A 901,658-nucleotide genomic window follows, 5' to 3' on the forward strand; every position below is an offset into this window, starting at 1 on the left:
CTGCCCCGCGCGGCGCAGCGCGTCCTGGATCTCGTGTTCGGTATCGCTGTCGAGCGCACTGGTCGCCTCGTCCAGCAGCAGGATCGGCGGATCCTTGAGCAGCGTCCGGGCGATGCCGACGCGCTGTTTCTCGCCGCCGGACAGCTTGAGCCCGCGCTCGCCCACCGCCGTCTCGTAGCCCTGCGGCAGGGACAGGATGAAGTCGTGGATCTGCGCGGCGCGGGCGGCGGCCTCGATCTCGTCCTGTGTCGCCGCATCGCGACCGTAGGCGATGTTGTAGCGGATCGTGTCGTTGAACAGCACCGTGTCCTGCGGCACCACGCCGATGGCCCGGTGCAGGCTGTCCTGGGTGATGTCGCGGATGTCCTGCCCGTCGATCCGCAGCGCGCCGCCCTGCACGTCGTAGAACCGGAACAGCAGACGCCCGATCGTCGACTTTCCCGACCCGGTGGAGCCCACGATGGCCAGTGTCTCGCCCGGTCGCGCCTCGAGACTGATGCCGTTGAGGATCAGCCGGTCGGGATCATAGCCGAAGCGGACATTTTCCAGCGTCACGCGCCCGCCGGTGATCCGGAGGTCGGGCGCGTCCGGCTTGTCCGTGATCTCGGCCGGCTGTTCGAGCAGGCCGAACATCTGGCCCATGTCCACCAGCGCCTGCCGGATCTCGCGGTAGACGGTGCCCAGAAAGTTGAGCGGCACGGTGATCTGGATCATGTAGGCGTTGACCATCACGAAATCGCCCACCGTGAGGGTGCCGTTCTGTACCCCGATGGCCGCCATGACCATCACGCCCACAAGTCCGGCCGTGATGATCAGCGCCTGCCCGAAGTTCAGGAACGCCAGCGAGTAGTTCGTCTTGATCGCCGCTTCCTCGTAGCCCGCCATGGCGTGATCGTAGCGCGCAGCCTCGCGGGCCTCCGCCCCGAAGTATTTGACCGTTTCATAGTTCAAAAGGCTGTCGATGGCTTTTTGGTTCGCATCCGTGTCGCTGTCGTTCATCTGGCGCCGCAGCTTTACGCGCCATTCGGTGACCGCGAACGTGAACCAGACATACAGCGCGATCGTGACCGCCACGACGACCGTGTACCAGATGTCGAAAAGCGCTGTCAGGATGATCGCGATCAGCAGCAGTTCGAGGATCAGCGGCCCGATGGAGAACAGCAGGAACCGCAGCAGGAAGTCCACGCCCTTGACCCCGCGTTCGATGATCCGGCTCAGGCCACCGGTCTTGCGGGTGATGTGATAGCGCAGGGACAGCTTGTGAATGTGCTGGAAGGTTTCCAGCGCCAGCATGCGCAGCGCGCGTTGGCCCACGCGGGCGAATACCGCGTCGCGCAGCTGCTGAAAGCCCACGTTCATCAGGCGCGCCATGCCGTAGGCCAGCGTCAGCGCCACCGCGCCAAGGGCCAGCATCGGCGTGCCCTCTCCCGCCAGCGCGTCGACGGCATCCTTGTAGAACAGCGGCGTGGCGACCGACACCAGCTTGGACGCGACGAGCGCGACCATCGCCCAGACCACCCGACGCTTGACCCATGGCATGTCCCGGGGCCAGAGGTAGGGCGCGACCCTGCGCAGAACCCGCATGGCGGACTGGCGTTCGGCCTGTTCGGCCAGCTGTTCGTCGGTCAGTGGCTTCTTTGGGGGGGCGTCATCCCGATCGGCGGGGCTGGCGGTATTTGCGGACATGGAGCTTCCTGAATGCTTGCGACCCTACATAAGCCGGTCGGGCATGGGTTGCCACAGCAACCGGAGATTTCAGGAACGCGGGGCCGGCTTTTCCCGTGATCCGCGCCGCGGTCACTCCGGAAGGTCGAACACCTGCCCCGGATAGATCAGGTCGGGATCGCGGATGGAATCCGAATTGGCCTCGAACACCCGCACGTAGAGCAGCCCGTCGCCGTAGCGGTCGCGGGCGATGCCCCACAGTGTGTTGCCCTTCTGCACGGTGATCGCCTTGATCGGGCCGTTCTGCCCGGCCGAGGCCGCTTCGAGCGTGGCGACGGATTCGCGCTTGAACGGGGTCTCGACGCGGCTTGACACCGATCCGTCGCGCCCGACCTCGTCCACCCTCAGCGTATAGACGCCGGCATCCACGTTCGGCAGATCGCCGCGCCAACGCCCTTGGTCGTCCACCGGAAGGCTGACGATGGAGCGGTTGTCGAGATACACGCGCACCACCCGCGTGTCGCTGCGCGCACGGCCGGCGAGTTGCACATCGCCCGTGTCCGAATAGCTGATCGTGTCCAGCGCGACCGATTGAAGGGCTTCGGGGCGCGGGGCGTTCAGCAGTTCGACCCCGTCGTCCGTCGCCTTGAGCACGGCGACGGCGGAGGCTGGCTCGGCCGGGGGGGCCGGGCGGGTGATGTCGGTCCCGGCAACCGGCGCGGGCGGGGTTGCCACCACGTCCTGTGCTTCGGGCTGCGGGGTGACCTGCGCAGAGGCCAGAGCCTCTCCCGCACGGGTCGCGACCTGCGGGGGCGCATCGCTGGCCGCTTGCGGGTCGGTCTCCGGCCCTTGCGTTGTCCCGGCCCCGGCGGACACGGCGGCAGCGGTCTGGGTGGCGTCGGCGGCATCGGCGGCATCGGTGGCGCCCTCTTCGGGCGCGGCCGTTCCCTGCGCAAGGTCCGTGCCAGACGGATCGGTGTCGGTCGGGGCTGGGACGGTCGACGCCGAGGTTGCCTCTTCCGGGGCGGTTTCGGGTGCGGCGTCGGCCGTCGTCACCGGCCCGGCAAGGGCGCTGTCGCCGGATGGTTGGGAAGGCGACGTGCCGGCCTCGGCGGTAACGGTATCCGTGGCGACGGACGCCGCGCCGTTGCCTTGCGGGTCGGCGGCGGTATCGCCTGTCTGACTTTCCGCGGCGGGGGGTACGGTATCCTGCGCCTCTGACGCTTCGGCCACGGTGACGGTTCCGGTCTGCGCGCCTGCCGCCGCCTGCCCCGACGCCTCGGCCCCGGAAGGCGCATCGTCGGCATCGTCGGCATCGGCGCGCGCCACCTCTGTCGGCGCAGGCGCGGTGGGCGCGAGGATGATGCTGTCCCGCGATGCGGTTTCGGTTCCATCGGACCCCTTCTGCGAGAGGCTGAGCACGTGGCCGTTGCCGTCGGGCGGGATCATGGCGAGCGTCGCGAACTTGCCGCTGGCATCGGCGCGGGCGGTCGCGACCGCGGACCCGTTCCGAAGGATCTCGACCTCGGTCCCCGGCGCCGCGCGACCGGCGATCACGGTCATGCCCTCCGCCTCCCTGCGCACCTCGTCGAAGGCCGGGGCTGTCTCGTCGCCGCCAGTCTGCGCGTCCTCGGCCGCAGCGGACGCGCTTTCGGACGTCTCGGGGGCACTATCGGACGGTTCGGAGGCGCTTTCAGGGGTCTGGGTCTGCACCGCGGCAGCGGTTTCCGCGTCACCCTGCGCGGGTTCTTCCACATCCTGTGCGGGCTTGTCGGCGGCGGTGGTTTCCGCCTCTGGTGCAGGCTCGGCCGGGTCCGATGCTGTTGACTGCGGCACCAGGCTTGCGCGCGTGTCGGACCCTTCGGGCACCGTCGTTGCGCGGTTCTGGAACAGGGCAACCGCCAAAAGCGCCACGGCAACGGCGGCGAGACCTGTCAGCGCACCCGCCCTGCCGCCGGCACCGGCCAAGAACTTCTTCATGCAAACCATCCTTCCCCAAGGTTGAGCCTTTCTATCAGCCGGGATAACACGGGTCAAAACGCCACCGCCGGTGGCCCCGATTTTTCAAGGAAAGAGGTGCGCAGATGACGCAGAAGCCCCTGAATTCCGTCTGCGTGTACTGCGGGTCGCGCCCCGGTGTCGATCCTGCCTACATCCGCGAGGCAGCGGCATTGGGGAAGGGTCTGGCCGATGCGGGGCTGAGGCTGGTCTATGGCGCGGGTGACGTTGGGCTCATGGGCAGCGTGGCACGCGCGGCCCAGCAAGCGGGTGGAGAGACCTTTGGCGTCATCCCGCAGCATCTGGTCGCCTGGGAGGTCGGCAAAACCGACCTAACCAGCTATGTCGTGACCGAGACGATGCACGAACGCAAGAAGGTGATGTTCATGAACTGCGATGCCGTGGTCGTGCTGCCCGGCGGCGCGGGATCGCTGGACGAATTGTTCGAAGTCCTGACTTGGCGCCAGCTGGGGCTGCATCAGAAGCCCGTTTTCCTTGTGAACACAGGTGACTACTGGGAACCCTTCATGCAGCTTATCAAGCACGTGATCGCGCAAGGCTTTGCCGAGGAAACCTTGCTGGGGTACGTGACCCCCGTTCCAGATGCCGCCGCAGCGCTTGAGGGTCTGGCGGCCCTGCAAAGCTGAAGCGCCGCTTCGCGCGACGCTTCAGCAAAGTTCTTCAAGACCTTGATCAGGCGGCCATTTCACCTGCGACAAGTTTCTCGATCTCGTCGATGGGATGGTTGGTCAGGGTCTTCGGGATTTCGGCCACGATCTTGTCCGCGACTTCCTTGTGGACCTCGCTGCGCAACTCCCCGAGGATCTGGGGCGGTGCGACCACGACGAGCCGGTCGAATTCCCCCCTGTGGGCCCTCCGGTACAGGATGTCGGCCAGGTCCGACGCGAACCGTTCCTTTGCCAACTGGTGCCAGTCCGTGTCCTGCACGGCTGACCGGTGAACGCTGGGGCCGTCGTTGAACCGACCGCGACGGTTCGCGGCCTGATCCCGGTTGGGCGGGTTCTCCTGCTCCTCTTCCCGGAAAACCTCGAGGTAAGGATCTTCGCCGTCCGTCTGGTTGACGAGAAAGATGCCGTAATGGGGCTGTCGGCGAATCGAACACGTTTCGCTTGTCTGTCAGGATGACTTGAAGTGCCGTTGCCCTTGATGCGCCTGCAGCGCGTCTACGAGGTCGTATGTCTCCATGCGCCTCAATTCCTGAGAATAGAAGGGCAACGACATGAATGTATTTATCGGATTGGACGTTTCACTGGCAAGCACTGCGATTTGTGTGCTGGGACCGCAGGGTAAAGTTGTTAAAGAATTCCAAGCGGCCAGCGAGCCTGAAGCCTTGGTGCTTGCAATCGGCTCGCTGCCGTACACGATTGATGCCATCGGGCTTGAAGCCGGACCGCTTTCCCAATGGCTGAGCAAAGGGATCGAAGACGCCGGATTTGACGTGATCCTGATGGAAACGCGGTTGGTAAAAGCCGCCTTGAAAGCAATGCCGATCAAGACCGACAGGCGCGATGCCCAGGGGATTGCTCGATTATTGCAAATGGGTTGGTACCGGCCGGTGCACCGCAAATCTGTGTCCTCCCAGGAAATCCGCGCTCTGCTGACGGCGCGAAAGTCTCTTCAGCAGGCGATCATCAACATCGAACTCTCAATGAGAGGTGTTCTCAGGAACTTTGGCCTGAAGCTCGGACACGTCACCCGAATCAGATACGATGACCGGGTGAGAGAACTGGTTGCCGAGAACAAAATCCTGTCCGCCTCGGCGTCGACGCTTCTGCGTGCACGGGAGCAATTGCGGGCCGAGCTGGCGGCGTTGGACACGATGATCACTGGGTTGGCAAAGCACGACGATGTATGCCGCCTGATGACGACGATGCCGGGTGTCGGCCCAATCGTTGCTCTGACCGTAAGATCCGCGATCGATGACCCGACCCGCTTCGCGCGATCGAAAGACGTCGGTCCGTGGGCGGGTTTGACGCCGAGGCGCACTCAATCGGGGGAAATGGATATCGTCGGACAGATCACCAAAACCGGCGATCGCGGCCTACGCACGGCTCTGTATCAGGCGGCGATGATCCTGATGCATCGAGGCGCTCCGAACTGGCTCCAGGCCTGGGGACGTAGAGTGGCACACAGGCGCGGATCGAAGAGAGCCCTGATTGCTCTCGCTCGACGAATTGGAGTTGTATTGCACCGCATGTGGATCGACGGAACGCCGTTTCGCTACACGCAGAGCTCCGGCGCAATAGCCTGAGCGAGACGTTCCAAGGCTTTTCGAGACGGAGGTATGAGCTGCACCTGACTACAGGTACGTCGAGGTCCCTTGCCGGGACGAGGTTCCTGGAGATGCCGCAGGCCCGCTGGTTATCAGCTAGCGCTGAATACGCGGGAAAGATGGGCACCCAGGGAGCAGAATTGAACCAGGCATAGAGTGGCGGCCGATGGCTGACTACGGACGGAAGAGCGAAGCCCGGACAGGGGGTACCCTTAAGTACTGACGTGCGGTTGCAGTGAAAAAGAAAAAGTAGGCTTTTGAATCTGTGTCTTACAACCGGTGAAGAATGAGTTCTTCGCCGGAGTTCTTGACTTGCCCGATACCCTTGACAGAGGCCCGCCCCATTACGGAAGAGGGCCTTTTCGCCGTCCGCGATCAACACCCAAGTGCCATTGGTCAGCTTGGTCATTCGTCCTCTCCGTGATTGCGTTTGTCCTCGCCGGTGACGCGCGTCACCCCTGCAGGTTTTTCCGTGGCGCGCTTTTTCTCGTCCTGCGTGCCGACGTCCCGTTCGAGGTTTCCGCCCGCGCGGCCCTGCTGGCTGATGTCGGCGGCCTCACCGATGATCTTCTCGGTGTCCCTGCTGCCGTCCTTGGATCTTTTGCGCTCTGCCATGGCGTGCCTCCTGAAAATTGCATGTGGTTGCCCGACCAACGCCCGATTGGCCGCCGTGGTTCCAAACGCGAAACACCCCGCAGAATGAACTGCGGGGTGTAACGGACTGACTTGTCTGGCAATAACGCGGTCGCGCTTACATGCGCGAGGCGACGTTTTCCCAGTCCACAAGGTTGTCGAGGAAGTTCGACAGATAGTCGGGGCGCGCGTTGCGGAAGTCGATGTAGTAGGAGTGTTCCCACACATCGCAACCAAGCAGCGCGGTCTGCCCGAAACAGACGGGGTTCACGCCGTTCTCGGTCTTGGTGACCTTGAGGCTGCCGTCGGTGTCCTTGACCAGCCATGCCCAGCCGGAGCCGAATTGTCCGCCGCCGGCGGCCTTGAACTCGTCCTTGAACTTGTCGACGGAACCGAAGTTCTCGTTCAGCGCCTTTTCCAGCTCGCCGGGCATGCCCTTGTTGTCGGGGGTCATCATTTCCCAGAACTGGTTGTGGTTCCACAGCTGGCTGATGTTGTTGAAGATGCCGCTCTGGGCGACGGCGGAGGCGTCGTAGGTGCCCTTGATGATCTCCTCAAGGGATTTGCCTTCCCATTCCGTGCCCTCGATCGCCTTGTTGCCGTTGGTGACATAGGCGTTGTGGTGCTTGTCGTGGTGGTATTCCAGCGTCTCCTTGGACATGCCCTTGGATGCAAGTGCGTCGTGGGCATAAGGAAGATCGGGGAGAGAAAAAGCCATTTCGGGGGCCTCCTTGAGTGTTATTTCCGCTACGCTACATGAAGCGCGCCAATGCGGTTCGTCAAGGTCGGCAGGCCCGAATAACACCCCATGCCACCCCGGCGCAGGCGGAGTTCAGCGGATCACGGCGATCCGTCGGCGGGTGACGTGTTGCGGGCACGGAAAGGCGGAGCACCGATCAATCGCCGCGCACGGGCGACGCCAGCCGGCTGGAAGGGCGCCCGCGCCGGTGGCGGCTTCAGCCGTAGTGACGGACCTCGGACCCCGGCTGCGCCGCGATTTTCAACAGGTCGAACATGTATTGCGCCACCGATCTGAAGCACACGATCCGAGCGCTGCGGTCGTCCGGCATCCAGAAGGCGGCAGGCACCTGTGCGAACCGGGTCCGACGGAACATGGTGCCGCTGAACTGATCCGGGTGGATGTCCACCGGCGCCAGCTTGGCGATAACCTCGCGCACGTGGTCGCCCGAGATATCGAAAACCGCCCGCGCGTCGGAAACATTGACGGCCAGGAAATGAGGGCCGGCCAGTTTCTCCTGCAGGTCGCCCAGCCTTGCGGGCACCTCGGCGTAAGGGCACATGATGAGCAGTTCATCGGGCGACATCCACGCGATGCCCTGCTCCCCTTCGGTGTTGCAGTGCCGCTGTTCGGGCAGGTTGACGCCGCCCGCGACCACGACGGCCTTGCCCAGCGCCTTGTCCGACAGGTCGCCGCGCAGGGTGATCATGCCCAGCGGGCCGACTTCGCGGATGGTGACCAGCCCGTTGTCGTCGCTGGCGTGGTGCAGTGCGCTCACTGGTTCAGACATTCTGCTTTTCCCCATCCTTGTCGTAGAACACCGGTTCGACGATCCGCGCCTCGTATGTCTTGCCGTCCGTCCCCGGGAACGTCAGTACCTCGCCCATGCGGTCGGGACCGTGGAGAACGAGACCCATGGCGATGCCCCGGTCGAGGTTCGGCGAGTGATAGCTGGAGGTCACGCGGCCCACGGTGTTGCGCTGGCCGTTGTCGTTGGTGCCCTCGCCCACGGCATAGGCGCCGTCTGGCAACGTGCTGCCGTCGGTGGTTTCCAGCCCCACGAGCTTCCAGCGCTGCGGGTCCGTCATGTGGCTGCGGGCCTGCGCGCGTTTGCCGAGGTAGTCTTCCTTCTTCTTGGAAATCGCCCAATCCAGCCCCAGATCCTGCGGGATCACGGTGCCATCGGTCTCGTCCCCGATCATGATGAAGCCCTTTTCGGCCCGCAGGATGTGCAAGGCCTCGGTCCCGTAGGGCATCACGCCCAGATCGGCGCCCACCACCATCAGCGCATCCCAGAGGGCCTGCCCGTGGCTGGCGTCGACCGCGATCTCGTAGCTGAGTTCGCCCGAGAAGGAGATGCGGTAGACCCGGCAGGGATAGCCACCGAGGGTGCCGTCGGCCCAGTCCATGAAGCCAAGGGTTTCCTTGCTGACGTCCATGCCGCCCAGACGCTCCAGCGCGGTGCGGGCATTGGGGCCGACCACGGCGATCTGGGCGTACTGCTCTGTCACGTTGGCGACATAGACATTCCAATCCCACCATTCGGTCTGCAGCCATTCCTCCATGTGGGCATGGATGCTTTCGGCGCCGCCGGTGGTGGTGTGGCACAGCCAGGTGTCCTCGTCGATGCGGGCGACCACGCCATCGTCGATCAGGAAACCGTTCTCGTTGCACATCAGGCCATAGCGGCATTTGCCGGGTTTCAGCGTCGACATCATGTTGGTGTAAAGCATGTCGAGGAAACGGCCCGCGTCGGGCCCCTTGACGATGATCTTGCCCAGCGTCGACGCGTCGAGCAGGCCGAGGTTATCGCGCACGTTCTTCACTTCGCGCATCACGGCGTCATGGGTGCTTTCGCTGCCGCGCCGGAAGGCATAGGGCCTGCGCCACTGGCCGACGGGCTCCCAGACCGCGCCATTGGCGTCGTGCCAGTCGTGCAGCGGCGTGCGGCGCAGCGGCTGGAACGTGGCGCCGCGCGCCTCGCCGCCGATGGCCCCCATCGAGATCGGATGATACGGCGGGCGGAACGTCGTGGTGCCCACGGTCGGTATCTCGGCATCGAGCGCGCCCGCAAGGGTCGCAAGGCCGTTGATGTTGCTCAGCTTGCCCTGATCCGTCGCCATGCCGAGGGTCGTATAGCGCTTGGCATGCTCGACGCTGACGAAACCCTCCTGCGCGGCGAGCCGCACGTCGGAGACCTTGACGTCGTTCTGGTAGTCCAGCCAGCTTTTCTCGCGCAGCTTCGCGCCCGCACCGTGCGGCATCATCCAGACCGGCGCCATCGGCGCTTCCTCGCGTCGTGCGGCATTGGGGGCGGCGATATCGCGCGGGGTCTTGAAGCCCAGCGTGGTCAGCACCCCGTCGGCCGCCGCATGGGCGTCGTGCAGCACGTCGTCCAGCGGGAACATGCCCGAAGCGGCCCCGGCGGTGGTCACGAAACCGATCCCGTCGGCACCTTTCGGCGGATTATCCACATCCGGGCTGAAGCAGGCCCGCTTGCTGTCCCAGCGCAGCTTGCCGCCGCAGTGGGACCACAGGTGCACCACCGGCGACCATCCGCCGGACATGGCGACCGCGTCGCAGGCGATCTCTTCCAGCACCGCGCCCTCGCCCGCCTGCGAGCAGATCGCGACTCCGGTCACGCGCTTGCCGCCCTTGACCGAGGAGATCGCGTGGCTCATCAGGATGCGGATGCCCAGCGCGCGGGCCTGCGCCATCAGTTCGCTGTCCGTCGGCAGCACCCGCGCGTCGATGATCGCGGGCACGTCGAGCCCTGCATGTTTGAGCGCAATTGCCGTAAGGTAAGCATTGTCGTTGTTGGTGACCACCACCGTGCGGTCCCCGACGGAGACGCCGTAGTTCACGAGGTAATCGCGCACGGCACCCGCCAGCATGACGCCGGGAATGTCGTTCCCGGCAAAGCTGAGAGGCCGTTCGATGGCCCCGGTGGCCGTGATCACATGTGCCGCCCGGATGCGCCACAGGCGGTGGCGCGGGCCGGGCTTGCCGGGTGCATGGTCGGTCAGCTGCTCGTAGCCGAGGACATAGCCGTGGTCGTAGACGCCGGCCCCCATGGTGCGCAGGCGAAGCTGGACGTTCTCCATGCCGCGCAATTCGGCGAGGATTTCCTCCACGAACTTGTCCACAGGCGCACCGTCAACGGTTCCACCATCCACCGGCGCGCGTCCGCCGAAATGGTTGGTCTGCTCCAGCAGCAGCACCCGCGCGCCGCTGCGTCCCGCCGTGCGGGCCGCCTCTAGCCCGGCCACACCCCCGCCGATCACCAGCACATCGCAGAAGGCGTGGAAGTGTTCGTAGGTGTCCGCATCGCGGGCCTTGGGCGCCTTGCCCAGACCGGCGGACTGGCGGATGAAGGGCTCGTAGACATGTTTCCAGAAGCTGCGCGGATACATGAACATCTTGTAGTAGAACCCGGCGGGCAGGAAGCGCGACAGCCGCGCGTTGATCGCGCCGACGTCGAATTCGAGGCTCGGCCAGTGGTTCTGGCTCGTCGCTTCCAGGCCTTCGAACAGTTCCGTTGTGGTGACACGCTGGTTCGGCTCGAACCGGCCTTCGCGCCCGAGGTTCACGAGGGCGTTCGGCTCTTCGGGGCCGGCGGCGACAACGCCACGGGGCCGGTGATACTTGAAGGACCGGCCCATCAGCATCTGGTCGTTCGCCAGAAGCGCGGAGGCGAGCGTATCGCCCTCGTAGCCGCGCAGCTGCTTGCCGTTGAAGGTGAAGCTCACGGGTTTGGCGGTGTTCAGCAGGCGGCCGCCTGTGGCCAGTCTGGTGCTCATGAACGCGAACCTTTGTGCAGGGGGAAGCTGCGGGAGCCTCCGGCGGGAGTACTTAGGGGCAAAAAGAAGCGGGGGGCCGTCATGGTCATGCGGCGTCGCTGTCGAAATCGGGGCGACGGTCGCGGATGATCTCGAGGATCTCCTGCGGGGGTTCGGTGGTCTGCGCACTGTAGCTGCCGAACACCTCGAGCGTCATGGTGCAGCGCGCCACGTGAAACCACTTGCCACAGCCGTACTGGTGCCGCCAGCGTTCGAAATGCACGCCCTTGGGGTTCTTGCGCATGAAGAGATAGCTTTCGAAGTCCGCCTCGGTCGATCCGGGGCCGAAGCGTTTGATATGCGCCTCGCCGTGGGCGTGAAATTCCGTCTCTTCCGCGGTCACGCCGCAGTTGGGGCAATGAATGGTCAGCATGGCGATGTCCCGTGAAGATGGGGGGCGTGTGCGCCCGAAGGGGTCGATACAAACGCGAAAAGGCCGATGCCCGGAAGGGCATCAGCCATGAAAACGCGCGTGGGATGCGGTCTATTCGGTTGCGGCAGGCGCCGTTTCGCCACCGCCGTCAGCGGGTGCTGCGGTACCGCTGTCGGCTGCCGGTGCATCGGCAGCCGGTGCCGACGTGTCGGAGCCTTCGACAGTGACGTTGACATCATTGCCGCCCGCGTCGGTGACGCCGGTGCCGCCGTCGATCCCGCCGCCAAAGACGAAATAGGCAAGCACCGCGACGACGAGAACCAGTGCCGCGACGATGATACCGATGTTGTTGCCGCCCGACGTGGTCGTCGTGGTGGTCGTTGTGTGGCGTTCCGTAGAATTGTGTTCAGGCTGTGCCATGAGTCGAACTTTCCTTCGTGTACTTTTTTCAAGGCCTTAACGAAGGTTGCGACATTTTGGTTCCCCGCCCCGACCCGGGTCCGGGGGCGCATCGGCGACTCTTCGCCTGCCGGGAGGAACGGCACGGTCGGCAAGACGCGGCATGACATCAGTGGGCGACCCCGGCGGCCACGGATTCGTCGATGAACCGCCCCTCGGTGAAGCGGTTCAGACCGAAGGCGTCGGTCAGGGGTGACCGGCCCTTTGCCATCAGTTCGGCCATCGCCCAGCCGGAACCCGGAATCGCCTTGAACCCGCCGGTGCCCCAGCCGCAGTTGATGAAAATGCCCTCGACCGGGGTTTTCGACAGGATCGGAGACCGGTCGCCGGTGACGTCGACGATCCCGCCCCACTGCCGCAGCATCTTGAGCCGGCTGATCATCGGGAAGGTTTCGATCAGGGCGCGCACCGTTTCCTCGATGTGGTGGAAACTGCCGCGTTGGGTGTAGTTGTTGTATCCGTCGGTGCCACCGCCGATCACCATCTCTCCCTTGTCGGACTGGCTCATGTAGCCGTGCACGGTGTTGGCCATGACCACCACGTCCATGCAGGGTTTGATCGGCTCGGACACCAGCGCCTGCAGTGCCACGGATTCGATCGGCAGGCGGAAGCCGGCCATGTCGGCGAGGTGGCCCGAGTGGCCCGCCACGACCATGCCGAGCTTGTCGCAGTCGATGTCGCCGCGCGTGGTGCTGACGCCCGTGACCTTGCCGTTCTGCTGGCGGATGCCGGTCACTTCGCACTTCTGGATCACGTCCATGCCCATGTCAGAGCAGGCGCGCGCGTAGCCCCAGGCGACAGCGTCGTGCCGGGCGGTGCCGCCACGCTCCTGCCAGAGCCCGCCCAGCACCGGGTAGCGCGGCCCGTCGAGATCGATGATCGGCACCAGTTCCTTGACCCGCGCGGGGCTGATGAATTCGGTCTTCACGCCCTGAAGCGCGTTGGCATGAGCGGTGCGCTTGTAGCCACGCACCTCGTGCTCCGTCTGGGCCAGCATGATGACGCCGCGCGGGCTGAACATCACGTTGTAGTTCAGATCCTGGCTCATCGTCTCGTACAGGCTGCGCGATTTCTCGTAGATCGCCGCCGACGGGTCTTGCAAATAGTTGGAACGGATGATCGTCGTGTTCCGGCCGGTGTTGCCCCCGCCGAGCCACCCCTTTTCGAGGATGGCGACATTGGTGATGCCGAAGTTCTTGCCGAGGTAGTACGCCGTGGCGAGCCCGTGGCCCCCTGCCCCGATGATGATAACATCGTACCGCCGCTTGGGCTCCGCGTCGCGCCAGGCGCGCTGCCAGCCGGTGTGATGACGCATCGCCTCGCGCGCGACTGCAAAAACGGAATATTTCTTCATGCGCTCAGGGTTCCTGCTGGATGGTTTCGGCAGATTCGGGGCCGCTGCGGTGGCTTACCCCCTTCTGACGGCCTTGGTCAAAAACAAGGATACTGGCCACGGCATTCCTTGGCAATTTTACGACATGGGTCGCAATTGTCGCAGGCGGCTGCCCGGAGGGGCAAAATGTCCCCTTTTGCGACTGCATTCGAATGTCTAGGTAGGCATTAACGGGAATCTGCTGGGGTCTTCATGACATTCTGGATCATCACCTGCGCGATGGCGGCGCTGGTCGCGGGGCTTCTGGCACGGGCGATGGCGCGTGGCGCACAGGGCGCGCCGCAAGATGCGGCTGCCTATGATCTTCGGGTCTACCGCGACCAGCTGGCCGAGGTGGAACGGGACGTGGCACGCGGGGTGGTTCCCGCCGAGGATGCGGAGCGGGCCCGCACCGAGATCTCGCGCCGGATCCTCGCCCTCGACACCGGGCCGGACACCGCCGCCGTGGCCGGTCGCAAATCTCCGGGGGTCGTGGTCTATGCGCTGCTGCTCGTCGTGGTCTTTGCGGGATCGCTGCTGCTTTACCGCGACGTCGGGGCACCGGGGTATGGCGACCTGGGGCTGGAAGACCGTATCGCCTTTGCCGAGCGGATGCACGAGAACCGGCCCGACCAGCAGGCCGCGGAGGCGAGCCTGCCGCCCATGCCCCCGCCCGAGGGCGTGACGGAGGAATTCGAGACCCTGATGACCCGTCTGCGCGACACGGTCGCCGCGCGCCCCGACGACCTGCAGGGCCACCAGCTTCTGGCCACGAACGAGGCACGGCTGGGCAATTTCTCGGCCGCCGCCGCCGCGCAGGCCGATGTGTTGCGGCTCAAGGGCGACAGCGCCACCGCGGCGGATTACAGCGCCTATGGCGAATTCCTCGTGCTGGCCGCGGGCGGCTACGTCTCGCCCGAGTCGGAGCGCGCGCTGCGCGCCGCCCTGGGCCGGGACGAGGCGGACGGTCGGGCGCGCTATTACGTGGGGCTGATGATGGTGCAGACCGGACGGCCGGACATCGCGTTCCGCATCTGGGACGAGCTGCTGCGGCGCGGGCCGGCGGATGCGCCGTGGATCGCGCCGATCCGGGCGCAGATCATGCCGGTCTCGCAGCTGGCCGGGGTGGAGTACGAGATGCCTCAGCCGGGTGGCGCACGCGGCCCCTCCGCCGCTGACATTGAGGCCGCTGGGGACATGACCGCGGAGGACCGGATGGCCATGATCGGCGGCATGGTGGAGGGCCTGTCGAACCGGCTGGCGACGGAGGGAGGCCCGGCAACCGACTGGGCCCGGCTGATCACCTCGCTCGCGGTGCTGGACCGTGCCGAGGAGGCGCGCCGCATCTATGACAACGCGACCGAGGTCTTTGCCGGGGATACCGGATCGCTCGACATCATCCGCCGCGCGGGCCAGCAGGCCGGGGTGGCGGAATGATCTGCGATGACATCGAGACCTTCGCCGCCGCCCTGCCCGCGACGGGCGCGCTGATCGGCCTCGACCTTGGGGAAAAGACGATCGGGGTCGCGGTCAGCGACGGGTTCCGCAGCGTGGCGACCCCGCTGGAGACGGTGCGCCGCAAGAAGTTCGGCCTGGACGCCGCCCGCCTGGTGGAGATCATCAGCGACCGGCGGATCGCGGGACTGGTTCTGGGATTGCCGCGCAACATGGACGGCTCCGAAGGGCCGCGTTGCCAGTCCACCCGCGCCTTCGCGCGCAATTTCGACCGGCTGTCATCGCTTCCGATTACCTTCTGGGACGAACGGCTGAGCACCGTGGCCGCCGAACGCGCGCTGCTGGAGGCGGATACGACACGCAAACGTCGCGCCGAGGTGATCGACCACGTGGCGGCGGGGTATATTCTGCAAGGTGTGTTGGACCGTCTGGCGGTCCTGCGCCGGCAGGGAGCGACGCATGAGTGACAATATCTGGAAGCGGGCCGAGATCGAAAGCCCCTGCGTGAAGATCTGCGTGGTGCATCCCGAAGCGCGCCTGTGCACCGGATGCCTGCGTTCGATCGACGAGATTTCGCGGTGGTCCCGGATGAGCGCGGAAGAGCGACGGGAGATCATGGCGGAATTGCCGGACCGGGCGGGTCGGCTGAAACAACGCCGTGGCGGCCGGGCCGCGCGGCTGGCGCGACAGAACCGCTAAGCCACGCCCCTCAGTGGCCGCCGGCGATCCGGTACAGCAGTTCGAGCCCGCGGTCGGCGGTGATCGCCCCTTCTGCCCCGCTGGGTGCGTGGTTCGCATTCGCGCCGAAGGCACTGAGCCGGGCGAATCCTGTTTCGATGAGCAGCGCGTCGGCCCGTGACGGCCCGAAAAGCGGGACCAGCCGAATCCGGCTTGCCGTGGAGCAGTAGGCGACCGAGCCGCCCTTTGCAGAAAAGATGATCCTCATGTCGACCTCCCGGAGACAACAGTTCATGGGCCATGATCTACACCCGGAAAAGGCGACAATGGGGCAGCGGCAAGGTGATTGTTGGGAAATCCGGGCAAATCTCAGGGAGCGAGCCAGTCGGCCGCACTGATCTGAGGCCGGAAATAGGCGATCATCCTGCCCTCGGCGGGCGCCGTCGCCGCGTCCGACCAGGGGGCCACGCCGTGCAGAAGGTGCCGGTGCAGCAGCACCGCCTGCCCCGGTTCCGCATGGACAGGGACGGGCGCCACCGCGTCGAAGACGGCGCGCCGTGCGTCCGCGTAGGCCTCCGTCAGGTCCACGTCCGCCGGGTCACGCTCTGCCACCGCGTGGCGCAGGGCGTCGCCCATCATCCGGTGACTGCCCGGCCAGACCATCAGGGGCGCGGCCCGCGCCCGGTTCAGCGGCAGGCCGAGAATGAAGCCGTGCGGCTCGCGCAGGTAGCGGCGGCGCGCCGGATCTTCCGGCAGCAGACCGTCGACGTGGGCGGCGTGCCGGATCACGCGAAAGCGGTGATTGGCCTCGCTCTCGTCCGGGTCGCGCCCCGGATAACCCGGATAGACGATGGAAACCTGCGCCGCGTGCCACGCAGCCGGCGGCGTCACCGCCGCGCGCCATGCCCCTGCCAGCGGCACCCCCGCGATGCTGCCGTCGGCAGCATTGGGCAGCACGTCAACCCCGACGAACCACGTGCCGCCATGCCGCAGGTTGCGGGCGCGTATCCCGGGATCGGCGGCAAGCGCCTGCGCCACGCCGTGCGCGGCCTCGGCCCAGCGGCGCGTGGCGGGGTCCGGGTCGAATACCCGGAAGCCGGTCACCAGCCCAATGCCTTGCGGATCATGTTGAGCGCGACGAGGATCAGGAACACGGCGAACACTCTCTTGAGCGGCCTCGGGTCCATCGCATGCGCCAGCCGGACCCCCAGCGGCGCGGTGATCAGCGTCATCGCGATCACGATGCCGAACGCCACGAGGTTCACCGACCCGAGGGTGTAAGGCGGAGGATTCACTGTCATCGGGACCAGCAGGAACCCGATGACCGACGGCACGGCGATCAGCACGCCAAAGCCCGCCGCCGTGGCCACCGCCCGGTGGATCGGCGTGGCATAGAGGCTCATCAGCGGCACGCCGAAGCTGCCGCCGCCGATACCCATCAGAACCGACAGGAAACCGACCGCCGGCGAGAGCACGGCGCGCAGAAGCCCGGTGGGCATCGCCGCCCCCAGCCGCCACTCGGACCGGCCGAGGCCCATGTAGAGCCCCACGACAAGCGCCAAGCCTCCGAAGATGCCCTGCAACGTGCCGGACCGAAGCTGCGCGACCACCAGCATCCCCAGCACGGCACCGATCACGATGCCGGGCGCCCAGCCGCGCAGGATCGCCCAGTCCACCGCCCCTTTCCGGTTGTGGCTCAGCACCGATCGGACGGAGGTCACGATGATGGTCGCCAGCGACGTCGCGAGGCACATCTGCATCAGCTGCGGCCCCTCGTACCCAAGTGTCTGGAACGCGTAGAAGAACGCGGGAACCAATACGATCCCGCCGCCGACACCCAACAGCCCCGCAAGGACGCCGGCGAAGGCCCCGATGAACGCGAGGAGCACCCCCATCTGGATCAGCAACGTGGTATCTGGCATGGGGCTCTCCTTTTCCTTGGCCCCCTGCTACACCGCCTGCGCCTGCTGTGCCAGCGCCTCGATCTCCGCCAGTGCCGCCTCGACAAGCTCCGGTCCCGCACCGGGCCTGGAGGCCCCTTCGGACAGGGCCCGCCGCCACCCGCGCGCACCGGGCCGGCCCGCGAACAGCCCCAGCATGTGCCGCGTGATCTGGTTCAGCTTGCCGCCCGCGACCAGATGCGCGTCGATATAGGGCAGCATGTCGCGCACCGCCTGCTCGGGCGTGCTATCCGGTCCGTCGCCGAACAGGCGCCTGTCCGCAGAGCACAGAATGTCCGCCGGGGTGTGATAGGCCGCACGGCCCACCATGACCCCGTCAAGTCCGCCCGACAGGAACGCTTCGGCCTCGTCGAGGCTGGTGATCCCGCCATTGACGGAGATATGCAGGTTCGGAAAGTACGCCTTCATCCGGTGCACCAGCGGATAGTTGAGCGGCGGGATGTCGCGGTTTTCCTTGGGGCTGAGGCCCTGAAGCCAAGCCATGCGCGCGTGGATGCTGACACGGGTGATTCCCGCCGCCACGATCCGCGCGAGGAACTCCGGCAGGACCTCTTCGGGGTCCTGGTCATCGACCCCGATCCGGCACTTCACCGTCACCTCGACGTCCACGGCCTCGCGCATCGCCGCGACGCACTCGGCCATCCGTGCCGGATCCTTCATCAGCACCGCGCCGAACGTGCCGGATTGCACCCGGTCGGACGGGCAGCCGCAGTTGAGGTTGATCTCGTCGTAGCCCGCCTGCGCACCCAGCCGCGCGGCCTGCGCCAGTTCCATCGGGTCCGATCCGCCGAGCTGAAGCGCCACGGGATGTTCGCTGACGTCATGCGCCAGCAGGTGCACCGCCCCGCCCCGCACCAGCGCCGGCGCCGTGACCATCTCGGTATAAAGCAACGCATGGCGGCTCAACCGCCGGTGAAGATACCTGCAGTGGCGATCTGTCCAGTCCATCATCGGCGCGACTGAGAGGCGCGCTGCCAGTGCGGCTGCGTTCGAGGTCATTCGTGATCTCCTTGGTTCCGCCACCACTTAGGACGGACCAGCCGCCCTCGCAATACGCGCACGAAAGACGTGCCGCCACCCTGCCCCGCGAAAAGGCGAGCGTTCGGCCGGTTTCAGGGTCCGTGATCGCGGGAATTTTTCCGTTGGACGGGACATTCAGGTCGTCGAGGGCGTGCTGTCGACCGGTGCCGTGTCCCTTTCACGCTCCGGCAATTCCTTGATGATCAGGTTCTGGTAGGCATAGGGGATTTCGATGCCCGCCGCGTCGAACCGTTTCTTGACCGCTTCGAGCACGTCGTTCTTTACCCCGGCGGCGATGCCCGAATCCACGCACCAGACCCGCAGGCTGAAATCGACGCTCGAGGCATTGAGCGTGGTGACCGGACAACCTGCGATTTCCTCGATCTGGGGCATCCCCGATGCCACCTCGAGGATGAGCGCGCGGGCCGTGTCGATGTCCGCATCGTAGCTGACCGAGATCGGGATGATGGCCATCGTGCGCAGCTCGCGGGCGGACAGGTTGACCATGGTCGTACTGGAAATGGCGGCGTTCGAGATGATGACACGCCGGTTGTCGTAGGTTTTCAGGATCGTATAGCCGAGCGATACGTCCTCGACCACGCCGGTCTCCACCCCCGTGGGGGCATTGATCTGCAATTTGTCACCCAACCGGAACGGCCTGTAGAAGATCAGGCTGAAGCCCGCCACGAAGTTCGACAGGGTCGATTGCGCGGCCAGGCCAAAGACCACAGACGCCACCGAAACACTGGCCAGCAGCGCCGTGGCAAGCCGGTCGAGTGCCGGGATCATGTGAGCGTAGAACATCAGGATCATGATCCAGACGAAGGCACTTGCCACCTTTGACAGGAAGGCGATCGCCATACGATCCAGCCGATTGTCGTGATCGCGTTCGACCGCGGATCATGTGCCTGATCAGGTGCGACAGGATCACGCCGGCAAGGACGAAAAGCGCCAGAATGATGAGCGCTCCGGACCACTTGTCAGGGTGCAGATGCGTTGCCCAGTCTTGCAGTGTCGTCCAGCTCATCTTGTCCTCATCCGGTGATCCGGGCACGGCCCGCGACCAGACAGAACAAATACCGGTCATCTGAACGCGGGGCGGACCCCGCCTGCGCCAAGAATGCCGAATCTGTCGCAACTGTAAAGTTTCGCGAACACCCGCTGCAGTTTGATCGGTCGGAAACCTTGGTGACACCGGGACCGCAAGCGCACGCCTGCCCCCCTGCGTCTTGCCAAGCCGTCACATCATCCGCGTCATCAGACTGCCGAGGACCCAGACCGTCCCGGCGACCATGATGGCGATGATGAGGACGGTGAACAGGATCAGCTGCAGGTCTTCGCGCTTTTGCCGGGACAGGTCGATGTGCAGGAAGAAGCGGAAATGGACGATGACCTGCGCAATCGCCAAAACCCCGAGGGTGGCAAACAGGCCGACCGGCCCGAAGGGTTGCAGGATTGCGGTCAGAAACGACAGGGCGGTCAGCGTGACTGCAGCCGCAAAGCCGGTGAAATACATGCGCAGATCACGGGCGCGCTGGTCCTTTTCGCTCATGTCAACAATCCCGGCAGAAAGACGATCGAGAATATCCCGATCCAGATGATATCAAGAAAGTGCCAGTAGAGCCCAAGCCTCAGCAGGCGCGTCTTGACGTCAGACGCAAAGCCGAAGATGGCGATCTGCGCACAGAGCACACAGATCATGACGCTGCCCACGGCCACGTGCAGCCCGTGCAACCCCACCAGGGCCCAGAAGGCACTCAGATAGCCGGAGCGCATGGGCACGGCCCCCTTTTCGGCCGCCACGATGAAGTCGCGCAGCTCGAGCCCCAGGAAGCAAAGCCCCAAGGCGAGCGAGGCCAGAAGCCACAGGATCACGGTGCGCGCGGCCGATCCGTGCTTCATCGCCACGGTCGCGATGCCGAACAGCAGGGAGCTGACCAGCAGCGCGCCGGTTTGCAGCGCGATGCTGGTCACATCGACAATGTCCGCGTTGCCCGGCCCCCCGGCGGTTGCCTGAAGAGACGTGGCATAGACGGCAAAGAACATCGCGAAGGTGACGAGGTCGCTCATAAGGAAGATCCAGAACCCGAACATGACAGGTTCCGCATCCTCGTGGGCCTGCCCGTGGGCGGCACCGAGGTTGAGCCCCGGATGACTACTGGAGCAAGAGCTCGATGCGGTCATGTTACGCCTCCCCGATGCGGGCGGAAAAGCCGCGATTGCGCGGTGACACTTCAAGGGTCCGGTCGGTGCCCTGCCCTTGCCGGGCCGCCGCGATCCAGTCGCGTTCGGTGCGTTCAACGACGTCTGCCGGAACAATCTCGCCCGCGTCGCGCACGAAGCCGAGACCGATGGCGTGCGCCAGCACCACGGTGGCGGACAGGACCGCAAGCCACCAGATCCAGAACACCATCGCGAAACCCAGAAGCGTGCCGAACACGATGATCGTCAGGCCGATCCAGCTTTTCGGGGCCAGTTCGATATCCTCGAAATCCTCGCGGTCGATCCGGTAGGCCGTGCCCTGCGCCTTCTCGACCTCGAAGGCATCGAGGCGTTTCACCTCTGGCAGGAAGGCGAAGTTCCATTCCGGCACCGGCGCGGGTGTGGCCCATTCCAGCGTGCGCCCGTCCCACGGATCGCCACCCGGGACCGCCAGTTCGTCGCGCCGCCTCGCGGAGACGATGAAGGTGCCGATCAAGGCGCAGAGCGCCGCCAGCAAGCAGAGCGCCCCGCCCATCGCCACGATCATGTAGGGGATATAGCCGGGATCGTCGAACGCCGGACTGCGGCGCGGCAGCCCCATCAGGCCGACCATGTAAAGCGGCATGAAGGCGAAGGTGAAGCCGACGATAAAGAGCCAGGCGGTCGTGGCCGACCAGCGTTCGTCCAGCCGGAATCCGAAGAACTTGGGGAACCAGACATAGATGCCGGCGAGCACCGCGAAAAGCGTCCCGGGCAGCAGCACGTTGTGGAAATGGGCCACGACGAACTGGCTGTTGTGCACGGTGAAGTTGATCGTCGGATTGGCCAGCAGGATGCCGGTATAGCCGCCGATCGCGAAGAAGAAGATGAACCCGCCGAGATAGATGACCGGCGTGCGCATCCGGATCCGTCCCCCCCAGAGCGTGGCGATCCAGACATAGACCTTCACGCCCGTGGGAATGGCGATCAGCATGGTTGCAATGCCGAAGGCCACGTTGATCGTCGGGCTTTGCCCCATGGTAAAGAAGTGGTGCAGCCAGACGGTGAAGGACAGCACGGCGATCGCCATGGTAGCGATCACCAGCGAGGTATACCCGTATATCCGCTTGCCCGCGAAGATCGCCGTGAACTCGGAGTAGAGGCCGAAGGCGGGCAGGATCAGGATGTAGACCTCGGGATGCCCGAACATCCAGAACAGGTTGGCGAAGTTCATCATGTTTCCACCAAGGTCGTTGGTGAAGAAATGGAAATCGAGGTAGCGATCCAGCGCCTGCATGATGACCACGGCGGTCAACGGCGGCAGCGCGAAGATCAGCAGGATCGAGGTGCAGAGCGCCGTCCAGACAAAGACAGGCATCCGCATGAAGGTCATGCCGGGGCAGCGCATCTTGTAGATGGTCACGGCAAAGTTGATCCCCGTCAGCAGCGACCCGATGCCCGACAGGCCCAGCGACCATATCCAGTAGTCCGGCCCGGTGCCGGGCTGGAAAGCGACGCCCGTGTAAGGCGGATATCCGGTCCAGCCGCCGGTCGAGAACTTCCCGATCACGAGGCTGATCATCAGCAGCATCGCGCCAACGACGGTAAAGGCCAGGCTGATCTGGTTCAGCCGGGGGAACGCCACGTCGCGCGCGCCGATCATCAGCGGCACCAGCAGGTTCATGAACCCGATCAGGAACGGCATCAGCGCAAAGAAGATCATGATCGTGCCGTGGGTCGAGAACAGCTCGGAGAAATGATCGGCCGTCAGGTACCCCCCTTCGAACGCGGTCACGTATTGCGTGCGCATCACCACGCCCTCGGCCACGCCGCGCGCGAACATCACGAGGCCCACGACGATATACATGATCCCGATCTTCTTGTGGTCGGTGGTGGTCAGCCACTCGAACAGCAGCGGCTGCCACCAGCCCCTGACCAACAGAAGGGCGGCCGTGATGATGCCGCCGATGACAACCAGCCATCCGGCGGAACTGCCGACGATGTTGCTGGCCGTCGGATCGCGGAAGACATCGAAAATCGCGATGTCGTCCCAGCCAAGTCGTCCAGAGATCAAATGGTCCATATCGCGTCGCTGTCAGTGGCCAGATCCGCGGGAGGTGTCCTCCCGCGTCGTGGTCATGTCGTGGGTTCGGAAAGAGCGGCCCGCCACCAGCGTGTCACAGGCCCCGGCGGGCAAGGCACCCTTTGCAGGGTCGAAGACCGGGCTGCCCGGTTGGGCTTCTGGCGGAATGGCGCTGCCCTGATGATACCGGGCGACCACGCGGTCGAAGAGACAGGCATCGTCCAGGGGGCGAAGCGTGGGTGTCGGGGCGTGATATTCCGCCGCGCTCTCGCCCGCGACGACCAGTCCCCCGTAGCTTTCGGCATCCATCGGGTCACCCGCCGCCCCCGCGACCCAGGCGTCGAACGCCGCCGCCGGAACGGCCCGCATCGGCACACGCATGTTCGCAAAGCCGGAGCCGTTGAACTGTGTCTGGGTCGCGACCCCTTCCCCCTCCCGATCGGCGACGAGGTTCAAATTGGTGACCATCCCGGGCATGGCGTAGATCTGTCCGGCGAACCCGTTGGGCAGAAAGCTCTGCATCACCGTGTCCGTGGTCAGGCGAAAGGACACGGGTCGGCCCACCGGGATGACGATCTGGTCAAGCGCGGCCACCCGCTGATCGGGATAGACCGCCAGATACCGGAAATCGGTGCCCACGAGGTCGATCCGCAGCGGATCGTCCCCCAATGGGGCATAGGGATCGTACTTGAAGGTGGACTGCGTCAGCCAGAATGCCAGCATGCAGATCACGAGAACCGGTACCCCCCAGATGGCGCCTTCGTACCATTTGTTGAATTCCCAGTCGGGCATGTAGCGGGCCGAGGTGCCGTCGCGATACCGCCAGAGAAGGACCGGCAGCGCGATGATCGCGGGCAGAACGGCAACCAGCGCGATCAGCGCCGACCGCACGAAGTGGGTCGACTGGTCTTCCATCACCGGTCCGGCAGGGCTGAAGAGATCGGCCGCGGCAGCCCAGTCCGGCAGGGCGATCAGGACCGCTGCACCCCACAGGACGGCATGTGCCTGAATGTGATGAAGGCGCGCGCCGCTCATCGGGCCGTCTTGCGCCCTGTCATCGGATCGCCCCCTGTCGCCACGCAACGCGGGTTCTGCACCCGCGCCAGCCGCGTACCAACGACCGCCGCCACCCGTTCTGCGCCAGGCCTTGTCGCGCCTTCAGCAATATTGATCGCGGATAGCGGCACCTGCCCCTCCAGCTCAATCCGGTTTTCAGTCGATGCCCGCGAAGCACCGGACCTGTCCTTCGTACCTGACTCACCCGCGCCAGAACCAGTCCCGTGGCGAAGTTTGGGAAAATTTACTGTCGAAGCGGATCCCCACGGCCCCAACCGGGGAGGCACCCGCGGCCCACGCCCTGCGGCTAGTCCGACATCAGCGACGACAGGGCCTTGCGGTAGGCGGCGAAAACGCTGTCCCGGCGGGGGTGCCGCCCCCCGGTCACGACGTGCCGACCGGCTGACCAGACATCCGTCACCACCCCGTCCCGTGCTGCAAAGACCAGCCCGTCCAGCACCTTGTCGCGCGGCAGGCCGCAGAGCGCGGGCGTCTGGCTGTCGATGGCGACCACATCGGCGAGCCGACCGGGCGCGATTTCCCCCGCGTCGCGGTCCAGTGCGCGCGCGCCGCCCCGCGCGGCCGCGGCATAGAGAAACGCGCCCACGGATCCTTCTCCCGGGATCATCACGTTGCGGCGGGTATCGCGCAGCCTCTGGGAATATTCCAGCGTGCGCAGTTCCTCGGTCAGCGAGATGTTGACGTTGGAATCCGACCCGATCCCGAACCGCCCGCCGGCGGCGACATAGTCCGGACCGTTGAAGGGACCGTCGCCAAGGTTCGCCTCGGTGATGGGACACAGGCCCGCGACGGCCCCCGAACGGGCCATGTCCCGCGTCTCCGCCCGTGTCATGTGGGTGGCATGGATCAGGCACCAGCGGGCATCGACGGGCTGGTTGTCCAGCAGCCACGCGACGGGGCGCGCACCCAGCCAGCCTTCGATGTCGCTCACCTCGCGCGGCTGTTCGGCGATGTGGATGTGGATCGGTCCCTGCCCGTGCGCCGCCACCACCCGCCCGAGGTCGGCAGGCGTGGTCGCGCGCAGCGAATGGGGCGCGATCCCGATGCGGGCGTCGGGCGGCAGGTCGCGCAGGGCGGCGGCCGCACGCCCGGTCAGCCGGGCGAAACGGTCGACGTCATTGCCGAACCGGCGCTGCCCCTCGGACAGCGGCGCCTCCCCCGCCCCGCCGTAAGTATAGAGCACCGGCAGATGGGTCAGCCCGATCCCCGTTTCCGAGGCTGCCGCGAAGATCCGTTCGGACAGTTCCGCGATGTTGTCATAGGGCACGCCACCCGGCTGGTGATGGACATAGTGAAACTCGCCCACGCTGGCGAAGCCCGCCTCCAGCATCTCGACCTGCACCTGCGCGGCGATGGCCTCGATCTGCTCGGGCGTCATGCGGTCCATGAAGCGGTACATCAGCGCGCGCCATGTCCAGAAGCTGTCCTGCCCCGCCTGCCGGTACTCGGTCATGCCGGCCATGGCCCTCTGAAACGCATGGCTGTGCAGATTGCCCAGCGCAGGCAGCAGCGTGTCCACCCGCGTGTCCTCCGCGACGGGGGGCGCGCCCTCCTCGACGCCCTCGATGATCCCGTCCTTCAGCGTCAGCCTGACATCGGTTTTCCAGCCGTCGGCCAGCAAGGCCTGCCCCGCGTGTATCATGATCATATATCCGCGCTTAATAATTTTATGTATAGACATATAAAGGCACGGGCGATAAGAGGAAAGCGTTATTTGGAGGGATGCACGATGACGGACGCCGCGCTGTTGCTGACCCATCTCAACGCCGCCACGCTTTGCGGCAGTGTGCCTTACGGCCTGGTCGAGGACGCGGCCATCGTGGTCCGGGACGGCCGGATCGCGTGGATCGGGCGGCGGGCCGATCTGCCGCGCGAACACGCCGGCATGAAGGCACGCGACATGGGCGGCCGGCTGGTCACGCCGGGCCTGATCGACTGCCACACGCACATCGTCCACGGTGGTGACCGCGCTGCGGAGTTCGAGATGCGCCTGAACGGCGCCAGCTACGAAGAGGTCGCGCGCGCGGGCGGCGGCATCGTCTCGACAGTCACCGCGACCCGTGCGGCGGACGAGGAGACCCTGCTGCGCAATGCCCTGCGCCGGGCCGACACCCTGATCGCCGAAGGGGTCACGACGCTGGAGATCAAGTCGGGCTACGGGCTCGACATCGAGACCGAGCTGCGGATGCTGCGCGTGGCCCGCGCGGTCGGGGCCGCCCGCCCGGTGCGGGTCAAGACCTCCTTCCTCGGGGCCCATGCCGTGCCGGCCGATTACAGGGACCGCGCCGACACCTATATCGACGAGGTCTGCATCCCCGCCCTGCGCGCGGCCCATGCCGAGGGGCTGGTCGATGCGGTGGACGGTTTCTGCGAGGGCATCGCCTTTTCTCCCGCGCAGATCGCCCGCGTCTTCGACGTGGCGAAGGAACTGGCCCTCCCGGTCAAGCTGCACGCCGAACAGCTTTCCAATCTCGGCGGGGCGGCGATGGCGGCGGGCTACGGCGCGCTGTCGGCGGATCATGTCGAGTATTTGGACGAACCCGGCGTCGCCGCGATGGCCGAGGCCGGCACCGTCGCCGTGCTGCTTCCGGGGGCCTTCTACACCCTGCGCGAAACGCAGCTGCCGCCGGTACAGACACTGCGCGACCGGGGCGTGCCCATCGCGCTGGCTACCGACGCCAACCCCGGCTCCTCGCCACTCACCTCGCTGCTGCTGGCGATGAACATGGGGTGCACCCTGTTCCGCCTGACGCCCGAAGAGGCGCTGCGCGGGGTCACCGCCAATGCCGCCCGTGCGCTGGGACTGCGGGATGTCGGCACACTCGCCCCGGGACAGCGGGCGGACCTTGCCGTGTGGGATGTCGAACAGCCGGCGGAACTGTCCTATCGCATCGGTTTCAATCCCCTGCACACCCGCATTTTCGGAGGCGCCGCATGACATCCCTCACGCTGACACCCGGCGCCGCGACACTGGGCGACCTCGCCCGTGTCTACCGTGACGAGGCCGCAGTGCGGCTCGATCCCCAGTGCCATGACGCGATCGCCCAAGCGGCGGCGCGGATCGAGGCCGCCGCAAACGGGGAGGACGCGGTCTATGGCGTCAATACCGGCTTCGGCAAGCTGGCCTCCGTCAAGATCGCGGCCTCGGACACGGCGACCCTGCAACGCAACCTGATCCTGTCCCATTGCTGCGGCGTGGGCGATCCGATCCCGCGCCGCCACGCGCGCCTGATGATGGCGCTCAAGCTGCTGTCGCTGGGCCGCGGCGCGTCGGGCGTGCGGATGGCGCTGATCACCCTGCTGGAACAGATGCTGGCGCGCGGCGTGACCCCGGTGATCCCCGTGCAGGGGTCGGTCGGCGCTTCGGGCGACCTCGCGCCGCTGGCGCATATGGCCGCCGTGATGATGGGCCACGCCGAGGCCGAGTTCGAGGGCGAGACCCTGCCGGGTGCCGAGGCACTGGCGCGCGCGGGGCTGGAGCCGGTCGAACTGGGCGCCAAGGAAGGGCTGGCGCTGATCAACGGCACGCAGTTTTCCACCGCTTTCGCCCTCGCGGGGCTGTTCGATGCCTGGGCCGCGATGCAGTCCGCGCTGGTGACCTCGGCGATGTCGACGGATGCGATCATGAGATCGACCGCGCCGCTGCAACCGGAAATCCACGCCCTGCGCGGCCATGCCGGCCAGATCGAGGCGGCGGCGACCATGCGCGCGCTGCTGGACAACTCCGAGATCCGCGAAAGCCACCGGATCGGCGATACCCGCGTGCAGGATCCCTACTGCATCCGCTGCCAGCCGCAGGTCACGGGCGCGGCGATGGACATGCTGCGCATGGCGGGCCGCACGCTGGAGATCGAGGCGAACGCCGCCACCGACAACCCGCTGGTGCTGAGCGAGGCGGGGCTGATCGTCTCGGGCGGGAATTTCCATGCGGAGCCGGTGGGATTCGCCGCCGACATGATCGCGCTGGCCGTGGCCGAGATCGGGGCCATCGCGCAGCGCCGCATCGCGCTGATCGTGGACCCGACGCTGAGCTTCGACCTGCCCCCCTTCCTCACGCCGAACCCCGGCCTGAATTCGGGCCTGATGATCGCCGAGGTCACGACCGCCGCACTGATGAGCGAGAACAAGCACCTCGCCAATCCCTGCGTCACCGATTCCACCCCGACCTCCGCCAACCAGGAGGATCACGTCAGCATGGCCGCCCACGGCGCCGTGCGGCTGGGACGGATGGTGGCGAACCTGCAACGGATACTCGGGGTCGAACTGCTCTGCGCCGCGCAGGGCATCGAGTTCCGCGCGCCGCTCAGGACCAGCGCGCCGCTTGCCGCCGTGCTGGAGCGCCTGCGCCGGTCCGTGCCCGCGTTGGCCGAAGACCGCTACATGGCGCCCGACCTCGAACGCGCGGCGGAGATGGTGCGCGACGGTGTGCTATGCGAGGTTGCGCAGGTCGCCATGCCGGAACTGGGCGCATGACCCCCGTCGAGGTCACACGCGGCACCGGGCCTGTCGTCCTCGGCCTGCCCCATACCGGCGTCTGGCTGCCCGACGACATCATGGCCCGGCTGAACGACCGGGGCCGCGGGCTGAGCGATACGGACTGGCACATTCACCGGCTCTACGACGGGCTGCTGGAGGGCGTGACCACGGTGCGCGCGACCTTCCACCGCTACGTGATAGACGCCAACCGCGACCCGTCGGGGCATAGCCTCTACCCAGGGCAGAACACCACCGGGTTGGTGCCGCTGACCGACTTCGACGGCGAGCCGGTCTGGCAGGAAGCTCCCACTTCGGAGGAGATCGAGGCGCGGCGGGAGGCCTTTCACGAGCCTTACCACGCCGCGCTGGCGGCCGAGCTCGACCGCGTGCGCGACAGTCACGGCGTGGCGATCCTATACGACTGCCACTCGATCCGCAGCCGCATCCCCTACCTCTTTGACGGCGTCCTGCCGGACTTCAACATCGGCACGAACGGCGGCACGACCTGCGATCCCGCCGTCGAGGCCGCCGTCAAGGCGATCTGCGACCGGGCCGAGGGCTATACCACCGTGCTCAACGGCCGCTTCAAGGGCGGCTGGACGACGCGGCACTATGGCCGCCCCGACGCAGGGCTGCACGCGATCCAGATGGAACTGGCCCAGTCGACCCACCTCGTCCGGGAAAAGGCCCCTTGGGAATTCGACCCGGCCAAGACCGACCGCCTGCGCGGCCATCTTGCGGACATCCTGACCACACTGGCCGATCTGGCCCCGACCCTTGGAGGCAACCGATGACCAACCCCCGCCACAACATCCGCGACGTCTATCCCGACACCGGGCCCGAGATCACCGCGAAAAGCTGGCTGACCGAGGCGCCGATGCGGATGCTGATGAACAACCTGCACCCCGACGTGGCCGAGAATCCGCACGAGCTGGTGGTCTATGGCGGCATCGGCCGGGCGGCGCGGACGTGGCAGGATTTCGACACCATTGTCGCCAGCCTCAAGACGCTGGAAGAGGACGAGACCCTGCTGGTGCAATCCGGCAAGCCGGTCGGCGTCTTCCGCACCCACAAGGATGCGCCGCGCGTGCTGATCGCCAACTCCAACCTCGTGCCGCACTGGGCCACGTGGAAGCATTTCAACGAGCTGGACCGCAAGGGTCTCGCCATGTACGGCCAGATGACCGCCGGTTCGTGGATCTACATCGGGTCGCAAGGGATCGTGCAGGGGACGTATGAGACCTTTGTCGAGGCCGGGCGCCAGCACTACGACGGGAGCCTCAAGGGCCGCTGGATCCTGACCGGGGGCCTTGGCGGGATGGGCGGCGCGCAGCCGCTGGCCGCGGTGATGGCGGGCGCCTGCTGCCTTGCCGTGGAATGCGACGAGACGCGCGCCGACTTCCGCCTGCGCACCCGCTATGTCGACGAGAAGACCCATTCGATCGACGAGGCGCTCGAGATGATCGACCGCTGGACCAAGGCGGGCGAGGCCAAGTCGGTCGCGCTGATCGGCAACGCGGCCGATGTCTTTCCCGAACTGGTCAGGCGCGGCGTGCGGCCCGACATCGTGACCGACCAGACCTCGGCCCATGACCCGGTCCACGGCTACCTGCCGCAGGGCTGGAGCGTGGCCGAATGGCGGGCAAAGCAGGAAAGCGACCCGGACGCGGTCGAAAAGGCCGCGCGCGCGTCGATGAAGGTCCACGTGGCGGCGATGGTGGACTTCTGGAACGCCGGTGTGCCGACGCTCGATTACGGCAACAACATCCGGCAGGTCGCGCTGGAGGAAGGGCTGGAGAACGCCTTTGCCTTCCCGGGTTTCGTGCCCGCCTACATCCGTCCGCTGTTCTGCCGCGGGATCGGGCCGTTCCGCTGGTGCGCGCTGTCGGGCGATCCCGAGGACATCTACAAGACCGACGCCAAGGTGAAGGAACTGGTGGACGATCCGCACCTGCACAACTGGCTCGACATGGCGCGCGCGCGGATCAGCTTTCAGGGTCTGCCGGCGCGGATATGCTGGGTGGGTCTGGGCGTGCGGCACAAGCTGGGGCTGGCGTTCAACGAGATGGTGCGCAACGGCGAGCTGAAGGCGCCGGTGGTGATCGGGCGCGATCACCTCGATTCAGGCTCCGTCGCGTCGCCCAACCGCGAGACCGAAGCGATGAAGGACGGATCCGACGCCGTGTCGGACTGGCCGCTGCTGAACGCGCTTCTGAACACGGCGAGCGGTGCGACCTGGGTCTCGTTGCACCACGGCGGCGGCGTGGGCATGGGTTTTTCCCAGCATTCCGGCATGGTGATCTGCTGCGACGGGACCGAAGACGCCGACCGGCGCCTCGCCCGCGTGCTGTGGAACGATCCGGCCACCGGTGTGATGCGCCACGCCGACGCAGGCTACGAGATCGCGAGGGATTGCGCGCAGGAACATGGGCTCAACCTGCCGGGCATCCTCTGACCACTGCGCGGCGGCTCAGTATCGGGTGGTGATGCGATGCCCCTGCCGGTGGGTCAGACGCACCAGCGTGATCGGCCCATCCGGCAGCCATGTCGTGCGCTCGGTGCGGAAGAGCGCGGTGCCGGGGGCACAGTCGAGGTGATCCGCCAGATCCTGATCCGCTTCGATGGCCATGAAGCTGATTTCAGCGTTGGAAAATGGCACTTCCGCCAGCAGCCATTCGTTCGGCCCGCTGGTCGCGAAGCTGGCCCTGAGGACGCCGGGGACCACCTCGGGATTGATCCAGCGATCCTCGTGCTGGTAGGGCACGCCGTCGGCCCAGTGCATGCAGACCACGTGCACGATCTTCTGCCCGCGCCGCAGGGATAGCCGGGCGCGCAGCCAGTCAGGGACATCCTGCTTGCGATGCTGGATCAGGCTGTAGCGATAGTCGGCGCCCTGCGCTTCGATCTCCTCGCGCACGACGGGAATGGCAAAGCGCGCCTGCCGGATAGGGGCGCTGCGGACGCGGGTGCCCGCCTTGCGCTTGCGCTCGACGATGCCCTCCTCTGCCAGTTCCCGCATCGCGCGGTTCACCGTCGCCCGCGCACAGCCGTACCGGGCTGCCAGATCCGTTTCGTTCGGCAGAAGGCTGCCGGGCGGCATCACGCCCTGCGCGATCTGGTCCAGCAAGTCGGCCTTCACATCCTTGAACGTCACGGTCATCGGTCCGGCCCTTTCCCTTGCGGGCCAGTCCACGGGCAAGGGCCGGGGCCATCCCGCAGCGGGCCGCTGCCGAATAAAGGCATACATAAGCCGTTATGTACAGACAACAGCGATGATCCGGGACGCCCCCCGGGCGGGAATGGGGCGATCAGGCTCTGCCGCAATAGGCCTTCAACGCGGCACGCGTGCCGTCGGCCCAGATCATGCCCAGCCAGTGATCGAAGCGCGCGGCGAATTCCGGCGCCTGCCCGAGGTCGCCGTAGATGCCCGACATTTCGAGCCATGCGGACGGGCGGTGCCGGGCCGCCTGCGCGGTGGTGGTCAGCCGGTCCCAGATCGGGTCGTTCGGTTCGATGACACTGCCGTCTTCCCGCGTGCCTTCGCACATCCGCGCCCAGCACGCCTCCACCAGCGCGAGCCCGTCCAGCGGCAACCCGGCCTCCAGTGCCTTGCGAACCAGCGGCAGCACGAAACCGGTGTGGCGCGCGCTGCCGTCAAAGGCGACGCGACGGGTGGTATCCTCGATCCGGGGATTGGAGAAGCGCCGGTCGATCAGGTCGACGTAGGCCTCGGGCGTCATGTCCGGCACGGGTCGTACATGGGGCACGATCTCTGCCAGCGCCACCTTGCGGAACAGCGCCCCGACGTCCGGGTCGCCCATGCAGGCGGCAATGGTCGGCATCGCAAGCACTTCGCCCGCGTTCGCGATCACCTGGTGCCCGGCGTTCAGGATGCGGATCTTCATCGTCTCGTAGCCGTGAACGTCATCGGTGAACGTGGCCCCGACCCTGTCCCAGTCCGGCCGTCCGGCGCAGAAGGAATCTTCCATTACCCATTGGCGGAAATCTTCGTGACAGACCGGCGCGGCGTCTTCGATGCCAATCGCCCGGGCCTGCGCGATCTGGGCCGGCCCCGTGGCCGGGACGATGGAATCGACCATGGAGTTCGGAAAGGTGCACTGCGCATCGATCCACTCCGCGAGATCCGCGTCCTGCATGCGGGCCAGCCCCACCACCGTCTGGCGCAGGATGTCGCCGTTGCCCTGAAGGTTGTCACAGCTTTGCGCGGTGAAGGGTCCGGTGCCCGCATCCCGGCGCAGCCGCAGGGCTGCGACCATCGCGCCGAAGGCGGTGCGCGGGCTGTCCGGATGCGCCGCATCATGGACGATGTCGGCATGGGACGCGTCGAACGCCTTGGTCACGGGGTCGATGTAATAGCCGCCTTCGGTCACCGTCAGCGCGACGATGCGGATGTCGGGCCGAGCCATGCGGTCGATCAGCGGGCCATGGCCCTCGGCGATGGGGACGTAATCCACCATCGGCCCCACCACCTCGGCGGAAATCGCGTCGGGCGACAGTTCGATCAGCGTGGTCAGGTAGTCCTGCTCGGCCAGACGCAGGCGCATCGCCTCGTCGTAGGGGCGCACGCCCGCGCCGACGATCGCCCAGTCCAGCGCCCTGCCCTGCTGCATCAGACGGTGCAGGTACCACGCCTGGTGCGCCCGGTGAAAATTGCCCACGCCGATATGCAGGATGCCCGGAACAAGCGCCGCGCGGTCGTAGGTCGGACGTGCGATGCCCTCTGGCAATTGCGCCAGTGTCGCGTCGGATAGTTTCATGTCAGCTCATCCATTGGCCGCCGTCGACATTGTATGTCTGGGCGACGATGTAATCGGCCTCGGCAGAGGCGAGGAAAACGGCCATGCCGGTCAGGTCGTCGGCGCGCCCCATGCGGCCATAGGGCACCGCCTGCCCGACTTCGCGTTTCTTCTGGCCCGGTGCCTTGCCCTCGTACTTCGCAAAGAAAGCGTCGACGCCGTCCCAGTGTTCGCCGTCCACCACCCCGGGGGCGATGGCGTTCACGTTGATGCCATGTTCGATCAGGTTCAGCCCCGCGGATTGCGTGAGGCTGATGACCGCCGCCTTGGTCGCGCAATAGACCGCCACCAGAGCTTCGCCTCGGCGGCCCGCCTGGCTGGCGATGTTGATGATCTTGCCGCCGCCGCCCTGCGCGATCATCTGCCGGGCCACCGCCTGCAGGGTGAAAAGGCACCCCGAGACATTGATGTCGAAGGCGCGCTGGTAGTCCTCGCGCGTGATCTCGGCAATCGGCGCCGCCGTGAAGACCGCCGCGTTGTTGACCAGTATGTCGATGCGCCCGAAACGGTCGACCGCCTGGGCCACGCCCGCGTCGATGCTGGCCTGGTCGGCCACGTCCATGACCACGGCGCAGGCGTTTTCGCCCATCGCCGTGGCCGCCTGCTCTGCCCGTTGCCTGTCGATATCCGCGATCACGACCTGCGCCCCCTCGCGCAGGTAGGCCTGCCCAAAGGCATGCCCGATCCCGCGTGCCCCGCCGGTGATGAGCGCTGTCTTGCCTGCCAGACGGTTCATGCGATGCGCAGCCCGGCCTTGTCGAAGCGGTGGATCTCGCCGGTGCGGGGCGACAGATGAATGGTATCGCCGTAACCGAGGCTCACGTCGCCGATGGACCGCACGGTGATGGTTTCGGCCAACCCCGTCCCGTGGACGTGGAAGAACGTGTCGGATCCGAGGTGTTCGGCCACGCCGACGGTGCCTTGCCACGTGCCGCCGCTTTCGACCACGTCGATATGCTCGGGGCGGATGCCGATCGTATGGGCGTCATGCTTGGCCGCTTCCTCGCCGGTGATCAGGTTCATCCGCGGCGAGCCGATGAACCCCGCGACGAAGGTGTTGCGCGGCGTCCGGTAGAGTTCGAGCGGGCTGCCCACCTGTTCGATGTTGCCGGCCTGAAGAACCACGATCTTGTCGGCCATGGTCATCGCTTCGACCTGATCGTGAGTGACATAGATCATCGTCGTGGCCAGCTTCTTGTGCAGTTCGGAAATTTCCATCCGCATCCCCACCCGCAGGGCGGCATCGAGGTTCGACAGCGGCTCATCGAAGAGGAAGGCCGCCGGTTCGCGCACGATGGCGCGCCCGATGGCGACCCTCTGGCGCTGACCGCCGGAAAGCTGGCCGGGGCGGCGGTCGATGTAATCCGTCAGGTTCAGCACCTGCGCCGCCGCCGCCACCCGGCGGTCGATCTCGTCCTGGGGCATCTTGGCCATCTTGAGCGGGAACGCGATGTTCTTGCGCACGGACATGTGCGGATAGAGCGCGTAGGACTGGAACACCATGGCAAGCCCGCGCTTGGCCGGGACCACGTCCGTCGCGTCGCGGCCGTCGATCTCGATATGGCCCGTGGTGATGTCCTCAAGCCCGGCGATCAGCCGCAGCAGGGTGGACTTGCCGCAGCCCGAAGGGCCGACGAACACGGTGAATTCACCGTCGCGTATCGTCAGGTCCAGCGGCGGAATGACCTGCACGTCGCCAAAGGATTTCGTGACCTGCTTGAGTTCGATTTGTCCCATCTGTGCGGTTCCCTATTTCACGGCGCCGAAGGTCAGGCCCCGGACGAGTTGTTTCTGGCTGAACCAGCCGAGGATGAGGATCGGCGCGATCGCCATGGTGGATGCGGCGCTGAGCTTGGCATAGAACAGCCCTTCGGGGCTGGAATAGCTGGCGATGAAGGCGGTCAGCGGGGCGGCCTGAGCCGCGGTGAGGTTCAGCGTCCAGAACGCCTCGTTCCATGCCAGAATGAAGTTCAGCAGCAGGGTGGAGGCGATGCCGGGCACGGCCATCGGGGTCAGCACGTGGAGGATTTCCTCCTTGAGGGTGGCCCCATCCATCCGCGCGGCTTCGAGGATCTCGCCCGGTATCTCGCGGAAGTAGGTGTAGAGCATCCAGACGATGATGGGCAGGTTGATGAGCATGAGCACGACGGTCAGCCCCAGCACGCTGTCGAGCAGCCCCATCCGGATGAACAGCAGGTAGATCGGATAGAGGACGCCCACAGCCGGGAGCATCTTGGTCGACAGCATCCAGAGCAGGATGTCCTTGGTCCGGCGCGAGGGCACGAAGGCCATGGACCACGCCGCCGGCACGGCCACGATGATGCCGAGGACGGTGGAGCCGCCTGCAATGATGATGGAGTTCCACAGGAAGCGGGCATAGTTCGACCGTTCCATCACCGTCGAATAGTTCTCGGTCGTCCAGTCGAAGAACAGGAAGAGCGGCGGATCGTTGATCGCCTGCGCCTCCGTCTTGAAGCTGGTGAGGATCGTCCAGAGGATCGGGAAGAAGATCAGCAGCCCGATGATCCAGGCAGCGGTGGTGTTGATCGTCTTGCGACGCGTGGTGACGGAGCGTGCCATGTGTCGTCCTCCCTCAGGTGTCCAGGTTCTTGCCGACGATGCGCATCAGGAAGATGGCGACGATGTTGGCGAGGATGATGGCATAGACGCCGCCCGCCGACCCCAGGCCGATGTTCTGGCTTTCCAGCACGCGCTGGAAGATCAGGTAGGACAACGTGCGGGTGCCGAAGGCGCCGCCGGTGGTGACGAAGATCTCGGCGAAGATCGCCAGAAGGAAGATCGTCTGGATCAGCAGCACGATGGTGATCGCGCGGGACAGGTGCGGGAGGGTGATGTGGAAGAAGCGCGCGAGCGGCGAAGCGCCGTCCATTTCCGCGGCCTCGAGCTGTTCGCTGTCCAGCGACTGGATCGCCGTCAGCAGGATGAGCGTGGCAAAGGGCAGCCATTGCCAGCTGACGATCAGGATGATCGAGGGTGTCGCCGCATCGGACAACCAGCTGACCGGATCGGCGCCGAAAAAGCGCCACAGGTGTGCAAACAGTCCGTTGGTCGGGTCCATGAAGATGTTCTTCCAGACCAGCGCCGAGACCGTGGGCATGACGAAGAAGGGCGCGATGACAAGGATCCGGACGATCCCCTGCCCCCACATCGGCTGATCGAGAAGGATCGCCAGCAGGACGCCGAAAACGATGGTGATGGCCAGGACCCCCGCCACGATGACGAGCGTGGTCGTGACCGCGGGCCAGAACGAACTGGACGTGACGAACCGCACGTAGTTGTCGAAACCGGTCCACCCCTGATCGCCGCCACGCAGCGGCAGGTAGGTCCGGAACGAGAACCACAGCGTCATCGTGAGCGGCACCAGCATCCAGCCCAGAAGCAGGATCACCGCGGGGGCCATCATCAACCTGGCGGCGGAACGCGAAGCCTTGGTCGCCATCGGGATGTCTCCTTCGTGGACGGACGCCCGCCGGGCCTCCGCAATTAGGGCTTGGTGAAGGTGGTGTGACCGTTGTCCACGGGACGGCGGAGACCGCCCCGTGGGATGGACCCATGGCCCTTAGCGGTAGCCGGCGGCTTCCATCGCCTCGTTGGTGATGTCCTGCGCCTTGGCCAGGGCTTCGTCCACGGACTGCTGACCGGCATAGGCGGCGGAGAATTCCTGGCTCACCTCGGTGGCGACGCCCGCGAACTCCGGGATCGCGGCGAACTGGACCCCGGTATAGGGAACCGGGTCGACCGTGGGGTTGTTCGGGTCGGCCGTCAGGATCGAATCCAGCGTCATCTGGGCGAAGGGCACCTTCTGGTACTCGGGGTTCTCGTAGAGAGAGGTGCGCGCGCCCGGCGGAACGTTGGCCCAGCCTTCGTTCTCGGCCACCAGTTCGATGTAGTCCTTGGAGGTCGCCCATTCGATGAACTGCTTCGCGGCGTCTTCCTTCTGGGTGCCCGCGGGGATCGCCAGCGCCCAGGCCCACAGCCAGTTGCCGTTCTTGTCGATGCCGTCCTTGTGGGGGGCCAGCGCGAAGCCGACGCTGTCCGCCACGGTGGAATCGTTCGGGTTGGTCACGAAGGACGCCGCGACGGTGGCGTCGATCCACATTCCGCACTTGCCCTGCTGGAACAGCGAGAGGTTCTCGTTGAAGCCGTTCGTCGCATAGCCCGCGGGGCCGCTTTCATTCATCATCTCGGTGAAGAACGTCAGCGTCTCGTTCCATGCGGCGGTATCGAACTGCGCGTTCCAGTCCTCGTCGAACCAGCGCGCGCCGAAGGAGTTCGCCATGGCGGTGATGAGCGCGCCACCCTCGCCCCAGCCGGCCTTGCCGCGCAGGCAGATGCCGTTGATGTCGTTGTCGCGGTCGGTCATCTTGGCCGCCGCGTCGCGGATGAAGCCCCAGGTCGGCGAGCCTTCGGGCATTTCCAGCCCGGCCTTTTCCATGAGGTCGGTCCGGTACATGATCATCGAGCTTTCGCCGTAGAACGGTGCCGCGTAGAGCGTGCCATCGCTGCTCAAACCGTTTGCCATGGCCGGCAGGATGTCGTCGACGTCGTAGTCATCCGACAGATCGTCGAGCGCCACCAGCCATCCGTTTGCCCCCCAGATCGGGGTCTCGTACATGCCGATGGTCATGATGTCGAACTGGCCACCCTTGGTGGTGATATCGGTGGTCACGCGCTGGCGCAGGACGTTCTCCTCGAGCGTGACCCACTCGACGCCGATGCCGGTCTCTTCGGTGAAGCGGTCGGTATAGCCCTGCATCCGGATCATGTCGCCGTTGTTGACGGTCGCGATGGTGATCGTTGTGGCGTGGCTGTCTGCGTAGGCGCTGCCGGCTGCGATCAGCCCGAGCGCGGTTGCAGCACGAAGCGTGCTATTCAAAGACATCCGGTATCCTCCCTGATTGGACGTGCTGGCCGGAGCCTAGGCCAGGCATATACGCGGCGTCAACTATAATTTTCCGCGCGTAAAATTTTAACGCATCACGCGGAGTCCCTGAGGATGAGGCGCCCTTCCAGACGGGTGCTGCTCCACGAGGGCACGGTCCCGTTGATGGCGGCAAACAGCGTATCTGCCGCGCGTTTGGAGACCGCGTCGTAGTTGTGCGAGATCGTGGTCAGCGGCGGACAGGTGTAGCGCGAGTGGGGATGGTTGTCCTGCCCCGCCACCCGCACCCGGCAGCCTTCGCCCCGGCCCACGCTCACGCCGTTCTCGTAGCAGGCGGTCAGCAGACCGATGGCCAGCCTGTCGTTGCTGCAAAGGATGGTATTGCTTGCGAACTGGCCCTCGGCAAAGGCCGTGTGGCCGCCCAGCCTGCCGATCTCCTCAAAGTCCCAGCCATCGCCTTCGATGGAAATCACATGGGGTTCGTGGCCGAACTGCGCCATCGCGTTCAGGTAGCTTTGCCTGCGGCGGTGGGCGTTCGGATTGGTCGGGCGCTTCATCTCGAAGAAACAGGGCGGCTCACCGGTGCGGCAGAGGTAGTCGGTGATATGCGACGTGAACTGCATGTTGTCGGAGCCGACGAAAGCGAGGCCCAGCTCATCCACGTTGCTGTCGAACAGGAGCGTGGGCACATCCGCGCAGAACCGCTCGAGGGCCGGACGATCGGACGCGCGGCCCAGTGGCGCCAGAAGCACGCCCGCCGGCTTGATCGCGCGCAAGGTGTTCAGCGCCTCGACCTCGTGGACCGGATCGCCGTGCGAACTGAACAGCGTGGGGTGATATCCCGCCTCGATGCAATGCTGTTCGAGCTTGCGGGCGATTTCAGCGAAATAGGGGTCGGTCAGCAGCGGGACCACGATCCCAACGTTCTTGGTCAACTTGCGATTCTGGTTCATCGCGTAAAGGTTCGGACGGTAGTCGTATCTCTCGATCGCGGTCTCGATCCGCTCGCGCGTGGAGGGGCGGACACTGTCGGGATCGTGGAAATACTTGGATATGGTCGGCCGGGAGATCCCGCTGACGGCGGCGAATTCCTCCATGTTCCTGATGGTCCGGTCAGCCATGCGCGGCCCTTTCGCGATATTTACACGCGCAACTCTGACTTTCCGCGCGGAAAGCTTCAACCTTTCTTTGACAAATTATTGCCAAGCTGACCGCTGCGATGGCGGGCAGACGGCAAAACGCCGAGTTGCCGCTGGCCCCGCGCGCCACTAGACATCGCACATGACCAGCGCTGCGGCAGATTCGACATATCCCCTGACCTCCGCCGCCCGTCGGCGGCGCGGCTCGGGATCGTGAGGCACCCGTCATGATCGTCCGCGACCACCCTTCCGCACTACAGCTCTATATCGTGATGCAGGGGTCGATCGTGCCCCGGATCATCGGCAAGATCGTCGGGATCGCCTTTCTGACCACGGCGGTCGTCGTGATCGACACCCATGTGGTCCGCCTGCCCCATATCTCCATCGCCGCGATGAGCATCTTCGGTATCGCGCTCTCGCTGTTCCTGGGGTTCCGCAACAATGCGGCCTATGACCGCTGGTGGGAGGCCCGCAAGCTGTGGGGCGCGATGATCGCGGACGTCCGCAACCTGGGGCGTCACATGTGCATCTTCGTGGGCAACGGCGCCGACCGGGCGCATATCCTGTCCTGGGCGGTCGCCTTTGCCCACCTGCACCGGGGCGCGCTGCGCGACGTGGACGTGAGCGCGGAGATCACCGGCTGGGTCGGCGCCGAGACCGCGTCGGACCTGCTGGCACACCAGAACCCGGCGGATGCCGCGCTGCGGTCGATGGCCGACCAGATCGGCAGCCTGACGGGCCAGCAGGCGATCAGCGGCTTCGGACAAATGACCATATCGAAGACACTTTCCTCGCTGGCCTTGGCCCAGGCGGGGTGCGAGCGGATCAAATCGACGCCCCTGCCCTTTGTCTATTCGCTCCTGATCCGCAGGACGACCTATCTCTATTGCTGGCTTCTGCCCTTCGCGCTGATCGAACCGACCGGCGCCTTCGCCCCGCTGCTGGCGGCCGTGGTGGCCTACGTCTTCTTTGGATTGCAGACCGTCACGAACGAGCTGGAACTGCCGTTCCAGAACGTGCACAATGGTTTGCCACTGGATGCCATGTGCAGGACGATCGAAATCTCGGTGTCCGAAGCGTTGGGGCAGCCTGCGCCGAAACCGCTGGTGCCCAAGGACTACGTCCTGACCTGAGCGCCGCCTACTTCAGCAGCACGGGAATCTGGATCGGGCCGCGAAAGCCGAAGCCTTTCCAGATGACGTCGTCCCGGTCGGGGATGCTCATCTTCGGGAACCGGTCGAACAGCATCGGCAGCATGATCTGACCGACCGCGCGACGGGCCACATGGGTGCCCTGGCAGAAATGCGGACCGTTGCCGAACGCCTGGTGCGGGGCCTTGTCGCGGTAGACGTTGAAGCTTTCACCGTCGTGATAGATGTCCTCGTCCCGGTTGGCGCTGGCCTGCACCGTCATGACGGTGTCGCCCTTGGGGATCAGGAAGCCGCGCAGTTCGGTGTCCTGCGTGACGAGGCGGGACGACACCTGGATCGGCGCGACCCAGCGCACCGCTTCCTCGAACGCCTGTTCCCAGTGATCGTGGCGGCGCACCTCGGCCAGCTGGTCGGGGTGCGTCAGCAGGCCGTAGATCACGGTATTGAGCGAATCCCGCGGTTCGTTGATGCCGCCGCCGATGGCGATCTTGATATTGGAATAGATCTGCTTTTCCTCGATCGGGTCATCGGCGTTCAGCATCACCGAGAACGCCGAGTTGTCCGGCTCGGCCCGGTGACGCTCCTGTATGTGGTCGAGCAGGGCATGGATCTGCGTATTGGCACGATCGGCCCTTTCGAACGGGGCATCGGCCCAGCCGAAATTGCCGGCGCCTTCGATCAGGGCCTGTGACCATTCCATCATCTCCTCGTCGGAGGCTTCGGGCATGCCGAGCAGGATCGCCAGCCCGCGCGCGGCATAGGCCCCGGACAGGATGGAAAAGAGATCCACGATCTCGCCCCGCGGCAGGCGCGAGACATACTGCTCGGCAATCCGCATGTACTGGGGCATCCAGTCTTCCTTGATGACCCTCGGGGCAAAGGCCGGTGCCATCGCCATCCGCTCGCGCTTGTGGTCCTCGCCGTCCTTGCGCATCAGCGTATGTGCCCAGAACGCCCGCTTCATGGGCGTGTTCGGATCGTCCGAGCTGAAGATCTCGGGCGTGTCCTTGACGTACCTCGTGTCCTCGGCCTTGGTCAGAAGCGTCCGCCCGGCGGATTTGACCCGCAGCACTGGCGCCTCGCGGCGCAGGCGGCGATAGATCGGATAGGGATCCCGATCCAGTTCCTGAAGGGTGATTTTTTCGTCCAGTGGCGCAAGATCAGCCATGTCGGCATGCCCTCGTGATGTCGTGCCGAGGCACTCGGGATCAATCTATCGGTTGGCCCCGCGCCCGCACAAGCCCCGGGGCGCGGGCGTTCCGCGCAGTCTCAGGCGGTTTCGCCCAGCAGCCGCATCGCGTTTTCCTTGAGGATCAGCGGACGCACCTCGTCCTTGAAGGGCGCGGCGTCGAAATCCTTGAGCCAGCGGTCGGGCGTGATCGCGGGCCAGTCCGAGCCGAACAGCATCTTCTTCCTGAGGATGGAGTTGGCGTACTTGATGAAGATCTCGGGAAAATACTTGGGCGACCAGCCGGACATGTCGAAGTAGACGTTGGGTTTGTGCTGCGCGACCGCCAGCCCCTCTTCGGTCCAGGGAAAGCTGGGATGTGCCAGAATGATCTTGAGGTCCGGGAAATCGACCGCGACATCGTCGAGGTGCATCGGGTTCGAATACTTGAGCCGCATGCCCATGCCGCCCCGCATGCCGGAGCCGACGCCGGTCTGACCGGTGTGGAACAGGGTGATGACCCCCTCCTCCGCGCAAGCCTCCAGCACGGTGTAGCAGGCCTCGCGGTCGTTGGGGTAGAAGCCCTGCATCGTGGGATGGAACTTGAACCCGCGCACCCCGAATTCGCGCACCAGCCTGCGCACCTCGCGCGCGCCGGCCTTGCCCTTGTGCGGATCGACCGAGGCGAAGGGGATCAGGATGTCGTCGTTCTCGGCACAGATCCGGGCGACTTCCTCGTTCGAATACCGGCGGAACCCGGTTTCGCGCTCCGCGTCCACGGGAAAGATCACGGCGGCGATGTTGCGTTCACGGTAGTAGCTGGCGGTGTCCTGAACGGTGGGCAACATCCCCTCGGCGCCGGCCGGGTTCTTGAAATAGGCGGCCATCCCCGCCTGGAACTCGTTGTAGCCATCGTCGCGGTGATCGCAGCAGGGTTCCTCTGCATGGGTGTGAAAATCGATCGCTTTCACCTTGCTGAAATCGACCATCGCTTTCTCCTCCCAGAACCGTTGGCTGCAAAAACCGCTATACAAGAAAACTGTTAATCTGTACAACAGAAATTCAGATCAGGCACGAGGGGAGAATCCGATGCAGCCACGCCAGACAAGCGGCAAGGCCACCCGCGTGGAGATCGACGGCGACATCGCCACGATCATTTTCGACCGTCCCGACAAGCGAAACGCGATGAACGACGCGCTGATCGACGACCTCGACGCCTTCTTTTCCAACCCGCCCGAAGGCGTGAACGCCGCGATCCTGACGGGCGCGGGCGGGCATTTCTGTTCGGGTCTCGACCTTGCGGAGCACGAACAGCGCGCGCCGGTCGCGGGCGTCCACCATTCGCGGAACTGGCACCGGGTGGCCGACCTGATCGAATTCGGCCCCCTGCCCGTGATTTCCGCCATGACCGGCGCCGTGATCGGCGGCGGGCTCGAGATCGCGACGGCGACGCATGTGCGCATCGCGGAACCCGACGTGCGGTTCCAGTTGCCGGAAGGGCGGCGCGGCATCTTCGTCGGCGGCGGCGCCACCGTCCGGGTGAGCCGGATCATCGGGGCCGACCGGATGCGCGAGATGATGCTGACCGGGCGCAACTACGGGGCCGAGGAAGGGCTGGCGCTGGGGCTGGCGCACTACAGCGTCGGCACCGGCGAGGCGCTGCCGCTGGCGCGCGACCTCGCGCGCAAGATCGCGGACAATGCGCCGTTCTCCAACTACCTGATGATACAGGCAATCTCGCGCATCGGCGACATGTCCCGCGGCGACGGCCTGTTCACCGAGAGCCTTGCCGCGGCGATGTCGCAGACATCCGACGGGGCCAGGGAAGGGCTGCGGGCGTTTCTTGAGAAACGGGAGCCCAAATTCAGATGACGCCCGCCGGGAGGGAGCCCGGCGGCGCGTTCAGCAAAAACAGGGAGGAAGACCAATGAAGAGAAGAGAGTTTCTGAAAACCACCGCCGCCGGCACGGCGCTGATGGCTGCCATGCCCGGTGCGGCGCTGGCGCAGGACGTGACCCTGCGGCTGCACCAGTTCCTGCCGCCGGTGGCGACGGTGCCGGCGAAGATCCTCAAGCCCTGGGGCGAGCGCCTTGCCGAAGCGTCGGGCGGGCGGCTGAACGTGCAGCACTTCGACGCCATGTCACTGGGCGGACGGCCACCCGAACTGATGGACCAGGCCCGCGACGGGGTGGTGGACCTGTCGATGACGGTGGTGGGCTACACGCCCGGCCGCTTCCCGCGCACCGAGGTGTTCGAGCTGCCGTTCATGATGACCAGCCCGGTGGCGACCTCGCTGGCCTTCTGGCAGATGGTCGAGGACGATTTCCAGTCCAACGAATACGCCGAATTCAAGGTGCTGGGCGCCTGGGTTCACGGACCCGGCGTGATCCATTCCATCGACCCCATCGAGAAGCTGGAGGACATGAAGGGCAAGACGGTGCGCGGCCCGACCCGCGTGATCAACGACATGCTGTCCGAACTGGGGGCGACCCCCGTCGGCATGCCGCTGCCCGCGATCCCGGAGGCGCTGTCAAAGGGTGTGATCAACGCCACCGTGATCCCGTGGGAAGTCACGCCCGCCGTCCGCCTGACCGAACTGGTGTCCAACCACACGGAATTCTCGGGCGCTGAATCGCTCTATACCGCGACCATCGTGCTGGTGATGAACAAGGCCAAGTACGACGCCCTGCCGGATGACCTGAAGGCCATTCTGGACGCGGAATCGGGTGCGAAGCTGTCGGAGTTCGCCGCACAGGTGATGTGGGATAACGACGCGCCGGGCCGTGAACTGGCCGTGCAGAACGGCAATACCATCATCCAGCTCGACGAGGCCGAAGTCGCCCGCTGGAAGGAAGCGGCGCAGCCCGTGATCGACCGCTGGGTCGCCGAGATGGACGGCAAGGGGCTGGACGGACAGGGCCTGATCGACAGGGCCAAGGCCCTGATCGCCGAAAAGACCTCCTGACCTCACGCAGCGATACCGGAGGGCCCGCGGGCCCTCCGCTTTGTCCGGGGAGCGGTCCGATGTACGCGGCAAGTTACAAGGTGGCGGATTTCATCGCGCGTGGGCTGGCCTATGCGGGGGGTAGGATCCTGATCGTCATTACACTGCTCACATGCGCGTCCATCGCCGGGCGGGCCTTCGTGCCGCTCGACGTCGGCATCGGCCCGATCCGCGGCATCTACGACATCACAGAGATCGGCATGGCCGCCGCCGTCTTTGCCTTCCTCCCCTGGGCGCAGCTGCGCGAGACCCACGCGCGGGTCGACCTGTTTCAGGCAGCCCTGCCCCGGTGGACGGACCTGGCTTTGGACCTGCTGTTCAACGTCGGCATGGCCTTCGTCGCCGCCATCGGCACCTGGCGGTTGTATCTCGGGATGCTCGACAAGCTGTCGTACGGCGAGACGACGCTGATCGCCCAGATCCCGGTCTGGCAGGGCTTCGCGGCCTCGCTGATCGGGGCAGTCGGTTTCGTCGTCGTCTCGCTTTTTTGCATATGGCGCTCGGCCCGCAGGCTGACCGGGCGGGAACGGCGGGTATAGCCATGTCGAACTTCGAACTCGCGCTCTGGTCCTTTCCGGTCCTGCTGATCCTTGTTTTCCTGCGTGCGCCCATTGCGTTGGCGATGATCGGCGTCGGCGTGGGCGGCACGTACCTGGTAATCGGCACGCCCATGATGACGCTGAACCAGCTCAAGACCCTGACCTACGGGACGTTTTCCAACTATTCGTTCTCCATCATCCCGCTGTTCCTGCTGATGGGCCAGTTCGCGACCCTCTCGGGGATGAGCGCCTCGCTGTTCCGGGCCGCCGAGAGCTTTCTGGGGCACCGGCGCGGCGGGGTGGCCATGTCGGCCGTGGGGGCCTGCGCGGGGTTCGGCGCGATCTGCGGGTCGTCACTGGCCACCGCCGCGACCATGGGTCAGGTCGCCCTGCCGGAACTGCGACGCTACGGCTATCCGGGCAGCCTCGCAACGGGGGCGCTCGCCGCCGGCGGCACGCTGGGCATCCTGATCCCGCCCTCGGTGATCCTCGTGATCTACGCCATCCTGGCCGAGCAAAACATCGAGAAGCTGTTCGTCGCGGCGCTGATCCCCGGCATCCTTGCCGCCGTCGGGTACATGGTCGCCATTTCGATCTGGGTCCGGGTTTCGCCCAATTCCGCTGCCGTCCGGGACCGCGTGCCATGGGGTGAACGCATGGTTGCCCTGGGCAAGGTCTGGCCGGTGATCACGATCTTCGTGGTCGTGGTCGGTGGCATCTACGCGGGCATCTTCACCCCGACCGAGGCCGCCGCCGTGGGGGCGGCGGGCACCGGTCTGGTGGCGGTGGTTTCGGGGCAGATGTCGCTGGACCGCCTGCGCGAGGCGGTCCTGTCCACGGCGGGGTCGACCGCGATGATCTTTCTCATCATCCTCGGGGCCGGGATATACAACAACTTCCTGTCGCTTACCCAGCTGCCGCAATCCGCCTCGGCCTGGGTCGGGGCGCAGGGGTTCTCGCCGTGGTTCGTGCTGACGATCGTGCTGCTGATGTACCTTGTCTTTGGCTGCGTGATGGATTCGCTGTCCATGGTCCTGCTGACCGTGCCGATCATCTTTCCGATCATGGTGGCGCTGGATTTCGGCATGTCCGCCGATGATTTCGGCCTGTGGTTCGGCATCCTTGTGCTGATCGTGGTCGAAGTGGGGCTGATCACGCCGCCCGTGGGCATGAACCTGTTCATCATCAACTCGATGGCAGAGCGGACGCCGATCTCCGAAACCTACCGGGGTGCCCTGCCCTTCGTGCTGACGGATATCGTCCGGGTCGCGATCCTCGCGACATTTCCCGCCATCACGCTTTGGCTGGTGTGGTTCGTCGACAGCCTCGGTTGAGGCGCGGGACGCCGGGACGCTGGCCCCGGCACGGCAGGGCTGCTAGGACAGCCCCAACCCAACCGACCCGAGGCCTGCCGGGATGTCCCGAAAGCTGATCTTTCCGCTCTACTACGCCGCGATCCTTTTCCAAGCGGGCGCCTACGGGCTGACCTTCATGCTGCCGCGTCTCTACGACGGGTTCGGCGCCAACGAGAAAGTGGTGGGCACGACGCTCTTGCTGACGACGGTGGCCACGGTGGTGACGGTCTATTTCTCGGGGCATCTGTCCGACCTGATGGGCCGTTTGCGCACGCTGGGCATGGCCTGCGTCGCGATCTCGGCAGCGCTGATGCTCTATGCCACGGCCGATGGGGTCGGTCCCGGACTGATGGCGGCAAGCGTGCTGCTAGGCTTTGGCTGGGGGCTGACCTATTCGCTTGGGCCCATCGTCATGTCGCGGCTCGTGCGCGCGGACGAGAGGGTGCGCTATTTCACGTTGCTGTCGGTCTTCGTCATGGGCGGCTTCGGATTCGCGCCGGTGATCGCGTCGGCGCTGGAGAACGCGGGCTTCGCCGTGCGCGATGCCTTTGCGCTGAACAGCGTGCTCTGCCTGATCAGCGCGGCGCTGTTCTTCGGGCTTGACCGTCCGATCAGGCTGCAGGCGGTGAACGCGCGCCCCGAGGCGCCCTCGCGCATCACGCGCGCGGCGGTGCGCGGGGTGTTGCGGTCGCCTGCGCGGCTGCCGGTATTCATGGTGTTCCTCGGCGCGAGCATCTTTGCCGGCCTGAACAACTTCCAGACCGTGTTCGCCGATGCACGGGGGCTGGACTACGCCTGGTTCTTCACCACCTACACGCTGACGTCGGTGATCTTCCGTCTGGTGATGGCGCGGTTCACCGGGGGGCCGAACCCCTATCTGACGATCGCGCTCCTGCAATGCCTGATGTGCGTGGGACTGGGGCTGTTCGTGGTCAGCGGCGACAGCCTGCCGCTCTATCTACTGGTCGCCGTGCTGTTCGGCCTCGGCTACGGCGTGTCCTACCCTGTTCTCGTTGCGATGGCTGCGGACGATGCGGACGAGGAGCTGGGCGCGCAGACCCTGCAGCTTTTTGCGCTGACGTATTTCATCGGCATCTTCGGGTTTCCGCTGGTCGCCGGCTGGATGATCGTGGAGGTGGGCACCCGCCCCCTGCTGATCCTGATCACGGCGCTCGCGGTGTTGGAGACGGGTCTGGCGCTGCGCCGGGGGCTGGCGCGGCGCAACGGCGTCCCGCGGCGCGCCTGACCTGTCAGACAGCGATGACGTCCGCGTCGGGATCGGGGACATGCATCCGCGCGATCAGGTCGGCGTTGCCGTCGCGCATGGCCCGCTGGTTCAGGGATCCCTTTTCGGTCACTTCCCCGCGGTCGAAACTGGGCTCACGCGACAGCACGACGGCGCGTCTCACCCGTGCGGCGGAGCCGGTGGCGGCCCCCGCGGCTGCGGCGAGCCTTTCGGTCAATGCCTGCCGCAGTGCCGCAGGCTCGAGCTTCTGCGCCTTGTCCGACAACAGCAGCAGCGCCCCGAGTTCATGGCGATCCTCGCCGGTGATGACGGCATCGCGCACCAACCCGTCGAGGGCATCCACCACCGCGGCCCGCACCGCCCCCACGGCAACCCAGGTGCCGGTGGCCAGCTTGAAATTTTCCGCGATGCGCCCGTCAAAGAAGAACCCCTTGGAGAAATCCTCGGGGTCGGCCGGGCGCAGCGCGTCGCCGAAGCGGTAGAAGCCCTCGTCGTCGAAGGCTTCCGCCGTCTTGCGGGGGTCCGCGTAGTAGCCCGGCGTGATCGTCGGCCCCTTCAGCCGCGCTTCCAGCTTGCCGCCGTTGGGGACCAGTTTCAGGGTCAGTCCCGGTGCGGGCACCCCGACGTTCCCGGACCTTTCCTGAATCTCGGTACAAGCGAGAGCAAAGGGGGCCGTCTCGGTCGCACCCAGCCCCGTTGCGAGCAGCACTTCGCGGCCCGTCGCGGCGCGGCCCACGGCGCGAAGCCTGTCCCAGGTTCGTTGCGCCATGCCCGCACCGGCGTAGAACATCATGCCGAGATCGCGAAAGAAGGTTTCCGCAAGGGTCGGATCGTTCTCCAGCGCGGTGACCAGCATGTCGTAGCCGACCGGCACGTTGAAGTACCACGTGCACGAGACGTCACGCAGATTGCGCAGGGTTTCGTCGAACCGGCCCGCCACGGGCCGCCCGTCGTCGATGTAATAGGTGCCGCCGTTGGTGGTGACCATGTAGAACACCTTGTTGCCCGCAGCGGTATGGTTCCACGGCGCCCAGTCCAGCACCACCGGCGGCCGGCGCACGAGGAACCGGTAGCAGTCGCGGATCATCGCCTGACTGGCGCAGATCATGCCGTTGGTGTTGATCACGGCCTTGGGCGAGCCGGTCGAGCCCGACGTGAAAAGGTACTTGAGCACCGTATCGGCGTTCAGCGCCGCCCGTGCGGCGCGCGCCGCTGCCGGGTCTCCGGCCAGCAGGCTGTCGAAGGTGACGGCCCCCGGCGGGTCGTTTCGCAGGGTAATGACCTGCCGAGCCTCCCTCGCGATGGCCGTCAGCGCGGGCGCAAAGGCTGCGCCATCATCCGCAAACAGCGCGCCCGGCGCGAGCGTGGCGGCGATGTCCCTGAGCTTGGCATGGTCCTGCGACACGAGCGAGTATGCCGGCGACACCGGCGCGAAAGGGACGCCGACATAGGCGCAGGCCATGCCCAGAAGCGCGTGCTCGAGGCTGTTCTCCGACAGGATCAGCAGCGGGCGGTCTGGCCCGAGCCCCATGGTCAGCAAGGACGCGGCGATCGCCTGCACCTGCGCACGCGCCGCGCCGTAGGTGATCCGCCGCCACGCGCCGCCGGCCTCCCGCCGGGCGATCCAGGATTGATCCGGCGTGGTGTCGGCCCAATGGTCGAAATAATCCGCAAGTCTCGGGTGAAAATCGCCCAACGGCGCGCGCTGGCGCATCAGGACCGTACCGTCGGGCCGGGTTTCGTAGGCGAACGCCGGCTGCCAGAAATCCGATCGGCTTATCCCGGGAGCAGCGGCCATGTCAGCCATCTCACTGCGGCGCCGCGCCAGAACCGGCGGCCCTGCAAGCAACCCGGGCGCCGTGACCGCGCCGGCCCCGAAGGCTCATTCCGTCTCTCCCTTGACACGGATACGGCGCAGCAGGCTGATGAGCGTGCGCCGTTCCTCCTTGGTCAGATCGGCCAGCAGCGCCTTCTCGTGGGCGCGCACGGTCGCCAGCGCTTCGGCATAGGCCTGTCGGCCCTTCTCCGTCGGAACGAGCGCCTGAATGCGCCTGTCACCGGGCACGGTGTCGCGCGACAGGTAGCCAAGCCCCTCGAGCTCGTCCACGATGGCCACGAGGCCGGAGCGTTCGATGCCCAGATGGCGGGCCAGCTTGCTCTGGGAGATGTGGGGAAACTGCACGACCAGCGACAGGGCCGAGAAGACACGTGGCGCAAGGGAATCCTGCCCCAGCGCATTGCGGAAATCGGCCTGCACGATGACATAAGCCCGCTTCAGATTGTAGCCCACGAACTGCTCGAGGTCGGAAATCGCGTGCGTGTCGTCCCGCTCCTCGTCGCTGGGTCTTGGCTGTGCCGGCATCGCGCGCTCCCCTCCTCTGGCTTGCCAAGAAAGTTTACAGGATATTGTTTATCTGGCAAACAGTTTAATGCCATAAGGATCATATCATGCGGTTGCCCCTTCCCACCCTTGAACATGCCTGCGACCTGACCGTCGATCTCGACCCGATCCGCGAGATGGGGCCGGGCCGTGCGGGGCAGCGCCGCATCGTCCCGATCGTGGGCGGCAGTGTCACCGGCCCTATGCTGCAGGGGCGGCTTCTGAACCTTGGTGCCGACTGGCAGACCGTGTTCGCCGACGGACTGGCCGAGCTGGATACACGCTACGCCATGGAGACGACGGACGGCGCGACCATCGAGATCGTCAACTACGGGCTGCGCCACGGTCCGCCGGAGGTTCTGGCCGCGATCATGCGCGGCGAAGAGGTGCCGCCCGACAGCTACTACATGCGCACGCATGCCCGGCTGGAAACCGGCGACGACCGATATGCCTGGGTGAACCGGACGCTGTTTCTCGGCGTGGGGGCGCGGCATCTCCAGCAGGTGCAGATCAGGCTTTACGCGATCCTTTAGGCCACGCGCCACCGCAGGCCGATTGCCCCGACGGCGGGGGTGGCGGGCACGCCGCTTGCCGCGCTCACCCCCACAGGGAGACCGGGTCGGGTCAGGCCCCGCCGCTCCTTGCCGCCAGTCCCGCCGCACGCATCTGCGACAACGTCATGCGGGGGGTCAGTGCTTCGGCCGAGACGTTCAGATCCAGAACCGCCCCCGTCTCGGAGGCCAGCGCCCGGTCAAAGGCCGCCTGGAAATCGGCGGTGGTTTCCACCCGCTCGGCATGGAAGCCATAGGCGCGTGCGAGTGACGTGAAGTCCGGGTTCACCATGGTGGTGCCCGATACCCGCTCGGGGTAGTGACGCTCCTGGTGGGCCCGGATGGTGCCGTAGATGCCGTTGTTGACGATCAGCACGATAGGCTGCGCGCGAGCCTGCGCGGCGGTCGCGAGTTCCTGGCAGTTCATCTGGAAGTCGCCGTCACCGGCAAAGCAGACGACGCACCGGTCGGGATGCGCGACCTTGGCCGCGACGGCGGCAGGCAGCCCGTAGCCCATCGCGCCGGATTGCGGCGCCAGAAGGCGCGCCTCGGGACCGTACTTGAAGAACTTGTTCGGCCAGACGGTGAAGTTGCCGGCGCCGTTGGTCAGGATCGCGTCCTCGGGCAGCACCTCGCGCAGGTAGGCGGTGGCCTGCACCATATCGACGGGCGAGGGCTGTTCGGGCGCGTCGAAACCCGCCTCCCATGCCGCACGACCCTGCGCACGCCAGTCGGCCCAGCCGCCCTTTACCGGGCGCAGGGCCGTGGCAAAGGCATTCGGTCCCGCCGTGATGCCCAGGGCCGGCACGTAGACCTTTCCGATCTCTTCGCTGGACCCGTGCACGTGGATGACCTTCTGCTTCGGGTGGGGCACGTCCAGAAGGGTGTAGGCATCCGTCGTCATCTCGCCGAAGCGCACGTTGACGGCGAGGATCGTGTCGGCCTGCGTGATCAGATCCTTCACGTGGGCCGGCATGCCGACGCCCGCCTCGCCGCAATAGACCTCGGAATGGTTGTTGAACCGGTCTTGGAACCGGAACGCCACGATGGCCGGGATGTCAGAGGCCTCGGCGAAGTGTTCGATCGCGGCCTTGCCTTCGGGCGTCCAGTTGCAGCCGCCGATCAGGATCAGCGGGCGTTCGGCGCCGGAGAGCATCGCCAGCGCCTCCTCCATCGCCGCGGGGCTCGGTGCCGGCTCCTCGATCCGGGCCGGACCGGCAAGCGGCGCGGCATCGGACAGGCTGGTCAGCATGTCTTCGGGCAGTGCCACCACGACCGGTCCCGGACGGCCCGTAGTGGCCATGGTCCAGGCGCGGGCGAGGATCTCGGGGATGCGGTCCACGTGATCGATCTCGACCGCCCATTTGGCGAGAGGGCCGAAAAAGGCCCGGTAGTCCACTTCCTGAAAGGCTTCGCGACCGCGCATGTCGGTGCCCACCTGCCCCACGAACAGGATCATCGGCGCGCTGTCCTGAAAGGCGGTGTGCACGCCGATGGAGGCATTCGTCGCCCCCGGACCGCGTGTCACCATGCAGATGCCGGGACTGCCCGTCAGCTTGCCCCATGCCGCGGCCATGAAGGCGGCGCCACCCTCGTTGCGGCACAGGACGAAGTCGAACTTGCCGTTGCTGTCGTGCATGCCGTCCAGAACGGCGAGATAGCTTTCCCCCGGCACGCCGAAACTCTTGGTCGCGCCCAGCGCAACCAGGCTTTCCACCAGCAATTGTCCCCCGTGTCGTGCCATGATGCGCCTTTCCTTTCCGCTTGCCGCTCGTGATTCTCAGGTTCGCCACAAGCTGCCCGCAAAGCCATGCCGATGAAACCGCGAAATCCCGATCCGCCGCCGCTTATTTGTCCGGGACAGGAACCATAAGCATCCGGTAGCGGTTGAATAGATTGTTACGTAATGAGTGCGCCTGACCTGCCATCGCCGGAGACCCACTTGGACAACCTCACATCGATCCGCCGCTCGCTGCAATTCCTCGTGCTCGTGGCGCTCTTCGGAACCTGCTATTTCGCGCGCGACCTGATCCTGCCGATCCTGCTGGGATTCCTGCTGGCACTGACCCTCAGCCCGCTTGTGCGAGGCTTCTATCGCGCCGGGATTCCCCACGCGGTCTCGGCCGGGGTGCTGGTGACGCTGACCGCGCTCATCATCATGGCCGTCGTTTTCGGCTCCGCCGGAACCGTCGCTCTGTGGAGCGACGAACTGCCCAGCATGGGCGCCGAGATCCAGCAGAAGCTGCGCGTGATGTCGGACGCGATGGAAGGTGTGCGCAATGCCACCGAGGAGGTCGAGAAGATCACCAAGGCCGAGGACGGCAGCCAGGAGGTCATCGTCCAGCAACCGGGCCTGCTGGACACCGCGATGGACACGGTGACACGCATCGGCGCATCGCTGATCGTGACGCTGGTGCTGGCGATGTTCCTTCTGTCCTCGGGGGAACTGTTCTACCTCAAGATGGTGCAGGCCTTTCCGACGCTGGCGGGCAAGAAACGCATCCTGTCCACGGTCTACAACATCGAACGGCGGGTATCGCGCTACCTGCTGACCATCACGGTCATCAACGCGGGGCTCGGACTGTGTCTCTTTGCCTACCTGACCGCGCTCGGCATGCCGCAGGCCTACGTCTGGGGCATCGCCGCCTTCCTGCTCAATTTCCTGCCCTACCTCGGCGGGATCATCGGGACGGTGCTGGTCGGCGCGTTCGCGATCGTGACGTTCGACACCGTCAGCTACGCCCTGCTTGCGCCCCTGGGCTATCTGGCCCTGACCAGCCTCGAAGGTCAGATTCTCACGCCATTCCTCGTGGGCCGGCGGCTGGCCATGAACACGGTCGCGGTGTTCCTGACGGTGGTGTTCTGGGGATGGCTCTGGGGTGTGCCCGGCGCGCTTGTGGCGGTCCCGTTCCTTGTCGTTTTCAAGGCCGTGTGCGAGAACTTCGAGCCGCTGCAGACCATCGGGCTTTTCCTGTCGTCAGAGGACAGGCATCTGCCCGAACACGAAGATGAAAAGGCCGAAACCTGACGCGGCGCGCCGACTGGGCCCGAGCCCGAGGCGGCGCCGCCTCCCGGCGTGGTCCTGTCCGCGCAAGCGCTTTACATCAACCGGCATGAAAAAGCGCGGATATTTGCAGCCACGCCGTGCGACGTTTACAAACGCGCTGGATGCAGGGAAATAGTTTTACAACGAAATCAAGCCATTCCAAATGGTTATTTCAATCCTTACACAGGACGCTATGATCCCGCGCAGGAGGAGACGTGCGTTTGACAGGCCCCGGCCGGATCGCGCGCCGAAAGTGAAGATCAAGGAGGAGCCCCGAATGTCCGACGCCAGAACCTATCCGCCATCCGAAGCCATGGTCAAAGGCGCGCATGTCAACGCCGAGCAGTATGCGCAGATGTACGAGGCCTCGATCGGCGACCCCGAAGCGTTCTGGGCCGAACAGGGCAAGCGGGTCGACTGGATCAAGCCCTTCACGCAGGTCAAGGACGTCGACTTCACGCTCGGCAAGGTCAAGATCAACTGGTACGCCGACGGCCAGCTGAACGTCAGCGCCAACTGCATCGACCGTCACCTCGACACCCGCGGCGAGCAGACCGCGATCATCTGGGAACCGGACAACCCCGAAGAGGACGCGCAGCACGTCACCTATCGTGAGTTGCACGCGCAGACCTGCAAGATGGCCAACGTCCTGCGCGACCAGGGCGTCGGCAAGGGGGATCGCGTGATCATCTACATGCCGATGATCCCCGAGGCCGCCTATGCCATGCTGGCCTGCGCCCGCATCGGGGCCATCCATTCCATCGTCTTCGCGGGGTTCTCGCCCGATGCGCTGGCGGCGCGGATCAAGGGGTCCGAGGCCAAGGTGGTCATCACCGCGGACGAGGCACCGCGCGGCGGGCGGAACACACCGCTCAAGACCAATGCGGACAAGGCGCTGGCCTCGTGCGATGCCGCCGTCAAATGCCTCGTGGTGCGGCGTACCGGGGCGGACGTGCCCTGGGACGAGGCGCGAGACGTGGACTACACCGCACTGGCCAAGACGACCCCGGACACCTGCGAGCCGGAAGTCATGGGCGCGGAGGATCCACTGTTCATCCTCTACACCTCCGGTTCCACAGGGCAGCCCAAGGGCGTGGTCCATACCACCGGCGGCTACCTCGTCTATGCCGCCATGACGCACGAAATCACCTTCGACTACCATGACGGCGACATCTACTGGTGTACCGCGGACGTCGGCTGGGTCACCGGGCACAGCTACATCGTCTACGGCCCGCTCGCCAACGGGGCGACCACCCTCATGTTCGAAGGCGTGCCGACCTATCCAGATGCCAGCCGCTTCTGGCAAGTCTGCGAAAAGCACAAGGTGAACCAGTTCTACACCGCTCCGACGGCGATCCGCGCCCTGATGGGCCAGGGCAACGAATTCGTCACCCGCTGCGACCTGTCGAGCCTCAAGCTGCTCGGCACGGTGGGAGAACCGATCAACCCCGAGGCCTGGACCTGGTACCACGAGGTCGTGGGTCAGGGCCGCTGCCCGATCGTGGACACATGGTGGCAGACCGAAACCGGCGGTCACCTGATGACCCCCCTGCCCGGCGCCCACGACATGAAGCCCGGCGCGGCGATGAAGCCCTTCTTCGGGATCAGGCCCGTGGTGCTGGAGCCCACCTCGGCAGAGATCATCGAGGACAACCCCGCCGAAGGTGTGCTGTGCATCGCGGACAGCTGGCCGGGCCAGATGCGGACCGTCTGGGGCGATCACGAACGGTTCGAAAAGACCTATTTTTCGGATTATCCCGGCTACTACTTCACCGGGGACGGCTGCAAGCGCGATGCCGACGGCGACTACTGGATCACCGGGCGCGTCGACGATGTCATCAACGTCTCGGGCCACCGCATGGGCACGGCGGAGGTCGAAAGCGCCCTCGTCGCGCACAAGAAGGTCGCCGAGGCCGCCGTGGTCGGCTACCCGCACAAGGTCAAGGGTCAGGGCATCTACTGCTACGTCACCCTGATGGGCGGCGAGGAGCCTTCGGAGGATCTGCGCAAGGAGCTCGAGGCGTGGGTCCGCAACGAGATCGGCCCGATCGCCAAGCCCGACCTCATCCAGTGGGCACCGGGCCTGCCCAAGACGCGGTCCGGCAAGATCATGCGCCGCATCCTGCGCAAGATCGCCGAGAACGATTATGGTGCGCTCGGCGACACTTCGACCCTTGCGGACCCGTCCGTCGTGGACGACCTGATCGAAAACCGCATGAACCGCTGACAGGATCGGGCCGCGCGCGACGCGGCCCGCATCACATTTGCAAGGCAGTCCATTTCCCCTTTCCGCCGAACGCTCTAGTTAGCTGTCAGCAATGCGACTCGGAAAGGTATTTCTATGGCACGGCACAGCACCCGAACCGTAGGTGTGATCGGATTGGGAAACTTCGGCAGCACGGTCGCAACCGAACTGCAGAGGTTCGGAAACCACGTGATCGGCGTCGACACGGATGAAAAGCGCGTGTCGGCCCACGCCGAGCAGCTCAGCCAGGCCGTGATCGTGGACGCACGGGACGACCTCGCCCTGCGCGAGGCGGGTTTCGCGGAATGCGACATCGGCGTCGTCGCCATGGGCTCGGACCTCGAGGCCAGCATCCTCAGCGCGATGAACCTCAAGCTGATCGGCGTGTCGCAGATCTGGGCCAAGGCCAAGACCAAGACCCATCACCGCATCCTGTCCAAGCTGGGTGTGGACCGGGTCATCCATCCCGAGATCGAGGTGGGCCAGCATATCGCCCAGGTGCTGCACAACCCGCTGGTGCGCGATTACGTCAGTCTCGGCAATGGCTACCACGTCGTGAACTTCCGCATTCCCGAAAGCCTTGAAGGCAAGCGGCTGGAAGACCTGCCGCACACCGAGAAATTCAAGCTGCGCTGCATCGGGGTCATGCGCGGCACCGAGTTCGTCGGCCAGGACGGCAACTCCTGCACCTTGCAGAGCGACGACCTGCTGCTGCTTCTGGGTCAGCGCAAGGACCTGCGCAGCTTCGCCGCAAGTCTCTGACATGGCCAGGGGCGCACAACGGGTCAAGGCGCACCGCGTCGGACTGTCCCTGCCGCCGCCGGCGGTGCTGGGGCTGCTCTATCTGGTCTTCATCGTGATCGGGGGCCTGCTGTTGTGGCTGCCGGTCTCGCACCACGGCGACATCGGCCTGTCCGAGGCGCTGTTCACCTCGACCTCGGCTGTCACCGTGACCGGGCTGGTGCTGGCCGACACGGGTGCGGCCTTCACCGGCTTCGGCCAGGCGGTAATCGCGCTGCTGATCCAGTTCGGCGGGCTGGGGCTGATGACTTTTGCCGTCCTTGTCCTCAGCGCTCTTGGTATCCCCGTGGGGATGCCGCAGCGCCTGATCCTGCGCGAGGATCTCAACCAGACCTCGATCAGCAACCTGACCGTTCTGGTGCGCGTCATCATCGTTGTCGCGCTCGTCTGCGAAGGCGTCGGCGCGCTGCTGCTGGCCTTCGTCTTCGTGCCCGAATACGGGCTGAACGGCATCTGGCAGGCGATCTTCCACTCGGTCAGCGCCTTCAACAACGCGGGCTTTGCCCTGCATCCCGACAGCCTGTCGCAATGGGTCGGCAATCCGCTCATCAACATCGTGATCACGCTCCTGTTCATCATGGGGGGCATCGGCTTCATCGTTGTCGGCGACATCTACCAGGCCCGACGCTGGCGGCAGCTGACCCTCCATTCCAAGCTGATGCTGGTCGGCACCGCCTTTCTCATCGTCTGGGGCTGCGTCTGGTTCGCCCTGCTGGAATGGACCAATCCCGCCACGCTGGGCAATCTTTCGGTCGGCGACAAGTTGTGGGCAAGCTGGTTCCAGGGGGTCACCCCGCGCACCGCGGGGTTCAACACCATCGACACGGCGGGCATGCACGATTCGACCACGGTCATGACCATGACGCTGATGCTGGTCGGGGGCGGCAGCACCTCGACCGCCGGCGGCATCAAGGTGACGACCTTTGCCGTTCTGCTGCTCGCCACGGTCGCCTTTTTCCGGCGGCAGACCACGCTGCACGCCTTCGGCCGGGCGCTGGGGGTCGAGGAAGTGCTGAAGGTGCTTGCGCTGACGATGATCTCCATGCTGCTGGTGCTCTCGGGCATCTTCGTGACCGCGATCAGCCACGACGGGCAGTTCCTCGACCTCGCGTTCGAGGTCACCTCCGCCTTCGGGACCGTGGGCCTGTCGCGTGGTGCCACCGGAGAGCTCGACGGTGTCGGTCGGGCGCTGATCATGGTGATCATGTTCATCGGTCGGGTCGGCCCGCTGGCGCTGGGGTTCTTCCTGGCGACCCGCACGGTGCCGAGGGTGAAATATCCGCCGGGTCAGGTCTACCTCGGCTAGAACCTGCCCGCCACGCCGCGAGGACGGAGCATCATGTCAGACCGACGCGACCAGCACGTCATCCTGTCGGGGTGTTCGGGGGGTGGCAAGACGACCCTGCTGGCCGAACTGGCGCGGCGGGGCCATGCCACCGTCCCGGAGCCCGGTCGCCGCATCGTGGCCGAAGAGATGGCGTGCGGCGGCACCGCCCTGCCCTGGACCGACCTTGCCGCCTTTGCCCGCCGCGCGCTTGCGCTGGCGACCGCCGACCGGGCGGCGTTGGAGCCACGGAAGGGCTGGGTCTTCTTCGACCGTGGCGTGATAGACGCGGCGGTGGCGCTGAGCCATGCGACAGGGCAACCCCTCGCCACGCTGCTGCAAGGGCAGCCGCTGTTTCATCCCCGTGTTTTCCTCGTCCCGCCGTGGCGCGAAATCTTCGAGGCCGATGCGGAACGCCGGCACGACATGGAAGAAGGCCTGCGCGAATATCACAGGCTGAAGGCCGCCTATCGACGGCTGGGATACGACCCGCTGGTGCTCCCCCGCACGTCCACCGCGATGCGGGCCGACCTTGTTCTGGACCGGCTGGGGCCCCCGCCGGTCTGACCTGCACAATCGCACGGACGAAAAAAAGCCCCCTCGGAAGGGGGCCTTTCGCAAGATGTTTCGGGGTTGTCAGCCTTCGACACGGGTGAGGTTGATCTCGCCCACACCGACGGCAAAGTTCACGCCGGTCTGCGTGTTCACGCTGATCGGTTGCAGGGCCAGCGTATTCTCGGAGCCGCCGGTCATGGCATTGGCGCCAAGACCTACGCCCAGCGTCGCTTCTGCGGACACGCCCTTGTAGCTGCCGTTCAGGCCGCCCTCACGGTATTCGGATTCCGTGGGTGCCAGCACCAGCCATGCCATCTGGCCGTTCTGGGTCTTGCCGATATCGATCCCGTAGCGGTTGATCTGGCCCACGTAGGTTTCATCGGCCAGACCTTCCTCGACAGGGTTGAAGGTGCAGGTCAGTTCGCGCGTGGAGCCGAAGACGTAGCCCGTCCCGTCACCCACGTCGCAGGACAGCGATCCGATCTCGGTGTGATCAACCGTTTCCTGATCGTCGGCGAAGGCGGTCGTGCCGGCGGACATCCCGATGATCAGTGCGGCGGCGGTGAATTTCGTGGTCGATTTCATGGTCTTCTCCTGTTGGGCATTCTGCAACGCCCGGTCATTGCGGCATTCGGGTGCCTGGGTTATCGGCATGACGGGATGCCATGCCGCTCTCTCCGACAGCCAGCGTCGCGCGGAACCGGGCGACGATGCCTCTCTTGACGGGACAACCCCCGCCGCAGAAGCCTGTTCCGGGATGATCCCGCCTGTTGCGATCGTCCGCGGGATTCCGCGCGGCTGACGCGTTCCCGCCACGCTTTGGCCGCGATGGAACGCTAGGCGGAAGCGATGAAAGACACCTTGCACATCACATTCGAGCGATTGCCTTGATGGGCGCTGCTGGACAAATCGGCAGGGCCGTGGCACCCGTGAGCCGGATGGATGATGATTTGATTTCCTTTGCGCCCGAGGCGGAAGACGGCGCCCGGCTGCGCGCGGCATTCGGCCGTTTCGGCACGGGTGTCACCGTCATAACGACCCAGACGGAAACCGGCCCGCTGGGCATGACCGCCAACTCGTTCTCGTCCGTCTCGCTTGATCCGCCGCTCGTTCTGTGGTCCGCCGCGCTGCGGTCCAAGAGACACGACGCCTTCGCCCGTGCGCAGCATTTCTGCATCCACATCCTCGGGGAGGATCAGGGGCCGCTGGCGCTGCATTTCGCGGGCCAGGGGCACGATTTCTCCGGGTTCGACTGGCACCCCGGCCCGGATGGCGCCCCGACACTGTCAGGCGTGCTCGCCACCTTCCACTGCGACACCCACGCCGTTCATCCGGCAGGAGATCACTCCATCATCTTGGGCCGCATCCGCCACGCGGCCCAGCGCCGGGGGGACGGCGCGGGGCTCCTGTTCGATCGGGGCCGGTTCGGCACCTTTGCGCCGCAGTCCGGTCAGTAGTCCCTTTCAAAGAACAGACCGATACCGCTGTTTCCATCCGACCCGAGGGTCGCCTTGCCGGTGAGGTTCGGCGTGATGTCGATGTTCAGCGAGATATCCGCGGACCCGTCCGAGGCGGCGGTCACGTCGGAATAGACGTTCTCCGAAATGTACTTGCCCGCGCGGACCGCGGTCGAGCCGTCCTCCGTCGTCGTTACGTCGAGATCGTCGAGGCCGAAGTTGTCGCGCAGGTTGCCGATCACGCCGTTGCCGCCGCGTCCCGCCAGCGTCGCCACGGCAGAGGCCAGCTGCAGCGCCTGGAATGCCGAGATGTCGGCGATGTTGCGGCCGAAGAGGAGCTGGGCCAGCACCTCGTCCTGCGGGGCGGCCGGGGTCGCCTCGAACAGGACCTCGGGCGAATCCGCCGGGCCTTGCACGATCACCCGCACCTCGCCCGCGTTGGTCGTGGTGGAAGACACGAAGCGCAGGTAGGGGATCAGGTCGCCCTGGAACTGCACGGAACCTTCGACAAGGTTGAACCGGCGGCCCAGGATGTCGAGGCGGCCGCGGATAAGTTCGAAGCGTCCGGCCGAGATGATGTTGTTGGTGGTGCCGGTCAGCGTCAAGCCGCCGCCCAGCTCGGCGTCGAGCCCCCTGCCCCGTACGAAGATGCGGTTCGGCGCGTTGACTTCGAGGTTGAGGCCGAAGCCGCCGCCGGGATTGTCCGCAGCCGGATCGGTGCCCGCTTCGGCCCCGGTCAGCCCGGCCTTGCGGCGGGTGGCGATCACCGCGGGATCCGCCCCGATGTGGGTGATTTGCGGAATGTCCCCGATCGTGGTCATCCCGGTGGAGGGCACGTTCACGTTGGTTTCGCCGACATTGATCCGGCCACTGATCACCGCGCCCCCGGCCAGCGGCCCCGCGATGCGCAGGTTGCCGCCAAGGCTGGTGCGGTAGAGCTTGGGATCGGTCAGGACCAGCCCCTCCAGCGCGACCTGCAGATCGGCGGGGAGCGACCCTGTCAGGGTCACGCCGCCACCAACGCGCAGGCGGCCGCCGCCGACGGCATTGGCGCTGAGGTCGATGTCGGCGCGGTTGTTGCCCAACCGGATGTTCGCGTCGATCCCTTCCAGCGCGATACGCAGGTTCGGCGCGGTCAGTGCCGCGTCCGATGTCGTGACCGTGCCGCTCAGCGAAGACAGCGCGGGCGGCCCGTTGACCGTCAGGTCGAACCGCGCCAGCCCCTGCAGGATACGCGGTTCAAGGAACGGGCGGCTGAGACCCAGGGGCGCGGTGCCGGCGATATCGAGGTTGAGGTTACCGCTTTCGGCCACCTGCCCCGAAACGGTCGCCTGCGTGCCCCCCGGCCCGCGTGCGTCGGTGTCGATCTGCCACGCGCTGCCCTGCCGCCGCGCCGAGCCGTCGACGTTCAGCGGCCCGTTCAGCTGCGGCACCAGCGCGGCGACATTGGGCACCGCGAGGGTGAAATCCACGTCCGCGTTCGGGCCGGTGACCACGCCGTTCACCGTGGCGCGCGCCGAATAGGGGCCGCTTGCCTGCGTGTCGACCGCGAGCCCGTCCGGCGTCTGGTAAAGCTTGCCGGTAGCGGACAGCGGGCCGTTCACCGAGGGCACCAACGGGTTCACGTTGGGCACGGAAACGTTGAAGTTCAGCGACATGTTCGGCCCGGTGGCCAGCCCCGCCACCGTCACTTGCGCGCCGTAGGGGCCTGTCGCCTGCGTGTCCACCACGAAGCCGTCGTCGGTCTGGCGCAGGGTGCCGGTGGCGTTGAGCGGCCCGTTCACCTGCGGCACCACGGGCTGCACGTTGGGCACCGACACGTCGAAACGGATATCGAGCGCCGGGGTCAGCGCCCCCTGCACCGCCGCGCGGACGTCGTACGGGCCGTTGGCCGTGGTGTCGATCACGAAGCCTTCGGCTGTCTGGCGCAGGTTGCCCTGTGCCGACAGCGGGCCGCTGACCTGCGGCACCAGCGGATTGACCTGCGGCATGGACAGGTCGAAATCGACGTCCAGCGTCGGGCTGACCAGCCCTTCGACCGCGGCGGTCACATCGTAGGGGCCGGTGGCATCGGTACGGATGCGCCAGCCGTCCGGGGTCTGGCTGAGGGTGCCGCGGGCGCGCACCGGGCCCTCGATCTGCTCGGCAAAGGGTTTGACGTCGGGCACATCGGCGGTGAAGGTGATCTCCGCGTTCGGGCCGGTTGCCAGGCCCTGCGCCGTCAGCGCCGCACCGTAGGGGCCATCGGTCACCGCATCGACGACCCAGCCACGGGTGTCCTGCGTGGCGGTCGCGCTCACGGTGACGGGCCCGTCGTATTGCGGCAGAACGAGCCCCACGTCCTCCAGCCGGAAATCGGCCTGCACGCGGCTGTCGTCCGTGCGCAGTTCGGCGGAACCGGTCAGGCTCAGCGCATCGTTGCGCAACGACAGGTCGCGCAGGAAGGTGCCGGTCTCGTTCCGGGTGGCCTGCATGTTCAGTTCCGTCCGGCCTTCGAGCACGGCATCCGCCTGTGGGATGCCCAGCACAAGGTTTTCCGTGCTGCCCGTCGCCCGCAGATCGAACATGCCGCCCAGCGGCGTGACACTGCCGTTCAGCGCCAGTTCGCTGCGCCCGTCCAGTTCGCGCCCGGCGAGCGCCGAAAACCGGCTGAGATCGTCGGCGTTGAGCCGCACGTCCAGTTCGGTCCGGAAGTTGTTCTCCAGCCCCGCGATGACGATGTCACCGGCAAGGCCGTAATCGGTCCCGGTCAGGTCCAGTCCCGTGATCCGGGTCGGCTGCCCTTCGACGTAGTTGATGTTGGCACTGCCGGTGATCCGGCTGCCGATCGCCTCGGCGCTTGCCGGATTGGTCAACGCCAGCCCCTCTGCGCTGAAGGTCACATCGCCCAGGAATTCACCCAGGGTGCCGACGTCGCCGCGCAGCGTGCCGTCCAGGCCAAGCTGCGTGCTGTCGATGGACAGCCCGGCCATCTGAAGCGCATCGATGTCGAAGGCCGCATCCAGCGCCTCGCCGTCCGCCGCGTCGTAGTTGACCCGGAGCCCGACACGTTCGACCGTGGTGCCCTCGCCGCCCACGGGCAGCAGGATCGTGGTGCCGTCGGGATTCGCCACGGTGCCCGTGACGTCGATGAAGGTCGGCCATTTCTCGGCGTTCAGGGTGACGCGCCCCGCAATGTCGGCGGCCTGCGCGTCGAGCGAGAAATCGCTGACCTCGATCGCGCCGGTGCTTTCGAGCAGCGCATCGAGCGTGAGGCGGACGTTCTCGCCGAAGAATTCGCGGAAACGCGGGGCGAAAAGCGCCGTCACGTCGCCGCCGATATCGCCCTGAACCCGGCGATCAGGTGTGTCCGAGCCGCTGCCCGACTCTTGAGTGCCCAGGGTGATCTGCCCTGCCAGCCGCTCCTGACCGTCGGTGGACAGGTTCAGGTCGGTGACAAAATCGCTCAACGGGCCATTCCCCTCGACCGTCAGGTTGACCGAAGGTTGGTCGGGCAGGCTCATCAGCTTGGCCACGATCCCTTCCTCGCCCTCGCTGAGCCGCACGAGCAGGTCGAGGACATTGTCGGTCCGCTCAAGGTTCGCGCGAATGGCGAATTCGCCCTGTTTCGCATCGGTCCGGTTGGCGGTGATGTCGACGTCCAGCAGCTCATCGGTATATTGCGCCTTGGCCTGAAGGGTCAGCTGCGCGGCCTCGCCCAGCAGTGGCGCGCCAAGGTTGATCTCGTCCACGCCGAAATCAGCGATGTTAATGGCAACCGGCAGTTCCGGAAGGCTGAACGGCTGCGCCTCGGCGTCGGGCAGGTCGACTTCGCCGGATGGGACCGGGAGGCGCGGCAGATCCAGCCGCGCGGCGGTCAGGCTTTGCACTTCGAGCCGTCCGCGCAGCAGCGCGGAGCGGGTCCAGTCCAGCGTGACGTCTTCGAGGGTGAGCCAGACGCCCTCGTCGTCCGCGATGGTCATCCGGTCGAAGCTGGCCGTCGAACTGAGCGCACCGCGAAACCCGTCGATCCGTACAGTCCGCCCGGCGCCGCTGAGCGCATCCTGGATCGTGCGAGTCAGGAACCCCTTGTCGTCCTCGCCTTCCTGCGCCCGGAGGTCTCCGGGAACGGCGAGAAGGACGGTGATCGCGGTCAGAAAGGAAAGAAGGAACCGCATCAGAACGCCTGCCCTATGCCGATGTATACCTGGAAGTTCTCGCCCGTTTCGGGGCCGGACGTCGGCACCGCGAGATCCAGCCGGATCGGCCCGATCCCCGTGGCGTACCGCAAGCCGAGGCCCGCGCCGGAGTGCCATTCGCCCGATCCATCGTAGAATTCCTCAGCACCGATGTAGCCCGCGTCGGCAAAGCCCACGATGCCGATGGCATCCGTGACCTGTACCCGCGCCTCGGCGGAAACCCCGACGAACGACCGACCGCCGACGGTCTGCCCGCCGCCGAGGTCCACGCCCAGCGACTGGTAGGGCTGTCCCCTCACCGTGCCGCCGCCGCCGGAGTAGAAGAGATAGTCGGCCGGGGCGACCGACAGGTCAGGCCCGTAAACCGATCCGAGCTGACCGCGAAGCGCGAAGGTCACCGGGCGCTCGGTTCCGAATGACTTGTAGTAACGCGCGTCGAGATAGCTGCGCACGCCGTTGTCGGCCCCGCTGATGGCGACGAAGGGCGTCACGGTCGCGTTGATGTAGTACCCTTCCTTCGCATCCAGTTCCTTGTCGCGGTAGTCGAACTCGACCCCCAGCGGCAGGGTCAGCAGCGTGTAACGGTTGGTGCCGAAGGCATCGCGTGTCTCGGCGCGGCGCAGACCGACGCCCAGCCGGTAGGTGCGTTGCTCGCTGGCGATCCGGGTGATGCCGGCTTCGATGTCGATCTGGCGCGAGAAGAAATTCACCTCGTCGAGCTGTTCGATCACCGTCAGCGCGTAGAAATTCGTGTCCTCGTTGAACGTCGCGGGACGGTCAAAGCGGGCCGACAGGCGATAGTCCTCGCCGCCGGAATTTCCGCCGATGCCGCGCACTTCCGCTTCGAGTCTCAGCCGTTCGGCCCCGCCCAGCAGGTTGCGGTGCATCCAGTAGGTGGACAGCGTCAATCCTTCGAGCGAGGACAGTTCCCCCCCGAACCCGAAGCGGCGCTTGGGCGCCTCGGTGACAAGTGCTGTGATCGGCAGCGTCTCGCCGGGGCCGATCTGCTCGGCCTCCTGCAGGGCCACGGCATTGAATGCGCCGGTGCGCCGCAGCCTTTCCCGCGCGAGCCGCAGTTCCTCGGGCGAATACACCTGCCCCTCCGGCAGGCCGGCGATGTCGATGATCCGCTGGGTGCGGACGTCCTCGTTGCCCTCCACGATCAGCGGGCCGAACCGCAGGCGTGGACCGGGATCCAGTCGCAGGTCGGCCGAGATGGTGCGTTCCTGGTGCCGGGCGGTCAGTTCCTGACTGGCGAGCTCGGCCTTGGCATGGCCCTGCTCCCGCCAGCCGTCGATGCCCGCGCCCACGGTATCCTTCAGCACCCCGAGGCTTGCGGTCTGGCCGGTGGCGAATTCCTCGGGCAGTTCGGTGCCCGGCGCCACGGGTGCGATGCGGGTCGGGCCGAAAACGAACCGGGGCCCCGGCTCGATCGCGATGACGGCCTGCCGGATCTGACTCGGCGGGTTCACCGGCGGAATATCAACCGCATCCACCCCGTCGAGCGTGATCCGGATCACCGGGCCGAAGTAGCCGTTGTCGTAGAGGACGGCGAGGATCCGTTCGTAATCCGCCTGCGCCGCCGCGACCACTTCCTGCGGGCTGGGGTCGGCATCGTCAGCCGTCTGTTCGACCAGCAGCGACCCGCCCGCGAGCGTCTCGTACAGTTCGCTGCCTTCCTCGATCCCTGTTATCCTGAGATCCGCCGCCGATGCGATCTGCGCCGCTGCCGCGAACACGACCCCGATGATTGCGCCTGCCGTCCTGAAGCCGCCCTTGAAAGGTACCCTCGATTGCGTCACGTCAACGCCCCCCACTCACACCGTCGTTCCCGCGAAAAGCGCGGGCCGTTCTTTTGAACGTTTTCTCCAGTAAGCGATATTTCGGCTTTGGCTGCAATCCGACTCTGGTGGCGGACGGGCCATGGGACCGCATTATCTGGTGTTACGCCGGAAATCGTGATCGATCCGGCGCGCATGAGCGAATTCATGCCAACGTGCGGCCTGGCGACCCCTGCCGTCAGGGGGTCGCGCTGGCCAGATCGGACAGCTGTGCGCGCATGACGGACAGGAAATCGCCCTCGGCGGGCCGCGTGGCAAGCGGCGCGACCACGACGGACCTCAGCCCCAGTGCCGCGGCACGCGCGACAGCCGCGTCGGGTGGCGCCGCTTCCCAGATCAGCAGTGTCGCTCCGGTCCCTTCGACGCGCGACACGAGCGCCTGCCACTGGTCGTCATCGGGCATGGCGCCGGCCTCCCATTCCAGCGCCTCGATCTCGAGACCGTAGGCGCGCGCGAGGTACTGGTAGCGCGGGTGCGTGGCAAGGATCGTCGTTCCCTGCAGCGCGACGAGGCTGTCGCGCGCTTCTGCATCCAGCGCCTCCAGATCGTCAACCAATTTGGGAAGTGCCTCTGCCACGCTGTCGCTTACAGCCGGGATGCGGCGCTGCATCGCTTCCGCCAGCGCCTCCGCCTGACGGGCGGCCTGCGCGAAATCGAGCCACGTGTAGCTGGCGGTGCCGGTGTGCGAATGTTCTCCGTCCGCGCCATGACTGTGGGTGACGGATTCGGTCGCGATATAGGCATCCGAGAAACCGGCCGACGTATCGACCAGCCGCGACCGCGGCAGCGAGGCACGGGTCGTCCACCCGGCGAAACCGGCCCCGTTCAGCGCGATGACATCCGCCTGCTGTATCGCCGCGATGTCGGACAGGCCCGGCCGCCAGTACGACGGGTCGCTGCCCCGGGGAACCGGGAACATGACATCGACGGCCGATCCGCCCAACCGCTCGGCCATCCACGCCAGCGGGTAGTTGACGGCGGCGACCACGGGCTTTTCCTGCGCGGCTGCGGCCCCGGCCAGCAGGGCAAGCGACAGGGCGAGAGGTTTCAGCATCAGTCCGCCCCCTGCCCGTGGGCGATATCGTCCGGCGTCAGCACCCAGTAATCCGAGTGCCCTTCGCTCACATCCACCTCGATGGTCAGCCCGCTGCGCGCCACGCCCTCGGGCAGCGGGAATTCCGTCTTGCCCTCGTCCCCGATCGGCAGCGTCATCAAAAGCTTGTTGTCCGCATCCAGCACGCGGACCTCGCCCCCGGTCGGGACCCGACCGGAGGAAAAGGTGGATTCGACGGTCACCGTATCGCCCGCAACGGATGCGAAGACACGCAGGTCATGCGCGACGGCCGGAACGGCCGCGAGACAGAGCGCAAGCGCCAGCGCCCGGATCATTCCGCGCCCCAGGCCTCGAAATGGACCCAGATGACCGCGCCCAGTTCATGCGCCTTGTCCTCACCCTCGTGCTGCATCGGTTCCTCGGCGGTATTCAGCGCGGCAAAGCCCCACCAGCCGGCGGTCGGAACCGCATAGCTGAAGACGCCGTCGGCATCCGCCTTGATCGTCTGGGTAATCATCAGGTCCGAAGGCGCGGCGGCGGTGCCGTTCTCGTCATAGTACTCGACCTCGACCTCGGCATAGGGGACCGCCTCGCCATCCAGCTTCACGATCCCCTGGAACAGGTTGCCTTCCCAGAGGGCGAAGGGTTTCGACAGGGGCACGATCTCGGTCTTGAGGCCCAACTCCATGTCCCAGCCCTCGTCATCGCCGTAGGCGGCCACGTAGGTCTTCGTGAAATGGGTGATGAACGCATCCTCTTCGGGCTCCCAGTAGGGCTGCGGGGTCATGGCGAACACATGCGTGCCCGGACGCTCCAGCCGGTACTCCGTCGAGAAGCCCGCATGATCCATCACCTGCGTTTCCTCGAGACTGTCGAGCAGGTTGGTGGTTTCTCCGCCGTGGGTCAGGGTAAAGGCCTCGGGACGGTCGAGCACCATGCCGATGCCCTCGAACGGGTGCGAAAAGGACAGGGTCAGGTCGATGCTGCGACCGTCCTCCTGGCTGACCATGTTGTCGGAGGGAATGATCATCCCGTAATGGGCCGATGCCGTCGAGGCGAGGGTGGCGATCGTCGCGGCGGTCAAGAATGTCTTCACTGGTAAATCTCCTGTCGGTTGGTCAAAGGGTAGTCAGTTACATCGCGAGCAGCCAAGACACGATTCCGTCAGAACGGCGCGTCACGAAGGTCACGATGGCGGCGGCGAGCCCCGTCGAGAGGACGAGCAGAATGGCGATCTCGGCGAGCGCCAGTTGACCGATCACGAAGCGCCCCGCGCCGAGGCGGCGTGCCGTCTGCATCTCGGGCGCGCGCAATGTCCACGCGAGATAGAGCGCGAGGCCCACCGCCCCCAGCGCCGCGATGCCGATCACCAGCGTCACGGCGTCGAGCAACGCCGCGATCCGGAAGATCCTGTCGACCAGCCCCGCCACGACCTCGGCCGGGACCGTCACCTGCACCGGATTCTCGGGGTCCAGATACCGGCCCCGCAGGATCGTACCGGAGCGCGCGTCATCGGGAACCACCACGACAGCGGACAGGGGATAGTCGCTGGCCGCACCGTGGAAATGGAAGCTGTCGATGTTCTCGGGCGTGATGCGCTGGAATTCGGTGATGGCGGCATTGGCGGTGACATTGCCCTGATCGTCCGCCACCACCACGTCGTCGTGGCCGTGACCGATACCCGCGATGACCCAGGATGTCTTGATGTCGGTGAAGATCGCCTCGTCGTCCGGGGTGCCGGTCGGCGCGAGGACGCCGGTGATCTCGAGCTCCAGCGGATAGATCCCGTCGAGATCGAACAGGTTCTCGGGCGCCGATACCACCGTGTCGCCGGGGCCGAGGCCCAGCCGTTCGGCGACCTGTGCCCCGAGAACGGCCTCGCCCAGAAGTGCGATCTGCCGCCCCGTTTCGACCTTCAGCCCCCGAAAGTCGAAATAGTCGAGCGAGGTGCCCACGATCCGTGCGCCATTGCTCTGGAAAGCGGTATGCAGGGGGATCGGCAACGCCAGCCCGCTGTCCCAGACCGCATCTTCGGCAGCGCGGGTCACCGGCGGCGCACGGTCCGCGGAAAAGTAGACCGCATTCATGACGAGGTCGGTCTGGCTGCCGCGCGCGCCCAGCACCAGCGGTGTCGCTTCGGCCCGGCGGGTCAGCGCGTCCTCGGAGCCGCGCAGCAGGACCTGCGTGACCATCGGCACGGACAGGATCAGCGCGCCGACGATCACCAGCACCGTGCTGCGCACCCAGGTCCAGCGCAGATGCGCAAAGGCGAGGAAAAGCGCGTTCATGCGGCCTGCCGAAGCGTGGAAAAGTCGATCACCCGGTCGAAGCGCGGCAACAGGTCGTGGTCGTGGGTGACTGCCAGCACCGTCGCCTCCATCTCCGCCGCGCGCGCGAACAGCAGGTCGAGAATGACCTCCTTGGTCTCGGGATCGAGGTTCCCCGTCGCTTCGTCCGCGAGGATCAGCCGGGGCCGGGTGACCAGCGCACGGCAGATCGCGACACGCTGCTGTTCGCCGCCTGACAATGCCTGTGGGTGGCTCTTGAGCCGGTTCGCAATGCCGCAGGCATCGGCCAGCGCATGGGCGCGCTCCCGCACCTGGGAGTCGAGCTTGAGGCCAAGGCCGACGCGGTAGGGATAGAGGATGTTCTCGTAGGCGTTCAGGTAATCGACCAGAGCGAAATTCTGAAAGATGAACCCCACGTGCGTCGCGCGGAACCGCCGGCGACCCGCCTCCCCGAGCGCGGTCAGATCGGTGCCGGCGACGCTGAGGGTGCCCGCATCGGGCCGTGAAAGGCCGGCGAGCAGGTTCAGCAGCGTCGTCTTGCCGGTCCCGCTTGGCCCGATCACGCCCACCCGTTCCGCAGGGGCCACGTCAAGCTGCGACACCTTGAGGGCAAAGCCGCCGCGCGGGTAGGCAAAGGCGATGTCGCGCGCCGCGATCACCCTTCTTCCTCCGCCATGGAAGCGGCCTGCGGGGCATCGGCGTTCCGCTCCAACGTGCCGGCATCGCTGCGGTCCACGTCCGTGAGGGTGAAGCCGTCGATCTTCCATGTGCCGCCGTCCGGCGCCATCACCAGATCGGCGGCATAGGCATTGCCGCGCATGTGCATGTGTTCGGAATGGCCGACCACGCCCAGAACGCGCCATTTCGCCGTGATTTCCACTGTGTCACCCTTGGGGCGGGCGCTCAGCCCCGAAAGCGAGACTTCATGAATTTCCTGGTCCGGGTTCAGGCCGCCGCCCGCCATGGCGCCGACGCGTTCAAGGTAGAGCTGTTCCAGCGCCGGGCCGCTGGCGACATCCGCCAGCCGGTCGTAGATCGCCGTCTCGTCGGTCTCGCCGAATGCTTCGTAGACCGTGGCGAGGATGCCGGGCAGCAGCAGCGGGCTTTCGCTTGAGAATTCCTGCGCCGACATGCCATCCGCAGAGGCCGCGCGATCCTGACCGGACCCTGCGAAGGACCAGCCGAGAATGGCAAGGCCGCCGATCAACAGGCCCGCGACGACGAGGTTCCTCAACATTTTACGACAACACCGCCTTACTGGTTCACCGGCAGAAGCATAGAGCGCTCGTTGCGACATGCAACGTCAGGTCCGCCGACCGGCGGGGACCGCGACCGTTCGGCCTTGCCGCGCCCCGCACCCGCTGCTAGCAGAAAGGCGTCGGTTTCCTTCGGGATGAAAAGGGAATCCGTACCGGCCCCGGCCGGGAAACGGAACTGCCCCCGCAACTGTAGGCGGCGAGCGCCTCTCAACAGCCACTGGGCCACGCCCGGGAAGGCGAGAGGTGCCGCGACCCGCCAGTCAGGAGACCTGCCGACACGAGAGAAATCACGACCGGACGGGGTGTGCCGGAGCGGGAAACCTGACGTGGTCATCCGGCCATCCCTTGTTTCGCGTACATCCCTGCCGGTCCATCTGACGGGACGGATTGGATGAAGAATACCCTGATCGCCGGCATCTTGCTGGCCGCTGCCGCGCTGCCGCTTCATGCGCAGGACACGGATTACCCCCTGAACCTCGTGAACTGCGGCGTCGATCTGACGTTCGCGGCCCCGCCGGAAAGCGCCGTCACCATCGGCCAGGCCGCGACGGAAATTCTCTATGCGCTGGGCCTTGCGCCCAAGGTGTCTGGCACGGCGGCCTGGTTCACCCCGGTCCTGCCCGAATATGCAGAGGTGGACGCCCGGATCGAACGACTCGCCGACAACGATCCCGGCTTCGAAAGCGTGGTCGCGAAAAAGCCCGGTCTGGTGGCGGCGCAATATGAATGGCACGTGGGCCCCACCGGCAGCGTCGGCACGCGCGGGATGTTCCATGATCTGGGGATCCCGACGTATGTCCTGCCCGCCGACTGCGATACCAAGGACAACCGCACCGGCGGCGACGGGACGCGGACCGGCGCGTTCCAGCCTGCGGCGATCTACAAGGGCATCCGCGAACTCGCGGCGATCTTCGATGTCGGGCCCGCGGGCGAACGGCTCGTCAAGGAATTGCAGGCGACGGAGAGCGCCGCGATCGGCAAAGCGGCGGCACTGGACCTGCCCGAGGGTCTGTCGGCCGTGTTCTGGTTTTCCTCGCCCGAGGTCGAGAGCGATCCCTACGTGGCGGGGCGACTCGGCGCGCCGGGCTACATGATGTCCAAGCTGGGGATCGAGAATGTCATCGCCTCGGACGAGGAATGGCCCACGGTGGGCTGGGAAAGCATCGCGCGCAGCGATCCCGATATCATCGTCGTCGCCTACATGGATCGACGCCGCTACCCGGCGGACGACGTCGACCGGAAGCTCGACTTTCTGCGCACCGATCCGGTTGCAAGCCGGATGACGGCGGTTCGGAATGGCCGGATCGTGCAGATGGACGCGCACGCGATGAGCGCCACGATGCGCTCGATCCGCGGGCTCGCCGCCCTTTCCGACGCGCTGTCCCGGATGACGTTCGAATGATGCGGGCGCGGACCGGCGCCGGTCTTGGCCTCTGGCTCGCACCCGTTTTGCTGGCGGCGACCATACTGATCGGCACCGCGGTCGGGGAGACACCGCTGACGCTTTCTACGGTCTTTCGGACACTGGCGAACCATTTCTGGCAGGCGGATTATCCCGTCGACGCGATCGACGCCGGCATTGTCTGGAGCTACCGCTTCCCCCGGGCGATCGTCGCGGCCTGCTGCGGCGCGGGGCTGGCGCTGACCGGAGTCGTCCTTCAGGCGCTGTTGCGCAATCCGCTTGCCGATCCCTACCTGATGGGCCTGTCGGCCGGTGCCTCCACCGGCGCGGTTCTGGTGGCGGTGGCGGGCGTGGGGGGCGGCGCCGTCTCCATGTCGATGGGCGCGCTGACCGGGGCGCTGCTGGCGTTCGGTTGCGTCGTGGCCCTGGCACATGCGGCCAGCGGTGCCGCGGGCGGCGGCCGCGCGACACAGGCGGCGGCGGCCATGATCCTCGCCGGGATCGCGGGATCGCAGATGTTCAACGCCCTGACGGCCTTCACGATCGCCCGCTCGGCCAATGCCGAACAGGCGCGGGGCATCATGTTCTGGATGATGGGCAATCTCTCCGGCATCCGCTGGGAAGACGTGGCCCCCTGCGCGGCAGTCTCGCTCGCGGGCGGCGCGCTGTGCCTGTGGCACCGGCGCGGGCTCGACGCCTTCACCTTCGGAACGCACGGCGCCGCCTCGCTCGGGATCAATGTCCCGGTCCTGCGCGGCAGCCTGATCGCCGCCACTGCCATCATGGTCGGGGTTCTGGTATCCAAGGTGGGCGCGATCGGTTTCGTGGGACTGGTCGTGCCCCATGCCATGCGTTTTCTGGTCGGCGCCCGGCATGACAGGCTCGTCCCGGCCTCCGCCCTCGCCGGGGCGGTCTTTCTGGTGGCCGCCGACGTCATCAGCCGGATCCTTGTCGCCGGGCAGGTGCTGCCCATCGGGGTGGTGACAGCGCTCGTGGGCGCCCCGGCGTTCGCACTGGTCCTGCTGAGAGGTGCGCGGACATGAGGCTGGAGGCCGAGACCCTGTCGGCGCGTGTCCACCGCACGCCGCTGTTGGCCGACGTGTCGATCAGGATCGCGGCGGGCGAACTGTTCGGCCTCGTCGGTCCGAACGGATCGGGCAAATCGACGTTGATGCGCTGCCTCGCCGGATTGCAACGCGCGACCGCCGGCCGGGTCATGGCCGACGGCATCGACCTGGGCCGGATTGCGGGAAGGGAGCGGGCCCGACGGATCGCCTTCGTCGAACAGCAGGCCGACACGACCGATCGTCTGACGGTACGCGACGTGGTGGAATTGGGGCGTATCCCCTACCAGTCGGCGCTGCGCGGTCCGGACCGATCCGACCACGCGGCGGTCCACGACGCTCTGAAGTCGGTAGAGATGGACGGGCTCGCCGACCGGCTCTGGCACACGCTGTCGGGTGGTGAACGCCAGCGCGTCCATATCGCACGGGCCCTCGCCCAGGCCCCGGAGGTGCTCCTGCTTGACGAGCCGACGAACCATCTGGACATCCGGCATCAGCTTTCCCTGATGGCGCTGATCCAGTCGCTGCCCATCACCCGCATTGTGGCGCTTCACGACCTGAACCAGGCGATGGCCTGCGATAGGCTGGCGATCCTGCACGAGGGCCGCGTCGTTGCGATCGGCCCGCCCGATCGCGAACTGCACACTGACCGGCTCGCCGCGATCTTCGGTGTCGCCGCCACCCGCGAAACGGGCCCCGACGGCAGACCGAGGTTGCGGTTCTCGCACGCGCTCTGACGGAGAGCGGCTGCGTCCCGCGCCCTTCGACGGAAAGATACAAAATTAACACTTCACAATGATATTGGTATTTTGCTACCAATCGGGGCAGGCAATCCAACAGGAGACAACGAATGACCCCAAGAAAAATCATCCCCGCCGCGGCGGCGCTGATGTTATCCACGACGGTTCTGTCGGCCCAGGATGCAATCCGAATCGCGTCGCCCAACAAGGTCACCGTGCTGGACCCGATCGTGTCGGCCGCGGGCGGCAACATCGAAGCCTATGGTCAGCTTTATGCCCGTCTCCTGCGGCGCGGCGCTGACGGCGCGCTCGAACCGGGCCTCGCCGAAAGCTGGGAGATTTCCGAAGACGGCCTGACCTACACCTTCGAGATGCGGGACGCCAAGTTCTCCGACGGCAGCCCGATCACCGCCGAAGACGCGGCCTTCAGCCTCACGCGGGTCGCCAAGGACGAGGCATCCGCCTACCCCGCCGGCTTTGCGCCGATCAAGGAAGTGACCGCCGTGGACGAGGACACGCTGCAGATCACGCTGGAGCATCCCAGCGCACCGATGCTGTCGAACCTCGAGATCTTCAATGCGGGCATCGTCAGCAAGGACGATGTCGACGCGCGCGGTGTCGAAGGCGCCTTTGCGTCGGATCCGGTCACGTCCGGTCCCTACATGGTCGAGGACTGGAAACCGAACGACCGCATCACGCTGACGGCCAACCCGAATTTCTGGCGCGAAGGCCTGCCGAAGATACAGAAGGTCGAACTGATCGAAGTCAGCGATGACAACGCCCGCGCGACCATGGCGATGGCGGGCGAGATCGACGTGAACCGGTCCGTTCCCTGGGCCCAGGTCGAGGAAGTGAACGCCACCGAAGGTGTCTCCGTCGCGCTTGAGCCGTCGACGGTGATGTATCTGGTGTTGCCGAACCACGACAAGGCACCCTTCGACGATCTGAACGTGCGCAAGGCCGCCGCCATGGCGTTGGATCGCGCGGCGATCACCGAAGCGGTGACACGGGGCAATGCCGAGGTGGCGAACAGCACCTTCTCGAACGCGCTGAACTATCACGACGCGTCGCTTCAGCCGCCCGCCTATGACCCCGCCGCGGCGCGCAAGCTGCTGGAAGACAACGGGCTGACGGGGACGGAGATCAACATGATGATCACGCCGTCCTTCGAACAGCTTGCCACCCTGCTGAAGGCGCAGTGGGATGCCGTCGGCTTCAAGACCACGGTGGAGCGGGTCGATGCGGGGTTGTGGTGGTCCAAACTCGCCGAGGGCGACTACCAGGTGACCGTCAACTGGTACTACAACGAGACGGAAGACCCGGACCTCGCGGTGCGTTGGGCGCTTTGCGACACCTGCGGCAGCGACTCCTACTACACCAACTACCACAACGAGGAAGTGAACAGGCTGACAGACGAGGCGCTGCGCGAACTGGACGACGACAAGCGCGCCGAACTCTACAGCCGCATCCAGCAGATCACCCTCGACGAACTGGCGCAGATCCCGCTCTACTACGCGCCGTTCTCCATCGCCTACGCGGACCGCGTCAAGGGGCTGACCCTGACCCCGGCCCTGCAATGGACGCTGGAAGAGGCGGAACTGACCGCCGACTGAGCATGCCCGGTCCGGGCGCCCCGCGCGTAGCGGGCCGCCCGGACCTCGCGCCCACGCCTCACCCCTTTCCTCTTCTCCCGACCAAGGACAGCTCGTGGATACCTTGCGTTACATCGCCTACCGGCTTCTTCAGGCGGTTCCTGTCCTGCTGGGCGTCAGCATCATCACGTTCACGCTGATGGCCGCGACGCCCGGCGATCCCGTGCGCCTGCTGGTGGGCGACCGCGCCAGCGCCGAAACCATCGCCCTGATCCGCGACCGCTACGGTCTGGATGAGCCCGTGCTGGTCCAGTATTTCACCTATCTCAAGAACCTGCTCGCGGGCGATCTGGGCGCCTCGCTGCGCTACCGGGTGCCGGTCTCGCAACTGATCGCGCAGCATTACCCGGTGACGCTGTTCCTTGTCGTCTACACGGTCGTGCTGACGCTGCCGCCCGTGATCGCCCTCGCGGTCTGGTCGGCCCGGCGCCAAAACGGGCCGGCGGACCAGGTGATCCGCCTGCTGGGCGTGCTGGGTCTCGCGGTTCCGGTGTTCTGGCTGGCGCTGCTCTTTGCCCGGTTCTTCGGCGTGACCCTCGGATGGTTCCCGGTCAGCGGCTTCGGAGACACCCTGCCCGATCATTTCCTGCACCTCTTTCTGCCCGCGCTGTCGACGTCCATCTGGGTAGTCCCGATCCTCGTACGGACCCTGCGCGCCGCCCTCCTCGAGGAAATGGGCCGTGACTACGTGCTCACCGGTCAGTCCAAGGGGCTGGGCGACCGGCAGATCTTCCGAAGCCATATCTTCCCGAATTCGGTCCTGCCGACGCTGAACCTCTTTGCCGTGATCGTGGCCTACCTGCTGGGCGGCTCGGTGATCGTCGAGACGGTCTATGCCGTCCCCGGCATGGGCAAGCTGATGGTCGACAGCATCCTGGCGCGCGACTACTTCGTGGTGCAGGGCGCCACGCTGGTCTTTGCCCTGACGACCATCTTCGTGATGCTGGCGGTCGATCTGCTGTCGGCCCTGATCGACCCGCGGGTGACGCCATGAAACTGTCCCCGATGTTCGTGACCGGTGTGGTCCTGGTTCTGGTCTGGGGGCTGGTCGCAGCCGCCGCGCCGCTTCTGGCGACCCACGATCCCTTTGCCATCGACTTTGCCGCCATCCTGCAACCGCCGGGGGCCGACCATTGGTTCGGCACCGACAACGTCGGCCGCGACACCTACAGCCGGGTCGTCTACGGTGCGCGGCTCGCGCTCTACATCGGGTTGCTGGGGGTGGTCGCGCCGCTGGTGATCGGCATGACCATCGGGCTGACGGCGGGGTACTTCGGCGGTTGGGTCGACACGCTGGCCATGCGGCTGGTGGACATCACCGTGCCCTTCCCCTTCTTCGTGCTGGTGCTTTCAATCGTGGCCGTGCTGGGACCGGGGATCGAGAACTATTTCATTGCCCTCGCCCTTGTCGGATGGGTCGGCTATGCGCGCCTCGCACGCGCCGAGGCACTGGTGCTCAGGCAATCGGAGTTCGTGCTGGCGGCCCGGACGATGGGTTTCTCGCACGGGTACATCCTGCTGCGCCACGTTCTGCCGAACGCGCTGTCGCCCGTCGTGGTCTACCTGATGACCGACGTGACGCTGGTGATCCTCTTCGGTGCCGCGCTCGGCTTTCTCGGGATGGGGGTGTCGCCACCCGCTGCCGAATGGGGCGTGATGATCGCGGAGGGGCAGACCTATATCTCCACCGCATGGTGGATCAGCTTTTTCCCGGGACTGGCCATGGTGCTGATCGGCGTCGGGTTCGCATTGATCGGCGATGGACTCGCCCGGATGTTGAGGATCGAGCGATGAGCCCCTTGTTATCGGTACGCGACCTGTCGGTCCGCTTCGGCCAGACCACCGCGGTCGACGGCATCTCCTTCGACGTCGAACGGGGGTCCGCCCTCGGGATCGTGGGGGAAAGCGGCTCGGGCAAATCGGTCACCTGCAGGGCCCTGATGCGGCTCTTGCCCCCGGCGGCCCGGATCGAGGGGACCGCGACCTATGATGGTCAGGATCTGCTGGAAATGCCCCTGCCCGCGCTCAACCGCATCCGGGGCAAGCGCATCGCGATGATCTTCCAAAGCCCCGCCTCGCACCTCGATCCGCTGATGCGGATCGGCGATCAGGTGGCCGAAACGCTGCGCAAGCACACCACGATGAAGGGCCAGGCGGTTCGCGACGAAGTGGTGCGTCTGCTCGATGTGGTGCGGATCCCCGATCCCGAACGCTGGGCCCGGGCCTTTCCGCATCAGCTTTCGGGCGGGATGAAGCAGCGTGCGATGATCGCTGGGGCGCTGGCGTGCCAGCCGGACCTGCTGCTGGCCGATGAGCCGACCACCGCGCTGGACGCGACCGTGCAGAAAAGCGTGCTGGACCTGCTTGCACAGCTGCGGCGCGAACAGAACCTGTCGATGATCTTTGTCAGTCATGACCTGGGCGCGGTCGCGCAGGTCTGCGACGACCTGCTGGTGATGCGGCGGTCGAAGCTGATGGAAAGCGGCCCGGTCGCGCGGATCATCGACGCGCCGCAGCATGAGTATACCCGCCAGCTGATCGCCTCGCACCCCGACCGGTTGGCGCTGCGCCCCGTGGCCGACGCCGGAACCGGCGCGCCCCTGATCGAAGCGCGCGGCCTGCGGGTCCGCTACGGCGGGCGCAGCCTGGCCGACCTGGTCTCGGGCCGGGAGGGCGGCTTCGTCGCGGTGGAGAACGCGGATCTCGCGGTGCGACCGGGGGAAACGCTGGGAATCGTCGGCGAAAGCGGATCCGGCAAGAGCACCCTCGCCCGTGCCCTCGTCGGTCTGGTGAAACCGCGCGAAGGGACGGTTCATTTCGATGGCGCGCCCGCCGACCCGGCGGGCCGCGGGCGGGTCGCCTACCTTCGCGACGTGCAGCTGATCTACCAGCACCCGTTCGAAGCCCTGAGCCCGCGCATGACGGTGACGCAGGCCATTGCCGAACCCCTGCGCAGACACCGTCTGTGCCCCGCACGGGAGATCGGGACAAGGGTGGCGGACCTGATGGAACAGGTCGGGCTGCCCGGAAAACTGGCCGACCGCCATCCGCGTCAGCTTTCCGGCGGCGAATGTCAGCGGGTCGCGATCGCGCGCGCGCTCGCCTTCGATCCGCGCGTCCTGATCGCGGACGAGGTGACTTCGGCGCTTGACGTGACCCTGCAGGCGCAGGTGATGGACCTGTTGCTGAAACTGCAGAAGGAACGGGGACTTTCCATGATATTCATCAGCCATGACCTGGCCGTGATCCGCAGGCTGTGCAATTCGGTGATCGTGATGCGGCGGGGCCGGATCGTCGAGAGCGGCCAGACGGCTGCCGTCTTCGACGACCCCAAGGAAGCCTATACCCGCCAACTGATCGACGCGATCCCGCATCTGCGCGCGGGGGCGGCATGAAGAAACAGGCCCCGCCCCCTACCGGCCCCGCCCGCGCCCGCGTGACCAACGCGCGCAACCTGTCGAAGGCGGAAAGCGAGGTCGCGCTCTGGGTCGAGCGCAACTTCGACAACCTCCCGTTCGAGACGGCGGCGGATCTGGCGCTTGGCGCGGGTGTCAGCGAAATGACGGTCAGCCGCTTCGTGCGACGCCTCGGGTACGTCAACTTCAAGGCCTTCAAGGAAGCCGTCAACGCGGAATTCCGCAAGGGCGACAGCGACGCGGGCAGCCTTCGGTCCCGCCGTATCGCGATCCCGGACGGGACGGGGTCCGAACTGGATGCCCAGTTGCAACTGGAACTGGATGCGATCGTCGATGTCTACCGGATGGCGGGCACGCCGCAATGGAGCGCCGCGCTCGACGTGGTTCAGAAGGCCCGGCAGGTCAACATCACCGGCTTTCAGGGCGTCAAGGGCATGGCGATGGATTTCGCCACACGGCTGAAATACGCCCGCCCCGGTGTCCGCTTTGCCGACGGGCGGACGGGCAACTGGTCGGAGCTGTTCATCGAGGAACCGGAAACCTCCTGCGTCATCATGGTCGAAGTGGTGCCCTACGCCCATGAAGCGGTGAAGGTGGCCGAACTGTGCCTGCGGCGCGATGTGCCGCTTGTCATGATCACGGACCAGTACAGCGCGTGGCCCCGCAAGTACACGCCGCACGTTCTGTCGGTCGCGACCTCGACCCGGACGTTCCTCGACAGCACGGCGGGAATCGCGGCGCTGCTGGGCCTGTTCCTCAGCGGGATCACCGCCCGTGTCGGCGCGCGCGCGCAGGACCGCCTGCGCGAGATGCGCGAACTCGCCGCGCATTTCGATCCCTTTTCCTACGAGCCGGGCAGCCAGATGCGCCCGATCCTGTCCCGCGACCAGAAGGACGACGGCTGATGTCAACGCCTCCCCGCGCCCGCGACCTGGGCCTCCCGTTCTCCGGCAGCCCCGGTCCCTGCAATGCCATCACGGACGTTCCCGGCGTGACCGTCGGTTTCGCCACCGTGATCGAGGACCCGGTGCCGGGCCGGCACCGCGGGCTGTGCACCGGCGTGACCGCGATCCTGCCGCGCGGCACCAGCGGAGAGATCACGCCGGTCTGGGCCGGGCTGCATTCCTTCAACGGCAACGGCGAGCTGACCGGTGGGCACCACATCGCCGACCTCGGATGGTTCCTCGGGCCGGTGATGCTGACAAACAGCCACGGCGTCGGAATGACAAGTCACGCGACCGTCGGCTGGATGATCGACCGGCATCCGGACGTGTTCGAACACGATCACATGTGGTGCCTGCCGGTCGTGGGCGAGACCTACGACGGCGTGCTGAACGACATCAACGCGCGTGGCGTGACCGAGGCCCACGCGCGCGCCGCCCTCGACACCGCGGCGCCGGGGCCGGTGGCCGAGGGAAATGTCGGCGGCGGCACGGGCATGATCGCCTACGAGTTCAAGGGCGGCACCGGCACCGCTTCCCGCCGGATCACCGTCGCGGGGTTGGACTGCACGCTGGGCGTGCTGGTGCAGGCCAACCACGGCACGCGCGCGGCCTTCGAAGTGGCGGGAATTCCGGTTGGCCGCGAAATGCCCGAAAACCCCGTCTTCGAGTCCGAAACAGGATCGATCATCGTGGTGATCGCCACCGATGCGCCGCTCCTGCCGCACCAGCTCAACCGGCTCGCGCGGCGCGGCGCGATCGGGATCGGCCGGAACGGCACCACCGGCGGGCACAATTCGGGCGATATCTTTATCGCCTTCAGTACCGCCAATCCGCAGCAGAATCCGTGGCACGCGCCGGACGTCATGTCGCTGTCGGCGCTCAAGGACAGCCATCTCGATGCCTTCTATACCGCAGCGGTGCAGGCGACGGAGGAGGCGGTGCTGAACGCGATGGTCGCGGCCACGGACCGCATTGCCGTCAAGCCGAAGGGCAAGCTCGTGCAGGCCATCGACCACGACCGTCTGCGCGCTGTCATGGCCGCCGCAGGCCGCAACTGAAAGGACCCCCTGAATGGATATCGTGGATTGCTTCGGCCCACCGGCCCAACGCGGCCAGGCCCATGGCGAGACGCTCCGCACGCGGATTGCCAGCGCGCTCGACAAGTGGGAGGCCGCCACCATGGCCAGCCTCGGCGCCCGGGCCCCCGAAAGCATCGACCGCTACTGCGACGATTTCCTGTCGGGGACCGGTCTGCTCGGGCGCGCGGAGGCTGTGACCCCGGATCTGGTGACCGAACTGCGGGGAATCGCCGACGGCGCCGGTCAGAGTTTCGCGCGGATCGCGGTCTACAACCTGATGGACGAACAATGGTGGCACGACGCCAGCCTGACCTCGCCGCCGGGATGCAGTCTCGTGGCACAACCGGTCGCCGGCGGGCACGTTCTGGCCCAGAACATGGACCTGCCCGCGCACATGGACGGCTCGCAGGTGATCCTGCGGCTTGGCGGCCCCGACATTCCCCGGACGCTGCTGCTCAGCGCTGCCGGCATGATCGGCCTGACCGGCGCCAATGCGGACGGCCTTGCTGTCGGGGTCAATACCCTGCTGATGCTGGAACATGCGTCGGACGGTCTCCCGGTGGCCTTTGCCCTGCGCCACGCGCTGGGCGCGGGCACCCGCGCCGCGGCCGAAGCCCGGCTGGCGGAGACCGGACATGCCAGCGGGCAGCACTACGCACTGGTCACCCGCGACGGCATCGTTTCGCTGGAGTACTCGGCACGGTCCGGCACGCCTGTCCCCCTTCCCGCGTCGGGTCGGCTGTTGCATACCAACCACCCGCTGGCATCCGGTGACATTGATTCCGCCGCCATGAAACGGCTCCATGAGACGGGGGCCAACGCCTGTTCGGGGGACCGGCTGGGCTGGTTGGAGGCACGTCAGGACGACATCGCCACATCGGCAGAGGTCCGGGCGCTGTTCGACGACCCCGAGGCCCCGATCTGCATGCGCGCGGAGACCCACCGCGGCTCCATCACCTTCGGAAGCGTGCACTATACGCTCACCGACCGGACCGCCGTCGCCATGCGTCAGGGAATCACCGGTACCAACGATTGGCAGGTCTGCGACTTCGGCGAGGCCGGATAGGACGGCTTGATGCCGCCCCATCGCGCGACAAGGCCATCGAAGCGGATGCGCTGATTTCCGGCGCTACCAGCGACTGCCGGCACTTTCTGAGCAACGATTTCTAGGATGTCGGTTTCCGGAAGCCCGCGTTCACAAGGCTGTTCCAGTGATCCCGAGGGAGGAAGATGGTGCGGTCGGAGAGACTCGAACTCTCACGGGTGTTACCCCACAGCGACCTCAACGCTGCGCGTCTACCATTCCGCCACGACCGCACGCCATGGATGGTGAAGGCGGTTTAGACAAAGCGTGGCGGCTTGTGAAGAGGAAAATCAAACAAAAAAGGCCCCTGCAGCCAATCGGCGGCAAGGGCCCGTTTCACCGGCTGCCGGGGCCGTCCTATTCGCTGATGGAGAAGCTCGGCAGGGCGCTGCCCGAGGCCGGCTGCGGCGTCGGCAGGGCCGTGCCGTTGCCATTGCCCATCGCGGCGGCGCGGATCAGTTCGGTCCGTTCCGGCTGCCCCGGGACGAACACCGCGGCGGCGCCGGAATCGGCGGCGGCAAGGCCCGCCTCGTACCAGCTTTGGGCCATGTCGGCGCGTTTGGCGGGGCCGAAGCCCTGGCTCAGGTGGTGACCCATCAGTTCGCCATAGACGCCCTCACCCAGCGCGTAGAGCAGCAGGGCCGACCCCACGGCCACATCCATGTTGTCCGTCCGGTAGCCGACACCGAGGCAGATCTTGGCCGTCCCCTGAAGCTGCGCGGGCGACATGCCGGTGGTCAGCACGAAAGACGACACGTCCTGCACCACGGCATCGCGCGGCTTGAGCGACAGGGCCGCGACCTTGTCCTTCATCGCGGGACCGAAACCCGCGCATTGCTGGGCGATCTGGTCGGGGGTAAAGCCCTGAACCTGGCTTGCCAGTTCTTCGGACTTGGCGATGGCATAGGTCCGCGCGAGGCAGAACTGTTCGTTCAGCGCCACGTTGGGGTCGGTCATGCTTGCCAGCGTGGTAAAGCCGCCGTTGGTATTGGTGATCAGCGAAACGGTGTTGCAGTGCGAGGCCAGCGACGCCTGCGTTCCCGCGCCGAGGAAATTGGGCAGCCCGCCGGCCGTCGGCGCCGGGTCCGGCGCCACTGCGGCGGCAAGTGCCGCGGCACCGCCGAGCGGCGCCGCCGCCGCTGCTGCCGTCGCCGCCGTTGCCATCTGGGGCGCCTGCTGCGGGGCCACGACGATGGTCGTCGTGGGTGCGGTGCCCTGCCCCGCCGGCGACTGGCCCGCCATTTCCGCGCGGTAGGTCTTGAGCAGACCACGCGTCCCGTCCGGTGTCGCGGCGACCTGCTGCTGCACGGCATAGCCGCCCGCCTGCGCCCGGTTGTAGCTGGAGATCAGCAGGTTCTGTTCGAAAGCGGACAGCTGCCCCGTCACCGGATAACCCAGATAGGCCTGGTATTGCGATACCGCGTTGCGCGTGCGCCGCCCCAGTTGGCCATCCACCGTGCCGGCGTCGAACCCGAAGTAATTCAGGGACGCCTGGATGTTGCGCCCCTCCTGCGTGGACGGCAGCGACGAGCGGGCGGATTTCGTCGACTTCTTGCGGTAGGTCCGCTTGGTCGTGGTGCGGCGCTGCTTGTTGGCGTTCGCGCCGACGATACCGCCGATGATCGCGCCCGCGATGAAATCGCCCGCGTCCGCCTCGACCCGGTCCGCCGGGATCACCGCCACCGAAAGGGCCAGCACCGCCCCTGTCATTGCCTTGTAAATCATCAATCCGCTCCGAAAATGAATCGTTCTTGTGAGTATGCCCCGGCAGGCTAACACAACATAATTCGCCGCAGGAAACCTTTTTGTCCCAATTGGCCGGCGATACCTTGAAAAACCTGCGGTTCGGGCAGATGTGTTTATGTCAGCCCGTCGAAAGGATGCCGCTCATGACAGTCTCTTCAATGCCATCGCAGGACAAGGTCGTGCAGGTCGATATCGTCTCCGACGTCATGTGCCCCTGGTGCATCGTGGGCTACAAGCAGCTGGAACAGGCGCTTGGCTTCGTCGGGGCCGGTGCCTATCTGCGCTGGCACCCGTTCGAGCTGAACCCCGACATGCCGGCCGAGGGTCAGAACCTGACCGAACACATCGCCGAGAAATACGGCGCCACCCCCGCGCAATCCGCCGAGAACCGCAAACGTCTCGTGCAGATCGGGGAGGAATTGGGCTTCACCTTCGCGTTCGACGCGGACAGCCGGATCGTGAACACGTTCGAAGCGCACCAATTGCTGGACTGGGCGCTCGAGGCCGACCTCCAGCATCCGCTGAAGATGGCGCTTTTCGACGCGCACTTCACCGAAGGGCGCGATGTGTCGGACCGGCAGGTGCTGGTCGATGTCGCGGAAAGCGTGGGCCTGAAGCCCGGCGCGGCCCGAGAGGTGCTGGAATCGGGCAGCCACGCCGACCAGACCCGCGCGCGGCAGGCGTTCTGGACGTCCCGAGGGATTTCGGGCGTGCCGTCGATGGTGTTCGACGGGCGCTACCTGCTGACCGGAGCACAGGGCGTGCAGAACTACGCGCAGATGCTGACCCGCGTGCTGCAGGAAAAGGACGCCGCCTGATCCGTCCCGCCGGTCAGATGCCGTTGACCGGCACCTTGAGCATCAGATTGCCGTCCTTGTCGCGAGGCAGCGCGCCCGCGCGCATGTTGACCTGAAGTGACGGGATGATCAGCTTGGGCACCGCCAACTGCGCGTCGCGTTCCGTCCGGAACTTGATGAACTCCTCGCGGGTTTTGCCGCCCCCCACGTGGATGTTGTGCGCGCGCTCTTCGGCCACGGTGGTCTGCCACTGGATGTCGCGGCCGTTCGGCCCATAGTCGTGGCACATGAAAAGCCGCATGTCGTCCGGCAGCGTCAGCACCTTCTGGATGCTGTCGTACAGCTGTCCCGCATCACCGCCCGGAAAATCCGCCCGTGCGGATCCGCCGTCCGGCATGAACAACGTGTCGCCGACAAAGGCCGCGTCCCCCATCACATGCACCATGCAGGCGGGTGTGTGACCGGGCGTGTAGATGGCGAAACAGGTCATCTCGCCGACGCGGTAGGTGTCCTTGTCCCTGAACAGCGCGTCGAACTGCGAACCGTCGCGCTGAAACTCGGTGCCTTCGTTGAAGATCTTGCCGAAGGTTTCCTGCACGACCATGATCTTTTCGCCCACGCCGATCCTGCCACCCAGTTTCTGCTGGATATAGGGTGCCGCGCTCAGGTGGTCGGCGTGCACATGGGTTTCGATGATCCAGTCGAGCGTGAGGCCCCGCGCTTCGATCTCGGCGATCAGCGCGTCGGCGTGATCGTAGGTGATGCGCCCGGCGGCGTAATCGATGTCCATCACGCTGTCGATGATCGCGCAATGATCGCTGGCGGGGTCCTTGACGATGTAACTGATGGTGTTCGTCGCCTCGTCGAAATGCGCCGAAACCTCGGGGCTGACGGTCATGTCCACGGGATAGGTCATGGGAAATCCTCCAATAGGCCACGTCCCGCCGCGCAGGGCGGCGGCACGGCACCATGATAAACCCGTTTCGCATCCCCGCAAGCGGCACGCCGTGCCGACGATCTTGCCGCTGCGCCCGATCGGGCATAGACATCGCGCATGGTGGAATGGATCGTCACGGACGGATTGACCGACTACCGCGCCGCAGAGGCGTGGATGGAGGCGCGCGTGGCCGCGATCTCGGCTGGCATGGCGGATGAATGCATCTGGCTGCTCGAGCATCCGCCCCTCTATACCGCTGGCACCTCGGCGCGGCCGGAACACCTGACCGATCCGGCCCGCTTTCCGGTGCACGAGACCCGGCGCGGGGGGCAGTACACCTATCATGGCCCCGGCCAGAGGGTCGCCTACGTGATGCTGGACGTGGCCGCGCGCGGAAGGGACGTGCGCTGTTTCGTGCGGCAACTGGAGGATTGGGTGATCGCGACGCTGGGCCAGTTCAACGTGACCGGCGAAATCCGCGCGGGCCGGGTCGGCGTCTGGGTGCAGCGCCCCGAAAAGCCGCCACAGCCCGATGGCACCCCCGCCGAAGACAAGATCGCCGCGATCGGCATCCGCCTGCGCAAGTGGATCAGCTTTCACGGCATCAGCATCAACGTGGAGCCGGATCTTGGCCATTTCTCGGGCATCGTGCCCTGCGGGATCAGCGATCATGGCGTGACCTCGCTGGTGGATCTCGGACTGCCCGTCAGCATGGCGGACGTGGACGTGGCGTTGCATGCGTCTTTCGATCAGGTCTTCGGCAGGCCCGCGCGCCGCTGCGCCGCGTCCTGAGCGGGGTCCGGATGCTGCCGGGGAGATGATTCCCCCGTTTCGATCGAGCGCGCCCGCTTCACCCCCCTCGTCCGTCCCCTGCTGCGGCGTCAGGGCGGCGTTACATGAACGAAAAACGCGCGCCTGCGACACCTCGCCCATTGCCCCCATGCCCAAGCCGCTTTAGAACGGCCCCAATCCGCACCACGTGACAGCCAACAGGCGTGGTGCGCCCCATGAGTTCAAGTTTCAGGAGGCACCGCATGGCAGACGCAGCCATTCAAGGCCATGACCATCACGACGACCGCGGTTTCTTCACCCGCTGGTTCATGTCAACCAACCACAAAGACATCGGCATTCTTTACCTGATCGTTTCCGCGCTTGCCGGTTTCGTGTCGGTGGCCTTCACGGTCTACATGCGCCTCGAGCTGATGAACCCCGGTGTGCAGTACATGTGCATGGAAGGGGCCCGGATGTTCGCCGACGCCTCGGCACCCTGTACGCCGAACGGGCACCTCTGGAACGTGCTCATCACCGGCCACGGTATCCTGATGATGTTCTTCGTCGTGATTCCCGCGCTTTTCGGTGGTTTCGGCAACTATTTCATGCCCTTGCAGATCGGTGCGCCGGACATGGCGTTCCCGCGGCTGAACAACCTGTCCTTCTGGCTGTACGTGGCGGGCACGACGCTTGCGGTATGCTCGGTGCTGGCACCGGGCGGCAACGGTCAGGCGGGTTCCGGCGTGGGCTGGGTGCTCTATCCGCCGCTGTCCGTGAAGGAAGGCGGCATGTCCATGGACCTCGCGATCTTCGCGGTCCACGTCTCGGGCGCCTCGTCGATCCTCGGCGCGATCAACATGATCACGACTTTCCTGAACATGCGCGCCCCCGGCATGACCCTGTTCAAGGTGCCGCTGTTCTCCTGGTCGATCTTCGTCACGAGCTGGCTGATCCTGCTGTCGCTGCCGGTTCTGGCGGGCGCCATCACCATGCTGCTGATGGACCGCAACTTCGGCTTTGCCTTCTTCGACCCCGCGGGCGGCGGTGACCCGGTTCTGTACCAGCACATCCTGTGGTTCTTCGGCCACCCGGAAGTGTACATCATCATCCTGCCGGGCTTCGGCATCATCAGCCACGTGATCGCGACCTTCTCGCGCAAGCCGATCTTCGGCTACCTGCCGATGGTCTGGGCGATCATCGCCATCGGTGCGCTGGGTTTCGTCGTCTGGGCGCACCACATGTACACCGTGGGGATGACCCTGAACCAGCAGGCCTACTTCATGCTGGCGACCATGGTCATCGCGGTGCCGACAGGTGTGAAAGTGTTCAGCTGGATCGCGACGATGTGGGGCGGCTCCATCGAGTTCAGGACGCCCATGCTCTGGGCGTTCGGCTTCCTGTTCCTCTTCACCGTGGGCGGTGTTACCGGTATCGTGCTGTCGCAGGCCGCCGTGGACCGCTACTACCATGACACCTACTACGTCGTGGCGCACTTCCACTACGTGATGAGCCTTGGCGCCGTGTTCGCGATCTTCGCGGGGATCTACTTCTACTTCCCCAAGATGACCGGCAAGATGTATCCTGAATGGGCCGGCAAGCTGCACTTCTGGGCGATGTTCATCGGGGCTAACCTGACGTTCTTCCCGCAGCACTTCCTGGGCCGTCAGGGCATGCCCCGCCGCTACATCGACTACCCCGAGGCATTCGCCTACTGGAACCACTGGTCGTCGCTGGGTGCCTTCCTGAGCTTCGCATCGTTCCTCTTCTTCTTCGGGATCATCGCCTATTCGCTGGCCCGCGGTGCGAAGGTGACGGCGAACAACCCCTGGAACGAGTACGCCGACACGCTCGAGTGGACCCTGCCCAGCCCGCCGCCCGAACATACGTTCGAGCAGCTGCCGAAGCGGGAAGACTGGGACAAGCAGCCCAGCCACTGAGCCGGCAAGATCTTCGAGAGGCCCCGACCACCGTCGGGGCCTTTTGCATTTGGAGACGGATCAAAGCAGATTGACAGGTGACCGCCGCTGGCCGAACGTGAAGGCACATTATCGGAGTGCCTTTCATGAAACAGTCATTTCTCGCTGCCGTCTGCATCCTTTCCGCCGGTCCCGCCCTCGCCTTTGACATCGGCTTCGACTGGTCCGGGCTGAAATCCTGTACCAGCGGCAGACCCAACACCGTCGCCAATCCCGCCTTTGCACTGCGGGACGTGCCCGCCGGAACGAAATTCATCCGCTTCAGGATGACCGATCGCGACGTGCCCAATTACAATCACGGCGGCGGCGTGGTGGCCTACAACGGCCAGCAGGTCATCGCGCCGGGCGCCTTCAAGTACAAGAGCCCCTGCCCCCCAACGGCATTCACACCTACGAGTGGACGGCGACGGCCCAAACCAAGAAGAACGGCGGGGCATTGGCCACCGCGCGCGCGGCACGCAAGTATCCCTAAGATGCAGGTCACGCTCACGTCGCTCTATGCCGGAATGCTGGCATTGGTGTTTCTCGTGCTGAGTGCACGGGTGATCCTGTATCGCCGGGCGCATCTGATTTCGCTGGGTGACACCGGCGACAAGGCATTGCTGAAACGGATACGTGCGCAGGCCAACTGGGCGGAATATGCGCCCCTGGGCCTGCTGCTGATGCTGCTGGCCGAACTGAACGGCGCCCCCGCGATGGCGCTGCACATGATGGGTCTGGCCCTGCTATCAGGCAGGGTGCTGCACGGCGTCGGTTTCTCCTGCACCCCGCAGAAGATGATGCTGCGACAGGCCGGTATGGTCCTCACCCTGGGCATGATCGGACTGAGCGCCCTTGGCCTTATCGGCCACGCGCTGTTCTGAACTTTGCGCCTGCGAAAAAATTCGTCGCAATCCGTCATTTCCCCCTTGCAGCGGAGCGCGGGGATGGGTATCTCCCCCTCACCCAAGGATGCGGGCGTAGCTCAGGGGTAGAGCATAACCTTGCCAAGGTTAGGGTCGGGCGTTCGAATCGCCTCGCCCGCTCCAATTGGGTCCTGTACCCCACAGGATATACAAGGCCGCCTTTCGGGGCGGCCATTGTATTTCCGGCGCTTCCTTTGCCAGCTGTCATCGCATTCTGCAGTCCTGCCCCCACAGCGCGGGGCATCGCCTCATGCGCTCCCGTGAACTGCAGGCGGCCTTCCGAAACCTCGCGCGAACCTTACCCGAATGGCCACCGGCATCTGACGAATGTTGTCTTTTGCAAGGCGGACGCGATGGGCGGATCCTCGCCGCCGCAGTCCCGCCACAGCGAAAAGCGCCGATATCATACAATCTTTAATTGCATTTCCGTCATAATTTCGCCCGCTTTTCCGCGTTAGCTGATGACATCCCGACGAACGGGAGCTGCACGATAACAACCGCACCCCTGACTTGAAAAAGGTGACCTATGCGACTTCTCGCCGTTGATGATGATCCAGTAGTGCTCGATCTGCTGAGTGTCGTGTTCGGCCAGGAGAACATGCCGGATATCACCTGCGCCCAGTCCGCCGAGCAGGCGCTGACGATCCTCAAGGAAGACGAGGACGGATTCGATTGCCTGGTCCTCGACATCGAGATGCCCGGCATGAACGGCATCACGCTGTGCCGCGAGGCACGCAAGATTTCCGGTTACCGTGACACCCCGATCGTGATGCTGACGTCGGTCAGGGAACGGATCGCGATCGAGAGCGCCTTTGCCGCCGGCGCGACGGACTACGTGACAAAGCCGTTCGACGTGAAGGAGATCACCACCCGGATCCGCGTGGCCAAGCGCATGTCAGAGACCACCGAGCGTGCGCCGCGGCTCGACCCGCTCGCGCCGCAGCACGACGCCGAAAAGGGTGTCCATGACTTCGAGATCACCTGCCCCGTGCGCCTGAACCAGCAGGAACAGCTGATCCTCCCGTTCTCCCTGGGCAATTACCTGTCGCAGCTTTCGCGGCAGGCGCTGGACAATTGCTGTGTCTTCGCCGTCAAGATCGAAGGCATCGACAAGCTCTATGCCAATTGCACGACGCAGGAATACGCCATCGCCCTGTCCGAGATCGTGGATGCCATCGTAGAGGTGGTGGACCATCCGAACCTGCTCATGGCCTATGAAGGCAACGGCATCCTGCTGGCGATCAGCCAGGGGGCAGAACCCCCGGAATGGCCCCTTATCGAAGACCGCACGCATAGCTTGCTGAACGAGGGATCGGCGATCTATGCCGACGGCACACCGATGGACCTGCGCGTGTCGATCGGGAACCCGATTCCTCCCTATACCAACCGCAACCAGCGGGTGAAAAAGACGTTCGACAGGGCCATCGACAGGGCCATGATGCGCAGTCGCAGCAACGCGGCCCTGCGGCAGAAGAACGGCAAGGGATCGCCGGCTGGCATCCTTTGACCCGCGCCCCGGCGGACGCCGGCGTCAATTGATCGGGAATTGTCCAAGGCAGCGCGCGGCGTTGCGCTGGTAATCGTCCAGCGTCGCCCTGACCGTCCGGCGATCGCGCACGACGGCCATCGCCGCTTTTTTCTGCGCCCAGGTGCCGCTCACATGGCGTTCGAGGATCAGGATGGTCACGCCCAGCATGACCTCCTTTTCCTCGTCGCTGATCAGGTCGGCGCCGGCCAGCGCAACGGCGGTCAGTGCAAGCGTGTTGGAACACCTCAGCGCCGCCGCCTCGCGCCCTTCGTAGACCTTTTCGGCGGCCACAGCAGGCGGCGCGAAAACCGAGGCGAGGCCGATGACCGCGGCGAAGATCCCGGGTCGGCTCATCAGAAGACCTTGAATGTCATCGTGGTGAGCGACCTTTCGATGCCGTCGATGGTCAGCAGGTTGTCATTGATGAAAACGCCCACGTCCTCCCCCTTGGGAATGTAGAGCTTCATCAGCAGGTCATAGTCGCCCGATGTCGAATAGAGCTCGGAATGGATCTCGCGCAGGGCGATTTCCTCTGCCACGCGGTAGGTTGTGCCGGGTCGGCATCTGATCTGGACAAAAACGCAGGTGGTCATCGGACCCTCGGAAACTGGATGACCCTGACGGTCGCACATGGCCCCGGCGCCTGCAATCCCTGATCCGGTCTTGGCGTCCCGGCGTGCCCTGCTATAAGGCTGCTGACGCCAGCCAGAGAGGCCCCCATGCGCCAGACCAGCCTGACCCGCAAGACCGCGGAGACCGATGTCAGCGTCGAGATCAATCTTGACGGCACCGGAACCTACGACAACCAGACCGGCGTGGGATTCTTCGATCACATGCTCGACCAGCTTGCGCGGCATTCGCTGATCGACATGAAGGTGCGGGCGACCGGCGACCTGCACATCGACGATCACCACACGGTCGAGGACGTGGGCATCACGCTGGGACAGGCCTTGGCCAAGGCGCTTGGCGACAAGCGCGGCATCCGCCGGTACGGCGCCTGCCTGCTGCCCATGGATGACGCACTGGTCCGGACGGCCCTGGACCTGTCGGCACGCCCCTACCTCGTATGGCAGGTCGATCTGCCGACCGCGAAGATCGGCACGTTCGACACCGAACTGGTGCGCGAGTTCTTTCAGGCCTTCGCCACGCAGGGCGGCATCACGCTGCACGTGGACATGCTGCACGGGCTGAACAGCCATCACATCGTCGAGGCGGCCTTCAAATCCGTCGCGCGCGCGCTTCGCGAGGCGGTGGAAGTCGATCAGCGCAAGTCCGGCGACATTCCGTCGACGAAAGGCGCGCTCTGATGGCGATGCTCCCTGTCCCCGGCGCGCCATGCTGACCGCCATAATCGACTATGAAAGCGGCAACCTGCATTCCGCGCACAAGGCTTTCGAGCGCATGGCGCGGGAGGTCGGCGCAGGCGATGTCGTCGTAACGGCGGACGCCGGCGTGGTCGCCCGTGCGGACCGCATCGTGCTGCCCGGTGACGGCGCCTTTCCGGCCTGCATGGCGGCGCTGCAGGGTGCCGGCGGGGTCTACGACGCCATGGTCGAGGCGGTCGAGGTAAAGGGCCGGCCCTTCCTCGGCATCTGCGTCGGCATGCAATTGATGGCCAGCATGGGCCGGGAATACCGCGACACGCCGGGACTGGACTGGATCGCGGGGGATGTTACCCGGATCACCCCGTCCGATCCCACGCTGAAGGTGCCCCACATGGGGTGGAACGACCTTGTCATCGATCACCCCCACCCGGTCTTCGACGGGGTCACCACGGGCGATCACGCCTATTTCGTCCATTCCTACCACATGGCGGTCGACAACCCGGCGCAGCGCCTTGCGCATGTCGACTATGCGGAGGAGGTGACGGCGATCATCGGGCGCGACACGATGCTGGGCATGCAGTTTCACCCGGAAAAGTCGCAGACCACGGGCCTGCGACTGATCGCCAATTTCCTGTCATGGACCCCCTAGCCTAGGCTTTCAGGAAAGCCAGCATGTCCTGTGTCAGCCTGTCCGCGTGGGTGGCGGTCAGCCCGTGCGGCGCGCCTTCGTATTCCTTCAGGCCGGCGTTTTCGATCATCTTGGCGGCCTGTCTGCCGGAGGTATCGATCGGCACCGTCTGGTCGGCGGTGCCGTGCACCACCAGCGTCGGCACGTCGAAGGCCGTCATGTCGGCGCGCATGTCGGTCTTGCCAAAGGCATCGACGCAGTCGAGCGTCGCCTTCGGGCTGGCCATCATCGCCATGTTCCAGGTCCAGCGCAGCACGGGGTCGCTGACCCCGCCACCCTTGGTCCCCTGCCCGTAGAAATCCTTGAAGAAACCGTTGAGGAACCCGGCCCGGTCGTCCCGAAGGCCTGCCTTGATGTCGCTGAACACGTCGTCCGGTACGCCGTCGGGGTTGTCCTCCGCCTTGCCCATGAACGGCGCGACGGACGAGATCAGCATCGCCTTCGCGACCCCGCGCCCCTCGTGCCGGGACATGTAGCGGGCGACCTCGCCCCCGCCCATCGAGAATCCAGCGATGGCCGCGTTCTTCAGGTCCAGACCGCCGATCACCGCCGCCAGATCGTCGGAGAGCGTGTCGTAATCGTAGCCGTCATAGGGTTGCCCCGAGCGACCGAACCCGCGGCGGTCGTAGCTCACCACCCGGTATCCGGCCTCGGCCAGTCCCAGCGCTTGCGTTTCCCAGGAATCGGCGTTCAGGGGCCAGCCGTGGATCAGTACCACCGGCTGTCCGGTGCCCCAATCCTTGACGTAAAGCTGGGTCTGATCGGTGGTCGTGACAACGGGCATTGAAGTTCTCCTTGGCTATGTACCAGGGAGGAAACGACCGCGCCCGTGCCAATGTTCCGACCGGTTACTTGACCCGCTGCCAGGTCTGCTTGGAACAGATCAGCCCGCCGGCCACGCATCCCGACAGCTGCAGGGAATTGCCTGAAACGGACATCTTGCCGATGTAGACTTTGTTGTTCGACGGCCGCCAGACCTTGCCGGCGTACTTGCCGCCGCCTTCGGGTGTCATGTCGATCACCAGGGTCTTGCCCAGGTTGGGCGACTTGTATTCGCCGCTGTCGTTGAATGTCCGGGCGATGGTGCCGCAGATCGCTGCCCCGCAGGGCGCCATCTTGACATGGGCATAGGCGCCGTCGTCCACCTGCGTCTGCCAGGTGCCGACCGCCGGGTCGGCCGCCTGTGCCGCACCGGCGAGGCCCAGCGCGAACAGGGTCGCTGTGATCAGTTTCTTCATGAAAGGTTCCTCCCTTTGCAGGGCAGTCTGGATCAGGCCCGGTTTTCTGACAAGGCTGACCTCGGGTCGCGTTGCAAATCGGCTCGGCCCGTGCAAAACCGCATCACGCCACAGTTCGGAACACGCACATGATCCTCTACCCCGCGATAGACCTCAAGGACGGACAGGCCGTGCGCCTGGTTCACGGCGACATGGACCGCTCGACCGTGTTCAATGACGACCCCGCCGCCCAGGCCTGTGCCTTTGTCGACGCGGGCTGCCAGTGGCTCCACCTGGTGGACCTCAACGGCGCATTTGCCGGCGCCCCGGTCAACGCCGCCCCGGTGGAGGCGATCCTCAAGGCCTGCGACGTGCCCGCACAGCTCGGCGGCGGAATCCGCGACATGGCCACCATCGAAAGCTGGCTCGACAAGGGGCTGGCACGCGTGATCCTCGGCACCGTCGCGGTGGAAAGCCCAAACCTGGTGCGCGAGGCCGCCCGCGCCTTTCCCGGCCGGGTGGCCGTCGGCATCGACGCCCGCAACGGCAGGGTCGCAACAAAGGGCTGGGCGGAAGAGACCGACGTTCAGGTCACGGACCTCGCCAGGTCTTTCGAGGACGCCGGCGTGGCGGCGATCATCTATACCGACATCAACCGCGACGGCGCCATGGGCGGCCCCAACATCGACGCAACAGCCGCCCTCGCCCGCGCGGTCGACATCCCGGTCATCGCCTCCGGGGGCGTGTCATCGCTCGATGATCTGATCGCCCTGCGCGACACCGGCGTGATCGAAGGTGCCATTTCCGGCCGCGCCCTCTATGACGGGGCCATCGACCTTGCCACCGCGCTGAAGGCCCTGTCCCGATGATGCCGGTGTTCCCGAAATACACGATCGGCCTTTGCGGCGTGTCCGGATCAGAGACATGCTGAAGACCCGTATCATTCCCTGCCTCGACGTGGCCGACGGTCGCGTGGTCAAGGGCGTCAACTTCGTCGGCCTGCGCGATGCGGGCGATCCGGTGGACGCCGCCATCGCCTACGATGCCGCGGGCGCGGACGAACTGTGCTTTCTCGACATCCACGCCACGCACGAGAATCGCGGCACGATGTTCGATCTGGTCCGCCGCACCGCCGAACACTGCTACATTCCGCTCACCGTCGGCGGCGGTGTACGCACCGTGGTCGACGTGCGTGCCCTGCTTCTGGCGGGGGCGGACAAGGTCAGCTTCAACTCGGCTGCCGTGGCCAACCCCGACGTGGTGGCCGACGCCGCCGACCATTTCGGCAGCCAGTGCATCGTCGTCGCCATCGACGCCAAGACCGTAAGCCCCGGCAAGTGGGAGATCTTCACCCACGGCGGCCGCAGGCCCACCGGCATCGACGCCGTCGACTTCGCCGGCACCGTCACCGCCAAGGGAGCGGGGGAAATCCTGCTGACGTCGATGGACCGTGACGGCACCCGGTCCGGTTTCAACCTGCCCCTGACCCGCGCGATCTCGGATGCGGTCGAGGTGCCTGTCATCGCCTCCGGCGGCGTGGGCACGCTCGACCATCTGGTCGAGGGCGTGCTCGAGGGCGGCGCGTCGGCCGTTCTGGCCGCGTCGATCTTCCACTTCGGCGAATTCACCATCCACGAGGCCAAACAACACATGGCCGCCGCCGGCATCCCGATGAGACTGACATGACCCTCGACGACCTCTACGCGACAATTCTCAGCCGCAAGAACGCCGCCCCCGACAGCAGCTGGACGGCGCAGCTCCTGGCAAAAGGCCCCGAGAAATGCGCCGAGAAATTCGGCGAGGAAGCGGTGGAGGCGATCATCGAAGCCGTCAAGGGCGACCGCGCCGCGCTCACGTCGGAGGCCGCGGACGTGCTCTATCACCTGCTGGTCATGCTCGCCGCCCGCGAGGTTCCCCTCGACGACGTGTTGGCCGAACTCGACCGCCGCCAGTCGCAATCCGGCCTGGCCGAAAAAGCCTCCCGCTGACCTTCACCCCCTGTCTTCTTTATGCCGGAAATACTCGGGGGAGTTTGAGGGGGCAAAGCCCCCTCATCCAAAAAATGGATCGTGTCGCGCGCAGCGCGGCCAGTCGGCACCGACCGCCGCGCTCCCTACAGCTTGCTGGATATCCGCCCGGTCGCGAAGCCACCCATCCTCAGTTCGCCGTGCAGACGCTGGTACTCGATCTTCGGACAGCGATTCTGGATCACGGTCACCCCCCGCGCCTCCGCCTTGGCCGCCGCCTCCGCATGTTCGACGCCGATCTGCATCCAGATGGTCTGCAGGCCGGGAAAGGCGGCCAGCGCCTCGTCCACGATCTCGGGCACGGCTTCCGAGCGGCGAAAGATGTCGACCATGTCCACACCGCCTTCGATCGCCGAAAGCGACCCCCGCACGCGACGGCCAAACACCGTCTCGCCCTCGTGCAGCGGGTTCACCGGGATCACATCGTATCCTCTCAGCCCCAGGTAGCGCGCGACGTAATAGCTCGGCCGCACCGGGTTGAGCGACACCCCCACCACCGCGATCCGCCGCGTGCGGGCCAGGATGTCTCTGAGCAATGTGTCGGAATAGGTCATCTGGCGAGTCTACCCCGGAAATCCGTGCCATTTCGACATAAAAAAGCGCCCTCCTGAATGAATCAGGGGGCGCATCAGGTACGGAACGAGGGACAGTACAGTGACGCCGGGCGTTCCGTGCCCGCCGTCCTGCACTCTACATAGGAAGCCGCGCGGCGCATTAAAGGGGATGCGCGCGGTCGTGACACGCCGGGCCGATCCCGGCATCTTTCCGCCTGCGCCCGTCAATCGAAGATATCCTCGACCACGTCGAACGCCTCTTCCGCCATCCTGCGCCAGAGCGACTTGCGCGGTTTGCGCGGCCTTGATTTTGCCGGCTTGCGGCGCGCGTTCGCCTGCGGTTCAGGGGCGGCGGGAAACCGGCGCAGGCCGGGTTGGTGACTGATACCGGTCTTGCGGGGTTTTTCCTTCACCGGCAGGGACTTGAGATCATGCAGCGGTGCCGCGCATTGCGCGCAGGACAGCTCGTGCCGTCCCCGGTCCAGCGTCAGTGCCGCCCGGGTCCCGCAATAGCAGCAGGTCGCGATCTTGGTCGGGTAGGTCAGAGGTCCGCTCCGTCAGCCGTTCACTCTGGCCGCATATAGGGCAATCGCGGCCGCATTTGAAACGTTGAGCGACCCGAACTGCCCGGCTGCGTCAATCCGTACCAGCGCATCGACCGTCTCGCGGGTCTTTTCGCGCAGGCCCGGTCCCTCGGCGCCAAGGACCAGCGCCACCGGGCGGTCCCGGCGCCCCGCAACGGCGGCCTCGATGGTCGTGTCGGCCTCTCCGTCCAATCCCAGCACGAGGTACCCCATGCCCTGCAACGCCCGGATGGCGTCGGCAAGGTTGCGCACCCGGAGGTAGGGCTGGCGTTCCAGCGCGCCCGAAGCGGTCTTGGCCAGCGCGCCGGTTTCGGGGGCCGAGTGGTGGCGGGTGCCGATCACGGCGGAGGCACCAAGGACCTCGGCCGACCGCAGGATCGCGCCGACGTTGTGCGGATCGGTCACCCGGTCCAGCATCAGGACACGGGGGGCGGCACTATCGCCGATGCAGACGTCTTCCAGCCGGCCCCAGTTCAGGGGTTTGACTTCCAGCACCGCGCCTTGGTGCACCGACGCCGGGTCGAGCGGCGGACGGAACTTGCGCGGGTCCACCACCTGCGGCTCCATGCCCGCGGCGGCGACCGCATCCTCCAGCTTGGCCAGCGCATTGGGCGTGACCATCAGCGTCAGTTTCTCGCGGGCCGGGTTGACCAGCGCGTCACGGACGGCGTGCAGCCCGAACAGCCAGACCGTGGCTTGCGCCTCGGCCTTCTTGTCCTGTTCCTTCTGGACCACCCATTTCGGCTTTTTCATCTCGTTTTCCCCGTTCGGACCGGCAGGCCGGTCCGGCACTAATTTCGCCTTGACGCCTCTCAGGGTCGCTTGTAATCACGCCCCCACGTCGGGCGCAATGCACCAGGCGTAAGTGGGCGACAGGCCGCAAGGTGTGGCAGGGGACTGTAACTCCCTCGCGGAGACGCACGCCTGGTTCGATTCCAGGGTCGCCCACCACTTTCCCTTACCGAATATGACGAAAGTCGTGGCGCCGGCGGCAACTGCCGCATCGGCGACAAGCAGGCCGCGACATTCTGCGGGGCGTCTCAGGGCATCAGCACCGCGGAACGCTCGAACGTCTGCGCGTCCATGCTCAGGTCGTCATAAACGATCTGCACCGTGATGCGCGCGACCCCGCCCCCCCGCAGGGACAGATAGGGCAGCCCGTCCGTTTCGGTGATGGCGTTGGGCGTGGCGGTCTGCAGGTGGCAGGGCGGCAGCGGCCAGTTCTGCATCGGCTCGTCGTTGACCGAAATGGCGAGCGCCGACAGGCCGCAGCGCCAGCTCCACAGGTGCGTGACATAGAGAAGATCCTTGCCGTCGTACTCCCGCAGCGCGACCCAGTTGCCCCGCGTCGCGTTCAGGATCGGCTTGACCTCGGCCGCTGTCGTGAACCGCCCGCCGGGCGTCTGGTTTTCGGCGACCAGTCCCGCGGGAACGACGGCCATATTGAACCCGGCCCCGCTTGCGGACGGCGGCGTATCCGCGGCAGCCGTGGCCCCGCCACTGACGGCGCCCTGCCCGACCGCGTCCGCCGCCTGCCCCGCCGATGGCGCCGACACCGGTGCAACGGCCGGGGCCACTTCGGCCGTGGTGGCACCGCCATTGCCTGGCCCACCGGCGTCCGCCCCGTTGATACCCGCCGCCAGAATGGCAAAAAAGAAATCCAACATCGCTCAAATCCCCCGATTGCGGCCGAAATGCCGTCTTTTTCAACAATACATAAGCTCCTATACTGGACCAAAGAAAAACGGGCAGGTCACAGGGGCAGTCGAAGAATGGCACGCAAACCCGTGCAAGCGCAGACCTACAACATTGCCGTCGTGGGCCAGGGCGGGCGGCTGTCCTACGAGGCGCTGATCTTTGCCGCGTCGCTGCGCGAGATGAGTCCCGGCTTCTCGGGGCGGCTCCTCGTGATGGAACCGCAGCCCGGCCCGCTCTGGAAGGGCGATCCGAGGATCCAGCAGACCGACGTGCGCGCGGCGCTTGCCGATCTCGGGGCGGAGATCATACCCTTCGAGACGCGCCATTTCGGCAGCAGCTATCCCTACGGCAACAAGATCGAGATGCTGACCGCCCTGCCGCCGGACGAACCTTTCGTGTTCTTCGACACCGATACGCTGGTCACCGGCGACCTTGGGCAGGTGCCGTTCGATTTCGACCGGCCAAGCGCCTCGCTCAGGCGCGAGGGCACCTGGCCCATTCCGCAGCTTTACGGCCCCGGCTACACCGGCCTGTGGCAAAGCCTCTACGACAAGTTCGGGCTCGATTTCGACAGCAGCCTGGATCTGAGCCAGCCGGACGAATACTGGCAGCGGTATCTCTATTTCAACGCCGGTTTCTTCTTCTACCGATGTCCTCGTGTCTTCGGAGAAAAATTCCTCGAATACGCGCTGGCGATCCGCGACACGCCTCCCGTCGCCCTTTGCGCGCAAAGCTTCGATCCGTGGCTCGATCAGGTCGCCCTGCCACTGGTCATTCATGCCCTCGGCGGGGGGCGCGACACGCTGCCGCCGGGATTGCTCGACGGCAGCGTGACCTGCCACTATCGCCTGCTGCCCCTGCTCTACGCCCGGGAAAGCACCCGCGCCATCGAGGTGCTGGAACGGGTCACGGCGCCCAACAGGCTCAAGAAGGTTCTGAAGGGATCGGAGGCGGTCAAGCGCACCGTCTACCAGGGCCGGGGCCACAAGGTGCGCGCGCTTTTCGACCAGAACGATCTGCCGCGCAAGGAACAGGCGATCCGCAACCGGATCAAGAAGAACGGCTTCTGGATTCGCTGACCGTCCGGGGGGAGCCGGGGGGCGCCGCTCCCTTGTGCGGTCAGGTCCGATCGCTTACCCATGTCGCGAACATCTTGGGAGAGAGACCATGACCGACGAACCCACCTACGGCTTCGACACGCTGCAAATCCATGCCGGCGCCCGCCCCGACCCCGCCACGGGCGCGCGCCAGACGCCGATCTACCAGACCACCGCCTATGTCTTCCGCGACGCGGACCATGCCGCGGCTCTCTTCAATCTGCAGGAAGTCGGCTTCATCTACTCGCGCCTGACCAACCCCACGGTCGCGGTCCTGCAGGAGCGCATGGCCACGCTGGAAGGCGGCGTTGGCGCGGTCTGCTGTTCCTCCGGCCACGCCGCGCAGATCATGGCGCTGTTCCCGCTCATGGGGCCGGGCAAGAACATCATCGCTTCCACGCGGCTCTACGGCGGCACGGTCACGCAGTTCAGCCAGACGATCAAGCGCTTCGGCTGGGAGTGCAAGTTCGTGGACTTCGACGATCTCGATGCCGTCCGCGCCGCGGTCGACGACAATACCCGCGCCATCTTTGGCGAGGCCATCGCCAACCCCGGCGGCTATATCATGGACGTGCGCGCGGTGGCCGACATCGCGGACGAAGCGGGCGTGCCGCTGATCATCGACAACACGTCAGCCACCCCCTACCTGTGCCGTCCGATCGAACATGGCGCCACGCTGGTGGTTCACTCCATGACCAAGTACCTGACCGGCAACGGCACCGTGACCGGTGGCTGCGTGATCGATTCAGGCAAGTTCGACTGGTCCGCGAACGACAAGTTCCCCTCTCTCAGCCAGCCCGAACCCGCCTATCACGGGCTCAAGTTCCACGAGACCTTCGGCGCGCTGGCCTTCACCTTCCACGGCATCGCCATCGGGCTGCGCGATCTCGGCATGACGCTGAACCCGCAGGCCGCGCATTACACGCTGATGGGCATCGAAACCCTGTCGCTGCGCATGGACCGGCACGTGGCGAACGCCAGCAAGATCGCCAAGTGGCTCGAGCAGGACGACCGGATCGAGGCGGTGACCTACGCGGGGCTCGAATCGTCGCCCTACTACGACCGGGTCGCCAAGGTCTGCCCCAAGGGGGCCGGGGCGCTGTTCACGATCGAGGTAAAGGGCGGTTACGAATCCTGCGTCAAGTTGGTCGAGTCACTCGAGATCTTCAGCCATGTCGCGAACCTGGGCGATACGCGGTCGCTGGTCATCCACTCCGCTTCGACCACGCACCGGCAGCTGAGCGAGGCACAGCAGGTCGCGGCCGGCGCCGGACCCAACGTGGTGCGAATCTCCATCGGGACGGAGGACGCGGACGACCTGATCGCGGACCTCGACCAGGCGCTCAGCAAGGCCGTGGGCTGACCCTTTCGGGGACGGTGGCGCCCATCCGCCCTGCCGTCCCCGAGCTTCTTGCGCGGGACCCTGCCCTGACCTAGGCTTGACCGGCAAGCCGCCTGTAAAGCGCCGAAACCATGTGTTATTGTTGTGACGATGAAGCCTGATTTTGCACTTTCGCTGTCTTTTGAAGGGATTCGCCTGCTGCATCGCGCAGCGGGGGGATGGCGCATTGTCGGCGAGGCCGCGCTGGACTCGGACGATCTGAACGCCGATCTGGCCGTCCTGCGGAAATCCGCCACCGCGCTGGAACCCGGCGGCCTGCGCACCAAGCTGCTGTTGCCGGACGAGCAGATCAAGTACCTGACCATCGACACCCCGGACATGGATCAGGCCGCCCGCCGCGAGGCCGCCCGCGCCGCGCTGGACGGGGCCACGCCCTATCCGGTGGACGACCTGTCCTTCGACATCAGCCTCGACGGCCCCCGCACCCATATCGCCGCCGTCGCGCGCGAGACCCTCGCCGAAGCCGAAGCATTCGCGGTGGAGCATCGTTTTCACCCGGTCAGCTTTGCCGCGGTGCCCGGCACGCATCCCTATCTCGGGGAGCCGTTCTTCGGCCAGACCGAGGCGGCGGAACAGCTGCTGGACGATGGCGAGACGGTGGAGGCCGATGGCATCGCCGTGGTGGTGATCGGCGACGTCAAGGTGCCGGACGGACCTGTCGCTGCGTCCGACCCCGACACCGCCACGCTGCCCGAGAAGGGTGACACGCCCGCCCCCGTCGAAACGCCCGAACCCGTCGCAAAGCGCGAACCCGTCACGACGCCTGAACCCGAAAAGGCAACGGTGCCCGAAAAGCCGGCGGAGCCCGAAAAGGCGACGGCGCCCGAAAAGCCGGCGAAGGCGAAGGAGCCTACGCCCGCCGAGGCCGCACCTGCCGCTCCATCTACCGCTAAAGGCGAGGTTGTACCTGCCGGGATGTCTCCCGCGACATCAGCGGAGCAGCCTCCGGCGGACGCCGCGAAGGCGGAGGCGCAAGAGGCGGAGGTAGTCGCACCGGCCAAGGCTGCGCCGGCCGCACCCGTGGCGAAAACCGATCCCAAGCCCGACACGTCATCGGATCTGCCCAAGCCTGACGCATCCAAGCCCGAGACGTCAAAGCCCGACACCCCGGAAATGACATCGCCCGCGCCCGCTCCGGAGCCAAAGCAGACGTCGCCCCGGAAGGACGCCGGTACCGCGGCTGACAAAGCCAAACCCGAAAGGACCGAGCCGGCCATTTCATCGCCGCCGAAAGCCGGGCCCGCTAAGCCCGCCGAGCAGACCGAACCGGCTGACGATGTATCGGTCAAGATCCCGGCGGCACCAGTTGCAGCCCCCGCCGCGGCGGCCCGCCCCATCGGCGCGCCCCCGGTGGTCACGACCCCGGATCAGGAGACTGGCAGCGACCTGCCCGCGACCGGAAAGGAAACGCCGCAGGACACCTCGCCCGGGGCAGACATTCCGGTCATGCCCCCGTTGCGCGCCGATCGGATCGAGAAAAAGCCGATCGCAGCGCCCTTGCCGCCATTGCGGGCGGAACCCGCCGCCGGTTTTTCCAGCCGCCGCGCGTCCGCCACGCCGGGCAAGGCACCCGCCCGCCGTGAACCGCAGGTCGCCGCGCCGCCCGCCGCGTCAGCACCCGCCGCCGTTGCGGCACATGCCGCGGCACGCGCCGCGACAGACGACGCCGTGGTCCGCCCGGACAGCTCGTCGCTCGACAGCCCCGCGGCCCCATTGGACGCGCAGGCAGGCACCAGTGCGACGGCCAAGACGGGTTTCCTCAGCCGCCGCCGGAAATCGACGTCCGACGCCGGAAAGCGCCCGCCGTCCCGCCCCGCGCCGCAACCGGCAGGCGCCGCCGTGTCCGAAGCGGAGCGCATGACGATTTTCGGCGCCCGGAGAACCGAAGTCGGTGGCAAGCCGCGCTTCCTCGGTCTGATCCTGACCGCCGCCTTGCTGGTCTTCCTTGCCGGGGTCGCTGCATGGGCATCGGTTTTTCTCGATGATGGCCTGAGCCTGTCGCGGCTGTTCGGGCCGCGCACGACGCCCGAAGTCGCGGCAGCCCCGGACACCCCCGTTCCGGAGGAACCCGCTGCCGAAACCGAAGACCCGGTGCAGACCGCCGCACTGGACAGCGGCCTGACCGAAGAGGATGGCGCGGTGCTCGACGCCTTGCGCGACCCCGCGCCAGCGGCGGATACGGACCTGACGGAGGCGGAGCTCGAGGCGAAATACGCGGCGACGGGCATCTGGCCGCGCGCGCCCGTGCTGCCGCCGGAGCCTGCGGGCGAGGTCGCGATAGAGGATCTGTACCTGACCAGCATTGATCCCGTCAGCACGGCAGCAGATGCCATCGCCCTGCCGACGGTGGAGGAGATGCTCACCGACGCGGCGCTCGACGACATTCCGAATCCCGCCGCGGCGGGCACGCGCTTTGCCTTCGGGCCGAACGGGCTGGTGATCCCGACGGCGGCGGGCACCGTGAACCCGGAGGGGGTGACGGTCTATCTCGGCCGGCCCGAGGTCATGCCGCCCGATGCCATCATGGCGCGTTACCAGCCTCAGACGGGCGACGCCGACGCCGCGACCGAAGCCACGCCCGAACTGGATATCCTCGCCGGCGTCCGCCCCCGGACCAGACCGGGCGACCTTGTGGAAACAGCCGAACGCGCGCAGTTCGACGGCCTAACCCTCGACGAACTGGCGCAGTACCGCCCCGCGCTGCGCCCGCAATCCCTGCAGGAGCAGGCCGCGGCGGCGGCGGCGCCCGCCGTGGATCCGACCGATACGGCGGAAGCGGTGGCCGAAGCGATGGAAACCCCGGCGCAGCCCGCCGCCTTCGAGAATCCGACCCGATTCGCGGTCGCGGCCTCGCAGCGGCCGGACACGCGTCCGCGCAATTTCGACCGTATCGTGCGCCGCGCGGAGCGGGCCCAGCCCGCAGAGGAAACCCGCGTGGCGAGCGCGGCAACCACGGCACCGCGCACGGTCGCGCCGAGCATTCCCTCCAAGACCTCGGTGGCCAAGCAGGCAACGGTGTCGAACGCCATCAACCTGCGCCGGGTGAACCTGATCGGCGTCTATGGCAAGCCATCCAACCGGCGCGCGCTGGTCCGGCTCAGCAACGGCCGCTACCAGAAGGTGGTCGTGGGTGACCGGATCGACGGCGGTCGCGTCTCCGCCATCGGCGACAGCGAACTGCGCTATACCAAGGGTGGCCGGTCCGTCGTGCTGACCATGCCGCGCGGCTGACGACCGTCGGGAAATGGCGACTAGGGCCTTCCCGCCCCATCCTTTCCACTCCGATCCCCGCGGCTTGCGCGCACCGCAATGACCTCGATCTGTCGTGGCAACGCGATCGTGATCCCCGAAAGCAGGAAACGCGCTGGAAATGGACGCGTGAACTCCGCATAGCTGGGCGCAGACGCGCGAGGAACACGCAGCATGCTCGATGAAATGGACACCCGCCTTCTTGCGGCCCTTCAACGGGACGCGCATCTGACCGCGCAGCAGCTGGGCGAGGCGCTCAACCTGTCGCCATCCCAGGCCGGCCGCCGCCGGCAAAGGCTAGAGGCCGAAGGCTACATACAGGGATATTTCGCCCGCGTGGATCCCGTGCGCCTCGGGCTGAACGTACAGGGTTTCGTTCAGGTCCACCTCGGCACCCACGGTCCGGACCATTCCCGAAGCTTTGCGCGCCTGATGGACAGCCGGGCAGAGATTGTCAGCGTCTGGACCATGACGGGGGATGCGGATTACCTGCTGCGTGTTTATTGTGAGGACTTACCCAGCCTCAACCGGCTGATTCACGAGGTGCTGCTGGCGCATCCGGCCGTTTCGAGGGTGCACAGCCAGATCGTGATGGACCAGCTCAAACAGGATGGGCCGCTGCCCACCTGAACCCGTTCGAAAGGACCGAAATGGAAGGTTTCCTGTTCCAGGCATCGATCTACCTCGCCGCAGCCGTGATCGCGGTGCCCCTCGCCGCGCGGCTCGGGCTGGGTTCGGTGCTGGGATACCTTGCTGCCGGAATCCTGATCGGGCCGGTGCTGGGACTTGTCGGGTCAGAGACCAAGGACGTGCAGCACTTCGCCGAATTCGGCGTGGTCATGATGCTGTTCCTGATCGGACTGGAGCTCGAACCGCGGGCATTGTGGGACATGCGGCACCGGCTGCTGGGTCTCGGCGGGTTGCAGGTGATCCTGACCACCGCCGCCCTCATGGGCGTGGCCATCGCCTATGGGCAGCCGTGGAACGTGTCGCTGGCGGTGGGCCTGACGCTGGCACTGTCCTCGACCGCGATCGTGCTGCAGACACTGTCGGAAAAGAACCTGATGAGGACCAGCGGGGGCAGGAGCGTATTTTCCGTGCTCCTGACGCAGGACATCGCCGTGATCCCGATCCTCGCCCTTCTGCCGCTGCTGGCCACCGGCAACATGGGCGGCATCCTGCCCGACGGGTCGATCTCGCTCAGTGCGGAACAGGTCGAAGCGGCGCACGGCGCGGACGCTGGCGATCACGGCCCGGCGGCGGCCAGCGCCGCCTTCGACTTCGTTCAGAGCCTGCCGGGCTGGGGCGTCACCCTCGTGACGATCGGCGCGGTCCTGTCCATCATCATCGTCGGCGTGTTCTTTACCCGGCCGGTGTTCCGTTTCATCCACTCGGCCAACCTGCGCGAAATGTACACGGCGCTGGCGCTGCTGATCGTGGTCGGAATCTCGTTCCTGATGATGCTCGTGGGCCTGTCCCCCGCGCTGGGGGCCTTCCTCGCCGGGGTGGTGCTGGCATCGTCCGAGTTCCGCCACGAGCTGGAGACCGACCTCGAGCCCTTCAAGGGTCTGCTGCTGGGACTGTTCTTCGTGACCGTGGGGGCCGGGATCAACTTTGAATTGCTGTTCAGCCGCCCGATCCTGCTGGTGGGCATGGCGGTGCTCGTGATCGTGGTAAAGGGCGCGATCCTGGGAGTGCTGGGCCGGTTGTTCCGGCTCAAGGGGCGGGACCAGTGGCTTTTCGCGCTGAGCCTTGCACAGGCGGGGGAATTCGGCTTCGTGCTTGTCAGCTTTTCGGTGGCGACAGGGGTAATGCCGGACGACATCGCCGAAACGCTCCTGCTGGTGATTGCGCTGTCGATGCTGATCACGCCGCTTCTTTTCATCCTGTACGACCGGATCAGCCGCCGCATGGACGAAAAACACGGGCCGCTCACGCCAGACGAGATCGACGAATCCGGGCCCGTCATCATCGCGGGAATCGGGCGCTTCGGCCAGATCGTGAACAGGCTGGTGCAGGCCAGCGGCTTTCAGACGGTGGTGCTGGATCACAACCCCGACACCATCGCGGTCATGCGCCGCTTCGGGTTCAAGGCGTTCCTTGGCGACCCCACGCGCCCGGACATCCTGCGCAAGGCCGGCCTGCGGGACGCAAGCGTACTGGTGGTGGCGCTGGACGATCAGAAGTCGGCGCTTCAGCTGATCACCTACGCCCGCAAGGAGCGCCCGGACCTGCACATCGTGGCGCGCGCCCACGACCGCACGGACGTGTACCGCCAGTTCCAGGCGGGGGCGAACGACATCGTGCGCGAGATGTTCGACAGTTCGCTGCGTGCGGGGCGCTATGTGCTGGAGAACCTCGGGCTGTCGGAATACGAGGCTGCCGAAGCCCAGCGGATGTTCTACGCCCATGACCGCAAGTCGGTGCGGGAGCTGGCCGCGCTCTGGCGGCCCGACGTCGACCCCTCGCAGAACAAGGCCTATGTGGCGCGTGCGAAGGAATTGCAGAAGGATCTCGAGACCGCGTTTCTCAACCGCGGTGACGAGGACGAGGAAAAGAAGCGGGCCTGAGCCGCCGCACCCTCAGCCGTCGCTGACGCCGGCTTGCGCAAAGGTGGCCATGCCCGCGTGGCAGGCCAGCGCGCCCTTGAGCACCGGGATCGCAAGGGTCGCGCCGGAAGCTTCACCCAAGCGCAGACCCAGCTGCAACAGCGGTGTCTTGCCCATCGCCTCCAGCAGGCGGGCGTGGCCGTTCTCGGTGCTCAGGTGCCCCGCGACGGCATGATCGAGCGCGCCGCCTTCGGTTTTCTGCAGGCACAGCGCGGCGGCGCAGCAGATGAACCCATCCAGAATGACCGGGATCCGCAGGCTGCGTGCCCGTGCCATCGCCCCGGCCATGCCGGCCAGTTCACGGCCCCCCAGCCTGCGCAATGTCTCGAGACCGTCGCCCTGCCCGCCGTGCCGCGCCACACCCTCGCGCACCACCTCTGTCTTGAGCGCCAGTGCCGCGTCATCGACGCCCGTGCCGCGCCCGGTCCAGTCCGCCGCGTCGCCCCCCAGCAGGGCACAGGCGATGGCGGCGGCGCTGGTGGTGTTCGCGATACCCATCTCGCCCACGACCAGCAGGTCGGCGGCGGCGTCGACTGCCTGCCAGCCGGCGGTCAGGGCGGCGCACAGATCTTCTTCGCTCAGGGCGGGCTCTTGCGTGAAATCCGCGGTGGGACGGTCGAGGTCCAGCGGAACGACCGTCATGGCCGCCCCGGCATTGCGGGCCAACTGGTTGACCGCGGCACCGCCCGCCTGAAAATTCATGACCATCTGGCCCGTGACCTCTGCCGGAAAGGCGGAGACCCCGCGGGAGGCGACGCCGTGGTTGCCCGCAAAGACGATCACCTGCGGGGCCGTGATCTCGGCCCGCTGCCCGCCACGCCAGCCCCGATACCAGATGGCGAGTTCCTCCAGCCGGCCCAACGACGCGGGAGGCTTGGTCAGTTGCCCGTTGTGCGACGCGGCATCGTCGGCTGCCTGCCGATCCATCCCTGGCATGTCCGCGAGAAGGCCGCGAAAGGCGGTGAGGCTTGCAAATGGCTGGGTCATGGGCATGCTCGGCTTGATTTCGGTGCTGGCCCTGTCTAGCGACAGCGCCAGGGGCTGGAAAGGGCGCAAAGGGCGGAATGGTGGACAGAAGCGACATATCCGGCCCGTGGCAGGCCTACCGGCCCGGTGACGTGGTCATCGCACTGGGGTTGTTGACCCGCCTGCCGCTGCCGGCATCTGCCTTTGCATCGCTGTCCGGACGTGCGCCCGCCCGCGCCGCCTGGGCCTATCCGCTGGTAGGCTTGGTGATCGGCGGTGCAGGGGTGGCCGCGGCCGCGCTTGCCACGGGCGTCGGGCTTGCGCCCGGGGTGTCCGCCATTTTCGGGCTCGGGGTCATGGTGCTGCTGACCGGGGCGATGCACGAGGACGGGCTGGCGGACTGTGCGGACGGTTTCTGGGGCGGCTGGACGCGGGAGCGGCGGCTGGAAATCATGAAGGACAGCCAGATCGGGACCTACGGCGTGATCGCCCTGACGCTTGGCCTGCTCCTGCGCTGGCAACTCATCGCGACATTGATCGGCGCCGGAACGCTCGCGGCGGGCCTGATCCCGGCGGCGATGGTGTCGCGCGGCTGCATGGTCTGGATCATGTATCGTCTGCCTCATGCCCGGTCCGGCGGCCTTTCGCGGCAGACGGGCACGCCGCCCCGGTTGGCGATGGTCGGCGCGCTGATCCTTGGCGCGGTCGCGGCCCTTTTCACCGGCGCCTGGGTGTGCGTCATCGGGGCGAGCCTTGCCGTGACCCTTGCCAGCGGCGCGCTCGCACAGGCAAAGATCGGCGGCCAGACCGGCGACGTCCTCGGTGCCACGCAGCAGGTGGTGGAAATCACGGTCCTGACGGCGATCACCGCCGCGACACTGTCCTGACATGCGAAAACGCCGCGTTCCCGGCAGGAACGCGGCGCAATCACTGAATGTCAGGAAGGATCAGGCCGCGACGCGGCTGTCCAGAACGTCGCCGACCTGCTTTGCCGCCGCGTTCTCGTCACCGCCGCTGACAGCGGCCACTTCGCGGGTCAGGCGTTCGAGCGCAGCCTCGTAGAGCTGGCGTTCGGAATAGCTCTGCTCGCGCTGATCGTCGGTGCGGTGCAGGTCGCGGACGACTTCGGCGATCGCGATCAGGTCGCCGGAATTGATCTTCTGCTCGTATTCCTGCGCACGGCGAGACCACATGGCACGCTTGACCTTTGCCTTGCCCTTGAGCGTCTTCATGGCGTGGCTGATGACATCGGGCGACGACAGGGCGCGCATCCCGATCTCGGACGCCTTGTGGGTCGGCACCCGCAGGGTCATCTTGTCCTTTTCAAAGGAAATCACGAACAGCTCCAGCGCGATGCCGGCGACTTCCTGCTCTTCGATCGAGATGATCTGTCCCACGCCATGGGCGGGGTAGACGACGAACTCGTTCGGGCGGAAATCGTGCTTTTTCGATTTTGTCATTTGGCGGCTCCTGAAGCGCGGGGTTCACCCGCTGTTGATCTTGGTGCTGTTCCGACGGTCAAAAGCGCAATCGCGATGCGGCGGCATCTGTCCGCATCCGGCTGCGCTTGATGGTGATGTACTGCTTTGAACCCCTGATGGCGGCAGAATGATCGTGCGTCCGCATCCAAAGAGTTGACCGTCGTTTTCAGCGTTGCCGTATCATAGCACAAAATTGGGGCATCCGAAAGATGACCCTGGGTAAAGGGGCAATCAGTCCAACAAGCTCAGATAGTTACGCGGGTTTCTTCGTGTAAAGCATGAAGAAACGGAGCGAATCACCCGCCCTCGCCCGGTCTTTCCGAAAAGTACTTCTCCAGCTTGCCGCTCTCGCCATCGCGTTCCTCGGCTTCAGGCAACGGATCCTTCTTGGTGATGATCACCGGCCAAAGCTCTGAATACTTTCGGTTAAACTCGACCCACTTTTCCATGTCCGGCTCGGTATCCGGACGGATCGCGTCGGCAGGACATTCCGGTTCGCAGACGCCGCAATCAATGCATTCGTCGGGGTGGATCACCAGCATGTTCTCACCCTCGTAGAAACAGTCCACCGGGCATACCTCGACACAGTCGGTGTATTTGCAGGCAATGCAGGAGTCGTTCACGATGTAGGTCATGCGGGGATCTCTGTCAGGGTCGCTGTGGGTCTGAGTAAATCAGCATCCGGGATCATTCAAGGTGCCGGGACTTAGAAAGATCAAGCTTGCGCCGGTCCTTCTTGGTCGGACGACCTTTTCCGTCGTAGGACGGATTTTCGGGCATTCTGTCCCTGATCTCGGCGGCTGGCGGGGACAGGTCGGTATAGAGCGCCTCTGCCTCCGGCGCCGGGCCGCGACGGGTTCCCAGCGCTTCGATCCGGATGACCCTTACCCGGTCGCCCACCGAAAAGGTCAGCACGTCGCCGGGCCCCACCATGCTCGCACGTTTCCTGGCCGCCGTGCCGTTGATGCGCACCGCGCCGTCGCCCACGCGGGTCGCCGCAAGGGATCGTGTCTTGAAAAAGCGCGCGTGCCACAGCCATTTGTCGATGCGAAGCTTGGGCGCGGCGCCGTTCACCTATTTGTTGTCCTTCAGCCCCATCAGGGCGGCCGCAAAGGGGTTGTCGGGATCGATCTGCTTTTCCTTGCGGGGAGGACGCGCGGAAAAGTTCTGGGCCTTGCCGCCCCGGTCCGGCTTGTTACCGCGAGGGCCGCCCTTCCGGGGTTTGCCCCGCCCCTTCGGCTTGTCGCCGGCGCCATGGCGGCGCTGCGTGTTCGCCGCGCGGCCGCCGCGGCCCCAGGTGAAGGTATAGAACACCTCCGTTTCGGGGCCTGCGACCTCCGCGTCGGGCGCGGTGCCCTGCGGGGTCTCCTCTGCCGGCACGTCGGGAATGCGATCGTCCTCCAGCGGTGTCTCGGCAGGCTCTTCCGCGACGGGCGCGACGCCATCGTCGGACATCTCCGATATCGCACCCGGCGTGTCATCGGGTGTCGCCGGCGCGGGCGCGTCGATGATGCCGCCCGCCGGTTCTTCGGCGGCCACGTCCATGACCGGCTTATCCGGCGCGTCGTCCGCCGCGGTGTCGAGGTCCGTTTTCTCGGGCACCTCGGTGTCCGCAGTCTCGTCCATGACCTTGTGCGTGCCATCCTTGGGGGTCGTGGTGTCCACCGGCTTGACCTTCTCGCGCTCCCCCTTCTCGGCCTTGTAGCCAAGGCCCTGCATCAGGTCGGCGAACTGTTCGAGCGTCATCCCCGTGATCGACAGCATGTCAGCCTTGGCTTCGAAACCGCCGCGTGAGTACTCGGCACGCAGCATGTCGGCCAGCCGTTCGAGCATGTCGATGCGGATCGCGCGGGTGCCTGCGTTGCGGTAGCCCGACATGGTGTCCGCGCCCTGGGGCGCGTCGGCCTCGACCGGGATCGTGACCAGCCCCGGCGGCGGCGATTCCGGAAACTCGTTCAGGCCCTTCGACAGGGACCAGAGCACCAGTCGCAACCGGGTCGGCGCCGGCTTCAAAAGAAGGGGCATGAAGATCGTGAACTGGCCGAAACGGATACCGTGCTTGCGCAGCGCCCCGCGCGCATCCTGATCCAGCGCTTTGACGTCGTCGGCCACGGCCGCGCGCGGCAGGATCCCGAGGTTTTCAACCAGTTGGAACGCAAAGCCGCGTGCGAGGCCCGTCAGGCTTTCATCCTTGGACAGACCGATCAGCGGCTCGAACAGCGCAGCGATCTTGCGATCGATGAAGTGCTGGAGCCTGCGCTGCACCTTCTGGGCGACCTCCGGCCCGGCAACGTCGTCCACGAAGACGTCGACTTGCGGCTTGAGGGGATCGCTGCCCGCCACCAGCTTGCCCACCGCGGCGGAGCCCCACATGAGGCCCCCCTGCTCGGTAAAGTCGATCTCGGTGTCGGGGGCGTTGTAGAAACGATCCGCGCGCAGGTGGAACTGCGGCGCCAGTGCCTGCAGGGCGGCAGACTTGATCGTCTTTTCCTCGGCGCCACCCGCGCCCTTGTCGGCGCGGAAACGGAAACCGTCCAGCTTGCCCACGTATTCACCTTCGACGGTGACTTCACCGGTCTCGTTTACTTCGGCCACCATGGCTTCCTTCTGTCCTAGCCGGCGCAAGAGCACGGATGTGCGCCGGTCTACAAATCTCTGGGTCAGGCGCTCGTGCAATGCGTCCGACAGTCGGTCTTCTACGACACGGGTCGCCCCGCGCCAATGGCTTTCGTCCCCCGTCCACCCCTTGCGCTGCGCGACATAGGTCCACGTCCGGATGAAGGCCAGTCGTTTCGACAACGCATCAATGTCCCCATCGGTTCGATCTATGCGCTTGATTTGTCGCGCGAGCCAGTCTTCGGGGATGCGCCCCACCTGATGCAGGTCGCAGAAGATCCGCTCCAGAAGGTCCGCGTGCTCCGCGTGGCTTATCCCGCGGAAATCGGGGATGCGGCAGACATCCCACAGCAAGCGGACGGAAGGACCGTCGGTGCATCGCGCAAAGACTTCGTCCACCTGCCCAAGCGCCTTGAGCGCGCGCAGGTCGTCGGCCTCCCGCGCCCGGACAAGCCGTTCTTCCTCCGGTTTCGCCTCGAGCGTCTCGATGAGCCGGTCGATCGAGCCGAACTGCAGCGCGTGATTGCGCCAGTTGATCTTGCTCAGCGGCGTGAACTGGTGGTCCATGATGGCACGCGCGACGCCGTCGTCGAGGGCCGGCGCATCCCCGGTCGTGCCGAAGGTGCCCGACTTGAACCCGCGGCCCGCGCGGCCCGCGATCTGCGCCAGCTCGTTCGGGGCCAGTTGACGCATCCGGCGGCCGTCGAACTTCGTCAGGCTGGAAAACGCGATATGGTCGACATCCAGGTTCAGGCCCATGCCGATGGCGTCGGTCGCCACCAGGAAATCAACCTCGCCATTCTGGTACATCTCGACCTGGGCGTTGCGCGTCCGCGGGGAAAGCGCGCCCATCACGACCGCCGCACCACCCTTCTGGCGGCGGATCAGCTCGGCAATCGCATATACATTCTCAACCGAAAATCCGACAATGGCGCTTCTCGGGCGCATGCGGCTTATCTTTTTCTGACCGGAATAGACCAATTCGGACATCCGCTCGCGCCGCATGAACTGCACCTTGGGGACAAGCGCCGCGATGGTCCCGCGCATCGTGTCCGACCCCATGAACAGCGTTTCGTGCAGGCCCCTCATCCGCAACAGCCGGTCGGTAAAGACATGCCCCCGCTCCGGATCGGCGCAAAGCTGGATCTCATCCACCGCGGCGAAGTCAGCCCCCATGCCCTCGGGCATGGCCTCTACCGTACAGACCCAATACTGGGTGCGCGGGGGTACGATGCGTTCTTCGCCCGTGACCAGCGCGACCACGGACGGGCCGCGCAACGCGACGATGCGATCGTAAACCTCTCGCGCCAGCAGGCGCAGCGGCAACCCGATGACACCCGTGCGATGGGCCAGCATCCGCTCGATGGCATAAGTCGTCTTGCCGGTATTGGTCGGGCCCAGAACGGCCACGATCCGCGAGTCGGTCGCCACAGAAATCTCCGATCAGAGTTCGCGCCCGATCCCGTCACGGCGCAGCCGCGTCAGCGCCTCGCCGGCGTGGGGATGGTGGGGGTAAATGGCAAGGACACGGCGGTAGAGTTCGGCGGCGCGGCCCGGATCACCGAATTCCTGGATCATGACGCCCAGGCCGAAGATCGCCTCGTAGTTTTCGGGGTTCAGCGCCAAGGCCGTTTCAAGGTCTGCCAACGCCATGCCATACCGGCCCGACCGGAAGAACGCCTCGGCCCGTGCGTGGTAGCCTTCGGCGAATTCGGGGGCGTGATCCGTCAGCGCGGTAAAGTGTTCGATCGCGTGAAGGTAATCCTCTTCCTCCATCGCGTCGCGCCCCCGCTTGAGCAGCAGATCCATCGCAGCCGACCCCGACCTGCCCCAGATGGTTTCCACCTCGCGCGCGATGCGGGGGGCTTCCTGTTCGGGGGCGGTACGCAGCCGTTCCATGAGTTCGGGGGGCACGGTTTCCGCCATCACCATGCCGCTGAGCAACACTGAGGCGCCAAGTGCCGCAAGGTGATGTTTGAGGTTGACGGTGAACATACGCATAACAAAGGTGAATGTAACAGGCTGCCGCCGCAATTCCAGACGTGACGGAGCCGATTTGCCAAAAAGGGCCCCAAATGAGCGATATTGTGAACCAGGCGGTTGTCATCCTGAACGAGAAACTGTCCACGGCGGACTTCGACGGAACCGCGAAATTCGACATCACGGGCGAAGGGTCGATCATGATGGACAGTTCCGGCGCGCGGGCGGGCGACGAGCCCGCCGACGTCACGCTGAGTGCAGATGCCGATACTTTCCAGTCGATTCTCGATGGTGACACGAACCCGACCGCCGCCTTCATGTCCGGCAAGCTGGGCGTTGACGGCGACATGGGCATGGCGATGAAGCTGGCCTCCGTTCTGGCCTGATGCAGCTGGAGCCCGCCCCCCTTTTCACGGATGTGATGCCGGGGCCTGACAGCGGTCAGGCCCATTGGGCCACCACTTCCGATGGCAAGCGGATCAGGGTGGGTTCCTGGCCACTGGATCGCGCCAAGGGGACGGTGCTGCTGTTCCCGGGCCGCACCGAATACATCGAGAAATACGGCGTGACGGCCAGCGAGCTCGCCGCACGCGGCCTAGCCACCATGACGATAGACTGGCGCGGCCAGGGGCTGGCCGACAGGCTGGCCGAGGATCCGCTGGTGGGTCACGTGGATGCCTTTCAGGACTATCAGAAAGACGTGTCGGCGATGATGCGCGCCGCGCGGGAACTGGGCCTGCCCCGGCCGTATTTCCTGCTTGCCCATTCGATGGGCGGCTGCATCGGCCTGCGGGCGGTGATGGAAGGGCTGGGCGTGCAGGCGGCGGCCTTTACCGGCCCGATGTGGGGCATCTACATCAAGCCGCAGCTTCGCTTCCTTGCAGGGGTGCTTGCCCGCAACATGCCACGGATCGGTCGCGGGCTCGATCTGCCGCCCGGCACGGCGCGCGACCCCTACGTGCTGTCGGCGCCTTTCGAGGACAACATGCTGACGCCGGATCAGCAGATGTACGACATGATGCGCGACCAGTTGCGCGCACATCCGGAGCTTTCGCTGGGAGGTCCGACCTATGTCTGGCTGCGCGAAGCGCTGGCAGAGACCCAGCATCTGGCCGGCCGCGCGGCCCCCAGCCTGCCCGCCGTGACATGGCTGGGCAACAATGAACGCATCGTCAACACCGCTCATGTCCATGCCCGGATGGAAAACTGGAAAGGCGGGCGGCTGGAAATGGTCGAAGGCGCCGAGCACGAGGTGCTGATGGGCACCGATGACCAGCGCAGCGCCATCATGGACGGCATGGAAAAGCTGTTTCTCGGCACGGTGACTCGCTAAGCCCGACCGCACGCCTACATAGGCGGACATGGCACGCGACCCGGTCCTCACCTTCACCGAAAAGGGCATCTATTGCCCGGCAGGAGATTTCTACATCGACCCCTGGCGGCCGGTGGACAGGGCGCTCATCACGCATGGGCACGCCGATCACGCGCGCGGCGGCATGGGGCGTTACCTCGCCACCCATGCAGCCCTGCCCGTGATGCGCCACAGGCTGGGTGACATCACCGCCGAGGGTATCGCCTTTGAGGAGGTGCGCAGGATCGGCGGTGCCGACGTGTCCTTCCATCCCGCCGGACATGTGCCCGGTTCCGCGCAGATCAGGGTGGCGGTCGGTGGAGAGGTCTGGGTCGTCTCCGGCGACTACAAGGTGATCGACGACGGTTTCTCCGAACCCTTCTCCCCGGTCAGGTGCCACCATTTCATCACCGAAAGCACCTTTGGCCTGCCGGTGTTCCGCTGGGCACCGCAAGACGTCGTCGCGGCCGAGATCAACGGCTGGTGGTCGGCCTGCGCCGCCGCCGGCAAGACGGCGTTTCTCGGGGCCTATGCCCTGGGCAAGGCGCAAAGACTGCTGTCGATGCTCGACCCCGACATCGGGCCCATCCTGACACACGGGGCGGTCGAGGCGACGAATGCCGTTCTCCGCGACCAGGGCATGACCCTGCCCGACACCACGCACGCGACGGCGGAGATCGACCCCAAGGCCTATTCCGGTGCCATCGTGATATCGCCGCCCTCCGCCCTTGGCAGCAAATGGGCACGCCGCTTCGGACCGCAGGAGACCGCATTCGCCTCGGGGTGGATGGCGCTGCGCGGGGTCCGCAGACGGCGGGCGGGTGATCGCGGCTTCGTCATCTCGGACCATGCAGACTGGCTGGGACTGCTGACCGCGATCAACGAAACCGAAGCAGAAAACATATATTTAACGCACGGTTACACCGATATATTCACGCGATACCTTAACGATAGCGGATGGCGCGCGCAGGTCGTCCCGACGGAATTCGAAGGCGAGAGCCTTGAGTCGGGAGACGGCGAATGAAGCGCTTTGCGGCCCTCTTCAACACCATCGACCAAAGCACCAAGATCACGGTGAAGGTTACCGCGCTGGCTGAGTATTTCAGCGTGGCATCGGACGAGGACCGGCTGTGGACCGTGGCGCTTTTCTCGGGTCGCCGGCCCAAGCGTGCGGTCACCACCACGCGGCTTCGGGAATGGGCGGCCGAGGTCGCGGAGATCCCCCTATGGCTTTTCGAGGACAGCTACGCCATCGTCGGCGACCTCGCCGAGACCATCGCGCTGGTGCTGCCGCCCAACCGGTCGACCGAGGATCGTTCGCTGACGCACTGGATCACCGAGTTGCGCTCCCTCGCGCAGCTGGAGGAGGCGGAGCGCAAGGCGTTCGTCATGTCAGCCTGGCAGGCTCTCGGGGGGACGGAGCGGTTCCTGTTCAACAAGCTCATCACCGGGGGGTTCCGGGTCGGGGTCAGTCAGAAGCTCATGACCCGTGCGCTGGCCCAGGCGACGGACAAGCCCGAGACGGAACTGGCCCACCGGCTGATGGGCAACTGGCACCCTGATGACACCACGTGGCATGCGTTGATCGAGGCGGAGGACGCCTCTGCCGACGCGTCCCGCCCCTACCCTTTCTACCTCGCCTATGCGCTGGAGGACGGCCCCGAAACCTTGGGCGAGCCGGCCCCATGGCGCGCGGAGTGGAAGTGGGACGGCATTCGCGGCCAGCTCATCCTGCGCGACGGCGACTACTATGTCTGGTCACGGGGCGAGGAATTGATGACCGACCGGTTTCCGGAACTCGCCCGCGCGATCGATCACCTGCCCTCCGGCACGGTGCTGGACGGGGAATTGCTGGTCTGGCTTCCCGACAGTGATGCGCCCTCGACCTTCAATGCGCTCCAGGCCCGGATCGGCCGCAAGACCGTGCCGAAGAAGCTGCTGCGCGAGGCGCCCGTGGTCCTGCATGCCTATGACCTGCTGGAATGGCAGGGCGAGGACATACGCCACCGGCCTTTCGCGGAGCGTCGCAGGATGCTGGAAGACGCCTGCGCCGACCTGCCGCCGGATGCGCCCATTCGCCTGTCCCCGCAGATCCCCTTCGACACCTGGCAGGAACTGGCGGAACGCCGCGCCACCGCGCGGGAGGCTCAGGCCGAGGGACTGATGCTGAAACGGGCGGAAAGCCCCTACCTCGCCGGACGCAAGAAGGGCGACTGGTGGAAGTGGAAGCTGGACCCGCTGACCATCGACGCGGTCATGATCTATGCGCAGTCGGGATCCGGCCGCCGCGCAAACCTGTTCACCGATTTCACCTTTGCCGTCTGGAACGGCAATGACCTCGTGCCTTTCACCAAGGCCTATTCGGGCCTGACGGACGCCGAGTTTCGCCAGATCACCGCCTGGGTCCGCAAGAACACGCTGGAACGGTTCGGCCCGGTGCGCCGCGTCACCCCGCACCACGTTTTCGAGATCGCCTTTGAAGGCATCCAACCCAGCCCAAGGCACAAATCCGGCGTGGCCCTGCGGTTTCCACGCATGAAGCGCTGGCGCAAGGACAAGCCCCTGCAGGAAGCGAACACACTGGACGACCTGAACGAGATGCTGCGCCAATATGGATGAGACCCCCGAAACCTCCTCGACCCCCGCGCGGCTGCGGCGCAGGCTGATCGACCTCACCCTCTGGGTCCGCCGGAACGCGGAACTGGGCACCCTGCTGTTCACCGCGGCGGCAATCGCGGCGATCTGGGGCTTTGCCGAACTGGCGGGCGAGGTTGTCGAAGGGGGCACCCAGAGCATCGACAGGTCGCTCCTCCTGCTTCTGCGGACGCCCGGTGACCTGACCGATCCGATCGGCCCGCCCTATCTGGAGGAGATCGGCCGCGACATGACTGCGCTCGGAGGTGTCGCCGTGCTGAGCCTCGCCACCTGCGTGGCGGCGGGCTTCTTCGCCATCCTCAGGAGCTACGGCACCATGCTCTACGTCTTTGCCGCGACCGGCGGCGGGATCGTTTTCTCGACCGTGTTCAAGCAGCTGTTCGACCGGGCGCGACCCGATCTCGTGCCGCACGGATCGATGGTCTATACCGCCAGCTTTCCCTCCGGGCATTCGATGATGGCGGCGGTGGTCTATCTGACGCTTGGCGCGCTGATCGCGCGGGTGCTGCCGCAGAGGCGCCTGAAAGTCTACGTCCTGAGCGTGGCAATGCTGGTGACCGTCGTGGTGGGCGTCAGCCGCGTCTACCTTGGCGTTCACTGGCCGACGGACGTGCTGGCGGGCTGGCTGGTCGGGGCGGCTTGGGCCATCGCCTGCCTGCTCGTCGCCCGCCACCTGGCCGACAGGGGCCATGTGGCGCGCGAAAACGCGGATTGACGCCGCGACCGCTGCACCTTGCGCCACGGCGCGACGGGACCTAGATGTCCCTTGATACACAAGAAAGGTCCGCCATGTTCCAGCTTCCCCATCCCGTCCGTGACGCCAATGCCACCAGCGGCAACAAGAACCTGGGAGACCTGCCGGAATGGGACCTGAGCGACCTCTACACCGGCGAGGATGCGCCGGAGCTCAAGCGTGACCTCGACTGGCTGGAGGAAGCCTGCGCGAGTTTCGCGGCCGACTACGAGGGCAAGCTGGCGGATCTGGACGCCGCGGGTCTGCTGGACTGCATCCTGCGCAACGAGAAGATCAATCAGGTCGCCGGGCGGATCATGTCCTTTGCCGGGCTGCGCTACTACCAGCTGACCACCGACGCGGGCCGGGCCAAGTTCATGTCCGACCTGCAGGAAAAGATCACGAATTTCACGACGCCGCTGGTCTTTTTCACGCTGGAACTGAACAAGCTGCCGGACGACCATCTGGACAAGCTGCTGGACCAGAACGCCGAGCTGGCGCGCTACAAGCCGGTGTTCGACCGGATCCGGGCGATGAAGCCCTATCAGCTGTCGGACGAACTGGAACGCTTCCTGCACGATCTGGGCGTCGTCGGCGACGCCTGGGAGCGGATATTCGATGAAACCATCGCCAGCCTCGAATTCGAGGTGCAGGGCGAGGTGCTGGGGATCGAAGGGACGCTGAATCTTCTGACCGACCCCGACCGCGAGACCCGCGAGGCGGCGGCGCGGGCGCTGGCCGAGGTGTTCACCGCCCGGATCAAGACATTCGCCCGCGTGCACAATACTCAGGCCAAGGAAAAGGAAGTCATCGACCGCTGGCGCGGGATGGAGACCGCCCAGACCGCCCGTCACCTTGCCAACCACGTCGAACCCGAAGTGGTCGAGGCGTTGCGGAACGCGGTGGTCGAAGCCTACCCGCGTCTCAGCCATCGCTACTACGAGCTCAAGCGCAAGTGGCTTGGCCTCGACAAGATGCAGGTCTGGGATCGCAACGCCCCGCTGCCCATGGACGATCCCCGGATCGTGGACTGGGCCCAGGCGGAAAAGACCGTGATGGACGCCTACAACGCGTTCGATCCCCGCATGGGTGAACTGGCCGAGCCGTTCTTCCGCAAGGGCTGGATCGATGCGGGCGTGAAGCCGGGCAAGGCACCCGGCGCTTTCGCCCACCCGACGGTCACCGACGTGCACCCTTACGTCATGTTGAACTACCTCGGCAAACCGCGCGACGTGATGACGCTGGCGCATGAACTGGGTCACGGCGTCCACCAGGTGCTCGCTGCCGGTCAGGGCGAGATGCTGTCCTCCACCCCGCTGACGCTGGCGGAAACGGCCTCGGTGTTCGGCGAGATGCTGACATTCCGCAAACTGCTGGACGGCGCAAAGACCGATGCCGAACGCAAGGTGCTGCTGGCCGGCAAGGTAGAGGACATGATCAACACGGTCGTGCGGCAGATCGCCTTCTACGATTTCGAATGCAAGCTGCACGCCGCGCGTCGCGGGGGGAACTGACCCCCGAGGACATCAACGACCTGTGGATGAGCGTGCAGGCCGAAAGCCTGGGGCCGGCCTTCGAATTCATGGAAGGGTACGAGACGTTCTGGGCCTACATCCCGCACTTCGTCCATTCGCCGTTCTATGTCTACGCCTATGCCTTCGGCGACGGTCTGGTGAACGCGCTTTATGCCGTCTACACGGAAGGCGAGCCCGGCTTTCAGGAAAAATACTTCGACATGCTCAAGGCGGGCGGTTCAAAGCACCACAAGGAGCTTCTGGCGCCGTTTGGCCTCGACGCGTCGGATCCCGCTTTCTGGGACAAGGGCCTCAGCATGATCTCGGGCTTCATCGACGAGCTGGAAGCGATGGAAGACTGAAGGTCACCGCCGCGATTGGTTGCCGGCGCAGCCGGGCCGACCCGCTAGGCCAAAAGTCGCCGGTCACGGTGACACCGCAGAACCGCAGGCCGGCCCACGGTGTTGGGCCGGGCAGCAAACAGGGCGCAAATGGGCATGAACCGTTACATCAGAGAACTTTACCGGGTTCACTTCAGAAAGCGGCTTCTGCGGGTGCTGATCTGGGTGCGCCTTCATGTGCCGCCCGGCATGCGCCTGTTTCTGGGAATACTGCTGATGATCGGCGGGGTGTTCAGCATCCTGCCCTTCCTCGGCCTCTGGATGCTGCCCGCGGGCTTCTACGTCGCCGCGCTGGACGTCGTCCCGATGTGGCGCTGGCTGCGCGGACGGCGGCAGCCCGCCGTCATTTCAGCTGCGAATCCTTCGATCCCCGTCGATTTATCCCGCCCCGCGTCTGCACCTGTGCCGCCCGCTCCTGAGCACAGTCCACGCAAAGCTTGACGCCCGGCAGCGCCTCGCGCCTGCGCTCGGGAATTTCCTCCTCGCATTCCGCACAGTAGGTCAGGCTTTCACCCGTCGGCTGCCTGCGTGCCTTGAGCCGCGCCAACTCGTCGCTGATCGACGCTTCGATCTGTTCCGATACCGCGCCGTCGCGCGCCCATCCTCCGGCCATGTCCAGTCCTCCTTGTCCATGGGCAAGATAGCACCGCGCGGCGCAACGTCACCCCTTTGACTGTTCTGCAGGCCTGCTAGGGTAGGCACGACATCTGCCGAAGGAGACCCCATGCGTATCATCAAGCGACTTCTTGCCGCCGTTCTGGCCCTCGTGGTGGTTGCGCTGGTCGGCTTTTTCGCCTTCGCCCCGGCCTACGTGGAAAAGTCGCGCAACGCGGTCCTGCCGCACGACCCCTACCCCGTTTCCGATGCGGCGCGGGCGTTGCACGCGGGCCTGACCATCGGCGATCTTCACGCGGACCCGCTGCTTTGGAACCGCGACCTGTCGGAGCGTGGCACCTACGGGCAGGTCGACGTGCCCCGCCTTCGCGAAGGTAACGTGGCGATACAGGTCTTCACCGCGGTCACGAAGTCGCCGGCCGGCCAGAACTACGAGGAAAATTCGGCCGAAACCTTCGACAACGTGACCGCCCTGGCGATCGGCCAGCTCTGGCCGCCCCGCACGTGGCAAAGCCTGCTGCAACGGGCGCTGTACCAGGCGGAAAAGCTGGAGGCGGTCGCAGAGGCGGTGCCCGGCCAGTTCCGGATCCTGCGGACCCGCGCGGATCTGGACAGGCTGCTTGAGGACCGGGCAGCGGGCGACAAGGTGGTCGGAGGGCTCCTCGGCATCGAGGGCGCACATGCGCTGGAGGGCGACCTCGGCAATCTGAACGTGCTCGAACGCGCGGGTTACCGGGTCATCGGTCTCCACCACTTTTTCGACAATGCCCTCGGCGGGTCGTTGCACGGTCAGGGCGATGCGGGCCTGACAGACTTCGGGCGGGACGTGGTGCGCGAGGTCGCCGGGCGCGGCTTGGTGCTTGACCTCGCCCATTCAAGCCCTGCCGTCGCGCGCGAGGTGCTGGACATGACGGATATCCCCCTGATCGTCAGCCACAGCGGCGTGACCGCGCATTGCGAGACGCCCCGCAACTTTCCCGATGATCTGATGCGCGCGATCGCCGCCACGGGGGGAGTCGTGGGGATGGGCTATTGGGACGAGGTCACCTGCGGCGATTTCGATCCAGCGGGCGTGGCACGGATGGTCCGAACCGCCATCGACCTTCTGGGCGAGGACCACGTGGCGCTGGGATCGGATTTCGACGGCTCCGTCACCACCGCCTTCGATACCTCCGAACTGGCCGCGCTGACCCATGCCCTTCTGGCCGAGGGGCTTGGCGAGGATCAGATCGCCAAGGTCATGGGCGACAACATGGTCCGCGTGCTGCGTGCCCGGCTGAACTGATCACCGCTTGCCCGCGTCGTAGACCATGTCGATCATCCGCTGCGTGCCCCTGCTGAATTCCAGAGGACAGGGATAATCCGCCCCCTCCGAAACGCTGCGGCAGAAGGCTTCGACCTGCAGAACGTAGTGATTCACGTTCGGAAACCGCTCCACCGACCGCGTGCCGACCGTCGTTTCAAGGTGCAATTCGGCCTGGTCGTAGACGCCCGCGTTGAAGGGGCAGGTCAGACGCAGCACCCCCTTGTCGCCGTGCAGGACCACCTCCTGCCGGGGCGCCATGCGGGTGGACACCATGCCACTGTAGGTGAATGTTCCGAAATCCGCGTCGACGCACACCTTGGTGTCGACCCCGTTGTCCCAGTCGATCCCGGCGTAGGGGATGGCCTCGGGTTCCGCCCCGGTCAGCAGCCGCACGACGCCGCAGGCATAGACGCCGATATCCGGCATCGCACCGCCCCCGGCACCGGCCTGATTGCGGATGTTGTCCGGATCATCGTTGAAGAAGGAGAAGGCCACCGTGACGTGGCGCAGATCTCCGAGCGCACCGTCTATTACCAGCTCGCGCGCCCGGTGCATCTGCGGATGATGGGCGATCATGAAGCCTTCGGCGCAGAGCAGGCCGGTGCGGTCGCGCGCGTCGATGACCGGATCGAAATCGGCGGCCTTCAGGCCCAGCGGCTTCTCGCACAGCACGTGCTTGCCCGCTTCCAACGCCTTGATCGCCCATTCCACGTGCAGGTGATTGGGCAGCGGGATGTAGACAGCATCGATTTCGCCGTCCTCCAGCAGGGCGTCGTATCCCTCGTGCACCCGCAGCTCCGGTGCAAAGGCCCGGAAACCGTCCGCCTTTTCCGGCGAGGACGTCGCCAGCGCCGCCAGCTCCGCCCCTTTCGCCGCGTGGATGGCCGGGGCCATCTGCTGCCTTGCAAAGTTCGACGCCCCGAGAACGCCCCACCGCACATGTGTCATGCTCACCTCCGATTTCCGTTGACCCGACCCTAGCGCGCTCGGTCCGCGCGGCAAGCGGGGGAAGGAAATCCGAAGGCCCCCGCCGTCGGGGCGGGGGTCCGGAGGTCGGTGTCAGGCGTCGGCCAGCATGCCCTTCTCACGGGCCAGTTCGCGCATGCGCTTCTGCAGTTTCTCGAAGGCGCGCACCTCGATCTGGCGAATCCGTTCGCGGCTGACGTCGTATTGCGCCGAGAGGTCCTCCAGCGTGACGGTCTCGTCGCTCAACCGGCGCTGGGTCAGGATATCCTTCTCCCGGTCGTTCAGCACCTCGAGGGCTTCGGCCAGCATCTCACGCCGGGTTTCCAGCTCGTCCCGCTCGGCGTAGTCGCCCGCCTGGTCGGCGTCCTCGTCCTCCAGCCAGTCCTGCCATTGCATGGTCCCTTCGCCTTCGGTGCCGACCGTGGCGTTCAGCGACGCATCGCCGCCCGACATGCGCCGGTTCATCGAGATCACCTCGTCCTCGGTCACGCCGAGCTGGGTCGCGATCTCCGTCACGTTCTCGGGCCGCAGGTCGCCGTCTTCCAGCGCGCCGATCTTGTTCTTGGCCTTGCGCAGGTTGAAGAACAGCTTTTTCTGACCGGATGTCGTGCCGAGCTTGACCAGCGACCACGACCGCAGGATGTACTCCTGGATCGACGCCCGGATCCACCACATCGCGTAGGTCGCAAGGCGGAAGCCCTTTTCGGGGTCGAACCGCTTGACCGCCTGCATCAGGCCGACATTCGCCTCCGAGATCACCTCGGCCTGCGGCAGGCCGTAGCCGCGATAGCCCATGGCGATCTTGGCCGCGAGCCGCAGGTGGCTGGTGACCATCTTGTGCGCGGCCTCGGTGTCCTGTTCCTCGACCCAGCGCTTGGCCAGCATGTATTCCTCTTCCGGTTCCAGCAGGGGGAACTTGCGGATTTCCTGCATGTAGCGGTTCAGTCCGCCTTCAGGTGTCGGTGCCGGCAGATTCGCGTAATTTGCCATCAATTGTCCCTTTCCCAGTCTCGGGGGCCCCTTGGTCCACTTATGTTTAAGGCCTTAACATCCATATGGTCGGCGCACTTCGTGGTTTCAAGTCAGGCAGATGCGGTTTTCCGCCACATCTGCCCGACGGCGTTCATCATTGCACAAGATAGGTGAAGAGAACGTTATCCTGCAAACCTCTCACGGTGTTGTGTCCGCCGGTGCGCGTCATTGCGCCTGCTGCACCGTTCCGAGCCTCTCCAGCAGGTCCGCCATGTCCGGCGGCAGCGGGGCTTCGAAGCGCAGGGGCGCGCCGGACACCGGGTGCACGAACCCCAGCACAGCCGCGTGCAACGCCTGCCGGGGGAAGGCGCGGACGGCCTCCGCCACCGGTTCGGGCAGGGCCGCCTTTGGCAGCTTTCGCTTGCCGCCATAGGTCTGGTCGCCCACCAGCGCGTGACCCGCGTGGGTCATGTGCACCCTGATCTGATGCGTGCGCCCCGTCTCCAGCCAGCATTCCATCAAGGCGAGGACCGGCGGATTGCCGTATGTCTCGACCCGGCGCGCACGTGTCACCGCGTGCCGGCCGCCCTGGAAAAGCACCGCCTGCCGCTGCCGGTCGGTGCGGTGCCGCGCAAGCTGCGTCGTCAGTTTCAGGATGTCCCCCGGCTCGAAGGACGCGCCCCGCACCCCGCGCAGCCGCGGGTCACCCGCCAGCGGAACGCCGTAGACGAGCGCGAGGTAGTAGCGTTCGACGGTGTGCTTCTCGAACTGCGCGGCCAGCCCGTGATGGGCGGCGTCCGACTTGGCCACCACCAGCAACCCGCTCGTATCCTTGTCGATCCGGTGCACGATGCCCGGCCGCTTCATCCCGCCCACGCCCGAAAGATTGTCGCCGCAATGCGCCATCAGCGCGTTCACGAGCGTGCCCGAAGGGGTACCGGGTGCCGGGTGGACGACCATGCCCGCCGGCTTGTTGACGACAACGAGGTCGGCATCCTCGTACACGATGTCGAGGTCCATCTCCTCGGGGAGGATATGGCTTTCTTCCGCCTCCTCCACGTCGATGTCCACCTGTGCGCCCGCCGCGACCTGCGCGCGCGGATCGCGCAGCACCTGCCCGTCGATGCGGACGGCCCCCTGCTCGATCAGCCGCGCCAGCCGGGTGCGCGACAGCGCCGCATCCTCTGGCACATCGCGGGCCAGCGCCTTATCAAGGCGCGACGGCGGGCTGTCCGCCAGGATGAAGGTGATGATCCGGTGCGTCATGAATGAACCCGATGAACAAGTGAAGGAACCGGCAAACCTGCGCTTCCTGCGGCGGCTGGTCACGGTCCTGACCGTGGTGATGATCTGCGGCGTTCTAGTGGTGATCGGCCTGCTTGTCACCCGCCTTGGTCGCGACGCGCCGGTGCTGCCCGCCAGCATCAGCCTCCCCGACGGCGCCGCCCCGCGCGCCTTCACCCAGGGTGAGGGGTGGTACGCCGTGGTGACGGACCGGAACCAGATCGTGATCTTCGACCGCCTCACCGGCAAGATCACCCAGACGGTCGAAATTGGTCCCGACTGACTTCTTTATGCCCGAAATACTCCGGGGTTTGGGGCAGCGCCCCAAGTCTCGCCACCAACACGGCCCATCGGGCATGGGCTGCGACCGCGCCACGGGGCCGTGCCCGCCCGCGACGATCTCGGACTTTCCGTGAGTGGCTTTCCGTGAGTTGAGGGGGGGTGGTACCACCTCCTGGTCTCGAACCAGGGACCTCTTGATCCACAATCAAGCGCTCTAACCAACTGAGCTAAGGCGGCACTGGGGCCGATTTAGCCAAGCGGGCCACGGATTGCAAGACCCAAGGTCGGCGATCCGCCGACCGTTTTCAGAGGTCGATGGACCAGTGCTGTTCCACGTTCGGCTGGCCGAAAGAGACAACCGGTGTGCGGCTCACCAGGCTCCAGCCGTTCCGGGCATAGAGCGCGCCCGCGGCCCGGTGCGACTCGTGCGTCCAGAGCGTCATGCGCCGGTAGCCCGCATCGCGCGCAAAGCCCATGCAGGTTTCGAGCAGCCGCCGCCCAAGCCCCCTGCCCCGCGCCTCGGGCGTCAGCAGGAAAAGCCGCAGCTTGGCCGTGTCATCGTCCAGCCGCACGCAGAAGATGGAGCCCAGCCGGCGCCCCTCCGCCCAGGCGATCCAGCCGCGTTCGCGGGCCGGGTCGTTCTTGGCAAGAAACGCGTCGAGGATTTCCGCCACGAGCGTGCCGAAGCTTTCGTCGAAACCCTCCTCCCGCGCGTAGTGGACGCTGTGCTGTTCCACCAGCCAGTCCCGGTCGTCGGCGCCGAATCCGCGCAGTTCGATGTTCTCCATTCCTGTGCCTCCTGGGCGGACGCTTGCCAATCAAGCCCTCTCGGGATAGCCCTGCTTCCCATCATCGGCGGAGAGCACAATGGGAATCAACACGGAACGCGATATCGAGGCAAATCTGCAGATCGGACCTACCGACGCAGGCATGGTGCGGCTTTTCGTCGAAGGGGCCGGGATCGAGATTCCGATGGATTTCACGCCCGAGGAAGCCATGGAGATCGCGGAGGAGATCATGGCCGCCGCGCATCGTGCGGACGGGGGCAAGGGCAAGCAGCGCAAGCGCTGAAGGTCAGTCCCAAGCCGGCATCATGTCCGGGTCGCGCAGCATCTGCAGCCGGCGCGCCGCGCAAGAGGCGAATTTCTGGATCATCGCCTTGCGCCGCGCGGGCGCCAGCCGGGACTCCGGCCCCATGCGGACGATCTCCGCGCCGTAGGCGTCTCCTATCATCAGCCCGGTCTCGTCAGGCAGGAGCTCGGTCGGAAAATCGGCATCCACGGCCCAGAAGAACCGGTCGGCCCATTCGACATAGCCCTCCCACTTGGCGTCCGACATGAAGTCCGCGCGCGAGGACTTGCACTCCACGATCCAGATTTCTCCCTTCGGCCCCAGCGCCATCACGTCCACCCGCAGGCCCCGTGCCGGGACGAGTTCCTCCACGCAGGCAAAGCCGTGTTCGGCAAGGTGCCGACAGACGCCCCGCGCCAGAAGCTGGCCGGGCTGCGGCGCCGGAGGGGGCGGTGACAGATCGATCTGGGTCATACCAAAATAATGAACAATTCGTGAACATTTGCAACCCCCCGTGCCGGGCAATGGCAAAACCGGCGGAGCGGCCCTATCTTGAAAGGCGGTGGGTGCAGCAGGGAGCGGCGGAATGGACGAACGGCAACCGATGGATCAGGCGCAGGCGCGCGGCGTGCGGTACGCGCGCGAGCTTGAAGGGCACCTGACGTGGCTCGATACCTTTTCCGGCACGGCGCTTGGCGTGCTCGCCGTCGCCTCGGGGATTTACACCTATCTCGGAGTTTCTTCGCTGCTGGACGACAACGGGGCGATGTCCGCCTTCGCCGCCATCGCCTACTCCGTCGCCGTTTCCGTCGGCATTTTCGTGTTCTGGTCCTACATGTTGCGGCTTTTCCCCGCCGTGCGGACGGTCCGCGCCCGCGCCGGGCTGCTTGGGGCGATGGGCCTGGGGTCGGTCGCCATCGTCGCGATGTCGAGCTGGCTGAACGCCGCGGCCCTCGCGGGGTCGGCGGCCGTCGAACAGCATCTGGCCGAGACCGTGCAGGACTATCAGGGCTCGCTGGAGCGCGCGCACGAGATCGCCCTGTCGGCGCAGGGGCTGGAACGCGACGTTGCCCGCGTGCGGCAATCCTTCGAGGACCTGAGCGAACAGGAGGCAACGGGCAACCTTTCGGGCCTTGCGGGACGCGGCGCCGTGTTCCGCGTGCTGCGGCAGAAATCATCCGAACTGGCGGCACTGGAAGCGCAGATCGCCACCCAGACCCCGCTGGTGGCGACCGCGTTCGCGGAGGGCAACCAGATCCTCAGCCGCATGCGCGCCCTGACGGTCGAGCCGGGACCGGTCGAGGCACGGTCGGTCGAGTTTTCCGAGCAGGCGGTGCGCCTCGCGGGCCTGATAACCCAGCTGCGCCAACTCTCCGTCGCCTCGCTGGTGGAGCGCGCGGCGCAGGATCTGTCCGCCTCCGTCGTTCTGCCGGAGCTTGACGCGAGCAGCGCCGAAAACCGCACCGCGCAGGGCGCCACCATCACCTCGGTGCTCGAAGTCCTCGCCCAGCGGGCCACCACGCTTGAGCGCGCGGCACAGGCGGTGCTGGCGATGCCGCCCCCGTCCGAGACGACATACACGCCCGTTTCCAGCGCCGATGCGGTCATTCTCTATGCCCGGAACTTCGTGCCGTCATGGGCCGGGGCCATCGCCATCGACCTGCTGCCGGCGGTGCTGGTCCTGATTCTCGCCATCACGCAGACGGCGATCCGGTCCGGCCGCGAAGGTGCGGCCATCGAGGATTCCCTGACGCTTGCCGAAATCCGGGCTGCCTTGGCCGCCATGCGCGAAATGGACGAGGTGCCGCGCCCCGCTTCCGCCGCCGCCCCCGGTAACGAGGAAAGCGACGCCCCGACGGACACGGTGCGCGTCACGCCGTTGAAGTCCACGTGAGCACGGTACGCCGCAACCCCGTTGCCCGCGTGCTGACGGGCATTCTGGTGTTCCAGCTCGGTTTAGGCGTCCTGCTGTTCTGGGGCGATTTGCGCGACGATCTGCGTCTGCCGGGGTTCGGGCCGCGTGCGCCGTCCCTGACCGAACCAATCCGTCCGGGCGATCAGACCCGACGGTACCGCCCCGACCGTGCCCCCCCGCCGGGCCGTCCGATACCCAGCAGCCCCTTGCCGGACCGTCTTGTCCTGACCCAGATCGAAGCGGGCCGCACGATCCTGCTGGAGGGCGCCATCGGCGAGGGGGACGCCGCCCGCATCGCGCAGCAGATCGAGGAGTTGGCCCAGGCCCCCGAACGGGTCATTCTGAATTCACCCGGCGGATCGGTCCGCGATGCGCTGGATCTGGGCCGCAGCCTGCGGTCCGCGGGATTTTCCACCGCCCTGCGCGATGGCGACATCTGCTATTCCGCCTGCCCCTACCTGCTGGCCGCAGGCGTCACGCGGGACATTCCCGAAGGGGGGTCCGTCGGGGTGCACCAGCACTATTTCGGAGAGAGCACGATCCTGCCCGCTTTTGTCGCGGTGGAGAACATCCAGCGCGGCCAGGGAGAGGTGATGGCGTACCTCGACGACATGGGGATCGACCCGTTGGTCATGCGGCACGCGCTGGTCACCCCCCCGGACGAAATCTACGTTCTGTTGCCGGAGGAATTGCGCGCCTACGGCTTCCTGCAGGAAATCGACGACGAATGACACCGGCCCCCTTGTCGGTGGGGCAGCCGACCTCTATCTCAGGGCTGTGGCGGGTTCTGCCCTGTTCGTGTGACGTAGCATTCCAGTGGCCTTAAGCAAATCCGAGGGAGCTGGCTCTGTCCGGGCCCTGGTCCGGTTAACCGGCGCCCACCTGTAGTAACAGGTCCTCGGGAATCAAGACTGACCGGCAGGTGTGGTCCCGTCACGCCTTTCCAGATTTCAGCGGCGCGCGGACGCGGAGCGCGACAGCCCGAGTTGCGCGGCGAAAAGCGCCTGTATCTCGGCCTTGGTCACGCGGTCGCCGCGCGGTTTTTCTTCGCGAACGGCTTTCTTCAAACCCAATTTTATCAGCAATCCGGCCATGACAGTCTCCTATTGGCTGGCTGCCCCCACGCCATCATCCACGCGGCAAGGGTGCGGAAGTTTCACGGGTTCCGACACTTTCCCGGTTCCGACGCGCGACGATTAACCGGATGTTAATCAACGCAACCCCAACTGAACCACGCCGCCACGGTGGGTTGGACCGCCACGGCCATGCCGAGAACCGGGGGAAAGATGAACAGAACCACGACGCTTCACCGCCATGCCGTCAGCGCGCCACTGATGACCGCTTTGGCTGCCTGCACCATCCCGGCGACGCCGATCGTTTCGGAATTCAACGGCGACAGTGTGACCATCGTGACGTCCGCCTTTGCGGATCCGGCCAGCGTGCGGCAGAAAAGCCAGGAGGAAGCATCGCGCATCTGTGCGAAGGGCCCCAAGAAAAAGGCCGAATACGCGTCGACAAGAACCAATCAGCAGACCTACGAGCAAAGCCACCTGTTCCTGTGCCTGAACTGACGGCAGGGCTGCGGTTCAGAACGCCTCGGGGCGGGCTTCACGCGCCATGTGGTCCAGCACCGCGTTCACGAACATGGGTTCTTTCCCGTCTGGAAAGAACGCGCGGGCGACCTCGACGTATTCATTGATGACAACGCGCGGCGGGGTTCCGTCATCCCGGAACTCGGCGCCCGCCGCCCGGAAAAGCGCCCTCAGCGTGGGGTCGATGCGCGCGATCGGCCATTTGGCGACCAACGCGCGGTCGGTCATCTGGTCGATGGAAGCCTGGTAATTCACGGCGGTGTCGAGCACGCGGGAGAAATGATCCACGTCGCCGTCCTGCATCTCGTCGCCTTCGTAGACGGCGCCGAAGCGATGTTCCAGAAATTCGCGCCGCACCAGTTCCACGGTAAGGCTGGAGTGTTCCATCTGGAAAAGGGCCTGCACGGCATAAAGCCGCGAGGCCGACTTCATCTTGCGCTTCTGGTTGCCCGACAGTGAGGTGTTCATGCGATGCCGTTTCCGTCGGACTCCCCCGCCAACAGCGTATCCTCGCCGCGTGGTTTGAAGCCGATGCCCTTGCTTGTTTGCGCCCACTTACGGGCGAGCGCGATCAGATGCAAGGCCGCCGCGGCCGCCCCGCCGCCCTTGTTCTGCCCGGCGGGATCGGCGCGCACTTCGGCCTGCGCCTTGTTTTCCACCGTCAGGATGCCGTTGCCGATGCAAAGCCCCTGAAGGCCGAGCAATTGCAGGGCGCGGCTGCTGTCGTTGCAGACGGTTTCGTAGTGGGTCGTCTCGCCACGGATCACGCAGCCCAGCGCCACGTAGCCGTCGAAATTGCTGCGCCGGTCGCTGATCCCGATGGCGGTCGGGATCTCCAGCGCACCGGGCATCTCCACTACGTCGTAATCCGCGCCCGCCGCCTCCAGCTCGGCCTTGGCGCCTTCCAGCAGCCCCTTGGCGATGTCGCTGTAATACGGAGAGAGCACGATCAACACCTTGACCGGACGGTCGAAGACGGGGCGCGGCAGGACGGTGTGATCTTCGGACGAGGCCATGATCTAGTTCTCCGTGATGGGGCGGGTGCCCACGATTTCGATGGCATAGGGGTCGAGGCCCACGTAGCGGGTACCGGGGTTGTCGGTCAGCAGTACCAGCTTGTGCAGCCCGAGTTCGGCCAGGATCTGCGCGCCGAGGCCGGTGCGCTTGACGGTGCGGGGGCCTTCGTCTTCGTCGTCGTCCAATCGCAGGCGCGGATAGGGATCGCGGAACAGGATCACCGCCCCGCGCCCCTCTTCGGCGATGATCTGCATCGCGCGGGGCAGTTCGTCGGCGGGGCTGGGGCCAAGGCCAAGGATATCTTCCAGCGCGTTGATGGCGTGGGTCCGCACCAGCACCGGCTCGGGCGTGGTGATATCCCCCTTGACCAGCGCGACATGGTCCGTCCCGGTGATCTCGTCGGCAAAGATGCGCATCTGCCATGCCCCGCCGTAGGCCGAGGTGACCTCGCGCACGTCCCGTTCCACCAACAGGTTGTCATGCTTGTGCCGGTAGGCGATGAGATCGCTGATCGTGCCGATCTTCAGCCCGTGACGCGCGCCGAACTCGATCATGTCGGGCAGACGCGCCATGGTGCCGTCGTCCTTCATGATCTCGCAGATCACCCCAGATGGATGCAGCCCCGCGAGACGGCTGATGTCCACGGCCGCCTCCGTGTGGCCCGCGCGGACCAGCACGCCGCCGTCCCGGGCCCGGAGCGGAAAGATGTGCCCGGGGGTGGCGATGTCCGCCTGCCCTGCGCGTTCGTCGATGGCCACCGCCACGGTGCGCGCGCGGTCGGCGGCGGAAATCCCCGTGGTCACCCCCTCGCGGGCCTCGATGCTGACGGTAAAGGCGGTCTCGTGCCGCGAGGAATTGTTCACGGCCATCATCGGCAGCCCCAGCGCCGCCACCCGCTCCGCCGTCATCGGCAGGCAGATCAGACCGCGCCCGTGGGTCGCCATGAAGTTGATCGCCGCCGCGTCCGCGTGGACCGCCGGGATCACGAGGTCACCCTCGTTCTCGCGGTCCTCGTGGTCGACCAGGATGAACATGCGGCCCTGACGCGCCTCTTCTATGATCTCCTCGATCGGGGCGATGGCCGAAGAAAGTTCTTCCTCCACGGGTCCCGGTTTTTCGTAGTTCATCGCATGTCCTCACGTGTGGCAGGCCTCCACATAGCCCAGCGGGAAAGGCTTGACCAGACTGCGCTCCGCCCCGCTTCTTTATGCTGCAAATACTCCGGCCCGGCGCCTGCCGCCTCGCGGTGCCGACGGCAATGGCGCGGGACCGCCGCCCTCAGGAAAAGTAGCGCCCGGCCTCGAGGTAGCCCGCCGCCCGTGCCGCCGCGGTCCATTCGCGTTCCATCCCGGTATCGCCGATGATCAGCACCTGGTCGCGCAGCAGCCCCTGCGCGGTGATCACCGCGCCGAGATGGCCGCGCATGTCGGCCCAGCTGTCGGTGAATTTCGGCGCGGGCGACGCGGCGTCCAGCACCGGGTTGGCGGTGGCGACAAGGGAGGATTCCAGCGGAGCGTGAACCAGCGCCAGCTTGCGGGCACCCTCCAGCGCCGCGAGCTTGTCCTCGATCGCGACGGGCATGCGCGGCGCCGCGGCCCGGACGACCCTGAGCGCGTTGGACGAAAACAGCAGCCCCATGATGTCGCGCCCCGTCGCCTTTCGCACGGCGGCGTATGTCGGATAATCCAGCCCCAGCGCGCGGGCGCGGGCCACGTGCATCCGGACCACCATGAGCGGGATTGCCTTGGGCATGGCCGCATCGCGCGCCTTCTGCCACTGAAAAGTGCGCCATTTGTGCCCCCCCTCCAGCGTCGGCCCCTGGTTGTGACCGATCCCCGCCGTCATGACATTTCTCCAAGGCGCGCGACGTAGCGCGCCAGGGTGTCGATCTCGAGGTTCACGCGGTCGCCCACCGCCACGTCCCCCCATGTCGTCGCTTCCTTGGTATGGGGGATGAAGTTGATGCCGAAATCGCAGCCATCGACCGCGTTCACCGTCAGCGACGTCCCGTTCAGGGCGACCGACCCCTTGGGCGCGATGAAACGGGCCAGCGCTTCGGGCGCGCGCAGGGTCACCCGCGTGCTGTCTCCCTCGTCAGACAGGGCGATCACCTCGGCCACGCCATCGACATGGCCCGACACGATATGCCCGCCCAGCTCGTCGCCGACCTTGAGGGCCCGCTCGAGGTTCACGCGCTTGCCGATCTCCCAGGTGCCGAGGTTGGTCTTGTCCACGGTCTCGGCGCTGATCTGCACCTCGTACCAGTCCGGCCCCAAGGCCACGACCGTCAGGCACACCCCGTCACTGGCGATGGAGGCGCCCATGTCGATCCGATCCGTCGCATAGGCCGTCCGGATGCGCGCCCGCAGGTCGCCTTCCTGCTCCAGCGCGACGACGGTTCCGATATCGGTTATGATGCCTGTGAACATGGCCCGCTCCTTGACTGTTGCCGGAACCGGCGTAACGCCGCGCCGACCGGACAGCAAGTGGCGGCTGCGCCACATTTTCGCCCCCATTGCGTGCCATTACCGTTCCGATCTGATCTGCCAGAGGATTCATATGACACCCGCCGCCCCTGAAAAAAGGGTATTCCTGTTCCTGCAGGGGCCGCACGGCCCCTTTTTCAACCGCCTGGGCAAGATGCTGCGGCTGACGGGGGCGGAAGTCTGGCGCGTGGGGTTCAATGCGGGCGACAGGGCGTTCTGGTTTCATCCGCGCAGCTACATCCCCTTTCGCGGCACGGCCGATGACTGGCCCGAGACGTTCTGCGCGCTGGTGGCCGAAAAGCAGGTGACGGACATCGTGCTTTACGGCGACACCCGCCCGATCCACGCGCAGGCGGTGGCCGAGGCGCGCGCACGCGGGCTGACGATTCACGTGTTCGAGGAAGGCTACATGCGCCCCTACTGGGTCACCTACGAACGGGACGGTTCCAACGGAAATTCGCGTCTGATGGACATGAGCATCCCGCAGATGCAGGCGGCGCTGGCCAATTCCGACATGGAGGCGCCCCTGCCGCCGGGCCATTGGGGCGACATGCGGCAGCATATCTTCTACGGCGCCCTCTATCACTGGTTCGTGATGTTCCGAAACGGCGATTACCGGAATTTCCGCCCCCACCGGAGCCTGCCGGTCACCAAGGAGTTCCAGCTCTACCTCAAGCGGCTGGTGCTGATGCCGGCACTGTCGGCGGACCGCCTTGCGGCAACCCTGCGCATTCGGCTGGGCGGCTTTCCCTATCATCTGGCGCTGCTGCAGCTGGAACACGACAGTTCCTTCCAGATGCATTCGCCGTTCGACACCATGGGCGATTTCCTCGAACTGGTGATCGACGGGTTCGCCAAGGGCGCGCCGAAGCATCACCACCTGGTGGTCAAGGCGCATCCGCTGGAAGATGGCCGCGTGCCGGTGCGCCGCGACCTGAAGCGCCTCGCCCGCAAGCTGGGCGTCGCGGACCGTGTCCATTATGTCCGGGGCGGAAAGCTGGCCCAGCTTCTGAACGACGCCCGCAGTGCGGTCACGGTCAACTCCACCGCGGGACAGCAGGTGCTGTGGCGCGGAATTCCGCTCAAGGTCTTCGGGCGGGCCGTCTATGCCAAGCCGGAGTTCGTGTCGGACCAGCCCCTGCCCGAGTTCTTTGCCCGCGCCAGCCGGCCGGACAACAAGGCCTACAAGGATTTCCGGCGCTATCTTCTTGAAACTTCGCAAATTCCCGGCGGCTTCTACGCCGCCCGGGGGCGCCGGCAGCTGCTGCGGCAGGTCGTGGACATGATGCTCGCCGACGAAGACCCCTACCAAGCGCTCGAACTTGGAACCGCGGCCCCAAGGCAACAGTTGCGCGCCGTTACCTGACCTAACCTGCACGCCTGTCTGGATTTTCAAATACACCTGACGTAACCTCGGCCCAAATACGCCGAAAAAACCGGCGAAAATCGAGGCAGATAAAACAGGTCGAGGAGACCGGGCAGTGAAAACCAGAAAATTCCGGTGGGCGCGACCCATCGCGGTGCTTGCGGCGTTGGCCGTGATCTCATCCTGCGGCTTGCCACAGGCAGGTCCGAACAAGCGGCAGATCTTTTCGGGTTCTGTGCAGAAGGAAGGCGACGCCTTTGTCGTTTCCGTGAACGACAGGGTGACACGGGCCACCGGCGTCGTGCCGGCACTCGGGTTCTCCGAGGAATTCAAGAACGCGGCACAACTGGGATCCGACACGATCCGCCCCGGCGACGTGCTGGGCATCACCGTCTACGAGAACGTGGATGATCCGTTGCTGGGCGTCGAGGGCGCCCCCGCCACCCTGCTGGAAGAAGTGCAGGTTGATGGCGCCGGTTTCATCTTCATCCCCTACGCGGGCCGCATCAAGGCCGCGGGCAACACGCCCGACGCGATCCGCCGCATCATCACGAACCGGCTGGGCGAACAGACCCCGGACCCGCAGGTCGAAGTCCGCCGCGCCGCCGGCGACGGATCCACCGTGTCGCTGGTGGGCGGCATCGGGGCGCAGGGCGTCTACCCGATCGAGCGGCCCACGCGCACCCTGTCCACCATGCTGGCCCGCGCGGGCGGCGTGGCGATCGAGCCGGAGATCGCACAGATTACTGTGATACGCGGCGGCATGCGCGGCAAGATCTGGTTCCAGGACCTTTACGAGCATCCCGAACTCGACATCGCCCTGCGCGCGGGCGACCGCATCCTTGTCGAAGCCGACACCCGCGCCTTTACCGCGCTGGGGGCCACCGGCGGACAGGCGCGGGTGCCCTTCGAGACGCAGAACCTGTCGGCGCTGGAAGGCATCGCGCAGGTCGGCGGCCTGAATGCCGGCCTTGCCGACCCCACGGGCGTCTTCGTGTTCCGCAACGAACCCGAGGAAATCGCGGAACAGGTATTGGGCCGCACCGACCTGCAGGGCGTGCAGCGGATGGTCTACGTGCTGGACCTGACGCAGCCCAACGGCATGTTCATGGCCCGCGACTTCGTGATCCGCGACGGCGATACGATCTACGTGACCGAAGCGCCCTTCGCACAGTGGAGCAAGGTGATCTCTGCCATCACCGGTACCGCAGGATCGGTCAGCAGCCTCAGCACGCTGGCCTCAAGCGACTGATCCCGCGCCGTGGGCCTCGGGCCTGAGACATACGACACCCCCGCCGCCGGTCCTGGGAAGGTCCGGCGGCTTTTCGTCTACAACGGCGGTTTCCTGACCCAGCGCCGGGTGCGCCGCATCCTGCGGCTGTCGGGCTATTCGCTGCACCTCGGCCTGCCCCGCGCAGGCGACCACGTCGCGGTCTGGGGAAATTCCCCCACCGCGCACCGGGGCCTCGCCGTGGCGAACAAACATGGTGCGCCGGTCGTCCGGGTAGAAGATGCCCTGCTGCGATCCGTCCACCCGGGACGGACCGGGCAAGAGCCACCGCTGGGGCTGTTGATCGACCACCGGGGCATGCATTTCGACCCCGCCCAGCCCTCCGACCTCGAAGAGATCCTGAGCAGCCATCCACTGGACGACACCAACCTGCTGAACCGCGCGCGCGGCGCCATCGCACGTATGCAGGAGGCACATCTGACGAAATACACGGGCTTCGACCCGGAGGCGGAGGTGCCCGCACCGGGATACGTCTTGGTAATCGACCAGACACGCGGCGATGCCTCCGTCACGGCATCGGGCGCGGACAGGGCGCGCTTTCTCGAGATGCTCGTTTTCGCCCAGGAGGAACATCCCGGCTGCCCGGTCGTGATCAAGTGCCACCCGGAGACGGCGCAGGGGCACCGGGCGGGCCATTTCGGCCCCGAGGACACCAACGCCCGCGTCCGGCTGCTTGATGCGCCGGTAAGCCCGTGGAGGCTCTTCGAAGGGGCGGTCGGGGTCTATACCGTGTCGTCCCAGCTGGGGTTCGAGGCGATCTACGCGGGCCACAAACCGCGCGTCTTCGGCCAGCCCTTCTATGCCGGGTGGGGGCTGACCACCGACGAATTCCCGGTCGCCCGGCGGCAGCGCAGGCTGACACGCGCGCAGTTGTTCGCCGCAGCGATGATCCTCTACCCCAAGTGGTACGACCCCTACCGCGATCGGCTCGCGACCCTCGAAGAGGCGATGGAGACGCTGGCGGCACAGACCAGGGCCTGGCGCGAGGACCACCTCGGCTGGGTCGGATCGAAGATCAGCCTCTGGAAGCGCAAACCGTTGCAGCAATTCTTTGGAAGCACGCTGCCGATGCGGTTCGAGGACGACCCGGCCCGCGCCCGTGCCGCCGCGCCGCGCCGCTGGCTGGTCTGGGCGGGCAAGGCGGAGGTTGGCCACGGGGATGCCTGCCGCATCGAGGACGGTTTCCTGCGGTCGCGCGGGCTGGGCGCGGAACTGGTGCCGCCCCTGTCGCTCGTCTGCGACGATCTCGGCATCTATTATGACCCCGCGCGACCCAGCCGGTTGGAAAAATGGATCGAGAAACGGGCAGAGCTGCGCCCCGACCAGCAGCGCCGTGCCCGAGCCCTGATAGACACCATCCGGGCGGCGGGGTTGAGCAAGTACAACCTTCGAGGCGAAACGGACCTGTCCGACCTGCCGGCAGGGCGGCGTATCCTTGTGCCGGGGCAAGTGGAGGACGACGCGTCGATCCGCACCGGAACAGAGCACGTTCGCACCAACGCGGACCTCTTGCGCGCCGTAAGATCGGCCGAACCCGATGCACTGATCCTCTACAAGCCGCATCCGGACGTCGAGGCTGGTCTGCGCGCGGGCGGCGACGATGCGGCGGCGCTGGCGGATCGCGTGTTGCGGCATGCCGACCCGATCGCGCTGCTGGCGCAGGTTGATGCGGTCTGGACCATGACCTCTTTGCTGGGCTTCGAGGCCCTGTTGCGCGGCGTTTCCGTCACGACCCTCGGCGCGCCGTTCTACGCGGGATGGGGGCTGACACACGACTTGGGCGACATACCGCCCCGCAGGCGCGCGACCCCGACGCTGGAGGGGCTGGTTCACGCCACCCTTATCGACTACCCGCGCTACGTCGATCCCGTGACCCGCCTGCCCTGCCCGGTCGAGGTTGTGGCGGAACGGCTTGCCTCCGGCCGGCTGCCCCGTGCGGGGATCGGCAACCGCGCCTTATCCAAGTTGCAGGGGGTTTTCGCCAGCCAGAGCCATCTCTGGCGCCGGCGGTGAGCCGAAGCCTCAGGCGCGGTCCCAGATGTGCAGCGCGTCCGCGCCGACGCGGCGGGTCTCCACCAAGCTGAAACGCGGCGCCTCGGCCAGCCGCGACAGGCCCATCGCCCCGATACCGGGCAGCCCCTCGGCCCCGATGATGATACCGGCACTGAAGCCCACGAGGCGGTCCACCAGGTCCGCTTCGATCAGCGAGGCCGCCAGCGCGCTGCCGCCTTCGCAGAAGACACGGGTCAGCCCGTGGTCGCCCAGCCGCCGCAGCACATCGACAGGGTCCAGTTGCCCGCCCCGCGCCGCGCAGGGCAAGAGGGTGGCGCCCAGATCCCGCCAGGTCCGCTCGAGGGTCGGGTCGGCGTCATGCCCGTGGCAGAGGATCAGCGGCACCTCCGCCGCCGTTCGGGCGAGCCGGCTCATCAGCGGCAGGTCCAGCCGACGCGACACGACGACACGCGCCGGTTGCCAGCCGATGCCGAGGTCGCGCACCGTCAGGCTCGGATCGTCCTTGCGGGCCGTGCCGCCGCCCACCATCACCGCATCGTGACGCGCGCGCATGGCGTGGGTGGCGCGCCGCGCCTCGGGCCCGGTGATCCACCGGCTTTCGCCCGTGCCAGTCGCGATGCGCCCGTCAAAGGTCTGCGCCAGTTTCAGCGTCACCAGCGGACGGCCATGCTCCACCCGGCTGAAGAAGCCCGCATGGTCGCGACCGGCCTCATCGGCCAGAACGCCCTGAACGACCTCGATACCGGCGTCCCGCAGCATCGCCGCACCCCGGCCATCGACACGGTCGTCGCGATCCTGCGCCGCGATGACGACCCGCGCCACACCCGCATCGATCAGGGCCTGCGCGCAGGGCGGGGTCTGCCCGTGGTGGGCGCAGGGTTCGAGGGTGACATAGACATCCGCCCCCCGCGCCGCCGCCCCGGCCTGGCGCAGCGCCTCGGTCTCGGCATGGGGTCTGCCGCCGGGTTGGGTCCAGCCGCGCCCGACGATCCGGCCGGCCGCGACGATCACGCAGCCCACCGCGGGGTTGGGCCAGACACGACCCTGCCCGCGCCGCCCCAGCGACAGGGCTTGGGCCATGTAACGCGGATCGGTGTCAGCCGGGCGGGTCACTCTTCCTTGGGCAGATCGGGGCGCAGTTCCGCGACAAACTTGTCGAAATCGTCCGGCGCCTGGAAATTCTTGTAGACGCTCGCAAAGCGCACGTAGGCCACGGTGTCAATCCGGTTCAGCGCCTCCATCACGATCTCGCCGATCTGCTTGGACGGAATGTCGGTTTCACCCATGCTTTCCAGACGACGCACGATGCCGCTGATCATCTGGTCGATGCGTTCGGGCTCGATGGGACGTTTCTGCATGGAGATCCGGATCGACCGTTCGAGCTTGTCACGGTCGAAGTCCTCGCGCTTGCCGTTCGTCTTGATGACGACAAGGTCACGCAACTGCACGCGTTCGTAGGTCGTGAACCGCCCGCCGCAGGCCGGGCAGAAGCGCCTGCGCCGGATGGATACGTGATCCTCCGCCGGGCGGCTGTCCTTGACCTGGGTATCTATATTTCCGCAAAACGGGCAGCGCATCGGCCATCCCCCTTTTCTACCTGCCTCACTGGTGGGGCTATCCGCCCTCTTGGCGAAACTTATAGGGGCAACGCGAGGTCTTGGGTAGAGGCGAATTGCCTCGCAAGATGTTGTGTCCAAAGCTGTGACCTGAACCCAACGCTTCACCCGTGCGTTGGCCCCCTTTCAGACAGAAAGGACAATCGGATGACACAAACCCTTTTCATCACCGGCGCCTCCAGCGGGATCGGGGCAGCCACCGCCAAGGCAGCCGCGAAGGCGGGCTGGAACGTGGCCCTTTTCGCGCGCAGCGAGGACAAGCTGCAGACGCTGGCGGACGAGATCGGCGACGCCGCGCTGGCCCTGCCCGGGGATGCCACCGACTACGACGCCCAGAAGGAAGCGATGGACAAGGCGGCCAACAAGTTCGGCCAGATCGACGCTGTCTTTGCCAATGCCGGGCGCGGAACATCGCAGGCCGGCACCGAGAACGGGAACCCGGAGGACTGGAAGGGCATGGTGGACCTGAACGTCATGGGTGCACTTTACACCGCGCACGCGGCGATGCCGCACCTGCGCAAGACGACCGGCCAATACGTGGTGACCGGATCGGCAGCGGGGCGCAAGCACATCCAAGGGTCCATCTACGGCGCGACCAAGTGGTTCATTCACGGTTTCGCCGGAAACCTGGCTGAGGAAATGGCCGAGTGGGGCGGACGGTGCATGGTGGTCTCTCCCGGCATGGTGAACACCGCGTTCTTCGACGAGGCCAAGCCGGACAAACTGGCCCCCGAGGACGTGGCGGACGCCGTCATGCACGCGCTGCAATCTCCCCAGCGTGCCAGTGTGCGCGAAATCCACCTCATGCCGACCGGCTGACTCGTCAGTCCGGCCTGAAATGCGCCGCCACCGTCCGCCGGTGGGGCGCATCCCGATGTTCGAAGACGTATATGCCCTGCCACGTTCCCAGTTGCAGCCGCCCGCTCGTTACCGGAACGGAAAGGCTGACCGGCAACATGGCAGCCTTGATGTGCGCGGGCATGTCGTCCGGCCCTTCCATCCGGTGACGCAGGTACGACATCGACGGATCATCCGCGGCAGGCACCAGCCGCTGGTAAAAGGCGAGAAGGTCGGTCTGGACGTCCGGGTCCGCATTTTCCTGTATCAGCAACGAGGCAGAGGTATGCCGGATAAGCAGGGTCAGCAGCCCGTCCGGCTGACCTTCGATCCAGTCGGCGACCGGCCGCGTGATCTCGTAAAGCCCCTGACCCTGTGTCGGGACGGGGAACTGCGTCTGCATCCTGGAATCCTTGCCGCGTGATTGCGGCCTATTTCGTCGACCGCGTGAACGTGTCCCGACAATAGCGCCGCGCCTGATAGGATTTCAACGTCGCCCCGGCGCGGTCCACCGTCAGGGTGACCCGGTTCGGATCCGCGGCGGGAAGACCCTCGGCGCTGGTGGAAAAGACGACGCTGTCCCGCCCCGCGACGGTCTGACTGGGGCCGCGGGGCGATTTGACAAAGATCGGGGTGGTCTGAGGCTGGCCGGTGCGCCGCTCCACGTAGGTCGCCGCGCCGCACCAGAATTCGGCAGCGCCGAAGTTCACACCCTGCACGACTTCGAATTCCGTCGGACCAAGGCGATTGATGACGATGGTGTCTTCCTCCGCCGCCGTCGAGGCCATGGACGACCCTGCCCCGACTGTCAGCGCCGCCAGCAGGACCCAGAATGGCCCGCGCCGGTCAGTACCGGCCATGACGGAACAAGATACGGTCGAGTTCGATTTCGTAATCCCTGCAAAACTGGTTGGCGTGGTAGATCGGCAGCCCTTCTCCCGGTGTCTCCACGCTCACGGAGACGGAGCGGGACGGCTGCACCGACAGGCTGCTTGCATCGGTCGTGAAAACAACGCCGACCCGCCCTGCCCCGGTCTGCGACCGCCCGCGCGGGGATTTCACGTAGAATCGGGTGGTGCGCGGCACACCCAACCGGTTGATGGCGTAGTCGGCAGCGGCGCACCACATGCCGCGTGCCCCTTCGCCGTGGTCCTCGATCACCTCGAAGGACGTGGGGCTCAGGCCATAGACCTTCAGGTGGTTGATCGCTTCGTAGGATTGCGATGCCGCGACGCTGGGGATGCCAGCGGCCAGGACGACCGCCGACAGGGCGGCAAAACTCGATGATCGCATGTCGCGTCCTTTCCTTGGGGTTCGAGGAAAGATTTAAGCTGGACGACGCCCAAGTCCAATCACAGCCCCGTCACCGTCGGCACATGGAAAAGCCCGGTGGATGGGATCCACCGGGCTTGATGCCTTAGCGGCGTCGGTAACGCTGTCTATTGGTCGAGGAAGGACCGCAGCTTGCGGGACCGGCTGGGATGCTTGAGCTTGCGCAGCGCCTTGGCCTCGATCTGGCGGATCCGTTCGCGGGTGACCGAGAACTGCTGGCCGACCTCCTCGAGGGTGTGGTCGGTGTTCATGCCGATGCCGAAGCGCATGCGGAGCACGCGCTCCTCGCGCGGTGTGAGCGATGCCAGCACCCGCGTCGTGGTTTCCTTGAGGTTCTCCTGAATGGCGGAATCCAGCGGCAGGACCGCGTTCTTGTCCTCGATGAAATCGCCGAGCTGGCTGTCTTCCTCGTCCCCGATGGGCGTCTCGAGCGAGATCGGCTCCTTGGCGATCTTCATCACCTTGCGGACCTTCTCGAGCGGCATCTGCAGCTTTTCCGCCAGTTCTTCCGGCGTCGGCTCGCGGCCGATTTCGTGCAGCATCTGACGGCCGGTACGGACCAGCTTGTTGATCGTCTCGATCATGTGGACCGGGATGCGGATCGTGCGGGCCTGATCGGCGATGGACCGGGTGATCGCCTGCCGGATCCACCATGTCGCGTAGGTCGAGAACTTGTAGCCGCGGCGGTACTCGAACTTGTCCACGGCCTTCATCAGGCCGATGTTGCCTTCCTGGATCAGGTCGAGGAACTGCAGGCCGCGGTTCGTGTACTTCTTGGCGATGGAGATCACGAGACGCAGGTTCGCCTCGACCATTTCCTTCTTGGCCTGACGGGCCTCTTTCTCGCCCTTCTGGACCTGGCTGACGATGCGGCGGAATTCGCTGATATCCAGCCCGACATACTGGCCGACCTGCGCCATGTCGGCCCGAAGCTCTTCGACCTTGTCGGCGGAGCGGTCGATGAACATCTGCCATCCCCGGCCCGATTTTTCGGCCATCCGCTCCATCCAGTTCGGGTCGAGCTCGTATCCACGGTAGGCGTCCACGAACTCCTTGCGGTTGATGCGCGCCTGATCGGCCAGTTTTACCATGGCGCTGTCGATCTGCATGATCCGGCGGTTGATCCCGTAAAGCTGGTCGATCAGCGCTTCGATGCGGTTGTTGTGCAGGTGCAGATCGTTGACGAGAAGCACGATCTCGGAGCGCAGCTTCTGATAGGTCTCTTCCTGAGCGTGGCTGAACGAACCGTCCTCGTTCAGCGTGGCCGAGATCCGGCTGTCCTGCATCTCGCTCAGCTTGGCGTAGTCGGCGGCGATGATGTCGAGCGATTCGAGAACCTGCGGCTTCAGCGCAGCTTCCATCGCGGCGAGGCTCATGTTGGCCTGTTCATCCTCGTCCTCGTCATCGTCCGAGGTGATCGGGTTGCCGTCGGCGTCCAGTTCCTGCTTGTCGTCATCGGATTTCGTTTCGGCCTGGTTGCCTGAGCTGACGACCGGCGCGGTATCGTCTTCGTCCCCAAGCTGATTGCCGAAGGTCGCCTCGAGGTCGATCACGTCGCGCAGCAGGATGTCCTCGGACAGAAGTTCGTCGCGCCAGATGGTGATCGCTTGAAAGGTCAGCGGGCTTTCGCAAAGACCCGCGATCATGGTGTTCCGGCCCGCTTCGATCCGTTTGGCGATGGCAATCTCGCCCTCGCGCGACAGCAGTTCCACGCTGCCCATCTCGCGCAGGTACATGCGGACGGGATCGTCGGTGCGGTCCAGCTTCTCGGCGGTGCCGGAAGAAAGCGCGACTTCCTTGTTGCTGTCCGTGGTGGCCAGCTCGGTGGACCCCTTCGCGTCCTCCTCTTCGGCCTCCTCGTCCTCGATGATGTTGATGCCCATCTCGGACAGCATCGACATCACGTCCTCGATCTGCTCGGACGACACCTGGTCGGGCGGCAGGACCGTGTTCAGCTGGTCGTAGGTGATGTAACCCTTTTCGCGCGCCTCCGAGATCATCTTCTTCACGGCGGCCTGGCTCATGTCCAGCGAATGACCGCTGTCGGCATCGTCCGCTTTGGTGTCTTCGTTGGTGTCCTTAGCGGCCATAGAAAGTCCTCCAGCGCGTTGGCGCGAATCAGCGTGGGTGATTCGACTGGCACGAATCATGCGGGGTTTGCGGCGATTCTTAAACCCGTGGTCCTGCTTTTTCCTCAAGGGCCCGCCAAAAAGACACGGCTCAGTTTCGGCCCTTGGGTTTCTCATACGTAATGTTCTGCAGCAGCGCGTCCAACGCGCTGCGCTCGTCGCGGGAGATGCGCGCGCCATTGTCGCTCACCTCGTACTCCGCCTTGTCTTCCTGACCGGATCTCCGGGCTTGGTCGGCGCTGCGCACAGCCTCGCTCAGGCGCCATGTCAGACCTTCGTCCGCCGCCCCTGCCATGTCTTCCTCGGCTTCGGCGATCTCCTCGCTCAGTCCCCTTGCCGCCGCCAGCTTGGCCAGTTCCTCGGCCACTGTCATGGTGGCCATTTCGATGTCGCCCGGATTGCGGATGCACGGAGTGATGGCGACATGGCGCTGCGAGGTCAGGTTTTCAAGAGCGTCCGGTCCCAGTGCGGCGGAAATCTTTTCGCGCAACACCCCGGCGCCCTCATGCGCGTGACGCAGGATCAGATCGCGCATCACCGCGTGGTTGCGGTCGCGACAGGGCATCCCTTCCAGCCCGCTTTCGAATTCCGCCGCGATTTCCGGACAACCGGTGATGGCCGCCAAGATCACCGCCTCCCGCAGGTGGTCCGTCACGGCCTGATCACCGCCCACCAGAACCGATGCCTTGGTGCTTGGAAGAGGCGCCATCGGCGCCTGCTGCCACTTGCCACCGGGGCGGAAGGCCGGTCGCGCACCGCCCCGCGGGGCGGGCTGGGGCCGGCGGAAGAGCTGCCAGCGAAGGTCCTTGATTTCCTGCCCGTAATGGCTGCGGATCGACGGGTCCTTGATCTGCATGATCTTCTCGCGCAGCGCCTTGTCCAGTGCCGCCTTGCGCTCCGGACTGTCGAACACCCGGCCTTCCGTCTCGCGCTGCCAGAGCAGGCGCACCATCGGCACCGCCTCGTCGATCAGCTTCTGGAACGCACCCGGCCCGGAGGCTTTCAGCAGATCGTCGGGGTCCTGCCCCTCCGGCATCATGGCAAAGCGCAGCGACCGCCCGGCCTCCAGCAGCGGCAGCGCCAGATCGATCAGGCGCAGCGCCGCGCGTTGGCCGGCGCTGTCCCCGTCGAGCGTGATGATCGGCTCGGGGTCGATGCGCCATAGCATCTGCAACTGGTTTTCGGTGATCGCGGTGCCCAGCGGCGCGACCGCCGCCTCGAATCCTGCCCGGTGCAAGGCAATGACGTCCATGTAGCCCTCGGCCACCAGCAAGGGCTGCCCCTTGCCTGCGGCCACCCGCGCCTCGCGCACGTTATAGAGGCTGCGGCCCTTGTCGAAGAGGGCGGTTTCGGGCGAGTTGAGGTACTTGGCATTGTCGTTCGGGTCCATCGCCCGCCCGCCGAAGGCGATCGCGCGGCCCTGCGCGTCGCGGATCGGGAACATGATGCGGCCGCGAAAGGTATCGTAGGGTTTGCCGCCCTTCGACGATGGCTTGGCCAGACCGGCATCGAGGATCATCTGGTCCGACACGCCCTTGCCCTTCAGCGCGTCCCAAAGCCCCTGCCACGCATCCGGGGCAAAGCCGATTTCCCAGTGATCGCGGCTCTTTTCGTCCAGCCCGCGACGGTCGAGATACGCACGCGCCTCTGCCGCGGCCCCCGTCTGCAGCTGAAGCCGGAACCAGCGCACGGCCAGTTCCATCACCTCGGCAAGATCGTTGCGCTTGTCCGCCTTCTCGGCCGCCTTCGGGTCGCGGGCGGGCATCGTCATCCCCGCTTCCCCGGCGAGGATTTCGACCGCTTCCATGAAGCCGACGTTCTCCGTCTCCCGGACAAACGAGATCGCGTCGCCCTTGGCGTGACAGCCGAAGCAGTAGTAGAACCCCTTGCGGTCATCCACGTGAAAGCTGGCGGATTTTTCCTGATGGAAGGGGCAAGGCGCCCACATGTCGCCCTTGCCCTGGTTCGACTTGCGCTGATCCCACGTGACCTTCCGGCCGACGACCTGTGACAGGCTCGCTCGGCTGCGCAATTCGTCCAGGAATCCGGGTGGCAGGCTCATACCCCATCCTAATCTCACCGCGCGGGATGGTCCAGCGGGAGCCACCGGGCCCGCGCCGGTCCCGACCGGGCCGCAGAGGCTTGCAGCGCAGGCGCTCAGCGCGCCATGCACATCTCCTGCCAGGCCGCGGCGAGGTCCTGTGTCTTCACGTCGCGCATCTTCATCTCGTAGACCCAGGGCGTGACGAGCGGAATCGCCGTGTTGTACCGCTCCGGCCAGCTCGCCTTGGCGGCCACATGGGCGGGCACCTTGCGTTCGCCGACCCGTTCCAGCCGCGCCTGCTGCACCGCCGCGACGACCGCGGCCTGATACCCGCAATCCATTTCCTTTTTGCTGGCCGCCGCCACCGGCCCGGCCAAAGCGGCAACCGCCGCAGACAATACCAGATACTTCATAGCCACATCACTCCACTCAAGCTGTGCCGCGAACCCCGGCCCGCGCACGCACGGCTTCCATCGCGGTCTTGATATCATGAACCAATGTGGATGCCATCGACCTGAAGACAAGGATCATGAAACGGTCGTCGCCGGTCCGGGTGATGGACGCGGACATGTGGAAAAGCTGCGTGCGCAGGGTGTGATCGCGCGCGAAGCGGTCCGCCCGCAGGTCCACCGGCACAAGCCGTGCCAGCACATCGACCGCGGCGGCACCCTCCAACTGGACGACGGCCCAACCGTCGGACTGGTCCACGACGGCGGCGTGTTCCGTCAACGTGGTATCCGGGACGGACCCCATCAGGAGGACCTGATCGCGCCCGAACCAGATGCAGCGCGCGCCCGCGCCACCGGTGGCGCGCAGCGGGTCCGGCAAGGTCATGCCGTGCGCGCGTTCCAGCGCGGCACCCAAACCCGCCCGGTCGCCCAGCGGCGACAGCATGCTCAGCACACCCGGATCCAGTTCCGTCAGTTCCGCCGCGCCGATCCGGATCGGCAGCAGCCCGTCGCATGGCGACTTCGCCTTCAGTTCAGCCACGTACACGCTCCCCTTCGCGGTCCAGGAATACCGGATGACAGATTTCCACGTCCGCTTCCAAACCGCGCAAGTGGTCGACCATGCGGATCACCTCCCCCTCGCGGGCCATGCCCCGCTTGACGAAGCCCAGGCCGATCATGTGCCCCAGATCGGGCGAGAACGCCACCGAGGTCACGTAACCCTGGTCGTTCTCGCGCACCGCCTCCGCGCCGGCATCGAACAGGTGCGCCCCGGCGCTGATCTGTTTCACCGCGCCGACCGGCTTCAGCCCCACCAGTTGCTCGCGGGTGCCGTCCGCCAATCCCGGACGCGCAGCCATCGTCTTGCCGATGCAGTCCTTCTTGGCCGAGATCATGCGGCCCATCCCAATGTCGAAAGCGGTCGTGCGGCCGTGAATCTCGGAATGGGTGATAAAGCCCTTCTCGATGCGCAGCACGTTCAGCGCCTCCATGCCGTAGGCGCCGCCGCCCAGCGCCTCCGCCCGCTCGACCAGCAGGTCGAACAGGCTGGCCCCGTAGCGTGCGGGCACCGCCACCTCGTAGGCGTGCTCACCGGAAAAGGAGATCCGGAACAGCCGTCCGGCCACGCCGCACACCTCGACCGGGCCACAAGCCATGAAGGGCCAGCTGTCGCCGTCGATCTCTTCGCCGAGGATGCCATTCAGCAACGCGCGCGATTTCGGACCGGCCACGGCGAACTGCGCCCACTGCTCGGTGACCGAGGTGCAGGAAACCCGCCATTCGGGGTGCAGGCACTGGGTCACGAAATCCAGATGCCGCATCACCTGTCCGGCTGCGGCGGTGGTGGTTGTCATCACGAAATGCCGCTCCCCCAGCCGCGCCGTGGTGCCATCGTCCATCACGTGTCCGTCTTCGCGCAACATCAGACCATAGCGCACGCGCCCGACACCGAGCGTGGAAAAGGTATTCGCATAGACAAAGTCCAGCAGCGCCGCCGCGTCCGGCCCCTGGATGTCGATCTTCCCCAGCGTGGACACATCGCAGACCCCGACCGCCTCGCGCACGTGGCGCACCTCCCGGTCGCAGGATTGCCGCCAGGTCGTCTCTCCCGCGCGGGGGAAATAGCTGGGGCGGTACCAAAGACCCGCTTCGATCATCGGCGCCCCCATCTTCACCGATGCCGCGTGCGAGGTCGTGAAGCGTTGCGGCGCAAACCCCTTGCCCTGCGCGCCCGCGCCCATGGCCGCGACGGAGACCGGCACGAAGGGCGGGCGGAACGTGGTTGTGCCCGTCTCGGGGATGCCCCGTCCGGTCGCGTCCGCCAGGATCGCAAGCGCCGCCACGTTGGAATTCTTGCCCTGATCGGTCGCCATGCCCTGGGTCGTGTAGCGCTTCATGTGTTCGACCGATCGGAAGTTCTCGGTGGCCGCCTGCTTCACGTCCTTGACCGACACGTCGTTCTGGAAATCCAGCCAGGCCCGCCCCTTGCCCGGCACCACCCAAAGCGGCTCCAGCGCATAGGCGCCGTCGTCCGCGCGGGGCAGGTCCACCGCGCCGGCCGTCCGGCCCAGCGCATCCAACGCGTCCCTCGCTGCCGCCACGCCGGCGCTCAGGCACCCGGCGGTCGAAAAGACGCCGTTGCAGGCTCCGGCCACCGTCATGCCCGGCACCGCGCCGGGGGTCGGGACGAAGGCCTGGATTTCCGCGTTCCAGGTCGGGCGTCCGTTCAGATGGCAGGTGAGGTGGACGGTCGGGTTCCATCCGCCGGACACCGCGAGGCAGTCGGTCTGGATCGCCTTTTCACCCTGCGCGGTCCGCACCGTGATCGAGTCGAGCTCCTTGCGACCTGCCGCATTGCATACGACTGCGCCGGTATGGACCGGGAAATCGGCCCCCTCCACCGTCACGTCGGGCCGGCTGTCGATCAGCGCCGCCACATGGACGCCCGCCGCCACCAGATCGCGGGCGGTGCGGTGTGCATCGTCGTTGTTGCCGAAGACCGTCACATGCTTGCCGGGGCTGACGCCCCAGCGGTTCAGATAGGCGCGCACCGAGCCGGCCGTCATGATACCGGGCCGATCGTTGTTGCGGAAGGCAACGGGCCGTTCGATCGCGCCGGCGGCCAGGATGCTGCGCTGGGCATGGATGCGCCAGAAGGTCTCGAGCGGCAGGTCACCGACACGCGGCGCGTGGTGGTTCACCCGCTCCAGCGCGCCATACATCCCGCCGTCGTAAACGCCGGTGACCGTCGTCCGGGGCATCAGGCGCACGTTGGGCATGTCCGCCAGCTCCGCCACCACGGCAGCGGCCCAGGCATGCCCCGGCTGGTGACCGACCGCGCCGGTTTCGGCATTCAGCCGCCCGCCCATGCGCGAATCCTCGTCGGCCAGTATCACGTCGGCCCCGGCCCGCGCAGCCGTCAGGGCCGCCATCAGGCCCGTCGGCCCCGCCCCGATCACCAGCAGGTCGCAGAAGGCAAAGGCGCGTTCGTACCTGTCCGGGTTGTTGTGACCGCTGAGCGCGCCCAGCCCCGCCGCCCGCCGGATCAACGGCTCATAGACGGCTTCCCAGAACTTGCGGGGCCACATGAAAGTCTTGTAATAGAAGCCCGCCCCGAGGAAGGGCGCCGCGAGATCATTGACCGCCATCACGTCCAGACCGAGCGAGGGCCAGGCGTTCTGGCTGCGGACCTCCAGCCCCTCGTAAAGCTCCTGCACGGTGGCGCGCACGTTCGGTTCCGCCGCAGCGCCCCGCCCCACGGTAACAAGCGCGTTCGGTTCCTCGGACCCGGCGGTCAGCACGCCGCGCGGGCGGTGGTACTTGAACGACCGGCCCATCAGCTTCTGCCCGTTCGCCAACAGCGCGGATGCGACCGTATCGCCTGCGAACCCCCCGTAGGTCGCCCCGTCGAAACGGAAGCTGACCGGCCTGCCCCGGTCGACGAGCCCCTTCCCCGCGATCCTCATGCCGTCGCCTTTCCCGCGGCTAGGGTCACGTCGGAAATCGCGTGGCTCACCGTGTCGCGCGTCACCTCCAGCCAGGCCGAACAGCCCGCCTCGTGATGCCACAACTCGCGTGTGGGCCCCGCCGGGTTGTCGCGCAGGTGCACGTAGTCGTCCCAGGCCGCCTCCCCCGCATCCGGCGCAGGCCGCGTCAGCGCAACCGCATCGCCCTGGTAGTAGAACTCTCGCCGGTCCCGCGACCCGCACAACGGACAGTCGATCCTCATGCCATCATCTCCGACAGGGTGCCGTCGCCCCGTTTCATTGTTCCAAAAATACACGTCGCGACATGAACCATCCGCGCGGCGCCGCCGGGGTGTCTAGTGAAGGTTGTGCTGCGCACCGGTGCCCTCCTCGTCCATCAGGCCGCGCCCGGTGCGGAACCGGTCCAGCCGGAACTTTGCCGCCGGTGCGTGGTGGTTGCCGGTCGCCATCAGGTGGGCAAAGGAATAGCCCGACCCCGGCACCGCCTTGAACCCGCCGTAGCACCAGCCGCAATCGATGAAGAGCCCCTCGGTATCGGTCTTGTCGATGATGGGAGAGCCGTCGGGCGTCATGTCCATGATCCCGCCCCAGGAGCGCAGCACCTTGGCCTTGCCGATCATGGGCATCAGGGTCATGCCCGCCTCCATCACGTGTTCCATCATCGGCATGTTGCCGCGCGCGGCGTAGGAGGCGTAGAAATCCAGATCGCCGCCAAAGACCAGCCCGCCCTTGTCCGACTGGCTGATGTAGAAGTGCCCCATGCCGAAGCTGACCACGTGGTCGATGCAGGGTTTCAGCCCCTCGGTGACGAAGGCCTGCAGGATGTGGCTCTCGATCGGCAGGCGCATGCCGGCCATCGCAGCCACCTGCCCCGAGCGTCCGGCGACCACGATGCCGACCTTCTTGGCGCGGATCGGGCCGCGCGTGGTCTGCACGCCGCGCACGCGCCCGTTCTCGATGTCGATGCCGGTGACCTCGCACTGCTGGATCAGGTCCACGCCCCGCTGGTCCGCCCCGCGCGCATAGCCCCAGGCCACCGCGTCATGCCGCGCCGTGCCGCCGCGCGGATGCAGCAGCCCGCCGTAGATCGGAAAGCGGACGTTGTCGAAGTCGAGGTACGGCAGGTACTTGCGCACGCCCTCGCGGTCCAGCAGCACCGCGTCGTCGCCCTGGTTGATCATGGCGTTGCCGCGCCGGGCAAAGGCGTCGCGCTGCCCGTCGGAGTGAAACAGGTTGATGAGCCCGCGCTGCGAATGCATCGCGTTGTAGTTCAGGTCCTCCTCCATCCCCTCCCAGAGCTTGAGCGAATGGGAATAGAACTCGGAATTGCCAGGCAGGAAGTAGTTGGCGCGCACGATGGTCGTGTTGCGGCCCACGTTGCCGCCGCCGAGGTAGCCCTTCTCGAGCACCGCGACATTGGTGATGCCGTGGTTCTTGGCGAGGTAATACGCTGTCGACAAGCCGTGGCCGCCGCCCCCGATGATGACGACGTCGTATTCCGCCTTTGGTTCGGGATCACGCCAGTGCGGTTTCCAACCCGTGTTGCCGGTAAGCCCCTCGCGCAGCACGCGACATCCTGAAAACCGCATCTGAACTCCCCTTGGCCTGGCCCCGGAGTGAACCAAGTCCAACGCCTAGGTGCAATGCCTGCCCTTCCGATGCGCCGCCCTTTTCGACACAAACTGTTCCCCCGGCGACGCCCCTGACGCGAAGGCGGAAACGCGAAAGGCGGCCACGGGGGCCGCCTTGGGTTGTCTTGAGGCCGGATTGTCGCTCAGCGCCGTTCGGTCGAGGCTTCCGTGCGGGCGACCGGGACGCTTTCGGCCGGTGTGCTAAGCTTTCCGACCTGCCGGCGCAGGAATTCCTGCTGATCGACGCGGATATTGCGCTGGATCTGCCGGCTGTCCGGTCGTGTCTTGGTACCGAAGTCATGATGCTGTCGGGTCATCGTCTGCTCCGTTCTCTGGGGATGGCGCGACCGGGACAACCCCGGCCGCTGCCTTCGTATCCTCAACTCTGGCGGGAGCCTGCGGTTCCCCGGTTCGGAGCGTAATCAGGCGCTTTCGGCGGAATGCCGCGCGCCGTGTCAGATCCCCTTGGCCCGGTAGCTGGCGGCGACCTTGCCGATGGCCGAAATATACGCCGCGGTCCGCAGGTCATCGACGTCGTCGCGGCTGTGCCAGATCTCGGCCATCGCCTGGTAGGCGGTCTGCATCGTATCGTCGAGACCCGAGCGCACCAGCTCCAGTTCGCCTGCCCCGCGAAGGTACTTCTCCTTGAAGTTGGGGCTCAGCTGCCAGCCGATTCCTGTGTCGGCACTCAGCCGTTCCAGTTCGTCCACGACCAGTTGGTGCCGCGCCTCTTCCTGCCGGCGCTGCATCCGGCCGAACCGGATATGGCTCAGGTTCTTGACCCATTCGAAGTAGGACACGGTGACGCCGCCCGCGTTGGCATACATGTCGGGAATGATGACCACGCCCTTCTCGCGCAGGATTTCGTCCGCCCCGGCGGTCACGGGGCCGTTCGCGGCCTCGACGATCAGCGGCGCCTTGATCCTGTGGGCATTCGACAGGTTGATCACCCCTTCAAGCGCCGCGGGGATCAGGATATCGCATTCCGCCTCGAGCAGCTTGGCGCCATCGGTCTCGAGCGGCGCGTCGGGATAGCCCTTTACCGTGCCATGCTTGGAAATCCACCGATGGACCTCTTCCACGTCCAGCCCCTTGTCGTCGAACAACGCGCCGTCGCGTTCGATGATCGCGGTGACGAGGCAGCCGTCCTCGTCGCTCAGAAACTTGGCCGCATGATACCCAACGTTGCCAAGACCCTGGATGACGACCCTCTTGCCGTCGAGTTCCCCGGTCAGCCCCGCGCGCTCCATGCCCTTGGGGTCCCGGAAGAAGGCGTGAAGCGCGTATTGCACCCCGCGTCCCGTCGCCTCCGTCCGGCCCTGGATCCCCCCCGCGTGGGTCGGTTTGCCGGTGACACAGGCGACACCGTTGATGTCGGTGGTGTTCATGCGCTTGTACTGGTCCGCGATCCAGGCCATCTCGCGTTCTCCCGTACCCATGTCGGGCGCGGGCACGTTCTGCGCGGGGTTGATCATGTCGCGCTTGATCAGCTCGTAGGCGAACCGCCGGGTGATGAGCTCCAGCTCGTGTTCGTCGTATTCGCGCGGGTCGATGCACAGCCCCCCCTTCGACCCGCCGAACGGCGCTTCGACGAGGGCGCACTTGTAGGTCATCAGCGCTGCCAGCGCCTCGACCTCGTCCTGGTTCACCCCCAGCGAGTAGCGGATGCCGCCCTTGACCGGCTCCATGTGTTCGGAGTGGACGGACCGGTAGCCGGTGAAGGTGTGGATCGTTCCCCGCAGCCGGACCCCGAACCTGACCGTGTACGTGGCGTTGCAGACCCTGATCTTTTCCTCCAGCCCCGGAGAAAGGTCCATCAGCGCCACGGCGCGGTTGTACATCATGTCGACGCTCTCGCGGAAACTCGGCTCATTGGATGGGGTCATCGTCTTCTCCAGTCGTTGCTGTCCGGTTCCGGGCGCGACTCGTCCGTGCCGCGGTCCGGCAGCCCCACCCTAAGGGCGGTTTTTTCAAAGTGCGACCCAAATGACCAAGCCGCCTGCAGGACAGGCGGTTGACCCGATTCGCAACCCCAGCGGGATGATCGTTCACCGTTCGGAGACAGTGCCGGCCCAGCGACACCACTGAACACGATTTCCCCTTTGAATCTGGTTGTTTAGGCATTTTTCCGCCCAATTTTCGCCATCTTGCCGGGGCACAAGAAGCCAATGGCAAACCCTGCCCGAAGTCCGGCACGCGAAGTGTGTCTCGGTAAGAAAGGTTAACAAATATGAAACGTTCTACACGTGAAAATCGCCTGACAGCCGGGGACCTCTTGGCACTGTCGCGCCATTTCTCGAAGGATCAGGACGGATCGATCACGATTTTCGCCTGCTTCATGGTCGTCATCATGCTGATGATCGGCGGCATCGGCGTCGACATGATGCGCCACGAGATGGAGCGTACGCGCCTGCAGGCGGTCTCGGACCGCGCCGTGCTGGCCGCCGCCGACCTCGACCAGACGCTCGACCCCGAGGCCGTGGTGCGCGACTACTTCGCCAAGTCCGGCATGGCCGAATACGTGTCGGCAGTGAACGTCGATGAAGGTCTCAACTACCGGACCGTCACGGTGGACGCCACCAACACGATCAAGACGCAGTTCATGGACACGCTGGGCGTGTCGGACCTGACGGTGCCCGCCCGTGCCAAGGCCGAGGAAAAGATCCAGAAAGTCGAAATCTCGCTCGTCGTCGACATCTCGGGCTCGATGAAGGACAACGGCAAGATGCAGAACCTCAAGAACGCCGCGGGCGTTTTTGTCGATACCGTGCTGAAGCCGGAAAACGAGAACCTGATCTCGGTGTCGCTCATCCCCTACTCGGAACACGTGAACGCCGGGCCCGCGATCTTCAACCAGCTCAACGTCAATCGCGTGCACCCCTGGTCGCACTGCATCGAGATCCCGGATTCGGAGTTCGACAATCTGCGGTTCAACCGTTCGCGCACCTACGACCAGATGCAGCACTTCCAGTGGAACACCTATTCCATCGAAAGCGGCAGCTACCAGAACACGCTGTATGACACCGTCTGCCCGCGCAATGGCGACCGGAACGGAGACACCGGCGAGGATTACGAGGCAATCACGGCCTTCAGCCAGAACGCCTATGCGCTCAAGTCCCAGATCAACAAGTTCAAGCCGCGCGCCGGTACGTCGATCTTCCTCGGGATGAAGTGGGCCGTGGGCATGCTCGATCCGGACTTCCGCCCGATCATCAGCAACCTGGCCGGAATGGGCAAGGCCGACCCCGCCTTTTCCAACCGTCCTTCGGCGCTGGACGACCCCGAAACGCTCAAGACCGTCATCCTGATGACGGACGGGCAGAACGACCGGTCGATGCGCATCCCTGACTGGTACTACGACAGCGACAGCGAGATCGTGCACTGGAGCCGCTACAACCTTCAGTACTACATGAACCGCTACGTGAACTACTACTACCGCTCGAACTTCTACTACGAGAAGTACAACGCATCCCAGGGCGACCGGCTGCTGTCGAACATCTGTGACGCGGCCAAGCAGGCACGGATCGTGATCTGGTCGATCGGCTTCGAAGTCACCGACCACGGCGCCAACGTGATGCGCGACTGCGCTTCGTCGCCCAGCCACTTCTTCCGCGTCGAAGGAGTGGAGATCGAGGACGCCTTCGAAGCCATCGCACGCCAGATCAACCAGCTGAGGCTGACACAATGAAACCTTCACTCATGAGGCGCCTGTTCCGGTTCCGCCGGGACGAAGAAGGCGGGATCTTCCTGATCGAATTCTGCATCCTGGTGCCGATCCTGTTCGGTGCATTCATGATGGCGGTCGAGATGGGTCTCTATTCCATGCGGCAGATGTACCTTGACCGGGGCGTGGACATCGCGGTGCGTTACATCCGCCTGAGCACCAACACCCCCATCGCCCACGACCAGATCAAGCAGATCGTCTGCGACAACGCCGGCTTCATCGAAGATTGCGACAGCACCCTGCGGCTCGAGATGATCCCGCTGCTCCCCCGTGCCTTCGCGACCTTCGACCAGACGCCGGACTGCGTCGACACCTCGGCGCCGGCCAGCCCGGTACGGGGCTTCGTCCTGGGCCGTGAACACGAGGTGATGATCATGCGGGCCTGCGTGAAGTTCAAGCCGGTCTTCGCCACCACCGGCCTCGGCAAGTCGCTCGAGAAGGATGGCAGTGGACGGGCGCGGCTGATCGCGGTCTCCGCCTTTGTGCAGGAGCCAAAATGATGGGTGCAACCTTGATCAAGCTCAGGATGCAGCAGATCCTGCGGTGCGATTTCCTTCGCAAGCAGGACGGGTCGATCTCCATCGAGGCGATGATCGTGCTGCCGGTGATGTTCTGGGCCTTCCTCGCGATGTTCTCGATCTTCGATGCGTTCCGCATGTACGGGATCAACCAGAAGGCCGCCTTCACCGTGGGCGACGCGATCTCGCGCGAGACGCTGCCGCTGGACGACGACTATCTCGACGGGATGCACAGCCTGTTCGAATACCTCTCTCTCAGCGAGGGGCAGTCCGCGATGCGGGTCAGTTCGATCTGGTTCGATGCCGACAACAACCGGTACCGCACCGACTGGTCGCGCACCCGGGGTGACGTCGCCGCACTGACCAGCAGCACCGTGCGGAACTGGCACAACCGTCTGCCGGTCATGCCAGACAACGAACGCGTGGTACTGGTGGAGACCTGGAGCGACTATACCCCACCCTTCGCAACCGGGCTGGAAGAGCGCGAAATCCAGAATTTCGTGTTCACGCGGCCCCGGTACGCGCCGCGCGTGTGCTGGGAATACTGCAACTGACCCTGCCCATCGCGGCAGGCAGCGGACCCGCCTGACCTCAGTCCGGCGGGTTTCTCTGTGCCAGAAGGGCGCTCAGCACCTCGGACATGAACTTGGTCTGGCTGCCGGGTGTCATGCCGCCGATGCCGATGCGCCGGCCCACCCGCCACCACAGACCCGGCCGCCACGCACGACCGCCGGGGGTGTCCAGCTTGAGCAAGAAGCCGTTGGACGGCTTGAAGGCAAAGAAACCCCGGTCGATTCCGCTGATCCCGTCGACCTGCGCGATCACGGTCCCGTCGGCGTCCCGCAGAACCAGCGGGGTCAGTTCGACCCGGCTGGCGGTCGCACGCCGCATCGCATCCGCGCACCACAAGGCCCCCGCCCCCACGAGGATCAGGAACGCCTGCCAGGGCAGCGACGGAGGCGTGGCGAAAGCGAGGTAGATCAGCAGGACACCCAGCACCAGAAGGCAGCCGATGCCCAGGATACGCCGCCCGGCAGAGGCCTGCACGGTGGCCAGCACTTCGTTTTCGTCGTCAAGGTTCATGCGATGTCCTTCGGGCTTTGGCACTGCCTAGGCGATTTCACGCGCCTTGGAAACGGAAAGTGACGGCGCAGGCCAAAGCGCCGGCAAGAGCCCTGCCCTGAACATCGACGGGCCGGACCGGCCCTTCCCCGCGATGGATCAGTCCGGGGTATTGCCGGTGACCCGAAATCTTGGACAACCCTGCGGATCGGCGCCGCCAGCGCGCTTCAGCGGTCCGCATCCTCATCCCGCGCCTTCTTGCCCCGTTTGCCGGGGCGACGTGCCAGTTCCTCCGCCACCCGGTCGGCATAGGCCGCGCGGTCGGCGGGAGACATCGCCGTCACCGTCGCCAGCCACGCCCCCTCCGCCGCGGTCTGAAGCTGGACCGCGATGCGTCCCTGTTCCCGCAGCACCGACTGCACGGCATCGGCCTCGAAAGGCTCCGCCCGCAGGGCAGCGAGCACCCGATCGTAAAGGGCGCGCCGTTCTTCCCGGCTGGGCATGCCGCTGCCGGATCGCCGCAGGTCGCGGAACAGGGCGCGGCGCGTCTCTCGGGGCAATGCCCGCACGTAGGGTGTCGCGTAGCTGCGTGCGCCGGGGCCGCCGCCATGGTCGCGCGCGCCGGGCCCTCCCGCGTGGCGGTAGGCAGCGCCGGCGATCAGCCCGACGAACACGAGGTTCAGCGCCAGCGAGGCCACCAGCACCCAGCGCCAGCGGCGTCCTGCGGGTTTGCGTGCATCATCCATTTCTCAACCCTCTTCGCTGTCCCACCCGAAGGCGGAAAGGTCCGGCGCCGTCTGGTCGACCGACACCGCTTCGTCCATGAACTGCCCGGCCACGTCCGGCACCCCGTCCGGCGGCGCCACGCCCAGCCAGAAGCCCACGCAGGTGGCGGTGACAAGGCCGCCCATGCCGGGCAGGCCGCCCAGCAAGCGCCACCATCCCCGCCATGCCGGCGTCCCGCGCGGCTGTAACCGGCGCGCGTCATCTTCCACCCGCGCCAGCAGCGCGTCGGATGCCCGGGGCGGATCCGCCCGCGCCCCGGCAAAGAGCGCCTCAAGTCCTGCGTCGTCTTGATCGGTATCAATCATCTCTCATATCCCAACGCTTCTTTCTGATCGGCCAGCGCCGCCGCGAGCCCGCGTTTGCCCCGCGCCGTCAGGCTTTCCACCGCCTCGACCCCGATCTCGAGGATCTCGGCGATCTCCGGGTTCGACAGGCCCTCGATGTGGCGCAGCACCACCGCCTGCCGCTGGCGGTCAGGCAGGCTTTGCAATGCGGCCTGCAAAGCGTCGGTCCGCGCCCGCTGCTGCATGCGATCCGCCACATCGGGCCGCGGGTCTTCCGGTTCGGCCACGGCCTCCAGCGGGACGGCGCGACGGCGGCGCAACCGGTCCATACACAGGTTCGCGACGACCCGGTAGCACCACGTCGCGACCCGTGCCTCGCCAGGCCGCCACTCCGGCGCGATCTTCCACAGCCGCAGCAGTGCCTCCTGTGTCACGTCCTCGGCCTCCGCCCCCTCTCCCAGCACCCGGTAGGCATGGGCGTAGAGCCTCGGCGTCAGCCGGGCCGTCAGCAACCGCGCAGCGGCGGCATCGCCAGCCGCGTAGCGTGCCAGCAGCGCGGCCTCCGCGTCGGAGGCAGGGTCGGACGAAGCCTGATGCATCGCGTCAGCGGTTAGCCCGGCCGGACCCGCGAAGCAAGCGGACCCGACCGGTACCCCCATCCCGATCTCAGCCCTTGTCGGCGTCGTCGCGGCCGTGGCCACGGTGCTTCCTGCCGCCGTGGCCGCGCATCTTGCCGAACTCCTCGGTGGTCAGCGCCCCGTCGCCGTCCGCATCCAGCCGGTCGAACATCTTCCGCATGTCGCGCCGGGCAGACATCTCGGCGCGGCTCAGCCTGCCGTCGTCGTCACTGTCCATGCGGTCGATCATGCGCGCCTGCCAGCGCTCCGCGCGATCACCGTCGCCCCGTTTCTGCCCGCGCGCGGCCAGTTCCGCCGCCGTCAGCGCGCCATCACCATCGGTGTCCAGTTCCTCGACCATGCGTGCCGCCCTTTCCTGACGCCGCGCATCGCGGGCCGCCGCCATTTCATCGGCGGTCAGGAACCCGTCGCCATCCGCGTCCACCCGGTCGAACCGTGCGGCCGCATGCGCCTCGATCTCCTCGCGGGTGATCGCGCCGTTGCCGTCCGCGTCGATCTCGCCGAACATGGCGGCACGGTCGCCGGGCTTCGCACTGGCGCCCGCCACGGCACCGACCGCGATCAGCGTGCTCAGGGTGGCCAGTTGAACTGTTGCTCGAAATTTCATGTGATCTCTCCTCTTTTCGACGCCCCTTCGTGCGGCGCGATATCCCTTGTACGGAGCAGGCTAGCGGTTCCGTCGCGGTTCCGGCGGATTTTCCGGCCACCGTCACAGGCCGACTTTGCGACACACCGCCGCAAGCCCTGCCTTGCCTCTTTCATTTTCGACCCGCCGGGCGCATCTAGGGACAGCAACGAGGACCCGACCATGACCATAGATTCAAACATCGCCCATATCGAGCCGCAGGACCGTGCGCGTTGGCCCGCGATGCGCCGTGGCTGGCGTGGCAAATGCCCGAATTGCGGTTCGGGGCCGTTGCTCAAGAGCTATCTTAAGGTCAATCACGACTGCGCCGTCTGCCGCGAGGAATTCTATCACCACCGGGCCGATGACGGTCCGGCGTACCTGACGATCCTTTTCGTCGGTCACCTGATGGCGCCCCTGCTGCATCTGGTCTTCGTCACCTGGCGGCCCGCGCCGCTGACGCTGTTCACCATTTTTGCGGTTGGCTGCGTCGGCCTGTCGCTTTACCTTCTGCCCAGACTGAAGGGGGCCATGATCGGCTTTCAATGGGCCAAGGGCATGGGCGGCTTCGCATCCTCGGCCTGATCCCCTTTCAGCGCCGCTGAACCGAGGGACGCCATGACGATCGACAAAAGCCAGATCCGCAACGCCGCCACCGTGATCGTGCTGCGCGACAGGTTCGATGCGCCCCGCATCCTGATGGGACAACGCGGCGCAAAGGCCGTGTTCATGCCGAACAAGTTCGTCTTTCCGGGCGGCGCGGTCGACCCCGGCGACGCGCATGTGCCGCTTGCCAGCCCCCTGCCGGAAACCTGCGCCGCGCGCATGTCGGAAGATGCCGATCCGGGCCTCGTCCATGCCATCGCCGTTGCCGCGATCCGTGAACTGTGGGAGGAAACCGGCCTGATCCTCGGGCGGCCCGGAACATGGGACACCCCGCCGCCGCCGGACTGGGAAACCTTTGCCGCCACCGGCCACGTCCCCCATGCCGCGCCATTGCAATTCACTTTCCGGGCGCTGACCCCGCCGGGCCGGCCGCGCCGCTTCGACGCGCGCTTCTTCCTGGTCGACGCGGACGACATTGCCTCGGATCTCGACGATTTCGACGCGGCCTGCGACGAGTTGAGCCACCTTCAGTGGGTGCCGCTGTCAGAGGCGCGCTCCTTCGACATGCCCTTCATCACGGAGGTGGTGATGGCCGAAGTGGAGGCCCGCGCCCGCGAACGGACACCGCCCGATTCCGTCCCCTTCTTCAAGAATAACGACGAGGAAAGCCTGTTCCTGCGCCTGCGCGGCAGGCCGATGGAAGGCTAGATCACCAGCACCAGCAGCAGGATCGACACCACCAGAACGGCCATCCCCGCCCATTCCCGACCGCTGATGCGCTCGTGAAAGAAAAGCGTGCTCGCTGCGACGCTCAGGATCAGTTCAACCTGTCCGAGCGCCTTGACATAGGCGGCATTCTGCAAGGTGAAGGCGATGAACCAGCAGAGGGAGCCGCCCATCGAGGTCAGCCCGATCCACAGCGCCACCCGCCGCGCCGCCCAGACCGCGCCGATCTGCCCCGGCTCGCGCAGGCGCAGCCAGACCAGCATGATGACGGTCTGCATCGCCACCACCGCCGCAAGGGTGACCGCGGCACGCAGCACCGGATCGGCCTCCGCCACACCCAGCGAGGCGCCCCGGTAGCTGACCGCGGACACCGCGAACAGGATGCCTGAGGCGATGCCCAGACCCGCCGCCCGATTGCGCAGATGGCGCAACCGCAGCCCGCGCACCTCCGCCCCTCCGGAAAGCAGCAGCAGGCCGATGATACCCAGCGCGATGGCCGCGAACCCCGGCCAGGACACGCCTTCGCCCAGCACCAGCCAGCCCACCAGCACCGTCTGGATCACTTCCGTCTTCTTGAAGGTGATCCCCACCGCGAAGTTGCGCTGCTTGAACAGCAGGACCACGCAGACCGTGGCAAGGATCTGGGCCGAGGCCCCGACAAGACCGAACAGCCAGAAACCGGGCGCGACTTGCGGCAGCGGCTTGCCCGCCGCACCGAGGTAGAGCGCGAGAAGCCCGAGGATGAGCGGCGCGGAATAGAAAAACCTCGAGAACGTCGCCCCGGCTGCCGAAAGCGTCGCCGTCGCCAGGTGTTTTTGCAGCATGAAGCGCACCGTCTGGAACGCGGCAGCAGCGAGGGTCACGTAGACCCATGGATCGGGCAAGGACGCGGTCATGCCCGCGCTTTAGGTCAATCGCCGGTGCCGCGCCAGAGCGGATGCGCCACCGGATCCTTGGCCACGAAGAGGTAACGACGGAAAACCTCCGCGTAGGACCGGAAGACATATCCCTGGTTGCGGCGCAGGAACTTGTCCCGCCGCGCGGCGTAGACCGCCGGCAGCCGGTACCACGGCACCTGCGGATGCATGTGATGAACCACGTGGAAATTGTTGTTGAGAAACAGCAGGGCCAGCAGGCCCCTGTCCTCCACCACCGCCGTCCGCGCGGACGCCCGCGCATGCGCCTGATGTTCGAGAAAGGTGCGGATCTTGAGCACCGACAGCGCACCGTAGCACGCGGCGAGGTAGGTCCATACCGACAGCGGCGCCACGGTCACGACCACCAGCGTGGCGACCACCCCCGGCAGGTGCAGCGCCCAATGCAGGGCGACATCCGGCTCACCCGAACGGATGCGGCGGATCTCGTCCCGCAGGAAGGCGGCGGTTCCGATCAGCGGTCCGACCAGCATCCGCCCCGACAGCGTGTTGTTCCAGCGCAGTACCGCACGGTGCCAGCGCGGCAGCGTATCCCAGAGGTCCGGGTCGAGGTAATTGCTCTCGGGATCGTCATAAGGATCCGTCAGGCGCGAGTCGTGATGGTGCGCAAGATGCAGCGTCTTGAACCGCAGGTAGGGAACGAAAAGGCCGGGCTGGAACAGGCCCAGCACCGTTGCCGCCCGCGCTGACCGGAACGGCCCGCCATGCAGGATCTCGTGACTGAGCGAAGAGTGCAGCGTGAGCGCCAGCACCAGCAGCACGAAAGATACGGCCCCGCCCGTCAGCATCAGCGCAACCCCCATCAGCGCATAGGCGGCGAGGAAAAGCCCGATGGTCGGCCATTCCCATCGCGCGGCAGCGCGCAGGATGGTGTGAAGGCCGGCGATACTCGGGGGGGCCAGTGTCTGGCCCGTCTGGCTGTGCTGCATATGTCCCTCTTGGCGTCTTTTTTCGCCAAGATGATCGGTCTTGATCCGTGCCGCCATTCAGATAATGGTGAACAAACCGGACAATCCGTGATAAAAAACAACACATGCCGAAGATAAACGACAAGACATCCCGCGCCCGCACTTTTCGTGCTCGCCTTACCCAGGCGATTGCCGACGCGGGTAGCAGCCAAAGCGCATTGGCGCGCGCCATCGGTGCCGACCGTTCGACCCTGTCACAGGTGCTGTCCGCCAGCGGCGCACGGCTGCCGGGCGCGCATGTGGTCGGCGCCTGTGCCCAGGCGCTCGGGGTGTCCGCCGACTGGCTGCTGGGCCTCTCGGACCGGCCCGAATCCGCCGCGGACCTGATGTCCAACAGCATCTCGATGTCGCAGGCTCCCCGCGCCTACGTCGACGACCAGCTTTTCGTCTGGCACCAGGAGGCGCGCGGCTACAAGATCCGTCACGTTCCCGCGGCCCTGCCCGACATGCTCAAGACCGACGACATGCTCGCATGGGAATACGGGCCCCATTTGCGGCGCACCGCGCAGCAGGCGATCAACGCGTCCCGCGACCGCCTCGACCTCATGCTGGACGCCACGTCGGAATACGAGATCGCGCTGCCGCTGTTCGAACTCGACTGTTTCATGCGCGGCGTCGGCTACTATCACGGCCTGTCCGCGTCCGTGCGGCGCACGCAATGCGACCGCATGATCGCCCTCTCGCGGCAACTCTATCCGCGCCTGAGGCTCTACCAGTTCGACGCCCGCCGGCTCTATTCGGCGCCGGTCACCATTTTCGGCCCGCTCATCGCCGTGCTTTACACCGGCGGCCATTACATCGCGTTCCGGGACCGCGCCCGGATCGAGCTCTTTACCCGAGACTTCGATACGCTGGTGCGAGAGTCCTCGGCCACGGCCCGCGACTTTCCCGACCTTCTGTCGGAGATGCGCGAGCTTATCCGCTGATCCGCCCCCTTCCAGCCCCCTCCCCGTCGCGGCCCTCGACAGGCTAGAGCTTCGGGTCGGGGTTCTCGGTATGCCCGTCCACGGCGATCACCTGTCCGGAGACCCGCCGCGCGGCGTCCGAGGCAAGGAATACCGCCATGTCGGCCACGTCCCGCGCTTCGACGAAAGAGCGCATGGAGGTGCCGGCCGCGTAGCCCGCATAGACCTGATCGCGGGTCATGCCCTTGGCGGCGGCCTCGCGCTCCAGCACGCCTTCCATGCGCGGCCCCTCCACCGCGCCCGGGCAGATCGCGTTGGCCCTGATCCCGTGCGGACCCAGCTCCATGGCAAGCGTCTTCATCAGGCCGATGACACCCCATTTCGCCGCGGCGTAGGGCGCGCGGTTGGGATAGCCGAATATCCCGGCGGTTGAGGACGTCAGGATCATCGCGCCCTGTCCCGCCCGCTTCATGAGCGGGGCTGCATGTTTGGCGGCGAGAAATGCCCCGTCCAGATTCACGCCGACACAGGCCCGCCAGTCCTCCAGAAGGACGTTCTCGACCAAGGCCGTCGGTCCGGCGATCCCCGCATTGGCGCACAACACGTCAAGCCGGTCGATCCTTTCAAAGACCGCGCGCACCTCTTCCTCGTTACCGGCATCGGCGAGATGGCCGTGCCAGCCCGCCGGACAGCCCGCCAGCGCGTCCTTGTCCACGTCCGTCACCCAGACCTCGTAGCCCGCGGCGGCAAAGGCCTCGCCCATGGCCCGCCCAATGCCGGACGCGCCGGCGGTGATGAGGACCCGTTTCACCGGGGCGCGCCGATTGCCCGGCCCAGGCCCTGCGGTCGGGGCAGCGCCGCGTGACCTTCGGCGAACCGGACGAGCGCCGCCTCGACCTCGGGTGACGGCGCGCTCGGCTTGCGGGTCTCCAACGAGACATGCAGCAGGAAATGCTCTCCCGTGGCCAACAGCCTGCCACCTTCCACCATCTCGTGGAACAGGTGCATCTTCTTGCCCGCCCCGGCGATCACCTGTGTGCGTATCTCGATCACCGACCCGGCGTGAACCTCGTCGAGGTGCCGGATATGCGTCTCGGCGGTGAAGTAGCTGCCGCCATTGGCGATGTAATCGGCGTCGCAGCCGATGATCTCCATGAAACGGTCGGTAGCGTCGGCAAACGCGTGGAGATAGCGCGATTCCGTCATGTGACCGTTGTAGTCGGTCCAGTCCAGCGGCACGGTGCGCCGCGCCGTCATCACCGGCGCATCGGCAGGCAGGTCTTCCGCGCGCACGCCCATGGGCGTGCCGGCGCGCATCAGCTTTTCCTGGGCGTTCAGCAGCGCACCCGCACCCCAGTCCTGTGCCTTGAGCCCGCGCATCATCGTCACGAGGTTGTTGTCCCGGATGCGTTCCAGCTCGCGAATGCTGTAGGCGCCGGATTGCGCGTCGGACTGGCCCGCGATCAGGTCCACCAGTTCATCGGTGAACTCGGGCACGTCCATCAGCCTGGTCCAGGGCCAGCTCAGCGCGGGGCCGAACTGCGCCATGAAGTGCTTCATGCCCGCCTCGCCACCCGCGACGCGATAGGTCTCGAACAGGCCCATCTGCGCCCAGCGGATGCCGAACCCGTAGCGTATCGCGTTGTCGATCTCCTCGGTCGTGGCGATGCCGTCCTTGACCAGCCAGAGGGCCTCGCGCCACACGGCCTCGAGGAAACGGTCGGCGACGTGGGCGTCGATCTCCTTGCGCAGGTGCAACGGGTACATGCCCAGCCCCGTGAGGGTCTCCTTGGCACGTGCCACCATGGGGCCGTCGTTGCCCTCGCCCGGCACCAGTTCCACCAATGGCAGCAGGTAGACCGGATTGAACGGATGCGCGACCATGATCTGTTCCGGCCGGGCAGCGCCCTGCTGCAACTCGCTCGGCTTGAAACCCGATGTGGACGAGCCGATGACGGCCTCCGGATCGCAGGCCTGCTGGATCGCGCCGAAGGTCGCATGTTTCAGGTCGAGCCTTTCGGGAACGCTTTCCTGGATCCAGGCGGCACCTTCCACGGCCTCGGCAATGGAGTCGTGAAAACTGATCGGGCCCTCCGCGGGCAAGGCCACGTCGGTCAGTCCCGGCAGCGACCGGCGGGCGTTGGCCATGACCTCGCCGATCTTGCGCTCCGCCTGCGGATCGGGGTCATGCACCCGCACCGTCCAACCGTTGAGCGCAAAGCGCGCGGCCCAGCCGCCGCCGATCACACCGCCGCCGATGATTGCCACCGTTCCCGTCATTGCAAAACCTCCAGCCTTTCCAGGTCGTATCCGTTGAAATCCAGTATTTCCTTTGCCGCCGCCAGCCTGTCACGGGGGATGCGGGGGTCGCGGTTCAGGATCCAGCCGGCGCGGCCGTTGGGCGTGCCCACCACGGCGGTACGGTAGCCCTCATCCACCCAGAGCACCCAGTAGTCCGCGGCGACGAAGGGCACCGCGCCGAAGCGCACCTTGAGGCGGCCCGGCCCGACCACCTCTGCCGTGCCGGTGATGCTGCTCACCACCGCGCCTTCGGCGTTGCGGCAGATGTTGCGCACACCGATCAGCCCGTCGGCACGGGCGGTGTATTCCGCCGTCACGCCCCGGCAGCCAGTCTCGAATGGCACCGGGTAGCGCGCCACCTCGTGCCACAGGCCGAGATAGCGGTCGGGCGCGAAACTGGCGATCGCCCCGATCGGCGCGTCCCGGTCCCGGTAGACAGGGAACAGCGCGAAGGGATCCTCGGGCGTTCCGGCGCATCCCCCCAGCAGCGCCGCAAACGCCACCGGCAGCAGCCGCCTCATGCCTTGGGCGCTCGCTTCGTCAGCCCCAGCTTCTCGCGCACCTCGGCCGGGCCGATGACCCGGGCGCCCATGTTCTCGATGATGCTGCCCGCGCGTTCCACGAGCTGCCAGTTTTCCGCCAGCACGCCCTTGTCCAGCCAGAGATTGTCCTCGAGCCCCACGCGCACGTTGCCGCCCGCCAGCACGCTGGCCGCGACATAGGCCATCTGGTTGCGGCCCAGCGCGAAGGCGGAAAAGGTCCAGTCCTCCGGCACGTTGTTGACCATCGCCATGAAGGTGTTCAGGTCATCGGGGGCGCCCCATGGCACCCCCATGCAGAGCTGCACCAGCGCCGGCGCGTCGAGAACGCCGTCCTTGACCAGCTGCTTGGCGTACCACAGGTGCCCGGTGTCGAAAGCCTCGATCTCGGGCTTGACCCCCAGCCCCGTCATCATCGACCCCATCGCGGTCAACATGCCCGGCGTGTTGGTCATCACGTAGTCGGCCTCGGCGAAGTTCATCGTGCCGCAATCCAGCGTGCAGATCTCGGGCAGGCATTCCGCGATGTGCTGCACCCGTTCGGAGGCGCCGATCATGTCGGTGCCCTCGACCGGGGGCATCGGTTTTTCGGTGGGGCCGAAGATGATGTCTCCGCCCATGCCGGCGGTCAGGTTCAGGACCACGTCGGTTTCGGATTCGCGGATGCGCTCCGTCACCTCGCGGTAGTACGCGAGGTCGCGGCTGGGCTTGCCGGTCTCGGGATCGCGCACGTGGCAGTGCACCACCGCCGCGCCCGCCTTTGCCGCGGCGATGGCGCTTTCGGCGATCTGAGCGGGGCTGCGCGGCACATGGGGGCTGCGATCCTGCGTGCCGCCCGATCCGGTCACGGCACAGGTGATGAAGACATCGCGGTTCATGGTCAGCGGCATGGGTCATCCTTTCTGTCAGCTTGGCCGGATCATGACGGGTCTTGGCAGCGACCGCTTTACGCAATACGAAATCAAGTTGATGAAATCCGCAGAAATCACCCATACCACCCTGCTTGTTCTTGACGGGTGCAATACGCTCACGCTGGCGGCGGCGGTGGACCCGCTGCGCGCGGCGAACCGGCAGGCGGGCCGCGCCCTCTATGAATGGCATTTCGCCACCCCGACGGACCGCCCCGTCCAGCTGACCAGCGGGCTGCAGATCCCGGCGGCCGCGATCCACAAGATGCCGGTCACCGATCTGCTGATCATCGTCGCGGGCTTCGCGGTGGAAGCCCAGACCACCCCGCAGCTCACCGCGAGCCTGCGGCGGATCGCGGCCCAGGGGGCGACGGTCGCGGGCATCGACGGCGGGCCCTGGGTGATGGCGCGTGCCGGGATCCTCGACGGACACCGCGCCACCAGCCACTGGGAGGATTTCGAACGCTTCTCGCAGCAATTTCCGGCGGTGGAGCTGATCAACACAAGGTACGAGGTCAGCGGCAAACGCCTCACCTCGGCAGGCGCCGCCCCCGCGCTCGAGATGATGCTGCACCTGATCGGTGACCGCCACGGTGCGGCGCTCGCCGGGCGCATCGCCACCGCTTTCATCTTCGACCCGGCGCCCCCGCGCCCGCAAAGCCGGGCGCAGAACCCGCGCCACTCCCGGCTGACCGCCCGGGCCCAGCAGCGGATGGAAGCGGCGCTGGACGCCCCCTTGCGCCTGCGCGAGATCGCGGCGGGACTGGGGGTGTCGGAACGGGCGCTTCAGCAGCAGTTCAGGATGCACCTGGGCGTCACGCCACAGGCGCATTACCTCGCGTTGCGGCTGGCGCAGGCGGAGCGGATGGTCCGCGACAGCCCTCTGCCTCTGAACGAGGTGGCTCTCGCCACCGGCTTCGGTTCGCCCGCCGCGTTCTCGCGGGCCTTCCGCGCGCGGTTCCGGCAATCACCCAGCCAGATGCGCCGGGGCGCACACGGGGCGCAACAGGCGAATTTTTGAAAAAATTCGCAGCGGAATTTTCCAAAATTCCGCCCGCTCAATAGGGCATCGGATGCGCCTTGTGGACCGCGTCCAGCGCCGCGTTCACCTCATCACTCAGGGTCAGCTCCGCCGCCCCCAGCGCGCGTTGCACTTGCGCCGTGCTGGTCGCGCCAAAGATCATCGACCCCATGAAGGGCCGTGCCCGGCACCAGGCCAGCGCCATCTGAACAGGGTCGAGATCGTGGTCCCGCGCCACCTGCAGATAGGCGTCCACCGCGGCAAAGGCGCGGTCCGTCTTGCGCCCACCGAGGTCCCCGTTCAGCGACATGCGCGAGCCGTCCGGAACGGCCCCGCCCTGATATTTGCCTGTCAGAAGACCCGCAGCCAGCGGGGAAAAGGCGAACATGTCGATGTTTTCGTTGATGCAGGTCTCCGCCACGTCCGTGTCGGCCATGCGGCACAGCAGCGAATACTCGTTCTGGACGGCCACCGGGCGCGGCCCCCCGGTGCGCTCTGCGGCATTGGCCCACTGGGTCATGCCCCAGGCGCTCTCGTTGCTCAGACCGAAGGCGCGGATCGTGCCGCGCCTCACCTCGGCCTGAAGCGCGCCCATCGCGTCCTCCATGTGCGCAATCGTCTCGGCGCGGTTCTGGTCCGACGGGTCGAAGGACCAGTTCTTTCGAAACATGTAGCTGCCCCGGTTGGGCCAGTGAAACTGGTAGAGGTCGATGTAGTCGGTCTTCAGCCGCCGCAGCGAGCCCTCGATCGCCTCCGGGATGGTCTTCGACGAAATCGGCGCACCGTCCCGGACGTGCTGCATCCCTTCGCCGGAATGCTTGGTGGCCAGCACCACGTCGTCGCGCCGGTTCTCGCGCTCGAACCACAGGCCGATGATGCGTTCGGTCCGGCCGATGGTCTCGGCGCTGATCGGGTTGACGGGATACATCTCGGCCGTGTCGATGAAGTTGACGCCCGCGTCCAGCGCCATGTCGATCTGGGCGTGCCCCTCTTCGGCGGTGTTCTGCGTGCCCCAGGTCATCGACCCCAGGCACAGGTCCGTCACCAGCAGGTCGCTGCCGCCCAGTCTGCGTTTCTGCATTTTCCGTGTCCCCTTTTTGGCGCGCACCCTACCCCGTCGGACCGGCGCTGCAAGTCTCAAAGCGCGCCGCCGCGGATCGCGCCGCCGGGGCGGTTTTTCCGCCCGGCCTGCGAAAAGCGACCCGGCCTGTCGGGAATGGCCTTGGGTTCGGCCGGGGAATGGGCCTAAGAACGTGCATGCGTCTGCTGATCTCCTTTGCGGCCCTGTTCTTCTCGGTCATCCTGTTGCAACTGTCGTCGGGCGGCGTGGGGCCGCTCGACGTGCTGTCGGGGACGGCACTGGGGTTTTCCCGTCAGGAAATCGGCCTGCTCGGCTCGGCGCATTTCCTTGGCTTCTTCATCGGCTGCTGGTGGGCGCCGCGCCTGATGGGGTCGGTCGGTCACAGCCGCGCCTTCGCCGCCTTCACCGCGACGGGCGCGATCGGGCTGATGGCCCACATGCTGGTGGTCGATCCGCTGGCCTGGACCCTTATGCGCGTGGCTTCGGGGCTTTGCGTCGCGGGGTGCTACACCGTGATCGAGGCGTGGCTGCAGGCCAAGGTGACCAACCAGACGCGTGGCCGCACCATGGGGGTCTACCGGGTGGTGGACATGACGGGATCGCTCTGCGCCCAGATGATCGTCGGCATCCTCGCCCCGGCCTCCTACGTTTCCTACAACATTCTTGCCATCGTCTGCTGCGCGGCGCTGCTTCCGATCACGCTCAGCAAGGTGCAGCAGCCCGAAACGCCGGCCCAGCCCCGCCTGCGTCCGCGCCTCGCCTTCGACCGCTCGCCGCTGGCGGCGGCGGGCGTCGTGGTGGCGGCGCTGTCCAGTGCCTCGTTCCGCATGGTGGGCCCGATCTACGGTCAGGAAGTCGGCCTGACCGCCGCGCAGATCGCCTGGTTTCTCGCCGCGTTCGTGCTGGGCGGGGCCATCGCGCAATGGCCCGTGGGCTGGCTTGCGGACAAGTTCGACCGGCGATGGGTGCTGATCTGGCTGTCGGTCGCAGCCATGCTGGCCTGCGGGGTCACCGTCTCCGCTGCCGGGCTCGGGACGGTCAGCGTGTTCCTGTCCGCCGCCCTCTTCGGGCTGACCACCTTCCCGATCTACTCGGTCGCCGCGGCCCATGCCCACGACTTCGCCAGCGACGACGAGCGGGTGGAATTGTCGGCCGCGCTGATGTTCTGGTTCGCGGCCGGGGCCATCTTCGCCCCCTATATCGCTTCCGTTCTGATCGACGGCTTCGGCCCGGGCGCTCTGTTCATGATGATCAGCGTGGGGCACGGGGTGCTGGTGGTCTTCGGCCTGCTCCGGATGCGCCGTGGTCGGGCCACGCCGCGCCGCACCCGCTATGTCTATGCGCCGCGCACCAGCTTCCTGATCGGACGGCTGACCGGGCGGGCGCGCGACGGGAGGGGCGATTGACGGGCTGGCATGCGGCTTCGGGGGCTGTTAAAGCACCGCCAATCCCTGACCAGAGGCATGCCCCGTGACCCGACATCTCATCACATCCGCAATCCCCTACATCAACGGCATCAAGCACCTGGGAAACCTCGTCGGCAGCCAGCTGCCCGCCGATCTCTACGCGCGCTACCTGCGCGGCCGGGGGCACGAGGTCCTGTTCCTCTGCGCCACCGACGAACACGGCACCCCGGCTGAACTGGCCGCGGCCAAGGCAGGCATGCCGGTGGCCGACTATTGCGCCGAGATGCACGCGGTTCAGGCCCGCATCGCCGAAGGGTTCGGCCTGTCGTTCGACCACTTCGGGCGCTCCTCCTCGCCGCAGAACCACGCGCTCACGCAGCATTTCGCCGGGGTTCTCGCAGACCGCGGGCTGATCGAGGAAGTGTCGCAGGAGCAGATCTATTCGCCCACCGACGGGCGCTTCCTGCCGGACCGCTACGTCGAAGGCACCTGCCCCAATTGCGGGTTCGAAGACGCACGCGGGGACCAGTGCGACAACTGCACCAAGCAGCTGGACCCCGCCGACCTGATCAATCCGCGCAGCACGATCTCGGGGGCGACGGATCTCGAGATGCGCGAGACAAAGCACCTGATGCTGCGCCAGAGCCAGATGAAGGACGTCCTGAATGACTGGATCACGTCCAAGACGGACTGGCCGGTGCTGACGACCTCCATCGCGAAGAAATGGCTTCACGACGGCGACGGGTTGCAGGACCGGGGGATCACCCGCGACCTCAACTGGGGCGTACCGGTCAAGCGCGGCGACGAAGACTGGCCGGGCATGGAAGGCAAGGTCTTCTACGTCTGGTTCGACGCGCCCATCGAATACATCGCGTCCGCACAGGAGTGGGTCGACGCGGGCAAGGGAGAGGACTGGGAACGCTGGTGGCGCACCGACAAGGGCGCCGACGACGTGCGCTATACCCAGTTCATGGGCAAGGACAACGTTCCCTTCCACACCCTCAGTTTCCCCGCGACGATTATGGGGTCGGGCGAGCCGTGGAAACTTGTCGATTACATCAAGTCGTTCAATTACCTGACCTACGATGGCGGGCAGTTCTCCACGTCGCGCGGGCGTGGCGTGTTCATGGATCAGGCGCTCGAGATCCTGCCGGCGGACTACTGGCGCTGGTGGCTGCTGAGCCATGCGCCCGAAACCTCGGACGCCGAATTCACCTGGGAGAATTTCCAGGCCTCCGTGAACAAGGACCTGGCGGATGTGCTGGGCAACTTCGTGAGCCGCATCACCAAGTTCTGCCGCTCGAAGTTCGGAGAGACCGTGCCGGAGGCCGGCAGCTATGGCCCCGAGGAGGAGGCGCTGATCGCCGACATCACCGAGCGGGTGGCGCGGTACGGCGCGCAGATGGAAGCGGTCGAGGTGCGCAAGGCGGCGTCAGAACTGCGGGCGATCTGGGCGGCGGGGAACGAGTACCTGCAGGCGCAGGCGCCGTGGACGGTATTCAAGACCGACCCTGACAAGGCAGCGGCGCAGGTGCGGCTGGCGCTTAACCTCATTCCGCTCTACGCGACGCTTTCGGCGCCCTTCATCCCCGATGCGGCGGCGCGGATGCTGACCGCGATGCGGGTCGAGAACGCGGCATGGCCAGATGACGTGCCTGCCGCCCTGGGCGCCCTTCCCGCCGGGCACGCCTTTGACGTGCCCGAGGTGTTGTTCGCCAAGATCTCGGACGAAGATCGCGCGGCCTGGGCCGAACGGTTCGCGGGCAAGCGGGACTGACCCCGCCCGCCCGCGCGGCACCTGCCCGCGCCGTTGCATCCTGCCTTCAGAACTCCTCCCAGCCGTCGGCCTCGGTGTCCGTTGCCATGTCCAGCGCGGCGTTGCCCTGCATGACCGGGACTGCCGCGCGCGGGGCCGTCACCGGCATCGGCGCGGATGCGGTGCGGGGGGCCGTCGGCGGTGCGTTTTCCCTGCCGATGCGGAACCGCCCCACTGCGGCTGCCAACGCATCCGCCTCTGCCGTCAGCGCGTGGCTTGCCGCGGTGGTTTCCTCGAACATCGCGGCGTTCTGCTGGGTCACGTGATCCAGTTCGTTCACCGCGGTGTTGATCTCGGCCAGGCCGCTGGACTGCTCACGCGCCGACGTGGCGATGTCCGACACCCGGTTGGAAATTTCCGAAACCGACGTCACGATGGCCGCCAGCGCGGTGCCGGTGCGGTCCACAAGGTCCACGCCCTGGCTGACCTGTTCGCCGCTGGAGGAGATCAGCGCGTTGATCTCGCGCGCCGCATCCGAGGACCGCTGCGCCAGCGCGCGCACTTCGGTCGCGACCACGGCAAAACCGCGCCCTGCCTCGCCCGCGCGGGCGGCCTCCACCCCGGCATTGAGCGCCAGCAGGTTGGTCTGGAACGCGATGTCGTCGATCACCGAGGTGATCTTGGAAATTTCCTGCGACGACGTGCGGATGGCATCCATTGCCGCGATCGCCTGACGGGCGATCTCGCCGCCGCGCTGTGCGTTCTTCTGGGCTTCCGAGGACATCGTGCTGGCATCGTCCGCGCCCTCCGCAGCGGATCGGACCGAAACGGTCAGTTCGTCCAGTGCCGCGGCGGTTTCCTCCAGCGTCGCGGCCTGCTTTTCGGTGCGGCGTGACAGGTCGTCCGCGGCGGAAGTGATCTCGGCGGTTTCGTTGCGGATCGACTCGGCGTTGTGCATGACCGCCGACATCGCCTCTCGCAGGGCACGCACCGTGCCGTTGAAGTCGCTGCGCAACTTTTCGTAGGCCGGGGGCACATCGACGGAGAACTCGGTCTCCAGGTCGCCTTCGGCCAGCCGGTTCAACACCTCGCCCAGCGCGGTGACGACCCGTGCCTGTTCCGCCGCGTTCCGCTCGCGCTCGGCCTCGGCGGCGCGCATCGCTTCGTCTTCCGCCGAGACGTCCGTGCCGATGAAGATCAACCGGTGGGGCTGGCCGCGGTGATCCTCGAGGGTCACGAAACTGCCATCGATGATGTAGCTGCGCTGCGCGTGGCTGCTGAACACGTTGAACCGGCCCTGCGTCGGCTCACCGCCCAAAAGTTGCGCCACGAACTTGCGACCGTCGCTGTCACCCTCAAGATTGTTGGCGAACATCGACGACAGGTTGTGTTTGCCCGTATCCTCGAGCGTGCCCCCGATCAGGTCCAGCAGGTTCTGGTTCGCCCCCCTGATCTTGCCGTTCAGGTCATACTCGATCACCACCTGCTGCGCATCCAGCGCCTGGGTCAGGGCAGAATCGCGCTGCGCCTGGGTGCGATCCGCCCATTCGATGACCCAGCCAATCCATTCGCCGTCGGCTCCCTCGGCCAGGCTCATCGTGATCTTGAGAAGACGATCCCCGACCTTGACCATTTCGCTGACCGGCTCGGACCCGGCGCTCGTGCCGGTGCGCTCCGCACGGGAAATGGCATCGCGCAGGGGGGCAAAGGCGCGCAGGTCGGCGTTCACCAGCGTCTCGCCCGTCATTCCCGGCCAGACATCGGCCATGGCGGACCTGTTGGCGGTCATCATTTCCTCGCAGGCCGGGTTCGCAAAGATCACCCGGAAATCGGTGTCCACCATCATCAGACGGGCGGAGGAGCCGACGAAGGCCGCGCTCTTGAAGGCGGTTTCATTTGCCGCCTCCCGAGCGCGCAGAAGGACCGCGCGAAGGGCGTCAAGCTGGGCGGCCATGACGCCGATCTCGTCGCGGCGGTCGGAATAGGGCACCGCGCTGTCGTAGTCGCCCCGTGCCACCCCCTTCATCGACCGACCCAGCCCCCTGAGCGGCGTGGAAATAAGGCGGTGCAGCAGGTAGGAAATCCCGACCAGCGCGCAGAGCAATGCCACCATGCCCGCCAGCAGGCTCTTGAGCGCGGAGGCCGCATAGTCTGCCATCAGGAATTCGTCGGTCCATCGGGTCGCGATGGCACCAATCGGTTGCTCTTCGCCGCCGAACAGGACCGGCATCGCCACGATCAAACGGTTCGTGTCGATCCGAATTTCCTGTGCTGCCACAGCGTCCGTTGCGAGCGCCAGCATCTCGGGGTCCACCTGACCGCGCGTTTCCGACTGGAGTGGCGCGCCGTCGGCGTCCACGGTCACGGCATCAAGGGCGTCCGGCTGCGATTTCGCGAGGCTGCCGGAAACGATCTGGTCCAATGCCTCGATGTTGCGAAATTTCATCGCACCGCCGACCTGCAGCGCCAGCAGATCCGTCACCTCTGTCGCACGTTCGAGTATGGCCTGATGCAACCGGTGTTTGGCCGAGCGTGCATTGATGATCTCGATCGCGGTGACCACGCAGATGGTGCAGATCGCGACAACAAGCGCCGTCTTGAAAAACAGGCTGTGCAGGAATTTGACACGGTCCTTTTTCGTAACCGGTTCCGACATTGGCATTTCCCTTCGAACAACAGATTCGGCCCGGGGGCGGGCATCGGGAAGGAACTTAGGGAACCATGCCTTTCGGACCGCTTAACGGCCGGTATGTCGTCGGCATGTCGCCGCGCGGACAATGTATCGGATTCGAAAGAACCGGGCGGCTCACGCCGCCGGTCCGGCGGCGATGGCCTCTTCGCCAGCCGTCCGCACGAGGTCGGCGATGACGGTCCGGTGCCGGGTCAGTGGGCTGCTCTTGCGCCAGATCATGCCGACGGTCCGCTTTGGCTGCGGGCCGGCGAAAGGCGCCCAGTCCACCGCCGCCGACCGGGTTTCCACCCCCACGGCCATGCGCGGGATCACGGTGACGCCGATGCCCGCCCCTACCATCTGCACGAGGGTGGCGAGCGAACTGCCGTCGAGCCCGGTGCGCGGCACCGACGCGGGCCTGTTGCAGAACGCCAGCGCCTGATCGCGGAAACAGTGTCCCTCTTCGAGCAGCAGCACCCGCTTGTCCGCCAGTTCACGACCGCTGGGCACCGGCTGTCCCGCCGCGTCCCGCGGCCGGACGAACACGAAGGTTTCGGTAAAGACCGGAATCTCCGTCAACGAGGGTTCGGAAACCGGCAGGGCGACGATCGCGGCATCGAGCCTGCCCTCCTGCAGTTCGCGCACCAGCCGTTGGGTCAGCGTCTCGCGGACCTGCAGGTCCAGTCCGGGATAGGTCGCGGTCAGCGGGCCGATCAGCCGCGGCAGCAGGTAGGGCGCGATCGTCGGGATCACGCCGAGCCGGAATTCGCCCGTCAGGTCGCCCTGCGCTTCGCGGGCGAAATGCTCGAGCGCCTCCACCCGCTCGAGAACGGCGCGGACGTGGGACGCGAATTCCGATCCGAATGCGGTCAGCCGGACGTGACGCGGACCCCGTTCGAACAGGGGTTTGCCGAGGGCGGTCTCCATTTCCTTGATCTGGGCGGACAGTGCCGGCTGCGAGATCGCGCAGACCTGTGCGGCGCGACCGAAATGGCGTTGTGCGGCGACAGCTTCAAAATAACGAAACTGTCTTATCGTCAGATTCTTCATAGGATGAAGTTATCACTGCTATCAGGAAAACCAACTTATAAATCCCCGTCTGCCCGGTTATAACGATTCTAATTCACAACCGAGGAGACACACCGATGGATGGTAACGATATCGACCAGAAGGGCGGCTGCCCCGTCATGCATGGCAGCGGCAAGCATACGACCTTTGACATGCGCTCCAACAAGGACTGGTGGCCGAACCAGCTCAACCTGAAGATCCTGCACCAGAACACGCCGATGGGCGACCCCATGGGCGAGGACTTCAACTATGCCGAGGAATTCAAGAAGCTCGATCTCGACGCGGTAAAGAAGGATCTTGCCGCATTGATGACCGACAGCCAGGACTGGTGGCCCGCCGACTACGGTCACTACGGCCCGTTCTTTGTCCGCATGGCTTGGCACTCCGCGGGGACATATCGCACCGGTGACGGGCGCGGTGGCTCCGGCTCGGGCTCGCAGCGGTTCGCGCCCCTGAACTCCTGGCCGGACAACGGCAACCTCGACAAGGCCCGCCGCCTGCTGTGGCCGATCAAGCAGAAGTACGGCCGCGCATTGTCCTGGGCCGATCTGATGATCCTCACCGGCAACGTCGCGATGGAAACGATGGGGTTCAAGACCTTCGGTTTCGCCGGTGGCCGCGTGGACATCTGGGAACCCGAGGAAGACATCTACTGGGGCACCGAGGAAGAGTGGCTGGCCACGTCCGACAAACCCGGCAGCCGCTATTCCGGCGAACGTGTGCTCGAAAACCCGCTGGCTGCCGTGCAGATGGGTCTGATCTACGTGAACCCCGAGGGGCCCGACGGCAATCCCGATCCGCAGGCCTCGGCCAATGACATCCGCGAGACGTTCGCCCGGATGGCGATGAACGACGAGGAAACCGTCGCGCTGACCGCCGGGGGCCACACCTTCGGCAAGGCGCATGGCGCGGGCGATGCGAGCCTTGTCGGTGCCGAACCCGAAGCGGGCGAGATCGAGGACATGGGACTGGGCTGGAAGAGCAGCTTCGAATCCGGTGTCGGCCTGCACGCCATCACCTCCGGCATCGAAGGCGCATGGACCCCGACCCCCACGACCTGGGACATGTCCTATCTGGAAACGCTGCTGAACAACGAGTGGGAACTGACCAAGTCGCCCGCCGGGGCACACCAGTGGAAGCCCAAGGGCGACGCGATGGCCGACAGCGTGCCGGACGCCCACGACGGGGAGCGCAAGCATCAGCCGATGATGACCACTGCCGACATGGCGATGAAGGTCGATCCCGAATACGCCCGCATTGCCAAGCACTACCTCGACAACCCGGACGTGTTCGCGGATGCCTATGCCCGGGCGTGGTTCAAGCTGACGCACCGCGACATGGGTCCGAAGTCCCGCTACCTGGGCAAGGAAGTCCCGGCGGAAGACCTGATCTGGCAGGATCCGATCCCGGCCGTGGATCACCCGCTGGTGGACCAGGGCGACATCACCGCGCTCAAGGACAAGATCCTCGGAACCGGCCTGACGATTTCCGAGCTGGTCTCGGTCGCATGGGCGTCGGCCTCCACCTTCCGCGGGTCCGACAAGCGTGGCGGTGCCAACGGTGCGCGCATTCGTCTGGCGCCCCAGAAGGACTGGGAAGTCAACGAGCCCGCCAAGCTCGCGAAGGTTCTGGAAGCGCTGGAAGGCGTGCAGAAGGACTTCAACGACAGCGCTTCCGGCGGCAAGAAGGTCTCGCTTGCGGATCTGATCGTTCTGGGGGGCAATGTCGGTGTGGAACAGGCGGCCAAGGCTGCCGGTCGCACGATCGAGGTTCCCTTCCGCCCCGGCCGGATGGACGCCAGCGCCGAGCAGACGGATGTCGAAAGCTTCGACGTGCTGGAGCCACAGGCCGACGGCTTCCGCAACTATCTCAAGTCGGAGTTCGCGGTGCCGACCGAGAAGCTCCTGGTGGACCGTGCGCAACTGCTGACCCTGACTGCGCCCGAGATGACCGTCCTGGTCGGTGGCCTGCGGGTGCTGGGCGCAAACTATGGCGGCAGCGCGCATGGCGTCTTCACCGACAAGCCGGGCACGCTGACGAACGACTTCTTCGTCAACATCCTCGACATGACCCACACCTGGAAGGCTGTCGACGACAGCAAGCAGGTGTTCGAGGCCACGGACCGCAAGACCGGCAAGGTCACCCACACGGCGACCCGTGCCGACCTGATCTTCGGGTCCAACTCGCAGCTGCGGGCACTGGCCGAGGTCTATGGCGCGGCGGACGCGAAGGACAGCTTCGTGGACGACTTCGTCAAGGCATGGACAAAGGTCATGGAAGCGGACCGGTTCGACCTCGCAGCCTGATCCGGCACTGATATCTATGCAGCGGCGCCCCCATGCGGGGCGCCGTTTGCGTTTGCGGCGCTTGCAAGCGCCGCGCGAATTGGCCGATATGCAGGCATGACATCCGATCACCCCCAACTGCACGCCTTCCTCGCCCGCAACGGCCACGCGGGTGTCACGCCCGTTCCCCTGCCCGGCGACGCCTCGGCCCGGCGCTATCACCGTCTGCCGGGGGCAGGACTGCTCGTGATGGAAGATCCGCAGGATCCGGTGGGCTTCGCCGCCTTCATCCGTCTTTCCACCCATCTGCGCGCCCTGGGTCTGAGCGCGCCCGAGGTTCTGGCCAGCGATGCGGACAACGGACTGGCGCTGATCGAGGATTTCGGCATCACCACCTATGGCAGGCTGCTGGACGAAGGCGCGGACGAAACGGCGCTCTACGCGCTCGCCGTGGACGCCCTGGCACATCTGCACGGGGCGGCAGATGCCACGCAGGTTGCGGCGCCCGTCTACAGCCGCGACATGCTGCTGGACGAGCTTCAGATCTTCTCCGACTGGTTCGTGCCTGCCCTGCGTCCCGATCTGTCGCCCGCCGCGTTCGATGGCCCATGGCGCGCCTTGTGGGCCAAGGCGCTTGCCGCGCTCGAAGGACAGCCCCCCGCACTGGTGCTGCGGGATTTCCACATCGACAACCTGATGCTGCTGGAGGACCGGGAAGGCATTGCGCGCTGCGGGCTGCTGGACTTTCAGGACGCGGTCCTCGGCCCCCCGGAGTACGACCTCGTGTCGCTGCTTCAGGACGCCCGCCGCGATCTGGCGCCGGGGCTGGAGGCGTCGATGCTGGAGCAGTACTGCGCGGCTGTCCGCGCCGAAGGGGACGACCGGAAGGGTCTTTTGCATCGCTATCACCTGTTGGGTGCACAGCGTCACACGCGCATCGCCGGGTTGTTCCCGCGGCTGAACAGGCGCGACGGCAAGGCGGGATACCTGCGTTTCATGCCCCGCGTGATGGGCCAGATGCAGACCGCCCTGCGGGACGCCGGGCTGTCGGAGATCGAAGCCTATCTCGACACCACCCTGCCCGGCTGGCGCGCCGCCGGGCCACGGCTTGCCAACACCTGACGGCCGCCCGTCTCACCCCTGACGGGCCGCGATCTCGTCGGCGCTCAGGTGACAGACCTCGGGCCAGGCCAGCGACTTGCCCGGGTTCAGCAACCCCTTGGGATCAAGGCGCTTTTTCCACGCGAGGTGGCGGTAGTCCGCGTGCATGCCCCCGCCCTCGACCCGGCTGCAGTGGGCGTCATAGACCGCGAAACCGTGCTCGGCATAGATCTCGTTTATCTGTTGCAGGCGCTCAGGCCCCTTGTACCAGATGATCGGAAGGTCGATGGCCTGCACCGTTTCGCCCGCGCGCAGGAATTCATGGTGCGTCCAGACCTCCTCCCCCAGCGCGTCGCGCAGCCGGACGATCGCGGCTGTATCCGCGGCATCCGGCACGCCGATCTGCTGGTAGGTCGCGCTGCGGTCCGATTTCAGGACCTGCAGCGTCGTGTGGTTGTAGCAGAATTCGAAAGCATGGGGGATCGACGCCGCCTTGCGCTTGTCCTCCGTCAGGGCCAGGTCCGCATGGCCGCCCCGATCCGTGATCAGCGCCTCGTAGTCGGCCAGTTTCTCGGCTGGCAGATAGCTGACCAGCAGGTCGCGATCCGGCCGGATGTGGTCAACGAGACGCGGAAAATATCCGGCGATCCGCGCGTCGACAACGCTGACCAGCTTGGGCGCGATGTCCTCCGCCGTGGCCAGCGCATGACCCGCCCCGTAGGCGTCGGCGTAGCTGTCGAAGGTCGCCATGCAGCCCAGCCAGTCGCGCATGGGCACGGTCCGCATGGTGACCTCGGTGATCACGCCATTCAGCCCCCATGCATGGTGGACGTTCAGCACCTCCTCGCCTTCAAAGACATGAACCTGCGGGTCCGCCTCGACCGACAGCACCTTGAGGGCGCGCAGGTTCCCCGGTTCGCGCAGGCGTCCCGTGGCCAGCGAGCCGATGCCCGCAGATCCACCGGCGACGAACCCGCCGATGGTGGCGATCTCCTGCGTCGACGGAAACATGGCGAGCTCCTGCCCCGCCTCGGCGAGCGCCGCGTTGACGTCTGCCAGCAGCGCACCGGCCTCGGCACGGACGAAGCCCTCCCCGATCTCGAGAACGCGGTTCATCGCCGTTGTCTCGATGATCAGCCCGCCTTCCAGCGGCACGGACTGGCCGTAGTTGCCGGTTCCGCCACCGCGCAGGGTGACAGGCACCCCTGCAGCGTAGGCACGGCCAAGGCAATGCGCCATCTCCTCCTGCTTGCGGGGCACCGCCACCAGATCTCCGAAGCAACGTCTGAGCTGTTCGTTCAGGATCGGGCTGTACCAGAAGAAGTCGCGCGAACGCTTCTTGACCAGCACCGGTTCGCTGATGACCTCGACCGGTGCCAGGCTTCGGGCAAAGGCGGTCCAGTCGATATCGGTCTTGCCTGAGATGGAGGTCATGGCTCGGCCCTTTCCAACAGGTCTTCGAGAGCGTGCGGCGGGTGCGGCGCCGCCAGAAGTTCATCCGTCGAGCCGGCATCGAACGCCCGCAGGTCAGCGGTGGTGGCGCCGTCCACCTCGACCTTCGGCAGCCCCAGCGCCCGCGCCGCGTCGGTCGTTATCATCGGCAGGTGATCGCCCAGCGGCGGATCCAGATGCGCCGCCATCACCGCCAGTGCGAGGCTGGCGCGCGGGTCGTGCCGCCCGACGGGACAGAAGGCGTCGCGCACGTTGTCCGTTCCGATCAGCGTGCAGACGCCCGCCGCCCGCAATTCGTGCAACCGGGTGAGCCCCCGCCGGTCCGGCGTGCCCCGATCCCGGTCCTGCAGGTAGAGATTCGTCGTGGGCAGCGCCGCGACAAAGAGGCCTGCGCGTGCCACCACGTCCAGTGTCTGGCGCAACGCGTCGCCGGACAGGTTCATCAGGCTGCAGGCGTGACCGCAGATTACCGGCCCCTCGAACCGCGTCTCGACCGCCACGCGCGCGATCAGGGCGAGCCCGTCGAGCCCCTGCTCAAGGCCTTCGTCGACATGAAAGTCCAGCGCAAGCCCGTGGCGATCCGCCGCGGCGAACATCGCCCGCACGCCGGCCTCGCGGTCCGCGTGGTCGAGCACGAAACCGCCCAGCACGCCGCCCGCCCGAGCCTGACGCCCGATGGCGTCGGCCAGCCCCTCCCGCGCAAGCTTGTCCACGCCCAGAAGCGGCGAAGCCTGCACGGTCAGGGGCGCGTCCGCTGCCACCTCCTGAAGGATGGACCATGCCAGCGGTGCCCTGGCATCGTCCGACCAGTCGACATGGCTGCGCAACTGGCCGCAGCCCGCCGCCGCCAGTTCCGCCAGCCCCCGTCCCATGCGTCCGCGCAGATCATCGGCCGTCCAGTTGCTGCGATCGTTTGCCTGCGCCTCTATCGCCTTGCGCAGGTCGCCGCCCACGGCGGGCAGCCGGTGCGCCGTGTGACATTTATCCAGATGGACGTGCACCTCGGTCAGCGCGGGCAGGATCACGTGGCGCGGATCGGCACCGGCGTCGGTCGCGCGCATGGCCTGCGCCCTGCCGTCCCGAACGATCAGGTCGCCGTGCAGGCAATCGGCGCGCCTTTCCCCCTGAAACCCGTGCCCCTTCGACAGCAGGGCCGCGGGCACCAGCACGTTGCGCAGGATGCCGTTCATCGCGCAACGCCTTTCGTGGCCCGGTGATCGAACCGCGCGAAATCGGCGAGGAACGCCGCGAAATTGCGGCCGGCGGACTGCAGCAGCGCCTCGCCCTTCTCGGCCGTTGCGGCGGCCGCGTTGCCGCAGGCGCCGTCCGTGGCGATGTCGTCGATGACCCACGCCGGGCGCGCCGGTTGCGAGGAAAGGCCGATGTCGGGAAACGTTTCTTCCCACCCGGCCATCGCGGTGCCGAAATCGGCGGCGCGGGTCATGTCCACTAGATCCGGCCGGGCGGCAAGCATGGCCGACGTCTCGATCTCGCCGGCGTGCAGATCATGGCGCAGGGCATCGGGATCGAAAGACGGCGCAGCGTCGGCAAAGGCGAACCACGAGGCATGGGCCACGATCATGTCGTGGGCGATCCGCATGTCGCGTGCCGCGATCTCGAGCACCGCGGTGTTCCCCCCGTGCGCGTTCAAGAGCACCAGCCGAGCCACCCCGGCGCGGGCCACCGACGCGCCGATGTCCCGCAAGACCGCAAGCAGGGTCTCCGCTGTCAGGCTGAGCGTTCCGGGGTGCGCGTCGTGTTCGACGCTGCGGGTGATCGTGAGGGGCGGAAGGATCAGCACGTTCTGCTCTGGCAACAGCGCCGTCAGCGCGCGCGCTGCGACCGCCTCGGCCAAGTCCGCGTCCACGCGCAGCGGCAGGTGCGGCCCGTGCTGTTCGGTCGCCCCGCAGGGAAGCACGGCGACCACGTCCTGCGGCAAGTCTCGGAAAAGAGGGGCCGACAGGTCGGCCCAGTACCCTTGCACACCCGTCACGCGCGGCCTCCCGCCAGTCGCTCTTCGATGCCCAATCGGTCACGCGGAACCATCTTTCCTCCTTCGGCGGAAATTGCGTTGCGTGGCCCTGAGATCGGATCTGTGCCAGAGATTGAACCACAGGTTTCCAGATAAGCCGATCCGTTGCAACACCAAATGGAGCTTTGCCATGCAGTCCCTCACCCCGTCCGAGATGCCGCCGCCCTTCGCGAACTACGCGCATGGCGTGGCGATCCCCGCCGGTCATCGCCTCGTGCAGACTTCAGGTCAACTTGGCATCACGGCGCAGGGTGCAATACCCGAAAGCGCCGAAGCACAGGCCACATTGTGCTTCGATCACATCCGCCGGGTGTTGGCGCTGGCCGGCATGGGCCCGTCCGACGTGGCGCATATCATCGCCTACGTCACCGACCGCGCGCACATGGCGGGCTACATGCAGGCACGGGATGCCTTTGTCGGGACGACCAGCACGCCGCCTGCCTCTACCCTCTTGATCGTGAGCGGCTTTACCCGGCCCGAGTTCAAGGTCGAGGTAGAGGTGCTCGCGGCCGCGCCCGCCTAGGCCGAAAGCGCCAGCGCTCCGGCCGGGGAGTCAACTTTCGGGGCAGGCCGCGCCGGTCTCGATCCACGCTTTGGTAAGCTGGCCGAATATTTCCTGATTGCCGGGCGCCGGTTCGCGGCCCTCGCCCGGCTCCCACCCCCAGCCGACCAGCCCGTCCTCGGCATTGTGTTCGTGCAGCTCGGCGAGGGTTTTCCCGCCGTTGCGCTCGGGGTCTTTCAACTGGGCGCAGATTTCCGATGCGCTCTTGCCGATCCAGCCCATCGACAGCGGTGCGAGCTGCCACGGCGAATGGCCCGGGATGGAGCCTTCGCCCGTCTCGAACGCGACGTTCTCGCTGGCGTGGCACGTGGTGCAACGCATGCCCGGTGCGCCAAAATCAGCGACCCCGCGCACGACTGGGGGCTGGTGCATCCGCATGTCCATGCCCTGACGGGGGGAATTATCGACGGGGTGGCAATTCAGGCACCGCGGATGCTCGATCACCACCATCAGTTCCTCGAACATGGCGACCGAACGCTCGCCCTCGTTCTCGATGCCGTCGAATTCATCTACCGTGCGCAGGCCGTTCACGGTTTCGGCGGACGCCGGAACGGCCAGCAGCAGCGCCGCGATCATCAGGTATTTCATCGTTCAGGCTCCGGTCTTCTTGGCAAAGGGCAGCGTGGTCACGTTTTCGCCGGTCAAGGCGCGCCACGCATTGGCGACGGCAGGTCCGATGGGCGGCAATCCGGGCTCGCCGACGCCGGTTGGATCGGCCTCGGAGGGGATGATCTCCACCATCACTTCCGGCATCTCGTGGATACGCAGCATGCGATAGGTGTCGAAGTTGGACTGCTTCACTTCACCGCCATCGCCTAGGGTTATCTCGTTGAAAAGCACGGTCCCGAGACCGTAGCCGATCCCGCCTTCCATCTGCGCCCGGATCACGTTCGGATTCACGGCGATACCGCAATCCACCGCGCACCAGACCCGGTGCACCTTCGGCATGCCGTCCACGTCCGACACCTCGGCAATCTGGGCGACATAGGTGTTGAAGCTTTCGTGCAGCGCAACGCCATAGGCCTTGTCACCCTTCACCTTTGTTCCGTCCCACCCGGCCATCTCGGCCACCTTTTCGAGCACCCCGCGATCACGCGACATATCCGGTTTCAAAAGGTCCAGACGGCCCTGCACGGGGTCCTTGCCCTGCGCCTCGAGTACCATGTCGAGAAAAACCTCGGTGGCGTAGCCGGTATGTGAATGGCCGACCGATCGCCACCAGAGCACCGACACCGGGCTTTCCATCTGCGCCCAGCCGGTGCGGGCATTGACCAGATCGTAGGGCATCTTGGTGGACCCCTCGTAGGAGGTCGGATCAAGGCCATCCTTCATCATCCGGGCCATCGGGCCGCCCGCCATGATCGACTGGTTGACCACCACGTCTTCCCAGCCGGTCAGGGTGCCGTCCTCGGTCAGGCCGGCGCGCATCCTGTGCACCGTCAGCGGGCGATAATAGCCGCCGTGCAGGTCGTCTTCCCGTGTCCAGACCAGTTTGTAGGTGCCCGGGCCCGCGGCCTTGGCCACCTCGGCCAGTTCATTGGCGAACTGGGCGGTGTCCTGCGCGCGCCTGCCAAAGCTGCCCCCCGCCAGCATGACGTTGACCTTGACGTTCGCCGGTTCCAGCGAAAGCACATTCGCGACGGTGGGCAGGTCGAGCGAGGGAAACTGCGAGCCCATCCAGACCTCGGCGCGGCCCTCGGCATACTCGATCACGCCGTCCAGCGGCTCCATCGGGGCATGGGCAAGGTAGGGAAACCGGAATTCCGCCTCGATCACCTGCGCCGCGCCGTCGATGTCCGCCGCGCCATTGCCCATCACCTCGGCGTCCTTGCCGCCTTGGGCGGCCGCCTCGGAAAACGCCTCGTAGATGGCGTCCGTCGATCGGGTTTCGGCCGCGCTTTCGTCCCATTCGATCTCGAGCGCGTCGCGCCCCCTTATCGCCGCGTAGGTGGAGGCCGCGACCACGGCGACCCCCTGTGGAATCGCGTAGACGTCTTCCACGCCCGGCACGTCGCGCGCGGCCTGATCGTCGAAGGATGCCATGGTGGCGCCGAACTTCGGCGGATGCGCCACGACAACGGTCTTCATGCCGTCGCGGTAGAGATCCATTGAGAAGGTTGCCGTCCCGTTGGACTTCGCCGCCGTGTCCAGCTTGGGAAGGTCCTTGCCGATCAGCACGAACTGGTCCGCGGATTTCAGGGGCGGGTCTTCGGGCGGCGTGCGAAGCGCCGCCTTTTCCGCCAGCGCACCGAAACCCGTGGATTTGTCACCATGGCTGATCCGGCCCTTCGACACGGTGATTTCAGACGCGTCGACACCCCATTCTTCTGCCGCCGTCGCGACCAGCATCGCCCGCGCGGCGGCGCCGGCCTTGCGCATCTGCGTGTAGCTGTTCGCCATGGCAGTGGAGCCGCCGGTGCCCTGCATGCCAAGCAACAGGTTCTTGTAGACCGCGTCGGCGGGTGCCGCCTCTGCCCGCATCTGGGACCAGTCGGCGTCCATCTCCTCGGCCACCAGCGTCGACAGGCCGGTATAGGGGCCCTGCCCGAACTCGATATGCTTGATCATCACGGTGACGGTGTCGTCCGGGGCGACCCGGACAAACGCGTTGGGGGCAAAAGCGCCCTCGGATCCGTCGCCCTGAAAAGCGAGGGCGGCGCCGGATTGGGCACGCGCGGCGATGGGCAGCGTCATCCCGATCACCAGACCGGCTGAAGAAGCGAGGAAACCCCTGCGGTTCATCTTGGTCATGATCTTAGCCCTCCAGCGTGTCGGCAGCGTCGTGAATGGCCTTGCGGATGCGCACGTAGGTGGCACAGCGGCAGATATTGCCGGCCATGGCATTGTCGATGTCCTCGTCCGTCGGCTTGGGAATCTCCCGAAGCAGCGCCGACGCGCTCATCACCTGTCCCGACTGGCACCAGCCGCATTGCGGCACGTCCAGTTTCTGCCATGCCGCCTGCACGGCCTCGGTCTCGGGGCCGTCCATACCCTCGATCGTGGTCACGCTGCTGCCGTCCACCATCGAAACAGGGGTGACGCAGGACCGGCGCGTCATGCCGTTCAGCATCACGGTACAGGCGCCGCACTGGGCGACACCGCAACCGAACTTGGTGCCGGTCATCTGAAGTTCATCTCGCAGCACCCACAGGAGCGGGGTGTCGTCGGCGACGTCGACCGTCACCTCTTTGCCGTTGAGTTCGAAGGTGGCCATGTGCGCTCCCTGCTCTGCTAGGTCGTGAAAGATCTCGGAAAGCAGGTAGCGTGATGTCTGCTGCCGTCGAGCCGGGGGGCCCAGAACGTCGTGAACCGCGCGGTTCCGGCCGGCGCGCGCAGGGGGTTTAACGGTGTCACCGAGACTGAAAAATCTGAAGGGGCTGTCTGGTGCGGGCGGTGGGACTCGAACCCACACGGGGCTACGCCCCAACAGATTTTAAGTCTGGTATGTCTACCATTCCATCACGCCCGCACGGGCTGCGCCGCACCATAGCCGCTGCGGGCGAGGTGTAAATGGTCAGATGTCGCGGCCCTTGGGGCCAAGGGGGGCACCCTCGGCAAGCAGGGCGGCCTCGGACAACCACGGGTTGTTGTCGACCGCCTCGAGCAGTTGCACCCGCGCCTCGTCGATGCGACCGAGGTTCATCAGGGTCAGCGCCCGCCCGGACTGGGCCGCGATGTGCAGGGGCTGCAGACCCAGGGCAATGTCCAGATCGACCAGCGCCGCCTCGTAGTTCCCTTGCAGGAAATGAATGTAGGCCCGTTGGTTGAACCCCTCGGCGTAGTCGGGGCAATAGGCGGCCAGACGGTCGAACTCCGCCAGTGCGCCGGGGAAATCATAGGAATCGCGTCGGCGCAGGCCCGCGTCCAGCACCTCCTGCGCCGCCTCATCCGGGGCGCGCAGCCAGACTTCCCACATTTCGCCGGAGACCCGGCGACCGTCGCTGTAGGTTTTCGCCGCCTGCGACTTCGCGATCAGGTTGAGCATCTCGGCCCGCACGTCCGGCGGCGCGGGACATTCGGCAAGACCGATCGTCGGGAACAGGGCGAGTGCAAGGACGATGAAACGCATGGCCCAGAATTGGCGCAACCTGACGCAAGGTCAAGCGTTGTCCGCCAGCATCGTCTCCTTGACCGCCTCCATTGCCACGTAGGTGGAGGTATTTGACACATGCGGAAGGGCTGATATCGTCTCTCCAAGGAACCGTCGGTAGGCCGACATGTCCGGCGTGCGGACCTTGAGCAGGTAGTCGAAGTGGCTGGCGATCATGTGCGCCTGTTCGATCTCGGGCACCTTGGCAACCGCCGCGTTGAAGGCCCTGAGCGCCGCTTCGCGGGTGTCGTTCAGCCGCACCTCGACAAAGGCGACGTGGTCCAGCCCCAGGCGGATCGGATCGAGCAGCGCCCGGTAGCCGATGATCACGCCGGTTTCCTCGAGCCGCCGGAGCCGGGCCTGGGTGGGCGACTTGGACAGGCCGATGCGCCGGGCGAGGTCGGTAATGCTGATCCGGCCATCCTCGGCCAGCACGGACAGGATCGACCGGTCGAAACGGTCCAGTTCAAAAGTATCGCTTTTCACTTCACTTGCCCCGATTAATGTTCAGATCGCCCCGCAATAATCCGAATATAAGGCAAAACGACCTACAAGGATACGATATACTTGACGCATGACCCGATGGAGATTGCCATGAACGCCCAGACCCCCGCTTCTCTACGCCACCGCGTGGACGCCGACACCTACGCAGATCAGGAAAGGGTCCTGGACCGGCTGATCGAAACCGCCGACCTGAGCGGCGAGGAGCGCGCCGCCATCAGCAAGGACGCCGCGGGCCTTGTGCGCGACATTCGCGGAGCGACAGCGCCGGGCATGATGGAGGTCTTCCTGGCGGAGTACGGCCTGTCCACGGACGAAGGCGTCGCCCTGATGTGCCTGGCCGAGGCGCTGCTGCGCGTTCCGGACGCCGATACCATCGACGCGCTGATCGAGGACAAGATCGCGCCGAGCGACTGGGGCCGCCACATGGGCCATTCGACATCCAGCCTCGTCAATGCCTCGACCTGGGCGCTCATGCTGACGGGCCGTGTGCTGGACGACGACCAGCCCGGTCCGGTCCGGCATCTGCGCGCGGCCATCAAACGGCTGGGAGAGCCGGTGATCCGCACCGCCGTCAGCCGCGCGATGAAGGAAATGGGCCGCCAGTTCGTGCTGGGAGAGGACATCGACGCCGCGATGAAACGTGCGCGGGGCATGGAGAAGAAAGGGTTCACCTATTCCTACGACATGCTGGGCGAGGCTGCGCGCACGGAACGCGACGCGAAGCGGTACCACCTGAGCTACAGCCGCGCGATCTCGGCCATCGCGACGGCCTGCACGGACGAGGACATCCGCAAGAATCCCGGCATTTCGGTCAAGCTGTCGGCCCTGCACCCGAGGTACGAGGTCGCGCAGGAAGAGGCGGTGATGAACGAACTGGTGCCGCGCCTGCGCGCGCTGGCCCTGCTGGCGAAATCCGCCGGCATGGGACTGAACGTCGATGCGGAGGAAGCCGACCGGCTCGCGCTCTCGCTGGAGGTGATCGAGCGGGTGATGTCGGAGCCCGCGCTGGCGGGCTGGGACGGTTTCGGCATCGTCGTTCAGGCCTTTGGCCCCCGTGCGGGCACCGTGATCGACGCGCTCTACGACATGGCGCAGAAACACGACCGCAAGATCATGGTCCGTCTGGTCAAGGGCGCATACTGGGACACCGAGATCAAGCGCGCGCAGGTGGACGGCGTGGACGGGTTTCCCGTCTTCACCCAGAAGGCCGCGACAGATGTCAGCTACATCGCCAACGCCCGCAAGCTTTTGGGGATGACCGACCGGATCTATCCCCAGTTCGCCACCCATAACGCGCATACGGTGGCGGCGGTCCTGCACATGGCCGACGACAAGGAAGCGTTCGAATTCCAGCGCCTGCACGGGATGGGCGAGACGCTGCACAGTCTGGTGATGGAAAAGCACGGCACCCGCTGCCGCATCTATGCGCCCGTCGGCGCGCACCGTGACCTGCTGGCCTACCTCGTGCGGCGGTTGCTGGAAAACGGGGCGAACTCCAGCTTCGTTAACCAGATCGTGGACGAGGACGTGCCGCCCGAAGTCGTGGCCGCCGACCCGTTCGAGCAGTTGGGCCGCACCAATGTCGCCATTCCGACGGGGCCGGAGGTGTTTCTGCCCCTGCGCAAGAACGCGCGGGGGTTCGATTTGTCCCACGCCCAGACCCTGTCCGAGGTGGAAGACGCCCGCGCGCCCTTCCTGTCGCACAGGTGGGAGGCCGCGCCGCTGATCGAGGGCGATGCCGCCCCGGAGGATCCCGTGGCCGTGACCAACCCGGCGCTGCCCGAAGGCTCCCCCGGCACGGTGCGCCACGCGTCGACGGCCGATGTCGCCACCGCACTGGACGCGGCGGCCCCCTGGAATGCGCCGCTCGACGAACGGCGCCGGGTGCTGATGAAGGCCGCCGACCTGATCGAGCAGAACTACGGCGAGATCTTTGCCCTGCTGGCGCGCGAGGCGGGCAAGGGGCTGCCCGATTGCGTGGCCGAATTGCGCGAAGGGGTCGATTTCCTCTACTACTACGCGGGACAGGCGATGAACGAGCCGCCCGCCGGCATCTTCACCTGCATCTCGCCGTGGAACTTCCCCATGGCCATCTTTACCGGGCAGATTGCGGCGGCGCTGGCGGCGGGCAACGGCGTTCTGGCGAAACCGGCCGAGCAGACCCCGCTGGTGGCGCATCTGGTCGTGCGGCTGCTGCACGAGGCGGGTGTGCCACGCACGGCGCTGCAACTGCTGCCGGGAGGCGGCGACGTGGGCGCCGCGCTGACGGCCGATGTGCGGATCAATGGCGTGGCCTTCACCGGCTCCACCGCCACGGCACAGCGCATCCGCGCCAACATGGCCGAACATTGCGCGCCGGGGACGCCCCTGATCGCCGAGACCGGGGGGCTCAACGCCATGATCGTGGACAGCACCGCCCTGCCCGAACAGGCGGTACAGGCGATCATCGAAAGCGCCTTCCAGTCGGCGGGTCAGCGGTGTTCCGCGCTGCGCTGTCTTTATGTGCAGGAAGACATTGCCGAAGAATTCAGCAAGATGCTGATCGGCGCCATGCAGGCGCTGAGGATGGGCGACCCCTGGCACCTCTCCACCGACGTCGGCCCCGTGATCGACGAGGCCGCGCGCAAGGGCATCGCGGATCACATCGCCGCCGCCCGTGCGGATGGCCGTGTCATCGCGGAACTGACACCGCCCAGTGAAGGCACCTACATCGCGCCCACGATCATCAGCGTGAAGGGCATTTCCGACCTTGAGCGCGAGATCTTCGGCCCGGTCCTGCACATCGCAACCTTCAAGAGCGGCCATCTGGACAAGGTGATCGATGCGATCAACGGCACTGGCTACGGGCTGACATTCGGCCTGCACACCCGCATCGACGACCGGGTGCAGCACGTGTCCGAACGGATCGAGGCGGGCAACATATACGTCAACCGCAACCAGATCGGCGCGATCGTCGGCAGCCAGCCCTTCGGCGGTGAGGGGCTGTCCGGGACCGGGCCAAAGGCCGGCGGGCCGAACTACCTGCCGCGCTTCAGCGCGCCGGATGTCCAAGAGCGTGACGGCAGCTGGGACAAGGCGCAGGGCAAACTGCCCGGCCTGCCCCCGCAGGTGGGCTACAAGCCGATCGAGACGCTGACCATGCCGGGGCCGACGGGCGAATCCAACCGGTTGACCACCCTGCCCCGTCCGGCGCTGCTGTGCATGGGGCCGGGGCCGGAGGCTGCGGCAGCGCAGGCGCGGGCCGTCGAAGCTCTGGGCGGCGTGGCGGTGCAGGCCAGCGGCAGGATCGACCCGGACGACCTGACGGACGGGCCCGGCTACGGCGGTGTCCTGTGGTGGGGCGACACCGAGACAGGGCGCGCCATCGAAACGGCGCTGTCGAAGCGCAAGGGCCCGATCGTTCCGATGATCCCGGGGCTGCCGGACCCTGCCCGCGTGAGGGCGGAACGGCATGTCTGCGTGGATACGACCGCGTCGGGCGGCAACGCACAGCTTCTCGGGTCGGTGACCTGAAACGTCAGGACCGGGCGATCGCGATGGCCCGGTCCACCGCCAGCGGGGGCGACGAGAGGACCGGCAGGCCGATATCCGCTAGGTGATCCTGCGCGCCCATCATGGAGGCCTGCGCCAGGACCACGCTGCGCAGGTCCTGCCTTTGTGCCACTTTATGCCGGACCTTCGCGGCCAGCGCGCGGGCGAAATCATCCGTCCGGCCCGCTTCGAACAAGGGCCAGGCCTCGGCGCACAGCAGCGGTTCCGCCCGCAGGTCGACATCTTTCTGCGCGGCGATGTCGTGCAGCAGGTCCAGCGTGGCGGCGCGGGTGCTGTCCAGACAGATCACGACCAGTGCCGCACCCCCCAGTGTCGCCGCGCGGGTCATCATGGGACGGTCGATGCGCACCAGCCGCGGATCCGTTCTGGCCAGGTCGTCGATCAGCGGTCCGAGCGTCGAACAGGTGCAAAGCACGGCGTCCGCGCCTGCCATGTCATCGACAGTCCGGTCCAGGTCCGCCCGGACGGCCCCCGCGCCCGACGCGCGCGCCCGCGCCAAGAGGCCGGGCCGCACGACATGATCCACCGTTCCCGCGAACCCCGCCTCGCCAAAGAGCGCGGCGAAGGTGGCAACGTGAACCCGCGCGGTATGCAGACAGATGATCGAGGCCAAGGTCTTCTTCCCTTCCACCGGCAGGCAACACCACTTGACCGCGGCAACGCAATCGCAAACTGTGCGGCCATGTTTCCGATCCGCGATCATAACCCCTCGGGGCGTGTACCCTATGTCACCTACGCGCTGATGGCGCTGAACATCGCGATCTTTCTAAGCTACGTGCCGATCCTCTCCGATCCGAGACAGATCAACCTGTTCTTCGCCTCCTACGCATTGATCCCGGCAGAGGTGTCGCAGGGCGGCGGACTGCACGGTCTGTTCACCTCCATGTTCCTGCACGCGGGCTGGATGCATCTGGCGGGCAACATGCTGTTCCTGTGGATCTACGGCGACAACGTCGAGGACGAGATGGGGCACCTTCCCTATCTTGGCTTCTATCTGGCCTGCGGCATCGCGGCCGGGCTGGGGCAGGTCCTGTTCGAACCGTCCTCGTTCGTTCCGATGGTGGGGGCATCGGGGGCGATCGCGGGCGTGATGGGCGGCTACCTGCTGCTGTTCCCGAAGGCCAAGATCGACATCCTCATCATCTTCGTCGTCTTCTTCCGCGTGTTCCCGATCCCCGCCTGGATCATCCTGATGCTGTGGTTCGCGATGCAGTTCATCGGCGGCATGGGCGCCACACCCGAGAGCGGCGGCGTCGCCTACTGGGCCCATGCGGGCGGCTTCATCGCGGGGCTGGCGTTCACGTTGCCGCTGTGGCTGCGGCGTGGCGGGGTCCGGTTCTGGTCGCGGACGGACGGCCACCCGCCACATCCGGCGGCGACCTATCCGGTGGTGCGCAGCCGCATCCCCAAGGTCAGGCGGCGATGAGCGGCGCGGCGATGGACATCAAGGCCTCCTGCCACTGCGGCGCGGTGGAAGTGACAGCGCATCTGCCGGACGGGCTCGAAGGGGCGACGCGCTGCACCTGCTCGTTCTGCAAGCGCAGGCAGGGCGCGGCCGTGACGGCGACGACCGCCTCGGTCAGGGTCACGAAAGGCGCGGAGAATCTCACGCGGTACACCTGGGGCACCCATACCGCGCAGCATCACTTCTGCAAGACCTGCGGGATATACGTCTATCACCAGCGCCCGTCGGACCCGACGCAGAGCGGAATCAACATCGGCTGCATCGAGGGCGTCCGGACATGGGAACATGAGCCGTTCGAATGGGTCGACGGGGTGAACCACCCGTCCGACCGCAAAACTGCAGGCGGGGAAGACTAGCCCCGGATCACCTTGGTGAAGCTGTTGAAGATCGCTTCGTTGGCGCAGATGATTTCGCCATCGTCCAGGATGTCGCCTTCGGGATTCATGGCTTCGACAAGGCCGCCCGCTTCCTTGACGATGATCATGCCCGCGGCGAGATCCCAGGCGTTCAGCCGACGTTCCCAGAAGCCGTCGTAGCGGCCCGCGGCAACGTAGGCGAGATCAAGCGCCGCCGCGCCCCAGCGGCGCACACCCGCGCAGACCGGCATCAGGCGGCCGAGATCCTTGAGCGTGGCGGGCAGGTCCGACCGGCCGCCGAAGGGCAGACCGGTGGCGAAGATGCTTTCGATCATGCGGCTGCGTCCCGAAACCCGCAGGCGGCTTTCGTTCATCCATGCGCCCGCGCCCTTCTCGGCAAAGAACATCTCGTCCTTGGCGGGGTCGAACACGACACCGGCAACGATCTGGCCCTTGTGCTCGAGGGCGATCGAGATGGCCCAGTGCGGCAACCCGTGCAGAAAGTTGGTCGTGCCGTCCAGCGGATCGACGATCCAGCGGCGGGTGGGGTCCTGCCCCTGCTCCTCGCCGCCCTCTTCGGCCAGCCAGCCGTAGGTGGGACGCGCGCCCATCAGTTCTTCCTTGAGGGTCTTTTCCGCATTCAGATCGGCCCGGCTGACGAAATCTCCCGCGCCCTTGACCGAGACCTGGAGGTTCTCAACTTCCCGGAAGTCCTTGATCAGCCCGCGCCCCGCCTTGCGTGCCGCCTTGATCATGATGTTGAGATTCGCACTGCCAACCATGTTGCGCCCCTTAGATGGATCAGGCGCTGCGTATAGGCGTCACGCCTTCAAAAGCCAAGGGCAAGATGGCACGCTGGTGCTGACGCGCGATCACCCTTGCCTTTGAGGGCGAATGCCACAGGGTAAGGGCTGCTTGGAACAAGGAAGAAACCGATGACTTCACAAATGCAGCAGATCGTCCTCGCCAGCCGGCCCGACGGTGCGCCCGCCCACGACAACTTTCGCCTCGAAAAGCAGGACATGCCGACGCCCGGCGATGGGCAGATCCTCGTCGCGGTGGAATACATGTCGCTCGATCCCTACATGCGGGGCCGCATGGATGATGCGAAATCCTATGCCGATCCGGTCCCGCTGGGCGGCAGGATGGAAGCGGGCGGCGTGGGCCGTGTGATCGCGTCGAACGCCGACGGATTTGCCGAAGGCGACTACGCGTTCGGCATGTTCGGCTGGGCCAGCCACGCCGTGGCCGATGCCAAGATGTGCCGCAAGCTCGATCCCGATCAGGCGCCGATCACCACCGCGCTGGGGGTTCTGGGGATGCCCGGCTTCACCGGGTGGTACGGGCTCAACGAGATCGGAAAGCCCAAGGAGGGCGAGACCCTTCTGGTCGCGGCGGCCACCGGTCCGGTCGGGTCCATGGTGGGCCAGCTGGCCAAGGCGAAGGGACTGCGCGCGGTCGGTGTTGCCGGCGGCCCCGACAAATGCACCCTGGCGACTGAAACCTTCGGTTTCGACGCCTGTGTCGACCACCGTGCCCATGACGACGTGTCAGGCCTGCGCGACGCGCTCAAGGAAGCCGCGCCCGACGGCGTCGATGTCTACTTCGAGAACGTGGGCGGACCGGTGCTCGAGGCCACCCTGCCCCAGATGAACCGGTTCGGCCGCATCCCGCTGTGCGGCATGGTTGCGTGGTACAACGCGGGCGGCCTGGGCGACGGTGCCAGCAGCGACACGCTGACGGGGCCGAAACTGTGGCGCACGCTTCTGGTAAAGCACCTGACCGTGACCGGCTTCATCATCGCCAACCACTGGGACCGTTACGGCCAGTTCCTCAAGGAAGTGGGCCCGATGGTCGCCGATGGGACGGTAAAATACGAGGAGGACATCACCGAGGGGCTGGAAAACGCGCCGCAGGCCTTCATGGACATGCTGACCGGCGGCAATACCGGCAAGACCATCGTGAAGGTGGGCTGACCAGGGCGAAGGTGGGCCATGCGCCCACCTTCGTTTTTTCGGCGCGGTTGCCGCCTCAGGCGGACTGCAGCTTGCGCGCCTCTTCGCCCGCGAGGCTCAGCAGCTTTTTCATGTAGGGTTTGTCCAGATCGTCGGACCGCACGGCGGCATAGAGCCTGCGGGTGATCCCGTCCTTCGTCAGGGGGCGGGTGACATAGTCTGAGCTGTATTTCACCTCCCTCACGACCCAGTCAGGCAGCACGGCCACCCCGCGGTTGGACGCGACCAGCAGGAGGATGACAGCCGTCAGTTCCACCTGCCGGATCGCGACCGGTTCCACCTTGGCCGGGATCAGAAGCTGGCTGAACACATCGAGACGGGATCGTTCGACCGGGTAGGTGATGAGTGTCTCGCGCCGGAAATCCGCCGCATCGACATGGGTTTTCGCGGCGAGGGGATGGGTGCTGGCCGCGACGAAGACAGCCTTGTAGTCGAACAGTTCCACAAATTCGACGCCGGGCAGGTCCTCGGGGTCGGAGGACACAACCAGATCCACTTCCTCGCGCAGCAGGGCCGGCAGCGCGTCGAACGCCAGACCGGGACGAATGTCCACGTCGACGTCCATGAAGCTGCGGCGGAACTGTTCCAGAACGGGGAAAAGCCACTCGAAACAGGCGTGGCATTCGATGGCGATGTGCATCCGTCCCGTGCTGCCCGCGCGGAGGCCCGAAAATTCGTCCTGCAATGCCTGAACCTGCGGCAGCACCTGCTGGGCCAGCTTCAGCAGGCGCTGGCCCGCCGGCGAAAGTTTCAGCGGCTTCGAGCGGCGCACGAACAGCTCCACGCCCGCCTGTTCCTCCAGCCCCTTCACCTGGTGAGACAGGGCCGACTGGGTGATGTTCATCGCCTCGGCGGCACGGGCCAGACCGCCCGCCTCGTGGATCGCCTGAATGGTCCGAAGGTGACGGAATTCGATGTGCATGTGAGAGGGAACTCATGTTGAAGATGAAAGTTATGAATTTGTCTCACATCGCAATTCATGAGACAAGGCGATAACCCGTTTTCCAAAGGATACCCTCATGGCCACGCCCAATGTCTCTTTCGAAGTCTTCCCGCCCCGGACCGTCGACGCGGCATTCAAGCTGTGGGACAGCGCGCAGGCACTCGCCCCGCTGGCCCCGCGGTTCTTTTCCGTGACCTACGGCGCGGGCGGCACGACCCGTGACCTGACCCACGACGCGGCCCACGTGCTGCGCCGGACCTCGGGCCTGCCGGTCGCGGCGCACCTGACCTGCGTGGGCGCAAGCCGTGCCGAAACCCTCGAGGTCGCCGAGAGCTTTGCCAAGATCGGCGTGACCGACATCGTCGCGCTGCGCGGCGATCCGCAGGGTGAAGATACACGCTTCACCCCCCACCCCGAAGGTTTCAGGGACAGCTGCGAGCTGATCTCGGCACTGGCCGAAACCGGCAAGTTCACGATCCGTGTCGGGGCCTACCCCGATCCGCACCCCGAATCGGCGAGCCCCGAGGCGAACATCGAATGGCTCAAGCGCAAGTTCGACGCCGGCGCGGACGAGGCGATCACCCAGTTCTTCTTCGAAGCGGAGACTTTCCTGCGGTTCCGCGACGCCTGCGTGAAGGCGGGGATCGAGAAGCCGATCACACCCGGGATCCTGCCCATCGTGAACTGGAAGTCGGCCCGCAACTTCGCGAACAAGTGCGGCACGCCCGTTCCGGCGTGGGTCGATGACGCCTTCACCAAAGCGGACCGCGACGACCGCAGCGCGTTGCTGGCGACGTCGCTGTGCACCGAACTGTGCAGCGAACTGGTCGACGAGGGTGTCGAGAACCTGCATTTCTACACCCTGAACCGCGCCGAACTGACCCGCGACGTCTGCCGCGCACTGGGTGTGACGCCGCAGGTCACGCTCGAAGACGTCGCGTAACGTTTGCACAAGATGTCGATGGCCTAATACCCTCTCCGGCAGACCCCTGCCGGAGATTTCCCATGCCGAAGCTCGCCAAATCCCCCGAAGACCTGCTCAGCCAGCAGGAGGCCCTGAAGCTGTCGGGGCTGGAATTCATGCAGGGTATCCTGGATGGCACTGTTTCCGGTCCTCCGATCGGCGGCACCATGGGGTACACGTTGCATGCGGTCGAAGACGGTCGGGTGGTGTTTCGCGGCGCGCCCGAGTTCAACGTGACCAACCCGATGGGCACCGTGCACGGCGGCTGGTACGGCACCTTGCTGGACAGCGCCATGGCCTGCGCGGTGATGACCAAGGTGCCCAGAGGCTCGGTCTACACGACCCTCGAATACAAGGTGAACATCCTGCGCAGCATACCTCTGGGCATGCAGATCGACTGCATCGGCACCAGCGATCACGTGGGCCGCTCCACCGGTGTCGCGCACGGCGAGATCAGGGGCGTCGAGGACGGCAAACTCTATGCGACCGGTTCGACCACCTGCATCGTGATGAAGATCGCCTGATCCGCAGGCACGGCCCGTCAGGACGTGAGGTCGACATGGGGGCCCGCGTGGCTGCCCAGCCTCTTTCCCTGCGCCTGCGCGCGCGCTGGCAGGCTCTCGTGCAGCCGCTCCGACGGGTCCAGCCCGATCCGTCGCCGCCTGCGGGATACCAACAGCTTGCCGAGCCCGCGAAACGTGCCGAGCGAGGGCGCCCCTTCATCCACCGGGAACCGACGCTGCCACCCGCCGGGCAAAGGCAGGCCCCGCGCTTCCAGCTTTTCCAGCATCCAGACCAGCGGGATGTTGGCGAGCGGGCGGGCCGCCTCGAATCCGCCCAAGTGCCCTCCCACGTCGCCGTGCGTGCCCGGAAACCAGACCTGTTCCACCCGATCCACATCCCGGGCGCCCGTGGACCACAGGACCGGCGCATAGGCGACACGGGTCTCGTCGTGGGCAAGGGCGTGATAACCGTGCAGCACATCGGGGCCGAGCTCATGGCTGTGAAACCCGTGGGTCCGTTCGGACAGGCGCCACAGCAGCGGCGCGTTGAACCCCAGCGATTTCACGGTGTCCCACACGGCGATGGTGTCGATCTGCACCCCCCGGTGGCAATGGGCGGCGCTGAAATCGCGCGCTGCGGTCGTGCCGGGATCGGAGCGGTAGTGGTGGTAGGCACGCTCCACCGTTGCGCGGGTGGCATGATCGGCCCGCAGCAATCCCACCTGGTGCATCACCCCCGCGAGCGAGCGCACGGCGTAGGCGCCGCGCGAGTATCCCAGCAGGAAGATCCGGTCGCCCGGCCGGTACCGGGCCGCGAGCCAGCCGTAGGCGCGCTGGATCTGCCGGTTGATGCCCCGCCCCGTGATCACGGCCCAGATCGACCGCCAGTTGTCCCATTGCAGGCCGGGCTCGTAGTAGAGCGACAACAGATAGGCGTTCTCGCTCAGCAGCTTGTAGGCACGCGCGGCGTTGGTTCTGTGTTCGGGCTGCAGGGACGACAGAGTGCCATCCAGCACGATGACATGGGTGGCGCCCCCCGGCGCGACCCGGCCAGCCTCATTCCGCGGCGAGCTTGGCACCGTTCAGCATCTCCCACACCCGGTGTGGCGTGAAGGGCATGTCCGCCTGCCGTACGCCCTGTTCCCACAGCGCGTCCTGCACGGCGTTCGCAACGGCGGCCAGCGCGCCCACTGTGCCCGCTTCGCCGCAGCCCTTCATGCCCATGATGTTGGCGGTGGACGGCACCGGTTCCGACATGAACGAGATGTTGGGCAGGTCGGCCGCCCGCGGCAGGGCGTAGTCCATGAAGGACGCGGTAAGCAGCTGGCCGTCCTCGTCGTAGACGACCCGTTCCTGGATCGCCTGCCCGATGCCCTGCGCCACCCCGCCATGCACCTGGCCCTCGGCCAGCATCGGGTTGATGAGATTGCCGAAATCGTCGACCACCGTGTAGCGGTCGGTGGTCACGATGCCGGTTTCCGGGTCGATCACGACTTCGGCCACATGCGCCCCGTTGGGGAAGCTGCGGGCCTCCAGCGTGGCGCGCTCGTGATGGACAAGCAGGTCGTCGCGCCCCTTCTCGCGGGCCATCTCCGCGACCTCCAGCATGGTCGGCGTCAGGTTCGACCCGTCGGCGCGGAAGCGCTCGTCGTCGAAGCCGATCTCGCCGGCGGGCACGCCCATCTCCTCGGACAGGAAGGCGATGAAAGCCTCGGTCATGGCCTTGACCGTTGCCAGCGTGGCATTGTTCTGCGTGGTGACCGACCGCGACCCGCCGGTGCCGCCGCCCTGGGCGATCAGGTCGCTGTCGCCCTGGACCACGTCGATCAGATGCGCCGGGATGCCGGTCTGGTCCGACAGGAACTGGGCATAGACCGTTTCGTGCCCCTGCCCGTTCGACTGCGTACCCACGAGGATCGTCACGCGACCGTTCTCCTCGAAGACAACCTTGGCCCCTTCCGACGGATCACCGAGGATGCTCTCGATGTAATAGCACAGGCCCTGCCCGCGCAGCAGGCCGCGCGCCGCATCCTCCGCCCGGCGCGCTTCGAACCCGTCGCGGTCCGCTTCCCGTGCGGCCCGGTTCAGAAGCCGGCCGAAATCACCCACGTCGTATGTCTCGCCGGTGGCGGACTTGTAGGGGAATTGTTCCGGCTTGATGAAGTTGATGCGCCGCAATTCCCAGGGGTCGACGCCCAGTTCCCGCGCGGCGCGGTCCATAAGCCGTTCCAGCACGTAGATCGCTTCGGGCCGCCCGGCACCGCGATAGGCATCGACCGGCACGGTATTGGTGTAATACCCTTCCGCCTGAAGCCAGGTCGTCTGCACGTCGTAGACGCCCATCAGGACGCGGCTGAAAAGGGTGGTCTGGATGTGCTGCGCGAACTGCGAATTGTAGGCCCCGAGGTTGCAGCGCGTGCGGACACGGTAGGCGGTGATCCGGTTGTCCGCATCGAAGGCGAACTCCGCGAGGCTGGTCAGATCGCGCCCGCCGTTGTCGCTGAGCATCGCCTCCGTGCGGTCGGACATCCAGCGCACCGGACGGCCCAGCGCCCGCGCGGCCTGCGCCACGCAGAAATACTCGTTGTAGGTCATGGACTTCATGCCAAAGCCGCCGCCCGTGTCGGGATTGGTGACACGCACCTCGTCGTCCCCCAGCCCGAAGGCGGTCTTGAGAAACCCCTTGTGAACCCAGACCCCCTGGGCATTGTTGGCCACGTGCAGCCGCCCGTCGGACCATTCCGCATAGCAGCCGCGCGGTTCCATCGAATTGACGATGATCCGGTTGTCCTCGACGTCCAGCGCCACGGTCCGCGCCGCCGCGTCGAAGGCTTCGCGCGTGGCCGCCTCGTCGCCCATGCCCCAGTCGAAGGCCCGGTTGTCCGGCGCCTCTTCGTGCAAGGTCTCACCGCCGGGCTGCAGATCGATCTTGGCCGGCAGGTCGTCGATGTCGAGCATGATCAGCTCCGCCGCGTCACGTGCCTGCGCCAGGCTGTCGGCGATCACCGCCACCACGGGTTCGCCGACATAGCGCACCTTGTCCCGGGCCAGCATGGGGCGCACGGGCGCCGCCCCCTTGCTGCCATCCCGGTTCTCAACCACCGCGCCGGACATGGCGATGTTCATGCCGGCCGCCTCCAGATCGGCACAGGTCAGCACAAGATGGACCCCATCGGCAGCGGCAGCTTCCGAGACGTCCAATTCGCGGATCACACCGTGACCCACGGAGGACCGGAGGAAAAAGGCATGCAACGCGCCTTTCGGCGCGATGTCGTCCACGTACCGCCCCTCGCCCATGAGAAAACGCAGATCCTCGGTGCGCTTGACCGGTTGGCTTTTTCCGAATTTGTCCACGATCGGCCCCCTCTGGCGTATCTGTCGCTGACAGAGATATAGATCACGCTCCGCTTGTCCAGCCCACCCCTTGCCCGCATCCGGTCAACCGACAGCACCGGTTGCAGCGTCGGATTTGAGTATTTGGGGCATAAAGAAGCGGAATTAGGAAAATCTTTACCCGGGCCGTGCCATCCTGCAGGCGCGGTACAGGCGGGAGCGCCGATGACCGTGCATGAAGAAGAAGCGTCCCGAACGGTGCATTCGACGGATCCACCTGCATCGGGGCGCTTCGCATGCTTCTTTATGCCTCAAATACTCCGTTCCGACACTTCCACCTTGCACAGGATGATCAACGGGGCGCTGCGGGATGGCGGGCGGGGCGACCTGCGCCTCGGCGCAGGAGCGACGTACCGCCACCCTTTCCCTTCACCGCAACCTCGGCTAGATCAGCATCCGAACGACGACAGGATGGATCATCATGGCCCTCGACAAGACATTCAACGCACAGGACGCCGAAAAGCGGCTCTACGACGCTTGGGAACAGGCCGGCGCCTTCAAGGCCGGGGCCAATGCCCGCGAGGGCGCGGAAACCTTTTCGATCATGATCCCGCCGCCCAACGTCACCGGCGTGCTGCACATGGGCCATGCCTTCAACAACACGCTGCAGGACATCCTGATCCGCTGGCACCGCATGCGCGGGCACGACACGCTCTGGCAGCCCGGCCAGGATCACGCGGGCATCGCGACGCAGATGGTCGTCGAACGCGAACTGGCCAAGGCACAGCAGCCCGGCCGGCGCGAGATGGGACGCGAGGCATTCCTCGACAAGGTGTGGGAATGGAAATCCCAGTCGGGCGGCACCATCATCGAACAGCTCAAGCGGCTCGGCGCTTCCTGCGACTGGTCGCGCAACGCCTTCACCATGTCCGGCGCGCCGAACGCCCCGGCCGGTGAGGAGGGCAACTTTCACGATGCCGTCATCAAGGTCTTCGTCGACATGTACGACAAGGGCCTGATCTATCGCGGCAAGCGGCTGGTCAACTGGGATCCGCATTTCGAAACGGCAATCTCCGACCTCGAAGTCGAGAACACCGAGGTCGACGGCCACATGTGGCACTTCAAGTACCCGCTGGCGGGCGGGGCGACCTACACCTACGTCGAGAAGGACGAGGACGGCAACGTCCTGTTCGAGGAGGAGCGCGACTACATCTCCATCGCCACCACCCGGCCCGAGACCATGCTGGGCGACGGCGCGGTCGCGGTTCACCCATCGGACGAACGTTACGCGCCAATCGTCGGGAAACTCTGCGAAATCCCGGTCGGACCCAAGGAGCACCGCCGCCTGATCCCGATCATCACCGACGACTACCCGGACCCCACCTTCGGTTCCGGCGCGGTGAAGATCACCGGCGCGCATGACTTCAACGACTACGAGGTCGCCAGGCGGGGCGGCATCCCGATGTACCGCCTGATGGACACGACGGGCGCGATGCGGGCCGACGGCGCCCCCTACGCCGAGACGGCCGAGATCGCGCTCGCCGTCGCCCGCGGCGACCGGACGCTTTCGGAAGCCGAAGCCGACGCGATCAACCTCGTCCCCGACGACCTGCGCGGTCTCGACCGGTTCGAGGCGCGCGAACGCGTCGTCGACCAGATCACCGCCGAGGGCTTGGCCGTCATGACCCAGGCCCATGACCCGCGCCTGGGACGCGCCGCGCAAAAGCCGCTGGCGCCCGAGGAAGGCGGCGAGGCGCGCGAAGACACGATGGTCCCTCTCGTCGAGGCCAAGAAGATCATGCAGCCCTTCGGCGACCGGTCGAAGGTCGTGATCGAGCCGATGCTGACCGACCAGTGGTTCGTCGACACCGCCAAGATCGTGGGCCCCGCGCTCGACGCCGTCCGCAACGGCGAGGTCGAGATCCTGCCCGAGCAGGACAAGAAGGTCTATTTCCACTGGCTGGAAAACATCGAGCCGTGGTGCATCTCGCGCCAGCTGTGGTGGGGGCACCAGATTCCGGTCTGGTTCGACGAGGACGGCAACGAGTACTGCGCCGCCACGGAGGCGGAAGCCCAGGCCAAGGCCCCCGGCAAGACGCTGACGCGCGACCCCGACGTCCTCGACACCTGGTTCTCCTCCGGCCTCTGGCCCATCGGGACGCTGGGCTGGCCCGAGCAGACCGAGGAACTGGAGAAATACTTTCCCACCTCGGTCCTCATCACTGGCTTCGACATCATCTTCTTCTGGGTCGCCCGGATGATGATGATGCAGTACGCCGTCGTGGGTCAGAAACCCTTCGATACCGTCTATGTCCACGCGCTGGTGCGCGACGAGAAGGGCAAGAAGATGTCGAAGTCGCTGGGCAATGTCCTCGACCCGATCGAACTGATCGACGAGTACGGCGCGGATGCCGTGCGCTTCACGCTCACCTCCATGGCCGCCATGGGGCGCGACCTGAAGCTGTCGACCGCGCGCATCGACGGCTATCGCAAGTTCGGCAACAAGATCTGGAACGCCACCGCCTTTGCCGAGCGCAACGGCGTGCTGGAGGTTCCCCACGGCGACACGCCCCCTGAAACCACGCTGACGGTGAACAAGTGGATCAAGGGCGAGATCGCCAAAACGCGCGAGGCCGTCGACGCGGCGCTGGCGCAGTATCGTTTCAACGATGCGGCGAACACGCTCTATGCCTTCGTTTGGGGCACCTTCTGCGACTGGTACCTCGAATTCACCAAACCGATCTTCGACGGCGACGACGCAACCGCCATCGCGGAGACGCGGGCGACCTACGGCTGGGCACTGGACCAGTGCCTGATCCTGCTGCACCCCATCATGCCCTTCATCACAGAGGAACTCTGGGGCCAGAAGGACCGTCCCGGCATGCTGGTCCACGCCGACTGGCCGACCTATACCGCCGCCGACATGGTGGACGAACAGGCCGACGCCGAACTGAACTGGGTGATCGCGCTGATCCAGAACATCCGCTCTGCGCGGGTGTCCATGGGGGTGCCCGGCAGCCTCAAGGTGCCGATGGTCTATACGGATATCGACGCGGCCGGGATGCTGGCATGGGAACGCAACGCCGACCTGATCGCCCGGCGCGCCGGTGTGGAATCGCTTCAGAAGGTGGACGCTTTCCCCAAGGGCACGGCTTCGATCCCGTCCCGCGCCGCGACGCTGGGTCTGCCGCTGGAGGGGATCATCGACATCGACGCCGAGAAGGCGCGGCTCGAGAAATCGCTGGAGAAGCTGGGCAAGGAGATCGGCGGGCTGAAAGGCCGGCTGAACAATCCCAAGTTCGCCGCCTCCGCGCCGGAGGAGGTCGTGGCCGAGACGCAGGCCAACCTCCACGCGCGTCAGGAGGAAGCCGACCAGCTTCAGGCGGCGCTGGACCGACTGGCCGAAATGGCGTGAGCCCGGCGTCGCGCCGGGGCGCCACGTCTTCCAGCCTCGGCGCCGCTCGCGGTGCCGGGCACCTCTGGTCCCGGCCGGGCTGGCGAGGTCAGTCGAATACCGCCGGACGCTTGCCCATTTCCGCCGCGACGACTTCCATCTGGTGGGGCTTGCCCATCAGGTCGGCCTGGACACGGGATTCCGCCTCGAGCACCGTCGCCGCGTCCGAGTCTTCCGCCAGGGCGATCAGGCGCTTGGCGGCGCGGATGGCCGACGGGCTCTTGCCCGCGATGAGGGTCGCAAGTTCCGTGGCGGCCGCCAGCGGATCGTCGGCCAGTTCCGTCACAAGGCCCCAGCGCTCTGCCTGTGCGGCGTTCACCGGTGCTGCCGTGTAGGTCAGCCGGCGCAGAACGTCGCCGCGCACCAGTTTAGGCAGCAGGACCATACCGCCCATGTCGGGCACGATGCCCCACTTCATCTCCATCACCGCGAGCCGGGAGTCGGGCGCGGCGATCCGGATGTCGGCGCCAAGCGCCAATTGCAGCCCCGCGCCGAAGCACACGCCGTCGATCGCGGCGATCACGGGGATGTCCATGCGGGACCACACCATCGCGACCTCCTGCCACTGGTTCGTCGTGCCCTCACCGTGGGTCCGCGGCGTCAGGAGTTCCACCGGATCCTTGCCGATCATCCCCGACAGGCCGGAGATGTCGATGCCGGCGCAGAACGCCTTGCCCTCGCCCGACAGCACCACGCAGCGCGCGTCCGACGCGGCGACCTCGGTTCCGGCGGCGATGATCGCGTCGATCATCTCCTGGTCCACGGCGTTCATCTTGTCCGCGCGGGTCAGGCGGACAAAGGCGATATGATTTTCATAGGTGACCGAAACGCGGCTCATGACATCCTCCAGCTGGTTTCGGCCAGTAGACCGCATGTGCCGCCCCGGCGCCAGCGCAACGCTGCGGCAGCCCCTTGCCCGTCGCGGTCTGCGGGCCTATCAAACCGCATGACCCGATATCGCCTTACACCGCTCGCCCAATCCCTGCCCGCCTCCGTCCCCTTCGTGGGGCCGGAAACACAGGAGCGTGCCCGCAACGCCCCGTTCGCCGCCCGGCTGGGCGCGAACGAGAACGTCTTCGGGCCATCGCCCCGGGCCATTGCCGCAATGGCGGAAACCGAGCACTGGAAATACGGTGACGCCCAGAGCCACGACCTGCGCGAGGCGCTGGCCCGGACGCTGGGCACCACCATGGACCACATCATCGTGGGCGAGGGTATCGACGGGCTGCTCGGCTATCTCGTGCGGCTGTTCGTCGGCGAGGGCGACGCGGTGGTTACGTCCGACGGGGCCTATCCCACCTTCAACTACCATGTGGCGGGATACGGCGGCGTGCTGCACAAGGTGCCTTTCGTGGACGACCATGAAGATCCGGCGAGCCTTTTCGCCAAGGCGGCGGAGGTGGATGCCAAGCTGGTCTACCTGTCGAACCCGGACAACCCGATGGGAAGCTGGCACAAGGGCGCCGATATCGCCAGGGCGATGGACGCCCTGCCGGAAGGGACGCTGCTTGTTCTCGACGAAGCCTACGTGGAGACCGCGCCGGAGGGCACGGCCCTGCCCCTGCCCTTCGACGATCCAAGGGTGATCCGGATGCGGACCTTCTCCAAGGTATACGGTCTGGCGGGCGCGCGGGTCGGCTATGCGCTCGGGCATCCGGAACTCATCACCGCCTTCGACAAGGTGCGCAATCATTTCGGCATGAACCGCGCCGCGCAGGCGGGGGCGCTGGCCGCGGTCAAGGACAGGGAGTGGCTGACCCATGTCCAGTCAGAGGTGGCCCTTGCGCGGGACCGGATCGCGGCCATCGCGCGCGACTGCGGGCTGACCTCCCTGCCCTCGGCGGCAAACTTCGTGGCCATCGATTGCGGCCGCGACGGGGCCTTCGCCAAGGCCGTGCTGGACGGGCTGGTGGAACGGGGCATCTTCGTGCGGATGCCCTTCGCGGCGCCGCAGAACCGCTGTATCCGCGTCAGCTGCGGCACCGAGGCCGACCTCGACGCCTTTGCGGCCGCCCTGCCGGCGGCCCTGTCGGCGGCAGAAAGGGGCTGACTTGGGAAGGACGCGGGCTATACTGCTTTGCGATCAAGGTGCGAGAGACCGATGCGCGATTCCCATGACCGCCCCGCCGCCCCGAATTACACACAGGCCTGCATCGTGATGTTCGGCGTCAACCTCGCGTGGGTCCTGATGGCGATCTGGGCGATCTGGGGGCTGATCGCGGCAGCCGCGCTGGGATGGGCGGTGAACAAGGTGATAGACCGGATCGCCCTGACGCGGCAGTGATCCGGCGGCCCTTGCGTCGCGGTCGGCCTACCCTCCCGCGATGACCTCTGCCGCGGCGTCCAGCGCGCCCGCGCCGTGATCGATTCGCAGGGCGCGCATGCCCGCTTCGATCCCGCCCAGCAGGCCCATGACCATGTGGCCGTTGACATAGCCCATGTGCCCCAGCCGAAAGAAACCGTCGCGCGCCGGGTCGCCCGGTTCAGCCATGCCAAGCCCGATGCCCAGCGTCAGCGCCAGTTCGCTTTCCAGCCAGCTGCGCAGCTCGGTTGCCTGCGGCGTCTGCAGGCGCAGGGCCGTGACAGCGCAGCTGCGGTGCGCCGGATCGGATACGTTCATGCCGAAGCTGCCCGCCGTCGACCATGCCTCGCAGGCGGCCCAGACCGCGCGGGCCAGCACATGGTGCCGGGCCCAGACCTGTTCCATCCCTTCGCCGTGAATCAGGTCGAGCGCGGCGCGCAGACCGTAGAGATGATGAGTGGGGGCCGTGCCGCCGTGATATTGGAAGAATTCGTCCGGTGCGGCGCGCGGTGCCCAGTCCCAGAACCAGCTGACCCGGTCCAGCCGCGCCCGTGCCGCCGCGGCCCGGTCGTTGAAGAACACGAAGGCCATGCCCGGCGGCATCATGAGGCCCTTCTGCGAACCGGTGACCGTCACGTCGGCGCCCCAGGCGTCCATCTCGAACCTGTCGCACCCCAGCGAGGCGATGCAGTCGGCCAGCAGGAGCGCGGGATGGCCCAGATCGTCGAGCACCCCGCGCAGCGCCGCGATATCGTTGCGGATCGAGGTGGAGGTGTCCACGTGAACCGCCAGCACGGCCTTGATCCGGTGGCCGTCATCCGCCTTGAGCACCTCGGCGATACGATCCATGTCCATGGGGCTCTGCTTGCCGAAGTCGATGATGTCGGTTTCCAGCCCCAGGCTGCGCGCCACCATCCCCCAACCCAGACCGAAGCGGCCCGTGGCGGGCACCAGTACCCTGTCGCCGGGCCGCGTCACGTTCACCAGCGCCGCCTCCCACGCGGCGTGACCGTTGCCGATGTACATGGCCACGTTGTGATCGGTGCGCGCGACACGCTTCAGGTCCGCGACAATCCCCGGCATCATGTCGGGCAGTTCACCCGCGTAGATGTTGGGCGCGGCCCGGTGCATCGCGCCCAGCACCGCGTCCGGCGTGACCGAGGGACCGGGAATCGCGAGGTAGGGACGCCCCTGCGCCAGTTTGGGTTTCTGTTTCATCGGAATGCCTTGTCGCCCTGGAATGGTCGCGCAGACACTACGCCCGGATGATCCGGCGTCAATATCCCACCTGCCTTGCCCTGCCGGGGACGGTTGCGTAGACAGGTGGGCAGACCGCCCCAGAGGAGCGTCCACGTCAACATGAACGATCAGACCTACACCTCCGGAGAGTTGCTGCGCTGGCTCTGGCGGGATTACCTCAGGAAGCACGTGAAGCTGATGATCGTCGCCGTGATCTTCATGGCGATCGAGGGCAGCACGCTGGGTGCGCTTGCACGGCTGATGGAGCCCATGTTCGATCAGGTCTTCGTCGCGGGCGACCGCAGTGCGCTGAAATGGGTCGGCCTCGTGCTGGTGGGCATCTTTGCCCTGCGCGCGGTCGCCGGGGTGATCCAGAAAGTCCTGCTGACCCGGATCGCGCAGCGCACGGCCGCGGACATGCGGATCGAGCTTCTGGACAAGCTGATGGTGCAGGACGGCGCTTTTCATCAGGCCCATCCCCCCGGCTTCCTGATCCAGAGGGTACAGTCCGACGTGAACGCGGTCGGTGACGTCTGGCGGGCGGTGATCACCGGCGCGGGGCGCGATGCCATCGGGCTGATCGTCCTGCTGGGGGTCGCCATTTCCATCGACCCGGTCTGGGCCTTCCTGGCCTGCATCGGCGTTCCGCTGATGGTGTTGCCCGCCGCCGCGGCGCAGCGGTTCGTCCGCCGCCGCGCCCGCGAGGCCCGCGATCTGGGGGCCCACTTGTCGACCCGTCTCGACGAGGTGTTCCACGGGATCGTGCAGATCAAGCTGAACGCGCTGGAGCAGTACCAGTCGCGCCAGTATCGCGACCTGACGCGCAAGTTCGTCACCACGGAGGTGCGCGCCGCGTTCGGCAATTCCGCGATACCGGGGATGATCGACATCATGTCCGGCATCGGCTTCATGGCCGTCATCCTCTATGGCGGCAGCCAGATCATCTCGGGGGACAAGACGATCGGGCAATTCATGACCTTCTTCACGGCCATGGGCTTTACCTTCAGCCCGCTGCGGCGGCTGGGCGGCGTGAGCGGCTTGTGGCAGACGGCTGCCGCGGCGCTGGAAAGACTGAAGGAACTGCTGGACGCGCCGCGGACGCAAACCGATCCGGAGACGCCCCGCGCATTGCCCCTGCCCAGCACGGCCATCGCCCTGAAGGACGTGACCCTGTCCTTTGGCGACACCAAGGTGCTGGACGGGTTGAACCTGACGGCGAACGCGGGCGAGACCACGGCGCTCGTGGGGGCGTCGGGGGCGGGCAAATCCACCATCTTCAACGTCTTGACCCGCCTCATCGATCCGCAGGAGGGCGAAGTGACGATCGGGGGCGTGCCGGTGACCGACCTGACGCTGGCCGACCTGCGCGGCCTGTTCTCGGTCGTGACGCAGGAGGCGCTGCTTTTCGACGAGACGGTGCGCGAGAATATCCTGCTGGGCCGGACCGACGTCAGCGATGAACGCCTGCGCGAGGTCCTGCAGGCGGCACATGTGGCGGACTTCCTGCCCAAGCTGGAAAACGGGCTGGACACCCGCGTCGGCCCGAGGGGATCGGCGCTCTCGGGTGGGCAGCGGCAACGTGTGGTGATCGCCCGCGCCCTGCTGCGCGACACGCCGATCCTGCTGCTGGACGAGGCGACCAGCGCCCTCGACGCGCAATCGGAACAAGTGGTGCAGGATGCCCTGGACCGGCTGTCCGCCGGGCGCACCACGCTGGTGATCGCGCACCGGCTGGCCACGATCCGCAGCGCCGACCGGATCGTTGTGATGGACCGCGGGCGGGTGACGGACGAAGGGACGCACGAAGAGTTGCTGGCCGGAGGCGGGATCTACGCGAACCTCTACCGCCTGCAATTCGAGGACGGCAAGACGGTTTCGGACGCGCGCGGGATGCGCGCGCTGCGGGCACGGGAACGCGGGCTGGCACCGACACAGCCGAACCTGCTGCAACGCATCGGGCAGCGGCTGTTCGGCTGACCGGTCGCGCTCTACCGTCGGTAGCCGCGCGCCAGAACCTCGGGATCCGCGCCGGACATGTACCGCAACAAGGTCAGCAGGTTGGCGGCGCCGCGGCGCAGCCAGCCTTGCCGGCGATACTTCGCCGCGCTGGTCACGGCGGTGGCGTCGAGAGGCATGAGCTTTCCGCGCAGGGCGCGGACGATGGCCACGTCCTCCATCAGCGGGATGTCGGGATAGCCGCCTGCCCGCTCGTACAACTCCCGAGAGACCAGCAGCCCCTGATCTCCGTAGGGCAGGCCGAGGTGGCTTCGCAGGTTGGCCCAGGCCGAGACCAGCCGCGGCCGCAGCCCGCCGCCGTCGAACTTCAGGCGGCACCAGCCCGCCCGGTCATGCGCGCGCAGGTGATCGCGGACCGCCCCGCTCCAGCCGGGCTGAAGCCGGGTGTCGGCGTGCAGGATCAGCAGCCAGTCCCCCGTGCCGCCGCACAGCCGCGCCGCAGCTGCCCCCCGCGCGAAGGCGCGCCGTGAAGGACCTCGGCCCCCCATGCCTGACCCAGTGCCCCCGTGGCATCGGAAGACCCGCCATCGCTGAGGATCAGCTCGCGGATCAGACCGGCCTCCAGCCCTTCCATCAAGGTGGCAAGGCATTCCGGCAGGGCCTCCGCCGCGTCGAGAGTTGGAATGATGACCGAGACCGGCGCGCGCATTGCGACCCCTTTAGAACTGGCGACGGAGCCTATATGTCATGGCTACCGCAGAAAGGACACCACCATGACGCACCGCCGCATCCTGCGCCTGTCAGGCGAAGACACCCGCGAATTCCTGCAGGGGCTCATCACCAACGACATCGGCAAGCTGGCGCAGGGACCGGTCTACGCGGCCCTGCTGACCCCGCAGGGCAAATACCTCGCAGATTTCTTCGTCATCGACGGGAAGGACGGGAGTGTCCTGCTGGATGTCGCGGACAGCCTGGCCGACATGCTGGTGCAGCGTCTGACGATGTACAAGCTGCGCGCCGACGTCCGGATCGAAGACAGCGGCCTGCACCTGCACCGCGGGACCGGCACGCCGCCCGAGGATGGCTTTGCTGATCCGCGCACCCCCGACATGGGCTGGCGGGCCTATCGTAACGACCCGCAGGCCGGTGACGATGGCACCGACTGGGACGCGTTGCGGGTGACCCATCTCATCCCCGAGACGGGCATCGAACTCACGCCGGATACCTTCATTCTCGAAGCGGGGCTCGACAGGCTGAACGGCGTGGATTTCCGCAAGGGCTGCTATGTCGGGCAGGAAGTGACCGCGCGGATGCGGCACAAGACGACGCTCCGCAAGGGGCTGGCCCGCGTCGAGGTGTCGGGGGAGGCGCCGGTCGGCACCGAACTGCTGGCGGGCGAGAAACCGGCGGGAACGCTGCTGACCCAGGCGGGTGGCAGGGGCATCGCCTATCTCAGGTACGACCGCGCCAGCGAACCGATGACGGCGGGAACGGCGCAGGTGACATGGCAGGGGCCTGGCGGCGATTCCCACGATTGACCGCCATCGCCGTCACGGAACCGCCGTCAGCCTTGCATCCGCAGCATAACGTCGCGTCAAATGCGCGCACCATCAGGCGCGCTCGACGTATTCCATCGTCTCGGTATTGACCACGATGTCCTCGTCCTGACCGACGAACGGGGGCACGGAAACCTTCACGCCATTGTCCAGAATCGCGGGCTTGAAGGAGTTGGCGGCGGTCTGTCCCTTCACCACCGGCTCCGTCTCCACGACCTTGCAGACCACCTTCTGCGGCAGCGAGGCATTGAGCGCCTCGGCCTCGTGGTACTCGACCACGATCATCATGCCGTCCTGCAGGAACGGCCGGCGTTCGCCCAGAAGCTCGGAGGAAAGCTGCACCTGCTCGTAGGTATCCGTATCCATCACGACCAGCATCCCGTTGTCTTCATAGAGAAATTGCTGATCTTTCTGCTCGAGACGCACGCGCTCCACCTTGTCGGCGGAACGGAAGCGCTCGTTCAGCTTGGAGCCGTTGCGGAGGTTGCGCAGTTCAACCTGGGCAAAGGCCCCGCCCTTGCCGGGCTTCACGTGGTCGACCTTGACCGCCGCCCAGAGGCCGCCGTTATGCTCCAGCACGTTGCCGGGGCGGATCTCGTTTCCATTGATTTTTGGCATTTCGCAAAACCGTCATAGAGGTTGATGTGTATTCCACGCACCCTATATCTGCGGTATCGGCTCCCTGCAAGGCGACCGCATGCTATGCTGCGCCCGCGAAAGTCATGCAGCCACTGCATGGGAGACATGCGAAATATCGGTATCCGAATCGTGGGATATCCGTCATAAGAGGCCGCACGCCAAAATGACAAGAGCAAGAATAACGGAAAGGACGACGAGATGAGAGATTTCGTTGATGGCACCGCTTTCAATAACGAGCAAGGAAATCGGGCCCGCAAACTTTTCGCTGCCGTGGTACTGGCAGCGCTGGATGACGCGATTGCGGATGACAAGAAATACGGCAACGGACCGGAACAGATCGCCCGCTGGGCGCGGTCGCGCGATGGCCGTGAAGTGCTGAGCTGTGCCGGCATCGACCCGAACGAACGTGTCGTGACCGGACTGATGGAATTCGTCGGCAAGGGTGTTCGGACCTCCGTCGCCCTGAGCCGTGAAGAATCCGAGCGGCGCAACGCCGCTCAACAGGCCGAAGCGGCCTGACCCCAAAATCGCCATTCCGCTCGGATCAAACGCAGCCTGCGGGCTGCGTTTTTTTCGTTGAAGCGGGCCGGGTTCGTGCCACAGCCTCTTCCCCGGCCGCGCAATTTACGCCAGTTTGCGCCAGCGCATCGAAGGGGACGGCATGACCAAGGCGATCATGATCCAGGGAACGGGATCGAACGTGGGAAAATCCATGATCGTCGCCGGGCTGATCCGCGCCTGCGTGCAGCGGGGCCTGCGTGTGCGCCCGTTCAAACCGCAGAACATGTCGAACAATGCCGCCGTGACGGAAGACGGCGGCGAGATCGGCCGCGCCCAGGCCTTGCAGGCCCGTGCCGCGGGCGTGCCCCCTCACACCGACATGAACCCGATCCTGCTCAAACCGCAGTCCGCCACGGGGGCGCAGATCGTCGTACAGGGTCAGGTCGCCGGCATGCAGGAGGCCGCGGATTTCGGCCGGAACAAGAGAACCCTTTTGCCCCGTGTGCTGGAGTCCTTTCACCGGCTGGGCCGCGAGGCCGATCTGATCGTCGTCGAAGGCGCCGGCAGCCCGGCGGAAACCAACCTGCGGGCGGGTGACATCGCCAACATGGGCTTTGCCACCGCCGCCGGGGTTCCCGTGATCCTGATGGGCGACATCGACCGCGGCGGCGTGATCGCGCAGATCGTGGGCACGCAGGCCGTCCTTTCCGACGAGGACAAGGCGCAGGTCCGCGGGTTCGCGGTCAACAAGTTCCGGGGCGACCGCAGCCTGTTCGATAATGGCCGCGACGACATCGCCCGGCGGACCGGATGGCCAAGCCTCGGGGTGATCCCATGGTTCGAACAGGCACACCGCCTGCCCGCCGAAGACGTGATGGACCTCCCATCGCGGCTGCGGTCCGGTGGGGCGGGCTGCGTGATCGCCGTGCCGCGTCTGCCGCGCATCGCCAATTTCGACGATCTGGACCCGCTCGCGGCGGAACCGGGCGTGGACCTGCGCATGATCCTGCCGGGCACTCCCCTGCCCGCCGACGCGGACCTGGTGCTGCTGGTCGGGTCGAAAGCCACCATCGCCGACCTTGCCGCGCTGCGGGCCGAGGGATGGGACATCGACCTCGCGGCGCATGTCCGGCGGGGCGGTCACGTGCTGGGCCTGTGCGGCGGCTACCAGATGCTGGGACAGACCATCGCCGACCCCCACGGCATCGAGGGGCCACCGTCCGAGGTGGCAGGGCTGGGCCATCTTCGGATCGATACGGTGATGGCGCCGAAGAAGCACCTGTCACTCAAGACCGGCACCCATCCTGCAAGTGGCACCAGCCTGTCCGGGTATGAAATCCATATCGGGGAGACCACAGGCCCGGACTGCGCCCGAGGCTGGCTGACCTTCGACGGCGCGTCCGAAGGCGCGATGAGCGCGGACGGTCGCGTTCAGGGCTGCTACATGCACGGAATATTCACCTCCGACTCCTTCCGGCGCGCCTACCTGTCGGAGTTCGGAGTCGACTCCTCTCTCGTCTTCGACGCGGGAGTCGAAACCACGCTGGACGCGCTTGCAGCCCACGTCGAACGCTACATGGACGTCGACCTGCTGCTGTCCCTCGCCGAAGAGGTCTGAAGAAGCGGCTATTCCAGTTCTTGTGCCGTCAGGGCGCGGTGGATCTCCCGGCGCACCAGCTTGCGGACGTTGCGGGTGATCCGCTCGCCAAGGGCGCCCTGCAGTTCCGCGCGGACGATCTCGCTCACGAGGTCGCGCAATGCTTCTTCGTCCAGCAGTTGATCCTCATCGGAAAATGCAAAGCGGTCTTCCTCGGTCTTGCTCTCCGTTTCCGGCGCGCGGGCGGCCTCCGGCTCCTCCCGTTCGCGAAAGAAGCTGGCTGCGTCCGCTTCCCTGCGGTGGTTCCGGGGAAGATTGTGCAGACGCGCCGTAGTGGCGGCGCTTTCGGAATCGTCCTCCCACGCCATCGCGGGCGCATCCGTGCCGGAGTAATCATCCTCGACGGCGCCGTCCGGCTCCCAGTTCTCGGGGATGTTGCCAATGGCGGTTTCCAGCGCCGCGATCTTGGCGCTCAACGTGGCAGCCTGGCCGTCATGGCCCGCCGCCGGACCGTCCTCCACCCCCGCGTGGCGCGTGGTGTCCGGATCAGACTGCGGCGCGGTCTGCTCCGCCCCGCCCGCCGGTTCAGGATCGAAAAGCTCGGTATCGCGGTGAAACGTCACACCGCCTTCGCCATCTTCGTCGGTATCATCGGCAAAGTTGTAGGGGTCCGATTCATAGTCGAGGGCGGGATCCTCCAGCGCGTCGGCGGTCGGCTCATCACCCCCCGGGCCATCGCCTGATGCGAGTCCTCTTCCTGCATATCTTCGTCGCCGTATGCCGCCTCGAACGCGGCATCCTCCTCGGACCAGTCCTGCACCGTTGCTTCGGGCGTTTCCTGTGCCGGTTCGGAAGGCTCGGTGTCGGCAACGCGCAAGGCGGGGGTCAGGACCAGACGGTCTGACATGACGGGTTTTGCCTTGGGCTGCATCGGGCGTTTGTCTTCGGATACCAGACGGCGGATCGAAGACAGAACATCCTCAACCTCGGCATTCGTGACGGGGTCGGACATAGATTTTACCACTCTTACCTCCCGCACAGGTTAGCGCGGATCGCAGATTCTCACAATAGAGCGCCGAAAATTGTCAGTCTTTTTGCAAGGCGCGCAGGACGCGGTCCAACTGCCGGCCCTGACGGGTCTCCTTGGCCGGCGCATCCTTGACGAGGTTGTAGTATCCCGCCGGGTCATAGATCTGGACCGGCAACGCAAGGTCCGCAGCGGTCAGGCGTCCCGTTGCGGAGAGCACGGAATAGGCGGCGACATACAGGCTCGCCCGGGCCGACACCTGTGTCGACTGCGCATCGAGCAGCGCCTGCTCCGCATCCAATACGTCTAGCGTCGTCCGCGCGCCCAGCGTCGCTTCCTCACGCACGCCACGGAAGGCGATGCGCGCGGCGCGGATCTGGCGATCCGACGCCTCGAGCTGCGCACGCGCAGAGGCGAAGCTGGCGTAGGCGTTGCCGACGGCCTGTTCGATGTCATAGCGGACCACGTGCAGGTTCGCCCGCTGGGCGTCACGCTGCGCCATGCTCCTGCGCACGTCGGACGACAGCTTGCCGCCCTGATAAATGGTCTGGTTGACGCCAAGACCGATGGAGGCGCTGTTGTTGAAATTCTGGTTGCCGAATTCCTCGGACACGCCGACGGATCCGTTCAGCGTGATGCGGGGGGACATCGCCGCCTCGTTGGACCGGATCAGCAGGTCGGCCGCGGCCACCTGATGCTGGGCCGAGCGCAACAGGGGATGCTGGCGCAGTGCCAGCGCCTTGGCCGCCTCGATATCGCCGCCCAGCGCGGGCAGTGCCGGCGGCCCGCTGAGGCGGCCGGGGTCACGCCCGACGGCGGTGCGGTATTCTTCCCGCGCGCGCAGCAAGGTGCCCTGTGCGGCGGCCAGGCCGCTGCGGGCATTTGCAAGCTGCGCCTCGGCCAGCGCCACGTCGGTTCGGGTCACTTCCCCGACTTCAAAGCGGTCGCGCGCCGCGCGCAGTTCCTGCGTCAGCAGCCGCGTGTTGTTCTCGCGCAGGGCCACGAATTCCGATGCCTCGATGACACCCATATAGGCGCTCACCGCGCGCAACAGGATCTGCTGTTCGACATTGAGAAGCGTGTCGCGCGTGGCCAGGACGGTTTCCTTGGCGGCCTCGATCCGATAGGAGGAAGCGCCGAAATCATAGACCAGCACCTCGGCGATCAGGCTGATAGACGCCGTCAGCGAATTGGAACTGCCCGAGGTGGCAAAGGGATTCTGGCTCGGCGCTTCACGGAAGCCCTGGGTCAGATCGGTGGTCCAGCGCAGAACCGGCTTCAGCGTCGAAACCGCGGCGGCCACGTCCTCGTCCGCGGCCCGCAGAAGCGCGCGCTGCTGCTCCAGCAGACCGGAATGGTTGTATGCCCCCACCAGCGCGTCCGCCAGCGTTTCGGCCTCCGCCGGTCGCCCCGTGATCGTCAACGCCGCCACGAGGCAGGCCGCCCCCGCCGCGCGCCGGAATTTCTGGAATGGAGTCACCTGCATCGTTTCCGCCTTCTGTCCATATGCCGGCCCGGCGGCGACGCCGAACCCTTCCGCGTCAAAATTCGAAGGCCACTTCGCGCTCGAAGCCGGGCAAGACCGGTGCCGCCGCATTGAACGCCATGCGCCAGCTCAAGTCGGTTCCGTACTTGCGGCCCAGGCGCACCTCTCCCAGTTGTCCGATCATGAACAGCGCGCAGATACGCCCGCCCTCCTTCAACTGGTCGATCAACACCTGCGGGATTTGCTGCACCCCGCCCTGCAGGATGATCGCGTCGTAGGGGCCATGCTGTCCCGCCCCTTCGGCAAGCGGCCCGACATGCACGATCGCATTGTCCGCCCCGGCAGCGATCAGCGCTTCTTGCGCTTCGTGTGCCATCGTCTCGTCTTCTTCGACCGTCACAACCGCTTCGGCCATGTGGGCGATCACGGCGGTGGAATAGCCCATGGCCCCGCCCACATCGAGCACGAGTTCGCCGTCGGTGACGGCAAGCGCGTCCAGCATCTTGGCCAGCGTGCGCGGATCCAGCAGCACACGCCCTTGCCCGAGATCTAGGTTCTCGCCCAGGTAGGCTGCCTCGCGTTGCGCGGAGGGCACGAAATCCTCTCTCGGCACTGTCAGCATCGCCTCGATGATCGGAAACTTGGTCACGTCCGACGGACGGACCTGCGTATCGACCATCATGGTCCGGCGCGTGGCGAAATCGATCATCAGCTAAACTCGTCTGTTCGGAATCTCTCGTACTCCGGTTTGCCACATCACCGGGGGCGCGGCAACGGCCCCACCCCCCTTTTCGGCCCTCGATGGGACTTGCAGGCGAAGATGTGATCGGATAGCAGTGCAACACCACGGCGGCGAGTTGGCGGAGTGGTGACGCAGCGGATTGCAAATCCGTGTACACCGGTTCGATTCCGGTACTCGCCTCCATTTATTTTCAATCATTTGCGTCTCACCCGTTCTTGCGCCTGTTGCGCCGTTTACAGGGGCGTTTACAGTTTTGTTCACGCTGCACCCCCTTTTGCATGCGCTAGCTTGACCAGGACAGCGTCGGTTTCGTCGGGCGATACGCGGGCGTAATGCTCGATCACGTTCGCCGCATAGCGGACAGACCAGCCCATGTGATTGGCGATCTCGGCAAGCGACAGGCCCGCATTCAGCAGACGGGTTGCGGCCGTGCCTCGGCAGTCCTGCAACCGCAGATCTTCTGACAATCCGGCCTTGCGCCGATAGCGCGTTACGGCGTTGGAAGCCGAACGAGCGGTCAATGCCTGACCTTTACCGCCAACCAGAATTAGCAGACGGTCGTCTGGTGTAGTGTCGATCACATTGGCCAGTTCTGGCGTAATCGGAATATGCGCTAGACGTTTCCGCTTGTCAGTTCGAACTCGGAGTCGTCTGCCCAATGGGGTCTTCTCAACCTGGGGCTTGGCAAGTTTCACCAAGTCAGCGGGACGCAGCCCAGTTTCACAGTCTGCGCAGAGAATGCGGCGGACCCACTCCGGTGCGACCGCGTTGAAGGCTTCCCGGTCGGCCGGGGTCCAGACGATTTCCGAGCGGTCCACCTCATAGATCCGGTGGAGCTTGTGGCAATGATGTTCGGACAACTTGCCCTCATCCACCGCCCAATTGAGAATGCGAACCGCGTGGGTGCCCGCCATATCGTGCTGCTTGGGTGAGTGCTTCCAGAGCGCCCGCCAAGCGTTCACCTCACCCCGTGCGCCGGGTTCCTCGAAGATGACGGCTGGCGCATCCTTGAAATGGTCCGCGAATCGCAGGCCCCATTTCCGAATGTCGGCGCGGGACCGTTCACCCTTGGGCATGGCGGTGCTGGAAAGGAAGTCATCCACCATTTGGGGCGTCGTGTAGTCGGCCGGTTTCGGACGCGCAGCGGCTTCCGCAAATGCCTGATAGAACGCGGGGTCGCTCGGCTTGCGGTGGTCATCTTCCCAGAATTTGGGACCGCCACGCCATGCATAGAAGTGGAAGCGGCTCTTGCCATTCGCCAGCTTCCGCCGGACGCGGTGCACACCTTTGGGCAGATCAGCTTGCGGCACGGCTTGCCCTCCACTTTTCGAGCGGGGTCATGTCCGGCTTGGCAGCATCGCCGCCCGTCCCGGCCGTGATCAGGAACCGCTTGCCGTCGGTGGTTTCCACGACGATGGAAACCTGATCATAGCCCGCAGCCTTCGCGGCCTCGAAAGCGGGAGTCAGGTCGGATTTGCGGATTGCGGCGGGGCGGCGCTCCATCGTTATGCTTCCTCGGCCAGCCGGATCGCGGGTCGCGGCAAGCGGTCGATTATCAACTGAGCGAGCGCTCCCAGGCAGAAGAGCATGACCGGTCCTTGCACATAGGCTCCGCCGTACTCGATGTTTCCGAAGAACTCTTCGCCAAAATCTTCCTCATCATCGTGATAGAATTTCAGCGAACCGTCGGCCCAGATAACCAGCCAATTCGGCTGCTTCATCCCGGAGATCCCGGCATAGCTTTCGGCTGCCCTTATCATCACCTCTTGGGTGCGAACCATCATGAGCATTTCGTCTTTGAAGTCAGGGCCGAGATGTTCCTTGAGGTGCATAACCTCGGCTTCTGGAAGCTCGCCGACTTCTTTTCTGGCCCTTGCGTGAACTTCTGGCGCAAATGCCTTCTTGCTCCAGATCGCACTTTGAAAAATCGCCTGGGCGGCGTGACCGGCATAGGCCTTGGCGGCGTCTGGGGTCATGCCCCGCGAGACCAACATCTCCATCGCGAACATCAAGAGCAGGTCACGCAAGTTGTAACGCGCGTGTCCCACAGGCTTGGGAAGATAGTTTGCGCGTCGCCAGTTGCGAACCGTCGCCTGCTTGACCGCCGTGATCGCCTCGGCCTCGCTCGGGGTATATGTTTCCAATTCCAGTTTCATCGGCCACACCTCATTTCGTGTAGTGCTACGCGAAGGTGAAGTCTACGTCAAGACATTTCGCGTAGCGCTACACATTTTGGCGGGCTTATCTTTTGCCGTTCAGACTGCCCCCGCTTTGAACTCACAGAACAGACACTTGCCTATCATCGAATGTTTGGCGAACTCCGCCAAAAAGCCTACCTCGATCCCGGATCGTTCCTGGCCAGCACGCAGCATGTCAAACACGGCCCAATTGAAGATTGCGGAGTAATTATGCTCGAGCATGTGACTCATGGCGAGGTGGGCGAAGTGGGAACCGGTATCGCAATCGGCCATGTAGTCACCAGAGGGTTCTACCGACCAGAAGATGCGAGGCGGTAGACCGGCCTGGCGCTCGGCGCGCGTAGTGTCGCGCACAAACGGTAGAGACAGGATCGGGTCAAGCTCGGCGGAAGCTTCCGGTCCGGCGAAGATCGGCGCGGGCAGTGTCAGAGCTGCGCCGGTGGCTGGAATTGCGGCAAGTACCGCGCGGCGGGTCACTTGGTTGTTCATGGTATCAGTCTCACAGTTTGGCTTGTCACGGCCGTGCCAGTGGCGGACTGGCGCCGGGGTGTTGACAACCTCCTGTGAGAGAGGCCGAACGTATTTCCGCAAGCGGTCTTGTATTTCGTTCGCACCCCGACATAATCCGTCGGCATACGAACCGCCGCCAAGCGGGTTCGTCATTCGACCGCCCTACGCGCCAACGTAGGAGCCTCGATCAGGTGATGCGGTCTATCACAGTCCGGGTTGTCACGCCCACGGACACCTTTCACGAAAATGGATTTTGGTTCAAGCTCTACTTGGAGTTAGAAAACGGGAACGCTTGGAGTGAGGCTATGGACCAGGACTACTTTGAAGATCGAATCGCGGGCCTTGAAGCCGAATTGTCAGAACTCAAAGATTTGACGATAAACATGGGTCGGGCACTAGCCGTTGCCTTGGGTGAAGTTGCTGAATCGAGTGGCGGTCATTCGTTCATGGGAGTCGGTGTCGAGCCTCATGAGGTCGGATTTAAGGATATCCAAGCTGTGCACGAAGCATTCAGAAGGGGCCAAGCGATTGGAAGGGCTTATAAAGATCAGTAGGCAGGCCAGCGTCTTGCATGGCCTGCCCCACCGCTCACCGGCCCTGTAAGGTTAGGCCGCACGGCTGCCGGTGTTTTCCCACTACCGGCTAACGGGGGTGCTTAAGCTGGCATAAACAGCAAAGGCGCACCCTGCCTATCTCTCCCAATCCACCATGCGCATAGCCCCGGACACGTCGGCCGGGGCTATGTCGGCGGCTTTCGCCTCGGCCATCGTCTTGATGATCGCAGACAGCGCCCTCGCGCGTCCGCCAGCGTCGAAGGCTTGCAAGGGCCGGATCGTGTCAATCGTCACCTCGGTCCCGAGCTTGGCCGTCGCCTCATCCGCCAACAACGCGGCGATGGGTTGCAGCGTCCAGATTGCGAGCTGGCGTTGCGCCTCGCGGATCACGGGGCCGGTGGCCGCGCGGTTGAAAAATGACGGCAGGACACCATAGGCCATGCCGATTCCCTCGCGCGCCGCCGCCAGTGTCTCGTCAGTCATGCTCTTGGACAGGTCCGGCGAGAGCTGATCCGGCTTCTGGCCAATGGTCGGGTTCATGCCCGCCGCCGTCGCCTGGGCCACGCCCTCGATCACCAGCGTGGAGCCGCGCCGCCCCCGGAAGGCCCCGCGCATCGAGGCCATGTCATCGGCCCCGGTGTCCGGCAAGGGCACGATCTGCGAGCCGAGCGGAGCATTCTCGAACGTCTCCGCAAGCGCCGCCTCGACCGCGTGGAGCATCCCGCCCGTGAGGCTGGACCGGCGCAGCGGGGCGGTGCCGATCCACGGCGTCAGGTTGTCCGAGCCGATCCGCAGGTGCAGCACCTCGGCCGCAAGGGCCGTGACAGTGCGCCCGCCGCCCGCCTCGGGGATGGACAGGCGATAGGCGCGGGGCTTGCCGTCGCGGGTGGTCACGTCCCAATCCGTGGCCGGGACAAGCCCCAGCTCGGTGATCAGTAACACCGCCTCGCCGTTCAGCGCGGCCGCGCGCGCAATCATCGCCATCGTCTGCCGGGTCAGCAGGTCGGTGCCGGTCACGTCCGCCATTGCGAACCCGCCTTCCCAAAGGCTGACGCAGCTCTGCACCGTCGCCGTCAGCTCGGCCACGCCGCGCCGCCCGCTGATGAAGCTGTCCCGTGCCGCCATGACCTGGGCCGTGTAGCCCGATCCGCTCGACCGGGCCTCGATCGGGCGCAGCTTGTTCATGAGCCATCCGAGCATGATCACCTCCACCGGACTGCGGCGGGGCGGTGCGCCAGACGCTTGGCCACCTCGCCGATGGGTTGCCAGTTCCGGGCCTCGATCTGGGCTTGCGGATAAGCGGGTTTCGTGACGGCGCTGATCTCGATCAGGTCAGCCGCCTTGATGGTCCGCAGGATCGCCGTGCCGCGTTCCTCGACCGTCTCGCCGCCTGGCCGGACGCGGAAGCCGGGGGACAAGCCCCGCACCAGCCCGGCCGCATGGGCCGAGAGGAAGTCCCGGACATAGCTGACCTGGCCCATGTCGGCGCTGATCGTCGCCTCAACGGTCAGCGCGTCATCGGTTTCGGTCAGGGTCAGAGTGCCGGCCGAACGTGAGGCCAGCGGCTTGTTGAAGTCATGGCCGGACAGGAAATGCACGTCCTCGCCGCGCTCGATCCGATCCGCGAAGGCACGGGCTGCGATCACCTCACGACGCTCACGGCCCATGCCCACGCGCTCGGCCAGCACGGTTTCCCGGCCGTAGGGGAAAGTTGCCCGAAGGCGGATTTCTCCGCCCTCGGTGCGCAGCTCAAGGCTGCCGACATGAGCGCCCCAGAGCATTACGCCCCCGCTTCCAGTTCGAGGCCGGTCAGCAGTTGGAGCTGGGCCGGGCGCGCCACGGTCACGTCCATGGTGGCAAGCGCGGTGATCCGCAGCCCACCGGACTGTGCATCGCTGTAGGGGTCGCGGATCATGTCCACCGCGCCCCAGGCACCGATGAAGATTGGGGCCACGCCGCCCGCCGCGGTGGTCAGCAGTGCCTGGGTGGCCAGAGGATCGCCGGACGGCGCGGCAAGCGCATTGTTCGTCATGGCGATGTTAGCCGTGGGAAGGTTCTTCACCATGCGGTCCCATTGGGACACCGCCGTGCCGTCGATCAGCGCACCGTCCAGGAAGTCCCACAGCTCGGGACGGATCATCGCCCGCACCGCGTCCGGGGAGGCGGCGGCGTTCGCGGTCATGAACCGGGTGACGGCCGAGCGGAACGCCCCCCAGCTCGCCAGCGCGGTCACGGCCGTGGACGTGATGCCGTAGATCGCTGCGCCCGCGATGACGCCGAGTGGCTGGCCGTTGGCCCCCGTGCCTAGGAACGCCGCCTGATCCATCGCCGCGCCCATGGCCCCGCTCATGTCGCGCCGCACCGCCTGTTCCAGCGCCGCACCGGACTGCTTGAGCGTCTTGCGGGTGATCCGCATCTGAATGCCGAGGTTGTGATCCGGCGACATGGCACGGTCGGTCGTGGCATAGGTGGTCGGCCCGGCCACGTTCGCCGTCTCGCCGTCCGCCCAGCCCGCCGTGACGGCCGAGGTGGTCACCGGCCACTCCAACGCGCCCGCGTCGATGCTGATCATCTGCGCCCCCATGCGCGCCGCCACGCTGTCCGGGAACAGCCGGTCGATGATGGGGCGCGTCTGGATCGGGTTCGGGGTGCCGCTGGCGACGGTCTCACCAGCCCGGACTTCCAGCGCCTGCCACGGCACGGGAATGCCCCGGAAGCCGCCCGCGCTGCGCAGCTCGGACACGATCTCGGCCGTCTGGCCGTCCAGTTGCCGCCCCTCATCGAGGGCCAGCGCCACCTGGCGCAGCTCGAACCCGGCCATCAGCTCGGCCCATTCCTGCGCGGAGCGGGTTTCCAGCTCGCTGCCCGCGTCCCGGCGCTCGGTATCTTCCGCAATCAGGGCGGCGCGATACCGGGTTTCGTTGGCGCGGTATTCCTGATCCAGCGTTTCCATCTGGCGGATTTCGTCTTCGGACGGGGTTTCCTTGCCTGCCAGCTCGGCGAGGTTCTGGCGGATTTCGCTTTGCCGCCGTGCGATCTTCACAGATTCGAGCATTGTTTGTTTCCTTTCTGCTCAACAGGGGTGTCGGGCCGCTCAAGCGACTCGACCATGTTCCGCCAATCCTGGCGGTCCTTTCGGGGCGGGGGATGCCCGCACTCGATCCGGGTTTTTCGGCTGTGGCAGCCTGGGCAAAGCGCCTGAAGGTTGCCGGGGTCATAGGACAGCTCGGGATGCGTTCTGACCGGCTTGATGTGGTCGACCTCGAGGCGGCCGCCGCAGCCGCAGGACCGGCAGCGGTAACGGTCCCGCTCAAGGATTTCCGCGCGCAGCGCCTTCCACCGCTTGGTGCGGGTGACGTGGCGGGAATGCCGCTGATGTTCCTTGCGAACGCTCACGGTACGTCCCTCGCGTACGCCGTGATTTCGAGGAAGGCGCGCGTGTCCGGCACTTCCTTGATTCCGTCGATCTCGTAGACGACGCCCTCGTGCACGATCCTGTCGAAGCGAGTGATGCTGCGGCCGGAAGCGGTTGCCCGGATGACAAACCTTGTCACCAGCTTGTTGTCCCATCGCCCCGCCATCATGCGCTCAGAGTCGGACACGTCGCGCCGGCGCGCGAAGATCGGAGCGCCCAGGTCACTCCAATCGTCCTCGAAGCCGCCTTGGCCGTCCGGGGTCTGCGTGGTCCGCTGAATTTGGATGCGGCGGTTGAGGTTTCCGGCGTTTAGAACCATGCCATCCTCGCTTTCGTTTTGGGTTGAGCCGCCACGCGCGCGCCTTGGGCGACGGCGAGGACAGACGCGGCAGCCGCGTCGATCCGGCCAGTCGAACGGGCCTTGGCAAGCTTGAGGTTGTTCGCGGGGTCGCGCAGGCAGACCGCATCCGAGAAGGCCGAGCGCAGCAGCAGAGACGGCTTCGCCTTCACCTGGCCGTCGAAGGCGGCGCGGCGGAAACGTTCGCAATCCTCGCCGCCGTCGCGGAAGCCCTGCCCGCGCCAGACGATGGGCGCTCGGATACCTGCCCGGTTCATCGCCTCGCCCAGCTCTGCCTGCTTGTAGCGGTCGGCCGTGATCGCAGTGACGTGCTGGCCCTCGACATGGCGCATCACCTCGGCGAGCCACGGGGCAACAGGCACCGTCTTGTCGCCCAGCACCGTCAGCTCGCCCCGCTCGTGCATCTCGACATAGCGCCCGGCCACGCCGTCCGCCTGGCCCCGGTCCAACAGGTTCGGCGCGGAGGGGAAGGTGCCCACGCATTCGAGCCTCCCCGTCTCGGGCCAGTAGAACGCCGCTGCCGTCATCGAGGCCGAGCCGCCCAGGTCGATCCCGATCACGACCCCGCCTTGGCGTGGCGGGAGCGCGTCGGTCTCGCAATGCTGCCATTCGTCGGGCGTAATCAGCATGTCACGGGTTTCGCCGGAAATGCGCTCATTGCGGTTGTAGAGCCGGAAGCTCGTGAGGCTGGAACCGCCCCGCGCGATAGCGCGCTTCGCCTGGGCTTCCAGCCAGTCCAGAGAGCTGCCAATGCCGTGAGGTGCGCCGGGGTTGGCGATCAGCAGGCTTTCGGCGTCATCCGCTGGCAAACCCGGTGCGGGTCGATGCTCCTGCACGTAAGTGCCCGGAACTGGATCATCTATCCAGCGGGAGAAGGGATGCGTGTCGTCGCTGGCCGAGGTACTGATCAGGAACGCCCTGCCCCCGCGTTTGCCGAGGCCGGACAGCAAGGCGTGTTCCAGCTCGTCGCCGCGATCCAGCGGCCAGTGGCCGCGCTCGTCCAGGATTGCCATCGTCGGCGCGCCGCCCAGGGCGGATTTCGCGTCGGCAGCGATGACGCGCAAGACGTGCCCGCCCCCGTCGCCCTCAAACTCGATTTCGAGGCGCGGCGCGCGGCGGTAGATCAGGCGGTGCCGGACTTCGAGCGGCAGGGTGGCAGCGAACCCGGCCACGAAATCCCAGACGATGCGCCCCTGATCACGGGTCCGGGCCGCTGCGACGATCTCGCGCCGGGGCTGCCGATCCCAGACTCCGAGCAAGCCGCCCAGGGCCAGCCCCGCCGTGATCGCAGACTTGCCGTTGCCACGACCGATGCTGAGAATGGCGTTCGCCGTATCCGGTGCCATCGCACCTTCGATGAAGCGGCGCTGGAAAGGTGCGAGAGTGACCGGCTTTCCGGCGTTCGGCCCCTCGGGAATGCTCAAGCCATGCATGAACTGCAAAGCTCGCTCGGCCGGGGGCGTCTCATCGTCGGGCGCGAAAAGAGAAAATTCCCATCCACGGTTCCCCGGATCGGTCGAAGACGCGGCATTGGGACCAAGGCCAAAAAGGTCGGCTTGCTCGTCGGTCGAGCGCATTGGCGCGGGAGGCAGCATCGTGCCGTCAGCTCTGCGCCAAGCCCGCTCTCTCTTTGCTGTCTCCGCCATCGCCATGTCCTCGCGCGTCTCTCTCATCTCTCTGTCTCGCCCCTTCCTTTGAGTGAGGGAGGGAGCGAAGGGCATAGGACGACTGCCCACAGCGCGCGGCTGTGGCAGTCCCTATGCCCCGTCGGCTGTGTCCGCCTTCCTCGTCGGTCGGTCGGTCGCTTCTGGGCCCGTCCGGTCATGCGCTCCTGCCGGTCGGTCGGTTGCTGCTTGCGACACCGTGAGCGCGGTGCCGGGGATCGGGCCTCAACCTTGCGGACTGCCCTTTGCCTGTGATCCCGCCCGTGGTAGGCTGACCGATGTGGAGCCACCGTTGCTAACCCGTTCCACCACGTCGGCCCTGCGTCTGGGGTGGCGCGCAGGGTCGCCCTCACCTCACCTTTCGATCAGCTCGACTTCTGGTTCTGGCGCGGTGCCCAGCTCGGACACCAGCCGCCGCATGATCTGCTCTTGCTTGGCAGAAGGTCGCCACGATGGGCGCTTGCCATGCCGGGCAATGGACTTGACGAACTGTGCCAGCCATGGGTCGGAGCCGTCCGCCATCACACGCCGCATGACGATGGGCCAGTGAAAGGTCAGCATCACGTCCAGCTCGGGCGCAGTCATGCCTGCACCCCGCGATACCTGGCCCCGATCCGCGCCATGTGCGGCGACGTGGTCAGGGACTTGGCGTCCATCGGGGACCGGCCGTCATAGTGCAGCGCGGCCTGATCCATGAGGGCTTGTGCGAGGTCTGGCGGCACGTCCTCCGCCGCGTCCCCGAACCCGGCCTGATACTCGATTGTCATCCGGCTTTGTGTCAGGTCGTGATAGCTGGCCAACCAGCGGACGTAGGGTCGGTTGCCGCCCACGAATTCGAAGTCGGTGAAGGCCGCGCCGTCGATGGTGACGGTCGGAAGGTCGTCATCTGCCACGGGACCGATAGGCAGGCGCAGTCCGCTTTCCCGGCAGGGGTCGAAGATCGTCACGCGGATCGTCTGGGTGAGCAGTGCGATCTGGGCGAATTGCTCAATCTCTGCGGCGGCCGTCAGACCGATGTTCTGCACCGCCGTATCTTCGGCGTCGTCAAAAACCCGAAGGTGCAGCTTTAGGTCATCGAGGATGAAGGGCAGAGACGCATCGCCCGCAGTCCGTTGAACAAGCATCTTCATACTGCGATCTCCACTTCCGAGATATGGTTGCGGAACGCCATCTGCTCTCGCAAAGGCAGGGCCTCATAGGCTGCCAATGCATACGCCTTGCGCTCTGTCAGCGAGGCGAACGAAGCCCAGCAGCGCGCATCGTCCATCGGATTGAGGAAGGTCGGCAGGGGATAATCAGCGAAGCTCAGGACAGCTTCGGCGACGTGCTCGGCCTGTTCCGGGGTATCCAGCGCCCGAAGGGCCGCCCACGCCAATGCGGCGCGTTCTTTCACGGTCAGGCGCGCCGTTGACACGGTGGCGAACCCGGCCCAGGCGTCAGCATCGCCGAGGGTTAGGGTGTAGCCGATCATGCGCGACATGCGCTTGTGTTCCGGCTTCATGAACCGGCCGAGGCCGGCCCCGCCTTTTCGGTTTACAGGCGGCGCGTAACCGTTTGATTTCTGGACACCCTCAAAGGGGGGGCGTTTACAGCTTTGTGCAGCGTTCTCAGAGGAGTCCGAAGGATTGCAAATCCGTGTACACCGGTTCGATTCCGGTACTCGCCTCCACAAAATTCCAATGATATATCCGCCAATCCAACCGCCTCGGCGGACAGCATTCCGGCGCGACTTACAGCTTCCGCCTTTTTCATCTCCTTGCGTGACAGCCCAGCAGGGCCCGGATAAGGTCCTGGAATGGCGGACGGTCCCTGGACGGATGAAGAAAACGATCTGATCGTGGCGGATTATTTCGCCATGCTCGCCGATGATCTTTCCGATCGCCGATATGTGAAGGCAGAGCACAATCGCGCCCTTCAAGGACAGATCGGTCGATCTAAGGGCTCGATCGAGTTCAAGCACGCGAACATCTCGGCCCTGATGCCCGCCTTCGGTCAACCGATCCTTACCGGCTATCTTCCGCGATACAACGTCCAGATGGCGCTGGCTGAGGCCGTGAACCGGTGGCTGATCGCAAATCCGGAATGGGTGGAACGGCTTCCCAAGGCCGCAACCCCAGGCATGGGCTACGTCAACGACCGACTCTACCTCGATACGCCGCCCACGATGCGCAACACCCCTCCCCCTGAAGAGGCCGAGCAGATGCGCACAATCGCGCGGCACTTCGATGTTGCAGCGCAACAGGAGCGCAATCGCGCCCTCGGACGGCTTGGTGAAGAACGCGCCCTTGCCCATGAGCGCGCGACACTCAGGGATGCCGGACGTGATGATCTGGCCCGAAAGGTCATTTGGGTCAGTGAGGACATAGGCGACGGAGCGGGATACGACATCTCCAGCTTCACGCCGGACGGCACTCCACGCCAGCTGGAGGTGAAAACGACGAATGGCTGGGACCGCACGCCATTTCACATATCTCAGAACGAATTGCGTGTTGCTGAAGAAAACCGGGATACCTGGCATCTCTTCAGGATCTACAACAACGCGCGGGAGCCGAGGGCCTTCGAACTCCGCCCGCCGCTCGACCGCCACGTCACCCTGACACCGACGAGTTTTCAGGCAAGATTCGACTGACCTGAAGGGCAACTTTTTCGGCCAGCTGCTCTTATTCGCGACAATGTCCGTCCGGGTTCAGACATCCTGTCGGGTGTTACACAAAAAACTCAACCTCTCATTGAATCATAATTGAATTCAAAATGTTGAGGCACGTTTTTCATGACGCCTACTTCTTGCAGGCGCTGGACCGCGCGCGAGTGGGCCATGCGGGCGTAGGAATGTGGCTTAAGAATTTGAAAAACCATGTAAAATTAGCTTTTCCCCCTTTTTCTCCCGGGCAGTTCACTGAAGAGCCTAGAGTCAAAAAACCTCTGTGGACGAGCCTTGAAGAATTCTCGCTCGAGATTGTAATATGGCAATTCAGAAGACCGTTCCGGGGCTAATTCCCCCAGATTGATCGCATTTCGACAATCATAACAGGCTATCCCAAGACGAAATCTTGTGGACAAACAGGTCGCCAGCGCCCCCGTCTGCCGGGCTTATGCGAGGCGGAGCGCCTGAGAGGGAAGCGCGTGCGTCGAGCTCAGTGGCTGTGTTGTGCGCGGATGTAATCCATTACCGCGGGGCGCACGGACATGTCGCCCCGTTCGCGCGCCTGTTCGATGATCTCGCGCACCTCGTCGAGGTTGCAGCGCCGGATCAGGCTCTTGACCGGGCCGATCGATGCCGGTCGCATGGACAGGGTGCGCAACCCGATCGCGCCAAAGCACAGCGCCTCGACCGGGCGGCCGGCGTCTTCCCCGCAGAAGGAAACGGCGGTGCCGGTCTCTTCACATCTTTCGACGATCCCCTGCAGGAAGTTCAGGAAACTCAGGTTCAGCGTGTCGTACCTGCGGCGGACCAGCTCGTTCTCGCGGTCCGCGGCAAAGAAGAATTGCTTGAGGTCGTTGCCGCCGATCGACACGAATTCCACCTCCTCGAAGAACTTCTTCGGGGCGAAGGCGAGGCTCGGGGTTTCCAGCATGGCGCCCACCTCGATCCGGGACGGCAGGACGTGACCCAGCCGTTCTTCCCGGGCCAGAGTCTTGTCCATCTCGGCACGGGCCGCACGGAATTCCTCGAACTGCGCGACAAAGGGGAACATCACCGCCAGAGGGCGCCCGTTCGCGGCACGGATCAGCGCCTGCAACTGCATCCGCATCACGCCCGGCTTGTCCAGCCCCACCCGGATCGCGCGCCATCCCAGGGCCGGGTTGGGCTCGTCGGTCGGCTTCATGTAGGGCAGGACCTTGTCCGATCCGATGTCGAGCGTGCGAAAGACCACCCGCTTGCCATGTGCCGCGTCCAGCACCCGGGAGTAAAGCGCCGCAAGCTCCATCCGTCGGGGCATCTGGTTGCGCACCAGAAACTGCAATTCGGTGCGGAACAGGCCAACGCCCTCGGCCCCCGAAGACGTCAGCGACGGCAAATCGGCCATCAGCCCCGCGTTCATGTGCAAGGAGATGACGGAACCGCATTTCGCCTGCGCAGGCAGGTCGAGGATGGAGGCATATCTCTCCTGCGCCGCCGCCTGCATGGCGATCTTGTCCCGAAAGGCCGAGGCCACGCTTTCGTCCGGGCGGAGGTGCACGATCCCCTGCTCACCGTCCACCATGATGTGATCGCCGTTCAGCGCGTCGTTGGTGATCCGGTTCGCGTGCACCACCAGCGGAATCGCCAGCGCGCGCGCCACGATCGCGGCATGCGAGCCGACGGAACCGTTTTCCAGCACGATCCCCCGCAGGGATCGGCCGTAGTCCAGCAGTTCGCCGGGGCCGATGTTGCGCGCCACCAGTATCGGGTCCGGCGGCATTTCGGCGCCGGTGTTGTTCCCCTGCCCCGTCAGGATGCGCAGCAGCCGGTTCGACAGGTCATCCAGATCGCTGAGACGCTCGCGGAGGTAGGCATCGGTGGATTGGCCCATGCGGGCGCGCGCCAGCGACTGTTCCTTTTCCACTGCCGCTTCGGCGGACAGGCCGCTCTGGATGTCCTCGCACATGCGACGCATCCAGCCCTTGGAATTGGCGAACATCCTGTAGGCTTCGAGAACCTGCGCCTGATCCTTGTCTCCCCCGGCCATGGCCAGCATCTGGTCCACGCCGACCCGCAATTGCTCGACAGCGTCGTTCAGCCGCTGTTCCTCGAGCACGGGATCGTCGGCGATGGGGTTCGACACGACCACCCGCGGCTCGTGGAGCCAGACATGGCCCTCGGCAACCCCTTCCTGTCCCACCGTGCCGCGCAGCAGCACCGGCTGGGAATGCCGCGCCGACATCGCCGCACCTTCGCCCACGAAGGCACCGAGTTCGGTCATCTCGGCCAGCACCATGGCGACCACCTCGAGAGCGTAGACCTCGTCGGATGAGAATTCGCGCGCCACCTTGGATTGCACGACCAGCACGCCGAGTGTCTCTCCCAGACGCTGGATCGGCACGCCGAGAAAGCTGGAGTATATCTCTTCGCCGGTTTCCGGCATGAAGCGGAAACCCGGCGCCTGCGGCGCATCGGGTGTGTTGATGATGCGCTTGCGCTTGGCCACGCGGCCCACCAGACCCTCGCCCATGCGCATGCGCGTCTCGTGCACCGCCTCGGGTTTCAGGCCTTCGGTCGCGCAGAGTTCGAGCGTGTCCTCGTCACGGAAAAGGTAGATGGAGCACACCTCGCAGCCCATCGAGGTCGCGATGAGGTGGGTGATCTTGTTGAGCCGCGCCTGCCCGGCGTCGTCCGACGCCATGGCATCGCGCAGACGCCCAAGCAGCTTGCGGCTTTCGGTTTCAAAACGCTCTGCCATCGCCGTGCGCCCCCTGTTCCTTCTTCGGCTTAGAGCATACGCGACGGAAAACGGAAAGTGCCTGACTGTCCACCATGACGTGTATCCCGGTCGGGATCGGGCGTTCGGCGGGGGCGCCTGCCCAATTTCAGGGCAGGTCTCCCGGCCTCTCAGGCCGCCTTGTCCAGCTCAAAGGCGTCGTGCAGGGCCTGTACCGCAAGTTCCATGTACTTGCGGTCGATCAGGACCGAGATCTTGATTTCGGACGTCGTGATGACCTTGATGTTGATGCCTTCGTCGCGCAGCACCTGGAACATCTTGGCGGCGACGCCGGTGTGGCTGCGCATGCCGATGCCGACGACCGACACCTTGGCGACGTCCTCGTCCGCGATCAGTTCCTGAAAGTTGATGGTGCCACTTTCCTTCGCGGCGGAAATCGCCCGTTCGGCCCGTTTCACCTGGTCCACGGGGCACGACCAGGTCATGTCGGTGCGTCCTTCCTCGGCGATGTTCTGGACGATCATGTCCACGTTGACCCCCGCGTCGCTGAGCGCGGTGAAGATCGACGCCGCGATGCCTGGCCGGTCCGCGACCGACACCATCGTCATCTTGGCCTCGTCGCGTGAAAAGGCGACACCGGCGACCACATTGCTTTCCATGATTTCCTCCTCATCGCAGACGAGCGTCCCCGCGTCGTCGGATTGTTCCTCGAAGCTCGACAGCACGCGCAGCTTGACCTTGTAGCGCATGGCCAGTTCCACCGACCGGGTCTGCAGGACCTTGGCCCCCAGGCTGGCGAGTTCCAGCATTTCCTCGAAGGCGATGCGGTCGAGCTTGCGCGCCTTGGAGGACACCCTCGGGTCGGTGGTGTAGACGCCATCGACGTCCGTGTAGATATCGCAGCGCTCGGCCTCGAAGGCGGCGGCGAAGGCCACGGCGGTGGTGTCCGAGCCGCCCCTGCCCAGCGTCGTGATCCGTCCCTCGGGGCTGACACCCTGAAATCCCGCGACCACTGCGACCTGCATGCCTTCGGCGAACTTGGCGCGGATGTTCTCGGGGGGAATTTCCTCTATCCGGGCGGCGGAATGGGCCGACGTCGTGCGGACCGGCACCTGCCAGCCCTGCCAGGACCGTGCGGGGATGTCCATTTCCTGCAGGGTCAGCGCCATGAGACCGGCGGTGACGTTCTCGCCACTGGACACCACGGCGTCATATTCCCGCGCGTCGTAGAGCGGCGATGTCTCGTTCACCCAGCCCACGAGCTCGTTGGTCTTCCCCGACATGGCCGACACGATGACGATGACATCGTATCCCTTGGCCACCTCGACGCCGACCCGCTTGGCCGCGCGCCGGATCCGGTCCAGCGTGGCCACCGATGTGCCGCCGAATTTCATCACCAAAACAGGCATAATACCCCCGCCCTTCAATCCCGGCGGGGTTTACCCGCGGGCGCGGCACTCCGCAAGACTGCGCCGTACCCCGGCGATCCAAAAAGATGCGGGCCACGGGGCGTCAGAACGGGTGGGCGCGCCCGTCCCAGGTTTCGAAACAGCCGGTCGTGTCGAGACTGAGGGCGGCAAAACGTGCGGCCAGCCCCTCGACGGCCTCGGCGGTGGTGATCTCCGCCGCGGCGCCGCCCATGTCGGTCTGAACCCAGCCGGGATGGTAGATGCCGACGGCGATGTTCTCCCGCGCCAGATCGGAGGCGAGATTGCGGCCGAGGTTCACCGCGGCGGCCTTGGACGCCCGGTAGATATAGCTCCCACCGGGCGCACGCGTGGAAGACCCCATCTGCGAGGCGATGATCGCCACCTTGGCCGCCCCTGCCCGCCGCAAATGCGGCAGCAGCGCCTGCACGGTCAGGAAAACGCCCGTGACGTTCGTGGCAAAGGTCTGGGCCCAGAGGTCAGCGCCATAGCCCGTCTCGAGGTCGGCGCCCTTGTCGAGATAGACGCCGGCGTTGCAGATCAGCAGATCGATGGCACGGTCGCCCAGAACATCCGCCATTTCAGCATGGCTTTGCGGGCGGGTGACGTCGAGCTGTAACTGGGCCGATACCGACCGGCCGGTGCCGATCACGTCCTCGCCCTTGTCGCGGTAGTGCGCATGGAGGGCCGCGCCGATGCCACGGCTGGCACCTGTTATCAGGATGGTCATTCGAATGCCTTTCAGCTGAGGTTCCGTTTAGGTCTGAACGGCAAGGGAACGAGCGGCACGCCGTCTTCGAGCAGGCTGCGCGCCTGATCCAGCCGCGCCTCGCCATAGATCGATCGCGCGGGCTTCTCGCCCAGATGCATCGCGCGGGCCTCGCGGGCGAAGCGATCTCCGACGTAGTCGGAATTCTCCTCCACCTTCCGGCGCAGTTCCGCGAGCGCCTGATGCACCTCCGACGACGGATGGCTGAGCACCCCTGTCGGCGCGTCGGCGGCGCCCGCGTCCCCCTTGGCGATCCGCGGCGCCATGACCGCCTTGGCCACCTTCCGCGAACCGCATTCAGCGCAGGTGATCTGTCGCGCGTCCGCCAGCTTGTCGAACGCGGCAGCCGACTGGAACCAGCTGTCGAAACTGTGGCCTGCCTCGCATTTCAAGGTATAGCTGATCATCGGTGCGATGGATTTCCTTGGGTGGGGTCGTATTTGAAATGGGTCCGCGGGGCAGATGGGTCAAGAAACAACTTTCAGCCCGGACGCGACACGTGGGTCGAAATCGAGGATCAGCCGCGCCAGTTCAGGCTCGCTGACCTGCCGGGCCGCTTTCTTGCGCGACATCCATTTCCGGCGCCGCTGCTCGCTCTCGGGATATTGCGAGGACAGGGATTTCACCAGCACGGGATAGAGCATCGCGAGGCAGGGCACATCGCTGTCCGCACCGATTTCCTTGGCATAGGTGTACACGCCGAGGCACCGGTCCTCCGCAGATCCGATCACGCCCGCTTCCTCCCATGCTTCCTGCAGCGCGGCCGCTGCCGGTGTGCGCGCATCCATCGGCCAGCCTTTCGGCACGATCCAGCGCTTCGATCCGCGCGACGTCACCAGCAGCACCCGTACCTTGCCGTCCTTCACACGGTAGCACAGCGCGGCGAACTGCGTGCGCATCTCGTGCTTCCGCGCCCCGTGCAGCGAAATGGGCAGTTGCTTGATCGTCTGTACCTTCAATGGGTCCTGCCATCGGGTTGAGCCTCAGGCCGAGTATAGGCCGCCGCGTGGCAAACACCACCTACAATAGGAGGACTTGTACGATTCGAAGCCATCGCGGATAGTGCGCCCGATGAAACGGCTGATCTACCTTGTCTGCGTGGCCTTCGCGCTCTCCGGCCCTGCCCTGGCCGACCGGATCAACGTTTTCGGCGCGGCGTCGCTGCGCGGCGTTCTGGAAGACATCGCCGCGCTTTCCACCGACGAGATCGCCCTGTCCTTTGGCGGTTCCGGCACGATGGCACGGCAGGCCGCCGCCGGGGCGCCGGTGGACGTGATCGTGCTGGCCAGCCCGCTGTGGATGGACTGGTTGTCCGAACAGCGCGTTCCCGGCGCGGACAGCGCCGTGGCCGTCGCGCGCAACAGTCTCGTGGTGATCGGCGCACCGGGCGCCGAACCGCTGGGCGGAGCGGAAGACCTGCTGTCCCGGTTGGACGGCCGGCGTCTGGCCATCGGCCAGCGCGACGCGGTCCCGGCCGGCGCCTATGCCCAGGCCTGGCTGCGCGCCGTCGACCAGTGGGAGACGCTGGCGCCCCACCTTGCCGAAACCGACAACGTGCGCGCCGCGCTGGCCCTCGTGGCGCGGGGCGAGGCCCCCCTGGGCGTGGTCTATGCCACCGACGCGGCCGTGGAACCACGGGTTTCCGTGCTCTACCGGGTGGACGATTCGCTTTCCGGGCCGATCGTCTATCCGGCCGCGGCGCTTGGTCCGGCGGGCCGTCCCTTCCTCGACCTGCTGCAGGGGCCGGAAGCGCGCGCCATATTCGCCCGCCATGGGTTCGACGCCCCGTGACGATCGACGCCGCCGCCTGGGATGCGTTGCGGCTGTCGCTATGGGTGGCCTGCTGGGCGACCGTCCTTGCCGTGCCCCTAGCACTCTGGATCGCCTGGCTGCTGGCGCGGCGCGATTTCTGGGGCAAATCGGCGCTGAACGCGCTGGTTCACCTTCCGCTCGTGCTGCCGCCGGTGGTCACGGGCTACCTGCTGCTGATGGCCTTTGGGCGCGCGGGGCCGGTCGGGCGGCTGCTCGACGGGATCGGCCTCACGCTCGCGTTTCACTGGACCGGGGCGGTGCTGGCGGCGATCGTCATGGGCTTTCCGCTGATGGTGCGTGCCATGCGGCTCGCGATCGAGGCGGTCGACCCGAAGATCGAGCAAGCCGCCGCGACGCTGGGCGCCCCCCGTCACGCGATCTTTGCGCGCGTCACCCTGCCGCTGATCCTGCCCGGCATCCTTGCCGGATCGGTCATGGGCTTTGCCAAGGCGATGGGTGAATTCGGGGCCACGATCACCTTTGTCGCCAATATCCCCGGCCAGACCCAGACGCTGCCCAGCGCCATCTGGACCGCCCTGCAGGTGCCGGGCGGCGAAAGCCAGGCGGCGATCATGGTGGTCATGGCCTGCGTGGTGGCCGTGGGCGCCGTTGCCCTGTCCGAAGCCCTGGCCCGGCGCGTGGCGGCCAGGATCGCCGGCGCATGAGCCTCGATCTGCACATCCGTCACCGGTTCGCCGGTTTCGCACTGGATGTCGCCTGCAAGGCCGGGCCGGGCATTACCGCGCTGTTCGGCCGCTCGGGCGCGGGCAAGAGCACGGTGATCAACGCGGTGGCGGGCCTCCTGCGCCCCGATGAAGGGCATGTGGAAGTGGCCGGCGTGCGGCTCTACGATTCGCGGAAGGGCCTGTTTGTCCCACCGGCGGCACGGCGGCTTGGCGTCGTCTTTCAGGACGCGCGGCTTTTCCCGCACATGGACGCGCGCGCGAACCTGTTGTTCGGCGCACGCTATCGGCCGTCCGGCGCGCGCGGTGCGGGCTTTGACGACGTGGTCGGTCTGCTGGGTCTGTCCGAACTTCTGCACCGCGCCCCCGCCACGCTGTCCGGAGGAGAACGGCAGCGCGTGGCGCTTGGGCGCGCGCTGCTGAGCCATCCCCGGATGCTGCTCATGGACGAACCGCTGGCCAGCCTCGACGGGCCGCGCAAGCAGGAAATACTGCCTTATCTCGAACGGCTGCGCGACGGCCCCCTGAAACTGCCGATCCTCTACGTGAGCCACGCGGTCGACGAGGTCGCGCGGCTGGCCGACACGCTCGTCCTGTTGCAGGACGGACAGGTGCGCGCGCAAGGCCCGCTGTTCGATGTCATGGCGGACCCGGCGGCGGTGCCGCTTCTGGGGGTGCGCGAAGCCGGTGCGGTGATCGAGGCCGAGGTGACGGCCCATGCCGACGACGGGCTGTCTACCCTGCGGTTGGACGCCGGGACGGTGGAACTGCCCGGCGTACAGGCAGCGGTGGGCGCGCGTGTGCGGCTGCGGGTGCTGGCGCAGGACGTGATCCTGTCGCGGGACCGCCCCGAAGGGCTGTCGTCTGTCAACGTGCTGCCGGTCATCATCGACAGCGTGCATCCCGGCGACGGGCCGGGTGCGGCCATCGGGTTGCGGGCGGGTGCGGACAGGCTGCTCGCGCGGGTCACGGCGCGCGCGGTGCGCGAAATGCAGCTGGCACCGGGAATGCCCTGCTACGCGATCCTCAAGGCCACCACGGTCGCGCCCGGCAGTATCGGCCGCTAGGTGCGGACCGCGGGGCGCGCCATCCGCGCCTCGAACCGCTTCAGCAGGTCGGCCTGGGGCACATCGGCGTCTATGGCCAGCTTGCGCAGGCCGAAATGCACATGCGCAATTTCCTGATAGTAACTGGTATAGGCGTAATTGGTCGCCGCGCCGGCCACCGCACCGAGCACCGGCACCGTCTGCGCCGCGAGCTTCTGGCCCATCACGATGGCCAACCGGGGCGCGACGCGATGAATGACCGCCTGCATCGCCTTGCCGGTCAGCGTCATCCGCGCCGCGAGAAAGCCAAGGTCGGCCCCGTCATCGCCCGAGAGAGGCCCGGCGGCGGCAAAGACCTGCACGCAGTCGAACTGGACGTTCTCGGCCTCGGGATCGAAACCATGTTCGACCGCAACGCCCTGGATCACCCGCAACAGCAGGGTCGTGGTCACGGGCAATTCGGCCAGCGCCGTGGGCAAACCGCCCGCACCGCCCGCAGCGCCCATGGCGGCGGAAACGGCCTGGTTGAGCCATCCCTTCTGGTCGGGCACCATGCCGCGGCTCGAATGGGCCGCTCGCATCGCCTGCTGCAGGGCACCGATGGTGGCGCGTTCAAGGTTGGCCCGCATCGTCCGGGGCAACCTGTCGAGCAGGTTTTCCGCGCTGCCGCCGATGAGGTTCAGCACGTTCATGCCAAGGCCGTTGGCGGCGCGGTAGCGTTTCGCCAGCCGGTCAAGCTCGGCCTCGACGTCTATTTTCGCGGGCAGGCTGGTTTCGATATCCATGCGCGGTCCTCCACCCCGTCAATGTGGGGGTGACCCGTCGCTTTTCAATCCGCCCAGCGCCGGACGTCGCCCGCGATTCCGTCCCAGGCGCCGGGCACGAGGGCGCGGCCCAGCACGCGTTCGGGGTTGGTGGGGGGCGGCATCACCACGGCATCCAGCCGGCTGAAACCGAACCGCCCGTAATAGGGCGCATCGCCGACGAGCATGACCCGGTCCCATCCCAGGGGTGCCGCCAACGCAAGGCTGTCCTCGATCAGGTCGCGGCCCAGACCTTCGCCCTGCCGTGTCGGATGCACCGCCACCGGCCCCAGCAGGAGCGCGTCCGCCATGCCCACGTGCACGGGCCAGTACCTGATCGCACCGGCCAGAACGCCTCCCTCGTCACGCGCCACGCGGCACAGGCCCGACACCGGGCGCACGCCATCGCGCAGCCGGTACGAGGACAGCGCCTCCCGCCCCGGCGCGAAGCAGGTGTCGTACAGCGCTTCGACCTCCCAGTGGTCGTGCTCGGTCTCGGAGGTGAACTGGTACAAGGGCGTTTCCCGGATTGCGGTGGCATTGCCCCTAGCATGGGGTTAGCCATAGGGGCAAACAATCATGGAGACCCCGATGTTCTATCGCCCCGAGGACGGCCACGGCCTGCCGCACAACCCGTTCAACGCCCTGATCACACCCCGCCCGATCGGCTGGATATCGACCCGCAGCGCGGACGGAACGGACAACATCGCGCCCTATTCCTTCTTCAACGGCGCAGCGTATACCCCGCCACAGGTCATGTTCTCCTCCACCGGCTCCAAGGAGGATGCGGGCAACACCAAGGACAATGTCGCCAACATCCGCGAAACGGGGGTTTTCTGCGTCAACGTGACGGGACTGGCGGACCGCGATGCGATGAATGCCACCTCCGAGATGCTGCCGCGCAACGTGGACGAATTCGCCCATGCCGGCATCGAGAAGGCGGAATGCGAGACCATCGCCTGCCCGCGCGTGGCCCATGCCCCCGCCGCGCTGGAATGTCGGATGACCCAGATCATCGACCTTGTGGGCGACAACAATTTCGTGGTGCTGGGCGAGGTGACAGGCATCCACATGCGCGACGACTGCCTTGTCGACGGCAAGTTCGAAAGCAGCACCTACATCCCGCTCAGCCGGATGGGCTACCGCGAGTATACCGCCGTGCGCGAAGTGTTCGAACTGGCGCGACCGGACGACTGACCACTGTAGAAGGCTTTTCGTGCCCGCTTGATCGGTGATCGGATCGGTTCTATCCTCTGACCAGCGAGAATGGAGATTTCATGTCCCGGTAATGTGGGGCGGCAGCGCGCCGCCCCGATGCACAGTCTGAACCCAGCACCCTGCGCGCCCCGGCGCGGGCCATTTCAGACGTGCATTCAGCCTTGGAAGTTACCAACCGGCGCCTGCCGGTGCGACATGAAAGATCACAGCGATGACACGGGACTATTCCCAATTCCTCGGGGCTGGCAATGCCGCCCCTCCCAAACAAGAACTCTCGCCGCTCGTTCGGCTGGGTTGGCAAAGCTTCTTTGCCCAGCAGACCGACGTCGATGAAATGGCAGCCACACCGCCCTGCCGGGTGGTGGAGGTTCACCGCTCAGGCCTTCGGGTGGCCGGTGATGGCTTTGCCACCGAGATCCCGCCGGGGCCGGAGGCGACAGTGGGCGACTGGTTGCTGTTCAACCCGGACCAGCCACAGCGCAGCCGGGTTCTGGACCGCAAGAGCCTGCTCAAACGGCGCGCGGCGGGCCACGACCGCAAGGAACAGCTGATCGGTGCCAATATAGACACGGCATTCATCGTCACCTCCTGCAATGCCGATTTCAACCTTGCGCGGCTCGAACGCTATGTGGCTCTGTCGATGGAGACGCAGATCACGCCTGTGATCCTGCTGACCAAGGCGGATCTCGTCGATGATCCGGCCCCCTACCTTGCCGACGCGCGCAGCATTTCCGACCGGATCACGGTGCTGGCGCTGGATGCACGGGGGGATGAGGCGCGCAGGGTGCTGGCGCCCTGGTGCAAGGCAGGACAGACCATCGCCTACCTGGGCTCGTCCGGGGTGGGCAAATCCACGCTCACCAATGCCCTGTCAGAGACAGCACAGGCCGCGACGCAAGGCATCCGCGAAGACGACGCAAGGGGGCGGCATACCACCTCGCACCGGCAGTTGCACATCACCGGCGCAGGCTGTGCCGTGCTGGACACGCCGGGGATGCGCGAGTTGCAGCTGACCGATGCCTCGGCCGGGCTGGAGGAGACCTTTGCCGATCTTGCCGCGCTGGCGGCCTCCTGCAAGTTCAACGATTGCGCGCATGACACGGAACCGGGCTGTGCCGTGCGAGCGGGACTGGAAACCGGCGCGATCGACAGGCACCGACTGGCGCGGTGGCACAAGCTGCTGGCGGAAGAGGCGTTCAATTCGGCCACGCTGGCACAACGGCGCGCCAAGGACCGCGCCTTTGGCAAGATGGTGCGCGGCATCGTTAAACAGAACCGCAAGTAGCCGGTGGCGGACGGAAGATCCGGTGTCTTCCGTCCGCGTCACCCGGTTCACGGTTCAATGGCCGCCCAGAATGCCCGTGCGGACCTGGTAATTGACGGCAAGCTGATATTCGGGGTCATCGTCGCTGTCCACGACGAGGTGTCCCGCCTTGGTCAGCAGCCGGTGACAGTCGCGGCTGAGATGGCGCAGTTCCAGCACCTTGCCCGCGGCCTCGTACTTCACGGCCATCGCTTCGATTGCCTGCAGGGCGGACTGGTCCACCACCCGGCTGTCGGCGAAATCCACGATCACGCGCGACGGGTCCGCGTAGACATCGAAGAGTTCGGCAAAGCCCTCGGCCGAGCCGAAGAACAAAGGCCCCTGCACCTGATAGACCTTGGCCCCTTCCGGCGTGACATAGGTCTTGGCGTGAATGCGGCGCGCGTTGTTCCAGGCGTAGGCCAGCGCGCTGACGATGACGCCGACCACGACGGCCACCGCGAGATCCTCGAGCACGGTGACCACGGTCACCAGCAGGATCACGAAAGCGTCCATCAGCGGCACCTTGCGCAGGATGCCGAAGGAGTTCCAGGCGAAGGTCCCGATCACCACCATGAACATCACGCCGACCAGCGCCGCCAGCGGGATCTGTTCGATGAGCGGCGCGCCGACGAGGATGAAGAGCAGCAGGAAAACGGCGGCCGCGATGCCCGCAACACGCGTGCGCCCGCCCGATTTCACGTTGATCATGGATTGCCCGATCATCGCGCAGCCCCCCATGCCGCCGAAAAATCCGGTGACCGTGTTCGCGACGCCTTGGGCGATGCACTCCTGGCTCGCCCCGCCCCGCGTGCCGGTCATGTCCCCGACAAGGTTCAGGGTCAGCAGGGATTCGATCAGTCCGATGGCGGCGAGAATAACCGCGTAGGGCGCGATGATGTACAGGGTTTCGAGCGTGAAGGGCGCAAGCGCCGTGCCGTAGAGACCGACGCCGTCGCCGAAGGGATTGTGAAACGCAGGGAACCCGCCTTCGATCGAGGCGAGATCGCCCACCCGGGGCACGTTCATGCCCGTTGCGATGACAATCACCGCGACGATCCCGATGCCGGCAAGCGGCGCGGGGATCAGCCGCGTGACCTTGGGCGTTGCCCAGATGATCGCCATGGTTGCGGCGACGAGCGCCAGCATGAGGTACAGCGGCTGCCCCGACAGCCATTCACCGCCGCCCATGCCGTGCCCGGTGTCGACCATCGTGCCCGGAACCTTGAACTGGCTGAGTTGCGCGAGGAAGATCACGATGGCCAGCCCGTTGACGAAACCCAGCATCACCGGATGCGGCACCAGCCGTATGAACTTGCCCCATTGCATGACCCCGGCGAAAACCTGGATCAGGCCCATGAGAACCACGGTTGCAAAGAGATATTCGACGCCGTGCTGCGCCACCAGCGCCACCATGACGACGGCAAGCGCCCCCGTGGCGCCCGAGATCATGCCCGGTCGACCGCCGATCAACGCGGTGATCAGCCCCACGAGGAAGGCAGCGTAAAGCCCCACCAGCGGATGCACCCCCGCGACGAAGGCAAAGGCCACCGCCTCGGGGACCAGCGCCAATGCGACGGTCAGACCCGACAGCAATTCGATACGCAGGCGGCCCAAGGAAAACCCGTCCTGTGGCATCCACCGCAGATCGGTGACGTCGAGATTTTCGGTCAGGTTCTGGGTGAACCTGAGAAAGGCTGTGCGGGGCATGCGGGTTCTTTCCGAAATCCAGAATGATCGCGCCGCGGCGGCGCGCGTGTCGGACGCCCTCTAACCCGGGAAGAGATGCATGACAACCGCCCGGACCCCGGCGACATACCCGCTTGCGCTCTGCGATCAACGTCGTTACCAGAAATTTGTAATGTTATGACATTACGTAACTTGATCAAGGAAAGGATATTCCCATGTCGACCATCCCGCTTCGGCAAATCGCGATCGCGACGGTCGCGATTTTCGCGCTCGGCACGACCGCCGTACCGGCTGAACAGCAGGCAGCCCACGGTGCACATACCCACGATCACGCCGACTCCGCCGGTTCGATCTACGAGGGCTACTTCGAGGATAGCCAGATCGCCCCCCGCGCCCTGACCGACTGGGAAGGAGACTGGCAATCGGTCTATCCCCTGCTGCAGGACGGCACGCTGAACGTGGTGATGGCGCACAAGGCAGCGGAGTCCGACAACACCGCCGAAGACTATCGCGCCATGTACGAGACCGGCTACCGGACCGATGTGGACCGCATCGTGATCGCGGACGGCAGCGTGAGCTTCTTCCGGGACGGAAACGAGACCACGGGCCGCTATGTCACCGACGGGTTCGAGGTATTGACCTACGAAAAGGGCAATCGGGGAGTCCGCTTCGTTTTCCGCAAGACGGCGGGCGATGCGGCGGCACCGGCGTACATCCAGTTCAGCGACCATATCATCGCACCGCAGAAATCCGGCCATTATCATCTCTACTGGGGCGATGACCGCGCAGCCCTTCTGGAGGAGTTGAGCAACTGGCCCACCTATTACCCCGCCGGGCTGAGTGGTCAGCAGATCGCCGACGAGATGATGGCGCACTAGGCGACGTCTACCGTATTGCCGCCCGCCATCCCGCGCGGGCGGCAATCGCCATTCCAATTCCCGCCGATCCGGCCTAAACCTTGGGGCGCAATGGATCGGGAGGCCGCGACGTGAGCCAGACAAAGATCGCCGTGATCGGCGGATCGGGTATCTATGACATCGACGGGCTGGAAGGCGCCGAATGGACCCGGATCGAAACGCCCTGGGGTCCGCCGTCGGACGCGGTGCTGACGGGGACGCTCTTCGGGGTCGACATGGCCTTTCTGCCGCGCCACGGTCGGGGGCACGTCCACACGCCCACCTCGGTGCCCTACCGGGCGAATATCGACGCGCTCAAGCGGCTGGGGTGCACCGATGTCATCAGCGTCAGCGCCTGCGGTTCGTTCCGCGAGGAAATGGCGCCCGGCGATTTCGTGATCGTGGACCAGTTCATCGACCGGACGGTGGCGCGGGAGAAAAGCTTTTTCGGACCCGGCTGCGTGGCCCACGTGAGCGTGGCGCACCCCACCTGTCCCCGGCTCGGCGACGCCTGCGAAACGGCCGCGCGCGACAGCGGGATCAGCGTGCACCGGGGGGCACCTACCTCGCGATGGAGGGGCCTCAGTTCTCGACGCTCGCGGAGTCGCGGATGTATCGCGAAAGCTGGGGGGCCGACGTGATCGGCATGACCAACATGCCCGAAGCCAAGCTGGCCCGCGAAGCGGAGCTTTGCTATGCCTCCGTCGCGATGATCACGGACTACGACAGCTGGCACCCGGATCACGGCGAAGTGGACGTGAGCCAGATCATCGCCACGCTGATGGGCAATGCCGACAAGGCGCGGGACATGGTGGGCCGGCTGCCCGGCCTTCTGGGGACCGAGCGCGCGCCCTGCCCTCACGGCTGCGACCGGGCGCTGGAATACGCGATCATCACCCAGCCCGATGCACGCGATCCGGCCATGATGGCCAAGCTGGACGCCGTCGCGGGGCGGGTGCTGTGACCTGACCGGGGCCTGCCCGGAACACTCAGGCGTTCAGGCGCCGCACGGACCATTCCTTTCCACCAATCCACCGAGAAAGACCAAGGCATGAAGCGCGTCGAAGACTATATCCGCACCATTGTCGATTTCCCCCACGAGGGGATCATGTTCCGCGATGTGACCACCCTCTTCGCCGATCCCCGGGGTTTCCGCATGGCGATCGACCAGATGCTGCATCCCTATGCAGGGGTGGAGATCGACAAGGTCGTGGGCCTCGAGGCGCGGGGTTTCATACTCGGCGGGGCCATCGCGCACCAACTGAGTGTCGGCTTCGTGCCGATCCGCAAGAAGGGCAAGCTGCCCGGCACCACGATCAGCCAGGATTACAAGCTGGAATACGGCGAAGCCATCGTCGAGATCCACGACGATGCCATCCAGCCGGGCGAGAAGGTGCTGGTGGTGGACGATCTGCTGGCCACCGGCGGCACGGCGGAGGCGGGCATCAAGCTGATCGAGAGGCTGGGCGGCGAGATCGTCTCGACCGCGTTCATCATCGACCTGCCCGAGCTTGGCGGCCGCAAGAAGCTAGAGGCACTGGGCATGGAAGTCCACGCGCTCTGCGCTTTCGAGGGGCTCTAGGGGAACGGACCGGCGGCAGCCGCGTTGGAAATCGACTAACCATTTCCCACGAGGTTCATCCGATGCCGAAAGATTCCAACAGCGACACGCCCATTCTGGACGAGACGCTTGCCCGCCTGGACATTCCCGACGATGCGAGAAAGATGCTGCATGCCCCGCAACGGCGCACCGAAGTCGCCCTGCGCATCCGGCACGATGACGGGACCATGGGCATCTACCCGGCGTGGCGCGTGCAGTACAGCGATGTGCTGGGGCCGACCAAAGGGGGCATCCGGTTCCATCCCGGCGTCAACCTCGACGAGGTAACGGAACTGGCGCGCTGGATGACCGTCAAGTGCGCGCTGATGGACCTGCCCTTCGGCGGAGCAAAGGGGGGTGTTCAGGTCGACCCCAAGAAACTGTCCCGGCAGGAGCTGGAGCGACTGTCCCGCGCCTTTGTCGACGGGTTCGGCGACATGCTGGGACCGAACCGCGATATTCCGGCGCCGGACGTAAACACCAATCCGCGCATCATGGGCTGGATGGCGGACGAATATGCCATCATCACCCGCGCGCACCAGCCTGCGGCGATCACGGGCAAGCCATTGCCGCTGGGCGGCTCCGAAGGGCGTGTGGCCTCCACCGGGCAAGGCGCGCTGCTGGTCCTGCAGGAATGGGCGCGCCGTCAGGACCGCGATCCGGGCGACATCACCGTCGCGGTACAGGGGTTCGGCAATGCCGGGGCGCACTTCGCGGTGCAGGCCCACAAGGCCGGGTTCAAGGTTGTCGCCGTCTCCGATTCACGCGGCGCCCTATACAGCGAGGATGGGCTCGACCCCGAACCGCTGCACCGGGAAAAGGAACAGGGCAAGGGGCTGGACGATGTCTATTCCGACACGTCGGTCGGTGACAACGAGGATTACACCTCAATAGACCTCGACGCGCTCCTCGGGTTGGAGGTCGACGTGCTGGCGCTCGCGGCCCTGCAGGACGCGGTGACCGAGGACAACGTGTCGGACATCAACGCGGGCTGCATCCTCGAGATCGCGAATGGCCCCGTCTCGCCGGATGCCGACCAGGCCCTCGCGGACAGGGACGTCACCGTTCTGCCCGATGTCCTGGCGAACGCCGGCGGCGTGACCGTCAGCTATTACGAATGGATCCAGGGCCGGAATGGCGAAAGGTGGTCGGAAGAGGACGTCGAAGAGCGGATGAAGGACCGGTTCGAACGCATCGCGCCCCAGGTCTTCGATCGTGCCGAGGAAGACGGCACCTCGCTGCGGCAGGCGGCTTATGCCATCGCCGTCGAACGGATCGCCGAGGCGATCAGTATCCGGGGGGATTCGTGCTATTTCAAGGGCTAGCGCCGGCAGCGATTACTGCGGCGGCAGCCGCAGAACCGCGCCGGGGTTCATGATCCCGCGCGGGTCGAGCGCCGTCTTGATCGCCCGCATCGCGAAGAGTTTCGCCGGATCTCCGTAGCGTTCGAGGTCATCGACCTTGAGCCTTCCCACCCCGTGTTCGGCGCTGAAACTGCCGCCGACCTCGTGCACGAGGTCATGGATGGCCCTTTGCAGGGCCTCGCGTTCATCGACATAGTCGTTGCGTGACCTGCCCTTGGGCGGAAAGACGTTATAATGCAGGTTGCCGTCGCCGACGTGGCCAAAGCAATTGACGCGGAACTCCCCGATGGCCGCGACCTTTGCCAGCCCGTCCTCGATGAAGTCCGGCAAGGCCCGAAGGGGGATCGAGATGTCGTGGCTCGAAACCGATCCGATCATGCGGTTCGCCTGTGGCAACTGTTCCCGCACGGTCCAGAACTCCGCCGCCTGCTGTTCGCTCTGCGCGATCAGCCCGTCGGAGACCAGCCCGGCCTCCATCCCCGCGACAAAGAGGTTCTCCAGCACCTCGGCGGCGTCGAGGCCGCCGTTCAGTCCCAGTTCGATCAGCACACACCAGTCGGGAGGCGTGTCGAAGGGCTGGCGCACGTCCGGCAAGGTTTCCGTCAGGAAATCGAACCCCTGCCCGTTCATCAGCTCGAAGGCGCTGATCCCCTCGCCCACCTGGCTGCGGCCAAGCGACAGCAGGTCCAGTGCCGCGCGGGGCGAAGGCACGACCATGATCGCGGTGCCTGTACTTTCCGGCTGCGGAAACAGCTTGAGCGCGGCAGCGGTGATGACACCCAGCGTGCCCTCCGCCCCGATCAGCAGGTTGCGCAGGTCGTATCCGGTATTGTTCTTGCGAAGCCGTGTGAGCCCGTGCCAGATCTGACCATCCGGCAGCACGGCCTCGAGACCGAGGCAAAGATCGCGGGTATTGCCATAGCGCAGCACACCGGTGCCGCCGGCGTTGGTGCCGAGGTTGCCGCCGATCCGCGCCGATCCCTCGGCCGCCAGCGACAGCGGGAACAGGCGGTCCACCTCGCGCGCGGCGGCCTGCACATCGGCTAGGATCACGCCTGCCTCGACCACGATCACGTTCTCGTCGGGATATACCGCGCGCACCGCGTTCATACGCTCCAGCGACAGGACCAGCGGCGCCGGACCGTCGGGGATCACCTGCCCGGCGACAAGGCCCGTCCCCCCGCCATAGGGGATCACACCGACCCGCGCCTCGTTCGCGCAGCGGAGCAAGGTCGCGACCTCGTCGACGGTGCGCGGCAGCGCCAGGATGCCGACAAGCCCCTTGTGATAGCCACGCGGTTCCTCGGCATAGCGGGGCTCGACCGGGCGCAGCACCTCTGCGGGCAGATGTTGCAGCAGCAGGTTTTCGAAGTCATTGTCGGCGGCGTTCAGCATGTCTCTTGATCCGCCCTCGAAGGGCGGGATGCAAGCCCTATCGCGCAACATTCAGGTAGGACGGGCGCAGCACCATGATCGTCGGCTCCGACGGCAGCCGGTCGATCGAGACACTGACGCTCGAGCCTTCCAGTTCCACCACCTGAAATTCGTCGGACATTCCCGTCAGGAAGGCATCCAGCGCATACCCGGAAAACCAGTGCATCGGGATCACGATGGAGGACTTGAGCCGCCGGATCACCTGCATCATCACCGGCAGCGGAAGCGTGTAGCCCCCGTCGACGGGCGCCATCAGTACATCGACCCGCCCCAATGCCGCGTACTGCGCCTCGGTCGGCTCGTGATGCAGGTGCCCCAGATGACCGATGCACAGACCTGCCATTTCGAACACGAAGATCGAATTCCCCTCCGGCTCGACATCGGCGAATTGCGACCGGATATCGGTCGAGACATTGCGGATCAGCACTTCGCCGAGGTCGACTTCGTGGTCTATGCCTTCCCCGAAGTCTCCCCATCCCTGCAGGGCATGGGGGATCGCCGGGTCTGGAAAGGGGGTCCAGTGACTGTCGTGGGCGTGGTTCATCGTCACCACGTCGGGGATCAGCGGCAGCGTGCCCGTGAAGCCGGTGTAATCCGTCACCATGTTAAGACCGCCGTGACTGCGGATCAGGAACGAGGCATGGGCGATGTAGTGCAGAAAGACTTCCTCGCGCGGCACATCGGGCAGGCTGGCGGGGATGACATGCGCAATGCCGGGGGCGGTTTCGGCAAGGGCGATGCAATGGCTTGGCGTGCGTTCCTGCGCAAGGGCGGGAAAGGCCAGCGCAAGCGCGGCAAGACCCCAGACAAGACGGCGAAACAGCATGGCAGTACCCCCCTTTGGATGCAGCCTAGCACGGGTGCCGCATAATCCGAACGTCCCGGCAGATCACATTTGCTTAATCGGCGCGGACCGGGGCATGCTGCACAAAAACAGCGCAAGGAGACGGATCATGCTCGCCCACAGGAACTGGGTGCCTCAACACAGCGAGGCGCTCGTGCAGCGAATCGCGGGGCGGACGGCGGAATCGGATAGCGCTCAGATCGCCAGCCGCATCGCCGCGCTGGTCTCACGCAACCGCGAGATCCACGAACGGGAGTGTTTCAACCTGAATCCCGCGACCAACGTCATGTCGCCCCGTGCCGAGGCCGTCTTGGCCAGTGGCATCGGCACGCGCCTCTCGCTGGGCTATCCCGGCGACAAGTACGAGATGGGGCTCGAGGCCATCGAGGAGATCGAGGTCATGGCGGCGGAACTCGCCGCCCGCGTGTTCGATGCGTCATTCGCAGAGATCCGCGTGCCCTCCGGTGCGTTGGGCAATCTCTACGGCTTCATGGCGCTGTGCCGGCCCGGCGACACGATCATCGCACCGCCAGCCTCCGTCGGGGGGCATGTCACGCACCACGGGGCGGGCTGTGCCGGGCTCTTCGGTCTGAACACCGTGCCCGCGCCCATCGATGCGGACGGCTACACGCTGGACATCAACGGACTGCGCAAACTGGCACACGAGGTGCGGCCGGCTCTGATTACCGTCGGCGCATCGCTCAACCTTTTCGAGCACCCGGTTTCCCAGGTGCGGGCCATCGCGGACGAAGTCGGCGCCAAGGTTCTGTTCGACGCGGCACACCAGTGCGGGATCATCGCCGGCAGGGCCTGGCGCAACCCGCTGAAGGAGGGGGCGCACCTCATGACGATGAGCACCTACAAGAGCCTTGGCGGCCCGGCCGGAGGTCTGATCGTCACCGACGAGCCGGCCATCGCCGAAAGACTGGATGCGATCGCATTCCCCGGCATGACCGCGAACTTCGACGCGGCCAAATCGGCGGCGCTGGCCCTGACCCTGCTGGACTGGATCGACCATGGTGGAAACTACGCCGCCGAGATGATCGCGGTGGCGAAGGCCCTTGCGGTCGCGCTGGATGCCGAAGGGCTCAAGGTCTTTGCCAAGGACCGCGGCTTCACGAATTCGCACCAGTTCGCGATCGAGGCGGCGGAGTTCGGCGGCGGACAGGCCGCATCGAAGACGCTGCGCAAGGCGGGCTTTCTGGCCTGCGGTATCGGCCTGCCGGTCGCGGAAGTGCCGGGAGACATGAACGGATTGCGGATCGGCACGCCCGAACTGGTCCGCTGGGGCGTCGGTGTCGACGATGCGCCGATGCTGGCCAACCTCGTGGCCCGCGCCCTGCGCAGCGACGATCCTGCCGGACTGGCAGCCGAGACGGCCTCGGCACGCGCGCGTTTCGACCGGCTGCATTTCGTGGGAGGCACCTGAACGGCCAAACGAGCAGTCCAAGCTGCGATTCATCACAGTTTTGCCAAAGTCTTCTGGTTCACTGACGGGTACTGACGACAGAATCGCTGCCATTCCTGTCGTCCGAGTTTGTTGCGCGCAGGCTGCCGCCCGCGCGATGTTTACCAGTAATACCGTAGCCAAGGAGGTTCTGACTTCCATGCAGCCCGAGTTCGAAAAGGCCAGTGACGTTTCGGAATATCTTCTGAACCGGACAGGTGTCGCCCTGATGCAGGGTGATTTCGAGTCGTTCGCGCCCTGTTTCATACTGCCCCAGCACATCGAGACTTTCGAAGGCCGCTGCTATGTCACCGACCGCGAGACCCTGCACCAGATTTTCAGGGCCGTGCGCGAGAACTACCGTCAGCGGGGCGTGACCCGGGTCGTGCGTCACTGCGTTCAGGCCGAATTCAAGAGCAAGAACCGGGTGGAAGCCCTGCACGAAGCGCGCGTCTACCGGGGCGACGACCTGCTGCAACCGCCCTACCGGACGTTTTCCTGGCTGGAACGGCGCGAAGAGGAGGGCTGGAAGGTTGCCTACAGCCTCTATGCCATCACGCAGGCCGAGGATCATATCAACGCCCTGCTGTCCGCAACCGCCCCAAAGCGGGGACCATCGCCTTCCCATTGAACGAAACCGGCGGCGCGGCGCGTGCTATCCCGCCTCGGACTTGCCCCGGCGATCACCCCGCAACGCGGCATAGAGCACGTGGGTGCGCCAGCGACCGTCGATCTGAAGGTAGCTCTGGGCGACGCCCTCGTACTTGAATCCCGTCTTTTCCAGAAGCCCGCGCGAAGGGGCGTTCTCGGGCAGGCAGGCCGCTTCGATCCGGCTGAGATCCATGCGGGTGAAGGCGTGATGAACCATCGCCTCTATCGCCTCGCGCATGTACCCGTTTCGCGCGTGTGGCTCGCCGGTCCAGTAGCCAAGTGTCGCGGATTGCGCGGGGCCCCGCCGCACGTTGTCCAGCGTGATGGCACCGACGAGCGTCTCGTCTTCGCGCCGGAACAGGAACAGCGGCAGCGCTGTGCCCGACCCGACCGACCGTTGTGCCCAGTAGACACGGTTGGTGAAGGCCTTGCGTGTCAGGTGATCCTCGGCCCATGCCGGTTCCCACTTCATCAGGAAATCGCGGCTCTGGATCCGCAGGCCCGTCCAGGCGCGGAAATCGGCGTGGTGGGGCGGACGCAGGGTCAGCCGCTCCGTCTCAATCCGCAGTTTCCGCTTGACCAGCAACATCAGGCGGCACGGCGCGCCTGCAACGCATCGAGCGTCGGAGCCTGTTCCACCGGACCATAGAGCGCAAGCGCCGCGGGCGCTGTTTCGGCCATGTGCTGAGCCAGATCGCGGACGTCGCCGGTGGTGACCGCGTCGATTTTCTCGATCGTTTCCGACAGCGGCGGAATCCGGTCCCATATCTGCAGCAGCCGCGCGAGGCGTTCGGCCCGGTTCGACGGGCTTTCAAGCCCCATCAGCAACCCGGCCTTCATCTGCGCCCGGGCACGGGCCACTTCGGCGGGCGACATGTCGCTCGCCGCGCGCTTCATCTCGTCGATGGTGATTTCCGCCAGCTCCGGCAGCTGCGCCGCCGACGTTCCCGCGTAGATCGTGGTCATGCCCGTGTCGGCATAGGCGCCGGCCTGCGCGAAGATGGTGTAGCACAGCCCCCGGTTCTCGCGGATCTCTTGGAACAGCCGGCTCGACATGCCACCGCCAAGCGCGGACGCGTAGATCTGCGCCACGTAGATGTCCTCGGCCCGGTAACCCGGAGATTCGAAGCCGAGGGCGATATGGGCCTGCTCCAGCGCCTTGACCTGACGGATCTCCCCCCCTTGGAACGTGGCGGTCTGCATCTTGTACATCGGCTTGGCCGGCATGTCGCCGAACATGTCTTCGGCCAGACGCACGATCTGGTCGTGGTCCACGGCACCAGCGGCGGCGAGGATCATCTGGTCGGGGCCGTAATGGTCGGCGATGAACCCCTGAAGGTCTTCCCGGCTGAAGGACGATACCCGTTCGCTGGGCCCCAGTATCGTCCGGCCCAGCGGCTGATCGGGATAGGCCTTCTCCTGCAACCAGTCGAAGATCACGTCGTCCGGCGTGTCGAGCGCCTGCCCGATCTCCTGCAGGATCACGCCGCGCTCGACCTCGATCTCCTTGGGATCGAGCACCGGGTTGCGCAGGATGTCCGCGATAACGTCCAGTCCCAGCGCCACGTCGTTTTCCAGCACCCGCACGTAATAGGCCGTCACCTCGCGGGAGGTATAGGCATTGATATAGCCGCCCACGTCTTCGATTGCTTCGGCGATCTGAAGTGAACTGCGCCGCGCCGTGCCCTTGAACGCCATGTGTTCGAGGAAATGCGCGATTCCGTTCTGCTGCGGCGTCTCATGACGGCCGCCGGCGGTCACCCACACCCCGACGGACGCCGAGGCGAGCCCCGGCATGTGTTCCGTCACGATACGAAAGCCGTTCGGCAGGCGGGTCTGGTTCAGGCTCATACGGAGAGATTTTCCTTGATGTGGGTTTTCAGTGCACCGAGGTCGTTGCCGATGCGTTTGAAACGTTCCGGTCGGTCGAAAAGGTCCGACATGTGCGGCGGCAGATCGGGGCGGTGTCCTGTCGCGGCCTCGACCGCGTCGGGGAACTTGGCCGGGTGGGCCGTGGCCAGCGTCACCATCGGCACCGCCGGATCGCGCTGTTCCTCGGCGACCTTGACGCCCACTGCCGAGTGGGGGCAAAGCAATTCGCCCATCGTCCTGCGGGCCATGGCGATGGTCGCGGTGGTCTCCTGCTCGGATGCGCGGCCCGACTTGTAAGTGTCCTGAAGCACCTGCATCGCGCCCTGGCTCACGTCGAAGCCGCCCTGCCCCAATTCGCCCATCAATTGCGCCACGGCGTTGCCGTCGCGCCCGTAGGCATCGAAAAGCGCCCGTTCGAAATTCGAGGACACCTGAATGTCCATCGACGGGCTGATCGACGGGTGCACCTGCGTCTTGTGGTACCCCTGCCCCCTGAGACACCGGTCGAGGATGTCGTTCTGGTTGGTGGCCACCACCAGATCGCGGATCGGCAACCCCATGCGCCGGGCGATGTAGCCTGCAAAGATATCGCCGAAGTTGCCCGTGGGCACGGTAAAGCTGACCTCGCGGTCGGGCGCGCCGAGGCTGACGGCGGCGGAGAAATAGTAGACCACCTGCGCCAGCACACGGCCCCAGTTGATCGAATTGACGCCCGCCAGCCTGACGCCGTCGCGGAAGACGAAGTCGTTGAACATGTCCTTCAGCCGCGCCTGGCAATCGTCGAAATCCCCGTCCACGGCCAGCGCGTGCACGTTCGCTTCGGCTGGCGTCGTCATCTGCCGACGCTGCACGTCGCTGACCCGCCCGTGCGGGTAGAGGATGAAGACATCCACGTTGGCGAGCCCTCGAAACGCCTCGATCGCCGCGGAGCCGGTATCGCCCGAGGTGGCTCCGACGATGGTGACCCGGTCGCCCCGGCGGGCAAGCGCCGCTTGGAACATCTGACCGATCAGCTGCATCGCGAAGTCCTTGAACGCCAGCGTGGGACCGTGGAACAACTCCAGAAGGAAATGCCCCGGTGCAAGCTGAACCAGCGGCGCGCGTGCCCCATGGTTGAATCCGGCGTAGGCACGGCCGATGATCTCGCGAAATTCGTCGTCGGTGAACGTATCGCCGATGAAGGGCCGCATCACCGTGAATGCCGTCTCCTCGTAGCTCTGCCCGTGCAGGGCCGCGATCGCGTCGCGCGACAGTGTCGGGATCGTCTCGGGCACATACAGGCCGCCGTCGCGGGCCAGCCCTGTCAGCATCGCTTCTTCGAAAGAAAGCGCGGGGGCCTGCCCCCGTGTCGAGATGTAGCGCATGGGATCAGCTTTCGATTTTGGCGCGGCGGCGCAGGAAATAGAAGGACATGGCCAGCCAGATGGCCGCGAGCGAGAACCACGTGATGGCATATTGCAGATGGTCGTTCGGGATGCGCGCCGTGTCGACAGGCAGAGGCGTGACCGGGGCGGCGTTCCATGAAACCGCGCGCGCCACGACGAGCACCGGTTCGGTATCGAGCGTTTCGGCCATCGTCTGCACGTCGCGGGCAAACCAGATGTTTGCGGCCCGGTCCGGCTCGGGGGTGAAGCTGTCGGTCTCCTGTGGCCACTGAAGATTGCCGGTGACGGTCACGGCGCCCTGCGGCAGACCGGGCATATCGGCGGCGGTGGGGATGAAACCCCGGTCCACGAGGATGCGCCGCGCGCCCGTGTCCATGGCCGAAATCAGGCGGTAGCCCGCGCCTTCATCCTTCTGGGAGACGAGGACGCGCAGGGTGGCGCCTTCCAGCGTGCCGGTCACTTCCACCGGCAGGTAGGCATCTGTTTCGGGGTCGGGCCGGTCGGGAAGCGCCTGCGCGGGCGCCTCTATCCGGGCATTGATATCGGCGAGAACGCCTTCCTTCCACGCAAGGCGCTGCACCTGCCAGATCCCGAGGCCGATCAGGATGGCAGCACCGCCAAGACCGATGAGAATGACAAACAGGGCGCGGCTCATGCGGGGGTCCGTGGTCCAACGAAAAGGCGCGCGAAGCGGGTCGCGCGCCTTGGGGTATTAGGCAACGGGGCGGCGGATGCAACCCCGCGCGGGATCAGCCTGCCGGCACGCCCCAGATGTAGACGGCAAAGAACAGGAACAGCCAGACCACGTCGACGAAGTGCCAGTACCACGCGGCGGCTTCGAAGCCGACATGTTGACGCGGGGTGAAATCGCCGCGCATCGCCCTGAATAGGCAGACCGTCAGGAAGATCGTGCCGATGATCACATGCGCACCGTGAAAGCCGGTCGCCATGAAGAAGGCGGAGAAGAACGCGTCACCGCCGAAGGTCCAGTCGTAGTGAAGCAGCAGTTCGGCATATTCGTAGGCCTGCAGCGCGGTAAAGGCGAGGCCCAGCACGATGGAGATCGCGAGCCCGCTGATCAGATCCTTGCGATTGTTTTCATGCACCAGCGCGTGGTGCGCCCATGTCACCGCGCAGCCGGACAGCAGCAGGATCAGCGTGTTGATCAGCGGCAGGTGAAACGCATTCACCGGATCGAAGATCGGCGGTACGTATTCCGACCCGGCGTATTCGTTCATCGGGTAGAGCGCCTGCTTGAAGAAGGTCCAGAACCACGCGACGAAGAACATCACCTCGGACATGATGAACAGGATGAACCCATAGCGCAGGCCAAGCCGGACCACCGGGGTATGATCGCCCACGTGGCTTTCCAGAACGACGGCGCGCCACCAGCCGAACATCACGTAAAGGACGGCAACGAAGCCGCCCCAGAACAGGAATGGCGTGCCACCGTGCATCCACAGCACGGCGCCGAACAGCATCGCGAAGCCGGCGATCGCGCCGATCAGCGGCCAGCTCGAGGGGGCCAGAATGTGGTAGTCGTGGTTTTTTGCGTGGGCCATTGCGGGGGTCCCTCTTGCTTAATTCAGATCTGTTGTTGGCTCTGCATCGAGGGCCGCATAACCCTCGGGCAGATCGATTTCGTAGAATGTATATGACAGCGTGATGGTGTGTACATACTTGGCGTCGCTGTCGTTGACGATTTCGGGATCGACGTAGAAGCTGACCGGCATCTGCACCGTCTCGCCGGGTTCGAGCACCTGTTCGGTGAAACAGAAGCAGTCGATCTTGTCGAAGTAGGCACCCGTCGAATAGGGCGTCACGTTATAGCTGGCCTGTCCGGCGATCGGGCGGTCGGTGGGATTGTGCGCCTCGTAGAAGGCAAGCGCGGTTTCTCCCAGCCGGACCTCCATCTGCCGCTCGACCGGCTTGAAGGTCCAGGGCATGTCGCTGTTGAGGCTTCCGTCGAAGCGCACCTTGATGGTGCGGTCCGAGATTTCCTCGCCCGCGGCCTGAACCTGCTGGGGCACACCGCCAAAGCCGGTGACCCTGCAGAACCAGTCGTAGAAAGGGACAGACGCCCAGGCGAGCCCCCCCATGATCACGACGACCGAAACGGTCTGAACAACGGTCTTTTGCGGTCCGGAAAGTGCCATCAGTCTGCTGCCTCCATCGCGGCGGGCGGGTTTGCGGTGCCGGGCGCGCGGGTGAAGTCGGTCTGCGTGATCTTCACGAAGGTCAGCACCATGACCAGCACCACGAAGCCGCCAAGCATCAGGCCGACGCCCACGTTCCGGCCCTTGCGTCGCGTGTGGATTTCGTGTTCAGCGCGAATGGCCATCACCAGCCTCCCATGCCCCAAGTCCGCAGAGTCGCCTCTACGAGGATCGCGCCGAAGTGCAGGAACAGATAGTAGAGCGACAGGCGGAAGAACTTGCGCTCCACAAGGTAGTTATCGGCCTCTGCCGCCACCTCGTCACGCTGCCAGATCCGCCATGCCCCCAGCAGGAACAGCGCGTTCAGAACCACCGCCACGGCAAGGTAGACATGGCCCCCGATCGCGGAAAAGCCGGTGCCGACGGCGAGGATCGCCAGAAGCACGGTATAGGCCAGGATGTGACGCCGGGTGGCGGGGCGGCCATGGGTCACCGTCAGCATCGGCACATCGGCATCATCGTAGTCGGAGCGCATGAACAGCGCCAGCGCCCAGAAGTGCGGCGGCGTCCACATGAAGATCAGGGCGAACATCAGCCACGCCTCGACCGAAAAGCTGCCGGTGGCGATGATCCAGCCGATCACGGGCGGAAAGGCACCCGCGGCGCCACCGATGACGATGTTCTGCGGCGTCGCACGCTTGAGCCACATGGAATAGACCACGGCGTAGAAGATGATGGTGAACAGCAGCATCGCCGCTGCGAGCAGGTTCGCGGCCAGCCCCAGCATCATGACCGAGAGAAAGGACAGCCCCACGCCCAGTGCCAGTGCCTCGCCCGGCTGCACCTTGCCGGCGGGGATGGGGCGCTTGGACGTGCGGCGCATCACGGCGTCGATATCCGCATCCCACCACATGTTCAGGGCACCGGACGCCCCCGCGCCGATGGCGACGAACAGGATCGACGCAAAGCCGATCACGGGATGCACGGAAACCGGCGCGGCCAGCATGCCGACAAGCGCTGTGAACACCACCAGCTGCATCACGCGCGGCTTCAGCAGGGCGAAATAGTCGCCCAGTTCCGCTTCGTTCTCCAAGGCTGGCGTTTGGCTGACGTCGGTCATGTTGCACCTTTCGCTGGCGAGGGGGTCAGACGGCATGTCTTCCCTGCGATATCAGGCAGGGCGGAATGGGCGCACCATCCGCCGCCGCCTGCAGTCTTGACGCGGCGGCATGCGCCGTGCCCGCACCTTCAGTCTGCCGAAGCGACCTTCAGCGTCTGGGGAATACCGGCGTATTCCTCCCTGGCCTTGCCCAGCCAGTCGGCATAAGCCTCTTCGGACACCACCTTCACTGTGATCGGCATGTAGGCATGCGCCTGGCCGCAGAGTTCGGAACACTGGCCGAAGTACACGCCCTCGCGCTCGGCTTCGAACCACAGCTCGGCAAGGCGGCCCGGCACGGCGTCCTGCTTCACGCCGAAGGCGGGAATCGTCCAGGAGTGGATCACGTCGGAACCGGTCACCTGCATCACGATGGTCTGCCCCACCGGCACGACGACCGCGGTATCGGTGGCCAGCAGCCATTCGTCGCGGGAATAGCCGGCAGCCTCGAGCTTGGCGACCATCACGTCGTCCAGGCGGTTGGCGATGGCGCCCGCTTCCTGATCTTCGGATGTCAGGGTGGCCGGCGCACCGATCATGTAGCTGTCGAACCCGAATCCCTCGTCCACGTATTCATAGGACCAGTACCACTGGTTGCCGATCGCCTTGATGGTGATGTCCGCCTCGGGGATTTCCTGCTGGCGGAACAGGATCGGCAGCGAATAGGCACCGATCAGAACGAGAATCACGATCGGTCCCACCGTCCAGGCAATCTCCACCGGCGTGTTGTGCGTGAAGGAGGACGGGTTGGGGTTGCGGCGGCGGCTGTAGCGGACGATTACCCACCCGATGAGCGCGGTCACGAACAGCGTGATGAGGGTGATGATGACCAGAATGAGCCAGTCCAGGTCATGGATATCCTGCGCAAGCCGCGTCACGGCAGGCTGGAAACCCATCTTTCCGTCCATCGGCTTGCCAACGACCTCGAGCCCATCAATGCGCAGATTGTCCTGGGCCAGTACCGGCACTGCCCCGAGGCCTGCCAAGAGCGCGCTAAGTGAGAGAAGTTTTTTCATAAGTCGTCCTGAACTTGTGACCATGTTTGGCTACGGTTTCGCCGGACAGGCCAGATGATCGCTGCCCGCCCCGTTGTAATCTCGGTGCTTACAATCATATTCTGTCCTCGAGATAAAGACACTTCGATTGCGTCAAACGGACGCGACACGTCTTTTGCGCCGCAAAATCAGGACAACTTCATGAGCAGCAGCCCCTTTTCCCCTTTCAACGACCTGCTGGACCGCGACGCGGCCCTGAAAACCCTGCGCGCGGCGGTGGCGGGGGCCGATGACGGCGAACTTTTCTTCGAACGGCGGCGGTCCGAGGGCCTGATGTTCGACGACGGGCGGCTCAGAAACGCGAACTACGACGCCTCCGAAGGGTTCGGCCTGCGCGCGGTGCGCGGCGAGGTTGCGGGATACGCGCATTCCACCGAAGTCTCGCAAGCCGCGCTGGAACGGGCGAGCGAGACCGCGCGGCTCGCCGTGGGCGACGGCGGCGGCACCTGGGCCGATGCGCCCGAGGGCACGAACCGCCGGCTCTACACCGACGACGACCCGATCGCCGGCGCGGCCTTTCCGGTCAAGGTGGAGACCCTGCGCGAGATCGACGCCTTCGCACGGGATCTGGACCAGCGCGTGGTGCAGGTCAGCGCCAGCATCTCCGCCTCGCTGCAGGAGATCGAAATCCTGCGCCCCGAAGGTACGTCCGTCCGCGATGTGCGGCCGATGACGCGGGTGAACGTGTCGGTCATCGTCGAACAGGATGGCCGCCGGGAAAGCGGCACCGCCGGCGGCGGCGGGCGCATCGCGCTCGACGGGCTGCTCGATCCGGCGGACTGGCAGGCCAAGGCGCGCGAGGCGCTGCGCATCGCGGTGGTTAACCTAGATGCCGTGCCGGCCCCTGCCGGCGTGATGGACGTGGTGCTGGGCCCCGGCTGGCCGGGCATCCTGCTGCACGAGGCCATAGGCCACGGACTGGAGGGCGATTTCAACCGCAAGGGAAGCTCCGCCTTCGCCGGCCTGATGGGCCAGCGGATCGCCGCGCCCGGCGTGACCGTGCTGGACGACGGCACGATCCCGGACCGGCGCGGATCGATCAGTGTCGATGACGAGGGCACGCCTTCGGCACGCAACGTGCTGATCGAGGATGGCAGGCTGGTCGGCTACATGCAGGACAGGCAGAACGCCCGGCTGATGGGCGTGAAGAGTACCGGCAACGGGCGGCGTGAATCCTTTGCGCATATTCCGATGCCGCGCATGACGAACACCTACATGCTGGGCGGCGACACCGCGCCGGGCGATATCGTGGCCGACCTGCGCGACGGTATCTATGCGGTCGGGTTCGGTGGCGGGCAGGTCGACATCACCAACGGCAAGTTCGTGTTTTCCTGCACGGAGGCGTACCGCGTGCAGAACGGTGTGGTCGGCGCGCCGGTCAAGGGTGCCACGCTGATCGGTGACGGGGCCACGGCCCTGCAGCAGATCAGGGCGATCGGAAACGATCCCGCGCTCGATCCCGGCATGGGCAACTGCGGCAAGCAGGGTCAGTGGGTTCCCGTGGGCGTGGGCCAGCCCACCCTGATGATCGGCGGGCTGACCGTCGGAGGCAGCGCCGCCTGACCCGGCAGGCGGGCGACAGGGTGACCGAACCCTTGCCGATCCGATCCGCCTTTGCGTCAAAGCGGCCGCATTCGATTCATTCCCTGTTAACCGCACGGGCCTATACCTGATTCTGCAACAGGCGGAGCATCGGGATGACTGACAAGGACCTACATCCTTCTTCCACTCACCCCCCACTCCCACCCACCCCGGAAGACGAACAGTTTGCCCGACTCCGTCTGTTGCGCTCGCGCCGGGTCGGAATAACGACGTACAAACGACTGCTGACCGAATACGGCACCGCGCAGAACGCGCTGGCCGCGCTGCCGGAGGTGGCGCGCGCCGCGGGCGTTTCCGATTACACCCCCTGCCCCGAGGGCGTGATCCATGCCGAGCTGAAAGCCGCACGCGCGGCCGGTGCGCGGCTGGTGATGCTGGGAGAGTCCCCCTATCCCGCGCTCCTTGCCGAACTCGACGATGCGCCGCCCTTCCTGTGGTGCCTCGGGAACACCGATCTTCTGTCGCGGCCGATGATCTCGCTCGTCGGGGCACGCAACGCGTCTTCGCTTGGCACGCGCATGTCGCGGGGTCTTGCCCGCGAGCTCGGCGTGGCCGGGTTCGTCGTGGTATCGGGGCTTGCCCGCGGCGTGGATGCCGCGGCGCACCTGGGCGCGATGGACAGCGGCACGGCAGCGGTGCAGGCCGGCGGTGTCGACGTGATCTATCCCGCGGAAAACACCGGCCTCGCGGAGGATATGTCGCGACGCGGCTTGCGGCTGTCCGAACAGCCCATGGGGCTTCAACCAATGGCGCGCCATTTCCCGAGCCGTAACCGCATCATCTCGGGGCTGTCCCGCGCCACCGTCGTGGTCGAGGCCGCCGCGAAGTCCGGCAGCCTCATCACCGCCCGCGACGCGCTGGACCAGGGCCGCGAGGTGCTGGCCGTCCCCGGTCATCCGCTGGATGCCCGCGCCGCCGGATGCAACATCCTGATCCGGGAGGGGGCGACGCTGGTACGTTCCGCCGCGGACATCCTTGAGGCATTGAGCGAGGGTACGGCGCCCGCGCGCGCACCGGCGACGCCCGTTCCGGCAGCGCCGCCCCGGCCTCCCGCACCGCTGCGGACCCTCAAGGAAGCCGCGCGTCTCCACCAGCAGATACTCGCGCGCCTCGGCCCGTCGCCGGTGGCCGAGGACCAGCTTATCCGCGACCTCAAGGCAGTGCCGGCCCAGGTGGCCCCGGCGCTCGTCGATCTGGAACTGGACGGCCAGATCACCCGGCAACCCGGCGGGCTGCTGACCCGCGTCGTGTGATCTGGCCGACCGGCCTGCGACACCGGCCCGCGCACATCGCCACAGCCCGCCACAACCCTCCGTATACCGACTTCGGTGCCATGAACCGATTGTCGCCCGCAGCCGATGGCACGGGCTTCGACCCTGTTTCGACCGCCTGTTTCACGCCGGGCCGAACGGCGGCACCGGCGCCGCGCCCCGCCGCCGCGCAAGGGACCGAACGGGCAGACCCGCCACCGTCGCGCATTGACAATCCACCCTGCGATCCCACATGACACAACGCACGGATAACCCCGTCATAATGATCAAGGTACTGAATTCATGCCAGTTGTTGTTGTCGAATCTCCTGCCAAGGCCAAAACGATCAACAAGTATCTGGGGGACAACTACACCGTTCTGGCTTCGTACGGGCACGTCCGGGACCTGCCGCCGAAGGATGGTTCGGTCGATCCCGACCACGATTTCGACATGAAGTGGGAAGTCGCGAGCGACAGCAAGAAACACGTCAAGGCGATTGCCGACGCGCTCAAGGAAGACAACGAACTGATCCTCGCGACCGACCCCGACCGCGAGGGCGAGGCGATCAGCTGGCACCTGCAAGAGGCGCTGACCGCCCGCAAGTCGATCAAGAAGGACACGCCCGTCAGCCGCGTGGTATTCAACGCCATCACCAAGGCCGCGGTGACGGAAGCCATGAAGAACCCCCGGCAGGTCGACATGCCGCTGGTCGAGGCATATCTGGCGCGGCGCGCGCTGGACTACCTCGTTGGCTTTAACCTGTCGCCGGTTCTCTGGCGCAAGCTGCCGGGCGCGAAATCGGCGGGCCGCGTGCAATCGGTCACCCTGCGCCTGATCGTCGAGCGCGAGATGGAGATCGAAGCCTTCCGCCCGCGCGAATACTGGACGGTCAAGGCGCTGCTGGCGACCCCGCGCGGGCAGGAATTCGAGGCGCGTCTCGTGACCCTGGCGGGCGACAAGCTGGACAAGTTCGACCTGTCCGACGAAACCAAGGCCGAAATGGCGGTTCAGGCGATCACCAGCCGCGACCTGACCGTCTCGGACGTCGAGGCCAAGCCGGCATCCCGCAATCCTTCGGCCCCCTTCATGACCTCGACGCTCCAGCAGGAGGCCAGCCGCAAGTTCGGCATGGGCGCGCGCCAGACCATGAGCACGGCGCAGCGTCTCTACGAGGCGGGGCACATCACCTACATGCGGACCGACGGTATCGACATGGCGCCCGAGGCGGTGACCATGGCGCGCGACGCGATCGCCGAACGCTTCGGCGCGGATTACGTCCCGGCGGAGCCGCGCCTCTACAAGAACAAGGCCAAGAACGCGCAGGAGGCGCACGAGTGCATCCGGCCAACTGACATGACCCGCGATGCCGCGTCCCTGAAGCTCGAGAGCGACCAGGCGAAACTCTACGACCTGATCTGGAAACGCACCCTTGCCTGTCAGATGGCCAGCGCCCGGCTCGAGCGTACGACGGTCGAGATCGGCAGCCGGGACGGGCAGGTCGGCTTGCGCGCCACCGGCCAGGTCGTGCTGTTCGACGGTTTCCTGCGGGTCTACGAGGAAGGCCGGGATGACGTTGTCGACGAAGACGACAAGCGTCTTCCGCAGATCGGCGCCGGCGACAAGATCGACAAGCGCGCGGTGACGCCTGAGCAGCATTTCACCCAGCCCCCGCCGCGCTATACCGAGGCGACGCTGGTCAAACGCATGGAGGAGCTCGGCATCGGTCGTCCCTCCACCTATGCCAGCATCGTCACCACCATCCAGGACCGGGAATATGTGCGCCGCGATGGCCAGCGGCTGGTGCCGGAGGACAAGGGCCGGCTGGTCACCGCCTTCCTCGAGAACTATTTCCGCCGCTACATCGGCTACGATTTCACCGCCGACCTCGAAGACCAGCTCGACAAGGTGTCGGCGGCCGATGCGGATTATAAGGATGTGCTGGGCCGGTTCTGGCGCGACTTTTCGGCCGCCATCGCCGAGACATCCGACCTGCGCATCACCGAGGTGCTGGAAAAGATCAACGAGGTGCTGGAGCCGCACCTGTTCCCGCCGACGGAAGACGGCAGCGATCCGCGCCTCTGCCCCCATTGCGGTCAGGGACGCCTGTCCATGCGCACCGCGCGTTCCGGTGGCGCGTTCATCGGCTGTTCGAATTACCCCGAATGTCGCTACACCCGTCCCTTCGGCCCACCGGACCCGGAAGCCGAAGCAAGCGCGATCCCCCCGGACGGCAAACTGCTGGGCACCGACCAGGGCGACGAGATCCGCGTCTTCAAGGGTCGCTTTGGCCCCTACGTGCAGCGTGGCGAGGTGACGGAGGAAAACAAGAAGCCGCCACGCCAGTCGATCCCCAAGGATTGGCCACCGGAGGAATTGAGCCTCGAGCGGGCCCTGATGCTTCTGTCGCTGCCGCGCGAAATCGGTCCTCACCCGGAAGACGGTGTGATGGTATGGTCCAACATCGGCCGCTATGGCCCCTATCTCAAGCACGCGGAAAGCACGTCGCACCGGGGGGGCACCAACGCCAACCTCGAGAGCATCGACGAGGTCTTCACCGTCGGGATGAACCGCGCGGTCCAGTTGCTGGCCGAGAAGGTTGCCAGCCGGGGCGGACGCGGACAGGCGGCCAAACCCCTGCGTGAACTGGGAGAGCACCCCGAAGCGGGCGGCGCGGTCAACGTGATGAAGGGCAAGTATGGCCCCTACGTGAAGTGGGAAAAGATTAACGCGACGATACCCGATACGATCGATCCCGAAGATCTGACCATGGCCCAGGCCATCACTCTGCTGGACGAACGCGCGGCAAAGTCCGGCAAGAAGAAGCCAGCGGCGAAGAAGAAGCCGGCGGCCAAGAAGGCAGCGGCCAAGAAGACCACCGCCAAGAAGACGACGGCAAAGAAGGCAAGCCCCGGCAAGGGCGCCGCCGCCAAGGATAGCTGAGACCCTTACCGCACCGCCGGCCCGCGTCCGCCCTCAATAGATGGTGAGCCTGTCCCGCGACCGGCCCGTTGACGGTTTCCCCTACCCCCGCGCCGGTTGCAGCGGCTTGCCATTCTGCAGGTGCCGCCTGACCAGCGCGCGGCAGCCGGGGCCCTGAACCAGCGGGCGCGCCGGCGGGGCGAGAACAACGCCCTCCACCGAGGGATAGTATTGGCGGGCGATGCGCCGCTGAAGCGGGCTCATGTGGCCCAAGGCCACCTTCCCCGGCCAGAGACTTTCCGACACCATCCCGTGCGAGACCAGCAGATCGTGCCGCGCGGTCATGACGTGGAGATAGGTAACGCTGCCCTGTCCCGGGGCCAGTGCGATGCCCGGCACCCCCAGCAGGTCGACCGCACGAACGAGAACTTCGGCCGAGCCGAAAATGCGCGCCGCGATGGGCGAGGCAACCAGCACCCGGTGCTGACGCGAGACTTCCACATCGCGGAAAGGCACGTTGGGCCCGAGTGCCCCGGCCGCGATGCGCACCGGCGCGCCGCGGCCCTGCCGATCGCCGCAGATCCGCGTGGCCAGCACGACGTCGGCCGGGCCTGCATCGACTGTCAGAACGCTGTCGCCCGCGCCAAGGCGGGCCACGTCGATCGGCCCCTCCGGCGTGTCGATCATGGTGCCAGCAGCGAAACAGGTGACGAAAGCGTCAGGTTCCGGGTTGGCGACAGTGCCGTAGAAGGTACTGCCGACCACCGCGTCGAACCGGATCGAAACGATCGGTCCATCGTCCAGCACGGCGTTCAGCGGGCTGCCCTGCTGGTAGGGAACGATGAACAACCGGCCCGAGGTATCCTGCAACAGCTCCAACTCGGTCGTCGCGGTCGTTCCGTCGGCGAAGGTCACCGTCACCGCATAGTCCGTGACGCTGTCTATGGCCCGTGCCACGCCACCCATGGTCACACTGTCCGCGAAAGCCAAGAGGTCGTTCTCCACGGACGTGCCGTCACCGTTGTTGTCGGTCATGGTGATGTCCACGAGCGACAGGTACGCGGGCGCGCCCGCCGACCCGAAGACCGTGCCGACCATCGACGCCGCCAGATCGGTGGTCTGGTCCAGCTCGTAAAAGTCGAGGTCCGCGTAGACGCCGAGGTACATCGCCTCGAAGATGTGGGTTGTCATGGTGGCTCCCGCCCCGTTCTCGCTGTGATGCAAGGCAGCTAGCCGAGAGGTCTCAAGATCGGATTAAGGCGATGGCTGGGTCCACCGGTCTACGCATTCCTACGCATTTGACAGCCGCAGCGGTGCGGGCCATACCTGCATCGACACGGTAACGGGGAAAGGTGCGAGATGAAAAAGGTCTATGGTTCCGCCGCAGAGGCGCTGGAAGGCGTCCTGAGCGACGGCATGCTGATCGCGGCGGGCGGTTTCGGACTCTGCGGGATACCGGAACTCCTCCTTCAGGCGATCAAGGAAAACGGTGCCAAGAACCTCACATTCGCCTCGAACAACGCGGGAGTGGACGATTTCGGCATCGGTATCCTGCTTCAGACCCGACAGGTGAAGAAGATGATCTCGTCCTACGTGGGCGAGAACGCGGAATTCATGCGCCAGTACCTCAGTGGCGAACTCGAGCTGGAGTTCAACCCCCAGGGCACGCTGGCCGAACGGATGCGTGCCGGTGGCGCGGGCATTCCGGGTTTCTACACCAAGACCGGCGTCGGCACGCAGATCGCCGAAGGCAAGGAACACAAGGAGTTCGACGGAGAGACCTATATCCTCGAACGCGGCATCTTTGCCGACCTCAGCATCGTGAAGGCGTGGAAAGCAGACGACACCGGCAACCTGATGTTCCGCAAGACGGCCCGCAACTTCAATCCGCCCGCCGCGATGTGCGGCAAGATCTGCATCGCCGAAGTGGAAGAGATCGTGCCGCGCGGGTCGCTGGACCCCGACAAGATCCACCTGCCGGGCATCTACGTGCACCGGATTGTTCAGGGCACCCACGAAAAACGCATCGAACAGCGCACCACGCGCAAGCGGGAGGAAGCATGATGGGCTGGGATCGCAACCAGATGGCCGCACGCGCGGCGCAAGAGCTCGAAGACGGCATGTACGTCAACCTCGGCATCGGCATCCCGACGCTGGTGGCCAACTACGTGGGCGACAAGGACATCACCCTGCAATCCGAGAACGGCATGCTGGGCATGGGCCCTTTCCCCTTTGAAGGCGAAGAAGACCCCGATCTCATCAATGCGGGCAAGCAGACGATCACCGAACTCAGCCGGACGTCGTACTTCGACAGCGCCATGTCATTCGGCATGATCCGCGGCGGCAAGATCGCGGCGGCGATCCTCGGCGCGATGGAAGTGGCAGAGAACGGCGATCTTGCCAACTGGATGATCCCCGGCAAGCTGGTCAAGGGCATGGGCGGCGCGATGGATCTCGTCGCCGGCGTGGGAAAGGTCATCGTGGTGATGGACCACCAGAACAAGGCGGGGGAAAGCAAGGTGCTCAAGCAGTGCACATTGCCCCTGACCGGGACCGGCGTCGTGAACCGCATCATCACCAACCTCGGCGTGCTGGATGTCGTCGAAGGCGGGCTGCGGATCGTGGAGTGCGCGGACGGCGTGACAGAGGAAGAACTTCGCGCGGCGACCGAGGCGACGATTGTCTGAGGGCGAGGTTTCCCGCGAGGAAACCGGCAGCAAGGGCCGCTACAGCATCGTCGTGGACGGCCACGAGGCCGAGCTGACCTACTCCCGGCTCGGCGCCACCCAGGTGATCGCGGATCACACCGGCGTGCCCGATGCGCTGTCGGGTCGGGGCGTCGGGCTGAAACTCGTCGAACGGCTGGTGGCGGACGCGCGCGCCGAAGGGTTCAAGATCGTGCCGCTCTGCCCCTTCGTGAACGCCATGCGGCGCAGACACCCGGACTGGGCCGACGCCTTCAAGGTCTGAGCTTCGGCGCATGACACGCCCTGAGGGTAAAAGGGCCGTGGTGCCGCGCGCATACGGCCCCAGGCGTCAGTTCATCGCGGCAAAGACGCATCCATCGGAGATCAGCTCGGGCGGTGTCTTGCACAGGCCTTTCGCGACCTGAAAGGCCGCGAGGACTTTCGGCACGTAGTCGCGCGTCTCGGCGAAGGGCGGCACGCCGGCGTGCTTGCGGACCGATCCCTCGCCCGCATTGTAACCCGCCAGCACGAGAATCGGGTCACGGTCGAATTCCTGCATCAGCCAGTCGAGGTATTTCACCCCGCCGGTGATATTCTGCGCGGCGGCAAAGCTGTCGGTCACGCCGAAACGCGCCGCGGTGGCAGGCATCAGCTGCATCAGCCCCTGCGCCCCTGCCCGGCTCACCGCATCCGCGCGCCCCGCCGATTCGACCGAGATCACCGCCAGCACCAGCGCGGGCGAGACCTGCGTGCCGATGGTCGACCGCAGGATATCGATGCCATTGACCTTGGCGATGTCCTGCATCTGCTGCAGGCGCGGGCTGCTCACCTTGCCCGCGGCGCCCGCGAGCGTGGCCATCGCCGCTTCCAACCGCCCGGCGCCGGACGGGCCGATCGCGGGCGATACCTTGTCCCAGAACCAGTCGTACTGCCCCGGATCCTTGGGCACTATCGCGCCCGAGGGTTCCGCCTCCACCGCGGGGCCCAGCTTCGGCCTGGGTTTCAGCGCCGCGGCCTGGACCGCCGGGTCGATCTGGATTCCGATCCGCGGCTTGCTGCCGGGCTTGGGGGCTTTCACCCGCTTCGCGGAAAAGTCGGGGAAGCCCGAAGGTGCTTCCGCTGCAACGGGGGATGCCACCAGCGCGCCCGCGAGGAGCGCGATTGCAATTCTACGAGTCATGCCTGCCTGCCGTTTGTTATATGTCGGCTCGATTTTCAGGAAGTTTCACACAAAACCGCGTTTGAAACCAGCTTTTGCGGCTCCCAAAGGGGTCTGAACCTGCCAATCAGGGCGCCGATTGCGGCAATTCCGCCATATTTCCCGTCCGGATAGGTAGAATTTGAACCAACCGCCCCGAAACCAGAGGAAAGTTTTCAACGAAATCAGTGCCTTGTGATTTTTCTTGGGGCCAGCGTGCGAAAAAGCCGAAAAGTCACATTTGCCGCCAAATTCATGCCCCAATCAGACGGCTATATAGCGTCATACCAAGTCGGACAGACGCTCAACTGAGAGAACGGCGTCACCAACGGACGGCAGGGTGTAACCTTAAAACCTGATCCTTGGAGGGACAAAACATGATGAACTTCTTCGCAAACTTCAAAAAAGACGAATCCGGTGCCGTGACTGTTGACTGGGTCGTGCTGACCGCCGCCGTTGTGGGCCTGGCCGTTGCTGCATACTCCTCGATCCAGACCGGCGCTTCGGGCCTGACCGACCGCACCGCGACCTACCTGGACGGCCGTACGCCCGGCACCAACTAATTCGAACCTGATGGTTTGAAAATTCGGGGCCGCACTCTGAGGATCAGACTGCGGCCCCGTTTTCGTCCCGGTCCGGCGATCGGGTAACCCTCTGCGTGAGGAGCACAACAATGGTGCGCAAACTGAGAGAATTCCGAAAGTCCGAACGTGGCGCTGTCACGGTGGACTGGGTCGTGCTGACAGCCGCCGTCGTTTCCCTGGCGGTCGTGATTGTCCTGACGATCCACAACGGCGCAGAAAGCGTGGGCGACGGCACAGGCACCTGGCTTGGCAACAGGACAGTCGGCAACTGATCCCAACACTTCGGAGCCTGACCAGAAGGTCGGGCTTCCGGTCTTTGGCGGCAGGTTTGCCTATCCCCGCCCCAGCCTTTCCACGCGATAGGCAACAAATCGTCAGATTCGGACGCTAGTCCGGATGGATCACAGAGGCGCCGGACCGATCCGGCACGAATGAGCAAGAGGTGACAACATGCGGATGGTATTTGGACTGGTCCTTCTGGTGGGCATCGCGCTGGCAGGCGGGGCCGTGTATCTGGCCAAGGATCGGATCGCGCAATACCAGATAGCGAATGCGCGCGCCCAAGAAGCCCTTTCCCAGGTCGTGCCGACGGTCAGCGTCTTCGTGGCGCAGGGGCCGTTGAAATATGGTCAGAAACTGATGCCGGAGGACGTGCGCGAGGTCTCCTGGCCCGAGAACGCGATCCCTGAAGGCGCGTTCACCGACCGTGCCGTCCTGTTCCCCGAGAATACGGATGACGCCCGCGTGGTCCTTCGTGCGATGGAAAAGGACGAGGCGATCATGGCGCTCAAGGTCACGGCACCGGGCGAAGATACCGGTCTGACCTCGCGGCTGGAGCGCGGCAAGCGTGCCTTCACCATCAAGGTGGACGTGTCGAGCGGCGTGTCCGGCTTCCTGCGCCCCGGCGACCGCGTCGATGTCTACTGGACCGGCCGGATCAACATGAACCGTGACAGCCTCTCCGGCGAGGTGACCAAGCTGATCGAGGCGGGGGTGCAGCTGATCGCCGTCGACCAGACCGCGGGCGGAGACCTGAGCGAGGCGACAATCGCCCGCACCGTGACCGTCGCGGTCAGCCCGCAGCAGGTCGCGGCCCTCGCGCAAGCCCAGTCGACAGGCAACCTGTCGCTGTCCCTGGTCGGTGCCGAAGACGACACGATCGCCTCGGCCATCGAGGTCGACCAGCGCGCCCTGCTCGGCATCGCCACCGAAGAGGTCAAGGTCGAGGTCGCCAAGGAAAAGGTCTGCACGATCCGCACCCGCCGCGGTGCCGAGGTCGTCGAACTGCCGATTCCCTGCACAAACTGATGCTGCGGCACTGCCGCAAGATCGTTCAAAACCAATTGCTTGACCCGGCGTCGCCTGATCGCGGCGCCGGGTCCTTATTTGTTATGTTGCTATTTGTCCACATAAGGAATGCACTCGAACGCCTTGATTCTTGCAATAAAATGGAAACTGGCGCAGAGTGTTTGAAACGACGGGCGAAAAGACCCTATTTTGAGGCGTGATCAAAAAGGCAGGTCACATGAAAATCGACAGATTTCTGAAAGCGGCCCTTCTGGGCCTGACTTTGACTGCTGCGCCTGTCGCAGTGCTCGCTCCGATGACAGCGCAGGCCGATACGCTTCGGGTGATGAAACGTGGGACCAACGCCGCGCTTGACGTGCCCATGAACCGCGCTGTCGTGGTCGAAAGCGACATCCCCTTCGCGGAACTCAGCATCGCCAACCCTGGCATCGCGGACATCTCGTCGTTGTCGGATCGTACCATCTACGTTCTTGGCAAGGCCCCCGGCCTCACGACCTTGACCCTGCTCGACGCCAGCGGACAGCTGATTACCAACGTCGACGTGCGGGTGGCGGCGGACGTGTCGGAGTTCAAGGAACGCCTGCGGCAGATCATGCCCGGCGAAAACATCGAAGTCCGCACGGCCAACGACGGCATCGTCCTGTCGGGCATCGTGTCCTCCACCCAGCGGCTGCAGCGCGCACTCGACCTCGCGGAGCGCTACGCGCCGGAGCGGGTGTCCAACCTGATGAGCGTCGGCGGCATCCAGCAGGTGATGATGAAGGTCCGCTTCGCCGAGATGCAGCGCAACGTGTCGAAGTCCCTCGGGGCGTCGCTGGCGCTGAACGGGGCCATCGGCGGCACCGGCATCAACGGCGGCACCGGCACGACAAACACCGCGGGCGGCGTCGCGGGATCCCTTGGCGGCAACATTCCGGCGACCAACCAGAACGCCGGCGCCGTGCTGTTCGGCTTCAACGCCGGATCCACGCAGGTGGGTATCCTCCTCGAAGCGCTTGAGGAAAAAGGCGTCGTGCGGTTCCTGGCAGAGCCGAACCTCGTCGCGCTTTCGGGGCAAGAGGCCAAGTTCCTCGCCGGGGGCGAGTACCCCGTGCCGGTGGCCCAGACCGACAACCGGATTTCGGTCGAATTCAAACCCTTCGGCGTCGAACTGGTCTTCGTCCCCCGCGTGGTGGACAAGGATATCATCAACCTCGAGCTCAAGGCCGCCGTTTCGGCCATCGACCCCACCAACAGCCTGGAGCTGGGCAACGGCATCTCGATCGCGGCCTTCACGCGGCGCGAGACCTCCAGCACGGTCGAAATGCGCGACGGAGAGAGCTTTGCCATCGCGGGTCTGCTGACCGACGATTTCACCGACAATTCCCGCCAGCTTCCATGGATCGGCGACGTTCCGGTCCTTGGCGCGCTGTTCCGTTCGGCGGACTACCAGCGAAGCCAGACGGAACTGGTCATCATCGTGACTGCACATCTGGTCACCCCGACCCGCGGCGAGGCGCTTGCCCTGCCCACGGACCGGATCAAGCCGCCCACTGAAAAGGATCTGTTCCTCTACGGCCGGACCGCCGAAGGCACGCGCACGCCCCGCAAGGGCGCTGCCGGCGAGGTTGCCAAACAGGACTTCGGCGGATCATATGGTTACGTACTGGACTGAAAAGATGACACCGAGGCTGGCCATGAAACTCAAGCTCACCACTGCTTCGGCAGGTCTGGCCGCCCTTCTGGGATGCGCCCCAAGCTCCGATCCCGTCTACACCCAATTCTACCGGGAGGCGGGATCCCTCGTCGATACCGGCTATTTCGGCAACGCGACGCTGAACAACCGGCTGGTGATGACCGGAGAGCGTCAGTACACCCTCGATCTGGCCAACCGCTTTGCGGCCGAGGTGACCTCGGTGGTCACCTTCGACTTCAACTCCGCCCAACTGGACGGCACCGCGCAGGCGGTCCTGCGCCAGCAGGCCGACTGGATCCGCCAGTTCCCCGAGATCCGTTTCCGCGTCTATGGCCACACGGATGCCGTCGGCTCGAACGCCTACAACAAGGCACTGGGCCTGCGCCGGGCCAACGCCGTGGTCGGCTATCTGTCCACCCTGGGCATCAGCCGCAGCAGGCTCGAGGCGGTCGTGTCGTTCGGCGAGACGCAGCCGCTGATCGTGACCCAGGGCCGCGAACGCAAGAATCGCCGCACCGTCACCGAGGTGAGCGGTTTCGTGCAACGCCATCCGACCGTGCTGGACGGCAAATATGCACAGATCATCTACCGCGACTACGTGGCCAGCGCCGTGCCACCCACGCAGCTCAGCGACACGCTGACCTCCGTGGTCGGCGGCCAATAACGCTTGCATTGGGGGCCGTCGGCCCCCATCGCGCCGCCCGCCCCACCCCGCGGAACCGGCTGATCAATCGGCGCGACAGCGCCTGATCGTTTCAACAAACCCAACAATCTGTCCGTTTTGGCCCCAATCTCGCCCAAGTCTCAGGCGATATTTCCTGCGATACGACGAATGTGTCCGTGCAAAACGCCGGACATGGGCGACCGCGCGGGGCCAAACTGCACTCGGAACAAGCAGCAGCTCGGCCGGCCACGCCCTGGTGATCAGAGGAACAAGGCCATGAGTAGTGTAATGCCGCAACCGGAAACCGCGCCTATTGTCGCCTGCACCGTCAGCCGTGACGTGCAGAACTTCGATCTTTTGATCGAGGACATGGAAGAGATCATGGGCGAAAGCTGGGGTGATCTCGGTTTTGCCGAGGCACTCGCGTTCTTCAACCAGCCCGAAGCCTCCGCGATGGAGTTCATCGCGCTCGCGATGGATCAGGAGGACGAGGAAAACCTGGCGCTGATGTCCGAGATCATCAGCCAGGCCAAGGCGCATGACGTGCGCGTCATCCTGATTGCCGAAGATGTCACGCCCGCCGCGCTGCATTCGCTGCTGCGTCAGGGCGCCGACGAATTCGTCCCCTACCCCCTGCCCGAGGGCGAACTCGCGCAGGCGATCTCGCGGATCCGGCAGGAGGAACAGACGGCGCCGCAACCGGCCGAAAGCAACGGGCCGCAGCTGCGTGCGGGCACCAACAAGAACGGCGCGGTGATCGTCGTGCACGGGGTTGCCGGCGGGGTCGGCAGCACCACGATGGCCGTCAACCTTGCGTGGGAACTTGCCACCGCGGACAAGAAGGCGCCGCCGTCGGTCTGCCTTCTGGATCTCGACCTGCAATACGGGTCCGTCGCGACCTTCCTCGACCTGCCGCGCCGCGAGGCAGTCTATGAAATGCTGTCCGACACCGAGAGCATGGACGAGGAAATCTTCGGACAAGCCATGCTCACCTACGAGGATCGGTTGAACGTGCTGACGGCGCCCACGGACATGCTGCCCCTCGATCTTCTCAGCGCCGAGGACATCGAACGCGTGCTCACCATCGCGCGCAGCCAGTTCGACTATGTCGTGATCGACATGCCGTCGACCTTGGTCCAGTGGTCGGAGACCGTGCTCAACCAGGCGCATGTCTATTTCGCGCTCATGGAACTCGACATGCGGTCGGCGCAGAACACGCTGCGGTTCAAGCGTGCGTTGCAATCCGAAGACCTGCCGGTCGAGAAATTGCGCTACGTGCTGAACCGCGCGCCGAAATTCACCGACCTGAGCGCAAAGAGCCGAGTGAAGCGGATGGCGGAATCACTGAGCATTTCCATCGACCTGCAACTGCCCGACGGGGGCAAACCGATTACGCAGGCCAACGACCATGGCCTGCCGCTCGCCAATTCGGCCCCGAAGAGCCCCCTGCGCCGTGAGATCGCGAAACTCGCGGCCTCCATCCATGACCTCAAGGGCGACCAAGCCGAAGCCGCCTGATCCAGTAGCGAAAGAGAACAGCCATGTTTTCGAAGTACAAGAAAACGCCTGACGCCGCCCCGGCCCGCAAGGAGGCCGCCGTTGTCGATCTGGCCCCTCCGCCCTCGGCGCAGCCGGCCAAGACCGTCGTGCGCAAGGCCGTGAAACCGGCGGCGCCCGCGCCGGTAGACAAGGATGTGAAGCGCAAGCAGCGCATGGGCGAGATCAAGCTGGAGCTGCACCGCGCACTGCTGGACAACCTGAACCTCGCGGCGCTCGAACACGCGACCGAGGCCGACCTGCGCCAGGAGATCAACGCCATCTCGGCCGAGATCCTGGCGGAAAAGAGCATCGTCCTGAACCGCGAAGACCGGATGACACTGAACTCGGAGCTTTTCGACGAGGTGACCGGTCTCGGCCCGCTCGAGACGCTGCTCAAGGACGATTCGGTCAACGACATCCTCGTGAACGGGCCGCAGCAGATCTTCGTCGAACGCGACGGCCGTCTGGAACTGACGGACATCACCTTCAAGGATGAAAAGCACCTGTTGCGGATCATCGACAAGATCGTGAGCGCGGTGGGACGCCGGGTGGACGAATCCAACCCCTACGTGGACGCCCGTTTGCAGGACGGGTCGCGCTTCAACGCCATGGTGCCGCCCATCGCGGTCGACGGCAGCCTCGTATCGATCCGCAAGTTCAAGAAGGACAAGCTGGGCATCGACGACCTCGTCAGGTTCGGCGCCTTCACCGAGGAAATGGCGGCCTATCTTCAGGCCGCCGTGGCGACCCGGCTGAACATCATCGTGTCGGGCGGTACGGGGTCGGGCAAGACGACGACACTGAACGCGCTGTCATCCTTCATCGATAACGCCGAACGCATCCTTACCATCGAGGATACCGCGGAACTTCAGCTTCAGCAGACCCACGTGGGGCGCATGGAAAGCCGCCCCGCCAACGTCGAGGGCAAGGGCGAGGTGTCGCCCCGCGACTGCCTGAAGAACGCGCTGCGGATGCGGCCCGACCGCATCATCGTGGGCGAGACCCGCGGCGAGGAAGTCATCGACATGCTTCAGGCCATGAACACCGGCCACGACGGATCGATGACCACGATCCACGCCAACTCCGCCCGCGACGGAGTCAGCCGCCTCGAAAACATGATCGCCATGGCGGGGATCGAGATGCCGCTCAAGGCCGTGCGGTCCCAGATCTCCTCGGCCGTGAACCTGATCGTGCAGGCCTCGCGCCTTCAGGACGGCTCGCGCCGGATGACCTCGATCACCGAGATCACCGGCATGGAAGGGGACGTGATCTCCATGCAGGAGATCTTTCGCTATCAGCGGGTGGGCCTGACACCCGACAACAAGATCATCGGCCACTTCACGGCCACCGGCGTGCGCAGCCACTTCGCGGAAAGGTTCCGCATGTGGGGCTACGACCTGCCGTCCTCAATCTACGAACCCATCGCGGCTCAGTAAGGCCGTGCCAGAACAGATGCGTCTGCCCATCAAGGAACAAGTGCAATGAGTGCCGAACCGATTATCTATGGCCTGATCTTCATCGGCGTGCTGGTGCTGGTCGAGGGCCTGTACCTCGTGGCCTTTGGCAAATCCATCAGCCTCAACAGCCGGGTCAACAGGCGGCTCGAGATGCTGGAGAAAGGCACCCGCCGCGAGGAGGTGCTGGACAAGCTGCGCAAGGAAATGCAGCAGCACATGGATGCCAAGACCATTCCGCTCTACTCGCTGCTGTCCATCAAGGCGCAGAAGGCCGCGATCGCCTTCACGCCCAAGCAGTTGCTGATGATCATGGGCGGCGTGTCCGCCGCGGCGTTCATGGCGCTGACGGTCGGAACCGAAACGGACGCGCCGGTACGGGCGCTTCTTTCCGTCGGCATCGGCGTCGGCGGTGTCTACTTCTGGATCTCGGCCAAGGCGAACAAGCGCATGGGCATGATCGAAGAGCAGCTTCCCGATGCGGTCGAATTGATGGTCCGCTCGCTGCGGGTGGGGCACCCGTTCTCCAACGCGATTTCCATCGTCTCGAAGGAGATTCAGGATCCGCTCGCCTCGGAATTCGGGGTGATCGCGGATGAATCCGCCTATGGCCGTGACGTGGGCGAGGCGCTCAAGGACATGGCCGAACGTCTGGACATGCAGGATTTGCGCTTCCTCGCCGTGGCCGTGACGATCCAGCAGCAGTCAGGCGGTAACCTGGCCGAGATCCTCGCTGGCCTCGCCAAGGTGATCCGGGCCCGTTTCCGCCTGTTCCGCCGGGTCAAGGCGATCACGGCAGAGGCGAAATGGTCGGGCAAGTTCCTCTCCGCCTTCCCCATCGTCGCGCTGATCGTCATCAACGTGAGCGATCCGCACTACTACGACGAAGTGCGCGACCACGCCCTGTTCATCCCGGCCTGCTTCCTCGTGGGCATCTTCCTCGCGCTGAACCTCTTCGTGATGCGCGTTCTCACCGACATCAAGGTATAAGGCGCCGACATGGATTTCCTGCTTCAGATCAACGATCAGATCACCCGGATCCTTGGCCCGATGGGGTTGATTATCATCGTGGGCGCGCTGGGGTTCGTCATGGTGGCGAGCGTGCTCATCGCCTACATGCGCCAACCCGAAGACCCGCTTACCAAGCTCAAGCGCGCGGCGGCCAACCCCGGCAAGACCGAACCGGGCGCGCGCCTGCGGCAGGCCGACCAGAACGCGCAGTTGCAGAAGTTCGCCAAGTTCCTCGAACCGGAGGACGTGAACGAACTTTCCGCCAAGCAACTGATGCTGCGCCAGGCGGGCTACCAGTCCCGCGACGCGGTACGCATTTTCTACTTTGCCCAGATGACGCTGGGCCTGCTCGGCATGGCGGCAGGTATCCTCTACACCGGCGTGCTGGGGGGTGGCGAAGGCATGAGCACGCAAAAGACGATGATCTACACCCTGCTGCCCGGCGCGATCGGTTACTTCCTTCCGAAGTACTGGGTCACCCGCCGGGTGGAGGCCCGCAAGGAAGAGATCACCCGCGGCTTTCCCGATGCGCTGGACATGATGCTGGTCTGCGTCGAGGCAGGTCAGTCGCTGGACCAGTGCATCGTCCGCGTCAGCGCCGAGCTGCGCGCGTCCTACCGCGCCCTGGCCGAGGAATTCCAGATCGTCGCCTACGAGATGAAGGCGGGCAAGGACAAGATCACCGTCCTCAACGACATGGGCGAACGCTGCGGCGTGCAGGACGTGTCGTCCTTCGTGACGGTGCTGGTCCAGTCCGCCGCCTTCGGCACATCGATCTCGGACGCGCTGCGTGTCTACGCGGGCGAGATGCGCGACAAGCGCGTGATGCGCGCCGAGGAAGCCGCAAACAAGTTGCCAACCAAGATGACCCTTGCCACAATGATGCTCACGGTGCCGCCGCTGCTGATCATCCTCGTGGGTCCATCGGTGCACGGCATCACGCAACTGGGCAACATGGGCGGACTGGCGGAATAATGACATCACGATGCGGACGCGGTTCTGGCCGCGTTCTCGCCCTGACGACGATGATCGGACTGGCCGCCTGTTCACCGGGCGGCTTTTCCGCGTCCGATACCGACCGGGTCTATGCCCCGGGGGTCGACCAGCGGGCCGAGGCGGTTGACGGGCTCGAGGTCGGCCACCGCCTGATCGCCGCCGGGCAATTCGAACTGGCGATCAAGTCGTTCAACCGCGCCGCGCTGGATCACGGGCTCGATGCCGAGGTGCTGTCGGGCCTCGGCTCCGCCAACCTCGGGCTGGGGCGGCTCGGCCAGGCGGAAACGCTTCTGCGCCGCGCCGTGAAGGAAGACAACAGCCAGCCCGAAGTCTGGAACAACCTCGGCGTGGTGCTGATGGAGCGCGGCAAGACGGTCGAGGCAGAACAAATTTTCAAGAAGGCCTACGCGCTCGACAATGGCCAAAGTGACGCAATCCGCGACAATCTTCGCTTGGCCCTCGCCAAATCGCAAAATTCTGATAACGTTGCGCTTGACGACAACGATTATAAGTTGGTGCGCCGGGGTGGCGGCAATTACCTGATTACAGCCCCCCTCTGACGACACCGGCATCGAGGTAGAGCAGAAAAGGACGCAAAACATGCGCCACCCTATTCTTTTGGCCGCCTGCATCGCAGGCGTCGCCGCTGTTGCAGGCTGCGGTGAGAAAGATGCGAACGCCACCGTCGAACGTGCCTTCAAGGACGTCAACGTGGTCGATGAATCCAACCTGTCGGACGTCATGCTGACGGTCGCGGACCCGAACGAGGCGGTGACCTATTTCGCCCGCTCCGCCGCCGAGAAGCCCGACGACATCGGCCACCAGCGCGGGCTCGCATCCTCGCTGATCCGCGCGAAGCGGGTGACGGAAGGCGCCGTCGCCTGGTCGAAAGTGACCAAGATGAAGGGCGCCACCAGCGACGACAGCGTGGAATACGCGGATGCGCTGATCCGTGCCGGCGACTGGGCCAAGGCCGAAACCGTGCTGGACGGCGTGCCCCCCACCCACGAGACTTTCAAGCGGTACCGCCTGGAAGCACTCGTCGCGGACAGCAAGCAGGAATGGAAGAAGGCCGACAGCTTCTACGAGATCGCCGTGGGCCTGACGACCACGCCGGGCGCGGTGATGAACAACTGGGGCTACTCCAAGCTCACCCGCGGCGACTATGCCGAGGCCGAGCGCCTCTTCTCGGAATCCATCCGCCAGGACACCACCCTTTTCACCGCCAAGAACAACCTGATCCTGGCCCGCGCCGCGCAGCGCGACTACACGCTGCCGGTGATCCCGATGGACCAGACGGAACGCGCGCAGCTGCTGCACACCATGGCGCTGTCAGCGATCAAGAAGGGGGACGTGGAGATCGGCAAGGGCCTCCTGCAGGAGGCGATCGACACGCATCCGCAGCATTTCGAGGCCGCCGTGCGCTCGCTGCGCGCACTCGAAGGATAGGCCCGTGGCGATCAGCGCCACGCAGGCCCTGTGGTTCCTGCCTCTTGTCCTGCCGATCTGCCTCTATGTCGCCTATACGGACATGGCGCTGATGAAGATCACCAACAAGGCCGTGGTCCTGCTGGCACTGGTCTTCGTCGTGATGGGCCCCTTTCTCATGACGTTCGACACCTACCTGTGGCGCCTCGCGGCGCTGGGCATCGTCCTCGTGGTGGGGATCGTGCTGAATGCCGCCGGGGCGCTGGGTGCGGGGGACGCGAAATTCGCGGCCGCGGCGGCACCCTACATCGCGCTCGGCGATCTGCGCCTGGTGATGACGCTCTTCATGGTGATCCTGCTGGCGGCCGTGGTTGCCCACAAGGGGGCCAAGTATTCGCCCCTGCGGCAGATGGCGCCCGACTGGGTGAGCTGGGAACAGACGCGCAAGTTCCCGATGGGCCTGGCGCTCGGCCCTGCTTTGGCCATCTATCTGATCCTGGGTGCCCTTCATGGCGCCTGAATAACGCCATAATCGCGCAGTAGCGTCCGCCAGAGCAGACAACGCCCCGCTTCAGAGGAGCCGCGCCCATGAACATGCAAAGCACAGCCGTCATGGCCCCCCCGCCGCCTAAGCGGCTCGAAGACATGAAACTTCCCATCGTCATGATGCGGGATATCCTGCTCAAGACGATCTTCCGCAAGAACGTGGATCTGGTCAGCGAACTGGCCGCCGCGGTCTGCCTGCCGATCCCGGTAACGCAGGAACTCGTGGACATGGCCCGCAGCCAGCGCCTGCTGGAAGCGACGGGAACGCTGAACGCCCAGAACGGCAACGAGATGGGCTACCAGTTGACCGATGCGGGCAAGGCCCGCGCGCTGGACGCATTGGCCCAGTCGGAATACTTCGGTCCGATGCCGGTGCCGCTGGAGGTCTACAGCGAGCAGGTGAAACGCCAGTCGGTGCGCAACCTGCAGATCACCCGCGCGCAGCTGACCGGCGCGATGGGTCACCTCGTGCTTCCCGACAGCCTGCTCGATCATCTCGGCCCCGCCGTCAGCGCGGGCCGGTCGATCCTGATGTACGGCCCGCCCGGCAACGGCAAATCCTCCATCTCCAACGGCATCCGCGACGCGCTGGGGGACAAGGTCTATGTCCCCCGCGCCATCGAATACGCCAGCCAGGTCATCACGGTCTACGACCCCATCGTGCATTCCAAGGCGCAGGAGGAAGTGCAGGACCCGACCTCGTTGCGCCGGATCACGCGCTACGACACCCGCTATGTCTGCTGCGAACGCCCGACCGTCATTACCGGGGGCGAGCTTTCTCTCGACATGCTCGATCTGGTCTACAACCCCACCGCGCGCACCTATCAGGCGCCGCTGCAGCTTAAATCGACCGGCGGCATCTTCATCGTCGACGACCTCGGCCGCCAGAAGGAGCCGCCGCAGAGCATCGTCAACCGCTGGATCGTGCCGCTGGAGGAAAGCAAGGACATCCTCGCCCTGCAGTCGGGCGAGAAATTCGAAGTGCCCTTCGACACGCTGGTGATCTTTTCCACCAACTTCCACCCGAACGAGATCTTCGACCAGGCCGCGCTGCGCCGTATCTTCTTCAAGATCAAGATCGACGGGCCGAACCAGCAGAACTTTCTCAAGATCTTCGCCATGGTGGCCAAGAAACGCGGCATGCCCCTAGACGAGGCGACGCTGGTTCACCTGCTCAAGGTCAAATACCCGACGATCAACAATGTCTACGCGAACTACCAGCCGATCTTCCTCATCGACCAGATGATCGCCATCTGCGAATTCGAAGGCATCCCCTACCAGATGTCACCCGAACTGATCGACCGGGCCTGGGCCAACATGTTCGTCAAGGACGAGAAGATCGTGAAATAGGCGGCAGGACCATCACACCCCCCGCCCCTTCTTTATGCGTCAAATACTCCGGGGGTCCGGGGGCTGGCCCCCGGTCCATCCCATGCTAGCTTGCGCTCCATGCGCCCCCTGCCCCCCAAGTTCAAGGACTGGTTCGCCACCCGCGGCTGGTCCATCCATCCGCACCAGCAGGCCATGCTGGACCGGGCGGATGACCCCGCCCTGCTGCTGATCGCGCCCACCGGCGGGGGCAAGACATTGTCGGGTTTCCTGCCCACCCTGATCGACCTCGCCGACGGGCAACACGAAGGCATGCACACGCTCTACATCTCGCCGCTCAAGGCGCTGGCGGCGGACATCAAGCGCAACCTGACCGCACCGGTGGAGGAGATGCGCCTGCCCATCACGATCGACGAACGCACCGGCGATACATCCGCCAGCCGCCGCAAGCGCCAGCGCGCCGACCCGCCGCACATCTTCCTCACCACCCCCGAAAGCCTTGCGCTGCTCACCAGCTACGACGACGCGCACCGCATGTTCCGCGGCCTCAAACGTGTGGTGATCGACGAAATCCACGCACTGGCCGAAAGCAAGCGGGGCGACCAGTTGATGCTGGCGCTCGCGCGCCTGCAAACCCTGTGCCCGGACCTCAGGCGCGTGGGCCTGTCCGCCACGGTAGAGGACCCCGCCGCCATCGCCCACCTGATGGCCCGCCACCCCGACCCCTGCGAAATCCTGCTGGCCGACCCCGGCCCCGCCCCGGACATCCGGATGCTGCGCACCGAGGAGGCACCGCCATGGTCGGGCGGCGGCGCCGCCTATGCCATCCCGGCGGTGCTCGATCAGGTGCGGCAGCACAACACCACGCTGATCTTCCACAACACCCGCGCACAGGCCGAGATCTTCTTTCACAACCTCTGGCTGGCCAACGAATACAGCCTGCCCATCGGGATCCACCACGGCAGTCTTGACCGCGAACAGCGCCAGCGGGTCGAGGCCGCGATGGTCCGGGGCGACCTGCGCGCCATCGTCTGCACCGGCAGCCTGGACCTCGGGATCGACTGGGGTGACGTGGATCTGGTGATCCAGATCGGCGCGCCCAAGAACGTCAAGCGGCTGGTGCAGCGGATCGGCCGCGCCAACCACCGCTACAACGCGCCTTCCAAGGCGTTGCTGGTGCCTGCCAACCGCTTCGAGGTGGTGGAATGTGTCGCGGCCCTGGACGCGGTACTGGCCGGCGAACTCGACGGCGACCCGCGCGGGCCCGGCCCCCGCGACGTGCTGTGCCAGCACATCCTGATTACCGCCTGCGCCGGGCCCTTCGACGCTGACGCGCTCTATGCCGAGGTCACCTCCGCCGGGGCCTATGCCGCCCTCTCCCGGCCCGATTTCGACGCCTGCCTCGCGTTCTGCGCCACCGGCGGCTATGCCCTGCGCGCCTACGACCGCTGGCAACGGCTGCTGCAACGCCCTGACGGCATGTGGCAGCTGCGCGACCCCCGCAGCGCACAGCGGATCCGCATGAACATCGGCACGATACAGGACACCGACACGCTCAAGGTCAGGATGAAACGGAACCGCGGCGGCCAGCCCCTCGGCGAAATCGAAGAGGGCTTCGCCGCCACGCTGACACCGGGCGACACGTTCCTGATCGGCGGTCAGATCGTCAAGTACGAGGGCCTGCGCGAGATGACGGTGGAGGTCAGCCGGGATGCCGCGCGAAAGCCCAGGATCGCCACCTTCATGGGCACCAAGTTCGCCACGTCGACCCAGCTTTCCGCCCGCGTGCAGGAGATGTTCACGCAGGAAGGTTGGCCCGACCTGCCGCGCCACACCGCCGAATGGCTGCACCTTCAACGCGAGGTCAGCGAATTGCCGCAGCCGGGCCGGCTGCTGATCGAAAGCTTTCCGCACGACGGGCGCGAACAGACGGTTGTCTACGGCTTTGCGGGTCGCAACGGGATGCAGACACTGGGCCTGCTTCTGACCAAGCGAATGGAGGAACTGGGCCTGCATCCGATGGGGTTCGTCGCCACGGATTATGCCACGCTGATCTGGGGCCTCGACGCGGTGGAGGATCCCGCGCCACTGTTCGACCCCGGCGCGCTTTACGAAGGGCTGGAAACCTGGCTTGCCGGAAACGCGGTGATGAAACGCACCTTTCGCGCCTCCGCCACCATTGCCGGCCTGATCGAGCGGAACACCCCCTCCGCGCGCAAGTCGGGCCGGCAGGCGACATTCTCTTCCGATATCCTTTACGACACGCTGATGCGCTACGACCCGGACCACCTGATGCTGCAGATCACCCGCGAGGAAGCCCTGCGCGGGCTGGTGGATTTCGGGCGGATCGAGGAAATGCTGGCGCGGATAAACGGCCGCATCGACCACCGCCGGCTGTCCCGTGTCACGCCGCTGGCGGCGCCCCTGTTCCTCGAGATGGGCCGCATCCCGGTGAAGGGCGAAGCCGAGGAACGCCTGCTGGCGGAAGAAGCCGCGCGGCTGATGGAAGCCTCCGGCCTCGCCCAGATCACCCCGGCGGCGTCGGACAAGCCGAAATGGCGGGTCGGGTTCTGAGCGCGCATCCCGCGCCTGCGTCTCAGCCTGCGCGCAGATAGCCCTCTGGCGGGGCCTTTGCGTCAAAGGTCAGTCTGCGCCCTTCACGCAGCTGCGCCATTGCCTGCCGTCCCACCTTCGCCTCGCCGACATCCTGAAAGTCTCGCCGCATTTGTTGGCGCAGCGTCCGGCCGATCCGCTGGACCATTGCATCCGAACCATGCTGCCAGAACCGAGACCGGATCAGCGCCCCGTCGGGGTGCTCCCCGCCCAACTGCATGATGACCGCCGAGCTCACCTCGCGCGGGGTCAGGCGGTAGCGGATGCCGGTGACATGCTCAAAGGGTACCGCCGCCACCGCTGTCCCGGGCGGCAGGAGGTACAGCTCCTGCACGAAGTACCCCGGAAAAAGGGACAGCAGATCGGGAATGTCGGTGGCCCGGTCATAGGTCTCGACCCGCGCGGCGCTGCGGTCGGGATGCACCGCGTAGCCTAGCGCTGCGATCGACTCCACCGCCGTCAGCACGCCGCGCAGGTCGTCAGGCGTCGCGTAGAAATAGGTGACCTTCACGGTTCCCCCGCGCCCAGCCCGGCGAGGAAGGCATCGAAACTGTCGGCGATGACATGCAGCCCATCGTCGAAGGGATTTTCGTGGTTGCTGAAAAAGACCTTGCCATGATCCGGCCCCTTCACCGCCAGCAGGATCGGATTGCCGAAGACATCGCCCCCGATGGCGATGTACCAAGGGCGCAGTTCCGCCCCGTAATCGCGGTTGTAGGCCCAGAGGTCGTTGTAATCCTCAGCCGCGTTCACGGCGTAGAGGTAATGCAGAACCGTGTCCGTCTCACGCCCGCCCTCGACAAAGGTAATCCGCCGGTTCTCGGGCATTTCGCCGTTGTGTTCCGCCAGCCACTTCCGGTAGGGCGCGGGCAGCCGCGCATCGAGGACGCGCCCCAGCAGCTCCAGCGTGTCGGGTGCGAGGCCGGCCGGCGGCGGCTGTCTCATGCGGCTCACGTCGCGCTTTGTCGACTGAAGTGATTGTACAGGTCGTGAAGCATCTCGCCGCTGTCGGGGTTCAGCACGACGGTTTCGCCCGCAGGCGAGGTATGGCTGAGCGTAAAGGTGCCTCTTTCCTCCGCATCTTCCACGGCGCGGACGTGATCCAGAACGCAGAGCGTGCCGAAGACGCCGGCATGAACCCCTTCTCCGACAAGCTGAAGAAGCCTCTCGCGCCCTTCTGCATCGAAGGTGGCCAGCCAGTCCGCCAGCGCCCGGCGCTGCGCCGTCACGCCCCGTCCGGGGGGCTTTTCCGCGTAGCGCAGAATGCTTTCCGCGCTGCCTGCCATGGATTGCGCCAAGCGCTCGGCGAAAACTTCCTTCTCCATCACACGTCCTCTGCGCATGCCGCCCCTGCGCGACATTTTCCGGCGGCCGGGCAACCGTCAAGCACAATTCGCGCAAGGCTTCCGCCGGACAGGAAGATGCGAAACAAGGTCTCGCCCCCTTGCCAAATCAGCGCCCTTCGGGGATGAACAAAGGATGAACGGCTGCAAGATTTCATTGGCTGGCGCGCCGCTGATCGCGTTGGGCTCGGGGGCGCTCTGGTGGGCCGAAGAATCCCTGCTGTGCGTCAGCGACCTGCACCTGGGCAAGTCGGAACGGATTGCCCGGCGCGGCGGGGCTGCGCTGCCGCCATACGACACGCGCGACACGCTGACCCGGCTGGCCGCTGATCTGGCGCTGACGCGGGCGCGGACGGTCATCTGCCTTGGCGACAGTTTCGACGACGCCGACGCGGCCCGCGCCCTGCCCGAGGAAGAGCGGTTGTGGATCGCCCGGCTTCAGGCCGGACGGCGCTGGGTCTGGATCGAGGGCAACCACGATCCGGGCCCAGTCGACCTCGGCGGCAGCCACCTTGCGGAACTGCCGCTTGCCCCCCTCGCCTTTCGCCATATCGCCCAGCCCGGTGCCAGCGGCGAGGTATCGGGCCACTACCACCCGAAGGCCAGCGTCAACACCCGCAGCACGCGGATCACGCGTCCCGCCTTCCTGCTCGACAGCGACCGCCTGATCATGCCGGCCTACGGCACCTACACCGGCGGATTGCGCAGCCACGCAGAGGTGCTTTGCAGCTTGATGCGGCCCGAGGCGCAGGCCATCCTGACCGGCAGGACACCCGTTTCGATCCCGATGCCAAGATAGGACAAGTGATGTCGCCAGAGGCCGTTCAGCGCATCCACGACAGTTTCGCCGCGCAAAGCATGATGGAAACGCTCGGTGCCAGGATCGAGGCCGTCGCGCAGGGCAACGTGCGGAGCGCGGCCCCGATCCTGCCCGGTGCGCGCCAGCAGCAGGGCCACGGACACGCCGGGCTGACCTTTTCGCTGGGCGATACCGCGGCAGGCTACGCCGCGCTGACCGTCCTGCCCGAGACGGTCGAGGTGGTCACCGCCGAAATAAAGATCAACCTGCTGGCCCCGGCCCGCGGTGACAGGCTGGTGGCGGTGGGCAAGGTGATCAAACCCGGCAGGCGGCTTTGCGTGGTGACGTCCGAGGTCTTTGCGGAGGCAGACGGCAAGGCGTCGCTGATCGCGATTCTCCAGGGCACCATGGTGCCTGTGCCGCGCTAGAACAGGCCCGCCGCGCGCGCTGCGGGGCGGAAACTTCGGCTGACCGGCACCTCTGCCCCGTCAGCCATGACCAGCAGATCACGCCCGTTGATGCGCCGGTGCCGTTGGACGGCCCCCAGCGCGACCCAGTGGGACCGGTGCACTTGCAGGCCCTCGGTGCCCGCCAATTCGGCCAGAGCATCCGAGAGCCGCATCAGGATCAGCGCGTTGCCCCGCTCCGTCACCACGTTCAGATAATGATCCTGCGCCTCGATCCGCTGCAGACTGCCCCTCCGCTCCACCGGCAGGCGGCGCAGGAAGGCGGCGGCGGGATCCGGTTGGGGTGGCTGGGTGGGGTTCGCGCCCCCCAGCGCCCGGTGCGCCAGATGGATCAGTCCGTTCGTCACCAGCACCGTCGCGCCGACGATGCCGACCATGTACGCCAGCGACCCCGCCGCATCCACGCCGAACACGAGGTTGTTGATCAGGTAGATCACCGTCCCGCCAACAACCATGAAGACCGCCCAGCCAAGGCTGCGCGCCGGCTGGCTCGGCGGCATGACGCGGATCGCGATGACGCTGGAAGCGATGGAAAAGGCGACGATCCCCGCCCAATAGGCCGCGCGCCCGGCTGGCCCAAGGGCCGCGTGGGTGCCGAACGGACCCGCGACCGCGCAGAGCAGGGTGATCATCGCCCAGAGTGCCAGCAGCAGCCAGAGGCGCTGTCGTTGGCGATGCGTGAACTGCATCCGCCGCCTTTCCCGTGTCATTCGCGAAGCAACGCCGCGCTTTGCGCAGGGCCGCTTTGCCGTCGCCTTCGATACTGCCATCCCGGTGGCGGTTCTGACAATACGAGGTGCCTTATGTCATTCGATCCGCTTTTCGCCGCCCCCTTCGTGGTCCAGCTTCATGCCCTGATGGCGCTGGCCGCCGTGGCGCTGACCCTGTTCATCCTCGCCCTGCGCAAGGGCAGACGCCTGCACCGGACGCTGGGCTGGCTCTGGGTGCTGATGATGGCCGCGGTCGCCCTGTCGAGCTTCTGGATCAACGAGGCGCGCTGGATCGGCCCCTTCGGCCCGATCCATGCCCTGTCGGTCGTGACGCTGATCGCCCTGTTCGGCGGTGTCCGAGCCGCGCGCGGCCATGACCGCCGCAGGCACGCGCGAATCATGCTCTCGCTGGTGCTGGGGGCGCTGGTGATCGCCGGGGGCTTCACGTTGCTGCCCGGCAGGATTATGCACGCCGTGGTTTTCGGTGCCTAGGCGGTCAGCCCTTCCGGCTCGGCCAGACCGTTCGCGCGGCAGCAGGCGGTGACGGTATTGGCCAGCAGGCAGGCGATGGTCATCGGCCCCACGCCGCCCGGCACCGGGGTGATGGCCCCCGCGCGCGCGGCGCAGCTGTCAAAGTCCACGTCGCCGACCAACCGCGTCTTGCCCTCGCCCTTCTCGGGCGCATCAAGGCGGTTGATTCCCACGTCGATCACCGTGGCGCCTTCCTTGATCCAGTCTCCCGGCACCATCTCGGGCCGGCCCACCGCGGCGACCACGATATCGGCGCGGCGCACCACCTCCGCCAGATCCTTCGTCCGGCTGTGGGCGATGGTGACGGTGCAGCTGTCGTGCAGCAGCAATTGCGCCATCGGCTTGCCGACGATGTTGGACCGCCCGATCACGACCGCGTCCATGCCGGAGATCGACCCGTGGTGATCGCGCAGCATCATCAGGCAGCCCAGCGGCGTGCAGGGCACCATGCTCTTCTGGCCCGTGCCCAGCAGACCGACGTTCGAGATGTGAAAACCGTCGACGTCCTTTGCCGGGCTGATCGCATTGATCACCAGATCCTCGTCCAGATGCTTGGGCAGCGGCAGCTGCACAAGGATGCCATGGATCTCGGGATCGTTGTTCAGCCGGTCGATCAGGCCCAGCAACTCCGCCTCCGAGGTGTCGGCCTCCAGCTTGTGCTCGACCGACTTCATGCCGACCTCGACGGTCATCTTGCCCTTGGACCTGACATAGACCTGGCTGGCCGGGTCTTCACCCACCAGTACCACGGCAAGGCCGGGGGTGATCCCGTGATCGTCCTTCAGCCGGGTGACATGGTCCGCGACCTTGGCGCGGACCCTTGCCGCGAATTCCTTGCCATCAATGATCGTGGCCGTCATCTCGGGTGCTCCTTGTTCTGCTTGTAGGGCCGCATCTGTCCCGCCCGGCTTGCCGGGACGGTGGGCGGGGCGTCGGCGCAGCCGCGCGACGCCCCGCCGTACCGGTATCGGGCTGTTTAGAAAAGCCCTTCGACGTCGCCGTCCGCGTTGAGGCGGATGCTCTCGGCCGAAGGCACGCGCGGCAGGCCGGGCATGGTCATGATTTCCCCGCAGATCGCCACGACGAAACCGGCCCCCGCCGACAGGCGCACTTCACGCACGGGAATGTCGAAGCCGGTGGGTGCGCCGCGCCGCTCGGGATCGGTGGTGAAGCTGTACTGCGTCTTGGCCATGCAGACCGGCAGGTTGCCGTAACCCTGATCTTCCCATTCCTTCAGCTGGGCGCGGATCTTGCCGTCCATCACCGCTTCGTCCGCGCGATAGATCTTGGTGGCGATGGTGTTGATCTTGTCCGCGAGGCTCATCTCGTCGGGGTAGATCGGCGCAAAGGCCGCTTCGCCCTTCTCGATCACCTCGACCACCTTGGTCGCCAGGTCGGCAGAGCCTTCGGAGCCGAGTTCCCAGTGACGCGACAGCACCGCTTCGGCACCTTGGCTGGCCACGTAGTCCTTGACCGCCTGCACCTCGGCATCGGTATCCGTGATGAAGTGGTTGATCGCCACCACCACCGGCACGCCGAAGGATTTCACGTTCTCGATGTGACGGCCCAGGTTGGCGCAGCCCGACTTGACGGCGTCCACGTTCTCGGCACCGAGGTCCGCCTTGGCGACCCCGCCGTTCATCTTCATCGCCCGAACCGTGGCGACGACGACGACGGCCGAGGGGGCGAGCCCCGCCTTGCGGCACTTGATGTTCATGAACTTCTCGGCACCGAGATCCGCGCCGAAACCTGCTTCGGTCACCACGTAGTCCGCCAGCTTCAGCGCCGTGGTCGTGGCGATGACCGAGTTGCAGCCATGTGCGATATTGGCAAAGGGACCGCCATGCACGAAGGCGGGGTTGTTTTCGAGCGTCTGCACGAGGTTCGGCTGCATCGCGTCCTTCAACAGAACCGTCATCGCGCCGTCGGCCTTGATGTCGCGGGCAAAGACCGGCGACTTGTCGCGGCGGTAGGCCACGATCATGTTGCCCAGACGCTCCTGCAGGTCAGTGAGGTTCTTGGCGAGGCAGAGGATCGCCATGACTTCTGAGGCCACGGTGATGTCGAAACCCGCTTCGCGCGGGAAGCCGTTGGCGACACCGCCCAGCGAGGTCGTGATCTGGCGCAGGGCACGGTCGTTCATGTCCACCACGCGACGCCAGACGACCCGGCGGGTGTCGATTTCCAGCTCGTTGCCCCAGTAGATGTGGTTGTCGATCATCGCGGACAGCAGCGAATGCGCGCTGGTGATGGCGTGGAAATCACCGGTGAAGTGCAGGTTCATCTCTTCCATCGGAACGATCTGCGCGTAACCGCCGCCAGCCGCGCCGCCCTTCATCCCGAAGTTCGGCCCGAGAGAGGCTTCGCGGATGCAGACCGCCGCTTTCTTGCCGATCCGGTTCAGACCGTCGCCCAGGCCCACAGTCGTCGTGGTCTTGCCTTCGCCCGCGGGCGTCGGGTTGATCGCGGTCACGAGGATCAGCTTGCCGTCCGGGCGGTCCTGGACGGAGTTGATGAAGCTTTGGCTGACCTTGGCCTTGTCATGGCCATAGGGCAGCAGGTCGTCGCTGGAAATGCCCAGCTTCTCGCCGATCTCCTGGATGGGGCGCTTCTTTGCCTCGCGGGCGATTTGGATGTCGGATTTGTGTGCCATGTGGAGATTCCCCTGAAGACCGTTGAGCCGTGGCGCACTCTTACCGCGCAACTTGGGGGAGGACAGGTTGCAATTCCGACATTTCCACCGCTCCTTGCGGCGGCGCCGTCGCAATTGTTTCTTTTGAGAAACCGCCGTTCATGCCGACGCGCCGTTGGTCGGAACATCCGCCGACGGGGATGCGTTCGTTCATCAAGTACCTGAAACAGACTCAAGGGAGAACAAGCATGACATACCAGATGTCTCTTGCCGCCGCGGTCGCTGCAGGGATCAGCCTGACAGGCGCGGCACAGGCACAGAACACCGACGACAGTTCGGTCTGCAACGACGGCTACAGCATGACGGACGTGGACGATAACGGCTACGTCAGCCCGATCGAGATGAAAGCCTATACCGAAAAGGCCATGGGCCAGATGGACGCCGATCAGAGCGGCACCGTCGACAAGGATGAGTTCGTCAACTGCAACAACGTCCTGAGCGGCACGCAATCGGCCAGCGCCGACCGGACCGAGCGCCACCTCGCGGCGCTTGACCTGAACGATGATGGCAGCATCAGCCTTGACGAGTACATGAAGGCGAGCGCCGACACCTACAACAGCGCCAAGGATGGCGACAAGGCGGCCGCAACGGATGCGGCAAACCTGATCTTCATCCCTGCCGACGCGGAACAATCCGACGTCACGACCATGAGCCGGAATGAATACAGCGCCCGGTCGGGCCTGATGTTCATCGCCCTGGACACCGATCAGGACAACGCCCTGACCAAGGAAGAATTCATGGAGAAGGCACCGCCAATGGTCGACATCTCCGAAACGCTGAACCGCGAATTCGACGAGATGGACGCGGACGGGTCCGGCGATCTGACGACCACCGAGATGATCGCCGCGAACCAGAAGCGCGCGGATGACGCGATGAAGAATGCCGAAATGGACTCCGACAGCGGCGCATCGGACAAGGGCGCACCGGTGGTCTACTACAGCTACCCCCACACCATGTAACCGGCCGGTTCGGCGTTTACCGCAATTACGGGCGGTGACGCATGGCACACGACGTTACATGATTTTCCACCCTATGTCCTCGCAGGCAACTGCGGGGACATCTTCGTTTTTCCGGCAGCTCGGCTCGGGCGGCGTCCGGCTGGCGGTGCCGCTATTCCGGCGCCCAGGGGCGCTGTCCCGGCACGTGCAGACGCAGCCGGTCACCGACGGCAAGGTTGCCTTCGCGCTCGACCCAGGCGGTGACACCGCGTTTGCCCATCGCCGCCGCCTTGAATCCCTTGCCGTGGCCCTCGGCCTCCTTCTCGATCTCGCGCGCGGGCAGGTTGCAGGGCCCATTCAGCATGTCCACGGTCAGCGTGGTCCCGCTTTCGGACTGCAGCCGCGACGCCGGGGGGATATGGGTGAAATCCGGTATGCCCTGCAAGACAATGGACGCGCCGAGCAGACGCGGATCCAGCTCTTCCAGACCGATGTCGGCGGCGATCTGTGCAAGTTCCTCTGCCGAGAGGATGGACAACTGGCGCGTGTTCCGAATTTCCGTGCCTTGGGGGTACTGCGCCTTGACCCGCACGCAGGACGGGCGGGTGAGCCCGGCGTGAAAATCGCCCTCGAAGCCGGCATAGGTGGCCCTGACCCGTTCGATGGCATGCGCCCGGATGTCGGCGCGGTCCTGCGGGACGGTCCCCATCCACACGATCGTGCCGACGTGGTCTGTGGGCAATAGTTCGGGCATGGCGCGGCTCCTTCTGATGCGCGGACACTCTGGCCAGTGACGGCAGGAAAGAAAAGACCCCGCCGAAGCGGGGCCTTTCGAATTTCCAGTCGCGGCAAGGACCGTCAGGTGGTGGGCTCGGGCTCCAACCCGCCGTCCGCCGGGGGCAGCTTCTTGCCCTTGCCCTTGGCCTTGGGAATGGCCGTGACGCTGGGGGCGCTTCCCTCGTCCGAGCCGTCGTTTCCGCTGTCGTCGGTCGGGGGCAGGCCATCCATCACGCGCTTGATCTCGTCGCCGGTGAGAGTTTCGTATTCCAGCAGGCCCTGCGCGAGCCGCTCGAACTTATCCTCGTTCTCGGTGATGATCTTCATCGCCCAGTCGTAGCCGTCCTGAATGAACTTCTGAACTTCCTTTTCGACAAGTTCCTTCGTGTTGGCCGAGACGGAGAAGCCGGCCGTGTTGCCCTGGTAGCCCTGCGCGGCCTCGGAATAGTCGATGTTACCGACCTTGTCCGACATGCCCCACTGCAGCACCATGGCACGGGCCAGCGCACTGGCCTGCTGGATATCGCCCGCCGGACCGTTGGACACCGCATCGGCACCGTACTTGTGGATTTCAGCCGCCTTCCCGGCCATGGCCATAGCAAGACGCTGGTGGCACTCGTCCTTGAACATGTTCAGCCGGTCCATTTCCGGCAGGCTCATCACCATGCCAAGCGCGCCGCCCCGGGGGATGATCGTCGCCTTGTAGACCGGATCGCACTTGGGCAGCGTCATGCCCACCAGCGCGTGACCGGCCTCGTGATAGGCGGTCATCTCCTTCTGTTCGGCCGTCATGACCATGCTGCGGCGCTCAGGCCCCATCATGACCTTGTCCTTGGCCTGTTCGAAATCGACCATGGTGACGAAACGCCGGCCCACGCGCGCGGCCATCAGCGCTGCCTCGTTCACGAGGTTGGCCAGATCCGCACCCGAGAAACCGGGCGTGCCGCGCGCGATGATGCGCAGGTCCACGTCGGGGCCGAGCGGGGTCTTGCGGGCGTGGACGCCGAGGATCTTCTCGCGGCCCTTGATGTCCGGGTTGGGCACCGTCACCTGCCGGTCGAAACGGCCGGGGCGCAGCAGCGCGGGGTCCAGCACGTCGCGGCGGTTGGTCGCGGCAAGGATGATGACACCCTCGTTCGCCTCGAAGCCGTCCATCTCGACCAGCAGCTGGTTCAGCGTCTGCTCGCGCTCGTCGTTGCCACCGCCATAGCCTGCGCCACGGTGGCGGCCCACGGCGTCGATCTCGTCGATGAAGACGATGCAGGGCGCGTTCTTCTTCGCCTGCTCGAACATGTCGCGCACGCGGGACGCGCCGACACCCACGAACATCTCGACGAAGTCGGAACCGGAGATGGTGAAGAAGGGCACGCCCGCCTCGCCCGCGATGGCGCGCGCAAGCAGCGTCTTACCGGTACCCGGAGGGCCGACCAGAAGCGCGCCCTTGGGGATCTTGCCGCCGAGGCGGCTGAACTTCTGCGGGTTGCGCAGGAATTCTACGATTTCTTCCAGTTCTTCCTTGGCCTCGTCGATCCCGGCCACATCGTCAAAGGTCACCCGGCCATGTTTCTCGGTCAGCATCTTGGCCTTGGACTTGCCAAAGCCCATCGCCCCGCCCTTGCCGCCGCCCTGCATGCGGTTCATGAAGTATATCCACACGCCGATCAGCAGCACGATCGGCAGCAGCGACATCAGGAAGGTCTGGAACCCCGATTGCTCCTGCGGGCGCGCCTTCAGCGGCACGTTGTTGTCGATGAGCAGGTTCGTGATTTCGGCATCGTCGGGTTTCACGGTCACATAGTCCGCCCCGTCTGCCCGGCGGAAGCGGACCTGCTCCCCGTCCAGCGTGACGTTGCGTACCTGGCCCTGTTCGACCGAAGTGACGAATTCGGAATAGGAAACTTCGTTGCTTTGCAGCGCGTTATTTGACCCGCTGAAGAGGTTGAACAGTGCGAGCACCAGCAACAGCAGGACGACCCAGAACGCGAGATTACGCATATTTCCCAAGGAATTTCTCCTAACTACAACGGGTTGCGCCAATCATGGCGACGTGTGGCGGGTCCGTCCGGCGGCCCGTACACAGGCACAAGATAGGGATCATCCCCGTTTATTCAATGCGATAATAGCCCGGCAAAAAAGGTCTCTTCATCGCTTTCGAGCGCGGCATGCCAGTTTTGGTCATTCCCGGCAAGGGGCGCCGCGACAAGGGTGTCATCACGCCACACCGCCGGCGTCGACTGCAGCACCTGCAGGGGCAACCCGGCGGCACGCCAGTCGGCGCATTGCGCGATCCCCTCGGGGCCCAGTGCCGCGATGTGCAACCCGTCCCGTGTCCGGTTTTCATCGGACGCGCGCAGACGCCAGCGCCCGTCCCAGAGCGCATCGGGATCGGCGCGCAGGTCACGCACCGCCGCATGTTCGCGACAGATCCAGATGTCCTCTCCCACCCGCAGGGCAAGACAGCCGTCCACCGTCGCGGCCTGCCCCCCGCGCAGCGCCGCGACCAGCGTGGCGACGGCATTGCGCCGCGGCGGGTAGTCGCTCCCGCTGATCCAGATCAGCGCCCGGACCAGCAGGCGGCGCTGGATTTCCTCGGGCTGGATGCGCAGGCGGCGTTCGTCGAGTACCACCGCCCCCGCAGTGACCCGCGCCAACTCCCTTGCCGCAAGGAAGGTTTGCCAGTCGAGGGCCACACGCGCATCGCGCATCTGCCCCGCCACCACCGCAAGCCCGGTGGCGTCGATGCCAAGGTCCTGCAGCGCAGCCAGCGCCTTGCGGGCCTTGATGCGCACGTAGCGGATGTCGTCGTTGCTGGGGTCATCGGACCAGCCGATCCCGCGTTGCCGCAGGTACATCCGCAGTTCTTCCCGGGTGGCCGACAAGAGCGGACGGACCCAGTCGATCCCGTAGCGCATGGTCCTTGGCGGCATGGCCGACAGCCCGTCGACCCCGGCCCGGCGGGCCAGGCGCATCAGCACCGTCTCCGCCTGGTCATCCGCCGTGTGACCCACCACGATGCTGCGGATCCCGAGGGACCCGGCCCATTCCGCCATCCTGCGGTACCGTGCGTCCCGCGCCTCCGCCTGAAGGTTCCCCTTGCCGTCCCAGTCGGTCCAGATCAGCGTTTCGTGGGGAATACCCAGCTGCGCGCAATGCTCGGCGACCTGACGGGCTTCGGCCGCGGCGCCTTCGCGCAGCCCATGGTTCACGGTCACGGCAAAGAGCCGGGTCGCATGCCGATCGCACAGGTCGTGCATCAGGTGCAGCAGCGCCATGGAATCGCTTCCGCCTGAAACGGCCACGGCGATGCTGTCGGGCGGTTTCGGCAAGAAGGCCTTGGAGACCAGCCCCGTCAATCGTGCCAGGGGCACGTCAGCTGCACCCGAGCGAACGCCTTTCGGATTCCGCTTCCGTGACGGTGGGGGAGGCGGGAAACCGCACGCCGACTTCAGCAAGCGTCACGCAGGCTTCCTGTGTCTGGCCCAGCTGACCCAGGGCGCGGCCCAGTTCGAACAGCGCCTGCGGGGCTATCGGCCCCTCGGGCGCAGTGCTGAAAGCCGTCAGGAAGGCGCGCGCCGCCTCCTTGGGGTCGTTCAGGCCCTGAAGCGCCTCACCGCGGCGCAATTCCGCTTCCGCGGCTAACGGACCGCCCGGGTAGGTCTGATTGAAGGTCGCAAAGAGGTCTGCGGCGGTGCGAAAGTCACTGGATGCGAGCGCCTCCTGCGCCCGCTTGAAGTCGGCCTCTTCACCCACGGCCAGCGAAGCCTGGTCCGTCGGTGTGGCCGGGTCGGTCAACGGGGTGGAAACACTTGCCTGCCCCTCGCCGCCCAATGTCGTGGTCTGCCCCAGCGCACCGACGTCGCCGCCTTCCAGCTCCACCAGCCGGAATTCAAGGTCACCGATGCGCCGCGTGCCGTCGTCCACGATGCGGTTGATCCGGTTCTCCAGCTCCTCGGTCTTGGACGTCAGGCGCTGCAGTTCGCTTTCCATTGCACCCACGCGTTCCAGCACGGAACTGCCGGCGGTATCGACCGACGCGCCGCCGGTGGTGGACAGCTCGCGGCGCAGCTTCTGCACCTCGACGAACAGGATGTTCAGCTCCTGCCGGATGTCGGCAAGGGTCTGATCCTCCTGGGCGAACAGCGGCGCGGGGCCGAATGTCAGCCCCAACGCCACCGCGATGATCAAGCGCATCTTCATCGGCTCGGCCTCAGCTTGTCAGTCCGCCCGCCAGCACCGTCACCGCGCGGCGGTTCTTGGCATAGCAGGATTCTTCTGAACAGATCTCGATCGGGCGCTCCTTGCCGTAGCTGATGACCCGCAACCGGTTCGCGGCAACGCCCTGGGAGATGAGGTATTCCTGCGCTGCGTTCGCGCGGCGCGCACCTAGGGCGAGGTTGTACTCGCGCGTGCCTTGCTCGTCCGCGTGGCCTTCGATCACCGCCTGGTAGTCCGTGTTGGTCAGGAGCCACTGAGCCTGCCCGTCCAGAGTGGCCCGGCCGGTGGGGGTGAGCGTGGACTGGTCCACCTCGAAGAGCACCCTGTCCCCGATGGACTGCTGGAAATAGGCGGTCGACGTGGGATCGTTGGCGCTGCCCGGCACGATGCCGCCCGCACCCGCACCGGCGCCCGCGTTCAGGCCCCCGCCAGCCCCGTCCGCGCCGAAGCGGTCGGGGTTCGTGCAGGCGCCCAGCGCCAAAGCCGCGATCAGAATACCGCCGGTCAGAAATCTTTTCATTTTTTGCCTCTCTTTGGTGGCGTCTTTTTGTCAATCTTTAGTAGCACAGGCTAAGGCCCATGGGAATTTTGCTACTTCACGGTTATGTCAGTTCTGTAATGGCGACCACGACGGATCGGAGCCCCCTTCGGGCGTCTGGACCGGCTTCAGGTTCCGGCCAGATATGTCGACGGAGTAGAGGGTCGAAGACCCGCCCGCGCCCTGCGTCTCGCGCGCGAACATGATGACCCGACCGTTCGGCGCCCATGTCGGCCCCTCGTCGAGGAAGGAAGCGGTCAACAGACGCTCCTCCGATCCATCAAGGCGCATCACCCCGATGTGGAACCGACCCTTGTTTTGCTTGGTAAAGGCCACGAGATCGCCGCGCGGCGACCAGACCGGCGTGCCGTAACGGCCCTCGCCGAAGGAAATGCGCGTGGGCTCTCCTCCCGTCGCGGACATGATGTAGAGCTGCTGGGTGCCGGAGCGATCGCTTTCGAACACGATCCGGCTGCCATCCGGCGAGAAGCTCGGCGCGGTTTCAATCGACGGCGTGTTCGTCAGCCGGACCGACTGGCCCGAGTTGATGTCCATCGTGTAGATGTCCGTGTTGCCGCCGCGGGTCAGCGAGTAGACCACCGTCTGGCCGGAGGGCGAGAAACGCGGCGCAAAACTCATCGTGCCTTCGGCGCTTTCCAGAACGCGGCGCTGCACCGACCCGATGTCGAGAACGTAGATGCGGGGAAAGCCGCTCTCGTAACTCGTGTAGAGGATCCGGTCACCGGACGGCGAGAAACGCGGCGCCAGCACGATGGCGCCCGAATCGGTCAGGTACTGAACGTTCGCGCCGTCGTAATCCATGATCGCCAGCCGTTTCTGCCGCGCGTCCTTGGGCCCTGTCTCGGAAACATAGGCCACCCGACTGTCGAAATAGGGGCCTTCGCCCGTGATCCGCGAATAGACGGCGTCCGCCACCTTGTGCGCCATGCGCCGCCAGGCCTCCGTCGTGCCAGAGAACTGCAATCCGTCCCCCAGCTCCGCGCCGGAGAACACGTCGTAAAGGCGGAATTTCACGTTGACCGAATTGCCCTGCACGTTCACGGCGCCGGTGATCAAGGCCTGTGCGTTGATCGCCTTCCAGTCGGCGTATTGCACCGGCGCGTTGAAATCGCTCACGGTCGAAATGAAGGCCGAGGCCGGAATCTCGCGGAAGAGTCCGGTGCCGGTCAGGTCGTTCGACACCACCCGCGCGATGTCCGTGGCAAGCTGACCCGCCTCGGCGGTTTCGGGCTGGAAACTGGGTACGGCGAAAGGCAGCGGTTCGATCACACCTTCGGTAATCTCGATCCGCAACGGTCCCTGCTGGGCCTGCACCGGGGCTGCCACGGCGTACATGACGGCCATCAGCAGGCTCAAAAATCGCAATTTCATTTCGTCAGGATCCTTTCGGGCTCAAACGTGAGGCTAGTATTTCCCGGCCAGGCCGATAATTCGAGTGATAAACCGTGCAACCCGGCGCCGTAGCGGAATAATGCCGGGTAAGCGGCGCTTGTTCCATCATTTCACCCGCATCCTCTCGGGGTTGAAAGTCATCTCGATCTCCTGCCACTGGCCATATTTCTCCGCCGGCAGCTGGTATCCCTTCGATCCGCACAGGATGATCGCGCGGCGCGCGGCCTCGAAGGCCTGCTTGGCGGCCGCGGCCGATCCGCCTTCGCTCCCCGTCATCTGGATGGACGAGATGATCGGCGTGGCATCCTGCGCCATGTTGACGGTGACCACGACGGTCGTGCGCAACGCCTCGGACGACAAGGACCCCACGTTCCAGCAGTTGGACACCGCGACACGCAGGTTCTCCTTTTCCCCGGCCGTCAGCGGCGGGCCGCTGGGCGCGGGCGTCGCGGGGGCCTCGGTGGCCTCCTGCGCGGCGGCAACAGCGGCGGCGATGGCATCGGCATCCACATCCGGGCTGGGAGTCTCGGTCGGGGCCGGGGTCTCGGCCACTTGTGGCGTTTCCGTCGGATTCTCGGTCGGTGTTTCCGCGATCTGCGGCGCGGAGGGGCGCCGTCCGGGCGGTCGCGGCGATGCGGCGGGCGCCTTCGTGGCTTCGGTCACGATCTCGGTCGTCGCTTCCTCGGGCGCGGTCGCTTCCTGCGTTTCCTGCGGGGCGTCCCCGGTTTCATCCGGGGCCACGGCCTCCTGCTCCACCGGGTCCGGCGTCGCCTCGGGCTCGGGCTGCGCGACAGGTTCCGGCGCGACACGCTCGACCGGGCGCGGGGCGGCTTCGGGCGCGACCTCGGGCACGAGAACGGCCTGGTCGCCCACGGGTTCGTCCAGCGTCGGCGGGGTATCCGTGACTTCCGCCTGGGGCGGCAGGGACTGCTCGGCCACTTCGGGCGCGGGGTCTTCGGCGGGGGGCTCCGCCGGCTCCGGCGTGGGTTGCTCCACCTGTGCATCCGGTTCCGCCACCACCTCGGGGGCTTCCGGCGTCACCTCGGGCGCATCGGGCTGCGCCACCTCCGTCGCCGTGTCGGGCGCCTGCTGCGCCGCGATCAGGGCGTCGAAATCGGACCCGGAGATCACCGAGACCTCCGTCATCTCGAAGGGGGGCGGCTCAGAGGTGAAGAAGTTGCCAAGCAGCAGCCAGCCGATCACCGTAAGGTGCCCGGCACCCGAAACGTAGTGGCCGATATGAAGATCGCTGCGGCCCAAGGCTCACTCCGTCCCCGCGTCGTCAAGCGACGGGCCGCCGATGTCGGTAACAAGCCCGATGTTCGAGAACCCGCCGGCGTTGAGCGCGCCCATGACCTCCATCACGGTGGCGTAGGGCACCGCACCGTCGGCGCGCAGGTAGACCCGATCGCTGGCGCGTTCGGTCGCGATGCCGCGCAGGCGCGTCACAAGCTGGTCGCGCGCGACCTCGGTGGTCTGGATCTGCACCGCGCCATTGGCACTGACGGTCACGGTCAGCGGCTCCTCCTGCTCGGCGGGCAAGGCACCCGCGGCGGTCTTGGGCAACTCGACCGGCACGCCGACCGTCAGCAGCGGCGCGGCGACCATGAAGATGATGAGCAGCACCAGCATCACGTCCACGAAGGGCGTGACGTTGATCTCGGACATGGGCTGCGCCCGCCCGCGACGGCGACCGCGGCCGCCGCCCTGTTTCCTGATGACACCCGCGCCCATGGCTCAGCTGTCCAGCTGGCGCGACAGGATGGTCGCGAATTCGTCCGAGAACGCCTCGTGCGCGCCGATGATGTGCTCGCTGTCGGCATTGAGCTTGTTGTAGAAGATCACCGCCGGGATCGCGGCAAGAAGGCCAAGCCCCGTGGCCAGCAACGCCTCGGCGATGCCGGGCGCCACGACGGCAAGGTTCGTGTTTTGCTGCGCCGCGATCTCGACAAAGGCGTTCATGATGCCGATGACCGTCCCGAAGAGACCGATGAACGGCGCCGAGGAGCCGACCGTCGCCAGCACGGTCAGCCCGCTTTGCAGGCGTTCGGCCTCCTTCGCGATGGCCACGTCCATGGACCGGTCGATGCGCGCCGTGGCGCCGGGGATCAGCCCGCCGTCGTCCCGGTGCGACCGCTGCCATTCCGTCATGCCCGCCGCGAAAATCTTCTCCGACGGCCCGCTCGGATCGGGGCCGATCTGGTCATAGAGCCCGTCCAGCGGCTCTCCCGACCAGAACGCCCGGTCGAAGGCCACCTGCTCGGATCGCGCACGGCGGTACTGCAGCAACTTCTGCACGATGATCGACCATGACCAGAACGACGCGATGATGAGAATGATCATCACCAGCTTCACCGTCAGCGTCGCCCGCGCGAAAAGTGCCCACACGGAGAAATCAATCTCCTGCGCCAATGCCAGCGTTTCTGCTTCCATTATACCTGCTCTTGTTCTAGCGCCGCACCGCGGCGGCATGCCTCATGCGGCCCTGTTTTCCAGGGCGCTATTTGGCGTAAACCTATCCCAGTGCAAGCGGGAAAGCCAGAACATTGGCGTCAACCCGCCGCATCCTTTGGCAGTGAGCGAAGTTTTGCTGGCAACCGCGTGGGTTTTCCGTCGGTCGTCATGCAGACGGCCGTGACCACCGCGCGAAAGATCACCTTTCCCTCGCGGCAGACATCCTGGTGAAAGACCCAACGCGTCGCGCCCTTGGCGAAATGGGTCGTGCGCACCTCCAGCCGGTCGCCGAAACCCGCTGTCCCGAGATAATCCGCCTCCACCCGCGTGACGACGAACACGATCCCCTGCGCGCGCATCTCCCGCTGGTCGAGCCCGATCTGCTCGACGATGTCGGAGCGGGCCCGCTCGATGTAGCGCAGGTAGTTGGCGTAATAGACGATGCCCGCCATGTCGGTGTCTTCGTAGAAGATGCGGACCGGGAAGACATGGCTCATTGCAGCACGCTTATCCGCGCGGCCAGCCGCAGCGCATGGGACGGATCGCTTGCCGCATGGGGCAGAACAGGATCGTAGGCCGCCCGCAGAAGCTGGGCCACCTCGGGGCGGAGCACGGTGGTATCCCCCGCGACCGCGAGCGGAGAGCGATCCTGGAACGCCGTGTCGGACCACAGCAGCACCGATTGCACGATCTGGCTCAGGGCGAGGGTCTGGGCGGGCACGGCGCTCAGATGGTCGTCCATTCTCAGGAACACGAAACAGGCCTTGATCCCGCCCCGCTTGTCAAAGCGGAAGAACCGGTACTGGTTCGCCTCGGCGGCCTCCAGCCGCGCGACCAGCGGGCCGAGGTCCGGCAGCAGCCGATCCAAGCCCGGCACCTCCGGAAGTTCGGACCATTCGCGGAAGAAGAACAGCATCAGGTTGCTGCCCAGTTCCGCATCCATCTCGCCCATCTCGTGCCCCGAGAGTTCACAAACGGCCTCCACCGCGCCTTTCACCACGCCGAGGGTCGCATCGTCGACGCCAAATACGACAGGGCAGATGGGCCGCCCCCAGCGGGCAAAGGCGAATGTTCCGTCGGCACGGGTGAACAGGGCTTCGATCTGCTCAGCTTCCATGTTTCATTGTTCCCCAAATACACATCGCACCGGATCAACCAAATAGATCGCTCTGTCCCCTGGGCGCCGGCAGGCCCAGATGCGCCCATGCCTTCGCGGCCAGCATGCGCCCGCGCGGGGTACGCTGGATCAGCCCCTGCTGCAACAGGAAGGGTTCGATCACCTCCTCCAGCGCGTCGCGGCTTTCCGACAGGGCTGCCGAGAGGGTCTCGATGCCGACCGGCCCGCCCTGGTAGTTTTCGGCGATGAGCTTCAGATAGCGCCGGTCGGCGCCGTCCAGACCGAGGTGATCCACGCCCAGCCGGGTGAGCGCCATATCCGCAAGGGGCCGCGTGACCCTGCCGTCCCCCTCCACCACCGCGAAATCGACGACCCGGCGCAGCAGCCGGCCCGCGATGCGCGGCGTGCCGCGGGCACGGCGGGCGATTTCCCGCGCGCCGCCCTCGTCGGCTGGCGCACCGAGCCGCCGCGCATTGCGCTCCACGATCGTGAAAAGCTCGTCCTCGGTGTAGAATTGCAACCGCGTGGGAATGCCGAAGCGGTCCCGCAGCGGGGTCGTCAGCAGACCCATCCGCGTCGTCGCGCCGACCAGCGTGAAGGGCTGCAGCTCGATCCGCACCGTGCGTGCGGCAGGCCCCTCTCCGATCACGAGGTCGAGTTCGAAATCCTCGAGCGCGGGATAGAGCACCTCCTCCACCGCCGGGTTAAGGCGATGGATCTCGTCGATGAAGAGAACGTCGCGCGCCTCGAGGTTGGTCAGGATCGCGGCGAGGTCGCCGGCTTTGGCCAGAACCGGCCCGGACGTCATGCGAAATCCGACCCCCAACTCGCGCGCCATGATCTGCGCGAGGGTGGTCTTGCCAAGGCCCGGAGGACCGTGAAACAGCGTGTGGTCCATCGCCTCGCCGCGCTGGCGGGCGGACTGGATGAACACCCGCAGGTTCGCCCGCGCCTCCGCCTGGCCGACGAATTCGTCCAGCATCTGCGGCCGCAAGGCGCGATCCTGATCTTCCGGCAGCGGATCGGGCCGCACTGTGGGGTCAATCTCGGTCATCTAACATCCGTGCCCTGTCCGGCCCCGGCAGGGGCTTGGTTCCGGCACCCTACCCCTTCGGCGCCAGCAGTTTCAACGCCGCGCGGATCAGGGCGGGCGTATCGGCATCGGGCATGTCCCCCGCCGCCTGCGCCACCGCGCCCGCCGCGTCACCCGGCCCGTAGCCGAGGTTGCCGAGCGCGGACAATGCATCCGCCTGTGCCGAACTGGCGGCCGGCGCTGCCCGTGCCGGCCGGCCTGCGGACGGCTCGATCACCTCGGCCTGCGCGTCGCCGTGGGCCCGGGCCGGCGTGCCGCCCATGGCCATCACGCCGGGCGCCTTGTCCTTGAGCTCCTGCACCACGCGCTGCGCGATTTTCGGACCGACCCCCTTTGCCGCCTTGACCGCGTTCCAGTCGCCCAGCGCGATGGCCCGGCTCACCCCGTCCGGCCCCAGCGCCCCGAGGATCGCGAGAGACGCCTTGGCACCCACGCCCTGCACAGATGTCAGCAGGCGGTGCCACTCCTTCTCGGCCAAAGTCTGGAAGCCGAAGAGCTGCATCAGGTCCTCGCGGACCACGAGATCGGTATAGAGCGCCACGACCTCGCCCGCGCCGGGCAAGGCGGAAAGGGTCCGTTCCGAGCAGAAGACGAGATAGCCGACCCCGCGCACGTCGATCAGTACGTGATCGGGTGCGCGGTAATCGATCACGCCGGTGATCTTTCCGATCATGCGCTGGCCCGTGCCACGGCGGCGGCCAGCCCCGAGGCGCCCCCGTGATGCGCGTGGCAGATCGCGATGGCCAGTGCATCCGCCGCATCGGGGCCGGCGATCTCGATCCCCGGCAATTGCATCCGAACCATGTGCGCCACCTGGCCCTTGTCGGCGTGCCCCACGCCGACCACCGTTTTCTTGACCGTGTTGGGCGCGTATTCGCCCACCTCCAGCCCCGCCTGCGCCGGCACCAGCATCGCGATCCCCCGCGCCTGCCCCAGCTTGAGCGTGCCGGCACCGTCCTTGTTGACGAAGGTCTGCTCCACCGCTGCGGACTGCGGGCGGTAGGTGACCAGTACCCGCGTCAGCTGGGCATGCAGCGACAGGAGCCGCCGCGCCAGATCATCGCCCTGTGACACGATCACCCCGTTCGCCACGTGCGACAGCCGCGGCCCGGACACGTCGATGATCCCCCATCCCAGGTTGCGCAGCCCCGGATCGATGCCAATTACCCGTATCATTCGCCCGATTTCGCCTCTGCTGTTGTTTTTTTGATGCACTAGCACGAAAGGCGAACATCCACCAAGGGCTTTCCTGCGACGGCAGCCCGCGACACCAAAAGCGTCGCATTTGCATCACGTCGCCCGTTTTCGGCACTGCAGCATCGGAAAACGACACCAAAACGACTCCGGTTTCCCATTTATTTTCAACAATTTATCTCCGTCCACACCTATGCAAAAGGCGCAGGACACACATGCAATTCTGGCAATTGCGCCGGTTTCCGATTCCGCCTATCTGCGCGGCACATCGCCGGGAAAACCGGCATAACTCTTTTGTAAAAGGACGGCTACAATGGCAGCTTTCGACACCACCCGCACCGCATACGGCTCCACCAGCGCCGTTTCCCGTTTCTTCGCCGGTCTGACGTCCGTCGCCTCAACGGTCGCCGCCTGGAACGACGCCCGCGCAACCCGCCGGGCCCTGTCTTCGCTCACCGACCGCGAACTCGACGACATCGGCCTCGTCCGGGGCGACATCGACATGGTTGCACAGTCCAACCTGATCCGCTGATCGCGGCGCGGCGGCAAGACCGCCGCCGCCCTCCCGGCCCGCCAGAAAAGAAAACCGCGCCTCCCGATCCGGGACGCGCGGTTTTTTGTTGCCGACCGTCGGAGGGACGACCAGTGCCGGCACCCGTTCGGGCGCGGCGCGGAAATCAGCGCAGGACCGGCCCCGTCATGGCGGACAGTTTCTCGGTCACGGGGTCGATCGACAGCACCTTGGCACCGGCCCGTTCGATCGCCGTGCCGCTTTCGAGCTTCGCAAGGCGCTCGTTGTAGGTAACCGGCCCCACCGACGCCACCATGAACACCTTGAGACCCAGAAACCCCAGGGCGAACATCATCAGCAGCTTGAAGGGGAACCCGCGGCGGCGGCGCTTGGGAACCACGGTGATCAGGCCGTCGCGGCCGACCTTTGTGGCATAGCCATGCGTCATTTTGGCGTGTTTCTTCCCGAGGTTCGAAATTCGGGCGACAAAGTGGTCGTGTGTCTCAACCATGGCAGTGATCTCTCAACATCGGCCCCCACCGCTGTCAGGATCATGCATAGTCAGAAAATGTGGCAAATTCTGGGCAACTGCCTCAAATGCACCTCAATAGCCCTTCAATTTAGGTGATTTTTTGCAGCGTTAGGGTCGTCCAGTCGACAATGCTCTGCCGCTGGACCAGATTGACGCCATGGCGTGCATAAACCTCGATCACCTCGCCGGCCTGTTCGTTGAGAATGCCGGACAGAATCGCGTATCCGCCGGGCTGCAGCGAATCGGCCATGTCGGGCGCCAGCGCGACAAGCGGCCCCTTTAGAATGTTGGCGAAGACGAGGTCGAAGGGGGCTGCGGCCACGAGATCGGGATGGCCGAAGCCCGCCGCTTCGATGCAGCGTACGCGGCCGGTCAGCCCATTTGCCGCCACATTCGCCTCCGCCACCTCCACCGCGACGGCGTCGATGTCGCTTGCCAGTACCGTGTGCGGCCAGATGCGCGCGGCGGCCATGGCCAGCACCGCGGTGCCACAGCCGATGTCAGCCACGTTCCGCCCTTCGAAACCACCCGTCGCCAGCAGGTCCAGCGCCCGCAGACAGCCCAGCGTGGTGCCATGGTGCCCCGTACCAAAGGCCATCGCCGCCTCGATCAGCAGCGGCTCGACCCCCTCGGGTACCTTGTCCGCGTCATGGCTGCCGTAGACAAAGAAACGGCCGGCCTCGACCGGGGCCAGTTCGCGCCGGACATGGGCGACCCAGTCGGTTTCCGGCAGTTCGGACACGACGAAGGGCTTGGCCCCCATCGCCGCCGCCAGCACCGCGAGGCTCGCGTCGTCTGGCGCTTCCTCGAAATAGGCGCCGACCTCCCACAGGCCGGATCCGTCTTCCATCTCGAACACGCCGACACCGGTGGGTTCGGGTGTCATCGCTTCCATCGCCTCGCCCAGCTTGTAGGCGGGCGTGCGACCTTCGAGGGTGGTGAGGGCGGTGAAAGTGGGCATCAGCGTCTCCGGTGTTTGTCGATGTTCGGGTAGGGCTGCGGCGGTACCGGGTCAAGGGGGGCCCCCACCGGGCCGCTCAGGCTCCTGACGTAGAACCATCCCCAGGTCGCCGCCGCGATCCCGACCACCGCGCCCGCAAGCGCCTGCCCATAGATGACGCCCTGCGCGCCGAAGCCCGCCGCCAGCAGCGCCGCGGCGGGCCAGCTCAACAGGCCGTCCTTGACCCAGTTCACCAGCGTGGAACGGCCCGCGCGGCCCAGGTTGTTGAAGGCCGCGTTGGACACGAACAGCGCCCCGATGAAGACGAAACCGCCGACACCGACCAGCGTGAAGGCGTGCAGCACCTCCGCACCGCGCCCTTCCAGCCCGAACAGGGCGATGACCTGCGGCGTCGCGGCCAGAAGCAACCCCCAGGCCGCCAGCGTGTAGATGGCACAGAATATCAGGGCGTCCCGGTAGGTGCTACGCACCCGGCTCATCTGTCCGGCACCGTAGTTCTGGCCGAAGATGCCGCCGATGGCGCCCGAAAGCGAGAAGATGCCCCCGAAGACCACGACGGTCAGCCGCCCGATCACGGCCCATGCGGCCATGGCGTCATCGCCGAACTGCGCCATGACGATGGTCAGGAAATAGTTGCCTGCCGGGGTGGACATCTGCGTCGCCACAGCAGGCACGGCGACGGCGGCGAAGGGCCCCGCGATATTGCGCAGGGTCCGCAGGCGGGGGCGGTCCAGCAGCCCCAACTGGACCACGGAAAAGTAGAGCGCCAGCCCAAGCAGGCTGAACCTGAACAGGACCAGCCCGATGGCCGCCCCGTCCAGCCCCCAACCGAGGTAGAAGATCAGGATCGGATCCAGCACCAGCAGCACCACGCCTGAGAACAGCGTCACGTACATCGCCTTGGCCCCGTAGCCATGCGCGCGCAGAACCCCCGAACAGGCCAGCGAGGCCGACATCGGGATCAGCGACGGGATGGTGATCGCAAGATACCGCGCCGCCAGCCGGGCGGTTTCGCCGGTCGCCCCCGCAAGTCCGACAAGCTCGTGCCGGAAGCCGACGATCGCCACGACCACCAGCGTCAGGACGCAGGCGGCGATCACGGCCCCCGCCGATGCCTGACGCCGGGCCTGTGCATGGGCGCCTGCCCCGATGCTGCGCGAGATCACGGCAGTGGTCGCGATCATCAGCCCCACGGCGATGGACACCGAAAAGAACTGGACCGCATAGGCGAACCCGATCGCTGCCACCAGTTGCGGATCGCCCAGTTGCGAGATCCACAGCAGGTTGGCCGCGTCGACCAGGAAGACAAAAGTGATGCCCAGTGCGCCGGTCGCGGTCATGCGCACCACGTGGCCCATGGTGCCGCCGGTCAGGAAACGACCCTGCGCCGCCATCACTCCGCCGCCTGGGGCACCGCGCTGGCAAAGATCGTCTCGTTCCCTGGCATCGGATGACGCGGGATCAGCATTGCCAGCCCGAACGAGATCGCCGCCATACCGGCCGCCAGAAAGAACACCGCCGCGGGCGAGACGAGCCACAGCAGCCCCAGCAGCACCGGCAGGAAGACCGCCGCGATATGATTGATGGTGAATGCCACCGCCGCGGTGGGCGCGATGTCGGCCGGGTCGGCGATCTTCTGGAAATAGGTCTTGAGCGCCAGCGCCAGCCCGAAGAAGAGGTGGTCCAGCACGTAAAGCCCTGCCGCCACCACCACGCCCCAGCCGAGGTAGTAGACACCGCCGTAGGCCAGAAAGACGCAGACCAGCCCGATGTACTCGAACCCCAGCGTGCGGCGCTCTCCGAAATGTCCGACCGCGCGCCCCATCAGCGGCGCGAGGATCATGTTCGCGATCAGGTTGACGAGGTAGAGCGCGGTGATCTGGTGCACCTCGTAGCCGAAGCGTTCGACCATCATGAACCCCGCGAAAACGACGAAGATCTGCCGTCGCGCACCGGCCATGAACTGCATCGCGTAGTAGAGCCAGTAGCGGCGGCGGAGCACCATCTTCTTGATCTGGGGTGTCGGCGCCTCGAACTGGGGATAGGCCAGCATGGCGAAGACCGCGATCACCAGCGTGACCCCGCCGCCGGCCAGGTAGACGGTGTCGTAGCTCAGCCCCAGCGTCTCCCACAGGGCCATGATGGCGAGGTAGGCCACCAGCGTCGCGAAGGAGCCGGCCGCGAGCAGCCAGCCCAGCATCCGCGGCGCGTCCTCGATCTTCAGCCACTGCAGCTGAAGGGACTGGTTGACCGTCTCGTAGTAGTGGAACCCGATCGACGACAGCATGGTGATCGTCAGGATACCGCCCATCGACGGAAACCATGCGGTCACCGCCGTCGCCGCCCCCAGCAGTGCCAGCGACACCAGCCCCAGCACCTGTTCGCGCACGAAGATGATGATCGCGATCACCCCCACGGCGAGAAAGCCGGGTATCTCGCGCACGGTGTGCAGCAGCCCGATATCCGATCCGTCGAAATCGGCCACCTCGATGACGAAGTTGTTCAGCAGCGCGGACCACGTGTTGAAGGCGATCGGCATCGCCAGCGCCATGAGAAAGAGCAGTGCAACGGGCCGCCGCCAGAAGGGCTGACGCTTTGCATCTTCGAGGGTCACGTATTGGGTCATGTCCTTGGCAATACGCCTGTCACGCGCCAAAGACGAGAGAGAAAAAGACGGGCCGCCGCGCCGCGCGGCGTCTCAGTAGAAGCTTTGAGGGTCGATATCCACGGATAGGCGCAGGTCGCCCTTCAGCTTCACCTGCGCCACCCAGACGGAAAGCGCTTCCTGAAGCGGGGCGGACTTGTCGGCCTTGACCAGCAGGCGGACACGGTGCCGGCCACGGACCCGCGCGATCGGCGCAGGGGCGGGGCCGAAGACCTGTGCGCCGATGCGCCTGATCGGCGCGTCCCGCTGCGCCAGCAGGTTGCCCGCGTCGAACACCTGCGCGACGTCGGGGCCCGACAGGATGATGCCGGCCATCCGGCCATAGGGGGGCACCCCGGCCTGCCGCCGCTCCTGCGCCTCGGCGGACCAGAAGGCCTCTTCGTCCCCCGCGAGAATCGCGCGGATCACCGGATGTTCGGGCTGGTAGGTCTGCAGCAGGGCGACGCCCGGCGCCTCGGCCCGCCCCGCCCGGCCCGCCACCTGCCGCATCAACTGGAACGTCCGTTCCGCCGCCCGCAGGTCCGAGCCCTGCAGCCCCAGATCCGCGTCGATCACACCAACAAGGGTCAGCTTGGGAAAATTGTGCCCCTTGGCCACCAGCTGCGTGCCGATGACGATATCCGCCGCGCCCTGGGCGATGCCCGCGATCTCGGCCTTGAGCGCCCGGGCAGAGCCGTACATGTCGGAAGACAGCACCGCCACCCGCGCGTCCGGCCAGAGCGCGGCGGCCTCCTCGCCCAGCCTTTCGACCCCCGGTCCCACCGGGGCCAGACGGTCCTCCGCCTCGCAGGAGGGGCAGACATGCGGCATCGGCTTGCTTTCGCCGCACTGGTGGCAGACCAGCCGCTTGAGAAACCGGTGCTCCACCATCCGCGCATCGCACTGGTCGCAGCCGATCTGGTGCCCGCAAGCCCGGCACAGCGTCACCGGCGCATAGCCCCGCCGGTTGATGAACAGCATCGCCTGCTCGCCCCGCGCCAGTCGCTCGTCGACTTCGCGTTTCAGCGCAGGCGACACCCAGCGGTCGGCAGGCAGCCCCTCGGCGCGCATGTCGATCGCGCCCATGCGGGGCATGACCGCCTCCCCGAAGCGCGAGGTCAGTTCGAGCCTGCGGTACTTGCCCGCCTCCACGTTCGCCCAGGTCTCGAGCGAGGGGGTGGCGCTGGCCAGAACGACCTGCGCGCCGCAGATCGACGCGCGCAGCACGGCCATGTCTCGGGCGTGGTAAAGCACCCCGTCCTCCTGCTTGTAGGACGTGTCATGTTCCTCGTCGACGACGATCAGCCCCAGATCCCGATACGGCAGGAACAGGGCCGACCGTGCCCCGATGACCAGTTGCGCCTGCCCCTGCCCCACCATGCGCCAGATGCGGCGGCGTTCGGTCATCGTGGCGCCGGAATGCCATTCCGCAGGTTTGGCGCCAAAGCGCGCCTCCACGCGGTGCAGGAACTGTTCGGTCAGGGCAATCTCGGGCAGTAGCACAAGCGCCTGCCGCCCCGCACGCAGGGTGGCCGCGACCGCTTCGAGATAGACCTCGGTCTTGCCAGACCCCGTCACCCCGCGCAGCAGGGTCGTCCCGTAGGCGCCCGACCGTACCGCTTCGGCCAGCGCCGCGGCCCCTGCCGCCTGATCCGCGGTCAGCGCCTTGCCCGGCAAATCCGGGTCCAGCCGGGCGAACGGCAGATCGCGCGGGCTGTCCTCTTCCAGGATCGCGCCCTGCCCTACCAATCCCTTGACCACCGACGGCGTGACACCGGCCAGCTCCGCCAGTTCCTTGAGGGTGAAGGCGAGGTCGCCGTATTGGGCCAGACTTTCCAGCACCCGCCGCCGCGCGTCCGTCATGCGGTCAGGTTCCGCCCCGCCGCGCCGGTAGACCTTGCGCATCGACGGCGGATCGCCCAACCCCGGCGCACGGGTGGCCAGGCGCAGCATCGCGGGCATCGGCGTCAGCGTATAGGCCGCCGCCCGCGCAAGGAAGCTGCGCATCTCCTCGCGCATCGGAGCGGCATCCAGCACCCGGATGACCGATCGGATCTTCGACAGGTCGTAGTCGCCCTGCCCCGCGCCCCAGACCACGCCAAGCACCTTGCGCGGCCCCAGCGGTACCTCGACGAAGGCGCCAAGGTGACAGCCCCCTTCGGGCGCGCGATAGTCAAGGGCCCGCCCCAGTGGCTGGGTGGTCATCACCGCGACGAGATCGCCCTGATCGAAGTATTCCGGTTCGTCCACCTGTGCCCCATCCAGGAAATTCGCAATTGAAGGCTTTCAGCATCGCAGATCATGCGATAAAGCCAAGGCGACAGAGATAACCGTTAGCGCCACCATTCCAAGCCACGAGGACACCGAAATGAAATTTTTCGTAGACACCGCGCAAATCGACGCGATCGCCGAGTTGAACGAGCTGGGCATGGTCGACGGGGTCACGACGAACCCCTCGCTGATCCTCAAATCCGGCCGCGACATCATCGAGGTCACCCGCGAAATCTGTGAAATGGTGACCGGCCCGGTCAGCGCCGAAGTGGTCGCCCTGGACGCGGACACCATGATCGCCGAGGGCCGCAAGCTGGCCGAGATCGCCGACAACATCACGATCAAGCTGCCGCTGACCTGGGACGGGCTGAAGGCCTGCAAGATCCTGTCGGGCGAAGGCCGGATGGTCAACGTCACGCTGTGCTTCTCGGCCAATCAGGCGCTGCTGGCGGCAAAGGCCGGGGCGACCTTCATCTCGCCCTTCATCGGCCGGCTGGACGACATCCACCTCGACGGCATGGACCTGATCCACGACATTCGCACGATCTATGACAACTACGGGTTCGAGACCAACATCCTCGCAGCCTCCATCCGGTCGGTGAACCACGTGCACGAATGCGCGCTCGCCGGGGCCGACGTGATGACCGCGCCGCCCGACGTGATCAAGAAGCTGGCATTCCACCCGCTGACCGACAAGGGTCTGGACCAGTTCACCAAGGACTGGGAAAAAACCGGTCAGAAAATCCTCTGATCCCGATACGACCGGCCGGCTTCCGGCGGGGCGGTCGCCCTGCCGTTCCGGGGCATCGGCCGTGTCTTTCCCCACGAGGGCACAAAATCGCAACGCCGCGGATTTTTACCGGAACCGGGGCGAAAAAGGGGCGGCATTCGTCGTGCGGCGATGCTATACCGTAGCAAATCAGCCAGAGACCGACATGAGCAGCAGCCCCAAGATTGACGACGCCCTGCGCGAGGCGATCATTTCGCAACCCGATGTGATCCTCGACGATACCGACGTGATGCAGGCACTGATCGCGGCGAACGAAAAGGCCATGGGCGGCAACATCGTCGACCTGCGCGGCATCGCGATGGAACGTCTGGAATCCCGGCTCGACCGGCTCGAGGACACGCACCGCAGCGTCATCGCCGCCGCCTACGAGAACCTTGCCGGGACCAACCAGATCCACCGCGCCATCCTGCGGATGATGGACCCGGTCGAATTCGAGCCATTCCTGCGCGATCTTGGCGGCGAAGTCGCCGATATCCTGCGCGTGGACGCGGTCAAGCTGGTGCTGGAATCCGTGCAGAACGACAGCGATCCGGCAGTTCAGCGGCTGGGAGACGTCCTGAGCGTGGCCGAGCCGGGTTTCATCGACGGCTACCTGACACAGGGCCGGGGCGGCGCACCGCGGCAGGTTACCCTGCGTGGCGTGCAGGACGGCGCCGAACGCATCTACGGCGAGAAATCCGACTGGATCCGGTCCGAGGCGTGCCTCAAGCTGGATTTCGGCGCGGGCCGCCTGCCGGGCCTGCTTGTCCTCGGGGCGGAGGATCCGCACATGTTCGGCCCGCAGCAGGGGACCGACCTGCTCACTTTCTTCGCCGGCGTGTTCGAGCGGACGATGCGCCGCTGGCTGTCTTGAGGCGCGGCGACGCCGCGGTCGAGACCGGGCTGATCAGCCCGGCGGCGCGTGACGCGCTTGCCACATGGCTGGACCAGCAGCGCGCCCTTCACGGCGCGGCGGAGAACACGGTGACGGCCTATCGCGGGGACGTGGCCGATTTCCTGGCGTTCATGACCTCGCACAAGGCCCAGACCCAGGGCCTGGGCGCGCTGGCGCAGATCACGATTTCCGACATGCGCGCCTGGATGGCAAGAACGCGGGGGCCGAACGTCGGGCCCCGATCGATGGCGCGCAAGCTGTCGGCGGTCAAGGCGTTCTACCGCTGGCTGGCCGAGCGTGAGGGGTTCGAGCCGACGGCGGTCCTGTCGACGCGCGCGCCGAAATTCACCAAGAAACTTCCCCGTCCGCTTGCCGTGGATGCGGCGCGGGCGATGATCGACTGCGTCGAACTGCAGTCGCGCCACCCTTGGGTCGCGGCCCGCGACGTGGCTGTGCTGACGCTCCTGTGGGGATGCGGCCTGCGGATATCCGAGGCGCTGGGTCTCAAGGGCGCCGATGCGCCGCTTCCCGATGCGCTGCGCATCACCGGCAAGGGCGGCAAGGAACGGGTCGTGCCGGTCTTGCCGGCAGCCCGTGCAGCGGTCGAGGATTATCTCCGGGCCTGCCCGTACCCGCGCGAGGATACGGCACCCCTGTTTCGCGCGGTACGCGGCGGCGCACTGGGGCCGCGCGCGATTTCGCAGGTAATGTCACAGGCGCGGATGCAGCTTGGCCTGCCGGCCAGTGCGACACCGCACGCCATGCGCCACAGCTTTGCCACCCATCTGCTGGACGCGGGCGGCGATCTGCGCGCGATTCAGGAACTGCTGGGACACGCATCGCTTTCCACGACGCAGGCCTACACGGCCGTCGACACCGCGCGGCTGCTGGAGGTCTACAACCGGGCGCATCCCAAGGCGGGATAGCGGCGCTGCCCAATCCCCGCAGATTGGGGCGACCTACCGCCGCAGTCCCTCGATGAACGCCTGTGCCGCCGCCGAGGGATCCTGCTCGCCCGCGGCAACCGCATCGCTGAGCGCGTCGAGCCGCGCCTTGGTTTCGGCTTCGGACAGTTGCGCGAGCAGACGCTGCTTGACGTCCTCCATGAACCAGTACCGCGCCTGCGCGGCACGGGTGCGGTCCCAGAAGCCGTTTTCCCGCCGCCACTTCGCGAGATCGGTCAGGGATTGCCACGCCTTGTCGAGCCCGTTTTCCTCCAGCGCGGACACCGTCATGGCGCAGGGATAATCCGGGGGATCCTGCGGTCGCTTGCGCAGCAGGCGCAGGGCCCCGGCATAGTCCGCGCAGGTCCGGGTCGCCGCCGCCTTCAACTCGCCATCGGCCTTGTTGATGAGGATCACGTCGGCCATTTCCATGATGCCGCGCTTGACCCCCTGCAATTCGTCGCCCCCCGCCGGGGCCAGCAGCAGCACGAAGAGGTCCGACATCTCGGCCACCACTGTCTCCGACTGGCCCACGCCCACGGTTTCGATCAGCACCACGTCATAGCCTGCCGCCTCGCACAGGCGCACGGCCTCCCGGGTGCGGCGCGCCACGCCCCCCAGCTGCGTCTGGCTGGGCGACGGGCGGATAAAGGCGTTGGGATCGCGGCTGAGCTGGTCCATGCGGGTCTTGTCGCCCAGGATCGACCCGCCAGAACGGGACGAAGACGGGTCGACCGCGAGAACGGCCACGCGCTTGCCCATGCCGGTCAGCATCATGCCGAAGCTTTCGATGAACGTGGACTTGCCCACGCCCGGTGTTCCGGAAAGCCCGATGCGCAATGCTTCGCCGTCCTGCGGCAGCGCCGCGAGCAGCTTTGCCGCCTCGGCCCGGTGATCGGCACGACCCGATTCAACCAGTGTGATCGCCCGCGCCAGCGCACGGCGGTCCTGCGCGGGAATGCGAATGGCGAGGTCGTCGATATCCATGGTGCATCTTTCGCGGCCTGCCGCAAAAATGTCCAGCCCCGGCCCTTGGCGCGCGGACGGCTTTGCCGGATAAGACGGCATGTCCCCGGTCCTGCCCATCGACGCGGTCCTGCCGCAGGTAATTGCCGCGCTGCGTGACGCCGGCCGCGTCGTTCTGCAGGCGCCGCCCGGTGCCGGCAAGACGACCCGCGTGCCGCTGGCGATGCTGGACGCGGGGCTGACCACGGGCCGGATTCTCATGCTGGAACCCCGGCGCATTGCCGCACGGGCCGCTGCCGAACGCATGTCGGCGACCTTGGGCGAGGACGTCGGCGGCACGGTGGGCTACCGCGTCCGGGGCGCGGCGGCCACCGGCCCGGCGACCCGCATCGAGGTCGTGACCGAGGGCATCCTCACCCGGATGCTACAGGACGATCCGGAGCTGTCTGGTGTGGGCGCCGTGATTTTCGACGAGTTCCACGAGCGCTCGCTCAACGCCGACCTTGGTCTCGCGCTCTGCCTCGAGGTGGCGGAAGCGTTCCGCGACGACCTGCTGCTGGTGGCCATGTCAGCGACGCTCGACGCGGGCCCGGTGGCCGACATCATGGCCGCGCCCGTGATCACCTCGGAAGGTCGCAGTCACCCGGTCACGCCGAAGTGGCTGGAGCGGCCCGTGGGGTCCTCCGGGTCCGAGCGGGCCGTGGCCGATCTGGCCCTTACGGCGCTCGGCGAAAACGCGGGCTCGGCGCTCGTCTTTTTGCCGGGCGAGGGCGAGATCCGCAAGGTCGAGGCCCTGCTGAACGGCGCGGTGCCGAATGACTGCACGGTGGCCCCCCTGTTCGGCGCGATGGATTTCAAGGCGCAACGCCGGGCCATCGCCCCTGCCCCGTCGGGGCGGAAGGTGGTGCTTGCAACCTCCATCGCCGAGACATCCCTCACGATCGAGGGCATCACCATCGTGGTGGACGGGGGACGGGCAAGGCGGGCGCGGTTCGATCCCTCGTCCGGCATGTCCCGGCTGGTGACCGAACGGGTGACGCGGGCCGAGGCCACCCAGCGCGCGGGCCGGGCGGGTCGCATGGCGCCGGGTGTTGCGTACAAGCTCTGGACCAGGGGCGAGGAAGGCGCGCTGGCCGCCCAGCCCCCCGCAGAGATAGAGGCGGGAGACCTCACCGGCTTCGCACTGGAACTCGCACTCTGGGGCGGCCATGCGGAGGAGATGCGCTTTGTCACGCCCCCGCACGAGGGACGCCTTGCCGAGGCGCGGCGGGTCCTGCGGATGCTGGACGCGCTCGACGGTGCGGGCCGGATCACCGACCACGGGCGGGCGCTGGCGCGGCTGCCGCTCCATCCGCGCCTTGCGCACATGGTCATGCGGGGCGGACGACGTGCCCCCGCGCTCGCAGCGCTGCTGGCGGAACGGGACCCGATGCGCGGCGCGGGCGTCGACCTGTCGTTGCGGGTCCGCGCGGTCGAGAAGGGTGCGCCGGACGCCCATGCCCCCACCCTCGTCCGCATCCGGCAGGAGACGAAGCGGCTGGCGCGGACCGTCTCGGGGTCGGGCCCCGACGATATCGGCCTGCTGGCCGCACTCGCCTATCCCGACCGGATCGGCCTGCGCCGCAAGGGCGACGCGCCGCGCTACGTGCTGTCGGGCGGCAAGGGCGCGGTGATGCCGCAGGGGGATGCCCTCGCCTCGGTCCGGCTGATCGTGGCCACCGATCTCGACGGCGACCCGCGCGAGGCCCGCATCCGGCAGGCCGCGCCGCTGGACGAATCCGACCTGCGCGCGACGTTCGGCGGGCAGATCGCGTGGGAGACCCTGTGCGCGTGGTCGCGACGCGAGAAATGCGTGCTGACGCGCCAGCAGGAACGGTTCGGGGCGCTTGTCCTGCAGGACCGCGCCTGGCGCGATGCCCCCGAGGATCAGGTGGCGCTGGCGATGCTGGAGGGGGTGCGGCAACTGGGTCTTGCACCGGGCAAGGCCGCGGCCCGCTTCCTTGCCCGCGCGCGGCTGATGCCGGCCCCGTTCCCGGACTTCGGAGAGACCTGTCTGCTCGATACGCTTGAAGACTGGCTGTTGCCGCATCTCTCCGGGGTGCGCAGCGCCGAGGACTGGAAGGCCTTCGACCTTCTGCCCGCGCTGCGGGCGCGGCTGGACTGGGATCAGCAGCAGGCACTCGACCAGGCGGCGCCTGCGCATTTCGAGACCCCGCTGGGACGGCAAATTCCCATCGACTACAGCGGTGCGCAGCCCGCGGTGTCGCTGCGATTGCAGGAGGTCTTCGGCGTCACCCGGCATCCGGTCGTGGCCGGGCAACCCGTGCAGATGACGCTGCTGTCGCCGGCGCATCGCCCCGTTCAGGTGACTACGGACCTGCCCAACTTCTGGGCCTCGTCCTATGCGGACGTGCGCAAGGACATGCGCGGACAGTATCCAAAGCACCCGTGGCCAGAGGATCCGACGCAGGCGGACCCGACCCTGCGCGCCAAGCCGCGCAGCAGATAAAGGGCACCGCGCCAGGGCGGAGCCAAGGCCGGGCCTCAGTCGTTGTCGGAAAGACCGGCCCCCGCGCCTCCGAGGCGGGATCTGTCGCTTTCGGGAACCAGCAGGCGGTCGGCATATGTCTGCAGCAGCGCGCGCAGGCTCTCCGGCAGATCGATACGGGATGCCTCCGGCGGAGCGGCGGGGGTTTCACAATCCCAGACCGCGCGCAGCCCCGTGGCAGCGGGGTGAAGCGCGATGGCGAATGGCTGCGCCTCGACATAGCTGCGCAACAGCGGCTCGGGAAACGGGTCGGGCAGGATCGCATCGCGACCCGGATCCGCCAGCAGACGCATCATCGCCAGTGGCAGCGCAAGGATCGGCCCGCCCGGCAACGCGGCCAGCGCCGCGACAAGATCGGCCGACGGCCGGTGGGCGACAAGATGGCGCAGCGCAGCGCGGCCAAAGTCCTCGGCCTGTGCGGGGGCGCGCCCGCCCCCCGCGCCGCCCTTGCCGCAAGGCTCGACACCTCGTTTAGCGAGGCCGTCACGGGGCAAACACCGGCAGCCACCAGTCATCCGCGTCATTTCCCAACTCATCCGCCAGGGGCGCGCCTTGGCAAAGGGTGATCCGCGTCCACCGGTCCGACTTCGGGTCGAACTTGGACGCGCCGAAGAAGGCCAGCTTGCACCGCAGCATGTCGATGGGCAGGCAATCGGCGCCGATCAGGTTGTCCCGGATCTCGCCGTAGGGGTACCGCAGCAGCAGCGCCACGCGCGCCGCGGCTAGGGCGTGTTCGGGATGGTCGGCGAGGAAAGCGTGCAACGGGGCGTCACGCCCGGGAAGGACGGCGTGAAGCGCCTTGATCCGCCGCCCGATGTCGAGCGGGGTCTCCTGCTCGGCCCCCGGTTCGGCAAAGCGGTCCCCGAGCCTGGGTTCCTGCTTGGCCGCGGACACGTACCAGAACTGCCTGCAGCCCTCGACAGTGGTGTAATCGGGCGCGAGCGCCCACGCGCACTGGCCTTCGATCGCCGCGCGCAGCGCATGCGTGCCGGCAAGGGGCGGGCACAACGGGCCGAAAGGATCGGCCATCCGACCGGCCAGATCGTCGACCAGGGGGCCGAAGGGTTCGATGACGAGTGCGACCATCAATTCCTGCAAATCGAGGCTCGCCCCCGCCACGCCACGCATCGCCCTGTCGAGCGGCCGCGCACCGGCAAGGTCGAGCCGGCGGCGCGCCGATGCCCAGTCCGCGCGCAGTTGCGCGATCCGTGACTGCTGGTCCCGGTCGGGCACCTGCCATTCGTGCAGGTGCGCCTCGGCACGGGCGGCAAGGGCATGGACCCGGTCCTGCCGGGACGGTGTGAGCCGGTCCAGCGCCCGCACCCGGGCCAGCGCCGTTTCCCGCGCGATCATCCAGTTGTGCAGAAGCACCGGATGGGTGACCAGAAAGGGGGCCATGCCGAGCCCGGTGGCATTGCCGATCCCCAGGTGCCGCCTGAGCCCTCGGTCGATCCGGCCGTTGCCCACGTGCTCGGCGAGGTCATGCGTGAAATGCCGGATCAGCCAGACGCACAGCATTTCGGCGGCGAACGGACCTTCCAGTCCCCCTCGGTCCGTGATGAGCTGGCGATCGGCGAGGCCGAACTTCCCGTTGCCGTAGACCGCCGTCGTCCGCATGAGATAGCCGATGTCGCGGATCTTTTCGGCGTCCGGCTGGCGGCCCGCGCGCAAAGCTTCGGTCACATGGGCAAAAAGGCGCACCGACTTGTTCGCGCGGCTCAGCACGAGATCGCGAGGGGTGAAGCGGGCGGCTTCCTGCAGCGGTGCGGTTGCGACGATGCGGTCGATTTCGGCCTGATCGGGAATACCGTCGTAAAGGACGAACGCGGTGTCCCATGCGGTGGCGATCACCCGGTCCGTCCGCTGCTCGGCCGGCAGGTCGGTGGAAACGGCGACAAGGGCGTAGGGATGCCCGCCCAGCCGAAGGGTATAGACGGCATGGCCGAATCCGGCAGCATCCATCCGCCAGACCGGTCGGGCGACGGTGACCCCGTCGGCGGCGAGGCGGCGCAGGAGACTGCGCAGGAAGCTCAGCCGGGTCGGGAACATCGCCCCCAAGCGGGACAGGCGCATCACCTCGTCGGGCGGGCGCAGGTCGGCCCGCGGGATCGGGGCCGTGTCCTTCATGCCGGGCCGAACCCCTGCGCGTAGAAGCGGTGCCAGTTGCCGCCCATGATGCCGTCCACCTCGGCCACGTCGAACCCGGCGGACTGGAGCCCCCGGCGGATATTGCCGAAGTCCCGGTTGTCGGTGAACCAGTACGGCATCCTCGGAAAGCCCGCGTTGGCGGCGGACCCCTCGCCATAGTCGATCGTCCGGGTCCAGCGGCCCACGCGCATCCATTCGACCACGCTGTCGGGCTGGCCCTGGCAGAGGTCCGTGCCGATGCCGAGGTTCCCTGCCCCGTAGCGCGACGCGGCTTCGGCGATCATCCCGCAATAACTGTCGAGCGTGCAATCGGACCCGCCGCGCAGGTGATGCGGATACACCGAGAATCCCAGCATCCCCCCGGCGTCGGTAAGCGCCTTCAGCACGCGGTGCGACTTGTTGCGCAACGCGGGATGCCACCAGTGCGGATTGGCGTGGGTGATGGCGATGGGGCGTGCCGAATGTTCGATCGCGTCGAGCGTCGAGCGTTCGGCGGAATGGGACATGTCGATCACCATGCCCACGCGGTTCATCTCGGCCACCACTCCCCGGCCCATGCGGGTGAGCCCGCTGTCCTCGTCCTCGTAGCAGCCGGTGGCCAGAAGCGACTGGTTGTTGTAGCTCAGTTGCATGAAGCGGACGCCGAGTTGGTGACAGATCTCGACCAGGCCGATGTCGTCTTCGATCGGACTGGGGTTCTGGAAGCCGAAGAAGATCGCCGTCCGGCCGGTTTCCTGCGCGCGTGTCACGTCCTCGGCCGTGGTACCTCGCAGGATGAGGTCCGGATGGTCCTCGAACCAGCGGTTCCAGCGTTCGAGGTTCAGCACCATTTCGCGAAAGGTTTCATGGTAGGCGACGGTGACATGCACCGCATCCACCCCGCCTGCCCGCATCTGCTCGAAAATGGCGGGGGAATAGTTGGCGTATTGCAGGTTGTCGATCAGTGGCGTTCTCATGGCCGAAGCATGAAACGACCGCTGCTCTCGCTCAATGAAAATCTTGCGAACGTCAGCCGTGCGGTTCCCGCATCTCTGCCGCGGCGAGGCTGAGCAGGCCGCCCGCGATCGCCCAGTTCTTGACGAAGATCGACATCTGCCAGGGGTCATCCGGGAGGTAGTGGAAAATGCTGGTCGCCATGCAGTAGACCGCGAGGATCAGCGCCGTCGGCACCAGAAAGAAGCCGGTAACAAGCAAGAGCGCGCCCACGAGGTTCAGCACCACGGCGGGCCAGATCAGGGCCTCCGGCCAGCCATGGGCGGCCAGCATCCCTTCGACAACGCCCGGTGCATAGATTTTCTGGGCGGCGCCCGTCACGAAAAGAGCCGAGATGCAGAAACGCCCCATGAGAACGAGCGCGTCAGCCCCCAGGACACGGCGCTGAGAAGGGTGCGACGACGTGCTGTGCATGGCCACCTCCGCTAAAAAATCACGCCGGGTCGGTGGCACAGACCACCTTCCCGACGCTACTCGTTACAATGCGGGAACACCCGCGAACTCATAAAAAACCGAGGCCGGGCCGTCAGGTCGACAGCCCGGACCGAACCGGTCCGACACCGGGGTGGTGTTCCGGCCCCGGACAGGTTGCTTAAGCAGCCACGGTCGAAAGTTGCGGAAGTTTCAGGCAAGCCAAAAATTTTCGGCTTCAGCGGAAAAAATTTCATGGTCGGCATCGACCGGACGACCGCGGTATCGCGGCTGGGACCATTGCGACCTAGATTTCCCCGACGACGCCCGTCGCGCGGATCTGTCCGGTGGGCACGCCCTCCGGCGCGCCGCCCGGCGGTTCGTCCGAGATCGCCAGCGTCAATTGATCGATCTGAGCGGCGATTTCCGGCGGCAGCCGCAGGTGGCTCGTATCCTCGGGCACGAGGCCGAGGGACACCGGCGCCGCGTCCGGCAGAAGCGCCCAGAGCTCCAGCACGCGGCCCTCCGGAATGGGGCCGGCGGTGCGGGTCACCGCGATGCCGCCGCGCGACGGATCGAGGACGGCATAGACCTGCAGGTCGTCCACGTCGCCGGTCAGCTGCGTGCCATAGATCGGCCCCGCCACGGTGGGTGCATCGGGGCGCAGCATGGGCATGGCCAGAAACGCCACGACCGCCAGCGCGGCAAAGCTGATCCCTTTCCAGACCCAGAGCCGCTGCATGAACGGCACGCGCGCTTCGGGAAACAGTGTCTTGCGCAGGGACGTCCTGATCCGCGCGGGTGGTTCCACGGGGGCGATGGAATCGGTCATCGCCACAAACCGTTCGTGCCACGCAGAGACCATTGCGGCAAAGCCGGGATCACGGCGCGCGCGTTCGCGGGCCGTGGTCAGGTTTTCATCCTCCGACAGGCCCAGCGCGTATTCCGCGGCCAGGAACTCGTTTTCCTCTTCGGGTGTGGGGGGGCGCTGATCGGTCACTGGCTCATGCACTCCCTGAGCGCGATGAGGCCCCGCCGCAGCCATGTCCGCATCGTGTTCAGCGGCACGTTGAAACGCTCGGCCAGATCGGCATAGCTGTCACCGTCCAGATAGGCACCGCGGATCGCCGCCCCCCGGTCCGCCTCCAGCGCATCGAGGCAGCCGGTCAGCTTGCTTGCCTCCGACGCGGCGATGGCCGATTGTTCGGGCGAGGGACCGGGCGCAACCAGCTCCAGTCCCGGCGTATCGATGTCCTGATGTGCCTTCTTTCGCGCGCGCAACCGGTCGATCGACGTGTTCCGGGCGATCGTGATCAGCCAGGTCATCGGCGACAGACCGTTCGTCTGGTAACGATCGGCATTGTTCCAGATCTTGACAAAAGTGTCCTGCATTGCGTCCTCTGCTGCAGCGCGCTTGTTCAACACACGCAGGCAGACGCCGAAAAGTTTCGCACTGACCCGGTCATACAGTTCTTCGAACGCAGCGCGGTCCTTCAAGGCGACCCGCGCGATCAGACGTTCAATCTCTTCGCGGTCCATGATGACGAACGCTCTCCGGCTGGCGACACATGCTGCACTCTTACGACACGAAGGAGACCTTCGTGGTCCGCTCAATTTGAAGGTTTTGACGCATAAGTCAAATCCGCAGTCCGCCAGCCCGCAAGCGTGGCGCCGCAGCCGCCTCGGGCGCGTCCTGATCGATCACAGAAGTTGTCCCGGCTCCCCGTTTTGCGATACGCGGGAACAGGCAAAGTCAATCGAATCGGGAAGGTCGCGATGGGCACTTCGGAACGAAACTCTTACGACGTGATCATCATCGGCGGAGCGATGCACGGATCGGCCCTCGCCTGGTGGCTGACCCGGATGCCCGGCTTCGACGGGCGTATCCTGGTGGTGGAGCGTGACCCCAGCTATGCCTACGCCTCCACCAGTCACACGAATTCGTGCATACGCCAGCAGTTCTCCAACGAAGCCAACATCCGCGTGTCGCAGTTCGGCGCGGAATTCATCCGGAATTTCAGGGACTTCATGGGGGGCGATCCGGAGGTGCCGACGCTCGCCCTGCAAAGTTTCGGCTATCTCTACCTCGCGGACGACCCGGCCTTCGCGACGGCGCTGCAGCAGGCGCAGCAGGTGCAGGCCTCGCTCGGGGCCCAGACCCGTCACATGACCCGTGACGAGATCGCAGCCGCCTATCCCTTCTACAATCTCGATGACATCATCGCCGGCAATCACAACACCGTCGACGAAGGGTATTTCGACGGCGGTACGATGTTCGACTGGTTCAAGCGCATGGCCCGGCGGGCCGGGGTGACCTACGTTCACGACGAGGTCACCGGCATGCGCCTGAACCCCGCCGGAACGGCGGTGGAGGCCGTGACACTGAAATCCGGTGACAGCATCGCCTGCGGGACCGTCGTCAACGCCTCGGGGCCGCGCGCGCTGGCCACCGCGCAAATGGCGGGGCTGGAAATCCCGGTTTTCCCGCGCAAGCGCTACTCCTTCGTCTTCGATGCCGCCGATCCGCTGGACCGCGACTTGCCGCTGACCATCGACCCCTCGGGCGTGCACGTGCGGTCCGAAGGCCGCTACTACCTCGCTGGGTGCCCGCCGGACGAAGACCCCGATGTCGCCTATGACGATTTCGGCTTCGATCACGGGCTGTGGGAAAACAAGGTCTGGCCCGCCATCGCGACCCGCATCCCGGCTTTCGAAAAGGTCAAGGTGATCAACGAATGGGTCGGACACTACGCCTACAACACGTTCGATCAGAACGCGATCGTGGGGCCGCACCCTGAGGTGACGAACTTCATCTTCGTCAACGGCTTCTCGGGCCACGGTCTGCAACAGGCGCCGGCCATCGGACGCGGCGTGGCGGAATGGATCACCTACGGCGAATACCGTGCGATCGACCTGTCGCCGTTTTCCTTCACCCGTATCGCCGAAGAGAAATCGTTTCTCGAAAAGGCAATCATCTGAACCCCGGACAGGCAATAAACGAAAGGCCAAACCCATGAAATTCAAGAAACTCGTGCTGACAGGGGCCGCGGGGCGGCTGGGATCGTACCTGCGGGAACCTCTCTCGAAGATGTGCGACGAACTCCTGAGCACCGACATCGCGGACGACATCGGCACCCTCTACCCAGGCGAGCGTTACGCGCAGGCTGACCTGGCCAAATACGACGAGATCTTCCCGTTGCTGGAAGGCGCCGACATGGTCATCCACTTCGGCGCCATCGTGGACGAGAAGCCTTTCGAGGAACTCCTCGGCCCGAACTTCGTCGGCTCCTACAACATCTGGGAGGCCGGCTATCAGCACGGCGTGCGCCGCATCGTCTACGCCTCGTCGATCCACGCCGTCGGCATGCATAAGAAGCGCGACTTCATCGGCACCGACGCCCCCCACCGTCCCGACACCTTCTATGGTCTGGCCAAGTGCTTCACCGAGGATCTGGGATCGATGTACTGGGACAAGCGCCAGCTGGAAAGCGTGCACCTGCGCATCCTGTCCGCCGCGCAGGTCAACAACGCCCGGGCACTCGGGTCGTGGCTGTCCTACGACGACCTGATTCACCTGGTCACCCGCGCGATCGACACGCCGTCGGTGGGCTTCGCCGTGATCTACGGCGTGTCCAACAACGACCGCGCGCCGGTGGACAACACCAAGGCGTCCTTCCTCGGTTACCGGCCCAAGGACAACGCCGAGCAGTTCGCCGAAAAGGTCCTTGCCGAAACCCCGGCACCGGACCTCAACGATCCGGCGGAAATGCTGCAGGGCGGACCCTTCGCCAAAGTCGATCTGGGCCAGAGCGGGATTGCGCAGATGACCATCGTGGACGACCGGAAGAAGACCTGAAACCGGCGGCGGATGCGCGCCCCGCGCGTGCATCCGCCCCCCGGCCACGCCAGCCGGGGGAAACAATTCCTTAATTATTTCGGCATCTTTTCCTGAATCGCCAAAATTACGCCACAGTTCCCCGTAAGGTTGACACCAACCATGCGCGCAAGCCGCGCAGAAAACAATGTGGTGGAGAGACCGATGAAAATACTCGCGGTGGACGACGACCCCATCATCATGGAACTGCTGACCCAGTTCATCGAGGCCGTGGGCGGTCACGAGCTGACCACGGCGGAATCAGGCGCAGAGGCGCTGGACCTGCTGCGGACAGAAGCCACGGGCACCTTCGATTGCTTCATGCTGGATATCCAGATGCCGAGCATGGACGGGATCGAACTGACGCGGCGCATCCGGATGATGGCCCGCTACGCGGACACGCCGATCCTGATGCTGACCGCGATGGCGGACAAACGCTATATCGACGGCGCCTTTGCCGCCGGTGCGACCGACTACGTGACTAAGCCCTTCGAGGTGGCCGAGCTCAAGGCCCGTCTGGGCCTCGTGGCGGGCATGATCGAAGGGCGCCGTGCGCGGACCCGCAAGATCTTTGCCGCGACCGCCGTCGGCGCGCGCGCCGGATCGGACGCGGTGGAACTGCACGAGCCGATCTCCATCCACGACGTCGACAACGTGATCGAATACGTGGCGATGGAAAACTACGTGCAACAACTGACGCGCAGTTCGCTCTTTGGCTCGTCCACCTTTGCCTTCACGGTCCGCGAGATCGAACAGTACCACGCCACGATGACCCCGTTCGAGTTCTACAGCCTCGTATCGGATGTGGCCGAGGTGATCTCGGACACGCTGCACGGGCACCAGTTCCTGATGTCCTACGCGGGCAGCGGCACCTTCGTGTGCATCACCGAAAGCGGCTGGCGCCCCGACATGGGTCAGCTGGTGGATGCCGTGAACCTGTCGCTGGCACGTACCGAGCTTTACAACAACGCGGGTGAGCGTCTGCATCCGCGCGTTTCGGGTGGCGATGTCGTCCGCCTGATCTGGAAGAGCGGCGCCGCCGTCATGGATGCGCTCGCGACGGCACATGCGACGGCAGAGGCCGCCAGCGCACAGCACGGCAAATCGCAGACCGACTACTGGAACATGGGACAGATCGCATGAAGGACATGGTAGAAGAGCTGCCGGGACTGGCCAAGGTGCGCGCCAGATTCATCGAGATGCTGGCGGACCGTCAGGCACGGATCGCGGAACACGCGCTGAACGCCTGGGACGGCGAAACGCTGGAGGACATCAACGGCAACCTCGAAGCCGCAAAGGCCATCCTCCATCAGATCGCCGGCACCGCCGGCTCGCTCGGTTTCGCGGAACTGGGCTCGGCCGCCCGCGAATGCGAGGCCGAGGTGATCGCCCACCTTGAAGGTCCGGACGCCGATCTGGCCATCTGTCCGGGCGAGATCGTCCATCACATGGATCTTTTCGTGAAGCAGTGCGAGGAGACCCTGCGCGAGGCGGCCTGACCCCCGCCGCGCGGCAACGGCATTCCCGTCAAAAGACGACCCCTACCCCGTTGCCCAGGCAGCGGGGTTTTTGCTTGTGCGCCGAAATGTCCGGGTTACTTGCGGATCGCGTTCTTGATCTGGTCGGCCAGCGACATCGGATCGAAGGGTTTGCTGATGACGTCGGCGGCTCCGACGTTGCGCAGTTCCTCAATCTCCGCGTGCTGGGCGCGCGCGGTCATGAAGATCGCCGGTACATCCGCGAGATGAGGCAGCTTGCGCATTTCCTCGAGAGTTTGACGGCCCGTCATGCCCGGCATCATCATGTCGAGCAGAATGACGTCGGGCGTGTAATCCTGAACCTTTTCCAACGCGTCCTCTCCACAGTCGCACTGGACGACTTCGAAGTCACCGGCCAGATCGAGCGACATCTTCGCGATCTCGCGGATATCGGCGTCGTCTTCCACATGGATCAATTTCAGCATCGGCTACTCGTACTGTTGTTCAGGACGCGTTGCGCATCTTGACGATGTTGTCCGCAACGAGGCTTTCCCTCCAGGTTTCTCGTTTCGGAAGGACGAAGTAGAACGTCGTCCCCATGCCTTCCGTCGTCTCGAAACCTATAGTGCCTCCGAGGCCTTCCACAATAGCCTTGCATATGCTCAGGCCCAATCCGGTGCCACCTTTGACGGATCTGTTGGAATTTTGCATATCCGCAAAACGCTCGAAGATCTTGTGCTGGTCCTTGATCGGGATGCCTTCGCCCTGATCCTTGACGGCGACCCGCACCGAATCGCCGTGGTCCTCCAAGAGGATGCGCACGGTGCTGCCCGGACGGGAGAACTTGCAGGCGTTGGACAGGAAGTTGTTCAGAACCTGGATGATCCGGTTCGGATCGGTGTTGATCCAGACCGGGTCGGTCCCCGACGTGTTCTCGACCCTTACCGAAAATTGATGGTGCATGGTCGTGTTCGCGTTCTTCGTCTCTTCGACAAGGTCCGTGAGATTCACGTCGCGCCGGTCGAACTCCATGCGTCCGGCGGCGATTTTCTCGAGGTCGAGAATGTCGTTGATGATGAGCACGAGCCGGTCGGCGTTGCGGTGCGCGATCTCGAGCATGCTGACCGCCTTGTCGGGAAGCTGACCCGCGGCGCGCGACAGCAGCAGGCCCATGGCCCCCTTGATCGACGTCAGCGGCGACCGCAGTTCGTGGCTGACGGTCGAAATGAAGTCCGACTTGCGCTGTTCTTCGGCCACGCGCTTGGACATGTCGGACATCAGGACCATGAACCGGCCCTTCAGGGTGCCGACCTTCAGCCGGGTCACGCTGATGTGGAAGGGCTTGCCGCAGAATTCCGTCTCGAACTGGGCGTTGTCCGCCCCGGTTGCCCGCATGTCGCGGCAGGTCGTGATGATGCTGCCGACCCCGGCGACGCTGCGCAGGTTGCCCAGAGGCACAACTTCGCCTGTCGCCCGCCGGATGCCGAGCCGCCCGAGCGCGACCTTGTTCATGTAGGTGGCCGCCATGAGATCGCAGTCCACGATCCAAACGTCGTCCTTCATCTCGTCCATGACCTGCGCGATATCGCGCGACGCGAGGAGTTCGTGGGTCTCCGTCACGTCCGTCCGGGCCGAGATCGACCCGATCCAGGTACCGTCCAGGTCGTAGATGGGACGCACTGTGGTGTGAGTGTAGATCGCGGAGCCATCCTTGCGCCGGATGGGCGTCTCTCCGTTCCAACCCTTGCCGCTCTTCAGGTTCGCGTGGATTTCCTCGGCCAGGGTGCCCTCGTCATCCCGGTAAAGGTCGTGCATCGATGTGCCGATCAGTTCCTCCCGGCTGAAGCCCGTCGCCTCGACGAACCGGTCGTTCACCTCGACCAGCTTCGTATCGCGATCCACCACGTTGACGATGGCATGATCGTTCAGCACGTCGATGCGCTGTCCCAGCGCCAGCGACTGCCGGTCGTTGACGTAGCGCGCCCGCCGCGCGCCCAAATAGGTCGGAAGCAAGGCGGCGATGGCGATGCCGCCAATCGCCGGCACGATTGTGCCCGATTGTTCCGGCATCCAAGCGGCGCTGACGGCGTACCAGCTGATCGCAGCACCACCGCCGAGAGTTACATTCTTGAAAATATTCAATTTTGTCTCGGACGAACGCATGAATGGCCTCAAATTCTATCACGATCGCACCGGGCGATTTTCGGGTTGGTGCGGATCGTGCAGTAGAGATGCCGGATCAAACTGGCAGAAATATGGCGAATTAGAACAAGAATTGAGCCGAAGTGGCCCGGCCGTCAGGAAGCCTTGATCTGGCCGCCCAGAACGTGCTCCGCGATGGTCCGCATCTCGGCGCGCGATTTCACGAGGTTGGCGCTGACCCGGCCGTCCTGCCCCCGTTCGCCATCCGACGACAGGCCGACGACGCGCACCGGATGATCCAGCGCCGCGATCTCGTCCAGAAGGATTGCCGCGTCACCGTCGGGCAGCGCCCAGTCGAGGATGATCACGTCCAGCTTGTGGCGGGCGATCTCGATCCGCGCCTCGGCGATGCTGCGGACGTGGTGAATGCGGGCCACGTCCGACAGGCCGGATTGCAGGACTTCGGCAAAGTCGCTGTCGTCCTCCACGTGCAGCACGTCCAGTTTCCCGGTCCGGCTGACCCTGCGCGCCTCGGGCGGTGTGTCGTCCTGCACCGCCTGCTGATCCAGCGGATAGGTGAACCAGAACACCGTTACCCCTTGCCCGGTACTTTCGAAACCGATCTCCCCCTCGTGCCGGCGGACGATCCGCTTGGCGATGTTCAACCCCAGCCCGGTGCTGCCCTTGGTCCGGGTGTCGGACCCGTCTGCCTGCGTGAAGGCATCGAAGATCCGGTGGCGGAAGGATTCGGGGATGGCCGGGCCGGTGTTCTGCACATAGACGATGACCTGATCCGCGACCTCTTCGGCCTTGATCAGCACCTGCGTGTTCGGGTCGGAGTACTTGCAGGCGTTCGAGATGAGATTCGCCAGAACCTGCCGGGTCCGGCCCGGATCAGCCGACACCCGCAGCGGCGCGCGCGGCAGGTCCAGCGTCAGCGTGTTCCTGTGGGCGACGGCGTAGGGCCCCATCTCTTCCACCGCTTCCGAGATGATCTCGTTCATCGACGTGCGCTGGAAGTCGAAGGCGATCTCGCCCGACGAGATTTTTTCGAGGTCGAGGATGTCGTTGACGATATCGGCAAGGTTGTCGGCGTTGTTGCGCGCGATCTCCAGCAGTCGTTCGACCTTGGCGGGCACTTCGAAATCATCCATCGCGCCGATCAGCCCGAGAGCGCCCTTGATCGAGGTGAGCGGGGTGCGCAGTTCGTGGCTGACGGTGGCCACGAACTCGTTCTTCATCTGCTCCACCTTCTTGAGCTCGGTGATGTCGTTGACCTGCGCGATGAAGGCATTTCGCCCGGCGTTGCGGTCGAAGAACCACGAGATGTGCAGCAGGCACCACCGTTCCTCGCCGCTGCGGTGGATGAACCGGTGCTGCCCGCTGTAGACCTGCGACGCGCCGCTTCCGAGCATTTCCGCCAAGCGGGACGCGATGGCCTTGATCTCTTCCCTCGGCAGCACGTCCGACATCCGCAGATCGGCGACCAGCGTCGCCTCGTCATAGCCGCACAGCGCACAGAAGGCGGGGTTCACGCCGTGGAACTTGCCGCCCTCGTCCAGAAGGACCATGCCGATGGGCGCCGAGGTGAAAACCTGCCGGAACTGTTTCTCGCTGGCCTCGAGGGCGTTGCGTTCGTGACGCAGCTTGGTCACATCCGTCTGCGCCCCGATCATCCGCAGGGCGCGCCCGGCCTCGTCGCGCTCGACCACCACCGCATCGGACCGCATCCAGCGCCAGGTATCCTCGCCGACCTTCACGCGGTATTCGGCGATGGAGCGGGGCGTGCGCTGTTCGATGCAGTCGCGGTCGGCCTTTTCGAGGATGGGCAGATCATCGGGATGCACACGGCTCAGGAAGGTGGTCTGCGTATCCGCGTTGTCTTCCTCGGTGACAAAGCCCATGATCTGCCGCCAGGTGTCGCTGACCTCGGACTTGCCGGTGCGCAGGTCGATGTCGAACACGCCGATCCTGGCCCCCTGAAGCGCGCGGTCGTACCGGGTCTTCATTTCCGCCGTTTCCTCGATCGCCTCGTATTCGCCGGTCATGTCCCGGACGATCGCAGTGATTCTTTCCGCGCCTTCGTGGGTCACCCAGGCGTTGCGCTGCAGATCGAGGATCAGCCCCGTGCCATCGCGCCGGGTTCCCGTCGCGTTGAACATCTGGTCTTCGGACAGCGCGGACAGGTCCGTCACGAGGTCGTCGAAACGCAGATCGATCAGGCTCTGCGGCGGGTAGCCGAAACAATCGTGCGCGGCCTGGTTGGCAAAGAGGATCTGCTGCTCGGCGTTCAGGATGAAGACCGGGATCACCGCGTTGTGGACAACGGCGCGGTTCGCCTCTTCCTGCGCGCTGACCTGCCGCGCCCGCAGATCGGCCACCTGTGCCAGCGCCTCGCTCCGCGCGGCCAGCGACCGGATGAGGAACAGCAGCATCGCCGTCAGCAGGATCCCCGCAGCCATGACACCGAAGGCGGTGTTTCGCGGGAAATAGGAGTCGAACAGCGGCGTGCTGCGGAACTCCAGCGTCCAGGGGCGACCGTAGTTCATGATGGTATAGGTATTGGCGTAGATGCCGATCGAGCCTGCCTCGAGCTCGCCGGCGGCACTGTCGAATATGATGTTCTCCGGGTCGGCCTCCGGCCCGTCGTACACCCTGATGTGATAGCCCCGCCCCTGGTTCGGCGACAGGTCGGTGAGCAGCCGCTGACCGATAAAGGGCGCATAGACCCAACCGAGGAACTCGCCCTGTATCGTGCCCCCCTGCTCCGGCACGAAAAGCGTGTCCCAAACGGGCAGCAGCAGCAGAAAGCCGGGCTGCTTGGTCTCGTCCTGAACGAGAAGGATGCGCGGTGTCAGTTGCGGCTCGCCCGTCTGTCGCGCGCGGCGGGCCGCTTCTCGTCTGCCTTCCTCGAAGGTGATGTCCAGCCCCAGAGCCTCGATGTTTCGCGCCAGCGGGGCGATCCGCGTGATGATGAAATGATCCGGACCCGGCGTTTTCGGGTGCACATCGAAACTGGACCGCGTCTGCACGCGGGTATTCCCCAGGAACCTCTCAAGGTTTTCCGATTTTACCGGCTCGATCATGCCAACGCCGTTGATCCCGACAAGCAACTCGTCGAGGCTCAGTGTTTCGGCAAAGATCTCGAACTCGGCCTCGGTCACCTCTTCCGAGGCCCGCAGGTAGGCGGCCAGTCCCTTGAGGCTTTGCAGGTAGGTCTGCATGCGGTGCTGAAGGTTCTCGACACCTTCCTCGGTGAGATGCGCGAACTCCGTCTCGGCTTTCAGGCGGATCTGATTGAGGTTCAGGCCGAAAAGAGCGATCGTGACCACAAGGCACGCGGCTCCCAGCAGCAGCTCAAGTTTCCTCATCGGCGCTTCACCATGCCCACTTGCTACCCGCTCAATGACCGGACCCTTCAGATCCTTGTTTTCCGAAGTCTCTCGACGGAAACCTTGCGCTTCGGTTGCCTCTAGTTCTAGTAGTTTAATGGACTCTGTCAAACTTCAAACCTGAAAGATCGGAACGCGATGTGCCGATTCTGCACCACATCCATTGGATGTTGGCTCTCCTGTATCTCTACCATAGATTGATATTTTCGCGCCGGTCTGCACGGCAAAGGCGCAGCGCAGCCCCGATTTCCCTCGGGCAGGCCGCGCGGCGCCCGATTTGACTGCGACAGGTGCACAAAGCGCGGGCAGTCCCGGCCTGCCGCCTTGCACCGCCCTCGGGCGTGGGTGACTATGACGCAGGGGACCGTTTGCATGTCAGCCGATCACAAGAACAGGCAGAAACGCACCGTCACCGCGCCTTTTCCCGGGGCCTCCGAGGCAGCCGAATTCATGGACCGCGACCTCGAACTGGCGCAGATGGAGGACGTTTTCCAGCGTGCGCTCGCGGGGCAGGTCGCGATGGCCGAGGTCCGGGGCGTGCCGGGTATCGGCAAATCACGCCTGCTACGGGAATTTCTGCGAACCTTGCCGCGTGACCGGGTCCGACGGCTCGATGCTGCGTGCCGGGCCGAGGGTCGGGGCCAGCCCTTCCTCCCCTTCATCGAAATGTTCCGTGCCGCCCTTCACCTGCCTGCCGACGCGCCTCCCGCCCGGATCAGGCGCGGCGCGGATCGCCTGCTGGCAAGGTGCGGTCTCGCGCCGGGGCCCGCGCTGCGCGGTCTGTCGGTGCTGCTGAACGGAAGCGACGAGGCGAACGACGGCCCCGATGTGGCCGGCGCGCGCCTGCGTCAAGGCATCGTGGATCTGATCGCGGCGGCCTGTCGACAGCGCCCCGTCGTGCTCACGGTGGAGAACCTGCACCTCGCCGATGCCGGCACCCTCGACGTGATCGAGCGGCTTCTGACGCTGGACAAGGACATGCCCCTTCTCCTGCTGGTGACCTGCACGCCGGACTTCCAGCCCGCCTGGCTGTTGCATGCGCGGGCCACGCGCATCCTGCCCAAGCCCCTAGGGGACAGGGCGGTCGCGGCGGTGGTCAGCTCTGCGATGTCTGGCAGACCCCATGCACCCAACCTGGTCGACAGGGCCACGGCGGCGGCCGGTGGCAATCCGCTGCACGCGGAACAGATCGGGCGGCTTCTGGCGCGCACGGGCGGCGATGGGGAAGGCAGGGACGGCCCGGTGGTTCCACGGACCCTGAACGCCACGGTCGCCGCGCGGATCGATGCGCTGGGGCCCGACTGCCGGCGCCATGTGCAGGCCGCATCGGTGATGGGCATGTGGTACGATCCCGATGTCATCGCCGAGGTGACAAGGAAGGGCGGCCCGCCGGGACCGCCCCCCTGGCAGGAGGCGATCGACGAGGCGCTGATCCTGCCCCTGCCCGGCGGCCATCGCTTCACGCACCCAAGCGTGCAGCAGGCGATCTTCGAGACGCTGACCGACCGCCAGCGGCGAGCGCTTCACGGGCGCATTGCCCAAGCGCTTGGACACCACGGCAACGATCTTTCGGCGCCTTCGATACGCGCGCATCACTTCTATGCGGCCGGTATGGCCGACGACGCGGTACGCCATCTCGTCGTAGCCGGCCGGCACAACCTCCGCCTGTTCGCGCTGGAGAGCGCTGACGCCCTGTTCCAACGGGCCATGGACCTGATCGAGGACAACGCGCTCACCCCTCGCCGGCTGTCATGGGCCGCCTGTTTTCGGACTGGTTCGAGGTGCTGCACTGGCGCGGCGCGTCGGGGCGGATGATATCGCTGTCCGACCGCCACCGCGCGCGACTGGCACAGCTCGAGACCGTGCCCGAGGAGGCAAAGGTGCTGACGCTCCTCGGAACGGCCCATCGCCGCGCCGGGCGGTTTGACCGGGCAGCCGCGCTGTTCGAGCGGGCACAGGCCATCGGGGAGCGGAGCGGCGACAGGGAGGCGATCACCGACGCCGCGCTGGGTCTGATGGCACAGCATTGCACCGCCCCCGGCCCGGGGTTCCCGGACGACCTGCGCGACACGACACATCGGATCGTCCAACTCTGGGACGGCACGCCGCCAGCAGGCGACCGCCTCCGGCTCGACGTTCTCGACTGCTGGGGCAGCCTCCTGAGGGGCGACGTGGATCGCGCCCTCGAAAAGGGCCGCGCGTTGCAGGCACAGGGCAAGGCGAAAGTCTTGCCCGCCGCACAGACCCACGGGGCGCTCTACATGGCGATTGGCGAGGCGCTTGGCGGAAACTGGCAGTCTGGCCGATCACTGGCGGAACAGGGGGCACAGTCCGCTGTCAGTGAGCCGGACCGCCTGATGGCACTGTGCGTCGCGGCGCTGTGCAGCGCCATGACCGGGGACGCCGAAGGCGGCCTGCGTCGGCTTCGACACCTGAGGCAGGATATCCATGGCCTCGGCCTTGAAGGGCTTGCACCCCCGGTGGAGGCGGCCATCGGGTTCGCCCAAACGGTTCAGGGCGATCTCGCGGATGGGGTGCTGCGCATCGAGAACGCCATCGCCCGGGCGCGAAAGGCCGGTGCGGTTCAGGTCGCGGCACTGGGGCATGTCGCCCTCGGCACGATCTACCGCACTATCGGGCCGAGCGGCGGCCCGCAGGGCCTTGCCAGCGTGGCACGCAACGCCGGGTTCCTGATCCGCCGGGCACCTTTCGCCCGGTCCCAGTCGCTGTCACACTTCGACCGGGCGGCAGAGCTCGGCCGCGATGCGGAACTGCAGGGCGTGATCGCGCTGGCCCTGCACGGCAGGGCAATGACCCTGCTGTCACGGCGAAGGCCGCAAGCCGCGCGCGCGGCACTGGAGGCGGCGTTGACTGCCACCCGCACCATCCGGTGGTCAGGGCTTGCCCGGCGGATCGAAAAGGATCTGACCGCGCTGGACTGACAGGTCAGCCCCAGACGAGCCAGGCCCAGAGCATCGCGACATAGGTCAGCTGGTGCATCAGCTGGTCCACACCGAAGGCCCGCCAATAGCCTGCCTGGTCCGGCCCCTGCCCCGACCGCGCGCCGTGCCGCCCCTTGAGCCAGTCGATATGGAAATGGGCGACCCCCTCGGCCAGGCAGATCACGGCAGCCACCGCAGGCGCGGCACCGACCAGCAGAAACGCGACAAGGGACATCGCCGCGTGCAACCCCGCGTGCTGGGCACGCCCCACGTGGACATAGCGCGCCTTGTCCCGCAGCATCCTCTGCGTCTGAAGGAAGTAGTCGGCGAACAGGTGTTTCACCTGCAGAAGCGTCAGCAAGAGCAGCATCGCCTGCATTTCGGTCGTCACGCGGGAAACCCTCCTGAACTGCCCAAGCTTAACGCGCGAACGCGCCATCGCAAATCATTTGATCTGGCGGCGTGCAAGTTGCTAACCTCCGGAGTTGATCCCGCCTGAACCGGGCCGCCGCATTTCTTTGCCTTTTTTGGAAATTTCCGATAGAACGCTCTCTCTTTTCCTTCATATGGAAGCACTCCAGGCGGGACCAACTGGTTCTGCTGCTGGTCACTCTGTCGCTTTTTCCGCTGCTCTACCTCACGCTTGAACTGCCCAAGCGGATCATCAACGATGCCATCGGCGCCCAGAGCGACACGGTCGAGGTCTGGGGATACCAGGTCGGGCAGATCACGTTCCTCATGGCGCTGTGCGGATTGTTCCTGTTGTCGGTGCTTCTGCACGGCATGATGAAAATGCGCATCAACACCATGAAGGGGGTGCTGTCGGAACGCCTGCTGCGGCGTCTGCGGTTCACGCTGATCGCCCGCATCCTGCGGTTTCCCGCGCCCTATTTCGAACGGACGAGTCAGGGCGAACTGGTTTCCATGGTGACCTCCGAGGCAGAGCCGATGGGCGGGCTCATGGGCGATGCGCTCGCCCAGCCGGTGCTGCAGGCGGGCCAGATGGCGACGATCCTCGCGTTCCTGTTCCTGCAGAGTTTCGCGTTCGGGGTGGCGGCCTGCGCGCTGATCCCGCTTCAGGCGTGGCTGATCCCGCGCCTGCAAAGACACATCAACCAGCTGAACAAGCGCCGGGTGATCGAGGTGAGGGCCCTCGCCGCCGAGATCGGGGAAAGCGCCGCGGGCGCCTCCACCCTGCGCACCAATGGCGGCTGGCGCTACCGGTTGGCGTTGATCTCGGACCGGCTGGGGCGGCTTTACGCCATCCGGTTCGAGATCTTCCAGAAGAAGTTCTTCATGAAGTTCATCAACAACTTCATCGGACAGCTCACCCCCTTCTTCTTCTACAGCATCGGGGGTTACCTCGCGATCACCGGGGACATCACGGTGGGCGCGCTGGTGGCGGCGCTGGCGGCCTACAAGGATCTCGCCAGCCCCTGGAAGGAACTGCTCGACTATTACAACCAGACGCAGGACATGGCAGTCCGGTGGGAGACCATCACCGAGCGCTTCGCCCCTCCCGGCATGATCGACGACAGGTTGTTCGAGGGATATCCCGATACCCTGCCCTCCCTCGCCGGCGATATCGACCTGAACGGCGTGTCGGTCGAGGACGCGGACGGCAATGCGGTGCTGGACGGGATCACGGCGACCTTTCCGCGGGGCAGCACCGTGGGGATCAGCGCGCCCAGCGACGAGGATCGCCGCGCAATCGCGGCCCTGCTCACGCGCGAGGTCATGCCCGCCAGCGGCAGCGTCGTCGTGGCGGGCCACCCGCTGGACCAGTTGCACCAGGCCACCATCGCCGCCCGGATCGGGCATGCGTCCTCGAACCCGGTCCTTTTCCAGGGAAATCTGGGCGAAAACATCAACATGGCCCTTCGCCGCGCGCCGCGCGATGCGGCCCACGGGCCGGATGCCCATGAAAGCGCCCGCACGGGCAACAGCCCCGACCCCCTGAGCGCGGACTGGCTGGACATGTCGGCGGCAGGTGCCGCGAGCGTGGAAGAGCTTGGGACCTGGTGGATGAGCCTTGTGCGGGGCATGGGCATCGAGGACACGCTGCTGCGCCGGGCGACGGACCTGCGCCTTTATCCCGACGCGCACCCTCACCTTGCAGCCGCGCTGGTGGAGCTGCGCGGCCCGGTTGCCGAACGGATCGCGACCGCAGGGCTTTCGGCCCAGGTCGGGTTCTTCGACCCGCAGACCTACACGACGACCATGCCACTGGCCGAAAACCTGCTGTTCGCCACCCCCCGCGTCCCGGTCACCGCGACCCTGCTGGCCCAGCAAACCGACTTCATGGCCCTGCTGGACCAGTTGCAGCTGGAAGCGGACCTGCTCAACCTCGCGGCGGACCTTGTCGAACTGTTGCGCCAGATCTTCGGGCACGACGGCACCGACCATCCGCTGTTCCGCAAGCTGGGGCTCGACCCCAAAACCTATGGCGCGGCACTGGACCTGCTGCCGCGGCACCGGCGGAACGAGCCGTTGGACCCGGAACAGAAGGCCCGGCTGCTCGCCGTTCCCTTCGTGATCCCCGCCGAGAAGATCGGCACCGCCTTCCCGGACATCATCGACCGCGTGCTCGAGATGCGGGCGCAGCACGGCGCCGCGCTGCGGGACAGCATGGCAGGCGTTTTCCTGCCCCTCGATCGCGCCGCGCCGATCGAGGGGATGACAGTTCTCGAAAACGCCCTTTTCGGCAAGCTGCCGGAGGGGAGCGACAGCGACGCGGTACAGGGGCTGGTCATGGACCTGCTGAGGGAAGAAGGGCTGGACAGCGCCGTTCTGCGCCTGCTTTTCGACCTGCCGCTCACGCTGGGAGGCGCGAACCTGTCGGCGCAACTCAGCGAGCCGCTCGCGCTCAGCCGCGCGGCGATCAAGCGCCCCGACATCCTGATCCTCGACAATGTGCTGGCCAGCTACGGCGCCGACCAGCGCAGCGGGCTGCACGACCGGCTGCGCGCGCTGCTGCCCGAAACGACGATCGTCTGCCTCGCGTCCGGCTTTGACGAGGCGGAGGTCTTCGACCGGCGGTTCGTGGTGCAGCAGGGGCGGCTTTCGTCCCTCGCCACCGAGGTGGAAGAGACCGGGGACAGGACCGTCAGCACAGACCTCGCGCGCAAGCTGCGCGCGCTGGAACGAACAGACCTCTTTGCCGGACTGGCACGCAAGCAGTTGCGCCTGCTGGCCTTCGGGGCGCGCTGGTACGAGGCGCAGGCGGGCGAGGTGGTGTTCCGCAAGGGCGACGATCCGGACAGCGGCGCCTATCTCATCCTCTCGGGCGAGGCCGATCTGCTGCTGCCGCAGGAAGACGGCGAGGACCGGCTCATCACCACGTCGGGGCCCGGCGCGCTGGTGGGGGAACTCGGCCTGATCCGCAACGTCCCCCGCGCGCTCGACATGCGTGCCGCGACGGACCTGACGTGCCTGCGCATCGGCAAGGAGGAGTTTCTCGCCGTGGTCGAAAACGACGCCTCGACCGCCTACAAGATCCTGCAGGTTGTGGCAGGCTACGTCTGACGGCGGGCGCACGAGACGCGCGCCCGATGCTCAGAACAGCAGGTCGGGCAGGAACAGCGCAATGGCGGGAAAGGCCGTGAGAACCGCGATCGCCAGCAGGTGGATGATCCAGTAGGGCACCGTGGCGCGCGCCACCCGGCCCAGGCTGACCTCGTTCCCCGTCAGGCTGGCCAGCACCGACAGGTTGAGGCCGACCGGGGGCGTGACCTGTCCGATCTCGATCACGATGGTGATCATCACGCCGATCCAGATCGGATCGTACCCCAGCCCCACTAGCAGCGGAAAGACCACCGGCAAGGTCATGATCATCAGCGACAGACCGTCGAAGAAACATCCCAGCACGAGGTACACGAGCACCACCAGCATCAGGATGGTGTAGCGGTCCAGCCCGCTGTCCCCCACCATGCTGAGGATGCGCTGCGGCACGCCGAGGATGCTCACCGACTGCGCAAGGATCGTCGCCCCCATGACGACGAACCCGATCGCCGCAAAGAGCAGGGTGGCGTGAAACACCGACTCGCCAAGAGACCGGAGCGTCAGGTCGCCCCAGATGAAGGAGATCGCGGTGGCCAGCACGACCCCGAGCGCCGCGGCCTCTGTCGGCGTCGCCAGCCCACCGATGATGCTGCCGATCACGGCAACGATCAGAAGCAGCAGCGGCCAGACCTGCCCCAGCCCGAGGAGCGTTGCGCCAAGCGACTGGTGGCTCGTCTCGCGCGGGGCGACGTGGGGATGGCGGATCGCCTTGATGGCCACGTAGATCATGAACGCGGCCCCGATCATCAGGCCCGGCACCAGCCCCGCCATGAAAAGACGGCCGATCGAGGTCTCGGTCAGGGCGCCGAAGATGAGGAAGGACAGGCTCGGCGGGATCAGCAGGCCCAGCGTGCCGCCACCCGCAAGACTGCCGACGATGACGTCCTTGTCGTATCCGCGCCGCGTCATCTCCGGATAGGCGACGGAGCCGACCGCGGCGGCCGTGGACAGGCTCGAGCCGCTGACCGCGCCAAACATGGTGCAAACCGCGATGTTGGTGTGCAGCAGCCCGCCCGGAACCTTGCTGAAAACCGGTGCGAAGGCGGAATAGGCGCGGTTGCTGACCCCGCTGCGCAGCAGGATCTCTCCCAGCAGGATGAATACCGGCACCGCGCTCAGCGTGAAGGAGTTGAAGACGTTCCAGATCGCATCGACAGCCAGACCCGTGGCGCCATTGGAAAAGACCTGAAGCAATACCAGCCCGGTCAGGCCCAGCGCCGCGCCCAGCGCCACGCCGGAGGCGGCGGTAGTGACGAGAATTCCGATCAGGGAGGGCCAGAACACGCCTCAGTCCTCCTTGCGGAAGGTGTCGGAGGCGCCGTCCAGGGCGGAGGTCTCCTGCATGGAGGGATAGCGTTCGCGATCGAGCAGACCGAGCAGGCGCGCGGCAAAGATGATCCAGGTCAGCCCGACGGAAAGCGGCAAGGCCGCCATCCACGGATACAGCAACAGCCGCGCGGTCTCTGACCTGAGGTTGCGTTTCCAGGCGAATTCCAGCCAGGGCAGCGCCTTGATGAAGATCCACCCGAAGAAGACGATGCCGACCAGCATCGCCGCCACGTGAACGGCCCCGCCGAAACGCGGCGTAAGCGCATCCGCGACGATCGACACCCGCACGTGCTGTGCGCGCAGCGTCACCAGCGGAAGCGCCAGAAACAGCATGGCCGTGAGCAGCAGGCCCACCACGTCCTCGGTGATGTGCAGCGGCGTGCCCGCGAAGCGGCGCATGATGACACTGGTCGTGACCAGTCCCACGATGGCCGCCATGCACAGGCAGGCGCATAATGCCAGCGCGAGGGACAGACGATCCATCCCCCGCGCAAGGTGATCCCGAAATCCGGTCAAGGGCGGCTTACCGGCCCAGCGCCTCGAGCATGCGCGCGCGGTAATCCAGCGCTTCGCCGCCCGCTTCCTCCGCCAGCATCGCCCATGTCTCGGAAACCGCCTCGACGAACTGCTCCCGGTCCGCCTGCGGGAAATCCTCGCCCCAGACGATGCCCTGCTCGCTCAGTTTCTCGCGCGCTGCCATCTCGTTCTCGATGTCGGCGTCGTACTGGTTCGTGCGCTCCCACAGGTCGTCGGCAGCGGCCGTGATCGCATCCTTGATCGCGGGATCGGTCGACTCCCACAGCGCGTCCTGCACCCCGATCGTGTAGGGCGCAGAGGCCATCGGATAGAGGAACGAGGCGTATTTCGTCACCTCCTGCAGGGAAATCGTGCTGGCATAGAGCGCCGGGTACAGGGCACAATCGACCACGCCGGTCCGCAGGGCGACGTAGGTTTCCTCCTGCGGGATGATCTGCGCGGCCACGCCCAGCTTGGTGAAGGTCTCGACCTGCTCGCGCGCCCAGACCCGCAGCTTGACGTCGCGCAGCTGTTCGAGCGTATTCACGGGCTCGTTCCGGCAGAAGACCGAGACGGACAGCGTGGGAATGGCAACGAAACCGACCGTGGTGATGTCCCAGTCATCATACGCCTCGGTGTAGATCTCCTGCGCAACGGGCAGCACCGACTTCAGTTCGTCCACGGTGCTGATCGCCCCCTGCACGAAGACCGACCCGAGTTCGGGCGCGTCCCGCCCGAGGTAGTTCGACCACATCAGGCTCATTTCCACGGCACCCGTGGGCACCACGCGCAACAGATCGGTGTTCGGAATGCCGAGCGACCCGCCGTGATAGACCTCGATCGAGAAGTCCCTGTCGGCAAGCGCGGTATTCACGTCCTGCGCGAATTTGTCGATCTGCGCGGACTCCGGCCGTGTTTCGGGCAGGAAATTGTTGAAGCGCCATTCCTCTGCCAGCGCCGGTTGAGCCAGCATCGCGCCGGCAGCAAGGGTGAATACGCAGTTCTGCAATTTCGTCTTCAAGGTCTTTCTCCTTCTGGTTCACATGGCACGGGGCCCGTCGTGCGCCACTTGCCCATCTTTATTCTGGTTTGGCGGAACCGGGTCAAGCCACCGCCGCCTGTCGGTCTGCCCGTCGCGGGACGACGGGCCGCTTGTCAGCAGGCCACGAGCTCCCGTGGCAGGCTGTTCATCGAAACCGGACCGCCCTCCGTGATCTCGAACTGGTCCTCGATGATCATCCCGCCGATCCCGTTGACATAGATCGGGCATTCGAATGCCATCACCATGCCCGCCTCTAGGCTTGTGCCGGCGCCGGCCGAAATGAACGGCCATTCCTCGGTTCCCGGCCCGGTCCCGAGACTGTGGCCGAAGTGACCGCGGCAATAGCCCGTCAGGCCCCTGCCCCGGATCGCGGCCTGCGTGGCGCGGTGAACTTCCGACAGCGCTACCCCCGGGTGCAGCAGCGCGGCCCCCGCCTCGAACCCGGCCATCAGCGCGTCGTGCAGTTCGGTCTGGACGCGCCGGGGCGGACCCACCACGAACGTCCGGCCGCTGTCGGAGGTATAGCCCTGCATCAGGCAGCCCACGTCCACCTTGACCAGATCCCCCGTCGCCGCCACCGCCTCGCCGCCCCAGGGGTCGGTCCCGATCGAGATGTATTCCCAGTGTCCTGTCATCGGGGCGCCGGACCCGGCCGAAGCCACCGCCGCCGCCCAGGCCCCGGCAAGGTCGCCGCGCGAGACACCGGGGCCGATGGCATCCCGGACCGCGACGATCCCCGTTTCGGCCACGGACACGGCACGGCGCAGCAAGGCGATTTCGGCAGGGGATTTCACCGCCCGCAGGCGGCGGCAGATCCCCGTGCCATCGACCAACGCCGCGGGAGCCAGCGCATCGGCCAGCGCCGGGTATCCATTCGCGGACACGGCCGACATTTCCACCCCGATCCGACCCGACGCCATGCCCTTCTCCGCCAAAGCGTCGCGCAGATGACGATAGCAGACCGCGGGGTCGAACGTCTCGGGTCGGATGTTGCCGGGAGGGCGCTGCCGCCCGTCCCAGACGTCTCCGAACACGGACGCAAGGTCGCCGTCAGGGTCCAGCGCGGTCAGTGTCATGGCTTCCACCCAGATCGGACTTTCGCGAATGTCCCCGATATGGCTGCCGCGCCGCAACGCGGCCGCGAAGAGGTCGCTGACGACCACGGTTTCCGGCATGTCGGGATCCGCCGGCACCAGGACGGCGACCGCCCCCTCCTGCCGCCACATCGTCGCCACCCCCGGCGCGCCGCCGGTCGCGTGGACGAAAGCTTCGGGCGAGAAAAGCACCAGCGCGTCGATGCCCTGCGCACCCATCAATCGCTGCGCCAAAACGCGGTTCAAATGCGCCATCGGATGTTCCCTTTCTGCCGAGCCCCGACCAACAGGCGCAGGATCACCGGCGGTGTCAACCGGATCTCTCCAGCAGTCCCGGACAGGTCGTTGATACCCAAAGAAAAAGGCCCCGCAAGGGACCTGATCTGGCGCCAGCAATCCTGATGGTGGCGGAGACGAAGGGTGCGATACATTTCATTTATCAATATGATAACACTACATAAATATTTATAACAAATAACACATACCACATTTTGCACCACACCCGGAAGCGCGAAAGCCCATCAGGTAGAGCTGTGTCCACTTCGCGCTTCTTCAGCTGACACACGATCTCGTAGCGCTCGCAAAATAACTTCCTCGATCTCTCCAACGCGCAGGCCATGGTCGTATGCGAGCGCGTCAACCAGATTGGCGATCTCCGGGTCCTTGGGACCGTATATGGGCCAGTCGTGTAGCTCATGGCTGTCAGGGTGCAATCGCCGTTCCATCAACTTTCCTCCAAATCACGCTTAGGCTAAACGGGGGAGCGCCGTCCTAGCGAAGCACTCCTATGCACATGGGGCCCGCTAAGATTCTGAATTTCAACAACCTTTCCTAAATCCATGTCTTCATTGGATTTTATTGTCATTCGCCAACTCTAGATGCTACGATGAAGACTGCGGTCCAACCCCAGCGGCCGCGATGAGTGAGACCATGAGCAAGAACTACACGCTGTATATCAAAGCCTACACGCCCGAGACCATTCCGATGGCTCGGTTGGCTCAGTACATGCAAAACCTTGCCGCTATGCTAGGTCATGATACTGCCGTTCACTTCGATACGCTGAAGCCCGGCAGCACGCAACTTGTAACGAAAATCGACCATGAGGACGTGCCGAAGGTTGCGGCTCATATCGCCCAGGTTAAGAGGGGTGATGGGAGCCCGGAGGCAACAAGAGCAAAGACAGAGATCGACCGCTTACTTGCAGAAGACAACGCCACTGGCTTCGTCTATGAAGATGATGACGACAGCGCCGAAATCATTGCCTTTCCAGGCGTGAACCGCCCCAAACCCACAACGTATGGGCCGTTCAATCAGGAAGGCACGCTCGATGGAATACTGATCAGCGTCAGCGGCGCGGATCAGACCGTACACCTTCAGCTACAGAACGGTGAGATTAAGTATACCGGCATCGACACCAATCGCGATACTGCTCGCCGTCTTGCCAAGCATATGTACGAGCCTGTGCGTATTTTCGGCACAGGCCGATGGCTTCGTGATCAAGATGGCAATTGGATTCTGAAAAAGTTTCGTGTGGATAATTTCACCGTGCTCGCCCCCGACGATCTTAAAGACGCTATCGACCAGATGCGTGAGATCAAAGGCAGTGAATGGGCCAATATGGACGATCCGATTGGTGCGCTGAAAGCTCTGCGCGAGAAGGGCAACGGTCTGCACTAATGGTTGTTTTCGATAGTTCGATCTTGCTGCTTGTCCTCGACCCCAACGCCAAAGCACCAGTTGATCCTGCTACCGGCATTTCCGTAGAGAAGGCGGCCGAGCGGATCGAGTATCTGATCGCAAACCTCTCAGTCGACAAGGAGAAGATCGTTATCCCGACCCCTGTCCTGAGTGAGGTGCTGGTCCATGCCGGAGGTGCCATGCAGGCATACCTCGACACCCTCAACGGACAAGCAGCCTTCAGGATCGCACCGTTCGACCAGAAGGCAGCAATCGAAGCGGCCATTGCCATGAGTGATGCGATCAAGCGCGGTGGCCATCGTATCGACGCGGCAAATCCCGACGCGACCAAAACCAAGATTAAGTTTGACCGTCAGATCGTTGCGATTGCGAAGGCAGAAGGCGCGCACGCAATCTATTCGGACGACGCTGATGTGCACAGCTACGCAAAGCACGCTGGGTTGGACGCATACCGGACGGCCGAACTCGACCTTCCCCCCGAAGACCCGCAGCAGTCCTTGGATTTCGACGAAACCTGAACAGGTCGAATATCCAGGGCAGTGCGTGAAAACTTGAGAACTTCGCACGTCCAGCAGACGCATGACAATCAAAACGCGAATTCGTCCTGTCGGTCATCTCCTGCGCGGGTCGTGGCGGAGCTGTCGTCGTCAAAAACGCCCTCGGCACGTAGCAACTCGGCGTCAATAAGCGGGCCAGAACAGATACGCTCCAAGAGGTCGGCCTGGTCGAGCTCCAAGGCGGTCAACAGCGTCAAAACGTGAAGCAGGTTGATGAGATCTTCGGTATAGGACGCGGGCCAGCGGTCGGGCTGGATCTGTTCTAGCGGCGACGGCGGGCGGCGGTCGCCGATAATCGGACGGCTGCGGTCAAGGCGGCGGTAACTGAACCATTGGTCAATGATGTTCTTACCTGAGACCTCGTAGGCCCGGACCTCTGGTGATACATTGTCAATGAAACCTTCGCCGACATAGAGGCGTTGCGCGGCCTCGTCATAGCTCAATTCATTGGGGAACTTGTCGGGCTCCGCCGGGATGGCACCGCCCCGTGGGATGGTGGGCCCTCCTGTAGCCCTTGGTGGGCCTGCAGGACGGTTACTCGCGGGGTCAGTGAAGCGTTCGCCGTAGGTGTGGAGCCAGACCACACGCTTGCCGATTTCCACACCCTCTTGGAACAGATCGTAGCGGGCGGTCAGCGGTATGCGTAGACCGGGCTGGACAAGGTCGGATTGAAAGCGTGCGGTATAGGCTGGGTTGGCTGCCACAGCCGCGATGTAGGCCAACAGATCGGGGGCCGCTACCGGGTTGCTCAGGCTGCGCGTGAGCGCGGCAAGAAACGCGGGCCGAATGTTGGATTGGCTGGCGGCTCGATCGGCCCAGAGTGGGAACACACGGCCTCCGCGACCGTGGTAGTGGTCTTGGTCAGGTATAGCACCGCTGAAAGACAAGCCCGGCCCTCCGTTCGGAGATGTCTGCGACAAGCCAGTCAAATAGACCTGCGATATTGAGAACTGGGACCATAACTCTGGACGCGCTGACAGCAGTAGTCGATTGTCGGGAATAATCCACTGCCGGTCCAGCGTTCGGAACGAGTAGCGCACAGGGGTCACGGCCTCGTCCGTATCGGAGGCTACGGTATAGTTGCGGAACTCGTGACCCGGCAAACCATCGCGCACCACCTTGTTGGTGTGGCGATCTGCCAACTCACCTCCTCTGAGGGTTGGATGGAACAAGACTTCTTTGCGCTCAGGATTGGCCTCATCCCGCATACGCCGCCAGCGCTCTCGTAAGCTCTCGGCGTCGGGTGCGATGACCCAGGTGCGTCCCGGCAGGACTCCAGAACTGTCAGTCAAGAAGATATCGTCTATCGGCGCGGCGGTTCCCCAAACTCCCTGTGCGGCTGGCAGGAAAGGCGCTCGCGATTGGTTCGGGCAAACTTCCCAATCCGGATCATCGATTCCGATGGCAGCAAGTGCCTCAAACTTGACCTCTCGACGTTCTGCAGGCAATCGGCGAAAACGCACTGTGGCATGTTCGGGCGTTCCTTCGTCGCTATTCCGGGCAGCGATGACGATACAGACGGGTCGCTGAACGCCCTGAAAGATCCGGCTATTGACTGGGGGTTGAAGCCCCTCGGGCGTGGCGTCGATGACCCAGATTTCATCGGCGTCCCGGCGCAGGTCCGCCCGCATCTTCTGGAAGCCTGGCCCATTCAGGAACCCGGCCACGGTGATGAAGCACACAACTCCTTTACGGTCGGGCCTTGGGGCCTCGCCTTCGGCGGGCGGGTCGCCAAAGACTTTCCAAGTCGCCCATCGCCAGAAATAGACATAGAGATTTTTGAGGTGTTTGAGGTGCGCCCCGGCGCCCCATTCCGGTGGGGTTTTCCATTGGTCCAGCGGCGCGGCTTCCCCGTCCCGTCCTTTCTCTATCCAAGCCCCCCGGCCCTTGGCCTTTTCCTTGTAGGGCGGGTTGCCGATTACCACTGTTATAGGTTCCTCGCCCTTGATGCGGTTCGCCTCCTCGTAACTGGCCGTGAGAGGCGCAAAGAGGGACGGCAGACGGGCGCGGGATTCTTCGGGGTCGCTGAGCGTATCGGTGACGAACAGGCGGGGGTGAATAGACCCGGAGCCGGTCAGTTCCAACAGCTCACTCAGGAGGCGGAGTTGAGCCACCACGAAGGGGCCAAACTGTAACTCGAACCCGATGAGACGGCGGGCGATTGCTTCCATCACGCCGGGGACCGCTCCCGCCCCAAGGTCGGCCTCCACTTGCTCGGCGATATGGCGCAGGATGCCCAAGAGAAAGGTGCCAGTGCCAACGGCGGGGTCCACGACTGTCACTTCGTCGGCCCGATAGCCGCCGGTCAGGGCAAAGCGGGCGGGGTGGCGCAAGATATCGTCGGTCAGGCGCACCATCGCCCGCACCACTTCGGGCGGGGTGTAATAGGAGCCTGTCTGCTTGCGGAGTTTGTTGTCGTAGGTTTCGAGGAAGAACTCGTAGAAATAGAGCCATGCATCATCATCGCCCCGTGACACGGTGGGCCAGTCCACAGCGTCCAGAACGCGGGTGAGCGATTTGAGAGAGGTCGCCAGCGTGTCGGGATTGGAGGTCAGGAATCCAAGCGCGGTCCCGATGAGAGAATCCGTCGTTCGAAGGTCGCGCGCCGCATGGTCGATACCATCGGCCAGCGAGACGCCACGAGCACGAGCCATCAAGAGACCGAAAACGACCGCTTGAGCGTAACCGTCCGCGAACTGCTTGTCGTCAGCCTCCGGGAACAGGATTTGTCGCCAATCGGACCGCAGCGCGGCGACCTCGGAGTCGTCGGCTTCCAGTTTTTCGATGGTCTCATCCCTGAGCAGGCGGCACAGGCGGGCGGATATACGGGCCAGCTCGCGGGCGTTGCGTGGGCTGGTAGGTGTCCACGTGAGAAAGTTGTTGAAGATGGACACAAGGTCCGCAGACCCCGTCAGACCACCTCCAGCAGTCCGAATGTCCCCGCTGAGGCGTACTATGCCGGACCCACTCGACGCCTCCTGAAGTTCGCCGTCGTGCCAGACGGAGAACTCATTGCCGTCGGTGTAGATTAGGTTGGGGAGGGCTTTCAGCTTCTCCCACTGCTTCTTGTCGTGCGCGTCTGTGAACCTTCGAGGGTCCGCGCCCTTGCCGGGAGCTTTAATCTCCACGAAGCCTATGAGGTCCGACGCTGCCCCCCGCCGCCGCATAATGGCGAAGTCTGGACGGATGGCCAATTCCGGCATCGGCGTCTCGGGCACGAGGAAGATATCGGAGACAGCAAGGCCGCAGATCTGGGCGAGCCCAGGAAAGAGGGTTTCAAGCGGGCCTCTTAGCTGTTCCTCGGGGCGACCAGAAACTACAGACGAGAGGCGGCGTTGCGCTTCGATCCCGAAGCGGGAGATCAGGTCATCGAAATCGGGCACTGCTCAGCACTTTCCTTTTTAAAACGGAAACTAACTCTTGCCGCAGCAAAAAAGCAATAATTCGTTACCTTCCAGTCTTCTTCTATCTGTTGTCACCTGCTGGAACTACGGTCGACATGGCCCACTCAACGGCCGCTGCTCGGACACGAAAGGGTTGGGTGCGGGTTGCCAACGACAACCGCAAAGTGCTCGATCTCCGCCTTGCCGTTGGGAGTAGCCAACAGTCGAACGAATAGGCTATCGCCTAGAATCCTTCCCACGCTGGCAGGTGCCTATCGACAAAGAAAGGAGCACTAGCATGAGTTTCGGCAAAGAGCTGATCCAGAGCGCCAATGAGGCGCTGGAAATCGCACGGGGCAATGCGGAACCTGCCGCTGTCTATGTGCCCGAGACCGTTGACGTAGCAGCGATCCGCAGGCAGCAAGGGCTTACTCGGTCCGCTTTTGCTGAACGATATGGGCTGGCAGAAAGCACCATCAGGGATTGGGAGCAAAACCGGCGCAGCCCGGATCGGGCTGCGGTGTTGCTCCTGAAGGTGATCGAGCGCCACCCGGATATAGTGGCGCAAGCTGTTCGTGCATGACCAAGGGTTTCCGACCACTTGTCCTGCCATACGTCGAAAGACGCAACCACGCGCGCCTCGGGGCCTTACTCGTAAATGACATTCTCCCTGCGCCCGTCCTTCCAGCGCGGCAGTATCTCGCCGGTGTTCCATTCATAGAGCCACCCGACGACCTCGCGCGTCCTGGCATCGAGGATGCGCTTGATTGCCTTTGCTTCCAGTCTTTCCTGTCTCGGCATGGTTTCTCTCCGTTTTCATTGATCCACGGAGCGCCCCGTTCCCGCACCTTCGTCATCATCAAAGGGAGGGTAAGCGCCCGCTTACCCCTGCCGAGTGGCGAGCGTGAGAGGATGGGGGTGAAGCGAAATCGACAGGGGTGGTGCGGCCCGCAGGCATAGCCGAGGACACGGCCCTGTCTATTTCGCTTCAGGGGGAAGGAAGCCGAAACTCCTTCCCCCTTTTACGGATGGATGTGGCGCGGCTGGCCGCGCCCCTTCTGTCTTTCAGTGCGGATGCACGGGGTTGCTGCTTGCACGAGTGGCATCTGCTGGCCACAGTGTAATAGCCCATTGAAGCCAAGCGGATGGCAAGATGCCCGATTTGATCCTTAACCTGTCACACGACCTCTTTGGGCGGCTTTGTGAACTGGCGCGGGACGATGGGGTTTCCGCTGAAACGCTGGCCCGCCAGACCATCACCTTGAAGGTCGGCTGCAACCCGTCTTCGGGGGAGAACCCGATCTCCACCGGCTTTCTGAGGCGGCATGCCGACGATGTTCTGGCGATTGCAGATAGAGAGCCCGTTTATCTCAAAGATTCGGAAGATCGGAAGTTCGTCTTGGTTTCAAGTGATTACGACCCGAGGCTTCTGTCACCCGCATCTTCCGAGGGGTGACGCCCAGCTAGGGGGCTGTCTGCCCCCGTGCCTGGCGGCACTCCCCCGAGGATTATGCGTAAGACATTGCCCCCATTTTCGCGTCTGCGAAGATAGGGGCGGTCGGTTTCCTTGATGGCCATCTGGGAAGCTGGTGGCGGGCGGGCCTCCCCGAGGAATGACCCGATCTGCGGTCGCAAAGTATCTTGCCACCCGTCACGTCTGTCCGGCCATCCGAACGGTAGAAGGGCCTTCGCGGCCGAGCATAATCGAGGATAACGACAAAGATATGAGCAGTATTTCAAGCGAGGTAGATCGCACTAACATCATTGCCTTCGAAGTTTCCAAAGCCAGCCTGACGGTTCACAGCCTGCCTGATGATCGACAGGTCACGATCCCGAACACTGACACCGCGATCACGAAGTTGCTGAAGGCGAGGTCCAGGAACTGTCCGCCGCTTGTCATCTGCGAAGCTTCCGGCGGGTATGAACGGCATGTTCTGCATAGCTGCGTCGAACTGGACTTACCTGTTCACCGCGCCCACGGAACCCGGACCCGGAACTTTGCGAAATATCTCGGCCTTGCTGCCAAGACGGATGCAGTTGACGCACGGATGCTGGCTCTGTTTGCGGCAAAATCAGAAGACCTACGGCTGTGGCAGCCTCCGACACCGGAAACGGTGGAACTGCGCGGGTTGCGTCGGCGGCGAGATGACCTTTCTCAGATCATCCGCACCGAACAGAACCGGCTCGAACACCCACAAGTCAAAAGTGTGGAACGATCTCTCAAGCGCCATGTTCGTGCCATGACCAAGGAGATCAAGGAACTGGATGGGCAGATTGCCAAGTTGATCGCAGCGACGCCAGAGTTTCGGCGGAAGTCCGATCTGCTGACGTCGGTGATCGGTGTCGGACCCAAGACAGCGGCAGCTTGCCTCGCCTACGTGCCGGAACTCGGATCGCTGACCAAGGGGGAAGCCGCCGCCATCGTCGGCCTCGCACCCCATGCACAGGATTCAGGGACGTTGAAGGGCCACCGCCGCATTTCAGGCGGCAGGCGAGAGGTCAGAGCAAGCCTCTACATGGCGGCGATGACCGCCCTTCGCCTTGATTCAGCTATGCAAACCTTCGCACGTCGCCTGCGAGAACGCGGTAAGCCCGCGAAGGTCGCGATCACTGCTGTGATGCGCAAGCTGATCGTGATCCTTAACGCAGTGCTCAAGACAGGTGAACCAGCACGGCGTGGTTTGCCAGCCTAGCGTTTGCAGACCTTCGCCGCGACGGATGCGAACTGGAAAGATGCGGACAAAGCCACCTTTTGCAGGCTCGGCCATTGTTAACGCAGAAATCTTTCGCTCTGGCAGCATGCTGGTCGTAGCGATGCCACGCATGTCGTCGAAGCGGTCGTTTAGACCAATTTAGACGGAAAGGGCCAATTTGAGCTATGTAGTGTATGACTTAGCGCGGCACCCGGGAGGATAAGGTGCCGCGCATCGGTGGCAAACGTTCGGTTTGATCGGAAGCCTCTATCTGACTGCAACCACTTCGAACTTTCCATCCACCACTTCGAAGATGCGATAGGTCCCGGGAGCTTCCCCAAATTCGTCGAAGACAACACTGGTCGCGCCCTCGTAGTCGATTTCTCCACCCGAGCCCAGTATTTCGAGACCTTTCGCCAGTTCGCCGGGATAAATTTTTTCGCCCGGCGCGTTTGATACATTGCGGATGTTATTGCGGATCGCTTCTCGGTCTGCAGAACCTGCTGCCTGAAGAGCGAGCGCCAATACGGCAGCTGCGTCGTAAGACTCTGCTCTGAAGCCGCCATCGCCGTCGAAGCCAGCTTCAGATGCAAGTTGAATGAACCTATCTGCTGCCTCAGATGAACTTCCGGGCTGAGTCCCAAATGCGCCCTCAAGCCCAGGCCCTACGTTATCAAGGAGAACTTGGCTGATCATACCGTCTGCCAAGACAAAACTCTCGAAAGCGCCTACATCCAGTGAAGACTGAATGATTCCTCGGCCGCCTTGGTCAAATCGGCCAAATACGACCAACACCTCAGCGCCAGAGGCGGACAAAGCGCCAGCTTCCGCGGAGTAATCACCTCTCCCATCCTCGTGGGCGGCGTTCATGAGCACTTGGCCGCCGCGTTCGACAAAAGCAGTCTCGAAAGATGTGCTTAGGCCCTTTCCATAGTCATCGTTGACATATGAAACTGCGACGGTATCGACACCACTTTCCAGAGCATATTCGGCCAGGACGACACCCTGCCTAGCGTCCGATGGAACCGTGCGAAATGTGTAATCCCCGTCATCCAATTCGGTGATTGCCGGAGACGTTGCGGCCGGCGAAATCATCGTCACGCCGATGTTGCCGGTGACATTCTTGGTGACAGCCACGGTGATTCCGGAACACGTGGGTCCCATAATCCCGACAACACCTTCCGAATTTACAAGACGTTCGGCAGCTGTAACCGCTGTGCTTGAGTCCTGGCAGGTACTGTCTCCACGGACCGGGACAATTGTCGCTCCGCCCAACAAAAGGCCGGACTTGGACGCTTCCTGCCAGGCCAGTTCTGCGGATAGGGCCATATTCGTGGCCAAGGACTCGGCTGGCCCTGTAAATCCGAGCAGGATGCCCATCTTGATTTCTTCGCCAAAGGCCGGGCTGGACAATAGCATCGGGACCGCCGCGGATGCCAAAATGAAATTTCTGTACATTGGTCTCTCCATGTTGAAAGTTATTACTTGGCCCGGTTGTGCGGGCGCTCTGGTATCAATCCACTGGGATTGAATCGCAGGACCAAGAGAAGGATTGATCCCATGATGAGTAATCGGAGATGCTGGGATTGGGCCAAGAGTTGAGCACGTATGTCAGAGTCCTGAGTCATCCGGCTTGTCGCCATGTCGACAATCCAGAACCCGAGTGGCTCGGCCTGGATCCAGACAAGCCAGATCAGGAATGCCCCGAAGATTGACCCAGCGTTGTTTCCTGAACCGCCTACGATCACCATGACCCAGATCAGAAATGTGTAGCGGAGAGGGAGGTAGGAGTTCGGAGTGAACTGGCCTTCGTAAGTGACCAGCATTGCGCCTGCGATGCCCACAACTGAAGAACCGAGAACAAGAATCTGCATGTGGCGGGCACCGACATTCTTGCCCATTGCAGCCGCAGCCGTTTCATTGTCGCGAATTGCGCGGACCATGCGCCCCCAAGGTGACTTCAGGGACAGCTCGCTCAGAAGAACCAAGAAAAGGAGAACTACAGCGAACAGGCCTGCAAAACCGAGTTTCACAATAAGGGACGCGACTTCGGCAGAATGCAATTTCAGAGCTGCATTCATCTGGGCATCCGACATCTGCGCAAGTTTGTCGCCGTTCAACCATGCAGTGATGTCTTGCACCCACCCATTGTTCTGTAAGTTCTGGATTGGGGGAAAGGGGCTTGGCAGTCCTGTCGCGTTCTTCACCCCGCGCGTCAGCCAATCTTCATTCTTAAAGAAGGAAACGAGGATTTCAGAGATGCCTAGCGTCGCGATCGCGAGGTAGTCCGCACGAAGTCCAAGCGAAACTTTTCCGATGATATAGGCAACGGCCGCGGCGGCGGCCCCGCCGATCGGCCAAGACAATATTATCGGAAGGCCCAGCCCGCCTAGGAACCCAGAAGACGCAGGTTCAAAGGCCTCGATAGCCTCTTTCGCGCCAGAGAACGCGCGAACTGCGATCGGAACGCTTGCGAGAAGAACAATGAGAACGAGGGGCCTTCGGAGTTTGCGGGCCGCAAAGCGCCTAACTCCAACAACGATGGCAAATGCGGCAAGCAAAATCGCCAGAGCAGCAAGTATTCCACTGCCCCCCGCTGCGACCGCACCTTGAATGGGCGGGTGCGATATGAGCAAGGCAGCGGTTCCACCAACCGCGGCAAAGCCCATGATCCCGGCATTGAAGAGACCGGCATAACCCCACTGGATGTTGACTCCGAGGGCCATGACCGCAGAGATGAGGCACAGGTTCAGGATGGATAGAGTGACAGACCACGACTGTAGATACCCAGTCGCAATAAAGAGGAAAAACAAGGTTCCGAACAAGGCGATATTCCGGGTCACAGGCTCACCCCCGAAAGAGGCCGCTCGGGCGGAGCAGCAGAACCAGAACGAGAATGGTGAACGAGATCGAGAACTTGTAGTCCGTCGGAACCAGTTGGAGGATATACCCGTTCAGGTCGATATCCGGGTAGATGTATAGAACGACTTTCCTATAGGGATAGGTCAGCGCAATTTCGGAAAACGAGATGATGAACCCGCCGACCACCGCCCCGAGCGGGTTGCCGACACCGCCAACAATGGTTGCCGCGAAAATGGGAAGTAGAATCTGGAAGTAGGTGAATGGCTTGAAACTCTTGTCGAGGCCATAGAGAACCCCGGCAACAACAGCGAGCGAGGCCGCCAAAATCCACGTTATCCTGACAACGGCTTGTGAGTTGATTCCGGATAATGTTGCAAGCGTCCTGTTGTCAGAATAGGCTCGCATGGCTGTGCCTGCCCGTGTCTTCTGAAGGAATAAGTACAGCAGTACGAACAGGAGGATCGATATAAAGACCGTGATTGCCTGTGTGCTGCGAATGGAGACGCCCTCAGCCAAGCCGGTGTATGCCTTCACCTCCGAGGCGGTAACGATGAAGCGTTCACCGTCGAAGAATTGCCGGTCCCCAGGGCCGACAAACAGCCGTACGGCCCCATTCAGAACAAACATGATGCCCAATGACGCCATCATCAGGATAACGGGCTTGGCCTTGGCCTCTCGGTAGTAGGAATAGACAATCTTGTCCGCCGCCAAGGAGAAACAGACAGTGGCAAGTATGCCAATTGGCAGCGCCAAAAGGGCCGTTGGAAGCGGGTAGATCGATATGGAGGACTTCTGAAAGACCCAAGTCACCAGGATTGTGACCATCGTTCCAAAAGACATCATTTCGCCATGGGAGAAGTTAGAGAAACGAAGGACGCCAAAAATGAGAGTTACGCCTAGTGCACCCAAGGCCAACTGCGCGCCGTAGGTTATTGATGGCACCAGCACGTAGTTGGCGAAAATCAGGAATGCGTTTGCGAGTTCCAAACCGAGTTATCCTCCCAAGAATGTCTTTTTGACTTCGCGGTCTTTGAGAAGGTCAGGGCCGCTTCCCGTGAACTTGTTCTCGCCCATGACGAGCACGTAGCCGGTATCAGCGATCTCAAGTGCTTGCCGCGCGTTTTGTTCGACCATGATAATGGCCATGTCCCGCGTCTTCAGATTTGAGATTTCATACAGGAGCTGCGCGGAAACGTTGGGCGATACGCCCGCGGTGGGCTCATCGAGAAGGAGAACCTGTGGATTCGTCATCAGAGCTCTGCCGACTGCAAGCTGTTGGCGCTGTCCCCCTGAAAGCGTTCCCGCAAGCTGCTTGCGTCGATCACCGAGAACTGGGAAGAGTTTGAAAACCTCCTGTTTCGTATCGGCGACGCTATCCGCTCTAAGGTAGCCGCCCATCGACAGGTTTTCATCAACGGTAAGCCCCGGGAAGATGTTCTCGGTCTGCGGCACAAAGCCGATGCCGGCCATGACCCGTTGGCGCGTATTCAGGGCATCAATGGACTTCCCATCCAAGAAGACGTCGCCGGATGTCAGCTCCACCAAGCCAAGCAAGGCCTTCATTGCTGTTGATTTTCCGGCGCCATTCGGCCCCACAATGACCGAAACTTCTCCAGGTTCGACAGATATGGAACACCCGTTGAGAATTTTGATGGGGCCGTAGCCGCCATACATATTGGATCCACCGAAGAAACTCATGTGACCACCTCTGTTGCGGTGGCACCGAGGTAGGATTCGATCACCTCCGGGTCTTGCAGGATCTCATCTGCTCGCCCCGTGGTCAAAACACGGCCTTCGACCATGACAATCACGGGATCGCAGAGGCGGGAAATAAACTGCATGTCGTGTTCGATCATGCAAAACGTATAACCCCGCTCATCGTTCAGCCTTTTGATAGCGGTTCCGATTTCCCGGAGGAGGGACCGATTGACGCCGGCACCTACCTCATCGAGAAACACGATTTTCGCATCGACCATCATTGTTCGGCCGAGTTCCAAGAGCTTCTTTTGCCCGCCGGATAGGTTTCCCGCCGGTGTATGGGCGAGATGGTCCAAGTTCAGGAAATCAACGACACTTTCCGCTGTCTGTCGCAGCGCGGCCTCTTCCTGCTTTATCTTCTTTCGATTCAACCAAGTGTTTAAAATCCTCTCGCCAGATTGTTCTGCCGGAACCATCATCAGATTTTCCAGAACGCTCAATGTCGGGAATTCGTGGGCAAGCTGGAATGTCCGCAGGATGCCCCTTGCAAAAAGCTCGTGCGGCGGCAGACCGCTGATGTCTTCACCTTGGAAAACGATCTGCCCGCTATCTGCGCGATGATGACCTGCGATAGTGTTGAACATGGTCGTCTTGCCCGCACCATTGGGGCCGATGAGACCGGTTATTGAGCCGGCCTCTACATCGAATGACGCGTGATCGATCGCCCGAACGCCACCGAAACTCTTCACAATATTTCGCACCGAGATCACAGCGCTGCTCCGGTACTGCGGGCACCAATGAGGTGCAAGGCCAATGCACCCATCTCGTAAAAGGGTTCGCGGAACTTCTTGAGAACAGAATATCTGGTTTGAGATAGCTTGAGCGGGAGCATGTCTGGATCATCCGTATGGAGATAGTTGGCAATCGCCTGTCCAAACATCGTTCCGGGCGCGATACCCCTGCCACTGTACCCGTAGGAACCAATAGCCCTGGGTCCCAAATCGACAAGACGGGGAAGCTGGTCGGGCGTCATCCCCATGCTTCCATGCCATGAAAATTCTAGCGGGACTGGCCCTAATTCCGGAAAGAGTTCAATTGATCTCCGCTTCAACCAACGCAGGTGTATTCCTGACAATATCGAATCCAGCTTGCCGACGCTCCCGATTATGAAGCGGCCGTCGACGTCTCTGGTAAACGACGTCATTACACGGCCGGTATCCCAGCACCCCTGCCTTGAAGGCAGTATGTGGTCATAATCCTTACTGAGTGGGTCGGTTGCACAATTGAAATACCAGAGCCGCCACATCGGGTTGATTGATCCAAACCTCGTATCTCTATGGTACGCATCCGTTGCAACAACCAGGGCCTGTGCAGTCAGAGTGCCGCGCGGCGTGTGGACCAACCATTGAGTGCCGGAACGTTCGATTTTCGTGGCAGGGCTGTTCTCGAAAATACGGGCGCCGTGACGCGTTGCGGCCTGGGCCAAGCCACGCAGGTACGCCAATGGTTGAATTGACGCGGCATCTCTGTTCCACAGGCAACTTTGGAAATACTCTGTGCCGAGATGTCTCTTTGTCTCATCCGCCCCCAGGACCTGCACGTCCATGCCCTGAAGGCGTTGACTTTCAGCCCGGGCCCGAAGTTCCGACAGCCCCCGGCCATCTCGCGCGCAATGGAACGTGCCGCTAGCGTTGAACTCACAGTCGATATTGTGCTTCTCGACGAGCTTTCTGACTTCGGTCGGCCCGTTGCACAGTAGAGAGTTGAGTTTGTTGCCAGAATTCTCCCCCAAACGCGCGCATATTTCCTCTTTGGTGAGCCAAAGACCTGGATTCAGATTTCCGGAGTTTCTGCCGGAGCACCCTGCCCCAAGCGTGCTTGCCTCCAGCAGCGTCACATCGAGACCCAACTCCGCGCCATGAAGGGCCGTTGAACAGCCCGTGTAGCCGCCCCCGATCACCGCGACGTCGCAGTCCAAGTCGGCATTAAGGACATTCGCCGAAAATGAATTCCTAGCGGATGCTCTCCAAAGCTCTTTCACGCCATCGTACCCTTCCAGTTTCGAGGAAGAGTGTCGCAGTTATGGGGCGTATGTATTGTTCAAAATTAATTAGAAAATGAAATATTTTCATATAATATTCATCGTTAATGTAAAAATATTTCATTAAGACCGAATTGTGTGTCGCTCTTCGAAACACGCCTTGATCAACCCAAGGGTAGCCCCTTTTCATTCGGCTACCTTGTCTCGTCGAAATGCAAGAAGGGTTCAAACTTGATGGTCTTGATCGCAAAGTAACTGTTGATCGATGCTATTTCGGGAATGACCGCCAACGGTTCCGTTATCTTCTCTGCGAACTCGTCCATGTCCGACAACATGGCCACGAACATCAGGTCGCGGTCGCCAGTAACATTCAGGCAGAATATAACTTCTGGAATGCTCCTGATGTGCCTGATCGCGTTATCCCTGGCTTGGCGCTCGTGATTGTTGAGCTTAACTTCGGAGATGGAGATGAGGGTGCTGCCTACTTTCTCCGGATTCACCAAGGCAACCTCTCTTTCGATGTAGCCTTCCGTCCTGAGGCGCCTTGTGCGGCGCATGCACGAGGGTGCCGACGTGCCAACCTCGGCGGCCAGATCAGCATTCGTGATCCGACAATCGCGCTGCAATCGGTTCAGAATCTTGCGGTCAATCTGGTCCAAGCCAGCCGGTCTCCTTGACATTCTCAAACGCCTCCTCTGATGACTGTTATGAAATCTTTGATCGATAAGCTGAGCATGAATGATCGAATGTTTCAAGAAGGCGGTCTCAAAGTCCTACTCGGCAATAGGGGTTATGCTAACTTCAAGCGCAGGATCATGAGGGGATGGTGGCGCAAGTGCTGGATGCTTCAAACGAACAGATATTCGATTTTCGCAGTGACACGCTCACGTCGCCGAGCGACGCGATGCGCAAGCGCATGGCATCAGCGGAGGTCGGCGATGATTTTTATCGAGAAGACCCGTCAATTCGCGCGCTGGAGGATTTGACGGCGACGATACTCGGCAAGGAGGACGCCCTGTTTGTCCTCAGTGGCACGATGGGCAATTTGGTTTCCATCAGGTCGCAGGTTCCATCGGGTCATTCAGCAATTGTGAGCGCTACATCCCATTTGCATGTCAACGAAACTGGTCATCTGGCTTCGATTTGCGGGATTACATCACAAGCGTTTTCAACGCCCGGTGGAAAGTTCGATCTAGGCGAACTCATGAACTTCGCAAAGATCCCCTCACCGAATGCGCCTCGGTCGGTTCTTACGCCACCCTTGAAGCTGATTTGTGTGGAAAATACGCACAATGGAGAAGGAGGCCGTTGCCTCGACAAGCCCTATCTCAATCAGCTCAAAAGGTTCGCGGATGAACGCGATCTGATCTTCCATATGGACGGGGCTCGATTGTTTAACGCTGCGGTTGCGCTTTCAGTAGATCCTTCTGACTTGGTCGCTCCTGTTGATAGTGTGAGTTTCTGCCTCTCGAAGGGGTTGGGCGCCCCAGGCGGCGCGATGATCGCAGGTTCCAGGGACTTCATCGAGGAAGCGCGGCACTGGAGGCAGATGGTGGGTGGCGGCATGCGGCAGTCGGGAATTATGGCCGCTGCGGGACACTTTGCCCTGAAGGAAAACCTGAAAAGGCTACACGAAGACCATAGCAATGCGAAGGCGCTCGCTTTGGGCTTGGACGCGTTGGGTTTCGAAATTGCCGTCGAAACAGTGGAAACAAACATCGTTATGGCCTTTTTGCCGAAAGAACTCGGCGAGCCCGCGTCGCTCCATAAGAGACTGTATCAGTCTGGTGTCCGCGTGTTGCCTCCAAAAGGAAATCGTCTGCGCTTTGTCACCCATATGGGATTGAACTCCGATGACATTGAGGCGGCCCTGAAGGTAATTGGCAGGTTGGTTGAAGGAAGGAGCTGAAGAATGAACATCGACAAACCGACATGCGTTGTGAATGAGCGCAACACGCTGGGCGAAGGTCCCCTCTGGGACGAAGAACAGAAAGCTCTTTACTGGGTGGATGTCACTGAGAAAATTATCCATCGATACGATCCGAAAACACAGCAATTGGAAAAGTTCGCGGCACCGGATGAATTCAGTGCAATTGCCTTGTGTGAACAAGACGGCAAGTTAATCGCCGGGACTCGGGACGGATTTGCATTTTTTAACCTCGAATCCGGCGCGTTCGACCTATTCGCCGACCCTGAACGCCCGCACCCGCAGAACCGTATGAATGACGGCGCTTGTGATCCCCTGGGGCGGTTTTGGTGTGGCAGTATTCACGAGGTCTCAGATCCAGCGCTTCGCCAGCCGATTGCATCGGTTTACAGAGTAGACGGTGATCATTCCGTAGTTAAGGAACTCTCTGGCATCAAGACCAGCAATGGGTTCGCCTGGAGTCCGGATGGGCAAACGATGTACTTTACCGATACGCCAACGCTCAACATCATGGCCTATGATTACGATCTGAAGAACGGAACGATCTCCAACGGGCGAATTTTCGCGACGGTCCCTCCGAACCAGGGTCGACCTGATGGCGCCGCTGTCGATGAAACAGGATGCCTTTGGAGTGCGCATTTTGCCGGTTCGAGAGTCACGAGGTATTCTCCTGAAGGGGAGGTGCTCGACACAGTGCTGTTACCCGTTGAGAATGTGACCTCCTGTGCTTTTGGCGGTGAGGATATGTCGACCCTCTTCATCACGACAGCTACGGAAGACCTGACCGAACAGCAGCTCATCGAGCAACCGCTCGCGGGTGGATTGTTTGCGTACTGCCCCGGGGTGCGTGGGCTGCCAATGCACCGGTTTGCAGGGTAGCGCAACCGAACCAACAGACACCAACTCGAATGCTATGGGAAAGAATATGAAACGAATTTTGCTTGTCGGCGCGGCCGGGCGTATCGGGAAAGTCTTGCGGGCAGGCCTTGCGGGCCCGGACAGAATATTGCGCCTTGTTGATATTGCGCCGCTTGGAGGCGCTGCTGAGCGCGAGGAGATATGCAATATTGATGCGACCGATCTCGATGCGTTGATCCTGGCCATGAAGGACGTCGATGTCGTCGTCAATCTTGCCGCTTTTCCGGAAGAAGCCGACTGGGAAACGATTTTCCCGCTGAACTATGATCTCACACGGACAGCATTCGAAGCGGCCCGCCAAGCCAGGGTGACACGCTTTGTATATGCAAGTTCGGTGCAGGCGGTCGGGTTCCACCCTCTCGCCACAACGATTACCGATGATGTGCGCATAAAGCCGAGTGGCTTTTATGGCGTCTCAAAGGCGTTCGGTGAGGCTTTGGGAAGCCTCTATGCAGACAAATATGGGCTAAGCGTCGGCTGCTTGCGCATTGCATCCTTTGAAGAAAGACCGACTGACGAAAGGATGCTGTCCACTTGGTTGAGCTTTGACGATGGAATTCATCTGTTCAACTGCGCGATCGACGCCCCGGATCACCACTATTATCGGGTGTTTGGTGTTTCAAACAATACGCGCAGTCGCGTCGACAATTCACATGTCGCCTGGCTCGGGTATCGCCCTTCATCCGATGCCGAAGACTATCTCGACGAGGTAAGAGCCACGGGCAAGCAATTGGGACCACTCGGGGGTATCACTCAGGGAGGGGGAGCGTGTGATGTTGGTTTCTCCGGCGATTCAGATGCCGCCCTCAAAGCCTGCTGACCGCGGCAAGATACGAAAGTGGGACCAGTGAAACTCACAAACCTTTACATTGACGGAAAATGGGTCGAAAGCGCCTCTCGCGCGCGCTTCGACGTCGTCAACCCATCCAATGAACGTGTCATCGCCTCAGTGGCCTCAGCTGATTTATCCGATGCCGACAGGGCACTGGATGCAGCAGAGAGAGCGATGGCGCTTTGGCGTTCTGAAACTCCGCGGTATCGCTCAGAAGTCTTACGTCGGGCTTTCAATCTTATGAGTGAAAGGATCGAACATTTCGCACATCTAATTAGTCTGGAAAACGGAAAGGCTTCCGCTGACGCTGTTGGCGAAGCTAGTTATGCGGCGGAGTTCTTTCGCTGGTTTTCTGAAGAAGCGGTACGTGCTGAAGGAACCATCAGCCATGCCCCCTCTTCCGGGGCTCGGATCCTCGTCCAACAAAAGCCTGCCGGAATTGGGCTTTTGATCACGCCGTGGAACTACCCTGCCGCGATGGGGACGCGAAAAATCGCCCCCGCACTCGCAGCAGGCTGTGCGGTCATCATAAAGCCAGCGGCCGAGACACCGCTTACCATGCTCGCATTGATGCCCGTGTTGGAGGAGGCCGGTGTCCCAAACGGGCTCGTGAATGTGCTGCCAACAACGCACCCCGGAGCACTCGTTGATCACATAATGGACGACCCGCGTATTCGCGTTGTGAGCTTTACTGGCTCAACGAGTGTTGGGAAAGAATTGTTGCGCAACGCAGCGGGTCAAGTCCTCAAACCAGCCATGGAGCTTGGAGGGAATGCGCCGCTGATCGTTTTTGAAGATGCCGATCTCGATACTGCGGTTGAAGGTGCTTTCCAGGCCAAAATGCGCAATTTGGGTGAGGCGTGCACTGCCGCAAACAGAATCTATCTGCACGAAAACATCGCTGCTGAGTTTATTTCTGAGTTCGTGGCAAGGATGAGTAAGCTGAAACTAGGTGATGGCACGGATCAGCGTAGCGATGTTGGTCCATTGGTAAATGAGGAAACGAGAACAAAGGTCGCTAGACTAGTTGAAGATGCTGTCGCAAAGGGAGCAATAGTGGAGTTAGGCGGATACGCTCCTGAAGGACCCGGCTATTTTTATACCCCTACAGTACTATCGAATGTGCCCGATGATGCTGATTGTATTCACGATGAGATTTTTGGACCGGTCGCGGTCATCCAATCATTTACAGATCAAGACCAGGTCATTTGCCGAGCAAACGACACAGAATACGGCTTGGTAGCCTACGTTTTCTCGAAGAATATGAAACGGGCTTTGAACGTCTGCGAGCAGCTTGAATTTGGGATGGTTGGCTTAAACAGAGGTATCGTTTCCGATCCCGCAGCTCCATTCGGAGGTGTCAAGCAATCGGGACTTGGCCGCGAAGGTGGCAAAGACGGCATGCTCGAGTTCATGGAAACTCAATATATTTCAGCGGCTTGGTAGATATTTGATACAAGCTGATCTCGGGTGTCAGGAGTGAGGCGGTGCTGGATGCCGGTCACCACTGGGTTTAACGGCTGCTATTCGCTCTGTCATGCAGCATGGATGCCTTTGCAATTACGACAAAATTTGCGCTGCGAGCGCACGCAGCATGACTTTGCTATGTCCGAGTTGGGCTCGCTACCGACCTTCGCCGCGCCAAGCATGAACGGCAGCTCGGTATTATCCGCAAGGGCATCGAGCGTTCCGATATTTGGTGTCTCCACGCTCGATGCCCTTGCTAACGTTCGGCTAGGACGTTGACCAACACCACACGGTAGATACTTGGAGGAAGATGAAACCATGGCCCGGATGCAGCGCATTGAGAGCACATGAGGCGTCGCACCCATTCGCTGCGCATAGCGTGAGTCGTAAAGTTTCAGGACGAAGCCACCCTTTCTTGAAAGCATCTCACATCAAATAGTTCTTTATTTGTTCCCATCCGAACCTTAGAGTTTCGGACAGGGCCAAACAGGAAAGCACGATGAAGATCAGGGTTAGCCAGTTCGTCGATTTCGCGTACGGCGACAAGCGCAAAGATAAGGCGAAAGTCAGAAGCATAATTGACGCGCTCGATTTGCCATATGATCCGGTCAGGGATCGCTACAAGCAGTTTCGGGAAGCATTGATATCTTTCGAAGATCAAAAAATTTCGACCAAAGAGTTTCTATCACTGTATTCCAGCGTTTCCGCAAATAAGTCTGCTGGATACAAGGTTTTGTGCCAAAACTATCTGGATTTGAAAGAGGATCACGCGCTCATTTGGCAGGGCCGCAGCCCTATCGAAGCAGAGATTGTTGGCCTACACATCGCAACGGCTTGGTACTTACGTACTGAAGCAAACAATCAGAGACGCATCATTTTCCTACATTTTGGAAAAGAACAACTGCCACGGAAGAAGGAGCGGGGCCTGCTAACTATACTACGGTTGGCTAAACCGGATTCGGCAGGAGTCGGCATTCTGAACATCCAGCCGGGGACACTGATAACCGCAACACGGCTGGACCAAAGCGAGGCCGACTACCTACGTAAGCGCGCTGAAAAATTTGTAACTTTCGCTAAGGATATTAAAGCAGGCGACTAGCGGGATTGAACGCCGCTGAAATGCTCACCGCCCTGCGGCAAAGGATTGCATCCTTTGCCGCAGCCCAGTTGTCAGCCAATGAAGCATCACCGCTTCTTCTTTGCGTCTTCACTCAGGCGTTCCGCGCGGTCCATCATGCGTTGCATCTTGGCCCCTGTGCCAGTCGAAGGGCGGTGATCTGCTGCGGAGTTTGAGGAGCGGGTTGTGTCTGCTCCGGCATTCAACCTCCGGCTCGTATCGCTCGTTGCGTTCGAGGATGCGCGGTTCGATTGCTGCGGGCGGGATTGCGGCATCATTCTCCGCATGCTGCCGCCGACGGCCGCCGCGGCCCAGCCCGCCTGCAAATTGCCCGAGATCATCGGCACGATGAAGGGGATTGCGATGACCATCGCAAGCGAGAGGATGACCACCGCCAGAAACGGGATGGTCCCACCGACTTGTTCGACAGAATCCGCCGATCCAATCTGGCTGACCAATAGCCCCACCAGGCCGAAGACCATCGAGAAAATGCCAGCCATCACGACCGGGTAAAGGGCAAAGCTCGCCAGCGAGGACAGCCAGCGGTGGAAATAGTCCTTCGTTACCGGGAACATCGAGCAGAGGACCATGATGGGGGCGATGCCGATCAGGAACGTCATCATCATCTTTGCGAGGACGAGAACGGCACCCGCCGCGCCACCGACCACAGCCAGAAGAGCCATGAAGAACACCCCCATCACGGCCTTGCTGACCGCCCCCATATGCGATGTGGCCGAGTTGCCGTATTCGGCCAGCCTGTCGAGTTGAAGGTCGAAGCGCGCAGCGAAATACTCTGGCCCCGCACCGTCGTCTCCGGTAGCGGAGCCGATCAGCCTTCCCGCGAGTTCATCGAGGCCGTCGATGATGTGCCCGCTGACGAAGTTGAAGTTTGCCCAGTTGAACGCGAATGTGTTGATCAGGCCGATCTTGAGCGACAAGACCAACAGCTCCCTTCCATCCATCGGACGGATTTGCCAGGCCATGTTGATGAACAAGGCAATCATCGCCAGCGTCGCAGCTCCGACGACCACCGTGCCGGAAACCTCCGCGACCGCCGCAAACTGAGAGGTCGCCACGGTTTCGAGGCCCTGATCGGCCGCCTCAACGATAAAGGAAACGATACCCATCACTCCGCCTCCTGGCACTGAATGCGCAACCGATCACGAAGATCGGAAATGACAGGGAAATACTCTTCCGCAGACCATGCGATATGCAGACTGTCGGTGCCGGTCGGGGCGGCAAAGCCCAGCTCCTCGAACTCGCCCTCGATGATGGACCAGTCGGGCCACAGAGTCTCGCAATCGCAAGAACCGGCCTCCAGCGCCATCTGATGACGCCGAAGACTATAGAGATCGTCCGCTGCGACGGAGCGCCACGCATCGCGAAAAGAGCGGAAGGTCAGGCGGTCCGGGCGCGGGCGGATCGCGCAACCGTAGCGGTCGGTCTCTGCGGGTTGGATAGAATTGCTCAACTCGATCTGGTCCGCCATCGCCGGAGCGGCAATCAAAGCCAGAAATAGGATAGCTCGATAAATCATGCGGTTGCTCCCGTCGTTTGTTCAGTGTTCAGTGTTGCATGTTCGGTGTTGCGTGTTGCTTGTCGCTTGTCCGGTGTCGCCTGTTGCGTGTTGACTGTCCGGTGTTGAGTGGCCACGGTCGCGTGTCGCGTGTCGCGTGTCGCGTGTCGCGTGTCGCGTGTTCAGTGTCCGGTGTTGCCTGTCCCCTGTTCAGTGTCGCGTGTTGCTTGTTCAGTGTTGCGTGTCCGGCGGAGAGCCGGATTTGCCCATCAATGGCGTAGCCCATGCACGTCCTCCCCCATCTCGTCGTTCACCGCGTCCCGAGGCGCTTCTGCGCCTCCAGCGCGAGCGACAGGCTGTCCTTCAGCTTCGACGGGGCCTGCGTGGTGTCGGGGCCATCCTGCATCCAGCCGTTCAAGGCTTCGACCAATGAGAGCTGCGACCTGAGCAACGCGATCATGGAGCCGCGCAACCCATCCAGTTCCGTCCGCCTGTCCTGTCCGGAGGCGGCCAATTCCCGCGCGGATGCCTTCGAGGCTTCCGTCAACTGCTCGACGTAGCCCAGCAATTCGCGTTCGAGCGGCGTCAGACCATCCATCGCTCACTCCTTCGGGATCATGAGGCAGTCCACGGGTTCCCCCGCCAGCGAACAGCGGGCCAGCACCGCCCGGCCGCTGCGCGGGATCAGATAGGTCGCCTCCGGCCGCTCGATCACCCGGAGCCCCATCGTGTTCAGGTTGGGCATCAGCCAGGTCATCACCGTCCAGGTCGAGACCCCGGCGCTGATCATCAGGCAGCAGGCCACCAGCATCGGCCACATCAGGGCCTTCCATTCCGGCCGCGCTGCGTTCGCGCTCTGCCTCATGAGGTGCTTCCTCACGCGCAGCAGGTAGCCTTCCGTATCGGTCTTGATTGTAGCCAGCGCGTTTTCGGCAATGGTCTTCAAATCGGTCCTGAAGCTCTGCAACTGTGCGTCGATCGAGGCGGCGTTCTCTGCCCTGATCCGCTCCATGTCTGCGTTCAGCTTTTCGCTCAGCCGTTGCTTCGGCTCTCCAGTCTTCATGGAAAATCTCTCCTCTCAGGCGAAACCGTTCTTCGGTCTCGGGGTCTTTGACGGTCAGGTAATTCTTGCCCGCGCGGGGCACTTCGAAACCCGCATCGGTCAGCGCAGCGATCATTCCGGCACGGTCCTCGATCAGCCCCATGGAAATCTGGTCGCCGATCCAGGCATGGAGCCCGTCGCGCCCGGCGGCGCGGTCGGGCGCTTCGGACACCGGCTTGACCTCGGCCGCGCGTTCCACATCCATGGGATCGGCCCAGTCGTGGGTCTTGTTCATCAGGTCGCGCAGGCTGTCGAAGGCGCGTTCGTAGCCGGGGGGCGCGATGTTGAGGCTGCGTCCGCTGTGCAGCTCCATGCGCGGCGTGCAGAAATGCAGCTCGACGCGATCCTCGTGGGTGTGGCGCACCCAGAGGCAGGCGTAGCGGTCGGCGTCGAGGCCGGCGAAGGCGATCTCCTCGAAACGGTCGATCACCTCCTGCTGCTGGTCTTCGGTCGGGGCGTCCTCGCGGGCGAAGCTGACGACACCGGCGCGATAGGTCCATTTGTGCGGGCAAGCGTCGATCAGGTCGATCATGCCCTGAGGATCGCCGCGCAGGACCTCCGGCAGCGGTTCGCGGATCACGGTCATGGGCTGGCCGGATGCATCGCGGATCAAGTCGCGGTTGTCGTCATAGGCCAGCACGGTGCGGGCGGTCAGGTATTCGACAGGCCCCGCGCCGCCGCCCTTGCCGTTGGGGAAAAACTTGATCAGCATCCGGGCGGCCTCCGGTGCTGGGCGATGATCTCCGCCAACCGCCGCTCGATGCCGACCAGCGCCGCCGCCACGCGCAGGGCCTCGATCTCGCTGGCCCGGCCCGCGCGGGTCGCCGTGTTGAGCCACCGCGCGATCTGGTTGAGGTTCCCGCCATAGCGGGACACAGCCAGCACGAGTGCGGGATCGACACGGGGCGCAGGCTTGCGCCGCTTCGGAGCCGCACCCGTGGCGAGCTGCCGAAGCATGGCGGACATGGACAGTCCGCGATCCGCAGCCGCCTGCCGGATCAGCGCCTTTTCCTCGGAGGAGCAGTAGAAGAACACGGCTTCCTGCTTCTCCGAGGGGATCGCGCCCCGCGCGGTCCGGTTGGGGTTCGAAGGGGAGGCTTGCCGCCCCTCGCAAGGCCCCGGTTTGACGGTCGAAGACCTAGAACCGGGTCGCCTTGCTCTTTGCACTTCACCAGAACTCATGACCCCACCCGACATCAAGCCGAGGCGCGAAGTGCGCGAACTAACGGACTATTCAGGGTCGCGGCTAAAGGGCGAGCACTCTTCCCGGCCTGATTGCCGTCAATCTCGCCAGTGGCTGTGAAGTCATCCGGAAAGGCCATTTTTTCTTTTTTTGTATTTTTTGAATCTTCTCTTTTCTCTTGTGGCGGCAGGGTGTCCCCACCCTGATCGCACCCTGCCGCCACCCTGATGGCCTCCTGCATCTGAACTCTGTCAGCTGCTCGCTGCATCTTGGCTTCCGCTTCTACGAGACCAAGCATCACATCTTCGAACTCGCGAGCAACCGACGCGCCGTATTCCCGAAACTCTTCCTCTAGAAACGGTCGCAGGTTCCGAAACACGACCCCCGCGGTCGCCAGGAATACGCGAATTTCATCGACGATCTTCGGCCCGTGCTCGCTGCCCGCTTTGAAACGCTGCGCCCGAGCGAGGCACCCCAGGACGAACTCAGCGATAGAGCGGCGACAAATGTCAGTGGTCGGCAGTTCGCCGGACAGATAACCCTGCGCCAGGTTCTGGACGCGCGAGAGATTGTCAGGACAATTTATGGACCGAAACCAACCAGAGATTCTGAGCAGTTCGACCTCTGAATCATATTCAAGCAACTGCGCATCGTTCAGTCGCTGAACCGAGACTTGCAGCTGCTCCTCTGTAATCCCTGCCTCGGATGCAAAGAGAGAACGTGGATATCTGAACAAGCCGGAATAATCGGCCTGAGAACTCAGATGTGCGGTGAAGTAGACGTTTCTGTCTGTGCAACTTCGAAGGCCGCGAAAAGCAGCTGAGTTAAGCAGCGAGACATTGAGCATGGCAAATTTCTTGCGCGCCATAGGGCAAACCTTTCCCGTCAACCCAATTGCGGTTGGGCTGGCGATTGCCGGTGTTCGGCATCTGTCATGGGGTTGAAATCTGGGGCGCGTTTGTCCTAGGATTCCGGTGATTACGCGAATACGACAAGGCCCCGCCCCGTGCGGGGCTTTGTACTTTGGAGCCTATGCCGCATCACCAGGAGAGACGCGGTTCTCTTCGATGTAAGCGTTCAGATCGCGCCCGAGGTATTTCACCCGCCGACCGAACTTGACCCATGCCGGGCCCACCCGCCGGTGACGCCACTGCGCCCGTTTCGCGCGAGGGGCGATAAGATCAAGCTCTTTGTCACCATCATCGTAGACACGTTCGTTCTCAAAAATCTCCATTGTTCCGACATCGCCTTTCTTCGGTTGCGTTCGACTACATCCATATTGACCAGCCTGCCGCAAACGTCCTAGCGCAATCGAAAAAGCAACATCTTTCTACTTGAAAACAATGACTTGCATTCTTTTCTGTTTGATTGGTTTGGTATGCGTTGCCATGTTCAGGAGATCTCGGAACAGATACGGGAACTGAACAATGTGCGAATGGTCGAAACCAGGAACACGCGCCGCGAGTCGTTGCGCTTGAGCGTAGTCCAAATACACATATGCCAGCACCGGCTCGTAGAGCGCCCATAGCTTCTGTAGTGATCGAGGACTTCGTCCTAGGTAGTTCCGTGCGACTTCGATCCCTTCCGTATCGAGCACGCTCTTATATTCTTGCTGGGCAAACCCCTGTGCGTCAGCATATGCCGTTCCCTTGGATGACCCATGAATGACGATCCGGCGCAGCACATCTCCTAGGCGCATGACGTCCTGGCACATTTCATCCTGACCCAAGGCGCATTGTTTCACTGCATATCGAACAGCGCCTTCAAGCAACAATGGATCAGAGCCAGGGGTTGGCCACAGTGCGTCCCGCCTACCGGTCTTCAGGTACTGATCCCGAGCTCGAATCTCCAGCAGCCCGGTATGCAGCTTCAAAAAGTTGGCCTTCGTCTTAGTTGCTATTAGCAGCGCTCGTATGGCGAGCCACGCGGCGTCAAACTCCGAAATGAAAGACAGGTGGGAAATTCTTGCCGCGACATGTTCGATTTCAGTTGCCACAGATCAGCCCCCACGTTGCGAACAAGCGAAATGGTTCCAATCGCGCATCAGTTCGCGCCTTCTGGAAAGAAGATCAGATCGCGCATAGGCTCGCTCCACCTCCGACCCGACCTTGTGCCCCAAGCTCATTTCCGCCACCTCGCGTGGGTGATGACCCTCCTCGGCAGCCCAATCCCGAAATGCTGATCTGAAACCGTGCACGGTCACGCCGTCGATATTCATACGCCGGAGCAACATCAGCATCGACATGTTCGACAGCGGCTTGTGCCGGCGCTGGCCTTCAAAAACGCATTCAGAGCGCAGTGCCTTCAATGGCTCGATAATTGCCAACATCTGATCTGTAAGCGGGACGCGGTGTTCAGCACCCGTCTTGGTGCGTTCTTCTGGGATCGTCCAAATCAAGTCGTCAAAGTCAAACTCCTCCCAGACAGCTTGCAGAACCTCGCTGGTTCGGCACCCGGTCAGGCAGGTGAACATCAACGCTTTGGCCGCCATGCCGCTTTGTTGCGAGAGCTGCGCGTAGAATGCGGGCACATCCTGCCAGCGCATTGCGTTATGGTGCTTCACCTTCGCCTTCACGCGCGGCAGCACACGGGCGTCCATCACGACCGCCACGGGGTTTTCACCCTCGCGGTAGCCACGAGACCGGGCCACATCGAGGACCGCCTTCATCCGCTGCGCCACCCTGCGCGCGGTTTCGTGTTTCTCGGTCCAGATCGGCGACAACACCTGCAAGATTTCCGGCTGGTCGATATCCGAGACCGGCATCCGGCCGATCTTGGGAAAGGCATAGTCCGCAAGCGTGTTGATCCACTGTTGGCCGTGCTTCGGATTCTTCCAGGTCGGCAAGCGCTCGATGTGGACCTGCCGGGCGACCTCTTCGAAACAGGGCACGTCCTGATCCTTGTGGTATTTCGGGTTGAGGCCTTGCTTGGCGAGGCGGCGGTACTCCAGGGCGCGTTCACGAGCCACGTTGAGTGTCACGACGTCAGCACCGCCGAGGCCGAAATCGGTGCGAAGCGGCTTTCCCTGCCGATTCCGCTGTCCCTTCACCGTGACGCGGACGATCCAGCGCCGCGCGCCGGATGGATCGACCACCAGATACAGCCCGTGGCCGTCTCCATGTCGCCCAGGGCCGAGCGTTCGGACCAGATTCTTCGTCAGCTTTCCCGAGGTATAGGCCATATAAAATACCACAGTTCGTACCACCAAATGAACAGAACAGAGCGCAATCGAAACGAAGCCAATGAAATCAACGAACGCAGATGAGCGCATAAGTTCAGTAACTTATACGCTATCAAGCGGTCCCATGGGGTTCAATGAAAATGGTGGGTGGCGGAGACGAAGGGATTCGAACCCTCGAGACCCTTCCGGGCCTACTCCCTTAGCAGGGGAGCGCCTTCGACCACTCGGCCACGTCTCCGCCGACGTGTCTATGGGGCGCCTTCAGGGAAAACAAGCGGTTTTTGCCTCGATTCCGCAACGGGTTGAAATAACAGCGCGTTGCGGGGCGATGTGGGAGGCCGGCCCGTGGTCGCCGAACCATGTCGCACGGCCCCGTTCCGGCGCGCGCCCGATGCCCTGCCCCCGGTCAGGAGGCCGAAACCAGTTCACCGGCCGATGGAGCCGCCCGTTCCGGGCATCCGGTTCACACCGTCGGGGCGCAAAGACTCCGTCAGGTATTGAAGAGGAAGTGCAGGACGTCGCCGTCCTTGACCACGTATCCCTTGCCCTCCGCGCGCATCTTGCCCGCTTCCTTGGCCGGTCCCTCCCCGCCCAGCGAGACGAAGTCGTCGTAGGCGATGGTTTCGGCCCGGATGAACCCCTTCTCGAAGTCCCCGTGAATCACGCCCGCGGCTTTCGGGGCGGTGGTGCCGGACTTGATCGTCCACGCGCGCGCTTCCTTGGGGCCGACAGTGAAATAGGTCTCGAGATGCAGCAGCTCGTAGCCCGCCCGGATCAACCGGTCGAGCCCCGCTTCGGTCAGGCCCATCTCCTCGAGGAACATCTCCGCTTCTTCGCGGTCGAGCTGGCTGATCTCCTCCTCGATCTGGGCGGAGATGATGACATGGGCGTTCCCCTGCGCCGCGGCCATGTCGGCCACTTTCGCCGAAAGCGCGTTGCCATCCGCCGCGTCGCTTTCGCCCACGTTGCAGACGTAAAGCACGGGCTTGGTGGTCAGCAGTTGCAGCATGCGCCAGGCCTTCCGGTCCTCGTCGTCCACCTCGACCACGCGGGCGGGCTGGCCCGCTTCGAGCACCTCCAGCGCCGCGCGCATCAGCCGCTCCTGCTGGACCGCTTCCTTGTCACCGCCGCGCACCTTGCGGACGATGTTCTGAAGACGCTTCTCGATGCTTTCGATGTCCGCCAGCATCAGCTCGGTCTCGATGGTCTCGGCGTCCGCCACGGGATCGACCCGGCCCTCGACGTGGGTCACGTCCCCGTCCTCGAAACAGCGCAGGACATGGGCGATGGCGTCCACCTCGCGGATGTTGGCGAGAAACTGGTTGCCCAGCCCTTCGCCCTTGGACGCACCTTTGACCAGACCCGCGATATCGACAAAGGTCATGCGGGTCGGGATGATCGAATTGGATTTCGCGATATCGGCCAGCTTGTCCAGCCGGGCATCGGGCACGGCGACCTCGCCCACGTTCGGCTCGATCGTGCAGAAGGGAAAGTTCGCGGCCTGTGCCGCCGCCGTGCGGGTGAGCGCGTTGAAGAGCGTGGACTTGCCGACGTTCGGCAGCCCGACGATACCCATTTTGAAACCCATGATCCGGCCCCTTGTTCCTGCGTCTGCGCCCTCCTAGGGGGTCAGCGGCGCGCGCGCAAGTCCTCGGCGCGGGCGGCCTTTTCGCGCGAGGAAAAGATCAGGAACCACGCCAGCAGGATGAACATGGGGTGGGTCAGCCCACCGCTGAACAGCAGGGCGGGAATCCAGATCAGGAAGATCACGATCCCGAGGATCGGGTGCCCCGTCAGAAAGATCGAGAGCGGCGGCAGCAGGATGGCAAGCAGGTAATTCATATCCGGGATATAGGTGCGGTTTTTCCGGAGGGAAGAGCCGCGTTCAATCGAAACGGTCGAATTCCTGATAGCGGAACTTGCCGTCGCACATGTCCCTGGGCAGATTGCCATGCTTGGCAATCTGCAGGCGCCGGTCCGCACCTTGCGGATCGGAGGATCGGTCGATGTAGCGTGAGCGCAGCTTCCTCAGATCCCGGCGGGCAATCTCCAATGCGCGAAATTCGGTATCGTGGACTTTGACGTTCCGCTTGCGCTCCATGCGGTCGCGCCAACGCTTCAGCGCATCGGGCGTTCCGGCATAGCGCGCCACGCCCCAGGTGTTCACCGAACTCCAGCAGTCTTCGGGACCCAGCAGAAGCAGATGGAAGGTATCCAGTTCGACCGCCTCGAAGTGGTCGCTCCGCTCGACCCGTGCGTAACCAGGTCTGGAATAGTGGGGGGGCGGAGGTGAAAAAGGCGTCGTGCCCCGGCCTCAGCGTGGCCGCCTCGTAGCGGGTCTGCCCGCGCTGGCTGTCGACGCTGTGCCGCCGCCTGTTCTCACCGCTACGGATTATTCTGCGCGGCCGCGAGAGATTCGCCTTTCCCGGAAAGGGGTTTCGGTCGTAGAACTTGCCGTCTTTCACCCAGCCACGGCGCACCGCGCCGCTGGCGAAATACATGATCCCGCGCGCATCGCCGAACGCCCCCATGAAATTGCCCTTGAAGCGGTTGCCATTGCGGATGCGCGCTTCGCCGTCTCCCTTTGCTTTGCCATCCTCGAACGTTCCTTCGTAAACCGTTCCGGTCGTAAAGGTGAAGACACCCTGCCCGTGCCTTTGGCCATTCTGCCATTCGCCGACGTAGCGGTTGCCACTGGCGTAGTCATAGGTGCCCTGCCCATGCCGTTTGCCATCCTTGAAATGGCCGCGATAGACGCCGCCGCTGTCGTATGTGACCGTGTGGAACCCATTGCGCTTTTCTTGCATTGGCGCCGCCTGGCGCGCGTCTTGCGCCGCAGCGGCGGCGGCGCGCTCCTCGGCCTTGCGGGCGCGCGCGGCGGCTTCGGCCTGTTCGCGCTCCCGAGCCCGGCGCGGCGCGTCGAGCGCCGCCTGAAGTCGCGCGTCATCCTCTGCGTCCTTCCGGGCTTGCGCGGCCCGCTCCGCCGCGGTCTGAGAGGGCTTGGAAAAGGTGACCCGATCTTCGGTTCCGTTCACGGAATAGAGCCACGCACCCAGACCGCCGCCGACCGCAAAAACGAGGAAGGCGAACATCAGGACCATCCGATTGAACCGCTTTTCTTCAGCAACACTCCTGCGCCAGGACGCGGCCTGGCGTTCCGCCTTGGCCTCTTCCGCTGCCAGCCGCGCCTGTTCTTTCTGTTCCGCGGCCTGCCGCTCCGCCTCGGCCTTCTCGGCCTCGGCTTTCCGCGCCTCTTCGGCGGCCATCCTGTCGGCTTCGGCTTTCTTCGCCTCTTCGGCGGCCACCCTGTCGGCTTCGGCTTCCTTTGCCTCTTCGGCGGCAACCCTGTCGGCGTCGGCTTTCGCGCGTGCGGCAGCGGCCTTGTCCGCCTCCGCGCGCTCGCGCGCCGCGCCGTCGGCCTGCGCAGTCGCCGCTCCGGCATCCTCTGCCTGCTCATCCACTTGCCGGAACCGCGCCAGTATCGCGCCCGGTTCCGTCAGCATCTGGTTCACCCGGGCATCCGTCTGCTCGATCCGGCCGGTGAAGGGAACGGCCAGTTCGACCCGCTTGTCCGTACCCGCGCGCGCCAGCACGCAAAATACATCTCCCTTCTTCAGCAGTGTTCCCGCACGCCTGGCCGACATGACGATGTAGGGGTGGGAATCCGCATCGCGGGGTACTTTCAACGCAACAAGCCGGGACATGGACCTACTAAAGTCCAGGACTTTGCCCGAAAACAAGTGAAAAAGGCTTCTTCCCGCCATACGGGTGCGCCGCAAAATCCGCGCCGTCGCGATGCTGCCGATTGCGTTTTGCCGCGAGTTTGGGCATGCAGCGGTACCACCATACCGAAAGGCCCGTCCATGACCCGTATCGACGCCAAATTCGCCGCGCTGAAATCGCAGGGCCGCAAGGCTTTCGTATCCTACATCATGGCGGGCGACCCGGACTACGACCGATCGCTGGACGTGATGCGCGGCCTGCCGGGCGCAGGGGTGGACATCATCGAACTCGGCCTGCCGTTCACAGACCCCATGGCCGACGGCCCGACGATCCAGCTTGCCGGCCAGCGCGCGCTCGAAGGCGGGATGACCCTGCGCCGCACGCTCGACATGGCGCAGGCGTTCCGCGAGGAGGACGACGAGACTCCGATCGTGCTGATGGGATACTACAACCCGATCTACTCGATGGGGGTCGACGCGTTTCTCAAGGCGGCCGCCACCGCGGGCATCGACGGTCTCATCATCGTCGACCTGCCCCCCGAGGAGGACGAGGAGCTCTGCCTGCCCGCACAGGCCGCGGGGCTCAACTTCATCCGGCTCGCCACGCCCACGACAGATGACAAGCGCCTGCCCCGTGTCGCCAGCAACACCTCCGGTTTCGTCTACTACGTGTCGATCACCGGCATCACAGGTTCCGCCGAGGCGGAGGCGGCTGACGTCGCGCCCGAGGTGACCCGAATCCAGAAGGCGAGCGGCCTGCCGGTGATCGTGGGCTTCGGGGTCAACACCCCCGAGAAATCACGTGCCATCGCCGAAGTCGCGGACGGCGTCGTCGTCGGCTCCGCCATCGTGTCGCGCATCGCCAAGGGCGACAGCACCCAAGACGTGCTGGCCTTCGTCAAGAGCCTTGCAGACGGCGCTCACGCCGCCTGAGCCGGAAAGCAGACAGGGGTTCCGGGGCATCACCGGCTGGTCGATGACGCCGGGCGGTGCCGCCCGATCAGTCGCGCGCCGCGTCCATGACCTCGCGCAGGCGTACCAGCACCGGGAGGACCCCGGCCAGCGCGCCCACGTCCACCTGCCCCGCCAGCGCCTCCAACTCGGGCAAGAGCCTCTCGATCGTGCGGTCGCGCAGGGCCTGCCCCGCCGGGGTCAGCCAGACGGTCTTGGACCGCCCGTCCAGCGGGTTCGCCCGCAGTTCCACCAGCCCCTGTGCCGCAAGACCCTTGAGCGTATGGGTCATCGACGTCTTGGGCACCTGGAATGCACGGGCCATGTCGATCGGCACCGCCCCGTCGCCCCGCAGGACCAGATGGTTGAGCACCGCGAAGTGCGGCCCGATCAACCCATCGGGCAGCCGGGCTTCCAGCTGGTTGCGCGAAAGCTGTTCGATGATCCCGATCTCCTTGAAGACCTCGAACAGGACCTTCGGATCGACGGTTGCGGTGTCGGTGTCATGTGGCAATCAGCTTCGCCTCCAGTGGCCAGCGCGGCGTGCGCGGTGTCGCCGGACCATAGCCCAACCGCCCCAGCATTTGAACCGTGTGCCCCCCGGACGCCAGCAACGCATGTGCGCGGGCGCGGTGAACGGCCATCTCGGGGTATTCCTGCAACGTCTGGCTGACGGGGTGAAGCGACAGACCGAGGCGCGTCGCCGCGAGGTTGAGCCGAAGCCAGCGGCGCCCGGCCGCGATCTGGTCCAGACGGGTGTTGGAGGCGGTGGTCAGGACGGCGTAGGCCGGGGTCGCCGCCAGCATCCGTCGATAGATCTCGCCCCCCTGCCGGAAACCGGTGCTGTCGGGGTCGGCCTGGGCGGCCCGGTTGACGATCCCCAGCAGCATCAGGCTTTCCAGCATCGGCCCGCCAAGGTCGATCCCGTCGGGATCGGCGTTGATCTCGGCCTTGCCGAACCGCATCAGGTCGACGCTTTCCTGCATGGTTCTCGGGGTCAGGGCCTCCACCTCCCAGCCCGCCCAGGTCAGGCCACGCAGTGCGGCGACCATGGACGCCTCGGTGTGAATATCGGCCAGCGGTTCCAGCGCCTGCACCACGTCACGCGGAAGCGCACGGTCCTCGAACGGCTCCTTGCAGGAACGCCGGTCCAGAATATGCGCCGCAAGCGGATCCGGCGCGCCGCCCGGGTGGAACGTCGCCAGCGCGACAGGGCCGGTCTCCCCCTCAGGGAAGGGCGTCAGGTCCACCGCATGACCTGCCGCACCCGCCGCGAGGACCATCTGTTCGATGAAACATCCCAGACCGATGAAGATCTGCCGATCGAAAGGGTCCGTTTCGGGCAGCCGCCTCGCCGGGTCCCGGTGCAGCAGCAACCCCGCCTCCCCCTTCAGTTCGACCAGCCAGGGTTGCAGGTTGTGCGGGTTCGGCGCCAGCAGCGCGAAACTCACCGCGTTCAGGCGAGGGTCGTCGTAACTGCCCGCCAGCGCCCAGGGGCGGCGGGCGTCCGCAGGCTGGCGGGTGGTCAGGAATCCGGCGGCGGCGCCGGTGGCGGCGAGGATCGTGCCCCCACCGATGATCGAGATGGCCTTTCGGCGAGAGAGGGACATGGCAGGCTCCATTTGGTTCGATATTGCACCATATCCATATAGTTCAATATCGAACCAATCAAGCAAAACCTTTCGATTGCCTTCAAATCGGCCGATTGGTAAGGAAAGCAGACCAATATCGGAGCCTGCCCATGCCTGTCATCACGAACATCGAGGACCTCAAGCGCATCTACCAACGCCGGGTGCCGCGCATGTTCTACGACTACTGCGAATCGGGAAGCTGGACCGAACAGACCTTCCGCGAGAACAGCACGGACTTCGACAAGCTGCGCCTGCGCCAGCGCGTCGCGGTGGACATGTCGGGCCGCAGCACCGCCAGCCAGATGATCGGACAGGACGTCGCGATGCCCGTGGCGCTTGCCCCCGTGGGGCTGACGGGGATGCAGCGCGCGGATGGCGAGATCAAGGCCGCCCGCGCCGCGCGGGATTTCGGCGTGCCCTTCACCCTGTCCACCATGTCGATCAACTCGATCGAAGACGTGGCCGAAGCCACGCGCGCGCCCTTCTGGTTCCAGCTTTACACGATGCGGGACCAAGATTTCGTGCGCCGCCTGATCCAGCGGGCCAAGGACGCGAACTGCTCGGCGCTGGTCATCACGCTGGACCTGCAGATCATGGGGCAGCGGCACAAGGACATCAAGAACGGCCTGTCCGCCCCGCCCAAGCTGACCGCGCGCACCATCGCGGACCTTGCCACGAAATGGGGCTGGGGCATCGAGATGCTCAGCGCCAAGCGGCGAAACTTCGGCAACATCGTCGGCCACGTGCAGGGCATAAAGGACAATTCCAAGCTCGGCGCATGGAGCGCGGAACAGTTCGATCCGACGCTGGACTGGGACAAGATCGCCAAGATCAAGGAACAATGGGGCGGCAAGGTCATCCTGAAGGGGATCCTCGACGCCGAGGACGCAAGGATGGCGGTCAAGGTCGGCGCGGATGCCATCGTGGTGTCCAACCACGGCGGGCGGCAGCTTGACGGGGCGCTCAGTTCCATCGCGATGCTGCCGTCGATTTTGGACGCGGTCGGCGATCAGGTCGAAGTGCATCTCGATTCCGGCATCCGCTCGGGCCAGGACGTGCTCAAGGCCGTCGCGATGGGGGCGCAAGGCACCTTCATCGGTCGGGCCTTCATCTACGGGCTCGGCGCGATGGGACAGAAGGGCGTGACCGCCGCGCTCGAGGTCATCCAGAAGGAAATGGACGTGACCATGGCCCTCTGCGGCGTCACCAAGGTATCCGATCTCGGCCGCCACAACCTGCTGATCCCGCAGGACTTCGGCGGCGTATGGCAGCCATGATACAGGGAGGCAGGCCGGGGCCATGCTGATCTTCCTGCGCCACGGCCTCGCCTTTCTGGCCACGCCAAAGACCGGGACCACGGCCGTGGAAATGGCGCTGCGTCCCAAGGCCGAAATCGTCTTCGCCAAGAACCGCAAGCACGTCACCGCGCTGCGGTTCTCGCGCAAGATCGCCCCGTTCCTCGAAGATACCTTCGGCGTCCGTCCCGAGGCGGTCGCGATCATGCGCGACCCGACCGACCAGATCGCCAGCTGGTACCGCTACCGGGGGTCGGACAGGCTGTTGGGCACCGATCTCAGCACCCGCGACATCAGCTTCGACACCTACGTGCGCGAGGTCATCGGGGACGATCCGCCGCCGCGCGCGCAGATCGGCAGCCAGTTCAACTTTCTCACCGACGGCAAGGAAACGGTGATGGCGCAGCACATCTTCGCCTACACCCATCAGGCGGACTTCCGGCGGTTCATGTCCGACCGGCTGCGGACCGAGGTCACGCTGAAGCCGCGCAACGTGTCGCCGGGGGCGGACACCGGGTTGAGCGCCGAAACACTGGCCCGCCTGCGCGAAGCCCGCGCGCCCGAGTTCGCGCTGTACGACCGTGTCCTGGCCCAGGGCGGGCACCTGATCACCGCGCGGGACTAGGCCCCGCCTGCCCCGCCATGCTGCGCCGCGCCAGCGCGGGCATCACCGCCAGCGCGGTAAGGCACAGGATCGCCGCCACCACGACAAAGGCCGCCCTCAGGCCGAAACCCTCGGCCACGAGCCCCATCAGCGGCGGTCCGAAAAAGAACGCGCCGTACCCGAGGACCGACGCACGGCTGATCGCGGCCAGCCGGACGTCAGGCGTGACAAGCCGCCCCAGCAACCCCAGCGCAAGGGGCGCGACGACGGAAATCCCCAGCCCCCCGATGGCGAAACCCAGCAGCGCGACCGGCACGCTGGGGGCAACCCCCGCAAGCCCGATGCCCAGCGCGGACAGCAGGGTCGCCAGCAGCATCAGCCGGGTATCGCGGACAAGCCGCGACAGGCTGTGCCCGAACAGCCGCCCGATGCCCATCATCAAGCCAAGCGCCGCCGGCCCCAGCGCGCCCTCGCCCGCGGTGCCGCCAAGCGTGCGCTCCAGATGCAGCGCCGACCAGCCCTCGGCGGCCGCCTCGGCCAGAAAGGCGGTCAAGACGACCAGCCCCACCAGCAGGACGACGGCATGGGGGATCTCGCCCGGCATGTCGGACAGCGCGGGTTCCTCGACATCCGCCACCCGGTCACGGGCGGCCAGCGCCAGAATCATCAGCAGTCCGGCCAGCAGAAGGAACACCGTCACCGTCCCCACGCGCGCCTCGCGCAGGGCACCGGTGGCCAGCGCGGCCCCGGCATAGGCAAAACTGTAGAGCGCATGGTTGAGGTTCATCAGGCTGCGCCCGTGGCGCGCCTCTATGTCCGAGACGCGCGCGTTCACCAGCACGTCCACGACGCCCGACCCCATGGAGGCCAGCGCCATGCCCCCCACCAGCAGAACCAGCGTGGCCGACGTGCCCGAAGTCAGCATCCCCATGGCGACGATCACGATACCCACCGATACCGCGATCCGGCCGAACATCTGCTGGAACATCGGCGCCAGCCACATCGCCGCGATCGCCCCGAGCGACGCCAGCAGCACGGCACCGCCATAGGCCCCGTCACTGGCGCCCACCTGCGCCTTGATGACGGGCATCTGCGCAAAGTACGTGGACCACGAGACGCCGATGGCGACAAAGCCGGCGAGCGGTCGGCGCGACAGGTAAAGATCGTGTTTGAAGCCCATGCCACCCCCTGCCACGCTCCCACGGCGGAGCCAAGGGGCCGAACGCAGTTTTACCCTTTTCATGGCGGCATTTCGCGTCTATACGCGCGGCTTCATGCGGGTGCGCTCCTCGGGGCGGCCCGATCCGCAGGGACGACAGCCTTGGAGGCGTCCCGTAACATATTGGAGATTAAAATGGCCGGAGAGATTCCAGATCTTGAAGCCCAGGTACGGACGGGGACAGGCAAGGGCGCCGCTCGTCAGGCACGCCGTGACGGCATGGTACCGGGGATCGTTTTCGGAGGCGACGCAGACCCGCTTCCCATCAACATCCCGTTCAACAAGCTGCTGACCATGCTGCGCAAGGGCCGCTTCAAGGCGACCCTGTTCAATCTCAAGGTCGATGGTCATGACGACGTGCGCGTCATCTGCCGCGACGTTCAGCGCCACGTGGTCAAGGATCTGCCGACCCACGTCGACCTGATGCGCCTCAAGCGCTCGACCAAGATCAACCTGTTCATCGGCGTCGAAGTCGAAGGCGAGGAAGAATCCCCCGGCCTCAAGAAGGGCGGCGTGCTGACCCTGGTCCGGCCCGAGGTGGAACTGGTCGTGACCGCGGCCGACATCCCGGAAAGCATCACGGTCGATGTCTCCGGCCTCGAAATCGGCGACAGCGCGACGATCTCGAACGTCAAGCTGCCCGAAGGCGCCAAGCCTGTGATCGACCGCGACTTCGTGATCGCGCAGGTCTCCGCACCCTCCGGCCTTGCCTCGCAGGACGACGAGGACGAAGACGAGGATGTGGCAGCAGACGAAGTGCCGACATCCGAAATGGGCCCGCCCGACGGCGAGCAGGACAGCGACGAATAATCGCCTATCCATTGGAAAGTTCAGCGGGGTCGCCTTTGGCGGCCCCGTTTGCGTTCGGGGGGCGGCGCGGCCCCCGCTCCCGTCAGCTCAGCAGCCGCGCCAGTTGCGCGCAGGCGCGGGTCGCACGGTCGGTCCGGCCCTCTTCGATGAAACCCTGCAACCGCGCCAGCGCCGCCCCGAGGCAGAGGGAATCGAACACGGTGTCGTCCGACGGCTCCCGGCGGCGCGCCTCGAAGAACAGCACATCGACGTCCTGCGCCCCGTAGCCGTATTTGTAGGGCTCGTTGCCATGGCTGAAATCGTAGCAGCCAAAGCCCTGTTCGATCGCCCAGGCGATGGCGTGAAAATGCAGCGCCGCCCCGACAAAGGGTTCCTCCGCCGTCTGGTCCCGGCCCACCATGATGAAATGCACCATGCCACGGCGGCGGTCGATCACGTGGCCCAGCGCACCCAGCGGCCTGTCGCCCTGCCACAGCACCGGCAGGAACAGGCTGTCCGTGCGCGCGGCGGCTGTCAGCATCCTGCGGTATTGCGCCACGATCCCTTCGGTCTGACGGCCCTTCTTCTCGCCCCATGTGTCGGCCCAGAAGCGCATCAGCGTGTCGAGGTCAGCCTCTAACGTGTCGCCGGTGGCATGGGTGATGCGGTAATCGCCCGTATCGAGGTGCTTTCGGCGGAACCGGTTGTATTGCTGGCGCCTGTTGCGGCTGACGGATGCGGCGAGATAGGTGTCAAAGTCATCCGGCAGCGTCACCTGCGGGCATTTCAGGTTGTCGGTCTCGCCCCGGTTTATCATGTAGGGCTGGTACCGAACGGCGATGCCTGCCTGCTCCAGCGCGTCGGTAAAGATGCGGCACCGCCCGGCTTGCGCGACATACCGCATAGACAGGCTGATCCAAGGCATCGCCGCCAGGTGCCGCGCCGCTGCCTCCAGCCCCTCGCGCTGCAGCTCCGGCGCGCAGAGAAACCCGGTGTACTCGCTCCACAACAGGCGCCCCCCGGCCTGCAACTGGGTCTGGAACTCCTGCCTGCTGCCGCTCCAGTGAACGCGGTATTTCAGCGGCACCAGGCAGATCACATCACCCGCGCCATCCCGCACGACCAGCACGCTCCATCGGTAAAGCTGGTCGGCGAAGGCCTCGTTGAACCAAGCCCAGGACAGGAACACCGTGGTTTCCGGGTCGCGCGCTTCCAGCGCCTGCCATTCCTCCCGCAGCGCGGCAAAGCCCGCGGGCGTATCTATCACCTGGACGGCGAGGTCCGCATCGGCCGTGCTTCCGGTCGTGACGACATCGTGTTTCATAAACTACCCCGTGCTGTCGGCTGCCTGCATGCATGCGGCGTCCGAGTGGCCGGGATAGCCCCGGAATCTGGCGACAATGGGCGGGGAACAAGGAAAAGTTGCGCGGCCCTCCCCAAAGGGGTTCCCGTCGTGACGGCGGACCGGGCCATCTATCCCCACTGGGCCGTCGACACCGCGTTCCGTTTGCCCACGGCCTTTGCTAGGGTGTGTGCGACCCCAGCAGGAGACGCGCATGAAACTCATCGTCGGCCTCGGCAACCCCGGCGCCAAGTACGCCCGGAACCGCCACAACATCGGCTTCATGGCACTCGACCGCATCGCGGCCGAACACGGCTTTCCGGCATGGAAGGGCAAGCATCAGGGCGCCGTGAGCGAGGGGCGTTTCGGCAGCCTGCGCGCGGTGCTGCTCAAGCCCGAAACCTTCATGAACAACTCGGGCCAGTCGGTTCAGGCAGCGGCCAAGTTCTACAAGATCGAGCCGCAGGATGTCATTGTTCTGCATGATGAAATCGACCTCGCGCCCGGCAAGGTCAAGTGCAAGACCGGCGGCGGCCACGCGGGCCACAACGGCCTGCGGTCGCTGCACCAGCACATCGGACCGGACTATCATCGCGTTCGGCTGGGCGTCGGCCATCCGGGTCACAAGGACGCCGTGCCGGGCTACGTGCTGCGCGATTTCCCCAAGGCCGACGAGGCATGGCTGGACGACGTGTTGCGCGGGATCGGCGAGGGCGCCCCGGACCTTGCCGCCTGGGATACGGCCAAGTTTCTCAACACCGTCGCGATGCGGGTCAACCCGCCGCGGTCCGGCACGGGAACGAAGGGGCCGCAGCCCGCGAAGCCCGCGCAAGAAACAGGGCCCGAACCAACAACGCCCGAACCGGATCCCGACAAGTCGCCCCTGCAGAAACTGATGGAACGCTTTCGGTGAACCTGCGGGAAGCCTTCGAGTATCAGGCCGATACCTGCACCCGCCTCGGCTCTCCCTTCATGGGAAAACTGCTGACCATCCTCTCGGCAAACTGGCCCACCGACAGCGCATTGGGCCGCAAGTTCGCGGCCTTCGAGGGCGACATCGGCCCCGCGGGCCATTCCCTGCCCCTGCGCCTCGCGGGCGGTCTGCACGCGCTGGTGCTGAACCGTGCCTCCCCCGAACTGGCCGCGCTCTACCCGCCCCATGACGCCAGCGAGAGCGCCCTGCGCGATGCCGTGGTGGCGGCCCTGTCAAGGCACGAAGCCTTCCTTCTCGACTGGACCGACAGCGCGCCGCAAACCAACGAGGTCCGCCGTTCCGCCGCCCTGATCGCGGGCGCGCACGTGGCCGTTCAGCAGTTCGATCTGCCGATCCACCTCAGCGAGCTCGGCGCAAGCGGCGGTCTGAACCTGATGTGGGATCACTTCGCGCTGGAGATCGAAGGAACACGCTTCGGCGCGCAGACCCCGGTTCTCACCCTGACCCCGGAATGGGCGGGGCCGCTGCCGCCTTCCGCCCGGCCCCGCGTGGCCTCCCGCGCGGGCGTCGACCTGAACCCCCTCGATCCCGCGCAGGGCGAAGACCTCCTGCGGCTGACGGCCTATCTCTGGCCCGATCAGCCGCAGCGGCAGGTGCTGACCCGCGCCGCCGCCTCGGTGGCCACCGTGCCGGTCGTCCGCGGAGACGCCATAGACTGGCTCTCGCGCCGCCTGCCAAGCGCGCCCGAAAGACACCTCCACCTGATCCAGAATACCGTCGCGTGGCAGTATTTCCCCAAGTCCGCCCGCGACCGGGGCCGCGCCATGATCGAGGCCGCGGGCGCGCGCGCCACCGCGCACCGCCCGCTGGCGTGGCTGTCGATGGAAAGCGACGGTGACACAACGGGCAAGGCCGGGGCGGCCCTCGTTCTGCGGTTCTGGCCCGGCGACGTCACGCTCGACCTCGGACGCGCCGATTTTCATGGCCGCTGGATCAACTGGACCCACGGCTGACACTGGTGCCGCGCGCCCCGCTGTGATTGGATGCCCCCGATAGGCAAGGAAACGGACATGCGCAGCTTTCTGAAATGGACCTTCCGCGCCCTGCTGTTGCTCATCGTGATCGCGGTGGCCGCGGGCCTGTGGAAACGCGAGGAGATCACCCGGCTCATGGCCGTGAACTCGCTGTTCTCCGAGGAAAAGATCGTCGACAACTTCAGCCACATGGACCGTGCGTTCCTGACTACGGAGGTGCCGCGCGGCAACGGGCCGACCAGTCCGCTGCCCTACGGCCCGGATGCCGCCCTTCCTCCCGGCACCGATGACTGGGTGGAGGAACGCAGCCTGACGTCGTTGCTGGTGCTCAAGGACGGCGAGATCGTGCACGAAAGCTATTACCAGGGCACCTCTGCCGAGGACCGGCGGATCAGCTGGTCGGTGGCCAAGAGCTTCCTCTCGGCGCTCGTGGGCGTTCTGCTCGACGACGGCACCATCGAATCGATCGACGACCCGGTCACCAAGTACGCGTCCTTGCTGCAGGGCGGGGCCTACGACGGCGCCAGCCTGCGGCAGGTTCTCAACATGGCGAGCGGTGTGACCTTCGACGAGGATTACCTGGACTTCAATTCCGACATCAACCGCATGGGCCGGGTGCTGGCACTGGGCGGCCGGATGGACGACTTCGCCGCCCACCTGACAGAAACCTTCGCCGAACCGGGAGAGACATGGAAATACGTCTCCATCGACACGCATGTGATCGGCATGGTCGTGCGCGGGGCCGCGGGCAAGCCGGTGGCCGACCTGCTGAGCGAACACATCATCCAGCCGCTCGGGCTGGAATACGCCCCCTATTATGTCACCGACGGGGTGGGCACCGCCTTCGTGCTCGGCGGTCTGAACCTGACCACGCGGGACTACGCCCGCTTCGGCCAGATGTACGCCCAGCGCGGCGCGTGGCAGGGTCGGCAGATCGTCCCGGCCGACTGGGTCGACGCCTCGACCGAGCCGAGCGCGCCGGGCGGCGCCGGCTACGGCTACCAGTGGTGGATCCCCGACGGGTCCGCGCCGGGCGAATACATGGCGCGCGGCATCTACGGGCAGTACATCTACATCGACACCGCGCGGCAGGTCGTCATCGTCACCACCGCCGCCGACCGCCAGTTCCGCGCCCCCGGCGCGAACGACCAGAACGTGGACATGTTCCGCGCCATCGCCCGAAACCTGTGAGGACCGCATGGAACCCGAAGACAGCATCAACGTGACCGGCGGGCCGCTGGCGGTCTGCGGCACCGACCCCGTCACCGGGTTCTTCCGCGACGGTCACTGCAACACCTGCGCCGCCGATCAGGGCAGCCACACGGTCTGCGCTGTCATGACCGCCGAATTCCTTGCCTATTCCAAGTACGTCGGCAACGATCTGAGCACGCCGCGGCCCGAGTACGGCTTTGCCGGTCTGAAACCGGGCGACCCGTGGTGCCTCTGCGCCAGCCGCTTCCTGCAGGCCGCCGACGAGGGCTGCGCGCCACGGGTGCACCTGGCCGCGACCCACCGGCGCGCACTGGACATCGTGCCGCTCGACGTGCTGCAGGCGCATGCCGCCGGCGGCGACTGACCACCGCCCCATCCGTCTCCCTCTCCGCTGAAAGGACATGCCATGAAGCCCTGCCTCGGCCCCGCCCTCGCCCTGCTGCTGACAGCCACCGCCGCCCCCGCGCAAGTCGACCTGCGTGCCGCGGACGCCGCCCGGCTCGACGGGTTCGAAAGCGCCGCGGGCCGCGCGCTGCTGCAGGCGCTGGCCGGCGGCGCCGAGGGGGACGTGGCCGCGCTGGTTACGGCGCTCTCGGGCACGCCGCAGGTGGCCTTCGACGAAACGCTGGCGGGCGACTGGTCCTGCCGGACGATGAAACTGGGCGGCATCAGCGCGCTGGTGGTCTACACCGATTTCAGGTGCCGCTTCACCCTGCGCCCGGATGGCACCTTCGCCTTCGAGAAGCTCACGGGATCGCAACTGACACACGGCACGATCAGCTTCCGCGAGGGGCGCGCGGTCTACGTGGGGGTCGGCTACGTGGCCGACGAAACTCCCGCCGATTATGCCGACCTTCCCGCCGATTTCGTCTCGGACGGTCGCGTCCAGACCGACGTGGCCGTGTTCGAGCGGGTCAGCCCGCGGCGCGCACGGCTGATGTTCCCCGCCCCGGCGGTGGAAAGCGACTTCGACATCCTCGAACTGACGCGCTGATCTTCTTTATGCCCCAAATACCTCCGGGGGTCCGGGGGCAGAGCCCCCGGGACGTCCGTGTCAGGCGAAATCGCCCATCTCGAACCCCAGCGCCTTGGCGACGGTAAAGATGTCCTTGTCGCCGCGGCCGCACATGTTCATGCAGATGATGTGATCCTTCGGCAGTTCCGGGGCGATCTTCATCACGTGGGCCAGCGCATGGCTCGGCTCCAGCGCCGGGATGATTCCCTCCAGCGCACAGCACTTCTGGAAGGCGGCCAGCGCCTCCTTGTCCGTGATGGACACATATTCCGCCCGCCCGATGTCATGCAGCCAGGCATGTTCCGGCCCGATACCCGGATAGTCGAGACCCGCCGAGATGCTGAACCCTTCGAGGATCTGCCCGTCCTCGTCCTGCAGCAGGTAGGTGCGGTTGCCGTGCAGCACGCCCGGCCGCCCCCCGGTGAGCGAGGCGCAATGCTCCATCTTCTCGTTCACGCCCTTGCCGCCGGCCTCGACCCCGATGATCCGGACCTCCTTGTCGTCGAGGAAGGGATAGAACAGCCCCATGGCGTTGGAGCCGCCGCCGATGGCGGCGATCACCGTGTCGGGGAAACGCCCCTCGGCCTCGGTCATCTGCTCGCGCACCTCCTTGCCGATGATCGACTGGAAGTCGCGGACCATCGCCGGATAGGGGTGCGGGCCCGCCACGGTGCCGATGCAGTAGAAGGTATCGCGCACGTTCGTCACCCAGTCGCGCAGCGCGTCGTTCATGGCGTCCTTCAGGGTGCCCCGCCCCGAGGTCACGGGAATGACCTCGGCGCCCAGCAGCTTCATGCGGAACACGTTGGGGGCCTGCCGCTCCACGTCGTGCGCCCCCATGTAGACCACGCATTTCAACCCGAACTTGGCGCAGACCGTGGCGGTCGCGACCCCGTGCTGCCCCGCCCCGGTCTCGGCGATGATGCGCTTCTTGCCCATGCGCCGGGCAAGGATGATCTGGCCCAGGACGTTGTTGATCTTGTGCGCGCCGGTGTGGTTCAGCTCGTCACGCTTCATGTACACCTTGGCCCCGCCAAGGTCTTCGGTCAGCCGTTCGGCAAAGTAGAGCGGGCTGGGCCGGCCGACGTAATGCTTCCACAGGAAATCCATCTCGTCCCAGAAGCTCTGGTCGGTCTTCGCGATCTCGTACTGTTCTTCCAGTTCGAGGATCAGCGGCATCAGCGTCTCGGACACGAAACGCCCGCCGAATTCGCCGAACCGCCCCTTCTCATCGGGACCGGTCATGAAGCTGTTGAATAGATCGTTGGCCATGGGATGCTCCTGCGACTGCGCCGTGCAGATGTAACGCAGCAGCGCGGCGGGCGGAACCCCAAGACTGCGCCGCGCGGTCGACAGGACGATGCGCGCGGCCCGCGCTATTCGAGGATCTTCAGCAGGCGCTGTTTCAGCCGGTCCTCCACCTTGTCCTTCACCGCCTCCTCGATCGACCTGCCGTCCTGCGGATCGAGGTCCAGTTCCTCGGCCAGTTTCTGCTTTACCCGGTCCTCGATCTGCGCCTTCTCGGCGGCAAAGTTCAGGTCCACCGCCGCCTTGAGGTCGGGCCGGATCGACGGGTCGGCCCAGGGGCCGCTGATGCGGACCGGCACCGCCAGCCCCCGGTCCCCGTTGACCCGCAGCGCCTTGGGGGTCACGGTATAGTCCAGTGTCTGCGCGCCGAGGTTCACCTGCCCCGCGCCGGTCGCGTTGAAATTGGGCAGCAGCAGCAACAGGTCGTCGTTGCGCAGCACCCCCGCGTCCATGGTGAATTTCGCCCCGAGGGAATCGAAGATCGTCGTGCCCCCCTTCACGTCGAAGGATCCCAGCAGCGCATCCAGATCGATCCCCTCGATCGTGCCGCGCCCCACCTTGACCGCGCCCTTGCCCGACAGCGACCGCATGATCGCGTCCACGCTCTGCCCGACGCCGAGGAACGACACCTCCGCATCTCCCTGGCCGCTGAAGCGGGTGAGGTCCGCAAGGTCGGTCAGCAGCGGGTTCATCTGCACCCCCTGCGCCTGCACGGCCCCGCCCACCGACAGGCCGGAGCGGTTGTTCATCACGAACTGCCCGGTCAGCCGCCCGCCGTAGCCCGCGACCTCGCGCATCTCGAAGACCATCCTCGACCGGTCGTTGCTGAGCAGCGTGCGCGAGGCCCCCAGTTTCAGCGCGCCGAGGTCGATGCTGTCGGCGCTCAGGGCGATCTCCCCGTTGAAGGCGGCAAGGCCCGACGCGTCGATCGGCGCCGTCGACCAGCCGCCGCCACCGGCACCAGCCGTCGCGTCGGCCCCTTCCGCCGCGCCGCCGCCGGTCACCCCCGTCAGGTCCAGCGCCCCGGCGTTCAGCTGTGCGTTGACCTGCGGCGTGCCGTTCAGGCCGATGTCCGCCGCGCCGCGCAGCGTGTTGCCACCGAGGTCCGCCACCAGCTCGCGCAGCGACAGCCGGCGCTCCGGCGTCAGGGTGAGGTCCGTCGTCACGGCCAGCCGCTGCCCCAGCCCGCGCGGCAGGGCGACACCCGGCTGGCCCAACGCCGCAAGGAACGCGGCCGTGTCCGATGTATCGAACGCGACCCGTCCTGCCACGGCGCCGTTCAGCGCCGCCCGTCCGTCCAGCGTGACCTCGCCGGAGGGGGCCGTGACGGTGGCCTCGACCGGCTGCACCTCTCCGGCCAGAAACTGCGAGAACGCCCCGATCCGCGCGGCGACGGTCACCGGCGCGCCCGCAGGCCGCAACACCGCACGCAGATCGGCAGGGCCGCTGCCCTCGGGCCAGTCCAGCGACAGATCGACACCGCTATAGGTCAACAGGTCCGCCCCCTCGGCGTCGTAGATCAGCGTCGCGTCGGTGATGTTCAGCTTTTCGATCGCCACGGGCCGCGCCGTGCGTTCCGGCGCGGTCCCGGTCTCTATCTGCGCCGCGCCCGTGGCATCGGTGAACTGCCAGCTCGCCCGCCCGTCCCGGCGGCTTTCCAACCGGATCGTGGGGCTTTCCGCCGCGATGTTGGTGATCCTGATCTCCCCCCGCAGCAGCGCCATCGCATCCACGCCGATGGCGGCGTTGGAGGTGGACAGCATCGCCCCTTCCTTGGCCCAGTCGGCGTTCCCGACCTCGAGCCTGTCCGCGCTCACGCCCAGCACCGGCCAGAACGTCATGGAGACATCGCCGGTGATCGTCACGTCCCGCCCCGTGACCTTGCGCAACTGGTCCGCCGCGATGCCGGCGATCCGTTCCGCCGGCAGCATCAGCAACCCGACCACCACCAGAACCACGATCAGCATCAATGCGCCGATGATCCGAATGACCCACTTCATGCCCGCTCTCCTCGACCGACGAGGCTTTCCCAGCCCCCTTGCATCCTCTATAGCGCAGAACATGAGCACAAACCCACCAGATCTTCGCCCCGATCTCGCGCCCCGCGCGCGGCTGGGCGACACCGGCCGCCCCGGCCAGCCGTCCATAGGCATGGTCAGCCTCGGCTGCCCCAAGGCGCTGGTGGATTCCGAACGGATTCTCACCCGGCTCCGGGCCGAGGGATACGGCGTCTCGCCTGACTACGCCGGGGCCGACGCGGTGATCGTGAACACATGCGGCTTTCTCGATTCGGCCAAGGCCGAGAGCCTCGAAGCCATCGGCGAGGCGCTGGCCGAGAACGGTCGCGTGATCGTGACCGGCTGTCTCGGGGCCGAGCCCGACTACATCCGCGAACACCACCCCCGCATTCTCGCCGTGACCGGGCCGCACCAGTACGAACAGGTGCTCGACGCGGTGCACGCCGCGGTGCCGCCCGCGCCCGATCCCTTCATCGATCTGCTGCCCGCGCAGCAGGTCTCGCTGACGCCACGCCATTACAGCTACCTCAAGATTTCCGAGGGCTGCAATCACAAGTGCAAGTTCTGCATCATCCCCGACATGCGGGGACGGCTGCAGTCCCGCCCCGCCCATGCCGTGATCCGCGAGGCGGAAAAGCTGGTGGAGAACGGCGTGAAGGAGCTTCTGGTCATCAGCCAGGACACCTCCGCCTACGGCGTCGACATCAGGCACGCCGAAGACCGCGGCCACCGCGCCCATATCACCGACCTCGCCCGCGATCTGGGCAGTCTCGGCGCTTGGGTACGGCTGCACTACGTCTATCCCTACCCCCACGTGCGCAACCTCATCCCCCTGATGGCGGAAGGCCTGGTGCTGCCCTACCTCGACATCCCGTTCCAGCACGCCCACCCCGATGTGCTCAAACGCATGGCGCGGCCCGCGGCGGCGGCGAAAACGCTCGACGAGATCGCCGCGTGGCGCGCGCAGTGCCCGGACATCACGCTGCGCTCCACCTTCATCGTCGGCTACCCCGGCGAGACCGAGGCCGAGTTCCAGACCCTGCTGGACTGGCTGGACGAGGCGCAGCTCGACCGCGTCGGCTGCTTCCAGTACGAAAACGTCGCGGGCGCACGGTCCAACGACCTGCCGGATCACGTCCCGGCAGAGGTCAAGCAGGACCGCTGGGACCGCTTCATGGAAAAGGCGCAGGCCATTTCCGAAGCCAAGCTCGCCGCCAAGGTGGGCCGGCGGATGGACGTCATCATCGACGAGATCGACGAAGACGCCGCCACCTGCCGCACCAAGGCCGACGCCCCCGAGATCGACGGCAACCTCTTCATCGACGAGGATTTCTCCGATCTGACCGTCGGCGACATCGTCACGGTCGAAGTCGAGGAAGCGGGCGAATACGATCTCTGGGGTCGGGTCGTCCCTGCCTGATCCGCCCGGTTTTCCGCGCCGGAAAATTCACCCCGGTCGCCACGCCGGCCTCGCCTGACATTCCTTCCCGGCCATGCCGCCGCCCCGCCGCGTCCCGGCGTCGGGCGTGACAATGCTGCGCGCACCGACCCGCCGCCGCGCATTGCACATCTAGTTGAAATGCCGAGCCTGCACCCTACATCTTGAGCATGGAGACGAGGCGTTGTGAACCAATGCTTGAAAATGTTCTCTTTATGTTCTATATGTGAAGCCAAGCAGCCGCGAGGTACTTCAGATGACACCGGACCATGCCACGCCAGACCTTTTCGACCGTCGGGATGCGCAGCCCGACCTGCCGCTCGGCCCGCCCCTAGCCGCGACGGAAAAGCAGATGAGCTACGCGCGCATTCTCGCGTCCAAGACGGGCGACCCCCTGCCCAAGGGGATCGAACGCGACCGCGCGGCCCTCTCCGCCTGGATCGACGCCCACAGGGCCGCGCCGCCCGCGGGCAGGTTCGCCAACTACCCATCCTCCCGGCAGGTCGCCTTTGCCGAACGCATCGCCCGGCTGAAGCGGGGCAACGTCCCGCCGGAATGTTTTCAGGACAAGACGCTGATGTCGCGCTGGATCGACAGCAACAAGCCCCGCTAGGCCTGTACGGGTCGCCCCGCCGCCCTACTTTCGCGGTATGAACGACGACACCAAGGTTCTTTACAACGCATCCTGCCCCGTGTGCAGCCGGGAAGTAAACCACTACGCGCGGCTGAGCGACCGTCAGGCGCTGCCCATCACCTACGACGACCTGTCGGACAGCGACCGGCTGGCGGACTGGGGCATCAGCGCGGACGACGCCGCGAAACGCCTGCACGTGCGAAAGGACGGGCAGACCTACGCGGGCCTGCCGGCCTTCATCGTGCTCTGGCGCGAGATCCCCCAGACCCGGTGGCTTGCGCGGGTATTCTCGCTGCCCGGCCTGCACGGCACGGCGTCATGGCTCTATGACCGGGTTCTCGCGCCCCTGCTCTACCGGCTGCACCTGCGGCGGCAGTCCCGCGGCGGGTAACGACACCGTCAGTCAGGCTGACGAAGGGTCATCATGGAAACTTCATGCAGGCGTGTTAGCCTCGTTTCATGGCTTATCCATACTCCAGATCGGAAACGGTGGCGGACGGCGCGGTGCATGTCGCGGGCCTCGCGCTGGCCATTCCCGCCTCCATCCTCCTCCTGATCGAGGCGGCGGGCTCCGACCGGCTGACCACGGCGGCGGCGCTCTACGCCGGCTGCATGCTATTCGCCTTCATCGCCTCCGCGGTCTATCACCTGTCACCGGTGGACAAGACGCGCCCGCTTCTCAACCGGATCGACCACGCCGCGATCTACTTCAAGATAGCGGGCACCTACACGCCCTTCGTCGCGCTGATCGGCAGCGGATTCGCCTATGTCGTCCTCGCGATCGTCTGGGCGCTGGCGCTGGTGGGCGCGGTGGCCAAGCTCTGGTTCTGGGGCACCGACGGACGCGGCTCGCTCGCGCTCTACCTGCTGATGGGCTGGCTGGCGGTGCTGCTGTTCTGGCCGATGTGGCAGGTGCTGCCACCGGCGGCGCTGTTCCTCGTCGGCACCGGCGGCATCATCTATTCCGTCGGGGCATGGGTCTTTGCCAAGCCGGAGTTCCGGTTCCAGAACGCGATCTGGCACAGCTTCGTCCTCAGCGCCTCAACCTGCTTCTTCGCCGCCGTCGCCATCGCCCTCAAGGTAGGCTGAGACACAGGTCTGGACGTGGCGGAACCGATCGCCGCCAAGGTGCTTGCCGCCGTACCACCTTGTCACCACGATCACGTGGTCGAGGATCTCCGCCCGTTCCAGCATCCGCAGGATGACCATGCCGGCCCCGGCCTCTCCGTCGTCGCCCTTGAGCGGCCCGCCCTCCGACAGCTGCACGCCCCAGGTGTTATGCGTGGCCTTGGCATAGGCCTTGTCCCGCCTGAGATCCCTGAGCACCGCGTCCACGTCAGCCCGGTCCCGGACCGGCGCACCGGACACCGCGTATTTCGATCCCCGGTCGGTCAGCACGATACCCAGCTTGCGCAGCATGGCCGCCCCGGCGGTCAAAGCCCGGCGACGGTGCGCCGCACGACGTCCAGCCGCGCCGCGTTCGGTGGATGCGTGCCCAGGAACTTGTCGCCGGGATCGGGAATGCGGGTAAAGAACTCCGCCCCCCGCAGCGGGTTGTAGCCGGACCGTGCCGTGATGATGGTGCCCAGCGCGTCGGCCTCGAGCTCGAAATCCTTGGAATAGCGGCGCGCGCCCACTTCGGCTCCCAGCCGCTGCGCGTTCTGCACCGCCTCGGCATTGCCGCCGCTCAGCGTCGCGAGGCCCGCGAAGATCACCGCCCCCGCCACCGCGTTCTGCTGCTGGCGGTTGATGTGCCCGGCGATGTGGTGCGCCGCCTCGTGCCCCAGCACGAAGGCCAGCTCGTCCGAGTTGCGCGCATCCGCGATCAGGCCGAGCGTGAAGAAGATCACCGGCCGCCCCTGCTTGTCCAATGTCTGGTAGGCGTTGGCGGGCTGACCGGGGCGGTCGTCCACCGCGATGTTGAAATCGCAATTGACCCCCGTGGTCCGGTTCCGGCACTCGCGTTCCGCCACGGGCTCCACCGTCCTGACCACCTCGACGAAACTTCTCGCGGCCTGATCGCTGCTCAGCCGCGGCCCGGCGGACGGGGCGCTGCCGGTCGGGGCTGGCAAGGGCTGCACCGGCGCGACCTCGCAGGCCGCAAGCGTGACAATGGCCCCCAGAAGCAGGACGGTCTTCTTGAACATCGGCTGTGGATCCTCCGGGGGGTGGCGTTCGCTCCGGTTCTATCACAGCGCGCGACAGGGACCACCCCGATCACGTGACTTTGACGCGCCCTCTTGCAATGAACCGCCGAAAGGATCAGTTTCGCGCCATGTTTACGATCGAACACGAATTCGACGCCAGCGTGATCACCCTGGTCGATGAAGGCAGCGCCCCGCTGCGCGAGGACGTGACCGTTCAGGCCTTCGACTCAGAGATCACCTTCGAACAATGGGATCCGCGCACGGACCGGATTTCCCGGATCACGCTGTCGCCCGAGCAGCTGCGCGACCTCACCGCCGCGCTGAACCTGCCCGAAGGCATCTACCGCAGCGCCCCCAAAACCTAGGAAGACGACATGGCCACCGGCACCAATATCAAGACCTACTTCGACGGCCAGTGGCATGACGGGGACAAGATGATCATGAAGGCCGCAGACCACGGCGCATGGCTGGGCACCACGGTGTTCGACGGCGCGCGGCTGTTCGACGGTCTGGCCCCCGATCTCGACCGCCACTGCGCGCGCATCAACCGCTCCGCCGAGGCGCTTATGATCACGCCCACGGTGCAGGCCGACGCGATGGTCGAGCTGATCCGCGAAGGGCTGGAAAGCTACGGCAAGGGGCAGCCTGTCTACATCCGGCCCATGTACTGGGCGATTGAAGGCGACGAGCTGGGCATCGTCCCGCGCGAGAACGCCACCGGCTTCGCCGTCTCGCTCGAGGAAATCCCGATGGCCCCGCCCGAGGCCGCGACGACACTCACCCGCACCCGCTTCCGCCGTCCCGTGCTCGAAGACAACGTGGTCAACGCCAAGGCGGGCTGCCTCTATCCCAACAACGCCCGCATGCTGACCGAGGCGCGCGCCAAGGGCTTCGGCAACGCCCTCGTGGCCGACGCCATGGGCAACGTGGCGGAAACCGCCACCGCCAACATCTTCATGGTTCGCGACGGCGAAGTCTTCACTCCCATCCCCAACGGCACCTTCCTGGCGGGCATCACCCGCGCGCGCCACATCGCCAACATGAAGGCGGACGGGATGAAGGTGCATGAAACCGTTCTCTCCTTCGATGATTTCCACGCCGCCGACGAGGTATTCCTGTCCGGCAACATGATGAAGGTCACGCCGGTCAGCGCTTTCGACGACACGACCTACGAAACCGGCGCGAACGCGAACCCGGTCACCCGCCGCGTGCGCGAAATGTACTGGGACTGGGCGGCAAGCGGGCGCTAGGCCGGGGTCCGTTCTTTCAGATTGCGATTGCCTCGTACCGCGGCAGCGGCCATGATCGCGCCGCCAAGGGAGACCACAGATGCGCAAGTTCCTCGTGGTGCTGGACGACAGCACCGAATGCCTGAATGCGATGCGTTTCGCGGCGCTGCGTGCGGCGCGCACCGGCGGCGGCGTCACCGTTCTGGCGGTGATCCCCCCGGACGAGTTCAACCACTGGATCGGCGTGGGCGACATCATGCGTCAGGAAGCCCGCGAACGCATCGAGGTCCACTTCGAGGTGTTCGCGAAGTGGATGCGCGACAAGCAGAATGTCGACCCCGAGCTGGTCATCCGCGAGGGCGAACCCACGGACGAGATCATCGAGTACATCGCCGAGGACCCGGAAATCGGCGTGCTGGTGCTGGGCGCCTCGGCGGACAAGAAGAAGGGTCCGGGACCGCTGGTCACCCAGATGTCCCGCTCCGCCGGGTCATTGCCGGTGCCCGTGACCATTGTCCCCGGCGATATGAGCAAGGAGCGGCTCGAAGCGATCAGCTAGGCCGCCGCCCCTTTCACGCCGTCGCGACGGGTGCCGCCACCGCGCTGACGACGGTGGGGCGTGCCCCGCTTCGCGCCGGCCGGATCAGCACCGGCCCGAGGATCGCCGCCAGCGCCATCAGCGCCACCGCGACCAGTGCCGCTTCCCAGTTGAAGGTCTCGACCACCCGCGCCGGGGCCATTGCCGCCCGGACGAAAAGGCCGAGGCTCAGCGGCGCGAGCATCGTCAGCGCCACGCAGGTCAGCATGCTGGCGCCCGGCCAGAGGGTCCAGCCCGCCGGGACCGCCCGGCGATGCGCGCCGAACGCCCAGCAAAACATCAGGACCGTGACGCTTGCCGCGCACAGGCCCAGGATAATGTCCATTCCGTTCTCCATGAAAAGGGACAGTGCAGTGCGGCTCACCGCCGCGACTCATGTCCCGATACCCGTGAAATACGCCTGTTCCGCGCCGGCTCAAAATGGATTCTCAAGGCGCATCGGCGGCGCTTGGCCGAGCCCGCGGCGAGGGGCCGCCCCGATTTAGAATGATTCCAGACACCTTGACTCGCGCGGCGCCAGCCCGCATATCTAGGACAACCAGAGATAGGGAAAACCGATGTTTATCCAGACCGAATCCACGCCGAACCCCGCAACGCTGAAATTCCTGCCGGGCCAGTCCGTTCTCGAGATGGGGACCGCCGATTTTCCGTCCGCCGACGCGGCGCAGAACTCTCCGCTGGCGACCCGCCTGTTCGGTGTCAACGGCGTCACCGGCGTGTTCTTCGGCACCGATTTCGTGACCGTGACGAAAGATGACGCGGTGGAATGGGATCACGTGAAACCCGCGCTTCTGGGCGCCATCATGGAGCATTACCAGTCCGGGCAGAGCGTCATGGCCGAGGATCACAAGGCCACGTCCGGCCACGCCGAACATTCCGGCGAGGACGGCGAAATCGTTGGCCAGATCAAGGAGTTGCTGGACAGCCGCGTGCGCCCCGCCGTGGCGCAGGACGGTGGCGACATCACCTTCCACGGCTTCGAGCGCGGTGTGGTTTACCTGCACATGCAGGGCGCCTGCGCGGGCTGCCCCTCGTCCACGCTGACCCTCAAGATGGGGATCGAGAACCTGCTTCGCCACTACATCCCCGAAGTCACAGAGGTGCGTCCGGTTGCCTGACACGGGCCGTCACGGGCCGCTGATCCTGGCTTTCGACACATCGGCCGCGCATTGCGCGGCCGCTTTGCTGTCGAACGAAGACATCGTGGTCAGCCGCCACGAGGACATGGCCAAGGGGCAGGCTGAACGCCTGATGGGCCTCTGCGCCGAAGTGCTGGACGCAGCGGGCGTGACCTATGCCGACCTTAATGCCATCGGTGTCGGCATCGGGCCGGGCAATTTCACCGGCATCCGCATCGGCGTGTCCGCCGCGCGCGGCCTCGCGCTGGGGCTGGGTGTGCCCGCGGTGGGGGTTTCAGGCTTTGACGCGCTCCGGCTCGGGACGACCGGCCCCTGCGCCTGTGCCGTGGATGCGCGGCGCGGCCAGGTCTACGTTCAGGCCTTTGAAAACACGTCGCTTCCAGCGGACCCGCAGCAACTGGATGCCGACGCCCTGCCCCCCTTCGACGGCCCGCTGATCGGCGCGGGAGGCCAGCCGCCCCGGCATCCGGTGGCCGAGGCCATCGCGCGGATCACCGCCGCGCGTTACGCCACCGCCTCCGACCGGCCCGCGCCGCTTTATCTGCGTCCCGCGGATGCGGCACCGGCGCGCGACGCCCCGCCGACGATCCTGCCGTGACCCCCGAGGCGCTGGCCCGGTTGCACGCCGCCGCCTTTTCGACCGACCGGGCATGGTCCGCGGCGGAGATCGGCAGCCTTCTCGACAGCCCCCACGTCCGGCTGCACCGCGATCCGCACGGGTTTGCCCTGACGCGGCTGGTGCTCGACGAGGCGGAGCTGCTGACTCTCGCCGTCGATCCCGCCCACCAACGCCGGGGCATCGGCGCACGCCTGCTGACCGACTGGCTCGACAGCATCGCGGGCCGGGCCGCCACCGCCTTCCTCGAGGTGGCCGCCGACAATGCAGCCGCGCGCGCGCTCTACGACCGGCACGGCTTTGCCGTCATCGGCACCCGCCCGGCCTATTACCGCCGCACCGTCGGCCCCGATGCCGACGCCGTGATCATGCAGCGCCGCTTTCCGCGTGGTCACGCCCCGGATTCACCCCCGGCGAGCACAGAAAGCGGTTGACCCTCCCCCCTGCCTGCCCCCTAAATTGGTCCTGATCATCTGATCTCGGGCGGGTGCCGCGTGCGCCGTGCCCCAACATGAAAAACCGGGAGACTGACATGACCCTTATGACCAAATTCCTCGGCGCTGCCGCCGCCACCGCGCTCGGCGCAGGTGCCGCGCTGGCCGAACCCGCGCTGATCTTCGATCTCGGCGGCAAGTTCGACAAGAGCTTCAACGAAGCCGCCTTCACCGGCGCGCAGCGCTGGGCGGAAGAGACCGGCGAAAGCTTCCGCGAGATCGAGCTTCAGTCCGAAGCCCAGCGCGAGCAGGCGCTGCGCCGCTTCGCCGAGGCGGGCAACAACCCGATCGTGATGACCGGCTTCGCCTTCGGTGACGTCCTGAGCCAGGTCGCCCCCGACTACCCCGAAACCGATTTCGCGATCATCGACATGGTGGTCGACCAGCCCAACGTGCGCTCGGTCGTGTTCAACGAACACGAGGGCTCCTACCTTGTCGGCATGATGGCGGCGATGGCCTCCGAATCCGGCACCGTCGGCTTCATCGGCGGCATGGACATCCCGCTGATCCGCAAGTTCGCATGCGGCTACGCGCAGGGCGTCAAGGCGGCCAACCCGGACGCGACGGTTCTGGCCAACATGACCGGCACCACGCCCGCGGCGTGGAACGACCCCGTGAAGGGCTCTGAGCTGACCAAGGCGCAGATTTCACAGGGTGCCGACGTGGTCTATGCCGCCGCGGGCGGCACCGGCGTCGGCGTGCTGCAGACCGCCGCGGACGAGGATATCCTGTCCATCGGCGTGGACAGCAACCAGAACCACCTGCACCCGGGCCAGGTTCTGACCTCCATGCTCAAGCGCGTGGACAACGCCGTTTACCAGGCGTTCCAGGACGGCCCCGGCATGGAAAAGGGGTTCAACGTGATGGGCGTCGGCAACGGCGGTATCGGCTACGCGATGGACGAGAACAACGCGGACCTCGTGACCGAAGAGATGAAGACCGCCGTGGACGAGGCGGCCGCCAAGATCGCGGACGGCTCGCTTCAGGTGCATGACTACATGTCCGACGACAGCTGCCCGGCACTGGACTTCTGAGGACATGAACGCGGATGCGACAACGGGGCAGCCGGAAACGGCTGCCCCGGCCATCGAGCTGAAGGGCATTTCCAAGTCCTTCGGCCCGGTGCAGGCCAACAAGGACATCTCCATCCGCGTGATGCCGGGCACGATCCACGGGATCATAGGCGAGAACGGCGCGGGCAAATCGACGCTCATGTCGATCCTCTATGGCTTCTACAAGGCCGACCGGGGCGAGATCTTCGTCTCGGGCCGCAAGGCGAACATCACCGACAGCCAGGCGGCGATCGCCAGCGGCATCGGCATGGTATTCCAGCATTTCAAGCTGGTTGAAAACTTCACCGTTCTGGAAAACATCATCCTCGGGGCCGAGGACGGGCGGATGCTCACCCCCTCGCTGGCCAAGGCCCGCCGTACGCTGGTGGACCTCGCGGCGGACTACGGTCTGAACGTGGACCCCGACGCCAAGATCGAGGACATCGGCGTGGGCATGCAGCAGCGCGTCGAGATCCTCAAGGCGCTGTACCGGCAGGCGGACATCCTGATCCTTGACGAGCCGACCGGCGTGCTGACCCCGGCGGAGGCGGACCAACTGTTCCGGATCCTCGCGCGGCTGCGCGAAGAGGGCAAGACGATCATCCTGATCACTCACAAGCTGCGCGAGATCATGGAAATCACCGACACGGTCAGCGTCATGCGCCGGGGCGAGATGACCGCGACGGTCAGGACGGCAGACACCTCTCCGGCCGAACTGGCGGAACTGATGGTGGGCCGCAAGGTGCTGCTGCGCGTGGACAAGACCCCTGCCCAGCCCGGCGAGGTGGTGCTGGACGTGCAAGGCCTGCGCGTGATCGATTCCAGCGGCGTCGAAAGGCTGCGCGGCATCGACCTGAAGGTGCGCGCGGGCGAGATCGTGGGCATCGCAGGTGTCGCGGGCAACGGGCAATCCGAACTGCTCGAGGTGCTGGGCGGCATGAAGGCCGGTCAGGGCACAGCACTTCTCAACGGTCAGCCACTGGACGTCACGGGCAAGAAATCCGACGGCAAGACACGGCGCAAGAGCGGCGTCGCCCACGTGCCCGAGGACCGGCAACGCGAAGGGCTGATCATGGATTTCCAAGCCTGGGAAAACACCGCCTTCGGCTACCACGACGACCCGGCCTACAATACCGGGTTCCTGATGAACAACGCGGCGATCCGCGAGGACACGGCCCGCAAGATGGAACGCTTCGACGTGCGCCCGCCGAACCCGCGTCTCGCGGCCAAGAACTTTTCGGGCGGGAACCAGCAGAAGGTCGTGCTGGCCCGCGAGATCGAACGCAATCCCGATCTGCTGCTGATCGGGCAACCCACCCGCGGCGTCGACATCGGCGCGATCGAATTCATCCACGAACAGATCGTCGCCCTGCGCGACCAGGGCAAGGCGATCCTGCTGGTCTCGGTCGAACTGGAGGAAATCCTCGCCCTGTCGGACCGGATCGCCGTCATGTTCGACGGGCGCATCATGGGCGAACGCCTCCCCGCGGATACCAACGAGAAGGAGCTCGGCCTGCTGATGGCGGGGATCACCGACACCGCACACGAACATTCCGTGGAAGAGATCGAGGCCAACCTCGCCCACGTTCACGCCACGGACAAGGGAGCCTGAAATGGACGTGATGCCGAAATGGGCCGAGGTGGTCCTTGTCCCCCTGATCTCGCTTTTTCTGGCCGCTGTCATCTCGGCGCTGGTGATCCTCGCGATCGGGGAAGACCCGGTGGCCGCGACCAAGCTGATGGTCGAAGGCGCTGTGGGATCGGTGCGCGGCTGGGGGTACACGCTCTACTACGCGACGAACTTCATCTTTACCGGGCTCGCCGTGGCCGTCGCCTTTCACGCCCGGCTCTTCAACATCGGCGGCGAGGGACAGGCGATGCTGGGCGGGCTGGGTGTTGCGCTGGCGCTCCTGTTCATCCCCTGGCCGCACTGGACCCTGGGGCTGGTGGCCGCATCGCTGGGTGCCGCGATCTTCGGCGCCGCATGGGCGTTCATCCCCGCGTATCTGCAGGCCAAACGCGGCAGCCATATCGTGATCACCACGATCATGTTCAACTTCATCGCCTCCGCCCTGCTGATCTACTTGCTGAACGAATTCCTCAAGCCCGTGGGCCAGGCGGACCCGTCGAGCGCGCGGTTCGCCCCGCACCTCGACCTGCCGACCCTGAACTCCGTGCTGGGCAGCATGGGCTTCCGCGCGTCGAAGGACGACAGCGTCAACGTCACCTTCCTGATCGCGCTGGCCAGCGCCTTTGCCGTCTGGGTGCTGATGTGGCGCACCCGGCTGGGCTACGAGATCCGGGCCTTCGGCCATTCGGAATCGGCCGCGAAATATGCCGGGATCAACCCGGTCCGCATCACCGTCATCACCATGCTGATCTCGGGCGGTCTGGCCGGCCTGATGGGGGTCAACACCGTGATGGGAGAGGCGGAGAAACTTCTGCTGAACTCGACCGAGGGCGCGGGATTCATCGGCATCGCCGTGGCGCTCATGGGGCGCAGCCATCCGCTGGGCGTGGTCATCGCCGCGATCCTGTTCGGCTTTCTGTACCAGGGCGGCGCCGAGCTGGCGCTCTGGACGACGATCCCGCGGGAACTGATCGTGGTGATCCAGGCGCTGGTGATCCTGTTCACCGGGGCGCTGGACAACATGGTGCGGATGCCGCTGGAACGGCTGTTCCTGGCGCGCCGCCTGCGCCGCGCGCCCGGCCCCGATCGCAAACCGGCGGAGTGAGCGGACCCATGGATTACATCACCCTCATCCAGCTGCTCGATTCCACCGTGCGTTTCGCCACGCCACTGCTGCTGGCCTGCCTTGCCGGGCTGTTTTCGGAACGCGCCGGGATTTTCGACATCGGGCTGGAAGGCAAGATGCTGGCCGCCGCCTTCTTCACTGCCGCCGTCGCCTTCCTGACCGGATCGGCATGGGTGGGTCTGCTGGGAGGCATCGCGGCATCGCTGGTGCTGGCGGCGATCCACGGCGTCGCCTCGATCACCTTTCGGGGCAACCAGCTGATCTCGGGCGTGGCGATCAACCTGCTGGCTGCCGGGATGACCGTGCTGGTCGCGCAGGACTGGTTCCGCCAGGGCGGGCGCACACCGGGCCTGACCGGAGATGCGCGGTTCGAGGGCATCACCCTGCCCGGCGCCGCCGCCGTGGCGGATGTGCCGGTGATCGGCCCGCTTTATGCCGAGCTGATCTCGGGGCATTCGATCCTTGTCTACATCGCCTTTCTGGCCGTGCCCCTGACGTGGTGGGTGCTGTTCCGGACCCGCTTCGGCCTGCGCCTGCGGGCCGTTGGCGAAAACCCCGCCGCCGTGGACACCGCCGGGGTTTCCGTGGTGGGGCTGCGTTATGCCGCGGTGCTGATCGCGGGCGTGCTCTGCGGCCTCGCGGGGGCCTACCTGAGCACCGCCCTGCAGGCCGGTTTCGTCAAGGACATGTCGGCGGGCCGCGGCTTCATCGCGCTGGCCGCGCTCATCTTTGCCAAGTGGCGCCCGTGGTACGCGCTTTGGGCGACGCTGCTTTTCGGGCTTTTCGGGGCGCTGGAAACGCGTCCGGACGTGATCGAAGCAGTGATCGGGCTGAAGGTGCCCGGCCCGCTTCTGGGCGGCCTGCCCTACGTGATGACGGTGATCATCCTCGCCGGATTCGTGGGCAAGGCGATCCCGCCCCGCGCCGGGGGCGCGCCCTACGTCAAGGAACGCTGAAAACGCCTGTGCCCCCGCGTGCAGGCGCGGGGGGCGTTACCCATGGGTAACGCAACGTATTGTTAATCAAAGATAATAATTCGATCTGCGGGCGGGCGTTGCGCAGCCGGGCGCTGACAGGGGCCTTCGCTGGGTGAACACGGGCGGCCCATCGGGACGCCTCGGCAGGGTGGCGCAGATCGCGGCGGTCGGTGCCCTGCCGCACATATGGCCAGTTCATCGCAATTCATCGGTCCTCATTGCTGCACAGCAGCGGGCGCAGTTGATTTCGCGCCGGGACCTGCGCTAATGGAGCCCATGCAAATCTACCTGCCCATCGCCGAAGTCTCGGTCAACGCCTTCCTCGTGCTCGGGCTTGGCGGGCTGGTCGGGATTCTGTCGGGCATGTTCGGCGTGGGCGGCGGCTTTCTTCTGACGCCGCTCCTTTTCTTCATCGGCATTCCGCCCGCCGTCGCGGTCGCCACGGGCGCGACGCAGATCGTCGCCTCGTCCTTTTCGGGGGTGCTGGCGCATTTCAGGCGACGGACGGTCGATCTGCGCATGGGCACGGTGCTGCTGATCGGGGGCCTTGTCGGCGCGGCCTTCGGTATCCTTCTGTTCAATTACCTCAGATCGCTGGGCCAGGTGGACCTGCTCGTCCGGCTGTTCTACGTCGTCTTTCTGGGCATCATTGGGGCGCTGATGTTCGTGGAATCGCTGCGCGCCATCCGCAGCGTCAAATCCGGCAAGCCGCCGGCGCGAAAGAAGCACAGCCGCGTGCACGGTCTGCCGTTCAAGATGCGCTTTCGCGTCTCGGGCCTTTATATCTCGGTCATTCCGCCCCTGATGGTGGGTGTGCTGGTCGGTGTCCTCGCCGCGATCATGGGGGTCGGCGGCGGCTTCATCATGGTGCCCGCGATGATCTACCTTCTGGGGATGCCGACCAAGGTGGTGATCGGCACCTCGCTGTTCCAGATCATCTTCGTCACCGCCTTTACCACCATGCTGCACGCCACCACGAACTATACCGTGGACGTGGTTCTGGCCGTGCTGCTGCTGATCGGCGGCGTGCTGGGTGCGCAGCTGGGCACCCGGATCGGGGTCAAGATGAAGGCCGAGCAGTTGCGCATCCTGCTGGCGCTGCTGGTGCTGGGCGTGTGCGGCAAACTGGGGCTCGACCTCTTGCTGGAGCCTGCCGAGCTTTATTCCATCGGACCGGTGGGGGCGGTATGACGCGCCTGTTCCATGCCCTCGCCGCCCTGATCCTGCTGGCCGCGCACCCCGCGCGGGCGGAGGAGATCGTGCTGGGCCTCAGCCAGGCCGAAGTGTCCATCTCCACCAATTTCGACGGCTCCGAAATTCTGGTCTATGGCGCGGTGAAGCGGGACGCCCCCCCGCCCGAAGGCGGCAAGCTGGGCGTGATCGTCACCGTATCGGGGCCGTCCAAACCGGTTCTGGTGCGGCGCAAGGAGCGGCGTTTCGGCATCTGGATCAACACCGACGCGGTCGAGGTGGATCGTGCGCCCAGCTACTACGCCGTCGTGACCTCGGCCCCGCTGAACGAAGTGCTGACACGGGTGGAGGACCTGCGGCACAAGATCTCCATCCCCCGGGCGATCCGGTCCGTGGGGGCCCCGATGAACATCGCCAATGCCGCCCTGTTCACCGAGGCGCTGATCCGCATCCGCACCCGGACGGACCAGTACCAGGTCATCGAGGAAGGCGTAAAACTGGACGAGGACACGCTGTTCCGCGCGGCGGTGCGCCTGCCTGCCGCCCTCACCGAGGGCGACTATGCCACGCGCATCTTCCTGACACGCGGCGGAGAGGTCGTGGCAAAGTACGACACCGTCATCGACGTGCGCAAGGTCGGGCTGGAGCGCTGGCTGTTCAACCTGTCGCGCGAGAACGCCTTTCTCTACGGTGTGATGTCGCTGATCATCGCCATCGGCGCGGGCTGGGGCGCCTCGGCCATCTTCACCGCGCTGCGCCGCTAGCCCCGCCCGATAAAGGGCATCCGGGTCGCCATCACCGTCATGAACTGCACGTTGGCGTCCAGCGGCAGCCCTGCCATGTGCAGCACGGAGGCGGCCGCATGGGCGACATCCATCGTCTCCATCTGCGGCTCGCCCTTGCGGAGCATGGCGATCATGTCCGTTTCGGCGTTGCCGATGTCGATCTGGCCGCAGGCGATATTGTAGGGCCGCCCGTCCAGCGACAGGGATCGGGTCAGGCCGGTGATGGCGTGTTTCGTGGTCGTGTAGCTGACCGAGCCGGGGCGCGGCACATGCGCGGCGAGCGACCCGTTGTTGATGATCCGTCCGCCGCCCTGCGCGCGCATCGCGCCGAAGGCGAGCCGGGCGGCGATGAACATGCCATGCAGGTTCACTCCCACCACCTGCTGCCAGTCCTCCAGCGGGATCTCGTCGATCGAGCCGGCCTGTCCGAAGATGCCTGCGTTGTTGAACAGGACGTCCAGCGGCCCGAACGCGTCGAAGGCGCGGGCCATGGCGGCGGGATCGGTCACGTCGGCCGGCAGGGGAACGGCGTTCGGATGGCGCGCGGCGATCTCCGCCAGCGCGTCGGCGCGCCGCGCGATCAGGCCCACCCGCCAGCCGTTTTCCGCGAACAGTTCGGCCGTGGCACGGCCGATGCCCGAACTGGCGCCGGTCACGATGATGCGCTTCATGCGGGATCCTCCGTCGTCGCCGCAAGCGAGAGCGGCGCGACGGGCTGGCTGCGCAGATCGTCCACGACCAGCGGCCCGCCCGGCTTGGACAGGCGGTTGCGGACCACCCAGATCAGGCGTTCCTGCGCGCGGGTGATCGCCACGTAGGCCAGCCGTTTCCACAGCGGTTGTCCCGCCTCCATCCGGCCCATGCGCGCGGCGGCGTAGAGGTCGGGCGCAAAGACCTGCACCGTTTCCCACTGCGACCCCTGCGCCTTGTGGATCGTCACCGCCGCCCCGTGCAGAAAGGTCGCCCCCATGCGCGCGGCAAAGGGGATGAACGGTTCCTCCTCGTCCGGTTTCTCGATCTTGACGATGCTGGCGGCACTCACCTGCGGATCCTCGGCGCCCATCACGTGCAAACGGCTGAAACCGGGCTTGCGGCCTTCGCCGAGGTAGATCACCTGCGCCCCCTTGATCAGGCCCCGCGCCTCGAGATCAAGTCGTTTCTTGCGGTGCTTCAGGGGCAGCTCCAGCCCGTCGCAGATCAGCGGCTCCCCCTCGAGCAGCGCGTCGTCGGGGGCGCCGTGCACCTGCCGGAAGGCATTGATGAGGCGGATGCGCGTGGCGTTGCGCCAGACCAGCACGGGGCTGCGCGCCATCAGGTCCACCTCCACCCGCTGGCCCCAGACGACACGGTCGTCGCGGCGGGCGGTTTCCTCCACCAGCCGCTCGAACTGTTCGAAGCCCATGTCGGGGTCGGCCAGCGCATGGGCGAGGTCGAGGATCGGGTTGTCCGCGTCCTGCCGGAAGATGCGGTTCAGGTTCATCACCCGCTTCTCGGGCAGCCGTTCGAAGACCATGGTGCCGGACTGGTTCACCGGGGCAAGCTGCGCCGGATCGCCGAAGAGCAGAAGCGTCGGGAAAATCTCCTTGAGATCCTCGAACTGCTTGTCGTCCAGCATCGAGGCCTCGTCGACGAAACCGATGTCCAGCGGCTCTTCCCGCCGTTTCCACCCGGTGATGAAATCCGATCCCCGCAAACCGGCGGCCGCGAGCGCACCCGGGATCGACTTGTTGTTCGCGTAGAACGCCGCCGCGCGGTCCAGCGCCAGTTCGGTCAGCCCTTCCACGTCCACGGGCCGGTCGCCGTTGCCCGCCAGCCATTCCGCGATCCGCTCGTACTCGGGGTCGTAGACCGGGGTGTAGAGGATCCGGTGGATCGTCGTTGCGGGCACCCCGCGCAGGCGCAGCACGCTTGCGGCCTTGTTGGTGGGCGCGAGGATTGCCAGCGTGCGCTTGTCGCGGCGCTTGCGGCTTTCGTAGTCGCCCGACACGACCTCGACTCCGGCAGCCTCGAGCGCCTTGTAGAGCTCGGCGAGCAGAAGCGTCTTTCCCGATCCCGCCTTGCCGGTGACCGCCATCACGCGGTCGGCCCCGCCCGGCGGGGGCATCAGCAGGCTGTCGGCCAGATCGATCCCTGCCCCACGCAGCATCTCGGCCACGCCGTCGTAGGCGGTGGCCTGATCGTCAGAGTAGATAAGGGCGGTCTGGGTCATGGCCCGACATTAGGCGAGCGGGCCGGCGGGGGCCAGCCGGATCAGCCGGTTTGGAGTGAATCCCGCGCATGGCCGTGGGCGAATGCCCGGCGCCCTAGACCACGATCAGGCCCCGGCTGAGGGCGCGCGCCACGGCGTGCGTGGTGTTCAGCGCCCCCAGCTTGAACCGCGCGCTTTCGATGTAGACCCGCAGCGTGTGCTCCGAAATCTGCAGCTGCGCCGCGACCCGCGCGCGGCTGTGGCCCGCCGCCAGCAGCGTCATCGCATCAAGCTCCCGCGGCGACAGGGGCTGGATCGTTTCGGACAGGCGGGTGGGTTGCAGTTCGATCGCCTTGTCGTTCAGGAAGTACGCCATGAGGATCAGGGCGCGCCGATGATCGTCAATGAAGGCGGCCCACTCCTTGTCCGGGGAAGTATGGTTGACCGTGAACAGCGCGAACTGCCCGTTCGGTCCGCGCAGCGGGATCGACAGACCCTGGTTGCCGATGCCGTATTCGATCGCCTCGGCCATGAAGGCGCGGGAGGCCTTCGACGACCAGTCGAGCCGCTTCCAGTCGACCGGGTGGAAACGGTTGTAGCAGCCGATCACCACGGGATCGATGCGCAGGTAATTCTGTTCGAGGTATCGTTCCTGCCAGGCCCGGGAATAGGTGCCGCAGGCGTATTGCTCTCCGGTGGAATCCACCCAGTGATAGATCACGTGGTCGATGCCCATGAGATCGCGCAGCGCCTCTGTCGCGCTTTGCAGCCCGTCAAGGGTGTCAGCGCACTCCAGTGCCTCCAGAATGGAATCCATCTGTCTCGTCTTGACCATGCAGCCTTTCCTGCGCCCTCTCCTCCAGAGCGGAAATCTCGGCCAGGGCGAGGATCGCGGCATCGTCCAGCTGTTCCGCAAGGGCGGTCAGGTTGGAGGATGCTGCATACGCCTTGAGGTCGGCCAGAACGTCCAGAATCCAGTCACTTCGCATGCACAGACTCGCTTTCGAATGGTTAACACATCATTAACTCAACCTTAACATGAGTGAAAAATTGCTGTGTATTCGCGTCTTTCTTCTCCCCCGAAATGGTGGGTGGCCGCGACGCCAAGTGCCTGTACGGCAACGATGTTACCTGCACACAGCAAAACGCCCGCGAAATCGAAACGATTCGCGGGCGTCGTGGTCGGGGCTTAGGATCAGCCGCGCGCTTCCAGCGCGTCTTCCAAGGTACGCAGGCCGGTGGTCGGCGCCTGCACCAGCACCGACATGTTGCCGGGCTTGTGCTCGTTGCGCATCATCTTCATGTGCGCCTCGGGCAGGTCCGCCCATGTGAATACCTCGGACATGCAGGGGTCGAGACGCCGCTCGAGCATCAGCTTGTTCGCCGCCGCCGCCTGCTGGAGGTGGGCAAAGTGGCTGCCCTGCAGACGCTTCTGGTGCATCCACATATAGCGCACATCGAAGGTCAGGTTGAACCCGCTGGTGCCCGCGCAGATGACGACCATGCCGCCCTTCTTGACTACGAAGGTGGAGACCGGGAAGGTCGCCTCGCCGGGGTGTTCAAAGACCATGTCCACGTTGTTGCCCTTGCCGGTGATTTCCCAGATGGCCGCGCCGAACTTGCGCGCTTCCTTGAACCACGTGGCGTATTCGGGCGTGTTCACGGTGGGCAACTGGCCCCAGCAATTGAAATCCTTGCGGTTGATGACGCCCTTGGCGCCGAGGTCCATGACGAACTGGCGCTTGGATTCGTCCGAGATCACCCCGATGGCGTTGGCGCCCGCGGTATTGATCAGCTGGATCGCGTAGGAGCCGAGACCGCCCGACGCGCCCCAGACAAGCACGTTCTGGCCCGGTTTCAGATCATGCGGTTCATGGCCGAACAGCATCCGGTAGGCGGTGGCGAGCGTCAGCGTATAGCAGGCCGCCTCTTCCCACGTGAGATGCTTGGGTCGCGGCATGAGCTGCTGCGCCTGCACGTTGGTGAACTGGGCGAAGGAGCCGTCGGGAGTCTCGTAGCCCCAGATACGCTGGCTGGGCGAATACATCGGATCGCCGCCGTTGCAGAATTCGTCGTCGCCGTCGTCCTGGTTGCAGTGGATCACCACCTCGTCGCCGACCTTCCAGCGCTTTACCTTGTCGCCCACGGCCCAGACGATGCCCGAGGCGTCGGAGCCGGCGATGTGGTAGGGCTGCTTGTGGCCGTCGAAGGGGCTGATCGGGACGCCGCGCGCGGCCCAGACCCCGTTGTAGTTGATGCCCGCCGCCATCACGAGGACCAGCACCTCGTTGCTGTCGAGGGTCGGCACGTCGACGACCTCCTGCACCATCGCGGTGTCGGGGTCACCGTGGCGTTCGCGGCGAATGGCCCAGGCATACATCTGCTTGGGGACGTAACCCATCGGGGGCATCTCCCCCATCTCGTAGAGGTCCTTCTCGGGTGCGTCGTATTGCGCGATTGTCGTGTCGAGTGCCATGGCGGCCTCCTGTCGAAAAGTTGCTTGCGCCGCGATGCAGAATCGCCGGTTTGTCACATGGGAATATGACTGCCCGCGCAATATTGCAACCTCGCAGCGGCCCTTTTTGTAATTTTATGACCTTGCAGTCGCAGAAACGCCGAATGCAAGCGCAGCATCGCCCGGCACGAGGTGGGCGATCGAATTGGCATAGAAGCGCAGCACCGGCACCTCCTTGGGGTCCATGTGCCATTCGGCGCCCTGTTTCAGGACGATCCCCCGGTTGCCCAGACCTTCCAGTGCCTGCCGCAGTTCGGCTTCGAGTTCGCCGGCGTCCACCGCCCTGTTGCCCAGCGGCACCTGTTCCAGCATGTCGGTCGCCCGGTTCAGCAGCGCCGCCGTGTCCATCGGTCCGCCCTCCAGCAGCGCGGCGGCGATCAGCGGCACGCTCAGCACCGGCATGGCCCCGGCGATCCGCGCCATCAACTCGTCCGACAGTGCCTCAACCGTCGCCCCCGGCCCCGCGCCGCGCAGGGACAGTGGCGCGCCGAAGGCGACGGCAGCGGTGCCGAACCGTGTCTCCTGCCCTGTGATGCGCTGCCACAGCTTGCGCAGGATGAAGCCCAGCACGACGGTGATGCGCGCGCCGAAGCGGCGGTCGCCACGCTGGTCGGCGGCGATCAGCACGCGGTCCTCCAGCACCCGGTCGTAATTTATGGCGACGGGCATGAGCACGACGTCGCGCTCGCCCTCGGGGTCGAACCCCTCGATCACGTAGGACAGAAGCCCCAGCTTGGGGGGCTGCAGCGCGCCGGTCAGGCTCAGCCCGCCCTCGGGATACATGGCCTGGTTGACGCCGCCGGCTGTCGCCATCTGCACGTAGCGCGCAAGGATCTTGCGATAGAGCGCCCCGCGCGACCGGCGGCGGATGAAATACGCCCCCAGCGACTTGATCAGCCAGCTCAGTGGCCAGACCCGTGCCCATTCACCGACGGCATAGGCAAGCGCCGAATCCCGCGCGGCCAGATAGGTGACCAGCACGTAATCCATGTTCGACCGGTGGTTCATGATGAAAACCACCGTGGCATCCTTGGGGATCGCGTCGAAGGTGGCATCGTTGCTGTCGGCGGTCTTGATCCGGTAGACCCAGTTCGCCAGCAGCCGCGCCACCCGGATACCGAAGCTGAAATAGGCGAAGGCCGAGAAGCTGGGCACGATCTCGCGGGCGTATTCCTGCGCCTTCTGGAAGGCGACGTTCTCCGGCACGCCGTTCCTGCGGGCGTAGTTCACGATTTCCTCGGTCACGCCGGGATCGTAGATCAGCCGCTGGATCATGTCGTGGCGCCGCGCCAGCTTGAACGGTTCGATCGGGCGCTTCAGACGGGTATTCAGGCGCTTGACCGCGCGTTCCAGACGCAGGCGGAAGAACCAGCGTACCGACGGCAACAGCAGATGGCTCAATGCCGTGACCGCGGCAAAGAGCAATATCAGGACAAAGAGCCACAGTGGCAGTTCCACGATCTGCGTCATGCGCGCACAGTCGCAGGGCGGCGGGGCAAGGACAATAACTATATGAAACCGCAGGAGCCTTTGCGGGTTCGACCGCCGCGCGGGGCGCACGGCAAAAGCGGGGATGCCGCATTGCAGCGAATTGACAGAGGTATTAAATTTCCTCTAGACACGAACCAACGCAAGAATATTTCCAGCTTGATTCAAGGATGGACAGATGACCGAGACCCAGAAAGACCGCCCCTGGCTGATCCGGACCTATGCCGGTCACTCCACCGCTTCGGCGTCGAACGCGCTGTACCGCTCGAACCTCGAACGGGGTCAGACCGGCCTGTCCGTGGCCTTCGACCTGCCCACACAAACGGGTTACGACAGTGATCATGTCCTCGCGCGCGGCGAGGTCGGCAAGGTCGGTGTCCCGGTCAGCCACCTCGGCGACATGCGCGCGCTGTTCGACCAGATTCCGCTGGAACAGATGAACACCTCGATGACGATCAACGCGACCGCGCCGTGGCTTCTGGCGCTTTACATCGCGGTGGCCGAGGAACAGGGCGCGGACATCGCCAAGCTTCAGGGCACCGTCCAGAACGACCTCATCAAGGAATACCTCAGCCGTGGCACCTATATCTGCCCGCCTGCGCCGTCGCTCCGGATGATCGCCGACGTGGCCGAGTACTGCTATACCAACGTGCCGAAATGGAACCCGATGAACGTGTGTTCCTATCACCTGCAGGAAGCCGGTGCCACGCCCGAGCAGGAGCTCGCCTTTGCCCTTGCAACCGCGACCGCCGTGCTGGACGCCCTGCGCCCGCGCGTCGCCGAAGAGGATTTCCCGAAGCTGGTGGGCCGGATCTCGTTCTTCGTCAACGCGGGCATCCGTTTCGTCACCGAAATGTGCAAGATGCGGGCTTTCGTCGATTTGTGGGACGAAATCTGCGCCGAGCGGTATGGCGTCGAAGATCCGAAATACCGGCGTTTCCGTTACGGTGTGCAGGTCAATTCGCTGGGCCTGACCGAGCAGCAGCCCGAAAACAACGTCTACCGTATCCTGATCGAAATGCTTGCGGTGACCCTGTCGAAAAAGGCCCGCGCCCGCGCGGTGCAATTGCCCGCATGGAACGAGGCATTGGGCCTGCCGCGCCCGTGGGACCAGCAATGGTCCATGCGGATGCAGCAGATCCTTGCCTACGAGACCGACCTGCTGGAATTCGACGATCTGTTCGACGGCAATCCCGCGGTCGATGCCAAGGTCGAAATGCTGAAAGAAGGCGCGCGCGCGGAATTGGCCAATCTCGATGAAATGGGCGGCGCCATTTCGGCGATCGAATACATGAAGGGCCGGCTGGTGGATTCCAATTCCGACCGCTTGGGCCGGATCGAGGCGGGCGAGACGGTGGTCGTCGGCGTGAACAAGTGGCAGAATGGCGAACCGTCGCCCCTGATGTCCGAGGACGGCGGCTTTCTCGTGGTGGACCCGGCGACCGAGGCCGACCAGATCGACCGGCTGAACGCATGGCGCGCGGACCGGGACGAGGACGCGGTCAGGAAGGCGCTCGCCGATCTGCGGCAGGCGGCCGCGGACGGGCAGAACGTCATGCCCGCCTCCATCGCGGCGGCGAAGGCCGGGGTGACCACCGGGGAGTGGGCCGAGCAGATGCGCGCCGTCCACGGCGAATACCGGGGCCCCACCGGCGTGGGCAAGGGCCAGTCGAACCGCACCGAAGGGCTGGACGAGCTGCGCGCGGCGGTCGACGCGGTCAGCGACCGCCTTGGCCGGCGGCTGAAGTTCCTCGTCGGTAAGCCGGGCCTCGATGGCCATTCGAACGGGGCGGAGCAGATCGCGGTGCGCGCCCGCGACTGCGGCATGGACATCGCCTACGAGGGGATCCGGCTGACCCCCGCCGAGATCGTGGAGGCCGCGCGCAACGACGAGGCGCACGTGGTCGGCCTGTCGATCCTGTCGGGGTCGCATATTCCGCTGGTCGAGGACCTGATGAACAGGATGCGGGACGCGGGGCTGGGACATATTCCGGTAATTGTCGGCGGAATCATCCCCGAGGAAGATTCGAAAAGGCTGAAAGCGATGGGCGTGGCGCGCGTCTATACGCCGAAGGATTTCGAACTGAATACCATCATGACTGATATCGTGACCCTGGTTGATCCCGCACCGGTTGCAGCCGAATAGCCTGACACAAATTGAGGCTGGAATCATATTGCGTTTTGGTTAAAGCCTTTGGGCACTAGACAGTCCAAAGGAAGGATACCATTCAAATGGACCTCAAATCGAAAAGCACGAAAGAGTTGGAAAAGCTTCTTTCGGACGTGAAAAAGGCGCTGGCCGAGGCACAGGCCCGCGAACGGCGCGATGCCCGAAAGGCAGCCGAAAGGGCAGCGGCGGAATTCGGCTTTACGCTGGACGACCTGACCGGGGGCGGTGCCGACGGGCGCAAAGCCCGCAAATCGGGCGGGGCCCGGACCGTGTCGAGACCGAAATACGCCAATCCCGCCGATCCGTCGCAGACATGGACCGGCAAGGGCCGCCAGCCGAATTGGTACCGCGCCGAAATCGAAAAAGGCACGTCTGCCGACAGCATGGAAATCTGAGCCCGCCATTCCGCCCGGTGCGCATGGCCATTCGGATACCGCCGGCGGATAATTCCAGCCATGCCTCCCCGGACCGGGCCGCTTTTTTGCGACGGGATCCTCCCCTGCGGTCTGTTCGGGGCGCCACGGTTGGCGCTTGCCCCTGCGGGCGGCAGGCGTACCATTGAACCGGCCCAAAAAAGGAGTTCCCGATGACCATTCACATTGGCGCGCAACCCGGTGACATCGCGCAGACCGTTCTCATGCCCGGTGATCCCTATCGTGCGAAATGGGCCGCCGAGACCTTTCTGAAGGATGCCAGACTGGTCAACGAGGTGCGCGGGATGCTGGGCTTTACCGGTACGTGGCAAGGAAACCGGGTGACGATACAGGGGTCCGGCATGGGCATGCCCTCGCTGTCGATCTACGCCAACGAACTGATCCGCGATTACGACGCGCAGACCCTGATCCGCATCGGCTCCTGCGGGGGGATGCAGCCGCAGGTCGGCATCCGCGACGTGATCATCGCGATGACCGCCAGCACCGTCACGTCGCCTTCCTCGGGCATTTTCCGCGAATTGAATTTCGCCCCTGCCGCCGACTGGTCGCTGCTGCGGGCCGCCGTAGAGGCGGCGGAAAAGAAGGGCGCCAAGACCCATGTGGGCGGCATCTATTCCTCGGACGTGTTCTATGCCGAACGCCCCGATCTGGACAAACAGATGATGCGGCACGGCATCCTCGGCGTGGAGATGGAGGCGGCAGAGCTTTACACGCTCGCCGCGCGTCATGGCCGCCGGGCGCTGGCGGTGCTGACGGTATCGGATCACCTGCAGACCGGAGAGGCCCTGCCGGCGGAAGACCGCGAGCGCAGTTTCGGTGACATGGTGGAAATCGCGCTGGAAGCGGCGTTCGCCTGACGCGTCAGGCCCCGTGGCTGCGGTCGTACCCGTTGGGCCGGGGCGGCCCCCACGCGTCGAGCGCGCCCGCCGCCGGGGCAAAGACCTCGACCAGCAGCGGATGACAGGCAGCCACGTCGGATGAATGTTCCGACGAACAATCGCCCCCCGGACAGGCGCTGAGCGCGCCCAAGAGGTCGATCTCGGCCACGAATTCGAGGTAGTCGCCCGGCCGCACCGGGCTGGCCTTCATGAAATACTGGCCGGTGTCGCGGGTGAACCCCGTACACATGAAGACGTTGAGCACGTCATGCACGTGCGGCTCCGCCTGCGCGACGGGCACATCGAGGTGCCGCGCCAGCGCGCGGGTCAGGTTGGAATGGCAGCAGTAGTGATATTGCCCGCCCGCGAGCAGGTTGTGGGTGTAGGGGTCGCAGCGTGTGCCGATCACGTCGTGGACCGAGCCGCCGAAGGCATCCTTGCCATACCAGCCGAGGCTGTCGTGGGTGATCGTGGCCATCGGGCGCAGCCCCGGAAAGGAAGACCACATCCGCTGGCCCGTGGTGATATGGGAGCCGTGCAGCGCGCGGGTCTTGCCGCTGTAGAACCGTTCGGTGAGGTCGGCGGCGTGCCACAGGTTCAGGTCGCCCACCTGCGGCCCCTCGATGCTGGTGATGCGGAAGAAATGCCCGGCAGGCACGCTGAAGGTCGCCGCGTCGCGCGGCGGGACCGTGACCTCGTCCACCTTCGTCAGGGTTTGCCGCGCCGCGGTGTAAAGCGCCATGTCGGGCTGCGGCAGGCTTTCGACGGGGTAGCAGATCACCGGCGCGACGGCGCGGCGGGCATCGGCATCGGGCGGGGCAAGGGACATGGCGTATCTCCGGATCGGTTCTGCCCGACCCTGACCCGGCGCGCGACCCGAGTAAAGGTCAGGTCCCTTGCATTGCGGCATCCCCGGCGCAATCATGGCGGTGACGCATCCACGGGGGGAACGACATGCGGATCATCGGACCGTTGCTGGCGCTGCTGCTGGCCGCATCCGGCGCCGCCGCGCAGGACGGCTGGGGCAACCTTGACGCGCTGCTGCTGAGCAGCCTGTCGAACACGGGCAGCATGGAGGCGTCCTATTGGCTGCCCGACAGCGCGGATCCTGCGCAGGCGCAGGTGGCCATCGGGGTGGCCTATGTCCATATTCCCGGTTCGGCGGGCAGCGTTTCCATCGGTTCCGGCATTTTCCGCAGGGGCGCTGCGGGGTGGCAGATGGCCGCCCCGGTCACAGGTCTGTTCGGCCACGAACCACGTGCGCACCAGTTCCAGAACGGGCAGGTTCAACTGCTCACCACGATGCTTGGCCCCGGTGAGCCGCGGTGCTGCCCGACGCAGGAGGCGATGTGGCGGATCGACCTGACCACCGGTCAGGCCGAGCGGGTCTACTGACCCTCAGGCGGTCTGTCCCGCCATCCGGCCCGAATGCAGGCAACCGCCAAGGAAGGTGCCCTCGAGCGCGTTGTACCCGTGATAGCCGCCCCCGCCGAAACCGCAGACCTCGCCCGCCGCGAAAAGGCCCGGCAGCACCGTCCCGTCCGGGCGCAGCACGCGGCCCTGCCGATCGGTGTGCAGGCCGCCCAGCGACTTGCGGGTGATGACGTTCAGCCGCACGGCGATCAACGGGCCGTTCTTCGGATCAAGAATCTCGTGCGGCTTGGCGGTGCGGATCAGCCTGTCGCCCCGATAGGCCCGCGCGCCCCGGATCGCGGTGATCTGCGCGTCCTTGGAAAACGGGTTGGTCAGTTGCAGGTCGCGCGCCCTGATCTGCGCGCGAATATGCTCCAACGCCAGCGGATGCTCCGGCGTCAGCCGGTTCATGCCCGCCACGAGGGTTTCCAGATCGTCGGCCACCACGAAATCCGGGCCCTTCTGCTTGAACGCCTCCACCGCCGGGGTGGCACCCTTGCCCAGCCGCGCCTGCAACACCTCGCGCCAGCCGCCCTCGGTCAGGTCGGGGTTCTGTTCCGACCCCGACAGGGCGAATTCCTTTTCGATGATCTTTTGCGTCAGGATGAACCAGCTGTGCTCTCCGGCCTGCAGGATCCGCCGCAACGTCCCCAGCGTATCGAAGCCGGGCAGACAGGGCGCCTGCATCCGCGTTCCCTTGGCGTCGAACCACAGGGAGGACGGGCCGGGCAGGATGCGGATGCCGTGGTTGGGCCAGATCGGGTTCCAGTTCTCGACGCCCTCGCAGTAGTGCCACATGCGGTCGGTGTTGATCGTTCCGGCACCGGCCTCTACCGCGATGCCCTGCATCTTGCCATCCACGTAGTCCGGCACGCCCGCCACCATCCGCGCGGGGGGCGCGCCCAGCCGGTCGCGGGGCCAGTTGGCGCGCACGAGATCGTGGTCGCCGCCGATCCCGCCGGTGGTCAGCACAACCGCCTCCGACGCATGTTCGAAGGCCCCGGTGACGTTGCGCGAGGTGCTTTGGCCCCGCGCGGCGGTGCTGTCCTCCAGCACGTCGCCGCGCACCCCGGTCACATGGCCATCGGTCGTCACCAGCTCCGTCACGCGGTGGCGGAAGGCCAGCCTGATCTTTCCCGCGGCGGCGTAGTCGGTCATCAGCCGGACGAAGGGTCTGACCACACCGGTCCCGGTGCCCCATGTGATATGAAACCGCGGGACGGAATTGCCGTGCCCGCCCGCCAGTGCGCCGCCCCGTTCGGCCCAGCCCACGACGGGGAACCAGCGCATGCCCAGATCGTGACACCACTGGCGCATGCCCCCCGCCGCCCAGTCGATGAAATCCTCGGCGCAGGCGCGGGGATTCGCGTCTTCTTCGCGGTCGAATTGCGCGGACCCCATCCAGTCGCTCAGCGCCAGCTCGGCGCTGTCGCGGATGCCCAGCCTGCGCTGTTCGGGCGTGTCCACCATGAACAGACCGCCGAGCGACCAGAACGCCTGCCCGCCCAGCGACTGCGGCGCCTCCTGATCCAGCAGCAGCACCCGGCGCCCGCGCAGTACCGCCTCGTGCGTGGCGACCATGCCGGCCAGACCGGCCCCCACGATGATCACATCCGCCTTGAAATCATGTTCCGACATGCGCTTTCCCCCTTCGGGGACGATCCTGCCCGTTCTCACCCCGTGCTGTCGAGGGAAACGCGGCGGCAAGCTGTCAGAGGCCCGGTTTCTCCAACCCGGCCAGGCACTTGTCTGGCTTGCCGTTCGCGCGATAGGCCTCTGCCCCGCAGGTCACGCAATGGTATCTCATCAACGCGCCCTTGGCCCCGGCACGGTCCTCGCGCCAGCGGCACTTGCGGGTGTCGGCATGGCGGTGGGCATAGATCGCGACGGCGATCACCGCGATGACAAAGAAGATCGGTGCAAGCATGTGGCTGATATAAGATGCGCGGCGGGTCATGCCACCCGCCGCGCGCCCGACACCTTCAGATGATGATGATCAGACGGTCCGTTCGACCATCAGCTTCTTGATCTTGGCAATGGCCGCCGCCGGGTTCAGACCCTTGGGGCATGTCTTGGCGCAGTTCATGATCGTGTGGCAGCGGTACAGCTTGAAGGGGTCTTCAAGGTCGTCCAGACGCTCGCCCGTGGCCTCGTCCCGGCTGTCGATGATCCAGCGGTAGGCATGCAGCAGGGCTGCCGGCCCGAGGTAGCGGTCGCCGTTCCACCAGTAGCTGGGGCAGGACGTCGAACAGCAGGCGCACATGATGCATTCATAGAGGCCGTCCAGCTTCTCGCGGTCGTCGATGGACTGGCGCCATTCCTTGGCGGGGGCCGGGGTCTCCGTCTCCAGCCACGGCTGGATGCTGGCGTGCTGGGCGTAGAAGTGCGTCAGGTCCGGGATCAGGTCCTTGACCACCGGCATGTGCGGCAGCGGATAGATCTTCACCACGCCCTTCACCTCGGCCACGCCGTAGGTACAGGCCAGCGTGTTGATCCCGTCGATGTTCATCGCGCAGGATCCGCAGATGCCCTCGCGGCAGGACCGGCGGAAGGTCAGGGTCGGGTCGATCTCGTTCTTGATCTTGATCAGCGCGTCCAGGATCATCGGGCCGCAGGTGTCGAGGTCGACGAAATAGGTGTCCAGCGCCGGGTTCTTGTCGTCGTCGGGGCTCCACCGGTAGATGTGGAACTCCTTGAGGTTGCTGGCCCCTTCGGGCTTGGGCCATGTCTTGCCGCTGGTCATGCGGGAATTCTTGGGGAGCGTCAGCTGAACCATATCGCATCTCCTGTTCTGGCGTCGCCGCCGGTTTCAATCGGGCCCCTGCGCGGGGCGTTCATGCCTGCCTGTCCTCGCGGACAAACAGCGTGTTCTGTTCGGCCTGCAGGGTGATCCGGTAGCCGCGGCCGGTCAGTTCCCCCACAAGGTCGCGGTCCCAGTCGGCCGCGTGGTCGGTTTCGACGAGCATCACGTCGGGCAGCCAGCCCGCGGCGTCCAGCAGCGGCCCCAGCACGAGGGGCTCCGCCCCCTCGACGTCGATCTTGAGGACCGAAACGGCGTGCCCTTCGGCGTCGCCCACGAAATCGCGCAGCGGGCGCACCGGCACCAGGGTGCCCCCGTGGCGGGACCGCCGCTTGACCGGCATCAGCGAGGCCTGGCCGAAATTGTTGCCGTGAAAGTTCAACGTCGCCTCGCCGCGCTCCGCCCCCAGCGCACAGCCTTCGATCCGGACCACGTGGCCCAGCCCGTTCAACTGCACATTGTGGCCCAGCCGCCCGATCATCACCGGGTTCGGCTCGAACGCGATCACCCTGCTGCCTTGGCCCGCCGCCAGCGCCAGCGGCACGGCAAAGGCCCCGCAATTCGCCCCGATATCGAGGACGAAGGCATTCCGGCCCTCGACCACTTCGGTCAGGGCCATCAGCGACTTCATCTCGGGGGGCTGGCCATTCAACCAGATCATCCTGTCGGTGTAATTGTCGCGCGGATCGACATACATGCGGACGCCGGCGAACTGCACCTCCGCGGGCGGCAGGGCCGCCATCAGCTTTTGCCGCAGGGGCCGGTCCGCCGCACGGAATGCCGCGCGCATCGCCTCGACGGTCAGCGATTCCGCGACCGGCTCGAAGACAGGATGCGGCAGGGCGTTCATGGCTCAGCTCAGACCGGCTTCGAGCGTGCGGGCCTGCAGGCAGGTCCGCGTCTCGGGCCGCGCGAGGATGTTGCGCACCACCGAAACCGTGGTCTCGTCCACGCCGACCACCGCGGCGCGGGCGAATTCGCGCACCTCCATCGCATCGGCATAGTCGATGATGCAGTCGGTGAAGGGCGTGATCAGCTGCTTGGGCACCTGCGGGAAGCGGGTGGCGAGCGTTTCCGTCACCACCCCCTTGGCGCCCGCGCGGGCCGTGCTGTCGACCGCCTCGGTCACTTCGGTGCAGGCGGCAAGGCCGACCATGCACAGGGCAAGAGCCGCAAGGCGCATGTCAGTACACCCGCGCCTTGGGCGCGATCTTCTTGAGGTCGATGCCGCCCTCGTTGTGGCTGGTCAGCGGCTTGAGGTGCACGCCCCGGAAACCGAGCGAGGCCTCGTTGCCCTTGAACCAGATCAGGCTGTGCTTGCGCCAGTTCTCGTCGTCGCGGTCGGGATAATCCTCGTGCGCGTGGGCGCCCCGGCTTTCCTTGCGCGCGGCGGCCGCGGTGATCGTGGCGACCGCGTTGGGCATCAGGTTGGTCAGCTCGAGCGTTTCCATCAGGTCGGAGTTCCAGACCAGCGACTTGTCCGTCACGTGCAGGTCGTCCAGCTTGCTCGCCACGGTCTTCATCTTCTCCTCGCCCTCGGCCAGCGTCTTGTCGGTGCGGAAGACGGCGGCGTCCTGCTGCATGGTCTTCTGCATCTCGAGCCGCAGTTCCGCGGTCGGCACATGGCCGTTGGCATAGCGCAGCCCGTCGAACCGGCTGAACGCGGCCTCGACCGACCGCTTGTTCGGGGTCGGCACCGGGGCATTCGCGTCCACGACTTCCTTGGCGCGGATCGCGGCGGCCCGGCCAAAGACCACGAGGTCGATGAGCGAGTTGGAGCCGAGGCGGTTCGCCCCGTGCACGCTGGCGCAGCCCGCCTCGCCCACGGCCATCAGGCCGGGTGACACGTTGTCGGGGTTGTCCTTGGTCGGTGCCAGCACCTCGCCCCAGTAGTTCGTGGGGATGCCGCCCATGTTGTAGTGCACGGTCGGCAGCACCGGGATCGGCTCCTTGGTCAGGTCCACCCCGGCGAAGATGCGCGCGGATTCGCTGATGCCCGGCAGGCGCAGGTCCAGGGTTTCCGGCGGCAGGTGGTTGAGGTGCAGGTGGATGTGATCCTTGTTCTCGCCCACGCCGCGGCCCTCGCGGATTTCCATGGTCATGCAGCGCGACACCACGTCCCGCGAGGCGAGATCCTTGTAGGTCGGCGCGTAGCGTTCCATGAAGCGCTCGCCTTCGGAGTTGGTGAGATAGCCCCCTTCCCCGCGCGCGCCCTCCGTGATGAGGCAGCCTGCGCCATAGATCCCGGTGGGGTGGAACTGCACGAACTCCATATCCTGAAGCGGCAGACCGGCACGGGCCGTCATGCCGCCGCCGTCACCGGTGCAGGTGTGGGCGGACGTCGCGCTGAAATAGGCGCGGCCATAGCCGCCCGTCGCCAGCACGACCATCTTGGCCGCGAAGAGGTGCATCGTGCCGTCGTCAAGCTTCCAGCACAGCACGCCTTGGCAAACGCCGTCGTCGGACATGATGAGGTCGATGGCGAAATATTCGATGTAGAATTCCGCGTTGTTCTTCAGGCTCTGGCCGTAAAGCGTATGCAGGATCGCGTGTCCCGTCCGGTCGGCGGCGGCACAGGTGCGCTGCACGGGGGGGCCTTCACCGAATTCGGTGGTATGGCCACCGAAGGGGCGCTGGTAGATCTTGCCTTCCTCGGTCCGGCTGAACGGCACGCCGTAGTGTTCCAGTTCGTAGACCGCCTTGGGCGCCTCGCGGGCGAGATATTCCATCGCGTCCGTGTCGCCCAGCCAGTCGGAGCCCTTGACGGTGTCGTACATGTGCCACTGCCAGTTGTCGGGGCCCATGTTGGACAGCGACGCGGCGATGCCGCCCTGCGCGGCCACGGTGTGCGAGCGGGTCGGGAACACCTTGGAGATACAGGCCGTCCGCAGCCCCTGCTCCGCCATGCCCAGTGTCGCGCGCAGCCCCGCGCCGCCTGCCCCCACGACCACGACGTCGTATTCGTGGGTTTCGTAATCATATGCAGCCATTTTCGGTCTCCCCTCGGGAATGAATGGATCAGAGCGCCAGGCGCGCGATGGCGAAAACGCCAACCGCCGCCGCGCCGTAGCTGAGGCAGGTCATCAGGATGAGCGCGATCTTCTGTGCGATCCCGTGGACGTAATCCTCGATCATAACCTGCACGCCGTCGTTGAAGTGCTTGAAGCCGACCACCAGCGTCAGCGCCGCGATGATGGCGGGTGTCGGGCGGCTGTAGTAGGCGAGGATTTCCTCGTAGGTGCCGCCCAGCGCCGAGCCGAACGTGAAAACGAACAGCGGGATCAGGATCAGCAGGGCGACGGAACTCACCTTCATCGCCCAGAAATGCTTGGTGCCGGACTTGGCCGAGCCGAGGCCGACGGCGCGTTTGCGGTCTGTCATGTATGCCATCGGGGTCTCCTTAAACGATAATGACGGTCAGCACCGTCAGCAGGACCGAACCGCCCAGGCAGGCCCAGCCCAGCTTTTCGGCGGTGGGCACGTCCAGCGCATAGCCGTTGTCCCAGATCAGGTGCCGGATGCCGGCCAGCGTGTGATACCACAGGCCCAGAACGCTCAGAACCATGATCAGATCGCCGAACCAGCTGGTCACGAAACCGTTCACCGTGTCGAAATACTCAACGCTGGTTGCTGCCGCGAGAAACCACCAGACGATCAGCAGCGCCGCCACCAGCATGGCGTTGCCGGTGATGCGGGTCAGGATCGAGGTCATCGAGGTCAGTTGCGGGCGGTAGATCGTCAGATGCGGTGACAGCGGGCGGTTGCCCCGGTTTACATCGGCCATATGCTGGTCCTTTGATGTGGTTGGCTTTATTCGGTCGTTGGCTGCCCTAGTGATAGCGCTTTTTACAGGAGTGTCACGAGGGCACGCAGCGCCGGGGCGCGGTTTTATGTCCCGGTCTGCCCGAAAAATCCGAAATTTCAAGCAAAATTCATATTTGTGATCACACGAATTATTTGCGTGATCACAGCTTGCCGACTCGGGGCTGAAACCCGCGCAGCGCGAACGGCGGCACCGTCCTGCACAGGGCCAAGCAAAAGGGCGCGCCCGGCAAGGCGCGCCCTTTCAGTCCGTCTCCGGAAGGGTTCAGGCCAGGCTTTCGTCGATGCCCTTGCAGGCATCCACCAGCCCCTTCACGGCCTTGACCGAATTGTCGAACATGGACTGCTCGTCCTTGTTCATGGAAATCTCGACGATCCGCTCCACGCCGCCGGCACCGATCACGGTGGGCACACCGACATAGAACCCGTCGAGGCCATAGGCACCGTCCACGTAGGCCGCGCAGGGCAGCACACGCTTCTGGTCCTTGAGATAGCTTTCCGCCATCTCGATGGCGGAGGTCGCGGGCGCGTAGAAGGCCGAGCCGGTCTTGAGCAGGCCGACGATCTCGGCGCCGCCGTCACGGGTGCGCTGCACGATCGCGTCCAGCTTTTCCTGCGTGGTCCAGCCCATCTTGACCAGATCGGGCAGCGGGATGCCGGCAACGGTGGAATAGCGCACCAGCGGCACCATGGTGTCGCCGTGGCCACCCAGCACGAAGGCGGTGACGTCTTTCATGGACACGTTGAACTCGGTCGCGAGGAAGTGGCGGAAGCGGCCCGAATCGAGCACGCCGGCCATGCCGCAGACCTTTTCGTGGGGCAGGCCGGAGAATTCGCGCAGGGCCCAGACCATCGCGTCGAGCGGGTTGGTGATGCAGATGACGAAAGCGTCAGGTGCGTGCTGGGCGATGCCCTCGCCCACGGATTTCATGACCTTGAGGTTGATGCCCAGAAGGTCGTCGCGGCTCATGCCGGGCTTGCGCGGCACACCGGCCGTCACGATGCAGACGTCCGCGCCCGCGATGTCGGCGTAATCCTGCGTGCCCGACAGGGCCGCGTCGAACTTGCCCGCCGGGCCCGATTCCGCGATGTCCAGTGCCTTGCCTTCCGGCACGCCTTCGGAAATGTCGAAAAGGACGACGTCGCCCAGTTCCTTCAGCGCCGCAAGATGCGCAAGTGTACCGCCGATTTGCCCCGCGCCGATCAGCGCGATCTTGGGTCTGGCCATGGTAAGTTCTCCGTCTGGGTTGCGTTGCGGTGCGGCATAGCGAAATGCGGCGCACCCTGCAAGTTCGCGCTTGGGGCACCGTCACCCGGAGGGAGGTCAATCGCACCGGCCAGAACGATGAAAGGCCACCCCAGGGGGGCGGCCTTCCGAAAGCACATGACCGACCAGGCGGTCACGTTTCTGATGCTTAGTCTTCGTACTCGGGCAGTGCTTCGAGACGCTCTTCGGTGCTGTCAATGTAGAACCGGTAGTCGGAGCCATCGGCATTCTTCATCACTTGAATCTTGTCGAATTCAACCAGAACCGGCTTTTCGCCAATCCCGAGGAAGCCACCGACGTTGATCACGGCGCCGGTCAGCTTGCCGTCGTCGCCAACCATCAGGTTGTCGATTTCGCCGACGGTTTCGTCATTCGCACCGTAGACATAGGACCCGTTGATCTCTTCCGAGGTAAGTTGCTCCACTTCGGCCATCTCGGCGTTCTGGTAGCCTTCGACCTCGTAGTTCGGGCGGGTCATCTCGTTGGTCGCGTTGTCGGCCATCTGCTCGGTTTCCTGAGCGGCGTTCTCGGCGGCCTGTTCGGTTTCCGCGGCAGCGTTTTCAGCGGCCTGCTCGGTCTCTTCGGCAGCGTTTTCGGCCATCTGCTCGGTGTTCTCGGCAGCCTGCTCGGTCTCGGCAGCGGCGTTCTCTGCCATCTGCTCGGTCTCCTCAGCAGCGTTCTCGGCCATCTGCTCGGTGTTCTCGGCAGCATTTTCAGCGGTCTGCTCGGCGTTCTCGGCCGTGGCTTCCGCGTTCTGCTCCATCGTGTCGCCGTTCATCGCGTCATCGTTCATGTCGCGATCGAATTCGGGCAAGCTTTCCAGCGCTTCCTTGGTGGTGGAAACGACGAGGAAACGGTCACCCATGTCGCCGTCTTCGGACAGCACGGAGATGTCATCCATGGAAATCGCGACATCGCGTTCGCCGATGCCGAGGAAGCCACCGACACCGAGGATCACGGCGCGGACGCTACCGTCCTTGGCCACGATGATGTCGTTGATCTCGCCGATGTCGTCCCATTCGGTTTCCGCACCGTCGGCCACGGCCTGGGATGCGTCGACTTCGTTCTCGCTGTTGTAGACGCGCATGCCGATCAGGTCGCTGGCGTAAAAATCACCTTGCTGAAATTCGACTGCGTTCATGTCCATGTTCGCGGTATTCGACTGGGCATAGGCACCTGTGGAAAGGGCGACGACAACAGCCGTTGTGCTCAGAAAGCGTTTCATTAATAGTCCTCCTTCGTGTGTCTACGGTGGCTCGCACCGCTTGATGAACGAACACGGACCTGCTCAGCTTGTTCCACGAAAAAGTGATTATCTTCGACCGGTTATAATCTATGACACATGCATGCTGGATTTGACCTTCTTTCTGGTCGCCGGACCGGCCGTTTTCTTTGCCGGGGTTTCCAAGGCCGGGTTCGGGTCCGGGGCGGCATTTGCCGCGGCCAGCATCCTCGCACTGGTGGTGGAGCCGGGCCTCGCGCTCGGGGTGATGTTGCCGCTGCTCATGCTGATCGACGTCAGTTCGCTGCGCCCCTACTGGCGGAAATGGAGCGCGCCGGACGCCCGGCTGCTGATTCTGGGCGCGCTGCCCGGCATCGCGCTGGGTGCGGCGCTCTACCGGGTCGCGTCACCGGACCTGTTCCGCCTGCTGATCGGCGGCGTATCCGTCGCCTTCGTGGTCTGGCAGATCAGCCTTGCAAGGGGGTGGCTGCGGCTGCGCCGGCTGCGGCTGTCCGACCGCGCCGGCCTCGGCCTTGGGGGAGTCGTGGGGTTCACCACCTTCGTCAGCCATGCGGGAGGCCCGCCCGCGGCGGTGTTCCTGCTGACGCGCGGCCTGACCAAGACCCAGTTCCAGGCGACCACCGTGCTCGTCTTCTGGGCGCTCAACATCATCAAGTTCGTGCCTTACGCGGTTCTGGGCATGTTCACCGCGCAGACCTTTACCGCGAACCTCGCGCTTGCGCCCTTTGCGCTGCTGGGCACATGGGCCGGTGTGCGGGCGCATCACCTCGTGTCGGAAAGGGTGTTCTTCGGCCTGACCTACGTGCTGCTTTCGATCACGGGGGCCAAGCTGATCTGGGATGGCCTGACCTGAGAGGCGGCCATCCGGTTTCCCCCGCGGGAGCCAAGGGAAAGAAGGTCTCTCAGGCGTCCTCGCCCCGGGCGGGCAATGCTTCGACCACCGTTTCGAATGCCTGTCCCGACGCGACGAGACAGGTCAGGCCACCGGGCACCGTCACGGTGATCGTCCAGCTTCCGGTTTCGCCGGACGCGAAAACCTCGACCACCGCGTTGTTGGCCCCCAATCCGACGGACTGGCGGGTTTCGCCGTATCCCTCGGCCAGCCGCGCCACCACGATGTCGCGCGGGCCGCAATTCCGCGCGTTTTGCGCCGCCACGTCCGTCGCCGCCGCCAGATAGATGACGGCCCCTGCGGTCAGGGCCGCCATGTTGAAGAGTTTCATCCTGCGATCCATCGTCTGCCTTCCTTCCAGAGGCCGCGCCCGGCGTGATCCGGGTGAGCCGGGTTTGGGTGCTGAACGCCCGACGCTGCGGCCAAGGCGACGCGCAAAGGATGAAGACAAAGGACTGAAATACTGGTTAATACGCCGTGCGGCCCCGCGCGCGGCACTAATCGCTGCACTGCGGCAGGTTTTCCCTTGAACTATTCAAACAAAAATGGGCATCTGCACGCAACAATATGACTGCGCGACCCGACCTGCGCGCCAACCCATCGGAGGCCCCATGTCCAAGATCACCCGCCCGCTGCGTTCCGTTCTCTACATTCCCGGATCGAAACCCCGTGCATTGGACAAGGCGCGGGGCCTGCCCTGCGACGCGATCATCTTCGACCTTGAAGACGCGGTGAGCCCGGACGAGAAATCGGCCGCCCGCGACACCCTTGCCGCGGCGCTCGGCGAAGGGGGCTACGGCGCGCGGCTCAAGGTGATCCGCATCAACGCCCTGGACACCGAATGGGGCCGCGCTGATGCGGAGGCCGTCCGAAACATGGACGCGGACGCGATCCTGCTGCCCAAGGTCGGCAGCCCCGCCCATCTGGAGGCGCTGGCGGAGATCGTGGGCGACATCCCGCTGTGGGCCATGATGGAGACGCCCGGCGCGATGCTGAACGCCCCCGCCATCGCGGCGCACCGGTCGCTTCAGGCGATGGTCATGGGCACCAACGATCTGGCCAAGGATCTTCAGACCCGCTTCCGGCAGGACCGTCTGCCGCTGATGACCGGCCTCGGGCTGTGCGTCCTCGCCGCCAAGGCGCATGAATGCGCCATCATCGACGGGGTCTACAACGCCTTCAAGGACGACGACGGGCTGCGCGCCGAATGTGCACAGGGCCGCGACATGGGTTTCGACGGCAAGACGCTGATCCATCCCGCGCAGCTCGATGTCGCGAACGAGGCCTTCTCGCCGACCGAGGAAGAGGCCGATCTCGCCCGCCGCCAGATCGCGGCCTACGAAGAGGTCATCGCCTCGGGTCAGAGCGTCGCGGTCGTGGACGGCAAGATCGTCGAGAACCTGCATGTTGCAACTGCCCGCGAAACACTGGCAAAACTGGACGCAATCGCAGCCCTCAGCGCGGAGTAGCGCCATGTTCCTTCTGATCCTCGGCCTCATCCTCTGGGTGGGCGCACATTATTTCAAACGCCTCGCCCCCGACGCCCGCGCCCGGATGGGCAACGCGGGCAAGGGCCTCGTGGCCCTGCTGGTGGTCGCGGGCGTGATCCTGATGATCGTCGGCTACCGCGCTGCGGACTTCATCCCGGTCTGGGACCCGCCGGCCTTCCTGACGCATGTGAACAACCTGCTGATGGTGCTGGCCTTCTGGATCTACGGCTCTTCCGCCGCCAAGGGAGCCAAGGCCTGGCCCGCCAACAAGACCCGTCACCCCCAGCTTCTGGCGGTCAAGACATGGGCCGTGGCGCACCTGCTGGTGAACGGCGACCTCGCGTCGATCATCCTGTTCGGCGGGCTGCTGGCCTGGGCCGTGGTAAGCGTCATCCTGATCAACCGCGCCGAACCCGACTGGACACCGCCGCCCCACGCGGGGCGCGCGACCTACATCCGGCTCGTGGTCATCACCGCCGTGATCTTTGCCGTTGTCGTCGGCATCCACACATGGCTGGGCGTCTCGCCCTTCCCCGCCTGAACCCTGACGGAGCCTGCATGAAACTCTACCGCTTCCTGTCCGAAGAGGACACGTCCGCCTTCTGCCACAAGGTCACCGATGCCCTGAACAAGGGCTGGGAGCTTTACGGCTCGCCCACCCAGACATGGGATCACGCCGCCGGGGTCATGCGCTGCGGTCAGTCGGTGGTGAAGGAGGTCGAAGGCACCTATACGCCCGACACCAAGCTGGGGGACCACTGATGGCCAAGACCAACGCGGGCCGCTTCTTCGAGGATTACACCGTGGGCGAAACCATTCGCCACGCGGTGCCCCGAACCGTCAAGATGGGCGAACGGGCGCTCTACCACATGCTCTACCCGGCACGGCACGCGCTGTATTCCTCCGACCAGTTCGCCCAAGGCTGCGGCCTGCCGTTCAGCCCGCTCGACGACATGATCGCCTTTCACGTGGTCTTTGGGAAAACCGTGCCGGACGTGTCGCTGAACGCCGTGGCCAACCTCGGCTACGCGCAGGGCCGCTGGCTCGCCCCGGTCTGGCCCGGCGACACGCTGCGCAGCGAATCCGAGGTGATCGGGCTCAAGCAGAACTCCAACGGCAAGACCGGCGTGGTCTATGTGCGCACCACCGGGCTGAACCAGCATGACGAACCTGTGCTGGAATACGTGCGCTGGGTGATGGTGCGCAAGCATGACACCGATGCACCCGCCCCGGACACCGTGGTGCCCGAATTGCCCGAGGCGGTGGCGGCCTCCGACCTCGTGATTCCCCAAGGGCTCGACTTCACCGACTACGATTTCACGCTGGCGGGGGAGCCGTATCGCTGGGGCGACTACGAGGTCGGCGAACGGATCGACCACGTCGACGGCGTCACCGTCGAAGAAGCCGAACACATGATGGCCACCCGCCTGTGGCAAAACACCGCCAAGGTGCATTTCGACACCTCCGCCCGCCCGGACGGCAGCCGCCTGATCTATGGCGGCCACGTGATCTCCATGGCGCGGGCCTTGTCCTTCAACGGCCTTGCCAACGCGCAGATGGTCGTCGGCCTGAACGGCGGCGCACATGCCAACCCCTGCCTCGCCGGCGACACGATCCGCGCCTGGTCAGAGGTGCTGGACAAGGCCGAGACCTCCGCCCCCGGCGTCGGGGCGATCCGCCTGCGGCTGGTGGCGACCAAGGGGGGCGAGCCCTTCAGGCTGAAGGGCGAGGATGGCAAGTACCTGCCCGACGTCCTGCTCGACCTCGACTACTGGGCGCTGATGCCGATGTAACGGCGCAGGCCTTTTTCTGGAAAATGGAAGCTTCGAGGCCATGTTGCACGGTGCTGCAACAATTGGGAGACCCTTCCATGAGCAGAAGGCGATGTCTGAAATAATTCGGACACGTCATGTCGTGGCCATGTCCGGCCTGTAGTCAACTGAGAGGTCAGGATCCCCATGTGCCGCGTCTTTGCCTATATCGGGCCTGAAATACCGCTCGCGAGCCTGCTCCTCGAGCCCGAGAACAGTCTGATCAATCAGAGCCTCGACCCTGAGCTTCATCCGCACCTTCAGTTGGCGGGCTGGGGATTTGGCGCATGGAGCGAGCACCTTCTGAAACCGGAAGAGCCATTGCTCTATCGCAGGCCCAAGGCGGCCTTCTACGACGACAATGCCAAGGGCATCATTCCGAGCCTTCAGGGCAGTACGCTGCTAGCTCACGTGCGCGCGTCCAGCTACGATGCCGGCGTTGTTCAGGTTGATGAAAACTGTCACCCTTTTTCCTTTGACGGGACGCCCTGGATCATCGCCCAGAACGGTGCCTTGCCGAACTGGCGGCTGCTGCAAAGGGAACTGCTGGCGCATTGCGAGGATCGCTATCTCAAGCAGATGCGCGGCACGACCGACACGGAATTCCTGTATGTATTGCTGCTGTCCCTGCTCGAGGGTGACAGCGACGAAGACGTCAAACAGGCGTTCGAGAAACTGCTCGAGGTCATTCTTGAGGCAATGGAAAAGCTCGATCTTGCCGCGCTGACAAAGCTGAAGATCGCCCTGGTCTCGCAGGACCGGATCATTGGCGTCAATTACGGCTGCGGCCACAAGGGTGAGACGGACGTAACCGGCAACTGGAAGGAACTGCGCGACAAGGACATGTCCCTTTCGATGCTGCTGGAGCCGATGTACCTTCTCATCGGAAAGAACTTCCAGAATTACGAGAACTCCTACAGGGTCGATGTGTGCCCGGAAAACGAGGCGACCTCCGCCATTTTCGCATCCGAACCCCTGACCGAAGAGGGGGAGGACTGGCTGAATATCGAATTCGGTGAGATCGTGGCGATCGAGAAAAAGGGCGGACGCATCTCCAAGAAGGTGAGCAGGCTGAACACATGACCGCCGGCATCCGCCGCGACATATCAGCAGCCCTTTCCACGAGCAGGACAATGATGGATGGGTGATCGTTACAGAAATTTTGAAGAACTCGCTGCCGCGTCGGAGGAGGGAGTCGACTACTGCATCCGATCCGAGGATCGCGGCTCGTCCGTCGTGATCCTCGCACCGCACGGTGGCACGATAGAGCCTGGAACCGCAGAAATAGCGCAGGCAATCGCGGGCGCCGACTTTTCCCTGTACATCTTTGAAGCACTGCAAGCCGGCGCGCATGGCGACTTCCACATCACTTCTCACCGCTTTGATGAGCCGAAGGCCCTCGACCTTGTCGGCAGGTCTGACACGGCAATCGCGGTTCACGGACGCAAGGACGACGGGAGTGACACGATCTGGTTGGGCGGTCGCGCAATTGGTCTGCGCGATGCCATCGCGGTATCGCTGCGAAACGCCGGTTTCGAGGCCGAACCGAACAAGAGGCTGCCCGGCGTTCACGAAACCAATATCTGCAACCGGACGCGTTCCCACGAGGGCGTGCAACTGGAGCTGTCACGGTCGTTTCGCCGCCGGCTGAGCACGGAATCGACCCTCCTCGACGATTTCTGCACGGCCATCCGGAACGTCATCCGGCCGACGCTCACAGCGCCCTGAAACGGGCCGCGGGGCCAGCCAGGACCCGCGGCGCAGCGTTGCACGCAACACATTCCGCAACGACAGCCCGCCCATCGTGCCGGATGCCGCTGCCCGCCATTTTCTCATTGCAATTCGCCTGCACAGCACCTTCCCTGTGACGGATGCTGCAGGAGGCGCCGGACATGACTGGCCGACAACTCTATCTCGGGCCTTTGACCGACAACCGCCGCTGGGACATGGTACGCCTGCGCGGCGACGACGTGATCGTGGCCTCCCCGCCGAAATGCGGCACCACCTGGATGCAGACGATCGTCGCCCTGCTCTGCTCCGGCGATCCGGAACTGGAAACGCAACCGACGGTGCGCATGCCCTGGGTCGACATCCGCGTCCGCGAGATGGCCGAGGTCGCCGACAGGATCGAAGCGATGAACCACAGGCGCTGCCTGAAAAGCCACACGCCGATGGACGGGCTGCCACTGGATGACCGGGTGCAGTACATCTGCGTCTTTCGCCACCCGCTCGACGCGCATTTCTCCTATCGCACGCATCTGCGCAACATGCCGATGCCGTTCTTCACGCTCTGGTATCCGGAGGACGATCAGGACGGCACCACCTTCCGCCGCTTTCTCGATGGCGGTCCCGAAGGTTTTGACGGCGATGCCATGCCGCTCGCCCATATCGTCAGGCACTATTCCGCCGCCCTGGCGCTGGCCGACCGCCCGAACGTGACCCTGTTCCACTATGCCGACATGCGCCGTGATCCACCGGGCACCTTCGCACGCGTGGCGGAGGTGCTGGGCATCTCCCATCCGCCCGCGGTGATGGACCAACTGCTGCGCGCAGCCAGCTTTGACCACATGCGGGCCAACGCCGCGCGCTATGCGCCCGGGGGCGGCAGCGGGTTCATGAAATCGGACGCGGAGTTCTTTCACAGCGGCAGCAGCGGCAAATGGGTCGGCACCCTGACCGATGCCCAGCTTGCCGCCTATGACCGTGCCATGGATGCCGCGCTTTCACCGGATCAACGGGCCTGGCTGGAATACGGATCGCGCGGGCGGCGCTGACCCGGCGGCGCGGATCGCCACTCCCGATTCCTCAAGGAGTGGCGGCGGCCATCGGGCCATATTTCATTGACATTTGCATAATCCCGCCACTTTTGTGATCACAGCATTTCGGCGCGTGATCACAAAATGCACTTTGCCCTTTCAATATCCCGCCATCTGCTAAATCGTGTTTGGCGACAGATAAGACTCGCGCGCAGCGCGCCGATCTTGAAACAAGCAACGGGATCCATTTGCGATGAACATCCACGAATACCAGGCCAAAGCCCTCCTGCGCAGCTACGGCGCGCCCGTCTCCGATGGCCGTGTCGTCCTCAAGGCAGAGGACGCCAAGAATGCCGCCGGAGAGATGGATGGCCCGCTCTGGGTGGTGAAGGCGCAAATTCACGCGGGCGGCCGCGGCAAGGGCAAGTTCAAGGAAGCAGACGCCGGCGACGCAGGCGGCGTGCGCCTTGCCAAATCCGTGGAAGAGGCCGCCGAACAGGCCAAGAAGATGCTGGGCCGCACCCTCGTGACCCATCAGACCGGCCCGGCCGGCAAGCAGGTCAACCGGATCTACATCGAGGACGGCTCGGACATCGAGACCGAGCTCTACCTCGCGCTGCTGGTCGACCGTCAGACCCAGCGCGTGTCCTTCGTCTGCTCGACCGAAGGCGGCATGGACATCGAGGAAGTCGCGGCGAACACCCCCGACAAGATCCTCAGCTTCTCCGTCGATCCGGCGACCGGCTACCAGCCGTTCCACGGCCGCCGCATCGCCTTTGCCCTCGGTCTCGAAGGCAAGCAGGTCAAGCAGTGCGTCAACCTCATGGGCCTGCTCTACAAGGCGTTCCTTGAAAAGGACATGGAGATGCTGGAGATCAACCCGCTGATCGTCACCGACGGCGGCGATCTCAAGGTGCTGGATGCCAAGCTCAGCTTCGACGGCAACGCGATCTACCGTCACGCCGACATCGCCGAGCTGCGCGACACCACCGAGGAAGACCCCAAGGAACTCGAAGCCTCCAAGTACGACCTCAACTACATCGCGCTGGACGGCGAGATCGGCTGCATGGTGAACGGTGCGGGTCTGGCGATGGCGACGATGGACATCATCAAGCTCTACGGTGCCGAGCCCGCCAACTTCCTCGACGTGGGCGGTGGCGCAACCAAGGACAAGGTGACCGAGGCCTTCAAGATCATCACCTCCGATCCCAACGTCAAAGGCATCCTCGTGAACATCTTCGGTGGCATCATGCGCTGTGACGTGATCGCCGAGGGCGTGATCGCCGCGGTCAAAGAAGTCGGCCTCAAGGTGCCGCTGGTCGTCCGCCTCGAAGGGACCAACGTCGAGAAGGGCAAGGAGATCATCAACAACTCCGACGTCGACGTGATCGCCGCCGAGGATCTGAAGGACGGCGCGCAGAAAATCGTCAAGGCCGTCAAGGGGTGAGGACCTGTCCGGCCATAAGGCCGGCGAAACCTCCGATGGAGGTTTCGAGGTCCGAACGGGCGGAGCCCCGGCAAGGGACCTGTCCGGCCATAAGGCCGGCGAAACCTCCGGTGGGGGTTTCGGGGTTCCGGCAGGCGCCTTCCCGGCGCCGGAACCGGAACCTCCGGGCCGTTCGGCCATTTTCCTTGCAACGGAACATTCAGAAAGGTTGACCATGCAGGAAAAAATGCGCACCTCCCCCCTCGTCTCCGGCCTCGCCCTCCTCGGCGCGGGGCTGCTTATCCGGCGCTGGCAGCCCGATCTGCTGACCCTGCCCGACGACGACGACGATTCCCGTGGCCATGACCACGGCATCCGCCGCGCCGCGCGCAAGTCCCGTGACGGGCTGGCGGGCGCGCTGCCGGGGAATTTGACCGGCTCCATCGCCCGGTCGCTGATGATCATGGGCGCGGGGCTGATCCTGGTCCGCGCGCTGGACGAACTGGTCGAGGACGAGGACCGCCTGTTTTGATGCGAAACCTCCTCCATATCGCGCTCTTGGCGGGGCTTGCCGCGCCGGGGGCGATCGCGGGCACGTCGACGCCCGCGCGCATCGCGATCACCACGTTCAACGACTGGTGCTTCAAGGCGGGCCAGACTGTGGCCGATGCCCGGACGAACATGCAGGCCGATGGCGCGCCCTTCACCCTGACCTTCTGGGACGACAGCCTCGAGCCGCGCCCGGCCGATGCCCCCGAAGGGGTGGAACGCCGCTGCGAAGTGGCCTTTGACGGCGACCATACGGCCGAGGCCATGGAAGCGCTGCGCGCGCAGATGGCCACGGCGCCTGTCTTCGGCACGCCGATCCCCCTGCCCGACACGCACAGCCCCGCCAGCGGCACCACCCTGATCGAAGGGCGCGAACTGCTGCGCGGCCGCGTCGCCGTCGTGCATGTCGGAACCCGGAACGCCCCCGCCGCCCCCGTCACCTTCATGGCCGTGGACCGTCTTTACGCCGGGCTCGGTCTGCCGGGGGGATCATCACCGCAACCATCCCGACGGAGCCAGCCATGACAGCACGTCTGACCGCCGCCCTGATCGCCAGCGCGGCCCTTCTCGCGGCCTGCAACGACGTTGCCAACGACGGTGTGCGCGCCGGGCCGCAGGCTGTCCATCCCGGCACCTACGCGCCGGCGCGGGGCCCCGTTGCCGTCGCCCCGGTCACCACCGTCGGCTGTGGTGCCGCGGGCGAACCTGACTGTGCCGCCGCCGTGCCCTACACCCCTGTCCCCGGCGACGGATCACGACCCATCATCGACTGACGCCTGCGCGACGGTCTGAACCACGAACGAAAATAACTGAAGGAGACGCGGCACATGGCCGTACTTGTAGACGAAAACACCAAAGTCATCTGTCAGGGCCTTACCGGGTCGCAGGGGACCTTCCACACCGAACAGGCCATCGCCTACGGCACGAAGATGGTCGGCGGCGTCACCCCCGGCAAGGGCGGACAGACACACCTTGACCTGCCGGTGTTCAACTCCGTCCACGAGGCGATGCATGTGACCGAGGCGAACGCATCGGTGATCTACGTGCCGCCGCCCTTCGCCGCGGATTCGATCCTCGAGGCGATCGACGCCGAAATGCCGCTGATCGTCTGCATCACCGAAGGCATCCCGGTGCTCGACATGATGCGCGTCGCCCGCGCGCTCGAAGGGTCCAAGTCGCGCCTCATCGGGCCGAACTGCCCCGGCGTCATCACGCCGGACGCCTGCAAGATCGGCATCATGCCGGGCCATATCCACAAGCGCGGCACCTGCGGCGTCGTCAGCCGCTCGGGCACGCTGACCTACGAGGCGGTCAAGCAGACAACCGATCTGGGCTACGGCCAGTCCTCCGCCGTGGGCATCGGCGGCGACCCGATCAAGGGGACCGAACATATCGACGTGCTGGAAATGTTCCTGGCCGACGATGAGACCGAATCCATCATCATGATCGGCGAAATCGGCGGCTCCGCCGAGGAAGAGGCCGCGCAATTCCTCGCGGACGAGCGCAAGAAGGGCCGCTGGAAACCCACCGCGGGCTTCATCGCCGGGCGCACCGCCCCTCCGGGCCGCCGCATGGGCCACGCCGGCGCCATCGTCGCCGGTGGCAAGGGCGGCGCCGAGGACAAGATCGAGGCGATGAAATCGGCCGGTATCGTCGTCGCGGACAGCCCCGCCACCCTTGGCGAGGCCGTCAAGGCCGCGATCGAAAAGGGCTGATTGCCCGCTGCCGACGGAGACGCAGATGACCTTCGCACAGGCTGTCCGAACCTGCCTTCGGCGCTATGCCACATTCTCGGGCCGCGCGCCGCGGCCCGAGTACTGGTATTTCGCGCTGTTCGGGTTTCTGGGCAGCCTGCTGCTGGGGTTCGTGGACAGCGCGCTGTTCGGCGACCCCGTGCTGCTGACCGCGCCGGGCACCGTCACCGTGGACAACGGCGGCCCCATCGCCAGCGTTTTCGGCCTGGCCATCCTGATCCCGTCGCTGGCCGTGGGCTGGCGCCGGATGCATGACACGGGCCGCTCCGGACTGTACCTGCTCTACCCGCTGATCGTTCTGGTGGGGATCGGCATGTTCGCCAGCTTCGCGGGCGTGTTCGGGCACGTGATGGCTGGCGACCTCGGCGGGATCTTCGTCGGCGCCTTCGGCATCGTCCTGATGCTGGCGGCGATCGTCGCCCTCATCTCTCCGTTTCTCGTGATCTGGTGGCTTACCCGTCCCAGCCAACCCGGCCCCAATGTTTACGGCCCGAACCCTCGTGAGGTGTCCCAATGACCAGACAGCCCGGCCCGATCCTCGGCGCCGTTGCCCTCGTGGGCAGCACCCTGCTGATGGCCGCCGACGTCACCGCCGAAACGGCGCGGGAGAAACGCAACCGCAAGGCCGCCGAGAAATACGAGGAATACACCGGAATGTCGCAAGGCTCCGTTGTCAATCTCGTCCAGAAGGGTTTCGGGACCAAGCCGCCGGAATACACGATCTGGTATCTCGAGGATGTCGCGGACGCCCAGGAACTGGCAGCAGCACCCGAAACGCTGTGCCATCGCCAGCGTCAGGCGGATGTGGCCCTCGCCGAACCCCGCCCGACGTCCGCCGCGATGCAGGACGTCAGACCCAACGTGAAGATCCTTTTCGTCCGGTGTACGCGCTGAGGCGCTTCCAAGGAGTAAAACCCATGACTGAACAGCCAGCCAACGACCAGTTCCAGGCGTCGTCCTTCCTCGAAGGTCAGAATGCCGAGTACCTCGAACAGATGTACGCGCGATACGCCAACGACCCCGCCGCGGTGGACGAGGCATGGGCCGCGTTCTTCAAGGCGATGGGCGACGAAGACTCGGCCGTGAAGGCCGAGGCGGCGGGCCCGTCCTGGGCGCGCAGCGACTGGCCTCCGGCCCCGGCGGGAGACGACATCGGCGCGCTGACGGGCGTGTGGCCGGACCCGGTCGAAGCCCGCGCCGCGGGCGACAAGATCGCCGCCAAGGCCCAGGAGAAGGGGGTCGAGGTCTCGAACCAGCAGATCCGCGCCGCGGTGCTCGACTCCGTCCGCGCGCTCATGCTGATCCGCGCCTACCGGATCCGGGGCCATCTCGCGGCCGAGCTTGACCCGCTGGGCATGCGCGACACCGGCGAGCACGCGGAACTGGACCCGAAATCCTACGGGTTCACCGAGGCGGACATGGACCGCCCGATCTTTCTCGACAACGTGCTGGGGCTCGAAGTGGCGAGCATGCGCGAGATTGTCGATATCGTGAAGCGCACCTACTGCGGCACCTTCGCGTTGCAGTACATGCACATCTCCGACCCCGAACAGGCCGGGTGGCTCAAGGAACGCATCGAAGGCTACGGCAAGGAGATCGCCTTTACCAAGAACGGACGCAAGGCGATCCTGAACAAGCTGGTGGAGGCCGAGGGCTTCGAGAAGTTCCTGCACGTCAAGTACATGGGCACCAAGCGCTTCGGCCTCGACGGCGGCGAAAGCCTGATCCCCGCGATGGAGCAGATCATCAAGCGCGGCGGTGCCCTGGGCGTCAAGGAGATGGTCATCGGCATGCCCCACCGTGGCCGCCTGTCGGTGCTGGCCAACGTGATGCAGAAACCCTACCGGGCGATCTTCAACGAATTCCAGGGCGGCAGCTTCAAGCCCGAGGACGTGGACGGATCCGGCGACGTGAAATATCACCTCGGTGCCTCGTCCGACCGTGAATTCGACGGCAACACCGTGCACCTGAGCCTGACCGCGAACCCCAGCCACCTCGAGGCGGTCAATCCCGTGGTTCTGGGCAAGGCACGCGCCAAGCAGGACCAGCTGAACGACAGCGACCGCACCAAGGTCATGCCGATCCTGCTGCACGGCGATGCGGCCTTCGCGGGCCAGGGCGTGGTGGCGGAATGCTTCGCGCTGTCGGGGCTGCGCGGGCACAGGACCGGCGGGACCATGCACATCGTGGTGAACAACCAGATCGGCTTTACCACCGCGCCGCACTTCTCGCGCTCCTCGCCCTATCCCACCGACAACGCGCTGGTGGTCGAGGCGCCGATCTTCCACGTGAACGGCGACGATCCGGAGGCGGTCGTTCATGCCGCCAAGGTGGCGACGGAATTCCGCCAGAAATTCCACAAGGACGTGGTGATCGACATGATCTGCTACCGCCGCTTCGGTCACAACGAAGGCGACGAGCCGATGTTCACCAACCCGATCATGTACAAGAAGATCAAGGGCCAGAAGACCACGCTCAGCCTCTATGCCGACCGTCTGGTCAAGGACGGCCTCGTCCCCGAGGGCGAGATCGAGGACATGAAGGCCGACTTCCAGAAGAAGATGAACGAGGAATTCGAGGCCGGAAAGGACTACCGCCCGAACAAGGCCGACTGGCTGGACGGCAAGTGGTCGCACCTCGACAAGTCGAAGGAGAAGAAATACCAGCGCGGCAAGACCGCGATCTCCAAGGACACCCTTGCCGACGTCGGCAAGGCCCTGACAACGGTCCCCGACGACTTCCCGCTGCACAAGACGGTGGGCCGTCTGCTGGAGGCGAAGCAGGCGATGTTCCGCGACGGCGAAGGTTTCGACTGGGCCACGGCCGAGGCCATCGCCTTCGGGTCCCTCCTGACCGAGGGCTACAAGGTCCGCCTTGCCGGACAGGACAGCGCCCGCGGCACCTTCAGCCAGCGGCATTCGGCCCTGATCAACCAGGAGACCGAGGACCGCTACTATCCGCTGAACCACATCCGCGAGGGTCAGGCGGAATACGAAGTCATCGATTCCATGCTGTCCGAATACGCGGTGCTGGGTTTCGAATACGGCTATTCGCTGGCCGAACCCAACGCGCTGACCCTGTGGGAAGCCCAGTTCGGCGACTTCGCCAACGGCGCGCAGATCATGTTCGACCAGTTCATCAGCTCGGGCGAGAGCAAATGGCTGCGCATGTCCGGTCTCGTCTGCCTGATGCCGCACGGCTACGAAGGGCAAGGGCCCGAACACTCCTCCGCGCGGCTCGAACGGTTCCTGACGATGTGCGGCGGCGACAACTGGATCGTGGCGAACTGCACCACGCCGGCCAACTACTTCCACCTGCTGCGCCGCCAGCTGCACCGCAGCTACCGCAAGCCGCTCATGCTGATGACGCCGAAATCGCTCCTGCGCCACAAGCTGGCGATCAGCCGGGCCGAGGATTTTACCACCGGCAGCAGTTTCCACCGCGTCTTGTGGGACGACGCCGAAAAGGGGAACTCCGACACCCAGCTGGTGGCGGACGACAAGATCAAGCGGGTCGTGATGTGTTCGGGCAAGGTCTACTACGACCTGCTGGAAGAACGCGACAGCCGCGGCATCGACGACATCTACCTGCTGCGTTTCGAACAGTTCTATCCCTTCCCGGCGCAGTCTTCGGTCAAGGAACTGGAACGGTTCAAGAACGCCGAAATGGTCTGGTGTCAGGAAGAACCCAAGAACCAGGGCGGGTGGAGCTTCATCGAGCCGAACATCGAATGGGTTCTTGGCCGCATCGGCGCGAAACACGGCCGCCCCACCTACGTCGGCCGCGCGACATCCGCCTCGCCCGCGACGGGGCTGGCAAGCCAGCACAAAGCACAACAAGCCGCTCTCGTTGACGAAGCGCTGACCATCGAAGGAAAGTAACCCATGACCGAAGTACGTGTGCCCACCCTGGGCGAATCCGTCACCGAAGCGACCGTCGCGACCTGGTTCAAGAAGCCGGGCGACACCGTGGCGGTGGACGAAATGCTCTGCGAGCTGGAAACCGACAAGGTCACTGTCGAAGTGCCGAGCCCGGTGGCGGGCACCCTGTCCGAGATCGTCGCGGACGAAGGCGAAACCGTGGGCGTCGACGCCCTGCTCGCCAACATCTCGGAAGGCGACGAAGGGTCCAAGGACGCACCCAAGGGCAAGGAAGCCGCCAAGGACGATGACGCCGAGTCGGGCGCGGAGCGGACCCAGGACGCGCCGAAATCCATCGATGCGGGCGCCGAGGAGATGAAGCCCCGCGACGCCGCCGACGACATCGACGTCATGGTTCCCACCCTGGGCGAAAGCGTGACCGAAGCCACCGTCAGCACATGGTTCAAGCAGGTGGGCGACACCGTCGCACAGGACGAGATGCTCTGCGAGTTGGAAACCGACAAGGTCAGCGTGGAAGTGCCCGCGCCCGCCGCCGGCACCCTGACCCAGATCCTCGCCGAGGAAGGCAGCACCGTCGAGGCGAACGGCAAGCTGGCCGTGATCTCGGGCGGTGAAGGCGCCTCCGCCTCCGCCCCCGCACAGGAAAGCGCGCCGCCCCCCGCCGCCGCCGACGGCAAGAGCGGCAAGGATGTCGAGGACGCGCCATCGGCCAAGAAGGCGATGGCCGAGAACAACATCAGCCGCGATGCGGTCACGGGCACCGGGCGCGACGGTCGCGTGATGAAGGAAGACGTGGCCAAGGCGATCGCGGCGGGCAGTTCCGCCGCCTCGGCGCCGGAAGCCAAATCCGCCCCCCGCGCCCCCTCCAGCGCCGATGACGCGGCCCGCGAGGAACGGGTCAAGATGACCCGCCTGCGCCAGACCATCGCGCGCCGCCTGAAGGAAGCGCAGAACACCGCCGCGATGCTCACCACCTACAACGAGGTGGACATGACGGCGATCATGGAACTGCGCGACGAGTACAAGGCCCTGTTCGAGAAGAAGCACGGGGTGAAGCTGGGCTTCATGTCCTTCTTCACCAAGGCCTGCTGCCACGCGCTGAACGAGGTGCCCGACGTCAACGCCGAGATCGACGGGACCGACGTGGTCTACAAGAACTACGTCCACATGGGCATCGCGGTGGGCACGCCGACCGGCCTTGTCGTCCCGGTGGTCAAGAACGCCGACGCCATGTCCTTTGCCGAGATCGAAAAGACGATCAACAGCCTCGGCGCCAAGGCCCGCGACGGCAAGCTGTCGATGGCCGACATGCAGGGCGGCACCTTCACCATCTCAAACGGCGGCGTCTACGGCTCGCTCATGTCCTCGCCCATCCTGAACCCGCCGCAGTCGGGCATCCTGGGCATGCACAAGATCCAGGACCGCGCGATGGTGGTGAACGGCGAAATCGTCGTGCGCCCGATGATGTACCTCGCCCTCAGCTACGACCACCGCATCGTCGACGGCAAGGGCGCCGTGACGTTCCTCGTGCGGGTCAAGGAAGCGCTGGAAGACCCCCGGCGCCTGCTGATGGACCTGTAAACTCCCCCGCGGTGGCCCGCCACGGGCCGCCGCCCCCACGCTAGGATCTGGACGCCATGACCGAAATTACCATCCTCATCGCCTATGGCCTTCTGGTCATGATCACCATCCTGCTGCAGGTGCTGGGCGCGATGACCCAGCTTTCCATGGGTTACCTGATGTCCGCCCGCGACGACAATCGCGGCACCACGGGCATGGTCGCGCGCATCGAACGGGCGCTGAACAATTCCGTCGTCGCCATGACGCTCTTCGCGCCGGCCGTGCTGATCCTCGTGGTCACGGAACAGACCAACCCGACCACCCTGCTGGCCGCACAGGTCTTCATGATCGCGCGCATCATCTACCTGCCGGTCTACGCGCTCGGCGTGCCGGCGGTGCGCACCTTGGCCTGGCTGGCGGGCTTCCTCGCCACGGCCGTTCTCTATTTCCAGGCGCTTTGAAAGGGCCCCGCCATGCAGATGATCGTTCACCAGCACGTCACCGATTTCGCGGACTGGAAGGCCGCCTTCGACAATGACGCCGAGGCACGGCGCAACGCGGGCCTGACCGTGTTGCAGGTCTGGAAGGACGCCGACAGCGACACCCACGCCTTCTTCCTGCTCGATGTCAACGACCGCGACAAGGCTCAGCAGTGGATCGACCGGTCCAACGCGCTGGCGTCCGACGACGGCGGCACCGTGACCTCCAGTTCGGCCTACTTCCTGGAGACCCGATGACCCCGGAACTGACCGCGCTGACCCTTGCGGCGCTTCTGCAATACGTCCAGTTCGCGCTCTACGCCGTTCCCGCCAACCGCGAGCTCGGGCCGGGCTACACCATGTCCGCCCGCGACCGGGAACCGTCGAAGTCGCTGTCCGACCGGACCGCCCGGCTCGGCCGGGCCTTCGACAACCATTTCGAAGGGCTGATCCTGTTCGCCATCGCCGTGGGCGTGATCCAGATGTCGGGACAGAACAGCGCGCTGACGGCGCTCTGCGGCTGGGTCTACCTCGGCGCGCGGCTGGTCTACGTGCCCGCCTACGCGCTGGGCTGGCGGCCCTGGCGGTCGCTGATCTGGTTCGTCGGCTTTCTCGCAACCCTGCTGATGCTGCTGACAGCGCTCTTCTGAGTTCATTGTTCGCGCAAATACACCGGGGGGCGGCGCTTGCGCCGGGGGGCTGGCCCCCCTACCCTCGCTTCCGACACGCTCAACACCCAAGGCAAGGAGACTCCCATGTCCAGCTATGATGTCATCGTTATCGGCTCCGGCCCCGGCGGCTATGTCGCCGCGATCCGCTGCGCGCAACTGGGTCTCAAGACCGCCTGCGTCGAGGGGCGCGAGACACTGGGCGGCACCTGTCTCAACGTCGGCTGCATCCCGTCCAAGGCGTTGCTGCATGCCTCCCACATGCTGCACGAGGCCGAACACAACTTCGCCGAGATGGGGCTGAAGGGCAAGTCGCCCTCCGTCGACTGGAAACAGATGCTGACCTACAAGGACAGCACGATCGAGACCAACACCAAGGGCATCGAATTCCTGTTCAAGAAGAACAAGATCGACTGGCTCAAGGGCTGGGGCAGCATCCCCGAGGCCGGCAAGGTCAAGGTCGGCGACGAGGTGCACGAGGCCAGGAACATCATCATCGCCACCGGGTCCGAGCCGTCATCCCTGCCCGGCGTCGAGGTGGATGAAAAGGTCGTCGTGACCTCCACCGGCGCGCTGGAACTGGGCAAGGTGCCCAAGAAGATGGTGGTGATCGGCGCGGGCGTGATCGGCCTCGAACTGGGCAGCGTCTATTCCCGGCTGGGCTCGGAGGTCACGGTGGTCGAATTCCTCGACGCGATCACGCCGGGTATGGACCCCGAGGTGCAGAAGACCTTCCAGCGGATGCTGAAGAAGCAGGGGCTGGATTTCATCATGGGCGCTGCCGTGCAGAAGGTGGAAGCCACCAAGACGAAGGCCAAGGTGCATTACAAGCTGCGCAAGGATGACAGCGAGAATGCCATCGACGCCGACGTCGTGCTGGTCGCCACCGGGCGCAAACCCTACCACGAGGGCGTGGGGCTGGACGATCTCGGCATCCGGCTGACCAAGCGCGGCCAGATCGCCGTCACCAAGGAATGGGAAACCGACGTCAAGGGCATCTATGCCATCGGCGACGTGATCGAAGGCCCGATGCTGGCCCACAAGGCCGAAGACGAAGGCATGGCCGTCGCCGAGGTGATCGCGGGCAAGCATGGCCACGTCAACTACGGCGTGATCCCCGGCGTGATCTACACCCACCCCGAGGTCGCGTCGGTGGGCGAAACCGAGGCGACGCTCAAGGAAGCGGGCCGCGCCTACAAGGTCGGCAAGTTCTCCTTCATGGGCAACGCACGGGCCAAGGCCAACTTCTCGGGCGACGGTTTCGTCAAGATCATTGCCGACAAGGAAACCGACCGTATCCTCGGCGCGCATATCATCGGCCCGTCCGCGGGCGACCTGATCCACGAGATCTGCGTGGCGATGGAATTCGGCGCCTCGGCGCAGGATCTGGCCATGACCTGCCACGCGCATCCCACCTATTCCGAAGCGGTCCGCGAAGCGGCGCTGGCCTGCGGGGATGGCCCGATCCACATGTAGGCCGCGCTGCCGTCCGGTACGCGGTACAAGAGGGGGCGTGGTCCGGTCCACGCAGGGGGACGGCAGGCAGGGCCCGAGGGCCCGGTCGCCGTCGCTAGCGCTTCACGGCCCGTTGATGGGCGACGAGCGCGTTCGCATGACCGTGGCCCAAACCATGCTCCGACTTGAGCCAAGCAACGGTCTGCATGTGCTTCTCCTCGGGTCGCGACGCGATGAGATCGAGCCAATACTGGACCGGTTGCCCGTAGGTCTTCTCGATCGAGGGGAAGTACGAAGCGGGGCCCTTGACGCTGTCCGGCATGATCCGTCTCATTCGTTGCTGCGCGGCCTGACCCAAGCCTAGCGCAAGCCGGATCGCATCTCCAACGGCATCATGCGGAAAAGGCAGGCGGCCGGTGCAGCCCCGGATCTTGCCACCTACCTCCAAGCCGCGCTGGCCTGCGGGGATACCATGCGCCGCCTGATGGTCCCGCACATGGCCGAGCCGGACATTTCCAATTTCCAATCCCGGGCTATGTGTTGTCCATACCCAGAGCAGGAAGCCCCCGGATGCCCCCGACCGCCGAAACCGATCGTCAGATGCGCGCCGAGGTCGCCGAGCAGCCGCTCCTTCTCATTTTCCTCAGCCTGCTTGCCGTCTTTGGCTGCGCCACGCTGGCATGCTCCATCCTAGTCGCGGATTTCGTGGTTCCCGACCATGACTGGATCGCCGAAACCATCAGCGACCTCGGGGCGGGACGCTACGAGTTCATCGTCGATATCGGTCTCTACACCTTTTCCGCCGCCCTGATCGGTCTGGCCCTGTCGGCAGCCCATGTCCATCTTGGCGCATGGGACTGGAGCGTCGGGATCATCGCGCTCACGGTGTTCGGGCTCCTTGTGTTTCTCATCGGGGCGCGGAACGAATACGGCGACAACGACAATGAAGGCTGGGTAATCCACACCTACCTGGTCTATGGCCTGGGTGTCACGATGACCGTCGCCTGTTTCGCGCTGGCGCGCGGCGCGGCACGGGCCAGCCCCCGTTACCGCAGGATATTGATAGGTATCGGTATCGTCTGGGTTCTCTCGGCGCCCGTCTTCTTTCTATTGCCGACGGGGATCGACGGCATTTACGAACGCTACCTCGGTGGGGTGTCCTTCGTTCTGATCCTGTCGCTCGCACATCTTTTCTACCAACGCGCCAAGCACTAGAAAGCACACGCATGTTCACCGATATTACCGCTCTCGACGTCCTTCTGCGCGGCACCGTCCTTGCCCTCATCGGCCTTGCATGGGTCGTGATCTGCGTGCGCGTGATCGGCTTGCGCGCCTTCTCCAAGATGACATCCTTCGATTTCGTGACCACGGTTGCCATCGGGTCGCTTCTCGCAGGATCGGTGCAGGCCACGGACTGGAGCGGGTTGTCGCAGGCGCTGATCGCCATCGCCGCCCTGCTCGGGATCCAGTACGCGGTGTCTCGTCTGCGGTCCCGCCGAAACGACTTCGAGGGCGTAATCGGCAACAGGCCGGCCTTGTTGATGCGGGACGGTCAGTTTCTGGAAGACGCGCTCACCCGCACGCGCACGACCCGCAGTGACGTCATCGGCAAACTGCGCGAGGCAAATGTGCTGCACCTCGGCGAAGTTCGCGCCGTCGTGCTCGAATCCACCGGTGACATATCGGTGCTGCACGGTAAGGAACTCGACGAGGTTCTTCTTGAAGGGGTAAAATCCGGCGCCTGACGATCCGGCATGGTGCGATCCGGGCGCATCCCATCAGGGCGCAGACCTTACCACATCGTCTTGGCGGCCCGTGGGCCCCAAGCGTCGTCGTAGGGCGCGCCGCCCTCGGCTCCGCTTGTCATTTCCGCCAGGATATCGCCCGCGCTGGGAAGCCCGGCGCTGTCGTCGGCACCCGCCCATGTGCCCGCACGCATCAGGGCGCGGGCGCACTGGATGTAGACTTCGGCGATCGTCACCACGATCACCGTGGCGGGCTGGCGGCCCCCCTTGGCGAAGCGCGCGCGCAGGTCGGCGTCGTCGGTCAGGATGGCGGTGCCGTTCACCCGCACCACGTTGTTCGACCCCGGCACGAGAAACATCAGCGACACGCGGCCATCCACCACGATGTTGCGCAGCGAATCCAGCCGGTTGTTGCCGCGCCAGTCCGGCAGGGCCAGCGTCCGCTGGTCCAGTTCCAGCACGACCGGGCCCTCGTCGCCGCGCGGGCTGCCGTCGGTGCCGTCGGGGCCGACGGTGGACAGGATGCACAGCTTCGACGCCATGATCCAGTCGCGGTAGAGCGGCGTCAGCCGGTCGGCCACCTTGCGCAGCGCGGGCGCGCCGGGCGTGCCGTACAGCGCCTCGAGCGCGGCGATGTCGTCAATCCTGCGCATGCCAGCCCGCCTCCTGCAGGAGCGCGTCCGAGCGGCGCTCCACGACCTCTTCCAGCCGTTGCATGAATTCGGCCCGGCTCAGCCCCGGCGGGATCGGGTCGAGGAATTCGACCACCGCGACGCCGGGACGGCGGTACAGCCCCCGGCGCGGCCAGAAATAGCCCGCGTTGGTCGCCGCCGGCACACAGGTCTGCTGCAACTGCTCGTAAAGCGCGGCGCTGCCCACCTTGTAAGGGATGCGTTTGCCGGGGGGCACGCGGGTACCTTGCGAATAGATCACGATCTGGCCGGGCTCGATCTTGCCCGCCTCCACGTCCGCCAGCATCTTGGCGATGGCCTTGCCCCGCTTGCCCCTGTCCACGGCGATCATCTGCATGCGCTTGGTGTACTGGCCGATCACCGGGGTCCAGAGGATCTCGCGCTTCATGATGAACTTGGCGCGCGGCAGCGCGTGGAAGATCATGATGATGTCGAGGAACGACTGGTGCTTGGCCGCGATCAGCACCTCGTCGGTGGGCACCTCGCCCCGGACCTCGCAGCGCAGGCCGATCAGCCAACGCGCCGACCACATGCACCACGCGGCGTAGGTCTTGCAGGCGGTATAGGCGCCCCGCTTGGAAAACATCGCCCAAGGGGCAAAGGCCAGACCGATCACGGGCATCGCGACCGTGACCTGGACGATGTAGACGAGTGAGCGGATCCATTGCAGCATCAGGACAATCCCCCCAGGGTGCGCCGCGCCGCCGCCCGGGTCGCCACGAAGGCCACGGCGCCGGCCAGCGGCGGGATCAGGAAAGGCAGCAGCCAGTGCAGTCCCCGAAAGCCCAGCCCGGTCAGGAAACCGCCGGTTTCCGAGGCGGCGGGCAACAGCAGGACGGCGACCAGCCCCACCACGGTCCCGACCGCCGCGCCTGACAGGGCGCGCAGCGTGAACCGGCGGACAAAGGCCTGCGCGATGTAGTCGTCGGTGGCCCCCACGAGGCGCAGCACCGCGATGACCTGCGCATTGGCGGCCAGCGCCGCCTGGGCGGCCAGCGTGATCATGGCGGCGACGGCGGCGGCGATGAGCCCGATGGAGACCCAGCCGATCAGCCGCAGCCGCGTGGCCGCGCGCACCAGCGGTTCGCGCCAGCGTCCGTGGTCGTCCAGAACGGCGCCCGGCACCTCGGCGGCGAGCCGCAGCCGCAGGCCGGCGGCATCCATGCCGCCGCTGTCCTCGATCACCTCGATCAGGCGCGGCACCGGCAGCGCATCGAGCGCGAGGTCCGGGCCGAACCACGGCGCCAGCAGCGCCTGCTGCTCGGCATCCGTGAGCGCGCGGGCGGTTTCGACCCCCTTGGTGGTCTCGAGGATGCGCAGCGCCGCATCGGTCTGGGCGGCACGCTGGTCGAGCGGCGCGACGATGCGCACGGTGGCCGTCCGCGCCAGTTCCGATCCCCAGCGGTCCGCCAGCCGCCCCGCGGCAAGCGACAGCGCGAGGGCGAAGACGGCGAGAAAGGCCATCGCCCCCGCGGCAAAAAGGGTCAGTTGCGCGGTAAAGCCAGAGGGCGGGACCACGCGGTCCGCCTGCCGGTCACCGGAGGCAAGGGCGCGCAGGTTCGGACGGCCCAACTTCACAGGTCCGCTCCCGCCAGCTGGATCCGCCGGTTGGCGATGCGCAGGACACGGGCCTGAACATGCGCCTTGGTGGCCCGGATCAGGCCAAGGTCGTGGGTGGCGATCAGCACGGTCTTGCCCATCCTGTTCAGCTCGATCAGCAGGCGAAGCAGGCGCTGCGACATGTCCCAGTCGATGTTGCCGGTGGGTTCGTCCGCCAGCACCACGTCCGGCGACATGATGACCGCGCGGGCGAGCGCGGCACGCTGGCGTTCCCCGCCCGACAGTTCGGGAGGCAGGGCATCCGCCCGGTTCGTCAGCCCGACCCAGGACATCAGTTCCGCCAGATCCTCGCTGGCCGCGGCGGCGCTGCGACCCGACACGATCAGCGGCAGCCTGACGTTCTCCAACACGTCCAGATGGTCGAGAAACTGCACGTCCTGATGCACCACGCCCACCCGGCGCCGCACCATGGCGATGTCGTCGCGCCCCATGCCACGCACGTCGTTTCCGAAAAGATGCACGTGCCCCGCAGTGGGCATCAGCGCCCCGTAGCACAGCTTCATCAGCGTGGTCTTGCCCGCGCCGGAGGGCCCGGTCAGGAAATGGAAGGAACCGGGCGCCAGCTTCAGCGTGATGTCAGACAGCAATTCGCCCCCGCCGTAGCTGTAGGCCACATTTTCCAGCTCGATCACGCCTGTACCCCGGATTTCGTTGACCTGTTGTGCCTTAGCACCGCAGGGGATTCAATGCACCACATCCGGACTTCCCGTCGAGATAGCACTTTTCCTGCGCAAATCTTGCACTATGCTGGCCCGAAATGGTTAACGGCCCGCAAAAGGGGCCAGCGAGAGCAGCGGGAACATCAATGCGGCTGACCTGTCCGAACTGCGATGCACAGTACGAAGTGCCCGACGAAGTCATTCCGGACGCCGGACGTGATGTGCAGTGTTCCAATTGCGGTCAGACATGGTTCCAGCACCATCCCGATCATGCACCGACCGAAGAGGCGGAGGACGACGCGGCGGTGCCGCCGCCCGAGGCACCCGCCCCCGACGAGGAAACCGCCCCCCGCCACCGCCGTCCCGCCCGGCACCGGAACCCGCGCGGCGGCAGCTCGACCCCGCTGTCGCGGACATCCTGCGGCAGGAAGCAGAAGCCGAGCACGAGGCGCGCAAGCGCCGGCAGGAGCAGGCTCAGCCGCTCGAAAGCCAGCCCGATCTCGGGCTCGACGTGGCCCCCGAGGACGACCGGGAGCGTCGCGCCCTCGAGGCGCGTCGCCGCATGGCACGGATGCGCGGCGAACCCGAACCGCTGACCGAGGCGGAGGCGCGCGCCGCCGCCGTGACCTCGCGCCGGGAACTCCTGCCCGACATCGAGGAAATCAATTCGACCCTGCGCAGCGATGACGACCGCAGCGGTCCGCAGATCGCGCAGAGAGAAGACGACCTGCCCGTGGCGGCGCGTGGCGCCGGGTTCGGGCGCGGCTTCATGCTGGTGATCGTGCTCGCGGCCCTGCTGGCCTGTCTCTATGTCTTTGCCCCCCAGATCGCCCGCGCGGTGCCGCAGGTCGATCCGTACCTCAGCAGCTACGTCGGTGCGGTCGACCAGCTTCGGCTCTGGCTCGATGGCCAGATACAGGATCTCCTGATCTGGCTGGATACGCTGGCGGATCAATCCTCCGCTTGAGCGCAGCCGGACCTTCAATCTTAATCGACACAGGCGTGCCGCCGGCCGGGACGCTCAGAAGCGGTCCAGCAGGCGGTTGAGATAATCCCGCTCCGCCTCGGGCCGCTCGGTCTCGCCCGACCGGCGGCGGATCTCGTCCAGCAGGCGGCGGGCCTCGTCGCGGGCATCCGGACCCTCGCCGATGCGGCCGCCTTCCGACAGGCCCCCTTCGGCACTTTCCCCCTCGCGGCCCAGCGGGTCGCGGTTGGCGCGGCCGCCCTGTTCGGTGTTGCCCTGACCGGGTTGCTGCTGGCGCTCCTGCTGGGCCATCGCCTCGCCCAGCGACCGCATCCCCTCGCGCAGGGCCTCCATCGCCTGCGACTGGTTGTCGATCGCCTCGGCCAGGTCATTGTTGCGCAGCGCGTCCTCGGCGTTGTCCATCGCCTCGCCGGCCCGGTCCAACGCGTCACGGGCGGCGCGGCCCTCGGGCGTGCCCTGCCCCGGCAGGTTCTGCTGCTGGCGGCGCAGCTCATCGCGCAGGGCCTGCTGGCGTTGCGCCAGACCTTCCTGCTGGCCCTGCCCCGGCTGGGCCTGATCGCCCGGCTGACCGTTCTGACCCTGCTGCTGCTGATCCTGACCTTGGCCCTGTCCGTTCTGGCCCTCGTGGCTTTCGCCCCGGCCCTGACCGCCATTGCGGCCCTCGTTGCCCTGGCTCTCGCCCGCCTGTGCGCCCGGATTGAACTGCTCCTGCAGATCGCGGAAGGCCTGATCGCTCAGGCCCTGCTGTTCGCGCAAGGTCTCCGACAGGCCTTCCATCGCCTGCTCTCCCGGAGATTGACCGCCCTGACCCTGCTGGCCTTCGGTCACGCGCATGTTCTCCATCATCTCCTGAAGCTGGCGCAGCGCCTCCTCGGCCTCGGCCATGCGCCCCTGCTCCATCAGTTCCTGAATGCGGTCCATCATGCGCTGCAGGTCGTCCTGCGTCATCTGCATGGTCTCGCCCTGCTGGCCCTGTTGCTGCTGGTCGCCGTTCTGTTCGTTCTGCTGGGCCTGCTGGCGCTGCAACTGCTGCAGGTATTCCTCGGTCGCGCGCCGCAACTCGTCCATCAGTTCCGCGATTTCTTCTTTGCTGGCGCCGTTCTTGATCGCCTCGTTCAGCCGGTCCTGCGCGCGGCGCATCCGCTCCAGCGCGTCGGCCAGCACCCCTTCCTCCAGCTCGATCGCCAGATTCCACATGTCCTCCGCCAGGTCCTCCTGCACGTCGTCGCTCAGGCCGTAGCGGGCGTGGATTTCAAGCCGGTCGATCACGTCGCGCAGCCGCAACGCCGTCACTTCGGAGCGGAAGATCTCGTCGGGCCGGTACGCCACCGCCCGCAGCACCTGCGCCATGCGCGGCGCATTCGCCTTTGACCACAGCAGATCGCGCCGCATCTCGATCACCGCCGCGGCGGCGGGATCGAAAAACCGGCGGCCGGGCAGGATCATCTGGCTGGGGGCGGTCTGGCCGATCTGTTCGGCGGAATCGAGCACGCTGAGGCTGATCTCGATGGGCAGGTTGGCCCAGGGATGCTTGGAGAAATCCTCGATCAGGTTTTCCTCGAAGTCGGCCCTGTCGCCCGAGATCGGGGTCGGCAGCGGCACCACGACTTCGGGCCTCGGGTCGGGGTCCACCTTCAGGCCATAGCGCCGGTCGACCGAGGCGAGGTCCAGCGTGATGCGCGCCTCGCCCGCCTCGACGCCGTAGTCGTCCCGCGCGGCGAACGGCAGGCGCATCTCGCCCAGCGCCGACACCTCTGGATCGCCCAGCCGCTCCACCTCGGGCGCGGTATCGGGCAGCATGGTGACGTTCCACGCACGCCCCCCCGGCCCGTCAATGGCGATGTCGCCGTCCTGAACCACCGCGAAATCCTGCGCCGGGTCCGATGCCGCGGGCACGTCCGCGGTGCGGCCCGACACCGTTTCGGCCAGCGTCAGCGCGCCGACGTCGCCGTAGAACCGTAGGGTGATCAAAGTGCCGGCAGGAAGGCTCAGGGGGCCACCGTCAAGATCGTTGAGGTAGAGCGTCGGCTTGCCGGTATAGCGCGGCGGTTCCGCCCAGCCTTCCCAGACCGGGCCCTGCGCCAGCGCGCCGCCGCCCGGCGCCATGTCGGCGACGGACGCGACCCGCAGCACCGATCCGAACAGCAGCGCCATCCCGAAGGCCAGCACGGCCACGAACCGCAGGGCATAGGGATCGCGCCGGGCCACGCGCAGGTCGGCGGGAACCGGGCGGGCCGACGCCGCGCGTTCGGCCATGCGCGCCTTGTGCGCCTGCCAGACGGCCATGGACGCCACGTCGTTCTGGCCGATCACCGCATCGTCCAGCAGCGCCTGTATCGGTCGCCCCGGCAAGCTGCGGTCGAGCCGCGCCATCGCCGGGCCCCGGGGGGGCAGCCGGAACCGGCGCAGCGCGTAGCCGAGGGCAACCAGCCACGCGAGACCCGCCGCCACGGCAACGCCCCAGACGACTTCGACGCTCACCATGTCCTGAAGGCCCATCATCAGGGCGGCCAGCACCAGCAAGGTGACCGTCATCAGCGGCCAGAGAGCCTGGACCAGCCCCTCGGCCAGCATCCCCGCCCATGTCAGCCGCAACGGCCAGCGCAGCGCGGACAGCGCGTCTTTGCGGTCGGCTTCTGGGGATGTGCTCATAAGATCTGCCTCCGGCCCGGCCGGAGGCGGATCACCTCACAACCATTCGGGGATGGTATCGCGATTTATCAGTTCGTCAAAGGTCGGGCGTCGGCGGATAACCGCGAATTGATCCCCCTTGACCAGAATTTCCGGGATAAGGGGTCGCGAATTGTACTCGCTGCTCATTACCGCGCCATATGCGCCCGCCGAACGGAAGGCGACAAGGTCACCGGCGGCCAGCGGCGGCATCATGCGCTGCTTGGCAAAGGTGTCACCGGATTCGCAGACCGGTCCCACGATGTCGATCGGGGCGCGGTCGATGCCCGCCGCGGGCTCCGTCACCGGCACGATGTCGTGGTAGGCATCGTACATCGCGGGCCGGATCAGATCGTTCATCGCCCCGTCCAGAATGAGGAAATCGCGCCCTTCGCCCGACTTGACGTAGATCACCGCGCTGACCATCAGGCCCGCGTTGCCGGCGATCAGCCGCCCCGGTTCGATCTCGATCTCGCAACCGAGATGCCCAAGGGTCCGCTTGATCAGCGCGCCGTAGTCCGACGGCAGGGGCGGATCGGCATTGGTCCGTTCGTACGGGATGCCAAGCCCCCCGCCGAGGTCCAGCCGGCGGATGTCGTGGCCGTCGGCGCGCAGGGTTTCGGTCAGTTCCGCCACCTTGCGATAGGCCGCCTCGAACGGCGCGAGGTCGGTCAGCTGCGAGCCGATGTGCACGTCGATGCCCACGATCTCGAGCCCCGGCATGTCGGCGGCCATGCGATAGACCTCGCGGGCGCGGGCGATCGGAATCCCGAACTTGTTCTCGGACTTGCCGGTGGCGATCTTGGCGTGGGTCTTGGCATCCACGTCCGGGTTGACCCGGATCGTGATCGGCGCCGTCACGCCTAGGGCCCGCGCGCTGGCGTTCAGCACTGCCAGCTCGGGCTCCGATTCCACGTTGAATTGCCGGATGCCGCCTTGCAGCGCGGTGCGGATTTCCTCTTCGGTCTTGCCGACGCCGGAGAACACGATGCGGTCCCCCGGCACCCCCGCCGCCCTGGCCCTGCGGTACTCGCCGCCGGAGACGACATCCATGCCCGCCCCCGCCTGCGCCAGCGTGCGCAGCACCGCCTGGTTCGAATTGGCCTTCATCGCGTAGCAGACGAGGTGGTCCATGCCCTCCAGCGCCTCGTCGAACAGGTGGAAATGGCGCAGCAGCGTCGCGGTGGAGTAGACGTAGAACGGCGTGCCCACCTCCGCCGCGATGTCGGCCACGGCGACGTCCTCGGCGTAGAGCGCGCCGTCACGGTAGAGAAAATGGTCCATAGGTATCCGAACCCCAAATTGCCGGACGCGCCCTAGCGGACGGGCGCCGTCCTCAGGAACAGGTAGAGCGGCAGCCCGCAGGACACGCCGATGCAGAAGGTGGCCGGGATCGCGAGCAGGCCGAGCCAGTTGCGCCGCACCGCGACCTCGGCGAGGATCCAGACGGTGAGCGTGACCGCGGCGATGGTCAGATCCCACACGAGACCGCTGGATGCCGCGTTGGCGTGCCAGGCATCCACCATCGCCATCAGGTCCCAGCCATTCGCCCGGAACCACGTGACGAAATAGTACATCGGGTGGACCGCGCCCCAGATGGCGAGCGCGAGGTAGGTGATCCGCAAGGCCGTCATGTCAGAAACTCTTTCGCACGCCGATGTTCGCATAGCCCGAGATGCTGACGCCGGGGGTCAGCGTGGTGGGCTGCTGGCGCGTGTCGCCGCGCCATGCCGGGTCTTCCTGCGGGTCGACCGGGCCACAGGCCCCAAGCCCCACGAGAACGCAGATCAGCGCGGCGGCCCTCACAGCCCCAGCCCGAGCGAGGCGGCGAAAGACCCCTTGCGGATGCCGACGCTGGTGCCGCCGTACATGCCGCTGGTCGACAACGTGACGGTCGAATTCATCGTGGGCTGGACGGGCTCTCCGTCCGCGCCGCAGGCTACCAGTGTCACGGCCCCCAGCAGGGCCAGAATGATCCTCATGCCAGTTTCTCCTTCCAGCGGTCGATCTGGTCGCGCACCTGCGCCGGTGCCGTCCCGCCGTAAGACATACGCGAATTGACGGAATTTTCCACGCCCAGAACGTCGAACACGCCCTGCGTGATGCCGGGGTGAACGGCCTGCATCTGCGCCAGCGTGAGGTCGGGCAGATCACAGCCTGCCTTTTCCGCAATGCCCACCAGCGTGCCGGTCACGTGATGCGCGTCACGGAACGGCAGGCCCAGCACCCGCACCAGCCAGTCGGCAAGATCGGTCGCGGTGGAAAACCCGCTGCCCGCCGCCGCGGACAGGTTGTCGCGCTGCGCGGTCATGTCGCGCACCATGCCCTCCATCGCGGCCAGCGCCAGCATCAGGTTGTCGGCGGCGTCAAAGACCTGTTCTTTGTCCTCCTGCATGTCCTTGGAATAGGCCAGCGGCAGCCCCTTCATCACCATCATCAGCGCGGTATTGGCGCCGAAGATCCGCCCCACCTTGGCGCGGATCAGTTCGGCCGCGTCGGGGTTCTTCTTCTGCGGCATGATCGACGACCCGGTGGAAAACCGGTCGCTGAGCGCGACGAAGCGGAACTGCGCCGAGGACCAGATCACCAGTTCTTCGGCAAAGCGGCTGAGGTGCATGGCACAGATGCTCGCGCAGGAGAGGAACTCGAGCGCGAAGTCGCGGTCGCTGACCGCGTCGAGGCTGTTGGCGGCGGGCCGGTCGAAACCCAGCGCCTGCGCCGTCATCTCGCGGTCGATCGGAAAGGACGTGCCGGCCAGCGCCGCAGCCCCCAGCGGGCTTTCGTTCATCCGCGCCCGCGCGTCGCGCACGCGGCTCAGGTCGCGGCCGAACATCTCGACATAGGCCATCATGTGATGACCCCAGGTGACCGGCTGGGCGGTCTGCAGGTGGGTGAAACCGGGCATGACCCAGTCGGCCCCCGCCTCCGCCTGCCCCAGCAGCGCGTGGATCAGCGCCACCAGCCCCGCGTCGAAGGCATCGAGCTGGTCGCGGGTCCAGAGCTTGAAATCCGTTGCGACCTGGTCGTTGCGGCTGCGCCCGGTGTGCAGGCGGCCCGCGGGTTCCCCGATCACCTCCTTGAGCCGCGCCTCGACGTTCATGTGGATATCCTCCAGCGCGGCGGAGAATTCGAAACGCCCTTCCTCGATCTCTGACAAGATCGTGAGCAAGCCTTCCCGGATCGCCTGCGCGTCGTTATCACTGATGATGCCCGTGGCGGCCAGCATGGCGGCATGGGCGCGCGACCCCGCGATGTCCTGTGCGGCCATCCGCTTGTCAAACGAGATCGAGGCGTTAATTGCCTCCATGATCGCGTCGGGACCGGCGGCAAAACGGCCACCCCACATCTTGTTTGAGGTCGTGTCGGTCATGTCAAACCCTCGGAGGGACAGATGAGAAAATTCGTGCTCGGACTCGTGTATACGGCCCTGTTGGCAGGTGCAAACCCCGCTTTGGCGGCTGGGGCCGACATTCTGGGCCTGCGCGATGGCGACATGAAGAAACTGGTGGTGCATGACGCGCCGGTCGCCACCTCCGACGCGGCCTTCGACCTCGCCGACGAGGCGGGCAAGGGCACGCTGGCCGACTACCGGGGCAAATACGTCCTGGTGAATTTCTGGGCCACCTGGTGTGCGCCCTGCCGCAAGGAGATGCCGCAACTCGATGCGCTGCAAAAAGAATTCGGCGGCGCGGAGTTCGAGGTGCTGACCATCGCCACCGGGCGCAACTCGCCGGACGGCATCAAGCGGTTCTTCGAGGAGGCGGGCGTGACCAGCCTGCCCCGCCATCAGGACCCGAAACAGGCGCTGGCCAGCCAGATGGGCATCTTCGGCCTGCCGATCACCGTGCTGCTGGACCCCGAAGGCCGCGAGATCGCGCGCCTGCGCGGCGATGCGGACTGGTCGAGCGACAGCGCGAAATCCATCGTCAAGGCGCTGATCGAGACGCGGCAGGACAGCTGATCGCGCCCGGGGGCGCTGACAGCCGCCTCAGGCCGCGTGGTTCAGGATCGCCGCCTCGGACGCCGACAGGTTGCGCCGCGCAAAACTGCCGTAGGTATGGGGGTCGTATTCCAGCTCGGGATGGCTGGCCAGCAACCGCCGGCGGTCCGCGTCGTCCAGCGTCGACAGCGCGGCCGAGGCGGGATGAAAGCTCTCGGTCTCGACGCTGTTGGCCCAGATCACCTGATGCGAGTCGAAGAGCATGTGGATGTAGGTGACCTCCCGCAGTTTCAGGTCCACGGTGATCGTCTCTCCGTTGATCAGGTCGCGGGCCGTCACCAGCACCTCGGGCGTGTTGAACAGCTCTCGCGCCGCCGCGCCCTTGACGAGGATGCGGTGCTGCGGCGAGACGATGAGATCCGCGTCGGGCTGTCCGGGATTGAGCACCCCCGCGGCGATACGCACCGGCCGCAGGCGCGGCATCGCAAAGAGCCGCGCACCGGTCATCCGTCTGCTGCCGACCCAGCGGATTGGCTGCGCGCCGTCGTCCTTGGTCTGAACGAGGTCGCCCTCCCGCAGATCCTCGATCAGGGCGAGGCCGCCCGGGGTGCGAATGCGCGTGCCCGGCGTGAAACAGATCACGCCGCCGTCGGAGGCCGAAGCCGCGTCGCCCGTGGCGCTGCCAAGGGTGTGGTGTACGATCCAGAGGTCGCAGTTGCGGGGAGGCATTTCGTCAAGGAACATCAGCAGTGGCTGGCTGCCGCCGCCCACCTCGATCAACGTCACGGTATAGCTGCGACCGCCGTCGGTCACGACGAAGCTGTTGTCCATCAGAGGCCCGCTGTCCACGGGATCGGCGGTCCGGGGATCCCGTCGCGGGCTGCCGCCCTCTTCCAGCGCCGCGCCCACCAGTCGGCGCACCATGCGCGCCGCCCGCTTGCGCAGGTTCTCTGCTTCGTCTGCCTGGTCCAGCCGCAATACGTCGTTCGGGCCATCGACCCGGATCGCGTCCCCCCGCCATGCCCATGCCGCTCCCACGGAAAGGGATTGCACCGGCGCGGCTTCGAGGCCGTCTATTTCTGTTTGCGACCAGCTGATGACAAACGTGCCCTTAAAGCCCGTTTTCATTGCTCGTTCTGCCTGCCTCAGTCTTTTTATTAACGGATTGGTAGCAAACGAACCCCGACCTGCAAAGGCAAAATCATGTCAAATTCCAGCGTGTTGCAATTTGATCTTGATGCGTTGCCCAACGGCGTCACCCCGTGCCCGCGGCGACGTTGCGGCCTCAAGCCGGAAAACCGTTGTAAAACGTTGGCGATTTGCTAGCGTTGTCGCGACCAAAACCGCTCAGGAGTGTCCATGTCCCTGCCGCCCAAGGCCCTGCCAGCCCGCCGCATCGTCTCGTCCCGTCACCTTGCCGAGGGCGAAGGCTGGGAAGCCTCCGAACTGGAATACGGCCTGATCATCGCCTTCAACGCCTTCACCCGCTGGATGTCGCGCTGCATGGCGGCGGCGGGCAACGCGGACCTGACGCCGCTGGAAATACTGGTGCTGCACAATACCAACCACCGCAGCCGCGAGAAGCGCCTGACCGACATCTGCTTCCTGCTGAACATCGAGGACACCCACACCGTCAACTACGCGCTCAAGAAACTGCTGAAATCCGAGCTGCTGGTGGCGGAGAAACGCGGCAAGGAGGTGTTCTATCGCACCTCCGACACCGGTGCGGCGCTGTGCGAGGCCTACCGCGCCATCCGCGAAACCTGCTTCCTCGACGGGCTCAACCGCATCAATCTGGGCGGCGACGACCTGCGCAAGGTCGCCGCCAGCCTGCGCACGATGTCGGGGCAGTACGACCAGGCGAGCCGCGCGGCCGCGTCGCTCTGACCCCGGGGATCAGAGCAGGGCGGCCATCGCGCGGGCGGTGTCGTTCATCCGGTTGGAGAAACCCCATTCGTTGTCGTACCAGCTGACCACGCGGATCATGCCGCCCTGCGTCACGCTGGTCTGCGCGGCTGCAAAGCACGACGAATGCGGGTCGTGGTTGAAATCGACGGACACCAGCGGATCGACTTCGTAGGCCAGCACGCCCTTCAGTGGACCGTTCGCGGCTTCTTTCATCGCGGCGTTGACGTCTTCCACGGTGGCGTTGCGACCGGGCAGGATGCGCAGGTCGACCATCGACACGTTGGCCACCGGCACCCGCACCGCGGACCCTTCCAGCTTGCCCTTGAGCGCCGGCAGAACCTCCGAGATCGCGGCGGCGGCACCCGTCGAGGTCGGGACCATGGACACCGCAGCCGCGCGGCCACGGTAGAGATCCTTGTGCGGCGCATCATGCGTCGGCTGGTCGCCGGTATAGGCGTGGATCGTCGTCATGTAGCCGGTCTCGATGCCGAAGGCCCGGTCGAGCACCATCGCGACAGGCGCAAGACAGTTCGTCGTGCAGGACGCGTTCGACACGATCACGTCCTCTGCCGTCAGGTCCGCGTGGTTGACCCCGTAGACCACGGTCCGGTCCACCCCCTTGCCGGGGGCGGAGATCAGAACCCGCTTCGATCCGTTCTCGAGGTGCGCCGCGGCCTTGTCGCGGGTGGTGAAGATGCCGGTGCATTCGTAGACGATGTCCACATCGTCCCAGGGCAGCCGTGCCGGGTCGCGTTCCGCCGTGAGGCGGATGGTGTGGTCGCCGACGGTCAGCCTGTCGCCGTCGAGCCGCGCCGCTTCGGTCAGGCGGCCATGCACGGAATCGTACTTGAGCAGGTGCAGCAAGGTCTCTGCCGGGGCGAGGTCATTGACCGCCACGACCTCGATGCCATCGGCACCGTTTTCCAACAGCGCGCGCAACACGTTGCGCCCGATCCGGCCGAAACCGTTGATTGCGATCTTCGTGGTCATCTTCGACTCTCCCCTTCGCGATCGTCCGCGTCGCGCGCCCGTGGCGCCGCGTCTTTGCGATCCAGTTAGCGCTAACAGCCGAAAATTACAACCGCCAATCGCCGGCGCGCCAGTTCTGCGGGTGTGGCGGCCGTGTCCGGCCTCTCAATCAGGTCGCGCCCCCTGGGGCGGTTCGGGGGTCAAAGATCGCGCTCAGGGCGCAATTGCACCTGAACCGGGGGCAAAGGTCGCATTTTCACGCTGCACTGGGCGCGCAGGTGCCTTATAGAAACCGGCATGACGCAGTTGCACGATAAGATCCTGATCGCGGTGGACGCCGGTGGCACCGGGTGCCGCGCTGCTGCGGGCACCGTGACGCGCGGCATTCTGGCCGATGCGCGGGGCGGCCCGGCCAATGTCGAGAACAGCTTTGACGGGGCCATCGCCAACATCGTCGCCGCGGTGGCCGAGGCGCTGGCCAACGCCGGGCTGGATGACACGCCCGCCGGGCGGATCACCGGCCATGTGGGCGCCGCCGGGGCGAATAGCGCCGAGACCATGACGCAGGTCGCCGCCGCCCTGCCCTATGGCCGCACGCTGGTGTCGGGCGACAAGGAAACGACCGTGGCCGGCGCGCTTGGCGAACACGACGGCTACGTGCTGGGCATCGGCACGGGCACCTTCATCTCGCGCCAGCGTGACGGCAAGGTCAGCACCGTGTCGGGCTGGGGTTTCCAGATCTCGGACCAGGCCTCCGGCGCATGGCTCGGGCATCGGCTGCTGGAACGGACATTGATGGCCTATGACGGGATCGAGCCGCACACCGGCCTCACCCGCAGGACGCTTGACGGCATGGGGGGCCTGCACGCGATGCGGGGCTTCTGCCTGACCGCGACACCCGCTGATTACGCGACCCTCGCGCCCGAAGTCCTCTCGGCAGCGCAAGACGGTGACGCCGCCGCGCTGGACCTGATCGCGCGCGCGGTGGCCTTTCTGGAAAAGGGGCTGGCGGCGCTGGACTTCACGCCCGGCGACAGGCTGTGCCTGACCGGCGGGGTCGGGCCGCACTACCGCGATTACCTGTCAGGGGAAACGATCCGCAACGTGGTCGCCCCGCAGGGCAATGCCATGCAGGGGGCGTTCGCGCTGGCCCGTCAGGCCGCGCAGCAGGACGCCTAGCGCCCGCCGTTTGCGAGCCTCGTCCGGGTCTGTGGATCTGTGGGGACCGTTGAAATGGCGGCGCCGCCGGATCGGATGGTATGAGACAGGGCAGGCCCTGCACGTTGAACGGTTCAATGTGGCCCGTTGTCGGCGGGCCTCTGTTTCTCCGAATGCGCCCGGTGTGTCAGGCCGGGTGCGGGTGTCGCGACAGGCGGGGTTCTAGCGGAGTGTGGTTAACACTGCCCTGACGTGCCGTCCGTTGCGCCGGTATGCGCGGCGTGCCTGCGCCGCACCGACGCGGGTCGCCCCGGCAGCGACAGCCGGGCATCGTTGCGGCTCTGGCGCGAGATCACCTTGCCTTTCGACACCACGCACAGCCGGTCGGGCCGCAGGCGCAGCGCCTCGATCGGGTTGCCCGCGTCCAGCACGACGAGCGAGGCCTGTGCGCCGACCCTCAGGCCATAGTCGCGAAGCCCCATGATCCGCGCGTTCACCTCCGTCACCATGTCGAAACAACGGCGCATCTCTTCGGGGCTGCTCATCTGCGCCACGTGCAGCCCCATAAACGCGACGTCGAGCATGTCGCCCGTTCCCATCGAATACCACGGGTCCATCACGCAATCCTGCCCCCAGCCCACCGTGATGCCGTGGGCCTGCATTTCCTTGACCCGCGTCAGGCCGCGCCGTTTGGGAAAGGTGTCGTGGCGGCCCTGAAGCATGATGTTGATCAAGGGGTTCGGGATGGCCGCGACCTCTGCCTCGGCGATCAGGGGCAGCAGCTTGGAGACATAGTAGTTGTCCATCGAATGCATCGAGGTCAGATGCGAGCCCGCCACGCGCCCCTGCAGGCCCAGTCGCCGGGTCTCGAACGCTAGCGTCTCGATGTGGCGCGAATGGGGATCGTCGGTTTCGTCGCAATGCAGGTCGACCATCAGCCCCCGCTCGGCGGCCAGTTCGCAAAGCACGGTGACCGACCGCGCGCCATCCGCCATGGTGCGTTCGAAATGCGGGATGCCGCCGACCACGTCCACGCCCATGTCCAGCGCGCGGATCGTGTTCGCATGGGCGGTGGGATCGCGGAAGAGGCCGTCCTGCGGGAAGGCCACCAGTTGCAGGTCGATGTAGCCGCTGACCGCCTTGCGGACCTCCAGCAGTGCCTCGACCCCCAGCAGGCGGTCGTCGCAGGTATCCACGTGGCTGCGGATCGCCAGCAGGCCCAGCGACGCCGCCCAGTCGCAATATTCAAGTGCGCGGTCGAAGACGTCCTGCTGCGTCATCACGTCCTTGAGCTCCCCCCAGAGCCCGATCCCTTCGAGCAGCGTGCCCGACGCGTTGATGCGCGGGATGCCGTAGCTGAGTGTCGCGTCCATGTGGAAATGCGGATCGACGAAGGGGGGCGCGACGAGATCCCCGGTGGCGTCGATCACTTCGCCCGCTTGCGCGTCGAGCGTGCCGATGGCGGTGATCCGGTCGCCCGCGATGCCGATGTCGGCGGTGGTGCCGTCCGGCATAGTGCCGCCCTTGATGATGATGTCGAACATGGAAATCTTTCTACTTTACCGGTCTCGAGTTAGCGCGAAGGACGGCCCCCGGCCGCGGGTGGGGGTGAAGCCCCCGCCCATGGGGGCGGTCGGGGGCTGTCCGGCCTGCGGCCGGACGGAAGATCACTACCGCTCCCCCTTGTTGAAGGGCACCATCAGCGCCGCAGGCACCTGCGCGCGGCGCGACATCACGACCAGCGCAAGGATCGACAGGATATAGGGCGCCATCAGGAAGTACTGGTAGGGGAACCCCGCCCCCAGCGGTGTCTGCTGCAACCGCACCTGCAGCGCGTCGAAAGCCGCGAACAGGATCGCGCCCAGCAGGGTCTTGCCCGGTTTCCACGACCCGAACACCACCAGCGCAATGCAGATCCAGCCGCGCCCGTTGACCATTTCGAAGAAGAAGGAGTTGAAGGCGCTCATGGTCAGGAACGCCCCGCCCACGGCCATCAGACCACTGCCCACCATGACCGCCCCGATGCGGATGGCCGACACGCTCAGCCCCTGCGCCTCGACCGCCGCGGGGTTCTCGCCCGCCGCCCGCAGTGCGAGGCCAAGGGGCGTGCGGTAGAGCGTGACCGACACCACCGCCGCCAGCACGAAGGCCAGATAGGTCAGCGGTGTCTGGTTGAACAGCGCCTGCCCGAGCACGGGAATGTCGGACAGCAGCGGGATCTCGAACGGCTGGAAGGCGTCGATCTTGGGCGGTGACGTGACCTCCGGCAGCGCGAGGCGATAGCAGTAATAGGTCAGCGAGGTCGCCAGCAGCGTGATGCCAAGGCCGACCACATGCTGCGACAGGCCGAACGGCACCGTCAGCACGCCGTGCAACAGGCCGAACGCCATGCCCGACAACATCGCCACGCAGACGCCGAACCACAGCCCTCCGCCCAGATAGACCGTCAGCCAGCCCGCAAAGGCACCGACGACCATGATCCCTTCGATCCCGAGGTTCAGCACCCCTGCCCGTTCGCAGATCAGTTCGCCCAGCGCGGCAAAGATCAGTGGCGAGGCGATGCGGATCGCGGCGGTCCAGAAGCTGGCGGAGATGAGGATATCGAGGATGTCCATCAGCCGCGCCTCACCCTGAATTTCGTCAGCATGATCGCCAGCACCATCAACAGAAGCGCCACCGCCAGCATGATGTCGGCCAGGTAGGTCGGCACCCCCGCCGCGCGGCTCATGCTGTCGGCGCCCACGAAGATGCCCGCGACGAAAAGCGCGGCGACCACCACGCCCAGCGGATTGAGCAACGCCAGCATCGCCACGATGATGCCGGTGTAGCCGAAGCCGGGCGAGATATCCAAGGTCAGGCTGCCTTTCAGTCCCGCGACCTCGGAAAACCCGGCAAGCGCCGCGAGGCCGCCCGACAGCAGCGCCGTCTTGATCAGGGTGACGTTCACAGGGATACCGGCGAACCGGGCCGCTTCGGCGTTCAGGCCCACGGCTCGCATTTCATAACCCAGCGTGGTGCGGCGCTGGATCACCCAGACGATCCCGGCGGAGATCAGCGCAAGGCCGAAGCCCCAGTGCAGGCGAAGGCCCTCGATCATGCGGGGCAGCCGCGCTTCGTCGATCAGGCGGGCCGACTTGGGCCAGCCGAGACCCATCGGATCCTTCAGCGGTCCCTCCAGCAGCATGGAGACCCAGAGCAGCACGACGAAGTTCAGGAGCAGCGTCGTCACCACCTCGTCCACGCCGAACCGTGTCTTGAGAAAGGTCGGCACCAGCAGCACCAGCGCCCCGCCCAGCATCGCCGCAACCGCCATCGCGGGCAGCAGCGCACCGGCGGGCCACGACAGCGCGCCGGTGCCCAGCACCACGGTGACCACGGCGCCCACGTAGAGCTGCGCCTCGGCCCCGATGTTCCACAGCCGCGCGCGGAAAGCGACGGCGACCGCCAGCCCGGTAAAGATCAGCGGTGTCGCGCGGTTCAGCGTTTCCAGCAGGGCGAACTTCGACCCGAAAGCGCCCTTGAGGATCAGGCCCAGCACCGAGAAGGGTTGCGCGCCCGCGATCATCGCCAGAAGCGAGGCAATCACGACCGTGCCGGCCACCGCCATGGCGGGCAGGCCGACGCGCCGGGTCAGCGGGGGGTTCGCGATGGGTTCAAGCCGCATGGTCAAACCCCTCGCCCGCCATCCAGACCCCCAGTTCCGCGAGGCTCAGCGCGCCCCGCTCGAACGGGGGCGACAGCCGCCCTTCGGAGATCACGTGGATCACGTCGGACAGGGCCGTGACCTCGTCCAGGTCCTCGGAGATCAGCAGCACCGCCGCGCCCCGGTCCCGCGCGGCCAGCAGTTGTTCATGCACGTAGGTCAGCGCCCCGATGTCGAGACCCCGCACCGGCTGGTTCGCCAGCACGACGTCGGGGCCAGTTTCCAGCACCCGGCCCAGGATCAGCTTTTGCATGTTGCCCCCCGACAGCAGGCGGATGCGGGTTTCGGGGCCGGGACAGCGCACGTCATAGCCTGCGATGATCTTCTGCGCGAAATCGCGGGCGGCGCGCCAGTTCATCCAGCCCCGCTGCGAAAAGGGGGCCTTCGCGTAAAGTTCGAGCACCGCGTTCTCGGTCAGGTCGAAATCCGCGATGGTCCCGGTCCTGTGCCGGTCTTCCGGGATGCGGGCGATACGTTCGGCCAGCGCGCGGCGCGGGCTCCATCCCGCAACGGGTGCACCGGCGATGCGGAGCTCACCCGACGCGGGCGCGATCAATCCGCCCAGCAGGTCCGCCAGCGCCGCCTGCCCGTTGCCGGACACCCCGGCGAGCCCGGTGATCTGGCCCGCCCGCAACTCGAGCCGCGCGGATTTCAGCCCCGGCGCGCTGCCGCGGTCGGGGGTGGAGACATCGCGCAGCGCCACGCGCACCTCGCCCGGCGTGGCCGCGGCGACCTTGGGCGGGGCGACTTCGGCCCCCACCATCATCTGCGCCAGCCGTGCCGCGTCGGTATCGGCGGTCCGCGCCTCGGCCACCAGCTTGCCGTGGCGCAGCACCACCACGCGCGACGAGATCGCCGTGACCTCGTGCAGCTTGTGGCTGATGAAGATCACCGACAGCCCCCGCGCCACCGCCTTGCGCATGGTGGCGAACAGGTCGTCGGTTTCCTGCGGGGTCAGCACGGCGGTGGGTTCATCGAGAATGAGAATCCGCGCGTCGCGGTAGAGCGCCTTGAGGATCTCGACCCGCTGGCGTTCGCCGACGCTGAGCGCGCCGACCTGCGCCCCCGTGTCCACGCGCAGCCCGTAATCCTGCATCAGGGTTTCGATCCGGCGGCGCGCGGCGGCGCGGCCGAACCCCGGCCGCCAGAGCGATGCGGTGCCCAGCACGATGTTTTCCAGCACGGTCATGTTGTCGGCCAGCGTGAAATGCTGATGCACCATGCCCACCCCGGCCTCCAGCGCCGCACGCGGGTTGCCGGGGGGCAATGGCCGGCCGAAGACCTCGACGCTGCCCTCGTCCGGCGTGTAATGGCCGAAAAGGATGTTCATCAGCGTGGTCTTGCCCGCGCCGTTTTCACCCAGAAGGGCGATCACCTCGCCCTCGTGCAGGTCGAAGCCGATGGAATCGTTCGCGGTCAGCGCGCCGAAACGCTTGGTGATGCGGTCGAGGCGCAGGACGACGGGGGCGGTGGTATCGTTCATTCAGAAGCAGTCAGCGGTTTGTGGAAGGTGCAAAGGGCAGCGCCGACCCGAGGGGTGCCGCAAATCGCCGCCCCATGGGGGCAGGCAGGCGCTGCCCGGCCTCCCGGCCGGGCGGGACCATTTGCAGGGGTCGCACTCAGCTGGACTTCGGTTCTTCGTCGTTGATCTCGACGGTGAATTCGCCCGCCTCGATGGCCTTGGTGCGTTCTTCGATCAGGTCCAGCGCCTCCTGCGGGATCTTGCCCTCGAAGGTGCCGAAGGGCGCCAGAGATGCGCCGCCTTCCTTCATGAAGGAATAGACCCCGTAGTCCGCGGCGGTGAATTCGCCCGCCTTCACCGCGGCGATCGCGGCATCCAGCGTCGGCTCGAAGTGCCAGATGGCCGAGGCGACGACCGTTTCGGGATAGTCGGCCTGCGTGTCGATCACGTTGCCGATGGCGAGGATGCCTTTCTCCTGCGCCGCGTCCGACACGCCGAAGCGTTCCGCGTAGAGGATGTCCGCCCCGTTCTCGATCATGGCAAAGGCGGTTTCCTTGGCCTTGGGCGGATCGAACCACGACCCGATGAAGCTGACCTGGAAGGTGATGTCCGGCTTCATCTCGGCGGCACCGGCCATGAAGGCGTGCATCAGGCGGTTCACCTCGGGGATCGGAAAGCCGCCGACCATGCCGATGTTGCCGCTTTCCGTCATCGCGCCCGCGACGATGCCCGACAGGTACGCGGCATCCTGGATGTAGTTGTCGAAGACGGCGAAATTGGGCAGGCTCGCGTCCTCCTTGAAGGACGAGCCCATCAGGAACGCCACCTCCGGATAATCGGCCGCCACCTCGCGCGCCTCCTGCTCCGCGCCGAAGACCTCGCCGATGATCAGGGCGCTGCCGCTTTCGGCGTATTCGCGCATCACGCGGGCATAGTCCGTGTTGCTGACATTCTCGGTGTAGACGTACTCGATGTCTCCGCGGGCCTGTGCGGCCTCGGCCGCCTTGTGGATCCGGCTGACCCATTGCTGTTCGACGGGCACGGTGTAGACGCCGGCCACCTTGATCGGATCGGCGGCAAGGGCCGTGCGGGGCGCGAGCGCGAAGGCGCCCGCGACGGCGGCGGCGGTGCCGAGAAGTTGGCGACGAGTGAAGCGGCGTGTAGTCATGGTGGTCCCCCGTTGGTATGCATTGACGCAGATCGTTCGTCAGCGGCTGCGTCGTGTCAATACAACGCCGCGCAATCGGGCGATAGTTCTGCCGCAAGACAGGCGATCCGCCCAGCTTGCGGGCGCCGACTCACAACTGGGGGAAACCGCATGAGCCACGTATTACGCCGCAGCCTGACCGCGGAACAGCCGGTCATCGTCAGGGGCGAAGGCGCCTACCTGATCGACAGCGACGGCACGCGCTATCTCGATGCCTGCGGCGGGGCCGCCGTGTCGAGTCTCGGTCACGACAACGCGGCCGTGCGTGCCGCCGTCACCCGGCAGATGGAGACCATCAGCTATGCCCACACCGGCCTGTTCACCAATGAACCCGCCGAAGCGCTGGCCGACTACCTGATCGCCCATGCCCCCGACGGCACGGGCGACGGGCGGGTGATGTACCTCGGATCGGGGTCCGAGGCGATGGAAGCGGCGCTCAAGCTCGCGCGGCAGTACCACCTCGAGAACGGGCAGCCCGAACGCACCCGCCTGATCGCCCGCGCGCCCAGCTATCACGGCAACACGCTGGGGGCGCTGGCGGTGGGCGGCCATGCGGGCCGCCGCGCCCCGTTCCAGCCCATGCTGATCGGGGTGGACCACATCGACGCCGCCTATCCTTACCGTCTGCGCCACGAGAACGAGAGCGAGACGGCATTCGCCCTGCGCATGGCGAACCAGCTGGAGGACCGGATCAAGGCCCTCGGCCCCGAGACCGTCGCCGCCTTCATCGCGGAACCGGTGGTGGGTGCCTCGCTCGGGTCGCAGCCCGCCCCGGCGGGATATTTCAAGCGAATCCGCGAGATCTGCGACACCTACGGCGTGCTCTATATCGCGGACGAGGTGATGTGCGGCATGGGCCGGACCGGCAGTCTTTTCGCGCTCGAACAGGAAGGGATCGCGGCGGATATCACCACGATGGCAAAGGGCCTCGGCGCGGGCTACATGCCCATCGCGGCGGTCATGGCATCGCAAACGGTGGTGGATGCGATCCTGTCGGGCAGCGGCAGGCTGTGGAACGGTCACACCTACATGTCCCACGCGGTCGCCTGCGCGGGGGCGCTTGCGGTCATGCACGAAATAGACGACCGCGACCTGCTGAAACAGGTCCGGACCCTTGGCAAGCGGCTCGAGAGCGGTCTGCGCGACGCCTTGGGCCAGCATCCGCACGTGGGCGACATCCGCGGGCGCGGTCTTTTCTGGACGGCGGAAGTGGTCGAGGACAGGGCATCGAAAGCGCCCTTCGACGCCAAGCGCAATCTGGCCGGGCGCCTGCAGACCGCCGCGATGGAACGCGGCGTGATCACCTATCCCTCGCAGGGCTGCGCCGACGGGGTGCAGGGCGATCACGTCCTGATCGCGCCCTGTTTCACATCGACCGGGGCCGAGATCGACCGCATCGTCGAGGTGGTGGCGGAAAGCATCACGGCGGAGACCTCCTGACGCGGCAGACAACCCGCGCCTAGTCCTGCCGGGTCAGCGTGACGTCGAAGCCGCCTGCGCTAAGCGTGATGCGCTGCAGCCCGCCGCCGCCGTAGTCCAGCCGCATGCCCAGTGACTTGAACCGGAACGGCGACAGATGCCCCGGACCCGCCACCACGCGGTAGGACATGATGCAGGCGATGCCCTCCGCCGTTTCGGCCCGCTGCGCGGTGGCAATGCGCACCACGCGGCGGCCGTCGTGCACCGCCATGGGTTTCGGGCAGTCGACGCCCAGCGCGATGGCCGCGAAGGCCTCGGTCAGGGAAATCGCGCCGCGCGGCACCCGCGCGGGATCGCTCAGCGCCGTCGCCTCGTCCGCCGGGGTCACGGTGACCGCCGTCACCCGTCCGGCGGCCCGCGTCACCGCGATGTCGCGCTGCTTGCTGCCCCGGCTGCGGCTTTCGTAGCTGACGGTGCCGGCGTCCGCGCGGGTGACCGCCTCGAAACTGCCGTCGGCGACCCCCAGCGGGGTGTTGTCCATCACCGCCAGCAGCCGGCCGGCGCGACGGCCGCCGTCGTAGCTCACGGTCCCGAGCTGCCGCGCGCCCAGGGACATGCCGAAGCTCAGCGTTCCGGCCAGTGCCGGTTGCGTCGTGACGGCCAGCACGAGGGCCGCGACAGTCGCGAGACGGGTCATTCGGGAGCGCTCCTGCGGTTCAACCCGCCCTGCATAGCCCATCGCCCGCGCCGAGGCGAGAGACCGCCGGCGCGCCCCGATACCGCTTGCCCGTGACAGGGCTTGCGGCCTACTGTCCCGCCCGACGGAAAACAGGCCGACGACCGGCAGAAAGGGACGGAATGCCACGACCCGCAACGAAACGCCTCCTGCCCGCCGCCATGGCGCTGCTGATCCCGCTCGCCGCCTGCGGCGGTCGCGACAGCGATGCGCCACCGCCGGTGGAAGACATCGAATGTCTGGCCCGTGCGATGTACTTCGAGTCGAACCGGTCCAGCCGGGACGGCATGGTCGCGGTGGGCAGCGTGGTGATGAACCGGGTCCGTTCCGACGATTTTCCCTCCACGATCTGCGGGGTGGTCGGGCAGCACAACCAGTTTGCCCCCGGTGTCATGACACGGCCGATGAACGAGGCGGGCGCAACGCTTGCCCGGCAGACGGCGGTGGCTGTCTACCGGGGCGAACGCCACCCCGATGTCAGCGTCGCGAAGTTCTTTCACGCGGCGTGGTACAAGGCGAACTTCAACAACATCCACTATGTCCTGACCGCCGGCGGGAACGCCTTCTACGAAAAGCGCCGCCCCGAGCAGGTGCTGGTCCGCGTTCCGCTGCCGCCGACGGAAGGCATGACACCGCTGTAGCGACACGCTCCGGAGCCTGCCGGCCCGCAGGTGACACGTGATCGGCAGTCAGGGGGAGAGACCCTCCCGGCAGCCCCGGACTAGCCGCACTTGGAGTGGCCGCAGGACGCGCAGGTCATGCAGCCTTCGACCATGCGCATGTCGTACTGGCCGCAGGACGGGCACGCGGGGCCGCGGGGGGCGTCGAGGCCGACGACGCGCGCCTGGGGGTCGGTCTTGAGCCCCAGCCCCTCGCCCGCGATGAAACCGGTGGCGATCATGTGCTGTTCGATCACCCCGCCGATGGCCGCGAGGATCGAGGGAATGTACTTGCCCTTCATCCAGGCGCCGCCGCGCGGATCGAAGACCGCCTTCAGTTCCTCCACCACGAAGGACACGTCGCCCCCGCGCCGGAACACGGCCGAGATCATCCGGGTGAGCGCCACTGTCCAGGCGAAATGCTCCATGTTCTTGGAATTGATGAACACCTCGAAGGGCCGCCGGTGCCCGTTCAGCACGATGTCGTTGATCGTGATGTAGAGCGCGTGTTCGCTGTCGGGCCACTTGACCTTGTAGGTGTTGCCTTCGAGCTCGCTCGGCCGGTCGAGCGGTTCGGACATGTAGACCACCTCGCCGCCTTCGGCAACGAGCACCGGCTTCTCCTCGGACTTGGTGTCGCTGACCGACAGCACGCTGCCTGTCACCTCGTTCGGGCGGTAGGTCGTGCATCCCTTGCAGCCCTGATCCCAGGCCGCCATGTAGACGTCCTTGAAGGCGTCGAAGCTGATGTCCTCGGGGCAGTTGATCGTCTTGGAGATCGACGAATCCACCCATTTCTGGGCGGCCGCCTGCATCTTGACGTGATCCAGCGGCGCGAGGGTCTGGGCATTGACGAAATAGTCCGGCAGCGGCGCGTCGCCTTTCAGCTCGCGCCACATCTGCACGGCGTAGTCCACCACCTCTTCCTCGGTCCGCGACCCGTCCTTCTGCAACACCTTGCGGGTGTAGGCATAGGCGAAGACCGGTTCGATCCCGGAACTGACGTTCCCGGCATAGAGGCTGATGGTGCCGGTGGGCGCGACGGAGGTCAGCAGCGCGTTGCGGATGCCGTGTTCGCGGATCGCGTCGCGCACGTCCTCGTCCATCGACTGCATGGTGCCGGAGGCAAGGTAGGCCTCTGCATCGAAGAGCGGAAACGGTCCCTTTTCCCTGGCCAGCTCGACACTGGCAAGATAGGCGGCGCGGGCGATCTGCTTCATCCATGTCTCGGTCTGGGCCGCGGCCTCGTCGGAGCCGTAGCGCAGGCCGGTCATCAGCAGCGCGTCGGCAAGGCCGGTGACCCCCAGCCCGATGCGCCGCTTGGCCTGCGCCTCGCGCGCCTGCGCCTCCAGCGGGAATTTCGATGCGTCCACGACGTTGTCCATCATCCGCACCGCTGTCGCCACGAGGTCGGACAGCGCGTCGAGGTCCAGACCGGCATCATCGCCGAACGGGTCGCTCACCAGCCGCGCAAGGTTGATGGACCCCAGCAGGCAGGCCCCGTAGGGCGGCAGGGGCTGTTCACCGCAGGGGTTGGTCGCCGCGATGGTTTCGCAGTAGCTGAGATTGTTGGCCGCGTTGATCCGGTCGATGAAGATCACCCCCGGCTCGGCGTAGTCGTAGGTGGCGCGCATGATGCGGTTCCACAGGTCGCGGGCCTGCAAGGTGCGATAGACCTTGTCGCCGAACGTCAGTTCCCACGGGCCGTCGGCCTTGACCGCCTCCATGAAGGCATCGGTGACGAGCACCGACATGTTGAACATGCGCAGCCGCGCGGGGTCGGACTTGGCGGCGATGAAATCCTCCACGTCCGGGTGGTCGCAGCGCATCGTGGCCATCATCGCGCCCCGGCGCGACCCGGCGGACATGATGGTGCGGCACATCGCATCCCAGACGTCCATGAAGGACAGCGGGCCAGAGGCATCCGCAGAAACCCCCTTCACATCCGCGCCCTTGGGCCGGATGGTCGAGAAATCGTAGCCGATTCCGCCCCCCTGCTGCATGGTCAGCGCGGCCTCCTTGAGCATGTCGAAGATGCCGGCCATGCTGTCGGGCACGGTGCCCATGACGAAGCAGTTGAACAGCGTCACGCGCCGGGCGGTGCCCGCGCCGGCGATGATCCGGCCCGCGGGCAGATACTTGAAATCCTCCAGCGCGGCGTAGAATCGTTTCTCCCAGTCTTCCGGCGATTTTTCCACCCGCGCGAGATCGCGGGCGATGCGCAGCCAGGTATCCTCGACCGTCGCGTCGCGCGCGGTGCCGTCCGCATCCTTGAAGCGGTACTTCATGTCCCAGATCTGTTCGGCGATGGGGGCGGCGAAACGGGACATGTGCGATTCCTGTGATCGGTGGGAGAAGGTTCTCAACCTACCAAGAAACCTGCTGCCTGACCACCCGCTTTCCTGCGCCAAAGCACCACACTTTGAATGCCCCGGGCGATGGACTACCTTATCTCGTGGCTCAGGGGTGAGTCTGGGGAAAAGCCTGTGGATAAATACGTCAACCTGATCAAGCTGAGCGTCGGCACCGAGAGCGTCGAGGATCTGCAGGCCTGGCAGCGCCAGCGGTCCAAGCAGATCAAGGATGGAAAATACTACCACATCACCCGGATGTGGCCCAAGCGCGAGGCCGAGGTGCTGAATGGCGGCTCGATCTACTGGGTCATCAAGGGCGAAGTGCTGGCGCGGCAGCGTGTCCTTGGATTCGACGAAAAGATCGGCAGCGACGGCATCCGCCGCTGTGGGATCGTACTGGACCCCGAGATCGTCCGCGTGTCCCCGGCGCTGCGCCGCCCCTTCCAGGGCTGGCGCTACCTCGATCCCGCGGACGCGCCGCGCGACCTGCGCAAGGGCGAAAAGGGCGACAGCGCCCTGCCCAGCGAGCTGGACCGCGCCCTGTCGGAGATCGGCGTGATCTGAGGGAGTTCAGCCGCCCCGTTGCTATTCGGCATCGCCGCGGTGAGGGCCTGAAGGCAAGCGAAATCCAGCGCTGCTACGTTCCCGGCCAATCCTCCGGAAAGCGTTCGCAATCAATTCCCCGCGCGCGTTCTGCTTTTCTGCGAACGTTCCTCGAACTGTTTCCAGACATGCATGCGCCCTTTCTGACGTGCATCGGCGAGCCAAAATTTTTTGCGCGCATCGGGTGTTTCCATGTGCGAGTAAACACCGCCTGAATACTTTGGCCAGTCGATGGCCATACCCCTTTTCACCATTTCTGCCGACAGGTCTCTGCCATCCGGAAGAAAGCATTTCGCCACCGTCCGGCCATAGGTATCCCGTTCCAGAATTTCCGCCCTTACCGATTTTCCCCTGCATAGTCCGATCAGCGTCCATTTAGACTTTTGCCCCCAGGGATGATCGATTTCGGGTGCGTCGACCCCGAATAGCCTGATCTGAGTTCTTTTGATAACTATGGTATCCCCATCGACAATGCGGGCTGTGCCATTCAGAACCTCTGGCTTCTGAACAAGCTTGGCAGTCTCTTCGTTGAAACTGCTGTCCGGCGACCTTCCGCCGCCAGCAATCAATACCAATGGATTACTATCTGACCGAGTTCGCTTGCCCCGCCGTGAGCGAAACCAAATAGAAAGTGCTACTATCGCAAAGACCGCTGAAAAGAGCGCATATTCCAATAGCCTACACCCGTGATGCCTACTAGATCCGACCTTTGAATATCATGAATGTCGAAAAACTAGATCATAATTTGGCTTTGAAATTCGTTTTTCTGCCTGCGGCTGTCAATGCCTGTGTTCGGTTTCCCTGAGACAGGGTGTTTACCGAAGTCACATCCAGTTCCACATATACTTACCGACTCTGTGCTGCTCAGAAGTCTATTGGAGATCGGAAATGCGGACAGTATTGCAGGTTCGACAGGGAAAGCTATCGCGGCCGCCCTACCCCAGCCGCGCTTCCAGATCCTTCAGCGTCTTGCGCATCTCGTCGTCCAACGGCGCGGTCCGGCTGCGCCACAGGGTCGCCTGCGAGCGCAGCACAAGCCCGTCGCAGAGCACCTTGAGATGGTTGGCGCGCAGGGTCTCGCCGCTGGAGGTGATGTCGGCGATGGCCTCGGCGGTCTCGTTCGCCACGGTACCTTCGGTCGCGCCCTGGCTGTCGACCAGCGCGTAATCCGCCACGCCGCTGTCGCGCAGGAAATTGCGGACGAGCCGGTGATACTTGGTCGCGATGCGCAGGCGAAAGCCGTGGGACGCGCGAAAGGCGGCTGCGGCGGCGTCGAGATCGTCGAGGGTGTCCACGTCGATCCAGGCGCGCGGTACCGCGATGATGAGGTCCGCGTGCCCGAAGCCCAGTTCCTCCACCGGCTCGACCAGTTGTTCCCAGAGTGCCAGCTTCTCGTGGATCAGGTCCGTCCCGGTCACCCCGAGGTGGATGCGCCCGGCCGCCAGTTCGCGCGGGATTTCGCCCGCCGACAGCAGGATCAGGCTGACCCCCTCGATGCCGCCCACGGCCCCGGCGTATTCCCTTTCCGATCCCGTCCGCTGCAGGGTGATCCCATGCTGCGCGAACCACTGGAAGGTCTTTTCCATCAGCCGCCCCTTGGACGGCACGCCAAGCTTGAGCGTCATGCCGCGCCCTCCAGGATCAGCATCAGGCCGGGCCGCATCACGCCGCCCACGGCCGGAATCTCGCGGCCCTGGCCCAGCCGGCGGGTCAGCGCGTCGTAGCGTCCGCCACTGGCCACGGTGGGCAGGTCTGCCCGCGCTTCCGCCCGGAACCCGAAGACGAAGCCGTCGTAGTATTCCATCGACGCCCGCCCGTAGCTGGCCTCGAACATCAGGCTGTCGGTCTGGACCCCGCGGGCGCGCAGCGCGGCTTCGCGGGCCGCGACGCGCCCCACGGCGGGCGCGATGTCGGGCATGTCCACCGCGAGGTCGTGCAGCCGGCTGAGCGCGTGGGGCATCGTCTCGCGGATGTCGAGCAGCGCCTCGATCTGGCCGACCTCGCGCGCCGACAGGGGCGGTGTGGCCGCGTCCTCGTGCAGGGCGGCGATGCGCTCCTCGATGTCGGCGCGGCTCCGCAGGCCGATCAGCGGCGCGTCCGTTTCGGCCTGTCCCGCCAGCAGTGCGGTCCGGCTGGGCGGCACCGGCACCCGCCCGGCAAAACGCTCCAGCAGGGCGCGGAACCTGCGGGGCCGCCAGATGTGACGCATCAGCGCGTGCTTGCGCCGGGCGCTGGTCTGCAACCCGCCGACCGCCGCCATCAGCACGCCGATATCGCCGGTCACGGCCCGCAGGGGCAGGCCCGCGAGCGCTTCGGCGATCAGGGCAAAGACCTCGGCGTCCGCCGCCGCCGGATCGCTGCGGTCGAAGACCTCGTATCCGACCTGGATGTATTCGTTGGCGCGGTCCGGATCCTCCTCCTGCCGGCGGAAGACTTCGCCGGAGTAGGTATAGCGCGCGGGTTCGGCCCCTTGCGCCATGTGCATCTGCACCACCGGCACCGTGAAATCGGGGCGCAGCATCTGTTCGCCGCGCAACGCGTCGGAAGTGACATAGGCGCGCGCGCGCATGTCCTCGCCGTAGAGTTCCAGCAGGGTCGTTGCCGGCTGCAGGATCGGCGGCTCCACCAGCGCCGCGCCCCGCGCCTCGAAAACCGCGCGCAGGCTGGCCGCGCGGGCGAGTGTGTCCGAGCGTGAGGGCATCAGCGGGCGTCCAGGATCTCGCGGACCTTCGCGACCAGCTGATCGCGCGGCACCTCGACCTGGCTTGGCCGGTCCTTCCATTCCTCGTGGGTGGCGTTTTCGGCGATCTTCGCGCCCAGGATCAGGTCCTTGATCTGCACCACGCCGCGCGCCTGCTCGTCGCCGCCTTCGATCACGGCGATGGGGCTGCCCCGCTTGTCGGCGTACTTCATCTGGTTGCCGAAGTTCTTGGGGTTGCCGAGGTAGACCTCCGCCCGGATGCCCGCCTGCCGCAGTTCGGCCACCATCGCCTGATAATCGGCCATGCGGTCGCGGTCCATCACGGTGACGACGACCGGGCCGGGATCGGGGGCCGCGCCTTGGGTCTTCATCGCCAGTGCGGCCAGCAGCCGGTCAACGCCGATCGACACGCCGGTGGCCGGCACTTCCTGCCCGGTGAAGCGTTTGACCAGGTCGTCATACCGCCCGCCGCCCGCGACGGAGCCGAAGTTGCGGGTGCGGCCCTTTTCGTCCTGGATTTCAAAGGTGAGTTCGGCCTCGAAAACCGGGCCGGTGTAGTAGCCGAGGCCGCGCACGACGGAGGGGTCGATCTCTACCCGGTCCGGCCCGTAGCCGCCCGCTTTCAGCAGGTCGGAGATCAGGTTCAGTTCATCCACACCCTGCATCCCGACGTCGGATCCGGTGACAAGGCCGCGAAGACGATCGACCGTCTCGGCGCCCGAGGCGCCTTTGGCCTGCATGAAGCCCATCACGACATCGGCTTGCGGGCCGTCCAACCCCGCGCCCTTGGTAAAGTCCCCGCTCTCGTCCTTGCGGCCTTCGCCCAACAGGGCGCGCACGCCTTCCGGCCCCAGCCGGTCCAGCTTGTCGATGGCCCGCAGCACGATCCCGCGCTCGGCCTCCTTGTCGTCGCCAGACAGGCCCGCCACCTCCAGCACGCCGTTCAGGACCTTGCGGTTGTTCACCCGCACGATGTAGTCGCCCCGCGCGATTCCGACCTCTTCGAGGCAATCGGCCAGCATCGCGCAGATCTCGGCGTCCGCCGCCACGCTCGGCGCGCCGACGGTATCCGCATCGCATTGATAGAACTGACGAAACCGCCCCGGCCCCGGTTTTTCATTGCGCCAGACCGGGCCCATCGCATAACGCCGGTAGGGCGTCGGCAGGTCGTTGCGGTGCTGGGCATAGACCCGCGCCAACGGGGCGGTCAGGTCATAGCGCAGCGCCAGCCAGTCGCCGGGCTTGTCCCCCTCGGCATCCTCCTGCCAGGCAAAGACGCCCTCGTTCGGTCGGTCGACATCGGGCAGGAACTTGCCCAGCGCCTCGACCGTCTCGACCCCGGAGCTTTCCAGCGCGTCGAACCCGTAGCGGTGATAGACGGCGGCGATCTTGCGCAGCATCTCGGCCCGATGCGTGACCTCGGCGCCGAAGTAGTCGCGGAACCCTTTCGGGGTTTCGGCCTTGGGGCGGGGAGTCTTCTTGGGCTTCGCCATGAGTCCTGATCCTGTCAGCGCTGTCTTCGGCCCTGCCTCTACCCCAGCCCCCCTGCAAGGGCAAGCGGAGCGGGGCGGCGTGCCCCTGCTCATTTCCGCGGCGGATATCGATGCACGACGGCCATTTCAGGCGTCCCTTCTCCGTGCTAGGAACGGGTCATGGAAAGACTCGAAGAACAGATTGCCCACCTCAGCCGCATGGTCGACGACCTGTCGGATGTCGTCGCGCGGCAGGAGGGTGAAATCGCTACGCTGACCCGGCGCGTGCACATGCTGATGCAGCGCGAAGGCGAGCGGGAGGCGAGCCAGGGCGAAGGCATCGTGCTGGGAGACGAGCGCCCGCCGCATTATTGAACCGACGCCGCCACCGGGCGCCAAAATTCTTAAAAGAATTTTGCCCGGAATTTTCGAAAATTCCGGCGGCTCAGCCGCTGGTCTTGATGGCGCTGGCGATCACGTCGCCATCATGGATCAGGAATTCGGTCCAGCGGCTGGAATTGCCGAAACTGTCGTAGGCGCTGACGAAAAAGGTGGTCCTGTCCATCCGGCCGATCCGGGATCCGCAGGGTTTGCCCTGCCCCGCGCCGCAGACGTCGCGCTTAACTTCTTCATAAGCCCGGTCGGTCGCGCCCACCGGCAGGTTCTCGCCCCCCGGCCCGTAGTGCAGTTGCTCGTACAGCGATGGCGCGCCCAGCAGCACGTTGGCCGCGGTGAACTGCCGCGGGCAGCCGTCGGAAAACCCGGTGACATAGAACGTCCGGGCCACGGCCGAACCGGGCGCGGAATCGTGCAGCGCGTAGCCGCGCGCGGGGGCGTTCTCGATCCTTGGGCCCAGCGGATTCCCCTTGGCATCGCAGACGCGGGCGATCACGCCATAGGGCAGCACCGTGCCATAGGCGACCTCGCGCGTGTCGGTCCCGCCCCGGGGCGCATCGCCGCCCCCGAAAAGACCGAACAGGCCACCGCCGCCGTTGCGTTCGGGTTCGGGTTCGGTTTCGGGGGCCAGTGCGGCCTGCGCGGTGTCCTCCTCCGACGGCGCATCGGACGCACCGCGCCGGAACAGGCCGAGGAACCCGCCGCGCCTTTCGGGTGTGCCCCTGTCCTCGGCGGTCTCATCGGCGGGGACAACCGCCCCCTCGCCGCCCGCGGCGGCGCCGGTCCCGAAGAATCCTTCGCGCGCGATTTCGGCATCGGTCGGCAGGGCCCGCGCCGCGGGATCCTCGTTCGCCAGGTCGACGTCCGAAATCCGGTCGAGCCCGTCCAGCGGGTCGGCGCAGGCTGCCAGCGTCAGGATCGCGCCGATCAGGAATGTGAAACGCAACATGAAGTGTCCCCCCGACTGTCGCCGCTTTCTACCGCAGCGCGATGGGGAGGTCCACCTGAGCGGCGGGTCCGCGCCGCAGGCGGCATGTTCCGGCTCAGATCTCCTGCACTTCCAGCACCCCGCCCAGCGACCGGATCGCCCCCTTGATCTGCGGTGTGACCGGGTATTCGAAGCCGAGATCGACCTCCACCTCGCCGGGCAGGCCGGGGTCCATCAGGCACAGCTGGATCGGCCCCTTGCCCCCCGCCCGCGCGGCGGAACGCGCCCCTTCGAGCACCTGCGCCACGGCGGGGATCGCGTCCGCCGCGTCGACGAAGACGCGCAGCCCGATGCTGCCCGCGTCGGCCACCGCCATGTCGACAGGCGCGACAGACCGCCCGAGCAGCTTCAGCTGGTCGCTTTCCATCGTCGCCTCGACCGTGACCACCACCTTCGATCCGGTCTCGAGGTGGTCCCGCGCCAGTTCGAGCGTGTCCGAGAAGAGCGTCACCTCGTATCCGCCCGTCGGGTCCGAAAGCTGGGCAAAGGCGAACCGGTTGCCGCGCGCGGACTTGCGCTCCTGCCGGCCGGCCACGACGCCCGCCAGCCGCGCGTTCATCGCGCCGCGCTCCGTCACCTTGGCGGTCAGTTCGTCCAGCGTGAGGAACGGCACGCCCCGGTCGTTGCCCCATTTCCGCTTGAGCGGCGTCATGTAGTCGTCCAGCGGATGGCCCGAGAGGTAGAAGCCGACGGCCTTGAATTCCTCGGTCAGCCGTTCCGCGGGCAGCCAGTCGTCGCAGGGCAGCATCCTCGGCTCGGGCAGGTCGTCGCCCGCCTCGCCGAACAGCGACACCTGGTTCGACGCCTTCTGCTCGTGAACCGCTGCCGAATAGGCTACCAGCGCATCCAGCGCCTGGAACACCCGGCGGCGGTTCGGATCCAGTTCGTCGAAGGCGCCCGACCGCGCCAGCATCTCCAGCGGGCGCTTGCCCACGCGTTTCAGGTCCACCCGCCGCGCGAGATCGAAGAGCGTCGCGAAGGGCCGGTCGCGGCCGTCCACCTTCCGGCCTTCGGTGATGAGCTTCATCGCCTCCAGCCCGACGTTCTTGAGCGCCCCCAGCGCATAGACAAGGGCACCGTCGACCACCTTGAACGTGGCATCCGACCGGTTCACGCAGGGCGGCACCCAGGGCAGTTCCAGCCGCTTGCGCACTTCCTCGAAATACACGGCGAGCTTGTCGGTCAGGTGGATGTCGCAGTTCATGACGCCAGCCATGAATTCGACCGGGTGGTTCGCCTTGAGCCATGCCGTCTGGTAGCTGACCACGGCATAGGCGGCGGCGTGGGACTTGTTGAAACCGTAGTTGGCGAATTTCTCCAGCAAGTCGAAGACTTCCGTGGCCTTCTTCTTGTCCACGCCGTTTTCCATCGCGCCCTTCTCGAACTTGGGGCGTTCCTTGGCCATCTCCTCTGCGATCTTCTTGCCCATGGCACGGCGCAGCAGGTCGGCCCCGCCGAGGCTGTAGCCCGCCATGACCTGGGCGATCTGCATCACCTGTTCCTGGTAGACGATGATGCCCTGGGTCTCTTCGAGAATGTCGTCGATCAGCGGGTGGATCGATTCCAGCTCGCGCTTGCCGTTCTTGACGTCGCAATAGGTCGGGATGTTCTCCATCGGGCCGGGGCGGTACAGGGCGACCAGCGCGACGATATCCTCGATGCACGTGGGTTTCATGCGCTTGAGCGCGTCCATCATCCCGCTCGATTCCACCTGGAAGACCGCCACCGTCCTGGCCGAGGCGTAAAGCCTGTAGGAAGCCTCGTCATCTAGCGGGATCGTCGAGATGTCGTCGAGCAACCCCTCCGGCGGGGTGAACAGCTCCGTCCCGTCGGCGGCGATGTGCAGGTGGCGGCCGCTGGCCTTGATCTGATCCACCGCGTTCTGGATCACCGTCAGCGTCTTGAGGCCGAGGAAGTCGAACTTCACCAGCCCCGCCTGTTCGACCCACTTCATGTTGAACTGCGTCGCCGGCATGTCGGAGCGGGGATCCTGGTAGAGCGGCACCAGCGCATCCAGCGGGCGATCCCCGATCACCACCCCCGCCGCGTGGGTTGAGGCATTCCTGAGCAGCCCCTCGACCTGCTGGCCGTAGTCGAGCAGCCGCGCCACCACCTCCTCGTTCTTGGCTTCCTCGCGCAGGCGCGGCTCATCGGCCAGCGCCTTCTCGATGGAGACGGGCTTGACCCCCTCGACCGGGATCATCTTGGACAGCCGGTCGACCTGGCCGTAGGGCATCTGCAGGACGCGCCCGATGTCGCGCACGGCGGCCTTGGACAGCAGCGCGCCGAAGGTGATGATCTGCCCGACCTTGTCGCGCCCGTACTTGCGCTGCACGTACTGGATCACCTCCTCGCGGCGGTCCATGCAGAAGTCGATGTCGAAGTCGGGCATGGAGACCCGTTCGGGATTGAGGAACCGCTCGAACAGCAGCGAATAGCGCAGCGGATCGAGGTCGGTGATCAGAAGGGCATAGGCCACCAGCGACCCCGCGCCCGATCCGCGTCCGGGACCGACCGGGATGTCATGCGCCTTGGCCCACTTGATGAAATCGGCCACGATCAGGAAGTAGCCGGGGAACCCCATGCCCTCGATGATGCCCAGCTCGAACTCGAGCCGCTTCTCGTAGTCCTCCACGGGGGCCGCATGCGGGATGATCGCGAGCCGGGCGCGCAGCCCCTCCTGTGCCTGGCGGCGCAGTTCGGCGACCTCGTCGTCCGCGAATTTCGGCAGGATCGGCGCCCGACGGTAGGCCATGAAGGCACAGCGGCGCGCGATTTCCACCGTGTTTTCCAGCGCCTCCGGCAGGTCGGCGAAAAGCGCGACCATCTCCGCCTCGGTCTTGAAATAGTGTTGCGCGGTCAGACGCCGGCGCGGCTGCTGCTGGTCGACGTAGGCACCTTCGGCGATGCAAATCAACGCGTCATGGGCCTCGTACATGTCGGCCTTGGGAAAGTAGACATCGTTCGTGGCGACCAGCGGCAGGTCCATGGCATAGGCCATTTCCACGAGGCCCCGCTCGGTCAGCCGCTCCGCCTCGGGCTGACCGTCCTCGCCGGGGTGTCTTTGCAACTCGACGTAGAGCCTGTCCCCGAAGGCCGCCGCGAGCCGTGCCATCAGGGCCTCCGCCGCCGGCCGCTGGCCATTGCGCAGCAGCATCCCCACGGGTCCGTCCGGCCCGCCGGTCAGGCAGATGACATCGCCGCTCAGCGCCTCCAGCTCCTCCAGCGTGACTTCGGGCCGCGCCCCGCCCTTGTCGATGTAAAGGCAGGAATTGAGCTTCATCAGGTTCTCGTATCCCGTTTCGGTCTGCGCGAGCAGCACGACGGGCGCGGGGTCGCGCGGCTTCTCGCCGGGCTGGACCTGAATGTAGGCCAAATCGACCTGGCAGCCGAGGATGGGCTGGATACCGGCCCCCGCCATCCCGACAGAGAACTCCAGCGCCGCGAACATGTTGTTGGTATCGGTCAGCGCCAGCGCCGGCATGCCCGCGTCGCGGCACATCTGCGGCAGCTTCTTCAGCCGCAACGCCCCTTCCAGCAGGGAGTATTCGGAATGGGTGCGCAGGTGAATGAATCGGGGGGCGTTTGTCATGGCCAGACCGTACCGGCACCGGGGCAGAGGGGCAATCGGCGGGGGGCCGCCGGGCCCCGCAAAAATACTTAGCATGTTTGCTAAGTATTTGTTGACGGCGCCCGTGGACCGCGCATAGTGGCGCCCATGAGCCAGCGCCGCCTCGACCTCGTCTTCGCCACCCTGGCGGACTCCACGCGCCGGGCCGTGGTGGAACGCCTCGCCAGCGGTCCCGCCTCGGTCTCGGAACTGGCCGGGCCGCATGACATGGCCCTGCCGACCTTCATGCGCCACCTCAAGGTGCTGGAGGACGCGGGGCTGGTGCGGTCGGTCAAGAAAGGCCGGGTGCGGACCTGCCATATCGAGGCCGCGCCGCTGATGGAGGTCCAGGGCTGGCTCGCCTGGCAGCGCCAGGTCTGGGAACAACGGCTCGACAGGCTCGACGCGCTGGCCCTGTCACTTGAAAAGGACATCGAATGACCGATCACGACCGGGAACGCGACCTTGAACTGACCCGCATCATCGCGGCCTCTCCCCGCGCGCTGTGGCGCTGCTGGACGGAGCCGGACCTGCTTCGCCAGTGGTTCTGCCCGGCGCCCTACAAGGTCACCCGGGCCGAGATCGACCCACGGCCGGGCGGCATCTTCCTGACGGCGATGCAGGCGCCCGACGGCACCGACTTCGACGCCGAGGCCGGGTGCGTGCTCGAAGCCGAGCCCGACCGGCGGTTCACCTTCACCGACGCCCTCGGGCCGAGTTTTCGCCCGACCGGCGGCGGCTTCATGACCGGCGTCATCACGATGGAAGCGGTCGAAGGCGGCACCCGCTACACCGCCCGCGTCAGGCACGCGACCGAGGCGGACCGGCAAAAGCACATCGACATGGGTTTCCACGAGGGCTGGGGCACGGCGGCGGATCAGCTGGCGGCACTGGCGGCGACCCTGGGCGACTGAGCGATCCGGCGGTGCCGCCCCGGCGGGCACCCTCTTTGGCCGGGCGTGTTTTGCCGCGGGATCCGCGCGCTTTTGCTTGCCAGGCCGACGGGAAATTCCCTAGTCTGTCAAACGTCAACGGGCCGCCCCCCTTCTACGTCGCATCGAAGGGGGCAGACACAGCCCCAATCCGGGTAACGCGACAGGTTCCACAATGGACATCACGTTTCTTCTCAACGGAGAACCCGTGTCGCTGACCGACGTGTCCCCCACCACCACGCTTCTGGACTGGCTGCGCGAGGTGCGCGGCCTGACCGGCACCAAGGAAGGGTGCAACGAAGGCGACTGCGGGGCCTGCACGGTCATGATCTCCGACGCCGGCGGCGCGCGCGCGCTCAATGGCTGCATCCTGTTCCTGCCGCAGGTGCAGGGCAAGCATGTCACCACGGTCGAAGGGCTGGCAGCCCCGGACGGCAGCCTGCACCCGGTCCAGCAGGCCCTGGTGGATCATCACGGCAGCCAGTGCGGTTTCTGCACGCCGGGCTTCGCGGTCTCCATGGCCTGCGCGCATCTCAACGGGCGCACCGATCACGACACGCAGCTGGCGGGGAACCTCTGTCGCTGCACGGGCTATGCCCCGATCATCCGCGCCGCCCTGGACGCGGCATCGGCCCCGGTGCCCGGGCATCTGGAAAACCTGTCCCTTCATTGTTCCGAAAATACCACCGGGGGGTCCGGGGGGCTGGCCCCCCGGGTCGTGCAACCCGCGCATTCCGACGATCTGGCGCGCTGGTACGCCGACCACCCGGATGCCACCCTGATCGCCGGCGCCACCGACGTGGGGCTCTGGGTCACGAAGCAGTTCAGGGATCTTGGCGATGTCGCCTTTCTGGGCCGCTGCGCCGATCTGCGCGGCATCACCGACGCGGGCGATCACTGGCGCATCGGGGCGATGACCAGCCTCACCGCGCTCGAGGCGCATTTCGCCCCCCACCATCCGAGCCTCGCCGCCATGCTGCGGCGCTACGGCTCGGTCCAGGTCCGCAACGCGGCCACCATCGGCGGGAACATCGCCAACGGCTCTCCCATCGGCGACGGCCCGCCCGCGCTGATCGCCCTGGGTGCCACGCTGCACCTGCGCCGCGGCGACGACCGTCGCAGCCTGCCGCTGGAGGCGTTCTTTCTCGACTACGGCAAGCAGGACCGCGCGCCCGGCGAATTCGTCGAGGCCGTCACGGTCCCGAAACAGCCCGACACCCTGCGCTGCTACAAGCTGTCGAAGCGGTTCGACCAGGATATTTCCGCCGTCTGCGGCTGCATCAACATCGTGCGCACCGACGGCGGGATCGGCAGCGCGCGGATCGCCTTCGGCGGCATGGCCGGTGTCCCGAAACGCGCGGCGGCGGCCGAAGCGGCCTTGACCGGCGCCCCCTTCACCGCCGACAGCTTCCGCGCGGCGATGGCGGCGCTGAAGGAGGACTTCCAACCCATGTCCGACATGCGCGCCTCGGCCGGCTACCGGATGGAGACGGCACAGAACATGCTGCTGCGGTGCTTTCACGACCTTTCCGGGACGATGACGGATGTCAGGGGGGTGAGCGCATGAGCGTATCGCGCCCCCTGCCCCATGACGCGGCCCGCCTGCACGTGACCGGGGCGGCCCGCTATGTCGACGACATCCCGGTCCCGCAGGGCACGCTGCACCTTGCCTTCGGCCTGAGCACGGTTGCGCGGGGCCGCATCACGGCAATGGACCTCGATCCGGTAAGGCAGGCACCCGGCGTCGTGGCGGTGCTCACGTCGGAAGACCTGCCGTTCGAGGCCGACTGCTCGCCGTCGAACCATGACGAACCCCTGCTGGCACAGGGGGCGGTGCACTACCTTGGGCAGCCCGTGTTCCTCGTGATCGCGACGTCGCACCTCGCGGCGCGGCGCGCGGCGCGGCTTGGCCAAGTGGAGATCGAGGCGGAGCCCCCGGTGCTGACGATCGAGGACGCGCTTGCCGCCGGTGCTCGGTTCGAGGACGGGCCGCGCGTCTATGCCAAGGGCGACCCGTCGGCGGGCCTCGCGCGTGCGCCGCACCGTCTGTCGGGTTGCATCCACATCGGCGGACAGGAACATTTCTACCTCGAAGGCCAGGCCGCGCTGGCCCTGCCGCAGGACGACGGCGCCATGGCCGTGCATTCCTCGACCCAGCACCCGACCGAGATCCAGCACAAGGTCGCCCATGCCATCGGGCGGCCGATGCATGCCGTGCGGGTGGAAACCCGGCGCATGGGCGGCGGTTTCGGCGGCAAGGAAAGCCAGGGCAACGCGCTGGCCATCGCCTGCGCCGTCGCGGCCCGGCACACAGGCCGGCCCTGCAAGATGCGCTACGACCGGGACGACGACATGATCGTGACCGGCAAGCGGCACGATTTCCGCATCGATTACGACGTGGGCTTCGACGACGCGGGACGCATCGCGGCGCTGACCTTCACCCAATATGCCCGATGCGGCTGGTCCATGGACCTCAGCCTGCCGGTGGCGGACAGGGCCATGCTGCACGCCGACAACGCCTATCATCTGGAACATGTGTCGATCACCTCGCACCGTCTGCGGACCAGCACCCAGTCGGCCACCGCCTTTCGCGGCTTCGGCGGGCCACAGGGAATGATGGGCATCGAAAAGGTGATGGACCACATCGCCCATGCGCGGGGCCTCGATCCGCTGGCGGTGCGGCGGGCGAACTACTATGCCGACCACCGCAGCGCCCCCGCCGAAACCGGCAACGACAGCGCCCCCGTCACCGCCACCCCGGCAGAGGACAACGCCTCGCGCGGGGGGCCCGTCGCCCCGGCCAAGGCCCCGCCGGCGCCCCCCGACGGCGTCCAGACCACGCCCTACCACCAGGCGGTGACGGATTGCGTCATCAACGCACTGACCGACCGGCTGGCGGCAGGCTGCGATTACACGGCGCGGCGGGCAGCGATCGCGGACTGGAACGCGGGCCAGCCAGTGCTGAAACGCGGGATCGCCCTGACCCCGGTAAAGTTCGGCATTTCGTTCACGCTCACGCACCTCAACCAGGCGGGCGCGCTGGTGCATATCTACCAGGACGGGTCGATCCACCTGAACCACGGCGGGACCGAGATGGGACAGGGCCTGTTCCAGAAGGTCGCGCAGGTGGCCGCCAGCCGCTTCGGCGTCCCGCTGGAGGCGGTCAAGATCACCGCGACGGACACCGGCAAGGTGCCCAACACCTCGGCCACCGCGGCCTCCTCCGGGTCGGACCTGAACGGCATGGCGGTGCAGAACGCCTGCGACGAGCTTCGCGAACGCATCCGGGCGCATCTGGCGGAACGCTTCCAGACCACGGACATCACCTTTGCCGGGGGCAAGGTGCGCGCGGGCGGCGAGGAGATCACCTTCGCCGAGGCCGCGGCCTCGGCCTATCAGGCGCGGATCAGCCTGTCGGCGACCGGGTTCTACAAGACCCCGGACATCGAGTGGGACCGGATCCGGGGTCAGGGGCGGCCCTTCTTCTATTTCGCCTACGGCGCGGCCTGTACCGAAGTCGTGATCGACACGCTGACCGGCGAAAACCGCATCCTGCGCACCGATATCCTGCATGACGCGGGGGCGTCGCTGAACCCGGCGATCGACATCGGCCAGATCGAGGGCGGTTACGTCCAGGGCGCGGGCTGGCTGACGACCGAGGAACTGGTCTGGGACGACAAGGGCGCGCTGAAGACCCACGCGCCCTCGACCTACAAGATCCCCGCCTGTTCCGACCGTCCCCCGGTGTTCAACGTGGCACTTTGGGACCAGCCGAACCCGGCGCAGACGATCTACCGGTCCAAGGCGGTGGGCGAGCCGCCCCTGATGCTGGGCATCTCCGCCTTCATGGCGCTGTCCGACGCCGTGGCCGCCTGCGGCCCGGCCTATGGCGATCTGCAGGCCCCCGCCACCGCCGAAGCGGTGCTGGCGGCGGTCAGGAGGGCGCGGGCATGAGCGGCGCGCTTTGGGTGGAGATCCTTTCGGTGCGCGGATCGGCCCCGCGCGAGGCCGGCACCGCGATGAAGGTGACCGCGGACACGACAGAGGGCACCATCGGCGGCGGCGCGCTGGAGCTGCGCGCGATCCGGACCGCCCGGCGGATGCTGGCCACGGGTGCCGCGGACCGCGACGAAACGCTTCCGCTGGGGCCCGGCCTCGGCCAGTGCTGCGGCGGATCGGTGACCCTGCGTTTCGGCCGGGCGCCGCGCCCGGTAGACAAGCCGGACACCGCGCCCCCCGCCCCGATGAACCTTGGCCGGCGCCAACCGCTCTGGCTGTGGGGGGCGGGTCACGTGGGCCGCGCGGTCGTACGGGCGTGCCCGCCCGGCGCCTTCGACATCACCTGGATCGACAGCGGCCAGGACCGGTTTCCGGCAGAGGTGCCTGTGGGCGTCTCGGTGCTGCCCGCCGCGGACATGGTCCGCGTCGTCACCGCCGCGCCCCGCGAGGCGCACCACCTGATCTTTACCTATTCCCATGACATCGACCTCGCGCTGTGTGCGGCGCTGCTGAAACACGGCTTCGCCTCCTGCGGGCTGATCGGATCGGAGACGAAGTGGCGCCGGTTCCGCACCCGGCTCGAGGCGCTGGCGCTTGATCCGGCGGCAATCACCTGTCCCATCGGGGACAAATCGCTTGGCCGGACCCCCGATGCTATTGCAAAAGGCTGTGTAAACGGGCTTGTTTCCCGGACGTTTCAAGGGGAGACCGCATGACCGACACCGCGCTGCTGGAGCTGACCGGCCTGACAAAGGCCTATCCGGGCGTGGTCGCCAACGATGACGTGTCGCTGCGCATCGCGGCCGGAGAGGTCCAGGCGTTGCTGGGCGAGAACGGCGCGGGCAAGTCGACGCTGGTCAAGATGATCTATGGCCTGGTCAAGCCCGACGCCGGCCAGATGCAGATGCACGGCGCGCCCTTTGCCCCCAACGATCCGCACGCGGCGCGGGCGGCGGGTGTGGGGATGGTGTTCCAGCACTTTTCACTTTTCGATGCGCTGACGGTGGCGGAAAACATCGCCTTGGGGATGGAGGACGCGCCACGGCTGCGGACGCTCAGCCAGCGCATTCGCGAGGTGTCCGACACCTACGGCCTGCCGCTGTCGCCCGACCGGATGGTCGGCGACCTGTCCGCGGGCGAACGCCAGCGGGTGGAGATCATCCGCTGCCTGTTGCAGGAGCCGCGGCTGCTCATCATGGACGAGCCGACCAGCGTGCTGACCCCGCAGGAGGTCGAAATCCTGTTCAAGACGCTGCGCAAGCTCAGCGCGGAAGGCACCGCGATCCTCTACATCTCGCACAAGCTGGAAGAGATCCGCGCGCTGTGCGACAGCGCCACGATCCTGCGGCTGGGCAAGGTGGTGGGCCACTGCAACCCCTCCGAGACATCGGCCCGCGACATGGCCGAGATGATGGTGGGAACGGTCCTGAAGACACCCACGCGGGCCGGAAAGACGCCGGGCGACGTGGTGCTGACCCTCGACGGGTTGTCGGCGAAGTCGCCCAGCGCCTTCGGCATGCCCCTGCGCGGGATCAGCCTGCAGGTGCGCGCGGGCGAAGTGCTGGGCATCGGCGGCGTCGCGGGCAACGGACAGGACGAACTGCTGGCGGCGCTATCGGGCGAAACCCTGAGCGCGCCGGGCAAGATCGCCTTCCGGGACCGCGACATCGGCGTCCTCGGGCCGACCCAGCGTCGCGCCCTGGGGATCCTGACCGCGCCGGAGGAACGGCTGGGCCACGCCGCCGTGCCGGACATGTCGCTGACCGAGAATGCCATGCTGACCGGCGCGGCGCGCGAGAACCTCGACCGCAACGGGCTTCTGGACTGGCGCGCCGCGCGCGGCTTTGCGGAGCGGATCATCAGCGCCTTCGACGTGCGGACGCCGGGGCCGGACAACGCGGCCCGGTCGCTGTCGGGCGGCAACCTGCAGAAATTCGTGATCGGGCGCGAAGTTCTCCAACGCCCCGAGGTCCTGATCGTGAACCAGCCGACATGGGGTGTCGATGCCTCCGCCGCCGCCGCGATCCGGCAGGCGCTGCTGGATCTTGCCGAGAACGGAACGGCGGTGATCGTGATCTCGCAGGATCTGGACGAGCTGATGGAGATCTCGGATCGTTTCGCGGCGCTGAACGAAGGGCGCCTGTCCGATCCGCGTCCGGCGGAAGGCCTGACGGTGCACGAGATCGGGCTGATGATGGGTGGTGCCCACGGAATGGAGGTGGCGCATGTCTGAGGCGTTGCTTTCGTGTATTTTTGGAACAATGAAGCCGGGGGACGGCGCATGATCCGCCTGGAAAAGCGGCCCCAGCCCAGCCGGGGCATTTCACTGGCCACTCCCGTTCTGGCGGTGCTGGCGACCATGTTCTTCGGCGGCCTGCTGTTCATGGCGCTGGGCAAGGATCCGATCGCGTCGATCCGGACCATTTTCTGGGAGCCGCTTTTCGGGGATTTCGCGTTTTACTACCGCCCGCAGCTGCTGATCAAGGGCGCGCCGCTGGTGCTGATCGCCATCGGGCTGAGCCTGGGGTTCAAGGCCGGCATCTGGAACATCGGCGCCGAGGGGCAGTACATCATGGGCGCGCTGTTCGGCGCGGGGGTCGGCCTGGCTTTCTACCCGCTTGAAAGCTTCATCGTGTTTCCGCTCATGGTGCTGGCGGGTGCCTTCGGCGGGTGGATCTGGGCCATGATCCCCGCCCTGCTGAAGGTCAGGTTCGGGACGAACGAGATCCTCGTGTCGCTCATGCTGGTCTACGTGGCCGAGCAGCTGCTTGCCTCGATGTCGCTGGGGCTGATGAAGAACCCGGAGGGGTTCGGCTTTCCGGGGTCGCGCAACCTGCAGCAGTACGAAAGCGCCTTCAACGCCGACCTGATCGAGGGCAGCGGCATGCACTGGGGCGTGGTCGCGGCGCTGATCGCCGTGATCTTCGCCTACGTGCTGATGAGCCGGCACCGGCTGGGCTTTGCCATCCGCGTGACCGGCGAGGCGCCGAGGGCCGCGCGGTTCTCGGGCGTGAACCCGGCGCGGCTGGTGCTGTTCTGCCTTGGCACGTCGGGGCTGCTGGCGGGGCTCGCGGGGATGTTCGAGGTGGCGGGGCCGGCGGGGCAGGTCACGATCGATTTCAACGTGGGCTATGGCTTTACCGCGATCATCGTCGCCTTCCTGGGCCGGTTGCACCCCGTCGGCATCCTGCTGGCGGGCGGGCTGATGGCGCTGACCTATATCGGCGGTGACATCGCCCAGTCGCAGCTGGGCCTGCCCGCGGCGGCCATCCAGGTATTCCAGGGCATGCTGCTGTTCTTCCTGCTCGCCCTCGACATGTTCACGAACTACCGGCTGCGGTTCGGCAAGACAGAGGTGGCCTAATGGACCTATCCGCGATCAACCCGATGCTTTTCGTCGCGGGGTTCCTCGTCGCCGCGACGCCGCTGATCTTCGCCGCCATCGGCGAACTGGTGGCGGAAAAATCCGGCACCCTCAACCTCGGCGTCGAAGGCATGATGATCACCGGCGCGATCTGCGGTTTCGCCGTGGCGGTCGAGAGCGGCTCGCCACTTCTCGGGTTTGCCGCCGCCGCGCTGGGTGGCGCCGCGCTGTCGCTGCTGTTCGCCTTTCTCACGCAGGTGACGCTGGCGAACCAGGTCGCGTCCGGCCTTGCGCTCACGCTGTTCGGCCTCGGCCTGTCATCCCTGCTGGGACAGTCCTACGTGGGCATCAAGCCGCCGCGCCTGCCCGACATCGACTTCGGCCCGCTCAGGGAGATCCCGGTGATCGGACCGATCCTCTTTACCCACGACATCATCCTGTACCTCGGGTTGGTGCTGGTGGCCGCCGTCTGGGCGATGCTGAAATTCACCCGCGCCGGGCTGGTGCTGCGCGCGGTGGGCGAAAGCCACGATGCCGCCCATGCGCTCGGCTACCCGGTCAAGCGGATCCGCACGATGGCCATCCTGTTCGGCGGTGCCTGCGCGGGCGTCGGCGGGGCCTACATCAGCCTGATCCGCGTGCCCCAATGGACCGAAGGCATGACCGCCGGCATCGGCTGGATCGCCCTTGCGCTGGTGGTCTTTGCCAGCTGGAAGCCGTGGCGGCTTCTGCTCGGTGCCTATCTTTTCGGCGGCATCACCCAGTTGCAGCTCAATCTGCAGGGCGCAGGCGTTGCCATTCCGGTGGAGTATTTGGCAATGTCGCCATACGTTATCACGATCGTGGTTCTGGTGATTCTGAGCCGCGACAAATCTGCCGCGCCCGCCTCGCTCGGGCGTATCTTCCACGCCTCTTCCTAGGGGCCAACAAACGTCAAGAATGGGGATGACCATGAATCGCAGAACTCTTCTCGCAGGTGCCGCAGTGGCACTCGCCCTGGCCACGGGGGCTTACGCGCAGGACAAGACCAAGGTAGGCTTCGTCTACGTCGGGCCCATCGGCGACGGCGGATGGACCTACGAGCACGACCAGGCGCGCCTCGCCGTCGAGGAAGAGTTCGGCGACGCGGTTGAAACCGTCTACGTCGAAAGCGTGGCCGAAGGCCCCGACAGCGAACGCGTCATGACCCAGATGGCGCTGGACGGCGCGGACCTGATCTTCACCACGTCCTTCGGCTACATGGACCCCACCATCAACGTCGCCAAGAAATTCCCGGACGTGAAGTTCGAGCACGCCACCGGCTACAAGCGCGCCGACAACGTGTCGACCTATTCGGCCCGCTTCTATGAAGGCCGGGCGATCCAGGGCCATATCGCGGGCAAGATGACCGAGAGCAACATCATCGGCTACATCGGCTCCTACCCCATTCCGGAAGTGATCCGCGGCATCAACTCGGCCTTCATCCACGCCAAGAAGGCCAACCCGGACGTGCAGTTCAAGATCGTCTGGGCCTACACGTGGTTCGACCCCGCCAAGGAGGCCGACGCCGCGCGCACGCTGATCGACCAGGGCGCCGACGTGATTCTGCAGCACACCGATTCCACCGCGCCGCAGGCCGCGGCGCAGGAAGCGGGCAACGTCATCACCTTCGGGCAGGCCTCGGACATGGCGCAGTACGCACCGAAGCCGCGTGTCTCCTCGATCATCGACAACTGGGCGCCTTACTACATCGACCGCGTGAAGGCGGTGATGGACGGCACGTGGGAATCCACCGACACATGGGACGGCATCGGGCCGGGCATGGTCGGGATCGGCGAGATCACGGATGCCGTGCCCGCCGAGGTGAAGGAAGAGGCGCTCGCGCTGAAGGAGCAGATCGCGTCTGGCGACTATCACCCCTTTACCGGGCCGATCAACAAGCAGGATGGCAGCGCGTGGCTGGCCGACGGCGAGACCGCCGATGACGGTACGCTGGCGGGCATGAATTTCTATGTCGAAGGCATCGAGGGCGACATCCCGCAATAAGCGGCGTCTGTCCGCGCGCAAGACCGATGGGCGGCCCGTGGGCCGCCCGTTTCTTTGGCGGGGCTGAATTGTGAATGGCGGCTCTACGCCAGCGCCATGACCGGACCGTCGAGAAGATCCATCAGCGTGCCGAAGTAGCCCTCCGACCGGGCGGGCAGGCCCGGATCGGAGGTGATGGCGACGGCAAGACCCCGGTCGGCATGGGCCGCGATGATCTGGCCACCGTAGCCGCGCCCCAGCATGTAGCCCGAGCGTGTCAGGAACCAGCCGTAGCCATAGCCCATCCCGGACCAGGGCGACCGCCCGCGGGGACGGGCCGAGGCTTCGATCCAGTCCTGCGGCACCACCTGCGTGCCCTCGTAGCTGCCGCCGTTGCGGACCATCGTGGCAAGGGCCAGCATCGCCGTCGGGCGCAGCGCCATCTCGTTGCCGCCCAGATAGTACCCCTGCGGGTCGCGGGTCCATGGCGGTATCTCGATCCCCATCGGGCCACCCAGCCGGTCGCGGGCCAGCGCCAGCAGGCTTTGCCCCGTCGCCTCGGCCAGTGCCGCGCCGAGGATGTGCGTCGAACCGGTGGAATACAGCATCCGCTGCCCCGGCTCGGCCACCATCGGGCGGCTCAATGCGTCGGCCAGCCAGTTGCGGCTGCCGACCCATGCGCCGTAGTTCGGCCCCGAGGTCCGTTCCAGCCCCGCGCGCAGGGTCACGAGGTCTTCCATCGTGATGTCCCCGGCGCCCGGCGTGGCATCGGCGGGCAGGATGCCGGGGGCGACTTCGGCCAGGGTCGCGCCGACCGACGCGATCTCGCCCCGCGCGATGGCGGTCCCCAAGAGCAGCGCCACGATGCTCTTGGAACAGGATTTGATGTTCGCCAGCCGGTCCAGCCCCGGCCCGCGCGGGGCCTTAGCAAAGATCACGGTGTCCCCGCGCCGCACCTGAAGCGAATGCAGTTGCGTCAGATCGGCGATGGCCGCGTCCAGATCGGCCTCCGGCCCGGACTGGGCGCGCAGGACGGCGGGCATGGCAAAGGCGGCGGCGGTCGAGGCAAGGAAGGTGCGGCGTGTGGTCATGCCCACATAGTTGGATCATTCGCCCCGGTTGCCCAGCCCCCTGCGTTCACAGTCCCGTGCGAAGCGCGGGCGCGGCCCCTTTCCATCGCAGGGCGGTCAGGTAGAGTGGCCCCGAATTCAAAGGAAGGCTGCCATGATCCATGTCCACCACCTGAACCGGTCCCGCTCGCACCGCATCCTCTGGCTGCTGGAGGAGATCGGCGAACCCTATACGATCGCGCATTACAAGCGGGACGCCAAAACCAACCTCGCCCCGCCGGAACTGCGCAGCGTGCATCCGCTGGGCAAATCGCCGATGGTGGAACTCGACGGCAAGCTGATCACCGAAAGCGCCGCGATCACCGAGGTGCTTTGCACCCGGTTCGCGCCCGAGATGATCCCGGACCGCAACGACGACGCCTACCTGCGGCACCTCGAGTTGATGCATTTCGCCGAAGGGTCGGCGATGACGCCGATCCTGCTGAACCTCTACGTCGGCCGCCTGGGCGAAGCGGGTGCGCCGCTGCATCCGCGCATCTCGGACGAGCTCACCAGCCATTTCAGCTACATGAACAGCCTCGTGCGTTCCTCGGGGCATTTCGTGCTCGACCGGTTGTCGGCGGCGGATATCATGCTGAGCTTTCCGGCGGAAATCGCGATGCGCATGGAGCGCGGCGCGGAGTTTCCGGCGCTGAGAGGCTTTGTCGAGATGATCCATGCCCGCCCCGCCTACCAGCGGGCGACGGAAAAGGGCGGAGAGTGAGCAGGTGAAACAGACGCTCACAACCCCCGACGGCACCCCCGCAAGCCGCCTCGCCTTTGGCACCATGCAGTTCGGCGGGCGCGCGGACGAAGCCGCCTCGGCCGCGATGTTCGAGGCCTGCATCGCGGCGGGCATCACGCATTTCGACACCGCCCATGTCTATACCGACGGCGCATCGGAAACACTGCTGGGCAAGTTTCTGGGCCACCGCCGGGACAGCCTGATCGTCGCGACCAAGGCCGCCTATACCGGCGGCGCGGGGCGCGCGAACATCCTCGCTTCGGCGGAAACCTCGCGCCAGCGGATGCAGATCGACACGCTCGACGTGCTCTACCTGCACCGGTTCGATCCCGACACGCCCCTGACGGAAAGCTTTGGCGCACTGGCGGAGCTGAAGGAAAAAGGCCACATCCGGCACATCGGCCTGTCCAACTTCGCCGCCTGGCAGGTGGTCAAGGCGACGGGGGTCGCGGCGGATCATGGCCTCGGGATCGCGGTGATCCAGCCGATGTACAATCTGGTCAAACGACAGGCGGAGGTCGAGATCCTGCCCATGGCGGATGACCTCGGGATCCTCGTGGCGCCCTATTCACCGCTGGGCGGTGGCTTGCTCACGGGCAAATACGGTGACGGTGGCAGCGGGCGGCTGAGCGAAGACGACCGCTATGCCGCGCGATACGGTCAGGCACAGATGCACGAGACCGCCGCGGGACTGCGAGACGTGGCGCAGGAGATGGGGGTGCATCCCGCCACGCTGGCGGTGGCATGGGCCGCGCGGCATCCGACGGGGCCAAGCCCGATCATCTCCGCCCGGTCGGTCGCGCAGTTGCAGCCCTCGCTCGATGCGTTGGACTTCGACATGTCGGATGCGCTCTATGCACGGCTCAGCGCGCTGAGCGTGACACCGCCGCCGGCGACAGATCGGCTGGAGGAACAGGCATGAGCGATATCGTCGTCATCGGCGCCGGCATCGCGGGGCTTTCCGCAGGCGCGCGCCTGTCGGCGGACGCCCGCGTGACCGTGCTGGAGACCGAGACCGCCATGGGGTTTCACGCTTCCGGTCGCTCCGCCGCGCTGTTCGAGCAGAACTACGGACTGCCCAGCACGGTCGCGCTGAACAAGGCCAGCGCGGATTATCACTGGCACGCGAATGGCGGCTACCTCAGCCCGCGCGGCCTGATGCTGACGGCCAGCGCCGACGAACGTGCCGCCTACGAGACGGACGCGGAGACACTGGGCACCGACCCGATCAGCCCCGACCGCGCGCTGGAACTCGTGCCGATCCTCGACCCCGCCAGGCTGGCCTTCGCCGGGTACCACGAGGCGGCCTACGACATTGACACGGACCGGATGCTTCAGGATTTCGCCCGCGAGATCCGCCGCAACGGCGGCGAGATCGTCACCGGCGCGCCGGTCAGCGCCATCGCGCGGCACGGCGCGGCATGGCAGGTGACGACCCCAAAGGGAACCCACAGCGCGGCGCGGCTGGTGAACGCGGCCGGGGCCTGGGCGGACCAGGTGTCGGAAATGGCCGGGATCGCGCCCATCGGCATCGTGCCGCATCGCCGGTCCATGGCGCGGCTGCCCGCGCCGGGCGGTCATGACGTCAGCCGCTGGCCCATGTTCTTTGGCGTGGGCGAGGCATGGTACGCCAAGCCTGACGCGGGCGCGCTGCTGGTCTCCCCGGCGGAGGAAGACCCGGTGGAGCCGCACGACGCATGGGCCGACGACATGGTACTGGCCGAGGGGCTGGCCCGTTACGAGGCGATGGTGACCGAGCCGGTCACCCGGCTGCTGGCGTCCTGGGCCGGATTGCGCAGCTTTGCCCCCGACCGGGCGCTGGTGCTGGGGCCGGATCGGGACGAGCCCACGTTCATCTGGTGCGCGGCGCAGGGCGGCTACGGTTTCCAGACCGCGCCTGCCGCGTCCCAGCTGGTGGCCGACCTTGTGATGGGGCGCACGCCCGCCCTGCCCCCCGCGGTCGTGGCCAGCCTGACACCGGACAGGTTCCGATCATGAGCCGCAGACTGCCCCCCACCGCCAGCGTGGCGGACCAGCGGGAGGACGGCAAGCTGCATGCCCCTGCCGCGGCACGCAACGCGGATGCGATCTGTGCCGTGCTGACCGATCATGCGCCCGCCACGGGCCGCGCGCTGGAAATCGCCAGTGGCACCGGTCAGCACGTCGTGGCATTCGCCCGCGCCCTGCCCGGCCTGCATTGGCACCCGACGGAGATCGACCCGGCCCGCCGCGCCAGCATCGACGCGCATGTGACCGAGGCGGCGCTGCCCAACATCGCGCCCGCGCAGCCCCTCGACGCGACCGAACCGGACTGGGCTGCCAAGTGGGCGCCCGTCGATATGGTGGTCCTCGTAAATCTGCTGCACCTCGTCTCAGCGCCCGAGGCGCGGCAGATCCTGAACGGCGTCGCCTCTGCCTTGGCGCCGGGCGGTGTCTTTGTCCTTTATGGCCCGTTCAGGCGGAACGGGGCGCTGACCAGCGACGGCGACCGCCGGTTCGACGCGGAGCTGCGGGGCGCCGATCCGCTGATCGGGTACAAGGACGACCTTGCAGTCGCGGGCTGGCTGCGCAACTCTGGGTTGGAGCACGGCGGCCAAATCGAAATGCCCGCCAACAATCTTGCCCTTGTCGCGCGAAAGCCTGTCTGATGTTCCTGTTCCGTCGCCTGTCCCTGCTGTGCCTGCTTGCCCTCGCCGCCTGCGGGGGCGCGCATGATACCGGGGTGCCGCCCGCCCCGCCCGGCGTGCTTTTCGCGCCCGATTTCGGCGACAGCGATCCGGCCAGCTTCAACGCGCCCCGTCCCGATTCCTTTGCCGTGCACGGGATCGACGCCGCGCGCTTTCAGAAGAGCATCGCATGGGGCGAGGCACGGGCGAGCGGCGTCAACTTCGCCTTCATCAAGGCGACCGAAGGGGGCGACCTGCTCGACACCGCCTTTCAGGAACACTGGCGCGCGGCCGGCAGCGCGGGTGTCGTGCGCGGGGCCTATCATTTCTATTACTTCTGCACCCCGCCCGAGGATCAGGCGCGCTGGTTCATCCGCAACGTGCCGCGCACGCCCGGCATGATGCCCCCGGTGCTGGACATGGAATGGAACCCGTTTTCGCCCACCTGCGCGACCGTGCGCCCGCCCGGAGCCGAGGTGCGCGACCAGATGCGGCGCTGGCTGCGGATCGTCGAGGCGCATTACGGCCAGCGCCCGATCATCTACACCACGCCGGAATTCTACCGGCAGAACGGGCTGGGCCAGTTCGACGGCTATGAATTCTGGCTGCGCTCGACGGCCAAGACGCTGGGCGAGGTCTATCCCGGACAGCCGTGGAAATTCTGGCAGTACACCGCCACGGGCATCGTGCCCGGCATCGCGGGCGGCGTGGATCTGAACGCGTTCAACGGCAGCCGGTCGGACTGGCAGAACTGGATCGCGCGGCGGGCGGTACGCTAGGACAAAGATTTTGCGCCGGACCATGCAACTTCCAGACGGCACTCCTCGTAGCTAGGGCGTATCGGGGCGCAGAAAGCGCGCCATAGCCACAGGAGTTTTTATGTTTCGCGTTTCACTGGTTTCTTCAGTTCTCGCACTCGGTGCCACTGGCGCCCTTGCCGATGCCCATGCCGGCACGATGGGGTATGCGCTGGCGGGTGACGGTGCCCAGCTTGTCATGATGCAGGACATTGCCGAACCCGGCAACGTGACCTCGGTTGATCTGTCCACGCCGGTCTGGGCCATCGCCTATCGCCCCGTGACAGGCGACCTGCTGGGTTTTGGTGACGGCGCGATCTTTACCATCGACCCCGCGTCGGGCGAGATGACCGATCTGGGTGCCAGCTTCATGGACGACGCCACCATTGCCGACGGCGCGATGGTCGCTCTCGACTTCAACAACGCCATCGACGCGGTGCGCGCCGTGTCCACCGGAGGGGACAACCTTGTCTATTTCCCCGACGGGTTCGGCGACGGTGACGAACGCGCGGGATCGGTTCGCCGCTTTACCCATCTGGCCTATGCCCAAGGCGATGCAATGGCGGGCACAACGCCGATGGTCTACGCCAACGCCTACACCAACGCCGTTCCCGGCGCCAAGGCAAGCGAGACCTTCCAGTACGCGCTCGACGCGGAAACCGATGCACTGATCAGCCTCGCGAACAACGACGGGACGCTGGCTACCATCGGCAAGGTCACCGTGGATGGCGAAGAGGTCGATCTGGCCCCGATGGGCGGCTTCGACATCGTCTCAGCCTCCGAAGGCGACAACATGGCCTATGCCATCCTGCAGATGGAAGGGGCCGAGAACGCGGGCCTTTACACCATCGACCTGGAAACCGGCGCAGCCACGATGCTGGCCGATCTGGGCATGGGCGGCATCACGGGCTTTGCCGCTGCCAAGGGCATGTGATCCCGCTCCTCCCGGCGCGCCAGCCGCGCCGGGAGGATACCTGCGGATCGCGCCGGCTCAGCCGCGCGCGTAATGCCGCGCGACGACGAAAAGACCGCCGACCAGCATGACCGGCAGCAGGAAGATGCGAAAGACATGCACCCCCAGCACCGCCAGCAGCGCGCCGATCAGCTCGTCCGCACGGCTCCAGAGGTTGTTCGCCAACTGGCGGTACTCGCTCAGCCCCGGCTCATCCTCGCCCAGCGCGGCGCTGCCCCCGACCCGCGCCGTGATGTCCTCCACCAGGGCCATGTTGCGCTGATAGGTCGCCTCGGTCAGCGACAGCGCGAGCGGCTCGGAGACGACCAGCGCCAGCGGCAGGGCCAGTCCCAGGAACCCGCCGTACCACGCCAGACGCCGCGGCAACCCGGCGTGGCCCCGCCCGCTGATCGCCCAGACCGCCAGCGCCGCCGCCAGAAGCGCCAGTCCGATGGCGCTGACCGGCCCGAGGGCGACGGCGATCACCCCCGTCACCACCATCACGCCAAAGACGAGGCCCGCGATCCGCTCGACCGTGTCGTCGATCGGCTCCAGCACCTTCAGGGGCTGGGCCGAGCCGGACGCGATGAAGGACAGGCCCACCTCGATCTCCTGCGCCGTCGACAGGAACGCGTTCAGCGTGCGCAGGGTGACATAGCTTGCCGCCGCCGTCGTCGCCACGCTGCGGGCATAGTCCTGCCCCCCGGCGACCAGCGGGTTGTCCCGCAAGAGCGCCGCGGCCAGCGCTGCCGCGCAGAGCAGCGCCAGCAGCAGCCTGCGGCTCAACCGTCGACCCTGATGCGTTCGTTCTTCGGATCGTAGGGGCAGTCCTCCACCACCTCGGCGTCCCAGAGCTTGTCGAACATCTTGACCTTCAGCTTCGTGCCCACTTCGGCATGTTCCGGCTTCACGTATCCCATGCCGATGCTCTTGCCGAAAGCGACCGAATAGCCGCCCGAGGTCAGCCGCCCGGTGCGGCCGTCCGCGTGATACAGCGCCTCGCGACCCCATGGGTCCGCATCCTCGGGCCCGTCGATCAGCAGCGTGACGCATTTTGCGCGGATGCCGTGATCGGCCATCGCCTGCTTGCCGTGGAAGTCCTTGTTCAGGTCGACGAAGCGCGGCAGATCGGCCTCGAGCGGGGTCGCGTCGCGGCCCAGTTCGTTGCCGAAGGCGCGGTAGCTCTTCTCCTGCCGCAGCCAGTTCTGCGCCCGTGCGCCCACCAGCTTCATCCCGTGCTTTTCGCCCGCCTTTTCCAACTGGTCGAAGAGATAGTTCTGCATCTCGATCGGGTGGTGCAGCTCCCAGCCCAGCTCACCGGTATAGGCCACGCGGATGGCGCGCACCGGGCACATGCCCAGTTCGATGTTGCGCATTGTCAGCCAGGGGAACCGCTTGTTGGACAGCACCGTGTCGGGATCCGCGTCCTTGACGATCTCGCGCAGCACGTCGCGGGATTTCGGCCCTGCGATGGCGAAGACCCCCCACTGCGTGGTCACGTCGTGGCATTCGATATAGCCGAACTCCGGCGCCTTGTCCTCGATCGCCTTGCGCAGGTAGTCGCTGTCGTAGGCCGTCCATGCCCCGGCGCTGACGAGATAATACTCGTGCTCCGCCAGCCGCACGATGGTGTATTCCGTCCGCGTCGTGCCGTGACCCGTCAGCGCGTAGGTCAGGTTGATCCGGCCGACGGAGGGCAGCTTGTTGCAGGTGAACCAGTCGAGGAACTGCGTCGCGCCCGGCCCCTTGACCAGGTGCTTGGTGAAGGCCGTGGCGTCGATCAGGCCGACACCCTCGCGGATCGCCTTGGCCTCCTCGACCGCGTACTGCCACCAGCCGCCGCGCCGGAAGCTGCGGCTGTCGTGATCGTTGAATCCCTCGGGCGCGTAGTAGTTGGGCCGCTCCCAGCCGTTCACATGGCCGAACTGCGCCCCGCGCGCCGCCTGGCGGTCGTAGGCGGGCGAGGTCCGCAGGGGGCGGCAGGCGGGCCGCTCCTCGTCGGGGTGGTGCAGGATGTAGACGTGTTCGTAGGCTTCCTCGTTCTTGCGCGCGGCGTATTCCGTCGTCATCCAGTCGCCGTAGCGCTTGGGGTCGAGGCTCGCCATGTCGATCTCGGCCTCGCCATCCACCATCAGTTGCGCGAGGTAGTAGCCGGTCCCGCCTGCCGCGGTGATCCCGAAAGAGAACCCTTCCGCCAGCCACATGTTGCGCAGGCCCGGCGCGGGGCCGACCAGCGGGTTGCCGTCGGGGGTATAGCAGATCGGGCCGTTGAAATCGTCCTTCAGCCCGCAGTTCTCGGCGCTCGGGATGCGGTGGTTCATCGCCATGTACTGATCCTCGATCCGGTCGAGATCGAGCTGGAACAGGTCCGCGCGGAAGCTGTCGGGCACGCCGTACTCGAACCGGGCCGGGGCGTTCTTCTCGTAGACGCCGAGGATCCAGCCGCCGCGTTCCTCGCGGACGTAGGACTGCGCGTCGGCATCGCGGATCACCGGATGTTCGACGTTGCCTTCATCCTTGCGGAACTTCACCAGCTCGGGGTCCTGATCCATCACGATGAACTGGTGCTCGACCGGGATCGCCGGCATCTTGATGCCCAGCATCTTCGCCGTGCGCTGCGCGTGGTTGCCGGATGCGGTGACGACATGCTCGGCGGTGATGACGATCTGCTCTTCCGAGGGGACGAGATTGCCGCCCCGCTCGACCATCTTCGTCGCGGTCACTTCCCAGTGGGTGCCGTTCCAGTGGAACGCGTCCGCCTGCCACTTGCGTTCGATCATCACGCCGCGCTGCCGTGCGCCCTTGGCCATCGCCATGGTCACGTCGGCCGGGTTGATGTAGCCGTCGGTCTGGTGATAGAGCGCCCCCTTCAGGTCCTCGGTACGGATCAGCGGCCACTTCGCCTTGATCTCGTCCGGGGTGAGCCACTGGTAGGGCACGCCGCAGGTTTCGGCGGTGGACGCATAAAGCATGTATTCGTCCATGCGCTCGTCCGTCTGGGCCATGCGCAGGTTGCCGACGACGGCAAAGCCGGCGTTCAGCCCCGTCTCTTCCTCGAGCGTTTTGTAGAAGCGGATCGAATAATCGTGGATGTGCGTGGTGGCAAAGGACATGTTGAAATACGGCAGCAGCCCCGCCGCGTGCCAGGTCGAGCCGGAGGTCAGCTCGTCCCGCTCCAGCAGCATGACGTCCTCCCAGCCCGCGCGCGCCAGGTGGTAGGCGATCGAGGTTCCGACGGCGCCACCGCCCACGACCAATGCTTTGACTTGCGTTTTCATGTCCCGGGCTCCCCTGCTGGATCTGCCCCCCTTTTAGTCAGGACGCGGGAAATCCACCATTCCGCGCCGACGCAAGACAGCGCAAAACCGACCTGCCCGACCCGTTTTGAACCGCTGCCGATCCCCCTGCCGCCCCGGACCGCGAATCCCGAAAGGCCGGTGCGGGACCACGCGCTTCATTGTTCCACAAATACACGAAAACCCCGGTGCCGCATCCGCAACGCCGGGGTTCGGGGCTCAGCCCGCCGCACGCGCCAGGAATGGCGTGCGGCGCAGCCGCGCCTCGGGATCAGGCGGGCAGGATCTTGCCCGGATTCAGGATGTTATCGGGGTCCAGCGCCACCTTGATCGCCCCCATGACGCCGACCGCCTCGGGCCCCAGTTCGCGCAGAAGGTAGGGCCGCTTGCCCTGCCCCACGCCGTGTTCCCCGGTGCAGGTGCCGTCCATGCCGATCGCCATGTCATTCAGCCAGCCGATGAAGGTTTCGGCGCGTTCCACCTCGTCCGCGTCGGCCATGTCCAGCAGCAGCGAGGCATGGAAGTTGCCGTCACCCGCATGGCCGACGACCGGCGCGATCAGCCCCAGTTCGCGGGCCTTGGCGTCGGATGCGGCGACCGCTTCGGCCAGGCGCGAGATCGGCACGCAGACATCCGTTGCCACCGCTTTGCAGCCGGGGCGCAGCGCCACCATCGCCCAATAGGCGTCGTGCCGCGCCTGCCAGAGCTTGTTGCGTTCCTCGAGCGATCCGGTGGCCTCGTATCCGGTGCCGCCTTCCTCTTCTGCCAGCATGCCGAAGGTTTCCGCCTGTTCGGCCACCCCGGCCTCGGACCCGTGGAATTCCAGCAGCAGCAGCGGGGTCTCCGGCAGGCTCAGGCCCGAATAGGCGTTCACCGCCTTCACGACCAGCGCGTCCAGAAGTTCGATCCGCGCCACCGGGAGACCGTACTGGATGGTTGCCATCACCGCGCGCGAGGCGGCCTCGAGCGTCGGAAAGGAACACCGGGCGGCCGAGATCGCTTCGGGAATGCCCTGCAGGCGCAGGGTGATCTCGGTGATCAGGCCCAGCGTGCCCTCTGAGCCGACCATCAGCCGGGTGAGGTCGTATCCGGCGGAAGACTTCCGCGCCCGGCTCGCCGTCCGCATCACCCGGCCGTCGGCAAGCACCACCTCGAGGCTGAGCACGTTGTCCTTCATGGTGCCGTAGCGGACCGCGTTGGTCCCCGACGCGCGGGTCGCCGTCATCCCGCCGAGCGAGGCATTGGCGCCCGGGTCGATGGGAAAGAACAGGCCCTGGTCGCGCAGGTAGGTGTTCAGCGCTTCGCGGGTGACGCCGGGCTGCACCCGGCAGTCGAGATCGCCGGCGTTGACCGCCAGCACCTTGTCCATCTGGCTGAGATCCACCGAGATGCCGCCGGCGGGGGCGTTGACATGCCCCTCCAGCGATGTCCCCGTGCCGTAGGGGATGACCGGCACCTTGTGGGCCGCGCAGAGCTTGACGACCTCGGACACTTCCTCGGTCGAGCGCGCAAAGACCACGCCGTCCGGCATCTGGTTCTCGATCCAGGTGGTGGTATGGCCGTGCTGTTCGCGGATCGACTGTCCGGTCTGGAACCGTTCGCCGAAGCTCTGCTTGAGCACGCCAAGCACCGTGCCGATACCGTCTTCGTTGCGCGTCAACGTGGTGATCTGTGTCATGTATCTCGTCCTCCGCCGCAGCGCGGCTCCTCATTCTCCGTAGGCGATGCCTTCGCGGCGCGGATCGGCCCCGCCCTGCAAGCCGTCGCCGATGGCGATCAGGTGCAGGCCCGAGGTCAGCGCGCGGGTTCCCACCTCGTATCCCATACCCGACAGGGCGTCCATCAGGTCCGCGGCGGGCGTGCCTTCTTCGAGGTCGTAGGCGCCGAAGCGGTTGACAGCGTGCGGGATGCTGGCCGCCTGCTGCACGTCGAGACCCCAGTCGATCACGCCGATGATCGCCTCGGTGACGTAGCCGATGATCCGGCTGCCGCCCGGGCTGCCCACCGCCAGCACGGGGGCGCCATCCTTCATCACGATGGTCGGCGACATGGAGGAACGCGGCCGCTTGCCCGGCTCCACCCGGTTCGCGATCGGCACGCCGTCGGCGTGGGAGCTGAAGGAAAAGTCCGTCAGCTCGTTGTTGAGCAGAAAGCCGTTCACCATGATCCGGCTGCCAAAGCCGTTTTCGATGGTGGTTGTCAGGCTTGCCACGTTGCCGGCGGCATCGACGATGCTGACGTGCGAGGTCGAGGGCAGTTCGAGCGAGACATCGTCGGCCCAGAGCAGCGCGTGGTCGAATTCGGGCTCGCCCGGCGCAACCTCCGTCAGCGCGGAGTCGCCGGCCAGCAGGGTCGCCCGGCGGGCAAGGTAATCGGGATCGAGCAGCCCCGTGACCGGCACCGGCACATAGTCGCTGTCGGCGAGGTAGCGGCCCCGGTCGGCAAAGGCGAGCCGCGCCGCGTCACCCATCAGGCGGCGCACCCCGGCGTCCATCGGACCGGCGCTGAGGTCGTAGCCCTCGAGCAGGCCGAGGATCTGCCCGACCGCCACCGCGCCGGAGGACGGCGGCCCCATGCCGCAGACCTCGTGGCCCCGGTACGGCGCACAGACCGCCGGCCGCTCCTTGACCCGGTAGATGCTCAGGTCGGTCGCGGACAGCATCCCCGCCCCATCCATGGCGCCGTTGACCGCGTCGACGATGGCCTCTGCGTTGTCGCCGGTATAGAACTTCGCGGCCCCGCCGTTCAGCAGGCGCAAGGTCTCGGCGTAGGCCGGATTCTTCCGCAGGTCGCCTGCCGCCAGCGGCGTGCCGCCGGGCATGAAGTAGTCGGCCGTCGCCTCGAAACGGCCCAGCCGTTCGGTGTCTTCCGCGATCAGCCCTGCAAGGCGGGGAGATACGGTGAACCCCTCCTCCGCCATGGCGATGGCGGGGGCGGTCAGATCGGCAAAGGGCAGTTTGCCCCAGCGCGCGTGGACAGCTTCCATCAGCGCGGGCGTTCCCGGCACGCCGACGGACCGGCCCCCCACGACCGCGTCGAAAAAGCTCAGCGGCTTGCCTTCGGCATCTTGGAACCGACGCGGGGTGGCGGCGAGCGGCGCGGTTTCGCGGCCGTCGAGCGTGGTCACCTCGCCCGTTGCGGCATCGTACCAGACCAGAAAGGCCCCGCCCCCGAGGCCAGAGCTTTGCGGCTCCACCAGCCCCAGCATCGCCTGCACCGCCACCAGCGCGTCGGCTGCCGTGCCGCCCGCCGCCAGCGCATCCGCGCCGGCCTTGACCGCGTGGGGATTGGCCGCGGCGACCATCCAGTTCTGCGCCATGACCGGCTTGCCCTGCACCTTGGCCGCCATCGCGCCCGCGTAGCCGGGACCGAGATCCTCGAACACGCCGGCGCCAGCAGCTTCAGGGGCCACCGCATCAGCGGCCTGCTGGGCAGAGACAGCCCCGGCCCACAGGACCGTCAGTATCGAAATGGCTTTCCACATGGCGCAAGTTCTCCTTCTATCCCGTTCAGGTATTCCCGGAGCGTTCGAGCGATTGCATCGCTCACTCCGGATGACTCGTGTGCGGCGCAGCCCGGTCGCGGATCGCGCCCCGACGCGTCACAGCATGGATGGCACCACCTGGTCGGGCGGGCGGTGGCCATCGTCGAAGGTCTTGATGTTGATGATGACCTTCTCGCCCATCTCGATCCGCCCTTCCATCGTGGCAGACCCCATGTGCGGCAGCAGCACCACGTTATCCAGTTCGCGCAGACGCGGGTTGATGTCGGTGCCGTGCTCGTAGACATCGAGGCCCGCGCCCTTGATGTCGCCCGCGCGCAGCATCCGGGTGAGCGCGTTCTCGTCGATCACCTCTCCGCGCGAGGTGTTCACGATGACCGCGTCGGGTTTCATCAGCTTGAGCCGCCGGGCGTTCATCAGGTGGAACGTCGAGGGCGTGTGCGGGCAGTTGATCGAGATCACGTCCATACGCGCCACCATCTGGTCCAGACTTTCCCAGTAGGTCGCGTCGAAACTGCGCTCGGTCTCGGCGTGCAGCCTGCGCCGGTTGTGATAGTGGATCTGCATCCCGAAGGCGCGGGCACGCCGGGCCACCGCCTGGCCGATGCGTCCCATCCCCAGAATGCCCAGCCGCCGCCCGCTGATGCGCCCCCCCAGCAGCGCGGTCGGGGCCCATCCGGCCCAGTCGCCCTTCTGCATCATCGCCATGCCTTCGGGCATCCGCCGGGTCACCGCGAGGATCAGCGCCATGGTCATGTCGGCGGTGTCGTCGGTCAGCGCGCCGGGGGTGTTGGACACCAGAATGCCACGCTGCCGCGCGGTCGCCACGTCGATGTTGTCGACACCGGCGCCATAGTTCGCGATCAGCTTGAGCCGCTCGCCGGCCTGCCCGATCAGCGCCGCGTCGACCGTATCGGTGATCGTGGGCACCAGCACGTCGGCGTCCTTGATCGCTTCCGACAGCTCCGCGCGGCTCATCGGTGTGTCGTCCTCGCGCAGCCGGACGTCGAAGAGTTCGGACAGTCGCGTTTCCACCGGATCGGGCAACCGTCGCGTGACTACAACACTCAACCGTTTCTTTGACATTTCGTCCTCCCCAGTCTTGGCGACATCCGCTTTTCCCCGCATGGTGTCCCAAGCAGCGACGAGGCACAAGAACCTCGCGGTGCAAAAGAGCAAACAAAACCAAACAGAAGACAGTGCAGGCAGCACCCATGAACTTCCGACTCAAAGGCGCCCTCGTGGCGCTGTTGGTAATGACGAGTCTGACGGCGCCCGTGCTCTGCCCCCCGGCCATGGCCGACGGGGTCGGGCCCGTCACCAATCTTCCGCTTCCCCGTTTCGTGTCGATGAAGGCGTCCGAGGGCAACGTGCGGCGCGGGCCGTCGCTGTCACACCGGATCGACTGGGTCTTCAAGCGGCGCGACATGCCGCTGAGGATCACCGCGGAACATGGCCACTGGCGCCGGGTCGAAGACCGCGACGGCATGGGCGGCTGGGTACACTATTCCCTCCTGTCCGGCACCCGGACGGTGCTTGTCGAACAGGACATGCTGGCGCTGCACGTGCGGCCCGACCCGAACGCCCCCGTGACCGCGGCACTTGAACTGGGCGTCGTCGCCCGGCTCGGCGAGTGCATCCCGGAATGGTGCGAACTGCGCACCGGAGGCTATTCCGGCTGGGCGCCCAAGTCGCGGATCTGGGGCGTCGCGCCGGAAGAAATCCACGACTGACGCGCGCCGCGGCGCTTGCCGGACCCCGGATTGCCCGCGACCGGCATTTGTCCCACACTGCGCGAAACGACAGAAGGGGACAGGCGATGCAAGCCATCACGTATGACAGATTCGGACCCGCGCGCGAGGTCTTGGAGATCCGGGAAACCGACAACCCCGCCCCCGGGCCCGGCGAAGTCCGCGTGAGGCTGGCGCTGTCGGGGGTCAATCCCTCGGACGTGAAGGCGCGGGCCGGCACACGGCCGGGCGTCACCAAACCCGCGTTTCCGCTGATCGTTCCGCACAGCGACGGCGCCGGGGAGATCGAGGCGGTGGGCGCGGGGGTGGACCCCGCCCGGATCGGTCAGCGGGTCTGGATCTGGAATGGCCAGTGGCAGCGGAGCCACGGCACCGCGGCGACCCACATCACCCTGCCCGCGCAACAGGCGGTGCCCTTGCCCAACGGTGTCGGGTTCGACGTCGGCGCGAATCTGGGGATACCGGGGCTGACAGCCTGCCATGCCGTCTTTGGTGGCGGCGACGTGGCTGGAGAAACGGTGCTGGTACAGGGCGGCGCGGGGACCGTCGGCCTGCTGGCGGTTCAACTGGCCAGATGGGGCGGTGCGCGGGTCATCGCGACCTGCAGCGCGGCGGACAGCGACCGCGTCAGGGAGGCGGGCGCGGATGCCGTGATCGACTATCGCGCCGACGACCTCGCCGACCAGGTGATCGCCGCGAATGACGGCAAACCCGTCGAAACCGTGGTCGAGGTGGAGTTCGGCCTCAACATCGCGGCGGACACGGGGCTGATCGCGCCGAACGGACGGCTGGCCGCCTATGGTTCCGCCAAGGAGATGGAGCCCGCCCTGTCCTTCGGGCCGCTGCTGTTCAAGGCGGTGACGATCGACATCATCCTGATCTACCTGCTGCCGGCCGCCCCGCGCGCGCTGGCCATCGACCGGCTGCACCACGCGCTGGCCGACGGGGCGCTGCACTGTCCGACCGAACGGATCTTTCCGCTGGCCGAGACTGCCGCGGCGCACGAGGCGGTGGAAAAGGGCGCACGCAACGGCGCGATCCTGGTGGACTGCCAGGGCTGAGCGCCCCCTCTACGCATGATTGCCAGGGCCGCGGCCGCGGCCTAGGGTGTCCGGATTGCACCACGACGGATTTCAACACATGCGCATTCTCGCCCTTCTGTTCTGCCTCGCCCTGCCGTTTGCCGCCCTGCCGCAGGCGGTCACGGCGCAGACCAGCGACCAGCCCACCGGCACCATCGCGATCCAGGACGACGCCGCGTCGGACGCGGCGATCGCCAACCGTATCCGCGACATCCTGCGCGAGCTGGAAGGTTTCGAGGATGTCTCCGTCACCGTGTCGTCGGGCATCGTCACCCTGCGCGGCTCCACGCTGGACATGACCGCCGCAACCCGCCTGTCGGAGCTCGTCGGCCGGGTCGAAGGCGTCGTGGCGATCAAGAACGAGGTGTTCGAGACGACCGACGTGGCCCGCCGCCTGAACCCGGCGGTGGAACGCTTCAAGGCGCGCGGATACCAGTTCCTCGCATTCCTGCCGCTGGCGCTCATCGCGCTCGCGGTCTTCTTTGCCGTCGTGTTTTTGGGCTTCTTCATCGCCCGCCGCAAGCAGCCGTGGGACCGCCTGTCGCCCAATGCCTTCATTGCCGACATCTACCGCCAGATCGTGCGGCTGTTCTTCATCATCGGTGGCCTCGTCATCGCACTCGACATCGTGGGCGCCACCGCGCTGCTGTCGGGCATCCTGGGCGCGGCGGGCATCGTCGGCCTGGCCATCGGTTTCGCGGTGCGCGACACGGTCGAGAACTTCATCGCATCGATCATGCTGTCGATCCGCCAGCCCTTCCGCCCCAATGACACGGTGGAGATCGAGGGCGATACCGGCAAGGTGATCCGCCTGACCAGCCGGGCCACCATCCTGCTGAGCTTTGACGGCAATCACATCCGGATCCCCAACGCGACGGTGTTCAAGAGCCGTATCGTCAACTACTCGCGCAACGCCGAGCGCAGGTTCACCTTTGCCCTGTCGGTGGCACCCGACGCGGACCTCGACCAGGCACGCCACCTGGCACTGGATACCCTGAACGCCCTGCCCTTCGTCCTGGACAGCCCCGAGGTGTCGGTCTGGATAGAATCGGTCGACGATTTCTGGGTCACGCTGAACATGGCCGCATGGATCGACCAGAACGATACCTCCATCGTGCTGGCGCGGTCCGAGGCGATCCGCCTGACCCAGGCGGCCTTCGACGCGGCAGGCATGGCCGCCCCCTTCCCTAGCTACCGGATCGAGAATCTGTCGGCGCTCGCGGGCAAGGCCGACGTCTCGACCGCCGCACCCCCAAGGCAGGACGCGTCGGCGCCCGCCCCTGTGCAGGACGTGGAGGCAACCGCCGAAAAGGAACTGGAAAAGATCGTCGATCAGGAACGCGCCGAACTCTCCCGCCGCGACCTGCTCAACGTGAACGCGACGACGGAATAGGAATTTTGGCAAAACGCACTTGCACTGACCGCGCAAGGCTTCTAATTAGCGGCTCACGTTGGGGTGTAGCCAAGCGGTAAGGCAGCGGTTTTTGGTACCGTGTACCGTAGGTTCGAATCCTACCACCCCAGCCACACACTTTCCCTAGTCTAGACGGTGCTAGGTGCGCGTGAAATAGCCCCGTGCTTTCCGTGGCTTAGCGGATAGCGGCGCTTGCTCAGACCGTATGTTGGGTCGGAATATGTCTCGATATCCGCAAAAGTCTGGGCGCGGCATTTTCGCGATACGAGTTTGGTGGATTAGGGCTTAGAGCGTAGCGAGGAGTGCGCGCTGCTCTTCCCAAGCCATAGGAAGGTCGTGCCTCAGATACCAATCAGAGGTGAACCCGATCGGCTGTCTGCCGTCCAGAACATCACGCACGATGTCTGGGGCCAAGAATGCCAGTCCGATCATCTGCTGGATGCGGCGCTTTGAAGTGCCGTCGGTCTTGGCGATGGCGGCGAAGGTCTCGCCTGATTTGATCCGCTCGTACCAGGCATGTGCCCTTACGACGTTGCGGATCAGCACCACGTCTCGCGAGCCGGACTGATCGGCGAGGATGATCTTCGTTTCCACGCCGCGCTTGCGGAGCTGGAACGTGACTCTGATGGAAAGGCAGTCAGGATCGACGTTGTCTGTCTCTGACCCGATGCAGCTTGCGATTTCATCCGGGGATATCTGGACCAGCATTTCGCCCGGTGACACAACGACCCTCTCGACAAGCTTCAGAAGCTGTGGCTCGCTCACGGTCTCCAAGGCCCCTGATAGCGCGGCATCAACACGACGAACCTGGTCTGCGGTTGCCGCGCGGAGCAGGTCGGCTGCGAAGCGCTGTTCGGACATAGTCAGACGCAGAACGTCAGCCACCCGGCCCTCCAGTTCTTCTGCAGGCAGACGCCAGCCATCCTGATGGCCGTCGCCGCTCCGGGCCACCAGCCGATGGGACACGTAATACCGCAGGCGCACCCCTTTGCGGGTCTTGGCATGAGACGGCGTCAGCCGGTCACCTGTTTCATCAAAGAGCTTGCCGCAGAGGTGGGAGCGTCTTTTGGCGGTCTTGTGGCCTCTGCTCTTCGCGGCCCCTTGCTGCAGAACGTGCTGAACCCGATCCCAGCGCTCTGGATCGATGATCGGATCATGCTGTCCTTCATGGACCTTGTCCTTGTGCCGGATGCGCCCGGCGTAGATCGGGTTGGTCAGGATGTGATGGATGTGACCCCGGTCGAAAGCGCCGCCACCGGAGACCGTCCCATCTGCGGCAACGCGTTTGCGCGTGCGCAAGCCGAGCTTCTCTGCATCAGTCTTCACCGCAAGTACTGTGCCATGCACTTCATAGAGATCGTAGAGGGTGCGGATGATCTGGGCCTCGTCGTCCCTGATCTTCAGAGTCCGGCCATCCGCATCATAACCCAAGGGCACCTGTCCCCCCATCCAAAGCCCCTTGCGCTTGGACGCGGCGATCTTGTCCCGGATGCGCTCGGCCGTGACCTCCCGCTCGAACTGCGCAAAGGAGAGCAGCATGTTCAGCGTCAGACGCCCCATGCTGGTTGCCGTGTTGAATGACTGTGTGACAGATACGAAAGAGGCTTCTGCCGCATCCAGGATATCGACGATCTTCGAGAAATCGGAGAGCGACCGCGTCAATCTGTCGATCTTGTAAACGATGATCTGGTCCACCCGTCCGCTGGCGACATCGTCGAGCAGTTGTTGCAAGGCAGGACGTTCCAGACTGCCACCTGATAGGCCACCGTCATCGTATGGGTCAGGCAGAAGTACCCAGCCTTCGTGCTTCTGACTGGCGACATAGGCCGCACAGGCCTCTCTTTGGGCATGCAGGGAGTTGAACTCCTGTTCCAGACCATCCTCGGAGGACTTTCGGGTGTAGATGGCGCAGCGGATCTTCTTCATGTGCTGCCCCTGCCCGTAAGACCGAAAAAGCGCGGCCCCGACCAGGCCGTGCCTGTGATATGTTTGGCGATGGCGGAGAGCGATGGCCAGATGCGGCCATCCATCAGGAAACCGCCCTCGAGAACATCGACATGATAGCTGCGCCCGTTCCATTCGCGCACCAACCGTGCACCGCTGTTGAGCCTTTCCGGACCGGCAGCGGCGACGTCTTCTCCCTCCGCGATCTTCAGTAAGGCCCGCCGCGTCGCTGCGGGCAAACCGCCTGCCCGCTTGCACTGCCGTTCATACCCGACCGCCTTCTGCATAAAGGCAACCGACAGGTACGCTGGCGGAGGCGATCCGAAGATCGCCTCCCAGTCCGTCAGCGCCGCTGCGCGATCCGGGTCCCGCTTACCCGGCATGATTTGTCTCAGCGACCAAATTGGCCTGCACACGGGCGGGCGCAGATACAATTCGGTACTTCGGCACGCCGCCAGTGGCCGGCTTCTCCCAAGCAATCTCATAGCCCGCCTTGCGCAGCCCGGTCAGCGCCGCCCGCGTCGTGTGCTGTTGCCAGCCAAGCTTGTCACTCAGGGCCTTGATGTCCGCACCTGCCTTGGCGCTCAGCAGCTTGATCAATTGGTCTTTCTTGGTCACCCGGCCCTGTTTCTTGGGCTTCGCACCTGGCTTCTTCATGGTCGATGTTGTAGTCATGTCGGTCTCCTCAGATCATCAGCGGAGACATTCCGCTGCTACTGAGCAAAGCCCGGACTCTTCGGGCAGCGCACGCAAATGCGGTCGAGCGCAACGACAGTACCGCTCGAAAGGCAAAGCAAGTCCAGTGGGTTCTCGGACGAAATCGAGAACCGTTCGCAGGCGCAGCAAAAAGCACCATAGGCGGGAACCGGACTTTCGCTGCGATGGCGAACCGGATCAGTCTTAGTGAAAAAGCCGACATCCAACACGTTTGATTTAGCATCATGAAACCATCTTGTTTCGGGGACCAAGTTTCCTTGATTGATGGCGCTTCGAATGCGGGTGCTTTATCATAAGAGCAGCTCGCCCATTCGAACGAACTAAAAAGGCTACAGTAAATGCCTGCGACCACACGTCAAACTGCCGGACCGGGGTACAACTTTGAAGATCTGACTTCTGCTTGGCTAATCTCAAAGATGTTGATAGGGCAAAGGTTGCAAGGCGTCGGAACGGAAGGCGCAATCTTGCAGTCTCAGACTAAGTCCATCGGCTGGATAATCGATGACCTTTTAGTTTCGACCCAAAACGGGGCCAGCCACCTTGCGGTGTCATGCAAGGCTAACTTTCAAGTTTCAAGCAATGGATTGCCGAGGGATTTTGTCGACCTCGCCTGGAAGCAATGGAAGACTGACGGCGGTTCAATGCAAAACAATGCGGACTGCTTAGGCCTCGTAACAAGGGGGAGGCATCCCGCATTCGATCCTGTTTGGGCTGATATTGTAAACTGGGCAAAAAGCTCCGATGAAGAACTCGCGCTGACTAGAATAAGAGCCACTAGCAAACACTCAAGAATTTTTGACAGTATCAAAAGCCCGGCCGGTTCAGCTGTGCCAACAGATCTTGAAACGCTTCGACTAGTACAGCGGCTTATAGTCGTCCCGCTGGATTTCCAGCTGGATCAGTCAACATCTGAGGCCGAAGCCATTAGCCGTTGCAGGCAGTTGATTCAAAGCGGTTCGCAACATGACGCAGAGAATGTCTGGAAAGAATTAGTCCAGATTTCTGAGGAGACTCGGTTAGGCTCTGGAACAATTGCAATCAGTGCGGTTTGGGACAGACTTCGACCCAAGTATGAGCTCAAAGACCGCCCCAATTTTGAGAGTTCTTGGGAGTCGTTGAGAGCCTTATCCCGAGACAGCCAAGCCGGGATTCAAAGTGAGTTACCCTCCGGCTTTTCCTTACCTCGTTCGAAAGCAAAGGACGCTCTTAGAGACCTAGTAGAAGCCCATCAAGTGACCGTGGTTGTTGGTGAGTCAGGAACGGGAAAATCAGCCCTTGTAAAAAATACGCTTGATGAGAAATTCCCCACCCCCAGTCAGATATGGCTTGGTCCTGAGCATGCCAAAGCACTCACTTCGGAACTGGGACGCAGAAAAATGGGCGTCGTCCACGATCTGGCCAGTGTACTTATGACGGCACCAAGCCAAACCAATGTATTGGTTTTGGATGCAATCGAAAAACTTGATCTGGATGCATTGTCTCGCATGAAGACGCTCACCGATGAGCTCTTGAACCGAGCAAAACCTGAATCTGTGGACTTCTGGCGCATTGTGGTTGTCTGTCAGACAGAAGCTTGGCGCGAGCGGGTTCAAATGGAGTTGAAAAAGTACTCTAAAGCCACGCTTCCCTTAGCAACGATTCAACCAGCTGAAGTCAAGGAAGCTCTTCGTTCTAGCGCGGAACTAAGATGGCTCTCGTTCCGAGAGGAAGCAGTTTCTGCTCTCACCAACCTAAAGACATTAAGCTGGGTAATGAGAGCGGCTGGGGTGTTTGATGAGGGTAATGACGAGCTAACTACACCCACTGCGTTCGTCGACGGTATCTGGCAATTTTGGACAGAAGGTCAAGTTGGTCCACAGAACCTCTTAGTCCGACTTGCAGAGCGAGAGGCCAATTTCGAGCGTAGCTTTGCGATAAGTGAATTAGATGCCACCGATGCGCAAATATTCCAGGAGAAGACTCAGTATCTACCCTTAAGAAAGAACCACCGAAACCGAATAGAGTTCGAACATGATCTTGCCGCTGAATGGGTAAGATTTCAGAGGCTTAAGGAGATTTCGCACGATATCGAAAGCTGGTCACCGCTGGCGGAGAACCCGCTTTGGACTGGATCTTTAAGGCTGCTGGGTCAGTTCTTGCTACGACAGCGAACAGAAGCGTCAAATGAATGGATCGAAGCTTTCACCCAACTAGAACGCCAAGGCGCTACTTTGCCAGCGGACATTCTCTTAGATTCGGTATTCCTTGACCCACAAGCCACTAAGTTCCTGTTTGAAAACAAAACATTTCTATTCGAGAAGAACGGCAAATACCTGCGAAGACTACTTCAAAGGTTCCTGCAGGTAGCTACTGTTCCAGATGTACCCTCAGGAATAGCTGAAATTGATCAAGACCTCGAGCTCTACATGGAAGCGCAGCATCGCTTCCCTATACTCGCATACTGGCCACCGATGGCATACTTTCTGCATCAGAATATCGAACTTGTAGCAGACCTAGTGTCTCCAATCGTGGCACAGATATGCGGCACATGGTGCTCGAAGATGCCAAGGGAACTATCTGACGGCTCAGCCATGCCTTGGCGAAGAGAGTTTGCAGAGATTGCATTGGCGACAGCTCGATCACTTCAAGTCGATCAGGGCAAGGCGTCAAAATATCTTGGCGACGGTGAGCGACCTATCTACAAAGCCGCGTTCGCCAGCGTATCTGACCTTCCGGATCAAGTCGCCTCTTGGGCACTGGAAGTTAGCCAACGACGGGCAGAAGACCCTGATGTCGTCCTTAGGATTGAAAGAGCAAAGTCTGAATTGGCTCGAGAACACGCGGAAAAAATAAAGTCTGATCCGGAGTATCGAAAGCGTGAAGCGGATCGGAGATCTCGTCGGGCTTCACTTCCCTCGTTCATAGACAGCTCGGAACCATTGCCACCGTGGCCGTTGGGTCCACAAGATCGAATTGAAAACGACTTTCAGCACGTCGTGCTACATGATGATGTGTTGTTGCCGATGATGTCTCAGTTGCCGGAAATTGCTTCAGAGGTCTTGTTGGCTAACTTAATCGAAGCAATTCCACGGCGAGATTTTTCAAGATCGACATACCGTGACAACGTTGGGCTGAACTTTGATCACACCTATCCGACAATTTTCTGGAAAAGCCCATTCTGGCGTTTTTTTCAGGTCCAACCGGCAGAAGCATTGTCCACGTTGATCGAGCTCATAAATTTTGCAACCGATCGTTGGTCTTACGCCTCGACTCTCGATGGAGATCGCGCGCCACCAAGCACCTCGCTAACCATGAAAGACGGTTCTACTAAAGCGTTTATCGGAAACTGCGACTTATACGATTGGTCGCAAAAAAGCTCAACTTCGAACGGTCAGTTGCACTGTGCTTTGAATGCGCTTGAAAAATGGCTCGTTTCTCAACTTGAGGGCGACGCTGACATCCAAAAACAGATCGAGGAAATCTTCGAAACAAGCCATTCGCTTGCGCTCATTGGAGTACTTGTGAACGTGGGTAAACACACGCCTGAGCTCTTCTGCGGGCCGCTTCTCCCATTGGCTGGATGCGAGCGCGTGTTTCTGTTTGATGAAGGAAGATTGAAGAACTCCAGCTTCTTCGATGCGTTCACTTGGTCGAGGGCCGGCGAAGTCGCGTTTAATATGGCCCGAGACTGGGCTGCTGCGGCTTACAGGCAGAGAAACCTTGTCGAAGTTGTAGTGACCCAGATGGCAAGGAACAGCCGGTTTGCCTCTTCCGTAAAGGCTACAACAGATAAATGGGTTGCTCCACGTGATCAAAAGGCCAGCCTGGAACACCGAATACTGAAAGCTCAATTAGACCCAGCGAACTATACTTTCACGACAGAGACTGATGAAATCCATTTTGCTTTGCCAAGCGAACTGCTCGCAGACGTTGAGTCATTTCAGCGGAATGGCAGTCTTCAGCTGGCCAAGTTAATGCTCGCGGACAACTGTCGGCGGGCTCTCGCTCAGAAGGCAGATCTACCCGATGCTGAAGCTTCTTATCTGTGGGACATTCTGTGTGCTCCTGAAGTAAGCACGGAACAAGAAGATGAAGGGAGGCAGAACCTCAACAAAGCGTCTGCCGCTGCAGTGCTAACGGTATTAGGCTCATCTTGGTTGCGGCGAGATCCTGGTAGGGAAGTATTTGTCAAAGACTATTTGCGGAAGCAGATCGAAGCTATCGAAAACGTTCCCCATTTCGGTCGGGATGGTTTTTATCACATTGATCAACGGCTTGAGTTTTTAGCACATTCGGTTTTTCACCTTTGGTGCGAAAGCACCGACGAACTTGCAGAATGGGAAACGGCCCTCCTTCAGGTCCTAACTTCAGGTGACAATAAGGCTGCCGGAGTGATCGGGGCGCTTGCGTACCGAGATCGCCGTAAACTCGGTCAGTCGTGGTTTCGCATCATCCAAATTGGGGTCTTCTGGTCCGCACTAACAATGCTTGAACCCGAGAGAGACGACTCCGATGCAGTGAAGACACGTTGGAACCGCTGGCGTGTTTGGCTCTGTCAAAAAAAGATTTCAGAGGTTGATAGTCAAATATCTGGCATTGATTTTTTGGGCGTTTGGAACCTGCAAAAGAAGCTCGAGAAAGAAAGATGGCGCAGAGCTTACGAGGCTAGAGACAAGCTCTGTATCAGAAGCCCTGAAGAGCGATTGTCTTTTGGTCTTGATACTCAGTTTCTGTCGAGTTTTCTTCATTGGCTGACGCAAACGGACACTGAACACGATGCAGAAACGTCCGAGATAGCCTCTGAAATACTTCTGTCTTCGTTTCAATATCAGGCTGCCTACTGCAAGGAGCATATGGATGAGCGCGGAGAGTTTGGACTTCCGCCGCAGTTTGGCTACGACGTTATTCAAAGACTTGCGTTTGAATGCGCGCGAACTTCAGACGACAATGCAATGAGTATCTACAATGCCGTCTTGAGTCTGGGGCCTGCGGCTGATCACATTATCGACCATTTCTTAGGATCTTGGTTTATCCAGTTGCATAAACTGCTGGATACCGACGCGTTCTGCGATCGCTGGAAGTCGATGATTCAGTTTGGCGTGGAAAGGCGGTGGTCCGAAGGTGGGAGCTGGTACGATGAGCAGAAGCTCCTTCGAAAATTGCTCGGTTTTGAATATTCCTCTTCATTGCAGAACGTTCCCGATCTGGATGCCAAGCTCGAGAACATGTCCAAACTTTATGAGTATTGGGCTACGAATAACCTCAGAAAGGACGAGGAGAACGTTTCTTGGTTTGCTTGCTTCCTTAAGTCAGGTTCAGGTAGAGCCCTTCGAATTAATGGGCTCAAATGGCTTGCGGCAAGCCTAACGAATGGCGAAAAGAAGCAGTACTGGCGCGACAGTAGGGACACAGGTTCCAGCCTTGTTGATCTCATCGACAAGGCTTTTCGAGATCAAAAAACTACCTTCCAAACGGATCCGTTGGCGCGGCATGCGATCGTGAAGTTGAGCGCTCTACTAGTCTCAAAGCAGATACCGGGTGCAATGTCTCTGCAACAGAAGATATCAACGCTTCGCTAGCTTTGCGTTTAATCGTATTGCCCGCGAATGTAGCCATGATCAGGAACGGGCATTGACACAACGATGCCATCGTCACACCGAGATTTAATGGCTTCCGCGAATACGATAGTGTCAACCAAATAGAATATCGCGGAGCGAGCGAGCTTCAGCGAGTCGAGCGTCAGACGCTCAAATTCGGTGATATCCTGATGGTCCACTGCGAGGGAAGGCGACTTGCGTTCTAGTTTGCCAAAATCATGAAGGACTGTGAACCGGTGCGTGGATGCATTGCGGTAACTTTTGTGCGCCTCCAAGATTCCTAGCCCTCGGCTGTCGTCGTTGGACATGTCATGAAAAATGTTGTGCAGCGCAACCAAGCCGAAATTGCCTGTGGCAAGACACTGAGCGATTTCATTGTGGAGTCGAAACGCCCCCCCTTTTTCTTGCCTACCCCACAAGCCGGCAAAACTCACCTTATGTGCTTTGGGCATTTTCAAATAGCAAGCGATAGCCACGGCAATCTTGTCCAGTATGTCAAAGGCAATACGCTGTGCGCTGGTTAGCGCTGAATAGCGAACTCCGTAGAGCGAGTAGTCCAGTGTATCGGCGTGAGTTGTTGTCTCTAGATACGGTGTATCGATGTCAAATTCGTGGGTTTCGAAGAAGACCTGGCGTGCGAAAGCAAAGTCCGCCTTCATTACGTTCAGCATGGCGTAGATTTCAGGCACTCCATCTTCGTCCTCAAAGGATCTTGTGATTCTTGGGATTGTTAGGACGTCAAAGAGTCCCGACGCATAACCCGCCGAGCTACAGTACAGGTACAGGGCGAGATCGTTTTCTGAGATGAACCGAAGGTACGGTTGTTCGATAGTTTCTTGCGGATTGGGCGGGATCGAACCTGCCATCTCGATTTGTTTTCGCAGATATGGGACCCCAGTGTTGCCGGAGAAGGCGACAAAAGTCTCAAAGTTCTGTTCCGCGTACCCACCCAATGCACGAAACCTCTCTGTGAGCGTTGGCAGGTGCGCGTAGGTCTGATAGGTGTCCGGCTCGCTCTGGAAAAGCTGTGCGAGTTGCTGAAGCAAGGTCATTTCCTTGAGCATGGCGACGGCATTCTTTGGGTATATTCGCTGTGCAGCGCGAAAGTAGTCCAATGCTTCGATCCACCGCGAGGTATCTTGTAAGAGTGTCCCCATGTTAGTCAGCGCCTGTGAGGCTAAGTCTATCGGGGAGTTCTTCGATCTAGCTGCTTGACCAAAGAGAATTCTAGCCTGGAAATGGTCTTCGAACGATTGACCACAAAATGGTGAAGATGGCCCGTAGGTTAATCTCGCACGAGACTGCAGACCATTCGCGAGATTATAGGTTAAGCTTGGGTCAGGATTGGCATTTTTGCGCAATGCCTCCAGCGTTTTCACTCCCTTGTCGACCGTAGCAAGATTTTCTAAGCGCCCGCCGCAATCGATGAGAATAGCGGCTGCGGCAAAGGCTTCCGCCGGACTTTCTCCGAGTTCGGAAACCCGAGCCAACGCAGCAGATGGGTTTTTATCTGCGAGAGTAGTTAGCTCTTCAATCATTTGGGCATTCTTAGACATTCTTGGGTTTCATACTTCACTATTTTTGGGGTCTTGGACCACACTACGCGGCCGTGCCTAGCCAATGTTCTGGCTATTGTGGGCATTGTTAGAATCTGCTTTTGGGGGGCGCTGCAATGCAGAGCACCTAGTCCGAGTCAATGTTGGCTCTGAGCTGAGCGTACATCAGTAGGCTCCGCAAAAGCTGGTGTGAAGGACATCATCCTCCTTAAGCACTTGATCAACCAAATAGAGCGCTGCCCGGATTAGATCTGCGTTGCGATTGCTATCAGGATCGCCGCTCTTTCCTCCATGTAAGAGGTTGTTCCGGACCCCGTTTAGTGCGGCGATCAGCTCCTGAACGGATACAACCTCGCCACGGTCCTGCCAGCTCAGGTGACCACTGTCATCGACAATTTGCTTCTTGGGCGGGGCGTGTATGAGCACCTGAACTTCGTCTGCACGTTTGATCCTATGCCAGAAATCGGCACCTAGTTGATCGTTAGCGAAACGAACCCAATCCACTTCTGCTACCGCCCTTCGACCTGGAACAAAGAAACCCACGTCTTTGAGGGCGAATTCTAGACGCATCATAATATTAAACAGGCGACTGGCCTCGTCCGAGACATCATCTATTTTGGAGTAGTCCACTTCTGGGACTGCCATTCCACACATCCTTGTACAACATCTGCCTTGGATCGGAGTTTGAAGCGGGTTCAGGCTTTCAAACACTGATTGGATCACGAATGACCGCTTTGCGAAAGCTGCAATGCGGCAATAGCAAGTTTAGCGGACGTCTGTTTTGGGCCGATTTCAGACACGTTCGCCTGCGTGTTTCGACGTGTTGATTGCGGCAGCCTCGGCCTCGAACGCGCGTGAAACATCAGCTGCTGCAGACTGACTGGCCCGGATCCGTCGACCGTAGCGAGCCGGCATCTCGGGGGAGGTCCACCTGCCAGCCACCATGATTGATGACAGATCGCAACCTAGCTTGAATGCATCATGGACGCCGCCTACGCGCGTGCTGTGCGCAGATACATCCCTGCGACCGGTACAGCGTTTGATGATGTTCGAGATCGTGGTCGTGTGGAGCGGAATTCTCTTTCCACCCGCTTGGGATTTCATAAGCAGGGGCTCGTCGAGCTGCAGCTTCGCCAGCTCTATCCAGTCCAAGACAGCGCGTGTCCCGCGGCCCGATAGAAACGCATAGGCGCCTTCACCGAACTGATCCGTCTTTGAACGGCGGACATAAAGGAGGCTGGAATCGTCATCTTGCCGGATCAGGTCCTGGACCTTGAACGCTGAAATCTCGGATGCGCGGCACCAGCTATCGGTGGCGATCCACAGAAGTGCTTTATCCCGTATGTGGCGCCGGGAATTCCCAAGCCTCTCGATTGCCTGCACCACCTCCCGTTTCGTCAAAGGCGGGGCCTGCCTGACGTGAGCACCGTATTTTCGCTTCACGCCTTTCAGGGCTAGGTCGACCAAGCGGTGCCTGGTTGGCGACGGAAGAAAGTGGGACCGATGCAGCTCTGCGATCGCCCAGAGCCGGGTTTCGATGGAATTGGCCGCCAGCTTGCCCCCCATCTCGTCGACCCATTGCGCGAGGATCCTTGGATCGATCGGAGGTACAGCAGAGTACTCTCTCTCCTCACACCATTGCCGGAACAGCCGAATGACCATCCGATAGTTTCTCAGCGTCTCAGGGGCGAAGGCTGCTTCGGATCTCTGACGATACTCGGCGATGAGATCTTCTCGACGATCGGCAGCTGTGTTGGCCAAGGTCGTGAGCATTTCTGCACGCTCGGATTGGCGATCGAAAACAAGCTTCATCGAGGCCTCCGCCCAGTGAACCGTTAACCACTTCTTAACCAGATTCGGCTTTTGTCAAAATGGAGATTTTGCCGCTGCCTTTCCGCTAAGCACACAACCGGCAAACCGACAGATCAGAGTGCGAAGGACGACGAATGAATGCTCACCCATGCAATGAGGATACCCAATGGGTCGCAATCGAACTCACGAGATGTGGCGCGGCGGACAGATGGCTACTCGAGATCACAGATGGCAACGGCAAGTCCATCACATGGCCGGACTACTTCTCAACTTCCGAGGCCGCTCTGAAAGCGGCCGAGCAAATCATTGACCGCTGGGACGCTGTTCACTTGGCTGAAGTTCGATCAGGGACCAGTCCCCTAGTTCACTTGGTTCGGACAGATGTAAATATGAAGCTGCGTTAGTCAGCTATACTGGCTGAGACCGCCGCATCTTGAAGGGCGGCCCATGTCCAGTTTGGGACATTCGCTACGTCAGGCATCAAGCGCGGAAAGCGGACCATCGCTGCACCCGCAAATAGCTAATACGCGCCACAATCAGCCGACTGCCTTGGTCACCTGATCCTTCGTCCGTGCGTCTTTGAAAAAACGGTTCGAAGAGAAATTTGCGTCCGACTTCTGCGCTTCAGAATATAACTTCGAGACCAGGGTGACGGCCTCGCCGAGTTTGTCTCTCGCAAGATCATAGTCCCACATGTCGATTTCATCCCGATTGCAGATTTGTCGGATCGCGAACAACACATGGAAAGACCCGTCGATCAATGACATTTCTCCGGCTTCAAGGCTATCGCCCTCTCTGATCTTCTTCCGAACTTCCCTTTTCTTTTGATTCACGATTTGAACCAGTTTGAATGACGTCAGCAAGTTATTAGCCCTGAGATCCTCGGCAAAAACAGTGTCGTAAAGATCTCCGAATAAGGGCCGTTCGCTACCTCAGACATCAAGGGCGGGAAGCCGACCATCGCTGCGGCTGCAGCGAGCTTATGCGGAGATCGAGCAAGCGGACCTTGGTCACGAAAATCTCTGAAGGATCCTTCTACCAGACAGTTCTACTTGGTTTGCTTTCGAGCGTCTCACTCAGAGTCGCTATCCTTCTTGAGCAGCTCTTCCAGGGCCGCAAGATCATCTTCGTTAATATCTGTGAAGAGCGATACCGCCATAGCGCTTGATACCTTTGCTGCGACAGCGTCCCAATCGTCAGAAGGATCAGCGCGTCATTGTAAGCCGAACAGTTTGTGGTCTTGTACTTCGTAGGGGCCCAACGGCTCATACCTCCAGCTATCATACTGGATTCAAACAGTGAATCCCTCAGACCATTTGTGCAACAAAGTCGCGCGAAGCGGTCTTTCGTTGCGCCTGATAGGTGCGTCTTCAGACAATTGATTATGAATCCTGACCCTAACTTGAATTGTATAGTCTTTATCGCGAGAGCTCTGCAGACTGAACGTCCGCCATTATCTCCATTGCGAACCAGTGACAGCGCAATGGCCCCTCATACCGCGCCCACGCGGCATTCACATTTCTTGCAAGAGCAATCTCGCCGGCCATCCCCGGCCTTCAGCCTGCAAAACTGCCGTAGGCTTGGGGCTCCGCCAGCGCCTCGTTTAGCAGGCCTTTCAGTGTGCCGTCCGTGACCGCTGGCAGCGCGACGTGATGCGTGTTGATGCCGTCGAGAATGATCGCCCGGGCGTTCTGTATGTCGTCGATAGCGCGTATGCGGGACATGTCGGGCGCATAGTTACTGCCGACAACTATTGTCAGTTGAAGTTTGGGATTCGACCTAAGCTGTGGGCGTAGATCAAAGGCGTCCAGATCGGCCCCGAATACCTCTGCCATGCCGCGTCGGGCATGGTCCGCGTCATGCGCGTCGGCGGCACCAGGCGTGACAAAACCAGCCAGCGAGATAACGGCATCAGCATCAATTGCAAGGCCGGCGCGCAATGCGGCATATCCGGCGGCTGAACCCCCGATTGCAACCACTCTTCCTGCGCCAAGGTCTTTTATCAGGGAGGCAAGTGCTGTTTGCATTGTTTTTTCATCTGCACCAAGTTCAGGAACGCCCTTGAGGAATATCTGCCCGTAGGGATCGCGCAGATAAATGGTATGGACCGGAAGATCCGCCAAGATCGTATCCAGATACCGGCTGCTGATATAGCTCAGCCCTCCGATCAGGCCTTCAAACACCACAACAGTGTCCTGTGCGCCTCTTTTCCTGACAACCCTGACATCGCTGTCACAAAGCAGCGCTTTGCGGGGGCGCGATTTTCCAAGGGCTTCAAGTGCACCCAGCATGCTGCGTGCGGTTGGGCCTAGGACCTGCGTATTGGCAAGGCCGGTCAAGGTTTCGTGGCCTTCGCTCTTGTATCCGGCGCGCAGGGCGAAAAGCGCATATTGCAGCAACCAGGACGGTTCCGGATCAAAGGTCGTCGCCACCTGTTTGAGGGTCGCAAATATCTTCTTGTCCTCAGCCCGTGTCAGGAAAACGCGATTGAGCCTGTAAACTGTTCGCCATTCCAACGGGTGTATTTCCAGCGCTTGCCGCAGGGCCGACACGGAAAGGTCGAAACGCCCCGCTGCCGCGGCCAGCCTGCAAAGACGGCATAGGGTGACAACATCGTCTTTCCCGGCGCCAACGACGCCTTGCAGATGGTCCACTGCTTGCTCCAATGGCAGTTCCATCGAACTTAACTGATTTCGCACCTTGGCCGCATAGTCAGGCAAAGGCCCGTACCGTTCAGCTTTCTTGAACAGGTCAAGTGCGAGCAGGAAGTCGCCGCCCGCGTCTGCCCGCATCGCGAGGCGCAGCATCAAATGCGTGCTTTGGGGGCGTCTTTCGAGTGCCGCCTTGAGGAACGCGATCTGTGTCTGCAAGGGCACCAAGGCCAACACAACCCCGGTCGCAGCTTTTAGCATGGCTTCGTCAATCTCTGGCTGGCCAAGACCGGCGAGGAAAGATGCCATGGCGGCTTCGGATTGGCCCGCGTTTGCCAGGCTTTTCAGATTTATGTTCCAGACCCAGGGGTTGGCCGGCCAATCCACGGCCAGGTTCGCGGCCAAATCGACGGCCTTTTGGGTTTCATCCTGTGCCATTGCCAACCGCACCTCGGCCAGGCGCGCGGGCAGATGCGAAGGGTTCTGCGCAAGCTGGCTGGTGATCTGGTTCTCTGCCGCATCATAGGCCTTATCGGCGATCATCCCATCCAAGGCCTTGGCGTCCCATTGCATCGAGACACCGGGGGCCGCGCCAATGTCGGCTCGGTTTGCCGACTTGACAGGGTTGGGCGGGGTGGCAGCTAGGGCACCTTGCCGCATGTCTGCGACGGCGTCAGCGAGTGCCGTGTCAATGTCGGCACCTGGAAATATGTCGCCATGCGCCGCCCCTTGCGGCGTTGTGGTAAAGAGCTTCGTTACCACCTTCCAATGGGCGTCAAGCTGCGATGCAATTAAGGCCGGGAGAGGCTGTTTTTCCTGTTTGAGAACGCCGGGCAGGTCCAGCAGCGCGGTTTCCCAGCTTCCGACGACATCATCGCCGCGGTTCATCTGGATAGCCTGGCCTTCGAACTTGTGCAGGTTCGGCACAGCGACCAGCCGCGCTGGTACGCCATAGGCGGCAGCGGTGATCTGGCCGTGCAGTGACGCCCCAAGATAGGCATCCGATCCGGCGATAACGGCGGCAATGTCTTGCAAGGTATCGGCATCTTCGAAAGGGATGGTATGGCGGGGCGCTTCGCGGTTGATTGCCCGGGCCAGTTCATGGTCGCCGTGGCAACGCCCGATAGCGATCAGAACCGCGGTTGCGTTAGAGGCCTCCAGTGCGGCATCCAATTGCTGTGCGAATTCGGCAACAGAGGTCCTGCGCAAGCTGCGCTCCTTGACATGTAATGCGATCACAGGCTGCTTTCTTGGGATTTTCAGTATCTTTCTGACCTTGGCAAAGCGATCCTCCAGGGTCGCTTCGGACCACAGGAGAGGCAGATCGGTTGCAGTGTCAGGCATGACCTCTGGGCGGCGACCTGTCCAGAGGTCCATGGCGTTGGCGCTTTGTGCGTCCCGCACCGCAAAACGGTCGGCGGCCGCTACGACACGCTGCAGCCAGTCAGGGCTGCGCGCCGCGCCCACCGGGGCCAGTACACCCGGCGCATTCCAGGCCACTGGCAAGCCATGGCGCACAGCATGGGCAGTAGCGCCTGCCCACAGCGATGGATACGCGACATCGCTGTAACCGGGCAGGTCAAAGTCGCGGATGTGCACGATGTTTCCGCCGCCGATCAGGATGCCGTCAAAGCTGTCCGCCGTTTTGACAAATTCCGCCAGCGAAATGACCGGAACCGTATCGCGGTAGCGGGTTACCCCGGCGGTCGGTGAGACGGCGACAACATCCATGCCTTCGGACGCAAGCCGTTGTTGTGCCAGCAGTGGAAACAGAAGGTCGCCGTAGTTTTCAACGTCGAAAGTGCCGAAAATCGCGATACGGCGCTGTTTGGAAGCAGGCATGGGATTCTCCGGACCGCAACGGGGGGGGGGTGAAGCGTGAAAAATGAACCAGAACAGACAAGATACGTACCACTGATGGTATGATACTTTGCATCTAATCGCTATGGTTGCAATGATCTGAAATTCAAAGGTTTACCCCATCAGGTGGCGGCAAAACGCAGCCGACAGCTCTCGTAGCCCCGTATTATCGACCATCGGGAGAACTTCCGGTCATTCTGCTGTCCGGTGAACGGTGCTGCAAGGCGAACGGTTGCCAGAGTGGCATCCAATAGGGTGCTAAGGAACAGGCGACTCAACTGGCTGCCGGTGCAGGCAAGAGAGCCGAAGGAAAACGTGGCTGTCTGAAGGCGCGGCCGGTCGAAACGGAAAGCCTCGGGGTCATCCCAAAGCTCGGGATCGCGGTTGGCCGCAGCCAGATCGCTGGATACAAGGGAATGGGGCGGCAAACGTATCTCGCCCAGATCCAGACCAGCGGGTCCGATCTGGCGCGCGACATAGCGCACCGCGCCCAGCAGGCGCTCCACCTCCTGCAGATAGGCCGTGCGAAGTTCCGCGCGATTCCGCAGCCGCTCCTGAAGGTCCGGATTGTCTGCCAGATGCGCAAGCATCAGCCCAGCGGTCTTGGACAGCGGCTCAATTGCCAGAAAGGCGGGGGAAATCAAATGCATCAGCGGAATCGTCTGCCCGGCGGGCCAGGTGACATTCATCGCCGAGAGATTGCCCGTGATGCGGGCTGCCTTCGGCTCCAGCTTGATGAAATCGGGGATTGCCGTCCGGTCGAGGCTGGCCAATATGTCAATGCTGTCGATCTCGATCTCCTGCCCCAGGGCCGCGTTGATCCCAAGTGCTGCGGCGCGCCATTCCATGATCGGCTTTTGCACCACCGTTACCATGGCGTCAGCCTCGGTTTCGCCCGAAGAAACCAGCGCGGCGAGGGGAGACCGGAAATCCTGCGCGGGCAGGCATTCCATAAGCCGTTTAGTGACGGTGATGGCGTCCATGCGCTCCGCGTCGTTTGGGGTGCGGTGCGCGCGGCTGATCTGGCGGGATAGGTGGAAAATACTGTCGAGACCACCGCGCCTTTCACGGAACCGGGAAAACACCCTGAAAGCAAGATCGTCGGTTGTGGTGCCCGGATGCGCCAACACGGCGCGCACATCCCGCATGCGCGAAACCTGCCAATGACCATAGCCGCGCCGCCAGGGCGTCCCGACCAGAATGGGATCGCGATTGGCATCTGCAGCCTCGCGGATCGTTGACGGGCCGAAGGCTTGAGAATTGATTTCCGATGTGCGCATATGCGGGCCTGTCTTTAAAAGAATGGTGCCATCGTGCAGATTAAGCCCAGTGTCTCGCAAACGGAAGGCGCTGAGATGGCGACACCCGATATTTCGATCGCGATCACATGCTGGCGGATGGACCGCGAGTTGCCGCGCACGCTCTGGTCACTGTCGCGCGCTTTTCAGCAGGACGCCGAAGGGCTGAGCTGGGAAATCATCGTGGTCGACAACGGCTCCGAACATCTGCCCATCGCACCAGAGATGATACCGGTCCCGCAAATCATCGCGGCAGGCAACCCCGGCCCCTCGCCGGTCCATGCGATGAACCAGGCGCTGTCACTGGCGCGGGGCAGGATCGTCGGCGCATGGATTGATGGCGCGCGCATGGCCTCATCCGGCCTGCTGGCTGCGGTGGCGCGCGCAGCCGAGGCGCATCCGGCCCCGGTGATTGCAGTTCCCAATCGGCAGTTCGGGTTCGATCGGCAGGCCAGCGCAACGCAACATGGATATGAAAGGTCGACCGAGGACGCGTTGCTGGCGCAGGCCGGCTGGCCTGATCCGGCAGCGGACCTTTTTGCCGTGTCATGGCCCGAAGAGGCCCAGGTCACCGGGCCGATACTGGAATCGAATGCCCTGTTTCTGCATCGCGACACCTGGTCAGCCCTCGGCGGCTTTGATCCCATCTTTACGGAGCCGGGCGGTGGCATGTGCAACCCCGACATGCTGGACCGGGCGCTGAACCACCCCGGTACGCAGTTTATCCGCATGGCCGGGGTGGCGACATTTCATCAGATCCACGGCGGCACATCGACGTCCGACGCTGCACAAGCGATACGAATCGTAAAGGAAGCAACGCGGAACTATCTTCGCTTGCGCGGCAAACCACCGCGCAAGCAGCGCGCGCCCGGCTGGCTGTATGATGCAAGGACAGGCGTGATGACCCGCAGCTAGCCGCCTCGGATATTCGAAATTATCCGGTTACAGCGTTCCGCTTTTGAATTTAGGTAAACGACATCGTCACTTTCCCGAGAGCGCGTAACTTGGGACGGTATTGGCGTTTCAAATTCTACGCGAAGTGCGATAGCGGCCCCAGTGCTTTTGCTCGCCCCGTCCTCCGGTCCTTTGCATATGAAGACATGTCATTCTTGATATGTTTTCGTGTGCAAATCAGAGCCGAGAGCATTTGCCGATAGAGCTTTTCGTTCAGAGTGGGAACCGGTTTGGAACTCCTCGGATATGCGACATAAACAAGTAAGAGTTCGTCGTGTGAATTCGAATGAACGCGACACGCTCTAGCGCGGCTGCTGTACAAGCCCGGCTGCTTCGCGCTGTACCAGAGTGGCTGAATGCCTCAGGATGTCGCGGTAGCGCCGCAAGGCTGCTGGTTCAAGATCGGTTTGGGGCCGCTCTTCCAGAAGATAGGTGGCGTGGTCACGCCCCCGAACTAGCGTGGCATAGCCCTTTTGATCGCCCAGTTGTCTGACATCACCAGCGATATAGCGGATCGCAAATCCGATGCGCCTGCCGGAGGTTGCCTGATTGGGGGCCGACCCATGGACCAGCGTGACATGGTGGAGCGACATTTCACCCGGCTCAAGCGGGCACATCACGGCGCTTGCCTCATCAACGTCGCCCGCGACCTCTTCGCCCAAGGGCAACATTGATGACGGTGCGTTCCTGACCGCGTGTGGGAGCGCGCTCAGGTGGCTGCGCGGCAACACGCGTAGGCACCCGCTCTGGGGTGTGCTTGGGGTCAGGGCAAGCCATGCGGTTAGCCCTTTGGGCGCATCCAGACCCCAGCAGGTGCCATCCTGATGCCAAGGCACCACGCTGGATGATCCGGCATCCTTGGAAAAGAAACTTGATCCCCAGCATAGAATATCTGGCCCGAGAATTTTCTCGACGTGGTCAAGAATACGGTCGTCGTGCACAAGGTCCCAAAGGAACGGATATAGCAGGTGACCTTTCGCATTGAGCCGGGCAAACCCGTCTTGGCCAAGCCGGCGTTCGGCCCGTTCAAGACGGCTCGTAAGGTCAGCCGCCGCCTCTTGCGGCATGACCCTGACGGGGCTGGCAAAACCTTCTCGCGCGAAATCCTGTGCAAAGGTGACTGTCATTGCGGATGATCCACCTGTCCGTTCACTTCGGCAAAATGGCGGTTTTTGGCGTTCCGGATTACCTTTCCTCCCTGGCGAATGATATCGGCGTGCCGCGCCAATGCAGGGGCGGCCATTTCAGCCTCTGGCCGGATTTCAAGAGGAACCTGCGCCAGGTTTTCGCCGCGCACCAGCGTCGCGGTGCCACCTTCCTGGCGGACCCGCGCGGATGTATAGCGGATGGCAAACCCCAAGCGACGGTCATCTGAGGTATTTGGCCCGGACCCATGCAGCACCTGTGGGTGGTGCAGCGACATTTGCCCCGCTTTCAACGTCATCCAGACTGCTTGGCTCAGATCAAGCTGGGCGTCGACCGCCTCTCTGGCGCCCAACATGTTCTTGGCATCACCTGTGTCCAGATGGCGAAGCTGCCGCGCATGTGTGCCGGGAATCGCCTGCATGGCACCAGAATCGGTTGTGGCGTCACTTAGGGCAAGCCAGGCGGTTGCGCCATTGTTTTCATCCAATCCCCAGAATGTGGCATCCTGATGCCAGGCGACATAGCCGTCCGAGTGTGCTGGTTTGTCGATCACGCTGGAGCCGATGCACAGAATGTCCTCTCCCAAAAGGCTGCTGACCCGGTCAACGATACGGGGGTCATGGATCACGTCCCAAAGGTAGGGCATCAGCAGATGAGGCTTAGCGCGCACAAGGCCGGACAAGCGCCCGTGTTTTCGGGCCTCCAACGCCTCGATCTGCGCTCTGAGGGCTTTGGCCTCGTGTTCGGTCATCACGTCAATCGGGTGCAGAACCCCGTCGCGGTGAAAGCTCTCGCATTGGATCGCGTCTAGTCCGGAAGAACGAGTAGGGGACAGCGGCTTCATGCTTCAGAAAGGCTCCATCTCACGCACGTCCGCACCATCCAGTGCGGCCGCGCGCTCTTTTGCAGTGGTGAAAGGCGCTATCGCCCAATTTGGCCCGTCGCGCTCCAGCCCGGTGTTGAAGGCAAGCGCTGCGAAACGCAGTCTTGCTGGCCGATTTGGGGTCGGTCCGGCGGCAAAGGCTGCCGCGATGTTGTCCCAATGGTACCGAAGCTGTTCAGAGGTGGCTTTCGGCAAGGCAGGCGATGGTGCGGCAAGTGCCCGGGGAAGTGCGGCCAGTGCCGCGTCCCAGTTGTTTAAAAGGTCCTGGGGGCGCTCTAGGTGGGCAACCAGACCATCGAATTTCCGATAGGCAGGCCTTGCAACCAAAAGCCCCGGCACGCCATATGCCGTCGCGGCGATGTAGCCATGCAGGGAAGAACCTACATAGGCCCTTGCGTGAGCAAGCAGGGCCGCGACGTCGCGCAACCCCTCGGGCCGGTCAAGCGCAACAGCCCAGACGCCGCGATCGCGGAGTGTCGCCGCAAGCTCGCGGGCGATGCGGTCATCGGCGTGGGCTGTGCCCAACCCGATCAGGACAGGCGTCAGGTCCAGCGACCGGCAAGCTGCCGCCAGTCCGTTTACAAAGGACGGGATCGGTTCACCGCCAAGAGATCTTTGCCGCACGTGAACGGCCAGAATGCGATCCTGCCGGTCCAACCCTAGCTGCGCGCAAAGGCGAAAAAAGTCATCGACCAATCCGTCCCGAGGCCAGACCCGGTCCAACCCCAGGATCGGGTCCGGCACGATCGTGGCTGTCGGGACATTAGCCATGCGCGCGGACCCTGCATCCCGCAGGGAAAGGTAATCCGCAGCGGCAAAGGCTGCGGCGGCGAGGACTTCAACACGCGGGCGCAAAGGGTGCGGTACGCCCGGCGCATTCCAGGCAATGGGCACGTCACGTAACGCCGCAGCGAGGGTCGACCCCAGCCAAACGGAGGGCGCGACCGCCGCACCAATGCCTTGACCGCGATATTCCATCATGGTGTCCATTCGGTGCGTATGCACGATGTAGCCGCCTCCGATCAGGATGCCTGCAAATGACCTGCCAGGATCGAGAGCCGACCACACGGGACGGCTCGGCACTGCCTGCTTGAGGTTGATCGTGGCCCCGGTCGGCGAAAGCGCCTGCACTTGGTATCCGCGTAGGCCCAGTTCATGCGCCGCCACCACGGGAAACATCAGGTCTCCGAAGTTGAGCATGTCGAACATGCCTGAAATCAGAACATTGTTGGAGCATTCTGATCCGGGCCCGACCGATGTCATATTGTGGCAGAACGTTCGCTGATCCGCTGCGCGATATGCGAAGACAGCGCCGCAACGGAAGGGTTGTCGAAGACCTCGCTCGGGCTGACCTCAATTTCGTATTGTTCTTCCATCATTCCGCACATGATGGTGATCTCGACGGAATCCAGACCATAATTGTCGAACCGCTCGTTGACCGGGAAAGAGTCTTTCGGCATGTCGATCACAGATGAAATGTAGTTCACCATCCAGTCGCTGATCGCAGTCGCGCGCATGGTGTCCTCCGAAGCTGCTATGATGGGCATGGACGTCCTTTCAGCGGTGGAACGAAGAATAACAATTGACTTCAGATGCTATAATTCTTTTCCTCAGACGACAACCAAAAGGACAATCATGTCAAGAGAATGCGCCCTGAGATTGAAAGAAAGTGATTATGATTTCGCCATTCTTCATCCAGCTCTGCGCCGCCTTTTTGGTGCAAGCGATCTGTACAACTATGGCTATTGGCGCGATGCCGATGGTGGGCAGGTTGCCACATTACCTGAGGCCGCCAAAAGGCTGGTCCAACTGCATGTAGAGACCGATCCGGGGCGTGGCAACACCCGTCGCGTTCTTGACGTTGGATGCGGGCTTGGCGCATGCACCGAGATGTTCGCAGCTGCCTACTCGGACGCAGAAATCACCGGAGTCAACTACTCCGCGCGCCAGATCGCCCATGCCAAACTCAATCATGCCGGTCCCCGTACCGAGTTTCATCAGATGGACGCAACGGCGATGGATTTTCCGGACCAGACCTTTGACTGCATCCACTCTGTCGAAGCCGCCATGCATTTTCAGCCGCGCCGCAGCTTTTTTGAAGAGGTGCTCAGGCTTCTTGTGCCCGGCGGACGGTTGATCCTGACCGATGTCCTGGCGCGCAGGCCGACGACCTTCATTCCCGCCGTCAACAGCGAAGCCTCCGTCAGCGACTATTCCCGAACCTTGATAGATGTAGGTCTGGAACAGGTCGAAATTATCGACATCCTGGACGATACCGCCGCGCCGTTTGCCAAGGCCATGCATGCCAATGCGATGCACGCCTACGGGCGCGCCATCGAGCAAGATGTTTCAGGCTATCTTCTGGTTTATGCCGTGAAACCCGGCTGACCCTGGTTTGTCCCGGATGCATTGCGCGCCGGATCGTGCCAACAGGCTGGTCCGTGTTGCGGGATGTGGCCCACCCGGGGGCGCAACCACTGTCCTTGCCATTGCCAGAACCTCAGCAGCGGTTCACTTTCCCGCGGCTTGCGGCGGCGGGGTGTCAACGTACCAGCAGCGTCGCCTGTCAAATGGGTAGCCCGGCAGGTCGGGGGCTGTTGGGTCCGCCGCTGTCACGGCGCGGGTATCAAGCGCCGCACCGGCAAGATGCAGGCCAAGCAGGGCTGCCGGGATCTCTCCGGTCGGGCAACGGACGGTGACAGCGCCGTTGCGACCGGCATCCGGTGCAACGAGGTCCGGGCAGGCTCGGCAAAGGGTTTCAAACGCGGCGTGGGACAACGGTTCCGGCGTTTCAAGCATGACAGGCCCCACAAGGCGTTCGGGGACTTGCGTCGGCTCGGACGTGATCTTGCCCGCCGCCGCCCTGGCCTCTGCGATGGTCCCTGCCTGAAACCCTGCGCGCAGGCTCAAACCGACCCAGCGGCGCGTTACCATGGCCGACAATTGGCGCAAGCAGACCTGCGGATTGTCCAGTGCGACAAGAAGCTGTCTTGCCCGGTTGCATAGCGCCGCAGGACTGGCGGCAGAGAGTAAGAAAAGGTGGCCACCTGCTGTTGATCGGGCGATAGCGCTGGGCGCTGCCACTGCACAGTCTTCGGCAGAACAGACGATCGCATGGCAATTCAACCCGCTGATGCCGAACGAGCTGACACCTGCAATCCGGCGAGGGCTTTGCCATGGCCCTGTGCTTAGCGGCACGTGAAGCGGAAGCGCTTTCCAGTCGATTCGAGGGGAAGGGTTTTCAAAACCTGACTGTCCCGGCAGCATGTTGTCCCGCACCATCAAAACCGCCTTGATCAAGCCCGCAATGCCCGCTGCCGCTTCCAGATGGCCGACAGCGGCCTTGATCGACCCAAGCGCGGCGGAGGGATGCTTTCTGTCGGCAAAGACCTCTGCCAGCGCCAGTGTTTCGATTGCGTCGCCAACTGCTGTTGCGGATCCATGCGCCTCGATTGCGCCGATATCGTCCACCGTTACCCCGGCAGACCGCATCGCCCGTGTGATGACCCGGACCTGTCCTGCGCGGGACGGAGCGCTCAAGCCGTTGCTGCGCCCATCCTGGCCGGTTGCCCAACCCGGCAAAACGGCGTGGATGCGGTCATGATCGGCCAGCGCATCCGGCAGCCGCTTGAGAACCACGATCCCGCAGCCCTCTGACCGGACGAACCCATCCGCACGCGCTTCGAAAGGATGTGTCTGGCCCGTCCGGGACAAGACATTCATTTTCCCCAATGCCATGAAACCGGCTGGATTCAGGAGCACATTGACACCGCCAGCCAACGCAATATCGCAGTGGCCCAGGCGCAGCGCGTCACCCGCCTGGGTCACGGCTGTCAGTCCTGAAGAACAGGCCGTATCCACTGTCAAAGACGGCCCGGTCAGGCCAAGGCAGTAACTGACCCTGCCGGAAACTGCGGCGTTCTGCACAGCATTTGGCAGATGAGCATTGCCGGAAAATCCCGTTGTGCGCGCTATCTGCATCGCATGATCGGACGATGCCACGCCGACATAAACGCCGGCGGAAGTGCCGTCGAGATTGGCAGGAGACAGGCCCGCGTCCTCCAGCGCATGCCAGGCCATTTCCAGGACCAGGCGCTGCTGGGGGTCCAGCAAGGGCGCTTCGCTGCCAGAGATGCGAAACGGGTGGCGATCAAAACTGTCGATGTTGTCCACCAGCCCCACCGCCCGGACCGGCAACCGTTCCGTTCCCATAAGAGCCAGACGTGCCGACGGGACGGGACCGGTTCCGATGCGGCCGGTCCGCAACATGTCCGCCAGATCCGCCACGGAATCTGCCCCCGGAAACCGACAGGCCATGCCAACAACTGCAATGGGGACCCGATCCATCATGTTTCTGGCGCTTTCATGCGGGCTGCCAGGGTCGTTGCCAACAGGCGCGGGTCGGAAAGATCAAAGAGCTCTTCGGTCAGTACTTGGGCCCCGATCGCGCTTTCAAGGTCAAGCAACAGGTCGGTCATCATCAGTGAATCAAGTCCTTGGTCGCTCCAGGGCAGATCGGGATCGACCTCGTCTAAAGGGGCATCTGTGGCGGCAGCGACCCATGCCAAAAAGAAATCGAGCAGGCCAACAGCATCCGGCGGACCGTGCCGGGCTGTCTCGGCCAGTGCCCTGATTGCGACAAGCTGGGTTTGCCTCGATTTCGAGAGATCCGGCCTCCAATCGCACAGCACCTGCTGCGGCGCGCTTTGCAGCCGGGCAAGGCTGGCGCTGCGCCTGATCTTGCCACTCGATGTCCATTGCAACGTGCCGGGCCGAACCAGCACCACACGATCCGCCTCGACCCCGGTTTCCGCCATCAGCCGCCGCCAAAGACGCGATGCAAGGTCTATGTGGTCGTTGTTCTCTGCCGTCACAGGCGCGGTGTCCCGGTTGGGTGAAATCTCTGCCATGACCACGACTTCATTCTCGCTGGTTTGCCGAAGCGAAATGCGGCTGCGACGAACATGGGGTTCTGCCCCATCCAGAACCAGTTCAAGATCGGCGGCATGCAAGCTACGTCCGTGCCACAGCACGATGTCTTTCATCCGCCCGGTGACAAAAAGCTCGTCATCAAGCAGGAACCCGGTATCGCCACTGCGAAGGTAGGGACCTTCCCCCGTTGCCGTATAGGCACCGAAAGTCCTTCGGCTGTCTTCGGGCAATCCCAGATAGCCGCTGCCCATGCTATCCCCTGCAATCCAGATCTCCCCGATCCGGTTCGGCGGGCAGGGATGTAGTGTATCGGGTGCAACGATCTTTACACCACCTGTTGTCCGGACCGGCCCGGAAGAAACAAGGCAGCGGCCCGTGCCGCTCTTGGTGGTGACGACGCTGCCCTGTTCCATTGCCTTGGGGTCGAACCATCGGGATGTGGCCCCTTTGCCCCGACTTGCACCGGAGACCAGAAGCGTGGCTTCCGCCAATCCATAGCAGGGCAGGAATGCCTGTGGCTCGAAACCACACTCCGCAAAGGCTTGCGCAAAATTGTTCAACGTCTTCGACTGCACCGGTTCGGCCCCGTTCAATGCTGTCCGCCACGCGCGCAAGTCCAGCTCGGACCTGCGGGTTTGCGGGATTGTCCGCACACAAAGATCAAAGGCAAAGTTCGGTGCAACCGAGATGGTTGCCTTGAAACGGCTGATCGCTTCCAGCCACCGAATAGGCCGTTTGATGAATACGGTCGGAGAGAGCACGTAGGTGATACCCCCGTACCAGAGGTTGAACAGCAATCCGCCCATCAGCCCCATGTCATGTTCCGGCGGCAGCCAGGTCAGGGCCCGCTCTTCTGCGCGTGGTTGTACCGCTGAGGCAATCGCCTGCTGCACCGCAGTCAGGGCGGCGTGCGTCACCATTACCCCGCGCGGCGCGCTGGTTGAGCCGGAGGTATATTGCACGATCGCAACGTCCTTGGGATGGATAACCGGCAGCGGCACGTCCCCTTGTGCGGCTCCCAGCTTTGCAAGGTCGTCGATGCGGAGCAAGCTATGCCCCTCAAACAGACCGTCTGCCGCTGCCGCATCAATTTCCGCTTGGCTCGCACCTGTCAGAATTGCCACGCAACCGGCCTTTTGTAGGATCGCTGCTGCACGCGACCGCATGGCGGACCCTGCCGGTAAGGCGACAGGAACTGCGGCACATCCTGCCATGAGAATGGCGATAAGCCCGGTCACGAAGGCAGGCCCATGACTGCACATCAGGGCGACCCTCTCCCCTTTTCCACAGCCCACCACCAAAAGCCCCTGCGCCATGGTGCGCGCGTTATCTCCCAGAGCACCATAGGTCAGTTCCTGCGATGGACCTGCGGGGGTCAGGTAATGAAAAGCGACCTCTTCGGTCCGGGATTGCGCATGCGACATGACAACCGCAGGCAATAAGTCGCCGGAAGCCAGACCAGGGCGGCGCGCGATATCGGCAATGTCCGTCATCTCCTGTCCTTTGAGGTGAATGTCACAGCTTCGAGTTGCAAGTCGAGCGGAGGTATCATCCTATGTGCGGGTGGCGCAAAGCGAAAACGGGACAAATGACAGGAACTGAACCAAAGCTTTTGATTATCGGCTTTTCGAACGTGGCCACAAAAAGTGGCTTTTCCATCCCGACGATCGAACGCCTCAAATCCGGTTGGCCGGGTCTGAAAGCCTTTCGCGTCGGCTTGGGCGCGCTGCAGCCACAGGTCATCCCCCCCTACATCCGTACCGCGGCAGAGACTTTGGGGCCGTTTACCCATGTACTCTTGGAAATCAACTCTTCGGCCTACGCCATGCATCCGCTTTCGACCGAGGAGAATGGCCGTGAGCTGCTGGCCGATATTCTTCTCACCGTTCAGGACTGTGGGGCAGAGGCGGCGTTCATGTTGCACCTGCGGCACTGGACGCGGCAGATCTATGTTGATTTCGACGCTCTTGTTCGCCGCTTCTGCACGGAACTGGATCTGCCTATGATCGACCTGGCCGAAGGCTGGATCGCACAACACGGGGCCAGCCAGATTGCGGCATGGATGCGCGACGAGACCCACACCACAAAGGAGGGCGGCGAAGCCATGGCAGAAACATTGACGCCCTTTCTGATCGACTTTCTGAACAGGAAGCCGTCGTTGACTGGGCGAAGTCTGCCGCGCCCGCGCATGCGGCGCGGTGTCTTGCCGACCGCACCGATGCTGGCGGGTTGGCCGAGGGAGCAACATGAATGCCTTGGCTTGCCGCTTGATTTTGCTCGGATCGAGGAGGCCGAGGCCAGGATTCAGCTTGGCCGGACGGTAAGGGCGCAGGGCCTTGTCTATATGTTTCATCGCGCGGGTGGGCGCAATAGTGTGGCACTGGAGCCCTCCGGTGAAGCTTTGCCCCTGACCACGATTGATCCCAACAGCAACGTCTCTCGGGTCGGCGTATTGGCCTTTGACAGAATGCGCGGATTCGACCTTCAGGGATTGACGATCTCGTCTACAGAACCCGCCGAGGACATCCATTTGCACAAGGGCGTCCGGGAAAGGCCATTGCGGATATATGTCGGGCCGATCCTGACCCTTGAACCTGTGCAAGACTGACGGGCTCATCGGCGATGCAGCACCCAGGATTGACGCTTGGCCTCGACTTCGAAACCCTGTTCATGGGCAAAGTTCTTGACCACGTCCTGCATGACGAACTTCCCGGTCTCGTCCGGCCAAAGCCAATCGTCACCGCACAGGATGGCATCCGGGAACAGATGATGCGCAATCTGGAGGTCGATCTCGTGCTTGAAGGCATCAATATAGATGAGATCCGGGCAGATCTTGCGGCGGTGCAGGTAGTACAGCGCTTCCGGTGACGAGAGGCGCAGCGGATAAAAGCGGTCCTTGTAGGCGCGCAGATTGTTCAGTGCCACGGGGTAGTTTCCGTATTCCCTCAGCAGCCCGACAATCCTTTCCAGTTCACGGTCGGAAAGATGTTCTACATGACGCGACATCGTCGGATGGGTCGACATGCCCTCGACATATTCGGCCCAGTTGCCATTCCACGGATCCACACCGATCAGTTCGAGATCCGGCTTGGCGTTCAGCCAATGCCTGGATGAGCCGCCTAGAAAACAGCCGATTTCGACCATCAGACCTACATCGTGTTCAATCAACATGCGTTGTATGATCTCGCGGCCCCCGTCGCCGTTGCAATCCAGCGCCAGCAGAAAGGGCGCGTGTTCGTCCCAAGGAAAATCGGGCCATGGTTGGTCGCGTCTGAGCTTGCCCAGGCCGAGGATGGCATCAGAACCGGGGGGACATCTTCGGCTGGATAGACAGACTCTGCACCGTCGCGTTCTGTACGGACCATTGAAACGAAAGGGGCGGCTTTGATAACCGCGGCGGCAGAAGATTGTGCAGCGGATTTCGGTGCCGGGGCCTTTTTTTCCTGCTTTGGCTGCGAAAATGCCTCAGCCGGCGGGCGGGCACCTTTCTGATAGTGAAAGATGCTGTGACCCGAAATGCCCTGCCATGCGACAGTCGGAATGACCGCCCGGCGCAGGTCGTCGCGTTTGAACAACTGGATGGGTTCAATCAGATGGTCGCCCGGTCCCCAGACCTTGGTCAGCAGCGGTTGCAGGTCAGCAGAGCCAAAGATCCGCATATGATCCTCCTGCCCGAAGCGCGCGAGCCGTTCGGCATCGGTGAGGTCCGGCGACAGATCCTCGACTGTCTTTTCTCCCCGGATCGGGACAGACAGAAAATGAATGCCGCCCGGTGCCAGAATCCGGTCCATTTCGCGCAGGACGGTTTCCACGTTGCAGGGCACGTGTTCCAGAACATGGCTGTGCAGGATCATGTCGTAGCTGGCATCGGGGATTTCGCCCAGGTCGGTGCAAAGGTCCAGCTTGCGCATCTTGATGAACTTGCTCTTATAGCGCTCCACATCCAGATCAGCGCCCTGATAGGCCTCGCCAGACAGTTCCGTCAGCTTGCGCGCAAGCCCAAGCTCCGGCGCAAGATGCAGAATTCGTTTGCCGGGCTGGAAACCGCCAAGCCGGTCAAGCGTCATCCACATTAGTCGGTTGCGTTCCACACCTCTGCACTTTGTACACCGGGCGTTGTCGCGCCCGTTGAAGGCCTCAAATTCCGTTCCCTGACAAATCGGACATTCCAGTTCAGGGGCCTGTGACGAAATCTCATTGACCCCGGATTTCGCGAAGGCGGGGTCAGGGTTTTGCGGCTGGTGTTTTAAGGCCGGGCTTTGCCCGAGGTGGCTGACCGGGCGCCGCGCGCCGGCGGACACGATCTTGCGCAACACGAAAGTTGCGTTGGTATAGCTTGGATTATGGGCGATGCTGCGGCGCACCACCGCCAGCCGTCCGCCAAGGGAGCGCAGCATGTCGGAAATATCAGCGCCGTAATCCGTGTAGACCAGACATTTCGTCCCGTCCCCGGAGTTGTGATAACGCGCGGGCTTGATGAAGGTCACTTGGCCGTTCACAATCTTCGCGCGCGGCTCCGTGCGGTCGGGGAAGGGAAAATCGTTGGGGATCGTAAAGACATGCACGCCGCCTGGCCGTAGCACACGCAGTGTCTCGGCAAAGGCAAGTTCGATGTTGGGCAGATGCTCCATCACATCTGATGAGATTATCAGATCAAAGCTGTCTTCATCGAAGGTCAGCTGCGTCAGGTCTTCGTTGCGGACGCCATCCGAAGATTCGGTGCCAAGCGGCTCATCGGGCCGGAAATAGGACCTGGTGTAATTTTTCAGCCCCCGCAGGCGCTGGACAAAGGGCCCCCGCAATGCGGGTTCGTAGATGGCGACTTGCTGCAGCAGATTTTTCGAGACGAGATCGTCGATCGACAGGGCTTGTCCGCGACCGAATTCGTCGATGATGACACTGGCCTGATCACGCCAACGTAGGGTGAACCGACAGTTGGGGCAGGCGTAGGACTCGCGCAGGGACCGCTCATTCCCAAGTGTGAAATTTCCCTGGTGTCCGCAGATTGTACACAGCCCGTTTTGTTGGGATTCCTGCAAATTCATATCTCCTTGAACGAAGTAAGTTCAGCCAGCCGCCCTGTGCCGGACAGGGGGCACGGCATTTCTAAAAGTCTGGCGATAGGGGCCGGGATCGCATTGTCGGTGATACTATCAGCCGAGGGGTAGGAGCAATTCTCTCACCCCCCCTGGGACTTGATCGTTCTGCGGCCTTTTCTTGTCCTCTCTGCCGGCAAAGGATTGGATGAGGATTTTCATGTAAGCATGCTTTGAAGGGTTCTCGTCGTCTTTCGGCAGGTCGATCCGGGACACTTTGCCCGACAGGCAATGTTGTTCCCAAGCAAGCTTTACCGCGTCGAGAAATCCGGCATGATCAGGGAAGATCGACAGTCCCTCATCCGCCGTAAGGCCAAGCACGTCGGTTGAAATCACAGGTACGCCCATGGCCCGGTACATATGTACTTTCAGCGGGTTCATGTAGGATGAAACCTCGTCCGACACATGCGGCACTATCGCGAGATCGCAACTGCGCAGCAGGTTCAGAACCTGAGATTCCTGCATCGGGCCCCAGTAAACAACGTTTCGTCTGGCGGTTAGTCTGCCCAAGGCATCAATCCGACGCCGTGCCGCACCGACGAGGTGCAACGTAATGTCATTGGAGATCAAGGTTATGCTTTCGAGCAGACCCCAGTCGATTCTGTCGTTCATGTTCCCAGAATAGATGATGTTGAACCCAGTTTCGCACCCGATACCCGCCTCGGGGGGCTGCACTTCAGCGCCCGAGTACCAATTCGAGATAACTGAAACTCTACCGCTTTCAATATCCTGATCCGTGATCATTCCGTAATCCTTGAAGAAGTCCACGTTGAATTGAGAGTTGAATACCAGCGTCTCGGCCATCGAGGTCAGGCTGAAGTATTGCGATCCCACATACTTCTTGCTCGTTTCGGTCGACCAGGGAAACTGATTGTCTACGATATCTATGATGCAATGGAACTGCGAAATGATGTCATAGACTTGTTCGAGAAAACGAATTACGGGAAACAGGATCAGCGTGCTGTGCGTCGGAGAAATTCTCTGCTCGATCAGGTAGGATATGAAGTCGTTGTTTAGGGAATCCGCAGTGGAATGCAGGATAGTGTGATAATCGACACCGTACGCGTCCCTGTAAGATCTGGCGATCTTCCGGTCTATTGCGGGGCTGACGATCTTTGCATCACCGGAAAATTCAAAGGTCTGATTGGCGATGGCATCGTAAGTTGCCCGATGGCAAAACTCCAATACGATCACCCGGAAGGACGGAAACAGCGATTTGTAGGATCGCGCAATCTGATCAACGCGCCGGCCGTAGATACCCGCATCATTCTGTTTCCAAAGAAGGACCAGCGTGTTCTGGACCGCAAGGGCCTGTTCGGATGTGTCTTTGCCTAAAAGGCGGAAACTTATCGGAGGTGTCGTAGCCTTTGCCTCGGCTGCATGAAAGGCCTCATAGGCGCCATCGAAGGAGAACTGATGCGGTAGCCCGATCTCTGTTTTCAGCGTCATGGCATTCTTGATGGCCGCGGAAAACGTTGAGCTGTGGAAAATGAAGACCCCGTTGATGTTGTCCAGATCCTCGACGCTTTGACTGTAGGGGACCAGCGCTGGACGCCCCACGGCCAAGGCATCGCCGATCTTGGAGGAAATCTGGTATCTTGTGATGCTCTCGTCTTTGACGCCCTGTGTCGGAAACCCCGTGAGAACCAAATCGAACGTGGAGAGCAGGCCGAACAGGTCGGCGGTTTTGACATTATCTTGTACGACGACGCCCAGTTCGGTCAGTTCGTCTTTCAACGATGCCGGGCTGAAATCGCCATATACGTGGAATTTCAGGGGTATCTGCAAGTTCCAGCTGGAGACACGAATGGCCCGCGCAGCTTCGATCAGGCCCTTGTGGGGCCGCACTGTCCCAATGAACCCGATCTTGATGGCTTCGGGATCTGCCGGCGGTGGCGTGACGTATTGATATGCGGCTCTCGCATGGCGGACAACTTCGGCATCACATTCAGCCGCCAGCGTGGCGCTTGCAGCGGTATGGGCCGTGATCCCCGTTTGTAGGTATGAGGCCAGCGGCACCGAATTCGGGCCATAGTACCGATCTGCCTTGGTCTGTTTAGAAAAATGATGATCGTTGTCGTCATGGTCGAGAATCAGTTTCGTTGTTTTGCCGGAAATCCGTGCCGCTAGTTCGAATGTGGGCAGCCTCGGCTTGCTCAGCCAGATCGTTGGAAAATGCAGACCCACCATCTGGAAGAGCGAAAAATACTGATGCCTGTCATCCCAGGGGATGACGATCCTATCAAAATTCTCATTTTCTAAGGGTGCCCACAGTTTGGTGCCAAATTCCGAAAAGTTAAACGAGAACAGAAAGGCGGGGCGATGCTTGGCGATCACGTTGTAAAGGACATGGGCCCGGCCAATCGGGTTGTGGCTTGATTCCCAGCACGCGATCGCAACGCTGTCAGGTCTTTTTGCAACCTGTCTGGCCTTCATGACCTGCTGCAGGATCGCCCCGGCCGGAACACGCTGTTCTGCGACTCTTACGTGCACAAGCCACGATCGCTCTCCATTGCAGGCATGCAACTCAAGCCGATCACCGATTTCGATGCCCTCGGCAGAGAATTCAAACCCAAGATCACCGGGCAGGCCAACTTTATTGTTCACATCTCGTCGCGGAATGTCTTTTCGTAGCAATTTAATGGGAATGCTATTTTTCAGAACGAGCGGTTCGGTACCATCCTCTGCACCCACCAGCCAACCACTGTATTTGCCGTCTACCTGGTTTTCAATTCGACCCAGCGCCTCACTTTGTCGATACGGCAATTTGGTCAAATCTTCGGCATTCGGCATAGATACTCTCTCAGGCGTGGGGCCAACCGGTGGCAGTGGTTCTTGGACAACCTCAAGTGGTATAACATTATCGCCGGAGACCGGAAGTCCTTTCCATACGATCGTACAGCAATTCCTTTGCATGAGCTCGAAAAAAGGCTGACCTGCTCCCCCTAGAGTCCGCTAGTTAAGGTCAGCTCTGTTCAGGTTTTGGTCCTCTTCTGACCGGTTAACATATTCCGCTGGCGTCATGCCAGCGAGGCCTGTGTGTGGTCGGTGATGGTTGAAGTCGTTACGCCACGCAGCAATCAACAGACGGGCATGGCGCAGGTTGTCGAACTGGTGCTCGTTCAGACATTCATCCGCCTTGCGGATACGACCGCCTTCATGCTTGTTGTAAGAACACTTTCTCGCGCAATACCTTCTTTCGAGGAAGCTTGAAACATCCGATCAATGCAGCCCGTCAGTATCCTATCCTTCCCAGCAACTCCTGGATAATGCAGACTGTTTTCTCGACCTGGGCGATATCGGCTTCGAGGATAGCGCGAACGCTGTCATCTGTCTCCTCCGCAAGAGCCTTCCGCAGGTCAGTCAGTTCATCGGTAAATGCCTGACGCCGCTCTTCCCAGAGTTCCAGTTCTGCAACCTGATCTTTCGTGGCGGGCCCTTCGATCCATGCCGTACCGGTGTTCATGTCGATTTTCACCTGGTCGGGATGCGGCAGTGGTGATGGCAAGTCCGTGATGTTCAGCGCCTCGCGACGCTGCAGCTCACGGTCCCATTCGATCTTGTAGTCCATCGCCGTACTTAGCCAAGCATCGGCCAATTCCTTGTTCTGGCGCTCCGTGCTTGACAGCATCTCTGCAAAGAGCCGCTGCGCGCGATGCTGACCCTTGGCAGCATTCACCGCCAGTGCACGCACTATCGCTTGCGCCATAGGGACAGACACATTGCGATTGCCGTCACGCACCGTGATCTCGCGGTACGCCTCATCAATGATGATTGATTTCAGGCGTTCGTCATTGAGCGCGGGGCGCTTGTTCTTCGCGCCCCGCGGCCGCCCCTTCGGATTGCCGGAGGTTCCGGGCTTGAAGCGGCTCGACTTGGGCGGCTTGGCGTAACCGACGTCATAGTTTGTCCCGGGACGAACTGCGGGCAACTTTGCCTTGTCCTTGGTCATTCGGCAGCCTCCAGGATCACCTCAGACGCCGGCCAGCCGCAAAGCACCTGCTCAGCCTCATCCCGGGCGTACTGCTCCCACCGTCTAATGGTCCGGTCGCAATAAATCGGATCGAGTTCACAGAGATATCCTCGACGGCCCGTTTTCTCTGCGGCAATCAAGGTCGAACCAGACCCACCAAAGATGTCGAGGACAATGTCGCCCCGTCCGGAGACGTCCCGGATGGCGTCCGCAATCATCTGCACCGGTTTCACCGTCGGGTGTAGGACGAGTTCCTCCATACGCCCCGCCCGCATGGTGTTCACACCACGGTACTCCCAGACATTCGTGCGGTACCGACCATGTTGCCCCAACTCGAAGGTGTTGATGTGCGGTTCCGTCCCCTTTTTGAACACGAAGATCAGTTCGTGGCGCGACCGATAGAACGTACCCATGCCACCGTTGTCCTTGGCCCAGACGATAAGGTTCTTCAGCTCATCGTAGACCCCCTGCCCTGCCTCCAGCATCTCGGTTATGTGACGCCAGTCCATACAGAGGAAGTGGATCGAGCCGTCGAGGCTGTGATCCGCCAGGTTACGCAATGCCGCCGAGAGGAAGACCGTGAACTCTTCTCGGCTCATCTCGCCTGACGCCATGGCGAACTCACGGTGCTGGGTCTTTCCGGAGTTGCCCACATGGCCATCGATCGGAACGTTGTAGGGCGGATCCGAAAACACCATGCGGGCCCGCGCGCCCGCCATCAGCAAGTCCACCACCCCGGGGTCCAGCGCGTCACCGCAGACCAGGCGATGCCCCCCCAATTGCCAGACATCACCGGGATGCACGCGCGGAGGCGCATTCTCCGGCACCACATCGTCTTCGGGATCTCCTGGCTCTTCGGGGGCGACCGAGGCCAGAACACCGTCGATCTCCGGGATTGAGAACCCGGTGATGCCGATGTCGAAGTCCAGATCAGACGACATCAGCGCGCCAAGCTCTGCTGCCAGCAGATCCTCGTCCCAACCGGCGTTGAGCGCCAGCTTGTTGTCCGCCAGCACATACGCACGTTTCTCGGCTTCGCTCATGTGGTCGAGCCGCAGGCAGGGCACCGCCGCCCGCCCCAATAGCTTCGCGGCCTCGACACGACCATGGCCGGCAAGAATAGTTCGGGTCTCGTCGATCAGAACCGGGTTGGTGAATCCGAAGGTCCGGATGCTGTCTGCAATCTGGCGCACCTGCTTTTTGGAATGCGTGCGCGCGTTGCGCGACCAAGGTGTAAGATCGCGGATCGCTATTTGTTCGATGTTAGGCTTGGCCATGGCTGGCTCCATTGCTGTGGCTGCTCGCAGACAGAGTCACTCCGACTGCCTCGTTCGTAAGATATATCTACCGTCTGGCCAAATGTCAAATCCACGCGTATGGTTGCGTCAGACGAGGAAAACAAAGAGGCTATCCATGGACATCGGAGAACGGCTGTTCAGCCTACGGTCGAAAACCGGCGAGTCCCTGCAACAGGTGGCAGACAAGGTGGGCGTGTCGAAAGCACACGTCTGGGAATTGGAGAAGGGACGCAGCAAGAATCCCTCCTTCGACCTTGTGCGCAAGCTGGCAGCGCATTTTGGGGTGAGTGTCGATGTCCTCAATGGCGACGCCTCCGAGCCGGACAAGAAGGACATGGCGGTCGATCGCATCCACCGCGGCCTTGAGGAACTCTCTGAGCGCGACCGTGGCATCGTGGAGCAGATGATCGAGGCTATGAGGAACAAGAGTACAAGTGACGTTTGACACTGTCGCTCTCGACCGGATGAAACTCTCGGACATCCATGCACCACGTCGCCTTGGCAAGGTCCTGCACGACATGCTTGGACGCCTCGATGGCCCTGTCCCAATTCTCGACATCGCCCGCGCCCTCGACGTCTCCGAAGTTCGACTGGACGAGTTCGATGGTTTTGAAGGAATGCTGCTGACAACCCCGGCAAGAAGAACGGCAACCATACTTGCCAACACGAGATACGGGACGCGTCGCGCGCGTTTCTCCGTGGCCCACGAGCTCGGTCATTTCCTCTTGGAGAGGCATGTTCTTTCAGACGCGAACGGGTTTCGATGCACGCCCAGAGACCTTCGGGAGACCCGAGATGGACAGCGGCACTTCAGACAGGAGGCTGAAGCTAACCAGTTCGCGATCGAGGCCCTAGCACCAGTTTCGATGGTGAAACCCTTTCTAAATGGCGAACCCGATCTGCGCGCTGCGCTCTCACTGCGCAACCTTCTCGACATCAGTCTGGAAGCGGCAGTCCGGCGGATTTTGGACTTGGCGCCAGTGTTTCTAGGGGCCGTGTGGTCTCACAATGGTGCTATCCGCTACCTAATCAGAACTCAGGCCTTCCCCTTTTTGACCTGTGGCAAGGGCACCCTCCTGCCCGAGGCCTCTGCAGCGGCGAGCGCAGTCGCCAACGGCAAAAGAGGAATTACTGAAATGCGAGATGTGCATTCAACAATCTGGACTGACCGGGCCGACATTGGGCTGAAAGAGCAGACCCGCGTAGGGAAAAATGGGCACGCGGTGACGCTTCTATGGGCAGATCTTCCGGACCATGACGACGAAGAAAAAGATCATGGTGTGGCTGAACTCGTAGTCCCCGGTTTCCGCTGATCCACGAGGCTCCGGTTCTATCCTGTTCCCTTCCCTGTTCTCCGCTACCCTTTCCCTGATGTCAGTTTCAAAATTCCCTGTTCTGCAGAGAACAGGGAATTGCCTGCAAGCCATTGAAACTGCGTGATGATCCAGCGCTATCCACCAAATATTCACCAGCATATGGCCAAAAATCAGCGGGGGTCCCTGTTAATTCCCTGTTAATCGCTCGAAATGACCAGACCGGATAGCCAGAGACTGGCAGCACAGCCACCTCCCTCCCGCAATCCGGACCGTTCGACCTGGGCGCAGCGCTCTGCCCGTGGTTTGAAAGCGTTGCCGTAGGGGTAGCGCGCAGGAAATGTTGGAGAAAAAGCAAAGAAAAATTTCAGGACCTACTTCTCCAACTTTCGTCCACCCTCACGCCGCTTCTCAGCTTCAGCCATCTCGATCGCCTCGTGTAGTTTGTTTTGGAGCCAGTCGTAGATGTGTTCAGAAATTTCGATCGCCTGCTTTGACCTGTCAGTCTTTGGGTTCGGAACAGGATAGACTTCGTTACGTGTCTTAACCGCGGTCAAAATAACGAAGTGCTCATATTGGACAACTTCCTGCTTCGATAAGGTCCCTCCAATGTGCCTCCCATCTTTAACTACTATGGTTCCGCTAGGAAGTGAGCGGTACATTCCGTCTTTGCTTCCAATGACATTGCCTACCATAACGTGCTTGCCATTACCCAAAAATGACGCGCCTCCTATGGAAACTCTCCTAGGCTGAGCATCGCGCTTACTCTCAAAAACGTGGTTCGCGTCAGCTCTTGCTTGGAACGCAAATTGGAGCAAAGGGTCGCTTTTCTGCTCTGCCAATAGCTTATCGGACCACCCCTTAGAGCGACCGTCGTTAGTCGCTCTCCGCAGAGCGGAAACAGCTTTGACATAGTGATCAAGTACGCCGGACCAAGCACGCCACAGCTTCTTTGTTTCTTGAACAGAAACTAACTCTTTTAAGGAATCTCCGACATATTCAACTTCTTGTTCCGCATTGCGGAGTATCTGTTCGTAGCCTTGCCTCATTTCTGACCTTCCTGATTTATTGATCCAACTGCTGAAGGCATGTGCTTAGCAAATTCTTTCTTGATGCAAATTAGCCTGCCGTTGAAATCCGCCGATGCTGTTTGGGGAGTTCTCGTGGATACCCTTCCATCATGAATGGCGATTTCAAAAGGCCAAGTAGCGCACAGTAAATGTTGGCCCAGCGGGCGGGACAATACGCCGGCTTGCCGGCTGTCAGCAGCTCCGGGCGTCCGGGTCGGAAACTGCCGTCCAGAGTTGGGGATAGTGTCGCACGATGCCGAAATCGTCAGTCACGAGAGTTGCCGCATAGTCGTGGGACGGCGAGCGATATGCGAACTCGGTTCGCGATAGACGCCGGTACACCTGCCTCAGAGGCTTGAAACGCCAGTCCTGCGTATCGAGCCAGACAGCGGTGGTTTCTGCTTCTTCACCAACGGCCAGTCCCAGCCGCCTGATCGCGTTCGTATTCGTGGCAGGCGTGAAGCCGAGGTCGACGTCGAGAAGGCCACTTGCGCCCTCAACGTCCGAACAGTCGCTGCTCCATGTACCCGCCGGGTTCCGCGACAGGCGGAAATCTCTTTCCGTTCCGCCGACCCAACCGCTGACCCGGGCGGACCGCGTCGACCAATCCGGATTGCAGGAAACGCGATACTCGAACTTCGCCGGCTCATCGCCCTCCAGATAAAGCGCCGTGCCTGAAATTCTGTAGCCATCGCCGGAAAGCGCGTAGGTGCAGGCATCCATCCCCTCGGCGTCGATCCGGCGCCACAAGACTTTACGTGGAAGCTGCGTCTGGTCTGTGCTCATGCAGGCACCCTACCACCAATGCATCCGTTTTGCCCGCCCCGGTCCCGAACTTCACCTGCGTCAGCTCGTTCGCGGCGGCAGCACGCGATAGGGACCGGTCGCCTCGAACGCGCTGGCGCAGGACAGCAGCGCGTTGTCGGACCAGCCCCGTCCCGCAAAGGTCAGGCCGACCGGCATCCCGATGTCATCCGCGATGCCCATCGGCACGGTGACCGTGGGAACGCCGCAATGGCGGATGGCCAGATTTCCGTTCGCGACCCAGGTGCCGTTGCGCCACGCAAGGTCGGCGGACGCGGGTGTCACATCGGCATCTGCGGGCCCGACGTCGGCAACGGCGGGGAAGATCACCGCGTCCAGGCCGAGATCGTCGAGCCAGTCCTCGAGATCCCTGCGCCGCGTCGCCTCGAGCCCCTCGAGCCCTTCCGCGAGGCCGGGAATATCCCTGAAATCGTCGACCCCCTGTGCGCGTGCAAACGCGGGGTAGTCGGCAATATCGTGATCGAACCCGAAATAGCGGTCGGGCAAGGCCCCGTCGGGGTGCGGAAATATCGATGCGCCACCGACCTGGCTGAGGCGGTTCAAACGCGGGTCGGCATTCAGACGCAGGAACAGATCCCAGGACCAGACCGACAGATTCCAGGCTTCGCGATCGAGGAACCCGTCGGGGACAAGGCCACGGTTGCGGATGGTGGGTGCACCGGGGCGGTCGCCTTCGTAGTTCGTGATGAGCGGAAAGTCGGTCACGATCACCTCTGCCCCTTCCGCCTCCAGCGCCGCGCAAGCACGCTCCATCAGGCGGATGAACGAGGGCCGGGTGTCGATCCGCTGTCCCGTGGAGCCGCCGATGCCGCCCTCGGGGTTGGTCCCCGCCTCCGGATCGGCGTTGATGTACATCGCAGGCAGGGCAAAGCGCCGGCCTTTCAGCGTCGCCGTCCCGGCCAGGGCCGAATAGGACTCAGGCCGAACCTGCGACGCGGCCGGTATCGAAACCCACGGCTGCATCCGCCAGAAATCGCCTTCGGTCTCGGGATCGTCGGCGACGAGGAGGTCGAGAAGCGCCAGCATGTCCGCCATGCTTCTGGTATGCGGAACGACCACGTCCATCGTCGGAACGAGGGGCCAGTTGCCGCGAACCGAAATCACGCCGCGACTGGGCGTGTAGGCGCAGAGCGCGTTGTTCGCGGCGGGTGCCCGCCCGCTCGACCATGTTTCTTCGCCCAGGCCGAAGGCGGCGAAGCTTGCCGCGGTCGCGGTGCCCGATCCGTTCGACGACCCCGAGGCAAAGGCCGCCGTCAGGAAATCGGCGTTGTAGGGAGACTCGGCCCGCCCGTAGAGCCCGCGCTGCATCCCGCCGTTGGCCATCGGCGGCATGTTCGTCAGACCGATCAGGATCGCGCCCGCCGCACGTAGCCGGGAGATGACGAAGGCGTCGTCGTTGGCGACGAGATCCGCGAACGCCGGCGAGCCGCTGGCCACGGTCATGCCGCGCACCTTGTAGCTGTTCTTGGCGGTATAGGGGATGCCGTCGAACGCCGAAAGCAATTGCCCCGCGGCCCGGCGTTCGTCCGATGCACGCGCCTCTGCAAGGGCTTCCGGGTTCAGCAACGGCACGGCGTTCAGTCGGATCCCGCCGTGATCGTAACGGGCGATGCGGTCGAGATAGGCTGACACCAACTGCTCCGCAGTGGTCTCTCCGGCGGCAAGTGCCGCCTGCAGGTCCGCGATCGACGCCTCTACGACATTCATGTCCCGCTCCTCGTTACAGGTTACAGGTGCCCGCCGCTCCGCGGGCCGGCGGAGCGGGGCAGCGATGCCGGCGCGCCCGACACCTTCAATTCAAGTGTGTTCGAAGGCGGGTCGCACCGCAAGCGGCCGCTGTCGATCCGGCCGCCTGCCATGATTGCCGCGGGCACCGGGCAAAGGTGCCGAGCGCCCGCAGCTTTCCCTCGCCTAGCTCAGCGAACAGTTCGGATCGTTGGCCTTGATCCGTCCGAAGTTTTCCACGATGTCGAACAGCCCGTCTGCCCGGACCCGACCGATGATCGAGTTGGTGGACATGATGTTGGTCTCGGGTGACACCGACACCGTGCCCTGGGGGGCCTCCAACGTCATGCTCGTTATCGCCTCGACCAGCTCCGGATCCGACGTGCCGCCCGTCTGCTCCACCGCCGCCGCGTAGAGCATGAACCCCGTGTAGGCCGCTTCGGAAATGGAATTGACGAGCGCGTTCTCACCGAACATGTCGCGGTAGGCGGCGACGAAGGCGTTGTTTTCGGGGCTGTCGATGGTGGTGAAGTAGGACTGCGCCGACAGCATGCCTTCCGCCTCGCCGTCCGGCAGCGCGCTGGTGGTGAAGACTTCGTCGAAGGCCTGGGTCACGTAGGCGGGCTTCATGTCGAAGCTGCGGTACTGCTTGACCGCCGTGATCGCGTCGTTGCCCACGACCATCGTCCAGACCATGTCGGGATCGACCTCGCGCACCTTCTGCATCGACGGGCCGTAGTCCTGCGTGCCGAAGGGGAACAGGTCCACGCCCACGACCTCGCCGCCGTGCTTTTCAAAGGCTTCCTGGATGATCTTCGACGACACCTGCGCCCAGGCATAATCCGATCCCTGGATATAGCAGGTCTTGCCGACATTCTCGACCAGCCATGGCACGTAGTTGTCGATCTGCTGGTTCGGCACGCCCCCTGTCGCAATCATGAAGGGGTCGCATTCCCCGCCCTCGTAATAGGTGGGATAAATGTAGAGCTTCTTGGCCGGGCCGGTGACGGAAAGCGTCGCCGTTCGCTCGAGGCTCAGGATGCCGCCCATCATGACGTCCACGTTGTCCGAGAAAAGCAGCTTGCGCGCCTTGTCCACGGCGCCCTTGGTGCTGGTCTGGTTGTCTTCGATGATCAGGTTCACTTCTCGTCCGCCGATGCCGTTGTCGGCATTCAGCTGGGCCGCGGCCAGCTTGTAGCAGTTGGCCAGCGTTTCGCCCAGGATCGCGGACAGCCCGGTGAGCGGCGCCGTGACGCCCACGTTGATCACGTCGGCGGCACGCAGGATCGACGGCGCCCCCAGGGCAAGCACACCCGCCGCCCCGGTGGATTTCAGCATTTGTCTTCTCGAGATACTCATGGTTTTCCCCTGTTGGTTCATTTTCAGATGGCCAGGTGACGGGCGACGAATTCCTCGTCGTCCAAGAGCGTGGGCGGGCCTTCGGCCACGATCTTTCCCTTGTCCATGACAAGGCAGCGATGGGCGGTGGTGCGGATCAGATTGAGATTCTGCTCGACCAGCAGGACCGACAACCGCCGCTCCTTCACGATCCGGGTGATGAGGTCGCCGATAAGATCGACGATGTTGGGCTGAATGCCTTCCGACGGCTCGTCCAGCAGCAGCACCTTCGGCTTGCCGCACAACGCGCGGGCGAGCGCGAGTTGCTGCTGCTCCCCTCCCGACAGCGTCCCGCCCATCTGGCCCAGACGCTCGCGCAGCCGCGGGAACATCTCCAGCACATCCTCCATGGCGTCAGGGTCGTGGCCACCCGCCGCGCGCATGCCGGTCAGCAGGTTTTCCTCGACCGTCAGCTTCGCGAAAATCTGCCGTCCCTGGGGCACGTAGCCGATCCCGGCGCGGGCAAGCGCGTAGGGCTTCATCCCCGCCGTGTCCCCGTCGAGGAAGCGGATGGTCCCGCCGGTCTTCGGCAGGTGGCCGGTCAGCACGCGCATCAGCGTGGTCTTGCCCACCCCGTTGCGGCCGATGACGGTCAGAACCTCCTCTTCGCCCAGTTCGAAGGACAGGTCGCTCAGTACATTGATGGTACCGTATCCACCGGTCAGGTCTTGTGCAGACAGGATCATGCGTGCCTCCCCAGGTAGATGTCGCGCACCTCCTCGTCCTCGGAGATCGTCTGGAAATCCGAATCCCGCAACAGCGCGCCCTGGTGCAGCACGACCGTCCGGCAATCGAGCGCACGCACGAAACTCATGTCGTGTTCGATCGCCACGACGCTGCAGACCTGCGCGACCTCGCGGGCGATCTCGGCCGTCCGGGCGGTCTCTTCCGGTGTCATGCCCGCCGTCGGCTCATCCAGCAGCAGCACGCGCGGCCGGATCGCCAGCACCATGCCGATCTCCAGCCATTGGCGGTGCCCGTGTGACAGGTTGCAGGCCAGCGTGTCGGCCTTTGCCGTGAGGCTCACACGCTCGAGAATGGTGTCGACGCTCATGCCGCCGCCCCGCGCGGCGCCGGGACCGTTCACCGAGACTTCGATGTTCTCCCGCACGCTCAGATCCTCGAAGGTGCTGGGCACCTGAAACTTGCGCCCGATTCCCGCGCGCACGATGTGATGCGGCTTCCAGCCCGTGATGTCCTTTCCGGCGGTCAGGACCTGCCCACTGTCGGGCTGGATCACGCCGGTGATCAGGTTCAGCAACGTGGACTTGCCCGCACCGTTCGGCCCGATGATCGCGACCAGTTCCTTGGCTCCGACCGAGAACGACACGTCGCGCGTGGCGCGGACGCCGCCGAAACTCTTCGCGAGGTTGCGGGTTTCGAGGGCGGCATCGCTCATGACGTCCTCCTTCCCGTCAGCCTGCGCCCCATCCGGCCCAGCCATGGCAACAGCCCGTTCGGCGCGGTGAAGACAAGGATGACAAAGCCGACCCCGACGATGAGCGGCCACAAGGCGGCGCTGACAGACGAAATTTCCTGCTGGAAGCGCATCACCAGGAAGGTGCCGACCACCGGCCCCACCAGCGTGCCCCGCCCGCCGACGACGACCCACATGATCACTTCGGTCGACAGCAAAAGACCCACAAGGTCGGGAACCACGATGCCGGACGTGGCGGCGTAGAGCGCCCCGGCAAACCCCGCGATGCCCGCCGACAACATCAGCGCCTTCAGCAGTTCCGCCGACGTGTCGTAGCCAAGAGACCGTGCCCGCGTCTCGTTGCACTGGATCGCGGTCAGAACCTTGCCCGTGTGCCCTGCACTCAGGGTCGCGACCACGAAGTAGAGCAGGACAAGCGTGCCCAGCGCGAGGTAGAGAGAGCTGGTGGGCGAATAGAAGACGAAGCCTCCGAGCGTCAGCGGCGGCACCCCGACAAGGCCCGCATCGCCCCCGGTGACCGCGACCCATGAAATCGCAAGTTGCTGCGCGATCACCCCAAGGGCCAGCGTCACGATGGTAAAGAAATCGCCCCGGATTCCGGCGAACAACAGGAAGTAGCCGATGACACCGGCCACCACCACCGGCAGGGCCACGGCCGCGCCGAGCCCGGCCAGCGATCCCGCGGTGCCGCCCAGCTCCGGCGCGACCAGCGCGTAGGCATAGGCGCCCACGCCGAAGAACACCGCGTGTCCGAAACTGAGCTGGCCCGTCTTTCCCCAGAAATAGTCCAGCGACAACGCGAACAGGCCGAAAATGGCCGCGTCCCGCAGCGCCGTCGTGTTGTAGTAGTCGAGGTAGGGGGAGGCCACCAGCAGTGCCGCCGCCAGCACGAGGAAAATCACCGTGTGGCTTCTGTCCTTGCGGAACAGCTCTCCGAGGCCGCCCCATCCGGTCCTGCGCGCGCTCATGGCTTCACCAGACCCTGCGGCCGGAACCGCACCAGAATGATCGCCAGCAACAGCACGATGGCCCGCGACAGGCTTGGCGACAATTGATAGGCGATCAGGCTGTCCAGCCCGCCGATGAAGGCGCTGCCCGCCAGCACCCCGCCCATGGAGCCGACCCCGCCCACGATCACCACGAAGAACGAATTGGCCAGATAGTTCACGCCGATCTGCGGCAGGATCGACACCAGCGGCGCCACGAGCGCGCCCGCGACGGCGGCGACCGCACTTCCGATCGCAAAGGAGATCGAGAACGTGCGCGCCGTGTTGATCCCGACCGATTCCGCCATCTCCCGGTTCTGTATCACCGCCCGCAGGTCCAGCCCCAGCGAGGTTTTCCGCATCGCGATGGCGAGGGCGACGAAGATCAGCAACGCCAGCGTGATCAACAACAGTCGGTAGGCCGGATAGGCCGTGCCCATGATCTCAACCGCGCCCTTGATCGGTGCGGGTACGGTGCGGGCCCCGGTCCCGAAGGCCAGTTGCAGAAGTTGCTGGAACGCCAGACTGACCCCCCAGGTCGCAAGGATCGCCTGGATCGGCCGGTCATAGAGATGCCGCACGATCCCCCATTCCAGCAGCAGCCCGCCAAGGGCACCCACCGCCATCGCCAGCATCAGCCCCCCCACGAAACCGAGGCCCGCGTCATGGGCCACCACCATGGCAAAGGCGCCGATGGCGACGAATTCGCCATGCGCCAGGTTCAGCACGCGCATCAGACCGAAGATGATTGCCAACCCAAGCCCGACCAGCATAAGGATGCTGGTCAGGGTCGCCGCGTTCAGCAGGATGACGATCAGGTCACTCACTGCGCGGCCTGCCTTTCACGCAATGCCGGATGGCCCGCGATGGCGCGCTCGATGGCCTCCTGCTGGTGGGGCTGCAGGTCCTGCCCCGGCCATGCGGCCACGACCTCCTGCAACGGATCCTTGAGTTCCGTGCGATGACCGGACATCTCCTCCAGCATGGCCATCGCGCAGTAGGGCACGTAGGCCTCGCTGTAGCCACCCTCGTGCACCGCCAGCAGGCGGCCCATGCACAGGTCGGCCGCCCGTTCCATCAGCCGCGCCGTCATCCAGCGGTAGGTCTCGCTATCCAGCAGCTGGCGCGCCAACGGGTCGAACCCGTTGGCGTCGAAACCGGCGGCGATCACGATCAGATCGGGCGCGAAGGCGTCGAGCGCCGGCAGGACCGCCCGCTCGAAGGCCGCCTTGTAGGCCCCGATCCCCGATCCGGCGGGCAGCGGGATGTTCAGGTTGTAGCCCTCCCCCGCGCCTGTACCGCGCGCGTCATGGCCCCCGGTTTCCGCCGGGTAGTTCCCGTCCTGATGGATCGAGATCGTCAGAACGTCCGCGCTGTCATAGAACGCCTGTTCGGTCCCGTTGCCGTGATGCACGTCCCAGTCCACAACTGCCACGCGGCCCACGCCCAGCGTCGCCTGCGCGGCCATGATCGCGACCGAGATATTGGCCAGCAGGCAGAAACCCCGCGCCCGGTCCCGCTCCGCATGGTGGCCGGGGGGACGCACGAGGGCATAGGCATTTTCGACATTGCCGGACAGAACCGCCTCCATCGCGCTGAGCACGCCGCCGGTGGACAGCCGCGCGATCTCGTAACCGCCCGCCGAAAACTGCACCGACTCTCCGGCTACACCGCCGGTCTTGTCGATCTGCTTGAGGTAATCGAGGTAGTCCTGCGTGTGAAACCGCAGCAAGTCCGCCTCCGCGATCAGGCGCGGCTTCAGCGGCACCAGATGATCGCTCAGCCCGCTCGCCTCGACAAGGTTGCGGATGCGCCGCTTGCCTTCGGCGGTTTCCGCGCTCGGCATGGGCTGGTGCACGCCCTCGCAGGGCACGACCAGTATGGCGCTGCCAGGGTCATGCCACATGTATCTTTCGTGAAACAGAAATCCGGTCGCCATAATTCCTCCGCATCCTTCGAATCGCCTTGCATCATGCTTAGGTGATCCGGATCGGTTGCGGACCCGTCGCAGGTCGGGGGAGTGATTTCAGCCGTCCCCGACTTTGGTATGGGCCGGGGTCAGCCCAAGATGCTGCGCGCTCAGGATGGCCTGGGCCCGGTTCTTCACCGAAAGCTTGGAATAGATATTGCCTAGGTGCCACTTCACCGTCGGCAGCTTCATACCCAGATTGCCGCCGATCTCCTCGTTGGTGTTGCCCAGAGCGAGCTGCGCCAGCACCGCCTGCTCGCGGTGGGTCAGCTCCTCCAGCAGCGCCGCCTGTCCGGCCTGCGCGGCCGGCCGGGCGGGCGTGGCGCCCCCTGCCCGTGCGGCGGCCAGCAACTGGTTGATGTAGTTGCGTATCCCCGGGTCGATGGTCAGGGACTGATCCCGCGAGAGATGCCGGAGAACGTCGGTGATCTGCGGCCCCTCGTCGAGGAACGTTCGGACGAACCTTTCGCCTTCGGAAAGGCGAAGCGCCTCGGTCAGCGCGGCGGCGGCATCCTGCATCTGTCGCAGGTTGTGAAAGGCCAGCGCCCGCAGCACCAGCACCTCGATCTCGCGGCGCTTGCGCTGCGCCGCGTGGTTCTGTTCCAGCAGTTTCTCTGTCGCCCTGATTGCACCAAGGGATTCGCCCTCCGAGATCATGCGCCGGATGGCGGCGATCGCAGCGAATTCACGCACGAAATCCGGACCGTCCTCTCCGGCACTGGCGGTCCGCGGGCGACCGGGCGGAGGGCTGACATCCGCCCGGTCGGCGGTCAGGCGGAGCCGCTCCGCGATCAGCCGGTCGAGGTAGCGCTCGAACTTCATCTTGGGTTGCAGGCTGGCAAGGTCCAGCTTGCGAACAGCCTCGTCCCGATGTCCGGCCGCCGCCAGCAGCCTGATCTCGAGCAGGTCCATGGAAATCTGCTGCACCACCAGCGCCCAGGACCGCGCCACCTGATGATGCTGATGGAACAGTTGCTCTGCGGCGCGCAGGTCGTTGTACTCGTAAAGGATTTCCGCCAGCGCGACGCTTGCCAGCGCCTCGGGATAGGATCCCGGCCCCAGCCGCGTCTGGCTCTCGCGGATGGACTGGCGCAGGATCTGTTCGGACAGGCGCAGGTTGCCGGCGTTCTTTTCCGTCAGTCCCAGCAGAAGATCCGCCATGAAGACGCCGAAGTAGTGGCGCGCCGCGGAATGGACGGCGCGGGCGTGTTCAAAGTAGCGCCGGGCGCTGGAAAGCTCGCCGAGCGCCAGATCGACGTGCCCGAGGATATTTGCCAGTGTCCCCGACAGATAGGGGCGGTCCGGAGGCAGCCTTTCCAGCAATCCCCTGGCCTTCTCCTTTGCGGCGGGGAAATTTTCCATGGCGCTCAGCATGCCGACTTCCATGACGCTGATCTCGCTCGGCGCGATCCCCGCGTCGTGATCCGCCTCGCGCAGCCGCTCCATCGCCAGCCGCGCCTCTTCCAGCCGGGTGGCGGCATCCTCGGGGCTCGCGCCCTGCATCAGCAGCCACAGGTGGCACAGCACGATTCCCGGCCTGTCCCGCTGAAGATCCGCCGGGATCATGTCCAGCAGCCGCCGGGTTTCCAGCACGTAGCCCTGCAACAGCCGGTTCACGGCGTGTTTTTCCACCAGTTCGACCGCCCGTTCTTCCAGCTCTGCCAGCAGGGCATGGCGCACCGCCTCGACGATCCGGTCCTCGTCCTCGAACCACTGGCTCGCACGGGCCGAGACATCGCGCCGCTGCGCCTCGCTGACCCGCGCCAGAAGCAGCTCCTGAAACAGGTGGTGATAGCGGTAGCGCCCCTCCGGCCCGTCGAGCCGGATCAGGAACAGATTGCGCTCCGCCAGTTCTCGCAGGCGATCGGCGGCGTCGGTCCAGCCCAAAATGCCTTCGCAGGTCTCGACCGAGAAACGGGTCAGGATTGCCGTCTCGAACATGAAGCGGGCGAGGTCTTCCGGCAGATTTCTCAGCACCTCGTCGAACAGGTATTCCGAGATCTGGTCCTGCGTATCAGCCTGGTCGAAGACGGACCGGGTCGCGGCGGTTCCGGTCATGTTCGACAGGCTGATCGCCGCCATTCGCATTCCCGCGGGCCAGCCCTCGGTCCGATGGTGGATCTCTGCGATGGTATGTTCGGGAAGCACCGCCTGGCAGTTCTCTTCGAAGAACGCCGAAGCCTCCTCGGCCGTGAAGCACAGGTCCGACTGGCCCAGCTCCAGCACGTCGCCCGAAAGGCGCAGCCGCGCCAGCGGGAAATCCGGCTTCTTCCGGGTGGTCAGCACAAGGTTCAACCGCAGCGGCATACCCTTCATCAGCCGCGCGACAAAGGTGGACGCGGGTGTGCCGTGGATCAGGTGATAGTCATCAAGGAAAAGGACCAGTCGCTCCTGCTCCGGGCCGATTGCGCGCGCCAACCCCTCCAGCAATTCCCGCTCGGGGAAGGCGACGGCGGACCCCAGCAGCGCCAGCAGGCGCGGCGCCGTGTCGGGCGCGAGCCCCGTCAGCGATTTCAGCAGCTTTTCCACGAACTGCTCGGGCGACGCGTCGCTCTCGTCAAGGCCGATCCAACCGCGCGGGACTTGCGCCGCGCCCAGACGGTGCCACCACTGCCGCGCCACGTGAGACTTGCCATACCCCGCAGGTGCCTGAACGATCAGCAGTTTCACGGGCCAAGCGCCTTCGACCCGCGAAATCAGCGCGTCCCGCGCGATGAACCCGGTTCCCGCCCCTCGGGGCGCCCCGGCAGACAGCGTGTCGCCAGGTGCTACGGTCATTTCGGCTTCTTGATCACGGTGGCAGGATCCATCGGCAGGCCAGGTTGAGGGGGCGCATTCACGCGGATATGCGGAATGCCACCAACATAGGGACAACGCGACAGCAAGCAAACAACTCTGCCCGTGTTAGCACGTGCCTCGCCCCTCGCCTCTATTAAGTTCGAAATATTGAGTATTCGCGCCGAACCGGCTTCCTTCCGGACATGACACACGTTTCCAACCCGCCCCAGGGCACCCTTTCCGTCGCGGACCTGCGCTTTGTGCCCCCTGCTCTGCCACCGGCACACCTGGCCGAGGCGTTGCGCCGGGACTACGGGCTCGAGGGCCCGCAGAAACCGCTGGCCGGCGAGCGGGACCAGAACACGCGCGTCCGAACGACCGGTGGCGACTATCTGGCCAAGGTCGCCAATCCGTCCGAGGATACCGTGCTCATCGACTTTCAGATCGCCGCGCTGGAGCACCTTGCGGCACTGGACAGCACCCTGCCCGTTCCCCGCATGATCCCCGCCCGCGATGGCGCGTTGACCGTCCCCGCCCACCACGCAGACGAGACCTTCAGCCTGCGCGTGCTCAGCTTCCTGCCGGGCACCCCGCTGAACGTGACGAACCACGTCAGCGACGGACTCGCTCGGGACATCGGGCATCTGCTGGGCCGGCTCAATCGGGCTTTCGAGGGGTTCTCGCACCCCGCGGCAACCCACTTCATGCCCTGGAACACGCTGAACGGCCTGCTGGAATCGCGCCAGCTTTCGCAGGACTACCTGCCGGACCACCTGCGCGCGCGTTGCGAGCCCGTCATCCGGCGGCTGGCCGCCGCCAGCCTGCCCGCCATGCGGGACATGCCGCAAGTGATGATTCACGGCGACGCCCATTCGGGCAATATCCTGATCGCGCCGGACGACCCCGACCGGGTCTGCGGACTGATCGACTTCGGCGACATGATCGCCGGCCCCGTCCTGCAGGAGCTTGCCGTGGCGCTGGCCAGCCTGATCGAACACGAGGTCGACCCCGTCGCCATTTCCATCGCCTGCCTGCAGGGCTTTGACGAGGCAAGCACGCTGCCGCTTGACCAACTGCCTTACCTGCACGACGCGATCCTCGCCCGAATGATCCTGACGGTGGAGCTTCTGACTTTCCGCGTCCGGCACGACCTGTCCGGGGCCGAATCCCTTGCCCGGAACGAACTGCCCCGGTGCATCCGCGCACTAGAGCGCGAGCTCGACACCGACCCCGAGGCTTACACGCGCCGCGTTCTGGATACGGCCTACCAGATGGAGTGATCCCATGTCCCCCTTTTCCGGCAATCAGGAACTTCTGGCACGCAGGCGCAAGGTGCTTGGTCCCGCGTACAGCCATTTCTACCGCGACCCTGTCCAACTTGTCCGGGGCGAGGGCGTCTGGATGTGGGACGCCGAGGGGCGCAGGTATCTCGACTGCTACAACAACGTGGCGTCGGTCGGCCATTGCCACCCCGAAGTGGTCGACGCGCTGCACCGGCAGGCGCAGCGGCTCAATACCCACACCCGTTACCTGCACGACTCCATCGTCGAATACGCCGAGATGCTGGCCGAGGTCTTGCCCGGCGACATCTCGGTCTCCAACTTCGTCTGCACCGGTTCGGAGGCGAACGACTACGCCTGCCAGATCGCCCGCCGCGTCACCGGCAACAAGGGGTTTATCGTGCTCAGGGGCACCTACCACGGTGCAACGACGCTGGTGCGGGACCTTTCCCCCGCGATACGGCCCGACCCCTGCCCCGACTACATCTGCGAGATAGATGCGCCCGACACCTATCGCGGCGTCCCGTCAGACGACCCCGACCGCTTTGCCGCCCATCACGCGGCCCAGATCGACAGTGCCATCGAGACGCTGCAGCAAAGAGGCCACGGCGTCGCGGCGGTCATCGTCGACTCGATCTATGACGGCTCGGGCATCTTTGCGCCGTTGCCTGTCTACCAGCAGCAGATTTTCAGCCGCGTTCGTGCGGCAGGCGGTCTGGTCATCGCGGACGAGGTCCAGTCGGGTCTATGTCGCCTCGGCGACCACTACTGGGGTGTCATGGATTCCGGCGTGGTGCCCGACATCGTCACCATGGGCAAGCCCATGGGCGACGGTCACCCGCTGGCGATCACGGCGACCACCCCGGACATCATGCAGGCCTACGTCGACCGGGGCGGAGAATACTTCAACACCTTCGCGGGAAATCCGGTCTCGGCCGAGGTGGGAAAGGCCGTCCTCAGGATCGTGGAACGCGACAACCTGCTTGGACATGTGAAGGACACCTCCGACGACCTGTTCGCCCGTCTGCGCGCGCTGGCCGACAAACACCCCGTGATCGGTGATGTCAGGGGCAAGGGGTTGTTCATCGCCGCCGAGTTCGTCGCGGACCGCGCGACCAGAGCGGCCGATGCGGCGACCTGCATGTCCTGCGTCGAATGGATGAAGGACCATGGCGTGCTGGTTTCGCGCATGGGCGCCCACGGAAACATCATGAAAATCCGCCCGCCCCTTGTCTTTGGCAAAGAGGAGACGGACCTGCTGCTGGAAACCCTGGATGCCGCCTTGGCGCGGCACTAGGACGGGGCGCGGTCCGACCTCACCCGTCGATCAACTTGCCGATGAACATCGAAAACAGCTCGCCATGTCCCGTGACGCCCAGCTTGCGGTAGATGTTCGACCGATGGATCGCCGCGGTGCCGGGAGAGATGTCCAGTATCCGGGCAATGGATTTCGACGAATGGCCCTTGAGCAGAAGCTGGGAAATTTCCCGCTCCCGGTCGGTCAGCGTGGCCGACCCGAAATCGCTCATCACCTTCGATACCGTCGCGTGCACGCGCCGACGCGCGGCCTCCGAGGCGGCGTTTTCAGGCACATGCGGGACAAGATGCCGCCGGAACATGCCCGTCAGAACCGGGTGGACCAGCTTGATCAGGGCCAGCGCGTCATGGACCTCATCTCCCAGCGAAACGTAGATCGACAGATGCGCACAGCGGTCGGGACCGATCTGCATCAGCGTGCCGATCTCGTGGTCGGCCAGTACCTTGATCCAGTAGCGCGCAAAGGTCTCCGGCATCTCGCGGTCCTCGCTGCCCGCGAGGTCCAGCAGCACCGTCCCGAAGAACCGGTCTTCCGCGAACAGGCTGTACATCGGGTCGAGGACATAGATCCCGTTGGTGTATTCGACCATGTTGGGATCATGGCCGGGTGCATGGCTGAAAAGCGTCCGGGGCTGCATCCCCGCTTCGAATTCAAACAGTGATACGGACTGCGTCGGAATCCTGCTTCGCACCCAGTTGACGACAGCCTCGGGGAACGTCCGCGCGCCGACATGGGCATCGAGGTCCGCGATCTCGCCGAACAGCCGGGTCAGGGCGTCGCTCGGCAGAAGTTTCGCAAGATCCCTTGTGTGGCTTGGAAGTTCTTTCCGCATGTCGGACCTTTTCACGTATCGGACGCTCTGCACAAGTCCTTGGGCCCATGGGAACTGGTGCTTGGCGAACCGCCTGCATCACCGCGTCCACGCGGGCGGGATGCCGTCTTTCATGGAGATCGGTGCGGCTGTGGGCAGCGGAGGCGAGGTCCGTATGCCTACCGCTTTGCGGCTGCGGCGCGGCGTCGCCGCGAAAACGCCGCCACGATGGGAAAGAGGATCAGCCCGAGGGTCGCCAGCGCGATGACGGCCGAGATCGGTCGCGTCACCAGTTCCGTGATGTCACCACGGCTGATCAGAAGCGCGCGGCGCACGTTCTGTTCGGCCATGGGTCCGAGGATCAGGCCAAGGACGATGGGCGCGAGGGGCACGTTCACCTTCTCGAAGACATAGCCCGCGAGACCGGCCGCGAACATGATCCACAGATCGACGACCCGGCCGTTGATGACATAGACCCCGACCGCCATCAGCACGAGGATCGTGGGCACGAGCAGCACGCCCGGCAGACGCTGGACCTGAGCGAACACCTTGGTCGCCGCCGCGCCGCCGACGGCGAGGATCAGCAGGGACGTCAGCAGCATCTGGACCATGAAGCCGCCGACGAGGCCGGGGTTCTGGTGAAAGAGCTGCGGGCCGGGCTGCAACCCGTGGATCAGGAGCGCGCCAAGCACCAACGCGGCGATGACGTTGCCGGGGATGCCGAGGGTCAGCGCCGGGATCATCGAGGCCGCGTTGTCGGCATTGTTGCCGCATTCGGCCGCCGCCACGCCGGCAGGATTGCCCTTGCCGAAGCTGTCGGGATCTTTACTGGCGCTCTTGGCGGCGTTGTAGCTGAGGAAGGCCGCGATGTTGCCGCCAGCGCCGGGCAGGATGCCCACGCCGATACCGATCAGCGACGAGCGGACCCAGGTCGGGATGAAGCTGCGGACTTCGGACCACGGCACCTTCGCCGGCTCGAGCTTGAGCTGCGCCGCCGAAAGCCCCTTTAGGTCGGCCGCCTCGGCCAGGGCGATGACGGGCGGCAGGGCGTAGAGCCCGACAAGGATCACGATGAGATCGAGACCGCTCAGCAGCCAGACCTGATCGAAGGTGAACCGCGCCGCGCCTGACAGCTGGTCCAGCCCCACCGTGCCGAGCAGCAGCCCCAGTGTCGCGGCCATGAGCCCCTTGACCGCATCCGACCCCACCAGGACGCCGATGGACGCCATGCCGAACATCGCGATCCAGAAGTACTCCGCCGGGCCGAAGGCCAGCGTCGCCCGGGCCAGGATCGGGCCGATCGTCATCAGTGCGATGGCTGACGCGGTGCCGCCGAGGGCAGAGGACCAGCAGGCGATCTTGAGCGCGCGCGAGGCTTCGCCGCGCTGCGCCATGGGGTAGCCGTCGAAGGTGGTCGCGATGGCGGCGGGCGTGCCGGGGATACGCAAGAGTATGGCCGGAATGGCACCGCCGTACATCGACCCGTTGTAGATCCCCGCGACCATCCCGAGCGCCACCAGCGGCTCCATCGAGTAGGTCAGCGGCAGCAGCAGCGCGATGGCCATCACAGGGTTGAGCCCCGGCAAAGCCCCGATGAAGACGCCAAGGATGGAGGCGCCGATCATTGCCGCCACCGGCCCGACCGCGAAGACGCCCGAGAGAATTTGGGTCACGATATCCATGGAACAGCCCCGATCAGAAGGTTTGCCAGAACTCGGTTGGCAGCGGTTTCTCGAGCACGATCGAGAAGACCGACCAGACGATGGCCACGAAGACGGCAGCGGTCAGGACCAGATAGACAGGCTTGCGAAAGCCCAGCGCCGCCGGCAAGGCCACCACGACGAGCGCCGACGCGGTGTAGAAGCCAAGGACCGGGACCAGCGCAAGGTAGATCGCACCGGCCGTCACGGTCACGATCACCCGTCCGGTGTGGTCGGTCAGCGGTCGCGGCATAGCCTGCCCGCGCAGGGCCGCCTTGACCGCGACCAACAGCCCGAAGCCGGCCAGCACGAGGCCCAGCACCATCGGGTAGGTGCCCGATGCGCCGGAATACGCGGCGGCCTTGACCGCCGCGTAAAGACCCAGGGCGGCAAAGATGGCACCGAGAGCGATATCCTGCCGCCGTTCCATCAGCTGCCCAGGCCGAGCTTCTCGGCGACCTTGGCGAGCGCGTCGTATTCGTTGCGCAGCCGCTCGGCCAGCGCGTCACCCGTCACCACATTCGGGATCTCGCCCTTGGTGGCAAGAAACTCGACGTAGGAAGGATCGTTGACGGTGGTCTCGAGCGCCGCGGCCAGACGTTCGGCGATGGCCGGATCGAGACCGGCGGGCGCGAGCACCATGCGCCAGAGCAGTGTCTCTTCCGCGCCAAGGCCCAGCTCTTCCAGACCCGCGGCCTTCGGCAGCGCCTCGACCGGGTTCGCGGAGGTCACGATCAGGCACTTCGCCTCGCCCGACTCGGTATAGGGCAGCACGGGCGAGATGGATCCGCCATAGATATCGACATGCCCGCCGAGGAAGTTCTGCAAGGTCTCACCCGCGCCGCCAAACGGGATGGCAACGGCTTCGATCTCCTTGGCCTGAAAGATGCGCTCCGCCGCCATCTGCATCGTGCCGCCGATGCCGTCGTTGCCGTAGGTGTACTTGCCCGGATTGGCCGCGAGCTCGGCGAGGAACTCCTCTCCCGTCTCGGCGGGGAAGTCGGGGCTCACGCACATCGTGTAGGCCGTTTCGGACGTCGAGGCGATGGGTGTGAAGCTGTCGATGTCATAGGCCACGTTCTGCACCTGTGGCACCGTCGTGATCGGGCTGTTCCACGTCGCCAGCAGGGAATAGCCCGTGGGCTTGTCCATCATGAACTGCGTGACACCGACCGAGCCGCCGCCGCCGGCGACGTTGAGGATGGCAAGCGATGTGCCGAGCTCTTCCTCGAGAAGCGTCGCGAGCTTGCGCGCGCTGGTGTCCGTGCCGCCGCCCGCAGGGGCCGGAATCGTCACCTCGATGGCGCGCTCGGGGTATTCGGCAAATGCCGCCACGGCGGACAGGGCCAGCGCACTTGCGCCGATAAGCAGGGTTTTCATTGGTTTCCTCCCTCTGAAGACAAAGTGTCAGCCGATACGGCTGTGGTAGTGAAAGCGGTCGGCCCGCCCGGAGGCGACCCGCCATTCGATGGCTTCGCCTGTCATGGCAAAGGCCGTGCGTTCGATCTGGGCGACGGGATCGCCCTCTGTCAGACCGAGGCGCAGGGCAATCGTGCGGTCCGCGGTCCCGAAACTGACCACGTCCTCGGCCTGGGCCACGAATACGCCGAAACGCTCGTAGTAGACCGGGTAAAGAAGCGGACCGATCTCCTCGGCGGGGATCGCCTCGAAGCCCGCGAAACGGGCCTGCGGGATGAAGATCTCCTCGTAGAGGAACGGTTGCTCGGAAAGGCACCGCAGCCTCTCGATCCGGATGACCTCGGTGGTCCCGAGGGCATTGGCGACATGTTCGGTTGCCGTGACCTGCGTGCGCGAGATCAGGCGGCTGGAGGGAATGCTCTGTTCGGCACCATGCTCGCGCACCTGGAAGAAGCGGAACAGCGTCGCGTCGAAGGCAGGCTTGCGCAGGAAAGTTCCGGCACCCTGCCGTCTTTCGAGAAGCCCTTCGTCCGACAGCTTTTGCAGCGCCTTGCGCACGGTGCCGACTGAAAGCGCATGTTCCGCCGCCAGCCGGTTGTCCGAAGGCAGCGCCTCGTCCGGCTTCCACTCTCCGGCCGCGATGCGGCGCGCGATGTCGTCGCGCAGGCGCAGATAGGCGGGCAGCCTGTCGTCACTGACGGTTGATGCAAGTGTCATATCGTCTCCTCCGCCGGTCGGTCTACCGTGGTTGACCGCATTAGTCAACTAGTTCTATATATAAGTAAATAAGTGGAGGTTTCGCGGTGATAAATTTCGACTGTCACGCCCATGTCTATGAAAGCGTAACCGCCGTGCCGGACGCGCGATATGTGCCCGGCGCGCCTGCACCGCTCGACTCCTGGCTGCGCCTGCAGTCCGAACACGGGCTGCGCGGCGGGGTGATCGTGCAGGTCAGCTTTCTCGGAACGGACAACTCCCAGCTTTTGCATGCCCTTTCCAAGGTCGATCGCGACCGATTCGCCGGCATTGCCTGTATCACGCTGAACAGTTCGGAAGCGGGCGTGCGCGACCTCGCGGAGGCGGGCGTCCGCGGCGTTCGCTGGAATCTCGTTTCGGGTGCGGAGTTGCCCGACGTGTCCGACCGGAGCGTACAGCGGTTCCTGGACATTCTGCAGGCCCACGACATGCACATCGAAATTCAGCTCGAGAGCGCACGGTGGGCGGACTACCTGCCGGGGCTGTCGCGCGTGCCGGTGCCGGTCGTGATCGACCACATGGGCCTGCCGGTCTCCGAGAATCCGCAGGAGGAGCCATGGCTGAACGCGCTCGAGACCTGCCCCACCCGGGCGCCGTTCTTTGTCAAGCTGAGCGCGCCCTACCGTGGCATCCCGGACCAGCGCGCCCACCTCGATCGTTTGTCCACCCTTCTGCCGGAGAACCGCTTCGTCTGGGGCAGCGACTGGCCGCATACACGCTTCGAGAACGTGGCGTCCTTTGCCGGTAACCTCGAAGAGGTGTCGGATCGGTTTGACGACACGGAAGCGTCCAGAACGCTTTACGGCATGACCTGATCTCGACCGGGATCAGCTTTCGGTTTCGGGGGCCGAACTCAGCCCGTAACGCCGCATCTTGTCGTTCAGGGTGCGGCGCGGCAGGCCGAGGGTCTCGGCGGCGCGCAACGTGTTGCCCACGTGCGCGTCAAGCACTGCGGCGATCTCGCGCGCTTCGAAATCGGCGACCCGGTCGGCCAGCGTCAGCGCGCCCGGGCTGCCGCCACCGGCCGCGGGCAGGTCGAAGAGGCCAAGGGCATAGGCCTCGGCGCTGGCTTTCAGTTCACGGACATTGCCGGGCCATGCCATCCGCCGCAGCTTCTGCCGCTGCGGCCAGGGCAGATCCGGATCAGAACGGCCGTACCGGCGCGCGGCAAGCTGCGCGTAATGGGCGAAGATGAGCGGGATGTCCTCTCCCGCCTCGCGGAGCGTCGGCGTCGTCAATTCGATCCCGGCAAGCCGGAAGTAGAGATCGGGGCGGAACCCTTCCTGTACCCGAAGGGAAGCCTTGGTGGTGGCGATCACGCGGATATCGAGCGGACGCGGAACTGTCTCCCCGATCCGTTCAACGGATCTTTCCTGCAGCACGCGCAGCAGCTTGGCCTGGATCGCGGGCGGCATCGTCTCCACCTCGTCCAGCATGAGCGTGCCGCCGTCCGCCGCCTCGAGCTTCCCGGCGCGGCCCGTGGCATCATGGGCGAAGACCCCCGCCCCGTGGCCGAAGAGCGTGGTTTCCACCGTGGCCTCCGACAGGGCCGCGCAATTCAGCGCGACGAAGGGGCCGCCCGCCCGGGCACTGCCCGCGTGGATCGCGCGGGCCGCCAGTTCCTTGCCGGTGCCCGTCTCTCCTGTGATGAGCACGTCCAGATCGACCGACGCCAAGGCAGCAATACGATCCCGCAGGGCGCGCATGGCGCGCGACCGGCCCAGAATGCTGGCCTGGTCACGTTGCCCCAGCTCGTCCTGCAGGCGGGCGACCTCCCGGCGGGCGGCTTCGGCCTCGGTCGTGCGGCGGATCACGGAAAGCAGATGCGCCGAATCGTAGGGTTTTTCGAGGAAGTCGTCGGCGCCCGCGCGGATCGCCTCGACCGCATGTGCCACGTCCCCGTGACCTGTCAGCAGGACAACCGGAACCGTTACCGCCCGTTCCCGCAGGGCCCTGATGAGCGCGATTCCGTCCATCACGGGCATCCGCAAGTCGCTGATGATCATGTCGGACGGCTCGGACAGCGCGGCCAGCAGGTCGCCCGCCGTCGCGAAGGCCCTCACCCGGTAGCCGGCGGTCTCCACGAGGTCGGCCAGCGCCGAAAGGTGGTCGGCGTCATCGTCCACGATGTCCACGCGTGCGGGCGTCATGACAAGCTCTCCTGCGGCGCGCGCGGGAGGGTCACGGTGACCTCGGTGCCCTGCGCCTCTTGCGATCTGATATCCAGTGTCCCGCCGAAATCCGCAAGGATCACCTTGCAGATCGCAAGGCCGAGGCCAAGTCCCTCGCCGCTGTGCTTGGTCGAGAAGAAGGGCTCGGAGACGCGGGGCAGATCGGCCTCGGAGATCCCCGTGCCGCTGTCACGCACGACGATGGTGGCGTCGCCTTCGTCCACCGAAAGGCTGACCTCTATTCCGGGCTGCGCAATGCCTTCGACCGCGTCGAGCGCGTTGAGCAGGAGGTTCGCGACGACCTGTTCGATGCGCACGGTTCCGGCCATCACCGTCACCGGATGTTCCGGAAGGTGCAACGCGGGGGTGACCCCCACGGCACGCGCGCGGGGCAGCACGAGATCCAGTGCGGACCTGAGCGGCGCGCGCAGGTCGACACGGCTGAGGTGCACGGTGTCCTTGCGCGCGAAGCTCTTGAGGTGCTTGGTGGTGCGCTGCATGCGGCGGATCATGTCGCGGGCCTTGCCGATGCGTTCCGGCGTGCGGGTGTCGTCCGGTTTGATCCCCATCTCGGCAGCGGCCAGTGTGGCCTCCATCGCGGCGAGCGGCTGGCTGATCTCGTGCACGATCGCGGCGGACATCCGGCCCATCGCGGCCATCTTCTCCGTGTGGATCAGCGCCTCCTGCGTGGCGCGCAGGTCGGTCTCCACCTGTTTGCGCGCCTCGACCTCGCGGGCGAGATCGGCGGTGCGGTCGATGACCATCGCCTCCAGCCGCTCGGACTGCGACAGGCGCATGGCGACGATCTGCCGGCGCTGTTCGATGCCCTTGAGCGTTGCGGCGACGGCAAGGGTCGCGAGCGCCGCCAGCGCGGCCCAGCCGATCGCCGCCAGTTGCACCCCGCCGAGGGGGCGGACCGCGATCACCCTGCCCAAAGTCCCCGGCACCTGGCCGATCCTGGCGATCCAGCCGTCGCCGCGCGCATCCGGCCCGTCCGGCGGGGCCGAGAACAGGGGCGCCGCCTGGTCCAGCCCGACGCCCTCGTAGACGCGGGCCGCCTGCAGGCGCGCCAGCACGTCCGGCGCCAGAGGTTGCAGCGGCCGATACTGCCAGTCGGGCCGCGCGGACAGGAAGACGACGCCATGCTCGTCCGCCAGCGCCACGTCCGCCTCGGCCGCGCGCCACGTTTCCTGCAGGGGGCGCAGATCCAGCTTGACCACCATGACCCCCTGTGTCCCGTCCAGATCGACCCGCGCCGAGAGGAAATAGCCCGGTATGCCGGTGGTGACGCCAATGGCATAGAACTGCCCCTGCCCCGTGGCGAGCGCGTCCTTGAAATAGGGCCGGAAGGCGTAATTCTGTCCCAGAAAGCTGCCGGGCTGGTTCCAGTTCGATGCGGCGATGGTCCGGCCCGTGCTGTCGATCAGGAACAGCTCGTCCGCGCCGGCGTGGTTGGCAACCGTTTCGAGATAGCGGTTGGCGTCGAGCAGCGAGCCGCTGGCGGACAACGCGGAGCGCACCCGCGCATCTTCGGCCGCGACGGCAGGCAACGCGCGCAGGCGGTCGATCTCGGCCTGCACGGCGCGGGTGGTCAGCAGCAGGGTCTGGTCCAGTTCCTGGCGCGCCGTGGCGATGGCCCGGGATTGCGCCACGGTCCAGACCAGCGCCGCAACGAGGCCCGCCAAGAGAAGCGCGCGGAAAAGCGTCACCTCATCGCCCTGTACCTTGGCGGGTCACCGGCCCTCATCCCGCAGCGGCGGCGGCCCCGTTACGGTCGCCCTTCGACTGTGCCCAGTTGAGGGCAAGCAGGGCCACGACCAACGCCGCGCCCACGAATTCGACGGTCAGCGACGGCCAGAAAAGCGCCACGATGCCGGGCAGCAGCAGCAGCCGCATCCAGATCCGCATCGGGCCGAACAGGAAGGCTTCGAGCACGGCAGCAAAGGCGACGAGCCCGAGGATCGCGATCGCGCCGCTCCACAGGACCAGCAGCAGCGGACCGCCGAGGATGATTTCCTCGTTGAACACCATGAACAGCGGGATCAGGTAGAGGCCCTTGGCGTATTTCCACGCCTGTACGCTGGTCTCCATCGGTTTCGACCCTGCGATGGCCGCGCCCGCGAACCCGGCCAATGCCACCGGGGGCGTTACGTTGCTGTCCTGCGAATACCAGAACACCACAAGGTGCGCGATGAGCAGCGGGATGCCGAATTCCTCGGTCAGGGCCGGCCCGACGAGGATGATGAGCACGATGTAGGCCGCCGTCACCGGCAGCCCCATGCCGAGGATCAGCGACGCGATGACGACCAGCAGCAGTGCCAGCAGCAGGTTCCCGCCCGAAAAGGCGATCATCATGGCGGAGAATTTGAGCCCCAGCCCGGTCAGGCCCACCACGCCGACGATGATCCCGGCGACGGCACAGGCCATGGACACGGCCACGGCGTTGCGCGCCCCCAGTTCCAGCGCGTCGAGCGTGAGCTTGATGCCGGTTCGGCACAGCGCGACAAAGGCCGAAAGGGTCGGCCCGCTCGCGGCAAAGGTCCAGAGCGCGCGCGCGCCGGCGGCTGCCATGATGGACAGGATGGCGTAGAAGCCCACGCGCATCGGGGAATAGCCCGCGACCAGCAGCGCGATCAGAGCGACCAGCGGAAGCAGGAAATGCCAGCCCTCGGCCAGGACAGCGCGGGTGCGCGGCAGCTCGGATCCCGGCAGGCCGGTCATGCCCTGCTTGACCGCGGCGATGTGCACCAGAAGGTAGACGATGCCAAAATACAGCACCGCCGGAAAGATCGAGATCAGCACGATGTCGACGTAGGGAACCCGCGTGAATTCGGACATCAGGAAGGCACCTGCCCCCATCAGCGGCGGCATGATCTGCCCGCCCGTCGACGCCGCGGCCTCGATCCCGCCGGCCTGCGCGGGGCGGTAGCCCAGTTTCTTCATCAGCGGGATGGTGAATGCCCCGGTCGTGACGACGTTGGCGATGGCGGAACCGCTGATCGACCCCATGCCGGCAGAGGCGATCACCGCTGCCTTCGCGGGGCCGCCCCGCTGCCGCCCGGTGGCGGCATAGGCCAGATCGATGAAGAACTTGCCCGCGCCGGTCGCTTCGAGAAACGCGCCGAAAAGGACGAAGATGAACACGAAGGTTGCCGCGACGCCCAGCGGAATGCCGAAGATGCCCTCGGCCCCCAGCGTCATCTGGCTGGCGACACGATCCAGCGAATACCCCCGGTGGTTCAGGATGCCGGGCATCCAGTCGGAAAGGAACGGCAGTTCACCCCGGTTGCCCGCGAAGGCATAGACGAGAAAGGCGGCGCCGATGATCGTCATGCCGAGGCCTACGGCCCTCCGTGCCCCTTCGAGCACCACGAGGATGGTCAGGATGCCCATCCAGACATCGATCTGGCGCGGAAAGATCTGGTTGGCGATGGTGTCGATGTTCAGGGGCACCCATGCGCCCGCCGCGATCCCGCACAGGATCAGCGGCCCGTCGATGGCCCAGCCCAGCGCGCCGCGGGGGCGGTCGAGCCCGAAGACGGGAAAGATGAGAAAGCAGAGCACAAGGATGAAGCCGAGGTGGATCGGCCGCTGGAAGAACAGCCCGAGCGGCTGCACGCCCGCCGCCCAAAGCTGAAACAGTGACAGGGCGATGCCGATCAGCATGATGGCGCGCAGCACGATGCGGGGCTGCGCGACCGCTTCGGGATTGATATCGTTTTCCGTGGTCATTCGTCGTCCGTCCCAACCAAGGCGATCCGCACCCGTTCTCGCGGGGCCACCGCCGACAGGGATACCACCCTGTCACCCATCCTGATCCGGTGATCGACGGGACCGGATCCCGGTCTCAGCACATAGGCGTCGCCGGGCACGGGTTCGTCGATGTCCAGTATGAAATAGCCGCCCTGTCCGTCCGTGACCTGTCGGCCGCGCCCCGGTATGTGATCCAGACCCGCCGCGAAATCGGGCAGATGGGACCAGACCAGAACCATGCGCCCCCCGCGGTTCTCGTAGCAGTCGGAGACCTCGAACCCCTTGACCGAGTGATGCCAGAGCACGCACCACCCTGCGCCGGGCGCCACGTCGAACCGGGCGATGACCTCGCCGGTTTCACGGGTGGCGACAAGCTCTGCCGCGAGGGCGACCGCCGGGGCGGACAGGAGGAGGGCCAGAAGCCCTCCTCTCGTTCCGCGTGTCACGGGCGCAGGCGGTCCGGAATCTCGGCGCCGGTTTCCTCGAAGTAGCGGATCGCGCCGGGATGCAGCGGCACCGGGGTCGCATCCAGCGTGAATTCGACCGTGGTCTGGTTCGCGGCGGGGTGCACGGCCTGGAGTTCCGCGATGTTCTCGAACATCGAGCTGGTGATCGCGTAGGCCAGATCATCCGACATCTCGGAAGATACGGTCAGCACGTTCGGGATGCCGAGGACGGAGATATCTTCGTCGACGCCGGTGTAGGTACCGCCGGGCAACGTCGTGACCGCAAAGGTCGCGTCGGCCTCACGGGCCGCTGCCAGCTGCTCTTCCGTCAGGGCGATGATGACGATGTCCTGCGTCGTCGACAGGTTGAGGATCGACGATGTCGGTGCGCCGACCGACCAGAAGCCCGCGTCGATGTCGCCGTTGGCCAGTGCATCCGCGGTCTCGTTGAAGTTCAGGCGCTGTTCCTCGATGTCGTCATAGCTGATGCCGTTGGCTTCGAGAATTGCGGCCGTGTTGACCTCGGTGCCCGAGCCGGGCGCGCCGATCGAGACGCGCTTGCCGCGCAGATCGTCGAGCGACGTGATACCGCTGTCTGCCAGGGCGACGATGTGGATCATGTTGGCATAGAGCGAGGCAAGGCCGCGAACCATGGGCAGCTGTTGGCCCTCGAAACGGCCCGTGCCTTCGTAGGCCTGCGCGACCGTGTCGGCGAGGCCAATGGCGAGGTCGGCATCGCCGGTGGCAATCAGACCCATGTTCTCGACCGAGGCGCCGGTCACTTCCGCGGTGGCCGAATAGCCTTCGACATGGTTGTTGATGACTTCGGCCAGGCCGCCGCCCATGGGGTAATAGACCCCCCCGGTGCCACCGGTCGCAATGGACAGCTGGGTCTGGGCCGTGGCAGGCGCGGCAAAGCCGAGCGCGATGAGCGCAGCCGTGCCGATCAGGGCCTTCGGCGCGCGAATGAGTGAGTGAAGCATTCTATCCTCCCAAGTTATTGTCGTAGTCCGATGGTCTCGCGTTCCTCCCGCGACAGCAAGAGACTTTCAGAAAATCCTTTGGAAGTGGACCGGTTTCTGACGGCGTACCGGAATTCCGTGGCAGACGCCCGCCACGCCCGCGGCAGAAACTCGCGCGGGGGCATTTCGGCGTGAAAGCGGCGAAGGGGACTGCCGTCAGCCCGCAGGCTGCGTCATTCCTGCGGCACGAACGTCAGGATTGGCCATGTCTCGTCGCGCAGGGCGCTGCGGGTGAACCAGCCGGTCTTGCCCGAGAAATTGCCCCGGCACCACAGCCCGTCGGACGCGATGAGGCATTGATTCACGTTCAGCTGCGTCTCGCGCGGGACCACGCCCAGAACGGCGGCATCGGCACGGGGCTGATTGCGCACGTTGAGGTTCACCAGGGTACGCACCGCGGTCGGCGACTCTTCCGCGAAGGTGGGAAGCTGGAGGTCCGTCTCCGTCGCGCAGATGTTCGTGAAGCCCCGGTAATAGCACTTGTATTTCGACAGCGCCGCGCGGATCGCCTGGCCGGTCGCGTCGCCGGTGGCGCGTTCGATGACGACACCGCGCCCGTCGGGAACGATCTCGCCGGTGATGCGGAACTGGTTGCCGCCCAGAATGGCCACGTCATCGGGCGCCTCTCCGGTCGACAGCCTGATCTGCCCTTCGGCGATGCGCCAGCGCGCGGCCGTGGAAAGTGGCCCGCGGCAGTCTTCGGTCGTGACCTTGCGCGTGCCTTCGGTATCGACCGCGTCGGTCGCCAGCGTCAGCTTGCAGTTGCCGCCATCGGCGGTCGCCGGATCGAAACTGTACCATTCGCCACCGAACGCCTGTGCCAGCGCATCGGCATCCTGTGCGGCCAGGGGGGATGCCAGCCCGAAGGTGGCACAGATGAGGAAAGCGTTAAGGAGTTTCATTCGTCGTTCCGGCTTTGATTGGTATCGGTCTTGGCGGGGCTGCCGATCTCGGTTCGGGTCTCGGCGATAACGCCATCGTTCTGAAGGATCTGGAGCGTGGCAACCAGATTCGGATGCGCGCCGGCGTTGATCACGAGGCGCGCGACCTCGACCGGGGTCGCGCCGCGCAGCGTGACGGTCTTGCCCTGGGCGGATTTCATGCTGTTGCCCGACGCATCGATACGGGTCACGGACAGGCGCGTATCGGCCGTGGCACCCTCTGGCCCGCTGACAGCACCGACAAGCGTCAGCGTATCCTGATCCTGATTGATCTCAAGGTGCGGCACGGCCAGTTCCGCCCGGGCGGCGGCCGTTGCACCGATCCAGACCAGACCGGCAAGAACGGCGCGGCTGAAAGCGGTGCCGAGCGGCATCAGTTGCTTCCGATGACCGTCTGCCGGATGATCACCGTTCCCGCGTTGGTCGTGACGGACGGTCCGGCGTCCACGGTGGTGAGGTTGTTGCCGATGATCTCGTAGCTGACGTTGCTAGAGCTTCCGTCGATCGTCAGGTCGGCAATGTTGTTATTGCCGTTCTGGATCAGTTCACCCTGGATGTCCGTCCCTTCGACGGACACGTCCGCCTGATTGCCGTTTCCGATCTGGGACACGCTGCCCAGGGCGCGGGTGCCCAGGACGGACAGGGTTGCGCTGTTGCCAATTCCGGCTTGCGACAGGGCGCCGGTCAGGTCATTTCCCGTGGCGTTGACGGTCCCGGTGTTGTTCGACCCCGGAGAGTTCACCCCCCCTGCCCCGGTCTGGCTGAACAGAACCGCGATATTGTCGCCGTCGATCACGACAGTGCCGGAGTTTCCGTCGCCCACCTGACGTGCCGGAGCACTCCCGGCGGCATCCCCCGCGACGAGCGTGTTCGTCCCGGCCGTCTGATCGACCGAAATGGTATTGCCGGTGGGGCCATTGAGCGGATTCGATTGCAGCAGGTACAATACATTCTCATCGGCATGAGAAATGACCGGGCTGGCCACGCCCACAATTAGGGCAATCGCAGAAAATCTGAATAAATTCATAAGAGCATCCTTTGCGGTATCCTACCACGAGGATTGGCGAATGCTCAAATTGTTTCTGGTGCCGATCTGGCGGAATACGGCGGTCTGCCCCGCGCCGGTCTGGACGACCTGAGCAAGGTTGTCGCTTCCCATGATCTCGCCGGACAGAAAATGACCGCTTCCGGTCTGCAGGCCTGCAAAGCCGTTGTTGCGGCCGCCGATGTCGAGACGCGCGACGTGGCCAAAGCCTTTTTGCTCGAAACGTCCGAGCACAAGTTCCGGCATCAGGGGGCCCGCGACCAGGGCGGCGGCGCCGTTGTCCGTGCCGGAAAGGGTGATCTCGGCGGTGTGGCCGCCGCCGTCGGACTGAACCACGGTCAGACGATTCTCCGACCCGGTGTCGATGATGGTCAGCGTGTTCGACAGCGTGTCAGCCTGTGCTGCCGTTACGCCAATGGACAGTGCGGCGACAAATGCGAGTGTCAGTTTCATGGGGCACCTCTGCTCGGTTCCGTTTTATCTACGGACGAGTCTGGATGCTTCGACTGGCATTAAGTCGACGCCGCAGCGGCAACTTTATGGCATTTGATCAGCCGATGACTTCTTCGGAGTCGGGATTGTTGGGCGGCGCGGCCGGCTGCTGGCGCTGCGGTTCGATCCGACGCTCCACCACCGGACGCGGGCGGGCGACCTGCCGCGCGCGCGGCACGGTCTGAACCACCTGGGCGGCGTTGCGGGTGCGCGGACGCACCACGTCGGTGGTGCGCGGGGGCACCATGCCGTCGAACTTGTCGTTGTTGTATCCCCGCACGAAACGCTCGCCCTCGGCCTGGTCGGCAAAGGTCCACAGGCCCAGCATCGCGCCCTCGGCCACAAGGGCCATCACGCCTTTTTCAACCGCCTTTTCGATCGCGAACTGCTTGGGCTCGTTCATGGCGACACCCGCTTCCGCTTCGAGCAGCTTGTCGAGCTCGACATAGGTAAAGATGATGCCCTGCGTGGAGGCGGACGCCAGCGGCTTGCGGACGGTCACGCTGGTCAGCACTTCGCCGGTTTCAGTCGAAACCGCGCGCAGGGTGACGGTGATCGTGTCCAGCTTCCAGCGCTGGTTCGGCCCCAGCCCGAGGAACCGGACACCGTAGCCGCCGGTCATCGTGTTGGTATCGTAGCCGACGATCGCGCCTTCGATGATGATGCCGGCATGATCCAGCGGGCCCAGCGCGGACGGGTCGATCTGCTGTTCGTTGCGGTAGATGCGGCGCATCTCCGTCACGATCTGCCGTTCGCGCAAAAGGTTGTCGAGGTTGGAGCGGTCGAGCACGCTGAACCAGCGGCGGTCGCCCGCGTCCTGCAACGCCTTGATGAGAACGGCGGCGCCGCCCTGGGTCACGGCGCGCGACAGGTTCTGGCCCTGCTCGTCTTCCTTGTACTGGCCCGTCAGGTCCGGCAGCCCGTAGACCGCAACCGTCACCCGCTGGTTCGGCGCCGGAATATCGCGCAGCGCGCGGTTCTGGTAGGTCACGTCGCCGATGCTGGCCGCTTCGGGGTTCGGTCCGTCGTAGAAGTCGCTGCCCCTGAGTTCGCAGGCGGCCAGGCTCAGCGCCCCGAGAGTCGCCAGCGCAAACCGCCTAAAATAAAGTGACATCGCCATTCGCCTGCTCCATCCCGAAAATACGATTGCGGGGTTCAATTTCAGTTCACGACCAGTTGCGGCACGACGATTTCGGTCACGCTGCCGTCGAGCGCGTCGATGATCGTGAGCGTGATCGAATCAAGGGTCCGGGTGAACGTCACCGTCGTGGTACCGAACACCACGGTGCCGCTATCCTGAGGGTTGTCGCCGAAAATCGCCTCGGTCACCTGGCCCGCAAGTGCGGACAGAAGCCGCCCCTCCAGCTGCCGCACGAACAGGTCCGCATCGGTCGGGCCGCCATCCCCGTCCAGGCCGCCGCCCAGAAGGCCGTCGTCGTCCCCGGCGTCCCGCGCCGTCGCCTCGCGCTGCGCGTTCGCGATGCTCAGCAGGTGGGCGGAGTTCAGGGGGTTGCCGCCGAAGGACGGGTTCACGGGTGAATAGACGATGTCCTGTGCCGCAACGCCCTGCGCCATGGCAAGGCCGAACGCTACGGACATTCCTGCCAGCTTGCTGCCCTTAATCATCGTCACCTGTCCCAAATACGTCGGCGTATGTGCCGCTCTTAAAGTCGTTGCCTAAATCTTGTGCTGCAAGTTGTTGTCACAATCTCGCGGCGGACGCAAACATTGAGATTGGTGCGGTTCCCGATATTCGCAGGGTCGTGGCGATCAAACAACAATTAACGGGCCCACCCCCCGAATAGAGGATGATTCGAGACGAAATACACGCATTGCGAGAAATTCCGCAGACCATCGTTTCCAAATTCGCGGGAAATTATCCGGAAGCAACCCGAATTGGGGCGGGAACAGGGCAAAAACAAGAACACTTCTTGCCAACACGAAGGCCATATTTTAACCTTAACGCGAGGGTCAGGGCTTCGGAAAATTCCGGCCTGACGCCGAATCGCAAAATGCCCCCGCAATTCGGCAGGGCGAATAGGCGATGAATATCAATTCGTCGAATTGTCGACGATTATTTTAGGGTAAACGAGATGACTTTCAGGAAATTCGCACTGGCCACCACCGCGCTGACCATGATCGGCGCCGGCGCCTGGGCTGACGACAACACTGTCCGTATCGACCAGCTTGGCGCAGGCAACGTTGCCGATATCGACCAGTCCGAGGCATCCTTCAGCTATGCAGGTCGCGACGACTACACCACGCAGCGCCTCGACACGCTGACGATGCAGCAGGTCGGCGACGACAACATGCTGTCCATCACCCAGTTCGGTGACCGGAACTATGTCGGTGCCCTTTCGCGGAACAACGGCGGCGACGGCAGCGGCGTCAAGCAGCGCGGCGACAAGAACGAAGCCACGATCACGCAGGACGGCGTGCGCAACCTCGTGAACTCACTGACCCAGGATTCCGACGCCGGCGCGACCGCCGCCCAGAACACCCTGACCATCGAACAGACCGGTGTATCGCGCAGCCACCCGCTTAAGAACAACGGCGGCCTCGAAGACGGCGCTGACAACTACATCACCGGGATCGCCCAGATCAACAACGGCGGGGCCACCTCTGCCGCGAACGACATGCAAGTGACCCAGACCCGCGACACCGCAATGAAACAGTTCCGCGCCAACGCCATCGGCCGCGGTGGTGTCGGCGGCAACTTTGGCAACGATGCGTCCCACGCCAACGTCGCGCTCAAGCAGGAAGGTGCCGGCAACGAGATGATTGTCTCGCAGTCGGGCGAAGAGAACGTGATCTACGACACCCGGAACAGCGACGTGGAACTACTGCAACTGGGCAACGGCAACGAGATGAACGTGAGCCAGTCCGGCAAGGAAAACCGCATCTATACCGTGTCCCAGAACAGCACGGCCGGTACCACCGGGAACACGGCAAACGTCAGCCAGTCCGGTGAACGCAACGGGGCCGCGGGCCTGAACAAGACCTTCGCGGGCGGCGTGGGCGCCACCCGTTCCTCCGTGCTGCAAACCGGCGGCGGCAACGTCGTGAACTACTCGGCGACCGGAAACGACAACCAGTTCGGCTTTACCCAGATCGGGAACAGCAACACCGTCAACCAGGTGACCATCGTCGGCAACGGCAACGAAACCGCCGCGTACCAGCAGGGCGATTTCAACAGCGCCTCGATCGCGCCGATCGTGGGTGACGGCAACGATGTCGGTATCAGCCAGACCGGTGGCAACTTCAACGCCGCTACCGTGCAGCTGACCAACGGCAGCGACGACAACAGCATCGGCATCAGCCAGACCGGCAACATCAACGGCGCGACAGTGACCGCGGATGGCGACCGGAACTACGTCGAGGTCGTGCAGATCGGCTCCAACCCGAGCGGCGTGCTGATGAACATCATCGGTAATGACAACGGTGGCGGCACATTCATGGGCATGGCAACTTCCGGCCTCGGCCTTGCATCCGGCCTGATCAAGCAAGATGGCTTCGACAACGTCTTCGAAGGTCAGATCATCGGCAGCGACAACCAGTTCGCGGCCCTGCAGCAAGGCAATGACAACGAGATCCAGGCCGACGTCTTCGGCGACGGGAACGAGTATGCCGTGAGCCAGATCGGCAACGGCAACCTGTCCTTCATCATGCAAAACGGCAGCGGCAACGTCGCCGGCGTGAGCCAGTAACCATTGAAGGCAGGGCGGCGCGCCGCCCTGCCTTTTCGGCCGTTCCGACAGGAGCGGCCTGTTTTCTTTCCATTCCTGCCACCGGAGAATTTCATGCCACGACACACCGGATGGAGCATTCTTGTACTGGCCGCGTTTGCCGGTACGGCATCGGCGCAGGCACTGGATGAAAACGTCGTCCACATCGACCAGATCGGGGCCGACAACAGCGCCGTGATCGACCAGTCCGGGGTGCGCAACCAGGCGGGGCGGCAGGACGACCCGCTGTGGCAGGACGGTTTCTGGAATGACCTTCAGATCCGGCAGAACGGCAATCGGAACACCATCGGCACCGAAGGCACCGGCCTTTACCAGCAGGGGCGTTTCACCACCGAGACGGTGCACAACCGCATCGTCATCGACCAATTTTCGGACGACAACGTGATCGGCACGGTCGAACAGCTGTCCGAGGGTGCCGTCCCCAATGGCGCCAACGACATGACGCTGGTGCAATCCGGCGGGGACCGGAACCGCATCAACATCGCGCGGCAGGTGCAGGAGACGGGCGACGCCTCGCAGGAAATGATCTTGCGCCAGACCGGGGCCGACAACGTGATCGACCTGGCCAGCCAGACCGCGAACAGCAGCGTCGACGACAAACCCAATATCATGCGGGTCCGCATGTCCGGCAGCTTCAACGGGCGCGACCGGCTGAGCGGCGCGGCAGCCATCCCGCTCCTGCGCGACAGCGCCTTCGTCCAGGAGGGCGGCGCAGCCGATCCGCGCGCGAACGGCAACTTCATGGACGTCGAGATCGCGGGCAACGACACGGCCATTGGCATCCGTCAGGGCGGGCGCGACAACTCCGTCGGCTTCATCACCATCAACGGCAACGGCAACGATCTTGGCATACGTCAGGACGGCGACCAGAACGATGTCGTCCTCTCGGTGGTCGAAGGGGATGGCAACGCCATCGGGATCGACCAGTTGCAGACCAACCTCGCGACCGTTTCCCTCATCGGCGATTCATCCGACAACGCGCTGCTGGTGCAGCAGCAGGGCACCAACGACGCCTTCCTTACCCTCGAGGGTGACCGGAACAACGTGAGTGCGGTTCAGGATTTCCGCAACGGTCTGGGGGGTGAGAACACGCTCTCCGTCGCGATCGAGGGGGACGACAACCAGCTTGTCACCGACCAGCGCGGCAGCAACACCGCCACCATCGGCATCGAGGGCAACAGGAACAACACACGCCGCCTGATCGTCCCGGGGGCGGTGCAGGCCAGCGCGGGGCTGGTGGAACAGCTCGGTTTCGACAACGCCGCCGACATCAGCGTGCTGGGTGACGACAACGTCTTTGCCGTGCTTCAGGACGGGTTCGGAAACCTTGTCTCGCTCCTTCAGGACGGCGACGAGAACGACGCCATCATCTTCCAGGGCGGCTCGGGCAACGACGCGCGGGTGCGGCAGGTGGGCGCGATGAATTTCGCCTTCGTGCGGCAGTAAGCGAGGCGCGGTGCGCCCGGCAACACTCAGCCCCGGGCAGGACGGATGATCTCGACTTCGACGAATTCCACGGTGGCGTCCGACCGGTTCTGAACGTCATGTTCGACGCCGACGGTCCGCGCGTAGGGCTCTCCCGCTGTCAGGCTTGACACGACCTCGGTTCCGTCGGGCTGCACGATCGTCAACTCGCCCGAGATCGTCGGCATGACCACATAGTCCTTTTCATGCCGGTGCCAGCCGGTGGCGGTGCCCGGCGGGAAGGTCCAGCGCGTGACGACGCAGAACGCGTTCTCGATCTCAACCTTCGCGATTGCCTGCTCCATGCCGATCTCCTTTGATCCCGCGCGTCAGCCGGTGTGGCTGACGGTCCGGGATCAGAATGAAGGGGCCCGCCCCGATGCTCAAGCCCCCGATCAGAAACGGTTCACCGGCATCTTGAGATAGGACCGACCGTCGTTTTCGGCTTCGGGCAACTGGCCGGCGCGCAGGTTGATCTGCAATGCGGCAAGCATGCGGTCCGGCAGCGACAAGGTGGCATCGCGATCCTCGCGCGTGCGGATGAAATCGGCCTTCGAGGTGCCGTCGCGCACGTGCTTGTTCTCGGCCTTGTGTTGGGCCACCGTTGCCTCCCATGCGGGCTCCTTGCGCTCATCGGTCCCGTAGTCGTGCCCGATGAACAGACGCGTGTCGCGGGGCAACGACAGGATCGCCTGGATCGACTGCCACAAATCCTCGGCCGAGCCGCCGGGGAAATCGGCACGGCTGCTGCCCGCGTCGGGCATCATCAACGTGTCGTGGACAAAGGCCGCGTCGCCGCAGTGATAGGTCACGGATCCAAGGGTATGACCGGGCGACAACATGACCTTCACGTCCATATTGCCGATGCGAAAGACGTCCCCGTCGGCAAAGAGATGGTCGAAATCGCGGGCCGCGTCAAAGGCATCGGGCGTGTTGTAGATGTCGCGCCAGAGGCCGGCGATCTCGGTCACCTTTTCCCCGATGCCGTTTTCGACCCCCAACATCTTCCGCAGGTGCGTGGAGGCCATGAGGTGGTCGGCATGCGGATGCGTATCGAGGATGCGCGTCACCTTTAGGGCGTTCTCTTCCGCGAGGGCCAGCACCTGATCCATGCTGCGGGTATCGGTGGCGAAGCTCTTGGGATCGAAGTTCCAGACCACGTCGATCAGCGCGGCCTCGCGGGTTTCGGGACAGGCGCAGATATACTGCACCGACCCGGTGTCGGGCTCGTAGATGCCCCAGACATCCGGGCTTTGCGCCCCGGTCGATGGGGATTTGCGGACAACGGGTTCATTCAGCTTGGTCATGTTCAGGCCCTCCGAAGGCGTTGGGTGATCATTTCATGCGGCGACCGGCAAAGATGCCGATCAACATCGCGGGTACGAAGACAAGCGTGCCGGGGGCCGCCATGGGCAGGGCCGTCCACGCCGGGCCGGGGCAGAAACCGCCGATCCCCCAGCCGATACCGAACAGCGCGGCGCCGGTCAGCAGCGGCGCGTCGATGTGGGTGGCCGAGGGCACGTCGAATTCCGCCATCAGCGCCGGGCTGTGCCGCCGCCATGACATTCGATAGCCGACAAAGGCGGTGACCGACGCGCCCCCCATCACGAAGGCGAGGCTGGGATCCCAGGCGCCGAATACGTCGAGGAAGTTGAGTACCTTTGCCGGATTGGCCATGCCCGACAGCAGCAGGCCGATGCCAAAGACGAGGCCCGACAGGAAACCGAAGATGATCCGCATCAGGCCGCTCCTCCGATCACGTGACGCAGGACGAAGACGGTCAGCGCCGCGAAGGCCATGAATACCACGACTGCCACGAGGGAACGCCCCGAGAGCCGCGCCAGACCGCAGACCCCGTGCCCCGAGGTACAGCCCGATCCCAGCGCCGTGCCTGCACCGACCAGCAGGCCCGCGACGGCCATTTCAGGCAGGCGCGCGCTGACGGTCTGGGCGGGGAAACCGCCGCTTGCCAGCCACCACAGCAGGGGCGCGGCAACCAGCCCGGCAATGAAGGCGATGCGCCAGTCGCGGTCCGACGCCGTGGCGGCGCCGGCGGTGATGCCCACGATCCCGGCGATACGCCCGAAAAGGGCCATGACCATCACGGCCGAAAGACCGATCAGAACGCCGCCGCCCAGCGCGGACCAGGGCGTGAATTCGGTAGGGGTAACTGGCAACATCGTGTCGCTCCTTCAGGTCGGGGCGCAGGCACGGGCCTGCGACGGTGTTTCGGGAATAATGTCGTTGATCGCGTCATGCTGGGACAAGTAGACCCGCCCGGTCAGGTCGGCCAACAGGGCGGACCGCTTCAGCCGGTCCATGACCGGGCCCTTGACCTCCGACAGGTGCAGTTTCACGTCCATCTCGGCCAGCCTGCCGTTGATCGCCTCGAGCGATTCCAACGCGCTCAGGTCGACCTCGTTCACCGCCGCGCACTGCAAGATCACGTGACGGACCGCCTTGTCGCGTGCCACGCGGGCAAGGATCAGGTCTTCGAGGAACCGGGCATTCGCAAAGTAGAGGCTTTCGTCGATCCGCAGGGTGACGACGCGCGGATCCGTCTGCACCGCATGCCGGTGGATATTGCGGAAATGTTCGGTTCCCGGCACGCGGCCCACCTCTGCCACATGCGGGCGCGACGTCTTGAAGAGATAGAGCAGGATCGACAACGCCACGCCCCCCGACACCCCGAATTCGACGCCGAACGTCAGCGTCAGCAGCATGGTTGCGGCGACCGCGGCGAAATCGGCCTTGGAATAGGCCCAACTGCGGTAGAGCACGCCAAGGTCGACAAGGCCAAGCACCGCGACGATGATCGTTGCGGCCAGCGTGGCCTTTGGCAGGAAATGGATGAGCGGCGTCAGCGCAAGGGCCGCGATCGCCAACCCCAGCGCGGTGAAGGCCCCTGCCGCAGGTGTGCGCGCGCCCGCGTCGAAATTCACCACCGACCGGGAGAAGCCACCGGTGACCGGCAGGCCGCCGGTAAATCCCGCGCCGATGTTGGCCGCGCCGAGGCCGATCAGTTCCTGATCGGGATCGACCCGTTCCCGCCGTTTGGCCCCGAGCGTCTGCGCAACGGAAATCGACTCGACGAAACCGATGACCGAGATCAGCAGCGCGGGCAGCAGCAATTGGCTGACGAGGTCCGGATCGACATCGGGCAGCGTCAGCGGCGGCAGGCTTTGCGGCACGTCACCCACGATGGCCACGCCCCGGCTCGACAGGTCCAGGGCCCAGACGGCCAGGGTCGTGGCCGCCACGGCGGCGACGGGCCCCGCCTTGGTCAGGGTTTCCGCAAGGCGCGGACCAAGCCCGACCTTCACCAGGAGCGGCCCGAGCCCACGGCGCGCCCAGAACAGGAACGAGACCGCCGCGACCCCGATGGACAGGGTGATGGGGTTCGTGTCGGGCAGACCGTGCCAGACCGTTTCCGCCAGTTCGATCAGCGTGTCGCCGCCGCCCCCGATTCCCATGAGGTGGCCGAGTTGGCCCAGGGCGATGAGAATGGCGGAGGCGGTGATGAAACCGGCGATCACCGGATGCGACAGGAAGTTCGCGAGGAACCCGAGCCGCATCAGGCCCATCGCCACCAATATCGCGCCGGACAGCGCCGCCAGCGTCAGCGCGGCGGCGGCATAGCCCATCGTCCCCTGCTCTGCCACATGCCCCAGGGCTGCCGCCGTCATCAACGACACGACGGCGACCGGCCCGACCGCCAGCGTCCGGCTGGTGCCGAAAACCGCGTAAAGCAGGATCGGGACGATGGAGGCATAAAGCCCGGCCTCCGGCGGCAACCCGGCCAGAAGGGCATAGGCCAGCGACTGCGGGATCAGCATGATCGTCACGATCGCAGCCGCGACAAGGTCGTTGGAAAGGGTCGCGCGGTCGTATCGGCGGCCCCAGTCGAGGATCGGAAGGTATCGACGCATGGACATGAGGCGCCTCAGGCGGGCCGGGCTGCCGGGCTGCGGCGCGCAGGCCACGTTAGGTCATGCAAGAAGATGTCGGCAGAGGCAGGCATTGGGGTCTCCGATCGGCGCTGTATCCGCGGTCTAGCCGTGCCGCCCGCGCCGGTCAGTGACTTTGTCACCAAGCGGCGGGCATCAGCCCCCCGTTGACCCTAGGTCAGCGAGAAGTCCCGGCTCCACCAGCGTGATCGTGCCACGGGACTGCGCGATCCAGCCGCGGCGCTGGAATTCCTGCAGCTGGCGCGAGATGACTTCCCGCGCCGTGCCGAGTTCGACCGAAAGCTGCTGATGGGTCACCATCACCGAAGATGCGCCGGCGGCCAGTTCGCCCAGCTTGTGCGCCAACCGGACATCGATCCGGCCGAACGCGACCTCCTCAATGATGAGGAACAGGTCGGTCATCCGTTTGGAGAATGCCGAGAACACGAAGGTGCGGAATGGCTCGGAACTGGCCACGAGGTCGTCGAACACACGGCGGGGCAGCGCGGCCGCCTCGACATCGGTTTCAGCGATGCCTTCCGCCGAATAATCGTCGAAAGCCAGCAGGCAGGCCGTGGTCAGGACGCAGCTTTCCCCGGCGAGAATGCGGTAGAGGACGATCTCGCGCCCGCTTTCGGCGGTCTGCTGCACCCGCACCGACCCGTCCAGCAGGAACAGCATGTTCTCCGGCGAATTCCCCGGCCCGAACAGGATCGTTCCCCGTGGCATCCTGCGCAGGATGCTGTTGTCCAGCAGGTGCTGCCGGATCGGCTCTTCCAGCCGCGAAAGGCCGGGAAACCGGTCGATCCACGGGCGGCTCATGCCGCGCCCCTCGCCAGGGCGGCACGATCGCATCCAGAATTTCCAAAGGAGGGGCTGTCGGTCGTTTTCATCACTTCGGGTCCATGGGGCGAAAGAGCCACCTATTCCGGCCCGCCCTTCCTTTCGGCCTGCAGCGCACCGGTCGCCAGAACCGGCGAAGCGTCGAGCCCCCGGGCGTCGAACATGTCGGCCACACGTTCAAGCGACGCGACAAGCTGGGCCTGTTCCCAGTCGGCGAGTTCGGCGAACTTGCGCGCGTACCGCTGTTGCAGGGCGTCGGGTGCCTCTTCGAGGGTGCGACGCCCCCTTTCGGTCAGAACGATGTTGCTTTGACGGCGGTCCCTTTCTGACGCGTGCCTTTGCGCCATGCCCCGCGCGACCAGCTTGTCCACCAGCGACGTCACCGTGGCCTGACTGACGCCCATTTGCGTCGCCAGCGCCTTGGGTGTCGGATCGACCCTTTCTTCGACGATCTGAAGCACACGCAACTGCGCCGGGGTCACACCCGCCGCCTGCGCGAGATCGCGGCCGTAGATCTCCGTCGCGCGCAAAATCCGGCGCAGGGCAATCAGGCTTTCGTCGATCCGATTATGAAGATTTTGCGTCATTCGCCATTAATGCACGAGAAAGAAGGTTCCATCAAACCTGAAATTTTTCGGAAGTTAAGCTAATTTGTTGCCCAAGCGCAACATTGGTCATTAGAAAGACGAAACAAACCCCCGATCTTCAAAGGCTTCAAAGCGCGCTCATAGCGGCATTTGAAGTATTTTACTTTAACTGTTGAAGCAACACCCGACTCGAACTACTTAGTTAGCCGAACCAAAGATGAGGGCACAGAAATGCAGAACGAAACAGAAGCACGCAAAGACATCGCAGTAACCCTGCGCAAGCCTGAAGCGGACGATGGCGCGGCCATCTGGGAGCTGGTGCGTGACTGCAAGCCACTGGACGAGAACTCGATCTACGCCAACGTGATCCAGGCCGACCACTTCCGCGACACTTGCGTGCTCGCCGAAGTCGACGGTGAGATCATTGGCTGGATTTCCGGCCACATGATCCCGAACGAAGACGCGTTCTTTGTCTGGCAGGTGGCCGTCAGCCCCAAGGCGCGTGGTTTGGGCCTTGGCAAGAAGATGCTGAACGAACTCATCAACCGCGACGAAACCGAGGACGCGACAGAGCTCAAGACGACCATCACCAAAGACAACGATGCGTCCTGGGGCCTGTTCCGCAGCTTTGCCCGCCAGATCGGCGGCACGCTGGACGACGAACCTCATTTCGAACGTGACACCCATTTCGGCGGCGCACAGGCCACCGAACACCTGGTAACGATCAGCCTGCCTGATCCGGCCGCGCTCAAACGCGCCGCCTGACATCCCCGCACATTCACGAGACTCCCCAACCTGAAAAAGGGAAAGGATATCCTATGCCCAAAGACATGACACAAGAGACCACCATCTTCACCCGCCGCGAGAGCGAGGCACGTTCCTACTGCCGCGGCATGGACAACATGTTCGTCAAGGCGCAGGGCGCCGAGATGTTCGACCAGAACGGGAAACGCTACATCGATTTCCTCGCGGGTTGCTCGTCACTGAACTACGGCCACAATGATCCGGACATGAAATCCGCCTTGGTGGACCATATTACCAACGACGGGATCGCCCACGGTCTCGACTTTCACAGCGATGCCAAGGCCGCGTTCCTCAAGGCGTACGAAGATCACATCCTGACGCCGCGCGGCATGGACTACAAGATCATGATGACCGGCCCCACCGGCACCAACGCCGTCGAAGCCGCCATCAAGCTGGCGCGCAAGGTCACCGGACGCCGCAACGTGATCTCGTTCACGAACGGTTTCCATGGCATGACCATGGGCGCGCTGTCCCTGACCGGCAACACCGACAAGCGCGGCGGTGCCGGCAGCGGTACGCTGGGCGACGTGACCCATATGCCTTTCGAGGGATCGCTTGGCGAAAACGTCGACACGCTGGAGCTGATCGAGGCGATGCTGTCGAACCCGTCCTCCGGTATCGACGCGCCTGCGGCCTTCATCTTCGAGCCGATCCAGGGCGAAGGCGGTCTGAACGCAGCATCCGATGCGTGGATGCAGGGCGTGGAGAAGATCGCCCGCAAGCACGGCGCACTGCTGATCGTGGACGACATCCAGGCCGGCTGCGGCCGCTCCGGCAGCTTCTTCTCGTTCGAGGCATCGGGGATCAAGCCCGACATGATCACGCAGGCCAAATCGCTGTCCGGCTTCGGCCTGCCCTTCGCCGCACTGCTGATCCGGCCCGATCACGACATCTGGAAGCCGGCGGAGCACAACGGCACCTTCCGCGGCAACACCCATGCGTTCGTCACCGCGCGGATCGCGATCGAGAAATTCTGGTCGGACAAGACCTTTGAAAAGGAAATCGCGAGCAAGTCGGTGATGCTGACGACCGCGCTTCAGGAAGTGGCCGACCTCGTTCCCGGCGCCAGCCTCAAGGGACGCGGCATGATGCAGGGCGTCGACGTCGGGTCGGGCGATCTGGCCGGTGCGATCTGCGCACGCGCCTACGAGCACGGCCTGGTGATCGAGACTTCGGGCGCCAACGACGAGGTCATCAAGTTCCTCGCCCCGCTCACGATCTCGTCCGAGCTGATGCGCGAAGGGTTCGACATTCTGATCAGCGCGACCAAAGAGGTCGTCGAAAGCCACAAGATTGCAGCGGAGTAACACACCATGATTGTACGCGATTTCAACGAACTGAAGAAAACCGACCGTCACGTCGCGGACGCCAACTGGACATCCACGCGGATGCTTCTGGCGGACGATGGCATGGGCTTTTCGTTCCACATCACCGTTCTCCAAGCGGGATCGGAGCACACGTTCCACTACAAGCACCACTTCGAGAGCGTGTACTGCATGAAGGGAAAGGGATCGATCACGGACATCGCGACCGGCGAGACCCACGAGATCAAGCCCGGCGTGATGTACGCGCTCAACCTGAACGACAAGCACATCCTGCGGGCCGAGGAAGAACTGCACATGGCGTGCTGCTTCAACCCGCCGGTCACCGGTAACGAGGTGCACCGCGAGGATGGATCCTATGCCCCGGCAGAGGAGGTAGCAGAACCCTCATGACCCAGAAGACCCACACAGTCGAAAAAATCGGCGGGACGTCCATGTCCCGCGTCAACCAGCTGCGTGACACCCTTTTCATCGGTGATCGCAAGGGCGCCGACCTGTATGGCCGCATCTTCGTGGTTTCCGCCTTTGGCGGGATCACGGACCTGCTGCTGGAACATAAGAAATCCGGCAATCCGGGCGTCTACGCGCATTTCGCGAACTCCGACACCGGGCACGGCTGGCATGACGCGCTGAGCGACGTGGAAAGCAAGATGCAAGAGGTCCACAAGGAGGTGCTGGAGCACCCCGGCGACGTGGAACTGGCCGATGCCTTCGTCACCGAGCGGATTCACGGCGCGCGCAACTGCCTGATCGACCTGCAAAGGCTCTGCGCCTACGGCCATTTCCGCCTGTCCGAGCACATGCTGCAGATCCGCGAACTGTTGTCCGGTCTGGGTGAATCCCATTCCGCCTACGTGACGACGCTGCTGCTTCAGCGTGCCGGCGTGAACGCCCGTTTCGTCGACCTGTCGGGCTGGCGCGATGACGGCGATGTCACGCTGGAACAGCGCATCAACAGCGCCCTCGACGGGATCGACCCGAAAACCGAAATGCCGATTGTGACCGGATACGCACAATGCGCCGAAGGGCTGATGCGCGAGTTCGACAGGGGATACTCCGAAGTCACCTTCTCGCGGCTGGCCGCCCTGAGCGGCGCGCGCGAGGCGTTGATCCACAAGGAATTCCACCTGTCGTCCTGCGATCCGAAGCTCGTCGGAGAAGACGCGGTCAAGAAGATCGGGCGCACCAACTACGACGTGGCGGACCAGCTTTCCAACATGGGGATGGAGGCGATCCACCCCAAGGCGGCCAAGACATTGCGTCAGGCGAACGTGCCGCTGCGCGTGACCAACGCGTTCGAGCCGGACGATCCGGGCACCCTGATCGATGACGAGAAGGCGACATCACCCGCCGTCGAGATCGTGACCGGCCTCGATATCGTGACGCTCGAAGTGTTCGAGCAGGACATGGTCGGGGTAAAAGGCTATGACAGCAAGATCCTGGACGTGCTGCAGCGACACAACGTGCGCATCGTGTCCAAGGTGTCGAATGCCAACACGATCACCCATTACCTCGACACATCGCTCAAGACGATGCGCCGCGTGGAAAAGGACCTGGCAGAGGCGTTCCCCGCCGCCGAGGTCACGACACGCACGCTCGCGATGGCATCGGTCATCGGGCGCGACCTGAACGGCCTGTCCGTGCTGTCCAACGGCCTGCTGGCCATCGCCGAAGCGGGACATACCGCGATCGGCGCAACGCAGGGTCCGCGCAATGTCGACGTGCAGTTCATCGTGGAGCGTGACACGCTTCAGCCGGTGATCAAGGCATTGCACGCCGCCTTCATCGAGGCCGACAGCCGGGACATCGCCCGCGCCGCCTGACCGCGCCCCGCACACGGATGAACGACATCAGCCGCCCCCTGACGACCGGGGGCGGCTTTCTTGTTGCCGTATGGGCGGCAGGCCTGCGCAAGACCATTGATGCGCTGGGGGAAACTCTCTGTTTTCAAGGGTCGCGCACGTTGTACTTTCCACGATTGCCTCCGTATGATCATCGTCGGGTCATATTCAGGAGCTGCCACCGATGCCCCCCTTCACTGACGTCCGGACGCCGGGTATCGTCGACGAGATCCATGCATCCGGGATGGGGCACCTCAACGGGACCCATGGCGACGACACGCTGACCGCCTCGGTCGAGGAATTTGGCCAGATCCACATGCGCGGCGACATCGGGGACGACCTGTTCAACCTCGACCTGCGGAACAACCTTGGCCGGCACGGTCACCACGTCTATGGCGGCGAGGGCGCCGACACCTTCAACTTCACCAACGTGCACATGGTCGACGTCCCGATCGTGGGGCGGCTCAATGATTTCGAACCCACCCGCGACACGATCACGATCGAAGGCACGGCGATCGACCTCAACGCCCTGCCCGCGTCCGTCACCCTGCCCGACGGGAGCACCGTGACGGTGCGCATCGTGAGCTTCCGATCCTCCGGCGACCCCACGAGCGCCGAAGGACTGGGCCTTGGCCCGCAACAGTTCCTGCAGATCGGGGACAACATCTTCTACGCGCTGGACGGGTCGCGGAACGGCGGCTCGGAATTGCATTTCGTCAACGTTCCGGCGCCCGAAGACATCACCGAGGTCGCCTATCACAACGAGGTCAATTTCGTTCCCTTCACCCACTACGAGGGTCAGCACCTGCGCATCCGCAACGTGGTCCACAGCGACGACGGGTTCCACGGGTTCGAGACGCCGGAGTACATCCGCGGCAACGTGCAGGGGCAGGAAGCCGAAGGCAGCACCGCCGCGGACGAACTGATCCGCGCCAACGGCGGCGATGATGTCGTGGACGGGGCCACCGGCAATGACACCATCTTCGGCGGCACCGGGCGGGACTCCATCGCCGGGGGGCTCGACAACGACGTGCTCTATGGAGAGGACGGGGACGATCACCTCTGGGGCGGTGACGGCTCCGATCTGCTGCGGGCGGGAACCGGCAACGATTTCATGGACGGTGGCAGCGGCAATGACACCCTGGACGGCTGGGGCGGGTTCGACACGATCTTCGGCGGCGCGGGAGACGACTGGATCGACGGCGGCAACCATGCCGACCAGCTTCATGGTGGCACCGGCAACGATACCGTTTCGGGCGGCGCGGGGGTGGACAACCTCTGGGGTAACGCGGGCGCCGACAGGATGTTCGGCGGCGAAGAGGCGGACCGCCTGTTCGGCGGTGACGGCGACGATGCCCTTTTCGGGGACAGCGGGAACGACACGCTGGAAGGCGGCACGGGCGACGACCGGATCATGGGCGGCACCGGGTTCGACCGGATCCTCGGCGGCGCGGGTGACGACCTGCTGACCGGCAATTTCAATGCCGACTGCTTTGTCTTCGTCGATGGCGACGGCAACGACACGATCGAGGATTTCGAAGCGACCAATCCGTTCGAGACGATCGACCTCTCGGGCGTGACCGACGTCACGGATTTCGCCGATCTCCTTGCGAACCACATGGTGCAAGAGGACACGAACGTGGTCATCACCGCCGGCGACGGGCTTCGGATCACGCTCTGGTCGGTGGACCTGGCCGACCTCGACGCAGGCGATTTCATCTTCTAGCGAAAGCCGCCGGTGCCGGGCGTTTTCCCGGGATGCGCAAAGGATGCCTTCAACCCGGTCGCGGCGGTCGACCTTCGGGTGGCGCAGGCTAGCTATGCTGCAAGCCACCGCGCGGTGGCCGGATCGCACGTTTCCGAAGGAAGATTATGACCGGCGTGGAGAACAGCCTACCGGACCGGCAGCACAGGCGCGCCGCTTCGCTGCGGCGGCCCTAGCACATGCGGAGCATCGGTTTCGGAACGGAGCGGATTGGCCTGCTCGCGTTGCGGTTTCCCCGGCTCGCGACGGCGCTTGTTGCCGCGTTTCTCGTCCTCGTGGCCTTCAGCGTTCCGCATGTGCGCTTCGACGATGACATCAACCGGGCGTTCATGTCGGACAGCGCGCTCGCACAGGCACAGCGGACTTACGAGGCCGAACTCGGCACCCCCTCCTCGCAGGTCATCGCCCTGCTGCAGGGCGCGCGACCCTTTTCCCCCGACGACCTGTCGGGGCTGAGGGACATTTCGCTCGATCTCGAATTTGTCGAAGGGGTTACCGGGGTGGCGTCGCCCTTCGCCCTCCGCTTGCCGCCGGAGGAGGGCACGGCGCGGGGCACGCCGCTGTTCGGCCCGACGATCGGTCCGGACTACCCGGAAAGGCTGGCGCGGTTCGACGCGCTGGAAACCGGGCTGCCGACACTGATCAACCCGGACCGGACCGCGCTGCTGATGGTGATCGACGTCGCCTCCGGCCGGCAGCCGCTGGCCGAAACTCTGGCCGCCCTGCGCGAGACCTTTGCCGGTGGTCTGCCCGAGGACACCCGCCTGACCCTGACCGGAGAGGACGCGATCAGCGCCGAGATCGTGGGCGGCCTCAAGACCGATCTGGTTTCGCTGAACCTCTGGGGCGGGCTGCTGGTCGTTCTCGCGGCACTGGTGCTGATGCGCGATCCGCGGATGGCGCTGCTTGCGGTCGTGCCTGCGCTGTGCAGCGCGGCCGCCGTCCTGGCGTTGTCGGTCTGGCTGGGCTATCCGGTCACCGTCCTCAGCAACGTCGTGCCGCTGCTGCTGCTGGTGCTGGGCGTCGCCGACGGCGTGCACCTCGCAGGCCACCTCAAGACCTCCGGCCAAGACGTCGAAGACACGATCCGGAACATCGGCCCGGCCTGCGCCCTGACCGGGCTGACCACGGCGGCGGCATTTGCCGGCATCATGGTAACCGGCAACGACCAACTGTTCGAATTCGCCGTCCTGGGCGCGACCGGCGCCCTGATGTGCCTTTCCCTGACCCTCGTGATCTTTGCCCTGCTCGGGCGCGTCCTGCCGCCGGGCACGGGAACCCCGGCAGCGGCGACGGGGCGCGTTGCCCTGACGCTTTGCGCGGCGGCGGCGCGGCGTCCGCTGGCGGTCACTCTCGCCGCGCTGGCCCTGCTGGTCGTCTCGACAGGGGCGTACCTGCAGAACACGCCGTGGTTCCCGCTGTACCAGAACCTGCCAAGGCAAAGTGCGACGCTGGCGGCGAACGACGCCATCGCGAAAGACTTCGGCGGCGTGTTCCAGATGGTCGTCGAGGTCCCGGACGACTGGGAAACGCTGCTGCGGGCCGACCGGGCGCTGTCCGCCGTCGCCGGTCCGCAGGCCGTGCTGTCGCAGGCCGACGTGGCGCGGTGGGCCGGATCGGTCGACGCGCCGCCCGATGCACAGCTGCTCGGCAGCCTGCCCGCCGGGACCTTGGGGCGCCTTGAAACGGCCGATGGCGGATACCGCCTTTTCGTCTCCACGCCGGAACCGATGCGAAACCGGCAGAGCCTTGCACGGTTCGATGCGCTCGAGGCGGCGGCGTTTTCGGCCGGTGCGGCGCGGGTCATCGGCCTTCCCGCGCTCATGCGGCACGAGGCCGTCCACCTGATCTCGCAACTCTCCCTCGGGCTGCTGCTCGCGGCGGTGGGCGGCACGCTGATCGTGGCGCTGGCGTTCCGGTCCCCGAGAATCTTCGCCCTGCTGCTTGTGCCCAATCTCCTGCCGCTGATGGTGACGGGGGGATCGCTGATGATCTGGGCCGGGGGGCAGCTTACGCCCACCGCGGTGCTTGCCCTGACCATCGCGTTCGGCATCGCGATCGACGATTCCGTGCATTTCCTGAACCGGTATCGCGAGGCTCGAAGGACGGGCAAAAGCTCGGCGGAAGCGGTCGAGACTGCCGCCCGGTCCGCCGGGCAAGTCATGGTGATGACGACGGTCCTGTTGACCGCGGGCCTTGGCGTGACCGCAATTTCGGACTTCTTTCCGATCCGGCTGTTCGGCGGGATGATGATCCTGACGCTCTGGACCGCGCTGTTGTGCGACCTACTGTTATTGCCTGCCCTCCTCCTCCTGCGAAAGGCCGACCATCATGGTGCCCGTTAAGACGCTGACCGCAATCGTCCTTGCCGTTCTTGCGACCGCCGCCGCCGCCGATCCACTGGCCGACATGGCCGGGGCTTGGCAGGGGTCTGGCTGGGCCCGGCAGACCCCGCAGGGTCCACAGGAAACCGTCCGCTGCCGGATCGAGAACCGCTACGACGAGGACGCCGGGGAGTTGTCGATCAACGGAAGATGCGCCGTGCCCGGGCGGCAGCTGACCCTTGCGGGGCGCTTGTCGAGCCGCGACGGTTCCGACCGCGTCTCGGGGCGGTGGTTCAATCCGGACGGCATCGGCAGCGTCCCGGTCACCGGACGGACGACGGATCACGGCCTGCGCATGACTTTCAGCGCAAGCGATCCCGATACGGGCGCCGACATTTCACAGGCGGCCACGTGGGAGCTGACGGGGGATGGTCTGACGCTGCGCTCCGTTCACACCGGGCAGCCCGAAGTGGGCATGGCCGACCTGACCTTCTCGCGCTAGGACCGCCAGCGCAGCAGGCGTCGCTCCACCTGCCCGATGATCGCGCTGATCGTGACCCCCAGCAGAGACAGGATCACCACGCCGGCGAACAGCCGCTCAAGGTCATACAGCGATCCCGCTTCGAGGATGTAGGCGCCGATCCCGTATTCCGCGCCCAGCATCTCGGCGGCGACAAGCAGGATGATGGCGATGGCGAGCGAGATGCGCAGCCCCGAAAGGATGCCGGGCATGGCGCCGGGCAGAACGATCTTGCGCACGATCGACAGCCAGCTGAGGCCAAAGCTCTGCCCCATGCGGATCAGCGACCGATCGACATTGTCCACCGCACCGTAGGTGGCAACCACGGTGGGGGTGAAGGTTCCGAAAGCGATCAGCGCGTATTTCGACGCCTCATCGATGCCGAACCAGATCACGAAAAGCGGCAGCAACGCGATCTTGGGAATAGGGAAAAGCGCCGCGACCAGCGGCACCAGCCCCGCCCGGACGTAGGAGAACAGGCCGATCATCACGCCGACCGCGATGCCGACACCGGCGCCGATCGCCGCCCCCACCGCAAGGCGGCCCAGCGAGGGCAGCAGATGCTTGAACAGCATGCCGGATTGCCAGAGCTCACCGAAGGTCGCCAGCACGTCGGAAGGACGCGGCAGCGTCAGCGCGGAGATCCATCCCTGCCGCGTACCGACCTCGATCAGCAGGATCAGCACGACGAACACGGCGGCCCCGACACCGCGACGGGCCGACGGGGCGAAACCGCCGCCGCGAAACCGGACTTCGGTGGCGGGGGCGTTCAACTGCGCATCAGACATCCAGCAATTCCTCGTCCGCCGCGCGGGCTTCCTCGCGCATGAGGTCCCACAGGTGTTTCTGTGTCCGTTCGAGGTCCGCATCGGCAAAGCCGCGTTCGGACAGTGGCTTGTCGATCTCGACCACCTCGCGGATCTGGCCGGGCCGGCGCGACAGAACGACGATGCGGTGCCCCAGCCGCACCGCTTCGGCCAGGTTGTGCGTGACGTAGACCGATGTGAAGGGCTGGCGCGTCCACAGCGCGATGAGGTCGTCCATCAGCAGTTCGCGGGTCTGGCTGTCGAGCGCCGACAGGGGCTCGTCCATCAGCATCACGGCGGGGTCGACCGCCAGCGCCCGCGCGATGGCCACGCGCTGCTTCATGCCGCCCGACAACTGGCGCGGCAAGGCATCCGCGAAATCGCTCAGGCGGGTGCGCGCCAGCACGTCGGCGATGATCGCATCGGCCCGGTGCCCGCGGATACCGTGATCTTCCAGCACCAGAGACACGTTGCCGCGCACGCTGCGCCATGGCAGCAGGGCGAAGTCCTGGAACACGTAGGTCAGCGGGTTTAGACACCCTTCGGGCGGCGCACCCAGTTGCAGGACACGGCCCGCTACGGGCCGTTCCAGCCCCCCGATCAGCCGCAGCAGCGTGGACTTGCCGCAGCCGGACGGCCCGACAAGACAGACGATGCGCCCGCTGGGAATCTCCAGCGAGATGTCGCGCAACACCTCCGTGTCGCCATAGCTATGGCTGATCGCGTCCAGTCGGATGTCCATGCGCAACTGTCCCGGTAGTCACTGGCCCGGCGGCACTGAAATGCCGCCGGGCATTGCAGCCTCAGGCCTCGTAGGTCTCGACGTAGCTGGTGTCCACCAGGGTGTCCATGCCGATACCGCCATCGACCAATCCTTCGGACTGGAACCATTCGAGCTGGTCGCGGATCGAGGCGAGGTTCAGCTTCGCGCCTTCGTTCAGGCGCATGGTGCCGTTGATGATCGACGTCGACGCCTTTTCCAGCGGCTGGTCGGTATAGACGTACTTGTGGATCAGCTCCACCATCCGGTCCACACCCTCCTGCCCTTCGGCGTTCTCGATCATGGTGCTGTTGTAGTCGCTCACGCCCTTGCCGAAGCCCTCAAGGAAGGCGGCGGTCTGGTCGCGCTGGTTTTCCGCATTGTCGGTCGAGGTGAAGACCGTGGTGACCTGATAGTTCGGCAGATAGTCCGAGATGTTGCCGATGATGTGCACCGCACCGGACCCGGCAAGGGGCTTCGCGATATGCGGCACGATCGACCATGCGTCGATCTGGCCCGACTTCAGCGCGCCGATGATGGCACCCACCTTCTGCAGCGGGGTGAAGGACAACTCGATCCCCTCGGCCTCGGCCACCTTGGACCCCATGTAGTGGAACGACGACCCGGCGGTGGACATGCCGAATTTCTTGCCGTCCATGTCGGCCGGAGATGTCATGCCCGCCTGGAATGCGGCGTCGGAGGCCAGGATCTTCTGCCCGTCGATCCCCGGCTCTTCGCTCAGCCCGCCGCCGATCACCTTGATCGCGCCCTTGTCCGCCAGCGAGATCAGACCGCCCGAGATCGCGGTCACGGCGTAGTCGACGTCACCCGAGGCGATGGCCACCGCCATCGGTTGCGCGGCCTGGAAAAAACGCAGTTCCACGTCCAGCCCGGCGTCGGCGAAATAGTTGCGCTCCACGGCGATGAAGCTGGCGGCATGCGAGGTGAAGCGCAGCGCGCCCACGACGATCTTCTTGTTCTGCGCAATGGCCGGTGCGGCGAGCCCGGTGGCCGTGGCGGCCCCCAGCATCCCCAAGGTCTGGCGCCTGTTGAAGTTGACCATGATGTCCTCCCGATCTGATCTGTCTGCGAATGTCCGGGCATCATTGTCGGTCCGGGGCCCCTTTTGCAAGGTTGCCAGCGCCCCCTGCCCGCTGCGCACATGCCAGCCTTGCGCTTGTGTTCGCCGCGCCGCGGGTTGTAAACGGGGTGCGGATGCCTAATTTCCGGGGACCGCCGCGCCGCGGCCCCGCCGCCTTGGCAGAGTCGAAACCCTTACGCCTGTCAGGTGTCGCCTTGATCGCATTTTCTTCGCCCCCTTTCCGTTCCGGCTTTGCACCATGACCCGCGTGCTGGTCACGGGCACCGCCGGTTTCATCGGCTTCCACCTCGCCCGGAGCCTGCTTGCGGCTGGGTTCGAGGTGCAGGGCTACGACGCGCTGACCGATTACTATGACGTGACGCTGAAGGAAAAGCGCCACGAAATGCTGCTGGAGAACCCGGCGTTCTCGGCCACCGTTGGCAAGCTGGAGGACGCGGACCTGTTGTGGTCCGTGGCAGAGAAGTTCCAGCCCGAGATCATCGTGCACCTCGCCGGTCAGGCCGGCGTCCGCTATTCGCTGGAAAACCCGCGCGCCTATCTCGACAGCAACGTGATCGGCACCTTCAACGTGATGGAGGCGGCCCGCAAGCTGAAGGTCGGGCACCTGCTGATGGCCTCGACATCTTCGGTCTACGGTGCCAACGAAGAAATGCCTTTCGCCGAGATGGACCGGACCGAGACACAGCTGACCATCTATGCCGCGACCAAGAAGGCGAACGAGAACATGGGCCACGCCTACGCCCACCTTCACGATCTGCCGACGACGATGTTCCGGTTCTTCACGGTCTACGGCACATGGGGGCGGCCCGATCTGGCGTTGTTCAAGTTCGTGGATGCCATTCTCGACGGCCGGCCCATCGACATCTACAACCACGGCGACATGTTCCGCGACTTCACTTTCGTGGACGATCTGGTGCGCGGCATCATGCTGCTGATGGACGCGGTGCCGCGGCGCCCGGCCAGCAAGGACGACATTCCCGACTGGGACAGCCTGTCACCGGTGGCGCCTTTCCGGGTGGTGAACATCGGCAATTCCCAGAAGGTGCGCCTGCTGGACTTCATCGACGCGATCGAGGCCGAACTGGGGATCGAGGCGAAGCGCAACTACATGCCCATGCAGACCGGCGACGTGCCCGCAACCTGGGCCAACGCGGACCTTCTGCGCAACCTCACCGGCTACCAGCCGCACACCGACGTGCGCGACGGCATCGCGCAGTTCGTGGCCTGGTTCCGCGATTACTACGGCAGATAGGGCGCCACGATGGCCACAGCAACCGAAAAGATCGCGATCATCGGACTGGGCTACGTCGGGCTGCCGCTTGCGGTGGCATTCGGCCGCCAGCGCCCCGTGGTCGGTTTCGATATCAGCGCCGACCGGATCGCCGACCTGCGGGCGGGCCGCGACCGGACGCGCGAAACCTCGGCCGAGGAACTGTCCGAAGCGCGCCACCTGAGCTTTGCCGACGATCCCGCGCGGATCGCGGATTGCACCATGTACATCGTGACCGTCCCCACCCCCATCGACGCCCACAAGCGTCCCGATCTGGGCCCGCTGCGCGGTGCGGCGGATACCGTCAGCCGGGTGCTGAAACCCGGCGACCTCGTGATCTTTGAAAGCACGGTCTATCCCGGAGCGACCGAGGAAGACTGCGTGCCGATCCTCGAACGCGGCTCCGGCCTGCGCTTCAACGTGGATTTCTTCTGCGGCTACAGCCCCGAGCGGATCAATCCCGGCGACAAGCTGCACCGGCTGCCCGACATCCGCAAGGTGACCGCCGGGTCGACCCCGGAAGCGGCGGAGCGGGTCGACGCGCTCTATGCGCAGATCATCACCGCCGGGACCTACAAGGCTGAAAGCATCCGCGTGGCCGAAGCCGCCAAGGTGATCGAGAACACCCAGCGCGACCTGAACATCGCGCTGATGAACGAGCTTGCCATCATCTTTGGCCGCATGGGGCTGGACACGGACGCGGTGCTACGCGCGGCGGGAACCAAGTGGAACTTCCTGCCCTTCAAGCCCGGTCTGGTCGGCGGCCACTGCATCGGTGTCGATCCCTATTACCTCACCCACAAGGCCGAACAGCTGGGCTACGATCCGCAGATCATCCTCGCCGGGCGGCGGCTGAACGACGGGATGGGCGCCTACATGGCCGGGCAGCTGGTCAAGGCCATGATCAAGCGCGACATCGCCATCGGCGGGGCGCGGGTGCTGGTGCTGGGCCTGACGTTCAAGGAAAACTGCCCCGATCTGCGCAACACGCGCGTGATCGATCTGATCCGCGAACTCGAAGACTACGGCGCCGAGGTGGACGTGCACGACCCGTGGGTCGACCCGGCGGAGGCGCGGCGCGAATTCGGGCTCGACATGGTCGCGACCCCGGCCCATGGCAGCTACGACGCGGTTGTGCTGGCGGTGGCCCATACCGAATTCGCCACGCAAGGCCCCGCCGCCCTGCGCGCCTACGGGAAAAGCGCGCAGGTTTTCTACGATATCAAGAGCGTCTTCGGACCCGGCGACAGCGACCTCAGGGTCTGACAGCCCGTTCGACCGGCCCGCGCCGTGGGCGGCGCTCCGGGCTCGGGATCCCGTGCGCGTCCCGGCAGACGGGCATGTGCCCGTCCAAATCCGCGCGCCATCCCCCGGCACATTCTGCGATCTCGATGCGCTTATTTCACTTTTCTTAATCTGCACTCTGGAGTCATGAGGATAGCGCCAGAATTGGCATGACATGCATTGACGCAGCGTTCGCTTCGGATGCACATATAAACAGAGACAACTGGCAGGCATCGCCGGGGCGCTCGCTGACCGGTCGACCGGACGCCGGCTTTCCCGAAGATGCCGATTTTCGAAATCTGCAATCAGGAACTCCCATGGGCCGTACCTATCTCAAGAAAGCGACGCTGACCGCGAAATCCGACGCACCGGAAGTGCACGAGACCGTCAGGACGATCCTGGCCGAGATCGAGGCAGGCGGCGATGCCAAGGCCATGGAATACGCGGCCAAGTTCGACCGCTACGAAGGCAACGTCCTGTTGACCGCGGAAGAGATCGAAGCGGCCTGCGCGCTGGTCCCGGAAAAGCTGAAAGCGGACATTCGCTTTGCCCATGACAACGTGAAGCGTTTCGCGGAGAAGCAGAAAAGCACCGTTTCGGACATGGAGATCGAGATCGTGCCGGGGCTGGTCGCGGGTCAGCGGGCGATCCCGGTGGATGCGGCGGGCTGCTACGTGCCGGGCGGACGCTACAGCCATATTGCCAGCGCCATCATGACGGTGACCACCGCCAAGGTCGCGGGCTGCCGTCACATCACGGCCTGCTCGCCGCCGCGGCCCGGCGTCGGCGTGGCCCCGGCCATCGTCTATGCGGCCCATATCGGCGGCGCCGATCAGATCATGGCGATGGGCGGTGTGCAGGGTGTCGCCGCGATGACCTTCGGCCTGTTCGGCCTGCCGCGTGCCAACATCCTCGTCGGGCCGGGCAACCAGTTCGTGGCTGAGGCCAAGCGGATCCTCTTCGGCCGTGTCGGCATCGACATGATCGCCGGGCCCACCGACAGCCTGATCCTCGCCGATGCGCAGGCGGATCCGGTCGTCGTCGCCACCGATCTCGTCAGCCAGGCGGAGCATGGCTACAACTCGCCGGTCTGGCTGGTGACGGACGATCGCGCGCTGGCGGAAAAGGTCATGGAACTGGTGCCGGGTCTCATCGACGATCTGCCGGAGGTGAACCGGGACAACGCCTTTGCCGCCTGGCGCGACTACGCCGAGGTCATCCTGTGCTCCAACCGCGAAGAGATGGCGGCCTGCTCCGACGCATATGCGCCGGAACACCTTACCGTTCAGGCCGAGGATCTGGACTGGTGGCTCGAACGGCTGACCTGCTACGGGTCGCTGTTCCTGGGCGAGGAAACCACCGTCTCCTACGGCGACAAGGCGACGGGCACGAACCACGTGCTGCCGACCTCGGGCGCCGCAAGCTACACGGGCGGACTTTCGGTCCACAAGTACATGAAGATCGTGACGTGGCAGCGGTCGACGCGCGAAGGATCCAGGCCGGTGGCGCTGGCGACCGCGCGCATTTCGAGGCTCGAGGGCATGGAAGGGCATGCCCGCGCGGCGGACGTGCGGCTGGCCAAGTATTTCCCGGGCGAGAATTTCGACCTGACGCCCCATGGCTGACCCACGCGCCCTGTTCGACCTCTCGGGTCGTGTCGCGCTGGTCACCGGCGCCAGCAGCGGCCTGGGCCGGCAGGCGGCGCTTACCCTCGCGGCGGCGGGGGCCCGTGTGGTTGGCGTGGCGCGGCGGCCCGATGCGCTGGCGGCGCTGAAGGACGAAATCGGCGCGCAGGCCGCGGTCGCGGTGGCGGACCTCTCCGACCGGGACGCGCTGCCGGGCCTTGCCGAAACGGTCAGTGCGCTGTTCGGGCCGCCTGATATCGTCGTCCATGCGGCAGGCGTGAATACCCGGCAGCCGGCGGACGAGGTGACCGGCGCGGGCTGGGACCGGACACTGGCGCTGAACCTCGGCACGCCCTTCTTCCTGTCGCAGGCGCTGGTTCCGGCGATGAAAAGCCGGGGCTGGGGCCGGATCGTCAACTTCGCCTCCTTGCAGACCACCCGCGCCTTTCCGGGCGGCATCGCCTACGGCGCCAGCAAGGGCGGGGTCGGCCAGCTCACCCGCGCGATGGCCGAAGCATGGTCCCCCCACGGCATTACCGCGAACGCGATCGGACCGGGCTTCTTTCCGACCGAACTGACCCGGGCGGTCTTTGAAGATCAGGACCGTGCCGCGCGCAATGCCGCCCAGACCTGCATCGGGCGGAATGGCCGGATGGCGGACCTCGACGGGCCGTTGCTGTTCCTCTGTTCGGAGGCGTCGGCCTATGTGACCGGTCAGGTGCTGATGGTCGACGGGGGGTTCACCGCGAAATGAAGGCTTTGGTCTACGAAGCGCTGGAAAACCTCGCCCTGCGGGACGTGCCCGACCCAAGGCCGGCCGAGAACGAACTTCTGGTGCGCGTCGAAGCTGTCGGGATCTGCGGGTCGGACATGCATGCCTACCTCGGACATGACGCGCGTCGCCCCCCGCCCCTGATCCTCGGGCACGAGGCGGCGGGTATCGTCGTCGGCGGCGCGCAGGAGGGGCGCCGCGTCACGATCAATCCGCTGGTCACCTGTGGCGACTGTGCCGCCTGCCTGTGCGGACGGGAAAACCTCTGCCCCGCGCGGCAGATCATCTCGATGCCGCCGCGTGCGGGGGCCTTTGCCCAATACGTGGCCATGCCCGAGCGGAACCTGGTAACGGTGCCGGATGAGATACCGCTGGTCATGGCCGCCCTTGCGGAACCGCTTGCCGTCGGCTGGCACGCCGCGCGGCTGGCGCTGGAGGCCCTGCATTCGTCCAGGCAGGGCCGTGCGCTGGTGATCGGCGGCGGCGCGATCGGCCTTGGCGTGGCACTTGCGCTCAAAGCCATGGGCGTGCCGGATGTCACGATCGCGGAGCCGAACGCGGCCCGCAGGGCCACCCTTGCCGCCCGCTGTGGCCAGACCGTGACGGAGCGTGCGATCGGCGCGTTCCCCCTCGTCGTCGATGCGGTGGGATACGCCGCGACCCGTGCGGAAGCCTCGGCGGTCGCCGAACCGGGCGGCGTCATCGTGCACGTCGGTCTGGGCGAGGATACGGGCGGGCTCGATGTCCGGCGCATCACCCTGCAGGAGATCAGCTTCATCGGCACCTACACCTATACCGCCAGGGATTTCCGAGACACCGCCCAGGCCATCTTCGACGGTCGCTTCGGTCCGCTGGACTGGGCCGAGACGCGCCCGCTTGCGGCCGGGCCATGCGCCTTTCGCGCCCTGCGAGCGGGCGAGGTCGCCGCGCCAAAGATCGTGCTGCTGCCATGGGCCTGACCGACCACGCATCGACGCCGGTGCCGAACGTCGCCGCTCCCCCGCACCGCGTGGCGCCCGCCACGCCGCTCAATCGAAACCCTCAACCCCGGATCGCGCGCCCCGGCGCGCCCATCGAAAGGCAAGACAACCGATGAACATCGACAAGAAGATCGCGGATGATCTTGTCGCGAACGACATTTCCTTCGTGACGACCGTGCCCTGCAAGCAACTGGCCGGCGTGATCGAGGAGATCGACGCCCGCGACGATATCTTCCACATTCCCGCCAACAAGGAAGACGAGGGCATGGGGCTCTGTGCCGGTGCGTTCATGGGGGGCAAGCGGCCCGCCATCATCATGCAGAACACCGCAATCGGCGTGACCATCAACACGCTGGCCACGCTGATCCAGTACTACCGGATGCCGTTGCCGATGATCATCTCCTACCGCGGGGAACTGCGCGAACCCGTGGCCTGCCAGGTCGAAATGGCGGTGCACACAAAGGCGCTGCTGGCGCAGCTCAACATCCCGACCTACCACTTCCACTGGCAGAAAGACGTGGAAGAGCTCGACAACATCCTGAAATACACATTCATGTGCAACAAACCCGTGGCGATCCTGACCGACGCCAACTTCTGGGGAGGCTATGGCGACCAATGATCCGTTCCGAAATCCTGAAAGACATCGCCCCGATCATCCGTGACCATCTGGTGGTCTGCAACATCGGCATTCCCAGCCAGGAACTGCACGCGATCGACGACCAGCCGACCAATTTCTACATGCTGGGGACCATGGGGCTGGCGTCCTCCATCGGGCTCGGGCTGGCACTGGCGCAGCCCAAGCCGGTAATTGCCATCGACGGCGACGGGTCCGTGCTGACGAACCTCGGCACGCTGCCGACCATCGCCAACAACGTCGCCGACAACTTCATCCTGATGATCATCGACAACGGCTCTTACGGATCTACCGGTGACCAGCCGACCTATGCGGGCAAGAAGACCAGGCTCGAGAAAGTGGCCGAGGCCTGCGGCTGCGAAAACGTGGTGACGTGCCGGGCCGAAGATACCGGCAAGGAACTGCGCCGTGCACTGGAGGGCGGGAAGATGACAGTGCTCGTGGTGAAATGCGAAAGCGGCAATGCCAAGAACCCGGTCATCACGATGGACCCGGTCGTGATCCGCGACCGCTTCATGAAGGCCGTGCAAGCCTGATCGCAGATGGTGCCGCCCCTCAGGGGCGCACCACCTTGGCCGCCAGCGCGACAAATGTCTCGCGTTCTTCGGCTGTCAGGGGGGCCAGGATGTCGTCCTGAAACGCTGCCACGAGGGGCGAAAGCGCCGCGAGCCGCGCGCGTCCCGCCTCTGTGGGCTCCACCAGCCGCGCGCGCCTGTCGTGCGGGCTTGGATGACGGACGACCAGCTTTTTCTGCTCCAGCCGATCGATCACACCGCCGATCGTGGCCTTGTCATAGCCGATCCGTGCGGCAATGGCTGCCTGATCCATGCCCGGGTTGGCCGCGACGGCATCCAGAGCCGCGAACTGCACCGGCGTCATATCCTGCCCCGCTTCCTGCATGCAGCGCGAGAAGGTCCGCGTCGACATCTGGTGGAGCCGCCGGATCAGGTGCCCCGGCATGTATCGGACGTCCGGCATCGCCTATCCTCCCGCGCAGTTGATAAGTGTACTTACCACTATTGACGACAGATGGTAAGTACAACTACTACTTCGCGCATCGGGAGGGCGCCATGCAATATCATCTGAACGGATACCGCACCGGTGATCCCGCGATTTCGCCGGCCGTCGACAGGCCCGCTGCCCGCGATGCGGTCGATGTGCTGATCGTCGGCTGCGGCCCCGCGGGGCTGACGCTGGCCGCGCAACTGTCCTGCTTTGCCGACATCACGACACGGATCGTCGACAGAAAGGCCGGCCCGCTGGAAGTCGGCCAGGCCGACGGAATCGCCTGTCGCTCGATGGAAATGTTCGAGGCTTTCGGTTTTGCCGAAAAGGTCGCCAAGGAGGCCTACTGGGTGAACGAGGTCGCGTTCTGGCGACCGGACGCCGGGACCGGGCAGATCGCCCGCGCCGACCGCATCCTCGACACCGAAGAGGGATTGTCGGAATTTCCGCACGTGATCCTCAACCAGGCCCGGGTGCACGATTTCTACCTCGAACACATGCGCAACGGCCCTGCGCGGCTGTCGCCGGACTACAATCTTGCGCTTGTCTCCCTCACACGGACCACGGACGCGGATCATCCTGTCGAAGCGGTGTTCGACCGGCTTGACGCGCCCGGCACGCAGGAAACCGTCCGCGCCCGTTTTGTCATCGGCTGTGACGGTGCGCGCAGCACTGTCCGTGCGCAGATGGGTCACCGCCTGAAGGGCGAGGCCGCCCGTCAGCTCTGGGGCGTGATGGACATCCTCGCGGTCACCGATTTTCCCGACATCCGGTTGAAATGCGCCATCCAGTCCGCCGATCAGGGCAGCCTGCTGATCATCCCCCGCGAAGGCGGCTACATGGTGCGGATGTACATCGAACTGGATTCACTGCGGGGCGATGAACGCCCCGCCGACCGCAACCTGACGGCAGATGCGCTGGTCGCCAAGGCCCGCGCGATCCTTTCCCCGCATCGGCTGGAGGTCAGAGAGGTGGCCTGGTGGTCCGCCTACGAAATCGGCCAACGTGTGTGCGACGGTTTCGACGATGTGCCAGATGGCGCGCGGGGGGCGCGTGTCCCGAGGATCTTCATCGCGGGAGACGCCTGCCACACCCACAGTCCCAAGGCCGGACAGGGCATGAACGTCTCGATGGCCGATGCCTTCAACCTCGGCTGGAAACTGGCCGCCGTGCTGCGCGGGCAGGCCCACCCTGCCCTGCTGGACAGCTACTCCAACGAACGCCGCGCCAAGGCGCAGGAACTGATCGACTTCGACAGGGACATGGCCCGTCTGTTCAGCGAAAAGCCCAAATCGGCGGCGGAGGCGGCGCGGTTCCAGGCCTACTTCCGCAAGCACGGCCGTTACACCGCCGGGGTCGAAACCCGATACGCCCCTTCTGCGCTGACCGCCGATGACACTCATCAGGGCCTCGCGCCGGGTCTGCCCATCGGGATGCGCTTTCACTCGGCCCCGGTGATCCGGCTTGCCGATGCAAGGCCGATGGAACTGGCCCATGTGGCCAAGGCGGATGGCCGCTGGCGGCTTTTCACCTTTGCGGGGCGCGGGGACGATGGCGCGCGCGGCAGCGCGACGGCGCGGTTGTGTGAGGCGCTTTCCAACCTGATCGAACCCGCCGCGCCCGACGCCCTGCTTGATCTGCGCGCCGTGTTCCAGCAGCCGCACCGCGACCTCGGGATCGAACGGATGCCGCCGCTCCTGCTGCCGCGCAAGGGACGCTACGGTCTGATCGACTACGAGAAGATCTTTGCCGCCGATCCCCGTGACGGGCGAAACATCTACACGCTGCGACAGATCGACCGGGAAAACGGCGCGATGGTACTGGTACGCCCCGACCAGCACGTCGCGGCCCTCCTGCCGTTCGGCGACATGCCCGCGCTGCGTGCCTTTCTCGACCGCTCGCCGCTGATCCTGCCGCGCCGCGCCTAAAGCTCCCTTGCCCAGGGTGGATTGGCGCCCGCGCGGGACACGGTGACCGCCGCCACCCGCGCCCCGAACCGGAGCGCCGCGCCGATCGCCTCGGGCGACAGGCGCCGAAGGGTGTCTTTCCGCAGCAGCCCCTGTTCGGACAGGCTGGCGAGGACACCGGCGTTGAAGGTATCGCCCGCGCCCACCGTATCGACGACCGTGGCGGGCACGGCCGGCACCGCGACCTCGTCACCCTGCGCCGTATAGGCGATGGCACCCTCGCCGCCCCGCGTCATCACCAACAGCGACGGCCCACTTTCCAGCACCGCCGCAACCTTGTCCCGTTGCGGCATCGGGTCCGGATGAAGCCAGGCCAGATCCTCGTCCGAGACCTTGACGATGTCGGTCCGCGCCAGCATCTCGTCCAGACGCTGGCGAAAGCGCCCCTCGTCCCGGATGAAACCGGGGCGAATGTTCGGGTCCAGCGTCACGGCGCGGTCGTCTCCCATCCCGGCGAGCAGCGAAGCATAGGTATCGGCGCAGGGCTCGCAGGCGAGGCTGATCCCCCCGAAATACAGCGCGCTCACCCCCTCGCCCACCGGTGGCAGCTCTTGCGGGGACAGCATGCGCCCGGCCGAATTCTCGTCGTAGAAGAGATAGCTGGCATGGCCCTGCTTCAGTTCCACGAAGGCCAGCGTGGTCGGCCGGTCGACCCGCGCGACATGCGCGGTATCCACCCCGTTCTCCTCCAGCGCGGACGCCAGCATGGCGCCGAACCTGTCCATCGAGATCCCGGTCAGCATCCCGGCCGGAACGCCAAGCCGCCCCAGCGCGATCGCCGTGTTGAACACGGCACCACCGACGTGGGGCCGGAAGCCGCCTTGCTCCGCAGCGCCGGCGATGGGCAGCATGTCGATCAGGGCCTCGCCCGCGCACAGAATCATCGAAACCTCCTCCGCGAAACGCCCGCGCCTCGGCAATGGGCGATGTTATCGCTATCGTGGATGAAAGTGCCCCCTGCCGATGTCAACGGCAAATCGGCGGGATGGACGGCCTGTCGGGCGGCGCCGGACCGCCCGCGCGCGCACCGGCCCTTGCGCCGCCGGGCGACATGATGTCCGATGCCCGCACGTCGGGACCGGCCCCGGCACAGATACAGAACACCAGGAATTCCGCCCATGACGATCGTCACTCACGCCTGCACCCCCTTCGAGGGACAGAAACCCGGCACTTCGGGCCTGCGAAAGAAAACCCGCGTCTTCATGGAGCCGGGGTATGTCGAATGTTTCGTACAGGCCATCTTCAACGCCATCGACGGGGCCGAGGGGAAAACCTTCGTTGTCGGGGGCGACGGTCGGTATTTCAACGCCGAGACGATCCAGACCATCCTGCGCATGGCCTCGGCCAACGGGGCGAAGCGTGCCATCGTCGGCCAGAATGGCCTGCTGTCGACGCCAGCCGCCTCCCATCTCATCCGGAAACGGGGCGCGCAGGGCGGCCTGATCCTGTCCGCCAGCCACAACCCCGGCGGGATCGACGCGGATTTCGGGCTGAAATACAACGTCTCGAACGGCGGTCCCGCGCCGGAAAGCGTGACCTCGGCCATCTTCGAGCAGACCACGCAGATCGAAAGCTTCAGGACGCTGGACACCGAGGATATCGACCTCTCCGACCTGGGCGAGAGCAAGCTCGGCGAGATGAAGGTCGAGATCGTGGACCCTGTCGCCGACTACGCCAAGCTGATGGAGAAAATCTTCGACTTCGACGCCATCAAGGCGCTGTTCCAGGCAGGCTTCACCATGCGTTTCGACGCGATGCACGCCGTGACCGGCCCTTATGCCAAGGCCATTCTCGAAGACAAGCTGGGGGCGCCCGAGGGCACGGTGCTGAACGGTCGGCCCTCGGTGGATTTCGGCAAGGGTCATCCCGACCCGAACCCGATCTGGGCCAAGGCGCTGGTGGACATGGTGATGGAGGACGAGGGACCGGATTTCGCCGCCGCCTCCGACGGCGACGGCGATCGCAACATGATCCTTGGGCGCGGGATCTATGTCACGCCGTCCGACAGCCTGGCGGTTCTCGCCGCCAATGCGCATCTCGCGCCGGGATATGCGGACGGCATCGCGGGCGTCGCGCGCTCCATGCCCACCAGCCGCGCCTGTGACCGCGTGGCCGACGCCATGGGCATCGCCTGCTTCGAAACGCCGACAGGATGGAAATTCTTCGGCAACCTGCTGGACGCGGGCAAGGTCACCCTCTGCGGCGAGGAAAGCGCGGGCACCGGCAGCGACCACGTGCGCGAGAAGGACGGGCTTTGGGCGGTGCTGCTGTGGCTGAACATCATCGCGGTCAAGGGGCAGTCGGTCCTGCACATCCTGCGCGATCACTGGAAGGAATACGGCCGCAACTATTATTCCCGCCACGATTTCGAGGCGGTCGATGCGGCGGGCGCGGCAGACCTGATGTCGGCGCTGGAGGCAGCCCTTCCGGACCTTCCCGGCCAAAGCGTCGCGGGTCTGCGGATCGAAGAAGCCGACCAGTTCTCCTATCACGATCCGGTGGACGGATCGGTCAGCCGGAATCAGGGCTTGCGGATCACCTTCGAAGGCGGCGCGCGCGGCGTTCTGCGCCTGTCCGGAACGGGAACGGAGGGCGCGACCTTGCGCGTCTACCTCGAACGTTACGAACCCCCAGAGGGCGATCTCGAGATCGAAACGCAGGCGGCGCTTGCGCAGGTCGCGGCGGCGGTGGCCACACTTTGCGATCTGGAAAAGCACACCGGCCGGACCAAACCAGACGTCATGACCTGACCGCGGGTTCGGTCAGAACAGATCCTTGAGCGCGGCAAAAAGTTCGGCCTGCGAAGAGATGTCCAGCTTGCGATAGATATTGCGGCGATGGACCTTGACCGTCTCCCGCGCGATGCCAAGATCGAGCGCCGCCGAAAGGTTGGAATGCCCCTGCAGGATCAGCGCCGCAAGCTGCGCCTCGCGCCGGGTCAGCGTCTTTCCCGACAGGTCGGTGACGTGACCGCGGATCATCACGTCCAGCGGACGCTGGGCCGGCGGCGCCGCCTGTCCCCTCGCCTGTTCCCGGCGGTATTCGCAGTACTGGCGGAGCAGTTCCAGCAGCAGCGGGCTGTAGTGGCGCAGGCACTGGATTTCCCGACGCTTGAAGCTGCCGTGCCCGGCCTGACGGCTCATCGACAGGTGCCCCGTGGCCCCGTCCGTCAGATCGACAAGCAGGCCGATCTCGTCGTGGATCTCCGTCCGGCGGTAGTATTGCAGGTAGTATTCGCCGGAAAAGAACCGGTCCGGCGCGATCTCCGACAACCGATAGAGCGCGCCGGGCGAGGCACGTTTGCGCATCTGGAAGAAGGGGTCGAGCCGGTAACTCCCGTCAAGATAATGCTGGGGATAGGCCGTCTTGAGCGAATGGTCGGCCAGCCAGCTGTCCAGCGCGAGGGGCGTCCCGCTGTCGCTGAACTGCAGGATCAGGAAGGTATCGAACCGGACCCGCGCGCGCAGAAGGTTCCGGAACCTGCGAAAGAACGATTCGCTCTGGACATGCGCCATCGCACCTTGCAGGCGCATCACGTCCCCGGGTCTGAGTACTTCCACCATTTCTAACCCCAAACAGACTAATAATTAGCCGATGAATAACCCTGTGGGGGTATTTTTTCACCCGAAAGAATCCCGCAATCATTCATTTGCATGGTATTCGCCCAACGATTGGGCGACCCTGAAGATGACTAGAACGGGGGAACGCTCAAAGTGGCGACAGCCATCAGTATACGCAATCTGCGCAAGGTCTATCCCGGGCAGCCGCCCGTGGTCGCGCTGGCCGATGCAAGCATCGACATCAGCGACAACGAATTCTTTACCCTGCTCGGGCCCTCCGGCTGCGGCAAGACGACCCTGCTGAGGATGATCGCAGGGTTCGAACACCCCACGGCGGGAACCCTCACCATGCACGGAGAGAACCTGCTGAACCTGCCGCCCTACAAGCGCCCGGTGAACACCGTCTTCCAGAGCTACGCCCTGTTCCCGCACCTGACGGTCGCCCAGAACATCGGCTTCGGATTGGAAATGCTGGGCAAGCCCAAGGCCGAGATCAGGAAAACCGTGGACGAGATGATGGCCCTTGTGAAGATGACCGAGATGGCGGACCGCCAGACCGGGCAGATTTCCGGCGGGCAGCAGCAGCGCGTGGCCCTTGCGCGCGCGCTCGCCCCCAAGCCGCGGGTTCTCCTGCTGGACGAACCTCTCAGCGCGCTGGACTTCAAGCTGCGCAAGGACATGCAGCTGGAACTGAAGCGGCTGCAGACAGAGACCGGCATCACCTTCGTGTTCGTCACCCACGACCAGGAAGAGGCGCTGACCATGTCGGACCGCATCGCCGTGATGAGCGCCGGCGAGATCCGCCAGATCGGGAACCCCCGGCAGATCTACGACCAGCCCGCCGAAAGGTTCGTGGCGGATTTCATCGGCGACACCAATTTCCTGCCCGCCGAGGTGACGGACATCAGCGGCGACACCGCGACGGTGCGGCTGTCCTCGGGCAAGCAGATCGCGGCACGCGCGGCCAAGAGCGGCGAGGGCAAGGGCAAGGTCACCCTCGCGATCCGCCCCGAGCATGCCAGCATCGGCCCCGAAGCGGACGGCCTGCTGGGGGGTGCACTGCGCGAAGTCGTCTATTTCGGAACGGATACGCATTACCACGTCGCGCTGGATGACGGGACGGGCTTCGTCGTACGTCAGCAGAACCGCCCCGACGCGCCGGCGACCTTCTCTGCCGGTGACAGGGTGGGCGTGCATTTCGGTCCGGGCATCGGCCAGGTTCTGAGGGACTGACGCGATGGCCGACCTCTCCTCCGCCGCCGATGCACGCGCCAGCCGCCGCCGCTGGCTCCTGCTGGCCCCCGCGCTTTTCATCCTCGTGTTCGCCGCCGCCGGTCCGCTGCTGATCACGCTGGTCTATTCCTTCCTGTCACCGGGCGACTACGGCGGCGTGGAATACGAACCCTCGCTGCAGGCGTGGTTCAACGTCTTCATGGAACGTGACATCTTCGAGGACACGCTGGGCTGGTCGGATGCGCACCTGAGCATCTTCTGGCGGTCCGTGAAGCTCTCGCTGCTGACGACCGTTCTCTGCCTCTTCTTCGGCTTTCCGACGGCCTATTTCATCGCCACACGACCGAAGAAGCAGCGCGACCTGTGGATGCTGCTGATCATCATTCCGTTCTGGACCAATCTGCTGATCCGCACATTTGCGATTGTCGAGCTGATCCGCGCCGAAGGCACCTTGAACACCTTGCTGCTGTGGATCGGGGCCATCGACGCACCGATCCAGATGCTTTTCACCGAATTCTCGATCCTACTGGGCATGGTCTATGTCTACCTGCCGCTGATGGTCCTGCCGCTGTATGCATCCATGGAACGGCTTGATTTCAGCCTCGTCGAGGCGGGGTACGATCTTTACGCCACGCGGCTGCAAGTCCTGCGCCGGGTGATCCTGCCGCTGGTGAAACCGGGCGTGATCGCGGGCTCGATCCTCGTGTTCGTCCCCTCGCTGGGCGCCTACGTGACACCCCGCGTCATGGGCGGCGGCAACCAGCTGATGATCGGCAACCTGATCGAGCTGCAGTTCGGCCAGGGCCGCAACTGGCCGCTGGGTGCGGCCCTGTCCATCACCCTGCTTGCGATCGTCATGGTGGCACTGCTCGCCTACGTCCGGGCCGCCGGCAACCAGGAGCCGCACCGTGTCTAAGGGTTTCAACATCAGCCGTCAGACCGGCTTCACCACCATCGCGATGATCTGTTTCGTGCTGCTCTACATGCCGATCATCCTGCTGGTGATCTATTCCTTCAACGCGGGCACCTCCATCGCCATCTGGGAAGGGTTTTCCTGGCGCTGGTACCAGTCCGCCTGGGAAAACGACCGGGTGCAGGAGGCGACGATCCGCAGTCTCGTCATCGCGCTCTGGGCCTCGGGTATCTCCACCACCTGCGCGGTACTGGCGGCCCTTGCCACGACCCGCACCCGCAAGTTCAAGGGGCAGGCGATGGTCTTTGCCATGATCAACCAGCCGCTGATGGTGCCCGAGATCGTGACCGCCGTGGCGCTGCTGATCTTTTTCGCCATGATCAAAGTCGCCACGGGCTACACCGGCCTGGCCTACCTCATCATCGCGCACTCCGCCTTCTGCATCCCCTTTGCGTACCTGCCGATCCGGGCGCGCCTGCAGGGAATGGACCTGAGCCTCGAACAGGCCGCGGCCGATCTCTACGCGACACCCTTCCAGGTGTTCCGCCGGGTCACGCTGCCCCAGCTCTGGCCGGGCATCCTGGCCGGGGCGATGCTCGCCTTCGTGATTTCGCTGGACGATGTGGTGATCACGGAGTTTGTTAAATCCGCAGGGCAGGATACGCTGCCCACCTACATGCTCGGCCAGTTGCGGCGGGTGGTCACGCCAGAGATCAACGCGATCTCGACCGTGCTGCTCGGGATCTCGGTGATCTTTGTCATCGCGTTCACCGTGCTGGGCAAAATCAAGAACTAGATCAACGGGAGCGATAACATGACACGCACACTCACGGCCCTGACACTGGTGCTGGCCACACCGGCCTTTGCCGAAGGACAGCTGAACATCTACAACTGGGGCAACTACACCAGCCCCGAGATGATCGACAAGTTCGAGGAAGAGACCGGCATCAAGGTCACGGTCACCGACTACGACAGCAATGACACCGCGCTCGCCAAGATCAAGGCGGGCGGTCACGGCTTCGACATCGTCGTGCCCTCGGGCACCTACGTGCCCATCTTCATCGAGGAAGGGCTGCTGATGGAAAGCAAGCCCAACGAGATGGAGAACTTCAAGAACATGGACCCGCAGTGGGTCGACGTCGAATTCGATCCGGGCCGGAACTACACCGTGCCGTGGCAGTGGGGCACCGTCGGCGTGACGGTGAACACCTCGGTCTATGACGGCGACATCAACACCGCCGCCGTGATCTTCGACCCGCCCGAAGAACTGAAGGGCAAGATCAACGTGGTGCCCGAAATGAACGACGTCATGGGCATGGCGATCCATTATGTGGGCGGCGAACAATGCACCGCGGACAAGGAAGTCCTGAAAAAAGTGCGCGACACGCTGGTCGAGGCCAAGAAGGACTGGCTGTCGATGGACTACGGCAACATCGAGAAATACGCCAAGGGCGACATTTCCGCGGGCGTGAACTGGAACGGCGCATCGTTCCGCTCGCGCAACCTGAACGAGGACATCGCCTTCGGCTATCCGCAGGAAGGCTACCCGGTCTGGATGGACAACGCCGCGATCCTCGCCGACGCGCAGAACGTGGAAGAGGCCAAGACCTTCCTCAACTTCATCATGGATCCCGAGAACGCCGCGATGCTGTCCGAGTTCGCGCGCTATGCCAACGGCATCAAGGGCTCCGAGGAGTTCATGCCCGAGGACATGAAGTCCGCGCCCGAAGTGGTGGTGCCCGAAGAGCTGAAGGGGGCCGCCTACGTGGCCAAGACCTGCCCGCCCGAGGCGACGAAGATCTATACCGCCATCTGGACCGAACTTCAGAAGTAAGACCGCCGGCAGCCGGGGCACGCTCCCGGCTGCCGTTTCGCACCCGGAGTTGCTGGGCAACTCCGCCCCGGTTTCTTCGAAGAAACCGGCACCTTCCTCCACGGAGCTTAGAATGACCCCCGACATCATCGTTCACAACGGCAAGCTGTTGACCTTCGATCCCGACCGGCCCGAGGCACAGGCGCTCGCGATCACCGGCGGCACGTTGACGGCCGTCGGCACGGATGCGGAAATCACCGCGTTGGCCGGCGATGACACGCGCATGATCGACGCGGGCGGCGGCACCGTGCTGCCGGGCCTGATCGACAGCCACGTGCACCTTTTCGGCGGGTCTGTGGAACTGACCAGCCTCAGCCTCTACGGCGTGCATGGGCTCGAGGAGATGACGCGGGCGATCCGCCCCTTCGCCGAGCAGAACCCCGACGACGACCTCGTGTTCTGCGTGATGGCGGACTACGGGATCCTCGGGACCGGGCGCACGCTCACGCGTCATGACCTGGATACCATTCTGCCGGACCGCCCCCTCGCCATGTTCGCCCCCGACCATCACACGGTCTGGGCCAACACCGCGGCGCTCGAGGCCGCGGGCCTCCTGCAGGGCGGCGAAGTCGACGCGGGTTCCGAGATCGTGATGGGCGACGACGGGCTGGCCAACGGCGAACTTCTGGAACCCGGCGCCTACGGTCCGGTGCTGGCGCTGACCCGCCATGCCGGACGCGAGATGATGGGCCTGACCACGGGCAAGGACCCCGTCCCGGCGCCGACCCCCGAACAGCGGGAAATGGACAAGGACGTGATCGCGAAGGGACTGGCCCACTGCGCGGCGCAGGGGATCACCGGTCTGCACCTGATGGACGGCAACGTCTACCAGCTGGAACTGCTGGGCGAACTCGAAGCCGAGGGCCGTCTGCTGTGCCGCTGCATGGTCCCCTTCCATTTCAAGGGAACCGACCCGATCGACCGCATCGCCGCCGAGGGTGTGCCGATGCTCAGGCGTTTCACCGGCGACAAGGTCTGGTGCGGCCACATGAAGATGTTCATCGACGGCGTGATCGAAAGCGGCACCGCGCTGATGCTGCGCCCCTATCCCGGCGACATGGGCAAGGACGGGAACACCGGTGACGAGGTCTTTACCCAGGATCACTTCGTCGCCGCCGCGACGGAGGCGGACAAACACGGCTTTCAGATCGCCGTCCACGCGATCGGGGACGCGGGCGTGCGCCGCACGATTGACGCCTACGCCGCCGCCCGCAAGGCGAACGGTGCCCGCGACAGCCGCCACCGCATCGAACACCTCGAGGTCATGCACCTCGACGACATCCCCCGGCTTGCGGAACTCGGCATCGTCGCCTCGATCCAGCCGGGGCACGCGCCACGCGGGCATATCTTCCCGCCGGACGCGGTGGGCAAGTACCTGCACGACGACCAGGTCGCGGGGGCCTATCCGTGGCAGGACATTCGCGATACCGGCGCGCGTGTCGTGTTTTCCACCGACTGGCCGGTGATCCCGGTCGACGTGATGCCGAACATCAAGGCGGCGATCGCCCCGCTCGACCTTGGCAAGGAGTGGCGCGACCAGACGCAAAGCCTTCACGACACGCTCGCCAGCTACACCCGTGACAACGCCTGGGTCGAGTTCAACGAAGACCGCAAGGGTCAGCTCAAGCCGGGCATGATGGCCGACGTCGCCGTGATGAGCCACGATCTCGCGGCGCTCGCCCCCGCGGACATCACCCGGGCGCGGGCAGAGGTGACGATCTGCGATGGCAAGGTGACGTTCGAACGGGGCTGACCCCGACCGTCAACGCCCCTATAACGGCCCGACAATGCCAGACCGTCCGGACAGGGAACGATGACAGAGAACAGAGTGATGATTGCCGGGGGCGGCATCGGCGGCCTTGCCCTCGGCCTGACGCTGCACCAGATCGGGGTGCCGTTTACCATTTTCGAATCGGTGGCCGCGCTGCGCCCGCTGGGCGTGGGCATCAACCTCCAGCCCAACGCGGTGCGCGAACTCTTTGAAATGGGAATCACCGCCGCGGAACTCGACAGGGTCGGCGTTCCGGCCCGTGAATGGGCGCTCGTGGGCCAGCTGGGGCAGGAAATCTACGCCGAGCCGCGCGGCCTGCTGGCGGGCTACAACTGGCCGCAGTACGCGATGCACCGGGGCCAGCTCCAGATGCTGCTGGCGCAGCTGCTGATGGATCGCGCCGGACCGGACGCGATCAGGCTGGGCAGCCGCGTGACCGGATACGAGACGGCCGATGGCGGCGGTGTGACCGCGATCGTCAGTGACGCCGACGGCACGCAACGGCGCGAGCGCGGCAGGCTGCTGATCGGGGCGGACGGAATACACTCGCGGGTGCGCGCGCAGATGCACCCCGACCAGCCCCCGATCCACTGGGGCGGTGCCGTCATGTGGCGCGGCACCAGCATGGTGAAGCCCGTGCGCACCGGCTCGTCCTTCATCGGGCTGGGCACGCACCGGCAGCGCATGGTGATCTATCCGATATCCGCGCCCGACCCGGACACCGGCCTGGCACAGGTCAACTGGATCGCCGAAGTGACGCTGGACGACCCCAGCGCCCGGGACAACATCGGCTGGTTCCGACAGGTCGAGGTCGAGGATTTCGCCCATCATTTCGACGACTGGGTCTACGACTGGCTCGACGTGCCCGCGCTCCTGCGCGGGGCCGAGGTCGCCTACGAGAACCCGATGATCGACAGGGACCCTGTGGACACCTGGGTCGATGGCCCGGTGGCGCTGATGGGGGATGCGGCCCACGCGATGTATCCGACCGGTTCCAACGGGGCGAGCCAGGCGATCGTCGATGCACGCGAACTGGGCGCGGCCTTCCTCGCCCATGGCCTGACGCCCGGGGCGCTGGCGGCCTTCGACGCGAAACTCTGCGCGCCGATCTCGGCCCTGATCCTGCGCAACAGGGGCGCGGGGCCCTTCGGGCTGCTGAACATGGTGAACGACCGCTGCGGCGGCGAATTCGACGACATCGACGCGGTGATCCCCCCGGCCGAGCGGGCCGAGTTCATGGCCAAGTACAAGGCCGCCGCCGGCTTTGCCATCGACGCGCTGAACACGGCCGGCCCGACCATCCCCGACGGCGCACGGGTGGACTGAACGGTGCTGCAGGACCTGGTGGACCGGATCAGGGCGACCCCTCACCGGGGCCGTCGCCGCCTCGTGGCGGTCACGGGCGCACCGGGTAGCGGCAAATCCACCCTTGCCGGTTTGCTGGCAGCCGCCGACCCGACCTTCGCCCTTGTCCCGATGGACGGCTTCCACCTCGACAACGCGGTCCTGCGACCACGTGGCCTGCTGGCGCGCAAGGGCGCGCCGGAAACCTTCGACGTTGCCGGTTTCACCCATCTTGTCGCGCGCCTCGCGCGGGAAGACGAGGTGATCCACCCCACCTTCGACCGCGCGCTCGACAGGGCCGTCGCCGGCAGCGGCGTCGTTGGCCCTTTCACACGCACCGCCATCGTCGAAGGCAATTATCTGCTGCTGGACCGGCCGGAATGGCGGGACCTGGCGGGCATGTGGGATCTCTCGATCCGGCTGGATGTCAGCCTCGCCACGCTGGAGACGCGGCTGACGCAGCGCTGGCTGACCCACGGTCACACCCCGCAGGCCGCCGCCGAAAAGGTCCGGCACAACGACTTGCCCAACGCCGAACTGGTGGTCGCGGCGGCGCTGCCTGCCGACATCACGCTGACGCCCGGCGACCTGCCCGCGCCCTAGACCGGGTTCAGCGGGGCCCCGTCTTCGAAGAACGCGACGAGGTTCGCCACCGCCATCCTGCCCATGTCCTCGCGCACCTCCAGCGTCGAGGTGCCCAGATGCGGCAACAGGGTGACGTTTTCCATGTCGCGCAGGGCCCGCGGCACCTTCGGTTCGAACTCGTAGACATCCAGCCCCGCCCCGGCGATCCGGCCCTGCCGCAAGGCGTCGATCAGCTCCGCTTCGTCCACCACGTCCCCGCGGGAGATATTGACGAGGCAGGCGTGGCGCTGCATCGCCGCCAGCGCCGCGGTGTCGATCAGGTGATGCGTCTGCGGCGTCGCGGGCACGGCAAGGACCACCACGTCGGCCGCGCCAAGCACCTCCTCCAGACGGTCCAGCCGTGTTGCCTCGAACGGCAGGTCCGTCACCGCAGACCGGTTGTAGAAGACCACCTTCATCCCGAACCCCATCGCGGCACGTTGCGCGATGGCCTTGCCGATGCGCCCCATCCCGACGACGCCCAGCGTCTTGCCGGTCACGTGCATCCCCAGAAGCTGGGTGGGATGCCAGCCCGGCCAATCGCCGCTGCGCACCAGCCGCTCCCCCTCGCCCGCCCGCCGGCAGGTCATCAGCATCAGCGTGATCGCAATGTCGGCGGTCGCATCCGTGACCGCGCCTGGCGTGTTGCTGACCGCGACCCCCGCGGCGCAGGCCGCCTCCGCGTCGATATGGTTATAGCCCACGCCGAAGTTGGCGATGATCCGGCACCGCGGCGTCCCGTCGAAGAACGACGCGTCGAAGGTATCTCCCAGCGTGGCGAGCACCCCGTCGAACCCGGCCAGCGCGCGGGCCTTCTCCTCTGCCGTCAGCGGCAGGGTTTCCGACCGCACCTCGACATCGAAATGCCGCCGCGCCTCGGCCACCACATTCTCCGGCAATGGCCGCGTGATCAGTATTTTCGGCATGTCGTCCTCCGGCTGGTCCGCCGCCTTCATAGCCGGGCGGACCGCCGGAAACCACGCCGCTTTCGCTTCTTTATGCCCCAAATACTCCGGCGACCGGCCCGACGCCGCGCGACATGCGGATAACGCGAACCCGCGGGTTTCAGGCCAGGGCCGCCGCCTCGCGCGCAAGCTCGGTGATCGCGCGCCAGTCTCCAACGCGGACCAGATCGGCAGGCGCCACCCAGCTGCCCCCGGCACAGACCACGTTCGGCAGCCGCAGGTACTGCGCCGCGTTCGACGGGCTGACCCCACCCGTAGGGCAGAAGGAAATCTGCGGAAGCGGACCACCAAGCGATTTCAGCAGGGCGGCCCCGCCGGCCGCCTCGGCGGGAAAGAATTTCAGCATGTCGTATCCGCGCGCCAGCAGGCGCATGGCCTCGCTTGCCGTGGCCGCGCCCGGCAGCATCGGCAGGTCGGCCGCCTCCGTCGCCGCAAGCAGGTCGTCCGTCGCGCCCGGCGACACCCCGAACCGCGCACCGGCCCGGACCGCGTCGGTCACATCCCGCGCGGTGATCAACGTGCCCGCGCCCACGACGCCGCCGTCGACCTTGGCCATCTCGGCAATCGCCGCCAGCGCGGCGTCGGTCCGCAGGGTGACTTCGAGCACCGGCAGCCCGCCCTCCACCAGCGCCTCGGCTAGGGGGCGGGCGTGGGCCACGTCCTCGACCACGAGCACGGGAATGATGGGCGCCATCCGGCACAGGTCACGGGCCGCGCGGCTGCTTTCGGCTGGGGTCATGGTCTGTCTCCCGTTCTAGATGCTGCTGGCACCGGTATCGGCCGCGCCGACCAGCGTCCTGAAATGGTGGAACAGCTCGCGCCCCTGCCCAAAGCCGTTGGCCGCAAGGTCCGCGGTCACGCAGGGGCGGTCCAGCACCCCCTCGGTCACGATGTCGATCCGGCCCTTCGCCGCGTCCACGCGCAGCACGTCGCCGTCCTGCAACTTGGCGATGGCGCCGCCGTCGACGGCCTCGGGGCAGACGTGGATCGCGCTCAGGACCTTGCCGGAGGCACCGGACATGCGCCCGTCCGTCACCAGCGCCACCTTCAGGCCGCGCGCCTGCAGGTTCGCCAGCACCGGGGTCAGGCTGTGCAGTTCCGGCATCCCGTTGGCCTTGGGCCCCTGAAAGCGGACGACGACGATCACGTCCTCCTCGAACTCCCCTGCCTGATAGGCCGCCTTGACCGAATCCTGGTCATGGAACACCCGCACCGGGGCCTCGATCACATGATGCTCCGGCTTCACCGCCGAAACCTTGCAGACGGCGGCCCCCAGCAACCCGTCCATCCGCTGCAGCCCTCCGGTCGGCTGGAAAGGATCGCTGACCGGGCGCAGGATGCGGTCGTTCTGGCTCTCGCCCGCGCCGTCCTCCCACGTCAGCTCGCCGTCCTTCAGCCGCGGCTCGCGGGTATAAAGGCCAAGCCCCTGCCCCATGATCGTCGTCACTTCTTCGTGCAACAGACCCGCCGACAGCAACTGCCCGATCATGAACCCGAGCCCCCCGGCCGCGTGGAAATGATTCACGTCCGCGAGCCCGTTGGGATAGACCCGCGCCAGCAGCGGTGTCACGTCGGCCAGGTCCGAGAAATCCTGCCAGTCGAGGATGATCCCCCCTGCCCGCGCCATCGCGACAAGGTGGATCAGCAGGTTGGTGGAGCCCCCCGTCGCGTGCAGCCCCACGATGCCGTTCACGAAAGCCTTCTCGTCCAGCACCTGGCTTGTGGGGATATACTCGTTGCCCAGATGACTGATCGACAGGGCCCGCCGCGCCCCCGCATCGGTCAGCGCGTCGCGCAACGGCGTGTTGGGATTGACGAAGCTGGAACCGGGCAGATGCAGCCCCATGAACTCCATCAGCATCTGGTTGGTGTTCGCGGTGCCGTAGAAGGTGCAGGTCCCCGGCCCGTGATAGGCGGCCATCTCCGCCTGCATCAGGACCGCGCGATCGACCTCACCGGCGGCGAATTTCTGGCGCACCTCCGCCTTTTCGTCGTTGGAAATGCCCGAGGTCATCGGCCCGGCAGGCAGGAAAACGGCGGGCAGATGCCCGAACACCTGCGCCGCGATCACGAGGCCCGGCACGATCTTATCGCAGACGCCGAGGTAGACGGTGGTGTCGAAGGTGTTGTGGCTGAGCGCGACACCGGCGGCCATCGCGATCACGTCGCGCGAGAACAGGCTCAGCTCCATGCCCGGTGTGCCCTGGGTCACGCCATCGCACATGGCGGGCACACCGCCTGCGACCTGCGCCGTGCCGCCCGCGGCGCGGGCGGCGTTGCGGATCAGTTCGGGAAAGCGTTCGAACGGCTGATGCGCGGACAGCATGTCGTTGTAGGCGGTGACGATCCCGATGTTGCCCGCCGACTGCGTCGCAAGGGCGTCCTGGTCCTGTCCCGCCCCGGCATAGGCATGGGCCTGTCCGCTGCACGATAGATGCGCGCGGGCCGGTCCCTCCTGCGCGGCCCGTGCCATCCGGTCCAGATAGGCGGCGCGCCCCTCGGCGCTGCGGGCGACGATGCGGTCGGTCACGCGGGCGACGGTCTGGTTCAGCATGGGTTCCTCCATCGATTCGGCTCGGGCGACGGTACCGTGCGGCGCCGGCCCTGACACCGTTAGCGCTAACAACGCCGGAAGTCCAGCGTCCGGGTTGTCCTGTCACCTCCTAAGGCATCCCGATGGCCGCACCGCCGGGGGCGTTACAAAAGTTTCGTCAAAACGACACACACGTGCAAGCCTGCGCTGACAGATGATGCCTCGAACATTGGGGGCACCATGCTGAAACTGACCGACCTGACCAAATCCTTTGGCCCGAATGTCGCGGTAAAGTCCGCGAACCTCGATATCGACCGGCCGTGCATGATCGGGATCATCGGCCGCTCGGGCGCTGGCAAGTCCACGCTGCTGCGCATGCTGAACCGGCTCACCGATGCCACGTCGGGCCAGATCACCTTCGAAGGCGACGACATCACCGCGCTGACCGGCAAGGCCCGGCGCGACTGGCAGTCGCGCTGCGCGATGATCTTCCAGCAGTTCAACCTCGTGCCCCGCATGGACGTGGTGTCGAACGTGCTGCACGGCACGCTCAACCGCCGCTCCACCCTCGCCAGCATGTTCAGCATCTACCCGACCTCGGACGTGCATCGCGCCATCGACATCCTCGACCGGCTGGGGATCGCCGAACACGCCACCAAGCGGGCCGAGGCGCTGTCGGGCGGCCAACAGCAGCGTGTCGCCATCGCACGGGCGCTGATGCAGGATCCCCGGATCATCCTCGCGGACGAACCCATCGCATCGCTCGACCCGATGAACGCCCAGATCGTGATGCAAAGCCTGCGCCGCATCCACGAAGAGGACGGCCGCACCATCATCGCCAACCTGCACACCCTCGACACCGCGCGCCGCTACTGCGACCGCGTGGTGGGGATGCGCGACGGCAAGATCGTCTTCGACGGCCTGCCCGAACAACTGACCACCGCGATGGCCCGCGAGATCTACGGGGCCGACGCCTCCTTTTCCGAAGCGGCGACCTCGACCTCGATCGAAACCCTCGACCACGCACTCGCCTGAAAACCCAACCCGCACCGGCAGGACCGGGCGGCGCATCCAACCAACCGGAGAAAACACATGAACAAGTTTTTCGCAGCGGCACTCGCCACCACGGCCCTGAGCACGGGCGCCCTTGCCCAGACCAACGGGATCGACGAATTCCGCATCGGCATCCTCGGCGGCGAGAACGCGCAGGACCGGCTGAACAGCTACCAGTGCCTTGCCGACTACACGTCCGAGGAACTGGGCGTGGAAACCAAGCTCTTCGCCCCCGCAGACTACAACGGCGTGATCCAGGGCCTGCTGGGCGGCACGCTGGACATGGCATGGATGGGCGCCTCGGGTTACGCCGCCGTCTACATCCAGGACCCCGAAGCGGTCGAACCCGTGCTGGTCAAGATCAACCTCGACGGCTCCTACGGCTACCATTCCATCGGGTTCGCCCGCAAGGACAGCGGCATCACCTCGCTGGAAGACATGCAGGGCAAGGTCTTCGGCTTCGGCGACCCGAACTCCACCTCCGGCTACCTGATCCCCTCCATCGAGATCCCGCAGGCCGGTGAAGGCATCACCATGAACTCCGGCGACTACTTCGGCGAGGTCAAGTTCACCGGCGGTCACGAGCAGACCATCGTCGCGGTTGCCAACGGCGACATCGACGGCGGCGTGACCTGGGCCGACGGCCAGGGCAACTGGGAAGACGGCTACAACTCCGGCGCCCTGCGCAAGGCCGTGGACGCGGGCCTGGTGGACATGAACGACCTCGTGGAAATCTGGCGGTCGAAGCCGATCCCGGAAGGCCCCGTCGTGCTGCGCAAGGATCTCCCGCAAGAGGTCAAGGCCAAGATGACCGCGCTGGTCGACAACCTTTATGAAACCGACCCCGACTGCGCCTACGGCGTGGCGGCGGGCGAGAGCCTGGGCTTCGATCCGATCACCCACGACGCCTACGTGTCGATCGTCGAAGCCCGCAAGGCCGAATCGAATTGATCAAAGTCATTTAAGTCGCGCTGCAGGCCCCGGTGTCATGTCGGGGCCTGCAATTTTTTGAAAGGGGTGGGCATGGCCGATACGACACAGGATATCCGCGGGCAGTATCTTGCCGCGATGCGTCAGAAGCGCGTCATGAACATGGTGTTGCTGATCCTGTTCGTGGCCCTGATGGTTGCCGGCTTTGCCACGGCGGACGCACGCAACGCCGGTGGCTTCTGGGACGGATGGCGCAATATCCTCGACTTTCCGGCCGACGTGATCGGCGAGGCGCTGTCCCGCGCGCACCTGCTGCCGGGCTATTTCCTGAAATACCTGCCCTCCCTCGTCGAGACCATCAACATCGCCGCCGCGGCCACGTTGCTGGGCGCCCTGCTGGCCCTCTTCGCCGCGCTGCTGGCGACCCGTGGCCTTGCCCCGCGAACGTGGATCGTCGCGCCCGTCCGCCGGGTGCTGGACATCCTGCGCGCCGTGCCCGAAATCGTCATCGCCCTGATCCTGATCTTCCTTCTGGGCGGCGGACCCGTGCCCGCCATGATCGCCATCTGCCTGCATACCATCGGGGCTTTGGGCAAACTGTTCTCCGAGGTGAACGAGAACGCGTCGCTCAAGCCGGTCGAGGGGCTCGCGTCGGTCGGGGCGTCGTGGATGCAGCGGATGATGCTGGGCGTGGTGCCGCAGGTCGCGCCCAACTACCTCAGCTACGCGCTGCTGCGGTTCGAGATCAACATCCGCGCCTCCGCGATCCTCGGCTTCGTCGGCGCGGGCGGCATCGGCTACGACCTGCGCAACACCATGTCCTGGGGGCAGGGCAAGTTCGACGAGGCGGCGGCGATCTTCCTGCTGCTGTTCGGCGCCATCGTGATCGTCGATCAACTCTCCAGCTATGCCCGCAACCGCCTGACCCACGGCAAGGCCTACAAGGACAAGGGAGCCATCCTGTGACGACCGCCAGCCTCACCCTGCAAGCCGACAAACTGATCGCCCGCAAGCGTCTCGCTGCATGCGCCGCCCCCGCGCTGATCGCTGTCTATCTGGTCTATGTCTTCTTCGCCTTCGACGTGCCCGGCCTGCGCGACCGGGTCAGCGTGGACAACATGAACACGCTGCTGCGCGACGTCTACAGCTACAAGACGCACGTCACGCAGGACAACCGCAACGGCGAGGTCACCATCGCGATCGAGGGCGAGCGCAAGGGCGCCTATCCCGCTGGCGAAAGCCCCGACTGGGTGCGCCTCGGCCCCGCCTCCACCGTCGATCTCGGCGGCGGGCACATCGTCACCCTTGGCGACACCGTCCGCTACGACATTCCCGGCTACGGCACCGTGACGGCGCAGCCGGGCCGAACCGGCGTCAACGCGGAACTGCCGCCGGGCGACGTGCCGGAATGGATCAACGCATCCCGCAACCGCGTGGCGATCACCACGGACGCGGGCCGCGTCACCATCACCCGCAACCGGACCGAGGTGTTCCGCTATTTTACCGGGTGGGAACTGTTCTTCTTCACCCTCGACAGCCCGTTTCACGGGATGGGCCTGACGGAGCTGATCGCCACCGGCGACTACGGCGCGATGTGGTCCGACTTCTGGAACAACAAGATGTGGCGGCACGCGGATGTCGCATGGGCGCTGGTCGAAACCATCCTGATGGCGTTTCTCGGCACCTTCGGGGCCGCGATCATCGCGCTGCCCATGGGCTTTCTCGCCGCGCGCAACTTTACCCCGCTCGGGGCGGCACGGTTCACCGCCCGGCGCATCTTCGACTTCCTGCGCGGCGTGGATGGCCTGATATGGACCATCGTACTCAGCCGCGCCTTCGGCCCCGGTCCGCTGACCGGCTCGCTGGCGATCATGCTCACCGACACCGGCACCTTCGGCAAGATCTTCTCCGAAGCGCTGGAGAACGTGGACGACAAGCAGATCGAGGGCATCGCCTCGACCGGGGCGGCCCCGCTGCAACGCTACCGCTTCGGCGTGATCCCGCAGATCACCCCGGTCCTGCTGAGCCAGGTGCTCTATTACCTTGAATCCAACACCCGATCCGCCACCATCATCGGCGCGATCACCGGCGGCGGCATCGGCCTGCTGCTGACGCAGGCGATCATCACCCAGAAGGATTGGGAAGAAGTGACCTACTACATCGTGCTGATCGTGCTGATGGTGATGGCGATGGACAGCCTGTCCGGATGGCTGCGCCGCCGCCTGATTTCCGGCGACGGAGGCGCACACTGATGACCCGCCTGAAACCGCACCTTCCCTTCGTGCATCCCGACTGCGAAATTACCGACAGCACCTTCGGCGCCTACGTCGAGATCGGGCGCGGGTCGCGCGTGGCACACAGCCACCTGGGGGATTATTCCTACTGCGACCGCAACGCCGACATCGCCAACGCGGAGGTCGGCAAGTTCTCCAACATCGCGTCCTGCGTGCGCATCGGCGCCACCGACCATCCGATGGAAAAGGCGAGCCTGCACCACTTCCACTACCGCTCCGCGGATTATTTCGACGACGCCGAACCGGACCACGACTGGTTCGCTCACCGCCGCAGCCGCCGCGCCGTCATCGGCCATGACACATGGCTGGGTCACGGCGCGCAGGTCCGGCCCGAGGTGACCATCGGCCACGGCGCCGTCGTGGCGGGCGGCGCCATCGTGACCCGCGACGTACCCCCCTACATGATCGTCGCGGGGATCCCCGCCGTTCCCCTGCGGGTACGGTTCTCCGACACCATCGCCGACCGCCTGATGGCGCTGGCATGGTGGGACTGGCCGCATGCCCGCCTGCGCGACGCGCTGGAGGACTTCCGCGCGCTTCCGGCCGAGGCCTTCCTGGAAAGGTACGCAGGCTAGAAGCCGATCGTCCCGGCGCGGTCCCGCGCGGCCTGACGCGTCAACCGGGAAGCCCGTCGATCCTCGGGACCGAGGCCAGATCGTCATCCCACGCCGCCCGGCTGGCATGGCAGATGTGCGCGCGGGGCCGCAGCGCGACCGGACTGTCCAGCGACCCGGCGGGCACGACCACGGCACCGCCGTCACCTGTCGCGTACGGCAGGGCGGAGCCGCACTCGGCACAGAAGCTCTTCACGTGCCGCGTGCCGGCCAGACGGAAGACCCTGACCCTGTCCTCGCCGGCCGACCAGCACAGCGTCGCATCCCCGGCGAACAGGTTGGCCGAATGGGCCGACCCGCTATCCTTGCGGCAGCGCGAACAGTGGCAGAGGTAGAGGGCATCCAGGGCCCCCGCCACCGAGAAGCTCACCGCACCGCAGAGGCACTGGCCAAAGACCTGGTCTTTCATTCACGATCCTTCCGAACGACAGGGGCGCGGCCCCGGTGTGATCACTGCAGCATATCGGCCGCCCCCGCGGGGACCAAGCCGATTGATCGGCGGGCCGGGACGCGCCTAGTCGCCCTCCAGCGTCAGGGTGATCCTGTCTCCCGCGAACCACGTGCTGCCGAACTCCACCGGCCTGCCTTCGGAATCCACGTTGACCGACGTGGAAAACAGGACCGGCGCCCCCTCGCGCACCTGAAGGTGCAACGCTTGGGTCGCGGTGGCGAGCTTGGCCTTTAGCCGGGTGGACGCGCGGGTATAGTCAGGCACCCCCGACCGGCGCAGCGCCTCCGTGACGGACCCGACCGCGCCCAGATGCGCCGGCAGGTCGGGCAGGCGCGCCGCCGGGAAAACACTGGTGAAGACGGCGACGGGCAGATCGTCCGCAAGCGACAGCCCCTCGACGACATGCACCTCCGCCCCCTCTTCCAGATCGAGCAGCGTGCGTTCCGTGGGGCTCGCCGCGCGGGTCTGCATCGCGAGAAGGCGCTTGGTCGGCACCCGGCCGGCCGAACTGAGGTTCTGATGAAAGCGGACCCGCTTGCCGATGGGATAATCCGTCGGCACCTGCGTCACGAAAACACCCGCGCCGCGCCGGGCATGGACCACCCCCCGCTCCGCCAGCGCCGCCAGCGCATGACGGACAGTGTGCCTGTTGACGCCAAACCGCGCGGCCAGCGCCGCCTCCGTCGGCAGCTTGTCACCCGGCCCGTACTGGCCGTCGGCGATCTCAGCCCCAAGGGTGTCGGCAATGGACCGCCAGATCGGGGTGCGGGGCATGTGTCACCAAAGTTTCATGGTTGCAGGGCTTGTCTCGAAGCGGCGAATCCGCCATGATTTGTCTAGTTGTATAGCAAGTTAGACAAATCCACAAGGTGTCTAGATGACCGCGACACAAGACCGGACCACGGATCGGCAAGGCTGGATGAGCCTGCTTGCCAAATGCGACCCGACCGAACTGGACAGCGCCTGGCGCAGGCTCGACCGGGGCTTCGACCACCAGGTGCTGCGCGCGCCCGAGATCGGCAGCGTCATGGTCCGGGGACGGGCGGGTGCCGTCGGCGCCGCCTTCAACCTCGGCGAAGTCACGGTGACGCGCTGTTCGGTGCGCCTCTCGACCGGTGAGGACGGCCACGCCTACGTGCAGGGCCGCGACCGGACCAAGGCGCTGCGTGCGGCCTTGCTGGACGCCGCGATGCAGACCGGCGCCGCGGCCGACATCCGCGAGAAGGTGCTGGACCCGCTGGCCGCCGCCGCCCGCGAACGCCGGACGGCGCGCGCCGCCAAGGCCGCCGCGACCAAGGTCGATTTCTTCACCATGGCGCGGGGGGAGGACTGATGCAGACCCAGGCCCTGACCGGCGGTTTCGCCGACGCCCCCATCGAGGCTGCGACCGCGTTTCGCACCATCATGCAGGTGATGGCCCGCCCCGGCGAGATCGCGTCCATCGGGGGCGCCGTGCCGCCCGCGCCGCTCTCCGTCGCGGCGGGGACGCTGCTGCTGACGCTCTGCGACCCTGACACGCCGGTCCATCTTCCGCCGGGTCACGACAGCCAGGCGATCCGCGACTGGATCACCTTCCACACCGGGGCCCCCCTTGCCGACCCGGACGGCGCCGCCTTCGCGCTGGGAACATGGGACGCGCTGGCCCCGCAGACCTTCCCCCTCGGCACGCCGGAATATCCCGACCGCTCCACCACGCTGATCGTGGAGCTGCCCGCGCTCGCCCCCGAGGGCGCCACCCTCCGCGGCCCCGGGATACGTGACACCGCGCGCCTGTCCCTGCCGGAAACGGAAAGGTTCGCGCGGAACGCCGCCCTGTTTCCGCTGGGCAACGACTTCTTCTTCACCGCCGGGCCGCATATCGCCGCGCTGCCCCGCAGCACGAGGGTTTCCTGATGTACGTCGCCGTCAAGGGAGGCGAACACGCCATCGACAACGCGCACGCCTGGCTCGCCGAGGAGCGCCGCGGAGACCCGCAGGTGGCCGAACTCTCCGTCGCGCAGATCCGCGAGCAGCTGAAACTGGCGGTGAACCGGGTGATGGCGGAGGGATCGCTCTTCGATCCGGACCTCGCGGCGCTGGCGATCAAGCAGTCGCGCGGCGACCTGATCGAAGCCATCTTCCTGATCCGGGCCTACCGCACGACCCTGCCCCGCTTCGGCGCGACCCGCGGCATGGACACCGGCAGCATGCACTGCGACCGCCGGGTCTCGGCCACCTTCAAGGACGCCCCCGGAGGACAGCTGCTGGGGCCCACGTTCGATTACACGCACCGCCTGCTCGATTTCACGCTGGCCGCAGAGGGCGCGCCGCCCCCCGCGCCGCGCAAGACGGCGGATCCGGCATCCGTGCCCCACATCATGGGGTTTCTCGACCGGGAAAATCTCGTCCAGGACGAACCCGCGGGATCGGCGGAGCCGGCGGACCTGACCCGCACGCCGCTGGAACTTCCCGCTGAACGGTCCTTGCGCCTGCAGGCGCTGGCGCGCGGCGACGAAGGCTTCATCCTCGGCATGGCCTATTCCACCCAGCGCGGCTACGCCCGGAACCACGCTTTCGTCGCGGAACTGCGCATCGGCACGCTGGCCGTGGAAATGGAACTGCCGGAACTGGGCTTCACCGTCGAGGTCGCCGAGATCGAGATCACGGAATGCGAGACGGTGAACCAGTTCAAGGGATCGAAGACCGAACCGCCCCAGTTCACCCGCGGTTACGGCCTCGCCTTCGGCATGTCCGAACGCAGGGCGATCTCGATGGCGCTGGTGGACCGCGCGCTGCGCTGGAAGGAACTGGGCGAAGACGACACGGGAGCCCCGACCCAGGACGAGGAATTCGTCCTCAGCCACTCCGACAACATACAGGCAACCGGCTTTCTGGAGCACATAAAGCTGCCGCACTACGTGGACTTCCAGTCCGAGCTGGAACTGATCAGGAAGCTGCGGCGCGACGCCACCGGCGCCGGGAAGGATGCCGCGGAATGACCTGCGCAAAGCCCCCCTCGCCCCCGGCCCCTCTCCCCTCGGGGAGAGGGGAGATCCGCCCGGAGATTCGCGGACGGTATCATCTCCACGCGGTGCGTCCGGAACGACGGCGAGCCCCCTCTCCCCAAGGGGAGAGGGGGTTGGGGGTGAGGGGGCGCCGTCCGCGGGCAGATTTGGCATGCAGGATTAACGCGTCGTTCATCAAGCCGACGGCAAGCTCGCGCCATGTCCGGAAAACCCGCTCATATCCGCAAGGCCCGGGCGCAACGGCGCTGGATGACGCGGGCGGAAGACGTCCTGTGGCAGGCGTTGCGCAACCGTCAGGTGGCGGGTCTCAAGTTCCGTCGCAAGGCCCCCATCGCCGGGCTGGTCGTCGACTTCTTCTGTCCCGCGGCACGCCTCGTGATCGAGATCACCGGACCGGGGCAGCATGCGGTGCTGCTGGCGCGCCGGGATGCCGGCCTGCAGGCGTCGGGATATGGCGTCCTGCGCCTGTCGCGCGAACGGGTCACGTCCGACCTGGATCGCGTCCTGGCAGAGATCGGGGCCATCGGCGGGCGCAGGATCTGACCGGGTCTTGCTTCTGCGCGATTGCCGCACCTCAAGAGACGACCCCCAGTGGAAAGGAGCCGCGCGTGCCATGACCGACGCTGCCTACAATTTCGCCTACCTCGACGAACAGACCAAGCGCATGATCCGGCGCGCCATCCTCAAGGGCCTCGCGATCCCGGGATACCAGGTGCCGTTCGCGAGCCGGGAAATGCCGATGCCCTACGGCTGGGGCACCGGAGGGGTGCAGGTCACCGCGGCCGTACTGGTCCCCGGCGATACGCTCAAGGTCATCGACCAGGGCGCCGACGACACAACCAACGCCGTGTCCATCCGGCGGTTCTTCGAACGGACGGCGGGTGTCGCCGCGACCGAACGGACCGCGGAGGCCACGGTGATCCAGACCCGCCACCGGATCCCCGAAGTCCCGCTGCGCGAGGACCAGGTCCTCGTCTACCAGGTGCCCATCCCCGAACCGCTCCGGTTCCTGGAGCCGTCCGAGGTCGAGACCCGCAAGATGCACAGCCTCGAGGAATACGGATTGATGCACGTCAAGCTCTACGAGGACATCAGCCAGCACGGCGCGATCGCGACGTCCTACGCCTATCCGGTCCGTGTCGAGGACCGCTACGTGATGGATCCCTCGCCGATCCCCAAGTTCGACAATCCGAAGCTGACCATGGACGCGATCCAGCTCTTCGGTGCGGGACGCGAGCAGCGGATCTATGCCCTGCCGCCCCACACCCGCGTGACCAGCCTCGATTTCGAGGATTTCCCCTTCGAGGCGAGCAAGGCGGATCATGCCTGCGACCTCTGCGGGGCCGTGGACAGCTATCTCGACGAGTTGATCGTCGACGACAGCGGCGGACGGCTCTTCATGTGTTCGGACACGGATTACTGCGGGTCGCGGCGCGCGGCGGGCCACGTCGGCGCAAAAGGATCGTCCCCGAAGGAGGACGCGGCATGACCCCCCTGCTCCAGGTCGATTCCCTGTCGAAAAGCTACGGTCGCCGGATCGGCTGCCGCGATGTCTCCTTCGATCTCTACCCCGGCGAGGTGATGGGGATCGTCGGGGAAAGCGGATCGGGCAAGTCCACGCTGCTCAACTGCCTGGCCGGGCACCAGGCCCCCGACCGTGGCGCGGTGCGTTTCGACACCCGTGCCGGGGACCTGCGCGATACCGTCACCATGACCGAACCGGAGCGGCGGATGCTGGGGCGCACCGACTGGGCCTTCGTGCATCAGCACGCGCGCGACGGGTTGCGGATGAACGTCAGCGCCGGGGGCAACGTGGGCGAGCGGCTGATGGCCGTCGGGGCACGGCACTACGGCGACATCCGGGCCAACGCGGCCGACTGGCTGGGGCGTGTGGAGATTGCCGAAGACCGGATCGACGACCGGCCCAGCGCCTTTTCGGGCGGCATGCAGCAGCGCCTCCAGATCGCCCGCAACCTCGTCACCGGGCCCCGGCTGGTGTTCATGGACGAACCGACCGGCGGACTGGACGTGAGCGTGCAGGCCCGGCTGCTCGACCTCCTGCGTGGCCTTGTGCGCGAGATGGGTCTCAGCGCGATCATCGTGACCCACGATCTTGCCGTGGTCCGGCTGCTTGCCGATCGGCTGATGGTGATGAAGGACGGTCACGTCGTCGAAACCGGGCTCACCGATCAGGTGCTGGACGACCCGCAGCACGGCTATACGCAGCTGCTGGTGTCTTCCGTGCTTCAGGTATGACCGGCACCCCTTTTCCAAAGAACAGGCTGTTTCCATGATTCACGTCGAAAATCTCTGCAAGTCCTTCACGCTCCACAACCAGGGCGGCACCGTCATCCCGGTGATGGAGAACGCGGCCCTTTCGGTTGCCGCCGGGGAATGTGTCGGGCTGATCGGCGCATCCGGCGCGGGAAAGTCGACGCTGATGCGCATGCTCTACGGCAACTACCTCGCCGCCTCCGGCAGCATCCGGATCGGCGAGGTGGACGTGGCGCGGGCGGCGCCGCGCGACATTCTCGCCCTGCGCCGCGACACCCTCGGCTACGTCAGCCAGTTCCTGCGGGTCGTGCCGCGGGTGCCGACGCTCGACGTGGTGGCGGAACCGCTGCTGCGGACCGGGCATGACACCGGGGCGGCGCGTGCCCGCGCGGGCGACCTTCTGGCCCGGCTGAACATACCCCAACGGCTCTGGCGGCTGAGCCCCACGACCTTTTCGGGGGGCGAGCAGCAGCGCGTGAACATCGCCCGCGGCTTTGCCCATGCCTTTCCCGTGCTTCTGCTGGACGAACCGACGGCGAGCCTTGATGCGGCCAACCGGGAAACCGTCCTCGCGCTGATCGAAGAGGCCAAGGCCCGCGGCGCGGCCATCGTCGGCATCTTCCACGACGAGGCGGCGCGCGCCAGGGTCTGCGACCGCGAGGTGGACGTGACCCGCTTCACCCCGGGGCTGTCGTGACGGAGGGCCGGTTCATCGCCGTGGTGGGGCCGTCCGGGGTCGGCAAGGATTCCGTGATGGCCGGGATGGTGGCGCGCGTGCCCGCGCTGGTCGCGGTGCGCCGGGTCATCACCCGGCCCCCCGGCGCCGGGGGCGAGGTGTTCGAACCCGAGGACGACGCGGGTTTCGAACGCCGCCGCGCGCAGGGCGATTTCGTGCTTCACTGGCAGGCCCACGGGCTGCGCTACGGGATTCCGGCCGGGACCACCGCGCTGACGGCGCAGGGCCGCGACGTGCTGGCCAACCTCTCGCGGTCCGTCCTGGCCGAGGCCCATCGCCGGTTTCCGCGCCTGACCGTCCTGTCGCTCACCGCCGATCCCGAGGTTCTGGAAACACGGCTTCACGCCCGCCGGCGCGAGACGCCCGCCCAGATCGGGTCGCGGCTGGCACGGGCGGACGTCGCGCTGCCCCCCGGCATCGATGTCGTGTCGATCGACAACTCGGGCCTGCTGGAAGATACGGTCACCCGCGCGCTTGCCGCGCTCTACCCGGTGAGGGCGTAGTCTTGGAGGGTTTCGAACATCCCGTCGTGCCGTTCCCCGACGAGCGTCAGGCCATCCAGCACGAAGGGCGCCGGCAGGCAGTCCTCGAAATGCGCGGTGGCCACGGGGCGCACCGTGTCGGGCCGCGCCACCCGTCCCGTCAGCGTCATGTGAAACCGGAACAGGTCCAGCACGTGGGGATAGCCCCAGTCACGCAGGTTGCGCTCCTGCTCGGGCGACAGGGGGCTGGCCCGGCGTCGCGCCAGTTCCTCGGCCGTGGCGGGCGCGCGATAGCCGTCCAGCTGCATCACGGCCTCGCTGGCGAGGTCGTTCAGCGCCTGCTGGTCGCCCGTGGGCGTCAGCGCCAAGAACCGGCCCAGAGTGCTGACCTGCAAACCGTCCAGCGTGACCGGCGCGAACTGCGCGCAGAACCGGGCCACCGCCTGGGACAGATCCGCCACGTCGGTGCCGGCCGCGAGGGTGAAGGGCGGCTTGATCGTGGCATGGAACCCGTACTTGCGCGGCGTTGCCGTGAGGGTGGCCAAATCTTCGCCCGGCAGGTCGGGCTGGTCCACGCTCCGGCCCGAGGCGATGTCCCACCCGAGCCATGCGGCGCCCCTGTCCGCCAGCGCGCCGCGGGGCGTGTAATAGACCGCATACCGTTTGAACATGAACCCATCCTTTTCACCTGTACGGCGAGCCGTGCCATCCGGATATGACGTTGCTATGACACAAGAGACCGTTTTCACGAATGCCCGCATCGTCCTGCCGACCGAAGTGGTGCGCGGCACGCTGGTGACAAGGGACGGATGGATCGCCGATATCTCCCACGGGTCCAGCGCCGTGCCCGGGGCCATGGACTGCGCGGGTGATTACCTCTGCCCCGGCCTGATCGAATTGCATACCGACAACCTCGAACGGCACATGGCCCCCCGCCCCAAGGTGGACTGGCCCCATCGCGCCGCCATCCTCGCCCACGACCGCGAGCTGGCGGGCACCGGCATCACCACCGTGTTCGACGCGATCCGGGTCGGGTCCATCATCTCCGACGGCAACCGGCGGTACGGCAAGTACGCCCGCCAGATGGCGGACGAGATCCTCGGCATGCGCGCCGCCGGCGTGCTCAAGATCAGCCACCACATCCACCTCAGGGCCGAGATCTGCTCGGAAACGCTGGTCGAGGAAATGGCGGAGTTCGGCCCCGCCGACAAGATCGGGATCGTGTCGCTGATGGACCATACGCCCGGCCAGCGCCAGTTCCGCGACCTCGACAAGTTCCGCGACTACGTCTGTGGCAAGCACGGCATGTCCGCCGAAGGCTTCGACGCCTACCGCGATTTCCTCTACGGGTTGCAGGCCCGGCTGGGCGATGCCCACGAGGCAGCGGCGGTCGCCGCCGCGCACCGCTACGGCGCGACACTGGCCAGCCACGACGACACGACGACCGGCCAGGTGGACAAGAGTCACGCGCAGGGCGTCAGCATCGCCGAATTTCCCACCACCCTCGAAGCGGCGGAGACCTGCCACGACCACGGCATCGCCACGATCATGGGCGCGCCGAACCTCGTGCGTGGCGGGTCGCACTCGGGCAACGTGGCCGCCCGCACGCTGGCCGAGGCCGACCGGCTGGACATCCTGTCATCGGACTACGTTCCGGCAGCCCTGATGCAGGGCGCGCTGATCCTCGATGAACTCTGGGGCGACCTGCCCCGTGCGATTGCGACCGTCACCGCGACCCCGGCGGCCCATGTCGGGCTGCAGGACCGCGGCGCGCTGACACTGGGCAAACGCGCCGACATCGTGCGGTTCACGACGCTTGAGCGTTACCCGGTCGTCAAATCCGTCTGGGTCCGGGGCGTCCGGGTGTCCTGACTGCCCCTGCCGTCCCTGCAATCGGCCGCCGCCGCATCCGGCCCGCACGCCACCCGGCAAACCAAGACGCTTCCGAGGGCGAATTTCCGACTATTTCAATAAGCATTATTGCATCCGCCGCGACTTGTGTTATCTGATCAAAAAAGTAGGAATTAATCGGCAGGAGATTTCGATGCCCAAAACCGCACGTTTCACCCCCATCGCCCTGACGGCGGCAATGGTCGCCGGCGCGGCCGTCGCTGAAGGGGATGTGAACCTCTATTCGTCCCGCCACTACGACACGGATGAACGGCTCTACTCCGACTTCACGGAACAGACCGGCATCACCATCAACCGGATCGAAGGCAACGCGGACGAACTGATCGCGCGGATGCAGGCCGAAGGCGCCAATTCCCCCGCCGACATCCTGCTCACGGTCGATACCTCGCGCCTGCAACGGGCCAAGGACGCCGGCGTGCTGCAATCCATCGACAGCGACGTTCTGGAAGAGCGGATTCCCTCCAACCTTCAGGACAACGACAACCAGTGGTTCGGTTTTTCCCAGCGCGCGCGGATCATCTTCTACGACAAGGACGAGGTGAGCGAGCCGCCGATGGACTACCTGTCGCTGGCTGACCCCAAGTACAAGGGCATGGTCTGCCACCGGTCGTCCACCAACGTCTACGGTCAGACCCTGCTTTCCGCCATCATCGAAAATCACGGCGAGGAAGCGGCACGTGAATGGGCGGCCGGCGTGGTCGCGAACTTCGCCCGTGATCCCGAGGGCGGCGATACCGACCAGCTGCGTGCCCTCGTCTCGGGCGAATGCGACATCGCTGTCGCCAACAGCTACTACTTCGCCCGCGCCCTGCGCACCGACGTCGACGGCCTGTCGGACGAGATCGACCAGATCGGCTGGATCTTTCCGGCACAGGACGCCGAAGGCGCGCACATGAACCTGTCCGGCGGCGGCGTGGCGGCAAACGCGCCAAACCGCGAAAACGCCATCGCCTTTCTCGAATACCTCGCCTCGGATCAGGCGCAGCAGTACTTCTCGGCCGGGAATGACGAATACCCCGCCGTTCCGGGCGTCGCGTTGAGCGAGAGCGTCGGCAAGCTGGGCGAGTTCAAGGCCGATGACGTGGATCTCAGCGCCGTGGCCAAGAACCTGCCCACCGCGCAGAAGATCTTCAACGAAGTCGGCTGGAAGTAAGCCTCCCGCCGCATCCGGCCCGGCCCGGATGCGGCATCGCGCCCTCTGGACTGTCCCGCCTGCGGCGGGCAGTCTTCCGACATCGCGCTCAGACAACGAGGGTCGGACATGCGCCTCATCCCTGTATTCCTCGCGGCCCTCTTGGCCATTCCGGCACCCGCCCCGGCGGACACCGATGCCGGCGGAATCGCGCGGATGCAGGCCGCCGACATCGTCATCCTCGGCGAAGTGCACGACAACGCGGACCATCACGCCGGACAGGCCCGTCTGATCGCGGAGATCGCGCCCAAAGTCGTGGTGTTCGAGATGCTGACACCCGGGCAGGCCGCGCAGGTCAACGCGGACGACCGAGCGGATCTGGACGGGCTGGCGGACCGGATCGGCTGGGCCGCGTCGGGCTGGCCCGACTTCCCGCTCTACCGCCCGGTCTTTGCCGCCCTCGGCGAAACGCCGGTCGTGGGCGCCGCCCTGCCCCGTGATCGGGTCCGGGCCGCATTCGACACCGGCGCCGCGACGGTGTTCGGCCCCGACGCCGGGCGCTTCGGACTCGACACGCCACTGCCCCCCGAGGAACAGGAAACCCGCGCCGCCCTGCAATTCGCCGCCCACTGCGAGGCGATGCCGATGCACCTGATGGCCGGCATGGTCGAGGCGCAACGTCTGCGGGACGCGCATTTCTCCGCCGTCACGCTCGAAGCACTTGCCACCTACGGCGCACCGGTGGTCGTGATCGCGGGCACGGGGCACGCGCGAAAGGACTGGGGCATGCCCGCGCTGATCGCACGGGCCGCACCCGACACCGTGGTCCACGCCGTCGGTTTCGCGGAACGCCCCGCGCCCGACACCGACCCCCGCTTCGACACCACCATCGTCACCGACCCCGCTGACCGGCCAGACCCCTGCACCGCGTTCGCAAACTGAAGGAACCGCCATGTACATCGCCATGAACCGCTTCACCGTGCCGCTGGAAAACGCCGAGGCGTTCGAGGCGCTCTGGCTGGGGCGCGACAGCCACCTCAAGGAGATGGAGGGTTTCGTCGAATTCCACATGCTGCGCGGGCCGGAGCAGGACGGCAAGGTGCTGTTCGCCTCCCATACCGTCTGGCGCTCTGAGGAGGCCTTTCGCGCCTGGACCCGCAGCGAGGCGTTCCGCGCATCGCACAAGGGCGCCGGCGGCACCGCCAAGCTGCACGAAGGCACACCGGTGTTCGAAGGGTTCTCGACCATCCAGCACATCGCCTGACCTGCCCGCGGATTGCGTCTTTCGCGGGCGGACCGCGGGCAAAATGACACCGATGCCCGGTGACGCGGGCCGCCGGATATTGCCAGCGGCAGCCTAATGTGTGACTAGGTTGCGCGTTATTGGCTGAAAGATAATTTGATGAAGATCGCTGTTTTCGGAATTGGATACGTGGGGCTGTCGAACGCGGTCCTGCTGGCCCAGCACAACACCGTCACGGCCGTGGACCTGTCGACCGACCGTGTGGCGCAACTGAACGCCCGCACCTCACCGATCGAGGACGTCGAACTGGAACACTGGCTGGCGACCAAGACCCTGAACCTCGAGGCGACGACCGACGGCGCCGCCGCCTGCCGCGATGCAAGGTTCATCGTGATCGCCACGCCGACGGACTACGACCCGGAAACCAACTTCTTCAACACCTCCTCCGTCGAGGCGGTCATCAAGCTGGCGACCGACACCAACCCCGACGCGACGATCGTGGTGAAATCGACCGTTCCCGTGGGGTTCACCGACCGGGTGCGCAAGCTGTTCGGCACCGAGAACATCATCTTCTGCCCCGAATTCCTGCGCGAGGGGCAGGCGCTGCACGACAACCTCTACCCCTCGCGCATCGTGATCGGCTCGCGCCGCGACGAGGCGAAGGTGTTTGCCAAACTGCTTGTCGACGGGGCGCTGTCGGAAGACGTGCCCGTGCTTTACACCGGCCCCTCCGAAGCGGAATCGATCAAGCTGTTCGCCAACACCTACCTTGCGCTGCGCGTGGCCTTCTTCAACGAACTGGACAGCTACGCGCTGGCCGAGAACATGAACGCCCGCGAGATCATCGAGGGCGTCGGGCTCGATCCGCGCATCGGCACCCACTACAACAACCCCTCCTTCGGCTACGGCGGCTACTGCCTGCCCAAGGACACCAAGCAGCTGCTCGCCAACTTCTCGGCGGTGCCGCAGAACCTGATGCGCGCCGTCGTCGACGCCAACCGCACTCGCAAGGATTTCATCGCCGAGCGTGTGCTGGCGCGCAACCCGCAGGTCGTCGGCATACACCGGCTGGTGATGAAGGCCGGCTCGGACAACTTCCGCCAGAGCTCCGTGCAGGGGGTGATCCGCCGCATCCTTGCAGAGGGGGTCAAGGTGGTGATCTTCGAACCCGCCTACGACCAGGAGACCTTTCTCAATTGCGCCGTGATCCGCGATCTGGAAAGCTTCAAGCGGCAAAGCGACGTGATCGTCGCCAACCGCGCTTCCGATGACCTGTCGGATGTGGGGGACAAGGTTTTCACACGGGACATCTTCGGCCTGAGCTGACACGCCCGGGCGCGGCGTCCACGTAGAGGCCCGCAAGAAGCAGCCCCGGCACGAGCCCGGCCAGCAGCAAGTCGCCGCAGGAACAGCACCAGCGCCGGGAAGGCCAGCAGGAGGATCAGCCGCAGGATATCGACCATCCAGAACGGCGTGACGCCCCGGAAGATCGTGCCGGTCGACACGTCGCCGACAACCCCCTTGAGCACGAAGACGTTCAGTCCCACGGGCGGCGTGATCAGGCTGATTTCGGTCACCACCACGACGATGATGCCGAACCACACCGGATCAAAGAAGATGGGCAGGCCGGATTTGCCCTGCACCAGCGTGTCGCCGGTCGCGGCGTGGTAGAGACCGTGGCTGGCGTCGTGCGCCTCGGCGATGATGGGATTGAAGGCCGCCCGGAACAGGGTCGCGTCCATCTCGTCGGCGATCTGTTCCATGCGCCCCGCCAGCACGGCGAGGGTGATCGGGTCAATCTCGGCCATCGGGGGTCCTTTCGCTTGCACGTGTCTCGGCGATGTCGTTCCACACGTCCTGCCGGGTGATCCTGCCCTGCGTGACCTCGAACCGGTCGATGAAGCGGATGCCGGCGAAGGCCGTTCCGTCGGGCCATTCGCCCTCGAGCGTGCCGCGCGCGTAGACGACCGCCGCCTCGGGGCCGGGCGCCGTGTCGAACCCCGCGTAGCGTTTCGTGACGAAGCGGTAGCGCGGCGCGGCCCAGTCGAGCAGTTCTTCGAGCCGGGTCATCGGCGGCGTGCCGGGAAACACCATGACGAACCCATCGCCCTGCATCGCGCGGGCCTTGTCGAGATCCCGCGCCTCCATCGCCGCGAGGTACGCGCGCACGAGCTCGGCGGGGTCGGGCAGGGCGTCGGCGGGTTTGCGGGGGCTGCCGCCGCGGTAATAGTCGCTGGCGGGCAGATCGTGCATCAGGACGGTCACGGCCTCGGGCGGGGCGGGGACCACCACCCGCACGGCCTGCGTCAGCGCGGTGGCGAGGCGTGACTTCACCTCGGCGGGGTAGCCTTCGATCAGGTGTATCTCGACGACCGGCACGGCATCCCCTCTGGCTGGCGGATCGGGCCTGGCAGGACGCTGCCACGGCGGTGGATTCTGTTGCATTTCAACCTTCCGAACTTTATGTGCATTTTCATGAAAAAGCCAAGCACCCTGCTGGACAAACTGTGGGACGCGCATGAAATCCTCCGGCGGGAGGATGGCACGTCGCTGCTCTGGGTGGATCGGCACCTCGTTCACGAGGGATCGCATCACGCCTTCGCCCGGCTGGCGGAACGGGGCCAGCGGGTGGCGGAGCCGAGGCTGACCTTCGCGGTGGCCGACCACTACGCGCCCACGCGGGGGCGAGACCGTATCGCCGACCCCGACATCGCCCGGATGATCGGTACGCTGGAACGCAACGCGGCGGACCACGGGCTGGAGATCTTCGGCCTGCGCGATCCGCGACAGGGCATCGTGCATGTGGTGGGGCCGGAGCAGGGGCTGACCCTGCCGGGGCTTCAGATCAACTGCGGCGACAGCCATACCTCGACCCACGGGGCTTTCGGCGCGCTGGCCTTCGGGATCGGCGCGACCGAGGTGGCGCATGTGCTGGCCACCCAGACCGTCTGGCAGAAGAAGCCCGCCCCCAATGGAACCGGTCCAGAACCGTGAGGCAGCCGCCGACGGCGATCATCGCCATCAGCGAATAGGCCATCGCGTTCATGTGGAAGATCAGCGTGGCGCGCAGACCGTCGCACAGCGGGGTGCCGTAGGAGGCGACCTGCGCGGCGGCCTCGGCCACGGCGGCGGCGACTTTCGGGCTGGGGCCATAGGGCAATTCGTTGAAGCCGAGGTTGACCAGCGGCAACCCCTTGGGCTGCGGTGTCGAGATGCGCCCCCGCAGGTTCAGCGGTTCGAGGTAGGACCGCGGCCCCGTCGTCATGCCATCCGCCATCTCATGCCGCTCCGTTCACGTGTTTCTTGATGAGATCCTTGTACATCCCCTGGATCGTCCGGGTCACGGGCCTGTCGCCGTTGCCGATTTTCTTGCCGTCGATGGAGGCGACCGGCGTCTGCGCGCCGAACGTGCCCGTCAGGAAGGCCTCGTCCGCGCCGTAGGCTTCGTAGAGCGAGAAGTTCTTTTGATGAACGGGGATGCCGTTATCGAGACACAGGTCGATGACCTTTTGCCGGGTCACGCCGTTCATGCAGTAGTCCCCGGTCGAGGTCCAGACCTCGCCCCGGCGGACGATGAAGAAGTTGCAGGCATTGGTGGTGTTCACGAACCCGTGCGGATCCAGCATCAGCGCCTCGTCCGCGCCCGCCGCTTCGGCCTGCAGGCAGGCGATGATGCAGTTGAGTTTCGAATGGCTGTTGAGCTTGGGGTCCTGCGCATGCGGCAACCCGCGCACCTGCGGCACGGAAGCAAGACGGATGCCGGCGGTCTGCAGGCGATCCACCGGCCTGGAGTGTTCCATGATGATGACCAGCGTCGGACCCGAGGTGCTGAGGCCGGGATGCTGGAACGGCTTGTCCTTGATCCCGCGTGTGAGCATCAGGCGACAGTGCACGTCGTCGGTCATGCCGTTCGCCTCGGCGGTGCGGCGGAGCGCGTCGGCGATGCCGGCCTTGTCCATCCCGACGTCGAGATCGATCGCCTTGCAGGAGTTGAAGAAGCGGTCCATGTGTTCATCGAAGAACGCCCACTTTCCCTGGTAGAGGCGCATGCCCTCCCAGATCCCGTCGCCCAGCATGAAACCGGCGTCGTAGACCGACACCTTGGCCTCGTTCCGGTGCACGATATCACCGTTCACATAGATCCGGATATCGCGGTTGCGGGTGTCCTCGTCCGCCTCGTGCGTGGTCTGGGCCATCGCGTGCTCCCCCTTTGTCACGCGCGCAGTGTTAACAGGTTTGCGGTCCTGCGCCAGACACGGCGCGCAGATGTCGCGAATGGCGCATTATCGGGCTGCGGGCCGCCTATTCTGTCGGCACCGCATTCACCGGAGACCGAGGATGCCGCACGCCCTGCCCGCGCATGTCGACCATTTCATCCGGCATCGCCCGACCGACCATTTTCCCGATACCGTGCTGGACCGCGTGGCCCTGTTGCTCCTGGACACGCTGGGCATCGCCATCGCAGCCGCGCCGATGCAGGCGGGCCGGATCGCGCGCGAGACGGCGCGGCGGCTCTACGGGGCCGGGAGCGCCGAAGACACCGCGTGGATGATGTTCGACGGACGCAGCGCAAGCCTCGCCGGGGCGGCCTTTGCGCTGGCGACGCAGATCGACAACCTCGACGGCCACGACGGGTACAATCCGACAAAGGGACACACCGGCGTCGCGGTCGTCCCGGCGCTGGTGGGCTTTGGCCAGCACCTGCCGGGGCTGTCGGGCCGGGATGCGCTTGCGGCGCTTGTGACCGGATACGAGGTTGCCGGGCGCGCGGCGACGGCGCTGCATGCCTCGGTCAGCGACTATCACACCTCCGGCGCGTGGAACGCGCTGGGGGTCGTGGCGCTGGGGGCGCGGCTGCGCGGCGCGACGGCCGGACAGCTTCGCGAGGCGCTTGGAATCGCGGAATACCACGGCCCGCGCAGCCAGATGATGCGCGAGATCGCGACGCCCACGATGCTGCATGACGGGTCCGGCATGGGGGCGCTTGTCGGGGTGTCGGCCCTGACGATGGCCGAGCTCGGCTTTACCGGCGCGCCGGCGGTGACCGTCGAGGCGGAGACCGCGCAACCCCACTGGGCCGACCTGGGCGAGGTCTGGCAGGTGCCGCTGCAATACATCAAGCCCTACCCGATCTGCCGCTGGGCCCATGCCGCCATCGACGCGGTGCGTGAATTGCGACTGGCGCATGGAATCGGCGCGGACGACGTCGCACGCGTCGAGATCCGGACCTTTCACAACGCCGCACAGCTATTTCCCGGTCTGCCGGAAACGACCTCGCAGGCGCAGTATTCGCTGCCCTTCGCGGTGGCGGTGATGCTGGTGCACGGGGATATCCAGCTTGACCATATCGCGGGCGCGGGTCTGCAGGACCGGCGGGTCGCGGAGGTCGTGGGGCGCACCACCGTGACGGTCGGCGCGGAGCACGAGGCGCGCTATCCGGCGGGCCGCTGGGCAGATGTCACGCTTGCCTTGAGGGACGGGCGCAGGCTGCAGTCGGTCGAGGTTCATGCGCGGGGCGGGCCGGAACGCCCGTTTGGCACGGCGGAGATCACGGGCAAGTTCCGGCGCTTCGCCGTGCCGACGATCGGCGCGGCGCGGGCCGACGCGATCATGAAGGCCTGTCTGGACCTGCCCCGGCGCGGCAGTACCTTTGCCGATCTGCTTGCACTGCTGGAATCGCCGGGCGGCTGACCCGGCTTCAGCCGTACTCGAGGAACCGCAGCAGCCGACCCTCGGCGGCGAAGAGATCGCGCTGATCGAGCCCCTCGAGTTCCAGCGGGTCGGACTTGACCAGCGCGATCACGTCGGGGTGGATGTAGCTGTTTCGCGCGATCGTCGGCGTGTTGCTGAGGGTGTCCGCGGCGGCCTCGGACATGGCCTTGATCGTCGCCCCGCCCTTTTCGGCCACCTTGAAGGCGCTCAGCGTGCCCGCCCACGTCCGGAAGGTCTTGGCCGTTACGCCATCCTCGCCGGTGATGTCCGAGATATAGGCGTTGAGATCGGCGGACCCGACGGAATGCGCGGTGCCGTCCGCGTCCACCCAGCTGAGCAATTCCCTGCCCGGCAGATCGCCGATCCGGTCGAGGATTCCGGCCAGCTTGCGGTCGGTCATGGTGCGGCGGACGTTCTTGCCCCCCTTGGCGCGGTACCGCAGGTGGAGTTTGTCGCCGTCAAGCTCGATATGGCGGTTGCGCAGGGTGAGCGCCCCGTAGGAGCCGTTTTCACGGGTGTAGGCAGGGTCACCCACCCGCATGGCCGTCCGGTCGATCAGGGTGACGGCACAGGCAAGGGCAAAGATGTGTTCGCCCTCTTTCTCCTTCAGGTCACGGGCAACCCGGCGGCGCAGCCTTGGCAGCGCGTGACCGAAGCGGGCAAGACCGGCGAATTTGGTCGCCGCCTGTGCTTCGGCCCAGTCCGGATGATAGCGGTACTGCTTGCGCTTGCGGGTGTCGCGGCCCGTGGCCTGCAGGTGCCCGTTGGCCAGCGTGCACATCCACACGTCCTCGTAGGCCGGTGGGACCGCCAGAGCCTCGAGCCGGCGGCGTTCCGCGCCGCGCGCGATGGTCGTGCCGTCAGGCGCGATGTAGGTAAAACCGCGCCCGCGCCGCCGCCGGGAAATCCCCGGCTGGTCATCGCTGACATAGATCAGGCGTCTGCCCGCCACGGCGGTCATTTCGGCCGGACCTCGGACTTGAGCTTGAGCACCTCGTCGCCGTCTTCCTGTTCGATGAAGAGGGCCGGATCGTCATCGGACCCGTCGCGGGTGACCTCGTTGCCCTTGATCTTGCGGGTGATCTTGCGGGTGTAGGTCTTTTGCACCTTGCCTTCGGCAGTGCCGTTGCCCCAATCCCACTCCACTGTGGAGCCTTCCCTGATCTGTGACATGTGCTCACGCTCCTCACCTCGTTAACGGCGGGCAAACGCCGGATTGGCGATACGGGTTCCCGCAGGGCACGAGATTGCCGCACTCGGTGGCCATCCCTTGCCGGAAACGCAGGAAAACGCGCGGACGGCCTATCCTCCGGCGGCAGGCCGGGGTATGAGGCAGCCAACGTTCCTGCTGCCGGAAAGACCGCCATGACCTTCGACCGATCCCTGAAAATCGCCCCCTCGATCCTTGCCGCCGACTTCGCCGACTTCGGCGCGGAATGCGCCGCCGTGGAGGCACAGGGCGCGGACTGGATCCACGTCGACGTGATGGACGGGCATTTCGTGCCCAACATCAGCTTTGGCCCGACCACCTGCGCCGCGATCCGCCCGCATATCAAGGGCGTGATGGACGTGCACCTGATGATCGCGCCGGTCGATCCCTACATCGACGCCTTTGCCGCCGCCGGGGCGGATATCCTGACCGCGCATGTGGAAGCCGGGCCGCACATCCACCGGACGCTGCAGGCGATCCGCGCCGCGGGCTGCAAGGCCGGTGTGGCGCTCAACCCCGGCACCCCGGCCAGCGCGGTCGAAGACCTGCTGGACATCGTCGACCTTGTCTGCGTGATGACCGTGAACCCCGGCTTCGGCGGGCAGAAGTTCATCCCGCTGGCGCCCAAGATCGCCACGTTGCGCCGGATGATCGGGGACCGCCCCGTGCATATCGAGATCGACGGCGGCGTCACGGTAGACACCGCCCCCGAATGCGTGAAGGCCGGTGCGGACGTTCTCGTCGCGGGTTCGGCGGTGTTCAAGGGCGGGTCGGCCAGCGACCCGGCTGCCTACGGCGACAACATCCGCGCGATCCGTCAGGCCGCGGAAGGCACCTACGTCTGAGGCTCAGTCCCCGAGCCGGTCGGCGAAGGCATCGAGCAGGCGGTGCTTGAGGATCTTGCCCGTCGGCGCGGCGGGCAGGCTGGTGCCGATGATGATCCGGCTGGGCCGTTTGTACCCCGCGAGCCGCTGCTTGACGAACGCGCGCAGCTCGTCGACGTCGGGGGCATCTCCCTCGGCCACCTGGACAAAGGCCAGCACTTCCTCGTCGCCCTCCTTCATTCGCCCGATCACGGCGGACTGGATCACCTGCGGATGATCGTTCAGCGCCGCCTCCACCTCGGGCGGGTAGACGTTGAAGCCGCCGTGAATGATCAGTTCCTTCGACCGTCCGAGGATATGCAGCCGCCCCTCCCCGTCGATCTTGCCCAGATCGCCGGTGTGCAGCCACCCGTCGGCATCCAGCGCCTTCGCGGTCGCCTCGGGGTTGCGGTAGTAGCCCTTCATCACGTGCGGGCCGCGGATCAGCACTTCGCCCTCGCCGTCACCGCCGCCGGGCACGGATTCGTCGATCATCGCCTCGGTCCCCGGCGTGATCGGCCCCACCGACGTATCGGGCGACCCGATCTCGTTCACCGTGGCCGACGCGCCCGACGTCGTCTCGGTCATGCCGAAGCCGTTCTGCAGCGGGAGTTGGTAGAAGGCTTCGGCCTTGCGCTTCCACGCGGGATCCAGCGGCGCACCGCCCGACGACACGTAACGCAGGCTGTCGGAACCCAGTTTCTCCAGCCCCTTTTCCTTGGTGTACTGCATCACCAGCGCATGCATCTGCGGCACCGCCGGGATGATGGTCACGCCGTCATGGGCGGCCTCGAAGAGCTTCTGGGCAGAGAACCGCGCCTCGAGCCGCACATGCGTCCCCGCGTAGCAGGCCCCGGTCAGCACCGACACGAGGCCGAAGACATGGCTCATGGGGAGCACGCCGTAGATCACGTCGTCCGGCGTCATGTGCCGCAGTTCGGCCGAGGCCTTGCCACCGAAGCGCATGTTGGCGTGGGTAAGCATCACGCCCTTGGGATCGCCGGTCGTCCCGGTCGTGTAGAGGAGCACCGCGACGCCGGCCAGATCGTCGTCGGGGTCGCTGGGCAGAGGCGTCGCGATATGCAGGTTGCCGAACTTGCCGGTGATTTCGCGCGCGTTCATCCGTTCGGCGTGCTTGCCCGCGTCCGCCGACGCGCCGGTCGTCATCAGGACGGCGGCGGGTGTGGCATGATCGAGGATCTTCTGCACTTCGCCTTCGGTCTGGCGGGCGTTGAAGGGGATGATGACCGCCCCCAGTTTCCAGGCGGCATGCAGGGCCGATACCGCCGCGGCGCAGTTCTCGGCCAGCAGCAGGACGCGGTCGTTGGCCTGCACGCCGGCATCCTGCAACTCCGCCGCGAGCGCGTCGCTCGCCTCGTCCAGATCGGCGAAGGACCAGCGGACGCCCGTGCTGTCGCTCAGTGCCGTGGACAGCGGCGCGCGCGCCACCTGTTCGGCGAGATATTCCTCGACCCTTGCCATTGTGTTCCTCCCCCCGGCCCCGGTCAGCGGTAGGCGGGTTTGCGTTTTTCCAGAAAGGCCGCGATTCCCTCGGCGGCTTCGTCCTTGCCCGACGCAGCGGCCATCGCGTCGCGCTCGGCGTCCAGTTGTTCGGCTTCGGTCGCCTCGTAGGCGTCAGCCACCAGCCCCCGGATCGTGCTTTGGGCGTCGCGCGGGCCCTCCGCAAGGGTGTCGGCCAGCGTCATCGCCTCTTCCATGGCCTTGCCGGGTTTGCAGATGCGGTTGACCGCGCCCATGTCGGCGAAACGGTGCGCGTTGACGGGGCGGCCCATCAGGCACATCTCCATCGCCAGCGGGCGGGGGATCATCCGTGACATCGCCGAGGTCAGCCCGCCATCCGGGACCAGCCCGGCCTTGACGTAGGCGGCGGTGAAGCGTGCCTCTTCGGAGGCGACGATCAGGTCGCACGCCAGCGCGATGGACAAGCCGGCCCCTGCCGCACCGCCCTCGACCGCCGCGATGAAGGGCACGGGCGAGGACCGCATCGCGCGGATGATGTCGTGCAACCCGTCGATCCTGTCGCGGCGTTCCGGCTCGCTCAGCGTGCGCCGCTCGATCAGCACGTTCAGGTCACCCCCGGCGCAGAAGAACGGCCCCTCGGACGTGAGGATGACCGCGCGGATGCGCCGTTCGCGCGCCTGCTCGGCGGCCTCGAGGATACATTCGTAAAGCTCGGGGCTGAGCGCGCCCCGCTTGGCGGTGTTGCCGTTCCAGACGATCAGGCGGTCGCCCTTGTCTTCCAGCCGTGCGCTCATTTCAGTTTCTCCTTCGGGACCCGTTTGAAAACGCCCGTCGCCGTGGCGATCAGGCGGTCCTTTTCATCCACCAGATCGGCGGCGATGAACAGGGTGCTGCGGCCACCCCCCACGACACGGCCAGTCGCCGTGACACGGCTGCCTTCCCAGGCCGGTGCGACGAACTGCACGTTCATCGAAATCGTCAGGAACGGCGCCTTGCCGGTGGCATCGACCGTCAGCGACCCGGTCGTGCCGCAGGCGTTGTCGAGCACCGCCGTGGCGATGCCCCCGTGCAGCACGTTGTGCCGGTTGGTATGCTGCTGCCCGATGTCCAGCCAGACCCGCGCCCGACCGTCCGGATCGCTGACGTCGACGACATAGCCGATCAACGTCTGCGTTCCGGTCTCGTTCTCGATCAGGTGAGACGTCTCAGGCAGCGGAGAGGGCAATGAAGCGCTCCAGGTGGTGGTCGGTGTCGCCGAACCGATGGTCGGCCATGACGATCCGCTTGGCGATATGCGCAAGTTCGTATTCCTGCGTCATGGCGATGCCGCCATGCATCTGGATCGATTCCTCCGCCACAAGGCGGCCGGCCCGGCCCAGCAGGTTCTTTGCCGCCGAGACGTGGCTTTCGCGGATGGCCCTGTCGGATTCAAGATGCCCGGCGGCGTTGATCACCGAGGAGCGGGCCTGTTCCATCTCGATCTGGAGATCGGACATGCGGTGCGCCAGCGCCTGAAAGCTGCCGATGGGACGCCCGAACTGCTTGCGGGTGCCCAGGTAGTCCCTCGTCAGCCTGGTCGCGGTTTCCATCGCGCCCAGGGTTTCGGCCACCTGCGCGACCGCCGCCTTCGCCACCCGTGCCTCGATCGCGGGCAGCGCCTTGCCGGCGTCGCCCAGACGGGCGGAGGCAGGCACCTTCACGTCGTCCAGCATCACCTCGGCGGCGCGTCCGCCGGCCAGCAGGCCATACCCCTGAACCGTGACACCCTTGGTGTCCGCGGGCACGAGGAACAGCGAAATCCCGGCATCATCGCCCGGCTCGCCGCTTTCGCGGGCCGAGACGACCAGCATGTCGGCGGCTTCGGCGTTGACCACGACGGCCTTGTGGCCGTTCAGCACGATGTCGTCGCCATCGGTCTTTGCGGTGGTCTGCACGCGGTTCAGGTCATAGCGGCTGGTCGGCTCGCCATGGGCAAAGGCCAGTTGCAGGCTGCCCGCGATGATCTCTTCCACATGCGCCTTCTGGTCGTCGGTCCCGAGGTCCGCGATCAGGCCACCGGCCAGCACGCCGGTATCGAGGAATGGTTCGACCACGCCCGCGCGGCCCAGTTCCTCGAACACCGTGGTGATGTCGAAGCCCTTGCCGCCGAAACCGCCCTGCTCTTCGGTGAACAGCGCGCCGATCACGCCGAGTTCGGCCAGTTCCGACCAGATTTCGGCGCTGTAACCCGCATCGCTGGCGATGATCTTGTTCCGGGTGGCGGTGTCGTATTTCTCGCGCAGGTAGCGGCGCAGGGTGTCCTGCAGCATCTGGCGTTCTTCAGTCAGCTCGAAATTCATCAGTTATCCTCCCATCGTGACCTTGGCGATGATGCCACGCTGGATTTCGTTGGAGCCGCCGAAGATCGACAGCTTGCGGTTGTTGAAATACTGCGCCGCCACCGGACCGGCCGCGAGCGGATCGGGCAGGCCCGCGTTCGACCCCTCGATCGCTTCGGAGGCGAAGGGCATCGCGTATGCACCGGCCGCGCGCCGCGCGAGGTCGTTGATCTCCTGCCGGATGATCGTGCCCTTGACCTTGAGCATGGAGGATTCCACCCCCGGCGCCGTGCCCGCCGCCGCCTTGGAGATGATGCGCAGGTTGGTGGTGGACATGGCCTGCAGGTCGATTTCCACCTGCGCCAGACGCGCGGCGAAATGCGGATTCTGGATCAGGGGCTTGCCGCCCGCCATCTCGGCCTTGGCGATGCGCTTGACCGCTGTCAGCCCGGCCTGGGAGAACCCGACGCCGGCGATGTTGGTGCGTTCGTGGGTCAGCAGGTACTTGGCATAGGTCCAGCCCTTGTTTTCCTCGCCCACGAGGTTCTCTGCCGGCACCTTCACGTCGTTGAAGAAGACCTCGTTCACCTCGGCGCTGCCGTCGAGCAGGATGATCGGGCGCACTTCGATACCCGGCGTGTTCATGTCGATCAGCAGGAACGAAATGCCTTCCTGCTGCTTGACGTCCTTGTCCGTCCGCACGAGGCAGAAGATCATGTTGGCGTGCTGACCCAGCGTGGTCCAGGTCTTCTGCCCGTTGACGATGTAGTGGTCCCCGTCACGCACCGCCGTTGTCTTGAGCGAGGCGAGGTCGGACCCGGCACCGGGTTCGGAATAGCCCTGGCACCACCAGTCTTCGCCCGACAGGATGCGCGGCAGCCAATAGTCCTGCTGTTCCTTGGAGCCGAACTTCTGCAGCACCGGGGCGAGCATCGACAGGCCGAAGGGGACGATGCGCGGCGCGTGGTGGGCGGCGGCCTCTTCCTCGAAGATGTGGCGCTGCACGGCGTTCCACTCGGCCCCGCCGAACTTCTTGGGCCAGTTCGGCGCGAGCCAGCCCTGTTCGTTCAGGATCGCGTGCCAGCGTTCGATGTCCGCCTTGCCAAGTTCGTCGCCGCCGCGAACCTTGTCGCTCAGCTCCTTGGGCAGTTTCTCTTTGAGGAATGTCCGGACTTCCTCGCGGAAGGCCTTCTCTTCGTCGGAATAGCTCAGATCCATGTCGGTGCTCCTATCGGTCAGTCGTCATGCCGCGCCGTCACGAGGCGGCCTTGTTGAGATCGTCAAATGTCCGGCCCTCGGCCACGAGTTTCTTGAGCAGCGGGGCGGGCTGCCAGAACCACGCATCCTCCTGCGCGTAGCGTTCGATGTCCGCCAGCACGTTGTCCAGTCCCTGGATATCCGCCCATTTCATCGGTCCTCCCCAGAACCGCGGGAAGCCGTAGCCGAAGAGCAGCGTCATATCGACGTCCAGGGGACGGCGTGCGATGCCTTCGCCAACGACCTTGGCCGCTTCGTTCACCATCGCACACATATAGCGCCGCACAATCTCCTCGTCGGTGAAATCACGTGGCGTAATTCCGCGCTCCGCCTGTTCCTCGGCCACCAGTTCGGCGATTTTCGGGTTCGGCGTGCCCCCGCGCTTGCCCTTCTCGTAGACATAGTAACCTTCGCCGGTCTTCTGGCCGAAATGCCCCTGTTCGCAGAGCCGGTCGATGTAGGTGGGCACACGTTCCTCGGGGTGGCGATGCGGCGCCTTGCGCTTGCGCGTGGCCCAGCCGATGTCGAGCCCCGCGAGGTCGGCCACGGCAAACGGCCCCATGGCAAAGCCGAAGTCGGTCAGCGCCTTGTCGATCTGGAAGGGCGACGCCCCGTCGAGCACCATGTGGTCCGCCGCGGTCCGGTAGACCGCCAGAATCCGATTGCCGATGAAGCCGTCGCACACGCCCGCGCGCACGCTGACCTTGCCCAGTGCCTTGCCCAGCGCAAAGCCGGTGGCGACGACATCGGGCGCGGTCTTGTCGGCCACGACGACCTCGAGCAGCTTCATCACATGCGCGGGCGAGAAGAAGTGCAGGCCGATCACGTCCTCGGGCCGCGAAGTCGCGGCGGCGATCTCGTTCACGTCGAGATAGGACGTGTTCGTCGCCAGCACGCAGCCGGGCTTGCAGACGGCATCAAGTCTGCCGAAGACCTCGCGCTTCACGCCCATGTCCTCGAACACCGCCTCGACCACCAGATCGACGTCGCGCAGGCTGTCGTAGTTGACCGACACCTCGAGACCGGTCGTCATCATCGCCTCGTAGCGGCTTTCGGACAGCTTGCCGCGCTTGACCGCGCCCTGAAGATTGCCGGCGATTCGCTCGCGCGCGGCATCCGCCGCCTCCTGCTTCATCTCGATCAGGATGACGTTGAGGCCCGCCAGCAGGGCCGCCGTGGCAATGCCCGCGCCCATCGTGCCGCCACCGATGATGCCGACGGATTGCAGCGCGCGCGGCTCCACGCCCTTGAGTTCCGGCAGGTTGCCCACCGCGCGTTCGTTGAAGAAGGCGTGGATCATGCCCTTGCGCTGGTCGGTTTGCATGAGGTCCATGAAATGGGCCCGCTCGCGCTTCATGCCTTCGGCGAAGGGGTGTTCGGCGCTGTCTTGCACCGCGCGCACGGCGGTGGCGGGGCTGATCTGGCCGCGCCCTTTCTTGAGCACCGAATCGTAGGTGGCATCCCAGTCGATCGGTTCGGGCGCGGGCAATTCGCTGACCGGGCGGCGCGGCGCGCCGGTGCTCAGCAGTTCGCGCACGTAGGCGAGGCCGACCGCCTCGGGGTCGCCTTCCGTTACGCGGTCGACCAGACCCAGTTCCTCGGCTTCCGCCGCCTTGACCTGACGCCCGGAGGTGATGATCTCGATCGCCTTCTCGGCCCCGGTGAGGCGCGGCAGACGCTGCGTGCCCCCGGCGCCGGGAATGAGGCCGAGGTGCACTTCGGGCAGGCCCACCCGCGCATCGGGCTGGGCGATGCGGTAGTGGGCGCCCAGCGCCACCTCGAGCCCGCCGCCAAGGGAAACACCGTGCATGGAGGCCACGACCAGCAGCGGCGAGCCTTCGATCCGAGTGCAGAGATCCGGCAGGAAGGGTTCCTGCGGCGGCTTGCCGAACTCTGTGATGTCGGCGCCGGCGATGAAGGCGCGTCCCTCGCCCACGATGAGCACCGCCTTCACGCCATCCTCGGCTTCGGCCCGGTCCATCGCATCGGAGAGACCCTGACGCACGGCCTGCGACAGGGCGTTGACCGGCGGGTTCCGGATACGCAGCACGGCGATGTCGTCCTGTCGGGAATATTCGATCTTGTCGGTCATCTGGGTCTCCTTGAATGTCTATCCGCGCTGCATCCGGGCCGAGGCATGTCCGGTTTCCCGCTCCAGCGCGCGCACCGTGTCGCGCAGGGCCGGTCCGACCTCGTCCAGCATCCGGGCGGTTGTCAGGTCACGTGGCGATGCGCCACAGGTAAAGGCAACGGATTCGCAGAACTCTTCTGCATAGTAGGGCACGCTGACCGCGTTGACAGTGCGGGTGTAGCTCTGATCCCGTGGCACGATCAGGAATCCCTGATGGTCGAGCTGGTACGCCCCTTCCGCGCGGAAGGATGCCAGCGCGGCGGCATTGTCCAGCGCCGCAAAACGGTCGTCTTCCATCGCGGCGATCACCGCCATGCCGGAGGACGAGCCAAGGACCGGCGTCTTGTGACCCGGCTCGAGCCAGACGGTCGAACGGCCGGTCGGCCGCCATGTCCTTGCCAGCAACATGCGCGCGCCATCCCGGACCGCGATGACCGCCAGTGTCCCGGTCCGGTCCGCGAGGGACTGCATCAGGTCCGACGCCTGTTCCACGAAGCCCACGGACAACCCAGCGACGGAGCCGAGGGTCACCGCGGCGGGGCCGAGCCGGAAGCGGTCGTTCCGGCCCCCGTGAGCCAGATACCCCAGCGCGCACAGCGTGTAGGTCAGGCGCGATACCGTGGGCTTGGGCAAACCGGTGCGTTCGGCGATCTCGGCATGGGTCAGACCGTTGTCGCTGGCGCGAAACGCCCGCAGCACGCCGAGCCCGCGCGCCAGCGTGTTGGCGAACTTGCGATCCGTTTCACAGGGGTCGGCATGCCCGGCGGTCATCGGCAACGGCGCAGCCCGGTCGCGTCCGGGCCCTGTCCAATTGTCGGCGCTGCGCTGCTCCACGGCAAGCCTGTCCCCCCTGCTATTTCGCGATGCAGAACGAAGTTCCGCAAATTTCATGCGCAAGATAGTTTCGCGATCTGAAACGCACAAGCGCAAACTCCGGCGGCGGAACCGGCAGGCGCGGTGCGCCGCAACGTCACGGCACCGCCCAGCGGCGCGCCGAAGGGCTCAGCCGTAGATGAAGCAGCGACCGGGCACGGCGTCGGCCGGCAGCGGCTGTTCTTTCAGGCGGTCGAAATACATCCGGTCGGAAGAGACCATCAGCCCGCCGGTGGCCAGCAAGGGCTCGATCAGCGGCGAGACCAGCCGCGCGAAGGCGTCGTTCTTTTCGAGGTTGTGCCCGCCGAGGTCCGCGTGGATCAGCGCCACTGTCGGACCGAACCGTTTCAGTGCCCGCGGCAAAGTCGTGCGCACATCGCCGAGGATCAGCATGTCGTCCGGCGGCGTGCTGTCGGGATGCGCGGCGACCGCGCGCTCGAATACGAAGATCGGACGCGTGCCCATCGTCTCGCGCATGTGGTGGTAGGTCCGGCCGTTGCCGAGACCCAGTTCGAACACCGGGCCCTCCAGATGGGCGGTCGCGGCTGCGGCGTGGTCGAGACACGCGCGTTGCGACACCATGCGGTTGATAAAGACGTCGAGGCGGCTCATCCGGTTCTCCTTTCGCGGTTGCTGCCTTCATGGCGCAGAGCGCCCGGGATGTGAAGCTTTCACGGCAGGCCGCCCGCGGCTCTGGACCTGCGGCGCGGAATAGGTTTCACTCCGTCAGGTTGACCATTGGTCCTGACGGGATGCTGATGCCTTCATTGCTCGACGTGGACGCCCTTACAATCGGCTTCGGCACCGCTCCCCCGGTTGTCGACGGTGTGAGCTTTTCCGTCCACGCCGGCGAAACGCTGGCGCTGGTCGGCGAAAGCGGGTCCGGCAAGACGCTGACCTGCCGGGCGGTGCTGCGGATCCTCCCCGAGACGGCCCAACTGCGGGGCGGTCGCATAGATTTCCGGCAACCGAGCGGCGACATGAACCTGCTGACCTGTTCCAGCCGTCAGATGCGGCGGATCAGGGGCAACCGGATCGCCATGATTTTCCAGGAACCGATGCGGTCGCTGTCCCCGCTTCACAGGCTGGGCAACCAGGTGGGCGAGGTGTTGCGCATCCACCGCAGCCTTGGCCGCGCCGAAACGAAGCGCAGGGTGCTGGAGCAATTCGAGAAGGTCGGCTTTGCCGATCCGGAACGCGCGTGGCGCAGCTACCCTTTCGAGATGTCGGGCGGGATGCGGCAGCGCGCGATGATCGCCATGGCGATGGTGGCAGAGCCGGAGTTGCTGATCGCCGACGAACCCACCACGGCGCTGGACGTGACCACGCAGGCGCAGGTGCTGGGCCTGATCCGCAATCTCCAGCAGGAAACCGGCATGGCGGTGATCCTCGTGACCCATGATCTGGGGGTGGTCGCCAACATGGCGCAGCAGGTGGTGGTGATGAACAGGGGCCGCGTGATGGAAAGGGGCCGCGCCGAAGAGGTGCTCGGCGCACCGTCCCACGGCTATACCCGCAAGCTCTTTGCCGCGGCGCCGCGCATACCCGACGTGGCCCAGCCGGCCCGCGCGCTCGATCACCGGGACGTGATCCTCGATCTGCGGCAGGTGTCCAAGACCTATACGATGCGCGCGGGGGGCTGGCGCAAACCGGTCACCGTCGCCGCCTGCCGGGACGTCAACCTGCAGGTGATCCGGGGCAAGACGCTGGCGGTCGTCGGCGAAAGCGGCTCGGGCAAGACGACCTGCGCGCGCATCGCGCTGGGGGCGGAGCGCCCCGACCCCGGTGGCGAGGTGCTGTTCACCCCCGACCGGGGCGACACGCCCCTGCCTGTGCACGACATGACCCCCGGCCAGCGAACCGCGTTCCAGCGTCAGGCGCAGATGGTGTTTCAGGACCCCTATTCATCGCTCTCGCCCCGGATGCGGGTACAGAGCGCCATGGTGGAGCCGATGCAGATCCACGGAATCGGCACCGCTGCGGAACAGCGCGAAAAGGCGGCGGAGATGCTGCGCTGGGTGGGGTTGAATCCCGACATGCTGCGCCGATACCCGCATGCCTTTTCCGGCGGGCAGCGGCAGCGGCTTTCCATCGCGCGTGCGCTGACGCTCGATCCCAAGCTGCTGATCTGCGACGAGCCGACCTCGGCGCTCGACGTGTCGGTGCAGGACCAGATCCTGACACTGCTCGAAGACATTCGCGACCGCGCCGCCCTGAGCTATCTTTTCATCAGTCACGATCTGGCCGTCGTCGCGCGCATCGCGGACGAGGTCGCGGTGATGCGGGCGGGCGTGATCGTGGAGCAGGCACCGCCCAAGACCCTGTTCTACAACCCGCGCCACCCCTACACGCAGGCGCTGATCGCCGCGCAGCCGGAGCCGGACCTGTCGCGGCCCATCGACCTCGGCCTCGTCGCCAAGGGAGCGGGATCGCCGGCGAGCTGGCCCGAGCAATTCCGCTTCGACGGCACCGACGCCCCGATGCTGCGCGAGCTCGATCCCGGACATATGGTGAGGTGCCATGCGTAGCCTGATTGCCTGCTTGATACTCTTCGTGATGGCGCAGACGGCCCTCGCCCAGCCCCTGCCGGCATTGCAGGAAAGCTCCTTCTGGCAGATGGAGATCGACCGCGGCGATCTGCCCCCGGTGGCGGAGCGGATCCCCGAGACACCGCTTGTCGTGGACCTGCCCGCCAAGGGGCGCAGCTTCGGGCACCAGGGCGGCACGCTGAGGACGATGGTATCGCGTGCCAAGGACGTGCGGCAGATGGTGATCTACGGCTACGCCCGTCTGGTGGGTTACGATACAAGCTACGAGCTTTATCCCGACATCCTGCGGGACGTGGAGGTGGTGGACGACCGCAAGTACACCTTGCACCTGCGGCCCGGCCACCGCTGGTCCGACGGGGTGCCCTTCACCTCGGAGGATTTCCGGTACTGGTGGGAAAACGTGGCCAACGACGAACGGATCACGCCGACCGGCCCGCCCGAGTTCATGTACGTCGACGGCGTGCTGGGCAGCGTGACCTTCCCCGACCGATACACCGTCGTTTTCGAATGGCCGACCCCCAATGCCAATTTCCTGCCCCTCCTGGCGCAGGCGGCGCCGCCGTTCATCTACCGGCCCGCGCATTACCTCAAGCAGTTCCACGGTGATTTCGCGGACCCCGACGCGCTCAAGCTCGAGACCCGCAAGGCCCGCGTCAAGAGCTGGGCGGCGCTGCATAACCGGGTCGATGCGATGTACAAGTTCGACAATCCCCAGCAGCCGACGCTTCAGCCCTGGATCAACGCCAGCGGCACGACCTCGCGGCAGGTGTTCGTGCGCAACCCCTATTACCACCGGATCGACGCCCGGGGCGTGCAGCTGCCCTATATCGACGTGGTGGAGATGAGCATCGTCGGCGGCGGGCTGGTCGCGGCCAAGGCCAACGCGGGAGAGGCCGATCTGCAGGCCCGCGGGCTCGACTTTCCCGACATCTCGATCCTCAAGAAGGGCGAAGCCGACGGCGGCAATTACCGCACCCTGCTGTGGGGCAACGGGGCGGCGAGCCAGATCGCGATCTATCCCAATCTCAACTTCAACGACCCGGTCTGGCGCGAGGTGATGCGCGATGTCCGGTTCCGCCGCGCCCTGAGCCTCGGGATCGACCGGCACATGATCAACCGCGCACTCTACTTCGGCCTTGCCGCAGAGGGCGGCATGACCGCGTTGTCCTCCAGCCCGCTGTTCGACCCCGAGGATCTGAGGAAATGGTCCGACATGGACCTGTCTGCGGCCAATGCCCTGCTGGACCAGATGGGCCTGACCGAACGCACCTCGGACGGGCTGCGCAAGTTGCCCGACGGCCGACCGATGGAGTTCATCGTCGAGACGGCCGGCGAGCGGCAGGAAGTGGAGAACGCGCTGGCCATCGTCACCGACACATGGCGCGACCTCGGCATCAAGCTGGTGATGCGCCCTCTCGACCGGGACATCCTGCGCAACCGCGTGTTCGCGGGCGTCACCATGTCCGCGGTGTGGTATGGCTGGGACAACGGCCTGCCCTCCGCCTCCACGTCGCCCATGTATCTCGCCCCCACCGACCAGGTCTTCTTTGCCTGGCCGAAATGGGGGCAGTACTATCAGTCGGGCGGCGAAGTGGGCGAGCCACCCGACATACCTGCGGCGCAGCGTCTGATGGCGCTTTCGGATCAATGGAACCATACGTTCGACCGGGAGGAACGCCGCGCCATCTGGGCCGAGATGCTGGATATCCACGCCGACCAGCAATTCGGCATCGGCATCCTGTCGGAGGCGCCCCAGCCCGTGGTGGTGAACAAGAACCTGCGCAACGTTCCCGAGACCGGCATCTGGGCGTTCGAGCCGGGGGCGCATTTCGGTGTGCACCGGATCGATGAATTCTACTTCGAAGACGCGCCGCAGCAGGTGACGCAATGACCTTTCTGCGCTACGCGGTCTACCGGTTCCTCACCATGCTGCTCACGCTCTGGGTGGTGTCGATACTGGTCTTCATCATCATCAACCTGCCGCCCGGCGACTACCTGTCGAACCAGATTGCCGAGCTTCGCGCGACGGGGCAGGCCGAAGGCGTGGCCAAGGCCGAGTTCCTGCGGACGGAATACGCGCTCGACCGGCCTTTGTGGGAGCAATACCTGATCTGGGTCGGCTTCGCCCCCGGCCCGAACGGGTTCTCCGGCCTGATCCAGGGCAATTTCGGCTGGTCCTTCGAATTCGACCAGCCGGTCGCCGAGATCGTGGGCGACGCGCTGTGGCTGACGGTGCTGGTGAACCTCGCCGCGGTGCTGTTCGTCTACGTGGTGGCCCTGCCGCTGGGCGTTCTGGCGGCGGCCAAGGCGGAGACATGGGCCGATTACACCGCCGGGTTCGCCGGTTACCTCGGCCTTGCCACGCCGAACTTCCTGCTGGCGCTGATCCTGTTCTATTACGGGCACAAGTATTTCGACATTCCCATCGGCGGCCTGATGGACCCGACCTTCGAGGGCGAGCCGCTGAGCTGGGCCAAGATCAAGTCCATCGCCATCCACCTGATCGTGCCCACCTTCGTCATCGGCACCTCCGGGGCGGCGGCGATGATGCAGCGGCTGCGCGCCAACATGCTGGACGAGTTGAGCAAGCCCTACGTCGAAACGGCGCGGGCAAAGGGGCTGGCCCCGGCACGGCTGCTGGCGAAGTATCCGCTGCGCATGGCCTTCAACCCCTTCGTGGCCGATATCGGCAACCTGCTGCCCGCCATGGTGTCGGGATCGGTGCTGGTGTCGGTCGTGCTGGCCCTGCCCACCATCGGGCCCGCGCTTCTGGCTGCGCTGAAAAGCCAGGATCAGTTCCTGGCCGCCTTCGTCCTGATGTTCGTGGCGCTTCTGACGCTCGTGGGCACGATGATCTCGGACATGCTGCTGGTGCTGCTCGACCCGCGCATCCGCTACGGGGCGCGTGACGCATGAGCATCCAGCCCGACAACCGCTACGTCGACCAGGAACCCTGGTCGGACGACACCGACATCAGCGCCCCGGAACGCGCCGACATGGATGCCTCCGCCGCGCGCCTGACATGGCGCAAGTTCAAGCGGCATAAAATCGGGCTGATCTCGGGCGTGTTCCTCCTGCTGTGCTACCTGATGCTTCCCATCGCCGGGTTCATCGCGCCCTACACGCCGAACGAGCGCAGCGCGGATTACCTCTATGCCCCGCCGCAAAGCGTGAACCTCTGGCACGAGGGGCAGTTCGTCGGTCCTTTCGTCTATCCGATCACCGCCGAGGCGGATCTGGAAAACTTCCGCTGGACCTATACCACGGACACGACGACGCCGATGCCGCTCGATTTCCTTTGCGAGGGCAGCACGTACAACCTCTTTGGCCTGATCCCCTCGGACACCCACCTGTTCTGCGCGCCAGAAGGGGCGACGATCTTTCTGTGGGGGTCCGACAGGCTGGGCCGTGACGTGTTCAGCCGGATTCTCTACGGCGCGCAGCTTTCGCTGACGGTGGGTCTGATCGGCATCACCGTGTCCTTCCTTCTGGGCATCACCTTCGGCGCACTGGCGGGATATTTCGGCGGCCGGACCGACTGGATCGTCAACCGCGTGATCGAGATCCTGCGCTCCCTGCCCGAACTGCCGCTCTGGCTCGCGCTGTCCGCCGCGGTCCCCTCCAACTGGAGCCCGGTGGCCGTGTTCTTCATCATCTCGATCATCCTCGGCATCCTCGACTGGCCCGGACTGGCCCGCGCGGTACGGTCCAAGTTCCTGTCCCTGCGCGAAGAGGAATTCGTCAAGGCAGCCGAGATGATGGGCGCCAAACCCGCGCGGGTGATCAGCCGCCACCTGCTGCCCAATTTCATGTCCCACCTGATCGCCAGCGCGACCCTGTCGATCCCGGCCATGATCCTGGGTGAAACCGCGCTCAGTTTCCTCGGCCTGGGGCTCCGCGCGCCCGCCGTCAGCTGGGGTGTCATGCTGAACGACGCGCAGAACCTGGCCAGCATCGAGATCTACTGGTGGACGGCGATCCCGATGCTGCCGATCATCATCGTGGTGCTTGCGTTCAACTTCCTCGGGGACGGGCTTCGCGCCTCGCTCGACCCCTACAAGGGCTGAGGCGCCTTCCGGTACGGGGGGACCAATCTACAGGCCCTGCCCTTCTTTATGCCGAAAATACCTCCGGGGAGCGCGAGGGGCAGCGCCCCTCGCCCCGGTCGGACGGGCGCACGCCCGTTCGAAACCGGATCAGGCGTACCAGTCGCCCATCCTGACCTCGATGCCGGTGCCCAGACGCTTGGCGAAATCCTCGGGGTCCTGCGTGCCACCGTCCCGGCCCCGGTAGTGATAGGGATAGACATAGGTGGGCGCGAAGTCGGAGACTGCCGAGGCGGCGGCGTTCACGTCCATGGTGAAGGGCAGGTTCATGCAGACGAAGGCCAGGTCGATGTCCGACAGCTCCCGCATTTCGGGGATGTCTTCGGTGTCGCCCGAGATGTAGACCCTGAAGCCGTCGAAGTTCAGCACGTAGCCGTTGTCGCGCCCCTGCGGATGAAAGTTCTTGCGCTCCTCGGTGATGTTGTAGGCGGGGATCGCCTCGATGTTCATGTCGGCGAACTGGGTCATTTCGCCATTCGCCACGGCGTCCGCCCTCGCTTTCATCTCTTCGGGCAGCATGTCGAACACCGCCGGGTTGGTGATCATGCGGGTGTTTTCAACCACGAGTTCCGCAAGGGTGTCGGCATTGTAATGGTCGCCATGCTCGTGGGTGATCAGGATGAGATCGGCCGCCGGGAAATCCGCGTACTGGGCGGGCTCGCCGACCGGATCCACGTAGATCGTGCCCTTGGGTGTCTCCATGACGAAAGACGCGTGCGACACCGGATGCACGGTGATCGGACCCGCCCCGGTCTCGAAGGTGTCGCCCGCATGCGCTGCGGCGCGGGCAGCGTAGGGCAAGAGCGTGACGGCACCCGCTGCGGCGGCAGAGGTGACAAGGAAATGGCGACGGGTCTGTGACATGCTGGTCCTCCTGTGCGTTCCGGCAACCAGATAGGGTCGGAACCGGATAGGTCAAAGCGCATCGCGCCATTGCCCGCCGCCTCGGCGGATCAGCGGTCGTCCCCGGAACCGGACATGCCCTCCATGTCCTCCTCGTCGATATGAGCCTGAGCGGCTGCCGTGATCGCGCGGCGATCCTCCTCGCTCAGGTCCGCGACCTTGCCGTCCGCCAGCCGCACCGTGACTTCCCGGTGCGCGAACTTGATCCCTTCGCGCTCGAACAGGGCCCGGATGTCCTCGTAGACGCGCTTGCGGACCAGCCACTGGTCTCCGGGCTTTGTCATGAACTTGACCCGGATGATCATGGCGCTGTCCTGCATTTCGATCACGCCCTGCGATTTCAGCGGCTGGATGAAATTGTCGCCGATCACCGGGTCTTCCAGCAATTCCTGTCCCAGCTTCTTGATCAGCTTGCGCACCTTCTCGACGTCCGTGTCGTAGGTGACGCGCAGCGGCAGTTTCATCATGACCCAGTCGCGGCTGTAATTGGTGATGACCTGCAATTCGCCGAAGGCGATGGTGTGCAGCGCGCCCAGATGATGGCGCAGCTGGAACGACCGGACGGAAATCTTTTCCACCGTGCCCTTCACGTCGCCCACGTCGAGGTATTCCCCCTTGCGGAAGGCGTCGTCGAAGAGAAAGAACGCCCCCGCAAAGATGTCGCGCACCAGCGCCTGGCTGCCGAAGCCGATGGCCACGCCGACGATCCCCGCGCCCGCGAACAGGGGCCCGACATTGATGCCGAGTTCCATCAGCACGATCAGCACCAGCGTCACCACCACGAGGATCAGGACGAAGTTGCGAAACAGGGGAAGAAGGGTGGCCAGTCGGCTGGCGGAGGATCCGCCGCCCTCGTCGCCCAGTTCGACCTCGGTTTCCTCTCCGGCCTCCTCCGCGATCTTGTTGTCGATCCAGATGCGGAACGCGTGGTAGATCACGTAGCCGATCAGCAGGATGACCAGCACGTCGAGAAAGCGGTCGGCGTAGCTTTCGACCATCTGGGCGCCCTCGTTGTCCCAGATGTAGAAAAAGGCATAGATGCCCGCGACGAAGGCGAGGATACCTGCCACCCGGCCGGCCAGTGCCTCGAAGGTGTTCAGGTGCTGCTGGTGCATGGTGCCCAGTCGGGCCTCTTCCTCGGCGACCGCCGCACGGGTCCGGGCCAACTCGCCTTCCAGCCGTTCCTCCTCGGCGCCGTTGCCCTCTCCTTTGGCCGCGGAAGCCAGTTCCGCCTCCTGGGTTTCTTCCTCGGCCAGTTTCTCGTTCATCCTGCGGATCGCACGCGCCCGCGCGAAGGTGCGTTCGATCACGTAGTTGATGACGCCGTAGACGACGATGATCGACAACAGGATGCCGTATGCACCGGCGATCAGGGGGATGGAGGACGGATTGGCCAGCACCAGATCATAGGTCAGTTCAAACCACGCGAAGAAGACGTAGACGATCATCGCCGGGGCCCAGGCCCGCGACAGGAAACGCACCACCAGGCTGCACTCGGCGATCGGTTTGCCGTTGCGCAGGGCCAGACTGATCGCGCGACGGTTGACCAGCACCATCAGCACGTTGATCAGCACGATCACGGCTGACATGCCTGCCGACAGAAACGCGTAGACGTCGTAGTTCAGCCCCAGTTCCGCGATCCAGATCCCGAAGAGGATCGCACAGATGTCCAGAACCGCCAGCGACCAGAGCCAGCGATGCAGTTTCCGGGCGTCGCGATCGCTGAAATGGGGGATCCGGTATTGGCTGAGGAACGGCGAGAGGATCATGCGCCACAGCCCGGCGACGACCCGGCAGGCGAAGTAGCCGATGTTGATGAGACTGACGGTGAATTGCATCGCCGTGTCTTCGAGGGTGCCGAAGATCAGGAACCCCAGAATGTATGCGACCAGCATCGACACGAGGATGCCGAGCACGCCCACCCCGAAGCGCATGACGAGAAAGGGCATCTTCTCGACATAGCCACGCGGGTTCTCCATGACCCGAGAGGTGACGAAACCGCGCGCGATGCGCCTGCCGAACACGTACCGTTCGAACAGGGCCCCGACCCCGAAGAGCCCGAGGCTGATCAGCAGCGCCTTGCCGAACGCCCAGAGCGTGCCGTCCGGGCTGGCCGCGCGCAGGATGTAGAGCACCTCGTTCACCGCGTTCGGCAACAGCAAAAGCCGTTCGACCAGTGCGGCCCGGAAGCGCACGACCCTGTCCTGCGCCGCCATCAGCGGCGACTTGGTGTCCTGCTCCGTGGCCGCGGGTGTCTCGGCGGGCACTTCCGCCGGCCGGTTCAGGATATTGCCATCGGTGTCGATGACGATCACGCCGACACCGCTTTCGCTCGCCTGACGTATGATGCGCCCGATCTCGCCGCCGTTCTCCGGCGCAGGGTCGGATCCGTCGGTCGCCAGAAGCGGGCCGGCCACCTGCGCCACCCCGTCCTGCGGCGTGAGGAAGAACATCGCCAGCGTCATGAAAAGCAACATCAGGTAGTGCATAGCGTCCCCCGCCGACCGACCGGAACACGCTATGTCACGGGACACTTTATTGCAATCGCGGCAACGCCGCCCGGCGCGGCGTGCAGGCCGAATTTTTGCGGCTGAGGTTTTGCAAGACACTGCAATCTGTGCCATAGCGGGTTGCAGGCGCCACGGGCTGCCATACTGAAACCGGAAAGATTGCCCATGACGCATCCTGCCCGCCTTCACCTGCCGTTTTCCGTGCAGGGTCTTCCCGCCATCTTTCCCCGGACACGCGCAGGCCGCCGCGGCGACAGGCGCATCAGTCGATCTGGCCCCCGGGTCGCCGCCTGATGAATTCCGAACCGAAGCGGGGCCAGATGGAGCAGATGTCCGAGACCGTCAGCATGGCCCGCCGCGCCACGTCGCGACGCATCATGTTCTACAGTCACGACACCTTCGGGCTGGGCCACCTGCGGCGGTCGCGTGCGCTGGCGACGGCGCTGACCAAGGGCGACGACAAATCGTCGGCGATCATCCTGACGGGCTCTCCGGTCGCGGGGCGCTTCACCTTTCCCGAAAGGGTCGATCACATCCGCCTGCCCGGCGTGACCAAGCTGCCCGACGGGTCCTACATCAGCCAGACGCTGGGCATGGACATCGACCAGACGACATCGCTGCGCGCCGGGCTGATCCAGACCTCGGTGGAGCAATACCAGCCCGACCTGCTGATCGTGGACAAGGAACCGACCGGCTTTCGCGGAGAGCTGCTGCCGACGCTGGAATGGCTCGAGCGCAAGGGCAAGGTTCCCTGCGTGCTGGGCCTGCGGGACGTGCTGGACGAACCCGGGGTGATCGCGGCCGAGTGGGCGCGCAAGGGCGCCATCGAGGCGACGGAACGCTTCTATGACGAGATCTGGGTCTATGGTGCCCGCGATGTCTATGATCCGACCGAGGGGCTGGCGCTTTCCGAAGCCACCCGCGCCCGGATGCACTGGACGGGCTACCTGCGCCGCACCGTCACCGATGCGTCCGAGGTGCCCGACCGCCCCTACATCCTGATTACGCCGGGCGGCGGCGGGGATGGCGCCGCCATGGTGTCGCTGGTGCTGGAAGCCTACGAGAACGATCCCTCGCTGGGACCGGACGCGGTGCTGGTCTACGGCCCCTTCCTGTCGGGCGAGGTCCGCGCGGCCTTTGACGCGCGGGTGGCCAGGCTGGGCGGGCGGGTCATCGCGACCGGTTTCGACAGCCGGATCGAAGCCCTTTTCGCCCGGGCCGAAGGCGTGATCTGCATGGGGGGCTACAACACGTTCTGCGAGGTGCTCTCCTTTGACAAGCCGGCGATCATCGTGCCGCGCACCAAGCCGCGGCTCGAACAGTGGATCAGGGCCAGCCGGGCCGAACAGCGCGGGCTGGTTCGGATGCTGGACGAAACCCGCGACGGCATGACCGCCGAGGCGATGATCGACGCGATCCGCGCGCTGCCCCGACAGGCAAGGCCGTCGCAGGCCGGCGCGGACGGTCTTCTGGACGGGCTGGACGTGGTCGTGGCACGGGCGCGGGCCCTGATGGCCGGGGAGCCGCGCGGGTGACTGCGCAAAGGCTGGCCGTGGTGGTCAAGGGCTGGCCCCGCCTGTCGGAGACCTTCATCGCCCAGGAGCTTGTCGCGCTGGAGGAAGCCGGGCTGGATTTCGACATCTGGTCGCTGCGGCACCCGACCGACCGCAAGACGCATCCGCTGCACGACCGGCTGCAGGCGCAGGTGCGGTACCTGCCGGAATACCTGCGCGATGAACCGAGGCGCGTCGCACGCGCGGTCGGCGCAGCTGCTGACCTGCCCGGCTTCGACGCCGCTGCCGCTGCCTATGCCGCCGATCTGGAGCGCGACGATACGCCGAACCGCCGCCGCCGCTGGGGGCAGGCCTGCGTCATGGCCCACGAGATGCCGCAGGACGTGGCGGGGCTTTACGCCCATTTCCTGCACACGCCGTCCTCGGTCGCGCGGTATGCCGCGATCCTGCGGGGGGTGCCGTGGTCGTTTTCCGCCCACGCCAAGGACATCTGGACCTCGCCCGAATGGGAGCTGCGCGAAAAGCTGTCGGCCCGGCACCACGGCGCGGCCTTCGGCGCGACCTGCACAGCCTTCGGCGCGGCGCATCTTCAGGGGCTGGCCGATACGCCGCCCCGGGTCGACCTTGTCTATCACGGTCTGGATCTCGACCGTTTTCCGGCCCCGCCCGACCGGACGCCGCGCGCGCCGGACGAGCGGTTCCACATGATCTCCGTCGGACGGCTGGTCGAGAAAAAGGGCTTCGACAACCTGATCGACGCGCTGGCGCTGCTGCCCGCCAGCCTCGACTGGCACTGGACCCATATCGGTGGCGGGGCACTGGATGGGCAGATGCGCGCACGGGCCGAGGCGCATGGCATCGCGGATCGGATCACGTGGCGCGGCGCCTGCGACCAGCCGGAAGTGATCGCGGCGATGCGCGCCGCCGACCTGTTCGTGCTGCCCTCGCGGATCGCCGCGGACGGGGACCGCGACGGCTTGCCCAACGTGCTGATGGAGGCGGCGAGCCAGAAGCTGCCGATCCTGAGCACGCCGGTTTCCGCCATTCCCGAGTTCATCGAGGATGGCACCCACGGTTTCCTGAGCGACGATGCGCCGGACAAGCTGGCCGCCGCGATGGCAGGGCTCGCCGCCGATCCCGCCCGCGCCGGACGGCTGGCCGAGGCGGCCTATCGGCGACTGACGTCGGACTTCGTGATGCAGCCGGGGATCGCGCACCTGCGGCAACGGCTGGGCGCGATGCTCGCACGGGGCGCCTGATGCGCCTCGCCTTCTATGCGCCCCTCAAACCGCCCGACCACCCCGTGCCATCTGGGGACCGGGCAATGGCGCGTGGCCTGATGGCCGCGCTGCAGGGGATGCCCGCCGAGGTCACGCTGGCCAGCACCCTGCGCAGCCGGGACGGTGCGGGGAACCCCGCGTTCCAGTCCCGGACGATGGCTTTGGCAGAGACCGAGATCGCCCAGCTGGTCCGGCAGGGCCGCGCGGCCCGGTGGCAAGCGTGGATCAGCTATCACAACTACTACAAGGCGCCGGACCTGATCGGCCCCGCCGTGGCCCGGACGCTTGGCATCCCCTACCTACAGGTGGAATCGACCCGCGCCCGCAAACGGCTCGTGGGCCCCTGGGCCGCCTATGCCACCGCGGCCGAGTCGGCGGCGGACGCCGCTTCGGTCATCTTCCACGTCACCGAACGCGATGCGGAGACCCTGCGCCGGCACGCGCCGGCGGGACAGCGCCTGATTCCGCTGCGCCCGTTTCTCGACCGCAGCAGCCTGCCGGCGCCCTCAACCCGAACCGGGCCCATGCTAAGTGTCGGCATGATGCGCGCGGGCGACAAGCTCTCCTCCTACCGCATCATCGCGGAAACCCTCGCGCTGCTGCCCGGCGACTGGCGGCTCGAGATCGCGGGGGATGGCCCCGCGCGGGAGCGGGTGGCGCAGCTCATGGCGCCTTTCGGGGGCCGGGTGCGCCTGCTGGGCGCCTTGTCCGAAACCGAACTCGCGGAGGCCTACGGTACGGCCTCGCTGATGTTCTGGCCCGGCGTGAACGAGGCCTTCGGGCTGAGCTACATCGAGGCGCAGGCGGCCGGCGTACCGGTGGTGGCACAGGACCGGCCCGGCGTGCGCGATGTCCTTGCGCCCGGCACCTATCCCCCGCCGGAAGCGGGTGCCGCCCCGCTCGCCGACATGCTGGCGACGCTGCTGGCAGACCCTGACCTCGGGGCGCGACGGGGCGATGCTGCACGCGCCCATGTGAAACAGCATCACCTGAGGCCCGCCGCGATCGACAGCCTGCGCGCGGGCCTCGCCGCCGCGGGGGTGACATGACCCGCCTCGCCCTGCTGCGCCACGGCCATACCGCGTGGAACCGCGCCGGTCGCATCCAGGGGCGCACCGATGTGCCGCTGGACGACGCCGCCCGTGCGCAGCTTGCCGACCTGTCGCTGCCCGCCCCGTGGGACCGTGCCGCGATCTGGTCCAGCCCGCTGCAGCGCGCGGTCGAGACGGCGCGGCTGGTCAGCGGGAGAGATCCGCGAACGGACCCGGCGCTGACCGAGATGCACTGGGGCGACTGGGAAGGCCGGACGCGCCCCGAGCTTCACGCCGATCCCGCCTGCGATTACCGCCCCATCGAGGCCTGGGGCTGGGACCACGCGCCCCCCGGCGGCGAAAGCCCGGCCCGGGTTCGGGATCGCCTGCTGCCCTGGGCGCAGGCGATGACGCAGGACGCCGTCGCGGTGTGTCATATCGGCGTGATGCGCGTGCTGCTCGCCCGTGCGCACGGCTGGGACTTCGACGGGCCTGCCCCCTTTGCCGTCAAGCGCAACAGGCTCTACGTGATCGACATCACGGCCAGTGGCTGGCGGCCCGCCGTGGAACCGGTCAGGCTGATCGGAGGCACGTCATGAAGGTGATGATCGTGGTGACCCATCTGCTTGGAACGGGGCACCTGTCGCGTGCCCTGACGCTGGCGCGCGCGTTCCGCGAGGGCGGGCATGCGGTGCGGGTCGTGTCCGGCGGGATGCCGGTGGCGCATCTCGACGACCCCGATCTGCCGCTGACGCAGCTGCCCCCCGTGCGGTCGGACGGCGTGGATTTCGCGCGGCTGCTCGACGAGACCGGCACGGCGGTGTCCGACACCTTTCTGTCCGCCCGTCAGGACGCACTTCTTTCGGCCTTTCGCGACATGCAGCCCGATGTCCTGATCACCGAACTCTTTCCGTTCGGCCGGCGCATCCTCAGGCAGGAATTCCGCGCCCTGCTGGAAACCGCGCGGGCGGTGCCGCACCCGCCGCTGGTCTGCGCGTCGATCCGCGACATCCTTGCGCCGCCGAGCAAGCCGAAAAAGGCGGAATTCGCGGAAGAGACGATCGAGGCGTTCTACGACGCGGTGCTGGTCCACGCGGACCCCGGGATCACGCCTCTGGACCTGAGCTGGCCGGTGTCCGATGCGCTGAAGGCGCGGCTGCGGTATACCGGGTTCGTCGCGCCAGCGCCTGCGGACGCGCATCCGCGCAGGGACGGGCTGCGAGAGGTGATCGTCAGCGCGGGCGGCGGCGACGTCGGGGCCGAGATCTTTGCCACCGCCCTCGCGTCGGCGGCGCGGGACAAGGGCCGCAAATGGCGGCTGCTGCTGGGCGGGGCCGATGCCGCCAGCCGCGCGGCGGCGATGTCTCCGCCCGCCAACGCGACCGTCGAACCGGCGCGCCCCGACTTCCGGCAGATGCTGCACCATGCGGCGGCCTCCATTTCCATGTGCGGCTACAACACCGCGCTGGACCTGCTGCAGACAGGTTGCCCGGCGGTGCTGATCCCCTTCGATGCGGGCAGCGAGGTGGAACAGGGGCTGCGGGCAAACGCGCTGGCGGAAAGGCCGGGCTTTGCCGTCCTGCGCAGTGCGGACCTGACCGCCGCCGCGATGTTGCAAGCGCTGGACGAGGTGACGCGCGGCCCCCGCCCCGCCCCCCTGCGCGACGGGCTGGACGGGGCGACCCGGACGGTCGAGATCGTGACATCGATGCTGGAGGACAGGCCATGAGCATCGATTGGTCGCCGCTGACCGCCGAGCTTGCCCGCTGGCGGGCCGAGGCGCGCGACCTGCCCCTGTGGTGGCGCGACGACGATGCAACGGAGCCGACCGCCGCGCTGGACAGACTGCTGACGCTGTCGGCGGCACTGGACATGCCGGTCCATCTGGCCGTGATCCCCCGGGCCGCCACCGACGGGCTCGCCGACCGTCTGCGCGGCGTGGGCCATGCCACCACGGTCGTGCATGGCTGGGCGCACGAGAACCACGCGCCGCCGGGCCGTAAGAAGGCGGAGTTCGGACAGCCGCGCCCCGATGCCGTCGCCGACGCCGAGGCGGGGCTGACCCGGTTGCGACACCTGTTCGGGGACGGGCTGCTCGACCTGTTCGTGCCGCCCTGGAACCGGATCGACTCGTCGGTCGTCGAGGCGCTGCCCGGGATCGGCTTTCGCGGCCTGTCGACGTACACGCCCCGCCCCGCGCGCGAGGCCGCGCCGGGACTGGTGCAGATCAACACCCATGTCGATCCCATCCACTGGCGCGGCGGCGGCGGGCTTGTCGATGCCGACATCCTGATCGCCGCGCTGGTCGCGCATCTCGAGGACCGCCGCGCGGGCCGCGCCGACGCGGCGGAACCGCTGGGCCTGCTGACGCACCACCTTGTGCATGACAGCGCGATCTGGGAGTTCACGCATGCCTGCCTGTCCACCCTGCTGATGGGCGGCGCGCGGCCGATCAACCTGCTGCACCTGAAAGGACCCCTGCCATGAGCCGTCTTGAATCCATGCGCCGCCGCCTGACTGCCCAGATCGAGGGGCTGAACTGGGCGGCAAAGGAGGTTGGCGCCCTGAAGGGCGACGTTCTGGAACTGGGGCTGGGGAACGGGCGCACCTACGATCACCTGCGCGAGGTGCTGCCCGGCCGGCGCATCTGGGTCATCGACCGCGAGATGAACGCGCATCCCTCCTGCGTCCCGCCCGAGGCGGACTTTCTGCAGGGCGACGCGGACCGGATGCTGGACCGGATGGCACAGGCGGGAACCCGGCTTGCCCTCGTGCACTACGAACTGGGCATCGGCGTGGCGGAAGCCGACGCGGTAAAGAGCCGCAGCCTCAGCCCCCTGATCGCCCCGCTGCTGGTGCCCGGCGGGCTGGTGATCTCGCAGGATCCGCTGGAGGGGTTCGAGCGGATCGCGGGGCCGGAGACGGTGGAAGCGGATCGGTACCTGTTTTATCGCCGCTGAGGGAACCGGAAGGCGACGCCGGGCATTGAGAGACAAAAGGAGAACATCAATGACCGACAACCCCAAGAGCAACCCGACCGGCAACGCGGAAAAGGACCCCGAGGACTGGGTCACCGGCGACGAGCCGATGACCGGCGCGCAGGCGAGCTATCTCAAGACGCTGTGCGAGCAGCACGGCGAAGAGTTTCAGGACGGTCTGACGAAGGCGGAGGCGTCGGAACGGATCGAGGCGCTGAAGGGGTGAGATAGGCGGCTAAAGGGTCTGCTGCTACGCATTACCTTGCAAATCGTAGACCGCGTCCGAACCGAGGGGCGGAGGCCGACTTGGAAACTGTCCAGTGGACAGTTTCAGGCCGGAGCGGGCGGAGCCCGGAAGAGCGAAGCGCCCGCCCCGTGGGCGTGGGTGAGGCCAAGCCCGCCCGGGGTTTGGCAATTAGAGCCACGCCAGCGAAAGTTATTTTAAAAATTCAACGAAGTTAGTAGATTCCAACTGCTAATGTCATCTAATGATCGAGTATCGCGTCGCCAAATTTGGAGGTAAGCCTGTGAGCGAGTCTAAGTCCGGTCAAGTCTTCAATCCCAACGAAAGTTCGCATTCATTGGATTTGGGTAGTTTGCCAAGGGACGCTATCAAAGCCTTGATAGAAAAGCTAAACCAAAGGAGCCAGCGTGTAACGCGGGTCTTCAAGAGTGACTACGACTTAAGCGTCAACGAGCTTAAGCAATTGATGACGAAGATATTAGACGAATTTCATGCCTGCAGCATAATTTCCAATGCCGCTGCGGCGACTGTTGTACTATCAAAGAACCAGCGCTTCGACTTTTCCAGTTGGAGTGAATTCGAAGAGTTTGATAAAAGCCAATCCCAAACAACCAAATCCCTAACATTCCAAATCACACTAGACGTAATTCGTGGAGAAATTGAAACGCCTGAACGTTACACCGTTCAGATTTCAGTACAAAACAACCCGGCGCAGTTCGGAATACAAATTGGACCTTTTGGCATCCGTCCTGTAGATAGTTTTGAAATTCCTCCCGCGCCGCTTGTGGCAGCAATTACTTTTAACAACTATATCATAGGCAAGAACCTCATAGCAACCGTAGAGGATTGGGAGAAATCTCTTAAGAAAAGAGAAAGCCCAGTTCGGAAGAAGTTTCAAAAGTGGTCCTCTAGTATCAATGCCGCACTCGTCTTCATGGCGACTATTGCAGGCGTTTATGCATGCAGATTGCCGCTCGAAACCGTGGACCTAAACCAGCCAAAGGGTCTTGGCATATTTCTTCTTTGGAGCGCGGCAGTAATCTACTCGTTCTACACAGCTGGAAGTTTCTTTGCGAGTCGTGTGGAGCGTGAGGTTGACCGCCAACTTCCATATAATAACATCACCTTGACTGAAGGTGATAAACGCCTTGAGGAGAAACGGTCGGGGAAAAATCGAAAAACAGCGCTTAAGGCATTTAGCTACTTTGTAGCCGTCTTGGTTCAAATTGGGTGTAGTTTAGCAGCAACTGGTATTTGGAAGTGGGGCACATTACTGGCAACGAACTAATTGAATTATTAGTTGACTCCGTGATTCAGATACACAACTTGTCTATCCCATCCCAACTTTAGCAACACCCAGCGGCAACAAGCATAGCTTCGCAATGTGCTGCCTTTGCGCGCACTAAGACCGGCCAGCTTTAGCTGTCCATTTTCAGTGCGCTGATGAAAGCTTCCTGCGGGATATCCACCTTGCCGAACTGGCGCATCTTCTTCTTGCCCGCCTTCTGCTTCTCCAGCAGCTTCTTCTTGCGGGTGGCGTCGCCGCCATAGCACTTGGCGGTCACGTCCTTGCGCATGGCGGACAGGGTTTCGCGGGCGATGACCTTGCCGCCGATCGCCGCCTGGATCGGGATCTTGAACATGTGGCGCGGGATCAGGTCTTTCAGCTTTTCGACCATCGCGCGGCCGCGCATCTCGGCCCGGTCGCGGTGGACCATCGTGGACAGCGCGTCCACGGGTTCGTCGTTCACGAGGATCTGCATCTTGACCAGGTTGTCCTGGCGGTAGCCGATCATCTGGTAGTCGAAGGAGGCATAGCCCTTGGTCACCGATTTCAGCCGGTCGTAGAAGTCGAAGACCACCTCGTTCAGCGGCAGGTCGTAGACCACCATCGCGCGGCTGCCCGCATAGGTCAGATCCTGCTGGATGCCCCGCCGGTCCTGGCAGAGCTTGAGCACGTCGCCGAGGTATTCGTCGGGCACGAGGATCGTCGCCTTGATGCGCGGCTCCTCCATGTGGTCCACGTGCGTGAGGTCCGGCATGTCGGCGGGGTTATGCAGTTCCCGCATCTCGCCGTCCTTCATGTGGACGTGGTAGATCACCGACGGGGCGGTGGTGATCAGTTCGATGTCGTACTCCCGCTCGATCCGGTCGCGTATCACCTCTAGGTGCAGCAGACCGAGGAAGCCGCAGCGGAAGCCGAAGCCGAGCGCGGCGGAGGTTTCCATCTCGAAGGAGAAGGACGCGTCGTTGAGCGCCAGTTTCTCGATCGCGTCGCGCAGGTCTTCGAATTCGGAGCTGTCCACCGGGAACAGCCCGCAGAACACGACCGGCTGCGAAGGTTTGAAGCCCGGCAGGGGTTTTTCGCAGGGGCGCTTTTCGTGGGTGATGGTGTCGCCCACCCGGGTGTCGCGGACCTGCTTGATCGAGGCATTGAGATAGCCGATCTCGCCGGGGCCGAGGCTCTTTACCGAGGTCATCGCGGGGCGGTAGACGCCGACGTCGTCCACGTCATAGGTGCCGCCGGTCTTGATCATGCGGATGCGGTCCCCCTTTTTCAGGGTGCCGTCGATGACACGCACGATCACGATCACGCCGAGGTACTGGTCGTACTTGCTGTCCACCAGCATCGCCTTGAGCGGGGCGTCGGGATCGCCGCCCGTGGGGGGCGGCAGGCGTTTGACGATGGCTTCCAGCACGTCGGGAATGCCGATGCCGGTCTTGGCGCTGATCTCCACCGCGTCGTGCGCCTCGATCCCGATCACGTCCTCGATCTGCTCGCGGACGCGGGCGCAGTCGGCGGCGGGCAGGTCCACCTTGTTCAGCACCGGCACGATCTCGTGGTCGGCGTCGATGGCCTGGTAGACATTGGCGAGTGTCTGCGCCTCGACCCCCTGTGAGGCGTCGACCACAAGCAGCGATCCCTCGACCGCCTGCATCGACCGGCTGACCTCGTAGCCGAAATCGACGTGGCCGGGCGTGTCGATCAGGTTGAGCACGTAGGTCTCGCCGTCCTGCGCGGGATAGTCGATCCGGACGGTGTTCGCCTTGATGGTGATCCCCCGCTCCCGCTCGATGTCCATCGCATCGAGCAGCTGCTCCTTCATGTCGCGTTCGGCCACTGTTCCGGTCAGCTGGATCAGCCGGTCGGCAAGGGTGGATTTCCCGTGGTCGATATGCGCCACGATGGAGAAATTGCGGATGTGTGAAAGCGGTGTCATGCAAGGGGATATGGCGCAGCGCGGGGCAACCGTCAATCGGGCAAAATAGGGCCGCAGCGCTTTGCCGCGCCGCGCGGATCACGCCCGGCAACGCCTCATTTCCGACCCAATTGACCCCATTTAGCCCGTATTTGCATCGAATTCTTCAGTCACATGAGGGTCGTGCGCCCGCGTCGGGCTTTCGGAGAGGCCCGTGGCCAACTACGACATCTACGTTCTGGGCGAGAGCGCCATCACCATTTCGGGTGGCGGCCAGCTTGACGGTGTCACGCAGGGCGACGGCTCGCACCTCTCGGGGCGCACGATCACCCTCAACAGCAACGGCTGGGTGCCGATCGCCATTTCGGACAACGACGCCAATTTCGATGACAACGACGGCAACCAGGTGCTGGACGGGGCGCAGCAGATCGACGGCGTCACCTATGCCGGCGGCACCCGCGTCGAGGCGGAGTACGGCGTGGTCGTGACGGACGGCACCCGCAGCTGGACGCTCGTGGGTTTCAACGTCAACAACTCCAACCCCACCTTCGGCACCATCGAGGGATTGGCCTTCATCGGCGGCAGCGGCGGGTTTCCTCCCGTCGGGGTGCCGCTGACCGTCACCGGAACGTTCGAGGGCCCGGCCTACCTCGCGACGGAGTACGCCACGCCGATCTGCCTTGTCGCGGGAACACGCGTGACGACGGCCACGGGACCGCGCCCGATCGAGCAGCTTGGCCCCGGCGACCTCGTCCTGACCCGCGACAACGGACTGCAACCGGTCCGCTGGGCGGGGCAACGCCGGGTCCCTGCGCTGGCCGCGTTCGCGCCCGTCCGCATCCGGCGCGGGACGCTGGGCAACCGCCGCGACCTCTGGGTATCGCAGCAGCACCGCGTTCTGGTCGAAGGCTGGAAGGCGGAACTGCTCTTTGGAGAGGCCGAGGTGCTGGTGGCGGCGGTTCACCTCGTGAACGACGGATCGATCCGCCTGATGCCCGGCGGGGAGGTGTGCTATGTGCACCTTCTCTTCGACAGGCACGAAGTGATCGAGACCGAAGGGTGCTGGACCGAGAGCCTATTCACCGGGTCGACGGCACTGGCCAGCCTGCCGCCGGCCGCGCATGCCGAGATACTGGCGCTTTTCCCCGAACTTGCGGGGCCGGAAGCGGCCCACCGCACCACATCCTACCGGGTGCTGAAACGCCACGAGGCCCGGATACTGGGACCGGATCCGCAGGTCCGCGCCTGAAGGGCCGGGCAAGGACGCCCGCAACCAAACGTGAATTGCCCCACGGCCCGGTTTGAGGCATAATTCTGCGCAGAGCAAAACTGGGACCACCAAGGGGCAAACCCCACGGTCCGGGCAGAAGGCAGGAAAGATGATTCGTATCGGTGTGGCGATTGTCGCCGTTTTGGGGCTGGCCGCCTGCGGCGGTGGCAGCAGGTATTCCAGCAGCAATGCAGCGGCCTACGGCGGGGGATACGCCGCCGTGCCCGTGGTCCCCTTTGCAAGCGGGCCGATCCAGAAGGCCTGCGAGGCCGATGGCCGCAAGGAAGCCTCCCGCACGCGCTGCGGCTGCGTTCAGGCGGTCGCGGATCAGTCGCTGTCGGCGCGGGACCAGCGCCGGGGGGCCAAGATGTTCCGCGATCCGCACCAGTTGCAGGAAATCCGCCAGTCGGACAATGCCAACAACGAACGGTTCTGGAAGGCCTGGAAGGAATTCGGCCAGAACGCCGCGGCCGTCTGCGCCCAGACCTGAGCGGGGCCAAATTTCCTCGAGGAAATTTGGCCGGAGTTTTCCAAAAACTCCGGCGCCCTCAGAGGTCGCGCATCCAGAATTGCAGGGGCTTCGCCGTCGCTTCCGTCTCGCCGTGATCCTTCCAGTGGAACCGGGCGATCACCCCGTCGAGCGGCCTGTACCCCCGCGCCCGCCAGAAGTCATCGAGCGGGCGGTAGCCGGCGGGCCGGGCCGGGTGATCCTCGGGCCGCATCACCGCGCAGAAACAGCTTTTCCCGAAGCCCAGCGCGCGGGCGTGATCTTCGCGCGCATCGAAGAACCGGTGGCCGGCCCCCTGCCCCCGGTACGCCGGCAACAACACGCTTTCCGCGCAATAGAAGACCTGCCCGAGGTCGATGCCGGTCGGCGCGAAGGCGGCGGCGAAATCGTCCGCGTGATCGGCCAGCGGCGTCCCCGTGCTGGCGCCGACCAGCGTCTCCCCATCGAAGGCGCCCACGACGATCGCCCCTTCGCTGTCGCGGTAGCTTTGCAGGTAGCGCTCCTCGTAGGCCAGATCGCCGTCGTAGAGATAGGGCCATTCCGCAAACACGCCGATCCGGAGCCGCGCGACCTGCGGCAAGGCATCGGCCAGCGCCGTGCCGGTCAGGGGGACGATGCGCAGCGCCATTTCAGCTGACCTGCGCGATCCAGTCCGAGAGGTTGTAATAGGTGGTGATGCGGCTGATCCTGCCGTCCCGCAGGTCGAAGAACGACCCTGCCGGCAGACGGTAGGTCTGGCCCCGCGCGTCGGGCAGCCCCTCGTCCGTTTCCAGGTAGGTGCCGTTGACCGTGTATTCGGCTGCGGCGCGCGTGTTGTCGGCGTTGGAGAAGATCACCATGTCGGTGAGGGTCTCCTTGTAGCAGCGGCTCATGTGCGCGCAGAACTCCGCGAACTTTGCCGTGCCTTCGCGCACGTTGCCCTCGTTGACGTGGTGCGCCACGTCGTCGGTGAGGCAGGCGAGCATCCCGTCGGTGTCGCCCGCGTTGAAGGCGTCGAAATAGGTCTTGATGATGTCGGCCATGTCGGGGTCCTAGCTTTCGTTGCAAACCGGATCGCCGAAACGGTCGATCAGGCGGGTCTTGATCTGGTCGCGGGCCGCGCGGAACTGGACCAGCTTTGCCTCGCGTCCCTCGCCCAGTCCCGTGGGGTCGAGAATGGGCCAGTATTCGACGTCGAGGTGGAAGAACCGGGTTAATTCCAGTGCGCGGCGCTGGCTGGCGGGGGACAGGGCGATCACGAGGTCAAAGGATGACAGGTCGTCGCCCCATTGTTCCATCTCGTCGAAGCTGCGGGAGCGGTGACGCGACAGTTCCACCCCGATCTCGGCGCAGACGGCGATGGAAAAGCCGTCGATTTCCAGATCGTTCTTGACGCCCACCGACTGCACGTAGGTGTCGGTGCCGTAGAATTTCTTCATGATCCCTTCCGCCATGGGCGAGCGCACCGCGTTGTGATCGCAGCAGAACAGCACGGACTGGGGAAGGTCCGCCATCCTTCAGCCGCCGAAATGCAGGACGCAGATCAGGGTGAACAGGCGGCGGGCGGTGTCGATGTCGATCTCGGCCTTGCCCTCCAGGCGCTCCTGCAGAACGCGGGACCCCTCGTTGTGGATTCCGCGGCGCGCCATGTCGATCGTCTCGATCTGGCTGGGCGGCAGTTTCTTGACCGCTTCGAAGTAGCTTTCGCAGATCTGGAAGTAATCCTTGACGACCTGCCGGAACGGCCCGAGGGACAGGTGGAATTCCGCGGCCTTCTCCTCGTTCTCGGTCGCCACGTCGAAGACCAGCCGCTTGTCGCGGATCGACAGGCCCAGGTGATAGGGGCCTTCGGGCACCGGGCGATCCTCGCGCGCGGGGATGACAAAGGTATTGTCTTCCAGCAGATCGAACATCGCGACCTTTCGTTCCTGCTCGATCTCGGGCGTGGGGGGCGGCAGATTGGCATCGTCGAGAACGATCTGGGAGATGCGGGACATGGTGGACCTCAGGCAGAAAAGTGTCCCAGCCATAGCGCAGCGTGTCTGCCGGGGCAATCGCAAGGACAGCGCGCCGCGGCGCGGGCCGGTGGCTACCGGTTGAGCTTGTTCAGCCGGGCGGTCACGCTCAATCCGTGCGCCTGAAGGCTTTCGGAGGCCGCAAGCGTCTCGGCCGCCGGGCCGATGCCGCGGAGCGCCTCCGGTGTCATCCGGGCCAGCGTCGTCCGCTTCATGAAATCCAGAACGGACAGGCCCGACGAGAACCGGGCAGAGCGCGCGGTGGGCAGCACGTGGTTCGGGCCACCGACGTAGTCACCGATCGCTTCGGGCGTCCACTGACCCAGAAAGATCGCCCCCGCGTGGGTGATCCGCGCGCTCAGCGCCTCGGGGTCCGCCACGCAAAGCTCGAGGTGTTCGGGGGCGATCCGGTCCGACAGGGCCGCGGCGGTGGCAAGGTCCGGCACGGTGATGATCGCCCCGTAGTCGCGCCAGGACGCCCCCGCGATGGCCCGACGCTCCAGCGTCTTGAGGTAGGTGTCGATGGATGCCGCGACAGCCTGCCCGAATGCGGCATCCGTGGTGATGAGGATGCTTTGCGCGCTTTCGTCGTGTTCCGCCTGGCTGAGCATGTCGAGCGCGATGAAATCGGGATCGTTGTCCGCGTCCGCGATCACGAGGATCTCGGAAGGGCCTGCGATCATGTCGATGCCCACCTTGCCGAAGACCCGACGCTTGGCCGCCGCGACATAGGCATTCCCCGGGCCGGTGATCTTGTCCACGGGCGCGATCGTTTCGGTGCCGTAGGCCAGTGCCGCCACGGCCTGCGCCCCGCCGATGCGGTAGATCTCGGTCACGCCCGATAGCCGCGCGGCCAGCAGCACCAGCGGATTGAGCACGCCGTCCGGCGTGGGCACCACCATGGCGAGCCGCCCGACCCCGGCGACGGCGGCGGGAATGGCGTTCATCAGGACCGAGCTCGGGTAGCTTGCCAGCCCGCCGGGCACATAGAGCCCCGCGGCAGAGACCGGTGTCCACCGCCAGCCGAGGGTCGCCCCCGCCTCGTCGGTCCATTCTTCATCCCGGGGCAACTGGCGGGCGTGGTAGGCCCGGATCCGGGTCGCGGCGGTCTCGAGAGCGGCACGCTCCGCCTCGGGCACTGTCGCGACGGCCCGGTCGATTTCCTCTGCGCCGATGGCCAGCGTTTCGGCGGTCAGACCGATCCGATCGAACCGTTGGGTGAATTCGACGATGGCAGCATCGCCGCGCGCACGGACCTGGGCGATGATATCGGCCACGGCCGCGTCGACATCCGGACTGTCCTCGCGCTTGGCGCCCAGAAGCGCGGTGAAGGCGTCCTCGAAATCGGCGGCGGAGGAATCGAGAATGGTGGGCATCGGAAGCTCCGGTTGAATTCAGCGGCAGAGGCGGCGGGGAAGGCGCCGGGGCTCAGTCCGGGTGCGAGGGCAGCTTTTTCGACGGCGCGGCGTAGGGCCGCGTGACGTCGCGCAGCGTCACCTCCAGCGCCTCGACCGAAAGCCGGATCGCCCCGTCCCCGGCCAGCGTCAGTTCCACGTGGCCCGAAGGTGCATCGGCTTCGTCGAAAGCGATGCTGAGCAGGGACAGGATGGTGTCCGGGTCGCCCTGGGAGACCCCTTGGGAGACGACCTTCTGAACCGTGTCGAAGACCAGCAGGGACTGCACCCGTTCGGGCGCGTGCCGCGCCTTGCCCGCGTCCTCCCAGCGGACCCGGTTCAGCAGCAGGGCGAATCGCGCACGCTTGCGGTCCCAGCGCATCTCGGACGCCGGGAACACCGCATCCTGTGTCAGCGATGCAATGACCTGAAGATCCTCGGCATCCATCGCGCCGATGTTCAGCGGTGCCTCGCGGCCGTCTTCGAATCTTGCGTCCTCGGTCATGCGTCCCTGATCCGTTCGATATCGGCACCGACGCCCGAAAGCTTGGTCACCACGTGTTCATAGCCCCGGTCCAGGTGATAGACCCTTGCCACCTTGGTCTCGCCCTCGGCGGCCATGCCGGCAAGGATCAGCGAGATCGACGCGCGCAGGTCCGTCGCCATCACGGGCGCACCCTTGAGCTGCTTGACGCCCCGCACCGTCGCGGTGCCGCCGTGCACCTCTATGTCGGCCCCCATGCGGATCAGTTCCGGGGCGTGCATGAAGCGGTTCTCGAATATCTTCTCTTCGAGGACCGAAGTCCCGTCGGCGGTGCAGAGCAGCGCCATCATCTGTGCCTGCAGGTCGGTGGGGAAGCCGGGAAACGGTTCCGTCGTGACGTTGACCGCGGAAATCCGGCCGTTCTTGCGGGCCACCTTGAGGCCTGCCTCGGTTTCGGTCACGGAAATCCCCGCGGCATCGAGTTTCTCGCAGAAGGCGGCAAGCAGGTCGATCCGCCCGCCGAGGCATTCGACCTCGCCGCCGCAGAGTGCGGGCGCCAGCATGTAGGTGCCAAGCTCGATCCGGTCGGTCACGACCCGGTGCGTCGCACCATGCAGGCGATCCACACCCTGAATTTCGATCCGCGAGGTGCCGTCCCCCTCGATCTGGGCGCCCATCGCGCGCAGACAGCTTGCCAGATCCACGATCTCGGGCTCGCGCGCGGCGTTGTTGATGACGGTCGTTCCCTTGGCCAGCGTCGCCGCCATCATGATGTTCTCGGTCGCACCGACGGAGGCGAAGGGGAAGTCGATCACGGCCCCCTTGAGACTGCCGCCGCCCGCCTTGGCGTGAAGGTACCCGTCGCGCAGTTCGATCTGCGCGCCCATTTTCTCCAGCCCGTCGGTGTGAATGTCCATCGGACGCGCGCCGATGGCGCATCCGCCCGGCAATGACACCTCCGCGTGTCCCTCGCGGGCCAGAAGCGGCCCGAGCACGAGGTTGGAGGCCCGCATCTTGCGCACGATGTCATAGTCGGCGTGGGTGTTGATCTTGCCGTGCGAGGACAGCGCCAGCACGAGGCCGTCCTGCAGCGATGTCGCCTCCGCCCCGAGCGAGGCCAGCAGTTGCGTCATGGTGCGGATGTCGCTCAGCCGCGGCGCATTTGTCAGGGTCAGCGGCTCCTCCGACAAAAGCGTGGCGGGCATGAGGGTGAGACATGCGTTCTTGGCCCCCGCGATCGGGATTTGTCCCTGAAGCGCGCCGCCCCCTCTGACCAGAATCGAATCCATCTTAACTGCTTTCCTCGCTGGAGCCTTCGCGGCTCTCCGTTGTGTTCTGCGCCGACCGGGCGCGAAGCTGCGCCTTGCGCCGCGCCATGTTCGCCTTGAGCGCAGCCTTCAGCCGATCCTCCCGCGTGGGGGCTTTCCTGCCGGGTGTCCTGGGGTCCTGCCGCTCTGCCATGGGGCGTGTGTATCGCAGGGACCCGAAGGCGTCCAGATTGGGGTTGCACGTTTGTCGGATTGCGTCTAATGACCCCGCTCATCGGCGCTGCTGTAGCTCAGAGGTAGAGCACTCCCTTGGTAAGGGAGAGGTCGAGAGTTCAATTCTCTCCAGCAGCACCATGTTACTTTACTGACCTGAAAATTCCACCTGACACCATGAATGGAAGGAAATTTTGGGAACTCCATCCCTCTCAATTCGGGCGCATCCAAGCGGCTCCGCTAGAGTTAATTTCAGCACTAATCAGCGCATCGTATATTAGCAATTTTCGTATGTTTTACATTATTTTGACAGGAATTTGAGGGATAGTTCAACACGCCCTTCCAAACGCCCCTTAGCTGGCAGCTATCCAGAAACCTTTTCGGTCAGCACAATCTTCTCACTTTCCAGCTTAGCAAGACGCGTTTTATAGGCGCTAATCACGCCGTGGCTGGGATCAAAGATAGCGTAGTGCGGTGGCGCGCCTCCCCGTCCTGGTGCGGCCATGATGTGCGAAAGAACGGCGGTAAAGTTGCCCGAGCCTGCGCCGCCGATCAGCAGCATGGCATGGCATGGCAGCCTGCTTGGAATGATAGAGCTTGCGCCCACCGTGAAATGCGAATGGCACGCCGCCTTTGCTCCGAAGGCATAGACGACCGAAGACTAATTGGCCTTTCTACCTTTCGCTTCGTTTGCGCAAGCCGACTTGCGACGGGCTAGCGGCAGCCTGAAGTGTTCTTCAAAACGCATGCAGTTATGCTAGAGTGGCTCAAAGCAAAGCCGCTCGCATGTTAGTCCTCTGCGATTGCCATCGTAATAAGACAAGACGGCCAAACTTTACTAAGATATAAAGCAAGAGGGTGAAGAGTGGGAAATCCGCAGCATTATTCCATAGAGTTGCCTGAGCGCTGCATGGAACTGATCGACCAGCTTTGGCCAGAAGCCGCAAAAATACGTGACGGAGAACGACCTGACCTCGGGCCACTAACTTCGACGTTCTTACTGTCGATGTCGATGCCGATCCTGAATATCCCGGTCGAGAGAATTGAGCGGCAGATCGATAAAACCGAGGGAACAGGCTACGCTGACGACAGATATCTGAATGCGGGTGCCGTTAGGGCATTTGAGGACGTGATACGCCGTGGGCAGCTGAGAGCTGCACCGTTCTACCGCGATGGCTCATGGAGATTCCTCGCCGTGAGAGAAGGACCTTTTCCGAACATCGCGAGAGGGATGCCGGACTCGATTTCGGACGATTTGTCGGGTGAGGCTGCTGTCAAGGCTGCGGAAAACATGCCCGCTCTTCAGTGGATCAGCATCATCCGTAACGCGATGGCACATGGGGGCATCGCCTATCTCGATGAACACGGTAGAAGCAGTTACGGGAGGCCGATTAAGATGTATGCCTTCGTGAGTGGCAAATATGGCAAACCGAAATGTCAGCATGCAGAGGCTGACTGCCGTTATGGGCTAGGCGCGCTCGAACGGTTGAACGTCCTGCGTATAAGCGAAACCGATTTCCGTGACTTCCTGCGTGAGTGGGTCGCATGGCTTGTTCGGACCAAGATCGCGAAACAGGCGGCTGCATGATCGGCATCACGGATCGCGGGCTACAGAGGGAAGGCGCAAAACTTATGAAAAAAGTCGGGAATTATTCCTCGGAAGATATCCCGTAGATATCTGATATTCCTGACTTAAATCAAGGCGCCCGCCCGCAGCCATCTTGGCCGGGCCGTTTTCTGCTTGCCAGAAGGCTTGAAGGTCAGCGCGTCTTGGGGCAGATATCTGGCGAAACTCGGCCCAGCCAAACAGCCTGTCCTTCGGTGCTGCCCGCCAGGTCACCAGCGTGTACAATCTGTAAAGGACACCGCCATGAGACTGGTCGGGAAGGGCGCCTGTGCGCTTTGCGTTTGGATGGCGGGTATCGCCTCGGCGCAGGAGGAAGACCTCGAGGGAAGGATCGCCGTCGAACTGAACGCGGTGCAGACGGTCGAACAGGCCTGCACCCTCACCTTTCTGATCACGAACGGCCTCGGCGCCGCGATCGACAAGGCGGTCTACGAAACGGTGCTGTTCGACACTACGGGCCAGGTGAACCGGCTGACGCTCTTCGATTTCGGAACGCTGCCCCCGGCCCGGCCGCGGGTGCGGCAGTTCGCGGTGCCGGACATGGCCTGCGACCGGCTTGGCCGGATCCTGTTCAACGGCGCGCAGACCTGCGACGGGTCCGATCTGGCGGAAGGCGTCTGCGGCACGGCGCTGGTGCCGTCCAGCCGCACGGAAATCGAGGTGATCGGATGATCCGCGACTGGCTCGAGCCGCTAAGGCAAATTGCCGACATCGGCGGTCCGGTGGTGATGATCCTGATGGGCGTCGCGGTGCTGACGCTGGCGGTTGCGCTTTACAAGGTGTGGCAGTTCTGGATGGCGGGCGTCGGACGCCACCATGCGCTGCGCGAGGCGGTCGGCGCTTGGGACCGTGGCGACCGTGCCGACGCGCGCGCGGCCCTCGGGCGGTCCACCAGCTATCTTGCACCGGTCATGAACATGGCGTTCGCGACGGGCAGCCCGGCGGCGGACCGGCTGCAGGCAGAGGCCGAAACCCGGTTTGCCCGGCTTGAACGCGGGTTCAGGCTGCTTGATTCCGTGGCGCAGCTTGCACCGCTCCTCGGGCTTTTCGGGACTGTCCTTGGCATGATCGAGGCCTTTCAGGCGTTGCAGGACGCGGGGTCGCAGGTTGATCCGTCGATCCTTGCCGGGGGCATCTGGGTGGCGCTGTTGACGACCGCCGTGGGGCTTGTCGTCGCCATGCCGACCGCGCTCGTGCTCAGCTGGCTCGAAGGCCGGATGGAAGCGGAGCGGGTTCTGGCGGACAGCGCGATCCTGACCGTGCTGCGGCCCTCGGGCAGCGCCGCGGCGGCGGCTGACGGCACGGGGGCGGCACATGCCTAGGGCACGGCCACGGCGGCGCAGACTGTCAATGACGTCGCTGATCGACGTGATCTTCCTGCTGCTGCTTTTCTTCATGCTGAGTTCCACCTTTTCCAAGTTCGCCGAAGTCGACCTGTCTGCGGGCGGCAGCGGCGCTGCAGCCGCTGCCGATACACCTCCGCTGTTCCTGCAACTGGGCGTGGCGGACCTGCGCCTGAATGGTGATCCGGTCGATCTGGACGCGTTGGCGCGCTCATCGCTCGCGGATGCAAAGGAGGGCACCCCCCTGCTTGTCAGCCTCGGCGACGGTGTCGATTCCCAGCGCATGACGGATCTTCTCGTGCAGCTGCGGGCGCTGCCCGCGCTTCGCGTGACGGTGCTGGGGGGCTGACAGATGCGCCGCAGGACAAGGGCCAAACCCCAGCGGGAACCGACAATCGCCCTGATCAACATCGTTTTCCTGATGCTGGTGTTCTTCATGGTCGCGGGCACACTGGCGCAACCGCTGGACCCCGCGCTGAAGCTCGTCCGGACGCAGGAGCTGGAAGGCCGTGCGCCGCCCGATGCGTTGGTCGTCCACGCGACAGGAAAGCTCGACTACCGGGGCGAGGTTCAGGAGGATGCCGCCGCCTTCGTCTCCGGCCTTTCGGAGGAACAGCGCAGGATCGTCCGGCTGGTGCCGGACCGCGATCTGCCCGCGTCGGAGTTGGTGGCGCTGACCCGCGCCTTGCAACAGGCCGGCGCGCGGAAAGTGATGCTGGTGACGGAGCGGGCCCTGCCATGATTCCCAGCTCTCCTTTCGGCAAGGCCGTCGCGCTGGCGGTGTCGGCGATGCTGATCCTTGGCGGCATGTTCCTTGCACATCCCGAAACGCGGACCGAACTGGCAGGCGGAGGCGAACCCGTCCGGGCCCGGATGGGAAACGCGTTCGAGGACATGGCAGCCGGAACCCTGACGGCACAGGATGCCGTCGCGGTCACCCCGCCCCCCACGACGGCCGAGGCTATTCAGCCGGTGCGGCAGCAGCAGACGCCAAAGGTCAACCCAGCGCCCGCAGAGCCGCCCGCCGCTCCGGATGCTGTCCTGCCGGAGGCCGCCGCACCGGTTGCGCCGCCTACATCGACACCGTCCGTCGCGCCCCGGCCCCTTGCGGCGCAACAGTCCGTATCGGTCGCGACCCCGACGCCCCCGAAAGAGACCATCGCGGCGGCATCGCCCGACACTGCCGCGCCCACCGGTTCCCGACGCCCGCAGCGTCGCGACCCGGAAAAGGCGGCGCAGATCGCCGCCGCGCGCCCCGAGCCGACCGCACCGCGCGGCAATGCCCAACGCGACAGCAGGCGCGGTGACAGCACAGCCGAAACACGTCAGGCCGATGCCGGATCGCAAGGCAACACCCGAAAGGCCGCGCCGCAATCTGGAAACGCGGCAGCCAGCAACTATCCCGGCCAGGTGATGCGCAAGATCAGCCGGGTGCGCAAACCGAACGTGCGCGCACGCGGGACCGCCACGATTGCCTTTCGCATCGCCGCAAACGGTGGCCTCGCGACCATCTCGGTCGCCCGCAGTTCCGGATCCTCGGCTCTGGACAGGGCCGCCCTGCGCGTGGTCCGGACGGCGGCCCCCTTCCCTCCTCCGCCTTCGGGTGCGACCCGAAGCTTCAGCATACAGATCCAGGGACGATGACCTGTCATGATCGAGGGTCGGCACGACATGACCCGGATGCACACACGGGCCCATGAGCTATCGTCACGACTTCACGGGCCATACCACCAACCTGCGCCCGATCGCCCCGGTCGAGTGGCGCCAGCTCGAACACGTCTTGCTCGCACATTGGCAGACGGCCGGAAGCAGCGGCGCGACCGGGCATTATGTGTCGGCCAATCCACGCCTGAGCATCTTCTTCAACGACATGAGTTCGGTCTCCGCCATATCGGAGGCGGCGCCGCGCAAACTTGCGCGGGCAATTTTCGTGCCGGCGGGGATGACATTGGACACGTCGTTTTCCAAACCGCTCACCTTTGCCCATCTGGACATCCACATCGACCATGCCTGGGCAGTGCGTTTCCTGTCGGCGGGGGTCACCAGACAGCGCGCGGTCGAGATACTGGACCGGCCAGTCGACCGGAGCGACATCACCGAGATCGAGCCGATGGCGCGCGCGCTGGTTGGAGAAATTCGCGATCCTCGCCGCCATGACCTGTTCGCCTCCAGCCTTGCGACCTGCCTGCTTTCAGGTGTTCTGGACATCGGAACCGCCGAACCGGATCCGGGCAACGCCCGGCTGACCGCCGCGCAGATGCGCAAGGTCGCAAGGCGTTTCGAGACAGGCGGGGGGCGGCGGCTGAGCCTGTCCGAGATGGCGCAGACGGTGGGGCTTTCGGAAAGCTGGTTCTCGCAGGTCTTCAGGAATACGACCGGCAAGACGCCGCATCAATGGCAGCTAGAGAATCGCGTCGGGCAGGCACGCGACCTTCTGGTCGGATCCGATCTGAGCGTTGCGGACATTGCCGACCGGCTTGGCTTCTCTGACCAGTCACATCTGACGAGGACGTTTCGCAGGCACGTGGGTGAAACGCCGGCGAGCTGGCGCCGCCGCAACCGCTGACCGCGCGTCCTGACATCGCATCGGCCCGCCCGGCCGAGGGGACCGGGCGGGCCGCGCTTATCACCAGCGGTGCCTCAGGGCGGCGGTGATGGTCCGGCCGTTGTTGTAGTAATCCGCGGTACCCCTGCCGACCACGTACTGCCTGTCGAACAGGTTGCTGATGTTGACGGTAAAGTCCGTGTCGTCCGACACGCCATAGGTCACGGAGGCATCCACGTAGGTCTGCGACGGGCTTTTCCCGTTGTCGTTCAAGACGTTGTAGTAATACGGACCGACATAGCGCGCGCCGATGCCCACGGACAGGTCGCCGGGCAACGCCGGGGTGTCCACATCGTATGTCAGCCAGAGCGACGCGATGTTGTTGGGCACGGTGGCGAATTCGTTTCCGTCCACCGTGGCGCCCCGCACCGTGCCGCGAATGAATTTCGATTTCTGATAGCTGTACCCGCCGGAAAGCGTCAGGCCGTCCGCCAGTTCGGCGCGTGCCTCGAACTCGACCCCGCGCACCCGCGATTCCCCGATGGTCTGGCGTTCGATCACGCCGCTGGGAAGGACCACGGGCACAACCACGTTATTCTTCGTCAGATCGTAGAGCGACGCGGTGAACAGCGCGTTGAAGCTCTCCGGCTGGTATTTCATCCCGATCTCGTACTGCTCGCCCCTTTCCGGTTCGGTCCCGATGCTGGGAGGCGCGATGGATTGCACGTAGCTGGCGTAGGAGGAGACTTCGTCCGTCAGCTTGTAGGTCAGCGCCCCGCGGAACGAGGTTTCGGAGAAGTCGGCCTGCGTCGTGGTCGCGGTCAGGTTGTCGGTGTTGGTGATATCGAACCAGTCATGCCGCAGACCCACGGTGGTGATCACCCGGTTGGAAAACGCGAGGTTCTGCTGCAGGAAGACCGACCGGGTCGTGAAGTCGTTTGCCTGCACGCTGTAGGGCGTGAACCCGGTCGGCGCCCCGGTGTAGGTCGGATTGTCGATATCGATCGGGGTGTGCGCCCCGAAGATCGATGCACTGGTCGTGGCGGCATCGCGGAACTCGATCCCGGCGAGGGTGCTACTGTCCACCGACCCCAGGGTGGTATCGTACTGGAGGATGACGTTGCCGATCAGCTCCCGCGCGGTGCTGTCCGTGCCGAAATAGGACCGGTCCACCACTGACCCGACCCGCCCGGCGTTGTCGGAAAGGTAGATATAGGCGAAATCGTCCGTCAGGTCGCTGTAGCGCAGGTTCCCCGTCAACCTCAGCCCGTTCGCGAACTCGTGCTCAACGCCTGCCGAAACGGTCAGTCTTTCCACGTCGTGACGGTTGAAACCGGGCTCGCCGAAGAAAAGTTCACGATCGTACAGGCGGTCTATCGGGTACCCGCCGCTGTTCGGCGTGCCCTCCCGTTTCAGGTAATCCACCGAGAACGTCAGCCTGGTCACGTTCGTCGGTTCCCATGTGACGGCGCCGAGGAAGAACCGTTCGTCGTCCCGCGAATGCGCGTATTCCAGATCGGAGTCCTGGATCTTGCCGACGACCCGGTAGGCGAGCGTGCCTTCGCGGTTCAGGACATCCCCGAAATCGAGCCCGATTTCCGCGTGATCGTGGCTGCCGTAGGAGCCGTATACCTCTCCGAACCGCTCGAACTTCGGCGACTTGGTCACGAAGTTGACCGTCCCGCCGGGATCGGACGTGCCGAACAGGGTTGAGTTGCCGCCCTTCATGATCTCCACCCGCTCGAAGGCGAAAGGTTCCTCGCGCACGCCCCGCATGGAGCCAAGCGTCAGCCCGTCGCGGTACGTAGATGCCTGAAACCCCCGCACGAGGTAGTAGTCGTTCCGGTCGTCCGTTCCGTAATAGTCGGTGACGATGCCGGGCGTATATTCCAGCACGTCCTCGACCTTGTCCGCATTGCGCTGCTCGACCTCCTTCTGCGTGATGACGGATACCGACGCGGGCGTATCCAGCACGCTGGTCGCCACCTTGCCCCCGGTCCAGAGCTCCTTGGCAATCGTGCTCGCGGCATCATCGTCCGCAGCGGCGCCGGCATCGACGAAGATGGTGCCAAGCCGGTAGGCCGTGCGGGTCCCGTCGTCCTGTGCCAAGGCCGGCAGCCCGGCCAGCGCGGTACATCCAAGAAGCCCCGACAACAGCCAGTTCGGGAGAGAGACGGGTCGGCGGCGGGCCGGGGGGTGTTGCACCATGTTTTTCACCTTCAGATTGAATTTGGGGGTGGCTTGCCCCTCACGCCACGTGACGGGCTGGCAGATCGAAGAGGATGACACTGGCCATGCCTCTTCCGGGCGCGGGCCTGTCCCGAGGGCAGACCCGGCCGCATTTGGAGGGCACCTAAAGCCGTCAAACCGGAATGTGTATTGTACGATCCTCCTGTTTTTGAAGGATCCCACGGAAACCTGATAAATTTTGTCGGATTTCGCGAAAACCACCGGTCCGGCGCGCTTGACGCACCGGATGCCAGATGAAAAGCCGACTGAAACCGTCTGTTATCTGACTCCTCTGAGAGGCGACGCTCCATGCACAATCTCACGCTTTCCGTACTGGTCCTTTCCTGCCTTCACTTCGCTGATGCGGGTCGGGCGGAGGGTTTTCCGATCACCATCGAACACGCGTTCGGAACCACGACGATCACAGAACGGCCGGACCGGGTCGCAACCGTCGCCTGGGCCAACCACGAAGTTCCCCTTGCCCTCGGGGTGGTTCCCGTCGGCTTCGCGCGGGCAAATTTCGGTGACGACGACGGCGACGGTCTGCTGCCATGGGTCGCGGCGCGTCTCGAAGACCTCGGCGCGGATGCGCCCCCGCTTTTCGATGAAGGCGACGGCATCGACTTCGAGGCGGTCGCGGCAAGCGCGCCCGACGTCATCCTCGCCGCCTATTCCGGCCTGTCGGAACGCGACTACGACATCCTGAGCCGTATCGCGCCGGTTGTCGCCTACCGGGACGGGCCGTGGTCCACCGACTGGCGCGGGATGATCCGCCTGAACGCCGCCGGACTGGGCCTGAGCGCGGAGGGCGAAGACCTGATTGACCGCACCGACCGGCGGATCGCCGACACCGCCGCCCGCCACCCCGAGATCGCCGGCAAGCGCGCGATGTTCCTGACGCATCTCGACGTGCGCGACCTCAGCCTGATCCGTTTCTATTCGGCGAACGACACCCGTGTGAAGTTCCTGCACGACCTCGGCCTGCGGTCTCCGGAAAGCGTGCGGGATGCAAGTGTCCCCGGCCGGTACTCGGGCGAAATGAGCGCGGAGCGGATCGACGCCCTGAACGATGTCGACATCGTCGTCACCTATGGCGACACCGCCCTGCTGGCCGCGGCGCGGGACAACCCGCTCACCTCGCGGATGAAGGCCGTCGAAGACGGCGCTGTCGTCCTGCTGGGCAACGATCCGCTCGGGACCGCCGCCAATCCCACGCCGCTGTCCATTCCGTGGGTTCTGGACGATTACGTCTCCCGGCTCGCGCAGGCGGCGCGAGCGGCGGAATGACGGCCGAAGCCGCGCCACCCATGGCCGCCAGGCTGAAAGGCGCGCGCCGGGGCTGGCGCGTGCGGCTGGCGTTCGTCCTGCTTGTCCTCGGGTTCGCCTGCCTTCTTTCGGTCACGCTCGGCACCCGGGACGTGGGCTGGTCCGCTGTCATGGCCGGGGTGATGGGGGACACGGAAACGATGGAAGCGGCCGTGGTCGCCGTGCGCGTCCCCCGTACCGTTCTCGCCGTGATCGCGGGCGCTGCCCTGGGCCTGGCCGGCGCGACGATGCAGGGCGTCACGCGCAATCCGCTCGCCGATCCGGGGCTGCTTGGCGTGAACGCCGGCGCGGCGCTTGCCGTCGTCATCGGGGTGGCCTGGGCCGGGCTGCACGGTCTGCATGCCTTTCTCTGGGTCGCGATACTGGGTGCCGGTCTGGCGGCGGCATTCGTCTATGCCATCGGCTCTCTCGGCCGGGGCGGGGCGACGCCGTTGAAACTGGCACTTGCCGGGGCGGCGACCTCCATCGCCGCCAGTTCCTTTACCGTCGCGATCCTGCTGCCCAGAAACGACATCGCCGGCGGCATACGATCCTGGCAGGTCGGCGGCGTGGGCGGCGCCAGTTTCGAGGGCATCGCACCCGCGGCGCCATTCCTCGGTGTCGGGCTCATCCTATGCATGATGTCGGCCCGCAACCTGAACCTGCTGGCCCTCGGCGACGAAGCGGCAACCGGGCTCGGCGGCCGGGTCGCGCGGGCGCGGGGCATGGCTGCTCTGGGGGCAGTGCTGCTTTGCGGGGCCACGACGGCCGTCTGCGGGCCGATCGGCTTCGTCGGGCTGGTGGTCCCCCACCTGTGCCGCATGCTCGTCGGGCCCGATCACCGCCGGCTGCTGCCGTTCTCCGCCTTGGCGGGTGCGATTCTGCTGACCTGCGCCGATGTGGCCGGCCGGCTGGTCGCGCGACCGTCCGAACTGGAAGTCGGCATCGTGACCGCCTTCATCGGGGCGCCATTCTTCATCTGGATCGTCCGCAACCGCAGGGTCGCGGACCTGTGATGGCCTATGCGGATCATCAGACCGCGCGCAGGGTCGCGGGGCTTCGCCGGACCCGCCAGAGGCACCGAATTTGGCTGGCGGCCCGGATGCTCGGCCTGCTGCTCGTTGCGGCAGCCCTGACGCTGGGCACCGGCCCGTCGATGACGGCCCCAATCGATGTGCTGCGCAGCCTCGCCGGACAGGAGATCCCCGGCACCAGCTTTGCCGTGCGGGAACTGCGGCTGCCGCGGCTGCTCGTGTCGATCCTCGTCGGCATGAGCCTCGGTCTCGGCGGCGTGGTGTTTCAGACACTTTTGCGAAACCCTCTGGCCAGCCCCGACATCATCGGCATCAGCGCCGGGGCGAGCGCCGCTGCCGTCTTCGCGATCGTGGTACTGGGCTGGTCCGGTTCTGCCGTGTCGGTCATGGCGGTCGCCGCAGGGCTGGCCGTGGCGCTGGTGATCTACCTCCTTGCATGGCGCGACGGTCTTTCGGGGGCACGGCTCATCCTCGTGGGCATCGGGATATCGGCGATCCTGAACAGCCTGCTTGCCTACCTTCTGGCCCGCGCGCCGGCCTGGAGCCTTCAGGAGGCGTTGCGCTGGCTGTCGGGCAGCGTGAACGGGGCGACCCTCGAGGCCGCGTTCCCCGTGCTCGGCGCGCTGGCCGTTTTCGGGGGCGTGCTGTTGCTGCGGCGAAAATCGCTGGAAATCCTCAGGTTGGGCGACGACATGGCATCGGCCCTCGGTGTGCCGCTAGCATGGGAAAAGATGCTCATCGTCGTGTCCGCCGTCGCACTGATCGCGGTGGCAACGGCGGTTGCGGGGCCGGTCGCCTTCGTCGCCTTCCTGTCCGGCCCCATCGCGGCCCGCCTGTGCCCGCAGGGCCCCGCGCCGCTGGTGCCCTCGGCCATGGTGGGCGCGCTGCTCGTGGTCGCGGCGGACTTTGCCGGTCAGCATCTCCTGCCCGCCCGCTATCCCGTGGGCATCGTCACCGGCGCGCTGGGTGCGCCTTACCTCATCTTCCTCATCGTCAAGTCGAACCGCGTCGGGAGATCGATATGACCCACCTCGAAGCGTCAGCGCTGGATGCCGGATACGGCGAGCGGCGGATCCTGTCCGACCTCAGCTTGACGGTGCCTGCGGGGGCCATCACCGCCATCGTCGGGGCCAATGCCTGTGGCAAGTCAACGCTTCTCCGAAGTCTGGCCCGACTGCTCAGACCTTCGTCGGGACAGGTCATTCTGGATGGCCGATCGGTCTGGCAGATCCCCGGGCGCGAGCTTGCCCGCAAGCTCGGCTTGCTTCCGCAGTCGCCCATCGCACCGGACGGATTGACCGTCGCGGATCTGGTCGGTCACGGAAGATATCCGCACCAGCGCATGTTCTCGAGGTGGCGGCAAGAGGACGACAGGGCCGTTGCCGATGCGCTCGACGCGACCTCGACGGCGAACCTCGCGGATCGCGATATCGACACCCTGTCCGGCGGTCAGCGTCAACGGGTCTGGATCGCGATGGCGCTGGCGCAGGAAACCGACGTGCTGCTGCTCGATGAGCCGACGACCTTTCTCGACATCGCCCATCAGGTCGAGGTGCTGGACCTGCTGGTCGACCTCAACCGTCGCCGCGGCACCACCATCGCGATGGTGCTGCACGACCTGAACCTCGCCGCCCGCTACGCCGATCACCTCGTGGCGCTCCGCAATGGCCGGGTGCATGTGGCGGGCAAACCCGAGAGGGTTCTGACCGAAGCCATGGTGGCGGAGGTGTTCGGAATCCGAAGCCGCGTCATGGAAGATCCGACCTCGGGGAGGCCGATGATGCTACCGCTCGGGCGTCACGGCGAGCGTCTGGCACCGTCGCGCGGGGAGGAGTCGGCATGACCTTCCCCGCCGTGACATCCGCGACCTTCATGGGGCCTTTGCCCGCCGATCTGCCCGCGCGGGTCTGCAGCCGCGCACGGGAGGCCGATATCGACACCGCACGTTCCGGCAACACGATCACCCTCGAGCTGTCCCATGCACGTGCCCGGCTCGAGCCGTCACCGGACGGCCTGCGTGTCGAGTTGGCGGCGACCGACGTGAACACGCTTCAGTCGATCCGGGATTTCCTGTTGCACCTGATGGACCATGTGGCACCCGGCGCCGCACTGTCACGCGGGTGGAGCGACGGCACCACCAGGCGCCGCCGGCCCGCCAATTTCTGCACCGCGACCCTGCGCGGGGTCCGTCGGATCGCCCCGCGGTTCCTGCGGGTGGAGATGGCCTGCGCAGACACCGCCCGCCTTGCCGCGGGACGCGGGATGCATTTCGCCCTCCTGCTGCCGCCGGCGGGCCGCGTACCGGTGTGGCCGATGCTCGATGCCAGTGGCCGCACTGTGATGCCCGGCGGCGACGACACGCTGCATCGCGCGCCCTACACTTTCGTCGATCTGGATGCCGCAAGCGGGACGTTCAGCTTCGATGTGTTCGAGCATGACGGCGGACGGACGACGACATGGGCACGCACCGCGAAGCCGGGCGCCGTCGTGGGCCTTTCGGGACCGGGGAGCGGTGATTTCCCGCCGGGGCGCAACGTCCTGATGGCAGGGGACGAAACGGCGCTGCCGGCGATCCGCCGCATCCTGGCCGAGTCTCCGGCGGAGCGGCAGGGCACCGTGATCCTGGAGGTCGGGACGGAACAGGACATCACGCCCCTGCCCCGCCCGGAGGGTGTCGCGCTGTCATGGCTGGTCAGGGCGCGGGGCGAGACCCTTTGGGACAAGCTGTCGCTTGCGGACCCACCCGTCGGGCCGGACCGCTTCGTCTGGATCGCCGCCGAGAAGGAGCTGATCCGCAAGGCCAAGGCGCGGTTCTGCGGCGATCTCGGCGTTGGCCGCGCCGAGGGCTATTTCGCCTACTACTGGGAGCGCTGAAGCCCCGCCGACCGGGAACTCACCGTCGCGCGAGGCGTGCGTAGTGCCCCACGCCGTTGCTCAGCTGTTCGTGGCTGCCCGTCTCGACGATCCTGCCTTCGTGCATCACCGCGATCCGGTCGGCATTGCGGATGGTATCCAGCCGGTGCGCGATGATCAGCGTGGTCCGATCGCGCGAGAGGGCGTCCAGCGCCGTCTGGATCTGGTGTTCCGTCTGGGTATCCAGCGCGGATGTCGCTTCATCGAGAATGAGGATCGGCGGATTCTTGAGGAAGATGCGGGCAATCGCGACCCGCTGCTTCTGTCCGCCCGACAGGCTGACGCCACGCTCGCCCACCACGGTATCCAGACCCTCGGGAAGGTCCGCGATCATCTGGGCCAACTGCGCCTGTTCCGCTGCCTTGAGGATATCGGCCTCCGTGGCGTCAAGCCGTCCGTAGGCGATGTTTTCCCGCAGCGTGCCCCCGAACAGGAACACGTCCTGGCTCACGATACCGATCTGCCCCCGGAGGGAGTTCAGCGTGAGCCCGCGGACATCGATCCCGTCGATGGTGATCCGCCCCTCGCGCGGATCGTAGAACCGCGGGACGAGCGCAAGCAGCGTCGTCTTGCCGGCTCCGGACTGGCCGACAAAGGCCATCTTCTCGCCCGCGCCCACGGCAAGCGAGATGTCCTTGAGGATGGGCCGGCCCGCGCCATAGTCGAATTGGATGTTCTCGAACCGGACTTCACCCCGAAAGGCGGGCGCGACCGTGGCCCCGGGTGAATCGGCCACGTCGGGTTCCGTCGCCATCAGGTCGAGATATCGGCGAAAGCCCGCGATGCCCTTGGGATAGGTCTCGATCACCGCGGCGATCTTGTCCAGCGGGCGAAAGAACACCGTCACCAGCAGGAGGAACGCCACGAACCCGCCTGTCGTCAACGCCCCCTGCAGCACGAATGCCGCGCCGGCGACCATCACGACAACCTGGATCAGACGCATCCCCATGTAGTTGAGCGCCGATGACCCTGCCATCAGCTTGTACGCCGCGAGTTTCGTCTTGCGATAGCCGCTGTTGTCCCGGGCGAACAGCGTCGCCTCGTGGTCTTCGTTGGCAAAGGCCTGAACCACCCGGATACCGCCGATGTTCTCTTCCAGTCGTACGTTGAAGTCGGCGACGCGGGAATAGATCGACCGCCAGGTTCGCGTCATCCGCCCGCCGTAGACGGTCACGATGGCAACGCAGACCGGTACGATCACGGCCGTGATGAGCGCCAGTTCGACATTGATCGTCAGCATCAGGGCGAAGGCGCCCACGAAGGTCATGACCGCGATGAACAGGTCTTCGGGGCCGTGGTGGGCCACCTCCCCGATCTCTTCGAGGTCTCGCGTGACCCGCGCCACCAGTTTGCCGGTGCGGACCTTGTCGAAAAAGGAGAACGACAGGCGCTGGAGATGCGCGAAGGCACGCCGACGCATCTCCGTCTCGATGTTGATGCCGAGCATATGACCCCAGTAAATCACGACGGTCATCAGGACGGCATTCAGCAGGTAGATGAACAGCAGCCCCACCGCCGCCAGCAGCGTCATGCCCAGGTCACCGCGGGGCAACAGCACGTCGATGAACCCCTTGATCGCCAGTGGAAAGGCAAGCTCCAGCAGCCCGGATACCACGGCACACCCGAAGTCCAGCCAGAACAGCTTTTTCCAGGGGCGGTAATAATCGAAGAAGTTACTCAGCATCGGAAAAGCCCCGGCAGATGGCAAGACAATCAGGATCGGCACCAAGGAGATCGGGACCCGCCGGTTCGGGTTAATAATGTTGATGTTTTTTGTAAACTATATTTTCTGCCCCTTGCGGAACGGGCGCATTCGGGCCTGTCCCAAAAATTCCGGCAGGCACCCTGTTGACTTGCCGGGCCGCAGAAGACACGGTGCCCGGACATAACCAGGGGTGCTCCGTTCAGGGGCTGAGATGCGCAACCGCGCGAACCCTTCACAGCTGATCTGGATAATACCAGCGGAGCGAGGAGCCAGCATGTTCATAGGCGCGCAAGTGTCACTTTACCCCATGACGTCCGATTTCGTGGATGTCATCACCTCCGGGCTCGAGGCCCTGTCCCCCTACAGATCCGACCTGAAGATCGAGACCGACGACATGTCGACCTTGATGGTCGGCGCGCCGGAAACCTTGTTCGGCGCCATCCGCGACCTGTTTGCGGCGTCCGCCCGCAGGCCGGAACACGTGACGATGCACGTCACCCTGTCGCGCGGCTGTCCGGGAGAAGCGGACGATCCCGCCTGCCGGTGCGAGGTGCTGGAAAAGGCCCAGGACGAGAGCCTTGAAGAACGCAAGATCAAAGCGGCGGCGGCCGTCCGGTCCGCGCCGGAAACCGGTGTGGACATCGACCTGCAGTTCTCGCTCTATGTCATGGGCAGCGGCAACCACATGGAAGAGATCTATGGCTGCATCGACTTCCTGAGGTCGAGCGGCTGCTTCCACAAGACCAAGAATTTCTGCACGCGCTTGCGGGGCGACGCCGGCGCCGTGTTTGAAACCTTGCGGCAGGCGTTCCTGCGCTTCGGTCCGGCCGAGGGTCATGTCACCATCGACATGACCGCTTCTGCCAACAGCCCCAGCCTGACCTGATCCTCCACGGGTGCGCGGTGCAACCCCACGGGGATCGCGCCGCCGTCCGGTGAGCCATGGTGGTCTTGCGACATATCTTTCCGGCCGGCGTGCTGGCGGTGGCCTTCTTCGGGGGCTGGGAGGGCTACGTGGCTTTTGCGGGCCTGTCGCCGCTCGTGCTCCCGGCCCCCAGCGACGTGCTGAACGGCCTTGTCGTCGACCGGGCCGCCATATTCCGCCACGCGGCGGCGACCATCGGGGTGGCCGCCGTCGGCTTCAGCCTCTCCGTGATGATCGCCGCGCTCGTTTCTGGTGTCTTCCACTTCGTCGACTGGCTGCGGCGCGGGGCGATGCCGCTGCTGATTGCAAGCCAGACGGTGCCCATCGTGGCGCTCGCCCCGCTGATGGTGCTGTGGTTCGGGTTCGGTCTGCTGCCGAAGGTCTTGCTGGTGATCCTCGTCACCTTCTTTCCCATGGTGGTCAGCCTGATGGCCGGATACGCCACGCTGCCGCGCGCCTACGGGGATCAGCTTCGGTCCATGGGGGCGAGCCGTTGGCAGGTCTTTCGGCGCGCCGCGCTGCCTTCGGCGCGCGGACATTTCTTTGCGGGCCTCCGGATCTCGGCGACCTATGCCATCGTGGCGACGATCTTTGCCGAATACGCCGGGGCGCGCCGGGGCTTGGGGATCTACATCCTAACCGCCAAGAACAGTTTCCGCGCAGACCTCGTGTTGTCCGCCGTGCTCGTCTCGGCCTTGCTGACGCTTACCCTGCTCGCGCTGATCCAGCTTGTCGATCGCCTGACCAACCGCCGTTTCCGGAGGACGGGCCGTGCTTGAGGTCGAGAGGCTGAACATCGGCACACGGGACGCGCTGTTCGTCGAGAACCTGTCGATCGAGCTGGCGCGCGGTCGGCTCACCTGTCTCATCGGGCCGTCGGGCTGCGGCAAAAGCTCGGTCATCAAGTGGCTGTCGGGCGTACTCGCGCCGGAACTGCGCGCAACGGGGTGCGCCCGGTTCGATGGACACGAGATCGCGCTGCCGCATCCGGGCATTGCCTATCAACCGCAGGGAGATTCGCTGTTTCCGTGGCTCACGGTGTTCGAAAACGCGACGCTCGGGCTTGAGATCAGAGGCGAAGCGGATGCCGCTGCACGGGACAGGGTGCGCGGCCTGTTTCCGATCTTCGGCCTTCAGGGCAACGAAGACAAGTTTCCCGACCAGTTGTCGGGCGGGATGCGACAGCGGGCCGCATTCATGCGCACCATGGTGCAGGGCGCGCGGGTTCTGTTGCTGGACGAACCCTTTTCCGCCCTCGATGCCGTGACGCGGCTGAAGATGCAGGATTGGCTTGCCGACCGGCTCGAAGCCGATCCGCGCGCCGTCCTTTTGGTCACCCACGACCTGTTCGAGGCGACCCAGATCGCCGACCGGGTGCTGGTCATGGGCCAGCACCCCGCCCGGATCATCGCCGACATTCCCCTCACCATCCCCCGCGCCGCACGGACCGAAGCCAGCTTGGCCGGCATCCGTTCGACGCTCAAATCCATGCTTCTGGAGGACTCAAGATGAAACTCGCCCCCCTTGCCCTTGCCACATGGCTTGCCGCTCCGATGGCCCTTGCCGAAGATATCAGCATCGCGCTGGACTGGACGCTGAACACCAACCACGTCGGCCTGATCGTGGCGCAGGAGAAAGGCTGGTACGCCGACGCGGGCCTGGACGTCGAAATCCTGCCCTATACCGACAGCGCCTCTACCGCGCTGCTGGCTGCCGGAGCGGTGGATTTCGCCTACATGACCGCGCTCGGTTTCATGACGGCCAAGGCCGGTGGTGCGGAGATCATCGCGCTGTGGGCCACGATGCAGCGCGAAGCCGGCCGGCTCGTCTACAACACCTCGAACGCCGCGATTTCCCGACCGGCGGACCTGCAGGGAAAGGTCTACGCCGGTTTCGGCACCGCGTGGGAGGCGGCCCTGATCTCGACCATGATCGAGAACGACGGCGGCGTGGCCGATTACGAGACGGTGACGCTCGGCACCGGCGCCTACGAGGCGCTGGCCAACGGCGCGGTCGATTTCACGCTGGAGGTCGCGACCTGGGAAGGGGTGAACAGCGAATTGCTGGGCCGGGAACAATCCCATTTCGAATACAGCGACTACGGCGTGCCCGAACCGCAGGGCGGCTACATCGGCACGCTGACATCGACGCTGCAAGCCGATCCCGAGACGGTGGAAGCGTTCATGGAGGCCACGCGGAAGGGATACGTCTGGGCGGCGGCACACCCCGACGAGGCGGCCGAAATGCTCATCGCCGCCGGCGACTTTCCGAACGAGGACCTGGTGCGCGGGTCCATGCGCGTGATCGCGGCGGGAGGCTATCTGGACAACGGGAAAACGCCCGTCGGCATGATTGATCCGGACCGGCTCGCGACGATGGCGAAGTTCCTCTACGATTCCGGCGTCCTGCGCGGCGCAGACGGCTCATCGCTCGCCTGGCCCGGGGACGTGTCCGGCTGGTTCGATCAGGGATGGCGCGAGGACTGAAACCTCACCGAACCCTTGCTCATTGCCGCGAGGCCGCTTGCCGGATTTGCCCATCGAACACGCCACCGGCAATATCTAGACATGCCTGTCCAGAATCGCTAGCCTTCCCCCAGTGATGCAGGGAGGGTCAGCCATGAACAGCCACTACAGAGTTGTCGTGATCGGAGGTGGGGTGGTCGGTGCCTCGGTGCTTTATCACCTGGCAAAGTTCGGCTGGACCGATGTCTGCCTGCTGGAACGTTCGGTCCTGACGGCGGGCAGCAGCTGGCATGCCGCCGGGGGATTCCACGCGCTGAACGCAGACCCCAACATGGCGGGATTGCAAGCCTACACCATCGACCTTCTGTCCGAGATCCAGGAGGAATCGGGTCAGGACATCGGGCTGCACATGACCGGGGGCCTGACGCTTGCCGGGACGCCCGACCGCTGGGAGTGGCTGCAATCGGCGTATCGCACATTCCAGTCCATCGGGATCGAGGACTGCCGCCTCGTGACCCCCGAGGAAGCGGGCGAACTCAATCCGATCATGTCCACGGACGGTATCCTGGGGGGCATGTGGGCCGACCGCGAAGGCTACCTCGATACCACCGGCACCGTCCATGCCTATGCAAAGGCCGCGCGCAAGCGGGGCGCTGAAGTCTTCGAGCACACCAAGGTCGAGGCGTTGGAACAGACGGCGGACGGCTGGAAGGTGATGACCGACAAGGGCACGATCACCTGCGAACATGTGGTCAACGCCGCAGGTCTCTGGGCCAAGCAGGTGGGCCGCATGGCGGGGATCGAACTGCCGGTTTCTCCACTCAAGCACCACTACCTGATCTCCGACACGATCCCGCAACTCGAGACGCTGGATTTCGAGGTGCCGATGACCGTCGACCTCGAAGGGTTCACCTACCTGCGTCAGGACCAGAAGGGCGTGCTGCTGGGTATCTACGAGATCCAGCACGAACACTGGGCCATGGACGGCGCGCCATGGGACTACGGGATGGAACTGTTTCAGGAACAGACCGACCGGATCGAGAACGAGCTGACGCTGGGTTTCGAGCGCTACCCCGCGCTGCAGGAGGTCGGCGTCAAGACATGGGTCAACGGTGCCTTCACCTTTTCCCCTGACGGCAACCCGCTGGTCGGTCCGGTGCGCGGCAAGCGCGGCTACTGGAGCGCCTGCGCGGTGATGGCGGGCTTCCTGCAAGGGGGCGGCGTTGGCAAGACGCTGGCCGAATGGATGATCCACGGCGAACCCGATGCGGACGCATGGGCGATGGACGTGGCCCGCTACGGCGATTTCGCGCAGAACAAGCGGTTCATCAAGGAAACCACCGGACAATTCTATACCCGCCGTTTCGTGATGACCTATCCCAATGAACAACTGCCGGCAGGCAGGCCGCTCAAGATGGCGCCGGCACATGCGGACATGACGGCGGCCGGTTGCCGCTGGGGCGCCAGCTACGGGCTGGAAGTGCCGCTCTATTTCGCGCCGACGCCCGACTTCGAGGAAAAACCGTCGCTGAAGCGGTCGAACGCGCATGGCGTGGTGGCCGAGGAATGCCGCGCGGTGCGCGAGGCGGTCGGGCTTCTCGACATTTCCGGCTTCTCGCGTTTCGAGGTCACCGGGGACGGGGCAAGGGCATGGCTGGACAAGATGATGGCATCCAAACTTCCCGCTCCCGGTCGCGCGCGGCTTGCCCCGATGCTGTCCGAGACCGGCAAGCTGAAAGGCGATCTGACCGTCTTCAATTGGGGCACCCAGCCGGACGCGGATGGCCCGTGGTGGATCATGGGCAGCTATTACCTCCGCGAGTGGCACATGCGCTGGTTCGCGGATCACATGGACGAGGGCGTGACGCTGCGCGATGTCTCGGACGCGACGGTCGGATTTGCGCTGTCGGGACCACGATCGCGCGAGGTGCTCGAAAAACTGACCGACGGGCCGGTGGACCTGCCCTTCATGGGCTGCGGCACCTTCGACGTCGGGCTCTATCGCTGCAAGGTCGGGCGGCTGTCGGTTTCGGGCGAACTGGGCTATGAGATCCATTGCAACGCCGTCGACCACGCGGGCCTGCGACGCGCGCTGCTGAAGGCCGGAGAGGGGTTTGGCCTGCGCGAATACGGCTTCAATGCCCTGTTGAGCCTGCGGCTGGAGAAGAGCTTTGGCATCTGGTCGGCGGAATTCACCCAAGGGTACACGCCGGGGATGACCGGGATGGACCGCTGGATCGACTGGGATAAGGATTTCATCGGCAAGCAGGCCGCCCTGGCCGAGCGGGACCGCCCGTCGGACCGGGTGCTGGTGACGCTGGAGCTCGATGACGGGGATGCGGATGCCAGCGGCTATGAACCCGTCTGGCAGGGCGGCACCCTTGTCGGTTTCGTCACGTCAGGCGGCTTTGGCCACACGGTCGGAAAATCCCTCGCCATGGCGATGGTGAACCGCGATGCGGCGAAAACGGGCACCTCCCTGCACGTGCATGTCGTCGGGGCCGAACGCGCGGCGCGGGTGATCGCGCCCTCGCCCTACGATCCGCAGGGCAAGGAGATGCGCAAGTGACCGACACCGTGCAGGCCCAACCCCAGCGGCGCGGGCGCAAGCGCCGCGGCCTCGACACGCCGGCTTCCCGCCGCAAGGCCGACTATCGCCAGCTGCGCAACCCGTTTCCCGTCATGTCGGTGTTTTCCGACGACGAGGCGGCCGGCATGCACGAAACCGCGCTTCGCATGCTCGAAGAGCTGGGCATGAAGGTGCTTCTGCCCGAGGCCCGCCGGCTGTACGCTGCCGCCGGTGCGCGGGTCGAAGGCGAGATGGTCTTCATCGGGCGCGAGATCGTCGAGGCGGCGCTGGCAACCGCACCGCGATCCATCCTGTGCCGCGCGGGCGATCCTTCGCGGAACCTGACGCTTGAGCTTGGTGCGCTTGCCTTCCAGCCGGGCGCAGGAGCGCCGCACGCCACCGATCTGAAGCGCGGGCGACGCCCCGCATCGGCCCGCGATTTCACCGAGTTCACCCGCCTTTCGCATCACTTCGATGTCCTTCAGATGATGAGCCCCTCGGTCGAGCCGCAGGACGTGCCGACCAACCTGCGCCATTACTTCACGATGCTTTGCCAGATGGAGAACACCGACAAGTTCCCGTTCATCTTTGCGCGTGGCACGCCGCAGACCCACGACACTTTCGAAATGCTCAGGATCGCGCGCGGCCTGTCCGAGGCGGAATTCGCCGCCGGTGTCCATGCCTACACGATCATCAACACCAATTCGCCGCGCTGCCTGGACATCCCGATGGCACAGGGGCTGATCGACTTTGCCCGGGGCGGCCAGATGTCCATCGTCACGCCCTTCACGCTGATGGGGGCAATGGCGCCGATCACCGTGGCGGGCGCCATCACGCTGAGCCATGCCGAATGTCTGGCCGCCATCACGCTCACGCAGATTGCGAAACCGGGCGCGCCGGTGTGCTACGGCACCTTCACGTCGAATGTCGACATGAAGAGCGGCGCACCCGCCTTCGGCACGTCCTCGCACTTTCAGGCCTCCCTCGCGGCGGGGCAGATGGCCCGGATGCTGGGCCTGCCCTGGCGGTCGGCGGCGGGCTCGGCGTCGAACATCAACGATGTGCAGGCGGCGAACGAGAACCAGCTGGGTTTGTGGGGATGCCTGCTGGCCGGGGCGACGGTCATCATCCATTCCGCCGGCTGGCTGGAAGGCGGCCTCTCGGTAAGCTATGAAAAGCTCGTGACGGATGTAGAAGTACTCAACATGGTGGCCGAACTCTGTGCAGGGGCCAAGGCCGGACCGGACCAGATCGGCTTTGCCGATGCCCTGTCGCAGGTCGCGCCCACGGGCCATTTCTTTGCCGCACCGCATACGATGGAGCGTTACACGACGGAGTTCTATCAGCCGATGGTGCATGACTACGCGAACTTCGGCACCTGGACAGAACGCGGCGCGCTCGATGCGTCTTGCCGGGCCACCGCTGTCTGGGAAGCCATCCTGTCAGCCGATCCGCAGCCCTTCACGCCGCCCGACAGGCTGGAGACGCTGCGCGCCTTCATCGACAAACGCAGCGCGCAGGGCGGCGCGCCGCCGGAGAGCTGACGCATGAACGACGGTACCCCCCTGCTGCACCGGGACGACCCCAGCCGCGATCCGCTTGGCGGACACGTCAAGGTCACCCGCGAAGACTGGCTCGCACAGGCGCGGGACACGCTGGTCCGCGATGGCGTGGCGCAGGTCAAGGTGCTGGCACTGGCATCGCGCATGGAGGTCTCGCGTTCCAGTTTCTACTGGTACTTCCGGAACCGCGATGACCTGCTGCAGGCGCTGCTGGAGGAATGGGAAGCCCGCAACACGGCGTCGATCGCCACGCAATGCGCCCGGCCCGCCTCCAACATCACCGAAGGGGTCTGCAATTTCTTTCTGTGTTTCGTGGACGGGGCCCGGTTCGACAGCGGGCTCGACTTCGCCGTGCGCGAATGGGCCCGGCGGGACGAGGTCCTGCGCGCCCGCGTGGATGCCGCGGACGCCGCGCGCCTGAAGGCCGTCACCGCGATGTTCGCGGCACACGGCTTCGACCCGCGCGAGGCGGATGCGAGGGCGCGGATTCTCTATTTCATGCAACTTGGCTATCACGCGCTTGACGTGCGCGAACCCATCGCGGAGCGGCTGGACCGCATCGGTCCCTACCTCAAGGGCTTCACCGGTCAGGAGCCGGACGCAATGGCGATGCGCCGCTTTCTCGATACCGTGGATTCCCTGGGGATCGCATGATGCGGTACTCCGGCTTCACGCTTTTCCGGCAGGGCCTGTCCGGGCATCGCGGGTGGCAGCCCGCCTGGGACAAGGCAACGCCGAAACCGGCCTACGATGCCGTCATCGTGGGCGGGGGCGGGCACGGTCTGGCCACCGCGTACTACCTTGCAAAGGTTCATGGATTGCGGCGCGTGGCCGTTCTGGAGAAGGGCTGGATCGGCGGCGGCAACACGGGCAGGAACACCACCGTCATCCGATCGAACTACTTCTATCCGGAAAGCGTCGCGCTGTATGACTTCGCATTGCGGCTCTACGAGGGTCTGTCGAAGGAGCTGAACTACAATATCATGCTCTCGCAGCGCGGGATGCTGATCGCCGCGCACACGCCGATGCAGATGGAAATCTGCACCCGGATCGCCAACGCGATGCAGCTGAACGGGGTCGATGGCACCCTCATGAGCGGCGCGGAAGCCCGAGAGCGGCTGCCGCTGCTGAACCAGACCGCGGACGCGAGGTTTGCCTGTCTCGGCGGGGTGTGGCAGGGCCGCGCGGGGGTCGCCCGGCATGACGCGGTGGCCTGGGGCTATGCCCGTGCCGCCAGCGCCCTCGGTGTCGACATCATCGAGAACTGCACCGTGACCGGTCTGGACATCAGGGGCGGCCGCATCGCCGGGGTGGAGACGACCCTCGGCCCGATCAGGAACGACCGGCTGGGCATCGCGGCCGCAGGCGCCACGCCCGGCCTCGCGGCGCTGGCCGGCGTCCGCCTGCCGATCCACACCTACGCGTTGCAGGCCTTCGTGTCGGAGCCGGTGAAACCGATGCTCGACACGGTGCTGCTGTACCTCGGCACGGGCACCTACTTGAGCCAGTCCGACAAGGGCGAGCTGGTCTTCGGCGGCGGATTGGACCGGGTGCCCACTCATGGCCAGCGCGGCAACCTGCCAAGTCAGGAAACCATCACGTCGGGCCTGCTGGAAATGTTTCCCGCCTTCGGGCAGCTCAAGCTGTTGCGACAATGGGCCGGAGTGGTCGACGTGGTGCCCGACAGTTCGCCGGTTATCGGGCCGGTGGGACCGGAAGGATTGTTCATCAATTGCGGCTGGGGCACGGGCGGTTTCAAGGCCATTCCCGCAGGGGGCTGGCTGCTGGCCCACCTGCTGGCCACCGGCACGCACCACGAGATCAGCCGCCCCTTCGATCTGGACCGTTTCGCGCGGGGTCGCCTGATCGACGAGGCGGCAGGCTCCGGCATCGCGCACTGAGGAGTCGACATGCAACGCTTCACCTGCCCTTTCTGCGGGCCCCGAGACGAGACGGAATTCCACTTTGCCGCGGAGGCCGCCAAGGTACGCCCCGAACCGGCGCCCGAGGTGACCGATGCCGCCTGGGCCGATCATCTCTACGGCACCGATGCGCCAAAGGGCCACGCGCGCGAGGTCTGGGTACACCTGACTTGCGGAGAGTTCTTCGTGATGACCCGGAATACCGTGACGCGGGACGTGGCCGATACCGAAGCCCTGCCGGGACGGCGGGCATGATCGGCTGGCGGCACCCCTCGCTTGGCACGGTGGACCGGACACGCCCGCTGTCCTTCTCCTTCGACGGGCAACGGCTAACCGGCTTCGCGGGCGACACGCTGGCATCGGCGCTGCTGGCGGGCGGGCCCCGCATTCTCGGTCGGAGCTTCAAGTATCACCGTCCCCGGGGTCTTTGGGGCATGGGCGGGGAAGAACCGAACGCGATCCTCGACGTGACGCAGGACGGCCTGACCACGCCGAACGTCAGGGCGACGACGATGGCGCTGCGCGAGGGTCTGGCCCTGCGCGCCGTCAATGCGGCACCTGACGCCGCACGGGACCGGTTCGCGCTGATGGATCTGGCCCAACGGTTCCTGCCGGCCGGTTTCTACTACAAGACCTTCATGGCGTTCGGCTGGATGCGCTGGGAGCCGATGATCCGCCGCATGGCGGGGCTCGGCAGGCTGGACCCCGCCCATCAACCGCCCGCGCAGAGCCCCGGCCGGCATGTCTCCTGCGACCTTCTGGTGATCGGCGCGGGGCCGGCGGGGCTTGCCGCCGCCCATGCCGGTGCGACGGCAGGTCGCCGGGTATGGCTGGTGGACGAGGCAGGCAAGCCGGGGGGCAGCCTGCGCTGGCGCGGCGGCGAGATCGACGGCGCCCCGTGGGAAGAGTTCGCCAGCCGGACCGCCGCGCGGATCGAGGAGGCCGGCGGCCGCGTGCTGACGGACACGACCCTTTGGGGCGCCTTCGATCACGGCATGTTCGCGGCCTGGGAACGGCGCGACGGCCTGCCCGACCGCCACTGGCGCATCCGCGCGGCCGAGGTGGTTCTGGCCGCTGGCGCCATCGAACGCCCGCTCTGGTTCGCGCGCAACGACCTGCCCGGCGTCATGTCCTCCGAGGCGGCGCTTCATTACCTGCACCTCTACGGTGCGGTGGCGGGCAAGCGGATCGTGGTCGGCTGCGCGAACGATGCCCCCTACGCCACCGCCGCGGCGCTTTCGGCAGCAGGCTGCCAGGTGACGCTCGTCGATGCGCGGCCGGAGACACCGCAGGCGCCGGAGGGTGTCCGGCTCATCCGGAACGCAAGGATCGACGCGGCCCGCGGGCTGCGCGAGGTCGGCGCGGCAAGCGTCGAGGGCGAGCACATCGACTGCGACACGATCCTGGTATCCGGCGGGTTCACGCCCTCGGTCCATCTTCATTGCCAGGCGGGGGGCAAGCTGGACTTCGACAGCGCCATCGACGCCCTGATCCCCCGCTCCGCGACCTCCGACATTCGCACGGTGGGTGCCGCGAACGGGGCTTTCGGTCTTGCCGCAGCGCTGCAACAGGGGCACGCGGCCGGGGGCGGCACCGGCACAGCCCCCCGCGCGACCGGCGAGGCCTGGGCCATTTCCCCCGAACGCCCCGACCCCACCGCCCGGGGGCGCATCTGGATCGATCCACAGAACGACGTGACGCTGAAGGACGTGCGCCTGGCCGCCCGCGAAGGCTTTCGTTCGGTCGAACACCTGAAACGCTACACGACACTGGGCATGGCGACCGACCAGGGCCGCAGCGCCAACTTCGCGGGTCTCGCCGCGATGGCCGCGCTGACCGGCAGAACCATTCCCGAGACGGGAACGACGACCTACAGGCCACCGTTCGCACCGGTTCCCCTTTCGGTTATCGCGGGTCTGCGCCGCGGCGACACCTTCGACCCGCCGAAGCGGCTGGCGCTGGAGCCCCGGCACAGTGCGTCCGGCGCGCGACTGCGGGAATACGGTGGCTGGCTGCGCCCTGCCCATTACGGCGAGGTGGAAGCGCGGGCCGCACAGGCCGAAGCGCTTGCGGCACGACAATCCGCGGCGATTTTCGATGCCTCGCCGCTCGGAAAGATCGAGGTGCAGGGCCCCGGGGCGGCGGATCTTCTGGATTTCTGCGGCTACGTCGCCATGTCGACGCTTGAACCGGGGCGCGCCCGCTACGGTTTCATGCTGGCGGAAAACGGCATCGTGCACGACGACGGCGTGGTGCTGCGGCTGGCGCAAGACCGCTTCATCGTCTCGGCGTCCTCTTCTCACGTGGGCTCCGTCCGCCTGATGCTGGAAGAGGCCCGCCAGGACAGGTTCGATCCCGACCGGGTCTTCCTGCATGACGTGACCGCGCAGTGGGTGACCCTTACGGTGTCGGGGCCAGCGGCGCGGGCGCTGATCGAGGGATCCGGGTTGCCCCTGCCCGACCTGCCACCGATGGGCGTGGCGCAGGTCAAATGGAAGGACGCGCCCCTGCGGGTCGCACGGGTGAGCTTCACCGGCGACGCCTCCTGGGAGTTGTCGGTGCCAGCCCGGCACGGTCCTGCGCTGCACGCGGCGCTGGACGCCGCGCGCGCCGCGCAGGATGCGCGCTGGATCGGGATGGAAGCCGTGATGATCCTGCGGGCCGAGAAGGGCTTCATCCTTGTCGGCAAGGATACGGACGGGGTGACCATGCCACAGGATCTTGGCTGGGGTGGTCCGCGCAACAGGCGGCAGGACCAATACGTCGGGGGGCGATCTCTGTTCACACCGGAAGCGGCCCGCACCGACCGGCGGCAACTTGTCGGACTGGAGGTCGAGGGCGACCCGCTGGCCACCGGTGCACACGTTCTGGCCCCGGGGGAGCGGCGACGGTCCGCCGGTTTCGTCACCTCAAGCTACCACAGCCCGTTCCTGCAGCGCCCCATCGCCCTGGCGATGATCGAGGGGGGGCGACACCTGATGGGGCAGGACGTCACGGTGTTCCACCTTGGCGAAACCCGGCGCGCGCGGGTCGCCCCGCCCTGCGCCCTGGACCCGAAGGGAGAGCGCCTTAATGGATGAGCGGGACTGGACAACCGCAACCCCCGTTCCGGGGGACGAGATGTCGGAAACGGGGCTGCGCATCCGGTGCTTGCCCGCGGCGGGCGCCACGCTCGTCTCGGGCGATCTGGCCGCAGCGATCACCGCCCTGTCGCCGGGCGCGCCCATACTGGGGTTTCTGGAACAGGCACCGGGGCGGCCCTTCGCCCTGCGGGTCGCGCGGGACCGTGCGCTGCTGTGTACTGACGCCCCCCTCGGCGTCGAGGGCTGGCAGGACGGCTTCGCGGCCTCCGCCGCCGACGATCTTTATGTCGAAATTGCCGTCGACGGGCCGCGGGCGCCCGACCTGCTGTCAGCCTGCACGGGCACCGAAGGCACCTCTCCATCCGCCGCGATTCTCCTGGCCGGGATCGGCGTGCTGGTCAGTGGCGCACCGGATGGGTTCAGCCTGCGGGTTCAGGCCCCCGAGGCCGCGGCGCTCTGGTCGTACCTGGGCCGGCTGGCGCAGGTGATCTGATCTCAGAGGAACGGCAGCGGCGCAAGGCGCACGGGCCGGGATCCCTCGGGCAGCGCGACGGTCAGGCCGGTGTCGTCATCCCCTATGCCGACCTCCACGAGGCCAAGCCCGATCGAGGCGTCCAGCCTGCCGGACCACGCGATGTCCGTCGCGATGCCCACATCGGTCGCGCCACGCCGCAAGGCCACCGGCGCCTCGAGCCCGGTCACCGGACTGCCCTCGACAAAGAAGCCGACACGCCGACGCGCGATCCCGGCATCCGCGATCCGGCGCAACGCCGAACGACCGATGAAGTCGTGGCTGTCGAGCGACACCATCTTGCCCATTCCCATTTCGAAGGGGTTGGCCGGGACAACTTGCCGCCGCATGTCGGCACCGTACGAGATCAGCCCGCTTTCGATCCGCTCGCTATCGTTGGGCGCGCCGGGGCCAATGTTCCACGGCTCGCCCGCTTTGCGAACCCGCTGCCAAAGCGCGTTGCCCTTGGCGCCGTCCATCAGGTAGAGTTCGAAGCCGCCCTGCTTGGACCAGCCGGAACGGGCCAGCACCAGCGGAATGTCATCGAGCGCGGTCTCGACGAAGGCGAAGGGCCGCATGTCGCGCACGTGGTCCCCGAACAGCGCCGCGGCCACGTCCATCGCCTTCGGCCCCTGTATCGCCATCGGCGAAACGTCGGGTTCACGTACCGATACATCGAAACCGCGCTCCGCCCCGATGGCGGCGGCCCAAAGGTGCAGATCGCTGTCGGCGACCGAAAGCCACACGCGGTCTTTGCCAAGTTTCAGCAGAACAGGGTCATTGATGACCATGCCTTCGTGGTCGCACACTGGCACGTAGCGGCCCTGCCCCACGGTCAGCGACGACAGGTCGCGCGGGGTCAGAAGCTGCGCCAGCGCCACCGCGTCAGGGCCCGCCAGTTCGACCTGCCGCTGCGCGGCCACATCCCACTGTGCGACACCGTTCAGCAACCTGTCGTATTCGCCTTCGGGGTCGCCGAAGTGCCCCGGAATGTACATGTGATTGTAGACGGAGAAGGACCGGACCCCATCGGCCACGGTCGCATCGAAATAGGCGGACTTGCGAACATTCGCGCCAATGTGGATCTGGAATGTCACGCGGTCCTCCGTCGGAATCGGGGGCGCCGCACAGCGCCGCCCCCGTCATGGTCATGCCTTCAGGTGGATATCATGCAGGTCCAGCTGATAGAAGGGATGCACATCGACATTCGCGAACTTGCCGTTCGAATGGTTGAAGACGGACCGCCAGTAAGCCTGGATCAGCACGCCCTCGTCCTGAAGGATCTTCTCCATCTTCGCCATGATCTCGCGGCGGGCATCCGCATCGGCAATGGCCAGGCCCTGTTCCAGCAGGCTGTCGAATTCGGCGTTGGAGAACGCGCTCTCGTTCCAGGCCGCGCCCGACTTGTACGCCAGCGCCATGATCTGGATCCCCAGCGGCCGGGGCCCCCATTCGGTGGCCGAGAAGGGATACTTCGTCCAGTCGTTCCAGAATGTCGCGCCCGGCAGGACGGTCCGCTTGATGTTGATGCCCGCATCCCGAAGCTGTGACGCCACGGAGTCGCAGGTGTTCTTCTGCCACTCGGTATCGACGGAGATCAGCTCGAGCTCGGTATCCGCGTGGCCGGCGGCGGCGATCATCTCGGCCCCCTTCGCGGGGTCGAATGCCATCGGCGGCAGCTCGGCATATTCGGGATGGACCGGGCAGACATGGTGGTTCTCACCGATCAGACCCAGGCCGCCGATCCCCAGTTCGAGCACGACCGCGTTGTCGACGGCAAGCTGTATGCCCTTGCGCACATCCTTGTTGTCGAATGGTGCCGCAAGCTCGTTGAAACGCACCGCGAGGGTGTTCGCGGTCACCACGTCGCTCGATTCCCACCCGATGGAATCAAAGACCTCGACGTAGTCGCCGTCGGTGCGATAGGTCAGGTCGATCTCGTCGCTTTCCGCGGACGCCACGAGCGCGGATTGATCCGTGCCGAGGTCGAGGAACTCGATCCGGTCCAGCCAGCCGCCTTCGCGCCAGTAATCGTGATCGGGGTTGCGCACCAGCACGCCCTTCACCCCGACTTCGTAGCTTTCCGGCAGGTAGGCGCCGGTACCGATCGGTTCCGCGACGGGGTCGGCGCCATTGTAGCTGTGGTGCACGACAGCCGCGGGATAGTCCGACAGGGCGGCCATGATGCTGATGTCCGGTGCGCTCAGGTTCAGGCGGACGGTGTGGTCGTCCACGATTTCCACCGCGCCGTCGCGCAGCGTCTTGCTGTCCGGATCCTGAAGGCCCTCGACCCGGGACGCCATGGAATTGCCTTCGACGTTGCCATCGGCCCAGCGTTCGAAGTTGTGCAGCACATCGGTCGCACCGAAGTCGTCGCCGTTGTTCCACTTGACGCCCTGACGCAGGTTCAGGGTGTACTGCGTGGCGTCGTCATTGGCTTCCCAGCTTTCCACGAGGCTGCCGGTGACGCTGCCGTCGCGGTTGAACAGCGTGAGATAATCGAGCCACCCGCGGCAGAAATTGGCGTATTCGGTCCAGTCCCACAGACGGGGATCCTTCATCGCCTTGGTTTCCATGTTGACGCGCAGCGTTCCGCCCTTCTGCGCTTCGGCGCGCGCCTGGGTCGGCATCGCCACCCCGATCAGCCCATATGCCGCCGAGGCCGAGACGCCCAGCATGGTGGCCCTGCTGAGAAACTCGCGCCGGTCCATGAGACCCGCGCGGTATTCCTCCGCGTAGAGCCGCGCGGCACGGTGGATCTTGCGGTGTTCCATCTTCTTCTCCCGTTGAATGTTTTCTTGATTCGTGGACACTAGTGTCTAGGAAAGAGGATCGTCCCGCTTTTCCCTTGCGTCAATGAATTTGACGAACCGGGGACGTGCGCACCTTTGGCAGACGCGCATCACGTGGAAAGCGGACAAGGCACGCTGAATAAGGATGGCAAGAACTGCGCGGTTTGCAGTTTTCTTGATACATCCGATTCCACGGAACGCGGGCACGGCCTCGGGAAGTGGAGGAAAGTGTGGTGCCCCAAGACGGACTTGAACCGCCGACCTACTATTTACGAATTGTTTTGCGGTTTTGGTGGACCGTGTTGCACGCGGGCGCACTGTACCTGCTCGTTCCTTACAACACTCTGGTACGAAACGCAATTTTTGAGGCGTGATCTTGCACGGCGTCGCACCCGCCCGTTACCGTTTGTACCCCGCTCCCCTACTAATCCCCTACAGAATTCGGTTTGCCCTACTAATCCGACAAAAGTCCGTGCTGGGGTGGCTCATAGGCCCTTCGCTCTAGGCAACCCCCACACCCCGCCCCAAGCACGGCGATAGCGAGGTTAGGCGGGGGTGGCCCTCGCGTGACGAAGCCTCTCTACAGCAAATGAGCTCCGTACAACGCCGCGAACGCAACTTGTTGGGGTTGAGCAAGGAACTTCAACCTCATACTCTCAACCAGACATGGTGTTTGCGTCTTGTTTGCATCGAAAATTGACTACGAAGGAATAGTTTAATGGAACTCATGAGCCAGCCTTTCAGTGGACAGCTGGGAAACCGGCTGATTGAATTGCTGGAATCAGAAGACTACCATACCCTTAATTTCGCAGTTGCTTTTGCGAAGAACAGCGGCGTTCTTAGAGTAAAAGATTCTCTTGAAGGTTTCAGAAAGCGAGGCGGAAAAGTAAATGCGTTTGTTGGAGTCGATCTCGGCGGGACATCGTACGAGGCTCTTCAAGTTTTGCTACTACACACTGACACATTGAATGTGGTCCATGCTGAAAAATCCCAAACTTTCCATCCAAAGATCTACCAGTTTCTAGGAGAGCGGAAAGGATTCGCTATTGTAGGCTCACACAATATGACTGGCGGCGGCCTATGGACGAACTTCGAGAGCTCAGTTTTAGTCTCTATTGACGAACCGAGCACCGACAAAACGAACATCTCAAAGGAGCTAGACGAATATTTCGGCAAGCTAAAATCTCTCAATGATTCGTTCATGTTGATAAGCAAGAAAGACGACATCGAAGAGCTGCTTCAACATGGTTATGTGGTTAAGGAAGTCGCGGAACGAATCCACCGGGCGAAAAACAACAAAAATAATGAAACTCATAAGTCTCTTTTCGGGAAGGGTGTTTCAGTAAAGCTACCTAGCATCGCGGGCACCCAAAAAGAGAGTGCAGCACCCATAGCGGCCCCGCCAAAATCCATCTCTGTTTTACCGAGTGACGAAGGTCCGACTATTTGGTTTGAGACCAGGAAAATGACTGGGGGATCGCGAAATATCCTGGATTTATCAATGAAGTCGTTAGTTGAGCGCGGGGACCCTCGTGGCACCGCTTTCGATCTTGGCGACCCAAAATTCATGCGTGGAGCAGTCGAGTTTTTCGGGCTGGACCCTGATGCTACCGACAAGAGCAAAGATATAACCATAAACTTCGATGGAGTTGATTATACAGGCAACACGATACTTTTTCCCAGCGGACAGCATGCGAACGGGACGTGGCGGCTCCAGATCAAGGGAACCAGTCCTTCTGAAGTGGGGATCACTGAAGCATTTAGGAAAAATGATGCGGGGCACTATTTGGTTAAAAAGGTAATCACCTTTACCAAAATACAAGATGATTATTACTTCATGTCTGTTTTTCCGGATTCTCAGATTGAAAGTTTTAAGGCGGCATCAAGTATCTTGGCTCGCAACGGATCTTCTGGGCAGGCTAGGCTGCTTGGAATTCTTTAAAATCGGGCTATCCATTCTTGGTGTTTCCCTTTTCGTATCCCGCTAATACCGCCTTTTGCCCCACCGAAATTAAGCAATTCGGCTTTGGAATTTAGGGGTACTCCCTCAGATACGAATAACGGCGCCTGATTCACAGCCCGGAAGCGATCTATAAAAGACCTCACATCGAAGCCAAACGCATAACCCGTTGTACTTTTATATGGTGGATCGACATACACAACAGCATCGTTCGGCAAGGGGTCACTGAGTGTCGTCATAATATCCGTCTTGAAACAGGTCACGCCTTTCATTCCATTCACTAGGGCGGTGACCCGACGACGCAATTCGATCGGAGACGGCTGCATCGGATTTGCTGGGCTGCGGCGTACACTAGTTGCAGTTGGTTCCCAGTAGTCCCGGAAGCAGGCATTCGCCCAGCTTTTCCCTTTTCGCCAAATTTGTTTTCCACCAAAAGAACAGGCTTGTAGTATAGGATATAGTTCCGCTTCATATTCAAATAGTGGAAGCGTGGCTAGGCTCGACATGTGAATTTTGAGATCGCGTTTATCGGCCGGCAACTCGGACAAAAATTTATCAAAAGCGTCCATGTTGAACTTACCTGAGCCTATGGCGGACCAGAACGCCCCCCATGAGCTAATGTCGAGCATACAAATACGCGAGGGGTCCACTCCCCTGTTGACTAACTCGATTGAAATTGCTCCAGACCCGCAACACAGATCATAGAATTGAGAGTATGGCCCTGGAGCAGCCTCGATAAGAAGATCGGCGATCTGAGCCGCCACACGCTGCTTGCCGCCCTGAAATGCGCAGGGTACGCGCATTAGGTCGCTCACGACGATTTCCTACGGATCAAAATTCGAGCATAGGAGCGCTTGCCGTTGATTATGCCAACACCTCCTCTGTCCTCGGGGTGCGGTCGGTACTTCACTTTTTCCAAGGTTTCAGGGGGCACGTTGGTACGTGCGTTGCCATTGGCAAGCATAACGATTTCAAATTGGTCTGGACTGTATTTGTCTAAGAACGTAATTGGCACGCCCATTAACCCATTATAATCGATCGGAATATTTTGTGTACGGCCAACTTCGATTGCATCGTAATTTTCGTAAGCTGGATAATCCTCCGGTGTGTAGCGGCACGTCAAGGATATTGGTTCATGCCGCCTTTTAGTGTCCAAGTTGGTGAACCAGCGCACACCTTTGACTCGGATGAAGCGCCGTCCTTTTTCGTCCAAACCACAATTGGCAGCGTTTAGCGGATAGTCATCTGGAACATAAAATTTGCGATCCCCAGAGCGGATGGTTTCTCCGTACCAGACCTTATTGTCACGAAAGAGCGGAAAGACCTCCTTGTACGTTGCGGCATTCATATTTCCGAGAATGATATATCGTTTCTCGTGACGTTTCAGTTGAGTGATATACTCTCGGAAAAGACTGAACGGTGGATTCGTTGCAATTATTTCAGCTTCCCTAAGCAACGCTTCGCACTCGTCTGAGCGGAAATCTCCATCGCCCTTTAGACGCTCAAGGGAGTTTCCTTGCATGGAAAACAAGGTCTCTAAATCCAGCGACCCATCTGGTCTCAGCAACGGGTCATTAGGTACTTTGGTTACAACTGCTTTGTAAGCTCCGGTCATTTGCTCCAGCGGATATTCGCGCCCAGCAAATGTGGAGCCACTGAAGCACGTTGATACGAGCTTGGAAATGCCTAGTTTTTCGAAATTGAGCGCAAAGAACCGAAAGAAGGCTGACTCGAATGGATCGTCACAATTACAAAGTATGCTTTTATCTTTGAGCTGCTCGCGATGCTTTACCATCTCTCTAGCTACGTCGTCGTACTGTGTATAGAATTCATCTTTCTTGACAATGAACGCGCGATTGAGTGTCACATTACCAGATTTCATCTTTGATTTTTGGCGCTCGGTTTTGATTTCGAATGGCATAGCACCCTCACGAACCACCGCTTTTAAAAAGGTATTGATTGCGGCGGACATGCTTATGCCAATCTCGTCGAAGACCTCGCCGGCAAGCCGCTTAACATCTGGGTCGATACGAATTGTGGTTGTAGGCTTTGTCGTCATATCTGCCCCTGTTCTCGTTGCGAGCTATATGCCACGAACCATTGTGAAGTACAATGTAGCACATCGAGAGATTGGCAATTCTCCACACTGGGAGCCAAGGAGCCACCTCCGGTCGACCATAGGATACGTCAAGGCAAAAACCGGCGTTTCAACCGGTTAAGGCGTCTTGGAAGCTGGGCGTTAACGGCCATCCACACACAAAGGTTTAGGACAGACTTTCACTCTGTCGCACACCTCCTCCCTCTCTTTCATAACGTGATGAAAAGTCGAGCTTTTTCTCGAAGCGTGCCTATAATGGAGCGTGGCCAGAAGGAGGTCACGATGCCCAGCCTACGTCTTACCCGCCGCGCAATTGACGAAATCCCCTTTGCCCAGAAGGGGCAGGTTCTGTACCGCGACACGATGCTCCCCGGCTTTGGGCTGCGTGTCGGCGCGCAATCCAAGGTGTTCTTTGCCGAGGGGCAGGTGAACCGGCGAACGCGGCGCGTCACCATTGGCCGCGCCGACGTCTTTGCCCCCGAGGTTGCCCGCAAGAAGGCTCTGACGATCTTGGGGGACATGGCTGACGGGCATGACCCAAACGCCGAAAAGCGCCAAGAGGCTGCCGAACAGGTGACGCTGGAACTGGCGCTGAAACGCTTCTTGGAGGTGCGCAGCCTGTCAGCGCATACTGTCAGCCACTACCAACGCACCGAGCGCCTGTACCTCAAGTCGTGGCGTAAGAAGCCGTTGAACGAGATCACCCGCCAGATGGTGCTGAAAAAGCATCAGGACATTGGCAAGAAGCATGGCGAGACCACGGCCAACAACGTGATGCGGCACTTCCGGTCTATCTATAATTTCGTTGCCGCGACCCAAGACGACTTCCCGCCGAACCCGGTGCAAATTCTGACTCAGGCGCGCGCATGGTATAAGGAGCGGCGGCGTCAGACAGTGATTACCGCGTTGGACCTGCCCGCATGGTGGGGAGCCGTGATGGCGGAGCCGGAATACTCCCGCGACTTCCTGCTGACCGCGCTGTTCACCGGTATGCGCCGGGGTGAATTGACCAAGCTTCGCTGGGAGAATGTGGATCTGAACAGCAAGGTGCTGCACCTGCCCACCACGAAGAACGGCGATCCGCTGCACCTCCCGCTATCCGATTTTTTGGCCGACCTGCTGAGCGAGCGCTGGGCACGCAACAACGGCTCGCCTTGGGTGTTTCCGGGACCGGGCAAGAGCGGCCATCTGGTCGAAACCAAGAAGTTCCTGCTGCGCGTGTCGGCCGGGTCCGGCGTCAGCTTCACCCTGCACGACCTGCGGCGGACTTTCATCACCATCGCGGAAAGCCTCGATGTGCCCTACTACGCGCTCAAGCGCCTGCTGAACCACCGCACCAACGGTGACGTGACCGGCGGCTATATCGTGGTGAACGCCGAGCGCCTGCGCGAGCCCGTGGAACTGGTAGCCAAACGCATCCTTGAACTGAAAGAACCGCGCCCCTGAACCGGCTAGAATGCCCCCCGCCCCATGAACGATTGGGCGCGGTAGCAGGTGTTGTGCCCACCCGGCTCTGGCGGAATCTGGGGCCATTTTGGCCATATTCTTGTAGAAATGAATGTCTATAACTGGTGTTCATCCGGTTGCTCCCTCGCGCGCGCGTGTCGAGGGACTAATGCAGTTTCGCAGCGCACCTATTTGATTGGAGCTTTTTACGTGGACGACGAAATTCCGTACATCGCTGGAGAGGAGTATGCAATCGGGACGCAATTTGGCCGAACTTTCCTGGAGAAGCTGCTGATAGCAATTATTAATGCTCATCCTGTTGGGCAGGATACGCCGGAGACGCGCCTCAACATTGCCTTGCGCGCCCTTACCGGCGAGGATTCCAAGGTCGAAACCGTTGCGCAAGACGGCGATTTACCCGCGCTGCGATTCATGGCTCAGGAACGCCATAGTGACAAAGGCAATCGTTTTCTCCTGCTTATGAAGCAGCGCAAGGAAAATAAGCCCACTAAACTCCCCCGAAAACGCTCTGACCGAACGCTTGCACAGGAAGCTACTGACAAATTCTTCAATCCTCCGAATGAGCAGGCGCGCAAGAGCATCTACGACCGTCTACGGGAAAAGTTCAGCGGCACTTACTACAGGAAGCAGGGCAAAGGTCATGAAGTCAACTACCGCGAATACTTCACCTATCAGGCTGTCGAACATGACTACGTGGCCGAGTCGCTAGAAGCCCAAGCCCTTGATCAAATTTGCGAGATTCTCCGAAAGAATGGGGTGGAGGTCGAGCGCTAGCACTTCAACCGGGTTGCGTAAAAATCAGGTTTTCTTTCGCAACTTTGTGCGGCCCGTTGGCAGGAGTGTCCTCGTCATCAACCGATGACAAAAGGAGGGCACAATGTCCGCTCAAATTGAACTCTTAACGACCAAGCAACTCCCCGCGATAACGGGCTTCAGTACAAGCTATTTCGAAAAAGGTCGTATCTTGGGGTACGGTCCGCGCTTCATTCGTTCCAAAACTGGCCGTCGCACCGGAAAGGTTCTGTACCGCCGTAGTGATGTTGAGAATTGGCTTTCCGGCATGATGTGCGATCCGAAAGGAGGCACTGATGCCCAGTAATCTGAAACCCGACCCGACTCGCGCAATCGAGTTCATCCGCTGGCTGACCTCGGAGGCCCCCTTGCACCTTGAGTCTATGGCAAGCCGGGGCAAGGCGAAGCCGAAGGCAAAGGCATTCGGATTATCGGACCACGAACAGGCCGTGTCCTTCGTCGCATCCGGCAACGTGGATGATGTCCAACGCAACATTTACTTCCTGCCGAATGCCGAGTTCTTGGAGGGCACGCGCAAGAAAGAGAACCTTTCCGCTGTGCGCTTTCTGCACGTCGATCTCGACTACAAGGACTACCCCGGTGATGAAGACGAGAAGGCCGACTTCGTCATCGGCATTCTGCATGACGACAAGAAGCGCCCGAAAGGGGTGCCGCTGCCGTCCGCCATCTGGGAGACGGGTGGCGGCTGTCAGGCGGTGTGGAAGCTGGATGAGCCGCTGGACATCCAGATGGCCGAGGAACTCAACAAAGCCCTGCTGTTTGTACTTCAGGGCGGACCGGGGACGCATAATGCCGACCGGTTGTTGCGCCTGCCTTGGACCATGAACTGGCTGAATGACAAGAAACGCGCGGATGGCCGTGAACCTGCCTTGGCGTGGACTTTCGAGCCGATGGACCTGACCAAACCGCCCCGCACCTACGCGGTCGGTGACTTCCGGGTGAAGGTGCCCAAGGAGATTGCCAAGCCCTCGGAGATGGCCATCGCTCCGGTCGAAATCGAACCGCTCCCGCTCCCCGACCATCTCTACGAAGTGCTGCCGCCGGAACCGGAATGGGTCGAAGCGATCATGACCGGGAACAATCCGCCGGGGAAGACCTACGTATCCCGTTCGGAACTGGTATATGCCGCCATTTTCTGGATGCTTGGAAAAGGGATGCAACCGGGGCACGTCTTGTCGATCATTGTGTCGCCTGAGTTCGGCATCAGCGCCCATGTGCTCGACAACCCCAACCCGCTCGCCTACGGCCACCGTCAGGTGGTGCGTGCTATGGCCGCGATTGAGGTGCGTACCGGCGGCTGGCCGATCCGTGATGAGGACGGTCGCCCCATCAAGAATTTACCGCAGAACATCCGCTACGCGCTGGCGGTGGTGGGTGTCGATGCCCAGCGCAACAAGTTCACGCAAACGGACGAGTTTCGCGGCTACGGCCTAGATGGGCGCGACCTGAACGATATCGCGGAAATTCTGTCCAGCGCGTTCATCCGCGACTTGGATTTCTTCGCGGCACCGACATACGTAAAGCGCGAATTGCTCGCGGTCGCACATGAGCAGCAATACCACCCTGTCGAGGAATATCTTGACGGGCTGGTGTGGGACGGGACGGCGCGTATCGACAGGTGGCTGGCGGTCTACTGTGGTGCAGACGACAACGAGCTGAACGCCGAATTTGGCAGCAAGCTCTTGATCGCGGGCGTGCGCCGTATCAAGCAGCCGGGCGTGAAATTCGACACGATGTTGGTGCTTGAAGGTGCGCAAGGTGCGGGCAAATCCCAAATTGCCCAGCGCCTAGCAATTCGGGATGAGTGGTTCTGCGGCAGTCTTGACCTCAAGAGCGACGACAAGACCAAGGCAGAATTGTTGACCAGTGCATGGATTGTCGAGTGCCAGGAACTGGACGGCATGAACAAGACCACCGGCCAGAGCTTGAAGAAGTTTCTGAGCACCGCCATCGATAAGTTTCGCCCCGCATATGCTCGCAGCGCCACGGAGTTTCGCCGTCACTGCATCATCTTGGGTACGACCAATGAACTGGCGTATCTTCGCGACCTGACTGGCAATCGCCGTATCTGGCCGGTGACAGTCGGGCAGATCGACTTGGGGCGCTTTTCCGCTGACGTTGATCAGCTTTGGGCCGAAGCGGTCGTGCGGGAGGCGGCGGGTGAGTCGATAACATTGTCGCCGCCTCTGTGGGATGCTGCCAAGAAGGTGCAGGGTCGGCGTATGGTCGAGGACGCTTACGAGGACGTCCTAGAGGATAACTTTGGTGAGACCAAAGGCCGGGTATCCATGGACAGCGTGAAGCTCCTTCTCGGCCTCGACACGGCCCGTATGTCACCGATGGACACGCGCCGGATCAAGGCGGTCATGGCCGGGCTGGGGTGGGACTATGGCACCCACCGCCTGCATGACCTCGGGGGGCGGGAAAAAGCCCATCGCAAGGGGTTCGCGCGTGGCAACGCAGACGAGCGCAAGGTCGAGTATATCGCCCGGCGGATCGACGGGGGTATCGTGCTCATCGACCGGCTCGACGGGCAGCGCGGCGAGGAACCCCCGTTTTGACTGGCGGGGCGTACCTTGTAACGTAACATAAGGCCCAAACTGGCCTGCACTTACCCGGCGGGGCGCTACGGTGCCCCGCCTTTTTTGCTTTTCCGAACCCTTCCGAGCTAAGTTACGGTTACAAGTTACAAAAATATCGGTGGCAGACAAATAATCCTACGTCTTTCTGGGGCTCAACAGAGGGGCGTACAGGGCGTTTTGGGCTTGTGGTAGGTGTTGGCAAGGCCACGCCCCCGGCACGGCCTGTGCGGCCCGCTCTGGGCCTCTCCCGCCTGTTGCGCTGGGTTGGCCGGTATGGGTTGCACCAGCGCGCCAAACCATCACCGCGCCTAATTTACGCTGAGCGATTGGGTCTGCCAGCTCCCGCGCTCGGGGAAGTATCGGATCGTACCTGTAAACGTACCCCTCAGCATCGCCCCGAATCCATTTTGTGCGTCAAATTGCCCGTTCACTTGGTACACGCAATCTCCGGCATGACCAGTGCCCGCACCGTATCGCGATGGAAACTCAGCGGTTGACGGTGCAACTAGCGCCCGCCGCACGTCCGCTTGGATCATGACATAGGCTTCGGACGCCTTCTGGCCCGTGCATTGGGCGAGGCGTTCATCATCTTGCGCAGCGGAAGTCGGGTTCTCGCGTCCGTCAGTTCCCCGGAACACGTCACCTGTAGCTGCATCCAAATACAGGCGGTTCGCCACGGTCGAGCCACCGCAGTACATAAAGTAGACCTGCCTTGTTTCAAACGTTGTTGATCGCACCCAACCGTCGTTCTCGACAAATTCAGCTTCGGTGCATGTTCGGTTTTCCACAAGTTCCGCCGCAACACGGGCGAACACCGCGCGATGCTCATCAAGGTCATCTGAACCCGCTATCAATCGCTGTGCTGCCGCCGCAGCGCGAGCATTGGCTTCTCGCCGCTCGGCTGCCTCCGCCTCTGCGCGGCGGGCGGCTTCTTCGGCTTCCGCCTCGCGCTGGGCCTCGCGTCGCGCGACCTCTTCGGCATAGCGCTCTGGGCGGAGTTCGCTGAGTTCTTCAAGCCATCGTTCTTGGTCGATGGGTGCTAGCTCTGCAAGATATGCTTCGGGGTCGGCTTGCCTGAGTTCAGCCCAGCGGGTTTCGCGCTGGTCTGCTTCATGGGCTTGCGAGGCGATAAGCGCGAAAATCCCGGCGACAGCGAAAGCGGACATACCCTTGACCCGTCCTCGTAGCCTTGGCAGCCCTCGTCCTGTAATGGCGGCTACAAGCCCTGCGAAACTGACGCCCAACGCGGCGACAAACGCGGCAAAAGGCGACGCGATCAGGATCAGCGTCAAAACGACGAACATCAGGCCAAGTTCGGCTATGGCAATCAAAAATCGTAATATTTGCGAAGTCACAATAGCACCTGTCACATCCTCTAGGTGCTTCGAAGTCAGCACATCCAGACCCCGGTGACAATGAAAATGAGACTCATAGTCTGTAGATCAATAGGCTGCATATCCGCGCTATGCCCGCATGGATATCAAAGCGGTCGTGGGCAGAAACGTGAAGCAGCACCGGGAGGCCAAGGGTCTCTCGCAGGAGCAGCTTGCGTTTGAGGCTGATTTGCACCGCACCTATGTCAGCGGAGTTGAGCGCGGCGTACGAAACCCCACAATCGCTATCGTGGCACGCTTGGCTATTGCGCTTGGCGTTCAACCCGCAGCACTACTTGAACACCCCACTGGGCAAGAGAAGCGGTAGGTAGAAGTAGGATTAGATCAGAGGCCCGGTGCCGGTATGCTGCTCGCGCGCCTCACGCTCACGCTCTTCCAGTACTTCGCGCCAAATCTGGTAAGTCCGGCTTACCATCATTTCCAGTTGATCAAGTGAATAGAGGTCCACCCCCTCATCCGTGTAGAGGCGGACAGCGCGACGTCCTGCGTCTGGATCCCCGAACCGCAAAATAGCCAAGCCTACATGAGCAAAATCCTCGTCCGCTGCCCTGATACGCTCGTGCATCATGGAAAAGGCAAAGCGTCGTCCCTCTGCGCTCAATCCACGTGATCTTCGCGGTTCAATGAAGATTGCGTGCGGGCGATCTTCAATTGCAACTATCATGGGCAGCCAAAAGCTGACCTTGCGCCCAACCCCCATCGCTAAGGGGAAGAATTCGTGCCTGCGCCCCACAACACTGCCCGAGGTCGCGAAGTCGTAAAGCCCCTTTGCAACCCGCATATTGTGCTCAAACTCGACTTCTGAATTGGCGTGCTTGAGCAGCGCGCGCTCGATGCAGTGCCACGGTGTCGGTTTGGCCTCGCCAAAATCTAGGCTAGGCTGGATATTGAATATGTCGTCAAAGCATGAGCGGATCGGTTTGTACGAGAACGGCGGACGCCCGCCCTTCATCTGCTCAAGACTGCGCCGCTGTTGATCGTCCCGTTGGGGTGCAATACGTGCGAGGTCAATATCAGGCAAAGGGCGCATCTTTATCGGGTTCTCCTGCTCGGGGCTCCGCACCTACAGACATTTTATGGTATCGGAATCGGTCAACGATAACATTATCTGGTATACGAAGCCCGAACGCAACGTCAGTTCGCGCTTTGTCCACGATGTGCGCCCAAGGCGAGCCAGGTGCGTGCGACAAATCGACAAGTCGTCCGGGTGACATCCGACCGTAGGAATGCAGAACCTGCCGCACCAGATCGACAACGGAAAGTTCAACCGGAATAACCAATTCTCGCTTTCTTCCCGTCAAAGGATCTTGTCCTTGGGCACGCATCTGAATCGGACTTGAACCAGATTCCTTGAATGCGCGGTACACAGACGGATGGACCGGACCGTACTGCCACGCCTCGAAGTAGCCGGTCAGTAGGGGTTGCTTGGTCTGCGTCAGGTGTATGCCGTGGGCGAAGTAGAGAAGCTTCTGTAGAGCAAGGTTGGTTACCCTAATGCCGCGCTGGTCAGCCTCGTCCAAAAGGAGGTTTGCAACTGCTCTTGGATCGTGAGCTCTCATCCCATGCCTGCCAGTCCCGACTATACACCCTAGCGCCAAGTTGAGGTCTATCTAAGGTACTGTTTTTATTAAGAAGAATGGTGCCGGTGATAGGACTCGAACCTACGACCCCATCATTACGAATGACGTGCTCTACCAGCTGAGCTACACCGGCATCCTTCTCTCGTTCGGCCCTACTATGGCCCTACTAGTTCCAACGCGCCGCCAGTAAGCGACTGGTTTTTAACATCATTCACGAGCGGACCCGCTACTTACGAAACAGTTGCTCTACCGACTGAGCTATTGGGGCGCAGCGGCCTCCCTGTAGCGGTTCCGGAGCGGTCGTGCAAGACCGATCAACGCGCGCCGCAGAGCACGGCCCTACACGAGAAGGCGAAAGCACCGATACGCCCCCAACACACCGGAAAAAGCCCTGAAGAAGGGCGCCGATTCATGCTTTCCGACTGATTACACGTCAAAACCTCGGGTTCGTACAGTTTGGCACCATCAGTCGGTTGCATTGTCCGGGGCCATGTGGTTGGCTATGCGAAATTGCCAAAAATGGCAGAGAAAAACATACACACCTGGGGAGGTGCGATTTGTCTGAGACAGCCACCAGCGGCGATTTCGTCGTTTTTGACCGCGTGCAGAAAAGCTATGATGGCGAAACGCTTGTGGTCAAGGATCTGAACCTGTCCATTGGAAAAGGCGAATTTCTGACCATGCTCGGGCCTTCGGGGTCGGGCAAAACCACCTGCCTGATGATGCTGGCCGGATTCGAGACGGCGACCCACGGTGACATCCTTCTGGACGGCAAGCCGATCAACAACATTTCACCGCACAAGCGCGGCATCGGCATGGTCTTTCAGAACTACGCCCTGTTCCCCCACATGACCATCTCGGAAAACCTCAGCTTTCCGCTGGAAGTCCGCAAGATGAGCAAGTCCGAGCGCGAGGAGAAGGTGAAGCGCGCGCTCGACATGGTGCAGATGGGGTCTTTCGGCGGTCGCCGGCCCGCACAGCTTTCCGGCGGCCAGCAACAGCGGATCGCCCTCGCACGGGCCTTGGTCTTCGAACCCGATCTCGTCCTGATGGACGAGCCCCTGGGCGCGCTGGACAAGCAGCTGCGCGAACACATGCAGTTCGAGATCAAGCACATCGCAGACAACCTTGGGATCACCGTCGTCTACGTGACCCACGACCAGACCGAGGCGCTGACGATGTCGGACCGGGTCGCGGTGTTCGAAGATGGACGCATCCAGCAGCTTGCACCGCCGGACGAGCTCTACGAGAAGCCGCGCAACAGCTTCGTTGCGCAGTTCATCGGCGAGAACAACACCCTCGAAGGCGAGGTCAAGGAGATCAAGGACGGCCTCGCGGTCGTGAAGCTGGACGATGGCAGCCTGATCGATGCGATGCCCGTCAACGTGTCGAAGGCGGGCGAGCGGACAAAGGTATCGATCCGCCCCGAACGGGTCGAGTTCGACAAGGACCGCCTGAAACCGGGCGCGCACACGCTGAACGCCGAGGTTCTGGAATTCATCTACATGGGCGACATCTTCCGCACCCGGCTTCGGGTCGCCGGCAACGATGATTTCGTCGTCAAGACGCGCAACGCACCTGATCAGGTACGCTTGCAGCCCGGCCAGACCGTCGAGATCGGCTGGCTGGCAGAGGATTGCCGCGCACTGGACGCCTAGTGCGCGTGTCATGTCGCGGGTCAACGCCCGCGATGAACACGAGGCCGGTATCCAATCCCGTTGTTGCTGGTCTCGTCTGAAAAAACGGGAAAAATTGGGAGAATACCAAATGAAATTCACCAAAGCTCTACTCGCCACGACAGCGCTGAGTGCTGTTGCAAGCGTTGCAACGGCGCAGGAAATGGCCAACGAAATGACCATCGTCTCCTGGGGCGGCGCCTACCAGAACAGCCAGTTGAAGGCCTATGTCGAGCCCTACCTGGAAATGCACCCCGAAGTGAACGTGGTGTGGGACGAAAGCTCGAACGAAGCCGTGGCAAAGCTGCGCGCGATGAACGAAGCGGGCAACATCACCTGGGATCTGGTCGACGTGGTGGCATCGGACGCCATTCGCCTGTGCGACGAAGGTCTGGCGATGGAATACGATCCCGAGGAGCTGCTGGCCGAAGGCGATGACGGCACCTCCGCCGAGGATGACTTCGGCGACCTGATCGTTTCCGACTGCTACATTCCGCAGATCGTCTACTCCACCACCTTCGGCTACCGCACGGACATGGTGCCGGAAGGTGCCGAAGCGCCCAGCGATATCTGCTCGGTCTTCGATCTGGAAACCTATCCCGGCAAGCGCGCGCTGGAAAAGCGTCCGATCAACAACATGGAATGGGCGCTGCTCTGTGACGGCGTTGCCAAGGACGAAGTCTATGACGTTCTGGCCACGCCCGAAGGTCAGGAGCAGGCGCTGGCCAAGCTCGACACGATCAAGGACGACGTGATCTGGTGGTCGGCCGGTGCGGACACGCCGCAGCTGCTGGCGGATGGCGAAGTCTTCATGGGCTCCACCTACAACGGCCGCCTGTATTCGGTCATCGAGGAGCAGGACCAGCCGGTTGCCATGATGTGGGACGCACAGGTGTTCGACCTGGACGGCTGGATCATCCCGGAAGGCCTGGAAGAAGCCAAGCTGAACCGCGTGAAGGACTTCATCAAGTTCGCCACCGACACCAAGCGTCTGGCGGATCAGGCCAACTACATCTCCTACGGTCCGGCCCGTGCCTCCTCGGCGCCGCTGGTCCCCGAGAACATGAAGCAGCACATGCCGACGGACCCGGCGAACTCTCAGAACACGTTCCTCTACAACTACGAGTTCTGGGCCGACTATCGCGACGACATCGACGCGAAGTTCCAGTCCTGGCTGGCACAATAAGCTGATATGGGCGGGCCGTCTGGCCCGCCCTTCGCAGGCCGGGCACCGCGACCGGCCTGCCCCCATTCCCTGCGAAGGACACCCCGATGAGCGATGTGACCGAGACGACCGCGCCGATCCCACAGGATCCCCCCGACCGGGAGGCAAAGAAATCCGATGGCAAGATCAGAGCCGCGGACGGTACGTCGCTCAAACGCAGCCTGAACCGCGCCCTGCGCCGTCAGAAGCTGCGCGCGCTGGTCCTGATCGCCCCGCTTCTCATCTTCGTTCTCGTCACCTTCATCGCGCCCATCGCCGACATGCTGTTCCGCTCCGTCGAGAACCAGATCGTCGCCGAAACCCTGCCGCGCACCACCGAAACGCTGGCGGACTGGGATTCCACCTCAGGTGATCTGCCGGGTGCCCCGGTCTACAAGGCACTCTACGAAGACCTGTTCATCGCGCAGGAGCGCAAGCTGCACACCCGCCTCGGTTCGCGGCTGAACTACGAACTGACCGGCGCATCCTCGCTGTTCCGCAAGTCGGGCCGCGGCGTCGACGACATCGGCGAGGTCTACCAGGACCAGTTCGAGGATTTCGACGAATTTTGGGAAGACGGCGAGAACTGGAACTCCTTCATGGGCTCCGACGCCTGGCTGGCGGATATCCAGGCCTGGGACGAAGACTCCGGCGACCGGCAGCCCCGGTTCGAGATGCGCGACGGGATCGCCGAATTCTTCCCCCGGACCGCCGAAAAGTACGAAATCTACGCCGACGTCATCCAGAACGAGGAAGAAGACTACCTCTATGACGAAGACCCGTGGGCGTTGATCTATTCCGCATTCTACGACGACCTCACCGGCCCGAACGGCGACATGGCCGCCGCGTATAACGGCCCCGCTGCGGCACAAATCCAGGCCGCCGCGGCAGCCGCCGCGGACTTCGAGACGGTGGATTACCCCGCCGCCTTTGCCGAGATCGACAGGGATTGGGCGCGAACCCCGATCTGGCAGACGATCCAGACCTACTCGGGCCCCTTCACGAACGGCTATTTCCTGAACGCGGTCGACATGCAGAAGACCCCGGATGGTCCAGAGCTGCGGCCCGAGAACCAGCGTATCTACGGCACCCTGTTCCTGCGGACGCTGTTCATGTCGCTGATGATCACCGGCAGCTGCATCCTGCTTGGATACCCGGTGGCATGGCTGCTGGCCAACCTGCCCGCGCGCACCGCGAACCTGCTGATGATCCTTGTGCTGCTGCCCTTCTGGACCTCGCTGCTGGTGCGGACTTCGGCCTGGAAGGTGATGCTGCAACAGCAGGGCGTTATCAACGACACGCTGGTCTGGCTCGGCATCGTGTCGGACGCGGGCCGGCTGGCGCTGATCAACAACCAGACCGGCACGATCATCGCGATGACGCACATCCTGCTGCCTTTCATGATCCTGCCGCTCTATTCCGTCATGGCGACCATTCCGCCGGCCTACCTGCGCGCGGCCAAGAGCCTCGGCGCGACCAACTGGACAGCGTTCTGGCGGGTCTACTTCCCGCAGTCCGTGCCGGGGATCGGCGCGGGGTCCATCCTCGTGTTCATCCTGTCGATCGGCTACTACATCACGCCCGAGATCGTCGGCGGCACCACCGGGACGTTCATCTCCAACCGGATCGCCTATCACATTTCCAGCTCGCTCAACTGGGGCCTCGCCGCCGCACTGGGGGCGATCCTGCTGGCGGTCGTGTTGGGGCTTTACTGGGCCTACGACAAGATCGTCGGCATCGACAACGTGAAACTGGGGGGCTAGGACCATGACCGCACTCACGCCAATCAGCCGAACTGCCCCGTCCTTCTATGTGCCGGTGGTCGCCCTCGCCGGGGCGGTTGCAGGGCTCTTCGTCGGCACCGCGCAGGGCAGCGGGCTTCTGGGCATCGTCATCGGCGCCATCGCGATGGGCGCCCTCGCCTTCGTCCTGACCCGGTTCGTATCCTCGGAGAAGGCAGGCATCTGGGGCAGTACCGCCCTCCTCGCCGTGATCGGCTTCCTTATGGGGGGCATCCCCGCCCTGATCATCGGCGCGGCCTTCGGGTGGTTCTTCGCGTGGTTCGGCTACTGGCTGTACGAGGGACGGTACCGCAGGAAACTGCCGCCCTACCTCACACCCGGACAGGTCTTGTGGCACTTCGCGTTCCGGGTGATCTGCGGCGCGATCCTCGTGTTCCTGATCACCCCGATCCTCGTGGTCATGCCGCTCAGCTTCAATGCCGAGAACTTCTTTACCTTCACGCCCGAGATGCTGCGGTTCGATCCGGATGGATACTCGCTCAAGCACTACCGCGACTTCTTCAACAGCTCCGACTGGCAGGCCGCGCTGCGCAACTCGCTGATGATCGCGCCGGTGGCGACGCTCCTGTCGGTCTCCTTCGGAACCTTGGCGGCGATCGGCCTGAGCCAGCCGCACGTCCCGTTCCGGCGGGCGATCATGGCGGTCCTCATTTCTCCGATGATCGTGCCGCTGATCATCTCGGCGGCGGGCATGTACTTCTTCTACAGCCGTATCGGGCTTCAGGGCACCTATCTCGGCGTCGTGCTCGCGCACGCGGCGCTGGGGATTCCCTTCGTCATCATCACCGTGACGGCGACACTCGTCGGCTTCGACCCCTCGCTCACACGGGCGGCGGCCAACATGGGCGCCTCGCCGGTGCGGACCTTTTTCAAGGTGCAGATGCCGCTTATTCTTCCCGGCGTGATCTCGGGCGGGCTGTTTGCCTTCATCACGTCCTTCGACGAGGTCGTCGTTGTGCTCTTCGTCGGCTCCGCCGGGCAGAAGACACTGCCCTGGCAGATGTTCATCGGTCTGCGCGAACAGATCAGTCCGACGATCCTTGCCGTGGCGACCCTGCTGGTGACCATCTCCATCCTGCTGCTGACCACGCTCGAGCTGCTGCGGCGGCGATCGGAGCGATTGCGCGGCATGTCGCCAAGCTGACCCCCACACCCGATCTCACGGCAGGGCGGCCTCTTTCACGGGTCGCCCTGCGGCATTTCGCGCACATGGAACTGATGAAGCCCGGGCAGAGTTTGGCTCGCAGGAGGGCCACATCATGTCCAGCATTCGCGCAAAGTACATCACCAAGCCAATTCACAAGTGGGCCAAGGGGGCTCTTCCCGCACTTTCGTCAACCGAAAGCGAAGCGCTTCAGGCCGGCGAAGTGTGGTGGGAAGCGGAACTCTTTTCGGGCAATCCCGACTGGAAGAAGCTGCATGCCGTCAAGGCCCCGCGTCTGAGCGAAGAGGAACAGGCGTTCTTCGACGGTCCGGTGCAGGAACTTTGCGGGATGATCGACGACTGGAAGATCAACCACGAGGACGGTGATCTTCCCGACGAGGTCTGGCAATTCCTGCGCGACAAGAAGTTCTTCGGGATGATCATTCCGAAATCCTATGGCGGGCTGGAATTCTCGGCCTTCGCCCATTCCGAGATCGTCCGCTACATCTCTTCCCGCTCCGTCGCGGCTGCGGTCACGGTGATGGTCCCCAATTCGCTTGGCCCCGGCGAATTGCTGCACCAGTTCGGGACGAAAGAGCAGAAAGACCACTGGCTGCCCCGCCTGGCCGACGGCCGGGAACTGCCCGCCTTCGGTCTGACCAGCGCCGAAGCCGGGTCCGACGCATCGGCGATGATCGACACCGGCGTTGTCTGCAAAGGCATGTGGGAGGGCGAGGAGGTGCTCGGCCTGCGGCTGAACTGGGCAAAGCGCTACATCACGTTGTCGCCCGTCTGCACGGTGCTGGGTCTGGCCTTCCAGATGCGCGACCCCGACGGGCTGCTGGGCGATCAGGAGGATATCGGCATCACCTGCGCGCTGGTGCCGACAGACTTGGACGGGGTCGAAACCGGGCGGAGGCACCTGCCGTCCTCGACCATGTTCATGAACGGCCCCACCACCGGGACGGACGTTTTCATTCCCCTAGACAACATCATCGGCGGCCAGGAATACGCCGGGCGCGGATGGATGATGCTGATGTCGGCGCTGGCCGCGGGGCGCGGCATTTCGCTGCCCTCCATGGGCTGTGCGGCCATCGCGTTGTCTGCCCATACGACAGGCGCCTATTCCCGGATCCGCCAGCAATTCAACCTGCCCATCGGCAAGTTCGGCGGCATTCAGGATCGCATGGGCCGCCTCGCCGCGGATTCATACGCGATGGACGCGGCGCGTCACCTGACCTGCGCCGGACTGGACGAGGGACGCGCGCTCTCGGTCATCTCCGCCATCATGAAGGCGCACGCGACCTTCCGGATGCGCGAGGCGCTCAATGACGCGATGGACGTACACTCCGGCAAGGCGGTGATCGACGGGCCGTCGAATTATCTGCTGCCGCTTTACCGGGCGGTGCCGATCGGCATCACGGTCGAAGGCGCCAACATCGTGACCAGAAGCCTCATCATCTTCGGGCAGGGTTCGATCAGGGCGCATCCCCACATGCTCGACAACATGCTGGCCCTACAGGAGGAGGACGAGCAGAAGTCGCTCGAGATGTTCGACAAGTCTTTCTGGGCGCACGTCGGTCACACGACCAAAACGCTTTTCCGCGCCTGGGGCCGTGCCATCACGGGCGGCCGCACGGGCACGACGGCTAACTTCGGTCCGGCCAAGCCGATCTATCAGGAGCTGTCCCGCTGGTCCGCGGCATACGCGCTGACCGCCGACTTTGCCTTTCTCACGCTGGGCGGCGCGCTCAAGCGCAAGGAGATGATCTCGGCCCGGATGGGCGACATCCTGTCGGAAATGTACATCCTGTCCGCCGCTCTCAAACGCTGGGAGGACGAAGGACGGCAGGAAGCGGATCTTCCGGTGCTGCAATATGCCGCCGACGCCGGCTTCAAGCGCATCCAGGTCGCGCTGGACGAGGTGATCGCGAACATGCCTGCCCGCTGGGCAGCGTACATCTTGCGGTTCATCACCCTGCCCGGTGCCACCCGCCGGGGCCCGAATGACCGGCTCACAGCCAAGGTCAGCGACGTGATCTACGAGCCGTCCGAGGCGCGCGACCGCGTGATCGGCCGTCTTCATGGCGGCAAGGAAGGCGACGGCATTCACACGCTCAACGCGTGCTTTGCCAAGGTCGTGGAAATGGCACCGGTCATGAAACGCCTGCGCGACGCCAGAAAGACGCCCGAACAGGCCAAGGAAGCCGGTACGCTCAGCGACAGCGAACTGACGCAGATCAAGGAAATGAACACGCTTGTCGACAAGGTCGTGGCGGTCGATGACTACACACCCGAAGAGCTGTCGCGGATCTTCAAGGACCACGGTGCCACGTCGTCGGATGACTACCGCGCCACGCCCCGCGAGGCTGCGGAATGAGCGTCAGGAACCGACAACGTGTCTTTCTCGTCGATGGCGCACGCACGCCGTTCCTCAAGGCGCGCGGTGCGCCGGGCCCCTTCACGCCGGTCGATCTGGCGGTTCAGGCCGGCCGCCCGCTCTTGGCGCGTCAGCCCTTCGACCGGACAGCTTTCGATCTGGTAATCCTTGGCTGCGTGAACGTCATCGCGGACGAGATGAACCCGGCCCGTGTCGCGGCGCTGCGCCTCGGCCTGGGCGAGGCGATGGTCGCCTTTACCATGCAGATCAACTGCGGTTCCGGCATGCAAAGCATCGACACCGCCTACCGCTATATCCGCGAGGGAAGCCACCAGATGATCCTGGCCGGCGGGACGGAGGCACTGAGCCATGCGCCGCTGACCTTGCGCCAGTCGGCGGTGGAGTGGTTCGGCAAGATGAACGCCGCCAAGGGCCCTCTCGAACAGGCCAAGGCGATGACGGGCATCCGGCCCGAGTTCTTCAAACCCGTCGTGGGCCTGGAACGCGGTCTGACCGATCCGATCACCACGCTGAACATGGGCCAGACCGCGGAGGTGCTGGCGCATCGTTTCGGCATCGACCGCAAGTCGGCCGACACCTATGCGATGCAAAGCCATCATCGTCTTGCCGCCGCTCAGAAGGAAGGTCGTCTGAATGACGAGGTCATGCCCGCGTTCGACAGGGATGGACAGGTTTACGACCATGACGATGGCGTGCGCCCCGATAGCGACCTCGAAGGTCTGGCCAAGCCCAAACCGGTATTCGAACCGCCCTACGGCAAGGTGACGGCGGGCAATGCGAGCCAGATCACCGACGGCGCAAGCTGGTGCATCCTCGCATCCGAAAAGGCGGTGGAGGCGCACGGGCTCGAACCGCTGGCCGAAATCACCGACAGCGAATGGGCGGCGCTCGACCCGGCGATCATGGGTCTGGGGCCGGTCCTGTCCGCGACCCCCATCATGCAGCGGCACGACCTGAAACGGGAGGACATCGGCCTTTGGGAACTCAACGAAGCCTTCGCCGCGCAGGTGCTTTCCTGCCTTGCAGCATGGAACGACGAGGATTTCTGCCGCGAGGTGCTGGGCTATGACAGCGCCTTCGGGATGATCGACCGCGATCGGCTGAACGTGGATGGCGGCGCGATCTCTCTTGGCCACCCGGTGGGCACCAGCGGGAACCGCATCGTGCTGCATCTTGCCAACGCGATGAAGGCGCGGGGCGAGAAACGGGGCATTGCAACCGAATGCATCGGCGGCGGGCTTGGCGGTGCGATGATGCTGGAGGCCGTGCAATGACCGGAAAAGTTCTCGAATTCCTCGGTGAGACCAAGCTCGAGCTCGGTCCCGCAGGTCCGCGCAAGGGCCAGTGGCGCACGGGCCGTGACGAGGACGGAATCCTGTGGCTGGTGCTGGACAAGCAGGACAGTTCCGCGAACACCATCTCGCAGGACGTGTTGCGAGAGCTTGACGAGCATGTGGCCGGCGCAGAGGCAGATCTGCCCAAGGCGCTGGTGATCCGCTCTGCCAAACCCGCCGGTTTCGCTGCGGGCGCTGACATTACCAGTTTCGACGCGCTGTCGGACGACGGTGCGGATGAGCTTCTGAAGCAGGGCCATGACGTTCTGGACAGGATCGAGGCGTTGAAATGCACGACGATCTGCGTGGTGCACGGGGCGGCGCTGGGTGCGGGCTTCGAGCTGGCCCTCGCCTGCGACCTGCGGATTGCCACGCCCGGCGCCTCCTTTGGCTTTCCCGAAGTTCAACTCGGTCTTCATCCGGGCCTTGGCGGTACGTTCAGGCTGCCCGCGCTGATTGATCCGCTCGAAGCCATGACGATGATGCTCACCGGCAAGACCGCGCATACCGACCGGGCGAAATCGCTCGGGATCGCGGACAAGGTGGTGGAGGAACGCCACATCGCCGCAGCCGTGCGTGCCGCGGCGGATGGCAAGGTCGACGCCCATGAACAGGGGCTCAAGGCCCGCGCGCTGGGGTTCGAACAGGCCCGGAGCCTCGTTGCGCGACAGATGCGCAGCAAGACGGAAAAACAGGCGCCCGAAGAACATTACCCGGCGCCCTACGCGCTGATCGACCTGTGGGAAGAATATGGCGATGACCGCAGGGAAATGCAGAAAGGCGAGATCCACAGTTTTGCCTCGCTTCTCAAGACGGATACGTCCAGGAACCTGCGCCGCGTCTTCTTTCTTCGGCAAAATCTGAAGGATGCCGGACGGGGCGAGGACGGGATCGAACACGTCCACGTCATCGGCGCCGGGGCCATGGGTGCCGAAATCGCGGCCATGGCTGCCATTCGCGGGAAACGCGTCACGCTGGGCGACGTCCAGACCGATCCGCTGGGCAAGACGATCAAGCAGGCGGCGAAGATTTGCAAGGACAAGCACCTGTCTGGCATCGAAACCCGCGACGCGCTTGACCGGTTGATGCCCGATCCCAAGGGATACGGCATCGCGTCCGCCGATCTCGTCATCGAGGCCGCGACGGAAAAGCCGGATACCAAGGAAAAGATCTATGCCGGCCTGAAAGGGCGGATGAAAAAGGTCGCGATCCTTGCGTCGAACACATCGAGCCTGTCGGTGGATGCGCTGGCCGGTGCGTCACCTGAAACGGCGCGCTTCGCGGGCCTGCATTTCTTCAACCCCGTGTCGCGTATCGACCTTGTCGAAGTCGTGCGGGGGGAAGGGACAAGCGACGAAACGGCCGACCGCCTTGCCGCCTTTTGTGGCAGCATCGGCAAGCTGCCCGCGCTGGTCACGGATTATCCGGGTTTCGTGGTGAACCGCGCGCTGACGCCCTACCTGATGGAGGCGATGGCGCTGATGAACGAAGGGGTGAGCAAGGAGGTGATCGACACCGCCGCGATCCGTTTTGGCATGCCGATGGGGCCGGTGACGCTGGCGGATCAGGTCGGGTTGGACATCGGCCTGCACGTTGCGGAATCTCTGCGCGACAACCTAGAGAAACCGATGGCCGAGATTACCGACGACCTGCGTCAAAAGGTCGAAGCGGGGGATCTGGGCAAGAAGACCGGCAAGGGTTTCTACGACTGGTCGGACGGCACGCCGCACCCCGATGCCGACCTGTCCGAGGCGCCGAAGGATCTGACGGACCGGCTGATCCTGCCGATGCTGGACGCCTGCGTCGAAGTGTTGCGCCGTGGCGTGGCGGAAAGCGAAGACCAGGTGGATGGCGCGATGATCTTTGCGACCGGCTGGGCGCCGTTCCGGGGCGGTCCGATGCATTACGCCCATACGCGCGGCCCAAAGGACATTGTCGCCCGTTTGCGTGAATTGCAGGAAAAGCACGGCGACCGGTTCGCACCGGACGAGGGATGGGACAGCCTTGGCTGACCTGCCGCAGCTTTTCACCGATGCGGAAGCGATGGCGCGGGCCATCTTTGAAAAGGCAGGGGGCCATGTGCGCCTTGCCTTGCCGCTTGGGCTGGGCAAGCCGGTCACGCTGGTCAACGCCCTGACCCGTCTGGCCGCCAAGGACAGCACGCTGTCACTTTCGATCTTCACGGCGCTGACCCTGCGCCGTCCCGACCCCGGCACCGAGATGGAGCGGCGGTTTCTGGAACCGGCGATGGACCGGCTGTTCGGGGCCTATCCGGAACTGGAGTACGCGAAACTGATTGCCGACGACGCCCTGCCGGAAAACATAACGGTGTCCGAATTCTTCTTTCAGGCGGGAACCTGGATCGGCAACGGCTACGCCCAGCGTCATTACATCGCCGCCAACTACACCCACGCCCGCGACGTGCTGATCGCGCAGAAACCGAACGTGCTTTGCCAGTTGGTTTCACCGGGCACGGACCGCTTCAGCCTGTCGTGCAACACGGATATCTCGGCCGATCTGTTCGACATGCGCGAGCGGGGCGAGATGGATTTCATGGCGGTCGGCGAGACGAACGCGCACTTGCCCTACATGCCCGGCCCGGATGCCGAGGTCGACCGTTCAGCGTTCGAAATGATGCTCACACCCGACACGCCGTTCGATCTGTTCTCGGCGGTCCGCCGCCCGGTGTCCGACGCGCAATACGCCATCGGTCTGCACGTGGCGCGCCGGATCCGGGACGGCGGCACGTTGCAGATCGGGATCGGCGCCATCGGCGACGCCGTGGCGCAGGCGTTGCTCCTGCGCGAGAGCGCGGCGCTTGACCGTATCTGGGCGGACGCGCCCTTCCCGCTGTCGGGTGACGACACCGCACCCTTCGAGACAGGCCTCTACGGTGTGACGGAGATGCTGGTGGGCGGCATGCTGTCGTTGTTCGAGGCCGGCATCCTGCGACGCGAAGTGGACGGCGCCGCCATTCATGCGGGCTTCTTCGTCGAGGCGCGCGACGTCTATCGGCGGCTGAGGGAAATGCCAGAGGCGCAACGCGCCAAGATCGCGATGAAACCCGTCAGCTTCACCAACGCGCTCTATGGAGACGAGGATGCCAAGCGCGCGGCGCGCCAGCACGCCCGCTTCGTCAACGGAGGGATGCAGGTCAGCCTTCTGGGCGATGCCATGTCCGACAGCGCAAAGCCCGGGCAGGTGGTCAGCGGGGTGGGCGGACAGTTCAACTTCTTCGAGCAGGCCTTTGCCCTGCGGGACGGACGCGCGATCCTGACCCTTCCGGCGACACGGACCAAGAACGGCGAAACCGGGTCGAACATCGTCTGGCAGCTGCCCGTCACCACGGTACCGCGCCACATGCGCGACGTCGTGGTCACGGAGTACGGCGCGGCGGACCTGCGGGGCCAGACCGACGAAGAGGTGATCAAACGTCTGATCTGCATCGCCGACAGCCGGTTTCAGGGCGACCTTCTGCAGGAGGCCCGCAAGGCAGGAAAGATCCCGCGGGACTGGGACGTGCCGCAGGCGCATCGCCGGAACACGCCGGAACGCCTGTCGGCGTGGCTCAGTCCTTATCGGGAGACCCTTCTGCCCGACTTCCCCTTCGGCACCGATTTCAACGAGATCGAGCAGACGCTGCTGCCCGCCCTTTCCCGCCTTGGCAACGCCGCGTCGGACAAGCGGGCGCTGGTCGGTCTCATCTGGGCATCCATCGCCCGAAAGCCGCATCCCGAGGAAGGCGCCGCGATGGACCGGATGGGATACGCAGCCGCCTCGACGCTGATGGAACCGATGCAGGCGCGCGCCCTGCGCGGGGCGCTGCGGCTGTCGGCGCCCGACCGGAGGCCGGAGGCCTAGGTGGCGACGGCCACCAGCCCGACGAAATCACCCATCTTGACGAGACCCGGTACGTGGCGTGCCGCAAGAATGCCGTCCCGACGAGCGAGGCAGGGCGTCGGCGCCACGCCAGTGCGATCTGCGGGCCAGATCCGGGCGATCGGCTGGCCTTTTTCCACCGTGTCCCCAAGATCGACCTGATACTCGATCAGCCCCGCGTTCATGGCGAACTGGAAGCAGGTCTCGTCCGGCATGTCGAGCTGGACCGTCTCAGCGATCTCGGGCGCACCGGAGAGGATGCCGGCGTGCCGCAGGAGATTCCGGATCCCTTTGCGGGCGATCGCGACACTGCGCGCGGTCGAGGTGCCGGCGCCGCCCAGTTCCGTCGTGACGAATGTCTTTCCTTGGGTTTCCACCTCTGTATCGAACATGCCCACCGCGTCGATTTCGAGCATGCGCACCGAATAGGGCGCGTTGAACGCCTGCATCGCCGCCATGCAGGCGGCCTCCTGCTCCTTGTCCTCCAGCACGTGCGCGGCGGCGAACGGCAGGAAATCGAGCGTGCTGCCACCCGAATGGAAGTCCAGCACGATATCGGCGGCCGGCACGAGGGTGGTGGCGATGTAATGCGCGATCTTCTGGGTCACGGTTCCGTCGGGCTTGCCCGGGTAGCTGCGGTTCATGTTGCCGCCGTCGATCGGCGAACAGCGGCGGCCCGCGGCGAATGCCGGGGTGTTCATCATCGGCAGGATGATGACCCGCCCGGTGATGTCCTCGGGCTTGAGCGTCGCGGCAAGCTCCTGCAGGGCGACGGGCCCTTCGTATTCGTCCCCATGGTTGCCCCCGGTCAGAAGGGCGGTCGGACCTGCGCCGTTGGCAATGACCGTGATCGGGATCATGACCGAACCCCAGGCACTGTCGTCGCGGCTGTAGGGCAGCTTGAGGAAACCGTGCTGCACCCCTTCGGCGTCGAGGGGGATGGTCGGGGAGATCGGGTTCGCGGTCATGCCTTCACCCAAAGTTCACGCGGGGTGGTGCAGAAACACTCGTGCCCGTCCTCGGTGATGAGGATCGGTTCTGTGATCTCGAGCCCGCCGTCATCCAGCCAGAGTGCGGGCATGAAGTGAAAGGTCATGCCGGGCTCCAGCACGGTGGTGTCTCCCCGGCGAAAGGAGATCGTCCGCTCGCCCCAGTCGGGCGGATAGCTGATTCCGATCGCATAGCCGCACCGGCTGTCCTTCTCGAATCCGCCTTTCTTGAGCGTGGCGTTGAACGCGTTCGCGATGTCCTGGGCCTGGTTGCCGGGCTTGGCCTGCTCAAGCCCGGCCTCGATCGCGTCAAGCACGGCGGCCTCGGCATCGCGGTACTTCTGCGGCACCTCCCCCAGAAAGAGGGTGCGGGACTGTGGACATTGGTAGCGCCGGTGCGCGCCCGCGATCTCGAAGAACGTGGCTTCGCCCACCTCGAGCGGGCGGTCGTCCCAGGTCAGGTGCGGCGCGGTCGCGTCCAGACCGGAAGGCGCCATGGGGACGATGGCGGGATAATCGCCCCAGTATCCCAGCGCGCCCCGGATGCCGGTGGCATAGATCTCGGCGATCAGGTCGTTCTTGCGCATGCCCGGCTCGGCCACCTCGAGGATCTGGGCGTGCATCGCTTCCACGATGCGTGCGGCGCGCTGCATGTACTCGATCTCGCGTTCCGACTTCACGGCGCGCTGCCAGTTCACCAGCCCGGTCGCGTCCTGCAGGCCGGCTTTCGGAAGCTGCTTCTTCAGCACTTCGTGCGCGGTGGCGGAGTAATAGTAGTTGTCCATCTCCACCCCGATCCGCGCCTTTTCGAGCCCCAGTTCCGACAGGAGCTTCGACAGATCCTCCATCGGGTGTTTCTCGGGGTTCTGGACGTAGGTGTCATCGTAGCCGCGGATGCTGTCCTCCTCGTCCATGAATACGGTGCGCTGCGCGCCGACCGCGTCCATGGACCGGCCCCACCAGACCGGTTCGCCCTCCTGCGTCAGGACAACACCCTGAAACACGTAGAACGACCATCCATCGTACCCCGTGAGCCAGGACATGTTGGACGGATCGCTGACAAAGATCGCGTCGAGCCCCCTGCCCGACATCGCCGCGCGGGTCTTGTCGATCCGGCGCTGGTATTCGGACGTGGTAAAGTTCTTTTCGAATGTGGTCATGAAGGGTCTTCTTTCTTGGCAACCGCCGCGAGCGCATGTGTCGCGATCGCGGTATCCTGAACGCCCGTGCCGGTCAGGTCGGCAATGGTGATGTCGTCTGGACCGAACCGGCCGGGTGCCGCGCCACGCACCACCTCGCCCAGTTCCGCAAAGACATGGTCGGGCGCAACGACGCCGGCGTCAATGGCGGCGCGCAATTCTCCCATCTTTGTCGCCTGGGATTGCCTGTCCGGCACGTACATCTGCGCCCGTTGCAGGCAGGCGGGGTCGAGTTCGGATTTGCCCGGCTGGTCCGACCCCATGGCGGTCACGTGCTGTCCGGGCTGCAACCAGTCGCCCCTGAGTATCGGGGAGGTCGCGGGCGTCGTCGTGACGACGATATCGGCCCCCGAGACCGCATCCCGCGCGTCCGTCGCGGCGGTGACCGGAATCCCAAGCCTCGCGGCGCAGCCCGCCGCAGCCCGTTCCGCCTTGGCCGGGTCGCGCGCCCAGATCACCGCGCGGTCGATGGGCCTCACCAGGCAGAGCGCCTCCAGCTGCATCCGTGCCTGCGTTCCCGCGCCGAGAATCGCGGCACTGGTCGCATCCTCGCGCGCGAGGGCGCGGGCGGCCACCGCGCCGGCAGCGGCGGTGCGCACGTCGGTCAGGTATCCGTTGTCGAGCAGGACCGCCTGAACCCGCCCCGTTTCGGCGGAGAAAAGGACCATCAGCCCCGAGGTCGAGGGCAGACCCCGCGACGGATTGTCGAAGAACCCGGGCGAGACCTTGACCGCGAAGCCCGAAAAGCCGGGAAGAAAGGCCGTCTTGATATCCACTTCGCCGTTGACCTGCGGCAGGTGCATCGACAGGACAGGCGGCATGACCACGCCCTCCCCGGCGAGGGCCGCAAAGGCCCGTTCGATGCAGGCGACCGCTGCCAGATCCAGCGGCACCGCCGCCCGCAGGGTCGCTTCGTCCAGAACCGCGATCTCGCTCATGCCGTTCCTCCACATATCAGCCGCCTGTGGTCATCCATATCGATGTTGCCGCCGCTCAGGATCAGGGCGACCGGCCCATCCGACCGCACCTTCCCGGCCAGGATCGCGGCGGCACCGACCGCGCCGGCCCCTTCCACCACCTGACCTTCGGCATGATAGCAATGGCGGATGCCGGTCGCGATCTCTTCTTCCGTCAGCAGAACCACGTCATCCACCAGATCGCGGGTCATGGCAAAGGTCAGCCTGTTGGCGATCCCGATCCCGCCCCCCAGCGAGTCCGCCAGTGTCGGCAATTCCTCGACCTCCACGGGCCTACCGGCGGCCAGCGAGGCGTGCATCGCCGCCCCCCGCTCCATCGTGATCCCGATGACGCGCACGTCGGGGCGCCGCGCCTTGATCGCGGCCGCCACCCCCGAGATCAGGCCGCCGCCGGAAAGCTGGACCAGCGCCGTCGCCATCTCGGGCAGGTCCTCGACCATTTCCAGCCCCAGCGTTCCCTGCCCCGCGATCACGTCGCGGTGGTCGAAGGGGGGAATCGTCGCGACGCCCTCTGCTTCGATCAGGCGATCCACCTCCCGCTGCGCCTCGTCCTGGGATCTGCCGATGATGCGGATGTCCGCGCCCTGCTGCGCGATACCCTCGATCTTGGCCCGCGGCACGAGTTCGGACATGCAGATGGTGGCCCGCGCCCCCGCCGCCCGCGCGGCATAGGCCAGCGCGCGGCCGTGATTGCCGGTCGAGACGGCCACGATACCCTTCGCGCGGGTCTCGGGGTCGAGGGCCAGCACCGCGTTGGTCGCGCCCCGCAGCTTGAAACTGCCGGTGATCTGCTGGTGCTCCAGCTTCATGAAGACAGGCACCCCCGCCCGTTCGGTCAGGACCGGAGAGAGATTGCAGAAGGTGCGGCGCACCTTCCCCGCGATACGGCGGCGGGCCGCCAGAATTTCTTCCAGCGTGACGAAGGACATGGTCATCCCGGCCCCGCTGCCGCTGGGACGGGTGCGTCGAACAGCCGACCTGTTCCGCTGGCTTCGGGCCGAACCGGCAGACCGGCAAGAGCCCGCAAGCGCCACAGCGTTGCCTGGTTCGATCCGACGACCGGCTTGCCGATCCGCGCCTCGATGGCGGCGATCACGTCGAGCCCCGGCATCGCGGTGCAGGACAGGAACACGCCCTCCACGTCGTCATGATCCAGCCCCACCGCGGCCTCCACCACGCAATCATGGGAAAGACGGGCCATGTCGCGATCATCGCCCAATCCGAAACAGGCGCACCTCACGACGGACAGGCCGTTGTCTTCGAGGAAGTCGATCATCGGCACCGTCGTTTCGGGCAGATACGGGGTCAGCAGCGCGATCCGGCGCACCCCCAGCACCCTGAAGGCCTCGACCGCCGCGAGGGACGGTGTCACCACCGGCACGTCGGGCTGCACACGCCCTATCGCCTGCGCCACCACTTCATTGCTGATCGTCACGGAGGCGGAGGTGCACGCAAAGGCCAGCGCGGCAAGCCGCGCCCCCGGCACCAGCATCGCCGCCGCGGTCGCGAGATCGGGCCCCATCGCGCGCAGGTTCTCGGGCGTGGTCGGGTTCTGGAACCGGATGCGCGTGACATGCAGGATCGCCTCGTTCCAGCCAAGCAGCCGCGCCGCGTCGCGTTCGAAGGTCAGATCGGTCGACAGGGCGATAAGTCCCAGCCGGGGCAGGTCCAGATCCGGCAAGCGGCAGGTAGCTGGGATGATTTCAGGCACGGCGCGCACCATGGCCCGACCTTCAGACGACCAGAACCGGGATGGACGACAACCCGGTCACCTTGTGCGACACGCTGCCCAGAAAGAACCCGTCCATCGACCCGGCACCGCGTGCGCCGACCACGATCAGGTCGGCATCGTGGTTCTTGGCGAATTCGACGATGGCGCGGGCGGGATGGCCCGACCGGACAAAGGCACGGACCTTGGCCACCCCCGCCTCCCGCGCGGTGTTGCGGCCGGAATCCACGATCTCGCGCGCATATTCCGAAAGCGCCTCGTCCGGGGTCGCGTGTTTCCTGCCCTGCACCATCGACAGCGATGCCTCGGTCATCGAATGGTGCCGGTACACGGTCAGGATCAGCAGTTCCGCGTCGCTCAACCGGGCCAGTCCGATAGCCTTGTCCAGAGCCTTCGAGGACTGGTTGGAACCGTCGCAGGCGATCAGGATGGTCTTGAACATGGCTACCTCAGTTGAACGCGATGTCGCGCAGGAACAGCGCGATCTGCGGGAAGAAGATCAGCGCGACCGAGACGGTCAGCAGGATGACGATGAAGGGCGGTGTGCCGCGGATCACCTCCATGTAGGGCCGCTTGAAAACCGCGATGGCGGTGAAGATGTCACAACCGAAAGGCGGCGTCGCCGAGCCGATGGCGACCTGCAGCGTGATGATGATGCCCACGTGCACGGGATCGAGGCCGACCGCATCGACCACGGGCGCAAAGATCGGAACCAGCACGAGGATGACCACGATGGGGTCGACGAACATGCAGCCCACGAAGAACGCGATCGAGATGACGAACAGCACGCCGATTGCGCCCATGTCGTCGATGCCCACGGCCCCCAGCACGGTCTGCGGGATCTGGGCAAAGGAAATCACCCATGAAAACGCCGCGCCCGCACCGACGAGAATGAAGACGACCGCCGTGATCAGCCCGGTGGACTTGGCGGTCTCGTAGACCCCCTTGAGGTCCAGTTCACGGAATACCAGCACTTCGAGGATCAGCGCGTAGAGCACGCAGGCCGCAGCGGCCTCTGTCGGGGAAAAGATGCCACCGTAGATGCCGCCGATGATGATTGCCGGGAAACCCATGGGCCAAAGCGCCTTCTGCACCGCCTTGAACCGCGCGGCCCAGGCCGCCTTGGGTTCCGTGGGCACATCGTTGCGCACCGCGTAGATGACCGAGAAGATGGAGAAGCACAGCAGGATCAGCAGGCCCGGACCGATCCCCGCGATGAACAGTTCCGCGATCGAGGTATTCGATACGACGCCGTAGATGATCATGCCGATGGACGGCGGGATCAGGAAGGCGATGTCGCTGGAGTTCACGATCAGCGCCAGAACGAAACTGTCCTTGTAGCCGGCCTCCAGCATCCGGGGCCGCAGCGGCGAGCCGACCGCGACCACCGTCGCCTGCGTCGAGCCCGAGACCGCGCCGAACATCGTGCAGGCGGCGGCAGTGGACACCGCGAGACCGCCCTTCAGGTGGCCGACAAAGCTCATCACCATGTCGATCAGCCGCCCGGCGGACTGGCCACGCGTCATGATGTCGGCGGCAAAGATGAACATCGGCACCGCGATCAGCGATGCCGGCCTGATGCCCGCGATGATCTGCTGCACCGCCGTTTCGAGCTGACCGAAATTGCCGAAGATCATCATGAACCCGGTCAGCGTGCCGGCCAGCAGGGGGATCATCATCGGAAACCCGAGCAGCAGCAGCACGATCATCACGCTGAAGACGGTCCATGCCATGCCTCAGACCTCCCGTTCGTCGTTGTCGTACCCTTCGAGCACGTTGGTGGACAGGTAGATGTCCGGTTCGATCATGTTCTTGATCGCGGTCAGCACGTATTGCAGCCCGGTGAGGAAGAACCCCAGCGGCACCCAGCACAGAGTGATCCAGACCGGGATCTGCAGGGCCGGCAGCACCCGGCCCCGGCCCATCGTCGTGAGCAGGAACTGCAGCGCGTACCACGCCAGTCCCAGCATGAAGATCGCCGTGACCAGTGAAATGAAGATCGTCAGCAGCTTGCGCGGCCAGGGTGGCAGCGTGTCGTAGATTGCCGACATGCGGATGTGCCGCCCGTGACGCGCGGCATAGCTGATCCCGGCAAAGGTGATCAGGATGATCAGGATGCGGTTCAGTTCTTCCGAGAAATAGATGCTCTCCCAGAACACGCGGCCGAGCACGTTGGCCACCGTGTTCAGGGCCATCAGCAGGACGCCCAGCGCCAGCATGATCGCTTCGAGCTTGGCGATCGCCAGATCCACCGTGCCCAGAAACCCGGGGAGCGACGACGTATCATCCGTCAGGATGTCGGTGTCCGGATCGGTTGGCACCACGCCGGTCGGGGTCTGTTCTTCTTGGGACACGATGCCTGCCTATCTGAAATACCTTTGTGCAATCGGTGCGCAGGGCGTGCAGACGCCCCACGCACCGCAAGGGCCCTTAGTTCGTTGCCGCGTTCGCGGCTTCAAGGTCGGCCTTCATCTGCTCGAGGATTTCCTTGCCGCTTTCACCGGTCATCTCGATGAACGCGTCCTCCACGGCGGGAGCGGTGTCCATGAACGGCTGACGCTCTTCCTCGGACAGGATGTTGATCGTCATGCCGGGCTTGGCACTCTTGATGTTTTCAAGCGACTTGTCCTGAAGCCCGGCCTGATAGTCGAGGATGTGGTCGAAGGCGACGTCCGTCGCGTTCTCCACGAGCTTCTGGTCCTCTTCGGACAGCCCGTCGTAGAAATCCTTGTTCGCCATCATCGCGGTGGTGAAGTTGTTGTGGCCGATGCAGGTCACATACTCCGTCACCTCGTACATCTTGGTCGAGTCGAGGAAGAAGCCGGGGTTCTCCTGGCCCTGAATGATGCCCGTCTGCAGCGCGCCGTACACCTCGCCCCATGGCAGCGGCGTGGGCGTCGCCCCGAACTGGTTGTAGCTTTCGACGAGCAGCGGATTGGTCATGACGCGGAACTTGACGCCATCCAGATCCTCGGGCGAACGCACTTCTTCCTGCGTCGTCATGCAGACCTCGCCTTCCGGGAACATGGTCAGCAACTCGAGCCCCTGCTCGGCGTAGAGTTCGGGGAACATCTCGTTGATCGCCTTGGAGTTGCGGAAGAACTCCTGAAGCGTCGCCTCGTCCTGCGGCAACAGGTAGGGCACGAAGAACACCTGCGCCTCCGGGATCAGGGCGCCCGTGAAACCGGGAGACTGATCGACGAACTGGAGGATACCGGCCTGCGCCTGTTCCATGATGTCGGCGCTTTCACCCAGCGTGCCGAAGGGGAAAAGCTGAACCTCGTGGTCGGAGTTGGCCTCGATCTCTTCCTTGAACTTCTGGGCAAAGACCCCCTGCACCTCGGTTTCAGCCTCCTCGAAGGCGTAGCGCCAGGTGTCGGCGGATGCGGTACCGGCTACCGCGACCAGTGCGGCACTCGCAGTCAGGAACAACGATTTATAGGTCATGAAATTCTCCTTTTTCACTGCAAACACGCGCCATGCGGGCATGACGTGCTTTGTCGTGAAAAATGAAATCACTACAATTGAGAGTCAATGGTTACATTAAATCATTACAATATCAGGCATGCAGTTCCCGCCCCGATGAATCCCCGGTCGCGATGGCGCGCAGCACCCGCAGCGCCCGGCGCAGGGCGTCGGTATCGCGCGCGCCGAAGGCGATACGCACACCGGGATGACCCGCGCCCGGACCGATGGAAAAGGTCGAACCGGGTGCGACGAGAATGCCGGCGTCCCGCGCCCTTTCGACCAGCCGCGCCTCTGATCCGATGTCCGGACAAGGCAGCCAGCCCTGCAGCCCCCCGGCGCTGATCCGAAGGCCGGACGATCCGAGGATCTGCTCTGCCACGGAGGCGCGCTCGGCCAGTGCCGACCGCTGCCAGTCCGTCAGCCGCTCTGCGGTGCCGTCCTCGATCCACCGCGTCGCGATCTCGTGCATCAGCGGCGTCACCATCCAGTTGGTGATCATGTGCTTTTCGCGCACGGTGGATGCGGCGTTCAGCGGCACCACCAGAAAACCGACCCGCAGGCCGGGCAGGAGACACTTGGTCAGGCTGGTGAAGTAATAGCAACGCTCCGGCGCGAGGGCCGCGAACGTCGGTCCGGTTTCGGTCCCCTGCAAGGCGCCGTAGGCGTCGTTCTCAATGATGGCGATGTCGTGGCGGCGGGCGATCTCCACGATCCGCTGCCGCCTTGCCGGCCCCATCCGGCACGACAAGGGGCCGGAATCCGGGACCAGAAACAGGGCCTTGACCGGATCGGCGCGGCAGACTGCCTCCAGTGCCTCGGGCAGGATGCCTTCGTGATCCATCGCCACCCCATGCAGACGAAGGCCGAGGCTGCGGCACAACGTCGGCAGCGTGTGATGACTCATCGCCTCGGTCACGATCAGGTCGCCACCGTGGGCCACGCTCAGCAGCGCGACGGTCATGGCGGCGGTATTGCCGTTGGTCGCGATGACCGACATGTCCGCGCATGACACGCCGCGCCGGGCCAGCCATCCCTCCACCGCTTCCGCGTATCGGCCCGCGATCGTCGCGGCGCGAAAGGACGCAACCGTGGCATCCGGCAGATCAGCCGCGATCCCGCGCAGGGCCCGCTGCATCTCTTCCCGGTGCAGGTCGTCGACCACGGGCTTGAGCAACGCCAGATCCAGCGTCTCGCTCCCCGCCCGCTTGGCCGGAAAAGGCAGGGCATTGTCGCGCTCGGGATTGCGGACGAAACTGCCCCGCCCGACCTCGCCGACGATATGCCCCGCCTCGACAAGGCGGGTATAGGCACGGCTGACGGTCTGCACGCTCAGGCCCAGGCGGTACGCCAGCTCCCGGTGTGTCGGAAGCCGATCACCGGGCTTGAGCTTGCCCTCTTCGATGGCCCGTTCGATCGCGCCCGTCAGCGAACGATAGCGCGGACGCTTGAGTTCACTCTTGTCGGGGAGCCAGTTATTCATGACAATACCGTCACAATTTTCAGCACAATTGACAAGGGCGGCGGTGCCGCCGACAGGATGACCGAATGAAGATGCACCGCCTCGACCGGACCGATCTGGAAATTCTTGCCGTGCTGTCGTCCAGCGGGCGCATCACCAAGAGCGAGCTGGCCCGGCGCATCGGCGTCGGCCAGACCAGTTGCTGGGAGCGGATGCAAAGGCTGGAAGAGGCCGGCGTGATCACCGGCTACCGCGCGGAGGTATCGCTGCGCGCCCTCGGGCCGTCGGTCACCGTCTTCGTGATGGTGGAACTGGGCGAACACCGCACCCAGAGCTTCGACCGTTTCGAGGCCGAGGTCGCCCGCCACGAAGAGATCGTCGGCTGCTGGGCGCTCGGCGGGGGGTACGACTATCTCGTGCAGGTGGTCACACGGGACATCGACAGCTACCAGGCCCTGATCGAACTGGTACTGGAACAGCGCGCGGGGGTCGCGCGTTTCTTCAGCTACATCGTGACGAAACCAGTCAAGGCCGGCCCACCGCCGTTCGACGTTCTGCTCGGAAAATAGCGGGAAACGGCGAGAGTTATTCGGACCCACCGTGGAAAATACCGAAAAACCTTCGGGCCGTTCCCGGCTATGTTTCGCGAAACCCGACATCGAACCGAACGAGGCTGCCGTGTCTGACGTCATCAACAGCGACCATCCAATTCTCGCCGCTCTGGACGATCCCGAACTGCTGAGAGCCAAGGCCTACCTCGGTGGCGCCTGGATCGAGGCGCGCGACGGGCGCACCAAACCCGTCACCGACCCCGCCGACGGAACCGAGCTTGTGTGGGTGTCCTGCATGGGTGTCGCCGATGCGCAGCTCGCGGCCAAGGCGGCGGACGACGCATGGCAGGACTGGGCCGTGACCCTGCCGCAGGAGCGGATGGCGATCCTGCGCCGCTGGTTCGATTTGATGATGGAGCACCGCGAGGATCTGGCCCGGATCATGACCGCCGAACAGGGCAAGCCCATTTCCGAGGCGCGCGGCGAGATCGATTATGGCGCGGCCTTTGTCGAATTCTATGCCGAAGAGGCGCGCCGCCCCAACATCGAGAGCGTGACGTCGCACCTGCCCGATGCCGAGGTCGAGGTCTGGCGCGAGCCGGTCGGGGTCGCCGCGCTCATCACGCCGTGGAACTTTCCCTGCGCGATGCTGACCCGCAAGGCGGCGGCAGCACTGGCCGCGGGCTGCACGGTGGTCGCGCATCCGTCGATCGAGACGCCTCTGTCCGCGCTGGCGCTGGCCAAGCTGGCGGAACGGGCGGGCATGCCCGACGGGGTGTTCAACGTCATCACCGGCGACGCACCCGAGATCGTGGGCGCCTGGATGGAAGACCCGCGCATCCGCGCCGTGTCCTTCACCGGCTCGACCGAAGTGGGCCGCTTGCTGTATCGGCAGGGGGCAGACACGATCAAGCGGCTGGTGCTGGAGCTCGGCGGCCACGCGCCATTCGTCGTCTTTGCCGATGCCGACATGGATCAGGCGGTGGACGAAGCCATCAAGGCCAAGTTCGCGACCTCCGGGCAGGACTGCCTCGGGGCCAACCGGTTCCTTGTGGAGCGGTCCGTTTACGAGGATTTCTGCACCGCTTTCGCGGAACGCACCCGCGCTCTCACCGTCGGCAAGGGGATAGATGACCCCGACATCGGGCCGCTGATGAACGCCGGCGCCGTGGCCAAGCAGCGCGAACACGTGGAGGACGCCAAGGCCAAGGGCGCCCGGCTTCTGTGCGGTGGCGGCGGTCACGCGGCGGGCGAGCTGTTCTTCGAGCCCACCGTGCTGGCCGATGTGCCCGAGGACGCGCTCATCATGCACGAGGAAACTTTCGGCCCCGTCGCGGCGATCGCCCCCTTCGACACCGAGCAAGAGGCGATCACGCGGGCGAATGCCACCGAATACGGCCTTGTTGCCTACCTGCACACACAGGATCCCCGCCGCATCTACCGGGCCAGCCGCGCCATGCGTTTCGGCATGGTGGCCGTCAACCGCACCAAGGTGACCGGCGCGCCGATCCCCTTTGGCGGCATGAAACAATCGGGCCTGGGCCGCGAGGGATCCCGCCTCGGGCTGGAAGCCTTTACCGAAGTCAAATACGTATGCCGCGACTGGGCCTGAGCCCCGCACCAGAAAGGACCGAAAAATGGACAATGCACGCGCCAACGATCAGCTGACCCAATGGGATCACGATCACTTCTTCCATCCCTCCACGCACCTGGGCCAGTTCGCCCGCCGCGAGATGGGCAACCGCATCATCCAGAAGGCCGACGGTGTGCGCATCACCGACCGCGAGGGCAAGACATCGCTCGACGCTTTCGCCGGGCTCTACTGCGTCAACGTCGGCTATGGCCGGACCGAGATCGCCGATGCCATCGCCGAGCAGGCGCATGAACTCGCCTATTACCACTCCTACGTCGGTCATGGCACCGAGGCGTCGATCACCCTGTCGCGGATGATCGCCGAACGCGCACCCGAGGGGCTGAACCATGTCTACTACGGCCTGTCCGGGTCGGATGCGAACGAGACCAACATCAAGCTGGTCTGGTACTACAACAACATCCTGGGCCGCCCCGAGAAGAAGAAGATCATCTCGCGCTGGCGCGGGTATCACGGGTCGGGCCTGATGACCGGGTCGCTGACCGGGCTGCACCTGTTCCACCAGAAATTCGACCTGCCGCTGAGCCAGGTCATCCACACCGAAGCGCCCTACTACTATCGCCGCGACGACCTGTCGATGAGCGAGGACCAGTTCACCGCCCATTGCGCCGCCGAACTGGAGGCGCTGATCGAGCGTGAGGGTGCCGACACCATCGCCGCCTTCATCGGGGAACCCGTGCTGGGCACCGGCGGGATCGTCCCGCCCCCGGCAGGCTACTGGGATGCGATCCAGAAAGTGCTGAAGAAACACGACATCCTGCTGATCGCGGATGAGGTCGTTACCGGCTTTGGCCGCCTCGGCACCATGATGGGGTCGGACCACTACGGGCTGAAGCCGGATCTCATCACCATCGCCAAGGGCCTCACCTCGGCCTATGCGCCGCTGTCGGGGTCGATCGTGTCCGACCGCATGTGGGAGGTGCTGGAACGCGGCACCGACGAGAACGGCCCCATCGGCCATGGCTGGACCTATTCGGCCCACCCCATCGGTGCGGCGGCCGGCGTGGCGAACCTCAAGCTGCTGGACAGCATGAACCTCGTCAGCAACGCGGGCGAGGTCGGCGCCTACCTGAACAAGGCGATGACCGAGGCGATCGGCGGGCACGCCCATGTCGGCGAGGTCCGGGGCGAGGGCATGCTTTGCGCCGTCGAACTGGTCAAGGATCGGGATGACCGCGTGTACTTCGACGCGTCGGAAAAGGTCGGCGCGCGTGTCGTGGCCGCGATGCTGGACCGGGGCATCATCGCCCGCGCCATGCCGCAGGGCGACATCATCGGCTTCGCACCGCCGTTCTCGCTGACCCGGGAAGAGGCCGACGAGATCGTCGCGGCCACCAAGGCGGCGGTCGAAGAGGTGCTTTGACGGCCTGCCCGTACAGCATCGGGATGCTTAAGAAGGGGGCCGTTGCCGGCCCCCTTTTCAATCCGCCCCGTGAGTACGCTGCCGCTGCACCTCCTGCGCTTCGGCAGGCCATGACGCGCGGATGTAGGCGAGTATGTCCAGAACGTCGTCTTCGCTGAGCGTACCGCGAAAGGCGGGCATCCCGCTCTTGAAGCCGGTGACGCCCCGCGCCTCGAGCGTGGCCTGCCCCCCGTCGAGCGTATAGGCCATCAGCATCGGTGTATCGTGGTGCCATGTGTGCCCCGTCACGTCGTGCGGCGGCGCGGGCAGCACACCGTCCGCTCCGGGCGTGCGCCAGTCGGGCTGGCCCTGCAAATCCGCCCCGTGACAGGCGGCACATTTTTCCGCGTAAAGCGCCGCACCGGCCGCGATGTCCCGGCCTTCGAACAGGTGATCCGCGAACGATGGCGGAGCCGCCAAAACCAGCACCAGAATGAAAGCTCTCATTTGCGAAACGCCTCGTGGCAGGCGCTGCAGGACTTACCGATCCGGCGCATCACCCTGTCCAGATCGGGTGCTTCCGTCACCGTGCCCCGCGCCTCGGTGGCGATTTCGCGCAGGTCTTCGGCACGCGCGGTGAAAGTCTCGAATCTTTCCCAGATTACCGGCAACGCTTCGGACCGCGGATGCAGCACCCGGTCGCTGAACTGCGCCGGGATACGGGCGGCCTCTGTCGCGATGCCGTCCAGCGCCGCGTTGGCCGCGGCGGCATCGAAGGGGTCCTGCCCCTTGGCCATCCGGCCCAGCAGCTTGGTATGCGCGGCGATGTCCGTCATGCCGACCATGCGTTTCATCACGACCGGATCGTCGACACCGCTGTGCGCCAGCGCCGTTGTTCCGACTGCCAGGGCGGCGGCACAGGCAAGCCCCCTCATTCCACCGCCTCGGTCTCGCGCGGCTCATCGTCAGGGACATGGGCAAGGCCATTCAGGATCGCGCAATCCGGTGCGTCGTCGCCGTGGCACTGGTTGATCATCACTTCCAGTTCCATTTCCAGGGTCTGCAACTGGGCGATCTTGTCGCGCACCGTGTCCAGATTGCGCAGCGCCAGCGCCTTCACATCACGGCTCGCGCGCGCCGGATCGGCGTCGAGGTCCAGCAGCCGCCGACATTCCTCCAGCCCGAAGCCGAGGTGCCGGGCCTGGGCAAGCATCCGCAATTGCGTGATCTGCTTGCCGCCGAACTCGCGGTATCCGTTCTCCGACCGGGCGGCGCTGATCAATCCGATGTCCTCGTAGTATCGGATCGTCTTGACCGTCAGGCCGGTCTGTTTCGCGGCGTTGCCAATATTCATCTGCAGGCTCCTTTCGGGAAGGATAAAGGTTCCATCGGCTGGAAGGTCAAGGGGCGCTCCTTGTCACGGGTCATGCACGCGGCGGCGGCCCCTATAGTTTCGACGCCCTGAGCCGCAGCGCGTTGCCGATCACTGAAACCGACGACAGGCTCATCGCGGCGGCGGCGACCATCGGCGACAGCAGCAGGCCGAACACCGGATAGAGGATTCCGGCCGCCACCGGAACCCCGGCGGTGTTGTACACGAAGGCGAAGAACAGGTTCTGGCGAATGTTGCGCATGGTCGCCTCGGCCAGCTTGCGGGCGCGGACGATCCCGTTCAGGTCGCCCTTGACCAGCGTGATGCCGGCGCTTTCCACGGCCACGTCCGCACCGGTGCCCATCGCGATACCCACGTCCGCCTCTGCCAATGCGGGCGCATCGTTCACACCGTCGCCAGCCATCGCGACGGACAGGCCCTCGTCCCTGAGCCGCTTCACCAACGCACCCTTGTCCTCGGGGCTGACGCCCGCGTGCACCTCGTCGATGTTCATTTCCGACGCCACGGCCTGCGCCGTCACCTGCGCGTCGCCCGTCGCCATGACGATGCGCAGACCCAGGCCGTGCAGCGCGCGAATGGCATCCGGGGTGGTCTGCTTGACACGATCCGCCACGGCGACCAGCCCCGCGGGCTGCCCGTCAACGGCGACGAACATGGCTGTCTTGCCCTCGGCCTGAAGCGTGGCGGCGCGGTCGGCAAGGGCCTCCACGCCAACCGACAGTTCGCGCATCAGTGCCTCGTTGCCCAGCGCGACCCGGCGTCCGTCAACGGTGCCGGTGACACCCTTGCCGGTGACGGACTCGAAATCGGTGCTGTCCTGTCTCGAAGCGCCCCGCTCCTCCGCCCCCGCGACCAGCGCCTCGGCGAGCGGGTGTTCGGACCCGCGTTCCAGCGCGGCAACCAGCGTCAGCAGCTCGACCTCATGGATGTCGCCCTGCGGCACCACGTCCGTCAGGGTCGGCTTGCCCTCCGTCAGTGTGCCGGTCTTGTCCACGATCAGCACATCCACCCCGGCGAACCGCTCCAGCGCCTCGGCATCGCGGATCAGAACCCCCGCATTGGCCCCCCGACCGGTGGCGACCATGATCGACATCGGCGTGGCGAGCCCCAGCGCACAGGGACAGGCGATGATGAGAACCGATACCGCCGCGACAAAGGCATAGGTCAGCGCTGGCGCGGGGCCGAACACCCACCACGCCACGAAAGCCAGCAGGGCACAGGCCACCACGGCGGGAACGAAATACCCGGCGACCCGATCGGCCACCGCCTGGATCGGCGCGCGGGAGCGTTGCGCTTGCGCCACCATCTGCACGATCCGGTTCAGCGTGGTGTCATCGCCCACGGTCCGGGCTTCCATGAGAAAGGAACCGGTCTTGTTCAGGGTGCCGCCCGTGACGGTCGCGCCTTCGACCTTCTCCACCGGGACGGGCTCGCCCGTAATCATGCTTTCGTCGATCGACGACCGGCCACGGGTCACGACCCCGTCGACGGGAACGCTCTCGCCGGGCCGGACACGGAGAATGTCGCCGGCATGCAGTGCGTCCAGCGGTACGTCCTCCTCGCCCTCCCCGGAGACCCGCCGCGCCGTCTTGGGCGCAAGGTCCATCAGCGCGCGGATCGCGTCACCGGTACGTTCCCGCGCCGCAAGTTCCATGACCTGTCCCAGCAGCACCAGCACAAGGATGACCGCCGTCGCCTCGAAATAGACCGGGGTCATGCCCATGCCATCGGCCATCTGCGCCGGCAGGACATCGGGCGCCAGAAGCGAGACGATGGAAAAGAGATAGGCCGCGCCGGTCCCCAACCCGATCAACGTCCACATGTTCGGGCTTCGGTTCCTGATGGAGTTCCACGCCCGTTTGAAGAACATGCGGGTGAACCAGACCACCCCGGTGGCCAGCAGGAACTGGACCCAGACGAACGCCGTGTGGCCCATCCAGCGGTCGAAGGGGATGCCGACATGGCTGCCCATCTCCAGCACGAAGACGACCGCCGCCATCGGCGCGGTGATCCAGAGCCGCCGCTTGAAATCGACGTATTCGGGGTGCGGCCCACTGTCGAGCGTGGGGTTCATCGGTTCCAGCGCCATCCCGCAGATCGGGCAGTCTCCCGGATGGTCCTGCACGATCTCGGGATCCATCGGGCAGGTGTACATGGTGCCTTCGGGCATCGGCTCGGGTGCGGGACGGTCGCCGAGAAAGGCTTCGGGTTCGGCTTCGAAGCGGCTCCGGCACCGGTCGGAGCAGAAATAGAACCGCGCGCCGGCATGCTTGGCCATATGTGCCGCGCTGGCACGGTCCACGGTCATGCCGCAGACCGGATCCTCGGCGGTGCGGTAGCCCTCCGGGTCGGCCTCGAATTTCTTGCGGCAACCGTCACAGCAAAAATGATATGTCCGGCCGTCATGCTCGGCGGTGGGTTTGCCCGCATCGGGATCTACCGTCATGCCGCAGACCGGGTCGCGGATCACCTCCGTCTGCGGCTGGAGATCGTTTTCTGACGTTGCATCTGTCATGCCGGCACCTTTCCGAAACGCGTGTTGAGGCAGATGTAGGGTCTCCAGCCGCTGGAGGGTCAAGGAAGAATCCGCAGCCTTTTTCGAAATCCGGATTAACCGCTTGCGGCCCTCCGCCATCCCCGCTTTGCTGCGGTCAGTTCAGCCAGCGCAGAGGAACCCCCATGAAAACCACCCGCCTTGGCCCGGATGGCCCCGTCGTCTCGCAATTCGGCATCGGTGCGATGTCGTTTGCCGGAATCTACGGCGATGCCACCGAAGAGGACAGCCATGCCATCCTTGACGCCTGCCGAGCGGCGGGGGTCAGTCACATCGACACGTCGAACGTTTACGGCGACGGGCGGTCGGAGGAGATCATCGGCCGCTGGTTCGCCAAGACGCCCGGTGCGCGGGAGGACATGGTGCTGGCGACCAAGGCCGGCATCACGCGCGACGGCGACCGCCGGTTCAACAACGATCCCGACTACCTGGAAAGTTGCCTGAATGACAGTCTGAAGCGGCTGGGGGTGGATCACGTGGACCTGTTCTATATCCACCGCTATGACCGCACCCACAGCCCCGAGGATGTCGCCGGCACGTTGAAGCGGCTTGTCGATTCCGGCAAGACCCGCGCGGTCGGCTTCTCCGAGATCGCGCCATCCACCCTGCGCAGGGCCTTTGCCGAATGTCCCGTCGCGGCTGTCCAGTCGGAGTATTCGCTGTCCACCCGCGCGCCGGAACTGGGCCTCGTGCAGACGTGCCGCGATCTGGGCACGACGCTGGTGGCCTTTTCGCCCGTGGGCCGGGCGTTTCTGACCGACGCGCCGTTCAGCTACGACCGGGCGCAGTCAATGGCCTTCACAAAGGGCAATCCAAGGTTCATGCAACCGAACTACGATGCGAATATCGCCGCGACGGACCGGTTCCGCGCGCTGGCCGCCGACATGGGGGAACCCGCCGCCGCCGTCGCGATCGCCTGGCTGATCGCGCAGGGTGACCGGGTGTTGCCGATCCCGGGGACAAAGGACCGAAAGCATCTGGACGAACTGATCCGGGGCACGGAAATCGACCTCACCTCGGAAGACCTCGCGCGGATCGAAGCGGCGCTGCCGGTGGGCTGGGCCCATGGAGACCGCTACAACGCGGCGCAGTGGGAAGGGCCGGAAAGGTACTGCTGACGCCCGGTCAGCAACCACAACCGGCCGGTTTGCCGGTACCGGCCAGCGACCCCGCGCAGCACTGCTGCCCGTTGGTCAGCGAACAGCAGAAGACGGTGCTGCCCTGCACCTGCTGGACGGTCACGCACTGTGGCAATTCCCCAGACTGCGGCAGGGAGAGAAGGGCGATGAGGGAAAGTACTTTGGTCATTGTCTCGTTCCTTCGGTCAATCCGCGGCCGCCAGCTTCTCGCGGTGCGATGCAAGGTATTTCGGAAAAGAGCTCACGATGCTGCGGTACAGCGCGAGGGCCTCCGCATCAGGTTTCTCCGCTTCGGGAGAGACGGCTCCCTCCCCCGCGAGAAATTCCGCCATCGCCGCCCGGGTCTGCGGACCCAGAATGCCATCCGGCGACCCGGCTGACAACGCCCGTGCGTTCAACTGTTCCTGGATCAGCCGGACCGAGGGGAAACTGGCGGGAATCTGAAGCCAGTCCGACAGCCCGCCGGGATTGTCGATCACGGTGATCCGCCAGTCGCCGCCAAAGGGCTCCTGCCCGGTCACCACGGCCGCGGCGGTTCCGTCGCGGCTCATCTTCAGGCGCTGGACCGGCGCGTTGGTGGCAATGCGCCCGCGATGGACAAGGCCGGTGCCGTCAAAGGCAAAGCGCAGGACCACGCTGGCGGAATTGCTGCTGACATGCACCTCTCGCCCCAACGCATCGGTGGCAAGGTCGGTCAGCACAGCGTCCTGCATGGCGGGAGGCATGTATTTCCGCAGATCGATCTCCAGCGCGCCGATCCGGGACAGAAAGTGCCGGTCGCCGAACGGTTCGATACGGAACAGGAACAACCTGTTCGAATTCGGGTCGAGAACCATGATCGCCTTGCGCGCCCCGTCGACGGCAAAGGGCGTGTCGCCCAGATCGATCACGGCATGGCGCACTGCATCGAATGTCGGTTTCCGGGTCTGGCCCTTTTCCATCTGCTCCACCATGAAGCAGTCGCCCCCGGCGTCCTGATCCGGACCGAGGTTCAGCCTGCCGAACTCCAGCGTGGCCTGGCCCGCGGTCGAGGCGAGGTAGTGATCCACGCCGTCGATCGCAAAGATCGACAGTTGCGACACGCCACCGCAGCGGAACCTGAGCTGCGGGTAGGTCCGTTTGCCGTCGGTCCGCAGATCGGCCTTGCGGGGAAACGGGCTGGCCGAATAGCTGCTGGCGCTGGCGAGGATCGCGTTGCCGGCGCTGTCGAAGGCAATGGAGGAATACTGCGAAATGCCGAGATTGGAATTCGTGTCCACCGCCTCGAAGGCCGCGCCTTCGGTCTTGTCACGGGCAAAGGCGACCGCCTTGCTGCCCGCCTGCCCGAAAGAGCCGCGCGCCCGCCCGAGCCCCACGAAGTAGAGATTGTCGTCGGGGCCCAGCACCATCTCGTTGGCGAGGATCTGCGCCGGCCGGTGGTGGGTCAGTCGCAGCGGATCCAACTGCCATTGCAGCAACTGCCCGTCCATCGCAACGAACAGCTCCTCCCCGCCGGGCGCGAATTCAAGGCTCTGGACGAAGGGCAGATCGAAGATCGTCTCGAACCGCAGCCTGTTTTCCGATTCAGCCCAGGCGGCGCGCGCCACCGTCAGCAGCGAAACCAGCAGAAAGATCAGGTGTCCCTGGCGCATTCGTTTTCCCTCGGCAGGACCTCTTCACCGTCCACGACCGCTTCGATCAGGCTCGGACCGTCCTTGAATATCCTGCACGGCATCGCCGAGCCCTCGTTCGCCCAATCCCTATCGCGCAGCAGGTCGACCAGCGCACGCGTATGGACCTTGTACCGCGTTTCGCCCTGCTCGCCTACACTGACGCGTTCGAAAACCTGCAGGTAATAGATGCCGTTCCAGTCGCTGTCCGGATAGCGCCGCTTGGCCAAGCGGATCAGGTCGACCAGCGTGTTCGGGGTCCGGGTCCACTGATAGCTGCCGCGGGTCACGCCGCCCGATCCCGCCACGCTCTGCCCGGTGTGGGCGACCGGATAGCAACTGTCCGGCATCGTCCCGCGCGGCTTGAACACCCCGTCGAGCGGCGTGTCGCTGGGCTCGAACGGCCCTTCGAGCGGCACGTAGAAGTTCCTGTTGGTCGGGTCTTCGTCATTCGGGGTTCCCGCGGGAACATTCCACGCGATCGGGGTGAAACAGAACACCAACTCGTCGGCATAGGGCGGCCCCGACAAGGCCCGGTCATAGGAAAAGATGATGGCCACGTCGTTGTTCGTGCTGATCGAACCGGAAAGACTCCATTCCGGGCTGCCCAGTTCGCTGGAAATGCGGGTGACCGTCGGTCGCAGCGGTGGCAGATCCGCGAGGTTGTCGAACAGCTTCTTGCCGGTCTCGTGCAGCAGTTCGTTGGCGGCCAGCGTCTCCAGCCCCACGGTCTCGGGCAGGCCGAGCGTGGTCGTGCCCGCGCGTTCGGCCTCGGCGGCCAGCCTGATCTGGTTGCGCATGAGCGTGTTGATCTGATCCATCAGCAGGTCGTTGCGCGCCGTCAGCGCGGCAAACCGGTCGAGCAGCGCATCCTTCTCGCCGCGCAGGGTCTCGATGTCGGCCCGTGCCGCGTCAAGGTCCGCGCGCAGGTCATCGACCCGCCGCAGCCTGACCCGATCACTGCAGGGAATGTCCAGATATTCATCGGACCCGACCTGCAACGGCACGAGATCGAGAAAGGATTTCACCAGGGTGACGTGGACCTCGTCGCGCACCGCGCTGCCACTGTCGGGGTTGATCGCCGACACCAGCCCGATCACGCGGTCTTGCGGATCCAGCACGGGCGAGCCGCTGTCGCCCTCGACGATCGTCCCTTTCGGGCCGGTCATTACCACCACGCTTCCGGCATCGCCAAGGTTCGACCGCCCGTAGGCCTTGAGGCGGATGTCCACTTCGGCCGGCTGGAACACGTTGCCATCGTTGAATTTCAGCACGCGATAGCCGCTGCCGCCGGTGATGTCACAGGCGCTCAAGGCAAATGGGGTCGCCTGCAGGTCGGGAAAGCCGATGCGCGCGGCGTCTATGCTTTCGAACGGCGACGGGGTCACGACGCCCTGAGGATATTTCTCCGCCGGGACGCCCTGAAAAGACCGGGTCGCGCCCACCTCGACCGTGACATCGCGACTGGGGATGAAGACCTTGTCCGAGGCGGATTTGTTCTTGTAGTTCAGCGCCTTGCCGGTGACGTGATCGGCGGTGATCAGGATACCTGGCGCCACCGCCCAGGCGGTCCCCTTGACCGGTTGCAGCGCCGTGCCGTCGGCCCCCAGACCCTTTACCACCACGCGAAAGAGCTGCCGGGTTTCCAGATGGGCGGGCCAATCCTGCGCCGTGGCCCCTCCGGCGGCGAGTGCCAGACAGACCGCCGCCCCTCTCAGCGCGCGCGCCAGCCGGGACGCCATCATTCGTCCTCCAGCACGTGCAGCAGTTCCTGCGCGATGCTCCTGCCGTCCACCTGCGCATCCACGACATAGACACCCTCGCCCGGCGCGCTGAGGGTCGCCGTGAAGACGGCCAGCCCGCCGGGCGCAAAGGAAAGCCCGTCGTTCACGCCGACCGATTGCTGCCAGACAGGCGTTGCCGCACCGTAGGGCGTCAGGCCGAGATCGATCCGCGCCTCTGCCAGCGTCTCTTCGTCGAACACCTGCGAGGGGTCGGCGTTCAGATCGAGGCGCAGTTCCACCGTCTGGCCGGTCCCCGCGATCTGGGGCGACGCCGCCAGCGCCAGCGACCGCACGTCGCCGCCGCCGACGAAGATCCGCTCGGAGTTCACCATCTGGGGCACGTTCTGCACGGGGTCGATCAGGATGTTGTAGACATATCGGTGCACCTCGTCGCTGCCGACGATGAAGGGGTGCTTCGACCGAAGCACGAAAGCCTGATTGCCCTCCGCCAGCGCGCTGCCCTCGTAGACCGTGCCGTCGCCCCGTGCGCTGACGCGATAGGTGATCCCCGCCCCGTCGCCCGGCGCGCCGCGTGCCACGTACATCGTCTCGCGCGTGCCATCCACCAGCCGCCCCACCATGACGTGGTTCGCCGTGACGGACGCCGGCAGACCCCGGGCATAAACCTCGTCCATGACCGCCCGGTTCTGCAATCCGATGCGCAGAAGCGCCCGCTTGGCCGCGCAGTGGACGTATGGGCAGGGGTCGATCTCGAACCCGAGCACCAGCTTGGCCCAATAGGTTTCATCCAGCGCCGCGACCACGCTGTTGCCGGGGCGGCCCGCCTCGCCCACCGCGCAGCAGTTCTCGTAGGAAGGGATCAATTCATAGGGGCCCACCATCGACAGCAGGATATCCTGGATCTCGCGCTTGCCGCCGATCAGGATCTGGCTGAGCCTGCCCCACCCGTCGATCAGCGTGCTGGCCACGTTGACCGACCCCTGATGCGGGGTCGCGATCTCGATGAAGGTATGCACACGCGATGCCTCGGAGAAGCGGTTGTCGGCGCCGATGCCACGCCAGCCCCCGTCGCCCAGGCTGCCGTAGGCTGCGGCGCAGGTCGCCTCCCGCGTCTCGGGCGGCAGGTCGTTCTCAATCGCGGGGTCGGTGCAGAAGTCCTGCGGGCGCAGGTCCGACAGGAATGCGCGCGACAGCAGGCCGCCCATCGAATGGGCCACGATGTCGAATTCCTCTCCGGCAGGGATGTTCGCCTTGACGAAGTCGTTCAGCAGAACGGCATTTGCGAAATTGGACCGCCGCCAGTCGTAGGCGAACACGAACAGGTCCGTTCCCTCGGTGTAGTTGCCAAGAATTTCCCGCTGTGCCGCGCTGTCGAAGATCGACCGCTCCCCCACCAGAAAGTCGATGAGACCGGAATAGAACCCAATGTTGATGGTGCCGAACACCAAGGGCACGTCGCGAAGGGCATCGGTGGGTGTCAGCGTGACGGGCGCGCCGGTTTCCGGCAGGAGATCGAGCTGGCGGAAATTCGACGCCTTGAGCGAACTCGTCCGGCCCCAGATCACGTTACCGCCCGGGTCGGACAGCTCCGAGCCGACGATGCCGGGAATGACGATGAGCTTGCGTTCGGTCTGCGCCGATGCGGGCCCCGAACCGAACGTGAAGGCGAGCGCCAGAAGACAGATGAAAATGCGGAAAGTCATAATGAGACTCCGTTGAGGCAATATCGGATAGAATAATCAAGACAATATTCTACCGATGGTAGCGCCCAACGGCGATTCGGGGCAAGGCCGCGCGCATTGCACGCCCACAGGCAAAGGGCGGGCGACCTGTGTCACCCGCCCCTCCTGTCGGTTGCGATGGCTGCGTCAGAGTGTCTGAAGCAGATCCAGCGATGGATCGCCGGTGCCCGCGCGTCCGATGCTGGACTGGTAGGCGGCGATTGCCTTGCGGCTGTTCGGCCCGATCACGCCGTCCGCACCGTCGGTATCAAACCCCTTGGCCGTCAGGCGCTGTTGAAGCTGGATCCGCTGATCCTTGGTCAGCCCGTACTTGTCGGGCGGGAAACTCGCGCGGATCGGACCGCCCCCGGCGATCCGGTCGGCCAGGTGGCCGACGCCGATGGCGTAGCTGTCCGAGTTGTTGTAGCGCTTGATGACGTTGAAGTTGGACGTGACATTGAAGGTCGGCCCGCCCGGCTGGGGTTGCAGCGCGCGCCCCGAGGGTGCGCCGTTCCCGACCTCACCGCCCCAGCGGACGCCGCGGGTCCAGCCGTTGCGCTGAAGGTAGGCGGCGGTGGAAGCCAGCGAATCCGTCGGATCCTCCGACCAGATATCGCGCCGCCCGTCACCGGTGAAATCGACGGCGAATGCCTCGTAGGATGTCGGGATGAACTGCGTGTGACCCATGGCACCGGCCCATGACCCCGTCATGTTCTGGGCCGAGGTGTCACCGTTCTGCAGGATCCGCAGCGCGGCCAGAAGTTGCTTTTCAAAGAACGCGCCCCGCCGCCCGTCGAATGCGAGGGTCGACGTGGAGGAAACGACGGGCACGTTGCCGCGCCGCTCCCCGTAGAAGCTTTCGAGGCCCCAGACCGCTGTGACGATTTCCGGCGCGACGCCGTACCGGCTTTCGATGGCGGCCAGCGTGCTGCGGTGCCGGGCAAACGCGGCCCGTCCCTTGGACACCCGCTCGTCCGATGCGGCAATGGCGAGGTAGTCTTCGAGTGTGCGGGAGAATTCCGTCTGGTTGCGGTCACGCGTAACGACACCGGGCAGGTAGCCCGCGCCACGGAACGCGGACCCCAGGGTGGAAGAGGAAATGCCCTGCGCGGCCGCCCTGTCCCGAAACGAGGCGACCCATGCGTCATAGGCCCCGTTTGGCACCGGTCGCAGGTCGTCCGGCAGCCCGCCGCCTGCCGAAGGCCCCAGCGCGCCGCCGCCGGCGTTCGTGCAGGCCGCCAGCCCCAATGCGCCCAGGCCCAAGGTGAAGTTTCTGCGTGTGGTTCTCATGTCACTGCCCCCGATTGTCGGATTTTTGCGGATGGTAGCCCAAGAAAAACCCCGCGCAAAGCGGGGTCATTTCACGTGTGCGGCTTTACGCTGCCCAAGGGTGATCAGTCGGCACCGGCCCCGAAAAGCGGCACCGTGGACATCGACATCTTGGCCGACCCGTTCTGCACGTCGCGGGCGTGGCTGATGTAGATCAGCGTCTGGTTCGCCTCGTCGAAAATCCGTTTGACCCGCAGCGTCTTGAAGATGATCGACCGGCGTTCGCTGAACACGTCCTCCCCCTCGTCTCCCCGATCGATGTCCCCGATCTCGATCGGGCCGGTCTGGCGGCAGGAAATGGAGGAATTCGAAGGGTCTTCGAACCAGTTCCCCTTTTGCAACCGGTCGATCAGCCCGCGTTCGAAATAGGCCAGGTGACAGGTGACGCCTTTGACTTCGGGGTCGGCGACCGCCTCGACCACGATGTCGTTTCCCAGCCAGTCCACATCGACATTGCCCACGACCTCGGCGGACGCAGGCGCGGTCAGCACGGCGGAAAGACAAAAGGCGGCGGTCGGGATGTTCAGAATTTTCATGCTTCCGAACGCACGGATCCCCGGAAGGTTCCGCCCATGCTCGCAAAGTTGCCGATTGCGTGAGCGGGGCTTGCCCCGGCTCGCATGGGAACATATCAAGAACATATGGGAAAGATGAGTCTTCAGGAAAAGCTGGCGCTGCTCAGCGACGCCGCGAAATACGATGCCTCCTGTGCATCGTCTGGCACCTCGCGGCGGAACAGCCGCGACGGCAGCGGCCTTGGCAGCACGGAAGGTTCGGGCATCTGTCACGCCTATGCCCCCGACGGACGCTGCATCAGCCTGCTGAAGATCCTGATGACCAATTTCTGCATCTACGATTGCGCCTACTGCATCAATCGCGTGAGCAGCAATGTGGAGCGTGCGCGGTTCTCGGTCGAGGAAGTCGTTCATCTCACGACGGAATTCTACCGCCGCAACTACATCGAAGGTCTGTTCCTGTCGTCGGGAATCATCAAGTCACCCGACGACACGATGGCCGACATGGTGCGCATCGCGCGCGAACTGCGCCACACATACCATTTCAGGGGGTACATCCATCTCAAGACGATTCCCGATGCGTCGCCCGAACTGATCGAAGAGGCCGGCCTGCTGGCCGACCGGCTTTCGATGAACATCGAACTGCCCACCGACGCCGGTATCAAGGCCTACGCCCCCGAGAAGAACCCGGACGGTATTCGTGCGGCGATGGGAAAGGTTCAGCTGCGTAAGCTGGCGGCGAAAGAGGTGAGCCACAAGGGACGCAAACCGCCGAAGTTCGCACCCGCCGGCCAATCCACGCAATTGATCGTGGGGGCGGACGGGGCCAGTGACGCGACCATCCTGCAAAGCTCCACGCGGCTTTACAGTTCCTACAAGCTCAAGCGGGTCTACTACTCGGCCTTCTCGCCGATCCCCGACAGTTCCCGCGCATTGCCGCTGATCAAGCCGCCGCTGGTCCGGGAACACCGCCTCTACCAGGCTGACTGGCTGTTGCGGTTCTACGGGTTCGACGCACAGGAGATTGCCCCGTCGAACGGGATGCTCGACCTCGCCATCGATCCGAAACTCGCATGGGCGCTTGCCAATCGTCAGGCCTTTCCGGTCGATGTGAACCGCGCCGGTCGCGATGCATTGCTGCGGGTGCCGGGGTTCGGCACCAGATCGGTGTCGCGCATCCTGTCCGCCCGGCGCAGCGGGGCGCTTGGGTATGACGATCTGCGGCGCATCGGCGCGCTGGTCAGCAAGGCGAAACCGTTCATCGTCACGCGCGACTGGTCGCCGGGATCCCTGACCGATGCTGCCAACCTGCGCGCGCGTTTCGCGCCACCCCCGAGCAATTGTCACTGCTGTGACCCATACTGTGCGCCTGCCCCGGCTGGGCACATTCGAGGCCTGGCGCGATGCCGCCCGGGCGCTCGCCGGCAACGGCGTGGCCGCCGAGCAGGTCGTCTGGGCGATGGAAGACGCCCCGACCAGCCTGTTCGAGGGGGCAGAGGCCCCCCTGCCCCGACCCGCCCCCCTCACCGTGCCCAAGGCCTTTCCGCCTCTTGCAAGGCTGCTCTGCGCCAGCCGCGCCGAGGGCGCAATGGACCTGGCCTACCGGCTGCTGCTGCGGTCCAGCAGGACACCGCGCCTTCTGACCAACCGCGCCGATGTCGAGGTGGCCCGCGCCGAGGGTCTGGCCAAGAACATCCGCCGCGACATGCACAAGATGAAAGCCTTCGTCCGCTTCCGTGACGTGACCCCGGAAGGGGCCAACCGGCGCAAGTTCCTTTCATGGTTCGAACCGGACCATCGCATCGAGGAACTGATGACCGGTTTCTTTGCCCGTCGTTTCGGTGACATGGACTGGGTCATCGTGACGCCCGAGGTGACGATGCGCTTCGACGGCGAGGTCAGCCTTCAGGCGGTCGCCTCCGACCGGCCGGACCTGAGCGACGACGTGGAAAAACTCTGGCAGACCTACTACGCCAACATTTTCAATCCCGCCCGTCTCAAGATCAAGGCGATGACCGCCGAGATGCCGCGCAAGTACTGGAAGAACCTGCCCGAAGCGGATCTCATTCCCGGCCTCATCGCGCAGGCCGAAACGCGCGCCCGCGGCATGGCCGAGGCCGCGCCGACAATTGCACCCGACCGCGCTGCGGCCATCACCTTGCGCCTGCGCGACGGGCTGACCCCACCCCCCGACGGTACGACCCTTGCGGGCTGCACCAGGTGTGCCCTGGCGCGACATGCCACCCAATCGGTGCCGGGCGAAGGGCCGCAGGATGCGGCGTTGATGATCGTGGGCGAACAGCCGGGCGACATGGAAGACCTTGCAGGGCGCCCCTTCGTCGGCCCGGCAGGTCAGGCTTTCGACAAGATCGCCACGGCGGCGGGTCTGGACCGCCGCGCGGCCTACGTGACCAACGCGGTGAAGCATTTCAAATTCATCCCCCGCGGCAAGCGCCGCATCCACCAAAGCCCCAATGCCGACGAGGTCAGCCATTGTCGCTGGTGGCTGACGCGCGAACTGGACACGGTGCAGCCCGCGCTCGTTCTTGCCATGGGGGCAACGGCGGCGCTGGCGCTGACCGGCGACGGCAGCGGGATCACCCGGCGGCGCGGCAGGATCGAGCGCGGTCTGCACGGCGGTGCCGTCTTCATCACGACCCACCCATCCTTTCTTCTGCGACAGGCCACCGACGCGGGCCGCGAAACGCAGGAGGCGCTGTTCCGCCGTGACCTCGAACAGGTGGCGCAGATATTGGCAGACCTGGAAAATCTGGCGGTTCCCGGGGAAATCCTGAAAGCGTGATCTTTCAGCATGTCCGGTGCCGACAAGTCGAAACCAGCCGCCGATACGACCGACCGCGAAAGCAGATCAGGCGTTTCGCCGCAAAAGGAGCGGGACCAAAACGACAAGGATCACGATCCGGGCGAAGTGGTGGACGGCGACAAAGGCGGGATCGTAACCCAACGCAAGCCCGATGGCCGCCATCGCCTCCACCCCGCCGGGCGCGTAGGCAATCCAGATCTGCCCCCATGGCAGCCCGGTGACCAGCGCCGCAGCACTGGTAAAGGCCAGCGACAGCGCGAGGGTCGTGGCGATCAGGACCGCACCGGCCTGCCCCAGCGCCAATAGCGCGCGGGGCGAGATCGATGTCAGGCGGGTCCCGACCGAGGTCCCGGTCACGACGAAAGCCGCGAAGATCGCCCATGACGGGGCCGGGCCATGGGCGAGGCCGGCGACATGCGATACGGAACTGAGGATCATGCCGACCAGCAGACAGGCCGCCGGTACCTTGAATCGCGCCGCAGGAATCCCGATGCACAGCGTCGCCCCCAGCAAAAGGATCAGTGCCGCGGCATTCATCGCGGCGGGATAGACGATGCCGCCGGTCTCCGCATCCAGCGCCGTCGCCAGCGGCGGCACCACGGCGACAAGCACCAGCAGGCGCATGACCTGCAGGATGGTGATCGTCGTGACATTGCCATGACCGTCAAGGGCTATGGCAATCGCATTCGACATCGTGCCGGGAGAACTGGCGAGGAAGGCCGTCTCCGCATCCATGCCGAACAAGCGGCGCAGCAGCGCCGCGCCGATCAAGAGCGTCGCAACCAGCGACAGGGCCAACAGGGACAGGCTGATCGACCAGGACCCGATGTGATCCAGCGCGTCCGCCTGCACCCCGGCCCCCAGTGAAATGCCGATGACGCCGAAGGCCACGTCGCGCAGGCGCTGCGGCATCGTCATTTTCAGACCCAGCGTCGCGGCGACTGCGACGGCGATGCTCGACCCGATCAGGCCCGCTGCCGGCAGACTCAAAAGGGCGGCACCCGTGGCGCCGCCCAGGCCGATCAGCACGGCCGTCAGTGTAGTCTTTACCGCATTTGTCATTTTCATGCCTGTCGGTCGGTCACGCACCCCGCCCTGCCGCCAGGACAGGCCGGGGTGAAAGGGTCAGGCGTCGCCTTCGGCCATGTAGCGGGCGCGGCGTCCCATCCAGATCGGCAGGGCCACGACAAGCACGGCCAGCGCGTAAAGCAGGACACTCTTCCAGTTCTCGATCAGGATCATCCAGTCCCCGCCCGAGATCGACAGGGCGCGCCGCAGGTTGCCTTCGAACAGGCCGCCCAGCACGAAGCCGAGGATCACGGGCGCCAGCGAGAAGTCCATCTTGCGCAGGAACCAGCCGAAGATACCGAGACATGTGATCATGAACAGATCGAAGGGATTGCCGACAATGGAATAGATCCCGACGAAGGCGAGGATCGCGATCAGCGGCGTCAGGTAGTGCTGCGGGATCGTCAGCATCCGCGCGAACAGGCCTACCAGCGGCAGGTTGATGATCAGCAGCGCGATGTTGCCGATGTACATCGACGCGACCAGGCCCCAGGCGATCTCGGGCTGTTGCGTGAACAGCAGCGGACCGGGCTGGATGTTGAACATCAAAAGCGCACCCAGCAGGATCGCCGTGGTGCCGGAACCGGGAATGCCGAGTGTCAGCATCGGGACCATCGCACCGCCGGCAGCCGCGTTGTTCGCGGCTTCGGGCGCGGCCAGACCGCGCACATCGCCTGTGCCGAAGGTGCGCTGCCCTTCGGGGCCGGCGACCCGCTTTTCCGTACCGTAGGCCACGGCCGACGCGACCGATGCGCCCGTGCCCGGCAACACGCCGATGAAGAAGCCGATCAGCGAACAGCGCAGGATCGTCCACTTCGTCTTTGCCATATCCGCCCAGCGCACGAAACTGCGGTCCACGGGAAGGGTCTTGAGCTTGCCGCTGACCTGCTGTTCGACGAGGTGCAGCAGTTCCGCCATGCCGAACAGACCGACGACGATGATCAGGAAGTCGATACCGGCGAGGATGTCGGGCAGCCCGAAGGTATAGCGGGCGACGCCGGTGTTGCTGTCGATGCCGATGGTCGCCAGCATGAGGCCGATGAGCGCACCGAGCAGTGTCTTGACCGTGCTTTTCCCGACGAGTGACGCGAGCGAGGCGAAGGCAAAGACCATCAGCGCGACGTAGTTCGCAGGCGAGAAGGTGACGGCGAATTGCGCCAGCAGCGGCCCGAACAGGGACATCAGGACGACGGCAATGGTGCCGCCGATGAAGCTTGCGACCGCCGAGAGGGACAGGGCACGCCCCGCCTCGCCCTTGATTGCCATCGGGTGGCCGTCGAGCGTGGTCATCACGGCACCGGAATCGCCCGGCACGTTCAACAGGATGGAGGAGATCCGACCGCCATATTCGGCACCGTAGTAGATACCGGCGAGCAGGATCAGCGCGCTTTCGGCGGGAAAGCCGAGGCCATAGGCGATCGGCAGCAGGATCGCGACGCCGTTGATCGGGCCAAGGCCCGGCAATGCGCCGATCAGCGTGCCGGCAAAGCAGCCCAGCAGCACCAGCATCAGGTTGAACGGCATGAGTGCGACACCGAAACCGGTCGCCAGCCCAGAGAGGACTTCGCCCATCAGTTCGCTCCTTCGTTGTCAGAGTTGAATTCCGCCAGCCATTCCGACTCCGGCAGGTTCAGGTCCAGCAGTTCCACGCACAGCAGCCAGCCCAGGACACCGGCCGCGACGCCGAACAGCGCCGATCTGACCCATGTGGCCCCAAGCATCCGCGCCACGACGGCGCCGAACAGGGTCGTGGACACGATGAAGCCCAGCGGTTCGTAGAGTTCGGCATAGGCGAACAGCAGCGCAACCATCGCTCCGAGGCGGAACCATGTCCGGCCCGCGACATTGAGGCTGTCGGTGTCCGGCTTCCATAGGATTCCGACGATACACAGCAGCGCCACGACCGACAGGATCCGCGGCCAGCTTTCCGGGCCAAGGGGGTCATACTGAAACGGGGCCTTGATGATGGCGAACGCGATGTAGCTGTAGGCAAGCGTTACCAGCAGAAGGATCCCGGCGAAAATCCGGTCGGCCATATCGGCACCTTTGCTATTGGAATGAAAAGGGGGACGGCACCCGGAAAAGGGCACCGTCCCGCAAGGTCGGCTTACTGCTGGATCAGACCGGCTTCGGTCGCGATCTCGCGCAGCGTGGCCATGTTTTCATCGACCTGCGCTTTCAGTTCGTCACCCGCGAGGTTGAGCGGCAGAAGCCCCTTCTCGGTCTGGACCTGCTCCCACTCGGGCGTGGCATAAGCGGCGTTGAACGCATCGACCCAGGTGTTGTAGTCCGCGTCGGACACGTCCTTGCCCATGTAGAAGCCGCGCATGATCGTCCATTCGACGTCGAAGCCCTGCTCTTTCGCGGTCGGGATCTCGGCGAAGGGGCCGCCCAGACGCTCGTCCGACATCACGGCCAGCACGCGCATGTCGCCCGCTTCCATGTGGGACGCCATTTCGCCCACGTCGCCGGTGTAGACCGCGATCGAACCACCCAGCAGGGCGGCAATCGCGTCACCGCCGCCGTCGAAGGCGACGTAGCGCATGTCCATCGGGGACCCGCCGGTTTCACGTACAAGCAGCGCGGCCTTCATCCAGTCCTGCGACCCGACGGAGCCGCCGGCACCCACGACGACGCTGCTGGGATCGTTGCCCAGATCGTTCATCAGCTGTTCCAGCGAGGTGTAGGGGCTGTCGGCCTTGACCACGACGGCACCGAAGTCCGCGCCCGCGGTCCCGACCCAGCGCACGTCGTTCTCGTCGAACTCACCGTATTTGCCGGTGGCGATGTTCAGCAGCGAACCGGTGGAAAAGGCGACGATCGCGTTGGGATCGTCCGTGCGGGTGGTGTTGAACAGGTTGTAGGCGACGGCGCCGATGCCGCCGGGCATGAACGTGACCTGTATCGGTCCACCAAAAGCATCGGCGAGGCCGGTCTGGGCGACGCGGCAGGTCAGGTCGAAACCGCCCCCGGGATTGGCGGGGGCCACGCACTCGGGGCTGCTCACTTCGGCAGCTGCGAAGGTTGGCAGTGTCAGGCTGGCGGCCAGCAGTGCTGCGCCGGACAGGCGGGTCATGATCATCGGGGTCTCCTCCCATTGAGACGTTTCGGGGGGCGTCATGCGCCCCTTGCCCGAAGCTACAACGCAAGCCTGTCACGCCGCTGATGCCTGGCTTTGCCGGACCTGACGCGAAGCTGTCACGAAGCTGACGCGCATCGGAACGACTATCTCTCTGCGCGGCATCGCTGTAGTTTCGGATCATGCGCATGCTTCTCGTGGAAGATAACGACGACCTTGCCGAGACGATCATCGATCGTCTGCGGGCCGAAGGCCATTCCATCGACCGCGAAGCGAACGGCGACCAGGCCAACAGCCTGTTGCGGCACGCCCGGTTCGACATCGTGCTGCTGGACATCAACCTGCCGGGGCGCAGCGGCTACGAGGTGCTGCGATCCCTGCGCGCCCGCGACGACCAGACACCGGTGATCATCCTGACGGCCCGCAGCCAGATCGACGACCGCGTGCTGGGTCTGGACGCGGGGGCTGACGATTACATGATCAAGCCCGTGGACTTTCGCGAGCTTTCGGCCCGCTGCCGGGTGCTGGCGCGGCGCAGGGCAGGCAGCGCCAGCAACGTCTTTACCGCAGGCGATCTGGTGTTCGATCGCGCGGCGAAACGGGCGACGGTACGCGGTCAGGATGCCGACCTGCGCGCGCGCGAGATCCAGCTTCTGGAAATCCTGATCGACAACCTGGGTCGGATGCTGACCAAGGAAGAAGTGGCCGACAAGCTCTACAGCTTCGACGAGGCACCGAGCCTGAACGCGGTCGAACAGATCGTCGCCCGTCTGCGCAAGCGGCTGGAGGGCACGCCGCTCGTGGTCAAGACCGCGCGCGGCCTCGGATACATGGCCTATGTGGCCGAAGACTGACCGCGCCTATTCGCTGCAACGCCGCCTGCTCGCATCGATGGCGCTGGGGTTCGCGGTGCTGTTGCTGATCATCTCGATCCTGCTGTGGAACTATGCCCGCGACGCATCAAACCGCACCTACGACCTGCTGCTCGCGGGGGCGTCGCTGGCGGTGCTGGACCGTGTGTCGTCGGGACCGTCGGGCATTTCCGTCGATCTGCCCTATTCCGCGATGGAGATCCTTGGCCTCGCCCCCGAGGATCGCGTGATCTACCGGGTCTTCTCGGACCGGGATGGAGAGATCACCGGCACCCCCGGCCTGCCCGTCCCGCGCGATGCCGACCTCGGGTCCGCGCCCGTGTTCTACGACGCCGAGCTGGACGAACCCTTCCGTTTCGTCCAGCAGGGGCGGCAACTGACGACGCCCACGGGGCGCGTCTGGGTCGGCGTGCAGATCGGGCAGACACGGGCCGGGCGCACGGCACAACAGAAATCGCTGTTCCTGAACGGGATGGCGGGTCTGGGCGTCGTGTCGCTGATCGGGCTCGGCTTCGTCTGGCTTGCGATCCGCGTGGCCCTGGCCCCCCTGCGCCAGCTGGCCGAGGCGTTGCGGCTGCGCGATCCCGCCGACCTGTCGCAGATCGATGGCGCGCCACCGCGCGAAATCCGGGGCCTGTTCGATTCGATCAACGACTTCATGCGCCGCCTGCGTGCCAACCGCACCCTGACCGAGACGTTCATCGCCGACGTGGCGCACCAGACCCGGACATCGCTGTCTGCCCTTCAGGGGCAATTGTCGCTGGCCGGCGATGCGACGACATTCGACGACATGGCGGTGCGCGTGGCCAAGGCCGACAGCCAGGCGCGGCGGACCGTGCGGCTGACCAACCAGCTGCTGGCCCATGCCATGGTCACCCACCGGTCCGATACCGGCACCCTTCGGCCCGTCGCGCTGAAGCCGATCGTGACCGAGGTGCTGACCGACATGCTGCGTGACAGCGACATGCGCGGCGTCACGGTCACGCTGTCCGCCGACAGCATCCTCCCCGGAGAGGATATCGTGCGCGGTGACGCGATCTCGATCCGGGAGGCGCTGTCGAACCTGCTGGAAAACGCGCGCCGTCACGGGCCTGCCGACAATACAATCGACGTGACGCTCGAAACCACCGGAGAAGCCGACGTGTCGCTCATCGTCGAGGATGCCGGCCCCGGCATCGCCCCCGCCGACCGCGCCCGCGCGACGGAGCGTTTCACCTCCATCGCGCGGGATACCGCAGGGTCCGGCCTTGGTCTGTCCATCGTGCGTGCGGTGGTCGACAGCCACGACGGGCGGCTGGTGCTGGGCACCTCCAGCGCCGGCGGCTTGCGTGCCGAGCTGCGGTTCCGCCGTCTTCTTTCGCAGGCGGCTGCCCGCGCCGTCATGGCCGTGACGATCTGCTGCGCCCTGTTCATCGTGCCGGCTCCGGCAACGGCCCAGGCGCAGACGACTCTCACGATCGCCAGTGCGACGGACAGCGACGTGATGACGGCGCTGATCGCGCGGTTCGAGGACCTGAACCCCGATGTGACGGTCGACTATGTCGAATACCAGACCGTCGACCTGCATCAGGCCATCCTGAATGCCGTGCCACAGGACATGCCCGACGTCGTCATCAGTTCCGCGATGGACCTGCAGGTCGATCTGGTGAATCGCGGGCTTGCGCTGCCGCTGGACATTCCCGCCGCCACGCGTCTGCCGGGCTGGGCAACCTGGCGGTCGGAGCTGTTCGGCTTCACCTTCGAGCCGGCGGTCATCGTCTACAACACCGACCTGATCCCGCCGGGCACCCTGCCGCAGGAACATCTGGAACTGGTCAACTACATCCGCCGCAACGAAATGGCGCTGAACCGGCGGATCGGCATCTACGATCTGCGCCGGTCCGGGATCGGCTATCTGTTCGCGACGCAGGACGTCGTGCAGGGCCTGCAGGCCTCGCGCATGACAGAGGTGCTGACCCGCGCGAACGTCCGCAACTATTGCTGCACGTCCGAGATGATCGCCGCGACTTCGCGTGCCGAACTGGCGCTTGCGGTCAACGTCATCGGGTCTTACGCGCTGGCCGCCGCCGCCCGCGACCCGCGCATCGGCATCCACTTCATGGGCGATTACAACCTCGTCATGTCAAGGACGGGGTTCGTGCCCCGGACGGCACGTCATCCCGATGCCGGACGCCGCTTCCTGTCGTTCCTGCTGGACGACGGACAGACGATCCTCGCCAGTCAATCGGACCTGATCCCGATCCTGCCGGTGCCCGGAGCGGAATCGTCGCCGTGGCGCGACCTGTCGGCACACGCGGGAAGCTTCCTGCCCATCAAGCTCGGCCCCGGCCTTCTTACCTATCTGGACGACCGCAAGAAGGCGAATTTCCTCGAAGGCTGGGATCAGCCGGCCCGCCCCTTGGGCACACGGTGATCCTGTGCGGCCAATAGCGGTCGTGCGTCGCGCCCAGGGATCATAGTGGCCGATTTGGAGAAAACGGTCGTCCGAGGCCGCGGTGATACATTTGGTGTTGAGTCCCTGTCGGAACATCAGCTTCGCGAGGGAAGGACGGAGAACTTCAACCAGCGACAGCGGCCTGATTGCTCTCGAAGAGCGGTATCCTCACGAAGAATGTCGTCCCGACCCCAAGCTCGCTTTCATAACGGATGTGTCCGCCAAGTTCCTCGAGCAGGAGACGCGTGATGTTCATGCCCAAGCCTGTCCCCTCGTGCTGGCGGGTGGACGAACTATCAAGCTGGGTGAAGCGGCCAAAGACCTTATCCTCCGAGCCCTTCGGAATGCCGGGTCCTGTATCTGTTATCCTTATCTCGGCAAAATCTTCCAGCCGAGACGCGGATATGGTCACGGTATCGCCGGTACCCGAGAATTTCATGGCGTTGGAAACGACGTTCGCGATCACCTGCTGAAGCCGGCCCGTATCTGTCAGGCAGATGCAGGGTTCAGCGGGATCAATGAAGGTGAGCCGCACTTTGCGCTCAACCCCGTATCCTTCCAGTTCTTCGGCGGCGGCACGAAGGGCATCCTTCAGGTCGACCCTTTCGAGCGTCACCTTGAACTGTCCCGAATCCAGCTTCTGCAGGTCCAGCAGGCTGTCGATCAGCTTGCGCAGGCGTTTCGTATTCCGCCGGGTTATTTCGACCCCCTTGAGGGCCTTGTCCGGCAAGACGCCGAAGCCTCCTGCGTGCAAGAGGTCCAGCGCGCCGCTGATGGATGTGAGGGGAGTGCGCAGTTCGTGGCTGATGACGGAAACAAGCTCGTTCTGCAGCCGCACCGTTTCCTCCGCCTTTTTCCTTGCTGCCTTCAGGTGTCGCACGGTTTCCTCTTCCTGCGTCACGTCGATCAGATCGAGCGTCCAGCCCAGAAACTTGCGATCCGGATGGACGGCATTCTCGATAACCAAGGCCCTTGCGCGATACGCACGGTCCCCGACGATATGGTGCACGGTCGGGTCGATCTGTTTGCCCTGCATCAGGTCAGCGACCAACTCGTCGATCATGACCCTCAGCTCTTCCGCGTTCTCGCCCCGCAACATGTCCTTCACGACAGAATTCTTCGAGACCATGCGGCCCTTGCGGTTGAAGATCATCTTCAAGCTGTCTGACGCATGAAAAAAATGCTGTTCCCCGACCTTTTCGGCTTTGAGCCACCGGCTGTTGATGATGACCGACCCGTAGGACGCGAAAGAGATCACGATCACGTAGGGCGTCGGGTCGACCCCCGCGACAGTAAAGCCGAAAAGGAGGTAACTGATATTCGTTCCGACGGGCACAGCCGACATCGCCAGTATGGCCCCGTAGATCGGCCTGAAATAGTCGGTCGACTTGCGAAGACCGTAGAAGGCGATCACGCCGGCGAGGGTGATCCAGCTGAAGTTGTAGGCCTCCAGAACGTAGAACATCCATCCACGATCCGGCATGATCGAAAGCCGACCGTCGATCATGTCGGACCGGCTATCCAAAGAGATCAGGGATTGGTGCCAGAAGTTCGTCAGGGCGAGGATGATCCCGATGCCGGTTGACACGACGACAACCTTGTATGCGTAACGGCCCAATACATTCACCTTGATCGGTCCGAACTTGATCAGGAACATGGACCACGCCGCCGCGCAGAGTGAACTCATCGGCAGCGCCAGTGTGTGCCAGAATATCTTGTCCGGTACGCTGACGGCCGCGACCTGAAGAATGGTGACCGTCAGCCATGCCGCCACCCCGACATGGGTCATGAGGAAGAAAGTGTGACCGGGACCGACCGGCCGCTTCCAGGAACGGACCGTATGAAAGATCAGCACGCATAGAATGAAAAATCCGAACGCGAACAGTCCGTCGATTTCGTATCCATCTATCATCTGGGCAACTCGGTTCCTCGAAGTTGTGCAGGCATGAAAGAAAAGACATTCAAATAACGTCATTATTGCGGCGCTGTTCCGCACTTCACCATTCCGCAGGGTGTGCCCGGATTCGAACCGATCCGCCCCTGGGCCCACCCGAAACAGGGAGTTGCGGCTTGGATCAGGGCGACAGGTTGGCGAAGCCTGCGTGCCCGCCGCCGTTGCGGGCAGGCGAGGTCACAGCGCCTGACAAGGATTGCCCCGCAGCGGCGACACAGCCTCCCGCGGCAGATTCAGGCGGATGCAGGTTTGCACGACGCCGCCGCATCACGGAAAGCGGGACGGCGCCCGGGGCCTGCCCGTCGCTGCCCGGCCAGCGCGACAGGATGCGCCCCTGCGCTCGCAGCCTTTGACCAGCAAGGGCAGCGGCGCGGTGGTCACCGGCGTTGTTCGATACGTGGCGATCCCTGAAGGACTCGAACCCTCAACCTGCTGATTAGAAGTCAGCTGCTCTATCCAGTTGAGCTAAGGGACCGCTGGACGGGGTTTTCCATCATCGGCGCTGGCTTGGCAAGCCTCGTGGTCCCTGGTTGCGCTATTGCGCGGCCTCGACCGCCAAAGCGGCCATGCGCAGGGCGGAGTCGCGATCGGCGGCTACCGCCAGGAATCGCGCCGCGTGGCAGAAGCGCGCGCCCGGCACGCCGCTTGCCTGCGCCAGTTCGGGCCCGGTCAGCCCTGCCCAATGCGCGGGCAGGTCCGCGCGCAGGGCAAAGCTGTCGGCGTCCTTGCGGATGCCGGTTATCGCCCAGTCGGTATCCCGCGGGTGCACCACGAAAAGCAGATGATCGGCACCCGCCTCCGCGATCGCGTCCCGAAAGGGCATCCCCATGGGAAGCTCCAGCACCTGCGAGCGGCCCGCCCCGACGATGGCCGCATGGACCATGGCCGCCGCCCGCTGCTTGGCCGCGCGTCCCTTGACCGCTGCTTCGAGAAAGGTCCGCGCGACGGGCAGCGCCGCGGCGAATGCCGCATCGTCCGCCGCCGGGCTGCGGTCGTCGAACTCGGGCTTCAGCGTTTCAAGCAGAACGGGCAAGGTCAGTTCGGACAGGAAACCGGCGCTGCCCGGATCCAGTGCGCCATTGTCCATGAGGTCCACCGGCAGAACGAAATCACTGTCGACGGCCGCGTGGACCTGCTCGACCGCGCTCTCGGGCACGTCCAGCGCCCTGAGGTATGCCCGCCCGTAGTGAGCCCAGATCAACCCGATCGAACTGTAGGGTCGCCCGTCCGGCCGCATGGGGCCGGGCAGTTGGTGATGATCGAAGATCTGCGCGTCCGGGGCGTACTGGCGACCCACGTCGTAGACGATCCTGTCCGCCGATGGCGTGATCCACTCGGCATCTCGCGAGCGGATCAACCTTGCATCGGGGTAGAGCCGCGTCAGAACGACGGAGGAAAGCAGTTCGTCCGCGTGAAAACCGCCCGAATGCGTGACGAGGTTTCGGATGTCGCCACGGTCTGGCATCATCTGCGTCACGGGCGCGGAGTCCGTATCGCGGCTGGCAGGCATATCGGCTACGGCCCCGCGGGTCAGCGCGCGCGCGTCAGTGGGTCCATGCGCCGCGGCGACCGGTGGCGAAGTTCTCGCCATAGCCGCCCGCCCGCACGTTCGGCTTGCGGCTTTGCGGTTCCTGCACCTGCGCGTCGATGCCGTGTTCGCGGGCGTACTCGATGGCTTCCTCGCGGGTTTCGAACCGCAGCCGGACCTGCGTCTGGGTGTCCGAGGACGAGGTCCACCCCATCAGCGGATCGACTTCGCGTGCTTCGGAAGGGGCGAATTCCAGCAACCAGACCTTGGTCTTCGCCATGCCGGAAGACATGGCTGTGCGGGCTGGCTTGTAGATGCGTGCGCGCATGGAAGGCTCCTTGGTTCGACCTGCGCCCCTATATCGGGCATTCAGGGGCATGGGGCAAGACCTTCGTGCCGATAATGCGACCTTCTCCTTTGACTTGCCGCGGTGCAGCATTACCTTCCCGGCATGTCTCGGAAGGAGCCATGCATGTATCCCTTCACCTTCATGACCCTCGCGACCCGGACCATCGTGCTGGCCTTCGAGGCGCAGACCGTCATGACCCTGCGCCTGCTGGCCATGAACGGCCTCATCCCCTCCCGCCCCGGCGAGACCGGCCGCATGATCAGCGAGAAGCTCCCCGCCTTCGGCGAGGCCGGGATCGCGGCGGCAGCGGCGGCACTGTCCGGCAAGCTGCCCGACCAGGTCATGTCGGCGGCACTGGCGCCGCTCAGCCGCAAGGTCCGGGCCAACCGCAAACGCCTGACGAGATGACGCGGGCCGCCCTGCTGACAGCTCATGGCAGCTAACCGGCCTGACCCCTTGATCCCGGCGGCGAAAACGACACCTATGGTATTCCGAAGCCGAGGACGCCTCCCATGCCCTATGCCCATTCCGACACCTCCGAGATCGCGCCGGTCCTGACGAACCCGGCGCCCGACGTGCGCAACCGGCCCAAGCTGGAAGGCGGCAAGAAATTTCGCCTGAATACCGAATTCGATGCGGCAGGCGACCAGCCCAAGGCGATCGCGGAGCTTTCGCAGGGGGTCAAGGACGGAGAACGCAACCAGGTGCTGCTGGGGGCGACGGGCACCGGCAAGACCTTCACCATGGCCAAGGTGATCGAGGAAACGCAACGTCCCGCCATCATCCTCGCCCCGAACAAGACCCTGGCGGCCCAGCTCTACGGCGAGTTCAAGGGGTTCTTTCCCGACAACGCCGTCGAGTATTTCGTCTCCTACTACGACTATTACCAGCCCGAGGCCTACGTGCCGCGCTCGGACACCTTCATCGAGAAGGAGTCCCAGATCAACGAGCAGATCGACCGGATGCGCCACTCCGCCACGCGGGCATTGCTGGAAAGGGACGACGTCATCATCGTGGCGTCCGTCTCCTGCATTTACGGCATCGGCTCGGTCGAGACCTACGGGGCGATGACGCAGGACCTGAAGGCAGGTTCAAGCTACGATCAGCGTCAGGTAATCGCCGACCTCGTTGCCCAGCAGTACAAGCGCAACGACGCCGCGTTTCAACGCGGCTCCTTCCGGGTGCGGGGTGACAGCCTCGAGATTTTCCCCGCCCACCTCGACGACCGGGCATGGCGACTGTCCTTCTTTGGCGAAGAACTGGAAAGCATCACGGAATTCGACCCCCTCACCGGGGAAAAGACCGACACGTTCGACCAGATCAGGGTCTACGCCAACAGCCACTACGTCACGCCGAAGCCGACGATGTCGCAGGCGATCATCGGCATCAAGAAGGAGTTGCGCACCCGGCTCGACCAACTGGTCGCCGACGGCAAGCTGCTCGAGGCGCAGCGCCTCGAGCAGCGCACGAACTTCGACCTCGAGATGCTGGAAGCCACCGGTGTCTGCAACGGGATCGAGAACTATTCGCGCTATCTGACCGGCCGCGCCCCCGGCGAGCCGCCCCCGACCCTGTTCGAATTCATCCCCGACAATGCCATCGTCTTTGCCGATGAAAGCCACGTGTCGGTCCCGCAGATCGGCGGCATGTACAAGGGCGACTACCGGCGCAAGTTCACGCTGGCCGAGCACGGGTTCCGCCTGCCCTCCTGCATGGACAACCGGCCGCTCAAGTTCGAGGAATGGGATGCCATGCGGCCGCAGTCCGTCTTTGTCTCGGCAACCCCCGCCGACTGGGAAATCGAACAGGCCGGCGGCGTCTTTACGGAACAGATCATCCGGCCCACCGGGCTGACCGATCCGAAGATCGAGATCAGGCCGGTGGAAATGCAGGTCGACGACCTTCTGGACGAGGTACGCAAGGTGGCCGCCGACGGCTATCGCACCCTGTGCACCACGCTGACCAAGCGCATGGCCGAGGATCTGACGGAGTACATGCACGAACAGGGCATTCGCGTCCGCTACATGCACTCCGACATCGACACGATCGAACGGATCGAGATTCTGCGCGACCTGCGGCTGGGTGCCTTCGACGTGCTGATCGGCATCAACCTGCTGCGCGAGGGGCTCGATATTCCCGAATGCGGGCTGGTCGCGATCCTTGATGCCGACAAGGAAGGCTTCCTGCGGTCCGAGACGTCGCTGATCCAGACCATCGGCCGCGCCGCGCGGAATGCCGACGGGCGGGTCATCATGTACGCCGACCGCATCACCGGATCGATGGAACGCGCGATGGACGAGACCGAGCGTCGGCGGGCCAAGCAGATGGCCTACAACGAGGAACACGGGATCACGCCCCAGACCGTCAAGAAGAACGTCGAGGACATTCTCGCCGGCCTCTACAAGGGCGATGTCGACATGAACCGCGTGACCGCGAACGTGGACAAGGCGCACGGCGGCAACATGCAGGCCGTGCTGGACGGGTTGCGCACCGACATGCGCAAGGCCGCCGAGAACCTCGAGTTCGAGGAAGCGGCCCGCCTGCGCGACGAGGTCAAGAGACTGGAGGCCGTGGACCTTGCCATCGCCGACGACCCGATGGCGCGGCAGTATGCCGTTGAAAAGGCCGTGGGCGACGCGCAAAAGGCCTCGGGCCGCAGCACGATGGGGCGCGGCGGCATGCGGGGCGGTGTCAAGCGGCGCGGAAAACGCTGATTGCGAAATGCCAAAGCGGGCCCGAAGGCCCGCTTGCGTTGTCATCGGTGGATACGGTCCGGCAGTCGGATCAGATCCAGTAGTACGGCACGCCGTAATGGTCGAAGGTGCGCTGTTCCCAGTCGCGGTCCCGTTGCCAGCCTTCCGGCCTTTCCGGGGCGCCTTTCAGGGTATCTTCGTTGATGTCGGTCACGTACCCTTCGCGCGAGGTATCGTAACGCAGGGCGTTCCACGGGATCGGATGGTGATCCTCGCCCATGCCCAGAAAACCGCCGAAGCCCATCACCGCGTAGGCGACGTTGCCGGACTTCTTGTCGATCATCAGGTGGTCGATATGGCCGATCTCGTCGCCATGCGCGCCGTAGACCGCGCTGCCGTTCACCTTGTCTGAAGAAACCAGTGCTGCAGAAGAAGACATATCATTCATGGCGCATTCCTTTCCTGAGTGCGTGTATGCAAGGAAAACGCCTGATGCGTGGGCCAGTTCCCACGGCCCGGCGCCGCAAGCGAAAGGTTGCCTGCGGCGAAACGAGACTGCTTCAGCCCTGGAATCCTGTTTCCAGAACCACCGGCACCACGATCTCTTCCTCGTCCGTCAGGTGCCTGTTCAGCAGGGTGGTGAAACTGTCCAACCGCTCGATGAAGGGGCCAACCTGCCCGCCCTGCAACACGGCGTTGGCGCCTTCGGCCATGCCGTGCAGCAATCCATCCATCGCCTCGTGATCGGCTTCGAGCAGTTCGAACCCGCGTTCAAGCCGATTGTCGAGCGTGATCAACCGGGGAAAGTAATGGTGATCCTCGATCTGGTGGTGGCCATGCAGCTGGTTCAGGAGCATGCCGCCGTACTGCGACAGACGGGGCGCGTATGTTTCAAAGCCCACCTTATTGTCCGCCAGCGCGCGTGCATCCTCCTGCAGCAGATCGGTCAGCTGCCGGAACATGGCGTGCCGTTCCATCCAGAAGCGGATCATCTCACCGAAATTCTCGTGCGCTTCCCAGTTTGCACGAGGGTAGGCCTCTGCAAGGACGCGCAGCGCGTCGGGCAACCCGTCACGCCGGTCGAGCGCCAGTTCAGGCTGATCAGGATCAAGTTTCATGGCGCTTGCATAGGGATTTCGACCAACCGCCGCAACCTGCGGAACTTTTGCCGATCACGTGGAGTTTATCCGCCAATACACAATATGTGATTCAAGGAGACAAACAATGGAATATGGCCTGCTCGGACTCATCGTCCTGATCGCCGACATCTACGCCATCTACCAGGTGCTGACATCGGGTGCGTCGACCCTCGCGAAAATCGTGTGGACCATCGCGATCATCCTGCTGCCGGTACTTGGCTTCATCGCATGGCTGATCTTCGGCCCGCGCGGCAGCCGCGCCACCGTGTAAGCCGGCGACATTGAAACAGGGAAGGCCCGGAGGATCATCCTCCGGGCCTTTTTCGATCGTGCAGGGTAATTCTTTGTTAACCCCGGCACCTCAGGATCGCGACGGGAGCACGCGATGCCTGTCTTGGTTCTGGTTCTTTTCATGATGCTGTGGTCCGTCCCCGCCCGGGCCGGCGCATGGATGCGCGAGGAAGGCACCACTTTCGTCTCGTCCACGTTCACGCTCAATTACCTTCTGGACCAGAGCAGCGGCACCTACGTGGAATACGGGTGGCGTGATGACCTGACCGTCGGCATGGATCTGAGCCTCGCGAACAGCCACCTCGGCCTGCAGTCCGGTGCCGTGACATTCTTCTTTCGAAGACGCCTGGGCCGCGCGGAGAGCGTGAATAAATGGGCCTACGAGGTCGGCGGCGGGACTGCCTGGATACAGGATGTCGTCCTGCCGCATGTGAAACTGGGCCTGTCCTGGGGCCGGGGGTTCGAAGCTGCGGGCAGTTCCGGCTGGATGGGTGTCGATGGATCGGTCTTCTTCGACCTGGCCAGCGGCCGGCGCGCGGCCAAGCTGGACAGCACGGTGGGCTACAATTTTTCCGACGTGACCGCCGGAATGGTGGAAATCTATCTCGCTCACATAGACAGCCGCAGCTATGCCACCTTCGCCCCGTCGATCCTGATCCGGCCCCGAAACAGCAGCTACCGCATACAGATCGGCGCAGAAAGCCCCATGACCTCCCTTTCGGATACCTCGATCAAGCTGGGCCTCTGGCGGAATTTCTGAATGGCGCCCCGCGTGCGGGACGCCGCTTTTGCGCGTCCAGTCTCAGCGGCTGTCCATCCGGACGGAAACCTGAACCCGGCCCCGGACCGGCCCGGACCAGTTGAGCCTGATCTGGTCGCGATCCCCGCCGACCGCGACATCGGCGTAGGGCGTCTCCCAGACCCGGACGTTGTTGGCGTTGCGCAGCGCGCCCTGCGCGAGCACGCTTTCCACCTTAAGCGCTTCACCACCGAACGGCAGGTAATCCGCCAGGTCGATCGTCCAGGTATCGGAGGCGGTGTTCTGGAAGAACTCGACCTTGGCCGGGGTTTCCACCTGGTAGGTCACAGCATGGAAAGAGTTTTCCGTGAAGACCACGTTCTTGCACCGGGACAGGTCGAGGTCGGCAAAGGTCGTATCCACCCTCTCGGCCCGGTCGATCACGCCATTCAAGCTGCGGAACCTGTTTCCCGTGATCGACACACCGCTCAGGAAGTGCCCTGCCCCATGAGGCTTCACCACGATATAGCTGAACCACGGTGCCACCTCGCCGGACAGGAAAATGTTGTCCGTGACGCTGAGCGCGCTGAACGAATATTCCGAGTTGAAGGCCGGGGCGGGATCCTGTTCGTTCGTCCATTCCAGAAAGCAGTTGTCGACGTAATTGCCCGAGAAGATGGAACTGACGTGCGTGTTCGCGAGGATGATACCTGCGGACCGCACGCCGTTGTTGACCTCGTCGCCCTGAAAGAAGTGGTTCCCGGTGATGATGCTGTTGGCCCCGCCCAACAGGCCGAAATGGCGGAACCGGGTCGCCCGGTTGTCGCGCAGCTTCACGTCGTTGGCGTTGGCATTGAAACCGATGGTCTTGCGCTGGGATACCGGCAGTGCATCTTCCGCCGACAGGAACTGGCAGCGGTCGATCAGCATGCCCTGGCAGCCGCCCCCGATGGAGGTGATGCCCCGGTCGGCCGGTCGCGTGATGAAACAGTCACGCACCTGAAAGGCGGTCCCCGAAAGCGCCAGCATGAGCGCCGAACAGCGGTTGTTGCACTGGAATTCGATATCGGCGAGCACGAATTTGCTCAGCTGGCCGAAGCCGCTGAAATCGAGCATGTACCGGAACCTGCGGAAGGTGAAATTTTGCGTGCCCGCCGCATCGTAGAGTGGCGCGCTCAGTTCGATCTGCCCGGTGGCCACGTTCTTCGACCGCACAAAGACTTCCCGACCCACCCCGTTTCCTTCGACAAGCGCGCCGACAGGAACGTTCGCGATGTTGGTGACATTGGTCAGCCGCTTGTTGTTGTTGGGGTTGTAGGTGGCCTGTGATGACACGACCTGCGTGTCCCAGGCGGCGCTGCTCGCGGCCTCCAGCTGGCCATTGCGGATGACCCGGCGTGTGGCATAGCTGTCCTGCCCCGGCACGGTGGCCTGCATGTCGATCGGTCCGGTCACGTTCACCTTGCGCCCGCCCAGGTCGAGGGTTTCGTGATCCGCATTGTTCAGCAGGGCCTGGAACGCCTTGCGGAACGCCAGTTCCTCGTCCTCGAAGGCCTCGATGTAATTCGGCAGGTCGAAATTGCGGCGCAACAGCAGGACGGCGCTGTCGGGCATGGTGACCGTGCCTTCGAACCGGACGTTGGTGTCTATCGTCACGCTTGAATTGAGCCGATAGGTGCCTGCCGGCACATAGACGGTACGCCCGTTCGCCGCGGCGTTCGCGGCATCGAAGGCCGCGCTGTCATCGGTCGTGCCGTCGCCCACCGCTCCGAAATCCACGACATCCACCTGCCCCAGCATGTCGCGCAGAAAGACGGAGGTCACATCCTCTATCTCCACGTCGTCGACCCGGACGATCCCGCCATTGGCCCCGACGAGGTCGATGCCGAAATGGCCGTAAACGGGCTCGGTTCCCCAGACCATGTCCACGCCGGCGCGGTTGCCTGTCCCGACGATGGCCGAGATCTCGACCACTTCGCCATAGGTCGTCAGCGTGACGAATGGGGCAAAGGCCGGCACATCGGCCACGAGCGACCCGTTGGCGCGCGCGGCGTAACCGGCGATGCGGACCGAAGGCAGGTTGCCGCTGATGGCCTTCACCCTGGTCCTTATCCGCAGGTAACATCCCGGCAGCAGCGGCGTTTCCCCCATGTAGCGCAGCTTTTGCGTGTTCTCCGTCTTGAGCATCTCAAGCGCACCGCCGAAATCCTGATCCGCCGCGACGAAGGCGGCGTTCGCCACATCTTCATAGGTGTCCGACCCCGGCGTGCCATTCCCGCTCGACCAGACGTCCAGACCCCGGGCAAACGGCGTCGGCATCAGCACCAAGCCTTCGGTAATCGCCTTGTTCATGAAAAATCCCTTCCTTTGGCCGCACCACGACGTCGCGCGCCGCCTGGTTGATACCGGGCCCGGCGCCTGCCGGTCCGCGAAAGGGTAAATAACAATGGAGGGTTAAGTGCTTGGCCGACCAGCGCACGCCCCCGCGCAACGCGCCGCCGGCGCGGGTTTCAGGGGCTTTGAAAGGTCGCGAAACAATGCGCTGCAGGGGCAAGGGCCGCTTTCCCGAGCATCGTACCGACGCGACTGGCCATGGCCCGCAAAGTGTTTGGAGAAGGCTTCTTCAGTCGATCAGGCCGTCACACCGGGCGCATCCAGAATCTGCACCGCACCGATCCGCCACCCCATGTCGGTTTCTTCCATCTTGTAGTCGAGGATATGGGTGAAGCCCTTGGCATCGGTTATCTGCACCTTCTGCCACAGGCCGCCGGCCTTCTCGTGCAGTTCGAGATACCGAACTTCGGCGGGTCGCCAGACCATGGGGTAGCCTTCCGTCACCATGCGCTGAAAATTCCGCGGCGTCTGGAACATCCGCTGGAGCGATGGCGTGGCGAAGGTGAAGGCCGTCTCGAAATCGTCCGCCTTGAACGCCTCGATCTGGCTGCTGATGGTGCCCTGAATCTCGGTCGATTGCGCCGTCGCGCCGATGGCGGACATCAGCAACAGCATCAGCCCCCCAAGCAGTCCCAGAATTCCTGTCCGCATGATCTTTCTCCCGCTGGCTGTGTGACCCAAGGTAAGCCACGGTGCCAGCGGGACAAGAGTTTCAGGCGTCGGTCAGCTTGCCAGCCAGCGCCGCGTCGATCAGGTCTGCGGTCTCGGTCACGCCGTAAAGCGCGATGAACCCGCCGAACCGCGGCCCCTGCGACGCGCCCAGCAACACTTCGTACAGTGCGGTGAACCAGTCGCGCAGCGGGTCGAAGCGTTCCTTGCCGACGGCGAACACCATGCTCTGCAGCGCTTCGGCATCAAGGCCGCCGTCCCAGGCCCGCAGGTTGTCACGCAGTTCCTCAAGCGCCTCGCGCTCAAGGTCGGTCGGCGCACGGAACACCTTGTTCGGCTTCACGAAGTCGTTGAAGTAGCGCACCGCGTGTTCGGCCGCGGCATCCATGCCGGGGTTGCTTTCCGGTGTGGCGTCCGGCGCGTAACGATTGATGAACCCCCACAGCTGCGCCTTGTCCTGCGCCGAACAGACGGACGCGAGGTTGAGCAGCATGGAGAACGGCACCACCATGTCCGACTTCGGCACGTCGCCGCCGTGAATGTGCCAGACCGGGTTGTTGGCCCTGGCATTCGCATCCTGCGTCTCGTAGGCGCGCAGCTGCTGGTGATATTCGTCCACCGCCTTGGGGATCACGTCAAAGTGCATCCGCTTGGCGGTCTTCGGCTTGAGGAACATGAAATAGGCGAGCGATTCCGTGCTGGCATAGGTCAGCCACTGGTCGATCGAGATGCCGTTGCCCGAGGACTTGGAAATCTTCTGACCATTCTCGTCGAGGAAAAGCTCGTAGCTGAAATGTTCGGGTTTCTTGCCGCCGAGGATCTCGCAGATGCGGTCGTAGATGGCCGTGTTGGTCGCGTGTTCCTTGCCGTACATCTCGAAATCGACGCCCAGCGCCGCCCAGCGGGCACCGAAGTCGGGCTTCCATTGAAGCTTCACATTGCCGCCCGTCACCGGCAGGGTCATCTCCTCCCCCTCTTCGGTGTCGAAGGTGATCGTCCCGTCCTTGGCGTTGACCTCCTTGATCGGCACATACAGCACCCGGCCCGTCTCGGGATGGATCGGCAGGAAGATGGAATAGGTTTGCCGGCGCTCTTCCCGCAGCGATTTCAGCATCACCTCCATGATCTCGTCGTAGCGTTCCGCCGCGCGCAGAAGCACCTCGTCGAACTGGCCGGAGCGATAGAAATCCCTCGCGGAATAGAATTCGTACTCGAACCCGAAGGTATCGAGGAAACGGCGCAGCATCGCGTTGTTGTGGTGGCCGAAACTCTCGTGCGTGCCGAAGGGATCGGGCACGCTGGTCAGGGGCTTGTGCATGTGCTCTGCCAGCATTTCCTGCTGCGGCACGTTGCCGGGCACCTTGCGCATCCCGTCGAGGTCGTCCGAAAAGCAGATCAGCTTCGTCGGGATGTCGCTGATCTCCTCGAAGGCGCGCTTGATCATCGTGGTGCGCAGCACTTCGCCGAAGGTGCCGATGTGCGGCAGGCCCGAGGGCCCGTAGCCCGTCTCGAACAGCACGAACCCCTTCTCGGGCGGCTTGTTCTGATAGCGTTTGAGTACCCGGCGCGCTTCTTCAAAGGGCCAGGCCTTGCTGCTCAGTGCGGCGTCACGCATATCAGACATCATTTCATCCATCGTTGGCACCCGTGCGCCCAATGCGCGCAGGTCAGGCCGCTACCTATTGCGCGGGACCGACAGGGTCAATAATCTCCGCTCAACAGAACTTCAGAGGCCCCTCCATGTCTGATGACCCCTCGTTTTCACTCAGCGCGCAGGACAGCCTCGTCGCGATCATGGTCGCCGTTTCCGCATCCGACGAGAACATCAGGACGACCGAACTGATCAAGATCGAGGCGGCAGTCAACATGTTGCCGATCTTCGCGAACTACGACAGCGACCGGCTCAGCACGATCAGCAAGACCGTGCTGGACCTGTTCGAGCAGGAAGACGGTCTCGACGCGCTTTTCGGCCTGATCCGCGAAGCATTGCCGGAACGGCTTCACGAAACGGCCTATGCGCTGGCCTGTGATGTCGCCGCGGCGGATGGCATCCTTGGCGAAACCGAACTTCGGCTGCTCGAGGAAATCCGCTACGAGCTGAACATCGACCGGCTGCACGCCGCTGCCATCGAGCGCGGCGCGCGGGCCCGACACCTCAGCTGAGGGCGGGCTTTCGCGCTCAGTGGATCTTGATGTTGAGCAGAACGCATTCCGAATAAAGCATGTCGATCTCGGAAGGATGCAGCAGCCCCTTCTGGCAGAACCGCGGCGTGGCGAAGGGGCGGACATCATCGCAAGTGATTCCGGGCGCGGCGAACCTGCGGTCCAGTGACAGGATGGCCTCCCGCGCGGGCAGGACGGATGCCGCGATCCGTGCCGCGTGCCGCGCGAACAGGGGTTGGTCGGCCAGGTACATGATCTCGTGCGTGACGTAGTCGTCATGCTTCTTCTGGGGATAGACCACCATCACGCACAGACCGTCCGGCGTTTCGACAGCAAGGTGGCGCAGCTTCAGGCCCTGATGGTCACTGATGATCCGCCGGTCCTTTGCGGTGATCCGGTCACCCAGCGACAGCGGATCGTCGTGCACCTCGAACTTCGGAAGCTCCGACGGAAGCCACACCAGCCGTTCCCGATCCAGCACTTCCAGACCCGCCCGTTCCAGCACGCTGACAGCGGCTTTCGCGCTCGAGAAATTGGTGACCGTCACCGCGGGGTCCGATGTCGCAAGCGCCATCATGCGGCCGCCGACGCCCTGTCCGCGAAGATCCTTGAGCACATACCATGACGTCATGTCGGCCGTGGTGCGTACCCCCTCGGCGGTGATCCGCTCCGCATAGACCAGCCCGAGAACGCCCATCAGCCGCCCGTTGTCGCGCACGGTGATGGCATATCGCCCCTCGGGGCCGCACCAGCGGCCCGCCACCAGCCGTCGCCAGCCGTCGATGTCCCACTTCGCCTTCACGAAAACCGTGTTCATGAACTGGGCGACTTCCTCGCGCTCGGACGGCGCGGCATAGGCGATTTCAACCATGTTGGTCGTCTTTCATCACTTCCTCAAGCACGATCCAGCGGGTGGCACCCTGCGCTGCGAGCCGGTCCAGAAAGGCCATGCAGAAATCCCAGGTTGCCTCGTCGGTCTGGAGATGATGCGTGACGAAACCCGTGGGTTCGGCCTTGTCCGCCTCCCCGCTCCGCCGCCGCGCCAGATGCCGCACGCATTGTTCGAGGGCCTTTTCCTCCCCCGCGAAGCGCGCCCCTTCCTTCCAGCGGATCGGGTCGATATGCCCGTTGAAATGGGGTGGCCCCACGGGGTCGTCGGGGCGCTGGTCAAAGATGGATACGGCACGGTACCCCAATCCGGGCAGGGCACGCAGCGTCTTGTCAGCGATACGGTTCCACGGCGGCACGAAGACCGGCAGCAGATTGGGAAGTTTCGCCTCCAGCATCCGCCGCCATCCTTCGGCCAGGTCGGTCCGCTGGAGGTCGAGGTCGCGGTTCAGCCCGACCTCGGACGCACGGGCGCCTTTCGGTTCGTGGTTCTTGTGAGCAAACCCATGTTGCAGGCAGTGAACGAGGGGCGCCGCGTCCAGGCGGGGCGCGAGCGCCGGGTCGATGGCATGGGGAACGACCGCCAGATGAAGCGGCGTCGAAAACCGCTCGGCCAGCGCGATCAGCCTGTCCAGCTCCGCGGTCGGCGCTTCGGTGTCATCGTCGCGCCACCAGAAGGTCGGCACTTCTCCGGCGGCCTGCCACAGCCGCAATTCACCGTCCAGGTCGGCCCAGGTTGCCATGATGTGTCCTTTCGGGGCAGCGGTCAGCTGGTGTAGAGCGCACCCCAGCGTTCGATCAACGCCTGCTGTACGCGTTTCGCGCGGATGTTCCAACTGCGGGCACCCGGCGGGCCCTCGCGCTCTTCCCGGCTGATCTTGGCCCGTTCCTCGCGGTCGGCGGCGAATATGGCGAATGCCATGACCGTGCCGTCGGTCGCCGTCATGTAGCCTGCCAGACCCGAGACGAAGTTCAGCGTGCCGGTTTTCGCATCGACCGCGATCGGGTGGTCCCGCATCGGCCGTCCCTGCGCATCGCGCATGCCAAAGGGCTTGAGGATTTCGCGCAAGCCGCCGCCGTGCACCTTCAGCATGGCCCGCGCCATGTCGAGCGCGGACATGCGGCTGTCGTCCCCGAGGCCGGAGTGATCGACCATGGCGGGCCCCGTCATGCCCAGTTCCATCACGGCCCAACGGTTCATGGCCGCGGCGGAGGCACGCAGATTTTCCACCGGACCGATCCGCGCCTGCGTCGCGGCGATGCCGACCATTTCCGCCGTCAGGTTCGTGGAATAGCGCAGCATGTCCTCGAGGATCGGACGCAACGCGTCGCTCTTGCGGGAGACGAGAGTTTCGGGACCGGCGGGCATGCTGTCGATGATTTCCGGCTGCTTGAGCACAATGCCCTGCGACCGCGCAAGCGTCGAAAAGACATCCCCCGCATAGAGGCCGGGCTTCCTGACCGGCAGCCAGCGCGACCCGCCGCCGCCCAGCGCGCCCCTCGCGACGGTCCACTGGTCCCTGTCGCCGCGTTCCTCGTAGGTGTAGACCGGCGCGCTGCGGTCCTCTACCTGCATCACGGCCATCAGGACTTCCGGCCGATACCTGTCGGACCGGGCGTCCATGCTCACGGCATAGCCGTTGTTGCCGCGTTTCCACTCGAAGTGGACCCTGTTGAAGTTCAGCGCCAGCCCCGAAACCGCCGGATTGTACCCCACGTGGTCCGGCTGTTCCGGGTCGATCTGACGCATCACCGGAAGCGCGGCCTCGTATACCTTGAAGCCCCCCTTGACCGATCGCACCCCGGCCTTCTTGAGTTGCGCGGCGAGGTCCGCGAGCGCATTGGTATCGAGCGTCGGATCACCGCCCCCCACCAGAAGCAGATCTCCCTGCACCTCGCCATCGACCACACCGCCGGTCGCGGCGACCCGCGTCTCGAACCGGTGATCGGGGCCAAGTGCGTCCAGCGCATAAAGCGCGGTCACCGCCTTGGCCACGCTCGCGGGTGGCGTACCCATCTGTTCGTTACGACATTCCAGCCATTCCCCCGTGTCGGTGCGCGCGACGGCAAAGGCAAGGTCACCCGTAAGCCTCGCATCCCCGATGATCGCCTCGACATCCGGCACCGCCTGCTTGTGCAGGTCCTCCCCCCGCAGGACGGGACGCAGTGACCGGGTTGGCGGTTCAGCCAGAAGCGTGGTTGGAAGAGTGCCGAAAGCGGCGGCGGAGCCGAGGAAGAACCGACGTGAGAAAAGCGTGCCCATGGGCCTGTTTAAACCGTACCTTGCCGCCATCCACAAGCAGGCTGATATCACATTTTCCCGACCGGAAAGACGTGCTAGCAGATGCCATGCAACGGGCCATTCCCATCATGTTCATCGCCATGTCGCTCATTCCGGGCGGCGACAGCGCGGGCAAGCTGTTGACCAGCGGGATGGGCGTATCGCCGCTTTTCGTGGCGTGGTCCCGTTTTGCCATCGGCACGGCTTTGCTGTTGCCGTTCCTGCCGGCCGGCAGCGGGGCGCTCTTGCGGAACTGGCGGATCTGGGTGCGTGCCGTTTCGCTGGCGCTGGGAATCACCTGCATACAGACCGCGCTGCAGACCGTCGACGTCGCGACCGCCTTCGCGGCGTTCTTCATCGGGCCGATCATCAGCTACGTTCTGGCGGTCGTGTTCCTGCGCGAGGCTGTCACACCGCTGCGAAGCGCCCTTACGGTGCTGGGGTTCTGCGGCGTCCTGCTGGTCGTCCGGCCGGGGTCGGACACGAACCTCGACGTGCTCTGGGCCGTGGCCGCCGGCACATTCTACGGCACGTTCCTGACCATGTCGCGCTGGCTGTCGGCGCTGGGAAGCCCGATGGCACTCACCTTTACGCAACTGCTGATCGCGGGCTTCCTGATGCTGCCGCTGGGCCTCCTGCATCTGCCGGCGTTCAGCCTGCCGGTCGCAGGGCTCACCGTGGCCTCTGCCCTGTGCTCGATGCTGGGAAACCTGCTGCTGCTTTATGCCTACCGGATCTCGCCCGCGACGCGGATCGCGCCCCTTGTCTATTTCCAGCTGATTGCCGCCGTGGCGCTGGGGTGGATCCTTTTCGGTGACCTGCCGGACGTCTTCACGTGGATGGGCCTCGCCCTGATCATCGGCGCCGGGCTGACCTCAGCCCGTCTGCGCTGACCAGCCTCCGCGCGCGCGGATCGCGGTCGACGACGCATCGTTCATGGGAACGTTGACGAAGCACCACGCCGGCGCTTCCGCCCGCGCCAGCAGATGGCCGAAACGACCGGGTATCCGATAGGGCGCATATAGGCCCGCCGCACGGCTCATCCGCGCGGAAATCCTCTGTCCGGGGCGGGCCAGGACGCCGATCGGCACCGTTTCCATGATCCGTCGCCAATCCTGCCACTGGTGAAACTGCGCCATGTTGTCCGCGCCCATCAGCCAGACGAAACGCACCTGCGGATAAAGCTGACGCAGCCTTGCCACGGTCTGCGCGGTGAAACGGGTGCCCAGCTGGTCCTCTATGTCGGTCACCTCGACGCGGGGGTGCTGCATGACTTCCCTAGCGCGGGCCATGCGCTTGGGCAACGGTTCCGGTCCCCGCGACTTCAGCGGGTTTCCCGGGCTGACCAGCCACCACACGCGGTCCAGCCCGAAACGCTTCAGCGCCTCGGTCGTGATATGCGCATGACCCGCGTGGGCAGGGTCGAATGACCCGCCCAGAAGGCCGATCACCTGACCCGGCGCGGCGTATGGCATGGTGTATCGCAAAGAGAACGGCCCCCGAATTACTCAGGGGCCGAAAGGAAGGGCTTAGCGCCCCGTTGTCAATGCACCCGCTCACTTGTGGCGGGTGAACTCCCCTGCGCGCAGGCGGCTGACATAGCTGTTCAGCTCGCGCTTCACGATCGGCATCAGGAAATAGAGTGCAATGATGTTCACGATCGCCATCGAGAAAAGCATGGCGTCGGAAAAGTCGATCACGGGCCCCAGGCTCGCCGCCGCGCCGATCACGATGAACAGGCAGAAGATGACCTTGAACGTCAGCTCCTTGGCCTGCCCCTCTCCGAAGAGGTAGGTCCAGGCCTTCAGCCCGTAGTAGGACCAGCTGATCATGGTAGAGAAGGCAAAAAGCACCACCGCCACCATCAGAAGGACCGGGAACCACGAGAACGCCTTGGCATAAGCCGCCGACGTGAGCGCCACGCCGCTGACGTCGCCATCGGTCGCGATCCGGCCCGCTTCCGCGTTCCAGATGTAGAGGCCAGTCTCGGGGTCCACGTTGAGCACGCCGCTGATCACGATCACGAGCGCGGTCATGGTGCAGATCACCACCGTGTCGATGAACGGTTCCAGCAATGCGACATAGCCTTCGGTGACCGGCTCCTTGGTGCGCACCGCGGAGTGCGCGATCGCGGCCGACCCGATGCCCGCCTCGTTGGAGAACGCGGCCCGCCGGAACCCCTGGATCAGCGCGCCGGTAAAGCCGCCGACGACGCCGAGGCCGGTAAAGGCACCCATGAAGATCTGGCCAAAGGCCCAGCCGATCTGGTCGAAGTTGATCAGCAGGATCAGGATCGACACGAGAACATAGAAGACCCCCATGAAGGGCACGACCTTTTCCGTCACCCGCGCGATGGACTTCAGCCCGCCTGCGATGACGGCAAAGGTGACGGCTGCGAGGATGACGCCCGTGATCCAGCCCGGATAGTCACCTACGACACCCGCGATCTGCGCATGCGCCTGGTTGGCCTGGAACATGTTGCCCCCGCCCAGCGCGCCGAGGATCGTGAAGATCGAGAAAAGCACCGCCATGAAGCCGCCCAACGGCAGGCCGCGCTCCTTGAAGCCCTTGGTGATGTAGTACATCGGGCCGCCCGACACGCTGCCGTCGGGATATTCGTTGCGGTATTTCACCCCGAGCGTACATTCGGTGAACTTGGTCGCCATCCCGAACAGGCCTGCGACGACCATCCAGAAGGTCGCGCCGGGGCCACCGATGCTGACCGCAACCGCGACACCCGCGATGTTGCCCAGCCCCACGGTGCCCGACAGCGCCGTCGCCAGCGCCTGAAAGTGGCTGACCTCGCCGGCGTCGTTCGGGTCGGAATAGTCGCCCTTCACCAACCGGATCGAGTGCATGAAACCCTTGAACTGGATCGCGCCGAAATAGACCGTGAAGACAAGCGCGCCCACGACCAGCCAAAGGGCGATCCAGGAAAACGTCGTGCCCGGCAGCGGGGCGAAGATGAAGGACACGTACCATCCGGTATAGTCCGCGAAAAGCTGGTTGATCCTCTGGTCGATCCCCACCGCTTCCTGTGCGGCGGCAAGGCCCGGCAGGAAAGCGGCGATCGTGGCCACCAGGGCGGTGATAAGCCTGTGCATTTCGATGTCCTCCGCTTCAGGGAATGATTGTGACCGGTACGCTCGCGGTGGCGACAAGCCGCCCCGTCACGCCACCGAACAGTCGCTCTTTCAGGCCGCGCACGCCGACACGGCCCACAACGATCTGGCTGGCGCCCTGCGCCTTGGCGATGTCGTCAAGGATGTCGGCGGCGTCTCCGTGGCGGACAACGCCCGTCACCTCGAAGCCGTCGGCATGCGCCGCGCTGACAGCGGGGTCGATGACCCGTTCGTGGGCGAGCTTCAGCTCTTCCTCGCGGCGCTTGTGACGCTGCTCGTTCTCTTCCGGTGTCTGGAAGGAAAACGGCGACCATTCGATCACGTAGCAGATCGTGATCGAACATTCGCCGATCATCCGGGCCCGGTCCTTTGCGAAGGCCAGCGCGCGCGCCCCGGCTTCGGAACCGTCCAGCCCCACAACGATTGCGGTTTTTGACATGAGATTTCCCTGTTGTCCCTGTGCGCTCCGCCGGTGTCACAGGACATGCCGGCGCGAAGTCGCGGCTTCGTTGACCCGTTCGGGAACGGCAGGACCGCCACCCTCGAGTTAACAAAAATGTAACAGAGAAAATCAATTCGCATCGACCGAAATTTCCGCCGTTCCGGTCGATGCGCCTGAAGATTTGTTCCAGAGCAGGCAAAAGGCCCACTCGGGGAGGTCGGCCGGGCCCTAAATTGTCGCGATATCCGGAGGCCGACCTCACGCCATGGTAGAATCAATTTATGCAATAGGACATGCCACCCGCCGCGATGAATGCCATGAAACGGGCTCAGGTCGCCTTGCCGGTGGGAACTGAATCCCGAGCCAGATTTCCAACCGATTGCCGCCCGGATTCCACGACCGTTTCAATTTCGTTGGTGATCTCGCGGGCCTGGTTCGACAGCGCGCGTATCTCCATGGCGACGACACCGAAGCCACGCCCCATGTCACCCGCGCGCGCCGCCTCGATCGAGGCGTTGACCGACAGAAGGTTGGTCTGCTGCGCGATCGTGTTGATACCGGTGGTCAACCTGTCGATCTGGTCCAGCAGTTCCCGCATGACCTGCAGCGTCTCCAGCGTCCGGTGGTGCTGCTCCGTCACGTCCGTCAGGAACGCGATGTAGTGCTTGGCACCGTCCTCCTGCGTCTCGACCCGCAGCGCAAGCCTCGCATAACCCGTCGTGTCGTCCTTGCGGTGGATCGGCACTTCGCGGCTCGTGCCCACGATCCGGTCCTGCCCCGTCTTGCGGTGCCGTTCGATCAGGTTGTCGTGGTCCGCCCGGATGTCGGGGGGCAGCAACAGGTGGACGTTCTTGCCGATCACCTCGCTGCTGCTGTAGCCCCAAAGACGCTCAGCCGCGGCGTTGAAAGAGATGATCCGGTTCTCGGCGTCGATCGTCACGGCCGCGTCGATGGTATCGGGAGGGGAAACATGCCGCGGGTGCGGCCGTTCTGTGAGCGAATCTAGCATGAGTTGTTCCTTTCGGACGCAAGCTAGCCTCACAGACCTGAAGAAAGCGTTGCCACGGCGCCATTCCCCGGACGCGAGCCGATGGGGGCCGCGTCGATCAGGTGCACGTTGATCTCGGCCAATCCCCGTTATATTGCGGGGCGAAACCTCATTGACCAGACAGGAAACAGCAATGGCCGCCTACCAGTTCGTCTATCACATGTCCGGTGTCTCCAAGACCTACGCCGGCGGTAAGAAGACCTTCGAGAACATCAACCTGAACTTCCTGCCGGGCGTGAAGATCGGGGTCGTGGGGGTGAACGGCGCGGGCAAGTCGACGCTGCTCAAGATCATGGCGGGCCTCGACAAGGATTTTCAGGGCGAGGCATGGGCCGCCGAGGGCGCCAAGGTGGGCTATCTGCCGCAGGAACCGCAGCTCGACCCGACGAAAACGGTCCGCGAGAACGTGATGGAGGGCGTGGCCGAAAAGAAGGCCATCCTCGACCGCTACAATGAACTCGCGATGAACTACTCCGACGAAACCGCCGAGGAGATGGCGAAACTGCAGGACGACATCGACGCCCAGAACCTTTGGGATCTGGACAGCCAGATCGACGTCAGCATGGAGGCGCTGCGCTGCCCGCCCGACGATGCGGACGTGAGCTCCCTCTCGGGCGGCGAAGCACGCCGCGTCGCCCTCTGCAAGCTGCTGCTCGAAGCGCCGGACATGCTGCTGCTGGACGAACCCACCAACCACCTCGACGCCGAAACGATCGCATGGCTGCAGCAACACCTGATCGACTACAAGGGCACGATCCTGATCGTCACCCACGACCGCTATTTCCTCGATGACATCACCGGCTGGATCCTCGAACTCGACCGGGGCCGCGGCGTGCCCTACGAAGGCAACTATTCCGACTGGCTCGAACAGAAGGCCAAGCGCCTTGAGCAGGAAGCGCGCGAGGACAAGTCCAAGCAGAAGACGCTGGAACGCGAACTGGAATGGATGCGGCAGGGCGCCAAGGCGCGGCAGGCAAAGTCCAAGGCCCGCATCAACGCCTACAACGAGATGGCGGCCCAGTCCGAGCGGGAAAAGCTGTCGCGCGCGCAGATCGTCATCCCCAACGGTCCGCGTCTTGGGTCCAAGGTGATCGAGGTTCAGGGGCTGAAAAAGGCGATGGGCGACAAGCTGCTTGTCGAGGGGCTCGATTTCTCGCTGCCGCCCGGTGGCATCGTCGGCGTCATCGGCCCGAACGGCGCGGGTAAATCGACGCTGTTCAAGATGCTGACCGGACAGGAAAAGCCCGACGCGGGCACCATCGAATACGGCGATACGGTGGATCTGTCCTACGTCGACCAGTCCCGCGACGACCTGAAGTCGGAAGACACCGTCTGGCAGGCGATCACCGGCGGGGCGGAAATCATCAAACTGGGCGATGCCGAGGTGAACAGCCGCGCCTATTGCTCGTCGTTCAACTTCAAGGGCGGCGACCAGCAGAAGAAGGTGGGCCTGCTGTCAGGCGGTGAGCGCAACCGCGTCCACATGGCACGCCTGCTGAAAGAGGGCGGCAACGTGCTGCTGCTCGACGAACCGACCAACGACCTCGATGTCGAAACCCTGCGCGCGCTCGAAGATGCGCTCGTCGATTTCGCCGGCTGCGCCGTCGTCATCTCCCACGATCGTTTCTTCCTCGACCGGATCTGCACCCACATCCTCGCCTTCGAGGGCGAGGCGCACGTGGAATGGTTCGAAGGCAACTTCGAGGACTACGAAGAAGACAAGAAACGCCGCCTTGGGGCGGACGCGCTGGAACCCAAGCGGCTCAAGCACAAGAAGTTCGTGCGCTGAGGCAAGTGCACGCCGGGCCGCCCGATGGGCGGTCCGGAAGCCCCTTCAGGACGCGCGCGACACCTTGGCATCCAGCTTGTCGAACAGGGCATCTTCCTGCTCTTCCGGGACACCGCGCAGCAAGTCGGCGTTGGCTTTTTTCGACCGCAGCATGTCGCTGGCGGAAACGCCGGACCACAGCCGCTGATCCGACAGGCTCGTCAGGCGAATCGCGGGGGGCATCGGCGTGCCGCTGGCAGCGACATCCCAATCCGCGGACAGCGTTGCGTTCATCTGGGTCAGGACCGCATCGCGGCTGAACCGTTCCCGCCCGATGACAACGCCCATGAACCGCCCCGAACCGGTATAGGCCAGCCGCGAGGTGCGGTGTTCCAGCGCCTGGACCAGCGCGCTGGCCACGGATTCGAGATGATGGCGGAAGGCGGGCGCCGCGACCGCGCGGTGGATGCCGCGCAGCCCCATCACGTCGACGGTGAACAACGTCATCGCGTACAGCCCTTCGGGCAGGCGCAGCAGGCTGTTTTCGAGCGCCAAGAGGTCAGTGACCTGCGGCGTCTCCAGCTTGATCGGCTCCTCGAAACGCACCTTCATCTTGGCAGTCAGGTCGGCAAGCGTGTGGCGCACCTCCCGCTCCCGGTGCAGACTGTCGTTCAGCATGCTTGCCGACACGATCCGTGCGCTCAGTTCCACGCCGTCGAGCGGCTTGGAGATGAAATCCGTCGCGCCCGCGTAGAACGCACGCTCCATCAGGTCGGCTTCGCGGCTCGCCGTGATCATGATGATCGGGGCAGACCGGTAGGCTTGCGTCTGCCGGATCCGATCGCACAACTCGATCCCGTCGATGCCCGGCAGCATGACATCCAGCAAAAAACATTCAAACGGCTGGATCGGTCCGGCCAGCAGGGCAAGCGCCTCCTCCGCCGTCTTGCAGGTGGTCAGCTGATACCCACGGCTGTCCGACAGGGCGCGCTCAAGCAGATCGAGAATCACCGGGTCGTCGTCAACGGCCAAAATTCGCATGTGTCATCCCTCAGAATTTGTCGATCACGCGTAGTGAACGGAGTGCGAGCAGAGTTTTTCCGAGGTTGGCCGGCTGCAAAGGGCATTTTTGCGACGTGATTTAGACAATTTTGCGATGTCGGGCACATTGTTTCCGATATGGGCGGGAATGAGGCGTCAGACGGTGCCATGGCCCAATTGCCGATGATTTTGCCGCCACTTCTCGCCAGAAATCGCGTTTATTGGCCGAAAACGAGGCGTGTTCTCGGATCGCCCCAAGACGGTGACGCAACGGAAGGGACCACCGCTTTCGCCCGTCTGTCGTGGCCTGCGGGCTGATTCCCTCGCGGTGCGCCGTCAGCCGAAGGAACCCAAGCGGTCGGGTCGCGTTTTCCAATCGACCGGGCTGCACGCGGTAGCCCGACCAATGTGCAACATCGGACAGATTTTTCCCGACCGAGGCTTGCCTGCATCGCGGACGGCCCCGAAAATGGATCATCTGCCACCCTATTTACATGGAGCATTGAATGCGCCGCCGTACATTTCTTGCCAGTTCCCTGGCTGCCGCCGCCCTGCCACATGCCCTGAGCGCGCAGGCCGGTGCCTATGATCCGACCCCACAGGAAGTATCGATCAAGCGTCAATACCAGCCCGGCCAATTGCTGATCCTGCCGCGCAGCCACTACCTCTACTATGTCACCTCTCCCGGTCGGGCGATCCGGTACGGTGTCGGCGTCGGGAAGGCGGGCCTGGAGTTCACCGGCACCGCGACCATCGACGTGAAGAAGGAATGGCCGACTTGGCGCCCCACGGACGAGATGATCGAACGCGATCCGCAGGCCTACAAGCGGTTCATCGGCAACACGGATGCCCAGCCCGGCGGCCCGTCCAATCCTTTGGGTGCGCGTGCGCTCTACCTGTTCCAGAACGGCAAGGACACGTACTTCCGCATCCACGGCACGAACCAGCCCGGCTCCATCGGGCGGTCGGTGTCCAACGGCTGCATCCGGATGCTGAACGAACACGTCAAGGATCTTTACGAGCGGGTGCCGCTGGGAACGAAAGTTACCGTTCTCTGAAAGCGCCGAAGCGCAAACGCAAAGGGCCGGTACGCTGCGTACCGGCCCTTCTTTTTTCCCGATCGCCCTGATCAGTTCAGGGCTTCGTCCGTGATCTCGTGTGTCCAGGCGCCTTCGGGCTCCTTGGTGATCGCGGGGTTCTCCTCGCTCACGGCAGACAGCAGCGTCTTGACCGTCTGTTCGTAGTCCGCAGGGTCCAGCGCACCGTTGCTGCCGGCGGTCAGCTTGGCGACCTCGCCCACCATGTAAAGCTGGTGATCCAGTTCCTGCGCACCGGACGCGTCGTTATCGATCACGATCTCGGCGGCTTCCTCCTGGTTCTCCTCGGCGTATTTCCATCCCTTCATGGAGGCACGGACGAAACGGACCATCTTGTCCTTGAATTCCGGGTCTTCCAGATCGTCCTCGAGAACGTAAAGACCATCCTCAAGCATACCGAACCCCATTTCGAGGTAGTTGAAGGTGACCAGTTCCTCCGGTGTGATGCCGGCCTCGATGATCTGGTTGTACTCGTTGTAGGTCATCGTCGAGATGCAGTCGGCCTGCCCCTGGATCAGCGGATCGGCGGAAAACGCCTGCTTCAGGACCGTCACGCCGTTCTCGTCCGCGCCGTCCGTCTCGAGGCCGAGCGATGCCATCCAGGCGTAGAACGGATATTCGTTGCCGAAGAACCAGACGCCCATGGTGCGGCCCGCGAAATCATCCGGGCTTTCGACACCGGTGGATTTCAGGCAGTTCACCTGCAGACCGCCGGTCTTGAAGGGCTGGGCGATGTTGACCAGCGGCACACCGCGTTCACGCGCGGCAAGCCCCGCCGCCATCCATGTCACGATCACATCGGCGCCACCGCCGACGATCACCTGCTCGGGTGCGATGTCCGGGCCGCCCGGCTTGATCGTGACGTTCAGGCCTTCTTCCTCGTAGAAGCCCTTGTCCTTGGCCACGTAGTAGCCCGCAAACTGCGCTTGCGTGACCCACTTGAGCTGCAGGGTCACGTCGTCGGCAGCCTGGGCCATCGTGCCCCAGACGCCAAGCGCCGCACCGGCCGCGATCTTGGTAATGGTTTTCATTTTCTTACTCCCCTTGGTTGGTCTTCTTGGTCAAGTCCTCTGGCTTGGATGCCAGAATGTCACGCGTTGTTCGGCAAGCGCGACCAGCCCGTAAAAGGCCGAGCCTGCGAGTGCCGCGACAAAGATTTCTGCCCATACGAGGTCCAGCGTCAACTGCCCCACGGAGGTCGAGATGCGAAAGCCCATGCCCACGATGGGCGAGCCGAAAAATTCAGCAACGATCGCGCCGATCAATGCCAGCGTCGTCCCGATCTTGAGGCCGTTGAAGATGAACGGCATGGCGCAGGGGAGCCTCAGCTTCACGAGCGTGCGCCAGTACCCGGCTGCATAAGTGCGCATCAGGTCCTTCTGCATCGCATCCGCCGCCTGAAGACCCTGCACCGTGTTCACCAGCATGGGAAAGAAGACCATGACGACGACCACCGCCGCCTTGGACTGCCAGTCGAAGCCGAACCACATCACCAGGATCGGCGCCATGCCGATCACCGGCAGGGCGGCCACGAAGTTTCCGACAGGCAGAAGCCCCCTTTGCAGGAACGGAAAGCGGTCGATCGCCACGGCGATCAGGAAAGCCGCGCCGCACCCGATCACGTAACCCGACAGGGCCCCTTTCAGGACGGTCTGCACGAAATCGGCCCAAAGCAGGTCGGCCGAGGCGCCCATCCGGGCGGCGATCGCCGTCGGCGCGGGCAACAGCACCTGGTTGATCGCAAAGCCGCGCACGACCCCTTCCCAGACCGCCAGAAGCGTCGCACCAAAGACGAGGGGTGCCGCGAGGGAGGCCCACCAGCTGACCGGCCCCCGGGCGAGCCTGACGTTGACGAGCCAGCCGGCGATCCATGCCCCGAAGGCGAAGACGACCCAGCCCATCATTCCATGCCCATCCGGCGCAGGGTCAGCCTTTGCAGCAATCCGATGAAGCCCACGAGGCAGGCCGCCAGCACCGCCGCCATCACCAGCGCCGACCATATCTGGACCGTCTGTCCATAGTAGCTGCCCGCCAGCAGCCGTGCACCGAGGCCCGCCACCGCCCCGGTGGGCAGCTCTCCGACGATGGCCCCCACCAGCGATGCCGCCATCGCGACCTTCAGCGAGGTGAAGAGATAGGGCATCGAGGACGGCAGCCGCAGTTTCCGGAATGTCTCGCCCCGGCTCGCGTTCCACGTGCGCATCTGGTCCAGCTGCATCGCGTCGGGGCTCCGCAACCCCTTTACCATGCCCACGACGACCGGGAAAAAGGACAGGTACATGCTGATCATGGCCTTCGGCAGCAGGCCAGAGACGCCCACGGCATTCAGCACCACGATGATCATCGGCGCGATGGCTAGGATCGGGATCGTCTGGCTTGCGATCACCCAGGGCATGACGGACATGTCCATCGTCCGGTTATGAACGATCCCCACGGCCAGCAGGATGCCGAGCCCCGTCCCCAAGACGAAACCCAGCAAGGTCGCGCTGAGCGTGATGCCCGCGTGGTAGATCAGCGACCGCTTGGAGGTGATCGCCTTCTGCGCCGTGGTTTCCCAGACCTCGCGCACGACCTGGTGCGGCGCGGGCAGCTTGGGCTTGTCCTGCGACCAGGTATCGGCGACCAGTTGCGATATCGTCAGTTCAGTTCCCGCCCGCTGCGCCTTGTTGTAGGCCCATGGCGCGTTCAGCCAGACCGCAGCCGCGTACCAGGCGACCAGAAGGAAACCGACGACGGTCAAGACGGGAACCACGGACCGCATCATGCGATACCGCCCGCTTCATTGTTCCGCAAATACACCGGCACCTCGGCCAGCCGCAGGCGGTGCAATTTGTGTATTTTAAGAACAATGAAAGGATTTGGCTGTTTCCTGCAACGGCGGCACAGGCTGGTGAGCCGATGGCCGTGAACGATGAAGGGGGACCTCGCCTCCCCACACAAACGGCGGAGCGGACCCGGAACGTCGTGGCAAGTCGCGGCGGACCGGGCCGCTTGACGCGCATCAATCACCGCCATGCCCCGCCCTCAACCCTTCGCGCACCCGGTGCGCCACCTCGAGGAATTCCGGCGTGTCCCGAATATCCAGCGGCCGCTCGCGAGGCAGGGGGCTGTCGATCACGTCGGTGATCCTGCCCGGCCGCGGTGACATCACCACGATCTTCGTGCTGAGAAAGACCGCCTCCGGGATCGAGTGGGTCACGAAGGCGATGGTCTTGCCTGTCCGCTCCCACAGCTTCAAAAGCTGTTCGTTCAGATGGTCGCGCACGATCTCGTCCAGCGCCCCGAAGGGTTCGTCCATCAACAGGATGTCTGCGTCGAAGGACAGCGCGCGGGCGATGCTGGCGCGCTGCTGCATGCCCCCGACAACTGCCAGGGAAACTTCTTTTCGAACCCGCCGAGTTCGACAAGGTCCAGCACCCTCTTGACCCGTTCGGCCTGCTCCGCCTTGGGGATGCCCATGATCTCCAGCGGCAGGCGGATGTTGCCGCCGATGGTCCGCCAGGGGTAGAGCCCCGCCGCCTGAAAGACATAGCCATAGGCCCGCGCGCGCCGCGCTTCCTCCGGCGAAACCCCGTTGACCGTGATCGTCCCCCCGGTCGGCTTTTCGAGGTCCGCCATGACCCGCAGGAAGGTCGTCTTGCCGCAGCCCGAGGGGCCGATGAAGCTGACGAAGTCTCCCCGCGCGATGTCGAGGCTCACACCCTTGAGCGCGTGCACGGGGCCATCGTTCGTCTGGAACGTGAGGTCGAGATCGCGGGCGGAGATGACATGCCGAATATCGCTCATTCGGCAGCTTCTGTCGGTTTGGCTATTTCGGTAAGGTCCCTGACGACCTCCGCGACGCTTTGACCAGTATACCAGACATAACCCGCGAATAGAATTACCGCTGTTATTACGACGCTAAGCAGTTGATCAAGAATATACTTCTCAAAACGATGAGCGTTGCGCATCGTACTTGGTCTTAGACCTCTTGGCATGATGCCCTCCTCACGCTCAACGCCATCAGATCCCCGCCGGAATGTTCAGCGGATCGCGCTTGATCATCTTCGGGCTCGTCAGCTGCTTCCACTTCGACAGGGCCACGTTCGCGGACGGGAAGGCCGGGCGCGGAATGAACTTGCCCCGCCCCGGCTGCGGCTGACTGTTCTGCCCCCAGGCCCAGATCACCTCTCCCCGGCTCAGCGTGTAACGCGCGTTCGCCGTCACCTCGAACCCTTCGAAGACGTTGTAGTCGAGGACCGAATGATGGTTGGCGGGCGTGATCGTGCGGGTGATCTTGGGATCCCACACCACGATGTCCGCATCCGCGCCTTCGACGATGGCGCCCTTGCGCGGATAGATGTTGAGGATCTTGGCCACATTGGTCGAGGTTGCCGCGACGAATTCGTTCGGCGTCAGCCGCCCCGTCTCCACCCCTTCGGTCCAGAGGACCGACAGGCGCTCTTCCAGCCCGTTCGACCCGTTCGGAATGATGCGGAAGTCATCCTTGCCGGCCCGCTTCTGCTCGGTCGAGAATGCGGCGTGGTCCGTTGCCACGACCTGAAGGGAACCGGCCTGCAACCCGGCCCACAGGCTGTCCTGGTGCTGCTTGTTGCGGAAGGGCGGCGACATGACCCGGCGCGCGGCATGGTCCCAGTCGGTGTTGAAGTACTCGGATTCGTCCAGCGTCAGGAACTGGATCAGGGGCTCGCCGTAGACGCGCATGCCCTTCTGGCGGGCCCGGCGGATCGCCTCGTGCGCCTGCTCGCAGGACACGTGCACGATATAAAGCGGCACGCCCGCCGCATCCGCAATGGTGATCGCCCGGTTCGCCGCCTCGCCCTCCAGCTCCGGCGGGCGGGAATAGGCGTGCCCCTCCGGTCCGGTGATGCCCTGGTCGAAATACTTCTGCTGCAGCTCTGCCACCAGGTCACCGTTTTCGGCGTGGACCATGGGCAGCGCGCCCAGTTCGGCGCAGCGCTTGAACGACGCGAACATCTCGTCGTCCTCGATCATCAGCGCGCCCTTGTAGGCCATGAAATGCTTGAACGAGTTTACGCCCATCTCCACGGCGTCCTTCATCTCGTTGAAGACGGTCTCGTTCCACCCGGTGATCGCCATGTGGTATCCGACGTCCGAACAGATCTGCGGCGCCGACTTGCGATGCCATTCGTTGATCGCGTTCTTGATGCTACCATCGGCACCCGGCAGGCAGAAATCCACGATCATCGTGGTCCCGCCACAGGCGGCGGCCCATGTGCCGCTCTCGAATGTCTCTGCCGCCGTCGTGCCCATGAAGGGCATCTCGAGGTGCGTATGCGGGTCGATCCCGCCGGGGATGACATAGGCGCCTTCGGCGTCGATGTATTCGTCCCCGGTCAGGTCTTCGCCGATGCGGACGATCTTTTCGCCCTCGATCAGCACATCCGCCTTCCAGGTCCGGTCCGCGGTGCAGACCTGCCCGCCCTTGATCACCTTGCTCATCACGTTTCTCCCGTCTGTTTCTCTTTCTGGGCCCGATGATCGCCAAGCGCCCCAAAGGGCCGCCCCCGTTTCACACCGACCCGAAGCACCCCAGCGCCGGTCCGTGCACCCCGATGTCCAGCGGACCGAAGTCACTTTCCACGCACAGCGAAAAGTATCCCGCCGTGGGCAGGTAGACGACGCGGTAGGTGCCATCGCCCCGGCCGACCGACCAGCATCGCTGGGTGATGCCGCCCGAAAAATTCACCGTCACCTCTCTGGGCGCGCGCCGCACGCGTTCGAAATCCCGGGCCGTGCGCCGGGTCACCCGGTCGCTGCTGGCCAGGGCGTCCGCCACTTCCGCGTCCAGCAGCCGGTCGATCCGCTGGGATATCGACAGCCCCTGTTCAATCATGCGCTGCCCCGGCATCGCGCCGCAGTGCGCCCCATCCGTGCAAGATGGTCCACGGCGCCCTCATCCGGCCACCCCCGCGGTTTCGACCACCGCGTGCAGCAGCACATCCGTGCCCGCCTGCGCCCACTCCTTCGAAATTTCTTCCGCCTCGTTGTGGCTCAGCCCGTCGACGCAGGGGCACATCACCATCGCCGTGGGCGCGACGCGGTTGATCCAGCAGGCATCGTGACCCGCGCCCGAGATCAGGTTCATGTGGCTGTAGCCCAGCCGCTCGGCCGCGTCGCGCACCGCGCTCACGCAATCCTCGTCGAATGCCACCGGATCGAAGCCGCCGACCTTTTCGAATTCGATGCCAAGTTCCATGTCATCCGCGATCTTCTGGCCTTCTTCGCGCAGGCGCTTTTCCATGTCCTCGATCACGCTCAGATCGGGTGAGCGGAAATCGACCGTGAAGACCACCTTGCCGGGGATCACGTTGCGCGAGTTGGGGTACACGTCGATATGCCCCGCCGCGCCCACCGCGTGCGGCTTGTGCGACCAGGCGATCTCGTCCACCTTCTCCAGAATTCGGGCCATGCCCAAGCCGGCATTGCGGCGCATCGGCATCGGGGTCGACCCCGTATGACTGTCCTTGCCGGTGACAGTGACCTGCGTCCAGCTCAGGCCCTGGCCATGCGTCACGACACCGATCTGCTTTTCCTCCGCCTCGAGGATCGGGCCCTGTTCGATGTGCAGCTCGAAAAAGGCGTGCATCTTGCGCGCACCCGTCTCTTCCTCGCCGCGCCAGCCGATGCGTTTCAGCTCGTCGCCAAAGGACTTGCCCTGCGCATCGACGCGGGCGTAGGCCCAGTCCTGCGTGTGGATCCCCGCGAACACCCCGGACGACAGCATCGCGGGGGCATAGCGTGTGCCTTCCTCGTTGGTGAAGTTGGTCACGACGATCGGGTGCTTCGTCTTGACCCCAAGGTCATTCAGCGTGCGCACGATCTCGAGCCCCGCGAGCACGCCCAGGACACCGTCGTACTTGCCGCCCGTGGGCTGCGTATCAAGGTGAGAGCCCACGTAGACCGGCAGCGCGTCGGGGTCCGTCCCTTCACGCCGGGCGAACATGTTGCCCATCTGGTCCAGCCCCATGGTGCAGCCCGCGTCCTCGCACCATTTCCGGAACAGCGCGCGGCCCTCCGCATCCTCGTCGGTCAGGGTCTGCCGATTGTTGCCACCCGCGACACCCGGGCCGATCTTGGCCATCTCCATCAGGCTGTCCCACAGGCGATCCGGGTTGATCTTGAGGTTCTCTCCGGGTGCGGGCATCTGCTGGCTCCTCGACAGGCTGGCGATCAAATTTTACCATTTGGTAAAGGCACGATTGCCATTACACTGCCATCTGTCAAGAACTGCTTTGCCCTCGTTTCCGACCACCGGGAACCTGCCTCTTTAATCAGCACCCGAAGGGAGACGCCCTTGCCAGACGGCGCGCCCAAGAAACCAAGTCGCATCCAGAAACGCAATCGCGGAAAGATCCTGGATGCCGCGCTGGAGGTGTTTTCCCGCCACGGCTTCCGCGGCGCGACCCTCGATCAGATCGCGGCGGAGGCGGGGCTGAGCAAGCCGAACATCCTGTATTATTTCGACGGCAAGGAGGATATTCACGTCACCCTTCTGAGCCGCCTCATGGACAGCTGGCTGGATCCGCTGGTGGCGATGAACCCCGAAGGTGATCCGACGACGGAAATCCTGTCGTACGTCCAGCGCAAGCTGGACATGGCCCGCGACATGCCCCGCGAAAGCAGGCTGTTCGCGAACGAGATCCTGCAGGGCGCCCCGCGGATCGGGCCCGAACTCTCCGGCCACCTGAAACCGCTGTTCGACGAGAAATGCGCGCTGGTCGCGCATTGGGTGGCGCAGGGCAGATTGCCGCCACTGGACCCCCAGCACCTGATTTTCTCGATCTGGGCCACGACCCAGCACTACGCCGATTTCGAAAGCCAGGTGAGCCTGCTTCTGGGGGCAGACGCCGACCCTCATGCCCGCGCCTCCGACCATCTGAACCGCATGTTCAGGGCCATGCTCGAGGTCTGAAACCGGACGGTCAGGCGTTCACCCGATCTTCACCGATTCACCGCAGATTGGCCGCGGGTGGTGGGCCGATACGTCGATGATCGGAGCGATGATGACCCAATTACCGTTCTACAGCCTGCGCCTCGCGCCGCCTTCCGGCCTGCCGGGCGGACCGCAGGGCGCCTTGACTGTCACCCGTACATCGCCCGCAGGCGATGCGGCGACCCTTGATCGGGCGCAACCGCCCATCCGCCCCGGCGCCCTCCCGGACCGTGCACCAGTGCCCGCGCCGCTCGCCACGGAACGGCCCGACACCGCCACGGCCGGGTCCATCCTGGCCGCGCAGATCGACCACGCGCCGCTCACGCCCGCCGAAATCTCCCGCACCATGCCGGACCCGCTGCCGACGTCGCCGTTCCTCAAGCCTGCGGGGGGCTAGGCTATTCCGCGGCGGTGGCGGCAGGGTTGTTGGGGTGCGTCGTCCAGTTGGCGTAATCGGGCTGCACGACCTTTCCCGTGCGCGGATCGGTGGTGCCCGGTGACATCGCCTCCATCGTGATACAGCCCTCGACCGGGCACACGTTGACGCAGAGGTTGCAGGCGACGCACTCCTCGTCGATGACCGTGAAGGTCCGGTCCTCCGACATGGCGATCGCCTGGTGACTGGTATCCTCGCAGGCGGCGAAGCAGCGGCCGCAGGAAATGCAGAGGTCCTGATCGATCTTCGCCTTGGCGATGTAGTTGAGGTTCAGCTGGTTCCAGTCGGTGACATTGGGCACCGCCGCTCCCCTGAAATCCTCGATGCTGGTGTGGCCCTTGCTGTCCATCCAGTCGGACAGGCCGCTGATCATTTCCTGCACCACCTTGAACCCGTAGGTCATGGCCGCCGTGCAGACCTGCACGTTGCCACAGCCCAGCGTGATGAACTCCGCCGCGTCACGCCATGTGGTGACACCGCCGATGCCCGATATCGGCAGGCCCCGGGTCTCCGGGTCGCGGGCGATCTCGGACACCATGGACATGGCGATCGGCTTGACCGCGGGCCCGCAATAGCCGCCGTGCGATCCCTTGCCATCGATCGACGGCTCCGGCGACATGGTATCGAGGTTCACCGAGGTGATGGAGTTGATCGTGTTGATCAGGCTCACCGCGTCCGCGCCGCCCGCCTTGGCCGCTGCCGCGGGCTTGCGGATGTCGGTGATGTTCGGCGTCAGCTTCACGATCACGGGCTTGGAATAGTACTGCTTGCACCAGCGGGTCACCATTTCGATGTATTCCGGCACCTGGCCCACGGCGGCACCCATGCCGCGCTCGCTCATCCCGTGGGGACAACCGAAGTTCAGCTCGATGCCGTCGGCGCCGGTGTCCTCCACCAGCGGCAGGATCGCCCTCCACGCCTCTTCCTCGCAGGGCACCATGATCGAGACGATCAGGGCCCGGTCGGGATAATCCGCCTTCACGCGCTTGATCTCTTCGAGGTTGGTGTAGAGGTCGCGGTCGGTGATCAGCTCGATGTTGTTGAGGCCCAGCAGCCGTCGGTCCGCCCCGTAGACGGCACCGTAGCGCGGGCCGTTCACGTTGACCACGGGCGGCCCTTCGGAGCCGAGCGTCTTCCACACGACCCCGCCCCATCCGGCCTCGAAGGCGCGACGCACGTTGTATTCCTTGTCGGTCGGCGGCGCGGAGGCGAGCCAGAACGGGTTGGGGGATGTGATCCCCAGGAAGTCGGTTGTCAGATCAGCCATGTCTGGCCCTCCCCTTGGTCAAGTCTCGGCCGGGACACGCGCCGGCCACGCGGTCATCAGGTGCCCGTCTGATGGTCCGGGCAGTGGTAGGACGTGCGCCCGCCCACTTTCTTCTTCGTGATCGTTCCATCGCACCGTGTGCAGGCCGCGCCGTCATCCCGGCGGTGGATCAGCCAGTCGTCCGGCAGTTTCGAATAGGTTGCACCGGTATCGACCACCGATTGCAGGATCTCGCGCGTGGCGCGGTGCAGGGTGCCGATGCGCTCCTGCGTCAGGTCGCTGCCGCGCGCATCCGGGTCGATCCCGGTGCGGTAGAGTGCCTCGTCCGACCAGAGGTTGCCGATCCCCGCCAGCTTCTTCTGGCTGAGCAGGGCGGATTTCACCGCACCCCGCGTGCGACCGATCGCATCCGCAAAGGCGTTGTCGCCGATCTCCAGCGCATCCGGCCCCAAGCCCTTCGCGGCGATGAAATCGTCCACGTCGTCGATCACCTCGATCCGGCCGAACTTGCGCGGATCGCGGAAATGCAGCCGGCGATCGCCTTCGAATTCGACGGTCAGCCGAATGTAGTCGGGCAGCTCGTCTCCGGCGTCCATGACCCGCAATGACCCCGACATGCCGAGGTGAATGTGCAACCACGGGCCGTCCACGCTGCCGATGAAGATGTACTTGCCGTGCCGCCGGGTGCGGGTGAACTGCGTGCCCATCAGCCTTTCGCGGGACGCCTCGTCCGGCAGGTCCATATGCGTCACCTCGCCCAGCGCGAAACCCGCGATGGTACGATGCAACGCGCCGGACTCCAGCCTTGCACGGGCGGCCTCGGCTTCGGGCAACTCGGGCATCAGCCGGCCGTCAGGCTGGCGTGGATGTCCATGGCAGCGTCCCGTCCCTGGGCGACTGCCGTCACCGTCAGGTCATCGCCACCGGCCGTGCAGTCACCGCCGGCCCAGACGCCGGGCAGGCTGGTGCGGCCCTTCTCGTCGGTCTTGATCTTGTTGACCGACAACTCGGGCAGATCGCCGTCCACGAGCCGTTGGCCGATTGCCCGGAACACCTGATCGGCGGAAAGCTTCAGCCGCTGGCCGGTGCCCTTCATGGCATCGTCCACGTATTCGAACTCGATCTCGCGGACGGCCCCGTTGCCATGCAGCGCAACGGGGACGGCATGGGTCACGATCCGGACACCCTTGGACGCCGCCAGATCCTGTTCGAAGGGGCTGGCATTCATCCGCTCCCGGCCGCGCCGGTAGACAAGCGTAACGTTCAGCGCGCCCAGAAGCTTGGCCTGCACCGCCGCGTCGATGGCCGTCATGCCGCCGCCGATCACGACCACGTCGCGCCCGACGGGCAGCGCCGCGAGGTCACCTGCCTGCCGCAGGTCCGAAATGAAATCGACCGCGTCCATCACCCCGTCGCGGTCCTCGCCTTCGGCACCCAGCGCGTTGACCCCACCCAGCCCGAGACCGAGAAAGACCGCGTCGTATTCGGCCCTGAGGGCTTCGAGGGTGACATCGCGGCCCAGCGCGCGTTCATGTCTGAACGCGATGCCACCGATTTGCATCAGCCAGTCCACCTCGGCCTGCGCGAACCCGCCGGGGGTCTTGTAGGCCGCGATGCCGTATTCGTTCAGCCCTCCGGGCTTGGGCCGTGCGTCGTGGATCACGACGTCATGCCCCAGCATCGCAAGCCGGTGGGCGCAGGACAGGCCCGCCGGCCCGGCCCCGATCACCGCCACCGTCTTGCCGGTGGGCGCCGCGCGTTCGAACGGGTGCACGCCCCGAGCCTGAAGGTGGTCCGTCGCAAAACGCTGCAGCTGGCCGATCAGCACCGGCTTGCCTTCGGCCTTCTCGCGCACGCAGGCCTGTTCGCAAAGTTGCTCAGTCGGGCAGACCCGCGCGCACATCCCGCCAAGGATATTCTGGCTCAGGATCGTCTTGGCCGCCGCGTCCGGCGTTCCGGTCGCGATCTGGCGGATGAACAGGGGAATGTCGATGTCCGTGGGACAGGCCGTGATGCAGGGCGCGTCGTGGCAGAAATAGCACCGGTCCGCCGCGACCAGCGCTTCGTGGTGCGCCATCGGGGGATGCAGGTCCGAAAATTGCGCCTCGTAGTCTTCCGGGCTCAACCGCCCCGACTGGATTCCCGGTTGAAACACGTCTGAGGTCATCTGGCTCACCTTGCATTGGCTGGGTCTGACAAAAACTCTGCCCCAGAGATATTTTTTTATCAAGCGGTCAAATTATTTCATTCCGGTGAAATTTCATGCGCAGGGCACCGCCAATTGTGCCGATGCCCGCAAAGGCACTTGCTTTTCACTGGAAAGCTTTCAATATCGCAACTGCTGCACGAACGACTTTCGACACTCCCTGCCTTCTGGCGCTGGAACGATCACGACTTCGTCCGAGCCACGCTGCCGCATTCCGCGGGCAGAAAAAGACAGGAGGACGGGCCCATGGCATCCGGCACCGTAAAATGGTTCAACACCACCAAAGGCTACGGCTTCATCGCGCCTGACGGCGGTGGCAAGGACATCTTCGTTCATATTTCAGCGGTCGAACGCGCCGGGCTGACCGGCCTCGCGGACAACCAGAAAGTGACGTTCGATGTGGAAGCGGGCCGCGATGGCCGCGAAAGCGCGGCGAACATCGCGCTGGCCTGATCACATCAGCCAGACAAGAGAAGGCGGGCGCTTCGGGCGCCCGTATTCAATTCCCGCCCATGCAAGGACAGGGTCGGTGCGCGGAACCTGTTCCCGACCGGCGATCGGGATCTGTCCGGGGATCGCTCAGGGCGCTGTCCAGTCGCCCCCCCTTGCTTCGAGGATGTCGAGACTGCCCTCCGGCCAGGGCCGCAACAGGGGGTCTACCGCCCCTGCCGTTCCGGTCAGCCAGGTCCCGATCTGCTCCTTCTCCAGCAGGACCGGCATCCGGTGGTGTACCGGCGCGACGTCGCCGTTCGGCGGACAGGTCAGGGTGGCCACCTGCGCCACCTCCATGCCGCCCGGCGCACGCCACAGGTCGGTGATCGCCGCGAAATAGAGAAAACCCCCGCCTTTCGGCGTGATCCGCCAGGCCGTCTTGCGCCGCTTCTCGCCCGTCCATTCGTACCAGCCGTCCACAGGGACCACCGCCCGGCCTGTCCCCGCGAAAGCGGTCTTGTCGAAAACGGTTTCGCTGCGCACGTTCACGATCGTTTCCATCACCGGGCGCCCCCGCGCGTTCACCCGGCCCACCGGGATGATACCCCAGCGCATGTGGCAAAGTCTGTCGTGAGTCAGTGTGACGATCTGCTGGCCCGGTGCCACGTTCGCCCGCGGCGGCTCATCGACCAGCGCGCCGACAGGCACCTCCAGCGCAGCGGCGAGCGCGGACATCGGCGAGGTCAGGAACAGCCGCCCGGTCAAGGGTCAATCCGCCTCGATCCGTTCGATCAGGGCCTGAACCTCGGGGCCGACACGGGCCACGATGCGGCTGACGCCCTCGGCATTGGGGTGGATCCCGTCGGCCTGGAAATATTCCCGCAGTCGGGCAGGATCGGCGGGGGTGTCACCTTCTGTCAGGCCTGCAAAGAAGCTGCCCAGAAACCCGGTGTCGTACGCCTCGGCAAGGTCGGGGTAGATCGCGTCGAACTCTGCCTTGTAGTCGGGGCCGTAGTTCCCGGGCGCCTCCATCCCGATCAGCAGCACCTCGACCTCGGCGTCCCGTGCCGCCTGCAGAATGCCGTCAAGATTGGCGCGCGCCTGATCGGGCGCCAATCCGCGCAGCAGGTCGTTGCCGCCCAGCGCGACGATCAGCCCGTCCACCTCGGGCGTGAGGGTCCAGCCCACGCGGGCGAGCCCCCCGGCGGTGGTATCGCCGGACACCCCCGCGTTGATCAGTGTCACCTCGTCCCCCTGTGCGCGGAGCCATCCTTCCAGCTGCGGTACAAAGCCTTGCTCCGCCGGAAGCCCGTAACCCTGCGTCAGACTGTCGCCCAGGGCCGCGATCACGACGTCCTCTGCCGCTACGGCGTGGCCCCAGACCAGAACAATCCCCAGCATCGCCTTGCGCATCACCATGACAACTCCATATCCGTAGAGACCCCGCAGAAAGGCCCCGACGTGAATGACAACGTGTTCCACCTCCAAGATGTGCTTTTGTCGCTCAAGGGCAATGCCGGACCGGTCGATATCCTCCGCGGCATCTCTCTCGACGTGGCGCCCAAGGAAAGCGTCGCCCTGACCGGACCGTCCGGTTCTGGGAAATCCTCTCTCCTGATGGTCATGGGCGGACTGGAACGCGCCACCGGCGGCACCGTGCGGGCCCTGGGCGAGGACCTGACCGCAATGAACGAGGACGCGCTGGCGCGCTTCAGGCAGGGCCGGATGGGGATCGTGTTCCAGTCCTTTCACCTGATCCCGACCATGACCGCGATCGAGAACGTGGCGACACCGCTTGAGCTTGCGGGTCTTGCCGATGCGTTCGACCGCGCCCAGGAGGCGCTGGATACCGTGGGGCTGGGCCACCGCACCAACCACTACCCGGCACAGTTGTCGGGCGGCGAACAGCAGCGGGTGGCGCTGGCCCGCGCCTGCGCGCCACGCCCCGCTATCCTGCTGGCCGACGAACCCACGGGCAACCTCGACAGTGCCAACGGAGCAGCCATCATGGACCTGCTGTTCTCGCTCCGCGACCAATACGGTGCGACGCTCGTGCTGGTGACGCACGACCCCGTACTGGCCGACCGCTGCGACCGCGCCATCGCGTTGGCCGACGGGCAGATCGCATGAGCCTTGCGCTCGCCGCCCGTTTTGCCCGACGCGAAATGCGCGGGGGCCTGCGCGGTTTCCGGCTGTTCCTTGCCTGTCTCGCGCTGGGGGTTGCCGCGATCGCCGCCGTCGGCTCCGTCCGCGCGGCCATCGAGGCGGGCCTCGCGCGCGAGGGCGCGGCCCTGCTGGGTGGCGATGCCGAACTGGATTTCACCTACCGTTTCGCCACGCCCGAAGAACGGGCCTGGATGACCGAGCGGTCCGTCGCGCTGTCAGAGATCGTCGAATTCAGGTCCATGGCGGTGGCGGGCGAAGACCGGGCCCTGACCCAGATCAAGGGAGTGGACGATGCCTATCCGCTCGTCGGCCAGATGCGGCTCGACCCCGACCTGCCGCTGTCGCTTGCCCTCGCGACCGAAGACGATCTGCCCGGCGCGGTGATGGAGCGCGCGCTGTCCGACCGGCTGGGCCTTGCGCCCGGAGATGTCTTCCGGCTCGGCACGCGGGACTACCGGTTGAACGCGCTGATCCTGCGCGAACCCGACAGCGCCGCCAGCGGTTTCGCCCTCGGCCCCCGCACCCTGCTCAGGCGTGACGCGCTCGAGGGATCCGGCCTGCTGTCGCCCGGGACGCTCTACAACAGCAAGTACCGGCTGAAACTGGCCCCCGGCACCGATCTTGCGGCGCTCGAGGCGGAAGCCAAAACCAGGTTCGAGAATGCGGGCATGCGCTGGACCGACTCGCGCAACGGCGCGCCCGGCGTCGCCCGTTTCGTCGAACGGCTGAGCGCCTTTCTGGTGCTGGTAGGGCTGTCCGGCCTCGCGGTCGGTGGCGTCGGGGTCTCGGCCGCGGTGCGGTCCTACCTGCGGGGCAAGACCGGCGTGATCGCCACGCTGCGGGCCCTCGGAGCGGACCGCGCGACGATATTCCAGACCTATTTCATCCAGATCGGCGCGCTGTCGCTGCTGGGCGTTGCCATCGGCGTTATCCTTGGCGGGCTCGTGCCGCTGCTGCTGTCCCCCGTCATCGCCTCCCGCCTGCCGCTGCCGACAAGCTTCGCGCTCTACCCCGCGCCGCTGGCCGAGGCGGCGATCTACGGGCTGCTGACAGCGCTCGCCTTCACCCTCTGGCCCCTCGCCCGCAGCGAGGACGTGCGTGCCGCAACCCTGTTTCGCGATGCCTGGGCCGGCGCGCGTTCGCTGCCCGCCGCGAAATACCTCGCCTCCATCGCGGTGCTGGCCGCGGCGCTGGTCGGCCTTGCAGGCTGGTTCAACGGGTCGTGGCGGCTGACGCTGTGGACACTGGGCGGGATCGCGGGCGCTCTCGCCCTGCTGATGCTGGCCAGTCTTCTGCTGCGGGTGCTCGCCCGTGCCGGGGCCCGGCTGGCACGGGGGCGCCCGCGCCTTCGCTGGGCCCTCGCCGCGCTCGCCGGACCGGGCGAAGGCGCCGGCGCGGTGGTCCTGTCGCTCGGGCTGGGCCTGTCGGTGCTGGCGGCGGTCGGCCAGATCGACGGCAACCTGCGCAAGGCCATCGCCGGAAACCTGCCCGACGTCGCGCCCTCCTATTTCTTCGTCGACATCCAGAAGGACCAGATGCCCGGCTATACCGAAAGGCTGGAAAACGATCCGGCGGTCAGCCGGATCGACAGCGCCCCGATGCTGCGCGGCGTCGTGACGAGGATCAACGACCGCCCCGCGCGGGAGGTGGCCGGCGATCACTGGGTCGTGCGGGGGGATCGGGGGGTCACCTACGCCGCCCGCCCCGCCGCCGACGCGAACATCACCGAGGGCGCCTGGTGGCCCGAGGACTACGATGGCCCGCCGCTGATCAGCTTCGCCGCCGAGGAAGGCGCGGAGATGGGCCTGAAGCTGGGGGATACGCTGACGATCAACGTGCTCGGCCGCGACATCACCGGCACCATCGCGTCGTTTCAGGAAGTCGATTTCTCCACCGCCGGGATCGGCTTCATCCTGACGATGAACCCCGCCGCGCTCGAAGCCGCGCCGCATACCTTCATCTCGACCGTCTACGCCGAACCGGAGGCCGAAGCCGCGATTCTGCGCGACCTTGCAGGTGCCTATCCCAACATCACCGCGATCCGCGTGCGCGACGCCATCGACCGCGTGTCGGCCGTGCTGTCGAGCCTTGCCGCCGCGACGTCCTACGGGGCGCTGGCGACCCTGCTGACCGGGTTCGTCGTGCTCATCGGCGCGGCCGCGGCAGGCGCCGAGGCACGGCGCTATGAATCGGCCCTGCTCAAGACGCTGGGCGCGTCCCGCCGCGCCATTGCCGCCAGCTTCATCCTGCGGGCCGCGCTGCTCGGTCTCTTCGCGGGCAGCGTGGCCTTGCTGGCAGGCATCCTGGGCGGCTGGGCGGTCAGCCGTTACGTGATGGAAACGGACTTTGTCGTGATCTGGTCCTCTGCCCTGCTGATCGTGACCGGGGGGGCATTGGCATCGGTCCTGGCAGGCCTCGGCTTTGCCTTGCGGGCGCTCAACGCGCGGCCCGCACAGGTGCTGCGTGCGCGGGAATGACCCAAGGCCGAAACCACGTCTTGCACATGCCCGGCAGGATCGGGCAAGGCTGCACCAGAAGCAAAGGATCGAGCCATGTCTGACACCCTGCCCGCACACCGCCCCCCTGCCCTCAGCCCCGCGCAACGCACCAATGTAATCAACATCCTGCGCCGCGCTGCCCGGGCCGAGATCATGCCCAGATACCGCGGCCTGACGGCGGCGGACATCGACACGAAAACAGGGCCCGAGGATCTGGTGACCGTTGCGGACACGGCGGCCGAGGCGATGATAACCCGCGCCCTGCAACTCGCGTTCCCCGGCGCGCTCGTCATCGGGGAAGAGGCCGTGGCAAAGGATGCCAGCCTGCTCGACCGGATTGCGGGCGCGCCCCTGTGCTTCATCGTGGACCCGGTGGACGGCACCTGGAACTTCGCGCGCGGTCTTTCCGTCTTCGGCATCATCCTCGCGGTCACGCAGTACGGCAAACCCGCCTTCGGCCTGATCTACGATCCGGTGATGGATGACTGGGCCATTGCCGACGACCGGTCACCGGCGCAGATGCAACACCCGTCGGGCAAGGCGCACGACCTGCATGTCAGCGGGGGTGGCGACCTGGCCGACCTCTCGGGCTATATCCCCCTGTACCTGTTCAAGGGTGATCGACGCGACAAGCTGGCCGCCGCCATGGCCCGCTTCGGGCGCGTCGACAACCTGCGGTGTTCGGCGCATGAATACCGGATGCTGGCGCAGGGCCATATCGACTTTCTCCTGACCGAGAGCCTGAACCCCTGGGACCATGCGGCGGGCGTGCTGATCTGCCAACAGGCCGGTGGCCACGTACAGATGCTGGGCGGCGGCGACTACGATGCCACGCTGCGAAAGGGCCATATCCTCGCCGCGCCTGACAAGGCGACATGGCAGCGTCTGGCCAAGGTCTTCGACTTCCTGCTGCCGAAGGACGCCGGTTCGGCCGGTTGAGACGCGGGAACTTTTGCGCCGCCCCGGTGTTTACTTGCCATCTGAACGCCCGATCTGCCCCGGGCTCCTATAGATGGAGAAATAAGATGCTGAAAGCAATTCAGAAAACCTGCATCGCGGCGATTGCCGTAACTGCCGTCAGCCTGCCCCTGCATCAAGCCTCGGCAGGTTCCTATTCCGGCCCCGTGAAGATGGCCGTGCGCAACGACATCAACAACACGGGTGGCGTCAACGTGCCCCGCGGATACTACCCGCCCGCAGGGTCGTGCCGCCTGTGGTATCCCGACCGCGCGGCGACCGCGCAACCGGCCATCGGCAGCTGCAACGTCGACGTTCCGCTTGGCGCCGTCCTGCTGCTCGGCTGAGCTGTCCCGACAGTCTGACATCGACGAGAACGGCCACCGCAACGGTGGCCGTTTTTTGTTTCCGATTGACGGCCCCAATGGGGCCCAGAGCTATTCCGCGGCTTCCGCGTAGGCCTCGAGAGGGGGGCAGGTGCAGATCAGGTTCCGGTCGCCATGGACATTGTCCACCCGGTTGACCGGCGGCCAGTACTTGTCCACGCGGAAAGCGCCCGGAGGGAAACATCCCTGTTCGCGGCTGTAGGGGCGGTCGCCCCATTCGACGACCAGATCCTCGACCGTGTGCGGCGCGTTCTTGAGCGGGTTGTTCTCGCGCGGCATCTCGCCCTTCTCGATGGCCGCGATCTCCTGCCGAATGGCCAGCATCGCATCGCAGAAACGGTCCAGTTCCGCCTTGGTCTCCGACTCGGTCGGCTCCACCATCAGGGTGCCGGCCACGGGCCAGGACATGGTCGGTGCGTGGAACCCGCAGTCGATCAGGCGCTTGGCGATATCGTCCACGGTGACACCGGCGCTTTCATCGTAGAGACGCACGTCGATGATGCATTCATGCGCCACGCGACCCGAGGGCCCCTTGTAGAGCACGTCGAACGCGCCTTCGAGCCGCTTGGCGATGTAGTTGGCATTCAGGATCGCGACCCGGGTCGCCTGGGTCAGTCCTTCGCCCCCCATCATCAGGCAGTAGGACCACGAGATCGGCAGCAGCGAGGGCGAGCCGTAAGGCGCCGCCGAGACCGCCGCGCCGCCCTCGTTCGGGTGCCCCGGCAGATGCGGCGTCAGATGTGACTTCACCCCGATCGGCCCCATGCCGGGGCCGCCGCCGCCGTGCGGAATGCAGAACGTCTTGTGCAGGTTGAGGTGGCTCACGTCGCCGCCGAGGTCGCCGGGCCGCGACAGGCCGACCATCGCATTCATGTTGGCGCCGTCGATGTAGACCTGTCCGCCGAACTCGTGCGTGATGCGGGTCACCTCCGTGACCGTTTCCTCGAACACGCCATGCGTCGAGGGATAGGTGATCATGCAGGCGGCGAGGTCATCGCCCGCGGCCTCTGCCTTGGCGCGGAAATCGTCGAGATCGATGTCGCCATTGGCCGCGGATTTCACCACGACGACCTTCCAGCCCACCATCTGCGCGCTGGCCGGATTGGTGCCATGGGCGCTCATCGGGATCAGGCAGATCTTGCGGTGCCCCTGGCCCTGTGCCTCGTGGTAGGCGGCGATTGTCAGCAGTCCCGCGTATTCGCCCTGTGCGCCGGAATTGGGCTGCATGGATATCGCATCGTAACCCGTGATGTCGCACAGCTTGGCGGACAGATCGTCGATCATCTCCTTGTAGCCGAGGGCCTGATCCGCGGGCGCATAGGGGTGGACCAGCGAGAATTCACGCCAGCTGACCGGCATCATCTCGGCTGCCGAATTGAGCTTCATCGTGCAGGAGCCGAGCGGGATCATCGCCCGATCCAGCGCCAGATCCCGGTCCGCGAGGCGGCGCATGTAACGCATCATTTCGGTTTCGGCGCGGTTCATGTGGAAGATCGGATGCGTGAGGTAATCCGAGGTCCGCAGCATCTCTTCCGGGACACGGTACTCCGGCGCGAAGTCGCTGTCCTTCTTGACGATTCCGAAGGCCCGCCAGATGGCTTCGATGATGGCGGGCTGGGTGCGTTCGTCCAGCGAGATCCCGACCCGGAATTCCCCCACGCGGCGCAGGTTGATCCCTTCGTCCACGGCCGATTTCATGACCGCCGCCTGCAGGGGGCCCACGTCGACGGTGATCGTGTCGAAGAAGGCCTGCGGGTCCACCTTGAACCCGGCTTCCTCCAGCCCGCGGGCCAGTCGCACGGTCTTGCGGTGAATGCGTTGCGCAATCGCCTTGAGGCCTTCGGGACCGTGAAACACGGCGTACATCGACGCCATGACCGCCAGCAAAGCCTGCGCGGTGCACACGTTGCTGGTCGCCTTCTCGCGGCGGATGTGCTGTTCGCGGGTCTGAAGCGACAGCCGATAGGCCCGGTTGCCATGCGCGTCGATGGAGACGCCGACGATCCTGCCCGGCATGGCGCGTTTGTAGGCGTCCTTGCACGCCATGTAGGCCGCGTGCGGCCCGCCGTAACCTTCGGGCACGCCGAACCGCTGGGTACTGCCCACGGCAATGTCGGCCCCCATCGCGCCCGGCTCCTTCAGCAGGGTCAGCGACAGCGGGTCGGCCGATACGATGGCGATGCCCTTGTGTTCGTGCAATGCCGCGATGCTGTCGGTGAAATCGCGCACGTGGCCGTAGGTGCCCGGATACTGGAAGATCGCGCCGAAAACCTCGGACGCGCCCATCTTGGCCGGGTCGCCCACGATCACCTCGATCCCCAGCGGCGCGGCGCGGGTCTTCATCACCGCGATGTTCTGGGGGTGGCAGTCACGATCGACAAAGAACTTCACCGCTTTCGATTTCGACACCCGCTGCGCCATGGTCATCGCCTCGGCACAGGCCGTCGCCTCGTCCAGCAGGGACGCGTTGGCGACCTCCAGCCCCGTCAGGTCGCAGACCATGGTCTGGAAATTCAGCAACGCCTCCAGCCGGCCCTGGCTGATCTCGGGCTGGTAGGGGGTATAGGCGGTGTACCAGGCCGGGTTCTCAAGGATATTGCGCTGGATCGCCGGTGGCGTCACGGTCCCGTGGTAGCCCTGCCCGATCAGGCTGGTCAGCACCTTGTTCTTCGACGCCACCTTGCGCAGGTGTTCCAGCACCTCGCGCTCCGACTTGGCCTTGCCGAAGTCGAGCCCCCCTTTCATCCTGATGCCCTTGGGCAAGGTATCGTCGATGAGATCCTCGAGCGATCCGGCTCCGACGACCTTCAGCATCTCCGACATTTCGGCCGGGGAGGGCCCGATGTGACGGCGGTTCGCAAAATCGTAAGGCAGATAGTCTGTCGGCTTGAAGCTCATCGCGGCCTCCTCGTTCTTTCTGGCAATCAGGTTATCCCGCCGGACGCGCCAGCGGTCAGGGCCGCGTCAGCCGATGAATTTCTGGTACGCGGCTTCGTCCATGAATTCGTCCATCTGGGACGGATCGCTGATCTTCATCTTGAAGAACCATGCCTCCCCCTGCGGATCCTCGTTGACGAGGCTCGGATTGTCCGCGAGGGCGCTGTTGACCTCGGTGATCTCGCCATCCACGGGCGCAAGGATGTCCGAGGCGGCCTTGACGCTCTCGATCACCACGACCTCGTCGTCCTTGCTGACGACCGTGCCTTCATCGGGCAGTTCGACGAACACCACGTCGCCCAGTTGCTCGGCCGCGTGAATGGTGATGCCGATCACCATTTCGCCGTCTTCCTCGCGCAGCCATTCATGCTCTTCGGTAAATTTCATTGTGTCTTCCCTGTTGTCTTCAACGTTTGAAATTCGCTGCAACGAAAGGCAGCTTTGCCACGGTGAGGGGCAGTCTCTTGCCTCTGACCTCGCCCCACAGAGGCGTGCCGACCGCGGCCCGCCCCGTCTCTACATAGCCCATCGCAACCGGCGCCCCAAGACTTGGGCCGAAGCCGCCGGAGGTCACGCAGCCGACGCGATCGCCGCCTTCCGCGGCATCGAAAATGTCGGTCCCTTCGCGCATGGGCGCGCGGCCTTCTGGCAACAGCCCGACCCGCTTGCGCGCGGCGCCCCTGTCCATCTCGTCCATCACCGTTTCCGTGCCCGGATACCCGCCCGCGCGGTCGCCGTCCGCGCGACGCACCTTCTGGATCGCCCAGGTCAAGGCAGCCTCCACCGGGGTCGTCCCGGCGTCGATGTCGTGACCGTACAGACACAGCCCCGCTTCAAGCCGCAGCGAATCCCGCGCGCCGAGCCCGATGGCCTCGACGCCGTCCTGTGCCAGAAGGGCGCGGGCCAGCGCCTCCGCCTGATGATCGGGAACCGACAGCTCGAACCCGTCCTCGCCCGTATATCCGGAACGGGACGCCCAGACCGAAACCCCGTCGAGGTCGAGATCGCACACGTCCATGAAGGCCATGTCCGCCGCGCGGCCATCCATCCCGGCAAGCACGGCTTCCGCGCCGGGCCCCTGTACCGCGATCAGCGCCCGGTCCGTCAGGGGCGCCACGCGCACGCCGGGTTCCAGCGCGGCCTTCATCCGGCTGATATCGGCGTCCTTGCAGGCCGCGTTGACCACCACGAAGAGGTCGTCGCCCCGACGGGCGAACATCAGGTCATCCTCGATCCCGCCTGCGTCGTTGGTGAAAAAGCCGTAGCGCTGCCTGCCGTCGGCCAGACCCAGCACATCCATCGGCACCAGGGTCTCGAAGGCGCGGGCGACCGCGTCCCACGATGGGCCCGACAGCATCACCTGCCCCATGTGGCTGACGTCGAAAAGACCTGTGGCAGCCCGGGCGTGCTGGTGTTCCTTCATCACGCCCAGCGGATACTGCACCGGCATGGCATAGCCGGCGAAGGGCACCATCTTGGCGCCCAGTTCCACGTGCAGATCGAACAGCGGCGTGTGTTTCAGATCGTCCATCGGCGCGGCACCTCTTCTGCTTGCCGCCTGTCCGAGTGGATCAATCCGGCATCTTTCCCCCGCATGTCGCGGTCCAAGATGCCCCCTCTGTCCTTTCGCCTGAGATCGTTATCCCTTCGGCGGGTGCGCGCGGCACCACTCTCCAGAGTGTCGATATCCTGCACGGTCCCTGTGCCTGAGAGTTTCCGGGGCGGTTGCTCCTTCGGCATCGGATGATCCGATTCTCCCGTGACGGATGCCCTTTCGTAGGCCGAGGGCAGACCGCGCGTCAAGCGGGCTTGTATGCGCGGGGCATCAATGGTCTCTTGCGCCCAAATTGACGGACCCGGACACATGACACCCTACTTCTTCGGCTATGGCAGCCTCGTGAACCGCCAGACCCATGACTACCCCGATGCCCATCCCGCCCGCCTGCGGGGCTGGCGGCGTGCGTGGGTCCGGACGGCGGTGCGCGACCTGGTGTTCCTGAGCGTCATCGAAGATCCCGATACCACCATCGACGGGCTGATCGCGGCAGTCCCGGGTGCCGACTGGGCGGCGCTGGACGCCCGCGAAGCCGGCTATGCGCGCGTGTCCTCGGGTGGTGCCGTGATCCATCCGATCAGTCCCGCGCCGGACATCGCGCATTACGCGGTGCCCCCCGCCGATACCGGTGTGCCGGGCGATCATGCCATCCTGCTCAGCTATCTTGATGTGGTCGTGCAGGGTTTTCTGCACGAATTCGGGGAATCGGGCGTGCAGGATTTCTTTGACACCACGGACGGCTGGGAGACGCCGGTGCTGAACGACCGCGCCGCCCCCCGGTATCCGCGGCACAAGGTGCTCACGGCAGACGAGACCGCGCTGGTGGACGATCACCTCGCCCGGCTATCGGCGCGCGTGGAATAGGGTCATCAGCCGGCCCTCACGGCCAAAGATTTCCTGCCCCTGCCGTTCCGGCTTGCCCCCCCGCGCGATGCACCGCAACGCCATGATCCAGGCGACGACGCCGAACACCGCCCCGGCCAGGGATTGACCGATCAGCACGCCGGGCGCGCCGCCTAGCGCCGCGCAAAGCCAGACCAGCGGGATGAGGGCCACGGCGTTGCGCCCCCAGTTGGTGACGGTGGACAGGAACGGCTGGCCGAGGTTGTTGAACACCGCGTTCGCCACGAACAGCACGCCGGGAAAGAAGAACGCCAGCGACAGCGGACCACAGAAAAGGAAGATCAGGTCGCGCGCGATGCCGGTCGCGCCGAACAGGTCGGCGATGGGCGCGCGCAGCACGAACAGGATCGCGGAAACCCCGAGGATCACCGCGGCGACAAAGATGATGGCAGCGTTGAAGCCGCGGCGCACCCGCGCCATGTCGCCCGCGCCGTAGTTCTGGCCGATGATCGGGCCCACCGCCCCCGAAAGCGCAAAGACCACCGCAAAGGCCACCGGGATCAGCCGCGCGACCACGGCCATGCCCGCCACCGCCTCTTCGCCGTAGTCGGCCATCGCGCGGGTGACATAGGCCTGTCCCACCGGCGTCGCGATCTGTGCCAGAATCGTGGGAAAGGCGATGGCGACGACCGGCACGAAATCGCGCAGCAAACCGGCGAAGCGTGGCCTTACAATGGCGTCGTAGACGGTGACCAGCGGCCAGATCGCCGTGCCCGCGATGGCGACCCGGGCCGCGAACGAGGCGGCCGCCGCCCCGGTCAGTTCGAGCCCGAAACCGAAGATCAGGATCGGATCGAGAACCGCGTTGACCACTCCGCCCACGATGGTCGCCATCATGGCTCGCCGCGCGTCGCCGTGGGCGCGCAGGATGGCGGACCCCATCATGCCCACCATGAGGAATGGCACCGAAGGCACGACCACTTCGAGGAAATGCACGGCAAGGGCGGCTGTCTCGCCTTCTGCGCCCAGCAGGGACACGAGCCGGGGCAGCGCCGACCAGACCACCGCCGAGAAGACGAGGCCGAACAGCAGTCCGTAAAGCAGCGCATGGGTGGCGCGTTCGCGGGCCAGCGCCGGTTCGTTCGCGCCAAGCGCCCGCGACACGAGGGCGCCCGCGGCGATGCCCATCCCGATCCCGAAGGACGCGGTGAAGAACAGGATCGCCCCGGCATAGCCCACCGCCGCGGCCAGTTCGGACTTGCCCAGCATCGAGATGAAGATCATGTCGACGAAATCGACAAGGAACACCGCCATCAACCCGACAGAAGACGTAAGCGCCATGACCGCGACGTGAACGAAGAGGTTGCCCGTCAGGAACTTGGCCGGCGCGCCGTCGGCCATGGCAGGCCCGCCGCGCCCCGAGGGGGCGTGACCGGCCCGCCGGGCGGGCATCATCCGCGCGCCTTGACGACCCGCAGCAGCGGCATGACGTTGGCCATTTCTGGCCCGTGCTCCTGCCCGGTCAGCGCCAGCCGCAGGGGCCGGAACAGCGCGCGCCCCTTGCGGCCCGTCTTTTCCTTGACCTCCGCGGTCCAGGTGGACCAGGTCGTCTCATCAAAGGGCATCGGCGGCAGCAACGCCATCGCCTCGGCGACAAAGCTTTCGTCGCCCTCCTCGATCACCGGGTCGGCGCCGTCCCGGAACATCTCCCACCAGGGCTTCAGGTCGTGCAGCGTTTCGATGTTCTCGCGGGTGACGGACCAGAACCGCGTCGCCTGGTCCGCCGGCACACCGATGTCCGTGATGCTGTCCGCCACGTCCTCCGCCGACCGCGTCTGCAGGTAGCGGCCCGTGAGGGGGAAAAGGTCGCGCACGTCAAACTTCGTTGGGGCGGAGCCGAACCGGTCGATGTCGAAACCCTCGATCAGCGTGGCCATGTCGGTCCGCAGCTCCACCGGGTCGGAGGAACCGAGCCGCGCCATCAGGCTGAGCAACGCGAAAGGCTCCACCCCCTGCTCGCGCAGGTCGCGCAGCGCGAGCGTGCCAAGCCGCTTGCTCAACGCCTCGCCCTGCGGCCCGGTCAGCAGCGAATGATGCGCGAAAGCGGGGTGATCGTGACCCAGCGCCTGCATGATCTGGATCTGGGTCGCGGTATTGGTCACGTGGTCGGATCCGCGCACGACGTGGGTCACGCCCATGTCCGTGTCATCCACAACCGATGCCAGGGTATAGAGGATCTGCCCGTCGCCCCGGATCAGCACGGGGTCGCTCACGCTGGCCGCATCGATGGAAATGGCGCCGAGGATTCCATCCTCCCATTCGATCCGGCTCTGGTCCAGCTTGAACCGCCAGACGCCATTGCCCCGCTCCGCGCGCAGCGCGTCTTTCTGGGTGTCCGTCAGGGCCAGCGCGGCACGGTCGTAGACCGGCGGCTTGCCCATGTTCAGCTGCTTCTTGCGCTTCAGGTCCAGTTCGGTCGGCGTCTCGAACGCCTCGTAGAACCGCTCCTTGGCGCGCAGTTCGTCCGCGGCGGCGTGGTACCGGTCCAGCCGCTCGGACTGCCGCTCGACCCGGTCCCATTCCAGCCCGAGCCACGTCAGGTCTTCCTTGATGCCGTCGACGTATTCCTCTTTCGACCGCTCCGGATCGGTGTCGTCGATCCGAAGGATGAAGGTGCCCCCCGCCTTGCGCGCGATGAGGTAGTTCATCAGCGCCGTGCGCAGATTTCCCACGTGGATGTAGCCGGTGGGGGAAGGGGCGAAACGGGTGACGGTATCGGCGGCCATGCTGTTCTCCTTGGACCCCGGTCAAGTGTCACAGGGCGGCATGTTTGTCTAGGGTCGGCACCATGGCCACCGGCCGTGCCGCATCCGCGCTCTGACGAAAATATGATCGCGCGCGCGACCCGTCTGCATGGGAAATCGCCGCCGCGCCGCTACCTCCATCGCAGTTTCAACAGATAACGGAGGACCAATACATGCAGAACACGTTCAGAATGTCCCGCCGCAGCGCGCTTGCAGGGGCTGCCGCCCTTCCCCTTGCCGCGATGGCCACCACCGCGCGGGCGAGCGCCCCGATGGCGGGGGCCGCGATGCCACAGTTCCGGCGCGTCACGCTCGGCGGCTTCGACGTGACCACGATCCTCGCGGGGACACGCACGGTCGAGTCGCCCCACGACATCTTCGGCCAGAACGTCGATGACGAAACCTTCGAACAGGTGTCGCAGGCCGCGCATATTCCGGCGGACAAGGCACAGTTCTTCTTCACGCCAACGGTCATCAACACCGGCAGCGAACTGGTGCTGTTCGATACCGGCACCAACGCAGACGGCACGCTGGCCGGGTTGCAGGCCGCGGGATATTCAGCCGACCAGGTGGATGTCGTGGTGCTGACGCACATGCATGGCGATCACATCGGGGGCCTGATGCAGGGCGACTCCCCGACCTTCCCGAACGCACAATACGTCACCGGACAGGTGGAATTCGACGCGTGGTCGAGCATGGACAACGAAGGTTTCAACACCAAGGTCAAGCCGCTGGCGGATCAGATGACCTTCCTTCAGGACGGCGGTTCGGTCGCCTCGGGCATCACGGCGATGGCGGCCTTCGGCCACACGCCGGGCCACATGGCCTACATGATCGAATCGGACGGCAAGCAGCTTGTTCTGGGCGCCGATTTCGCCAACCACTACGTCTGGTCGCTGGCCCATCCCGACTGGGAGGTGCAGTTCGATCAGGACAAGGCAGCGGCAGCCGAAACGCGCCGCCGCCTGCTGGACATGCTGGCAGCGGACGGCATCCCCTTTGTCGGATACCACATGCCGTTTCCCGCCTTCGGCTACGTGGAGAAACGCGACGACGGGTTCGCCTACGTGCCCCACAGCTACCAGCTGATGCTCTGAGCATCTCCCGGCCGGCATGACGCGACCGATTGCCGGCCGGTCAGCGATGCGCCTCAAGCTCGCGGGCGAGCGTGGCCACCAGTTCGGCGGCGGGAAGTGTCCGGGCCAACGGCGCGCCCTGTCCCGCCCACTGGGCACCGAAACCGTGTTCGCCGGCCGCCTTGGCTGCGGCGTTCAGCGCCTTTCCCGCGTCGTAGGCGATCGGGTAGGCCGGCGGCGTACCGTGCCGGGCGACGCTGTCTTCGGCGGTAAAGCGGTTCTCCAGCGCGCGTGCCGGACGGCCGGAAATCACCGACGTCAGCCTCGTGCGGTAACCGCCGGGACCGTGCAGCGCGGCCCTGTACGCGGCATCGGCGGCTGATTCCGGGCAGTCGATGAAGGCGGTGCCCAATTGGGCGGCGACTGCGCCCAGCCGCAATGCAGCGGCGATTCCCGCGCCGTCCATGATACCGCCTGCAGCGACGACGGGCATGTCCAGCTCCGCCGTCAGCAGGCGGGTCAGCGCAAGGGTGCCGAGTTGCGGATCGGGCGCCCGGCAGTCGAAAACGCCCCGGTGGCCCCCTGCCTCGATCCCCTGCGCCACGATCCCGTGAAGGCCCGCCGCCTTGATCCTGCGCCCCTCATCCGTATTCGTCGCGGTCGCCAGCAAGGTGATGCCCGCATCGCGCAGCGCCCGGACCGCCTGCGCGCCGGGAAGCCCGAAGTGAAAGCTGACCACGGCGGGCCGGGTCTCGATCAGGAGCGCCAGCAGGTCGGGATCGTCGTCGAAGCTGCGGTATATCGTGCGCAGCCGCGCGGGTGGGGCCGCGTCGAATTCGGCGAACAGCGGGTGCAGAAGGTCCAGCCAAGCCTGCTCCGCTTCGGGGTCGGGCTGCGGCGTTTCATGGCTGAACACGTTGACATTGAACGGCCCATCCGTCGCGGCGCGGGTTTCGGCGATCATTTCCGCCGACCCGGCGGCATCGGTCGCCCCGACGCCGATCGCCCCCAGTCCGCCCGCGTTCGACACCGCCGCCGCGAGCTGCGGCGTGGAGACACCCGCCATCGGTGCCTGAAAGATGGGAAGTCGAAGACCGAGCGCGTCCATCATCGGATCACCTGTCGCTGTTGCCCGGCCCACGCGACCGCGGGCGTCAGTTGTCCGTGGCCGGGGCGGCCTCGGCGGGCGCGTCGTCGCTCGGCGGCGTCTCGGCGTCCGTCTGCTCTGCCGCGGTCGCGGTTTCGGATGCGGCCTCGCCGGTGGTGGCGTCGGTCAGGGCGCCGTTGTCCCAGTCGCCGCTCGCTTCCTCCCCGCTGGCATAGCGCATGGTGCCGGTGCCCTGTCGCTTGCCCGCCTTGAAGGTGCCCTCGTAGACGTCGCCGTTGGCATAGGTCGCGATGCCCTGCCCCTCGATCTCGCCCCCGGTCCATTCGCCATCGTAGACAAAGCCGTTGGCCATGGTGATCTTGCCGCGGCCATGCCGCTTGCCGTCCTGGAAATTGCCTTCGTAGACGGTCCCGTCCGGGTAGGTCGCGGTGCCCATGCCGTGGCGCTGGCCGTCTTTCCACATCCCCTCGTAGCGGTAGCCGTCAGCGTAGGTCATGACGCCTTGCCCGTCATTGCGCGCGTTGGAAAACCCGCCTTCGTAGACGACACCGTTGGGATAGGTCGCGCGGCCCTCGCCCTCGATCACGCCGGCCTCCCATGCGCCTTCGTAGGTGGAACCGTCTGGATAGGTGATCTTGCCCTGGCCATCCGCCAGATCGTCGCGGAACTCCCCCACGTAGACCGATCCGTCGGGGTATGTGACCTGCCCTTCCCCCGAGATCTGGCCGTCCACCCATGAGCCCGTGTAGACGTAGCCATCCGCCCCCGTGAAGGTGCCCTGCCCGTGGCGGCGATCATCCTTGAAGCTGCCGACGTAGGTATCGCCGTTGGCGTAGGTCACCTTGCCCTCGCCCTCGCGCCGACCGGCCACGAGATTGCCCTCGTAGACGTCGCCGTTCGGCTGCGTGAGCGTCCCGGTGCCCTCGATCTGACCGTCCTGCCAAAGACCGACGTAGACGAGGCCGTCCGGCATCGTCAGCGTGCCTTCGCCGTTCCGTTTGCCCGCCTCGATCGCGCCCTCGTAGACGGCGCCATCGGGATAGGTGATCGTCCCGGTGCCCTGCTTGACCCCGTCGATCCAGTCGCCCTTGTACTCGTAGCCGCCGGGGCTTTGCATCACGCCCTTGCCGTGGTGCTTGGCATTGCGGAAGCCGCCTTCGTAGCGGACACCGTTCGCATAGATCGCGACACCCTGCCCCATGATCGCACCGGCTTCCCAGTCGCCCTCGTAGGTGCCGCCGTCCGCAAAGGTGATCTTGCCGAAGCCGTCCGGCTTGCCCTTTGAGAAATTGCCCTCGTAAACCGATCCGTTGGGAAAGCGCGCGGTGCCCTCGCCCTTGATTTCGCCGTCTTCCCAGTTGCCTTCGTACTGGTAGCCGTTGGGCAGCGTGTAGGTGCCCTGCCCATGTTGCAGCCCGCCGCGGAATGTCCCTTCGTAAACGCCCCCGTCGTCGTATTGCTTGGTCAGAACCTGCCCGTCCTGCGCCCAGACGGGCGCGGCGCACAGCGAAAGACACAAGATCAGTGAACGAAAGGACATCGGCATACCTGTCTGATTGCATCGCGGTCAAAGCGGGATCGTTGGCAAGCCTAAGCAATGGGGGTAGGAGGGGCAATCGTCTTTTGTGCCGGCACCGCCGCGTCGGCGGTTTCACCGCGACCCGCCCGCGAGGTCCTTTGGGCTTTTCCCCCCGGCCCGATCTGCTACATCCGGAACGGAACAAACCGCAAAGGCATGCACATGGCAGACCGTTTCCGCATCACCCTTGGCCAGCTGAACCCCACGGTCGGCGACCTTGCCGGCAACGCCGCACTGGCGGCACAGGCATGGTCGGAAGGCAAGGCAGCCAACGCGGACCTCGTCGCCCTGCCCGAGATGTTCATCGCCGGCTACAATGCCCAGGACCTGGTGATGAAGCGGGCCTTCCAGCTCGACGTGATGACCCATGTCGAACGGCTGGCGAAGGAGTGCGCGGACGGACCGGCGCTGGCCATCGGCGCCCCCTGGGCCGAGGGGGCGGAGCTTTTCAACGCCTACCTGATCCTGAAGAACGGCAAGATCGCCAGCCGCGTGCTCAAGCACAACCTGCCGAACGAGACCGTCTTCGACGAGGTGCGCGTGTTCGATTCAGGCCCGCTGGGTGGCCCCTACGCCGTGGGCAACACGCGGGTCGGCAGCCCCATCTGCGAGGACGCGTGGCATCCCGAAGTCTCTGAAACGCTGGCAGAGACCGGGGCCGAATTCCTGCTGGTGCCGAACGGATCGCCCTACTATCGCGGCAAGCTCGACACCAGGATGAACATGATGGTCGCGCGGGTGATCGAGACCGGTCTGCCGCTGATCTACCTGAACATGGTGGGCGGGCAGGACGATCAGGTGTTCGACGGCGCGTCCTTCGCGCTGAACCCGGGCGGCAAGCTCGCGATGCAGATGCCCGCCTTCGACGCACAGGTGCACCACGTCGACCTTGAACGGGGGCCGGACGGATGGCGCGTTCTGGAACAACCGCTCGCCTCCCTGCCCGACGCCTGGGAACAGGACTACCGGGTCATGGTGCAGGCGCTGCGCGACTACATGGGAAAGACAGGCTTCAAGAAGGTCTTGCTGGGATTGTCGGGGGGAATCGACTCGGCGATCGTTGCGACGATCGCCGTCGATGCGCTCGGGGCCGAGAACGTTCGCTGTGTCATGCTGCCGTCGGAGTACACGTCACAGGCCTCTCTCGACGATGCCGAAGCCGTGGCCAAGGCGCTCGGGTGCCGCTACGACTACGTCCCGATCAAGGAGGGACGACAGGCCATCACGAACACCCTCGCCCCCCTGTTCGAGGGCCGCGATCCGGACCTGACAGAGGAAAACATACAGTCCCGCCTGCGCGGTCTGCTGCTGATGGCGCTGTCCAACAAGTTCGGCGAGATGCTGCTGACCACCGGCAACAAGTCCGAGGTCGCGGTGGGCTATGCCACGATCTACGGCGACATGGCGGGCGGCTACAATCCGATCAAGGATCTCTACAAGACACGCGTGTTCGAGACATGCCGCTGGCGCAACGCCAACCACCGCGACTGGATGATGGGCCCGGAAGGGGCCGTCATCCCCGAGAGCATCATCACCAAGCCGCCAAGCGCCGAGTTGCGCGAGGACCAGAAGGACAGCGACAGCCTGCCCGACTACCCCGAACTGGACGCGATCCTGAACATCCTCGTGGACCAGGACGGTTCGGTCGCCGACTGCGTGGCGGCGGGTTTCGAACGCGAGGTCGCGAAGAAGGTCGAGCACCTGATCTACATCAGCGAATACAAGCGGTTCCAGTCCGCGCCCGGCCCGCGCCTGACAAAAGGGGCGTTTTGGCTCGACCGGCGCTATCCGATCGTGAACCGCTGGCGCGACCCCTCCTGACCCCGAAGGACGTCAGTACTGCCAAGGCGCCACGGAGGCGATTTCGTCGTCGGACCAGCCGAAGTGATGCGCGAACTCGTGGATCGTGACATGCGCGATCAGGTCGTCGATCTCGACATCGCCCCGCGCCCGCCATTCGTGCAGAATGGGCTCGCGGAACAGCCAGACGGTGTCGGGTTCATGGGCCATGTCCATCACCGATTTATGCGTCATCGGAATGCCTTCGTAGAGCCCGGTCAGCCCGGTAGGCTCCGGTATCTCAAGTGACGCCAGCATCTCGTCCGTGGGCCAGTCGGTCACACGCAGCAGCACGTCGCGCGCCGCGCTCCGGAACGGGGGCGGAAAGTCTTCGACAGTGCGGCGTGCAATGTCCTCGAAACGGTCGAGATCGGGAATGTCAGCGGTCATGATCGCAGATATGGGCCGCAGGCGCGTGAAGTAAAAGGCCCGCGGCCCCTTCTGCAAATTATCACAGGGGGTGTGCGTTGCCGAGCGGAACGAACTGGTCTCTGTGTCATTTTACATTCGTATGTCCAATCCAAGGAGCACCTCATGAGCACCCCCAAGATCGCCGTCATTTTCTATACCACCTACGGCACCAACCATCAGATCGCGCTGGCCGCCAAGGAAGCCGCCGAAGCCGCCGGGGCCGAAGTGCGCCTGCGCCGCGCCGCCGAAACGGCACCGCAATCGGTCATCGACGGGCAGGAGGCCTGGAAGAACCAGGTGGAAAAGATGCAGGACATTCCCGAAGTCTCGCACGATGACATGACCTGGGCCGACGGATACTTCTTTTCCTTCCCCACGCGCTACGGCAACCTGCCCAGCCAGATGGCCGCATTCATCGACACGCTTGGCCCGCTCTGGCAGGAAGGCAAGCTGGTGAACAAGACGATCACCGCGACAACGTCCGCCCAGACAAACCACGGCGGTCGCGAAGGCACGATCCAGAACCTCTACAAGTCCGCGATGCACTGGGGCAACATCATCGTCGCACCGGGATACGCCGACGAGGTCAAGTTCGAGGACGGCAACCCCTACGGCTACTCCGGTACAGCGGGCAAGTTCGACGATCTGGGCCAGAAAGCCGTCGGCTTCCAGGCGCGCCGTCTGGTCGAGATCACCGGCAAGCTGATCGACTGAAGCAGTTTCCGGGGCCGCCCTTCACCGGGCGGCCCTTTTTCAGCGTGCAACGGGCTTGTGAATTGAACACCGCAGGCTTCCGTGCCTAGGGTGAGCCATGCGCATCCTTGCTCTCCTGCTCGCCATCATGTTGGGAACGCCCGCCCTGTCCTGCGGTGCGGATACCGACTGTGTCGTGGGTGACCGCATCTACCGCATCTCGATGCCCGAAGGCCACGACGGCCAGACGCCGGTGGGCGCGCTGGTGTGGTCGCATGGCTACCGCGGGTCCGCCGCCGGGGCCATGCGCAACGGCAGCCTCAGACGCATGCTGTCCGACGCGGGCCTCGCGCTGATCGCGGCCCAAGGGGTCGATGGGACGTGGGATCTGCCGCATGGCCCGCGCACGTTCGACAGTACCGGCGCCGCCGAATTCGCCTATTTCGATGCCGTGATCGCCGACGCGCAAGACCGGTTCGCCATCGATCCCGACCGGATCGTTGCCGCCGGCTTTTCCGCGGGAGGGATGATGGTCTGGAACCTTGCCTGCAGCCATCCGGCCGCCTTCGCCGGTTTCATCCCCATGTCCGGGACATTCTGGCTGGAACCGCCCGAAACCTGCCAGACGCCTGTTTCCTCCATCATCCACATTCACGGCGACGCGGACAAGACAGTTCCGCTGGACGGCCGCGCGATCGGAGAGACCCGGCAGGGCAAGGTGGCGGATGCGCTGGCGCTCTACCGGGAGTTCGGCGATTTCGGCATGGCGATGGCCGTCAGCTACGAAGACCTGACCTGCGACATCCGATTGGCCCCGTCGGGCGACGTGCTGGATTTCTGCCTGTTCCCCGGCGGTCATTCCTTCCGCACGGAGCATCTGCGCTACGGCATCGAACGCCTCAGGGCCGCCGGCCAGCTTTAGCGGGCCTGCTCAGACCGTTTCGCCGGCATCCAGCCGTTTCAGCCAGACCTCGGCCTCATCCAGCACCGTCTTGCGCCGATCTTCATCCATGCGGTCCCACGTGCGGTACATGTTGCCCATGCGGCCGTTTTCCTCGAACCGGTCGCGGTGCCGGTCAAGGAAATGCCAGTACAGCAGGTTGAAAGGACAGGCGTTTTCGCCGGTCTTGTCCTTGACGCTGTACGCGCAGCCCTTGCAGTAGTCTGACATGCGGTCGATGTAGTTGCCCGACGACACATAGGGCTTCGAGCCGACCACGCCGCCATCCGCGAACTGGCTCATCCCGATGACATTGGCCGACATCACCCATTCAAAGGCGTCGATGTAGCTGGCCATGTACCACGCCTGAAGCTCTTGCGGGTCCAGCCCGGAAAGCAGGGCAAAGTTGCCCGTCACCATCAGCCGCTGGATGTGGTGGGCGTAGCCGTGTTCGCGCGTCTGGGAGACCGCCTGCGACACGCAGTTCATCCGTGTCTCGCCGCCCCAGAAAAACGCCGGCAGCGCCCTGTCGTGGCCCAGCGCGTTGCGTTGCGCGTACTCCGGCCCTTCGAGGAAATAGATGCCGCGGATGTATTCACGCCAGCCGATGATCTGACGGATGAAGCCTTCGGCCGCGTTGATCGGCACGTCGCCCGCCTTCCATGCGTCCTCAACCGCGCGGCAGACCTCCACGGGATCGAGCAGGCCGATATTGATGTAGGGCGACAGGATCGAATGATAGAGCCACGCCTGCCCTTCCATCATGGCATCCTGGTAATCCCCGAAACGGGGAAGGGCGTGCTTGACGAAGTGCGACAGTGCCCGGCGCGCCTGCCCCTGGTCGGTGGCATAGTGAAAGGGCCGCAGGTCGCCGAAGCGGTCGCCGAAACGGGCCTCGACCAGATCGAGCACCTCTTCGACGGTCTCGTCGGGCGTGAACTGCATCGGGCCCGACGCGTCCACCTCGTCGGGGGCGGGCTTGCGATTGTCGTGGTCGTAATTCCACTTGTCCCCGGCGGGGTCGTCGCCGTCCATCATCAGCCCCGTCTTGCGCCGCATGTCGCGATAGAAATACTCCATCCGCAGTGCCTTGCGGTCCTTTGCCCAGCTCTCGAACTCGGCATGGCTGGCGATAAACCGATCGTCGGAAAGGATGCGGGTCTTGATCGGCGCATGGCGCAGCTTGTCGATCAGCCGCCATTCGCCCGGTTCGGTCACGAGAACCTCCTCCGCCCCGGTTTCCTCTGCCCGGCGCAGCAATTCTCCGACGATGCTGCCCGCGTTTTCGGTGTCGTCCAACTGGGTGTAGCGGACGGTCCAGCCGTCCTTCTCGAGCGCCGCGCCGAACTTGCGCATCGCGGCGAAGATCAGGGCGATCTTCTTGGGGTGATGGTCGACGTAATCGGTCTCCTCCGCGACCTCGGCCATCACCACGATGTCCTCCGACTTGTCCGCCTCGCGCAAGGCGCTCAGGGTGTCGGACAACTGGTCGCCCAGCACGAGAACCAGCCGTTTCACCATGCCACCACCTTTCCCGCATAGTCGAAGAACCCGCCGCTGTCTTCGACCTTCAGTCCGTCCATGACAGCCAGCAGATTCCCTGCGGCCTCGTCGGGCGCCACCGCGGGATGGCGGCCCAGGTATTTCTCGGTAAAGGGCGTGGCCACCGTACCGGGGTGCAGGGCAACGCAGACCGCTTTCTTGTGCGTCCGGGCCAGTTCGATCGCGGCGGTATGGACAATCTGGTTCACCGCCGCCTTGGCGCTGCGATAGCTTATCCAGCCACCGATCCGGTTGTCTCCGATGGACCCGACCCGTGCGGACAGTACCGCCACGACGCTGCGGCTCTCACGCGGCAGAAGATCCTGCACATGCGCAAGGACCAGCGCCGGGCCGACCGCGTTCAGCGCGAACTGGTCCAGCATCGCCTTCTGCCGTATCGCGCGGATCGTCTTCTCCGGCTCCGCGCCGTCGATCTCCAGTGCACCGGTGGCGACGATCACCGCGTCGAAGGGACCGTCAAGCGCCCCGAGATGATCGGCCACCGAAGCCTCGTCGGTGATGTCGAATCCGTCGCGCGAACGCGACAACCCCGTCACCTCGACGTCGCGTTCGGCGCAGGCCCCTGCCAGCGCCGAGCCGATCCCGCCCGACGCACCGATGATCAAAACCCTTTTCATCCACGGCAAGCTAGCCGCGTTGCCCCCGCGCTTCAACGGCTTGGCCTGTCCAAACGACCGCGAAGGCAAGATTGCCCCCTTTCCATTTGAAAATCGGGGCGTATAAATGGCGGCATGACACACGCCGCCGAAATAAATTTCCTGCCGCGCCCCCGCGCGACGCTGCTGCGTGACAACCTGCTGCTGCTAATCCGCCTCTGAGCGTGCCATCCGGCGCGTCCGCTCAGAGGGTTGGTCACGCGCCACGGATTTACAGTAGAACAGAGAGAACCCGACATGACTACCAAGCCCCAGGACCGCGTCTTGATCTTCGACACCACCTTGCGTGATGGCGAACAGAGCCCCGGCGCAACAATGACCCACGCCGAAAAGCTGGAGATCGCCAGCCTCCTCGACGAAATGGGCGTCGACATCATCGAAGCCGGCTTTCCGATCGCCTCCGAAGGCGATTTCAAGGCGGTATCGGAGATTGCCCGCCAGTCCCAGAACGCCGTGATCTGCGGGCTGGCACGGGCGCAACTGCCCGACATCGACCGCTGCTGGGAGGCGGTGAAGCACGCCAAGCGGCCGCGCATCCATACCTTCATCGGCACGTCGCCCCTGCACCGGGCGATCCCGAACCTGACGATGGACGAGATGGCCGACCGGATCCACGAGACCGTCAGCCACGCCCGCAATCTGTGCGACAACGTCCAGTGGTCGCCCATGGATGCCACCCGGACGGAGTGGGACTACCTCAAACGGGTGGTCGAGATCGCGATCAAGGCGGGCGCCACCACGATCAACATTCCCGATACCGTCGGCTATACCGCGCCACGCGAAAGCGCCGACCTGATCCGGAGACTGATCGAGGACGTGCCCGGCGCGGACGAGATCGTCTTTGCCACCCATTGTCACAACGACCTCGGGATGGCCACGGCGAACAGCCTCGCGGCGGTCGAGGCCGGGGCGCGCCAGATCGAATGCACGATCAACGGGCTGGGCGAACGCGCCGGCAACACCGCGCTCGAAGAGGTGGTGATGGCCATGCGCGTGCGCAACGACATCATGCCCTACGAGACGCGGATCGATTCGACCAAGATCATGAACATCTCGCGCCGGGTCGCCGCCGTCAGCGGTTTCGCCGTGCAGTTCAACAAGGCGATCGTGGGCAAGAACGCCTTTGCGCACGAAAGCGGCATCCATCAGGACGGGATGCTCAAGAACGCCGAAACGTTCGAGATCATGCGCCCCGAGGACGTCGGCCTGGCCGCCACCAACCTGGTGATGGGCAAGCACTCTGGCCGGGCCGCGCTGCGCTCCAAGCTGGAGGATCTCGGCTACGAGTTGGGCGACAACCAGCTCAAGGACGTCTTCGTGCGGTTCAAGGAACTGGCCGACCGCAAGAAGGAAATCTACGAAGAAGACCTGATCGCGCTCATGCGCACCGCGACCGACCCCGAGGAGGACCGCATCGCGCTGGTTTCCATGCACGTGGTGTGCGGCACCGAGGGCCCGAACCAGGCGCGGATGACGCTCAACGTGGACGGCAAGGAACAGTCGACGGAACAGACCGGGGACGGTCCGGTCGACGCCGCGTTCAACTGCGTCAAGGCGCTGGTCCCGCACGAGGCGCGCCTGCAACTCTATCAGGTGCACGCTGTCACCGAAGGCACGGACGCGCAGGCGACCGTCTCCGTCCGGATGGAGGAGGAAGGCCGCATCGTCACCGGCCAGTCGGCGGATACGGACACGGTGGTCGCGTCCACCCGTGCCTATATCCATGCCCTGAACCGCCTGCTCGTCCGGCGCGAGAAAGGCGGCAGCGACAAGCGCGAAGTCAGCTACAAGGACGTGTCCTGACCGGCACGACAGGTCACGGCAGGCAGGCCCCCGGCATCACTCCGGGGGCCTTCTTCGTTCAGATGGCCGACAGGAAAAGCGCGGCGCGGTCCCGTGGCAGGTGCAGCCCCTGCATCAACGCCTCATCCAGGTCGGCACGGGTCGCCTCCCCTTGCGCCAGCAGCCGGCGGCATTCCGCGGCCAGCGCGTCATGCATCGCCTCGACCAGGGCCGCATCGTCGAGCTCGGACCGAGCCACCTTGGCAAACCACGCTTCCTCGAGGATCAGATCCTCGATCAGCGGGTCGATGACCGCGCCACCCCCGCCGGGATACCGGTAGAAGCCGACGCCCCCGCCCTTGCCCAGACGCCCTTCGGCCACCATGCGCGGCAGGATCGGAACGACGCGCTCGGGCCCGCGCGCCAGCACCTTGTCCAGCCCCAGCAGGTCCTGCGCCTCGCAGGGGCCCATCTCGTGGCCCCAGTCGGTCAGGGCCTCGTCCAGTTCCCAGGGGTTCGTGTGCCGAAACAGCAGGTCTTCGCCCCGTCGCCAGAACACGTCCTGCAAGCCTGCGGTCAGTGTTGCCCGGCTCATGCCACCGGGTCGATGAACTTGTACTTGGCGATGGTGCTGAGAAGGTCGTTCAGCGACGAACTGATCGTGCGGTTGGATGTGTTCACCTGCGCTTCCGCAAGGTCGTAGAGCGGGCTGCGCGTGGCCAGCAGCTCTTTCAGCTGGGCCATCGCGGCCGGGTTTCCCTGCATCGGACGCACGTCCCCTTGGGCACGTACCCGCTGCATGTGCTCCGGCGGGCTGGTACGCACCCAGATGGTGTGGAACCTCTCACGCAGCCTGTCATAGGTGTTCTGCTGCGCCACGAGGCCGCCTGCGACCGCCAGTATGACCCGGTCGTGGATCGATGAGATCCTGTCCAGCGCTTCGGCCTCCAGACGCCGGTAGCCGTCCTCGCCGTAAAAGGCCATGACCTCCGACAACGGCATGTCCACCGCGTTCTCGATGTCTTCATTCAGCTCGACAAAGGGGATCTTCAATGCCTCGCCCGCCAGCCGGCCCAACGTGGATTTGCCCGCACCGCGCAAGCCGATCAGGCAGATGCGGCCCGCGCGCATCAGCGCCGGGTCACGCGGGGCCAGCAGCGCACTGACCTCGTGCTGCACCTCGGGCGGCGCGCTGCGATATATGGCGGCAAAGCGCTGCGCATCGTGGTCCATGGGAATCTCGTCTGCCAGCAGCGCCTCGACCTTGAGATCCAGCGCCGCGGCAACGCGCGACAGCAACAGAATGGAGATGTTGCCCTCGCCGGACTCGAGCTGCGCGAGGTAGCGCGGCGACACGCCCGAGCGTTCCGACAGCACCCGGCGCGGAAGCGCCTTCTTCTTGCGGGCTGCCGACACACGCTCCGCCACCCGCGCGATCAGCGCGGCGCCGGGATCTGGGGATTGAAACGTATCAGGCATGGCATCCGACATCTTGATTTATTGCATTATTTCGCAAAAAACCGACCATTTCAATGCCGATTTGGCCAAATAATGCACTATTCCGCGCGAATGTGCGGTTCGATCATGGCACGGAAGTCCGCCGGCACGGGCTGGCTCTTGAACTTGTCGGCAATGGTAAAGACGCAGGTGAACCGCCCTTCGAAGCAAAGCGTGCCATCCTGCGATCCGTTGACCGCAAAGCTGATGGACTTTTCGCCCAGACGCGTCGGGAAGGTCTCGCACATCAGGGTGTGGCGCGGCGTGACGGGGCTGCGGAACTCCATTGCCATGCTCACGAAGGGCGTCCCGACGTTCCGGTCGATTTCCATCTGGAACCACCCGTCCCCGTCCAGATGCGCCTCCCACCAGGCATTGATGGCATCGAGCGCGAAATAGGGCAGACGTGCGGTGTAGGCGATGCGCGCGGGGTCGCAATCGCCCCAGGTGACGTTGACGGGATGAACGAACCGCTCAGGCATCAATAGGTTTCCACGTGATAGCGGCCATCTTCACGCATGGCGTCGCGCAGGGCCGTCCATTGCTGGCCAAGGCTCTCCGCGATTGACGTCATGGCCTTTTCCACGCCTTCCTCCATGCCGCGCAGGCCGCAGATGTAGATGTGGGTGCGGTCGTCCTGCAACAGATCGGCAACGGCCTCCTGCTCGGCGAGGATACGGTCCTGCACGTATTCCCTGTCCCGATCCGGCTGGCGCGAAAACACGAGGTGCTGCTTCAGCAGGCTTTCGGGCACCTTCTTGAGCGGCCCGAAATACGGCAGGCTGTCCGGCGTCCGCGCGCCGAAGAACATCGTCATTCCTCCCGTCGCGCCGCTGCGCTGCCGCTGCATGGTAAAGGCCCGCATCGGCGCCGATCCGGTGCCGGTGCAGATCAGCAGAAGGTGCGCGTCGGACGTCGACGGCATCAGGAAAGTCGCGCCGAAAGGCCCCGTCACTTCGACCTCGGCCCCCTGTTCGAGATCACACAGGTAATTCGACGCCAGCCCCTTTTCCTCGCGCTTCACGGTCAGCGAGATGTTGTGATAGCCGGCCCGTTCGCCATCGCGGGGAGAGGAAATCGAATACAGCCGGGGAAGGTGCGGCTTGCCCTCGGCGTCGGTGCCGGGCGGGATGATCCCGACCGACTGTCCCTCGAGCACCGGAAAGGGCAACGCGCCGGGGTCGAGGATGATGTGCCGCACATCGTGGGACGGATCCTTGGTAAGAGGATAGTTCCCCTGCACCTTCATCTTTGCGGGCTTGCCCAGGGTGTACATGTTGACCGTCGGCTTGCCCGCGCTCAGCGGAGCCTTGGCCTTGCCGCCCGCGCCCTTGTGCGCCTCTGCCAGCAAAGCCGCGACCGGGTCGGCGGGCGCCTCGTCATCCGTGGCGGGGGCGGCCTCGATATCCTCCTGTTCCGGCAGCTCGTCGAATTCGAACTGCTGTTCCAGAGTGTAGGGTGTCTGGACCACGCGCCACTCGTCGATGGAACCCGTGGGACAGACCGGGATGCAGTCCATGCAGAAATTGCAGATCTCCGGGTCCACCACGACGTTGTTGTCGTCATGGGTGATCGCGTTGATCGGGCAGGTCATCTCGCAGGTGTAGCAGCGGATGCAGATTTCCGGATCGATCAGGTGCTGTTTCACGGGGGCATTCATGGGCAAGCTCCGGTTGGCTGGGGACGGACGGCACATGCCCCGAACAGGCGCCCGGGGCATTCGACGGGGCGGGCAAGGCGCCCGCCCCCGTGGCTTACGCCATGTGCAGCTTGACGTACTCGAAGTCGCCCGGCTTGTTGTCGATCCCGACCTTGGGTGCCGCGATCCAGCTGGCGTACTTGCCCGGCTCGTAGCAGGGCACCATCAGCGACTGAATGAAGTCTCCGTCCGCCTTTGTCGGCAGCCATTCGTCGCGGCGCTTGTGCCACTCGTCGGCCGAGATGATGTTGCCGGCCGGGTCCACGGCGACGGTGCTGAACACGCCGATCTGCCGATGGAAGCCCTCGTGCGGCAGCTTCAGCTCGAACTCCACGCCGGCCTTCTGGATCTGCTTGTTCCAGCGGCCGACTCCACCGGCCGCGTCTCGCACATAATCGTCGCGCAGCCGCATGTTGATCGCGGTCAGGGCCGGCACGTCCTCGGTCACGATCTTGCCGTCCTTGATGGATGTCACGGGATAAGTATCGTCGGTCAGCTTGTGATCGTCGTCGATCCGCTGCTCCATGTAACGGCCCTTGATCCCCGCGTTGAAGGCATTGGCCGCGTTGGTCGACACTTCCTGCCCGAACAGGTCCAGCGACAGCGTGTAGTGCAGGTTCAGCTTCTTCTGGATCGTCGGCAGGTCGATCACGCCGAGCGCACGGATCTTGTTGATGTCGTAGGGGTCGGTGATGCCCGCCTTGTTCATCGCCTCCAGCGTCGCCTGGATGGTGCGGCCCACGCCGGTCTCGCCCACGAACATGTGGTGCGCTTCCTCGGTCAGCATGAAGCGGCAGGTACGCGACAGCGGGTCGAAGCCCGACTGCGCCAGCGATTCAAGCTGCATCTTGCCGTCCCGGTCGGTGAAGTACGTGAACATGAAGAACGACAGCCAGTCCGGCGTTTCCTCGTTGAACGCTCCCAGCATGCGCGGCGAATCGTCCGAGCCCGAGGACCGGACCAGCAGGTCGTCAGCCTCTTCCCGACCGTCGCGGCCAAAGTACTTCTGGAGCAGATAGACCATCGCCCAGAGGTGACGGCCTTCCTCCACGTTGACCTGAAACAGGTTGCGCATGTCGTAGAGCGACGGCGCTGTCAGCCCCAGGAACCGCTGCTGCTCGACCGAGCCCGGCTCGGTGTCGCCCTGGATCACGATCAGGCGCTTGAGCATGTTGCGGTACTCGCCCGGCACTTCCTGCCACGCAGGCTCGCCGTAGTGCTCGCCCATCGGAATCTTGCGGTCCTCGACGGCGGGTGCCAGCAGCACGCCCCAGCGATATTCCGGCATCTTGACGTAGTCGAACTTGGCCCAGCCTTTCGGGTCCACGGAAACGGCGGTGCGCAGGTAGACCATCGATTCCTGGAAATTCTGCGGAATCAGGTCATTCCACCAGTTGATGTAGCCCGGATGCCATTTCTCGAGCGCCTTGAGCACCTTCTTGTCCTGGCTCAGGCCGACGTTGTTCGGAATTTGCGTATCGTAGCTTACGTTGATCAGGTCTAGCATTGGTTTCCTCCTTCGGGGGCCAAAAATCCTTGAAGAGTCCGGGCCGGACTTCTTGAACGATCCGGGCCGTTACACACGTTCCATGTCGTATTCGCCGCGCTGGCCCGTGCCATAGCGTTGCAGCGCGCCTTCCTTGCCGACGGCGTTGGGCCGCTGGAAGATCCAGTTCTGCCATGCTGTCAGGCGGCCGAAGATGCGGGTTTCCATCGTTTCGGGACCGGCGAAGCGCAGGTTCGCCTCCATGCCCGTCATCGCGTCGGGGCTGAAGCTGGCGCGCTCTTCCATGAACAGGCGCACCTCGTCTTCCCAGTCGATGTCATCGTAGGCATAGGTCACCAGCCCCAGTTCCTCCGCATCGTCGGCTTCCAGCGCCTCGCCGATGGAGCTTTTCAGCTTCTCGACCTGCTCGGGCGCCCCGAGGAACCGGGTTTCCAGCCGGGACAGGTCATTGCTCATCGGGTAAATGCCGAAGTTGCCGTCGGACAGGGTGACCGTGGCCAGATGGCGGTTGTCTCCGTCGAACTCCTCCAGCATCATGTAGCTGCGATCAACGGCCCACAGCAGTTCCGCCAGCGGCCCGGCAAAGCACGAGCCGTGCTCGACGATGGCCACAAGGCTGCGCGAGGTCATGTCGATCCGCTTGAGGACGCGCTTCCAGTACTGCAGCACTTCGTTCGCCAGCCAGTGTTCCTTGTTGCCCAGCAGCAGGGCTTCGTGCGCTAGAACCTTTTCCGGGTCGCCCTGGGTCTGGAACTCGATCAGGCCAAGCTCCTTTTCGTTGTTGCGCAGGTGCAGGATCGCATCGTCCAGCTCGCGGGCACAGCGCAGCAGCCATGCCTCTGCCCCCTCCTGCACGAAGGCATCCATCTCGGCGGGGGCGTCCGCCTCCGGTCCCTTGATCGTGATGGTGGCGCGGCCGCCTTCGCGGTTCAGCGCGACCTCCACGGTGGAATAGGTCACCCCGTCCTGCGCGAAGCTGCGGCTGATCGGGGTCAGTTCGATCCCCTTTTCCACGTCCGCCTTGCCGGAGTCTGATGCGAGCGCGCGGGCCCGCTCCTCGACCGCCTCGTCGAACCGCGAATTCGGGAACACCTCGTCCACGAGCCGCCATTCGACGGCCCGCTTGCCCTTCACACCTTCCTCGATCGAACAGAAGACGTCGGCCAGATCCCGGCGCACCTTGCGCTTGTCGGTCACGCGGGTCAGCCCGCCCGTGCCCGGCAGGACCGCCAGCAACGGCACCTCGGGCAGCGCGACCGAAGACGTGCTGTCGTCGGTCAGCATGATGTGATTGCAGGCCAGCGCCAGTTCGTAACCGCCGCCCGCGCAGGCGCCCTTGACGGCGCAAATGTAGTTCTGACCACTGTCTGCCAGCGCCGCCTCGTAGGTATTGCGGGTCTCGTTGGTGAACTTGCAGAAGTTGACCTTGTGGCTGTGCGCGGCGCCGCCCAGCATGCGGATGTTGGCACCTGCGCAAAAGACCTTGTCCTTGCCGGACTTCATCACCACCACCTTCACCTCGGGGTGCTCGAACCGCATCCGCTGGACGACATCCGCCAGTTCGATGTCCACACCCAGGTCGTAGCTGTTCAGCTTCAGCTCGTACCCGTCGAACAGGCCGCCCTTCTCGTCCACGTCCATGACCAGATACGCCACGGGGCCATCGTACTGCACCTTCCAGTGGCGGTATTTCGACGGATCGGTCTGAAAGTCGATGATCTTGGTCATGGGAATTCCTTTCACAGCCAGCGAGGCACTTTGGTGTATTATAGTTCCGTTATTGACGGCGGGAAACACTCAAGACGGCCAAATTCGGCGTAGATGTTGCATTATATTACACTATTTTGCCGTTTGCAGCGCATTTCGGGTGTCCGCCACCCAGGCTTCGACCTCGGCCACCTGCAAGCCGAGAATCCTCTGATGGGCATCGCACCGCGCGAGGTGGCTGGTGACCATGTTGCACAGCCGCCAGGCCGCGCGCGGGCGCTGCATCATGATCTTCAGTCGCGCGTTGGCGAGCTGTATCAGCGCCTGCGTCATGTCGCGCTCCTGCGAGCCTTCGGGCGTCCGCATCCAGATCGCCTCCAGCACCTCATGGCATTCCCAGTAGTAGCCCGCATCGAAATAGGCCCGACCGGCCTCCCACGCGGCGGTCCTGTGAAGTTCCGCCACCGGCACGGTGCCGGTAACGCTCGCCTTGACCGGATCGAACAGGCCCTCCGGATGGCGGGGGGTTTCGCCGGGGATATATGCATGCGGCGGCAGGCCGATGCGCCCCGGCGTCTCAGGCAATGCGGACCTCTTCCCGCTCGAGCCGGTCGAGCCGGAGGCAGAATTCGACGATGGCCGCCTCCGTCTGCTCGGCGCATTCGAGGTGCGGCGCATGCCCGCAACCCTCGAGGATCAGCGTTTCGAGCGGGGAATAGATGCGCCGTTCGATCTCCTCGATCTGGGCGAGCGTGCCATAGGGGTCATCCCGTCCCTGGATCGCCAGCACCGGGATGCGCCAGTGGTCGATGCTGTCGGCCACGTTCCAGCTTTCGTACGCGGGATCGGTCCAGACATCGTGCCAGCCGTTGAAGGCGACATCGACGTTTTCGTGGTACTTGGCCAGCCGCGCGCGCAGGTCGCCGTCGCGATAGGCCTCGCCCGCCGCACGGATTGCCGCAAGGCCCTCGGGTTCGGTGAAGAAATGCGGCGCGATCAGCACCAGCCCCCGCACCCGCATATCCGACACGGATCCGGCGTAGATCGCCGCGATCGTCGCCCCGTCCGAGTGGCCCAACAGGACCGCCTGTTCGATACCCGCCGCATCCAGCAGGGGGCCCAGCACATCGGTCGCCTCCCGCGTCTGGTAGTCGAGCGGTTGCGGCAGGCTGACCGGGTCGGACGCACCGTAGCCCGCACGCGCATAGGCCAGCACGCCGAAGCCGGTCGCCGCCGCGAGCTTCGCAGGCAGGTCGCGCCACTGCGCGATGGACCCGAGCCCCTCGTGCAGCATCACCAGCGTGGGCGCGGTGTCTGGCGCCGGCCCCCAGCAGGCATACTCCAACCCCTGCCCCGCAACGGTCAGCCTGCCGCCCGGCGTCTCTTTCCATTCAATCGACATCAGCAGCCCTCTCTCAACTTGAATCTCTGGATTTTCCCCGTCGCGGTCTTGGGCAGCTCGTCGACCACCTCGATCCAGCGCGGATACTTCCATTTCCCGATCTTGTCCTTGACGTGGTTCTTCAGGGTGTCGCGGATGCTCTCGGCGCTCTGCCCGGCCTGAAGCACGACGAAGGCCTGCGGCTTTTCCAGCCCGTCCTCGTCGCGCCGGGAGACCACCGCGGCCTCCAGCACCGCCGGGTGACTGACAAGGGCGCCCTCCACCTCGAACGGCGACAGCCAGATGCCCGAGACCTTGAACATGTCGTCGGTCCGGCCGCAGTAGACCAGCCTGCCGTCGTCGCGCTTCTCGTACTTGTCGCCGGTGCGGGTCCAGATGCCCTCGAAGGTGCTGCGCGACTTGTCCCTCTGGTTCCAGTAGCAGTTCGCGGCAGAGGCGCCGTTCACCAGCAATTCCCCGATGCCGCCCGGCCCCACTTCTTCGCCGTCCTCGTCCACCAGCCGCAGCGCATAGCCCGGCACCGCGCGCCCCGACGTGCCGTAGACGACATCGCCCGGCGCGTTCGACAAGAAGATGTGCAGCATCTCGGTCGATCCGACCCCGTCGAGGATGCTCACGCCGGTATGCGTCTCCCAGCGTTTCCCGACTTCCTCGGGCAAGGCCTCGCCGGCCGAGATGCAGACACGAAGCGGCGCATCGGGCGCGCCATCACTGTTCATCTGCGCCACCATCGCGGCGTAGAGCGTCGGCACGCCGCAGAAGATCGTGGGCTTGTGCGTCGCGATCGTCTCGATCATGCCCGGCGGCGTGGGCCGGCCGGTGAAAAGGATCACGCTCGCCCCGACGGACAGCGGGAACGTCATGGCGTTGCCCAGCCCGTAGGCAAAGAAGAACTTGGCGGCCGACAGCACCACGTCCTCCTCGCGGATGCCAAGCACCTCGGCCCCGTAGGTGTCCGCGGTGGCGCGCAAGGCGGAATGAACATGGGCGACCCCCTTGGGCTGCCCGGTCGACCCTGACGAGTAGAGCCAGAAGGCCACCTCGTCACTGCTGACCGGCATCGTGTCCTGCTCAGGCGCGCCGGCCACGAACTCGGAAAATTCGGTGGTGCCTTCGGGCGCATCGCCGATCACCACCACCTGCCGCAGGTACGGATTGTCACGCACGGCAGGGGCCACGACCTCCCACAGCGGTGCCGAAACGAACAGGATCGCCGCGCGGGAATCGCGCAGGATCACGTCGTACACGGAGGTCGCCAGCAAGGTGTTCAGCGGCACGGGAATGACACCCGCCTTCAGCGCGCCCCAGAAAATCTGCGGGAATTCGATCTGGTCGAGAACCAGCACCGCGGCCCGTTCCTCGGGCCGGATCCCTGCGCGTGTGAGCGCCCCGGCCAGACGGGCCGCGCCCTTGGCCATATCGGCATAACTCAACTTCCGCCCGGTTTCGGCCTCGGTATAGACGGTCTTGGCCCCCCGTCCCTCGGCGATATGGCGGTCGACGAAATAGGTCGCGGCATTCGCATGTGTTGAAAGCATCTGTTCCTCCCGAAGTCACGGCATCGTGCACTTAAGTGCCGCAATCGCAAGTCCGGCGCGGAAATGCTGCACTTTATTGCAGCAATGACGGCGCGTGCCAGCCTATGCCAGCAGGAACAGCGTGATGCTCGGGAAAGCGACCAGCAGGATAACCCGGACGATGTCAGAGCCGACAAAGAACATCACGGCCTTGTAGGTTTCCTTCATCGGGGTATCGCGATCCATCGTGTTGATGATGAACAGGTTCATCCCCACCGGCGGCGTGATCAGACCGACCTCGACCACGATCAACACAAGGATGCCGAACCAGATCGCGACGTGCTCCGCGCTCATCCCGAAATCCATGGCCGAGATCACCGGAAAGAAGATCGGCACCGTGAGCAGGATCATCGACAGGCTGTCCATGAGGCAACCGAAGATCAGGTAGAACAAAAGGATGATGCTGAGCACCAGAAGCGGGCTGAGCCCCTGATTCACGACCCAGTCCGCCATGAACTGCGGCACACCCGACAGCGCCAGGAAACCGTTGTAGAACCCCGCCCCCAGCACGATGAAGAAGATCATCGCGGTGGTCTTTGCCGTGCCCAGCAGACTGTCCCGCAGGACCGCCCAGTTCAGGCTTCCCGACAGCAGCGCGACCAGCCCCGTGCCGGCGGCGCCGATGGCGGACCCTTCGGTCGGGGTGAACCACCCCAGGTAGATCCCGCCCACGACGATGAAGAAGATCACCAGGACCGGCCATGTGTCCGCCAGCGCGCGGAACCGGTCAGCCATCGGAACAGCGGGGCGCGTCCCCGCCGCCTTGGGGTTCAGCCGCACGTAGATGGAAATGGTGATGACATAGCCGACCGCCGCGAGCAGGCCCGGGATGAAAGCCGCCAGGAACAGCTTCGCGATGTTCTGCTCCGTCAGGATCGCATAGATCACGAGGATCACCGACGGCGGGATCAGGATGCCGAGTGTCCCGCCGGCCGCCAGCGTGGCCGTCGAAAACCCGCCGGAATAGCCGTAGCGGCGCAATTCGGGCAGCGCGACCTTGGACATCGTCGCCGCTGTCGCAAGGGACGATCCGCAGATCGCGCCGAACCCGGCGCAGGCACCGACCGCCGCCATGGCGACGCCGCCCCGCCTGTGGCCGAGAAAGGATTCCGCCGCCTTGAACAACGCGCTCGACATGCCCGACAGGGTGGCGAACTGCCCCATCAGCAGGAACATGGGGATGATCGACAGGGAATAGCTCGAGAACGTCGTGTAGGTTTCGGACTTCAGCTTGGCCAACAGCGGTGTGGGGTTGCCGCCCATGAAGAAATACCATCCGCCGAAGCCGCACAGCATCATCGCAAGCCCGATGGGCGCGCGCAGGAAAACCATGAGCAACAGGACCGGGAAGGACCAGAAACCGAGTTCGAGGCCGCTCATCTCAATGCCCCCCCATCTCGCGTGCCATCAGGTCACGCCCGCGCACCGCCTCGATCAACCGCATGATCGCGCACCAGACGCCGACGATGCAGGCGACGACACCGGCGGCAAAGCTGCAGGCGTAGGCCCACCAGACCGGGAATTGCAGGAATAGCGTGGTTTCCCCGTTGCCGTAATACCGCTCCAGCCCGCCGAACAGGCGCCAGATGAGCAGGATGATGACCGCGGTCAGGATGACTTCCCAGAAGGCACTGATCCACCGGTTGATCCGGTCCGGCAAACCCGAGGTAAAGATATCCACCGTCGCATGCGCGCCGTGCAGCTGGCAGATCGGCAGGAACGAGAATATGGCGAACGCCACGCCCGCTTCCAGCAATTCGTAGCTGCCGTTGATCTCGCCCACTCCAAGGTCGAGCACGAACTGCGAGAACCCCGTCAGCGTGGTGTCGAAGAAATCGGCATGCATGAACTTGTTGAGCGAGCGGCCGATGATCGAAAGGGTCGTCAGCACGATCAGCGCGAGCAGGACGAACCCGCCCAGGATGGCGGTGGCATGGGCCAGAACGTGGACAAGGCGACGCATCCGGGAAACCTTTTGGAAAAATAGTGCAAAAAGCCGACCCGCAGCTTTCGGGCTGCGGGTCGGCCGATCGCGTCAGACATTACTGCTGGTAGGCGTCCATCAGCGACTTGGCCTCGTCGATCAGAGCCTGGCCGTCGATGCCCTTCGTTTCCATATCGGCGACCCACTCCTCGTAGATCGGCTGCGCAGCCTCACGCCATGCGGCCGTTTCCTCGGCATTCAGGGTCACGATGTTGTTGCCAAGATCGACGGCGATCTGCCGGGCGGGACCGTCCGCATCGGCCTGCGTGCCGCCGGCGAAGATCGAGAATTCGAGACCGGAGTTGTCGTCGATCACCTTCTTCAGGTCATCCGGCAGGCTTTCGTACCGATCCTTGTTCATCGCCAGAACGAAGGTCAGAACGTAGAGAGCGCCGTCGAACTCGGTGTGGTTGTCGACCAGTTCCGCCACCTTGAGCGCGGATGTGACTTCCCACGGAATCGTGGTGCCGTCGATCACGCCCTTGGACAGGCCCTCGGGAATCGCGGGAACCGGCATGCCGACCGGTGTCGCACCGGTGACTTCCAGCAGGCGGTTCACGAGACGCGAGCCGCCGCGCACCTTCATGCCTTCCATGTCGGCAGGCGTGCGGACTTCCTTGTTCGCATGGATCAGGCCCGGCCCGTGCACCCAGGTGCCCAGGATGTGGACATCCTTGAACTCGGTATCCTTCATGTGCTTCTCGAACATCTGCCAGTAGGCGGAGGATGCCGCCCGCGCGTCGTCGACCATGAACGGCAGTTCGAACACCTCGGTCGAGGGGAACCGGCCCGGCGTGTAGCCGACGACGGTCCAGACAACGTCGGCCACGCCGTCGATGGCCTGGTCCATCAGTTCGGGCGGGGTGCCGCCCAGCTGCATCGACGGGTAACGTTCGACCTTGATGCGGCCGCCGCTGTCTTCTTCGACGTTGTCGGCCCAGACGTCCAGAACCAGCTTGGGCACGTTGGCCTGCGCCGGTAGAAACTGGTGCAGGCGCAGGGTCACATCCTGCGCCATCGCGGTGGTGGCTGTCAGCGCGGTTGCCAGGGCGGCGCCAGCGGCTCCCAGCAAGGTTCTGCGAAACATCATCTTGGTCTTCTCCCTATCATGATTCCCGACCTCGCCGTTGTCGCCGGACGATGGCCTTTCGTGAATGCCAGAAGATCAGACATTACCAGTTCACCGGCGTCAACAAGGGTTTGGGGCAAGCCGCGCAATTCACCAAAATAGCCGGAACCAGCCCTCATTTCGGCACTATAGTTCCAGTTCGCGCCCGTGAGGGGCGCGCCGCATCGGCGGCACGGGAACTTCCGTGATGGGGGGCGGATGGTGGCGTTAGGTGGACTTGAACCACCGACCTAACGATTATGAGTCGTTCGCTCTAACCAACTGAGCTATAACGCCATGAGCGCGTGGACTATGCCAGCCTACCGCGCCCGTCAAGCACAAATCGGCGATCTTTTGTCTCTTGGCCATCTCCTGCGCCCGGTCCTTTGCGGCTGCATGCAAATGCCCCGCCCCTGCCCCATTCCGGCCCGATCCGTCCGCTAGCACGTGCCGGACGATACCACAGGCAGGGCACAGCAGATGCCGACAGACATGACACCGGATTACGCGTCCACCGCGCACCTCGACCTCGCGCCGCCCCGTGCCGCGACCGACCTGCGCCACTGGCTCCGCGGGCCGGAATGGTTCCTGTGTCTCCTGATCCTCGCGACCGGCGGCCTCTCCTTCGCGCTCTCGCTGGCCTTCGGACAGCCGGTGGCATGGGACGCCTTCCTGATCAGCTTCGCGCCAAGTGCGGGCCTCATCCTGCTGGGCGCCTACGTCCGCGCCTGCAAGGACATGCCCCGCGCCGGGATCTGCGCCATCGCCACCGGCATATACATCGGTTTCTCCGGCGTCGTGACGATCCTCATCTACCTGCGGTTCCCGATCGCCACCCCGCTGCTGGACGAGACCCTGATGGCGCTCGACGCGCGGCTGTTCGGCTACGACTGGGAAAGGTTCACCGCCGCCATCGCGGCCTTCCCGGCGCTTGGCCGCGCCATCGGGTGGGTCTACGGCAGCTCGCTCATGCAGCTTTTCGCGGTGATCTTCATCCTTGGATACCTCGGGCGCGCGACCGCCCTGTATCGCGTGCTGATCACCGGCACGCTCTCGTTGCTGCTGGCGGTGGCGTTCTGGTGGGCCTGGCCCAGCCTCGGCCCCTCGGCCTACGTCACGCTGCCTGCGGATACCGAACAGGCGCTTGGCCTGATCCACGGACAGGAAGCGGGGGCCCGGCTGCGCGACATGGCGCAGAACGGCAACGCGGAAATCACCCCCGCAATCATCATGGGCACCATCGCCTTTCCGTCCTATCACACGGTGATGGCCTGCCTCGTGGTGTTCTTCGTCGCTGGCACCGTGATCTTCTGGCCGATGCTGCTGCTCAACCTCGCGATGCTGCCGGCGATCCTGTCCCACGGCGGCCACCATTTCAGCGACCTGCTGGGCGGGCTCGTGGCATTCGGCCTCGCCTACGGGATGGCCCGGCTGCTGGTTCGGCGATAATCCGCCGGATTGTCACGGCCCGATGCCACATATCCGGCCGTGGTTGAAACAATCGCCACCATTGTCTCGTTACTACCCTGATCGAAACGGGAAACCACAGGGAAACATGACATGAACAAGATCAAACTGACACTGGCCGCGTCGGCCATGGCGCTTGGCGCTACCGCCGCATTTGCACAGGACAACCCGATGGTGGGCGGCGCGGAGATGTTCGCCGACCGCAACATCGTCGAGAACGCGGTGAACTCCGCGGACCACACGACGCTGGTTTCGGCCGTGCAGGCCGCAGGCCTTGCCGAAACCTTGTCGGGCCCCGGCCCCTTCACCGTATTCGCCCCCACTAACGAAGGTTTCGACCGGTTGGAGGACGGCGCAGTCACGCAGCTGCTGGAACCCGCCAACCGCGATCAACTGACCCAGACGCTGACCTGCCACGTTGTCGACGGTGCCGTCACGGCCGAAGCGCTGACAGGCATGATCGAGGCCGACGGCGGCCAGCACGCGATCCCGACGCTGGGCGGCTGCACGCTGACCGCATCCATCGCGGATGATGGGCGTGTCCTGATCACCGACGAAAACGACAACGGCGCTTTCGTCACCATCCCCGACGTGAACCAGTCGAACGGAATCATTCACGTCATCGACGGCGTGATGCTGCCCAAGCAGTAACCCCCCGAACGACACAGGCTGCCGACCCCCCGCGGACCCCCGCGGGGGTTTTTCTCTGGCATCGCGCCTCCCGCTTGACGTGCAGCCTGCGCTGCCTCAGCATGGTGCCATGACACCCGGAAAGGCATACTTGGATACCGACACCATCCGTGCGCTGGCCGCGCGTACGGATGCCATGGGGGTATGGCTGGTCGCCCACTGCTGGGGGGTGATCGCGGGTTCCGTCGCGCTCTTCGCTGTCTGGCCAAACCCGCTGACCGCGCTTCTTGCGATCGTCCTGATCGGTTCGCGCCAGCTGGGACTCGCCATCCTGATGCACGAAGCGGCCCACAATGCGCTGTTCAAGACCCGGTGGCTCAACGAATTCGCGGGCGAATGGCTTTGCGGCAGGCCCATCCTCGCCGAGCTTGGCAGCTACCGGCATTATCACCTTACCCATCACCGCTACACCCAGACGGACAAGGATCCCGATCTGGTTCTGTCTTCCAAGTTTCCGACAACGCGCGACAGCCTCAGACGGAAATTCATCCGTGACTTGACGGGCCAGACCGGCCTGCGGCAACTGGTCGGGCAGATCGTGATGTCCTTTCGTCTGGCCGGAGACGACGATGCCATCGAGGCCGCCAATCAGGACGCGGCACAGGCGTTCAAGGCGCGCGACCTGTGGAAGTCGCTGCCCGTCTTCATCGGCGTCGCCCTGGCGATGAGCCTTGCCGGCGAATGGTGGTACGGCCTCCTGTTCTGGCTGCTGCCCTACCTCACCTGGTTCCAGTTGGTTCTGCGCATCCGCAACATTGCCGAACACGGGGCCACCGAACAGTCCGACAACCCCCTGCAGAACGTCCGCACGACCCACGCAGGGCCCGTCGCGCGTGCGCTCGTCGCGCCCTACTGGGTCAACTACCACCTCGAACACCACATGGTCATGCATGTTCCCTGCTGGCGTCTGCCCCGTATGCACAAGGCCCTGCGCGACGCAGGCATCGGTGACCGGATGCGCGTCTCTCCCAATTATGGCCACGCCCTCGCCGAAGCGGGCTGGTAGAGGGCTGCCGGCACGCACCGGCAGGTGACCGCGCCATAAGCGGGCGCTTATGCGGCCCCGGATAAACCCCGGGCCAATGGCCCCGATGCCGTTTCCTTCCCAGATTGCCGACCAGCGGCCCGCAAGGGGGCGCCTCACGCCACCTGATCCCGGTGGCCTTCAAAAGGAACGGACACATGCGCAAATTCGCACTCATCACCCTCATCGCCCTCGCCTCACCGGCTCTTGCCGAGGACGTCTCGATGGACAGCAAGCTCGGCAACACCATGGAGGAAGTGCAGGCGTCGCTTGCCGCCATGGGCTACGAAGTCCGCAAGGCCGAAATGGAAGACGGCAAGATCGAGGTCTACTTCGTGCGCGACGGAAAAATGGGCGAGGTCTATGTCAGCCCCGAAACCGGCGCGGTCACCAAGCTCGAACTCAAGGGCTGATCCGGTGGTGGCTTCCACACATCCGACCCACGGGCGCAAGGGCGCCCGTGAGGTTTCGGTCTGGGATCCGCTTGTCAGGCTGATCCACTGGGGCCTCGCCCTGGCGATCCTCGTCAACGGCGCGCTGGCGGACGGCGAAAGCCGCACCCACGCTTTGATCGGCTACATCGCCCTCAGCCTTCTGGCGATGCGCATGCTCTGGGCGCTGATCGGCCCGCCGAACGCCCGTTTCTCCGCTTTTCCGCCCAGCCCGCTGCGCGCCCTTCGCCATGCCCGGGCGATGTTCGGCGGTGACCGGCGCGTGCACCTGTCGCACAACCCGATCGGCGCCCTGATGGTCTACAACCTCTGGCTCAGCGTGCTTGCCATCGGGGTCACCGGCTACATGATGACGACCCTCGCCTACTTTGGCGTCGACTGGGTGGAAAAGGCACATGAAACGATATTCGACTGGCTGCTGATCTCGGTGGCCCTGCACGTGGCCGGCGTGGCCTTCGACACCTGGCACTCCGGTATCAATCTGGTGAAAGCGATGGTAAACGGGCGCAAGACGATCCCCGAAGGAAAAGACATCGCATGAAAAGGGCGCGCAAGTCGCCATGGAACGGAGAGAGGCGCGCGACGGTGCTTGCGGGCCTCATCCTGCTTCAGGCCCTCTGTGCGCTGTTCTTCATCGGCGACGCGATCGAGGATTTCCGGGAGGACGGCCAGTTCGACAATCCGCACCTGATGATCGAGGCAGCCGCGGCGCTGGCGCTGGTCGCCGGGGTCGTCTTCCTCATGGTCGAACTGCGCGGCCTGCTGTCGCGCATGTCCGACATGCAGATCGGGCTGGATATCGCGCATGGCCACCTCACCGACGTCATCGAAGCCTTTTTCGAGGCGTGGGCCCTGACCCCGGCCGAACGGGACGTGGCGATCATGATCCTCAAGGGGCTGGACAACGAGAACATCGCACGGGTCCGCAACACCGCTTCCGGCACCGTCCGCGCGCAGGCGGCGAGCATCTATGCCAAGTCACGCACCGACGGACGCGCCCAGTTCATCAGCCTTTTCGTCGAGGAACTCATGGCCGCGGGCGACACCGCCGCTGACCGGAACCCGCGCGGCGCGGCCTGAACCGGACGCCTAGTGCGCCGGGGCGGTCACGGCGTCGAGCAGGGTACGCCCGCCGTCGATCACCATGACTTCGCCGGTCATGAAGGCCGAGCTGTCCGCCGCGAGAAACTGCACCGCCTCGCACAGCTCGTTCGGAGAGGCGATGCGCCCCAGCGGCGTATTGCTGCGGATGTCGTCCCGCCATTCGCGGTTCTCTGCCAGCGCCGACCGCAACGAGGCGCTCATGACGCTACCGAACGAGATCGCGTTCACCCTGATCCGGTGTTCCGCCAGCGACAGCGCCATGGACCGGGTCATCTGCTGCACGGCAGAGGCCGCGATGGCATAGGCCATCAACTCGGGCCGGGTCTGCTTGCACGCGGTGGAGCTGAGGTTGATGATCGACCCCACCTGCCCCTTCGCCTCCGGGTCGGCCTGCTTGATCATCCGCCGCGCCACCGCCTGCGTCAGGCGCAGCGCGGTCATCAGGTTCTGCTCCAGCAGCGTATCGACGGATGAATCCTCCACGTCCAGCGCATCGGTGGTCATGACCTGCCGCGATGCGTTGACGAGGATATCCACCTGGTCGAAGGCGTCGATGGTGGCGGAAATCAGGTTGGCGATCGTCAGCCGCTGGCGCAGGTCGCCCGCGAACACGCGGATGTTGCCATCTTCCCGTTCGCTGCCCAGTTCTTCCATCAGCTTCTTCTCGTCCGCATCGGCGCACATCACGTTCGCGCCGGCATCCGCCAGATGGCGGGCGATGGACAGCCCGATGCCGTTGGCGGCACCGGTGACGATAGCGGTCTTGCCGGTAATCGAAAAAGACATCGCTTTCCCTTCTAAGATCCGATCAACGTCCGGCCCGCGCCGGTTTGGACGCATGAAACAGCTTGAAGCGCGCGTCCCCGCCCAGTTCCGCGACGTGGCCAAAGCTCTTCTTCAGTTCCGCTTCATACGGCAAATGCCGGTTCGCCACCATCCACAGATTGCCGTTCGGCTGCAACAGGCGCGCGGCAGAGGCGACAAAGGCCTGACCGATCTGCGGTTCGGCGGCCCGGCCCTGATGAAACGGCGGGTTCATCACGATGCTGTCCATCCGGTGGGGCGGCGCCCATTTGGTCGCGTCTTCCCAGTGGAATTTGGCCCGGTCGTCGGTGACGTTGTGGCGCGCGCACTCCAAGGCGCTGTGCCCCGCCTCGACCAGATGGACCGTCTGCACGCTCTCGCGGGTCAGGACATGCGCGGCAAGGAAACCCCACCCCGCCCCGAGGTCGGCCACTTCGGCCCCCAGCTTCTCGGGCAGCGCATCGACCAGCAGCGCCGATGCAAGATCGACCGCATCGGCGGAAAAGACGCCGGGCGCCGTCCAGAATCCGCCGGGCGTCTGCGAGGGCACCTCGGCCCAGTCCGCGAAGAAATCGGTGGCGGAGGCGTCGATCCAGAACAACTTGCCGTGCGCCTTGGATATGGGGCCGTTGATGGTCACCCGGCCCCGCATCTCGCGCAAGATGGAATCGATGCCTTGGGTCTTCTGGCCGTCGATCACCACGACGCCGTCGCAGGTGCCACAGGCCGCCGCGATCAGAGCGCGGGCCTCGGACTTGGCGCGGGGCAGACAGACGACGGCGGCAGCGTAGCGGTCCCGCACCATGCGCACCGCCTTGTAGCCGCGCTCCTGCCAGGCATCGAACAGCGGCTTGAAGTCCTGCACCACGTGGCATCGGTCGCGGTCGATACCCGGCAGCCGTGCGTCCTGCGGGGGGCGGAAAACGGCGATCAGCCCCTCTTCCGGCAGCTCGAGCCCGCCTTGAAGAGCCAGATCCAGACGTGCGTCAATCACACGCTATTCTTCTTTTTCCATCGTGCACTGCAGCGGGTGCTGATGCCGGCGTGCGAAATCCATGACCTGCGCGACCTTGGTCTCCGCGATCTCGTGGCTGAACACGCCGACCACCGCCAGTCCCTTCTTGTGGACCGTCAGCATGATCTCGAACGCCTGCGCGTGATTGAGGCCGAAAAACCGCTCGAGCACGTGCACGACGAACTCCATCGGTGTGAAGTCGTCGTTCAGCAGCAACACCTTGTAGAGTGGCGGCCGCTTCGTCTTGGGCTTGGTCTTGGTCAGCAGATCGGTCTGACCGTCATCGCCCGACCTGTCCGCCATCATGTATTCTTCAGGGCGCATTGCTGCTCCGACAGTTTGCTGTGCGTTGTGAGTCGTGTGTGCGTGTATATAACCTGTTCCCGTTACGAGAAAAGAGGCAGCATGGAAATGGCACCGTCCCTGACCACGATCGGCTTCGACGCCGACGACACGCTCTGGCACAACGAACGGTTCTTTGCCCTCACGCAGGACCACTTTGCCGAACTGCTGGCCGATCACGCGGAAAAACCCCGGCTGATGGAACGGCTGACAGAAGCGGAACGCCGGAACCTGTCGCACTACGGGTTCGGGATCAAGGGGTTCACGCTGTCCATGATCGAAACGGCGATCGAGGTGACGGACGGCCGGGTGCCCGCCGCCGTCATCGGCAAGATCCTCGATGCGGGGCGGGAAATGCTGTCCCACCCGGTCGAACTGCTGCCGGGGGTGGAGGACACCCTCGAATCGCTCCGCCACGACCACAAGCTGATCCTCATCACCAAGGGCGACCTTCTGGACCAGATGCGCAAGGTCGAACAGTCCGGGCTGCGCGACCGTTTCGATGCGATCGAAATCGTCTCGCACAAGACCTCGGCGGAATACGCCGACATCTTCGGCCGTCACGGCACGGGTGCCGATCAGGGCCTGATGGCGGGCAACTCCATGGCGTCCGATGTCCTGCCGATGCTGGACGCGGGCGGCTGGGGCGTGCTGGTGCCGCACACCCTGACCTGGGCGTTGGAACATGCCGCGGCACCGGAGGCCCACCCGAGGTTCTCCGAGATCGCGGACCTGTCGCAGCTTCCCGACCTCGTCAGCGGGTTGAAGTCATCCCACTGAGAGACCGGTGCGCCACGCGCGGCGCAAAAAGGCATATTCGCCGCGTTCTTGCCACATTGTCGCCACAATGGCCCCTATTGTGGCGGCATTTTTTATCGCCCCTAGATGTGGACGAAACGCGCGGCTATTTTCACTGATTTACCAGTGCGTTATGGCTTTCGCGAAATTTTGACCTGTGCTACGCTGTTTGTAATCAAAATGAGGCCAGCCGAAAAATCGGCGGTCCAGAGGCAAAAAAGGCAGGTTCAAAATGAAGGCGCGGCGCATTCAGCCGGCCCGCTTCGGGCTATTTTTCATCGCGGCATTCTGGCTTCTCGTGGTCTTGCCGCTGAGCGCCATCGCAGCCCCCTATGCCGCCTACGTGATCGATGCCCGAACCGGCAAGGTCCTGCATTCCCAGAACGCGGACACCCGGCTTCACCCGGCCTCCCTGACCAAGATGATGACCCTCTACATCGCGTTCGAGGCGATCCAGCGCGGCGAGATCGGCCTTGATACCGAGGTCACGATCTCCAAGAACGCCGCCGCCGAACCGCCCAGCAAGCTGGGCCTGCGCCCCGGTCAGAAGATCAAGCTGCGTTACCTGATCCGCGCGGCCGCGGTGAAGTCGGCCAACGACGCCGCAACCGCCATCGGCGAAGCCATCGAAGGATCCGAGGCCAAGTTCGCCCGCCGCATGAACCGCACCGCCAAGTCGCTGGGCATGACGCGCACGACCTTCAAGAACATGCATGGCCTGACCGAAGCCGGGCACCTGTCGACCGCCCACGACATGACCCTGATGGGGCGTCACCTGCTCTACGATTATCCGCAGTACTACAACCTGTTCTCGCGCATCACCGCCGATGCCGGCGTCAAGAAGGTGAGCCACACCAACCGCCGCTTCCTGTCCTCCTACAAGGGCGCCGACGGGATCAAGACAGGCTATACCCGTGCCGCGGGCTTTAATCTCACCGCCTCCGCCGAACGGGGCAACGAGCGGATTATCGTGACCGTCTTCGGTGGCCAGTCCACCGCGCAGCGCAATGCGAAGGTCGCCGAACTGATGGACCTCGGCTTCCGCCGCGCGCCCTCCAACGCGCCGCTGCGCAAACCCCAGCGCGAGATGGTCTATGCCGATGTCGAGGATGACACGGGCGACAGCGCCGGTGGCGCAGGCAAGACGATCCGCCTCGTGGGCGCGGTCAAGACCTCCAAGCGGCCCCAACTGCGGCCCGGCAGCGCGGCCCCGGTTCTGATGGCCGCCGCCGATCCGGTGGTCAGCGACGCGGACATCACCGCCGCGCTCAAGGAAGCGGTGCAGAGCCCGGCCATCAGCCCGCCCGCCCCGGCCACCGCCGAGGGCGTCGTCACGCTGGCTTCTGCGGCGAAGGTGTCCGCACGGCCCACCATCCGGCCCGAAGCGATGGTGGCCGCGGCGGCCCCCGCCCCGGTCGAGCAGGAAGTCGTCAGCCGTGTCTCCACCTCCGGTGGGCGGCAATGGGGCGTCAACCTGGGCCGCTACCCCAGCCGCTATGCGGCGGAAAAGGTGCTGCTCAAGACCGCGCTGGCCGAAATGGCCACGCTTGACGGCAGCCTGCGCAAGGTCGTCCAGCGGCCGCAGGGCTTCGACGCGAACTTCCTCGGCATGACCCGCGACAGCGCGGATCTCGCCTGCCGCAGGCTGGCCGCCCGCAACATCAACTGCTTCATGATCGGGCCGGGCTGACCGCCTGATCCCGGGCCGCCTCGCGGCGGATCCAGCGCACGAAATCCTTCAACGCGGGCCGCATCACGCCGGGCCGCGTCACCAGGTGATACCCCGACCCCGGCCTGTCCGCACGGTAGAGCTCGCGCAACCGTCCCGCCGCGATGTCCCGCGCCACGAACAGGTGCACCGTCACCGCAACGCCCTGCCCGTCCCGCGCCCCATCCAGCAGCAGGTTGCCCGGCACCTGCATCAGCGCCCGTGGCGCCATGTCCCCCTGCCCCAGGCGGCGCAGCCAGTCCGTGCTTTCCGATGTGCTGGCCTCTTCCAGCCATGGAAACCCCGACAGTTCCTCGACCGGCGGCAGGGGCCCCTCCCCCACCAGCGCCGGCGCCGCCACCACCACCATGGGCGACTGCATCAGCACCTCCGTCTCGAGGCCCGGCCACGACCCGGTGCCGTAGCGGATCGCGATGTCGATCCCGTCGGGCGACAGCTCCGCCAGTGTCGGTGTCGGGTCGAGCCTCAGGCTGGCTTCGGGATGCGCGGCGCGAAAGGAGGGCAACCGCGGCATGAGCCAGGATGCGGCGAACGTCGGCGTGCACGAGATATGCAGGGGCCGGGCATCGCGGGCGCCGGTGATCTCCTGCGCCGCCTCGATCATGGCGGCAAAGCCCGCGTGCAGCGCCTTGGCCAGAACCTCCCCCTGGGGTGTCAGCCGCATGGATCGCCCCGACCGGTCCAGCAGCGCCACGTCGAGATGCGCCTCGAGCGTGCGCAACTGCTGGCTGATCGCGGCATGGCTGACCCCCAGCGCGGTGCCCGCCGCCTGCACGTTGCCGCATTGGGCAAAGGCGGAAAAGGCGCGCAGCGCGGCCAGCGGCGGCAGTGATTTCCAGTCCATATGTAGGCAATCCTTACATGCGGCCATAATCCATGAGTCGCAATAGTGCCTGCTCCGAACGATATGTGAAGGGTCAAAACCGCAACCGGAGGAACCGAAATGTTACATATCTACGCAGCCGCCATTCGCACGGCGACCCGAACCGATGTGCCGGTTCAGGGACAAAGACGGCACCGGTGGCATCCCGGCGGCACGCGCAGGCCGGCTCAGCCGAGGTAGAATGACACGGAAATGCCGGCGCTCCGCCCGGTTCAGGTCGCGGCCTGCAGAAGGGTCCGGGTATAGTCGGTCTGGGGATTGTCGTAGAGATCGTCCGCGGGCCCATACTCGATCACGTCGCCCCGCTTCATCACCAGCACATTGTGCGACATGGCCCGCACCACCCGCAGATCGTGACTGATGAACAGATAGGCCAGCCCGTATTTCTCCTGCAGGTTCCGCAGCAGTTCGACGATCTGGACCTGAACGGTCATGTCGAGCGCGCTCGTCGGCTCGTCCAGAACCAGCAGCTTGGGCCGCAGCACCATGGCGCGGGCGATTGCGATCCGCTGGCGCTGACCGCCGGAGAATTCGTGCGGATAGCGATCCATCGTGGCGGGGTCGAGCCCGACTTCCTCCATCACCTCGTGCACCAGCACGCGCTGATCCTGACCCTTGCCGATGCCGTGAATGCTGAGGCCCTCCGAGATGATCTGGAAGCAGGTCATCCGCGGGCTGAGCGACCCGAAGGGATCCTGGAAAACGATCTGCATGTCCGCCCGCAACCGGCGCAGCTGCCGGGTGGACCACTTGCGCACGTCCTCGCCCATGAAGGTGATCCGCCCCTCCGACTGGATCAGCCGCATGATCGCGAGGGCCAGCGTCGTCTTGCCCGACCCGCTCTCGCCCACGATGCCCAGCGTCTCGCCCGCGCGCACGGACAGCGTCGTGTCGTTCACCGCCTTCACGTGGCCGACGGTACGCCGCAACAGGCCGCGCTGGATCGGAAACCAGACCTTGAGGTTTTCGGTCGATACGATCTCGGGCGCGTCAGCCGGAACAGGTTCGGGACTGCCGGTCGGCTCCGCGCTCAGCAGTTTCAGCGTATAGGGGTGCTGCGGGTTGTCGAAGATGTCGCGCGTCGGCCCCTGCTCGACGATCACGCCCTTCTGCATCACGCAGACCCGGTCGGCGATCCGCCGCACGATGCCCAGATCGTGCGTGATGAACAGCAGGCCCATGCCCTCGCTGTCCTTGAGTTCCTTCAGCAGGTCGAGGATCTGCGCCTGAATGGTCACGTCCAGCGCCGTGGTCGGCTCGTCCGCGATCAGCACGTCCGGCTTGTTGGCCAGCGCCATGGCGATCATCACGCGCTGCCGCTGCCCGCCGGACAGCTGGTGCGGATAGGCGCCCAGCCGGCTTTGCGCATCGTTGATGCCCACCTTCTCCAGCAGTTCGAGAATCCGGCCGCGCGCGTCCTCCCCCACCAGTCCCTGGTGCAACGCGATGCTTTCGCCCAGTTGCTTTTCGATGGTGTGAAGCGGGTTGAGCGATGTCATCGGCTCCTGAAAGATGAAGCTGATGTCGTTGCCCCGGACCTTGCGCAACAGCGCCGCATCCGCGCCAATCATCTGCTGCCCGTCGTAGGTGACGGAACCGGACACCTCGGCGCTGTCGCCCAGCAGCGACACCGTCGAAAGCGCGGAAACCGACTTGCCCGAGCCGCTTTCGCCGACCAGCGCGACCGTTTCGCCCCGTTCGACGGCAAAGGACACGCCGCGCACCGCGTGCACCAGCGCCCCGTCCTGCCGGAACGAGACGTTCAGGTCGCGGACATCCAGAAGAGGTGCGCTCATGCCTGAGCCCCGTGGTCGATTTCTTCGAAGAAATCGGGCCGGAAATTACGTAATTTCCGTGTCCGCGTCATGAGAAGGTCTTTCTGGGGTCAAAGGCGTCGCGAATGCCTTCAAAGATGAAGACCAGCAGCGACAGCATGATGGCGAAGGTGAAGAAGGCCGTGAAGGCCAGCCAGGGCGCCTGGAGGTTCTGCTTGGCCTGCAGGGTCAACTCGCCCAGCGACGGGGCGGAGGACGGCAGGCCGAAGCCGAGGAAGTCGAGAATCGCCAGTGTGCTGATCGTGCCGGTGATGATGAAGGGCAGGAAGGTCAGGGTCGCGACCATGGCGTTGGGCAGCATGTGCCGGAACATGATGGTCATGTTCCCCACCCCCAGCGCCCGCGCCGCCCGCACGTATTCCAGGTTGCGGGCGCGCAGGAATTCGGCCCGCACCACGCCCACGAGACCGGTCCACGAAAACAGGACCAGCAGGAACACCAGCAGCCAGAAACTGCGCCCCAGAATCGCGAACATGATGATGATGACGTAGATCGACGGCGTCGCCGACCAGATCTCGATCACCCGCTGGAAGATCAGGTCCAGCCAGCCGCCGAAAAAGCCCTGCAAGGCGCCGGCGATGATGCCGATCACCGTGGCGGCGCCCGTGACGATCAGGGTGAACAGGATCGACAGGCGGAAGCCGTGGATCACTCGGGCCATGACGTCGCGCTTCGTCCCGTCGGTGCCCAGCCAGTTCTGCCGGTTGGGCGGCAGCGGCGCGGCACCGGGGCGGTCCACGGCGGTGTTGAACGAATAGGGGATGACCGGCCAGATCGACCAGCCGTTCCGGATCTGCTCGCCGTCGATCACCCCGTCCTGGGCATCCTCGTAATAGCCTTCGGGGTCGTCGAAACACAGGTCCATGCCCCCGGTGGCGATCAGACACTTCACTTCGGGGTCGCGATAGACCGCCTCGGTCTGGAAATCGCCGCCGAACGCTGTCTCGGGATAGAAATTGAAGATCGGCATGTAATACTCGCCGCGATAGTTCACGAGGATCGGCTTGTCGTTCGCCACGAACTCCGCGAACAGCGAAATCCCGAACAGCACAGCGAAAATCCACATCGACCAATAGGCGCGGCGGTTGCGGCGGAAATTGTTCCAGCGCCGCCGGTTCAGCGGCGACAGCCAGCCCCGCGGCGCCTTGGTCACGGGCGGCGGCGCATCCTGTCCGGGCGGACGCTGCGGCAACGGGTCGGTCTGGGCCAGGTCGCTCACGTTCAGCCCTCGCGTTTCTCGAAGTCGATGCGCGGGTCCACGGCGACGTACATCAGGTCGGAAACGAGCCCGACCACCAGCCCCATGAGGCCAAAGATGAACAGGGTGCCGAAGACGATCGGATAATCCCGCGCGACGGTCGCCTCGAAGGCCAGCCGCCCCAGACCGTCAAGGCTGAAGATCGTCTCGATGATCAGCGATCCGGTAAAGAAGACGCCGATGAACACGCCGGGGAAACTGGCGATCATGATCAGCATCGCATTGCGGAACACGTGACCGTACAGCACCTTGCGCTCGGACAGGCCCTTGGCCCGCGCGGTGATGACGTACTGCTTCTTGATCTCGTCGAGAAAGCTGTTCTTGGTCAGCAGCGTCAGCGTCGCAAAGGCCCCGATGGTCGAGGCCACGACCGGCAGGGTGATGTGCCAGAAATAATCGACGATCTTGGCGCCGAGGCTCAACTCGCTCCAGTTGTCCGACGTCAGGCCGCGCAGCGGGAATATCTGCCAGTACGACCCACCCGCGAAGAGCACCAGCAGCAGGATGGCGAAAAGGAAGCCCGGAATCGCATAGGCCGCGATGATGGCGCCCGACGTCCATGTGTCGAAGCGGCTGCCATCCCGCACCGCCTTGCGGATGCCCAGCGGGATCGACACCAGATAGGCGATCAGCGTGGACCACAGCCCCAGCGAGATCGACACCGGCAGCTTTTCCTTCACGAGGTCGATCACCCCGATGGAGCGGAAATAGCTCTCGCCGAAGTCGAAGCGCACGTAGTTCCACATCATGTTGAAGAACCGTTCCACCGGCGGCTTGTCGAAACCGAACTCGCGTTCCAGTTCCTCGATGAACTCGGGCGGCAGACCACGTGAGCCCACGTATTCGCTGCCGGTCCCGACACCGGTGTCGCCCGCATCGTTGCCGCCGCTGGCAAAGCCCGCGAAAACATCCCCGCCGCCCTGGATCCGGGCGATGGCCTGTTCCACGGGGCCGCCGGGCACGAATTGTGCCAGGGCGAAGTTCACCAGCATGATCCCGAACAGCGTCGGAATGATCAGCAGCAGCCGTCTGACAATATAGGCGCCCACGCCGCGATTACCTCAGCGCGCCGGCCGCGCGCAGCTCGGCCGCCTTGTCCGCGTTGTACCACCAGAAATCGAGGTAGCCGAGCGCATAGGGCGGGATGTCGGGGTGTTCGTACTGGTCGTAGTACGCGACCCAGTACACGTCGTTGTACCACACCGGGATCATGAAGAACTCGTAGCGCAATGCGCGGTCCAGCGCCCGCAGCGCCGCCGCTTCCTCTTCGGATGTTTCCGCCCGCAGCGATGCTTCGATCAGCGTGTCCACCAACGGGCTGGCGAGCCCGGCGGGGTTGAACAGCGAATACGCCGCGTCTTCCGATCCGAACCGCTGCTTCAGCCCCGTGCCGGTACCGAGGAACGCCGCATATTCGTCGAACACGAGGTCATAATCACGGTCCCGCTCGCGGGTGGTGTATTGCGACGCATCCACCTTTTCGAGCACCGCGTCGATGCCCATGGCCTGAAGGTTGGAGATGAAATTCTCGATGACCGCCGCCAGCGTCGCGGAGCCGGAGGAATTCAGCAGGAACCGCAGTTGCAGCGGCTCGCCCTCGGCGTTCCGGCGCATCCCGGCGTCCCCCACTTCCCAGCCCGCTTCGTCCAGCAGGCGCATGGCGGTCCGCAGGTTGCGGCGGTCCAGCAACCGCTCGGGGCTGGAGGTATGCGGCATCACCGCCTCGTCCGTCAGCAGTTCCGGCGGCACCACGTCGCCGAGGGACTCGAGCAGCGCCAGTTCGTCGCCTTCCGGCACGCCGGTGGCCATCAGCGGCGTGTCCTGCGTAAACGAGGCCCGCTGCTTGAACAGCCCGTACTGCAGCGACTCGTTGGTCCATTCGAAGTTGAAGGCCAGCGCCACGGCCTGCCGGACACGCTTGTCTTGCAGCACCTCGCGACCGAGGTTGAAAACGATGCCGTTCGGTGTGGGGGGCGATCCGTTCGGCAACTCCTCCTTCACGACCTGCCCCTGCTGGACCTTGGGAAAGTCATAGGCACTGGCCCACTGCTTCGAATTGCCCTCCGCGCGGAAAGTGTATTCACCCGCCTTGAACGCCTCGAAGGCGGAATTCTCGTCACCGAAATACTCGATCCGGATCCGGTCGAAGTTGTTCCGCCCGACGTTGAACGGCAGATCCGCGCCCCAGTAATCGGGGTTGCGCTTGTAGACGATGCGGCGGTTCACATCCACGGTCTCGACCATGTAGGGGCCAGACCCCGGCGAAATCTCGAGCCGCCCCTCGTCCAGACGGGCGCCGGTTTCCTCGTACCACTTCTTGGACCACGCAGGCACACCACCCACCTGCTCGATCAGGCTGCGCCGGGACACGCCCTCGGCAAAGTAGAACTTGATCGTGTAATCGTCGATGACCTCCACCTTCGGGATCAGCCGGCGCACCGCCTCCGCATAGGATTGCAGCCCCTGATCCAGCAGCAGGTTGTGCGAGAACGCGATGTCATGCGCCGTCACCGGATCACCGGTCGAGAACTTGGCATCCTTGCGCATGTAGAAGATCACCCAGTCCTTGCTGGGCGGATACTCGAGGCTTTCGCACAGCAGGCAGTAGTATTCCGAATAGACATCGGCCGGGGCCGGCGCGTTCACCCCTTCGCCCAGCAGGCTTTCGTACATCACCGTGCTGAGCGCCCCGCCGCGCCCCTTGCGCGTGTAGGGGTTCATCGAATCGAAGGTGCCCAGCGTCGAGATCGAAATCTCGCCGCCCTTGGGCGCATCCGGGTTCACGTAGTCGAAGTGGCTGTAATCCTCGGGGTACTTGAGATCGCCGAAAAAGGAGTAGCCGTGGCTCTTGATGGTCTCTTCCTGCGCGGCGGCGGCCGTGCCGACGATCAGCGACAGCCCGATAACCAGCAGCGCGCTCCACGCCGTCCAGAGCCGTCTTGTGGAGGTCAGTTCGGCGGCGCGGGACTGGGGTCGGATCATCAGGCTCTCCTTTGAGGGTCTCAAATCGTCGTTCAAACCAGATGTAAGCTAAAGGCCAATGCAGCCAAGATACAAGTTGCGAATATGTAATCTTGGGCCCGCCCGGCCCCGGATACGCAAAAGGCCGCCCCGAATGGACGGCCCTTCACGAAATTTTCATTTTTATCAGCCGCCTAGGCTGTCGAGATAGGCAATCACATTGGCGCGATCTTCGGGCTTGTTCAGACCCGCGAAACCCATCGTGGTCCCCGGCGCCCAGCCTTTCGGATCGGTCAGGAACGCGCTGAGCTTCTCGGGCTCCCACGCGCCTTCCTTGTCGGACAGGCCGCCGGAATAGCTGAAGCCGTCGACAGAGGCGATGTCACGCCCGACGACGCCGTTCAGGTGCGGGCCGACCGCATCGGTGCCGTCAACCTTGTGACAGGCGGAGCACTTGCGGAAAACGCTTTCGCCCTTGCCGGGATCGGCCGCTTCCATCAGCGCGGCGAAATCGATCTCTTCCTCGGGCTCCTCGGTCTCAGCGCTGGCAACTTCGATGACATAGGATTGCTCGCCATGTGCCTCGGCATGATAGATCTCTTCGCCGGCCCATTTGCCCAGCAGCAGGATCAGCCATGCACCGAAGAGGCCGCCGGCAATTTTTGTCAGTGTCATCGTATCGAACATGGGCGTGGTCCATTACTTCTGTGGCTTTCGTTGGCGGGTATCTATTGCTTTCCCTCTCGCGGGGCAAGGTGTAGTTACCGCGACCAAACGCCCCTCTCGGGCAATTCGCCGAAGGAAGATCACGAACATGGCAGAGACCCCGCCGCGCATCGCCTTTCAGGGCGCCCTGGGTGCCTATTCGCACGAGGCCTGCCTGCAGGCCAACCCCGAGATGATTCCCGTGCCCTGCACCACCTTCGAAGGTGTGATCCGGGCGGTGCGCGAAAACCGGGCGGACCTCGCGATGCTGCCGGTCGAAAACACTACCTACGGCCGGGTCGCGGACATCCACCGCCTGCTGCCGCAAAGCGGGCTGCGCATCATCGCCGAAGCCTTCGTGCGGGTGCGCATCGCCCTCATGGCCCGGCCCGGCGTCCGGCTGGAAGACGTCAAGCACGTCCGCGCCCACATGGTGCTGCTGCCCCAGGCGCAAAGCTTTCTCGACGCGCATGGCATCACCTCCGAGGCGGCGGCGGACAGCGCCGGGGCCGCCGCCGACCTCGCCGAATCCGCGGACAGTACCGAAGGCGTGCTGGCCAGCGAAGTCGCCGCCGACATCCACGGCCTCGACGTGCTGGCCCGCGACATCGAGGACATGGACCACAACACCACCCGTTTCCTGCTGATGTCCCCCCGGATCGACACGACACGCCGCGCGGACAAGATGCTGACGACCTTCGTCTTCGAGGTGCGCAACATTCCCGCCGCGCTCTACAAGGCGATGGGCGGCTTCGCGACCAACGGCGTCAACATGACGAAACTGGAAAGCTACATGGTCGGCGGCTCCTTCACGGCGACGCAATTCTACGCCGACATCGAAGGCCACCCCGAAGACCCCGCCGTCAAACGGGCGCTGGACGAACTGGGATACTTCACCAACATGCTGAACATCCTGGGTGTCTATCCTGCACACCCCGATCGCGGATGACGCAGTCCAGCCGGCCTCGACCCGCCGGCGTCACCTGCACCGGCAAAAGGCGCGCGCGATGACAGCCGCGTTCGCGAAGATGGCGCGCCGTGCGGGGCTCTGGCTGATGCTCGCGCCGTTCCTCGTGCTGTCGCTGATTTCCGATGCGGTGATGCCGGTCGCGACCGACCGCGGGATCCGGATGGTGCTTTGCACCGGTACCGAGATGGTCGAGATCCTCGTCGATCCGGACAGCGGCCAACCTGTTGATCCGTCGGACGCGGACGACACGCCGCCGCGCTGCGACTGGTCGGCGGCGCACCCGGCCTTCGCCCCCGCAGCCCCCACCGTGATCGCGGCGATCGCCGCGAATGTCACCGTCATCGCACCCGCGATTCCCCCGACGATCCTGTCCCACGCCGGCCCGACCGGCCTGCCTCCTGCCACCGGGCCTCCCGCGACGATCTGATTTCCCTCGAAACTCAGATTCATTCCAAGGAGGTCTCATGACCGACACGACACTCGGAGCCCGCTCTCCGGCGGCGCGCCCTGCAAGCGCATTCTACTTCATCGCGTGGCGCTGGCATTTCTACGCCGGCCTCTACGTCATCCCCTTCCTCTGCATGCTGGCCCTGACCGGCCTGACCATGCTCTGGATCTCGTGGTCCGCCGGCCTCGGGGCCGAACGCATGGCGGTCACCCCGGCCGGCAATCCGCTGCCCCTTGCCGAGCTACAGGCGACGGCCGAGGCTTCGATCCCCGGCAGCCGGGCGGTGCAATACGTCTCCCCCCTCGCGGAGAACCGGGTCGCATCCTTCGCCGTCGACGCCGGCGGCGTCAGGACCGGCGTCGCGCTCGATCCCTACAGAGGCACGGTGCTGCACAGCTTCCCGTGGCGCGCGGGGTGGTACGACTTCGCCAACGACATACACGGCTCGCTGCTGCTGGGCACCGTCGGCGACTGGCTGATCGAGATCGCGGCAAGCCTCGCCATCGTGCTGATCGCCAGCGGGCTCTACCTGCACTGGCCCCGTGGCGGCACAGGCTGGCGCAAGGCACTGGCGCCCCAATTGCGGTCACGGGGCCGCGGCTTCTGGAAATCGCTGCACGGGGTGACAGGGTTCTGGATATCCCTGCTCCTGCTGGTCTTTTTGGTCTCGGGTCTCAGCTGGGCCGGGGTCTGGGGCACCCAGATGATGCAGGCCTGGAACACCTTCCCGGCCGAGAAATGGGGCGCGCCGACCTCGGATGCCACCCATGCCTCGATGAACCACGGCACGGCGGAGGAGGTCCCCTGGGGCCTCGAACAGACGCCCATGCCGGCGTCCGGGTCGCTCGCCGGTGTCACGGCGATCCGGGGCGATGTCACGCTCGACAAGGTCGCCGATTTCGCCCGCACCCTCGGCTTCGACGGCCGTTTCCAGATCAACCTGCCCGCGGACGAAAGCGGGGTCTGGACGATCAGCCATGACAGCATGTCCAACGACGGACCGGACCCGACCGCCGACCGGACGCTGCACATCGACCGCTACACCGGCAACGTGCTGGCCGACGTGCGCTTCGCCGATTATTCCCCCTATGCCAAGGCGATGGCCGTGGGGATCGCCTTTCACGAAGGGGATCTTGGCGTCTGGAACCTGATGCTCAACACCCTGTTCTGTCTTTCGGTGATCGTGGTGTCGCTTTCGGGCCTCGTGATGTGGTGGAAAAGGCGTCCCGTTTCGGCCCGCGGCCTCGCCGCCCCGCCGCGACCCGCCGATGCGCCCTTCTGGAAGGGCGCGGCCCTGCTGGTCGTGGCGCTGGGTGTCCTGTTCCCGCTGGGCGGTGCCGCTATCCTCGCCGCGCTCCTGATCGACGTGACGCTGCTGCGGCTTCTGCCGGGGATGAGGCGCGCGCTCTCCTGAGGCGCATCAGGCGGCGGCCCCACGGGGCCGCTGCTCCGACGCCGCGGGCGTTAGCGGTGCGCAACCAATGGCGGCATCCCCGCGCTGCGACGGATCACGCCGTGCGCGAATGCCGTTCCTCCATCTGCCGCGCGAATTCCGCGACCCGCAGCTTGTACTTCTTCGTCAGGGAGTTCTTGGCCAATTTCATCGACTGCACCAGCAACCGGGCGCTCAGGTTCAGGGGCTTCACCTCGAGCTCGACAAGGACGCGGGTCCGGGAACGCGACAGGGGCATCAACTCGAACGTCATCGTGCCCAGCAGCCCGGGCGAAGTGCTTTCCAGCACCATCTCGTTGGGGCGGTCGTAGGTCACCATTTCCAGTTCCATCTCCCGGCGCTTGCCGCGCAGGTCGAAAGCGACCCGCCAGGTCATGCCGGGGCCCGGCACCCTCTTGTCGTCGACGCGCTGCACCTCGGCCCCCCGACGCATCGCGGAGCGTTCGAAAGTCTCGAAATCACTGAGCATCGCGAAGACCGCATCTATCGGTGCCTCCACGTCTTCCTTCGTCGAAAACTTCATGCTGTCGTCCCGATCTGCGCTGCCTCGTCCGCGTGGCCCGACGTTCCATGCGGGCCTTTTGCGTTTACCTTTGCCTCAATCCAACCGGTCCGCAAGCCAATTTTCCAACAGGAAGTGCGCGATGGCACCTTTGCGGGCGGGCAGGATCGTGTCGTGATTTCCGGCGAAAATCTCCATCATGTCTTCCCGCGACACCCACAAGGCATCCTCGATCTCGACGGGATCTATGGTGATCTCCCGGCTCAGGGCCTCCCCCGCGCAGCCGAACATCAGCGATGCCGGAAAGGGCCACGGCTGGCTCGACAGATAGCGGACCTCGCCGACCTGAACGCCCGCTTCCTCGAAGACTTCACGCCGGACCGCCGCTTCCAGTGTCTCGCCCGGTTCCACGAAACCCGCCAGCAGGGAATACATGCCCTGCGGCCAGCCCGGCGACCGCCCCATGAGAACGGAATTGCCGTGAGTAATCAGCATGATGACCACGGGATCGGTGCGCGGAAAATGCGAGGCCTTGCAGACCGTGCAGGCCCGTTGCCATCCGGCCTGAACCATGTCTGACCGGCTGCCGCAGGCCGCGCAGAACCCGTGCGCCCGGTGCCAGCCGAACATCGCGCGGCCCGTCGCCGCCAGCTCGGCGTCCCGGGGATCGAGCCAGGTCATCACCCGCCGCAGTTCGGCGAACACCATGTCGTCACCCAGTGCCGGATGCCGCTGCTCGCTGGGGTCGAGGAACCCGCCCAGGGCCGCTTCGTCGACGTTTTCGGGCTGCCATTGCGACAGGTCGAAGGCAAAGCGCGCCGCGCCGTTCTCGCGCCCCAGAAGAATCGTCTCCTCCGCCGCGTCCGCCAGCACCGGATGATCCATTTCCAGCCGCACCAGCCGCGCGGGCCGGGCCGGAGAGATCAGCGGCTTGCCCCGCCAGAACAGGATCGCCCGGGCGTCCGGATCGTCGCGCGCCGCGCGCAGGGCCGCCGGATCGTTGCGAATCTCGCCCGCCCGGTCCAGCGCAGAGCCGCCGAATGTCACCTGTTCCGCATGTCGCATGCTGCCGCCCCCCGTCCTGCGCTGCCGCTCGTGCGGCCTCTCTCGTTTGCACCAAGGTTCGGCCAAGGGCAATGGCCCCGCACCCTTGCGTTCGGGCACCCGTTTCCCTATATCGGGCCTCGAGAGGTTGGTGCGGGCAGGCGCCTCGCCAACCCGGTCAGGTCCGGAAGGAAGCAGCCGCAACGAGTCCCGCTTGGGTCGTTATCAATCTCTCACCCCAGCGCTTTTGCGCAGCAAAAGCGCGTCGCCCGACAGGGGCATCCAAAGGATGCTCCCGAGAGGGCCACGCAATCCAGACATCCCGTCATTCCTCAGGCTGCCCGCCCGCGCCTTTGGCCGCGCAACACAGCCGCACGCCGAGGAAACGGAAAATTATCATTCATTAACAGTATCTTGCGTTACCCATGGGTAACCCCGCGCTACAACCGCTCCGCGGCAAAGGTGTCGCAATCCGCCACTTGCCCGCTGTCGAACCCCCTGTCGAACCAGCGCGCGCGTTGTTCCGACGTGCCGTGCGTAAAGGTATGCGGCTGCGGCACCCGGCCCGCCTGTCGTTGCAGGTAGTCGTCCCCGATCTTGCGCGCGGCGTTCAGGGCTTCGTCCAGATCGCCCCGCTCCATCAGTCCGCGCACGTTCGTGGCCCAGACGCCTGACAGGCAATCCGCCATCAGCTCCAGCCGCACGGTCAGCGCGTTTGCCTCCGTCTGGCTGGCGCGTTGCCGCGCCGCGTTGACCTCCGGCAGGATGCCAAGCTGGTTCTGAACGTGGTGGGCCACCTCGTGCGCGATCACGTAGGCCGCGGCAAAGTCACCCCCCGCGCCCATCCGCTGGCTCAGCATGGTGAAGAACTGCGTGTCGAGATATGCCTTCTCGTCCGCCGGGCAATAGAAGGGCCCGGTGGCCCCCGACGCGCCGCCGCACGGGCTTTGCGTGACACCCGAGAAGATTACCAGCCGCGGCGGCTCGTAGGTACGCCCCAACTGGTCGCGGAACACCTGCGTCCAGACTTCTTCCGTCGTGGTCAGCACCTGCGCGCTGAACTGCGTGGCCGCGTCATCCTCGGCGCTGACCGGCGTGCTCTGCTGGGTAGGCGTGCCACCTGACCCGGTCAGAAGCGGTGTGACGTCGATGCCGGTGAAATAACCGATGCCCAGCACGAACAGCACCCCGACAAGACCCAGCCCGCCAACCCGGCCGGCACCGCCGCCCCCACGCCGGACCTCGACGTTCCTGCTTCGCCGGATGCCACGTAACCGCATGATATTTTCCTTGCTATGTCATGAGATATTGTCAGGCAAACGCGCGTCGCACACAATGGTTCGATGAGCACCGACAATGAACTGGCCGAAGACCGGACGGACTGGGCCGAAGACCGCACGATCCTGGCCAACGAACGTACCTTCGCGGGCTGGATGCGCACCGGCATGGCCTCGCTGGCCGTGGCGATCGGCCTGCGCGCGGTGTTCGGGGATTTCGAACCGACATGGGCGGCCAAGGCGGTGGCCACGGTGTTCATCGTGGCGGCGATCTACATCTTCTGGGCCGCCCACGATCAGGCGACAAAGACATTGAAACGGCTCAACGACCACCACGCCGAGGCGCAGCCCAACAGCCGGATGCGGACGCTGGCCATCATCCTCAGCGCGGCCTCCGTCGCGGTGGGCGCGGTGCTCTGGGCGCTCTGACGGCGGTGGACGCCGCGCGCCCGAAAGCCTACCTTGGCCACCGGACCGAATCCGAAGGATTTTCATGACCGACAGCACCGCCTACCGCGTTCTGGCGCGCAAGTATCGCCCCGAGACCTTTGCAGACCTCGTGGGTCAGGACGCGATGGTGCGCACGCTCAAGAACGCCTTTGCGGCGGACCGGATCGCGCAGGCCTTCATCATGACCGGCATCCGCGGCACCGGCAAGACGACGACGGCGCGCATCATCGCCAAGGGGATGAACTGCATCGGGCCGGACGGCAACGGCGGGCCGACGACCGAACCCTGCGGCGTCTGCGAACACTGCGTCGCGATCATGGAAGGTCGCCACGTCGACGTGATGGAGATGGACGCGGCCTCCAACACCGGCGTCGCCAACATCCGCGAAATCATCGACAGCGTGCACTACCGCGCGGCCTCCGCGCGCTACAAGGTCTACATCATCGACGAGGTGCACATGCTGTCGACCGGGGCATTCAACGCCCTGCTCAAGACGCTCGAGGAACCGCCCGAGCACGTGAAGTTCATCTTCGCCACCACCGAGATCCGCAAGGTCCCGGTCACGGTGCTGTCACGCTGCCAGCGCTTCGACCTGCGCCGGATCGAACCCGAGGTGATGATCGCCCTGCTGCGCCGGATCGCCGACGCCGAAAGGGCCGAGATCGCGGATGACGCGCTGGCGCTGATCACCCGCGCGGCCGAAGGATCGGCGCGGGATGCCACGTCGCTGCTGGATCAGGCGATCAGCCACGGTGCCGGGGAAACCACGGCCGTGCAGGTCCGCGCGATGCTGGGCCTCGCGGACCGGGGCCGCGTGCTCGACCTCTTCGACATGATCCTGCGCGGCGATGCGGCGGGCGCCCTCACCGAACTGTCGGCGCAATACGCCGACGGCGCCGACCCGATGGCGGTGCTGCGCGATCTGGCCGAGATCACGCATTGGGTCTCGGTGGTCAAGATCACGCCCGAAGCGGCCGAGGATCCCACCGTATCGCCCGAAGAACGCAACCGGGGCACGGCGATGGCCGAGGCGCTGCCGATGCGGGTGCTCACGCGGCTCTGGCAGATGCTGCTCAAGGCGCTGGACGAAGTGGCGGGCGCCCCGAACGCCATGATGGCGGCGGAAATGGCAATCATCCGGCTGACCCACGTGGCCGACCTGCCCAGCCCCGAGGAACTTGTGCGCCGACTCCAGAACGGGGCGCCGCCCGCGGCCCCCGGCCCGGCACCGGCACCCGGCGGGGGCGGCGGCGCGGGCGCGTCTGCCCCGTCCTCGCAGGGCGCTGCCGCCGTCAGGCAGGCGACGGCCCGGATGGCGGGCAACCCCGGCCCGGCCTCGCAGAACACCGCTCTCGCGCAGGATCCCGACGCGGCGCTCTCCCGGTTTCCCACCTTCGAACACGTGGTCGAGCTGATCCGCGCCAACCGCGACGTCAAGCTGCTGGTCGAGGTGGAAACGACCCTGCGTCTCGCCGCCTATCAACCCGGCCGGATCGAATTCACTCCGACCGACAGCGCGCCGCGCGACCTTGCACAGCGGCTGGGCGCAAGGCTGCAGTTATGGACCGGCAACCGCTGGGCCGTCAGCATCGTGAACGGCGCGACCGCCCGGACCATCGCCGAGGTGCGCGACGCGCGCGAGGACGCACTGCGCGCGGACGCCCAGGCGCATCCGCTCATGCAGGCGGTGCTCGCCACCTTCCCCAAGGCCCGCATCACCGCCATCCGCACACCCGAACAGGTGGCCGCGCAGGCGGAAACCGAAGCCCTGCCCGAGGTCGAGGACGAATGGGATCCCTTCGAGGACAGTTGATACCGGCCCCCGCGGCCCTCATATGACAGACAACCAGACACCAGGAGACATCGAATGTTCAAAGGACTAGGCGGGCTCGGCGACATGGCCGGCATGATGAAGAAGGCCCAGGAAATGCAGGGCAAGATGGCCGAGCTGCAGGAGGAGATGCACAACATCCTCGTGACCGGCGAAAGCGGCGCCGGCCTGGTCAAGGCGACCTGTTCGGCCAAGGGCGAGCTCAAGAGCCTCGACATCGATCCGTCGATCTTCAACGGCGACGACAAGGAAGTCGTCGAAGACCTGATCCTCGCCGCGATCAAGGACGCCCAGGCCAAGGCGTCGGAGCGGGCGCAGGAAGAAATGTCGAAACTGACCGAGGGCCTTGGCCTGCCGCCGGGCATGAACCTGCCGTTCTGAGCGCGGCGCCCCGCTTCTTTATGCCCCAAATACTCTAGTGCAACAGCCGCCGCCGGGAGCGCCGGAATGAGTTCGACCCGCGACATCGACGCCCTGATCGAGATGATGGCGAAACTGCCGGGGCTCGGCCCCCGGTCGGCGCGGCGCGCGGTGCTGCACCTGATCCGCAAGCGGGCGCTGCAACTGACGCCCCTCGCGGACCTGATGCAGACCGTCGCGGCGACCGCGAGGGAATGCGTGAACTGCGGGAATGTCGGCACCGCGGATGTCTGCGACATCTGCACGTCCGAGAAGCGCGCCAACGGCGAGATCTGCGTCGTCGAGGATGTCGCCGATCTGTGGGCGATGGAACGCGCGGGTGTCTTCAAGGGCCGCTACCACGTGCTCGGCGGGACGTTGTCGGCGCTCGACGCCATCGGCCCGCAGGAACTGCGCATCCCCCGGCTGATCGACAGAGTGTCCAGCGAGGGAATCACCGAAGTGATCCTTGCGCTGAATGCCACGATCGACGGCCAGACAACGGCGCATTACATCGCCGACCGGCTGGAAGGTCAGGTTCGGCTGACGTCGCTCGCGCAGGGCGTGCCCATCGGCGGCGAGCTCGACTATCTGGACGATGGCACGATCAGCGCCGCGATGCGTGCCCGCAAGGCGTTGTAGCCGATTTCTCCGACGCGAAGGGGCCGGAAGCCGCAAGATTTCCTGACGTGCGCCCGGCCCTGAAACAACGCAGGCCGCCCGCTCCTCCCAAAGCAGGCGGCCCGTCCGTCGCGATTTTCCGTCCTCTCAGAGAACGATCACATCCAGCGGCGGAAACCCGTTGAACCCGACGGAACTGTAGGAGCTGGTATAGGCACCGCAGTTCCGGATCATCACCTTGTCGCCCGATTTGAGGGCAAGAGGCAAATGAATCGGGCGTTTCTCGTAAAGGATATCCGCAGAGTCGCAGGAAGGTCCAGCAAGAACACAGGGTCCGGTCTCACCGCCGTCGTGGGGGGTCGCGATCTGGTACCGGATGGCTTCGCCTTCGGTTTCGGCCAGGCCGGAGAACCGGCCGATGTCGAGGTAGACCCAGCGGTGCAGGTCGTCGGCGGACTTGCGCGAGACCAGCATCACCTCGGCGGCGATGTGGCCCGCTTCTGCAACGAGGCCGCGGCCCGGCTCCGCCATGATCTGCGGCACCGCGCCGAACCGCGTCTCCACCGCCTGCATCACCGCAGCGGCATAGGCGCGGGGGGCTTCGATGTCCTCACCGTAGAAGGCCGGGAAGCCGCCGCCGAGGTTCAGCAGTTGCAGGTCGTGTCCGTCCGCACGGGCGGCGTGCCACAGCACCGACACCTGGTCCAGCACCGGGTTCCAGAACTCCGCCTTGCGGGTCTGGGAGCCGACGTGGAAGGACAGGCCGTAGGGCACGAGGCCGAGGTCGCGGGCATGATCCAGCAGGTCCGGCAGCGCCGAGGGAGCGCAGCCGAACTTGCGGCTCAGTGGCCAGTCGGCCATCGAGTTCTCGACGATCAGGCGGATGTACACCCGCGCACCCGGTGCGTGGGCGGCGATCTTTTCCAGTTCCGCTTCGGAGTCCGCGGCGAAGAGGGTCACGCCGGCCGAGAAGGCAAAGGCGATGTCCGAGGCGCGTTTGATCGTGTTGCCGAAGGAGATATGCTCGGGCTTGGCGCCTTGCGCGAGGCAGAGCTCGATCTCCTGGCGGGAGGCGGCATCGAAGCCCGACCCCTTTTCGACCAGCAGACGGATGATCTGCGCGGCGGGGTTTGCCTTGACCGCGTAGTGGATGTGCGCGCGTCCCAGGCCGGCGTGCAGCGCATCGTACTGTGCCGACACGCGGTCACGGCTGACCACGAGGGTCGGACGGTCGAAGTCGTTGGCAGCGATGAAGGCCGCTGCGGCATCGACGAATACGGGGGTTGCGACGCCGAGGGCGCCGGGGACGGTAGCGTTCATGGTCATCTCCAAAGAGCAGATGGGGTCGGACCCCAAAGTCGTTTCAAGAGACGTTACCGTCGCTACATAAACGCGGGTCAGTCAGGTTGAGCTGACCGGCCAGAGGCGCGTGCGTTGGCGTCTGTAATGCGCCATTTATTCTCTTTTCGGATTCGTGCAAGGGCAAATCGCGGGGCGGGAAAAAAGATCGGTCCGCGGGCCGGAGTGTCACCCTCGCGCATCACCCGGCGCGCGGGATCATTCGTCTTCCCAGTCGCTGCCGATCGCCTCGCGGTCCTTGGATTTCTCCTCGCGGATCATCTCTTCGGCTTCCTCGACTTCACCTTCCTCGCTCTCGCCCGGCTCGCTTTCGCAGGCCTCCGACCGGGTCAGCGCCAGCACGAACCACATCGGGAAATGGTCCGATCCGATCTTGCCCAGCCGCGCCATGTCCACGAGGCGGAACCGGGGGTCGTGGAACAGGTGGTCGAGCGGCCAGCGCATCCATGGCATCGTGGCGCTGAAGGTGTTGTAGAAGCCCCTGCCGACGCGCGGGTCCAGCAGGCCCGACAGCCGCTGGAAGCGGCGGGTCGTCGTGGACCATGCCACGTCGTTCAGATCGCCGGTCACGAGGGCCGGAAGGTGGTCTTCCTCCGCCTCGATGCCGACGCGGGCGATCTCGCTGTCGCGCCCCTTGGTGTCGTGGTCGATCACCGGGGGTTCGGGATGCACCACGTAAAGCCGGCAGGTCTGTCCGTCGCGCAGTTTCACGATGGTCCGGATCGACGGCACGTTGTCGACGATCAGGTCACGGACCTGCGGTTCCACCAGTTCCAGCTTTGACATCAGGCACATGCCATAGCCGTTGTCGCGTGGGGCCTCGATCCAGTGGGGGTAGATGTCAGCCAGCCCGTCCTTGAGCGCGTCGATCCATTCGTCGTCCACCTCGATCGCCATCATGACATCCGGTGCCCGATCCCGGGTGAGGTCGATCAGCCTGCCGTAGTCGCGGTTCGACTTCTTCACGTTGGCCGTGATCAGGCTGATGTGACGATCGGTGTCGTTCTGCAGGTCCGGATCGGCCGCGACCGACTGCTTCGGCCAGATCGGGGTGAACTTCAGGATGAAGATCATCTGAACGAGGGCGACCATCGCCATGACTGCCGCGCCGACGCTGCCGAGGTGGTATTTCTGCGTGATCGCCATCACGGCGGCCATCACCACCGCCAGAAGAAAGATCTGTTCGCGGGGGAATTCCCCCCCGCGCACGATCCCGTGGGGCAGCTTGCTGAGCGGCAGGAGCGTTGCAACGAGAAGCAGGACGGCCACGAACCAGATAAACCCGTCGATCACGATGCCTGCCCAGTTCATCTTGTGCTCCATTACTGTTTGCGGCCTGCCACCGCAAAAGACCTAACGTCGCAGCCTCGCCCGGGGTTCCCCGGACGAGAGGGTTCAGCGCGACACGTCGTCGTCCTCGTCATCCTCGTCGTCGCTGTCAGGCAGCGAGAAGAAGCTGTCGGCGTCGGAGTAGTCGCCCTTGCGGCCGGCTTCGGCGTCGTCCTCGTCATCCGCCTCGCCGGCAAGGGTGAATGTCTCCAGCCCCTCGATCGCCGTGGGAATCTTGGGCTCCGCGTCCATGCCGAGGCTCTGTTCGGTGCTGACCAGCTTGCGGCGTTCGTCGTCGCTCATGATCTCGCCCGCCGCGGCCTTTCTGGCCGCCGCCTTCTGCACGGCCATGTCCAGTTCGCTCTGCTTGCACAGGCCCAGCGCGACCGGGTCGATCGGCTGGATATTGGCGATGTTCCAGTGTGTGCGCTCGCGGATGGCCTGAATGGTCGGCTTGGTGGTGCCCACCAGCTTGCCGATCTGGCCATCGCTCAGTTCCGGGTGGAACTTCACCAGCCACAGGATGGACGCCGGACGGTCCTGCCGCTTGCTCAGCGGGGTGTAACGCGGGCCACGGCGCTTTTCCTCGCCCTGGGCGGCGGCGTTGTATTTCAGCTTGAGCTTGTGCAGCGGGTTTTCCTGCGCCGCGTCGATCTCTTCCTGCGTGAGCTGGTTGTTGGCGATGGGATCGAACCCCTTCACACCCTGCGCCACGTCACCGTCCGCGATGCCCTGGACTTCCAGTTCATGCAGTCCGACGAAATCCGCGATCTGCTTGAAGCTGATCGTCGTGTTGTCCACCAGCCAAACGGCGGTGGCCTTGGCCATGATCGGTTTTGCCATCTTGTCTCTCCTGAACGTCGCAACTTTCCCGTCGCCTGAAAGGGCTTTCCCGGGGGCCGGGACGGTTTCCATTGTCGGGGAACTCGGCGGCCTTATAGTGGTCCCGCACAGCAAAGGAAAGACTTAATGCGCGCGTTCGCCCTGGCCCTGTCCCTACTTCTGACCGCCATCGCGCCCCGCGCGGACGCCGGGACGCCCGGCGAGTTCGACTACTACGTGCTGTCGCTCAGCTGGTCGCCGAACTGGTGCACGCTGGAAGGCGACGCCCGGAATTCGCCGCAATGCGCGCGGGGCGCGGCCCACGGCTGGATCCTGCACGGGCTGTGGCCACAGTACCATCGCGGCTACCCTTCCTACTGCCAAACGGTGCAGGCTCCGCCGTCACGGGCGATGACGGCGGCGATGGCCGATGTCATGGGCACCAGCGGGCTGGCGTGGCACCAGTGGAAGAAACACGGCAGTTGCAGCGGCCTTTCCGCCGCCGACTACTATGCCCTGTCCCGGCGGGCCTACGACCAGATCCAGCGGCCCGCCGTGTTCCGCGAGCTTGTCCGCGCCATCCGCCTTCCGGCGTCGGTGGTGGAGGCCGCCTTTCTCGAGGCGAACCCCGCGCTCGGGCGGGACGGGATCACGATCACCTGTCGCGACGGGCACATCCAGGAAGCGCGCATCTGCCTGGACCGGACGCTGGAACCGGTGCCCTGCGGACAGGACGTGGTCCGGGATTGCCGGATGAAGGACGCCGTCTTCACGCCGCTGCGCAGCCTGCGCTGAGGCCGCGCAGCGCCGACCGGTCCTGTCACCGTCGGGATGCGCGGCCTTTGCGCGATGGGATCAGGGCGCAATCTCGAGAACGATTTTGCCGATGTGGCCGCTGCCCTCCATCCGCGCGTGGGCCGCGGCGGCCTCCGCCAGCGGATAGGTGCTGTCCATCACCGGGGCCACCCGACCCGCCACGAGCAGCGGCCAGACGGCCTCGCGCAGTTCCTGCGCGATCCGTGCCTTCGCGAGGTCGCTTTGCGGCCGCAGGGTCGATCCCGTCATGGTCAGCCGCCGGGTCATCAGCGTGGCGAAATTCACCTCGACCTTGGGCCCCTGAAGGAAGGCGATCTGCACCAGCCGCCCGTCTTCGGCCAGCGCCTGGATATTGCGCGGAATGTAATCGCCGCCGACCATGTCGAGAATCAGGTCCGCCCCGCCCTCGGCGGTCAGGACATCGACGAAATCCATGTCGCGGTAGTTGATCGCGGCCTCGGCCCCGAGGTCCATGCAGGCGGCGCATTTCTTGTCCGTCCCGGCGGTGGTGAATACCCGTGCGCCGAACGCATGGGCGAGCTGGATCGCCGTGGTGCCGATTCCCGACGATCCGCCGTGCACGAGGAAGCGCTCTCCCGCCTTCAGCCCGCCGCGCATGAAGACATTCGACCAGACCGTGAAGAAGGTCTCGGGCAGGCAGGCCGCTTCCTTCATCCCCATGCCGTCGGGCACCGGCAGGCAATGCGCGGCGGGGGTGGCGACGTATTCGGCATAGCCGCCGCCCGGCAGCAGGGCACATACCTTGTCGCCCACGGCGATCCCGGAGACACCTTCGCCCAGTGCCACGACCTCTCCCGACGCCTCGAGACCGGGCAGGTCACTGGCGTTGGGCGGCGGCGCGTACTTGCCCGCGCGTTGCAGCGCGTCGGGACGGTTCACACCGGCATAGGCCACCTTGATCACCACCTGCCCATGTGCGGGTTCGGGCACCGGGCGTTCGACCGGCTGCAGGACCTCCGGCCCCCCCGGCTTGGTGATCTCCATTGCGGTCATTGTCTGGCTCATCGGACTTCCTTTCGGTTTGCTTGGGTGCAGCATAGGACTTGCAAGCGTCGCGTCGACCCCGGTAACTCCACAGGGATGCCGGGCGCGCCCGGCCAACCCAATGTGCGGGAGGCTGTAACAGCCGATGACCGATAACGACAGGTTCGCCTGGAAAGAAAGTGCCCGCCTCTTTGCCGGCCCGGAGGAGATCGCGCGGCCCGATGGATCGGGGACGGCGGGCTTCGAGGTGATCGCGCCGATGCCCACGGCAGCCTGCCTTGCCCGGCTGGGCGCACGGGTGCGTGCGGCGGGGGGGTTCTGCGTCGGCGACGGGGTTTCGCTGCCCGAAGGCTCCGTCCCGCCGGGCCATTTCGTGACGCTGACCGGCGGCTCCACCGGCAGGCCCAAGGCGATCCTGCGCCGTCATCGGTCCTGGACGGCGAGTTTCGCGCAGAACGCCGCTTTGCTGGGCATCGGGTCCGCGGACCGGGTGGCCATCCCCGGCAGTCTCGACCACTCGCTCGCGCTTTACGGTGTGCTGGAAGCGCTGCACCTCGGGGCGGATGTGCATGTGCTGGACCGCCTGACGCCCCGCGCGCAGGTGGCGCGGTGCCGCGAGCAAGGCGTGAGCGTTCTTTACGCGACACCGACACAGCTCTTGCGGCTGGTGCGTGCGTCGGACGGTGGCACCCTGCCCGCGCTGCGCCTGATCCTCTGCGGCGGCGGGGCACTGCAGCCCGAGGTGCGTGACGCCATCGGGAAACTGGCCCCCGCCGCGGCGTTGTACGTGTTCTACGGGTCGGCCGAGACAAGTTTCGTGACCCTCGGCGGTCCGGGCACGCCCGATGGCGCGGTGGGCGGCGCCTATCCCGGCGTGACGCTGCGGATCCTCGACCCGGAAGGGCGGCCCACCGATGGCACGGGCGAGGTCTGGGCCCGCAGCCCTTATCTGTTCGAGCGGTATCTGGGCGGCCCCGATGCAACGGTCCGGGCGCGGGATGGATTCGTCTCTGTCGGCGAAATCGGGTGGCTGGACACGGACGGGCAGATCTGGCTCAGCGGGCGGCTGTCGCGGATGGTGCAGATCGCGGACCGGAACGTGCACCCCGAGGCGGTCGAAGCCGTGATCCGCGATCTGACGGATGTCAGCGACTGCGCGGTCCTGCCCCGGCCTGATCCGCTCCGCGGTCACCGACTGGAAGCGTGGCTGGAAGGGCCGGAGGACAGCACCCTCGCCGACCGCGTGCAGCGGGCCTGCCGCGAGGCCCTTGGCCCGCTGGTGGCCCCGCGCGCCGTGCATTTCGCCGGCGTGCTGCCCCGGCTCCCCTCGGGGAAGATCGACCTCGCGGCCCTGAGCCGTCTGGCGGAGCGGGCGCGATGACCGCGTGGATCGCCGCCGCCTGCCGCAGCGCGGTGGCCCCGCGCGACGGGGCGTTCGCTGCGCTCTCGTTGCAGGAACTCGCCGCGCCGGTCATCGACGCGGTGCTGGCGCAGTCCGGCCTGGAGCCTTCGGACGTGGATGAATTGATCGCAAGCAACGCCCTGGGGGCCGGCGGCAACCCCGCGCGCGTGCTGGCGCTGGCGGCAAGCCTGCCAGAGCGGGTCGCGGGGCTGAGTCTCGACCGGCAATGCGCCGGCGGCCTCGACGCGTTGAACCTCGCACGGCACATGGTCCTTGCGGGTGCGGCGGACGTGGTGATCGCCGGCGGCGTGGAAAGCTATTCGCGCCGCCCGGTGCGGATGCGGACGTACCCGGACGGCCGCCCGCCGGAGCGCTACGAGCAGGCCAGCTTTACCCCGTGGCCGGATCGCGACCCCGACATGACCGTTGCGGCGCAGGCGCTTGGGGCCCTGCTGGGGATCGGCAGGGACGAACAGGATGCCTGGGCCATGCGCAGTCACCGGCTGGCCCGCGCCGCCGCACCCGCCCCCGGCGAGGTCGTCGAGATCGCGGGCCTGCGCGCCGACAGCTTCACCCGCGACCTGCGCCCCGCCCTGTGCCGCCGCGCCAAGGTTCTTTGCGGCGACGTCACCACCGCGAACACCGCCGTGGCGGCGGACGGTTCCGCCTTTGTCGTCGTGGTCTCGGACCGGGTGGCCCGGCGCCTTTCGGTGCCGTGCGTCGCGCTGCGCGGCGGGCGCACGCTGGGCGGCACGCCCGATCTGCCGGGCCTCGCCCCCGTGGCGGCGATCCGCGAGGTGCTGGCGGCGGAAGGCCTGCGCCCTGCCGACCTTTCAGCCGCCGAGGTGATGGAAGCCTATGCCGTTCAGGCCGTGGCCTGCGTCCGCGAAGCGGGTCTTGATCCGGAGATCGTGAACGGCGGCGGCGGCGCGCTGGCGCGGGGGCACCCGGTGGGGGCGTCCGGCGCGATCAACGCGGTGCGGCTGTTTCACACGCTGCGCAGGCAGGGCGGCACCGGGCTGGCCGCCATTGCCGCCGCCGGGGGGATCGGGACGGCGCTGGTGCTATCCGCGTGACAGCAGGCTGTCGGGCCGCGTGCGGGCCAGCCCTGCGGTGATGAGCCCGGCCAGCACCGCCTTGATCGCGTCGCCCGGCAGGTACCAGCCGAGGATCGCGAAGGCTTCGACGAAGGAGCGGTCCAGCACCATCATGAAGCCCGTCAGCCCGATGGCGTAGAGCACGATGATCCCGCCCAGCACCGAGGCGATTCCGGCGGCCCAGCCGACCGACATGCCCCTCAGCTGCTCCATCACGAAGCCGGTGGCGAAGGCCGCGACCGGAAAGCCCACGACGAAACCCACGGTCGGCGAGGCAAAGACGCCCACGCCGCCGCGCCCCCCTGCCAGCAACGGCAGGCCCAGCGCGACCAGCGCCACGAAGAGCAGCGCCGCCAGCCCGCCGCGCGCCGCGCCCAGAACCGTCCCGCACAGCATGATGCCGAGGCTCTGGGCGGTGATCGGCACGCCGGTCGCCAGCATCAGGTTGGGCATCAGGCCAAGGGCCGCGATCAGCGCGGCGAAAAGGGCGACGAGGGTGAGTGAGCGTTCCATGCGGGTATCCTTGATCCGGTTTGGGACTGGCTACTGCCTGCCCCCGGGGCGGTCAACCTGCGTCACCGCCACCCCGCCGCGGGCGCGCAGCGCCTCGGCAACGTGTTCGGCGTCGTCTATGGCGAGCGCGGCCAGCGGCGTCACGATGCGCCAACCCACCCGCCGGACCGCGCGGGCGCGCCACGCGAGCGCCAGCAGGCGGCCCTTCTCGGCCAGCACAGGCGTGAAGCGGATCACCAGCGCCATTGCCAGTTCCACCACCTCGGTGCGCAGGCCGAAGCGGCGCAACGGCGTCAACAGCCAGCGGACCACGGCCATCATGTCGGTCAGGCGGGTGGTCATGGTAACGAGATTGGCCAGCGCCACCGCCGTCACCATCCGCAGGACGATCACCAGCCCCGCCCTCGGGTCCGCGGTGACGACGTGCCAGATCAGGATCACCGCCGCGAAAATCCACAGGGGTTTGAGCCGGTTCAGGCCGGTGCGCAGGAAACGCCGCCCCGGCAGGGCATAGAGCCCGAGCGTCAGGCCGAGAAAGATCGCATGCGCGGCCAGCACGTCGGTGGCGAACAGCACCACGATCGCCGCACAGAGCGCGACGAGCTTGGCCCCGGCGGGCCAGCCGTGGGCGCGCGTTTCAACCGGCGAGGTCAGAGAGATCATCGCCCGCCCCCAGTTCGGTCATCCGTGCTTCGAAGACCGGCAGCACCGCCTGTGGCGCCCCCTGCGCGGCCACCTTGCCCGCGTCGAGCCACAGGACGTGGTCATAGCCCGCGACCATGGCGGGATCGTGGGTGATCTGGACCAGCGTGGCATCGACATCGTCCAGCACGCGGAAAAGGTGCATCGAGGTCGGGATATCCAGCCCGGCAAAGGGTTCGTCCAGCAGGATCACCCGTGGCCGCATCGCCAGCACCGACATCAGGCAGACAAGCTGGCGCTGGCCCTGTGACAGCCTGTGAATGGCGGCCTCGGCCCAATGCGCCTTGCCGAAACGGTCGAGCACCGCCATCACCTTTTCGCGGGCCTCGGGCCCGGAAAGGCCCATCTGCCCCAAGCCAAAGGCGATTTCCTCTTCGACGGTGGGGAAGATGATCTGGTGATCGGGGTTCTGGAACAGGATGCCCACGGCGGACAGGGCCGCCTTGCGGTCCCGGGCCACCGCGGCGCCCGCGATGCGGACTTCGCCGCCGTCGGGCACGATCAGCCCGGCCAGCACGCGCGCGAGGCTCGTCTTGCCCGATCCGTTACGCCCCACCACGCCGATGCGTCGCCCGTCGCTGCGCAGGTCCACATCGGTCAGCACTGGCACGCCGTCCGGGGCATAGGTGATGTTCCGTGCATCGATCAGCGGCATGCGGGGGCGGCTCCGGCTTGGAAAAGGCAGCTTGGCCTAGCATGTCTGGCCGGAGTGTAAAGACTCGCCGTCAGTCGCGCGGCGCGCTCCATGAACCGGGCAGATCGCCCTTGGGGAACCGGGTGGGTGCCTTGATGTGGCTCAGCACCCAGTTCGGGCCCGCCATTAGCTTGCTCAGTGTCGGGCTGTTGTTCACCTGCGCCTTCAGCTTTTCGATCTGCATCACGTTGTCGATGCGGCGATTGAGGAATTCCCATGTCCGCGCTTGATCTTCGCTGTCGTCGCCGAGCCAGTACAGCACGGTCGAGGAATAGACCCCGCTCAGCGTGGCGCGCTTGGTGTACCAGTTCACGTCGTCGGACGTGTCCCCCAGGGTGTCCCAGATGATGTCGCAGGTGTCCCAGATCAGCTTGACCCCGTCCGGGGCGTATTGCGGCAGGGCGAACAGGGTCGTGCCGCGGCGGACGAGTTCCTTGTCCGTCACCACCTTGAGCCGGAGGCGGACGGCGCGGGCGATGCGGTCGCGAAACCGCAGATCCTGAAGGTTTTCGGACTTCAGGGCATCCACCATCGCGGCATCCCCCTGCCGGTGGTAGGCCACGGCAAGATCGACGGCGCCCCGCGGACAGACCGCACGCGCCACGGTGGGTTCGACACCGCTGTCCGCGATGGCGGCCTTGAAGGTGGTTTCCGACCAGCCATCGAAGGGCACGTGCATCAGCGCCGCATCCAGCAGCCTGAGCTTTGGATCCTTGGGGGTACTTGTCATCTTGACCTCCTGTTATGCGGTATTGTCGGACTCGACAAATGGTTCAAGGCTTGATATAGGGCCACTTCCTGCAAATCCTTGCAACTTTTTCCTAGAAAGGTGGTGACAACCACATGCAGGTTAGTGTTCGCGACAACAATGTCGATCAGGCCCTCCGGGCTCTGAAGAAAAAGCTCCAGCGCGAAGGCGTGTTCCGTGAAATGAAGCTCAAGCAGCATTTCGAGAAACCGTCCGAGAAAAAAGCGCGCGAGAAAGCTGAAGCGATCCGCCGTGCCCGCAAGCTGGCACGCAAGAAAGCGCAACGCGAAGGCATGATGTAAATCATTCCCGCATTGCCGGAAAACGACCCCCGTAGCCTTGCGTTGCGGGGGTTTTCGTTTGCGGTCAGACGGGCAGCGCGGTGGTCTTGCAGACCGTGCGCAGGGCGAAACTGGACTGCATGGTCTGGACGCCGGGCAGGCGTGACAGGTGCTGCCGATGGATGCGGGCGAAATCCTCGGTGTTTTCGGCGACGACCTTGAGCAGGTAGTCCGCGGACCCCGCCATCAGGTGACATTCCAGCACATCCGGTATGCGCGCGACCGATTTCTCGAAGGCGTCGAGGGTGTCTTCTGCCTGGCCCTGAAGCGTGATCTCGACGAAAACGGTGGTCGGCATGCCCAGCTTGCGCGGATCGAGCAGCGCGACGTAGTCGCTGATGTAGCCCGCCCGCTCCATCCGTTGCACCCGCCGGTGGCAGGCCGAGGGCGACAGGTGGGCCTCCTCGGACAGGTCGGCGTTCGACATCCGGCCGTTGCGTTGAAGGGCCCGCAGGATACGGCGATCCAACTCGTCGAGGGTCATTTGCGCAAAGCTTTCGCGTCATTGGTCATCTTTGCGCAATTCTATCCCGCCACACCGGGGGAGTTCCAGCATTATTCGTGCCTCTTTGCGCCTTGGCTGCCTAAAATAAGGGCATCCAATGCACAGGGGAATCATCATGAAAATCGGCTGCCCGAGAGAGATCAAACCGCAGGAGTTCCGCGTGGGGCTGACGCCCTCTGCGGCGCTGGAAGCGACGAACGCGGGCCACGAGGTCCTGATCGAGACCGGCGCCGGTATCGGCGCGGGCTTCGAGGACGCGGATTACGAGGCTGCCGGCGCACGGGTGATCGGCACGGCCGAAGAGGTCTTTGCCACGGCGGAGATGATCGTCAAGGTCAAGGAGCCGCAGGCGGTGGAACGCAAGATGCTGCGGGAGGGACAGGTGCTGTTCACCTACCTTCACCTTGCGCCCGATCCGGACCAGACCCGCGACCTGATGGAATCAGGCGCGACCTGCATCGCCTATGAAACCGTGACGGACCGCATGGGCGGCCTGCCGCTGCTGGCGCCCATGTCAGAGGTCGCGGGCCGCCTGGCCCCGCAGGTCGGCGCCTGGACCCTGCAGAAGGCGAACGGGGGACGCGGTGTGCTGATGGGGGGTGTCCCCGGTGTCGGACCCGCGCGCGTGATGGTGATCGGCGGTGGCGTCGTCGGGACGCATGCCGCGCGGATCGCTGCCGGCATGGGCGCCGATGTCACCGTGCTGGACCGGTCCCTGCCCCGGATGCGGTATCTCGACGATGTTTTCGGCGGGACATTCAAGACCGCCTACGCGTCGGCCCAGAACACCATCGAGCTGGCACGGCAAGCGGACATGATCATCGGTGCGGTCCTGATCCCCGGTGCCGCCGCGCCGAAGCTGATCAGCCGCGCGCAGCTTGCGGAACTCAAACCCGGTGCCGCGCTGGTGGACGTGGCGATCGACCAGGGCGGCTGTTTCGAGACATCGAAGGCGACCACCCATCAGGATCCGATCTACGAGGTGGACGGGATCATGCATTACTGCGTGGCGAACATGCCCGGCGCCGTGGCGCGGACGTCGACCATAGCGCTTGGCAACGCGACCATGCCCTTCATGCTCGACCTTGCCAACAAGGGCTGGCGCAAGGCCTGCGAGGACGATGAACACCTGCTGAACGGGCTGAACGTGCACGCGGGCAAGCTGACCTATCACGCGGTGGGCAAGGCACTGGGCATCGACGTGCTGTCGCCGCGCCTCGCGCTCAAGGCCTGATCGCGGGCAGGATATAGGGGCGGCGGTTTTCGGGGTCACCTTGGCCCCGTTCCCTGCCTGAAGGAAAAGGGCGCGGCCCCGTCGCCGCGCCCTTTGTCGATTCAGCGGGGGTTCTTGGCCAGCTGATCGCGGATTTCCAGCAGCACATCCAGTTCGGACGGGCCGGTGTGCACCTCGGGGGCGACCTCGTCGGGCTTGGTGGCCGCCGACTTGACGCGATTCACCATCTTGACCAGCATGAAGACGACAAAGGCGATGATGAGAAAGTTGATTACCGCCATGGCGAAGGAACCGAAGGCGAAGACGGATGCGCCCGCCTCGCGCGCGGCATCGAGCGACGCGCCCGCCGGCACATCACCCGCCAGAACCACGTAGTTGTTGGTGAAATCGACGCCGCCGGTGAAAAGGCCGATGATGGGGTTGATCAGGTCGCCTACCAGCGACGTGACGATGGCGGTGAATGCCGCGCCGACAATGATACCGACGGCCATGTCCATGACATTGCCCTTGGCGATGAAATCCTTGAATTCGTTAATCACGTTCGTGTCCCTTTTCCAGTTGTCGCCCGACCATCGCGCGGCCCGTTCAGCGATGCACATTTGTTAGCACAAGTTTGCACAGGCGAAAGTCTGTTGCAGTCTGGAAAAGGCACTAGGTTGGGTGATGAAAACAAAGGAGCTCACATGTCAGATTTCGAAGCCTTCCCGATCACCAAGAAATGGCCGCCCCGGAACCCGGAGGTTCTGCAGCTGTATTCCTTTCCGACACCGAACGGCGTCAAGGTTTCCATCGCGCTCGAAGAGATGGGGCTGCCTTACGAGGCGCACAAGGTCACGCTGTCGGACGCCGATGTGAAAAGCCCCGAGTTCCTTTCGCTGAACCCGAACAACAAGATTCCCGCGATCATCGATCCCGACGGGCCGGACGGCACGCCGGTGGGCCTGTTCGAATCCGGCGCCATCCTGATCTATCTCGGCGAGAAGACGGGCAAGCTGATGGGGGCCAATGCCACGGAACGGGCGCACGTGATCCAGTGGCTGATGTTCCAGATGGGCGGGCTGGGACCGATGCTGGGGCAGCTCGGCTTCTTCTACAAGTTCGCCGGCTCCGAATGGGAGGACAAGCGCCCGCAGCAACGCTACATCGACGAGGCCAAACGCCTGCTGAATGTCCTGAACCTTGAACTGGCGGGCAAGGAATGGATCGCCGGCAACAGCTATTCGATCGCCGATATCGCCATCGCGCCATGGCTGCGGGCGCTGGATTTCTACGGTGCAAAGGAGGCTGTCGGCTGGGAGGACCACACGAACCTGGTCGACTACCTGGAGCGGTTCACCGACCGCCCCGCTGTGCAGAAGGGGCTCGTGACACCGGCGCGCGACTGACGCGGCCGGACCGGGCTGGCGGGGCGCCCCCGGTCAGCCCGGGAGCGTGCCCGTCAGGACGTATCGCAGAATCTGCACCACCTGCTCGGGCTCGGAGGCGACGGCGAGGGCTGCCGCGTCCACTTCCTTGAGCGCGTGCGCGTGATCGGGGCCATGGAGAATGACGAGGGACTTGCCCAGCGCCGCCGCATAGCCCGCGTCGAAGGCGGCGTTCCACTGCTTGTACTGGTCGCCGAAGCGCACGACCACCACGTCGGCCTCCTCGATCCCCTTGCGGGTCCGGATGGCGTTCAGCTGCGCGCCCTTGCGATCGTGCCAGAACTTGTCGTCCTCGGCCCCGAGGATCGCGACACCGCAGTCGTCGCTGGCGGCGTGATCGGTCACCGGCCCGGTAAAGGTCACATCCAGCCCTTCGGCCCCCTTGGTGATCCTTTCACGCCAGTCGGTGTGGATCTCGCCTGACAGATAGACCCTGAGCATCGTTCTTCTCCTTCAACCGCGGAGCACGCCGCCGGTCGCCTTGGTGACCTTGTCGATCACCTTGGCGCCGACGGCCTCGATGTCCGCATCCTTGAGCGTCTGGGTGCTCGGCTGCATCCGCACCGTGATGGCAAGGGATTTCTTGCCTTCGCCCAGCGCGCCGCCGATGAATTCGTCGAACACGCGCACGTCGTCGATCAGCGCCTTGTCCGCGCCCAGCGCCGCGTTCACGAGGGTCAGCGCCTCGACCTCGGCATCCACCACAAAGGCGAAATCACGCTCCACCGCCTGCAGGTCGCTGATCTGGAGCGCGGCACGGGTGGCGCCGGCGTTTCGCGGCAGGGGAATCTCGCCCGGCCAGAGGGTGAAGGCCATCGCAGGCCCCTTGACGTCCATCGCCGACAGCACCCTGGGGTGAAGTTCACCGAAGATGCCGAGCACCTTCTTGGGGCCGAGGCAGATGATGCCGTGGCGGCCCGGATGCCACCAGTCCGGCCCGCCGCGCATGATCTGCGCCCGGGCGGGCGCGTTCATCGCCGCCAGCACCGCTTCGGCATCCGCCTTGACGTCGTGAACGTCGACCGGACGGGACGCGCCGTGCACATCCTTCGGGCCGGTGCGGCCGATCAGCAGGCCGCTGATGATCTCGGTCTGGTCGCCGGGTTCGCCGCCGTGGAAGGCCGGCCCGACTTCGAACAGCGCCATGTCCGGCTGGCCGCGCGCCTGGTTGCGGGCCGCCGCCTGAAGCAGGCCGGGCAGCAGCGCGGGGCGCATGTGGCTCATGTCCGAGGAAATCGGGTTTTCCAACCGGGTCTCCTCCGTGCCGCCGCCGAAGAGCGCTGCCGAGGCCCGGTCGATGAAGCTGTAGGTGACACATTCGTTGTAACCCAACGCGGCTGTCGCCCGGCGCGCGGCGCCGATCCGGCGCTGCATGGGGGACAGGACCGGGCGCGGCACGCCGGCGGTCAGACGCGGCAGGGGCCGCCCCTCGAGCTTGGTCAGGGAGGCGACGCGCGCCACCTCTTCCACGAGGTCGGCCTCGCCCTGGACATCGGGCCGCCAGGACGGCACGTGCGCCATGTTCCCCTCGAGCCGGAAACCCAGCGAGGTCAGCGTCTGGCGCTGGTCGCTTTCCGGGATGGTCATCCCGACAAGGGACTGCACCCGCGCCGCATCGAGGCGGTAGGCGCGCGATGTGTCGGGGATCTTGCCCGCGACCACTACTTCCGACGCCTCGCCGCCGGCGTGGTCGAGGATCATCCGCGTGGCATGTTCGATGCCGAACGGCGTCCAGGCCGGGTCGATCCCGCGTTCGAACCGGTAGCGTGCGTCGGAATTGATCTTGAGCGCCCGGCCCGTGTAGGCGGTGCGCACCGGATCGAAGTAGGCCGCCTCGACAAAGACATTCACCGTCTCTTCGGTGCAGCCCGTCCGTTCACCGCCCATCACGCCCGCGATGCTTTCGACGCCCTCTGCGTCCGAAATGAGGGTCATCCCTTCGGAGAAGGTGTATTCCCTGTCGTCCAGCGCCATCAGCGTCTCGCCGCCCTTGGCGCGATGGATGCGCAGGGCGCCTCCCGCGATCTTGTCCGCGTCGAAGACGTGCAGCGGGCGGTTGCGGTCGAAGGTGAAGAAGTTGGTCACATCCACGAGGAAGGAGATCGGGCGCAGACCGATGGCGCGCAGGCGGTCCTGAAGCCAGGCGGGGGACGGTCCGTTGCTGACGCCGCGGATCACGCGCCCGTAGAAGACCGGGCATTGGTCGCGCGTGTCGTCGTCGATGCTGACACTGATCGGACAGGCGAACTTGCCCTCCACCGCGTCCACGTCGCGCGGTTTCAGCTTGCCCAGACCGCGCGCCGCGAGGTCACGGGCGATGCCGCGCACGCCAAGGGCGTCGGGCCGGTTGGGGGTGATCGCGATCTCGATCACCGGATCCACCTTGGCCGGGTCATTCTCGGCCAGCCAGTCGACGAACCGCTGGCCCACTTCTCCCGATGGGAGTTCGATGATGCCGTCGTGCTCGTCGCTCAGTTCCATCTCGCGTTCCGAGGCCATCATCCCGTGGCTTTCGATGCCCCGGATCTTGCCCACCCCGATGGTCGTGTCGATGCCGGGGACATAGACGCCGGGCTTGGCCACGACCACGGTGATGCCCTCGCGCGCGTTGGGCGCGCCGCAGATGATCTGGGTCAGGCCGTCGTCCGTCTCCACCTGGCAGACACGCAGGCGGTCGGCATCGGGATGCTTTTCCGCCGATTTCACGTAGCCGATGGTGAAATCCGCCAGCTTCGCGCCCCGGTCCTCGACCCCTTCGACCTCGAGACCGAGATCGGTGAGGGCATAGGTGATTTCATCGACCGAGGCGGTCGTATCCAGATGCTCCTTGAGCCAGGACAGGGTGAATTTCATCGCGCGGATCCTCGTGCATGCGTCTTTGGCGTTCGGTACCCGCAAATGCGGGGGGTTTCAATGAAAAGCCCGGCGCCGGCGCGCGCGGTCAGTCGCTCTTGTCGGCCCTGTAAACACGGTCCGCAAGGTCGTCCATGTCGCCAAGGCGGTAGAGCTTGACCTCGCGCCACAGCCGCAACGTCGGCTTGGCCGCAAAGAACACCGACCCCACCAGGAACAGCCATGTGCCGGTTTCCTGCCACGCGTCGTAAAAGAACATCACCGACCCCACGATGAACAACACGGCGGCCATGAAATCGACCGTCGTATAGGCGATCTCGAACCGGGCATAGACGCGGCGGTGCGCCTCGGAATCTTCGCGTCTGTCTCGGTGGAACAGCCTCATGCCCGGTCCTAGCGGCTGAGCCCGGCGTGCAGGTTGGGCTGGTCCAGCGCGGCGAAGCCGTAATGCCGCAACCAGCGCAGATCGCTGTCGAAGAAGGCGCGCAGGTCGGGGATACCGTATTTCAGCATCGCGATGCGGTCGATCCCCATGCCGAAAGCGAAGCCCTGCCACTGGTCGGGGTCGATGCCGCCGGCCCGGAGGACATTGGGGTGCACCATGCCGCTGCCCAGCACCTCGAGCCATCCGTCGCCTTCGCCGATGCGCAGCTGGCCATCCACCCAGGAGCACTGGATGTCCACCTCGGCCGAGGGTTCGGTGAAGGGAAAGTGGGAGGCGCGGAAGCGGGTCTTGATCCCGTCGATCTCGAAGAAGGCGGCAAAGAATTCCTCCAGCACCCACTTGAGGTTCGCCATGGAGATATCCTTGTCGATCGCCAGCCCCTCGACCTGGTGGAACATGGGCGTGTGGGTCTGGTCGTAGTCGGCCCGATAGACACCGCCGGGACAGATGATGCGCAGCGGCGCGCCCTGCGTTTCCATCGTGCGGATCTGGACCGGAGAGGTATGCGTGCGCAGCACGTGCGGCGGGCGATTGTCCCCTTCCGCGCGGGCCATGTAGAACGTGTCCATCTCGGCGCGGGCCGGATGGTGGCCGGGAATGTTCAGCGCGTCGAAATTATACCAGTCGGTGTCGATGCGCGGCCCCTCGGCCACGGAAAAGCCCATCTCGGCGAAAATCGCGGTCAGTTCCTCGGTGGCCTGGCTGACCGGGTGTATCGTGCCTTGCCGCCGGGGGCGGGTGGGCAGCGTGACGTCGAGCCATTCGCTGCGCAGTCTTTCGTCCAGCGCCGCATCGCCCAGCGCTGCCTTCTTGGCCGCCAGCGCCGAGTTGATCTCGTCCTTGAGCGCGTTCAGGGCGGGGCCGGCAACCTGCCGTTCCTCGGGGGTCATCTTGCCCAGCTCGCGCATCTTCAGCGACACTTCGCCCTTCTTGCCCACCGCGGCCAGGCGGATCTCTTCCAGAGCGGCCTCATCGCGCGCGTCGGCGATACGGGAAAGGTATTTGGCTGACAGGTCTTCCATGGGGGCCTCGCATGCTTCTGCTGCCCTGCTAGCCGCACCGCCCATCGATTGCAAGATGGCGGGCGGGAACCGAGACCGGATGCCGGTTGTTCCTGCCACAAGCACCCCAGACAATGAGGAATTCATGGCCCGCAAGACGAATGTCCCCCCGACGACGACAGATGCCGGTATCCGCGTGCAAAGCGACGAGCACTCCCTGACCGTGGGTCCGGACGGACCCATCGTTCTTCACGATCACTACCTGCTGGAGCAGATGGCGAATTTCAACCGGGAGCGCATCCCGGAGCGTCAGCCCCATGCAAAGGGTTCCGGCGCCTTCGGCTATTTCGAAGTAACGCAGGACGTGTCGCGCTATACCAAGGCAAAGGTGTTCCAGCCCGGCGCGAAAACCGATGTCCTGATGCGGTTCTCGACGGTGGCGGGCGAACGCGGCAGCCCCGACACATGGCGCGACCCGCGCGGCTTTTCGGTGAAGATGTATACCGAGGACGGCAACTTCGACATGGTGGGAAACAACACGCCCATCTTCTTTGTCCGCGACCCGATCAAGTTCCAGAACTTCATCCGGAGCCAGAAGCGGCGCGCCGACAACGGGTTGCGCGATCATGACATGCAGTGGGATTTCTGGACCCTGTCACCCGAGAGCGCGCACCAGGTCGCCTACCTGATGGGCGACCGGGGCATTCCGAAGACCTGGCGGGAGATGAACGGCTATTCCAGCCATACCTACAGCCTCGTCAACGAAGAGGGCGAGTTGTTCTGGGTCAAGTTCCACTTCCACACCGACCAGGGCGACGGCAATGCGCATTTCACGCAGGAAGAGGCCGACAAGATGGCCGGGGCCGACAGCGACTATCACCGGCGCGACCTGTTCGACAACATCCACAAGGGCAACCACCCGAGCTGGACACTGAAATGGCAGATCATGCCCTACGAGGATGCCAAGACCTACCGGATCAACCCGTTCGACCTGACCAAGACATGGCCGCACGAGGATTATCCGCTGATCGAGGTGGGCAAACTGGTGCTGGATCGCAACCCGACCGATTTCCACACGGAAATCGAGCAGGCCGCCTTCGAGCCGAACAACATGGTGCCGGGCGTCGGCCTGTCACCGGACAAGATGTTGCTGGCACGCGGGTTTTCCTATGCCGACGCCCACCGCGCCCGGCTTGGCGTCAACTACAAGGAAATCCCGGTCAACAAGCCGCAGGCGCCTGTCCATGCTTATACCAAGGACGGCGCAGGCCGGACGCAGAAGGTCGAAGACCCGGTCTATGCGCCCAATTCCTACGGCGGGCCCGCCGCGCAGCCCCTCCCGACAGAAGCGGGCCTGTGGCATGCGGACGGCGACATGGTCCGCAGCGCCTATACCCTGCGCGAAGACGATGACGACTGGTCGCAGGCAGGCGCGCTGGTCCGGGATGTCATGGACGACGCCGCGCGCGAGCGGTTGGTGAACAACGTCACCGGACACCTGTGCGACGGCGTCAGCGAGAAGGTGCTGGTGCGGGCGTTCGAATACTGGCGCAACATCGACGCGGACATCGGCGCACGGATCGAAAAGGCCGTTCGCGACGAGTTGGGCGGCGAATCGAAGGCGCCAGGCATGGCGTCGGCGCTCAGCATCGGTGGCAGCGGCGCGGGGGGCTGAAGTCCCCCACCCCCGATTCTTGCGTGAAACAAAAAAACCCCGCCGAACCGGCGGGGTTTTTCCGTAACTGGATGTGACGTCTGCCTCAGGCGGCGAGCGACGCCTGTGCCTGCTTGACGATCGCACCGAAGGCTTCGGGCTCGTGCACGGCCAGATCTGCCAGAACTTTCCGGTCCACTTCGATGCCGGCCAGGTTCAGGCCGTTGATGAAGCGGCTGTAGGTAAGCGATTCGTCATGGGCGCGGACGGCGGCGTTGATCCGCTGGATCCACAGGGCGCGGAAGTTGCGCTTGCGGGCCTTGCGGTCGCGCGTGGCGTACTGGTTGGCCTTGTCGACGGCCTGTGTTGCAACCTTGAAGACGTTCTTGCGACGGCCGTAGTAACCTTTGGCGGCCTTGACGATCTTCTTGTGGCGGGCGTGGGTGACTGTACCACTTTTGACTCGGGACATCTCGGTTCTCCTTGGGCGTTATCAGCGGTCGTAGGGCATGTAGCCCTTGATGATCTTTGCATCGGGCTCTGACAGGACTGTCGTGCCACGTGCGTCGCGGATGAACTTCTTGGTCCGCTTGATCATGCCATGGCGCTTGCCGGCCTGACCCCCGATGACCTTTCCGGTCGCCGAGATCTTGAAGCGCTTCTTCGCGCTCGACTTCGTCTTCATCTTGGGCATTTCCGTCTCCGTCTCTTGAGTTCGGTTTTCGCGCGACTCGGCATGCCACATCGGCCGGACGCGCGGGTTGAGTGAGGGCGTATAGGAGGGTTGTGCCGGTTTGACAAGAGCCGCGTTGCGCGCGCTGGCGTTTGGGCACCGGCCCGTCAGGGCATGTAGCGGGCCACCACGTTGACGAAGACGTCCGGCACCTCGCCCAGGGCGTAACCCTGCGGCTTGTTCGTGAGCGCATAGAGGATCAGCCCGCCGCCGATCAGGACGGTCAGTGCCGAGGCACGCGGTGCGCGGCTGTCGGACAGCGCCGACAGGATGGAGGGTATCGAAAGCGCGGCGATCACGATGCCGATGACAAGTGCCAGATCAGGGTCCATGACCGACCACTCCTGCATGAAAAATTCAGTTGCAGTAGGACGCTACTCCGGATCGGACGCGAAAATCAATTTTTCGTCGCAGGGGGCCACACGCAGGATGTTTGTGGTACCCGGCACGTTGAACGGCACGCCCGCGGTGACGACGATCTGGTCCTTGGCCTGCGCGAAGCCCTCGGCACGGGCGGCCTTGACCGCGGCGACGACGGCCAGCTTGAAACGGTCCAGCGGCGGGGTGATGACGCAGTTCGTGCCCCAGCTCAGGGCGAGGCGGCGGGCGGTGCGCACATCGGGCGTCAATGCGATGATCGGAACGCGCGGGCGTTCCCGCGCTGTCAGGACCGCGGTCGTCCCGCTTTGGGTAAAGCAGCAGATCGCCTTGATCTCGGTTGTTTCCGCGATTTCGCGGGCGGCGGCGACGATGGCGTCCGCCACCGTCTCGCGGTCGGCGATGCGCGAGGACTCGATGATCTGGGTATACGTCGGGTCCAGCTCCACCTCGGTGGCGACGTTGTTCATCGTCTGCACGGCCTGCACCGGATAGGAACCCGCCGCGGATTCCGCCGACAGCATGACCGCGTCCGCGCCTTCGTAGATCGCGGTGGCCACGTCCGACACCTCGGCCCGCGTCGGCATCGGGCTTTCGATCATGGATTCGAGCATCTGGGTGGCCACGATGACCGGCTTGCCCGCCATCCGGCACTTGCGCACGAGCCGCTTCTGGATCGGGGGCACATTCTGCACCGGCAGTTCCACACCCAGATCGCCGCGGGCGACCATGATGCCGTCGCTGGCCTCGAGAATGTCGTCGAAGCGGGTCACGGCGGAGGGTTTTTCGATCTTCGACAGGATCGCGGCGCGGCCACGGGCGAGATCACGCGCCTCGGCCACGTCCTCGGGCCGCTGCACGAAACTGAGCGCGAGCCAGTCGACGCCGAGATCGCAGACGAATTCCAGATCGGCACGGTCCTTGTCCGACAGGGCGGCGAGCGGCAGGACGACATCCGGCACGTTCACGCCCTTGCGGTTCGAGATGATGCCGCCGATCACCACTTCGCAGTCCGCGAAGTCGTCCCCGCAGTCACGCACCTTCAGCCTGATCTTGCCGTCATCGACCAGAAGGGTCGACCCCGGCTCGAGCGCCTGGAAAATCTCGGGATGCGGCAGGTTGACCCGGCTCGCGTCGCCTTCCGCCTCGTCCAGGTCCAGGCGGAAACGGCTGCCGGGGTCGAGCTGTTCGCTGTCGCCGGCAAAGACACCGACGCGCAGCTTGGGCCCCTGAAGATCGGCGAGAATGCCGATGGTGCTGCCGAGGTTTTCCTCGACCTCGCGGATGATGCGGTGCTTCTCGCGGATTTCCTCGTGGCTGCCGTGGCTCATGTTCAGGCGGAACACGTCCGCCCCCGCCTTGTGCAGGGTTTCGATCATCTCGTAGGTGTCGGATGCCGGGCCAAGGGTGGCCACGATCTTCACGTTGCGCAGGCGTCTCATCTGTCTTTTCCTGTCTCTTCGTCTGGACCGGCACGTGCTCCGATCGCTTCCGTTAGCGGTAACACGCATTGCGCCGCACATGAAGCCCCGCTGTCCTATCCGCACAAGGTTTCACGAATGCAAAGAATGGGCCAGACTTTTGCCGACCGATGCCGGGATCGCGCCGTGGCCGGTGGCGATGCTTGACACCCGCGCGGTCCGCCCCCAGCTTCACACGCAAAGGAGATCGCCATGTCCAGTCCGCAAGAGCCGACCCAACAGGAAATCGAATTGCAGGCCGCCGCGTTCCGCCGGCTGCAGCATCACCTGATGCGGGACCGCACCGATGTTCAGAACATCGACCTGATGAATCTCGCCGGGTTTTGCCGCAACTGCCTGAGCCGCTGGTACCAGGAGGCGGCCAACGCCCGCGGCATCGAGATGGGCAAGGAAGAAGCGCGCGAGATCTTCTACGGCATGAGCATGGACGCGTGGAAGGCGAACTACCAGACCGACGCCAGCGCGACCCAGCAAGCGGATTTCAAGGAGTCCTTCGCCAAGAACGTCGGCAAGGGCTGACCGGGCCTCAACGATCGTAGGGGTTGCGCGCGCCGCGATCCTCGCTGAGCGAAGCCTGCCCGCGCTGGACGATCCGCAGCACGGCGTCCGCGAGATGCGTGCGCCCGATGGCCTTGTCGCCCCGCTGCACCCGGATCTTGTGGGCCTCCATCATGACCTCGGCGTGGCTGCTGCCGCGGGGGGGAATGAAGGTGTAGCAGGCCAGTTCGATGAGAAAGCCCAGCGGATCCTTGAAGTATATCGAATGCATGAAGCCCCGGTCCTTGACCCCCGAATTGGGTATGCCCCTTTCCGCGAGGCGGTCCAGAACCTGCTCGTGCGTGGCCTGGTCCACTTCGAGTGCGAGGTGGTGGACGCAACCGGGGTCCATCGGCGTCCGGTCGTGGACCCGACCGCGTTTCTCGTTGGTGAAGACGGTGATGAGCCGCCCGTCGCCGGGATCGAAGTACAGGTGCCCTTCGTCCGGGTCGTCGAGGTTGGGCTGATCGAAGATGAAAGGCATGCCGAGCACCCCCTCCCAGAAGTCGATCGTGGTCTGGCGATCTGCGCCTGTCAGCGTGATGTGATGGACGCCGAGGGTCTGAATTTTCTTCATGAGAGGTCTCCGCCCTGAGTTGTTCACCGGACCTTAACCTAGTCCGCCCCCGGTGGCGACAAGATGCCGAACCTGCCGAAAGCCCCCTTTCGCCCCGGCCGGGTGATGCCTATAAGGGCTGCGCGCCCGCCTCGGTCAGAGTCGCGGGCTGATTTAGCTTATTCGGGATCTGCACCGCATGAACATCTTTGGAAATCTCCGCGGCATGTTTTCTTCGGACATGGCGATTGACCTGGGCACTGCGAACACGCTCGTCTACGTCAAGGGACGCGGGATTGTCCTGTCCGAACCTTCGGTGGTCGCCTATCACATCAAGGACGGCGTCAAGAAGGTGCTGGCGGTGGGCGAGGACGCGAAGCTGATGCTGGGCCGCACGCCCGGCAGCATCGAGGCGATCCGCCCGATGCGCGAAGGCGTCATCGCCGACTTCGACACCGCCGAGGAGATGATCAAGCATTTCATCCGCAAGGTGCACAAACGGTCGACCTTTTCAAAGCCCAAGATCATCGTCTGCGTGCCCCACGGCGCGACGCCCGTCGAGAAACGCGCGATTCGCCAATCGGTGCTGAGCGCCGGCGCGCGCCGCGCCGGACTGATCGCCGAACCCATCGCGGCCGCCATCGGGGCAGGCATGCCGATCACGGACCCCACCGGGAACATGGTGGTGGACATCGGCGGCGGGACGACCGAGGTCGCCGTGCTGTCACTGGGCGACATCGTCTATGCCCGGTCCGTCCGGGTCGGCGGCGACCGCATGGACGAGGCCATCATCAGCTACCTGCGGCGCCAGCAGAACCTGCTCGTGGGCGAAACGACGGCGGAACGGATCAAGACCTCCATCGGGACCGCGCGGATGCCCGACGACGGGCGCGGGACGTCGATGCAGATTCGCGGACGCGACCTGCTGAACGGCGTGCCCAAGGAGATCGAGGTGACGCAGGCCCAGATCGCCGAGGCGCTGGCCGAACCGGTGCAGCAGATCTGCGAAGCGGTGATGACCGCGCTGGAAACCACGCCACCCGACCTCGCGGCGGACATCGTCGACCGCGGCGTGATGCTGACCGGTGGCGGCGCGCTTCTGGGCGATCTCGACCTCGCGCTGCGCGAACAGACCGGTCTTGCCGTTTCCATCGCGGATGAATCGCTCAACTGCGTGGCGCTTGGCACCGGCAAGGCGCTGGAGTACGAGAAGCAGCTGCGTCATGCCATCGACTACGACAGCTGAAACCTGATACCATCCGCCTGGCCGCCCCCCTGGCAGGAGCGCTTGTGACATGGCCAAAGACCGCTCGAACAGCAGTGACTTCACCGGCCCGTTGCGCCGGTTGCTGCTCGCTGTCCTGATACTGGCCCTCGGCGCGACCTTCCTTGTCTGGCGGATCGACAGCCCGAGGGTCGAACGGTTCCGCGCCCAGATCACCGACCGGCTGGTGCCCAACATGGACTGGGCCATGGCGCCGGTGACCGGCACGATCAACCTGCTGCGGAACTTCCAGTCCTACCAGCGGCTCAGCGAGCAGAACCAGGAGCTGCGCAGCGAACTGCGGCAGATGCAGGCGTGGAAGGAAGCGGCGTTGCAACTCGAACAGGAGAATGCCCGCCTGCTGGACCTCAACAAGGTTCGGCTGGATCCCCGCCTGACCTTCATCACCGGGGTCGTGCTGGCCGACTCCGGCTCTCCGTTCCGGCAATCGGTCCTGCTGAACGTGGGCGCGCGCGACGGAATCGTGGACGGCTGGGCCACGATGGACGGGATCGGCCTTGTCGGCCGGATCTCGGGCGTCGCGGAGAATACCGCGCGGGTGATCCTTCTGACCGATGCCTCCAGTCGCATACCGGCGATCATCCAGCCTTCGGGACAGCGCACCATCGTGGCGGGAGACAATTCCGCCGCCCCGCCGCTCGACTTCATCGAAAGCCCGGACCTCGTGCGGCCCGGCGACCGGGTGATCTCTTCGGGGGACGGCGGCGTGTTTCCGGCCGGGCTGCTGATCGGACAGGTCGCGGCGGACCCCGGCGGCCGGCTGCGGGTCCGCCTTGCGGCGGACTATGAGCGGTTGGAATTCCTGCGAGTCCTGCGCCACCACGGCACCGAACGGGTCACCGACAATGCGCAGGTCATCACGCCCGAAGGCCCGCTGTTGCCAGAGGACGCCCAAGCAGCGCCGACGCAAGAGGGCGTACAGGCCGAGGCGGATGTGGAGGTGGGCGAATGAACGACCTGTCTCAGACCCGGCTCTGGGCGATGCGCGCGGCCTTCCTGCTGCTGGCGCTGGTCATCCTGTTTTTCCAGCTCCTGCCGATGGAGACCACGCCGCGCGCATGGGCGGGGCCGAACCTGCTGCTCTGCTTTGCCTGCGCGTGGAGCCTGCGCCGCCCCGAGTACGTGCCTGCGCCGGCACTGGCGCTGGCGTTCCTGCTGACCGACCTGCTTCTGCAGCGCCCTCCCGGTCTCTTTGCACTGCTGGCGCTGATCGGGTGCGAGAACCTCAAGTCGCGCGGCCGGTCCTTGCGCGATGGCGGTTTCGCCGCCGAATGGCTGACCGTCGGCATGGTCATGGTCCTAATCATGGCCGCGAACCGGCTGATCCTCGCAATTGTGATGGTCCCGGTGCCCGGCCTGACGCTGAGCCTTTCGGAACTGGGCATGTCCCTGCTATTCTATCCGCTGATCGTCGCCGTTACCCACGGAATCATGCGTGTGCGCAAGACGGCGCCCGGCGATCTGGATGCGTTGGGCCAGCGGGTCTGAGGGAGCACGACAGATGAGACGCAACCGCGCAGAAAACGACGCCAGCCACACCCGGCTGACACGGCGTGCCGCCCTGCTGGGCGGGGCGCAGCTGCTGTTCATGGGCGGGCTGGCCGCGCGGATGCGGTATCTGCAGGTCGATCAGGCCGACCAGTTCCGGCTGCTGGCCGAGGAGAACCGGATCAACATCAGGCTGATCCCCCCCGCGCGCGGCGAGATCTTCGACCGCAATGGCGTCCTGCTCGCCCAGAACGTGCCCAGCTACCGGATCGTGATGGTCCGGGAGGACGCGGGCGATGCAGAGGCGGTGATGGACCGCCTGAGCCGCATCATCACCATCGAGCCGGACGTTCGCGAACGCGCCATGGCCGAGATCCGGCGATCCGCGCCGTTCCTGCCGGTCACGATCGTGGACGACGTGAGCTGGGACGATGTCAGCCGGGTCAGCGTCAACGCCCCTGCCCTGCCCGGTGTCACCCCCGAGGTCGGCCTGACGCGGGTCTATCCGCGCGGCCAGGATTTCGCCCACGTGGTCGGCCGGGTGGGCCGGGTCAGCCAGGCGGATCTCGACGCGCTCGAGGATCCCGACCAGTTGCTGCGCAT

At 65.1% G+C, this 901,658-nt stretch carries 861 protein-coding genes, 12 tRNA genes, 1 other RNA gene, 9 pseudogenes and 3 riboswitches (2 of these 886 running past the window's edge); of the genes and pseudogenes, 398 read left to right on the top strand and 485 right to left on the bottom strand.

What is annotated here, in order from left to right:
• Positions 1-1,686, bottom strand: partial view of an ABCB family ABC transporter ATP-binding protein/permease gene (locus BOO69_RS11620; protein WP_083545508.1) — the 5' portion only. The gene continues 171 nt to the left of window position 1, outside the view; the window shows 1,686 of its 1,857 coding nt (coding positions 1-1,686); the start codon lies at positions 1,684-1,686; its stop codon lies beyond the left edge, outside the window.
• A gap of 111 nt (positions 1,687-1,797) precedes the next feature.
• Positions 1,798-3,645, bottom strand: coding sequence for a LysM peptidoglycan-binding domain-containing protein (locus BOO69_RS11625; protein WP_071972313.1), 1,848 nt, complete (start codon positions 3,643-3,645; stop codon positions 1,798-1,800).
• A gap of 104 nt (positions 3,646-3,749) precedes the next feature.
• Here BOO69_RS11625 and BOO69_RS11630 point away from each other — a divergent pair, with 104 nt between their 5' ends.
• The gene (locus tag BOO69_RS11630; protein ID WP_071972314.1) at positions 3,750-4,310 is read left to right on the top strand and encodes an LOG family protein; all 561 of its coding nucleotides are present in this window, start codon (positions 3,750-3,752) and stop codon (positions 4,308-4,310) included.
• A gap of 46 nt (positions 4,311-4,356) precedes the next feature.
• Here the strand turns inward: BOO69_RS11630 and BOO69_RS11635 are convergent, their stop codons facing one another.
• The gene (locus tag BOO69_RS11635; RefSeq protein WP_071972315.1) at positions 4,357-4,779 is read right to left on the bottom strand and encodes a host attachment family protein; all 423 of its coding nucleotides are present in this window, start codon (positions 4,777-4,779) and stop codon (positions 4,357-4,359) included.
• 124 nt (positions 4,780-4,903) lie between these two features.
• Between BOO69_RS11635 and BOO69_RS11640 the strand changes: the two genes are divergently transcribed.
• The gene (locus tag BOO69_RS11640; RefSeq protein WP_071972316.1) at positions 4,904-5,935 is read left to right on the top strand and encodes an IS110 family RNA-guided transposase; all 1,032 of its coding nucleotides are present in this window, start codon (positions 4,904-4,906) and stop codon (positions 5,933-5,935) included.
• A gap of 426 nt (positions 5,936-6,361) precedes the next feature.
• Here the strand turns inward: BOO69_RS11640 and BOO69_RS11645 are convergent, their stop codons facing one another.
• From BOO69_RS11645 to BOO69_RS11675, 7 genes are all read right to left on the bottom strand, one after another.
• Positions 6,362-6,571 (bottom strand): hypothetical protein, encoded by a 210-nt coding sequence (locus BOO69_RS11645; protein WP_071972317.1) that lies wholly within the window; start codon positions 6,569-6,571, stop codon positions 6,362-6,364.
• Positions 6,572-6,707: 136 nt separating this feature from the next.
• The gene (locus BOO69_RS11650; RefSeq protein WP_071972318.1) at positions 6,708-7,307 is read right to left on the bottom strand and encodes a superoxide dismutase; all 600 of its coding nucleotides are present in this window, start codon (positions 7,305-7,307) and stop codon (positions 6,708-6,710) included.
• Positions 7,308-7,545: 238 nt separating this feature from the next.
• Entirely contained in the window at positions 7,546-8,118 is a 573-nt protein-coding gene (locus BOO69_RS11655) for a sarcosine oxidase subunit gamma (RefSeq protein WP_071972319.1), read from the bottom strand.
• A complete protein-coding gene (locus BOO69_RS11660; protein ID WP_071972320.1) occupies positions 8,111-11,128 on the bottom strand; it encodes a sarcosine oxidase subunit alpha family protein in 3,018 nt (1,005 codons plus the stop codon). Before BOO69_RS11660 ends, BOO69_RS11655 begins: the two co-directional genes overlap by 8 nt.
• Before the next feature lie 85 nt (positions 11,129-11,213).
• A complete protein-coding gene (locus tag BOO69_RS11665; protein WP_071972321.1) occupies positions 11,214-11,540 on the bottom strand; it encodes a sarcosine oxidase subunit delta in 327 nt (108 codons plus the stop codon).
• Between the two features lie 111 nt (positions 11,541-11,651).
• Positions 11,652-11,960 carry a hypothetical protein gene (locus BOO69_RS11670; RefSeq protein WP_071972322.1) on the bottom strand — a complete coding sequence of 103 codons (309 nt, stop codon included), beginning with the start codon at positions 11,958-11,960 and terminating at the stop codon, positions 11,652-11,654.
• A gap of 148 nt (positions 11,961-12,108) precedes the next feature.
• Positions 12,109-13,353 (bottom strand): sarcosine oxidase subunit beta family protein, encoded by a 1,245-nt coding sequence (locus BOO69_RS11675; protein ID WP_071972323.1) that lies wholly within the window; start codon positions 13,351-13,353, stop codon positions 12,109-12,111.
• Positions 13,354-13,584: 231 nt separating this feature from the next.
• Between BOO69_RS11675 and ccmI the strand changes: the two genes are divergently transcribed.
• The 3 genes from ccmI to BOO69_RS11690 are packed head-to-tail and all read left to right on the top strand — an operon-like array spanning position 13,585 to position 15,525.
• Complete coding sequence (gene ccmI, locus BOO69_RS11680) at positions 13,585-14,808, top strand: c-type cytochrome biogenesis protein CcmI (RefSeq protein WP_071972324.1); 1,224 nt, start codon at positions 13,585-13,587, stop codon at positions 14,806-14,808.
• Complete coding sequence (ruvX, locus tag BOO69_RS11685; RefSeq protein WP_071972325.1) at positions 14,805-15,293, top strand: Holliday junction resolvase RuvX; 489 nt, start codon at positions 14,805-14,807, stop codon at positions 15,291-15,293. The genes ccmI and ruvX overlap by 4 nt, the downstream gene beginning before the upstream one ends.
• Complete coding sequence (locus tag BOO69_RS11690) at positions 15,286-15,525, top strand: DUF1289 domain-containing protein (protein WP_071972326.1); 240 nt, start codon at positions 15,286-15,288, stop codon at positions 15,523-15,525. Before ruvX ends, BOO69_RS11690 begins: the two co-directional genes overlap by 8 nt.
• A gap of 10 nt (positions 15,526-15,535) precedes the next feature.
• Here BOO69_RS11690 and BOO69_RS11695 read toward each other — a convergent pair whose 3' ends face one another.
• From BOO69_RS11695 to BOO69_RS11740, 10 genes are all read right to left on the bottom strand, one after another.
• Positions 15,536-15,772, bottom strand: a complete 237-nt coding sequence (locus BOO69_RS11695; protein WP_071972327.1) for a hypothetical protein — start codon at positions 15,770-15,772, stop codon at positions 15,536-15,538.
• Between the two features lie 101 nt (positions 15,773-15,873).
• The gene (locus tag BOO69_RS11700; protein ID WP_237267447.1) at positions 15,874-16,608 is read right to left on the bottom strand and encodes a phytanoyl-CoA dioxygenase family protein; all 735 of its coding nucleotides are present in this window, start codon (positions 16,606-16,608) and stop codon (positions 15,874-15,876) included.
• The gene (locus tag BOO69_RS11705) at positions 16,605-17,426 is read right to left on the bottom strand and encodes a sulfite exporter TauE/SafE family protein (RefSeq protein ID WP_071972328.1); all 822 of its coding nucleotides are present in this window, start codon (positions 17,424-17,426) and stop codon (positions 16,605-16,607) included. Before BOO69_RS11705 ends, BOO69_RS11700 begins: the two co-directional genes overlap by 4 nt.
• A 27-nt stretch (positions 17,427-17,453) precedes the next feature.
• Positions 17,454-18,464 carry a tRNA dihydrouridine(20/20a) synthase DusA gene (dusA, locus tag BOO69_RS11710; RefSeq protein WP_071972329.1) on the bottom strand — a complete coding sequence of 337 codons (1,011 nt, stop codon included), beginning with the start codon at positions 18,462-18,464 and terminating at the stop codon, positions 17,454-17,456.
• Positions 18,465-18,620: 156 nt separating this feature from the next.
• Positions 18,621-19,346, bottom strand: a complete 726-nt coding sequence (locus BOO69_RS11715) for a mechanosensitive ion channel family protein (protein ID WP_237267448.1) — start codon at positions 19,344-19,346, stop codon at positions 18,621-18,623.
• Between the two features lie 379 nt (positions 19,347-19,725).
• Positions 19,726-20,037, bottom strand: a complete 312-nt coding sequence (gene cyoD / locus BOO69_RS11720) for a cytochrome o ubiquinol oxidase subunit IV (RefSeq protein ID WP_071972330.1) — start codon at positions 20,035-20,037, stop codon at positions 19,726-19,728.
• Entirely contained in the window at positions 20,034-20,669 is a 636-nt protein-coding gene (locus BOO69_RS11725) for a cytochrome c oxidase subunit 3 (RefSeq protein WP_071972331.1), read from the bottom strand. The genes cyoD and BOO69_RS11725 overlap by 4 nt, the downstream gene beginning before the upstream one ends.
• 1 nt (position 20,670) lies before the next feature.
• Complete coding sequence (locus BOO69_RS11730) at positions 20,671-22,749, bottom strand: cbb3-type cytochrome c oxidase subunit I (protein WP_071972332.1); 2,079 nt, start codon at positions 22,747-22,749, stop codon at positions 20,671-20,673.
• A gap of 12 nt (positions 22,750-22,761) precedes the next feature.
• Positions 22,762-23,784: a cytochrome ubiquinol oxidase subunit II family protein gene (locus BOO69_RS23330; RefSeq protein WP_071972333.1), complete on the bottom strand. Its 1,023-nt coding sequence runs from the start codon at positions 23,782-23,784 to the stop codon at positions 22,762-22,764.
• Between the two features lie 328 nt (positions 23,785-24,112).
• Positions 24,113-25,474, bottom strand: a complete 1,362-nt coding sequence (locus BOO69_RS11740) for a formimidoylglutamate deiminase (protein ID WP_071972334.1) — start codon at positions 25,472-25,474, stop codon at positions 24,113-24,115.
• An 81-nt stretch (positions 25,475-25,555) separates the two neighbouring features.
• Here BOO69_RS11740 and hutI point away from each other — a divergent pair, with 81 nt between their 5' ends.
• Genes hutI through hutU form a run of 4 tightly spaced genes read left to right on the top strand, consistent with a single transcriptional unit; the run spans position 25,556 to position 30,757 of the window.
• Entirely contained in the window at positions 25,556-26,764 is a 1,209-nt protein-coding gene (hutI, locus tag BOO69_RS11745; protein WP_071972335.1) for an imidazolonepropionase, read from the top strand.
• Complete coding sequence (hutH, locus tag BOO69_RS11750) at positions 26,761-28,299, top strand: histidine ammonia-lyase (protein ID WP_071972336.1); 1,539 nt, start codon at positions 26,761-26,763, stop codon at positions 28,297-28,299. Before hutI ends, hutH begins: the two co-directional genes overlap by 4 nt.
• Entirely contained in the window at positions 28,296-29,096 is an 801-nt protein-coding gene (gene hutG / locus BOO69_RS11755) for an N-formylglutamate deformylase (RefSeq protein WP_071972337.1), read from the top strand. Before hutH ends, hutG begins: the two co-directional genes overlap by 4 nt.
• Positions 29,093-30,757 (top strand): urocanate hydratase, encoded by a 1,665-nt coding sequence (gene hutU, locus BOO69_RS11760; protein WP_071972338.1) that lies wholly within the window; start codon positions 29,093-29,095, stop codon positions 30,755-30,757. Before hutG ends, hutU begins: the two co-directional genes overlap by 4 nt.
• 15 nt (positions 30,758-30,772) lie before the next feature.
• Here hutU and BOO69_RS11765 read toward each other — a convergent pair whose 3' ends face one another.
• The 8 genes from BOO69_RS11765 to BOO69_RS11800 all read right to left on the bottom strand — a co-directional run bounded on the left by BOO69_RS11765 (position 30,773) and on the right by BOO69_RS11800 (position 39,143).
• Complete coding sequence (locus BOO69_RS11765; RefSeq protein WP_071972339.1) at positions 30,773-31,462, bottom strand: GntR family transcriptional regulator; 690 nt, start codon at positions 31,460-31,462, stop codon at positions 30,773-30,775.
• A gap of 148 nt (positions 31,463-31,610) precedes the next feature.
• The gene (locus BOO69_RS11770) at positions 31,611-33,080 is read right to left on the bottom strand and encodes a mannitol dehydrogenase family protein (protein WP_071972340.1); all 1,470 of its coding nucleotides are present in this window, start codon (positions 33,078-33,080) and stop codon (positions 31,611-31,613) included.
• Between the two features lies 1 nt (position 33,081).
• Positions 33,082-33,855: an L-iditol 2-dehydrogenase gene (locus BOO69_RS11775; RefSeq protein ID WP_071972341.1), complete on the bottom strand. Its 774-nt coding sequence runs from the start codon at positions 33,853-33,855 to the stop codon at positions 33,082-33,084.
• Positions 33,852-34,856 (bottom strand): ABC transporter ATP-binding protein, encoded by a 1,005-nt coding sequence (locus BOO69_RS11780; RefSeq protein WP_071972342.1) that lies wholly within the window; start codon positions 34,854-34,856, stop codon positions 33,852-33,854. Before BOO69_RS11780 ends, BOO69_RS11775 begins: the two co-directional genes overlap by 4 nt.
• 12 nt (positions 34,857-34,868) lie before the next feature.
• Positions 34,869-35,699, bottom strand: coding sequence for a carbohydrate ABC transporter permease (locus BOO69_RS11785; RefSeq protein ID WP_071972343.1), 831 nt, complete (start codon positions 35,697-35,699; stop codon positions 34,869-34,871).
• Positions 35,700-35,712: 13 nt separating this feature from the next.
• Positions 35,713-36,579 carry a carbohydrate ABC transporter permease gene (locus tag BOO69_RS11790; RefSeq protein WP_071972344.1) on the bottom strand — a complete coding sequence of 289 codons (867 nt, stop codon included), beginning with the start codon at positions 36,577-36,579 and terminating at the stop codon, positions 35,713-35,715.
• A 120-nt stretch (positions 36,580-36,699) separates the two neighbouring features.
• Positions 36,700-38,022 (bottom strand): ABC transporter substrate-binding protein, encoded by a 1,323-nt coding sequence (locus BOO69_RS11795; protein WP_071972345.1) that lies wholly within the window; start codon positions 38,020-38,022, stop codon positions 36,700-36,702.
• A 95-nt stretch (positions 38,023-38,117) separates the two neighbouring features.
• Positions 38,118-39,143: a LacI family DNA-binding transcriptional regulator gene (locus tag BOO69_RS11800; RefSeq protein ID WP_071972346.1), complete on the bottom strand. Its 1,026-nt coding sequence runs from the start codon at positions 39,141-39,143 to the stop codon at positions 38,118-38,120.
• Positions 39,144-39,388: 245 nt separating this feature from the next.
• On the opposite strand from BOO69_RS11800, the gene BOO69_RS11805 reads away from it, so the two are divergent.
• Positions 39,389-40,294 (top strand): bestrophin family protein, encoded by a 906-nt coding sequence (locus BOO69_RS11805; RefSeq protein WP_071972347.1) that lies wholly within the window; start codon positions 39,389-39,391, stop codon positions 40,292-40,294.
• Positions 40,295-40,301: 7 nt separating this feature from the next.
• Here the strand turns inward: BOO69_RS11805 and BOO69_RS11810 are convergent, their stop codons facing one another.
• Both BOO69_RS11810 and BOO69_RS11815 read right to left on the bottom strand, forming a co-directional pair.
• Positions 40,302-41,480: a cytochrome P450 gene (locus BOO69_RS11810; protein WP_071972348.1), complete on the bottom strand. Its 1,179-nt coding sequence runs from the start codon at positions 41,478-41,480 to the stop codon at positions 40,302-40,304.
• A 101-nt stretch (positions 41,481-41,581) separates the two neighbouring features.
• Positions 41,582-42,469, bottom strand: coding sequence for an amidohydrolase family protein (locus BOO69_RS11815; protein WP_071972349.1), 888 nt, complete (start codon positions 42,467-42,469; stop codon positions 41,582-41,584).
• 100 nt (positions 42,470-42,569) lie between these two features.
• Here BOO69_RS11815 and BOO69_RS11820 point away from each other — a divergent pair, with 100 nt between their 5' ends.
• From BOO69_RS11820 to BOO69_RS11840, 5 genes are all read left to right on the top strand, one after another.
• Positions 42,570-43,352 carry a crotonase/enoyl-CoA hydratase family protein gene (locus tag BOO69_RS11820; protein ID WP_071972350.1) on the top strand — a complete coding sequence of 261 codons (783 nt, stop codon included), beginning with the start codon at positions 42,570-42,572 and terminating at the stop codon, positions 43,350-43,352.
• A gap of 55 nt (positions 43,353-43,407) precedes the next feature.
• Positions 43,408-44,445, top strand: a complete 1,038-nt coding sequence (locus BOO69_RS11825; RefSeq protein ID WP_071972351.1) for a TRAP transporter substrate-binding protein — start codon at positions 43,408-43,410, stop codon at positions 44,443-44,445.
• 59 nt (positions 44,446-44,504) lie between these two features.
• Positions 44,505-45,023 (top strand): TRAP transporter small permease, encoded by a 519-nt coding sequence (locus BOO69_RS11830; RefSeq protein WP_071972352.1) that lies wholly within the window; start codon positions 44,505-44,507, stop codon positions 45,021-45,023.
• Positions 45,024-45,025: 2 nt separating this feature from the next.
• Positions 45,026-46,357, top strand: coding sequence for a TRAP transporter large permease (locus tag BOO69_RS11835; RefSeq protein WP_071972353.1), 1,332 nt, complete (start codon positions 45,026-45,028; stop codon positions 46,355-46,357).
• Positions 46,358-46,439: 82 nt separating this feature from the next.
• The gene (locus BOO69_RS11840; protein ID WP_071972354.1) at positions 46,440-47,624 is read left to right on the top strand and encodes an MFS transporter; all 1,185 of its coding nucleotides are present in this window, start codon (positions 46,440-46,442) and stop codon (positions 47,622-47,624) included.
• 4 nt (positions 47,625-47,628) lie between these two features.
• Here BOO69_RS11840 and BOO69_RS11845 read toward each other — a convergent pair whose 3' ends face one another.
• Positions 47,629-49,422 (bottom strand): feruloyl-CoA synthase, encoded by a 1,794-nt coding sequence (locus tag BOO69_RS11845; protein WP_071973786.1) that lies wholly within the window; start codon positions 49,420-49,422, stop codon positions 47,629-47,631.
• 84 nt (positions 49,423-49,506) lie between these two features.
• On the bottom strand, positions 49,507-49,986 hold the full coding sequence (locus BOO69_RS11850; RefSeq protein ID WP_071972355.1) for a MarR family winged helix-turn-helix transcriptional regulator: 480 nt from the start codon (positions 49,984-49,986) through the stop codon (positions 49,507-49,509).
• Between the two features lie 86 nt (positions 49,987-50,072).
• On the opposite strand from BOO69_RS11850, the gene BOO69_RS11855 reads away from it, so the two are divergent.
• On the top strand, positions 50,073-50,537 hold the full coding sequence (locus BOO69_RS11855) for a DUF3237 domain-containing protein (RefSeq protein ID WP_071972356.1): 465 nt from the start codon (positions 50,073-50,075) through the stop codon (positions 50,535-50,537).
• 91 nt (positions 50,538-50,628) lie between these two features.
• Here the strand turns inward: BOO69_RS11855 and BOO69_RS11860 are convergent, their stop codons facing one another.
• Complete coding sequence (locus BOO69_RS11860; protein WP_071972357.1) at positions 50,629-52,299, bottom strand: thiamine pyrophosphate-dependent enzyme; 1,671 nt, start codon at positions 52,297-52,299, stop codon at positions 50,629-50,631.
• A gap of 198 nt (positions 52,300-52,497) precedes the next feature.
• Here BOO69_RS11860 and BOO69_RS11865 point away from each other — a divergent pair, with 198 nt between their 5' ends.
• The 5 genes from BOO69_RS11865 (at position 52,498) to BOO69_RS11885 (ending at position 58,538) form a co-directional block, all read left to right on the top strand.
• Entirely contained in the window at positions 52,498-53,583 is a 1,086-nt protein-coding gene (locus tag BOO69_RS11865) for an AI-2E family transporter (RefSeq protein WP_237267449.1), read from the top strand.
• A 295-nt stretch (positions 53,584-53,878) separates the two neighbouring features.
• Positions 53,879-55,828 (top strand): acetate--CoA ligase, encoded by a 1,950-nt coding sequence (acs, locus tag BOO69_RS11870; RefSeq protein WP_071972359.1) that lies wholly within the window; start codon positions 53,879-53,881, stop codon positions 55,826-55,828.
• Positions 55,829-55,942: 114 nt separating this feature from the next.
• Positions 55,943-56,608, top strand: a complete 666-nt coding sequence (locus BOO69_RS11875) for a potassium channel family protein (protein WP_071972360.1) — start codon at positions 55,943-55,945, stop codon at positions 56,606-56,608.
• Between the two features lies 1 nt (position 56,609).
• Positions 56,610-57,953, top strand: coding sequence for a TrkH family potassium uptake protein (locus BOO69_RS11880; RefSeq protein WP_172839532.1), 1,344 nt, complete (start codon positions 56,610-56,612; stop codon positions 57,951-57,953).
• Positions 57,954-57,986: 33 nt separating this feature from the next.
• Positions 57,987-58,538: an AAA family ATPase gene (locus BOO69_RS11885; RefSeq protein WP_071972361.1), complete on the top strand. Its 552-nt coding sequence runs from the start codon at positions 57,987-57,989 to the stop codon at positions 58,536-58,538.
• A gap of 69 nt (positions 58,539-58,607) precedes the next feature.
• On the opposite strand, the gene BOO69_RS11890 is transcribed toward BOO69_RS11885, so the two are convergent.
• A complete protein-coding gene (locus BOO69_RS11890) occupies positions 58,608-59,111 on the bottom strand; it encodes a DUF992 domain-containing protein (protein ID WP_071972362.1) in 504 nt (167 codons plus the stop codon).
• 353 nt (positions 59,112-59,464) lie between these two features.
• Between BOO69_RS11890 and BOO69_RS11895 the strand changes: the two genes are divergently transcribed.
• Positions 59,465-59,983 carry a flavin reductase family protein gene (locus BOO69_RS11895; protein ID WP_071972363.1) on the top strand — a complete coding sequence of 173 codons (519 nt, stop codon included), beginning with the start codon at positions 59,465-59,467 and terminating at the stop codon, positions 59,981-59,983.
• Here the strand turns inward: BOO69_RS11895 and BOO69_RS11900 are convergent.
• The 8 genes from BOO69_RS11900 to BOO69_RS11935 form a co-directional block, all read right to left on the bottom strand.
• A complete protein-coding gene (locus BOO69_RS11900) occupies positions 59,977-64,140 on the bottom strand; it encodes a translocation/assembly module TamB domain-containing protein (RefSeq protein WP_156874917.1) in 4,164 nt (1,387 codons plus the stop codon). The genes BOO69_RS11895 and BOO69_RS11900 overlap by 7 nt on opposite strands.
• Positions 64,140-65,963: an autotransporter assembly complex protein TamA gene (locus tag BOO69_RS11905; protein ID WP_083545675.1), complete on the bottom strand. Its 1,824-nt coding sequence runs from the start codon at positions 65,961-65,963 to the stop codon at positions 64,140-64,142. The genes BOO69_RS11900 and BOO69_RS11905 overlap by 1 nt, the downstream gene beginning before the upstream one ends.
• A gap of 217 nt (positions 65,964-66,180) precedes the next feature.
• Complete coding sequence (locus BOO69_RS11910; RefSeq protein ID WP_071972364.1) at positions 66,181-67,056, bottom strand: metal ABC transporter substrate-binding protein; 876 nt, start codon at positions 67,054-67,056, stop codon at positions 66,181-66,183.
• Positions 67,056-67,391 (bottom strand): hypothetical protein, encoded by a 336-nt coding sequence (locus BOO69_RS11915; RefSeq protein ID WP_071972365.1) that lies wholly within the window; start codon positions 67,389-67,391, stop codon positions 67,056-67,058. The genes BOO69_RS11910 and BOO69_RS11915 overlap by 1 nt, the downstream gene beginning before the upstream one ends.
• Complete coding sequence (locus BOO69_RS11920; RefSeq protein ID WP_071972366.1) at positions 67,388-68,152, bottom strand: DUF4198 domain-containing protein; 765 nt, start codon at positions 68,150-68,152, stop codon at positions 67,388-67,390. The genes BOO69_RS11915 and BOO69_RS11920 overlap by 4 nt, the downstream gene beginning before the upstream one ends.
• 37 nt (positions 68,153-68,189) lie before the next feature.
• Complete coding sequence (locus BOO69_RS11925; RefSeq protein WP_071972367.1) at positions 68,190-69,344, bottom strand: ABC transporter permease; 1,155 nt, start codon at positions 69,342-69,344, stop codon at positions 68,190-68,192.
• Positions 69,341-70,003 carry an ABC transporter ATP-binding protein gene (locus BOO69_RS11930; RefSeq protein ID WP_071972368.1) on the bottom strand — a complete coding sequence of 221 codons (663 nt, stop codon included), beginning with the start codon at positions 70,001-70,003 and terminating at the stop codon, positions 69,341-69,343. Before BOO69_RS11930 ends, BOO69_RS11925 begins: the two co-directional genes overlap by 4 nt.
• Entirely contained in the window at positions 70,000-70,581 is a 582-nt protein-coding gene (locus BOO69_RS11935) for a hypothetical protein (RefSeq protein ID WP_071972369.1), read from the bottom strand. The genes BOO69_RS11930 and BOO69_RS11935 overlap by 4 nt, the downstream gene beginning before the upstream one ends.
• A 125-nt stretch (positions 70,582-70,706) precedes the next feature.
• Positions 70,707-70,894, top strand: a riboswitch (cobalamin riboswitch).
• 100 nt (positions 70,895-70,994) lie between these two features.
• Here BOO69_RS11935 and BOO69_RS23335 point away from each other — a divergent pair.
• From BOO69_RS23335 to BOO69_RS11985, 10 genes are all read left to right on the top strand, one after another.
• Positions 70,995-72,005, top strand: a complete 1,011-nt coding sequence (locus BOO69_RS23335; protein WP_071972370.1) for an ABC transporter substrate-binding protein — start codon at positions 70,995-70,997, stop codon at positions 72,003-72,005.
• The gene (locus BOO69_RS11945; RefSeq protein ID WP_216636986.1) at positions 72,002-73,048 is read left to right on the top strand and encodes a FecCD family ABC transporter permease; all 1,047 of its coding nucleotides are present in this window, start codon (positions 72,002-72,004) and stop codon (positions 73,046-73,048) included. Before BOO69_RS23335 ends, BOO69_RS11945 begins: the two co-directional genes overlap by 4 nt.
• The gene (locus BOO69_RS11950) at positions 73,045-73,806 is read left to right on the top strand and encodes an ABC transporter ATP-binding protein (protein WP_071972371.1); all 762 of its coding nucleotides are present in this window, start codon (positions 73,045-73,047) and stop codon (positions 73,804-73,806) included. Before BOO69_RS11945 ends, BOO69_RS11950 begins: the two co-directional genes overlap by 4 nt.
• Positions 73,807-73,919: 113 nt before the next feature.
• Complete coding sequence (locus BOO69_RS11955) at positions 73,920-75,422, top strand: ABC transporter substrate-binding protein (RefSeq protein ID WP_071972372.1); 1,503 nt, start codon at positions 73,920-73,922, stop codon at positions 75,420-75,422.
• A gap of 94 nt (positions 75,423-75,516) precedes the next feature.
• The gene (locus BOO69_RS11960; protein ID WP_071972373.1) at positions 75,517-76,455 is read left to right on the top strand and encodes an ABC transporter permease; all 939 of its coding nucleotides are present in this window, start codon (positions 75,517-75,519) and stop codon (positions 76,453-76,455) included.
• On the top strand, positions 76,452-77,255 hold the full coding sequence (locus tag BOO69_RS11965) for an ABC transporter permease (RefSeq protein ID WP_071972374.1): 804 nt from the start codon (positions 76,452-76,454) through the stop codon (positions 77,253-77,255). The genes BOO69_RS11960 and BOO69_RS11965 overlap by 4 nt, the downstream gene beginning before the upstream one ends.
• Positions 77,252-78,856, top strand: a complete 1,605-nt coding sequence (locus BOO69_RS11970) for a dipeptide ABC transporter ATP-binding protein (RefSeq protein WP_071972375.1) — start codon at positions 77,252-77,254, stop codon at positions 78,854-78,856. The genes BOO69_RS11965 and BOO69_RS11970 overlap by 4 nt, the downstream gene beginning before the upstream one ends.
• The gene (locus tag BOO69_RS11975; protein ID WP_071972376.1) at positions 78,853-79,782 is read left to right on the top strand and encodes a MurR/RpiR family transcriptional regulator; all 930 of its coding nucleotides are present in this window, start codon (positions 78,853-78,855) and stop codon (positions 79,780-79,782) included. Before BOO69_RS11970 ends, BOO69_RS11975 begins: the two co-directional genes overlap by 4 nt.
• A complete protein-coding gene (locus tag BOO69_RS11980) occupies positions 79,782-80,879 on the top strand; it encodes a DmpA family aminopeptidase (RefSeq protein WP_071972377.1) in 1,098 nt (365 codons plus the stop codon). The genes BOO69_RS11975 and BOO69_RS11980 overlap by 1 nt, the downstream gene beginning before the upstream one ends.
• Before the next feature lie 13 nt (positions 80,880-80,892).
• Entirely contained in the window at positions 80,893-81,966 is a 1,074-nt protein-coding gene (locus BOO69_RS11985) for a C45 family autoproteolytic acyltransferase/hydolase (RefSeq protein ID WP_071972378.1), read from the top strand.
• A 165-nt stretch (positions 81,967-82,131) separates the two neighbouring features.
• Here BOO69_RS11985 and BOO69_RS11990 read toward each other — a convergent pair.
• Both BOO69_RS11990 and BOO69_RS11995 read right to left on the bottom strand, forming a co-directional pair.
• Positions 82,132-82,217 (bottom strand) — tRNA-Leu (locus BOO69_RS11990).
• A 124-nt stretch (positions 82,218-82,341) separates the two neighbouring features.
• The gene (locus tag BOO69_RS11995) at positions 82,342-83,709 is read right to left on the bottom strand and encodes a peptidoglycan-binding domain-containing protein (RefSeq protein ID WP_071972379.1); all 1,368 of its coding nucleotides are present in this window, start codon (positions 83,707-83,709) and stop codon (positions 82,342-82,344) included.
• A gap of 164 nt (positions 83,710-83,873) precedes the next feature.
• Between BOO69_RS11995 and BOO69_RS12000 the strand changes: the two genes are divergently transcribed.
• Complete coding sequence (locus BOO69_RS12000; protein ID WP_237267450.1) at positions 83,874-84,548, top strand: DsbA family oxidoreductase; 675 nt, start codon at positions 83,874-83,876, stop codon at positions 84,546-84,548.
• A 13-nt stretch (positions 84,549-84,561) separates the two neighbouring features.
• On the opposite strand, the gene BOO69_RS12005 is transcribed toward BOO69_RS12000, so the two are convergent.
• A complete protein-coding gene (locus tag BOO69_RS12005) occupies positions 84,562-85,443 on the bottom strand; it encodes an MBL fold metallo-hydrolase (RefSeq protein WP_083545513.1) in 882 nt (293 codons plus the stop codon).
• 138 nt (positions 85,444-85,581) lie between these two features.
• Here BOO69_RS12005 and lipB point away from each other — a divergent pair, with 138 nt between their 5' ends.
• The 5 genes from lipB (at position 85,582) to BOO69_RS12030 (ending at position 90,623) form a co-directional block, all read left to right on the top strand.
• Positions 85,582-86,256, top strand: a complete 675-nt coding sequence (gene lipB, locus BOO69_RS12010; RefSeq protein WP_071972381.1) for a lipoyl(octanoyl) transferase LipB — start codon at positions 85,582-85,584, stop codon at positions 86,254-86,256.
• A gap of 242 nt (positions 86,257-86,498) precedes the next feature.
• Positions 86,499-88,172: a cytochrome c oxidase subunit I gene (gene ctaD, locus BOO69_RS12015; protein WP_071972382.1), complete on the top strand. Its 1,674-nt coding sequence runs from the start codon at positions 86,499-86,501 to the stop codon at positions 88,170-88,172.
• A gap of 125 nt (positions 88,173-88,297) precedes the next feature.
• Entirely contained in the window at positions 88,298-89,074 is a 777-nt protein-coding gene (locus BOO69_RS23635; protein ID WP_335743920.1) for an MAPEG family protein, read from the top strand.
• Positions 89,075-89,164: 90 nt separating this feature from the next.
• Positions 89,165-89,239, top strand: a tRNA-Gly gene (locus tag BOO69_RS12025).
• A 403-nt stretch (positions 89,240-89,642) separates the two neighbouring features.
• Positions 89,643-90,623, top strand: a complete 981-nt coding sequence (locus BOO69_RS12030; protein WP_071972383.1) for a response regulator — start codon at positions 89,643-89,645, stop codon at positions 90,621-90,623.
• A 24-nt stretch (positions 90,624-90,647) separates the two neighbouring features.
• Here BOO69_RS12030 and BOO69_RS12035 read toward each other — a convergent pair whose 3' ends face one another.
• On the bottom strand, positions 90,648-90,998 hold the full coding sequence (locus BOO69_RS12035) for a hypothetical protein (RefSeq protein WP_071972384.1): 351 nt from the start codon (positions 90,996-90,998) through the stop codon (positions 90,648-90,650).
• A complete protein-coding gene (locus BOO69_RS12040; RefSeq protein WP_071973793.1) occupies positions 90,998-91,237 on the bottom strand; it encodes an Lrp/AsnC ligand binding domain-containing protein in 240 nt (79 codons plus the stop codon). Before BOO69_RS12040 ends, BOO69_RS12035 begins: the two co-directional genes overlap by 1 nt.
• 126 nt (positions 91,238-91,363) lie before the next feature.
• On the opposite strand from BOO69_RS12040, the gene hisB reads away from it, so the two are divergent.
• Positions 91,364-91,951: an imidazoleglycerol-phosphate dehydratase HisB gene (hisB, locus tag BOO69_RS12045; protein ID WP_071972385.1), complete on the top strand. Its 588-nt coding sequence runs from the start codon at positions 91,364-91,366 to the stop codon at positions 91,949-91,951.
• A gap of 28 nt (positions 91,952-91,979) precedes the next feature.
• Positions 91,980-92,618, top strand: a complete 639-nt coding sequence (gene hisH, locus BOO69_RS12050) for an imidazole glycerol phosphate synthase subunit HisH (protein ID WP_071972386.1) — start codon at positions 91,980-91,982, stop codon at positions 92,616-92,618.
• A 1-nt stretch (position 92,619) separates the two neighbouring features.
• Here hisH and BOO69_RS12055 read toward each other — a convergent pair whose 3' ends face one another.
• Entirely contained in the window at positions 92,620-93,441 is an 822-nt protein-coding gene (locus BOO69_RS12055) for an alpha/beta fold hydrolase (protein WP_071972387.1), read from the bottom strand.
• A gap of 64 nt (positions 93,442-93,505) precedes the next feature.
• Complete coding sequence (locus BOO69_RS12060) at positions 93,506-93,895, bottom strand: DUF2147 domain-containing protein (RefSeq protein ID WP_071972388.1); 390 nt, start codon at positions 93,893-93,895, stop codon at positions 93,506-93,508.
• A 128-nt stretch (positions 93,896-94,023) separates the two neighbouring features.
• Between BOO69_RS12060 and hisA the strand changes: the two genes are divergently transcribed.
• The 3 genes from hisA to BOO69_RS12075 are packed head-to-tail and all read left to right on the top strand — an operon-like array spanning position 94,024 to position 95,862.
• Positions 94,024-94,743 carry a 1-(5-phosphoribosyl)-5-[(5-phosphoribosylamino)methylideneamino]imidazole-4-carboxamide isomerase gene (gene hisA / locus BOO69_RS12065; protein ID WP_071972389.1) on the top strand — a complete coding sequence of 240 codons (720 nt, stop codon included), beginning with the start codon at positions 94,024-94,026 and terminating at the stop codon, positions 94,741-94,743.
• Positions 94,744-94,798: 55 nt separating this feature from the next.
• Positions 94,799-95,560: an imidazole glycerol phosphate synthase subunit HisF gene (gene hisF, locus BOO69_RS12070; protein ID WP_071972390.1), complete on the top strand. Its 762-nt coding sequence runs from the start codon at positions 94,799-94,801 to the stop codon at positions 95,558-95,560.
• Positions 95,557-95,862: a phosphoribosyl-ATP diphosphatase gene (locus BOO69_RS12075; protein WP_071972391.1), complete on the top strand. Its 306-nt coding sequence runs from the start codon at positions 95,557-95,559 to the stop codon at positions 95,860-95,862. The genes hisF and BOO69_RS12075 overlap by 4 nt, the downstream gene beginning before the upstream one ends.
• Positions 95,863-95,987: 125 nt before the next feature.
• Here the strand turns inward: BOO69_RS12075 and BOO69_RS12080 are convergent, their stop codons facing one another.
• The 3 genes from BOO69_RS12080 to rlmB form a co-directional block, all read right to left on the bottom strand.
• Complete coding sequence (locus BOO69_RS12080; RefSeq protein WP_071972392.1) at positions 95,988-96,455, bottom strand: CoA-binding protein; 468 nt, start codon at positions 96,453-96,455, stop codon at positions 95,988-95,990.
• 224 nt (positions 96,456-96,679) lie between these two features.
• Positions 96,680-97,000, bottom strand: coding sequence for a hypothetical protein (locus tag BOO69_RS23700; protein WP_071972393.1), 321 nt, complete (start codon positions 96,998-97,000; stop codon positions 96,680-96,682).
• Positions 97,001-97,012: 12 nt separating this feature from the next.
• Positions 97,013-97,792: a 23S rRNA (guanosine(2251)-2'-O)-methyltransferase RlmB gene (gene rlmB / locus BOO69_RS12090; protein ID WP_071972394.1), complete on the bottom strand. Its 780-nt coding sequence runs from the start codon at positions 97,790-97,792 to the stop codon at positions 97,013-97,015.
• Between the two features lie 114 nt (positions 97,793-97,906).
• Between rlmB and BOO69_RS23050 the strand changes: the two genes are divergently transcribed.
• A tRNA-Tyr gene (locus BOO69_RS23050) sits at positions 97,907-97,990 on the top strand.
• An 89-nt stretch (positions 97,991-98,079) separates the two neighbouring features.
• On the opposite strand, the gene BOO69_RS23430 is transcribed toward BOO69_RS23050, so the two are convergent.
• Positions 98,080-98,706 (bottom strand): hypothetical protein, encoded by a 627-nt coding sequence (locus tag BOO69_RS23430; protein ID WP_071972395.1) that lies wholly within the window; start codon positions 98,704-98,706, stop codon positions 98,080-98,082.
• A 105-nt stretch (positions 98,707-98,811) separates the two neighbouring features.
• On the opposite strand from BOO69_RS23430, the gene BOO69_RS12100 reads away from it, so the two are divergent.
• The 5 genes from BOO69_RS12100 (at position 98,812) to BOO69_RS12120 (ending at position 107,055) form a co-directional block, all read left to right on the top strand.
• Positions 98,812-99,816 carry a hypothetical protein gene (locus tag BOO69_RS12100; RefSeq protein ID WP_071972396.1) on the top strand — a complete coding sequence of 335 codons (1,005 nt, stop codon included), beginning with the start codon at positions 98,812-98,814 and terminating at the stop codon, positions 99,814-99,816.
• Between the two features lie 88 nt (positions 99,817-99,904).
• Entirely contained in the window at positions 99,905-101,197 is a 1,293-nt protein-coding gene (locus BOO69_RS12105; protein ID WP_071972397.1) for an O-acetylhomoserine aminocarboxypropyltransferase/cysteine synthase family protein, read from the top strand.
• Between the two features lie 129 nt (positions 101,198-101,326).
• Positions 101,327-104,467 carry a hypothetical protein gene (locus BOO69_RS12110; RefSeq protein ID WP_071972398.1) on the top strand — a complete coding sequence of 1,047 codons (3,141 nt, stop codon included), beginning with the start codon at positions 101,327-101,329 and terminating at the stop codon, positions 104,465-104,467.
• 192 nt (positions 104,468-104,659) lie between these two features.
• Complete coding sequence (locus BOO69_RS12115; protein ID WP_071972399.1) at positions 104,660-105,115, top strand: Lrp/AsnC family transcriptional regulator; 456 nt, start codon at positions 104,660-104,662, stop codon at positions 105,113-105,115.
• A gap of 20 nt (positions 105,116-105,135) precedes the next feature.
• A complete protein-coding gene (locus BOO69_RS12120; protein ID WP_071972400.1) occupies positions 105,136-107,055 on the top strand; it encodes a cation:proton antiporter domain-containing protein in 1,920 nt (639 codons plus the stop codon).
• Positions 107,056-107,067: 12 nt separating this feature from the next.
• Here the strand turns inward: BOO69_RS12120 and cobT are convergent, their stop codons facing one another.
• Positions 107,068-108,081: a nicotinate-nucleotide--dimethylbenzimidazole phosphoribosyltransferase gene (gene cobT / locus BOO69_RS12125; protein ID WP_071973794.1), complete on the bottom strand. Its 1,014-nt coding sequence runs from the start codon at positions 108,079-108,081 to the stop codon at positions 107,068-107,070.
• 77 nt (positions 108,082-108,158) lie between these two features.
• Between cobT and BOO69_RS12130 the strand changes: the two genes are divergently transcribed.
• On the top strand, positions 108,159-108,947 hold the full coding sequence (locus BOO69_RS12130; protein WP_083545514.1) for an adenosylcobinamide-GDP ribazoletransferase: 789 nt from the start codon (positions 108,159-108,161) through the stop codon (positions 108,945-108,947).
• 60 nt (positions 108,948-109,007) lie between these two features.
• Here the strand turns inward: BOO69_RS12130 and BOO69_RS12135 are convergent, their stop codons facing one another.
• From BOO69_RS12135 to BOO69_RS12155, 5 genes are all read right to left on the bottom strand, one after another.
• On the bottom strand, positions 109,008-109,520 hold the full coding sequence (locus tag BOO69_RS12135; protein WP_071972401.1) for a CarD family transcriptional regulator: 513 nt from the start codon (positions 109,518-109,520) through the stop codon (positions 109,008-109,010).
• 317 nt (positions 109,521-109,837) lie between these two features.
• Positions 109,838-110,176, bottom strand: coding sequence for a ferredoxin FdxA (fdxA, locus tag BOO69_RS12140; protein ID WP_071972402.1), 339 nt, complete (start codon positions 110,174-110,176; stop codon positions 109,838-109,840).
• A 52-nt stretch (positions 110,177-110,228) separates the two neighbouring features.
• Positions 110,229-110,615, bottom strand: a complete 387-nt coding sequence (locus BOO69_RS12145) for an RNA-binding S4 domain-containing protein (RefSeq protein WP_071972403.1) — start codon at positions 110,613-110,615, stop codon at positions 110,229-110,231.
• Positions 110,616-113,588, bottom strand: coding sequence for a helicase-related protein (locus BOO69_RS12150; protein WP_071972404.1), 2,973 nt, complete (start codon positions 113,586-113,588; stop codon positions 110,616-110,618). It abuts the gene before it with no gap.
• Positions 113,589-113,600: 12 nt separating this feature from the next.
• Entirely contained in the window at positions 113,601-114,158 is a 558-nt protein-coding gene (locus BOO69_RS12155; RefSeq protein ID WP_071972405.1) for a tetratricopeptide repeat protein, read from the bottom strand.
• Positions 114,159-114,232: 74 nt separating this feature from the next.
• On the opposite strand from BOO69_RS12155, the gene BOO69_RS12160 reads away from it, so the two are divergent.
• The 7 genes and pseudogenes from BOO69_RS12160 to BOO69_RS23340 all read left to right on the top strand — a co-directional run bounded on the left by BOO69_RS12160 (position 114,233) and on the right by BOO69_RS23340 (position 121,232).
• Entirely contained in the window at positions 114,233-114,523 is a 291-nt protein-coding gene (locus BOO69_RS12160; protein WP_071972406.1) for an SCP2 sterol-binding domain-containing protein, read from the top strand.
• Complete coding sequence (locus BOO69_RS12165) at positions 114,523-115,470, top strand: alpha/beta fold hydrolase (RefSeq protein WP_071972407.1); 948 nt, start codon at positions 114,523-114,525, stop codon at positions 115,468-115,470. Before BOO69_RS12160 ends, BOO69_RS12165 begins: the two co-directional genes overlap by 1 nt.
• Positions 115,471-115,498: 28 nt before the next feature.
• A complete protein-coding gene (locus tag BOO69_RS12170; protein ID WP_071972408.1) occupies positions 115,499-116,512 on the top strand; it encodes a ligase-associated DNA damage response exonuclease in 1,014 nt (337 codons plus the stop codon).
• On the top strand, positions 116,509-118,107 hold the full coding sequence (locus BOO69_RS12175) for an ATP-dependent DNA ligase (RefSeq protein WP_071972409.1): 1,599 nt from the start codon (positions 116,509-116,511) through the stop codon (positions 118,105-118,107). The genes BOO69_RS12170 and BOO69_RS12175 overlap by 4 nt, the downstream gene beginning before the upstream one ends.
• Positions 118,100-118,858 carry a phosphatase PAP2 family protein gene (locus BOO69_RS12180; RefSeq protein WP_083545515.1) on the top strand — a complete coding sequence of 253 codons (759 nt, stop codon included), beginning with the start codon at positions 118,100-118,102 and terminating at the stop codon, positions 118,856-118,858. The genes BOO69_RS12175 and BOO69_RS12180 overlap by 8 nt, the downstream gene beginning before the upstream one ends.
• A gap of 74 nt (positions 118,859-118,932) precedes the next feature.
• Positions 118,933-120,752, top strand: a pseudogene (locus BOO69_RS12185) (M3 family oligoendopeptidase).
• 135 nt (positions 120,753-120,887) lie between these two features.
• Positions 120,888-121,232: a hypothetical protein gene (locus BOO69_RS23340; RefSeq protein ID WP_216637030.1), complete on the top strand. Its 345-nt coding sequence runs from the start codon at positions 120,888-120,890 to the stop codon at positions 121,230-121,232.
• On the opposite strand, the gene BOO69_RS12190 is transcribed toward BOO69_RS23340, so the two are convergent.
• Positions 121,135-121,404: a DksA/TraR family C4-type zinc finger protein gene (locus tag BOO69_RS12190; protein ID WP_071972410.1), complete on the bottom strand. Its 270-nt coding sequence runs from the start codon at positions 121,402-121,404 to the stop codon at positions 121,135-121,137. The genes BOO69_RS23340 and BOO69_RS12190 overlap by 98 nt on opposite strands.
• A 111-nt stretch (positions 121,405-121,515) precedes the next feature.
• Here BOO69_RS12190 and BOO69_RS12195 point away from each other — a divergent pair, with 111 nt between their 5' ends.
• Complete coding sequence (locus tag BOO69_RS12195) at positions 121,516-122,691, top strand: dipeptidase (protein ID WP_071972411.1); 1,176 nt, start codon at positions 121,516-121,518, stop codon at positions 122,689-122,691.
• On the opposite strand, the gene BOO69_RS12200 is transcribed toward BOO69_RS12195, so the two are convergent.
• The 3 genes from BOO69_RS12200 to BOO69_RS12210 all read right to left on the bottom strand — a co-directional run bounded on the left by BOO69_RS12200 (position 122,692) and on the right by BOO69_RS12210 (position 125,916).
• Positions 122,692-123,660 (bottom strand): Gfo/Idh/MocA family protein, encoded by a 969-nt coding sequence (locus BOO69_RS12200; RefSeq protein WP_071972412.1) that lies wholly within the window; start codon positions 123,658-123,660, stop codon positions 122,692-122,694.
• 111 nt (positions 123,661-123,771) lie between these two features.
• Positions 123,772-124,668 carry an RNA polymerase sigma factor RpoH gene (rpoH, locus tag BOO69_RS12205; protein ID WP_071972413.1) on the bottom strand — a complete coding sequence of 299 codons (897 nt, stop codon included), beginning with the start codon at positions 124,666-124,668 and terminating at the stop codon, positions 123,772-123,774.
• A gap of 207 nt (positions 124,669-124,875) precedes the next feature.
• Positions 124,876-125,916, bottom strand: coding sequence for a pseudouridine synthase (locus BOO69_RS12210; RefSeq protein WP_071972414.1), 1,041 nt, complete (start codon positions 125,914-125,916; stop codon positions 124,876-124,878).
• On the opposite strand from BOO69_RS12210, the gene BOO69_RS12215 reads away from it, so the two are divergent.
• The gene (locus BOO69_RS12215; protein WP_071972415.1) at positions 125,915-126,217 is read left to right on the top strand and encodes a DUF6476 family protein; all 303 of its coding nucleotides are present in this window, start codon (positions 125,915-125,917) and stop codon (positions 126,215-126,217) included. The two genes, BOO69_RS12210 and BOO69_RS12215, sit on opposite strands and share 2 nt — an antisense overlap.
• 159 nt (positions 126,218-126,376) lie before the next feature.
• Here the strand turns inward: BOO69_RS12215 and BOO69_RS12220 are convergent.
• Positions 126,377-126,453, bottom strand: a tRNA-His gene (locus BOO69_RS12220).
• Positions 126,454-126,521: 68 nt separating this feature from the next.
• Positions 126,522-127,004 (bottom strand): GNAT family N-acetyltransferase, encoded by a 483-nt coding sequence (locus BOO69_RS12225; RefSeq protein WP_071972416.1) that lies wholly within the window; start codon positions 127,002-127,004, stop codon positions 126,522-126,524.
• Between the two features lie 79 nt (positions 127,005-127,083).
• On the opposite strand from BOO69_RS12225, the gene BOO69_RS12230 reads away from it, so the two are divergent.
• On the top strand, positions 127,084-127,287 hold the full coding sequence (locus BOO69_RS12230; RefSeq protein ID WP_071972417.1) for a DUF6324 family protein: 204 nt from the start codon (positions 127,084-127,086) through the stop codon (positions 127,285-127,287).
• 3 nt (positions 127,288-127,290) lie between these two features.
• On the opposite strand, the gene BOO69_RS12235 is transcribed toward BOO69_RS12230, so the two are convergent.
• The gene (locus BOO69_RS12235) at positions 127,291-127,761 is read right to left on the bottom strand and encodes an MmcB family DNA repair protein (RefSeq protein ID WP_071972418.1); all 471 of its coding nucleotides are present in this window, start codon (positions 127,759-127,761) and stop codon (positions 127,291-127,293) included.
• Between the two features lie 112 nt (positions 127,762-127,873).
• On the opposite strand from BOO69_RS12235, the gene BOO69_RS12240 reads away from it, so the two are divergent.
• Together BOO69_RS12240 and BOO69_RS12245 are read left to right on the top strand one after the other, a co-directional pair.
• Positions 127,874-129,181: a hypothetical protein gene (locus BOO69_RS12240; RefSeq protein WP_071972419.1), complete on the top strand. Its 1,308-nt coding sequence runs from the start codon at positions 127,874-127,876 to the stop codon at positions 129,179-129,181.
• Positions 129,178-129,933: a COG3904 family protein gene (locus tag BOO69_RS12245; protein ID WP_071972420.1), complete on the top strand. Its 756-nt coding sequence runs from the start codon at positions 129,178-129,180 to the stop codon at positions 129,931-129,933. The genes BOO69_RS12240 and BOO69_RS12245 overlap by 4 nt, the downstream gene beginning before the upstream one ends.
• 219 nt (positions 129,934-130,152) lie before the next feature.
• Here BOO69_RS12245 and BOO69_RS23055 read toward each other — a convergent pair whose 3' ends face one another.
• Positions 130,153-130,296 (bottom strand): hypothetical protein, encoded by a 144-nt coding sequence (locus tag BOO69_RS23055; RefSeq protein ID WP_156874918.1) that lies wholly within the window; start codon positions 130,294-130,296, stop codon positions 130,153-130,155.
• Between the two features lie 192 nt (positions 130,297-130,488).
• On the opposite strand from BOO69_RS23055, the gene BOO69_RS12250 reads away from it, so the two are divergent.
• Positions 130,489-130,773, top strand: a complete 285-nt coding sequence (locus tag BOO69_RS12250; protein ID WP_071972421.1) for a hypothetical protein — start codon at positions 130,489-130,491, stop codon at positions 130,771-130,773.
• A 15-nt stretch (positions 130,774-130,788) separates the two neighbouring features.
• Here the strand turns inward: BOO69_RS12250 and nusB are convergent, their stop codons facing one another.
• The 5 genes from nusB to BOO69_RS12275 form a co-directional block, all read right to left on the bottom strand.
• The gene (gene nusB / locus BOO69_RS12255) at positions 130,789-131,262 is read right to left on the bottom strand and encodes a transcription antitermination factor NusB (protein WP_071972422.1); all 474 of its coding nucleotides are present in this window, start codon (positions 131,260-131,262) and stop codon (positions 130,789-130,791) included.
• Positions 131,259-131,810 (bottom strand): 6,7-dimethyl-8-ribityllumazine synthase, encoded by a 552-nt coding sequence (locus BOO69_RS12260; RefSeq protein ID WP_071972423.1) that lies wholly within the window; start codon positions 131,808-131,810, stop codon positions 131,259-131,261. The genes nusB and BOO69_RS12260 overlap by 4 nt, the downstream gene beginning before the upstream one ends.
• A gap of 3 nt (positions 131,811-131,813) precedes the next feature.
• The gene (gene ribB / locus BOO69_RS12265) at positions 131,814-132,938 is read right to left on the bottom strand and encodes a 3,4-dihydroxy-2-butanone-4-phosphate synthase (RefSeq protein ID WP_071972424.1); all 1,125 of its coding nucleotides are present in this window, start codon (positions 132,936-132,938) and stop codon (positions 131,814-131,816) included.
• A gap of 151 nt (positions 132,939-133,089) precedes the next feature.
• Positions 133,090-133,656, bottom strand: a complete 567-nt coding sequence (locus BOO69_RS12270; RefSeq protein WP_071972425.1) for a hypothetical protein — start codon at positions 133,654-133,656, stop codon at positions 133,090-133,092.
• On the bottom strand, positions 133,653-134,240 hold the full coding sequence (locus tag BOO69_RS12275) for a riboflavin synthase (protein WP_071972426.1): 588 nt from the start codon (positions 134,238-134,240) through the stop codon (positions 133,653-133,655). The genes BOO69_RS12270 and BOO69_RS12275 overlap by 4 nt, the downstream gene beginning before the upstream one ends.
• Positions 134,241-134,370: 130 nt before the next feature.
• Here BOO69_RS12275 and BOO69_RS12280 point away from each other — a divergent pair, with 130 nt between their 5' ends.
• From BOO69_RS12280 to BOO69_RS12290, 3 genes are all read left to right on the top strand, one after another.
• On the top strand, positions 134,371-135,663 hold the full coding sequence (locus BOO69_RS12280) for a capsule biosynthesis protein (protein ID WP_071972427.1): 1,293 nt from the start codon (positions 134,371-134,373) through the stop codon (positions 135,661-135,663).
• Positions 135,664-135,778: 115 nt separating this feature from the next.
• The gene (locus BOO69_RS12285; RefSeq protein WP_172839533.1) at positions 135,779-136,915 is read left to right on the top strand and encodes a polysaccharide biosynthesis/export family protein; all 1,137 of its coding nucleotides are present in this window, start codon (positions 135,779-135,781) and stop codon (positions 136,913-136,915) included.
• A 9-nt stretch (positions 136,916-136,924) separates the two neighbouring features.
• The gene (locus BOO69_RS12290) at positions 136,925-138,967 is read left to right on the top strand and encodes a capsular polysaccharide biosynthesis protein (RefSeq protein ID WP_071972428.1); all 2,043 of its coding nucleotides are present in this window, start codon (positions 136,925-136,927) and stop codon (positions 138,965-138,967) included.
• 9 nt (positions 138,968-138,976) lie between these two features.
• Here the strand turns inward: BOO69_RS12290 and ribD are convergent, their stop codons facing one another.
• Entirely contained in the window at positions 138,977-140,080 is a 1,104-nt protein-coding gene (ribD, locus tag BOO69_RS12295; protein ID WP_335743922.1) for a bifunctional diaminohydroxyphosphoribosylaminopyrimidine deaminase/5-amino-6-(5-phosphoribosylamino)uracil reductase RibD, read from the bottom strand.
• On the bottom strand, positions 140,077-140,544 hold the full coding sequence (nrdR, locus tag BOO69_RS12300; protein WP_071972429.1) for a transcriptional regulator NrdR: 468 nt from the start codon (positions 140,542-140,544) through the stop codon (positions 140,077-140,079). Before nrdR ends, ribD begins: the two co-directional genes overlap by 4 nt.
• Positions 140,545-140,730: 186 nt before the next feature.
• Here nrdR and BOO69_RS12305 point away from each other — a divergent pair, with 186 nt between their 5' ends.
• Complete coding sequence (locus tag BOO69_RS12305) at positions 140,731-141,402, top strand: SDR family oxidoreductase (RefSeq protein WP_071972430.1); 672 nt, start codon at positions 140,731-140,733, stop codon at positions 141,400-141,402.
• Positions 141,403-141,406: 4 nt separating this feature from the next.
• Here BOO69_RS12305 and BOO69_RS12310 read toward each other — a convergent pair whose 3' ends face one another.
• From BOO69_RS12310 to BOO69_RS12360, 12 genes are all read right to left on the bottom strand, one after another.
• Complete coding sequence (locus BOO69_RS12310) at positions 141,407-141,823, bottom strand: secondary thiamine-phosphate synthase enzyme YjbQ (protein ID WP_071972431.1); 417 nt, start codon at positions 141,821-141,823, stop codon at positions 141,407-141,409.
• A 28-nt stretch (positions 141,824-141,851) separates the two neighbouring features.
• Positions 141,852-142,280, bottom strand: a complete 429-nt coding sequence (locus BOO69_RS12315; RefSeq protein ID WP_156874919.1) for a hypothetical protein — start codon at positions 142,278-142,280, stop codon at positions 141,852-141,854.
• Positions 142,267-142,713, bottom strand: coding sequence for a hypothetical protein (locus tag BOO69_RS12320; RefSeq protein ID WP_071972433.1), 447 nt, complete (start codon positions 142,711-142,713; stop codon positions 142,267-142,269). Before BOO69_RS12320 ends, BOO69_RS12315 begins: the two co-directional genes overlap by 14 nt.
• A gap of 146 nt (positions 142,714-142,859) precedes the next feature.
• On the bottom strand, positions 142,860-144,842 hold the full coding sequence (gene rpoD, locus BOO69_RS12325) for an RNA polymerase sigma factor RpoD (RefSeq protein WP_071972434.1): 1,983 nt from the start codon (positions 144,840-144,842) through the stop codon (positions 142,860-142,862).
• A 130-nt stretch (positions 144,843-144,972) separates the two neighbouring features.
• On the bottom strand, positions 144,973-146,943 hold the full coding sequence (dnaG, locus tag BOO69_RS12330; RefSeq protein WP_071972435.1) for a DNA primase: 1,971 nt from the start codon (positions 146,941-146,943) through the stop codon (positions 144,973-144,975).
• A gap of 95 nt (positions 146,944-147,038) precedes the next feature.
• Positions 147,039-147,338 (bottom strand): hypothetical protein, encoded by a 300-nt coding sequence (locus BOO69_RS12335; protein WP_071972436.1) that lies wholly within the window; start codon positions 147,336-147,338, stop codon positions 147,039-147,041.
• 16 nt (positions 147,339-147,354) lie between these two features.
• Positions 147,355-147,915, bottom strand: coding sequence for a sarcosine oxidase subunit gamma (locus tag BOO69_RS12340; RefSeq protein WP_071972437.1), 561 nt, complete (start codon positions 147,913-147,915; stop codon positions 147,355-147,357).
• Complete coding sequence (locus tag BOO69_RS12345) at positions 147,908-150,841, bottom strand: sarcosine oxidase subunit alpha family protein (RefSeq protein ID WP_071972438.1); 2,934 nt, start codon at positions 150,839-150,841, stop codon at positions 147,908-147,910. The genes BOO69_RS12340 and BOO69_RS12345 overlap by 8 nt, the downstream gene beginning before the upstream one ends.
• Positions 150,838-151,104 (bottom strand): sarcosine oxidase subunit delta, encoded by a 267-nt coding sequence (locus tag BOO69_RS12350; RefSeq protein ID WP_071972439.1) that lies wholly within the window; start codon positions 151,102-151,104, stop codon positions 150,838-150,840. Before BOO69_RS12350 ends, BOO69_RS12345 begins: the two co-directional genes overlap by 4 nt.
• Positions 151,105-151,197: 93 nt before the next feature.
• The gene (locus BOO69_RS12355) at positions 151,198-152,451 is read right to left on the bottom strand and encodes a sarcosine oxidase subunit beta family protein (RefSeq protein WP_071972440.1); all 1,254 of its coding nucleotides are present in this window, start codon (positions 152,449-152,451) and stop codon (positions 151,198-151,200) included.
• Positions 152,452-152,636: 185 nt separating this feature from the next.
• Entirely contained in the window at positions 152,637-152,810 is a 174-nt protein-coding gene (locus BOO69_RS23060; protein WP_156874920.1) for a hypothetical protein, read from the bottom strand.
• Positions 152,811-152,948: 138 nt separating this feature from the next.
• The gene (locus BOO69_RS12360; RefSeq protein ID WP_071972441.1) at positions 152,949-154,379 is read right to left on the bottom strand and encodes a Glu/Leu/Phe/Val family dehydrogenase; all 1,431 of its coding nucleotides are present in this window, start codon (positions 154,377-154,379) and stop codon (positions 152,949-152,951) included.
• Between the two features lie 344 nt (positions 154,380-154,723).
• Here BOO69_RS12360 and BOO69_RS12365 point away from each other — a divergent pair, with 344 nt between their 5' ends.
• From BOO69_RS12365 to BOO69_RS12375, 3 genes are read left to right on the top strand one after another with little or no spacing between them, the layout of a single operon-like run.
• The gene (locus tag BOO69_RS12365; protein WP_071972442.1) at positions 154,724-156,181 is read left to right on the top strand and encodes a Tad domain-containing protein; all 1,458 of its coding nucleotides are present in this window, start codon (positions 154,724-154,726) and stop codon (positions 156,179-156,181) included.
• Positions 156,182-156,192: 11 nt separating this feature from the next.
• A complete protein-coding gene (locus BOO69_RS12370; protein WP_237267451.1) occupies positions 156,193-156,717 on the top strand; it encodes a TadE/TadG family type IV pilus assembly protein in 525 nt (174 codons plus the stop codon).
• On the top strand, positions 156,717-157,289 hold the full coding sequence (locus BOO69_RS12375; RefSeq protein ID WP_071973799.1) for a TadE/TadG family type IV pilus assembly protein: 573 nt from the start codon (positions 156,717-156,719) through the stop codon (positions 157,287-157,289). Before BOO69_RS12370 ends, BOO69_RS12375 begins: the two co-directional genes overlap by 1 nt.
• 37 nt (positions 157,290-157,326) lie before the next feature.
• Here BOO69_RS12375 and BOO69_RS12380 read toward each other — a convergent pair whose 3' ends face one another.
• From BOO69_RS12380 to BOO69_RS12400, 5 genes are all read right to left on the bottom strand, one after another.
• Positions 157,327-157,818, bottom strand: coding sequence for a hypothetical protein (locus tag BOO69_RS12380; protein ID WP_071972444.1), 492 nt, complete (start codon positions 157,816-157,818; stop codon positions 157,327-157,329).
• 206 nt (positions 157,819-158,024) lie between these two features.
• Positions 158,025-158,543 carry a periplasmic heavy metal sensor gene (locus BOO69_RS12385; protein ID WP_071972445.1) on the bottom strand — a complete coding sequence of 173 codons (519 nt, stop codon included), beginning with the start codon at positions 158,541-158,543 and terminating at the stop codon, positions 158,025-158,027.
• Positions 158,544-158,546: 3 nt separating this feature from the next.
• Positions 158,547-158,888 carry a hypothetical protein gene (locus BOO69_RS12390; protein WP_156874921.1) on the bottom strand — a complete coding sequence of 114 codons (342 nt, stop codon included), beginning with the start codon at positions 158,886-158,888 and terminating at the stop codon, positions 158,547-158,549.
• The gene (locus BOO69_RS12395; protein WP_071973801.1) at positions 158,885-159,466 is read right to left on the bottom strand and encodes an RNA polymerase sigma factor; all 582 of its coding nucleotides are present in this window, start codon (positions 159,464-159,466) and stop codon (positions 158,885-158,887) included. The genes BOO69_RS12390 and BOO69_RS12395 overlap by 4 nt, the downstream gene beginning before the upstream one ends.
• A 67-nt stretch (positions 159,467-159,533) precedes the next feature.
• Positions 159,534-160,112, bottom strand: coding sequence for a CREC-EF hand family protein (locus tag BOO69_RS12400; protein ID WP_071972446.1), 579 nt, complete (start codon positions 160,110-160,112; stop codon positions 159,534-159,536).
• 201 nt (positions 160,113-160,313) lie between these two features.
• Here BOO69_RS12400 and BOO69_RS12405 point away from each other — a divergent pair, with 201 nt between their 5' ends.
• The gene (locus BOO69_RS12405; protein WP_071972447.1) at positions 160,314-160,715 is read left to right on the top strand and encodes a DUF983 domain-containing protein; all 402 of its coding nucleotides are present in this window, start codon (positions 160,314-160,316) and stop codon (positions 160,713-160,715) included.
• A gap of 33 nt (positions 160,716-160,748) precedes the next feature.
• On the top strand, positions 160,749-161,444 hold the full coding sequence (locus BOO69_RS12410; RefSeq protein ID WP_071972448.1) for an NUDIX hydrolase: 696 nt from the start codon (positions 160,749-160,751) through the stop codon (positions 161,442-161,444).
• On the opposite strand, the gene BOO69_RS12415 is transcribed toward BOO69_RS12410, so the two are convergent.
• Complete coding sequence (locus tag BOO69_RS12415) at positions 161,441-162,358, bottom strand: EamA family transporter (RefSeq protein ID WP_071972449.1); 918 nt, start codon at positions 162,356-162,358, stop codon at positions 161,441-161,443. The two genes, BOO69_RS12410 and BOO69_RS12415, sit on opposite strands and share 4 nt — an antisense overlap.
• A 14-nt stretch (positions 162,359-162,372) precedes the next feature.
• A complete protein-coding gene (locus BOO69_RS12420; RefSeq protein ID WP_083545683.1) occupies positions 162,373-163,326 on the bottom strand; it encodes a fatty acid desaturase in 954 nt (317 codons plus the stop codon).
• A 104-nt stretch (positions 163,327-163,430) separates the two neighbouring features.
• Here BOO69_RS12420 and BOO69_RS12425 point away from each other — a divergent pair, with 104 nt between their 5' ends.
• Positions 163,431-164,291: a helix-turn-helix domain-containing protein gene (locus BOO69_RS12425; RefSeq protein WP_071972450.1), complete on the top strand. Its 861-nt coding sequence runs from the start codon at positions 163,431-163,433 to the stop codon at positions 164,289-164,291.
• 43 nt (positions 164,292-164,334) lie between these two features.
• On the opposite strand, the gene BOO69_RS12430 is transcribed toward BOO69_RS12425, so the two are convergent.
• Genes BOO69_RS12430 through bcoG form a run of 4 tightly spaced genes read right to left on the bottom strand, consistent with a single transcriptional unit; the run spans position 164,335 to position 168,000 of the window.
• Positions 164,335-165,081 carry an SDR family oxidoreductase gene (locus BOO69_RS12430; protein WP_071972451.1) on the bottom strand — a complete coding sequence of 249 codons (747 nt, stop codon included), beginning with the start codon at positions 165,079-165,081 and terminating at the stop codon, positions 164,335-164,337.
• Positions 165,078-166,550 (bottom strand): carnitine 3-dehydrogenase, encoded by a 1,473-nt coding sequence (locus BOO69_RS12435; RefSeq protein WP_071972452.1) that lies wholly within the window; start codon positions 166,548-166,550, stop codon positions 165,078-165,080. The genes BOO69_RS12430 and BOO69_RS12435 overlap by 4 nt, the downstream gene beginning before the upstream one ends.
• The gene (locus tag BOO69_RS12440; protein WP_083545516.1) at positions 166,547-167,092 is read right to left on the bottom strand and encodes a lipocalin family protein; all 546 of its coding nucleotides are present in this window, start codon (positions 167,090-167,092) and stop codon (positions 166,547-166,549) included. Before BOO69_RS12440 ends, BOO69_RS12435 begins: the two co-directional genes overlap by 4 nt.
• Positions 167,089-168,000 (bottom strand): 3-dehydrocarnitine:acetyl-CoA trimethylamine transferase BcoG, encoded by a 912-nt coding sequence (gene bcoG / locus BOO69_RS12445; protein WP_071972453.1) that lies wholly within the window; start codon positions 167,998-168,000, stop codon positions 167,089-167,091. The genes BOO69_RS12440 and bcoG overlap by 4 nt, the downstream gene beginning before the upstream one ends.
• Here bcoG and BOO69_RS12450 point away from each other — a divergent pair.
• On the top strand, positions 167,969-169,039 hold the full coding sequence (locus tag BOO69_RS12450) for a GlxA family transcriptional regulator (RefSeq protein ID WP_237267452.1): 1,071 nt from the start codon (positions 167,969-167,971) through the stop codon (positions 169,037-169,039). The two genes, bcoG and BOO69_RS12450, sit on opposite strands and share 32 nt — an antisense overlap.
• A gap of 37 nt (positions 169,040-169,076) precedes the next feature.
• On the opposite strand, the gene BOO69_RS12455 is transcribed toward BOO69_RS12450, so the two are convergent.
• Positions 169,077-170,120: an aldo/keto reductase gene (locus BOO69_RS12455; protein ID WP_071972454.1), complete on the bottom strand. Its 1,044-nt coding sequence runs from the start codon at positions 170,118-170,120 to the stop codon at positions 169,077-169,079.
• Between the two features lie 176 nt (positions 170,121-170,296).
• Between BOO69_RS12455 and BOO69_RS12460 the strand changes: the two genes are divergently transcribed.
• A complete protein-coding gene (locus BOO69_RS12460) occupies positions 170,297-171,526 on the top strand; it encodes an MFS transporter (protein ID WP_071972455.1) in 1,230 nt (409 codons plus the stop codon).
• Between the two features lie 64 nt (positions 171,527-171,590).
• Entirely contained in the window at positions 171,591-173,303 is a 1,713-nt protein-coding gene (metG, locus tag BOO69_RS12465) for a methionine--tRNA ligase (RefSeq protein WP_071972456.1), read from the top strand.
• Between the two features lie 46 nt (positions 173,304-173,349).
• Here the strand turns inward: metG and BOO69_RS12470 are convergent, their stop codons facing one another.
• Together BOO69_RS12470 and BOO69_RS12475 are read right to left on the bottom strand one after the other, a co-directional pair.
• The gene (locus BOO69_RS12470; RefSeq protein ID WP_071972457.1) at positions 173,350-175,938 is read right to left on the bottom strand and encodes a methyl-accepting chemotaxis protein; all 2,589 of its coding nucleotides are present in this window, start codon (positions 175,936-175,938) and stop codon (positions 173,350-173,352) included.
• 150 nt (positions 175,939-176,088) lie between these two features.
• The gene (locus tag BOO69_RS12475) at positions 176,089-177,003 is read right to left on the bottom strand and encodes a hydrogen peroxide-inducible genes activator (protein ID WP_071972458.1); all 915 of its coding nucleotides are present in this window, start codon (positions 177,001-177,003) and stop codon (positions 176,089-176,091) included.
• 95 nt (positions 177,004-177,098) lie between these two features.
• Between BOO69_RS12475 and katG the strand changes: the two genes are divergently transcribed.
• The gene (gene katG, locus BOO69_RS12480) at positions 177,099-179,327 is read left to right on the top strand and encodes a catalase/peroxidase HPI (RefSeq protein ID WP_071972459.1); all 2,229 of its coding nucleotides are present in this window, start codon (positions 177,099-177,101) and stop codon (positions 179,325-179,327) included.
• Positions 179,328-179,423: 96 nt separating this feature from the next.
• A complete protein-coding gene (locus BOO69_RS12485) occupies positions 179,424-180,428 on the top strand; it encodes an aminoglycoside phosphotransferase family protein (protein WP_071972460.1) in 1,005 nt (334 codons plus the stop codon).
• Between the two features lie 12 nt (positions 180,429-180,440).
• On the opposite strand, the gene BOO69_RS12490 is transcribed toward BOO69_RS12485, so the two are convergent.
• From BOO69_RS12490 to BOO69_RS12500, 3 genes are read right to left on the bottom strand one after another with little or no spacing between them, the layout of a single operon-like run.
• A complete protein-coding gene (locus BOO69_RS12490) occupies positions 180,441-181,841 on the bottom strand; it encodes an FAD-binding oxidoreductase (protein ID WP_071972461.1) in 1,401 nt (466 codons plus the stop codon).
• A complete protein-coding gene (locus tag BOO69_RS12495) occupies positions 181,838-183,049 on the bottom strand; it encodes an amidohydrolase family protein (RefSeq protein WP_071972462.1) in 1,212 nt (403 codons plus the stop codon). The genes BOO69_RS12490 and BOO69_RS12495 overlap by 4 nt, the downstream gene beginning before the upstream one ends.
• A complete protein-coding gene (locus tag BOO69_RS12500; protein ID WP_071972463.1) occupies positions 183,046-183,852 on the bottom strand; it encodes a creatininase family protein in 807 nt (268 codons plus the stop codon). Before BOO69_RS12500 ends, BOO69_RS12495 begins: the two co-directional genes overlap by 4 nt.
• Before the next feature lie 169 nt (positions 183,853-184,021).
• Between BOO69_RS12500 and BOO69_RS12505 the strand changes: the two genes are divergently transcribed.
• Positions 184,022-184,414 carry a RidA family protein gene (locus BOO69_RS12505; protein ID WP_071972464.1) on the top strand — a complete coding sequence of 131 codons (393 nt, stop codon included), beginning with the start codon at positions 184,022-184,024 and terminating at the stop codon, positions 184,412-184,414.
• Positions 184,415-184,444: 30 nt separating this feature from the next.
• Here the strand turns inward: BOO69_RS12505 and BOO69_RS12510 are convergent, their stop codons facing one another.
• The 6 genes from BOO69_RS12510 to BOO69_RS12535 all read right to left on the bottom strand — a co-directional run bounded on the left by BOO69_RS12510 (position 184,445) and on the right by BOO69_RS12535 (position 189,029).
• The gene (locus BOO69_RS12510) at positions 184,445-185,041 is read right to left on the bottom strand and encodes an Isoquinoline 1-oxidoreductase subunit (RefSeq protein WP_071972465.1); all 597 of its coding nucleotides are present in this window, start codon (positions 185,039-185,041) and stop codon (positions 184,445-184,447) included.
• A 3-nt stretch (positions 185,042-185,044) separates the two neighbouring features.
• On the bottom strand, positions 185,045-187,204 hold the full coding sequence (locus BOO69_RS12515; RefSeq protein WP_071972466.1) for a xanthine dehydrogenase family protein molybdopterin-binding subunit: 2,160 nt from the start codon (positions 187,202-187,204) through the stop codon (positions 185,045-185,047).
• A 4-nt stretch (positions 187,205-187,208) separates the two neighbouring features.
• Positions 187,209-187,667, bottom strand: a complete 459-nt coding sequence (locus tag BOO69_RS12520) for a (2Fe-2S)-binding protein (protein ID WP_071972467.1) — start codon at positions 187,665-187,667, stop codon at positions 187,209-187,211.
• Positions 187,668-187,835: 168 nt separating this feature from the next.
• Positions 187,836-187,922, bottom strand: a tRNA-Leu gene (locus tag BOO69_RS12525).
• Between the two features lie 45 nt (positions 187,923-187,967).
• Entirely contained in the window at positions 187,968-188,522 is a 555-nt protein-coding gene (locus BOO69_RS12530) for a tetratricopeptide repeat protein (protein ID WP_071973805.1), read from the bottom strand.
• Positions 188,523-188,552: 30 nt separating this feature from the next.
• Positions 188,553-189,029: an Lrp/AsnC ligand binding domain-containing protein gene (locus BOO69_RS12535; protein WP_071972468.1), complete on the bottom strand. Its 477-nt coding sequence runs from the start codon at positions 189,027-189,029 to the stop codon at positions 188,553-188,555.
• A 108-nt stretch (positions 189,030-189,137) separates the two neighbouring features.
• Between BOO69_RS12535 and putA the strand changes: the two genes are divergently transcribed.
• Positions 189,138-192,560, top strand: coding sequence for a bifunctional proline dehydrogenase/L-glutamate gamma-semialdehyde dehydrogenase PutA (putA, locus tag BOO69_RS12540; protein ID WP_071973806.1), 3,423 nt, complete (start codon positions 189,138-189,140; stop codon positions 192,558-192,560).
• Positions 192,561-192,564: 4 nt separating this feature from the next.
• Here the strand turns inward: putA and BOO69_RS12545 are convergent, their stop codons facing one another.
• Positions 192,565-193,212, bottom strand: coding sequence for an aspartate/glutamate racemase family protein (locus BOO69_RS12545; protein ID WP_071972469.1), 648 nt, complete (start codon positions 193,210-193,212; stop codon positions 192,565-192,567).
• Positions 193,213-193,281: 69 nt separating this feature from the next.
• Between BOO69_RS12545 and BOO69_RS12550 the strand changes: the two genes are divergently transcribed.
• Together BOO69_RS12550 and BOO69_RS12555 are read left to right on the top strand one after the other, a co-directional pair.
• Positions 193,282-194,025, top strand: a complete 744-nt coding sequence (locus BOO69_RS12550) for a rhomboid family intramembrane serine protease (protein ID WP_071972470.1) — start codon at positions 193,282-193,284, stop codon at positions 194,023-194,025.
• Positions 194,022-194,420, top strand: coding sequence for a GFA family protein (locus BOO69_RS12555; RefSeq protein ID WP_156874922.1), 399 nt, complete (start codon positions 194,022-194,024; stop codon positions 194,418-194,420). Before BOO69_RS12550 ends, BOO69_RS12555 begins: the two co-directional genes overlap by 4 nt.
• Here BOO69_RS12555 and BOO69_RS12560 read toward each other — a convergent pair.
• The gene (locus BOO69_RS12560; protein ID WP_071972471.1) at positions 194,417-195,202 is read right to left on the bottom strand and encodes an inositol monophosphatase family protein; all 786 of its coding nucleotides are present in this window, start codon (positions 195,200-195,202) and stop codon (positions 194,417-194,419) included. The two genes, BOO69_RS12555 and BOO69_RS12560, sit on opposite strands and share 4 nt — an antisense overlap.
• A gap of 153 nt (positions 195,203-195,355) precedes the next feature.
• Between BOO69_RS12560 and BOO69_RS12565 the strand changes: the two genes are divergently transcribed.
• On the top strand, positions 195,356-196,396 hold the full coding sequence (locus BOO69_RS12565) for an NADP-dependent oxidoreductase (protein WP_071972472.1): 1,041 nt from the start codon (positions 195,356-195,358) through the stop codon (positions 196,394-196,396).
• 55 nt (positions 196,397-196,451) lie between these two features.
• Here BOO69_RS12565 and BOO69_RS12570 read toward each other — a convergent pair whose 3' ends face one another.
• Entirely contained in the window at positions 196,452-197,357 is a 906-nt protein-coding gene (locus BOO69_RS12570; protein ID WP_071972473.1) for a LysR family transcriptional regulator, read from the bottom strand.
• A gap of 97 nt (positions 197,358-197,454) precedes the next feature.
• Between BOO69_RS12570 and metF the strand changes: the two genes are divergently transcribed.
• Positions 197,455-198,321 carry a methylenetetrahydrofolate reductase [NAD(P)H] gene (metF, locus tag BOO69_RS12575; protein ID WP_071972474.1) on the top strand — a complete coding sequence of 289 codons (867 nt, stop codon included), beginning with the start codon at positions 197,455-197,457 and terminating at the stop codon, positions 198,319-198,321.
• Between the two features lie 62 nt (positions 198,322-198,383).
• A complete protein-coding gene (locus BOO69_RS12580) occupies positions 198,384-198,866 on the top strand; it encodes a PaaI family thioesterase (RefSeq protein ID WP_071972475.1) in 483 nt (160 codons plus the stop codon).
• Positions 198,867-198,883: 17 nt separating this feature from the next.
• Here BOO69_RS12580 and BOO69_RS12585 read toward each other — a convergent pair whose 3' ends face one another.
• Together BOO69_RS12585 and BOO69_RS12590 are read right to left on the bottom strand one after the other, a co-directional pair.
• Positions 198,884-199,861, bottom strand: coding sequence for a DUF2235 domain-containing protein (locus BOO69_RS12585; RefSeq protein ID WP_237267453.1), 978 nt, complete (start codon positions 199,859-199,861; stop codon positions 198,884-198,886).
• Positions 199,862-199,901: 40 nt separating this feature from the next.
• Positions 199,902-202,199 carry a xanthine dehydrogenase family protein molybdopterin-binding subunit gene (locus BOO69_RS12590; RefSeq protein ID WP_071972476.1) on the bottom strand — a complete coding sequence of 766 codons (2,298 nt, stop codon included), beginning with the start codon at positions 202,197-202,199 and terminating at the stop codon, positions 199,902-199,904.
• 460 nt (positions 202,200-202,659) lie between these two features.
• Here BOO69_RS12590 and BOO69_RS12595 point away from each other — a divergent pair, with 460 nt between their 5' ends.
• Complete coding sequence (locus BOO69_RS12595; protein ID WP_071972477.1) at positions 202,660-205,593, top strand: valine--tRNA ligase; 2,934 nt, start codon at positions 202,660-202,662, stop codon at positions 205,591-205,593.
• Between the two features lie 88 nt (positions 205,594-205,681).
• On the opposite strand, the gene BOO69_RS12600 is transcribed toward BOO69_RS12595, so the two are convergent.
• Positions 205,682-206,470 (bottom strand): crotonase/enoyl-CoA hydratase family protein, encoded by a 789-nt coding sequence (locus BOO69_RS12600; RefSeq protein ID WP_071972478.1) that lies wholly within the window; start codon positions 206,468-206,470, stop codon positions 205,682-205,684.
• Positions 206,471-206,578: 108 nt separating this feature from the next.
• On the opposite strand from BOO69_RS12600, the gene BOO69_RS12605 reads away from it, so the two are divergent.
• Both BOO69_RS12605 and BOO69_RS12610 read left to right on the top strand, forming a co-directional pair.
• Positions 206,579-207,682 carry a pyridoxal phosphate-dependent aminotransferase gene (locus tag BOO69_RS12605; RefSeq protein ID WP_071972479.1) on the top strand — a complete coding sequence of 368 codons (1,104 nt, stop codon included), beginning with the start codon at positions 206,579-206,581 and terminating at the stop codon, positions 207,680-207,682.
• Positions 207,683-207,733: 51 nt separating this feature from the next.
• A complete protein-coding gene (locus BOO69_RS12610; protein WP_071972480.1) occupies positions 207,734-207,916 on the top strand; it encodes a hypothetical protein in 183 nt (60 codons plus the stop codon).
• 27 nt (positions 207,917-207,943) lie between these two features.
• Here BOO69_RS12610 and BOO69_RS12615 read toward each other — a convergent pair whose 3' ends face one another.
• On the bottom strand, positions 207,944-209,152 hold the full coding sequence (locus BOO69_RS12615) for a pyridoxal-phosphate-dependent aminotransferase family protein (RefSeq protein ID WP_071972481.1): 1,209 nt from the start codon (positions 209,150-209,152) through the stop codon (positions 207,944-207,946).
• Positions 209,153-209,293: 141 nt separating this feature from the next.
• Between BOO69_RS12615 and BOO69_RS12620 the strand changes: the two genes are divergently transcribed.
• On the top strand, positions 209,294-211,150 hold the full coding sequence (locus BOO69_RS12620) for an ABC transporter ATP-binding protein (protein WP_071972482.1): 1,857 nt from the start codon (positions 209,294-209,296) through the stop codon (positions 211,148-211,150).
• Between the two features lie 11 nt (positions 211,151-211,161).
• On the opposite strand, the pseudogene BOO69_RS12625 reads toward BOO69_RS12620, so the two are convergent.
• Positions 211,162-211,838: pseudogene (locus BOO69_RS12625) on the bottom strand (TIGR04283 family arsenosugar biosynthesis glycosyltransferase).
• A 64-nt stretch (positions 211,839-211,902) separates the two neighbouring features.
• Here BOO69_RS12625 and ygfZ point away from each other — a divergent pair.
• Entirely contained in the window at positions 211,903-212,667 is a 765-nt protein-coding gene (ygfZ, locus tag BOO69_RS12630) for a CAF17-like 4Fe-4S cluster assembly/insertion protein YgfZ (protein ID WP_071972483.1), read from the top strand.
• Between the two features lie 72 nt (positions 212,668-212,739).
• On the opposite strand, the gene efp is transcribed toward ygfZ, so the two are convergent.
• Positions 212,740-213,303 (bottom strand): elongation factor P, encoded by a 564-nt coding sequence (efp, locus tag BOO69_RS12635; RefSeq protein WP_071972484.1) that lies wholly within the window; start codon positions 213,301-213,303, stop codon positions 212,740-212,742.
• Between the two features lie 219 nt (positions 213,304-213,522).
• Here efp and BOO69_RS12640 point away from each other — a divergent pair, with 219 nt between their 5' ends.
• Both BOO69_RS12640 and BOO69_RS12645 read left to right on the top strand, forming a co-directional pair.
• Positions 213,523-213,843, top strand: a complete 321-nt coding sequence (locus BOO69_RS12640; RefSeq protein ID WP_071972485.1) for a DUF6280 family protein — start codon at positions 213,523-213,525, stop codon at positions 213,841-213,843.
• A gap of 142 nt (positions 213,844-213,985) precedes the next feature.
• Entirely contained in the window at positions 213,986-215,443 is a 1,458-nt protein-coding gene (locus BOO69_RS12645; protein WP_071972486.1) for a cobyric acid synthase, read from the top strand.
• Positions 215,444-215,451: 8 nt separating this feature from the next.
• On the opposite strand, the gene BOO69_RS12650 is transcribed toward BOO69_RS12645, so the two are convergent.
• The 4 genes from BOO69_RS12650 to BOO69_RS12665 all read right to left on the bottom strand — a co-directional run bounded on the left by BOO69_RS12650 (position 215,452) and on the right by BOO69_RS12665 (position 218,644).
• The gene (locus BOO69_RS12650; protein WP_071972487.1) at positions 215,452-216,045 is read right to left on the bottom strand and encodes a hypothetical protein; all 594 of its coding nucleotides are present in this window, start codon (positions 216,043-216,045) and stop codon (positions 215,452-215,454) included.
• Positions 216,042-216,434, bottom strand: a complete 393-nt coding sequence (locus BOO69_RS12655; RefSeq protein ID WP_071972488.1) for a hypothetical protein — start codon at positions 216,432-216,434, stop codon at positions 216,042-216,044. Before BOO69_RS12655 ends, BOO69_RS12650 begins: the two co-directional genes overlap by 4 nt.
• Before the next feature lie 73 nt (positions 216,435-216,507).
• Positions 216,508-217,935 carry a TolC family outer membrane protein gene (locus tag BOO69_RS12660; RefSeq protein ID WP_071972489.1) on the bottom strand — a complete coding sequence of 476 codons (1,428 nt, stop codon included), beginning with the start codon at positions 217,933-217,935 and terminating at the stop codon, positions 216,508-216,510.
• 55 nt (positions 217,936-217,990) lie between these two features.
• A complete protein-coding gene (locus tag BOO69_RS12665; RefSeq protein ID WP_071972490.1) occupies positions 217,991-218,644 on the bottom strand; it encodes a protein-L-isoaspartate O-methyltransferase family protein in 654 nt (217 codons plus the stop codon).
• Between the two features lie 142 nt (positions 218,645-218,786).
• Between BOO69_RS12665 and BOO69_RS12670 the strand changes: the two genes are divergently transcribed.
• Positions 218,787-218,860: transfer RNA gene (locus BOO69_RS12670), tRNA-Cys, on the top strand.
• Positions 218,861-218,934: 74 nt separating this feature from the next.
• On the opposite strand, the gene BOO69_RS12675 is transcribed toward BOO69_RS12670, so the two are convergent.
• The 4 genes from BOO69_RS12675 to BOO69_RS12690 all read right to left on the bottom strand — a co-directional run bounded on the left by BOO69_RS12675 (position 218,935) and on the right by BOO69_RS12690 (position 221,364).
• Positions 218,935-219,987, bottom strand: a complete 1,053-nt coding sequence (locus tag BOO69_RS12675; protein ID WP_237267454.1) for a tyrosine-type recombinase/integrase — start codon at positions 219,985-219,987, stop codon at positions 218,935-218,937.
• Positions 219,974-220,180, bottom strand: coding sequence for a hypothetical protein (locus tag BOO69_RS12680; RefSeq protein ID WP_071972491.1), 207 nt, complete (start codon positions 220,178-220,180; stop codon positions 219,974-219,976). Before BOO69_RS12680 ends, BOO69_RS12675 begins: the two co-directional genes overlap by 14 nt.
• A gap of 2 nt (positions 220,181-220,182) precedes the next feature.
• Positions 220,183-220,833 carry a MerR family transcriptional regulator gene (locus BOO69_RS12685; protein WP_071972492.1) on the bottom strand — a complete coding sequence of 217 codons (651 nt, stop codon included), beginning with the start codon at positions 220,831-220,833 and terminating at the stop codon, positions 220,183-220,185.
• Between the two features lie 99 nt (positions 220,834-220,932).
• On the bottom strand, positions 220,933-221,364 hold the full coding sequence (locus tag BOO69_RS12690; RefSeq protein WP_071972493.1) for a hypothetical protein: 432 nt from the start codon (positions 221,362-221,364) through the stop codon (positions 220,933-220,935).
• A 326-nt stretch (positions 221,365-221,690) separates the two neighbouring features.
• Here BOO69_RS12690 and BOO69_RS12695 point away from each other — a divergent pair, with 326 nt between their 5' ends.
• Positions 221,691-221,939, top strand: a complete 249-nt coding sequence (locus BOO69_RS12695) for a hypothetical protein (RefSeq protein ID WP_156874923.1) — start codon at positions 221,691-221,693, stop codon at positions 221,937-221,939.
• 135 nt (positions 221,940-222,074) lie between these two features.
• On the opposite strand, the gene BOO69_RS12700 is transcribed toward BOO69_RS12695, so the two are convergent.
• The 9 genes from BOO69_RS12700 to BOO69_RS12740 form a co-directional block, all read right to left on the bottom strand.
• Positions 222,075-223,139 carry a phage portal protein gene (locus BOO69_RS12700; protein WP_071973810.1) on the bottom strand — a complete coding sequence of 355 codons (1,065 nt, stop codon included), beginning with the start codon at positions 223,137-223,139 and terminating at the stop codon, positions 222,075-222,077.
• Between the two features lie 2 nt (positions 223,140-223,141).
• The gene (locus BOO69_RS12705; protein WP_071972495.1) at positions 223,142-223,720 is read right to left on the bottom strand and encodes an HK97 family phage prohead protease; all 579 of its coding nucleotides are present in this window, start codon (positions 223,718-223,720) and stop codon (positions 223,142-223,144) included.
• Positions 223,720-224,994, bottom strand: coding sequence for a phage major capsid protein (locus BOO69_RS12710; RefSeq protein ID WP_071972496.1), 1,275 nt, complete (start codon positions 224,992-224,994; stop codon positions 223,720-223,722). The genes BOO69_RS12705 and BOO69_RS12710 overlap by 1 nt, the downstream gene beginning before the upstream one ends.
• A complete protein-coding gene (locus tag BOO69_RS12715; protein ID WP_071972497.1) occupies positions 224,979-225,335 on the bottom strand; it encodes an HNH endonuclease in 357 nt (118 codons plus the stop codon). Before BOO69_RS12715 ends, BOO69_RS12710 begins: the two co-directional genes overlap by 16 nt.
• The gene (locus BOO69_RS12720; protein ID WP_071972498.1) at positions 225,332-225,673 is read right to left on the bottom strand and encodes a head-tail adaptor protein; all 342 of its coding nucleotides are present in this window, start codon (positions 225,671-225,673) and stop codon (positions 225,332-225,334) included. Before BOO69_RS12720 ends, BOO69_RS12715 begins: the two co-directional genes overlap by 4 nt.
• Positions 225,664-227,145: a terminase TerL endonuclease subunit gene (locus BOO69_RS12725; protein WP_237267455.1), complete on the bottom strand. Its 1,482-nt coding sequence runs from the start codon at positions 227,143-227,145 to the stop codon at positions 225,664-225,666. Before BOO69_RS12725 ends, BOO69_RS12720 begins: the two co-directional genes overlap by 10 nt.
• Before the next feature lie 585 nt (positions 227,146-227,730).
• On the bottom strand, positions 227,731-227,961 hold the full coding sequence (locus BOO69_RS12730) for a hypothetical protein (protein ID WP_071972499.1): 231 nt from the start codon (positions 227,959-227,961) through the stop codon (positions 227,731-227,733).
• The gene (locus BOO69_RS12735) at positions 227,958-228,506 is read right to left on the bottom strand and encodes a head-tail connector protein (protein ID WP_071972500.1); all 549 of its coding nucleotides are present in this window, start codon (positions 228,504-228,506) and stop codon (positions 227,958-227,960) included. The genes BOO69_RS12730 and BOO69_RS12735 overlap by 4 nt, the downstream gene beginning before the upstream one ends.
• The gene (locus BOO69_RS12740) at positions 228,503-228,877 is read right to left on the bottom strand and encodes a hypothetical protein (RefSeq protein ID WP_071972501.1); all 375 of its coding nucleotides are present in this window, start codon (positions 228,875-228,877) and stop codon (positions 228,503-228,505) included. Before BOO69_RS12740 ends, BOO69_RS12735 begins: the two co-directional genes overlap by 4 nt.
• Before the next feature lie 294 nt (positions 228,878-229,171).
• Between BOO69_RS12740 and BOO69_RS12745 the strand changes: the two genes are divergently transcribed.
• Complete coding sequence (locus BOO69_RS12745; RefSeq protein ID WP_071972502.1) at positions 229,172-230,005, top strand: protein NO VEIN domain-containing protein; 834 nt, start codon at positions 229,172-229,174, stop codon at positions 230,003-230,005.
• A 505-nt stretch (positions 230,006-230,510) separates the two neighbouring features.
• On the opposite strand, the gene ptsP is transcribed toward BOO69_RS12745, so the two are convergent.
• From ptsP to BOO69_RS12770, 5 genes are all read right to left on the bottom strand, one after another.
• Positions 230,511-232,757: a phosphoenolpyruvate--protein phosphotransferase gene (gene ptsP / locus BOO69_RS12750; protein WP_071972503.1), complete on the bottom strand. Its 2,247-nt coding sequence runs from the start codon at positions 232,755-232,757 to the stop codon at positions 230,511-230,513.
• Between the two features lie 149 nt (positions 232,758-232,906).
• Positions 232,907-234,145, bottom strand: a complete 1,239-nt coding sequence (locus BOO69_RS12755) for an aspartate kinase (RefSeq protein ID WP_071972504.1) — start codon at positions 234,143-234,145, stop codon at positions 232,907-232,909.
• 103 nt (positions 234,146-234,248) lie between these two features.
• Positions 234,249-234,893, bottom strand: coding sequence for an SDR family NAD(P)-dependent oxidoreductase (locus BOO69_RS12760; RefSeq protein WP_071972505.1), 645 nt, complete (start codon positions 234,891-234,893; stop codon positions 234,249-234,251).
• Between the two features lie 11 nt (positions 234,894-234,904).
• Positions 234,905-235,339, bottom strand: coding sequence for a DUF1178 family protein (locus tag BOO69_RS12765; protein WP_071972506.1), 435 nt, complete (start codon positions 235,337-235,339; stop codon positions 234,905-234,907).
• A gap of 60 nt (positions 235,340-235,399) precedes the next feature.
• Complete coding sequence (locus BOO69_RS12770; RefSeq protein WP_418361292.1) at positions 235,400-235,891, bottom strand: NUDIX hydrolase; 492 nt, start codon at positions 235,889-235,891, stop codon at positions 235,400-235,402.
• 112 nt (positions 235,892-236,003) lie between these two features.
• Between BOO69_RS12770 and modA the strand changes: the two genes are divergently transcribed.
• From modA to modC, 3 genes are read left to right on the top strand one after another with little or no spacing between them, the layout of a single operon-like run.
• Positions 236,004-236,723 carry a molybdate ABC transporter substrate-binding protein gene (gene modA / locus BOO69_RS12775; protein ID WP_071972507.1) on the top strand — a complete coding sequence of 240 codons (720 nt, stop codon included), beginning with the start codon at positions 236,004-236,006 and terminating at the stop codon, positions 236,721-236,723.
• Positions 236,720-237,409, top strand: coding sequence for a molybdate ABC transporter permease subunit (gene modB / locus BOO69_RS12780; protein ID WP_071972508.1), 690 nt, complete (start codon positions 236,720-236,722; stop codon positions 237,407-237,409). The genes modA and modB overlap by 4 nt, the downstream gene beginning before the upstream one ends.
• Entirely contained in the window at positions 237,406-238,494 is a 1,089-nt protein-coding gene (gene modC, locus BOO69_RS12785) for a molybdenum ABC transporter ATP-binding protein (protein ID WP_071972509.1), read from the top strand. The genes modB and modC overlap by 4 nt, the downstream gene beginning before the upstream one ends.
• Here modC and BOO69_RS12790 read toward each other — a convergent pair.
• Together BOO69_RS12790 and BOO69_RS12795 are read right to left on the bottom strand one after the other, a co-directional pair.
• A complete protein-coding gene (locus BOO69_RS12790; protein WP_071972510.1) occupies positions 238,491-239,258 on the bottom strand; it encodes an EcsC family protein in 768 nt (255 codons plus the stop codon). The two genes, modC and BOO69_RS12790, sit on opposite strands and share 4 nt — an antisense overlap.
• Positions 239,259-239,302: 44 nt before the next feature.
• Positions 239,303-239,791, bottom strand: a complete 489-nt coding sequence (locus BOO69_RS12795) for a GNAT family N-acetyltransferase (protein WP_071972511.1) — start codon at positions 239,789-239,791, stop codon at positions 239,303-239,305.
• A 76-nt stretch (positions 239,792-239,867) separates the two neighbouring features.
• Here BOO69_RS12795 and BOO69_RS12800 point away from each other — a divergent pair, with 76 nt between their 5' ends.
• The gene (locus BOO69_RS12800; protein ID WP_071973813.1) at positions 239,868-240,473 is read left to right on the top strand and encodes a flavin reductase family protein; all 606 of its coding nucleotides are present in this window, start codon (positions 239,868-239,870) and stop codon (positions 240,471-240,473) included.
• Between the two features lie 232 nt (positions 240,474-240,705).
• A complete protein-coding gene (gene rsgA, locus BOO69_RS12805) occupies positions 240,706-241,779 on the top strand; it encodes a ribosome small subunit-dependent GTPase A (protein ID WP_071972512.1) in 1,074 nt (357 codons plus the stop codon).
• A gap of 54 nt (positions 241,780-241,833) precedes the next feature.
• Here the strand turns inward: rsgA and BOO69_RS12810 are convergent, their stop codons facing one another.
• Complete coding sequence (locus BOO69_RS12810) at positions 241,834-243,507, bottom strand: SulP family inorganic anion transporter (RefSeq protein ID WP_071972513.1); 1,674 nt, start codon at positions 243,505-243,507, stop codon at positions 241,834-241,836.
• A 194-nt stretch (positions 243,508-243,701) separates the two neighbouring features.
• On the opposite strand from BOO69_RS12810, the gene BOO69_RS12815 reads away from it, so the two are divergent.
• From BOO69_RS12815 to BOO69_RS12830, 5 genes and pseudogenes are all read left to right on the top strand, one after another.
• Positions 243,702-244,364 carry a ZinT family metal-binding protein gene (locus BOO69_RS12815; protein WP_071972514.1) on the top strand — a complete coding sequence of 221 codons (663 nt, stop codon included), beginning with the start codon at positions 243,702-243,704 and terminating at the stop codon, positions 244,362-244,364.
• 131 nt (positions 244,365-244,495) lie between these two features.
• Positions 244,496-244,786, top strand: a pseudogene (locus BOO69_RS23510) (phosphorylase family protein); the annotation flags it as partial.
• A complete protein-coding gene (locus BOO69_RS12820; protein WP_250637865.1) occupies positions 244,711-245,346 on the top strand; it encodes a phosphorylase family protein in 636 nt (211 codons plus the stop codon). The pseudogene BOO69_RS23510 and the gene BOO69_RS12820, both read left to right, overlap by 76 nt.
• Before the next feature lie 87 nt (positions 245,347-245,433).
• Positions 245,434-245,964, top strand: a complete 531-nt coding sequence (locus BOO69_RS12825; protein ID WP_071972515.1) for an adenine phosphoribosyltransferase — start codon at positions 245,434-245,436, stop codon at positions 245,962-245,964.
• Between the two features lie 62 nt (positions 245,965-246,026).
• Positions 246,027-247,307, top strand: a complete 1,281-nt coding sequence (locus tag BOO69_RS12830; RefSeq protein ID WP_071972516.1) for a Glu/Leu/Phe/Val family dehydrogenase — start codon at positions 246,027-246,029, stop codon at positions 247,305-247,307.
• 12 nt (positions 247,308-247,319) lie between these two features.
• Here the strand turns inward: BOO69_RS12830 and BOO69_RS12835 are convergent, their stop codons facing one another.
• Together BOO69_RS12835 and BOO69_RS12840 are read right to left on the bottom strand one after the other, a co-directional pair.
• Positions 247,320-248,741: an FAD-binding oxidoreductase gene (locus BOO69_RS12835; RefSeq protein WP_071972517.1), complete on the bottom strand. Its 1,422-nt coding sequence runs from the start codon at positions 248,739-248,741 to the stop codon at positions 247,320-247,322.
• Positions 248,742-248,778: 37 nt separating this feature from the next.
• Positions 248,779-249,606 carry an MBL fold metallo-hydrolase gene (locus BOO69_RS12840; RefSeq protein ID WP_071972518.1) on the bottom strand — a complete coding sequence of 276 codons (828 nt, stop codon included), beginning with the start codon at positions 249,604-249,606 and terminating at the stop codon, positions 248,779-248,781.
• Between the two features lie 124 nt (positions 249,607-249,730).
• On the opposite strand from BOO69_RS12840, the gene BOO69_RS12845 reads away from it, so the two are divergent.
• A complete protein-coding gene (locus BOO69_RS12845; protein WP_071973814.1) occupies positions 249,731-251,053 on the top strand; it encodes a serine hydroxymethyltransferase in 1,323 nt (440 codons plus the stop codon).
• Between the two features lie 178 nt (positions 251,054-251,231).
• Entirely contained in the window at positions 251,232-251,702 is a 471-nt protein-coding gene (locus tag BOO69_RS12850) for a hypothetical protein (RefSeq protein ID WP_071972519.1), read from the top strand.
• Positions 251,703-251,726: 24 nt separating this feature from the next.
• Here the strand turns inward: BOO69_RS12850 and BOO69_RS12855 are convergent, their stop codons facing one another.
• The 9 genes from BOO69_RS12855 to coxB form a co-directional block, all read right to left on the bottom strand.
• Complete coding sequence (locus tag BOO69_RS12855; protein WP_071972520.1) at positions 251,727-252,311, bottom strand: GNAT family N-acetyltransferase; 585 nt, start codon at positions 252,309-252,311, stop codon at positions 251,727-251,729.
• Positions 252,311-253,573, bottom strand: a complete 1,263-nt coding sequence (locus BOO69_RS12860; protein ID WP_071972521.1) for a M16 family metallopeptidase — start codon at positions 253,571-253,573, stop codon at positions 252,311-252,313. The genes BOO69_RS12855 and BOO69_RS12860 overlap by 1 nt, the downstream gene beginning before the upstream one ends.
• Positions 253,570-254,958, bottom strand: coding sequence for a threonine synthase (gene thrC / locus BOO69_RS12865; RefSeq protein WP_071972522.1), 1,389 nt, complete (start codon positions 254,956-254,958; stop codon positions 253,570-253,572). The genes BOO69_RS12860 and thrC overlap by 4 nt, the downstream gene beginning before the upstream one ends.
• A 4-nt stretch (positions 254,959-254,962) precedes the next feature.
• Positions 254,963-255,634 (bottom strand): SURF1 family protein, encoded by a 672-nt coding sequence (locus BOO69_RS12870; RefSeq protein WP_071972523.1) that lies wholly within the window; start codon positions 255,632-255,634, stop codon positions 254,963-254,965.
• A gap of 94 nt (positions 255,635-255,728) precedes the next feature.
• Complete coding sequence (locus BOO69_RS12875) at positions 255,729-256,541, bottom strand: cytochrome c oxidase subunit 3 (RefSeq protein WP_071972524.1); 813 nt, start codon at positions 256,539-256,541, stop codon at positions 255,729-255,731.
• An 18-nt stretch (positions 256,542-256,559) separates the two neighbouring features.
• Complete coding sequence (locus tag BOO69_RS12880) at positions 256,560-257,135, bottom strand: cytochrome c oxidase assembly protein (protein WP_071972525.1); 576 nt, start codon at positions 257,133-257,135, stop codon at positions 256,560-256,562.
• Entirely contained in the window at positions 257,135-257,320 is a 186-nt protein-coding gene (locus BOO69_RS12885; protein ID WP_071972526.1) for a cytochrome C oxidase assembly protein, read from the bottom strand. Before BOO69_RS12885 ends, BOO69_RS12880 begins: the two co-directional genes overlap by 1 nt.
• Positions 257,320-258,255: a heme o synthase gene (gene cyoE / locus BOO69_RS12890; protein ID WP_071972527.1), complete on the bottom strand. Its 936-nt coding sequence runs from the start codon at positions 258,253-258,255 to the stop codon at positions 257,320-257,322. The genes BOO69_RS12885 and cyoE overlap by 1 nt, the downstream gene beginning before the upstream one ends.
• 128 nt (positions 258,256-258,383) lie before the next feature.
• Entirely contained in the window at positions 258,384-259,310 is a 927-nt protein-coding gene (coxB, locus tag BOO69_RS12895; RefSeq protein ID WP_071972528.1) for a cytochrome c oxidase subunit II, read from the bottom strand.
• Positions 259,311-259,490: 180 nt separating this feature from the next.
• Between coxB and tldD the strand changes: the two genes are divergently transcribed.
• The 3 genes from tldD to topA all read left to right on the top strand — a co-directional run bounded on the left by tldD (position 259,491) and on the right by topA (position 265,141).
• A complete protein-coding gene (tldD, locus tag BOO69_RS12900; protein ID WP_071972529.1) occupies positions 259,491-260,912 on the top strand; it encodes a metalloprotease TldD in 1,422 nt (473 codons plus the stop codon).
• Between the two features lie 134 nt (positions 260,913-261,046).
• Positions 261,047-262,204, top strand: a complete 1,158-nt coding sequence (dprA, locus tag BOO69_RS12905; protein ID WP_071972530.1) for a DNA-processing protein DprA — start codon at positions 261,047-261,049, stop codon at positions 262,202-262,204.
• Positions 262,205-262,504: 300 nt separating this feature from the next.
• Positions 262,505-265,141 (top strand): type I DNA topoisomerase, encoded by a 2,637-nt coding sequence (topA, locus tag BOO69_RS12910; protein ID WP_071972531.1) that lies wholly within the window; start codon positions 262,505-262,507, stop codon positions 265,139-265,141.
• Positions 265,142-265,222: 81 nt separating this feature from the next.
• On the opposite strand, the gene BOO69_RS12915 is transcribed toward topA, so the two are convergent.
• Positions 265,223-266,311 (bottom strand): Hint domain-containing protein, encoded by a 1,089-nt coding sequence (locus BOO69_RS12915; RefSeq protein WP_071972532.1) that lies wholly within the window; start codon positions 266,309-266,311, stop codon positions 265,223-265,225.
• Positions 266,312-266,479: 168 nt separating this feature from the next.
• Here BOO69_RS12915 and BOO69_RS12920 point away from each other — a divergent pair, with 168 nt between their 5' ends.
• Genes BOO69_RS12920 through BOO69_RS12930 form a run of 3 tightly spaced genes read left to right on the top strand, consistent with a single transcriptional unit; the run spans position 266,480 to position 268,090 of the window.
• On the top strand, positions 266,480-267,184 hold the full coding sequence (locus tag BOO69_RS12920) for a CoA transferase subunit A (protein ID WP_071972533.1): 705 nt from the start codon (positions 266,480-266,482) through the stop codon (positions 267,182-267,184).
• A complete protein-coding gene (locus BOO69_RS12925; RefSeq protein WP_071972534.1) occupies positions 267,184-267,807 on the top strand; it encodes a CoA transferase subunit B in 624 nt (207 codons plus the stop codon). Before BOO69_RS12920 ends, BOO69_RS12925 begins: the two co-directional genes overlap by 1 nt.
• Entirely contained in the window at positions 267,800-268,090 is a 291-nt protein-coding gene (locus tag BOO69_RS12930; RefSeq protein WP_071972535.1) for a GNAT family N-acetyltransferase, read from the top strand. The genes BOO69_RS12925 and BOO69_RS12930 overlap by 8 nt, the downstream gene beginning before the upstream one ends.
• A gap of 66 nt (positions 268,091-268,156) precedes the next feature.
• Here the strand turns inward: BOO69_RS12930 and BOO69_RS12935 are convergent, their stop codons facing one another.
• On the bottom strand, positions 268,157-268,987 hold the full coding sequence (locus BOO69_RS12935) for a lytic transglycosylase domain-containing protein (protein ID WP_172839535.1): 831 nt from the start codon (positions 268,985-268,987) through the stop codon (positions 268,157-268,159).
• A 395-nt stretch (positions 268,988-269,382) separates the two neighbouring features.
• On the opposite strand from BOO69_RS12935, the gene BOO69_RS12940 reads away from it, so the two are divergent.
• The 14 genes from BOO69_RS12940 to BOO69_RS13005 all read left to right on the top strand — a co-directional run bounded on the left by BOO69_RS12940 (position 269,383) and on the right by BOO69_RS13005 (position 284,113).
• Positions 269,383-269,568: a hypothetical protein gene (locus tag BOO69_RS12940; protein WP_071972536.1), complete on the top strand. Its 186-nt coding sequence runs from the start codon at positions 269,383-269,385 to the stop codon at positions 269,566-269,568.
• 110 nt (positions 269,569-269,678) lie between these two features.
• Entirely contained in the window at positions 269,679-269,861 is a 183-nt protein-coding gene (locus BOO69_RS12945) for a hypothetical protein (protein WP_071972537.1), read from the top strand.
• 178 nt (positions 269,862-270,039) lie between these two features.
• Positions 270,040-270,897, top strand: a complete 858-nt coding sequence (gene cpaB, locus BOO69_RS12950) for a Flp pilus assembly protein CpaB (protein WP_071972538.1) — start codon at positions 270,040-270,042, stop codon at positions 270,895-270,897.
• A 217-nt stretch (positions 270,898-271,114) separates the two neighbouring features.
• Positions 271,115-272,551: a type II and III secretion system protein family protein gene (locus BOO69_RS12955; protein WP_071972539.1), complete on the top strand. Its 1,437-nt coding sequence runs from the start codon at positions 271,115-271,117 to the stop codon at positions 272,549-272,551.
• A gap of 4 nt (positions 272,552-272,555) precedes the next feature.
• Positions 272,556-273,236, top strand: coding sequence for an OmpA family protein (locus BOO69_RS12960; protein ID WP_083545518.1), 681 nt, complete (start codon positions 272,556-272,558; stop codon positions 273,234-273,236).
• A gap of 276 nt (positions 273,237-273,512) precedes the next feature.
• On the top strand, positions 273,513-274,754 hold the full coding sequence (locus BOO69_RS12965) for a CpaE/TadZ family protein (RefSeq protein WP_071972541.1): 1,242 nt from the start codon (positions 273,513-273,515) through the stop codon (positions 274,752-274,754).
• Positions 274,755-274,777: 23 nt separating this feature from the next.
• Entirely contained in the window at positions 274,778-276,211 is a 1,434-nt protein-coding gene (locus tag BOO69_RS12970; protein WP_071972542.1) for a CpaF family protein, read from the top strand.
• A 45-nt stretch (positions 276,212-276,256) separates the two neighbouring features.
• Positions 276,257-277,219, top strand: coding sequence for a type II secretion system F family protein (locus BOO69_RS12975; RefSeq protein WP_071972543.1), 963 nt, complete (start codon positions 276,257-276,259; stop codon positions 277,217-277,219).
• Positions 277,220-277,228: 9 nt separating this feature from the next.
• The gene (locus tag BOO69_RS12980) at positions 277,229-278,215 is read left to right on the top strand and encodes a type II secretion system F family protein (RefSeq protein ID WP_172839536.1); all 987 of its coding nucleotides are present in this window, start codon (positions 277,229-277,231) and stop codon (positions 278,213-278,215) included.
• A complete protein-coding gene (locus BOO69_RS12985) occupies positions 278,215-278,796 on the top strand; it encodes a tetratricopeptide repeat protein (RefSeq protein WP_172839537.1) in 582 nt (193 codons plus the stop codon). Before BOO69_RS12980 ends, BOO69_RS12985 begins: the two co-directional genes overlap by 1 nt.
• A 40-nt stretch (positions 278,797-278,836) precedes the next feature.
• A complete protein-coding gene (locus BOO69_RS12990) occupies positions 278,837-279,685 on the top strand; it encodes a tetratricopeptide repeat protein (protein ID WP_071972544.1) in 849 nt (282 codons plus the stop codon).
• Positions 279,686-279,689: 4 nt separating this feature from the next.
• Positions 279,690-280,184: a prepilin peptidase gene (locus BOO69_RS12995; protein ID WP_071972545.1), complete on the top strand. Its 495-nt coding sequence runs from the start codon at positions 279,690-279,692 to the stop codon at positions 280,182-280,184.
• Positions 280,185-280,252: 68 nt separating this feature from the next.
• Positions 280,253-281,560 carry a P-loop NTPase family protein gene (locus tag BOO69_RS13000; RefSeq protein WP_071972546.1) on the top strand — a complete coding sequence of 436 codons (1,308 nt, stop codon included), beginning with the start codon at positions 280,253-280,255 and terminating at the stop codon, positions 281,558-281,560.
• Between the two features lie 99 nt (positions 281,561-281,659).
• On the top strand, positions 281,660-284,113 hold the full coding sequence (locus tag BOO69_RS13005; RefSeq protein WP_071972547.1) for a ligase-associated DNA damage response DEXH box helicase: 2,454 nt from the start codon (positions 281,660-281,662) through the stop codon (positions 284,111-284,113).
• A 22-nt stretch (positions 284,114-284,135) separates the two neighbouring features.
• On the opposite strand, the gene BOO69_RS13010 is transcribed toward BOO69_RS13005, so the two are convergent.
• From BOO69_RS13010 to BOO69_RS13020, 3 genes are read right to left on the bottom strand one after another with little or no spacing between them, the layout of a single operon-like run.
• Entirely contained in the window at positions 284,136-284,663 is a 528-nt protein-coding gene (locus tag BOO69_RS13010) for a hypothetical protein (RefSeq protein WP_071972548.1), read from the bottom strand.
• Complete coding sequence (locus BOO69_RS13015) at positions 284,660-285,097, bottom strand: SMI1/KNR4 family protein (protein ID WP_071972549.1); 438 nt, start codon at positions 285,095-285,097, stop codon at positions 284,660-284,662. Before BOO69_RS13015 ends, BOO69_RS13010 begins: the two co-directional genes overlap by 4 nt.
• Before the next feature lie 5 nt (positions 285,098-285,102).
• Positions 285,103-285,477, bottom strand: coding sequence for a hypothetical protein (locus BOO69_RS13020; RefSeq protein ID WP_071972550.1), 375 nt, complete (start codon positions 285,475-285,477; stop codon positions 285,103-285,105).
• Positions 285,478-285,631: 154 nt separating this feature from the next.
• Here BOO69_RS13020 and pdeM point away from each other — a divergent pair, with 154 nt between their 5' ends.
• Together pdeM and BOO69_RS13030 are read left to right on the top strand one after the other, a co-directional pair.
• Positions 285,632-286,294 (top strand): ligase-associated DNA damage response endonuclease PdeM, encoded by a 663-nt coding sequence (gene pdeM / locus BOO69_RS13025; RefSeq protein ID WP_071972551.1) that lies wholly within the window; start codon positions 285,632-285,634, stop codon positions 286,292-286,294.
• 8 nt (positions 286,295-286,302) lie between these two features.
• On the top strand, positions 286,303-286,722 hold the full coding sequence (locus BOO69_RS13030) for a PaaI family thioesterase (protein ID WP_071972552.1): 420 nt from the start codon (positions 286,303-286,305) through the stop codon (positions 286,720-286,722).
• On the opposite strand, the gene BOO69_RS13035 is transcribed toward BOO69_RS13030, so the two are convergent.
• Positions 286,719-287,450 carry a LytTR family DNA-binding domain-containing protein gene (locus BOO69_RS13035; RefSeq protein WP_071972553.1) on the bottom strand — a complete coding sequence of 244 codons (732 nt, stop codon included), beginning with the start codon at positions 287,448-287,450 and terminating at the stop codon, positions 286,719-286,721. The two genes, BOO69_RS13030 and BOO69_RS13035, sit on opposite strands and share 4 nt — an antisense overlap.
• Positions 287,451-287,564: 114 nt before the next feature.
• On the opposite strand from BOO69_RS13035, the gene BOO69_RS13040 reads away from it, so the two are divergent.
• Positions 287,565-287,963, top strand: coding sequence for a DUF2306 domain-containing protein (locus tag BOO69_RS13040; protein ID WP_071972554.1), 399 nt, complete (start codon positions 287,565-287,567; stop codon positions 287,961-287,963).
• On the opposite strand, the gene folD is transcribed toward BOO69_RS13040, so the two are convergent.
• From folD to BOO69_RS23255, 3 genes are all read right to left on the bottom strand, one after another.
• Positions 287,960-288,862: a bifunctional methylenetetrahydrofolate dehydrogenase/methenyltetrahydrofolate cyclohydrolase FolD gene (gene folD / locus BOO69_RS13045; RefSeq protein WP_071972555.1), complete on the bottom strand. Its 903-nt coding sequence runs from the start codon at positions 288,860-288,862 to the stop codon at positions 287,960-287,962. The two genes, BOO69_RS13040 and folD, sit on opposite strands and share 4 nt — an antisense overlap.
• Before the next feature lie 116 nt (positions 288,863-288,978).
• Positions 288,979-290,655 carry a formate--tetrahydrofolate ligase gene (locus tag BOO69_RS13050; RefSeq protein ID WP_071972556.1) on the bottom strand — a complete coding sequence of 559 codons (1,677 nt, stop codon included), beginning with the start codon at positions 290,653-290,655 and terminating at the stop codon, positions 288,979-288,981.
• Between the two features lie 40 nt (positions 290,656-290,695).
• Positions 290,696-290,848, bottom strand: coding sequence for a hypothetical protein (locus BOO69_RS23255; RefSeq protein ID WP_172839538.1), 153 nt, complete (start codon positions 290,846-290,848; stop codon positions 290,696-290,698).
• A 34-nt stretch (positions 290,849-290,882) separates the two neighbouring features.
• Between BOO69_RS23255 and BOO69_RS13055 the strand changes: the two genes are divergently transcribed.
• On the top strand, positions 290,883-291,653 hold the full coding sequence (locus BOO69_RS13055; RefSeq protein WP_071972557.1) for an EF-hand domain-containing protein: 771 nt from the start codon (positions 290,883-290,885) through the stop codon (positions 291,651-291,653).
• Between the two features lie 151 nt (positions 291,654-291,804).
• Here the strand turns inward: BOO69_RS13055 and BOO69_RS13060 are convergent, their stop codons facing one another.
• The 14 genes from BOO69_RS13060 to ruvC form a co-directional block, all read right to left on the bottom strand.
• Positions 291,805-292,386 carry an MOSC domain-containing protein gene (locus BOO69_RS13060; RefSeq protein WP_071972558.1) on the bottom strand — a complete coding sequence of 194 codons (582 nt, stop codon included), beginning with the start codon at positions 292,384-292,386 and terminating at the stop codon, positions 291,805-291,807.
• A gap of 104 nt (positions 292,387-292,490) precedes the next feature.
• Positions 292,491-294,413 (bottom strand): ATP-dependent zinc metalloprotease FtsH, encoded by a 1,923-nt coding sequence (gene ftsH, locus BOO69_RS13065; protein WP_071972559.1) that lies wholly within the window; start codon positions 294,411-294,413, stop codon positions 292,491-292,493.
• Between the two features lie 104 nt (positions 294,414-294,517).
• Positions 294,518-295,777, bottom strand: a complete 1,260-nt coding sequence (gene tilS, locus BOO69_RS13070) for a tRNA lysidine(34) synthetase TilS (RefSeq protein WP_071972560.1) — start codon at positions 295,775-295,777, stop codon at positions 294,518-294,520.
• 1 nt (position 295,778) lies between these two features.
• The gene (gene ybgF, locus BOO69_RS13075) at positions 295,779-296,600 is read right to left on the bottom strand and encodes a tol-pal system protein YbgF (RefSeq protein ID WP_071973818.1); all 822 of its coding nucleotides are present in this window, start codon (positions 296,598-296,600) and stop codon (positions 295,779-295,781) included.
• A 16-nt stretch (positions 296,601-296,616) separates the two neighbouring features.
• The gene (gene pal / locus BOO69_RS13080) at positions 296,617-297,144 is read right to left on the bottom strand and encodes a peptidoglycan-associated lipoprotein Pal (RefSeq protein ID WP_071972561.1); all 528 of its coding nucleotides are present in this window, start codon (positions 297,142-297,144) and stop codon (positions 296,617-296,619) included.
• 87 nt (positions 297,145-297,231) lie between these two features.
• Positions 297,232-298,554: a Tol-Pal system beta propeller repeat protein TolB gene (tolB, locus tag BOO69_RS13085; protein ID WP_071972562.1), complete on the bottom strand. Its 1,323-nt coding sequence runs from the start codon at positions 298,552-298,554 to the stop codon at positions 297,232-297,234.
• Between the two features lie 126 nt (positions 298,555-298,680).
• Complete coding sequence (locus BOO69_RS13090; RefSeq protein ID WP_071972563.1) at positions 298,681-299,835, bottom strand: energy transducer TonB; 1,155 nt, start codon at positions 299,833-299,835, stop codon at positions 298,681-298,683.
• A gap of 3 nt (positions 299,836-299,838) precedes the next feature.
• Positions 299,839-300,309 carry a protein TolR gene (gene tolR / locus BOO69_RS13095; RefSeq protein ID WP_071972564.1) on the bottom strand — a complete coding sequence of 157 codons (471 nt, stop codon included), beginning with the start codon at positions 300,307-300,309 and terminating at the stop codon, positions 299,839-299,841.
• A 3-nt stretch (positions 300,310-300,312) separates the two neighbouring features.
• A complete protein-coding gene (gene tolQ / locus BOO69_RS13100) occupies positions 300,313-301,008 on the bottom strand; it encodes a protein TolQ (protein ID WP_071972565.1) in 696 nt (231 codons plus the stop codon).
• 119 nt (positions 301,009-301,127) lie between these two features.
• A complete protein-coding gene (locus BOO69_RS13105) occupies positions 301,128-301,526 on the bottom strand; it encodes a YbgC/FadM family acyl-CoA thioesterase (RefSeq protein WP_071972566.1) in 399 nt (132 codons plus the stop codon).
• The gene (locus BOO69_RS13110) at positions 301,523-302,146 is read right to left on the bottom strand and encodes a hypothetical protein (protein ID WP_071972567.1); all 624 of its coding nucleotides are present in this window, start codon (positions 302,144-302,146) and stop codon (positions 301,523-301,525) included. Before BOO69_RS13110 ends, BOO69_RS13105 begins: the two co-directional genes overlap by 4 nt.
• A 34-nt stretch (positions 302,147-302,180) precedes the next feature.
• Entirely contained in the window at positions 302,181-303,200 is a 1,020-nt protein-coding gene (gene ruvB, locus BOO69_RS13115) for a Holliday junction branch migration DNA helicase RuvB (RefSeq protein ID WP_071972568.1), read from the bottom strand.
• A 49-nt stretch (positions 303,201-303,249) separates the two neighbouring features.
• Positions 303,250-303,912 carry a Holliday junction branch migration protein RuvA gene (gene ruvA, locus BOO69_RS13120; RefSeq protein ID WP_071972569.1) on the bottom strand — a complete coding sequence of 221 codons (663 nt, stop codon included), beginning with the start codon at positions 303,910-303,912 and terminating at the stop codon, positions 303,250-303,252.
• Positions 303,909-304,415, bottom strand: coding sequence for a crossover junction endodeoxyribonuclease RuvC (gene ruvC, locus BOO69_RS13125; protein ID WP_071972570.1), 507 nt, complete (start codon positions 304,413-304,415; stop codon positions 303,909-303,911). The genes ruvA and ruvC overlap by 4 nt, the downstream gene beginning before the upstream one ends.
• Before the next feature lie 331 nt (positions 304,416-304,746).
• On the opposite strand from ruvC, the gene BOO69_RS13130 reads away from it, so the two are divergent.
• Complete coding sequence (locus BOO69_RS13130) at positions 304,747-304,965, top strand: DUF1127 domain-containing protein (protein ID WP_071972571.1); 219 nt, start codon at positions 304,747-304,749, stop codon at positions 304,963-304,965.
• A 145-nt stretch (positions 304,966-305,110) separates the two neighbouring features.
• Here BOO69_RS13130 and BOO69_RS13135 read toward each other — a convergent pair whose 3' ends face one another.
• The 5 genes from BOO69_RS13135 to BOO69_RS13155 all read right to left on the bottom strand — a co-directional run bounded on the left by BOO69_RS13135 (position 305,111) and on the right by BOO69_RS13155 (position 311,331).
• Positions 305,111-305,392, bottom strand: a complete 282-nt coding sequence (locus BOO69_RS13135; RefSeq protein ID WP_083545520.1) for a hypothetical protein — start codon at positions 305,390-305,392, stop codon at positions 305,111-305,113.
• Positions 305,393-305,564: 172 nt separating this feature from the next.
• On the bottom strand, positions 305,565-306,437 hold the full coding sequence (locus tag BOO69_RS13140; RefSeq protein WP_071972573.1) for a 50S ribosomal protein L11 methyltransferase: 873 nt from the start codon (positions 306,435-306,437) through the stop codon (positions 305,565-305,567).
• Positions 306,437-307,831, bottom strand: a complete 1,395-nt coding sequence (locus BOO69_RS13145; RefSeq protein WP_237267457.1) for an MATE family efflux transporter — start codon at positions 307,829-307,831, stop codon at positions 306,437-306,439. The genes BOO69_RS13140 and BOO69_RS13145 overlap by 1 nt, the downstream gene beginning before the upstream one ends.
• The gene (locus BOO69_RS13150) at positions 307,831-309,063 is read right to left on the bottom strand and encodes an MFS transporter (RefSeq protein WP_071972574.1); all 1,233 of its coding nucleotides are present in this window, start codon (positions 309,061-309,063) and stop codon (positions 307,831-307,833) included. The genes BOO69_RS13145 and BOO69_RS13150 overlap by 1 nt, the downstream gene beginning before the upstream one ends.
• 72 nt (positions 309,064-309,135) lie before the next feature.
• Positions 309,136-311,331, bottom strand: a complete 2,196-nt coding sequence (locus BOO69_RS13155) for a primosomal protein N' (protein ID WP_071972575.1) — start codon at positions 311,329-311,331, stop codon at positions 309,136-309,138.
• 118 nt (positions 311,332-311,449) lie between these two features.
• Here BOO69_RS13155 and fsa point away from each other — a divergent pair, with 118 nt between their 5' ends.
• From fsa to BOO69_RS13170, 3 genes are all read left to right on the top strand, one after another.
• Positions 311,450-312,103 carry a fructose-6-phosphate aldolase gene (gene fsa / locus BOO69_RS13160; protein WP_071972576.1) on the top strand — a complete coding sequence of 218 codons (654 nt, stop codon included), beginning with the start codon at positions 311,450-311,452 and terminating at the stop codon, positions 312,101-312,103.
• A gap of 184 nt (positions 312,104-312,287) precedes the next feature.
• The gene (locus BOO69_RS13165) at positions 312,288-312,995 is read left to right on the top strand and encodes a DUF484 family protein (RefSeq protein WP_071972577.1); all 708 of its coding nucleotides are present in this window, start codon (positions 312,288-312,290) and stop codon (positions 312,993-312,995) included.
• The gene (locus BOO69_RS13170; protein ID WP_237267458.1) at positions 312,992-313,942 is read left to right on the top strand and encodes a tyrosine recombinase XerC; all 951 of its coding nucleotides are present in this window, start codon (positions 312,992-312,994) and stop codon (positions 313,940-313,942) included. The genes BOO69_RS13165 and BOO69_RS13170 overlap by 4 nt, the downstream gene beginning before the upstream one ends.
• A 33-nt stretch (positions 313,943-313,975) precedes the next feature.
• Here BOO69_RS13170 and meaB read toward each other — a convergent pair whose 3' ends face one another.
• A complete protein-coding gene (gene meaB / locus BOO69_RS13175; RefSeq protein ID WP_071973821.1) occupies positions 313,976-314,947 on the bottom strand; it encodes a methylmalonyl Co-A mutase-associated GTPase MeaB in 972 nt (323 codons plus the stop codon).
• A 79-nt stretch (positions 314,948-315,026) separates the two neighbouring features.
• On the opposite strand from meaB, the gene hrpB reads away from it, so the two are divergent.
• Positions 315,027-317,435, top strand: coding sequence for an ATP-dependent helicase HrpB (gene hrpB, locus BOO69_RS13180; RefSeq protein ID WP_071972578.1), 2,409 nt, complete (start codon positions 315,027-315,029; stop codon positions 317,433-317,435).
• Positions 317,436-317,470: 35 nt separating this feature from the next.
• Here the strand turns inward: hrpB and BOO69_RS13185 are convergent, their stop codons facing one another.
• The 6 genes from BOO69_RS13185 to BOO69_RS13210 all read right to left on the bottom strand — a co-directional run bounded on the left by BOO69_RS13185 (position 317,471) and on the right by BOO69_RS13210 (position 322,565).
• Entirely contained in the window at positions 317,471-317,998 is a 528-nt protein-coding gene (locus tag BOO69_RS13185; protein WP_156874928.1) for a hypothetical protein, read from the bottom strand.
• Positions 317,958-319,601, bottom strand: a complete 1,644-nt coding sequence (locus tag BOO69_RS13190) for a hypothetical protein (RefSeq protein WP_071972580.1) — start codon at positions 319,599-319,601, stop codon at positions 317,958-317,960. The genes BOO69_RS13185 and BOO69_RS13190 overlap by 41 nt, the downstream gene beginning before the upstream one ends.
• Positions 319,598-320,578, bottom strand: a complete 981-nt coding sequence (locus BOO69_RS13195; RefSeq protein ID WP_071972581.1) for a membrane dipeptidase — start codon at positions 320,576-320,578, stop codon at positions 319,598-319,600. Before BOO69_RS13195 ends, BOO69_RS13190 begins: the two co-directional genes overlap by 4 nt.
• A 52-nt stretch (positions 320,579-320,630) precedes the next feature.
• Complete coding sequence (locus BOO69_RS13200; protein WP_083545522.1) at positions 320,631-321,029, bottom strand: DoxX family protein; 399 nt, start codon at positions 321,027-321,029, stop codon at positions 320,631-320,633.
• 304 nt (positions 321,030-321,333) lie between these two features.
• Positions 321,334-322,026 (bottom strand): anti-sigma factor, encoded by a 693-nt coding sequence (locus BOO69_RS13205; RefSeq protein WP_237267459.1) that lies wholly within the window; start codon positions 322,024-322,026, stop codon positions 321,334-321,336.
• On the bottom strand, positions 322,023-322,565 hold the full coding sequence (locus tag BOO69_RS13210) for a sigma-70 family RNA polymerase sigma factor (RefSeq protein WP_071972584.1): 543 nt from the start codon (positions 322,563-322,565) through the stop codon (positions 322,023-322,025). Before BOO69_RS13210 ends, BOO69_RS13205 begins: the two co-directional genes overlap by 4 nt.
• A gap of 237 nt (positions 322,566-322,802) precedes the next feature.
• Here BOO69_RS13210 and BOO69_RS13215 point away from each other — a divergent pair, with 237 nt between their 5' ends.
• From BOO69_RS13215 to BOO69_RS13230, 4 genes are all read left to right on the top strand, one after another.
• On the top strand, positions 322,803-324,005 hold the full coding sequence (locus BOO69_RS13215) for an NAD(P)/FAD-dependent oxidoreductase (protein WP_071972585.1): 1,203 nt from the start codon (positions 322,803-322,805) through the stop codon (positions 324,003-324,005).
• A 34-nt stretch (positions 324,006-324,039) separates the two neighbouring features.
• Entirely contained in the window at positions 324,040-324,882 is an 843-nt protein-coding gene (locus tag BOO69_RS13220) for an NAD-dependent epimerase/dehydratase family protein (RefSeq protein WP_071972586.1), read from the top strand.
• A 183-nt stretch (positions 324,883-325,065) separates the two neighbouring features.
• The gene (locus tag BOO69_RS13225; protein WP_071972587.1) at positions 325,066-326,043 is read left to right on the top strand and encodes a response regulator; all 978 of its coding nucleotides are present in this window, start codon (positions 325,066-325,068) and stop codon (positions 326,041-326,043) included.
• Positions 326,040-326,399: an Hpt domain-containing protein gene (locus BOO69_RS13230; protein ID WP_237267460.1), complete on the top strand. Its 360-nt coding sequence runs from the start codon at positions 326,040-326,042 to the stop codon at positions 326,397-326,399. The genes BOO69_RS13225 and BOO69_RS13230 overlap by 4 nt, the downstream gene beginning before the upstream one ends.
• A gap of 95 nt (positions 326,400-326,494) precedes the next feature.
• Here BOO69_RS13230 and BOO69_RS13235 read toward each other — a convergent pair whose 3' ends face one another.
• From BOO69_RS13235 to BOO69_RS13245, 3 genes are all read right to left on the bottom strand, one after another.
• Positions 326,495-326,863 carry a response regulator gene (locus tag BOO69_RS13235; protein ID WP_071972588.1) on the bottom strand — a complete coding sequence of 123 codons (369 nt, stop codon included), beginning with the start codon at positions 326,861-326,863 and terminating at the stop codon, positions 326,495-326,497.
• Between the two features lie 19 nt (positions 326,864-326,882).
• Positions 326,883-328,520, bottom strand: coding sequence for a PAS domain-containing sensor histidine kinase (locus BOO69_RS13240; protein ID WP_172839540.1), 1,638 nt, complete (start codon positions 328,518-328,520; stop codon positions 326,883-326,885).
• A 155-nt stretch (positions 328,521-328,675) separates the two neighbouring features.
• Positions 328,676-331,891 (bottom strand): CHASE domain-containing protein, encoded by a 3,216-nt coding sequence (locus tag BOO69_RS13245; protein WP_071972590.1) that lies wholly within the window; start codon positions 331,889-331,891, stop codon positions 328,676-328,678.
• 393 nt (positions 331,892-332,284) lie between these two features.
• Here BOO69_RS13245 and BOO69_RS13250 point away from each other — a divergent pair, with 393 nt between their 5' ends.
• Both BOO69_RS13250 and BOO69_RS13255 read left to right on the top strand, forming a co-directional pair.
• Entirely contained in the window at positions 332,285-333,727 is a 1,443-nt protein-coding gene (locus BOO69_RS13250) for an ATP-binding protein (RefSeq protein ID WP_071972591.1), read from the top strand.
• Positions 333,664-334,854: a hypothetical protein gene (locus BOO69_RS13255; protein WP_071972592.1), complete on the top strand. Its 1,191-nt coding sequence runs from the start codon at positions 333,664-333,666 to the stop codon at positions 334,852-334,854. Before BOO69_RS13250 ends, BOO69_RS13255 begins: the two co-directional genes overlap by 64 nt.
• Before the next feature lie 4 nt (positions 334,855-334,858).
• On the opposite strand, the gene BOO69_RS13260 is transcribed toward BOO69_RS13255, so the two are convergent.
• On the bottom strand, positions 334,859-335,245 hold the full coding sequence (locus BOO69_RS13260) for a DUF3307 domain-containing protein (RefSeq protein WP_071973823.1): 387 nt from the start codon (positions 335,243-335,245) through the stop codon (positions 334,859-334,861).
• Between the two features lie 206 nt (positions 335,246-335,451).
• Here BOO69_RS13260 and BOO69_RS13265 point away from each other — a divergent pair, with 206 nt between their 5' ends.
• On the top strand, positions 335,452-338,379 hold the full coding sequence (locus tag BOO69_RS13265) for an ABC transporter transmembrane domain-containing protein (protein WP_083545524.1): 2,928 nt from the start codon (positions 335,452-335,454) through the stop codon (positions 338,377-338,379).
• 30 nt (positions 338,380-338,409) lie between these two features.
• Here the strand turns inward: BOO69_RS13265 and BOO69_RS13270 are convergent, their stop codons facing one another.
• From BOO69_RS13270 to BOO69_RS13285, 4 genes are all read right to left on the bottom strand, one after another.
• On the bottom strand, positions 338,410-339,699 hold the full coding sequence (locus BOO69_RS13270; RefSeq protein ID WP_071972594.1) for a TRAP transporter large permease: 1,290 nt from the start codon (positions 339,697-339,699) through the stop codon (positions 338,410-338,412).
• A gap of 3 nt (positions 339,700-339,702) precedes the next feature.
• On the bottom strand, positions 339,703-340,227 hold the full coding sequence (locus tag BOO69_RS13275; protein WP_172839542.1) for a TRAP transporter small permease: 525 nt from the start codon (positions 340,225-340,227) through the stop codon (positions 339,703-339,705).
• Between the two features lie 40 nt (positions 340,228-340,267).
• On the bottom strand, positions 340,268-341,281 hold the full coding sequence (gene dctP, locus BOO69_RS13280; RefSeq protein ID WP_237267461.1) for a TRAP transporter substrate-binding protein DctP: 1,014 nt from the start codon (positions 341,279-341,281) through the stop codon (positions 340,268-340,270).
• 134 nt (positions 341,282-341,415) lie between these two features.
• Positions 341,416-342,651 carry a M24 family metallopeptidase gene (locus BOO69_RS13285; protein WP_071972595.1) on the bottom strand — a complete coding sequence of 412 codons (1,236 nt, stop codon included), beginning with the start codon at positions 342,649-342,651 and terminating at the stop codon, positions 341,416-341,418.
• Between the two features lie 675 nt (positions 342,652-343,326).
• Between BOO69_RS13285 and BOO69_RS13295 the strand changes: the two genes are divergently transcribed.
• Entirely contained in the window at positions 343,327-344,073 is a 747-nt protein-coding gene (locus tag BOO69_RS13295; protein WP_152455658.1) for a hypothetical protein, read from the top strand.
• Entirely contained in the window at positions 344,073-344,612 is a 540-nt protein-coding gene (locus tag BOO69_RS13300) for a hypothetical protein (protein WP_071972598.1), read from the top strand. The genes BOO69_RS13295 and BOO69_RS13300 overlap by 1 nt, the downstream gene beginning before the upstream one ends.
• Positions 344,613-344,680: 68 nt before the next feature.
• On the opposite strand, the gene BOO69_RS13305 is transcribed toward BOO69_RS13300, so the two are convergent.
• A complete protein-coding gene (locus BOO69_RS13305; protein ID WP_071972599.1) occupies positions 344,681-348,034 on the bottom strand; it encodes a type ISP restriction/modification enzyme in 3,354 nt (1,117 codons plus the stop codon).
• Between the two features lie 298 nt (positions 348,035-348,332).
• Here BOO69_RS13305 and BOO69_RS13310 point away from each other — a divergent pair, with 298 nt between their 5' ends.
• A complete protein-coding gene (locus BOO69_RS13310; protein WP_071972600.1) occupies positions 348,333-348,617 on the top strand; it encodes a helix-turn-helix domain-containing protein in 285 nt (94 codons plus the stop codon).
• A 65-nt stretch (positions 348,618-348,682) separates the two neighbouring features.
• Here the strand turns inward: BOO69_RS13310 and BOO69_RS23065 are convergent, their stop codons facing one another.
• Complete coding sequence (locus tag BOO69_RS23065) at positions 348,683-348,835, bottom strand: hypothetical protein (protein ID WP_156874930.1); 153 nt, start codon at positions 348,833-348,835, stop codon at positions 348,683-348,685.
• A gap of 352 nt (positions 348,836-349,187) precedes the next feature.
• Here BOO69_RS23065 and BOO69_RS13315 point away from each other — a divergent pair, with 352 nt between their 5' ends.
• Both BOO69_RS13315 and BOO69_RS13320 read left to right on the top strand, forming a co-directional pair.
• The gene (locus tag BOO69_RS13315) at positions 349,188-349,490 is read left to right on the top strand and encodes a hypothetical protein (protein WP_071972601.1); all 303 of its coding nucleotides are present in this window, start codon (positions 349,188-349,190) and stop codon (positions 349,488-349,490) included.
• 268 nt (positions 349,491-349,758) lie between these two features.
• Positions 349,759-350,727, top strand: a complete 969-nt coding sequence (locus tag BOO69_RS13320; protein ID WP_071972602.1) for an IS110 family RNA-guided transposase — start codon at positions 349,759-349,761, stop codon at positions 350,725-350,727.
• A gap of 267 nt (positions 350,728-350,994) precedes the next feature.
• On the opposite strand, the gene BOO69_RS13325 is transcribed toward BOO69_RS13320, so the two are convergent.
• From BOO69_RS13325 to BOO69_RS13355, 7 genes are all read right to left on the bottom strand, one after another.
• On the bottom strand, positions 350,995-352,185 hold the full coding sequence (locus BOO69_RS13325; protein ID WP_071972603.1) for an ABC transporter substrate-binding protein: 1,191 nt from the start codon (positions 352,183-352,185) through the stop codon (positions 350,995-350,997).
• Positions 352,186-352,208: 23 nt separating this feature from the next.
• Positions 352,209-353,570 (bottom strand): branched-chain amino acid ABC transporter permease, encoded by a 1,362-nt coding sequence (locus BOO69_RS13330; protein WP_071972604.1) that lies wholly within the window; start codon positions 353,568-353,570, stop codon positions 352,209-352,211.
• A 4-nt stretch (positions 353,571-353,574) separates the two neighbouring features.
• On the bottom strand, positions 353,575-354,576 hold the full coding sequence (locus BOO69_RS13335) for a branched-chain amino acid ABC transporter permease (RefSeq protein ID WP_071972605.1): 1,002 nt from the start codon (positions 354,574-354,576) through the stop codon (positions 353,575-353,577).
• Positions 354,577-354,582: 6 nt separating this feature from the next.
• On the bottom strand, positions 354,583-355,287 hold the full coding sequence (locus tag BOO69_RS13340) for an ABC transporter ATP-binding protein (RefSeq protein WP_071972606.1): 705 nt from the start codon (positions 355,285-355,287) through the stop codon (positions 354,583-354,585).
• Positions 355,284-356,057, bottom strand: coding sequence for an ABC transporter ATP-binding protein (locus tag BOO69_RS13345; RefSeq protein ID WP_071972607.1), 774 nt, complete (start codon positions 356,055-356,057; stop codon positions 355,284-355,286). Before BOO69_RS13345 ends, BOO69_RS13340 begins: the two co-directional genes overlap by 4 nt.
• Positions 356,054-357,367, bottom strand: coding sequence for an NAD(P)/FAD-dependent oxidoreductase (locus BOO69_RS13350; RefSeq protein ID WP_083545526.1), 1,314 nt, complete (start codon positions 357,365-357,367; stop codon positions 356,054-356,056). Before BOO69_RS13350 ends, BOO69_RS13345 begins: the two co-directional genes overlap by 4 nt.
• Before the next feature lie 155 nt (positions 357,368-357,522).
• The gene (locus tag BOO69_RS13355) at positions 357,523-357,987 is read right to left on the bottom strand and encodes an Lrp/AsnC family transcriptional regulator (RefSeq protein WP_172839544.1); all 465 of its coding nucleotides are present in this window, start codon (positions 357,985-357,987) and stop codon (positions 357,523-357,525) included.
• A gap of 164 nt (positions 357,988-358,151) precedes the next feature.
• Between BOO69_RS13355 and BOO69_RS13360 the strand changes: the two genes are divergently transcribed.
• The 5 genes from BOO69_RS13360 to BOO69_RS13380 all read left to right on the top strand — a co-directional run bounded on the left by BOO69_RS13360 (position 358,152) and on the right by BOO69_RS13380 (position 363,571).
• Positions 358,152-359,237, top strand: a complete 1,086-nt coding sequence (locus BOO69_RS13360) for a threonine aldolase family protein (protein ID WP_071972610.1) — start codon at positions 358,152-358,154, stop codon at positions 359,235-359,237.
• Positions 359,238-359,240: 3 nt separating this feature from the next.
• Positions 359,241-360,134, top strand: a complete 894-nt coding sequence (locus tag BOO69_RS13365) for an SMP-30/gluconolactonase/LRE family protein (protein WP_083545527.1) — start codon at positions 359,241-359,243, stop codon at positions 360,132-360,134.
• 46 nt (positions 360,135-360,180) lie between these two features.
• Positions 360,181-360,993, top strand: coding sequence for an NAD-dependent epimerase/dehydratase family protein (locus tag BOO69_RS13370; protein ID WP_071973827.1), 813 nt, complete (start codon positions 360,181-360,183; stop codon positions 360,991-360,993).
• 27 nt (positions 360,994-361,020) lie between these two features.
• Entirely contained in the window at positions 361,021-362,451 is a 1,431-nt protein-coding gene (locus BOO69_RS13375) for an NAD-dependent succinate-semialdehyde dehydrogenase (RefSeq protein ID WP_071972611.1), read from the top strand.
• A gap of 520 nt (positions 362,452-362,971) precedes the next feature.
• On the top strand, positions 362,972-363,571 hold the full coding sequence (locus BOO69_RS13380) for a hypothetical protein (RefSeq protein ID WP_071972612.1): 600 nt from the start codon (positions 362,972-362,974) through the stop codon (positions 363,569-363,571).
• An 86-nt stretch (positions 363,572-363,657) separates the two neighbouring features.
• Here BOO69_RS13380 and BOO69_RS13385 read toward each other — a convergent pair whose 3' ends face one another.
• The 12 genes from BOO69_RS13385 to BOO69_RS13440 form a co-directional block, all read right to left on the bottom strand.
• Positions 363,658-364,716 (bottom strand): TrbL/VirB6 family protein, encoded by a 1,059-nt coding sequence (locus BOO69_RS13385; protein ID WP_071972613.1) that lies wholly within the window; start codon positions 364,714-364,716, stop codon positions 363,658-363,660.
• Complete coding sequence (locus tag BOO69_RS13390; RefSeq protein ID WP_237267462.1) at positions 364,716-365,078, bottom strand: hypothetical protein; 363 nt, start codon at positions 365,076-365,078, stop codon at positions 364,716-364,718. Before BOO69_RS13390 ends, BOO69_RS13385 begins: the two co-directional genes overlap by 1 nt.
• Before the next feature lie 296 nt (positions 365,079-365,374).
• A complete protein-coding gene (locus tag BOO69_RS13395) occupies positions 365,375-366,919 on the bottom strand; it encodes a relaxase/mobilization nuclease domain-containing protein (protein WP_071972615.1) in 1,545 nt (514 codons plus the stop codon).
• The gene (locus tag BOO69_RS13400) at positions 366,913-367,389 is read right to left on the bottom strand and encodes a plasmid mobilization protein (protein ID WP_237267463.1); all 477 of its coding nucleotides are present in this window, start codon (positions 367,387-367,389) and stop codon (positions 366,913-366,915) included. The genes BOO69_RS13395 and BOO69_RS13400 overlap by 7 nt, the downstream gene beginning before the upstream one ends.
• A gap of 14 nt (positions 367,390-367,403) precedes the next feature.
• A complete protein-coding gene (locus tag BOO69_RS13405; RefSeq protein WP_071972617.1) occupies positions 367,404-368,258 on the bottom strand; it encodes a hypothetical protein in 855 nt (284 codons plus the stop codon).
• A 162-nt stretch (positions 368,259-368,420) separates the two neighbouring features.
• A complete protein-coding gene (locus BOO69_RS13410) occupies positions 368,421-368,624 on the bottom strand; it encodes a hypothetical protein (protein WP_071972618.1) in 204 nt (67 codons plus the stop codon).
• Positions 368,625-368,720: 96 nt separating this feature from the next.
• Complete coding sequence (locus BOO69_RS23070; protein WP_152455666.1) at positions 368,721-369,386, bottom strand: hypothetical protein; 666 nt, start codon at positions 369,384-369,386, stop codon at positions 368,721-368,723.
• A 3-nt stretch (positions 369,387-369,389) separates the two neighbouring features.
• Entirely contained in the window at positions 369,390-370,571 is a 1,182-nt protein-coding gene (locus BOO69_RS13420) for a tyrosine-type recombinase/integrase (RefSeq protein ID WP_071972620.1), read from the bottom strand.
• 148 nt (positions 370,572-370,719) lie between these two features.
• Positions 370,720-370,809: transfer RNA gene (locus BOO69_RS13425), tRNA-Ser, on the bottom strand.
• Between the two features lie 252 nt (positions 370,810-371,061).
• Entirely contained in the window at positions 371,062-372,159 is a 1,098-nt protein-coding gene (gene ychF, locus BOO69_RS13430; RefSeq protein ID WP_071972621.1) for a redox-regulated ATPase YchF, read from the bottom strand.
• Between the two features lie 41 nt (positions 372,160-372,200).
• Positions 372,201-372,413, bottom strand: coding sequence for a hypothetical protein (locus BOO69_RS13435; protein WP_071972622.1), 213 nt, complete (start codon positions 372,411-372,413; stop codon positions 372,201-372,203).
• Positions 372,410-374,335 (bottom strand): MORN repeat-containing protein, encoded by a 1,926-nt coding sequence (locus BOO69_RS13440; protein ID WP_083545529.1) that lies wholly within the window; start codon positions 374,333-374,335, stop codon positions 372,410-372,412. The genes BOO69_RS13435 and BOO69_RS13440 overlap by 4 nt, the downstream gene beginning before the upstream one ends.
• Before the next feature lie 99 nt (positions 374,336-374,434).
• On the opposite strand from BOO69_RS13440, the gene trpA reads away from it, so the two are divergent.
• Complete coding sequence (trpA, locus tag BOO69_RS13445; RefSeq protein ID WP_071972624.1) at positions 374,435-375,226, top strand: tryptophan synthase subunit alpha; 792 nt, start codon at positions 374,435-374,437, stop codon at positions 375,224-375,226.
• Positions 375,227-375,293: 67 nt separating this feature from the next.
• On the opposite strand, the gene BOO69_RS13450 is transcribed toward trpA, so the two are convergent.
• The gene (locus tag BOO69_RS13450; protein WP_071972625.1) at positions 375,294-375,758 is read right to left on the bottom strand and encodes a MarR family winged helix-turn-helix transcriptional regulator; all 465 of its coding nucleotides are present in this window, start codon (positions 375,756-375,758) and stop codon (positions 375,294-375,296) included.
• Positions 375,748-376,854: an Acg family FMN-binding oxidoreductase gene (locus BOO69_RS13455; protein ID WP_071972626.1), complete on the bottom strand. Its 1,107-nt coding sequence runs from the start codon at positions 376,852-376,854 to the stop codon at positions 375,748-375,750. The genes BOO69_RS13450 and BOO69_RS13455 overlap by 11 nt, the downstream gene beginning before the upstream one ends.
• A gap of 131 nt (positions 376,855-376,985) precedes the next feature.
• Between BOO69_RS13455 and BOO69_RS13460 the strand changes: the two genes are divergently transcribed.
• Both BOO69_RS13460 and BOO69_RS13465 read left to right on the top strand, forming a co-directional pair.
• Positions 376,986-378,152 (top strand): alpha-hydroxy acid oxidase, encoded by a 1,167-nt coding sequence (locus BOO69_RS13460; protein ID WP_071972627.1) that lies wholly within the window; start codon positions 376,986-376,988, stop codon positions 378,150-378,152.
• A gap of 22 nt (positions 378,153-378,174) precedes the next feature.
• Positions 378,175-378,795 carry a hypothetical protein gene (locus tag BOO69_RS13465; RefSeq protein WP_071972628.1) on the top strand — a complete coding sequence of 207 codons (621 nt, stop codon included), beginning with the start codon at positions 378,175-378,177 and terminating at the stop codon, positions 378,793-378,795.
• Here BOO69_RS13465 and BOO69_RS13470 read toward each other — a convergent pair.
• A complete protein-coding gene (locus BOO69_RS13470) occupies positions 378,779-379,954 on the bottom strand; it encodes an MFS transporter (protein WP_071972629.1) in 1,176 nt (391 codons plus the stop codon). The genes BOO69_RS13465 and BOO69_RS13470 overlap by 17 nt on opposite strands.
• 174 nt (positions 379,955-380,128) lie before the next feature.
• Between BOO69_RS13470 and BOO69_RS13475 the strand changes: the two genes are divergently transcribed.
• Positions 380,129-380,803 (top strand): 50S ribosomal protein L25/general stress protein Ctc, encoded by a 675-nt coding sequence (locus tag BOO69_RS13475; RefSeq protein WP_071972630.1) that lies wholly within the window; start codon positions 380,129-380,131, stop codon positions 380,801-380,803.
• Positions 380,804-380,885: 82 nt separating this feature from the next.
• Here the strand turns inward: BOO69_RS13475 and BOO69_RS13480 are convergent, their stop codons facing one another.
• Positions 380,886-382,106 (bottom strand): GNAT family N-acetyltransferase, encoded by a 1,221-nt coding sequence (locus BOO69_RS13480; protein WP_071972631.1) that lies wholly within the window; start codon positions 382,104-382,106, stop codon positions 380,886-380,888.
• 232 nt (positions 382,107-382,338) lie between these two features.
• Here BOO69_RS13480 and pth point away from each other — a divergent pair, with 232 nt between their 5' ends.
• From pth to BOO69_RS13505, 5 genes are read left to right on the top strand one after another with little or no spacing between them, the layout of a single operon-like run.
• Positions 382,339-383,037, top strand: coding sequence for an aminoacyl-tRNA hydrolase (pth, locus tag BOO69_RS13485; RefSeq protein WP_071972632.1), 699 nt, complete (start codon positions 382,339-382,341; stop codon positions 383,035-383,037).
• Positions 383,034-384,071: a DUF2332 domain-containing protein gene (locus BOO69_RS13490; RefSeq protein ID WP_071972633.1), complete on the top strand. Its 1,038-nt coding sequence runs from the start codon at positions 383,034-383,036 to the stop codon at positions 384,069-384,071. The genes pth and BOO69_RS13490 overlap by 4 nt, the downstream gene beginning before the upstream one ends.
• A gap of 57 nt (positions 384,072-384,128) precedes the next feature.
• Positions 384,129-385,283 (top strand): serine hydrolase domain-containing protein, encoded by a 1,155-nt coding sequence (locus tag BOO69_RS13495; RefSeq protein ID WP_071972634.1) that lies wholly within the window; start codon positions 384,129-384,131, stop codon positions 385,281-385,283.
• A 7-nt stretch (positions 385,284-385,290) separates the two neighbouring features.
• A complete protein-coding gene (locus BOO69_RS13500) occupies positions 385,291-385,668 on the top strand; it encodes a DUF2237 family protein (RefSeq protein ID WP_071972635.1) in 378 nt (125 codons plus the stop codon).
• Positions 385,669-385,710: 42 nt separating this feature from the next.
• Entirely contained in the window at positions 385,711-386,298 is a 588-nt protein-coding gene (locus BOO69_RS13505) for a DUF4893 domain-containing protein (protein WP_071972636.1), read from the top strand.
• A 60-nt stretch (positions 386,299-386,358) separates the two neighbouring features.
• Here BOO69_RS13505 and trpB read toward each other — a convergent pair whose 3' ends face one another.
• Both trpB and BOO69_RS13515 read right to left on the bottom strand, forming a co-directional pair.
• Complete coding sequence (gene trpB / locus BOO69_RS13510; RefSeq protein ID WP_071972637.1) at positions 386,359-387,591, bottom strand: tryptophan synthase subunit beta; 1,233 nt, start codon at positions 387,589-387,591, stop codon at positions 386,359-386,361.
• 104 nt (positions 387,592-387,695) lie between these two features.
• On the bottom strand, positions 387,696-389,627 hold the full coding sequence (locus BOO69_RS13515) for an AsmA family protein (RefSeq protein ID WP_071972638.1): 1,932 nt from the start codon (positions 389,625-389,627) through the stop codon (positions 387,696-387,698).
• Positions 389,628-389,688: 61 nt separating this feature from the next.
• Between BOO69_RS13515 and rimO the strand changes: the two genes are divergently transcribed.
• The 4 genes from rimO (at position 389,689) to trhA (ending at position 392,806) form a co-directional block, all read left to right on the top strand.
• Positions 389,689-391,065, top strand: a complete 1,377-nt coding sequence (gene rimO, locus BOO69_RS13520) for a 30S ribosomal protein S12 methylthiotransferase RimO (protein WP_071972639.1) — start codon at positions 389,689-389,691, stop codon at positions 391,063-391,065.
• A 274-nt stretch (positions 391,066-391,339) separates the two neighbouring features.
• Entirely contained in the window at positions 391,340-391,696 is a 357-nt protein-coding gene (locus BOO69_RS13525) for a hypothetical protein (protein WP_237267464.1), read from the top strand.
• A 37-nt stretch (positions 391,697-391,733) separates the two neighbouring features.
• Positions 391,734-392,108, top strand: a complete 375-nt coding sequence (locus BOO69_RS13530) for a thiol-disulfide oxidoreductase DCC family protein (RefSeq protein WP_071972640.1) — start codon at positions 391,734-391,736, stop codon at positions 392,106-392,108.
• A 68-nt stretch (positions 392,109-392,176) separates the two neighbouring features.
• A complete protein-coding gene (trhA, locus tag BOO69_RS13535; RefSeq protein ID WP_071972641.1) occupies positions 392,177-392,806 on the top strand; it encodes a PAQR family membrane homeostasis protein TrhA in 630 nt (209 codons plus the stop codon).
• Here the strand turns inward: trhA and BOO69_RS13540 are convergent.
• Together BOO69_RS13540 and BOO69_RS13545 are read right to left on the bottom strand one after the other, a co-directional pair.
• Complete coding sequence (locus tag BOO69_RS13540) at positions 392,759-393,136, bottom strand: YigZ family protein (RefSeq protein ID WP_418361293.1); 378 nt, start codon at positions 393,134-393,136, stop codon at positions 392,759-392,761. The two genes, trhA and BOO69_RS13540, sit on opposite strands and share 48 nt — an antisense overlap.
• Positions 393,137-393,150: 14 nt before the next feature.
• Positions 393,151-393,864 (bottom strand): M48 family metallopeptidase, encoded by a 714-nt coding sequence (locus BOO69_RS13545; RefSeq protein WP_071972642.1) that lies wholly within the window; start codon positions 393,862-393,864, stop codon positions 393,151-393,153.
• A gap of 128 nt (positions 393,865-393,992) precedes the next feature.
• Between BOO69_RS13545 and BOO69_RS13550 the strand changes: the two genes are divergently transcribed.
• The 3 genes from BOO69_RS13550 to BOO69_RS13560 all read left to right on the top strand — a co-directional run bounded on the left by BOO69_RS13550 (position 393,993) and on the right by BOO69_RS13560 (position 395,652).
• The gene (locus BOO69_RS13550) at positions 393,993-394,229 is read left to right on the top strand and encodes a hypothetical protein (RefSeq protein ID WP_071972643.1); all 237 of its coding nucleotides are present in this window, start codon (positions 393,993-393,995) and stop codon (positions 394,227-394,229) included.
• A gap of 9 nt (positions 394,230-394,238) precedes the next feature.
• A complete protein-coding gene (locus tag BOO69_RS13555) occupies positions 394,239-395,114 on the top strand; it encodes a branched-chain amino acid aminotransferase (RefSeq protein ID WP_071972644.1) in 876 nt (291 codons plus the stop codon).
• 79 nt (positions 395,115-395,193) lie between these two features.
• Positions 395,194-395,652, top strand: coding sequence for a universal stress protein (locus tag BOO69_RS13560; protein WP_071972645.1), 459 nt, complete (start codon positions 395,194-395,196; stop codon positions 395,650-395,652).
• Positions 395,653-395,665: 13 nt separating this feature from the next.
• Here BOO69_RS13560 and BOO69_RS13565 read toward each other — a convergent pair whose 3' ends face one another.
• Positions 395,666-396,016 carry a hypothetical protein gene (locus tag BOO69_RS13565; protein WP_156874931.1) on the bottom strand — a complete coding sequence of 117 codons (351 nt, stop codon included), beginning with the start codon at positions 396,014-396,016 and terminating at the stop codon, positions 395,666-395,668.
• A gap of 232 nt (positions 396,017-396,248) precedes the next feature.
• Between BOO69_RS13565 and BOO69_RS13570 the strand changes: the two genes are divergently transcribed.
• The 9 genes from BOO69_RS13570 to BOO69_RS13610 all read left to right on the top strand — a co-directional run bounded on the left by BOO69_RS13570 (position 396,249) and on the right by BOO69_RS13610 (position 404,680).
• The gene (locus BOO69_RS13570) at positions 396,249-396,809 is read left to right on the top strand and encodes a NifU family protein (RefSeq protein ID WP_071972647.1); all 561 of its coding nucleotides are present in this window, start codon (positions 396,249-396,251) and stop codon (positions 396,807-396,809) included.
• Positions 396,802-397,428, top strand: coding sequence for a tRNA (adenosine(37)-N6)-threonylcarbamoyltransferase complex dimerization subunit type 1 TsaB (gene tsaB, locus BOO69_RS13575; protein ID WP_071972648.1), 627 nt, complete (start codon positions 396,802-396,804; stop codon positions 397,426-397,428). The genes BOO69_RS13570 and tsaB overlap by 8 nt, the downstream gene beginning before the upstream one ends.
• Positions 397,425-397,880 (top strand): GNAT family N-acetyltransferase, encoded by a 456-nt coding sequence (locus BOO69_RS13580; protein WP_071972649.1) that lies wholly within the window; start codon positions 397,425-397,427, stop codon positions 397,878-397,880. Before tsaB ends, BOO69_RS13580 begins: the two co-directional genes overlap by 4 nt.
• A 98-nt stretch (positions 397,881-397,978) precedes the next feature.
• Positions 397,979-398,974 (top strand): BMP family lipoprotein, encoded by a 996-nt coding sequence (locus BOO69_RS13585; protein ID WP_071972650.1) that lies wholly within the window; start codon positions 397,979-397,981, stop codon positions 398,972-398,974.
• Positions 398,975-398,978: 4 nt separating this feature from the next.
• Complete coding sequence (locus tag BOO69_RS13590; protein WP_071972651.1) at positions 398,979-400,604, top strand: ABC transporter ATP-binding protein; 1,626 nt, start codon at positions 398,979-398,981, stop codon at positions 400,602-400,604.
• Position 400,605: 1 nt separating this feature from the next.
• Positions 400,606-401,727, top strand: coding sequence for an ABC transporter permease (locus BOO69_RS13595; protein ID WP_071972652.1), 1,122 nt, complete (start codon positions 400,606-400,608; stop codon positions 401,725-401,727).
• An 8-nt stretch (positions 401,728-401,735) separates the two neighbouring features.
• Complete coding sequence (locus BOO69_RS13600) at positions 401,736-402,704, top strand: ABC transporter permease (protein ID WP_071972653.1); 969 nt, start codon at positions 401,736-401,738, stop codon at positions 402,702-402,704.
• A 297-nt stretch (positions 402,705-403,001) separates the two neighbouring features.
• Positions 403,002-403,916: a sulfite exporter TauE/SafE family protein gene (locus BOO69_RS13605; RefSeq protein ID WP_071973830.1), complete on the top strand. Its 915-nt coding sequence runs from the start codon at positions 403,002-403,004 to the stop codon at positions 403,914-403,916.
• Positions 403,913-404,680 (top strand): TIGR02186 family protein, encoded by a 768-nt coding sequence (locus BOO69_RS13610; RefSeq protein WP_071972654.1) that lies wholly within the window; start codon positions 403,913-403,915, stop codon positions 404,678-404,680. The genes BOO69_RS13605 and BOO69_RS13610 overlap by 4 nt, the downstream gene beginning before the upstream one ends.
• Here the strand turns inward: BOO69_RS13610 and BOO69_RS13615 are convergent.
• The 6 genes from BOO69_RS13615 to BOO69_RS13635 form a co-directional block, all read right to left on the bottom strand.
• A complete protein-coding gene (locus BOO69_RS13615) occupies positions 404,677-405,372 on the bottom strand; it encodes an SDR family oxidoreductase (protein WP_071972655.1) in 696 nt (231 codons plus the stop codon). The two genes, BOO69_RS13610 and BOO69_RS13615, sit on opposite strands and share 4 nt — an antisense overlap.
• Entirely contained in the window at positions 405,369-406,910 is a 1,542-nt protein-coding gene (locus BOO69_RS13620; RefSeq protein ID WP_071972656.1) for an ATP-dependent DNA helicase, read from the bottom strand. Before BOO69_RS13620 ends, BOO69_RS13615 begins: the two co-directional genes overlap by 4 nt.
• 94 nt (positions 406,911-407,004) lie before the next feature.
• The gene (locus BOO69_RS13625) at positions 407,005-407,724 is read right to left on the bottom strand and encodes a helix-turn-helix transcriptional regulator (RefSeq protein ID WP_071972657.1); all 720 of its coding nucleotides are present in this window, start codon (positions 407,722-407,724) and stop codon (positions 407,005-407,007) included.
• Positions 407,672-407,878, bottom strand: coding sequence for a hypothetical protein (locus BOO69_RS23075; protein ID WP_156874932.1), 207 nt, complete (start codon positions 407,876-407,878; stop codon positions 407,672-407,674). The genes BOO69_RS13625 and BOO69_RS23075 overlap by 53 nt, the downstream gene beginning before the upstream one ends.
• Before the next feature lie 206 nt (positions 407,879-408,084).
• Complete coding sequence (gene ccrA, locus BOO69_RS13630) at positions 408,085-409,365, bottom strand: crotonyl-CoA carboxylase/reductase (protein WP_071972658.1); 1,281 nt, start codon at positions 409,363-409,365, stop codon at positions 408,085-408,087.
• 114 nt (positions 409,366-409,479) lie between these two features.
• Positions 409,480-410,874 (bottom strand): 1-acyl-sn-glycerol-3-phosphate acyltransferase, encoded by a 1,395-nt coding sequence (locus tag BOO69_RS13635; protein WP_071972659.1) that lies wholly within the window; start codon positions 410,872-410,874, stop codon positions 409,480-409,482.
• A 196-nt stretch (positions 410,875-411,070) separates the two neighbouring features.
• Between BOO69_RS13635 and BOO69_RS13640 the strand changes: the two genes are divergently transcribed.
• The 3 genes from BOO69_RS13640 (at position 411,071) to deoD (ending at position 414,353) form a co-directional block, all read left to right on the top strand.
• Complete coding sequence (locus tag BOO69_RS13640; RefSeq protein WP_071972660.1) at positions 411,071-413,038, top strand: protein meaA; 1,968 nt, start codon at positions 411,071-411,073, stop codon at positions 413,036-413,038.
• An 86-nt stretch (positions 413,039-413,124) separates the two neighbouring features.
• Positions 413,125-413,457, top strand: a complete 333-nt coding sequence (locus BOO69_RS13645) for an H-NS histone family protein (protein WP_335743923.1) — start codon at positions 413,125-413,127, stop codon at positions 413,455-413,457.
• Positions 413,458-413,648: 191 nt separating this feature from the next.
• Entirely contained in the window at positions 413,649-414,353 is a 705-nt protein-coding gene (deoD, locus tag BOO69_RS13650; protein WP_071972662.1) for a purine-nucleoside phosphorylase, read from the top strand.
• A 4-nt stretch (positions 414,354-414,357) separates the two neighbouring features.
• On the opposite strand, the gene BOO69_RS13655 is transcribed toward deoD, so the two are convergent.
• Positions 414,358-415,203, bottom strand: coding sequence for an urea carboxylase-associated family protein (locus BOO69_RS13655; RefSeq protein WP_071972663.1), 846 nt, complete (start codon positions 415,201-415,203; stop codon positions 414,358-414,360).
• Positions 415,204-415,328: 125 nt separating this feature from the next.
• Here BOO69_RS13655 and BOO69_RS13660 point away from each other — a divergent pair, with 125 nt between their 5' ends.
• On the top strand, positions 415,329-415,769 hold the full coding sequence (locus BOO69_RS13660) for a hypothetical protein (protein WP_071972664.1): 441 nt from the start codon (positions 415,329-415,331) through the stop codon (positions 415,767-415,769).
• Positions 415,770-415,772: 3 nt separating this feature from the next.
• Here the strand turns inward: BOO69_RS13660 and BOO69_RS13665 are convergent, their stop codons facing one another.
• The 10 genes from BOO69_RS13665 to BOO69_RS13710 all read right to left on the bottom strand — a co-directional run bounded on the left by BOO69_RS13665 (position 415,773) and on the right by BOO69_RS13710 (position 424,901).
• Entirely contained in the window at positions 415,773-417,425 is a 1,653-nt protein-coding gene (locus BOO69_RS13665; RefSeq protein ID WP_071972665.1) for an FAD-binding dehydrogenase, read from the bottom strand.
• A 73-nt stretch (positions 417,426-417,498) separates the two neighbouring features.
• On the bottom strand, positions 417,499-417,744 hold the full coding sequence (locus tag BOO69_RS13670; RefSeq protein WP_237267467.1) for a hypothetical protein: 246 nt from the start codon (positions 417,742-417,744) through the stop codon (positions 417,499-417,501).
• Between the two features lie 39 nt (positions 417,745-417,783).
• Positions 417,784-418,563: a succinate dehydrogenase iron-sulfur subunit gene (locus BOO69_RS13675; protein WP_071972666.1), complete on the bottom strand. Its 780-nt coding sequence runs from the start codon at positions 418,561-418,563 to the stop codon at positions 417,784-417,786.
• 58 nt (positions 418,564-418,621) lie between these two features.
• Entirely contained in the window at positions 418,622-419,437 is an 816-nt protein-coding gene (locus BOO69_RS13680) for an FkbM family methyltransferase (RefSeq protein ID WP_071972667.1), read from the bottom strand.
• Positions 419,438-419,440: 3 nt separating this feature from the next.
• Positions 419,441-419,770 (bottom strand): hypothetical protein, encoded by a 330-nt coding sequence (locus tag BOO69_RS13685; protein ID WP_071972668.1) that lies wholly within the window; start codon positions 419,768-419,770, stop codon positions 419,441-419,443.
• A gap of 1 nt (position 419,771) precedes the next feature.
• Entirely contained in the window at positions 419,772-421,577 is a 1,806-nt protein-coding gene (gene sdhA, locus BOO69_RS13690; RefSeq protein ID WP_071972669.1) for a succinate dehydrogenase flavoprotein subunit, read from the bottom strand.
• A 28-nt stretch (positions 421,578-421,605) separates the two neighbouring features.
• Positions 421,606-421,977: a succinate dehydrogenase, hydrophobic membrane anchor protein gene (gene sdhD / locus BOO69_RS13695; protein WP_071972670.1), complete on the bottom strand. Its 372-nt coding sequence runs from the start codon at positions 421,975-421,977 to the stop codon at positions 421,606-421,608.
• A gap of 10 nt (positions 421,978-421,987) precedes the next feature.
• Complete coding sequence (gene sdhC / locus BOO69_RS13700) at positions 421,988-422,371, bottom strand: succinate dehydrogenase, cytochrome b556 subunit (protein WP_071972671.1); 384 nt, start codon at positions 422,369-422,371, stop codon at positions 421,988-421,990.
• A 303-nt stretch (positions 422,372-422,674) separates the two neighbouring features.
• Positions 422,675-423,637 (bottom strand): malate dehydrogenase, encoded by a 963-nt coding sequence (mdh, locus tag BOO69_RS13705; protein WP_071972672.1) that lies wholly within the window; start codon positions 423,635-423,637, stop codon positions 422,675-422,677.
• Between the two features lie 187 nt (positions 423,638-423,824).
• Positions 423,825-424,901, bottom strand: coding sequence for a PRC-barrel domain-containing protein (locus BOO69_RS13710; RefSeq protein WP_071972673.1), 1,077 nt, complete (start codon positions 424,899-424,901; stop codon positions 423,825-423,827).
• 121 nt (positions 424,902-425,022) lie between these two features.
• Between BOO69_RS13710 and BOO69_RS13715 the strand changes: the two genes are divergently transcribed.
• The gene (locus BOO69_RS13715) at positions 425,023-425,772 is read left to right on the top strand and encodes a sulfite exporter TauE/SafE family protein (RefSeq protein ID WP_071972674.1); all 750 of its coding nucleotides are present in this window, start codon (positions 425,023-425,025) and stop codon (positions 425,770-425,772) included.
• Positions 425,773-425,821: 49 nt separating this feature from the next.
• On the opposite strand, the gene BOO69_RS13720 is transcribed toward BOO69_RS13715, so the two are convergent.
• Entirely contained in the window at positions 425,822-426,142 is a 321-nt protein-coding gene (locus BOO69_RS13720; RefSeq protein ID WP_237267470.1) for a hypothetical protein, read from the bottom strand.
• A 280-nt stretch (positions 426,143-426,422) separates the two neighbouring features.
• Here BOO69_RS13720 and BOO69_RS13725 point away from each other — a divergent pair, with 280 nt between their 5' ends.
• The 20 genes from BOO69_RS13725 to lpdA all read left to right on the top strand — a co-directional run bounded on the left by BOO69_RS13725 (position 426,423) and on the right by lpdA (position 443,661).
• Entirely contained in the window at positions 426,423-427,280 is an 858-nt protein-coding gene (locus tag BOO69_RS13725; protein WP_071972676.1) for an HpcH/HpaI aldolase/citrate lyase family protein, read from the top strand.
• Between the two features lie 4 nt (positions 427,281-427,284).
• Positions 427,285-427,842 carry an NnrU family protein gene (locus BOO69_RS13730; protein ID WP_071972677.1) on the top strand — a complete coding sequence of 186 codons (558 nt, stop codon included), beginning with the start codon at positions 427,285-427,287 and terminating at the stop codon, positions 427,840-427,842.
• Between the two features lie 17 nt (positions 427,843-427,859).
• Positions 427,860-428,063 carry a DUF1737 domain-containing protein gene (locus BOO69_RS13735; RefSeq protein WP_071972678.1) on the top strand — a complete coding sequence of 68 codons (204 nt, stop codon included), beginning with the start codon at positions 427,860-427,862 and terminating at the stop codon, positions 428,061-428,063.
• On the top strand, positions 428,063-429,094 hold the full coding sequence (locus tag BOO69_RS13740) for a MaoC family dehydratase (RefSeq protein WP_071972679.1): 1,032 nt from the start codon (positions 428,063-428,065) through the stop codon (positions 429,092-429,094). Before BOO69_RS13735 ends, BOO69_RS13740 begins: the two co-directional genes overlap by 1 nt.
• Positions 429,095-429,259: 165 nt before the next feature.
• Positions 429,260-430,195: a class II glutamine amidotransferase gene (locus BOO69_RS13745; protein WP_071972680.1), complete on the top strand. Its 936-nt coding sequence runs from the start codon at positions 429,260-429,262 to the stop codon at positions 430,193-430,195.
• Positions 430,196-430,252: 57 nt separating this feature from the next.
• The gene (locus tag BOO69_RS13750) at positions 430,253-430,840 is read left to right on the top strand and encodes a poly-gamma-glutamate hydrolase family protein (protein ID WP_071972681.1); all 588 of its coding nucleotides are present in this window, start codon (positions 430,253-430,255) and stop codon (positions 430,838-430,840) included.
• Positions 430,841-431,004: 164 nt separating this feature from the next.
• Complete coding sequence (locus BOO69_RS13755) at positions 431,005-431,886, top strand: sulfotransferase domain-containing protein (protein ID WP_172839545.1); 882 nt, start codon at positions 431,005-431,007, stop codon at positions 431,884-431,886.
• Between the two features lie 235 nt (positions 431,887-432,121).
• A complete protein-coding gene (sucC, locus tag BOO69_RS13760; protein ID WP_071972683.1) occupies positions 432,122-433,315 on the top strand; it encodes an ADP-forming succinate--CoA ligase subunit beta in 1,194 nt (397 codons plus the stop codon).
• A 226-nt stretch (positions 433,316-433,541) separates the two neighbouring features.
• On the top strand, positions 433,542-433,826 hold the full coding sequence (locus BOO69_RS13765) for a hypothetical protein (protein WP_237267472.1): 285 nt from the start codon (positions 433,542-433,544) through the stop codon (positions 433,824-433,826).
• Complete coding sequence (locus BOO69_RS13770) at positions 433,826-434,368, top strand: hypothetical protein (RefSeq protein WP_071972685.1); 543 nt, start codon at positions 433,826-433,828, stop codon at positions 434,366-434,368. Before BOO69_RS13765 ends, BOO69_RS13770 begins: the two co-directional genes overlap by 1 nt.
• Positions 434,365-434,616, top strand: coding sequence for a hypothetical protein (locus BOO69_RS13775; protein ID WP_071972686.1), 252 nt, complete (start codon positions 434,365-434,367; stop codon positions 434,614-434,616). Before BOO69_RS13770 ends, BOO69_RS13775 begins: the two co-directional genes overlap by 4 nt.
• 54 nt (positions 434,617-434,670) lie before the next feature.
• The gene (sucD, locus tag BOO69_RS13780; protein WP_071972687.1) at positions 434,671-435,558 is read left to right on the top strand and encodes a succinate--CoA ligase subunit alpha; all 888 of its coding nucleotides are present in this window, start codon (positions 434,671-434,673) and stop codon (positions 435,556-435,558) included.
• 25 nt (positions 435,559-435,583) lie between these two features.
• A complete protein-coding gene (locus BOO69_RS13785) occupies positions 435,584-436,114 on the top strand; it encodes a DUF805 domain-containing protein (RefSeq protein WP_071972688.1) in 531 nt (176 codons plus the stop codon).
• Positions 436,111-436,491 (top strand): hypothetical protein, encoded by a 381-nt coding sequence (locus tag BOO69_RS13790; RefSeq protein WP_071972689.1) that lies wholly within the window; start codon positions 436,111-436,113, stop codon positions 436,489-436,491. Before BOO69_RS13785 ends, BOO69_RS13790 begins: the two co-directional genes overlap by 4 nt.
• 23 nt (positions 436,492-436,514) lie before the next feature.
• Positions 436,515-439,478, top strand: coding sequence for a 2-oxoglutarate dehydrogenase E1 component (locus BOO69_RS13795; protein WP_071972690.1), 2,964 nt, complete (start codon positions 436,515-436,517; stop codon positions 439,476-439,478).
• Positions 439,479-439,481: 3 nt separating this feature from the next.
• Positions 439,482-441,059 carry a 2-oxoglutarate dehydrogenase complex dihydrolipoyllysine-residue succinyltransferase gene (odhB, locus tag BOO69_RS13800; RefSeq protein ID WP_071972691.1) on the top strand — a complete coding sequence of 526 codons (1,578 nt, stop codon included), beginning with the start codon at positions 439,482-439,484 and terminating at the stop codon, positions 441,057-441,059.
• A 56-nt stretch (positions 441,060-441,115) separates the two neighbouring features.
• Positions 441,116-441,499: an MAPEG family protein gene (locus tag BOO69_RS13805; protein ID WP_071972692.1), complete on the top strand. Its 384-nt coding sequence runs from the start codon at positions 441,116-441,118 to the stop codon at positions 441,497-441,499.
• Between the two features lie 12 nt (positions 441,500-441,511).
• The gene (locus tag BOO69_RS13810) at positions 441,512-441,775 is read left to right on the top strand and encodes a hypothetical protein (RefSeq protein WP_071972693.1); all 264 of its coding nucleotides are present in this window, start codon (positions 441,512-441,514) and stop codon (positions 441,773-441,775) included.
• Positions 441,772-442,167, top strand: a complete 396-nt coding sequence (locus BOO69_RS13815) for an MAPEG family protein (protein ID WP_071972694.1) — start codon at positions 441,772-441,774, stop codon at positions 442,165-442,167. The genes BOO69_RS13810 and BOO69_RS13815 overlap by 4 nt, the downstream gene beginning before the upstream one ends.
• A 105-nt stretch (positions 442,168-442,272) precedes the next feature.
• Positions 442,273-443,661: a dihydrolipoyl dehydrogenase gene (gene lpdA, locus BOO69_RS13820; RefSeq protein ID WP_071972695.1), complete on the top strand. Its 1,389-nt coding sequence runs from the start codon at positions 442,273-442,275 to the stop codon at positions 443,659-443,661.
• 94 nt (positions 443,662-443,755) lie between these two features.
• Here the strand turns inward: lpdA and BOO69_RS13825 are convergent, their stop codons facing one another.
• The gene (locus BOO69_RS13825) at positions 443,756-443,974 is read right to left on the bottom strand and encodes a DUF4287 domain-containing protein (protein ID WP_335743924.1); all 219 of its coding nucleotides are present in this window, start codon (positions 443,972-443,974) and stop codon (positions 443,756-443,758) included.
• Positions 443,975-444,210: 236 nt separating this feature from the next.
• On the opposite strand from BOO69_RS13825, the gene BOO69_RS13830 reads away from it, so the two are divergent.
• Both BOO69_RS13830 and BOO69_RS13835 read left to right on the top strand, forming a co-directional pair.
• On the top strand, positions 444,211-444,855 hold the full coding sequence (locus tag BOO69_RS13830) for a DUF998 domain-containing protein (RefSeq protein WP_071972697.1): 645 nt from the start codon (positions 444,211-444,213) through the stop codon (positions 444,853-444,855).
• A gap of 11 nt (positions 444,856-444,866) precedes the next feature.
• The gene (locus BOO69_RS13835; protein WP_071972698.1) at positions 444,867-445,385 is read left to right on the top strand and encodes a DUF421 domain-containing protein; all 519 of its coding nucleotides are present in this window, start codon (positions 444,867-444,869) and stop codon (positions 445,383-445,385) included.
• A 47-nt stretch (positions 445,386-445,432) separates the two neighbouring features.
• Here BOO69_RS13835 and BOO69_RS13840 read toward each other — a convergent pair whose 3' ends face one another.
• Genes BOO69_RS13840 through BOO69_RS13855 form a run of 4 tightly spaced genes read right to left on the bottom strand, consistent with a single transcriptional unit; the run spans position 445,433 to position 448,329 of the window.
• Positions 445,433-446,038 carry a pyridoxamine 5'-phosphate oxidase family protein gene (locus tag BOO69_RS13840; RefSeq protein ID WP_071972699.1) on the bottom strand — a complete coding sequence of 202 codons (606 nt, stop codon included), beginning with the start codon at positions 446,036-446,038 and terminating at the stop codon, positions 445,433-445,435.
• Complete coding sequence (locus tag BOO69_RS13845; protein ID WP_071972700.1) at positions 446,025-446,750, bottom strand: lysophospholipid acyltransferase family protein; 726 nt, start codon at positions 446,748-446,750, stop codon at positions 446,025-446,027. Before BOO69_RS13845 ends, BOO69_RS13840 begins: the two co-directional genes overlap by 14 nt.
• Positions 446,750-447,655, bottom strand: coding sequence for a cell division protein FtsX (locus BOO69_RS13850; RefSeq protein WP_071972701.1), 906 nt, complete (start codon positions 447,653-447,655; stop codon positions 446,750-446,752). Before BOO69_RS13850 ends, BOO69_RS13845 begins: the two co-directional genes overlap by 1 nt.
• Positions 447,652-448,329: a cell division ATP-binding protein FtsE gene (locus BOO69_RS13855; protein ID WP_071972702.1), complete on the bottom strand. Its 678-nt coding sequence runs from the start codon at positions 448,327-448,329 to the stop codon at positions 447,652-447,654. Before BOO69_RS13855 ends, BOO69_RS13850 begins: the two co-directional genes overlap by 4 nt.
• Before the next feature lie 173 nt (positions 448,330-448,502).
• Here BOO69_RS13855 and BOO69_RS23645 point away from each other — a divergent pair.
• Together BOO69_RS23645 and BOO69_RS13860 are read left to right on the top strand one after the other, a co-directional pair.
• A pseudogene (locus BOO69_RS23645) lies at positions 448,503-448,559 on the top strand (MJ0042-type zinc finger domain-containing protein); the annotation flags it as partial.
• A 44-nt stretch (positions 448,560-448,603) separates the two neighbouring features.
• Positions 448,604-449,323, top strand: a complete 720-nt coding sequence (locus BOO69_RS13860; RefSeq protein ID WP_335743944.1) for a hypothetical protein — start codon at positions 448,604-448,606, stop codon at positions 449,321-449,323.
• 54 nt (positions 449,324-449,377) lie between these two features.
• Here the strand turns inward: BOO69_RS13860 and BOO69_RS13865 are convergent, their stop codons facing one another.
• From BOO69_RS13865 to argH, 6 genes are read right to left on the bottom strand one after another with little or no spacing between them, the layout of a single operon-like run.
• The gene (locus BOO69_RS13865; protein WP_071972703.1) at positions 449,378-451,993 is read right to left on the bottom strand and encodes a TIGR02302 family protein; all 2,616 of its coding nucleotides are present in this window, start codon (positions 451,991-451,993) and stop codon (positions 449,378-449,380) included.
• Positions 451,994-452,029: 36 nt separating this feature from the next.
• Positions 452,030-453,295 (bottom strand): diaminopimelate decarboxylase, encoded by a 1,266-nt coding sequence (gene lysA, locus BOO69_RS13870; protein WP_071972704.1) that lies wholly within the window; start codon positions 453,293-453,295, stop codon positions 452,030-452,032.
• 32 nt (positions 453,296-453,327) lie between these two features.
• On the bottom strand, positions 453,328-453,645 hold the full coding sequence (locus BOO69_RS13875) for a DUF2834 domain-containing protein (protein ID WP_071972705.1): 318 nt from the start codon (positions 453,643-453,645) through the stop codon (positions 453,328-453,330).
• A 1-nt stretch (position 453,646) separates the two neighbouring features.
• Positions 453,647-453,817, bottom strand: a complete 171-nt coding sequence (locus BOO69_RS23080) for a hypothetical protein (protein ID WP_156874933.1) — start codon at positions 453,815-453,817, stop codon at positions 453,647-453,649.
• Positions 453,814-453,993: a hypothetical protein gene (locus tag BOO69_RS13880; protein ID WP_071972706.1), complete on the bottom strand. Its 180-nt coding sequence runs from the start codon at positions 453,991-453,993 to the stop codon at positions 453,814-453,816. Before BOO69_RS13880 ends, BOO69_RS23080 begins: the two co-directional genes overlap by 4 nt.
• Positions 453,990-455,381, bottom strand: a complete 1,392-nt coding sequence (gene argH / locus BOO69_RS13885; RefSeq protein ID WP_071972707.1) for an argininosuccinate lyase — start codon at positions 455,379-455,381, stop codon at positions 453,990-453,992. Before argH ends, BOO69_RS13880 begins: the two co-directional genes overlap by 4 nt.
• 21 nt (positions 455,382-455,402) lie before the next feature.
• On the opposite strand from argH, the gene BOO69_RS13890 reads away from it, so the two are divergent.
• Positions 455,403-455,972, top strand: a complete 570-nt coding sequence (locus tag BOO69_RS13890) for a TlpA family protein disulfide reductase (RefSeq protein ID WP_071972708.1) — start codon at positions 455,403-455,405, stop codon at positions 455,970-455,972.
• A 27-nt stretch (positions 455,973-455,999) separates the two neighbouring features.
• Here BOO69_RS13890 and BOO69_RS13895 read toward each other — a convergent pair whose 3' ends face one another.
• On the bottom strand, positions 456,000-457,079 hold the full coding sequence (locus BOO69_RS13895) for a Hint domain-containing protein (RefSeq protein WP_071972709.1): 1,080 nt from the start codon (positions 457,077-457,079) through the stop codon (positions 456,000-456,002).
• 231 nt (positions 457,080-457,310) lie between these two features.
• Here BOO69_RS13895 and BOO69_RS13900 point away from each other — a divergent pair, with 231 nt between their 5' ends.
• Complete coding sequence (locus BOO69_RS13900; RefSeq protein ID WP_071972710.1) at positions 457,311-457,838, top strand: winged helix DNA-binding protein; 528 nt, start codon at positions 457,311-457,313, stop codon at positions 457,836-457,838.
• 9 nt (positions 457,839-457,847) lie between these two features.
• Here the strand turns inward: BOO69_RS13900 and gap are convergent, their stop codons facing one another.
• Complete coding sequence (gap, locus tag BOO69_RS13905) at positions 457,848-458,849, bottom strand: type I glyceraldehyde-3-phosphate dehydrogenase (RefSeq protein WP_071972711.1); 1,002 nt, start codon at positions 458,847-458,849, stop codon at positions 457,848-457,850.
• Between the two features lie 276 nt (positions 458,850-459,125).
• Between gap and BOO69_RS13910 the strand changes: the two genes are divergently transcribed.
• Positions 459,126-460,007, top strand: a complete 882-nt coding sequence (locus BOO69_RS13910; protein ID WP_071972712.1) for a glucosamine kinase nucleotide-binding domain-containing protein — start codon at positions 459,126-459,128, stop codon at positions 460,005-460,007.
• 215 nt (positions 460,008-460,222) lie between these two features.
• Here the strand turns inward: BOO69_RS13910 and BOO69_RS13915 are convergent, their stop codons facing one another.
• The 5 genes from BOO69_RS13915 to BOO69_RS13935 form a co-directional block, all read right to left on the bottom strand.
• The gene (locus tag BOO69_RS13915) at positions 460,223-461,530 is read right to left on the bottom strand and encodes an amidohydrolase family protein (RefSeq protein WP_071972713.1); all 1,308 of its coding nucleotides are present in this window, start codon (positions 461,528-461,530) and stop codon (positions 460,223-460,225) included.
• Between the two features lie 126 nt (positions 461,531-461,656).
• Positions 461,657-462,601 (bottom strand): ABC transporter permease, encoded by a 945-nt coding sequence (locus tag BOO69_RS13920; RefSeq protein ID WP_071972714.1) that lies wholly within the window; start codon positions 462,599-462,601, stop codon positions 461,657-461,659.
• On the bottom strand, positions 462,601-463,650 hold the full coding sequence (locus BOO69_RS13925; protein WP_071972715.1) for an ABC transporter permease: 1,050 nt from the start codon (positions 463,648-463,650) through the stop codon (positions 462,601-462,603). Before BOO69_RS13925 ends, BOO69_RS13920 begins: the two co-directional genes overlap by 1 nt.
• A complete protein-coding gene (locus tag BOO69_RS13930) occupies positions 463,640-465,172 on the bottom strand; it encodes an ABC transporter ATP-binding protein (RefSeq protein ID WP_071972716.1) in 1,533 nt (510 codons plus the stop codon). Before BOO69_RS13930 ends, BOO69_RS13925 begins: the two co-directional genes overlap by 11 nt.
• 136 nt (positions 465,173-465,308) lie before the next feature.
• The gene (locus tag BOO69_RS13935) at positions 465,309-466,319 is read right to left on the bottom strand and encodes a BMP family protein (RefSeq protein WP_071972717.1); all 1,011 of its coding nucleotides are present in this window, start codon (positions 466,317-466,319) and stop codon (positions 465,309-465,311) included.
• Between the two features lie 150 nt (positions 466,320-466,469).
• Here BOO69_RS13935 and BOO69_RS13940 point away from each other — a divergent pair, with 150 nt between their 5' ends.
• Positions 466,470-467,798 (top strand): aspartate aminotransferase family protein, encoded by a 1,329-nt coding sequence (locus BOO69_RS13940; protein WP_071972718.1) that lies wholly within the window; start codon positions 466,470-466,472, stop codon positions 467,796-467,798.
• A gap of 19 nt (positions 467,799-467,817) precedes the next feature.
• Here BOO69_RS13940 and BOO69_RS13945 read toward each other — a convergent pair whose 3' ends face one another.
• Entirely contained in the window at positions 467,818-468,474 is a 657-nt protein-coding gene (locus tag BOO69_RS13945; protein WP_071972719.1) for a hypothetical protein, read from the bottom strand.
• Between the two features lie 161 nt (positions 468,475-468,635).
• Between BOO69_RS13945 and BOO69_RS13950 the strand changes: the two genes are divergently transcribed.
• Complete coding sequence (locus BOO69_RS13950; protein WP_071972720.1) at positions 468,636-469,154, top strand: cell wall hydrolase; 519 nt, start codon at positions 468,636-468,638, stop codon at positions 469,152-469,154.
• An 80-nt stretch (positions 469,155-469,234) separates the two neighbouring features.
• On the opposite strand, the gene BOO69_RS13955 is transcribed toward BOO69_RS13950, so the two are convergent.
• Positions 469,235-471,502: an adenosylcobalamin-dependent ribonucleoside-diphosphate reductase gene (locus BOO69_RS13955; RefSeq protein WP_071972721.1), complete on the bottom strand. Its 2,268-nt coding sequence runs from the start codon at positions 471,500-471,502 to the stop codon at positions 469,235-469,237.
• 156 nt (positions 471,503-471,658) lie between these two features.
• On the opposite strand from BOO69_RS13955, the gene BOO69_RS13960 reads away from it, so the two are divergent.
• On the top strand, positions 471,659-472,090 hold the full coding sequence (locus BOO69_RS13960) for a DUF1489 family protein (RefSeq protein ID WP_083545531.1): 432 nt from the start codon (positions 471,659-471,661) through the stop codon (positions 472,088-472,090).
• A 110-nt stretch (positions 472,091-472,200) separates the two neighbouring features.
• Here BOO69_RS13960 and BOO69_RS23435 read toward each other — a convergent pair whose 3' ends face one another.
• The 4 genes from BOO69_RS23435 to hisS form a co-directional block, all read right to left on the bottom strand.
• Positions 472,201-472,803 carry a thermonuclease family protein gene (locus BOO69_RS23435; RefSeq protein WP_237267475.1) on the bottom strand — a complete coding sequence of 201 codons (603 nt, stop codon included), beginning with the start codon at positions 472,801-472,803 and terminating at the stop codon, positions 472,201-472,203.
• A gap of 261 nt (positions 472,804-473,064) precedes the next feature.
• A complete protein-coding gene (hisG, locus tag BOO69_RS13970; protein WP_071972723.1) occupies positions 473,065-473,754 on the bottom strand; it encodes an ATP phosphoribosyltransferase in 690 nt (229 codons plus the stop codon).
• A complete protein-coding gene (locus BOO69_RS13975) occupies positions 473,751-474,830 on the bottom strand; it encodes an ATP phosphoribosyltransferase regulatory subunit (protein ID WP_071972724.1) in 1,080 nt (359 codons plus the stop codon). Before BOO69_RS13975 ends, hisG begins: the two co-directional genes overlap by 4 nt.
• On the bottom strand, positions 474,830-476,323 hold the full coding sequence (gene hisS, locus BOO69_RS13980; protein ID WP_071972725.1) for a histidine--tRNA ligase: 1,494 nt from the start codon (positions 476,321-476,323) through the stop codon (positions 474,830-474,832). The genes BOO69_RS13975 and hisS overlap by 1 nt, the downstream gene beginning before the upstream one ends.
• Positions 476,324-476,482: 159 nt before the next feature.
• On the opposite strand from hisS, the gene BOO69_RS13985 reads away from it, so the two are divergent.
• Positions 476,483-476,677 carry a SlyX family protein gene (locus tag BOO69_RS13985; protein WP_071972726.1) on the top strand — a complete coding sequence of 65 codons (195 nt, stop codon included), beginning with the start codon at positions 476,483-476,485 and terminating at the stop codon, positions 476,675-476,677.
• A gap of 70 nt (positions 476,678-476,747) precedes the next feature.
• Here BOO69_RS13985 and BOO69_RS13990 read toward each other — a convergent pair whose 3' ends face one another.
• On the bottom strand, positions 476,748-477,647 hold the full coding sequence (locus BOO69_RS13990; RefSeq protein ID WP_071972727.1) for a hypothetical protein: 900 nt from the start codon (positions 477,645-477,647) through the stop codon (positions 476,748-476,750).
• Positions 477,648-477,741: 94 nt separating this feature from the next.
• A complete protein-coding gene (gene dnaE / locus BOO69_RS13995; protein WP_071972728.1) occupies positions 477,742-481,278 on the bottom strand; it encodes a DNA polymerase III subunit alpha in 3,537 nt (1,178 codons plus the stop codon).
• A gap of 126 nt (positions 481,279-481,404) precedes the next feature.
• Between dnaE and BOO69_RS14000 the strand changes: the two genes are divergently transcribed.
• The 9 genes from BOO69_RS14000 (at position 481,405) to BOO69_RS14040 (ending at position 491,616) form a co-directional block, all read left to right on the top strand.
• On the top strand, positions 481,405-481,737 hold the full coding sequence (locus tag BOO69_RS14000) for an ArsR/SmtB family transcription factor (protein WP_071972729.1): 333 nt from the start codon (positions 481,405-481,407) through the stop codon (positions 481,735-481,737).
• On the top strand, positions 481,734-482,210 hold the full coding sequence (locus BOO69_RS14005; RefSeq protein WP_071972730.1) for an SRPBCC family protein: 477 nt from the start codon (positions 481,734-481,736) through the stop codon (positions 482,208-482,210). The genes BOO69_RS14000 and BOO69_RS14005 overlap by 4 nt, the downstream gene beginning before the upstream one ends.
• Positions 482,211-482,403: 193 nt before the next feature.
• Positions 482,404-483,795, top strand: a complete 1,392-nt coding sequence (gene xdhA / locus BOO69_RS14010; protein WP_071972731.1) for a xanthine dehydrogenase small subunit — start codon at positions 482,404-482,406, stop codon at positions 483,793-483,795.
• Entirely contained in the window at positions 483,792-486,182 is a 2,391-nt protein-coding gene (gene xdhB / locus BOO69_RS14015; protein ID WP_071972732.1) for a xanthine dehydrogenase molybdopterin binding subunit, read from the top strand. The genes xdhA and xdhB overlap by 4 nt, the downstream gene beginning before the upstream one ends.
• Positions 486,179-486,943 carry a xanthine dehydrogenase accessory protein XdhC gene (gene xdhC, locus BOO69_RS14020; protein ID WP_071972733.1) on the top strand — a complete coding sequence of 255 codons (765 nt, stop codon included), beginning with the start codon at positions 486,179-486,181 and terminating at the stop codon, positions 486,941-486,943. The genes xdhB and xdhC overlap by 4 nt, the downstream gene beginning before the upstream one ends.
• Positions 486,940-488,460, top strand: a complete 1,521-nt coding sequence (locus BOO69_RS14025) for an ABC transporter ATP-binding protein (protein ID WP_071972734.1) — start codon at positions 486,940-486,942, stop codon at positions 488,458-488,460. Before xdhC ends, BOO69_RS14025 begins: the two co-directional genes overlap by 4 nt.
• Positions 488,461-488,508: 48 nt before the next feature.
• Positions 488,509-489,591, top strand: a complete 1,083-nt coding sequence (locus tag BOO69_RS14030; RefSeq protein ID WP_071972735.1) for an ABC transporter permease — start codon at positions 488,509-488,511, stop codon at positions 489,589-489,591.
• Positions 489,591-490,511, top strand: coding sequence for an ABC transporter permease (locus BOO69_RS14035; protein WP_071972736.1), 921 nt, complete (start codon positions 489,591-489,593; stop codon positions 490,509-490,511). The genes BOO69_RS14030 and BOO69_RS14035 overlap by 1 nt, the downstream gene beginning before the upstream one ends.
• 31 nt (positions 490,512-490,542) lie before the next feature.
• Positions 490,543-491,616, top strand: a complete 1,074-nt coding sequence (locus tag BOO69_RS14040) for a BMP family ABC transporter substrate-binding protein (protein ID WP_071973833.1) — start codon at positions 490,543-490,545, stop codon at positions 491,614-491,616.
• An 83-nt stretch (positions 491,617-491,699) separates the two neighbouring features.
• Here BOO69_RS14040 and BOO69_RS14045 read toward each other — a convergent pair whose 3' ends face one another.
• Positions 491,700-492,686, bottom strand: coding sequence for a serine hydrolase domain-containing protein (locus tag BOO69_RS14045; protein WP_071972737.1), 987 nt, complete (start codon positions 492,684-492,686; stop codon positions 491,700-491,702).
• A 133-nt stretch (positions 492,687-492,819) separates the two neighbouring features.
• On the opposite strand from BOO69_RS14045, the gene BOO69_RS14050 reads away from it, so the two are divergent.
• From BOO69_RS14050 to BOO69_RS14075, 6 genes are all read left to right on the top strand, one after another.
• Positions 492,820-493,428 carry a glutathione S-transferase family protein gene (locus tag BOO69_RS14050; protein WP_071972738.1) on the top strand — a complete coding sequence of 203 codons (609 nt, stop codon included), beginning with the start codon at positions 492,820-492,822 and terminating at the stop codon, positions 493,426-493,428.
• 4 nt (positions 493,429-493,432) lie between these two features.
• Positions 493,433-494,371 (top strand): aldo/keto reductase, encoded by a 939-nt coding sequence (locus tag BOO69_RS14055; protein ID WP_071972739.1) that lies wholly within the window; start codon positions 493,433-493,435, stop codon positions 494,369-494,371.
• Positions 494,368-495,447, top strand: coding sequence for an NAD(P)/FAD-dependent oxidoreductase (locus tag BOO69_RS14060; RefSeq protein WP_071972740.1), 1,080 nt, complete (start codon positions 494,368-494,370; stop codon positions 495,445-495,447). Before BOO69_RS14055 ends, BOO69_RS14060 begins: the two co-directional genes overlap by 4 nt.
• Positions 495,444-496,097, top strand: coding sequence for a DUF938 domain-containing protein (locus BOO69_RS14065; RefSeq protein ID WP_071972741.1), 654 nt, complete (start codon positions 495,444-495,446; stop codon positions 496,095-496,097). The genes BOO69_RS14060 and BOO69_RS14065 overlap by 4 nt, the downstream gene beginning before the upstream one ends.
• Complete coding sequence (locus tag BOO69_RS14070) at positions 496,097-496,894, top strand: glycoside hydrolase family 25 protein (RefSeq protein WP_071972742.1); 798 nt, start codon at positions 496,097-496,099, stop codon at positions 496,892-496,894. Before BOO69_RS14065 ends, BOO69_RS14070 begins: the two co-directional genes overlap by 1 nt.
• A gap of 100 nt (positions 496,895-496,994) precedes the next feature.
• Positions 496,995-497,846: a DUF4394 domain-containing protein gene (locus BOO69_RS14075; RefSeq protein ID WP_071972743.1), complete on the top strand. Its 852-nt coding sequence runs from the start codon at positions 496,995-496,997 to the stop codon at positions 497,844-497,846.
• Between the two features lie 57 nt (positions 497,847-497,903).
• Here BOO69_RS14075 and BOO69_RS14080 read toward each other — a convergent pair whose 3' ends face one another.
• The 5 genes from BOO69_RS14080 to BOO69_RS14100 all read right to left on the bottom strand — a co-directional run bounded on the left by BOO69_RS14080 (position 497,904) and on the right by BOO69_RS14100 (position 505,748).
• Positions 497,904-498,650: a hypothetical protein gene (locus tag BOO69_RS14080; protein ID WP_071972744.1), complete on the bottom strand. Its 747-nt coding sequence runs from the start codon at positions 498,648-498,650 to the stop codon at positions 497,904-497,906.
• Positions 498,647-501,142 (bottom strand): GcvT family protein, encoded by a 2,496-nt coding sequence (locus BOO69_RS14085; RefSeq protein WP_071972745.1) that lies wholly within the window; start codon positions 501,140-501,142, stop codon positions 498,647-498,649. The genes BOO69_RS14080 and BOO69_RS14085 overlap by 4 nt, the downstream gene beginning before the upstream one ends.
• Before the next feature lie 289 nt (positions 501,143-501,431).
• Complete coding sequence (locus BOO69_RS14090; RefSeq protein WP_071972746.1) at positions 501,432-502,838, bottom strand: FAD-binding oxidoreductase; 1,407 nt, start codon at positions 502,836-502,838, stop codon at positions 501,432-501,434.
• 30 nt (positions 502,839-502,868) lie between these two features.
• Positions 502,869-504,644 (bottom strand): gamma-glutamyltransferase, encoded by a 1,776-nt coding sequence (gene ggt, locus BOO69_RS14095; RefSeq protein WP_071972747.1) that lies wholly within the window; start codon positions 504,642-504,644, stop codon positions 502,869-502,871.
• Positions 504,645-504,761: 117 nt separating this feature from the next.
• A complete protein-coding gene (locus tag BOO69_RS14100; protein WP_071972748.1) occupies positions 504,762-505,748 on the bottom strand; it encodes a 2-hydroxyacid dehydrogenase in 987 nt (328 codons plus the stop codon).
• A 170-nt stretch (positions 505,749-505,918) separates the two neighbouring features.
• Here BOO69_RS14100 and BOO69_RS14105 point away from each other — a divergent pair, with 170 nt between their 5' ends.
• From BOO69_RS14105 to BOO69_RS14120, 4 genes are all read left to right on the top strand, one after another.
• Positions 505,919-506,395 carry an SH3 domain-containing protein gene (locus tag BOO69_RS14105; RefSeq protein WP_156874993.1) on the top strand — a complete coding sequence of 159 codons (477 nt, stop codon included), beginning with the start codon at positions 505,919-505,921 and terminating at the stop codon, positions 506,393-506,395.
• An 86-nt stretch (positions 506,396-506,481) separates the two neighbouring features.
• The gene (locus BOO69_RS14110) at positions 506,482-507,474 is read left to right on the top strand and encodes an NADPH:quinone reductase (protein WP_071972750.1); all 993 of its coding nucleotides are present in this window, start codon (positions 506,482-506,484) and stop codon (positions 507,472-507,474) included.
• A gap of 79 nt (positions 507,475-507,553) precedes the next feature.
• Positions 507,554-508,888 (top strand): mechanosensitive ion channel domain-containing protein, encoded by a 1,335-nt coding sequence (locus BOO69_RS14115; RefSeq protein WP_071972751.1) that lies wholly within the window; start codon positions 507,554-507,556, stop codon positions 508,886-508,888.
• A 59-nt stretch (positions 508,889-508,947) separates the two neighbouring features.
• Positions 508,948-509,022, top strand: a tRNA-Gln gene (locus BOO69_RS14120).
• A 172-nt stretch (positions 509,023-509,194) separates the two neighbouring features.
• On the opposite strand, the gene BOO69_RS14125 is transcribed toward BOO69_RS14120, so the two are convergent.
• The 3 genes from BOO69_RS14125 to BOO69_RS14135 are packed head-to-tail and all read right to left on the bottom strand — an operon-like array spanning position 509,195 to position 511,528.
• Positions 509,195-510,835, bottom strand: a complete 1,641-nt coding sequence (locus BOO69_RS14125) for a recombinase family protein (protein WP_071972752.1) — start codon at positions 510,833-510,835, stop codon at positions 509,195-509,197.
• A complete protein-coding gene (locus BOO69_RS14130) occupies positions 510,832-511,236 on the bottom strand; it encodes a DUF2924 domain-containing protein (RefSeq protein ID WP_071972753.1) in 405 nt (134 codons plus the stop codon). Before BOO69_RS14130 ends, BOO69_RS14125 begins: the two co-directional genes overlap by 4 nt.
• Positions 511,226-511,528, bottom strand: coding sequence for a DUF3489 domain-containing protein (locus BOO69_RS14135; RefSeq protein ID WP_071972754.1), 303 nt, complete (start codon positions 511,526-511,528; stop codon positions 511,226-511,228). The genes BOO69_RS14130 and BOO69_RS14135 overlap by 11 nt, the downstream gene beginning before the upstream one ends.
• A gap of 506 nt (positions 511,529-512,034) precedes the next feature.
• Here BOO69_RS14135 and BOO69_RS23085 point away from each other — a divergent pair.
• Positions 512,035-517,128, top strand: coding sequence for an ATP-binding cassette domain-containing protein (locus tag BOO69_RS23085; protein WP_156874934.1), 5,094 nt, complete (start codon positions 512,035-512,037; stop codon positions 517,126-517,128).
• Positions 517,129-517,136: 8 nt separating this feature from the next.
• Here the strand turns inward: BOO69_RS23085 and BOO69_RS14150 are convergent, their stop codons facing one another.
• From BOO69_RS14150 to BOO69_RS14180, 6 genes are all read right to left on the bottom strand, one after another.
• Entirely contained in the window at positions 517,137-518,684 is a 1,548-nt protein-coding gene (locus BOO69_RS14150; RefSeq protein WP_156874935.1) for an LA2681 family HEPN domain-containing protein, read from the bottom strand.
• A 183-nt stretch (positions 518,685-518,867) separates the two neighbouring features.
• Entirely contained in the window at positions 518,868-519,347 is a 480-nt protein-coding gene (locus BOO69_RS14155) for a hypothetical protein (RefSeq protein WP_071972758.1), read from the bottom strand.
• Between the two features lie 147 nt (positions 519,348-519,494).
• On the bottom strand, positions 519,495-520,514 hold the full coding sequence (locus tag BOO69_RS14160; protein WP_071972759.1) for a tyrosine-type recombinase/integrase: 1,020 nt from the start codon (positions 520,512-520,514) through the stop codon (positions 519,495-519,497).
• Positions 520,515-521,050: 536 nt separating this feature from the next.
• Positions 521,051-521,377, bottom strand: coding sequence for a hypothetical protein (locus BOO69_RS14170; RefSeq protein ID WP_156874936.1), 327 nt, complete (start codon positions 521,375-521,377; stop codon positions 521,051-521,053).
• 693 nt (positions 521,378-522,070) lie between these two features.
• Positions 522,071-525,007 (bottom strand): polysaccharide pyruvyl transferase family protein, encoded by a 2,937-nt coding sequence (locus tag BOO69_RS14175; protein ID WP_071972762.1) that lies wholly within the window; start codon positions 525,005-525,007, stop codon positions 522,071-522,073.
• 140 nt (positions 525,008-525,147) lie between these two features.
• Entirely contained in the window at positions 525,148-526,305 is a 1,158-nt protein-coding gene (locus tag BOO69_RS14180; protein ID WP_071972763.1) for a cytochrome P450, read from the bottom strand.
• Positions 526,306-526,380: 75 nt separating this feature from the next.
• Here BOO69_RS14180 and BOO69_RS14185 point away from each other — a divergent pair, with 75 nt between their 5' ends.
• Positions 526,381-527,238, top strand: coding sequence for a glycosyltransferase family A protein (locus BOO69_RS14185; RefSeq protein ID WP_071972764.1), 858 nt, complete (start codon positions 526,381-526,383; stop codon positions 527,236-527,238).
• 341 nt (positions 527,239-527,579) lie between these two features.
• On the opposite strand, the gene BOO69_RS14190 is transcribed toward BOO69_RS14185, so the two are convergent.
• The 4 genes from BOO69_RS14190 to BOO69_RS14205 form a co-directional block, all read right to left on the bottom strand.
• A complete protein-coding gene (locus BOO69_RS14190) occupies positions 527,580-528,404 on the bottom strand; it encodes a phytanoyl-CoA dioxygenase family protein (RefSeq protein ID WP_071972765.1) in 825 nt (274 codons plus the stop codon).
• A complete protein-coding gene (locus BOO69_RS14195) occupies positions 528,401-529,267 on the bottom strand; it encodes a phytanoyl-CoA dioxygenase family protein (protein WP_071972766.1) in 867 nt (288 codons plus the stop codon). Before BOO69_RS14195 ends, BOO69_RS14190 begins: the two co-directional genes overlap by 4 nt.
• 3 nt (positions 529,268-529,270) lie before the next feature.
• The gene (locus tag BOO69_RS14200; RefSeq protein WP_172839548.1) at positions 529,271-530,473 is read right to left on the bottom strand and encodes a polysaccharide pyruvyl transferase family protein; all 1,203 of its coding nucleotides are present in this window, start codon (positions 530,471-530,473) and stop codon (positions 529,271-529,273) included.
• A gap of 92 nt (positions 530,474-530,565) precedes the next feature.
• Positions 530,566-530,853: an acyl carrier protein gene (locus tag BOO69_RS14205; RefSeq protein WP_071972768.1), complete on the bottom strand. Its 288-nt coding sequence runs from the start codon at positions 530,851-530,853 to the stop codon at positions 530,566-530,568.
• Between the two features lie 112 nt (positions 530,854-530,965).
• Between BOO69_RS14205 and BOO69_RS14210 the strand changes: the two genes are divergently transcribed.
• The gene (locus BOO69_RS14210; protein ID WP_071972769.1) at positions 530,966-531,694 is read left to right on the top strand and encodes a class I SAM-dependent methyltransferase; all 729 of its coding nucleotides are present in this window, start codon (positions 530,966-530,968) and stop codon (positions 531,692-531,694) included.
• Between the two features lie 123 nt (positions 531,695-531,817).
• On the opposite strand, the gene BOO69_RS14215 is transcribed toward BOO69_RS14210, so the two are convergent.
• Together BOO69_RS14215 and BOO69_RS14220 are read right to left on the bottom strand one after the other, a co-directional pair.
• A complete protein-coding gene (locus BOO69_RS14215) occupies positions 531,818-533,656 on the bottom strand; it encodes a beta-ketoacyl [acyl carrier protein] synthase domain-containing protein (protein ID WP_071972770.1) in 1,839 nt (612 codons plus the stop codon).
• Positions 533,653-535,731: an AMP-binding protein gene (locus tag BOO69_RS14220; protein WP_071972771.1), complete on the bottom strand. Its 2,079-nt coding sequence runs from the start codon at positions 535,729-535,731 to the stop codon at positions 533,653-533,655. The genes BOO69_RS14215 and BOO69_RS14220 overlap by 4 nt, the downstream gene beginning before the upstream one ends.
• 95 nt (positions 535,732-535,826) lie before the next feature.
• Here BOO69_RS14220 and BOO69_RS14225 point away from each other — a divergent pair, with 95 nt between their 5' ends.
• Complete coding sequence (locus tag BOO69_RS14225) at positions 535,827-536,846, top strand: hypothetical protein (protein ID WP_156874937.1); 1,020 nt, start codon at positions 535,827-535,829, stop codon at positions 536,844-536,846.
• Positions 536,847-536,851: 5 nt separating this feature from the next.
• On the opposite strand, the gene BOO69_RS14230 is transcribed toward BOO69_RS14225, so the two are convergent.
• From BOO69_RS14230 to BOO69_RS14255, 6 genes and pseudogenes are all read right to left on the bottom strand, one after another.
• Positions 536,852-537,409, bottom strand: a complete 558-nt coding sequence (locus BOO69_RS14230) for a class I SAM-dependent methyltransferase (RefSeq protein ID WP_156874938.1) — start codon at positions 537,407-537,409, stop codon at positions 536,852-536,854.
• A complete protein-coding gene (locus tag BOO69_RS14235) occupies positions 537,403-539,283 on the bottom strand; it encodes a class I SAM-dependent methyltransferase (protein ID WP_071972774.1) in 1,881 nt (626 codons plus the stop codon). The genes BOO69_RS14230 and BOO69_RS14235 overlap by 7 nt, the downstream gene beginning before the upstream one ends.
• Positions 539,284-539,391: 108 nt before the next feature.
• Positions 539,392-542,127: a glycosyltransferase gene (locus BOO69_RS14240; protein WP_172839550.1), complete on the bottom strand. Its 2,736-nt coding sequence runs from the start codon at positions 542,125-542,127 to the stop codon at positions 539,392-539,394.
• Between the two features lie 162 nt (positions 542,128-542,289).
• A pseudogene (locus BOO69_RS22860) lies at positions 542,290-542,487 on the bottom strand (integrase core domain-containing protein); the annotation flags it as partial.
• A gap of 82 nt (positions 542,488-542,569) precedes the next feature.
• Positions 542,570-543,286, bottom strand: coding sequence for a DUF5681 domain-containing protein (locus BOO69_RS14250; protein ID WP_071972776.1), 717 nt, complete (start codon positions 543,284-543,286; stop codon positions 542,570-542,572).
• Positions 543,283-544,584 (bottom strand): site-specific DNA-methyltransferase, encoded by a 1,302-nt coding sequence (locus BOO69_RS14255; RefSeq protein ID WP_071972777.1) that lies wholly within the window; start codon positions 544,582-544,584, stop codon positions 543,283-543,285. The genes BOO69_RS14250 and BOO69_RS14255 overlap by 4 nt, the downstream gene beginning before the upstream one ends.
• Positions 544,585-544,720: 136 nt before the next feature.
• Between BOO69_RS14255 and BOO69_RS14260 the strand changes: the two genes are divergently transcribed.
• Positions 544,721-545,050 (top strand): helix-turn-helix domain-containing protein, encoded by a 330-nt coding sequence (locus BOO69_RS14260; protein ID WP_071972778.1) that lies wholly within the window; start codon positions 544,721-544,723, stop codon positions 545,048-545,050.
• A 19-nt stretch (positions 545,051-545,069) separates the two neighbouring features.
• Positions 545,070-545,918 carry an ImmA/IrrE family metallo-endopeptidase gene (locus BOO69_RS14265; RefSeq protein ID WP_156874939.1) on the top strand — a complete coding sequence of 283 codons (849 nt, stop codon included), beginning with the start codon at positions 545,070-545,072 and terminating at the stop codon, positions 545,916-545,918.
• 374 nt (positions 545,919-546,292) lie between these two features.
• Here the strand turns inward: BOO69_RS14265 and BOO69_RS23090 are convergent, their stop codons facing one another.
• The 10 genes from BOO69_RS23090 to BOO69_RS14315 form a co-directional block, all read right to left on the bottom strand.
• Positions 546,293-546,967, bottom strand: coding sequence for a hypothetical protein (locus BOO69_RS23090; RefSeq protein WP_156874940.1), 675 nt, complete (start codon positions 546,965-546,967; stop codon positions 546,293-546,295).
• Positions 546,968-547,180: 213 nt separating this feature from the next.
• Positions 547,181-547,774: a putative glycolipid-binding domain-containing protein gene (locus BOO69_RS14275; RefSeq protein ID WP_071972781.1), complete on the bottom strand. Its 594-nt coding sequence runs from the start codon at positions 547,772-547,774 to the stop codon at positions 547,181-547,183.
• A gap of 60 nt (positions 547,775-547,834) precedes the next feature.
• On the bottom strand, positions 547,835-549,520 hold the full coding sequence (locus BOO69_RS14280; protein WP_071972782.1) for an amidase: 1,686 nt from the start codon (positions 549,518-549,520) through the stop codon (positions 547,835-547,837).
• Positions 549,521-549,724: 204 nt separating this feature from the next.
• On the bottom strand, positions 549,725-550,897 hold the full coding sequence (locus BOO69_RS14285; RefSeq protein ID WP_071973834.1) for a substrate-binding protein: 1,173 nt from the start codon (positions 550,895-550,897) through the stop codon (positions 549,725-549,727).
• 23 nt (positions 550,898-550,920) lie between these two features.
• The gene (locus BOO69_RS14290; RefSeq protein ID WP_071972783.1) at positions 550,921-551,622 is read right to left on the bottom strand and encodes an ABC transporter ATP-binding protein; all 702 of its coding nucleotides are present in this window, start codon (positions 551,620-551,622) and stop codon (positions 550,921-550,923) included.
• Positions 551,619-552,335, bottom strand: a complete 717-nt coding sequence (locus tag BOO69_RS14295) for an ATP-binding cassette domain-containing protein (RefSeq protein ID WP_071972784.1) — start codon at positions 552,333-552,335, stop codon at positions 551,619-551,621. The genes BOO69_RS14290 and BOO69_RS14295 overlap by 4 nt, the downstream gene beginning before the upstream one ends.
• Positions 552,332-553,342 (bottom strand): branched-chain amino acid ABC transporter permease, encoded by a 1,011-nt coding sequence (locus BOO69_RS14300; RefSeq protein ID WP_071972785.1) that lies wholly within the window; start codon positions 553,340-553,342, stop codon positions 552,332-552,334. Before BOO69_RS14300 ends, BOO69_RS14295 begins: the two co-directional genes overlap by 4 nt.
• Positions 553,339-554,187 (bottom strand): branched-chain amino acid ABC transporter permease, encoded by an 849-nt coding sequence (locus BOO69_RS14305; protein WP_156874941.1) that lies wholly within the window; start codon positions 554,185-554,187, stop codon positions 553,339-553,341. The genes BOO69_RS14300 and BOO69_RS14305 overlap by 4 nt, the downstream gene beginning before the upstream one ends.
• Positions 554,184-555,266 carry a class II histone deacetylase gene (locus BOO69_RS14310; protein WP_237267478.1) on the bottom strand — a complete coding sequence of 361 codons (1,083 nt, stop codon included), beginning with the start codon at positions 555,264-555,266 and terminating at the stop codon, positions 554,184-554,186. Before BOO69_RS14310 ends, BOO69_RS14305 begins: the two co-directional genes overlap by 4 nt.
• A gap of 120 nt (positions 555,267-555,386) precedes the next feature.
• Entirely contained in the window at positions 555,387-558,107 is a 2,721-nt protein-coding gene (locus tag BOO69_RS14315) for a winged helix-turn-helix domain-containing protein (RefSeq protein WP_071972787.1), read from the bottom strand.
• Positions 558,108-558,310: 203 nt separating this feature from the next.
• On the opposite strand from BOO69_RS14315, the gene BOO69_RS14320 reads away from it, so the two are divergent.
• Both BOO69_RS14320 and BOO69_RS14325 read left to right on the top strand, forming a co-directional pair.
• Entirely contained in the window at positions 558,311-559,387 is a 1,077-nt protein-coding gene (locus BOO69_RS14320) for a phosphotransferase (protein ID WP_071972788.1), read from the top strand.
• A 4-nt stretch (positions 559,388-559,391) separates the two neighbouring features.
• Positions 559,392-560,684, top strand: a complete 1,293-nt coding sequence (locus BOO69_RS14325; RefSeq protein ID WP_071972789.1) for an aspartate aminotransferase family protein — start codon at positions 559,392-559,394, stop codon at positions 560,682-560,684.
• Between the two features lie 19 nt (positions 560,685-560,703).
• Here the strand turns inward: BOO69_RS14325 and BOO69_RS14330 are convergent, their stop codons facing one another.
• From BOO69_RS14330 to BOO69_RS14350, 5 genes are all read right to left on the bottom strand, one after another.
• Positions 560,704-561,537: a helix-turn-helix transcriptional regulator gene (locus BOO69_RS14330; protein WP_071972790.1), complete on the bottom strand. Its 834-nt coding sequence runs from the start codon at positions 561,535-561,537 to the stop codon at positions 560,704-560,706.
• Between the two features lie 158 nt (positions 561,538-561,695).
• Entirely contained in the window at positions 561,696-563,198 is a 1,503-nt protein-coding gene (locus BOO69_RS14335) for a tripartite tricarboxylate transporter permease (RefSeq protein WP_071972791.1), read from the bottom strand.
• Between the two features lie 13 nt (positions 563,199-563,211).
• Positions 563,212-563,646: a tripartite tricarboxylate transporter TctB family protein gene (locus BOO69_RS14340; protein WP_071972792.1), complete on the bottom strand. Its 435-nt coding sequence runs from the start codon at positions 563,644-563,646 to the stop codon at positions 563,212-563,214.
• Entirely contained in the window at positions 563,646-564,596 is a 951-nt protein-coding gene (locus BOO69_RS14345) for a tripartite tricarboxylate transporter substrate binding protein (protein ID WP_071972793.1), read from the bottom strand. The genes BOO69_RS14340 and BOO69_RS14345 overlap by 1 nt, the downstream gene beginning before the upstream one ends.
• A 27-nt stretch (positions 564,597-564,623) precedes the next feature.
• Positions 564,624-565,352 carry a GntR family transcriptional regulator gene (locus BOO69_RS14350; RefSeq protein WP_071972794.1) on the bottom strand — a complete coding sequence of 243 codons (729 nt, stop codon included), beginning with the start codon at positions 565,350-565,352 and terminating at the stop codon, positions 564,624-564,626.
• Between the two features lie 86 nt (positions 565,353-565,438).
• On the opposite strand from BOO69_RS14350, the gene BOO69_RS14355 reads away from it, so the two are divergent.
• A complete protein-coding gene (locus tag BOO69_RS14355) occupies positions 565,439-566,206 on the top strand; it encodes an amidohydrolase family protein (protein WP_071972795.1) in 768 nt (255 codons plus the stop codon).
• Positions 566,207-566,218: 12 nt separating this feature from the next.
• On the opposite strand, the gene BOO69_RS14360 is transcribed toward BOO69_RS14355, so the two are convergent.
• The 11 genes from BOO69_RS14360 to BOO69_RS14410 all read right to left on the bottom strand — a co-directional run bounded on the left by BOO69_RS14360 (position 566,219) and on the right by BOO69_RS14410 (position 576,860).
• A complete protein-coding gene (locus BOO69_RS14360) occupies positions 566,219-567,541 on the bottom strand; it encodes a sigma-54-dependent transcriptional regulator (RefSeq protein ID WP_071972796.1) in 1,323 nt (440 codons plus the stop codon).
• On the bottom strand, positions 567,538-569,271 hold the full coding sequence (locus BOO69_RS14365) for a sensor histidine kinase (RefSeq protein ID WP_071972797.1): 1,734 nt from the start codon (positions 569,269-569,271) through the stop codon (positions 567,538-567,540). The genes BOO69_RS14360 and BOO69_RS14365 overlap by 4 nt, the downstream gene beginning before the upstream one ends.
• A gap of 34 nt (positions 569,272-569,305) precedes the next feature.
• On the bottom strand, positions 569,306-571,294 hold the full coding sequence (locus BOO69_RS14370) for a TRAP transporter permease (RefSeq protein WP_071972798.1): 1,989 nt from the start codon (positions 571,292-571,294) through the stop codon (positions 569,306-569,308).
• Positions 571,291-571,761 (bottom strand): DUF1850 domain-containing protein, encoded by a 471-nt coding sequence (locus BOO69_RS14375; protein ID WP_071972799.1) that lies wholly within the window; start codon positions 571,759-571,761, stop codon positions 571,291-571,293. Before BOO69_RS14375 ends, BOO69_RS14370 begins: the two co-directional genes overlap by 4 nt.
• Positions 571,758-572,744 (bottom strand): TAXI family TRAP transporter solute-binding subunit, encoded by a 987-nt coding sequence (locus BOO69_RS14380; RefSeq protein ID WP_083545536.1) that lies wholly within the window; start codon positions 572,742-572,744, stop codon positions 571,758-571,760. The genes BOO69_RS14375 and BOO69_RS14380 overlap by 4 nt, the downstream gene beginning before the upstream one ends.
• 212 nt (positions 572,745-572,956) lie before the next feature.
• Positions 572,957-573,685 (bottom strand): SH3 domain-containing protein, encoded by a 729-nt coding sequence (locus tag BOO69_RS14385; protein WP_071972800.1) that lies wholly within the window; start codon positions 573,683-573,685, stop codon positions 572,957-572,959.
• Entirely contained in the window at positions 573,682-574,098 is a 417-nt protein-coding gene (locus tag BOO69_RS14390; RefSeq protein ID WP_071972801.1) for a hypothetical protein, read from the bottom strand. The genes BOO69_RS14385 and BOO69_RS14390 overlap by 4 nt, the downstream gene beginning before the upstream one ends.
• A complete protein-coding gene (locus tag BOO69_RS14395; protein WP_156874942.1) occupies positions 574,098-574,709 on the bottom strand; it encodes a hypothetical protein in 612 nt (203 codons plus the stop codon). Before BOO69_RS14395 ends, BOO69_RS14390 begins: the two co-directional genes overlap by 1 nt.
• A gap of 63 nt (positions 574,710-574,772) precedes the next feature.
• On the bottom strand, positions 574,773-575,222 hold the full coding sequence (locus BOO69_RS14400) for a hypothetical protein (protein ID WP_071972803.1): 450 nt from the start codon (positions 575,220-575,222) through the stop codon (positions 574,773-574,775).
• A gap of 97 nt (positions 575,223-575,319) precedes the next feature.
• Positions 575,320-576,381 carry a CsgG/HfaB family protein gene (locus tag BOO69_RS14405; protein WP_071972804.1) on the bottom strand — a complete coding sequence of 354 codons (1,062 nt, stop codon included), beginning with the start codon at positions 576,379-576,381 and terminating at the stop codon, positions 575,320-575,322.
• A gap of 41 nt (positions 576,382-576,422) precedes the next feature.
• Entirely contained in the window at positions 576,423-576,860 is a 438-nt protein-coding gene (locus BOO69_RS14410; protein ID WP_083545537.1) for a curli assembly protein CsgF, read from the bottom strand.
• 494 nt (positions 576,861-577,354) lie between these two features.
• On the opposite strand from BOO69_RS14410, the gene BOO69_RS14415 reads away from it, so the two are divergent.
• Entirely contained in the window at positions 577,355-578,968 is a 1,614-nt protein-coding gene (locus BOO69_RS14415) for a hypothetical protein (RefSeq protein ID WP_071972806.1), read from the top strand.
• Between the two features lie 93 nt (positions 578,969-579,061).
• Complete coding sequence (locus BOO69_RS14420; RefSeq protein WP_071972807.1) at positions 579,062-580,453, top strand: hypothetical protein; 1,392 nt, start codon at positions 579,062-579,064, stop codon at positions 580,451-580,453.
• A 26-nt stretch (positions 580,454-580,479) separates the two neighbouring features.
• On the opposite strand, the gene BOO69_RS14425 is transcribed toward BOO69_RS14420, so the two are convergent.
• The 7 genes from BOO69_RS14425 to BOO69_RS14455 all read right to left on the bottom strand — a co-directional run bounded on the left by BOO69_RS14425 (position 580,480) and on the right by BOO69_RS14455 (position 585,848).
• On the bottom strand, positions 580,480-580,776 hold the full coding sequence (locus BOO69_RS14425; protein ID WP_071972808.1) for a cupin domain-containing protein: 297 nt from the start codon (positions 580,774-580,776) through the stop codon (positions 580,480-580,482).
• 90 nt (positions 580,777-580,866) lie between these two features.
• Complete coding sequence (locus tag BOO69_RS14430; protein WP_071972809.1) at positions 580,867-581,778, bottom strand: MBL fold metallo-hydrolase; 912 nt, start codon at positions 581,776-581,778, stop codon at positions 580,867-580,869.
• A 28-nt stretch (positions 581,779-581,806) separates the two neighbouring features.
• Entirely contained in the window at positions 581,807-582,211 is a 405-nt protein-coding gene (locus tag BOO69_RS14435) for a DUF6691 family protein (protein ID WP_071972810.1), read from the bottom strand.
• Positions 582,211-582,651, bottom strand: a complete 441-nt coding sequence (locus BOO69_RS14440; protein ID WP_071972811.1) for a YeeE/YedE family protein — start codon at positions 582,649-582,651, stop codon at positions 582,211-582,213. The genes BOO69_RS14435 and BOO69_RS14440 overlap by 1 nt, the downstream gene beginning before the upstream one ends.
• A gap of 12 nt (positions 582,652-582,663) precedes the next feature.
• The gene (locus BOO69_RS14445; RefSeq protein ID WP_071972812.1) at positions 582,664-584,406 is read right to left on the bottom strand and encodes a SulP family inorganic anion transporter; all 1,743 of its coding nucleotides are present in this window, start codon (positions 584,404-584,406) and stop codon (positions 582,664-582,666) included.
• Between the two features lie 168 nt (positions 584,407-584,574).
• Positions 584,575-585,240, bottom strand: a complete 666-nt coding sequence (locus BOO69_RS14450; protein ID WP_071972813.1) for a Crp/Fnr family transcriptional regulator — start codon at positions 585,238-585,240, stop codon at positions 584,575-584,577.
• A 101-nt stretch (positions 585,241-585,341) separates the two neighbouring features.
• A complete protein-coding gene (locus BOO69_RS14455) occupies positions 585,342-585,848 on the bottom strand; it encodes a MarR family winged helix-turn-helix transcriptional regulator (protein WP_071972814.1) in 507 nt (168 codons plus the stop codon).
• Positions 585,849-586,079: 231 nt separating this feature from the next.
• Here BOO69_RS14455 and ectA point away from each other — a divergent pair, with 231 nt between their 5' ends.
• The 7 genes from ectA to BOO69_RS14490 all read left to right on the top strand — a co-directional run bounded on the left by ectA (position 586,080) and on the right by BOO69_RS14490 (position 594,406).
• Positions 586,080-586,613 (top strand): diaminobutyrate acetyltransferase, encoded by a 534-nt coding sequence (gene ectA / locus BOO69_RS14460; RefSeq protein WP_071972815.1) that lies wholly within the window; start codon positions 586,080-586,082, stop codon positions 586,611-586,613.
• A gap of 53 nt (positions 586,614-586,666) precedes the next feature.
• Positions 586,667-587,959 carry a diaminobutyrate--2-oxoglutarate transaminase gene (ectB, locus tag BOO69_RS14465; protein WP_071972816.1) on the top strand — a complete coding sequence of 431 codons (1,293 nt, stop codon included), beginning with the start codon at positions 586,667-586,669 and terminating at the stop codon, positions 587,957-587,959.
• 6 nt (positions 587,960-587,965) lie between these two features.
• On the top strand, positions 587,966-588,367 hold the full coding sequence (locus tag BOO69_RS14470) for an ectoine synthase (protein ID WP_071972817.1): 402 nt from the start codon (positions 587,966-587,968) through the stop codon (positions 588,365-588,367).
• On the top strand, positions 588,364-589,797 hold the full coding sequence (locus BOO69_RS14475; protein ID WP_071972818.1) for an aspartate kinase: 1,434 nt from the start codon (positions 588,364-588,366) through the stop codon (positions 589,795-589,797). Before BOO69_RS14470 ends, BOO69_RS14475 begins: the two co-directional genes overlap by 4 nt.
• A 202-nt stretch (positions 589,798-589,999) precedes the next feature.
• The gene (locus tag BOO69_RS23095; RefSeq protein WP_071972819.1) at positions 590,000-591,541 is read left to right on the top strand and encodes a calcium-binding protein; all 1,542 of its coding nucleotides are present in this window, start codon (positions 590,000-590,002) and stop codon (positions 591,539-591,541) included.
• A 218-nt stretch (positions 591,542-591,759) separates the two neighbouring features.
• The gene (locus BOO69_RS14485) at positions 591,760-593,925 is read left to right on the top strand and encodes an efflux RND transporter permease subunit (protein WP_083545538.1); all 2,166 of its coding nucleotides are present in this window, start codon (positions 591,760-591,762) and stop codon (positions 593,923-593,925) included.
• Positions 593,912-594,406, top strand: coding sequence for a hypothetical protein (locus BOO69_RS14490; RefSeq protein ID WP_071972820.1), 495 nt, complete (start codon positions 593,912-593,914; stop codon positions 594,404-594,406). The genes BOO69_RS14485 and BOO69_RS14490 overlap by 14 nt, the downstream gene beginning before the upstream one ends.
• Here the strand turns inward: BOO69_RS14490 and BOO69_RS14495 are convergent.
• The 3 genes from BOO69_RS14495 to BOO69_RS14505 form a co-directional block, all read right to left on the bottom strand.
• Positions 594,403-595,212, bottom strand: coding sequence for an ABC transporter permease (locus BOO69_RS14495; RefSeq protein WP_071972821.1), 810 nt, complete (start codon positions 595,210-595,212; stop codon positions 594,403-594,405). The genes BOO69_RS14490 and BOO69_RS14495 overlap by 4 nt on opposite strands.
• Complete coding sequence (locus BOO69_RS14500) at positions 595,205-595,972, bottom strand: ABC transporter ATP-binding protein (RefSeq protein WP_071972822.1); 768 nt, start codon at positions 595,970-595,972, stop codon at positions 595,205-595,207. Before BOO69_RS14500 ends, BOO69_RS14495 begins: the two co-directional genes overlap by 8 nt.
• Before the next feature lie 61 nt (positions 595,973-596,033).
• The gene (locus tag BOO69_RS14505) at positions 596,034-597,053 is read right to left on the bottom strand and encodes an ABC transporter substrate-binding protein (RefSeq protein WP_071973838.1); all 1,020 of its coding nucleotides are present in this window, start codon (positions 597,051-597,053) and stop codon (positions 596,034-596,036) included.
• 277 nt (positions 597,054-597,330) lie between these two features.
• Between BOO69_RS14505 and BOO69_RS14510 the strand changes: the two genes are divergently transcribed.
• From BOO69_RS14510 to comE, 7 genes are all read left to right on the top strand, one after another.
• Positions 597,331-598,344 carry an NAD-dependent epimerase/dehydratase family protein gene (locus BOO69_RS14510; protein ID WP_071972823.1) on the top strand — a complete coding sequence of 338 codons (1,014 nt, stop codon included), beginning with the start codon at positions 597,331-597,333 and terminating at the stop codon, positions 598,342-598,344.
• Positions 598,345-598,353: 9 nt separating this feature from the next.
• Positions 598,354-599,628 carry a Vi polysaccharide biosynthesis UDP-N-acetylglucosamine C-6 dehydrogenase TviB gene (gene tviB, locus BOO69_RS14515; protein WP_071972824.1) on the top strand — a complete coding sequence of 425 codons (1,275 nt, stop codon included), beginning with the start codon at positions 598,354-598,356 and terminating at the stop codon, positions 599,626-599,628.
• Between the two features lie 335 nt (positions 599,629-599,963).
• Positions 599,964-601,271, top strand: coding sequence for a histidinol dehydrogenase (gene hisD, locus BOO69_RS14520; RefSeq protein WP_071972825.1), 1,308 nt, complete (start codon positions 599,964-599,966; stop codon positions 601,269-601,271).
• Complete coding sequence (locus BOO69_RS14525; RefSeq protein WP_071972826.1) at positions 601,264-602,025, top strand: SDR family NAD(P)-dependent oxidoreductase; 762 nt, start codon at positions 601,264-601,266, stop codon at positions 602,023-602,025. The genes hisD (BOO69_RS14520) and BOO69_RS14525 overlap by 8 nt, the downstream gene beginning before the upstream one ends.
• Complete coding sequence (locus tag BOO69_RS14530) at positions 602,022-603,002, top strand: zinc-dependent alcohol dehydrogenase (protein ID WP_071972827.1); 981 nt, start codon at positions 602,022-602,024, stop codon at positions 603,000-603,002. Before BOO69_RS14525 ends, BOO69_RS14530 begins: the two co-directional genes overlap by 4 nt.
• 133 nt (positions 603,003-603,135) lie before the next feature.
• A complete protein-coding gene (comD, locus tag BOO69_RS14535; RefSeq protein ID WP_071972828.1) occupies positions 603,136-603,642 on the top strand; it encodes a sulfopyruvate decarboxylase subunit alpha in 507 nt (168 codons plus the stop codon).
• Positions 603,639-604,193 carry a sulfopyruvate decarboxylase subunit beta gene (gene comE / locus BOO69_RS14540; RefSeq protein ID WP_071972829.1) on the top strand — a complete coding sequence of 185 codons (555 nt, stop codon included), beginning with the start codon at positions 603,639-603,641 and terminating at the stop codon, positions 604,191-604,193. The genes comD and comE overlap by 4 nt, the downstream gene beginning before the upstream one ends.
• 19 nt (positions 604,194-604,212) lie before the next feature.
• Here the strand turns inward: comE and BOO69_RS14545 are convergent, their stop codons facing one another.
• Positions 604,213-604,635, bottom strand: coding sequence for a MarR family winged helix-turn-helix transcriptional regulator (locus BOO69_RS14545; protein WP_071972830.1), 423 nt, complete (start codon positions 604,633-604,635; stop codon positions 604,213-604,215).
• A 92-nt stretch (positions 604,636-604,727) separates the two neighbouring features.
• Here BOO69_RS14545 and BOO69_RS14550 point away from each other — a divergent pair, with 92 nt between their 5' ends.
• Entirely contained in the window at positions 604,728-606,590 is a 1,863-nt protein-coding gene (locus BOO69_RS14550; RefSeq protein ID WP_071972831.1) for an FAD-dependent monooxygenase, read from the top strand.
• Here the strand turns inward: BOO69_RS14550 and BOO69_RS14555 are convergent.
• Positions 606,587-607,513 carry a carbohydrate kinase family protein gene (locus BOO69_RS14555; protein WP_071972832.1) on the bottom strand — a complete coding sequence of 309 codons (927 nt, stop codon included), beginning with the start codon at positions 607,511-607,513 and terminating at the stop codon, positions 606,587-606,589. The genes BOO69_RS14550 and BOO69_RS14555 overlap by 4 nt on opposite strands.
• Positions 607,514-607,747: 234 nt before the next feature.
• Here BOO69_RS14555 and BOO69_RS14560 point away from each other — a divergent pair, with 234 nt between their 5' ends.
• Positions 607,748-609,379 (top strand): alpha-D-glucose phosphate-specific phosphoglucomutase, encoded by a 1,632-nt coding sequence (locus BOO69_RS14560; protein ID WP_071972833.1) that lies wholly within the window; start codon positions 607,748-607,750, stop codon positions 609,377-609,379.
• Between the two features lie 12 nt (positions 609,380-609,391).
• Here the strand turns inward: BOO69_RS14560 and BOO69_RS14565 are convergent, their stop codons facing one another.
• A complete protein-coding gene (locus BOO69_RS14565) occupies positions 609,392-610,192 on the bottom strand; it encodes a helix-turn-helix domain-containing protein (protein ID WP_071972834.1) in 801 nt (266 codons plus the stop codon).
• A 150-nt stretch (positions 610,193-610,342) separates the two neighbouring features.
• Between BOO69_RS14565 and BOO69_RS14570 the strand changes: the two genes are divergently transcribed.
• The 7 genes from BOO69_RS14570 to BOO69_RS14600 all read left to right on the top strand — a co-directional run bounded on the left by BOO69_RS14570 (position 610,343) and on the right by BOO69_RS14600 (position 617,926).
• Positions 610,343-611,422: an ABC transporter ATP-binding protein gene (locus tag BOO69_RS14570; protein ID WP_071972835.1), complete on the top strand. Its 1,080-nt coding sequence runs from the start codon at positions 610,343-610,345 to the stop codon at positions 611,420-611,422.
• A gap of 4 nt (positions 611,423-611,426) precedes the next feature.
• Positions 611,427-612,338, top strand: a complete 912-nt coding sequence (locus tag BOO69_RS14575; RefSeq protein ID WP_071972836.1) for an ABC transporter permease — start codon at positions 611,427-611,429, stop codon at positions 612,336-612,338.
• Positions 612,331-613,131 (top strand): ABC transporter permease, encoded by an 801-nt coding sequence (locus BOO69_RS14580; RefSeq protein ID WP_071972837.1) that lies wholly within the window; start codon positions 612,331-612,333, stop codon positions 613,129-613,131. The genes BOO69_RS14575 and BOO69_RS14580 overlap by 8 nt, the downstream gene beginning before the upstream one ends.
• A gap of 18 nt (positions 613,132-613,149) precedes the next feature.
• Positions 613,150-614,169: an ABC transporter substrate-binding protein gene (locus BOO69_RS14585; protein ID WP_071972838.1), complete on the top strand. Its 1,020-nt coding sequence runs from the start codon at positions 613,150-613,152 to the stop codon at positions 614,167-614,169.
• 112 nt (positions 614,170-614,281) lie between these two features.
• Entirely contained in the window at positions 614,282-615,961 is a 1,680-nt protein-coding gene (locus BOO69_RS14590; protein WP_071972839.1) for an amidohydrolase, read from the top strand.
• Between the two features lie 60 nt (positions 615,962-616,021).
• Positions 616,022-617,305, top strand: coding sequence for a flavin-dependent oxidoreductase (locus BOO69_RS14595; protein WP_071972840.1), 1,284 nt, complete (start codon positions 616,022-616,024; stop codon positions 617,303-617,305).
• A 3-nt stretch (positions 617,306-617,308) separates the two neighbouring features.
• Complete coding sequence (locus tag BOO69_RS14600; protein ID WP_237267482.1) at positions 617,309-617,926, top strand: nucleoside/nucleotide kinase family protein; 618 nt, start codon at positions 617,309-617,311, stop codon at positions 617,924-617,926.
• On the opposite strand, the gene BOO69_RS14605 is transcribed toward BOO69_RS14600, so the two are convergent.
• The 3 genes from BOO69_RS14605 to edd form a co-directional block, all read right to left on the bottom strand.
• Positions 617,923-618,903 carry a 2-hydroxyacid dehydrogenase gene (locus tag BOO69_RS14605; protein WP_418361294.1) on the bottom strand — a complete coding sequence of 327 codons (981 nt, stop codon included), beginning with the start codon at positions 618,901-618,903 and terminating at the stop codon, positions 617,923-617,925. The two genes, BOO69_RS14600 and BOO69_RS14605, sit on opposite strands and share 4 nt — an antisense overlap.
• Positions 618,904-619,012: 109 nt before the next feature.
• Positions 619,013-619,651, bottom strand: coding sequence for a bifunctional 4-hydroxy-2-oxoglutarate aldolase/2-dehydro-3-deoxy-phosphogluconate aldolase (gene eda / locus BOO69_RS14610; RefSeq protein WP_071972841.1), 639 nt, complete (start codon positions 619,649-619,651; stop codon positions 619,013-619,015).
• A gap of 15 nt (positions 619,652-619,666) precedes the next feature.
• On the bottom strand, positions 619,667-621,466 hold the full coding sequence (gene edd / locus BOO69_RS14615) for a phosphogluconate dehydratase (RefSeq protein ID WP_071972842.1): 1,800 nt from the start codon (positions 621,464-621,466) through the stop codon (positions 619,667-619,669).
• A gap of 219 nt (positions 621,467-621,685) precedes the next feature.
• Here edd and phnC point away from each other — a divergent pair, with 219 nt between their 5' ends.
• From phnC to BOO69_RS14640, 5 genes are all read left to right on the top strand, one after another.
• Positions 621,686-622,480 carry a phosphonate ABC transporter ATP-binding protein gene (gene phnC / locus BOO69_RS14620; RefSeq protein ID WP_071972843.1) on the top strand — a complete coding sequence of 265 codons (795 nt, stop codon included), beginning with the start codon at positions 621,686-621,688 and terminating at the stop codon, positions 622,478-622,480.
• 57 nt (positions 622,481-622,537) lie between these two features.
• Positions 622,538-623,449 (top strand): phosphonate ABC transporter substrate-binding protein, encoded by a 912-nt coding sequence (phnD, locus tag BOO69_RS14625; RefSeq protein WP_071972844.1) that lies wholly within the window; start codon positions 622,538-622,540, stop codon positions 623,447-623,449.
• A gap of 72 nt (positions 623,450-623,521) precedes the next feature.
• Positions 623,522-624,394, top strand: a complete 873-nt coding sequence (gene phnE, locus BOO69_RS14630) for a phosphonate ABC transporter, permease protein PhnE (protein WP_071972845.1) — start codon at positions 623,522-623,524, stop codon at positions 624,392-624,394.
• A complete protein-coding gene (gene phnE, locus BOO69_RS14635; RefSeq protein ID WP_071972846.1) occupies positions 624,391-625,680 on the top strand; it encodes a phosphonate ABC transporter, permease protein PhnE in 1,290 nt (429 codons plus the stop codon). The genes phnE (BOO69_RS14630) and phnE (BOO69_RS14635) overlap by 4 nt, the downstream gene beginning before the upstream one ends.
• Positions 625,680-626,297, top strand: coding sequence for an LbetaH domain-containing protein (locus BOO69_RS14640; RefSeq protein ID WP_071972847.1), 618 nt, complete (start codon positions 625,680-625,682; stop codon positions 626,295-626,297). Before phnE (BOO69_RS14635) ends, BOO69_RS14640 begins: the two co-directional genes overlap by 1 nt.
• Positions 626,298-626,337: 40 nt before the next feature.
• Here BOO69_RS14640 and BOO69_RS14645 read toward each other — a convergent pair whose 3' ends face one another.
• Together BOO69_RS14645 and phnF are read right to left on the bottom strand one after the other, a co-directional pair.
• Positions 626,338-626,745 (bottom strand): GFA family protein, encoded by a 408-nt coding sequence (locus tag BOO69_RS14645; RefSeq protein ID WP_071972848.1) that lies wholly within the window; start codon positions 626,743-626,745, stop codon positions 626,338-626,340.
• 105 nt (positions 626,746-626,850) lie between these two features.
• Positions 626,851-627,561, bottom strand: a complete 711-nt coding sequence (phnF, locus tag BOO69_RS14650) for a phosphonate metabolism transcriptional regulator PhnF (RefSeq protein WP_071972849.1) — start codon at positions 627,559-627,561, stop codon at positions 626,851-626,853.
• A gap of 103 nt (positions 627,562-627,664) precedes the next feature.
• Between phnF and phnG the strand changes: the two genes are divergently transcribed.
• From phnG to phnN, 8 genes are all read left to right on the top strand, one after another.
• On the top strand, positions 627,665-628,120 hold the full coding sequence (phnG, locus tag BOO69_RS14655; protein WP_071972850.1) for a phosphonate C-P lyase system protein PhnG: 456 nt from the start codon (positions 627,665-627,667) through the stop codon (positions 628,118-628,120).
• Positions 628,120-628,680 carry a phosphonate C-P lyase system protein PhnH gene (gene phnH / locus BOO69_RS14660; RefSeq protein ID WP_071972851.1) on the top strand — a complete coding sequence of 187 codons (561 nt, stop codon included), beginning with the start codon at positions 628,120-628,122 and terminating at the stop codon, positions 628,678-628,680. The genes phnG and phnH overlap by 1 nt, the downstream gene beginning before the upstream one ends.
• Positions 628,680-629,765 carry a carbon-phosphorus lyase complex subunit gene (locus BOO69_RS14665; protein ID WP_071972852.1) on the top strand — a complete coding sequence of 362 codons (1,086 nt, stop codon included), beginning with the start codon at positions 628,680-628,682 and terminating at the stop codon, positions 629,763-629,765. Before phnH ends, BOO69_RS14665 begins: the two co-directional genes overlap by 1 nt.
• 225 nt (positions 629,766-629,990) lie before the next feature.
• On the top strand, positions 629,991-630,335 hold the full coding sequence (locus tag BOO69_RS14670; RefSeq protein ID WP_071972853.1) for an endonuclease domain-containing protein: 345 nt from the start codon (positions 629,991-629,993) through the stop codon (positions 630,333-630,335).
• 70 nt (positions 630,336-630,405) lie between these two features.
• Positions 630,406-631,281, top strand: a complete 876-nt coding sequence (locus BOO69_RS14675; RefSeq protein WP_071972854.1) for an alpha-D-ribose 1-methylphosphonate 5-phosphate C-P-lyase PhnJ — start codon at positions 630,406-630,408, stop codon at positions 631,279-631,281.
• On the top strand, positions 631,278-632,048 hold the full coding sequence (phnK, locus tag BOO69_RS14680) for a phosphonate C-P lyase system protein PhnK (protein WP_071972855.1): 771 nt from the start codon (positions 631,278-631,280) through the stop codon (positions 632,046-632,048). The genes BOO69_RS14675 and phnK overlap by 4 nt, the downstream gene beginning before the upstream one ends.
• A 34-nt stretch (positions 632,049-632,082) precedes the next feature.
• Positions 632,083-632,763, top strand: a complete 681-nt coding sequence (gene phnL / locus BOO69_RS14685; RefSeq protein WP_071972856.1) for a phosphonate C-P lyase system protein PhnL — start codon at positions 632,083-632,085, stop codon at positions 632,761-632,763.
• Positions 632,760-633,305, top strand: coding sequence for a phosphonate metabolism protein/1,5-bisphosphokinase (PRPP-forming) PhnN (gene phnN / locus BOO69_RS14690; RefSeq protein WP_071972857.1), 546 nt, complete (start codon positions 632,760-632,762; stop codon positions 633,303-633,305). The genes phnL and phnN overlap by 4 nt, the downstream gene beginning before the upstream one ends.
• Here the strand turns inward: phnN and BOO69_RS14695 are convergent.
• The gene (locus BOO69_RS14695) at positions 633,287-633,955 is read right to left on the bottom strand and encodes a DUF1045 domain-containing protein (RefSeq protein ID WP_071972858.1); all 669 of its coding nucleotides are present in this window, start codon (positions 633,953-633,955) and stop codon (positions 633,287-633,289) included. The two genes, phnN and BOO69_RS14695, sit on opposite strands and share 19 nt — an antisense overlap.
• Positions 633,956-634,010: 55 nt before the next feature.
• Here BOO69_RS14695 and BOO69_RS14700 point away from each other — a divergent pair, with 55 nt between their 5' ends.
• The 5 genes and pseudogenes from BOO69_RS14700 to BOO69_RS14720 all read left to right on the top strand — a co-directional run.
• Positions 634,011-635,156, top strand: coding sequence for an alpha-D-ribose 1-methylphosphonate 5-triphosphate diphosphatase (locus BOO69_RS14700; protein ID WP_071972859.1), 1,146 nt, complete (start codon positions 634,011-634,013; stop codon positions 635,154-635,156).
• Between the two features lie 172 nt (positions 635,157-635,328).
• A complete protein-coding gene (locus BOO69_RS14705; protein WP_071972860.1) occupies positions 635,329-636,348 on the top strand; it encodes a Fe(3+) ABC transporter substrate-binding protein in 1,020 nt (339 codons plus the stop codon).
• Between the two features lie 108 nt (positions 636,349-636,456).
• Positions 636,457-637,269, top strand: a complete 813-nt coding sequence (locus BOO69_RS14710; RefSeq protein WP_071972861.1) for a ChaN family lipoprotein — start codon at positions 636,457-636,459, stop codon at positions 637,267-637,269.
• A 10-nt stretch (positions 637,270-637,279) separates the two neighbouring features.
• Positions 637,280-637,591, top strand: coding sequence for a heme-degrading protein HmuQ (hmuQ, locus tag BOO69_RS14715; protein ID WP_071972862.1), 312 nt, complete (start codon positions 637,280-637,282; stop codon positions 637,589-637,591).
• 138 nt (positions 637,592-637,729) lie between these two features.
• A pseudogene (locus tag BOO69_RS14720) lies at positions 637,730-638,806 on the top strand (nucleotide sugar dehydrogenase); the annotation flags it as partial.
• Here the strand turns inward: BOO69_RS14720 and BOO69_RS23705 are convergent.
• A complete protein-coding gene (locus BOO69_RS23705; RefSeq protein ID WP_418361295.1) occupies positions 638,743-639,378 on the bottom strand; it encodes a TRAP transporter large permease subunit in 636 nt (211 codons plus the stop codon). The pseudogene BOO69_RS14720 and the gene BOO69_RS23705 overlap by 64 nt on opposite strands.
• A complete protein-coding gene (locus tag BOO69_RS14735; protein WP_071972864.1) occupies positions 639,365-639,949 on the bottom strand; it encodes a tautomerase family protein in 585 nt (194 codons plus the stop codon). The genes BOO69_RS23705 and BOO69_RS14735 overlap by 14 nt, the downstream gene beginning before the upstream one ends.
• 96 nt (positions 639,950-640,045) lie before the next feature.
• Between BOO69_RS14735 and BOO69_RS14740 the strand changes: the two are divergent.
• Positions 640,046-640,534: pseudogene (locus BOO69_RS14740) on the top strand (aconitase family protein); the annotation flags it as partial.
• A gap of 314 nt (positions 640,535-640,848) precedes the next feature.
• Here BOO69_RS14740 and BOO69_RS14745 read toward each other — a convergent pair.
• Positions 640,849-641,766 (bottom strand): aminotransferase class IV, encoded by a 918-nt coding sequence (locus tag BOO69_RS14745; protein ID WP_071972865.1) that lies wholly within the window; start codon positions 641,764-641,766, stop codon positions 640,849-640,851.
• Between the two features lie 142 nt (positions 641,767-641,908).
• Between BOO69_RS14745 and BOO69_RS14750 the strand changes: the two genes are divergently transcribed.
• Entirely contained in the window at positions 641,909-643,261 is a 1,353-nt protein-coding gene (locus tag BOO69_RS14750) for an MmgE/PrpD family protein (RefSeq protein ID WP_071972866.1), read from the top strand.
• Positions 643,262-643,268: 7 nt separating this feature from the next.
• Here the strand turns inward: BOO69_RS14750 and BOO69_RS14755 are convergent, their stop codons facing one another.
• Both BOO69_RS14755 and BOO69_RS14760 read right to left on the bottom strand, forming a co-directional pair.
• Positions 643,269-644,234, bottom strand: coding sequence for a DNA topoisomerase IB (locus tag BOO69_RS14755; RefSeq protein ID WP_083545706.1), 966 nt, complete (start codon positions 644,232-644,234; stop codon positions 643,269-643,271).
• Between the two features lie 5 nt (positions 644,235-644,239).
• Positions 644,240-644,455 (bottom strand): hypervirulence associated TUDOR domain-containing protein, encoded by a 216-nt coding sequence (locus BOO69_RS14760; protein WP_071972868.1) that lies wholly within the window; start codon positions 644,453-644,455, stop codon positions 644,240-644,242.
• Between the two features lie 192 nt (positions 644,456-644,647).
• Between BOO69_RS14760 and rpe the strand changes: the two genes are divergently transcribed.
• The gene (gene rpe / locus BOO69_RS14765; protein WP_071972869.1) at positions 644,648-645,337 is read left to right on the top strand and encodes a ribulose-phosphate 3-epimerase; all 690 of its coding nucleotides are present in this window, start codon (positions 644,648-644,650) and stop codon (positions 645,335-645,337) included.
• Between the two features lie 3 nt (positions 645,338-645,340).
• Here the strand turns inward: rpe and BOO69_RS14770 are convergent, their stop codons facing one another.
• The 8 genes from BOO69_RS14770 to BOO69_RS14805 all read right to left on the bottom strand — a co-directional run bounded on the left by BOO69_RS14770 (position 645,341) and on the right by BOO69_RS14805 (position 654,028).
• Positions 645,341-646,837, bottom strand: coding sequence for a class I adenylate-forming enzyme family protein (locus BOO69_RS14770; protein ID WP_071972870.1), 1,497 nt, complete (start codon positions 646,835-646,837; stop codon positions 645,341-645,343).
• Positions 646,838-646,860: 23 nt separating this feature from the next.
• On the bottom strand, positions 646,861-647,631 hold the full coding sequence (locus BOO69_RS14775; RefSeq protein WP_071972871.1) for an oxepin-CoA hydrolase, alternative type: 771 nt from the start codon (positions 647,629-647,631) through the stop codon (positions 646,861-646,863).
• Positions 647,628-648,062, bottom strand: a complete 435-nt coding sequence (locus BOO69_RS14780; RefSeq protein ID WP_071972872.1) for a PaaI family thioesterase — start codon at positions 648,060-648,062, stop codon at positions 647,628-647,630. Before BOO69_RS14780 ends, BOO69_RS14775 begins: the two co-directional genes overlap by 4 nt.
• A complete protein-coding gene (locus tag BOO69_RS14785) occupies positions 648,043-649,176 on the bottom strand; it encodes an acyl-CoA dehydrogenase family protein (protein ID WP_071972873.1) in 1,134 nt (377 codons plus the stop codon). Before BOO69_RS14785 ends, BOO69_RS14780 begins: the two co-directional genes overlap by 20 nt.
• Before the next feature lie 3 nt (positions 649,177-649,179).
• Entirely contained in the window at positions 649,180-650,373 is a 1,194-nt protein-coding gene (locus BOO69_RS14790; RefSeq protein WP_071972874.1) for an acyl-CoA dehydrogenase family protein, read from the bottom strand.
• Between the two features lie 37 nt (positions 650,374-650,410).
• Positions 650,411-652,504, bottom strand: coding sequence for a 3-hydroxyacyl-CoA dehydrogenase NAD-binding domain-containing protein (locus tag BOO69_RS14795; protein WP_071972875.1), 2,094 nt, complete (start codon positions 652,502-652,504; stop codon positions 650,411-650,413).
• Between the two features lie 18 nt (positions 652,505-652,522).
• Positions 652,523-653,377 (bottom strand): IclR family transcriptional regulator, encoded by an 855-nt coding sequence (locus tag BOO69_RS14800; RefSeq protein WP_237267484.1) that lies wholly within the window; start codon positions 653,375-653,377, stop codon positions 652,523-652,525.
• A 168-nt stretch (positions 653,378-653,545) separates the two neighbouring features.
• Positions 653,546-654,028: a class I SAM-dependent methyltransferase gene (locus tag BOO69_RS14805; RefSeq protein ID WP_071972877.1), complete on the bottom strand. Its 483-nt coding sequence runs from the start codon at positions 654,026-654,028 to the stop codon at positions 653,546-653,548.
• 146 nt (positions 654,029-654,174) lie between these two features.
• Here BOO69_RS14805 and BOO69_RS14810 point away from each other — a divergent pair, with 146 nt between their 5' ends.
• Genes BOO69_RS14810 through BOO69_RS14825 form a run of 4 tightly spaced genes read left to right on the top strand, consistent with a single transcriptional unit; the run spans position 654,175 to position 660,032 of the window.
• The gene (locus tag BOO69_RS14810; RefSeq protein WP_071973841.1) at positions 654,175-655,944 is read left to right on the top strand and encodes an ABC transporter ATP-binding protein; all 1,770 of its coding nucleotides are present in this window, start codon (positions 654,175-654,177) and stop codon (positions 655,942-655,944) included.
• Positions 655,937-657,856 carry an ABC transporter substrate-binding protein gene (locus tag BOO69_RS14815; RefSeq protein WP_083545539.1) on the top strand — a complete coding sequence of 640 codons (1,920 nt, stop codon included), beginning with the start codon at positions 655,937-655,939 and terminating at the stop codon, positions 657,854-657,856. Before BOO69_RS14810 ends, BOO69_RS14815 begins: the two co-directional genes overlap by 8 nt.
• Positions 657,853-658,881: an ABC transporter permease gene (locus BOO69_RS14820; RefSeq protein WP_071972878.1), complete on the top strand. Its 1,029-nt coding sequence runs from the start codon at positions 657,853-657,855 to the stop codon at positions 658,879-658,881. Before BOO69_RS14815 ends, BOO69_RS14820 begins: the two co-directional genes overlap by 4 nt.
• Positions 658,878-660,032, top strand: a complete 1,155-nt coding sequence (locus tag BOO69_RS14825; RefSeq protein WP_071972879.1) for an ABC transporter permease — start codon at positions 658,878-658,880, stop codon at positions 660,030-660,032. Before BOO69_RS14820 ends, BOO69_RS14825 begins: the two co-directional genes overlap by 4 nt.
• A 129-nt stretch (positions 660,033-660,161) precedes the next feature.
• Here BOO69_RS14825 and BOO69_RS14830 read toward each other — a convergent pair whose 3' ends face one another.
• Both BOO69_RS14830 and BOO69_RS14835 read right to left on the bottom strand, forming a co-directional pair.
• Entirely contained in the window at positions 660,162-660,935 is a 774-nt protein-coding gene (locus BOO69_RS14830; RefSeq protein WP_071972880.1) for an MBL fold metallo-hydrolase, read from the bottom strand.
• Positions 660,936-661,024: 89 nt separating this feature from the next.
• A complete protein-coding gene (locus tag BOO69_RS14835; protein WP_083545540.1) occupies positions 661,025-663,463 on the bottom strand; it encodes a mechanosensitive ion channel family protein in 2,439 nt (812 codons plus the stop codon).
• 350 nt (positions 663,464-663,813) lie between these two features.
• On the opposite strand from BOO69_RS14835, the gene BOO69_RS14840 reads away from it, so the two are divergent.
• From BOO69_RS14840 to BOO69_RS23100, 9 genes are all read left to right on the top strand, one after another.
• Positions 663,814-665,019 (top strand): glycosyltransferase family protein, encoded by a 1,206-nt coding sequence (locus BOO69_RS14840; protein WP_071973844.1) that lies wholly within the window; start codon positions 663,814-663,816, stop codon positions 665,017-665,019.
• Positions 665,016-666,257: a glycosyltransferase family 4 protein gene (locus tag BOO69_RS14845; protein ID WP_071972881.1), complete on the top strand. Its 1,242-nt coding sequence runs from the start codon at positions 665,016-665,018 to the stop codon at positions 666,255-666,257. The genes BOO69_RS14840 and BOO69_RS14845 overlap by 4 nt, the downstream gene beginning before the upstream one ends.
• Complete coding sequence (locus tag BOO69_RS14850) at positions 666,257-667,327, top strand: glycosyltransferase family 4 protein (RefSeq protein ID WP_237267486.1); 1,071 nt, start codon at positions 666,257-666,259, stop codon at positions 667,325-667,327. The genes BOO69_RS14845 and BOO69_RS14850 overlap by 1 nt, the downstream gene beginning before the upstream one ends.
• The gene (locus BOO69_RS14855; protein WP_071972882.1) at positions 667,324-667,908 is read left to right on the top strand and encodes a histidine phosphatase family protein; all 585 of its coding nucleotides are present in this window, start codon (positions 667,324-667,326) and stop codon (positions 667,906-667,908) included. The genes BOO69_RS14850 and BOO69_RS14855 overlap by 4 nt, the downstream gene beginning before the upstream one ends.
• Positions 667,905-669,038, top strand: coding sequence for a glycosyltransferase family protein (locus BOO69_RS14860; protein WP_071972883.1), 1,134 nt, complete (start codon positions 667,905-667,907; stop codon positions 669,036-669,038). The genes BOO69_RS14855 and BOO69_RS14860 overlap by 4 nt, the downstream gene beginning before the upstream one ends.
• Complete coding sequence (locus BOO69_RS14865; protein WP_071972884.1) at positions 669,035-669,796, top strand: polysaccharide deacetylase family protein; 762 nt, start codon at positions 669,035-669,037, stop codon at positions 669,794-669,796. Before BOO69_RS14860 ends, BOO69_RS14865 begins: the two co-directional genes overlap by 4 nt.
• On the top strand, positions 669,793-670,269 hold the full coding sequence (locus BOO69_RS14870; RefSeq protein ID WP_071972885.1) for a class I SAM-dependent methyltransferase: 477 nt from the start codon (positions 669,793-669,795) through the stop codon (positions 670,267-670,269). The genes BOO69_RS14865 and BOO69_RS14870 overlap by 4 nt, the downstream gene beginning before the upstream one ends.
• A gap of 49 nt (positions 670,270-670,318) precedes the next feature.
• On the top strand, positions 670,319-670,513 hold the full coding sequence (locus BOO69_RS14875) for a DUF3072 domain-containing protein (RefSeq protein ID WP_071972886.1): 195 nt from the start codon (positions 670,319-670,321) through the stop codon (positions 670,511-670,513).
• 262 nt (positions 670,514-670,775) lie between these two features.
• Complete coding sequence (locus BOO69_RS23100) at positions 670,776-671,819, top strand: hypothetical protein (RefSeq protein ID WP_156874943.1); 1,044 nt, start codon at positions 670,776-670,778, stop codon at positions 671,817-671,819.
• Between the two features lie 130 nt (positions 671,820-671,949).
• Here BOO69_RS23100 and lepA read toward each other — a convergent pair whose 3' ends face one another.
• Complete coding sequence (lepA, locus tag BOO69_RS14880) at positions 671,950-673,752, bottom strand: translation elongation factor 4 (protein ID WP_071972887.1); 1,803 nt, start codon at positions 673,750-673,752, stop codon at positions 671,950-671,952.
• Positions 673,753-673,945: 193 nt separating this feature from the next.
• Between lepA and BOO69_RS14885 the strand changes: the two genes are divergently transcribed.
• Together BOO69_RS14885 and BOO69_RS14890 are read left to right on the top strand one after the other, a co-directional pair.
• Positions 673,946-674,980, top strand: coding sequence for a Hint domain-containing protein (locus BOO69_RS14885; RefSeq protein WP_083545541.1), 1,035 nt, complete (start codon positions 673,946-673,948; stop codon positions 674,978-674,980).
• 130 nt (positions 674,981-675,110) lie between these two features.
• Complete coding sequence (locus tag BOO69_RS14890) at positions 675,111-675,491, top strand: hypothetical protein (RefSeq protein ID WP_071972888.1); 381 nt, start codon at positions 675,111-675,113, stop codon at positions 675,489-675,491.
• A gap of 58 nt (positions 675,492-675,549) precedes the next feature.
• Here BOO69_RS14890 and BOO69_RS14895 read toward each other — a convergent pair whose 3' ends face one another.
• The 8 genes from BOO69_RS14895 to BOO69_RS23260 form a co-directional block, all read right to left on the bottom strand.
• On the bottom strand, positions 675,550-676,137 hold the full coding sequence (locus tag BOO69_RS14895; protein WP_071972889.1) for a GNAT family N-acetyltransferase: 588 nt from the start codon (positions 676,135-676,137) through the stop codon (positions 675,550-675,552).
• 1 nt (position 676,138) lies between these two features.
• Positions 676,139-676,531, bottom strand: coding sequence for a ketosteroid isomerase-related protein (locus tag BOO69_RS14900; protein ID WP_071972890.1), 393 nt, complete (start codon positions 676,529-676,531; stop codon positions 676,139-676,141).
• A 9-nt stretch (positions 676,532-676,540) separates the two neighbouring features.
• On the bottom strand, positions 676,541-677,002 hold the full coding sequence (locus BOO69_RS14905; protein WP_071972891.1) for an arsenate-mycothiol transferase ArsC: 462 nt from the start codon (positions 677,000-677,002) through the stop codon (positions 676,541-676,543).
• A 3-nt stretch (positions 677,003-677,005) separates the two neighbouring features.
• Positions 677,006-677,485, bottom strand: a complete 480-nt coding sequence (locus tag BOO69_RS14910; RefSeq protein WP_071972892.1) for a UPF0262 family protein — start codon at positions 677,483-677,485, stop codon at positions 677,006-677,008.
• A gap of 92 nt (positions 677,486-677,577) precedes the next feature.
• Positions 677,578-678,879, bottom strand: coding sequence for a histidinol dehydrogenase (gene hisD / locus BOO69_RS14915; RefSeq protein WP_071972893.1), 1,302 nt, complete (start codon positions 678,877-678,879; stop codon positions 677,578-677,580).
• 52 nt (positions 678,880-678,931) lie between these two features.
• Positions 678,932-679,402, bottom strand: a complete 471-nt coding sequence (locus BOO69_RS14920) for a DUF2948 family protein (RefSeq protein WP_071972894.1) — start codon at positions 679,400-679,402, stop codon at positions 678,932-678,934.
• The gene (murA, locus tag BOO69_RS14925; protein WP_071972895.1) at positions 679,399-680,670 is read right to left on the bottom strand and encodes a UDP-N-acetylglucosamine 1-carboxyvinyltransferase; all 1,272 of its coding nucleotides are present in this window, start codon (positions 680,668-680,670) and stop codon (positions 679,399-679,401) included. Before murA ends, BOO69_RS14920 begins: the two co-directional genes overlap by 4 nt.
• Position 680,671: 1 nt before the next feature.
• Positions 680,672-680,842 (bottom strand): hypothetical protein, encoded by a 171-nt coding sequence (locus BOO69_RS23260; RefSeq protein ID WP_172839551.1) that lies wholly within the window; start codon positions 680,840-680,842, stop codon positions 680,672-680,674.
• Between the two features lie 86 nt (positions 680,843-680,928).
• Here BOO69_RS23260 and BOO69_RS14930 point away from each other — a divergent pair.
• Positions 680,929-681,003, top strand: a tRNA-Thr gene (locus BOO69_RS14930).
• 223 nt (positions 681,004-681,226) lie between these two features.
• On the opposite strand, the gene BOO69_RS23105 is transcribed toward BOO69_RS14930, so the two are convergent.
• Complete coding sequence (locus BOO69_RS23105) at positions 681,227-681,424, bottom strand: hypothetical protein (protein WP_156874944.1); 198 nt, start codon at positions 681,422-681,424, stop codon at positions 681,227-681,229.
• Between the two features lie 348 nt (positions 681,425-681,772).
• Here BOO69_RS23105 and BOO69_RS14935 point away from each other — a divergent pair, with 348 nt between their 5' ends.
• The 7 genes from BOO69_RS14935 (at position 681,773) to BOO69_RS14965 (ending at position 686,398) form a co-directional block, all read left to right on the top strand.
• Complete coding sequence (locus BOO69_RS14935) at positions 681,773-682,450, top strand: hypothetical protein (RefSeq protein ID WP_071972896.1); 678 nt, start codon at positions 681,773-681,775, stop codon at positions 682,448-682,450.
• A 282-nt stretch (positions 682,451-682,732) separates the two neighbouring features.
• A complete protein-coding gene (locus BOO69_RS14940) occupies positions 682,733-683,161 on the top strand; it encodes a hypothetical protein (protein WP_071972897.1) in 429 nt (142 codons plus the stop codon).
• Positions 683,158-683,811: a MotA/TolQ/ExbB proton channel family protein gene (locus tag BOO69_RS14945; protein WP_071972898.1), complete on the top strand. Its 654-nt coding sequence runs from the start codon at positions 683,158-683,160 to the stop codon at positions 683,809-683,811. Before BOO69_RS14940 ends, BOO69_RS14945 begins: the two co-directional genes overlap by 4 nt.
• A gap of 28 nt (positions 683,812-683,839) precedes the next feature.
• Complete coding sequence (locus BOO69_RS14950) at positions 683,840-684,181, top strand: biopolymer transporter ExbD (RefSeq protein ID WP_071972899.1); 342 nt, start codon at positions 683,840-683,842, stop codon at positions 684,179-684,181.
• A 3-nt stretch (positions 684,182-684,184) separates the two neighbouring features.
• Positions 684,185-684,574, top strand: a complete 390-nt coding sequence (locus tag BOO69_RS14955; RefSeq protein ID WP_071972900.1) for an ExbD/TolR family protein — start codon at positions 684,185-684,187, stop codon at positions 684,572-684,574.
• A complete protein-coding gene (gene tolA / locus BOO69_RS14960; RefSeq protein ID WP_071972901.1) occupies positions 684,571-685,476 on the top strand; it encodes a cell envelope integrity protein TolA in 906 nt (301 codons plus the stop codon). The genes BOO69_RS14955 and tolA overlap by 4 nt, the downstream gene beginning before the upstream one ends.
• Positions 685,477-685,528: 52 nt before the next feature.
• A complete protein-coding gene (locus BOO69_RS14965) occupies positions 685,529-686,398 on the top strand; it encodes a helix-turn-helix domain-containing protein (RefSeq protein WP_071972902.1) in 870 nt (289 codons plus the stop codon).
• Between the two features lie 60 nt (positions 686,399-686,458).
• Here the strand turns inward: BOO69_RS14965 and BOO69_RS14970 are convergent, their stop codons facing one another.
• Complete coding sequence (locus BOO69_RS14970; protein ID WP_071972903.1) at positions 686,459-688,585, bottom strand: TonB-dependent siderophore receptor; 2,127 nt, start codon at positions 688,583-688,585, stop codon at positions 686,459-686,461.
• Positions 688,586-688,915: 330 nt separating this feature from the next.
• Between BOO69_RS14970 and BOO69_RS14975 the strand changes: the two genes are divergently transcribed.
• The 5 genes from BOO69_RS14975 to BOO69_RS14995 are packed head-to-tail and all read left to right on the top strand — an operon-like array spanning position 688,916 to position 693,819.
• Positions 688,916-689,893, top strand: a complete 978-nt coding sequence (locus BOO69_RS14975; RefSeq protein WP_071972904.1) for an iron-siderophore ABC transporter substrate-binding protein — start codon at positions 688,916-688,918, stop codon at positions 689,891-689,893.
• A gap of 20 nt (positions 689,894-689,913) precedes the next feature.
• Entirely contained in the window at positions 689,914-690,927 is a 1,014-nt protein-coding gene (locus BOO69_RS14980) for a FecCD family ABC transporter permease (protein WP_237267488.1), read from the top strand.
• Positions 690,927-691,970, top strand: a complete 1,044-nt coding sequence (locus BOO69_RS14985) for a FecCD family ABC transporter permease (protein ID WP_071972906.1) — start codon at positions 690,927-690,929, stop codon at positions 691,968-691,970. The genes BOO69_RS14980 and BOO69_RS14985 overlap by 1 nt, the downstream gene beginning before the upstream one ends.
• Positions 691,967-692,788, top strand: coding sequence for an ABC transporter ATP-binding protein (locus tag BOO69_RS14990; RefSeq protein WP_071972907.1), 822 nt, complete (start codon positions 691,967-691,969; stop codon positions 692,786-692,788). The genes BOO69_RS14985 and BOO69_RS14990 overlap by 4 nt, the downstream gene beginning before the upstream one ends.
• Positions 692,785-693,819, top strand: a complete 1,035-nt coding sequence (locus tag BOO69_RS14995; protein ID WP_071972908.1) for a siderophore-interacting protein — start codon at positions 692,785-692,787, stop codon at positions 693,817-693,819. Before BOO69_RS14990 ends, BOO69_RS14995 begins: the two co-directional genes overlap by 4 nt.
• A gap of 19 nt (positions 693,820-693,838) precedes the next feature.
• Here the strand turns inward: BOO69_RS14995 and BOO69_RS15000 are convergent, their stop codons facing one another.
• Entirely contained in the window at positions 693,839-695,542 is a 1,704-nt protein-coding gene (locus tag BOO69_RS15000; protein ID WP_071972909.1) for an ABC transporter ATP-binding protein, read from the bottom strand.
• A gap of 197 nt (positions 695,543-695,739) precedes the next feature.
• Positions 695,740-695,845, top strand: a riboswitch (TPP riboswitch).
• On the opposite strand from BOO69_RS15000, the gene BOO69_RS15005 reads away from it, so the two are divergent.
• The 11 genes from BOO69_RS15005 to BOO69_RS15055 all read left to right on the top strand — a co-directional run bounded on the left by BOO69_RS15005 (position 695,838) and on the right by BOO69_RS15055 (position 708,582).
• Complete coding sequence (locus BOO69_RS15005) at positions 695,838-696,449, top strand: YkoF family thiamine/hydroxymethylpyrimidine-binding protein (protein WP_071972910.1); 612 nt, start codon at positions 695,838-695,840, stop codon at positions 696,447-696,449. Its footprint overlaps the riboswitch before it by 8 nt.
• A 56-nt stretch (positions 696,450-696,505) precedes the next feature.
• Positions 696,506-697,267, top strand: coding sequence for an ABC transporter permease (locus tag BOO69_RS15010; protein WP_071972911.1), 762 nt, complete (start codon positions 696,506-696,508; stop codon positions 697,265-697,267).
• The gene (locus BOO69_RS15015) at positions 697,260-698,000 is read left to right on the top strand and encodes an ABC transporter ATP-binding protein (RefSeq protein ID WP_071972912.1); all 741 of its coding nucleotides are present in this window, start codon (positions 697,260-697,262) and stop codon (positions 697,998-698,000) included. Before BOO69_RS15010 ends, BOO69_RS15015 begins: the two co-directional genes overlap by 8 nt.
• Positions 697,997-698,974: an ABC transporter substrate-binding protein gene (locus tag BOO69_RS15020; RefSeq protein WP_071972913.1), complete on the top strand. Its 978-nt coding sequence runs from the start codon at positions 697,997-697,999 to the stop codon at positions 698,972-698,974. Before BOO69_RS15015 ends, BOO69_RS15020 begins: the two co-directional genes overlap by 4 nt.
• A 133-nt stretch (positions 698,975-699,107) precedes the next feature.
• A complete protein-coding gene (locus tag BOO69_RS15025; protein ID WP_071972914.1) occupies positions 699,108-701,522 on the top strand; it encodes a GcvT family protein in 2,415 nt (804 codons plus the stop codon).
• Positions 701,519-703,066, top strand: a complete 1,548-nt coding sequence (locus BOO69_RS15030; RefSeq protein ID WP_237267491.1) for a trimethylamine methyltransferase family protein — start codon at positions 701,519-701,521, stop codon at positions 703,064-703,066. The genes BOO69_RS15025 and BOO69_RS15030 overlap by 4 nt, the downstream gene beginning before the upstream one ends.
• Positions 703,067-703,069: 3 nt before the next feature.
• Positions 703,070-703,738: a TetR/AcrR family transcriptional regulator gene (locus BOO69_RS15035; protein ID WP_071972915.1), complete on the top strand. Its 669-nt coding sequence runs from the start codon at positions 703,070-703,072 to the stop codon at positions 703,736-703,738.
• On the top strand, positions 703,735-704,985 hold the full coding sequence (locus BOO69_RS15040; protein WP_071972916.1) for a sarcosine oxidase subunit beta family protein: 1,251 nt from the start codon (positions 703,735-703,737) through the stop codon (positions 704,983-704,985). Before BOO69_RS15035 ends, BOO69_RS15040 begins: the two co-directional genes overlap by 4 nt.
• 9 nt (positions 704,986-704,994) lie before the next feature.
• Positions 704,995-705,261: a sarcosine oxidase subunit delta gene (locus BOO69_RS15045; RefSeq protein WP_071972917.1), complete on the top strand. Its 267-nt coding sequence runs from the start codon at positions 704,995-704,997 to the stop codon at positions 705,259-705,261.
• Positions 705,258-708,086: a 2Fe-2S iron-sulfur cluster-binding protein gene (locus BOO69_RS15050; RefSeq protein ID WP_071972918.1), complete on the top strand. Its 2,829-nt coding sequence runs from the start codon at positions 705,258-705,260 to the stop codon at positions 708,084-708,086. Before BOO69_RS15045 ends, BOO69_RS15050 begins: the two co-directional genes overlap by 4 nt.
• Positions 708,079-708,582, top strand: a complete 504-nt coding sequence (locus BOO69_RS15055; protein WP_071972919.1) for a hypothetical protein — start codon at positions 708,079-708,081, stop codon at positions 708,580-708,582. The genes BOO69_RS15050 and BOO69_RS15055 overlap by 8 nt, the downstream gene beginning before the upstream one ends.
• A gap of 2 nt (positions 708,583-708,584) precedes the next feature.
• On the opposite strand, the gene BOO69_RS15060 is transcribed toward BOO69_RS15055, so the two are convergent.
• Both BOO69_RS15060 and BOO69_RS15065 read right to left on the bottom strand, forming a co-directional pair.
• Positions 708,585-709,697, bottom strand: a complete 1,113-nt coding sequence (locus BOO69_RS15060) for a glycine cleavage T C-terminal barrel domain-containing protein (RefSeq protein WP_071972920.1) — start codon at positions 709,695-709,697, stop codon at positions 708,585-708,587.
• Positions 709,698-709,748: 51 nt separating this feature from the next.
• Positions 709,749-711,374 carry an ABC transporter substrate-binding protein gene (locus BOO69_RS15065; protein ID WP_071972921.1) on the bottom strand — a complete coding sequence of 542 codons (1,626 nt, stop codon included), beginning with the start codon at positions 711,372-711,374 and terminating at the stop codon, positions 709,749-709,751.
• A 736-nt stretch (positions 711,375-712,110) separates the two neighbouring features.
• Here BOO69_RS15065 and BOO69_RS23110 point away from each other — a divergent pair.
• Positions 712,111-713,334: a phospholipase D family protein gene (locus BOO69_RS23110; protein ID WP_156874945.1), complete on the top strand. Its 1,224-nt coding sequence runs from the start codon at positions 712,111-712,113 to the stop codon at positions 713,332-713,334.
• Here the strand turns inward: BOO69_RS23110 and BOO69_RS15075 are convergent.
• Entirely contained in the window at positions 713,331-714,167 is an 837-nt protein-coding gene (locus BOO69_RS15075) for a hypothetical protein (protein WP_071972923.1), read from the bottom strand. The two genes, BOO69_RS23110 and BOO69_RS15075, sit on opposite strands and share 4 nt — an antisense overlap.
• Positions 714,164-715,411, bottom strand: coding sequence for a type II toxin-antitoxin system RelB/DinJ family antitoxin (locus BOO69_RS15080; RefSeq protein WP_071972924.1), 1,248 nt, complete (start codon positions 715,409-715,411; stop codon positions 714,164-714,166). The genes BOO69_RS15075 and BOO69_RS15080 overlap by 4 nt, the downstream gene beginning before the upstream one ends.
• 294 nt (positions 715,412-715,705) lie before the next feature.
• Between BOO69_RS15080 and BOO69_RS15085 the strand changes: the two genes are divergently transcribed.
• The 4 genes from BOO69_RS15085 to BOO69_RS15095 all read left to right on the top strand — a co-directional run bounded on the left by BOO69_RS15085 (position 715,706) and on the right by BOO69_RS15095 (position 720,291).
• Positions 715,706-716,896, top strand: coding sequence for a tyrosine-type recombinase/integrase (locus BOO69_RS15085; protein WP_216636987.1), 1,191 nt, complete (start codon positions 715,706-715,708; stop codon positions 716,894-716,896).
• 210 nt (positions 716,897-717,106) lie between these two features.
• Entirely contained in the window at positions 717,107-717,691 is a 585-nt protein-coding gene (locus BOO69_RS15090; RefSeq protein WP_156874946.1) for a hypothetical protein, read from the top strand.
• 103 nt (positions 717,692-717,794) lie between these two features.
• Entirely contained in the window at positions 717,795-718,016 is a 222-nt protein-coding gene (locus tag BOO69_RS23115; protein ID WP_156874947.1) for a helix-turn-helix transcriptional regulator, read from the top strand.
• Positions 718,006-720,291, top strand: coding sequence for a virulence-associated E family protein (locus BOO69_RS15095; RefSeq protein WP_071972927.1), 2,286 nt, complete (start codon positions 718,006-718,008; stop codon positions 720,289-720,291). The genes BOO69_RS23115 and BOO69_RS15095 overlap by 11 nt, the downstream gene beginning before the upstream one ends.
• Positions 720,292-720,620: 329 nt before the next feature.
• Here the strand turns inward: BOO69_RS15095 and BOO69_RS23345 are convergent, their stop codons facing one another.
• Entirely contained in the window at positions 720,621-721,709 is a 1,089-nt protein-coding gene (locus tag BOO69_RS23345; protein WP_071972928.1) for a hypothetical protein, read from the bottom strand.
• Positions 721,710-721,785: 76 nt separating this feature from the next.
• Here BOO69_RS23345 and BOO69_RS15105 point away from each other — a divergent pair, with 76 nt between their 5' ends.
• Positions 721,786-722,013, top strand: coding sequence for a helix-turn-helix domain-containing protein (locus BOO69_RS15105; RefSeq protein WP_071972929.1), 228 nt, complete (start codon positions 721,786-721,788; stop codon positions 722,011-722,013).
• Between the two features lie 12 nt (positions 722,014-722,025).
• Here BOO69_RS15105 and socB read toward each other — a convergent pair whose 3' ends face one another.
• The 3 genes from socB to BOO69_RS15120 form a co-directional block, all read right to left on the bottom strand.
• Entirely contained in the window at positions 722,026-722,736 is a 711-nt protein-coding gene (gene socB / locus BOO69_RS15110) for a type VI toxin-antitoxin system SocB family DNA replication inhibitor toxin (protein ID WP_237267492.1), read from the bottom strand.
• Positions 722,720-723,265 carry a type VI toxin-antitoxin system SocA family antitoxin gene (gene socA / locus BOO69_RS15115; RefSeq protein WP_071972930.1) on the bottom strand — a complete coding sequence of 182 codons (546 nt, stop codon included), beginning with the start codon at positions 723,263-723,265 and terminating at the stop codon, positions 722,720-722,722. The genes socB and socA overlap by 17 nt, the downstream gene beginning before the upstream one ends.
• 78 nt (positions 723,266-723,343) lie before the next feature.
• A tRNA-Thr gene (locus BOO69_RS15120) sits at positions 723,344-723,419 on the bottom strand.
• A gap of 424 nt (positions 723,420-723,843) precedes the next feature.
• On the opposite strand from BOO69_RS15120, the gene BOO69_RS15125 reads away from it, so the two are divergent.
• The 8 genes from BOO69_RS15125 to BOO69_RS15160 all read left to right on the top strand — a co-directional run bounded on the left by BOO69_RS15125 (position 723,844) and on the right by BOO69_RS15160 (position 736,708).
• Positions 723,844-724,944 carry an ABC transporter ATP-binding protein gene (locus BOO69_RS15125; RefSeq protein ID WP_071972931.1) on the top strand — a complete coding sequence of 367 codons (1,101 nt, stop codon included), beginning with the start codon at positions 723,844-723,846 and terminating at the stop codon, positions 724,942-724,944.
• 109 nt (positions 724,945-725,053) lie between these two features.
• Complete coding sequence (locus BOO69_RS15130) at positions 725,054-726,148, top strand: extracellular solute-binding protein (RefSeq protein ID WP_071972932.1); 1,095 nt, start codon at positions 725,054-725,056, stop codon at positions 726,146-726,148.
• Positions 726,149-726,234: 86 nt separating this feature from the next.
• Complete coding sequence (locus BOO69_RS15135; RefSeq protein WP_083545542.1) at positions 726,235-727,929, top strand: ABC transporter permease; 1,695 nt, start codon at positions 726,235-726,237, stop codon at positions 727,927-727,929.
• A 4-nt stretch (positions 727,930-727,933) separates the two neighbouring features.
• On the top strand, positions 727,934-729,112 hold the full coding sequence (locus tag BOO69_RS15140) for an ABC transporter permease (protein ID WP_071972933.1): 1,179 nt from the start codon (positions 727,934-727,936) through the stop codon (positions 729,110-729,112).
• Between the two features lie 115 nt (positions 729,113-729,227).
• The gene (locus BOO69_RS15145; protein ID WP_071972934.1) at positions 729,228-731,492 is read left to right on the top strand and encodes an acyl-CoA dehydrogenase; all 2,265 of its coding nucleotides are present in this window, start codon (positions 729,228-729,230) and stop codon (positions 731,490-731,492) included.
• A complete protein-coding gene (locus tag BOO69_RS15150) occupies positions 731,489-732,787 on the top strand; it encodes an acetyl-CoA C-acetyltransferase (RefSeq protein WP_071972935.1) in 1,299 nt (432 codons plus the stop codon). The genes BOO69_RS15145 and BOO69_RS15150 overlap by 4 nt, the downstream gene beginning before the upstream one ends.
• Positions 732,784-734,859, top strand: coding sequence for a 3-hydroxyacyl-CoA dehydrogenase NAD-binding domain-containing protein (locus BOO69_RS15155; protein WP_071972936.1), 2,076 nt, complete (start codon positions 732,784-732,786; stop codon positions 734,857-734,859). Before BOO69_RS15150 ends, BOO69_RS15155 begins: the two co-directional genes overlap by 4 nt.
• Positions 734,852-736,708: an acetyl-CoA hydrolase/transferase C-terminal domain-containing protein gene (locus tag BOO69_RS15160; protein WP_237267494.1), complete on the top strand. Its 1,857-nt coding sequence runs from the start codon at positions 734,852-734,854 to the stop codon at positions 736,706-736,708. The genes BOO69_RS15155 and BOO69_RS15160 overlap by 8 nt, the downstream gene beginning before the upstream one ends.
• Here the strand turns inward: BOO69_RS15160 and doeB are convergent.
• From doeB to ehuR, 10 genes are all read right to left on the bottom strand, one after another.
• On the bottom strand, positions 736,705-737,694 hold the full coding sequence (gene doeB / locus BOO69_RS15165) for a N(2)-acetyl-L-2,4-diaminobutanoate deacetylase DoeB (protein WP_071972937.1): 990 nt from the start codon (positions 737,692-737,694) through the stop codon (positions 736,705-736,707). The genes BOO69_RS15160 and doeB overlap by 4 nt on opposite strands.
• Positions 737,691-738,875 (bottom strand): ectoine hydrolase DoeA, encoded by a 1,185-nt coding sequence (doeA, locus tag BOO69_RS15170; protein WP_071972938.1) that lies wholly within the window; start codon positions 738,873-738,875, stop codon positions 737,691-737,693. The genes doeB and doeA overlap by 4 nt, the downstream gene beginning before the upstream one ends.
• Positions 738,872-739,852 carry a cyclodeaminase gene (locus BOO69_RS15175; RefSeq protein WP_071972939.1) on the bottom strand — a complete coding sequence of 327 codons (981 nt, stop codon included), beginning with the start codon at positions 739,850-739,852 and terminating at the stop codon, positions 738,872-738,874. The genes doeA and BOO69_RS15175 overlap by 4 nt, the downstream gene beginning before the upstream one ends.
• A complete protein-coding gene (gene eutB / locus BOO69_RS15180) occupies positions 739,849-740,826 on the bottom strand; it encodes a hydroxyectoine utilization dehydratase EutB (RefSeq protein ID WP_071972940.1) in 978 nt (325 codons plus the stop codon). The genes BOO69_RS15175 and eutB overlap by 4 nt, the downstream gene beginning before the upstream one ends.
• On the bottom strand, positions 740,823-741,602 hold the full coding sequence (locus BOO69_RS15185; RefSeq protein WP_216636989.1) for a maleate cis-trans isomerase family protein: 780 nt from the start codon (positions 741,600-741,602) through the stop codon (positions 740,823-740,825). Before BOO69_RS15185 ends, eutB begins: the two co-directional genes overlap by 4 nt.
• 22 nt (positions 741,603-741,624) lie before the next feature.
• Positions 741,625-742,062 (bottom strand): universal stress protein, encoded by a 438-nt coding sequence (locus tag BOO69_RS15190; protein ID WP_071972942.1) that lies wholly within the window; start codon positions 742,060-742,062, stop codon positions 741,625-741,627.
• Positions 742,063-742,069: 7 nt separating this feature from the next.
• Entirely contained in the window at positions 742,070-743,353 is a 1,284-nt protein-coding gene (locus tag BOO69_RS15195; protein ID WP_071972943.1) for a TRAP transporter large permease, read from the bottom strand.
• A 3-nt stretch (positions 743,354-743,356) separates the two neighbouring features.
• Complete coding sequence (locus BOO69_RS15200) at positions 743,357-743,914, bottom strand: TRAP transporter small permease (protein WP_418361309.1); 558 nt, start codon at positions 743,912-743,914, stop codon at positions 743,357-743,359.
• A 136-nt stretch (positions 743,915-744,050) separates the two neighbouring features.
• Entirely contained in the window at positions 744,051-745,067 is a 1,017-nt protein-coding gene (locus BOO69_RS15205) for a TRAP transporter substrate-binding protein (protein WP_071972944.1), read from the bottom strand.
• A 112-nt stretch (positions 745,068-745,179) separates the two neighbouring features.
• Positions 745,180-746,568 carry a MocR-like ectoine utilization transcription factor EhuR gene (gene ehuR / locus BOO69_RS15210; protein ID WP_071972945.1) on the bottom strand — a complete coding sequence of 463 codons (1,389 nt, stop codon included), beginning with the start codon at positions 746,566-746,568 and terminating at the stop codon, positions 745,180-745,182.
• 65 nt (positions 746,569-746,633) lie between these two features.
• On the opposite strand from ehuR, the gene BOO69_RS15215 reads away from it, so the two are divergent.
• From BOO69_RS15215 to BOO69_RS15225, 3 genes are all read left to right on the top strand, one after another.
• Entirely contained in the window at positions 746,634-747,116 is a 483-nt protein-coding gene (locus tag BOO69_RS15215; protein ID WP_071972946.1) for an Lrp/AsnC family transcriptional regulator, read from the top strand.
• A gap of 109 nt (positions 747,117-747,225) precedes the next feature.
• Complete coding sequence (locus tag BOO69_RS15220) at positions 747,226-748,710, top strand: NAD-dependent succinate-semialdehyde dehydrogenase (protein ID WP_083545712.1); 1,485 nt, start codon at positions 747,226-747,228, stop codon at positions 748,708-748,710.
• A 25-nt stretch (positions 748,711-748,735) separates the two neighbouring features.
• On the top strand, positions 748,736-750,112 hold the full coding sequence (locus tag BOO69_RS15225; protein WP_071972947.1) for an aspartate aminotransferase family protein: 1,377 nt from the start codon (positions 748,736-748,738) through the stop codon (positions 750,110-750,112).
• Between the two features lie 57 nt (positions 750,113-750,169).
• On the opposite strand, the gene BOO69_RS15230 is transcribed toward BOO69_RS15225, so the two are convergent.
• The 4 genes from BOO69_RS15230 to BOO69_RS15245 all read right to left on the bottom strand — a co-directional run bounded on the left by BOO69_RS15230 (position 750,170) and on the right by BOO69_RS15245 (position 753,999).
• Positions 750,170-750,598 (bottom strand): c-type cytochrome, encoded by a 429-nt coding sequence (locus BOO69_RS15230; protein ID WP_071972948.1) that lies wholly within the window; start codon positions 750,596-750,598, stop codon positions 750,170-750,172.
• The gene (locus tag BOO69_RS15235; RefSeq protein ID WP_071972949.1) at positions 750,595-751,026 is read right to left on the bottom strand and encodes a c-type cytochrome; all 432 of its coding nucleotides are present in this window, start codon (positions 751,024-751,026) and stop codon (positions 750,595-750,597) included. Before BOO69_RS15235 ends, BOO69_RS15230 begins: the two co-directional genes overlap by 4 nt.
• Positions 751,023-751,445, bottom strand: a complete 423-nt coding sequence (gene cueR / locus BOO69_RS15240; protein WP_071972950.1) for a Cu(I)-responsive transcriptional regulator — start codon at positions 751,443-751,445, stop codon at positions 751,023-751,025. The genes BOO69_RS15235 and cueR overlap by 4 nt, the downstream gene beginning before the upstream one ends.
• A 91-nt stretch (positions 751,446-751,536) precedes the next feature.
• Positions 751,537-753,999, bottom strand: a complete 2,463-nt coding sequence (locus BOO69_RS15245) for a heavy metal translocating P-type ATPase (protein WP_071972951.1) — start codon at positions 753,997-753,999, stop codon at positions 751,537-751,539.
• Positions 754,000-754,163: 164 nt separating this feature from the next.
• Between BOO69_RS15245 and BOO69_RS15250 the strand changes: the two genes are divergently transcribed.
• Entirely contained in the window at positions 754,164-755,156 is a 993-nt protein-coding gene (locus BOO69_RS15250) for an aldo/keto reductase (protein WP_071972952.1), read from the top strand.
• 7 nt (positions 755,157-755,163) lie between these two features.
• Here the strand turns inward: BOO69_RS15250 and BOO69_RS15255 are convergent, their stop codons facing one another.
• The 6 genes from BOO69_RS15255 to BOO69_RS15280 all read right to left on the bottom strand — a co-directional run bounded on the left by BOO69_RS15255 (position 755,164) and on the right by BOO69_RS15280 (position 762,157).
• Complete coding sequence (locus BOO69_RS15255; protein ID WP_071972953.1) at positions 755,164-755,346, bottom strand: hypothetical protein; 183 nt, start codon at positions 755,344-755,346, stop codon at positions 755,164-755,166.
• A gap of 16 nt (positions 755,347-755,362) precedes the next feature.
• On the bottom strand, positions 755,363-756,808 hold the full coding sequence (locus tag BOO69_RS15260; RefSeq protein ID WP_071972954.1) for a peptidoglycan-binding domain-containing protein: 1,446 nt from the start codon (positions 756,806-756,808) through the stop codon (positions 755,363-755,365).
• Positions 756,790-758,571, bottom strand: coding sequence for a hypothetical protein (locus BOO69_RS15265; protein ID WP_156874948.1), 1,782 nt, complete (start codon positions 758,569-758,571; stop codon positions 756,790-756,792). Before BOO69_RS15265 ends, BOO69_RS15260 begins: the two co-directional genes overlap by 19 nt.
• Positions 758,568-760,274, bottom strand: a complete 1,707-nt coding sequence (locus BOO69_RS15270; RefSeq protein ID WP_071972956.1) for an alpha/beta hydrolase — start codon at positions 760,272-760,274, stop codon at positions 758,568-758,570. The genes BOO69_RS15265 and BOO69_RS15270 overlap by 4 nt, the downstream gene beginning before the upstream one ends.
• A 165-nt stretch (positions 760,275-760,439) precedes the next feature.
• The gene (locus tag BOO69_RS15275; RefSeq protein WP_071972957.1) at positions 760,440-761,582 is read right to left on the bottom strand and encodes a lytic murein transglycosylase; all 1,143 of its coding nucleotides are present in this window, start codon (positions 761,580-761,582) and stop codon (positions 760,440-760,442) included.
• 104 nt (positions 761,583-761,686) lie between these two features.
• Positions 761,687-762,157, bottom strand: coding sequence for a CreA family protein (locus BOO69_RS15280; protein WP_071972958.1), 471 nt, complete (start codon positions 762,155-762,157; stop codon positions 761,687-761,689).
• Between the two features lie 105 nt (positions 762,158-762,262).
• Between BOO69_RS15280 and BOO69_RS15285 the strand changes: the two are divergent.
• Together BOO69_RS15285 and BOO69_RS15290 are read left to right on the top strand one after the other, a co-directional pair.
• Positions 762,263-763,471, top strand: a pseudogene (locus tag BOO69_RS15285) (putative DNA modification/repair radical SAM protein); the annotation flags it as partial.
• Positions 763,434-764,939, top strand: a complete 1,506-nt coding sequence (locus BOO69_RS15290) for a UdgX family uracil-DNA binding protein (RefSeq protein WP_083545543.1) — start codon at positions 763,434-763,436, stop codon at positions 764,937-764,939. The pseudogene BOO69_RS15285 and the gene BOO69_RS15290, both read left to right, overlap by 38 nt.
• 66 nt (positions 764,940-765,005) lie before the next feature.
• On the opposite strand, the gene BOO69_RS15295 is transcribed toward BOO69_RS15290, so the two are convergent.
• The 4 genes from BOO69_RS15295 to BOO69_RS15310 form a co-directional block, all read right to left on the bottom strand.
• Positions 765,006-766,028: an AbrB family transcriptional regulator gene (locus BOO69_RS15295; protein ID WP_071972960.1), complete on the bottom strand. Its 1,023-nt coding sequence runs from the start codon at positions 766,026-766,028 to the stop codon at positions 765,006-765,008.
• Between the two features lie 57 nt (positions 766,029-766,085).
• Entirely contained in the window at positions 766,086-767,600 is a 1,515-nt protein-coding gene (locus tag BOO69_RS15300) for a tripartite tricarboxylate transporter permease (protein ID WP_071972961.1), read from the bottom strand.
• Positions 767,600-768,064: a tripartite tricarboxylate transporter TctB family protein gene (locus BOO69_RS15305; protein ID WP_071972962.1), complete on the bottom strand. Its 465-nt coding sequence runs from the start codon at positions 768,062-768,064 to the stop codon at positions 767,600-767,602. The genes BOO69_RS15300 and BOO69_RS15305 overlap by 1 nt, the downstream gene beginning before the upstream one ends.
• 71 nt (positions 768,065-768,135) lie before the next feature.
• Positions 768,136-769,110, bottom strand: coding sequence for a Bug family tripartite tricarboxylate transporter substrate binding protein (locus BOO69_RS15310; RefSeq protein ID WP_083545544.1), 975 nt, complete (start codon positions 769,108-769,110; stop codon positions 768,136-768,138).
• A gap of 179 nt (positions 769,111-769,289) precedes the next feature.
• Between BOO69_RS15310 and BOO69_RS15315 the strand changes: the two genes are divergently transcribed.
• Both BOO69_RS15315 and BOO69_RS15320 read left to right on the top strand, forming a co-directional pair.
• Positions 769,290-769,961 carry a response regulator transcription factor gene (locus BOO69_RS15315; protein ID WP_071972963.1) on the top strand — a complete coding sequence of 224 codons (672 nt, stop codon included), beginning with the start codon at positions 769,290-769,292 and terminating at the stop codon, positions 769,959-769,961.
• Positions 769,945-772,392, top strand: coding sequence for a sensor histidine kinase (locus BOO69_RS15320; protein WP_237267496.1), 2,448 nt, complete (start codon positions 769,945-769,947; stop codon positions 772,390-772,392). The genes BOO69_RS15315 and BOO69_RS15320 overlap by 17 nt, the downstream gene beginning before the upstream one ends.
• A gap of 145 nt (positions 772,393-772,537) precedes the next feature.
• On the opposite strand, the gene BOO69_RS15325 is transcribed toward BOO69_RS15320, so the two are convergent.
• The 4 genes from BOO69_RS15325 to BOO69_RS15340 all read right to left on the bottom strand — a co-directional run bounded on the left by BOO69_RS15325 (position 772,538) and on the right by BOO69_RS15340 (position 776,223).
• Positions 772,538-774,325, bottom strand: a complete 1,788-nt coding sequence (locus BOO69_RS15325) for a sensor histidine kinase (RefSeq protein ID WP_071972964.1) — start codon at positions 774,323-774,325, stop codon at positions 772,538-772,540.
• Between the two features lie 440 nt (positions 774,326-774,765).
• Positions 774,766-774,842: transfer RNA gene (locus BOO69_RS15330), tRNA-Arg, on the bottom strand.
• Between the two features lie 60 nt (positions 774,843-774,902).
• On the bottom strand, positions 774,903-775,835 hold the full coding sequence (locus tag BOO69_RS15335; RefSeq protein WP_237267616.1) for an MYG1 family protein: 933 nt from the start codon (positions 775,833-775,835) through the stop codon (positions 774,903-774,905).
• Between the two features lie 76 nt (positions 775,836-775,911).
• The gene (locus BOO69_RS15340) at positions 775,912-776,223 is read right to left on the bottom strand and encodes an ETC complex I subunit (RefSeq protein WP_071972965.1); all 312 of its coding nucleotides are present in this window, start codon (positions 776,221-776,223) and stop codon (positions 775,912-775,914) included.
• A gap of 144 nt (positions 776,224-776,367) precedes the next feature.
• On the opposite strand from BOO69_RS15340, the gene BOO69_RS15345 reads away from it, so the two are divergent.
• Together BOO69_RS15345 and uvrB are read left to right on the top strand one after the other, a co-directional pair.
• Complete coding sequence (locus tag BOO69_RS15345) at positions 776,368-776,652, top strand: antifreeze protein (RefSeq protein ID WP_071972966.1); 285 nt, start codon at positions 776,368-776,370, stop codon at positions 776,650-776,652.
• Between the two features lie 104 nt (positions 776,653-776,756).
• A complete protein-coding gene (gene uvrB, locus BOO69_RS15350) occupies positions 776,757-778,958 on the top strand; it encodes an excinuclease ABC subunit UvrB (protein WP_071972967.1) in 2,202 nt (733 codons plus the stop codon).
• 70 nt (positions 778,959-779,028) lie between these two features.
• On the opposite strand, the gene BOO69_RS15355 is transcribed toward uvrB, so the two are convergent.
• Together BOO69_RS15355 and BOO69_RS15360 are read right to left on the bottom strand one after the other, a co-directional pair.
• The gene (locus tag BOO69_RS15355; protein ID WP_156874949.1) at positions 779,029-779,385 is read right to left on the bottom strand and encodes a PRC-barrel domain-containing protein; all 357 of its coding nucleotides are present in this window, start codon (positions 779,383-779,385) and stop codon (positions 779,029-779,031) included.
• 112 nt (positions 779,386-779,497) lie between these two features.
• Positions 779,498-780,055, bottom strand: coding sequence for a hemerythrin domain-containing protein (locus tag BOO69_RS15360; protein WP_071972968.1), 558 nt, complete (start codon positions 780,053-780,055; stop codon positions 779,498-779,500).
• Positions 780,056-780,161: 106 nt separating this feature from the next.
• Between BOO69_RS15360 and BOO69_RS15365 the strand changes: the two genes are divergently transcribed.
• Both BOO69_RS15365 and BOO69_RS15370 read left to right on the top strand, forming a co-directional pair.
• The gene (locus BOO69_RS15365; protein WP_071972969.1) at positions 780,162-780,347 is read left to right on the top strand and encodes a PLDc N-terminal domain-containing protein; all 186 of its coding nucleotides are present in this window, start codon (positions 780,162-780,164) and stop codon (positions 780,345-780,347) included.
• Positions 780,348-780,461: 114 nt separating this feature from the next.
• Positions 780,462-781,127 (top strand): hypothetical protein, encoded by a 666-nt coding sequence (locus BOO69_RS15370; RefSeq protein ID WP_071972970.1) that lies wholly within the window; start codon positions 780,462-780,464, stop codon positions 781,125-781,127.
• Positions 781,128-781,169: 42 nt separating this feature from the next.
• On the opposite strand, the gene BOO69_RS15375 is transcribed toward BOO69_RS15370, so the two are convergent.
• The 3 genes from BOO69_RS15375 to BOO69_RS15385 all read right to left on the bottom strand — a co-directional run bounded on the left by BOO69_RS15375 (position 781,170) and on the right by BOO69_RS15385 (position 785,793).
• Positions 781,170-783,458, bottom strand: coding sequence for a glycosyl hydrolase family 28-related protein (locus tag BOO69_RS15375; RefSeq protein ID WP_071972971.1), 2,289 nt, complete (start codon positions 783,456-783,458; stop codon positions 781,170-781,172).
• Positions 783,459-783,737: 279 nt separating this feature from the next.
• On the bottom strand, positions 783,738-784,151 hold the full coding sequence (locus BOO69_RS15380; RefSeq protein ID WP_071972972.1) for a DUF4864 domain-containing protein: 414 nt from the start codon (positions 784,149-784,151) through the stop codon (positions 783,738-783,740).
• Positions 784,152-784,212: 61 nt separating this feature from the next.
• The gene (locus BOO69_RS15385; protein ID WP_071973857.1) at positions 784,213-785,793 is read right to left on the bottom strand and encodes a lysine--tRNA ligase; all 1,581 of its coding nucleotides are present in this window, start codon (positions 785,791-785,793) and stop codon (positions 784,213-784,215) included.
• A gap of 116 nt (positions 785,794-785,909) precedes the next feature.
• On the opposite strand from BOO69_RS15385, the gene BOO69_RS15390 reads away from it, so the two are divergent.
• Positions 785,910-786,332, top strand: coding sequence for a tellurite resistance TerB family protein (locus tag BOO69_RS15390; RefSeq protein ID WP_071972973.1), 423 nt, complete (start codon positions 785,910-785,912; stop codon positions 786,330-786,332).
• Positions 786,333-786,348: 16 nt separating this feature from the next.
• Here the strand turns inward: BOO69_RS15390 and BOO69_RS15395 are convergent, their stop codons facing one another.
• Genes BOO69_RS15395 through dacB form a run of 3 tightly spaced genes read right to left on the bottom strand, consistent with a single transcriptional unit; the run spans position 786,349 to position 789,483 of the window.
• Complete coding sequence (locus tag BOO69_RS15395) at positions 786,349-787,203, bottom strand: GNAT family N-acetyltransferase (protein WP_071972974.1); 855 nt, start codon at positions 787,201-787,203, stop codon at positions 786,349-786,351.
• Entirely contained in the window at positions 787,196-787,963 is a 768-nt protein-coding gene (locus BOO69_RS15400; RefSeq protein ID WP_071972975.1) for a polysaccharide deacetylase family protein, read from the bottom strand. Before BOO69_RS15400 ends, BOO69_RS15395 begins: the two co-directional genes overlap by 8 nt.
• Before the next feature lie 23 nt (positions 787,964-787,986).
• Positions 787,987-789,483, bottom strand: a complete 1,497-nt coding sequence (gene dacB / locus BOO69_RS15405) for a D-alanyl-D-alanine carboxypeptidase/D-alanyl-D-alanine endopeptidase (RefSeq protein ID WP_071972976.1) — start codon at positions 789,481-789,483, stop codon at positions 787,987-787,989.
• An 86-nt stretch (positions 789,484-789,569) separates the two neighbouring features.
• On the opposite strand from dacB, the gene BOO69_RS15410 reads away from it, so the two are divergent.
• A complete protein-coding gene (locus tag BOO69_RS15410; protein ID WP_071972977.1) occupies positions 789,570-790,394 on the top strand; it encodes a DMT family transporter in 825 nt (274 codons plus the stop codon).
• Here the strand turns inward: BOO69_RS15410 and BOO69_RS15415 are convergent.
• The 4 genes from BOO69_RS15415 to BOO69_RS23600 all read right to left on the bottom strand — a co-directional run bounded on the left by BOO69_RS15415 (position 790,377) and on the right by BOO69_RS23600 (position 794,074).
• Complete coding sequence (locus tag BOO69_RS15415; RefSeq protein WP_083545546.1) at positions 790,377-790,976, bottom strand: nicotinate-nucleotide adenylyltransferase; 600 nt, start codon at positions 790,974-790,976, stop codon at positions 790,377-790,379. The genes BOO69_RS15410 and BOO69_RS15415 overlap by 18 nt on opposite strands.
• A gap of 81 nt (positions 790,977-791,057) precedes the next feature.
• The gene (locus tag BOO69_RS15420) at positions 791,058-792,605 is read right to left on the bottom strand and encodes an alanine/glycine:cation symporter family protein (RefSeq protein WP_071972979.1); all 1,548 of its coding nucleotides are present in this window, start codon (positions 792,603-792,605) and stop codon (positions 791,058-791,060) included.
• Positions 792,606-792,621: 16 nt separating this feature from the next.
• Positions 792,622-793,062, bottom strand: a complete 441-nt coding sequence (locus BOO69_RS15425) for a universal stress protein (protein WP_071972980.1) — start codon at positions 793,060-793,062, stop codon at positions 792,622-792,624.
• 331 nt (positions 793,063-793,393) lie between these two features.
• Entirely contained in the window at positions 793,394-794,074 is a 681-nt protein-coding gene (locus BOO69_RS23600; protein WP_071972981.1) for a methyl-accepting chemotaxis protein, read from the bottom strand.
• Positions 794,075-794,246: 172 nt separating this feature from the next.
• Here BOO69_RS23600 and ettA point away from each other — a divergent pair, with 172 nt between their 5' ends.
• On the top strand, positions 794,247-795,902 hold the full coding sequence (ettA, locus tag BOO69_RS15435; protein ID WP_071972982.1) for an energy-dependent translational throttle protein EttA: 1,656 nt from the start codon (positions 794,247-794,249) through the stop codon (positions 795,900-795,902).
• Positions 795,903-795,947: 45 nt separating this feature from the next.
• Here the strand turns inward: ettA and BOO69_RS15440 are convergent, their stop codons facing one another.
• Positions 795,948-796,922 carry a response regulator gene (locus BOO69_RS15440; protein ID WP_071972983.1) on the bottom strand — a complete coding sequence of 325 codons (975 nt, stop codon included), beginning with the start codon at positions 796,920-796,922 and terminating at the stop codon, positions 795,948-795,950.
• Between the two features lie 506 nt (positions 796,923-797,428).
• Between BOO69_RS15440 and BOO69_RS15445 the strand changes: the two genes are divergently transcribed.
• Entirely contained in the window at positions 797,429-797,980 is a 552-nt protein-coding gene (locus BOO69_RS15445) for a L,D-transpeptidase (RefSeq protein ID WP_071972984.1), read from the top strand.
• A 71-nt stretch (positions 797,981-798,051) separates the two neighbouring features.
• Here BOO69_RS15445 and BOO69_RS15450 read toward each other — a convergent pair whose 3' ends face one another.
• From BOO69_RS15450 to BOO69_RS15480, 7 genes and pseudogenes are all read right to left on the bottom strand, one after another.
• Positions 798,052-799,050, bottom strand: a complete 999-nt coding sequence (locus BOO69_RS15450; protein ID WP_071972985.1) for an ABC transporter substrate-binding protein — start codon at positions 799,048-799,050, stop codon at positions 798,052-798,054.
• Positions 799,051-799,080: 30 nt separating this feature from the next.
• Positions 799,081-799,920 carry an ABC transporter permease gene (locus BOO69_RS15455; protein WP_071973858.1) on the bottom strand — a complete coding sequence of 280 codons (840 nt, stop codon included), beginning with the start codon at positions 799,918-799,920 and terminating at the stop codon, positions 799,081-799,083.
• Positions 799,920-800,783 (bottom strand): ABC transporter permease, encoded by an 864-nt coding sequence (locus BOO69_RS15460; RefSeq protein ID WP_071972986.1) that lies wholly within the window; start codon positions 800,781-800,783, stop codon positions 799,920-799,922. Before BOO69_RS15460 ends, BOO69_RS15455 begins: the two co-directional genes overlap by 1 nt.
• 237 nt (positions 800,784-801,020) lie before the next feature.
• A pseudogene (locus BOO69_RS15465) lies at positions 801,021-801,805 on the bottom strand (ABC transporter ATP-binding protein).
• Positions 801,806-802,021: 216 nt separating this feature from the next.
• Positions 802,022-803,482: a dihydropyrimidinase gene (gene hydA / locus BOO69_RS15470; protein WP_071972987.1), complete on the bottom strand. Its 1,461-nt coding sequence runs from the start codon at positions 803,480-803,482 to the stop codon at positions 802,022-802,024.
• 70 nt (positions 803,483-803,552) lie between these two features.
• Positions 803,553-803,876 (bottom strand): HK97 gp10 family phage protein, encoded by a 324-nt coding sequence (locus BOO69_RS15475; RefSeq protein WP_156874950.1) that lies wholly within the window; start codon positions 803,874-803,876, stop codon positions 803,553-803,555.
• 60 nt (positions 803,877-803,936) lie between these two features.
• Positions 803,937-805,187, bottom strand: coding sequence for a Zn-dependent hydrolase (locus BOO69_RS15480; RefSeq protein WP_071972989.1), 1,251 nt, complete (start codon positions 805,185-805,187; stop codon positions 803,937-803,939).
• 150 nt (positions 805,188-805,337) lie between these two features.
• On the opposite strand from BOO69_RS15480, the gene BOO69_RS15485 reads away from it, so the two are divergent.
• A complete protein-coding gene (locus BOO69_RS15485; RefSeq protein WP_071972990.1) occupies positions 805,338-805,955 on the top strand; it encodes a TetR family transcriptional regulator C-terminal domain-containing protein in 618 nt (205 codons plus the stop codon).
• A 91-nt stretch (positions 805,956-806,046) separates the two neighbouring features.
• The gene (locus BOO69_RS15490) at positions 806,047-806,373 is read left to right on the top strand and encodes a hypothetical protein (RefSeq protein WP_156874951.1); all 327 of its coding nucleotides are present in this window, start codon (positions 806,047-806,049) and stop codon (positions 806,371-806,373) included.
• A 1-nt stretch (position 806,374) separates the two neighbouring features.
• Here BOO69_RS15490 and preA read toward each other — a convergent pair whose 3' ends face one another.
• The 3 genes from preA to BOO69_RS15505 are packed head-to-tail and all read right to left on the bottom strand — an operon-like array spanning position 806,375 to position 809,846.
• Positions 806,375-807,679 (bottom strand): NAD-dependent dihydropyrimidine dehydrogenase subunit PreA, encoded by a 1,305-nt coding sequence (preA, locus tag BOO69_RS15495; protein ID WP_071972992.1) that lies wholly within the window; start codon positions 807,677-807,679, stop codon positions 806,375-806,377.
• Between the two features lie 56 nt (positions 807,680-807,735).
• On the bottom strand, positions 807,736-808,521 hold the full coding sequence (locus BOO69_RS15500; RefSeq protein ID WP_071972993.1) for an Fpg/Nei family DNA glycosylase: 786 nt from the start codon (positions 808,519-808,521) through the stop codon (positions 807,736-807,738).
• Positions 808,521-809,846 carry an NAD(P)-dependent oxidoreductase gene (locus tag BOO69_RS15505; protein WP_071972994.1) on the bottom strand — a complete coding sequence of 442 codons (1,326 nt, stop codon included), beginning with the start codon at positions 809,844-809,846 and terminating at the stop codon, positions 808,521-808,523. The genes BOO69_RS15500 and BOO69_RS15505 overlap by 1 nt, the downstream gene beginning before the upstream one ends.
• A gap of 285 nt (positions 809,847-810,131) precedes the next feature.
• Here BOO69_RS15505 and BOO69_RS15510 point away from each other — a divergent pair, with 285 nt between their 5' ends.
• Positions 810,132-810,338: a cold-shock protein gene (locus tag BOO69_RS15510; protein WP_067294005.1), complete on the top strand. Its 207-nt coding sequence runs from the start codon at positions 810,132-810,134 to the stop codon at positions 810,336-810,338.
• 126 nt (positions 810,339-810,464) lie between these two features.
• Here the strand turns inward: BOO69_RS15510 and BOO69_RS15515 are convergent, their stop codons facing one another.
• Positions 810,465-811,082 carry an SOS response-associated peptidase gene (locus BOO69_RS15515; RefSeq protein WP_071972995.1) on the bottom strand — a complete coding sequence of 206 codons (618 nt, stop codon included), beginning with the start codon at positions 811,080-811,082 and terminating at the stop codon, positions 810,465-810,467.
• Between the two features lie 3 nt (positions 811,083-811,085).
• The gene (locus BOO69_RS15520) at positions 811,086-811,730 is read right to left on the bottom strand and encodes an arylesterase (protein WP_156874997.1); all 645 of its coding nucleotides are present in this window, start codon (positions 811,728-811,730) and stop codon (positions 811,086-811,088) included.
• A gap of 48 nt (positions 811,731-811,778) precedes the next feature.
• Between BOO69_RS15520 and BOO69_RS15525 the strand changes: the two genes are divergently transcribed.
• The 4 genes from BOO69_RS15525 (at position 811,779) to BOO69_RS15540 (ending at position 816,285) form a co-directional block, all read left to right on the top strand.
• Positions 811,779-812,447, top strand: coding sequence for an ABC transporter ATP-binding protein (locus BOO69_RS15525; RefSeq protein WP_071972996.1), 669 nt, complete (start codon positions 811,779-811,781; stop codon positions 812,445-812,447).
• Entirely contained in the window at positions 812,444-814,960 is a 2,517-nt protein-coding gene (locus tag BOO69_RS15530) for an ABC transporter permease (protein WP_071972997.1), read from the top strand. The genes BOO69_RS15525 and BOO69_RS15530 overlap by 4 nt, the downstream gene beginning before the upstream one ends.
• Before the next feature lie 75 nt (positions 814,961-815,035).
• Positions 815,036-815,920 (top strand): inositol monophosphatase family protein, encoded by an 885-nt coding sequence (locus BOO69_RS15535; RefSeq protein ID WP_071972998.1) that lies wholly within the window; start codon positions 815,036-815,038, stop codon positions 815,918-815,920.
• Between the two features lie 86 nt (positions 815,921-816,006).
• Entirely contained in the window at positions 816,007-816,285 is a 279-nt protein-coding gene (locus BOO69_RS15540; protein WP_071972999.1) for a hypothetical protein, read from the top strand.
• 90 nt (positions 816,286-816,375) lie between these two features.
• On the opposite strand, the gene gcvP is transcribed toward BOO69_RS15540, so the two are convergent.
• From gcvP to gcvT, 3 genes are all read right to left on the bottom strand, one after another.
• The gene (gene gcvP / locus BOO69_RS15545; protein WP_071973000.1) at positions 816,376-819,222 is read right to left on the bottom strand and encodes an aminomethyl-transferring glycine dehydrogenase; all 2,847 of its coding nucleotides are present in this window, start codon (positions 819,220-819,222) and stop codon (positions 816,376-816,378) included.
• Positions 819,223-819,288: 66 nt separating this feature from the next.
• The gene (gene gcvH / locus BOO69_RS15550; RefSeq protein WP_071973001.1) at positions 819,289-819,648 is read right to left on the bottom strand and encodes a glycine cleavage system protein GcvH; all 360 of its coding nucleotides are present in this window, start codon (positions 819,646-819,648) and stop codon (positions 819,289-819,291) included.
• 19 nt (positions 819,649-819,667) lie between these two features.
• Entirely contained in the window at positions 819,668-820,792 is a 1,125-nt protein-coding gene (gene gcvT, locus BOO69_RS15555; RefSeq protein ID WP_071973002.1) for a glycine cleavage system aminomethyltransferase GcvT, read from the bottom strand.
• A 153-nt stretch (positions 820,793-820,945) separates the two neighbouring features.
• A riboswitch (glycine riboswitch) is annotated at positions 820,946-821,031 on the bottom strand.
• A gap of 94 nt (positions 821,032-821,125) precedes the next feature.
• Between gcvT and BOO69_RS15560 the strand changes: the two genes are divergently transcribed.
• On the top strand, positions 821,126-821,680 hold the full coding sequence (locus tag BOO69_RS15560) for a gamma-glutamylcyclotransferase family protein (protein WP_071973003.1): 555 nt from the start codon (positions 821,126-821,128) through the stop codon (positions 821,678-821,680).
• Here BOO69_RS15560 and BOO69_RS15565 read toward each other — a convergent pair.
• Positions 821,660-823,060, bottom strand: coding sequence for an MATE family efflux transporter (locus BOO69_RS15565; RefSeq protein WP_071973860.1), 1,401 nt, complete (start codon positions 823,058-823,060; stop codon positions 821,660-821,662). The two genes, BOO69_RS15560 and BOO69_RS15565, sit on opposite strands and share 21 nt — an antisense overlap.
• A gap of 50 nt (positions 823,061-823,110) precedes the next feature.
• Entirely contained in the window at positions 823,111-824,445 is a 1,335-nt protein-coding gene (gene gltX, locus BOO69_RS15570) for a glutamate--tRNA ligase (protein ID WP_071973004.1), read from the bottom strand.
• Between the two features lie 191 nt (positions 824,446-824,636).
• Here gltX and BOO69_RS15575 point away from each other — a divergent pair, with 191 nt between their 5' ends.
• Entirely contained in the window at positions 824,637-825,560 is a 924-nt protein-coding gene (locus BOO69_RS15575; RefSeq protein ID WP_071973005.1) for an MBL fold metallo-hydrolase, read from the top strand.
• A gap of 40 nt (positions 825,561-825,600) precedes the next feature.
• Here BOO69_RS15575 and BOO69_RS15580 read toward each other — a convergent pair whose 3' ends face one another.
• Complete coding sequence (locus tag BOO69_RS15580; protein ID WP_071973006.1) at positions 825,601-826,650, bottom strand: NAD(P)H-dependent flavin oxidoreductase; 1,050 nt, start codon at positions 826,648-826,650, stop codon at positions 825,601-825,603.
• A 43-nt stretch (positions 826,651-826,693) separates the two neighbouring features.
• Positions 826,694-828,187, bottom strand: coding sequence for an MORN repeat-containing protein (locus tag BOO69_RS15585; protein WP_071973007.1), 1,494 nt, complete (start codon positions 828,185-828,187; stop codon positions 826,694-826,696).
• A gap of 201 nt (positions 828,188-828,388) precedes the next feature.
• On the opposite strand from BOO69_RS15585, the gene BOO69_RS15590 reads away from it, so the two are divergent.
• Entirely contained in the window at positions 828,389-830,047 is a 1,659-nt protein-coding gene (locus BOO69_RS15590; protein ID WP_071973861.1) for an NAD+ synthase, read from the top strand.
• 12 nt (positions 830,048-830,059) lie between these two features.
• On the opposite strand, the gene BOO69_RS15595 is transcribed toward BOO69_RS15590, so the two are convergent.
• Complete coding sequence (locus BOO69_RS15595; protein ID WP_071973862.1) at positions 830,060-830,455, bottom strand: metallopeptidase family protein; 396 nt, start codon at positions 830,453-830,455, stop codon at positions 830,060-830,062.
• A gap of 144 nt (positions 830,456-830,599) precedes the next feature.
• Here BOO69_RS15595 and BOO69_RS15600 point away from each other — a divergent pair, with 144 nt between their 5' ends.
• Together BOO69_RS15600 and BOO69_RS15605 are read left to right on the top strand one after the other, a co-directional pair.
• Positions 830,600-831,190: an NAD(P)H-dependent oxidoreductase gene (locus BOO69_RS15600; RefSeq protein WP_071973008.1), complete on the top strand. Its 591-nt coding sequence runs from the start codon at positions 830,600-830,602 to the stop codon at positions 831,188-831,190.
• Positions 831,191-831,287: 97 nt separating this feature from the next.
• Positions 831,288-832,091 carry a CE1 family esterase gene (locus BOO69_RS15605; protein WP_071973009.1) on the top strand — a complete coding sequence of 268 codons (804 nt, stop codon included), beginning with the start codon at positions 831,288-831,290 and terminating at the stop codon, positions 832,089-832,091.
• 9 nt (positions 832,092-832,100) lie between these two features.
• Here the strand turns inward: BOO69_RS15605 and BOO69_RS15610 are convergent, their stop codons facing one another.
• Both BOO69_RS15610 and BOO69_RS15615 read right to left on the bottom strand, forming a co-directional pair.
• Positions 832,101-833,630 (bottom strand): cryptochrome/photolyase family protein, encoded by a 1,530-nt coding sequence (locus BOO69_RS15610; RefSeq protein ID WP_071973010.1) that lies wholly within the window; start codon positions 833,628-833,630, stop codon positions 832,101-832,103.
• Positions 833,624-834,289 (bottom strand): SDR family NAD(P)-dependent oxidoreductase, encoded by a 666-nt coding sequence (locus tag BOO69_RS15615; protein WP_071973011.1) that lies wholly within the window; start codon positions 834,287-834,289, stop codon positions 833,624-833,626. Before BOO69_RS15615 ends, BOO69_RS15610 begins: the two co-directional genes overlap by 7 nt.
• A gap of 276 nt (positions 834,290-834,565) precedes the next feature.
• Between BOO69_RS15615 and BOO69_RS15620 the strand changes: the two genes are divergently transcribed.
• Positions 834,566-836,131, top strand: coding sequence for a 2-isopropylmalate synthase (locus BOO69_RS15620; protein ID WP_071973012.1), 1,566 nt, complete (start codon positions 834,566-834,568; stop codon positions 836,129-836,131).
• Positions 836,132-836,189: 58 nt separating this feature from the next.
• On the opposite strand, the gene BOO69_RS15625 is transcribed toward BOO69_RS15620, so the two are convergent.
• From BOO69_RS15625 to BOO69_RS15685, 13 genes are all read right to left on the bottom strand, one after another.
• The gene (locus tag BOO69_RS15625) at positions 836,190-836,705 is read right to left on the bottom strand and encodes a 3-hydroxyacyl-CoA dehydrogenase family protein (RefSeq protein ID WP_071973013.1); all 516 of its coding nucleotides are present in this window, start codon (positions 836,703-836,705) and stop codon (positions 836,190-836,192) included.
• Positions 836,702-837,589, bottom strand: a complete 888-nt coding sequence (locus tag BOO69_RS15630; protein WP_071973863.1) for a helix-turn-helix transcriptional regulator — start codon at positions 837,587-837,589, stop codon at positions 836,702-836,704. Before BOO69_RS15630 ends, BOO69_RS15625 begins: the two co-directional genes overlap by 4 nt.
• Before the next feature lie 77 nt (positions 837,590-837,666).
• Positions 837,667-838,089, bottom strand: coding sequence for an acyl-CoA thioesterase (locus BOO69_RS15635; RefSeq protein ID WP_071973014.1), 423 nt, complete (start codon positions 838,087-838,089; stop codon positions 837,667-837,669).
• A complete protein-coding gene (gene boxA, locus BOO69_RS15640) occupies positions 838,089-839,267 on the bottom strand; it encodes a benzoyl-CoA 2,3-epoxidase subunit BoxA (RefSeq protein WP_071973015.1) in 1,179 nt (392 codons plus the stop codon). The genes BOO69_RS15635 and boxA overlap by 1 nt, the downstream gene beginning before the upstream one ends.
• A 94-nt stretch (positions 839,268-839,361) precedes the next feature.
• The gene (gene boxB / locus BOO69_RS15645) at positions 839,362-840,813 is read right to left on the bottom strand and encodes a benzoyl-CoA 2,3-epoxidase subunit BoxB (RefSeq protein ID WP_071973016.1); all 1,452 of its coding nucleotides are present in this window, start codon (positions 840,811-840,813) and stop codon (positions 839,362-839,364) included.
• A 69-nt stretch (positions 840,814-840,882) separates the two neighbouring features.
• Positions 840,883-842,541 carry a 2,3-epoxybenzoyl-CoA dihydrolase gene (boxC, locus tag BOO69_RS15650; RefSeq protein ID WP_071973017.1) on the bottom strand — a complete coding sequence of 553 codons (1,659 nt, stop codon included), beginning with the start codon at positions 842,539-842,541 and terminating at the stop codon, positions 840,883-840,885.
• Positions 842,542-842,652: 111 nt separating this feature from the next.
• Positions 842,653-843,105 (bottom strand): DUF309 domain-containing protein, encoded by a 453-nt coding sequence (locus tag BOO69_RS15655; protein WP_237267497.1) that lies wholly within the window; start codon positions 843,103-843,105, stop codon positions 842,653-842,655.
• Positions 843,098-843,922 carry an alpha/beta fold hydrolase gene (locus tag BOO69_RS15660; RefSeq protein ID WP_071973018.1) on the bottom strand — a complete coding sequence of 275 codons (825 nt, stop codon included), beginning with the start codon at positions 843,920-843,922 and terminating at the stop codon, positions 843,098-843,100. Before BOO69_RS15660 ends, BOO69_RS15655 begins: the two co-directional genes overlap by 8 nt.
• A complete protein-coding gene (locus BOO69_RS15665; protein ID WP_071973019.1) occupies positions 843,922-845,460 on the bottom strand; it encodes a benzoate-CoA ligase family protein in 1,539 nt (512 codons plus the stop codon). The genes BOO69_RS15660 and BOO69_RS15665 overlap by 1 nt, the downstream gene beginning before the upstream one ends.
• 102 nt (positions 845,461-845,562) lie before the next feature.
• Positions 845,563-846,879: a TRAP transporter large permease gene (locus BOO69_RS15670; protein ID WP_071973020.1), complete on the bottom strand. Its 1,317-nt coding sequence runs from the start codon at positions 846,877-846,879 to the stop codon at positions 845,563-845,565.
• Between the two features lies 1 nt (position 846,880).
• On the bottom strand, positions 846,881-847,462 hold the full coding sequence (locus BOO69_RS15675) for a TRAP transporter small permease (RefSeq protein ID WP_071973021.1): 582 nt from the start codon (positions 847,460-847,462) through the stop codon (positions 846,881-846,883).
• 79 nt (positions 847,463-847,541) lie between these two features.
• The gene (locus BOO69_RS15680) at positions 847,542-848,573 is read right to left on the bottom strand and encodes a TRAP transporter substrate-binding protein (protein ID WP_071973022.1); all 1,032 of its coding nucleotides are present in this window, start codon (positions 848,571-848,573) and stop codon (positions 847,542-847,544) included.
• 238 nt (positions 848,574-848,811) lie between these two features.
• Positions 848,812-848,888 (bottom strand) — tRNA-Met (locus BOO69_RS15685).
• Between the two features lie 183 nt (positions 848,889-849,071).
• On the opposite strand from BOO69_RS15685, the gene BOO69_RS15690 reads away from it, so the two are divergent.
• The 6 genes from BOO69_RS15690 to BOO69_RS15715 all read left to right on the top strand — a co-directional run bounded on the left by BOO69_RS15690 (position 849,072) and on the right by BOO69_RS15715 (position 853,304).
• Entirely contained in the window at positions 849,072-850,040 is a 969-nt protein-coding gene (locus tag BOO69_RS15690) for a phosphatase PAP2 family protein (RefSeq protein ID WP_071973023.1), read from the top strand.
• Between the two features lie 111 nt (positions 850,041-850,151).
• Entirely contained in the window at positions 850,152-850,709 is a 558-nt protein-coding gene (locus BOO69_RS15695; protein ID WP_071973024.1) for a fasciclin domain-containing protein, read from the top strand.
• A 109-nt stretch (positions 850,710-850,818) separates the two neighbouring features.
• Positions 850,819-851,754 carry a fatty acid desaturase family protein gene (locus BOO69_RS15700; RefSeq protein WP_071973025.1) on the top strand — a complete coding sequence of 312 codons (936 nt, stop codon included), beginning with the start codon at positions 850,819-850,821 and terminating at the stop codon, positions 851,752-851,754.
• A 176-nt stretch (positions 851,755-851,930) separates the two neighbouring features.
• Positions 851,931-852,185, top strand: a complete 255-nt coding sequence (locus BOO69_RS15705) for a PepSY domain-containing protein (protein WP_071973026.1) — start codon at positions 851,931-851,933, stop codon at positions 852,183-852,185.
• 4 nt (positions 852,186-852,189) lie between these two features.
• A complete protein-coding gene (locus BOO69_RS15710) occupies positions 852,190-852,765 on the top strand; it encodes a cytochrome b/b6 domain-containing protein (protein ID WP_237267499.1) in 576 nt (191 codons plus the stop codon).
• On the top strand, positions 852,762-853,304 hold the full coding sequence (locus tag BOO69_RS15715; protein ID WP_071973027.1) for a helix-turn-helix transcriptional regulator: 543 nt from the start codon (positions 852,762-852,764) through the stop codon (positions 853,302-853,304). The genes BOO69_RS15710 and BOO69_RS15715 overlap by 4 nt, the downstream gene beginning before the upstream one ends.
• 9 nt (positions 853,305-853,313) lie before the next feature.
• Here BOO69_RS15715 and BOO69_RS15720 read toward each other — a convergent pair whose 3' ends face one another.
• The 3 genes from BOO69_RS15720 to clpS are packed head-to-tail and all read right to left on the bottom strand — an operon-like array spanning position 853,314 to position 855,471.
• Positions 853,314-854,114, bottom strand: coding sequence for an SDR family NAD(P)-dependent oxidoreductase (locus BOO69_RS15720; protein ID WP_071973028.1), 801 nt, complete (start codon positions 854,112-854,114; stop codon positions 853,314-853,316).
• A gap of 22 nt (positions 854,115-854,136) precedes the next feature.
• Positions 854,137-855,126: a class I SAM-dependent methyltransferase gene (locus tag BOO69_RS15725; RefSeq protein ID WP_071973029.1), complete on the bottom strand. Its 990-nt coding sequence runs from the start codon at positions 855,124-855,126 to the stop codon at positions 854,137-854,139.
• A 3-nt stretch (positions 855,127-855,129) separates the two neighbouring features.
• The gene (clpS, locus tag BOO69_RS15730; protein WP_071973030.1) at positions 855,130-855,471 is read right to left on the bottom strand and encodes an ATP-dependent Clp protease adapter ClpS; all 342 of its coding nucleotides are present in this window, start codon (positions 855,469-855,471) and stop codon (positions 855,130-855,132) included.
• 87 nt (positions 855,472-855,558) lie between these two features.
• On the opposite strand from clpS, the gene BOO69_RS15735 reads away from it, so the two are divergent.
• Positions 855,559-856,269, top strand: coding sequence for an HAD family hydrolase (locus BOO69_RS15735; protein WP_071973866.1), 711 nt, complete (start codon positions 855,559-855,561; stop codon positions 856,267-856,269).
• 250 nt (positions 856,270-856,519) lie between these two features.
• The gene (locus tag BOO69_RS15740; protein WP_071973031.1) at positions 856,520-857,977 is read left to right on the top strand and encodes a D-alanyl-D-alanine carboxypeptidase family protein; all 1,458 of its coding nucleotides are present in this window, start codon (positions 856,520-856,522) and stop codon (positions 857,975-857,977) included.
• Here BOO69_RS15740 and BOO69_RS15745 read toward each other — a convergent pair.
• The 6 genes from BOO69_RS15745 to BOO69_RS15770 all read right to left on the bottom strand — a co-directional run bounded on the left by BOO69_RS15745 (position 857,958) and on the right by BOO69_RS15770 (position 865,640).
• On the bottom strand, positions 857,958-858,860 hold the full coding sequence (locus tag BOO69_RS15745) for a LysR family transcriptional regulator (RefSeq protein WP_071973032.1): 903 nt from the start codon (positions 858,858-858,860) through the stop codon (positions 857,958-857,960). The two genes, BOO69_RS15740 and BOO69_RS15745, sit on opposite strands and share 20 nt — an antisense overlap.
• Positions 858,861-859,111: 251 nt before the next feature.
• The gene (locus BOO69_RS15750) at positions 859,112-860,695 is read right to left on the bottom strand and encodes an ABC transporter ATP-binding protein (RefSeq protein WP_071973033.1); all 1,584 of its coding nucleotides are present in this window, start codon (positions 860,693-860,695) and stop codon (positions 859,112-859,114) included.
• A gap of 67 nt (positions 860,696-860,762) precedes the next feature.
• Positions 860,763-861,887 carry an ABC transporter permease gene (locus tag BOO69_RS15755; RefSeq protein ID WP_172839571.1) on the bottom strand — a complete coding sequence of 375 codons (1,125 nt, stop codon included), beginning with the start codon at positions 861,885-861,887 and terminating at the stop codon, positions 860,763-860,765.
• 68 nt (positions 861,888-861,955) lie between these two features.
• Entirely contained in the window at positions 861,956-863,041 is a 1,086-nt protein-coding gene (locus tag BOO69_RS15760) for a microcin C ABC transporter permease YejB (protein WP_071973034.1), read from the bottom strand.
• A gap of 7 nt (positions 863,042-863,048) precedes the next feature.
• Positions 863,049-864,974, bottom strand: a complete 1,926-nt coding sequence (locus BOO69_RS15765) for an extracellular solute-binding protein (RefSeq protein ID WP_071973035.1) — start codon at positions 864,972-864,974, stop codon at positions 863,049-863,051.
• Positions 864,975-865,139: 165 nt separating this feature from the next.
• Positions 865,140-865,640, bottom strand: a complete 501-nt coding sequence (locus tag BOO69_RS15770; RefSeq protein ID WP_071973036.1) for a c-type cytochrome — start codon at positions 865,638-865,640, stop codon at positions 865,140-865,142.
• A 127-nt stretch (positions 865,641-865,767) separates the two neighbouring features.
• Between BOO69_RS15770 and BOO69_RS15775 the strand changes: the two genes are divergently transcribed.
• Genes BOO69_RS15775 through BOO69_RS15785 form a run of 3 tightly spaced genes read left to right on the top strand, consistent with a single transcriptional unit; the run spans position 865,768 to position 868,490 of the window.
• A complete protein-coding gene (locus BOO69_RS15775) occupies positions 865,768-866,607 on the top strand; it encodes a prephenate dehydratase (RefSeq protein ID WP_071973037.1) in 840 nt (279 codons plus the stop codon).
• 58 nt (positions 866,608-866,665) lie between these two features.
• On the top strand, positions 866,666-867,055 hold the full coding sequence (locus tag BOO69_RS15780) for a hypothetical protein (protein ID WP_071973038.1): 390 nt from the start codon (positions 866,666-866,668) through the stop codon (positions 867,053-867,055).
• A 37-nt stretch (positions 867,056-867,092) separates the two neighbouring features.
• A complete protein-coding gene (locus BOO69_RS15785) occupies positions 867,093-868,490 on the top strand; it encodes a PepSY-associated TM helix domain-containing protein (protein WP_071973039.1) in 1,398 nt (465 codons plus the stop codon).
• A gap of 94 nt (positions 868,491-868,584) precedes the next feature.
• Here BOO69_RS15785 and BOO69_RS15790 read toward each other — a convergent pair whose 3' ends face one another.
• A complete protein-coding gene (locus BOO69_RS15790) occupies positions 868,585-869,052 on the bottom strand; it encodes an SRPBCC family protein (RefSeq protein WP_071973040.1) in 468 nt (155 codons plus the stop codon).
• Between the two features lie 75 nt (positions 869,053-869,127).
• Complete coding sequence (gene nudC, locus BOO69_RS15795; protein WP_071973041.1) at positions 869,128-870,096, bottom strand: NAD(+) diphosphatase; 969 nt, start codon at positions 870,094-870,096, stop codon at positions 869,128-869,130.
• A gap of 120 nt (positions 870,097-870,216) precedes the next feature.
• On the opposite strand from nudC, the gene ffs reads away from it, so the two are divergent.
• Positions 870,217-870,314, top strand: an RNA gene (gene ffs / locus BOO69_RS15800) — signal recognition particle sRNA small type.
• A gap of 201 nt (positions 870,315-870,515) precedes the next feature.
• On the opposite strand, the gene ypfJ is transcribed toward ffs, so the two are convergent.
• Entirely contained in the window at positions 870,516-871,355 is an 840-nt protein-coding gene (gene ypfJ, locus BOO69_RS15805; RefSeq protein WP_071973042.1) for a KPN_02809 family neutral zinc metallopeptidase, read from the bottom strand.
• Between the two features lie 63 nt (positions 871,356-871,418).
• On the opposite strand from ypfJ, the gene BOO69_RS15810 reads away from it, so the two are divergent.
• From BOO69_RS15810 to recR, 4 genes are all read left to right on the top strand, one after another.
• Positions 871,419-871,781, top strand: coding sequence for a YidH family protein (locus BOO69_RS15810; protein WP_071973043.1), 363 nt, complete (start codon positions 871,419-871,421; stop codon positions 871,779-871,781).
• A gap of 64 nt (positions 871,782-871,845) precedes the next feature.
• Positions 871,846-873,615, top strand: coding sequence for a DNA polymerase III subunit gamma/tau (locus tag BOO69_RS15815; protein WP_071973044.1), 1,770 nt, complete (start codon positions 871,846-871,848; stop codon positions 873,613-873,615).
• A gap of 54 nt (positions 873,616-873,669) precedes the next feature.
• A complete protein-coding gene (locus BOO69_RS15820) occupies positions 873,670-874,014 on the top strand; it encodes a YbaB/EbfC family nucleoid-associated protein (protein WP_071973045.1) in 345 nt (114 codons plus the stop codon).
• A gap of 66 nt (positions 874,015-874,080) precedes the next feature.
• A complete protein-coding gene (recR, locus tag BOO69_RS15825) occupies positions 874,081-874,674 on the top strand; it encodes a recombination mediator RecR (protein ID WP_071973046.1) in 594 nt (197 codons plus the stop codon).
• Positions 874,675-874,800: 126 nt separating this feature from the next.
• On the opposite strand, the gene BOO69_RS15830 is transcribed toward recR, so the two are convergent.
• From BOO69_RS15830 to BOO69_RS15840, 3 genes are all read right to left on the bottom strand, one after another.
• Positions 874,801-875,979, bottom strand: coding sequence for a type III PLP-dependent enzyme (locus BOO69_RS15830; RefSeq protein ID WP_071973047.1), 1,179 nt, complete (start codon positions 875,977-875,979; stop codon positions 874,801-874,803).
• Between the two features lie 231 nt (positions 875,980-876,210).
• The gene (locus BOO69_RS15835) at positions 876,211-877,323 is read right to left on the bottom strand and encodes an endonuclease/exonuclease/phosphatase family protein (protein ID WP_071973868.1); all 1,113 of its coding nucleotides are present in this window, start codon (positions 877,321-877,323) and stop codon (positions 876,211-876,213) included.
• An 84-nt stretch (positions 877,324-877,407) separates the two neighbouring features.
• The gene (locus tag BOO69_RS15840) at positions 877,408-878,184 is read right to left on the bottom strand and encodes a DUF1013 domain-containing protein (protein WP_071973048.1); all 777 of its coding nucleotides are present in this window, start codon (positions 878,182-878,184) and stop codon (positions 877,408-877,410) included.
• Positions 878,185-878,310: 126 nt separating this feature from the next.
• Here BOO69_RS15840 and BOO69_RS15845 point away from each other — a divergent pair, with 126 nt between their 5' ends.
• Complete coding sequence (locus BOO69_RS15845; protein WP_071973049.1) at positions 878,311-878,958, top strand: ribonuclease T2 family protein; 648 nt, start codon at positions 878,311-878,313, stop codon at positions 878,956-878,958.
• A gap of 60 nt (positions 878,959-879,018) precedes the next feature.
• On the opposite strand, the gene BOO69_RS15850 is transcribed toward BOO69_RS15845, so the two are convergent.
• A complete protein-coding gene (locus BOO69_RS15850) occupies positions 879,019-880,005 on the bottom strand; it encodes an NAD(P)H-quinone oxidoreductase (protein WP_071973050.1) in 987 nt (328 codons plus the stop codon).
• Between the two features lie 124 nt (positions 880,006-880,129).
• On the opposite strand from BOO69_RS15850, the gene BOO69_RS15855 reads away from it, so the two are divergent.
• Entirely contained in the window at positions 880,130-881,365 is a 1,236-nt protein-coding gene (locus BOO69_RS15855; RefSeq protein WP_071973051.1) for a class I adenylate-forming enzyme family protein, read from the top strand.
• A complete protein-coding gene (locus BOO69_RS15860; RefSeq protein ID WP_071973052.1) occupies positions 881,362-882,462 on the top strand; it encodes a thiolase family protein in 1,101 nt (366 codons plus the stop codon). The genes BOO69_RS15855 and BOO69_RS15860 overlap by 4 nt, the downstream gene beginning before the upstream one ends.
• Here BOO69_RS15860 and BOO69_RS15865 read toward each other — a convergent pair.
• From BOO69_RS15865 to BOO69_RS15880, 4 genes are all read right to left on the bottom strand, one after another.
• Positions 882,451-882,996: a biotin transporter BioY gene (locus BOO69_RS15865; RefSeq protein WP_071973053.1), complete on the bottom strand. Its 546-nt coding sequence runs from the start codon at positions 882,994-882,996 to the stop codon at positions 882,451-882,453. The genes BOO69_RS15860 and BOO69_RS15865 overlap by 12 nt on opposite strands.
• A gap of 30 nt (positions 882,997-883,026) precedes the next feature.
• Positions 883,027-883,659 carry an energy-coupling factor transporter transmembrane component T family protein gene (locus BOO69_RS15870; protein WP_071973054.1) on the bottom strand — a complete coding sequence of 211 codons (633 nt, stop codon included), beginning with the start codon at positions 883,657-883,659 and terminating at the stop codon, positions 883,027-883,029.
• The gene (locus tag BOO69_RS15875; RefSeq protein ID WP_071973055.1) at positions 883,634-884,353 is read right to left on the bottom strand and encodes an energy-coupling factor ABC transporter ATP-binding protein; all 720 of its coding nucleotides are present in this window, start codon (positions 884,351-884,353) and stop codon (positions 883,634-883,636) included. Before BOO69_RS15875 ends, BOO69_RS15870 begins: the two co-directional genes overlap by 26 nt.
• Positions 884,354-884,423: 70 nt before the next feature.
• Entirely contained in the window at positions 884,424-885,122 is a 699-nt protein-coding gene (locus BOO69_RS15880; RefSeq protein ID WP_071973056.1) for a COQ9 family protein, read from the bottom strand.
• Positions 885,123-885,235: 113 nt separating this feature from the next.
• Here BOO69_RS15880 and rpsU point away from each other — a divergent pair, with 113 nt between their 5' ends.
• Complete coding sequence (rpsU, locus tag BOO69_RS15885; protein WP_007118112.1) at positions 885,236-885,442, top strand: 30S ribosomal protein S21; 207 nt, start codon at positions 885,236-885,238, stop codon at positions 885,440-885,442.
• Positions 885,443-885,506: 64 nt separating this feature from the next.
• Here the strand turns inward: rpsU and BOO69_RS15890 are convergent, their stop codons facing one another.
• A complete protein-coding gene (locus BOO69_RS15890; protein WP_071973057.1) occupies positions 885,507-885,965 on the bottom strand; it encodes an Lrp/AsnC family transcriptional regulator in 459 nt (152 codons plus the stop codon).
• 136 nt (positions 885,966-886,101) lie between these two features.
• Between BOO69_RS15890 and ald the strand changes: the two genes are divergently transcribed.
• Complete coding sequence (gene ald / locus BOO69_RS15895) at positions 886,102-887,220, top strand: alanine dehydrogenase (protein WP_071973869.1); 1,119 nt, start codon at positions 886,102-886,104, stop codon at positions 887,218-887,220.
• Between the two features lie 101 nt (positions 887,221-887,321).
• Here the strand turns inward: ald and mscL are convergent, their stop codons facing one another.
• Positions 887,322-887,759 (bottom strand): large conductance mechanosensitive channel protein MscL, encoded by a 438-nt coding sequence (gene mscL, locus BOO69_RS15900; protein WP_071973870.1) that lies wholly within the window; start codon positions 887,757-887,759, stop codon positions 887,322-887,324.
• Between the two features lie 144 nt (positions 887,760-887,903).
• On the opposite strand from mscL, the gene BOO69_RS15905 reads away from it, so the two are divergent.
• Entirely contained in the window at positions 887,904-888,605 is a 702-nt protein-coding gene (locus BOO69_RS15905) for a glutathione S-transferase family protein (protein WP_071973058.1), read from the top strand.
• 33 nt (positions 888,606-888,638) lie between these two features.
• Here BOO69_RS15905 and BOO69_RS15910 read toward each other — a convergent pair whose 3' ends face one another.
• The 4 genes from BOO69_RS15910 to pheS all read right to left on the bottom strand — a co-directional run bounded on the left by BOO69_RS15910 (position 888,639) and on the right by pheS (position 892,964).
• A complete protein-coding gene (locus BOO69_RS15910; RefSeq protein WP_071973059.1) occupies positions 888,639-889,085 on the bottom strand; it encodes a YtoQ family protein in 447 nt (148 codons plus the stop codon).
• 12 nt (positions 889,086-889,097) lie between these two features.
• A complete protein-coding gene (pheT, locus tag BOO69_RS15915) occupies positions 889,098-891,497 on the bottom strand; it encodes a phenylalanine--tRNA ligase subunit beta (RefSeq protein ID WP_071973060.1) in 2,400 nt (799 codons plus the stop codon).
• Between the two features lie 88 nt (positions 891,498-891,585).
• Positions 891,586-891,882, bottom strand: coding sequence for a YrhK family protein (locus BOO69_RS15920; RefSeq protein ID WP_071973061.1), 297 nt, complete (start codon positions 891,880-891,882; stop codon positions 891,586-891,588).
• 8 nt (positions 891,883-891,890) lie between these two features.
• Entirely contained in the window at positions 891,891-892,964 is a 1,074-nt protein-coding gene (pheS, locus tag BOO69_RS15925) for a phenylalanine--tRNA ligase subunit alpha (protein ID WP_071973062.1), read from the bottom strand.
• Between the two features lie 124 nt (positions 892,965-893,088).
• On the opposite strand from pheS, the gene BOO69_RS15930 reads away from it, so the two are divergent.
• Entirely contained in the window at positions 893,089-894,618 is a 1,530-nt protein-coding gene (locus BOO69_RS15930; protein WP_071973063.1) for a catalase, read from the top strand.
• A gap of 85 nt (positions 894,619-894,703) precedes the next feature.
• Here the strand turns inward: BOO69_RS15930 and rplT are convergent, their stop codons facing one another.
• From rplT to pyk, 4 genes are all read right to left on the bottom strand, one after another.
• Positions 894,704-895,069 (bottom strand): 50S ribosomal protein L20, encoded by a 366-nt coding sequence (gene rplT / locus BOO69_RS15935; protein ID WP_071973064.1) that lies wholly within the window; start codon positions 895,067-895,069, stop codon positions 894,704-894,706.
• A gap of 21 nt (positions 895,070-895,090) precedes the next feature.
• Positions 895,091-895,291 carry a 50S ribosomal protein L35 gene (rpmI, locus tag BOO69_RS15940; protein WP_071973065.1) on the bottom strand — a complete coding sequence of 67 codons (201 nt, stop codon included), beginning with the start codon at positions 895,289-895,291 and terminating at the stop codon, positions 895,091-895,093.
• A 146-nt stretch (positions 895,292-895,437) separates the two neighbouring features.
• The gene (locus BOO69_RS15945; protein WP_071973871.1) at positions 895,438-895,662 is read right to left on the bottom strand and encodes a hypothetical protein; all 225 of its coding nucleotides are present in this window, start codon (positions 895,660-895,662) and stop codon (positions 895,438-895,440) included.
• Positions 895,663-895,704: 42 nt separating this feature from the next.
• Complete coding sequence (pyk, locus tag BOO69_RS15950) at positions 895,705-897,150, bottom strand: pyruvate kinase (protein ID WP_071973066.1); 1,446 nt, start codon at positions 897,148-897,150, stop codon at positions 895,705-895,707.
• Between the two features lie 231 nt (positions 897,151-897,381).
• On the opposite strand from pyk, the gene BOO69_RS15955 reads away from it, so the two are divergent.
• Complete coding sequence (locus tag BOO69_RS15955; RefSeq protein WP_071973067.1) at positions 897,382-897,708, top strand: DUF1244 domain-containing protein; 327 nt, start codon at positions 897,382-897,384, stop codon at positions 897,706-897,708.
• 7 nt (positions 897,709-897,715) lie between these two features.
• Here the strand turns inward: BOO69_RS15955 and BOO69_RS15960 are convergent, their stop codons facing one another.
• Positions 897,716-898,303 carry a VOC family protein gene (locus tag BOO69_RS15960; RefSeq protein ID WP_071973068.1) on the bottom strand — a complete coding sequence of 196 codons (588 nt, stop codon included), beginning with the start codon at positions 898,301-898,303 and terminating at the stop codon, positions 897,716-897,718.
• Between the two features lie 178 nt (positions 898,304-898,481).
• On the opposite strand from BOO69_RS15960, the gene BOO69_RS15965 reads away from it, so the two are divergent.
• The 4 genes in view from BOO69_RS15965 to mrdA are tightly spaced (at most 49 nt apart) and all read left to right on the top strand, a layout consistent with a single transcriptional unit that may run on beyond the window.
• Positions 898,482-899,528 carry a rod shape-determining protein gene (locus BOO69_RS15965; RefSeq protein ID WP_067295094.1) on the top strand — a complete coding sequence of 349 codons (1,047 nt, stop codon included), beginning with the start codon at positions 898,482-898,484 and terminating at the stop codon, positions 899,526-899,528.
• Positions 899,529-899,577: 49 nt separating this feature from the next.
• The gene (gene mreC / locus BOO69_RS15970; RefSeq protein WP_071973069.1) at positions 899,578-900,519 is read left to right on the top strand and encodes a rod shape-determining protein MreC; all 942 of its coding nucleotides are present in this window, start codon (positions 899,578-899,580) and stop codon (positions 900,517-900,519) included.
• Positions 900,516-901,055, top strand: coding sequence for a rod shape-determining protein MreD (locus BOO69_RS15975; RefSeq protein WP_071973070.1), 540 nt, complete (start codon positions 900,516-900,518; stop codon positions 901,053-901,055). The genes mreC and BOO69_RS15975 overlap by 4 nt, the downstream gene beginning before the upstream one ends.
• 13 nt (positions 901,056-901,068) lie before the next feature.
• On the top strand, positions 901,069-901,658 hold the 5' end (the start) of the coding sequence (gene mrdA / locus BOO69_RS15980) for a penicillin-binding protein 2 (protein ID WP_071973071.1). Its footprint extends 1,354 nt past the window's final position; only the first 590 of its 1,944 coding nucleotides appear in the window; the start codon lies at positions 901,069-901,071; its stop codon lies beyond the right edge, outside the window.

The sequence above is a fragment of the Sulfitobacter alexandrii genome, from assembly GCF_001886735.1.
GTDB classification, from domain to species: Bacteria; Pseudomonadota; Alphaproteobacteria; order Rhodobacterales; family Rhodobacteraceae; genus Sulfitobacter; species Sulfitobacter alexandrii.

What these genes read in the sequence shown, in the direction of transcription:
- dprA (WP_071972530.1), top strand. Translation starts at nt 261,047, where the DNA reads ATGACTGACAAGGACCTACATCCTTCTTCCACTCACCCCCCACTCCCA.
- BOO69_RS15480 (WP_071972989.1), bottom strand. Translation starts at nt 805,187, where the DNA reads ATGCCCGCACCCGGAGAGAACCTCAAGATCAACCCGGATCGCCTGTGG.
- BOO69_RS11800 (WP_071972346.1), bottom strand. Translation starts at nt 39,143, where the DNA reads ATGGCTGACCGGACCATCAGGAACATGGAGGAATTCGCCGCCGTCAGC.
- rpoH (WP_071972413.1), bottom strand. Translation starts at nt 124,668, where the DNA reads ATGGCAAATTACGCGAATCTGCCGGCACCGACACCTGAAGGCGGACTG.
- BOO69_RS15320 (WP_237267496.1), top strand. Translation starts at nt 769,945, where the DNA reads ATGTGGCCGAAGACTGACCGCGCCTATTCGCTGCAACGCCGCCTGCTC.
- hutI (WP_071972335.1), top strand. Translation starts at nt 25,556, where the DNA reads ATGACGGACGCCGCGCTGTTGCTGACCCATCTCAACGCCGCCACGCTT.
- BOO69_RS13020 (WP_071972550.1), bottom strand. Translation starts at nt 285,477, where the DNA reads ATGGAGAAGGAAGTTTTCGCCGAGCGCTTGGCGCAATCCATGGCAGGC.
- BOO69_RS12755 (WP_071972504.1), bottom strand. Translation starts at nt 234,145, where the DNA reads ATGCCTGTTTTGGTGATGAAATTCGGCGGCACATCGGTGGCCACGCTG.
- BOO69_RS12115 (WP_071972399.1), top strand. Translation starts at nt 104,660, where the DNA reads ATGCTCGATGAAATGGACACCCGCCTTCTTGCGGCCCTTCAACGGGAC.
- BOO69_RS14530 (WP_071972827.1), top strand. Translation starts at nt 602,022, where the DNA reads ATGAAGGCTTTGGTCTACGAAGCGCTGGAAAACCTCGCCCTGCGGGAC.
- cobT (WP_071973794.1), bottom strand. Translation starts at nt 108,081, where the DNA reads ATGACCCAGCCATTTGCAAGCCTCACCGCCTTTCGCGGCCTTCTCGCG.
- BOO69_RS15810 (WP_071973043.1), top strand. Translation starts at nt 871,419, where the DNA reads ATGAGCACCGACAATGAACTGGCCGAAGACCGGACGGACTGGGCCGAA.
- gcvT (WP_071973002.1), bottom strand. Translation starts at nt 820,792, where the DNA reads ATGGACGATCTGAAACACACGCCGCTGTTCGATCTGCACGTGGAACTG.
- BOO69_RS13360 (WP_071972610.1), top strand. Translation starts at nt 358,152, where the DNA reads ATGGTGGCGCAAGTGCTGGATGCTTCAAACGAACAGATATTCGATTTT.
- BOO69_RS13275 (WP_172839542.1), bottom strand. Translation starts at nt 340,227, where the DNA reads ATGGATCGTCTGTCCCTCGCGCTGGCATTATGCGCCTGCCTGTGCATG.
- BOO69_RS11970 (WP_071972375.1), top strand. Translation starts at nt 77,252, where the DNA reads ATGAGCCCCTTGTTATCGGTACGCGACCTGTCGGTCCGCTTCGGCCAG.
- recR (WP_071973046.1), top strand. Translation starts at nt 874,081, where the DNA reads ATGAGTTCGACCCGCGACATCGACGCCCTGATCGAGATGATGGCGAAA.
- BOO69_RS15775 (WP_071973037.1), top strand. Translation starts at nt 865,768, where the DNA reads ATGGCAGAGACCCCGCCGCGCATCGCCTTTCAGGGCGCCCTGGGTGCC.
- BOO69_RS13555 (WP_071972644.1), top strand. Translation starts at nt 394,239, where the DNA reads ATGGCCACCGGCACCAATATCAAGACCTACTTCGACGGCCAGTGGCAT.
- BOO69_RS12505 (WP_071972464.1), top strand. Translation starts at nt 184,022, where the DNA reads ATGCAGTCCCTCACCCCGTCCGAGATGCCGCCGCCCTTCGCGAACTAC.
- BOO69_RS15415 (WP_083545546.1), bottom strand. Translation starts at nt 790,976, where the DNA reads ATGCCATACGCCGCGCCGGGTCAGGTGATCGGCCTTCTGGGCGGGTCA.
- BOO69_RS11790 (WP_071972344.1), bottom strand. Translation starts at nt 36,579, where the DNA reads ATGGCGACCAAGGCTTCGCGTTCCGCCGCCAGGTTGATGATGGCCCCC.
- BOO69_RS12450 (WP_237267452.1), top strand. Translation starts at nt 167,969, where the DNA reads ATGAAGACATCGCGGTTCATGGTCAGCGGCATGGGTCATCCTTTCTGT.
- BOO69_RS14525 (WP_071972826.1), top strand. Translation starts at nt 601,264, where the DNA reads ATGGCTGACCCACGCGCCCTGTTCGACCTCTCGGGTCGTGTCGCGCTG.
- BOO69_RS13620 (WP_071972656.1), bottom strand. Translation starts at nt 406,910, where the DNA reads ATGACCCAGACCGCCCTTATCTACTCTGACGATCAGGCCACCGCCTAC.
- BOO69_RS14175 (WP_071972762.1), bottom strand. Translation starts at nt 525,007, where the DNA reads ATGCCTGCTTCCAAACAGCGCCGTATCGCGATTTTCGGCACTTTCGAC.
- BOO69_RS15510 (WP_067294005.1), top strand. Translation starts at nt 810,132, where the DNA reads ATGGCATCCGGCACCGTAAAATGGTTCAACACCACCAAAGGCTACGGC.
- odhB (WP_071972691.1), top strand. Translation starts at nt 439,482, where the DNA reads ATGACCGAAGTACGTGTGCCCACCCTGGGCGAATCCGTCACCGAAGCG.
- BOO69_RS15155 (WP_071972936.1), top strand. Translation starts at nt 732,784, where the DNA reads ATGACCGGAAAAGTTCTCGAATTCCTCGGTGAGACCAAGCTCGAGCTC.
- BOO69_RS15005 (WP_071972910.1), top strand. Translation starts at nt 695,838, where the DNA reads ATGTTCATAGGCGCGCAAGTGTCACTTTACCCCATGACGTCCGATTTC.
- BOO69_RS15380 (WP_071972972.1), bottom strand. Translation starts at nt 784,151, where the DNA reads ATGCGGACAGGAATTCTGGGACTGCTTGGGGGGCTGATGCTGTTGCTG.
- rplT (WP_071973064.1), bottom strand. Translation starts at nt 895,069, where the DNA reads ATGTCCCGAGTCAAAAGTGGTACAGTCACCCACGCCCGCCACAAGAAG.
- BOO69_RS14230 (WP_156874938.1), bottom strand. Translation starts at nt 537,409, where the DNA reads ATGTTGATTGAACACGATGTAGGTCTGATGGTCGAAATCGGCTGTTTT.
- BOO69_RS13480 (WP_071972631.1), bottom strand. Translation starts at nt 382,106, where the DNA reads ATGAAACACGATGTCGTCACGACCGGAAGCACGGCCGATGCGGACCTC.
- BOO69_RS12250 (WP_071972421.1), top strand. Translation starts at nt 130,489, where the DNA reads ATGAACAGAACCACGACGCTTCACCGCCATGCCGTCAGCGCGCCACTG.
- BOO69_RS14945 (WP_071972898.1), top strand. Translation starts at nt 683,158, where the DNA reads ATGATCCGCGACTGGCTCGAGCCGCTAAGGCAAATTGCCGACATCGGC.
- ypfJ (WP_071973042.1), bottom strand. Translation starts at nt 871,355, where the DNA reads ATGCGGTTACGTGGCATCCGGCGAAGCAGGAACGTCGAGGTCCGGCGT.
- BOO69_RS13715 (WP_071972674.1), top strand. Translation starts at nt 425,023, where the DNA reads ATGCTGGATTTGACCTTCTTTCTGGTCGCCGGACCGGCCGTTTTCTTT.
- BOO69_RS11650 (WP_071972318.1), bottom strand. Translation starts at nt 7,307, where the DNA reads ATGGCTTTTTCTCTCCCCGATCTTCCTTATGCCCACGACGCACTTGCA.
- tolQ (WP_071972565.1), bottom strand. Translation starts at nt 301,008, where the DNA reads ATGGAAGCAGAAACGCTGGCATTGGCGCAGGAGATTGATTTCTCCGTG.
- BOO69_RS13460 (WP_071972627.1), top strand. Translation starts at nt 376,986, where the DNA reads ATGCCTGTCATCACGAACATCGAGGACCTCAAGCGCATCTACCAACGC.
- BOO69_RS15225 (WP_071972947.1), top strand. Translation starts at nt 748,736, where the DNA reads ATGGACAATGCACGCGCCAACGATCAGCTGACCCAATGGGATCACGAT.
- BOO69_RS14805 (WP_071972877.1), bottom strand. Translation starts at nt 654,028, where the DNA reads ATGAGCCGCCTCGACGTCTTTATCAACCGCATGGTGTCGCAACGCGCG.
- BOO69_RS12555 (WP_156874922.1), top strand. Translation starts at nt 194,022, where the DNA reads ATGAGCGGCGCGGCGATGGACATCAAGGCCTCCTGCCACTGCGGCGCG.
- BOO69_RS15175 (WP_071972939.1), bottom strand. Translation starts at nt 739,852, where the DNA reads ATGAGCGAGATCGCGGTTCTGGACGAAGCGACCCTGCGGGCGGCGGTG.
- phnD (WP_071972844.1), top strand. Translation starts at nt 622,538, where the DNA reads ATGAACAAGTTTTTCGCAGCGGCACTCGCCACCACGGCCCTGAGCACG.
- BOO69_RS12940 (WP_071972536.1), top strand. Translation starts at nt 269,383, where the DNA reads ATGATGAACTTCTTCGCAAACTTCAAAAAAGACGAATCCGGTGCCGTG.
- hydA (WP_071972987.1), bottom strand. Translation starts at nt 803,482, where the DNA reads ATGAGCAAGGTGATCAAGGGCGGGCAGGTCTGCACCGCGGACCGGACC.
- ccmI (WP_071972324.1), top strand. Translation starts at nt 13,585, where the DNA reads ATGACATTCTGGATCATCACCTGCGCGATGGCGGCGCTGGTCGCGGGG.
- hrpB (WP_071972578.1), top strand. Translation starts at nt 315,027, where the DNA reads ATGTCCCCGGTCCTGCCCATCGACGCGGTCCTGCCGCAGGTAATTGCC.
- BOO69_RS13825 (WP_335743924.1), bottom strand. Translation starts at nt 443,974, where the DNA reads ATGAGACGGATCATGCCGGACAGCGTCAAGGGCCCCGCTTCGTACTTC.
- BOO69_RS13215 (WP_071972585.1), top strand. Translation starts at nt 322,803, where the DNA reads ATGGGCACTTCGGAACGAAACTCTTACGACGTGATCATCATCGGCGGA.
- BOO69_RS15505 (WP_071972994.1), bottom strand. Translation starts at nt 809,846, where the DNA reads ATGACCTCAGACGTGTTTCAACCGGGAATCCAGTCGGGGCGGTTGAGC.
- BOO69_RS15310 (WP_083545544.1), bottom strand. Translation starts at nt 769,110, where the DNA reads ATGATCATGACCCGCCTGTCCGGCGCAGCACTGCTGGCCGCCAGCCTG.
- BOO69_RS12550 (WP_071972470.1), top strand. Translation starts at nt 193,282, where the DNA reads ATGTTTCCGATCCGCGATCATAACCCCTCGGGGCGTGTACCCTATGTC.
- BOO69_RS15770 (WP_071973036.1), bottom strand. Translation starts at nt 865,640, where the DNA reads ATGTTCGATACGATGACACTGACAAAAATTGCCGGCGGCCTCTTCGGT.
- BOO69_RS13840 (WP_071972699.1), bottom strand. Translation starts at nt 446,038, where the DNA reads ATGCGCAGGATTGACGACATCGCCGCGCTCGAGGCGCTGTACGGCACG.
- BOO69_RS12915 (WP_071972532.1), bottom strand. Translation starts at nt 266,311, where the DNA reads ATGACAACCCACATCTTCGAGGCGATGTACCTCGGCGTCTACGCGGAC.
- BOO69_RS13060 (WP_071972558.1), bottom strand. Translation starts at nt 292,386, where the DNA reads ATGCCCGAACTATTGCCCACAGACCACGTCGGCACGATCGTGTGGATG.
- ychF (WP_071972621.1), bottom strand. Translation starts at nt 372,159, where the DNA reads ATGGGTTTCAAAATGGGTATCGTCGGGCTGCCGAACGTCGGCAAGTCC.
- BOO69_RS13660 (WP_071972664.1), top strand. Translation starts at nt 415,329, where the DNA reads ATGCGGATCATCGGACCGTTGCTGGCGCTGCTGCTGGCCGCATCCGGC.
- hisS (WP_071972725.1), bottom strand. Translation starts at nt 476,323, where the DNA reads ATGGCGAAGCCCAAGAAGACTCCCCGCCCCAAGGCCGAAACCCCGAAA.
- BOO69_RS13145 (WP_237267457.1), bottom strand. Translation starts at nt 307,831, where the DNA reads ATGGCGGCGCAGGGTCGTTTCCTGACCGGCGGCACCATGGGCCACGTG.
- BOO69_RS14340 (WP_071972792.1), bottom strand. Translation starts at nt 563,646, where the DNA reads ATGGAACGGCGGCAGGATATCGCTCTCGGTGCCATCTTTGCCGCCCTG.
- hmuQ (WP_071972862.1), top strand. Translation starts at nt 637,280, where the DNA reads ATGTACATCGCCATGAACCGCTTCACCGTGCCGCTGGAAAACGCCGAG.
- BOO69_RS12700 (WP_071973810.1), bottom strand. Translation starts at nt 223,139, where the DNA reads ATGCTCGGATGGCTCATGAACAAGCTGCGCCCGATCGAGGCCCGGTCG.
- BOO69_RS12655 (WP_071972488.1), bottom strand. Translation starts at nt 216,434, where the DNA reads ATGTCCGACCCCGTCACGAATGCCGAGGTTGAGGATGTTCTGTCTTCG.
- BOO69_RS15680 (WP_071973022.1), bottom strand. Translation starts at nt 848,573, where the DNA reads ATGATGTTTCGCAGAACCTTGCTGGGAGCCGCTGGCGCCGCCCTGGCA.
- BOO69_RS15765 (WP_071973035.1), bottom strand. Translation starts at nt 864,974, where the DNA reads ATGATCCGACCCCAGTCCCGCGCCGCCGAACTGACCTCCACAAGACGG.
- BOO69_RS11630 (WP_071972314.1), top strand. Translation starts at nt 3,750, where the DNA reads ATGACGCAGAAGCCCCTGAATTCCGTCTGCGTGTACTGCGGGTCGCGC.
- BOO69_RS13315 (WP_071972601.1), top strand. Translation starts at nt 349,188, where the DNA reads ATGCCCGATTTGATCCTTAACCTGTCACACGACCTCTTTGGGCGGCTT.
- BOO69_RS13670 (WP_237267467.1), bottom strand. Translation starts at nt 417,744, where the DNA reads ATGACCCGCCGCGCATCTTATATCAGCCACATGCTTGCACCGATCTTC.
- hutH (WP_071972336.1), top strand. Translation starts at nt 26,761, where the DNA reads ATGACATCCCTCACGCTGACACCCGGCGCCGCGACACTGGGCGACCTC.
- BOO69_RS14810 (WP_071973841.1), top strand. Translation starts at nt 654,175, where the DNA reads ATGCCTTCATTGCTCGACGTGGACGCCCTTACAATCGGCTTCGGCACC.
- BOO69_RS11775 (WP_071972341.1), bottom strand. Translation starts at nt 33,855, where the DNA reads ATGAACCGTCTGGCAGGCAAGACAGCGCTCATCACCGGCGGGGCACGC.
- BOO69_RS12660 (WP_071972489.1), bottom strand. Translation starts at nt 217,935, where the DNA reads ATGCAGGTGACTCCATTCCAGAAATTCCGGCGCGCGGCGGGGGCGGCC.
- BOO69_RS14970 (WP_071972903.1), bottom strand. Translation starts at nt 688,585, where the DNA reads ATGGTGCAACACCCCCCGGCCCGCCGCCGACCCGTCTCTCTCCCGAAC.
- BOO69_RS15300 (WP_071972961.1), bottom strand. Translation starts at nt 767,600, where the DNA reads ATGGGCGAAGTCCTCTCTGGGCTGGCGACCGGTTTCGGTGTCGCACTC.
- doeA (WP_071972938.1), bottom strand. Translation starts at nt 738,875, where the DNA reads ATGACCACATTCGAAAAGAACTTTACCACGTCCGAATACCAGCGCCGG.
- BOO69_RS23115 (WP_156874947.1), top strand. Translation starts at nt 717,795, where the DNA reads ATGTCCGCTCAAATTGAACTCTTAACGACCAAGCAACTCCCCGCGATA.
- BOO69_RS12270 (WP_071972425.1), bottom strand. Translation starts at nt 133,656, where the DNA reads ATGACGGCGGGGATCGGTCACAACCAGGGGCCGACGCTGGAGGGGGGG.
- rimO (WP_071972639.1), top strand. Translation starts at nt 389,689, where the DNA reads ATGAGCACAAACCCACCAGATCTTCGCCCCGATCTCGCGCCCCGCGCG.
- BOO69_RS14335 (WP_071972791.1), bottom strand. Translation starts at nt 563,198, where the DNA reads ATGGATATCGTGACCCAAATTCTCTCGGGCGTCTTCGCGGTCGGGCCG.
- BOO69_RS14370 (WP_071972798.1), bottom strand. Translation starts at nt 571,294, where the DNA reads ATGACCACGGAAAACGATATCAATCCCGAAGCGGTCGCGCAGCCCCGC.
- BOO69_RS13785 (WP_071972688.1), top strand. Translation starts at nt 435,584, where the DNA reads ATGACCTTCGCACAGGCTGTCCGAACCTGCCTTCGGCGCTATGCCACA.
- BOO69_RS14005 (WP_071972730.1), top strand. Translation starts at nt 481,734, where the DNA reads ATGACCGATCACGACCGGGAACGCGACCTTGAACTGACCCGCATCATC.
- BOO69_RS13225 (WP_071972587.1), top strand. Translation starts at nt 325,066, where the DNA reads ATGAAAATACTCGCGGTGGACGACGACCCCATCATCATGGAACTGCTG.
- BOO69_RS23600 (WP_071972981.1), bottom strand. Translation starts at nt 794,074, where the DNA reads ATGCTAGATTCGCTCACAGAACGGCCGCACCCGCGGCATGTTTCCCCT.
- BOO69_RS12580 (WP_071972475.1), top strand. Translation starts at nt 198,384, where the DNA reads ATGCCGAAGCTCGCCAAATCCCCCGAAGACCTGCTCAGCCAGCAGGAG.
- BOO69_RS14110 (WP_071972750.1), top strand. Translation starts at nt 506,482, where the DNA reads ATGCAAGCCATCACGTATGACAGATTCGGACCCGCGCGCGAGGTCTTG.
- BOO69_RS11855 (WP_071972356.1), top strand. Translation starts at nt 50,073, where the DNA reads ATGCGGTTGCCCCTTCCCACCCTTGAACATGCCTGCGACCTGACCGTC.
- BOO69_RS13340 (WP_071972606.1), bottom strand. Translation starts at nt 355,287, where the DNA reads ATGAGTTTCTTCGGTGGATCCAATATGTATGGCGGCTACGGCCCCATC.
- BOO69_RS13110 (WP_071972567.1), bottom strand. Translation starts at nt 302,146, where the DNA reads ATGGAAGCTGAGCAGATCGAAGCCCTGTTCACCCGTGCCGACGGAACA.
- BOO69_RS13955 (WP_071972721.1), bottom strand. Translation starts at nt 471,502, where the DNA reads ATGTCCCGTTTCGCCGCCCCCATCGCCGAACAGATCTGGGACATGAAG.
- BOO69_RS12935 (WP_172839535.1), bottom strand. Translation starts at nt 268,987, where the DNA reads ATGACTCGTAGAATTGCAATCGCGCTCCTCGCGGGCGCGCTGGTGGCA.
- BOO69_RS12720 (WP_071972498.1), bottom strand. Translation starts at nt 225,673, where the DNA reads ATGGTTCTAAACGCCGGAAACCTCAACCGCCGCATCCAAATTCAGCGG.
- BOO69_RS13680 (WP_071972667.1), bottom strand. Translation starts at nt 419,437, where the DNA reads ATGAACGCCCTGCCGCATCCTGTCTTCGAGCCGGTCGCGGAATCGCTG.
- BOO69_RS15520 (WP_156874997.1), bottom strand. Translation starts at nt 811,730, where the DNA reads ATGCGCAAGGCGATGCTGGGGATTGTTCTGGTCTGGGGCCACGCCGTA.
- BOO69_RS14215 (WP_071972770.1), bottom strand. Translation starts at nt 533,656, where the DNA reads ATGATGGATCGGGTCCCCATTGCAGTTGTTGGCATGGCCTGTCGGTTT.
- BOO69_RS12410 (WP_071972448.1), top strand. Translation starts at nt 160,749, where the DNA reads ATGACGATCGACAAAAGCCAGATCCGCAACGCCGCCACCGTGATCGTG.
- coxB (WP_071972528.1), bottom strand. Translation starts at nt 259,310, where the DNA reads ATGAAAAAACTTCTCTCACTTAGCGCGCTCTTGGCAGGCCTCGGGGCA.
- trhA (WP_071972641.1), top strand. Translation starts at nt 392,177, where the DNA reads ATGGCTTATCCATACTCCAGATCGGAAACGGTGGCGGACGGCGCGGTG.
- BOO69_RS15010 (WP_071972911.1), top strand. Translation starts at nt 696,506, where the DNA reads ATGGTGGTCTTGCGACATATCTTTCCGGCCGGCGTGCTGGCGGTGGCC.
- BOO69_RS12815 (WP_071972514.1), top strand. Translation starts at nt 243,702, where the DNA reads ATGTCGACCATCCCGCTTCGGCAAATCGCGATCGCGACGGTCGCGATT.
- BOO69_RS12510 (WP_071972465.1), bottom strand. Translation starts at nt 185,041, where the DNA reads ATGAAATACCTGATGATCGCGGCGCTGCTGCTGGCCGTTCCGGCGTCC.
- BOO69_RS12460 (WP_071972455.1), top strand. Translation starts at nt 170,297, where the DNA reads ATGCGTCTGCTGATCTCCTTTGCGGCCCTGTTCTTCTCGGTCATCCTG.
- BOO69_RS11885 (WP_071972361.1), top strand. Translation starts at nt 57,987, where the DNA reads ATGTCAGACCGACGCGACCAGCACGTCATCCTGTCGGGGTGTTCGGGG.
- pdeM (WP_071972551.1), top strand. Translation starts at nt 285,632, where the DNA reads ATGAACGGCTGCAAGATTTCATTGGCTGGCGCGCCGCTGATCGCGTTG.
- BOO69_RS15840 (WP_071973048.1), bottom strand. Translation starts at nt 878,184, where the DNA reads ATGGCAAAACCGATCATGGCCAAGGCCACCGCCGTTTGGCTGGTGGAC.
- BOO69_RS14775 (WP_071972871.1), bottom strand. Translation starts at nt 647,631, where the DNA reads ATGAGCGCACGGCTGGAAGACAAGGGCGACCGCCTGATCGTCTGGAAC.
- efp (WP_071972484.1), bottom strand. Translation starts at nt 213,303, where the DNA reads ATGCCAAAAATCAATGGAAACGAGATCCGCCCCGGCAACGTGCTGGAG.
- BOO69_RS13530 (WP_071972640.1), top strand. Translation starts at nt 391,734, where the DNA reads ATGAACGACGACACCAAGGTTCTTTACAACGCATCCTGCCCCGTGTGC.
- BOO69_RS15345 (WP_071972966.1), top strand. Translation starts at nt 776,368, where the DNA reads ATGTATCCCTTCACCTTCATGACCCTCGCGACCCGGACCATCGTGCTG.
- BOO69_RS15625 (WP_071973013.1), bottom strand. Translation starts at nt 836,705, where the DNA reads ATGAGCCGGGCAACACTGACCGCAGGCTTGCAGGACGTGTTCTGGCGA.
- pal (WP_071972561.1), bottom strand. Translation starts at nt 297,144, where the DNA reads ATGAAAAGATTTCTGACCGGCGGTATTCTGATCGCGGCTTTGGCGCTG.
- BOO69_RS12530 (WP_071973805.1), bottom strand. Translation starts at nt 188,522, where the DNA reads ATGCGTTTCATCGTCCTTGCACTCGCCCTGTTCCCGACGATCGGTCTT.
- BOO69_RS14405 (WP_071972804.1), bottom strand. Translation starts at nt 576,381, where the DNA reads ATGGCGATGTCACTTTATTTTAGGCGGTTTGCGCTGGCGACTCTCGGG.
- BOO69_RS14990 (WP_071972907.1), top strand. Translation starts at nt 691,967, where the DNA reads ATGACCCACCTCGAAGCGTCAGCGCTGGATGCCGGATACGGCGAGCGG.
- BOO69_RS13565 (WP_156874931.1), bottom strand. Translation starts at nt 396,016, where the DNA reads ATGGACATTATCCTGGGCCTGTGCGCGGCAAGCGTCACGGTCCTGATG.
- BOO69_RS13310 (WP_071972600.1), top strand. Translation starts at nt 348,333, where the DNA reads ATGAGTTTCGGCAAAGAGCTGATCCAGAGCGCCAATGAGGCGCTGGAA.
- BOO69_RS15860 (WP_071973052.1), top strand. Translation starts at nt 881,362, where the DNA reads ATGACCGCGTGGATCGCCGCCGCCTGCCGCAGCGCGGTGGCCCCGCGC.
- BOO69_RS13135 (WP_083545520.1), bottom strand. Translation starts at nt 305,392, where the DNA reads ATGACGCATGGCTATGCCACAAAGGTCGGCCGCGACGGCCTGATCACC.
- BOO69_RS12155 (WP_071972405.1), bottom strand. Translation starts at nt 114,158, where the DNA reads ATGCGTATGTTCACCGTCAACCTCAAACATCACCTTGCGGCACTTGGC.
- BOO69_RS12005 (WP_083545513.1), bottom strand. Translation starts at nt 85,443, where the DNA reads ATGACCTATCCCGTGGACATGACCGTCAGCCCCGAGGTTTCGGCGCAT.
- BOO69_RS14255 (WP_071972777.1), bottom strand. Translation starts at nt 544,584, where the DNA reads ATGGCCAAGCCTAACATCGAACAAATAGCGATCCGCGATCTTACACCT.
- tolA (WP_071972901.1), top strand. Translation starts at nt 684,571, where the DNA reads ATGATTCCCAGCTCTCCTTTCGGCAAGGCCGTCGCGCTGGCGGTGTCG.
- BOO69_RS13815 (WP_071972694.1), top strand. Translation starts at nt 441,772, where the DNA reads ATGACCCCGGAACTGACCGCGCTGACCCTTGCGGCGCTTCTGCAATAC.
- BOO69_RS14150 (WP_156874935.1), bottom strand. Translation starts at nt 518,684, where the DNA reads ATGATTGAAGAGCTAACTACTCTCGCAGATAAAAACCCATCTGCTGCG.
- BOO69_RS11950 (WP_071972371.1), top strand. Translation starts at nt 73,045, where the DNA reads ATGAGGCTGGAGGCCGAGACCCTGTCGGCGCGTGTCCACCGCACGCCG.
- BOO69_RS13040 (WP_071972554.1), top strand. Translation starts at nt 287,565, where the DNA reads ATGTCATTCGATCCGCTTTTCGCCGCCCCCTTCGTGGTCCAGCTTCAT.
- BOO69_RS15690 (WP_071973023.1), top strand. Translation starts at nt 849,072, where the DNA reads ATGCCGACAGACATGACACCGGATTACGCGTCCACCGCGCACCTCGAC.
- BOO69_RS15565 (WP_071973860.1), bottom strand. Translation starts at nt 823,060, where the DNA reads ATGGCCGACGGCGCGCCGGCCAAGTTCCTGACGGGCAACCTCTTCGTT.
- BOO69_RS13925 (WP_071972715.1), bottom strand. Translation starts at nt 463,650, where the DNA reads ATGCGGCTTGAACCCATCGCGAACCCCCCGCTGACCCGGCGCGTCGGC.
- folD (WP_071972555.1), bottom strand. Translation starts at nt 288,862, where the DNA reads ATGACGGCCACGATCATTGATGGCAAGGAATTCGCGGCAAGGGTCCGC.
- BOO69_RS12990 (WP_071972544.1), top strand. Translation starts at nt 278,837, where the DNA reads ATGCGCCACCCTATTCTTTTGGCCGCCTGCATCGCAGGCGTCGCCGCT.
- BOO69_RS15205 (WP_071972944.1), bottom strand. Translation starts at nt 745,067, where the DNA reads ATGACCTATAAATCGTTGTTCCTGACTGCGAGTGCCGCACTGGTCGCG.
- BOO69_RS14205 (WP_071972768.1), bottom strand. Translation starts at nt 530,853, where the DNA reads ATGCCCATCATAGCAGCTTCGGAGGACACCATGCGCGCGACTGCGATC.
- BOO69_RS14550 (WP_071972831.1), top strand. Translation starts at nt 604,728, where the DNA reads ATGCAATATCATCTGAACGGATACCGCACCGGTGATCCCGCGATTTCG.
- BOO69_RS12350 (WP_071972439.1), bottom strand. Translation starts at nt 151,104, where the DNA reads ATGAGGATCGACTGTCCGTTGTGCGGGTCGCGGGACCGGCGAGAGTTC.
- BOO69_RS14050 (WP_071972738.1), top strand. Translation starts at nt 492,820, where the DNA reads ATGATCCATGTCCACCACCTGAACCGGTCCCGCTCGCACCGCATCCTC.
- rpsU (WP_007118112.1), top strand. Translation starts at nt 885,236, where the DNA reads ATGCAGGTTAGTGTTCGCGACAACAATGTCGATCAGGCCCTCCGGGCT.
- BOO69_RS15040 (WP_071972916.1), top strand. Translation starts at nt 703,735, where the DNA reads ATGATGCGGTACTCCGGCTTCACGCTTTTCCGGCAGGGCCTGTCCGGG.
- BOO69_RS15025 (WP_071972914.1), top strand. Translation starts at nt 699,108, where the DNA reads ATGAACAGCCACTACAGAGTTGTCGTGATCGGAGGTGGGGTGGTCGGT.
- BOO69_RS12355 (WP_071972440.1), bottom strand. Translation starts at nt 152,451, where the DNA reads ATGCGGTTTTCAGGATGTCGCGTGCTGCGCGAGGGGCTTACCGGCAAC.
- BOO69_RS14430 (WP_071972809.1), bottom strand. Translation starts at nt 581,778, where the DNA reads ATGACCAAGCTGAATGAACCCGTTGTCCGCAAATCCCCATCGACCGGG.
- BOO69_RS12850 (WP_071972519.1), top strand. Translation starts at nt 251,232, where the DNA reads ATGCAGCCCGAGTTCGAAAAGGCCAGTGACGTTTCGGAATATCTTCTG.
- BOO69_RS13400 (WP_237267463.1), bottom strand. Translation starts at nt 367,389, where the DNA reads ATGAGTTCTGGTGAAGTGCAAAGAGCAAGGCGACCCGGTTCTAGGTCT.
- BOO69_RS14785 (WP_071972873.1), bottom strand. Translation starts at nt 649,176, where the DNA reads ATGAATTTCGAGCTGACTGAAGAACGCCAGATGCTGCAGGACACCCTG.
- BOO69_RS13130 (WP_071972571.1), top strand. Translation starts at nt 304,747, where the DNA reads ATGGCAGCTTTCGACACCACCCGCACCGCATACGGCTCCACCAGCGCC.
- BOO69_RS15780 (WP_071973038.1), top strand. Translation starts at nt 866,666, where the DNA reads ATGACAGCCGCGTTCGCGAAGATGGCGCGCCGTGCGGGGCTCTGGCTG.
- BOO69_RS12620 (WP_071972482.1), top strand. Translation starts at nt 209,294, where the DNA reads ATGAACGATCAGACCTACACCTCCGGAGAGTTGCTGCGCTGGCTCTGG.
- cyoD (WP_071972330.1), bottom strand. Translation starts at nt 20,037, where the DNA reads ATGAGCGAAAAGGACCAGCGCGCCCGTGATCTGCGCATGTATTTCACC.
- BOO69_RS13390 (WP_237267462.1), bottom strand. Translation starts at nt 365,078, where the DNA reads ATGGCGGACCAGATCGAGTTGAGCAATTCTATCCAACCCGCAGAGACC.
- phnL (WP_071972856.1), top strand. Translation starts at nt 632,083, where the DNA reads ATGATTCACGTCGAAAATCTCTGCAAGTCCTTCACGCTCCACAACCAG.
- BOO69_RS15790 (WP_071973040.1), bottom strand. Translation starts at nt 869,052, where the DNA reads ATGAAGTTTTCGACGAAGGAAGACGTGGAGGCACCGATAGATGCGGTC.
- BOO69_RS15095 (WP_071972927.1), top strand. Translation starts at nt 718,006, where the DNA reads ATGCCCAGTAATCTGAAACCCGACCCGACTCGCGCAATCGAGTTCATC.
- BOO69_RS14955 (WP_071972900.1), top strand. Translation starts at nt 684,185, where the DNA reads ATGCGCCGCAGGACAAGGGCCAAACCCCAGCGGGAACCGACAATCGCC.
- BOO69_RS14555 (WP_071972832.1), bottom strand. Translation starts at nt 607,513, where the DNA reads ATGATTCTGTGCGCGGGCGAGGCCCTGATCGACATGCTGCCCATCGCC.
- hisA (WP_071972389.1), top strand. Translation starts at nt 94,024, where the DNA reads ATGATCCTCTACCCCGCGATAGACCTCAAGGACGGACAGGCCGTGCGC.
- BOO69_RS12485 (WP_071972460.1), top strand. Translation starts at nt 179,424, where the DNA reads ATGACATCCGATCACCCCCAACTGCACGCCTTCCTCGCCCGCAACGGC.
- BOO69_RS15275 (WP_071972957.1), bottom strand. Translation starts at nt 761,582, where the DNA reads ATGAGAACCACACGCAGAAACTTCACCTTGGGCCTGGGCGCATTGGGG.
- BOO69_RS14085 (WP_071972745.1), bottom strand. Translation starts at nt 501,142, where the DNA reads ATGAAAACGCAAGTCAAAGCATTGGTCGTGGGCGGTGGCGCCGTCGGA.
- BOO69_RS12810 (WP_071972513.1), bottom strand. Translation starts at nt 243,507, where the DNA reads ATGCCCCGCACAGCCTTTCTCAGGTTCACCCAGAACCTGACCGAAAAT.
- phnE (WP_071972845.1), top strand. Translation starts at nt 623,522, where the DNA reads ATGGCCGATACGACACAGGATATCCGCGGGCAGTATCTTGCCGCGATG.
- BOO69_RS15355 (WP_156874949.1), bottom strand. Translation starts at nt 779,385, where the DNA reads ATGAATGATATGTCTTCTTCTGCAGCACTGGTTTCTTCAGACAAGGTG.
- BOO69_RS15390 (WP_071972973.1), top strand. Translation starts at nt 785,910, where the DNA reads ATGTCTGATGACCCCTCGTTTTCACTCAGCGCGCAGGACAGCCTCGTC.
- BOO69_RS12160 (WP_071972406.1), top strand. Translation starts at nt 114,233, where the DNA reads ATGAGCGATATTGTGAACCAGGCGGTTGTCATCCTGAACGAGAAACTG.
- BOO69_RS13635 (WP_071972659.1), bottom strand. Translation starts at nt 410,874, where the DNA reads ATGACGCAGATCGTGGAACTGCCACTGTGGCTCTTTGTCCTGATATTG.
- BOO69_RS14420 (WP_071972807.1), top strand. Translation starts at nt 579,062, where the DNA reads ATGCCACGACACACCGGATGGAGCATTCTTGTACTGGCCGCGTTTGCC.
- BOO69_RS13640 (WP_071972660.1), top strand. Translation starts at nt 411,071, where the DNA reads ATGACCGAGACCCAGAAAGACCGCCCCTGGCTGATCCGGACCTATGCC.
- boxC (WP_071973017.1), bottom strand. Translation starts at nt 842,541, where the DNA reads ATGACCAAGATCATCGACTTTCAGACCGATCCGTCGAAATACCGCCAC.
- BOO69_RS14850 (WP_237267486.1), top strand. Translation starts at nt 666,257, where the DNA reads ATGCGCCTCGCCTTCTATGCGCCCCTCAAACCGCCCGACCACCCCGTG.
- BOO69_RS11625 (WP_071972313.1), bottom strand. Translation starts at nt 3,645, where the DNA reads ATGAAGAAGTTCTTGGCCGGTGCCGGCGGCAGGGCGGGTGCGCTGACA.
- BOO69_RS12200 (WP_071972412.1), bottom strand. Translation starts at nt 123,660, where the DNA reads ATGACACATGTGCGGTGGGGCGTTCTCGGGGCGTCGAACTTTGCAAGG.
- BOO69_RS14380 (WP_083545536.1), bottom strand. Translation starts at nt 572,744, where the DNA reads ATGCTTCACTCACTCATTCGCGCGCCGAAGGCCCTGATCGGCACGGCT.
- BOO69_RS15975 (WP_071973070.1), top strand. Translation starts at nt 900,516, where the DNA reads ATGAACGACCTGTCTCAGACCCGGCTCTGGGCGATGCGCGCGGCCTTC.
- BOO69_RS15365 (WP_071972969.1), top strand. Translation starts at nt 780,162, where the DNA reads ATGGAATATGGCCTGCTCGGACTCATCGTCCTGATCGCCGACATCTAC.
- BOO69_RS12280 (WP_071972427.1), top strand. Translation starts at nt 134,371, where the DNA reads ATGACACCCGCCGCCCCTGAAAAAAGGGTATTCCTGTTCCTGCAGGGG.
- BOO69_RS13235 (WP_071972588.1), bottom strand. Translation starts at nt 326,863, where the DNA reads ATGCTGAAATTGATCCATGTGGAAGACGACGCCGATATCCGCGAGATC.
- BOO69_RS12130 (WP_083545514.1), top strand. Translation starts at nt 108,159, where the DNA reads ATGGTGGACAGAAGCGACATATCCGGCCCGTGGCAGGCCTACCGGCCC.
- rpoD (WP_071972434.1), bottom strand. Translation starts at nt 144,842, where the DNA reads ATGGCCGCTAAGGACACCAACGAAGACACCAAAGCGGACGATGCCGAC.
- BOO69_RS11665 (WP_071972321.1), bottom strand. Translation starts at nt 11,540, where the DNA reads ATGCTGACCATTCATTGCCCCAACTGCGGCGTGACCGCGGAAGAGACG.
- BOO69_RS15595 (WP_071973862.1), bottom strand. Translation starts at nt 830,455, where the DNA reads ATGACCGCTGACATTCCCGATCTCGACCGTTTCGAGGACATTGCACGC.
- BOO69_RS15890 (WP_071973057.1), bottom strand. Translation starts at nt 885,965, where the DNA reads ATGACCCTCGACGAGTTGGATCGCCGTATCCTGCGGGCCCTTCAACGC.
- BOO69_RS13985 (WP_071972726.1), top strand. Translation starts at nt 476,483, where the DNA reads ATGGAAAGACTCGAAGAACAGATTGCCCACCTCAGCCGCATGGTCGAC.
- comD (WP_071972828.1), top strand. Translation starts at nt 603,136, where the DNA reads ATGAACATCGACAAGAAGATCGCGGATGATCTTGTCGCGAACGACATT.
- hisB (WP_071972385.1), top strand. Translation starts at nt 91,364, where the DNA reads ATGCGCCAGACCAGCCTGACCCGCAAGACCGCGGAGACCGATGTCAGC.
- BOO69_RS13405 (WP_071972617.1), bottom strand. Translation starts at nt 368,258, where the DNA reads ATGGCGCGCAAGAAATTTGCCATGCTCAATGTCTCGCTGCTTAACTCA.
- BOO69_RS14760 (WP_071972868.1), bottom strand. Translation starts at nt 644,455, where the DNA reads ATGTCACAGATCAGGGAAGGCTCCACAGTGGAGTGGGATTGGGGCAAC.
- BOO69_RS13865 (WP_071972703.1), bottom strand. Translation starts at nt 451,993, where the DNA reads ATGAGCACATCCCCAGAAGCCGACCGCAAAGACGCGCTGTCCGCGCTG.
- nudC (WP_071973041.1), bottom strand. Translation starts at nt 870,096, where the DNA reads ATGCGACATGCGGAACAGGTGACATTCGGCGGCTCTGCGCTGGACCGG.
- BOO69_RS13655 (WP_071972663.1), bottom strand. Translation starts at nt 415,203, where the DNA reads ATGTCCCTTGCCCCGCCCGATGCCGATGCCCGCCGCGCCGTCGCGCCG.
- BOO69_RS14115 (WP_071972751.1), top strand. Translation starts at nt 507,554, where the DNA reads ATGCGCATTCTCGCCCTTCTGTTCTGCCTCGCCCTGCCGTTTGCCGCC.
- BOO69_RS14265 (WP_156874939.1), top strand. Translation starts at nt 545,070, where the DNA reads ATGAAACTCTCGGACATCCATGCACCACGTCGCCTTGGCAAGGTCCTG.
- BOO69_RS23065 (WP_156874930.1), bottom strand. Translation starts at nt 348,835, where the DNA reads ATGCCGAGACAGGAAAGACTGGAAGCAAAGGCAATCAAGCGCATCCTC.
- BOO69_RS13505 (WP_071972636.1), top strand. Translation starts at nt 385,711, where the DNA reads ATGAAGCCCTGCCTCGGCCCCGCCCTCGCCCTGCTGCTGACAGCCACC.
- pheS (WP_071973062.1), bottom strand. Translation starts at nt 892,964, where the DNA reads ATGGAAGACCTGTCAGCCAAATACCTTTCCCGTATCGCCGACGCGCGC.
- BOO69_RS14160 (WP_071972759.1), bottom strand. Translation starts at nt 520,514, where the DNA reads ATGAAGCTTGTTTTCGATCGCCAATCCGAGCGTGCAGAAATGCTCACG.
- BOO69_RS13570 (WP_071972647.1), top strand. Translation starts at nt 396,249, where the DNA reads ATGTTTATCCAGACCGAATCCACGCCGAACCCCGCAACGCTGAAATTC.
- BOO69_RS12100 (WP_071972396.1), top strand. Translation starts at nt 98,812, where the DNA reads ATGGCACGCAAACCCGTGCAAGCGCAGACCTACAACATTGCCGTCGTG.
- BOO69_RS12970 (WP_071972542.1), top strand. Translation starts at nt 274,778, where the DNA reads ATGTTTTCGAAGTACAAGAAAACGCCTGACGCCGCCCCGGCCCGCAAG.
- BOO69_RS15715 (WP_071973027.1), top strand. Translation starts at nt 852,762, where the DNA reads ATGAAAAGGGCGCGCAAGTCGCCATGGAACGGAGAGAGGCGCGCGACG.
- pheT (WP_071973060.1), bottom strand. Translation starts at nt 891,497, where the DNA reads ATGAAATTCACCCTGTCCTGGCTCAAGGAGCATCTGGATACGACCGCC.
- BOO69_RS13930 (WP_071972716.1), bottom strand. Translation starts at nt 465,172, where the DNA reads ATGAACGATACCACCGCCCCCGTCGTCCTGCGCCTCGACCGCATCACC.
- BOO69_RS13365 (WP_083545527.1), top strand. Translation starts at nt 359,241, where the DNA reads ATGAACATCGACAAACCGACATGCGTTGTGAATGAGCGCAACACGCTG.
- BOO69_RS14350 (WP_071972794.1), bottom strand. Translation starts at nt 565,352, where the DNA reads ATGACACTTGCATCAACCGTCAGTGACGACAGGCTGCCCGCCTATCTG.
- BOO69_RS14900 (WP_071972890.1), bottom strand. Translation starts at nt 676,531, where the DNA reads ATGGCCGACATCATCAAGACCTATTTCGACGCCTTCAACGCGGGCGAC.
- clpS (WP_071973030.1), bottom strand. Translation starts at nt 855,471, where the DNA reads ATGCGCCCTGAAGAATACATGATGGCGGACAGGTCGGGCGATGACGGT.
- BOO69_RS14275 (WP_071972781.1), bottom strand. Translation starts at nt 547,774, where the DNA reads ATGAGCACAGACCAGACGCAGCTTCCACGTAAAGTCTTGTGGCGCCGG.
- BOO69_RS13295 (WP_152455658.1), top strand. Translation starts at nt 343,327, where the DNA reads ATGAGCAAGAACTACACGCTGTATATCAAAGCCTACACGCCCGAGACC.
- BOO69_RS13890 (WP_071972708.1), top strand. Translation starts at nt 455,403, where the DNA reads ATGAGAAAATTCGTGCTCGGACTCGTGTATACGGCCCTGTTGGCAGGT.
- BOO69_RS15930 (WP_071973063.1), top strand. Translation starts at nt 893,089, where the DNA reads ATGGCCCGCAAGACGAATGTCCCCCCGACGACGACAGATGCCGGTATC.
- BOO69_RS14315 (WP_071972787.1), bottom strand. Translation starts at nt 558,107, where the DNA reads ATGACCGTAGCACCTGGCGACACGCTGTCTGCCGGGGCGCCCCGAGGG.
- BOO69_RS12415 (WP_071972449.1), bottom strand. Translation starts at nt 162,358, where the DNA reads ATGACCGCGTCCTTGCCCGATCCATGGGTCTACGTGACCCTCGCTGCT.
- BOO69_RS13665 (WP_071972665.1), bottom strand. Translation starts at nt 417,425, where the DNA reads ATGTCGGAACATGATTTCAAGGCGGATGTGATCATCGTGGGGGCCGGT.
- BOO69_RS14410 (WP_083545537.1), bottom strand. Translation starts at nt 576,860, where the DNA reads ATGTCCGTAGCGTTCGGCCTTGCCATGGCGCAGGGCGTTGCGGCACAG.
- BOO69_RS15705 (WP_071973026.1), top strand. Translation starts at nt 851,931, where the DNA reads ATGCGCAAATTCGCACTCATCACCCTCATCGCCCTCGCCTCACCGGCT.
- BOO69_RS14905 (WP_071972891.1), bottom strand. Translation starts at nt 677,002, where the DNA reads ATGGCGGACCTTCCCCAGTCCGTGCTGTTCTGCTGCGATCACAACGCG.
- BOO69_RS15675 (WP_071973021.1), bottom strand. Translation starts at nt 847,462, where the DNA reads ATGCGTCGCCTTGTCCACGTTCTGGCCCATGCCACCGCCATCCTGGGC.
- BOO69_RS14025 (WP_071972734.1), top strand. Translation starts at nt 486,940, where the DNA reads ATGACCGACACCGCGCTGCTGGAGCTGACCGGCCTGACAAAGGCCTAT.
- BOO69_RS13770 (WP_071972685.1), top strand. Translation starts at nt 433,826, where the DNA reads ATGCGAAACCTCCTCCATATCGCGCTCTTGGCGGGGCTTGCCGCGCCG.
- dusA (WP_071972329.1), bottom strand. Translation starts at nt 18,464, where the DNA reads ATGACCTCGAACGCAGCCGCACTGGCAGCGCGCCTCTCAGTCGCGCCG.
- BOO69_RS12860 (WP_071972521.1), bottom strand. Translation starts at nt 253,573, where the DNA reads ATGAGCCTGAACCAGACCCGCCTGCCGAACGGCTTTCGTATCGTGACG.
- BOO69_RS12075 (WP_071972391.1), top strand. Translation starts at nt 95,557, where the DNA reads ATGACCCTCGACGACCTCTACGCGACAATTCTCAGCCGCAAGAACGCC.
- gcvP (WP_071973000.1), bottom strand. Translation starts at nt 819,222, where the DNA reads ATGAGCTTCAAGCCGACAGACTATCTGCCTTACGATTTTGCGAACCGC.
- BOO69_RS13495 (WP_071972634.1), top strand. Translation starts at nt 384,129, where the DNA reads ATGCGCAGCTTTCTGAAATGGACCTTCCGCGCCCTGCTGTTGCTCATC.
- BOO69_RS14595 (WP_071972840.1), top strand. Translation starts at nt 616,022, where the DNA reads ATGACAGAGAACAGAGTGATGATTGCCGGGGGCGGCATCGGCGGCCTT.
- BOO69_RS15670 (WP_071973020.1), bottom strand. Translation starts at nt 846,879, where the DNA reads ATGAGCGGCCTCGAACTCGGTTTCTGGTCCTTCCCGGTCCTGTTGCTC.
- tviB (WP_071972824.1), top strand. Translation starts at nt 598,354, where the DNA reads ATGGCCACAGCAACCGAAAAGATCGCGATCATCGGACTGGGCTACGTC.
- BOO69_RS14345 (WP_071972793.1), bottom strand. Translation starts at nt 564,596, where the DNA reads ATGAAAACCCTGCTTATCGGCGCAAGTGCGCTGGCCCTGTCCGCCGTG.
- rsgA (WP_071972512.1), top strand. Translation starts at nt 240,706, where the DNA reads ATGACACGGGACTATTCCCAATTCCTCGGGGCTGGCAATGCCGCCCCT.
- BOO69_RS12040 (WP_071973793.1), bottom strand. Translation starts at nt 91,237, where the DNA reads ATGACCACCTGCGTTTTTGTCCAGATCAGATGCCGACCCGGCACAACC.
- BOO69_RS14440 (WP_071972811.1), bottom strand. Translation starts at nt 582,651, where the DNA reads ATGTTGCCAGTTACCCCTACCGAATTCACGCCCTGGTCCGCGCTGGGC.
- BOO69_RS13525 (WP_237267464.1), top strand. Translation starts at nt 391,340, where the DNA reads ATGACACCGGACCATGCCACGCCAGACCTTTTCGACCGTCGGGATGCG.
- BOO69_RS14585 (WP_071972838.1), top strand. Translation starts at nt 613,150, where the DNA reads ATGACACGCACACTCACGGCCCTGACACTGGTGCTGGCCACACCGGCC.
- BOO69_RS15865 (WP_071973053.1), bottom strand. Translation starts at nt 882,996, where the DNA reads ATGGAACGCTCACTCACCCTCGTCGCCCTTTTCGCCGCGCTGATCGCG.
- BOO69_RS14840 (WP_071973844.1), top strand. Translation starts at nt 663,814, where the DNA reads ATGTCCGAGACCGTCAGCATGGCCCGCCGCGCCACGTCGCGACGCATC.
- BOO69_RS12275 (WP_071972426.1), bottom strand. Translation starts at nt 134,240, where the DNA reads ATGTTCACAGGCATCATAACCGATATCGGAACCGTCGTCGCGCTGGAG.
- BOO69_RS15035 (WP_071972915.1), top strand. Translation starts at nt 703,070, where the DNA reads ATGAACGACGGTACCCCCCTGCTGCACCGGGACGACCCCAGCCGCGAT.
- BOO69_RS14665 (WP_071972852.1), top strand. Translation starts at nt 628,680, where the DNA reads ATGTACGTCGCCGTCAAGGGAGGCGAACACGCCATCGACAACGCGCAC.
- BOO69_RS14605 (WP_418361294.1), bottom strand. Translation starts at nt 618,903, where the DNA reads ATGAAGGCGGCGGACCAGCCGGAGGACGACATGCCGAAAATACTGATC.
- BOO69_RS15875 (WP_071973055.1), bottom strand. Translation starts at nt 884,353, where the DNA reads ATGCCGCTGATCGATGCACGGAACATCACCTATGCCCCGGACGGCGTG.
- socA (WP_071972930.1), bottom strand. Translation starts at nt 723,265, where the DNA reads ATGAGAGCTCACGATCCAAGAGCAGTTGCAAACCTCCTTTTGGACGAG.
- BOO69_RS14575 (WP_071972836.1), top strand. Translation starts at nt 611,427, where the DNA reads ATGGCCGACCTCTCCTCCGCCGCCGATGCACGCGCCAGCCGCCGCCGC.
- BOO69_RS15065 (WP_071972921.1), bottom strand. Translation starts at nt 711,374, where the DNA reads ATGGAACACCGCAAGATCCACCGTGCCGCGCGGCTCTACGCGGAGGAA.
- BOO69_RS13325 (WP_071972603.1), bottom strand. Translation starts at nt 352,185, where the DNA reads ATGTACAGAAATTTCATTTTGGCATCCGCGGCGGTCCCGATGCTATTG.
- BOO69_RS12800 (WP_071973813.1), top strand. Translation starts at nt 239,868, where the DNA reads ATGTTCTATCGCCCCGAGGACGGCCACGGCCTGCCGCACAACCCGTTC.
- BOO69_RS14895 (WP_071972889.1), bottom strand. Translation starts at nt 676,137, where the DNA reads ATGGCGCTGCGCATCGTCCCCCTGACCGGCACGGCGCTGGCCGATGCC.
- BOO69_RS14820 (WP_071972878.1), top strand. Translation starts at nt 657,853, where the DNA reads ATGACCTTTCTGCGCTACGCGGTCTACCGGTTCCTCACCATGCTGCTC.
- BOO69_RS13605 (WP_071973830.1), top strand. Translation starts at nt 403,002, where the DNA reads ATGCAAATCTACCTGCCCATCGCCGAAGTCTCGGTCAACGCCTTCCTC.
- putA (WP_071973806.1), top strand. Translation starts at nt 189,138, where the DNA reads ATGAACGCCCAGACCCCCGCTTCTCTACGCCACCGCGTGGACGCCGAC.
- BOO69_RS12060 (WP_071972388.1), bottom strand. Translation starts at nt 93,895, where the DNA reads ATGAAGAAACTGATCACAGCGACCCTGTTCGCGCTGGGCCTCGCCGGT.
- BOO69_RS12765 (WP_071972506.1), bottom strand. Translation starts at nt 235,339, where the DNA reads ATGATCAGCTATACCTTGAAATGCGAGGCAGGCCACAGTTTCGACAGC.
- ctaD (WP_071972382.1), top strand. Translation starts at nt 86,499, where the DNA reads ATGGCAGACGCAGCCATTCAAGGCCATGACCATCACGACGACCGCGGT.
- BOO69_RS12190 (WP_071972410.1), bottom strand. Translation starts at nt 121,404, where the DNA reads ATGGCCGGAGGATGGGCGCGCGACGGCGCGGTATCGGAACAGATCGAA.
- BOO69_RS12395 (WP_071973801.1), bottom strand. Translation starts at nt 159,466, where the DNA reads ATGCATCAGGCTTCGTCCGACCCTGCCTCCGACGCGGAGGCCGCGCTG.
- BOO69_RS14705 (WP_071972860.1), top strand. Translation starts at nt 635,329, where the DNA reads ATGCCCAAAACCGCACGTTTCACCCCCATCGCCCTGACGGCGGCAATG.
- BOO69_RS15085 (WP_216636987.1), top strand. Translation starts at nt 715,706, where the DNA reads ATGGAGCGTGGCCAGAAGGAGGTCACGATGCCCAGCCTACGTCTTACC.
- BOO69_RS12925 (WP_071972534.1), top strand. Translation starts at nt 267,184, where the DNA reads ATGGGCTGGGATCGCAACCAGATGGCCGCACGCGCGGCGCAAGAGCTC.
- sucC (WP_071972683.1), top strand. Translation starts at nt 432,122, where the DNA reads ATGAACATCCACGAATACCAGGCCAAAGCCCTCCTGCGCAGCTACGGC.
- BOO69_RS13190 (WP_071972580.1), bottom strand. Translation starts at nt 319,601, where the DNA reads ATGAAGGACACGGCCCCGATCCCGCGGGCCGACCTGCGCCCGCCCGAC.
- BOO69_RS13140 (WP_071972573.1), bottom strand. Translation starts at nt 306,437, where the DNA reads ATGCCCACTTTCACCGCCCTCACCACCCTCGAAGGTCGCACGCCCGCC.
- BOO69_RS15835 (WP_071973868.1), bottom strand. Translation starts at nt 877,323, where the DNA reads ATGAACTGGGCAGGCATCGTGATCGACGGGTTTATCTGGTTCGTGGCC.
- BOO69_RS12405 (WP_071972447.1), top strand. Translation starts at nt 160,314, where the DNA reads ATGACCATAGATTCAAACATCGCCCATATCGAGCCGCAGGACCGTGCG.
- BOO69_RS15490 (WP_156874951.1), top strand. Translation starts at nt 806,047, where the DNA reads ATGACCCAATTACCGTTCTACAGCCTGCGCCTCGCGCCGCCTTCCGGC.
- BOO69_RS15540 (WP_071972999.1), top strand. Translation starts at nt 816,007, where the DNA reads ATGCTGAAAGCAATTCAGAAAACCTGCATCGCGGCGATTGCCGTAACT.
- BOO69_RS23075 (WP_156874932.1), bottom strand. Translation starts at nt 407,878, where the DNA reads ATGCGAAGTGACTGGATTCTGGACGTTCTGGCCGACCTCAAGGCGTAT.
- BOO69_RS11975 (WP_071972376.1), top strand. Translation starts at nt 78,853, where the DNA reads ATGAAGAAACAGGCCCCGCCCCCTACCGGCCCCGCCCGCGCCCGCGTG.
- BOO69_RS12435 (WP_071972452.1), bottom strand. Translation starts at nt 166,550, where the DNA reads ATGACGGGAACGGTGGCAATCATCGGCGGCGGTGTGATCGGCGGCGGC.
- BOO69_RS14125 (WP_071972752.1), bottom strand. Translation starts at nt 510,835, where the DNA reads ATGAAGAAGATCCGCTGCGCCATCTACACCCGAAAGTCCTCCGAGGAT.
- pyk (WP_071973066.1), bottom strand. Translation starts at nt 897,150, where the DNA reads ATGAGACGCCTGCGCAACGTGAAGATCGTGGCCACCCTTGGCCCGGCA.
- BOO69_RS13035 (WP_071972553.1), bottom strand. Translation starts at nt 287,450, where the DNA reads ATGCAGTTCACGCATCGCCAACGACAGCGCCTCTGGCTGCTGCTGGCA.
- BOO69_RS13880 (WP_071972706.1), bottom strand. Translation starts at nt 453,993, where the DNA reads ATGAGGATCATTCTGGCCCTGCTGGGGGCCGTGACACTGGTAGCCTGC.
- BOO69_RS14360 (WP_071972796.1), bottom strand. Translation starts at nt 567,541, where the DNA reads ATGACGCCCGCACGCGTGGACATCGTGGACGATGACGCCGACCACCTT.
- BOO69_RS15340 (WP_071972965.1), bottom strand. Translation starts at nt 776,223, where the DNA reads ATGCGCGCACGCATCTACAAGCCAGCCCGCACAGCCATGTCTTCCGGC.
- BOO69_RS15455 (WP_071973858.1), bottom strand. Translation starts at nt 799,920, where the DNA reads ATGGGCTGGGTCGTCTTCGCCTTCGGGGCATGGATCGCCGGCTGGCTC.
- BOO69_RS13515 (WP_071972638.1), bottom strand. Translation starts at nt 389,627, where the DNA reads ATGAAGTGGGTCATTCGGATCATCGGCGCATTGATGCTGATCGTGGTT.
- BOO69_RS12790 (WP_071972510.1), bottom strand. Translation starts at nt 239,258, where the DNA reads ATGGATATCGAAACCAGCCTGCCCGCGAAAATAGACGTCGAGGCCGAG.
- BOO69_RS14435 (WP_071972810.1), bottom strand. Translation starts at nt 582,211, where the DNA reads ATGCGGATCATCTTCGGTTTCCTGTCGGGCCTCGTCTTTGGCATCGGC.
- xdhB (WP_071972732.1), top strand. Translation starts at nt 483,792, where the DNA reads ATGAGCGTATCGCGCCCCCTGCCCCATGACGCGGCCCGCCTGCACGTG.
- ruvC (WP_071972570.1), bottom strand. Translation starts at nt 304,415, where the DNA reads ATGATACGGGTAATTGGCATCGATCCGGGGCTGCGCAACCTGGGATGG.
- BOO69_RS15750 (WP_071973033.1), bottom strand. Translation starts at nt 860,695, where the DNA reads ATGAGCGCACCTCTTCTGGATGTCCGCGACCTGAACGTCTCGTTCCGG.
- BOO69_RS14260 (WP_071972778.1), top strand. Translation starts at nt 544,721, where the DNA reads ATGGACATCGGAGAACGGCTGTTCAGCCTACGGTCGAAAACCGGCGAG.
- BOO69_RS12520 (WP_071972467.1), bottom strand. Translation starts at nt 187,667, where the DNA reads ATGGCCACCTTCGAACTCAACGGCAAAGAGGTGACGGTCGACGTCGCC.
- BOO69_RS15195 (WP_071972943.1), bottom strand. Translation starts at nt 743,353, where the DNA reads ATGGCATGGACCGTCTTCAGCGTGATGATCGTGCTGCTGCTGCTCGGG.
- BOO69_RS12165 (WP_071972407.1), top strand. Translation starts at nt 114,523, where the DNA reads ATGCAGCTGGAGCCCGCCCCCCTTTTCACGGATGTGATGCCGGGGCCT.
- ybgF (WP_071973818.1), bottom strand. Translation starts at nt 296,600, where the DNA reads ATGCGCTTGATCATCGCGGTGGCGTTGGGGCTGACATTCGGCCCCGCG.
- BOO69_RS14040 (WP_071973833.1), top strand. Translation starts at nt 490,543, where the DNA reads ATGAATCGCAGAACTCTTCTCGCAGGTGCCGCAGTGGCACTCGCCCTG.
- BOO69_RS15590 (WP_071973861.1), top strand. Translation starts at nt 828,389, where the DNA reads ATGGCAGACCGTTTCCGCATCACCCTTGGCCAGCTGAACCCCACGGTC.
- BOO69_RS13385 (WP_071972613.1), bottom strand. Translation starts at nt 364,716, where the DNA reads ATGGGTATCGTTTCCTTTATCGTTGAGGCGGCCGATCAGGGCCTCGAA.
- bcoG (WP_071972453.1), bottom strand. Translation starts at nt 168,000, where the DNA reads ATGCCGCTGACCATGAACCGCGATGTCTTCATCACCTGTGCCGTGACC.
- BOO69_RS14890 (WP_071972888.1), top strand. Translation starts at nt 675,111, where the DNA reads ATGATTCGTATCGGTGTGGCGATTGTCGCCGTTTTGGGGCTGGCCGCC.
- boxA (WP_071973015.1), bottom strand. Translation starts at nt 839,267, where the DNA reads ATGAATGCCCCCGTGAAACAGCACCTGATCGATCCGGAAATCTGCATC.
- BOO69_RS15815 (WP_071973044.1), top strand. Translation starts at nt 871,846, where the DNA reads ATGACCGACAGCACCGCCTACCGCGTTCTGGCGCGCAAGTATCGCCCC.
- BOO69_RS11845 (WP_071973786.1), bottom strand. Translation starts at nt 49,422, where the DNA reads ATGGCCGCTGCTCCCGGGATAAGCCGATCGGATTTCTGGCAGCCGGCG.
- lepA (WP_071972887.1), bottom strand. Translation starts at nt 673,752, where the DNA reads ATGACACCGCTTTCACACATCCGCAATTTCTCCATCGTGGCGCATATC.
- BOO69_RS15830 (WP_071973047.1), bottom strand. Translation starts at nt 875,979, where the DNA reads ATGACCATGAACGCTACCGTCCCCGGCGCCCTCGGCGTCGCAACCCCC.
- socB (WP_237267492.1), bottom strand. Translation starts at nt 722,736, where the DNA reads ATGCGCCCTTTGCCTGATATTGACCTCGCACGTATTGCACCCCAACGG.
- BOO69_RS14910 (WP_071972892.1), bottom strand. Translation starts at nt 677,485, where the DNA reads ATGTCCCGCATCTCCCAGATCGTTCTCGACGATGCCAATCTGCCGCCC.
- comE (WP_071972829.1), top strand. Translation starts at nt 603,639, where the DNA reads ATGATCCGTTCCGAAATCCTGAAAGACATCGCCCCGATCATCCGTGAC.
- BOO69_RS14670 (WP_071972853.1), top strand. Translation starts at nt 629,991, where the DNA reads ATGTCCGGAAAACCCGCTCATATCCGCAAGGCCCGGGCGCAACGGCGC.
- BOO69_RS11645 (WP_071972317.1), bottom strand. Translation starts at nt 6,571, where the DNA reads ATGGCAGAGCGCAAAAGATCCAAGGACGGCAGCAGGGACACCGAGAAG.
- phnK (WP_071972855.1), top strand. Translation starts at nt 631,278, where the DNA reads ATGACCCCCCTGCTCCAGGTCGATTCCCTGTCGAAAAGCTACGGTCGC.
- BOO69_RS15250 (WP_071972952.1), top strand. Translation starts at nt 754,164, where the DNA reads ATGAAAACCACCCGCCTTGGCCCGGATGGCCCCGTCGTCTCGCAATTC.
- BOO69_RS15500 (WP_071972993.1), bottom strand. Translation starts at nt 808,521, where the DNA reads ATGCCCGAGTTGCCCGAAGCCGAGGCCGCCCGTGCAAGGCTGGAGTCC.
- BOO69_RS12705 (WP_071972495.1), bottom strand. Translation starts at nt 223,720, where the DNA reads ATGCTCTGGGGCGCTCATGTCGGCAGCCTTGAGCTGCGCACCGAGGGC.
- BOO69_RS11725 (WP_071972331.1), bottom strand. Translation starts at nt 20,669, where the DNA reads ATGACCGCATCGAGCTCTTGCTCCAGTAGTCATCCGGGGCTCAACCTC.
- BOO69_RS15620 (WP_071973012.1), top strand. Translation starts at nt 834,566, where the DNA reads ATGACTACCAAGCCCCAGGACCGCGTCTTGATCTTCGACACCACCTTG.
- BOO69_RS23110 (WP_156874945.1), top strand. Translation starts at nt 712,111, where the DNA reads ATGGAACTCATGAGCCAGCCTTTCAGTGGACAGCTGGGAAACCGGCTG.
- BOO69_RS15305 (WP_071972962.1), bottom strand. Translation starts at nt 768,064, where the DNA reads ATGGCCGACCGGATTTTCGCCGGGATCCTTCTGCTGGTAACGCTTGCC.
- BOO69_RS14195 (WP_071972766.1), bottom strand. Translation starts at nt 529,267, where the DNA reads ATGAAGCCGCTGTCCCCTACTCGTTCTTCCGGACTAGACGCGATCCAA.
- ettA (WP_071972982.1), top strand. Translation starts at nt 794,247, where the DNA reads ATGGCCGCCTACCAGTTCGTCTATCACATGTCCGGTGTCTCCAAGACC.
- BOO69_RS13540 (WP_418361293.1), bottom strand. Translation starts at nt 393,136, where the DNA reads ATGCTGCGCAAGCTGGGTATCGTGCTGACCGACCGGGGATCGAAATAC.
- BOO69_RS11815 (WP_071972349.1), bottom strand. Translation starts at nt 42,469, where the DNA reads ATGGTCGATTTCAGCAAGGTGAAAGCGATCGATTTTCACACCCATGCA.
- BOO69_RS13610 (WP_071972654.1), top strand. Translation starts at nt 403,913, where the DNA reads ATGACGCGCCTGTTCCATGCCCTCGCCGCCCTGATCCTGCTGGCCGCG.
- ruvA (WP_071972569.1), bottom strand. Translation starts at nt 303,912, where the DNA reads ATGATCGGAAAGATCACCGGCGTGATCGATTACCGCGCACCCGATCAC.
- BOO69_RS12610 (WP_071972480.1), top strand. Translation starts at nt 207,734, where the DNA reads ATGCGCGATTCCCATGACCGCCCCGCCGCCCCGAATTACACACAGGCC.
- BOO69_RS13050 (WP_071972556.1), bottom strand. Translation starts at nt 290,655, where the DNA reads ATGGCACACAAATCCGACATCCAAATCGCCCGCGAGGCAAAGAAGCGC.
- BOO69_RS12180 (WP_083545515.1), top strand. Translation starts at nt 118,100, where the DNA reads ATGGATGAGACCCCCGAAACCTCCTCGACCCCCGCGCGGCTGCGGCGC.
- BOO69_RS14995 (WP_071972908.1), top strand. Translation starts at nt 692,785, where the DNA reads ATGACCTTCCCCGCCGTGACATCCGCGACCTTCATGGGGCCTTTGCCC.
- BOO69_RS13005 (WP_071972547.1), top strand. Translation starts at nt 281,660, where the DNA reads ATGCGCCCCCTGCCCCCCAAGTTCAAGGACTGGTTCGCCACCCGCGGC.
- BOO69_RS12740 (WP_071972501.1), bottom strand. Translation starts at nt 228,877, where the DNA reads ATGAAGCCGGAACACAAGCGCATGTCGCGCATGATCGGCTACACCCTA.
- BOO69_RS12985 (WP_172839537.1), top strand. Translation starts at nt 278,215, where the DNA reads ATGACATCACGATGCGGACGCGGTTCTGGCCGCGTTCTCGCCCTGACG.
- BOO69_RS12735 (WP_071972500.1), bottom strand. Translation starts at nt 228,506, where the DNA reads ATGAAGATGCTTGTTCAACGGACTGCGGGCGATGCGTCTCTGCCCTTC.
- BOO69_RS11785 (WP_071972343.1), bottom strand. Translation starts at nt 35,699, where the DNA reads ATGGCACGCTCCGTCACCACGCGTCGCAAGACGATCAACACCACCGCT.
- BOO69_RS14815 (WP_083545539.1), top strand. Translation starts at nt 655,937, where the DNA reads ATGCGTAGCCTGATTGCCTGCTTGATACTCTTCGTGATGGCGCAGACG.
- metF (WP_071972474.1), top strand. Translation starts at nt 197,455, where the DNA reads ATGGCCACGCCCAATGTCTCTTTCGAAGTCTTCCCGCCCCGGACCGTC.
- BOO69_RS13600 (WP_071972653.1), top strand. Translation starts at nt 401,736, where the DNA reads ATGGATTACATCACCCTCATCCAGCTGCTCGATTCCACCGTGCGTTTC.
- nusB (WP_071972422.1), bottom strand. Translation starts at nt 131,262, where the DNA reads ATGAACACCTCACTGTCGGGCAACCAGAAGCGCAAGATGAAGTCGGCC.
- BOO69_RS12400 (WP_071972446.1), bottom strand. Translation starts at nt 160,112, where the DNA reads ATGAAATTTCGAGCAACAGTTCAACTGGCCACCCTGAGCACGCTGATC.
- BOO69_RS13000 (WP_071972546.1), top strand. Translation starts at nt 280,253, where the DNA reads ATGAACATGCAAAGCACAGCCGTCATGGCCCCCCCGCCGCCTAAGCGG.
- BOO69_RS15610 (WP_071973010.1), bottom strand. Translation starts at nt 833,630, where the DNA reads ATGGTGAAACGGCTGGTTCTCGTGCTGGGCGACCAGTTGTCCGACACC.
- deoD (WP_071972662.1), top strand. Translation starts at nt 413,649, where the DNA reads ATGACCATTCACATTGGCGCGCAACCCGGTGACATCGCGCAGACCGTT.
- BOO69_RS11915 (WP_071972365.1), bottom strand. Translation starts at nt 67,391, where the DNA reads ATGATCCGGGCGCTGGCGCTTGCGCTCTGTCTCGCGGCCGTTCCGGCC.
- BOO69_RS13500 (WP_071972635.1), top strand. Translation starts at nt 385,291, where the DNA reads ATGGAACCCGAAGACAGCATCAACGTGACCGGCGGGCCGCTGGCGGTC.
- BOO69_RS13795 (WP_071972690.1), top strand. Translation starts at nt 436,515, where the DNA reads ATGACTGAACAGCCAGCCAACGACCAGTTCCAGGCGTCGTCCTTCCTC.
- BOO69_RS12980 (WP_172839536.1), top strand. Translation starts at nt 277,229, where the DNA reads ATGGATTTCCTGCTTCAGATCAACGATCAGATCACCCGGATCCTTGGC.
- BOO69_RS12475 (WP_071972458.1), bottom strand. Translation starts at nt 177,003, where the DNA reads ATGAAGAATCTGACGATAAGACAGTTTCGTTATTTTGAAGCTGTCGCC.
- BOO69_RS12365 (WP_071972442.1), top strand. Translation starts at nt 154,724, where the DNA reads ATGAAACGTTCTACACGTGAAAATCGCCTGACAGCCGGGGACCTCTTG.
- murA (WP_071972895.1), bottom strand. Translation starts at nt 680,670, where the DNA reads ATGGATTCGATTCTGGTCAGAGGGGGCGGCGCGCTTCAGGGACAAATC.
- BOO69_RS13545 (WP_071972642.1), bottom strand. Translation starts at nt 393,864, where the DNA reads ATGTTCAAGAAGACCGTCCTGCTTCTGGGGGCCATTGTCACGCTTGCG.
- BOO69_RS15660 (WP_071973018.1), bottom strand. Translation starts at nt 843,922, where the DNA reads ATGTCGATTGAATGGAAAGAGACGCCGGGCGGCAGGCTGACCGTTGCG.
- BOO69_RS13805 (WP_071972692.1), top strand. Translation starts at nt 441,116, where the DNA reads ATGACCGAAATTACCATCCTCATCGCCTATGGCCTTCTGGTCATGATC.
- BOO69_RS11995 (WP_071972379.1), bottom strand. Translation starts at nt 83,709, where the DNA reads ATGATTTACAAGGCAATGACAGGGGCGGTGCTGGCCCTTTCGGTGGCG.
- BOO69_RS15530 (WP_071972997.1), top strand. Translation starts at nt 812,444, where the DNA reads ATGAGCCTTGCGCTCGCCGCCCGTTTTGCCCGACGCGAAATGCGCGGG.
- BOO69_RS12135 (WP_071972401.1), bottom strand. Translation starts at nt 109,520, where the DNA reads ATGACAAAATCGAAAAAGCACGATTTCCGCCCGAACGAGTTCGTCGTC.
- BOO69_RS15905 (WP_071973058.1), top strand. Translation starts at nt 887,904, where the DNA reads ATGTCAGATTTCGAAGCCTTCCCGATCACCAAGAAATGGCCGCCCCGG.
- BOO69_RS14235 (WP_071972774.1), bottom strand. Translation starts at nt 539,283, where the DNA reads ATGAATTTGCAGGAATCCCAACAAAACGGGCTGTGTACAATCTGCGGA.
- BOO69_RS15130 (WP_071972932.1), top strand. Translation starts at nt 725,054, where the DNA reads ATGAAATTCACCAAAGCTCTACTCGCCACGACAGCGCTGAGTGCTGTT.
- BOO69_RS14855 (WP_071972882.1), top strand. Translation starts at nt 667,324, where the DNA reads ATGACCCGCCTCGCCCTGCTGCGCCACGGCCATACCGCGTGGAACCGC.
- BOO69_RS12170 (WP_071972408.1), top strand. Translation starts at nt 115,499, where the DNA reads ATGGCACGCGACCCGGTCCTCACCTTCACCGAAAAGGGCATCTATTGC.
- BOO69_RS13940 (WP_071972718.1), top strand. Translation starts at nt 466,470, where the DNA reads ATGAGCCACGTATTACGCCGCAGCCTGACCGCGGAACAGCCGGTCATC.
- fsa (WP_071972576.1), top strand. Translation starts at nt 311,450, where the DNA reads ATGAAATTTTTCGTAGACACCGCGCAAATCGACGCGATCGCCGAGTTG.
- BOO69_RS14475 (WP_071972818.1), top strand. Translation starts at nt 588,364, where the DNA reads ATGACCCAGAAGACCCACACAGTCGAAAAAATCGGCGGGACGTCCATG.
- phnG (WP_071972850.1), top strand. Translation starts at nt 627,665, where the DNA reads ATGACCGCGACACAAGACCGGACCACGGATCGGCAAGGCTGGATGAGC.
- BOO69_RS14130 (WP_071972753.1), bottom strand. Translation starts at nt 511,236, where the DNA reads ATGCCGGGTAAGCGGGACCCGGATCGCGCAGCGGCGCTGACGGACTGG.
- BOO69_RS13645 (WP_335743923.1), top strand. Translation starts at nt 413,125, where the DNA reads ATGGACCTCAAATCGAAAAGCACGAAAGAGTTGGAAAAGCTTCTTTCG.
- BOO69_RS15845 (WP_071973049.1), top strand. Translation starts at nt 878,311, where the DNA reads ATGCGCGCGTTCGCCCTGGCCCTGTCCCTACTTCTGACCGCCATCGCG.
- BOO69_RS15630 (WP_071973863.1), bottom strand. Translation starts at nt 837,589, where the DNA reads ATGCCTGATACGTTTCAATCCCCAGATCCCGGCGCCGCGCTGATCGCG.
- BOO69_RS12110 (WP_071972398.1), top strand. Translation starts at nt 101,327, where the DNA reads ATGAAGCCTGATTTTGCACTTTCGCTGTCTTTTGAAGGGATTCGCCTG.
- BOO69_RS12975 (WP_071972543.1), top strand. Translation starts at nt 276,257, where the DNA reads ATGAGTGCCGAACCGATTATCTATGGCCTGATCTTCATCGGCGTGCTG.
- BOO69_RS13830 (WP_071972697.1), top strand. Translation starts at nt 444,211, where the DNA reads ATGCCCCCGACCGCCGAAACCGATCGTCAGATGCGCGCCGAGGTCGCC.
- sdhD (WP_071972670.1), bottom strand. Translation starts at nt 421,977, where the DNA reads ATGGCATACATGACAGACCGCAAACGCGCCGTCGGCCTCGGCTCGGCC.
- BOO69_RS23255 (WP_172839538.1), bottom strand. Translation starts at nt 290,848, where the DNA reads ATGAACGAACGCATCCCCGTCGGCGGATGTTCCGACCAACGGCGCGTC.
- xdhC (WP_071972733.1), top strand. Translation starts at nt 486,179, where the DNA reads ATGAGCGGCGCGCTTTGGGTGGAGATCCTTTCGGTGCGCGGATCGGCC.
- BOO69_RS13720 (WP_237267470.1), bottom strand. Translation starts at nt 426,142, where the DNA reads ATGAAACTCTTCAACATGGCGGCCCTGACCGCAGGGGCCGTCATCTAT.
- BOO69_RS13185 (WP_156874928.1), bottom strand. Translation starts at nt 317,998, where the DNA reads ATGACGCGGATGACTGGTGGCTGCCGGTGTTTGCCCCGTGACGGCCTC.
- BOO69_RS14310 (WP_237267478.1), bottom strand. Translation starts at nt 555,266, where the DNA reads ATGTGGCATGACCCTGGCAGCGCCATACTGGTCGTGCCCTGCGAGGGC.
- BOO69_RS11955 (WP_071972372.1), top strand. Translation starts at nt 73,920, where the DNA reads ATGACCCCAAGAAAAATCATCCCCGCCGCGGCGGCGCTGATGTTATCC.
- BOO69_RS12640 (WP_071972485.1), top strand. Translation starts at nt 213,523, where the DNA reads ATGAGAGATTTCGTTGATGGCACCGCTTTCAATAACGAGCAAGGAAAT.
- BOO69_RS14250 (WP_071972776.1), bottom strand. Translation starts at nt 543,286, where the DNA reads ATGACCAAGGACAAGGCAAAGTTGCCCGCAGTTCGTCCCGGGACAAAC.
- BOO69_RS11910 (WP_071972364.1), bottom strand. Translation starts at nt 67,056, where the DNA reads ATGCTGAAACCTCTCGCCCTGTCGCTTGCCCTGCTGGCCGGGGCCGCA.
- BOO69_RS11880 (WP_172839532.1), top strand. Translation starts at nt 56,610, where the DNA reads ATGGCCAGGGGCGCACAACGGGTCAAGGCGCACCGCGTCGGACTGTCC.
- BOO69_RS14290 (WP_071972783.1), bottom strand. Translation starts at nt 551,622, where the DNA reads ATGATCCTGTCTGCACAAGACCTGACCGGTGGATACGGTACCATCAAT.
- tolB (WP_071972562.1), bottom strand. Translation starts at nt 298,554, where the DNA reads ATGAAATTGCGATTTTTGAGCCTGCTGATGGCCGTCATGTACGCCGTG.
- mreC (WP_071973069.1), top strand. Translation starts at nt 899,578, where the DNA reads ATGGCCAAAGACCGCTCGAACAGCAGTGACTTCACCGGCCCGTTGCGC.
- BOO69_RS13910 (WP_071972712.1), top strand. Translation starts at nt 459,126, where the DNA reads ATGACGCAGTTGCACGATAAGATCCTGATCGCGGTGGACGCCGGTGGC.
- eutB (WP_071972940.1), bottom strand. Translation starts at nt 740,826, where the DNA reads ATGACCATGTCCTTCGTCACGCTGGAAGAAATTCTGGCGGCCCGCCGC.
- BOO69_RS12495 (WP_071972462.1), bottom strand. Translation starts at nt 183,049, where the DNA reads ATGAACGGCATCCTGCGCAACGTGCTGGTGCCCGCGGCCCTGCTGTCG.
- BOO69_RS13710 (WP_071972673.1), bottom strand. Translation starts at nt 424,901, where the DNA reads ATGAAACGCTTTCTGAGCACAACGGCTGTTGTCGTCGCCCTTTCCACA.
- meaB (WP_071973821.1), bottom strand. Translation starts at nt 314,947, where the DNA reads ATGGATATCGACGACCTCGCCATTCGCATTCCCGCGCAGGACCGCCGT.
- lysA (WP_071972704.1), bottom strand. Translation starts at nt 453,295, where the DNA reads ATGGACCATTTTCTCTACCGTGACGGCGCGCTCTACGCCGAGGACGTC.
- BOO69_RS15000 (WP_071972909.1), bottom strand. Translation starts at nt 695,542, where the DNA reads ATGCTGAGTAACTTCTTCGATTATTACCGCCCCTGGAAAAAGCTGTTC.
- BOO69_RS15255 (WP_071972953.1), bottom strand. Translation starts at nt 755,346, where the DNA reads ATGACCAAAGTACTTTCCCTCATCGCCCTTCTCTCCCTGCCGCAGTCT.
- BOO69_RS13560 (WP_071972645.1), top strand. Translation starts at nt 395,194, where the DNA reads ATGCGCAAGTTCCTCGTGGTGCTGGACGACAGCACCGAATGCCTGAAT.
- BOO69_RS14965 (WP_071972902.1), top strand. Translation starts at nt 685,529, where the DNA reads ATGAGCTATCGTCACGACTTCACGGGCCATACCACCAACCTGCGCCCG.
- BOO69_RS14220 (WP_071972771.1), bottom strand. Translation starts at nt 535,731, where the DNA reads ATGACGGACATTGCCGATATCGCGCGCCGCCCTGGTCTGGCTTCCGGC.
- BOO69_RS14280 (WP_071972782.1), bottom strand. Translation starts at nt 549,520, where the DNA reads ATGAATGTCGTAGAGGCGTCGATCGCGGACCTGCAGGCGGCACTTGCC.
- BOO69_RS15580 (WP_071973006.1), bottom strand. Translation starts at nt 826,650, where the DNA reads ATGATGGACGCGCTCGGTCTTCGACTTCCCATCTTTCAGGCACCGATG.
- BOO69_RS11765 (WP_071972339.1), bottom strand. Translation starts at nt 31,462, where the DNA reads ATGACCGTGACGTTCAAGGATGTGAAGGCCGACTTGCTGGACCAGATC.
- dnaG (WP_071972435.1), bottom strand. Translation starts at nt 146,943, where the DNA reads ATGAGCCTGCCACCCGGATTCCTGGACGAATTGCGCAGCCGAGCGAGC.
- BOO69_RS14700 (WP_071972859.1), top strand. Translation starts at nt 634,011, where the DNA reads ATGACACAAGAGACCGTTTTCACGAATGCCCGCATCGTCCTGCCGACC.
- BOO69_RS15265 (WP_156874948.1), bottom strand. Translation starts at nt 758,571, where the DNA reads ATGATGGCGTCCCGGCTGGCGCGCGCGCTGAGAGGGGCGGCGGTCTGT.
- BOO69_RS13790 (WP_071972689.1), top strand. Translation starts at nt 436,111, where the DNA reads ATGACCAGACAGCCCGGCCCGATCCTCGGCGCCGTTGCCCTCGTGGGC.
- BOO69_RS13220 (WP_071972586.1), top strand. Translation starts at nt 324,040, where the DNA reads ATGAAATTCAAGAAACTCGTGCTGACAGGGGCCGCGGGGCGGCTGGGA.
- BOO69_RS14035 (WP_071972736.1), top strand. Translation starts at nt 489,591, where the DNA reads ATGGACCTATCCGCGATCAACCCGATGCTTTTCGTCGCGGGGTTCCTC.
- ribB (WP_071972424.1), bottom strand. Translation starts at nt 132,938, where the DNA reads ATGAACTACGAAAAACCGGGACCCGTGGAGGAAGAACTTTCTTCGGCC.
- BOO69_RS13320 (WP_071972602.1), top strand. Translation starts at nt 349,759, where the DNA reads ATGAGCAGTATTTCAAGCGAGGTAGATCGCACTAACATCATTGCCTTC.
- BOO69_RS11810 (WP_071972348.1), bottom strand. Translation starts at nt 41,480, where the DNA reads ATGGCTGATCTTGCGCCACTGGACGAAAAAATCACCCTTCAGGAACTG.
- hutU (WP_071972338.1), top strand. Translation starts at nt 29,093, where the DNA reads ATGACCAACCCCCGCCACAACATCCGCGACGTCTATCCCGACACCGGG.
- gltX (WP_071973004.1), bottom strand. Translation starts at nt 824,445, where the DNA reads ATGGCCGCCGATACCGTCACCCGTTTCGCCCCTTCCCCCACCGGCTAC.
- BOO69_RS14505 (WP_071973838.1), bottom strand. Translation starts at nt 597,053, where the DNA reads ATGGTCAACTTCAACAGGCGCCAGACCTTGGGGATGCTGGGGGCCGCC.
- hisD (WP_071972893.1), bottom strand. Translation starts at nt 678,879, where the DNA reads ATGCCCACCATTCTCGATTCCTCCGCCGCCGATTTCGAGGACGCCTTC.
- rpe (WP_071972869.1), top strand. Translation starts at nt 644,648, where the DNA reads ATGACCTTCGACCGATCCCTGAAAATCGCCCCCTCGATCCTTGCCGCC.
- BOO69_RS14510 (WP_071972823.1), top strand. Translation starts at nt 597,331, where the DNA reads ATGACCCGCGTGCTGGTCACGGGCACCGCCGGTTTCATCGGCTTCCAC.
- BOO69_RS13195 (WP_071972581.1), bottom strand. Translation starts at nt 320,578, where the DNA reads ATGAGAACGCCACTGATCGACAACCTGCAATACGCCAACTATTCCCCC.
- BOO69_RS13755 (WP_172839545.1), top strand. Translation starts at nt 431,005, where the DNA reads ATGACTGGCCGACAACTCTATCTCGGGCCTTTGACCGACAACCGCCGC.
- pth (WP_071972632.1), top strand. Translation starts at nt 382,339, where the DNA reads ATGAAACTCATCGTCGGCCTCGGCAACCCCGGCGCCAAGTACGCCCGG.
- BOO69_RS11850 (WP_071972355.1), bottom strand. Translation starts at nt 49,986, where the DNA reads ATGCCGGCACAGCCAAGACCCAGCGACGAGGAGCGGGACGACACGCAC.
- BOO69_RS12840 (WP_071972518.1), bottom strand. Translation starts at nt 249,606, where the DNA reads ATGCTGTTTCGCCGTCTTGTCTGGGGTCTTGCCGCGCTTGCGCTGGCC.
- BOO69_RS14935 (WP_071972896.1), top strand. Translation starts at nt 681,773, where the DNA reads ATGGAACTGATCGACCAGCTTTGGCCAGAAGCCGCAAAAATACGTGAC.
- BOO69_RS12645 (WP_071972486.1), top strand. Translation starts at nt 213,986, where the DNA reads ATGACCAAGGCGATCATGATCCAGGGAACGGGATCGAACGTGGGAAAA.
- BOO69_RS14640 (WP_071972847.1), top strand. Translation starts at nt 625,680, where the DNA reads ATGACCCGCCTGAAACCGCACCTTCCCTTCGTGCATCCCGACTGCGAA.
- BOO69_RS12120 (WP_071972400.1), top strand. Translation starts at nt 105,136, where the DNA reads ATGGAAGGTTTCCTGTTCCAGGCATCGATCTACCTCGCCGCAGCCGTG.
- BOO69_RS12870 (WP_071972523.1), bottom strand. Translation starts at nt 255,634, where the DNA reads ATGAGCCGCGCCCTGTTTGTCATTCTCATCGGTCTTGGCGGTGCTGCC.
- BOO69_RS14545 (WP_071972830.1), bottom strand. Translation starts at nt 604,635, where the DNA reads ATGCCGGACGTCCGATACATGCCGGGGCACCTGATCCGGCGGCTCCAC.
- BOO69_RS15880 (WP_071973056.1), bottom strand. Translation starts at nt 885,122, where the DNA reads ATGACAAGTACCCCCAAGGATCCAAAGCTCAGGCTGCTGGATGCGGCG.
- BOO69_RS15105 (WP_071972929.1), top strand. Translation starts at nt 721,786, where the DNA reads ATGGATATCAAAGCGGTCGTGGGCAGAAACGTGAAGCAGCACCGGGAG.
- BOO69_RS11840 (WP_071972354.1), top strand. Translation starts at nt 46,440, where the DNA reads ATGTCCCGAAAGCTGATCTTTCCGCTCTACTACGCCGCGATCCTTTTC.
- BOO69_RS12710 (WP_071972496.1), bottom strand. Translation starts at nt 224,994, where the DNA reads ATGCTCGAATCTGTGAAGATCGCACGGCGGCAAAGCGAAATCCGCCAG.
- BOO69_RS15045 (WP_071972917.1), top strand. Translation starts at nt 704,995, where the DNA reads ATGCAACGCTTCACCTGCCCTTTCTGCGGGCCCCGAGACGAGACGGAA.
- BOO69_RS15270 (WP_071972956.1), bottom strand. Translation starts at nt 760,274, where the DNA reads ATGACTTTCCGCATTTTCATCTGTCTTCTGGCGCTCGCCTTCACGTTC.
- BOO69_RS13675 (WP_071972666.1), bottom strand. Translation starts at nt 418,563, where the DNA reads ATGGTTCAGCTGACGCTCCCCAAGAATTCCCGCATGACCAGCGGCAAG.
- BOO69_RS11715 (WP_237267448.1), bottom strand. Translation starts at nt 19,346, where the DNA reads ATGGCGATCGCCTTCCTGTCAAAGGTGGCAAGTGCCTTCGTCTGGATC.
- BOO69_RS13380 (WP_071972612.1), top strand. Translation starts at nt 362,972, where the DNA reads ATGAAGATCAGGGTTAGCCAGTTCGTCGATTTCGCGTACGGCGACAAG.
- BOO69_RS15700 (WP_071973025.1), top strand. Translation starts at nt 850,819, where the DNA reads ATGACACCCGGAAAGGCATACTTGGATACCGACACCATCCGTGCGCTG.
- BOO69_RS15855 (WP_071973051.1), top strand. Translation starts at nt 880,130, where the DNA reads ATGACCGATAACGACAGGTTCGCCTGGAAAGAAAGTGCCCGCCTCTTT.
- BOO69_RS11980 (WP_071972377.1), top strand. Translation starts at nt 79,782, where the DNA reads ATGTCAACGCCTCCCCGCGCCCGCGACCTGGGCCTCCCGTTCTCCGGC.
- BOO69_RS12320 (WP_071972433.1), bottom strand. Translation starts at nt 142,713, where the DNA reads ATGCGATCATCGAGTTTTGCCGCCCTGTCGGCGGTCGTCCTGGCCGCT.
- BOO69_RS12390 (WP_156874921.1), bottom strand. Translation starts at nt 158,888, where the DNA reads ATGATTGATACCGATCAAGACGACGCAGGACTTGAGGCGCTCTTTGCC.
- BOO69_RS14100 (WP_071972748.1), bottom strand. Translation starts at nt 505,748, where the DNA reads ATGTCAAAGAAACGGTTGAGTGTTGTAGTCACGCGACGGTTGCCCGAT.
- BOO69_RS23330 (WP_071972333.1), bottom strand. Translation starts at nt 23,784, where the DNA reads ATGAGCGGCGCGCGCCTTCATCACATTCAGGCACATGCCGTCCTGTGG.
- BOO69_RS14495 (WP_071972821.1), bottom strand. Translation starts at nt 595,212, where the DNA reads ATGTCTGATGCGCAGTTGAACGCCCCCGCCACCGAAGTCCGGTTTCGC.
- phnF (WP_071972849.1), bottom strand. Translation starts at nt 627,561, where the DNA reads ATGCCCCGCACCCCGATCTGGCGGTCCATTGCCGACACCCTTGGGGCT.
- BOO69_RS15400 (WP_071972975.1), bottom strand. Translation starts at nt 787,963, where the DNA reads ATGGCAACCTGGGCCGACCTGGACGGTGAATTGCGGCTGTGGCAGGCC.
- modC (WP_071972509.1), top strand. Translation starts at nt 237,406, where the DNA reads ATGAGCCTCGATCTGCACATCCGTCACCGGTTCGCCGGTTTCGCACTG.
- BOO69_RS13410 (WP_071972618.1), bottom strand. Translation starts at nt 368,624, where the DNA reads ATGGAGATTTTTGAGAACGAACGTGTCTACGATGATGGTGACAAAGAG.
- BOO69_RS12965 (WP_071972541.1), top strand. Translation starts at nt 273,513, where the DNA reads ATGAGTAGTGTAATGCCGCAACCGGAAACCGCGCCTATTGTCGCCTGC.
- BOO69_RS15600 (WP_071973008.1), top strand. Translation starts at nt 830,600, where the DNA reads ATGAGCACCCCCAAGATCGCCGTCATTTTCTATACCACCTACGGCACC.
- BOO69_RS12305 (WP_071972430.1), top strand. Translation starts at nt 140,731, where the DNA reads ATGACACAAACCCTTTTCATCACCGGCGCCTCCAGCGGGATCGGGGCA.
- BOO69_RS12595 (WP_071972477.1), top strand. Translation starts at nt 202,660, where the DNA reads ATGGCCCTCGACAAGACATTCAACGCACAGGACGCCGAAAAGCGGCTC.
- BOO69_RS15150 (WP_071972935.1), top strand. Translation starts at nt 731,489, where the DNA reads ATGAGCGTCAGGAACCGACAACGTGTCTTTCTCGTCGATGGCGCACGC.
- BOO69_RS14825 (WP_071972879.1), top strand. Translation starts at nt 658,878, where the DNA reads ATGAGCATCCAGCCCGACAACCGCTACGTCGACCAGGAACCCTGGTCG.
- BOO69_RS13950 (WP_071972720.1), top strand. Translation starts at nt 468,636, where the DNA reads ATGCCACGACCCGCAACGAAACGCCTCCTGCCCGCCGCCATGGCGCTG.
- phnH (WP_071972851.1), top strand. Translation starts at nt 628,120, where the DNA reads ATGCAGACCCAGGCCCTGACCGGCGGTTTCGCCGACGCCCCCATCGAG.
- hisF (WP_071972390.1), top strand. Translation starts at nt 94,799, where the DNA reads ATGCTGAAGACCCGTATCATTCCCTGCCTCGACGTGGCCGACGGTCGC.
- phnC (WP_071972843.1), top strand. Translation starts at nt 621,686, where the DNA reads ATGCTGAAACTGACCGACCTGACCAAATCCTTTGGCCCGAATGTCGCG.
- BOO69_RS11675 (WP_071972323.1), bottom strand. Translation starts at nt 13,353, where the DNA reads ATGAAGAAATATTCCGTTTTTGCAGTCGCGCGCGAGGCGATGCGTCAT.
- BOO69_RS13015 (WP_071972549.1), bottom strand. Translation starts at nt 285,097, where the DNA reads ATGAGACAGCCGCCGCCGGCCGGCCTCGCACCCGACACGCTGGAGCTG.
- BOO69_RS14300 (WP_071972785.1), bottom strand. Translation starts at nt 553,342, where the DNA reads ATGAGCGCGCGCAGGACCGGATGGGGCGGCCTCGGAGAGCTGTTCCGC.
- BOO69_RS14185 (WP_071972764.1), top strand. Translation starts at nt 526,381, where the DNA reads ATGGCGACACCCGATATTTCGATCGCGATCACATGCTGGCGGATGGAC.
- BOO69_RS13165 (WP_071972577.1), top strand. Translation starts at nt 312,288, where the DNA reads ATGAGCAGCAGCCCCAAGATTGACGACGCCCTGCGCGAGGCGATCATT.
- BOO69_RS14950 (WP_071972899.1), top strand. Translation starts at nt 683,840, where the DNA reads ATGACGTCGCTGATCGACGTGATCTTCCTGCTGCTGCTTTTCTTCATG.
- BOO69_RS13685 (WP_071972668.1), bottom strand. Translation starts at nt 419,770, where the DNA reads ATGCGCCTTGCGGCTCTTGCCCTGTGCATGGTCGGCCTTGCCGCCTGC.
- BOO69_RS14560 (WP_071972833.1), top strand. Translation starts at nt 607,748, where the DNA reads ATGACGATCGTCACTCACGCCTGCACCCCCTTCGAGGGACAGAAACCC.
- BOO69_RS13465 (WP_071972628.1), top strand. Translation starts at nt 378,175, where the DNA reads ATGCTGATCTTCCTGCGCCACGGCCTCGCCTTTCTGGCCACGCCAAAG.
- BOO69_RS15745 (WP_071973032.1), bottom strand. Translation starts at nt 858,860, where the DNA reads ATGGACTGGAAATCACTGCCGCCGCTGGCCGCGCTGCGCGCCTTTTCC.
- fdxA (WP_071972402.1), bottom strand. Translation starts at nt 110,176, where the DNA reads ATGACCTACATCGTGAACGACTCCTGCATTGCCTGCAAATACACCGAC.
- BOO69_RS11985 (WP_071972378.1), top strand. Translation starts at nt 80,893, where the DNA reads ATGGATATCGTGGATTGCTTCGGCCCACCGGCCCAACGCGGCCAGGCC.
- BOO69_RS11770 (WP_071972340.1), bottom strand. Translation starts at nt 33,080, where the DNA reads ATGAAACTATCCGACGCGACACTGGCGCAATTGCCAGAGGGCATCGCA.
- xdhA (WP_071972731.1), top strand. Translation starts at nt 482,404, where the DNA reads ATGGACATCACGTTTCTTCTCAACGGAGAACCCGTGTCGCTGACCGAC.
- BOO69_RS15785 (WP_071973039.1), top strand. Translation starts at nt 867,093, where the DNA reads ATGACCGACACGACACTCGGAGCCCGCTCTCCGGCGGCGCGCCCTGCA.
- BOO69_RS12440 (WP_083545516.1), bottom strand. Translation starts at nt 167,092, where the DNA reads ATGAGGCGGCTGCTGCCGGTGGCGTTTGCGGCGCTGCTGGGGGGATGC.
- BOO69_RS12055 (WP_071972387.1), bottom strand. Translation starts at nt 93,441, where the DNA reads ATGCCCGTTGTCACGACCACCGATCAGACCCAGCTTTACGTCAAGGAT.
- BOO69_RS12215 (WP_071972415.1), top strand. Translation starts at nt 125,915, where the DNA reads ATGAATGAACCCGATGAACAAGTGAAGGAACCGGCAAACCTGCGCTTC.
- BOO69_RS14415 (WP_071972806.1), top strand. Translation starts at nt 577,355, where the DNA reads ATGACTTTCAGGAAATTCGCACTGGCCACCACCGCGCTGACCATGATC.
- BOO69_RS11895 (WP_071972363.1), top strand. Translation starts at nt 59,465, where the DNA reads ATGGATGATGATTTGATTTCCTTTGCGCCCGAGGCGGAAGACGGCGCC.
- ygfZ (WP_071972483.1), top strand. Translation starts at nt 211,903, where the DNA reads ATGACGCACCGCCGCATCCTGCGCCTGTCAGGCGAAGACACCCGCGAA.
- BOO69_RS13845 (WP_071972700.1), bottom strand. Translation starts at nt 446,750, where the DNA reads ATGCTGCAATGGATCCGCTCACTCGTCTACATCGTCCAGGTCACGGTC.
- BOO69_RS12035 (WP_071972384.1), bottom strand. Translation starts at nt 90,998, where the DNA reads ATGAGCCGACCCGGGATCTTCGCCGCGGTCATCGGCCTCGCCTCGGTT.
- ectB (WP_071972816.1), top strand. Translation starts at nt 586,667, where the DNA reads ATGCCCAAAGACATGACACAAGAGACCACCATCTTCACCCGCCGCGAG.
- BOO69_RS14385 (WP_071972800.1), bottom strand. Translation starts at nt 573,685, where the DNA reads ATGAAACTCCTTAACGCTTTCCTCATCTGTGCCACCTTCGGGCTGGCA.
- BOO69_RS15920 (WP_071973061.1), bottom strand. Translation starts at nt 891,882, where the DNA reads ATGAGGCTGTTCCACCGAGACAGACGCGAAGATTCCGAGGCGCACCGC.
- BOO69_RS13150 (WP_071972574.1), bottom strand. Translation starts at nt 309,063, where the DNA reads ATGACCCAATACGTGACCCTCGAAGATGCAAAGCGTCAGCCCTTCTGG.
- BOO69_RS23635 (WP_335743920.1), top strand. Translation starts at nt 88,298, where the DNA reads ATGAAACAGTCATTTCTCGCTGCCGTCTGCATCCTTTCCGCCGGTCCC.
- BOO69_RS14835 (WP_083545540.1), bottom strand. Translation starts at nt 663,463, where the DNA reads ATGCACTACCTGATGTTGCTTTTCATGACGCTGGCGATGTTCTTCCTC.
- BOO69_RS12455 (WP_071972454.1), bottom strand. Translation starts at nt 170,120, where the DNA reads ATGCAGAAACGCAGACTGGGCGGCAGCGACCTGCTGGTGACGGACCTG.
- BOO69_RS23430 (WP_071972395.1), bottom strand. Translation starts at nt 98,706, where the DNA reads ATGTTGGATTTCTTTTTTGCCATTCTGGCGGCGGGTATCAACGGGGCG.
- thrC (WP_071972522.1), bottom strand. Translation starts at nt 254,958, where the DNA reads ATGCGCTACATCTCGACACGGGGGCAGGCCCCCGCGCTTTCTTTCGAA.
- hisG (WP_071972723.1), bottom strand. Translation starts at nt 473,754, where the DNA reads ATGACGCTCAAGCTTGGCGTGCCGTCCAAGGGGCGGCTGATGGAAAAG.
- BOO69_RS12105 (WP_071972397.1), top strand. Translation starts at nt 99,905, where the DNA reads ATGACCGACGAACCCACCTACGGCTTCGACACGCTGCAAATCCATGCC.
- BOO69_RS14105 (WP_156874993.1), top strand. Translation starts at nt 505,919, where the DNA reads ATGACGAGTCTGACGGCGCCCGTGCTCTGCCCCCCGGCCATGGCCGAC.
- BOO69_RS13230 (WP_237267460.1), top strand. Translation starts at nt 326,040, where the DNA reads ATGAAGGACATGGTAGAAGAGCTGCCGGGACTGGCCAAGGTGCGCGCC.
- BOO69_RS13920 (WP_071972714.1), bottom strand. Translation starts at nt 462,601, where the DNA reads ATGGACATCCTCGATATCCTCATCTCCGCCAGCTTCTGGACCGCCGCG.
- BOO69_RS11925 (WP_071972367.1), bottom strand. Translation starts at nt 69,344, where the DNA reads ATGAACGCGCTTTTCCTCGCCTTTGCGCATCTGCGCTGGACCTGGGTG.
- BOO69_RS14190 (WP_071972765.1), bottom strand. Translation starts at nt 528,404, where the DNA reads ATGACAGTCACCTTTGCACAGGATTTCGCGCGAGAAGGTTTTGCCAGC.
- BOO69_RS11695 (WP_071972327.1), bottom strand. Translation starts at nt 15,772, where the DNA reads ATGAGGATCATCTTTTCTGCAAAGGGCGGCTCGGTCGCCTACTGCTCC.
- BOO69_RS12360 (WP_071972441.1), bottom strand. Translation starts at nt 154,379, where the DNA reads ATGACCCCATCCAATGAGCCGAGTTTCCGCGAGAGCGTCGACATGATG.
- BOO69_RS13370 (WP_071973827.1), top strand. Translation starts at nt 360,181, where the DNA reads ATGAAACGAATTTTGCTTGTCGGCGCGGCCGGGCGTATCGGGAAAGTC.
- katG (WP_071972459.1), top strand. Translation starts at nt 177,099, where the DNA reads ATGGATGGTAACGATATCGACCAGAAGGGCGGCTGCCCCGTCATGCAT.
- BOO69_RS15665 (WP_071973019.1), bottom strand. Translation starts at nt 845,460, where the DNA reads ATGCTTTCAACACATGCGAATGCCGCGACCTATTTCGTCGACCGCCAT.
- BOO69_RS12315 (WP_156874919.1), bottom strand. Translation starts at nt 142,280, where the DNA reads ATGGCCGGTACTGACCGGCGCGGGCCATTCTGGGTCCTGCTGGCGGCG.
- BOO69_RS15260 (WP_071972954.1), bottom strand. Translation starts at nt 756,808, where the DNA reads ATGCGCCAGGGACACCTGATCTTTCTGCTGGTTTCGCTGCTGACGGTG.
- BOO69_RS11945 (WP_216636986.1), top strand. Translation starts at nt 72,002, where the DNA reads ATGATGCGGGCGCGGACCGGCGCCGGTCTTGGCCTCTGGCTCGCACCC.
- BOO69_RS13725 (WP_071972676.1), top strand. Translation starts at nt 426,423, where the DNA reads ATGTCCAAGATCACCCGCCCGCTGCGTTCCGTTCTCTACATTCCCGGA.
- BOO69_RS15445 (WP_071972984.1), top strand. Translation starts at nt 797,429, where the DNA reads ATGCGCCGCCGTACATTTCTTGCCAGTTCCCTGGCTGCCGCCGCCCTG.
- BOO69_RS14325 (WP_071972789.1), top strand. Translation starts at nt 559,392, where the DNA reads ATGTCCCCCTTTTCCGGCAATCAGGAACTTCTGGCACGCAGGCGCAAG.
- sdhC (WP_071972671.1), bottom strand. Translation starts at nt 422,371, where the DNA reads ATGGCCGATGTAAACCGGGGCAACCGCCCGCTGTCACCGCATCTGACG.
- BOO69_RS15135 (WP_083545542.1), top strand. Translation starts at nt 726,235, where the DNA reads ATGAGCGATGTGACCGAGACGACCGCGCCGATCCCACAGGATCCCCCC.
- BOO69_RS14135 (WP_071972754.1), bottom strand. Translation starts at nt 511,528, where the DNA reads ATGACTACAACATCGACCATGAAGAAGCCAGGTGCGAAGCCCAAGAAA.
- BOO69_RS14450 (WP_071972813.1), bottom strand. Translation starts at nt 585,240, where the DNA reads ATGAGCCGCCCGTGGATCGACCGGTTTCCCGGCCTTTCGCGGCTGGAA.
- BOO69_RS15230 (WP_071972948.1), bottom strand. Translation starts at nt 750,598, where the DNA reads ATGAGAGCTTTCATTCTGGTGCTGGTTTTGGCGGCTCCGCCATCGTTC.
- preA (WP_071972992.1), bottom strand. Translation starts at nt 807,679, where the DNA reads ATGGCTGATCTGACAACCGACTTCCTGGGGATCACATCCCCCAACCCG.
- sdhA (WP_071972669.1), bottom strand. Translation starts at nt 421,577, where the DNA reads ATGGCTGCATATGATTACGAAACCCACGAATACGACGTCGTGGTCGTG.
- BOO69_RS13745 (WP_071972680.1), top strand. Translation starts at nt 429,260, where the DNA reads ATGTGCCGCGTCTTTGCCTATATCGGGCCTGAAATACCGCTCGCGAGC.
- BOO69_RS14830 (WP_071972880.1), bottom strand. Translation starts at nt 660,935, where the DNA reads ATGTCACAGACCCGTCGCCATTTCCTTGTCACCTCTGCCGCCGCAGCG.
- BOO69_RS13590 (WP_071972651.1), top strand. Translation starts at nt 398,979, where the DNA reads ATGAACGCGGATGCGACAACGGGGCAGCCGGAAACGGCTGCCCCGGCC.
- BOO69_RS23100 (WP_156874943.1), top strand. Translation starts at nt 670,776, where the DNA reads ATGATCGAGTATCGCGTCGCCAAATTTGGAGGTAAGCCTGTGAGCGAG.
- BOO69_RS13750 (WP_071972681.1), top strand. Translation starts at nt 430,253, where the DNA reads ATGGGTGATCGTTACAGAAATTTTGAAGAACTCGCTGCCGCGTCGGAG.
- BOO69_RS12345 (WP_071972438.1), bottom strand. Translation starts at nt 150,841, where the DNA reads ATGAGGATCGCGGGGAAGGGGCTCGTCGACCGGGGCAGGCCGGTCAGC.
- BOO69_RS12945 (WP_071972537.1), top strand. Translation starts at nt 269,679, where the DNA reads ATGGTGCGCAAACTGAGAGAATTCCGAAAGTCCGAACGTGGCGCTGTC.
- BOO69_RS13255 (WP_071972592.1), top strand. Translation starts at nt 333,664, where the DNA reads ATGGGCCGCCTGTTTTCGGACTGGTTCGAGGTGCTGCACTGGCGCGGC.
- BOO69_RS14920 (WP_071972894.1), bottom strand. Translation starts at nt 679,402, where the DNA reads ATGACCGAGGACGCAAGATTCGAAGACGGCCGCGAGGCACCGCTGAAC.
- BOO69_RS13245 (WP_071972590.1), bottom strand. Translation starts at nt 331,891, where the DNA reads ATGAGGAAACTTGAGCTGCTGCTGGGAGCCGCGTGCCTTGTGGTCACG.
- BOO69_RS14645 (WP_071972848.1), bottom strand. Translation starts at nt 626,745, where the DNA reads ATGAAAGACCAGGTCTTTGGCCAGTGCCTCTGCGGTGCGGTGAGCTTC.
- BOO69_RS23340 (WP_216637030.1), top strand. Translation starts at nt 120,888, where the DNA reads ATGAACCGTTACATCAGAGAACTTTACCGGGTTCACTTCAGAAAGCGG.
- BOO69_RS15560 (WP_071973003.1), top strand. Translation starts at nt 821,126, where the DNA reads ATGACACCCTACTTCTTCGGCTATGGCAGCCTCGTGAACCGCCAGACC.
- BOO69_RS15820 (WP_071973045.1), top strand. Translation starts at nt 873,670, where the DNA reads ATGTTCAAAGGACTAGGCGGGCTCGGCGACATGGCCGGCATGATGAAG.
- BOO69_RS14770 (WP_071972870.1), bottom strand. Translation starts at nt 646,837, where the DNA reads ATGGCAAGGGTCGAGGAATATCTCGCCGAACAGGTGGCGCGCGCGCCG.
- BOO69_RS11705 (WP_071972328.1), bottom strand. Translation starts at nt 17,426, where the DNA reads ATGCCAGATACCACGTTGCTGATCCAGATGGGGGTGCTCCTCGCGTTC.
- BOO69_RS15615 (WP_071973011.1), bottom strand. Translation starts at nt 834,289, where the DNA reads ATGAAAAGGGTTTTGATCATCGGTGCGTCGGGCGGGATCGGCTCGGCG.
- BOO69_RS13975 (WP_071972724.1), bottom strand. Translation starts at nt 474,830, where the DNA reads ATGCCCTCACGCTCGGACACACTCGCCCGCGCGGCCAGCCTGCGCGCG.
- BOO69_RS12195 (WP_071972411.1), top strand. Translation starts at nt 121,516, where the DNA reads ATGCGTATCATCAAGCGACTTCTTGCCGCCGTTCTGGCCCTCGTGGTG.
- BOO69_RS14695 (WP_071972858.1), bottom strand. Translation starts at nt 633,955, where the DNA reads ATGTTCAAACGGTATGCGGTCTATTACACGCCCCGCGGCGCGCTGGCG.
- BOO69_RS15235 (WP_071972949.1), bottom strand. Translation starts at nt 751,026, where the DNA reads ATGAGGGGGCTTGCCTGTGCCGCCGCCCTGGCAGTCGGAACAACGGCG.
- BOO69_RS13625 (WP_071972657.1), bottom strand. Translation starts at nt 407,724, where the DNA reads ATGGTCAAGACGAGACAGATGGATTCCATTCTGGAGGCACTGGAGTGC.
- BOO69_RS11740 (WP_071972334.1), bottom strand. Translation starts at nt 25,474, where the DNA reads ATGATCATGATACACGCGGGGCAGGCCTTGCTGGCCGACGGCTGGAAA.
- BOO69_RS13435 (WP_071972622.1), bottom strand. Translation starts at nt 372,413, where the DNA reads ATGAATTACCTGCTTGCCATCCTGCTGCCGCCGCTCTCGATCTTTCTG.
- BOO69_RS12745 (WP_071972502.1), top strand. Translation starts at nt 229,172, where the DNA reads ATGGCGGACGGTCCCTGGACGGATGAAGAAAACGATCTGATCGTGGCG.
- BOO69_RS14745 (WP_071972865.1), bottom strand. Translation starts at nt 641,766, where the DNA reads ATGGCCCAGACCACGCACGAGGCGGACGAGGACACCCGCAACCGCGAT.
- BOO69_RS13550 (WP_071972643.1), top strand. Translation starts at nt 393,993, where the DNA reads ATGTTTACGATCGAACACGAATTCGACGCCAGCGTGATCACCCTGGTC.
- hisD (WP_071972825.1), top strand. Translation starts at nt 599,964, where the DNA reads ATGGGCCGTACCTATCTCAAGAAAGCGACGCTGACCGCGAAATCCGAC.
- BOO69_RS13300 (WP_071972598.1), top strand. Translation starts at nt 344,073, where the DNA reads ATGGTTGTTTTCGATAGTTCGATCTTGCTGCTTGTCCTCGACCCCAAC.
- BOO69_RS15145 (WP_071972934.1), top strand. Translation starts at nt 729,228, where the DNA reads ATGTCCAGCATTCGCGCAAAGTACATCACCAAGCCAATTCACAAGTGG.
- BOO69_RS14590 (WP_071972839.1), top strand. Translation starts at nt 614,282, where the DNA reads ATGACCCCCGACATCATCGTTCACAACGGCAAGCTGTTGACCTTCGAT.
- BOO69_RS13835 (WP_071972698.1), top strand. Translation starts at nt 444,867, where the DNA reads ATGTTCACCGATATTACCGCTCTCGACGTCCTTCTGCGCGGCACCGTC.
- rpmI (WP_071973065.1), bottom strand. Translation starts at nt 895,291, where the DNA reads ATGCCCAAGATGAAGACGAAGTCGAGCGCGAAGAAGCGCTTCAAGATC.
- BOO69_RS12030 (WP_071972383.1), top strand. Translation starts at nt 89,643, where the DNA reads ATGCGACTTCTCGCCGTTGATGATGATCCAGTAGTGCTCGATCTGCTG.
- BOO69_RS13810 (WP_071972693.1), top strand. Translation starts at nt 441,512, where the DNA reads ATGCAGATGATCGTTCACCAGCACGTCACCGATTTCGCGGACTGGAAG.
- hutG (WP_071972337.1), top strand. Translation starts at nt 28,296, where the DNA reads ATGACCCCCGTCGAGGTCACACGCGGCACCGGGCCTGTCGTCCTCGGC.
- BOO69_RS14565 (WP_071972834.1), bottom strand. Translation starts at nt 610,192, where the DNA reads ATGGTGGAAGTACTCAGACCCGGGGACGTGATGCGCCTGCAAGGTGCG.
- ptsP (WP_071972503.1), bottom strand. Translation starts at nt 232,757, where the DNA reads ATGGCAGAGCGTTTTGAAACCGAAAGCCGCAAGCTGCTTGGGCGTCTG.
- BOO69_RS15420 (WP_071972979.1), bottom strand. Translation starts at nt 792,605, where the DNA reads ATGCACAGGCTTATCACCGCCCTGGTGGCCACGATCGCCGCTTTCCTG.
- BOO69_RS12490 (WP_071972461.1), bottom strand. Translation starts at nt 181,841, where the DNA reads ATGACCTCCATCTCAGGCAAGACCGATATCGACTGGACCGCCTTTGCC.
- BOO69_RS13420 (WP_071972620.1), bottom strand. Translation starts at nt 370,571, where the DNA reads ATGGCCTATACCTCGGGAAAGCTGACGAAGAATCTGGTCCGAACGCTC.
- BOO69_RS14455 (WP_071972814.1), bottom strand. Translation starts at nt 585,848, where the DNA reads ATGACGCAAAATCTTCATAATCGGATCGACGAAAGCCTGATTGCCCTG.
- BOO69_RS11640 (WP_071972316.1), top strand. Translation starts at nt 4,904, where the DNA reads ATGAATGTATTTATCGGATTGGACGTTTCACTGGCAAGCACTGCGATT.
- BOO69_RS13615 (WP_071972655.1), bottom strand. Translation starts at nt 405,372, where the DNA reads ATGAAGCGCATCATCGTGACCGGCGCCAGTTCGGGCATCGGCCGTGCC.
- BOO69_RS15395 (WP_071972974.1), bottom strand. Translation starts at nt 787,203, where the DNA reads ATGGTTGAAATCGCCTATGCCGCGCCGTCCGAGCGCGAGGAAGTCGCC.
- BOO69_RS23260 (WP_172839551.1), bottom strand. Translation starts at nt 680,842, where the DNA reads ATGGCAGAGCGGCAGGACCCCAGGACACCCGGCAGGAAAGCCCCCACG.
- rlmB (WP_071972394.1), bottom strand. Translation starts at nt 97,792, where the DNA reads ATGAAAAAGCCGAAATGGGTGGTCCAGAAGGAACAGGACAAGAAGGCC.
- BOO69_RS12420 (WP_083545683.1), bottom strand. Translation starts at nt 163,326, where the DNA reads ATGCAGCACAGCCAGACGGGCCAGACACTGGCCCCCCCGAGTATCGCC.
- BOO69_RS15740 (WP_071973031.1), top strand. Translation starts at nt 856,520, where the DNA reads ATGAAGGCGCGGCGCATTCAGCCGGCCCGCTTCGGGCTATTTTTCATC.
- BOO69_RS15960 (WP_071973068.1), bottom strand. Translation starts at nt 898,303, where the DNA reads ATGAAGAAAATTCAGACCCTCGGCGTCCATCACATCACGCTGACAGGC.
- BOO69_RS13595 (WP_071972652.1), top strand. Translation starts at nt 400,606, where the DNA reads ATGGACGTGATGCCGAAATGGGCCGAGGTGGTCCTTGTCCCCCTGATC.
- BOO69_RS14155 (WP_071972758.1), bottom strand. Translation starts at nt 519,347, where the DNA reads ATGGCAGTCCCAGAAGTGGACTACTCCAAAATAGATGATGTCTCGGAC.
- BOO69_RS15965 (WP_067295094.1), top strand. Translation starts at nt 898,482, where the DNA reads ATGAACATCTTTGGAAATCTCCGCGGCATGTTTTCTTCGGACATGGCG.
- nrdR (WP_071972429.1), bottom strand. Translation starts at nt 140,544, where the DNA reads ATGCGCTGCCCGTTTTGCGGAAATATAGATACCCAGGTCAAGGACAGC.
- BOO69_RS15375 (WP_071972971.1), bottom strand. Translation starts at nt 783,458, where the DNA reads ATGAACAAGGCGATTACCGAAGGCTTGGTGCTGATGCCGACGCCGTTT.
- BOO69_RS23090 (WP_156874940.1), bottom strand. Translation starts at nt 546,967, where the DNA reads ATGAGGCAAGGCTACGAACAGATACTCCGCAATGCGGAACAAGAAGTT.
- BOO69_RS23060 (WP_156874920.1), bottom strand. Translation starts at nt 152,810, where the DNA reads ATGACCCGACAGCATCATGACTTCGGTACCAAGACACGACCGGACAGC.
- BOO69_RS14500 (WP_071972822.1), bottom strand. Translation starts at nt 595,972, where the DNA reads ATGGACATCCGACTGGACGCGATCAGCCATAGCTATGGCGACACGGAG.
- BOO69_RS14975 (WP_071972904.1), top strand. Translation starts at nt 688,916, where the DNA reads ATGCACAATCTCACGCTTTCCGTACTGGTCCTTTCCTGCCTTCACTTC.
- BOO69_RS14030 (WP_071972735.1), top strand. Translation starts at nt 488,509, where the DNA reads ATGATCCGCCTGGAAAAGCGGCCCCAGCCCAGCCGGGGCATTTCACTG.
- uvrB (WP_071972967.1), top strand. Translation starts at nt 776,757, where the DNA reads ATGCCCTATGCCCATTCCGACACCTCCGAGATCGCGCCGGTCCTGACG.
- BOO69_RS13875 (WP_071972705.1), bottom strand. Translation starts at nt 453,645, where the DNA reads ATGACGGCCTTGCGGATCACCTACCTCGCGCTCGCCATCTGGGGCGCG.
- BOO69_RS12260 (WP_071972423.1), bottom strand. Translation starts at nt 131,810, where the DNA reads ATGGCCTCGTCCGAAGATCACACCGTCCTGCCGCGCCCCGTCTTCGAC.
- BOO69_RS11935 (WP_071972369.1), bottom strand. Translation starts at nt 70,581, where the DNA reads ATGTTGAGGAACCTCGTCGTCGCGGGCCTGTTGATCGGCGGCCTTGCC.
- BOO69_RS14985 (WP_071972906.1), top strand. Translation starts at nt 690,927, where the DNA reads ATGGCCTATGCGGATCATCAGACCGCGCGCAGGGTCGCGGGGCTTCGC.
- BOO69_RS14400 (WP_071972803.1), bottom strand. Translation starts at nt 575,222, where the DNA reads ATGAAACTGACACTCGCATTTGTCGCCGCACTGTCCATTGGCGTAACG.
- BOO69_RS14225 (WP_156874937.1), top strand. Translation starts at nt 535,827, where the DNA reads ATGACAGGAACTGAACCAAAGCTTTTGATTATCGGCTTTTCGAACGTG.
- BOO69_RS14710 (WP_071972861.1), top strand. Translation starts at nt 636,457, where the DNA reads ATGCGCCTCATCCCTGTATTCCTCGCGGCCCTCTTGGCCATTCCGGCA.
- BOO69_RS14940 (WP_071972897.1), top strand. Translation starts at nt 682,733, where the DNA reads ATGAGACTGGTCGGGAAGGGCGCCTGTGCGCTTTGCGTTTGGATGGCG.
- BOO69_RS15955 (WP_071973067.1), top strand. Translation starts at nt 897,382, where the DNA reads ATGTCCAGTCCGCAAGAGCCGACCCAACAGGAAATCGAATTGCAGGCC.
- BOO69_RS12425 (WP_071972450.1), top strand. Translation starts at nt 163,431, where the DNA reads ATGCCGAAGATAAACGACAAGACATCCCGCGCCCGCACTTTTCGTGCT.
- tldD (WP_071972529.1), top strand. Translation starts at nt 259,491, where the DNA reads ATGAGCAGCAGCCCCTTTTCCCCTTTCAACGACCTGCTGGACCGCGAC.
- modA (WP_071972507.1), top strand. Translation starts at nt 236,004, where the DNA reads ATGAAACGGCTGATCTACCTTGTCTGCGTGGCCTTCGCGCTCTCCGGC.
- BOO69_RS13895 (WP_071972709.1), bottom strand. Translation starts at nt 457,079, where the DNA reads ATGAAAACGGGCTTTAAGGGCACGTTTGTCATCAGCTGGTCGCAAACA.
- BOO69_RS11825 (WP_071972351.1), top strand. Translation starts at nt 43,408, where the DNA reads ATGAAGAGAAGAGAGTTTCTGAAAACCACCGCCGCCGGCACGGCGCTG.
- BOO69_RS12380 (WP_071972444.1), bottom strand. Translation starts at nt 157,818, where the DNA reads ATGAACCTTGACGACGAAAACGAAGTGCTGGCCACCGTGCAGGCCTCT.
- BOO69_RS23055 (WP_156874918.1), bottom strand. Translation starts at nt 130,296, where the DNA reads ATGGCCGGATTGCTGATAAAATTGGGTTTGAAGAAAGCCGTTCGCGAA.
- BOO69_RS15695 (WP_071973024.1), top strand. Translation starts at nt 850,152, where the DNA reads ATGAACAAGATCAAACTGACACTGGCCGCGTCGGCCATGGCGCTTGGC.
- BOO69_RS15450 (WP_071972985.1), bottom strand. Translation starts at nt 799,050, where the DNA reads ATGAAAACCATTACCAAGATCGCGGCCGGTGCGGCGCTTGGCGTCTGG.
- BOO69_RS12370 (WP_237267451.1), top strand. Translation starts at nt 156,193, where the DNA reads ATGAGGCGCCTGTTCCGGTTCCGCCGGGACGAAGAAGGCGGGATCTTC.
- BOO69_RS15575 (WP_071973005.1), top strand. Translation starts at nt 824,637, where the DNA reads ATGCAGAACACGTTCAGAATGTCCCGCCGCAGCGCGCTTGCAGGGGCT.
- BOO69_RS15245 (WP_071972951.1), bottom strand. Translation starts at nt 753,999, where the DNA reads ATGACAGATGCAACGTCAGAAAACGATCTCCAGCCGCAGACGGAGGTG.
- BOO69_RS12515 (WP_071972466.1), bottom strand. Translation starts at nt 187,204, where the DNA reads ATGACCAAGATGAACCGCAGGGGTTTCCTCGCTTCTTCAGCCGGTCTG.
- BOO69_RS12375 (WP_071973799.1), top strand. Translation starts at nt 156,717, where the DNA reads ATGGGTGCAACCTTGATCAAGCTCAGGATGCAGCAGATCCTGCGGTGC.
- acs (WP_071972359.1), top strand. Translation starts at nt 53,879, where the DNA reads ATGTCCGACGCCAGAACCTATCCGCCATCCGAAGCCATGGTCAAAGGC.
- BOO69_RS23105 (WP_156874944.1), bottom strand. Translation starts at nt 681,424, where the DNA reads ATGCTGCTGATCGGCGGCGCAGGCTCGGGCAACTTTACCGCCGTTCTT.
- BOO69_RS13915 (WP_071972713.1), bottom strand. Translation starts at nt 461,530, where the DNA reads ATGTTCGACATCATCATCAAGGGCGGCACTATGCCGGACGGCACCACC.
- BOO69_RS11875 (WP_071972360.1), top strand. Translation starts at nt 55,943, where the DNA reads ATGGCACGGCACAGCACCCGAACCGTAGGTGTGATCGGATTGGGAAAC.
- BOO69_RS13285 (WP_071972595.1), bottom strand. Translation starts at nt 342,651, where the DNA reads ATGGCGCATTTGAACCGCGTTTTGGCGCAGCGATTGATGGGTGCGCAG.
- BOO69_RS12560 (WP_071972471.1), bottom strand. Translation starts at nt 195,202, where the DNA reads ATGGTTGGCAGTGCGAATCTCAACATCATGATCAAGGCGGCACGCAAG.
- BOO69_RS13765 (WP_237267472.1), top strand. Translation starts at nt 433,542, where the DNA reads ATGCGCACCTCCCCCCTCGTCTCCGGCCTCGCCCTCCTCGGCGCGGGG.
- BOO69_RS14045 (WP_071972737.1), bottom strand. Translation starts at nt 492,686, where the DNA reads ATGACCACACGCCGCACCTTCCTTGCCTCGACCGCCGCCGCCTTTGCC.
- BOO69_RS23335 (WP_071972370.1), top strand. Translation starts at nt 70,995, where the DNA reads ATGAAGAATACCCTGATCGCCGGCATCTTGCTGGCCGCTGCCGCGCTG.
- BOO69_RS15290 (WP_083545543.1), top strand. Translation starts at nt 763,434, where the DNA reads ATGCTGCCAACCTGCGCGCGCGTTTCGCGCCACCCCCGAGCAATTGTC.
- cyoE (WP_071972527.1), bottom strand. Translation starts at nt 258,255, where the DNA reads ATGACCGACGTCAGCCAAACGCCAGCCTTGGAGAACGAAGCGGAACTG.
- BOO69_RS15425 (WP_071972980.1), bottom strand. Translation starts at nt 793,062, where the DNA reads ATGTCAAAAACCGCAATCGTTGTGGGGCTGGACGGTTCCGAAGCCGGG.
- BOO69_RS11890 (WP_071972362.1), bottom strand. Translation starts at nt 59,111, where the DNA reads ATGAAATCGACCACGAAATTCACCGCCGCCGCACTGATCATCGGGATG.
- BOO69_RS12825 (WP_071972515.1), top strand. Translation starts at nt 245,434, where the DNA reads ATGAAGCGCGTCGAAGACTATATCCGCACCATTGTCGATTTCCCCCAC.
- BOO69_RS13945 (WP_071972719.1), bottom strand. Translation starts at nt 468,474, where the DNA reads ATGACCCGTCTCGCGACTGTCGCGGCCCTCGTGCTGGCCGTCACGACG.
- BOO69_RS14330 (WP_071972790.1), bottom strand. Translation starts at nt 561,537, where the DNA reads ATGCGGAAAGAACTTCCAAGCCACACAAGGGATCTTGCGAAACTTCTG.
- BOO69_RS12685 (WP_071972492.1), bottom strand. Translation starts at nt 220,833, where the DNA reads ATGAAACTGGAATTGGAAACATATACCCCGAGCGAGGCCGAGGCGATC.
- BOO69_RS15870 (WP_071973054.1), bottom strand. Translation starts at nt 883,659, where the DNA reads ATGATCTCTCTGACCTCGCCGGTTGAAACGCGCGCCCACGGCTGGCCC.
- BOO69_RS13105 (WP_071972566.1), bottom strand. Translation starts at nt 301,526, where the DNA reads ATGAGCCATGTCTTCCCGGTCCGCATCTTCTACGAAGACACCGACATG.
- BOO69_RS15720 (WP_071973028.1), bottom strand. Translation starts at nt 854,114, where the DNA reads ATGTCTTTTTCGATTACCGGCAAGACCGCTATCGTCACCGGTGCCGCC.
- BOO69_RS13935 (WP_071972717.1), bottom strand. Translation starts at nt 466,319, where the DNA reads ATGACTACACGCCGCTTCACTCGTCGCCAACTTCTCGGCACCGCCGCC.
- sucD (WP_071972687.1), top strand. Translation starts at nt 434,671, where the DNA reads ATGGCCGTACTTGTAGACGAAAACACCAAAGTCATCTGTCAGGGCCTT.
- BOO69_RS12730 (WP_071972499.1), bottom strand. Translation starts at nt 227,961, where the DNA reads ATGACTGCGCCCGAGCTGGACGTGATGCTGACCTTTCACTGGCCCATC.
- BOO69_RS14070 (WP_071972742.1), top strand. Translation starts at nt 496,097, where the DNA reads ATGTTCCTGTTCCGTCGCCTGTCCCTGCTGTGCCTGCTTGCCCTCGCC.
- ruvB (WP_071972568.1), bottom strand. Translation starts at nt 303,200, where the DNA reads ATGACCGAGATTGACCCCACAGTGCGGCCCGATCCGCTGCCGGAAGAT.
- BOO69_RS14320 (WP_071972788.1), top strand. Translation starts at nt 558,311, where the DNA reads ATGACACACGTTTCCAACCCGCCCCAGGGCACCCTTTCCGTCGCGGAC.
- BOO69_RS15385 (WP_071973857.1), bottom strand. Translation starts at nt 785,793, where the DNA reads ATGTCTGATATGCGTGACGCCGCACTGAGCAGCAAGGCCTGGCCCTTT.
- BOO69_RS13740 (WP_071972679.1), top strand. Translation starts at nt 428,063, where the DNA reads ATGGCCAAGACCAACGCGGGCCGCTTCTTCGAGGATTACACCGTGGGC.
- doeB (WP_071972937.1), bottom strand. Translation starts at nt 737,694, where the DNA reads ATGACCGCGAACCCGATCTCCCCGACCATCCCCCTCGACGCCGAAGGG.
- BOO69_RS15140 (WP_071972933.1), top strand. Translation starts at nt 727,934, where the DNA reads ATGACCGCACTCACGCCAATCAGCCGAACTGCCCCGTCCTTCTATGTG.
- BOO69_RS12885 (WP_071972526.1), bottom strand. Translation starts at nt 257,320, where the DNA reads ATGGCCATTCGCGCTGAACACGAAATCCACACGCGACGCAAGGGCCGG.
- BOO69_RS12920 (WP_071972533.1), top strand. Translation starts at nt 266,480, where the DNA reads ATGAAAAAGGTCTATGGTTCCGCCGCAGAGGCGCTGGAAGGCGTCCTG.
- BOO69_RS14485 (WP_083545538.1), top strand. Translation starts at nt 591,760, where the DNA reads ATGCGGAGCATCGGTTTCGGAACGGAGCGGATTGGCCTGCTCGCGTTG.
- BOO69_RS12725 (WP_237267455.1), bottom strand. Translation starts at nt 227,145, where the DNA reads ATGCATGGCTTGAGCATTCCCGAGGGGCCGAACGCCGGAAAGCCGGTC.
- BOO69_RS11780 (WP_071972342.1), bottom strand. Translation starts at nt 34,856, where the DNA reads ATGGGACAAATCGAACTCAAGCAGGTCACGAAATCCTTTGGCGACGTG.
- BOO69_RS11805 (WP_071972347.1), top strand. Translation starts at nt 39,389, where the DNA reads ATGATCGTCCGCGACCACCCTTCCGCACTACAGCTCTATATCGTGATG.
- BOO69_RS13475 (WP_071972630.1), top strand. Translation starts at nt 380,129, where the DNA reads ATGGCCGGAGAGATTCCAGATCTTGAAGCCCAGGTACGGACGGGGACA.
- BOO69_RS15215 (WP_071972946.1), top strand. Translation starts at nt 746,634, where the DNA reads ATGAAGATGCACCGCCTCGACCGGACCGATCTGGAAATTCTTGCCGTG.
- BOO69_RS12695 (WP_156874923.1), top strand. Translation starts at nt 221,691, where the DNA reads ATGGACCAGGACTACTTTGAAGATCGAATCGCGGGCCTTGAAGCCGAA.
- BOO69_RS12875 (WP_071972524.1), bottom strand. Translation starts at nt 256,541, where the DNA reads ATGGCCCACGCAAAAAACCACGACTACCACATTCTGGCCCCCTCGAGC.
- BOO69_RS12615 (WP_071972481.1), bottom strand. Translation starts at nt 209,152, where the DNA reads ATGAAACAGAAACCCAAACTGGCGCAGGGGCGTCCCTACCTCGCGATT.
- BOO69_RS15460 (WP_071972986.1), bottom strand. Translation starts at nt 800,783, where the DNA reads ATGATGCGGTCCGTGGTTCCCGTCTTGACCGTCGTCGGTTTCCTTCTG.
- BOO69_RS14000 (WP_071972729.1), top strand. Translation starts at nt 481,405, where the DNA reads ATGAGCCAGCGCCGCCTCGACCTCGTCTTCGCCACCCTGGCGGACTCC.
- BOO69_RS15585 (WP_071973007.1), bottom strand. Translation starts at nt 828,187, where the DNA reads ATGTCCTTTCGTTCACTGATCTTGTGTCTTTCGCTGTGCGCCGCGCCC.
- BOO69_RS13860 (WP_335743944.1), top strand. Translation starts at nt 448,604, where the DNA reads ATGGTTCCAGCACCATCCCGATCATGCACCGACCGAAGAGGCGGAGGA.
- BOO69_RS13730 (WP_071972677.1), top strand. Translation starts at nt 427,285, where the DNA reads ATGTTCCTTCTGATCCTCGGCCTCATCCTCTGGGTGGGCGCACATTAT.
- BOO69_RS12835 (WP_071972517.1), bottom strand. Translation starts at nt 248,741, where the DNA reads ATGCTGAACGCCGCCGACAATGACTTCGAAAACCTGCTGCTGCAACAT.
- BOO69_RS15605 (WP_071973009.1), top strand. Translation starts at nt 831,288, where the DNA reads ATGCGCATCCTTGCTCTCCTGCTCGCCATCATGTTGGGAACGCCCGCC.
- BOO69_RS12225 (WP_071972416.1), bottom strand. Translation starts at nt 127,004, where the DNA reads ATGGAGAACATCGAACTGCGCGGATTCGGCGCCGACGACCGGGACTGG.
- BOO69_RS13455 (WP_071972626.1), bottom strand. Translation starts at nt 376,854, where the DNA reads ATGTCCCTCTCTCGCCGAAAGGCCATCTCGATCATCGGTGGGGGCACG.
- lpdA (WP_071972695.1), top strand. Translation starts at nt 442,273, where the DNA reads ATGTCCAGCTATGATGTCATCGTTATCGGCTCCGGCCCCGGCGGCTAT.
- BOO69_RS13200 (WP_083545522.1), bottom strand. Translation starts at nt 321,029, where the DNA reads ATGCACAGCACGTCGTCGCACCCTTCTCAGCGCCGTGTCCTGGGGGCT.
- BOO69_RS12665 (WP_071972490.1), bottom strand. Translation starts at nt 218,644, where the DNA reads ATGATCGATTTCGCCACGCGCCGGACCATGATGGTCGATACGCAGGTC.
- cueR (WP_071972950.1), bottom strand. Translation starts at nt 751,445, where the DNA reads ATGAATATTGGCAACGCCGCGAAACAGACCGGCCTGACGGTCAAGACG.
- BOO69_RS15370 (WP_071972970.1), top strand. Translation starts at nt 780,462, where the DNA reads ATGCCTGTCTTGGTTCTGGTTCTTTTCATGATGCTGTGGTCCGTCCCC.
- BOO69_RS15360 (WP_071972968.1), bottom strand. Translation starts at nt 780,055, where the DNA reads ATGAAACTTGATCCTGATCAGCCTGAACTGGCGCTCGACCGGCGTGAC.
- ruvX (WP_071972325.1), top strand. Translation starts at nt 14,805, where the DNA reads ATGATCTGCGATGACATCGAGACCTTCGCCGCCGCCCTGCCCGCGACG.
- BOO69_RS15945 (WP_071973871.1), bottom strand. Translation starts at nt 895,662, where the DNA reads ATGGACCCTGATCTGGCACTTGTCATCGGCATCGTGATCGCCGCGCTT.
- tolR (WP_071972564.1), bottom strand. Translation starts at nt 300,309, where the DNA reads ATGGGCGCGGGTGTCATCAGGAAACAGGGCGGCGGCCGCGGTCGCCGT.
- BOO69_RS12830 (WP_071972516.1), top strand. Translation starts at nt 246,027, where the DNA reads ATGCCGAAAGATTCCAACAGCGACACGCCCATTCTGGACGAGACGCTT.
- BOO69_RS14795 (WP_071972875.1), bottom strand. Translation starts at nt 652,504, where the DNA reads ATGACCGACAAGATCGAATATTCCCGACAGGACGACATCGCCGTGCTG.
- argH (WP_071972707.1), bottom strand. Translation starts at nt 455,381, where the DNA reads ATGACCGACACGACCTCAAACAAGATGTGGGGTGGCCGTTTTGCCGCC.
- BOO69_RS11830 (WP_071972352.1), top strand. Translation starts at nt 44,505, where the DNA reads ATGTACGCGGCAAGTTACAAGGTGGCGGATTTCATCGCGCGTGGGCTG.
- BOO69_RS11965 (WP_071972374.1), top strand. Translation starts at nt 76,452, where the DNA reads ATGAAACTGTCCCCGATGTTCGTGACCGGTGTGGTCCTGGTTCTGGTC.
- edd (WP_071972842.1), bottom strand. Translation starts at nt 621,466, where the DNA reads ATGCTGAACCAGACCGTCGCCCGCGTGACCGACCGCATCGTCGCCCGC.
- BOO69_RS15535 (WP_071972998.1), top strand. Translation starts at nt 815,036, where the DNA reads ATGTCTGACACCCTGCCCGCACACCGCCCCCCTGCCCTCAGCCCCGCG.
- BOO69_RS12000 (WP_237267450.1), top strand. Translation starts at nt 83,874, where the DNA reads ATGACAGTCTCTTCAATGCCATCGCAGGACAAGGTCGTGCAGGTCGAT.
- BOO69_RS15295 (WP_071972960.1), bottom strand. Translation starts at nt 766,028, where the DNA reads ATGAAAATGACAAATGCGGTAAAGACTACACTGACGGCCGTGCTGATC.
- cpaB (WP_071972538.1), top strand. Translation starts at nt 270,040, where the DNA reads ATGCGGATGGTATTTGGACTGGTCCTTCTGGTGGGCATCGCGCTGGCA.
- BOO69_RS14675 (WP_071972854.1), top strand. Translation starts at nt 630,406, where the DNA reads ATGACCGACGCTGCCTACAATTTCGCCTACCTCGACGAACAGACCAAG.
- BOO69_RS12385 (WP_071972445.1), bottom strand. Translation starts at nt 158,543, where the DNA reads ATGGATGATGCACGCAAACCCGCAGGACGCCGCTGGCGCTGGGTGCTG.
- BOO69_RS23705 (WP_418361295.1), bottom strand. Translation starts at nt 639,378, where the DNA reads ATGGCCGAGATTGACCCGATCACCCTCGCCGTGCTGGCGGGGCGCATG.
- BOO69_RS14490 (WP_071972820.1), top strand. Translation starts at nt 593,912, where the DNA reads ATGGTGCCCGTTAAGACGCTGACCGCAATCGTCCTTGCCGTTCTTGCG.
- BOO69_RS14865 (WP_071972884.1), top strand. Translation starts at nt 669,035, where the DNA reads ATGAGCATCGATTGGTCGCCGCTGACCGCCGAGCTTGCCCGCTGGCGG.
- boxB (WP_071973016.1), bottom strand. Translation starts at nt 840,813, where the DNA reads ATGCTAGACCTGATCAACGTAAGCTACGATACGCAAATTCCGAACAAC.
- gcvH (WP_071973001.1), bottom strand. Translation starts at nt 819,648, where the DNA reads ATGAAATTTACCGAAGAGCATGAATGGCTGCGCGAGGAAGACGGCGAA.
- BOO69_RS12175 (WP_071972409.1), top strand. Translation starts at nt 116,509, where the DNA reads ATGAAGCGCTTTGCGGCCCTCTTCAACACCATCGACCAAAGCACCAAG.
- BOO69_RS13775 (WP_071972686.1), top strand. Translation starts at nt 434,365, where the DNA reads ATGACAGCACGTCTGACCGCCGCCCTGATCGCCAGCGCGGCCCTTCTC.
- BOO69_RS15020 (WP_071972913.1), top strand. Translation starts at nt 697,997, where the DNA reads ATGAAACTCGCCCCCCTTGCCCTTGCCACATGGCTTGCCGCTCCGATG.
- BOO69_RS12310 (WP_071972431.1), bottom strand. Translation starts at nt 141,823, where the DNA reads ATGCAGACGCAGTTCCCCGTCCCGACACAGGGTCAGGGGCTTTACGAG.
- BOO69_RS11795 (WP_071972345.1), bottom strand. Translation starts at nt 38,022, where the DNA reads ATGTCTTTGAATAGCACGCTTCGTGCTGCAACCGCGCTCGGGCTGATC.
- BOO69_RS14390 (WP_071972801.1), bottom strand. Translation starts at nt 574,098, where the DNA reads ATGCCGCTCGGCACCGCTTTCAGCCGCGCCGTTCTTGCCGGTCTGGTC.
- BOO69_RS13440 (WP_083545529.1), bottom strand. Translation starts at nt 374,335, where the DNA reads ATGGCGGGAAGAAGCCTTTTTCACTTGTTTTCGGGCAAAGTCCTGGAC.
- BOO69_RS12855 (WP_071972520.1), bottom strand. Translation starts at nt 252,311, where the DNA reads ATGTTGCTGGTCAAGCGGAAACTGCGGATTGAGACGGAGCGGCTGACC.
- BOO69_RS15440 (WP_071972983.1), bottom strand. Translation starts at nt 796,922, where the DNA reads ATGCGAATTTTGGCCGTTGACGACGACCCGGTGATTCTCGATCTGCTT.
- BOO69_RS14790 (WP_071972874.1), bottom strand. Translation starts at nt 650,373, where the DNA reads ATGGATCTGAGCTATTCCGACGAAGAGAAGGCCTTCCGCGAGGAAGTC.
- BOO69_RS12335 (WP_071972436.1), bottom strand. Translation starts at nt 147,338, where the DNA reads ATGAAGTATCTGGTATTGTCTGCGGCGGTTGCCGCTTTGGCCGGGCCG.
- trpA (WP_071972624.1), top strand. Translation starts at nt 374,435, where the DNA reads ATGACCCGTATCGACGCCAAATTCGCCGCGCTGAAATCGCAGGGCCGC.
- topA (WP_071972531.1), top strand. Translation starts at nt 262,505, where the DNA reads ATGCCAGTTGTTGTTGTCGAATCTCCTGCCAAGGCCAAAACGATCAAC.
- BOO69_RS14870 (WP_071972885.1), top strand. Translation starts at nt 669,793, where the DNA reads ATGAGCCGTCTTGAATCCATGCGCCGCCGCCTGACTGCCCAGATCGAG.
- BOO69_RS14060 (WP_071972740.1), top strand. Translation starts at nt 494,368, where the DNA reads ATGAGCGATATCGTCGTCATCGGCGCCGGCATCGCGGGGCTTTCCGCA.
- gap (WP_071972711.1), bottom strand. Translation starts at nt 458,849, where the DNA reads ATGACCACGAAGATCGCAATCAACGGTTTCGGCCGGATCGGGCGCAAC.
- mdh (WP_071972672.1), bottom strand. Translation starts at nt 423,637, where the DNA reads ATGGCCAGACCCAAGATCGCGCTGATCGGCGCGGGGCAAATCGGCGGT.
- BOO69_RS11820 (WP_071972350.1), top strand. Translation starts at nt 42,570, where the DNA reads ATGCAGCCACGCCAGACAAGCGGCAAGGCCACCCGCGTGGAGATCGAC.
- BOO69_RS13900 (WP_071972710.1), top strand. Translation starts at nt 457,311, where the DNA reads ATGTCCCTGCCGCCCAAGGCCCTGCCAGCCCGCCGCATCGTCTCGTCC.
- ald (WP_071973869.1), top strand. Translation starts at nt 886,102, where the DNA reads ATGAAAATCGGCTGCCCGAGAGAGATCAAACCGCAGGAGTTCCGCGTG.
- ectA (WP_071972815.1), top strand. Translation starts at nt 586,080, where the DNA reads ATGCAGAACGAAACAGAAGCACGCAAAGACATCGCAGTAACCCTGCGC.
- BOO69_RS12240 (WP_071972419.1), top strand. Translation starts at nt 127,874, where the DNA reads ATGGACGAACGGCAACCGATGGATCAGGCGCAGGCGCGCGGCGTGCGG.
- dnaE (WP_071972728.1), bottom strand. Translation starts at nt 481,278, where the DNA reads ATGACAAACGCCCCCCGATTCATTCACCTGCGCACCCATTCCGAATAC.
- BOO69_RS15410 (WP_071972977.1), top strand. Translation starts at nt 789,570, where the DNA reads ATGCAACGGGCCATTCCCATCATGTTCATCGCCATGTCGCTCATTCCG.
- BOO69_RS11690 (WP_071972326.1), top strand. Translation starts at nt 15,286, where the DNA reads ATGAGTGACAATATCTGGAAGCGGGCCGAGATCGAAAGCCCCTGCGTG.
- BOO69_RS15315 (WP_071972963.1), top strand. Translation starts at nt 769,290, where the DNA reads ATGCGCATGCTTCTCGTGGAAGATAACGACGACCTTGCCGAGACGATC.
- BOO69_RS15335 (WP_237267616.1), bottom strand. Translation starts at nt 775,835, where the DNA reads ATGATGCCAGACCGTGGCGACATCCGAAACCTCGTCACGCATTCGGGC.
- BOO69_RS13210 (WP_071972584.1), bottom strand. Translation starts at nt 322,565, where the DNA reads ATGGACCGCGAAGAGATTGAACGTCTGATCGCGCGGGTCGCCTTGAAG.
- BOO69_RS13735 (WP_071972678.1), top strand. Translation starts at nt 427,860, where the DNA reads ATGAAACTCTACCGCTTCCTGTCCGAAGAGGACACGTCCGCCTTCTGC.
- BOO69_RS12230 (WP_071972417.1), top strand. Translation starts at nt 127,084, where the DNA reads ATGGGAATCAACACGGAACGCGATATCGAGGCAAATCTGCAGATCGGA.
- BOO69_RS14065 (WP_071972741.1), top strand. Translation starts at nt 495,444, where the DNA reads ATGAGCCGCAGACTGCCCCCCACCGCCAGCGTGGCGGACCAGCGGGAG.
- BOO69_RS15635 (WP_071973014.1), bottom strand. Translation starts at nt 838,089, where the DNA reads ATGCCTGAGCGGTTCGTTCATCCCGTCAACGTCACCTGGGGCGATTGC.
- BOO69_RS13055 (WP_071972557.1), top strand. Translation starts at nt 290,883, where the DNA reads ATGACATACCAGATGTCTCTTGCCGCCGCGGTCGCTGCAGGGATCAGC.
- BOO69_RS11670 (WP_071972322.1), bottom strand. Translation starts at nt 11,960, where the DNA reads ATGGCACAGCCTGAACACAATTCTACGGAACGCCACACAACGACCACC.
- BOO69_RS15910 (WP_071973059.1), bottom strand. Translation starts at nt 889,085, where the DNA reads ATGCTCAGGGTCTATCTGTCAGGCGAGATCCACACCGACTGGCGTGAA.
- dacB (WP_071972976.1), bottom strand. Translation starts at nt 789,483, where the DNA reads ATGGGCACGCTTTTCTCACGTCGGTTCTTCCTCGGCTCCGCCGCCGCT.
- BOO69_RS14470 (WP_071972817.1), top strand. Translation starts at nt 587,966, where the DNA reads ATGATTGTACGCGATTTCAACGAACTGAAGAAAACCGACCGTCACGTC.
- BOO69_RS15850 (WP_071973050.1), bottom strand. Translation starts at nt 880,005, where the DNA reads ATGAGCCAGACAATGACCGCAATGGAGATCACCAAGCCGGGGGGGCCG.
- BOO69_RS14285 (WP_071973834.1), bottom strand. Translation starts at nt 550,897, where the DNA reads ATGAGTATCTCGAGAAGACAAATGCTGAAATCCACCGGGGCGGCGGGT.
- BOO69_RS12565 (WP_071972472.1), top strand. Translation starts at nt 195,356, where the DNA reads ATGACTTCACAAATGCAGCAGATCGTCCTCGCCAGCCGGCCCGACGGT.
- BOO69_RS14980 (WP_237267488.1), top strand. Translation starts at nt 689,914, where the DNA reads ATGGCCGCCAGGCTGAAAGGCGCGCGCCGGGGCTGGCGCGTGCGGCTG.
- BOO69_RS14240 (WP_172839550.1), bottom strand. Translation starts at nt 542,127, where the DNA reads ATGCCGAATGCCGAAGATTTGACCAAATTGCCGTATCGACAAAGTGAG.
- lipB (WP_071972381.1), top strand. Translation starts at nt 85,582, where the DNA reads ATGGTGGAATGGATCGTCACGGACGGATTGACCGACTACCGCGCCGCA.
- BOO69_RS13030 (WP_071972552.1), top strand. Translation starts at nt 286,303, where the DNA reads ATGTCGCCAGAGGCCGTTCAGCGCATCCACGACAGTTTCGCCGCGCAA.
- BOO69_RS14860 (WP_071972883.1), top strand. Translation starts at nt 667,905, where the DNA reads ATGAAGGTGATGATCGTGGTGACCCATCTGCTTGGAACGGGGCACCTG.
- BOO69_RS15190 (WP_071972942.1), bottom strand. Translation starts at nt 742,062, where the DNA reads ATGTTCAAGACCATCCTGATCGCCTGCGACGGTTCCAACCAGTCCTCG.
- ggt (WP_071972747.1), bottom strand. Translation starts at nt 504,644, where the DNA reads ATGTGGAAAGCCATTTCGATACTGACGGTCCTGTGGGCCGGGGCTGTC.
- hisH (WP_071972386.1), top strand. Translation starts at nt 91,980, where the DNA reads ATGCTGACCGCCATAATCGACTATGAAAGCGGCAACCTGCATTCCGCG.
- BOO69_RS12760 (WP_071972505.1), bottom strand. Translation starts at nt 234,893, where the DNA reads ATGACCATCCTGATAACAGGTGCCAGCCGTGGCATCGGCGCGGCCCTC.
- BOO69_RS12690 (WP_071972493.1), bottom strand. Translation starts at nt 221,364, where the DNA reads ATGAACAACCAAGTGACCCGCCGCGCGGTACTTGCCGCAATTCCAGCC.
- BOO69_RS14075 (WP_071972743.1), top strand. Translation starts at nt 496,995, where the DNA reads ATGTTTCGCGTTTCACTGGTTTCTTCAGTTCTCGCACTCGGTGCCACT.
- BOO69_RS12960 (WP_083545518.1), top strand. Translation starts at nt 272,556, where the DNA reads ATGACACCGAGGCTGGCCATGAAACTCAAGCTCACCACTGCTTCGGCA.
- BOO69_RS11835 (WP_071972353.1), top strand. Translation starts at nt 45,026, where the DNA reads ATGTCGAACTTCGAACTCGCGCTCTGGTCCTTTCCGGTCCTGCTGATC.
- BOO69_RS12880 (WP_071972525.1), bottom strand. Translation starts at nt 257,135, where the DNA reads ATGGCACTTTCCGGACCGCAAAAGACCGTTGTTCAGACCGTTTCGGTC.
- BOO69_RS14180 (WP_071972763.1), bottom strand. Translation starts at nt 526,305, where the DNA reads ATGCGCACATCGGAAATCAATTCTCAAGCCTTCGGCCCGTCAACGATC.
- BOO69_RS15475 (WP_156874950.1), bottom strand. Translation starts at nt 803,876, where the DNA reads ATGATTGAACAGGGGCTGTCGATATCCCAGCGGATCGACCGGCTGCTG.
- eda (WP_071972841.1), bottom strand. Translation starts at nt 619,651, where the DNA reads ATGACCCCAGCCGAAAGCAGCCGCGCGGCCCGTGACCTGTGCCGGATG.
- BOO69_RS14425 (WP_071972808.1), bottom strand. Translation starts at nt 580,776, where the DNA reads ATGGAGCAGGCAATCGCGAAGGTTGAGATCGAGAACGCGTTCTGCGTC.
- BOO69_RS12210 (WP_071972414.1), bottom strand. Translation starts at nt 125,916, where the DNA reads ATGACGCACCGGATCATCACCTTCATCCTGGCGGACAGCCCGCCGTCG.
- BOO69_RS11860 (WP_071972357.1), bottom strand. Translation starts at nt 52,299, where the DNA reads ATGGCACGACACGGGGGACAATTGCTGGTGGAAAGCCTGGTTGCGCTG.
- BOO69_RS14875 (WP_071972886.1), top strand. Translation starts at nt 670,319, where the DNA reads ATGACCGACAACCCCAAGAGCAACCCGACCGGCAACGCGGAAAAGGAC.
- BOO69_RS11655 (WP_071972319.1), bottom strand. Translation starts at nt 8,118, where the DNA reads ATGTCTGAACCAGTGAGCGCACTGCACCACGCCAGCGACGACAACGGG.
- BOO69_RS23095 (WP_071972819.1), top strand. Translation starts at nt 590,000, where the DNA reads ATGCCCCCCTTCACTGACGTCCGGACGCCGGGTATCGTCGACGAGATC.
- BOO69_RS13250 (WP_071972591.1), top strand. Translation starts at nt 332,285, where the DNA reads ATGTCAGCCGATCACAAGAACAGGCAGAAACGCACCGTCACCGCGCCT.
- ccrA (WP_071972658.1), bottom strand. Translation starts at nt 409,365, where the DNA reads ATGGCACTCGACACGACAATCGCGCAATACGACGCACCCGAGAAGGAC.
- BOO69_RS12570 (WP_071972473.1), bottom strand. Translation starts at nt 197,357, where the DNA reads ATGCACATCGAATTCCGTCACCTTCGGACCATTCAGGCGATCCACGAG.
- BOO69_RS14090 (WP_071972746.1), bottom strand. Translation starts at nt 502,838, where the DNA reads ATGACACAGATCACCACGTTGACGCGCAACGAAGACGGTATCGGCACG.
- BOO69_RS13470 (WP_071972629.1), bottom strand. Translation starts at nt 379,954, where the DNA reads ATGGGCTTCAAACACGATCTTTACCTGTCGCGCCGACCGCTCGCCGGC.
- BOO69_RS12080 (WP_071972392.1), bottom strand. Translation starts at nt 96,455, where the DNA reads ATGACCTATTCCGACACATTGCTCAGAGACATCCTGGCCCGCACGCGG.
- trpB (WP_071972637.1), bottom strand. Translation starts at nt 387,591, where the DNA reads ATGGCCAACGATCTATTCAACAGCTTCATGACCGGTCCCGATGAGAAG.
- BOO69_RS12470 (WP_071972457.1), bottom strand. Translation starts at nt 175,938, where the DNA reads ATGTCGGAACCGGTTACGAAAAAGGACCGTGTCAAATTCCTGCACAGC.
- BOO69_RS14750 (WP_071972866.1), top strand. Translation starts at nt 641,909, where the DNA reads ATGCCGCACGCCCTGCCCGCGCATGTCGACCATTTCATCCGGCATCGC.
- BOO69_RS15050 (WP_071972918.1), top strand. Translation starts at nt 705,258, where the DNA reads ATGATCGGCTGGCGGCACCCCTCGCTTGGCACGGTGGACCGGACACGC.
- BOO69_RS15735 (WP_071973866.1), top strand. Translation starts at nt 855,559, where the DNA reads ATGGCACCGTCCCTGACCACGATCGGCTTCGACGCCGACGACACGCTC.
- BOO69_RS15055 (WP_071972919.1), top strand. Translation starts at nt 708,079, where the DNA reads ATGGATGAGCGGGACTGGACAACCGCAACCCCCGTTCCGGGGGACGAG.
- BOO69_RS12605 (WP_071972479.1), top strand. Translation starts at nt 206,579, where the DNA reads ATGACCCGATATCGCCTTACACCGCTCGCCCAATCCCTGCCCGCCTCC.
- BOO69_RS12600 (WP_071972478.1), bottom strand. Translation starts at nt 206,470, where the DNA reads ATGAGCCGCGTTTCGGTCACCTATGAAAATCATATCGCCTTTGTCCGC.
- BOO69_RS15325 (WP_071972964.1), bottom strand. Translation starts at nt 774,325, where the DNA reads ATGATAGATGGATACGAAATCGACGGACTGTTCGCGTTCGGATTTTTC.
- BOO69_RS11730 (WP_071972332.1), bottom strand. Translation starts at nt 22,749, where the DNA reads ATGGACCATTTGATCTCTGGACGACTTGGCTGGGACGACATCGCGATT.
- BOO69_RS11900 (WP_156874917.1), bottom strand. Translation starts at nt 64,140, where the DNA reads ATGCGGTTCCTTCTTTCCTTTCTGACCGCGATCACCGTCCTTCTCGCC.
- BOO69_RS15080 (WP_071972924.1), bottom strand. Translation starts at nt 715,411, where the DNA reads ATGACGACAAAGCCTACAACCACAATTCGTATCGACCCAGATGTTAAG.
- BOO69_RS13990 (WP_071972727.1), bottom strand. Translation starts at nt 477,647, where the DNA reads ATGTTGCGTTTCACATTCCTGATCGGCGCGATCCTGACGCTGGCAGCC.
- BOO69_RS13585 (WP_071972650.1), top strand. Translation starts at nt 397,979, where the DNA reads ATGACCCTTATGACCAAATTCCTCGGCGCTGCCGCCGCCACCGCGCTC.
- ehuR (WP_071972945.1), bottom strand. Translation starts at nt 746,568, where the DNA reads ATGAATAACTGGCTCCCCGACAAGAGTGAACTCAAGCGTCCGCGCTAT.
- BOO69_RS15280 (WP_071972958.1), bottom strand. Translation starts at nt 762,157, where the DNA reads ATGAAAATTCTGAACATCCCGACCGCCGCCTTTTGTCTTTCCGCCGTG.
- BOO69_RS11660 (WP_071972320.1), bottom strand. Translation starts at nt 11,128, where the DNA reads ATGAGCACCAGACTGGCCACAGGCGGCCGCCTGCTGAACACCGCCAAA.
- BOO69_RS12955 (WP_071972539.1), top strand. Translation starts at nt 271,115, where the DNA reads ATGAAAATCGACAGATTTCTGAAAGCGGCCCTTCTGGGCCTGACTTTG.
- BOO69_RS13395 (WP_071972615.1), bottom strand. Translation starts at nt 366,919, where the DNA reads ATGCTGATCAAGTTTTTCCCCAACGGCAAGGGCGGCGGCGCGGGGCCT.
- BOO69_RS12235 (WP_071972418.1), bottom strand. Translation starts at nt 127,761, where the DNA reads ATGACCCAGATCGATCTGTCACCGCCCCCTCCGGCGCCGCAGCCCGGC.
- BOO69_RS12680 (WP_071972491.1), bottom strand. Translation starts at nt 220,180, where the DNA reads ATGGAGCGCCGCCCCGCCGCAATCCGCAAATCCGACCTGACTCCCGCT.
- BOO69_RS14295 (WP_071972784.1), bottom strand. Translation starts at nt 552,335, where the DNA reads ATGAGCGATGCCGCCCTCGAAACCCGCAACCTCGCGAAGAGTTTCGGC.
- BOO69_RS14445 (WP_071972812.1), bottom strand. Translation starts at nt 584,406, where the DNA reads ATGTCCATGCGTCGATACCTTCCGATCCTCGACTGGGGCCGCCGATAC.